This is a genomic window from Pseudomonas sp. SK2, from assembly GCF_016772395.1.
GTDB classification, from domain to species: Bacteria; Pseudomonadota; Gammaproteobacteria; order Pseudomonadales; family Pseudomonadaceae; genus Aquipseudomonas; species Aquipseudomonas taiwanensis.
The window spans coordinates 3886166-4803816 of record NZ_CP061944.1 but is presented as its reverse complement, the minus strand read 5'-3'; the positions used below and the strand labels follow the sequence as shown (position 1 = coordinate 4803816).

Here is a 917651-nt window from a genome sequence, read left to right as displayed (position 1 = left end):
GGCCGACGCCGAAGGTGTCGTATTCGCTCTCGCTGCGGCGCGGGAAGGCGGCGATGCCATCTTTCTGGCGCAGCGTCAGCATGCGGTTGCGACGGCCGGTGAGAATCTTGTGCGGGTAGGCCTGGTGGCCGACGTCCCACACCAGGCGGTCATCCGGGGTATCGAAGACGTAGTGCAGGGCAATCGTCAGTTCGATGACGCCCAGACCGGCGCCAAAATGCCCACCGGTCTGACCAACGGTGTACAGAAGCTCCTGGCGCAACTCGTCGGCCAGGGTCTCCAGGTCGGCTTCGGCCAACCGGCGCAGGCCAGCAGGCGTGTCAGCGCGGTCGAGCAACGGCGTGACCGGGCGTTCGCGGGGGATCTCTTGAAACGTCGTGGGCATCAGGCGAGTCGTTATAGGTGTGAAGACGCGGCAGTTTACCCCATTGTGGGAAAAGCTGCCCATTGGGTCGGGGTCGCTTCGGGCTGCTTTACAGCCCATCGCCGGCAAGCCGGCGCCTACGAATGCTGCGGTGAAACGTGCCGGTGATGGACCGCGAAGCGGCCCCGATCAATGGCGGCGCTCGACGATATAGCGTGCCAGCGCCCGGAGTGGCTCGGCGTTCTCGCCAAAACCATCGAGCGCGGCCAGCGCCTGGTCACGCAGCTCCAGCGCGTAGGCCTTGGCCGCGTCCAGGCCGAGCAAGGCCGGATAGGTCGGTTTGTCACGGGCTATGTCGGCGCCCTGGCGTTTGCCGAGGGTGGCGGTATCGCTTTCCACGTCGAGGATGTCGTCCTGCACCTGGAATGCCAGGCCGATGGCTCGTGCATAGGTTTTCAAGGCATCGAGCTGTGCTTGCTCGGCGCGGGCGCTGGCCAGGGCGCCTAGGTGTACGCTGGCTTCGATCAACGCGCCGGTCTTGTGCCGGTGCATGAATTCGAGCGCCTGTTGGTCAAGCTTCAGGCCCACCGACCCCAGGTCGATGGCCTGGCCGCCGACCATGCCAGCCGGCCCGGCTGCCTTGGCCAGGGTTTGCACCATCGCCAGGCGGATGCTGTCTGGCTGGGGGCTCAGACGCGGGTCGAGCAGAGCGCTGAAGGCCAGGCTCTGCAGGCCGTCGCCCGCAAGGATGGCGCAGGCTTCGTCGAAGGCCTTGTGGGTAGTTGGCTGGCCACGGCGCAGGTCATCGTCGTCCATCGCCGGCAGGTCATCGTGCACCAGCGAATAGGCATGGATCAGTTCCACCGCACAGGCCGCGCCATTGGCTTGTTCGGCCGGGGCACCCAGGGCTTCGCAGGCAGCATAGGCGAGCAGTGGGCGTACCCGCTTGCCGCCGTTCATGACGCTATAGCGCATGGCTGCGTAGAGGCGTTCGAGCTCTTTGGACGGGGCCTCGAACAGGGGTTCGAGCGCGGCGTCGACACGGGCCTGGCTGCTGGCCTGGTAAGCGCTGATCATGCTTCTGGCTCCGCATCGAAGGGCTGGGCGGCCAGCTCGCCGTCCCGCTCCAGGAGGATCTGTACTTTCTGCTCGGCCTGGGCCAGCGCCCCCTGGCAATCACGGGTCAGGGCAATGCCTTGTTCAAAGGCGGCCAGCGACTCTTCCAGCGACAATTCGCCGTTCTCCAGGCGCTCGACCAGCGCTTGCAGGTCTGCGAGGGATTGTTCGAAATCGATGGAGGCTTTTTTGCGGGCCATGGCGACTGTCTCGGTGGTGTTCAGAACGGCGCGACACTAGCAGAGCAGGGCGGGGGGAGCAAACTTGTGTGGCGGGCCAGGTTCTTTGGGGTAGGCATGATTTCTGTGGTGTCTGTGAAATCGAGCGCCGCGTGCGCGGCGCATCGCGAGCAAGGCTCGCCCCTACGGTTGATTCAGCCCAGGGAGGGGGTAACCCAACCGGTAGGAGCGAGCCTAGCTCGCGATCCGCTGCGCCACTGCGCTCAAGGCGAGCGCCTGCAGGCAATCACACCATTTCCGCTTCCCGCACCAGCATCGCCTCGCGGTACCGCGCCAGCTCTTCAATAGTCAGCACGGGTAGATTGTATTGCCGCGCATACACCGCCACCTGTTCGCCCCTGGCCATGCTGCCATCAGGGTTCATCAGCTCGCACAGCACTGCTGCCGGGCGCAACCCGGCCAGACGCGCAAGGTCCACCGAGCCTTCGGTGTGCCCACGGCGGGTCAGCACCCCGCCATTGCGTGCGCGCAGCGGGAACACATGGCCGGGGCTGACGATGTGGCGCTGTTCGGCGCTCGAGCGCAAGCACGCTTCGATGGTGGTGATGCGGTCCTGGGCCGAAACCCCGGTGCTCACGCCTTCGGCGGCTTCGATGCTGACGGTGAAACCGGTACCGTGGCGTGCCTGGTTGTTCTGCACCATCGGTGCCAGCTGCAGGGCGTCGACGGTAGTTTCGTCCAGGCACAGGCAGACGATGCCGCTGCAGTCGCGAATCATCATGGCCATGGTCTGTAACGACAGGTTCTCGGCAGCGGCGACGATGTCGGCTTCGTCCTCGCGGTCGTCATCGTCAAGCAGCAAAACGGGGCGACCGGCCTGGAAGGCAGCGATGGCGGCGGATACGTTGGGGAATTGCTGTTGCAGCATAGGGGACATGAAACGCTCCTCGTGAATGATCGATGAACGTCTCGGGGCGAACAAAACGCATGCACGGGGGCGCCCGAACGGCCCCTGCCTGACGCCTTCTTTCATCCGGACTATGACCGTCGGCTCTGGAGTCGCACCAGATCTGCTGACCCCCGGCATGGCCGGGGCGCTCGCGGGCTCATCTTTCGATTTACCGCCGGTGGGGACTTTCACCCCGCCCTGAAGACCGCCCAAGCATACAGCACCGTGCCACCCCGCTGGCAACCCGGCAGGCTACGACCTTCGGCGGTATCATGCGGCCAGGGTCTTTTGGAAAACGACATCATGGACATTCTCCAAGTCGCTGGCGGCAAGCCGATCAAGGTGTGGACCGACGGCGTGCCGGTCGAAGACGAAGCCCGCCAGCAATTGCTGAACACGGCGAAGATGCCGTTCATTTTCAAGCATCTGGCGGTGATGCCCGATGTGCACCTGGGCAAAGGCTCGACCATTGGCAGTGTGATTCCAACCGTCGGTGCGATCATCCCGGCTGCGGTAGGTGTGGATATCGGCTGCGGCATGATCGCTGCCCGTACCTCGCTGCACGCCCGGGACCTGCCGGACAACCTGCACGGTCTGCGCAGCGCCATCGAGAAAGCGGTGCCCCACGGCAAGACCTTCGGTCGTCGCGACCAAGGCGCCTGGGATGATGTTCCCACTTCTGCGGACCAGCAGTGGCGTGGGTTGGCAGGTCGCTTCAAGGCGATCACCGACAAGTACCCTCGCCTGGAGAAGACCAACAACCGCCATCACCTGGGGACGCTGGGCGGCGGCAATCATTTCATCGAGGTGTGCCTGGACGAGGCCGACCAGGTCTGGTTCATGCTGCACAGCGGTTCACGCGGCGTCGGTAATGCCATCGGCAACCTGTTCATCGAACTGGCCCAGGCCGACATGCGTCAGCACCTGGCCAATCTGCCGGACAAGGACCTGGCCTACTTCGAGGAGGGGAGCCGGCATTTTGCCGATTACGTCGAGGCGGTCGAGTGGGCCCAGGACTACGCCCGGCGCAATCGCGAATTGATGATGCACGCAGTGGTCGCCGCCGCACGGCAGGTATTGGGGCGGCCCTTCGAGGCCCGCCTGGAAGCCGTCAACTGTCACCACAACTATGTGCAGCGCGAACACCATTTCGGCCGCGAGGTGCTGGTGACGCGCAAGGGGGCGGTTTCGGCGCAGAAGGGGCAGTTGGGCATCATCCCCGGCTCGATGGGCGCCAAGAGTTTCATCGTACGTGGCCTGGGCAATGAGGAGTCGTTCTGTTCCTGTAGCCACGGTGCTGGGCGGGTCATGAGCCGCACCCAGGCCAAGCGTCGTTTCAGCGTCGAAGACCAGCGGCGAGCGACCGCGCATGTGGAGTGCCGCAAGGACAAGGAGGTGATCGATGAGATCCCCATGGCCTACAAGGACATCGACGCGGTGATGCTGGCCCAGCGGGAGCTGGTGGAGGTGGTGCACACTTTGCGTCAGGTGGTGTGCGTGAAAGGGTGACGACACCGGCCCCAAACGCAGCTTCAGGCCACGCTGCGGACCGACGCGGCGTCTAGGGGCGATGCCCGGGCGTCGCTTCTTCCTCAGCCTTGCTCGCGCATGATCTGGGCGATGATTGGCACCGGGGTCATCAAGTGCGCATGCATCATCGTGCTGGCACGGGCGGCATCACGGGCGAGAATCGCCTCGACCAGTGCCGCGTGCTCCTGGCGCTTGGTTTCCAGAGCCTCCTCGGAAAACACCGTATGGGTCAGCCACAGATGACGGTAACGTTCGGCCTGGTCGAACAGGTAGGTGCGCGCCTGCAGCAGGTGCTTCGAGCCACAGCCTGACGCGATGGCGGTATGGAACGCCTTGTGGCGCTGGTCCCAGACGTCCAGACGCTGTTCACGGGTCTTCACTTCCATGACCTTGGCCAGGGTATGCGACTGCGCCAGCACCGAAGCCTCCCAGGCGTCATCGCCACGCTCGATGGCCAGCCCAACGATCATGGCTTCGAGGTTGGCGCGGGCATCGTAGATATCTTCCATCTCGTCCAGCGACATCGGCGCCACCCGGTAGCCCTTCTGGCTGATGGCAACCACCAGCTTTTCCGCCACCAATTGCGACAGGGCCTCGCGCAGTGGGCCGACGCCCAGGTCGTAGCGCTCCTTGAGCGTGCTCATCAGCAGCTTTTCGCCCGGTTTGAACAGGCCGCGGATGATGTCTTGCTTGAGCCACTCATACCCACTGAAGGCCGAGTTCTGCCGTGGGGCGTGTGCTTCCAAGGTGCTGTCCTCAAAACGTTTTGCAAATCATACCGAAACGTCTTTTCAGATAGAAACAATGGACAAACGAGCGTTTTGTTATCGTTTTATAAAAATGTAGACATTTTGCTTTTGTGGCGATATTTTTGCCGTGCCCACCTGATCCGGGCACTGCCTTCGAACCTCTCTGCCAGGAAACCGCCATGAACGCCTTCACCAAGATCGAGGAACCCGTGCTGCCGATGCCTCTGGAAACCCGGGGCTTCTCCGTCAAACCGTCCGAACAGTCGCCACGCCTGCTGGAAGTGGTGTTTGCCCGCGAAACGGTGGAAGCGTTCGTCAAGGCCGTGGCCGAATGGCCCGTGCAGGCGCTGGAGTACAAGTCCTTCCTGCGTTTTCGCGTTGGCCAGATTCTCGATGAGCTGTGCGAAGGCACCCTGCGCCCGGTCTTGCTGAACGGCCTGCTCGACCGTGCCACCGGTGGCATGCTGATCACACCGCAGGGGCTGGACGATGTGAGCCAGGCCGAGGACATGGTCAAGTTCACCACCGCCTGCGCGCACCTGGTGGGTCGTTCCAACTACGACGCCATGAGCGGTCAGTTCTATGCCCGCTTCGTGGTGGTCAACACGGACAACTCCGACAGCTACCTGCGCCAGCCGCACCGGGTGATGGAATTGCACAACGACGGCACCTTCGTGAACCAGATCACCGATTACGTGCTGATGCTCAAGATCGATGAAAAGAACATGGAAGGCGGCAACTCGCTGCTGCTGCACCTGGATGATTGGGAGCAGTGCGAGTCGTTCTTCCGTCACCCGATGGCTCGCCGCGAAATGCGCTGGACCGCGCCGCCCAGCAAGAAGGTCAGCGAGGACGTGTTCCACGCCGTGTTCGACACCGACGCCGTGGGCCGCCCGACCATGCGCTACATCGACCAGTTCGTGCAGCCCGAAAACTTCGAGGAAGGCATCTGGCTGAATGCGCTTTCCGAGTCGCTGGAAGGCAGCGAGCGCAAGCTGTCGGTGCCAGTGCCGGTCGGCAGCTTCCTGCTGATCAACAACCTGTTCTGGCTGCACGGCCGCGACCGCTTCACGCCGCATGACGGCCTGCGCCGTGAGCTGATGCGCCAGCGAGGCTACATCAGCTACGAAAAGCCGCTGTACCAGCGCGGCCAGTAACCCTTCCAACGCTGCAGGGCTGCCCAGGGGGCGGCCCTTCGTCGTGCCCGAAACAAAACCACCGGCTGGCGCCGCGCGCCACCGGTAAAGAGGTAATGGCTGTGTACGATTTCATCATCATCGGCGGCGGTATCGTGGGCATGTCCACAGCCATGCAGCTGATTCAGCTCTACCCGGACGCCAAGATGCTCCTGCTGGAGAAAGAGTCCGGGCCTGCCCGTCACCAGACTGGCCATAACAGTGGCGTGATCCATGCCGGTGTGTACTACACCCCCGGCAGCCTCAAGGCACGTTTCTGCCTGGAGGGCAACAAAGCCACCAAGGCCTTCTGCGACAAGCACGCCATCCGCTACGACGAGTGCGGCAAGTTGCTGGTGGCCACCAATGCCCTGGAAATGGAGCGCATGAAGGCATTGTGGGAGCGTACCGCTGCCAATGGCCTGGAACGCTCGTGGCTGTCGGCGGCCGAACTGCGTGAACGTGAACCGAATATCGTCGGCATCGGCGGTATCTTCGTGCCCTCCAGCGGCATCGTCAGCTATGCCGAAGTCACTGCCGCGATGGCCCGCGAGTTCCAGGCGGCAGGCGGCGAGATCCGCTACAGCGCGCAGGTACAGGGCCTCCAGGAACATGCCGACCAGGTCGTGGTACGTGCGGGGGCCGACGAGTTCCGTGGGCGCTTCCTCATTACCTGTTCCGGGCTGATGGCCGACCGTGTGGTGCGCATGCTGGGCATCGAACCCAGCTTCATCATCTGCCCGTTCCGTGGCGAGTACTACCTGCTGCCCAAGCAGCACAACCAGATCGTCAACCACCTGATCTACCCGATCCCGGACCCGTCGATGCCATTTCTCGGCGTCCATCTGACCCGGATGATCGACGGCACCGTCACCGTCGGCCCCAACGCGGTGCTGGCCACCAAGCGCGAGGGCTATCGCAAGTCCGATATCTCGCTGCCCGACCTGTTCGAGACGCTCACCACGCCAGGCATTCTCAAGGTGCTGGCGAAGAACCTGCGTCCGGGGCTGATCGAGCTGAAGAACTCGCTGTTCAAGGGCGGCTACCTCAAGCAGGTGCAGAAGTACTGCCCAAGCATCACCAAGGCCGACCTGACCGACTATCCGGCGGGTGTCCGCGCCCAGGCGGTATCCCGCGACGGCAAGCTCATCGATGACTTCCTGTTCGTCAACACCCGACGCAGCGTGAACGTGTGCAACGCCCCGTCGCCAGCGGCCACGTCGGCGATCCCGATTGGCGCGCACATCGTCGACAAGGTACGCGAACAGCTCGCTGCCACCGGCACCCGGCTGACGGCCCGTATCCCCGATAACCCGCAGCGGGCCGCCGGCTGAAGTGCCGCCACCGCCATCCCAGCAGAGGAAGACTAGCGTGCAATTGCAAGACTCCAGCCTGTTCCGCCAGCAGGCCTACATCGATGGCGCCTGGGTCGATGCCGACAGCGGCCAGACCCTCAGGGTGAACAACCCGGCCACCGGCGAACTGATCGGCCATGTGCCGAAGATGGGCGCTGTCGAGACCCGCCGCGCCATCGAAGCCGCCGAACGGGCCTTGCCGGCCTGGCGCGCCCTGACTGCCAAGGACCGCGCCAATCGCCTGCGCCGCTGGTTCGAACTGATGATGCAGAACCAGGAAGACCTGGCGCGCCTGATGACCCTCGAGCAGGGCAAGCCACTGGTCGAGTCCCGAGGCGAAATCGCCTATGCCGCTTCGTTCCTGGAGTGGTTCGGCGAAGAAGCCAAGCGTGTCTATGGCGACATGATCCCCGGCCACCAGCCAGACAAGCGCCTGATGGTGATCAAGCAGCCGATTGGCGTCACCGCGGCGATCACCCCGTGGAACTTCCCCTCGGCGATGATCACCCGCAAGGCCGGGCCGGCGTTGGCCGCCGGCTGCACCATGGTGCTCAAGCCTGCTTCGCAGACGCCGTACTCGGCCCTGGCCCTGGCTGAGTTGGCCGAGCGTGCCGGCATTCCCAAGGGGGTACTCAGCGTGGTCACCGGCAGTGCCGGTGAAGTGGGCGGCGAACTCACTCACAACCCGATCGTACGCAAGCTGACCTTCACCGGCTCTACCGAAATCGGTCGCCAACTGATGGCCGAATGCGCCAAGGACATCAAGAAAGTGTCCCTGGAACTGGGCGGCAATGCCCCGTTCATCGTGTTCGACGATGCCGATCTGGATGCAGCCGTCGAAGGTGCCCTGGTTTCCAAGTACCGCAACAACGGCCAGACCTGCGTTTGCGCCAACCGCCTGTATGTGCAGGACGGCGTCTACGACGCCTTCGTCGACAAGCTCAAGGCGGCAGTCGCGCGCCTGAACATCGGCAACGGCCTGGAAGCCGGCATCACCACCGGCCCGCTGATCGACGCCAAGGCCGTGGCCAAGGTCCAGGAGCACATCGAGGATGCCGTTGCCAAGGGCGCCCGTGTGGTGGCGGGTGGCAAACCGCATTCGCTGGGCGGCACCTTCTTCGAGCCGACCATTCTGGTCGACGTGCCCCAGCATGCTGCCGTGGCCAAGGAAGAGACCTTCGGCCCGCTGGCGCCGCTGTTCCGCTTCAAGGACGAAGACGAAGTCATCGCCATGTCCAACGACACCGAATACGGCCTGGCGGCCTATTTCTATGCCCGCGACCTGAGCCGGGTGTTCCGTGTGGGCGAGGCGCTGGAGTACGGCATCGTCGGTATCAACACCGGGATCATCTCCAACGAAGTCGCGCCATTCGGCGGTGTTAAAGCCTCTGGCCTGGGCCGCGAAGGGTCCAAGTACGGCATCGATGACTACCTGGAAATCAAATACCTGTGCATCGGCGTGTAACCACGACCGTCGTTGATCGAGTCTTGAACGGAGCGAACATGAACACCAACCAGAGCCTGCAACAACGCCGCCTGGCCGCCATTCCACGTGGCGTCGGGCAAATCCACCAGATCTACGCCGAGCGTGCCGAGAACGCCACCGTGTGGGACGTCGAGGGCCGAGAGTACCTGGACTTCGCCGGCGGTATCGCGGTGCTCAATACCGGCCACCTGCACCCGAAAGTCATGGCAGCCGTCCAGGCGCAGCTGGCCAAGCTGACCCACACCTGCTTCCACGTCTTTGGCTACGAGCCCTACGTGGCCCTGGCCGAGAAGATCAACCAGCGCGTGCCGGGCGACTTCGAGAAAAAGACCTTGCTGGTGACCACCGGCGCCGAAGCGGTGGAGAACGCCATCAAGATCGCCCGTGCCGCCACTGGCCGCCAGGGTGTGATCGCCTTCACCGGCGCCTACCATGGGCGTACGCACTACACCCTGAGCCTGACCGGCAAGGTCGTGCCGTACTCTGCGGGCATGGGCCTGATGCCAGGTGGCATCTACCGTGCCCAGTACCCGAACGCGGTGCATGGCGTGAGCAGCGATGACGCCATCGCCAGCGTCGAACGCATCTTCAAGAACGACGCCGCGCCGACTGACATCGCCGCGATCATTCTCGAACCGGTCCAGGGCGAAGGTGGTTTCAACGTCGCGCCGAAAGACTTCCTGGCCCGTCTGCGCGCCCTGTGCGACGAGCACGGCATCGTGCTGATCGCCGACGAAGTGCAGACCGGTGCTGGTCGTACCGGTACCTTCTTCGCCATGGAGCAACTGGGCGTCGCCGCCGACCTGACCACCTTCGCCAAGTCCATCGCCGGTGGTTTCCCGCTGGCTGGTGTGTGCGGCCGTGCCGAGATCATGGATGCGGTGGCTCCCGGTGGCCTGGGCGGGACCTACGCCGGTAGCCCAGTCTCCTGCGCCGCTGCCCTGGCCGTGCTGGAAGCCTTCGACGACGAGAAACTGCTGGAGCGGGCCCAGGCGGTCGGTGAAATCCTCACCAGCGGCCTGCGCGCCATCGGCGAGCGTCACAACAGCCTGGTGGATGTGCGCAACCTGGGTGCCATGGTCGCCGTAGAGTTGTTCGAGGGCGGTGACCTGAGCAAGCCTGCGGCCGATCTGACTGCCAAGGTGGTGGCCAAGGCCCGTGACAAAGGGCTGATCCTGCTGTCGTGCGGCACCTATTACAACGTCTTGCGCATTTTGGTTCCGCTGACCGTCAGCGACGCGGACTTGCAGCGCGGTCTGGCCTTGATCGGCGAGTGCTTCGACGAGCTCGCCTGACACTCATGCCTGACGGTCGCTCGACGGCCGTCGGCGCTTTCTTGAGTCAGCGTCACCCTGGTCTGTGCTCACCCGCATCTGTCCGACTCACCCTCTCGGACAGGGCGGGCTTTTTCGTCCGATGCTGGTGAGCGCGGACACCGAAAATGCCCTCAGAGGCAGTACAAGAACAAAGGTAATGCCATGCAGAACGATAAGAACAATCTCAGTCACGGGCTCAAGTCCCGTCATGTGACCATGCTTTCCATTGCCGGTGTCATTGGCGCCGGCTTGTTCGTAGGTTCAGGACGGGCCATTGCAGAGGCCGGCCCGGCCACCATCCTTGCTTACATCTTCGCCGGCGTGCTGGTCGTGCTGGTGATGCGCATGCTGGCGGAAATGGCCGTCGCGTCGCCAGACACCGGTTCGTTCTCCACCTATGCCGACCAGGCCATCGGCAAGTGGGCGGGCTATACCATTGGCTGGCTCTACTGGTGGTTCTGGGTGCTGATCATTCCCATCGAAGCCAATATCGCCGCAACCATCATCAACACGTATGTGCCGCAGATGGAAATCTGGGTGCTGTCGTTGGTCATCACCTTGCTGCTGACCGCCACCAACCTGTTCAGCGTCAAGCACTACGGCGAGTTCGAGTTCTGGTTGGCGTTGGTGAAGGTGGCCGCTATCGTCGGCTTCATCATCCTCGGTGCCTGCGCCATCCTTGGCCTGTTCCCCAGCACCGGCGTGAGCGGGGTTTCACGCTTGTGGGATAACGGCGGCTTCATGCCCAACGGCTTTGGTGCAGTGCTCAGCGCGATGCTGATCACTATGTTCTCGTTCCTCGGTGCCGAGGTGGTGACCATTGCCGCGGCGGAGTCCGATGCCGCTGGCAAGCAGATCTCCAAGGCCACCAACTCGGTGATCTGGCGGATCACGTTGTTCTACATCCTGTCGATCTTCATCGTCGTGGCGCTGGTGCCGTGGAACGATCCAAGGCTGGCGAGCGAAGGGTCCTATGTGGCGGTGCTGAATATTCTCAACGTGCCCCATGCCAAGGCCATCATCGACTTCGTGGTGCTGACCTCGGTGACCAGTTGCCTGAACTCCTCGCTGTACACCGCTTCGCGCATGCTCTATTCGCTGAGCCGCCGGGGCGATGCGCCCGCTTGTGCCCAGGTGACCGCCCGCAGCGGTACGCCGATCTATGCCGTAATGCTGTCTACCGGTGCCGCGTTCCTGACGGTGATCGCCAACTACCTGGTGCCCTCGAAGGTGTTCGGTTTCCTCATGGCCAGCTCGGGTGCGATTGCTCTGCTGGTCTATCTGGTGATTGCCATTTCCCAGCTGCGCCTGCGTAAACGCCTGATCGCCGAAGGTAAGACCCTGAGCTACAGGATGTGGCTGTTCCCTTGGCTGACATGGGGTGTGATCTTGTTCATCAGCGCCGTGCTGGTGCTGATGTTGCTGCGCCCCGACCACCGGCTCGAAGTGGTATCGACCATGGCGCTGGCGATACTGGTGGTGTGCTCGGGCCTGCTGGTGACACGACGTCGCCGGCGTGTGGAGCAGGGCGGCGCCAACCCGCTGACGAGCTCCGGAAGCGGGGTCGCTGGTTGATGGAGCTCCCCCTCGAGGTGCGCGCGTCGAGGGGGATATTCACGGTAAACTTTCTCAGCCCCTGGGCATGCCATGGCGATGCCGATGACTTTCAGTGCTCATGGGTGTGCTCCTTTCCATCGCGGTGAAAATGCGACTTCGGAGCCGGCTTCGAGTGTTGGGCGCTGTCGGCCTCGCCATGCCCGTGATGGCCAGGCGCGGTGGGTGCGCTTGGCGAAGCCGGATGATGCGCCTTGGATTGCCCCTTGTCATGGTGGCCACTTCCCGAGGCTGCCTCTTCGTAGCGACCTGGCACGTTGTCGCCGTGTTGGCCTTCATGATTGTGCATTTCGCTTTCGCCACCCCCATGCTGGTGACCGCCGCTGATCGCGACCATCGCGTTGTACTGCTGGGCGTTCATTCGGGGTAGCTGATCGAGGAAGGCGACAATTCCCCAGATGTACGGGTCACCCATGCTCTTGCCCCAAGCTGGCATGCCTGTGGCCTTGATGCCGTGTTTGATGGTCCAGAACGCGACAGCGGGATCACCGCTGACCCCAAGTTTGGTCAGGTCGGGAGGAGAGGGGTACAGCGCCTGGCTGAGCTCTGTCTTCTCAACGCCGGGGGCAAGATGGCAACCGATGCACATGGCGTTGTAGTTACCAGCGCCCATGCGAATCAGGTTTTCGTCCTTGAGGTCTGGTACCTCGATATCCCTGGCGCGCACCTCGATGGAACGATCCCGAACCATGGCCAGAAAGGCATGTACTGCCGGGAAGTGAGGATCATCGGCCGCGACGTTCACCACGCCAAAGTACGCGGCTGCCAGAACGCTCGCGCTGGTGACGGCGCCTGCTGCAACCAGCGTTGTTATCGTTCTTTTCATGTCTGGCTCTCAAAACCACATGCGGATGCCGGCGACGAAACGTGCTTCATCCACATCCCCACCTTCATCACGGATGAAGTCGGCGGTTTTGCCATAGGAGCGGTTCCAGGTGACGCCTATGTAAGGTGCGAACTGGCGAACGATTTCATACCGCAGCCGCACGCCGACTTCGGTATTGGCAAGACCGGAACCCACACCACGCTCAGGATCGTTCTTGCCGTAGAAATTGACTTCAGCGGTTGGCTGCAGGATCAGGCGATTGGTCAGGAGTATGTCGTAGTCGCCTTCCAGGCGGGCGGCGGTCTGGCCGTTTTCGCCGAGGAATGCAGTGGCTTCGGCTTCGAAACCGTACAGTGCCATGCCCTGGATGCCGAACGCAGCCCAGGTCTGAGGAGATTGCGGCTTGAAGTCCTGGCGAACCCCGGCAACCACATCCCACCAAGGGCTGACCGAGCGGCCGTAGAGCAGCTGTAGTTCGGCATCTTCGGTGACACCGTTGGTCCGTTCACCCTCGGAGCGTATCCAGAGCCGGTTGATATCACCGCCTATCCATCCAGTAGCATCCCAGGCCAGCGCGCTGCCTTCGTCAGCATCCTGGTACTCGAGTTGGTCCAGCAAGAAGAAGCTGTTGATTGCGCTGTCGTGCATCCGATGTCCGCCCAACGGCGGGAACGCCGCCTGGCGGTCTGCATCCGTGAGTACGGGAATCGGGGTACGGCTGGTAGTGGCAGGCGCCGCGGAACCGTGGTTCATCGTTGAGTGATCCATGGCGCCATGGTCCATCCCCTGCATGCTCGTATGATCCATCTTGCTGTGATCGGCGGGCGCGGTTTTTTTCCGAGGCTCGCTTGCGCCCATCTGGCTGTGGTCCATGCCTGGCATCGAGTCGTGCCCCATGGACGAATGATCCATCGCCGAGTGGTCCACCTCTTCAGCGGCGAAGCTGGGCGCAACGCCCAGCACGCCAAGCGAAACGGTCAGGGCCAGCAGCGAGGGTCGCGCCAGGCTACTGGTCATCTTTCCCTGCCTTAGCGTCGTCGCTGCCATGCGATTGCATCATTTTGCTGTGATCCATGCCCTGCATCGAGCCATGATCCATGCCTTTCATCGCATCGTGATCCATGCCCTGCATGGAGCCATGATCCATACCTTTCATGGCGCCGTGATCCATGCCTTGAGCGCCCTTGGCCTTCGCGGAATCGGCAGACGTCTGGGTATGTTGTTCATGGGTGTCGCTCGACCACGACGATGGGGCATAAACGGTGAACAGGCCCGCCATCGCAGCGCAAAGGACAAAGGTGTTTCGTTTCAGGGGTTTGCTCATTTCGGATCTCCAGTTCATTCGTCCACGCGGACTTCTCGGAACATGCCCATTTCCATGTGGAACAGCAGGTGACAGTGATAGGCCCAGCGTCCCAGGGCATCTGCGGTCACGCGATAACTCCGTTTCGAGCCGGGGGGCATGTCAATCGTGTGTTTTCGAACCATAAAGTTGCCGTGCTCATCCTCCAGGTCGCTCCACATGCCATGGAGGTGGATGGGGTGGGTCATCATGGTGTCGTTGACCAGGGTGATGCGAAGGCGCTCGCCGTACTTCAGGCGCAGGGGGGCGGCATCGGAGAACTTGATGCCGTCGAAGGACCAGGCGAACTTCTCCATGTGGCCGGTCAGATGCAGTTCGATGGTTCGGCCAGGTTCCCGACCGTCCGGATCGATGAAGGTGCTTCGCAGATCCGAGTAGGTCAGAACCCGACGGCCGTTGTCGCGCAGCCCAACCCCCGGGTCGCTCAGCTTTGCGGTTGGAGTCATCGTCTGCATGTCGACCAACGGGTTGTTGGTCTCTGAGGCGGGATGGCTTTGCATGGCCCCACCGGTATCTGCCATGTTGCCGTGATCCATACCGGCCATGTCGCCGTGGTCCATGCCGGCCATGCTGCCGTGATTCATCCCCGCCATGCTGCCGTGGTCCATGCCCATGTCACCCATGGAGATGACGGGGCGAGGGTCGACGGCTGGAACCGGTGCTTGCAAGCCTTCGCGGATAGCCAAGGTGCCCCTGGAGTACCCCGAGCGATCCATGGATTGAGCGAAAATGGTGTATGCCTGTTCATCCTGTGGCTCAACGATGACATCGTAGGTTTCAGCAACGGCGATACGGAACTCGTCGACCGAAACGGGATTGACATGTTGCCCATCCGCCGCGACCACGGTCATCTTCAGGCCAGGAATGCGCACATCGAAGTACGTCATGGCCGAGCCGTTGATGAAGCGCAGCCGGATTTTCTCACCGGGCTTGAAAACGCCGGTCCAGTTTCCGTCTGGCGCCTGGCCATTCATGAGGTAGGTGTAGGTGTACCCGCTGACGTCGGCAAGATCGGTGGGGCTCATCTTCATCTCGGCCCACATCTTGCGGTCAGCGACCGCGGCGGACCAGCCCATCTCGCCGACGTCGTTGACGAAATCACCCACCGTTCGCTTGTGGAAGTTGTAGTAGTCAGACTGCTTCTTGAGCTTGGAGAGCACCCGGGCAGGGTCTTCGTCCGTCCAGTCGCTGAGCATCACCACATAGTCCCGGTCATAACTGAACGGCTCGGGCTCTTTCGCATCGATGACCAGTGCGCCATACACCCCGACCTGCTCCTGGAAGCCAGAATGGCTGTGGTACCAGTAGGTGCCGTTCTGATGGACCTTGAACCTGTACTCGTACATGCCATCAGGGGCGATGCCATGGAAACTCAGGCCTGGGACACCGTCCATGTTCGCCGGCAGGATGATGCCGTGCCAGTGGATGGACGTGTCCTGCTTCAAACGGTTGCGCACCCGAAGCGTGACGGTATCGCCTTCGCGCCAACGGAGCGTGGGGCCTGGCAGAGAACCGTTGATTGCCATGGCGGTGCGCGGGGCGCCGGTGATATTGACCGGCAGCTCACCGATGTAAAGGTCAAATTCTGTGCCTGTCAGCACATTGGGCTGGCCAGGGCTGGTCACCGCCCACACCGGCGCGCGCCACATGCCCAACCCGCCCAGTAGTCCGGTAGCAGCCAGGCCTTTGACGAAGGATCGTCGTGTGGTTTTGCTTTGCATGCCGTTGCGTCCAGTCAGAGAAATAGCTGATATCCAGGCCGCCGAATGTCGCAGCCCTCGGTTTCAGTTCGGTCCTCGCAAGCTTCGCAGGTTTTCGACGAAGCACCCGATTTGCCGGAGGAGGTCACTTGAAACTGCCATAGTTCGGGTTCGAGGGTGATTACATTTCTGTAAGCTTGCTTCAGCAGTGCTTGTGCCCTGTGTGCTGGTCTTGCTGAGCGGCGACGGGTGTCTGGTCATTGTTCTCCTGGGTAAGCTGATAAGCCTGCTGGGAGGATTGCCGAGCGGCTTCCATCCTCATGAAGGTGCGGTCCCCACCGCCTTCTGCATGGGCCAGGTTTGCCATGCCGAAGGTTGCTGCCATCACAACTGCCTTGACGCTGTTCATGGGTGTTCCCTCTGGTTTTTCGTTGGCGCCGATCGGCGCTCTGTCCAGAGGCAATTTAGGGACCTGAGCCTGTCAGGAAACTGAGTGGCGCATGACGTTTGCGTCAGCTTTTGCAGGGTGGCTTGGCTGCCAGTTTGAAGCGCACGCAGCGGTGGTTCGGAAAGGCCATCATCCGGCACTTCCTGACAGTACCCCACCAAGCAGTAGCTGGGTCGCCTACCTCGTGTTTGCCTACAGCCAGTCCATGGCAACCCGAGCTTAAGTTTGTGGCCGGCGTGCTGCACGTTGCGATGTTTTTTACAGCTTCGGCGCACTCTCCTGACTTTTTAGTCAACTGCGCAAGAAGTTGCGCACTCAAATGTGGATAAGCCTGTGCATACATTCCTGTAGGCCCTGAGAAATATGGCGTACAGGCAACTGCGCAACTTTTTGCACACCACTGCGCAAGAAGTTGCGCACTTTTCCCGTGGTTTTCTCCGAAAAAGCTTCGCGATTTTCAGTGTGGGTCGCTGCAGGCCTTGATCTATAAGGCTTTTCCTCAAGTTGGCACGACTTTTGTCATATCAAGATCCGATTGACCGGCAATTTGCTGCCGAAAAAGGCACTTATCCACAGCAAGGAGAGCAGCACCATGGCAACACCCGCGTACATGTCCGTCACCGGCGAAAAACAAGGCCTGATCACCGCTGGCGCGTTCACCGCCGATTCGGTGGGCAACACCTACCAGGAAGGCCACGAAGACCAGGTGATGGTCCAGGGCTTCGACCACCAGGTGATCATCCCCCGTGATCCGCAGTCCGGCCAACCGACCGGCCAGCGCGTGCACAAACCGGTGAAGATCACCAAGGTCTTCGACAAGGCCTCGCCACTGCTGCTGGCGGCCCTGACCTCCGGTGAGCGCATGACCAAGGTCGAGATCAAGTGGTACCGCACCTCGGCCGCCGGCACCCAGGAGCACTACTACACCACCGTCCTGGAAGACGCGATCATCGTCGACATGAAGGACTACATGCACAACTGCCAGGACCCGGCCAACGCCCACTTCACCCACCTGGAAGACGTGTACTTCACCTACCGCAAGATCACCTGGACCCACGAGGTCTCCGGGACTTCCGGTTCCGACGACTGGCGCGTTCCGGTCGCAGGCTAAACCTGGATCACACCGCTGCCTGCCGCGTTCGCGCGGCGGGCTGCGGTCGTTTTCACTACGTTTTCCTAAAGGAGGACAGGGATGTTTGCCGCCGCGAACCAGACCCATTTCAGCTTGCACATCGACGGCCTGGAGCACGATTTCCAGGTCCTCGCCTTCAACGGCACGGAAGCCATCAGCCACGCCTATGCCATTGACCTCGAGCTGGTCAGCGAACGCCCTTCGCTGGACCTGGAACGCCTGCTGCACAAACCCGCCTTCCTCCAGCTCGACGATGCCGGCCGTGGCCTGCACGGCCTGATCTATCGCGCCGCCCAGGGCGAGTCGGGCAAGCGCCTGACCCGCTACCAGGTCACCCTGCGCCCGCAGCTGGCGTACCTGGACCACCGCATCAACCAGCGCATGTTCCAGCACAAGACCGTGCCGCAGATCATCGCCCTGGTCCTGGAGGAGCATGGCATCCTCGCCAATGCCTACCAGTTCCAGTTGGGCGCGCAGTACCCGCAACGCGAATACTGCGTGCAGTACGACGAGTCCAACCTGCACTTCATCCAGCGCTTGTGCGAAGAAGAAGGCATCCACTATCACTTTCGTCACCGCGCCGACGGCCACCTGCTGGTGTTCGGCGACGACCAGACGGTGTTTCCCAAACTGGCCCCGGTCAGCTTCCAGCACGACGCCGGGCTGGTCGCCGACACGCCGATGATCAAGGGCTTCGCCCTGCGCCTGGAAACCCGCACCAGCAGCGTCACGCGCCGCGACTACGACTTCAAGAAGCCGCTGATCCAGCTCGAAGGCGAGGCCGTCAGCCACGCCGAGCCGGACCTTGAAGACTACGACTACCCCGGCCGCTTCCTCGACCGCGCCCGTGGCAAGCACCTGGCCACCCGCGCCCTGGAGCGCCACCGCAGCGACTTCCGCCAGGCCGAGGGCCGCAGTGACCAACCGCTGCTGGCCAGCGGGCACTTCCTGGCCCTGGCCAGCCACCCCAACGCGGCCTGGAACGACCTCTGGCTGCTGCTCGCCGTGCACCACCAAGGCCGCCAGCCGCAGGTGCTGGAAGAAGTCATCACCAGCGACATCGACGCGAAGCACGACGGTTTCCAGCAGGGTTACCGCAACACCTTCACCGCCACGCCGTGGGACGCCCCGTACCGCCCGCCGCTGCGCCACCCCAAGCCCCGGGTGCTGGGCGACCAGCGCGCCGTGGTCAGCGGCCCGGCCGGCGAAGAGATCTACTGCGACGAATACGGCCGCATCAAGGTGCAGTTCTTCTGGGACCGCGAAGGCCAGGCCGACGACAAGTCCAGCGTGTGGCTGCGCGTCGCCTCCGGCTGGGCCGGCCAGGGCATCGCCGGCCTGCAGTTGCCCCGCGTGGGCATGGAAGTGCTGGTCAGCTTCCTTGAAGGCGACCCCGACCAGCCGCTGGTGACCGGCTGCCTGTACCACGGCGTGAACATGCCGCACTACAAGCTGCCCGACCTCAAGACCCTGGCCACGATCAAGAGCAAGGAATACAAGGGCAGCCGCGGCAACGAACTGCGCATCGACGACACCACCGGTGAAATCAGCATCGCCCTGCGCAGCGACCACGGCGCCAGTGCGCTGAACCTCGGCTACCTGACCCACCCCCGGCCGAGCGGCGGCGCCCCGCGCGGTGAAGGCTTCGAGTTGCGCACCGACCGCCACGGCGCCGTGCGCGCCGCTGGTGGCCTGCTGATCACCACCGAGCCCCGGCCGAACGAAGCCAGGCACCACAAGGACCTGCCCGAGACGGCCGAGCGCCTGGCCACCGCCAGCGAGCAGCAGGACAGCCTGGCTGAACTGGCCAAGCAGATGCAGGCACAGGAGCCAGGCGATCAGGACGAGGTGGCCAAGCGACTGCACGAGCAGCATCAGGGCATTCTCGGCAGCGGCCCGGCCAACCAGAGCGCCAATGAGTTTCCCGAACTCACCCAGCCGCACCTGGTGCTCGCCAGCCCTGCCGGCATCGCCCTGACCACGCCAGGGCCGACGCACGTGTCGACCGGTGAGCACCTGGCCCTGAGCAGTACCGGGCACACCAGCCTGTCGATCGGCAAACGCCTGCTGGCCAGTGCCAGCCAGGGCATGCGCCTGTTCGTGCAGAGCCTGGGCTGGAGACTGGTGGCGGCTGCGGGCGACATCGATATCCGCGCGCTGAAAGACAACATCAACCTGCTGGCCAAGCTCGACATCACCGCCAATGCCGACCGCATCGTGCTAACCGCCAAGACCGAATTGGTCGTGCAAGGCGGCGGCAGCGCCACCACGTACAACGCGGCGGGTATCACCCATGTCACCAGTGGCAACTACACCGCCCACGCGGCGCAGTTCGCCCACATCGGCGCCGCGAGCAAGGCGGGTACGTTCCCCGAACCGCCGAAGCCGGGCAAGGGCAACCTCGAACTGCTCTACCAGTACGTCAACAGCGCGGGTGTGAAGACCGGCGACTACGGGGTGATCGACGCGTTGGGCGCCTCGATCAAGGGCAGCCTCGACGGCAAGGGCTTCAATCAGGCATCCGGCGCTGCCGCTGGCCCGCTGTGGGTCGACTTCGGCCTAGACCCGGCCGACACCTGGTCCGATGCCAGCTTCTTCGGCGCGAACGCCTGGCCGGTGAAAGGCCAGTTCGACGACATCGCCCCCGGCCAGCAGGCCGTGGTCGGCGAAGTCGCGAGTGGCACCAAGGGCGCGGACGGGCTGCTGGGCCAGGGCTTGGCGCTGGCCCAGCAAGGCATGGACAAAGGCAAGGCATTGGTACAGGACGCGATGGCACAAGGAAAAACCGTGGCCCAGGGCATGCTGGGTTCGAGCGGCGGCGGCCTGCTGGAGCAGGGCAAGTCCCTGGCCAGCGCCGGCATGAAACTGGCCCAGAGTGGCCAGGCCGCGTTGCAACAGGTGCAACAGGTCAAGGCCGCCGTCGGCGGCGACACCAGCGCCATGACCCAGCTCGCCAGCACGGTGGTGCCCGGCGCCGCCTCGGCCCTCAAGGCCGCCGACACTCTCAAGCAACTGCCCACGCTGCCGACGCTGAGCCCTCCCGCCAACCCGGCCAAGCGCCCGCTGGGCAGTGAGGTGCTGGCATGAGTGGCGAATCCAAGCAACGCGAAGCGCAAGTCGCGGTCGCCCCGCTCAACACCATCGACGCCAAGGACGTGGGCCGCGGCGCCGCCGCCTTCGACGCCTGGTTGCAGTCGGTCAGCAGCGGCTACGTCACCCTCGAACGGATCAAGACCGTGGCCGGTGCCTTGCCGGTGGTGGGCAACATCATGGCCCTGGTCGACGCCCTGGGCGATGTGGTCACCCTGGTCAAGAGCAAGCACCGCCAGGTGCTCGACTGGGTCAGCCTGGGCATCAACCTGATCGGCGTATTGCCGGCGCCGCCGACCATGGCAGCCGCCCGCATGAGCTTGCGCCCGACCTTGTTCCTGGTCCGCCAGGAGCTGCGCAACAGCGCCAAGATGCTGCTGGGCGACTCGCTGATCACGGTGCTGATGGGCCACCTCAACGCCACCATCGCCGGGACCCTCGACGACTTTGTGACCCAGGCACAGCCAAAGATCGCCGGCATTCTCAAGGACGCGGGCGATCTGGGTACCAAGGTGACTGGCGAAATTGCCACGGGCCTGGAGAAAGTCGTGCTCGGCCAACTCGACGCCCAGGGCGACAAGGCGGCGGCGAGCAAGCAGATGGCAGCCGCCAGCGACCAGTTGCTCAACGACCCCAAGGCGGCGATCAGCAACTTCTTCGGGGCGGTGCACAGCGCCTGCAAGGCGGCTGGTAAAGGCATGGCCAACAGCGCTACCAGCAAGCTGATGCCCGATGACATCAAGAACAGCGTGCTGGCCAATACCGGGCAGCTGCGAGCGCTGGGCGGGGAAATGGCCACGCAGCTGAACAAGCTGTCCGATCCTGCGACGCAGATGAGCATCGGCTGGATGCTGACGGTGCTGGGTGGGGCGGTGGCAGGCTTCCGCAGCCGCCACAAGAACGGCCAGCCAGGGGTGGCCAAGCCGGATACCGTGACCAAGGTGGAGCGGGAGCAGAGCAAGGGTGAGCTTGCTGTCGTGGGTAAACAGGCCCCGGCCGAGCAGACCCCAAGCCCCAAGCGTCCACCGTGCCCCGCTGAACCGAAGGCCCGTACCGGCCACAGCATCAGCTTCTCGCTGGGCTCGGAATTCATTCAGCACACCGATTTCAGCTTGCCTGGCCCATTTCCCATCGAGTGGGAGCGGATCTACCACTCGCGCCTGGCCGAGTACGACCAGGGCAGCCTGGGCGCTCGTTGGGTAACCGAGTTCACCACCCGCATCGACATCGTCGGCAAAGGCGTGCTGTTCCACGACTTCGACGGCCGCAGCCACGCATTCGAGCTGCCCAAGGTCGGCAAGGCGCTGTTCAACGCCATCGAAGACTTGCTGCTGGTGCGCAGCACCGACAGCGAACTGGTGATCTGCCGTGGGTTCGTGCGCAAGGAATACTACCTGCGCGTGGGCGATCGTTATTACCTGCGCAAGATCCTGCTGGAGAACGACGCCGGCTGCATGCTGCATTACGAGCATCGCCACGACGGCCGCCCGGTGCTGTCCGACATCATCACCTTCCAGGGTGATGCGAAGAACGTCCTACGTCACCTCGGCACCCTGATCGATGATCACGGCCATATCAAAGGCCTGTGGGAAATGCGCGACGGTCAGCCGCTTCGTCAGCTGTGCGCCTACCACTACGACGACCAAGGCGACCTGATCGCGGCCCAGGACGAGAACGGCGCCGCCTGGCATTACCAGTATCAGCACCATCTGGTTACCCGCTACACCGACCGCACCGGGCGCGGCATGAACCTGGAATGGGAGGGCAGCAGCGCCCAGGCCAAGGCCATCCATGAATGGGCCGACGACGGCAGCTACGACACGCGTCTGGCGTGGGACGAGAACATCCGCCTGACCTACGTCACCGACGCTCACGGCCAGGAGACCTGGTACTACTACGATATCCAGGGCCACCTGTATCGCATCCGCTACCCGGACGAACGCTCCGAGTGGCTGTTCCGCGATGAGCGCAAGAAGCTCCTGCGCCACGTGCACGCCGATGGCAGCGAAGACCGCTACGACTACGACGATCAAGGCAGCGTCATTCGCCATATCCGTGCCGACCACAGCAAGACGCACTTTGCCTACGACGACCGTCGTCACCCGATCAAGATCCGCGACGCAGAAGGCGGCCTGTGGCTGCGTGATTACGACCGGAAAGGCAACCTGGTCGAAACCACCGACCCGCTGGGCAACAAGACCGAATTCGCCTACACGCCTTCGGGCCTGGTGAAGGCGATCAAGGATGCCAACGGCAACGAGAAGAAGCTGGCGTACAACGCGGCGGACCAGCTGATCGAGTACACCGACTGCTCGGGCAAGACCAGTCAATGGGAGTACGACGACGTCGGTCGTCTGGTGCTGTTCACCGATGCGGCGGGCAACAAGACCACCTACGCGTACAAGGCCGGTCAGCTGGCGAAAGTCACCCACCCCGACAACACCGAAGAGCGTTTCGAACGCGATGCCGAAGGCCGCCTGTTGGCCCACGTCGACGCGCTGGACCGCTGCACCACCTGGTCCTACGACGCGGCCGGCAAACTGGTCGAACGGGTCGACGCCAACGAGCACACCTTGCGCTACCGCTGGGACAAGCTGGGCCGCCTGATCGGGCTGGAGAACGAGAACGACAGCAAGGCCACGTTCCTGTACGACCCGGTCGGCCGCCTGCTGGAAGAAAAGGGCTTCGATGGTTTGGTCACCCGCTACCAGTACGACCCGGACAGCGGTCGACTGGCCAGCACCCAGGTCGGTCAACGCCGGATCGACATCACCTTCGATGCCGTCGGGCGTCTGGCCTCGCGCACGGCCCGCCAGGGCGACCAGCGCCAGGAAGAAACCTTTGCCTACGACGGCAACGGCAAGCTGATCCAGGCCATCAATGCCGACAGCAAGTTGCAATGGTTCCATGACGAAGCGGGCAACCTCACTCGCGAGCATCAGTACTACCTCAAGACCGCTGTGCCGATGGTCGCGGTGTGGAAGCACGAGTACGACGCGCTGAACCTGCGCACGGCGACGATTCGCCCCGATGGCCATAAGGTCAGCACGCTCACCTACGGCAGCGGTCACGTGCTGGGCATGACCCTTGACCAGCATGAGCTGCTGGCCTACGAGCGCGATGCTCTGCACCGTGAGGTGGTCCGGCATCAGGGCAACCAGCTGATGCAGACCCAGGCGTGGGACCCGGCGGGTCGCCTGCAGGCGCAATGGCTGGGTAGCCACGACGGCAAGTCCACGTTGCTCAAGCGCCAGTATCAATACGATGCCGTCGGCCAGCTGACCGACATCCACGACACCCGCCGTGGTCACCTGGCCTATCAGTACGACCCGGTGGGCCGCCTGCTGCAAGCCACCAGTCGCCTGGGTGTCGAGACCTTCGCCTTCGACCCGGCCGGCAACCTGCTGGACCAGAAGACCCAGGAACTCAACCGCCCGCTGGAAAGCGACCCGCGTCGCAACAAGCTGATGGACAACCTGCTGCGCGAGTACGCCGGCACGCATTACCAGTACGACGAACGCGGCAACCTCATCCACCGCCTGCACAACGGCGACAAGGCCCGCCTGACCTGGGACCTGTTCGACCGTCTGGTCCGCTTCGACGATGGCAAGCTCAGCGTGGCGTACAGCTACGACGCGCTGGGCCGTCGCCTGCACAAACACTCGACCGCGCATCACTACGACGATCCCCGTGCGGGCAGCGGCTGGAACCAGATGCAACGCGCCAAGCGCCAGCGCGAACTGGGTTGCGGTTACACCCTGTACGGCTGGGATGGCGACAACCTCGCCTGGGAAAGCTCGCCGCCGCAGGACGAAGGGGAGACCGGGCGGACGGTGCATTACCTGTACGAACCGGACAGCTTCGTGCCCGTTGCGCAGGCGCTGCGCAAGGCACCGATTCGCCTGTTACGGCAGCCGGACTGGCGTGGACGCGAATACGACATCGACCAGGACCCGCTGTGGCAGCACGAAGTGAAACCGCAGCCGATCGATGCGATTGCCTGGTACCAGTGCGATCACCTCGGTACGCCGATGGAGCTGACCGACCACCACGGAGAGGTGGCGTGGGCGGGGCAGTACAAGGCGTGGGGTGACGTGCGCGAGGTGCGTTCGGACTGGGCCAGGCAGATTGGGATGAGCAACCCGATTCGCTTCCAGGGGCAGTACCACGATCACGAGACCGGGCTGCATTACAACCGGTATCGGTACTATGATCCGAGGGTTGGGCGGTTTGTGAACCAGGATCCGATCAGTTACGGCGGCGGTTTAAACCTGTTTGCCTATGCGCCGAACCCTGTGGAGTGGATTGACCCGTTGGGGTTGTGGAAAGGACAGCCGCGTCAGTCGAATGGGCGGTTTGGGGCGGGAAAAGATCCTTCGAAGCCATGTCCGTGTAAGATCGCGACTTCTGAAAAAGTTCATGGCAATAACTTAAACAGTACTGCTCCGGCTATTGGCTATACTCTTAGGGATAGTGATTCGACCGAAGTGATGAAATATGGTGAGACCACCAGGGGAAAGCATCGATATACAAAGCAGTATTTGGAAGATAATAATTTGATTATGCGTGAAGAGGCGGTGGGCACAAAAAGGGAGATGCATGCGTGGCAGCATCAGAAAATTCTAGAGTACAAAGCCCAAAATGGCGGTGCTAGACCGCCGCTAAATAAAAGCGACTTTTAGGAGTATTCATGAAATTTTGGATGTCGAGCGAGCAGCATGCGTTGGTAGGTGACGCAGAGCACAAGGCACGTAAAACATTGGAGCCAGTTTTGGCTGGCATTTTGTCTGATGTTGTTCTTGATTGCGGCTTGGAAAAATGGAGTTTTATATCTATAGTTATGCCTGATGAGCGACAGGCGGATTATCCCGAGGTCAAGCGATATCATAAACTCAAAAGGGATGTGGAGTTGCGAGTCAAACTTCCGTTTTCAGAGTTCAAAGATGCTGACGCAAATAAGCAGGTCGGCTTGATGCTTGATGCTTTGTCTCGCTCTGTTGATATGATGGGTGAGATAAAAAGTTTAAGATTAAAGAGCGAGGATGCTTCCGTTCTAAGGGGGGCAGTTGAAAAAGCAAGGCTTCGGCTAAATGTGTCAAAGGGCGATGAAAGAAGTTTTATTTAAGTGGTGCTGTATATGGATAGGTTTATAGGGCTAAGGAGACGCTGAACAATTAGCCAATTCTCACCGTCCCCATGTTCAAGCCGGTTTTTTCAACCTGCCGGCCTTATTCTGCGTTTCTTGGGCCGATTTCTACCCTGATTTTGCTGATTAGCGGGCCAGCCCCGCCTTTCGGACGGACTTATCCCGCCGTCCGTTGCAAATACCGCTTGGCCAGTACCAGATTGGCCAACCCAAACAGACTGAACAACTGCGCCGTATTCTTTTCCAGTCCACGGTAGCGAACCTTACGATGATTGAAGCGCACCTTGATCACCTGGAAGGGATGCTCGACCTTGGCACGCAGCTGCGCCGTGGCGTATTCGATTTTGCGCTTGACTCGGTACAGCACGCTGTCTTTGCCGTGATGTTTGTAACTGCTTGCGGGTAGTGGCTGGAACCAGATGCAACGCGCCAAGCGCCAGCGCGAAGTGGGTTGCGGTTACACCCTGTACGGCTGGGATGGCGACAACCTCGCCTGGGAAAGCTCGCCGCCGCAGGACGAAGGCGAGACCGGGCGGACCGTGCATTACCTGTACGAACCGGGCAGCTTCGTGCCCGTCGCGCAGGCGCTGCGCAAGGCACCGATTCGCCTGTTACGGCAGCCGGACTGGCGTGGACGCGAATACGACATCGACCAGGACCCGCTGTGGCAACACGAAGTGAAGCCGCAGCCGATCGATTCGATTGCCTGGTATCAGTGCGATCACCTCGGTACGCCGATGGAACTGACCGACCACCACGCAGAGGTGGCGTGGGCGGGGCAGTACAAGGCGTGGGGTGACGTGTGCGAGGTGCGCTCGGAGTGGGCCAAGCAGGTTGGGATGAGCAACCCGATTCGCTTCCAGGGCCAGTACCACGATCATGAGACCGGGCTGCATTACAACCGGTATCGGTACTATGATCCGAGGGTTGGGCGGTTCCTAAGTCAAGATCCAATAAGCTATATGGGAGGGATAAATCTATATAGCTATGCGGATAATCCGACGGAGTGGCTTGATCCGTTGGGTCTTGCTCGAATAAGTGGACCAGGTAGTAGGCCTGGTAAAGATTTTACAAAGGCTGGGAAGAGAGAGGTTAAACAAGAAAATATTGACCGTTATGGTCACTTGACTTGCGAGAGCTGCAGCGTGCAGGCGTTCAGTGCAGTCAGGCATGAGCGGGGTGTGAGACCTCCTGACAATGAGGCACATGTTGATCACGTGATTCCTAAGGCAAAGGGCGGTTCGGGAACTCCAGAGAATGGACAGGTTCTGTGTAGGGTCTGTAATCTAGAGAAAAGTGATTCTTGTGAAATATAGGTGGTGCTAATGGAAAAGGTTTTTATTAGCTTGAATGTTGTTGATGGCTACCCCCCGGTTGGGGTTGAAAGTGTATGGGCTGAAAAAAAAGACGGAAATCTTTATAGAATAAAGAATATACCGTTCTACTCAAAGGAGGTGTGTTTTGAGGACGAGGTGAGTACCTCAAAGGGAAGTGATGGTGAGGCCGTTTTCGTTGCTGTGGTGGCTGATGAGGGTAATAGTACAATTAGGATTATATTTTTTGATGGCGATGAAAGTGTGCCAGGTTTGATCATGGCCGAGATTTCCAATATGGGCTGTTCTTGGGAAGGAATGAGTAAAAAATTTTTCTCAGTAAACGTTCCTCGGGAGGTTGATTTTGATGAGGTTGTCAAGTATTTGGAGGTAAAGAGCGAAGAAGGCTGGTTGGATTATGAGTACGGCAAGGTACGTCAATAGTATGCGCGATTTTTATATGTTTGGCGGGCTGTGCCTACTTGTTTAGGTGCGGTTTGTTTTAAGTTTAATTAAAGTTTTGATTTTTGGTTTTTGTAAAGCTTTGGTGTGAAGTCTGATGGGTGATGGATAGGTTTTAGTTCTTACGCTCCTTTCGGTCACCCATTGTAAAAATAGGTCTGTAATGGCGTGTACACTTTGTACGAGGACGGAACCGAACCTGCGCACGTCGTGGCTACAAAGTCAGCACGCTCACCTACGGCAGCGGTCACGTGCTGGGCATGACCCTTGACCAGCATGAGCTGCTGGCCTACGAGCGCGATGCTCTGCACCGTGAGGTGGTCCGGCATCAGGGCAACCAGCTGATGCAGACCCAGGCGTGGGACCCGGCGGGTCGCCTGCAGGCGCAATGGCTGGGTAGCCACGACGGCAAGTCCACGTTGCTCAAGCGCCAGTATCAATACGATGCCGTCGGCCAGCTGACCGACATCCACGACACCCGCCGTGGTCACCTGGCCTATCAGTACGACCCGGTGGGCCGCCTGCTGCAAGCCACCAGTCGCCTGGGTGTCGAGACCTTCGCCTTCGACCCGGCCGGCAACCTGCTGGACCAGAAGACCCAGGAACTCAACCGCCCGCTGGAAAGCGACCCGCGTCGCAACAAGCTGATGGACAACCTGCTGCGCGAGTACGCCGGCACGCATTACCAGTACGACGAACGCGGCAACCTCATCCACCGCCTGCACAACGGCGACAAGGCCCGCCTGACCTGGGACCTGTTCGACCGTCTGGTCCGCTTCGACGATGGCAAGCTCAGCGTGGCGTACAGCTACGACGCGCTGGGCCGTCGCCTGCACAAACACTCGACCGCGCATCACTACGACGATCCCCGTGCGGGCAGCGGCTGGAACCAGATGCAACGCGCCAAGCGCCAGCGCGAACTGGGTTGCGGTTACACCCTGTACGGCTGGGATGGCGACAACCTCGCCTGGGAAAGCTCGCCGCCGCAGGACGAAGGGGAGACCGGGCGGACGGTGCATTACCTGTACGAACCGGACAGCTTCGTGCCCGTTGCGCAGGCGCTGCGCAAGGCACCGATTCGCCTGTTACGGCAGCCGGACTGGCGTGGACGCGAATACGACATCGACCAGGACCCGCTGTGGCAGCACGAAGTGAAACCGCAGCCGATCGATGCGATTGCCTGGTACCAGTGCGATCACCTCGGTACGCCGATGGAGCTGACCGACCACCACGGAGAGGTGGCGTGGGCGGGGCAGTACAAGGCGTGGGGTGACGTGCGCGAGGTGCGTTCGGACTGGGCCAGGCAGATTGGGATGAGCAACCCGATTCGCTTCCAGGGGCAGTACCACGATCACGAGACCGGGCTGCATTACAACCGGTATCGGTACTATGATCCGAAGGCGGGCCGTTTCATTAGCCAAGACCCGATCAGTTATGAGGGGGGGCTGAATTTATATGCTTACGCCCCGAATCCAATTGAGTGGTTTGACGTATTTGGTTTAGCTCCCAAGAAGCAGTGTCCGATCTGTCAAGATGGATCGCATGGTCGATCAAACAAGCAGGAGCGGATTCGGGCATTGGCGGGTGACGATAAGCAGCCAGCGTGGATTCGAGGATGGGTGAAGAATGACATGCGCCATATCAAGAGTGGAAACAGAACGGCGCTAAGACTACCAGGGAATTCACGCAACTCAAAAGGTAAGGGGAAGGAGTTGGCGCATGGATATAATACAGAGGCGAAAGATGGCTTCTGCTATCGTCACTCTAAACTGCAAGATGCAGACCTTCATAAAACTCAGCACAGGATAGGAGGATATTGAGAATGCACGATAGTAAAGTTTTAAATGTATCCTCTCTAAGCTCAGAGGGTAGGTTTGAGTTTTTCATCAGAAAAGTTGCAGATTTTGAGGTTGTTTGGGGTTTGTATGATGAGGGATGGGCCACTGCTACCCTAGAAGGAAACGTAGTGGTGCCGTTCTGGCCTGAGGAGGAATTTGCTAAGCGCTGTGCGACGGATGAATGGGGTGATTTTTGGCCGCGTAAAATTGCTATTGAGGACTTTTTAGATAAGTGGCTTCCGGGTATGCATTCAGATTCTCGACTGTGTCAAGTGTTTCCTGTGCCAGGGGATGTGGGGGTGGTGATTTCTCCGACTGCTCTTGAAGTTGCTTTGCGAGAAGAGCTTGAACAATACGAGTAGATGTTCGCTTTGAGGCGCGAGTACCTGCTCAATGATCGATATCTAGGTGGCGATTAAGGGGGGTTGTATTTTTTATAGAGGCGCCGAGCAATTTTATGATTTGCTCGGCGTTGCATGATGCGGATTTACAGAGTAGTTAGGGGCAGATTCAGAGGCTATTGAATTAAAGATGGGTTTCTCATGGTGCTTGGCTATCATTGCCGTCATCATTTCGATACGGAGACGCTGAACAATTAGCCGTTTCTTACCGTCCCCATTTTCAAGCCGGTTTTTCCAACCTACTGGCCTTACTCTGTGTTTCTTGGGCCGATTTCTATCCTGATTTTGCTGAGTTAGCGGGCCAGCCCCGCCTTTCAGACGGACTTATCCCGGCGTCCGTTGCAAATACCGCTTGGCCAGTACCAGATTGGCCAACCCAAACAGACTGAACAACTGCGCCGTATTCTTTTCCAGTCCACGGTAGCGAACCTTACGATGATTGAAGCGCACCTTGATCACCTGGAAGGGATGCTCGACCTTGGCACGCAGCTGCGCCGTGGCGTATTCGATTTTGCGCTTGACTCGGTACAGCACGCTGTCTTTGCCGTGATGTTTGTAACTGCTTGCGGGTAGTGGCTGGAACCAGATGCAACGCGCCAAGCGCCAGCGCGAAGTGGGTTGCGGTTACACCCTGTACGGCTGGGATGGCGACAACCTCGCCTGGGAAAGCTCGCCGCCGCAGGACGAAGGCGAGACCGGGCGGACCGTGCATTACCTGTACGAACCGGGCAGCTTCGTGCCCGTCGCGCAGGCGCTGCGCAAGGCACCGATTCGCCTGTTACGGCAGCCGGACTGGCGTGGACGCGAATACGACATCGACCAGGACCCGCTGTGGCAACACGAAGTGAAGCCGCAGCCGATCGATTCGATTGCCTGGTACCAGTGCGATCACCTCGGCACGCCGATGGAGCTGACCGACCACCACGGAGAGGTGGCGTGGGCGGGGCAGTACAAGGCGTGGGGTGACGTGCGCGAGGTGCGTTCGGACTGGGCCAAGCAGGTTGGGATGAGCAACCCGATTCGCTTCCAGGGGCAGTACCACGATCATGAGACCGGGCTGCATTACAACCGGTATCGGTACTATGATCCGAGGGTTGGGCGGTTTGTGAGCCAGGATCCGGTTAGCTACGGCGGCGGTTTCAACCTCTATGAGTATGTTCCGAACCCTATTGATTGGATCGATCCGTGGGGACTGAAGCGGATCAAGAATGCGATTGATGGGGATCGCCGCCATCAGGAGTTCAATGCGGAAATTAAAGCTAAACACCCAACTGCTTCAATTCAGAGCGAATGTTATTTGAGGGATGTGACTGGTCGTTCCGTCAGAGATCCAGTGACTGGCGAACGTCGACGAGTCGATACAGTTGTCATTGAAAACGGTACTGCAACAACTTATGAAGTCACCAGTATGGCCGCTAACAAAATGGAGCGGCAGGCTAAAGAAAGACGAATCTTGGCCGCGGGCGGTAGCTATATTAGGGATAGAAGTACTCAAGAGCTTGTGCCAGTCTCGGGGCTGTCTAAATTGCATAGGAGGGAGTGATGTCTGAAAACTTTGTAATGTGGGATGTCGATGGTATTTTAGAGTCTTACAAGGATATCCCGGAATGGGAGGCTAGTGTAAATAATACGTTAGAGGAACTGTTCAGATTCCTTGAGATGAATGGCCTGCTTTGTTGTAGGGTGACAAATGAGAGGGGGCAGATAATAAAGAGGAAGGTAAAATTTAGTGAGCTTACAGATGAGGGTAGAAGTATAGCATTTGGTCCTAAAAACCCTGTTCATAGATGGCTGGCTTCGAAGGGGGCTCAGAAAACTCCTCCAGATATGAAAATGTTGGAAAGGGCGCTCTTGGAAATAAGGCGTTGATTGTGGCGTGATTTGTTTGCTGTTAGATGCATTGTGACTTTAGCTCCTGTTAAGGTTATTACGGAGTATGGCTCAGGTCTGGCTGTAAAGATTAATGCATTTTTGCGGCCAATATATGGTGGTCGACGCACTGTCAATTGCCTCCGTCAGAATTAGACTCGCTCACACTGCATTGAGTCGCGATTCGGACAAGTAGGGCCGCTGGATCGGCTGGCGAGCGCATGCAAGACCAGCTTCCGCTACAGTCCAGGCAGCTACCTACCGGAGGCGATGGACGTCGACGGCCTGGTCGCTCGTATGAGTAAGGCATGTACAACAGAATCTCGGCCAGGGAGCACGTTGATCATGATAAAGCTAAAGCCTTCGGCAGGACACAAAGAGTGTGAAGCGGCATTCAGCTCCAGTGGTTCGATGAGGTGCTAAAAACGGTAAGCTCATAAAGCTTTACAAGAAGAAAACCGGTGGGTCGCCTGGGTGTGCAGACCTTCGCCTTCGACCCGTCCGGAAACCTGCTGCGCGAGTACGCCGGCACGCATTACCAGTACGACGAACGCGGCAACCTCATCCACCGCCTGCACAACGGCGACAAGGCCCGCCTGACCTGGGACCTGTTCGACCGTCTGGTCCGCTTCGACGATGGCAAGCTCAGCGTGGCGTACAGCTACGACGCGCTGGGCCGTCGCCTGCACAAACACTCGACCGCGCATCACTACGACGATCCCCGTGCGGGCAGCGGCTGGAACCAGATGCAACGCGCCAAGCGCCAGCGCGAACTGGGTTGCGGTTACACGCTGTACGGCTGGGATGGCGACAACCTCGCCTGGGAAAGCTCGCCACCGCAGGACGAAGGCGAGACCGGGCGGACCGTGCACTACCTGTACGAACCGGGCAGCTTCGTGCCCGTCGCGCAGGCCCTGCGCAAGGCACCGATTCGCTTGTTACGGCAGCCGGACTGGCGTGGACGCGAATACGACATCGACCAGGACCCGCTGTGGCAGCACGAAGTGAAACCGCAGCCGATCGATGCGATTGCCTGGTACCAGTGCGATCACCTCGGTACGCCGATGGAGCTGACCGACCACCACGGAGAGGTGGCGTGGGCGGGGCAGTACAAGGCGTGGGGTGACGTGCGCGAGGTGCGTTCGGACTGGGCCAAGCAGGTTGGGATGAGCAACCCGATTCGCTTCCAGGGGCAGTACCACGATCATGAGACCGGGCTGCATTACAACCGGTATCGGTACTATGATCCGAGGGTCGGGCGGTTTGTGAGCCAGGATCCGATTAGCTACGTTGGTGGTTTCAACCTCTATGAGTATGTTCCGAACCCTATTGATTGGATCGATCCGTGGGGACTGAAGCGGATCAAGAATGCGATTGATGGGGATCGCCGCCATCAGGAATTCAATGCGGAAATTAAAACGCAGCATCCAAATGCGACTATTCAGAGTGAGTGTTATCTGCGGGATGCAAGCGGGAAGTCAGTCAAAGACCCTCATACTGGTGAACGCCGGCGGGTAGACACAGTTGTGATCGAGAGCGGAGAGGCCAAAACCTACGAGGTTACGAGTATGACGGCTGATAAAACGGACCAGATTCTTAAAGAGCGTCGAATATTAGCGACGGGTGGTAAATATGTTTAAAGATCGCTCCACTGGGAAACTAGTACCTGTGGCGGGCATTTCAGAGGTCGTTAGGAGAGATTGAATGAGCGACTATCCAGTATGGGATATAGATGGTGTGCTTGAAGCATATGCTAATATACCAGAGTGGCATGCAAGCATTGGTAGAGCTCTTGGAAACCTATTTTTGTTCATGGAAAGTAATGGTCTTTTGAATTGTCGGGTAAGTGATGAGAGCGGGAAATTAGTAAAGCGTGTGATTATGAGTAGCGAAATTACCGCGGAGGGCGATTTGCTATCAAGTGGTCGTAATAATGCAGTCGATAAGTGGTTGCGCTCAAAGGCAAGATTCAAAGACCCAGATGACTTAAGATCTCTTGAGAAGGCTTTGATGGATATTCGTGCGAAGAAACTCTAGCTGCGCTGCTTTCTAGACTGGCTAACCAGTAGGTGCTTGAGCCTAGGCTCTGTCTGAAAAAAGCCGTCGCATACACCGCATGACACAAGCCAGCGAGACCATTGCGGCATAACTTTTTGCGAGCTTGTCGAAGCGCGTGACGATTCGGCGGTTCTCTTTTAGCCAGCCGAACATGCGTTCGATGATGTTGCGCTGTCGATATTTTGGGCGGTCAAACAGTCTTGGCAAGCCGGGTTTGGGCTTGCGTTTCATTGAGCGCAGCGGAATGACCGGCTGCATCCGATATCGATCGCAGTAACGGCGCAAGGCCTCGGCGTCGTAGCCTTTGTCAGACAGCAACCATTTGCATCGTTTGCGTGGACGACCACGCTGGTTTGTCGGGATGCTGACATCATCAAGTAACGGCTGGGCATAGCTGATGTCGCTGGCTTGGCCGCCAGAGAGAAGGAAGCGCAACGGTATCCCGTTGGCATCGCAGAGCATATGAATTTGGGTTGTCAGTCCGCCGCGACTGCGGCCTAGAGCGTGATCGGTAGGCTCGTCAGGCCCCCTTTTTTCCGCGCTCCAGATGAAGCACGGGTTGCTCGAACAGCGGTCGAATCGATCATCCAGGTGTGGGGATCGATCCAGCCTTTGTCATTGAGTCTGAGGTGCAATCGTCTGAGCATCTGATCGAATGTTCCGCGGTTTCGCCAGACCCGGAAGCGGTGATAGACCGTCGCCCAAGACCCGAAGCGCTCGGGCATATCTCGCCAGGCTGCTCCTGAGCACAGCACCCAGAGCACACCATCGAGCATCAAGCGATCACTGCTGCGGGGCCTGCCCCTGACGTGGGCTGCCGTAAAGAGATCGGCGACCACTGCCCACGCCTCATCCGAGAGTTAATAACGCTTTGCCATCACAGAATTCCTTTCCGCAGATGGCCGGCGACTGTACAGAACCCCGGCTGTTCCGGGGCCACATTTCAGTTTCTTGGGATCTCAGACAGAGCCTAGTAGGCGTCAGATGGATGTTTGGCAGTGAGCGTTGCGAACATCAGGCCTGCCGGCCTCTCGAGCCCGGCAGTTAAGGCAGGAAGCGGAGCAGTTCTTGTCGAACTGTCCTTGTACGATTTGATTTAGAGGTGTGGGATGTTTAATGAATTAACTTTTGAAGAGGGCGAATTTGATCTGCGTAAACCTTATCTAGGCGGTGACTAGGATGGGAGGAGATTATTTTGGGCAATTAAAAAGCCGGCTTGTGGCCGGCTTCTCGGGGACGGTCTTGGCTAATTTTTGGTAAGCCGCAATCGCCTTAATCGTGTTGGCACTCGGCCAGAATAGAGATGGCAGACGGCTGTGTGAGACGTCGCCAAGCCCTCTGGATCGCGGTTTGCACCGGTCGGGGCTGATGTGGCGCGTAGCATACTAGGGCTGGCGCTGGATGCCCAGCGAAAAATGGCACAGGTTGTTTCATTCGGCGCGCTTCTGGCGAAAATGTGACCAGTGGAATACCCAGCCTAGAATTTTCAGGTCCTGGCTTCTTAGCTGCGCGGGGGTGTAGCGTTCGACCGCGTGATTTCGACGGTCGTGGCTGTGCAGGCACAGGGTCCCCGATTGGCCCAGGCTCAGGCAGTTCACCCTGAGCGTGCCGTTATGCAGCAAGGCATAGGTTTCGCCTTCGATCACGTCGGTCAGGCTAAGGTCGATGGCCAACAGGGCGTTTCCTGGGATCAGCGGCGCCATGTTAGTGGCCGGCATGATCATGCAGACGGTCTGGCTGGCGGCGACGCCGAGTTTCTGCAGCGCTTGCGCAGGGAGGCGCAGGTATTTGCCTTTGATGGGTACCAGCTTGCCTTCGTGCAGTTCGTGCAAGGGTACTGGCAGCAGCCGCCCATCCATCGTCGACACGGCAACCAACCCTTCGCCAGCCTCTGGTTGTCTGGGCTGACGCAAGATGGACGTCGGGTGCTTGGGGCCATCGCCTGTGTGTAGCCAGCGTCGGTTTACGCAGAACAGCTCGGCCAGTTCGTCTAGTCGGGCCAGTGGGACGCCGCGCTTGAACCAGTTGTTGACGTGCTGGGCCGACACATGACGCAAGGCGGCAAGGTCGGAAGGGGTCAGACCGCATTCCCTGAGCAGGGCCCTTAAGCGTTCACCGGATGTATTCATGACAGCGAGTGTAACGACCGAGTGCCAGCGGGGAAATGAACCTGATGTTGATGCGAACTACGGCAAGCTGCCTGAGTTGTGGGAAATGGATTAGGACTAAGTAGGATTACTTACAGCCAACCTTCGAGGTTTGAATTTCGCTTACAAAAAACCCCGCCGAAGCGGGGTTTTTTTTCCAATCGGTATCAGCCCTTGTAGGCTGCAACCGATTTGGTGATCTCGGCGCGGGCGGCGTCGGCGCCTGCCCAGCCCTTGACCTTGACCCACTTGCCTTTCTCGAGGTCTTTGTAGTTCTCGAAGAAGTGCTTGATTTGCTCCAGTAGCAGGGCTGGCAGGTCGGTGTATTCCTTCACGTCGACGTACAGCTGGCTCAGCTTGTCGTGTGGTACGGCCAGGACTTTGGCATCGCCACCGCTTTCGTCGTCCATGTGCAGGACGCCAACCGGACGGGCGCGGATGACCGAGCCTGGGGCAACCGGGTAGGGGGTAACGACCAGCACGTCCAGCGGATCACCGTCGTCAGCCAGGGTGTTGGGGATGTAGCCGTAGTTGGCTGGGTAGAACATCGGGGTGGCCATGAAGCGGTCAACGAACAGGGTGTCGCTGTCCTTGTCGATCTCGTATTTGATCGGCGCGTGGTTGGCCGGGATCTCGATGGCGACGTAGATGTCGTTCGGCAGGTCTTTGCCAGCCGGGATCTTGCTGTAGCTCATTGGGCTATGCCCCCGTGTTTGATCAAAAAAGTGGCGGCGATTATAGGCACATTCTGCCCGGGCATGCCACGCCTGGCCTGATGTGCGGCCGCATCAGGCGTGGCTTTCGCGGTAGTCCGGATGCTCCGCCAACAGCCGGGTCAGGCGGGCCAGCGGGTCCTGCCGGTAGAACAGCGACAGTTGATGGTACACCTGTGGATAACTGCCCTGCAGCAGGTCGGGAGCGCTGAAGAAGTATTCGCTGCTGACGGCAAAGAACTCCGCCGGGTTCTCGGCGGCATAAGGGTCGATGGCGGTCTCTGCGTCGGGGTCGGCATCCAGTTGCCGGTTGAGGTCGTCGTAGGCCGCTTGCATGGCGCTGGCCCAATGCTCTATGTGCATGCCGCTGTGCAGCGGAGGCAGGCCGTTGGCATCGCCGTTGAGCATGTCGAGCTTGTGTGCCAGCTCGTGGATGACCAGGTTGTAGGCCTCCCAGCCACCGCTGGCCAGCACGCCGGGCCACGCCATGATCACCGGGCCCTGCTGCCAGGCCTCACCGCTGTGCTCGGCATCCCAGACGTGCTCGACACCGCTGCTGTCACGGTGGCGCTGGGGGCTTTTGAAATCGTCGGGGTAGAGGATGATTTCGTGAAAACCCTGGTACCAGTTCAGGTCACCCAGGTGCATCAGCGGCAGTTGTGCCTGGGCGGCGAGGAACAGGCGCTGTTCGTCACTGAGTTCGACGCCGGGCAGGGTGGTGAGGTGTTTGTCGTGCAGGAAGAGGATGCAGGCCTCGCGCAGCCAGCGGTCCTCTTCATCACTGATGCCATCGAGCATCGGCAGATGGTCGCGGACCACCTGCCACTGCTGTGCGGTGACCGGGAAGCGCGCCAGGGTGCGCTTGCGCCGCCAGGCGCTCAACGACCACATGGGCTGTGGTCAGTGGGCCTTGGCCGCGCGGCCCAGGCGGCTGCGCAGCAAGCCGAGGATCATCGGCACTAGCGACAGGAAGATGATGGCCACCACCATCAGCGACAGGTGCTGCTTGATGAACGGCACGTTGCCGAAGAAGAAGCCCAAGGTCACCAGGCCTCCGACCCAAAGTACCGAGCCCGCGACGCTGAAGGCCAAAAAGCGCGGGTAGTGCATGTGGGCTATGCCGGCCACGAAGGGCGCGAAGGTGCGCAGGATCGGCAGGAAGCGCGCCAGGGTCACGGTCTTGCCGCCATGGCGTTCGTAGAACTCGTGGGTGCGCTGCAGGTAGTCACGACGGAATATCTTCGACTCGGGGTTGTTGAACAGCCGTTCGCCCGCGGTTCGCCCGATGATGTAGTTGGTGCTGTCGCCCATGATTGCCGCCGCCATCAGCAGGCCTGCCAGGAGCACCGGGTCCATGCCACCGCCCGCGGCAACGGCCCCTGCGATGAACAGCAGCGAGTCGCCCGGCAGGAACGGCATCACCACCAGGCCGGTCTCGCAGAAAATCACGGTGAACAGGATGGCGTAGATCCAGGGACCGTAATTGGTGACCAGCAGATCGAGGTACGCATCGAGATGCAGGATGAGGTCCAGCGGGTTGAAATCCATGTACAGCACCTGTGTTCTTGACCCGCTACGACGGGCACGCGATGACGGACAATGCCAAGGGCGTGGGCTTGTTTACCGCGCAATGGGTAAAAATTCACACATGACAGAGGGAGGCATTATACGGCGAAGTAGGAATCGTGCCCGGAGAGATTGTAGCGGGGGGTTACCAACGGGCGACGGCGGACCAGCCGATTCAGCTGAGCCTGTGGGAGCGGTTATATCCGCCGTGCAGGCAATCTAGGCCAATCGCCGTACCGCCCCTCCCACAGGCGTCGTGCCAGCTTTTCAGAGGTTGGCGACTGGCTTCAATCCAACTGGATCGGCAGCACGTAGCTCTCGAACTCGGTGTCCTTGCGAAAGCCGATCGACTCGTACGTCTTGCGTGCCACTTCGTTGTTGGCGCTGGTGGATACCCGCATGCGCACGGCATTGGTGTCCTTGGCCATTTTCTTGGCTTCACGTATCAGGTGGTCGGCCACCAGCATGCGTCGTGAGTCCTCGGCCACGTAGATGTCGTTGAGAATCCAGACGCGCTTGAGCGACAGCGACGAAAAACTTGGGTAGAGCTGGCAGAAGCCCAGCAGCCTGTGGTCGTCGTCATCCGGTAGCGCCAGGTAGATCACTGACTCGTCGCGTTTCAGGCGTTTTTCCAGGAAGCTGCGTGAACTGTCCGGGTAGGGCAGTTGCCCATAGAACTCACGGTATTTGACGAACAGCGGGGTCAGCAGGTCGAGGTGTTCCAGCGTTGCCTTGATGATGCGCATGTGCAGCCCTCAGAGTCCATTTGGGGAAACAGCGGATTGCCAGTGGCTCTGATGGCATCCTGCCCAATGCGGGCTTCGAGCGCAATCCGCCTTCCGTGACATGTTTTTTACCCTTTTCCCAGCAGGAAGTTACCTTTTGGGCTGGGGGCATGTTCACTGTCGAGGCTATGGACCTCGGCTTCGTCCTTCAGATTCACTCCGGACAATTGCCGGCGACAGGCTTCGCGCATCAGGTATAGCAGACGGTGAGCGGCCATGCCGTAGCTCAGCCCTTCCAGGCGCACGTTGGAGATGCAGTTGCGGTAGGCGTCGGTCAGACCGACTTTTGGCGCGTAGGTGAAGTACAGCCCAAGGCTGTCAGGGGAACTGAGCCCTGGTCGTTCGCCGATCAGCATGACGGTCATGCGGGCACCCAGCAGCTCGCCCACTTCGTCGGCCACCGCAACCCGCCCTTGCTGGACCAGCACTACCGGGGCGCTGGTCCAGCCGTCGGCGGCCGCCTGCTCTTCGAATCGGGTCAAGAAGGGCAGGGTATGGCGGTGCACGGCCAGGGCCGAGAGCCCATCGGCCACCACGATGGCAAGGTCGACGCCACCCGGGTTGGCTTGAGCATGCTGGCGCAGCAAGGCTGCCGAGTCTTCGTTCAGGCGCCGACCGAGGTCGGGCCGTTGCAGGTACTGGTGACGGTCGCTGGCCGCGCTGTGCAGCACCAGGCTCTCGCGACCACGGTCGCTGAGCTGAGTGCTCAGGCCTTCATGGTCGAAGGGCAGGTGTACCGCGTCGCGGGCCTGGGCATGGGCAAACTGGAAATCCAACTGGGCGCCGGTCGGCAGACTGGTGCCGGCGCGGCCTAGGGCGATGCGTGCCGGGGTCAGGTTGCGCAGGGCCAGCCAGGGGTTGTCAGGGGTAGGCGTGCGATGGTCCATGGTCATCCCTATGCAAGCTGTGCCAAAGCCTGGCGGAAAGCCGGCGGCAGGTTGTCACCGAAACGCACCCGGCCGTCGGCCTGGGTGAAGATGCCGGTACGCTCGAGCCAGGCCTCGAATTCGGGGCCGGGTCTGAGGCCCAGGGTCTGGCGCGCATACAGCGCGTCGTGGAACGAGGTGGTCTGGTAATTGAGCATGATGTCGTCGGAGCCGGGGATACCCATGATGAAGTTGATCCCGGCTACACCCAGCAGGGTCAGCAGGGTGTCCATGTCGTCCTGGTCGGCTTCGGCGTGGTTGGTGTAGCAGATGTCGCAGCCCATGGGCACGCCGAGCAGCTTGCCGCAGAAATGGTCCTCGAGGCCGGCGCGGATGATCTGCTTGCCGTTGTACAGGTACTCCGGGCCGATGAAACCGACCACCGTGTTCACCAGAAATGGCTTGAAGTGCCTGGCCACGGCGTAGGCGCGGGTTTCGCAGGTTTGCTGGTCGACACCGTGGTGGGCATTGGCCGACAGCGCGCTGCCCTGGCCGGTTTCGAAGTACATGAGGTTTTGCCCGAGGGTGCCGCGCTTGAGCGAAAGACCCGCTTCGTAGCCTTCCTGCAGGACGTTTAGGTTGATGCCAAAGCCTGCGTTGGCTGCCTCGGTGCCGGCAATCGACTGGAACACCAGGTCCAGCGGCACGCCACGGTTGATCGCTTCGATCGAGGTGGTGACGTGGGTCAGCACGCAGGCCTGGGTGGGGATGTCGTAGCGCTGGATGATGGCGTCGAGCATTTCCAGCAGGGCGCAGATCGACGCGATGCTGTCGGTGGCCGGGTTGATGCCGATCATGGCGTCGCCATTGCCGTACAGCAAACCGTCGAGGATGCTGGCGGCGATCCCCGCGGGTTCGTCGGTGGGGTGGTTGGGCTGCAGGCGGGTGGACAGGCGACCGCGCAGGCCCATGGTGCCGCGAAAACGAGTGACCACGCGAATTTTCTGAGCCACCAGCACCAGGTCCTGCACCCGCATGATCTTCGACACCGCCGCGGCCATTTCCGGCGTCAGGCCCGGGGCCAGGGCACGCAGGCTGTCTTCGTTGGCCTGGTCGCTGAGCAGCCAGTCGCGCAGGCCGCCCACGGTCAGGTGGCTGACCGCTGCGAACGCCTCGGCGTCATGGGTATCGACGATCAGGCGGGTGACTTCGTCTTCTTCGTAGGGAATCAGCGCTTCGTTGAGAAAGTGAGTGAGCGGGATATTGGCCAGGGTCATTTGCGCGGCGACCCGTTCACCGTCGTTGCTGGCGGCGACACCGGCCAGGTAATCACCCGAACGCGCCGGGCTGGCCTTGGCCATGACCTCTTTGAGGCTGTCGAAGCGGTAGACCAGATGGCCCACGGTGTGTACGAAACTTGCCATACAGATTCTCCAGAGCGCCGCGGGCGTGGCCCGCGACGGGTGTCGGCGATCAGTGCAGGGCCTCTTCAGCCTTCTGAATCGCGGCGAATTCCTCTTCCGGTGTGCCCGCTACCAGATGGTGGCGGCTGTAGAAAGCAAAGTAGGCAATTAATACTCCATAGATCACCGCGGCGCCAATCACCACCCGCGGGTCGACCAGGAAACCGGCGACCACTGCGATGCAGGCCAGTACCAGGGCCACGCTGGAGGTGAAGATGCCGCCGGGGGTGCGGTAGGGGCGCTCCATCTTCGGCCGGCGGATGCGCAAGGTGATATGCGCGGCCATCATCAGTACGTAGGACAGGGTGGCGCCAAACACTGCCACCAGGATCAGCAGGTCGCCTTGGCCGGTCAGCGACAGTGCGAAACCGATGATACCGGGGATGACCAGCGCCAAGACCGGTGCCTTGCTCTTGTTGGTTTCCGAGAGTTTGCGCGGCAGATAGCCGGCGCGGGACAGGGCGAAGATCTGCCGGGAGTACGCGTAGATGATTGAGAAGAAACTGGCGATCAGGCCAGCCAGGCCCACGAGGTTGACGAAGCTGCCCATCCAGGTGGACCCGCCATAGGCTTTGGCCAAGGCCTCGACCAGCGGGTTGCCGGATGCCTTGAGGGCCTCGGAGCCCGCGCCACCTGGGCCAACCACGAGAATCAGCAGGGCGAATGCCAGCAGTACCAGCATGGCACCGATCAGGCCGCGCGGCAGGTCGCGACGCGGGTTCTTGGTTTCTTCAGCGGCCAGCGGCACGCCCTCGACAGCCAGGAAGAACCAGATGGCGTAGGGAATGGCCGCCCACACACCGACATAGCCGAATGGAAGGAAGCTGCTGGCGCCCACCGCGTCGGTTTTGGCGATGTCGAACAGGTTGGCTGCATCAAAATGGGGCAACATGCCCACCAAGAAGACAGCCAGGGCGATGGCGGCGATCGCGGTGATGATGAACATCAGCTTCAGTGCCTCGCCGACCCCGAAGATGTGGATCCCGATGAACACGATGTAGAACGCCAGGTAGATCATCCAGCCGCCGATGCCGAACAGCGACTGGCAGTAGGCGCCGATGAACACGGCGATGGCGGCCGGGGCGATGGCGTATTCGATCAGGATGGCCGTCCCGGTCAGGAAACCGCCCCAAGGCCCGAAGGCGCTGCGGGCAAAGCCATAGCCGCCGCCTGCGGTGGGGATCATCGAGGACAGCTCTGCCAGGGAAAAGCACATGCACAGGTACATGGTGGCCATCAGCAGGGTGGCCAGGAACATGCCGCCCCAGCCACCTTGGGCCAGGCCGAAGTTCCAGCCGGCGTAGTCGCCGGAAATTACATAGGCAACGCCTAGGCCTACCAGCAGGACCCAGCCGGCGGCGCCTTTTTTCAGTTCACGTTGCTGGAAATAATCCGAGCCGACTTTTTCGAAGTCGACGGAAGAGCCTGCCGGCGTGCCGGCGGAATGATCGCTTGGCATGGTTTCACCTGTTTTTTTTCTTGGTGGCCAGAAGGATTCCGGCCCTTGGTGATAGAGGTTGCAGGAAGCGAGCCAGAGCGGATGGTGCACGGATGCCGCCCTGGCTTTGACGCCGCAGGTCTGGCCCCCTCGCGGGTGAGCCCGCTTCCACGGTGACCGCACTGGAAGTGAAACCTGTGCGGTCCCTGTGGGAGCGGGTCTACCCGCGAAGAAGGCAACGCGGTCTAGAAGAAGCCCAGCGGGTTGATGTCGTAGCTCACCAGCAGGTTCTTGGTCTGCTGGTAGTGGTCGAGCATCATCTTGTGGGTTTCACGACCGACGCCGGACTTCTTGTAGCCACCGAACGCGGCATGCGCCGGGTACAGGTGGTAGCAGTTGGTCCACACGCGGCCTGCCTTGATGCCACGGCCCATGCGGTAGGCGCGGTTGATGTCGCGGGTCCACACGCCAGCACCGAGGCCGAACTCGGTGTCGTTGGCGATGGCCAGGGCCTCGGCTTCGTCCTTGAAGGTGGTGACGCTGACGACCGGGCCGAAGATTTCCTCCTGGAACACGCGCATCTTGTTGGTGCCCTTAAGCAGGGTCGGCTGGATGTAGTACCCGGTGGCCAGGGTCCCTTCGAGTTTCTCCACCTTGCCGCCGGTGAGCAGCTCGGCGCCTTCTTCCTGGGCGATGTCCAGGTACGAGAGAATTTTCTCGAATTGCTGCTGCGAGGCCTGGGCGCCGACCATGGTGTCGGTGTCCAGCGGGTCGCCGCGCTTGATCTGCAGCACCTTCTTCATCACCACTTCCATGAACTGCGAGTAGATCGACTCTTGCACCAGCGCCCGCGACGGGCAGGTGCAGACCTCGCCCTGGTTGAAGAACGCCAGCACCATGCCTTCGGCGGCCTTGTCGATGAAGCTCGGCTCGGCCTGCATGATGTCTTCGAAGTACACGTTCGGCGACTTGCCGCCCAGCTCGACGGTGGACGGGATGATGTTCTCGGCAGCGCACTTGAGGATGTGCGAGCCCACCGGGGTGGAGCCGGTGAAGGCGATCTTGGCGATGCGTTTGCTGGTGGCCAGGGCCTCACCGGCCTCGCGACCATAGCCTTGCACCACGTTTAGCACGCCTTTGGGCAGCAGGTCGCCAATCAGCTCGAGCAGCACGGTGATGCCCAGCGGGGTCTGCTCGGCGGGCTTGAGCACCACGCAGTTGCCAGCGGCCAAGGCCGGCGCGAGTTTCCAGGCCGCCATCAACAGCGGGAAGTTCCACGGGATGATCTGCCCGACCACGCCCAGCGGCTCGTGGATGTGATAGGCCACGGTGTTTTCGTTGATCTCGGCGGCGCCGCCTTCCTGGGCGCGGATGCAACCGGCGAAGTAGCGGAAGTGATCGACGGCCAGCGGAATGTCGGCGTTGAGGGTTTCACGGATCGGCTTGCCGTTGTCCCAGGTTTCAGTGATGGCCAGCACTTCGAGGTTTTGCTCGATGCGGTCGGCGATCTTCAGCAGGACGTTCGAGCGGTCCTGCACCGAGGTGCGGCCCCAGGCATCGGCAGCGGCGTGGGCTGCGTCCAGGGCTTTCTCGATGTCTTCGGCAGTGGAGCGAGGGAATTCGGCGATCGGCTGACCGTTCACCGGAGAGGTGTTGGTGAAGTACTCACCCTTGACCGGAGGAACGAACTCACCACCGATGTAGTTTCCGTAGCGGCTCTTGAAGGAAATCTTCGCGCCTTCGGTACCGGGATGTGCGTAACGCATGGTGTGTCTCCTGGCTATTGTGTTTGTTAGGGAGCTGGTAAAGCGTAGAGCAAAGGTTGGGCCAGTGCTTTGCACCCCTTGTAAATCAATGAGTTGGGACAGTTTTACAGGCGCGCCAGGCGTGTGCTGTGCCAGCGTTGGCACGGGGTGGGTGACACTTTGTACCGTTTGCGACACGCTGTGTGACTGGGCAGTCCCGGTGCCATTGCAATGGAAGGTCAGGTGGAGGATGCTGACGGGAATCTCTATCTGCGGAGAACAACAACAAATGCAGAGCAACCCGTTCAGCAGCCATGCCCAGCAAGTGCATACCGTCGCCCGCGGCGAGGCGGGCGGCGCCGGCAGCGATCCCTCCATCGCCCGTTCCTGGCTGCGTTGCCTGGAGGACTATCACCTCGATCCGGCGCTGATCGAAGCCCCTGTGGTGCTTGAGCATGGGCGTCTGCTGGAGAGCCGTGAGCGCCTGCGCCAGGTGCTCAAGATCGCCGATAGCGAAATGAACAGCCTGCATCAGCAACTCTCCGGTGCCGGCCACGCGGTGCTGTTGACCGACGCTCGCGGGGTCATCCTCAATTGTGTCACTGCTCCTACCGAGCGCCGCAGTTTCGAGCGCGCCGGCCTGTGGCTGGGCGCCGACTGGAGCGAAGCCCGTGAGGGCACCAATGGCATCGGCACGTGTCTGGTCGAGCGCCAGGCGTTGACCATCCACCAGAACGAGCACTTCCGTGGCCGCCACACCGGGCTGACATGCTCGGCGAGCCCGGTCTTCGACCCCCATGGCGAGTTGCTGGCGGTGCTCGATGTGTCGTCGGCGCGGCCTGACGTCTCGCGCCAGAGCCAGTTCCACACCATGGCGCTGGTCAACCTGTCGGCCAAGATGATCGAAAGCTGTTACTTCCTGCGCCATTTCGAGCAGCAGTGGCTGCTGCGCTTTCACTTGCAGGCCGAGTCGGTGGGGCTGTTCAGCGAAGGGTTGCTGGCCTTCGATGGCGAAGGGCGCATCTGCGCGGCCAACCAGAGCGCACTGAACCTGTTGGGCACCGTTCGTGGCGGGTTGCTGGGCAAGCCGATGGAGCAGTTCTTCGCCTGCAGTCATGACGACTTGTTCAGCCGGGCCCAGCCCCAGGGCAGCACCGCCTGGCCGCTGCATACCCGTGATGGCCGCCTGGTGTTTGCCAGCCTGCGCGGTCGGGCGCGGGCGCCGGCGTGGTCGGTGCCGGTGAGCTTGCCTCAGGCTCCCACTGTGGCAGAGCCGGGCATTTGCTTGCTCGACCCGGCGCTGCAGCATGAGTTTCGCAGGTCGGTGCGGGTGTTCGAGCGTGATGTACCCTTGCTGCTGCGCGGTGAGACCGGCTGTGGCAAAGAGGCCTTCGCCCAGGCCGTGCACCAGGCGAGCCAACGCCGTGGCAAGCCGTTCGTGGCGGTCAACTGCGCCTCGATCCCAGAGAGCCTGATCGAGAGCGAGTTGTTCGGCTATCGCGGTGGGAGTTTCACTGGGGCGCGCAAGGAAGGCATGCGCGGCAAGCTGCTTCAGGCCGATGGCGGCACCTTGTTGCTGGACGAAATCGGAGACATGCCGTTCGCCCTGCAAACCCGCTTGCTGCGCGTGTTGGAAGAGCGCCAGGTGGTGCCCATCGGCGGTGAGCCCCAGGCAGTGGATGTACGCATCATCAGCGCCACCCACCGAGACCTGCTCGAGCGGGTTGAGCAGGGCTGTTTCCGCGAAGACCTTTACTACCGCCTCAACGGCCTTGAAGTAGCGCTGCCGGCGGTGCGCGCGCGAAGCGACAAAGAGCAGTTGCTGGAGTTCCTGTTACGCCAGGAGTCGCAGGGGCAGGTCGTGCAATTGGCCCCCGAGGCGCGTCAGGCATTATTGGGCTTCGCCTGGCCGGGGAACGTGCGGCAGCTGCGCAATGTGCTGCGCACTCTGGTGGCGCTGTGTGACGACGGCCGCATCGAATACCTCGATCTCCCTGCCATCGTACGCGAAGGCGCCACCCTCGATCGCGACGTTGACGACACCGCCGCTGAGGGCGGAGGCGTGCTGGCGATGGGCGCGCCGCTGCAAAGTGCCGAACGCGACACGCTGCTGGCCACATTAGAGGCAAAACACTGGCACATGACCCATGTCGCCGAGCATCTGGGGATCAGCCGCAATACCTTGTATCGAAAACTGCGTAAACACGGCATCGCCAGGGTCGTCTGAGCGAAACAGCGGGTGCGATTTCCTGCGCCCTGGGCTACCCTGCCTCGAAGTTTTGCGAGGTCGACCATGCATATTCACATTCTCGGTATTTGCGGCACATTCATGGGCTCGCTGGCGGTGCTGGCCAAAGAGCTCGGCCACCGCGTCACCGGCTCGGACGCCAACGTCTATCCGCCGATGAGCACCCAGCTCCAGGCCCAGGGCATCGAACTGACCCAGGGCTACGACCCGGCTCAGCTCGACCCGGCGCCGGATCTGGTAGTCATCGGTAACGCCATGTCGCGCGGCAACCCGGCCGTGGAGTACGTGCTGAACAAAGGCCTGCCATATGTGTCCGGCCCGCAGTGGCTGGCCGACCATGTCTTGCAGGGGCGTTGGGTCCTGGCCGTGGCGGGTACCCACGGCAAGACCACCACCAGCAGCATGCTGGCCTGGGTGCTGGAGCATGCGGGCATGAGCCCGGGCTTTTTGATCGGCGGGGTGCCGCAGAACTTCTCGGTGTCCGCACGCCTGGGCGACACCCCGTTCTTCGTGGTCGAGGCTGACGAGTACGACAGCGCCTTCTTCGACAAGCGCTCCAAGTTCGTCCACTACCACCCACGCACTGCGATTCTGAACAACCTTGAGTTCGATCACGCGGATATCTTCCCTGATCTGGCGTCCATCGAGCGGCAATTCCACCATCTTGTGCGCACTATCCCCAGCGAGGGCCTGGTCATTCATCCCACCACCGAGCCGGCACTCGAGCGGGTGATCGGCATGGGGTGCTGGACCCCGGTGCAAACCACCGGCGAAGGTGGCCAATGGCAAGCCAAGCTGCTCAGCGCCGATGGTTCGCGCTTCGAAGTGCTGTTCGAAGGTCAGGCGCAGGGCGTGGTGGACTGGGCGCTGACCGGCCAGCACAACGTCGCCAACGCGCTGGCGACCCTGGCCGCCGCTCGCCATGTGGGCGTGGTACCGGCCATGGGGATCGAGGGCCTGAGTGCCTTCAAGAGCGTCAAGCGGCGCATGGAAAAGGTCGCCGAAGTGCAGGGCGTGACCCTCTACGACGACTTCGCCCACCACCCGACGGCCATTGCCACCACCCTTGATGGCCTGCGCAAGCGGGTAGGCGAGGCGCCGATCATCGCCGTGATCGAGCCTCGCTCCAATTCCATGAAACTCGGCGCCCACCGCGAGGGTTTGCCCGGCAGTGTGACGGATGCCGACCAAGTGATCTGGTATGCGCCGCCTAACCTGGGCTGGGACCTGGCGGCCACTGCTGCGCAGTGCAAGGTGCCGGCGATCGTGGCGGACAGCCTCGAGGCGATCATCGAGCGGGTCAAGGGCCAGGCGCGTCCGGGCACCCATGTGGTGATCATGAGCAACGGCGGCTTTGGCGGCCTGCACGGCAAACTGGCCGAGGCCTTGAAGTGAGCGGGCCGGAACGCATCACACTGGCCATGACCGGTGCCTCGGGGGCGCAGTATGGCCTGCGCCTGCTCGACTGCCTGGTGCGCGAGGACCGTGAGGTGCACTTCCTGATTTCCAAGGCAGCGCAACTGGTCATGTCCACCGAAACCGACGTGGTGTTGCCGGCCAAGCCCCAGGCCATGCAGGCGTTTCTGACCGAGTACACTGGCGCAGCCGATGGGCAGATCCGTGTGTATGGCAAGGAGGACTGGATGTCGCCAGTCGCCTCCGGTTCGGGAGCCCCGGCGGCAATGGTGGTGGTGCCGTGTTCCACCGGCACGTTGTCGGCGATCGCTACAGGTGCTTGCAACAACCTGATCGAGCGGGCTGCGGATGTCACCCTCAAGGAGCGTCGCCAGTTGATTCTTGTGCCGAGGGAGGCGCCGCTCTCGACCATCCACCTGGAAAACATGCTCAAGCTGTCGCAGATGGGGGCGGTGATCTTGCCGGCGGCGCCGGGGTTCTATCATCAGCCGCAGACCCTCGACGACCTGGTCGACTTCGTGGTGGCGCGCATCCTCAACCTGCTCAATATTCCGCAGGACATGCTACCGCGCTGGGGCGAGCACCACTTCGGGGTCGATGATTGAAGCCGGCGCTGGTCGGGCTGCTCGCCACGCTGTTGCTCGGCGGTTGTGCGACGGTGCGTACGCTGGATGCCAACAAACCGGGCGCACCGCTGGTATATGCCGGCACGCGTCTGGACGTGTACGTGATCAACGGCGGGTGCTGCCCGAAGGACCGCTTCGGCGCCGAGGCGCCGGCGTATCCTGGGCTGGACCTGCCGGGTAGCCTGTTGCTCGATACCCTGTTGCTGCCGTTGTCCCTGCTGACGGCGGCGGGGGTTGGGTTTCAGGCCACCGGCGGCCTTTGATGGCCCAAAGCAGGTCTGCTGCCTAAAGTGCCGAGAAGGCGTGTGCGAGCGGTTTCACCCGCGCAGAAGCCCTCGGCGGCGCCTACTTCTTGCCCAGCCTTCGCAACTCGTCGGACTCGATAATCCGCACGCCGTCCTCTTCCTCCAACGCCAGCCGCCAGAGCGCCCGCGCCAGGGTGCAGGCTTCGATGCCCCGGTACTTGCCTGGGATCAGACGGGCAAATGGCGACGCCAATCGTTCGCCAAGCCGCGGCTCGACACGTTCGCCCAGCAGCAGCGACGGCCGTACGATGGTCAGTTGCGGCCAATCCTGGGCTTTGAGGGCTTCTTCCATTTCACCCTTGACCCGGTTGTAGAAAATCGACGACTTGGGATCGGCACCCAGGGCGCTGACCACCAGCAGGTGCCGAGCGCCCATTTCCCGGGCACGCTTGCTGAATGCCACGACCATGTCCAGGTCGACCGCGCGGAAGGCGGATTCGGAGCCCGCTTGCTTGAGGGTGGTCCCCAGGCAACAGAAGGCGATGTCGACCCGGCCGGCCAGCTGGGGGAGAAACACTGCAGGGTCGCCGACCGGGTTTTCCAGGTGTGGGTGCTCGGCCAGGGGGCGGCGGGTAGGCGCCAGCACGCGGCTGATGGTGGGTTCGTTGAGCAGGCGGTCGAGCAGGTGTTCACCCGTCAGGCCCGTGGCTCCGGCAAGCAGGACATGCTGAGGCGTCAAGTACATGATGTCTCTCCCTTGTTACACACAAGCTTAGTGGTTGCCGGGCTTTTTTGCCTGCTCCCCCACAGGGGCTTGTGCCGCGTTACGTAAGGCTTCCTCGGCCTGCTGTCGGCGCAACTGCTGCCAGTGTGCCAGTACTGCGGGTGGTGCCCATATCTGAGGCTCCGAGGCTTCGAAACCTTCCCTTCGTTCACGTTCGGCAACGCTGGTCCGGGCCAGTTCAAACGCCAGTTTCAAATCGTCGGTCTGGTTCAGCGCCTCGGCGAACAGGGCGTCGCCAAAGTAGGTGAAATCCGCTTCCTCGGAGCAGCCGAAGGACACCCGATCGGCACGTGCCGCGGTCATGATGACCGTCCGATCATCCTTGAGCGGGGTGATGTAGCCACCGGAATAGCAGGCGGAGATGACGATCACCTTGTCGCGTTCCTTGAGCGGAGCCAGTGCGCTGGCCAGTTCATCGGCGGACAGGTCGGCCAGTTGCAGGCGCGGCTGGTCGAGTACCAGTTGGTGGTCCTGGCTGCCATGGCTGGTCAGGTAGATGAACACCAGGTCCTCCGGGCCACTGCGCTCGGCGAGGATGCGGGCGGCACGGGTGATGTTCTCGCGGGTGGCCATGGGGCGCGTGGTCATGTGGTCGCGATGGTTGACCAGGGTGACTTGGCCCCGGGCGCCGAAGCGCACCTTGAGCATGTTGCTGACATAGTCTGCTTCGCGCAGGAAGACGCTTTGCTGGCCATCGCCGCCAACCACCAGGCTGTACAGCTGAACGGGCGGGGCGGAGCGAGGTACCTTGGCCAGGGCGTCTTCCAGCAGGCGGCCCTGATTGAGCAGGGCCAGGTCCAGCGGGTCGGGCAGCAAAGTGCCTTTCTGGTCGCGCACGCGCACACCGTTGACCCAGTACCCGGCCTCGACCTTGCCATTGGCCTGTATCAGCTTGCCGCGGCCGTGATAGGCGTCATTCTGGAAACTGCCGATATAACGGCTGCCATCGGCCAACTGCAGGTTGCCCTGGCCAGACAGGCGCCAATCGACGAAGTTGCCCTTGTAGTGGCTGCCATCGCTGCCCAACAACTCACCTTCGCCGCTGAGCGATCCATCCTTGAACTCGCCGATCCAGACATCGCCGTCGGCGTTTTCATAGCGCCCTCGGCCTTCCAGGCGGTTGTCCTTGAATTCGCCGATGTACTGTTCGCCATCGACGCTGTCGTAGGTGCCGCTGCCTTGCAGCAGGCCGTCGACGAAACGGCCGCTGAACTGGTTGCCACTGGCATCGCTGCGCACGCCCGCCCCGTTGGGCTTGCCCCTGGCGAACAGGCCCTGGTAGCGGCTGCCATCGGCCAGTTCCAGTTCGCCGGCGCCTTCGTACAGGTCGTCCTTGAACTGGCCGCGGTAGGTCTGGTCGGCTTGCTTGAGCGTGCCCTCGCCGTCCCGGCGGCCATGGCTGAAGGTGCCGGCATAATGGCTGCCAGGCGTCGTCAGGTCGCCCAGCCCCTGGAACAGGCCTTCGGCGAATTGCCCTCGATAGACCTCGCCGTTGCGTCCATGCCACTCACCTTGGCCGTGCCATTGGCCATCCTTGAACGTGCCGGCGTACCAGCTGCCGTTGGGGTAGTCGATACGCCCTTCGCCCTGCAGCAAGCCATTGACCACTTCACCGCGGTAGCGCCCTCCGTCAGGCAGACGTGCATCCGGCGGAAGAAGCGATTCGCCATCACCGCAGGCAGCGAGTAACAGGGTCAGGGCTAGGGGGAGCAGTGGACGCATGGCGGGATCCGGGCAATAGATCTGCCGAGTATGCCGCAGAATGGGCCGCTTTGCGGCCCTGATGAGAGGTCAAACGAAACAGAGCGACAGCGGCTCGGCGATGTAGGCCGGTTTTTCTTCGCCCTCGATTTCCAGTGTGACGGTGGCCTTTAGCAGCCACTGGCCTGGTTTCTTCTCGAGGGCATCGACCAACTCGACTTTCAGGCGCACCCGGCTGTCGACTTTCACTGGCTGGATGAAGCGCACGCTGTCCAGGCCATAGTTGACGACCATCTTCAGGCCCTCTGGCATGACCAGAATGTCTTCCATGAGCTTGGGGATCAGCGAAAGGGTCAGGAAACCATGGGCGATGGTCGTGCCGAATGGGGTTTTCGCGGCTTTTTCCGGGTCGACATGGATGAATTGAAAGTCGCCGGTGGCCTCGGCGAACAGGTTGATGCGCTGCTGGTCGATCTTCAACCACGCGGAGCGCCCCAGTTCCTTACCAACGTACTGCGAAAGCTCTGTAACCGGTACATAAGGCATCGCGACTCTCCAAGTTGTCTTTTGGTACGAATGTGCAAGATCAGCACGATGAACCGTTCCAGTCAAGTTGCCAGCTTTTCGGCGAATATCGGCTTATCAGTCGGGCGTGCTTATAATGGCCACCATGCCCGAAGGAGATGCTTATGCTTTTGCGTGGTTTGACCTGGCTAGTGCTGTTTCAGCTGCTGGGTACGGCGATCAACCATTTGTTCGTGCCGATCCTGCCGGGGCCGATCATCGGTCTGCTGCTGTTGTTGTGCTTCCTGATGGCCCGCGGTGAAGTGGGCCAGCCGTTGAACGAAGCGGCCAGCAGCCTGCTGCGCTACTTGCCGCTGTTGCTGGTGCCACCAGCGGTGGGGGTGATGGTGTATGCCAAGGATATCGCCGCCGATTTCTGGGCCATCGTGGGTGCTCTGTTCATTTCTTGCCTGGTGACCCTGGTGTTCGTCGGCGTGCTCATGCAGAAGCTCATGCAGCGCCAAGGCCAGCGCGGCGAGGAGCGGCCATGAACCTCGATTGGCAAGGCGCGCTCGATGCTGTTATCCATCACCCGCTGTTCGGCATAGGCATCACGCTGGGGGCCTACCAGATCGTGCTGGCCGCCTATGAGAAGACTCGCTGGATCTTCCTGCAGCCAGTGCTGGTGTCGATGGTGCTGGTGATCGGCGTGTTGCTGACCTGCGGCATCGATTACGCCGAATACCGCAAGAGCACCGAAATCATGAACATCCTCCTGGGCCCGGCCACGGTAGCCTTGGCGGTACCGCTGTATCTGAACCTTCGACGGATCCGGCAGTTGTTCTGGCCGACATTTACTACGCTGGTAGTCGGAGGCTTGTTCGCGACTGTGGCCTGCCTACTGCTGGGCAGGTGGTTTGGCGCCGAACACATGATTCTGATGACCATGGCGCCGAAGTCGGTGACCTCGCCAATCGCCATGCTGGTGGCCGAGCAGATCGGCGGCGTGGCGGCGTTGGCGGCGGTGTTCGTGTTGATTACCGGGGTGATCGGGGCGATCTTCGGCCCGGCCTTGCTGACCCGTTTCGGGGTCCACAACCCCGAGGCGCGCGGCATGTCCCTGGGCGTCACGGCGCACGCCGTGGGGACCTCGGTGGCCTTGCAGGAAAGTGACGAATGCGGCGCCTTCGCAGCGCTGGCGATGAGCCTGATGGGCGTGGCCACGGCAGTATTCCTGCCCTTGGCCGTCAGCCTGGTGGCCTGAGGAGTTGTGATGACGCTACCGCTGTTTCCCCTCAATACCGTGCTGTTTCCCGGCTGCCTGCTCGACTTGCAGATCTTCGAAGCGCGCTACCTGGACATGATCGGGCGCTGCATGAAGAAGGGCGAAGGTTTTGGAGTGGTCTGCATCCTGGAAGGCGAGCAGGTCGGCAAGGCGCCGCCAGTGGTCGCGTCGATTGGCTGCGAAGCGATGATTCGCGATTTCGTGCAGCAGGAGAACGGCCTGCTGGGTATTCGTGTGGAAGGTGTTCGACGCTTCGAGCTGAGCCAGACCGAGGTGCAGAAGGACCAGTTGTTGGTCGGGGAAGTCAATTGGTTGCCGGAGCAGGCCGACAGCCCTTTGACCGAGCACGATGATGACCTGCTGGCGTTGCTGGTGGCCTTGGGTGAGCACCCGATGGTCGAAGCTCTGGACATGCCTCGGGAGGTCGATGGGCGGCAGGCCTTGTCTAATCAGCTGGCGTATCTGTTGCCGTTCATGGAGGAGGACAAGCTGGACTTGCTGGCGATCGACTCGCCTCAGGAGCGGTTGGCTGAAATCCAGAAACTGCTGGAGCGCATCCAGGGCGAGCTGTTTGCCTGAAGGTCATCGATTCGAGCAAGGCCCCTCACTAGCGTAGGAGCGAGCCTTGCTCGCGATGCGCCGCACCGGCGGTACGCGCTCTCACAGGCGCCAACAACCCCCGCCAGGCTCAATACTGATACCGCAACAACGCCTGAGGCAGCGCATGCAGGGCAAAGAACGCCAGTAGCGCGATACAGGCCGGCAACACCAGCCACCACACTCGCAGCGGCAAGGCACCCAGCGGCTGGCGGTGCTGGGCCAGCGTCAGGCTGACCGCGCAGACGCAGCAAGCCAGCAATGCGCCGGCCAGAATATCAGTCGGCCAGTGCGCCCCCAGATACACTCGCGACAGCGCAATGGCCAGGGCAGGAATGCAGCCCAGCAGCACCCAGGTCAGGCGCATCCTCGGTGGCTGCCCGCGTCCGGCCAGCAACGCCAGCACCACGAAGAATGCGAACGAGGCCGAACTGTGCCCGCTGGGCATGCTGTAGCTGGTCAATGGGTCGGTCAGCACCTCAGGTCGAGCCCGGGCGAACAACCATTTCAGTGTGCCGTTGGCAATGGCCGTTCCCATCAGTGCGCCGCCGGCAAACAGCGCATGGCGCCATTGGCGGGCAAGCAGCAGCAAGCCAGTGAGCAACCCTCCGAGGAACAGCTGGGTACGGAAATCGCCCAGGCGGGTCACCAGCACCACGGCGCCATCGATGACCTGGCTGCGGTGCTCCTGGACCAGGCTCATCACGCCTTGATCGAACTCATGCAGATAAGGCCAGCCAAGGAACAGTCCCAGCAGCGCCAGGAAGCTCAGGCCGGCGATCAGCCGTGTGCCATGACGTTGATCGCGAATGCTGCTGCTCAGACTCAGACCGATCAGCACCGCAAGGCTGCCGCCGATGATTCCTGCATCCAGCCAGAAGCCTTCCGGCAGAGGCAGGCGCATGGCCGCACCGGTGGCCCAGCCTGGCAGCAGGTACGCCACTGACCACCCGGCGCCCGCCACCAGGCTGACGGCAATAAAGCGCGGCAGGGGCATGTCGAACATGCCCGCGACCATGGGCAGCATCGGGCGCAGCGGGCCGATGAAGCGGCCTACCAGCAGGCTGGCGATGCCATAGCGTTGGAAGTAGTTTTCGGCGCTGCCAATCCATTCCGGGTGGTGGCGCAACACGGGGAGGCGGCGGATGTTCTGGTGGAAGTGCTTGCCGATCGTGTACGAAATCGCATCGCCGAGCAGGCCGCCCAGGAAACCGAGCAGCAGCGTTTCGCCAAGGCCGAACGTGCCGCTACCCGCGAGCACGGCGACGGCGAACAGCAGCACGGTCCCTGGCACGATGATGCCGGCGATGGCCAGGCACTCCACGCAGGCCACCAGGAAAATTGCCAGGCCAAGCCACTGAGGGTTGGCGCTGAGCCAGCCAGTCAGGCTATCGAGCCATTGGCCCATCTATCAGCTTCCTTGTTCGAGAGTGAAGAAATCATGCCCTTCGACTTGTCCCCGGCGCAGCGGGTTCCGGGTACAGAAGCGGGCGTACTCGGCGTCGACGAAGCGGTACGGCAGATGCTCGTCGCGGCCTGTGGGAATGCCCAGTCGGGCGCATTGAACAATCCGAGGGACCTGTATGTCGCAGTCTTCGACATAGAGGTTTTCGGGGTCGAAGCGTTGGGCGTCCCAGCGCGGTACCTTCAGGCCCAGCGCCCGGCACAGCAACGTCTGGCCCGCACACAGGCGCTCGGCCGGGCGCAGGTTGCCGCTGGCATCGGGGTTGTTCAGTTGCATCCGTGCCAGGCTGTTGGCATCCGAAAGGGCGTCCACCCACGGATAGCCCGACTTGATCAGCACCGCATTGCCTGGACCCTGGGCGCTGAAATTCAGCGAATCGCCGCCGCGGGCGTAGTACATGTAGATGTGCCCGCCATCGAGAAACAGTGCCTTGCGCTTGTCTGTGTAGCCGAGCGAGGCGTGGCTGCCTTTGTCGGTCAGGTAGTAGGCCTCGGTTTCGATGATGCGCGCCGCCAGCCACAGGTCGCCGTGGCGATGGCGGATGACTTTACCCAGCAGGTCCTTGGCGAGCGTCTGGGCGTCGCGGTCGAAGAAGCTGTCGGGCAGGGCGCGGGCAGGGCAGGGTGCGGTAGCTGGCATGCTGGCGGTTCGTCGTTTCAGAGGCGGCGATGATAACAATGATTGGCTTAACCGAGGCTGAAGCTGAGGAAATGCCGTCGCATCGCGGCAAGTCAGTCCAAGGCCCGGTAGAGCCGGCTTGCCGGCGATCAGGCCGAGGTGGCTTGAAGCAATTTCGATAAGAGCGGTTACATCTTTCCCAGGCATTCCCCGCTACCATTTTCTACCATCCGCCACCCGCCGCTGGGCGTATACCTGCGCGACAGTTATAATCAGCCGATTTCCCCTTCGCCAAGACACCGAACCCATGACTGAGTCCGTTCTTGACTATATGACCCGTTTGGGTCGCGCTGCTCGCCAGGCCTCCCGGGTGATCGCCCGTGTCAGCACCGCGCAGAAAAACCGCGCCCTGCAAGCTGCCGCCGATGCGCTGGATGCTGCCCGTGACGAGCTCGCCGCAGCCAACGAACTGGACCTGGCCGCCGGACGTGCCAATGGCCTGGAGCCAGCCCTGCTGGACCGCCTGGCGCTGACCCCGGCGCGTATCGACGGCATGATCACCGGCCTGCGCCAGGTGGCCAGCCTGCCGGACCCGGTCGGTGCGATCCGTGACATGAGCTACCGCCCGTCGGGCATCCAGGTGGGCAAGATGCGCGTGCCGCTTGGTGTGATCGGGATCATCTACGAGTCGCGTCCCAACGTGACCATCGATGCTGCCAGCCTGTGCCTGAAGTCGGGTAACGCCACCATCCTGCGCGGTGGTTCCGAGGCCATCCACTCCAACCGCGCCATCGCCACCTGCATTCAACGTGGCTTGGCTGAGGCCGGCCTGCCGGCGGCGGTGGTGCAGGTGGTCGAGACCACCGACCGCGAAGCCGTGGGCGCCTTGATCAGCATGCCGGAGTTCGTCGATGTGATCGTGCCGCGTGGTGGCCGAGGGCTGATCGAGCGCATCAGCCGTGACGCCCGGGTCCCGGTGATCAAGCACCTCGACGGCATCTGCCACGTCTATGTGGCCGAGCATGCCGACCTCGACAAGGCCTGGCGTGTGGCCTTCAACGCCAAGACCTACCGTTATGGCATCTGCGGGGCGATGGAAACCCTGTTGGTCGACCAGCGCGTGGCCGAAGGCTTCCTGCCGGAAATGGCCCGCCGCTTCGCCGAGAAAGGGGTCGAGCTGCGCGGTTGCGAACGCACCCGGGCGCTGATCGATGCCAAGCCGGCCACCGAGGACGACTGGCACACCGAGTACCTCGACGCGATCCTGTCGATTCGAGTGGTCGACGGCCTGGACCAGGCCATCGAGCACATCAACCACTATGGCTCGCACCATACCGATTCGATCATCACCGAACACCAGGGGCAGGCCCGCCAGTTCATGGCCGAGGTCGATTCCGCATCGGTGATGCTCAATACCCCGACCTGCTTCGCCGATGGTTTCGAATATGGCCTGGGTGCTGAGATTGGCATTTCCACCGACAAGCTGCATGCTCGCGGCCCGGTCGGCCTGGAAGGGCTGACCTGCGAGAAGTACGTGGTGATCGGTGATGGCCAGCTACGCGGCCAGGAGTCCTGCTGAGTTGAGCAAGGCCCAGGCAGTCCGGCGCATTGGCGTTCTAGGCGGCACATTCGACCCCGTGCACATCGGCCACCTGCGCAGCGCGCTGGAGGTTGCCGAGTTCATGGCGCTGGATGAGTTGCGCCTGCTGCCCAACGCCCGGCCACCGCACCGCGACACCCCGCAGGTGGCGGCGCAGGACCGGCTGGCGATGGTTCGCGAGGCGGTTCAAGGCGTCGCATGCCTGAGCGTGGATGCCCGGGAGCTGGAGCGCGACAAGCCGTCGTACACCATCGATACCCTGGAGTCGATCCGTGCCGAGCTGGGCGCTGCCGACCAATTGTTTCTGGTGATGGGTTGGGATGCCTTCTGTGGCCTACCTAGCTGGCATCGCTGGGAAGAGCTGTTGCAACACTGTCACATCCTGGTGCTGCAACGCCCGGATGCCGACGTAGAACCCCCTGACGAGCTGCGCAACCTTCTGGCGGCGCGCTCGGAGAGCGATCCCACCGCCATGTCCGGCCCGGCGGGGAATATTTCGTTCGTCTGGCAGACGCCGCTTGCGGTGTCGGCTACACAGATCCGACAGCTGCTGGCCAGCGGCAAGTCGGTGAGGTACCTGGTGCCGGACGCCGTACTGGCCTATATCGAGGCGCACGACCTGTACCGTGCCCCTAACTGACGGTGCCGCAGGCACCTCACCTAACGAGTTGAAAGAGTTTTTTATGAGCAAGCAGAAAATCAATGGCGAAGAGCTGGTCGAGCTGACCAAGGCAGCGCTGGAAGACGTCAAGGCCCAGGACATCCAGGTCATCGACGTGCGCGACAAGCACAGCCTGACCGACTACATGATCATTGCCACCGGTACCTCCAATCGTCAGATCAACGCGATGCTGGAAAAGGTCCGTGAAGCGGTCAAGGCCAAGGGCGCTCAGCCTCTGGGTGAAGAAGGCAAGGGCGACAGCGACTGGGTGCTGCTGGACCTGAACGACGTCATCGTGCACATGATGACCGCCGCTGCCCGTCAGTTCTATGACCTGGAGCGTCTGTGGCTGGGCGCCGAGCAGAGCCGTTCGGCCGATGGCAAGCACCACAGCCCGGAGAACAGCCACGACTACTCCGACAAGCTCAAGGATCGGGAATAAGGAAGCGTCGTGCGTCTGCGCCTGATCGCGGTCGGCTCGCGCATGCCCAAGTGGGTCGAGGACGGTTGGCATGAATATGCCAAGCGCCTGCCCCCTGAGCTGTCGCTGGAGCTGGTGGAAATCCCGCTGAACACTCGTGGCAAGAATGCCGACGTCGCCCGCCTGATCCGTCAGGAGGGCGAAGCCATGCTGAGCAAGGTTCAGCCTGGGGAACGCATCGTCACGCTCGAGGTCCATGGCAAGCCCTGGAGCACCGAGCAGTTGGCGACCGAGTTGGACCGCTGGCGCCTGGACGCGCGCACGGTGAATTTGATGGTGGGTGGCCCGGAAGGGCTGGCGCCTGAAGTCTGTGCACGCGCCGAGCAACGCTGGTCGCTGTCGCCGTTGACCCTGCCGCACCCATTGGTAAGGATACTCATCGGCGAGCAGATCTATCGCGCCTGGACCGTGCTGTCCGGGCATCCTTATCACAAATGAGCCTGTAAGCCCGCCCGATGTCGCAGCCGATCCGTCTCAAGGACCACGAGAAAGACGCCCGCCTGGTGCGCAACCGCGTCGTGGTCGGCGCGGTTGCGATCATGTTGCTCATCTGCGTGCTGATCGCGCGGCTGTACTACCTGCAGATCATCCAGTACGACTATCACTCGACGTTGTCCGAGAACAACCGGGTGCATGTCCAGCCCATCCCGCCAACGCGGGGGCTGATCTTCGACCGCAATGGCGTGATCGTCGCCGACAACCGGCCCAGCTTTAGCCTGTCCATGACCCGGGAACGTGCGGGTAACTGGCAGGAAGTGCTGGATACCATCGTCGAAGTGCTGGAATTGACGCCCGACGATCGCGCGCTGTTCGAGAAGCGCATGCGCCAGGGTCGCAGGCCGTTCGAGCCGGTGCCGATCCTGTTCGAGCTGAACGAAGAGCAGATCGCTCGCGTGGCGGTCAACCAGTTCCGCCTGCCTGGCGTGGAAGTGGTTGCGCAGCTGGTGCGCCACTACCCGCAAGGTGCGCACTTCGCCCACTCGGTCGGCTATGTCGGGCGCATCAACGAGAAAGAGCTCAAGTCCCTCGACCCGGTGAACTACAGCGGTACCCACCACATCGGCAAGACCGGCATCGAGCGCTTCTACGAAGCCGAGCTGCATGGCCAGGTAGGTTACGAGGAAGTCGAGACCAACGCCCGTGGCCGTGTGCTGCGGGTGCTCAAGCGCACCGACCCGAAACCGGGCAAGGACATTGTCCTGAGCCTGGATATCAAGCTGCAGGAGGCTGCCGAGGCAGCGCTGGGTGGCCGGCGTGGCGCGGTGGTCGCGCTTGACCCGCGCACCGGCGAGGTGCTGGCGATGGTCAGCCAGCCAAGCTTCGATCCGAATCTGTTCGTCACCGGCATCAGTTTCAAGGCCTATGCCGAGCTGCGTGACTCGATCGACCGACCACTGTTCAACCGCGTGCTGCGCGGTTTGTATCCGCCTGGCTCGACCATCAAGCCTGCCGTGGCCATCGCCGGCCTCGACAGTGGCGTGGTCAACGCCAGCAGCCGGGTGTTCGACCCGGGTTACTACCAGTTGCCCAACTACGACCACAAGTACCGCAACTGGAACCGCACCGGCGATGGCTGGGTCGACCTGGATACCGCCATCATGCGTTCCAACGACACCTACTTCTACGATCTTGCCCACAAGATGGGCATCGACCGGCTGTCGAGCTACATGAATAAGTTCGGTATCGGGCAGAAGGTCTCCCTCGACATGTTCGAGGAATCGGCCGGCCTGATGCCGTCCCGCGAGTGGAAACGCGCCACCCGTCGCCAGGCCTGGTTCCCCGGTGAGACGCTGATCCTGGGTATTGGCCAGGGCTACATGCAGGCCACGCCGCTGCAGCTGGCGCAGGCCACCGCGCTGATCGCCAACAAGGGCGTGTGGAACCGTCCGCACCTGGCCAAGACCATCGAAGGTCAACCCCCGGTGGACGACAACCCCATGGAGAACATCGTCCTGCGTGACAAGTCCGATTGGGCCAAGGTCACCCATGGCATGGAACAAGTGATGCACAACGCCCGAGGTACAGCACGCAAGGCTGCCCTGGGTGCCCAGTATCGGATTGCCGGCAAGAGCGGTACCGCGCAGGTGGTAGCGATCAAGCAAGGCGAGAAGTACGACCGCAACAAACTGCAGGAGCGCCATCGCGACCACGCGCTGTTCGTTGCCTTCGCCCCGGCTGACGATCCGAAGATCGTGGTCTCGGTGATGGTCGAGAACGGTGAATCCGGCTCTGGTGTCGCCGCCCCGGTGGTGCGTCAGGTCATGGACGCCTGGCTGCTCGACGAAAACGGCCGGCTCAAGCCTGAGTTCGCGCCTGCCACCGTTGCCCAGGAAACGGCTCAGTGAAGAACAATTTCGATCGCATGCTCTCCAGCGAGGACGTGATGCGTCGACGCGCCAGCTTCCTGCAGCGCATCCACGTCGACGGCCCCTTGCTGGTCATCCTGCTGACCCTCGCGGCCGGCAGCCTGTTCGTCCTCTATTCGGCCAGTGGCAAGAACTGGGACCTGCTGCTCAAGCAGGCCAGCTCGTTCGGCATCGGTCTGGTGTCGATGTTCATCATCGCCCAGCTCGAGCCACGCTTCATGGCGCGTTGGGTTCCGCTGGCCTACCTGGCCGGGGTGTTCCTGTTGATCGTGGTGGACGTCATGGGCCATAACGCCATGGGCGCTACGCGCTGGATCAACATCCCCGGGGTGATCCGCTTCCAGCCGTCAGAGTTCATGAAGATCATCATGCCGGCGACCATCGCCTGGTACCTGTCCAAGCGCACCTTGCCGCCACACCTCAAGCATGTGGCCATCAGCCTGGTGCTGATCGGTGTGCCGTTCATACTCATCGTGCGCCAGCCTGACCTCGGCACAGCACTGCTGATCCTGGCCTCGGGGGCCTTCGTGCTATTCATGGGCGGCTTGCGCTGGCGCTGGATCATCAGCGTGCTGGCGGCGGCGGTGCCCGTGGCGGTGGCCATGTGGTTCTTCGTCATGCATGACTACCAGAAGCAGCGCGTGCTGACCTTCCTCGACCCGGAAAGCGACCCGCTGGGCACCGGCTGGAACATCATCCAGTCCAAAGCCGCAATCGGCTCCGGTGGCGTGTTCGGCAAGGGCTGGCTGCTGGGTACCCAGTCGCACCTGGACTTCCTTCCCGAAAGCCATACCGACTTCATCATCGCGGTGCTCGGCGAGGAGTTCGGCCTGGTGGGCATCTGCCTGCTGCTGCTGATCTACCTGTTGCTCATTGGTCGTGGCCTGATGATCACGGCCCAGGCCCAGACCCTGTTCGGCAAGCTGCTGGCAGGTAGCCTGACCATGACCTTCTTTGTATACGTATTCGTCAATATCGGTATGGTCAGCGGCCTGTTGCCCGTGGTGGGCGTGCCGCTGCCCTTCATTAGCTATGGCGGAACTTCGTTGGTGACGCTGCTGTCAGCGTTTGGCGTTCTGATGTCGATCCACACGCACCGCAAATGGATCGCGCAAGTTTGAATAAGGTGAAAATTTTCATGCAAGCAGTGCGTGGCTGGGCTGCCCGTTTTGCGCCCTGGATTGGCGCGTTGGGCCTGTTTGGCGCTGTCCAGCAAGCCAATGCCGGCGATTACGAGGGCTCGCCCCAGGTGGCCGAGTTTGTCAGCGAAATGACCCGTGACTACGGTTTTGCCGGCGAGCAGCTCATGGCCGTGTTCGGCGAGGTCCAGCGCAAGCAGTCGATTCTCGACGCGATTTCCCGCCCTGCCGAGCGGGTCAAGCCGTGGAAGGACTACCGGCCGATGTTCATCACCGACGCACGCATCGCCCGCGGCGTGGACTTCTGGCGCCAGCACGAAGCGACCCTGGCCCGTGCCGAGCAGGAATACGGCGTGCCTGCCCAGGTGATCGTGTCCATCATTGGTGTTGAAACCTTCTTTGGTCGCAACACGGGCAATTACCGGGTCATCGACGCCCTGTCGACCCTGGGCTTCGATTATCCGCCGCGTGCCGAGTTCTTCCGCAAAGAGCTGCGCGAGTTCCTGTTGCTGTCCCGCGAGGAGCAGCTCGACCCGCTCACCCTCAAGGGCTCCTACGCCGGTGCCATGGGGCTGCCGCAGTTCATGCCCAGCAGTTTCCGTAACTATGCGGTCGACTTCGACGGCGATGGCCACATCAACATCTGGAACAATCCCGATGATGCCATCGGCAGCGTCGCCAGCTATTTCAAGCGCCATGGCTGGGTAGCTGGCGAGCCTGTGGTCAGTCGGGCCCAGGTGGCCGGTACACAGGCCGACCAGGGGCTGACGACCGGCATCGAGCCGGTGAAGACGGTTGGGGAGTTGCGAGCGCTAGGCTGGTCGAGTCATGATGCGCTGCGCGATGATCTGCCAGTGACCGCCTTCCGCCTGGAAGGTGAAAACGGCCCCGAATATTGGATGGGCCTGAAGAATTTCTACGCGATCACTCGCTACAACCGCAGCGTGATGTATGCCATGGCGGTGCATCAGCTTTCGGAACAGCTGGTTCAAGCACGGGGCGTCAAGTAATGCGCGCAATCATCTCTGCCAACTCCTTCAAGTTGCTGACCTGTGTCGCGGTCGGCCTGGCGCTGGCCAGTTGTTCGTCCAGCCGCCCAACCTCCCAGCAGAGCGGTAACGTGGTCCGTTCCCAGCCTGGACTGGATATCAACCGTGCCCACAAGGACGGTGCGCCCTGGTGGGACGTGGACGTGAACAAGATTCCCGATGCCACGCCCACCGTGCACACCGGTCCCTACAAGGCCAACCCGTACACGGTGTTGGGCAAGACCTACTACCCGATGCAAGACGCGCGCAATTACCGCGCCGAAGGCACGGCGTCGTGGTACGGCACCAAGTTCCACGGTCAGAACACCGCCAATGGCGAGCTCTATGACCTCTATGGCATGAGCGCGGCGCACAAGACGCTGCCGCTGCCTGCCTATGTGCGAGTGACCAACCTGGCCAACGGCCGCAGTGTGATCCTGCGGGTCAATGACCGTGGACCGTTCTATTCGGACCGGATCATCGACTTGTCCTACGCGGCGGCGAAGAAGCTCGGTTACGCCGAGATCGGTACCGCCCACGTGCGGGTCGAGGGTATCGACCCGCAGCAATGGTGGGCCCAGCGTGGCCAGCAGCCGCCCCTGATGCTCAAGGAGCCTCAGGTGGCCCAGGCTCAGCCGATTCCGGCCAGCACCGGGCGCGTCGAGCAGTGGACGCCGCCGCCGCAGCAGCACGCCGCACCTGTGGTGCCGGTGCAGGTTGGCGGCAACAATGTGCCAAGCGGCAACGGCGGCAGCTTCCTGCAAGTGGGGGCGTTCGCCAACCCGGACGCCGCCGAGCTGCTGCGTTCGAAACTGAGCACCATGGTCAGCGCCCCGGTGTTCATCAGTTCCATCGTGCGTAACCAGCAGACCCTGCACCGTGTTCGCCTGGGACCGATCGGCAGCCAGGGCGAGATCCAGCAGGCTCAGGACAGCATTCGCCTGGCGAACTTGGGGCAGGCAAAGCTGGTCACAGCTGACTGACCCTGTCGCCGGCAACAGGGCCGGTACTGAACCATGCCAAACTGTCGGTTTTGTCATGAATTGGCGGGCGCAGGCATGTACAATGGCCGCTTTTGCTGCCGGCCAGGGAACCCTTGCCCTCCGGGCATCAGACCATTAGCGATTTTCGAGAGACGGATGAACATCACCAAGCTTGCCAAACGACTTTGCCTGCCCGTACTGCTGATGATCACGCCTGCCGCTTTCGCGGCGGAGCAGATGATGCCATCGCCACCGCAGCTGGCGGCCAAGTCCTACGTACTCATGGACGCGTCCAGCGGCAACGTGCTGGTCGAGAATAACGGTGACGAGCGTCTGCCGCCAGCCAGCCTGACCAAGCTGATGACCGCTTACATCGCCACCCTGGACATCCGCCGTGGCCAGATCGGCGAGAACGACCCGGTCACCGTCAGCGAAAACGCCTGGCGCACCGGTGGTTCGCGCATGTTCATCAAAGTGGGCAGCCAGGTCACCGTCAGCGACCTGCTGCACGGCATCATCATCCAGTCGGGTAACGACGCCTCCGTCGCCCTGGCCGAGCACATCGCCGGCAGCGAAGACGCGTTCGCCGACATGATGAACAAGACCGCCGCCGACCTCGGCATGAGCAACAGCCACTTCATGAACCCGACCGGCCTGCCGAACCCGGAGCACTACTCTTCGGCCCACGACATGGCCCTGCTGGCGCGTGCGATCATCGACGAGGATCCGGCCCACTACGCCATCTACTCGCAGAAAGAGTTCTTCTGGAACAACATCAAGCAGCCTAACCGCAACCTGCTGCTGTGGCGCGACAAGACCGTCGACGGCCTGAAGACCGGCCACACCGACGAAGCGGGCTACTGCATGGTGGCTTCGGCCGTTCGTGACGGCCAGCGCCTGATCGCCGTGGTGTTCGGCACCAACAGCGAGCAAGCCCGTGCCGCCGAGACCCAGAAGCTGCTGACTTACGGTTTCCGCTTCTTCGAAACCCAGACCTTCTACCAGAAGGGTACCGAACTGGCCCAGGCGCCGGTTTGGAAGGGTGCCACCAGCCAGGTGAAAGCGGGTCTGGCCAACGACCTGACCCTGACTATGCCTAAAGGCCAATTGAAGCGTCTGCAGGCTTCGATGACCATGAACCCGCAGCTCACCGCACCGATCGCAAAAGGTGACGTGATCGGCAAAGTGGAAGTCAAACTGGACGAAAACGTGGTTCACAGCGCCGACCTGATCGCCCTCGACGGCGTCGAGGAAGGTGGTTTCATCCGCCGTATGTGGGATAGCATTCGTCTATTCTTCTACGGGTTGTTCAACTGATACGTGACCTGCCACGCTCCCGCGCATCGTTGCGGGAGCGTTGTTGTTGCCACGGCTTACGAGGCCGTTTCCGCCATGAGCGAAGCTGACGTCAAGTCGCACAAAATCGAATTCCCCTGCGAGGATTACCCGATCAAGGTGATCGGCGATACCGTTGTCGGTTTCCGAGACACGGTGATCGAGATCCTCAGCAAGCACGCCAAAGTCGACCTCCAGACACTGGCCGAGCGCCAGAGCAAGGAAGGCAAGTACACCACCGTGCAATTGCACATCGTTGCCGAAAGCGAGAACCAGCTGCACGATATCAATAGCGCCCTGCGCGCGACCGGCATCGTGAAAATGGTGCTCTGATGCCGCGGTGTCTCGGTTTTCGCGATCTTGGCCTGCAGCCCTATGAACCGGTGCTGGAGGCCATGCGTCGTTTTACCGAGCAGCGTGGCCCGGACAGCCAGGACGAAGTCTGGCTGGTCGAGCACCCCGCGGTCTTCACCCAGGGCCAGGCCGGCAAGGCCGAGCACCTGCTGGTACCGGGCGATATCCCGGTGGTGCAGACCGACCGCGGTGGCCAGGTGACCTATCACGGCCCCGGGCAGTTGGTGGCCTACCTGCTGCTGGATGTACGTCGCCTTGGCTTCGGTGTGCGTGACCTGGTGAGCCGTATCGAGCGCACCCTGATCGACCTGCTGGCCAGCTACGATGTCCAGGCTGCGGCAAAACCCGATGCTCCCGGTGTCTATGTCGATGGAGCGAAAATCGCCTCCCTCGGCCTGCGAATCCGCAATGGCCGTTCGTTTCATGGCCTTGCTCTGAATGTGGACATGGACCTTGCGCCATTCCGCCGAATCAACCCCTGCGGGTACGCGGGGCTGGCCATGACCCAGCTGCGCGACCTGGCAGGTCCGATCGAACTCGACGAGGTCAGGACAAGGCTGCGCGGACAGCTGGTCAAGCACCTCGACTATGCTGAGCAGACGACCCTCACGGGCGGAATCGACTGAATATGACAACTGTGCAAGAAGCCGTGCCGAACCTGACTCCTACCCAGGATTCCACCCCGCGCCCCGCGCCGAAGAAGGTGGAAGCTGGCGTTAAACTGCGTGGCGCCGAAAAGGTCGCCCGTATTCCGGTGAAGATCATCCCCACCGAAGAACTGCCGAAAAAGCCGGACTGGATCCGCGTGCGTATCCCGGTTTCCCCGGAGGTCGACCGCATCAAGCAACTGCTGCGCAAGCACAAGTTGCACAGCGTGTGCGAAGAGGCATCCTGCCCGAACCTGGGCGAGTGCTTCTCGGGGGGGACTGCGACCTTCATGATCATGGGTGACATCTGCACCCGTCGTTGCCCGTTCTGCGACGTTGGCCATGGCCGACCGAAGCCACTGGATGTCGACGAGCCGAAAAACCTGGCCATCGCCATCGCCGACCTGCGCCTGAAGTACGTGGTCATCACTTCGGTGGACCGCGACGACCTGCGCGACGGCGGCGCCCAGCACTTCGCCGACTGCATTCGCGAAATCCGTGCGCTGTCGCCGGGCGTTCAGCTCGAGACCTTGGTCCCGGACTACCGTGGCCGCATGGACATCGCTCTGGAGATCACTGCGCAAGAGCCGCCAGATGTCTTCAACCACAACCTGGAAACCGTCCCGCGCCTTTACAAGGCCGCGCGTCCGGGCTCGGACTATGATTGGTCGCTGGACCTGCTGCAGAAGTTCAAGCAGATGGTGCCCCATGTGCCGACCAAGTCGGGCCTGATGCTCGGCCTGGGCGAGACCGACGAAGAAGTCATCGAAGTCATGCACCGCATGCGCGAGCACGACATCGACATGCTGACCCTTGGCCAGTACCTGCAGCCATCGCGCAGTCACCTGCCGGTTCAGCGCTTCGTCCACCCGGATACCTTCGCCTGGTTCGCCGAGGAAGGTTACAAGATGGGCTTCAAGAACGTCGCGTCCGGCCCGCTGGTGCGTTCGTCCTATCACGCTGACCAGCAGGCTCATGAGGCCAAGATCAAGCTCTGATCCTGTGTTGAGTCAGACATGCCGATGCGCGCCGAAAGGCGGCATCGGCATTTTTGTATGAGCATTGTCGGTGAAACACGGTAAGGAGTTACCCAGTGAACAGCGTTGAAACCTTCGAGTCCCGCTTGCTTGCCGCGTTGCCCGTAGGTGCTTGCTTCGCCGTGGTCGCCCCCGCCGGGCCGGCCCGGCTGGATGCGCAAAAAGCCGGCCTGTGGTTTGCCAGCCGGGGCTATCAGTCCCGTATCTATCCGAGCGTCAATCAGGCCCAGGGTTATCTGGCCGGCTCCGACCAGCGTCGCCTGCAGGACCTGCACGATGCATTCGCCGACCCTTCCATCCACGCCATTTTGTGCATGCGTGGCGGTTACGGCAGCATGCGCCTGCTCGACAAGCTCGACTTCGAGCTGATTCGGCGCAATCCCAAGCCGTTGATTGGCTACAGCGACATCACCGCGCTGCATACCGCCATCGGCCGTCACAGTGGGCTGGTGACCTTCCATGGGGCGATGCTCAACGCCGACCTGCTGGGCGCCAAGCTCGAGCCCACCGAATCTTCGCTACTGGCGCAGTTGAACGGGCGTCTGGCGGCGGGCGATGCCATCGTCCATCCGGCAGCCTACCCGTTGAGCAGTGTAGTGCCTGGCGAAGCCAGTGGGCGCTTGGTGGGCGGCAACCTGTCGTTGCTGGGGGCTACGATGGGTACCTTGGCCGAGGTCGATACCCAGGACAGTATCCTGTTCATCGAAGATGTGAACGAGCCACTGTACCGGGTAGATCGTCTGCTGACCCAACTGCGCCTGGCCGGCAAGCTCGAGGGCGTCAAAGGCGTATTGGTGGGGGACTTCGCCGGCGTTACGGTCGCCGCCATGACGCCGCTGCTGGAGGACATCTTCGCGCCGCTGGGTGTGCCTGTACTGGCCGGGTGGCGCAGCGGGCACTGTGACCCGAATGTGTGTCTGCCCCTGGGGGCGTGGGTGCAACTGGACAGCAGCAAGCAGACCTTGGTGCTGCAGCAGGACCTGTTCCGGTCCTGACCGCCATCGTCAGCAGATCATCCCTGCGGCCTTCAGCAGCGGCCTCGACGGGCAAAAGGGGCGCAACGCGCCCCAAGATCCTGATCGCCCAGTGCACCTAGGCTTTGTACGAAAAGCCTTGAAACTCGGTGATGCTGCGTCGAAAACAGCCTCGGAATGCTCATTTACAACCCGTAAACTCCGCTTCCTCGGCTGTTTTCGCCTTGCCTGACCTTCGTCCCAAGACTTTTCAGACAGACCCTAATGCCCGCCCGGTGAAACAATGATCTTCACGTTCTGCTCCTTGTTGTTCACCAATTCTTCGAAGCCGAGCTCGACAATTTGCTCCAGCCCGATTCGCCCAGTCACCAGCGGTCGAATATCCAGACGCCCATCGGCAATGAATGCGATCACATCAGCGAACTCGCCATTGTAGGCCAATGCCCCGATCACCTGTTTCTCGGTGGACACCAGTTCGAAGAAGTTGAACTCGCTGGGCTCCTCGAAAATACCCACCAACACGCACTTACCGGCCTTGCGAATGGCATCGATGGCCAGCTTGGCCGTGTGCTTGTTGCCGATGCACTCGAAGCTCACATCGGCCCCAAGCCCGCCAGTGAGCGCGCGAATCTCGGCCAGGGCATCGCACTGGCTGGGGTCGAGCACCACGCTGGCTCCCACTTCCTTGGCCTTGGCTTTGCGTGCCGAGGACATTTCCAGCGCGATCACCTGAGCCGCACCGGCAGCCTTGGCGCACATGATGGTGCAAAGGCCGATGGTGCCTGCGCCTACCACCACCACGTTCTGTCCCAGCAGGCTGCCGGCCTTCTTCACCGCGTGCATGCCCACCGCCAACGGCTCGATCAGTGCCCCGGCCTCCCGTGGGAAGCCCTGTGGCAACCGATACAGCAAGTTGGCGGGCACATTGACCCGTTCGGCGAAGGCACCGTTGTTCATAAGCCCGGTGAAGGCCAGGCGCTCGCAGATGTTGTACAGGCCATGGGTGCAGTAGTAGCAGCTCCCGCAATGCTGGCAGGCATCCGCCGCCACCGGGTCGCCCACGGCATAGCCTTCGACTCCCTCGCCGAGCTTGGCGATTTCACCGCAGAACTCGTGGCCGAGGATGCACTGGCCCTGGATGCCGGTCAGAGGATGCGGCGCCTCGACCGGGATGAACACTGGGCCCGCCACGTATTCGTGTAGATCGGAACCACAGATGCCGCACCAGTCCACCTTGATTTGCACCCAGCCAGGAGGCGGGTCGGCAGGCAGGGGGACCTGTTCGACACGGATGTCATGGCGGCCATGCCAGACGGCGGCGCGCATATGGGTGTGGCTCAGGTCATTCATGATGATTGTCTCCAGACTCACGCAACGGGATCAGTGCTTGCGCAGGAACGCCAACAGTCGTTCGTTGACCTGTTCGGCTGCCTCCATCTGCACCATGTGACCAACGCCAGGCACGACCAGGACCTCGGCCTCCAATCCTTCGGCATGGGCGGCTGGGATGATCGCGTCCTCGGCGCCCCAGACCACCATAGCCGGGTGCTGGCCAAGCACGCTACGCAGGTCGTACCGTTGCCGGTCACCTTCGGCGATGGCCGAGCGCAGCTGTCTCAGTGCCTGGTCCACGCCTTCCAGGCGCTTGAACTTGAGCATGTCCTCGAGCATCTGCCGGGTGACCAGCGCGGGGTCGGCGAACAGCTGGGTCAGCTGTGGCTTGAGGGCGTTGCGGTTGGCCGCCTCGACGAAGCCGTGAAGGTATTGCCCGTTGATCGCATCGCCCAGCCCGGCGCTGGCGACCAGGCTCAGGCTCGCCACCCGTTGCGGCGCCAGGCGCGCCACGTTCAGGCTGACCGCGCCGCCCATTGAATGCCCGGCCAGATGGGCGCGTGGGATGTCCAAATGGTCGAGCAGGGCGAGCACTGTCTCGCTCAGCTCATCCAGGTCGCCCCGCTGCAGTGCCTTGGCCGACTCGCCATGGCCAGGCAGGTCCAGCGCAATTACCCGGCGTTCGGCGGCCAGGGCCGGATGGTTGAACAGCCAGTTGTTGAGGTCGCCGCCGAAACCGTGAACCAGCAGCAGCGGGGTGCCACCTTCACCCAGTTCGAACCAGCGCAGCAGGCGGCCACCCACTTCGGCCTTCTGAGGTGCGGGCCCTTGAGCCTGGTCGGCGGCCCCTTCGGCGACGAACTCGGCCTGGAACTGCTGCACCACCGCGTCGATTTCAGCCTCGCTGGCCTGACCTTCCACCACCACGGCAAGCAACGCACCCACCGGCAGGGTTTCGTCGGGTTGGGCGATCAGGCGGCGTAACACGCCACTGAAAGGCGCCTCGACGCTGCTGCTGATCTTGTCGGTTTCAACGTCCAGCACTTCATCGCCCTTGTTGATCTCGTCGCCTTCCTGCTTGAGCCAGGCATCGACCCGGCCCTCGGTCATCGACAAGCCCCACTTGGGCATGGTCAGGGTATGGATCTGGCTCATGCGGCGCTCCTTGCAGCTTCGATTACCTTGCGCACAGCGGCCTCGATCTTCGCGGCATCCGGGATGTACAAGTCTTCGAGGGCGTCGGAAAACGGCACGGGTGTATGGGGCGCGGTGACCATCTCGATCGGGCCTTTGAGCGAGCCGAACGCTTTCTGCGCAACCAGTGCGCTAATGTCGGTGGCCATGGAGCAGCGCGGGTTGGCTTCGTCGATAACCACCAGGCGGCCGGTCTTCTCCACGCTTTCGAGAATGCTGTCTTCGTCCAGTGGGCTGGTGGTGCGCAGGTCCAGCACTTCGCAGTCGATGCCCTGACGAGCCAAGTTGTTGGCTGCCTCAAGCGCCACATGGACCATGCGCCCGTAGGTCACCAGCGTCACGTCGTCGCCGTCGCGCAGGAAGTTGGCCTCGCCGAAGGGCACCGTGTAGACCTCTTCCGGCACCTCGCCCTGCATGCTGTAGAGCAACTTGTGCTCGCAGAAGATCACCGGGTCGTTGTCACGGATGGCCTGGATCAACAGCCCCTTGGCGTCATAGGGCGAGGCGGGGCAGACCACCTTGAGTCCTGGGATGTGGGTCCACAGCGAGGTGAGCATCTGCGAGTGCTGTGCCGCCGCACGCAGTCCGGCGCCGTACATGGTGCGCATCACCAGCGGAGTGACGGCCTTGCCGCCGAACATATAGCGGAACTTGGCCGCCTGGTTGAGGATTTGGTCCAGGCAGCAACCAGCGAAGTCGACGAACATCAGTTCGCAGACCGGGCGCAGGCCTTGGGTGGCGGCCCCGACGGCGGCCCCGACATAGCCGATTTCCGACAGCGGTGCGTCGAGTACCCGGCCAGGGAATTGGTGGTAAAGACCTTTGGTCACGCCCAGCACGCCGCCCCAGGCATCGTCTTCGCCGGGCGCGCCGGCACCGCCGGCAACGTCTTCGCCGATGATGAACACGCTGCTGTCGCGACGCATTTCCTGGGCCAGGGCTTCGTTGATGGCCTGCTGGTAGCTGATCTTTCTTGCCATGGTGGTTCTCCTGTTGTTCTTGTTGTCCGGGCTCAGGGGTAGGTGACGTAGACGTCGGTGAGCAGGTCTGCAGGCTGTGGCTTGGGATCGGACTTGGCACGGCGCACGGCGTCTTCGATCAGGTCTTCGACGCGGGCGTCGATGGCGTCGAGCTGCTCGTTGGTAAGCAAGCCAGCGCGGGTGGTCTTGTTGCGGAACTGCAACAGGCAGTCGCGCTGTTCGCGCAGGTGCTTCACCTCGTCCGGGGCGCGGTAGGTCTGCGCATCGCCCTCGAAGTGGCCGTAGTAGCGGCTGAGCTTGACCTCGATCAGCGACGGGCCTTGCCCGGAACGGGCGCGTTCGATGGCGGCAGCGGCAGCCTCGTGCACGGCGAAGAAGTCGAAGCCATCGATGGTGACCCCGGGCATGCCGAAACCGGCGGCGCGGTCGGCGATGTGGTCGCAGGCCACCGACCAGGTCGAGGCGGTGGCTTCGGCGTAGCCATTGTTCTCGGCGACGAAGATGCACGGCAGGTTCATGATCGAAGCCAGGTTCATCGCTTCGAACACCGCGCCTTCGTTGGAGGCGCCGTCGCCGAAGAAGGCCACCGAAACGTCGTCGCGTCCCTTGAGCTTGGCGGCCAGAGCGGCGCCGGCCACCAGCGGGGCACCGGCACCGACGATGCCGTTGGCGCCGAGCATGCCTTTTTCCAGGTCGGCAATGTGCATCGAGCCGCCCTTGCCGCCGCACACGCCGGTCTTCTTGCCGTAGATCTCGGCCATCATGCCGTACACATCCACGCCCTTGGCAATGCAGTGACCGTGGCCGCGATGGGTGGAGGCGATGCAGTCGCTGTCGCGCAGGTGGGCCATGACCCCGGCGGCGGAGGCTTCTTCGCCAGCGTAAAGGTGGACGAAACCGGGGATCTCGCCGGTGGCGAACTCCACGTGCAGGCGTTCTTCGAAGGCGCGGATGGTACGCATCACTTCGTAGGCATGTAGCAACTGTTCGCAGCTCAGGTGAGTGGACATCTTGTTGTTCTCCAGGGTTGTCTCAACACGGGTTTGCAGGGTGCAGCCGATGACCGCGCGGGACGGCCAGCAGGTGGTGCCGTGCGGCATGGGCCAGCACGGCCTCGACATCCACGGTCAGGGGGCCTTGGTGATCGAGGGTAATGGTGGGGTTGTCGCCTTCGGCAAACTCGATTTCGCGCTCGCCGTCCAGGGCCAGGGTGCCGCTGGCGAGGCTCAGGCCATGGGGCACGCCGGGGGCCAGAAAGCCCGAAGCGGTGATGCCGCAACCTTGCAGCAGTCCTGGCGCCAGGGGGGCCAGCAAGGCATGTTCGGCGCCGGGGTTCAGGCGTACCCAGGCACCCTGCGCCGCGTGGCGCGACACTGGGCACCACAGGCCGCACAGGGACGAGAGGCCAATGGCATGGGGTTCGGCGAAGCAGGCAAAGACTTCGCTCAGGTCTTCGCTGCGGCTCAAGGCGCGGGCACCGACGAAGCGCTGAGGCGACACCGCGACTTCCACCAGGGCCCATTCACAGAGGTTCTGCCGCGCTACGTTCACCAGCAGGCGCTTGTTGCGGCGCAGGCTGATCGTGTTCGGCACTTGGCCGCTGGCGAACAGGCCTCCGGCCAGGCCGGCACTGGTGGCTTCGCGCAGCTCGGGGAAAGCGTTATTGGTGCCGGTGGACAGTGTCAGCAGCGGTACGTCCCCGGCATGGGCAGCAACCGCCTTGTGGGTGCCGTCGCCACCGAGCACGGCGATCATGGCCACGCCACGCTCGACCATCAGACGGGTGGCCAGGCGGGTATCGGCGACCGTCTGGGTCAGGGGCAGGTCGAGCAGTTCCAGTGCCGGCCAATGCTGGTCGCGAGCTATCGGGCCATGGCTGGCCTTGAGTACAGCGGCAGCGATACCCGTCATGTCCGTGGGCATCAGCACTTGGCTCACACCGGTGGCACCGAAGGCTGCGAGCAGTCGCTGGATGGCCGAGGCCTTGTCGGTGCTCGAGTAGAGCCCGGCGTTGGCGGTCAGGCGACGCAGGTCTCGGCCAGAGGCAGGGTTGGCAATGATCCCGACAGTCGGGGCAGGTTGCGGCATGGCGCACCTCGTATTCTTGTTTGCCAAGGCAAGAGCAAGGTGGGTGCCAGCTTTTTCGGGGTTGGCTGAGAAGCTTGCTCCAGAGCGGTTCCGGCGTCTTCCGGCGGGTGCCCTCGGTGGCACTGGCGAGACGCCCGGTGCCAGGGCTCGGCCGGTTTCGACGAGACGCTGAGACGCTGCGTCTCAAGCCTGCCGGTAATCACTCAGTGCTTGTCGGGGGATGTCCGGAAGCGCTTAATGGCCGGACAACGATAAAAACAGCAACGAGAACCGGAGGGCCTGAATGCTTGCCGCGAACTCCCGAGCCCATGTCGACTGCGTCAGCCGGGTGCTGAAGAATGCCGACCGCCTGCCGCAGGCACCGGTGCCGCCGCTGATTCTCGACTCATGGCGCCGTTCCATGGAGCTGTACCGCCTCGACCCAGGCTCCCAGCAGGGGCCGCGCATCCTTTCCCAAAGCGTGCTCAACGAATGCCGCGAACGTGCCGAACTGTTTCTGCGTATCGCCAGCGATGCCGTGGCGCGCCTGCATGAGCGTGTGCGCGGTGCCGACTACTGTGTGCTGCTCACCGACGCCCTCGGGCGCACCATCGACTATCGGGTTGAATCCGCTATTCGCAACGACTGCCGCAAGGCCGGGCTGTACCTGGGTACCTGCTGGTCGGAAGGCGAGGAGGGGACTTGCGGCGTGGCGGCCGTCCTGACCAGCAAGGCGCCGGTCACGGTGCACAAGCGTGACCACTTTCGCGCGGCCTTCATCGGCCTGACCTGCACGGCGGCCCCTGTGTTCGACCCCCAAGGGGAGTTGCTGGGGGTAGTGGATGTTTCCGCCCTGCAATCGCCGGACGACCGTCGTAGCCAGCACTTGATCCGCCAGTTGGTGGAGCAGACTGCGCGGGAGATCGAAAACGCCTTTTTCATGCACAGCGCCCAAGGCCATTGGGTGATGCGCGCTCATGGCACGCCGGGGTATGTCGAGAGCCAGCCGGACTACCTGCTGGCCTGGGATGCCGACGGGCGCCTGCGGGCGATCAACAGCCTGGCCCGCGAGCGCCTGCTGGCCCGCCATGGACGCTTGCCCGAGCACATCGGCGAGTTGTTCGACCTGGATCAGCTGCGCCGCGCCAACGAGGCCTCTGCCCAGCGGCTGCCGGGGTGGGGCGGTTTGTATGGCCGGGTGAGTGCGCCCCGGCGACGCGAGCCAGTGCGCGCCGTGCAGCAGGCCCAGGACCCTCGAATCGAGCAGCATTTGCGCCTGGCCACGCGGGTCAAGGACTGCAACCTTGCAGTGCTGGTGCAGGGTGAGACTGGCGCGGGCAAGGAAGTTTTCGCCCGCCAGTTGCATCAGCAGAGCCAGCGCTGTACCGGACCCTTCGTTACGCTCAACTGCGCGGCGATCCCTGAGAGCCTGATCGAGAGCGAGCTGTTCGGCTATGTGGCCGGCGCCTTTACCGGTGCATCGAGCAAAGGTATGCAAGGACTGTTGCAGCAGGCCGATGGCGGCACCTTGTTCCTCGATGAAATCGGTGACATGCCACTCAATCTGCAGACCCGATTGCTGCGGGTGCTGGCTGAAGGCGAGGTTGCACCTTTGGGCGCTGCACGGCGCGAGCGCGTGGATATCCAGGTGATCTGTGCCACCCACCGGGACTTGGCTGTGATGGTGAGTGAAGGGCGTTTTCGTGAGGACCTGTATTTTCGCCTGGCCAACGCCCGCTTCGAGTTGCCGCCGCTGCGTGAGCGCGATGATCGCTTGGGCTTGATTCACCAGTTGCTGGCCGAAGAGGCCAAGGCGTGTGGTGTCGAGGTGACGTTGGCCGACGATGCGTTGCAGGCGCTGCTGGTGTATCGCTGGCCGGGTAATCTGCGCCAGCTGCGGCAGGTGTTGCGCTATGCCTGTGCGGTCAGTGAAGGGGGGCAGGTGTGTCTGGAGAGCCTGCCACAGGAGGTGCGTGGCGATGCAGCGCCTTCGGCGGATGTCGGGACGTCGAGCCCGGCCCGGCAACTGTTGCTCGATGCCTTGATTCGCCATCGCTGGAAGCCGGCAGAGGCGGCGCGGGCGTTGGGGATTTCGCGAGCCACCCTGTATCGGCGGGTACATGAGCACCGGATCGAGATGCCGCGGATGAAGGGGTGATTTTGGGGCTGCCTTGCGGCCCCATCGTCGGCAAGCCAGCTGTTTGGGATCGAACGTCGCCTGCGCGGCGCATCGCCAGCAAGGCTCGCTCCTACGTTTGTTTTCAGTCAGTGGGTGGCGCAGACAGTCGTAGGAGCTAGCCTTGCTCGCGATGCGCCGCTCAGTCACCAACCCTCTAAAGACAACCCAAAAAAAACCCCGGCACATGTCCGGGGTTTCGGTACATCACGCTACGCGATCACTCCTGGCTAGCCAGTTTGTGCTCAAGGTAGTGGATGTTGACGCCGCCTTTGCAGAAACCTTCATCCCGCACCAGGTCGCGGTGCAGTGGGATGTTGGTCTTGATGCCGTCGACGACGATCTCGTCCAGGGCATTGCGCATGCGCGCCATGGCTTCGTCACGGTCCTTGCCGTAGGTGATCAGCTTGCCGATCAGCGAGTCGTAGTTCGGCGGAACCGAATAACCGCTGTACAGGTGCGAATCGACGCGAACGCCGTTGCCGCCTGGCGCGTGGAAGTGCTTCACCTTGCCTGGGCTCGGGATGAACTTCTTCGGGTCTTCGGCGTTGATACGACATTCCAGCGCATGACCACGGATGACCACGTCTTCCTGGCGGATCGACAGCTTGTTGCCAGCGGCGATGCTGAGCATCTCCTTGACGATGTCGATACCGGTGACCATCTCCGACACCGGGTGCTCAACCTGCACACGGGTGTTCATCTCGATGAAGTAGAAACGGCCGTTTTCGTACAGGAACTCGAAGGTACCGGCACCGCGGTAGCCGATCTCGATGCACGCATCGACGCAACGCTTGAAGACTTCCTGACGGGCTTTCTCGTCGATGCCCGGGGCAGGTGCTTCTTCCAGGACTTTCTGGTGACGGCGTTGCAGCGAGCAGTCACGGTCGCCCAGGTGAATGGCGTTGCCCTGGCCGTCGGACAGCACCTGAACTTCCACGTGACGTGGGTTGGTCAGGAACTTCTCCAGGTAGACCATCGGGTTGCCGAAGGCCGCACCGGCTTCGGTACGGGTCAGCTTGGCCGAGGCAATCAGGTCTTCTTCCTTGTGCACCACGCGCATGCCGCGACCACCACCGCCACCGGCGGCCTTGATGATCACCGGGTAGCCGACGTCACGGGCGATTGCCAGGGCAACCTCTTCGTCTTCCGGCAGCGGACCGTCGGAACCCGGAACGGTCGGAACGCCCGACTTGATCATCGCGTCCTTGGCCGAGACCTTGTCGCCCATCAGGCGAATGGTGTCGGCTTTCGGGCCGATGAAAGCAAAACCGGACTTCTCGACCTGCTCGGCGAAATCGGCGTTTTCCGCCAGGAAGCCGTAGCCAGGGTGGATGGCGGTAGCGCCTGTCACTTCAGCGGCAGCGATGATCGCCGGGATGTGCAGGTACGAATCTTTGGACGAAGCAGGACCAATGCAGACCGACTCGTCTGCCAGGCCCAGGTGCATCAGTTCACGGTCGGCCGTGGAGTGTACGGCGACGGTCTTGATGCCCAGCTCTTTGCAGGCACGCAGGATCCGCAGGGCAATTTCCCCACGGTTGGCGATCAGGACTTTTTCCAGCTTCCCAGACATCGTTGGCTCTCCGCGAATCAAACGATGGTGAACAGCGGCTGGTCGAACTCAACCGGCTGACCGTCTTCCACCAGGATGGCGTCGATAACGCCGCCGACATCGGCTTCGATGTGGTTCATCATCTTCATGGCTTCGACGATGCACAGGGTGTCGCCTTTCTTCACGGTCTGGCCAACTTCAGCGAAGTTCGGCGAGGTCGGCGAAGGCTTGCGGTAGAAGGTACCCACCATCGGCGAGCGAATCACGGTGCCTTTGAGGGCTGGAGCGGCGGCAGCGGCTTCGGCAACCGGGGCAGCGGCGGCAGCGACCGGCGCGGCAACAGGCGCGGCGGCAACCGGTGCCGGAGCGAAGTACTGCTGGCCGGCTGGGGCCTTGCTGTGACGGCTGATACGGACCGACTCTTCGCCTTCCTTGATCTCCAGTTCGTCGATGCCAGACTCTTCCAGCAGTTCGATCAGTTTCTTGACTTTACGGATATCCATTAATCATCAACTCCCAAGGTTCGGTCAGGGGGCGTAATTGAAAACGTGTTTGAAAACGTTTCTCTCGAACCCCGGCCCACTTAGGCCGAGGTCTCTATCATCAGGGCTGTGCGTTGGCAGCCAGTTGTTCCAGCGCGGACTCCAGGGCCAGGCGATAACCGCTGGCGCCCAGACCGCAGATCACCCCTACGGCTACATCGGAGAAGTAGGAGTGGTGACGGAACGGTTCGCGTTTGTGCACGTTGGACAGGTGCACTTCGATGAATGGGATGCTCACCGCAAGCAATGCGTCACGTAATGCGACGCTTGTGTGCGTAAAAGCAGCCGGATTGATCAGGATGAAGTCCACACCCTCGTTGCGTGCGGCGTGAATACGGTCGATCAGTTCGTACTCGGCATTGCTCTGCAGGTACTGCAGATGGTGGCCAGCGGCGCGAGCGCGCTGCTCCAGGTCCTGGTTGATCTGGGCCAGGGTCACGGCGCCGTAGTGGCCCGGTTCGCGGGTCCCGAGCAGGTTCAGGTTGGGGCCGTGGAGCACCAGTAGGGTTGCCATCTGCGGATTCCTTGAATTTGTAGGGCAATTCGACACAGCGCGGCGAGTGTGCCGCAAAGCGGGAGCAAGTGTCCAGTTCCCGGCAATAGCCAGCACGATGTCCGAGGTTCGCGCGAAGTATGTGACCAAATAATTCAATCTGGTCACTCTACTGAGGTTTTTTTACAGCCCGCGGGAAGTTATAGACCGAGTTTGCTGCGTACGCGCGCCAGAACCTGCGCAAAATCGCCGGCATTTATCTCGCCAATCACCCGATCAGCGGTAATTTCGCTGCCGTTCGCGGCAAAGAACATCAGCGCAGGCGGCCCGAACAGCTGGTAGCGGTCGAGCAGGCTGCGCTGTTCGGCATTGCTGTCGGTGATGTCGAAGCGCAGCAGGCGGAAGGCGCTCAGCTGTGGTTGCACGTGGGGCGCATTGAGCACTTCATGTTCGATCACCTTGCAGCTGATGCACCAGTCGGCATACCAGTCCAACAGCACCGGCTGGCCGGCGGCCTTGGCCTCGGCCAGCGCTGCATCGAGCGCGGCAGGGGTGGTCAGGGTTTGCCAGGCATCCGATTGAGTGGCGGGGCTGGTCGGGCCTGCACCGACGACCGCAGGCGGTGGCAGTGGGCGTAGCGGGTCGCCGCGTCCGCTCAGGGCGCCGTACCAGCAGGCCAGGGCGTACACCAGCAGCGCCAGGCCCAGCAGTTGTACCAGACGCTGGCGTGGTGTCTTGACCACGAACTCCAGGGCGCCGAGGAATAGCGCCACGCCGGCGGCCAGGAAACCGACCAGTAGCAAGGTGACCGGCCCCGGGAGAATGCGGCTGAGCAAGCCAATGGCCAGGCCCAGCAGCAATACACCGATGGCATTCTTCACCGTGTTCAGCCAAGGGCCACTCTTCGGTAGCCAGGCTGCACCGCCAGTGGCGACCAGCAACAGCGGCGCCCCCATGCCCAGGCCCAGGGTGAACAGTTTGAGTGCGCCGCCCAGGGCATCGCCGCTGGCGCTGATGTACAGCAACGCGCCGGCCAGCGGCGCCGATACGCACGGTGACACCAGCAGGCTGGACAGGACGCCCAGCACCGCCGCGCCCAGTAGCGAGCCGCCCCTGACACCATTGGCGAAGTTGTTCAGGCGGCTGCTCAGCGCCTGCGGCAGTTTCAGCTCGAACAGACCGAACATGGCCAGGGCGAACAGCACGAAGAACAGCGCGAACGGCACCAGTACCCATGCCGATTGCAGGCGCGCCTGCAAGTTGAGGCTGGCACCGAACACGCCCATCAAGGCACCCAGCGCGGCGAAGGAGGCGGCCATTGGCAACACATAGGCCAACGACAGGCTGAGCCCACGCCAGCCACCTACCTGGCCGCGCAGCACGACGCCCGAGAGGATCGGCAGCATCGGCAGCACGCAAGGAGTGAAGGTCAGGCCGATGCCGGCGAGGAAGAACAGTAGCAGCGATTTCCAGTTCCAAGCCTGGTCAGGGACTGGCGCGGTGGCGCTGCCGGTACCGTCGATGGTCAGGCGTTCGGTTTCCGGTGGATAGCACAGGCCTTTGTCGGCGCAGCCCTGGTAGCTCACCAGCAAGGTGAAGGCGCGCTGGTCGCTGGTCGAGCGCGGTATCTCGATGTCGAGCACGCCGTGGTAGACCTCGACATCGCCGAAAAACTCGTCGTGCTTGGGCTCGCCCTTGGGGATTCGTGGTGCGCCCAAGGCAATGTCGGCCGGCTCGCTGCGGAACTGGAAGCGGTGGCGGTAGAGGTAGTAGCCGTCGGTGGCGACGAAGCGCAACTTGATGGTCTGGGCGTCGCCCTGGATCAGGCTGAGCTTGAAGGCTTCATGGACAGGCAGGAAATCGGCGCTGTTGGACAGCGAGGCGGCACCGAGGGTGGCGCTGGGGCGGTTGTCGAGCAGGCCTGAGGCGAAGGCGGGGCTGGCCAGCAGCAGGAACAGCAGGAAAAACAGGCGGCGCATGGCGGACTCGCGAGGTGGAACGTGCTGGGCATGATAGCGGAGTTGATGGGCGTTGGGGGCGGGGGTTTGTCGGGATATCTTCAGCGTTGGGGGAGCGAGCGCCGCCGGCGCGGCGCATCGCGAGCAAGGCTCGCTCCTCCGGTTGTTTCGGGCCAGTTCGCGTGCGATCTCAGACCCTGAATGCCCCCACCGCCCGGTTCAACTCGCCACCCAGCGCCAGCAACTGCTCCCCTTGTTCGCGCCCTTCGCCGATGCGCTGCAGGTTGTCTTCGCCCAGGGCGTGGATTCGCTCACTGTGGTCGCGGATCTCGCCCACGGCGCCGCTTTGCTGGGCGGTGGCGTCGGCAATCCGGATGGCCGTGGCAGAAATCGTGCGGATCGCACTGACGATCTCGTCCAGCGCGCCGTCGGCGGCCTGGGCCTGGTCGGCGGTAGCCTCGGCATGTTCGAGCTGGGCCCGCATGCCCGCCACCGACTCACGCGCCGCCTGTTGCAGGCGGTCGATCAAAGCCTGGATTTCGCCCGTGGCGCCAGTGGTACGTTGGGCCAGTGAGCGCACTTCATCGGCGACCACAGCAAAGCCTCGACCCATCTCGCCGGCTCGGGCCGCTTCGATGGCGGCGTTGAGGGCCAGCAGATTGGTCTGCTCGGCAATCGAGCGAATAACCGTCAGTACACCACCAATGGTGGCTGACTCTTCGGCCAACTGCTCGATCATGCGGGCATTGCCGTGCACCTCGTCCACCAGTTCGCGCAAGCCCGTCAGGCTCTGGCCAATCACGGCCTGGCCCTGTTCGACGGCACGGCCGGCATCGCGGCTGGCATCGGCAGCCGAGCTGGCATCGCTGGCAACCTGCACGATGGTCGCTTCAAGCTCACCGAGCGCATCGCGAATCTGCCCGGTATCGCCCGCCTGGCGCTCGGCACCGTCGTGCAGGGCCGCACTCATCCCGGCTAGGGCATGGCTGCTGCCCGCCACCTGCTCGGCGTTGTGGCGGATGGTGCCGACCAGCTCCACCAGATACTGGCGCAGGCGGTTGAGCGATTCCTGTATGTCCTGCAGCTCCCGGTTGCTCTTGCCCAGGACGATGGCCTTGGCGAAGTCACCCTCGGCCCAGCGTGACAAGGCCGGCGCCAGGCTGGTGAGGGTGCGGGCCAGGCGGCGCTGCAGGGTATCGATGAGCAGGGCGATGAGCAGGATCACAGCGATCATCAGGCCTTGGATGATGCGCACTTCGTTGGCGATCGTGCCATGCTGGCTGCGCACTGCCGGCTCCACGGCGGCGATGGCCTGTTGGACGGCATCGAGGCGTTCGTTGGTATTGGCGGCCAGGACCGTGCGGCGTTCGATCAGCTCTCGGGTGCGCTGCAGTTCCGCGGGGTACCGGTTTAGCAGACTCAGCAACTCGCGTTTCAGGCCGACGGCAATGTCTTCCTGTTGCTCGCTGGCTTGGGTCTGCAGGCCCATCATGGCAGCGAAGTCATCGGCGCCGGATGCGGCGGCGCGAGTCACGCCCAGCAGTGGCAGGCTGTCGATGACCTGGGCCTGGGCGCGAATGAGCTGCAGCTCGCGATCGACTTCGTCGGCCAGTTCGGCGCGTCCACTGCTGACCAGTTTGTCCCGGGCCAACGACAGGCGGCCCAGGTGCAGCGTGGCGTCGAGGATCGGCGTCAGGTAATGCTCGGCTTCGGCGCTCGCGCTGTCGCGGGCATAGCCTGCCAATTGTTCGAGGTTCGCCCCCAGTTCGCGTTCGGCTTGCAGCAGCAAGGCCTGTGGGTCGCCGGCCAGCTTGCCGGCGGCAAGCAGTTCGTTGCGGGTGAAGGCCTGAAGGCTGCCAAGGCTTGGGCGCAGTCGGCCAGCCAGGTCTTCCGGCCACTCGGCGAGGGCGGCCTGCAACTGGGTATTGGCTTGCACGGCCGCCGCGTGGCGCAATGCGTCACCGCTGCCGAGGTAGGCCTGGATATTGCCCACGGCGTCGTTCTGGAACTGCCGCGACAGGCCAAGGTAGCGCTCCATCAACTGGTAGGGACGTTCCAGGGCGCGTTGCGACCACCACAGGGTCGCGCCCAGGGCGATACACACGGTCACCAGCAACAAGGTGTTGAAATTGGTCAGCCACTTCAGGCGCATAGCCGCGAACTTCCTGCGGGGGAGTGGAGAGGTAGGTGCCTGAAGTTATTGCGGTTTTGTGACGTGGTGATGACGACGGGGCGGCGTGGCACAAAAAAAAGTGGCACAGTGCCGGCATTGGTTTTGGCCGTGCCGACGCCTTCACGGGTGAAGCCGCTCCCACAGGGACTGCTGCGAATTCAAGGTCGGTGCGAAGGGCACAGCACAGGCAAAGCCCTGCCTCAGGGCTCCACGCGCACCACACAATTGCGTCCGGCATGCTTGGCGCGATATAGCGCCTCATCGGCGGCGCTGGCCATGGTCAGCGCATCCAGGTCGTCGTCGAGTTGAACCACACCTGCACTGAACGTGCATTGCAGGTCGTGGGGCTGCGCGGGGTAGAGAATCTCGGCAAAGCGCCTGCGGATTTCATCGAGCACCTTGTGCGCCGCCTCCAGGCCAGTGTTAGGCATCACGATGGCGAATTCCTCGCCGCCGTAGCGGCCGATGAAATCGGTCTTGCGCAGACGTTGCTTGAGAAACAGCGCCAGGCTCTTGATTACCCGGTCGCCCATGGGATGGCCGTGGCGGTCGTTGATCTTCTTGAAGTGGTCGATGTCGAGCATGGCGAAGCTCAACGGCTGCTCTTCGCGGCGCGCGCGGAAGCTGCAGTCTTCGAGCAATTGCAGGATGTGCGTGTGGTTGTACAGCCCGGTCAGGCTGTCGCGGACCATGCGCGCTTTCAGGTGACGGGCACGGGCGGCGCGGTTGCGCACGGTGGTGATCAGGTGGCGCGAGCGGATCGGCTTGGTCAGGAAGTCGTCGCCGCCTTCGCTCATGGCATCGAGCTGCTTATCCAGGTCGTCCTCGGCCGACAGGTAGATGATCGGCACGCTCACATAGCGGTCGTTATGTCGGATCACCTTGGCCAGCTCGGTGCCGGTGCAGGCCGGCATGTACATGTCGAGGATCACCAGGTCGGGCTGGAAGTCGGCCAGCTCGGCCATGGTCCGGATCGGATCGTTCAGGCTGCGGGTGATCATGCCGGCGCTGTTGAGCAGGCGTTCGGTGTGCAGGGCCTGGGCGCGTGAGTCGTCGATGATCAGCACGCGAAACGGGTCGTACTGGGTGGCGCTGGTCAGCAGCTCGACTTTCTCCAGCAGGCTGGAGGCCTCAAGGGTGCCGGTGAGAAACTCCTGGCCTCCGGCGCGCACAGCGGCCAGCCGGGTCGGCGTGTCGGTTTCCTGATGGCTGAAGAACAGCAGCGGGATGTGTTGCTCCAGGCCCTGCTGGGCCTGAGCAGCCAGTTGCAGGCCCAGACCTGGGCCGGTGAAGTCGACATCCATGACAATGGCTGACGGTAGGCGCTCTTTCATCGAGGCCTGGAAAGCGTCTGCACTGAACAGGGCTTCGACGCCCAGGCCGAAGAACTCCAACTGCTGGGCCAGGCGCTCGGCCCGGTCATGGTCCTGCAGCAGGATGTACACCGGCTTGCGCAAGGGCGGCAGGGGCACTTGGTCGAGTTGGTCGCCCTTGCGCAGCCCGGTGCGCGACAGACGTTGCATCAGGCGGTTGAGCTCGCCGATCAGTTGTGAGTTGAGCCGTGCGCTGTTGGCTTCGATGGCCTGCAGGGTCTGGCCAATGGCGGTCGACAGGTCGCTGTGCTCAGGCTGCTCGAAGCGTTCGGCGTAGCGTTGCAGGCGTAGGTTGGCCTCGCACAGTTCGCCCAGGTCGCCGTCCGACCATTCGCCACGCTGCAGACGCTGCCAGATCTCGAGGATCTGCCTGGCCTGGAGGATCACACGCTGGGCGAAGTGCTGCTTGAGACGCTCGTGGCTCGGCTCGGCTGTTTGGCTCATGTCCTGACTACTTATTAGTTGGGGATGTGCAGGTGCAATGATGGCTCTATGCTAGCAGTTCTTTTCCGACGAGTGAGTGCCCTGAATCAACAAAGGGTTCCGAACGAATATTCAGTTACTGACTCATTGGTCGCTTATGCGTACGGCGGTGTCTGCTTTATAGTGCAGCCACGCGGGCTTGCCGTGGCACCCTGGCGCAGGCCTGTGGTCCAAGCCCCTGAACCGTCGTGACTGATTAAGGACAAAGCCATGCTGGATTGGAAAAACCGCGAGGCCAAAGCCGAGCCCCGCGAGCGTGTCGATGGTCGCGGTGCTGCGGCCCGCAGCTACCTTGGTGGCCTCTGGAGCCGTGCGCTGGGCACGTTGATTGGCCTTTACCTGCTGGTCTGCATTGGCCTTGGTTGGTACTGGAGCCAGGAGCCCGAACTGTTCCCGGTGCAGCAGAACGCCCAGGCGGCGGCCGAGAAGAATGGCCAGCAGATGGTCGTTGGCTACACCACCATCGAAACCCTCAAGACGGTCGCGCAGACCTTGCTGGACAAGCCGGGCGGCTACATTTCCAACGACCGCTTCCCACCGGGGCTGTGGATGGACAACATGCCGAGTTGGGAATACGGCGTGCTGGTCCAGGTGCGCGACCTGTCGCGCGCACTGCGCAAGGACTTCGCCCGTTCGCAGTCGCAATCCACCGAAGACGCCGACTTGGCCAAGGCCGAGCCGCGCTTCAACTTCGACAACAAGAGCTGGATCCTGCCATCGAGCGAGTCGGAGTTCGAGGAAGGCATCAAGTCGCTGAGCCGCTACCAGGCTCGCCTGGCCAAGGGTGATCAGGGCGCGATCTTCTATACCCGTGCCGACAACCTCAACAACTGGCTGGGTGACGTGGCGACCCGTCTGGGTTCGCTGTCCCAGCGCCTGTCGGCCAGTGTCGGCCGGGTCAAGCTCAACAGCACCCTGAAGACCGAGTCGGTGCAGCCCGGCCAGGCGCCGCAGGTTGACGAGGAACTGGTGGAAACGCCTTGGCTGCAGATCGACAACGTGTTCTACGAAGCCCGTGGCCAGGCCTGGGCGCTGTCGCATCTGCTGCGTGCCATCGAGGTGGACTTCGCCGATGTACTGGCGAAGAAGAACGCTACCGTCAGCGTCCGCCAGATCATCCGTGAACTGGAGGCGTCCCAGGAGGCGCTGTGGAGCCCGATGGTGCTCAACGGCAGTGGCTTCGGCATGTGGGCCAACCACTCGCTGGTGATGGCCAACTATATCTCCCGAGCCAACGCAGCGGTGATCGACCTGCGTCAGCTGCTGTCCCAGGGCTGATCATGGCCATCGATCCCAAGGAGGCTGCCCACCGGGCAGCTTCCGACCGTGAGCTGGTCGCCTGGGTGGACGAAGCCGATCAGGTCCTCGGCGCCTTGCCCAGGGCTCAGTTGCGTGAGCGCGGCCTGATCGGTCGCTGCACCTTCATCCTGCTGTTCAACAGTGCCGGTGAACTGTGCGTGCACCGCCGTACCCTGAGCAAGGCGCTCTACCCAGGCTACTGGGATGTGGCGGCAGGCGGCATGGTGACGGCTGGAGAGGCGTATGCCGAGTCCGCCGCGCGAGAGCTGGCCGAAGAGTTGGGGATCGAAGGCGTCGACTTGCGCTTCCATGAGCGGTTCTACTTCGACCAGCCGGACAACCGCTTGTGGTGCGCGGTGTATTCGGCGGTGTCGGATGCGCCGTTGCGCTTGCAGCCGGAAGAAGTGATAGAGGCGAAGTTCGTTCGCATCGAGCAAGCGGAGGCCGAGAGCCTGAGCAAGCCCTATTGCCCGGACTCGCTGGCGGCGTTGCAGCGCTACAAGGCCAGTCTCTGAGGTAGGCTTCCCGGTGCTGGCCTTTTCGCGGGTTAACCCGCTCCAGCAGGTGATTCACTGCCAGTGAGTCCAGTGAAATAGCCGTTGCAGCGGGCTTGCCTGCGAGGGGTCGCAAAACATTCGAAAAATGGCGCATTCCAGTACTTAGCAAACGCCGGTTTTATCGTTACACTGCGCGCCCTTTTCGGGCTGCCGCAGGTCTTGTGGCAGTAGCGCCGCCCCTGCCAGAGTGGGGCTTCGCGGTCGGCTCCCGTCGACCAGTTTTTGTCCTCAGCAAGAGGAACAAAAGTGGCCAAGAAAGCTTCTTCCTTCTCCGCCCTTGGCGGTCTCGTGTACTCCACCGATTCCGGTCGGCATTGCCCCGACTGTGGCCAGCCGGTGGACGCCTGCACCTGTAAGCAATCCGTCATCCCCGAGGGGGACGGTATCGCCCGCGTTCGTCGTGAAAGCAAAGGCCGTGGCGGCAAGACCGTGACCACCGTCACCGGCGTCCCGCTGCCGCTCGACCAGCTCAAGGAGCTGGCCTCCACCCTCAAGCGCCGATGTGGTACCGGTGGCGCCTTGAAAGAGGGCGTGATCGAGATCCAGGGCGATCACGTCGAGTTACTCATCGGCGAGCTGACCAAGCAAGGCTTCAAGGCGAAGAAATCCGGCGGTTGATACGGCCGCGCGATTTTTTCCCCAGCGCTTTCTAAACTCGTTTCCGTAGCAGGGGTCTATCCCTGAATACGGAATAATCGTCATTTTCAGCTTTTACACTGCGCCCGCCGCCTCGTGGGGCAGTGTCTTCGACTTATCTATAGGGGACGTGAATGTCCGTACGACGCACACGCAAAGACGATGGTAGCCAATGGACCGTGGCCGACAGCCGCAGTGTTTATGGCATCCGCCATTGGGGCGCTGGTTATTTCGCCATCAATGAAGCCGGGCGCGTCGAAGTGCGCCCCAACGGGCCGAGCAGTGCCCCGATCGACCTGTTCGAGCAAGTCCAGGAGCTGCGCCAGAGCGGCCTGTCGCTGCCACTGCTGGTGCGCTTCCCAGACATTCTGCAGGACCGCGTGCGCCAGCTGACCGGCGCCTTCGACGCCAACATCGCGCGCCTTGAGTACCAGAGCAAGTACACCGCGCTGTACCCGATCAAGGTCAACCAGCAGGAAGCGGTGGTGGAAAACATCATCGCCACCCAGAACGTGTCCATCGGCCTTGAGGCCGGCTCCAAGCCCGAGCTGCTGGCGGTGCTGGCGCTGGCGCCCAAGGGCGGGACCATCGTCTGCAACGGCTACAAGGACCGTGAGTTCATTCGCCTGGCGCTGATGGGGCAGAAACTCGGCCACAACGTGTTCATCGTCATCGAGAAAGAGTCCGAAGTGGCTCTGGTGATCGAGGAGGCCGCCGAGCTCAAGGTCAAGCCTCAGGTAGGCCTGCGCGTGCGTCTGTCGTCGCTGGCATCGAGCAAGTGGGCAGACACGGGTGGCGAAAAGTCCAAGTTCGGTTTGTCCGCGGCCCAGCTGATCTCGGTGGTTCAGCGTTTCCGCGACGCGGGCCTGGACCAGGGCATCCGCCTGCTGCACTTTCACATGGGGTCGCAGATCGCCAACCTGGCCGACTACCAGCACGGTTTCAAGGAAGCCATCCGTTACTATGGCGAACTACGGGCCCTGGGCCTGCCGGTCGACCATATCGACGTCGGCGGCGGCCTGGGTGTCGACTACGACGGCACTCACTCGCGCAATGCCAGCTCCATCAACTACGACATGGATGACTATGCCGGCGTGGTGGTGGGCATGCTCAAGGAGTTCTGCGACGCGCAGGGCCTGCCACACCCGCACATCTTCTCCGAGAGCGGCCGTTCGCTGACCGCGCACCACGCCATGCTGGTGATCCAGGTGACCGACGTCGAGAAACACAACGACGACGTGCCGACTATCGAGAACAAGGAGTCGTTGCCGGAGACCGTGCAGTGGCTGGCCGACCTGCTTGGCCCGACCGACATCGAGATGGTGACCGAGACTTACTGGCGCGCCACCCACTACATGGGTGACGTGGCAGCGCAGTATGCCGATGGCAAGATCAGCCTGGCCGAGAAAGCCCTGGCCGAGCAGTGCTACTTCGCCGTGTGCCGTCGCCTGCACAACTCGCTCAAAGCCCGCCAGCGCTCGCACCGCCAAGTGCTGGACGAGCTCAACGACAAGCTGGCCGACAAGTACATCTGCAACTTCTCGGTGTTCCAGAGCCTGCCGGATACCTGGGCCATCGGCCAGGTGCTGCCGATCATTCCGCTGCATCGCCTGGATGAAGAGCCGATGCGTCGCGCGGTGCTGCAGGACCTGACCTGCGATTCCGACGGCAAGATCAACCAGTACGTCGACGAGCAGAGCATCGAGACCAGCATGCCGGTGCATGCGGTCAAGGAAGGCGAAGACTACCTGCTGGGTGTGTTCCTGGTCGGCGCCTACCAGGAGATCCTGGGCGACATGCACAACCTGTTCGGTGACACCGACTCGGTGAACATCTATCAGAATGCCGATGGCAGCGTGTACCACGCCGGTATCGAGACCCACGACACTATCGAGGACATGCTGCGCTACGTGCACCTGTCGCCGGAGGAGTTGATGACCCACTACCGCGACAAGGTGGCCAGCGCCAGGATCAGCGCCCGCGAGCGGACCCAGTTCCTCGATGCGCTGCGTCTTGGCCTGACCCGGTCGTCATACCTGTCGTCCTGATCGCCAGGGGCCGCTCCTGCCCTGTGTGGGGCGGGAGCGGCCTTGCGTCGCGAAAGGGCTGCGTAGCAGCCCCAACTGCCTATACACAACAACCCTGCTCAGTACGGGCTTTGAGTCTGTGCTGAGCATCCATATGCCTTGTCCGACGGCAAGTAGAAGCAAGACTGCTATCAGGCACTGAGTAGCCCCTTGACTTCGCATACTCAATACCTGCTTTGATCCATGCCTGATCTTCGGGGGCGTCTCCATAAGGGGCATCATTGCACCACGATCCAAATGCCGAATTGCAGGTGCCAGCCCGACGCTGTGCCCATCCAGCACCTCTCAACAAGAATTCTTGCGATAGACCTGCGGCGGTTCCCGTAGCTCCGTAATTGAAGTTGCCAAAGGCTTCGTACTGCCTTCCTTGCTGTTTATAGTCCCACTCACCTCGATTTCTGACCATCGAGTAAAACCACGGCACTAGAAAAGCACTGCCGCCGTTTTTAAAGTAGTTACGCGCCTTGCTGGCAGCATTCATGTCGCTATCAACAGATGCGGTTGGAGGGTACATAAAGGCTCCTTGCTCTTAAGTAATTAAGAAGAGTCCCCTCCGTGGGCGCTGCATTTACCAAATTGATTCTCGCAGTCAATCGAATCTATTTTTCATATTGTTTTCCACTCCGACCCACTTGCCTCTCTGCTGCAATTTCCATCCCACCCACCCCAACGTCACTGCCCGCAACGCCATGAACCCCAGAAACGCCAGCCATAACCCATGGTTGCCGGAGCCACTCAACACCAGCGCCAGAGGCAGCGCGACCAGTACCGAAACCAGCATTGCATTGCGCATCTCTCGCGCCCTTGTCGCACCGATGAACAGCCCGTCGAGCAGATAACTCCACACCGCGATCAGCGGCAGCACCGCCAGGTACGGCAGATACGGATAAGCCGCTGCCCGCACACTGTCGATGTCGGTTTGCAGGTCGATGAACAGGTGCCCGCCGATCAGGAACAACACGGCAAACCCCAGGCTGGTGATCAGCGACCAGCCACAGGCCACCACCAACGAGCGGCGCAGCGTGTCGCGGTCGCGGGCGCCGATGGCGTGGCCGCACAGGGCCTCCACGGCGTGAGCCAGGCCGTCCAGGGCATAGGCGGTCAACAGCAGGCCATTGAGCAGGAGGGCGTTAGCGGCCACCGTGGCCTCACCCAGGCGCGCGCCCTGCACGGTAATCAGCAGGAACACCAGCTGCAGCGCAAGGCTGCGCAGGAAGATGTCGCGGTTCACCGCCAACAGTGGCCGCCAGGCTTGCCAGCGCTTGAGCGCCGCCCAGGCGATCTGCCCCGGATAGGCGCGCAGGGCAGGGCGGGTGAGGGCCAAGCCCAATAGCGCGGCGCTCCATTCGGCAATCACCGACGCCCGCGCCGAGCCCAGCACCCCCCAGTCGAGGCCAAGGACGAACCACAGGTTGAGCACGATGTTGAGCAGGTTGGTGGTCAGCAGAATGGCCAGCGGTGCCCTGGCGTTCTGGGTGCCGAGGAACCAGCCCACCAAGGCATAGCTGGCAAGCGCGGCCGGCAGGCCAAGCAGCCGCGTGTGGAAGAAGTCTTCGGTGGCTTGCTGCAAGGCTTCGCTCGGCTGCATGGCCTGCAGCGCCAACTGGCTGAAGGGTACGGCGAGCAGGCCGATGAGCAGGGCGAAGCCGACCGCCAGCAACAGCCCCTGTACCAGCACCTGGCGCAGCGCAGCACCGTCGGCGCGCCCGGCAGCCTGGGCGGCGAAACCGGTGGAGCCCATGCGCAGAAAGCCCATCAGGCCGACCATGAAGGTGAACAGGGTGGCGCCCACGGCGACCGCACCCAGCTGGTGGGCATGGGGCAGGTGACCAATCACCGTGCTGTCGACCAGCGCCACCAGTGGCACCGAAACGTTGGAGAGAATCATCGGTGCGGCCAGGCCCCAGACCTTGCGGTGGGTGGGGCGGTCGCGCCAGTCGGTCGTCAGTGAAGTCATCGGGTTCCTGTTGAATCTGCGGCTGCGTTGCGGCCGTTTCGCGTCACCGGGCCGCTCCCAACGATTGCGGGTCCGGGAACGGCCGTGCGCCGCGCTTTTCTGAGGGCAACAGTGTAACGGCCAGCCAGCCAATACGCTCGACCTCAGGTGTCCCTGCTGCCATTGCGCTATAGTTGCTGCCCTTACGTACACGCTGCCAAAGAGTTCCCACTCCATGTTCAACAAAGGATTGTTGCTGGCCTGCGCGCTGGCGTTGCTCAGTGCTTGTGACGGCGCCTCGCCGGAAAAAACCAAGCCGACCGAGTCTCCTGCCGCGAGCGCGGCGGTCGAGGCGGCGGCACCCAAACGCGAAGACCCGGCTGTGCTCGCCAAACGTTACGAGGGCCGCGAGCTGAGCGTGCTGGACGTCTCCGAAGTCCAGCTCGACGGAGCCGCTACCTTGTCGGTGAGCTTCTCGGTGCCACTGGATGCCAAGCAGGACTTCGCCAACACGTTGCACCTGGTGGATACGGTCAAAGGCAAGGTCGATGGCGCCTGGGAGCTCTCCGACAACCAGATGGAACTGCGCCTGCGCCATCTTGAGCCACAGCGCAAGCTGGTGCTGACCATCGACAAAAGCCTGCTGGCGGTGAACGGCAAGACGCTGGACAGCGAGTCGGTGAGCCGCCTGGAAACCCGCGACATGCAGCCCACCGTGGGCTTCGCCAGCCGCGGCTCGCTGCTGCCGACGCGCCTGGCCGAAGGCCTGCCGGTCATCGCCCTGAACGTCAACAAGGTCGATGTCGAATTCTTCCGCATCAAGCCGGACATGCTCTCCAGCTTCCTGGTCAACTGGGGTCGCAACAGCAGCCTGTACTACTACCAGTCCAAGGAAACCCTGGAGATGGCTGAGCTGGTCTACAGCGGCCGTTTCGACCTCAACCCTGCGCGCAACACCCGCGAGACCATGCTGCTGCCGATTGCCGGTATCAAGCCGCTGCAGGAGCCGGGCGTGTACCTGGCCGTGATGCGTGCCTCGGGCACCTACGACTATTCGCAACCGGCAACGTTGTTCACCCTCAGCGACATCGGCGTATCCGCCCATCGCTACCACGACCGCCTGGATGTATTCGCCCAGGCGCTGGAAGGCGGCAAGGCGTTGAAAGACGTCAACCTCGAACTGCACGATGACAAGGGCAAGCTGCTGGCCCAGGCCAAGACAGATAGCCAGGGTCATGCCCAACTGCCCATCACCGCCAAGGCCGACACCCTGATTGCCACCCAGGGCGTGCACACCACGCTGCTGCGCCTGAACACGGCGGCGCTGGACCTGGCCGAGTTCGACATCACCGGGCCCCAGGCCAACCCGCTGCAGTTCTTCATCTTCGGCCCGCGAGACCTGTATCGCCCTGGCGAAACGGTGCTGCTCAATGGCCTGTTGCGCGATCAGGATGGCAAGCCGGTCAAGGCCCAGCCGGTCAGCGTGGAGGTCCGTCGCCCCGATGAGCAGGTGAGCCGCAAGTTCGTCTGGGAGGCTGACGCCAACGGTCTTTACCAGTACCAATTGCAACTGGCCACCGAAGCTCCGACGGGCCGTTGGCAGTTGCTGCTCGACCTCGGCGGCGGGCGCAAGCAGGTGTATGAGTTCCTGGTCGAAGACTTCCTGCCCGAGCGCCTGGCACTGGAGCTCAAGGGCAGCAGTCAGCCGCTCGCACCAGAGCAGGATGCGCGTATCCAGGTCAATGGCCGCTACCTTTATGGCGCCCCGGCTGCCGGCAATCGCCTGAGTGGTCAGGCCTATGTCCGCCCGCTGCGAGAAGCCGTACCCGCCTTGCCGGGCTACCAGTTCGGCTCGGTGACCGAGACCGAGCTGAACCAGGACCTGGAGCTCGATGAAGTGACCCTCGACCAGGCCGGTAAAGCGGTGGTCGACATCGAAAGCCGCTGGGCCGAGGCCCGTTCGCCGCTGCAACTGACCGTGCAGGCCAGCCTGCAGGAGTCCGGCGGCCGACCGATCACCCGGCGTCTGGAACAGCCGATCTGGCCTGCCGAGCGTTTGCCGGGCCTGCGTGGCCTGTTCGACGGTGACGAGACCGACAGCGATGGCCCGGTGGAATTCGAGTTCCTGGTGGCGGACCGGGACGGCAACAAGCTGGCGGCGAACGACCTCAAGGTCAGGCTGATTCGCGAGCGCCGCGACTACTACTGGAACTATTCGCAGAGTGATGGCTGGAGTTACAACTACAACGAGAAATTCCTCACGCAAAGCGAGGAAACGCTCAGCGTCAAGGCAGGCTCCACGGCCAAGCTGACCTTCCAGGTCGAGTGGGGGCCGTATCGCGTGGAAGTGGAAGACCCGGAAACCGGACTGGTTTCCAGCGAACGCTTCTGGGCCGGTTATCGCGCCCAGGACAACGCCGAAGGCGGCGCTGTGCGTCCGGACCAGGTCAAGTTGGCGCTGGACAAGCCTTCGTACGCCGATGGTGCCACGGCCAATGTCACCGTCACGCCACCGGCGCCAGGCAGTGGTTATTTGATGGTCGAGTCCAGCGAGGGCCCGCTGTGGTGGCAGGAGATCGACGTTCCCGCCGAGGGCAAGACCTTCGAGGTGAAACTCGACAAGCAGTGGGCACGCCATGACCTGTATGTCAGCGCCTTGGTGATCCGCCCCGGCGAACGCAAGGCCAATGCCACGCCCAAGCGCGCGGTGGGCGTGCTGCACCTGCCGCTGGACCGCGCCGAGCGCAAGCTTGCCGTCACCTTGCAGGCCCCTGAGAAGATGCGGCCGAAACAGCCACTGACCGTGAAACTCAAGGCCGCCAACGCTGATGGCAGCCACCCGAAACAAGTGCATGTGCTGCTGTCCGCGGTAGACGTGGGCATCCTCAACATCACCGACTTCAAAACCCCGGACCCGTTCGCCAGCCTGTTCGGTCGCAAGGCCTACGGTGCCGACCAACTGGACATCTACGGGCAGTTGATCGAAGCCGGCCAGGGCCGTCTGGCGAGCCTGGCATTCGGTGGCGATGCGGCCATGGCCAAGGGCGGCAAGCGCCCCAATACCACGGTGACCATCGTCGCTCAGCAGAGCGTGCCGGTGACCCTTGACGAGAAGGGCGAGGGTCAGGCAACGGTCGAGATCCCCGACTTCAACGGTGAGCTGCGCCTGATGGCTCAAGCCTGGAGCGATGAGCACTTCGGCATGGCCGAGGGCAAGACCGTGGTCGCCGCGCCATTGATTGCCGAACTGGCGGCGCCGCGCTTCCTGGCCGGTGGTGATCGCACCAGCCTGGCGCTGGACTTGGCCAACCTGTCGGGGCGCGCGCAGCAGTTGAGTGTCGAGCTGCTTACCGAGGGCCAATTAAGCCTGCAAGCGGATGCCCTGCAAAGCGTCGCGCTGGCGGAAGGTCAGCGCACCACGCTGATGATTCCGGTCCAGGCCCAGGGAGGCCTCGGTCAGGGCAAGGTGACCGTGCGCGTCAACGGCCTGCAACTGCCGGGTGAGCCGACCAACACTTTCGAGCGGGAATGGACCTTGGGTGTTCGCCCCGCCTACCCGGCCATGCTCAAGCACTACCGTGTGGCCCTGAAGGAGCAACCCTGGACGCTGCCGGAGGGCGACCTGGCCGCCTTCGAGCCCGCCGGCCTGGAGGCCAGCCTGGCCTTGTCGAGTCGCCCGCCGTTGAACCTGGCCGAGCAGATTCGTGCGCTGGAAGCCTACCCTTATGGCTGCCTGGAACAGACCACCAGCGGGCTCTACCCCTCGCTGTATGCCGATGCGGAGAGTCTCAAGCGCCTGGGCATCAAGGGCGAAGCCGCCGAGGTCCGCAAGCGCAAGATCGAGATGGGCATCGAGCACTTGCTGGGCATGCAACGCCACAACGGCAGCTTCGGCCTGTGGAGTTCGGACAGTGAGGAGGAGTACTGGCTGACCGCCTATGTCACCGACTTCCTGATGCGTGCCCGCGACCAAGGCTACGGCGTCCCGGCCGAGTCCCTGAAAAAGGCCAGTGAGCGGTTGTTGCGTTACGTGCAGGAGCGCAACCTGATCGAGGTTGATTACAGCGACAATGCCGAGCACACCCGTTTTGCCGTGCAGGCCTATGCCGCCCTGGTGCTGTCGCGCAGCCAGCAGGCACCCTTGGGCGCATTGCGCAGTCTGTTCGAACGACGGGCCGATGCGCGTTCCGGGCTGCCGCTGGTGCAACTGGCGGTAGCGCTGGACAAAATGGGCGACAAACCACGCGCCGATCAGGCCTTGCAGGCCGGCCTAGGCATCAGCCGTGGCAAGGGCTGGATGGCTGACTACGGCAGCGCATTGCGCGACCAGGCACTGATTCTGGCGCTGTTGCAGGAGAACAAACTGGCCAGTAATCAGGTCGACCAGCGCCTGTTCGCCTTGTCGGACGAACTGGCCGCCAACCGTTGGCTTTCGACCCAGGAGCGCAATGCGCTGTATCTGGCAGGCCGTGGCTTGCTCGACAAGCCGGAAGGGCAGTGGAAGGCGCGCCTGGACAGCGCGGGCGAGATTCGCGTGTTCAGCAACACCGAATCGGGCATGAAGCTCGAAGGGCCGTTGCTGGCCGCGCCGCTGAGCGTGCAGAACGAAGGCAGCGAAACGCTCTACCAGCAACTGACGCTGTCGGGGTATCCGCGTCAGGCACCGGCCGCCGGCGGCAACGGCCTGCAGATCCGCCGCGAGTACCTGGGCATGAACGGCCAGGCACTTGACCTGCACAACCTGCGCAGTGGTGACCTGGTGCTGGTGCACCTGGCACTCAAGGCCGAGACCGCCGTGCCGGATGCGCTGGTGGTGGACTTGTTGCCTGCGGGCCTGGAGCTGGAAAACCAGAACCTGGCGCAGAGCGCGGCGAGCCTGGACAACGCCAGCAGTGCGGTCAAGCAGTGGCGTGAGTCGATGCAGAACGCCAGCGTGGTGCACCAGGAGTATCGTGACGATCGCTACGTGGCGGCGCTCAAGCTCGACAGCTATGGGACCACGCACTTGCTGTACCTGGCGCGGGCCGTGACGCCGGGCACCTATCGCGTGCCGCCGCCGCAGGTCGAGTCGATGTACCGGCCAAACCTTCAAGCAGTGGGGGATGGGCAGGGTGAGATGGTTGTGAAGGCGCGTTGAGATGCGGGCTGGCTCCCACAGGTAGCGGTTATCCGTGGGAGCTAGCGATGGGCCGCGAAGCGGCCCCACGTCAGTGGATGATCCAGCTCAACACCCACAACCCCAGCAGCAACCAGATGATCCCAGCGATGATCGAGGCGCGCATGAAGGCGCGGATTGCCGAGTACAGCAGCATCAGGCCAACGATCAGGGCCAGGATGCTGATCAGCGAGGTGTCCATGCCCAATGTGCGCGCCAGGCCATCTATGAAATTACCCCCGGCATTGGCCAGCAGGTTGAACAGGCCGCTCAACGCGTCGACGATGAAGCGGATCAACGACCCCAGCGCCTGCCCCAGCCACTCGAAAAAACCTTCTACATGCATAGTTGCTTCCTGATGATCGAATCGGCGAGGTTACCGATTCCAAGCCTTTGGCCATCACCTGGCCAGGTCGGTTCCCAATGCCAAGCTTAACCCGCCTGCATACCCGTGCGGGGCGCTTGCTGTGCGGTTGTGCCTTGGCGTTGGCGATGACGGCGGGCCTGTTGTGGCTGGCCGACCGCCTCTGGCCGTTGCCCATGCCAGCGGATGATCTGGCACGGGTGGTGCTGGCCGAAGACGGCACGCCGATGTGGCGTTTCGCCGATGCCGATGGCGTGTGGCGTTACCCGGTCAGCCCCGAGGAAGTTTCGCCGCTATACCTGCAGGCGCTGCTGACCTATGAAGACCGTTGGTTCTACAGCCACCCGGGTATCAACCCCTTGGCCCTGGCCCGTGCGGCCTGGCTCAACCTGCGCGGTGGGCGCGTGGTCTCGGGTGGCAGCACCCTGTCGATGCAAGTGGCCCGGCTGCTCGACCCGCATGATCGAACGCTGGCCGGCAAGCTGCGGCAACTGTGGCGCACCGGGCAACTTGAATGGCACCTGTCCAAGCGCGAGATCCTGCAGCTTTACCTGAACCGTGCTCCATTTGGCGGCACCTTGCAGGGCGTAGCGGCGGCCAGTTGGGCTTACCTGGGCAAGTCGCCGATGCATTTGACCCCTGCCGAGGCTGCGCTGCTGGCGGTGTTGCCGCAGGCGCCCAGCCGTTTGCGCCCGGACCGTCATCCGGCGCGTGCCCAGCGGGCGCGGGACAAAGTGCTGCAGCGCCTGGGCGAATATCACGTGTGGCCTGCCTTGCAGATCAAGGAGGCTACCGAGGAGCCCCTGTTGCTGGCCCCGCGCCAGGAGCCTGCGCTGGCGCCGTTGCTGGCGCGCCGGCTGAACACGGCCAACAGTCCGCCGCTCATTCGTACCACCCTGGACGCGAACCTGCAGCGGCGTTTGGAAGACCTGCTGCTAGGCTGGCGTGCACGCCTGCCGGAGCGCACCTCGGCCGCGGTGCTGGTGGTGGAATCGCAGACCATGGCCGTCAGGGCCTACCTGGGCTCAATCGACCTGGCCGACGAGCGCCGATTCGGCCATGTCGACATGGTGCGATCCCTGCGCTCGCCCGGCTCGACCCTCAAGCCATTTCTCTACGGCATGGCGCTGGACGACGGCCTGATTCATTCCGAGTCGCTGCTGCAGGACGTGCCGCGCCGCTATGGTGACTACCGTCCCGGCAATTTCTCGATGGGGTTCAGCGGGCCGGTGGCAGCCAGTTCGGCGCTGGCCCTGTCCTTGAACTTGCCAGCCGTGCAACTGCTTGAAGCCTACGGCCCCAAACGCTTTGCAGCGGAGCTGCGAAATGCGGGCATACCGCTGGTGCTGCCGCCCCTGGCAGAGCCCAACCTGTCGCTGATTCTCGGGGGCGCCGGCAGTCGCCTGGAAGACCTGGTCGCAGGCTACGCGGCGTTGGCCAGGGCGGGCAACAGTGCCCAGGTACGCCTGCGGCCGCAGGACCCGCTGGTGGAACGACGCCTGCTGTCGCCGGGGGCGGCCTGGATCATCCGCCGCATTCTCAGCGGCCAGGCCCGCCCTGACCGTGACCCACATGCCGAACTGGTCCAACGGCCGCTGCTGGCCTGGAAGACCGGGACCAGTTATGGCTTTCGCGATGCCTGGTCGATCGGGGTAGGGCCGCGTTACCTGATCGGTGTGTGGATCGGTCGCCCCGACGGTACGCCGGTGCCTGGGCAGTTTGGCCTGGCCTCGGCAGCGCCGCTGATGCTGCAGGTTCATGACCTGTTGAGCAATCGCGACAGCCAACGTGGCATTGCCGCGCCGGTGGAGCAGGTGCCGCAAAGCGTTGGCGTGGCGGCGATCTGTTGGCCTTTGGGCCAGCCAATGAAGCGGCAAGACCCCAACTGCCGTCGCCAGCGCTTCGCCTGGACCCTGGAAGGCACCACGCCACCCACCCTACAGGCGGCCGACCAGCCGATCGGGCTTGGGCTGCGGGAAACGGTCTGGGTCAACGACCAGGGCCTGCGCGTCGACAGCACCTGCGCCGGTGCCAAGGCGCGAGAGATCGCCCTGTGGCCCGCCCCGCTCGAGCCTTGGTTGGGGCGTCAGGAACGTCGCGCTGCCCGGTTGCCAGCCGTGGACCCTGGTTGCCCGCCGCAGCTTGCGGCGCGGGTGCCGCCGTTGTCGATCGTAGGGGTGCGCCCTGGGGACAACCTGCGCAGGCCTTCGACCAGCAGCGAGCCACTGCAACTGCATGTCTGGGCATTGGGCGGAGGCGGGCGCCGCTGGTGGTTCCTCAACGGCCAGCCCTTGGGCGAGACCGAGGGGCAGAACAGCTTGCTGGTGCGTTTCGACAAGGCCGGACAGATCGAGCTGAGCGCCCTGGACGAAAGCGGCGAGACCGCGCGGGTGGCATTTGAGGTCAACGAGTGACGGTCGACGTTTGCAGGTCCAGCACCTACGCTTGCAAGTGACTGGGGTGACCGGCTGGCGCCCTGGTACCCAAGGGATCATGGAGTGTCCTATGCGTCCTCTGGTCGTGCCCCTGTTGCTGCTGTCTTGGGCCAACCTGGCTCATGCCGAGCCGTTGCCTGGCTTTCTCGACGGCCACGAAAATGAGCGCCGCCTGCCCGCCGCCAACCTGCCGCTGGATGTTTATCGCCCCTTGGCACCTGGGCTGCGGGTGTTGGCTCCGCTCGCCAAGCAACGCGCATCGCTGCCGACGAATACTCCGCTGATGCTGCACAAGGTGCGTTTCGAAGGGGGGACCGTCTACCCGCTCAGTGAACTGCGCGAGCATTTCCAGCCGCTGATGGGGCGGCAAACCACCTTCGGCGAACTGCAACAGTTCACCGATCGCCTGACTGAGCGTTATCGGGGTGACGGCTACCTGCTGTCCTACGCATACCTACCGCCCCAGGACGTCAGCGAAGGCCGGGTGCAGGTGGTGCTGGTCGAGGGCTATATCCGCGACTACCGGCTGGTAGGCGATATCGGACCTGCCGCCGCCTACCTCGAGCAGTTGCTGACGCGGCTCAAGGCCGAGCGCCCCTTGACCGGCAAGACCCTCGACCGTTACCTCGGCCTGGCCGAGCGGATGCCCGGTGTGTCCATCGAGGCCGAACTGCCTGCCACCGATCAAGCGGACGGTGCGACCCAATTGACCGTTCGTGCCCGGCGCAGGCCCTTCGACGCGGCGTTGACCCTTAGCGATGGCAACCGTGACGAGCCGCAAGCATTGCTCAGGGTTTCCAGCCGTTCGCAGACCCGCTTTGCCGAACGCGTCGCGGCCAGCGTCATCCAGCCCAAAGGCGACGAGCAGACCCGATACCAGCATCTGGAGTACAGCCAGTACCTCGATGCCGAAGGCAGCCAACTGCTGGTGTCTGCCACGCGCTACCGTAGCGAGCCGAATACACGCGTTCGCCTGGACCATGGCCGGACCATGACGCAACGCCGGGAGAGCGATCGCTACGCAGTAGGGCTGCGTCAGCCGGTGATCGTCGCGGCGGATGAGTGGATGACGGTGGCTGGGCATTTCTATGCCGTCAGCGAGCACATCGAAGACCGGCCAGGGCAGGGCGTGCCTTCTCGAAACAACGCGACCTCGCTACGGGCCTTGTCGTTCGGCGGCGACTGGCGCCATGCCGACCCGCGTCGATTGCGGATCGTCACTGCGGGGGTCTACCAAGGCCTGGATTATCTGGGGGGCCATAGCGATGGCGACTACGACCTCAACTTCTTGCGTATGCGCGTCGCGGGGCTGCAAAGCGATCGGCTGATGGACAACTGGCAGGGTGTGCTTTCTGGGGCGTTGTACTGGAGCGATGACCGGCTGCCCGACAGTGAAAGGGCGGTGTTCGGCGGACAGAATTTCGGCAGGGGTTACCCTCGGGACCAGGCGGCGGGCGACAGGGGCTGGGGCATGGCCTACGAGCTGAACTACAGCTTTCAGCTCGATGGTGCGCTGCTCCGCCAGGTGCAACCCTATGGTGTGCTCGATAGCGCGCGTGCCTGGTACAACAGCGGGCACCTCGAGGATTCAAAGCTGAGCGCTGTGGCACTGGGTGTGCGCCTGGGTGACGGTCGCCGTGGCAGTGTCGCGCTGGAAGTGGCCAAGCCGTTGGCGGATGTGGCGCTGGACAGTCTCGATCGCGGGCCGCGCTGGACCCTGACCTTCAGCTTCCAGCCCTGAGCCTGGCCGGTTTCGATGCCCTCAGTGCGTGGTGAATCGCTGGTGCACAGGAGACGAACTAGGCGTCAGGGCCAACGCCAGCTGGGTGCGGTTGTGCATATGGGTCAGGCGCAGTACCTGGGATACATAGAGCTTCACGGTGTTCTCGGTGATACCGAGCTCGCAGGCGATCTGGTAGTTGGTCTTACCCTTGCTCACCAGGCGGGCCACTTCCAGCTGGCGTGGCGAAAGCTTCTCGAAGGCAGCTGGCAGCTCGGCTTCGTTTTCCTCGGCATCGCTGGCTCGACGGTGCACGCCCTGGCCGCGGGCTTTTTCCAGGTCTTGGTAAAGTTCGTCGATCGATTCGGCCAGCTCCTGCAGGCGTCGGTTCAGGCTGCCCAGGTCGCGGAAGCTGTTCTGGCGTTCGAGTAACGATTGCTCCTGGCGGCGTACACCTTCGAGCAACTCATCGAGGTCCACGGGTTTTTGGTAGTAGTCGGCAAAACCTTCGCGCAGCGCGCGGACCACATCCTGTTTCTCGGCTCGCCCGGTCAGCATGATCGCCTCGAACAGACGCTCACGTCCGGCGACTTCCTTGAGTGCGTGAACCAACTCGATGCCATCGCGTTTGGGCATGTGCAGGTCGCACAGCACAAGGCCAATGGCTTGGTCCGCCACGTAGCATTCGATGGCCTGGTCGGTTGAAAAAGCCGGCACGCAGCGATGGCCATGGCTTTCGAGGAATTCACACAACTGTTCGACGATCAACTGCTGGTCATCGACAACCAGCACCTTTACCTCACTCGTTGGCTTGCTCACGATCAACTCCCTGTTCGTAATCGGCCCTGCTCCCGGGCCAGACGCTCTGGCAGTTAGAAAAGTAGTCCTACTTCCCAACTTTGTACAAGTTTTGTACAACACTTCGGACCATGGAAATGACTATTGGATCCATACGGCAGTGAGCATGAAGCCGGCCAGCACGTAAGGCACGAACGCTTGCTTGTCGCCCATTTGCTCGGTCAGCGCTTGCAGTCGTTTCTTGACCTTCGGATTCATCAGGGTCCACAAGCGTCGCCGGGCGAGCAACCACAGCAGGACGCTGATCCCGGCACCAATGAAGGTGCCGAGTACATACTGGTAGCTGGTGGCCAGCGCCAGGGCGCCCATCAACTTGACGTCATCAGCGCCGAAGCGGCCGAGCATGTAGCCGGGCAGGGTAAGCAGCATGACGATGGCCAGCGCCCAGCCGGCATCGCTGGCGTCGGCGCCGATCCAGCTGTGTCCGGTTGCGAACAGCCACACCAGGGCACAAGCGGCCACACCCAGGGTAAGCATGTTGGAGATCTGCCGTTCGCGGACATCTTGTTCGGCGCACAAGGCAAGCCACATCAGGAGAACAATGCTTTGCATGGGCAGGTCGCCATCCCTATTCGTTGAACTGATCTATCCAGGCAGTCAGGTTTCAATAGTCAGGGTAGACGGAATCCGACGAACGGGCGTGGCGTGAGGGAAAAAAGGTTTCATCCATGACCGTCCACGCACAGTGAGGCGGTCACGGATGTCGAGGCCGGCGCAGTCTTATTGCTTGCTACCCGGTGGGTACTTGCTCAGCACCTGGGAAATGGTCTTCTGGATCGCGGAGTTGCGTTCCTCGGGGCTTGGTGGGTAGTTGTTCATGATTTGTTCGGCACTGCCGCGCCACACCAGCTTGCCATCGTGGCCATCGAACATGTCGACTTGGAGGGTGGCCACCTTGTAGTCGACGCTGCGGGTCTCGTTGTACATCGGGCCACCCCAATAGCCTCCCCAGTAACCACCCCAGCCGCCGCCATAGTTGGTGGTGATCTGTTGCTGGCGTTGCTCGACGATCAGGTAGGCCTGGACCTTCAGATCAGGCCGGGCGCTGCCCTGCGCAGGACGCAGACCACGTTGATCCAGCTCGCTGGCAACTGCCTGACGGATGCGCTGCTCGGTCAGGTCGCTCTTGATGCGAGGGTCATCGGGTCGGTACTGCAAGCCTGGCTCCTGCCATGCCCAGCTGCGATAGGCAGCAAAATCGCGGCTCGCGTCGAAATCCTGTTGGACGTTGTTGCTTGCACAAGCGGCGAGCAACAGCGCGAATGACAGCACAACGAGACGGCGCAACATGATGGTTCTCCGTTGAACGTTAACTAGGAGGATAGCCGCTGAGCGCCTTGTGCACCGATTCGCGCAGGGCTTGCTCGCGATCACGTGGTGAGTCCTGGTCGCTGCCGCTTTCGGCGCTGGCGCTCCAGACGGGCTGGCCGTTGCGGGCGTCGAACAGGTCGATGCGTACCACCATCACCTCGACCTCGTAGGTGCGCACGATGGGCACGCTGCCATAGGCCCCATAGCCATTGCGGTAACCGCCGAAGCCGACGCCGCCATAGGGGTAGGGGCCGTAGTAGGGGTCATAGTCGTAATCGCGAACCTGGCGCAGGCGCCGTTCCAGCCGGATGTCGGCGCTCACCAGCAAGTCGCCGGTACCACCTCTGGCCGGGCGTAGCCCGTGCTGGTCGAGGGCACCGCTGACAGCGTCGGCCAGTTGGCTGGGGTCGGCGTTGGCACTGCTGCTGGGCAATTGGCCGTTGCGCCAGCTCCAGCTGCGGTAATGCCCGTAGTCCCGTGTCGGTGCCGGGTAGGCACTGGCATCGTAGGTCGTTGCGGCCTGGGGTGGTGCGGGGGGCAGCGGGCGGCTGCTGGCGACATACGGGTTGGCACCCTGGCAGGCGGCCAGGGCTAACGGCAGCAAGGCCAGGCACAGCAAGCGATACGGCATGTAGTCCTCCCGGCGGGCGGGGTCAGCGGGGGCGGCAGATCCAGTGCAGGTAACGGCCCAAGCCGGCAAAGGCTGGGTGACGACGGTGGGCCAGTTCCATTTCCAGAAGGTCCAGCAGCTCGGCCTTGTCCTGGAATTCCTTGGGCATGTAGTCGTGGAACACCCTGACACCACTTTCACTTTCTACCTGCCACACAGGATCAAGGTGAACCTTGAGCTCACGGGGATCAAGTGGTTTCTGCGGCGTCAGGCTCTGCTTTTCACCTTGCAATCTGTTGCTGCGCAACTTGCGGAAATGGCCTTTGAGCAGGTTGCGGTAGACCAGCGCATCACGGTTGTAGAACGCCAGCGACAACCAGCCGCCTGGGGCGGTCAACTGGTGCAGTACCGGCAGGATGCTTTCGGGTTCGGCCAGCCATTCGAGCACCGCGTGGCACAGCACCAGGTCGTAAGGCTCGGTCAATTGGCCCAGCAGGTCTTGCCAGGGGGCCTGGATGAAGGTGGCTTGTTGCCCGGCTTCGGCAAAACGCGCCTGGGCGCCTTCGAGCATCGGGGCGGCGGGTTCGGCCAGGGTAAGGTGGTGGCCGCGTTGGGCCAGCCACAGTGCCATGTGGCCAAGGCCTGCGCCGATGTCGAGCACCCGCAGCGGGCGGTCGGGCAGGGCGTCGGCCAGGTCGGCCTGGAGCACGGCCAGGCGAATCGCACCTTTGGCGCCGCCGTAGATCTTTTCGGCAAAACGCGTGGCGAGCTCATCGAAGTGACGGTCGTTCATTTGGCGAAGCGCCTCTCGCTGTCGGCCAGCTTGGCGCGCACCACCTGTTCCATGTCCAGGCCCAGTTCGCTGCACAGCAGCAACAGATAGAGAACCACGTCGCCCACTTCCTGGCCGGCGTGGGCGAGTTTGTCCGCGGGCAGTTGGCGTGATTGGTCTTCGCTCAGCCACTGGAAGATTTCCACCAGTTCGGCCATTTCCACGCTGGCGGCCATGGCCAGGTTCTTCGGGCTGTGGAAGCCGCGCCAGTCGTTGTTGTCGCGAATCCGGTGCAGGCGTTCGGTGAGTTCTTGCAGGTTCATCGGGGTCTCCTAATGCTGCATAGCTTCGGTGGAGGCCCGGTGCAAAGCAAGTGGATTCGGGAGGCTTCCAGCCTCGACCTGGCATTGATGCAGTGACGCCGGGCGCGGGAGCCGCTGTGCGGCCCTCTCGCAACCTTGCCATGGGGTTTGCTCCTACCGTGGCGCCCAGCACCCGACCATGTGCAGCAGATCGCCATGCCCGTCTAGCCGCAGTTCACCGCTTGCCCCCGCTTCACTGGCACTGAGCACCACCTCGGACGGCAACCGTACCGGTTTCAGGAAATCCACCTCGAAGCGGTAGCCGCTGCTGGGCAGGTGCGTACGCAGTGCCGCCAGGGCCATGGCCTTGCTCCACATGCCATGGGCGATGGCCTTGGGGAAGCCGAACAGGCGCGCACTGGCAGCGCTGAGGTGGATCGGATTGTAATCGCCGCAGACCCTGGCATATCGCCGGCCGATGTCGCTGTCGGCGTACCAGCGGGTGGCTTCTGGCAATGGGGCGGTGTCGGGGGCAGGTGCTTCTTCGGGCTGCCCATCGAGGCGCAAGCCGCGTACCAGCATGCGGCTGGTTTCGCGCCATAGCAGGCCGAGACTGTCTTCGGCCTCGGTGATCAGGTCGAAGGTGCCGCCTTTGGCGTGCGGCTGAAGGTTCTCGGCGTGAACGGCAAACCGCAGACCGTCGATGCCGCCAAGCGGCCGCAACACGTCGATGCGGTTGTGCACATGCACCAGCCCCAGCAGCGGGAAGGGAAAGTCATGGGCGGTCAGCAACTGCAGTTGCAGGGTGAACGCCATGATGTGCGGGTAGGTACCCGGCAAGCGGCCGTCATCGGGGAAGTGGCAGAGCCGGCGGTAGGCCGCCAGGTTGTCGTGCTGTACATGAAGGAAACAACGCAAGCCCTTGGCCGGAAGCGTGTCGCCGCTGATCTTGCGCTTGCTCGCCGCGCGCAGATAGAGGCTGGCGCGCGCGTCTGGACTGTGCAGGTCGTGCCACTGTCGATCCATGTTCACGCTCCCATCAGCGCCTGGCCGCAAACCCGAAGCACCTGGCCATTGATCGCTCCGGAGCCAGGCTGGCTGAGCCAGGCGATCGCCTCGGCGACATCTTGTGGACGCCCGCCCTGGCCCAGGGAGCTCAGGCGTCGGCCGGCTTCGCGAAGCCCCATGGGCATGGCGGCGGTCATATGGGTTTCGATGAAACCGGGGGCCACGGCATTGATGCTGGCGCCTCGCTCGGCGAGCTTCGGCGCCCAGGCCTGGGCAAGCCCGATCAGCCCGGCCTTGCTTGCTGCATAGTTGGACTGGCCACGGTTGCCGGCGATACCGCTGACCGACGCCAGCAGCGTGATGCGAGCCTCTTCGCCCAGGGCGCCGGCGTCATACAGCGCCTGAGTCAGTACCTGCGGGGCCTTGAGGTTGACCGCCAGTACTGCGTCCCAGTATTCCGGCGTCATGTTGGCCAGGGTCTTGTCGCGGGTGATACCGGCGTTGTGCACGACGATATCGATTCCGCCGGGCAAGGCTTCAAGCAATCGCGCAGCGGCATCGCTGGCGCAGATGTCCAGGCCCAGCGCCTTGCCGCCGAGCCGTGCGGCCAGGGCGTCGAGGTCCTTCTGGGCCTGGGGTACATCCAGCAGCACGACTTCTGCGCCGTCGCGCGCGAGGGTTTCGGCGATGGCTGCGCCAATCCCGCGTGCGGCCCCGGTGACCAGGGCCCGGCGCCCACCTAGAGGCCGCGTCCAGTCCTGGACCTGGCTGGCGCAGGGCTCAAGACGCAGTACCTGACCGGAGATGAATGCACTCTTGGGCGAAAGGAAGAAGCGCAGGGCCCCTTCAAGTTGATCTGGTGCTCCGGGGGCCACGTACAGCAATTGTGCAGTGGCGCCGTTGCGCAGCTCTTTGGCCAACGAGCGGCTGAAGCCCTCCAAGGCGCGTTGTGCGACGCTGGCCATCGGGTCGTCGAGGCTTTCCGGCGCACGCCCGAGGATCACTACATGGGCACAGGAGGCCAGGCTGCGCAGCAGCGGCTGGAAGAACTCACGCAACTGCTTCAGCCCGTCGCTGTCGGACAGATGACTGGCATCGAACACCACAGCCTTCAACTTTGGCCCAAGGCCGGCGACCCAGGCGGGTGCCTGCAGGTCTTCGCCATTGAAGCTATAGAAATCGTCGGTCAGGCGCGGGGCGATAGACTCGACCTGGTTCGCCAGCGGACCACCGCCGAGCACCAATGCGCCTTCGACCGGGCGCAGGCGGCCGGGTTGCCAGCGCTCCAGGGGCGCGGGGTGGGGCAGGCCCAAGGCATCCACGAGGCGTCGACCGAGGTTGGAGTTGGCGAAGCCTAGATAGCGATCACTCATGTGCGGGTCTCCCTGAATGCAAGCTTGCAAGTGTGGACCAAGTTTGTGGCAAGGTCGTTCGAATGCGGTAAAAACACCTAGGCTGTACGGATCAAATTGTTTCAGGAGGAACATGCGCATGCGTTCAACTCGCCGGGTCGCGATCCTGGGCGGCAACCGAATTCCCTTCGCCCGCTCCAACGGTGCCTATGCCAATGCCAGCAACCAGGCGATGCTCACCATCACTCTGGAAGGCCTGATCGAACGCTACCGGCTGCATGGATTGAAGCTGGGGGAGGTCGTTGCCGGGGCGGTACTGAAGCACTCCCGCGAGATGGCCCTTACCCGCGAGTGTGTGCTGGGCTCACGGCTGTCGCCGCAGACGCCTGCCTATGACATCCAGCAAGCCTGTGCCACCGGCCTTGAGGCGGCGTTGCTGGTGGCCAACAAGATTGCCTTGGGGCAGATCGACAGCGCGATCGCCGGCGGGGTGGACACCACGTCCGATGCGCCCATCGCCGTCGGCGAAGGCTTGCGCCGGATTCTGCTGCAGGCTCACCGGGGCAGGACGCTGGGGGAGCGGCTCAAACCGTTCCTCAAGCTGCGCCCCGGCCACCTGAAGCCAGAACTGCCGCGTAACGAAGAGCCACGCACCGGCCTGTCGATGGGCGAGCATTGCGAACGCATGGCTCAGACCTGGCAGATTGGCCGCGCCGAACAGGACGAACTGGCGCTGCTCAGTCACCAGCGCCTGGCTGCGTCCTATACCGAAGGTTGGCAGGATGATCTGCTGACGCCGTTCATGGGGCTGGCCCGCGACAACAACCTGCGTGGGGACCTGACGCTCGAACAACTCGGTGCGCTGAAACCGGTGTTCGACCGAAGCGGCCAAGGCACGCTGACGCCGGGTAATGCCACCCCGCTGACCGATGGCGCCTCGCTGGTGTTGCTGGGCAGCGAGGAGTGGGCACAGGCGCAAGGCCTCCCGGTGTTGGCGTATCTCGTCGATGGCGAGGCGGCCGCGGTGGACTTCGTCACTGGCAAGGAGGGGCTGCTGATGGCGCCAGCGTACGCCGTGCCGCGTCTGCTGGCGCGCAATGGCCTGACCCTGCAGGACTTCGACTACTACGAAATTCACGAGGCATTCGCCGCCCAGGTGCTGTGCACGCTCAAGGCCTGGGAGGACACCGACTACTGCCGTGAACGACTGGGTCTCGATGGCCCGCTGGGGGCGATCGACCGCAGCAAGCTCAACGTCAAGGGCAGTTCGTTGGCCGCCGGCCACCCCTTCGCCGCGACGGGCGGGCGGATTCTGGCCAACATGGCCAAGTTGCTGGCGACGGCAGGCAAGGGCCGGGGCTTGATCTCGATCTGCGCGGCGGGTGGGCAGGGGGTCACGGCCATCGTCGAACGTTGAGCATTTGCACGACAAGCCCACGGTTCAGGCATCCCATCGCCGGCTGGCCGGCGATGAGCCCGATAGTCCCGTGTTAGGCTTGTCTGGTCAGAACTACAAGAAGCCCACATGCCGACCATCGGACACCCACGCCCCATCCCAGTGCTGGATCACCTGCCCAGGCCGCTCTACGCCCGTGCCGAAAGCCTTGGCGCCGGCTCCTGGACCACGCGGCACCGCCATGACTGGGTGCAGTTCTCCTATGCCATCAGCGGAGTGCTCGGCGTCTACACCGCGGATGGCAGCTATTTCGCGCCGCCGCAATGGGGCGTGTGGATTCCCGCTGATGCCGAACACGAAGTCGTTACCTCGATGCAGGCTGAAATGCGCAGCCTTTATGTGCGCCGCGATGCCTGCCCGTGGGCGCCGACGCAGTGCCGGGTCCTGGAAGTGACGCCGCTGGCGCGTGAACTCATCAAGCAGTTCTGCCTGTTCCCCGTGGATTACCCCGAAGGCGACAGTCCCGAAGCACGGCTGGTGTCTGTGCTACTCGATCAGTTGCGTACATTGCCTGAGGTTGGGTTCTCACTGCCGTTGCCGCGTCATCCCGGGCTGCTGGCCTTGTGCAACGGCCTGATCGCCACACCCGAGCAGCCGCAGACCCTGCAGGAATGGGCCAGACAGCTGGCGTGTTCGGAGAAAACCCTGATGCGCCTGTTCCAGCGGGAGACGGGCCTGAGCTTTCGCAACTGGCGCCAGCGCATGCGCCTGTTGTCGTCCCTGGCCCTGCTGGAAGCGGGAGAGAGTGTGACCGAGGCGGCGCTGGGCTGTGGTTATGACTCCACCTCAGCCTACATCGCCGCCTTCAAGCAGCTGTTCGGGTCGACCCCCGGCGAGTTGCGGCTCTAGCGGTCAGGTGCGGAAGCGGCGTACCAGCGCATCCAGCTCGTTGGAAAGGCCGGCCAGGCTCTCGGAGTCCTGACGGGCGGCTTGGGCCAGCTCGGCCACCAGTTGCGCATCGCCATGGATCTGGCTGATGTGGCGGTTGATGTCCTCTGCCACTTGGTGCTGCTCTTCCGCTGCCGTCGCGATCTGGGTATTCATGTCGCGGATGATGTCCACCGACTCGCGAATCTGGCCAAAGCTGTCGCGGGCCAGCCCGATCCGGCTGACCGACTGCTGCGACACCTCCAGGCTGGCGTGCATCTGCTCGGCCACCTCGGCGGTACGGCTGGCCAGGTTGCCCAGCAGGCCGTCGATCTCAGCGGTGGAATCGGCGGTGCGCTTGGCCAGGGCCCGTACTTCGTCGGCGACCACGGCGAAACCACGGCCCTGCTCGCCGGCACGCGCGGCCTCGATGGCGGCGTTAAGGGCCAGCAGGTTGGTCTGCTCGGCAATCGAGCGGATGGTGCCGAGGATCGACTGAATGGCGTTGCTGTCACGCTCCAGTTGCTGGATCGACTGCGCCGACTGCTCGATCTCCTGGCTCAGGCGATCGACGCTGTGCACCGCCGCATCGATCTGCTGCTGGCCTTCACGCGCTTGCTGCTGGCCGCTGTCGGCCGATTGCGCGGCCTGGCTGCACGAGCGGGCCACTTCGTTGGCGGTCGCGACCATTTCGTGGAAGGCGGTGGACACCATGTCCACGGCTTCACGCTGGCGCCCGGCGGCTTCGGCCATGTCGCTGGAAACCCGGGTGGAACTGCTGGAGGTGCTGAGAATCTTGGCGGCGGCGGCACCGATGTGCTGAATCAGGCTGCGGATCGCGCCGAGGAACTGGTTGAACCAGCTGGCCAGTTGTGCGGTTTCGTCGCGGCCGCGGATTTCCAGGTTCCGGGTCAGGTCGCCTTCGCCCTGGGCGATGTCTTCCAGACCGCTGGTCACGCTGTTGATCGGGCGCACGATGAGCTTGGCGAACGCGGCGCCGACGACCGCGAACAGCGCCGCCAGCACCAGGGCGATGGTGCCGATCAGCCAAGTCAGGCGGGTAGTGGTCAGCATCACTTCGCTTTGTTCGATCAGGCCGATGAAAGTCCAGCCCAGCTTTTCGTCCGGGTAGACGTTGGCCATGTAGCGGGTGCCGTTGAGCTCGATCTCCACCAGGCCTTTGCCGGCCTTGGCCAGTTCGGCGTAGCCGTCACCAAAGCTGGCCAGTTGTTTGAAGTTGTGGCTGGCATCGCGCGGGTCGACCATCACGTTACCGTTGCTTTCCACCAGCATCAGGTAACCGCTTTCGCCCACTTTGATCTGCTTGACGATCTCGGTCAGGCCTTTGAGCGAGACGTCGATGTTGACCACACCGCCTGGGTTGCCCAGTTTGTTGGCGACAGCGCGTACGGTGCTGACCAGCACGGCATCGTCGGGAGCCCAGTAATAGGCCCCGGTGCGTACGGTCTTGCCGGGGTTGGCCATGGCCTGCTGGTACCACGGGCGTGGGCGTGGGTCGTAGTTGACGAACTTCTGGCCGGCAGGCCAACCGACATAGCCGCCGTCGCTGACGCCGTAGGAGATGTAGGCGTAGCCAGGGTGAGCGTCAGCCAGACGGGTGAAAAAGTCGAGCAGCTGCTGCGCCTGTGCACCCAGTTCATAGGACGGATTGGCACTCATGAACTTGTTCAGCTCGTTACCGGTCGCGGCTACCATGGGCTGCGCGGCCAGAAACTCCACGTTTTGGTCGATGCCCTGGAAGAAGATATTCATCGCATTGCTGACCTGGCGGATTTCCCGGCTACTGCCGTCGAGGAAACCTTCGCGGGCTTCGCCTCGCAGGTTCAGGACCACTAACGTGGCTACCAGCACAATGGGCAAGGCGGCGATGACCGCGAATGCCCAGGTCAGTTTCTGTTTGATGTTCATCGACGCTCCCGGAATTTTTTTCTTTATCGACACACGAGGCAGTAAGCGTTGTATCGGCAGGAGCGTCGGCTTTTTGAGGGGAAACCCCCGTATTTATTGGATAAAGTCGTATTTGGCGACTATTCGGTCGGGTTTAGGCTAATATGGCATACCAAAATGCCAGCAGCGGTGTGCTTTCAGGGGCAGCAAGCGCCACCGTTGGCCAGATCCTTGAGTATTGGGCAGTCTGGCCGGTCGTCGCCCTGGCAGTGCGCGACCAGCTCATCGAGGGTATCGCGCAGGCTGACCAACTCTTCGATCCGGCGGTTCAGTTCGTCGATGTGTTGCATGGCCAGGGCCTTCACATCGGCACTGGCGCGTTGGCGGTCCTGCCACAGGGTCAGCAGCTTGGCGACTTCGTCTAGCGAGAAGCCCAAGTCGCGTGAGCGTTTGATGAAGGCCAGGCGGTGCAGGTCGTCCTGGTGGTACAGGCGATAGCCACTGTCGCTGCGGGTAGCGGGCTTGAGCAGGCCGATGGACTCGTAGTAGCGAATCATCTTGGTGCTGAGCCCGCTGCGGCGGGCGGCCTGGCCGATGTTCATGGGGCCTCCTGCGAGGTGGTGGTGGGTTTCCAGGTTTTCAGCCAAAGGGCATTGCTGACCACGCTGACGCTCGACAGCGCCATGGCGGCGCCGGCCAGTACCGGATTGAGGTAGCCCAGCGCTGCCAGCGGAATGCCGATGAGGTTGTAGATAAAGGCCCAGAACAGGTTCTGGCGAATCTTGGCGTAGGTCTTGCGGCTGATTTCCAGGGCAGCGGGCACCAGGCGCGGGTCGCCACGCATCAAGGTGATGCCGGCCGCCTGCATGGCGACATCGGTGCCACCGCCCATGGCGATGCCGATATCGGCGGCGGCCAGGGCCGGCGCGTCGTTGATGCCATCGCCTACCATCGCCACCACGCCATCCTGCTTGAGTGCGGCGACAGTGGCGGCTTTGTCGGCTGGCAGCACTTCGGCGTGAACGTCATCGATGCCAAGGGCAGCGGCGACCACTTTGGCGCTGCCACGGTTATCACCGGTCAGCAAATGGCTGCTGATGTGGCGTGCCCGTAGGGCCGCGACGACCTGTTCGGCGCCGGGCTTGAGGCTGTCACCGAAGGCGAACAGGCCAATGACACGGGGCTGTTCGCCGCGCTCGATGAGCCACGACAAGGTACGGCCTTCGGTTTCCCAAGCCTGGGCCTGGGTGGCCAGTGCGCCGGGCTGCAGGCCGCTTTCATCGAGCAGGCGTCGGTTACCCAGGGCCAGTTCGCGGCCTTGTACCTGCCCGGCGATACCGCGCCCGGTCAGGGACTGGCTGTTGGTCACTGTCGGAACATCCAGATTCTGCTCGGCGCAGGCCTGCAGCACAGCCTTGGCCAAGGGGTGTTCGCTGCCGCGTTGCAGGGCGCCGGCCAGGCGGTGCAGTTCTGCGCTGTCCCCGACCAGCGCCTGGCTGTGGACGACACGGGGGCTGCCGGATGTCAGGGTGCCGGTCTTGTCGAACACCACGCGGTTGACCGCATGGGCACGCTCCAGGGCTTCGGCGTCTTTGATCAGGATGCCATTTCGGGCAGCGACACCGGTGCCGGCCATGATCGCCGCTGGCGTGGCCAGGCCCAAGGCGCAAGGGCAGGCGATGACCAGCACCGCGACGGCATTGATCAGCGCGGTTTCCAGCGGCGCACCGGCCAACCACCAGCCCACCAGCGTGATCAGTGCCAGCACCAGCACCGCTGGGACGAACACCTGGCTGACGCGGTCCACCAGCTTCTGGATAGGGGCCTTGGCCGCCTGGGCGTCTTCGACCAGACGGATGATCCGGGCCAGTACGGTTTCCGTGCCCAGTGCCTGGGTGCGTACCAGCAAGCGGCCTTCACCGTTGATGGCACCTCCGGTGACTGTATCGCCTGGCTGTTTGGGCACCGGCAGGCTTTCGCCACTGATCAGGGCCTCGTCGGCATGGCTGCTGCCGTCCTCCACCAGGCCATCGACCGGGAAGCGTTCGCCAGGTTTGACCACGACCAGGTCGTCGATGCGCAACTGGTCGATAGCCACGTCTTGCTCCAGGCCATCGACCCATCGTACGGCGCGGTCGGGGCGCAAGGCTTCGAGGGCGCGGATGGCGCTGGCGGTCTGGCGTTTGGCGCGGCTTTCCAGGTACTTGCCCAACAGCACTAGGGCAATCACCACCGCCGAGGCCTCGAAGTACAGATGCGGCGCCATTTCCCCCGAGGCATTCGCCCACTGGTACAGGCTCAGCCCATAACCGGCGCTGGTGCCCAGCGCCACCAGCAGGTCCATGTTGCCAGTGCCGGCGCGAACGGCTTTCCAGGCGGCTACGTAGAAACGTGCGCCGAGGACGAACTGCACCGGTGTGGCGAGCAGGAACTGCACCCAGGCAGGCAGCATCCAGTGAATGCCGAATGGCTGCACCAGCATCGGTACTACCAGGGGCAGGGCGAGCAACAGTGCCAGGCCGACCGCCAAACGCTCCTTGCGCAGAGGGTGGAGCGCATCGCTCTGCTCATCCGCGCCGGCCTGGGGCAGGCGGGCACTGTAGCCGGCTTTCTCCACCGCCTCGATCAGTTGGCGATCATCCAGCGCCTGCAGCACACGCAGATGGGCTCGCTCACTGGCCAGGTTGACGCTGACCTCCTCGACGCCTGGCAGTTTGCCCAAGGCGCGCTCGACACGGCCTACGCAACTGGCGCAGGTCATGCCACTGATTTCCAGCTCTACGGTACGGGTAGGGACGGCATAGCCTGCTTCGCGCACGGCGTCGACCAGGGCGTGCAGGCTGTCGGCCGGCGCGAGGACGCGGGCCTGTTCGGTGGCGAGGTTGACACTGACCTGTTCAGCGCCAGCGACTTTGCGCAGGGCGCGCTCGACACGGCCAGCACAGCTGGCACAGGTCATGCCGGAGATCGGCAGGTCGAACGTGGTGGATGCGGGCATGGCTCACTCCTTGGACTGGCCTCCAGCATCAACCTTGCCACGTGGGGAAGGTCAATAGCCCAGGCCGGCTCGCTTCAACTCAAGCCCATTGTGCCCCATGGCGATGCGGTATTTGTTGATCTGCCCAGCCTGCAGGTTCAAGCGGGTGCTGCGTTGGTCCTCGATACCCGGGGCGCAGCCAGGCGCTTGCCCTGGCAACAGACGCAAGCGCACGTCCACCGGGCCGGGTGGCAGGTTGAAGGAGGTCGATTGTTCCTGGAATACACGTCCAGAGAGCTGATCGTTGAGGTAGATGCCGATTTCGCAGCTGGTGGCCACCTCCAGGCGCTCGCGGGAAATGATCAACACGCTGTAGTCCGAGTTGCCCTCGGCGTAAGCGGGGGGCGTGGCGGCCAATGCGCCTAGCAACCCGACAACGCCCACTGCTGCCCTGAACATGAGAAATCTCCTACTTGCCAAATCATCAAAGGCGCAGCTTGGCCGAGGTCAAGGCAGATTTCCAGCCCGGCCGTTTACCGCAGAACTTGACCTTGACCCGATGGCAAGGTTGAAACTGAGGCAAATCCTGAAAGGAGGTAACCTCGATGCAAGTGTTCAACGTACAAGGCATGACCTGCGGCCACTGCGTGAAAGCGGTGACCCGAGCGGTGCAGGAACAGGACCCACAGGCGCGTGTTGAAGTCGACCTGGCTGGCAAGCAGGTGCGTGTGCAGAGCGAGTTGGGGAGCGAACGGATTCTGCAAGCGATCCGCGAAGAGGGTTATCAGGCCGAGATGGCGTGAGGATGGGGGCGCACCGCGCCCCACCCTGGAGGCGGCCTGCCAGCGACAACACAGAGTAATCGACGCCAAATCGCCGGGTTTTTGTTGCAAATGTTTTCATACTCAGGCCATCCGCAGCAGGTAGACTTACGCGCTTGCTTAGCCTGCTATGGATTCCTGATGAACCTGAGAATGGTGCTGATCCTGGGCGCATTGAGTGCGTTCGGGCCCTTGGCGATCGACTTTTACCTGCCCGCCTTCCCGGCCATGGCGCAGGCTTTCGCCACCGATGAACAACATGTCCAGACTACCCTGGCGGCCTATTTCCTCGGGCTGTCCATTGGCCAGTTGGCCTACGGCCCGATCGCCGACCGCTTTGGCCGGCGCAAACCGCTGCTGTTCGGTGTGGCGTTGTTCACCGTTGCGTCCTTGGCCTGCGCGTTCGCGCCCAACCTCGACACGCTGATCCTGGCGCGTTTCGTCCAAGCGTTGGGGGGCTGTGCCGGTATGGTCCTGTCGCGCGCCATCGTCAGCGACAAGTGCGATGCGGTGGCGTCGGCCAAGGTGTTCTCGCAGTTGATGTTGGTCATGGGCCTGGCACCGATCCTTGCGCCGATGCTCGGTGGCGTGCTGGTGAACCTTGCCGGCTGGCAGTCAATCTTCCTGACCTTGAGCCTGTTCAGCGCGGCCTGCCTGCTGGCAGTTGGCATGGGCCTGCCGGAAAGCCTGCCTGCGCACATACCCCGGCAGCCGCTGTCTGGCGCCTTGCGTCAGTATTTCCGGTTGCTCAGCGACCGGGTGTTCCTGGGGCATGCCCTGACGGGAGGCATCGCCATCGCTGGGATGTTCGCCTACATTGCAGGTTCTCCGTTCGTATTCATCAAGCTCTACGGCGTGCCTGCCGAGCATTACGGCTGGTTCTTCGGTGCCAACGCCGCGGGCTTCATCCTGGTTGCACAGGTCAATGCCCGCTTGCTGGCCAAGCGTGGTCCTGCCTTCCTGCTGGTGCGCGCCGTCTGGATGTATCTGGCGGCAGGTTTGGTGTTGCTGGGCGTGGCGGCCACGCGGCCGACGCCGTTGTGGCCGCTGCTGGTGCCTTTGTTCGTGTGCATTGCCAGCCTGGGGTGCATCATTCCCAATGCGTCGGCTTGCGCCATGAACGGTCAGGGCGCGCGGGCAGGCAGCGCCTCGGCCCTGATGGGGTGCTTGCAGTTCAGTGTCGCCGCAGGCGCGGCGGCACTGGTCGGGCTGTTGCATGATGGCAGCGCGGTACCGATGGCCATGGTGATCAGCTTGTGTGGCGCACTGGTGGTCAGTGTCGCGCTGCTGACCCGGTACTTGCAGGCCAGGCGTCCGGCATGAGCGTGTGAGGTGCCTTCAGGCGGGTTTCCAACGTGGCGACGAAGGCACGCGCCTCGGCTTCACTGCGGAAACTCACCTTGTGCTGATCGAGTTGAACCTGCCAAGGGCAGTTGGGGTTTCGGCTTGATGCAGTGACGACAATCTTCATCGCGGCATACCTCTGAGGGGGCCGGATCAGTGTAGCGCTGTGCCGAGCGCATGCCATGACCGGCTATGGTGTCCTGACTGACGGTCCTGAGGTGCCACCTCCGTGCCCCTTGCAATGCCAGGTGCAATGCCTGGAACCATGTCGAACCTTCGCTTTTGTTTGCGCTACTTTGGGAAGCCTGTTGTCGGCAGTATCTGCGAAGGCAGCGGGCGATCTTTCCTCCAGCTTCGTCTGTAATCCTTCTAGCTTGCGGTTTTGTCACGCCCCATCAGGCGCTGGCCGGGTCTGCTGTGGATAACCCAGGGCTTTCCAGGGTCGGTGCACCCACGGCACGGCCCCCGTACCTGGCAATCCTGAATGGGTGTTTGCCGGGCATATACTGGCGGCGGGGCCAGCGGCAGTGAGTCATGTTTCCCTGCCAGGGGGGCAGACGAAGTGCTGGTGATGCGTGTTGCCACGGTTGGCCATTGGAAACCAAAGTGAGCTTGCAGGGAGTTACCAGGACATGAAAGCAGCCAGCAGCATAAGCCAGATCGCCGGCCTGATGGCAGACCCTAAGCGCAGCGCCATGCTATGGGCGTTGATAGACGGCATACCGCGGCCAGCCGATGAGCTGGCAGTGATGACTGGGCTGACCTCATCCTCGGCGTGCGCGCACCTTTCCCTGTTGTCCTCGGCAGGGTTGCTCAGGTTGGAAGCCAGGGGGCGCAAGCGCTATTTCCGGCTGGCGACGCCTCAGGTGGGGGCGGCGGTCGAGGCCTTGGCCAGCGTGCAACTGGAAAGCGCCAGGGGCGCCGGGGCGAAGGCGGCGCCATTGCAGGTACCGTTGTCAATGCGCAGGGCACGCCGTTGTGGCGATCACCTTGGCGGAGAACTGGCAAGCGAGCTGTACCATCGGCTGGTGGTCGCGGGCTGGCTGGAGGGGGCAGGGCAGCAGTTGCTCGTCAGCGAGCAGGGCCGGGCGGAACTGGCCGCCATTGGCGTCTATATCGAGGCCTTGGCGCCGTGCCAGCAGCGCGCAAGCGCACTCTGTCACTGCAACGAATGGAGCGACCAGGGGCCGCATATCGGCGGAAGCCTGGGTCAGGCGATGTTCAAGCTGTTCCTGCAGTCGGGGTGGATTCGCGAGCCGAAAGGCACACGAGCGTTGCACATATCCGCCATGGGCATTCAGCACATCAATCAGATCGCCCGGGTGAAGACGTTGCAGGTGGGGTAATCAACCACCTGCAATGCCAGGTGTGGTCGATCAGCGAACGAGGCGGGCGTCGAGGCTGTTCTGCGCCAGGCGACGGGCCTGGTCTTCGGTCATGCCCAAGTGTGTGTGCAGGGCATGGAAGTTTTCGGTGACATAACCGCCGAAGTAGGCCGGGTCATCCGAATTGACCGTGACCTTCACGCCGCGCTCCAGCATGTCGAGGATGTTGTGTTGGCCCATGTGTTCGAACACGCAAAGCTTGATGTTCGACAGTGGGCAGACGGTGAGCGGAATCTGTTCGTCGATGATGCGTTGCATCAGGCGTTCGTCCTCGATGGCGCGTACGCCATGGTCGATACGCTGGATCTTCAACAGGTCGATGGCTTCCCAGATGTACTCGGGTGGGCCTTCCTCGCCTGCGTGTGCCACGGTCAAGAAGCCCTCGGCGCGGGCGCGGTCGAAGACGCGCTGGAACTTGCTGGGTGGGTGGCCTTTCTCCGAGCTGTCCAGGCCAACAGCGATGAACGCATCGCGGAATGGCAGGGCCTGGTCGAGGGTCTTTTGCGCTTCTTCCTCGCTGAGGTGGCGCAGGAAGCTGAGGATCAGCCCGCTGGAAATCCCCAGTTGCTCACGGCCATCCTTGAGCGCCTGGTTGATGCCATTGAGCACCACTTCGAAGGGGATACCTCGGTCGGTGTGGGTCTGTGGGTCGAAGAAAGGCTCGGTGTGGATTACGTTCTGGGCTTTGCAGCGTTGCAGGTAAGCCCAGGTCAGGTCGTAGAAGTCCTGCTCGGTGCGTAGCACGTCCGCGCCTTGGTAATAGAGGTCGAGGAATTCTTGCAGGTTGTTGAAGGCATAGGCACTGCGCAGCGCCTCCACATCCCCCCAGGGCAGGGCGATCTTGTTGCGCTCGGCCAGGGCGAACAGCAGTTCGGGCTCCAGCGATCCTTCAAGGTGCAGGTGCAGTTCGGCCTTGGGCAGGGCGTTCAACCATTCATACATAGGGGGTTATCTCAATCAGGTACGGTTGCCGCCATTCTACAGGGCCTGGCCGGGCAATGCGCCCAGCCAGGCCTGTGTTGCCTCAACCAGCGATCAGTTGGGCGGCTGCCTGGCGGTGGTCGGCGATGAGGCCCTGGATGTCCAGGCCCTCGATCTGGCCGTCGATGACGCGCCACTGGCCGCCGACCATGACCCGGTCGGCACGGTCGGCGCCGCAGAGCAGCAGCGCCGAGAGCGGGTCGTGGCTGCCTGAGAAGCGCAGCTCATCGAGTTTGAACAGGGCCAGGTCGGCCTGTCTGCCGGGGGCCAGCTCACCGATATCCTGGCGGCCCAGCAGGCGTGCGGAGCCTTGGGTGGCCCAGCCGAGGGCGCGTTCGGGGGTGATCTGTTCGGCACCGTAGCGCAGGCGCTGCAGGTAAAGCGCCTGGCGAGCTTCCAGGATCATGTTCGAGGCATCGTTGGACGCCGATCCGTCCACGCCCAGGCCCACCGGAGCACCGGAGGTCTCGAGCTCCACGGTCGGACAGATGCCCGATGCCAGGCGCATGTTCGAGCTGGGGCAGTGGCAGATACCGGTGCCTGCAGCGCCCAGGCGGGCCATTTCATCGCCGTTGAAATGAATACCATGGGCCAGCCAGGTGCGCGGACCGAGCCAGCCGACGCTGTCCAGGTAGTCGACGGTACGCAGGCCAAAGCGCTGCAGGCAGAAGTCTTCTTCGTCGAGGGTCTCGGCCAGGTGCGTGTGCAGGCGCACGTCCAGCTCTTCGGCAAGGGTTGCGCTGGCACGCATGATTTCCGGGGTGACCGAGAACGGCGAGCAAGGCGCCAGGGCGATCTGGATCTGCGCGCCGTCACCGCGCTCGTGGTAGCTGTGGATAAGCCGTTGGCTATCGGCCAGGATCACTTCACCTTGTTGCACCGTCTGCTGAGGCGGCAGGCCCCCGTCGGCTTCGCCCAGGCTCATTGAGCCTCGGGTCAGCATGGCGCGCATGCCCAGCTTACGCACGGCCTCGACCTGCACGTCGATGGCGTTGTCCAGGCCTTGGGGGAACAGGTAGTGATGGTCGGCCGCGGTGGTGCAACCGGACAGCAGCAACTCTGCCAATGCTACCTGGCTTGCCAGTTCCAGCTTGGCCGGTGTCAAGCGTGCCCAGACCGGGTAAAGGGTCTTCAGCCAGGGGAACAATGGTTGGTTCACCACTGGCGCCCAGGCCCGGGTGAGGGTTTGGTAGAAGTGGTGGTGGGTATTGATCAGGCCGGGCAGTACGACGTGCTCGCGGGCGTCGAAAACCTGCTCGCAAGGTTGGCTGGGGCTTTCACCAAGGGCCAGGAGTTCGCGGATACGGCCGTCTTCGATCACCAGTCCGCCGCGGGCGTCGAGGGTGTTGGCGGTGAAGATGGCAAGGGGGGATTTCAACCAGATACGGGTCGCAGGCATGGTGCCGGCTCCTCTGAAAGTGGGTTCAGGTTAGCCAGCTCAGTGTTGCCCTGTCTGCTGATCCAGGTCCGCCGCGTGGGCGAGGCTCCGAGTCTACTGCCTCGCCTCGCGGCTTTCAATTCACCAGGTCAGGCTCTCGCCTTTGTAGTTGATGAAGCGCAGACCGGCATTGCCACGTTGAGCTTCGATTTGCTCGACCATGCCACGGGTGCTGGTCAGCACGTCGATTTCGGCGTTTTCGCCACCCATGTCGGTTTTTACCCAGCCCGGATGCATGGCCAGCACGCAAAGATCGGGACGCTGCGCCTCGACCACCAGGAAGCTGTTGATCATCGAATTCAGCGCAGCCTTGCTGGCCTTGTACAAGCACAGTTCGCTGCCATCGGGAATGGTCACGCTGCCCAGGATCGAACTCATGAAGGCCAGTACACCGCTCCCTTCGCGCACTTGGCCAACCAAACGGCGGGCGACACGGATGGGCGCAACGGCATTGGTCATGAACAGGTCGCCAACATCGGCTGCCTGCACGCCGTCCACATCCTGGGGCAGAGGCCCCATGACGCCCGCATTGACGAATACAAGATCGAACACCTCACCCTGAAGGCTTTGCTTGAGCGCATCGAGCTGGGTGGTGTCGTTCATCTCCAGTTGTTCGATGCGTACGCCGGGCACCTGGCGCAGTGTGTCGGCCTTCTGCGGATCACGCACCGTTGCGATGACCTTCCAGCCCTTTTCGTGCAGACGCTGTACCAGGCCTAGGCCCAGTCCACGCGAAGCGCCAATGACAAGGGCGGTTTTTTGAAGGGACATTGGGGACTCCTTGAGCGTTGGAGGAGAGGGATATTGAGCATAATTCAGCCGGGCAGAAGCTGCCCGATCTGAATTTGGTTAAAAAATGACCACCTTTGCCAGGCCGTGTGCCGCCGGGCACTGCACTCATTGGCTAACGGGTTATCCACAGGCTGCTCCACAGTTAATGTGTGCAACCGATCGGGGTATGATTCGAGACCGGTGGCAAAGTGCTGGGGATAAGTCTTGACCCTTCAGACGTTTGCAGCTGTCATCAAACGGTGATCAAAATATGATCAAAGCGCTGGAGCCCTTTGATAACGGGCGCTGCCGGGGAGTGCTCATAGCTTATCCACAGGCAGGCCCACAGTTGTTGTGAGCAAGCTTCAGCCGATTTCCAGAATGATCCGGCCGCGGCTCAGGTCTGCCAGTTGCTGCTGCAAGGTGGGTATGTGTGCCTGGCCTGCGGCGATGCGCAGGTCGACTCCATTGGCGGTGAACTGTTCGTCCAGCACCAGCCCATCCACTTCGGCCAGGCGCAGTTTCACCAAGGCCAGCTCGCTGAAGGTGCAACTGCAGGTGTATTCACTGCGTTGGACCAACAACCTTTTCGGCGCTTGTTGCAAGCATTTGTTGGCACCTCCGCCGTAGGCCCGGGCTAGGCCGCCTGTGCCGAGCTGGATACCGCCGTACCACCGAATGACCAGCACCACCACTTGGTCGCAGTCCTGCGCCTCGATGGCCGCCAGGATCGGCCGCCCGGCCGTGCCGCCAGGTTCGCCGTCGTCGCTGCTGCGGTATTGCGCGCCCAGTTTCCAGGCCCAGCAGTTGTGGGTGGCGGCCAGGTCGCTGTGGCGTTCGATGAAACTCATCGCCTCGGCGGGGCTAGAGATGGGGCCGGCGAGGGTGATGAAGCGGCTCTTGCGGATTTCCTCGCGAAACTCGCAGAGGTCAAGCAGGGTAGAAGGCATAAGTGGCTATGAGGCGCTCGGCGTGATGCCGCAGCCCTTGAGAATGATGTGGATAAGGTTGTTGCTGGCGTCTTCCATGTCTTGCTTGGTCAGGCGGCTGCGGCCGGTGACCTGGCAGATCTGTGTGGCGAAGTCGGCATAGTGCTGGGTGCTGCCCCACAGCAGGAAGATCAGGTGTACCGGATCGACCGGGTCCATCTTGCCGGCGTCGATCCAGGCCTGGAACACCGCGGCCCGGCCTCGGAACCACTCACGGTAGTCGGCGCTGAAATACTCGGTGAGGCAAGTACCGCCGCTGATCACTTCCATGGCGAAGATTCTCGACGCTTGTGGGTTGCGCCGGGAGAACTCCATCTTGGTGCGGATGTACTGGCTCAGCGCCACAGCCGGGTCGTCATCGACGCTGAGGGCGTTGAAGGTGCTGTCCCACAACTCGATGATGTTGCTGAGCACCGCGATATAAAGGCCAAGCTTGTTAGTGAAGTAATAATGCAGGTTAGCCTTGGGCAGCCCGGCTTTCAGCGCGATGGTATTCATGCTGGTGCCTTTGAAACCATGGCGCGCGAATTCGTCTTCGGCTGCCTGGATGATGGCCTGTTCGTTTTTCTGGCGGATGCGGCCAGCGGGCTTGCCTGAGGCAGAGAGGCGATGCGCAGGGACTTCAAGGGTCATGGACGATTCCGTACGGGTCAGTGGCTGCGGCTGTCGGACAAGATTACCTTCCTGCGCCGAACTGACAAGCGTTAGCGTCAGAGACAGGCATCAGCGCGTCGCTGCCAGGCTTTCGAGGAAGCTTTCCAGTACCAGATTCGGCCGGCGTCCCTTGCGGGTCACCCAGCTCAGGCTCAGGTCATAGAAGCGTTGGCCGGGTTTCAGCGCGCGCAGTCGGCCCTGCTGGACCCAGAAGCTGGCGTAGTGGTCGGGCAGGTAGCCGATGTAGCGTCCGGTCAGGATCAGAAAGGCCATGCCTTCGCGATCCGATGCACTAGCGGTGCAGTGCAGGGCCTGATAGTGAGCCTGGATGTCGCTTGGCAGGCGGAACGTAGGGGCGATAGCTTCCTGGCTGTTGAGGCGTGCGTCGTCGATTTGCTGGTCATCGGCGTAGAACAGTGGGTGCCCCACCGCGCAATAAAGCAGCGAACGCTCGCTGTACAGGGGTTCATATTCCAATCCTGAAAGAGGGCTGGTCTGCGGTACCACGCCGACATGCAGGCTGCCGTCGAGCACACCCTGCTCGACCTGGCTGGGGGCGATCATACGGATGTTGATGCGCACGTCGGGGCCCCGGTCCTTCAGTTCTGCCAGGGCGTGGGTGATGCGCATGTGCGGCAGGGTCACCAGGTTGTCGGTCAGGCCGATGTTCAGCTCGCCACGCAGGTGCTGGTGCAACCCGTTGACCTCGGTACGAAAGGTCTCCAGGGCGCTGAGCAACTGCAGCGCCGAGTGATACACCTCGCGTCCCTCCTCGGTAAGCGAGAAGCCGGCGCGTCCGCGCTGGCACAGGCGCAAGCCCAGGCGTTGCTCCAGATCGTTCATCTGCTGGCTGATGGCCGAGCGCCCGATGCCCAAGACGTTCTCGGCGGCAGAGAAACCACCGCACTCGACTACGCTGCGGTAGATCTTCAGCAGACGAATGTCGAAATCGCTGACTTGTGCGAGAGGGTCGGGACGTCGGCTCATAAGTTTAGTCTTGTTCAATCTGAAGATTAGAAATGTTGGCTTTTTCAGACTTTATCGCCGTGCCAACTTAGCTGCAACAACATCCATCGTTGCCTAATCGTCTCTCGAGGAACCGCCGATGAACATGCCGGAAACCGCCCCTGCAGGAATGGCCAGCCAGCTCAAGCTGGATGCGCACTGGATGCCTTACACCGCCAACCGCAACTTCCAGCGCGACCCGCGTCTGATCGTGGCTGCATCGGGCAACTACCTGACCGATGACAAGGGCCGCAAGATTTTCGACGCCCTGTCGGGCCTGTGGACCTGCGGCGCCGGTCACACGCGTCAGGAAATCACCGAGGCGGTCGCACGTCAGCTCGGCACCCTGGATTACTCCCCCGCGTTTCAGTTCGGGCACCCGCTGTCGTTCCAGTTGGCTGAGAAAATCGCCGAGCTGACCCCGGGCGACCTGAACCATGTCTTCTATACCAACTCCGGTTCCGAGTGCTGCGACACCGCGCTGAAGATGGTACGTGCCTACTGGCGCCTGAAGGGCCAGGCCACCAAGACCAAGATCATCGGCCGCGCCCGTGGCTACCATGGTGTGAACATCGCTGGCACCAGCCTCGGTGGCGTCAACGGCAACCGCAAGATGTTCGGCCAGCTGCTGGACGTCGACCACCTGCCTCACACCGTGCTGCCGGCCAACGCCTTCTCCAAGGGCTTGCCGGAGGAGGGCGGAATCGCCCTGGCCGACGAGATGCTCAAGCTGATCGAACTGCACGATGCCTCGAACATCGCCGCAGTCATCGTCGAGCCCCTGGCCGGTTCGGCTGGCGTGTTGCCGCCACCGAAGGGGTATCTCAAGCGTCTGCGCGAAATCTGCACCCAGCACAACATCCTGCTGATCTTCGACGAAGTGATCACCGGCTTCGGCCGCATGGGCGCCATGACCGGCTCCGAGGCCTTCGGCGTGACCCCTGACCTGATGTGCATCGCCAAGCAGGTCACCAATGGTGCCATCCCGATGGGCGCGGTGATCGCCAGCAGCGAGATCTACCAGACCTTCATGAACCAGCCGACCCCGGAATACGCCGTGGAATTCCCACACGGCTACACCTACTCGGCTCATCCAGTGGCCTGTGCCGCCGGTATCGCCGCGCTCGACTTGCTGCAGAAGGAAAACCTGGTGCAATCGGCTGCCGAGCTGGCGCCGCACTTCGAGAAGCTGCTGCATGGCGTCAAGGGCACCAAGAATATCGTCGATATCCGCAACTACGGCCTGGCTGGCGCGATCCAGATCGCTGCCCGTGATGGCGATGCCATCGTCCGTCCGTACGAGGCGGCGATGAAACTGTGGAAAGCCGGCTTCTATGTGCGCTTCGGGGGCGACACCCTGCAGTTCGGGCCAACCTTCAACACCAAGCCGCAGGAGCTGGACAGCCTGTTCGATGCGGTAGGCGAAGCCCTGAACCAGATCGACTGACCTTTCCGACTTTGACGTAGGGTGCGTGCTCAGCACGCGCCTGGCTCAACCCTCTTTATCTGGAGTTATGCATGAGCATTGTTCAGCACCTGATCCACGGCGAGCTGGTTACTAAAGGCGAGCGCACTGCCGATGTGTTCAACCCGTCCACTGGCCAGGCAGTTCGAAAGGTCGAGCTGGCCAGTCGTGCAACCGTTCAGCAAGCCATCGATTCGGCCAAGGCTGCCTTCCCGGCCTGGCGCAACACCCCGCCTGCCAAGCGTGCTCAGGTCATGTTCCGCTTCAAGCAGTTGCTGGAGCAGAACGAAGCCAAGATATCGCAGATGATCAGCGAAGAGCACGGCAAGACCCTGGAAGACGCCGCTGGTGAACTGAAGCGCGGTATCGAGAACGTGGAGTTCGCTTGTGCTGCCCCTGAAGTGTTGAAAGGCGAGTACAGCCGCAACGTTGGCCCGAATATCGATGCCTGGTCCGACTTCCAGCCGCTGGGTGTGGTTGCCGGTATCACCCCATTCAACTTCCCGGCCATGGTTCCGCTGTGGATGTATCCATTGGCCATCGCTTGCGGTAACGCATTCATCCTCAAGCCCTCCGAGCGCGACCCGAGTTCCACGCTGTTCATTGCCCAGTTGCTGCTTGAGGCCGGTTTGCCAAAAGGCATCCTCAACGTGGTCCACGGTGACAAGGAAGCCGTGGATGCGCTGATCGAGGCGCCTGAGGTCAAGGCGCTGAGCTTCGTGGGTTCGACCCCGATCGCCGAGTACATCTACGCTGAAGGCACCAAGCGCGGCAAGCGTGTGCAGGCGCTGGGCGGAGCCAAGAACCATGCGGTACTGATGCCGGATGCCGACCTGGACAACGCGGTCAGTGCACTTATGGGCGCGGCGTATGGTTCGTGCGGCGAGCGTTGCATGGCGATTTCGGTCGCGGTCTGCGTGGGTGACCAGGTGGCCGATGCGCTGATTGCCAAACTGGAGCCGCAGATCAAGGCACTGAAGATTGGTGCCGGCACTGCTTGCGGTCTGGACATGGGCCCGCTGGTAACCGCTGCGGCTCGCGACAAGGTGGTCGGTTATATCGACGACGGCGTTGCCGCTGGTGCCAAACTGGTGGTCGATGGCCGTGGCTACCGCGTGTCGGGCAATGAGGATGGTTACTTCGTAGGTGGCACGCTGTTCGACAACGTGACGCCAGAGATGCGCATCTATAAAGAAGAGATCTTCGGCCCGGTGTTGTGCGTCGTGCGCGTGAACAGCCTGGAGCAGGCCATGCAGCTGATCAATGATCACGAGTATGGCAACGGCACCTGCATCTTCACCCGTGACGGCGAAGCTGCACGCCTGTTCTGCGACGAGATCGAAGTGGGCATGGTCGGCGTCAACGTCCCGCTGCCGGTGCCGGTGGCTTACCACAGCTTCGGCGGCTGGAAGCGTTCGCTGTTCGGCGACCTGCACGCCTATGGTCCGGATGGCGTGCGCTTCTATACCCGTCGCAAGGCGATCACCCAGCGTTGGCCGCAGCGTGCGAGCCACGAGGCCTCGCAGTTCGCGTTCCCAAGCCTGTAAGGGTTGCGATAGCAGCGGGGGAGGCCGAAAGGCCTCCCCCGCTTTGTTTCCAGTGGCGTCCTTGCAGACCAACCGGGTAGGCGAGAGCCTTGCTCGCGATGCGCCGCGCGGGCGGCGCTCGATCTACAAACCGCTGAATGCATCGCGGCGGGCACCTGGCGGCCTCGATACGGTCCGTGTTTGCCATTATTTCAATTTAAATGAACATTAACGGTTGACGGCCTCTCGAATCCCCTTATAATGCGCCCCACTTCCGACGCAGTCGAAACGAAAAACTCCTTGTTAATCAACAGGTTGAGCGTTTAGAAAGCAATCGGAAGCGCTGAAAGAGGTGGTTGACAGCGTTTTAAAACGCTGTATTATTCGCCTCCCGCTACGAGAGATCGCAGCGAGTCAAGTGTTTGAAGCTAAACGAGTTTCTCGCAAAAAACTTCAAAATAAACGCTTGACAGCAAATGAGGAAAGCGTAGAATGCGCGCCTCGGTTGAGACGAAACGCTCTTAGCCAAACGCTCTTTAACAAATCGAATCAAGCAATTCGTGTGGGTGCTTGTGAGTACGGACTGATAGTCACAAAGATTATCAGCATCACAAGTGGCCATGCGAGAAATCACATAGTCATTTGAGATTGCTGAGCCAAGTTTAGGGTTTCTTAAAAACCCAAGCAGTATTGAACTGAAGAGTTTGATCATGGCTCAGATTGAACGCTGGCGGCAGGCCTAACACATGCAAGTCGAGCGGATGACGGGAGCTTGCTCCTTGATTCAGCGGCGGACGGGTGAGTAATGCCTAGGAATCTGCCTGGTAGTGGGGGACAACGTTTCGAAAGGAACGCTAATACCGCATACGTCCTACGGGAGAAAGCAGGGGACCTTCGGGCCTTGCGCTATCAGATGAGCCTAGGTCGGATTAGCTAGTTGGTGAGGTAATGGCTCACCAAGGCGACGATCCGTAACTGGTCTGAGAGGATGATCAGTCACACTGGAACTGAGACACGGTCCAGACTCCTACGGGAGGCAGCAGTGGGGAATATTGGACAATGGGCGAAAGCCTGATCCAGCCATGCCGCGTGTGTGAAGAAGGTCTTCGGATTGTAAAGCACTTTAAGTTGGGAGGAAGGGCAGTAAGCTAATACCTTGCTGTTTTGACGTTACCGACAGAATAAGCACCGGCTAACTCTGTGCCAGCAGCCGCGGTAATACAGAGGGTGCAAGCGTTAATCGGAATTACTGGGCGTAAAGCGCGCGTAGGTGGTTCGTTAAGTTGGATGTGAAAGCCCCGGGCTCAACCTGGGAACTGCATCCAAAACTGGCGAGCTAGAGTACGGTAGAGGGTGGTGGAATTTCCTGTGTAGCGGTGAAATGCGTAGATATAGGAAGGAACACCAGTGGCGAAGGCGACCACCTGGACTGATACTGACACTGAGGTGCGAAAGCGTGGGGAGCAAACAGGATTAGATACCCTGGTAGTCCACGCCGTAAACGATGTCAACTAGCCGTTGGAATCCTTGAGATTTTAGTGGCGCAGCTAACGCATTAAGTTGACCGCCTGGGGAGTACGGCCGCAAGGTTAAAACTCAAATGAATTGACGGGGGCCCGCACAAGCGGTGGAGCATGTGGTTTAATTCGAAGCAACGCGAAGAACCTTACCAGGCCTTGACATGCAGAGAACTTTCCAGAGATGGATTGGTGCCTTCGGGAACTCTGACACAGGTGCTGCATGGCTGTCGTCAGCTCGTGTCGTGAGATGTTGGGTTAAGTCCCGTAACGAGCGCAACCCTTGTCCTTAGTTACCAGCACGTTATGGTGGGCACTCTAAGGAGACTGCCGGTGACAAACCGGAGGAAGGTGGGGATGACGTCAAGTCATCATGGCCCTTACGGCCTGGGCTACACACGTGCTACAATGGTCGGTACAGAGGGTTGCCAAGCCGCGAGGTGGAGCTAATCTCACAAAACCGATCGTAGTCCGGATCGCAGTCTGCAACTCGACTGCGTGAAGTCGGAATCGCTAGTAATCGCGAATCAGAATGTCGCGGTGAATACGTTCCCGGGCCTTGTACACACCGCCCGTCACACCATGGGAGTGGGTTGCACCAGAAGTAGCTAGTCTAACCTTCGGGAGGACGGTTACCACGGTGTGATTCATGACTGGGGTGAAGTCGTAACAAGGTAGCCGTAGGGGAACCTGCGGCTGGATCACCTCCTTAATCGACGACATCAGCCTGCTGATGAGCTCCCACACGAATTGCTTGATTCATTGTCGAAGACGATCAAGACCCTATATAGGTCTGTAGCTCAGTTGGTTAGAGCGCACCCCTGATAAGGGTGAGGTCGGCAGTTCAAATCTGCCCAGACCTACCAATATGCGGGGCCATAGCTCAGCTGGGAGAGCGCCTGCCTTGCACGCAGGAGGTCAGCGGTTCGATCCCGCTTGGCTCCACCACTCGCTTACTTGATCAGAACTTAGAAATGAGCATTCAGATCGAATGTTGATTTCTGACTTTTGTCAGATCGTTCTTTAAAAATTCGGATATGTGATAGATAGACTGGCACGCACTTTCACTGGTGTGATGTCAGGCTAAGGTAAAATTTGTGAGTTCTGCTCTTAATTGAGCAACATGCGAATTTTCGGCGAATGTCGTCTTCACAGTATAACCAGATTGCTTGGGGTTATATGGTCAAGTGAAGAAGCGCATACGGTGGATGCCTTGGCAGTCAGAGGCGATGAAAGACGTGGTAGCCTGCGATAAGCTTTGGGGAGTCGGCAAACAGACTGTGATCCAGAGATCTCTGAATGGGGGAACCCAGCCAGCACAAGCTGGTTATCTTGTACTGAATACATAGGTGCAAGAGGCGAACCAGGGGAACTGAAACATCTAAGTACCCTGAGGAAAAGAAATCAACCGAGATTCCCTTAGTAGTGGCGAGCGAACGGGGACCAGCCCTTAAGTTGATTTGAGATTAGTGGAACGCTCTGGAAAGTGCGGCCATAGTGGGTGATAGCCCCGTACACGAAAATCTCTTGTCAATGAAATCGAGTAGGACGGAGCACGAGAAACTTTGTCTGAACATGGGGGGACCATCCTCCAAGGCTAAATACTACTGACTGACCGATAGTGAACCAGTACCGTGAGGGAAAGGCGAAAAGAACCCCGGAGAGGGGAGTGAAATAGAACCTGAAACCGTATGCGTACAAGCAGTGGGAGCCTACTTTGTTAGGTGACTGCGTACCTTTTGTATAATGGGTCAGCGACTTATATTCAGTGGCGAGCTTAACCGAATAGGGGAGGCGTAGCGAAAGCGAGTCTTAATAGGGCGTTTAGTCGCTGGGTATAGACCCGAAACCGGGCGATCTATCCATGGGCAGGTTGAAGGTTAGGTAACACTGACTGGAGGACCGAACCGACTACCGTTGAAAAGTTAGCGGATGACCTGTGGATCGGAGTGAAAGGCTAATCAAGCTCGGAGATAGCTGGTTCTCCTCGAAAGCTATTTAGGTAGCGCCTCATGTATCACTCCAGGGGGTAGAGCACTGTTTCGGCTAGGGGGTCATCCCGACTTACCAAACCGATGCAAACTCCGAATACCTGGAAGTGCCGAGCATGGGAGACACACGGCGGGTGCTAACGTCCGTCGTGAAAAGGGAAACAACCCAGACCGTCAGCTAAGGTCCCAAAGTCATGGTTAAGTGGGAAACGATGTGGGAAGGCTTAGACAGCTAGGAGGTTGGCTTAGAAGCAGCCATCCTTTAAAGAAAGCGTAATAGCTCACTAGTCGAGTCGGCCTGCGCGGAAGATGTAACGGGGCTCAAACCATGCACCGAAGCTACGGGTGTCATCTTTGATGACGCGGTAGAGGAGCGTTCTGTAAGCCTGTGAAGGTGAGTTGAGAAGCTTGCTGGAGGTATCAGAAGTGCGAATGCTGACATGAGTAACGACAATGGGAGTGAAAAACTCCCACGCCGAAAGACCAAGGTTTCCTGCGCAACGTTAATCGACGCAGGGTTAGTCGGTCCCTAAGGCGAGGCTGAAAAGCGTAGTCGATGGAAAACAGGTTAATATTCCTGTACTTCCAGTTATTGCGATGGAGGGACGGAGAAGGCTAGGCCAGCTTGGCGTTGGTTGTCCAAGTTTAAGGTGGTAGGCTGAGATCTTAGGCAAATCCGGGATCTTAAGGCCGAGAGCTGATGACGAGTTGCCTTTAGGCGACGAAGTGGTTGATGCCATGCTTCCAAGAAAAGCTCCTAAGCTTCAGATAACTGGGAACCGTACCCCAAACCGACACAGGTGGTCGGGTAGAGAATACCAAGGCGCTTGAGAGAACTCGGGTGAAGGAACTAGGCAAAATGGCACCGTAACTTCGGGAGAAGGTGCGCCGACGAGGGTGAAGGACTTGCTCCGTAAGCCCATGTCGGTCGAAGATACCAGGCCGCTGCGACTGTTTATTAAAAACACAGCACTCTGCAAACACGAAAGTGGACGTATAGGGTGTGACGCCTGCCCGGTGCCGGAAGGTTAATTGATGGGGTTAGCGCAAGCGAAGCTCTTGATCGAAGCCCCGGTAAACGGCGGCCGTAACTATAACGGTCCTAAGGTAGCGAAATTCCTTGTCGGGTAAGTTCCGACCTGCACGAATGGCGTAACGATGGCGGCGCTGTCTCCACCCGAGACTCAGTGAAATTGAAATCGCTGTGAAGATGCAGTGTATCCGCGGCTAGACGGAAAGACCCCGTGAACCTTTACTATAGCTTTGCACTGGACTTTGAATTTGCTTGTGTAGGATAGGTGGGAGGCTTTGAAGTGGGGACGCCAGTTCTCATGGAGCCATTCTTGAAATACCACCCTGGCAACTTTGAGGTTCTAACTCAGGTCCGTTATCCGGATCGAGGACAGTGTATGGTGGGTAGTTTGACTGGGGCGGTCTCCTCCCAAAGAGTAACGGAGGAGTACGAAGGTGCGCTCAGACCGGTCGGAAATCGGTCGCAGAGTATAAAGGCAAAAGCGCGCTTGACTGCGAGACAAACACGTCGAGCAGGTACGAAAGTAGGTCTTAGTGATCCGGTGGTTCTGTATGGAAGGGCCATCGCTCAACGGATAAAAGGTACTCCGGGGATAACAGGCTGATACCGCCCAAGAGTTCATATCGACGGCGGTGTTTGGCACCTCGATGTCGGCTCATCACATCCTGGGGCTGAAGCCGGTCCCAAGGGTATGGCTGTTCGCCATTTAAAGTGGTACGCGAGCTGGGTTTAGAACGTCGTGAGACAGTTCGGTCCCTATCTGCCGTGGACGTTTGAGATTTGAGAGGGGCTGCTCCTAGTACGAGAGGACCGGAGTGGACGAACCTCTGGTGTTCCGGTTGTCACGCCAGTGGCATTGCCGGGTAGCTATGTTCGGAAGAGATAACCGCTGAAAGCATCTAAGCGGGAAACTTGCCTCAAGATGAGATCTCACTGGAACCTTGAGTTCCCTAAAGGGCCGTCGAAGACTACGACGTTGATAGGTTGGGTGTGTAAGCGCTGTGAGGCGTTGAGCTAACCAATACTAATTGCCCGTGAGGCTTGACCATATAACACCCAAGCAATTTGCTGACGCAGATTGCGGTGGTGAAGACGAAACGACCGAAAGTTCGCAAGACCACAAATTCACATATCCGAATTGGCCAAGAGTGTTTACACGACATTCTGGCAACAGAATTTCTTGACGACCATAGAGCATTGGAACCACCTGATCCCATCCCGAACTCAGTAGTGAAACGATGCATCGCCGATGGTAGTGTGGGGTTTCCCCATGTGAGAGTAGGTCATCGTCAAGATTCATTTCGCAAAACCCCTATCTGCGCGAGCAGGTAGGGGTTTTGTCTTTCTGGCGCAGTCGCGCACGCGTGTCCCCCGCATTAGTCGCCTCCCACATTTGCAGCCAGATCACTAGAATAGAGCCGACGTACCCATTCAGAGCTCTGTATGCCCAACCCTTTAGAACCTGAAGCGCTAGATCGACTCCCCCTTAAAGAGCTCGTCGCCTGTCATGAATGCGACCTGTTGATGCGCAAGCCGGTACTGCAGCGAGACGAAAAGGCTCAGTGCCCGCGCTGTGGATATGAGCTGTACGCTCACCGTCATAACGTGGTCAACCGCAGCCTGGCCCTGGTGCTGACAGCTTTGTTGCTCTACGTGCCCGCCAACTTCCTGCCGATCATGCAGTTGCACCTGCTTGGGCAGACCTCCGATGACACCGTCTGGACAGGTGTGGTGGGTCTGTACAATTCGCAAATGCGGGGTGTGGCAGTGGTGGTCTTCCTCTGCAGCATGGCCATCCCTGCGGTGAAATTACTGTGTCAGTTGCTGGTGCTGTTGAGCATTCGCCTCGACGTAGGGCGCAGCTACGGTTTGCTGTTCTATCGCATTTATCATCATTTGCGAGATTGGGGCATGCTCGAGGTCTATTTCATGGGCGTGCTGGTGGCGATCGTCAAGCTCGTCGACCTGGCCGAGCTTACCGTAGGGCTTGGCCTGTTCTGCTTTATCAGTCTTTTGCTGATACAGGTCTGGCTCGAAGTGGTGATGTCTCCACACCAGATCTGGAGCGCACTTTCCGGGGAGGATCTCCATGCGGGCGATTGATGCAGGCATCCTGGTCTGTAATGAATGCCATGAGTTGAACCGCCAGGAGGCCGACAGTACTTCGCAGACCTGCACGCGGTGTGGTGCGGTCGTGCATGCGCGTCGGCCAAACAGTATCGTGCGCACTTGGGCGCTGCTGATCACTGCGTCGATCCTCTACATTCCGGCGAACATGCTGCCGATCATGACCGTCAGCACGCTTGGGCAGGGTAGCCCCGACACCATCATGTCCGGTGTTATTACCCTGCTGCAGCACGGCATGCTGCCAATTGCCGCCGTGGTGTTCATTGCCAGCATTTTGGTACCCACCTTCAAGTTGGTGGGTATCGGCCTGCTGCTGTACTCGGTGCAGCGTCACCAGCCCTTGTCAGCGCGACAAAGGATCCTGATGTACCGCTTCATCGAATTCATTGGGCGCTGGTCCATGCTCGATATCTTCGTCATTGCCATATTAGTGGCCGTGGTGAATTTCGGGCGTATCGCCAGTGTCGAAGCCAACTTGGGCGCCGTTGCATTTGCCAGTGTGGTGATCCTGACGATGCTCGCAGCTTTAACTTTTGATCCCCGACTGATCTGGGATAACACGGAGTCGGATGACGACCATGAGTGACGTGCCTACGGCTAGAACCCGACCAGCTTCGAACTGGTCGGCTATCTGGATTTTGCCGCTGATCGCCTTGCTGATCGGTGGCTGGTTGGCTTGGCAGGCCTATCGCGATGCGGGTGTTGAAATCGAAGTTCGATTCGAGAGCGGGGAAGGAATCGTCGCCAACAAGACCGAAGTCATCTACAAGGGCATGCCCGTCGGCAAGGTGAAGAGCCTGGTGCTCGATGCCAAGGGCGAGAACCAAGGTGTCATCGCCACCATTGAGATGAACAAGGCCGCCCAGCCTCATCTGAATAAAGGCACGCGCTTCTGGCTGGTCAAGCCCAGTGTCAGCCTGGCAGGTATTTCCGGCCTTGAGACACTGGTGTCCGGTAACTACATCGCGGTGAGCCCAGGCGAGGGTGAGCGCACCAAGCGCTTCACTGCGCTGAAAGTGGCGCCGCCGCTGTCGGACTCCGAGCCAGGCCTGCACCTTACCCTCAAAGCCGAACGGCTGGGTTCGCTCAACCGTGACAGCCCCGTGTTCTATAAGCAGATCCAGGTGGGTCGGGTAAAGAGCTACCGCTTGTCCGAGGATCAGGAAACCGTCGAGATCAAAGTGTTCATCGAACCGGCTTATGCCAGCCTGGTGCGAAAGCACACGCGGTTCTGGAATGCCAGTGGCATCAGCATCGACGCTGACCTGTCTGGCGTGAAGGTGCGCAGCGAGTCGCTGTCCAGTATCGTGGCCGGGGGGATTGCCTTCGCCACACCGGAATACCGCAAGGACAGCCCGCCCACCGATCCGAGCCTGCCATTCCGTCTGTACGAGGACTTCGATGCAGCCCAGGCGGGAATACGGATCAAGGTCAAGCTCACCGACTATGAAGGCTTGCAGGCCGGGCGCACGCCCGTGATGTACAAGGGGATCCAGGTCGGTTCGCTCAAGGCCCTGAAGATGGAAGACAACCTGGGCAGTGCCACGGCCGAGCTGACACTCGACCCGCTGGCCGAGGACTACCTGGTAGAAGGCACGCAGTTCTGGGTGGTCAAGCCGTCGATCTCCCTGGCCGGCATCACCGGCCTGGAAGCATTGGTCAAAGGTAACTACATCGCGATTCGTCCGGGCGAGAAGGGGGCCAAGCCTCTGCGCGAGTTCGAGGCCAGGCCCAAGGCGCCACCGCTCGACCTGAAATCCCCAGGCCTGCACATGGTGCTGTTCGCCGATACCTTGGGATCGCTCGAAATCGGCAGCCCGGTGATGTACCGCCAGGTCAAGGTCGGTAGCGTGCAGAGCTACCAGTTTGCCCGTAACAGCAATCGCATCCTGATTGGCGTGCATATCGAGCAGGAGTACCAGAACCTGGTAAACGGCTCGTCCCGATTCTGGAACGTCAGCGGTATCACGCTGACCGGAGGGCTGTCGGGCATCAAGATCAAGAGCGAGTCACTGCAGACGCTGATGGCCGGCGGTATCGCATTCGACACACCGGTTGCGAACGTGGCGCTCAAACGCCGGATTCCACGTTTCCGCCTGCATGAGAGCCAGGAGGCAGTGAATCGTGCCGGCACCTTGGTGACCATCCGTGTCACCCGGGCCGATGGCTTGAAGCCTGGTACCGCGATTCGCTTCCGTGGCCTGGATGTGGGCAGTGTCGAGAGTGTCGACCTGACTGCTGACCTGCAAGCAGTGCTGCTGCGTGCGCGCATTACCGAAGCAGCCGACCGCATTGCCCGTGTCGGTACTCAGTTCTGGGTGGTCAAGCCTTCACTTGGTCTCGTACGCACCGAGAACCTGGATACCCTGGTAGGTGGGCAATACCTGGAAGTGCTGCCGGCAGCCAAGGACAAGGGGCCGCAGCGTGATTTCATTGCACTGGCCGATGCCCCGGCGTTCACGGAGCCGGAAGTCGGCTTGCCCCTAACCCTGAGCGCGCCCCGCCGTGGGTCTATCAAGCCGGGCGTACCTGTCACCTACCGTGAAGTGGCGGTAGGCAAGGTCACCGGCTTCGAGCTTGGGCAGAATGCCGACCGGGTGCTGATCCATATCCTGATCGAGCCTCGCTACGCCGCCTTGGTACGCAGTGGCAGCCGATTCTGGAACAGCAGCGGCTTTGGCTTCGATTGGGGTCTGTTCAAAGGCGCCACGGTGCGGACCGAGTCGGTGGAGACGCTGATCGATGGCGGTATCGCCTTCGCGACACCGGATGGCGAACAGATGGGCACCCCAGCCCGGCCTCAGCAGACCTTTGCCTTGTTCGACAAGGCCGAGGATGAATGGCTGCAATGGGCGCCCAAGATCCAGATTGCCAAGTAAGGGGCATTTCTCAGGCGGGGCCGCGTGCGGCCCCCACTGATTGCCAGTGAACCGGCGATTGCAGAAGCAAATCGCAGGCAATAAAAAACCGACCCTAGGGTCGGTTTTTCGACAAGCGCGTCGCTTAGGCAGCTGCAGCTTCTTTCAGCGCCTTGATGTGGCCATTCAGACGGCCTTTGTGGCGAGCAGCCTTGTTCTTGTGGATGATGCCCTTGTCGGCCATACGGTCGATTACAGGCACAGCCAGGATGTAGGCGGCTTGCGCTTTTTCGGCGTCTTTTGCGTCGATGGCTTTGACTACATTCTTGATGTAGGTGCGGACCATGGAACGCAGGCTGGCGTTGTGGCTGCGACGCTTCTCAGCCTGTTTTGCACGTTTCTTGGCGGAAGGTGTGTTGGCCACCGTCGAGCTCCTCGAAAGACTTTAGGTAAATAGCAAACAAAATAGGCCGCGAATCATGCCGATCAGTCGAGCGGATGTCAAGGCCACCTGCAGGGTTCCGCCGAGCGGTGCGCCAACAAGAGGGAAATATTCCTTTCTGCTGCGCGACCTGTAAACTCGGGAATTTTTGGCTCCCATGCGAAGGCGCGGGAGTATCGCACATTCGGACGCTGTCTGGCAGCGTCCTCTGCCCTTGGCGTGAAACTTTTCGATGAACCTGCTCAAATCCCTCGCCGCTGTCAGCTCCATCACCATGATTTCCAGGGTACTGGGCTTCGTTCGTGACACCATCCTGGCGCGTGTGTTTGGCGCTGGTATCGCCACCGACGCCTTCTTCATCGCCTTCAAGCTGCCCAACCTGCTGCGACGCATTTTCGCCGAGGGCGCATTCTCGCAAGCCTTCGTGCCGATCCTGGCCGAGTACAAGACTCAACAGGGCGAGGAGGCGACCCGCACCTTCATCGCCTATGTCAGTGGCCTGCTGACCCTGGCCTTGGCGCTGGTCACCGCCGTCGGCATCCTCGCCGCGCCCTGGGTGGTGTGGGCAACCGCGCCCGGGTTCGTCGACAGCCCCGAGAAGTACCAGCTGACCACCGACCTGCTGCGCGTGACCTTTCCTTATATACTGTTGATCTCGTTGTCGTCCCTGGCCGGCGCGATCCTCAATACCTGGAACCGTTTCTCCGTCCCGGCGTTCACCCCGACCTTGCTGAACGTGGCGATGATCGCCTTCGCGTTGCTGCTGACGCCGTATTTCGACCCGCCCATCATGGCGCTGGCCTGGGGGGTACTGGCCGGCGGCCTGGCGCAACTCGTCTACCAGCTGCCGGCGCTGAAGAAGATCGGCATGCTCGTGCTGCCGCGCCTCAACTTGCGCGACACGGGCGTCTGGCGCGTGCTCAAGCAGATGCTGCCGGCCATCCTGGGGGTGTCGGTCAGCCAGATCTCGCTGATCATCAACACCATCTTCGCGTCCTTCCTGGTGGCCGGCTCGGTGTCGTGGATGTACTACGCCGACCGCCTCATGGAACTGCCGTCAGGCGTGCTGGGTGTCGCGTTGGGCACCATCCTGCTGCCGACCCTGGCCAAGACCTACGCCAACAAGGACCGCGAAGAGTATTCGCGCATTCTCGACTGGGGCCTGCGACTGTGCTTCCTGCTGGTGCTGCCCTGCACCCTGGCCCTGGCGATCCTGGCCGAGCCGCTGACCGTGGCACTGTTCCAGTACGGCAAGTTCAGCGCCTTCGATGCGGCCATGACCCAGCGTGCGCTCATCGCCTATTCCGTGGGCTTGCTGGCGATCATTCTGGTCAAGGTGCTGGCACCTGGCTTCTATGCGCAGCAGAATATCCGGACACCGGTGAAGATCGCCATTTTCACCCTGGTCTGCACCCAGCTGTTCAACCTGGCGCTGATCGGCCCCCTCAAGCATGCCGGCCTGGCCCTGGCCATCAGCCTTGGCGCCTGCCTCAATGCCGGACTGCTGTTCTGGAAGCTGCGCAGCCAGCAATTGTTCCAGCCGCAGCCAGGCTGGGCCATGTTCCTATTCAAGCTGGTGTTGGCGGTGACGCTGATGTCGGCGGTGTTGCTGGTGGGCATGCATTACCTGCCAGCCTGGGAGCTGGGCGGCATGCTCGAACGTTTCGTACGCCTGGGGGCATTGATCCTGGCGGGGGTGGTGACCTATTTCGGTTGCCTGTACCTGTGTGGTTTCCGGCCCCGGCATTTCGCCCGCAAGGCCCTGCATTGAAGCTGAAGGCGGGTCAGGCGTCGGTTTTTCGCATTCCACGCCACCCCTTGGCGCTGTTGCCTGTCACCAGCGCCCGGGTGTGGTTATAATCGGCCACTTTATGAGCAAGAAGCGCGTTATGCAGCTGGTTCGAGGTCTTCACAACCTGCGCCCCGAGCACCGGGGCTGTGTCGCCACCATTGGCAACTTCGACGGGGTTCACCGTGGCCACCAGGCAATCCTGGCGCGCCTGCGCGAGCGCGGCCAGGCCATGGGCCTGCCCACTTGCGTGGTGGTCTTCGAGCCTCAGCCTCGCGAATACTTCGCCCCGGACACCGCGCCCGCGCGCCTGGCACGCCTGCGCGACAAGGTCGAGCTGCTGGCTGGCGAAGGTATCGACCGCGTTCTATGCCTGTCTTTCAACCAACGTCTGAGCCAGCTCAGCGCCGAGGCCTTCGTCAAGGCGATCCTGGTCGATGGTCTTGGCGTGAAGCATCTGGAAGTGGGCGATGACTTCCGCTTCGGCTGCGACCGCGCCGGCGATTTCGCCTTCCTGGTTGAGGCAGGTCACCGCTACGGCTTCACCGTCGAGGCGGCCAACACCGTGATTCAGGACGGCCTGCGCGTCAGCAGCACCGAGGTGCGCAAGGCGTTGTCCGAGGCCAACTTCGAACTGGCCGAACACCTGCTGGGCCGCCCGTACAGCATCACCGGGCGGGTATTGCATGGCCAGAAGCTGGCGCGCCAGCTTGGCACCCCAACCGCCAACATCCAGCTCAAGCGCCGCCGCGTGCCGCTGTCCGGGGTCTACCTGGCCAGTATCGAGATCGACGGCAAGGCCTGGCCGGGCGTTGGCAACATTGGCGTGCGCCCCACCGTATCCGGTGACGGGCGCCCGCACCTCGAGATTCATCTGCTGGATTATGCCGGCGATCTGTATGGCCGGCGCCTGACGGTGGAATTCCACCACAAGCTGCGTGAAGAGCAGCGTTTCGCCTCCCTGGAGGCGCTGAAGTCGGCGATCGACGCGGACATCGCCGCCGCACGTGCACATTGGCACGCTCAACCGCTAACGAAGAGCCTGAAATGACCGACTACAAAGCCACGCTAAACCTTCCGGACACCGCCTTCCCGATGAAGGCCGGCCTGCCTCAGCGCGAACCGCAGATTCTGCAGCGCTGGGACAGCATTGGCCTGTACCAGAAGCTGCGCGAAATTGGCAAGGACCGTCCGAAGTTCGTCCTGCACGACGGCCCGCCCTATGCCAACGGCAAGATTCACATCGGTCATGCGCTGAACAAGATCCTCAAGGACATGATCGTCCGTTCCAAGACCCTGGCAGGCTTCGATGCGCCATACGTGCCGGGTTGGGACTGCCACGGTCTGCCGATCGAGCACAAGGTCGAGGTCACCCACGGCAAGCACCTGTCGGCCGACCGCACCCGCGAGCTGTGCCGAGAGTACGCCGCCGAGCAGATCGAAGGGCAGAAGACCGAGTTCATCCGCCTTGGCGTGCTGGGTGACTGGGACAACCCCTACAAGACCATGAACTTCGCCAACGAGGCCGGTGAAATCCGCGCCCTGGCCGAAATGGTCAAGCAAGGTTTCGTGTTCAAGGGCCTCAAGCCGGTGAACTGGTGTTTCGATTGCGGTTCTGCACTTGCAGAAGCCGAGGTCGAGTACGCCGACAAGAAGTCCCAGACCATCGATGTGGCCTTCCCGGTTGCCGACGCCGACAAGCTGGCCGCCGCCTTCGGCCTGTCGGCGCTGGCCAAGCCCGCTGCCATCGTGATCTGGACCACCACCCCGTGGACCATCCCTGCCAACCAGGCGCTGAACATCCACCCGGAGTTCAAGTACGCCCTGGTCGATACCGGCGAGCGCCTGCTGGTGCTGGCCGAAGAATTGGTCGAGTCGTGCCTCAAGCGCTACAACCTGGAAGGCACGGTGCTGGCTACCGCCCAGGGTTCGGCCCTGGAACTGATCAACTTCCGTCACCCGTTCTACGACCGCCTGTCGCCGATCTACCTGGCCGACTACGTCGAACTGGGCGCCGGTACCGGTGTGGTTCACTCCTCGCCAGCCTACGGTGAAGACGACTTCGTCACCTGCAAGCGCTACGGCATGGTCAACGACGACATCCTCACACCGGTGCAAAGCAACGGTGTGTATGTCGACTCGCTGGAATTCTTCGGCGGTCAGTTCATCTGGAAGGCCAACCCGGCCATCGTCGAGAAGCTGAGCGAAGTCGGTGCGCTGATGCACACCGAAACCATCAGCCACAGCTACATGCACTGCTGGCGCCACAAGACTCCGCTGATCTACCGCGCCACCGCGCAATGGTTCGTCGGCATGGACAAGCAGCCAACCACAGGCCAGCCGCTGCGCGAGCGCGCGCTCAAGGCCATCGAGGACACCAAGTTCGTCCCGGCCTGGGGCCAGGCGCGCCTGCACGCGATGATCGCCAACCGCCCGGACTGGTGCATCTCGCGTCAGCGCAACTGGGGCGTGCCGATTCCGTTCTTCCTGCACAAGCAGACCGGCGAGCTGCACCCACGTACCGTCGAGCTGATGGAAGAAGTGGCCAAGCGCGTCGAGAAAGAAGGCATCGAGGCGTGGTTCAAGCTGGACGCCGCCGAGCTGCTGGGTGAAGAAGCCGGCCAGTACGACAAGATCGCCGATACCCTGGACGTGTGGTTCGACTCGGGCACCACCCACTGGCACGTGCTGCGTGGCTCCCACGACATCGGTCATTCCACTGGCCCGCGCGCCGACCTGTACCTGGAAGGTTCCGACCAGCACCGCGGCTGGTTCCACTCGTCCTTGCTGACCGGTTGCGCCATCGACAACCACGCGCCGTACCGCGAGCTGCTGACACACGGCTTCACCGTGGACGAGAACGGCCGCAAGATGTCCAAGTCGCTGGGCAACACCATCGAGCCGGAAAAGGTCAACAACACCCTGGGCGCCGACATCCTGCGCCTGTGGGTAGCCGCCACCGACTACTCCGGTGAAATGGCTGTTTCCGAGCAGATCCTGCAGCGCAGCGCTGATGCCTACCGCCGCATCCGCAACACCGCGCGCTTCCTGCTTTCCAACCTGTCCGGTTTCGACCCGGCCCGCGACCTGCTGGCCCCGGAAGACATGATCGCACTGGACCGTTGGGCGGTTGACCGCACCCTGCTGCTGCAGCGCGAGCTGGAAGAGAACTACAGCGAGTACCGCTTCTGGAACGTCTACTCCAAGGTTCACAACTTCTGCGTCCAGGAGCTGGGTGGTTTCTACCTCGACATCATCAAGGATCGCCAGTACACCACCGGCGCCAACAGTGTCGCCCGTCGTTCCTGCCAGACCGCGCTCTACCATATCAGCGAGGCGCTGGTGCGCTGGATCGCCCCGATCCTGGCCTTCACTGCCGACGAGATCTGGCAGTACCTGCCAGGCGAGCGTAACGAGTCGGTGATGCTCAATGGCTGGTACGAAGGCCTGAGCGAGCTGCCGGAAGGCACCGAGCTGGACCGCGCTTATTGGGATCGCGTCATGGCGGTCAAGGCAGCGGTCAACAAGGAGCTGGAGAACCAGCGTTCGGCCAAGGTCATCGGCGGCAACCTGCAGGCGGAAGTTACCCTGTACGCCGAGGACGCCCTCAGCGCCGACCTGGCCAAGCTGGGCGACGAGCTGCGCTTCGTGCTGATCACCTCGGCGGCCAGCGTCGTGCCGTTCGTCCAGGCACCGGCGGATGCCGTTGCAACCGAAGTCGAAGGCCTCAAGCTGAAAGTGGTCAAGTCCGGTCACGCCAAGTGCGGCCGTTGCTGGCATTTCCGCGCTGACGTCGGCAGCCACCCGGAGCATCCGGAAATCTGCGGCCGTTGCGTCGACAACCTGAGCGGTTCGGGTGAGGTGCGCCACTATGCCTAACCCTGCAGCGGGGCGCTTCGGGCGCCTTGCCTGGCTCTGGCTCAGCCTGGTGGTCCTGGTCCTTGACCAGGTCACCAAGGTGTACTTCGAAGGCAAGTTGAGCCTGTACCAACAGATCGTCGTCATTCCCGACTACTTCAGCTGGACCCTGGCCTACAACACCGGCGCAGCATTCAGCTTCCTGGCGGAAAGTTCGGGCTGGCAGCGCTGGCTGTTCGCCCTCATCGCCGTGGTGGTCAGTGCCGTGCTGGTAGTCTGGCTCAAGCGCCTGGGGCGCAGCGAGACCTGGCTGGCGGTGGCCCTGTCGCTGGTGCTTGGCGGTGCGCTGGGCAACCTGTACGACCGGATCGTGCTCGGCCATGTGGTCGACTTCATCCTGGTGCACTGGCAGAACCGTTACTATTTCCCGGCCTTCAACCTGGCCGACAGCGCCATTACCGTCGGTGCGGTGATGCTGGCGCTGGATATGTTCAAGAGCAAGAAGTCCGAGGAAGCTGTCCATGACTGAAACCCGTATCGGCCAGAACACCGAAGTGACCCTGCACTTCGCGCTGCACCTGGAAAACGGCGACACCGTCGACAGCACCTTCGACAAGGCCCCGGCGACCTTCAAGGTCGGTGATGGCAACCTGCTGCCTGGTTTTGAAAATGCGCTGTTCGGCTTCAAGGCCGGCGACAAGCGCACGGTCGTCGTGGCCCCGGAGAATGCCTTCGGCCAGCCCAACCCGCAGAACGTGCAGGTCATGCCGCGGTCTCAGTTCGAGGGCATGGAGTTGTCCGAAGGGCTGTTGGTCATCTTCAACGACGCCGCCAACACCGAGCTGCCGGGTGTGGTCAAAGCGTTCGATGACGACCAGGTGACCATCGACTTCAATCACCCACTGGCTGGCAAGACCCTTAACTTCGAGGTGGAAATCCTCGAGGTCAAGGCGCTTTGAGCCTGGAGCCGAGCATGCAAATCAAACTCGCCAACCCGCGCGGCTTCTGCGCGGGGGTCGACCGGGCGATCGAGATCGTCAACCGCGCCCTGGAAGTCTTCGGCCCACCGATCTACGTGCGTCACGAAGTGGTGCACAACAAGTTCGTCGTCGAAGACCTGCGCAACCGTGGCGCCGTCTTCGTCGAAGAGCTGGACCAGGTGCCGGATGACGTGATCGTCATTTTCAGCGCCCATGGCGTCTCCCAGGCGGTGCGCCAGGAAGCTGCCGGCCGTGGCCTGAAGGTGTTCGATGCCACCTGCCCGCTGGTGACCAAGGTCCACATCGAGGTGGCCAAGTACAGCCGCGATGGCCGTGAGTGCATCCTCATCGGCCACGCCGGTCACCCGGAAGTCGAAGGCACCATGGGGCAGTACGATCCCAGCAATGGCGGCTCCATCTACCTTGTCGAAGACGAGAACGATGTGGCCAGGCTGCAAGTGCGCAACCCCGATCACCTGGCCTTCGTGACCCAGACGACCCTGTCGATGGACGATACCAGCCGTGTGATCGACGCCCTGCGCGCGCGCTTCCCGAACATTGGCGGCCCGCGCAAGGATGACATCTGCTACGCGACCCAGAACCGCCAGGACGCGGTCAAGCAATTGGCCGACGAGTGTGATGTGGTGCTGGTGGTGGGGAGCCCCAACAGCTCCAACTCCAACCGCCTGCGCGAGTTGGCAGAGCGCATGGGCACACCGGCCTACCTGATCGATGGTGCCGAAGACCTGCAACGTGCCTGGTTCGACGGCATGGCCCGCATCGGCATTACCGCGGGTGCTTCGGCGCCGGAGGTGCTGGTGCGTGGCGTGATCGAGCAGCTCAGGTCCTGGGGCGCGACCGGTGCTGAAGAGCTCGATGGACGCGAAGAGAACATCACCTTCTCGATGCCCAAGGAGCTGCGGGTTCGCTCGCTGATCTGATCAGCTGGCCTGGCAAGCGGGTCGGTCGGGTTCGTCTGTCGTCAGCCTGACCCGACCGCTCGGTGCCACGATGACCCGATAGGGTGTGCTTTCGGCAACCCGTCTGCACACCTCCAGCGTTATCCCTTGCAGACTGGCATTGCGCCCCTGCGCGATGCCGATCTCGCTGAATACCACCTCTCTGCTCGTACTCGCCACGACCCGCAGCGGTCGCGCCAGGCGATGTTCCCGCAGCACTTGTTCGTTGTCAGCGAGCACGATTCGCCAACCTGTCCCCCAGTCACTGTCCAACGGTTGAATCGCCACCGCACGGCTTTGCAGAAGCGCATGGCTGCGAGCGCTACGCAAGCCTTGCAAGAGGTCCCGTGCGGCTGCCGAGCGATGCAGGTCATCGGTCATGTTGATGTAGGCAGGCATGCCCAGTTGCGTAAGCACCGCCGCGAGCGCCAACGCGAACATCATTTGTATCAGTGTTGCCCCTTGTTGCCGCACCGTGCATTCCTCCCCGGAAGTGCTTCGCTTTAGCTTCAAGGTCGATGGCGGCAAGGTCCAGTCGGCCAAGTTCGCGCTCTTCAGGGGGAAAAGTCGCAGGAGGTGCACGGATGCGCACGAGGGATCAGGGGATGACGCTGTTGGAAGTGCTGTTGGCCGTGGTGGTAGTGTCGTTGAGCATGTTCGCTGCGGCCGCATCGCAGTTGCGAGCGATGCAAGCCACCGAAAGCGCCCGCCACGAGGGGCAGGCCGCGTTTAGCGCGCACAGCGAGCACGAGCGGGGCAGGGCCCAGGGCAGGCAGCCATGAGCCGCGAGCAAGGAGGCTTCGGCCTGCTCGAAGTGATGCTGGCGCTTGCCATCGGGCTGATGTGCCTGGCGGCGGTCAGCCAGGTGTTCGTCGCCGCGCATCAGGCCTGGCGCCTGCAAGGCGCGGCGGTCCATATGCAGGACGATGCCCGGTTTGCACTGCTGCACATGGCGCAAAGCATACGCATGGCCGGCATGTTCGGGTGTCTGCGAGCGCAACCTGGCGACTTCAAGGCACCAGAGGCGATCCAGGCCTTCGCCCAGCCGTTGCAAGTCGGTACATCCAGCCTCGACCTGGTCGTGGCCGAGTTGCCTGGATACACCGGAATACCGAACTGGACCCTTCGCACCGATTGCATCGAACAGGTACAGGTGCATCGCGCGCGCGAGGGCAACGACCAGCTTCCTTTGGCGTTTCCGATCAGCCGCCACAGCTACCGGCTTGAAGGCACGACGTTGGTCTTCAAGCGCGCCAACAGCCGAAACTTCCAGCCTCTGGTCAACCACGTGCGCGAACTGCGCTTGGTCCATGTGCCAGCGCTTGGCGGAGGGCGGGTGGATATCCAGCTGGCGCTGTACGAGCCAACCTTGGGTATCGAGCAGCGTTACGCACTGACCGTTGCGGTACGCAACCCGGTGGACGAATCATGAAACGCCAACGCGGCATGGTGCTGTTGCTGGCGTTGGTGCTGAGCCTGCTACTTGCCCTGATTGCAGCGTCGGCCTTGCGCGATGCGCTGTTGGAGACGCGCATGACCGGTTACCTGCGCGATGGCCTGCAGGCGCTGGAACAGGTGGAGACCACCCTGCAGTTCGCCGAAGCCGAGCTGGAGCGCGCGCCACCTGCATTGTGCAAGGACTGCCAGCCCCCTTCGCGCCCGCACGAGCTGCAGGGGGCATGGCAAGGCACCGAGAGCGGCTACTTTCAGCTTCAGAATCTGGGCGCGAGTACCCGTGCCGCCCACCGCGCAGAGGGCGAGGAAGTCACGTTGTACAGGGTGACCGCCGTCAGTCGCCAGAGCGAGTCAAGGCAAGTGGTGGAGGCGGTCTACGCTGTGCCAGCCGCTCACGGGCAGGTAGCGCAGCGCATCCTTTGGCGGCAGAGACTGAGGCGGGACTGACATGCAGCAAGGTTTGAGCCTGATCGAGTTGTTGATTGTCCTGGCCGTGACCGGCATTCTGGCAGCCATTGCCTACCCCAGTTACAGCGACCAGCTCAGGCGAGCCGCACGCAGCGAAGTGGTTGGCCTGCTGCACGAAGCCGCCCTGCGCCTGGAGCGTCATCGTGCGCTCACTGGCCAGTATGCCGAGGGCGACCCCCGGTTACCTGACGGGAATCGTCACTACAGGCTGCACGCCCAACGTGGCAGCGACACCTTCACGCTGTTGGCACGCCGGCTGCCGAGCGGCCTGATGGCCGTTGATCGCTGTGGCGATTTCCAGCTCGACCAGGCCGGTGTGCGCGCCAACCCCGGCGCGTCCGGCGACGCTGAACGCTGTTGGGGAAGCTGAAGGTTGAATGATGCCGGGTGCATCGCGGATTTACTTCAGGTGTTTGGATCGACAGATGAGCAAACGAGTAGTGGTTGTTGGCGGCGGAGTGATCGGCCTGCTGACGGCGTTCAACCTGGCGGAGAAAGTCGGCCAGGTAGTGGTCTGTGACCAGGGCGAGGTTGGCCGCGAGTCGTCCTGGGCCGGTGGCGGTATCGTCTCGCCGCTGTACCCGTGGCGCTACAGCCCGGCGGTCACCGCCTTGGCGCACTGGTCGCAGGACTTTTATCCACAGCTTGGCGAGCGTCTGTTCGCCAGCACCGGGTTGGACCCGGAAGTTCACACCACCGGCCTGTACTGGCTCGACCTGGACGACGAAGCTGAAGCTTTGGCTTGGGCTCAGCGCGCGGGCCGCCCGCTCAGTGCCGTCGACATCTCGGCTGCCTACGACGCGGTCCCGGTCATGGGGCCTGGTTTCAAGCGGGCCATCTACATGGCCGGTGTAGCCAACGTGCGTAATCCTCGCCTGGTGAAGTCGCTCAAGGCGGCATTGCTGGCGCTGCCCAACGTGACAATGCGCGAGCATTGCCAGATCACAGGGTTCCGTCAAGAAAGCGGGTGCGTGACAGGCGTACGGACCGCTGACGGGGTGATCGAGGCCGATGACGTGGTACTCAGCGCTGGCGCCTGGAGTGGCGACCTGCTCGGCACCCTGGGCCTGACCTTGCCGGTGGAACCGGTGAAGGGGCAGATGATCCTCTTCAAGTGCGCCGCCGATTTCCTGCCCAGCATGGTACTGGCCAAGGGGCGTTATGCAATTCCACGACGTGATGGGCACATTCTGGTGGGCAGTACGCTGGAGCATGCCGGTTACGACAAGACGCCAACGCCAGAGGCACTGGAAAGCCTGAAGGCTTCGGCGGTGGAGTTGCTACCGGCGCTGGCAGATGCCGAGGTCGTGGGGCACTGGGCCGGTTTGCGGCCAGGCTCACCGGAAGGCATCCCATACATCGGGCGGGTGCCGGGGCATGATGGGCTGTGGCTCAATTGCGGGCATTATCGCAACGGGCTGGTGCTGGCGCCGGCATCGTGCCAACTGTTCACCGATCTGCTGACAGGGGCCGAGCCGATTATCGACCCGGCGCCCTATGCGCCGGCGGGGCGCCTTGGCTGATCGTGCGCTGGGCCGCAGTGCGGCCCGTGATCTTCTCGGGCTCCGCGCGCTCCTTGTGGGCGTTGGCTGGCCGGCGATGCGCCGGCCAAGCCATCAGCCATTGCAGCCTGTCAGCGGCACCTGAAGGTGCCGGCTTGGATAATGCTGCTCATACACCTTGCACACCCGCAGCACGTGCTCATCGGCAAACCGCCCGGCAACCACTTGCAGCCCGACGGGCAACCCCTCGCGGGTAAACCCGCACGGTATGGAGGCCGCGGGCTGCTGAGTCAGGTTGAAGGGGTAGCTGAACGGCGTCCATTCCATCCATTGCGCCATCCCTGACCCAGGCGGCACATTGTGCCCCGCCTCGAATGCCACCAGCGGCAACATGGGCGTTACCAGCACGTCATAGCGCTGATGGAAGGCATTCATCTTCGCGATCAGATCCGCCCGGGCCTCCAGTGCCTGGGTGTATTCGCTCAGGTTGATTCGCGCACCCTGTTCGGCGATCCACCGCAGCCCAGGGTCAAGCAGGGCTCGCTGCTCATCGCTGAACGCGCTGGCCAACCGTGCAGCTCCGGCAAACCACAGCGTATTGAAGGTTTCCAGCGGGTCGCCGAATCCTGGGTCGACTGCTTCGACCTGCGCCCCCAACCGAGCCAGGCGCTTCACCGCCTGTGCCACCAACGCCTGGATCTGCGGGTCGACGTTCACATACCCGAAATCGGCGCTGTAGGCGATGCGCAGGTGGCCAAGGTCCTGATCCTGACCCAGCCACGGCGTCTGGCGTGGTGCGCCTGCCAGCCCGTCGCGCGCATCGGGTCGGGCGACGCAGTCGAGCATCAGCACCGAGTCGTCGACCGTGCGCGTCATCGGCCCCAAGTGCGAGAGGACGGTCATGGCGCTGGCCGGCCATTGCGGTACATAGCCGAACGTTGGCTTGATGCCGAATGTACCGGTAAAGGCACAGGGGATACGGATCGAGCCACCGGCATCGCTTCCTTGGTGCAGCACGCCCAGGTTCAGCGCGGCAGCCGCCGCGGCGCCGCCGGATGATCCGCCAGCGGTCAGCCGGGTATCCCAGGGGTTACGAGTGATGCCATACAGCGGATTGTCGGTGACCCCCTTCCAGCCGAACTCCGGCGTAGTGGTCTTGCCCACCAGCACCGCGCCGGCTTCGCGCATGAAGGCGGTGAAGGGCGCATCAACTTCCCATGGGCCTGCAGCCGACGTGGTGCGCGAACCCTTGCGCGTGGGCATGCCAGAGGTCAGGGTCAGGTCCTTGATCGAGGCAGGCACGCCATCCAGCCGGCCACAGGGCTCACCCCGCAGCCACCGTCGTTCGCTGGCGCGGGCCGCGGCGCGGGCCCCCTCGCCGTCGACATGGCAGTAGGCATTGACTACCGGGTTGTGCAGGTCGATGCGCGTCAGCACATCGTCGACCACCTCGACCGGTGACAACTGCCGGCGTTGGTACAGCTCCAGCAGTTCGACGGCGGTGAACTCGCCAATCGCGGTTTTCTCAGTCATCTCAGCGGGCTCCTGGATTGGCAGCCTGGAACATGGCGCGCAGCAGGACATCGCAGCCATCGGCCAGGTCCTGTGGTGCGGCATTTTCGATCTCGTTGTGGCTGATGCCACCTTCGCACGGTACGAAAATCATACCGGCCGGCCCCAGTTCGGCCAGGAAGATCGCGTCGTGGCCGGCGCCGCTGACGATGTCCATGTGGCTTAGCCCCAGAGCGCGGGCTCCCTGGCGCACGGCATCGACGCATTGCTCGGCGAAGTACAGCGGTGGGAAGTCCGCGGTCGGTGTCAGTTCATAGCTCAGGCCGTGTTTCGCTGCACTGGCTTCGATGGCGGCACGTACTTCGCCCACCATGCTGGCGAGGTGGTCGGGGTCGAGATGACGCAGGTCGATGGTCATCTGTACCTGGCCGGGAATGACATTGCGCGAGCCGGGGTGCAGGGTCAGGCAACCGACCGTGCCGCAAGCGTGAGGCTGGTGTGCATGGGCCGAGCGGTTGACCGCCGCCACCACTTCGGCGGCGCCGACCAGTGCGTCCTTGCGCAGGTGCATCGGGGTGGGGCCGGCATGGGCTTCGACGCCGGTCAGCACCAGATCGAACCATTTCTGCCCCAGACAGCCCTGGACCACACCGATGGTGGTGCGTTGGTCTTCCAGGATCGGGCCCTGCTCGATATGCGCTTCGAAATAGGCGCCAACGGCATGCCCGGTGGGCGCGCGCGGGCCGGCATAGCCGATGCGCTGAAGCTCGGCGCCAACCGACAGGCCCTGGTCGTCGATCTTTTCCAGGGTTTCCTGCAGGCCGAACTTACCGGCAAACACGCCAGAGCCCATCATGCACGGTGGGAAGCGTGAGCCTTCTTCGTTGGTCCATACCACCACTTCCAAGGGGGCTTCGGTGCTCAGGTCGAGGTCGTTCAGGGTACGGATCACTTCAAGGCCAGCCATGACCCCGTAGCACCCATCGAACTTGCCCCCGGTGGGCTGTGTATCGATATGGCTACCGGTCATCACCGGTGGCAGCGCCGGGTTGCGCCCGGGGCGGCGGGCGAAGATGTTGCCGATGGCGTCGATGCTGACGGTACAGCCGGCTTCCTCGCACCAGCGCACGAACAGGTCGCGGGCTTGACGGTCAAGGTCGGTCAAGGCCAGGCGGCAGACACCGCCCTTGGCGGTGGCACCCAGTCGTGCCAGGTCCATCAGCGATTGCCAGAGGCGGTCGCGGCTGACCAGCGAACCCTGGCCGAGCAGGTGCTGCGAGGGATCGATGCGGGTGTTCATGGTTCATCTCTCCTGAAGCAAAACATGGTCAATTCAATGGCGGTGTGCTGTGTGGCCTGCGCCGGGTCCCGTCGAAAGAGCCGGTACACACAACCCACAGTCAGGCGCTCAAGGCCAGGTAACGGTTCTTGATGCTCGGGTCTTCGCGAAACTGCGCAGCGCTACCCTGATAGGCCACGCGGCCCTGTTCGAGCACGTAGTGACGGTCGGCGAGGGCGTCGCAGACCATCAGGTTCTGTTCCACCAGCAGGATCGACAGGCCTTCGTCCTTGATCCGTCGCAGGATTTTCACCAGTTCGTCGACGATCACCGGGGCCAGACCTTCGGTGGGTTCGTCGAGGATCAGAAGCTTGGGGTCGTTGAGCAGCGCACGGGCGATGGCCAGCATCTGCTGCTCACCACCGGAAAGGGCAAAACCGCCGTTGCGGCGCCGTTCCTTGAGGCGCGGGAACATGCTGTACACATCCTCAAGCTGCCAACGGCTGTCCTTGCGCAGGGCGATCTTGAGGTTTTCCTCCACGCTGAGCTGGCGGAAGATGCCACGGTGCTCGGGCACCAAGGCGATGCCGAGCCGGGCGATATCGAAGATCTCGCGGCCAACCAGTTGCTGGCCGTTGAAGGTGATCTGCCCCTGACGCGGGCGGACGATGCCGAGGATGCTGCGCAGGGTAGTGGTCTTGCCGGCACCGTTGCGCCCAAGCAAGGTCACGAGCTCGCCGGCCTCGACCTTGAGCGAGACGCCTTCGAGCACATGGCTCTTGTCGTAATAGGAGTGGATCGAGTCGACGTTGAGCATCAGGCGGCCTCTCCAAGGTAAGCGGTGCGTACGCGTTCGTCGTTGCGCACCTGTTCAGGGGTACCTTCGACCAGTATCTGGCCGTGGCTCATCACGGTGATGCGCTGGCTGATCGACATGACGATGCTCATGTTGTGTTCGATCAGCAGCACGGTGTGGTCGCGCCCAAGGTCGCTGATCAATGCTGTCATGACCGGGATATCGTCGATGCCCATGCCCGACGTGGGCTCGTCGAGCATCAGCAGGGTGGGCCTGGCGCAGATCGACATGCCGACTTCCAGTACCCGCTGCTGGCCGTGCGACAGCTCGCCGGCCAGCGTCTCGGCGCGGGCCGTGAGTTTCAGGCGCTCGAGCACCTGGTCGGCGGTGTCCCAATGGCTACGCTTGTGCTCGACGCTGCGCCAGAAGTTCAGCGCACCCAGGCCGTCGCGGCCTTGGGCGGCCAGGCGCAGGTTCTCGCGAACCGACAGGTTCTGGAACAGGCTGGTGAGCTGGAACGAGCGCGCCATGCCCAGCGCAACGCGGCCGTGGGAGGGTTTGCGGACGATGTCCTGGCCGTTGAACAGGATCTGGCCGCCGGTGGCCTGACGCTCACCGGTCAGGCAGTGGAACAGGCTGGTCTTGCCAGCGCCGTTGGGGCCGATGACGGTATGAATGGTGCCGGCGCTCACTTTGAGGTCAACGCCTGCGACCGCCTTGAACGGCCCATAGGCCAGCTCCAGCTGGCGGGTTTGCAGAAGGTAGTCGCTCATCACAGGGTCTCCTTGGTGTTGGCCTGGGGTTTGTCGCTGGCACTGCGTGGCGCCAGCAGGCGCTTGCCCAACTCGGCCAGACCGCCCCACAGGCCGCCGCGCATGAAGACCACCACCAGGATCAGGATCACCCCCAGCAACATCAGCCAGCGTGGCCACAGCTCCGACAGCACATCGCCCAGCAACACGATGGCGCCAGCGCCGAGCAGTGAGCCGAACAGCGAGCCGGTGCCGCCGACGATGGTCATGATCAGGATGTTCTCGCTCATCATCAGGTCGATGTTCGACAGCGGCGCAAAATGCAGCAGCATGGCGTACAGCGCACCGGCGATGCCGGTTATGGCACCCGACAGCATGAAAACGAGGATCTTGAAGTGTCGGATGTCGTAGCCAATGGCCGCGGCGCGGGTTTCGTTCTCACGGATGGCCAGCAGGGTGCTGCCGAATGGCGAGCGGATTACCCGCAGGGCACCGGCGAAGATCAGCAGGAACAGCACCGCGACGAACACGTAGAAGTGCCGAGGGTCGCCCAGGTCCACCAGCACGTGGCCGGCCATTTCGATGTTCGGGCGTGGCACGTCGAGCAGGCCATTGTCACCGCCGGTCCAACCGCTGAGGGTGTAGGCCAGGAAGTAGGCCATCTGGCTGAAGGCCAGGGTCAGCATGACGAAGTAGATGCCTTTGCGGCGAATCGCCAGGGCCCCCACCAGCAGCGCCAGGAAGGCGCCGAACAAGGCTGCGCCGAGCAGGGCGGCGAACAGCCCCCACTGCAGGTGAATCATCAATAGCGCCGCACCGTAGGCACCGGCGCCGAAGAAGATGCCCTGGCCGAAAGAGAGCAGGCCGGTGTAACCGAGCAGCAGGTTGCAGGCCAGCGCTGCCAGGGCAAAGATCAGGATCTCGGTTGCCAGGGTGGCCGACGGCAGCAGCAGCGGCAGCGCAACCAGGCTGGCGACGACCAGCGACAGCAGAGCTGGCGCGCGGCCCTTGGCAACGGGTAATGGGTTTTTCTCGCTCATCTCACGCTCTCCCGAACAGGCCATAAGGACGGACCAGGATGACCGCGGCCATGGCGCCATAGATCATCAGGCTGGCGCCTTGCGGCCAGAGGCTGGTCATCATGCTTTGCACCACACCCACCAGCAGGCCGCCGACCAGCGCACCGCCGAACGAGCCCATGCCGCCGATCACCACCACCACGAAGGCGATGCCGAGGATTTCCGGGCCGACGAAAGGCTGGGCACCCCGCAGCGGAGCGAAAAGGACGCCCGCCACGCCGGCCAGGCCCACGCCCAGGGCGAAGGTCAAAGAGAACAGGCGGAAGATGTTGGTGCCCAGCAGCGATACGGTTTCGGTGCTCTCGCTGCCGGCCCGAACCAAGGCGCCGAAGCGGGTGCGCTCCAGCAGAAGCCACAAGCCAAGGCCGATCAGGGCAGCGAAACCGATCAGGAACAGGCGGTAGTAGGGGTAGATGAAGTCACCGAGGATCAGCACCCCGCGCAGCTCCGGCGGCACGGCGATGTTCTTGCCCACTGGGCCCCAGATCAGCACCGAGGCTTCCTGGATGATCAGCGCAATGCCGAGGGTGACGAGGATCTGGAAGGTGTGCGGCAAGTGGTAGATGCGCTTGATCAGCAGGCGCTCCACCGCCCAGGCCAGCGCGGCCACCACCAGCGGCGCGATCAGCAGCGCCAGCCAGAAGTTGCCGGTAACAGCCACGGCGGTGTAGCACAGGTAGGCCCCCAGCAGAAAGAACGCGCCATGGGCGAAGTTGACGAAGTTCAGCAAGCCGAAAATGATCGTCAGGCCGACGGCGATGAGGAAGTAGATCATCCCCAGGCCCAGGCCGTTGAGCAGTTGGAACAGGTACAAATCGAGCATGAGCGTGCCCTCGACAGCGCGCGGTGCGGCTGCCTGTACGAGTGTGTTTGACTAACGCCTTGGCTTCAGGCCAGGGCGCAACCGGTGTGGTCGACCTCGATGAACGAGCGCCCCGAGCTGATGACTTCGGCCAGGTCGTCCTCGTCGCGCATCTGCCCTTGGGGCTTGCCGCGCAGCAGGTAGTAATCCTTGAGCACCTGGTGGTCACCCGGGCGGATCAGTTCATCGCCTGTCGGGCCTTGGAAGCGCATGCCCTGGAGTGCGGCGGACACCGCGGCGCCTTCGAGGCTGCCGGCCTTGATGATCGCTTCGAGCATGACCTTGGTACCGATGTAGTCGGCCGCCAACGGGTAATTGGGGTTGATGCCGTAGGCTTTACGGGTGGCTGCGACCAGTTGCTTGTTCAGCGGCGTGTCGACCTGATGCCAGTACTGAGCGCCCAGATAGACGCCTTCGAGCACGTCGCTGCCCAACTCCTGGAACTGGTCCAGGCCCGCTGACCACACCATCAGCACGCTCATGCGGTCCTTGATGCCGAAGTTCACCGCTTGGCGCAGTGCATTGGATGCCTGGCTACCGAAGTTGAGCAGCACCAGCACATCGGGTTTGGCGGCGATGGCGTTGGTCAGGTACCCGGAGAACTCCTGCTCCTGCAGCGAGTGGTAGCTATTACCGATGTGTTCGACGCCGAACTCGGAGAATACCTTGCGGGCGTTGTCCAGCAGGGCATCGCCGAACACGTATTGCGGGGTGATGGTGTACCAGCGCTTGGCCTGCGGCAGCTGGCGGATCATCGGCACCAATGTTTCGCGGATAGCGCCGTAGGTGGGCACTGACCATCGGAAGGTCGAGGCATTGCAGTCCTTGCCGGTGATTTCGTCGGCGCCTACTGGCGTCATGAACACGCCGCCGGCCTTGTGGATTTCCTTCGACACCGCCAATGCCGAGGACGACAGCGTACAGCCCTGGAAGAAGCGCGCGCCGTCCTGGCCGATGGCTTCCTGCACCTTGCGCACCGCTTTACCGGCGTTGCCTTCGGTGTCTATGACCTTGTACTTGAGCGGGTGGCCGAGCAACTGTGGGTACTCGGCGATGGCCAGACGCGAGCCCATGTCGGCGTACTTGCCGTAGCTGGCGAAGGCCCCAGACATGGACTTGAGCCCATAGAAGGTCAGCGGTTGGTCGGCGAATGCCCGGTGCGCCCCCAAGGGGAGGCCTCCTAGGGCACCCAGGGCAAGGCCTGCCTTGAGCAGGGTACGTCTTTGCATGGGTAACTCCTTGGTTCTGGTTATTAGGCAGGAGTGGCAATGACAAAGCGGGTACGGCCGGGCCTGTGTGCAGGCCTCTTTCCAGGCGCATCAGTGGTGGTGTTCGAACTCCAGCAGGAAGTTGCGGGCAACCTCGCCTTCGAGCGCGGTCATGTGGTGCTCGGCGTCGCACATGTGTTCGTGCATCAACCGGCGTACAGCGGGTTCGTCGCTGGCGCGCAAGGCTGTCAGCAGCTGCTTGTGGTACGCGATGTTGGCGGCAGCGAACTGCTGGCGCTTGGGCAGGTAGGCCTTTTTCAGCACCACCAGGTCGCGTAGCAGGTCGTTGAGGAACACTGCCATGAAACGCAGCAGCGGGTTGGGGCAACGGTCGGCCAGCAGCGTGTGGAACTCCAGCTCCGCCAGCCGTTGTTCGCGCTGCCCTTCTTCGCTGTCTTCCGGCGCGCTGCAGAAGTCTATGTTGGCTTGCAGGGCCGCATAGTCAGCGTCACTCAGCTTGCCCATGACCGACACCGCCAGCTCGACCTCGATGACTTTGCGCAATTGGTACACCTGCTCGCCGTCCAGGTGCTGGAAGTGCAAGTAGTTGCGCAGTGCGCGGCTGGCCGGCTCGGTGCCGACCTCATTGAGGTAGGCGCCACCGCTCGGGCCGGTGCGGGTGCTGACCAGGCCTTCCACTTCAAGGGCCTTGAGCGCTTCGCGGGCGGTGCCTTTGGAGCATTCGAAATGCTCCATCAGCTCACGCTCGGTGGGCAGCCGATCGCCAGGGTGCAGCGCTTCGGTGACGATAGAGCGCTTGACCGATTCGACGATCACATCCGACAGCTTCTGGCGCTTGCGTTTGGGTTTGAGCATTTCGCTATTTTTCATATTTATGCGGATAAATAGGATTTAGCGAGTTTTGCCCATAGGGGTCAATGCCGAAGGCTGGGGAGGGGTCGTAAACGGTGCGAAAGCGTCGGGGAGGGATAAGAGCGCAAGAAAATTACCGCGCAACCTGTAAGAGCGGGTGACCCGCTCCTACAGGGCTGTGTGTTCAGTTTTGGCGGCCAGGGCCTTGCTGCAAGTGCGCCTGGCTGCAATACCACTCGTTACCCTGGCGCAGTGCCCGGTCGTTGGGCAGGTGCACCCCGCAATGGGCGCAGCGCACCATCTTCAGCGGGTCGTCGAGCTTGGGCTCGGGATGCGACTGTTGGCTGATCTTGAACTTGCGCCACAGCCAGAACGCGGCGGCGATCAGGGCGATCCAGAAGAGTAGGCGAACCATGGTGTCCAGCTTGTTCAGAGAGGAAGCCACCAGTCTAGGGCGGCCCCCACGAAAAAGGGAGGCCCTGAGCCTCCCTTTCTTGTAGTGCCGTGTATCAGTCGAACAGACCGAAGGTCATGTAGCTGAACCACGAACGGTCTTTCTCGGCTTCCTTCGGACCTTCCGGCAGGATCGGATTGCCGTCTTCGTCCTTGGGCAGCAGCTCTTCCGGCATTTCCGAGCGAGCGTCCTGGAACTGCTTGACCACGTCCTGGTTGGCGCGGGTTTCACCCGGTGGCAGCGGCGTTTCGGTCTCGATCAGGCCCAGGGTGGCCTTGGACAGCCACGAACGGCCATCAGCCTCGTCCTGCTTGGGCTGGAACTGACCATCGACCAGGCTTGGATGGTCGGGGTAGTTGAGCTTGAGGGTTTCCAGGCTGGTGGCGGCCAGGTCGTCCAGGTGCATCTTCTGGTAGGACTCGACCATGATCGCCAGGCCGTCACCGACCGACGGGGTTTCCTGGAAGTTTTCCACCACGTAACGGCCACGGTTGGCCGCGGCGACATAAGCCTGGCGGCTCAGGTAGTAGTCGGCCACGTGGATTTCATAGGAGGCCAGCAGGTTGCGCAGGTAGATCATGCGCTGCTTGGCGTCCGGCGAGTAACGGCTGTTCGGGAAGCGGCTGGTCAGCTGGGCGAACTCGTTGTACGAGTCGCGCGCGGCACCCGGGTCGCGCTTGGTCATGTCCAGCGGCAGGAATCGCGCCAGCAGGCCACGGTCCTGGTCGAACGAAGTCAGGCCCTTGAGGTAGTAGGCATAGTCGACGTTCGGGTGCTGCGGGTGCAGACGGATGAAGCGCTCGGCAGCCGATTTGGCAGCTTCAGGCTCGGAGTTCTTGTAGTTGGCGTAGATCAGTTCGAGCTGCGCCTGGTCGGCGTAGCGGCCGAACGGGTACCGCGACTCCAGGGCCTTGAGCTTGCTCACGGCGCTGTTGTAGCTGTGGTTGTCCAGGTCAGTCTGGGCCTGCTGGTACAGCTCGGCCTCGCTGAGGTTCTCGTCGATCACTTCTTTGTTAGAGGAACAGGCCGCGGTGAGCCCGAGGATGGCGATCAGCAGCAGGTGTTTCACTTGCATGGCGGCTTGCGTCCCTTTGACGGCCGCTGTCTTGGGCGGTGCCGTCCTGTTATGATGAGCGCCCCGGCCAACCCCGGGACAAAAGAAGCCGTATTTAACCACAAGCTCGCAGCCGAAACCAAAGGCTGTGCGCCCGCCGAATCGAGCATGTCCGAGATCATTCAACTTAGCGCAGAGGTACCGTCCGAACTGGGCGGCCAACGCCTCGACCAGGTCGCAGCCCAATTGTTCGCCGAGTACTCGCGCTCGCGGCTGACTTCGTGGATCAAAGAGGGCCGCCTGACGGTCGACGGCGCGGTCCTGCGCCCCCGCGACACCGTGCATGGCGGCTCGCTGCTGGCCCTGGATGCCGAGCAAGAGGCCCAGGGCGAGTGGGTGGCTCAGGACATCGAGCTGGACATCGTCTATGAAGACGACCAGATCCTGGTGATCAACAAGCCTGCCGGGCTGGTGGTCCACCCTGCGGCAGGCCATGCCGATGGCACCCTGCTCAATGCCCTGCTGCACCACGTGCCGGACATCATCAATGTGCCGCGCGCAGGCATCGTCCACCGCCTGGACAAGGACACCACCGGTCTGATGGTGGTGGCCAAGACCCTGCAGGCGCAGACCAACCTGGTCGACCAACTGCAAAAACGCAGCGTCAGCCGTATCTACGAGTGCATCGTGGTGGGCGTGGTGACCGCGGGCGGCAAGATCGACGCCCCGATCGGCCGCCACGGCGGCATGCGTCAGCGCATGGCCGTCACCGACGGCGGCAAGCCGGCGGTCAGCCACTACCGCGTGCTCAAGCGCTTCCGCTCGCACACCCACGTACGGGTGAAGCTGGAGACCGGCCGTACCCACCAGATCCGCGTGCACATGGCCCACGTTGGCTTCCCGCTGGTCGGCGACCAGACCTACGGCGGTCGCTTCCGCATTCCGCCTGCGGCGAGCCCGACCATGGTCGACGCGGTCAAGAACTTCCCGCGCCAGGCCCTGCATGCGCGTTTCCTGGCACTGGATCACCCCACCACCGGTGAACGCATGGAATGGGCATCGCCGCTGCCGGATGATTTCGTCTGGCTGCTATCGCTGCTCAACCAGGACCGCGAGAGTTTCATCGGATGAGTGAATTGATGCAGTCGCTGTTGATTCCCGACTGGCCAGCCCCAGCCTCGGTTCGCGCCTGCGTCACCACCCGCCAGGGCGGCGTGAGTCTGCCGCCCTACGAATCCTTCAACCTTGGCGACCATGTGGGCGACGACCCTGCAGCGGTCGCCGAGAACCGCCGCCGCCTGAGCGATGAATTCGCCATCGAGCCTGCCTGGTTGAAACAGGTGCACGGGCTGGTGGTAGCCGATGCAGACCCCTCTATCGTTGCCGAAGCCGACGCCAGCTGGACCGACCAGCCCGGCATCGCCTGCACCGTGATGACTGCCGATTGCCTGCCGGTGCTGTTCTGCGACCGCGCCGGTACCCGTGTGGCGGCAGCCCATGCCGGCTGGCGCGGGCTGGCCGGGGGCGTGCTGGAGGCTACCCTGGACCGCCTGGCACTGCCCGCTGAAGAGGTATTGGTGTGGTTGGGGCCGGCCATCGGACCAACGGCATTCGAAGTGGGCCCGGAAGTGCGCGATGCATTCACCGCTGTGCACCCGCAAGCGGCCACGGCCTTCGTCGACGGTCAGCGCCCCGGCAAGCTGATGGCGGACATTTATGCGCTGGCGCGTATTCGCCTGGCGGCACGTGGGGTCACTGCCGTTTATGGCGGTGGCCTCTGCACGGTGAGTGACCCGCGGTTCTTCTCCTATCGCCGGACCCCGCAGGGTGGGCGGTTCGCTTCGTTGGTCTGGTTGCAGGTTTGAGATGGGCGGGGCCGCTTCGCGGCCCATCGCAGGCTAACGCCAGCTCCTACCTATGATTTGCGCGGTCACTCGTGGGAGCTGGCGACAGCCTGCGATGGGGCGCGAAGCGACTCCCTCTTGCAATCTCAAAGCTGATCCACGTCAAGCCCGCTACGCTTGAATCTTCCAGAATCAACCTTATCTATAAGGTCATCTCAGGCAGGTTTCTTCATCAACAGGCGCTGTCCATCGCTCCGACCTGCCCTTTAAAGGAAGGTACCCCATGCGAATAGACCGTTTGACCAGCAAGCTGCAGCTGGCTTTATCCGATTCCCAATCCCTGGCCGTTGGCATGGACCATCCGGCTATCGAGCCCGTGCACCTGATGCAAGCGCTGCTCGAGCAGCAAGGTGGTTCGATCAAGCCGCTGCTGATGCAAGTCGGCTTCGACGTCAACAGCCTGCGCCAGGCCTTGGTCAAAGAGCTCGACCAGCTGCCGAAGATCCAGAACCCTACGGGCGACGTGAACATGTCCCAGGACCTGGCGCGCCTGCTCAACCAGGCCGACCGCCTGGCCCAGCAGAAAGGTGACCAGTTCATCTCCAGCGAGTTGGTACTGCTGGCCGCCATGGACGAGAACAGCAAGCTCGGCAAGTTGCTGCTCGGCCAGGGCGTGACCAAGAAAGCCCTGGAAAATGCCATCAACAACCTGCGCGGCGGCGCGGCGGTCAATGACGCCAATGCCGAAGAATCGCGCCAGGCGTTGGACAAGTACACCGTCGACCTCACCAAGCGCGCCGAGGAAGGCAAGCTGGACCCTGTGATCGGCCGTGACGACGAAATCCGCCGCACCGTGCAGGTGCTGCAGCGTCGTACCAAGAACAACCCTGTGCTGATCGGTGAGCCTGGCGTGGGTAAAACCGCCATCGCCGAGGGCCTGGCCCAGCGCATCATCAACGGCGAAGTGCCCGATGGCCTCAAAGGCAAGCGCCTGCTGGCCCTGGACATGGGTGCCCTGATTGCCGGCGCCAAATACCGGGGCGAGTTCGAAGAGCGCCTCAAGGCGCTGCTCAACGAGCTGTCCAAGCAGGAAGGCCAGATCATCCTGTTCATCGACGAACTGCACACCATGGTCGGCGCCGGTAAAGGCGAGGGCGCCATGGACGCAGGCAACATGCTCAAGCCGGCCCTGGCCCGTGGCGAGCTGCACTGCGTTGGCGCTACCACGCTCAATGAATACCGCCAGTTCATCGAGAAGGACGCAGCCCTTGAGCGGCGCTTCCAGAAAGTGCTGGTCGAAGAGCCGAGCGAAGAGGACACCATCGCGATCCTGCGTGGCCTGAAAGAGCGCTATGAAGTGCACCACAAGGTGGCGATCACCGACGGCGCCATCATCGCCGCGGCCAAGCTCAGCCACCGCTACATCACCGACCGTCAGTTGCCCGACAAGGCCATCGACCTGATCGACGAAGCGGCCAGCCGCATCCGTATGGAGATCGACTCCAAGCCCGAAGTGCTCGACCGCCTCGACCGCCGCCTGATCCAGCTCAAAGTCGAATCCCAGGCGCTGAAGAAAGAAGAAGACGAGGCCGCGAAGAAGCGCCTTGAGAAGCTGACCGAAGAAATCGAGCGTCTGGAGCGTGAGTACTCCGACCTTGAAGAAATCTGGGCTTCCGAAAAGGCTGAAGTACAGGGCTCGGCGCAGATCCAGCAAAAGATCGAGCAAGCCCGCCAGGAGCTGGAGTCCGCCCGTCGCAAAGGTGACCTGAGCCGCATGGCCGAGCTGCAGTACGGAGTGATTCCAGACCTGGAGCGCAGCCTGCAGATGGTCGACCAGCACGGCAAGTCGGATAACCAGCTGCTGCGTAACAAAGTCACCGAGGAAGAAATTGCCGAAGTGGTGTCCAAGTGGACCGGCATCCCCGTTTCCAAGATGCTCGAAGGTGAACGCGAGAAGCTCTTGAAGATGGAAGCGCTGCTGCACCAGCGTGTGATTGGCCAGCACGAAGCGGTCACCGCCGTTGCCAACGCTGTGCGCCGTTCCCGTGCAGGGCTGTCCGACCCCAACCGGCCAAGTGGTTCGTTCCTGTTCCTCGGCCCGACCGGTGTGGGTAAGACCGAGCTGTGCAAGGCGCTGGCCGAGTTCCTGTTCGACACCGAAGAGGCCATGGTGCGCATCGACATGTCCGAATTCATGGAGAAACACTCCGTGGCTCGCCTGATCGGTGCCCCGCCAGGCTACGTCGGTTATGAAGAGGGCGGTTACCTGACCGAAGCCGTACGCCGCAAGCCCTATTCGGTGGTGTTGCTCGACGAAGTGGAGAAGGCACACCCGGATGTGTTCAACGTGCTGCTGCAAGTGCTGGAGGACGGCCGCCTGACCGACAGCCATGGCCGTACCGTGGACTTCCGCAACACGGTGATCGTGATGACCTCCAACCTGGGCTCGGCGCAGATCCAGGAACTGGTGGGCGATCGCGAAGCCCAGCGTGCGGCGGTTATGGATGCGGTGGGGTCGCACTTCCGTCCGGAGTTCATCAACCGGATCGACGAAGTGGTGGTGTTCGAGCCCCTGGGCCGCGACCAGATCGCTGGCATCACCGAGATCCAGCTGGGCCGCCTGCGCAGCCGCCTGCTCGAACGCGAGCTGACGCTGAGCCTGAGCCCGGAGGCGTTGGACAAGCTGATCGCCGTGGGTTACGACCCGGTGTATGGCGCACGGCCGCTGAAGCGGGCGATCCAGCGCTGGATCGAAAACCCGCTGGCGCAGCTGATCCTGGCAGGCACGTTCATGCCAGGCACGGCGATTACCGCCACGGTCGAGGGCGACGAGATCGTCTTCGCCTGATTCACCGCTGTGCCACGAGCCCCGCATTCGCGGGGCTTTTTTTTAGCCGGCCCCCCAAAACCCAGGCTTTTCGGCACTCCCAGATAACTTGCTGAAAATTTTGAAATTTTTGCTTGCATCTAAAATCGAGTGCCCCTAATATACGCCGCGTTGTCAGGCACTAAGCGAATCACCAGCAACACCGGGGATCGCAAAACAACTTACAAATCAGTAAGTTGAATGAAAAAAAGTGGTTGACAAGCAAAACGAAGAATGTAGAATAGCCGGCCTCAGCAGCGACAACGCGAAAGCGAAGAAGCTAAAGGGTTCGAAGCTAACACAGCCTTCGAAGTTGTACCGAAGTTCAGTTCCGCGATAGCTCAGTCGGTAGAGCAAATGACTGTTAATCATTGGGTCCCTGGTTCGAGTCCAGGTCGCGGAGCCAATCTCGGGGTGTAGCGCAGTCCGGTAGCGCGCCTGCTTTGGGAGCAGGATGTCAGGAGTTCGAATCCCCTCACCCCGACCATTTTCCGGGTCGTTAGCTCAGTTGGTAGAGCAGTTGGCTTTTAACCAATTGGTCGTAGGTTCGAATCCTACACGACCCACCATGTAAAAAGGGCATCTCGAATGAGATGCCCTTTTTCTTTTGTCTCGAATTTAGGTTTTGGGGTTTTGCTGGCTTTATCGCCGGCAAGCCGGCTCCTGCGGGGCGGGTGATTGGCGGGCAAAAAAAGTGGGAGAGGGCAAGCCCGCTCCCACAGGGTGTTTCAGCGCGCTGTCAGTGCAGCTTCAGGCGAGGCTCGGTACCGCGACCAATCTTGCTGCCCAGCATCAGCATCGCCGTGCGGAAGACCCCATACAACGCCATCTGGTGCATCCGGTACAGCGACACATAGAACATCCGCGCCAGCCAGCCTTCCAGCTTCACGCTGCCCATCAGGTTACCCATCAGGTTGCCCACCGCCGAGAAGCGCGACAGCGATACCAGCGAGCCGTAATCCTTGTAGGCATAGGTGTGCAGCGGCTTGTTCTCCAGGCGCGCCTTCAGGCTCTTGGCCAGTGTCGAGGCTTGTTGGTGTGCCGCCTGGGCCCGTGGCGGCACGTTGCGGTCGCTGCCAGGTTGCGGGCAGGCGGCGCAGTCACCGAAGGCGAAGATGTCGTCGTCACGGGTGGTCTGCAGGGTAGGGCGCACCACCAGCTGGTTGATACGGTTGGTTTCCAGGCCGTCGATGTCCTTGAGGAAGCCCGGCGCACGAATGCCCGCCGCCCACACCTTCAGGCTGGCCTGGATCATTTCGCCATCCTTGGTCTTCAGGCCCTCGGCCGTCACTTCGCTGACCGCCGCGTTGGTCATCACCTTCACCCCGAGTTTTTCCAGGGTCTTGTGCACCGGCACGCTGATGCGCTCCGGCAGTGCCGGCAGCACCCGTGGGCCCGCTTCGATCAGGGTGATGTGCATGTCCTTGGGCTGGATGCGGTCCAGGCCATAGGCCGCCAGTTCATGGGCGGCATGGTGCAGCTCGGCGGCCAGTTCCACACCGGTGGCACCGGCGCCGACGATGGCCACGCTGATTTTCTCGCTTGCCACATCGCCGGCGTGGGCACGCAGGTAGTGGTTGAGCAACTGCTGGTGGAAGCGCTCGGCCTGCTTGCGGGTGTCCAGGAACAGGCAGTGCTGCGCCGCGCCCAGGGTGCCGAAGTCGTTGGTGTTACTGCCGACGGCAATCACCAGCGTGTCGTAGCCCAGCGTGCGCGCCGGCAGCAACTCGCGGCCCTCTTCATCGAGGGTGGCAGCGAGCTGGATCTGCTTGCCCTCACGGTCCAGGCCGCTCATGCGTCCCAGCTGGAAGTTGAAGTGGTTCCACTTGGCCTGGGCCACGTAGTTCAGTTCGTCTTCCGAAGAGTTCAGCGAGCCTGCGGCCACTTCGTGCAGCAGCGGTTTCCAGATGTGCGTGAGGTTAGCGTCGACCAGGGTGATCTCGGCCCGCTTGCGCTTGCCAAGGCTTTTACCCAGGCGGGTCGCCAGTTCCAGGCCGCCGGCGCCGCCGCCGACAATCACGATGCGATGAGTCATGGGGATATCTCATAAGGTTTACGGAATTCCTGGCCCTGGGGGCCGGCCGCAAACTGCGCGAGAGGAGGGCGAGCGCGAGGCAGCTCATAGCACCAGTCCACTCAACAGGCGGCTAATGAGGCCCAGGGCGATGGTCACGGCCACCACCAGGACAAGGAGCAGCCACGGCCTGAAAGGCTTGCGCTCGACTTGGTGCTGGGGGGCTCGCAGGTACTCATCGACACGACGCTGATCTTCCGGATTCAGTCGGCTGGTCATGGTGGGCCTCGTCAGATAGACGTTTGTGACTGCGCGAACGCCACAGCGTTCACGCAAGCGCTTGAAACAAATGATAATGCTTTCTATCCCTGGCGCCGAGTTTACGCCATTGCAAAGACTCTCGGCACTGGATCAAAGACTGATTCCGACATCGAACACGATACTGCGCCCCAGGTTGCCGCGCAGGAAGTCCGGCGCATCGGGGTGAGCGAACAACACCCGGGCGAAGGTCGGCCCGACCAGTGACAGCGAGCGCCAGCCCTGGCGCAGGTATTCGGTGGGCGGCGGGAAGTGCGTGTTGAGGTCGAGCACCTCACGCTTGAGGCTGGAGAAGGCGATGATGTCCAGCTCGCTCAGGTCCAGCCCGCGTTCGCGGTAGTTATGCGCCTTCTTGCGCAAGGTCGGGGCCAGGCGCCCAAGCAGTTCGGCGGCACTGATCCGCCTTGGCCGCGCTTCACGCCGCACCAACTGCGCCAGCGAAAAGGCGCTGCGCCGGCGTTGCAGCTCTTCGCGCCATTCGTCATTCAGCCGGCGCCCCTCATCGAGCACGAAAAACACCTCGAACGCCGCATCGCGGAACAGCACGTCGGGCGGTTCCTGGCCGGCGGGGGAAAAGTCCTCGCTGCGGTAGGGAATGTTCAGGCCTTGCAGCAGACGCTGGCAGACCCAACGCTCGCGCTCCCATTTGCGGGCATTGGACAGGAATGCATTGGCTTGTTCGGCCTGGATGGTAAGCAGGCGCAGGTAGTCTGAGTCATCCATGTGAACTAGCTTAGTCGGCAATTGTGAACGGTAAGAGCTTGTTTGCCCGTGGGAAACGTCATCAAGGTGTAGACTCGGGGTATCTGAAACGGGAGCGAGCTTGAGTTGATCAGCGCACAGGTCCTGTCTTCCACCAGCATGACCGTGGGTTGGCTGGCATACGTACCGCTGTTGATCTGGGCGGCGACGCGCACGCGCTGGGTGGAATTGTTCACCGACAGCCGCCGTCAGCACCTGCTGTTCGGCACGGTCTTTTGCCTCTTCGCGCTGTGGTTGGTCAGGCGCGACTTCGACACCGGCGTGTCTTACCACTTCATCGGCATGACTGCCGTGACCTTGCTGCTGGACTGGCCGTTGGCGATGCTTGGCGGCTTTCTCGCCCAGCTCGGGTTGCTGGCGCTTGGCCGCCAAGACATGGCGGCCTTGGGGGTCAACGGGCTGCTGCTGATTGGCTTGCCGGTGCTGATTACCGAAGTGTGCGCGATCCTGGTCGAGCGGGCGCAGCCGCGTAACCTGTTCGTCTACATCTTCTGTTCCGGGTTCTTCCCGGCAGCGCTGACAGTGTTGGCCTGTTTGGTGGCGGGGTTGGGGTTGCTGTGGCTGGATGGGCGATTCGCCATGCCGGAATGGCTCAGCGACTTCGTGGGCTACCTGTGGTTGATGATGTTCCCGGAGGCGTTCATCAACGGCACGGTGATCAGTGCGCTGGTGGTGTTCTGCCCGGAGTGGCTGGAGACGTTCAACCGCACGCGGTATTTGCAGGCGCCATGGAAGGAGGATGAGCGGTGATTGTGTGTTGGCTGTTCCGGCCTCTTCGCGGGTAAACCCGCTCCCACAGGTACTGCACCGATCTTGAAAACCGTGAGATCTCTGTAGGAGCGGGTTTACCCGCGAAAGGGCCCTTACGAGCACCGTGCTATCGGATCAATGCCGAGACTCCAGATCCCCCGAATACAGCTCATCCTCCGACTCATCCGCCCCAGGAATCTTGTGCTCTTCCGCCGCCCAGGCGCCCAGGTCGATCAATTTGCAGCGGTCCGAACAAAACGGCCGGAACGGGCTGTGCTCGTTCCATTCCACAGGTGCGCCACAGGTCGGGCAATCGACGGTCAATGGCTGGCTCATGGCTGGCCTCCTCGTAAAGTCAGGTAAAAGTGGTGCAGGCGGTCGATCTGCGCATGCAGCGCGCTCAGGTCGCGATCATTGACCACCACATCGTCGGCATGGCGCAGGCGCTCCTCACGGGCCAACTGGGCCTTGAGAATCGCCTGCACCTGCTCGCTGCTGGTGTTGTCCCGCTTCAACGTGCGCTCCATCTGCAGCGCTTGCGGAGCATCGATCACCAGCACGCGTTGGGTTTTCTGGTGCTGACCAGACTCGATCAACAGCGGCGAAACATACACCGCATAAGGCGACTCGGCCTTCGCCAGGTAGCTGAAGATCTCCTGCCCGATCAGCGGGTGCAGCAGTTGCTCCAGCCATTTGCGCTGCGTCGGGTCGGCGAAGATCAGCTGGCGCAGGGCGGCGCGATCGAGCTGGCCATCTTCCTGCAGCACGCCTGGGCCGAAACGCTCGACGATGCTGGCCAGGGCAGGGCGCCCGGGTTCGACCACCCAGCGCGCAGCCTGGTCGGCGTCGACCAGGTGCACGCCCAGTTCGACGAAACGTTCGGCAGCCGCGCTTTTGCCGCTGCCAATACCGCCAGTCAGGCCCAGAATCCAGGGGGTGAAGGCCGCAGTGGTCATCAGAGTCCCAGTAGTTGCATGTAAGAGGCGTATATTTCATCACCCCAGAGCAACGCAATCCACCCTGCGATGGCCAGATAAGGCCCAAACGGCAACGTCGTACTCAGCGATTGCCGACGCACACGCAGCAGGCACAGGCCAACCAGCACCCCCAGCACCGATGACAACAGCAAGGTCAGCGGCAGCACCTGCCACCCGCCCCAGGCGCCGATCAACGCCAGCAGCTTGAAGTCCCCATAGCCCATGCCCTCCTTGCCGGTCAGCAGCTTGAACACCCAGTACACGCTCCACAGGCAGAGGTAACCCGCAATCGCGCCCCACAGCGCATGGCTCAGGGGTACGAAGGTGTGGAAGGCATTGGCGATCAAGCCTAGCCACAGCATTGGCAGCACCAGCACGTCGGGCAGCAACTGGTGTTCGATATCGATCAGGCTCAAGGCCAGCAGGCACCAGGTGAGCAACAGTAGCAACAGCAGCTGCGCGGCACTGCCGCCATGCCACGCGACTACCAGCGACACGGCCGCGCACGCCAGCTCCACCAGTGGATAACGCGGGCTGATGCGGCACTTGCACGCCGAGCAGCGCCCACGCAGGGCCAGGTAACTCAGCACCGGGATGTTTTCCCAGGCACGAATCGGGTGCCCGCAGCCCGGGCAGCGGGAGGCCGGCAGGCACAGGTCGAAGCGTTCATGCACCGAGGTCGGCAGCCCCAGCACCTGCTGTGCTTCGCGCTGCCATTGGCGTTCGAGCATGATCGGCAGGCGGTGCACCAACACGTTCAGAAAGCTGCCGACCAGCAACCCCAGGAGGGCGGCCAAGGTCATCAGGTAAGCCGGCTGCGCAGCCAGGAAAGTCCATAAAGTCATGTTCAGATCAAACTACCCAACTGGAAAATCGGCAGGTACATGGCTACCACCAGGCCGCCAACCAGCACGCCCAGGACCAGCACGATGGCCGGCTCCAGCAGGCTGGTCAACTGGTCCAGTGTCTGGCTGACCTGTTCTTCGTAATGGCTGGCGGCCTTCTCTAGCATCACGTCCAGCGTGCCACTGGATTCGCCGATGGCCACAAGCTGCACCAGCAACGGCGCAAACAGCGGCTCACTGGCCATCGCCTGATTCAGCCCCTGCCCATTGGCCATGCCCTGACGCAAGCGCAGGATGGCCTGCTCGTGCACAGGGTCGCCGCTCACCCTCGCCACCGTTACCAGCGCATCCAGCAGCGCAACGCCCGCCGCGTAGGCGGTGCCCAGGCTGCGGGCGAAACGCGCCAAGGCCGCTTGCCCCAGCAATGTGCCGAACACCGGCAAGCGCAGCGCGTAGCGCGTTATCCACAACCGCGCCGACGCATGCTGCCGATAGAGCCGGAGCACGCCGGCCATCAGAACCAGCGCGCCAATCAGCAACCCCGGCGCATAACGCCCCAGCGCTGTGGATAAGTCGATGACCCACTGAGTGAAAGCTGGCAACTCGCTGTTGAACCCCGCAAACAAGTTCTGAAAGCGCGGAATCACCTCCAGCAACAGCAGTGCCGAAACGCCCAGCCCCGTCAGCAACAACAGCACCGGGTACAGCATGGCCTTGCGCACCCGCTTGCGCAGCGCCTGGCGCTGTTCCAGCATGCCCGCCAACTGTTCCAGTTGCCGGTCGAGCGTGCCGGACTGCTCACCCACCCTTACCAGGTTGCAGTACAACGCATCGAACCAGCCCGGGTGGCGCTGTAGCGCATCGGCCAGCCCCAAGCCCGCCGCCACATCCTGTTTCAATCGCCCCAGCAATGCCGCTTGCCCCGCACCACAGCCGCTGCGCCCCATCACCTCGAACGCCTGCAGCAGCGGCACGCCCGCCTTGAGTAACGTCGCCAATTGCCGGCTGAAGCCCGGCGCATCGGTTTTTTCCCGAGCCTTCGGCCATTGCCAACCCCGCGAACCCGCCCGCTGCACCCGCACGTCCCGAACACCCTGGCGCAGCAGCCCCGCCCGCACATAGGCAGGGCTGCGCCCGCGGGTTTCGCCACTGACCGGCGTGCCATCGGGATCGGTGCCATGCCAGCTGTAGAGGTGTGTCGATGAGCTCATGAACAGTCCTTGGGTACCTGTGCGACAAGCTTGGAAACAGCTTGCCGAGTCCATTGTCGGGCGCGCTTGCCTGATGCTCACTAGAGTAGTTCAGCGAACATGACGCCCAGACGGGCAGGGGTGACAAAAGGTGTCTGATCAGGCCTACTGCGCCGCTGTCAGCCGGGGTCGAGAGTGACCTCAACGAGTACGCGTATCGAAAAGGAAGATGTTCATGAAAGGGCAACGAGGTATCACCCTGATCGAACTGATGATCGTCGTGGCGATCATTGGCATCCTGGCGACCATCGCCATCCCGATGTACACCAACCACCAGTCCCGCACCAAGGCGGCGGCAGGCTTGCTGGAGATTTCAGCGCTCAAGACCGCGATGGACCTGCGCTTGAACGAAGGCAAGGACGTATCCGACGTCGCCGCCCTCGGCGGCCAGCCCGCCACCTCCCATTGCGCCATCACCGCCACCGGCAAGGCCGCCGACGGCAGCGCCACGCTCGAATGCACCCTGGCGGATGCACCGTCCAACGTGCTGGGCAAGACCGTCACCCTGACCCGCTCGGCCACAGGTTGGAGCTGTGCGACCAACATCGAAGAAGACCTCGCGCCGAAGGGGTGCAAGGCGCCTTGAGGGCAGGGCAATAAGTCAGGGGAAACAGGAGTTTGCGTAACGGGTGCGAGCAGTGGTACGTTGCGCTACACGCCGGTGTAGCTCAGTCGGTAGAGCAGCGCACTCGTAACGCGAAGGTCGCAGGTTCGATTCCTGTCTCCGGCACCAGTTCAGGTTCCAGCGAAGGCTACCAAAATCTCTGGAACCCCTGTAAAACCCGCCTTTTGGCGGGTTTTTTCGTTATGGCGTTCCGTCGGATTCCGACAGCTGCCAGCCGATTTAGGGGTAACGTTTGGGATAAAGTCGATTCGATAAAGGGGTTTACCCTTATGGCTCGTACTACTGCTCCCCTGACCGACACCGCATGCCGCTCGGCCAAGCCTACTGACCGCCCCTACAAGCTTTTCGACGGTGACGGTCTTTACCTCCTCGTTTACCCCAATGGCCGCAAAGGCTGGCGCTTCCGGTATGTGAAACCGGATGGGCGAGAGGGGCTGACCTCGTTTGGCAACTATCCCGTCATTGGTCTCGCAGATGCTCGGCAGAAGCGTCTGGAGACTAAGCGGATGCTAGCTGAGGGCATCGATCCGATTGCGTCCAAGCAGCAGGCCAAGGCCGAGGCGGTTGTGAGAGGCCACACATTCGAGCGCGTTGCTTTGGACTGGCATAAGGAAATGTCCGTGAAGTGGGCGCCTGGCCATTCGAGGACGGTGCTGAGTCGCTTGAAGACGCACGTATTCCCGCTGCTAGGCGCACGCGCCATCGTTGATCTGGATACCTTCGACCTCATGCAGCCGCTTGAGGCGATCAAGAAGCGCGGCACGATTGATGTGGCGTTGAGGGTGCAAAACTACCTACAAAGCATCATGCGTGAGGCGAAGCGGCTGCGACTGATCACGGTGAACCCGGCATATGACCTTGAGGGCTTCATCAGCGCACCACGGGTTACGCACCGGCCTGCACTCCCGCTGTCACGTTTGCCTGAGTTGATGGACCGCATCGAGAACTACAAGGGACGCATGCTCACTCGGCTGACCGTCATGCTGTCCCTGCATGTGTTTGTCCGGTCCAGCGAATTGCGCTTCGCACGTTGGAGTGAGTTCGACCTGAAGCGCGGTATCTGGGAGATACCTGATACGCGACCGGCGTTGGACGGCGTTCCGTATTCGACCAGAGGGACGAAGATGGCGGGCGATATCCACCTAGTCCCTCTGTCACCGCAAGCGGTGGCGTTGCTCGAACAGATTTATGCGATCACGGGGTACTTCGACCTGGTGTTCACCAGTGACGCTCGCTCGTGGAAGCCTATGTCCGAGAACACGGTCAACAGCGCTTTGCGGAACATGGGCTACGACACCAAGACCGAAATCTGCGGGCATGGATTTCGGTCAATGGCGTGCAGTGCCTTGGTCGAATCCGGGCTTTGGTCCGAGACGGCTATCGAACGGCAGATGAGTCACAGGGAGCGCAACAACGTTCGGGCGGCATATATCCACAAGGCCGAGTTCCTGGAGGAACGGCGAATGATCATGATTTGGTGGAGCCGTTACCTCGAAGCGAACCGGCAGGAGCATATCTCGCCGCATGAGTTCGCGAATCAGACCGGGACAAACGTCTCTAGCCTTAGAGCAAGGCGTGGCGCAGTCGAGTGAGCGCACGGCTTTGAAGTTTCGATGATCCGCTTTCCATGCGGGTCCATCCAAACAGGGCTGCAAAGCCGCCCTGTTTGGATGGACCTCATCTGAAAAATCAAAAACACCAAATCGGCCATTGGAAACCACGAGATTCCGTACACGCCCAACGTCATGTTCAACTGCAAAATCCAGCGGGCGAGTCGCTTGACCCTCTCGGATTGCGGGCGTAGAAAAGACAGTGCAAAGGCTGTCGTTGACAGCACCCCAGGTGACCCGAGCCTTCAAGGTCACGCCGCTCTCGCGGTGGTTCTCCCCAAGGGCGATTCGCATCCGGCAGTTCGCCCGGTCACTACCCATGTGATGGATGCTCTTACACATATAGCGCTCGAGCGCCAGACACACCGTACCTCGCTGCCCTGCAGCAACCTATCCGCTTGGCCGACTATTGCGCCAACCTGTGCCCGTCTCTTTCTTCTGGAAAGAGACGGGCACTTCTACCGCTGCTGCAGCCCTGATCGCACAAGGCTTTGCGGCATTCCCCCTCGTGACAATCGGCGTGACAAACGCCGATGTCACCAGCAACAGCGCTGTAGATGATGGTGCCGCAGACCAAGGAATGGACTGCACCTGACTGACAGTCAGGCACGCCCCGGTCATCGCAGTGCTGCGTTCACCCGGCTCAGGATCTTCAGGCACTGGTCTCGTCAGCCAGTGCTGCCTCCACCCGCCCACCGGTAACGGTGCTCAGGAGGCCAGATCATGAGATGCCCTTGCTCCCGGACGTAAGGAGCCGCCAGTCCCGCGCTAGAGGACATCCCCACAGGTCGCAGGGGCCTTGATCCCTGATAACACTCAGCATTCTTGGCGGGATGACGTGGGGCGAGGATCGGATAGCGGAAGAGGAGGTGACTGACATGGCATTGGTAGGTAGGCGCGATGGCCGCAATTTCGGCTACGGCAGGCAGTTGAGCTACGCAGGACCTCAGGCGCTGAAAGACATGTTTGGCGGCGGCCACTACGGCACGGTCAAAGCACACTGTGATCGGTGGCAGGCATTCGTGAGGTGGTGCCGCTCCGAACAGGGGCCCGGCATCAATGATGCGCGGCAGATTGATTGTGGGGTATTGGCCGACTATGCGGCGCATCTGCGCGACGTGGTTGGGCGCGGTGACCTAGCCGTCAGCACCGCACAAAATCGGCTATCCAGCGTTAACAGGACCATGGCGGCGCTTCGCGGTGATCAGTACGTGAAGTTGCCCAGTCCGAGCAAGGCATTGGGTATGCAGCGCGCTGGGGTTCGCCACTCGGTGCCGCAGGGCCAAGACCGCGAACAGTTTAAGCAGATCGTCGATGCGCTTTGCAACCAACATCAACTACGGGCCGCCGCGATTGTTTTGTTGGCGCGAGCCACCGGCATGCGCTTGCGAGAGGCCATCTTGGCTGACCTGCCACGGCTAAGCCGTGAGGCTAACGATCTAGGTAGGATTAACATTCAGGATGGCACCAAAGGCGGCCGCGCCGGCGCCTCGGCGCCACGTTGGATTGCGGTGGACGACCATGTTCGAGGTGCACTTGAGTTTGCGCGGCAGGTGTTGCCTGCGGGCAGCCGCAACCTGATTGCGCCGCACGAAAGCTACCTGAATCTTCTGCAGCAAATCATCCGCCCTGCGCGGGACATCCTGCATGCACACAACCTCAAAGGCTTCCATGAGCTACGTGCGGCGTACGCAAGTGAACGCTATGAGCAGATCACCCAACACCCTGCGCCTATCAACGGCGGCCTATGTTGCCAGACAGATAGGAACCTAGATCGTGAGGCCCGGAGGCAAATTAGCTATGAGCTGGGGCACGGTCGAATCGATGTGGTCGCTGCCTACATTGGAGGACGGTCATGAGTCTGCCATTCGATATGGAACTGTTCTTGGCTGGCGTGCTGACCGGATCGAGCGCGACGCGGCAGCGCCATTTACGGCAAGCAAAGTTCATTTACGCTGAGATATCTGAACGCTGGCAGCTGGAAACACCTTGGGCTTGGCAGAGAAAACATTTGACTTGGTTTCTTGAACACCGACTAGCTGGGCGATGCTCAGCGACTCGGTACTACTACCTGCTGACGGTGCGGCTGCTAGCTCGTCGTTTAGAACATCCATGGGCCTTCAAATGCCAAGCTAAGATCTGATTAGTCGCCACGACCGCTTTAGCCCCATAGCTGACGGTGGGGAGAGGCGGAAATCGGCTAATATCGGTCATTCTTGGGGGCGGAAATTAAACTGACGTAACTAAATGATTTGAATAAATGTTGTGAAGTTGAAGTTATAGATCAGCCAATTAATTGTCGCGGTCCGCACAGTATAAAGACATAAGCATATATCGAAAAAGAAGGCGGTTTTTCGTATACCGCCTAAAGAAAAAACATGATCCGATCTCTTGGGATTATGCTATTGATTGCTAGCTTGTTTGTAGGGCCTTTATTTATGGCGTGGCCTTTGAGATCTGGTTTTCTTAAAATCAATAGGCCGTTCGTGGCTTTGCTGTGACATGCTGATTAAGTGAGTGACATATGGGTGATAATTGCTGATATCAGCCTGCGGCATATCAATGATATAGGTGGGGCGTCGGCCAATTCCCCCCCTTGAAGTCCCGATAACCTTCCCATGCCACCGCTCTTTGCCATCGCGTTTAAGCCACACCCGATCATGAAGATCTTCAACTACGTGAAAAGTCACTTTGAGTTTTTTTGATGCAAGTTGGTCTGCTATGCGGTTTGCTACGCCCTGAGATACTTTTGTGGGGCCTCCCTCGTTTTTGCTCGGGTTACCCTTATAGATAAACTTGATGGTTTTATTGGTGCCAAAGATGCCAAGTAGTGCATCCGCATAATCAATATCATACTTAGAAGTGTCTTCTGCTGTCTCGTTGTGGCCGGCAGTTTTTTCGCGTTTGAATAGGAACGGGTCAATTGCAATTACTTCAACAGCGTCTTGAAGCCAGTCGCTTAGCGCTTCGTCCGCTTGATTCTTACCCCGTTCTTTCGCTGTGATAGACGGCCCGCCATTGACAATTAACTCAACAGGGGCGTTCGAAGATTGCGATCCGATTAGAGGGCATGACTGCCCAACTGAGCGGATTGCCCGGGAGATCTCATCTCCCAGCGCAGAAGGCATTTCTTTTATAATTGAGTCTAAGGCACTTTGTTTTTTATTGATGTTGTCAAGCTGATTTAAGATCTCATATTGATAATAGTGACACCGTTCTAATTCGTGGTCGAGGCCTAAAACCTCAATGTAGATTTCGCTTGCTATTCGAATGATGTTTTCTGACTGCTCGGCCTGGCGTAGCTCATCAGAATAGGAGCTTAGAATTTTCTCAATTCTTCGGATGATAACATGTCTCATTTTCAGTTCCATGGGTATGATCGCGAGATTCTCGCAGTATTCATTGTGTTAGAGGCTTTCTCAATGAGGCTTGCTAGTCAAAGTATTCATAACCCATCCCGGTGTCAATTTCCCGCTTTAGAATTCTCAGTACCATAAGCAGGCTGTCACCAGCATCAATTAAGGTGGCTTCGTTATTTTTCGCAATCAAAACTTTGTCGATGAAAAAGTATAATGTTTTATTATCTTTGCTAATGTGGTCGTTAATAGGGTCGAGCGTTAGTATATTGCCTAGACCCCACGTTTTTTCCAGGTCGCATAGATAGCCGGAGCTGTTTCTGTTACGGTGCCTAGAGTCCAAGTTGATTTTTAGCTCTTCGAAATCAGTGCCGACGATATCTCTAAGTATTCCGTCCTTTAGTAGGAGGTGATGCTCATTTTTTATCTCGAAATAAGAGTATATTCGTTTCTCGCCTTCAAAGCTTTCAATGTGTGGCGTGATGTAGGGCACTGCGTTGTGTTTTAAAAAATTATTCACGTCGATATAGATGCTGTGCTTTACACCGGCGTTACTGTATATGTTGCAGAAAAAAGGGTGCATGTATGAGAAATATTTTTTTATATCAAGGCTAAGGTCAAGCCGCTCTTCCTGCACATCGGTAGCCTAATACGAACTCTTTTGCTGAAGCGCCATACTCATGTAGGGAGCTTGAAATTGCACTCCCTAAAAAACCAATCCAATAATCTCGGGCATTTATGTTTGTTAAAGCGTGAATTTTGGAGAGTTCAGAATCGTATACACCTTTAAGATCTTGTATGTTTAGAATTTTCTTGTTGGTGCTGGTTGATTTGAATTTGTCAAGTATGAATTTATTGCTTATAGAGCGGTACTGAACTTTTCTTATTTTGGAATGAGGTATGCCAATTTTTAGCATGCATAGGATGCAGTAATAATCAATAAGTGAAGATAATGAGTTTAGTAGCGCATCAGAGTATGCCTGGTTTAACGTCGCATTGTGTTTGTCTATGTTCTGGATAGGGGCAAGGGTTTCATTTAGGTAAGTTATATTGGTTTCTTCTCGTGCCCTGTAAAGGATTTCAATTTTTTCAAATTGGTATGAAATGTTCCTCTCAAATTCTTTTATCAGTCCTGGTGTGTTCATGTTTTCAGTCCTTCAATGTTGATGTGTCACCTAAATTTTCCGCTGTGCTTTGAAATTTGATTCCTGGACGCGGCAGTATTAAAATACCGTTTGTCAGCATTCCGTAATGCTATGACCCCGTTAGTGAGCCATCTGCAATACACTAGAATTTAAGATTTTGGCTCAGCGTTTTATTTGGAATTATGTCCGCTCCGGCTACCACTGTTCGGATTTTGCAAGTGCGCGCCATCGCATGATGGCCAGATGCCGCTAGCTGCGGTGGGACGTTGAATCAAGAATAGGCAAGAGTCAATACGTAGTGTGAATTGGTTCCAGCATCGTAGACATACTGGATGGGCCTTGGGTCGGTCTCTGCTGGGCGCCGCCGTCAGCTATGGGTCGGTTAGCAGCCTTCGCGACTGACCGCTAATGACCCATAGCTGCTCTTGGTAGAGGACTGTTCACGGCCAAATGTAGGCCTCCGTTAGGTAGCAAAACCTTTCGGGTGCTGAGGCAAGGAATATTTCGGAGCCTACCCACCCCTAAGGAGAGGGGCAGTGCGTCCTTGCTGAAATTGATCGGTTGAGAGCGTCATCGAGTGCCTATGAGACAAGTGACAATTCATTGCTCTAGGGAATTCGGGCCCTTATTACCGCCAGCGCCCTTCCATTAGGCCTCGCTATTAGTAATTTCTAGCTAACACTCGTTACTAATCAATGTATTGTTCATAGTGACTGCAAGTACCTGAGCGCATCATCATTTAGACTCAAGCCATGCCAGAAGGCGCAACGCCATCCGTTAGCCGACTTTCCGCATTCAAATTCATAGTTTTCGAGCCGCTGAATTTCCGTTTTTATGCTTACCAAGCTAGATCGATCTGGAAGAAACGTCCTTATGCCATTGATCAAGACCCCCCATTGTGTTGTCAGATATTCATCGATTCCCGCTCGCCTTAGGACATTGTCGATTTGCCACTGAACAACAGCAAGCTGACTTCCGGCCACATTGTAAGGTATTGGCGTCAGTAGTGGCGCATTCCAATCAGGTTCGAATCGTACAGACAAGATCTTGTTATTTGCAAAGTAGTCAAAATATGGATGCAGAGGGCGCTCTCCTGCGTTCGCGCCTTTGAACGCGTTGCTTCTCTTGTTGTTGCATCTATCGCAAGCCGGCACCAAATTCTTTGAGTAAAAAGAGAATTCTGCATAATTTGCTTTGGGTAGGTAATGATCCAACGTCCCCAGTGCATCTCGTCCACACACGGGGCACACGCCGTCAAGTTGAGATCGCAGCGTCGCAATAAAATTTAGAACGGAGGGTGGCGCTTTATAAATTCCGTTAAGGTCTTCTTTTAGTGGGGCATATGATGCATCCTCAGCGATACCCCAGGGATCGCCATTGCAAATATCATAGGCTTGATAGCGCTCAGCAATGTCAGCTATGCGATGCACAATTGCTTTCGCATTTTCCTTTCTAGAATGCTGCAGAAAGCTGAGAAGCAAATTATCTTGAATGGTGGGCGGATCGACTTTCCTCATTTTACTGCTCCATCATCCTGCGCAGGCGCATGAGAGCTTCGGCACTCAATTCGGAAGAGTATCTATCAAGTGCCTCCGAAAATGTATTGCTCTCTTGCTCTGCTAGTTCTAATAGCTCTTCATAAAGATGGTGGGGTAGATCGTCGCCAAATACCTCATTCGAGATTGATGCGACATTGGCTCCTAGCGTTTGCATGCGCGGCTTTCTTACAGTGAGTACTCCATCTTCATCGCGCATCACATGCACCTGAGCACTCTGAACTTCCCTGACGACAAACGGGGAGTGTGTGGCGACGAATGCTATCGAACGTGTACCGTTCAGAATTTTGTTTAGGCTACGCATAAATCTTGATATAAGGTTTGGATGCAGAAAATTCTCCGGTTCATCAATAATCAGCGCGGATGCCGGCCCAGAGTTAGCTAGTGCAACCAATATGAATTTTAGGAAGGCCTGCTGGCCCAAGCTAAGTTTGCGTTCCTTTCCGTTTTTATCGACAAATTTCAATGACTGCCAAGAGGCGACATTTGCCGCATTCTTTAAGATACTTTGTTCGCCACCACGTTTCCACTCTGAAAATGGCATATAGACTACATCGTGAAATGCCATTCTTTCTGACTCTCCTGGTCTGTCTTTTTTCATTGGGACCAGAACTTCAAACTCGCTGAATTCGGTGCGCAAAATGTCTGAGAGATGATGAAGTAAAGCACCTTGAGCATCATGTCCGCGAGCCACATCAACAAGCAATGTTGTTGCAGAGTCCTCGCCTTGCTTGCGGGGGCTTGCCGGATTGAATGTAAAAATTCTAGCTCTCGCGAGCCCCTCCTTTGAAGAGGGGGAGAATTGTCGAACAGATGCAGTGTGAATGAAAGCTATAACTTGATTCAGTTCGGGGCGATTGGTAATTTCAGCTGATCGACTTTCTTTGTCGGCCAAAACTTTTGAGAGCTTTGCAAGCGCCGAAGTTTTGCCGCAGCCATTCTGGCCGATAATGACTGCGATCCGCCCTCTGAGAAAATTTTGGCTGTCAAACTGGAAATCGAACTGGGCGTGGGGGCCGGCTCCCTTTAACTCAACACTGAAAGGTTGACGTGCATCAGCATCAAGTTCTTGCAGGCCTTGCAATATACGCTCACCCTTGCGATAAGCAAAGTAGGCTTCGCTTGATCTAATCATCGCATGGGTGAACACTTCTTCTTTATAGAAGTCGTACCAGTTATTGCTGAAGGTCCGGCTTTTAGTCGTTGCTACATCTTGTAAGCTAGCTAGGATTTTCCTTGCCTGTGACTCGCCTAGCGTCCGCCGCAAAAAACTGTATGACCTTGCATCTACCAGCAGTGTGCGGAAGGGTTTTTTTATTTCGCGGTGGTAAATTTCAGGTTTGTCAGGCGAAAGCAGACTGCCAACAGCTTCAGAAAGATCTTTTTCTCCTTGAATGGCACACCTCCCTTCAAGCCAATAAATTTGCCCTTGTTTATCGCGATAGCCTATGGAGCATGCTGTAAGGTAGCCGAAGTCGTTAAATTTGCGGGCCAGCGGAACAATGAAAGCTTCCGCCTTGGAGCTTTCCGCGAAGCTCTCATCCAAAAGGAAGGATGTCAGTGGCTGGTTGGGATTAGCGTTAGAGCTTTTTTTTGCTGGCATTCCAAGATCCATCTTAAGTCAGGCGAGCCGCGACATTATCAGCGTGAGCGGCCTACTGATACTGTCTGGTAAAAAAACGATGCAATTTCGGAAGAGCTGACAGATTTGTTGGGATGACTATCCGCCTCTGGCCAATAGCCTCCCTTAGCCAACGGCAGCTTTGGGTCGATAGCTGCTATCCCCCAGAAGAGCCTGAACCTGGCTTTGGCGAATGGATTGCAGAACGCTTCAGCGATTTCCATCATCCTGTCATGGCTTTTTCGCAATGGTCGGGAGCTCCGAAATACGGTGAGGATAATTTTAGGGATAAAGAGTTGTACCCTGAAGAATAATACCCCTTGAATTCAGAGTCTTCCGTGTCGATACGATTCCTGTCTTTGCCACAGTTAGTCCATTACAGATGTGCTTGCCTTCGGCCCCACCGCCAAACGACAAAATCACCATTTTCCGCACAATCCAGCACTATCGACGCCTTTCCTCTAAAAATCAGAGACGTTTCCTACAGCTTTAAACCTTGTCCCATCCAAGCCGCAAGGATAAATTTCCTAAGTCGCGGCAAATTCCGTGACCGGGCGTAGGAACCCGTTGGTAAACTTGGCGCATGCACTAGGCGCCCCCTGCACCACAGCTGGCGCTTTTTTTGTGCCTGCCGTGCTGTGTAATGGCGGCTGTGTGTGGGCGGGCTTCGGCCTGGCCGGGTTTCCCAAGTTCCCCGGTATTCCTACCCCATACACAGCTGCCACCCAATCCCGTAGGAAGGATCGTGGTAGCTCCAACCAAAACTTGGAGTCTCATGCATGCCCATCAAAAATCCGATAAGGATCCTCGCATCCGCTCTCCGCCGCCGCCCCAAACCGGCCCACACCCCTCCAACCTTCTACCCCATCCACACCCAAACCACCCCCGCACCCAAGCAGGTGCCCCATGACTGACCAAGAACGCCTCTCCAACCTGCAAAGCTACGCCTGGACCCTCGAACTCCTCGGCGAAGCGCTGGTCCAGCACGACGAAATGCTGGAGTGCGAACACAACCCACGCCTGAGCTTCCGCAACACCGCTGGCATCCACCAGGCCATCCGGATCATCAGCCGCCTGGCCAGTGAGCAATGCGGAAAAGTCCTCCAGCAGAGCGACACCGGCACACACCCTCCAACCGAGTAAAAACCACCACCATGCTGGCTCGGCCAAACCCAGGCGACACCGACCGAAGCCAGCATGTGCCCAAGCCCCATTGCGCGCCGCCTCACCCCACCAGCGCCCCCGCCCGATAATTGTGTTCGATCACCGCACAAAGCCCACCAACCCGAGGTAAACACTGCGCGCTTCCTGCCGATCGTACGAGCAGTCCACCAGCCTCCGGTAACCTGCCATGTCCGTACGCAGTCTCAACATCGCCACTCGCTCCTACCTGAGTTTCAGCCTGATCGCCGTGTTGGTGGTCTTCCTGGGCCTGTTCTCCATCAACAAAATCTCTTCCATGCGCGAAGCGGTGGTGTACACCGAGCAGGTCACCAACGCCGGCACGCGCTACCTGGGCGAGATCCGCAGCCACATGCTGGGCCTGCGGGTCATCACCATGCGCATGACCCTGGCCCGTGCCCCGGCGCAGTTGGCGCCGACGCTGGCGCGGCTGGAGGAGTTGAAGGGGCTGCTGGACGCCGGGATGAAGGACTTCGGCGCCGTGGCGCCGCCCTCGGCGCAACCTGCTTTCGTGGAAATGCAGCAACTGATCGGCAAGTACCGTGTGCTCATCGACCAGTACAAACTGCTGTCCGACCAGAACCAGGTACCGCAGATGCAGGCCATGCTCAGCGGTGAGATGCAGGACATTTCCAACCGTATCGGCGAGCTCTACGACACGCTGGTGAAATCCAGCCGCGATGTCGCTGCGCGCTACACCGCCGATGCCAGCGCCGAATACCAGCGCGCGCTGTACCTCACCTACTCGATTCTGGGGTTGGTGGTGGTGCTGACGGTTGGCCTGGCCTGGCTGCTGACCCGCAGCATCGTCAGCCCGCTGCGCGAGGCCATCGACGTGGCCCAGGGCATCGCCGGTGGCAACCTGGCCCGGGTGGTGCGCACCGATGGCCGTGACGAAGCGACGCAATTGATGAGGGCGCTGGCGGCGATGCAGGACAGCCTCAAGGATGCCCTGCGTCTGATCGCCGACTCGTCCCAGCAACTGGCGGCGGCCAGTGAGCAGATGTCGGCCATCACCCGGCAGACGTCCAGCGACCTCAATCGCCAGAGCGACGAGATCCAGCTGGCGGCCACGGCGGTGACCGAGATGAGCGCCGCGGCGGAGGAGGTCGCGCACAACACCGTCAGCACCTCCGAGGTGTCGCGCCAGTCCGAAGACGCCGCGCGCCTGGGCCGCGAGCGGGTAGGGCAGGTCATCAGTTCGATCGACAAGATGAACGAAAATGTCGGCGAGGCCTGCCGCCAGATCGGCGAGCTGTCCGAACAGTCCCAGGAGGTGGGCAAGGTGCTGGACGTGATCGGGGCCATTGCCGGGCAAACCAACCTGCTGGCGCTCAACGCTGCCATCGAGGCGGCGCGGGCGGGCGAGGCCGGGCGTGGTTTCGCGGTGGTGGCTGACGAAGTGCGGGCGCTGGCGGCGCGTACCCAAAGCTCGACGCTGGAAATCGAAGAAATGGTCAACGCCATCCGCAATGGCACCGCCCGTGTGGTGACCTCGATGCAGAGCAACAGCCAGCAGGTGCGCGAAACCCTGGAAGTGGCCGAGCTGGCCGGGCAGGCCCTGGATGAGATCACCTCGGGCGCAAGCACCATCCACGAGCGCAACCTGGTGGTGGCCAGCGCCACCGAAGAGCAGGTGCAGGTCGCGCGCGAGATCGATCGCAATCTGTTGAACATCCGTGACCTGTCGCTGCAAACCTCCGACGGCGCCAGTCAGATCAGCAGCGCCAGCCAGGAGCTGGCCAGCCTGTCGATTGGCTTGAACGACATGATGAAGCGCTTCCGCTTCTGATAGCCCTTGGGGGTTGTGCTTTGCATATGGAAATCCGTATATTCGATTATCCATATGTAAAAGGCAGCCCCCATGATCGCGCCCACCGAGGTTTTCAAAAGCCTGGCCGATGAGACCCGCGCCCGCGCCACCTTGCTGATCGCCAGCCTCGGCGAGCTGTGCGTCTGCGAGCTGATGTGCGCCTTGCGCGACAGCCAACCCAAGATCAGCCGCCACCTGGCGCAACTGCGCAGCAGTGGTCTGTTGCTGGATCGCCGCCAGGGCCAGTGGGTGTATTACCGCCTCAACCCGCAACTGCCCGCCTGGGTGCACGAGATGCTGCAGGTTACGCTCAAGGCCAACGCCGCGTGGCTGCAGGACAACACCTCGCGCCTGCAGAACATGAATGACCGCCCCGTGCGCGCCAGCGCTTGCTGCTGAACTTCGAGGTCGCTCCCATGCTGGTTGCTGCTGCTGTCTTCATCTTCACCCTCATTTTGGTCATCTGGCAGCCCAGAGGCCTCGGCGTAGGCTGGAGCGCGGCCCTGGGGGCGATCATCGCCCTGGCGGTCGGCGCGGTATCGCTGCACGACATTCCTGCGGTCTGGGCCATTGTGTGGAACGCCACGGCGACGTTCATCGCGATCATCGTCATCAGCCTGCTGCTGGATGAGGCCGGTTTCTTCGAGTGGGCGGCGCTGCATGTGGCGCGCTGGGCCGGTGGCGATGGGCGCCGGTTGTTCGCCTTCATCGTGCTGCTGGGGGCGGCGGTGTCGGCGTTGTTCGCCAACGATGGTGCGGCGCTGATTCTTACGCCCATCGTCATGTCGATGCTGCTGGCCCTGCGTTTTTCGCCGGCTGCGACCCTGGCCTTCGTCATGGCCGCGGGCTTCATCGCCGACACGGCGAGCTTGCCGCTGGTGGTGTCCAACCTGGTCAACATCGTTTCGGCGGACTACTTCGGGCTGGGCTTTGCCGAGTATGCGTCGGTGATGGTGCCGGTGAACCTGGCCAGCGTGGCCGCCACGCTGCTGGTGCTGTTCCTGTTCTTCCGCCGCGACCTGCCGGTGCAGTATTCGCTGGCGGCGCTCAAAGCGCCGAAGGCCGCTATCCATGACCGTGCCACCTTCATCGTCGGTGGCTGGATGCTGCTGGTGCTGTTGGCGGGCCTGTTCGTGCTCGAACCCTTGGGCGTGCCGGTCAGTGCGGTGGCGGCGGTGTGTGCGGCGATTCTGTTCGCGGTGGCTGCCCGTGGTCACCGAATTTCCACCCGCCGTGTGCTGCGCGAGGCGCCCTGGCAGGTGGTGATTTTCTCCCTGGGCATGTACCTGGTGGTGTATGGGCTCAAGAACGCCGGCCTCACCGACTTTCTCAGCATGCTGCTCGAACGGCTGGCCGGGCAGGGGCTGTGGAGTGCGGCCATCGGTACGGGTTTGCTCTCGGCCTTGCTGTCGTCGGTGATGAACAACATGCCCAGCGTGCTGGTCGGCGCGCTGTCGATCCATGCCAGCGGGGTGGAGGGGCTGGTGCGCGAGGCGATGATCTACGCCAACGTCATCGGCTGTGACCTGGGCCCGAAAATCACCCCCATCGGCAGCCTGGCCACGCTGCTGTGGCTGCATGTACTGGAGCGCAAGGGTATGCGCATCACCTGGGGTTACTACTTCAAGGTCGGCATCCTGCTGACGGTGCCGGTGCTGTTGATCACCCTGTCGGCCCTGGCCCTGCGCCTGAGCCTCTGAAGCCTGTTACCACGTAGAGGAGCGACCGATGCCGCCGCTGCCCACGCACGCTGGACCGCGTTGGCCTGCTCCAGGAGGACCTATGTCTGAGCAACTCCCCAATCTGGACCTTTCCCTGTTCGAGGCGCCGCCTGCCGAAACCCGCGTCAGCGACCACAAGCCGCGTATCTTGATGCTTTATGGGTCGACCCGCGAACGTTCCTTCAGCCGCCTGCTGGTCGAAGAAGCGGCGCGCCTGCTGGAGCATTTCGGTGCCGAGGTGCGAGTCTTCAACCCTTCTGGCCTGCCCCTGCCAGACGATGCGCCGGTCGAGCATCCCAAGGTGCAGGAGCTGCGTGAGCTGGTGCTGTGGTCGGAGGGGCAGGTGTGGTGCTCGCCAGAGCGTCATGGCGCGATGTCGGCCGTGTTCAAGGCGCAGATCGACTGGATTCCCCTCGCCCTTGGGGCCGTGCGTCCCACCCAGGGCAAGACCTTGGCCGTGATGCAGGTGTGCGGCGGCTCGCAGTCGTTCAATGTGGTCAACCAGCTGCGGGTGCTGGGCCGCTGGATGCGCATGTTCACCATCCCCAACCAGTCATCGGTGCCCAAGGCGTATCTAGAGTTCGACGATGCGGGCCGCATGAAGCCTTCGCCTTATTACGACCGTGTCGTGGACGTGATGGAGGAGTTGGTGAAGTTCACCGTGCTGCTGCGCGACCGTGCGGCGTTTCTGGTCGATCGTTATTCCGAGCGTAAGGAAAGCGCCGAACAGCTTTCTGCGCGCGTGAACCAGCGTTCGATCTGATCGCGCGTTCGGCGCCCCTGGGGGGGTGGAGTGTCCGGTGGCTAGCGCTGATAAGCCCTGCCATAGTGGCGCTCCAGCCGCGCCTGTACCAGTTCGAGCAGGATCGACAGCAGCCAGTAGATCACCGCCGCCGTGGTCAGCATCTCTAGATACCGATAGCTCGACCGCCCATACGACTGCGCCAGGAACATCACCTCCCACACCCCCATCACCGATATCAGCGATGAATCCTTGAGCATTGAGATGAACTGGTTGGCGCTGGGCGGAATGATCACCCGCATGGCCTGGGGCAGGACGATGTGCCAGAAGATCTGCCGTGGGCGCATGCCCAGCGCCAGCGCCGCTTCACGTTGCCCTCGGGCGACGCCGAGGATGCCGGCGCGGAAGATTTCGCTCAGGTAGGCGCCGTAGTTCAGCGACAAGGCGATGATGCCGGCACTGATGGCGCCCGGCACCAAGCCCAGCTGTGGCAGCCCCAGGTAGATCAGCAGAATCTGGATCAACAGCGGTGTGCCGCGGAAGAACGAGGTATAGAAGCTGGCGACACCCACCAGCACTGCGCTGTTCGACAAGCGGGCCAGGGCGGCGGCAAAGCCGAACAGCACCGACACCACCATCGAGCACAGGCACAGGAACAAGGTCAGTGCCGCGCCTTGCAGAAAGCCGTTGGGCCCCAGCCTGAAACCGGCGAGGTTCGGAAACTTCTCCAGGATGATCGAGAATTTCAGGTCGAAGCTGAGGAAAAACGCGACGAACAGGCCGAACAGCGCCAGCCAGGTCAGCAGTAACCGTGTGCGAAAGCCGAACAGGCCGGCGCCCGTGGCCTTCACCACGGGCTTGGGGGAGGGAGGGAAGGTGCTCATTTGCTGATGTCGGCGCCAATCCATTTTTGCGACAGCTTGGCCAGGGTGCCATCAGCCTTCAGTTCGGCAAACACCTGGCGCACCTTGGCATCCCACTCGGGGTCGCCTTTCTCGATGGCCACCGAGTTCGGCTCTTCGTACAGCGGGGCGCCGGCCAGCTTGAAGCGTTTGTCCTGATCCAGGCGCGGCTGCGCTGTCACCAGGTTGGTGAGGATGGCATCCAGACGCACGCCAGCGCCCAGGCCCAAATCCTGGAAGGCAACGTTGTCGGTGTCGTACGGCGCGATCTGCACGAAGTCGAAGGGGTATTCGATCTTCTTGTCTTCGTTGCCTTCGATCACCAGGTTCTTGTTCAGGTAGCTCTCGTAGCTCGATGCACTGGTCAGGCCTACCTTGCGGCCGTCCAGGTCCTTCGCGCCATGGATCCGGTCATCCTTGGCGTTGACCACGATCACCGCCGGCGATGCGTAGTACTCCACCGGGAAGTCGAACACCTCGGCGCGGGCCTTGCTCGGCGTCATCGAGCAGATGCAGATGTCGTAGCGGCCGCTCCAGCGGCCCGCGGCGATCACGTCCCACGAAGGGGTTTCCAGGCGCAGCTTGACGCCCAGTTTGTCTGCCACGGCCTTGGCGACATCCACGTCGAAACCGTCCAGTTGGTTCTGGTCGTTGAGGAAAGAAAACGGCGGGTAGCTTTCCATCAGCACGTTGACCAGTTCCTTGCGCGATTCGACCCGCTCCAGCGTGGCGCCGGCCAAGGCCTGGGAAGCAGTCGCGAGCAGCACGAGGCCCGCACCGAGCAGAGTAGAAAATCGCATGTACATACCTGAAATGTTGGACAAAGGAGATAAAGGGTATTTAATAGTTATAAATGTTCCTCTCATAATGAATTTTATTCATAAGAACCTTCAGAGTAGTTATATGAAACAGCGAGCGATGGTGATTCTGGACGGTGGCATGGGCCGTGAACTGCAGCGCAGTGGCGCGCCGTTTCGCCAGCCGGAGTGGTCGGCGCTGGCGCTGAGCGAGGCGCCCGAAGCGGTGGTGGGCGTGCACGCAGCGTTCATTGCCGCAGGGGCCCAGGTCATCACCAGCAACAGTTATGCGGTGGTGCCGTTCCACATCGGCGAGGAGCGTTTTGCCAAGGAAGGCCGCCAGCTGGCCACGATCGCCGGCCAGCTGGCACGTCACGCCGCCGATACAGGGGCGCATCCGGTCAAGGTGGCCGGTTCGCTGCCGCCGCTGTTCGGCTCGTATCGCCCAGACCTGTTCCAGCCCGAGCGAGTAGAGGAAGTGCTGTCCCCGCTGCTGCAGGGCCTGGCCCCGCATGTCGACCTGTGGCTGGCGGAAACCCAAAGCTCGGTTGCCGAAGTGCGGGCCATCCATGCCCACCTGCCGGAAGACGGCAAGCCGTTCTGGGTCTCGTTCACCTTGCAGGACGAAGAAGTCGACGACGTCCCGCGCCTGCGTTCCGGCGAGCCGGTGGCCGATGCCATCGAAGCCGTGGTTGGCCTGGGGGCCGACGCGGTGCTGTTCAACTGCAGCCAGCCTGAGGTGATTGGCGCGGCGGTGGATGTCGCGCGCTCGGTGATCGAGCGACACACTGCCGATATCGTCATTGGCGCCTATGCCAATGCCTTCCCGCCGCAGCCGAAGGAAGCCACCGCCAACGACGGCCTCGATGAACTGCGCGAGGACCTTGACCCGCCCGGCTACCTGGCCTGGGCCAATGACTGGCGCAAGCGCGGTGCGAGCATGATCGGTGGCTGCTGTGGCATCGGCCCGGAGCACATCGCCGAGCTGAAACGCCATCTGGCCTGAAGCTGAAAAGGGCGGGCGGCTGCTGTACAGGCAACGTACGCCCGCACTCGGCCATCGGGGCGCGGATCGCTGAGGCCCGGGTGTCCAGGCATCGGTTTGCCTGGAGGCTTTCGTGGATTGCCTGCTGCCTGGCGGGAGGGCGGTGCCACACCGGCAGTGGCCTGAGTTGGCGTCGAGCTGGGCTCACCGCACCAGCCGTGGCACGGCCCTGACGTAGATCAGCTCGCTCACCAGTTCCACCAGGGTCTGCATGATCACGGCAGCCGCTGCCAATGCGCGTATTTCCTCGGGCAGCGCCAATGCCAAAGGCAGCACCACCAGCGAGTTGCGGGTCGATGCGCTGAAGGTCACCGAGCGCGCCTCGGCCACTGGCAAGCGGAACAGTCGCGCAGACACCAAGCCGAGGGCCGGCGCCAGCAGCATGAAGCCGATATACACCGGAATCACCGGCAACAGGCTGTCGAAGTCGCGCATCACCACCGTGATCTGCGAAGCGATCACCACCAGCAGTACCAACGCCATCGCCGGCACCGGCATCCACGCCCAGGCGTCGTTCCATGTCGCCACGGCACGGGAGCGACGGGCGCCGATGCTGGTGAGCACGGCGAGTACCATCGGCAGCACGATCAGCAGTACGAAGGCTTCGATGAACGGGGCGATGGCGATCGTCACCCGTGCGCCAGCACCGAGCATCAACGCCAGGTAAACCGGCAGCAGCACCAGTTGTAACAGCAGCAGGAGGGGGGTGGCGGTCAGGGTCAGGCGCGAATCGCCCTGGCCAATGTGGGTGAACACCACGACGTAGTCGATGCAGGGGGTGAGCAGCACCAGCAGGGCGCCGACAAGAATTGCCGGATGCTCGACCAACCCCCGGGTAGTCGCCCAGACCAGCAGTGGGACGAAAACGAAGTTGGCGAGCAGCAGCGCGGCCATGAAGCGGCGGTTGCCCAGGCCCTGGCGCAGGTCGAGGAAGGGGATTTGCAGGAACATCGCATACATCAATACCGCAATGGCCGGGGTAACCAGCGCTTGCAGAGGGTGAGCGGTGTCGGGGGCCAGCAGGCCGAAGGTGAGGGCGACGGCGACGGTGGCGAAGTAGATCGGAATCTGCTGGGTTTCGAGTTGCTCTCTGGTCAAGGCGAGGTCCTGTGATCGCGGGTACGCAAGGCGTGGCTATTGTGCGGGTCTGGCCGCTGGCAAGCCAGCGCCCGCAGGTGACATACCGCCTGTTGGCGCCGGCTTGCCGGCGATGAGCACACGCTCAACCAAGGTTCGCCCAATCCACACCACGCGCCTTGATCACCAGGCTCACGGTGCTGTGCTCCGCAGCCTGATGGCACGCCAGGAACCCACCCACTGGATACAGGTTGTGGATCTCCAGGCCATGCCCTTTGGCATTGACCAACTGGATTTCCCGACGCCCTTCTTCCAGCTGCGTGACATCGAACGGCTCGCCCAGCTGCACATCGGTCAAAGTCCACAGCGCCGGGTCCTGGCTGCCAATGGGTTCGACATTGACCAAACCGTCGGAGGTGGTGAACACCCCTTCACCGAAGTGGGGGCCGCTGCGAACGTACAGCCGATAACCGGCGTCGCTATGGCGGAAATACAGCACCAGCGCGACCGGCTGCTCGCCTTTGTCGAAATTGACCAGCCCCAGCTCTTGGCCGTGCTGCCAATCGGCGTCCGAGCCATTGAGCAGTCCAAGGGTGCGGTTCCCTTGCACGGCATACCCTGGCGTTTGCTGTGGGCTGTCGAGGGCTACCTGCCCTGTGGTCATGCTGCCGAGCGTGTTGATGGGCGACTCGGCCACTTCCAGGGTGGCGGTGAACGAGTGTGCGACGTGATCGGTCATGGGAGGCTCCACTAGGTTGGGGAGGCCTCAGGCTAGGGGGCTTTGCCGGGCGAGCCCACGCGGAACGGGTTCCGTACAGGGCGCAGAAACGAAGAAGCCCGGCACGAGGCCGGGCTTCTTCACATCAGGCAATCGCCAATCAGTTGCCGTAAACCGGCAGCTTCTTGCAGATGGCCTTGACCTTCTCACGCACGGCATCGATGACCGCTTCGTTGTTCAGGTCAGCCAGGATGTCGCAGATCCAGCCGGCCAGCTCGCGGCACTCGGCTTCCTTGAAACCACGGGTGGTGACGGCTGGGGTGCCGAAACGCAGGCCCGAGGTGACGAACGGCGAACGTGGGTCGTTCGGTACCGAGTTCTTGTTGACGGTGATGAAGGCTTTGCCCAGCGCGGCGTCAGCGTCCTTACCGGAGATTTCCTGCTTGATCAGCGACAGCAGGAACAGGTGGTTCTGGGTGCCGCCGGAAACGACGTCGAAACCACGCTCGATGAACACGCTGGCCATGGCCTGGGCGTTTTTCACCACTTGCTGCTGGTAGGCCTTGAACTCAGGCTGCAGGGCTTCCTTGAAGCAGATGGCCTTGGCCGCGATGACGTGCTCCAGCGGGCCGCCTTGGGCGCCTGGGAAGACGGCGGAGTTCAGCTTCTTCTCGATCTCTTCGTTCTTGCGAGCGAGGATCAGGCCGCCACGCGGACCACGCAGGGTCTTGTGGGTGGTGGTGGTGACCACGTCGGCGAACGGAACCGGGTTCGGGTACACGCCAGCGGCAACCAGGCCGGCAACGTGGGCCATGTCGACGAACAGGTAGGCACCGACCTTGTCGGCGATGGCGCGGAAGCGGGCGAAGTCCAGAACCTGCGAGTAGGCCGAGAAGCCGGCAACGATCATCTTCGGCTTGTGCTCGACGGCCAGGCGCTCGACTTCGTCGTAGTCGATCAGGCCGTTGGCGTCGATGCCGTACTGGATGGCGTTGTACAGCTTGCCCGAAGAGCTCACGGAAGCACCGTGGGTCAGGTGGCCACCGTGCGCCAGGCTCATGCCCAGGATGGTGTCACCGGCCGACAGCAGGGCCAGGTAGACGGCAGCGTTGGCCTGGGAACCGGCGTGCGGCTGGACGTTGGCATAGTCGGCGCCGAACAGCTGCTTGGCACGGTCGATGGCCAGTTGCTCGACCACGTCGACGTATTCGCAGCCACCGTAGTAGCGCTTGCCTGGGTAGCCTTCGGCGTACTTGTTGGTCAGGACCGAGCCCTGGGCTTCCATGACTGCCGGGCTGGTGTAGTTTTCCGAAGCGATCAGCTCGATATGCTCTTCCTGGCGCAGAGCTTCTTGCTGCATGGCTTCGAAGAGCTCGGCGTCGTACTTGGCAATGGTCAAATCACGGCTGAACATGGCGGTCCTCAAGGATCGGGGTGAATTGGGGGGGCATTCTAACCGATTGATTCGCGCCTGGCATATGAAGTGGCATCAAGTCGCGGACCAATGGCCTTCATGTTGGATCCCGCGCCGTGTCTGGGCTGGCTGGGGGCGTGAGTTGACTCGAAAGTCCGTTTCCGCCGCCTCTGTGCTGGCATCGGATCACTGGAACATGAACAGCGTTTCGTTGCTGAATTGCGCCTCGAACTGGTTGGCCGGCATCGGCCGTCCGAACAGGTAGCCCTGCACTTCGTCGCAGCCGTGCTCACGCAGGAACTCCAACTGCTCATGGGTTTCCACGCCTTCGGCGATCACCGCCAGGTTGAGGCTATGGGCCATGGCGATGATCGCCCGGGCGATCTGGGCATCCTGTTCGCCTTCGGGCAGGCCATCGACGAAGGTGCGGTCGATCTTCAGCACGTCGATGGGGAACTGCTTGAGGTAGTTGAGCGACGAGTAGCCAGTGCCGAAGTCGTCGACGGCAATGCTCAGGCCAAGGTTCTTGAGGCTGTCGAGAATCTGCATCGCCTCGTTGACCTCGCGCATCAGGATACTTTCGGTCAGCTCCAACTCCAGGCACGCCGGCGGCAGGCCGGTCTCTTCCAGAATGGTGGCGATGCGCGTGCCCAGCTGGCCGTCGGAGAACTGCCGTGCGGAAATGTTCACCGACACCTTCGGCACACGGACTTTCTCCTTGTGCCAGGCCTTCAGTTGGCGGCTGGCCTCGCGCAGCACCCAGTCACCCACATCCACCACCAGGCCCAGCTCCTCGATCACCGGAATGAAATCGCCCGGCGGCACCAGGCCACGGGTGGGGTGGCGCCAGCGCAGCAGCGCTTCGGCACCGGTCAGGCGCTTGCCGTCGCCGCTGAACTGCGGCTGGTAGTACAGAATGAATTCGTTCTGCTCCAAGGCATGGCGCAGGTCGCTTTCCAGTTCCAGGCGCTCCAGGGCACTGGCGTTCATCTCGGCCTGGTAGAACTGGAAGTTGTTCTTGCCGCGCTCCTTGGCGTGGTACATGGCCGTGTCGGCGTTCTTCATCAGTTGGCTCAGTTCGCTGCCGTCCTGCGGGCTGAGGGCGATACCGATACTGGCGGTGACGAAGAACTCACGGTTTTCCAGCACGAACGGCCGCACCAGGCTCGCGAGGATGTTTTCGGCCACGTGGATGGCGCGGTTGAGCGCCATTTCACGGGTGGCGCGCGGTTGCAGCAACAGGGTGAATTCGTCGCCGCCCATGCGCGCCACGGTGTCGTCGTCATCGACGCACGCCAGCAGGCGCAGGGCCATGTCCTTGAGCATGCGATCGCCCGCGGCGTGGCCGAGGGAGTCGTTGATCGGCTTGAAGCGGTCCAGGTCGAGGAACATCAGCACCACCCAGGCCTTCTGCCGATCGGCCTGCTGCAGCGCGTTGTACAGGCGGTCCTGGAACAATGTGCGGTTGGGCAGGTGCGTCAGGGCATCGTAGTAGGCCAGGCGATGAATGCGTTGCTCGCTGGCCTTGCGCTCGCTGATGTCGGTGAAGAAGCACACGTAGCTGGCCAGGTCGCCTTCGTCGTCGAGCACGGCGGTGATGCCGACCCATGCCGGGTACGGCTCGCCATTGCGACGCTTGAGCCACACTTCGCCTTCCCAACTGCCGCGCTGGTGCAATTGCTTGAGCACGTAGGCAAGGTGGCCTTCCTGCTGCTCATCGACGGTCAGCATGCCGGGCAGTTGGTCGAGTACTTCCTCCACCGCATAGCCGCTGACGCGGCTGAACGCTTCGTTGGCCTGGACGATGTAGCCGGCCGGGTCGGTGATCAGAATGGCCGAAGTCGAGTGCTCGAATACCGTGGCGGCCATGCGCAGGTCTTTTTCCGCGCGGCGCTGCTGGCTGATGTCGCGGCCAACCCCCAGTACCCCCTCGAAGCGCTCGTGCTCGTCCCACACCAGTACCAGGCGCAGTTCGATGGGAATCTTGCGGCCATCGGCACGCAGGCAGTCGAACAGGAACAGCTGGGAGGGCAGTTGGCTGCGCAGCTGCGCCAGCTGTTCGCGGTCGCCCATGGCTTTGCTGACCCGTTCCATCAGGCTATAGATGCCGGTGAGCTGGGCCGGGTTGGCGACGATCGACTGCCAGCTGTTCTCGAAGATCCACTCGGCCCGGTAGCCCAGCACGGCATGCACCGACGGGCTGACGTAGTTGAGCTGCAGCTGGCTGTCGGTGGAGAAGATCACATCGCTGATGCTCTCGGCGAGCATGCGGTAGCGTTGTTCGCTGTCGCGCAGAGACTGGCTGGCCTCGATCTGCACGGTCACGTCCTTGCCCACCCCGATGATACGGGTGACGACGCCATCGGCGTCGCGGGTCAGCACCTGTTCGCGAATCTCATAGCAGCGCCAGTTGCCGTCGCGGTGGCGGAAGCGCAGTTGGCAATGCAGCGACTCGCTGTGGCCGGTCTCGCGTTGATGCTGAAGCAGTGCCTTGTAGTGTTCGGCGTCTTCGGGGTGTAGCAGCAGCTCCCAGAAGCGGTCGCCCATCTGCGCCAGCTCGCTGCGGTCGTAGCCCAGGGTCTGGCCGAGGTGGCGGTTGCTGAAGATCATCCGCTTGTTGAAGACGTCCTGCACATACAGTTGGTCGGGTACGGTGCGCACCACGTCCGACCAGAAACTTTCGCGTTCGAGCAGCGACAGCTCCACCTGCTTGCGGCTGGTGATGTCGCTGATGCTGAGGATGACCGCCTGGTAGTTGCGTCGCTGCTGCGGCAGGCGGGCCATAAGCCACAGGTGCAGTTCTCCACCGAGCGGGGCGGGCAGGCGGACTTCGAGTTCCAGCACAGGGCGCTGTTCGATCAGCGCGTCGATCAGTTGCATGCCGACGCTGTCGCGGCCATCGCCGCTGCCGTCGATCAGGCGCTGCCAGGCGCCTTCGTTGCAGTCGACATTGAGCAACTGGCGCGCCACTTGGTTGATTTCGGTGATTTTCAGTTCCAGCAGCAGGGCGCGGCGCAGGTTCGGGTCCAGCGCCAGGCTTTGCTTGAGCGCGGCCAGGTTGCGCAGGTGGTAGCGGTCGAGCTGGCCGGGCAGGCTGGAGAGGTCGAGCACGCACAAGGCCACGCCCGTGCCCTCGAAGATGTCCTGGTAGCGGCGGCGGTCCTCCTGCAGGGCCTGCTGGCGTCGGCGCATGTTGATCAATGCCAGCACCGGCAGCAGCGCGCAGAACAGCACCAGCATGCATTTGCCGATCAGCGCCGGCAGCAGCTTCTGCCGGGCCAGGCCGGCATCGAACAGCCCGCGCAACTGCCATGCGCTGTTGTCGATGAAAGCCAGCATGACGCTTTGCAACGGCTCATTGCTGGTTTGCACCGGGGCATGGCGCTCCAGCACATCGCCGCTGCGGCTGTTTTCCAGCAGCCACAAGGGGTGGCTTACGCCATCGAGGTGAATCGTCAGGGTCCTGTAGTAGGAGGGCGCAAGGCGCAGCAGCCAGTAACCGCGATCCTGCTCGGTCGACTGGCGCAACAGCAGGTAGACGGTACGGTTATCGTCCGAGTTGGAGAAAAAGTAGGCGCGGCCCTTGGCCAGTTCGACCAGCTCGTCAATCCACTGGCGGTCTGGGCTGCCCGCCAGGCTGTCGCCGCGCACGTTACCGGCAGCATCGAGCCAGGCCAGTTCCCGCAGCTCGGGCAGGCGTTCGCGCAGGGTTTGCAGCAGGCTGGGCAGTGCTGCGGGCGTCGGCGTTTTGACGTAGGGCTGGACCACATTCACAGCCTCCTGGGCTTTGAGCGCCATGTTCAGGCCCAGGTGGTCCGCCAGGTCGGCACTGGTCGCCAGGCTTTGTTGACGCAGCTCCGCCTGCGTGTGATGGAACTGGGCGAACAGCTGCCACAGCAGCAAACCCAGCAGAACCAGGGCCAGCAGGGCCAGCGCACCTTTGACCGAGCCGCGCACGGACGCAGCCGGAGCGGAGGAGGCAGGTCGCAGCGAGGGCGAGTGTGTGAGATCGGTCAAGCGGTGGTCCTGCAATTGGGCTGGCGATGGCAGGGTTTGATCATGCACGGTGTGTGCCGCAAGGCCGTGGCCGTGCTGGCGTGGCGCACTATACGGCGGGACACCGGAAAGGGGCTAGCATGCCAATCATTATGGCAAAGTGCCAGCGCTGCTGTCCTGTGCCGACGGTCGTCGCCCGCTGGGGGGGTTCGGCAAGCCCCTGCAACCTGTGCGAGAATGCCGGCCGCTTCAATGACAACGCATCGGAGATGTTCGGTTTTGGTTACCCACTATTCCACCAATGGCCTCGATTCCGCCTGCGGGCGCAGCAGTCAGACCCTTGTCAGCACTGCCGTGACCGAGGACGTATCCTGCAAGTCTTGCCAGCGTTCGCTGGACAAATCTGGCGCGGCTAGCGCGCCGAAGAGCAAGAGCCCGTCGCTGGCCGAGCTGCGCAAAACTGCCAAGGCGGTTGCAGAGCCGGCCGTCGAGTCCGTCGCTGCCAAGCCAGCCGCCAAGGTCGTGAGCGCGCCGGTCGGCAAGCCGGCCAAGGCCGCCGAGCAGCCTGCCCGTCGCGGTGGCTTCAGCGTCAAGGCCGCCTGGGCCGCGCGTCTTGCCGAGCAGGGCGACCGTTGCCGCTTGCCGCGGGGCAAGGCCAAGCAGCGTCACGTCTGACACCCTTATCGAGCCGGTAAGGGCCAATGCGCGGGTAAACCTGCTCCCACAGCAATGGGCTGCCCCCAAGCGGGTGCGGTCCGGCAAACGATCGAACCTGTGGGGGCGGGCTCTACCCGCGAAAGGGCCGTCACGGACGCTGGAAGCGGCGCTCGATCCCTGCGACTTCATCCCACCATCCGACTACCCTGCGCAATGCCGCGTCTTGGCGTAGAATGGTCGACTTTGTTCAATGACACCCCCGTAAACACATCCCCCTGGTCACAAGGCCGGGGCGTACGTCGATGTCTTTACCTATCTGATAGAGGGCTTGGTTTTGGCTCAATACGTCTACACCATGCATCGGCTGAGCAAGGTCGTGCCGCCGAAGCGGGAAATTCTCAAGAATATTTCCCTGTCGTTCTTCCCAGGCGCCAAGATCGGCGTACTCGGCCTGAACGGTGCGGGTAAATCGACCCTGCTGCGGATCATGGCGGGCGTCGACAAGGAATTCGACGGCGAAGCCCGTCCGATGCCTGACATCAACGTCGGCTACCTGCCGCAGGAGCCGCAACTGGATCCGACCAAGTCGGTCCGTGAAGTGGTCGAGGAAGCGGTCAGCGTGATCAAGGACGCCCAGGCGCGCCTGGACGAAGTGTACGCGGCCTACGCCGAACCCGACGCCGACTTCGACAAGCTGGCCGCCGAACAGGCCAAGCTGGAGGCTATCCTGCAGGCCGCCGACGGCCACAACCTGGAGCGTCAGCTGGACGTCGCCGCCGATGCCCTGCGTCTGCCAGCCTGGGACGCCCGCATCGAGCACCTGTCCGGTGGTGAGAAGCGCCGCGTGGCGCTGTGCCGCCTGCTGCTGTCGGCCCCCGACATGCTGCTGCTCGACGAACCGACCAACCACCTGGACGCCGACTCGGTGGCCTGGCTGGAGCGCTTCCTGCACGACTTCCCCGGCACCGTGGTGGCGATCACCCACGACCGTTACTTCCTCGACAACGTCGCCGGCTGGATCCTCGAACTGGACCGCGGTGCCGGTATCCCGTACGAAGGCAACTACTCGGGCTGGCTGGAGGCCAAGTCCGAGCGTCTGGCGCAAGAGTCCAAGCAGCAGAGCGCCCACGAGAAGGCCATGAAGGAGGAACTGGAGTGGGTGCGCAAAGGCGCCAAGGCCCGCCAGTCCAAGTCCAAGGCCCGTCTGGCACGCTTCGAAGAAATGCAGTCGCAGGAATTCCAGAAGCGCAGCGAGACCAACGAGATCTACATCCCGGCCGGTCCGCGCCTGGGCGACAAGGTCATCGAGTTCAAGAACGTCACCAAAGGCTATGGCGACCGCGTGCTGATCGACAACCTGTCGTTCTCCATGCCTAAGGGCGCCATCGTTGGCGTGATCGGCGGTAACGGTGCCGGTAAGTCGACCCTGTTCCGCATGTTGATGGGCAAGGAACAGCCAGATTCGGGCAGCATCGAGATCGGCGAAACCGTGCAACTGGCCTGCGTCGACCAGAGCCGTGAAGACCTGGACGGCAACAAGACCGTGTTCCAGCAGGTTTCCGACGGTTCCGACATGATCCGCATCGGCAACTACGAGATCCCGTCGCGCACCTACGTTGGCCGCTTCAACTTCAAGGGTGGCGACCAGCAGAAGTTCGTCAAGGACCTCTCCGGTGGTGAGCGTGGCCGTCTGCACCTGGCGCTGACCCTGAAAGAGGGTGGCAACGTCCTGCTGCTCGACGAACCGTCCAACGACCTCGACGTCGAAACCCTGCGTTCGCTGGAAGAAGCCCTGCTGGACTTCCCAGGCGCCGCCATCGTGATTTCCCACGACCGTTGGTTCCTGGACCGTGTGGCGACCCACATCCTGGCGTACGAAGACGACTCGAACGTGGTGTTCTTCGAAGGTAACTACACCGAGTACGAAGCCGATCGCAAGAAGCGCCTGGGTGACGCAGCTGCCCAGCCGCACCGTGTACGCCACAAGAAACTGGCCCAGTAAGCTGGTCTTTTGATGCACAAGAATGGGGCCCTAGCGGCCCCATTTTTGTGCCTGATTGGGAAGCGATGTTGGCTTCATGCGCGGGCATTCTTACTACTGGAGATGCGGCGCTAACCTCAGGACTTGCAGGCTCCTTGTGGGGGTGGGGTAGCCGCGGAGCGGCCGCCGCCGAAGGGCTATTTTGTATACAGTTATATAATACGCACCAAAAAATTTCATAAAAACGACATTTCGCCCTGTTCCAGTGCGATTGCTTCTTGGTACATTCCAGAAAAAACCAATAAGCCCAATCCCTCTTGGTGAGATGTCTACCATGATCGAATCCGTCGACAATTTCCTCGCGCGCCTGAAACAGCGCGATCCGGCCCAACCCGAATTCCACCAGGCGGTGGAAGAGGTGCTGCGCAGCCTGTGGCCGTTCCTCGAAGCCAACCCTCGCTACCTGCAGGCCGGGATTCTCGAGCGCATGGTCGAGCCGGAGCGCGCGGTGCTGTTCCGAGTGTCGTGGGTCGATGACCAGGGCAAGGTCCAGGTCAACCGCGGTTACCGGATCCAGATGAGCAGTGCCATTGGCCCTTACAAGGGCGGCCTGCGCTTCCACCCGTCGGTGAACCTCGGCGTGCTGAAGTTCCTGGCCTTCGAACAGGTATTCAAGAACTCCCTCACCTCGCTGCCCATGGGCGGCGGCAAGGGCGGCTCGGACTTCGACCCCAAGGGCAAGAGCGATGCCGAAGTCATGCGCTTCTGCCAGGCCTTCATGAGCGAGCTCTACCGCCACATCGGCGCCGACCTCGACGTGCCGGCCGGTGATATCGGCGTAGGCGCCCGCGAAATCGGCTACATGTTCGGCCAGTACAAGCGCCTGGCCAACCAGTTCACCTCGGTACTCACCGGCAAGGGCATGACCTACGGCGGCAGCCTGATTCGTCCGGAAGCCACCGGCTATGGCTGCGTGTACTTTGCCGAGGAAATGCTCAAGCGCCAGAACCTGCGCATCGACGGCCGTCGCGTGGCGATCTCCGGTTCCGGCAACGTTGCCCAGTATGCGGCGCGCAAGGTCATGGACCTGGGCGGCAAGGTGATCTCGTTGTCCGACTCCGAAGGCACGCTGTACGCCGAAGCGGGCCTGACCGATGCCCAGTGGGAGGCGCTGATGGCGCTCAAGAACGTCAAGCGCGGCCGCATCAGCGAGCTGGCCAGCCAGTTCGGCCTGGAGTTCCGCAAGGGCCAGACACCGTGGAGCCTGCCGTGTGATATCGCCCTGCCATGCGCCACGCAGAACGAACTGGACAGCGAAGACGCTCGCACCTTGCTGCGAAACGGCTGCATCTGCGTAGCCGAAGGCGCCAACATGCCGACCACCCTCGAAGCTGTGGATATCTTCCTGGACGCCGGTATCCTGTACGCGCCGGGCAAGGCGTCCAACGCCGGTGGCGTGGCCGTGTCGGGTCTTGAGATGTCGCAGAATGCGATGCGTCTGCTGTGGACCGCCGGCGAGGTGGACAGCAAGCTGCACAACATCATGCAGTCGATTCACCATGCGTGCGTGCACTACGGTGAAGAGGCCGATGGCAAGGTCAACTATGTCAAAGGCGCGAACATCGCAGGCTTCGTGAAAGTGGCTGACGCGATGCTGGCGCAAGGCGTGGTCTGATCGCAGGCCCGGGGGCCGCAGCGCGGCCCCTACCGTTCGCCTTCGATGTCGACGACCTCGATCAGTTGATCCCCCGCTGGCCGTCGCCACAACACTTCATCCCCAGGCGCTGAACCCAACAATGCCCGTCCCAGCGGCGAGCCCCAGTTGATCAACCCTTGGCTGGCATCCGCCTCGTCCTCCCCGACCAGTTGCACCGAATGCTCCTGGCCCTGCTCATCGGCGAACGTCACTCGGCTCCCGATCTGCACCTTGCTGCGCGAGGTCGCGGCAGGCACCACCTGCGCGCTCTGTACGCGCGCGCTGAAATAACGCAGGTCCCGTTCGGTATCGGCCAGGCGTTGCTGGTCGGCACGCTCGCCTTGAGCCTGTAGTTCGCTGCGCAAGGTATTGAGCGCGGCCACCCGCTGGTGCAGCTGGTTCAGGCCGTTGGCAGTGACGTAGTTGGGCTGCTCGCTCACCAGGCGCTCTACCGGCGGGTCTGCCTGGGCGGCGGCCTGGTCTTCGTTGACGAATGCTCGGCTCATGCTGGGGCCTCCTTATGCAGGGGACCATGGTGACAGGTCAGTGGTTTCGGGGGATGTCCGTTTGCGACCTAGTTGCGCCGATAGGCACGTCCCGCGTCGCGGTCTTTTTCCTGCTGCCATTCACGGTCACGCTCATCCCAATAGCGCTCGCGGTACTGGCGCAGGTCTTCGCTGTCCTGCATGGCGTGGCACTGGCGAAAGCCATCGTCCCAGCCACTTTCATATTGCCGGTTGTGCAGGTAGCGGGGCACGTCCTTGCGAAAATCGCCGACCATCAGCCCGGCAGCCTGGCGACCGCTGCTGCAGCCATCCTGGAAACCGTCGGCGTAGGCGGGGGGATAACCTTGCTTGACCATTTGCTCATGGGTGGTTTCGCAACCTGTCAGCAGCAAGGCGATGCACAACCCAAACCAGTACCGCGACATATCCACAACACCTCCCAACGATCGTGGAAAGTCTAGGTGGCGTTTTGTCGGGGAGTCGTCAAAACAGTGTCAAAGAGTCGGTTGGGTCACGTTGGTCGCGGGTAAAGTCGCGCCTGCAGGGCCAGCCGATGCCTGCAGGCGCGCTGAGAGGACTCAATAGTGATACCACTTCAACTCCAGCATCACCTCATTCTGCGCCGTGGCCAGGTGGCTGAATGCCCGCGAGGCGCTCAGGCGCAACCCGAGGTTCTGGCTGATCTCCCATTGCTGGTTCAAGCTCACGCTGCGCCGCACTTCGCCATGGGTGAAGTAATCGCCCTTGGCCTCCAGCGTCATGTTGCCCAGCCCATTGCGCCACAACAGCCCGCCATTGAAGCCCGCTGCCGGGGCGATGAACGGGGCGAAGTCGTTATGGTGCTCGACCCGCACCGTGCCCAGGGCAAAGCCCAGCAAGCCGTCGGACAACTGCCAGGTGCCACCGGCGCCGCCGTTCACGTGGCTGACCAGCACTTCGTCGTCATGCTTGCCCGGCACCCGTTCCAGACCACCGGCAACCTGCCATGACCACGGCTTGAGCAGCGCGTTGCGAGGCGTCAGCGAGCGAATGGTGGCCAGGTCCAGGCGCTGCACCTGCCAGTCGTTGCCTTCGTACTGGCGCAGCTTGAGCTGGAGGATTTCGATCTGTGCGCCCAGCGGGAAGCCGTAGGCGTTGTCGTTGAGGTCGTGGTAGGCCATGCGCAGGCCGTACTCGGCAAAGGCCCGGTCCTCGCGGGTGCCGACGCCCAGTTGCCAGGTACGCGAGTCGTGGCCATCCTCCGGCAGGCCGGGTCGCTCTATTGCAAGCGCCGGCGGCGGGTTGCGGTTGATCGCCCGCAGCAGCTCGAAACTGCGCTTGGCCTGCGCGGGGTCGCGTTGCTGGCCGTTGGCGCGGTAACGCTCCAGGCGGTACGCGGCATCCTGCACCAGGGCTTGGCGCTCGCGGGGCAGGGCGGTGAACCCTGGGCTTTGCAGCTGTGCCGTGTCGGCGCTGACGGCCAGCACCTGGCGCTTTTCGTCGTGATCCAGGGGCTCGGCCCGGGCCAGCAGTTCTCGCTCGCGCGAGGGGCGGTAGTTGATGCTGCTGACCAAACCAGACTGCTTGACGGCCTTGACCGTGTCGGTGGGGATGGCGGTCAGGGGGAACTGCGAGGTCAGGTCCAGGCCTGGGCGGGCCACTTGCAGCAGTTCGAGCAGGCGGTAGGAGCAGTTTTCATCGAAGAAGAAGTAATCGAACTGGATCTGCTTGAGTTCCCACACGTGCTCGACCATGCGCCCGGTTTCTTCGGGCGTGAGGTCCAGCTGGTATTCCCACAGGTCGCGGTTTTCCAGGCTGCGGTATTCGGACAGTTTCTCCTGGTAAGGCATCAGCGCGAACAGGCCTGGGTAACCGCCCATCAGGCCTTTCCAGGCATACAGGATGCTGTTGTCGCTGCCTTCGATGTAGGCGCCGAAATTGATCGCATAGCTCAGCAGCGTGGTGTCGTCGCTGCGGGTGTGGGACTGGTCGATGCGCAGCAGGGTATGGCCGAACATCGACGATGGGCTGTTCAGGTAGGCCGCCGGGAAGATCAACGCTGCGCTGTGCGGGTCGATCGACTGGTACCAGGTCTTGAACGCCTGGCAGTCCGGTTGCGGCAGGTCTTGCAGGTCGAGTTGCTCGCGCAGCCAGCGGGTGCGGGCGGGGAATACGCACTGGGCGTGCTTGTCGCCTTGGCTGGCCGGGGCATACAGCGCTTCGACGGTGGCCTTGAGCTCCTGGTCGGGGTGGTGCGCGCCGTCCTCGGCGAGGAAGAACGCGTCATCGTCGACATAGCTGCGCCAGCCGCCGAGCTTGGCGGTTTCGTAATGGCCCAGGGCAATCCAGTAAGGGGTATTGGCCAGTTGCTGGATACGGCCTTGTTCCAGCGCAGGCATGGCATGAACAGGGGCGCAGGCAACCAGCGCCAGGTAAGCGAGGCGTTTGAGCATGTCGGGCAACTACTTCTCAACGATGCCGAAAGAAAAGGCGAAACCCGCCCCGAGAAGGGGCGGGAGCAGCTGCGCTTAGGCCTCGGTGGCGTACTTGGCCAGGCGTGGGTCGTTCTTCAGAACGGCCAGGGTGTTGTTGTGGACAGTCTCGGCAGTGACGTCGGCGCTGCTGAAGATCTGGTCGAAGTGCTGGTGGGTGACCGATGCAAAGTAGCCGCGGTCTTCCGGAGCCACGCCGAGTACCACGGCATAGGTGGTCAGGGCTTCGCCCTGGCCCTTGGCCATGTCTTCGGACAGCTCGTTCATCATGCCATTCATGGCGAACCACGACTTGCCGCCATAGGTCAGTGCCGCCTTGGTCGAGCAGCCGTTGGTACCGGAAGTCATACCGAAGGTGGCGTTGCCGGAGGTGCCGTTGGTGGTAGAGGCCAGGAAGTGCGCCGGAGTGCCGCGTTGGCCTTCGAACAGCAGGTTACCCCAGCCGCAGTTCGGGCCACCTGGCGCTTCGGCCATGGCGTTGATGGAGACCACGGTGAACAGAGTACCCAGAAGAATCCGTTTCATAGCATTTGTTCTCTTTGTCTAAACCAAGGGTCAGGGTTATCTGGCAACTCGGTTGCCAGGTCGGGAAAGCTTTTCACCCACCCGCGCAGCTTGGAGTTTAGGCACGATCTAAAGGTTGCGTCGCTGATTGCGAAAAATTTGCTTGCCTTCGGTGGGCGATGCGGCTGCGACATAAAGTCCCGCCGAGCCTTGCAAGGCGCGCGCGGGCAGCGCCAGAATGCTGCTATCCGCCCGCCGAAGTAAGGAAACACAATGCCCGATCCTGTCGCTGCGCGCCTGCGTCTCGCGCCCGAAGCCCTGACCCGGCGTTTTTCCCCCGAGCAGTTTGCATTCACCAACACCGACGATCTGGAGCCGTTTCGCGGAGTACTGGGCCAGGAGCGCGCTGTAGAGGCCCTGCAATTTGGCGTGGCGATGCCGCGCCCTGGTTACAACGTGTATGTGATGGGCGAGCCGGGCACTGGCCGCTTCTCGTTCGTCAAACGCTACCTCAAGGCCGAGGGCAAGCGTCAGCAGACCCCGTCCGACTGGGTCTACGTCAACCACTTCGACGACACCCGCGAGCCGCGTGCGCTGGAGCTGCCGTCGGGCAGCGCCGCCGAGTTCATCGCCGACATGGGGGGGCTGATCGACAACCTGCTGTCCACCTTCCCGGCGGTGTTCGAGCACCCGTCCTACCAGCAGAAGAAAGGCGCCATCGACCGCGCCTTCAACCAGCGCTATGACCGCGCCCTCGACGTGATCGAACGTGCCTCGCTCGAGAAGGACGTGGCCCTGTACCGCGACGCCAGCAACGTCGCCTTCACCCCCATGGCCGACGGCAAGGCACTGGATGAAGCCGAATTCGCCCAGTTGCCAGAAGAGGTTCGCGAGCAGTTCCACGAAGACATCGCCCTGCTGGAAGAGCGCTTGAACGAAGAACTCGCCAGCTTGCCGCAATGGAAGCGTGAGTCGAACAACCAGCTGCGCCAGCTCAACGAAGAAACCATCACCCTGGCCTTGCAGCCGCTGCTGGCGCCGTTGTCGCAGAAGTACGCCGAGAATGCGGCCGTGTGCGCCTACCTGCAGTCCATGCAGCTGAACCTGTTGCGAACGGTGGTCGAGCAACTGGTCGACGACAGCAAGACCGATGCCGCCGCGCGTAAGCTGCTGGAAGAGCAATACGCCCCCAGCCTGGTGGTCGGCCACCATGCCGATGGCGGCGCGCCGGTAGTGTTCGAGCCGCACCCGACCTACGACAATTTGTTCGGCCGTATCGAATACAGCACCGACCAGGGGGCCCTGTACACCTCGTACCGCCAACTGCGCCCCGGTGCGCTGCACCGCGCCAACGGCGGCTTCCTGATTCTGGAAGCCGAGAAAATGCTGGGTGAGCCGTTCGTGTGGGACGCGCTCAAGCGCGCCCTGCAATCGCGCAAGCTGAAGATGGAGTCGCCCCTGGGCGAACTGGGCCGCGTGGCCACCGTCAGCCTTACGCCGCAGGTGATCCCGCTGAACGTCAAGCTGGTGATCATCGGTTCGCGTCAGCTGTACTACGCGTTGCAGGACCACGACCCGGACTTCCAGGAGATGTTCCGGGTGCTGGTGGACTTCGACGAAGACATGCCCATGGTCGACGAGAACCTGGAGCAGTTCGCCCAGTTGCTGCGTACCCGTACCAACGAAGAGGGCATGGCGCCGCTGACCAGCGATGCGGTGGCACGCCTGGCCACCTACAGCGCCCGCCTGGCGGAAAACCAGTCGCGGCTGTCGGCGCGTATCGGCGATCTCTTCCAGTTGGTCAGCGAGGCCGATTTCATTCGCCAGCTGGCCAGCGACACCATGACCGACGCGGGGCACATCGAACGTGCGCTCAAGGCCAAGGCCACCCGTACCGGTCGGGTTTCGCAGCGGGTGCTGGACGACATGCTCGCCGGCATCATCTTGATCGACACCGAGGGCGCGGCCATCGGCAAGTGCAACGGGCTGACGGTGCTGGAGGTCGGTGACTCGGCGTTCGGTATGCCGGCGCGGATCTCGGCCACGGTGTACCCCGGTGGCAGCGGCATCGTCGATATCGAGCGCGAGGTCAACCTGGGCCAGCCGATTCACTCCAAGGGGGTGATGATCCTCACCGGTTACCTCGGCAGCCGCTACGCCCAGGAGTTCCCGCTGGCGATCTCGGCAAGCATCGCCCTGGAGCAGTCCTACGGCTATGTCGACGGCGACAGTGCTTCGCTGGGCGAGGTGTGCACGCTGATCTCGGCCTTGTCGCGCACGCCGCTCAAGCAGTGCTTCGCCATCACCGGGTCGATCAACCAGTTCGGTGAAGTGCAGGCTGTGGGTGGGGTCAACGAGAAGATCGAAGGCTTCTTCCGCCTGTGCGATGCCCGAGGCCTGACGGGCGACCAAGGCGTGATCATCCCGCGGGCCAACGTCGCCACGCTGATGCTCGACGAGCGGGTGTTGCAGGCGGTCGAGGCCGGGCAGTTCCACGTCTACGCGGTGAGCCAGGCCGACGAGGCGTTGAGCTTGCTGGTGGGTGAGGAGGCCGGCGTACTGGACGACAAGGGCCAGTTCACCGAAGGCAGCGTCAATGCCCGGGTGGTGGAGCGCCTGCGGGAAATCGCCGAGATGATCAGCGAAGAAGACATCAAAGAGGCAGAAAAAGAACGTCTGGAGGACATGATTGCCCAAGCCAAGCCGGCTTGAGTCAAGAAAACGGCGCTGAAGGCGATGTGCTACCGTTCAGCGCCGGTTTTCCATCTTTTTCCGTCGCTATTCTATGCTGGAACGTAGGACGGTATCAGGGTTCAGGATGGAAACAGCCTGTGATTCCAGGCTGAACAGGGCTCATTGGAGGGGACGCGGCCATGCGCAACCTCAGCCTTACTCGCCAGTGCCTGGGCCTGGTGACCCGCATTGAATGCAGCATTCGCCCACTGGCCGGTGACAACGGCATGTGGACCCTGCTGTTCGCTGCCGGCATGGCCGGTGAACAACCGTCGGCCATCAAGGCGCAGGGACCGTTCCATGGGCCCGCGGTGGCCGAGTCGGTGCTCCATGCCATCGTCGACAGCCTGACCTTGCACGGGTATCAGGTGGCGCACGATCCACAGATCTGGGCGCTGCACCTGCAGGCGCAGTTGCGACGGATCAACGGCGAGCGTTGTCGCAACCTTGGGGATTACCAGTTCCATCCTGAAACCTGAGCAGCCGCCGCTGCTCGTTTCGGAAGGCGCTGGCGATTGGCTCGCGCAACTGCCCAAGGCTTTTGCTGTCACAGGTGGCTGGCTATACTCGCCCTCGCTTTTTTAGTCACCTGACGAGTCCCAATCCCTCCATGGAACGTATTCTCGAAAACGCGATGTATGCCTCTCGCTGGCTGCTCGCTCCTATCTATTTCGGCCTGTCCCTGGGCTTGCTCGCCCTGGCGTTGAAGTTCTTCCAGGAAATCATTCACGTCCTGCCCAACGTGTTCTCGTTGGCCGAGGCGGACCTGATCCTGGTCATCCTGTCGCTGATCGACATGTCGCTGGTTGGCGGCCTGCTGGTGATGGTGATGATCTCGGGCTACGAGAACTTCGTCTCGCAGCTGGACATCGACGAAAGCAAGGAGAAGCTCAACTGGCTGGGCAAGATGGACTCTTCGTCGCTGAAGATGAAAGTGGCGGCGTCCATCGTGGCGATCTCCTCCATCCACCTGCTGCGGGTGTTCATGGATGCGCAGAACATCTCCACCGACTACCTGATGTGGTACGTGATCATCCACATGACTTTCGTCATCTCGGCGTTCGTCATGGGTTACCTGGACAAAGTCACCAAGCATTGACGGCTGGCGCTGTGGGAGCCGCCCTTGCTCCCACGGCAAATGCACACTAACGGACGAGCGGCGGCGGTAATGCCTTGTGTATTGCCCTTTTCCGTACAAAAAATGAGCAGTCATGCGTGGTTCCCATTGCGAGGTGCTCTCATGAACCTGCATCAGCTCAATTCCGAGGCCAGGGCCGGCCATGTCGATGAAGTCAACCTGATCGCCATCGAAGGTGGCGATTACCTGCTCGAGGCTCGGGTCAAGGGGCATGCCCATCCTTTGTCCGACACGCGGGGAGAACGCTTGCGGGTGCATTCGGTGGAGGATGCGCGCAAGTTGCTGCAAACCATTCCGATGGTCTCCATGAACCTGGTGCACTGGTCCGTCCAGGATGAAATGGTCGGCATGGGCACCCATCCTGAAGAAGACCTCAAGGTTCCGATTTCCCAGCGTTCGGCCTGGTAGCTGCTCGCAGCGTCCCAGTGTGCTAGGCTGCTCGCCCTTTTCATCAAGGGCGCGGCCTCACTGCGCCCTGCAGTGGAGCACGACAATGTCCGAACTCAACCTGACCACCGACGAATCTCGCGTCAGCTACGGCATCGGCCGTCAGCTGGGCGGCCAGCTGCGTGACAACCCGCCACCCGGCGTCAGCCTGGAAGCGATCCTGGCCGGCCTGACCGACGCCTTCAACGGTGCTGAAAGCCGCGTCAGCGAAGCCGACCTGTCGGCCAGCTTCAAAGTCATCCGCGAAGTGATGCAAGCCGAAGCGGCCGCCAAGGCTGAAGCCGCCGCTGCCGAAGGCAAGGCATTCCTGGCCGAGAACGCCAAGCGTGAAGGCATCACCACCCTGGCTTCGGGCCTGCAGTTCGAAGTGTTGACCGCAGGTGAAGGCGCCAAGCCGACCCGCGAAGACAACGTGCGTACCCACTACCACGGCACCTTGATCGACGGCACCGTGTTCGACAGCTCGTACGAGCGTGGTCAGCCGGCTGAATTCCCGGTGGGCGGTGTGATCGCGGGTTGGACCGAAGCCCTGCAGCTGATGAACGCTGGCAGCAAATGGCGTCTGTACGTGCCGAGCGAACTGGCTTACGGCGCTCAAGGCGTGGGCAGCATCCCGCCGCACAGCGTACTGGTGTTCGACGTCGAGCTGCTCGACGTTCTGTAAGACCTGCTGATGCCATTCGCGGGTAAACCCGCTCCTACAGGGCCTGTGGGAGCGGGTTTACCCGCGAATGCTCAAAGACCTGCGAGCTTCACATCCAGTCTGTCCCACCGGGGCGCAACGCCCGCGCATAGCAGAACAGAAACACATTTCGCACCAGCTCCTTGAGCACCATCGGCTCGCTCGAATTCAACCCGCTCATGTCCAGGTCGCCCTGGTCACGCAGTTCATCGAGCGCTTCTGCTTCAAGCAACGCGCACACTTCGCCGGTTTCGCGATGAAGTATGCGCAGGTAGGGGTGAGGGCGGTCCAGCCAGGCGTCGATCAGATAAGTCATGGCTATTCTCCTTGGATAGCGGTTCCAATGAGAATAATTCTTATTATCTAAATAGCAAGCGCCAATTGCCGGACAGGCGCGTCATCAGACCTTACGCACGAACTCGGACTTCAGCTTCATCGCGCCGATGCCGTCGATCTTGCAGTCGATATCGTGGTCGCCGTCGCACAGGCGGATGTTCTTGACCTTGGTGCCAACCTTGACGACCAGGGAGGAGCCTTTGACCTTGAGGTCCTTGATCACGGTAACGGTGTCGCCGTCCTGCAGGACATTACCGACAGAATCCTTTTTCACCACGTCATCGCTGGCGGCCTCGGCTTCGCCGCTGGCCGACCACTCGTGGGCGCACTCAGGGCAGATCAGCTGGGTGCCATCCTCGTAGGTGTATTCGGAGTTGCATTTGGGGCAGGGTGGCAGAGTGCTCACTTCGGTTCCTTAAACAGACGGACGGTTAAAGGCCCATATTGTATAAGGTTTTGTGCGGCAAGTGTTTCTGTCCGTACAAATGCCTTCGCGGGTAACCCCGCTCCCGATACAGCATCGGAGCCGGGTTACCCGCGAAGGAGGGCGAAGCGGTGTTCAGTGCGTGCGTGCGACGGCGAATTCGCTCAGCTCGACCAGGGCATCCCGGTATTGGCTGGCAGGCAGCACTTCCAGGCAGGCAATGGCACGCTTGACGTAGTCACGGGCCAGCTCGGCAGTGTACTTGAGGGCGCCCGATGCACTGACCGCTTCACGGATCTGCTCCAGATCATCGAGGCCACCCTTCTGGATCGCCTTGCGCACCAGGGCCGCCTGCTCGGGCGTACCTTCGCGCATGGTGTAGATCAGCGGCAGGGTCGGCTTGCCTTCGGCCAGGTCGTCGCCGACGTTCTTGCCCAGGGCTTGCGCATCGCCTTCGTAGTCGAGCAGGTCGTCGACCAGTTGGAAAGCTACGCCCAGGTGGTCGCCGAAGGTGCGCAGTGCTTCGCGCTGCTCCTCGGTGGCGCCCGCCAGCGCCGCTGCGCTGTGGGTCGAGGCTTCGAACAGCATCGCGGTCTTGCCGCGGATGACGTCCATGTAGATTTCCTCGGTGGTGCTGGCATCACGGACGCGCGACAGCTGCAGCACCTCACCCTCGGCGATGACGCGGGTGGCCTGGGACAGGATCTTCATGACCGGCATCGAGCCCAGCTCGACCATCATTTCGAACGAGCGCGAATAAAGGAAGTCGCCCACCAGCACGCTCGGTGCGTTGCCCCACAGGGCGTTGGCGGTGGAGCGGCCACGGCGCATGCCGGACATGTCGACCACATCGTCATGCAGCAAGGTGGCGGTGTGCAGGAACTCGATGGTGGCGGCCAGCAGGCGCAGGTCGTTGCCTTCACGGCCCAGCGCCTTGCCGCACAGCAGCACCAGCAGGGGGCGCAGGCGCTTGCCGCCAGCGGACGTGATATAGTCGCCGATCTTCGATACCAGCGGCACGCGCGAGGTCAGCTGCTTCTTGATGATCTCGTCGACGGCGCTGAAATCGTCAGCCACCGCGCGGTAGAAGGATTGGGGTTGCATCGGCTGCTCCATTGAGGTTGCGCGGCATGCTAGGTCGCGGGTCCCGGTGTGTCAAGGCGCGGTACCTGCGGGCCTGGGGCGGCACTTGCAAGCAAAACCTGGGTTGCGTACAATCGCGCACCCTAACTTCCTGGGCAGCACCTGCCTTACGCAATTGCACAGGGCCGTTCCAGCCCCATGCAGCCATGCCAGCCAATACTCATCATATAAAGCGCTGGGTGAGCAGGATTATCGGAGAAATACCCATGTCTTACGCAGTAATCGTTACCGGCGGCAAGCAGTACAAAGTCGCTGAAGGTGAATTCCTCAAGATCGAAAAACTGGAAGTCGCTACTGGCGAATCCGTGACCTTCGATCGCGTTCTGCTGGTTGCCAATGGCGACGACGTCACCATCGGCGCTCCAGTCGTCGCTGGTGCTAAAGTTGTAGCCGAAGTCGTTTCGCAAGGCCGTCACGACAAGGTCCGCATCATCAAGTTCCGTCGTCGTAAGCACCACATGAAGCGTATGGGCCACCGCCAGTGGTTCACCGAAATCAAAATCACCGGTATCCAGGCTTAATCCCCTCGATCCCCTGAATTTATTGGAGAATTGAACCATGGCACACAAAAAGGCTGGTGGTAGTACTCGTAACGGTCGCGACTCAGAATCGAAACGCCTTGGCGTGAAGATGTATGGCGGCCAGGTCATCAAGGCCGGCAACATCATCGTCCGCCAGCGCGGCACCCAGTTCCACGCCGGCTACGGCGTTGGCATGGGCAAGGATCACACTCTGTTCGCCAAGATCGAAGGCGTGATCAAGTTCGAGAAGAAAGGCGAGTTCAACCGCCGTTACGTGAGCATCGTCGCAGCCTAATCGCGACGTCGCTCCAGAAGCCCCGTCATGCGACGGGGCTTTTTCGTTTGTGGTGAGCCTCTTGCAAAGCTGTTTGTATGGGCTGCCGGCGTTGGTTTCTACGGTCGTACGGGGCCGCCGCGCTCATTTTTGCAAGAGCCTCAGGTTTTTTAGTATTCAGCTCGTCGTCCGACGAGAGGCGGTTTTGAATGAAGTTTGTTGACGAAGTATCCATTCGGGTCAAGGCCGGTGACGGCGGTAACGGTTGCATGAGCTTCCGCCGCGAGAAATTCATCGAGAACGGCGGCCCCAACGGCGGCGACGGTGGCGATGGCGGTTCGGTCTACATGGTGGCTGACGAAAACCTCAACACCCTGGTCGACTACCGTTATACCCGTCACCACGAAGCCCAGCGCGGCTCCAACGGTGGCAGCACCGACTGCACCGGCAAGAAGGGCGATGACCTGATCCTGCGGGTGCCGGTCGGCACCACCGTGATCGACGCCTCGACCCAGGAAGTGATCGGTGACCTGATCGCTCCGGGCCAGAAGTTGATGGTCGCCCAGGGCGGCTGGCATGGCCTGGGCAATACCCGTTTCAAGTCCAGCACCAACCGTGCGCCACGCCAGACCACGCCGGGCAAGCCGGGCGAGCAACGTGACCTGAAGATGGAGCTCAAAGTGCTGGCCGACGTTGGCCTGCTCGGTTTGCCAAACGCTGGCAAGAGCACCTTCATTCGCTCGGTTTCGGCCGCCAAGCCGAAAGTCGCCGACTACCCGTTCACCACCCTGGTGCCGAACCTGGGCGTGGTCAGCGTCGACCGTTGGAAGAGCTTCGTCATCGCCGACATCCCCGGTCTGATCAAAGGTGCCTCCGACGGTGCTGGCCTGGGTATCCGCTTCCTCAAGCACCTGGCCCGTACCCGCGTGCTGCTGCACCTGGTCGACCTGGCACCGCTGGACAACAGCGACCCTGCCGATGCTGCCGAAGTCATCATCAACGAGCTGGCGCAATTCAGCCCGTCGCTGATCGAGCGCGAGCGTTGGCTGGTGCTGAACAAGTGCGACATGCTGATGGACGACGAGCGCGACGAGCGGGCCAAGGCCGTGATCGAGCGCCTGCAATGGGAGGGGCCGGTCTACATGATCTCGGCCATCGCCAAGCAGGGTACCGAGCAGCTCAGCCACGACCTGATGCGCTACCTCGAAGAGCGCGCCGATCGCCTGGCGAACGACCCGGCCTACGCCGAAGAGTTGGCCGACCTCGATCAGCGTATCGAAGACGAAGCCCGTGCTCAGCTGCAGGCCCTGGACGACGCCCGTACCCTGCGTCGCACCGGCGTCAAGAGCGTGCACGACATCGGCGACGATGACGATTGGGATGATGATTTCGAGGACGACGAAGACGGTCCGGAAATCATTTACGTGCGCGACTGACCGGTTGCAGTACACTAAACGCCGCTTTTTCAAGCGGCGTTTTGGTATCTACGGTATCTACAGATTCGACATAGGTTGGAAGAGAAGATGCGAAGCAAGGTGACAGGCGCCAAGCGCTGGGTCGTGAAGATCGGCAGTGCGCTGCTGACGGCCGATGGCAAGGGCCTCGACCGCGGCGCCATGGCTGTCTGGGTCGAGCAGATGGTGGCGCTGCGCGAAGCGGGCGTGGAGTTGGTATTGGTCTCCTCCGGGGCCGTGGCTGCCGGCATGAGCCAGCTTGGCTGGACCTTGCGACCGAGCGCGATGAACGAGCTGCAGGCCGCGGCCTCCATCGGCCAGATGCGCCTGGTACAAGCCTGGGAGTCGAGCTTCGGCGAGCACGGCAAGCACACCGCGCAGATTCTCCTGACCCATGACGACCTGTCCGACCGCAAGCGTTACCTGAACGCCCGTAGCACCTTGCGCACCCTGGTCGACCTGGGCGTGGTACCGGTGATCAACGAAAACGACACGGTGGTCACCGACGAGATCCGTTTTGGCGACAACGACACCCTGGCGGCGTTGGTGGCCAACCTGGTGGAGGCCGACTTGCTGGTGATCCTCACCGACCGCGACGGCATGTTCGACGCCGACCCCCGCAACAACCCCGAGGCGCAACTGATTTACGAGGCCCGCGCCGATGACCCGTCGCTCGATGCCGTGGCCGGGGGTACCGGTGGTGCCCTGGGCCGTGGGGGCATGCAGACCAAGCTGCGCGCCGCGCGCCTGGCGGCCCGTTCTGGCGCGCACACCATCATCATCGGTGGGCGCATCGAGCGCGTGCTCGACCGTCTGAAGGCCGGTGAACGCCTGGGCACGCTGCTGTCACCTGAGCGCGGCATGCTCGCCGCGCGCAAGCAGTGGCTGGCCGGCCACCTGCAGACGCGCGGCACGCTGGTACTCGACGCAGGCGCCGTGCAGGCGCTGCGCGAGGCCAACAAGAGCCTGCTGCCGGTGGGCGTGAAAACCGTGCAGGGCAGCTTCCGCCGTGGCGAGATGGTGGTCTGTGTCGGCCCGGATGGTGTTGAAGTCGCCCGTGGCTTGGCCAACTACAGTGCACTGGAGGCCCAGAAGATCATTGGCCAGCCGTCCGACGCCATCGAAGCCGTGCTTGGCTATATTGCCGAGCCCGAACTGGTGCACCGCGACAACCTGGTGCTGGTATGAGATTGCTCAAGCGGTTTGTGGCCGTGGCGGCGCTGGCGCTGCCCGTGCTCGCCGGCGCCGAGGAAATCGGCCAGGTGTCCACTGTGTTCAAGTTCCTTGGGCCGAACGATCGTATCGTGGTCGAGGCGTTCGACGATCCTAAGGTCGAGGGGGTGACCTGTTACCTCTCGCGTGCCAAGACAGGCGGTGTGAAAGGTGGTTTGGGGCTGGCCGAGGATCGGGCGGAAGCTTCGATTGCCTGCCGCCAGGTTGGGCCGATCAACTTCAAAGGGGAGTTGAAGGATGGCGAGGAGGTGTTCAAGGAGCGCACTTCGCTCGTGTTCAAGACCATGCAGGTGGTGCGCTTCCTGGACAAGAAGCGCAATACGCTGGCGTATCTGGTGTACAGCGACCGCATGATCGAAGGCAGCCCGCAGAATGCGGTGACGGCGATCCCGATCCTGCCTTGGGCGCATTGATGTAGTTGGGAGGCCTTTGGCCTCCATCGCGGGTAAACCCGCTCCTGCACGCACTCCACTGCCGTTGGGGCGTGTGCAAAACACGCGTAGGGGCCGCAAAGCGGCCCCGTCACACCGAATCAGGCCAACTCTTCGGCCTGATCCTCACGCACGATCGCCTTTTCCACATCCAGACGGCTGATGAACTTCCAGTCCGCCTCGTCGATGTAGATGCCATTCGGGCCGCTGCCACCTTCCAGGTCGATCGCAACTCGCGCCGATACCTGCGGCTTCACGCTCGCCAGAATCGGCACGAAGCCCAGCTGCAGGCTGGTCTCCAGCAGCGCGGCCTGGTTGCGTTCGTCGATGTCCGCTGCCTCGTCGAGGTAGTAGGGCAGGCGAATGCGGCCGGCCAGGTCACGGTCCATCAGGTGCAGCAACAGGTACATGTTGGTCAGCGCCTTGATGGTCATGGTGGTGCCGTTGGAGGCGGCGCCGTCGATGTCGGCATGGATCACTGGCTGGCTGTTGACCTTGGTGATCTCGAAGGCCAGCTCGAACAGGTCTTTCAGGCCCAGCTGGTTGTGGTTGGCCGCCACCAACCGTGCCAGGTACTCCTTGGCCTCTTCGTTCTTGTGATCCTGCTCGGCGCTTTGGGTCAGGTCGAACACCGACAGAGTCTCGCCCTCCTCGTACTGGCCGGCGCTGTGGATGATCTGGTCGATGTGCTTGAGCGCTTCCTTGTTCGGCGCCAGCACCACGCGGAAGCTCTCCAGGTTGGAGACCTGGCGGCGGTTGATCTCGCGGTTGAACAAAGCCAGCTGGTGCTCGAGGCTGTCATAGTCGCTGCGAATGTTGCGCAGGGTCCGGGCAATGTCGGTGACTGCGGCGCGGCGTGCCTTGGCCAGGGTCAGGGCTTCGTCGGTGCGGTGCGCGTAAGCGTTCACCAGCAGTTGCAGGCGGCGCTCCATGTCGTCTTCGCTGTCGAACTTGGCCACGCCCTTGAGGCGAACCTGGGCGTACAGCGCCTCGATCTGGTTGTCGACGCGCTGCAGGCTCTGCCAACTGTCCTGGTAGTCGTTGAGCAACGGCAGCAGGTTGTCCATGGAGTCGTCGACCGCTTCCATGAACGGCGTGCCGTAGGGCAGGTCGGCGGGCAGCAGTTGGCGGCGGCGCAGGGCGTCTTCCAGGGTGCGCTGCTTGGCTTCGAGGTCGGCGATCTGGCGGCCGACCAGTTGCAGCTTGGCCGACAGCTGCTGGACGCGTTCGGTGAAGGCGTCGCTGGAGCGCTTGAGTTCGTCCTGGGCGGCTTCCAGTTGCGCCAACTGCTCCATCTTCTCGGGCTCTTCGGCGCTCAGCGTCTCGGTGCGGCGGAAGTCTTCCAGGGCTTTCTGGGCATCCAGCACCTGCTGGTACAGGGCTTCGGTCTGGGCTTTCGAAGCCGAGCGGTCGGCGGCGACGGCCTGCTGGGTCTTGAGCTGCTTGAGTTCACGCTCCAGTCGGTCCTTCTGGTCGCGCAGGGCGGCGCGGTCGGCCAGGGCCTGTAGGGCTGGCGGGTCGATGTGGGAGAGGTCGATGGACAGGCCAGGGGCCTCGAAACGCTCGCCCTTGAAGCCATCGAGCACGGCTTCGAGGGACTTCACCCACAGGTCGCTGTCGTCCAGCTCGATGCCGCGCTCGCCCAGCGGCAGGCTGAACAGCGCGCCGTTGAACAGACGCATCAGGCGGTCGACATCCTGCTGCGAGAACTCCTCGCGCAGGCGGGCGTAGCTGTTGTTGTCGGCGTGCTCGAGCTGCTGCTTGACCTGCTTCAGGCGTTTTTCCAGGTCACGCACCCGCTCGTCGAGGTCTTCGGCGGAGAACTGGCGCGACTGGGCCAGGGCACCGGCCAGCTCGTCGTGGGCGTCCTTGGCCGCCAGCAGCTGCTGTTCCAGGACCTTGACGTCATCGACCAGGGCAAAGCGGTGCTTGAGCACCGACAGCTCACCGAGCCAACGCTGGATACCGGTGATCTCGCGCTCCAGGCGCATCAATTCCTGGGTGCCGCTGCGCTGGTCGTTCTGCAGGCTGTCCTGCTCGCTGCGGTAGTGCTCGGCCTGGATGACCAGCTCTTCCTTGCGCGCCATGGCGTAGTCCTGCCAGGTGCCCAGCAGGTTGTCGAGCAGGGGCGAGAGGCGGTGCAGCTTGCCGCGCAGGATGTCGCGCTGGGCCACGCCGCCGGCCAGGGCTTCGACCAGTGGGCCGGCCGCGACCAGCGCGTTGTAGTCCTGCTCCATACGGCGCACATCGCGGAACGCCTCTTCGCAAGCGGCGATGTAGTCGACGCTGCCTGAGCGCAGGCTGTGCTCGAAGGCATCGAGGAACAGCTGCTTGAGCTTGGCGGCAGTGATTTCACGCATGTGCAGCAGGTTGATGAACAGTGCGCGGAAGGTTTTCAGGCTCTGCTCGCTGGTCGAGCGCAGCGGAATCAGGGTCAGGTCCAGCGGTACCGAGGTGTGGCCACCGACCAGCAGCCGGCGCAGTTCGTCCGGCTTGAGCTCGTAGGCCTTCAGGCCCAGACGCTCGAGGTTGGTGAACAGCTCTTTCTGGCGCAGGCAGGTGTCGTTCTTCTGGTAATGGGCCAGGTCCAGCTCGCCCTTGTAGGCGAAGAACTGGTGGCCGAAGCCGCCGCCCGGGCCCCGGCCGACCACGCCGATCACGTGGGGGCCATGGGGCAGGTTCAGTTCGCAGAGGATGTACGAGGTGTCGCTGGCGAAGTAGAAGCGACGCGACTGTTCGAGGCTGTACTTGCCGAAGCTCATGTCCGACATGCGCGCCAGGATCGGGAACTGCAGCGCGTTGATCGACGCTGATTTACCCAGGTTGTTGGCACCGTAGACCGACAGCGGGTGTTCCAGCGGGAACAGGCCGAGGCTGTAGCCGGCGGTGTTGAGCAGTGCGAAGCGGCGGATGCCGTAGCGTTCCTGGCTCATGCTTCATTCTCCTGTTGCTCTTCGCGGATGGCCCGGGCAAGGGCCTGTTCCTCGCTTTCCTCGTCGTCGAACGGCGCCAGATCCAGCGGGTCGTCGGTGCGGTTGAGTGCTTCGGTGCTCTCTTCCTCGACCAGCACCGGCGTCGGCAGTGGCAAGTCGCTGTGCAGACTGGCCGCCAGGTCGCGGTCCTGCTGGACCGACAGGCACACGTCGAGGAAACGGTGCATGGGCGGCAGGAAGCGGTAGATACCGCCTTCCTCGTGGGCGAAGCCAAGCTGGGTCATGCGGCGCATGATCTTTTCTTCCAGCTCGTCGACGGTCTGCACTTCGGCCTGCAGGAACAGGTCGCGGTACTTGTCCAGCAGCGAGGGCAGTTCGTCACGACCGATGCTGCCACCGTCAAGCACGGCCATCGGGTCGCGGCCCTGGTCAGCCAGGTGCTCGACCAGGATGAAGGTGAACAGCGACAAGCGCTGGGCAGTCTTGTTGACCTGCGCGGCGGCCTGCTCGGGGACGAAGTAGTAGAAACCACGGGTGTCGCACACCAGCTCGAAGCCCAGGGCCTTGAACAGGGTGCGGTACTGGTCCTGGAAGTTCGACAGCTGGCCGTACATTTCAGGGTCGCGGCGGCTGACGTGGAAGCCCTTGAACAGCTCGCGGAAGATCGGCGCGAGCTGGGACAGTTCGGAAAGATCAAGATGCATTGGCTGGGCTCGCGTTGGTTTCAGGCGATGGTTCGCGGCTGGATGTCAGGGCGAACGAGCGCAGGCTGACCAGGTGTTCTTGGGTGGTGTACTCGCGCCGTTCCAGGCGCTCACGCTTGAAGCGTTTTTCCCGCGACAGGCGCGAGAACCAGTACAGCAATTCGTCGGTGGCGCCTTCGGGCTCCTGCTCCAACAACCAGACCATCAGGTCGGGCAGCGGCAGGGCGTCTTCGCAGCGTTCGAGCATTTCCTTGACCGTGCGTGGCGCGCGCGGCAGCGGGCCTTTCTGGGTCTTGTGCGCCTTGGGGAAGCGCGCCGGCTTGGGCTCGAAACGGGCCAGGGCGTAGACATACGCTTCGACCTGGCTGGCGCTGCCCAGGAAAGTGCTCTGCGGCCGGGTGAACAGTGGCATGGCGGCGTGGGGCACGGCGTCGATGCCCTTGCGGCGGATCACCGACAGCGCCAGGGCCGCGCCACGGGTCACGGCGTTGTGCCGACGTGCTTCTTCGCGCAGCGGCAGCAGCAATTCGCGGGCATGACGCAGCGTCAGCTGGGCGCTGGTCTGCATTTCCAGAATGCGCGCATGGGTGCGCAGCAGCATGTCGTCGTCGACCAGGTGACCGAGGCGGGCTTGCTCGCCGAGCAGTTTCAGCAGCACGGTCTCGACCTTGCGCACGCCCTGTTCGAAGGCACCGTCGGCGTTGACCAACTGGATCATTGGCTCGACGTACTCGTCCCAGGTCGCCAGGACCTCGGCATAGCGCTGGCGCAGCGGGATCTGGCGGTTGCTGGTCTTGGCCCGCTCGGCCACGGCCACCAGGGCCTGTTCGTCGTTGTCGAGCTTCTTGAGGACGTCACGCACGCGCATGTCGAGCAGGCGCAACTGGCGCGCCAGGTCATCGCTGTCGCGGTTGTCGAAAGCGTCCTGGATATGTCCGGCCAGGCGTTCGAGGTGGCGCAGGTAAGCCTCGATCTCCAGGCACAGGCCCAGGCGGTGCTCGCGGCGCAGGTAGGCGAGGAAGTCGTGGATCTGGGCGTTGAGCTCGAAGCGGTTCGGGCTCTTGGCCACCGGGACCAGGATATCCAGGCGGATCCACACGTCGAGCAGCTGGGTGATGTCCTGCGGGGTGCTCTCGACCTGCTGGCGGGCCAGCTGTTGGCGCAGTTCGACCAGGCTCAGGGTGCCCTGGTCGAAACGCTCGCACAGCGGCTCGATCAAGGCCCAGTGTTCGGCTAGGGCGCGCAGGACGCGCTTGGGTTCGATCATTGGCGTCGACTCGTTGCCAAATAAAAGGGGGCGATTGTACTGCATCCTTGGGGGAGGATTTCACCCCTTGGTCTGTAATGAGGGATAACCCTGGCTTTTCTGGGGGTTTCACTGGCCAGTTCGCCGGCACGCCGGCGCCTGCAGGTGTTGCGGCCTAGTCGAAATGCAGGGGAAACCTGTGGCCGCGGGTTTACCTGCGATGGCCCTGGTCAGGCGACAAAAATCCGCTGACCAGTTGCAGCGCATGCCTGCCAACAACGTTAGAATGGCCCACTGTTTCGACCCGGATACCCGTGCCTTGCTGACCGAACCCCGCCGCCGCGCCTACCTCTCCGCCATGCAAGTGGTGCACTGGCTGCCGCGTGCCGAACTGCCGTTCGCCGCACCGTCGCGCCCAGAGCTGTTATTGCCGCAGGTGCCGGTGGAGGCGCTCGAGTTCGAAGCCAGGCCATCCGCGCCTGTCGCCAGCGAGACGCCGGTTGCGCCCCAGGCCCGTTCCGTCGAGCGGCCGAAGATCGAAATTCCGCGGCCGGGCAGTGCGCCCAAACCTGTCGCCAAGGCGGTGGAGGCCGAAGAGGCCGCCCCGGCGCCACGTCCGGCTCCGGTGCCGCCGCCACGGTTCTCGCTGCAGTTGCTGCGCGCTGGCGGTTGCCTGCTGTTGATCGAGTTGGCCACCGGCCAACCGTTCCAGAGCCGCGATCCGTCCTACCTGCTGCTCAAGGACATGCTGCGTGCCGCCGGTCTGCCCGATGCGCCGCAGATCATCGGCGAGCCGGTACGCTGGCCGCTGCTGGTGCGCGGCAACATGGATCAGGGCCCGGATGCCGCTCGGGACTTCGTCCAGGGCTTCCTCCAGGCGCGCCTCGAAGAAGTGCCGGGCGCCTGCCTCTGGCTGGTCGGCATGCCGGCGCTGCGTTTTGCCGCCAATGCCGACGCCGATGCGTATTACCAAGTACTGAAGGTCGAAGGCCTGGGCGATGCCTGGGCGTTGCCGGGCCTTGAACTGTTGATGGACGAGCCGCAACGCAAGGCGGACGTCTGGAAAGCGATGCGCCAGCTGATGGCGCGCTGGAAGAGCGTTGAATGAGTGACTCGATCAGCTTCCGCCTGATGACCGAGGCGGATCTGGATGCCGTGCTTAAAATCGAATATGCAGCGTTCAGTCATCCCTGGACCCGTGGGATCTTTCAGGATGCGCTCAAGTCGTACGAAGTCTGGCTGATGTTCGATGGCCAGCAGCAGGTCGGCCATGGCGTGATCAATGTGATCATCGACGAAGCGCACCTGCTCAACATTACCGTCAAGCCGGAGAACCAGGGCCGTGGCCTGGGGCTGCGCCTGCTGGAGCACCTGATGGCACGTGCCTACCAGCTCAATGGCCGGGAGTGTTTCCTGGAGGTGCGGGCCAGCAACCAGTCGGCCTATCGCTTGTACGAGCGCTATGGCTTCAACGAGATTGGCCGCCGACGTGACTACTACCCGATCGCCGGTGGGCGCGAAGATGCCCTGGTGATGGCCTGTACCCTGCTCGAAGAGTGAGCCTGGGTCAGGCCTGAGCCGGCCTCGATCGTGGCGTGAAGCCTGGGGGCGCGGGCTCGCGCCGCGAAGAGGCCGGTATGTCGATCACAGCGCTGGAGGCAGCGCCTCGACGGGCTTGCGCAGGTCCCGAAGCGATCGGGTCACCGCCGCGCTGTTGCATTTCGCCGCTGCTTGTTCCGGCGTGTACTTGCGTACGGTGCGGAAGAACAGCTCGCACGTCTGTTTCTTCTGCGTGACTTGCCACTTGGTGGCACAGGCCTCGAGTGTCAGTTTCGGCTCTGCCGCCGGGTTGCGCCCCATCCCGGCCTGCCAGCAGGCCGCCGTCAGGTCCTGCCCCATCATTTTCAGCCCGGCCGTATCGGCTGCATCCTGATCGCCACCATGGCTGGCCTTGTCCGCCGCATACCAGATCGCACTGGGGTGGTTGGCCCCCAGCACCGGCACCGTCGTGCCCTTTTGCGGGCTGATGCCGACCAGGCCCAGTACGCCGACCTGCGGTCCGTACTGCTGCTGGATCCAGCTGCGCACCGGGGCGCCGAAGGCGACCATCGGCAGGGGTTTGGCGGGGTTTTGCAGGGTCATCTCGCGGACCATGCGGACCTGGTAGTCCTTGAAGTAGCTATAGGTGTCCTTCAATGACTCGCCAGCGCTGGCGGGGGCGGCGATGGGTGCGATGTCGATGATGGTCTGGTAGGCCGGGGTCTGGCTGGTAGCGACGCCGTTGAACGTCAGCAGTTCGGCCCAGCGGTCGGTGGTGTTCGAACGCAGGTAGTCCTGGGCCTGGGTCAGCGAATAGTCCGGCGGGAAGTGCAGCAGCTCGATGCTGCGACGGTTCTGCAGGGCCATGCCCAGCGGCAGGAACAGGTACCAGTCGTAGGACCATTTGCCGTCCTTGTTCAATTGTGTGGCGCCATCGTAGGCCAGCTCACCACTGTCGAGCAGCTGGCGCAGTGGCGCGACGTAGTTGGCGGGCACCTTGCTGATAGTGGCGTACAGCCTGTCGTTGTCGCGACTGACGTGCACCCCTGCATCGGCATAGCCGTCGCGGCGCACGCTCTGGGTCAGGTAGTGCTCGACGGTCTGTTCCAGCGACCAGTTGCGGTAGCACACCACGTTGCAGTTGTTGGGGTAGGCGAACAATCGGGTGACGCGCTGGCTATCGCCCAGGTCGATATGCGCGTCAGCCAGGGCCAGGCTGCTGAAGGCGACGACGGCGAGGCTCGATAAGGCAATCTTGTGCATGCTTAACTCCTTGTCATTGCCGCCCGATCCGGCGGCCGGTGCTAATACTGGGGCAGGGAGCGTGGCGATGAGAAGGGCAGGTTGGGTGTTGATGGCGGCGATGGCGGGCGGCGTGGCACAGGCCGATGAGCGGGACGTGTGGATGTTCGCGCAATGGGCGGGGGATCATCAGACCCGACCGTTTCGCGAGATGCTGGTCGATGCCCGATTGTACGGTGTGGTGCCGATCGCGCAGTTGCTGCGCTCGGCCTCGGACTGGCGGGTATGCCGGGCGTCGCCTTTCGCCGTGCCGCCAATCAGTCACTGGCCGGCGGTGCGCTCCACCTTGTCGCTGCTCAAGACCCTCGACCAGCAAGGCATCCTGCGTCAGTACGAGGTGGTCTCGGCCTACCGCGAGCCAGGCCTCAATGCCTGTGCGGGTGGCGCTGTGGGCAGTGCGCATACCCGTGCGTTCGCGGTCGACATCCTCTTGCCACGCTGGGCTGATCCCCAGCCGCTATGCCGCTTCTGGCAACAGCATGGCCAGACTTGGAACATGGGCCTGGGGCGCTATCCGACGGGGCGTATCCACATCGACACCGCAGGCTATCGCACCTGGGGTGGGGATGGTGGTGCCGGTTCGTCGTTCTGCATCAAGCCCAGTTGAGTCAGGCCGCGCTGGCACTCATCGGCCACCCATTGGGCGAAGCGCTGGCGTTTACCGCCAGCGTTGAGCGGATGGGGGCTGAGCAGGTGATAGGCAGAGCCGTCGCGCAGAAAGCCGAAGGGGGCTTTCAGCTGCCCGCTTTCCAGTTCGTCTTGCACCATCAGGGCTGAGGCGATGGCTAGACCCAGGCCTGCGCTGGCGGCCTGGATCGACAGGTAGAAATGTTCGTAGTCACTGCGCTCGGTGTGCCCGAGCCGCTGGCCGCTCAGGCGCAGCCAGGTCGGCCAGGCGCTGGGGCGAGTGCCGCTGTGCAGCAGGCGCTGGTTGTCAGCAGTGGTGGGGTGGCCTACCGGGCCGATCCATTCCTCGCAGATTTTCAGGCTGTGCAGCGTGTGGTCCCAGTGGAAGTCGTCGCGGCGCAAGGCCAGGTCGATGCCCCCGCGAGTGAAGTCCGGCAGGCCGCCCGCTGCCACCAGGTGCAGTTGCAGGTCGGGGTGGGCGGCGTGGAAGCGGGGCAGGCGTGGGATCAGCCAGCGCATGGCAATGGTGGGCTCGCAGGACAGCACCAGTACGTTGTTGCTTTCCTGCTGCCGCAGGCGCTGCACCGCGCCTTCGAGCTGCTCGAAGATGGCTTGGGTGGTGCCGTGCAGCGCGCGGCCTGCAGGTGTGAGGAAGATGGCCCGGTTGCGCCGTTCGAACAGCTCGATGCCCAGGCTTTCCTCCAGCAGGCGTACTTGGCGGCTGACGGCGCCATGGGTGACATGCAGGCGTTCGGCGGCGCGCACGAAGTTTTCGGTTTCGGCGGCGATGTCGAAGTAACGCAATGCATTGAGTGGGGGCAGTTTCATCGAAGGGTCGTTATCCATTCCTGCGCCTTGGCGTATGCATCACCCTTCATAAGGTTGGCGCTGACCCCGTAGAAGGACGGTTGCTCATGAAGAGGCCATAAAAATCTGACAGGAAAACTATCAGATTTCCTTCACTATAAATCGATTTTTCGCCAGGGCATCAGGCCTCGATAATCGCGCATCCGTGCATTTTCATCGCTTATCGAGGAGTTGTTCCGTGAATGAATTGGTCGCTATCGCCGTGTTCACCGTGTTGGCAGTCATCAGCCCTGGCGCTGATTTCGCCATGGTCACGCGCACTAGTTATGCACAGGGCCGCAAGGCGGGCTTGGCCGCCGCCTTGGGTATCGCCCTGGGCGTACAGGTGCATGTGCTGTACACGGTGCTGGGAATCGCGGTGATCATCAGCCGCAGCCCAACGCTGTTCATGGGGATGAAGGTGCTGGGGGCGGGGTACCTGATCTACCTGGGTTACCAGTCGTTGACCAACACCCGCCGGATCCGTCTTGAAGGTGGCAGCAGTCGTGCGGGTATGCTGCAGGCCATGCGCACTGGTTTTCTGACCAACGCCTTCAACCCCAAGACCCTGCTGTTTGTGATCAGCGCCTATACCCAGGTGGTGAAACCGGGCAGTGCATTGCAGTTGGATTTTGCCTACGGCGCGTTCATGTCGTTCGCCCACTGGGCTTGGTTCAGTCTGGTGGCGGTGTTCTTTTCCAGTGAAGGTTTGCGCAGGGCGATGATCGAGCGTCAGCGTATGGTCGACCGAATGATAGGCGTAGCGCTGATCGGGCTGGGGCTGGCGGTTGCAATCAGCGGTGTGCGCTGAGCGGGGAGATGTGTCGCGGGCAAAGAAAAAGGGCTTACCTTGCGGTAAGCCCTTTCACTTGTTTGGTGGCTACACAGGGACTTGAACCCCGGACCCCAGCATTATGAATGCTATGCTCTAACCAACTGAGCTATGTAGCCGATGGCGCGCATTATTCCCTTGTGATGACCCTGTGTCAACACTCATTTCAAAAAAAATTTGCACGCTTTCAAAAACTTAGCCGCAAAGCCCGGTTTCAGCGGACGATCAGCCAGTGGCCAAGCAGGCCGTTGAGCGTCAATCGCTGCGCGGCGGCGAGTTTGTCCAGGCTGTCTTGCGCACGGTCGAGGCTGAAGTCGCCGCTGATGCGCCGATAGGCGGCCTGCTGGTCCATCAACCACACGCGCCTACCCTGGTAGCCGGCCAGACGTTCCAGTACCTGGCCCAGCGGCATGTCGGTGACGCGCAAAGCCCCACTGCGCCAGGCTGTAGCGCGGTCGATGTCGACCTTCTGCACCGTGTCGATGCGTGCCTGGTTGAAGGTCACGCGCTCGCCCGAAGAGACCATTCGTTGGTCCCCTCCCTGAATGACCATGGCCTTGCCGTTGATCACCACCACTTCGTCGTGGTCCGCGTGGCGCGCCACCATCAGGCGGCTGCCGAACACTTGGATGCGCGCGTCATCGACCTGCAGGTCCATGGCCCGGCCATCGAGCATCACTTCCAGGTAGACCTGGCCCTGCACCAGCTGCAGTTGGCGGGTACGGCTGCGCAGGTCGACGTTCATCGCACTGGCGCTGTCCAGGTGCAGGGTCGAACCGTCGGCCAGGCGCACACTGCGCCGTTCGCCGGCCTCGGTATGCAGTTCGCTGCCCCAGCGTTGCATCAACGGCCAGTACAGGTAGACCAGGGCGCCGGCCAGTAACAGGCACAACAGCGCCATCGCTTTGCCCAGGTGACTGCGACGGGGCTTCGCCGGCAGGGGGCGCGGGCGAACCTGTGGTGGTTGCAGGTGCTGCCAGAGGGCCTCGAGTTCGGCATAGGCATGGGCGTTGAGCGGGTCTTGGCACCAGGCAGCGAATTCGCGGCGCTCGATGTCGTCGCAGCCAGGCTGGCGCATGCGCGAGAACCACTCCAGCGCTTGTTGCTGGGCCTCGCGCTGGGTCTGCTGGGCTGGCATCGGGCTCATGGTGTCGATCAGTTCACGAAGAGGGCGGGTTCGCCCAACGAATACAGGGATAGAGCGTGAGGATGCTAAATATATTGAGAACCATTTACAAGCGTGCGCCGATAGGGTGATAAAAAGGTAGCTATGTATCTATTCGTTTCCTGATAATCGGATCCCAACCTGCCGACGGAGACACCAGTTCATGGCCACCAGCAGCGCCTCAACCGCCTCTGCCAGCGGCTCGGCTTCCCACGCCAATCCGCTGGTGATGCGCATCATCGCCTTCTGTGCCCTGGCGCACCTGATCAACGACCTGATCCAGTCGGTACTGCCGGCGATCTACCCGATGCTCAAGGCCAATTACGACCTCAGCTTCGCGCAGATTGGCCTGATCACCCTGACGTTCCAGATCACCGCGTCGTTGCTGCAACCTTGGGTAGGCTTCTTCACCGACCGCAGGCCGACGCCGAATCTGCTGCCGATGGGCACACTGTGTACCCTGGTGGGCATCGTCATGCTGGCGTTCGTGGGTAGCTTCCCGATGATTCTGCTGGCTTCGGCGCTGGTAGGTATCGGCTCCTCGACCTTCCACCCTGAAACCTCGCGGATCGCCCGCCTGGCCTCGGGGGGACGCTTCGGCCTGGCGCAGTCGACCTTCCAGGTCGGTGGTAATGCAGGCTCTGCATTCGGTCCGTTGCTGGCAGCGGCCATCGTCATTCCCTTCGGCCAGAGTCACGTCGCCTGGTTCGGCCTGGCGGGGCTGTTCTTCTTCGGCGTGACCTTGATGCTGCGCCGTTGGTACAAGGACCACCTCAGTCAGGCCAAGGCGCGCAAGGCGGTGCAGGCCGCCCATGGCATCTCGCGCCAGCGGGTGATCGCGGCACTGATCGTGCTTGGCCTGCTGGTGTTCTCCAAGTATTTCTACATGGCCAGCTTCACCAGCTACTTCACCTTCTACTTGATCGAGAAATTCGACCTGTCGGTGGCCAGCTCGCAGCTGCATCTGTTCCTGTTCCTTGGCGCGGTGGCCGCTGGCACCTTCTTTGGCGGGCCGATCGGCGACCGCATTGGGCGCAAGGCGGTGATCTGGTTCTCGATCCTGGGCGTGGCGCCGTTCACGCTGGCGTTGCCCTATGCCGACCTGTTCTGGACCACCGTGCTGAGTGTGGTGATCGGTTTCATCCTGGCGTCTGCGTTCTCGGCCATCGTGGTGTATGCCCAAGAACTGGTGCCGGGGAGCGTGGGCATGATTGCCGGGGTGTTCTTCGGGCTGATGTTTGGCTTCGGTGGAATTGGCGCTGCGCTGCTGGGGTATGTGGCTGACCTGCGCGGTATCGAGTATGTGTATGGCGTGTGCTCGTACCTGCCGTTGTTCGGGTTGTTGGCGGTGTTCTTGCCCAATACCGGTAAGCGTTGAGAACGCTGGGGCTGCGTTGCAGCCCTTTCGCGACACAAGGCCTCTCCCACCTGGGTATTTGACGAACCAACTCGCCTTGGCCTAGAGTGCCGCCTCTTTTTTCGACACACCTGCGTAGTAGTCTCAGCAATGCGCCGTACCCAAAGCCTCCCTCATGCACGCCCGCCTGCCTTTCAGGCCATGCGTCGCGCGTGGCCGAGCGACACGGTGCTCAAGCGTCGGCGCAGTGTGCTGTTCGCCTTCACCTTCTCGCCACACCTTGCACTGAACTGATCCGCGCCCCTGCGTCGTCCACCGTCCCGGTGTGCGCCTGGGCGCCTGCGTTTGCGCGTCTTTTCGGTTTGCAAGGAGTGGTACATGAACATGCGTTTGCTGGCGGGCCTTCTGTTCGCCGTTTCGGTGGTGGGCTTCAGCCTGGGGGCCAGCCTGCCGCTGGTGTCGTTGCGCCTGCATGAAGCAGGTGCCGGAACCCTGGAGATCGGCATCATCTCGGCCATTCCCGCTGCGGGGATGATGCTCTCGGCGTTCCTGGTCGATGCCTGCTGCCGGCACCTGACCCGTCGCGTCATCTACCTGCTCAGCTTCAGCCTGTGCACGCTGAGCATCGCCTTGCTGGAGTGGGCCTTCGACTCGATGCTGTGGCTGGCGCTGCTGCGCCTGGGGCTGGGTGTCGGCATGGGCATCGCCATCATCCTGGGCGAGTCGTGGGTCAACGAACTGTGCCCGGACCACAACCGCGGCAAGATCATGGCCCTGTACGCCACCAGCTTCACCGGATTCCAGGTGCTGGGCCCGGCGATGCTGGCGATCATCGGTGCCAACAGCCCGTGGATCACCGGGGTGGTCACCGCCTGTTATGGCCTGGCCTTGCTGTGCATTCTGCTCACCGTACCCAACGATCACGTCGAGCATGGCGACGAAGGCGAGAAGAGCTTCGGCCTGGCCGGCTTCTTTCGCGTCGCCCCGGCGCTGTGCGTGGCGGTGCTGTTCTTCTCGTTCTTCGATGCCGTGGTGCTGTCGTTGCTGCCGGTGTATGCCACCAGCCATGGTTTTGCCGTGGGCGTGGCAGCCTTGATGGTGACGGTGGTGTTCGCTGGCGACATGGTCTTCCAGCTGCCATTGGGCTGGCTTGCCGACCGGGTCGAGCGTACCGGGCTGCATCTGGTCTGTGGGCTGGTGGCGATGTCCATCGGTATCGCGCTGCCGTGGTTGCTGCAGATGACTTGGTTGCTGTGGCCGCTGTTGGTGTTGCTGGGCGCGGTGGCGGGGGGCATCTACACCCTGGCGCTGGTGCTGATCGGGCAGCGCTTCAAGGGGCAGGACCTGGTGACGGCCAATGCCAGTGTGGGCTTGCTGTGGGGTGTCGGTAGCCTGGTCGGGCCGCTGGTCAGTGGCGCGGCGATGGACGTTGCACCGCATGGTTTGCCCATGGCGCTGGCGCTGATGGCCGGTATGTTCGTGTGCTTCGCCCGGCAGTCGTACCGACGGGCAGGGAAGCTGCGGGCGCTCGCTGATTGATGGACCTGTCGCCGGCAAGGCGGCGCCTGCAGGTTCTGCAGGCGTCAGCGATCAGGTCTTGCAGGCCAGGTCAGAAGCTTCCGCGCAAGGTCACCGACACGTTGCGCGGGTCGCCCCAGTAGTAGCCGGTCGCGGTAGTGCCGATCTGGCGGTAGTAATGCTTGTCGAACAGGTTGTTGGCGTTCAACTGCACCGAGTAATTGTCGTTGATACGGTACTTGAGCAGGCCGTTGTACACCGCATAACCCGCCTGGGTGGCCTTCGCGCTGCCGCTTTGCGAATAAATGTCGCTTTGTGCCTGCACACCGGCGCCGATGGTCCAGGCATCGAGCGTGCCTGGCAGGCGGTAGCTGGTGAACACGCGCAGCATATGCTCGGGGTCGGTGGTGCGGATCGCGTCGCCATTGGTCTGGGCGGTGTTCTTCACGTATTCGGTGGTGTTGTAGGTGTAGCCCCCGGTAACTTGCCAGCCTGGCAGCACTTCGCCGGAGATTTCCAGGTCGATGCCCTCGCTGCGGCTCTTGCCAGAGGCGATCTTGCAGTAGCCGGTGCTGCCGTTGCAGCCGATCGGGACCGACGTGTCGTCGATGGGCGTACCCACCTGGTTGATCCGGAAGAACGCCAGCGAGGTGTTCAGGCGGCCATCGTAAAACTCGCCCTTGATGCCTGTTTCATAAGCTTCGCCGACGATCGGGTCGAGCACCTTGTTGTTCTTGTCCACCACCGTCTGAGGGTTGAAGATTTCGGTGTAGCTGGCATAGACGCTGAAGTTGTCGTTCAGGTCGTAGATCAGCGCGGCATAAGGCACGATCTTTTCGTCGACGCTGAACTTGCCGCTGGCGCCTGCATTGTTCTCCTGCTCGTAGTCGTACCAGTTGGCCCGCGCGCCGATGATGGCGGTCAGCGGGTCGGCCAGCGAAATGCGCCAGGTGGCGTGCACGGCTTGCTGGGTCGTGCGGGTGCGCACCGGGTGGGGGATATCGGTGATGGTCGGCTCGTCGAGGCTGGTCCTGGGGTCCCAGTCACGAATATCGACCACGTCGGAGTACACCACGCGATTGGTCCCGGAGGCATAGGAGTCGTTGCGAATGCGTTCGACCCCGAGCATCAGCTCATGGGTGCGGCCAAACAGGTCGAACGGGCCGTTGAGCGTGGCGCTGAGGTTGTTTTGCAGGCTTTCGCCGCCATCGCCCTCGGTCACCTGGTACTGCATCAGGTAAGGGTTGTTGGTGGGGTTCAAGCGAGCGGGCGCGCGCGTCATGTAGGTTTGCTTGAAGCCATTGTCATCCAGCTCGAAATGACTGCGCAGCGCCATCAGCTTGAGCGTCCAGTCGTTGTCGAAATGGTGTTCGAGTTCGGCGTAGGTGTTGAGGTTGCTGCGGTCCCAGCGGTTCCAGTCGGCACCCAGGTAGGTGCTGCGGCCCAGTGGCAGGGGCGAGCCGTCATAGTCGGCGGGCAGGTTGCCCCAGGCGCCGGTGGCATCGAGCTTGGTCCATTCGAAACCGGTGGTCAGCGTGGTGCTGTCATCGAGGTCGAAGGCCAGGGAGCCGCCGAAGGCCTCCTTGCGCTCCATGCGCGAGTCCTGGAACAGGTCGCGGTCGTCGTGCACGGCGATCACTCGGCCACGCACGTTGCCAGTGTCGGTCAGCGGGCCGGAGATGTCGGCGACGTAACGTTGGGCATTCCATGAGCCGAGGGTGGCGGTGCCGGAAGCCTGGAACTCATGGGTCGGGTGCTTGCGCACCAGGTTCACGGTCCCCGATGGGTTACCCGCGCCACGCAGCATTCCGGTGGCGCCGCGCAATACTTCGGCACGGTCGATGAAGGCCGAATCGCTCTGGATGAACGAGCCGCCGCCACTGCTCTGCACCACGGTGGCGCCATCGTACTGGATGGCATCGATCAGGAAGCCACGGGAGAAATACTGGACCCGCTCGCTGTCGGTGTAGTTGACCACCACGCCGGGAGTCTGCTCCAGCAGGTTGGTCAGGTTGGTGATGTTCTGGTCGTCGATCCGCTGGCGAGTGACCACGCTCACCGATTGCGGCGTATGGCGCAACGACTGCGGGATCTTGCCGATGGTGACCGCGCCTGTGGTGTACGAGCCTGTGTTCTCGGTGGTCTCGCCCAGGCGATTGCTGGAAATGCTGGTGGCACCGAGCTCCAGCGCGTCGCCCACGTCCATGGCCGGGATCAGCAGGAAACTGTTGTCGCCTTCCTGCTGCACTTGCACATCGCTGCCCTGCAACAGGATCGACAGGGCTTGGGCGGCGTCATGACGGCCTTGCACCCCTTGGGTGGTCTTTCCCTGCAGGCTGTTCGCATCGAACGACAGGTTCAGGCCGCCTTGGCGCGCCAGTTGGTCCAGTGCCGGTGCCAATGGCCCCGCCGCGATGCGCCAGTCCAGTTGTTGGCGCTGGCTGGCCGGTGCAGCCAATGCCGTCACCGAAGCGGCCAGGCCAGCGCCCAGGCCAAGGCCGAACACCGCGGCGCGCACGGCATGGCGCAACCTGTCGTTACGAGGGGAACACGGGTGAATCATGGACGGCTCCTGAAGGTTTCACAGACCACTGTTGGGGCTTTTGTTCCTTCAGGCCGGACGAGAATGAGATTCCACCTCATTATTTTTTGAGTTTTTTCACACGGCGCCGATGCTGACCCAGTAACGCGTGCGGTAAACGACGCGCACAGGCAGGCTGCGCGCCAGTAGCAGCAGGATTCGCTCGGTGTCCGCCAACTGATAGGTGCCGGACACTTTCAGGCCCGCCACCTCAGGCGCACAGCGCAGCAAGCCAGGGCGATAGCGCGACAGTTCGGCGACGAACTCGCCAAGCGGCATCTGCTGCACGCTCAGCACGCCATCGGTCCAGCCCCACGGATCGGCATACAGGGTGGCCGGCGCGTAGCTAGCCGCCGAAGCAACCTGAAGCACTTCGCCGGGCTGCACCCGGCGTGGTGCGCTCGAATCGGGGAACATCGTCACTTCGCCGCTGCGCACGGCGAGCAATACACCTTGGTCGTTCTCCCGCAGCAGCAAGTGCCCGTCGCGGGTGGACAAGGCGCCGATCCGCGTGCCGAGGAGGAACGGACGGTTGTCGTTGGCGTTGCAGGCCAGGCTGACTTCACCATGCACCAGCTTCAGTTCGCGCTGCGTGTCGCTGTAGCGCAGGTCGATGGCGCTGGCGGTGTTGAGCTGGATACGGCTGCCATCGCTACCCAGCAGTTGACGGCGTTCGCCCGTGCTGGTGTGGGTGTCGGCCAACAGCGCCGGCAAGCCCAGGGGCTCGCGCGCGGCCCAGCCCAGGCTGCTACCGACCGCCAGAACGGCCAGCAGCTTGAGGTGGTCGCGCCGGCTGATGCGCTGGCGCTGGCTGCCCTCCAGGGTACGGCGGCTCAGTTCGCTGGGGAGCCCGGCCAGTTCATCGCTGAGGTGGCTGACGCGTTCCCAGGCATGGGCGTTGTGCGGATGGCTGGCCAACCACTGCTGGAACCGTTGCCGGGTGCGCGGGGAGGGGGTGTCGAAGCGCAGACGCACCAGCCAGTCGATGGCCTGGTCGACCTGGGCTTGATTCGGGGTGCTGTCAGAGGTCGGCATAGCGTAACCGGTAGCAAACGCCCAGGGCCTTGGCCAGGTCGCGTTCGACGGTGGCACGCGATACGTCCAGGCGCAGGGCGATCTGGGCAATGCTCAGGCCATCGAGCTGGGCCAACAGGAAGGCCTGGCGCGCCCTGGGCTTGAGCTGCTGCAGAGCGCGGTCGAGGCGTTCGAGGGTGTCGAGGATGACCAGCCGGTGCTCTTCGCTGGGTATTTCCGCCTCTGGCAGGGTGGCCAGGCTTTCCAGGTAGGCCCGTTCCAATGCCCGGCGTCGGAACTGGTCGATCATCAGGCCCCGGGCGATACTGCTGAGGTAGGCGCGGGGTTCTTTGAGCGGTGAAACCTGGCGCGCACGCAGCAGGCGCACGAAGGTGTCCTGAGCCAGGTCGGCGGCGTGTTCGTGGCAACCGACCCGGCTGCGCAACCAACCGCGAAGCCAGGCATGGTGCGACTGATAGAGCAGCGCGACCTCGGTAGGCTTGAGCGTGTCGTTCATCTGCATCGTGACGAAGGCCCGGTCTCGTGAAAGAGGTGCGACTGTTAATGGTTCTCAATTCTATGCGGGGATCTGGGCGCAGGGCAATGGCAGTCCCGGAATTAGCCGCGCAAGATCCGGCGTTTTCCTGATCGACGGTTGAACTAAGCTGGACCCGCAGCGGACCTCTGGAGCCCCCAATGATTCTGGCCGACCTTTCACCCGAAGCCTTTAGTGAGGCCACCGACTACCTGGCATCGCTCGACCCTGACTGGGCACGCCACATTGCCGCCACCGGCCCGTGCTTGCACCAGGCCACACCGGAACGCGAGCCATATGAAGCCTTGGTGCGGGCCATCGCCTACCAGCAACTGCATGCCCGCGCCGCTGAGGCGATTCTGGCGCGGTTGCTGGCGTTGTTTCCCGATGTGGCGTTTCCGGAACCGAGCCAACTGTTGGCGACCACGCCGGAGGCGATGCGTGCATGCGGTTTTTCTGCCAGCAAACTGGCGACCATCCATGGCATCGCACAGGCCAGGATGGACGGCGTGATTCCTGACCGGCAGGAAGCATTGAGCCTGACCGACGATGCGTTGATCGAGCGTCTGGTCGCCTTGCGTGGGGTAGGGCGCTGGACCGTTGAAATGTTGCTGATCTACTGCCTGGAGCGCTCGGATATCCTGCCGGTGGACGACTTCGGCGTGCGCGAGGGTTACCGCCGGCTCAAAGGCTGGGACAAGGCACCGACGCCCGCACAGCTGCGCTCGCTCGGCGGCGCCTGGAGCCCCTATCGGACGGTAGCTGCGTGGTACCTGTGGCGGGCTTGAAAGCCAGCGGCAGGCAAGAACAGACAGAGGAAATCATGAGTCTTTACATCACCGATGCCCAACGCTGGCAAGCCGTTCAAAGCCGCGACAGCGCAGCCGCCGACGATTTCGTCTATGCCGTGCGCACCACCCAGGTGTACTGCCGCCCTGGTTGCAAATCGCGCATGGCCAAGCGTGAGAATGTCGTGTTCTTCGACGATGCCGCAGCGGCTCAAGCGGCCGGCTACCGACCTTGTCGCCGCTGCGGCGTCGACCATGACGCTGCAGCGGCTCGGCGCACCCAGCTGATCGCCCGGGCCTGTCGCCTGATCGAAGCTGGCGACAGTGCCGCCAACCTCGATCAGCTTGCCGCGCAACTGGCCGTCAGCCCTTTTCACCTGCATCGCCTGTTCAAGGCCGAGACCGGCCTTACTCCCAAGGCCTATGCCGCCGCATTTCGTGCCCGCGCCTTGCGCGAGCAACTGGGCGATGAGCAACGCTCGGTGACCGAGGCCATCTACGAGGCCGGCTACAACTCCAACAGCCGCTTTTACGAAACCGCCGGGCAGCGCCTGGGCATGCTGCCCAAGGCCTACAAGGCTGGCGGCGCTGGCGCGACGATTCGCTTCGCGCTGGGTGAATGTTCACTGGGGGCGATTCTGGTGGCGCAAAGCGAGAAGGGTATTTGCGCGATTTTGCTGGGTGACGACCCCGAAGCGCTGTTGCATGAGCTCCAGGACCAGTTCCCCAAGGCCAGCCTGATCGGCGGCGACAGCGAATTCGAACGACTGGTCGCTGAAGTGGTGGGGTTTGTCGAAGCCCCTTCCATCGGCCTGGCATTGCCCCTGGACGTCCAGGGCACGGCCTTCCAGGAGCGGGTCTGGCAGGCCCTGCGCGAAGTTCCGGCGGGCAGCCGGGTCAGCTACACCGACATCGCCGAGCGCATTGGCGCGCCCAAGGCAATGCGCGCCGTGGCGCAGGCCTGCGCCGCCAACCGCATTGCGGTGGCCATTCCGTGCCATCGGGTAGTGCGCCGCGACGGTGATGTCAGCGGCTACCGCTGGGGAGTGGAGCGCAAGGTCCAGTTGTTGACGCGAGAAACGGCACTCTCCTGATTGCCTGGAGCAGCGTAGAATCCCCCGCCAAATCGCGTTGTGAAGAGGAATTTTCGATGAGGCGTGTAAGCCTTGCCCGTTATTGCCTGGGCGTAATCGCCCTGATGCTGGCGCTGGCCACCCCAGCCTGGTCGGCACCGGCTACGCCGGTTTCGAACCTGGCGGGCGGTGAATTGCCGGTGTTGGCTGAAGACGCCAGCCTTGACCAATTGAACGAACGGCTCGACTTCATTCGCCAGGGCGTGACCAGCAACGCCAACGATGACTTGCTGTCGCAGCTGCGCCAAGCGGCCATTCAGGTCCAGCGTCAAGCCGATGTCCTGAGCTCTCAGCGGGCCACCGATGTGCAGAAACTCGACGACCAGCTCAAGGTCATCGGCCCCGCGCAACCCGATGAACCCCAGAGCCTTGCCCAGCAGCGCAAGCAGCTCGAAGCCGAGCACAAGGCAGTGCTCGCCGAGCAGGAGCAAGCCACCAAGCTGACCCAGTCGGCCCGTGACCTGTCCACGCAGATCGTCAACCTGCGCCGCAGCCAGTTCAACTCGCAGGTCACCAGTCGCGCTGCCAGCCCACTGAGCCCGGCTTTCTGGCAAACGCTGATCCGCCCCACCGAAGAGGACGTACTGCGCCTTCGCGACCTGCGCAGCGAAGCGGCCGATGCGGTGGCCAGTGCCTTCAGCGCCGAGCATCGCTGGCTGTTCATCACCAGTCTGGTGGCTGCGATTCTGGTCTGGACGCTGGTCCGTCGCGTACTCGAACGTCTGCTTGCCGATGCCATGGTCCGCTGGTTGCCGGAAGGGCGTCTGCGGCGTAGTGCGTTGGCCTTGAGTGTGAGCCTGGCCACCCTCGGCACCATCGCAGGCTCCGTCTCGCTGCTGCGTTGGGGCCTTGAGAGCAGCGCCGAGCTGGGCGCGGACCTGGCCAGCCTGACCAATCATATTCTCACCCTGGTCGTGTTCAGCGCCTTCATTTCGGGACTGGGCCGCGCCATGTTGATGCTGCAGCGCCCGTCCTGGCGCTTGCCGCCGATTCACGACGAAGTCGCCAGTGCCCTGGGTTGGTTCCCCAAGCTGCTGGCCCTGGCGCTGATGGTGATGCTGACCCAGGAGCGCATCAACAGCGTGATCGGCTCCAGTCTGGCGCTGACCGTCGCCACCAACGGCCTGACCGCGCTGGTGGTGGCGCTGATCTTCTCGGCAGCGCTGCTGCGCTACCGTCGTACCCTGCGCAAGCATGAGCTGGAGCGCCCGACCGGCTTGGCCGGGTTGATACCCTTCGTGATCGTGGTGTGGGTGGGGCTGATTCTGTTGGCGCTGCTCGCCGGCTACCTGACCTTGGCCTATTTCCTCACGGCCAAGTTGCTGTGGATCAGCGTGGTCGCCACCTGCGCCTACCTGCTGACCACATTCCTGGGAGACCTCTGCGAAACCTTGCTGTCGCCACGCCAGCCTGGCGGCCTGGCCCTGGCCTCGGCGCTGGGCCTTGCGCCGCGTCACCAGGCCCAGGCCAGCACTATCCTGGCCGGTATCGGTCGCACCGCGCTGTTGTTCCTGGCGTTGTTGCTGGCGCTGATGCCATCGGGCACCAGCCCGGGCGAGCTGCTGTTGAGCTTGGGCGACTGGGATGGCACGGGCGGCAAGGTGCTGGGCAACCTGAACATCGTGCCGCAAGACATCCTGCTGGCCTTGGTGATGTTCTTCGGCGGCCTGTTTGGTATCCGCGTGGTCAAGCGTTGGCTGAGCGAGCGCCTGCTGCCGGAGACCGACATGGATGCCGGCATGCGCGCGTCCCTGGTGACCCTGGTCGGTTACCTGGGCTTCCTGTTCCTGGCCATGCTGGTGATGTCGACCTTGCGCATCAACCTGACCAGCCTGACCTGGGTAGTCAGTGCCCTGTCGGTTGGTATCGGTTTCGGCTTGCAGCAGATCGTGCAGAACTTCATATCTGGCCTGATTCTACTCACCGAGCGTCCGGTCAAGGTGGGTGATTGGGTCAGCTTGGCTGGGGTCGAGGGTGATATTCGCCGTATCAACGTGCGCGCCACCGAAATCCAGATGTCTGACCGTTCGACGGTGATCGTGCCCAACTCGCAGTTCATTTCGCAGAACGTGCGTAACGTCACCATGGGCAATGCCCTGGGTGTGGTCGGCATCAGCCTGACCCTGCCGTTGGAGACCGATGCCAATCGGGTGCGTGAGTTGTTGCTGGCGGCGTATCGCGAGCACGAGTCGATTCTGGATGCGCCGGCCAGTTCGGTGACCTTCAAGGATCTCACGGCCAGCGGCATGGTGATCGCGGTCAGTGGTTATGTAGCGGGGCCGCGCCAGGTGTCGGGGACGCGCAGTGATCTGCTGTTCACCATCCTGGGCCGCTTGCGTGACGAAGGGATTTCCCTGTCTTCGCCGCAGAGTATGGTGCTGGTGCAGGAGGGGGCGCGTCCGGCTGACGAACAGGCATGAGGTGTGGGGCTGCTCTTGGGGCTGGCTTGGGATTTGTGGGGGGGCGCAAATCGAGCGCCGCCCGCGCGGCGCATCGCGAGCAAGGCTCGCTCCTACGTTTGTTTCGGGCCAGTAACGGCAGTGACGGGCGCGCGCGACTCGTAGCGCATCGCGAGCAAGGCTCGCGCCTACGTTTGTTTCGGGCCAGTAACGGCAGTGAAAGACGCGCGCGACTCGTAGGAGCGAGCCTTGCTCGCGATGCGCCGCGCAGGCGGCGCTCGGTCTCCCAGGCACCCAAGCTGGTCTGGCTAGCCCCCGTATTGCCCTTAACCCAAGCAGCGCGTCACATGCTTGACCGACAGATACCCCGACAACCCCCAAGGCCCGAGCTCGCGCCCGATGCCGCTGCCCTTGGTCCCGCCCCACGACGTTTCGACGAACACCGCCTGCACCGAGTTGATCCACACGTGCCCGACCTCCAGCGCATCGGCCACACGCTCGGCGCGCTCAAGGTCGGCGGAGCAGACGGTAGCGACCAGGCCAAAGCGGCTGTCATTGGCTTCGGCAATCGCCTGCGCTTCGGTCGAGAAGCGACGAGCACAGAGCACCGGCCCGAAGATTTCTTCCGTCCACAGGCGGCTGTCCTTCGGTACCTCGGCATACAGCGTGGGGCTGACGAACCAACCGTCACGGTCCAGCGCCTTGCCACCGGCCAGGCACTGCAAGCCCTCTTCACGCGCCGTGGCGAAGTAACTGGCCACTTTCAGCCATTGCGCCTGGCTAGTCAGCGGCCCCATGTCCACTTCCTCAATCAGCGGATTGCCAACCCGCAGCTTGTCCAAGGCTTGCTGCAGGCGCGGCAGCAATGCATCGGCGATGCCGTCCTGCACCAGCAGTCGTGAGGTGGCAGAGCACATCTGCCCGGCATTCCAGGTGATACCCGCGACGATCCAATCGACCGCCTGGTCGACATCGCAATCATCGAACACCACGATGGCCGATTTACCACCCAGCTCCAGCGTCACCGGCCGGCACTGGGCCGAAGCGCTGCGCATCACCTGGCTGCCAACACTGTTGCTGCCGGTGAACGACAGTTTGTCCAGGCCGTTGTGGCTGCTCAGGGCAGCGCCGGTTTCAGCCTTGCCGTTGACGATGTTCAGCACCCCTGCAGGCAGGCCCAGGGTGTCGGCGATCTGGCCGTAGGCCTGTTCGATAAGCGGGGTCACTTCCGATGGCTTGAGCACCACGGTGCAGCCGGCCGCTAGGGCTGGGGCGAGCTTCCAGGCGCTGGTCACCAATGGGAAGTTCCACGGTACGATCAGGCCCACCACGCCCACCGGCTCCAGCCGCGTGCGGGCGGTGAAGCCGGGCGCGGCCAGTGGCACGTCGCGGTTCTTTGCCGGCAGCTGTTCGGCGAGGTCGGCGTAGTAGGCAAAGGTGGCCACGGCGTCGTCCAGGTCAATTTCGGCCTCGTGGCGTGGCTTGCCGTTATTGCGCATCTGCAAGCCGATCAGCTCTTCACGGCGTTGCCCAAGCTGCTCGGCAAAGCCGCGCAGGAACGCCGCGCGTGCGGCGGCGCTGACGGCTTTCCAGGTGGTCAGTGCCTGGCGGGCGGCGGCGACCGCCTGGTCGACCTGGGCCACGCTGGCGGCCCTCAGCTCGGCGAACGGCTGGCCGAGCGACGGGTCGTTGACGGTGATGCAATCGCTGCCCTGGCCTTCGACCCAGCGGCCAGCGATGTAGTGGGAATGGGTCATGGTCGGACTCCGGTCAGGCCATTTCGGCAGTGGTTACGGGCAGGTGCGGGGTGCGTTTGCTGGGCACCCAGCGAGGGCCATTGGGGCCATACACGCCTGCAGGTTCAGGGAACACGTTGAGCAGAATGAGGTACAGCACTCCGGCCAGCCCGAGGGTCACCGGCAAGCTCAGGTCGATGCCGCCAGCCAGGTCGCCCAGCGGGCCGACGAATTGCCCAGGCAGGTTCACGAAGCACAGGCCCACCGCCGCACTCGGGATCCATGCGCCCATGCCTCGCCAGTTCCAGCCGTGCAGGAACCAGTAGTGACCGCCGCGCTGGCCGCGGGTGAACACTTGCAGGTCGTCGGCGTGGTAGAAGCCACGGCGGGTGATCAGGCCAAGGATCATGATCACCATCCAAGGGCTGGTACAGGTGATGATCAGCACGGCGAAGGTCGACACGCTCTGCACCAGGTTGAAGGTGAAGCGACCGATGAAGATGAAGGCGATCGCGGCTACGCCGATCAGCAGGGTCGCCCCGGCGCGGCTGAGCAGGCGTGGGAACACGCTGGACATGTCCAGGCCGGTGCCGTACAGCGCGGTGGTGCCGGTCGACATGCCGCCGATCACCGCGATCAGGCATACCGGCAGGAAGAACCAGCTTGGCGAAATCGCCAGCAGGCCGCCGACGTAGTTGTTGGCGGCGATGTAGTCGGGCGCCTGGCTGGCCACCAGGGTGGCGGTGCACAGGCCGAACAGGAACGGGATCAGCGTTGCGACCTGGGCGGCGATGACCGCCAGCATGATGCGTGCCTTTGGCGTTTCCCGCGGGATGTAGCGCGACCAGTCGCCAAGGAAGGCGCCGAACGACACCGGGTTGCTCATGGCCAGGATCGCTGCACCGACGAACGCTGCCCAGAAGCCAGGCTGGCCGAGGTTCACGCTACCGGCAAAGTCCGCGTCGAAAGGCCCGGCAAAGGCGAAGATGCCCAGCAGGAACAGCAGGCTCGACGCCCACACGGCAATCTTGTTGACCCACAGCATGAAGCGGAAGCCGAAGATGCACACTACCAGCACCAGCACGGCGAACAGACCGTAGGCCAGGCCCAGGGTGAGGTCGGTTTCCGGCAGCCCGGCCAGGCGCTTGGCACCACCTACCAGGGCGTCGCCCGAACTCCAGACCGACAGCGAGAAGAACGCCACTGCCGTGAGCAGTGAGAGGAACGACCCGACGATTCGTCCATGCACGCCGAAGTGCGCGCCCGAGGACACTGCGTTGTTGGTGCCGTTGAGTGCACCGAACAGGCCCATTGGCGCAAGGATCAGCGAACCGACACCGACGCCCAGCACAATGGCCCAGACCCCGGCCTGAAACGACAGCCCGAACAGCACCGGGAAGCTGCCCAGTACCGCCGTGGCGAATGTGTTGGCGCCGCCGAAGATCAGGCGGAACAGGTCCAGTGGGGAAGCGTCGCGTTGATCGTCGGGGATCTGTTCGACGCCATTGGTCTCGATACCGGTCGAGTGGCTCATGATGATGCTCCAGCGCGGTTGTTGTAGGTCGGCGCGGTGCGCGGACCCTCTTGTGGGTGCGATGGCAGAGCGGCAAGGCCGCGTAAAAGGTGTAGGTCAGGCGGCGGTGACGACCGACAAGTGCTCGTGGCACGCCAGCCAGCGTTCGCCCTGGCGACGGAACACGATGGTTTCGCGCTCGGCCAGTTGGTGCTCTTGATCGGCCATGCGGATATGCGTGGCGACATCGTGCATGAACACCGCCACATCGCCTTGCAGGCTCACATGCACATTGCTCGACCGGCACGCCAGCACGGCGAACCCTTCGGCTTGCCATTGCGCCCAGAGGTCTTCGTAGGCGCGACGAGAAAGCAGCGGCTGCGGCAAGGTATGGAACAGGAAGGTGGCGTCTTCGCTGAAGCAGGCGAAGTAGCGGGCGGTATCGTTGCTGGCGAAGGCTTCGACGAGGTCGGCAGCGGCCTGCCGTACCTGGAGTGTCTGGTCCACGGGAGTGGCCTCACGGTTTTTGTGATTGTGGTGAAGCGATTCTGGTGGGGGGCGCTGACGGGAAAAATCGCTGGCAGGAAATAATTAGTTCAGGAATTTGTGAAGTGACCAGGGGAGGATGCCCATCCGTGGCGTATTGCCGAAACCAGCGCGCTGCGCAGCCCTTGCCGACTGGCGGTCATCCTGTCTGCGCATCCTTGCCTACGCTGAAGTACCCACGCACAGAAGCAAGGAGTTGCGCCATGACGTTCCAATACAAGCGCCTGGACAAGAACGATGCCGCGGTACTGCTGGTCGACCACCAGGCCGGCCTGCTCTCGCTGGTACGGGATATCGACCCCGACCGTTTCAAGAACAACGTGCTGGCCCTGTCGGACCTGGCCAAGTACTTCAAGCTGCCCACCATCCTCACCACCAGTTTCGAAACCGGCCCCAATGGCCCGCTGGTGCCCGAGCTCAAGGCGCAGTTCCCCGACGCCCCGTACATCGCCCGTCCCGGCAACATCAACGCCTGGGACAACGAAGACTTCGTCAAGGCGGTGAAAGCGACCGGCAAGAAACAACTGATCATCGCCGGCGTGGTCACCGAGGTGTGCGTGGCCTTCCCGGCGCTGTCGGCACTGGAAGAAGGCTTCGAGGTGTTCGTCGTCACCGACGCCTCCGGCACTTTCAACGAACTCACCCGCGACTCGGCCTGGCGCCGCATGGAAGCGGCCGGGGCACAGCTGATGACCTGGTTCGGCGTGGCCTGCGAGTTGCACCGCGACTGGCGCAACGACATCGAAGGGCTGGGAACGCTGTTCTCCAACCACATCCCCGACTACCGCAACCTGATGACCAGTTACAACAAGCTGGCCAAGTAAAGCAGCGGTGCGACGCTTGCGGGGCAGCAGCGAGCCCCGCGAGCCATCCAGCAAACCCCCATTAATCGACCATACTCAGTCATCATTCGCCTCCGGGAGCAGGCCATGTCCAAGTCGGCCAAAAAGAAAGCCACCCAGTCATCCGACGAAAAGCTCAGCGGCAAGGACTATGAGAAAGCGCTCAAGTCCCTGCACGTCGAACTGGTCAAGCTTCAGGAATGGGTCGTGGCCAAGGGCCTTAAGGTATGCATCGTTTTCGAAGGCCGTGATGGCGCGGGCAAGGGCGGGACCATCAAGGCCATCACCGAGCGGGTCAGTCCACGAGTCTTTCGGGTGGTTGCGTTACCGGCACCCACCGAGCGGGAAAAGACCCAGATGTACGTGCAACGCTACCTGGGCCACCTGCCTGCCGCTGGCGAGGTGGTGATCTTCGACCGCAGCTGGTACAACCGCGCCGGGGTCGAGCGGGTGATGGGGTTCTGCACCGAGGAGCAAGCCAACAAGTTCCTCACCGTGGTGCCGCTGTTCGAGAAGATGATGGTCGAGTCTGGGATCATTCTGATCAAGTACTGGCTTGAAGTCAGTGCAGAGGAGCAGACCCGACGGCTGCAGGACCGCATCAACGATGGGCGCAAACTGTGGAAGCTGTCGCCGATGGACCTGAAGTCCTATTCACGTTGGGACGACTACACCCATGCCCGTGACGAAATGTTCGCCGCCTCGGACTCATCCTGGGCGCCCTGGTTCATGGCGCACTCCAATGACAAGCGGCGCGCGCGGCTCAATATCATCAGCCACCTGCTGTCGCGCATCGAGTACAAGGACGTGACCCGCGAAGAGATCGTCAAGCTGCCCAAGCGCGGCAAGATCGGCAAGTACAAGTCCGTGGACTACCCCTTCAAGGTGGTGCCGGAACGGTTTTGACACGTGTGAAACAGCCCGTCAGTTGGCAGTCGGCGTTGGCAAGAGGGTCCGTATCGACAGTCGGGGTTCGCTTCCGACAAAGCCAGGGGATAAGCGGCCATGCCACACGACGGCAGTCTGCTACAGGCGACAGTGGTCTTCTTGCTGGCCGTGGTGCTGTTGGTGCCACTGGCGCAGCGTCTGAAACTGGGGGCGGTACCGGGCTATCTGCTGGCCGGTATCCTCATCGGCCCATCCATGTTGGGCTTGATCAACCATCCCGAGAACGTTTCCCGCCTCTCCGAAATGGGCGTGGTGATGCTGTTGTTCGTGATTGGCCTGGAGCTTTCGCCGCGCCGCCTGTGGACCATGCGCCGGTCGCTGTTCGGCGTTGGCTCGCTGCAGGTGGCGCTGACCGCCGTGGTGCTGGGGTTGCTGGCGTACCTGGTGTTCGGCCAGCCGAGGGCGGCGGCGATTGTGCTGGGCCTGGGCCTGGCGCTGTCGTCCACCGCCTTCGGTTTGCAGGTGCTGGCAGAGCGCCGGGAACTGGGTAAGCCGCAAGGGCGACTGGCTGTGAGTATCCTGTTGTTCCAGGACATCGCGGCCATTCCGCTGATCGCCGTGGTACCCCTGCTTGGTACCGGTATCAGTCCGCCGGAGGAGGGTAGTTGGCCATTGTTGGCGGTGGCATTGGGCGTTGGTTTGGTGATCGTGACGGGTCGCTACCTGCTGCAACCGGTATTCCGCTGGACCGTCGGCTCGGGGCTGCATGAACTGTCGACCGCTACGGCATTGCTGGTGGTGCTGGGCACCGCCTGGGTAATGGAGCATGTCGGGGTTTCCATGGCCTTGGGCGCTTTCCTCGCGGGTGTGGTGATGGCCGATTCGCCGTTTCGCCATGAGTTGGAGTCCCAGGTCGAGCCACTCAAGGGGCTGCTGTTGGGGCTGTTCTTCGTCGGCGTGGGGATGACCGCCGACTTGCGCCTGCTGCTGAGCATGCCGGTGCAAGTGTTGGGGCTCACCGTGTTGCTGGTGGGGGTCAAGTTACCGCTGCTGTTCATGCTTGGACGCACCGCGGGCGGCCTGGAGCGGGCCCAGGCACTGTGCCTGGCGGTGGTGCTGGCCTCGGGCGGTGAGTTCGCCTTCGTGGTGTTCAAGCTGGCGTTGGAGCATCGAGTGCTGGAGCAGCAGGTACACGACCTGCTGGTGCTCGCCATCACCCTGTCGATGGCCGTGGTGCCGCTGGTGATGATGGCCCTGGCCCGCCAGTTGCGCGATGACGCGACGGTGGCCGCAGCCGCTGCGGCCCTGCCGGAAGTCGACGAAACACCCCAGGTAGTGGTGGCCGGCCTCGGGCGCATGGGCGGTGCCATCGTGCGCATGCTGCATGGCGAGGGCGTGCGCCTGGTGGCGCTGGACACTTCGATCGAGTCAGTAAGCCGCAGCAGCGAGCCGGATGGCCCACTGGTGTTCTTTGGCGACCCGTCTCGCTCGGAGATCCTGCGGGCGGCCAGGGTCGACCAGGCCAAGCTGGTGATCGTCGCTACCGACGACCCGCAGGCCAACCTCAAGGCTGCCGATGTGCTGGCGCATCTTTATCCACAGACCCCAGTGATCGCCGCTGCGCGTGACAGCCAGGAGGCGCTGCGGCTGCTTGCCATGGGCGTCGATCCAGTGCGCGAGACCTTCCATTCCAGCCTGGAGATGGCGCGCCGGGCCCTTATCACGTTGGGGTACAGCGAAGAGCAGGCGTCGGCCTGGGTTCAGCGATACCAACGGCAAGAGGCACGCAGGCTGCTGGATCAGCAGCACGGCAAGGGTGATTTTCCAGGTGCTCGCTGAGCGCCCTGAAGCTTCGCGGCACAGACACGCGCCATGGGGCGCACTGATCGTTCATCCGCTGAATGCGGCCAGGAGGTGAACCATGCAGTCGGGTTTCAAGCTGGACAGCGCCCTGTCGCGAGGGCTGCTCGACGTGCTGATCAAGGCCGGGCTGGTGGCGGCCCTGGTGATCTTTGCCTTTCAGGTGTTCGAGCCGTTTCTGGAGCTAATGCTCTGGGCGGTGATCCTGGCGGTCACCTTGTATCCGCTTTATAGCCGGATCAAGCGCCGTATCGGTCTGAAAAACGGGTATGTCGCAACGCTCGTGGTCTTGCTCGTGCTGGTGGTGTTGTTGGTCCCGATCTATCTGGTGGTGGTTTCCATTGGCGAGTCCGTTCATAGCCTGGTGGCGCTGCTCAAGGAGGGCGGTTGGAGTGTGCCTGCGCCACCGGAATCAGTGGCAGGCTGGCCCCTCATCGGCCCTCGGCTGTATGCCTTCTGGCAGTCGGCTTCCGAAAGCCTGGCCCCGGTGATGAACAACCTGATGCCACATCTCAAAGGCGTAGGGCTGAGCATGCTGGGCGCCGCGGCGAGTGCGGGCGGGGCGTTCCTGTTGTTCATCGGTGCCGTGATCATCTCGGGTGTGATCATGGCCTTCGGCGAGCGTGGCGAGATTGCAGCACAGCGCATCGCCATGCGGGTATCCGGCGAAGAGCGCGGCAAGCCGTTGGCCAAACTGTGCACCGCGACGATACGGGCGGTCGCCCAGGGCGTGATTGGCATCGCCTTTATCCAGATGCTGCTGATTGGCGTCGGTTTCGTGGTCAAGGGCGTGCCGGGGGCGGGCATGTTGGCGATCGTTGTGTTGATGCTGGGGATCGCCCAGGCGCCAGCGACCCTGGTGACCGTTCCGGTGATCATCTACGTATTCAATGTCGAGGGTTTCACCGCTGCGACCATTGTCTTTGCCGTCTACACCTTCGTCGCGGGGCTTGCCGACAACGTGCTCAAACCGCTGCTGCTGGGGCGCGGGGTGGACGTGCCGATGCCGGTGGTGTTGATCGGAGCCTTGGGCGGCATGGTGGTCAAGGGCATCATCGGTTTGTTCATAGGCCCGGTCATCCTCGGCGTTGCCTATGTGCTTTTCTGGCAGTGGGTGGCGTTGCAGGTGCCGGAGCAACCTGTGCCGCCAGCAGCATGAGCCAGGCCTGTCATGCCCAAGCGCTGCCATGGCCTGATCCTGTTGCTGGTGCTCACCGGCTGTAGCCAGGTCGGCCCGGATTTCGCGGCGCCCCAGGACCGGTGGTTGCAAGGCTGGAGCACACCCCTGCTGGAACAGGCGGGGCGTACCGCACCGACACCTGATCTGAGCCGGTGGTGGGCGGTGTTCGCCGACCCGACGCTGGATGCGCTGATTGCCGAGGCTGACGCCCAGAATACCAACCTGCGGGTGGCAGGCCTGCGCATCGTCGAGGCACGTGCGCAACTGGCCATTGTGCAGACCGGACGCTATCCCCAGTTGCAGCAGTTACGTGCGCAAAGCCTGTACCTCAAGCAGGACCAGTCCGGCACCCCGACCGCTCGTGACTCGGTGTTCTGGCAGTCCAGCCTGGGTTTCGACATTGCCTGGGAGGTGGATTTCTGGGGACGATTCAGCCGCGCCATCGAGTCGGCCGATGCCGCCTACTTCGCCTCCCAGGCCAACTATGCCGACGCCATGGTGCTGCTGCGCGCGCAGGTGGCCGACACCTATTTCGGCTTGCGCACCGCCGAGGCGCGCCTGGCCATCGCCCAAGAAAACGCCAGGCGCCAGGCCCGCAGCCTGGAAATCACCGAGCGATTGTTCCGCCATGGCGAAAACGACGAGCTGGACTGGCAGCAGGCGCGCACGCAGTACCTGGCCACCCAGGCGACCATTCCCGAGTTCCAGAACCAGGTGAATGCCTTGCGAAATGTGCTGTGTTCGCTGATCGGCCGGCCGCCTGGTCCGTTGCCGGAGCTCGAAGCGCGCCATGGCCAGTTGCCTCTGCCGGATCGGGCGGTTCTGCAGGACGTGCCCGCCAACCTGCTGCAACGCCGCCCGGATATCCGCGCCGCCGAGCAGGCGGTGGCGGCGCAGTCGGCCCTGGTGGGCGTGGCCGAGGCTGATCTTTATCCGTCGTTGAGCTTGCTGGGCAGCATTGGCTGGAGCTTCGTCACGGCCAATCACGTGCCCGATACGTTCGACCTCGCAGCCGGACCGAGCCTGATCTGGAACCCGTTCGACTATGGCCGGCGCAAGAACGCCGTGCGGGTGGAGGATGCGCGTTTGCAGCAGTTGATCGAGCGGTATCACCAGAATGTGCGCGACGCTGCACGCGAGGCGGACGATGCCGCCAGCGGCCTGGTGCGCTCGCTGGAAAGCGCCGGTATTCGCCAGCAGGCGTCGCAGGCCGCGCAACGTTCGTTGAGCTTGGCCAGCTCGCAGTACCGTGAGGGCTTCGCCGATTTTCAGCGGGTGCTCGATGCCCAGCAGCTGCTGTTGCAGCAGCAGGACGGCTACCTGGTCAGCCGAGGCAACGCCGTCAGCAGCCTGGTGAGCCTGTACAAGGCGCTAGGTGGAGGCTGGGAGCAGGTTGGTGAGCCGATCCCGCCAGCGACCCGCCAGCAGATGCAACAACGCACCGACTGGGGAACGCTGCTCGATGGGCCAGCCCCTGAACATCAGGAAACAGGTACGCGAAGATGAGCGACGCCCAGGGTACACCGCCGACACCAGCAGCACCGGACCGGGGCATGCGCTGGGTGCTGCTGCTGATTGTCGTCAGCCTGGTCTGGTACCTGCTGGCCGACCGCTTCACGCCTTACACCCAGCAGGCCCGCTTGCAGGCCTACGTGGTACCGGTCAGTGCCGAAGTGGCAGGCCAGATCAGGCGGGTGGCGGTGGGCAACAACCAGGAAGTGCGCAGGGGCGATGTGCTGTTCGAACTGGACCCCGAGCAGTACCGCATCGCGTTGGCACGGGCCGAAGCGGACCTGGACACCATGCGCCGGCAGATCGGCGCCCATACTGCTGGCATCGACTCGGCCCAGGCCGCGCTGGTGGCCGCCCAGGCCAACGAGCGCAAGGCGCGGCAAGATGCCGAACGGTTGAAGCGGCTGATCGACGAGGACCCCGGCACGGTGTCGGTGCGGCGTCTGGAAGGGGCCCAGGCGACCCGCGACCAGGCCATCAGCCAGGTCGCCGCAGCCCGCGCGGAAGTCGAGCGGGCCCGTGAACAGCAGGGCGGGGCTGAAGCGGACAACGCCCAGTTGCGCAGTGCCGCGGCCAATGTGCAAAAGGCCCGTCTGGACCTGGCGCGCACCGTGGTACGGGCCGAGGCCAATGGCCTGATCACCGACCTGCGTACCGATGTGGGCCACTACGTCGCGGCAGGCAGCCCGATGATGACCCTGATCGCCATCCATGATCTGTGGATAAGTGCCGACATGACCGAGAACAACCTTGGCTACCTGCAGTCCGGTACGCCGGTACTGGTGGTGCTCGATGCACTACCGGGCAAGGTGCTGCGCGGGCGTGTGCGCAGTATTGGCCGTGGCGTGAGCGTTGGTCAGAGTACCCCGCCGGGCAGCTTACCGACGGTGCAGAACAGCCGTGAGTGGTTGCGTTCGGCGCAACGCTTTCCGGTAATCGTCGAGCTGGAACGCGATCAGCTGCAAAGCGCTGCCGGCCTGCGGGTAGGCGGTCAGGCCGAAGTCATGGCGCTGCCTCGCGAAGGCAACCCGCTGAACCTGTTGGCCAGGGTGTTCATGTGGCTGATGAGCTGGATGTCCTATGCCTATTGAGCTGCGTCGCTTGCGCGCCCTGCGCTTGGCGTGGGGCACGGCGTTGTGCCTGGCGGTCAGTTTCGGCCTTGGCCTGCCGGTGCCGATTCTGGCGCCTGTGTTCGCCGTGCTGCTGCTGGCGATGCGCAGCCAACCTCTGCCGTTGCGCGCCGCGCCGTTGCTGGCACTGCTGGTGCTGCTCAGTTGCGGCAGTGGCCTGTTGCTGATTCCGTTGCTGCGCCATGCCCCGGTCAGCGGGGTGCTGGTGGTTGGCACCGGCGTATACCTGGTACTGCGCTATGCCCTGCTGGGGGGCAACGGCTTGCTGGCGAACCTGCTGGTCATCGGCCTGACCATGATCGCCGCGGCAGGCACAAGTGACTTCACCCTGGCGCTGTCGGTGGTCGAGGCCATGGCCAAGGGCATGCTCCTGGCAACCCTGGGCTGTGCCCTGGCGCATCTGTTGTTCCCCGAACCTGCCGATGCTCCCGTCCCATCCCCCCCGGCACGGCTGAATGACAATGAGGTTGGGTGGGTGGCCTTGCGTGCCACCCTGATCGTGATGCCAGCGTTTCTGTTGGCATTGATCGCACCGGACACGTTCATGCCGCTGATCATGAAATCGGTGAGCTTGGGGCAACAGGCCGGCGAGACCCACGCGCGGCATGCCAGCCGCGAATTGATCGGTTCGACCCTGCTGGCCGGGGCGCTGGCGATCCTGCTGTGGGGTGCGCTTGGCCTGTTCGTGCACCTGTGGATGTTCTTCTTGTGGGGGCTGCTGTTCTGTCTTTGGCAGGCGCGCAGGCTCTACCAGGCAGTGATGACGCAGCAGACGCCGGCTTTTTGGATCAGTTGCCTGACGACGTTCCTGATCCTTCTGGGGCAATCGGTGCAGGACAGTGCAGCCGGGCAGGATGTGTACCGTGCGTTTGCCGTGCGCATGGCACTGTTCGTCGCGGTGTCGTTGTATGCCAGCGCGATGCTGATCTGGATCGACAGGCGTCGTGCCAGGCAGGTCGTCACGCCGTGATGTCATCCGCCAGGCTTTGTATGAAAAGCTTTGATACTCGGTGATGCTGCGTTGAAAACAGCCTCGGGGCCTGACGTTCGTCTCAAGACGTTTCATGTAGACCCTAGGGCTGCCAGTCGACGCCGGTATCCTTCAGGTAGGCATCCACGGCGGCGCCTACCGTGGGATGAAAGGCCTGCGCACCAATGCAATGGAACAGCTCGAAGCGCTTCATCTTGTCCTTGACCGGGTCTTTCATCTCGGCAAATTGCAGCTCAACGCCACGGGATTCAAGGATGCGGTCCAGTTCGGCGAGCATGTCAGCGGAGGTGATGTCGATGCTGGTCACAGGCTCGGCGGCCACCACCAGGCGTTGTACCGGGGTCGGCGACTCGTCGATCGCTGCCATTACGGTGTTATGGAACTGCTCGGCATTGGCGAAGAACAGCGGAGCATCCCAACGCAGCAGCACCAGCCCCGGAATCCGTCGTGCGTGCGGGTGGCGCTCGATGTCGTGGTAACCGCGGGTGCCATCCACACGGCCCAGCACGGCGAAATGCGGACGCCAGCCGTCCCAGAGAAATTCGATCACCGAGATCACCACCGCGATGCCGATGCCAGGAATGGCGCCGAACACCGCCACGCCGACGAAGCAGGTGAACGACAACCAGAACTCCCATTGCTGCATACGGAAGATGCGCTTGAGGTCGGCGAACTCGAACAGCCCCAGCGCGGCGGCGATCACCACTGCCGCCAGGGCGCTGTTGGGCAGATAGCGCATCAGGTTGGGCGCCACCAGCAACAGGAGCGTGACTGCCAGCGCGCCGATGATGCCGGTCAGTTGGGTCTTGGAGCCAGCAGCTTCGGCGACTGGGGTGCGTGACGAGCTGCTGCTGATGGGGATGCCCTGGAACAACCCGGACGCCAGATTGGCCACGCCCAGGCCGAACATTTCCTGGTTCGGGTTCACCGGAGCCTTCAAGCGAGCGGCGTAGGTGCGCGACAGCACGCTGGTGTCAGCGAAGGACACCAGTGCCACGGCGATGCCGCCCAGTAGCACCTCCACCAGGTCAATGTCGCTCAGCCATGGAAAGGTGAAACTGGGCAGGCCCTGGGGCAGCTCGCCGAGCACCTTCACGCCCTGCTGGTCCAGGTTCAGCACGCTCACGGCCACGGTGGCCAGCACCACCGCGATGAGGATGCCGGGGAGACGTTTGTAGGGTTTGAGCAACACGATCAACGCCAGGCTGGCGCCACCCACCGCGAAGCTTGGCCAATGGCCTTGGCCGGCGAACAAGGCCTGGGCCAGTTGCCAGAGATCGCGCAAAGGGCCCTGGCTGTCGAACGAAAGGCCGAACAGCTTGGGTAGCTGGCTGATCAACACCGTCAGGGCAATGCCGTTCATATAGCCATAGCGGATTGGTTTGGACAGCAGTTCGGTGATGAAGCCCAGCCGCAGCAGGCCGGCGACCATGCAGAACGCACCGGCCACCAGGGCCATCATGCTGGCGATGGCGATAGCCCGTTGTGGGTCGCTGGCGGCGTATTGCACCACCACGGCGAGGATGGGGGCCGCCAGTGCCGAGTCCGGGCCGAGCACCAGAATGCGGCTGGGGCCGAACAGGGCGTACGCCAACAGCGGGACGATGGTGGCATACAGGCCGTAGATGCCCGGTACCCCGGAGGCTTCGGCGTAGGCGATCCCCACGGGGACCAGCATGGTGGTCAGGACCAGGCCCGCGGCGAGGTCCCTGGGGAGCCAGGTGGGTTGGTAGTGGAGCAGGGTGGCCAGACCGGGGAGCCAGCGTTGCCAGTCGAAGCGGGAGGCGCGAGGCGATTTTTCCATGGTGCAGGCTCCGGGAAGTGGGGGGCTCTACAGCACTAGCGCGCCCCCATCAACCTCAAGGATGCAAGACATTTGCGAACTTGCAACCCGCTGCTTGAGGTCACATCAGCTTGGGAATTGGCTTACCGGGGCCAGGAAGGGCTCACGGCTGCCCAGCGGGCAAAAGAAAACCCCTTGGGCATTGCTGCCCAAGGGGTTTTCGTATCGCGACTGGCCTGGTCTCAGACGTTGAAGCGGAAGTGCATCACGTCACCGTCCTTGACGATGTAGTCCTTGCCTTCCAGACGCCATTTACCGGCTTCCTTGGCGCCGCTTTCACCCTTGAATTGGATGAAGTCGTCGTAGGCGACAACTTCAGCGCGGATGAAGCCTTTTTCGAAGTCGGTGTGGATCACGCCAGCGGCCTGAGGCGCGGTAGCGCCGACGCGTACGGTCCAGGCACGTACTTCCTGCACGCCGGCGGTGAAGTAGGTCTGCAGGTTCAGCAACTGGTAACCGGCACGGATCACGCGGTTCAGGCCAGGCTCTTCCAGGCCCAGGGCCTCGAGGAACATGTCCTTCTCTTCGCCTTCATCCAGCTCGGCGATTTCCGCCTCGATCTTGTTGCACACCGGCACCACGACCGCGCCTTCTTCCTCGGCGATGGCCTTGACCACGTCCAGGTGCGGGTTGTTTTCGAAGCCGTCTTCGGCAACGTTGGCGATGTACATGACTGGCTTGCTGGTCAGCAGGTGGAAGCCACGGATCACGGCCTTGTCTTCGGCGCTCATGTTCTTCATCAGGCTGCGCGCAGGCTTGCCTTCGGTGAAGTGCGGAATGAGCTGCTCAAGGATGGCCTTCTGTGCCAGGGCTTCCTTGTCGCCACCTTTGGCGTTACGGGCAACCTTCTGCAGTTGCTTTTCGCAGCTGTCGAGGTCGGCGAAGATCAGTTCGAGGTCAATGATCTCGATGTCGCGCTTGGGGTCGACGCTGTTGGAGACGTGAATCACGTTCTCGTCTTCGAAGCAGCGCACCACGTGGGCGATTGCGTCGGTTTCGCGGATGTTGGCCAGGAACTTGTTGCCCAGGCCTTCACCTTTGGATGCGCCCGCCACCAGGCCGGCGATGTCGACGAATTCCATGGTGGTCGGCAGGATGCGGTTCGGCTTGACGATTTCCGCCAGCGCGTTCAGGCGCGCATCAGGCATCGGCACGATGCCGCTGTTCGGCTCGATGGTGCAGAAAGGGAAGTTCTCCGCCGCGATGCCGGACTTGGTCAGGGCGTTGAACAGGGTGGACTTGCCGACGTTGGGCAGGCCGACGATGCCGCAATTGAAACCCATGGGTGTTCCCCTCTCTAGGAAATCAGGCCTTCTGGCTGTGCAGTTCGCGCATCGCCTTGGCGAAGTCGCCAGCGAGCACGTCCGGCATTACGCCGAGGGCAAAATCGATGCTGGCGTCGAGCTTCTCCTGCTCGGCGCGCGGCGCGCGGCCCAGGACGAAGTTGGAGACCAGTTTGGCGTCGCCCGGGTGGCCGATGCCAAGCCGCAGGCGGTGGAAGTCGTTCTGGTTGCCGAGCTGCGCGATGATGTCGCGCAGGCCGTTGTGCCCTCCATGGCCGCCGCCGCGCTTGAGCTTGGCAACGCCCGGAGGCAGGTCGAGTTCGTCATGCGCCACCAGAATGGCCTCCGGCTTGATGCGGAAGAAATTGGCCAATGCCGCCACGGACTGGCCGCTGCGGTTCATGTAGGTGGTGGGGATCAGCAGACGAACGTCGTGACCCTGATGGCTGAACTTAGCCGTCAGGCCGAAATATTTTTTGTCAGCGGTCAGCGACACGCGCTGGGCGCTGGCAAGGCGTTCAACGAAAAGAGCCCCTGCGTTATGCCGGGTCTGTTCGTATTCGGGGCCGGGGTTACCCAGGCCAACGATCAACTGGATGGCGGTCACGTCAGGGGCTCTTCCTTGGAGTTGGTGGGTTACAGGGCGCGGGGCACTGTAACCCGGTCAACACCGGCGCGCGAGTGGATTACTCGGCAGCGCCTTCAGCTTCTGGAGCAACGCGCGGAGCGTGAACGTTGGCAACAGCTTTGTCATCACCGTGGGCCAGAGCGACGAACTCTACGCCTTTCGGAGCTTTCAGGTCCGACAGGTGGATGATGGTGCCGATTTCAGCCTTGGCCAGGTCGACTTCGATGAACTCAGGCAGGTCCTTGGCTTCGCAGGAAACTTCAACCTCGGCCACTACGTGGGAGATTTCGCCGCCTTTCTTGACCGGGGCTTCTTCGTTGATGAAGTGAACCGGCACTTTGGCGGTCAGCTTCTGGCCTGCAACGACGCGAACGAAGTCGGCGTGCATGATGAAGCCTTTGGCCGGGTGGCGCTGCATGGCCTTGACCACGACGTTCTGCTTGGCGCCGTCGACGTTCAGTTCGATAACGTGGCTGAAGGCAGCTTCGTTTTCGAACAGCTTGGTGATTTCCTTGGCCAGGATGGTCAGGGATTGGGCTTCTTTATCGCCACCGTAGACAACGGCAGGGATGTTGGCGGAGTGACGCAGGCGGCGGCTCGCACCTTTCCCCAGGTCAGTACGCGCTTGGGCGTTCAGGATGAAGTCAGTCATTTTGTATCTCCAAAATAGCCTCCCGAGGGCGTTTGCGACCAGCGCCAACGGGGATGGCAAAAAAGCCCCGCCCCAACAACAGGTGTTGGGGCGGGGCGCTTTTCGTCAGCAGGTGTTCCGCTTAGCGGAACATCGCACTGATCGATTCTTCGTTGCTGATGCGGCGTACCGCTTCAGCGACAACCGGTGCGATATCCAACTGGCGGATACGGTCACAGGCTTGAGCAGCGGCGGACAGCGGAACGGTGTTGGTCACCACCAGCTCGTCCAGTACCGACTTCTCGATGTTCTCGATCGCGCGGCCCGACAGGACAGGGTGCGTGCAGTAGGCGTAAACCTTGGCAGCGCCGTGTTCTTTCAGGGCCTTGGCCGCGTGGCACAGAGTGCCGGCGGTGTCGACCATATCGTCTACCAGGATGCAGGTGCGCCCTTCGACGTCGCCGATGATGTGCATGACCTCGGAGTGGTTAGCCTTCTCGCGGCGCTTGTCGATGATACCCAGATCGACACCCAGGGACTTGGCGACGGCACGTGCGCGCACGACACCACCGATGTCCGGGGAAACGATCATCAGGTTCTCGAAACGCTGGTCTTCGATGTCGTCGACCAGTACGGGCGAGCCGTAGATGTTGTCGACGGGGATATCGAAGAAACCCTGGATCTGGTCAGCGTGCAGGTCGACGGTGAGAACACGGTCGATACCCACGACAGTGAGCATGTCAGCGACGACTTTGGCGCTGATGGCTACACGTGCCGAACGCGGACGGCGGTCCTGGCGGGCGTATCCGAAGTAAGGAATCACGGCGGTGATTCGCGACGCTGAGGAGCGGCGGAAGGCATCAGCCATCACGACCAGTTCCATCAGGTTGTCGTTGGTTGGGGCACAGGTTGGCTGGATGATGAAGACGTCCTTACCGCGAACGTTTTCATTGATCTCAGCACTGATTTCGCCGTCGGAGAATTTGCCGACAGAAACATCACCCAGTGGAATGTGCAGCTGACGTACGACACGCCGAGCCAGATCGGGGTTGGCATTCCCCGTAAAGACCATCATCTTGGACACGCGCAGTACCTGAAGGCTGAGGGTAACCTGGATGAGTATAAGGAAAATGGCAGGGGCGGCTGGATTCGAACCAACGCATGGCAGGATCAAAACCTGCTGCCTTACCGCTTGGCGACGCCCCTGTATCTGTTGCTGCGAGCGCTAGGCACTCGACTTCTTGATCAGACTTTGCAGCTTGCGATGCAACATCGAAACATTGCTTCCTTTCGCCACAAACCCTGTTTGGGTCTCTGAAAGAAGGGCCAGAACTTTATCAGCTTCGGCTTTGCTTGGGAAGGCCCCAAACACACAACTTCCAGTGCCGGTCAGTCGAGCTTCAGTGAATTTACCCAATGAATTCAACGCATTGCGAACTTCTGGGTAACTCTGCTCTACCACCGGTTGGCAGTCATTTCGACTGTTTCCCTCGGGAACGGGGCGCATCTTAAGGGGGAGGGAATCACGTGTCAACTGTGGATGCGAAAAAATTTCTACAGTACTGACAGAGACTTGCGGCACCAGTACGACGTACCAGGGCTCTTCGGGGTCGACCGGGGTCAGCTGCTCGCCGACACCTTGGGCGAAAGCTGCATGACCGCGAACGAATACGGGGACATCGGCGCCCAGGGACAGGCCCAGGCTCGCCAGTCGGTCTTCATCCCAGCCCAGCTGCCACAAGTGGTCCAGGGCCAGCAGGGTGGTCGCGGCATCGGAACTGCCGCCACCGATTCCACCGCCCATGGGTAAAACCTTGGTCAACCAGATGTCGGCGCCCAGGTGGGTGCCAGACTGCTCCTGCAGTTTACGGGCGGCGCGCACGATCAGGTTGCTGTCATGTGGCACCGAGTCGATCTCGGTGTGCAGGCGGACCTGGCCGTCGTCACGCAGGGCGAAGCTCAGCTCGTCAGCGTGTTCGAGGAACTGGAACACGGTTTCCAGTTCGTGGTAGCCGTCCGGGCGACGACCGATGATATGCAGCCACAGGTTGAGCTTGGCCGGCGCGGGCAGGGTGAGCTTTTGCATGGTTTCAGTGCCCCAGCTGGCGTGGCTGCCAGTCCTTGACCACCAGGGTCACGTCCAGGTTTTCGCCATGCAGTTTCATGCGCTCGGGCAGCCAGTAGCCGTTCTGCTGGGTGTAGCTCAGGTACTGCACCTGCCAGCCATCCTGGTTCAGGCTGGCCAGGCGGCTGTCGTCATCCAGGGTGAGCTGGCTCTTGCTGTCCGGGGCCGGCAGTCCGCGCACCCACCACACCAGGTGCGAAACGGGCAATTGCCAGCCCAGTTGTTCTTCGAGCAGGGCTTCGGGGCTGTTGGCCTCGAAGCGGCCCTGGTTGGCGACTTCCAGCACCACGCCGCCAGGGCGGCCGGTCAGGCGTGCGGCGCCACGGCCAAGCGGCCCGGCCAGACGGATGTCGTAGTAATCCTGGCGCTGCAGCCAGAACAAGGTGCCGCTGCCGGAGTCGCGGGGGGCGCGAATACCGACCTTGCCGTTGATCTGCCAGCCGTCCAGGGTGCTCAGCTGTTCTTTGTGGGCTCGCCACTGTTGTGGGTTGCCTTGGCCATGCAGGGCTTCGCGGGATCCGAAGCCGGCACAGCCGGCAAGCAGGGCGATCAGGGAAAAGGTAATGCAATGGCGCAGGAACATGGCGTTAAAGAGTCTCGGATCCGGTCAGGCGCAAGACGGTCTTGCGCAGGATAGGGCTGTCGGGTTGGGCCTCGAAGGCCTTGGCCCAGACCTGGCGGGCCTCACGACGCTTGCCGTTGGCCCACAGCACTTCGCCCAGGTGGGCGGCGACTTCATGGTCGGGGAAGCGCTCGAAGGCCTGGCGCAGGTAGCGCTCGGCTTCGTCGAGGTTGCCCAGGCGGTAGGCGACCCAGCCCAGGCTGTCGAGCACCGCCGGGTCGTCCGGGGTGAGCTGGTGGGCCTTGTCGATCAGCGCCTTGGCTTCGGTGTAGCGGGTGGTTCGATCGGCCAGGGTATAGCCGAGCGCGTTCAGTGCCATGGCGTTTTCCGGCTGGCGGGCGATGATGGCGCGCAGGTCTTGTTCCATTTGCGTCAGGTCGTCGCGCTTTTCGGCCAGCATGGCGCGGGTGTAAAGGAGATTAAGGTCGTCCGGGAAGCGCTTGATGGCTTGCTGCAGCACCTGGTTGGCCTGGGCGTCCTTGTTGTTGTTGCTGTAGCTCTCCGACTCGACCAGGAACAGCTGGACCGCGAGGTCCGGCTGGGCTTCGCGGGCCTCGGCCAGCAGGCGCGAGGCCTCGGTGCCGCGACCGTTGGCGATCAGGATGTCGGCCTGGCGAAGTTGCGCTGGCAGGTAATCGGGGCCAGTGCCGACCAGGGCGTATTCGCGCAAGGCACCCTCGGGGTCGTTGCGTTCCTCGCGGATGCGGCCCAGGTTGAGGTGGGCGGCATCGACGTTGCTGTCGCGCTCGATCAGCTCCTGCAGGTAGCTTTCGGCTTCATCCCAGTCCTTGTTCTCCATGCAAACCAGTGCCAGGGAGTAACGCAGCTCGTCATCTTCCGGGTACTGCTGGACCAGGCCGAGGAATTCACCCTTGGCGTCGGCGATGCGGTCCTGCTCGACCAAGGTTCGGGCGTACGTCAGGCGCAGGCGCTTGTCGTCCGGGTTGTCGCGGATGGCGCCGCGCAGCAGCGGCAGCGCCTCGGGGCCGCGGTCAAGGGCCTGGAGCAGGCGGGCGCGCAGCAGGATCGGCGCCACTTCGCCGTTTTGTGGCGGGTGTTCCTCCAGCAGGTCGAGGGCTTGCTGGGGCTTGCCGTCCTGGTTCAGCAGCAGGGCCTTGCCGAAGACCAACTGGCTGTTGTCCGGGTATTTGACCAGCAGCCGTTCGAAACTCTGCAACAGGCCGTCGCGGGTACCTTGATCGGTTTCGGCGGCCGACAGGGCGAGGAAGTCGAAGTGGGTGTCACCCTGGCCCTGAAGCACCTTTTCCATGTAGGCCATGGATTCGTCATAGCGGCCGGCGCCTGCCAACTGGACGGCAGCGGCGCGCTGGGCGTCGAGGTTCTGCGGGTCGTTGCGGGCCCAGATGAGCGCGTTGTCCAGGGCCGGCTCGTCGGCACCGAGGTATTCGGCGATGCGGTAGGCACGCTCGGACACGCCTGGGTCCTGGGTCTTCTGCGCCTGGTCGGTGTAGTTGGCCAGGGCGATGTCGAAGCGATTGCGCTGGCCGGCCAGCTCCGCGACCAACAGGCTGTAGAGCGTGTCCTGTTTGAATGACCCATACACCACGGGCTTGTCGGCCGCGGCTTTGCCCGCCTCGGCGACGGGCGGTTCGGCTTGTTGCGGGGCCAGGTTCTGGCAGCCCTGGAGCAGGGCGAAGGCAAGCAGCAATGCGTAGGGTCTGTTCATAAATGAGGCTTAGAAGGACTAACCGGCGGTCGGAGCATGATGACACAAGCGCGGGGGCAAACCCACCGGCGAAGGTCGTGGTTTACAGGGATAGCCTGGGATTGTTGGGACAATAGCGAACGGTGGTTGTTCTAAAACCTGTGAAAGAGGACAATTATCGGCTTCTCGTCACAACCAGCGACCTTGCATGGCCTTTCTTGCACTTGGTATCAACCATAAGACTGCCTCGGTAGACGTACGCGAGCGCGTGGCGTTTACCCCAGAGCAGCTGGTAGACGCCCTGCAGCAGCTCTGTCGACTGACCGCCAGCCGCGAAGCGGCGATTCTGTCGACCTGCAACCGTAGCGAGCTCTATATAGAGCAGGACCACCTGTCCGCCGATGCCGTCCTGAAGTGGCTGGCCGACTATCACCGGCTGAGCCTGGATGAGCTGCGCGCCAGCGCCTACATCCATGAAGAGCACGATGCCGTGAAGCATATGATGCGGGTGGCCTCCGGACTGGACTCGCTGGTGCTCGGCGAGCCGCAGATCCTCGGCCAGATGAAGTCGGCCTACGCCGTGGCCCGCGAGGCCGGCACCATCGGACCGCTGCTCGGGCGCTTGTTCCAGGCGACCTTCAGCGCCGCCAAGCAGGTACGGACCGATACCGCGATCGGCGAGAACCCGGTGTCGGTTGCCTTCGCCGCCGTCAGCCTGGCGCGGCAGATCTTCAGCGACCTGGGCCGCAGCCAGGCCCTGCTGATCGGTGCGGGCGAGACCATTACCCTGGTCGCCCGTCACCTCCACGAGCAAGGCGTGCGCCGGATCGTGGTTGCCAACCGGACCCTGGAGCGGGCCAGTATCCTGGCCGAACAGTTCGGTGCCCATGCCGTGCTGCTGGCGGACATTCCGCAGGAACTGGCCAACAGCGACATCGTCATCAGCTCCACTGCCAGTCAGTTGCCGATCCTCGGCAAAGGCGCGGTGGAAAGCGCGCTGAAACAACGTCGGCACAAGCCGATCTTCATGGTCGATATCGCCGTGCCGCGAGACATCGAGCCTGAAGTCGGTGAGCTCGATGACGTGTACTTGTACACGGTCGATGACCTGCACGAAGTGGTCGCCGAAAACCTCAAGAGCCGCCAGGGTGCGGCGCAGGCTGCCGAAGAGCTGGTCTCGGTGGGCGCCGAGGACTTCATGGCGCGCCTGCGCGAGCTGGCGGCGGTTGATGTGCTGCGTGCCTATCGCCAGCAAAGCGAGCGCCTGCGCGACGAAGAACTGCAAAAGGCCCAGCGACTGCTGGCCAACGGCGGCAACCCCGAAGATGTACTGGCCCAACTGGCCCGGGGGCTGACCAACAAACTCCTGCATGCGCCCAGCGTGCAACTGAAAAAGCTCTCGGCCGAGGGCCGCCTCGATGCGCTGGCCATGGCCCAGGAACTCTTTGCCCTCAACGAGGGCTCGACGGACAAAACCCCGCAATGAAAGCGTCGCTGCTGAACAAACTGGACACGCTCCAGGACCGCTTCGAGGAACTCACCGCCCTGCTCGGTGACGCCGAAGTCATTTCCGACCAGACCCGATTCCGCGCCTATTCCCGTGAATACGCCGAAGTCGAGCCGGTGATCGCTGCCTATAAAGAGTGGCGCAAGGTTCAGGACGACCTCGAAGGCGCCCAGGCTCTGCTCAAGGATGCCGACCCCGACCTGCGCGAAATGGCGGTGGAGGAGGTGCGGGAGGCCAAGGAGCAACTGGTGGGCCTGGAGTCGCAACTGCAGCGCATGCTGCTGCCCAAGGACCCCAACGACGGTCGCAACGTGTTCCTGGAGATTCGCGCAGGTACCGGCGGTGATGAGGCGGCGATCTTTTCCGGTGACCTGTTCCGCATGTATTCACGCTATGCCGAGCGGCGCGGCTGGCGCCTTGAGATCCTCTCGGAGAACGAGGGCGAGCATGGCGGCTATAAAGAGATCATCGCGCGTGTCGAAGGCGACAATGTCTACGGCAAGCTGAAGTTCGAGTCTGGCGCGCACCGCGTGCAGCGAGTGCCGGAAACCGAGTCCCAGGGCCGCATCCATACCTCCGCATGCACGGTGGCGGTGTTGCCTGAGCCCGACGAGCAAGTGGCCATCGAGATCAACCCCGCTGACTTGCGGGTCGACACCTACCGTGCTTCGGGTGCTGGCGGCCAGCACGTCAACAAGACCGACTCGGCAATCCGCATCACCCACTTGCCGACCGGTATCGTGGTCGAGTGCCAGGAGGAGCGTTCGCAGCACAAGAACCGTGCGCGGGCCATGTCCTGGTTGTCAGCCAAGCTCAATGACATGCAGACCAGTGCCGCCCAAAACGCCATCGCCAGCGAGCGCAAGCTGTTGGTCGGCTCGGGTGACCGCTCCGAGCGTATCCGTACCTACAATTATCCACAGGGCCGGGTGACCGATCACCGTATCAACCTGACTCTCTATTCCCTCGACGACATCCTCGCCGGTGGCGTGGAGGCCGTGATCGAGCCGTTGCTGGCCGAGTACCAGGCCGATCAATTGGCTGCCCTGGGGGAATAATGACCATCATCGCCAGCTTGCTGCGCAACGCGCAGCTGCCGGATTCGCCCACTGAGCGACTGGATGCCGAACTGTTGCTGGCCGCGGCCATCGGTAAGTCGCGCAGCTACCTGCACACCTGGCCCGAGCGGATCGTCAGCAGCGAGGCGGCGGACGTCTTCGCCAGTTACCTCGAGCGCCGTCGCGCCGGAGAACCGGTGGCCTATATCCTCGGGCAGCAGGGCTTCTGGAAGATCGACCTGGAGGTCGCGCCACACACCCTGATTCCGCGTCCCGATACCGAGCTGCTGGTAGAAACAGCCCTCCAGCTGCAGCCAGCCTCGCCAGCCAGGGTGCTCGACCTGGGTACCGGTACCGGTGCCATCGCCCTGGCGCTGGCCAGCGACTGCCCGGCCTGGCAGGTGACGGCGGTGGACCGTGTCGACGAGGCAGTGGCCCTTGCCGAGCGCAATCGCCAGCGCCTGGGCCTCGATAACGTGAAGGTGATGGCCAGCCATTGGTTCGACAGCCTGGCGGGGCAACGCTTCGACCTCATCCTGAGCAACCCGCCCTACATCGCCGCCGAGGACCCGCACCTGGCGGAGGGCGACGTGCGCTTCGAACCGAGCAGCGCCCTGGTGGCGGGGCCCGATGGCCTGGATGATCTGCGGATAATCGTCGACCAGGCGCCGGAGCACTTGCTGCCGGGTGGTTGGCTGTTGCTCGAGCACGGTTATGATCAAGCGACTTCGGTGCAGGCGTTGCTGACTGCCCGGGGCTTTACCGAGGTCGCCAGCCGCAAGGACCTGGGCGGCCACGAACGCATCACAATGGGACGTCTGCCATGTTGAGTGACCAGGAACTGTTGCGTTATAGCCGGCAGGTGCTGCTGGCCCAAGTCGATATCGATGGCCAACTGCGGCTCAAGCGCAGCAAGGCGCTGATCGTCGGCCTCGGCGGCCTCGGCTCGCCGGTCGCACTGTACCTGGCGGCGGCAGGCGTGGGCGAACTGCACCTGGCGGACTTCGACACCGTAGACCTGACCAACCTGCAACGGCAGGTGATCCACGACAGCACCAGCGTCGGCATGAGCAAGGTGGACTCGGCGATCCAGCGTCTGCAGGCGATCAACCCCGAAGTGAACCTGGTTGCCCATCGCCATGCACTAGACGAGGACTCCCTGGCTGCGGCGGTGGCGGCGGTTGACCTGGTGCTGGACTGCTCGGACAACTTCGCCACCCGCGAAGCCGTCAACGCGGCCTGTGTGGCCGCCTGCAAGCCGTTGGTCAGCGGTGCGGCCATTCGCCTGGAAGGGCAGCTTTCGGTGTTCGACCCGCGCCGCGACAACAGCCCTTGCTACCACTGCCTGTATGGCCATGGCAGCGAGGCCGAGCTGACCTGCAGCGAGGCCGGCGTCATCGGGCCGCTGGTCGGGCTGGTGGGCAGCTTGCAGGCCCTTGAGGCGATGAAACTGCTGGCTGGTTTCGGCGAGCCGCTGGTGGGGCGCTTGCTGTTGATCGACGCACTGGGCACGCGCATGCGCGAGCTGCGGGTCAAGCGTGACCCGGCTTGTGCCGTGTGTGGTAACCGGCATGGCTGAACGCTCGGCGCCGGTCGGCGTGATGGATTCGGGGGTCGGCGGATTGTCGGTGCTCGCCGAAATCCAGCGCCTGCTGCCTGGCGAGTCGCTGTTGTACGTGGCCGATTGCGGCCATGTGCCCTACGGTGAGAAATCGGCGGAGTACATCCGTGAACGCTGCAGGCACATTGCCGAGTTCTTCCACGCACAAGGGGCCAAGGCCATGGTCCTGGCGTGCAATACCGCCACGGTGGCGGCGGTGGCCGACCTGCGTGAGCGCTACCCGGATTGGCCGCTGGTGGGCATGGAGCCTGCGGTAAAACCGGCTGCGGCGGCGACTCGCTCCGGGGTGGTCGGTGTTCTGGCCACCACCGGCACGCTGCAAAGTGCCAAGTTCGCCGCCTTGCTGGACCGCTTTGCCAATGACGTGCAGGTTGTCACCCAGCCGTGCCCGGGACTGGTCGAGCGGATCGAAACCGGCGACCTTGGCAGTGCGCAGCTGCGCCAGTTGCTGCTGGGCTACGTACAGCCGCTGTTGGACGCGGGCTGCGATACGCTGATTCTGGGGTGCACCCATTATCCCTTCCTACGCCCGCTGCTGGCTGAAATGGTGCCGGCGGACGTTGCGATCATCGACACCGGCGCCGCGGTTGCGCGGCAGTTGCACCGTTTGCTGGCCGCTCGCGATCTGCTGGCCGACGGGCCGGCGCAGGCGGCACGCTTCTGGAGCAGTGCCGACCCGCAAGCCCTGAGCGATATCCTGCCTTTGCTATGGCATGAGTCCGATCGTGTGCAACGCTTCCCGTTGTAACCACAGCGCGGAATAAAGCTGAACTATCGTGCTATCGCCGATTTCTACTATTTGCCTGGCACAAGGCGAACAGTCATAACACATCAGGAAGAAGGAAGTTTCCCATGAAGAAACGGCTTGGCGTGGCGGCGGCTGCCGCCTGGATTCTGGGGCATGTGGTAACGGCGCAGGCCGCCGATGTTTCGTTTTCGGTGGGCCAGACCGGTGACTCCACACAGGTCTATCGCCTGGGGCTGCAATCGAACTGGGACGCCAGTTGGTGGCAAACCCGCGTGGGCAGGCTGACGGGCTACTGGGATGGGGCCTACAGCTATTGGGACGGTGACGAAACCGCCAGCAACCACAGCCTGTCGTTTGCGCCTGTCTTCGTGTACGAGTTCGCCGGGGAGTCGGTCAAGCCTTACATCGAGGCCGGTATTGGCGTTGCGTTGTTCTCTAGCACCGAGCTGGAAAGCAACGAACTTGGCTCGTCCTTCCAGTTCGAAGATCGCATCGGCGTGGGCCTGCGCTTTGCCGGTGGCCATGAGTTGGGTATCCGGGCCATTCACTATTCCAACGCGGGCATCAGGCAGCCCAACGATGGTGTAGAAAGCTACAGCTTGCATTACCGCATGCCGCTGTGAGCACGGCCCCGCCGCGGGGCCATGCTGGCGTGTGTCCTCAGCGTGGCAAGGGCCACAGGTTGCTCAGCGTCAGGGCTTCGAGCACCAGTTCAGGCTCACGCTGAGGCAGCCGACGTATCAGTTCATCGGCCGTACGCTCCGGCGTCCACTGCTCAGGTATGGCCTGGGCCGATGAAGCCGGGCTTTGCATGGCCTGCGGCGCCACCAGCGTCAGCCCGACTCCAAGGATCTGCAGCTCTTGACGCTGTTCGCGCAGCCACTGCGCGGTGCTGTTGGCGCCGCTGGGCATGCGTGTCGGCGAGTACAACTGAAGGGCGGAATAACGGCTGAGCAACGCCATTACTTGTGGCGCATCGCGCTTGACCAGCAAGGGCAGGGCGCTGGTGAGGCAGTGCTCGCTGGCGTGCAGGTTGGTGCTGACGATGGCTTCGAACAGCTCGGCCTCAGGGAGGTCATCGGCCAGGTAGTCGCACGTTCCGGCATTGAGGATCAGGCAGTCCAGTCCCCCCCAGTTGCGCAGGATCGACGCCGCGGCTGCCTGAGCCTGCTCGAGCAGCGGCAATTGCCCTGGTACGCGCAGCAACTGTTGGGGGTACCGCTTTGCCAATCCATCCAGCGCTTCGCTGTCCCTGCCACTGGCGGCGACGCGGTGCCCGCCTTCCAGCAACTGCTCCACCAAGGCCAGCCCTAGTCCATTACTGGCGCCTGTTACCCAGAAATCCAGTGTGTTGTTCAATGTGCTGCCCTCTGATCCTGCCGGCGCGGAAGGCCTTTGAAAGCTTCCAGGGCGCGCTGGCGACTGCTTGTGAGATCGACGATTGGATGGTGATAGGATTTATTAGCAAAAAGATCGGCCGCCTTCATCGGCTCATGAACCCTTTCGTCGCCCAGGTCCGACAATTCCGGTAGCCAGTGGCGGATGAAGCGCCCTTGGGGGTCGAAGCGCTGCGACTGGGAGACCGGGTTGAAGATACGGAAGTACGGCACCGAGTCGGTGCCGGTGGAGGCGCTCCATTGCCAGCCCCCATTGTTGGCGGCGAGGTCGCCATCGATCAGGTGGCGCATGAAGTGCCGCTCGCCCAGGCGCCAGTCGATCAGTAGGTTCTTGCTCAGGAACATGGCGACGATCATGCGCAGACGGTTGTGCATCCAACCGGTTTCCAGCAGTTGGCGCATGGCGGCATCGATGATCGGGAAACCGGTACGGCCTTCCTTCCAGGCGTTGAAGTCGGCAGGGGCGTCGCGCCATGGGAGGGCTTCGGTCTGGTCGCGGAAGGCACGGTGTCGGGAGACCTGTGGATAACCATTGAGGATGTGTTTATAGAACTCCCGCCACAGCAACTCGTTGATCCAGGTCTGTATACCTGCGCTGCCACTGTCCAATTCGCCTCGGTTGTGGGCCAGTGCAGCGTGCAGGCACTGGCGGGGCGAGATCACGCCAGCGGCCAAATAGGCAGACAGTTGACTGGTGCCCGGCTCAGCTGGCAGGTCGCGCAGGTGCTGGTAGTTCTCGATGGTTTCATCGAGAAAACGCTGGAGCCGCTTCTGTGCTTCATCCTCGCCCGCAGGCCAGAGCGTTCGCAGGGTATCGGTTGGCGTATCGAAACCTTCGATCCGCTCCGGGACCGGGTCGCTCGGAATGTTCAGCGGGGCCTGGCATTGCACCCGGCCAGCCAGTGCCGGCAGGCCCAGATGCAGCCGCTCGAAGCAGGCCTTCTTGAATTGGCCGAACACCTGGAAGTACTGGCCGCTGCGCGTCAGGACGGTGCCGGGGCGCAACAGCAACTGGTCGAGGTAGCTGTGCGCCTGTATGCCGGATTGCTCCAGCAGGCGACGCGTTGCTTCGTCGCGACGGTGTTCGTGGATGCCGTACTCCTCGTTCCAGTGCACGGCTTCTACCTGCAGTTGCTTGCAGACCGCGAGCAGGGTCTCGGGGGCCTGGTCCCAGCGTTCGACCGTGCGGATCAGCAGCGGGATGTTCAGGGCCTTCAGCGACTGACGCAGCGTGCGCAGGTTGCGCAGCCAGAAGTCGACCTTGCAGGGGGCATCGTCGTGGTCCTGCCATTGGCCGGGACTGGCCAGCCAGATGGCCACGGTGGGGCCGCGCTCACAGGCGGCGCTCAAGGCAGTGTTGTCGGTAACGCGCAGGTCGGTGCGCAGCCAGATCAATTGCATGGCAGGGTCAACTCTTCAGGCAGACGGCCCTGGCGTTGGAGCAAACGCAGGGCCGCCTGTGGGGTATCGAACAGAAACAGCTGGTCAAGATCCAGCGCCTGCAACGGTGGGGTATGCAGGGCAACGGTCAAGCCGCCCAGCAACTTCATCCCGTCCACTTCGGCCAGGGTCCGGTGCAGGGCTTTCAGGTCGACGCGTGGGCCCAGGTGCAGCAACAGTGCGCGGGGCCGCAGGGCTGCGACGGCGCGTTGCAACTCTGGCCCGCTGACGGGGTATTCGAGCACCTCCACGGCGATGCCGTTGCTGCTGAGGAGCCAGGCATACAGCCACAAGCTGATGTCGAAAGGCCGTTCGCTGTCTTCGGCGAGCAGCACTGGCGGGCCGGACAGCAACTGGTTGTCGTGATAGACCCGAGCGCCCAGTTTGCTGCGCAGCCAGGTGTGGAAGAACACCTGCTCAAGGCGGGCGTTGAAGTAGCTGCGCCAGCGCTGTGCGAGGCTGTCGAGCAAGGGCAGCAGCAATTGCTCGCACAGGGTGATGGCAGGGTAGAGGGCCATCACCTGGTTCAGTTGCTGGTCGAGTGCGCGTTGCGAGAGGCTGGCGACGGCCTCGATCAAGTGTTCCTGACGGGCCTGCCAGTCGCCCTGGGGCGCGCTGTTGGCAGGCTGGTCGAGCAGCTCGCGTACTTGGCCGACCGATGCACCGCGTTCCAACCAGGCAAGAATGGCCTCGACGCGCGCCAGCTGGTCCAGCGGATACAGCCGGTGGCCTTTGCTGGTGCGCTGCGGCTTGAGCAGACCATAGCGCCGTTCCCACGCCCGGAGGGTGACTGGGTTTACGCCGGTGCGGCGAGCCAGCTCGCCGATGGGTAGCAGTTCAGACGGCATTGCGCAGCCCCAGGTCCTCGGGGTGAGGTTGCAGGTAGGCCTGCTGTAGCAAGTAAGGATCCGGGTGCTTGCGCAAATGGTGCTTGAGCAGGGTCAGGGGTACCACCAGCGGTATCACGCCCTGCTGGTACTGGCCGATGATGGTTTGCAACTCGGCCTTGTCCTGCGAACTGAGTGAGTCCTTGAGGTAGCCGGTGAGGTGCTGCAGGACGTTGCCATGGGTGCCGCGGCTGGCACAGCGACGCAGGGCCTGCATGAGCAGGCTGAAGTAACGCGGCCCTATCACCAACGGGTCGTCGTCCTTGCGCATGTTGCCAAGCAGGCGGCCGAGCTCGCGATAGGCCTGGGGATTGTTGGCCATCAGCAGGTACTTGTAGCGCGAGTGAAAGCGGATCAGTGCACCACGGCTCAGGCCCTCGGCCAGCAGGTGTTGCCAATCGGCGTAGGCGTAGACGCGGCTGATGAAGTTTTCCCGCAGCACCGGGTCGTGCAGGCGGCCTTCCTCCTCCACCGGCAGGTCTGGGCGCCGTTCGCAGAAAGCCGCCGCGAACGCGCCACGCCCGCCTTTGCGCGCTGGGTGCCCGGCCTCCTGATAGACCTTGACCCGTTCCAGCCCGCACGAGGGGGACTTCTGCATGAAGATGTAGCCGCAGATATCGTGCAGTTGAGTGGCCATCTGCTCGCCGTAGGCACGCAGCGGCCCTGACAGGTCGGTACCGGGGTTGCGTGTGCCGACCACTTCAGGCTTTTCGGGGTCGCCCACCAGACGGATGGCGTCTCGGGGAATGCCAAGGCCGATGGCCACTTCAGGGCACACCGGCATCCATTCGAAGTGCTGTTCGAGCTGGCCGAGGCACAATTCGGACGCCTTGTGCCCGCCGTTGTAACGCACGTTGTGCCCGGTAAGGCAGGCGCTGATGCCGATTCGAGGCTTACGGTGGGCAGAAGGCTCGAGCATGGTTGTCTCCGGAGACCTGTACAGAAATAAATGTGTGTACAAGGCTATTCCAGCACAACCAGAAATTTATGCAACCTGGTTTTTTTGTATAGGTTTAGCGCTCGCTTACTCAAGGTGTTCCAGAAGGCGGCGTGCGGCCTCCTGGCCACTGAGCCAGGCACCTTCGACCCGTCCGGACAGGCACCAATCGCCACAGGCATACAGGCCTTGGTCGGCATCGGCCAGGGCGCCCCATTCGTGATTGCCCGCTGGGCGCGCGTACAGCCAGCGGTGGGCGAGGGAGAACGTCGGAGGTGGCACCACGCAACCGATCAATTCGGCGAACTCTCCCAACAGTTGTTCGATCACTTCGTCCTTGTGCAGGTCGATGTGGTGTCTGCTCCAGGTGGAGGTGGCGTGCAGGACCCAAGTATCGAGATGCCCGTCCCGTCCTGGCTTGCTGCGATTACGGGCCAGCCAGTCGAGCGGGTTGTCCTGGACGAAGCAGCCTTGCATCGGGGTGTCCAAGGGTGTCTGGAAGCCCAGGGCAATGGCCCAGGTCGGCTCCATCGTCACCCCTGCCGCGACGGCGGCGAGCTTGGGCGTAGCGGCAAGCAGCGGAGTGGCCTGAGGCGCCGGCACTGCGATGACCACGCGGCTGTAGGGACCATGGCTGCAGCCTTCGGTGTCCTGCAGGTGCCAGAACTGTTTGCCACGGAAGACCTCGGCGATGCGGCAGCCGAAGTTGACTGTCACATCCTTGAGTAGCCCACGGGTGATCGCGCTCATGCGAGGCACGCCGACCCAGCGGGTCTGCTCGTCGGGGGAGGGGGTCAGTTCGCCGTCGCGGTAGTTGTACAACTGCGGCTTCCATTGCGCGGCCCAGCCGTTGGCGACCCACTGTTGCACCTGCTCGACGAAGCGTCGATCGCGGGCAGTGAAGTACTGGGCGCCCAGATCGAGCGCACCGGCCTCACTGCGTTTGCTGGCCATGCGACCGCCACTGCCATGGCCCTTGTCGAACAAATGGACGGCCTGCCCGGCCTTCTGCAAGGCCTGGGCGGCGGACAGGCCGGCTATGCCGGCACCGATGATAGCGATTGGTACTGTCATGATGGCCTCTTCGAACCGTGCTGTTACGCAGACTACGCTGTCAGGCAAACCTGTACAATGCATAATTTTTGTATAAGGTTATGCTGCTTCATGGAACAGGGTGGCCTATGTTTAACGAGAGCGTTGGGTCAAACATCTGGTCAGGAAAGTGCCTTGATCTTAAAAATAGACCACAGCGGCACTCCACGAGGACACAGCCATGCATATATTGCTGACAGGCGGTACCGGCTTGATTGGCCAGCACCTGTGCCAACTCTGGTCAAGCCAGGGTCATCGTCTCACGGTCTGGAGCCGCCGCCCCGAACAAGTGCCCAGGTTGTGTGGCAGTGGGGTGCGTGGGATAGCCCGGCTGGAAGACCTGGCCGCCGACGAAGTGCTTGATGCGGTGGTCAATCTGGCCGGCGCGCCCATTGCGGACCGACCTTGGACGGCGGGCCGGCGCAGCGTGCTCTGGGCCAGCCGGGTCACCCTGACCGAACAATTGCTGGCCTGGCTCGAGGCCAGGGCACAACGTCCCGAGGTGCTGGTTTCAGGGTCCGCCGTGGGGTGGTACGGAGATGGCGGTGAGCGTGAGCTGACCGAGTCCTCGCCGCCTGTGCGTGAGGATTTCGCCAGCCAGCTGTGCATCGCCTGGGAAGAAACCGCATCGCGCGCCCAAGCCTTGGGCATACGTGTGGTGCTGGTGCGAACCGGCTTGGTACTGGCTGCCGATGGCGGCTTTTTGTCGCGCCTGCGCCTACCGTTCAAACTCGGCCTGGGCGGGCCTTTGGGCGATGGCCGGCAGTGGATGCCCTGGGTCCACATAGACGATGAAATCGCCTTGATTGATTTTCTGTTGAAGCATAAGGACGCTAGCGGTCCTTATAATGCCTGCGCCCCTGAACCTGTGCGCAACCGCGAGTTCGCCAGGCGTCTGGGCCGGACCCTGCACCGGCCAGCAGTGCTGCCGGTACCCAGGCTGCTGCTGAAGGCAGGCCTGGGCGAGTTGTCGATCCTGCTGCTCGGCGGCCAACGGGCCCGCCCAGCGCGCTTGCTGGCGGCGGGCTTCACGTTCCGTTTCAACGATCTGCAATCGGCGCTGGACAGCCTGTCCAGCCGCCTCTGACATAGGACGCTGCATGACCGATCACGCCCTGCTACTGGTCAACCTGGGTTCACCCGCCAGCACCTCGGTGGCCGATGTACGCCGTTACCTCAACCAGTTCCTGATGGACCCTTATGTGATCGACCTGCCGTGGCCGGTGCGGCGTCTGCTGGTATCGCTGATCCTGATCAAGCGCCCGGAGCAGTCGGCCCATGCCTATGCCTCGATCTGGTGGGACGAGGGTTCGCCTCTGGTGGTGCTGACCCGACGCTTGCAGGCGGCGATGGTCGAGCACTGGCCCCACGGCCCCGTTGAAATTGCCATGCGCTACGGCGAGCCGGCATTGCCCGATGTGCTGGCGCGATTGGCCGCACAGGGGGTGCGCAAGGTTACCCTGGCGCCACTGTATCCCCAGTTTGCCGACAGCACGGTCACCACCGTGGTGACGCTGGCGAACCAGACGATTGCCGATAAGCAATTGCCCTTGCAGATGCGTGTGCTGCAACCGTTCTACGATCACCCCGAATACATCGACGCCCTGGTGGCCAGTGCCAAGCCTTATCTGCAGCAGGACTACGATCACCTGTTGCTGAGTTTCCATGGCCTGCCAGAGCGCCATTTGAAAAAGCTCGATCCGACCGGCCAGCACGATTTCCAGGCCGCCGATTGCTGCAAGGACGCCAGCGCCGAAATGCGCGCGGTGTGCTATCGCGGGCAGTGCCTGGCCACGGCCAAGGCGTTTGCAGCCAGGATGGGCCTCCCGGATGGCAAATGGTCAGTGTCGTTCCAGTCTCGCCTGGGGCGGGCCAAATGGATCGAGCCCTACACCGAAACGCGTCTGGACGAACTGGGCAAGGCCGGTGTGAAGAAGCTGTTGGTGATGTGCCCGGCATTCGTGGCCGACTGCATTGAAACGCTGGAGGAAATTGGCCAGCGGGGGAGTGAGCAGTTTGTCGAGGCGGGGGGCGGGGAGTTGGTGCTGGTGCCTTGCCTGAATGACCACCCGGAGTGGGTGAGGGTGCTGGCGGGAATGTGCGAGAAGGTATAAGGCGTTTGCGCCCCCCTCTCTCAGCCGTGAACCGGCTCCCGTAGGAGCCGGCTTGCCGGCGATGGGGGCTCAGTCACTCAGGGCAACTGGTCGTCCAGTTTCTTGTGCTTCCAGCTGTCGTTGCCCGGCAGAATCAGGTTCAGCGCAATGGCCACGATGGCGCACAGGGCAATGCCCTTGAGGCCCCAGTCGTCCGGGCCGTCGCCGCTGCCGATCAACACGCCGCCGATACCGAACACCAGTGTTACCGACACGATCACCAGGTTGCGCGCCTCGGCCAGGTCGATCTTGTGGCGGATCATGGTGTTCATGCCTACCGCCGCGATCGAGCCGAACAACAGGCAGAGAATGCCGCCCATCACCGGAACCGGAATGCTCTGCAGCAATGCGCCGAACTTGCCGATGAAGGCCAGGCTGATGGCGAAGATCGCCGCCCAGGTCATGATCTTCGGGTTGTAGTTCTTGGTCAGCATCACCGCGCCAGTCACTTCGGCGTAGGTGGTATTGGGCGGGCCACCGAACAGGCCGGCCGCGGTGGTCGCCAGGCCATCGCCCAGCAAGGTGCGGTGCAGACCTGGCTTCTTCAGGTAGTCGCGACCGGTCACGCTACCGACGGCGATCACGCCGCCGATGTGTTCGATGGCCGGGGCCAGCGCCACGGGCACGATGAACAGGATGGCCTGCCAGTTGAACGCGGGCGCGGTGAAGTTGGGCAGCTCCAGCCATGGCGCGGCGGCGATCTTGGCGGTATCGACCACGCCGAAGGCGAACGACAGGGCGAAGCCCACCAGTACACCGGCGATGATCGGCACCAGGCGGAAGATACCCTTGCCGAACACGGCGACGATCAGGGTGGTCAGCAGTGCCGGCATGGAGATCAGCATGGCGGTCTTGTACGGCAGCAGCACACTGCCGTCACCGGCCTTGCCCATGGCCATGTTCGCGGCGATCGGGGCCATGGCCAGGCCAATGGAGATGATCACCGGGCCGATCACCACAGGCGGCAGCATGCGGTCGATGAAACCGGTGCCCTTGATCTTCACCATCAGGCCCATGAAGGTGTACACGAAGCCTGCGGCCATCACGCCGCCCATGGTCTCGGCCAGGCCGAACTGGCCCTTGGCGAGAATGATCGGGGTGATGAAGGCAAAGCTCGACGCCAGGAATACCGGCACTTGCCGACCGGTGACCAACTGGAACAGCAAGGTGCCGATGCCTGCGGTGAACAGCGCGACGTTCGGATCGAGGCCGGTGATCAGTGGCATCAGCACCAGCGCGCCGAATGCCACGAAGAGCATCTGCGCGCCCGAAACGACCTGGCGCCAGAGCGGGTCGTTGAAGCCGTCCTGCATGGTCAGGCGTCCTTCTGCTTGGTGCCGAAGATCTTGTCGCCAGCGTCGCCCAGGCCTGGAACGATGTAACCGTGCTCGTTCAGGTGCTGGTCGATCGACGCGGTGTAGATCTGGACGTCCGGGTGGGCTTTTTCCACCACCTCGATGCCCTCTGGCGCGGCGACCAGGACCATGGCGCGGATTTCCTTGCAGCCGGCCTTCTTCAGCAGGTCGATGGTGGCGACCATCGAGCCGCCGGTGGCCAGCATCGGGTCGATGATCAGGGCCAGGCGCTGGTTGATGTCCGGGGCGAGCTTTTCCAGGTAAGTGTGCGCTTCGAGGGTTTCTTCGTTGCGCGCAACGCCCACGGCGCTGACCTTGGCGCCCGGAATCAGGCTGAGCACGCCGTCGAGCATGCCGATACCGGCCCGCAGGATTGGCACCACGGTGATCTTCTTGCCGGCGATTTTTTCCACTTGGACCTTGCCACACCAACCGTCGATTTCGTAGGTTTCGAGCGGCAGGTCCTGGGTGGCTTCGTAGGTCAGAAGCGCGCCGACTTCCTGGGCGAGTTCGCGAAAATTCTTGGTGCTGATATCGGCACGGCGCATCAGGCCGAGCTTATGGCGGATCAGCGGATGGCGGATCTCAAGAGTGGGCATAGGGGGGCTCCGAAAGGCGGGCAAAAAAACCGCGCTAGATTAATCTATTCAGCCTGTGCTGTCGTGCAGTCATTCTGGACGTTAGTCCATAAATGCTTGATTCGGGACGAGCGGATGCGTACCTTTGCCCGCTTTTCCAAAATGCACCCCCTGGAGAGCGCCATGTCCGCTGATCTCGAGCACATCCGTCAAGTCATGCGCGAAGCAGACTGCCTGTACAACGAAGCTGAGGTCGAAGCGGCCATCGCCAAAGTCGGCGAGCAGATCTGCAAGGACCTGCACGACAAGAACCCGGTGGTTTTCTGCGTGATGAACGGTGGCCTGATCTTCGCCGGCAAGCTGCTGACCCACCTGCAGTTCCCACTCGAAGCCTCTTACCTGCACGCTACCCGCTACCGCAATCAAACCAGCGGTGGCGAGCTGTTCTGGAAGGCCAAGCCGGAAGTGTCGTTCATCGACCGCGACGTGTTGATCGTCGATGACATTCTCGACGAAGGCCACACCCTCAGCGCCATCATCGACTTCTGCAAGCATGCCGGCGCCCGTTCGGTACACACTGCCGTGCTGATCGACAAGGACCACGACCGCAAGGCCAGCCCGGACCTCAAGGCCAACTATGTCGGCCTGCCATGCGTCGATCGCTACATCTTCGGCTATGGTATGGACTATAAGGGCTACTGGCGCAACGCCAACGGCATCTTCGCGGTCAAGGGGTTGTAAGCATGCGCCGGCCTGAGTTCATCGACCAAACGCTGTTCGCCAGGCTGGCCAGCACAGCCGCCGAGGTGCCGCGCCAGCGGCATCATCACACCTTTCATGAAATGGATGAGCCGTGCCACCGGGTGGCGGTCGGCTTGCAGCCCTCCACCTACATCGCGCCGCACCGGCACCTGAGCGCCGACAAGGCTGAAACCCTGCTGGTGCTCAAGGGGCGCCTGGGCCTGCTGATTTTCAATGAAGACGGCCAGGTATGCGACAAGCGCGTGCTGCAGGCCGGTGGCGACTGCCTGGGCGTGGATCTTGTGCCTGGGCTTTATCACGGGCTGGTCGTACTGGAGCCTGACAGCATTCTGTTCGAGTGCAAGGCTGGGCCGTACCGGGCCTTGGCTGAAGGCGAGCATGCCCACTGGGCGCCGCGTGAAGGCGACGAGGGCGTGGCCCAATACCTGGCCTGGATGATCGCGCAATTCGATTGAGGCGTGCTGCCCAGCCAGGACGCCGGCGTGTGCTGGTGCCGATCCGCGGCAATAGGGCCGTACAGCCAAAACCCGGCGTGCTAGAGTGCTCCTTCATGCCAAGGAGCCTCACATGCGTGCGATTCTTTCCCTGTTGCTGGTCGTAAGCCTGCCGCTTTGCGCCGCACCGTTGCACAGCCAGTTTCTCCCACCCGATGACTTGTCATTGCGCCAGGAAGCGCCGACCGGTCAGCAGTTGCTGCAAGTGACCGACTACTCGGTGGTGGTGGGAGCCCAACGTCAGTCCGACCAGCAACCGATCCCGATCACCGCCTCGCTGCAGATGCGCCTCAAGGGCAAGCCGCTGAGCAAGGGCGCGACCATCGGCCAGGTGCTGCTGACCTTCGACGGTGAGGCCGGCAAGAGTTTGAAGAAGCCGGTGTACGACGAAAAGACCCGCACGCTGAGCCTGAATTACCCGGTCAGCGATTATCGCGTGGTCATGGACCTGCTGCGTAACGAAACTGTCTACGTGCAATTTCTGACCTACGCCAACGGCCATGTCTGGGCCGACCTGCACACCGGCACTGTACGTACGCGTTGAGGCCTGTCGCCTGAGGGGGGTAAACTGCCGGCCTTCGAAATCCCGTGATGGTCCAGTTGGAGCCGGCAATGCGCAAAGACAAGAAGCAGGTGATTGGTGACGAGATCAGCGATGACTACGTCAAGACGTTCCTTCAGTTCGAGCCGGCCGATGGCGTGACCTCGCCGTCGCTGCACAAGCTGGTCAAGGCCTATCGTGGTCTGCGTGTCGACGATTTCGAGCGCTTTGTCGGTTTCTTCGTCGAGGCCGGCCATGACTTGGACGGCAAGGACGAGCACGGCAAGACCTTCGTCGAGTTGATCGCCGACCAGCGCAATGCGCCGGAGTACATCGAGATCATCGATAAAGCCCGCGGCTGATCGGCCGCCTGAACCGGCCCTATCACCGGCGAGCCGGCTCCTACAGGGGCAGGGCGGTATAGGCGGCACAGCGAGCAGACACAAAAAAACGCCCCGAGGGGCGTTTTTTCGTTTCAGCCAGATCAGGCGTAGTGCTTGGCCGGGCTGCTTTCGACCAGATCCAGGGCCGCATCGTTGTCGGCACTGATCTTGTGGTACAGCGCGGCATCGTTGGCCAGGGTCTTCTCGCGAGCCGGGAAGATCTCCTTGAGCTTGGCAGCCCAGGCGCCCTTGGCCTGCTCGGGGAAGCAGCGCTCGATCAGTTCGAGCATGATCGACACGGTCACCGAAGCACCTGGCGATGCACCCAGCAAGGCTGCGAGGCTGCCGTCCTGGGCCGAGACCAGCTCGGTACCGAACTGCAGGATGCCGCCTTTCTTCGGGTCCTTCTTGATGATCTGCACGCGCTGACCGGCCACTTCCAGGCGCCAGTCCTCGGCTTTGGCCTGCGGGTAGAAGCGACGCAGGGATTCCAGGCGTTGCTCCATCGACTGCATCACTTCGCTGACCAGGTACTTGGTCAGGTCCATGTTGTCGCGCGCGACCGCCAGCATCGGGCCGATGTTGCCCATGCGTACAGACAGCGGCAGGTCCATGAGCGAGCCGTGCTTGAGGAACTTGGTGGTGAAGCCGGCGTACGGCCCGAACAGCAGCGATTTCTTGCCATCTACCACACGGGTATCCAGGTGCGGTACCGACATGGGCGGCGCGCCAACCGCGGCCTGGCTGTAGACCTTGGCCTGGTGTTGCTTGACGATTTCCGGGTTGTCGCAGCGCAACCACTGGCCGCTCACCGGGAAACCGCCGAAACCTTTGCTTTCCGGAATGCCGGACATTTGCAGCAGCGGCAGGGCCGCGCCACCGGCGCCGAGGAAGACGAAACGGGCGTCCACTTCACGGCTGCCGCCGCTGTTGACGTCCTTGATGCTGACGGTCCAGCCGCTGCCGTTACGGCGCAGGCCGACGACTTTCTTGCTGTACTTGACCTGGGCGTCCTGGCTGGTGCTCAGCAGCTTGAGCAGCTTGTTGGTCAGGGCGCCGAAGTTGACGTCGGTGCCCTTGAGCACGCGAGTGGCGGCGATGCGCTGGTCGGCCGGACGGCCCGGCATCATCAGCGGCATCCACTCTTTCATCACTTCCTTGTCTTCGGTGTACTCCATCTCGGCGAAGGCATGGTGCTGCTTGAGCAGCTCGAAGCGCTTCTTGAGGAAGGAGATACCCTTGTCACCTTCGACGTAGCTCAGGTGCGGCACCGGGTTGATGAAGGCGCGCGGCGAGCCGAAGCTGCCTTTTTTGCTCAGGTAGGCCCAGAACTGGCGCGAAACCTCGAACTGGGTGTTGATGTGCACGGCCTTCTTGATGTCGATGCTGCCATCGGCGGCCTGGGGCGTGTAGTTCAGCTCGCACAGCCCGGCATGGCCGGTACCTGCGTTGTTCCAGGGGTTGGAGCTTTCCGCGGCTCCGGAGTCCATCGCCTCGACGACCTCAAGCTTCAGGGTCGGGTCAAGCTCCTTGAGCAGTACGGCCAAGGTGGCACTCATGATGCCCGCGCCTACCAGTACCACATCAACCGATTCGTTCTGCGCCATTTAACGCGTCTCCACAATCTACAGCTACCTAATTGACAGCATAGGACCCCAGGGTCGCCAGGATCGCCATGTCCGACTTTTCGCAGTTCTTGCAACTTCCGCGGACACCGCCAATCAGTCTTCGGGTTCGGCTATTGAACGCCGCTTGCCACAGGTGCGGCAATTCGACTAATGGTCAAGGTGTCGTGCGTGCGTTATGGAACGACCTCAGACATCCATCCGGGATGAACGCGTTAGCCGCCTGTTCAGGGCTGTTCGGGACACATCTGCCGCTTTTACACATGCCAGACTGTTCATTTGCTCGCCACACTCTCGTGAAGTTGTGAAAAACCGTTTTTTCACGCTCTTTTGGAGACGTGAACCTCAAAAGGGGACTGCGCGATGGCAACCCACAGGTTCATGCAGTGCGAAGGGCCGGAAAAGCAGGCACGACAGCCGATGCAAGACCTGAGTGGAAGGCTCTCTGTGGGCGAAGCGTTGAAGGTGCCGGGGTCAATCGGCGAATGCGGGGCCCGATCAGGAGACGTCCTTATAATCGGGGGGAGATTATAACGATGTCGCGGGCAGAAAGGTCGTAATTCGTAGTTTTTATTGCAGCGTTTGTCTGGGAAATGCGGTGCGTGGGTGCCATCGGGGGCTTGCGCGGGTGCAAATCCCGGCTTTGGTCGGGTGCCAGAGTGGCTTTACGACGGGGCAGGCCGATGACTGGTCAGGGCCTGGCTGAGTATACTGGGGGCCTTTGCCGCATTTTCTGGAGAAACGCGCATGTTGCAACGTCTGTTGTTCGGTTTGATTGCCGTGGCCAGCCTCAGCCTGGTCGGTTGTGCCCACAGCCCGCAACAACTCAGCCCGCAACCCAAACTCACTGCCCAGCTCGCGCCGGTCGGTCATGGCCAGCCCGTGGTGGTCAAGGTCGTCGATGGGCGGGCTTCGCAATCGCTGGGTACTCGCGGTGGCATGTACCCTGAAACCAGCACCATCAGCGTCAGTGGCAACGACATCGTGCCCAAGCTGCAAGCCCAGGCAGAAGCAGCCGTGCGCCTGCTTGGCTTCACCCCGACCCCCAACGCCTACAACGCACCGCAACTGACCGTGACCCTGGCCGAGCTGAAATACCAGTCGCCCAAGGACAACCTGTATGTGACCGAGGCTACCATCGGTGCCACCTTCCGTGCCGACGTGTCCAATGCCAACCGTCGCTACAGCGGCCGCTACGGTGCATCGCTGGACCAGCGTTTCGGCATGGCGCCGAATCAGGAAACCAACACCAAGCTGGTCGGTGACGTGCTGAGCGATGCCCTCACGCGCCTGTTCAAGGACCCGACCATCGGCCAGGTCCTGGGCGAGTAACCTTCGGCTCGATCGGCCCCATCGCCGGCTCGCCGGGGATGGGGTCGACACGTTTCAAACGGCCTCGACATGAAATCGCATGACACTTTGTCGCCTGGGCCGGGCGGTGCAAGCGGAGTTGGGTAGAATGCCGGCCTTCGCTGTCGTTCTAACCGAGGTTGCGTGATGTCGTTGCAAGTGCTCTGGGGCTTCCTGGTTGCCCACCCGACCAAGCTGATCAATCTGCTGGCACTGTTGATGACGTGCCCGGGCGGATTGTTGCTGCACAGCGCCCGGCGGCGCGAAGCCGTAACCCGCGAAAGCCTGGCGATGGACGAAGGCGTGGTGGAGGCTTTCGACCTGCGCGTGCCGCGCTACTACTACATCCTGGGCTTTTCCTGCCTGGCCATGGCACTGCTGCTGTCCTGGTTCAGCACCTGGATCTGAGCCATCGCCGGCACGCCGGCGATGGGGTTCGGCCGATCAGGCCACGGGCGCCTGCTGCTTGACCTGATACTGGTTACGTACTGGCGTCGCATACTGCAATATCAGGTACGGTCGCTGCTCTTCAGGGCATGCCTCCAGCCGGCGCTGCCATTCTTCCTTGGCTCGGGCCAGTTCGTCTGCCGGGAACAGGGTCTCGGCGCTCGGCACGTGCAGCGCTTCATCCTTCTCTGCCCACATCGCGTAGGCCAGGTAGTGCACCGGGAACAACCGGTAGCCGCCGAGGATCTGCCGGTCGATTTCCTGCGCCAACTGCTTGGTGTCTTCGTAATACTCGGTCACTGGCGGGGCGAAGTTGATGTGCACCCGGCCTTTGTAGCCAGTGATGCCCTTGGCGATGCTGTTGTCATCTTCGCCAGGCGCCTTCTTGTAGGTGCCGGTGGTGGCGCGGATGTACAGCTCGCGCGCCTTGGCCTGGTCGCACGGGTCGTACTCGTAGCTGATCGAGACCGGAATCAGGTTCAGGCCCTGGATCACTGCGCCGAACGGCTCGTCCTTGCGGCTCATGTGGAACATCTTGAGGATCGCCGAATCGGTGCGATCGTCACCGTCCTTGGCGCGGCCTTCGGCCTGGGCGATCCAGATCGATACGCAGTCATTACGAATCGAGTGGTTGATATAGGCCGAGAGCAGTTGGTAGGCGGCCAGCTTTTCGCGGCGACCGGTCAGCGAACGGTGCACGATGAAGCTCTTGTTCAGGCGCATCATGTCGCTGACGAAGGGCTTTTGCAGCAGGTTGTCGCCAATGGCGATGCGCGGGGTCGGCAGGCCGGCATGGTACACCGCGTAGTTGACGAAGGCCGGGTCCATGACGATGTCGCGGTGGTTGGCCAGGAACAGGTAGGCCGTACCGGACTTGAGTTGCTCTACGCCGGAATAGGTCACGCCGTCGGTGGCGCGTTCGATGGTGTGGTCGACGTAGTACTCGACCTTGTCCTGCAAGGTCGCGACGCACGTGACGCCCGCGAACTCCTTGCGCAGGCGGCGGGCGATCAGCGGCTTGAGCAGCCAGCCGAGCGGGCCCGCTGCACGCGGGAAGCGGAAGTGGGTGAGGATATCGAGGAATGCCGGGTCGCTGAGCAGGCGTGCCAGAACGGCAGGGACCTCAGCGTCGTCGTACGGTCGGATGGCATCGAATTCGCCCATCATGCTCTCTTGTTGGAAACGGCTAGGGTAATAAAGTAGGGATGGGGTCCGAAAAACGGCTCGGACACTCACAGGCCCTGTAAACAGACCGGCAATTATACGCATAAGTCACTGCGGAGGCCGCGATGCTGGAAACCGACTTCTACGATTGTCCTTATTGTGGTGAACGGGTGGAAACCACAGTCGACCTGTCCGGTGGCGATCAGGTCTACACCGAGGATTGCCAGGTGTGTTGCCAGCCTGTCGTGTTCATTCTGCAGGTGCACGGTGACGAATGGATGCTCGACGTCAGACGCGAGGACGATGCCTGATGCAGAGAATCTACGATCCGGAAAACCTGCTGGAGGCGCAGATGCTGTTGGGCATGCTGACCAGCGAAGGCATCGAGGTGCACCTGATTGGGCGCGACCTCGTGGGTGGTGTAGGCGAGTTGCCGGTATACGGACTGCTCGGCATTGCCGTGCCGGATGAGCAGGCCGGTTACGCACGGCATCTGATCGAAGCGTACAATGATGCCCAGCCGCTTGCCGGCGACGAACCGGAGAGTTTTCCCGGTACCTTGATCTGCTAGGTTCAGAATTCGCCCATGTGTGGACGTTATGCCCTGTTTCGCTGGCCCCAGGCGCTTGCCAGCCTGCCGGGCTTCCCTGCCGGCCAGCCGGCGCAATGGAATATCTCCCCCGGCCACTCGGTGCTGATCCAGCGACAGCTCGACGGTCGGCAGCAACTGGACAAGGCACGCTGGGGGCTGACCCCAGCCTGGCTTACCGACCTTTCCCGCACGCCTGCCCATGCCCGCGCCGAAACCCTCGCCGAACAGCCGATGTTCCGTGAGGCCTTTCGTCAGCGCCGGTGCCTGATGCCTGCCAATGGTTTCTACGAGTGGCGCGGTTCGGTGCGCAAGCGCCCGTATTGGCTGACGCCGGCAGAAGGTTCGTCGCTGTACTTCGCCGCGATCTGGGAGGCGTATCCAGTGCAGGACCAGGTGTGGCTCAGTTGCGCGGTGGTGACCCAGGCAGCGATGAACCAGCGCCGGCCGCTGATTCTCGACGAGGCAGCGCAGGCGGCGTGGCTGGATCCGGACACGCCGGTGCTGCGGTTGCACGAGTTGCTGGCTTTGCCGACCGTTACCCTGCGCGAGCGGGCGTTGGCCAATTTCGTCAACGACCCGAAGCTGGATGCGCCCGAGTGTCTGACTCCGGCATAAATCTTACCTGCGGCTATGGCAAGGGGCAGGGGACTCGTCCTAGGATACGCCGCATGTAAAAAGGGAGTGTTTTCATGCGTAAGTCATTCGTTGTCAGCCTGTTGAGTGCTGGCATCCTGCTGGCTGGCTGCCAGGCGGTGAACACCACCAGCGGCGGTGCCGTAGGTGTCGAGCGCCAGCAGTACATGTTCAGTATGCTTTCGACCGATGAGGTCAATCAGATGTACGCGCAGTCTTACCAGCAAACGTTGGGTGAGGCTTCGAGCAAGGGTGTGCTGGACAAGTCCAGCAGCGATGCCAAGCGGGTTCGCGCCATCGCAGACCGTCTGATTGCCCAGGCGCCGATCTTCCGCCCGGATGCCGCGCAGTGGAAATGGGAAGTCAATGTCATCAAGAGCGATGAGCTCAACGCCAACTGCGGCCCAGGCGGTAAGATCATCGTCTACACCGGCCTGATCGATAAGCTCAAGCTCACCGACGCCGAGATTGCCGCGGTCGTCGGCCACGAAATCGCCCACGCCCTGCGCGAGCACAGCCGCGAAGCGATGTCCAAGGCCTATGGGGTCGAGATGGCCCGCCAGGGTGCTGGCGCGCTGTTCGGCCTCGGCCAGAGCGGCATGGCCTTGGCCGACACCGTGGTGAACTACGCCATGACGTTGCCCAACAGCCGTGCCAACGAGAACGAGGCCGACCTGATTGGCCTGGAGCTTTCGGCACGTGCCGGCTACGACCCGAATGCCGCGATCACCCTGTGGAACAAGATGAGCAAGGCGTCCGAAGGCGCACCGCCCGAGTTCATGAGCACCCACCCGGCGTCCAGCAGTCGGATCGCTTCGTTGCAGGCGGCCATTCCGAAGGTGATGCCGCTGTACGAAGCTGCCAAGAAGTAAGGTTGCCTGGGGCCGCAACGCGGCCCCAGGGCACTGCCTTACCCCACCCAGCCACTGGCCTTCATCGCCGAGTAGACGGCGACGATCGCCAGCACGAAGAACGCAGCAGCTGCCAGGCGACGAATCAGCGCCAACGGCAGTTTCTCCGCCGCGAAGTTACCCGCCAGTACCACCGGCACGTTGGCAATCAGCATGCCCAGGGTGGTGCCGATGATGACCATGATCAGGTGCGGATATTGAGCGGCCAGCATTACGGTGGCTACCTGTGTCTTGTCACCGATTTCGGCGAGGAAGAAGGCGATCAGCGTGGTCAGGAACGGCCCGAAACGGCGGGCCGGATTCTCGTCGTCATCCATCTTGTCCGGTACCAGGGTCCACAGCGCCGTGGCGGCAAAGCTCGCGGCCAGAATCCAGTGCAGCGTCGTCTCGCTGAAGAACCCGCTGACCCAGGCGCCTACCGCGCCGGCAGCGGCATGGTTGGCCAGCGTGGCTGCAATGATGCCGGCGATGATTGGCCAGGGCTTGCGAAAGCGTGCAGCGAGGATGAGTGCGAGCAGTTGCGTCTTGTCGCCGATTTCGGCCAGGGCAACGATTGCGGTGGGTACGAGCAAAGATTCCAGCATCAGGTTTCCTACGGGGGCGGGTCGACACGGCTATGACACGTACGACCTCCCCGCCCCGGGTAAGGTGTGCGTGTCATAGGTCTTGTCAAACCCTGGACCTGTCTGCGCAGATCATGGGTCGCACGCGCCATGGCCTGTGGGCCAAGTGTGTTGACGCGTACCGGGCGAGCAGGGCGCTCGCGGGAGACTACTCCCCTAGGACGGTGCGGATTCTGCCTAGTCGAAACGGTTTCGGCAAGCCCTGTTTTTATCAGCGGGTCGCTTTGTAGATCCGGAACCCATCCGCCTCGGCGAGCGTGTGACACTGGCCCAAGGCCGCTTCGATCAGCGGCTGATAGCGCAGGAAACTGTTGGCCACAAGGCGGATTTCGCCGCCTTTTCGCAGGTGTTCGCCTGATTTTTTCAACAGGTTTTCCGATGCCTGGTAATTGGTATGGACGCCGGTGTGGAACGGTGGGTTGCTCAGGATCAAGCTCAGGTCGCGGGGCGCTGCGTCGATCCCGTCACCGCTGATCACTTCACCTTCCAGGCCGTTGGCGGCCAGGGTCAGGCGACTGGCGGCCACTGCGAAGGCATCGACGTCAAGCAAGGTCACGCTGCTTTGCGGGTAGCGTCGCTTGACCGTGGCCCCCAGCACACCGGCGCCACAGCCGAAGTCCAGCACATGGCCCACAGGCAGGTCGTCCAAGTGCTTGAGTAACAGGGCGGTGCCACGGTCGAGTCGGCCATGGCTGAACACACCCGGCAGGCTGACCACGTGCAGGGGGCCATCCTCCAGGTCCAGTTCGAAGCGCTCGGCAAGGGTTTCCAGCGGTTTGGCCTCGGGGGCGTTTTCCACCGTCACTTGCCACAGCTGGCAATGACGGGCGCTGTCGAGCTTGCGGGGCTTGCCGAAGGCCTGTAACTGTTTGGCCGCGCCTTCGATGCCGCCTCGCTTCTCGCCCACCAGGTACAGCTCGCGTCCTTTCAGGCGCGAAGCCAGGGCGTTGAGCAAGTAGGCGGCCAGCTCGCGGGACTTGGGCAGGAACAGCACCGCCGCCTCGAATGCCACCTCAGGCGCTTCCACCGCGTAATGGCTGCGCCCCGGGAAGCGGCTGTCGAGCACGGACTGGTCGCCCGCATGCCAGGTCCAGCCATGGGCACTGGGCAACTGGCCGAGCAAGTCGTCGGCGGGCGCACCGGCGATCAGCAGCGGCCCCTGGAACAGGTCCGCCTGGCGGAGCAATACTTCACTGCGCGGGTCCATGGACGACGCCTCCTGAAAAAAGTGGCGCAGTGTAGCAGAGGCCGGCGTGCGGCTCAGCTGACCACGCGCCGTGGCTGGCCGGCGAAAAAGGCCTGGGCGTTTTCGCTGAGCTGGCCAACGATGCGCTGGCGTGACTCCACCGCGCCCCAGGCGCTGTGCGGAGTGATGACCAGGCGGGGAATGTCGGTGGCCAGCAACGGGTTGCCGTTGACCGGTGGCTCGACGCTCAGCACGTCGGTAGCAGCGCCGCCCAGGTGACCGCTGCGCAGGGCGTCGGCCAGGGCCTGTTCATCGATCAGGCCGCCGCGTGCGGTATTGACCACCAACGCGCCGGGTTTGAGCAGGGCCAGCTGATCGGCGCCGATCATGTGCCGGGTGTGCTCGTTCAGCGGGCAATGCAAGGTCAGGGCATCGACTTGCGGGAGCAGCTCGTCCAGCGGCAGGCGGTCGTCCCGCGCCGGGCGACCGGGGATCTGCCCGCTCAGCACGCGCATGCCGAAAGCTTCGGCCAGGCGCGCCACCGCACCGCCCAGTTCACCGTGACCGAGCAGGCCGAGGGTCTTGCCTTCAAGCTCAACGATCGGGAAGTCCAGCAGGCAGAACTGGCTGGCCTTGGCCCAGCGGCCATCGGCTACTGCCTGGTTGTAGTCACACAGGCGCGTGGCCAGGGCCAGCAGCAGGGCAAGGGTGTGCTGGGCCACCGAAGGGGTGCCGTAGCCTTGGCAGTTGCACACGGTAATGCCCTGGGCCCTGGCCGCCGCCAGGTCGACGTTGTTGGTGCCGGTCGCGGCCACCAGGATCAGCCTGAGCTGCGGGTTGGCGGCCATGGCCGCGGCGTCGAGCACGACCTTGTTGCTGATGACTGCGATGGCACCGTGCAAGCGTTCGGCTACCTGGTCAGGGCGGGTCGAATCGAACAGCTGGAATTCGTCGAACTGGCTTTGCAACGGCGACAGGTCGAGGTCACCGAGGTCCAGGGACAGGTGGTCGAGAAACACGGCGCGACGCGGGCTTGGCATCAGGAAGCTCCGGTGGAGGGTTGAGAAGGGCCAACACCCGAACAATGCCACTCATACCTTGGTTGAGCCAAATCATTCCTTTGGCTGATTTAGCCGTCACATTGGCCAACTAGAGTTGGTATCAGAGTTGTCCGACACGCTTTCAAGAAAAGGGATACCCATGCTGCAGACTCGCATCATCAAGCCCGCCGAGGGCGCCTATGCCTTCCCGCTCCTGATCAAACGCCTGCTGATGTCGGGCAGCCGCTACGAAAAGACGCGTGAAATCGTCTATCGCGACCAGGTGCGGCTGACGTATCCACAACTCAACGAGCGGATCGCCCGGCTGGCGAACGTGTTGAGCGAAGCCGGGGTCAAGGCCGGCGACACTGTCGCGGTGATGGACTGGGACAGCCACCGCTACCTGGAATGCATGTTCGCCATCCCGATGATCGGGGCAGTGGTGCACACCATCAACGTACGCCTGTCGCCCGAACAGATCCTCTACACCATGAACCATGCCGAAGACCGCTTCGTGCTGGTCAACAGTGACTTCGTCGGCCTCTACCAAGCTATCGCGGGGCAACTGACCACAGTCGACAAGACGCTGCTGCTGACCGACGGCCCGGACAAAACCGCCGACTTGCCCAACCTGGTGGGCGAATACGAACAGTTGCTGGCCGCCGCCAGCCCGCATTACGACTTCCCTGACTTCGACGAGCACTCGGTAGCCACCACGTTCTACACCACCGGCACCACGGGTAACCCCAAAGGGGTTTACTTCACCCATCGGCAACTGGTGCTGCACACCCTGGCCGAAGCCTCGGTCACCGGTAGCATCGACAGCGTGCGGCTGCTGGGCAGCAATGACGTGTACATGCCCATCACACCGATGTTCCATGTGCATGCCTGGGGTATTCCCTACGCCGCTACCATGCTTGGCATGAAGCAGGTGTACCCAGGGCGTTACGAACCGGACATGCTGGTCAAGTTGTGGCGCGAGGAAAAAGTCACCTTCTCCCACTGCGTACCGACCATTTTGCAGATGCTGCTCAACTGTCCGTCGTCGCAAGGCGAGGACTTCGGCGGTTGGAAAATCATCATTGGCGGCAGCGCGCTCAACCGTTCCCTGTACGACGCTGCCCTGGCCCGTGGCATCCAGCTCACGGCCGCCTACGGCATGTCCGAAACCTGCCCGCTGATCTCCGCCGCGCACCTGAACGACGAATTGCAGGCTGGCAGCGAGGACGAACGGGTCACCTACCGGATCAAGGCCGGTGTGCCGGTGCCGTTGGTGGAGGCCGCTATCGTCGATGGCAACGGCAATTTCCTCCCCGCCGACGGTGAGACCCAGGGCGAGCTGGTGCTGCGCGCGCCGTGGCTGACCATGGGCTACTTCAAAGAACCGGAAAAAAGCCAGGAGCTGTGGGCGGGCGGTTGGCTGCATACCGGTGATGTGGCGACCCTCGATGGCATGGGCTACATCGACATCCGCGACCGCATCAAGGACGTGATCAAGACTGGCGGCGAGTGGATTTCGTCGCTGGACCTCGAGGACCTGATCAGCCGTCATCCGGCGGTACGCGAGGTGGCGGTAGTGGGGGTTGCCGACCCGCAGTGGGGCGAGCGTCCATTTGCCTTGCTGGTGGTACGCGACGGGCAGGCAATCGATGCCAAGGGGCTCAAGGATCATCTCAAGCCGTTCGTCGAAGAAGGGCATATCAACAAGTGGGCCATTCCAAGCCAGATCGCCGTTGTTACTGAAATTCCCAAGACCAGTGTCGGCAAGCTCGACAAGAAGCGTATCCGCCAGGACATCGTTCAGTGGCAAGCCAGTAACAGTGCGTTCCTGTCGACCCTGTAACACTGTCGCGGGTCGCCTCCAAACGGTCGCGACCCGCATGCTAGAGAGGCAGCGCCTTGCCAAACGGCGAAAATGCGCCATGCTTCGCTCTGCTGGCGCGCCGTGATCACTGTCACGGGTCGCGTTGCAGGCACGGAACGCAAATCACACTTTAGAGGGATCAAGCACCTGTGCCTGCTGGCTATAGTCGAGGCCAGGGGATTTTTCAGGAATGGGGGAGGGCGACATGCGCAACACGTGTCGCCGCAGGTAAACGCCTGCATACCGGTCGCACGGGCCGTTTCTGAAAGGACTCACTGCCATAACAAAAAAGTACATGGAGTAGCGTCGATGAAATCTGCAAACCTGTTCTGGCGCCGGGCCAAGCTGCCCCTGGCCGTCAGCCTCGCTTCTACGCTCGCAAGTCCAGCTTTCGCGGTCAGTTTCAACATCGGAGAAATCGAAGGCCAGTTCGACTCGTCGCTCTCCATTGGCGCCAGCTGGTCGACCGCCAACCCTAACAAGAACCTCATCGGGGTCAACAATGGCGGCCGGGGGCTGTCGCAGACCTCCGACGATGGCCACCTGAACTTCAAGAAGGGCGAGACCTTCTCGAAGATCTTCAAGGGTATTCACGATCTCGAACTCAAGTACGGCGACACGGGCGTATTCGTGCGTGGCAAGTACTGGTACGACTTCGAACTGAAGGACGAGCACCGCGAGTTCAAGGACATCAGTGACTCCAACCGCAAGGAAGGTGCAAAGTCCGCAGGCGGGGAAATCCTCGACGCATTCATCTATCACAACTACAGCCTGGGTGACTTGCCGGGTACCGTTCGTTTCGGCAAGCAGGTCGTGAGCTGGGGCGAAAGTACCTTCATCGGCGGCGGCATCAACGCCATCAACCCAATCGATGTCTCGGCGTTCCGCCGGCCTGGCGCGGAAATCAAGGAAGGCCTGATCCCGGTCAACATGTTCTACCTGTCGCAAAGCGTCACCGACAACTTGACCATGGAAGGCTTCTACCAACTGGAGTGGGACCAGACCGTCGTCGACAACTGCGGCACCTTCTTCTCCCAGCCCGACGTGATTGCCGATGGTTGCAACAACAACCTGGCGGTGCTGGCCACCCAGGATGCCGTGGCGAGCCGCCTTGGCGCTCAGATCGGCCCATTCGCCGGCCCGGCCATGAATGCGCTGGCCGGGCAAGGCGTGACCTGGGGCTCGCCTGACGAGGGTGTGATCGTGAAGCGTGACGCCGACCGTGACGCCCGTGACAGCGGCCAGTTCGGTGTGGCCCTGCGCTATATGTACGAGCCGCTGAACACCGAGTTCGGTGGTTACTTCATGAACTACCACAGCCGTGCGCCGATCTTCAGCGGCCGTGGCGCGGCTGCCGGCTTCTACCAGCCGGGCAACCTGGCCGGGGCACTGATCGCTGCGGGTGTTCCGGCCGCTGCCGCGACCAACCCGGCGCTGCTCCAGGCGCTGATGCCGCTGTATGTGGCGGGCAACTCCAGCTACTACGTGGAGTATCCGGAGGACATCCGCCTGTACGGCCTGAGCTTCTCCACCACCTTGCCCACCGGCACGGCGTGGAGCGGCGAGATCAGCTACCGGCCGAACGCACCGGTGCAGTTGAACACCACCGATATCCTCTACTCGGGCCTGACCCCGCTCAACCCCAATGCCTCGGTCCTGGAAGGGAAGGCCGATACCGACCAGCCAGGCTATCGCCGCAAGGAAATCACCCAGCTGCAAACCACCTTCACCCACTTCTTCGACCAGGTCATGGGCGCGGAGCGCCTGACCATGGTGGGCGAGGTTGGCTGGACCCACGTTGGTGGCCTGGAAAGCACCTCCAAGGCGCGCTACGGGCGTGACCCGGTGTACGGTCCGGGTCCGCTGCCCAATGGTACCTGCCAGGCGCTCAACGGCAGCACGCTGGCCGGTGGTCCGCAGAACAACCTGTCGCGTTACTGTGAAAACGATGGCTTCACCACCTCCGACTCCTGGGGTTATCGCGTGCGGGCCATCTGGGACTACAACAACGTCTTCGCTGGCGTGAACCTGCGCCCCAGCGTGGCGTGGTCCCACGACGTCGACGGTTACTCGCCAGGCCCAGGCGGCAACTTCGAGGAAGGCCGCAAGGCAGTCAGCCTCGGCCTGGACGCCGAGTACCAGAACACCTACACCGCCAGCCTGTCGTACACCAACTTCTTCGACGGCAAGTACACCACCGTGGATGATCGCGACTTCGTCGCCCTCAGCTTCGGCATGAACTTCTAATCAGGACGAGACAGACAATGAAAACAACCAAAAGTCTGCTGAAAGCCGGGGTACTGGGCCTGTCCCTGCTGGCGACCAGCGTCATGGCTGCGGTTTCCGCCGACGAAGCGGCCAAGCTGGGCAGTACCCTGACCCCAATGGGCGCCGAGAAGGCCGGAAACGCCGACGGCTCGATCACGGCCTGGCAGCCGCTGTCCAAGACTGCCGGCAGTGTCGACAGCAAAGGCTTCCTGTCGGACCCGTACGGCAGCGAAAAGCCCAAGTTCACCATCACCGCGCAGAACGTCGACCAGTACAAGGACAAGCTGTCTCCCGGCCAGGTAGCGATGTTCAAGCGCTACCCCGACACCTATAAGATCCCGGTCTACCCGACCCACCGCGGGGCCACCGTGCCTGATGAGGTGTTCGCCGCCATCAAGGAAAACGCTACCAAGACCACCCTGGTCGAAGGTGGCAATGGTCTGAACAACTTCAAGACCGCTGTGCCATTCCCAATTCCGAAAAGTGGCCTGGAAGTGGTCTGGAACCACATCACTCGCTATCGCGGCGGCAGCGTGAGCCGTCTGGTAACCCAGGCCACACCGCAGCAGAACGGCTCTTACAGCCTGGTGTACTTCGCGGACCAGTTCGTCTTCCGTGACAAGATGAAGGACTACGACCCGAACAACCCCGGCAACATCCTGTTCTACTTCAAGCAGGAAGTGACCGCGCCGGCGCGCCTGGCGGGGACCGTACTGCTGGTGCACGAAACCCTGGACCAGGTGAAGGAGCCACGCAAGGCCTGGATCTACAACGCCGGCCAGCGTCGTGTTCGCCAGGCACCGCAAGTGTCCTACGACGGCCCGGGTACCGCGGCCGACGGTCTGCGCACCTCGGACAACCTGGACATGTACAACGGCGCACCCGACCGCTACGACTGGAAGCTCGAAGGCAAGAAGGAGATGTTCATCGCCTCCAACGCCTACAAGCTCGATGACCCGAAGCTCAAGTACGCCGACATCCTCAAGGCCGGTCACATCAACCAGGACCTGGCGCGTTACGAGCTGCGCCGAGTGTGGCATGTGGTTGCGACCCTCAAGCCTGGCCAGCGCCACATCTACGCCAAGCGTGATTTCTACATCGACGAAGACACCTGGCAGGCGGCGGTGATCGACCAGTACGACGGCCGTGGCCAGCTGTGGCGCGTCTCCGAAGCCCACTCCCAGGACTACTACAACGTGCAGGTGCCGTGGTACACCCTGGAAGCCATCTACGACCTGCAGTCGGGCCGTTACCTGGCGTTGGGCATGAAGAACGAGGAAAAACGTGCCTACGACTTCGGCTTCAGTGCCAGCAAGGCCGACTTCCAGCCTGCTGCGCTGCGCCAGACAGGGGTACGCTGAACCCCAACCTGAAAACACCTTGCTATCTCCCAGAACGCCCCGGCTTGCCGGGGCGTTTCTGTTTTTGCCACAGGCCCCGCCGCCCGCAAGGTCGTCGCGCTGCACATGGGCATCGGCTGGCCAGCGATAAGCACCCCATCATTGTGCTGAATACCCTGGCAAACCCCCGCTCCAGCCTTTGTCCATCGGTGCTGTTGCTTTTTGTCGTAGTCTTTTTTGTGCCTGTAGCGTCCATCATCTTCAAATACGCCGAGTTACCCGCTAGTCTCGCAGCAATCCGTACTGCCGAAGTCTTCCAACTAGAACGAGCCGGCCATGACAGATCTGTCCCGTATGAATGGATTCGCCAGCCAGGCTTTGGGCCTGCTGGACGGGCGTTTCTTCCGGCCACCGCTGCCGGAGGGCCATGTACCGCGCCCACGCTTGTGCCAGCGCCTGCATGCAGGGTTGGCGGGGCGCTTGTTGTTGGTCAATGCCCCGGCCGGGTTCGGCAAGAGCTCCCTGGCCGTCGAGTTCAGCCAGGCACTGCCCGATCACTGGCGTAGCCTCTGGCTCGGGTTGAGCCGCCGCGATGCCGATCCTGGGCGTTTCCTCGAACGGTTGCTCGAAGGCCTCCAGCAGTTCTGTCCGGCGCTGGGTGGCCAGGCCATGGGGCTGCTGAAAATGCGCCAGCGCCATCAGCCGTTCGCGTTCGAGGAGTGGATCGACGGCCTGCTCGACGAATTGGCGCTATACCTGCAACCCGACACCCCGTTGTTGCTGGTGCTGGATGACTATCACCTGGCGCAGGGGCCGGTACTCGACCGGTGCTTGCAGTTTTTCCTCAATCACTTGCCCAATGGGCTGGTGTTGCTGATCACCAGCCGTCAACGACCAGACTGGCACCTGGCGCGCCTGCGCCTGTCGCGGCAACTGGTGGAACTGAACGAGCAGGACTTACGACTTACGCCTGATGAATCGCTGGCGGTCATTGGCCGGCAACCCATTGGGCTGCGTGGCCAGGCCCTGGACAACCTGATCCAGCGCAGCGATGGCTGGGTGGCCGGGCTGCGCTTCTGGCAGTTGGCGGCCAGCGAGTCCGGCGATGAACATGCCTTACCCCAGGCCCTGCATGGCGGCGAGGGGCTGATCCGCGACTACCTCTTGGAAGAAGTGATCGACATCCTGCCGGCCGATGTGCAGACGTTCCTGTACGACACCGCCTGCCAGGAGCGATTCTGCGCTTCGCTGTGCGATGCCCTGCGCGAGCGTCAAGACAGCGCCACGATCCTGCGTTACCTGCAGGCTCACCAGGTGTTCCTGGTGCCTTTGGACGAGCACGGCCACTGGTTCCGCTACCACCACCTGTTCTCTGACCTGCTGCGCAGTCGCCAGGCCAGTGAACCGCTGGCGCAACTGCACTTGCGTGCCTGTCGTTGGTTCGAGGCCCAAGGCCTGCTGGATGAAGCGGTGGAGCAAGCCCTGCGCGCCGGCCACCTGGATGTGGCTGCCGATCTGGTGCAGAGCCTGTCGGAAGAACAACTGCTGGCCGAACAGAATGTCGGCATGTTGCTGCGTTGGAAGATGGACTTGCCGGACAGCCTGCTGATCAGCACGCCGCGGCTGATCGTGCTGTACAGTTGGGCGTTGGGGCTGGCCTGTCAGCTGGATGCCGCGGAGGAACTGGCGGGGTATCTGAGCCGCTTCCTGCCTGCGCCATCGGCCACTGCGCAAAAGTCCATGCTGGCTCAGTGGCTGGCGCTGAGCGGTGTGATCGCCCGGGGGCGTGGTGACCGTGAGCGCACGTTGACTTACTGCGGCGAGGCGTTGCAGAGTCTGCCGAACAAACGCTATGGCCAGCGCCTGGTATGCCTTTCGACGCTCTCCAACCTGGCCATCGCCGATTCCGACTTCTGGCGTGCCAGGGGCTGGAACCGCGAGGCGCTGGAGCTGGCCCAGCGGGTCGGTAACCCGTTGTTCGAGGCGCTTGCTCATTACGACCGTGCCCGTGTCCTGCATGCCCGTGGCGAAGTGTTGCGGGCTCTGGATGAAGTTCGCCAGGGGTTGCAGCGTCTGCAAGGGCTGTCGGGCCAGCGGCTCTATGCCGTGCGCGCGCGGTTGACGCTGTATGAAGGATACCTGCTCGCTTCGAACCTGCAGCCGGCGCAGGGCCGGGCGCGTTTGCGGGCGGGGCTCGGCGAAGCGCGCGCCTGTCGTGATATCAGCGTACTGATCGGGCACTGCGTGATCGCCTCGCTCGATGGCCGCGAAGGCCAGTTTGCCGAAGCGTTCGCCGAGCTGGCCGAGGCAGAGCGGTTGATGCACATCTGGGACGTGCCGCCGATCTACTACCTGGCCATGATCACCTTGGTGAAATGTGAATTGTGGCTGGCCCAGGGGCGCACCGACCTTGCCGAGTCCTGGTTGCTGCGGCTGGGCCAGACCTACGGTGGCGAGCATGCGGCGGCGCCCCCGGAATTCCACCCCTTGCTGCCACTGCACATCGAGCTGCAGCAGGCGCTGCTCGAGCGTATCCAATCGCGCAGCGAAGAGGCGGTGCGGCGCCTTTCGAGCCTGGTCGAGCGAGGCCAGGCCAGCGGCGGGATGATGCTGACGGTGTTTGCGCTGTGCCAGTGGATGGCCCTGCTGCTGGAGCAGGGGCTGGAGGCGCAGGCCTCTGCCCTGTTGCCCAAGGCGCTGACGGCGGCTCAAGGTGGCATTCTGCAGCCCTTCCAGCGCTTGATCGAGGCGCATCCGCTTTGGCTGCGCGAACAGTTGCTGGCGAATGCAGGCGGTTATGCCCAGGCCCAATTGCTTGCGCGTCTGCCCGAACTGCCGCTGGCCAGCGCTGGCAATGCTGAAGCCCTCAGCAGCCGGGAGCTCGCCGTACTGGAGCTGATCGCCCAAGGTTGTTCCAACCAGCAGATCAGCGAGCGGTTGTTCATTTCCTTGCACACCGTCAAGACCCACGCCAGTCATATCAACAGCAAGCTGGGGGTAGAGCGGCGCACCCAGGCCGTGGCCAAGGCCAAGTCCCTTGGCCTGCTGGCCTGAAGCTGGTTCTGCAGGCTGTCGCCTTGTAAAATGATGGCTCAGTGCCATTAATTGGGCGTCGCGTTCTCCGGGCTCATCTTTCCTGAAGTGCTGCCGATAAAAAAATCGGCGGTATGCATCGCCACGCGCCATTTTCCAATTATCCCAAGACAGGTCGTGTTGATGCTGCAGTACGGGCAAAAAAGCTTTCTGATCGTCGACGACTTCACCGACTTTCGCACGTCGACCCGTTCCATGCTGCGCGAACTGGGCGTGCGTGATGTGGACACCGCCGACAGTGGCGAGCAGGCCATCCGCATGTGCGGGCAGAAGCGCTACGACTTTATCCTCCAGGACTTCCACCTGGGCGACGGCAAGAAGAACGGCCAGCAGGTGCTGGAGGACCTGATCCTCGACAAGCTGATCAGCCACGAGTGCGTCTTCATCATGGTGACGGCCGAAAGCAGCCAAGCCATCGTGCTCAGCGCGATCGAACATGAGCCCGATGCCTACCTGACCAAGCCGTTCAACCGCGTTGGCCTGGCTCAGCGCCTGGAAAAGCTGGTGCAGCGCAAGACCCTGCTCAAGCCGATACTCCAGGCCCTGGACCGCGGTCGTCCGGCCGAAGTGCTGGCCGCGTGCGCCGAGCTGTGCAAGCAGGACCCGCGCTTCGCCCCGCTGTGCCTGCGCTATCGGGCCGATGCCTTGCGCGATCTCGGCCGCTTCGACGAGCTGGACAAGTTCCTCAAGGCCATTCTCGCCAGCCGACCGCAGCCGTGGGCGTACTCGGCGCTGGGCAGCCTGCTGCACAAGCGTGGTCAGCATGCCCAGGCCCAGGGCGTGTATGAACAGGCGCTCAAAGCCTTCCCGATCATGCCGGCGCTGTACGACGGCATGGCCGAGGTGCTGGTCGCCCAAGGCGAAACCAAGCGTGCCCAGCACATGCTGGAAGAAGCCGTGCGCCTGTCGCCCCTCGCGGTAAGGCGTCAGGCGGCCCTGGGCAAGCTGGCGTTGAGCAACGAAGATTTCGAAAGTGCCTCCAAGGCTTATCGGCATGCGGTGAACCAGGGGCAGAGCTCGCGCTACAAGGATGCCGAAAGCAACCTTGGCCTGGTTCAGGCATTGATGAACAAGAACGCGGGTTTTGGCCTCGATGCGCGTACTCGCGTCGAGATCAATACCGTGCTCAGCGAGGTGGCCAAGGAGAACGTCGAGGACCAGGGTCTGCAGGTTCGCGCCCGCTTGATGAAGGCCGCCAGCCTGCAGCAGGCAGGTGATGCCGAAACCGCCGCCAAGTTGACTGAGCAAGCCATGCAGCGTCTGGACAAGATGGAGCAGTTCTTCTCGGTCGAGGCTGCCCTTACCGTGGCCAAGCAGTTGCAAGCGCTTGGCCAGGAGGCAGCGGGCGGCGCCATTCTCAAAGGTTGCGTGGAAACCTATGGCGACGACCCCAAGGTCATGCAAAGCGTCGCCAAGCTGACTGACGACCCGGCGGTGCTTGGCGCTGTCACCGAGGCTGTCGACCTCAACCGTCAGGGGGTGCGCAGTTACCAGGGCGGGCAGTTGAACGAGGCGCTGGAGATGTTCCGCAAGGCGTTGGGGCTGCAACCGAAGAACATCAGTATCGCGCTGAACACGGCCCAGGCGTTGTTGCGCATCGGGGGTGAAACGCCATCGCCCGACATCATGCAAGAGTGCCGCAGTTGCCTGAACAGTGTGGCCGGCATCCCCGCCAGCGATAGCCGCTACGACCGCTATCGCAAATTGCACGTTCGGATATTCGGCGCATGAACCAGGACAACCAGGGGCTGGATTTCTCCACGGTGATCGCCTCCACCGTGCATGACGTGAAGAACTCGCTGTCAGCGTTGATCCAGGCACACGACCAGTGGCTGGCGCGCTTGCCCGAGGAGTTGCGCGGCGGGTCCGAGCAAGGGGTCATGGAACATGAGTTTCGTCATCTCAACGGCATGCTGGTGCAGCTGCTGGGCCTTTACAAACTGGGCGTCAACCAGTTGCCGGTATGCCCGGACTACCACGAGCTGGACGACTTCATCGAGGCCCAGCTCGCCGCTCACGAGGAGGTGCTCAAGCACCGCGATATCCTCGCTACCTGGCGTATCGACAGCGACAACCCGCTGGGTTTTTTCGACCGCGAACTGGTCGCCACGGTGGTGGCCAATGTGCTCACCAACGCCATCCGTTATGCCGGCCATGCGCTGCTGATCAGCATCGAGGAAGACGGTGAGCAGTTGGTGATAAGCGTCAACGACGATGGCGCGGGTTACCCGCCACGCATGCTCGAACGGCAGTTGGACTATGTGCAAGGGATCGACCCGCAGAGTGGCAGCACCGGGCTTGGTCTTTACTTCGCGGCCAGGATTGCGGCACTGCATGAACGCAATGGCGTACGCGGACGGATCGAGATTGCCAATGGCGGGGCGCTTGGCGGTGGGTTGTTCCGGTTGTATTTGCCTTGAGGCTGGTGGTGAATTGCGTTGAGGGTATTGGCGTACGCATGTATTTTTAGCGCCTATGAATGCGAACGCCGCCCGCGGGGCGAATCGCGAGCAAGGCTCGCTCCTACGTTTTTTTGGCCAGTAACACCAGTGGCAGACACGCGCGACCGCCTTGTTCGTAAGACTCGGTTTCGCGCCGTGCACCAAAGCGGTCGCGCGCAAATCCCGTAGCCATGACTGGCCCGAAACAAACGTAGGAGCGAGCCTTGCTCGCGATTCGCTGCGCGGGCGGCGCTCGATCTGCGCCTCACTACAGAACTGATGGTAGGCTCTCGTCTGAATCGCCCAAAACATACTCGGACATGCCCGGTAGCCAGATGCCCCCGCAAACCACCCTCATCCGCGAAACGTTCCCCGTCGGCCCCCTGCAGTGCAACTGCACGCTGATCGGCGACCCTGTCAGCAAAAAAGCCATCGTGGTCGATCCTGGGGGTGACCCGGACAAGATTCTCGCCCGCCTGCAGGCCCATGGCCTGACCTTGGTGAGCATCATTCACACCCACGCGCACTTCGACCATTTCCTTGCCTCAGGCAAGCTCAAGGAGTTGACTGGCGCCACCCTGCATCTGCACAAGGATGACCAGCCGCTGTGGGACAACCTGGAAATGCAGTGCCAGATGTTCGGGGTGCCCTACACGCCGGTGCCTTCGCCAGACCGCTGGCTTGGGGACGACGAGGAACTGGCCTGCGGTTGTGGCGTGGCGTTGCACACCCCGGGACACACGCCGGGTTCGATGAGCTTCTGGTTCGCCGAGGCCAAGCTGCTGGTAGCCGGTGACACCCTGTTCCGCCGTGGAATTGGCCGCACCGATTTGTGGGGTGGCGATCAGCGGGCCATCGTGCGCTCTATCAAGGAACGGTTGTATCGCCTGGACGAAGAGGCCATCGTGGTGACTGGCCACGGCCCTGACACACGCCTGGGCGACGAAATGCGCGAGAACCCTTTCGTGCGGGCGTGAGCCATCATGAAAAGCCTTTCATGGAATTTTTCCGTAAATTACCCATCCAAGGCTGGCGAAGATCCATTCGCGCTCTGCCGTACACATGAATTTCAGTAGGAGCTTGTCCATGTTCACCATGCGTCGTCTGATTATCGTCGCAACCGCCGCGGCCCTGATGGCCGGCTGTGCCAACCAGAACCCCTATGACAGCCAGGGTCAGGCGCAGGGCTCCACCGGGATGAGCAAAACCGCCAAGTACGGTGGCTTGGGCGCGCTGGCCGGTGCTATCGCCGGTGCCGCCATCGACCACAACAACCGTGGCAAGGGTGCGTTGATCGGTGCAGCCGCCGTCGGTGCCGCTGCCGCAGGCTATGGCTACTACGCCGACAAGCAGGAAGCCGCGCTGCGCGCGCAAATGGCAAACACCGGCGTCGAGGTTCAGCGTCAGGGTGACCAGATCAAGCTGATCATGCCAGGCAACATTACCTTCGCTACCGATTCGGCGAACATTGCCCCTAGCTTCTACACACCGCTGAACAACCTGGCCAGTTCGTTCAAGCAGTTCAACCAGAACACCATCGAAGTGGTTGGCTTCACCGACAGCACCGGCAGCCGCCAGCACAACATGGACCTGTCCCAGCGCCGTGCCCAGGCAGTCAGCAGCTACCTGACCTCCCAAGGTGTCGATGCCTCGCGCGTCACGGTGCGCGGTATGGGCCCGGACCAACCGATTGCCAGCAATGCCGATGCCAATGGCCGGGCGCAGAACCGCCGTGTCGAGGTCAACCTGAAGCCGATTCCTGGCCAGCAGTATGACCAGCAGGGTCAGGTTCAGCAGTACCCTTGATTGAGATAGGGGCTGCTGCGCAGTGTCTTCAACCACTGTCGCAGCGGCCTTGATCCGGGGCTGCCATGCAGCCCCTTCTCTCTAGCGCACCACGCTGGCCTGAATCGCCGTCAAGGCAATGGTGTGCACGATATCGTCCACCTGTGCTCCACGCGGCAAGTCGTTCACCGGCTTGCGCAACCCCTGCAGCATAGGTCCCAGGCTGACCCCGTCGGTGCTGCGCTGCACCGCTTTGTGGGTGGTGTTGCCGGTATTCAGGTCGGGGAATACGAATACCGTGGCACGCCCGGCCACTGGGCTTTGCGGTGCCAGCTGACGGGCGATCTCGGGGTTGGCTGCCGCGTCGTACTGCAGCGGGCCGTCAATCAGCAGGTTACGTTCGACGCTCTGTGCCAGGCGTGTCGCTTCTCGCACTTTTTCCACTTCATCATCGCTCGCCGAATCGCTCGAATAGCTGATCATCGCAACCCGTGGCGCGATGCCGAACGCCTGCGCGGATTCGGCGCTCTGCCGGGCAATTTCGGCCAGTTCGCTGGCGCTGGGGTGCGGGTTCATCACGCAATCGCCGTACACCAGCACCTGGTCGGGGAACAGCATGAAGTACACCGAGGACACCAGGCTGGCGCCCGGGGCGGTCTTGATCAGTTGCAGGGCAGGGCGGATCGTGTTGGCGGTGGAGTGCACCAAGCCAGAAACCAGGCCGTCGACCTCATCCAGTGCCAGCATCATGGTGCCGATCACGACCGGGTCCTCCAGTTGCTGCTCGGCCATGGGCGCATTGAGGTTCTTGCTCTTGCGCAGGTCGACCATCGGTTCGACATAGCGCCCGCGGATCTGTTCCGGGTCGAGAATTTCCAGGTCCGCCGGTAGGCTGATGCCCTGCGCGCGGGCTACCGCCTCGACGTCCTCGGGTTTGGCCAGCAGCACGCAGCGGGCGATGCCGCGCGCCTGGCAGATGGCAGCCGCCTGCACCAGCAACGGCTCGGCACCTTCGGGCAGCACGATGCGCTTGTTGGCTTGTTGGGCGCGTTGGATCAACTGGTAGCGGAACACCGCGGGTGACAGGCGCAGCTCGCGCGGGGTACCGCAACGCTGGTGCAGCCAAGCGGCGTCGAGGTGGCTGGCCACGAAGTCGGTGATGAATTCGGCGCGCTCGCGGTCATCCACCGGTATCTCGCGGTTCAACGAGTTGAGCTGGTTGGCGGTGTCGTACGAGCCGGTGCTGACCGACAGGATCGGCAGGCCAGCCTGCAGGGCGCCATGGCACAGGCCAAGGATGCGGGTGTCTGGCTTGCTGTCGCTGGTCAGCAACAGCCCGGCCAGGGGGACGCCGTTGATCGCCGCCAGGCTCACTGCGAGGATGATGTCGTCACGGTCGCCTGGCGTGACCACCAGGGTGCCCGGCGTCAGCAAGGGGACGGTATTGGCCACTGTGCGGGCGCAGATGATGATCTTGTTCATGCGCCGCTGCTCGTAGTCGCCGGCGTTGAGCACTTGCGCACCCAGCAGCTCGGCCACGTCGCGGGTGCGCGGGGCATTGAGCTCGGGCTGGTAGGGAATGCAGCCGAGCAGTCGGAAGTCATCGCCGCGCAGCAGGGGCGAATGCTCGCGAAGGCGCATGGCGAACTCGGCCATGCTCTCATCGGTTCGCACTTTGTTGAGGATCACCCCGAGCACTTTCGGGTCGCGTGGGCCACCGAACAGCTGGGCTTGCAACTCGACGCGGCCGGAGAGCTCGCTGAGCACTTCGTTTTCCGGCGCCGAAACCAGGATCACTTCGGCGTCCAGGCTCTTGGCCAGGTGCAGGTTGACCCGCGCCGCATAGCTGGCATGCCGGGTTGGCACCATGCCTTCGACCACCACCACGTCATTGCCGACGCAAGCTTGTTGGTAAAGCCGGATGATCTCTTCCAGCAGTTCGTCCAGCTGGCCGTCGCCGAGCATGCGTTCCACATGGGCCAGGCTCAGTGGAACAGGCGGCTTGATGCCGTGGGTGCGGGCCACCAGCTCGCTGGAGCGCTCGGGGCCGGTATCGCCCGGATGAGGCTGGGCAATGGGCTTGAAGAAACCCACCTTCAGCCCGGCGCGCTCCAGGGTGCGCACCAGGCCCAGGCTGATGGAGGTCAGGCCGACACCAAAGTCGGTCGGCGCAATGAAAAATGTCTGCATGCGTGCTTCTCGAAATAAGCGGTGCAAGGAATCAACGGCCAAGGGTAGCGCTATCGGCCCCCTGTGCGCACCAGCCGCAGGCGAAAGCCTGTCCGATGTGCTGTCGCCGTTGTCCGGCGTCGAGCACCCACGGGCGAGCCTGCCAAGGGGGTTGGTGGCGCAGATGTTGGGTATGGCCGCAGGAAAGCTCGACCACCCAGTGGCCTTCTTCGTCCTGGTGAAAGCCGGTGATCCGACTGATGGGCCGCTCCTGGTCCGCGGTGCGTTCGCATTCGGACGGTGCCTTGGTTACACTGGTGTCCTCTACATACTTTTGCAAAAGGTCGTGCCCCCATGCTGATCGCCGCCAACAAGGCTGTCTCCATCGAATATACCCTGACCAACGACGCCGGTGAGGTCATCGACAGCTCCGTCGGCGGCGCGCCGCTGGTGTACCTGCACGGTGCCGCCAACATCATCCCGGGCCTGGAAAAAGCCCTGGAAGGCAAAGAGTCCGGTGACGAGCTGGCCGTTGCCATCGAGCCGGAAGAAGCCTACGGCGAATACCTGGCCGAGCTGGTCAGCACCCTGAACCGCAGCATGTTCGAAGGCGTCGACGAGCTGGAAGTCGGCATGCAGTTCCACGCTTCGGCGCCGGACGGCCAGATGCAGATCGTCACCATCCGCGACATCGACGGCGATGACGTCACTGTCGACGGCAACCACCCTCTGGCTGGCCAGCGCCTGAACTTCAAGGTCAAGGTCGTCGACGTGCGTGACGCCAGCGAGGAAGAGATCGCTCACCGTCACATCCATGGTGAAGGTGGCCATCACCACTGATTTTCTGCGCTAAGCTCAGAAAGTCGCCAGGCGCTCGGGCAAGCCGACCAGCCTTCCCAACGGAAGGTGGACGGCTTGAACGAGCGCCTTTTTAGTGGGCGGGTTTCGCCCCAGCGGCAACCAGGAACCTCAGAGGGGATTTATCATGAGTGCATTTCACGACCTGACGTTGAAGGCGTTGAACGGCGAGGACCTGCCCCTGGCCCCGTTCAAGGGCCAGGTGGTGCTGGTGGTCAATGTCGCCTCCAAGTGTGGTCTGACGCCGCAGTACAAAGCCCTGGAGAATCTTTACCAGGACTACAAGGACAAAGGTTTCAACGTGCTTGGCCTGCCATGCAACCAGTTTGCCGGCCAGGAACCGGGCAGCGAAAAGGAGATTCAGGCGTTCTGCAGCCTGAATTACGGCGTGAGCTTCCCTCTGGGAAGCAAACTCGAAGTAAACGGGCCGCAACGTCACTCGTTGTATCGCCTGCTGGCGGGCGAGGGCGCCGAGTTCCCGGGGGATATCACCTGGAACTTCGAAAAGTTTCTGGTGGGCAAGGACGGGCGTGTGCTGGCCCGGTTCGCACCGCGTACCGCGCCGGATGATCCGTCCGTGGTGCAGGCCATCGAGAAAGCGCTGGGTTGAAGTCTTCATCGACGGCAGGCCGGCTCCGACAGAGGACCGCGCAGGTCCTGTGGGAGCCGGTTCGCCGGCGATGAGGCCGGTACCGGCGATACCCCAGAATCACCCAGATCAATAATACTGGGCCAGGCCTTCCTCTCCCCCTAACCTCAGGCGCAATTCCTCCCCAGACGGACGCGCGCCCATGTCAACCAACCCGCTGTTCCAACCCTTTACCTTCGGCGCCCTGCAGTTGCCGACCCGCGTCGTCATGGCCCCCATGACCCGGACCTTCTGCCCTGGTGGCGTTCCTCACGATGGCGTCGTCGATTACTACCGCCGCCGCGCGGCCGCAGGTGTGGGGTTGATCATCACCGAGGGCACCACAGTGGGTCACCGGGCGGCCAATGGCTACCCCAACGTTCCACGTTTCTACGGCGCGGATGCCCTGGCGGGTTGGAAACAGGTGGTCGATGCGGTTCACGCCGAAGGCGGGCGCATCGTGCCGCAGCTCTGGCACGTGGGCGCGGTACGCCGCCTGGGTACCGAGCCAGATGCCAGTGTGCCGGGCTACGGGCCGAGCGAGAAGGTAAAAGACGGCCAGGTGCTGGTGCATGGAATGACCCATGACGATATCCGTGAGGTAATCAGCGCTTTCGCCCAGGCCGCCAGCGATGCCCAGGCCATTGGCATGGATGGGGTGGAGATTCACGGTGCCCATGGCTACCTCATCGACCAATTCTTCTGGGCCTCCAGCAACCAGCGCGAGGATGAATACGGCGGCGACCTGGCCGCCCGTTCGCGGTTCGCCATCGAGCTGATCCAGGCAGTACGCGCCGCGGTCGGCCCGGACTTTCCGATCATCTTGCGTTTCTCGCAGTGGAAGCAGCAGGACTACAGTGCACGACTGGTAGACACCCCGGAGGCCTTGGGCGCTTTCCTCAAGCCGTTGTCCGAAGCCGGTGTGGATATCTTCCACTGTTCAACTCGACGTTTCTGGGAGCCTGAGTTCGAAGGCTCTGAACTGAACCTGGCGGGTTGGACCCGCAAGCTCACCGGCAAGCCCACCATCACCGTGGGCAGCGTCGGGTTGGAGGGGGAGTTTTTGCAGTTCATGGTCGACACCGACAAAGTGGCCAAGCCGGCCAGCCTCGAAGGGCTGTTGCGTCGCCTCGGCGATGAAGAGTTCGACCTGGTGGCAGTGGGTAGGGCGCTGCTGGTGGATGCCGAGTGGGCACTCAAGGTCCGCGAGGGGCGTGAGACGGAGGTACTGCCCTTTAGCCGCGAGGCATTGTCGACCCTGGCTTGATCGTCAGCGCAGGGGCTGTCGCTAGCGCCTGGTTGCAGGCGCTTTGCAGGTGCGCCTCGAACTGCTCGACAATCGCCGGCCAGCCCTGACGGCTGGCATGCTGGCGAGCGTTCAGGCGCACACGGCGCAGGGTTTCGTGCTCTTCCAGCAACCAGCAGGCAGCGTCGATGAAGGCGGCCTGGTCTCCTGGCATGGCCAGGGCGCCGCTGTGACCATGGCGAATGTGCTGGGCGGCGGCGGCCTCGTCATAAGCAACCACCGCCAGGCCGGAAGCCAGCGCTTCGAGCACGACATTGCCAAAGGTCTCGGTCAGGCTCGGAAACAGGAACAGGTCGCCACTGGCATAGTGTTCGGCCAGGGATTCGCCTCGTTGCGCGCCGCAGAAGACGGCCTCCGGCAGTTGCTGCTCGAGGGTTGCTCGCTGTGGGCCGTCACCCACCACCACCAGGCGCAGGCGCAGCTGTGGATAAGTGTTCTGCAAGGTTTGCAGGCAGGGCCGCAGCAGGCCGAGATTCTTTTCCGCGGCCAGTCGCCCGACATGCAGGACGGCAATGTCATGGGGCCCCAGCCCCCAACTGTCGCGCAGCGCCTGGCTGCGTCGCGCCGGGTTGAACAGGCAGGCATCGACGCCCCGGGCCATCAATGCCAGGCGTTCGAACCCCCGGCGCTCGAGTTCAAGCTGCTGGCTGGCACTGGGTACCAGTGTGGCGGCGGTGCGCCGGTGGAACCAGCGCAGGTAATGGGTCAGCAGCCGTGCCAACAAGCCCAGCCCGTACTGGCCGGAGTACTGCGGGAAGTTGGTATGAAAGCCGCTGACGACCGCGATGCCCAGGCGCCGCGCTGCGCGCAAGGCGCTGAGCCCCAGCGGCCCTTCGGTGGCGATGTACAGCACGTCCGGGCGCAGTTTGCGCCAGCGGCGCCACAGGGTATGCATCGATACTTCGCCCCATTGCAGCCCAGGGTAGCCGGGCAGGGCCCAGCCTCGACACAGCAGCAGGTCCTGGTCACTTTCGTCACGACCATCACCGGCCTGGCGTGGCCGTACTATTTCCACCTGATGGCCGCGTTGCCGAAGCCCTTCGCTCAAGTGGCCAAGGGTATTGGCCACACCGTTGATCTCGGGTGGGAAGGTTTCACTGACAAGGGCGATGCGAAGGGCTGGCATATTCATGACAAAAAGTTTCCGCCTGCTTCATTGCGCTCATGTGACGATGAAGTGACGCACGGATGACGCCTGATTTCCGGCGACGCCGGCGCTGTGAATATTTCGTTGCAAAGTGCTCAAGAACCGTGGACCTGTAGCCGATGCAGATGCATTCCATCATGGGTCGCGCTCCGGGAGAGCGGTGATGTTCAACAGAAAGCTCAAGAAAGAAATCCAGCAGTTGCGCGAGGACCTGTTGTCCATCGAGCAGGTCAAGTGCAGCCTCGACAGCGAGATGCTCGTGCTCCAGCTCGACCCCCAGGGACGCATCGACGCGGTCAACAGCAACTTCGAAAGCGAGATGCTGTACCGCAGCGAGCAGTTGATAGGACGCAATATCGAAGAGATCGTCCCCGCGCACGTGAAGAAGCTTGATTTCTATGAGCGGATGAAGAACGCCATCACCCGTGGCGAACACCTCAACGGCGCTTTCCGGCTGCTGCGTGGCAACGGCCAGGAGGCCTGGCTGCGTTCGATCCTGCAGCCGGTCAAGGGCAGCGATGGGCGGATCAAGCATTTCACCATGCACTCCAGCGACCTGACCCGCACCATCGAAACGTCGCGCGAGCACGAGAGCCTGATCAACGCGCTGATGCGTTCCACTGCCGTGATCGAGTTCAACCTCGATGGCTATGTGTTAACGGCCAACGACCGCTTCCTGCAGTCGGTGGGCTATAGCCTTGAGCAAGTGCGTGGCAAGCACCACCGTATTTTCTGCGAGCCGGAAGAAGCGAACTCTACGGCGTACCAGGCATTCTGGGAAAAACTGCGTCGTGGCGAATACGTGGCCGACCGGTTCAAGCGTGTCGATGCCCACGGTCGGGTGGTCTGGCTGGAAGCTTCCTACAACCCGATCTTCGACGCCCAGGATGTGTTGTACAAAGTCGTGAAGTTCGCCACGGTGATCACCGACCAGGTCAATCAGGAACTGGCGGTGGCCCAGGCGGCCGATATTGCCTACAACACGTCGCTGGAGACGGACTCCAGCGCGCGCAAGGCCACTGACGTGGTGACCCAGTCGGTAAGCGTGATGCGGGGCCTGGAAACGTCCATGCAGGAGGCTGCCGAAGGGATCAAGGCGCTGGACACCCAGTCGCGGGTGATCGGTTCGATCATCAAGACCATCAGCGACATCGCTGGCCAGACCAACCTGCTGGCCCTCAACGCCGCCATCGAGGCAGCCCGCGCAGGCGAGCAGGGCCGAGGCTTTGCCGTGGTAGCCGACGAAGTGCGTCAGTTGGCCTCGCGCACCAGTACCGCCACCGAGGAGATCGCCAGGGTCGTGCAGCAGAACGAGCAGCTTGCCCAGGCCGCGGTAGAGATCATTGACACCAGCAAGCGCCAGGCAGAGCAGGGGCTGGCGCTGGCGGCCGATACCGGTGGGGTGATCGTCGAGATTCAGGAAGGGGCGAAGAAAGTGGTGGATGCGGTGGGGCAGTTCTCCAGCCAGCTCAGCCACTGAGTCAGGCGCTCGGCTCCCGTGCGGTTTGCAGGAGCCTGCTTGCCGGCGATGCGCCGCTTTGCGGCGCCTTGAGCTCAATGACGCTCGCGCACCCAGAACAACGTAGCCCCCGCCACCGCCGCCGGCATCATCAGCACGTTCACCAGCGGCACCATCAGCGCCAGGTAAGTGATGCCGCCAAAGCCCAGCGACTGCCAGCGCTTGCTACGTAGCCAGGCGAGCATGTCCTGCCAACTCATCTTGTTGTTGTCCGCCGGGTAGTCGATGTACTGGATGGCCATCATCCACACACCGAAGATCAGCCACAGTGGCGCCGCTATCACGTTGACCACCGGGATCAGCGACAGGATGAACAGACCGATGGCCCGTGGCAGGAAGTAGCCCAGCTTGCGCATTTCGCGGCCAAGGGTTCGCGGCACCATCGCCACCAGCTCGCCCCAACTGAACGGCGGGAAGGTGTCTTGGCCGCGGACCACCACTTCGACTTTCTCGGCGAGAAAACCGTTGAACGGCGCGGCGATCACGTTGGCCAGCACGGTGAAGGTGAAGAACACCATCAACACCACGAGGGCGACGAACAGTGGCCATAGAATGTATGTCAGAAAACTCAGCCACTCAGGCAGGGTCGGCATCAGGGCGTCGACCCAGAGGCTGAACTGATGGCCTGCGAAGTAGATCAGCCCGCCGAACAGCAGCAGGTTGACCGCCAGGGGCAGCAGCACGAATAACCGAAGGTTCGGGCTCAGCACCAGTTTCAACCCTTCGCGAAGGTACTGGGGACCGGAAAGGACAGGGGCTTGCATCGGGACACTCCGCACAGAGGGAAAACGCGCTGACCTTACCGAGTTTGCGGCGCTGACGAAAGGCGGACGGTGGTTGGGAAACCGGCTGTAACAAAAGCGCCAGGTGTTTTCCTTCGTCGAAATTGGGGTATAGAGGATGCCTATGAGGTGGATTGTCGAAGGATATTTCCTTAATCTCTGCGACCTCGCTACAGTGCGCTCAACTTTTCAGGTTTCGGGCCTGCGCGATGTAGCACTTCCCCAAGTGTTGCGTAGGTCCTTTTAATTTCAGCTGCGCAGCTGGTACACCGATACCGGCCCTGTGCGGCCGGCTCGACAGGAGTTCGACATGTCCGAAGTACGTCATTCGCGCGTCATCATTCTCGGTTCCGGCCCTGCCGGTTACAGCGCCGCGGTCTATGCCGCCCGCGCCAACCTCAAGCCCCTGCTGATCACTGGCATGCAGGCCGGTGGCCAGCTGACCACCACCACCGAAGTCGACAACTGGCCGGGCGACCCCCACGGCCTGACCGGCCCAGCCCTGATGCAGCGCATGCAGGAGCACGCCGAGCGTTTCGAGACCGAAATCGTCTTCGACCACATCAATGCCGTCGACCTGGCCAACAAGCCCTACACCCTGCAAGGTGACAGCGGCAAGTACACCTGCGACGCACTGATCATCGCCACCGGCGCCAGCGCTCGTTACCTGGGCCTCCCGTCGGAAGAAGCCTTCATGGGCAAAGGCGTTTCTGCCTGCGCTACCTGCGACGGGTTCTTCTACCGCAACAAGCCGGTAGCGGTGGTGGGCGGTGGCAACACTGCCGTGGAAGAGGCGCTGTACCTGGCCAACATCGCCAGCAAGGTCACCCTGGTGCATCGCCGCGATACCTTCCGCGCCGAGAAGATCCTGGTCGACAAGCTCAACGCCCGTGTCGCCGAAGGCAAGATCGAGCTCAAGCTCAACGCCACGCTGGATGAAGTGCTGGGCGACAACATGGGCGTCACCGGTGCGCGCCTGAAGAACAACGATGGCAGCAGCGACGAAATCAAGGTCGACGGCGTGTTCATCGCTATTGGCCACACCCCGAACACTTCGCTGTTCGAAGGCCAGCTGACCCTCAAGGACGGCTACCTGGTGGTCAACGGCGGCCGTGACGGCAACGCCACCGCCACCAATGTCGAGGGCGTGTTCGCGGCCGGCGATGTGGCAGACCACGTTTACCGTCAGGCCATCACCTCGGCCGGCGCAGGCTGCATGGCAGCACTGGACGTCGAGCGCTACCTGGATGGCCTGGCAAACGCCTCGCACTGATCGCAGGGCGTTTCACGACCGAACCGGAAGGGGGCTGCTAGGCAGCCCCTTTTCGTATCTGGACTTTTTACAGGCTCAACCGCCTCTTACAGGCTCAACCGCATCGACAGGTCGACCGCCTTCACATCCTTGGTCATCGCACCAATCGAGATGTAGTCCACGCCCGTCTCGGCAATCACCCGCAGCGTGCTCTCGTTCACCCCGCCGCTGGCTTCGAGCTTCGCCTTGCTCGCCGTGATCCGCACCGCTTCACGCATCTCGTCCAGGGTCAGTTCGTCGAGCATGATGATATCGGCCCCGGCATCAAGTGCCTGACGCAGCTCGTCCAGGCTCTCCACTTCGATCTCCACCGGCTTGCCCGGAGCGATGCGATGCGCCGCCGCCACGGCTTCGGCGACGCCACCACTGGCGGCGATGTGGTTTTCCTTGATCAGGAAGGCGTCGTACAGACCGATGCGGTGGTTGTAGCAGCCACCACAGGTGACCGCATATTTCTGCGCCAGGCGCAGGCCGGGCAAAGTCTTGCGGGTGTCGAGCAGGCGTACCTGGGTATCGCTCACCCTGTCGGCCAGCGCCTGCGCGCGGGTAGCGACACCCGACAGCATCTGCAGGAAGTTCAGCGCCGAGCGCTCGCCACTTAGCAGCGAGCGTGCCGGGCCTTCGAGGTGGAACAAGGCCTGGTTGGCCTTGGCCCGCTCGCCATCGGCAACCTGCCAGTGCACGGCCACCCGCGGATCGAGCTGGCGGAACACCGCATCGACCCAGGCAGTGCCGGCGATCACGCAGTCTTCGCGGGTAATGATGGTGGCCTTGGCCAGGCGCTCGGCCGGGATCAGCTGTGCGGTGATGTCGCCACTGCCGATGTCCTCCAGCAGCGCACGGCGCACATTGGCTTCGATTTCGGCAGTCAGGTCGGCGAGGCGTAGGTTCGGCATGTTCGGCTCCACAAGCTAGGTGCCGGCGATTATAGGGCAGGGGGACGGTGTGTACAGCCGCCTTGCAGGTGACCTTTGGTCAGGTGCGCCGAGCATTCGCTTCAACCCATGGTCTTTACCCTGCGATGCAATGGATGCTGGCAGAGGCCCGCTTTTTTATCGATAATATCGACCAATATTTGGCGTCATAGCTTTGACGATTTTCGCGCTAAGACTTGAAAACACCCAGCAAGGAGTCAGGGATGCAAAAAGAAGGCAAGGTGGTGCCCTTGGCGGCGGCCATCGATCGTGGCGTGCGTACGCCTTTGCCTTGCCTCCCCATGTTGCTGCTGCAGGTACGCGACAAAGCTGCCTTGCAGTTGCGCCAGGCCCTGCAGGACTTGTTCGACAATGCCGACGACACCCTTTTCGAAATGGCGGACAAGGCCGCTGAGCGTTTCGACCAGAACCTGTACTTCGAAGCGATGCGCGACTTGCGGCTCAAGCGCAAGAGCATCGAGCGCGGTTTTCTCGATATCTACCACGATGCCTTCGCGCGCCTGGGCCGGGTCGACCCCTTGGCTGGCCTCAGTCAGCCTGACAGCCCGCGCGGGCAGGCGCAGCTGGAGCGGGCCGCCGCGGTCGATGGCATGATCGCGCGGGTGCTGTCGCGCGATGGCCTTGCGCTGGGGCAACTGAACCTTCGGTTCCAGACTTTGCTTGGCCATGCGCTGGACGACTGGCACAACCCGCTGGAGCCTGGCGCGCTGTGCGGCTACTTCCTCGACGCCGGGCGCAGCCTGGGGGTCGGGCTGCGGGTCAAGCTGGTGCTGTTGAAGTTGTTCGAACGCTACGTTCTGCGTGACATCGACGTGCTATATGGCGAGGCGAACCAGTTGCTCGCCGCGGCAGGCGTGCTGCCCGACCTGCAGCCTGCGCCGCGCCGCCGGGCAGAAGATCGGCAACGGGCATCCCGGCGTGCGTTGGCAGCCGAGGTCCGCGAGGATGTTACCGGCCAGAATGCGGCCGGTCAGGCGTTCTTCGATTCGTTGCAAGGCCTGCTGGCACCCGAACGCGGGCGGTTCGCGCCGCGCTTGCAAGCGGTGGCGACTGCCCATCCGATCAGCACCGCCGACCTGTTGCGCCTGCTGTCGCACCTTCAACAGTACGTACCGGCCACCTACGAGCCTGAGGACTTCGTCCTTGGCCAGCAGCTCGAGCAGCTGTTGTTGCGTGTCAGTGTTCGCAGCGGTACCCGCAGGCGTATCGCCACGGCCGACGAAGACATGATCAACCTCGTCGGCCTGCTGTTCGACTTCATCCTGGCTGACGACAACTTGCCGCCATCCCTGCGCGCATTGCTGGGCCGTTTGCATATACCGGTGCTGAAGGTCGCGCTGCTCGACAAGGGCGTGTTCAGCCGGCCCAGCCATCCCGTGCGGCGCTTGCTCAACGAATTGGCCGCTGCCTCGTTCGGCTGGGATGCCCATGCGCAGGGCCTGCGCGACAGCCTGCATCTGCGTGTGGAGCGCATCGTCCAGCGGCTGCTGAACGATTTCACCGACGACGTGGGTCTGTTTGCCGAACTGCTGGAAGACTTCGTGACGTTCAACCAGGACGAACGGCGACGCAACGAACTGCTTGAGCAGCGCACCCGCGATGCCGAGGAAGGCCGTGCGCGTGCCTTGCAGGCCCGACAGCAGGTGCAGCAGGCGCTCAATCAGCGCTTGCGCGGGCATGTATGGCCGCAGGTGGTGGTGCAGATGCTGGTGCAGTCATGGAGCCAGGTGATGATGCTGGCATGGCTCAAGCAAGGCGAGGCGTCCCTGGCCTGGGTCAACGCTTTGGCAACCTTGGACGCATTGCTGGCCAGTATTGCCCCCCACCACGGGCCGCGGGCTTGTGAGCGCCTGTTGCAGCAGGTGCCGGGGCTGCTCAAGGCCCTGCGCGACGGCCTGGCGGGCGTGGCGCAGGATTCGGCCGCCACTCGCGAATTCTTCCTTGCCCTGGAGCGGTTGCACCTGCGTGCTTGCGCCGGGGGAGAGCCGTCTACAGTCGACGACGATCCGGCCTTGGCAGAGGTGCTGGTCGGCGACGACATCGTCTTGGCGATTGCCGAAGAACCGGCCTGTGCGCCCTTGCGTCAGTCCGATGGCCTGGCCATGCACATGCAGCAGGTCCAGCGCCTGCGTATCGGCAGCTGGGTCGAGGTGTTCGATGACGAGGAGCCGCTGCGCTGCAAGCTGGTGGCGCGCATCGACGGCACTGACCGCCTGGTGTTCGCCAACCGCACCGGAATGAAAGCGCGCGAGTGGAGCACGGCGGGCCTGGCACAAGCCCTGCGCCATGGAGAAGCCCGCCTGCTGGACGACGGCCAGCTGTTCGAGCGGGCGCTCGAGACTGTCCTGGACCGCTTGCGGCAGCAACACGCCCACTGAAACGGCCCGCTGGCCAATCGTCACAATGATTTACATGCACCCGGTGTCGGTGGCAGGGCATACTGCGCGGGTAACCCCTGCTATTCAGGAACTCCCCATGCAACTGAACCGTGCGACAGGCTGGTTCGACGGCGTCACCCATTGCCCCTCGCCGAACTTCAACGCGCGCCCTGCAGGTGAGTCGATTTCCCTGCTGGTTATCCACAACATCAGCTTGCCGCCTGCCTGCTTTGGCACGGGCAATGTCCAGGCATTCTTCCAGAACCAGCTCGATCCCAAGGCGCACCCTTATTTCGAAGGCATCTGCCACCTGACGGTATCGGCGCACCTGTTCATCGAGCGCGATGGCGCCGTTACCCAGTTCGTGTCACTGCTCGATCGCGCCTGGCATGCGGGTGTGTCGTCGTTCGATGGGCGTGAAGGCTGCAACGACTTCTCCATCGGCATCGAGCTCGAAGGCACTGACGACCTACCGTACACCGATGCCCAGTACGCTGCATTGGAGCAACTGACGCGACAGATACGCCGCGCCTGGCCGGCCATCGACCTGGCACGGATCCAGGGTCACAGCGACATCGCGCCAGTACGCAAGACCGATCCAGGGCCGGCATTCGACTGGCCCCGCTACCGAAAAGCTGTCAAGGAAAACGAGGACAACGCATGAGTTTTCTGGTGTTGGTGCTGGTGCTCTGGGTCGAGAAGTTTTCGGCCTTGCGTCATCGACTGCAGCGCGATGGCTTTTTCCTGGGAGAGCTGGTGCGCCTGGAGCGCAGCGGCAAGGTCCATCCCTGGTGGACGCTGGCCATTCTGGTGCTGGCACCGGTCATCCTGCTGACCCTGCTATTGCATGTGCTGGAGCCTGTGGCCTATGGCCTGCTGGCCATGCCGGTGCACCTGTTGGTGCTGATCTACAGTCTGGGCCGGGGAGATGCCAAGGCTGCGCTGGGGCCGTTTCGTGACGCCTGGCGCCGGGGCGACGAGCAGGCCGCGTTGCATGTGGCCGAGCGGGACCTGGGCCTGGTTGCCGAGGAGCCTCGGGCCTTGCTGGTGCAGGTTCAGGGGTATTTGCTGTGGCAGGCCTATCAAAGCTTCTTCGCAGTGATCTTCTGGTATTTCGTGCTCGGCCCCGCTGCCGCGCTGGCCTACCGCTTGTTGTCGCTGAGCATCGCGTACAGCGGTCAGCCCGCATTGAAGGCCAGCGCCGAGCGACTGCGACATGTCATGGATTGGCTGCCGGTGCGGATCATCGCCGTGAGCTTCGCCTTGGTGGGCAATTTCGTTGCCGTGATGCGTGTGATGCTGCACGAACTGTTGAACTGGCACATCAGTGCCGCGCACCTGGTGACCCGGGTGGGTCGAGTTGCCGACGACATTCCCGATGAGGAAGACAGTCAGCGTGGGCTTGGCCGTCTGGACAGCCTCTGGGAGCTGCTGTTGCGCACCGCCGTGTTGTGGTACGCGTGCTTCGCGCTGTGGACCGTGCTGGTTTGAGCCTGGAGGGGCCGGCTTGCACTGCGGCCCTGCCGCCATCGGTTAACCTTACTTTACAAACCTCCGATTCGATCTGCGTTATACCAGTGGCCTGGTGCTATCTCGCAGAACAATAAGAATCCATGGAGGTGACCTGTGAAGCGTTTGCTCTATCCGGCCATCGCATTGATGAATCGGCTGAGCTTCGGCCAGAAATTCAGCCTCATCAGTGTCCTGTTCTTCCTGCCCATGCTGGTGACCAGCTTTTATCTGGTCCGTGATGCCTACCAGCAATTCCAGTCCACTCGCGTCGAACTCGAGGGTATTTCACCCCTGGCTGGCAGCCTGGCGCTGCGAGGCGATCTGGAATCACTGGGCAACCTGTTGCAGATCAACGCGGTACTTGGCCAGTCGGGTCAGGCTGGAGACATCGAGTCACGCATCGCTGCGCTGCAGGACAGGGTCCAGGCGCAATTGCTTGCCTTGCAAGGCCATGACCCACTGCTGGAGGCCAAGCGCGAGGAGCTGTCGGCAGCCTTTGCCCAGGCCCGGGTGGAGTCCTCGCTGCAGAACAAGGTCGCGTTGTTCGACAAGCTGCTGGGCCTTGCCCAAGTGTTTGGCAAATTGCAGGTCAACCAGTCCGGCTTGGGCCAGGACGACCAGGCGTCGGTCCGTCAGCTGAGCGAGCTGGTAGGCACTGCTACGGCCCAGGTCACCCAGACCCTGGGCGAAGGCAGGGCCATGGGTGCCGTGGCGTTGGGCCGGGGCTTCATCGACTCTGCCGGCAGCGCTCGGTTCGAAGACCTGCTGCAACGTCTGGAGCGCCTGGCCGCCGACTATGCCATTCGCCTGGACGATGCACTGGCCGGGGACCAGGCCGTGAAGGCAGGCTTGGCAGGGGCCGCGCAGGCTAGCCAGGCCACGGTCAAGCAGGCGGCGGCATTGTTCGAGGAGCAGGTGGTGGTGGCCGAGACCCTGGATGCGCCTTGGGCGACGTTCTATCAACAAGTCAGCGACCTGATCGGCCAGACCTACCAGCTCAACGATGCCATTCTTGCCCAGTTGCAAGGGCAACTGCAGGCGCGCCTGAGCGAGCAGCGCCTACGTATGGTGGGCCTGGTCGGCGTGCTGGCGGGCGTCTTTGCGCTGATTCTCTATCTCTATGGTGGTTTCTTCGTCTCGACCAAGGCCACCTTGCGCAAGTTGGGCAGTGCCATGGACAAGGTCGCGGACGGTGACATGACGGTCAGCTTCCAGGCCCATAGCCGCGATGAACTGGGCGAGCTGGGCCAGGGCTTCAACGAAACCGTCAAGCGCATCCGGGGGTTGATCGACCAGGTGGGGCGCACCGTGGCTACGGTCGAGGAGCAGGCCGAGCAGGTGCTGGCTGTGTCGGCTCGCAGCAACCTGGCGGTCAGTGGTCAGCGTGAGCAGATCGAACAGGTGGCCACGGCGATGAACCAGATGAGCGCGACCGCCCTGGAAGTGGCGCGCAGTGCGGCGCTGGCAGCCGAGGGGGCGCAGCAGGTCAACCGTGAGAGTGCCAATGGCCGAGGCCTGGTGGAGCACCAGCAAGGCAGCATCGACCGTCTGGCGGCGGAAATCGACGAGACGGTATCGGCGATCAACCAACTGGCCGGCGACAGCCAGGCGATTGGCCGAGTGCTGGAGGTGATCCGCAGCATTGCCGAGCAGACCAACTTGCTGGCACTCAACGCCGCCATCGAGGCGGCCCGCGCCGGCGAGCAGGGCCGGGGCTTTGCCGTGGTCGCCGACGAAGTGCGCACGCTGGCCCGACGCACCCAGGACTCCACCGAAGAAATCGCGCTGATGATCCAGCGCCTGCAAGCCGGCGTGGCCGCTGCAGTCCAGGCGATGGGCAGCAGTCACCAAATGGCGTCGGGCACGGTGGATGAGGCACGCCAGGTACAGCAGGCGTTGGGCAATATCCTCGGCGCGGTTGGCGGGATCGTCGAGCAGAACCAGCAAATCGCAGCTGCCGTCGAGCAACAGACAGCGGTGGCCCATGACATCGACCAGAATATCGTGGCGATCAACCGGGCGGCGCAGGACACCACCCAGGGAGCCTGCCAGACCGAAGATGCCAGCCGGGCGCTGTCGGCACAGGTAATCGAGTTGAAGCGTTTGATCGGAGCTTTTCGGGTCTAGGTCGGTCCTGCGGGACCGCCCTCGCTTGGGTCGAGGGCAATGCCTGTGGGCGCCGGCTTGCCGGCGATAGGGCATTGCCGGCCACTACCAGCCAAACAATTCACTCGCATTGTGCGTGCTGACCTCGGCCAACCGCTGTACATCGATGCCAATCAACTCCGCCAAGGCCGCGGCGATCTCCGGCAAGTGCTCCGGGCTGTTACGCAGCCCTGGGAACATCACCGGCGCCATGTCGGGTGAGTCGGTTTCCAGCACCACACACTCCAGCGGCAGCCTCGGCAAGGTCTTGCGCAGCCTCAACGCCTGCGGCCAGGTGCCGGCGCCGCCCAACCCCAGCTTGAAGCCCAGCTTGATGTATTCGCGGGCCTCCTCGTAGCTGCCCGCGAACGCATGGATGATGCCTGCCCGCGCCGGCTTGTAGCGCTTGAGCGTGGCGATCACCTGCGCGTGGCTGCGGCGCACGTGCAGCAGGGCCGGCAGTTCGAAGTCGCAGGCCATCTGCAACTGCGCCTCGAACAGCGCCTGTTGCTGCGCCTTGTCCAGCGCCGGCAGGTAGTAGTCCAGGCCGAACTCGCCGACTGCGCACAACCGTGGATCGCCACGCAGGCGTTCCAGCCAGTCGCGCAATTGCGTCAGGTGCTCGGGACGGTGCTGGTCGAGGTAGACCGGGTGCAGGCCCAGGGCTGCGAACAAGCGTCGGTCACCACAGACCAGGTCCCATACCCGCTGGAAGTTGGCCTGATACACGCCCAGCACCACCATCCGCTCGACCCCGCGCGCTGCCGCATCGTCCAGCAGGCGCCGGCGGTCAGGGTCGAAATCGGGGAAGTCCAGGTGGGTGTGGGTGTCGATCAGGCGCATGGTCAGGCAGCCGCGATGCGTTGCTTGAAGGTGCGGCCTATGGCATGTACGCCAGGCTCGTAGCGCTTGTCCTCGATGGCGGCCAGGGCCAGCTCCAGGGCTGTGGCGGCGATCAGTGCGTGCTGCTGGGCCATGGCATTGACCGGCAGCGGCAGGAAGTCGAGCAACTGGTTGTCGCCGAAGGTGCCCAACTGCAGTTGGCGCGAATTGGCAGGGCGCGCTTGCAGCGCGTCGAACACGCCTTGCAGCAGCACGTAGGAGGTGGTTACCAGCGCATCGGGCAGGCCGCCCAGTTCGTCGGTCAGTTGCTGCATCAGGCGCTGCCCGCATTCCCGGCTGAAGGCTTCGCCCTGGTAACGGCGTACATCACCGCCGAAGCCTTGCAGGGCTTCATCGAAACCGCCGGCACGGGCCTGGCTGACCGACAGTTCGGGGCGTGCACCGATCAGGGCGATGCTGCGTGGGTGCGTGGCCAACAGGCTTTGGGCCAACTGTCGGCTGGCATCGCGATCGTCACTGATCACCGAGCAGAAATAGGCTGGATCCAGGCGCCGGTCGATGGCGATTACCGGCAGGCCTTTGTCCAGCAGCTCTCGGTAGCTTTCGTCGTGCGGCTCCAGGCAACTGGCGACGAACAGGGCGTCGCAGCGGCGGGCGCGGAACAGCTGCTGCAACTGACGTTCGCTGTCAGGCTGGTCGTCGCTGCTGGCGATCAACAGCTGGTAGCCACGGGCGCGGGCGCCTTGCTCCAGCTGCTTGGCAATGCGGGCATAGCTGGGGTTTTCCAGATCCGGGAGAATGAAGCCAAGCGTGCGGGTATGGCGGCTGCGCAAGCCGGCAGCCTGGGGGTTGGGGGTGAAGCCGTGAGCCTCGACCACCGCACGTACCCGCTCGACCGTGGCGTTACTGATGCGCTGCTGTTCGGCCTTGCCGTTGATGACGTAACTGGCAGTGGTCACGGACACACCGGCCAGACGGGCGATATCGCTGAGTTTCACCGAGTTTTCCTTGTTATTACCGGGGCTGACCGCGAAGCCAGACCGGGTAGTTTGACCCAGGACAGGCACCGCGCGCAGACGACCATTGTCGCAATTGTCCGACAGGATGGGGCTTTTTCCTCGGCAGATTATCGAGTAACGTGGCCGCCTGGTCAGATTAATCGTTTCAGCAGGCAAATTTTCTGCCGGGGTCGTTGCCTGCGTCCGACTGTAGCACTGGTCGTTTTCGTGAATTTCACAACAATACCTCAGTACCCACCTGGGAACTGCAAAAGGAGAAGGTCATGCTCGAGCTCGCCAAAGAGCAGATAGCCATGGGCCAGAAGGCCGCCGACAAGGCCCAGGCCTTGCGCCTGTTGGCGGATCGGTTGGTCGCTGACGGCCTGGTCGCCGAAGGGTATCTGGAGGGGCTTCAGGCCCGCGAGGCGCAGGGGTCGACCTTCCTTGGCCAGGGCATTGCCATTCCCCACGGCACACCGCAGACCCGCGACCTGGTGTTCGCCACCGGCGTGCGCCTGCTGCAGTTTCCCGAAGGCGTGGACTGGGGCGATGGGCAGAGGGTTTACCTCGCCATCGGCATCGCGGCCCGCTCCGACGAGCACCTGCGCCTGCTGCAACTGCTGACCCGCGCGTTGGGCGAAACCGACCTGGCCGAGGCCCTGCGTCGGGCCAGTTCTGCCGAAGCGCTGCTCAAGTTGCTGCAGGGTGCTCCCCAGGCGTTGGCGCTGGACGCCCAACTGGTCAGCCTGAACCTTGCTGCCGAAGACTTCGACGAACTGGCCTGGCGTGGCTCGCGCCTGCTGCAACGCGCCGGGTGTGTCGACAATGGCTTTGCCGCCGCGCTGCAACAGGCTGAGCCCTTGCCCTTGGGCGAAGGGTTGTGGTGGCTGCACAGCGAGCGTCAGGTGTTGCAGCCCGGCCTGGCCTTCATCACGCCCCAGCAGCCACTGCGCTACCGTGAGCAACCGCTCAATGGTCTGTTCTGCCTGGCCAGCCTTGGCGCCGCCCATCAGGCCTTGCTCGAACGCCTGTGCGAAGTGTTGATCGAGGGCCGTGGACAGATGCTCTACCAGGCCACCAGCAGCCGTGCCGTGCTCGAGGTGCTGGGCGGCGAGGTGCCGGCCGACTGGCCGAGCGTACGGGTGGTGCTGGCCAACCCCCATGGTCTGCACGCCCGCCCGGCCAAAGCGCTGGCGCAGCTTGCAAAGGGCTTCGAGGGGGAAATCAGGGTGCGTCTGCTGGACAGCGCGCAGCCAGCAGTATCGGTCAAGAGCCTGAGCAAGCTGCTGAGCCTAGGGGCGCGGCGAGGCCAGGCGCTCGAACTGATCGCCGAGCCTGGCATCGCCGCCGATGCGCTGCCGGTGTTGCTGGCCGCCATCGAGCAAGGCCTTGGCGAAGAGGTGGAGCCTCTGCCCAAATGTGTGGTGCCGGAGCCTATGGTAGAGGCCGACGCGCTTCAGCCTCCGCTGGCCGGTAGCCATATCCAGGGCGTCGGTGCTGCCCCAGGCATTGCCGCTGGCCCTGCGTACCTGTGTGTCGAGCGTGACATCGATTACCCCCTGCGCGGCGAATCGCCCGCCCAGGAGCGGGTGAAGCTGCGCCAAGCGTTGGAGGCGGTGAATGCTGAACTCCAGGCCTTGGTACAACGTAGCGAAAAGGCCATTGGCGAGATCTTCGTCACCCACCAGGAAATGCTCGCCGACCCCGCGCTGACCGACGATGTCGAACTGCGTCTGGCTCAGGGCGAAAGCGCCGCGGCTGCATGGATGGCGGTCATCGAAGCGGCTGCGCGCCAGCAGGAAGCGCTGCACGATGCCCTGCTCGCTGAGCGCGCGGCCGACCTGCGCGATATCGGTCGGCGGGTATTGGCCCAGCTGTGCGGCCGGCAGACCCAGGAGGCCCCGGAGCAACCCTACGTGCTGGTGATGGCCGAAGTTGGCCCATCCGATGTCGCCCGGCTGGACCCGGCCCGGGTCGCCGGTATCGTCACTGCGCACGGCGGGGCCACCGCTCATAGCGCGATTGTCGCCCGTGCCTTGGGCATTCCGGCGGTGGTGGGCGTGGGCGAGTCGATTCTGCTGCTGGCGCCTGGCACCGCGCTGCTGCTGGACGGCCAGCGTGGTTTGGTCAGCGTCGCGCCTGGCGCTGACGAGCTGCAACGTGCCCTGGCCGAACGCGACCTGCGCGAGCAGCGTTTGCAGGCGGCCTGGGCCAGTCGTCATGAGCCGGCGGTGACCCGCGACGGCCATGCCGTCGAAGTGTTCGCCAATATCGGTGAAAGCACGGCTATCGACAAGGTGGTGGATCAAGGCGCCGAAGGTGTCGGCCTGCTGCGTACCGAACTGATTTTCATGGCCCACCCCCAAGCACCCGACGTCGCCACCCAGGAGGCCGAGTACCGCCGCGTGCTCGACGGCCTGCAGGGTCGGCCACTGGTGGTGCGGACTCTCGATGTGGGAGGCGACAAACCGCTGCCTTACTGGCCCATCGCCGCGGAGGAGAACCCCTTCCTCGGTGTGCGCGGCGTGCGTCTGACCCTGCAACGGCCGCAGGTCATGGAAGAGCAGCTGCGCGCCCTGCTGCGTGCGGCCGATCAACGGCCGCTGCGGATCATGTTCCCGATGGTCGGCCAGATTCACGAATGGCGCGAAGCCCGGGCCATGGTCGAACGTCTGCGTGAGGAAATCCCGGTGGCAGACCTGCAGGTCGGAATCATGGTCGAGGTGCCTTCGGCGGCCTTGTTGGCCGCACAGCTGGCCCGTGAGGTGGATTTCTTCAGCATCGGCACCAACGACCTGACCCAGTACACCCTGGCCATCGACCGTGGCCATCCGAGCCTATCGGCCCAGGCAGATGGCCTGCACCCGGCGGTGTTGAGCCTGATCGACATGACCGTGCGCGCCGCCCATGCCGAGGGCAAGTGGGTGGGCGTGTGCGGCGAGCTGGCCGCGGACCCGCAGGCAGTCGCCGTGCTGCTCGGCCTGGACGTCGACGAGCTCAGCGTCGCGGCCCGCAGCATTGCAGAAGTCAAAGCCCTGGTTCGCCAGGCCGATCACCAGACGGCCCGCGCCCTGGCGCGCGAGGCCCTGCAACAAGACAGCGCCGCGGCGGTTCGCGCGCTGGTGGAGCGTTACTGAATGGCCAAGATCCTCACCCTGACCCTGAACCCGGCGCTGGACATCACAGTCAGCCTCGATGCCCTGCGTCCCGGCCACGTGAACCGCAGCCAGGCCCAGCAGAGTCATGCCGCCGGTAAAGGCCTGAACGTTGCCCAGGTGCTGGCTGACCTGGGGCACAGCGTCACGGTCGGCGGCTTCCTTGGCCGCGACAACCTCCAGGCCTTCGAAGCCCTGATCGAGTGGCGCGGTTTTACCGACTGCTTCGTACGCGTTCCAGGCGAAACCCGTAGCAACATCAAGCTGGTCGAGGCCGACGGCCGCGTGACCGATATCAACGGGCAGGGGCCTGAAGTCGACGAAGCGGCTCAGGAGGCCCTGCTGCGTGTGTTGGAGCAGGTGGCCCCCGGACAGGATGCCGTGGTGGTCGCAGGCAGCCTGCCGCGTGGAGTGAGCCCTGAGTGGTTCAACCAATTGCTCGTGCGCCTCAAGGGCCTGGGCCTGAAAGTCGCGCTCGACAGCAGCGGCGAAGCCCTGCGCGCCGGGCTGCGCAGCGCGCCGTGGCTGGTCAAGCCCAACACCGAGGAGTTGGGCGAAGTGCTTGGCCTGACCGTGGACAGTGCAGCGCAGCAGCGCGCGGCGGCCCTGCGCCTGCTGGCCGATGGCGTCGAGCATGTGGTGGTTTCCGATGGGGCGGAAGGGGTCCGTTGGTTCGCCGATAACCTCACGGTGCAGGCTCGACCGCCGAAAGTGCGGGTCGCCAGCACGGTGGGGGCGGGCGATTCCCTGGTAGCCGGCATGGTGCATGGCTTGCTGCAGAGCGAAGCGCCGACCGATACCTTGCGCCGGGCCACCGCGATTGCTGCCCAGGCCGTCACCCAAGTCGGCTTCGGCATTCGTGATCGCGAGCAGTTGGCTCGCCTGGAAGCGGGTGTGCAACTGACAGAACAACAAGAGGGTTGCCGATGAACATTGCCATTGTCACCGCTTGCCCCAACGGGCAGGTGTCGAGCGTGCTCAGTGCTCGCCTGCTGGCCGCGGCGGCTCAGCGCCGGGGCTGGAGCACCAGTGTCGAAGTACAGGACAGCGAACATCCCGAGCGACAACTGACGCCTGCACAGATCGCCGACGCCGACTGTGTGCTGGTGATCAGCACGGGCCCGGTCGATCTGGCTCGTTTCGTCGGCAAGCGCCTGTACCAGAGCACCCCATCCCAGGCGTTGGCCGACCGTGAGGGGTTCCTCGATGAAGCCGCGGCCAATGCGCAAGTGCTGAGGGCGTCTGCCACCAGCCCCACATCGGCAACTGCCGTTGCGCCGCGCATCGTGGCGATCACGGCCTGCCCGACTGGGGTAGCGCATACCTTCATGGCGGCCGAAGCCTTACAACAGGCTGCCCAGCAGTTGGGTTACCAGCTGACCGTCGAGACCCAAGGTTCGGTGGGCGCGCGCAACCCGCTGTCCGCCGAAGCCATCGCCGAAGCCGATGTGGTGTTGCTGGCGGCCGACATCGAGGTGCCGACGGCACGCTTCGCCGGCAAGCGCATCTATCGTTGTGGCACCGGCACCGCCCTCAAGCAGGCCCGTGCCACGCTGGACAAGGCCCTGGCCGAAGGCAAGCTGGAGGGCGCCGCCGATGTCGCAGGTGCGCCGACTGCCGGCAAAGCCGAGAAAACGGGTATCTACAAGCACCTGCTGACCGGGGTGTCGTTCATGCTGCCGATGGTGGTGGCTGGCGGCTTGTTGATCGCGTTGTCGTTCGTCTTCGGTATCGAAGCCTATAAGGAACCAGGCACTTTGCCGGCTGCGTTGATGCAGATCGGGGGTGAGGCCGCGTTCAAGCTGATGGTGCCTTTGCTGGCCGGCTATATCGCCTGGTCGATTGCCGACCGCCCGGGGCTGGCCCCCGGCATGATCGGTGGCCTGCTGGCCAGCACCCTGGGGGCTGGGTTCATTGGCGGCATCGTCGCCGGTTTTCTCGCCGGCTACAGCGCCAAGGCCATTGCCCGCTGGGCGCGTCTGCCCAGCAGTCTCGATGCCCTCAAGCCGATTCTGATCATTCCGTTGCTGGCCAGCCTGTTCACTGGGCTGGTGATGATCTATGTGGTTGGCCAGCCGGTGGCGGCCATGCTCGAAGGCCTGACCCGCTTCCTCGACAGTATGGGCACCACCAATGCGATTCTTCTCGGGCTGTTGCTGGGCGGCATGATGTGCGTGGACCTTGGCGGCCCGATCAACAAGGCGGCCTACGCCTTCTCGGTGGGGCTGCTGGCTTCGTCCAGCTATGCACCGATGGCCGCGACCATGGCCGCCGGCATGGTGCCGCCGATTGGACTGGGCATCGCCAGCTTCCTCGCCCGGCGCAAGTTCGCCCAGAGCGAGCGTGAGGCCGGCAAGGCTGCGCTGGTACTAGGGCTTTGCTTCATTTCCGAAGGGGCCATCCCATTCGCTGCCAAAGACCCCTTGCGGGTGATTCCGGCGAGTATCGCAGGCGGTGCGTTGACCGGTGCCTTGTCGATGTATTTCGGGTGCAAGCTGATGGCACCGCATGGTGGGTTGTTCGTGCTGCTGATCCCTAATGCGATCAACCACGCGCTGCTCTACCTGCTGGCGATCGTGGCGGGCAGCCTGCTGACAGCGGTGGTGTATGCCGTGATCAAGAAGAGCGAGCGCGTGGAACTGGCGGTAGCGCCTGCCAAAGGCTAGGTATGCCCTGCAGGAGCCGGCTTGCCGGCGATGAGGCCGCGCAAGACAATCCAGAATCCCGCAGCATCGACGCTGCGGGGGCCTTATCGCCGGTGCTTCTGACGCAACGGCACCAGCAGGTCCATCAACCCGTTGTGGTCGATCTCGTGCATCAATGCCAGCAACCCGCCCAGCTCTCCAGTGGGAAACCCCTTGCGAGCGAACCAGGCCAAATAATCCCCAGGCAGGTCGGCGATGATCCGGCCCTGGTATTTGCCGAAGGGCATGGTACGGGTGACCAGTAGTTCGAGGGTTTCCGGTTTCATGGGCGCATCTGGCTGAGTAAAAGCGCAGACCATACTGCAATCTGCACGGGTGCCCAAGCGGCAATCATGCAGAACGCCGCTTCCAGTTCGTTTGCCTCATTAGATAACTTATTGATTTACAACGTTTTAACGATTCGTTGGCGCTTGGCATGAACGCTGCTCTGTTCCTAGGGACTTCCACCTGCCAAGGAGTTCATGCCATGAGCAACCCGAACAAAGACGTTATCAACGTGCTCAACGACCTGATCGAGTACAGCAAGGATGGCGAGAAAGGATTCAAGACGTCGGCCGAAGACGTGAAGAACCCTGAGCTCAAAGCCTTCTTCGTGCAGCGCGCAGGCGAATGCGCCTCGGCCGCCGCAGAGTTGCAGAGTGATGTGCGCCGCCTGGGTGGCGATCCGGAAACTTCCACCAGCATCAGCGGCGACCTGCACCGTGGCTGGGTCAACCTCAAGTCGATGGTCACCGGCAAGGATGAAGAAGCGGTGCTCAACGAAGTCGAGCGCGGTGAAGACCACGCCTTGAAGGCCTATAAGGAAGCCCGCGAAAAACTGGTCAAACTGGGCCGGGGCGCCAACGACCAGACCTACATGATCGTCGAGAAGCAACTCGAGGGTGTGCAGCGCAACCACGACCAGGTGAAGGCACTGCGCGACGCTGTTCGCGCACGTTCCTAAACCGGAGGCGCCTCGACCCGGTTACGGCCATTGGCCTTGGCCCGGTAGAGCGCCTCATCTGCCGCACCCAGCACGCTTGCCAGATCGTGCTGGGTGCCCGGCAGGTACAGGCCGATGCCAATGCTCACCGTCACCGAATGGGCATCGTCGGCAAAAGGTGCCAGTGCTTGCACGCTCGAACGGATGCGTTCGGCAAGAAGCTTGGCGCCGGCCAGGTCGGTCTCCGGCAGCACCACCTGGAACTCCTCCCCGCCATAGCGTGCCGCAAGGTCTGCCGGGCGCCGGATGCACTGTTCGATGGTCTTGGCCACTTCCCGTAGCGCATGGTCCCCGCCGGCATGGCCGTGACGTTGGTTGAAGGCCTTGAAGTGATCCACATCCACCATCAGCACCGCCAATGGCTGTCGATTTCGCTGGGCACGAGCCCATTCCTGACGCAGCACCTGGTCCAGGCGGCGGCGGTTGGCCAGTCCGGTCAGGCTGTCGGTGGCGGCCAGTGTCGCCAGGCCTTGTTCGGCTTCCTGGCGGCGGCGCAGCTCTCGGCCCAGCAACAGGCTCAGCCAGAGGATACCGATGCACAGCACACCGGTGGCACCGCTGACCAGAATCGCGGTGCGTCGCCAGGACTGGAACACCTCGTCGGCCGAGTGCACTACCAGCACGATCAATGGCAGGTCGGCAACACGTGCGAAGGTGTAGATACGGGGTGCGCCAGTGAAGCTGGAGCGGGCGGTGAAGCTGCCCCGGTGCTCACTGAGGATGCGCTTGAAGTTGGGGCTGTCGTTGACGTTGGCCCCGATCATCGGGTCCTGGGGGCGCGTCGGTTGTCGTGCCAGCAGTTGTCCGTCGGTGTTGATCAGGTTGATGCTACTGTCGTCGCCGATATCCAGTCGCCGGAACAGCTCGCTGAAGTACGACAGGCGCAGTGCGCCGGCAGCTACCCCAACGAACGCGGCGTCAGGCCCTGAAATACGTCGGCTGAAGCTGATGCACCAATCCAGGTCGCTGAGTTTGGACTTAAAGGGCGGGCCGACCAGCAACCCCAGATTGGGGTTATGCAGGTGGGCCTGAAAAATGCTGGTGTTGGCCAAGTTGGCCGTGCGTGGGACGGTGCTGGTGGAATCGCCCACTACGTTGCCTTGCTTGTCGAGCCAGAGCAGATCGCCGCGCTTGTGGTCGACGAAGGCGCCATTGAACAGCAGACGCTGGCGCAAGCTGGTGGGTATGTCCGGCAATTCCTTTCGGCTTACGGCCCAGATCAGGCCTTGCAAGGACTGATCGTAGAGCTCGACGTTGCGCAGGATATCGCTTTCGATGAGCTGGACGATGTTGTTGGACGAGCGAATGGCCGACAGCTCGACGCTGTCCCTTTCGCGTGCCAGCAGGTAGCTGACGATGGCCACGATAGCGAGCACGGCAAGGCAACTGGCCAGGTTCAGGATCAGTTCGGGGTGCGACCTGTAGAGTGCGATACGCGGAGATCGGGTGGGCATGCTCGCTACTGCTGAGGCAGGGGCCGTTATGCGGCGGCAGTATTCTAGGGAAGCGAGGATTGTCGGACAAGATTTGTCCGACGGAATTACCTGTGGGGGCTGTTTTTCAGCCCAAGTCGCCGGCCAACCGGCTCCTACTGAGCGTTTGCAACCCGGTAGTCGTCGGCTGGCTGGCGATCAATGCGTCAGAAGATGTTCACCGGGTAATCGACGATCACCCGCAGTTCATCGTTGTCACTGTTGCTGTCGATGGACGCATAGCCCTGGCTGCCACGGTGGGTGGCATAGCGCAGCAGTACCGACAGATCCTTCAGGTTGCCCTCCTGGAACACATACTTCACGTCCAGGTCACGTTCCCAGTGCATGGCGTTCTTGCCGTCCGCGCGGTAGTAGTCGTAGTGGGTCAGGTCCTTGTCAGCCTTGGTCAGGTCCGCTTCACCGCGCGAGTACGACAGTGACGACGTCAGGCCCGGTACACCCAGGCCTGCGAAGTCGTAGTTGTACTGCAGCTTCCAGGACTTCTCGTTGGGGGCGTTGAAGTCCGAGTACATACGCGAGTTGTCCAGGTAGATGCTGTCACCCAGGTTGATGTAGTCGAACGGCGTGTTGCCGTTGACCCGCTGGTAGGCGGCGGTGACGCTGTGGAACCCGGCGTTGACGGTGAAGTGCACGCTGTAGGTGTTGTTGTCGATCTTGCCCAGCAGCGCCTGGCCGGTGTCCTGGGTGTGGTAGAAGTGCACGCCTGGGTTCAGGCTGACCAGGTCGTTGACTACGTAGGTGTAGTCGAAGTCGGCGTAGTACTGGTTCCAGATGTCCTTCAGCTCTGCGGCATACAGGTTGGCGGTGATGTTCTCGGTGCCCGTCCAGGACGCGCCTGCCCAGTTCAGGTGCTTGCTCTCGTTGTCACCCAGCTTGCCGTAGTAGGTGTCGATGCGGCGGTGTCCGCTCTGGTTGTACGGCTTGGTGAAACTGGCCTGACCGGCTTCGAGCATCAGGCCTTCGATGCTGTTGTTGGTCAGATGCACGCCGCGGAACGTCTGCGGCAGCATGCGGGTTTCACCGCCAGCGATCACCGGATTGGTAAGGAACAGGTCACCGGCCTTGAGCTCGGTGTCGAAAGCCTTGAGCTTGACGGCTGCACCTGCGGTCGAGAACGAGTGCGGCGCGGCACCCAGTTCGTCTTCGTTCTTGAAGTGCGTAGGCAGGATGCTGGTGCCGGCATGGCCGCCACCGCCATCGAGTTTCAGGCCCAGCATGGCATGGGCGTCGAGGCCGAAGCCGACGACACCCGGCGTGTAGCCGGACTCGAACCGGGCAACCGCGCCCTGGCCCCACTCACGGGTGTCACGCACGCCGGGGAGGTGGTTATCGCGGTTGAAGTAGGCGTTGCGGAAATGCAGGTTCAGCGAAGAACCCTCGATGAAGCCTTCAGCTTTGTCTTCATCGGCCTGGGCGGCGAAGGGAATCGTTGCGGCCAATGCAACGAATAACGGGGTAAGACGATACGCGGTAAGCACCGGTATGAGCTCCTTTGGTCTATCGGTGGGGCAGTTTTTATTTTTGAATGTGCAACTTTCTTATTAGTGACGCTTCGGCCGCGCTGATGGTTAAAGCACATAAAAAAAGCCGCTGAGCGATCAGCGGCTTTAAAAGGCTAACATACCGGCACGGGAGGTGCCCATGGCGTAGCCAAGGGAAATCGGAAACGGTGACAGCGACAACTCAGCTGTCGGCATTGGCGTCGACAGAAGCTTTGGAAGCTGTCTGCTTGGCGTCTTTCAGAGTGTCTGCCTTGTGTGCCACGGCTTCGCGAGCTTCTTGCTGAGCTGCGGCCAGTTGTGCGTTACGGGCGACGAAAGCCTGGGATTCTTCGGCCATGGCCAGGGGCGACAACAACAGGGAAGACAGGATGAAGACGCTGGCAATACCCATACTGTTGGACATTTTGAAACTACCTTCTTGCTTGGCAAGTGCTGATTGAGACAGGACTAAAGTTAGTCCTTTCAATGCCCGGGAAACAGTATCGGGTACGATAAGCACTGTTGCACAAAAAGTAATTATCGCCGCTGAACTGGCTTAGATTTTTGCCTCAAACCCGCGTAGTTGAGCGCTTGGAAGGCGAATGCCAAAGGTGTTGGCGCCGGCTTCGCTGCGCACGAAAACATCGCCGCCATGCATCAGGGCAATGGCCTTGACGATGGCCAGCCCCAGGCCGTGGTTGCCGCCGCCACTGTTGCTGCGCGCCGCGTCCACCCGGTAGAAGCGCTCGAACAGCAGCGGCAGGTGGGTACCCTCGATGGCGGGGCCGGGGTTGCTCACGGCGATGCTGACCTGTTCGGCGTCGGCAGCGATGTGCACCTGGATCACCTGCTTGGGCGCGGTATGCTGCACGGCATTGTTGATCAGGTTGATCAGTGCCCGGCGCAATTGGGCTTTCTCGATGGGCGCCTGGGCGTCGCCGCTGACGGTGACGCGGACCTGCGCGTCTTCAAGGATGTAGTCCAGGTAGTCCAAGGTGGTCGCCACCTCTTCGGCCAGCGAGGCCTGGGTCAGGGCCGTGGCCTTGCTGCCCTGGTCGGCGCTGGCCAGGAACAGCATGTCGTTGATGATGCTGCGCAGTCGCTCCAGCTCTTCGAGGTTCGATTGCAGCACTTCGAAGTAGTGCTCGGCGCTGCGACCACGGGTCAGGGCGACCTGGGTCTGGCCGATCAGGTTGGTCAGTGGCGAGCGCAATTCATGGGCGACGTCGGCGTTGAAGGCCTCGAGCCGCGAATACGCCTGGCTGACCCGGTCGAGCGCGGCATTGAAGGCGCCTGCGAATTGCGCCAGCTCAGGCGCCAGGTCGTGGGTTTGCAGGCGTCCGTCCAGACGTGGCGGCGCCAGCGCCTGGGCTTCGTTGGAGAGGGCCAGAAGCGGACGCAGGCCAATGCGCGCCACCCAGTAGCCCAGCAGCGAGGCCAACAGCACACCGAGCACGGCAAGACCAACGATGGCCACCAACAAGCTGTGCTGGGCCTGCCAGAAGGTTTCGGTATCGATGCCGATCAGAAAGCGCAACGCGGGGCGGCCCGCCAAAGGTGGGAGTTCGCTGACCAGCACTTTGTAGGGGTAGGGCCGATCGGGCAGGCGCAGCTCGCGCATACCCTGCGGCCCTTCGGCGAATGTGCGGATAAGCGCGTCCGGCTGGCCATACTCGAATGCCGGGGTTTGGCTGACCACCCAGAAGCGGATGCGCCGGTCTTCTTCGCTGAGCAGGTTGAGCTTGTTGGTGATCTTGGCCCAGTGCTCAGGGGTGCCATAGCGGTTGAGGGTCGACTCAAGCACGCTGAAACGCGCATCGAGCTCGGCAGCGGGCAGCAGGTCGAGGCTGCGATCGACCTGGCGGTACAACGCCGAGCCAATCAACAGGAACACGCCCATCGCCACCAGGATGAACAGCGCCGACAATCGCAGGGCGATGGAGTTAGCCGGCACGGTTTTCCAGGACATAGCCCATGCCTCGTATGGTGTGCAGCAGCTTGTTGTCGAACGGGCCGTCGAGTTTGGCGCGCAGGCGTTTTATCGCCACCTCGACCACATTGGCGTCGCTGTCGAAATTGATGTCCCAGACCAGTTCGGCAATGGCGGTCTTGGACAGGATCTCGCCCTGCCGCCGGGCCAGTACGCTGAGCAGCGAGAACTCCTTGGCGGTGAGGTCCAGGCGCTGGCCGGCACGGCTGGCCTTGCGCGCCATCAGGTCGATCCACAGGTCGCCGACCTGGACCTGCAAAGGTTCATGGCTGCTGCTGCGGCGGGTGAGGGCTTGCAGGCGAGCGACCAGTTCCAGAAACGAGAACGGTTTGCCCAGATAATCGTCGGCACCTTCGCGCAAGCCATGGATACGGTCCTCGACCCGTTCGCGAGCGGTCAGCATGATCACCGGCGTCTGCTTGCGCGCCCGCAGTGCACGCAGCACGCCATAGCCATCCAGGCCAGGCAGCATCACGTCGAGCACGATCACCGCGTAGTCGCCTTCCAGGGCCAGGTGCAGGCCGTCGATGCCGTCGCGTGCGAGGTCCACGGTGAAGCCCTGTTCGCTCAGGCCGCGATACAGGTAGTCGGCGGTTTTTTCTTCGTCTTCGATGATCAGCACACGCATGGTCTTGTCTCAAGTGGCACTGGGCGCAGCCGCCTGGATGGCCCGGCGGCGATGGAACAAGCGTTCCAGGGCCAAGTATATGACCGGGGTGGTGAACAGCGTCAGGGCCTGGCTCACCAACAGCCCGCCGACCACGGCGATGCCCAAGGGCTGGCGCAGCTCGGCGCCGGTACCGAAGCCGAACATCAGCGGTACGGCACCGAGCAGGGCGGCGAGGGTGGTCATGAGGATCGGCCGAAAGCGCGTCAGGCAGGCCTGGTGGATCGCCTGCTCGGGCGTGATGCCCTGCGTGCGCTGGGCGTCCAGCGCGAAGTCGATCAGCAGGATGCCGTTCTTCTTGACGATGCCGATCAGCAGCACCACGCCGATCAGTCCCATGATGCTGAAGTCCTGCCCCATGGCCCATAACAGGATCAGCGCGCCCAGGCCCGCCGATGGCAGGGTGGAAATGATGGTCAGGGGGTGGACCAGGCTCTCGTAGAGCACGCCCAGGATGATGTACACCGCCACCAGTGCTGCCAGAATCAGCCACGGCTGGCTCGACAGCGAGCTCTGGAAGGCTTGGGCCGCACCCTGGAAGTTGCCGCTGATCGAGTCGGGCATGCCGAGTTCGCGCTGGGTGCGCTCAAGGATCTGCACGGCATCGCCCAGGGCCACGCCTGGCGCCAGGTTGAACGACAGGTTGGCGGCCGGGAACAGGCCATCGTGGCTGATCGACAGCGGCCCGGTGCTGGGCGGGGCGACATGGGCCAGCGCCGACAGGGGGACCATTTCGTGGGTCAGCGGCGAGCGCAGGTAGAAGTAGTTCAGGCTTTCGGCCTTGCCTCGTTGGCGGGCGTCGAGTTCGAGAATCACCTTGTACTGGTTGGTCTCGGTCTGGAATTCACTGATCTGCCGCTGGCCGAAGGCATCGTACAGCGCCTGGTCGACGTCGGTGGTGGTCAGGCCAAAGCGCGCCGCGGCCTGGCGGTCGATGTCGATGCGGGTGACGCTGGCGCCCAATTGCAGATCGTTGGACAGGTCGCGCAGTGCCGGGTTTTCCCGCAGGCGGTCGGTCAGGCGCTGGGTCCATAGGTTCAAGGCCATGCCATCATTGCTCTTGAGCACGTACTGGTACTGGGTGCGGGAAGGGCCGGAGCTGAGGTTGATGTCTTGCCCGGCGCGCATGTACAGGACGATGCCAGGCACCTGGGCCAGCTTTGGCCGCAGCCTGTCGATCAGCTCGCTGGCGGAAACGTCACGTTCGCCACGGGGTTTCAGGGCGATCCAGAATCGGCCGTTGGCGATGGTCTGGTTGCTGCCGGTCACGCCGACGGAATGGGAGAACGCGCGCACGGCTGGGTCGGCTTCGATGATCCTGGCCAGTGCCTGGTGCTTCTCGATCATGGCCGGGTACGACACATCCGCCGCCGCCTCGGTGGTGCCGAGGATGAAACCGGTGTCCTGCAGTGGGAAGAAACCTTTGGGGATTGCCACGTATCCGGCCACTGCCAACGCCAGGGTGATGCCGAACACACCCAGGGTCAGGCGCTGGTGGGCCAGGGCATGGTCCAGGGCACGCGCGTACCGGCGCACCAGGCGCTCGCCAAGGCCGCCGTGTTGCTCGCGAGGCGGGCGGCGCATGAACAGCGCGCACAACGTGGGCGCCAGCGTCAGCGACACCACCACCGAGATCAGGATGGTGGCCGTCGCGGTAAGGGCGAACTCCTTGAACAACCGGCCGACCACACCGCCCATGAACAGCAGCGGAATGAACGCAGCGATCAGCGAGAAACTGATCGAGATCACGGTGAAGCCGATTTCCCCGGCACCTTTGAGCGCGGCGGTGCGACTGTCGTCGCCCGCTTCAAGGTGGCGGTGGATGTTCTCCACCACGACGATGGCATCGTCCACCACGAAGCCGACGGCAATGACGATGGCCACCAGGGTCAGGTTGTTCAGGCTGAAACCGAACACATACATCAATGCGCAACTGGCGATCAGCGACACCCCTAGCACACTGGACACCACAAGCGTCGCCGACCATTGCCGCAGGAACAACGCCATCACCCCGATCACCAACACCACGGCGATCAACAGGGTCAGCTCCACCTCGTGCAGCGAGGCGCGGATGGTCTGTGTCCGGTCCTGCAGCACCGAGACCTCGACCGACGCAGGCAGCATCTCCTGCAGCCTTGGCAGCGCTTCCAGCACCCGGTCGACGGTGTCGACGATATTGGCACCGGGCTGGCGGAACACCACCAGGTTCAGCCCTGGTTGCGCGCCGGACCAGGCTTTGACGTAGGCGTTTTCGGCGCCATGGATCACTTTCGCCACATCCTGCAGATACACCGGCGCGCCGTCGCGGTAGGAGACGATCAGCTTGGCGTAGTCCTGCGGGTGGAACAGCTGGTCGTTGGCGGCGAGGGTCGACACGCTGTGCTCGCCGTACAACGCGCCCTTGGCCAGGTTCAGGCTGGTTTGCTGGATGGCCTGGCGCAGGTCGGCGAGGGTCAGGCCGATGGCTGCGAGTTTCTCCGGCTGCGCCTGGACCCGTATTGCCGGGCGCAACTGCCCGGTGATGTTGATCAGACCGACGCCTTCGATCTGGCTCAACTGGCGGGCCAGCAGGGTTTCGGCATAGTCACTCAGGTCATTGCCTGGCATCTGCGAGGAGCTTACGGTCAGCACCAGAACGGGGCTGTCGGCTGGGTTGACCTTGCGCCAGGTCGGCGGGTTGGGCAGGTCCTGGGGCAGGCGTGCGGTGGCGGTGTTGATCGCCGCCTGCACTTCCTGGGCAGCGGTATCGATGTTTTTGTCGAGGGTGAACTGCAAGATCAGGTTGGTCGAACCCAGGGCGCTGCTGCTGGTCATCTGGGTCATGCCCGGAATGGCGCTGAACTGCACCTCCAGCGGCGTCGCCACCGACGATGCCATGGTTTCCGGGCTGGCGCCGGGTAACTGGGCGGTGACCTGGATGGTCGGGAAGTCCGCTTCCGGCAACGGTGCCACCGGCAAGCGCGGGAAGGCGATGGCGCCCAGCAGCACCAGGGCGAATGTCAGCAGCAGGGTGGCGATCGGGTGGTCGATGCACCAGGCCGAAACGCCATTGCGCGTATTCATGGCTGACTCCTGCGGTCGGCCATTGCCGACGCGGCAGGGGCGTCAGGGGTGACCTCGACCCGCGACCCCGGCTTAAGCCGTGACTGGCCATCGAGTACCAGGCGCTCACCGGGCTTGACCCCGGCAATGACGTTCAGCTCGCTGTCCTGGTATATCAGCTTGACCGGCACGCTGGTGACCTTGTCGCCGTCCAGGCGGTAGACAAAGTGCCCATCGACGCCACGTTGCACCACCGGAGGCGGCACCACCAGGACGTTTTCGTCCACGGCGGTACGCAGGCGAATGGTGACCAGTTGTCCGGGCCACAGGCGGCCATCCTTATTGTCGAACTCGGCCTTGACCCGCACCGTGCCGGTGGTGGCGGAAATCTGGTTGTCGATCAGGGCCAGGTGGCCTTCGCCCAGCAGGTTGCGTTCGCCGTCGGCGTCCATGTAGGCCTGGACCAGAGCAGGGGCGGGGGCCTTGAGCAGGCGTTGCAGGGTCGGCAGCATGTGCTGCGGTAGGGAGAATTCGACGGCGATCGGGTCGATCTGGGTGACGCTGAACAGGCCTTGGGTGTCGCTGGTACGCACCAGGTTGCCAGGGTCGATGTTGCGAATACCGACTCGACCGGTCACCGGTGAGCGGATCTGGGTGTACGACAGCTGCACCTGGGCGTTGGCGATGGCCGCCTGGTTGCCCTTGACCGTAGCCTGTAACTGGTTGACCAGCGCCTGTTGCTGATCGAGCGTCTGTTTCGAAACGCCGTCATCGGCGCTCAACAGGCGGTAGCGCTTGAGATCGACGCCGGCCACTTGGATCTGCGCCTGGCTCTGGCCGAGCAGGGCGCGGGCCTGGTCCAGGCTGGCGCGAATCGCCCGGTCATCGAGGGTGGCCAGCAAGTCGCCTTGCTTCACCCATTGCCCCTCCTTGACCAGCACCTGGGTCAATACCCCCTCCACCTGGGGCCGCACTTCCACGCTGTGCAGCGACAGCACCGAGCCGATGGCACTGGCATAACGCGGCACGTCCTGCTGAACGACGCTGACCACCCGTACCGGAATCGCCGCCTGCGCACGTGGCCCGGGCGCTTGCTCGCGCTGGCCGAACCACAGGCCCAGCGCAGCCAGCGCCAGGAGCGCCACCGCGGCGAGAAAAAGAGAGCGGGACGGGCGTCGCATGGGGCAAGCACCTTGGCCAAGAGGGGTGGGAAACACGTGTCCGTAGTGAAGCTTATAGCCCCCTGACCGGGTCGGCAGCGTGACGCCTGGCTGACAGCGCCGACAGTTTCGGCTCGTTGGTGGCCAATTGCCAATATCCTGCGCTGGATCAATTCAACGCCTGTTTTTACCCCTAGAGTCAAATGCCCTGCCGATCTTCCCAACTACAACAACGAGTGCCTCCGATGAAGTGCAATTTGCCTGTTACCGGTCGCGAAGTGGATTACCCCGGCGATGCCAACATTCTTTCCACCACTGACCTGGACAGCCGTATCACCTATGCGAACCAGGATTTCGTGAAGGTCAGCGGGTTCTCCCATGATGAGTTGCTGGGCAATGCCCACCACATCGTCCGCCACCCGGACATGCCGCCCCAGGCTTTCGAGCAGATGTGGCAGACGCTCAAGGGCGGGCGTTCGTGGATGGGGCTGGTGAAGAACCGTTGCAAGAATGGCGATCATTACTGGGTCAGTGCATTCGTGTCGCCGATCAGCAGTGGCGGCCAGACCATCGAGTACCAATCGGTACGGACCAAGCCCAGCCCCGAGCTGGTCGCGGCGGCTGAGCGTTGCTATGCGCAGTTGCGCCAGGGCCGTGGCGGTTGGCGCCAGCGCATACCGGTGCTGGGGTTACGCAGCCGGCTGATGCTCAGCGTCGGCACGGTATTGGCGTCGGTGGCCGCGCTGGGCCATTGGGGCCTGGGTATAGGCGGCTTGCCCGCACTGCTGGAGTTGGGGCTGGCTGCAGGCTTGAGCGGCCTGGTGATCGTCGTCTTGCTACGCCCGTTCGAACGCCTGCGCGCACAGGCCCTGGCCATAGCCGACAACCCCTTGAGCCAGCAGTTGTACACCGGCCGACGTGATGACATCGGCCAGGTAGCTTTCGCCATGCGCATGCTCAAGGCCCAACTGGGCGCGGTGGTGGGGCGTATCGGCGACACCTCGACACGCCTGGCGGCCCATTCCGGCGCCTTGGTCGACGCCTTGCACACCAGTCATAGCCATAGCCTCGAGCAGCAAGGCGAAGCCGACCAGGTAGCCACGGCGATCCACCAGATGAGCGCCAGTGTTGCCCAGGTGGCGAGCAGCGCGCAGTTGGCAGCGGTGGCGGCGGATGAGGCCGAGGGCGAGACCCAGGCCGGGCATCGGTTGGTGGACCGTAACCGCAACGCCATCCAGGGTCTGGCCGGCGCGTTGGCCGAGGCCAGTCAGGTGATTCACCGGCTGGAAACCCACAGCAGCGAGATATCGGGTGTGCTCGATGTCATCCGCGGTATTGCCGAACAGACCAATTTGCTGGCATTGAACGCGGCGATAGAGGCGGCCCGAGCCGGCGAGCAAGGTCGGGGATTTGCCGTTGTGGCCGATGAAGTACGCAACCTTGCCAAGCGCACCGCGCAGTCGACCCATGAAATCCAGCGCATGATCGGTGCCCTCCAGGACGGCACCCGCGCCGCGGTAGAAGTGATGCAGCAAAGCAGCGAGCACGCCGGACACAGCGTCGAGCAGGCGCAACTGGCCAGTAGCGCCCTGGATGGCATCAGCGCCCGGGTCAACCAGATCAACGAGATGAGCTTGCAGATTGCCGCGGCGGTGGAGCAACAAAGCCAGGTCAGCGAGAGCATAAACCGCAATATCGTCAGTATTCGTCTGGCCAGTGAAGCGACGGTGGAGGTGGGGCAGCATAGCCACTCACGTGCCAGTGATGTGGCGTATTTGGCGCAGGACTTGCGGCGGTTGGCGGATGAGTTTTGGCGGCGTTGTCAGTAGGGGGATTGGGCGCCCCCATTTACATGCACCTCAGTTCTATCCAAAACGACTAGCTCCATATTTTTTGAGTCAACGCCTACACGTCGTGCAGATGTAGCTTTTACCTGGGTCGAGTTATCCAACGCCACTTGACCATCCGTTGGCGCGAGGGGCGCGGCGGCCAGGGTCCAGGCGTCGACTTCAAACATGGAGTCGTACAGCGCCACCTGGGCCAGTTGCTGGCGGGCCCGGGCATGATTGACCTCGGCGTCGAGGTTGCCGCTAGCGGCGTCCTTGAGCAGCCCGGCCAGCCCACCGAACAGTTGGCTGGCGGTCTGGCCGGCGGCTTCGAGCATGGCAGGCAATTGCTCGAGGGCGCCGTCGACGTAGTGCTCCAGCTCGCCGCCAAGGTTGGCCTGCAGGTGGCCTTCGAGGATTTCCAGGAACACCGCGCCCAAGTTGGCCCGGGGGTTGCGCCGCAGCTTCTGCCGGGTGACGCGGATGTCACCGGCACCCGCCACCAACCGCCAATCCAGGCCCTGCACGAGAGAGCGCATGCCCAAGGTGGTCAGGGCGATGTCGGCGTGGCTACGAGTAAAGAGCGCGGCTGGGTGAACTCGAGGTCAAGTAATTCTTAGTTGCAATCTTGCCTTTTCAACAATCCCCTTCAGCGTCTGAGCGTCATTTTGAGGCGACACCATGGTTGCCTTTTTTTGCCCGAGTTCATAGATCAATTTGTAAACACCCGCTGGAATTTCCAGATCATGTTCATCGCCAATATTTCCAATAGTAATCACCCCACTTTCAAGGGACTCGTTCACTATCCATAAAAGTAGTCAATAAAACGTTCAAAATTCTGGATCTTGAGCAATGAATCGCGCAGAACTCGGATCATAGTAGCGATACCGGTTGTAATGCAGCCCTGTTTCATGATCGTGGTACTGCCCCTGGAAGCGGATCGGGTTACCCAGACTATGCTGCTTGGCCCACTCCGAACGCGCCTCCCGCACCTCACCCCACGCCTTGTACTGCCCCGCCCACGCAACGTTGCCGTGCGGATCGGTCAACTCCATCGGCGTGCCGAGGTGGTCACAGTGGTACCAGGCAATCGCATCGAACGCCTGCGGTGGCATCGTCGTTTGCCACGACGGATCCTGATCGAAGTCGTACTCCCGCTGACGCCAATCCGGCTGCCTGTGCAGCACGATCGGGCGCTTGCGCAGGGCCTGGGCCACCGGCACGAAGCTGCCCGGTTCATACAGGTAGTGCACCGTGCGCCCGGTATCGCCATCGTCCCTTGGCGGTTAGCTTTCCCAGGCCAGGGTGTCGCCGTCCCAGCCGAACAGGGTGAAGCCACAGCTGAGATCACGTTGGCGCTTGGCCCGCTGCATCTTCCCGTTCACCCAGGCGCAAGTTATAAACTTGCGCCTGCTCAAAAAACATATTTTATCTAGACCTCAAGCGATATAGCTATAATGGCAAAATCCCCTTTGAGTCACTTTCTTTTAAAGAGATAAATTCAACGCCTAACACGCCGAGCGCTTCAGCCTTCTCCTTGAAATCCTCTGTGCAGTAAAGAGTATCTATGTACGGTGAAAGCCTATCAATTCGAAACACTGCACTGTCCTTTTTCTTAAGCATTAACGACTCAAAAGACTGCATTCGACCATACTCGTCACCAATAATTTTTGACGACAAATCAATCACATCATCAGGGCTATAAGATTTGAAAACAGCAGCATAGTAACCAATAGGATTATCCGTCCGCCCACCATTGACTTTGCAATCCACCTTAACCACATCAATGAAATGCACCCCGGTTTCTACACATGCAGCATAGAATTTTTCATTAATTGCATACAGTCCCTCCGCCAAACTACGAGCACCGAAATAATATTTTTTTGACTCCCCTACAAGCACCATCCCCGCAGGCATTTTTTCATGCCCACCATTAACTGGCGCATTTTTATACCAAGGGAAATACCCATATTCAATCTCACCCCAATTTTCGTATATTTTATCATAGAGTGCGGCATCTAGCAGACCCAGATGCGAGCCTACGTCTTTTTTCTGGCTAATCGCATAAAAGTTCATATTTAATCCAACCTTTTTGGTTTCAAACCTAGAGTTCCAGGCGCCTGCAGCATTTTACGATTTCGATTTTGGAGTACAACAATCCTTTCTCTCGCCACAGAGTCGCTGATCACACCCTCTCTGTAATCATTTTTTATCCTAAGCACTTCCATTCTTACATAGGCACTGTAAATTGGATGACTTCCGCAATGATACAACATTCGACCTACCCGCTTTGCTTTAGCCTCGCTATCGGGCATCAGAACACCATTCTCTTTTTTATCCATGCCATCACCAAGACCTATCGAGTCAAAGAATGGCTTATGTATTTTCCAGACTTGCTCAGGAATAATATGGTGAGCCTGAAGATTATCACCGATAGCACCCCCTAGAACATTATCGAGCTTTCGGCTGCAAAGCCATAAAGGGTCGGTCAGCTCTATTGGGTTTGAAACATAAATATATAGGTTTAGCCCACCAGCATAGCTTATTGGGTCTCTGCTGATGTAGCGTCCTTGTTTGGGCGCATAGTAGCGATTGCGATTATAGTGTAACCTTGTCTCATGATCGTGGTACTGCCCCTGGAAGCGAATCGGGTTACTCATCCCGACCTGCTTGGCCCACTCCGAACGCTCCTCCCGCACCTCACCCCACGCCTTGTACTGCCCCGCCCACGCAACGTTGCCGTGCGGATCGGTCAACTCCATTGGCGTGCCGAGGTGGTCACAGTGGTACCAGGCAATCGCATCGAACGCCTGCGGTGGCATCGTCGTCTGCCACAACGGATCCTGATCGAAGTCGTATTCCCGCTGACGCCAATCCGGCTGCCTGTGCAGCACGATCGGGCGCTTGCGCAGGGCCTGGGCCACCGGCACGAAACTGCCCGGTTCATACAGGTAGTGCACCGTGCGCCCGGTATCGCCATCGTCCCTTTGTGGTGAGCTTTCCCAGGCCAGGGTGTCGCCGTCCCAGCCGGTACCTGTGCGCATTATGAATTTTTACATGAAAAGCTACTTGCATACGTAGCTGACAAAGTAATCCGTAAGAATTTTATCCGCTAGTTTATAGTTCTCGTCGTCGCATTGAAGGAACTCCATAAACCAACTGAGCTTTTCCGACATCATTTCTTGATCGTCAGATTCATCAATGCTTAGTAACAGCATTGCCAATCGAGTGCTTAATGCATCTCTGCTATGGAAATCACGAACACCTTCAAGACCCGGTATCTGTATTCGCCACTGCGCTGCTAATTTCCGGCACTCCAACTGGTCGATTTCTCGTGAAATGTATTTTTCAACAAAATTTATTGGGCTTGGCAAGTCTTCTGGAAACGTATAATTAATTGCTGCAAGGGCTATGAGCATAAACTTTCTCAGTACAATATTTGCCTCTCGACCATCATTGGGCCACACAATTTCACCGTAAGCAAAGCTCATTCCCATTCCACTCCTAGGTGTGTCAATGCATCTCTGCAACTTTTACAAGTAGGTTTGTTAGGGAGGCGCTGAACAATTAGCCAATTCTCACCGTCCCCATTTTCAAGCCGGTTTTTCAACCTACCGGCCTTATTCTGCGTTTCTTGGGCCGATTTCTACCCTGATTTTGCTGATTAGCGGGCCAGCCCCGCCTTTCGGACGGACTTATCCCGCCGTCCGTTGCAAATACCGCTTGGCCAGTACCAGATTGGCCAACCCAAACAGACTGAACAACTGCGCCGTATTCTTTTCCAGTCCACGGTAGCGAACCTTGCGATGATTGAAGCGCACCTTGATCACCTGGAAGGGATGCTCGATCTTGGCACGCAGCTGCGCCTTGGCGTATTCGATTTTGCGCTTGACTCGGTACAGCACGCTGTCTTTGCCGTGATGTTTGTAACTGCTTGGCCGTGCTGCAATCGACCAGATAACGTCCCGTTCAGCATGCTCCGGTCGCTTGGCCGCACCAGTGTATCCAGCGTCACCCGAAACATAGGTTTCGGCGCCGTGCAGCAACTGATCGACCTGGGTGACATCCGCCACGTTGGCGGCAGTCCCTGCCACGCTGTGCACGAGTCCCGATGTGGCGTCGACAGCAACGTGGGCCTTCATCCCGAGGTGCCATTGATTGCCTTTCTTGGCCTGATGCATCTCAGGATCACGCTTGCCTTCTCGGTTCTTGACCGAAGGCGGCGCGGCGATCAGGGTAGCGTCGACGATAGTGCCTTCCTTGAGCAGCAGACCCTGGCTGGCCAGATGCTGGTTAATCGTTTCAAACAACACCCGCGTTAGCTGATGGGTTTCCAGCAAGCGGCGAAACCGCAACAAGGTGGTGGCATCCGGTGCCGACTCACGGCCCAGGTCGATGCCGATGAAACCACGAATGGCCTGGCTGTCGTAGACGGCATCTTCGGTACCTTCATCGGAGATGACCGAAACACTGCTGCACGACATACATGCGCAGCATGCGCGACAACCCAATCGCAGGGCGTCCACGCTTGCCTGTGGTGTCGCTATAGAACGGCGCCACTTGCGCCTCCACTTGTGCCCAGGGCACCAGCTGTTCAAGGTCCGCCAGGAAGCGATCTCGGCGAGTCTGCTTTTTCTTGCCGGTGTATTCGAGTTCGGAGAAGGTCTTTTGCATGCGCGTAACAAAGCTCACGGAGGAGGCTGGTTGAGGGGGCTCAGTGTGCCAAGGGTGGGGGCGGCTGGCTATTTATGCAGTGTCTCCCTAAGAGCCAACAGAAATTCGTTGCGCAGATGCTTGATGCCCTGATCGCTCAGGCCACGACTAAAGCCAGCAACGAAGGACAGGAGATTTTGCAGTAAGCAGATAAAACAACACCGGCGCATGGCCGGTGCAGGATGAGAATATCTATCTAATATGAGCAGAAATTCGTTTATATAAAAACTCATAAAAATCTGAAGCGTAATTAACGTTTTCACCAGACGGAAGTCGAAGACTCACGGGGCACTCACCATCTTTAAACTTCGAATAGTCAAAGAAAAAGACTTCCCCCATATCAGTTTCGCTAATCACAAGCTTTTTGCCATCTATCAGATTATTTTTTATGCCCACAATATGCTGATAGACAATATCCCCTCCATTGACACCCTCAAAGTCCACGCCATAGATACTGTAAATTTCTTCAGTACCAATCTCGCCACCCGCATACGTCTTTAAAAACCACTTGTACGACCCTGGCAGTTCAAGCCCTAGCCGCTGCTCGGCCTTCTCAATCCAGTCATCACTCACGCAATCGGCCTGGCTACCAAAGCACACGATATCAGGATGCAGTGATACTAATTCCTCAATTTGATGTGTCGTAACTTGGCTCATTCTCAATTCCTAAAGTCTGCAGGTCGTTGCTTCCAGTACTGCACCTTCCACTTATCAAAAGCTGCCCTATCACTACCAGAAGGAATTATATTAGGGCTAATGTGAATAGTTGCGCTATTGGTTTGGTGAAAACTTTGCGTCATTTCTGCAATAGGCCCTGACTGTGTTTGTGTCATATGGTGCAGGTTCACCGACTTGCCATCTACACCTATGGGCGCTCGACCAGAGGCCATACGCTCAGCATTACTACCGGTTATGACCTTGCCACCTTCACGCCAACTAGTTTGCAAATTAGGATCAAATAAATCATTCCGCTGATAGACCTTATTCCCACTAAACTGAATAGGATCTTTTGACCAAAAATTACGTTGCTGAGTAAAAACAGAGCCCGCCTCTGTAGCGTTCCCTAATCCTTTTGCACCACAGCAACATTCTTTTGCTAGTCCTAGTGGATCAATCCAACTTATAGGGTTTGGAGCATATACATATTGATTTAGCCCCCCGGCATAGCTAATGGGGTCTTTACGAATGAATCGAGCACCCCGAGTATCATAATACCGATGTCGATTGTAATGCAGCCCAGTCTCGTGATCGTGATACTGCCCCTGGAAGCGAATCGGGTTACTCAGGCCATGCTGCTTGGCCCACTCCGAACGCTCCTCCCGCACCTCACCCCACGCCTTGTACTGCCCCGCCCAGGCAACGTTGCCGTGCTGATCGGTCAGCTCCATCGGCGTGCCGAGGTGATCGCAGTGGTACCAGGCAATCGCATCGAACGCCTGCGGCGGCATCGTCGTTTGCCACGACGGATCCTGATCGAAGTCGTACTCCCGCTGACGCCAATCCGGCTGCCTGTGCAGCACGATCGGGCGCTTGCGCAGGGCCTGGGCCACCGGCACGAAGCTGCCCGGTTCATACAGGTAGTGCACCGTGCGCCCGGTATCGCCATCGTCCCTTGGCGGTTAGCTTTCCCAGGCCAGGGTGTCGCCGTCCCAACCGAACAGGGTGAAGCCACAGCCGAGATCACGTTGGCGCTTGGCCCGCTGCATCTGGTTCCAGCCGGTACCCGCTTCCGGCCTATCCCAGTAATGTGCGACCGAGTTCTTGTACAGACGTCGACCCAAGGCGTCGTAGGCGAAGTCGACCTTGAGCTTGTCGTCGCTGTAGCTGGCCAACCGGTCGAACAGGTCCCAGGTGAAGTGGGCGTGCGCGCCGTTTTGTAAGCGGTGCACCAAGTTGCCGCGTTCGTCGTACTTGTAGTGGGTGCCGGCGTATTCGCGCAGCAGGTTGTCCATCAACTTGTTGCGACGTGGGTCGGCTTCCAGCGGGCGGTTCAGCTCCTGGGGCTTCTGGTCCAACAGGTTGCCGGCGGGGTCGAAGGCGAAGGTTTCGACCCTCAGGCAACTGGTGGCTGGCAGCAGGCGACCCGCCGGACCACTTCACGGTGCAGGTCGTCGCGCTCGTAGGCCAGCAGCTCATGCTGGTCAAGGGTCACGCCAAGCACGTGACCGCTCCCGTAGGTGAGCGTTCTGAACTTATGGCCATCGGGGCGAAGGTTCAGCGCGTCGTACTCTTGCTTCCACAATGCGACCATCGGCACAGCGGTCTTGAGGTAGTACTGATGCTCGTGAGAGAGGTTTCCCGCTTCGTCATGGAACCATTGCAGCTTGCTGTCGGCATTGATGGCCTGGATCAGCTCGCGTTTTGGGCCGGCACGATATTTCCACTGCAAACAACGCCGACGACAGCGCGACGGCCAGCACCGGAATTCGGCAATTGTCGGCGGCGCTGGCCGACACGAACGACGAGCATCGTGCAATTGCCGATACCTGGCTGCACCGTGCGATCGCCGGAATTCAGCAAATGCACCTCAACGACGACGCGCGCCAGGTGGTTGCGGAACGACTTTTCTAGTCACCAACAGAATGACGGCTGCCGCTGCGCTTCTCCCCGATCAGGGAGAAACAAGTGACCGCGCGGAGGTCGATTTCTGGGCAACAACAAGGGCCCCTTACGCAGCCCTGTTGTTTCACCGCTCTTTTCGGATGCGGTCCATCAATCAATCTGGCGCAAAGTGGCTATGCAAATCCGAACCCATATCGTTGATTGGAACTCTGTTCCCGTCATGGTCTTCGGTACAGATAACGAATCGTTCAACGGTTTGATCTACCACGCGCGCACCATCGACAACTGCAAATAGGCCAAAAAGTGCGCCTTTTACGGATTCCGCGATTACCCGATCCAACAGCTCACGATCGTGGTCGTTGAGGTTCGAACGCCACGCGGCTACATCTACCAAGAACTTTTCCGGTTTCCTGCCGGGAGGAGACGTGAAGAGTGCGATTAAGTCATTGATCGTCGCGTCCCTCACGTGCTCGTCTATCAATGAAAGTAGTTCGGCTGTGTTCATGTGCTTAGCTCACACGTTGGTAATTTCCTCGCGAACGCACCGGGATACGTCTGCTTGTTCAGGTCAATCAAGCGCTGCAAGCATTCGTTTGATGCTCCGGTGCGGCTCCTGAGATCGCGAATATCTTTCGCGAGCAGATCCCGGGCGGTGCCAGTATAAGAGCCTTTGATCGTCGGAATTCGCAAATGCTCTGGCCTCGGAACAGCAATTGCCGGTGCGGTCTGATGATCGTAATTCGGCACGACCTGACCAGCCGGCTTGCTTTGCATCGCGTGGTGAATATCTAGACCGTCGCCAGAAGCGGAACGCTTCTTGAGATCGTCGTAGGTACCAACATCGTACTTCGAGCACGGATCGCAAGGGTATCGAGCCAGCCCCAGCGGGTCAATCCACTGCGTCGGGTTGGGCGCGTACTGATAGACGTTAATGCCGCCGACGAGCCCGATGGGATCCTTGCTAACAAACCGCCTTACATTGGGATCATAGTATCTATGTCGATTGTAATGCAGCCCTGTCTCATGATCGTGGTACTGCCCCTGGAAGCGGATCGGGTTACCCAGACTATGCTGCTTGGCCCACTCCGAACGCTCCTCCCGCACCTCACCCCATGCCTTGTACTGCCCCGCCCACGCAACGTTGCCGTGCGGATCGGTCAGCTCCATCGGCGTGCCGAGGTGATCGCAGTGGTACCAGGCAATCGTATCGAACGCCTGCGGCGGCATCGTCGTTTGCCACAACGGATCCTGATCGAAGTCGTACTCCCGCTGACGCCAATCCGGCTGCCTGTGCAGCACGATCGGGCGCTTGCGCAGGGCCTGGGCCACCGGCACGAAGCTGCCCGGTTCATACAGGTAGTGCACCGTGCGCCCGGTATCGCCATCGTCCCTTGGCGGTGAGCTTTCCCAGGCCAGGGTGTCGCCGTCCCAGCCGAACAGGGTGAAACCACAGTTCAGTTCGCGCTGGCGTTTAACGCGCTGCATCTCGTTCCAGCCAGTACCCGCTTCCGGCCGATCCCAGTAGTGCGCCACCGAATGTTTGTGCAAGCGCCGACCCAGGGCGTCGTAGCTGTAATCGACCTTGAGCTTGTCGTCGCTGTAGCTGGCCAACCGGTCGAACAGGTCCCAGGTGAAGTGGGCGTGCGCGCCGTTCTGTAAGCGGTGCACCAGGTTGCCGCGTTCGTCGTACTTGTAATGGATGCCGGTGGCGTCGAAGGCGAAGGTCTCGGTCTGGTTCTGCTCGGCCAGGTGGGCGGTGAGCGCGGCCACGCGGCCCATGCGGTCAAAACGCAGCTCGATTCGGCGCTGGCCTTGGAACGGGGACCACTGCCATCCCATTCCAAGATGAAGCCGCCCTCAACGCGATCATTGGACCGCGTGATCCGATGATTGCGGTACCGACTGTGCAGGCGGCGCCATCTTCGTCACGGGCGCCGATCAGGTCGCCCTGGCCGTCGTAATGGTAAGTGCACAACTGACGAAGCGGCTTGCCATCGACTCAGATCCCGAAGGTTGCTATTTGAATCGAAGGCGAAAATTTCCAAGTAGGGGCGGCTGATGACTTTGAGCAGACGCCCCACCGAGCTGTACCCACCGAGCGCCCTACAATCCTGACCTAAAAACAAGGCAAACTTAATTACAAAGGATATATCTTCTCCGACCCCCACTCTTCAATGGGGTAAAAATCGACACCCAAGACTTTTACCTCTTCGGCTTTATTTTTAAATTCTTCACTGCAAAATAAAGTATTTATATAAGGAGAAAGACCAGATATCTTAAATACAGCATTCCCAACATCATTCAACTCCAACTTGCCAAATGACTCCACCATATTGTACTCGTCGCGCACCAAACCTAAAGAACCTTTTATAACCTCTTCAATTGCGTATGACTTAAAAACAGCCACATGATAAGCACCGGGGTTTTCCCTTCTACCTCCTCCTACCTTAAAGCTAACGCGAACAACATCCTGAAAAACCGCCCCGGACTTTTCACACGCATTATAAAAACTATCACTAATTGCGTATAGATCGTTAATTAGTCGGCGCGCACCAAAACAGTACTTTTTCCCGGCTCCCACTAGGACCATGCCTTCAGGCATTTTTTCATGAGGGTGGTGCCTCGCTGAATTAGCGTACCAAGGGAAGGCGCCATATTCCACCTCCCCCCAATTTTCATAAATCGTGTCGTACAAGGTGGCATCAAGAAGCCCCAAAGGACAACCAGAGTCTTTTTTCTGGCTCATCATGTAGAATTTCATTTTTACCCCTTATTCTAAGCGTTTAGGTGCAATACCAGGAACACCGGGAGCTTGTAGCAACATCCTGTTCCTATTTTGTAGCGCCGCAATTTTATCCCGCGCAGTAGAATTATTAATCATTCCCGCAGAATGAGCGGCCGAGATTCTAGACACCTCGAAATCAACCCCCGCACTGTACTTAGCATGGCTTCCGCAATGATAGAGCATGCGCCCCATTTGTTTTGCTTTGCCCTCCCTATCCGGCATTAGAACTCCATTCTGTTTCTTGTCCACATCCCCGCCGAGGCCTATAGAGACAAAGAATGATGTGTGGTTTTTCCAAATCTGTTCAGGAACGATATGGTGAGCTTGAAGGTGGTCGCCCGCAATCCCTCCTAATGCATTGTTGAGCTTCGAACTGCAAAGCCCCAGCGGGTCAATCATTCCGGTAGGGTTAGCCACGTAAAGGAAAATATTTACTCCTCCGCCGTAGCTTAGCGGATCCTTGCTGACAAACCGCCCTACATCGGGATCATAGTATCTATGTCGATTGTAATGCAGCCCAGTTTGATGATCGTGATACTGCCCCTGAAAGCGAATCGGGTTACTCATCCCGACCTGCTTGGCCCACTCCGAACGCTCCTCCCGCACCTCGCCCCACGCCTTGTACTGCCCCGCCCAGGCAACGTTGCCGTGCTGATCGGTCAGCTCCATCGGCGTGCCGAGGTGGTCACAGTGGTACCAGGCAATCGCATCGAACGCCTGCGGCGGCATCGTCGTTTGCCACAACGGATCCTGATCGAAGTCGTACTCCCGCTGACGCCAATCCGGCTGCCTGTGCAGCACGATCGGGCGCTTGCGCAGGGCCTGGGCCACCGGCACGAAGCTGCCCGGTTCATACAGGTAATGCACCGTACGCCCGGTATCGCCATCGTCCCTTGGCGGTGAGCTTTCCCAGGCCAGGGTGTCGCCGTCCCAGCCGAACAGGGTGAATCCGCAACCCAGTTCACGTTGGCGCTTGGCCCGTTGCATCTGGTTCCAGCCGGTACCCGCTTCCGGCCTATCCCAGTAATGCGCGACCGCGTTCTTGTACAGACGTCGACCCAGGGCGTCGTAGGCGAAGTCGACCTTGAGCTTGTCGTCGCTGTAGCTGGCCAACCGGTCGAACAGGTCCCAGGTGAAGTGGGCGTGCGCGCCGTTTTGTAAGCGGTGCACCAGGTTGCCGCATTCCTGGTCCAACAGGTTGCCGGCGGGGTCGTGTTTGTCCAAGCAATTGAGCAGTCGTTTAGCTGGCTTGTTCCATGCGGTGCTTGCGAAATCTCTTCTCGTGCAGAGCCTAGTTGACGCTCACTTTTCAGCCAGAGCGTAAAATCCGGGCGATAATTTCCTTCACCTGCTGGTTTCGCCCCTCTTGCCGTGCAATAACGTCCAGTCCGAGAGCTATACCTTCCTTGCCATTTTTAGTGGCGCAAACGAACGTTTGAGAAAAAAAATGCAGTGCACATTTCCTATTGAAATTTCGAGCAATCAAATCACCAGTCGCCCAACAATAGTCTAAGTTACTACATTTATGGTAGGCGTTAAGTAATGCATTGTATATCTTGCTCTTTTGCTCATCGGTCATGCAGAAAAATTCGGTTCCTGCCTTCAATACGAAGATATCCATTCCTGGTTTGTTAAACAAACGCTCATCGGAAAAGATTGATAGCATAAAATCAACAGATTCGTCGCTGGTTCCGTCGATTTCGAATAACAATTTTTCGTACCTGTCCGCAAGCTGGGCAACTTCTTTTCTAATTTTTTTGCCGTCAGCTTTTTGTAAGGCTGATAACAGTTCGGAAAACATGTTCATAGTCTTGTTTGCCATTTTATGGGTACTTGCAAATTTTTTTTGTATCGTATTTTACCGAGCAGCTTAACTCATGCTCCAGCTCTAATCTACGAAGGTTTTTGTCCTCTTTGTTTATCAGCTTCCTGTGGCCTCGCTTAGTCTGATATAAGCGTTCGCCAGGCCCAATATACTCAGGAAGTTGCATTTTGTCAGTTTCAAGTTCGTGCCATCTTTTTTCCACGGCGGTTTCAGAGGCTGAGTGCAACACCCGACTATTGAGTCAAGGATGGCTCTCATGGTGCTTGGCTATCATTGCCGTCATCATTTCGATAGGGCATTTGTAATCAAAGCGCTGGCGTGGTCGGATGTTCAGCTCGTACGCAATAGCATCCAGTTGCTCTTGGCTATAGCCCGAAAGGTCAGTGCCTTTAGACAGATACTGGCGACTCAGGCCGTTGATGTTCTCATTGCTACCGCGCTGCCACGGGCTACGAGGGTCGCAAAAATAGATCGCCACTCCAGTTCGCTGAGTGATGTATGCAACATACTCATTCGCTCGAGATCCAGGTGATACGAGGGCCGAACAATCGCCGCACCGGGAAATGGCATTCAGAGCAAGGCGATTTGTTCACGGCGGCGCCGGTTGCGAGCGGCTTTGTGGTCATGCCCAAGCGCTGGGTGGTGGAACGGACTCATGCCTGGAATGAGCAAGCCAGGCGGCTGATCATGCACCACGATCGGTTACTGGATGTAAGTGAGGCTTGGGTGTGGCTGGCTGAGCTCGCATGCTCGCTCGTCGACTTACTACTTGATTTTATCTACACCCTCCTAACTATCGCCCCCTCCGTATACTCAATCACATACCAGTTTACCGCAATAAGATAACTGCCAATTTCGTCTGATACAAAGTACTCCATTCCATAGCTGCTTTCCATCAGTCTCGATAAATCTCGCACATCATCAACCACCACAACAATATTTTTATTCCACTTGCTTTGCTCAAAAAACACCCAGCCCGAACCCGGTTTAACAGACAAAAAAATAGAAACTCATTTTCATCAGTAGGTAATTTACTGACGTTCTCGCCAATACTCAAGTGCCCACTTGTCTTCCATGGTCTGTACTTATTCAGCACAAAAGATATATATTTCTCAGTCACATCCTTTTCAGTAGAGCGCGCTTTAACCCCAATTTCAGCAGCGGCGCGCAATAATTCATTAGCATGACATAACATATATTTCCTCGCTGTTAATTCCTTGTTGCTGGAACTTTGTCGACAAAAATATGCCCTCTCGTTCTTGGCTTTTTTGGAGTTTGGTAGCCAATATGTGGAGCATATGGACCTTCACCCAGTGATCCATTAGATTTCACATTGTTCCATGCCGGGATATCCATATTGACATTCGCTCCACCACGAGCTTCCCATTCTACTGGTATAAACTTCCCGTTCAGATCCTTACCCCATTTAGTCACAACAAATTGACTTCGAGGAACGCCTGTTTTTTTGAAGGCCTCGTCCAGCCCATCACGATAAGTTCTAGTCGCGCCTCTTAGATCACTATCTTTTCCTGGGTCAAGCCTCCAGGTATTACCTGTCAAGTCAGAGGAAGAGCCACACATTAAATTACATATTGTATCGCTGGACAAGCCATATGGATCAACCCATGCGATCGGGCTAATAGCATATTCAAATAGATTCAATCCACCGGAATAGCCTATAGGATCTTGGCATATATAGCGACCAGCCCTCGGATCGTAACATCGGTAGCGATTGTAATGCAGCCCTGTCTCATGATCGTGGTACTGCCCTTGGAAGCGAATCGGGTTACCCAGTCCATGCTGCCTGGCCCACTCCGAACGCTCCTCCCGCACCTCGCCCCACGCCTTGTACTGCCACGCCCACGCAATGTTGCCGTGCGGATCGGTCAGCTCCATCGGCGTGCCGAGGTGGTCACAGTGGTACCAGGCAATCGCATCGAACGCCTGCGGCGGCATCGTCGTTTGCCACAACGGATCCTGATCGAAGTCGTATTCCCGCTGACGCCAATCCGGCTGCCTGTGCAGCACGATCGGGCGCTTGCGCAGGGCCTGGGCCACCGGCACGAAACTGCCCGGTTCATACAGGTAGTGCACCGTGCGCCCGGTATCGCCATCGTCCCTTTGTGGTGAGCTTTCCCAGGCCAGGGTGTCGCCGTCCCAACCGTACAGGGTGAAACTACAGTTCAGTTTACGCTGGCGCTTGGCCCGTTGCATTTCGTTCCGGCCGGTGCCGGCTTCTGTATAGTGCGCCACCGAATGCTTTTGCAAGCCTCGGTCCGGGGGGCGTAGCTATACGAATACTGCTCGAAGACGAGTCAATGCTAATCACAGTCTTTTCTTGGCTGCCCGAGCTACTGAGTCGCTTCTATCAAAAGCCAATATTTCCAAAATATCTCGGGGAACCCTAGCATTGCAAGCGATACAGTGCCTCACTGAGGCAACAGGATCTTCTGCAAGCGCCTCAAATGTTTTTCTAGTAATACGCCGTTTCATGGCGACATCAAATCTCACATCTGGATCGGCGCTCGCCGCCAAAGATTCCAACACTACACTGGAAATAGTATGGTTGTTCAATACTTCAACCTCTAGGCTCTGTACGAAAAGCCTTGAAATTCGGTGATGCTGCGTTGAAAACAGCCTCGGAGTGCTCATTTACAACCCGTAAACTCCGCTTCCTCGGCTGTTTTCGCCTTGGCTGACCTTCGTCTCAAGACTTTTCATACAGACCCTAGATCTGGATATTTCTCTACCACCTCTAGCCAAACAGCATCGTCTGCCTCCTTTTTTACACGTTCGCGCTCTTCGCCTTGGGCGGAATCGAATATGCATTTAAACTCGTCCGCGGCCCTAATCAATGGATTACCCCTTACATTTCATGTTCTTCATGAGCATCACGCTTCCAGTTTTCCCCTTATGCTTGTCCATGAAATCACCGGACTGTTTATTTGCAAACATGGATTCGTGCCAGTAATAATCACTATCTTTTATCCAGGCATGGCGATTCCCATTGGCGATCGCCGCAAGCGGCGTCAAGTTAACGCCGTACCTGAAAAGTATTGAAATAAGTTCTCGCGCATTCTCTTTTGAGAGTTTTCGCCTGTCTATTTTTATACTCAGCCCTTTCCCGGTTCCGCGGATATCGACTATGGCTGGATTAGAGGTGATACCTTCAAAAAAGCGAACTTCGTCCAAGTTGGAGAAAAAACTTGGGAGCTTTATTAATATGTTCATTTATCTTCGTCTCCCATCTGGATAGACATTCTCGTATTCGCCTTTAGGTTTTTGTACATCCCAGTGTGGCCCACCATGAGCCTTTGATCCAGGACCCTCAGGACCTGTAGGAACCCAAACGTTATCATATTTGTCGAGCCATCCTGATCCACGCCCATCATCAAGTTTTGCCCAAGTCTCTCCAAACTTGCATTCACAAAAGCCTTCTGCCTTTCCAGGCTTTCCCGGGGATTTCGAACCATGGGGATCATGGGCATCCTCAGGTGGGCGGCGAACTTTATACTTATTGTTTGCTAACCCTAATGGGTCAACCCAGAGGACCGGATTGGCCGTATACGCAAATAAGTTAATTCCGCCTCTGTAGCTTATTGGGTCTTTGCTAATAAATCGCCCTGCTTTAGGAGCATAGTATCTATGTCGATTGTAATGCAGCCCCGTCTCATGATCGTGATACTGCCCTTGGAAGCGAATCGGGTTACTCATCCCGACCTGCTTGGCCCACTCCGAACGCTCCTCCCGCACCTCACCCCACGCCTTGTACTGCCCCGCCCACGCAACGTTGCCGTGCGGATCGGTCAGCTCCATCGGCGTGCCGAGGTGATCGCAGTGGTACCAGGCAATCGCATCGAACGCCTGCGGCGGCATCGTCGTTTGCCACAACGGATCCTGTTCGAAGTCGTACTCCCGCTGACGCCAATCCGGCTGCCTGTGGAGCACGATCGGGCGCTTGCGCAGGGCCTGGGCCACCGGCACGAAGCTGCCCGGTTCATACAGATAATGCACGGTACGCCCGGTATCGCCATCGTCCCTTGGCGGTGAGCTTTCCCAGGCCAGGGTGTCGCCGTCCCAGCCGAACAGGGTGAATCCGCAACCCAGTTCACGTTGGCGCTTGGCCCGCTGCATCTGGTTCCAGCCGGTACCCGCTTCCGGCCTATCCCAGTAATGTGCGACCGAGTTCTTGTACAGACGTCGACCCAAGGCGTCGTAGGCGAAGTCGACCTTGAGCTTGTCGTCGCTGTAGCTGGCCAACCGGTCGAACAGGTCCCAGGTGAAGTGGGCGTGCGCGCCGTTTTGTAAGCGGTGCACCAAGTTGCCGCGTTCGTCGTACTTGTAGTGGGTGCCGGCGTACTCGCGCAGCAGGTTGTCCATCAGCTTGTTGCGACGTGGGTCGGCTTCCAGTGGGCGGTTCAGCTCCTGGGTCTTCTGGTCCAACAGGTTGCCGGCGGGGTCGAAGGCGAAGGTTTCGATGCCCAGGCGGCTGGTGGCTTTGAGCAGGCGCCCGACGGGGTCGTACTGGTACTCCAGCGGCCCACGACGGGTGTCGTGGATGTTGGTGAGCTGGCCGGCGGCGTCGTAGCGGTACTGGCGCTTGAGCAGCGTGGATTGGCTGTCGTGGCTGCCGAGCCACTGCTCCTGCAAACGCCCGACCGGGTCCCAGGCTTGGGTCTGCATCAGCTGGTTGCCCTGGTGCCGAACCACTTCGCGGTGCAGGTCGTCGCGCTCGTAGGCGAGCATTTCGTGGTGGTCGAGGGTCATGCCCAGCAGGTGGCCGCTGCCGTAGGTGAGCCAGCTGACTTTGTGGCCGTCCGGGCGGAGGGTCGAGATGCGCTGGTTGAGGGCGTCGTAGGTGTGCTGCCAGACCGCAACCATCGGCGCACCCGTCATCAGGTAGTGCTGGTGCTCGCGGGTCAGGTTGCCGGCTGCGTCATGGAACCACTGCAGTTTGCTGACGGCGTTGATGGCCTGGATCAGCTTGCCGTTGCCGTCGTAGGCGAAGGTTTCGGTCTGGCTCTGATCGCCCAGGCGTGCGGTGCGTTCGACCAGCCGGTTCATGCGGTCGAAGCGCAGGTCGAGGCGGCGTTGGCCGACCTGGGTGGAGGCCAGGTGACCGGAATACGGGTCGTATTGGTAGCGGGTCACCAGACCATCGAATCCAGTTTCCTGGAGCAAACGACCTACTGGATCGTAGAAGAACGTCGCCTTGCTTTCGTTTTCGTTCTCCAGGCCGATCAGGCGTCCGAGCTTGTCCCAGCGGTAGCGCAGGGTGTGCTCGTTGGCGTCGATGCGCTCAGCCAGCAGGCCGGCGGCGGTGTAGGACCAGGTGGTGCAACGATCAAGGCCATCGGAGTGAGCCAGCAAGCGACCTTCGGCGTCGTAGTCGAAACGCTCTTCGGTCTTGTCAGGGTGGGAGACCTTGGCCAACTGACCGGTCTTGTACTCATAGGCGGTTTTGTTGCCTAGTGCATCGGCGAACTCGATCAACTGGCCGAAGGCGTTGTAGGCCCAAACACTGGTCTTGCCTGAGCAGTCGGTGTACGCCAGCAATTGCCCGGCGTCGTTGTAGGCGAGTGTCTTTTCGTTGCCGTTGGCGTCCTTGATCGCCTTGACCAAGCCCGCCGGGGTATAGGCAAACTCGGTCTTGTTGCCCAGCGGATCGGTGGTCTCGACCAGATTGCCGCGCGCGTCGTAATCGCGCAGCCACAGCCCGCCCTCGGCATCGCGAATCTTGATCAGTTGGTCGTGGTCGTCGTAGGCATAGTGCTCGACGCTGTGATCGGGGCGGATGTGCTGCAGCAGATTGCTGCGCTCATCGTAGGCGTAACGGTCCTGGCTGCCGTCGGCATGGACGTGGCGGATGACGTTCTTGCGTGCGTCGCGGAACAGCCATTCGGAGTTGCCGTCCGGGTGCTTGATCCGGTAGGTGTAGCCTTGGGCATCGTAGTAATGCCAGGTTTCCTGACCCTGGGCGTCGGTGACGTAGGTCAGGCGGATGCGCGTGTCCCATGCCAGGCGGGTTTCGAAGCTGCCATCGTCGGCCCACTCGCGAATGGCCTTGGCATGGGGGCCGCTGCCGTCCCACTCCAGGTTGAAGCCGCGCGCGGTGCGATCGGTGTAACGGGTGATCAGGTGATGGCGGTAGCGGTAGTGCCAGGCGGCGCCGTTTTCATCCTGGGCGCCGATCAGGTCGCCCTGGCCATCGTAGTGATACCCGCACAGCTGACGCAGCGGCTTGCCGTCGACCACCTGCCACAAGCCTTGAATGTGGCCGTGATCGTCGAGCAGGGTGCCCAGTTGCAGGTGGACCTTGTTTGGGTCGTTGTCGAAATAGGTGTTGATGTCCGACAGCACCGGCTGGTCGTGGTGACGATGCTCGTAATGCAGCATCGCCCCCGCGCCACTGCGCAGCTGGATATGGGTCAGGTAGAAGCGGTCACCGTGACGGGCATAGGTTTCCCGGCGGCCCAGGCCGCGCAGCAGCACCAGTTGCTGTTCACCGGTGCGCACCCAGGTGAAGTACTCGACTGCGTCATACTGCGGCTTGCCCTTTTTCGGCAGCGCGAAGGCATGGCTGCGCCCGTCCATGTCGTGGAACAGCAGGCCTTTGTCGACCACGTCGATGCAGGTGGTGAACTCGGTGATCCAGCGGGCGCCGAGGATGCCGTGGTCCAGCTTGTCGAGGCGCGAGTTGTAGGTGCGAGTCCACGTGACCGGGAACGGGCCGGACAGGCTGAAGTCGGTGTGGTGCAACGACTCGCTGCCCACGGCGAAGTTGATGCGGTTGCAGGTGCTGGTGCAGACGACGTTCTTCTTGTCGTTGGCGGCACCCTTGGCCGGGCCCTGGTTGGCCGTGGCTTCGAGCAGGCCATCACCTTTCTGATGCCTGGCTTGTGAGGTGCTGCCTTCCTTGACGTTGCCGGCCACTGCCTTGGGGTTGCGCGCGTGCCAGATCGTGCTGCTCTTGTGCAGGATCAGGCGCATGCTGGCGATGGAGTTGGGGTTGGCCAGACTGGTGAGGTTGAGCATCTGCTTGCTCATCTGCGCGCCCAGGCTGCGGAACTGCGCGGTGTAGCCGAGCACTGCCTGCTGCACACGGGTGGGCACGACATTACCCATGACCATGTTGGCCGCGCCCTTGCTCATTGCCGAGTAGGCATTGCTCAGGGCTCCGAAGGCGTTTTCGAGGGAGACCTGCGGGTCTGACGTCATGGTCTCGCTGACTTTCTGCAACTGCGTGGCAGCCGTTTTCAAGTCGCCCTGGCTGTCGAGCTTGCCAAGGATGATCGCGTCAATGGCATCAGCGGTGTTGTTGACCAGCTTCTCACCGGTCTTGGCCGCTTCGGTCATCACCTCGGTGAGGTGGGCTTCGGCATCGCCCAGGAACGTGTCCAGCTCGCCAATGATCGTGGCGTTGAGGTGGCCGACCAGAATCTCGATCAGCGAGTCGCCGAGCACCTGCTTGGCTTCCTGGCGGGCAAGCACCAGCATCGGCCGCAGGCTTTTGCGGGCATAGGCCATGGTGGGTGGCGCTGGCACCACGCCGATCAGGTTGATGCCCAGGCTGAGCCAGTCCCATGGGTCCGGTTGGTCGGCAGTCGCCAGGTTGACGATGTCGCCCACGGCATCGACCAGGGCCATGATGTTGCCAATGACCGGCAACATCTCGGCGGCGTCCTTGAGCCGTTCGAGGTTGACGTAGCCATGGCTGATGTCGCGTAGCCAGGCGTCGAACACGGCGGCACCACGGCTGACGTCCTCGACGCCGATCTGGTCCAGGGGAACGACCGCTGCCTGGGCCGGGCGTTGTTTTTCGGGGATATCGGTCATGAAATCAGTTCACCAGGCAGAAGGTCGGTAACGGCGCTCGGGCTCAGGGCCTTGAACTCGGGCAGTGCTGGAAGAGAGGGCCGGTTGGCGAGCGCGCCTTGCACCTGTTGCGTGCTTTGCAGAGCGTCCTGGCCGCTCTTGAGCAGGCTCATGCCGCTGCTGGTCAGTTGCTTGGCCTTGGCAAACAGCCCGCCCTCGCCATCCGCGGCCAAGGGCACGCTGTCTGCTAGGTATTCCACGAGGGTTGGCATGCTGGGCGCGTCCGGCAGCTGCAGCGGCCAGTTGATCACGCCGACATAGCTGGAGGGGGTCCAGGGTGCGTTGGTGTCGTCGCCGAACTTGACCCAGGCCGGCCCCGGCGCGGCGCCGGACACGGCGTTGAAACCCTGCCCGTCGAGGCTGCCCTTGAACACCTTGCCCAGGGCATCGGTGACTTCGTAATCCCCGGCCTTGATGCCTTTGGCATTGGCGTACAGGTTGAACAGCTCCAGTGCGCCCTTGCCTGGCTTCGGTGGTTCGGGGAAGGTGCCGGCCATGCTCGCCGCGCCAATGTGGGCGAACTGCGCCGCGTGGGCGGTGTAGTTGCCGCTGGTGACGTGGGTGATGCCACTGGCGTTGTAGGTCGTTGCGCTGCCGCCGCCTTGCACCACCAGCTCGGTCTTGGCCTTGAGGATGATGCGGTCGGCATTGGCGGTGATATCCAGCTTGGCCAGCAGGTTGATGCTGTCCTTAAGGGCTCGCATGTCGATATCGCCGGAGGCGCTGACCACCTTCCAGCCCAGGCTCTGCACGAACAGGCGCATGCCCTGGCTGGCACTGGCCAGCAGGCGTTTGCCGATCGACAGGCTGGTATGCCCGGTGCTGCTCAGGGCCAGGTGGCTGCCGCTGGTGATGTGGTTCGGGCCGGGGGTGGTCAGGGCGATGCCAGCAGGGCTGGCGAGCACCAGGTGCGGCTGGGTGAATTCGGCGAACTCGTTCTTGCTGAGGTCGCCGGGGCCGCTGCCGAGAATGCCCTGATGCTGCTCGTGCAGTCGCTTGGCCACCTCGTCCTGATCGCCTGGCTCCTGTGCCTGCATCTGCTTGGCCAGTTCAGCCAGGCTGTCCTGCTGCTCGCTGGCGGTGGCCAGGCGCTCGGCCGTCTCGGGCAGGTCCTTGTGGTGCCTGGCTTCGTTCGGCCGGGGCTCGGTGGTGATCAGCAGGCCACCAGCGGCGCGCACGGCGCCGTGGCGGTCGGTGCGCAACTCGAAGCCTTCACCGCGCGGGGCGCCGCCGCTCGGCCGGGGGTGGGTCAGGTAGCCGAGGTTCAGCGCACTGGCGCCGTGGTCGCTGCGCAGGGCGATGCTGATTTCACCGGTGGTGTCGTCGATGCGCAGTTCGTTGCCGCGGCTGCCCTTGTATTCCTTGCTCTTGATCGTGGCCAGGGTCTTGAGGTCGGGCAGCTTGTAGTGCGGCATGTTCACGCCGTGGTACAGGCAGCCGGTCACCAGCGGCTGGTCGGGGTCGCCTTCAAGGAAGCTGACCAGCACTTCCATGCCCACGCGGGGCAACTGCAGGCCGGCGATGCCCTGGCCGGCCCAGCCGGAGGCGACGCGCAGCCACACGCTGGACTTGTCGTCGGCCTGGCCTTCGCGGTCCCAGAAGAACTGCACCTTGATGCGGCCGTATTCGTCGCAGTAGATCTCTTCGCCGGCCGGGCCGCTGACCACGGCGCGCTGGTCGCCCAGCACCCGGGGCTTGGGGTGGCGCAGCGGCGGGCGGTACGGGGCGTCCCACGGCGTGGCGGTGAAGGTGTTGCGGTAACCCTGCTGGAAACCGTCGTGCTTCGCGTCGATGTCGCTGGTGATGACTTCTTCCAGCACCTGCGGCTGGCGGCCTTGGTGGTGCACGGCGAGCAGCAGCCAGAGGTCGTTCCAGGCCGCGTTGGGGTGGCTGGCCAGGGCCAGGAAGTGCCCGCTGGCCAGCAGCGGTTGGTCACTGCGGCCCTCGGCCTGGCGGAAGTCGCTGCGGTGGCGCTCCAGGGCGCGGGTGGCCAGGTGCTTGCCACGGGCGCGGTCGAGGAAGCGGCCGGGGTAGTCGTAGTCTTCAAGGTCCGGCTCGGCGTGGCTGACGGCCTCGCCTTCGAGCTGGATCAGCGGCTTCTTGAAGTCGTAGTCGCGGCGCGTGACGCTGCTGGTGCGGGTTTCCAGGCGCAGGGCGAAGCCCTTGATCATCGGCGTGTCGGCGACCAGCCCGGCGTCGTGCTGGAAGCTGACCGGGGCCAGTTTGGGAAACACCGTCTGGTCGTCGCCGAACACCAGCAGGTGGCCGTCGGCGCGGTGACGAAAGTGATAGTGGATGCCTTCTTCTTCGCACAAGCGCTGGATGAAGTGCAGGTTGGACTCGTCGTACTGCACGCAGTATTCGCGTTGCGGGTACTGCGCGCCCAACTGGAACTGGTAGGCATTGGCGAGGATGCCATGCTCCTCCAGGACCAGGGCGATGATCTGCGGCACGGTCTTGTGCTGGAACATGCGCTGGTTGATGCGGTGGTCCAGGTACGCCAGCTGCGGGCGCAGGGTGACCTGGTAGCGGGTCAGGCGCTTGCCCGACTCGCCCTGGGCGGCGCGATAGATCAGGCCGTGCAGGCCACGGCCGGCATCGTCGAGCTGGAGGAAGGCGGGTTTGTGCAGCAGGCGTTCCAGGTCCAGCGAAGGGCGTTCGCTGACCAGCTCGAGGTCAATGGCATAGGCGTGGCTGATGGCTTCCGTGCCGTTGAAGGCGAGGACCTGGAAATCGTGCTCCAGGCCGTCGATGTGCAAGCTGAAATGGGTCTGGTTCGCGGCGGCAAACATCCCTGTCCTCCTTTAGGAAAACGTAGTGAAAACGACCGCAGCCCGCCGCGCGAACGCGGCAGGCAGCGGTGTGATCCAGGTTTAGCCTGCGACCGGAACGCGCCAGTCGTCGGAACCGGAAGTCCCGGAGACCTCGTGGGTCCAGGTGATCTTGCGGTAGGTGAAGTACACGTCTTCCAGGTGGGTGAAGTGGGCGTTGGCCGGGTCCTGGCAGTTGTGCATGTAGTCCTTCATGTCGACGATGATCGCGTCTTCCAGGACGGTGGTGTAGTAGTGCTCCTGGGTGCCGGCGGCCGAGGTGCGGTACCACTTGATCTCGACCTTGGTCATGCGCTCACCGGAGGTCAGGGCCGCCAGCAGCAGTGGCGAGGCCTTGTCGAAGACCTTGGTGATCTTCACCGGTTTGTGCACGCGCTGGCCGGTCGGTTGGCCGGACTGCGGATCACGGGGGATGATCACCTGGTGGTCGAAGCCCTGGACCATCACCTGGTCTTCGTGGCCTTCCTGGTAGGTGTTGCCCACCGAATCGGCGGTGAACGCGCCAGCGGTGATCAGGCCTTGTTTTTCGCCGGTGACGGACATGTACGCGGGTGTTGCCATGGTGCTGCTCTCCTTGCTGTGGATAAGTCGATATCGACTGGGAAATTTCCGCTTTCCCATGTCTGGTTAATACAGAAAACGTGCCAATTCCAGGCGAGTCCTTATATATCGCGGGCTCTAAAGGTTAAGTCGTTTCAATGAGGGGCTTTTGTGCAACGAAATACCAGAAAAGTGCGCAACTTCTTGCGCAGTGGTGTGCAAAAAGTTGCGCAGTTGCCTGTACGCCATATTTCTTAAGGCCTACAGGAATGTATGCACAGGCTTATTCACATTTGAGTGCGCAACTTCTTGCGCAGTTGACTGCTAAGTCGAGTTGGCCGTGTCGGGCGCAATATCTGAAGCCGTTGTGATGGATTAGAACGTTACGGGAAAACGCTTCCTGGGTATGTAGGACGCAGGGCGACACGAGGTGTAGGAAGGGGATGACATCGGGCGGGGTGGGTAAACGGATTGTTTACCCATGCAGGGCAAGCGCTGAATCAGAATCCGATGTAGGCGTAATAGTCCGATGTTTCAGCGGTGGTTTGCAGACCCAGGTCGCCTAGGCTGACCGCCAGTTCGGCATCAGGTACATGGAGGGTCCAGGCGGTCTGCACAGCAGGAAATTCCTGTCGAAGGGCTGTGGCGAAGGCGTCCATGTTCGGCAAGTAAGCCGTGAAACCACGGCCCTTGAGTGCACTGGTGGTGATGCCCAGCGCCTGGCACAGGGCAACCTTGGCGGCGATGTCGTCGCGGTCGGCCTGGCGTGAAGCCTCCACCAGTGCCACCAGTTGCGGGTCGACCGGTAGCGTGCCATGAATCAGCGTGGGCCCCTGTTCCCATGCTTCGGGCGGACAGTCCTTGCTTTCGGGGCGCAGGGGGATGTGCGGGTTGATCTCCACCGGGTAAATGCGGCACACCAGCGGGCGTGACTCATAAATGGTACACAGGTCGTTATCGTCCAGATTCCGGCAACGGCCTGGGTTGAACGCCGCGAAGGTCACCGATACCCGTGCCTCGCCGCTGCCGCAGGGCACCGCCAGGGAGCGGCGCATTACGTGCTCGCGCTGCTCGATGGGCATGCCAGGGCCGTCGGCCACGAAGCCTTCGATCAAGATGATGACCTGGCCGCCGGACGCTGCCCACTGGCGGGTTTCATCCAGTGTCAGGGGGACATGGTGGCCGGTGCAGCACTTGCCACAGCCAGTACAGGCAAAACGTAGACGGTCGTTCACTGAGCTCCCGGGCTCCATTCGCTGACGAAGGCTCGTTGATGCTGGCGGTCGTACAGGCACAACTCGGTGCCTGTGCGTTGCTGCATGTGTTTCTGCGGATAGACACCTTCGATCAGCAGGGCGCTGAAACCGACCTGATCATCGAACTCCGCAGGCTTGCCGCGGGCGTGGGCATCCTTGAACTGGCTGGCGGCCAGACAAGCCTTGAGCATCTGCTGGCGCTGTTCGTTCCAGGCCTGGCTGCTGGAGGCCTGGGCTGCACCGCTGAACAGGGTGCAGGAGATAAGGAGCGAGCTGAAAAACTTCATACGCAATACCGGCAAGAAACATCCGAGGGGCGTGATTATGCCTTACACGTCCCCGGCGGCAAGCCGGGGAGATTGTCGCTGAATATATCAGTGCTCGGTGTGCGCCACCGCCCGCGCCGCCACCACCAGACAATCGGTAAGCTCTGGCGAGGAGAACTTGGTGAGGATGGCATTGGCTCCGGCCAGCCTGGCCTTTTCACTGCTCATGGCACTGTCCAGCGAGGTGTGCAGGAGGATGTACAGGTGCTGGAAGTCCGGGGTTTCGCGCAGGGTCCGGGTAAAGGCGTAGCCGTCCATCTCGGACATCTCGATGTCGGAGACGATGATGTTGATTTCCTGGGCGGTGCCTTGCAGTTCCAGCAGGACATTGATGGCGTCCTTGGCGCTGCGGGCCGTGTGGCACTCGATGCCGAGGTTGCGCAGGGTATGCACCGATTGCTGCAGCGCTACCTGGCTGTCGTCCACCACTAGGATATTGGCCGCGGCCAGCAGACTGGCATCTTGCTCGCTCACCTCGCCCGGGTGTGCCTCAGGTTCGGGCGGGGCGATGCCGTGGATGACTTTCTCGATGTCCAACACCTGTACCAACGTGTTGTCGACCCGGGTCACGCCGGTGATGAACGAGCGATTGCCCGAGCCATAGGGCGGCGGCTTGATATCGGTGCTCAGGCAATGAACGATGCGGCTGACCGCCTGTACATGAAGGCCCTGGCGCGAGCGGCTGATCTCGGTGACGATCAGGCAGCCGCCGTCCGGGTCGGCCAACGGCCGCTCGCCGATGGCACGGGACAGGTCGATCACCGACAGCGAGTTGCCGCGCAGGGTGGCCACACCTTTGACGTGGGGGTGCGATTCAGGCAACCGAGTCAGGGGCGGGCAGGGGATGATTTCGCTGACCTTGAGCAGGTTGATTGCCATCAGCTTGCCGCTGCGCAGGGTGAACAGCAGCAGGGACAACGCGTCCGCGCGGGCGTTTTGCGTGGCCATGGTGACCTTCGTTCAGAGAGGGGATGCCGGGTTATCGGCGTGTTATCGCCTGGCTTTAGGTTGGGGGAGGGTGGGGGGGTACAATTCTGGATTTTCTGCGGTGAATCGAGCGCGGACCGCGCGGCGCTCGATCTCACACCTTCCAAAAAAACATCGACAGACCTTAACGCTCCCGCAACGCCTCACGCGCCCTGTTCAGTGGCTTGATCAGGTAATCGAGGATGGTCTTCTCGCCCGTACGGATATCCACCGTGGCGATCATCCCCGGCACGATCGCGAAGCGCTTGCCGGCCTTGTTCTGCAGGCTGTCCTGTTCGGTGCGGATGAACACTCGGTAGTAGTAGATCTCCGGTTTCACTTCATCCTGCAAGGTGTCGGGCGAAATCCCCACCACCTTGCCGTCCAGGCCGCCGTACACCGAGTAATCGTAGGCACTGATCTTGACCTTGGCGGCCTGCTCGGGGTGGATGAATGCGATGTCCCTGGGGGCGATGCGGGTTTCGATCAGCAGCCGCTCGTCCATCGGCACGATCTTCATCACTTGGCCGCCCGGCTGTACCACGCCCCCCAAGGTGTTGACCTCGATGTCCTTGACGATGCCCCGCACTGGGGAACGCAAGGTCAGGCGCGTCAGCGAGTCGCTGCGCCCACGGATCACCTCGGCCAGGCTGTCGGCCTCGGCGCTGGCCTTGGCCAGCTCCTCACGGGCGCGTACCAGGTAGTCGGAGCGTGCTTCGTTGGCCTTGAGTTCCAGTTCCGAGCGTTGACGGTTCAGGCGGATCACTTCGACCCGGCTCGAAGCGCCCATCTTCGCCAGGTTCTCGGTGATCTGCAGTTCGCTGCGTACCAGCCGCAAAGAGTCCTCGATGCCGGCCAGGGTCTGCTCCAGGCCCTGGCGGCGGGTTTGGTACAGCGCGGTCTCGGCGTCGATCAGGTCGGGGGACGCTCGCAGGCTGTCGGGAAAGGCTAGCGGCTTGCCGGTCACCTCGGCTCGCAAGCGGGCGACGCTGGCGGTGGCCGCGCGGTACTTGGCCTCGCTTTCGCCCACGCTGGAGGCGGTCTTGGTCGGGTCCAACTGGGCAAGCACCTGGCCGCGCTCGACCAGGTCGCCCTCGGCCACATTCATGGTGGTGACGATGCCCCCTTCGAAGGACTGGATCACCTGCTCCCGTGAGCTGGGAATCACCTTGCCAGTGCCGGTGGACACTTCCACCACCTCGAACCACGCCGCCCACCCCAGAAAGCCCGCCAGCATCAGCGCGCACAGGGTGATCAGGCGACCGGCGCGCAGCACGGCGCGGTCGTCCTCGCCATCCAGGTAGGACGAGGGAAGTTCATGGCTGCTCATGCCTGGCCTCCTTTGAGCTTGGCCAGGGCGGCGTCGCGGTTGTCGTCGATGACGATGCGACCGCCGTCGAGCACGATGATCCGATCGACCCGCTGCAGCACGTTCAGGCGGTGGGTGGCGATCACCAGGGTACGGCCCTGGCAGAAGCGGTCGAGGCTATCGAGCAGGTGGCGTTCGCTGATGTCGTCCAGTGAGGCGGTGGGTTCGTCGAGCAGCAGCACCTGTGGCTGGCGTACCAGCAGACGAGACAGCACCAGGGCCTGGCGCTGGCCACCGGACAGCCCTTGGCCGCCCTCAAGGATCAAATGGTCCATGCCCTTGGGCAGTCGGCGGACGAAGTCCAGCGCGCCGGTGGCGGACAGCGCGGCCACCAGTTCCTGGTCACTGGCTTGTCCCGCGCCCAGGGTGAGGTTTTCCCGCAGGGTGCCATGAAATAGCCGCGAGTACTGGGGCAGCAAGCCTACGTCGCGGCGCAGGTCGGCTGGGTCCAGGTGGGCCAGAGCAATACCGTCGAGGTTGAGCTCGCCTTGCATCAGGTCCATGGCGCCGCCCAAGGCCTGGAGCAAGGTGGATTTCCCTGAACCGTTGCGCCCCAGCAGGGCGATGCGTTCGCCGGGCTGGATGTCCAGCTGGCCGATGGTCAGCGCCGGTGCCGCCTCGGGGCTGTAGCGGAAGATCGCCTGGCGCACCCGGTATTCCCCACGCAGGGCCGGCAGGTGGACGCGTGCCTCGCCTTCGGCATGGTCCACCGGCGACTGCATGAGATTGTCCAGGCCCTTGAGGGCCACCTTGGCCTGCTGCCAGCGGGTCAATACATGGGTCAACTGGGCCAGTGGCGCCATCATGCGCGATGACAGCATCGAAGCCGCCACCAGGCTACCAGTAGTAAGGTCGCCCGCGATCACCATGGGGGCGCCGATGACGATGACCACGGCGAACACTGCACCCTGGACATTCTGGGTCCAGGTCACCAGGCCGTTGGTCAAGGTGCGCAGGCGCAGGTTGCTGTGGGCACAAGCGGTGTTGTACTGGTTCCACTGGCGTTCGAAGCGCGCCTCTGCCTGCAGGGCCTTGATCTCGTCCAGGCCCTGGATGCTTTCCACCAGCATGGCGTTGCGCAGCGCCGACTCGCGCATCGAGGCATTGGCCAATGCGGCCAGGCGCCGCTGCGCCAGCAGGCCAGGCAGCAGCATGGCCAGCAGCGCGACGAGGGGAATCAGCACCAGGACCCCGCCGATCAGCCAGAACACCAACAGGAACAGCAGGAAGAAGGGCAGGTCGGCCAGCACCGAGGCGGTGCTGGAGGTGATCAGGTCGCGAATCTGCTCGAGCTCGCGCAACTGCGAGATGAACGAGCCGGTGGACTTGGGCCGCGCCGAGTTGCGCAGGCGCAGGGCATGGCCATAAACCAGGTCGCTGACCCGCAGGTCGGCGCGCTTGCCCAGCAGGTCGGTCACCTTGAGCCTGAGCAAGCGCATGCTCAGGTCGAACACCAGCGCCAGCACCACCCCCGCGAACAGCACGTACAGCGTCGGCAATGACTCGGCAGGGATCACCCGGTCGTACACCTGCATGGAAAACAATACGCCAGCCAAGGCCAGCACGTTGGCTACCAATGAGGCGACCATGACCTGGCCATAGGGGCGCAGGTCGCGCAGCACGATGCGGGCGAACCAGTGGCGGTCGTAAGGCGCGGTGTAGTCGTCGGTGCGAACGTCGCGCAGGGGGCGAGCGGGGCGGAGCAATGCGACACGGGATATCCGCCCGTCCAGCGTGCCCTGCGATACCCGCGAGGCCAGGCCCTGGTCGCCGGCGAAGACCACCGCCAGTTCGTCGTCCTGGGTCACCGACTCGACCACGGCCAGCTGGCCGTCGTCCAGCTCCAGCACCAAGGGCGTGCGCCATTGCCGTAGGCCTTTGCCATCGAAATGGGTGAAGCGCAGGGTAAGCCCCGCCTGGCGGGCCATGTGACGTAGGATTTCGTCCAGCGGCCGGGCATCTTCCACAGCGGCCAGGTGTATGCGCTGGGGTGAGACATCAAGACGGTAGTGGTGCGCCACCTGCAGCATGGCTTCGAGCCACGGCCCCAGGTCCGGATGCCCGGTCTGGACGGTGGCCTGCGCGGGCTGGGCAAGGTTGATGGTTTCATTCATGGCTCGATCTGCACCCCTTGCAGGTTGCGCCCTTCCAGCCCGAAGGCTGTGCGCAGGGCGCCACTGTTGTACAGGCAATCAACATCCAGGCGCAGCAGGTCGGCGCGTGTGCCAGCGAGGTCGAAGCGTGACTGGTAGATCTCCTGCTCGGCATTGAGCAGGTCGAGCAAGGGCCGTGTACCCAGGTCCAGGTACTGGCGACCGTACAGCTCGCGGGCTTCCTGAATGCTGGTCTGGCGTGCTTCGAGCGAGCTGAGTCGCCGCCCCAATCCAGAGGTCTGCGCCTTGGCTTCGGCCAGCCCGCGACGGGCCTGCAGGCGGGCAGCATCTTCCGCCGAATCGGCCGCAGTCAGGGCATGGCCGGCAGCTCGGGTGCGGGCGCTGATGGCCCCGCCCTGGTAGATCGGCACCTCAAGGTTCAGGTAGATCCCGGCCTGCGTGCGGTCGAGGCGGGAGTTGTCGCGGTCGTACTCATTGTCCAGGTAATGGTTGACCTGCGGTTGCAGCGACAGGGTCGGATAGGCCTCGGCCTTGGCTTGCGCCAGCTCGGCCTGGGACTGCGCGCGCAGGGCTAGCGCCATGAGCACGGCGGGCAGGCGGTCGTCGCCCTGCTCTGGCCGTTTGCAGGCCTGGTTCAGTTCGGCCGGAGGCGCTTCGGCAAGCGCCGGCGGGGACATGCGCCCGAGCAGCGCGGCAAGTGTCGAGCGCCAGCGTTGGTATTGCGACTGGTACTCCTCCAAGGTCGCGCGTGCTCCTTCTTCCCGGGACTCGGCCTGAACCACGTCGGACCGGGTGCTCGCGCCCATGTCGCTGCGTTGGCGTGCCAGGCCGACAATGGCGCCGATGCCACGGATCTGATCGCGGGCAATGGCCATCAACTGCTCGTAGCGACGGGTTTCGATCCAGGCGTAGGCGGTGTCGCGGGCCAGTTCGTCCACCACCAGCAAGATATTGGCTTGTGCCCGTGCTGCCGCGGCTTTTGCCGCGTTCACTGCACTGTCGACCTTGCCGAAGTCGTAGAGCATCTGTTTCAGCGACAGGTTCAGCGCCTGGCTGCCCCGGTCGTTGCCATACCCGGTGTCATACCCTGCGCGTATACCCCCGGTGACCTGCGGGTAGTAACCGGCGCGGGCCACGTTGATGCCTTCGCCTTGCTTGTACAGGTTACCGACGGCCTCGGCGATGCTCGGGTGCCACTGCGCCGCGAGCACCACGGCTTCGGCCATGCCCAGGCGGTCGCCGTCGGCTTCGGCCTGCCCGGAAGGCGGGCGAGCAGGTATGGCTTCGGGGGCGTCGCGCAGACGCGACGGCCCGATGCTGCGCAGCTGCGGGTCGATATCGTCGGCCGACCAGGCTGCTGGAGTGATACACAGGGCCAGGAGCCCAAAGGCGCCTGTTAACAGCGGTGACAGCGTACTGCTTCGCTTCACATCATTCCCTTACTGCTGGTCATCCTTGGCGCCGGGCGGTAACCCGGCGGTTTGCTGCAGGCTCAGACGACGTGGATGCCGCTTTGCACCCACAGGTGGTGGCTGGGATCCTCCTGGGCCGTATATTGGTTATAGTCGATGCCATCGGCGGTCTGGGTACCAGCAAGCGTCCAGGTGTCCGTCAGGTGCACCGTGTCCTTGTCATCACCCTTGATCACCAAGGTGTCTTTGCCGGTCTCCGTGACGGCCACGACGTCCGCCAGGTTGAGGGTGAGGGTGACGGCGCTGGTGTCATTGAGGTCGATGACCTCGATGTCGTGTACGCGCTCGGCCAGGTTGCCCAGGTCGATGCTGGCATCGCCCCCGGCCCACAGCAGGGTGTCGGTGCCGGCCCCACCCTCTACGCTGGTGAAGTCCTGGTCGACGATCACCAGGGTGTCGTCGCCGGCTCCCCCCTGCAGGCTGATGGCCCCGCCCTGACTGCCATCGAGGTGGTCGTTGCCGTCGGTACCGGCGATCACGTCGCTGGATGCGGCTGCAACGCTGGCCAGCGCAACGCCATCGTCGCTGGTGTCGGCCAGCAGCGCGCTCGTGGCACTGAAACTGGCGGCGCTGTCCAGGTTGATGGTCAAGGTGGCGGTATCGGTGGTGCCGTTGGGGTGGGTCAATTCATAGGTGAAGGTGTCGTGCTGGCCAATGATGGCCGAGGTCAAGCCCGCCTTGAGGGTGTAGGTGTAACTGCCGTCGGCCTGCACCAGCAAGGTGCCATAGGTGCCTGTCACGCTGACGCCGTTGTAGCCCGGGATCGCATAGGTGTTGGCGGCCACCAGGACGCTGAGCACGGTCAGGGACGAGCCGAGGTTATCGGCTCCACCCCCTGCGGTGTCGGTAAGCAGGTTACCGGTGACCGGGGTATAGCCGCTGACCACGAATTCGGTGAGATGGGTCGTCGTGGTGTTGAGCGTGGTGGTGAGGGAGCTGGCCAGGCCGATGCCGCTGGCGGTCACGCGTATCTGGTAAGAGCCTGCGGTCTGGTCCTGGAAGGTGTAGGCGGAGCCGCCCCCCAGCAGGCTGACCAGCGAACTGCCGTTCACCGACTGAACCACTGCGTAAAGGCCCGTTGCTGGGTTGAGCTTGAGTAGGTCGATGGTCGTGCCGTTGAGCAGCCCCAGCAGGTTGGTCGAGTTGAGCACGACCTGAAGGTCGGCCGTGGTATCGGTGGCTACGGTGGTGCTGTAGGTTGCCTGCCGTGTGCCGATCACCGGCAGGCTCAGCGGTGTGAAGGTGGTGGAACTGGTGGATTCGCGATTGACCAGACTGATGCCAGTGCTGTCGATGTCATTGACCGCATCCACAACCGTGGCGGGAGCGCCGTAGTTGGTGTTGCTCCAGATCTCGGTGGCCTGCGGGCTGTCGATGCGCACGTAGAGCGTGGCGCCATCCACCAGGCCATTGGCGTGAACCAGCTGGTAGCTAAAGATATCGACCTTGCCGACGCTGGATGGGCTGCCGTTCGGGGTGTAGGTGTAGCTGCCATCGGCACGGATCACCAGGGTGCCGTACAGGCCCTGCACCTCGGTGGCGCTGCCAGCCGCGACATAGCTGCCGTTCTTCAGCACTTGCAGGACTGCACCGCTGTCCGGCCCGAGCAGGTCGGTGGCGCCATCGGTGCCCGGGTCACTGATGACGTTGCCGGAGGTAGGCGTTCCGGTTCCGGTGAACTGGGTCTGGCTGGTGGTTTCGATGTCCAGTTGTGTGGTAACCGTGGTCAGCAGGCCGATGCCGCCACTGCTCACCGTCAGCCGGTATTCACCGGCCAGCAAGTCGCCGATGTCGACCCGAACACCCTGACCCAGCGGCAGCAGGATCAGGTCGAGCAACCCTTGGGTGTTGCCGGTGGCTAGCGTCACCCAGGCGCCACTGGCGTTTTTCACTTGCAAGGTGAAGGTGGCGTTGTCCAGCAAGGCGAGGGCGCTACTGGTGTTGAGGGTCAGGGTAGGATCCACCGTGGTGCCGGAAGCGACCGTCCAAGTATAGGTCTTGGAGAAGCCCGCCAGCAGGGTCGAGAAACTGTCCTGATAGGTTTGCGTGGACACCACCGGTGCCAGGTTGACGGTGGCGGTCGCCAGGTTGTCGCTGGCCACCACCGGGGCGCTGGCGTCCACGTCCGGTGCCGTGATGTTGGTATTGCCCGAGACGTTGTTGCGCGGGTCGGTTAGCGTCACCGACAGCACCTGGCCGTTGTCCTGTGCAGGGCTCAGGGTGACGGTGAAGCTGCCATTGGGCTGCACGGTGGCGGTCTGCAGCACGGTGCCGCTGGCGTTGCGCACCGTGACCGTGGCGCCGGGTTCGCCATTACCGGTCAGCACGCTGCCGTCGGCGCTGATGACCAGGTTGCTGGCCGCCGCTGGCGGTGTGAGGTCCGGTGCGGTCAGCGCGGCACCCTGGGAGGTGTTGCCCGCCGCGTCAGTGAGCGTGACGGTCAACGCCTGGTTGTCCACCTGTGCTGCGGCCAGGCTGACCACGAACAGGCCGTTGGTGCCGACGGTCGCGGTGCCGAGAATCGTCCCGGCGCTGTTGCGCACGGTAACTGTGGTACCGGCCTGTCCAGTGCCTGAAACCACCGTACCGTTGCTGTTGATGCTGGCGACCGGGGCAGTGGGCGGCGTGGTGTCGGGCGCGTTGATGCTGGCGCTGCTGGAGGTGTTGCCTGCCGCGTCGGCCTGGCGCACGGTCAGTTGCTGTCCGTCGTTCTGCGCCGTGGTGAGGGTGATACTGAACTGGCCGTTGCTGCCGACCGTGGCATTGCCCAGTGCGACACCGCCGGGGCCTTGCACGGTGACAGTCGCCCCGGGTTCGCCGGTACCGGTAAGCACGGTGCCGCCGGCATTGATCGCCAGGTTGCTCACAGGCGCTGGTGCCTGTGAATCAGGTGCTGTGAAGCTGGTGCTGCCGGATGGATTCAGCGCCGCGTCGGTTTGAGTCACCCCCAGCACCTGGCCGTTGAGCTGTGGGCTCGACAAGGTGATGGAGAAGGCCCCTCCGGCATTCACCTGGCCGGTACCGATGATGGCCCCTCCTGCATCGCGGACCGTCACGGTTGCGCCTGCTTCACCCGTACCGCTGAGCACCAGGCCATTGGTTGAAAGTGCGGTGACGATGGGGTTGGCCGGGGCCGTGCTGTCCTCCGCTTGCACGATGGCGGGTATCGAGCTTCCCCCCAATGCGGACACAGCGGTGACCGACAGCGTTTCGCCATTGAGCTGGGCGCTGTCCAACGTCAGGGTGAAGGTGCCACCAGCGCCTGTCAGGCCAGTGCCTATGAGTGTCCCTGACGCGTCACGCACCTCGATGGTGGTGCCGATCTCGGCGTTGCCGCTCAAGATCAGGCCATCTGCGGCCAGATCCACGTTGGTGGGGGCGGCAGGTACCGGCACCAGCGGCGTATCGTAGCTGGCTTCGCCCGATGTGTTCTGGGCTGCGTCACGCTGGGTGATTCGCAGTTCCTCGTCCGGGCCTGGCGCCGGTTGCAAGGTGACTTGGAAAGTACCGTTGGCGGCCACCACTGCGCTGCCGAGAGGGTTGCCGTTCAGCGTGACGGTCACGGTTGCGCCGGGCTCACCGCGTCCGCTTAGCACATCGTAACCGGGGCTGATGCTCAAGTTGGTGACAAGGTCTGGCGCCGTGGTGTCGGCAGCTTGGTAGGAGGCAGTCGGCGAGGTGTTGCCGGCGTCATCGGTGGCCACCACCGACAGCAGTTGGCCGTTGGTCTGAGCGGGTGAAAGCGTGACGGTGAACACGCCATTGACGGGAACTTCGATTTCACCCAGCACCGTGTTGTCCGGCCCGCGCACAGTGATGGTGCTGCCCGGTTCGGCGCTGCCGCTGAGCTGCAAGCCATTGGCGGTCAGGCTCAGGCCGGTCGGTTGTGCGGGCGGTGTCAGGTCCGGTGCGGTGACCTGGAATGGCGACGACGGGTTGCCGGTGGCGTCCTGGGCGATGATGGTCAGCACCTGGCCGTCGATCTGAGGGGTGCTCAGATCCAGCACGAAGGTGCCGTCGGCATCGATCACTCCTTGGCCGACGACATCGCCCAGGTCGTTGACCACGGTGATGTTGGCGCCGGCTTCTCCTGTGCCGGTCAGCTGGGTGCCGCTGCCGTTGAGTGTCGCCAGGACACTGGCGGGCGGGGTGACATCGGCCACGGTGAGGGTGCCGATCGGCGAAACGTTGCCGCTGGTATCTTCCAGGGTGACCTGCAATTGCTGGCCATTGAGCTGTGCGGGCGTCAGGTCGACCACGAAGGTGCCGTCGGCGTCCACCGTGGCCTCGCCGATCAGGGTGTTGCCTTGATACACCCGCACTGTGGTGCCAGCTTCGCCATTGCCGCTGAGCTGGTCACCCGCAGCGTTCAGGCGTAGTGCGTCAGGCGTCGCGGGTGGTGTCAGGTCGGGGGCGGTGACGACCACTGGGACGCTGATGTTGCCGGGCGGGTCGGCCTGCTGCACCGACAGCGCCTGTTGGTTGATCTGCGCCGGTGTCAGTGCGACCTGGAAGCTGCCATCGGCAAGTACGACGGTGGTGCCGAGCACCTCCCCGGCGGCATTGGTCACGGTGACAGTTGCACCCGCTTCGCCACGGCCGCTGACCAGGCTGCCATCGGCATTGATGACCACCTGGGTAAGGGCGTCAGGTGGAGTGAAGTCCGGCGTTTGCAGCGAGGTTGCAGGCGAGGCGTTACCGGCGGCGTCGCTCTGGCTGACGCTGAGCAGCTCGGCATTGCCCAGCGGCGGGTTGAGGGTGATGGTGAAGGCGCCGCTGGCATCGACCACGGCGCTGCCGATCTCGTTGCCGTTGGCATCTTTCACCGACACCCGTGCACCCGCTTCACCACGGCCGGTGAGGGTGGCGCCGTCGCTGGCGATGGCGAGTTCGCTTGGCGCCGCGGGGGGCGTTGTGTCCGCCGCGGTAAGGGACGTGGCATCGGATTGGTTGCCGGCGGCATCGGTGAGTATCACCTGCACGGTCTGGCCATTGGCCTGGGCGGGTGTCAGGTTGACCTGGAAGGTGCCGTCGCCACGAACCACCGCAGTGCCCAGCACACTGCCGTCGGCAGCCAGCACCTTGACGCTGGTGCCGGCCTCGCCAGTACCGTTGAGCAGGGTGCCGCCGCCGGCGAAGGCCAGTTGTTGCGGCGCGGCGGGGGCGACCAGGTCGGGGGCGGTGAGGCTGACGCTGTTGGACTCGTTGCCCGCCGCATCGGTCTGGCTGGCACTGAGGTGCTGGCCGTTGAGCTGCGCAGGGCTGAGGTTAATGCTGAACTGGCCCGAGGCATCGACCACACCCTGGCCGAGCTCGACCCCACCGTCGCCCAGTACTTTGACGGTGGCGCCAGGCTCGCCACGCCCGCTCAGCACCAGCCCGTTGCTGGAAATGGCCAGGTTGGTCAGCGGTTGCGGCGCGGTGGTGTCGGGTGCCACCAGGGTGGCAGGCAAGGATGTGTTGCCATCGCTACCCACGGCAACCACTTGCAGCACTTCGCCGTTGGCCTGAGCACTGCTGAGGCCGACGGTGAAAGTGCCGTCGACAGCCACCAGGCCGGAACCCAGCAGCACGCCATGGGGACCATAGACGTTCACGGCGCTACCGGGCGTGCCGGTGCCGGTTACCGTCAGGCCATTGGCCGATAGCACCAGGTCATCGGGAATGTCCGGGGCAAGATTGCCCGGAGCGGTGACGGTCTGTGCGGGCGAGGCGTTCTGTGCGGCATCGGTCTGCACCACGCCAAGGTCCTGGCCAGCGACAGCGGCGGGCGACAGCGTCACGCTGAACCGACCATCGACACCCACAGTGGTCGTACCCAGAATCGACCCATCTGGTGCGCGAACGGTCACCGAGGCATTGGCCTCGCCGATCCCCGTCAGGGTGCTGCCATCGGCAGACACCGCCAGTTGCGACACTGGCGCTGGCGGGGTGGTGTCCGCGGCGGTATAGGGAGTGGTGGGCGACACATTGCCTGCGGCATCGGTTGCACTCACCTGCAATGTCTGGCCATTGGTCTGTGGGCTGTCGAGGGTGACCTGGAAGGTTCCGTTGCTGTTGGCGATGGCCGTGCCTAGGACATTGCCTGAGGCATCGCGTACCGTGACCGTACTGCCTGCCTCGGCAATGCCGCTCAACTGCAGCCCGCTGGCGGCCAGCGACAGACCGCTGGGGGCGGCGGGTGAGGTGTGGTCGGGCGCGATCACCGCAACGACGGCGGAGGTGTTGTTGCCTGCGTCGGTCTGGGTCACGCTCAGATGCTGGGCATTGAGCTGCGCGCTATCGAGCGTCAGGGTAAAGCTGCCATTTGCGGCCACCAGGCCGGTACCGATGACGGTGCCATCCGGACCGCGAACGGTGACCGTGGCGCCCGCTTCCCCAAGACCGGTCAGGGTCAGTCCGTTGTTGTTCAAGATTACATTGGTCAGTGCGGCAGGCGGCGTGAGGTCCGGGGTGTTGACGCTCACTGCCGGGGAGGTATTGCCGGCGCTGTCTGCCTGGGTCACGCCAAGGGTGCTGCCATCGGCCTGAGGTGTGCTGAAGGCCACCGTGAAGCGTCCATCGGCGCCTACGGTAGCGGTGCCTAGCATGGTACCCGCGGCATTGCGCACCTGGACAATGGCTCCGATCTCGCCACTGCCCGTCAGGTGCCGACCGTCGGCACTGAGTACGACGTCGGCGACGGCATTCGGTGGCGTGCGGTCCGGCGTTGCCAGGCTGGCGGGGGCGGACACGTTGCCGGCGGCATCGGTAAGGGTGACCTGCAGGGCACTGCCGGTGGTCTGCGCACTGGGCAGGGTGACCTGGAACACGCCGCTCTGGTTGACCGTGCCGGTGGCGAGGACAGTGCCATTGGCGTCGCGCACGGTGACAGTCGCGCCGGCTTCGCCCTGGCCGCTGACCACGGTGGCGGCGCTGTTGAGGCTGAGTTGGTTGGCGGCCAGTGGTGCTTGCAGGTCGGGCGCCTGGAGCGTCGCGGGCAGTGAAGTGTTGCCGCCGGTATCCGTCTGGGTGATGGTCAGCTGTTGGGCATTGGTCTGCGCAGGCACCAAGGTGACGCTGAACAGACCGTTGCTCGCAACGACTGCGCTGCCTACTTGCGTGCCTTGAGCATCGAGCACTTTGACGGTGGCACCGACCTCGCCACGACCCGTGAGAACGGTCCCGGCCGGGTTCAGGTCGACCTGGGTCGGCGCATCCGGTGCGGTGCTGTCGGCCGCCACGATCACGGCGGGTACCGACGCCGTGCCGCCCACCGTCGCCTGGGCGTAGGCCTGCAGGGTTTGTCCGTTGAGTTGGGCGGCGTTGAGGAACACATGGAAGGTGCCATCGCTGCCGACGGTGGCGGTGCCCAGTACATTGCCGTTGGAGGTCACCGTGATCAGGGTGCCGACGGTGCCTTGGCCGGTGAGGACGAAGCCATCGGCGCTGAGCGCCAGGTTGGTGGGGCTGGCGACTTCACTGCCGTCGGGTCCGTTCAAGAGGCTGCTCGCTTCCTGTCCGGCGCCGTCGCGCACCACCAGGTCGACCACTTCACCGTTGGTGAGCGGGCGATCGAGCACGACCTGGAAGGTACCGTCAGGGCCCACGGTCGCGCTGCCCAAGGGCGTACTGCCGTCCCGGACAATGACAACGGTGCCTGGCTCGGCATTGCCGGCAACGAGGGTGCCATCCGGGCTCAGGGAGACGTTGGTCGCTGCGCTGGGGGGCGTGGTGTCCGGGGCGGTCACCGCTGCCGGGGCGGCGCTGTTGCCTGCGGCATCGGCCACGATGACGGTGAGGGTTTCGCCGTTCTGCTGTGCAGTCGACAGGGGCACGCTGAAGCTGCCGTCGGACTGGACTGTCCCGCTGGCAAGGAGGTTGCCGTTGGGGCCCAGTACCGTGATCGAGGTCGCACCTGGGGCGTTACCCGTGAGCGCCGTGCCGTTCAGGACAACTGCGAGGTCGCTGGGGGCGGCCGGTGGCGTGAGGTCGGGGGCGGTGACCGGTGTGGCCATGGAGGTGTTGCCACTGCCGTCGGTCAAGGTCACGTTGAGTGACTGCCCGTCGAGCTGTGCCGGTGAAAGCGCAACCGTGAAGGCGCCGCCTGGCGGAACCACCACGCTGCCCAGCAACACGTTTTGAGCGTTGCGCACCTCCACCGTCGCACCTACCTCGCCAGTGCCCTGCAGGTAGGTGCCGCCCGGGCCGACCAGCAGCCCTGTCGGTGACGTTGGCGCACTGCTGTCGTCGGCGGTGTAGCTGGCTGACGGAGAGCTGTGGTTCGCGGTGTCGATCAGCACCACCGACACCGTTTCACCATTGGTTTGTGGCGGGCTGAGGGTGACGGTGAAGCTGCCGTTGGCATTGACCTGGTCGCTACCCAGTATTTGGCCGTTGGCATTGCGCACCACCACCGTGGTGCCAGGCTCGCCTTGCCCGGTGAGCAAGGTACCACTGGCATCCAGTGCCAGGTTTTGGGCAGGCGTGGGCGCTTCAAGGTCGTTGGCTACGAACGGGGTGTCTGTCGAGCCGTTGCCGGCGGCATCGGCCTGACTCACTGACAACGTCTGGCCATTGAGCTGCGGCGGGTCGAGGATGACTTGGAAGCTGCCGTCGGCCTGTACCACTGCCGTGCCCAAGACCCCGCCAGACCCATCTTTGACCGTGACCTGCGCGCCAGGCTCGCCCGTGCCAGACAGGGTGCTGCCATCGCCGGACAAAGACAGGTCTGCCGGTGGGGTGGGGTCCTGGTTGTCAGGGGCGGTGAGGTCGGTCGAGGTCGACACATTGCCGGTAGGGTCACGCTGCTCGACGGAGAGCGCCTGGCCGTTGGTCTGCGGTGTGTTGAGGGTGACCGTGAAGCTGCCATTGCTGGCGACCTGGCCGGTGCCGAGCACGCTGCCATCGGGGGCGCGAACGGTCACGGTGGCCCCAGGTTCCCCGCTGCCTGTGACGGTTGTACCGGTGCTGTCGATGCTGGGGGTGGTGATCGGCAATGGAGGTGAGGTGTCCGGTGCGGTGAAGTTGACGGCACCGGCACTGTTGCCGAGGCTGTCGGTGGCGTCCACGGTCAGGCTTTCACCGTTGCGCTGCGGTGTCGAGAGGGTGACCTCGAAGCGCCCGTCGGTGCCGACCGTGGTAGTGCCTAGCACGGTGCCATTGGCCGCGCGCACGGTGATGATCGAGCCGGGTTGCCCTTGCCCGGTGAGGTGGGTGCCGGCGACATCGAGTGCCAGCCCGGAGGGTTGTGCCGGGCCGTCCAGGTCCGGAGCGGTGAGCGGGGTGGTCGTCGTGTTGCCTGTGGCATCGCGCAGCGTCACGTCCAGTATCTGGCCGTCGGTCTGCGCAGGGGTCAAAGTCACCGTGAACTGGCCATTAGGCCCAACCACGGCAGAACCGAGCAGCACGCCCTGGGCATTGCGAACCTGTACCGTGGTGCCGATTTCGCCGCGCCCGGTGAGGGTAACCCCATCGGCGCTCAGTGCCAGGTTGGTGGCAGGACTGGGTGGGGTGGTGTCCGGTGCGGTGATCGGGCTGGGCGACGATGTGTTGCCGGCGTTGTCGATGAGCACGACGTTCAGTGCTTCACCGTTGGCCTGGGCTGGAGAGAGAGGAATGGTGAAATTGCCGTCATTGCCCACCACACCACTGCCGATCAAGGTGCCGTCGGCATTGCGCACCTCGACCCTGGTTCCCGCTTCACCGCGACCGCTCAGTTGTTGGCCACCCGCTGCGATCACCAGGTTGACCGGGGCGTCGGGCGGGGTGGTGTCCGGGGGCGTGCCGACGTCGTCCGGCGCGGTGATGCTTGCCGCGGGCGAGGTATTGCCAGCAGCGTCCTGGGCGGTGACAGTCAGGGCCTGGCCGTCGGTTTGAGGGGGTTGCAGGGTGATGCTGAACTGACCGTCGGCACCTGCCACGACGCTGCCCAGCAGCGTGCCGCCAGGGCCGCGTACCTGAACCGTGGCGCCCGGCTCGGCACGGCCGCTGAGGGTGGTGCCTTGTTCGTCGATCGCCAGGTTGGTCGGCGCCAGCGGAGCGGTCGCGTCCGGCGCGACGACGGTGCCTGCCGGGGAGGCGTTGCCTGCGGCGTCGGTCAGGATGACTTGAAGGTTTTCGCTGTTGATCTGCGGCGGGTCGAGGCTGATTTCGAAGCGTCCATCGGCCCCCACTGTGCCGCTGCCGATCAGATTACCGGCCGCATCGCGGACGTTGACCGTTGTGCCGGCTTCGCCCCGGCCGGTCAGGCGCAGGCCATCCGGGGAAACCAGCAGGTCGATGGGGGTAGCCGGAGGCGTTGTGTCGGACGGTGCCGATCCGCCGCCACCGCCGCCACTGCTCCCGTTGTCGACTGCCGCGGCTGCGCCTCCGACGCCCAGCAGACTCAGGCCCGCGATCGCCCAGGTTGGCGTCGCACTGCCGGCGACGCCGATACCCGCCACCACCTGGTCGAGCGAACTCACCTCTTCGAACGTGAAGCCTGTGAACGCTTCGGCATCGTAGTTGGCGTACCACAGGGTGCCATCTTCGCCGACGAAGACCATGTCGCTGGCAACGCCCGCCTGGTCGACGGCGAAGAAATTACCGATCGTTATTTTTTCGCCGGACTTGAGCGTAACGATCAGGTCCTGCCCGCGCTGGGTGACGGTGGCCACCTGGTTGGGCGAAATCGGCATTTGCACGACCGCGGGGCTTTTCAGGCTGATATTGCCCCAGGCATTCTGGGTAGCGACTGAAGTTTGCTTATCGGCAACGACAATACTGTCCATGAGTGCTCCCTGCAGTTGTACGGCGACATGGTCGACGTCCATTGGCCCAGGGCCGAGCGGGCGCGGCATGCCTTCAACAGTACTGGCCACTCAAAGGCCGAGGTACCGATTCCTTATGCAGTTAAGCAGCCAACTGGCAATCGGCTAGATAGCTTTACCGACTAATGCTTTGGTGCACGGGCCTCAGCGAAGCCCTAGCCGGCGCGCCAGTCGGTTGAGGTTGGCGCGGTCCAGGCCCAGTTCACGGGAAGCGGCAGCCCAGTTGTGGTCATGACGTTGGAGGCAGGCTTCAATCACCTGGCGTTGATAGGCGTCCACCGCGTCACGCAGGCCGCCTTCAGGTAAGGGCGCTTCCTGCTGTGGCAGGGCGGATTGAGCCTCATTGGAAGACGCGACCGCGCGCAGGTCCAGGTCGCGGGCTTCCAGGGTCAGAATCCGTGGTCTGTCGGCGTGTTGGCCCAGTGCCTTGAGCGCCGAGCGGCCGATCAGGTGTTCCAGTTCGCGGACATTGCCAGGCCAGTCGTAACCCAGCAGTGCGGCCTGCGCGTCGCTGGACAGGCGCAAACTATTGAGGCCAAGGCGTGAGCGGTTCTGTTCGAGGAAGTAGCCGGCCAGCAACAGCACGTCGCGGCCTCGCTGGCGCAGCGGTGGCACCTGCAGGGGGTAGACGCTCAAGCGGTGATAGAAGTCGGCGCGGAAGTTGCCGTTGCGCACTTCCGCGGCCAGGTCGCGGTTGGTCGCGGCGATCAGGCGCACATCGACCTGATGTTCACGGTCCGACCCCAAGCGTTGCAACTGACCGCTTTGCAGCACCCGAAGTAGCTTGGCCTGCACGGTCAATGGCAGCTCGCCGACTTCATCGAGGAACAGCGTGCCGCCGTTGGCCAGTTCGAACTTGCCGCGTCGTTCGCCATGGGCGCCAGTAAAGGCACCGCGCACATGGCCAAACAGCTCGCTTTCCACCAGGGTGTCTGGCAGGGCTGCGCAGTTGAGGCTGATCATTGGCTGGTCGGCGCGTTTGCTGGCCTGGTGCAGGGCCTGGGCCACCAACTCCTTGCCCACCCCGGTCTCACCGGTGATCAGCACGGTCAGGTCGCTGCCGCCGACCAGGCGGATCTCCTCCACCAAGCGTTTGTGTGCCTTGCTCTGGCCTATCAGTTCCTGATGCTGGCCGCTGGCCTGACGGTAGATTTCGGCACGGTGGTGTTCATCCTCGGCGCGCAGGGCCAGGTGTTCGATGCGCTCGGCCACGGTCACGGTAGCCGCTGCCAGGCTGGCGAAGGCCTGCAGGGCTTCCAGTTCAAGACTTTGGAACTGGCCGGGGGTCAGCGCGTCGAGGGTGACCAGGCCCCAGGGACGTTCATCGACCATCAGCGGGCAGCCCATGCAGTCATGGACTTCAAGGTTGGCGTCCGGGGCATGCACCAGGCCGTCATAAGGGTCGGGCAACGCGGAGTCGCTGGCGAAGCGCGTAGGCTCGGGGCGGCTCAACAGGATCTGGAAGCGTGGATGCTCACTGACCTTGAAACGCCGGCCGAGGGTATCTGGCGACAGTCCGTCCACTGCCAGTGGCACCAGCCATTCTCCATCCAGGCGGAGCAGGGCGGCGGCGTCACACGGCAGCAGGCCGCGCATGGCCTGTAACAGGCGGCGGTAACGCTCCTGGTCGGGCAGGTCGCGGGACAGGTCGCTGACCAGCGGGAGGAGGGCGGTGAGCAGAGGCTTTGCAGTCATATTGACTCCTATTGGTCGTAATGACTATACGCTGGGGTGGGTCGTTTTGACATGATCGGTGTCAAGGCATTGATTTCATGGGCCTTTCGAGTTGGCACGAATGCTGAAATAGCCAGTGCAACCATTCGAAGCCACAGGCTTAGGAGTCGTCGCAATGCTCAATGCCGAACAACGTGCAATCATCAAGGCCACTGTCCCGCTGCTCGAAAGCGGTGGTGAAGCGCTGACCACTCATTTCTACAAGATGATGCTCAGCGAATACCCCGAAGTGCGTCCCCTGTTCAACCAGGCTCACCAGGCCAGCGGTGACCAGCCTCGCGCGCTGGCCAACGGTGTGCTGATGTATGCCCGCCATATCGACCAGCTTGAACAGCTGGGCGGCCTGGTTGGCCAGATCATCAACAAGCACGTCGCCCTGCAGATTCTCCCGGAGCATTACCCGATCGTCGGCAGCTGCCTGCTGCGGGCCATCGAGGAAGTGTTGGGCAAGGAAATCGCCACCCCCGAAGTGATCGCGGCCTGGGGCGCTGCCTACGGCCAGCTGGCCGATATCCTGATCGGCGCGGAAGAGCACTTGTACAAACAGAAGGAAGAGGCCGCCGGTGGCTGGCGTGGCGCCCGTGAGTTCCGCCTGGTCCGCCGCGCGCAAGAGAGCAGCGAAATCGTTTCGTTCTACTTTGCTCCGCTGGATGGCAAGCCGGTGCTCAAGGCCGAGCCGGGCCAATACATTGGCCTGCAGCTGTTCATCGACGGGGTCGAGCAGCGCCGCAACTATTCGCTGTCGGCGCTGTGCGACGGCAAGGAGTACCGGATCAGCGTCAAGCGCGAGGCCGGTGGCAAGGTATCCAACTACCTTCACGACCAGCTTGTCGTCGGCGATACCCTGCAGCTGTTCCCACCATCGGGCGACTTCACGCTGACCGCCAGCGACAAGCCCTTGGTATTGATCAGTGGAGGTGTGGGTATCACCCCGACCCTGGCGATGCTGGAGGCGGCGCTTGAGACCAAGCGTCCAGTGCATTTCATTCACTGTGCGCGCAATGGCGCGGTGCATGCCTTCCGCGACTGGATCAGCGCGTTGGCCGAACGTCACCCTCAGTTGCAGCACTTCTATTGCTATGCCGAAGCGGATGGCAGCAACGACGCCCATGCGGTTGGCCTGCTGAGCGAGGATCTGCTGGCCGAATGGATGCCGGTCGAGCGTGACGTGGATGCCTACTTCCTCGGGCCCAAGGGCTTCATGGCGGCGGTCAAAGGCTACCTGAAGGGGCTGGGCGTTCCGGAGCAGCAGAGCCGCTACGAGTTCTTCGGGCCGGCGGCCGCGCTGCAGTGATGTGCTGACCCTGCAGGCCTGATCACAGAGGTACCACGGTGACCCGGTGGGAGCGGCCTCGCGACGCAGAGTCGCTCCCTCAGGTGGTTGCCTATATAGAAGGAATGATGAATCAGCATTGACCATCTTTCACCTTTAATCCTCCTTTAATCACTGTATCCTTCACTCCCGGGTGTCGAGGGGCTTGTCCCTGCGCGGCACCTGGGTAGCTTTTTTGCTGGCCGACGTTGAACCGACGCCGCAGCAACAGGTCTCAGCCATCTTTGGATAGTGCAGCGCTGCCATGCCTCGTCCTCGACATGCTCAAAGGTCAAACCGGCGTGTAGACTTGCGCAAGGCAGGCGAATCACACGCTGCCACTCTCCATCGAAGGAATCGGCAATGAACGAACAAACATCGCGCCTTAATCGGGAACGGCGCTTTCTGGTGCTGCTGGGGGTGATCTGCCTCTCCCTGATTGGCGGCGCGCTCTACATGCAAGTGGTGCTCGGTGAGGCGCCTTGCCCGTTGTGCATCCTGCAGCGCTACGCATTGCTGTTGATTGCCGTGTTCGCGTTCATCGCCGCAGCCATGCCGGGACGTCGCAGCCTGACCTTCTTCGAGGCATTGGTGGTGCTCAGCGCGATTGGCGGAATCGTTGCGGCGGGCAACCATGTGTATATACTCGCCAACCCGATGGTCAGTTGCGGCATCGATACCCTGCAGCCGATCGTCGATGACCTGCCGTTGGCCAAGCTGTGGCCGCTGGCGTTTCAGGTCGACGGCTTCTGTAGCACGCCGTACCCGCCGATCCTCGGTTTGTCGCTGGCGCAATGGGCGCTGGTTGCATTCGTCCTTACCACCGTTCTGGTACCGCTGGGGATCTACCGCAACCGGCGTGGGGCTTAGACAAAAGTCCCGATTTCCGCGTGGTCTTTTACGCCGCGTGAGAAGAGCGAAAAGTCACCTCCCGCTTGATCCAGGTCAATCTCAAAGCCTTGCAGAATGCGGGTTCCAGAGCTATCAAGCGGGGTGCGACAAACTGTCGCGAAGTTGATTTTTTCAGGGTCATTGTTGCGGATTCTGTAAAAGACTGTTGCTCAATAAGTCATAGTCAAGGGTAAGCGACCTATCTACAATCGCCCCCAATTTCCGTTCGGCACTGCTTGCGAGTCGCAGGATTGAAGGAAGCCGCAGCGCTCCTTTTTGCTGACTTCGTCAAGTTTCGCCCAACGGCGATACCGGGCGGACCCCCCTCCGCGTTTTCCCGCACCAAACGGACTTGGTCTGAAGTACAGGCCTGTTGCCTACGAAACCATAAGCACCGCTAACCCGCTTGACGCCAAGGTTCCTGCAGTCGGACCCCGGGCAGGAGCGAGTACGGGCGCGAAATGCCGCACTTGGCAGGACGAAGTGTTGGCTACCAAAACACAAATTGCATTGAAGCAAGCTGATCTAGAGGTCGTGAGATGAGTAAAAAGCGTTACCCCAGACTGTTTGGCATATTGCCCTTTTTAGGCATGCTTTTACTCAGTGGGTGCAACTGGACCCTGCTCGACCCGAAAGGTCAGGTCGGCATTGAGCAAAAGAACCTCATCCTTATCGCTACCGGCCTGATGCTGCTGGTGGTGATTCCGGTCATCATCATGACCGTGGTTTTCGCCTGGAAGTACCGCGCTTCCAACAAGGCCGCCACCTACACCCCTGACTGGTCGCACTCGACCAAGATCGAGGCCGCGGTGTGGATCATCCCGATCCTGATCATCATCGCCCTGGGCTGGTTCACCTACCACTCCACCCACAAGCTGGACCCGTACCGTCCACTGGATTCCGATGTGAAGCCGGTGCAGATCGACGTGGTCGCGCTGGACTGGAAATGGCTGTTCATCTACCCGGAGCAAGGTATCGCCACGGTCAACAAGATCGTCTTCCCGGCTAACACCCCGGTCAACTTCCGCGTCACCTCCGACGCCGTGATGAACTCGTTCTTCATCCCGGGCCTGGGCGGCCAGATCTACGCCATGGCCGGCATGACCACCAAGCTGCACCTGATCGCCAACGAAAACGGCGAGTTCGACGGTATCAGCGCCAACTACAGCGGCGCTGGCTTCACCGGCATGAAATTCAAGGCCACTGCAACCTCCCAGGAAGACTTCGACAAGTGGGTCGCCGAGGTCAAGCAGTCGCCGAAGAAGCTGGACAAGGCCGAATACGAAGCCTTGGCCAAACCAAGCGAAAACAACCCAGTCGCGCTGTACAGCGAGGCCTCGCCTGACCAGTTCCAGATCATCGTCGACAAGTACGAAGGCATGAACCGCGGTCGTCCGAGCCACGAAGAAGCAGGCAGCAAAGATCTGGCCACTACCAAGGGTGTGGAATCGAGTATGCAACCAGCTGCCGGTGCAGAGGAGTAAGAGATGTTCGGTAAATTAAGCCTGGAGGCGATACCCTATCACGAGCCGATAGTCATGGTGACACTCGCCATTATCGCGCTCGGTGGTATCGCTTTGGTCGGTGCTATCACCTACTTCCGCAAGTGGACCTACTTGTGGACTGAGTGGCTGACCACGGTCGACCACAAGAAAATCGGGGTGATGTACATCATCGTCGCGATGGTCATGCTGCTGCGCGGCTTCGCCGACGCCATCATGATGCGTACCCAGCTGGCCGCCGCCACCGGTGGCTCCGAAGGCTACCTGCCGCCTGAACACTATGACCAGATCTTCACCGCTCACGGTGTGATCATGATCATCTTCATGGCGATGCCGTTCTTCACCGGCCTGATGAACCTTGCCGTTCCTCTGCAAATCGGTGCACGTGACGTTGCCTTCCCGTTCCTGAACTCCCTGAGCTTCTACCTGCTGCTGGCAGGCGTGCTGTTGGTCAACATTTCGCTGGGCGTTGGTGAATTCGCCAAGACCGGCTGGGTTGCCTATCCGCCGCTCGCGGGCATTCAGTACAGCCCTGGGGTGGGTGTCGACTACTACATCTGGGCGCTACAGCTCTCAGGCTTGGGTACGACACTGACAGGCGTGAACTTCCTCGTCACCGTGATGAAGATGCGCGCCCCTGGCATGAAGCTGATGGACATGCCGATCTTCACCTGGACCTGCACCTGGGCCAACGTGCTGATCGTGGCTTCGTTCCCGATCCTGACCGCTGCACTCGCGCTGCTGACTGTTGACCGTTATCTGGACTTCCACATCTTCACCAACGAGCTTGGTGGGAACCCGATGATGTACGTCAACCTGTTCTGGGCGTGGGGTCACCCTGAGGTTTACATCCTGATCCTGCCGGCCTTCGGTGTGTTCTCGGAAGTGACCTCGACCTTCGCTGGCAAGCGTCTGTTCGGCCACCACTCGATGATCTACGCATCGGGCGCAATCGCCGTTCTGGGCTTCGCTGTATGGCTGCACCACTTCTTCACCATGGGTGCAGGCGCCAGCGTCAACACCTTCTTCGGTCTGGCGACGATGCTGATCTCCATTCCGACCGGTGTGAAACTGTTCAACTGGCTGTTCACCATCTACCAGGGCCGTCTGCGCTTCACCGCGCCGATCATGTGGACCCTGGGCTTCATGATCACCTTCTCCATCGGTGGCATGACTGGCGTTCTGCTGGCTGTTCCGGGTGCTGACTTCGTGCTGCACAACAGCCTGTTCGTAATCGCTCACTTCCACAACGTGATCATCGGTGGTGCGGTATTCGGCTATATCGCCGGCTTCGCCTACTGGTTCCCGAAAGCCTTCGGTTTCACCCTGAACGAGAAGTGGGGCAAAGCTGCCTTCTGGTTCTGGATCTCGGGCTTCTACGTAGCGTTCATGCCTCTGTATGCCTTGGGCTTCATGGGTATGACCCGTCGTCTGAACCACTCCGACAACCCACTGTGGGAACCCTACCTGTACGTTGCCGTCGTCGGCGCCGTGCTGATCCTGTTCGGTATCGCTTGCCAGCTGATCCAACTCTACGTTTCGGTCCGCGACCGCAACCAGAACCTGGACGTGACCGGCGACCCGTGGGGCGGTCGTACCCTGGAATGGTCGACTTCGTCGCCACCTCCGTTCTACAACTTCGCCCACATGCCTGAGAAGGTTGGCCTGGATGCCTGGCACGAAGCCAAGGAAGCCGGTGTCGCCTACAAGGCTCCGGCCAAGTACGAAGCGATCCACATGCCGAGCAACACCTCTACCGGTTTGTTCATGGGCCTGTTCCTGACCGTCTTCGGCTTCGCCTTCATCTGGCACATCTGGTGGCTGGTTGGCGCGAGCCTGGTTGCAACCATCGCTGTCTTCGTTCGCCACGCTGCGCGTGACGACCAGGGCTACATGGTTCCGGCCGAAGAAGTGGCGCGCATCGAAGGCGAGCGCATGAAAGCGCTGGCCAAAGCAGGTGCTCTGCCTGCCGGCGCACGTGTCGAATCGTTTGAGCGGGTGTAATCAATGTCCAGTCAAGTAATGCACGGTGCTGCTCATGGTCACGACCATGGGCATGACGACCACCACCACGACTCGGGCCAGATGACCGTCCTCGGTTTCTGGCTGTACCTGATGACCGACTGCATCCTGTTTGCGTCGCTCTTCGCCACCTACGCGGTGCTGTCCGGCAGTTTTGCCGGCGGCCCGTCGGGTCATGACATCTTCCAGCTCGATTTCGTAGCTGTTGAAACCGCCTTCCTGCTGCTGTCGTCGATCACCTTCGGCTTCGCCATGCTGCAGATGTTCAAAGGCAACAAGGGCGGCGTGCTGGGCTGGTTGGCCATCACCTTCCTGTTCGGTGCTGGCTTCATCGCGATGGAAATCTATGAGTTCCATCACCTGATCAACGAAGGCTACGGCCCGAACCGCAGCGGTTTCCTGTCGGCGTTCTTCGCGCTGGTAGGTACCCACGGTCTGCACGTAACCGCCGGCCTGATCTGGATGGCTGTTCTGATGTATCAGATCAGCACCAAGGGCATCACGCCGACCGCCAAGACCCGCATGAGCTGCCTGAGCCTGTTCTGGCACTTCCTGGACGTGGTCTGGATCTGCGTATTCACCGTCGTCTACCTGCTGGGGGTTCTGTAATGGCTAACGCACACGACACTCATCACGAAGGTAACCACGGTAGCGTCAAGTCCTACATGATCGGCTTCGTGCTGTCGATCATCCTGACTGCGATTCCGTTCGGCCTGGTGATGTTCCCAAGCCTGCCGAAGAACCTGACCGTTCTGGTTGTTGTGGCCATGGCCGTCATCCAGGTAGTAGTGCACCTCGTGTACTTCCTGCACATGGACCGCTCGAAAGAGCAGCGTTCCAACGTGTCGACGTTCCTGTTCACCACTCTGGTTATTGCACTGCTGGTCGGCCTGTCGCTGTGGATCATGTTCAACATCCACATCGAAATGATGGCCAAGTGAGGTAAGACTGCATGTCCGTGAAGCACTTTATCCAAATCACCAAACCGGGGATCATTTTCGGTAACGTGCTTTCCGTGGCAGGCGGTTTCTTCCTTGCCGCGAAGGGCCATGTGGATTTCGCCCTGTTCCTGGCGGTGGTGGTAGGGACTTCTCTGGTGGTGGCGTCCGGTTGCGTGTTCAACAACTGCATCGACCGCGACATCGACCAGAAGATGGAACGCACCAAGAACCGTGTCATGGTTCAGGGCGGCATGCCGCTGCCCCTCGCGCTGGCCTATGCCACCCTGCTTGGGGTGGCTGGCTTCAGCTTGCTGTATGTACAGGCCAACCCGCTGTCGGCGTTCTGTGCGCTGATCGGTTTCATCGTCTACGTCGGTTTCTACAGCCTGTGGCTTAAGCGCAAATCGGTGCACGGCACCTTGGTCGGCAGCCTTTCGGGTGCCATGCCTCCGGTGATCGGCTACTGCGCCGTGAGCAACAACTTCGACCTGGCTGCAGTGACCCTGCTGGTGATGTTCAGCCTGTGGCAGATGCCACACAGCTTCGCGATCGCCATCTTCCGCTTCAAGGACTACAGCGCTGCCAACATTCCGGTCTTGCCGGTGGCTCGCGGTATCCTGGCGGCGAAGAAGCAGATCGTGCTGTACGTGCTGGCCTTCGTGCTCGCAACCCTGATGCTTACCCTCGGCGGTTACGCCGGCCTCGGCTACCTGGCCGTGGCAGCAGCCATGGGCCTGTACTGGCTCTATATGGCATGGGGTGGCTACAAGGCCGAGGACGACAACAAGTGGGCTCGCAAGGTATTCGGTTTCTCCATCCTCACCGTCACTGCGCTTAGCGTGATGATGTCGGTGGACAGCCAGACCGCTGCGGACGTACTGATGACCTACGCACGCTGATTCAGACGCCTGTTTCACGAAGACCCCGGCCATGTGCCGGGGTTTTTCATGGGCGTCTTCCTGTGCAGCCCCGTTCGCCGGTAAGCTCGTTCCGAGGCATGTGGTTGATCCTGTAGGAGCGGGTTGGTCGGCGAAAGGGCTGCTCGTCAAACCATAAACTTGAAATATTCAATAAAATCGTCTGAAAAGGTCTAACAAAACAGGAAATTATCATTTACAGATAACCTGTATCGGCATTATCTTCTGATTCAGGCCGCCGCAGCGGCCAGCGTCGCTCGGACGGTTCCGGGCGCTTACGTTCTCAGAGGAAACCATGGCCAATCCAGGTTCGCCGCGCCGCTTCGCGCGCATCGATCGTCTCCCCCCTTACGTCTTCAACATCACTGCCGAGCTCAAGATGGCGGCCCGTCGCCGTGGCGAGGACATCATCGACCTGAGCATGGGCAACCCCGACGGGGCCACGCCGCCGCACATCGTCGAGAAGCTGGTTCAGGTCGCACAGCGAGAAGACACCCATGGCTATTCCACCTCGCGCGGTATTCCGCGCCTGCGTCGTGCGATCTCCAACTGGTACAAGGATCGCTACGAGGTCGACATCGACCCGGAAAGCGAAGCCATCGTCACCATCGGTTCGAAAGAAGGCCTGGCGCACCTGATGCTTGGCACCCTTGACCATGGCGACACGGTGCTGGTGCCCAACCCGAGCTACCCGATTCACATCTATGGCGCGGTCATCGCCGGCGCGCAGGTGCGTTCTGTGCCGCTGGTGCCGGGTGTGGACTTTTTCAACGAGCTCGAGCGAGCGATTCGCGAGTCGATTCCCAAACCGAAGATGATGATCCTTGGGTTTCCCTCCAACCCTACCGCGCAATGCGTGGAGCTGGACTTCTTCGAACGCGTGGTGGCGTTGGCCAAGCAGTACGACGTGCTGGTAGTGCACGATCTGGCCTACGCCGACATCGTCTACGATGGCTGGAAAGCGCCGTCGATCATGCAGGTTCCGGGGGCCAAGGACATTGCGGTGGAGTTCTTCACCCTGTCCAAGAGCTACAACATGGCCGGCTGGCGTATCGGTTTCATGGTCGGCAACCCGGAGCTGGTCAGCGCCCTGGCGCGGATCAAGAGCTACCACGACTACGGTACCTTCACCCCGCTGCAGGTGGCCGCGATTGCTGCACTTGAGGGCGACCAGCAATGCGTGCGTGATATCGCCGAGCAGTACCGCCAGCGGCGCAACCTGCTGGTCAAGGGGCTGCACGAGCTGGGCTGGATGGTCGAGAACCCCAAGGCGTCGATGTATGTCTGGGCGAAGATCCCGGAGCAGTACGCACACCTGGGTTCGCTGGAGTTTTCCAAGAAGCTGCTGGCCGAGGCCAAGGTTTGTGTGTCGCCGGGGATTGGCTTCGGGGACTATGGCGATGACCATGTGCGCTTTGCCCTGATCGAGAACCAGGACCGGATTCGCCAGGCGATTCGCGGCATTCGCCAGATGTTCCGAGCTGACGGCCTGGCCCGTAAATAGCACACGGGCAGGGGCTGTGAAGCGGCCCCTGCCATTGCCGGATCAACGGCAAACTATTTTTGCATTACCCCTCTTCTCAGCCGACCTGGCTTCGATTACAAATGGCGCGCGGGCCAACCCCGATAACAACAACCTTCCCTCCGTGCCATCATGTCCGAATACAACCCTTGCCTTGACTGCGGCGCCTGCTGCGGGTATTTCCGTGTGTCCTTTTTCTGGGGCGAATGCCAGTCTGCCGGCGGCCTTGTGCCGGATGACCTGGTGGTGCAAATCAACCCGACGCGTGTTGCCATGATCGGCACCGACGCCAAGCCTTGCCGCTGCGTCAGCCTGCAGGGCGAGATTGGCAAGGAAGTCGCGTGCACCATCTACGCCAACCGTTCCAGCCCATGCCGCGAGTTCGAGGCGTCTTGGGAGGGTGGGGTGCATAATCCAAGTTGCGACGATGCGCGGGCGTTCTATGGCCTGCCTCCGTTGACGCCACCAGAGGCCAACGAGCCGCATTGGCCGGATGATGGGGCCGAGGTGGCCTGAAGCGTCAGCTGTAAGAAGGTTCTGAATCTGAAACCGAATGCTTCAGTAGGGCAGGGGGCGGTGCGCGTGCAGACTTCGGTCTGGCCGTGTCGCGACCTGTACGTCATCCAGCCCGGCATCCGGCTCGACCACGCCTTCGATGAGCTGCCGGTGGTGCTGGGCTTGAGGCGTGTTCGCCGATAGAGCTGCAGCGTTCTTGAGATCGAGCGCCGCCCGCGCGGCGCATCGCGAGCAAGGCTCGCTCCTACGTCTGTTTCGGGCCAGTAACGCCAGTGACAGGCGCGCGCGACCGCCTTGTTTGTACGGCACGGTATCGCGCTATGCAGCCAGGCGTTCGCGTGCAAATCCCGCAGGACTCATTGGCCCGAAACAGACGTAGGAGCGAGCCTTGCTCGCGATGCGCCGCGCGGGCGGCGCTCGGTTTCAGCACCACCGCAAACGCCAGACATGCACCCGCCGCCCACTCCAAACCCAAGCCATACCCCCACCCACCCCACATGACGTTAAACTGTCATCTCCCCAGCCATGGACAGGAGATCCGGCGTGACCCCACCCCGCAGTTTCCCCAGTGACCTCTGCCTCGACAGCCCGCGCCTGCAGTTGCGCCCGATGCGCCACGCCGACGCTGCACAATGGCTGAAGATCATGGCCGACCCCGAGGTCATGCGTTACTGGCACCACGCACCCTGGCAAGACCTTGCCGAAGCCCAGAGCGCACTGGCCGCCGACCGCGAAGCGTACGCCAATGGCGACCAGCTCAAGCTGGGCATGTATCGCCGTGACAACGGCGAACTGATCGGCATGGTGCAGCTGTTCAATATCGATGACGTCTCCCGCCGTGGCGAAATCGGCTATTGCCTGGCCAGCGCCGTGCAGGGCAGGGGCTACATGGATGAAGCGCTGACCTGCTTCATCGATTACCTCGCCCACACCTTGCACATGCGCCGCCTTGAAGCGGAAATCGACCCGCGCAACAGCGGTTCGGCCCGTACCCTGGAACGCCAGGGATTCGTATTGGAAGGCACGCTGCGAGCACGCTGGTGCGTGGCGGGCGAGCTGTCCGACTCGGGGATATACGGTCTGTTACTTGAGCCGCCTGTCGTCTGACCGCCCGGTGCTGTATGGTCGGCAATCTCGACGATTGAGCACGGAGCCGCCGTTTGCCAGCTTTCTACCTCACCTTGAGTCTCGCCTTGTACCTGCTCTGCCTGGCGTTCGATGGCGCCCTGATGGGCGCTGATCGGCACATGCCAGCACTGCAGATGCTGCTTTACGGGCCCTGGGGCGTGCCCTTCGGGTTGTTCCAGTGGTTCGCCAATCCGCTGCTGGCATTGGCATTCCTGAGCCATCGGCGCTTCCGACGGCTGGCCCTGGGGCTGGGTTTGGGGGCGCTGTACCTCGCCGCCAGCAGCTTCGGCATTGAACGCCTGCCCGATAACATCAGCTATGAGTTCCATGAGCGAACCGGCTTTGGTGCGGGCTTCTACCTGTGGCTGGCGGCAATCGTCGTGTTCTGTGCCGGCCAGGCCTGGCAGTGTTGGAAGGCCCGCAGCCGTGACGATGTGCCAGGTTGGAACTGGCTGGATGTGGCATTGATTGCGGCGCTTGGGGTGACCTTTTATGCCGCCACGCAGATGCCATCGTTGCGCTTCGAGCCTGGCAAGGTGCTGATGCCGCCGGAGCAGCCGCGGGCATTCTGATGCTCGCCAGGAGGGACGATGATGATCAGACATTTTTTGATAGGCCTTGCAGTGGCCGGTTTGCTGCCGCAGGCATGGGCCGAGGAAAACTCGCAGGGCTATGGCCAGTGCATGGACAAGGCGGCCAGTACGGCGGCAATGAGTGCATGCATTCAACAGGAGACCGCGCTGCAGGACCAGCGGTTGAACCGGGTCTACAAGCGGCTGATGGCCAAGCTCGATGCCGGTCAGCAGAAGCGTCTGCGGGAGGTGCAGCGCCAGTGGATCGCTTATCGCGACGGCAACTGCCAGTTCCATGTGCAGGCCAGTGGCGGGACCATGGCTCTGCTTGAAGGTGGAATGTGCATGCTGGACATGACTCGGGAGCGGGCGGGGGAGCTGGATCGGGTGCTCAGCCCTGGGCAGTGATGTGGGGGCTCCGTCACGCTCGCCGGCAAGTCGACTCCTGGCGCAGTCCTCGCCGGAGCCGGCTTGCCGGCGATGGTGTCAGTGCGCAAGTCGCGCAGCCATCCTTTATCGCTTGCGCGCCTTCAGGTACTCACGCACCTCGCGTGCATCGCCGGCAAACTCGATGCGTTCGGCCTTGGCCTCGCGCTGGTAGGCGTACATCGGGTCGTAGTACTCGTTGAGCAAGCCCTCGATCCAACCCCGGTGCAGGTCCACCGCGCCGCAGCGCTGCTGTTCGTCCAGCGCCTGGCGCATGATCTCGGACAAGCGCTGGAAACGCTCGCCGCCCAGGCGCTTGTGGATATTGCTCATGCTTTGCAGCATGCGCTCGGCGAACAGTCGTTGACCAAGCTCCTCGCCGTGCAGTGCGATGAATTCGGCGCTCAGGTTGACCACGTAATCGCGCAAGATGCGCTCCACGCGGTTCCCGAAGCTGTCCTCCAACCACACCATCGGATATTGCTGCATGCCCTGGTACAACTCCAGCGGCACCGAGCAACTGCCGACAATACGGCCTTCATCCTCGAGCACGAACTGGTCGATGCCGCGAGCGCGCTTCTTCAGTACGTCGATGGCCAGGCGGTTCTCGAAGTCGATCTGCGAAGGCTGTGCGGTGGCACGCTTGCCGAAACTGGATCCGCGATGGTTGGCATGGCCTTCCAGGTCGAGCACGTTGCTCAGCTGGTGCAAGACATCGGTCTTGCCTGTGCCGGTCAGGCCGCCCACCAGCACGAAATCGCATTGCGCCACCGCCTGCAGGGTGGTTTCCAGCAGGAACGTGCGCATGGCTTTGTAGCCACCCTTGATGCGTGGGTAGTCAATGCCGGCCTCGTCACGCAGCCACTGCTGGACGATCAGCGAGCGGAGGCCGCCGCGGGCGCAGTACAGGTATCCGTCGGGGTGGGCCTTGGCAAAGCTGGCCCAGGCATGCAGGCGCTCGCGCTTGGTAGTGCCGCTGACCAGTTGGTGGCCCAGGGTGATGGCGGCGGCCTGGCCTTGTTGCTTGTAGCAGGTGCCAACCTTCTGCCGTTCCTGATCGGTCATCAGCGGCAGGTTGACGGAGCCCGGGAAGGCCCCCTTGGCAAACTCGATGGGCGCGCGCATGTCCATCATGGGCGCGTCGTCGAGGAACAGCTGGCGAAAATCGGTGCAGTCGGGGCGCATCAGATCACCTCGACCGCGTGGCTCTGTCGCTCGACCAGCGCGCCGATCGGCGCGAGCTTCAGGCCAAGCGCTGCAGCTACGTCGAGAAACTCCGCTTCACCCTCTGGAGTAACGGCTACCAACAGGCCGCCGCTGGTCTGCGGGTCGCACAGCAGGTGCTTCTGCTCGTCGCTCAAGGCGCCGATCTTGTGGCCATAGCTGTCGAAGTTACGCAGGGTGCCTCCTGGGATGCAGCCCTCGGCCAGGTAGTGGTCGACACTGGGTAGACGCGGTACGGCTGTGTAGTTCAGGTGCGCGGTCAGGCCACTGCCTTCGGCCAGTTCCACCAAATGGCCGAGCAGGCCGAAACCGGTCACGTCGGTCATGGCCTTGACGCCGCCAAGCTTGCCAAAGCGGCTGCCGGGGGTGTTGAGGGTGCACATCCAGTCACGGGCCAGGCCGTGGTCCTGTTCGCGCAGCTTGGCTTTCTTCTCGGCGGTGGTGAGGATGCCGATGCCCAAGGGTTTGGTCAGGTACAGACGGCAGCCCACGGTAGCGGTGTCGTTGCGCTTGAGGTGATGCTTGCTGACCACGCCGGTGACGGCCAGGCCGAAGATCGGTTCCGGGGCGTCGATGGAGTGGCCACCTGCCAATGGAATGCCTGCTTCGGCGCACACGGCGCGCCCGCCACGGATCACCTCGCGAGCCACTTCCGGTGGCAGTACGTTGACCGGCCAGCCAAGAATGGCGATGGCCATCAAGGGGTCGCCGCCCATGGCGTAGATGTCGCTGATCGCATTGGTGGCGGCGATGCGGCCGAAATCGTACGGGTCATCGACGATGGGCATGAAGAAGTCGGTGGTCGAGACCACGCCACGTTCATCGTCCAGTGCGTAGACGGCGGCATCGTCGCGGGAGGCATTGCCCACCCAGAGCTTCGGGTCGAGGGCCTGTGCACCGCTTTCGGCGAGGATCACGTCCAGTACCTTGGGAGAGATCTTGCAGCCACAGCCGGCACCGTGGCTGTATTGGGTCAGGCGAATCGGCTCGCTCATATGCACCTCGTGCGCTCAATGATGTTGCGCGATTGTAGCAAAGCTGGTCTTTGCGCCATGGACTCTTATACTTGCCACGGTCGGCGCGGATGCCGGCCCTTTCCCCGCTATTGAACCGGAGAACCCCAATGCTCAAACGCCCTCTGGCCCTTGCAGCCGGACTTGCGCTGTCTTGCTGCGCCGTCATCGCCCAGGCTGCCGATACCCTGCGAGTCAGTGCCATCCCAGACGAAGCGCCAACCGAACTGCTGCGCAAGTTCAAGCCGCTGGGGGAATATCTGTCCAAGCAGCTGGGCATGGACGTGAAGTTCGTGCCGGTGGCCGATTACCCGGCAGTGGTCGAATCGCTGGCGTCCGACCGCTTGGACCTGGCCTGGCTGGGAGGCTTCACCTTCGTCCAGGTGCACCTGAAGGACCCCAAAGCTACGCCATTGGTACAACGTGAACAGGACGCGCAATTCACCTCCAAGTTCATCACTGCCAATCCGGACGTCAAGAGCCTGGCCGACCTGAAGGGCAAGTCCTTCGCCTTCGGTTCGATTTCGTCCACTTCCGGTAGCTTGATGCCGCGTTACTTCATGCTCAAGGAAGACAACATCAAGCCGGAGAGCTACTTCAGCCGCGTGGCCTACTCCGGTGCGCACGACGCGACGGTTGCCTGGGTTCAGGCCGGCAAGGTCGATGGTGGCGTGCTCAATGCCAGCGTATGGCAGAAGCTGGTCGATGCCGGCAAGGTCGACACCAGCAAGGTCAAGGTGTTCGCCACTACCCCGGCCTATTACGACTACAACTGGACCGTGCGCGGCAACATGGATCCGCAGCTGAAGGAAAAGATCAAGAAGGCCTTCCTCGACCTCGACCCGGCCAACCCGGAGCACAAGGCGATCCTCGACCTGCAGGCCGCCAGCCGCTTCATCGAGACCCAGCCTGAGAACTATGCAGGCACCGAGCAAGCGGCACGTGAGGCCGGCCTGCTCAAGTGACTATCCATCTTCACAACGTCGACCTGCGACACGGCCAGGTTCGTGCCTTGAATGCCGTCAACCTGCGGATCGAGCAGGGTGAACGGGTTGCGATCATCGGTCCTTCAGGGGCTGGCAAATCCAGCCTGTTGCACCTGATGGCGACGGCCATCGAGCCCAGTGCCGGCCGCCTGGAGGTGTTTGGCGAACAACCCTGGAGCCTGTCCGCAGGGGCTCGTCAGCGTTTGCGCACGAGGGTGGGGCTGGTGCATCAGGCACCGCCCTTGCCGCCGCGCCAGCGAGTGGTAACGGCGGTGCTGGCCGGCCGACTCGGACGGTGGGGCACCCTGCGTGGCTTGCTCAACCTGCTTTACCCAAGCGACGTGCCGGGGGCGCGTCAGGCGCTGGCCGAGCTGGGGCTGGCCGATAAACTGTTCGTGCAGTGCGGGCAGTTGTCTGGCGGCCAGTTGCAGCGGGTCGGCATCGCCCGGGCGCTTTACCAGCAGCCTGAACTGTTGCTGACCGACGAGCCGGTGTCGGCCATGGACCCCGTGTTGGCCGATCACAGCCTGGCCTTGCTCAACCGCCACGCCATGACCAATGGCGTGACCCTGGTGGCGAGCCTGCATGCCGTGGACCTGGCTCTGGCGCATTTCCCTCGGGTGGTAGGCATCCGTGATGGCCAGGTGGCGTTCGATTGCCCCGCGGCGGCGGTCAGCGAAGCACGCCTGGATGCGCTGTATGCCAACGAGCAACTGGCGTCGCCCCCCACGACCAGCCCGACGTTGACGGTACAGATTCCACGATGCTGAAATCCGATGTCCGCGACCCGGCGCTGCTGCCGCGCTTATTGCTGAGCCTGATTGCCGTGGCCCTGTTGTGGCCCGGTTTGCAGTTGAGCGAGCTCGATCCTGGTGTGTTGCTGCAGGCAGAGAACCGGCAGCAGATCGCCAGTTTCACCCGCGCGTTCTGGCCGCCAGCCCATGACCACGAGTTCCTGGCGCTGTTGTATCAGTCGACGTTGCAGACCCTGGCCGTGGCCACTGCCGGTATGGCCCTGGCGCTGCTGCTGGCGGTGCCGGCCAGCCTGATGGCCAGCCGCGCCCTGTCGTTGCGCGCAGCCTCCAGGGGCGGTAGGGCAGGGCTGTGGTCGCGGTTGCTGCGCATGCCCGTGCGCGGCCTGCTGATCTTCCTGCGCAGTGTGCCGGAGATCGTCTGGGCGCTGCTGTTCGTGCGCGCCGTGGGGCTGGGGCCGACAGCCGGGGTACTGGCCATCGCCATTACCTACAGCGGTATGCTCGGCAAGGTCTACGCAGAGATCTTCGAGTCGGTCGACCAGCGCCCGGCCCATGCGTTGCTGCAGGCCGGCAGTGGCCGACTGACCGCATTCTTCTACGGCATTCTGCCCACGGCTGGAGCCGAGGTCGTGTCCTACACCGTATACCGCTGGGAGTGCGCGGTGCGCGCTTCGGTGGTGATGGGCTTCGTCGGCGCCGGTGGGCTTGGCCAGCAGATAGACCTCTCGATGCGCATGTTCGCCGGTGCTGAAGTGGCAAGCATGCTGCTGGCGTTTCTGGTGCTGGTATTTCTGGCCGACCAACTCAGCCGCTTCCTGCGGGGGAGGTTGGCATGAACCGGGTGATCAACCTGCTGGTGGTCGCTGTCATCATCGCGGCGGTGGTGGCGTCTTTCGCATACCTTGAGCTGGATCTTCATGCGATGGTCGGCAACGGTGGCCTGGGGCAGATGGGTGAGTATGCCGGGCGGTTCCTGCGGCCTGACCTGACTGGCGAGCACCTGCGCGCAGTGGGGCGTGGTGCCCTGGAAACCCTGGCCATGTCCGGGATGGGCACCCTGCTCGCAATGGGCTTGGGGATGCTGCTGGCATTGCCTGCGGCAGGGCGTTTCGGCTGGCTGCTACAGGCTGCCGCGCGCCTGCTGCTGAACGCCCTGCGGGCCATACCTGAACTGGTGTGGGCTGCGTTGACGGTGCTGGCTGCCGGGCTTGGGCCGAATGCCGGTACCCTGGCGCTGGCACTGCATACCGCCGGGGTATTGGGGCGTCTGTTCGCCGAAGCGTTGGAGAATGCGTCACCGGAACCGGCGGCGGCCATTCGTTTGCAAGGTGGTAGCCAGCTGGCTGCGTTCTGTTTCGGGACGTTGCCCAACCTCTGGCCTCAGCTGCTGGCCTACAGTTTGTACCGCTGGGAAAACAACATCCGCATGGCCAGCGTGCTGGGTTTCGTCGGCGCGGGGGGATTGGGGCAGATGCTTTACACCACCTTGAGCCTGTTCCAGGAAGCGCAGGCCAGTACGGTGATCATTGCCATGCTGGTGCTGGTCCTGCTGGTCGATGCGTTGAGTGATCTGTTGCGCCAGCGGTTCGTGCGCGCCTGATAGAGGGACCGGCCGCTTTGCGGCCCCCCGCTGGCAAGCCGGCGCCTACACCCGTTCCCCGCGCTGCGCCTCGCGCTGCATCGATTCCAGGTTCCGCTCGATCGTTTCGCAGATGGTGTCCATCTGGATTTGGTGCTCGCTGAACTTGAACGGGCTCTGCAAGTCGGTGCCGATACGCTCGATGGCCAGCAACATGAACCCCACTACCGTCGACGCCAGGGGCGTGAACCACCCCAGCGATTCCACCAGCCCGATTGGCACGATCAGGCAGAACAAGGTGATGAACAGCCGTGGGAAATACACATAGGGGTAGGGCAGGGGCGTGTTGGCGATTCGTTCCATGCCGCCCTGGGCATTGGAGAGGTCCACCAGGGTGGACTCCAGCCGCGCCAGACGGATGCTGTCCAGGCGGCCAGCCTGGTATTCCCTGGCCAACAGGGTTGCCGAACCGCTGAGAATATCGTTGGCGAAATTGTTGGAACGGTTGCGCCGCTCGAACTCGTCCAAGGGGATGAACGCCATCAGTTCATCCGGGCAGGCCTCGCCCTTCAAGTGTGCCGCCAGGCAGTTGACGTAGGCGATGTGCCTGCGCAGCAGGGTTGCCTTGGCCGGGTTCAGGCCCTCCGTGGGGTCATCGATCAAAGTCAGCGTCTGCCGGGCAAAGCTGCGAGAGCTGTTCACCAACGCGCCCCAGAGTGTCCTGGCCTCCCACCAGCGGTTATAGGCACTGCTGTTGCGAAAACTCACCAGCACCACCAGCGCCGAACCCAGCAGGGTCAGCGGGATCAGTGGCAGGGTGAACTTGCTGTTGAAGAACAGCATGAAGTCGATGGTGACCAGCACATCCCAGATCAGCAGCCAGAACAGCGACCAACCGATGTAACCGAAAGTCTTCACCACCAGGCGGTACTGGCGGGCGATGAGGTTCTTCACACGCGCTACCTCGAAACGTGGGCGATGCAGGTTCGGACGTCGAGGAGAAGGGAAGGTTCGCTGTAACGGGACCAAGGGTTTTAGGCGCTGTATGAAAAGCCTTGCTACTCGGTGATGCTGCGTTGAAAACAGCCTGACCTTCGTCTCAAGACTTTTCACGCAGAGCCTGGCAAAGGTGAAGGGTCAACCTGTCACTTGCTTCATTTGCACCAGCGCCACCCGCTTGCCATCCGGGGTGTGCCGTTCTTCGATTGCGAAGGGCGCGAAACCAAGCGATGGATAAAGCAGCAGGCCCGCGGTGTTGTGGTTGAAGCACGACACCCACACCTCCCGCGCCGCGAATTGTTCGCGGGCCAGATCGACCATGCGTTGCACCAGATAGCGCGCCACCCCTCGGCCACGCGCCGCCGGCGCCACGACGACATTGCCCAATGCGCAAACCCCGCCCCTTTCTGCCTTGTAGAAGTTGGCGAAGCCCAGAACCACGCCCTCGCCCTCGACCACCGTCGAGCCACTGCGCTGGGCGATGGCGTCGCTCAACTGAGCAGGTGTCAGCGGGTAGCTGGCCTTGGGGAACATGTAGAACAGTTCGTCCGGACCTTGGGGGAAACAGCAGATGACGGGTATATCGGCGGTTTGCGCGGGGCGATGTGTCAGGAGCATGGGGCAGCGTTCCTTACTGATGATTGCTCATGGTCCGTCATCTTCCATCGGTGGCGCCGATCGGACAAGCTGCCCCTGAACGCTTTAGCCTCCTGGGTTGGCGGTTGCCACATAGCCCTTGATGGCTGGCGGCGTCGCGCGAGGATTGGCCTTGCGCGCCTGCAGGTACTGGAAACGTCGCCATTCCTTGGCAATTTCGCTGTAGGACATGAACACACTGACGCGCTCACGCCCGGCCAGGTCCGGCCGGCTCTGCGCGTCGATCTGCTTCGTGGGGATGAACGCGACGCTGATACCCACCACCTTGCCGTCTCCAGCAAACACCGGGCCGCCAGACATGCCCTTGACCATCGGCCCGTCGTGTACCGAATAAAACACACTGCCTGGCGTACCTTCCAGGCGTACCAGCGATGGCAGGGCATGACCGGTGCCCTGAACGGGGACCATGAAGCTGTTGAAACCTACCGCCGTGACCGACTCGCCCGGCACATACTGGCGCCAGGTGGGAACCTGCGCCGCCTTGTGCTTGAAGAACACCACGTCGCCGAGGCCTTCGTGGACCACGTTGCGCAGGAAGGGCGTGTGTTTGGCGGTTACCGCATAGTCTTCATTCCACTGAATGGCCGAGGCCATCAGCAGCATCGGCAGCGGAGCACCTGAGGTGACCACGAAAGCCTGGTCGTAGACGGGATCTGAGACGTAGGAGGTTGGCATTCCATTGCACCCACTGAGCAGCATCATTGCAGCCAGGCAGGGCGCGGTTTTTTTCATGGCACACACAGAGGTGGAAAAACGGGAGCGCAACTATGGCCAGATGACATCATTCGATCAATGCTTTCTGCGTATATCCGACGAATAACATCCTAAGTAGAGGCTTGGCTGCTGGCCAATAGAATCCAGGCATGGCTGCAGGCGGCACAGTCGTTGGCGTGGCGCCAATTAATGGCGTGTCATTGGCAGGTTCGGTGCGGTAGCAAGGGTACAGGGCAGGAGCCTGGTTACAGGCACAAAAAAACCGACCATAAGGTCGGTTTTCTTCGGATTTGGTGCCCCGAGGGAGACTCGAACTCCCACTCCTTTCGAAAACGGATTTTGAATCCGCCGCGTCTACCAATTCCGCCATCAGGGCGTGTGGCGCGCAGTATAGAGAGGTGTCTTGGGTCGGTCAATCGTGTTTCATAGTCAATTTTCACACATTGGGCTAAACTTTGCGGCCCTGTCGAACCGAACACCATCATGCGCGTCGCCGATTTTTCTTTCGAACTCCCCGATTCCCTGATCGCTCGTCATCCGCTGGCCGAGCGCCATGGTAGCCGTCTGCTGGTCCTCGATGGACCTAGCGGGGCGCTGGCGCACAAGCAGTTCCCCGATCTGCTCGACTACCTGCGCCCTGGCGACCTCATGGTATTCAACAATACCCGGGTGATCCCGGCGCGGCTGTTTGGCCAGAAGGCTTCCGGCGGCAAGCTGGAGGTGCTGGTAGAACGGGTGCTCGACAGCCACCGGGTTCTGGCCCATGTGCGCTCCAGCAAGGCGCCAAAGGCCGGCTCGCTGATCCTCATCGACGGTGGTGGCGAGGCCGAGATGGTCGCGCGCCACGAAACGCTGTTCGAACTGCGCTTCACCGAAGAGGTGCTGCCGTTGCTTGAGCGGGTAGGGCACATGCCGTTGCCGCCCTACATCGACCGCCCGGACGAAGGCGCCGACCGTGAACGCTACCAGACTGTGTATGCCGAGCGTGCGGGCGCGGTAGCGGCACCCACTGCCGGGCTGCACTTCGACGAAGCGTTGTTGGAAAAAATCGCCGCCAAAGGCGTGGAACGGGCCTTCGTCACCCTGCACGTGGGGGCGGGCACCTTCCAGCCAGTGCGGGTCGACAAGATCGAAGACCACCACATGCACAAAGAGTGGCTTGAGGTGAGCCAGGAGGTGGTCGATGCCATCGATGCCTGCCGTGCGCGCGGTGGCCGAGTGGTGGCGGTCGGTACTACCAGCGTACGTTCGCTGGAAAGCGCGGCCCGCGATGGTGTGCTCAAGGCTTTCAGCGGCGACACCGATATCTTCATCTACCCAGGCCGTCCCTTCCATGTGGTCGACGCCCTGGTCACCAATTTCCACCTGCCGGAGTCCACGCTGCTGATGCTGGTCTCGGCCTTCGCCGGTTACCCCGAAACCATGGCTGCCTACGCGGCGGCGGTCGAGCAGGGGTACCGCTTCTTCAGTTACGGTGATGCCATGTTCATCACCCGCAATCCGGCGCCACGCGGCCCAGAGGATCAAGCATGAGTCGCACCTGTCGAATGTCCTTCGAACTGCTGGCCACCGACGGCAAGGCCCGTCGTGGCCGTCTGACCTTCCCACGTGGCACGGTGGAAACCCCGGCGTTCATGCCGGTGGGTACCTATGGCACGGTCAAGGGCATGCTGCCGCGTGACATCGAGGCCATCGGCGCCGAGATCATCCTCGGCAATACCTTCCACCTGTGGCTGCGTCCAGGTACCGAGGTGATCAAGAAGCACAACGGCTTGCACGATTTCATGCAGTGGAAAGGCCCTATCCTCACCGACTCCGGTGGTTTCCAGGTATTCAGCCTGGGTGCCATGCGCAAGATCAAGGAAGAGGGCGTGACCTTCGCCTCGCCGGTGGACGGCTCCAAGGTGTTCATGGGCCCTGAAGAGTCCATGCAGGTCCAGCGCGACCTGGGTTCGGACATCGTCATGATCTTCGACGAGTGCACGCCGTATCCGGCCGAGCACGACGTGGCGCGCACCTCCATGGAGCTGTCGCTGCGCTGGGCCCAGCGATCGAAGAACGCCCATGGTGACAACACAGCGGCACTGTTCGGCATCGTCCAAGGTGGCATGTACCAGGACCTGCGCATGCGCTCGCTGGAAGCGTTGGTCAACATCGACTTCGACGGCCTTGCCATTGGCGGCCTGTCGGTGGGCGAACCGAAGCACGAAATGATCAAGGTGCTGGATTACCTGCCGGCGCAGATGCCTGCTGACAAACCTCGTTACCTTATGGGGGTAGGCAAACCGGAAGATCTCGTTGAGGGTGTGCGCCGCGGCGTCGACATGTTCGACTGCGTGATGCCGACGCGCAACGCGCGTAACGGCCATCTGTTCGTCGATACAGGGGTGATCAAGATCCGCAATGCGTTCCATCGCCACGATGATTCGCCGCTGGACCCGACCTGTGATTGCTACACCTGCACCAACTTCTCCCGTGCCTATCTCCATCACTTGGACAAGTGCGGCGAAATGTTGAGCAGCATGCTGAATACCATCCACAACTTGCGCCATTACCAGCGCTTGATGGCCGGTTTACGCGAGGCTATTCAACAGGGTAAATTGGCCGCCTTTGTCGACGCCTTTTATGCCAAACGCGGGCTGCCTGTGCCGCCTTTGGACTGACTGTTCGCTCTTATTATTAAAACTTAGCAACTGGAGTGCCCAATGAGCTTCTTGATTCCCGCCGCTTACGCGGATGCTGCTGCACCTGCCGCCGGCCCCGCCGGTACTGGCTTCGAGTGGATTTTCCTGGTTGGCTTCCTGGTCATCTTCTACCTGATGATCTGGCGTCCTCAGGCCAAGCGTGCCAAGGAGCAGAAGAACCTGCTGAGCAACTTGCAGAAAGGTGACGAAGTTGTCACCAACGGCGGTATCGCTGGCAAGATCGTCAAGGTTTCCGATGATTTCGTGGTTCTGGAAGTTTCCGACAACGTCGAGCTGAAGTTCCAGAAGGGCGCCGTGGCTGCGACCCTGCCAAAAGGTACGCTCAAGGCTATCTGAGTTACCGTTTTTTCTTACCAGTCGGGGCGCGCAACGCGCCCCGCGTCTTGAACGGGCGGCGTGATGCTGAACAAATACCCTCTGTGGAAATACGCACTGATCGTGCTGGTACTGGCGATCGGCTTTATTTATTCCGCTCCCAACCTCTACCCGGATGATCCGGCGGTGCAGATCAGCGGCGCCAGTTCCGCGCTGCACGTGAGCCAGGCCGACCTGGACCGCGCTACCAAGGCGCTGGCCGATGCCGGCATCGCCGTCAAGGGCGCGAGCCTGGGCGAAAAGGGCAGTGGTCTGGTGCGTCTGACCAACCAGGAAGACCAGCTTCCAGCCAAGGATGTGGTACGCAAGGTACTGGGCGATGAGTACGTCGTGGCCCTGAACCTGGCGCAAACCACCCCGCAGTGGCTGCGCAACCTGGGTGCAAGCCCCATGAAGCTCGGCCTGGACCTGTCCGGTGGTGTGCACTTCCTGCTGGAAGTGGACATGGACAAGGCCATGACGGCCCGCATGAAGGTCTACGAAGGCGAGGTGAAGACCTTGCTGCGCAAAGAGCGCATCCGCTACCGCAGCCTGCCGCAGCAGGATGGCGGGATCATGCTGGGCTTCGCTGACGATGCTACCCGCGAGCAGGCACGTGTCCTGATCCGCAAGAATTTCAATGATTTCGACCTGACCACCACCGAGCGCAACGATGTCGCGGTGCTGCGTCTGGCGCTGACCCAGGCGAAAGTCGCCGAGATCCGCGAATACTCGATCAAGCAGAACCTCACCACCGTGCGCAACCGCGTCAACGAGCTGGGCGTGGCCGAGCCGCTGGTACAGCGTCAGGGCGCCAACCGTATCGTGGTCGAGCTGCCAGGCGTGCAGGACACTGCCGAGGCCAAGCGTATCCTGGGTAAAACCGCCAACCTCGAGTTCCGCTTCGGTGCCGAACCCGGTGCCTCCAAGGCCACTACCGAGGTCTTCGAGTTCCGCGAAGGCGGTCGTTCCGCTGCAGTCGAACGGGGTCTGATCATCACCGGTGACCAGGTGACCGATGCCCAGGCCAGCTTCGACGAGCATGGCCGTCCACAGGTGAACATTCGCCTTGATGGCCATGGTGGTGAACTGATGAGCCGTGCCACGCGCTCCAATGTCGGGCGCAGCATGGCGGTGATCTTCATCGAGCAGAAGCCGGTCACTCGCTACGAGAAGCAGATGGTCGACGGCGTTGAGAAGGACGTCGCGGTCCAGACCTTCAAGGAAGAGAAGAAGATCATCAGCCTGGCGACCATCCAGTCGCCTCTGGGCAGCCAGTTCCGCATCACCGGCCTCAATGGCCAGGGCGAATCTTCCGAGCTGGCGCTGCTGCTGCGTGCCGGTGGTCTGGCCGCGCCGATGTACTTCGCTGAAGAACGTACCATTGGCCCGAGCCTGGGTGCCGACAACATCACCAAGGGTATCGATGCGTCCCTGTGGGGCATGCTGTTCGTCTCGCTGTTCATCATCGCCATCTATCGCGCTTTCGGTGTGATCGCCACCATCGCCCTGGCGGGCAACATGGTGCTGCTGTTGGCCCTGATGTCGCTGCTGGGCGCGACCCTGACCCTGCCTGGTATCGCCGGTATCGTGTTGACCATGGGTATGGCGGTGGACGCCAACGTGCTGATCTTCTCGCGTATTCGTGAGGAGCTGAATGCCGGCATGTCGGTGCAGCGTGCCATTCACGAAGGTTTCAACCGCGCCTATACCGCGATCATCGACGCCAACCTGACCAGCCTGCTGGTGGGTGGCATCCTGTTCGCCATGGGCACTGGCCCGGTCAAGGGCTTCGCGGTCACCATGTCCCTCGGGATTTTCACCTCGATGTTCACCGCCGTCATGGTGACCCGCGCCATGGTCAACCTGACCTGCGGCGGGCGTGACATCAAGAAGCTGTGGGTTTGAGGGAGCTGCGATGAAAACCATCAACTTCATGGGCGTGCGCAATGTCGCGTTCGCCATCACTGTGCTCCTCACCGTACTGGCACTGTTCAGCTGGTGGCAGAAGGGTCTCAACTTCGGCCTGGACTTCACTGGCGGTACGCTGATCGAGCTGACCTACGAGCGCCCCGCCGACCTCAAGGCCGTCCGGGCAGAGCTGGTCGATTCGGGCTTCCACGAAGCCGTGGTGCAGAGCTTCGGCGCCACCACCGATCTTTTGGTGCGTATGCCGGGCGATGACCCGCAGCTGGGCAACAAGGTGGCTGCCGCCTTGCAGAAGGCTGGCGGCGACAACCCGGCGACCGTCAAGCGCGTCGAGTTCGTCGGCCCGCAGGTGGGTGAAGAGCTGCGCGACCAGGGCGGCCTGGGCATGCTGCTGGCCTTGGGCGGCATCCTGATCTACCTGGCCTTCCGCTTCCAATGGAAGTTCGCGGTCGGTGCCATCGTTTCGCTTATCCACGACGTCGTGGTGACCCTGGGCATCCTGTCGTTCTTCCAGATCACCTTCGACCTGACGGTGCTGGCGGCCGTGCTGGCGATCATTGGTTACTCGCTGAACGACACCATCGTCGTGTTCGACCGGGTGCGTGAGAACTTCCGGGTGATGCGCAAGGCCTCGCTGATCGAGAACATCAACGTCTCGACCACCCAGACCCTGTTGCGCACCATCGCCACGTCGGTATCGACCTTGCTGGCGATCGCAGCCCTGCTGTTCTTCGGTGGCGACAACCTCTTTGGCTTCTCGCTGGCGTTGTTCATCGGTGTCATGGCCGGTACCTATTCGTCGATCTACATCGCCAACGTGGTGCTGATCTGGCTGAATCTGAGCAGTGAAGACCTGATTCCGCCTGCCAAGACCGAGGGTGTGGACGACCGTCCTTAACGATCGATCCTTCGCCATCCGGCACCTCAAAAGGCGCGAGTGTTGAACTCGCGCCTTTTTTTTCGTTCCAAGGCAGGGAGAAGGCGGGTGAGTCCCGCGGGTACGATCAGGAGGTTCACGTGAACAAATCAATGCTGGTGGGTGCGGTTCTGGGTGCTGTCGGTGTTACCGCCGGAGGTGCTGTGGCGACCTACAGCTTGGTGAACAAAGGCCCCGAGTATGCTCAAGTCACCGACGTTCAGCCGATCAAGCAGCAGGTGAAAACGCCGCGAGAGGTCTGCAAGGACGTGGCGGTAACCCGTCAGGCTCCGGTCAAGGACCAGCATCAGATCGCCGGTACCGTAGTCGGTGCCATTGCCGGTGGTCTGCTGGGTAACCAGATCGGGGGTGGTACCGGCAAGAAGATCGCCACCGTGGCCGGTGCGGTCGGTGGTGGCTATGCCGGTAACAAGGTGCAGGAAGGTATGCAGGAGCGCGACACCTACACCACCACCCAGACGCGCTGCAGCACGGTGCATGACGTCAGTGAGAAGGTGGTCGGGTACAACGTGACCTATTCCATCGGTGACAAAGTGGGTCGGGTGAAAATGGATCACGAACCTGGCTCGACCATTCCGGTGGACAAGAATGGCCAGCTGATCCTGAGCGACGCCCAGCAGTAAGAGGGGCTCAGGTCGGCGCGGTTCACCTAGTCAGCGCCGCTGCTACAGGCACAAAAAAAGCACCCCTCGGGGTGCTTTTTCGTGCGTGCAATGCGCGCTTAACGCTTCATGTGCTCTGGCAGGTGCGGCTGGATGGCTGTCAGTACCGCCTTGAAGCACTTGATGTTGCCGGCAACGATGTGGCCTTTGTCGAGGAAGTCGTGGCCACCGTTGAAGTCGCTTACCAGGCCGCCTGCTTCCTGGATCAGCAGTACGCCTGCTGCCATGTCCCACTCGGACAGGCCCGACTCCCAGAAGGCGTCGAAGCGGCCGGCGGCTACATAGGCGAGGTCCAGGCTGGCGGAGCCAGCGCGGCGGATGCCGGCGGTCTGGCCGGTCAGCGCGCGGAACATCCCCAGGTAGTTGTCCATGTCGGCCATCTGGTTGTCACGGAACGGGAAGCCGGTACCCAGCAGGGCGCCTTCCAGGCTGGTGCGCGAGCTGACGCGCAGGCGGCGGCCATTGAGTTGGGCGCCACGGCCACGGCTGGCGGTGAATTCTTCCTGGCGCACAGGGTCGACGATTACGGCATGCTCCAGGCGACCACGGTATTTGCAGGCAATGCTCACGGCGAAGTGAGGGATGCCGCGCAGGAAGTTGGTGGTGCCGTCCAGTGGATCGATGATCCACAGGTAGTCCTTGCCTTCTTCGCCGGTACCCGCGTGCAAGCCGGTCTCTTCACCCTGGATGGAGTGGTTCGGGTAGGCCTTGCGCAGGGCATTGACGATGGTTTGCTCGGCGGCGCGATCGACCTCGGAGACGTAGTCCTTGGCCTCTTTCTCATCGACTTTGATGCTGTCCAGGCGTTCGATGGAGCGGAAAATCAGTTCACTGGCGCTGCGAGCGGCGCGCAGGGCGATATTCAGCATAGGCTGCATGGGAGGGTCACCTGGAGATGTTAAAGAAGAAAGCCGATCATTCTAGCAGAAAACTTTGGCGGCAGAAGTGTCACATTTGCTTTCATGGCGTTACGCTGGTCGGTTCTGTAAGATCGTTACCCCCCAAACCTGCATCTGAGAGCACAACACCTTGCTGCAAAATATTCGTGTTGTTCTGGTCAATACCAGCCACCCCGGCAACATCGGCGGCGCTGCGCGTGCCATGAAAAACATGGGCTTGTCGCGTCTGGTGCTGGTGCAGCCAAAAGAGTTCCCGGCGGTCGATGCCACCGCCCGCGCCTCCGGCGCCGACGATGTGCTGGACAATGCCCAGGTGGTCGACAGCCTCGAGCAGGCGTTGGTCGGCTGCAGCCTGGTCATGGGCACCAGTGCCCGTGAGCGCAGCATCCCGTGGCCGTTGATCGATCCCCGCGAGTGCGGGGCCAAGGCGGTGGAGCATGCCCGCGGTGGCGAAGAGATCGCCCTGGTGTTCGGGCGCGAGCACGCCGGCCTGACCAACGAAGAACTGCAGCGATGTCACTTCCACGTGCACATTCCGTCGAACCCCGACTTCAGCTCGCTGAACCTTGCTGCCGCCGTCCAGGTGCTCTCCTATGAAGTGCGCATGGCCTGGCTGGCGGCAGAGGGTGCGCCCTCGAAAGTCGAGAAGTTCGAAGCCAACTCGCTGCGCAGCAACGAGCTGGCGACCATGGACGAGATGGAGCTGTTCTATGAACACCTGGAGAAAACCCTGGTGGACATCGGCTTCCTTGACCCTGAGAAGCCCAAGCACCTGATGCCACGCTTGCGTCGGCTGTATGGGCGCAGCGCGGTCAATCGTTCGGAAATGAGCATTTTGCGCGGCATCCTCACCGAGACCCAGAAGGTCGCACGGGGCGAGCCGCATAAGCGGAAGGACTGACAGATGTTCGAGCGTCTGCGTGAAGATATCCAAAGCGTTTTCCACCGTGACCCTGCGGCGCGCAATGCCTTCGAGGTGCTCACCTGCTACCCGGGCATGCACGCCATCTGGCTGCATCGGCTCGGGCATGCCCTTTGGAAGCGCGATTTCAAGTGGCTGGCTCGCCTGGTTTCGAATTTCGGCCGCTGGATGACCGGGATCGAGATCCACCCCGGGGCGACCATCGGTCGGCGCTTTTTCATCGACCATGGCATGGGTATCGTGATCGGCGAAACCGCCGAGATCGGGGATGATGTGACGCTGTACCAGGGCGTGACGCTGGGTGGCACCAGCTGGAACAAAGGCAAGCGCCACCCGACGCTGGAGAACGGTGTCGTGGTGGGGGCTGGCGCCAAGGTGTTGGGACCGTTCACTGTCGGGGCAGGGGCCAAGATCGGCTCCAATGCGGTGGTGACCAAGGCGGTTCCGGCCGGTGCGACCGCCGTGGGTATTCCGGGGCGTATCATCGTCAAGTCCGACGACAACGAACTCGAGGCCAAGCGCAAGGCCATGGCCGAAAAGATCGGCTTCGATGCCTATGGCGTCAGTGGCGACATGCCGGACCCGGTGGCCCGCGCCATCGGTCAGATGCTCGACCACCTGCAGGCGGTCGACGACCGCCTGGAAGGCATGTGCGGTGCCTTGACCAAGATGGGCAGCGACTACTGTGCCACGAAGTTGCCGGCCCTGCCCGATGACGACTTCGCCGAGATCGTGCAGCCGGCCCAGCGCGACACTCAGCCGCATTGATCGCGCCAGGCTGAAGGCATACTGATACATGGGGCGTGTGCTCACGCCCCATTGCTGCTACAATCGCGCCCGCCTCCCGCATGCAAACCCGACTAAAGCAGTAGGTCTAATAGTTGACTTAAATGCTCGGGAATCGCATACTCGCTCACATCCTGTAACTCCCGTGGTACCCATTAGCCATGCGACTGACTACCAAAGGCCGATACGCCGTGACCGCCATGCTTGACCTGGCGTTGCACGCGCAGCATGGGCCGGTGTCTTTGGCCGACATTTCCGAGCGCCAGGGCATTTCCCTCTCTTATCTGGAACAGCTGTTCGCCAAGCTGCGCCGCAGCAGTCTGGTTTCCAGCGTGCGCGGCCCAGGCGGCGGCTACCAGCTGTCGCGGGGCATGGAAACCATCCAGGTGGCCCAGGTCATCGACGCGGTCAACGAATCGGTCGATGCCACCCGTTGCCAGGGCCTGGGGGATTGCCATGCCGGCGACACCTGCCTGACCCACCACTTGTGGTGTGACCTCAGCCAGCAGATCCACGAATTCCTCAGTGGCATCAGCCTGGCCGACCTCGTCATGCGCCGAGAGGTGCAGGAAGTCGCCCAGCGCCAGGACCTGCGCCGTGTCGTAGGCCGTTCCGCCCAGCTGGACAAGATTGAGACGTCCGCCGTCGACTGACCTGATTGACCGACAGCGACGAGCGACGCCAACCGCCTGATAGGAGATACCCAATGAAGTTGCCGATCTACCTCGATTACTCCGCGACCACGCCGGTCGACCCACGCGTTGCCCAGAAAATGGCCGAGTGCCTGCTGGTCGACGGGAACTTCGGTAACCCGGCGTCGCGCTCCCACGTCTTTGGCTGGAAAGCCGAGGAAGCGGTTGAGAACGGCCGTCGCCAGGTTGCCGAGCTGATCAACGCCGACCCGCGCGAGATCGTCTGGACCAGTGGTGCCACCGAGTCCGACAACCTGGCGTTGAAGGGCGTTGCGCACTTCTATCAGACCAAGGGCAAGCACATCATCACCTCCAAGATCGAGCACAAGGCGGTCCTGGATACCGCTCGCCAGCTCGAGCGTGAAGGCTTCGAGGTCACCTACCTGGAGCCGGGCGAAGACGGTATCGTCACCCCGGCCATGGTCGAGGCGGCCCTGCGCGACGACACCATTCTGGTCTCGCTGATGCACGTCAACAACGAAGTTGGTTCGATCAACGACATCGCCGCGATCGGCGAACTGACCCGCTCTCGCGGCGTGCTGTTCCACGTCGATGCTGCCCAGTCGGCAGGCAAGGTCGAAATCGACCTGCAGAAGCTGAAGGTCGACCTGATGTCCTTCTCGGCCCACAAGGTCTATGGGCCCAAGGGTATTGGCGCGCTGTACGTCAGCCGCAAGCCGCGCGTGCGCCTGGAAGCCATCATTCACGGCGGTGGTCATGAGCGCGGCATGCGTTCGGGTACCCTGCCGACCCACCAGATCGTCGGCATGGGCGAAGCCTTCGCCATCGCCAAGCAGGAAATGGCCACCGAGAATGCGCGCATCAAGGCCCTGAGCGACCGCTTCTTCAGTCAGGTCTCCGACCTCGAAGAGCTGTACGTCAACGGCAGCCGCACCGCTCGCGTGCCGCACAACCTGAACCTGAGCTTCAACTACGTCGAAGGCGAGTCGCTGCTGATGTCGCTGAAGGACATCGCCGTTTCGTCCGGTTCGGCCTGCACCTCCGCTTCGCTCGAACCGTCCTACGTCCTGCGCGCCCTGGGCCGCAACGACGAGCTGGCGCACAGCTCCATCCGCTTCTCCTTCGGTCGTTTCACCACTGAAGAAGAAGTCGACTATGCCGCGCAGAAAGTCTGCGAAGCGGTAAACAAACTGCGTGAGCTGTCGCCGCTGTGGGACATGTACAAAGACGGCGTTGACATCTCCAAGATCGAGTGGGCCGCCCACTAAGCAGTCGCCGGCAAGAGCGGCTCCCTGATGAGGAAGGAATTGCACCATGGCATACAGTGAAAAGGTCATCGACCACTACGAAAACCCACGCAACGTCGGCAAGATGAACGCCGAGGACCCGGATGTCGGGACTGGCATGGTCGGCGCTCCCGCGTGCGGTGACGTGATGCGTCTGCAGATCAAGGTCAACGAGCAAGGCATCATCGAAGATGCCAAGTTCAAGACTTACGGCTGCGGTTCGGCCATCGCTTCCAGCTCCCTGGCCACCGAGTGGATGAAGGGCAAGACCCTGGACGAAGCCGAAACCATCAAGAACACCCAGCTGGCAGAAGAACTGGCGTTGCCGCCGGTCAAGATCCACTGCTCGGTACTCGCCGAAGACGCCATCAAGGCCGCCGTTCGCGATTACAAGCAGAAGAAAGGCTTGATCTAAGCCGCCTGTTGCACGGTTAGTAAGGAGTTCCGATGGCTATCAGCATGACAGAAGCCGCCGCCAACCACGTGCGGCGTTCCCTCGAAGGGCGCGGCAAGGGCGAGGGCATCCGCCTGGGCGTGCGCACCACCGGCTGCTCGGGTCTGGCCTATGTGCTGGAGTTCGTCGACGAGTTGGCTGACGAAGACCAGGTGTTCGAGAACCACGGCGTCAAGGTGATCATCGATCCCAAGAGCCTGGTCTACCTCGACGGCACCGAGCTGGACTTCGTCAAGGAAGGGTTGAACGAAGGCTTCAAGTTCAACAACCCCAACGTGCGCGGTGAGTGTGGCTGCGGCGAAAGCTTCAACGTCTGAGGCTGGCCGTGGGTACTCCTTGTCATTTCGCGCTGTTTGACCTCCAGCCCTGCTTCCGCCTGGACCTCGACAAGTTGGCCACTCGCTACCGCGAGCTGGCCCGTGAGGTGCATCCGGACCGCTTCGCCGACGCTTCCGAGCGGGAGCAGCGGGTGGCGCTGGAGAAGTCCGCAACCCTCAACGACGCCTACCAGACCCTGCGCAGTGCGCCACGTCGAGCCCGCTACCTGCTGGCCATCAGTGGTCACGAAGTGCCCCAGGAGGTCACGGTCCATGACCCCGACTTCCTGTTGCAGCAGATGCAGTGGCGCGAAGAACTCGAAGAGCTGCAGGACGAAGCCGACCTCGACGGTGTCGCCGTGTTCAAGAAGCGCCTCAAGGCTGCCCAGGACACGCTGAACGAGGATTTCGCCGCCTGCTGGGATGTGCCTGCCGAGCGCGACAAGGCTGAACGCCTGATGCGCCGCATGCAGTTCCTCGACAAGCTCGCCCAAGAAGTGCGCCAACTGGAAGAGCGCCTCGACGATTAACCCGGTGTCTCCCGTGATGACGCCTAAGGTATTCAGATAAGCATGGCCCTACTGCAGATCGCCGAACCCGGTCAAAGCCCGCAACCTCACCAGCGTCGCCTGGCGGTGGGTATCGACCTGGGTACCACCAATTCTCTGGTCGCTGCCGTGCGCAGCGGTCGCAGCGAGCCTCTGCCCGATGCGCAGGGTAATGTCATCCTGCCTTCCGCCGTGCGCTACCTCGATGGCCGTAGCGAAGTCGGCCTGGCAGCGCGCGAGGCGGCCTCCAGCGATCCACTGAACACCGTGCTGTCGGTCAAGCGCCTGATGGGGCGCGGCCTGGCCGACGTCAAGCAACTGGGCGAGCAGCTGCCGTACCGCTTCGTCGGCGGCGAGTCGCACATGCCGTTCATCGACACGGTCCAGGGGCCGAAGAGCCCGGTGGAAGTCTCCGCCGACATCCTCAAGGTGCTGCGCGAGCGAGCGGAAGCCACCCTGGGTGGCGAGCTGGTAGGGGCGGTGATCACCGTGCCGGCCTACTTCGACGATGCCCAGCGCCAAGCCACCAAGGACGCCGCCAAGCTGGCCGGCCTGAACGTGCTGCGCCTGCTCAACGAGCCCACTGCCGCGGCGGTGGCCTACGGCCTGGACCAGAAAGCCGAAGGCCTGGTGGCCATCTATGACTTGGGTGGCGGTACCTTCGATATCTCCATACTTCGCCTGACCGCAGGTGTTTTCGAGGTGCTGGCGACCGGTGGCGATACCGCCCTGGGCGGCGATGACTTCGACCATGCCATTGCAGGCTGGATCATCGAGCAGGCCGGCCTGTCTGCCGACCTCGACCCGGCCACCCAGCGTCAGCTGCTGCAAAGCGCCTGCGCTGCCAAGGAGGCCCTGACCGATGCCGACGTGGTCAGTGTCAGCCACGGCGCCTGGCAAGGCGAGCTGAGCCGCGCTGCATTCGAAGCCATGATCGAGCCACTGGTCGCCCGCAGTCTCAAGGCTTGCCGCCGCGCCGTGCGTGATAGTGGCGTTGAGCTCGACGAGGTCGGTGCCGTGGTCATGGTAGGCGGTTCCACCCGCGTTCCGCGCGTGCGCGACGCCGTCGGTGCACTGTTCGGCCGTACGCCGCTGACCTCTATCGACCCTGACCAGGTGGTGGCCATCGGTGCTGCCATCCAGGCCGATACCCTGGCCGGTAATCGTCGCGAGGGTGGCGAACTGCTGTTGCTGGACGTCATCCCGCTGTCCCTTGGGCTTGAGACCATGGGCGGGCTGATGGAAAAGGTGATTCCGCGCAATACCACCATCCCGGTGGCTCGCGCCCAGGAATTCACCACCTACAAAGATGGCCAGTCGGCGATGATGATCCACGTCCTGCAGGGCGAGCGCGAGTTGATCAGCGACTGTCGCTCCCTGGCGCGCTTCGAGCTGCGTGGAATCCCGGCCATGGTCGCCGGTGCGGCGAAGATCCGCGTCACCTTCCAGGTCGACGCCGATGGCCTGCTGAGCGTCGCCGCGCGCGAACTCGGCTCGGGCGTCGAAGCCAGCATCCAGGTCAAACCGTCCTACGGCCTGACCGATGGCGAGATCGCACGCATGCTCAAGGATTCCTTCGAGCACGCCGGTTCCGACAAGCAGGCCCGACAGTTGCGCGAGCACCAGGTCGACGGCGAGCGCCTGCTTGAAGCGGTGCAGGGCGCCCTCGACGCCGATGGCGATCGTTTGCTCAGCAGTGACGAGCGCGTGGCTATCGAGCATCAGATGCAAGAATTGCGTGATTTGCTTAGCGGCACCGATGGCGCGGCCATCGAGCAGCAGACCAAGCGTCTGTCGCAGGTGACCGATGCTTTTGCCGCCCGTCGCCTTGATTCGACGGTCAAAGCCGCACTGGCCGGGCGCAACCTGAATGAGATCGAGGAGTAACCGATGCCACAGGTGATTTTCCTGCCGCACGAGAAGTTCTGCCCGGAGGGGCTGGTAGTGGAGGTGGAGCCCGGGACCAATATCCTGGAACTGGCCCACGAGCACCACATCGAGATGGAAAGTGCGTGCGGCGGCGTGTGTGCCTGCACCACCTGTCATTGCATCGTGCGTGAAGGCTTCGACTCGCTTGAAGAGGCCGACGAGCTGGAAGAGGATATGCTGGACAAGGCCTGGGGTCTGGAGGCGCAGTCGCGCCTGGCCTGCCAGGTGATCGTCGGTGAGGAAGACCTCACCATCGAGATTCCAAAATACTCGCTCAACCACGCCGCCGAAGCACCGCATTGAGGTTTTGCGCATGAGTCTGAAATGGATTGATGTACTTGAGATCGCCATCCAGCTTGCGGAAAGCAAGCCGGACGTCGATCCTCGTTATGTGAATTTCGTCGATCTGCACCGTTGGGTGCTGGCATTGCCAGAGTTCAGCGACGATCCGTCACGCGGCGGTGAGAAAGTGCTCGAGGCCATCCAGGCGGCCTGGATCGAAGAAGCCGACTGAGCGTGTGCTGCAGGTTAGGCAATCCCCTGGAACCCGCGTATAATTCGCGGGTTTAATTTTTCGCAACACTCATTTTTCTGGAGTTTTCCATGGCTGTTCAACGTACTTTCTCCATCATCAAGCCTGACGCCGTCGCCAAGAACGTCATCGGCGAGATCACCACTCGTTTCGAGAAAGCCGGCCTGCGCGTCGTCGCTTCGAAAATGAAGCAACTGTCCAAAGCCGAAGCCGAAGGCTTCTACGCCGAGCACAAAGAGCGCGGCTTCTTCGCTGATCTGGTTGCCTTCATGACTTCGGGCCCGGTCATCGTTCAGGTTCTGGAAGGCGAAAACGCCGTTCTGGCCAACCGTGAGCTGATGGGCGCTACCAACCCGAAAGAAGCTGCTGCCGGCACCATCCGCGCTGACTTCGCCGTTTCCATCGACGAGAACGCCGTGCACGGTTCCGACTCGGAAGCTTCGGCTGCCCGCGAAATCGCTTACTTCTTCTCCGCTACCGAGCTGTGCGACCGCATTCGCTAAGCGAAGCAGGTCTTGGGTGATTCCATGAGTGACATGACTGGCAAGATCAACCTGTTGGGCCTGACCCTCCAGGAAATGGAAAAATTCTTCGAGTCGATCGGGGAGAAGCGTTTTCGTGCCGGTCAGGTCATGAAATGGATTCACCACTTTGGCGTCGACGATTTCGCCGCCATGACCAATGTCGGCAAGGCCTTGCGCGAAAAGCTCGAGGCCGTTGCCGAGATTCGGGCGCCGGAAGTGGTCAGTGAAGACATTTCCGCCGACGGTACCCGCAAGTGGGTGGTCCGCGTTGCCTCCGGCAGCTGCGTCGAGACCGTCTACATCCCTACCGACGATCGCGGTACGCTCTGCGTGTCGTCGCAAGCCGGCTGTGCCCTGGACTGCAGTTTCTGCTCCACCGGCAAGCAAGGCTTCAACAGCAACCTCACCGCCGCCGAAGTCATCGGCCAAGTGTGGCTTGCCAACAAATCCTTCGGGACCGTTCCTGCCAAGATCGACCGCGCCATCACCAACGTGGTCATGATGGGCATGGGCGAGCCTCTGCTCAATTTCGACAATGTCATCGCCGCCATGAAGATCATGATGGATGATCTGGGCTATGGCATTTCCAAGCGTCGTGTCACCTTGTCCACCTCGGGCGTGGTGCCGATGATCGACGAGCTGGCCAAGCACATCGACGTGTCGCTGGCGCTGTCGCTGCACGCGCCAAATGACGAGCTGCGCAATCAGCTGGTGCCGATCAACAAGAAGTACCCGCTCAAGGTGCTGCTGGAGTCGTGCATGGGCTATATGGCCACCCTGGGTGGCAAGCGCGTGCTGACCGTCGAGTACACCTTGCTCAAGGACGTCAACGACCAACCTGAGCATGCCGCGCAGATGATCGAGCTGCTGCGTGACGTGCCGTGCAAGATCAACCTGATTCCGTTCAACCCGTTCCCGCACTCGGGTTACGAGCGACCCAGCAATAACGCCATCCGTCGCTTCCAGGACCTGTTGCACCACGGCGGCTTCAACGTCACCACCCGCACTACCCGGGGCGACGACATCGACGCGGCTTGCGGTCAGTTGGTCGGGCAGGTCAATGACCGCACCCGTCGTAGCGAGCGCTACATCGCCGTCCGCCAGTTGTCTGCCGACAACGAGTTGCAAGACAGCGCCGTGCGCCACTGATTGCGGGCCCGGCCATGAACCTGCGCGCCGCGCTATCGATGCTGACACTTGTGCTGCTGGCCGGCTGTGTGTCGGGCGGCGCGAGCGACCCCTTGGCCAATCGCCAAGGGCGTGCCGAGGCTGGCAAGGCTTACGTGCAGCTCGGACTCGGATATTTGCAACAAGGCTTTGCCGAACAGGCCAAGGTGCCGTTGAGCAAGGCCTTGGCCCTGAATGCCAACGATGCCGACGCCCACGCCGCGCTGGCACTGGTGTTCCAAGCGCAGGGCGAGCCCGCCCTGGCCGAAGCGCATTTTCGCAAGGCCTTGAATGCGCGTGACGGCGACACGCGAATTCGCAACAATTACGGCAGTTTCCTATATGCTCAGCAGCGGTTCGATGAGGCCGAGCAGATGTTTCGCCTGGCCAGTGCCGATAGCCTGTATCCTGAGCGTTCGCGCGTGTACGAAAACCTCGGCCTCACAGCCCTCAGGCTCGACCGTCGCGACCAGGCCCATGCGTATTTGGGCAAGGCCCTGCAACTCAACCCGCGACAACCCAGGGCGTTGTTGGAAATGGCTGAGTTGTCTTACGAAAACAGGCATTATGTGCCGGCCCGGGACTACTACGATCGTTTCAGCCAGTTGAGTGGCCACGACGCCCGCAGCCTGCTGCTGGGCAGTCGCCTTGCCCGCGCGTTCGACGAACGCAACGCACTGGCTGAGCTGGGCGAGCAATTACAACGACTTTATCCCGGTACGCCGGAATATCAGCAATACCTGTCGGAGCAACGATGAAAGCCGCGCATCCCGAAGTAGCAGCAGCGTCTCGCCAAAACCCCGGTGAACTCTTGCGCCAGGCCCGCGAGAACCGGGAATGGTCGCAAGCCGAGGTCGCCCGCAAGCTCAACCTCACGGTCACGTCGCTGAACCATTTGGAAACCGGTGCCTTCGACAAGCTGCCGGGGCATACCTTCGCCCGTGGCTACATCCGTGCCTACGCCAAGCTGATGGACATGGATCAGGCCCCGCTGGTCGAAGCCTTCGATCAGTTCACTGGTACCCACGCCAAGGGCAGTGAAGTGCACTCGTTGGGGCGCATCGAAGAACCGGTGCGCCTGTCGCATAACATCCTGCGCGGGGTCAGCCTGCTGTTGTTGCTGGCCGTCGTCGGCGGCAGCTTCCTGTGGTGGCAGGACCAGGGCAGCCTGCGTGGCAAGGACCTGGCCAAGATCGCCCTGGAGCACGTCGAGGTCGAGAGCGCCGACGGCACCACACAGATCCACCCGCTGGACGAACCTGAAGACCAGGCGGTTACCGCTGGCGAGCAAGCTGAGAGTGCGCCACTGCCACTGGAGCAGCCCGCCGCCGAGGAGCCTGCGCAGGCCGCCAGCGAGCCAGCCAACCCTGCTGTCGCTGCGACTGCGCCGTCCGCCCAGGCGCCGGTTGTCGCGCCCGCACCCGCAGCAGCCCCGGTCCAGCACGCGCCGGCCACGGCCGTAGTGCCTGCACCGGTCGCTCCAGTCGTACCTGCCACGCCAGCGGCACCTGTCGCCAGTGCGCCGGCAACCCCCGTGGCCACCCCAGCCGAAGTAGCGGCCGGGAGTGCCAAGGTAGCGATCCAATTCACCGCCGATTGCTGGACGCAAGTTACAGATGGCAACGGCAAGGTGCTGTTCAGCGCCATCAAGCGCAAGGGTGACAGCCTGGAACTGACCGGTAAGCCGCCGTTCGCGGTACGCCTGGGCTTTGCCCGTGGCGCTCAGGTCAGCTACAACGGTCAGGCCGTCGATGTTGCCCCGTTCACCAGTGGCGAGACCGCTCGCCTGAAGTTGGGACAGTAAGTCATGCACGGCGAATCTCCGATCAAACGTCGCGAATCCCGCAAAATCTGGGTCGGCAATGTGCCAGTAGGGGGGGATGCCCCCATCGCGGTACAGAGCATGACCAACACCGACACCAATGATGTCGCTGCCACCGTGGCGCAGATCCAGCGTCTGGTCGATGCTGGCGTCGACATCGTGCGCGTCTCGGTCCCTGACATGGACGCCGCCGAGGCGTTCGGTCGCATCAAGCAGCAGGTCAGCGTGCCGCTGGTCGCCGATATCCACTTCGACTACAAGATCGCCCTGCGCGTGGCCGAGCTGGGTGTCGACTGTCTGCGCATCAACCCGGGCAACATCGGTCGTGAAGACCGAGTGCGCGCGGTGGTGGATGCCGCTCGCGACCGTGGCATCCCGATCCGTATCGGCGTCAACGCCGGCTCGCTGGAAAAGGACCTGCAGAAGAAATACGGCGAACCGACCCCAGCTGCACTGGTCGAGTCGGCCCTGCGCCATGTCGAGCATCTCGACCGCTTGGACTTCCAGGACTTCAAGGTCAGCGTCAAGGCCTCCGACGTGTTCATGGCCGTCGAAGCCTACCGCCTGCTGGCCAAGCAGATCATCCAGCCGCTGCACCTGGGTATCACCGAAGCCGGTGGCCTGCGTTCGGGAACGGTGAAATCCGCCGTCGGCATCGGTATGCTGCTGGCCGAAGGTATCGGCGATACCATCCGTATCTCCCTGGCTGCCGATCCGGTCGAGGAAGTGAAGGTCGGTTACGACATCCTCAAGTCGCTGCACCTGCGTTCCCGTGGCATCAACTTCATCGCGTGTCCGAGCTGTTCGCGGCAAAACTTCGATGTGGTCAAGACCATGAACGAGCTGGAAGGGCGCCTGGAAGACCTGCTGGTACCGCTGGACGTCGCGGTGATCGGCTGCGTGGTCAACGGCCCAGGTGAGGCCAAGGAGTCCCATGTGGGGTTGACCGGTGGTACTCCGAACCTGGTCTACATCGACGGCAAGCCCGCGCAGAAGCTGACCAATGACAACCTGGTCGATGAGCTGGAAAAACTCATCCGCCAGAAAGCGGCCGAGAAGGTCGAGGCCGACGCGGCGCTGATCGCCCGCGGCTGATACACAGATTCGTAAGGATTCCCCGTGAGCAAATCGCTGCAAGCCATTCGTGGCATGAACGACATCCTGCCCGAGCAGTCGCCACTGTGGCGTTACTTCGAGGGTACCGTGGCTGGTCTGCTGGACACCTACGGGTACAGCCAGATCCGTACGCCGATCGTCGAGTTCACCGAGCTGTTCAAGCGCTCCATCGGTGAAGTCACCGACATCGTCGAAAAAGAGATGTACACCTTCGAGGACCGCAACGGCGATTCGCTCACCCTGCGCCCCGAAGGCACAGCCGCTTGCGTGCGAGCCGTACTGGAACATGGCATCACCGGCAACGGCCAGGTCCAGAAGCTGTGGTACATCGGCCAGATGTTCCGTCACGAGCGCCCGCAGAAAGGCCGCTACCGCCAGTTCCACCAGATTGGCGTGGAAGTGTTCAACCTGGACGGTCCGGACATCGACGCCGAGCTGATCATGCTCACCTGGCGTCTTTGGGGCCTGCTGGGCATTCAGGATGCCGTCAAGCTGGAGCTCAACAGCCTGGGCACCAGCGAAGCGCGCGCACGTTACCGCGATGCCCTGGTCGAGTTCCTGTCCGCGCGTCTGGACCAGCTGGACGAAGACAGCCAGCGCCGCCTGAAGAGCAACCCGCTGCGCATTCTCGACAGCAAGGACCAGAACACCCAAGCGGTGCTGGTCGATGCGCCAAAACTGGAAGCGTACCTGGACGAGGAGTCCCGTGTGCACTTCGAGGGCCTCAAGGCCCGTCTGGATGCCGCTGGCATTCCGTTCGTAATCAACACCAAGCTGGTGCGTGGCCTGGACTACTACAGCAAGACCGTGTTCGAGTGGGTCACCGACAAGCTCGGCGCCCAGGGCACTGTGTGCGCCGGTGGCCGCTACGACGGCCTGGTCGAACAGATGGGCGGCAAGCCGACCCCGGGCGTTGGTTTCGCCATGGGTATCGAGCGTCTGATCCTGCTGCTGGAGACCCTGGGCAAGGTGCCAGAGTCCATCAGCCGCCAGATCGACGTCTACCTGTGCGCTTTCGGCGACCAGGCCGAACTGGCCGGGCTGAAGCTATCCGAAGGCCTGCGTGACCGTCTCCCGGGCCTGCGCCTGGCGGTCAACGCCGGGGGGGGCAGTTTCAAGAGCCAGTTCAAGAAAGCCGACAAGAGCGGTGCGCTGTTTGCGCTGATTCTTGGCGACGACGAGCTCGCGCAGCGCACCATTGGTTTCAAGCCCCTGCGTGGCCAGGGTGAACAACAGAACATTGCCTGGGATGCTCTGGCCGAGCACCTGGAAGCTGCCATCGCGCAAGCGTGAAGCAGTCAAACAGCCGAATTGCTGAAAAGGAGTATTGGGGTGTCGAGTACCGATGATGAAGGCCTGGCCGCAGCCAAGGACTGGTGGAACCGCAACGGCAAGCCGCTGCTGACCGGTGCCCTGCTGGCCGGTGTGGTGGTGTTGGGCTGGAATACCTGGCACAAGTACCAGAACAATCAGTCGCAAGGTGCCTCGGCGCTGTACCAGGCCCTGCTGGAAACCAGTCTGACGCCGAGTGGCCAGCCTGACGCCACCAAGGTGGCGGAATTGTCTGGCAAGCTCAAGAGCGAGTTCGGTGGTACCGCCTACGCCCAATACGGCAGCCTGTTCGTGGCCAAGGTGGCGGTCGAGAGCGGTAAGCTCGACGACGCCGCCGCCGAGCTCAAGAGCGTGATGGACAAACCTGCCGACGCTACCCTGGGTGAAATCGCTCGCCAGCGTCTGGCGCGTGTGCTCGCTGCCCAGGACAAGGCCGAGGAGGCGCTCAAGCTGCTCGATGGCGACGCCGACAAGGCGTTCCTGGCCAGCCGCGAAGAGTTGAAGGGCGACCTGCTGGTGCAGCTGGGTCGTGCCGACGATGCTCACGGCGCCTACGAAAAAGCCAAGGCCGCGCTGTCCGATGACGCCGCGGTCGGTGGCCTGCAATTGAAGCTGGATGACCTGGCCAAAGGGGACGCCTGACGTGATCGGTTGGAAACAAGCAGCAGTGCTGACCCTGGCCGTATTGGCCGCAGGTTGCAGCAGCAACAGCAAGAAGGAACTGCCTCCGGCCGAGCTGACCAAGTTCACCGAGGAAGTGGTGCTGAAGAAGCAGTGGAGCCGTTCGATCGGTGACGGCCAGGGCGAGACGTACAACACCCTGGTGCCGGCCATCGAGAATGACCGCATCTACGCATCCGATGTCAATGGCGAAGTCTTCGCCCTCGACCGCATCACCGGTGACGTGGTGTGGAAGAAGGATCTGGAGTTGCCGGTTTCCGGCGCTGTAGGCGTAGGCTACGGCCTGGTCATGCTCGGCACGCTCAAGGGCGAAGTCATCGCGCTGGATTCCAGCACCGGTGAGGAGCGCTGGCGCTCGCGCGTTACCAGTGAAGTGCTGGCACCGCCAGCGAACAATGGTGACGTGGTGGTGGTCCAGACCCAGGACGACCGTCTGATCGGCCTCGATGCCGCGACCGGCGACCGTCGCTGGATCTATGAAAGCACTCCGGCGGTGCTGACCCTGCGTGGCACCGGCGCGCCGATCGTGACCAACCGTCTGGCCGTTGCTGGCCTGTCCACTGGCAAAGTCATTGCGGTGGACATCAGCAACGGCGTGCCTGTCTGGGAAAGCCGCGTGGCCATTCCACAGGGCCGTTCGGAGCTGGACCGCGTGGTAGACATCGACGGCGGCTTGCTGCTGTCCGGTGGTACCCTGTACGTCAGCACCTACCAGGGCCGTGTCGCGGGCCTGGACCTGGAAAGCGGTCGCGTGCTGTGGCAGCGCGATGCGTCCAGCTACGTAGGTGTCGCCCAAGGCTTTGGCAACGTCTACGTCAGCGAAGCGTCGGGCACCGTCGAGAGTGTCGACGAGCGTTCTTCCAGCGCGCTGTGGACCAATGACTCCATGGCCCGCCGCCAGTTGTCGGCGCCGGAAGTGTTCTCCAGCTACGTGGCGGTAGGTGATTTCGAGGGTTACCTGCACCTGCTCAGCCAGGTCGACGGCCGTTTCGTCGGTCGCGAGCGAATCGACAGCGATGGCCTGCGCGCCCGACCCCTGGTGGTCGGCGACACCATCTACGTCTTTGGCAACAGCGGCAAGCTCGAGGCACTGACCATCCGCTGAAGCTATGCTCAAGACCGCTACAGGTCTTGAGTTGCGGCGTAGGAAACGCCGCCCGAACTCCGGCCGCTGCCTTGCAGCGGCCTTTGCATTTTCAAGAATTCAAGAGTGGAGAGCCGCATGGTTCCCGTAATCGCCCTGGTGGGACGGCCGAACGTCGGCAAGTCCACCATGTTCAACCGCCTGACCAAAACCCGCGATGCCATCGTCGGTGACCTGTCGGGCCTGACCCGTGACCGCCAGTATGGCGATGCCACCTGGCAGGGTCGTTCGTACATCCTGATCGACACCGGCGGTATCACCGGCGACGAAGTCGGCATGGACGAGAAGATGGCCGAGCAGTCGCTGATGGCCATCGAGGAAGCCGACTACGTGCTGTTCCTGGTCGATGCCCGCGCCGGCATGACCGCCGCCGACCAGATGATCGCCGAGCACCTGCGCAAGCGGAACAAGGAAGCGATCCTGGTCGCCAACAAGATCGACAACATCGACGCCGATGTCGCTCGCGCCGAGTTCTCGCCGTTGGGCATGGGCAACGCCATTCCAGTGGCCGGCTCGCAGGGCCGTGGTATCAATGCGCTGATGGAGGCCGTCCTCGGCCATCTCCCACGCGACCAGGTCGAGGAAGCGCTGGATGCCGACGTCGCCGAAGGCGAGGAAGCTGTGCGTATTCCGGGGCCGAGCGAGAAAGATGGCATCAAGATCGCCATCATCGGTCGCCCCAACGTCGGTAAATCGACGCTGGTCAACCGCATGCTCGGTGAAGAGCGCGTGGTGGTGTACGACCAGCCGGGCACCACCCGCGACAGTATCTACATCCCGTTCGAGCGTGATGACGAGAAGTACACCTTCATCGACACCGCCGGGGTGCGCAAGCGCGGCAAGATCCACGAGGAAGTCGAGAAGTTCTCGGTGGTCAAGACGCTGCAGGCGATCAAGGACGCCAACGTGGTGATCTTCGTCATGGACGCCCGCGAAGGCGTGGTGGACCACGACCTGAACCTGCTGGGCTTCGCCCTGGAAGCCGGCCGCGCCATCGTCATCGCCCTGAACAAGTGGGATGGCATGGAGCCGGGTGAACGCGATTATGTGAAGACCGAGCTGGAGCGCCGGCTGTTCTTCGTCGACTTCGCCGACATCCACTTCATTTCGGCGCTGCACGGCACCGGTGTGGGCCACTTGTACAAGTCGGTTCAGGCTGCGTTCAAGTCGGCGGTTACCCGCTGGCCGACCAGCCGCCTGACCCAGATCCTCGAGGATGCGGTCAGCGAGCACCAGCCGCCGCTGGTCAATGGCCGCCGCATCAAGCTGCGCTATGCCCACCTCGGTGGTGCCAACCCGCCGTTGATCGTGATCCACGGCAACCAGACCGACAAGATTCCGAAGTCGTACTCGCGTTACCTGGAAAACACTTACCGCCGTGTGCTCAAGCTGGTCGGTACGCCGATTCGCATCGAGTACAAAGGGAGTGAGAACCCGTTCGAGGGCAAGAAGAACACCCTCACCGACCGCCAGGTCAACAAGAAGCGCCGCCTGATGTCGCACCACAAGAAGGCCGAGAAGAAGCGCCGCGACAAGAAGCGCTGATTTCCCGCGGGCGTGGTCGCCCGCAAGCAGGCTCCTACCGCCAAGGTCAGGAGCCGGCTTGCCGGCGATTTGGCCCTTTGACCCAGCGCAATACCCTCATTGTTTCATCCTTTTTCCTGACCGCTCGATCCGCTATGCTCGGACTCCAACCCCGTGCCGGATACCCCCAGGAAAGAGGGCTTCATGATCCGCAGCAAACTGCCGAATGTTGGCACGACCATCTTTACCACCATGTCCCAGCTGGCCGTACAGACCGGCGCGTTGAACCTTTCGCAGGGTTTCCCCGACTTCAACGGCCCCCAGGCGCTGCTGGACGCGGTTGGCCGCCATGTGGCTTTAGGGCACAACCAGTATGCGCCGATGACCGGTCTGCCAGCCCTGCGCCAGGAGGTCGCCGCCAAGATCGAGCGCCTGTACGGTGCAAAAGTCGATGTCGACCATGAAGTGACCATCACCCCAGGTGCCACCGAGGCGATCTTCTGTGCCATCCAGGCCGTTATCCAAGCGGGCGACGAGGTCATCGTCTTCGATCCGTGCTACGACAGCTACGCGCCTTCTGTGGCCCTGGCCGGTGGCCGGTGCGTGCATGTTCAGTTGAGCGATGGCGATTTTCGCATCGACTGGCAGAGGTTCAGCGACGCCCTGAGCCCGCGTACGCGCATGGTCATTCTCAATGCTCCGCACAACCCCAGCGGCGCGCTGATTACCCGTGAAGATCTCGACCAGCTGGCCAGTCTGATCGCCGGGCGCGATATCTACCTGGTCAGCGATGAGGTCTACGAACACTTGGTGTATGACGGTGTGCGCCACGCCAGCGTGCTGGCCCATGCCGAACTCTACAGCCGCGCGTTCGTGGTCAGCTCGTTCGGCAAGACTTACCACGTCACTGGCTGGAAGACCGGTTATGTCGTTGCCCCGCCAGCCCTGAGCGCAGAGCTGCGCAAGGTGCATCAGTACGTCAACTTCTGTGGTGTGACGCCGTTGCAATGTGCCCTGGCCGATTTCATGGCCGAAGACCCCGGGCATGTCGACGCGTTGCCTGGCTTCTACCAGGCCAAGCGCGACCTGTTCTGCGACTTGCTGCAAGACTCGCGTTTCACCTTTGTCCGCACGGCGGGCACTTATTTCCAACTGGTGGACTACTCGCAGATCCGCCCGGACCTGAACGACGTCGACATGGCCTTGTGGCTGACCCGCGAACATGGCGTGGCGACCATTCCGGTGTCGGTGTTCTACCAGCAACCCATCCCCGAGCAACGCCTGGTTCGCCTGTGCTTTGCCAAACGAGAGGAGACGCTGCGTCAGGCAGCGGAAAAACTATGCGCGATCTGAGTGCACTGCCTAACCTGAAAGTCGCCCTGGTGCAGACCACCCTGGCCTGGCACGACCGCGAAGCCAACTACGCGCACTTCGATGAGCTGCTGGCGCAGGTGGGCGATGTGGATCTGGTGATCCTGCCCGAGATGTTCACCACCGGGTTTTCCATGGCCTCGGAAACCCTGGCCGAGCCTGAGAACGGCCCCACCTACAAATGGCTCAAGGCCCAGGCGAAGAAACACGACGCAGTCATCACCGGCAGCCTGATCATCCAGGCCGCGGACGGCAGCCACCGCAATCGCCTGCTGTGGGCGCGCCCGGATGGTGAAATCCTGCATTACGACAAGCGCCACCTGTTCCGCATGGCCGGCGAGCACAAGCACTTCACCCCGGGTGAGCGCCAGGTGCAGTTCGAGCTCAAGGGCTGGCGGGTGCGACCCCTGATTTGCTACGACCTGCGTTTCCCGGTGTGGAGCCGTGACGCCCAGGACACCGACCTGTTGCTGTATACCGCTAACTGGCCGGCGGCCCGTCGCCTGCATTGGAACCGCCTGTTGCCGGCGCGTGGTATCGAGAACCTGTGCTATGTGGCCGCAGTGAACCGGGTAGGTACCGACGGCAAGGGCTTCGCCTATTCGGGTGACAGCCAGGTGCTGGACTTCCAGGGCGAGAGTCTGCTGAGCGCCGGGGAGGCGGATGGGGTGTTTACTGCGGTGTTGAGTGCAGCGGAGCTGGCGGCCTACCGGGCCAAGTTCCCGGCGAACCTGGATGCCGATACCTTCGAGTTGCATTGACAGTGGGGCCGGCCTTCTCGCGGCTAAACCCGCGAAGAGGCCGGTGCCGGTTACATCGATTTCCGCTCAGTACACATCCCGCCGATACCGCCCATCCTCGATCAATTGCTGCACAGTCGCTTCGCCGAGGATGGCGTTGAGCGCGGTATCGACCCCGGTGGCCATTCCTCGCAGGCTGCCGCAGACATATACACAGGCGCCGTCGTCGATCCAGCGTCTGAACTCATCGGCCTGTTGCAGCAGGACATCCTGTACATAGACCTTCTCGGCCTGATCCCGCGAGAAGGCCACGTCCAGTCGTTTCAGATCGCCCACGTCGAGCCACTGCTGTAGCTCGACACCACAAAGCAGGTCGTGGGCACGGTTGCGCTCGCCGAACAGCAGCCAGTTGCGCTGCTCGCCCGCGCTGATGCGTGCCTTGAGCAAGCTGCGCAGGCCCGCCAGGCCGGTGCCGTTGCCGATCAGAATCATGGGGGCCGGCGCTTCTGGCAGGTGGAACCCACTGTTGCGGCGCAGGCGCAAGCTGACGGTGCCATTGACCGGCAGGTACTCGGTCAGCCAGCCCGAACCCAGGCCGAGGGTGCCGTCGCCATGACGTTCCTGGCGTACGATCAGCTCGAGCTCGCCGTCGCTGGCAATCGAGGCGATGGAGTATTCGCGGCTACCGATCGGTACCAGCGCATCGACCAAGGCTTGGGCATGCAGGCCGAGCAGGTGGCTGCGGTGGGTGGGCAATTGGCGACTGGCCAAGGCTTGGCCCAGGGTCTCGCTCAGACCGTCCAATTGCACGCGGGTATTGGGGTCCAGGCCCAGCCCATCGAGGAATTCACCGATCCGACGTTGGCCATTGAGTGGAAGCACCTCGACCAGGTCGCCGGCTTGCCAATTCGCCGGGTGTTCAGGGCGCAGCCCCAGCAGGAAGACCGGTTGTCCCAGGCTGCCGGGGTTGAGTAGCTCGCGGCGGGTCAGGCTCCAGTTTTCGAAGTCTGGCGCTTGCCAGGCAGCGACTGGCTTGGCGCCGGTCAGCCTGGCAAGCGCGTGCTGCCATTGTTGCAGTGCCGCCTGGTCGGCGTTGTCCACCTCCACCGGGCTGAAGGCGCTGCTGGCACCGCGCTCGCCGAGCCAGGCCTGCAGGCGCCGGGCAAAACCACAGAAGTGTGGGTACTGTCGGTCACCCAAGGCCAGCAGGGCATAGGTGAGGTTGTTCAACGCCCATGGCTGGCCGAGCACTTTGCGTTCGAACGCGCGCGCACTGTCAGGCGCTTCGCCATCGCCGAAGGTACTGACCACGAACAGCGCGCGACGCGCCTGGCGCAGGTCGTTCTCTTGCAGGTCGGCCAGTGGGCGGACCTGAACGGGCAATCCGGCAGCCTGCAACTGCCCAGCACTTTGCCAGGCCAGCTGTTCGGCAAAGCCGCTTTGGCTGGCGAAGCCGATCAACCAGTTATCGGCTTTGTCCGCGGTAGTGGCGACGGTGCCCCGTGCGGCACGAACCTGACGTTTCTTGCGGCGACGATCGAGGTACAGCAGCCAGCCGGTGACGAAGAACAGTGGCATGGTCAGGCTCGCGATCGTGACGATGATTCGCCCGGTCAGGCCGAAATAACTGCCCACGTGCAGCGCGTAGACGCTCTGCAGCAGCTGGGCCTTGAACGACTTGTCATCGTAGCGCTCCACGCGCTTGAACTGGCCGCTGGCCGGGTCCAGGGTGACGGTGTTGAAGGCGCGCTCGTGAGGGGCGTTGTCCAGCAGGTAGAAGAGTGTGGCTGGCCGGTCGCCAGCCGGCGGCAAGCGCAGGTTGTAGCTGGCAAGGCCTGGGCCTGCGGATGCCTTGAGGTTGCTCCAGATCGCGTCGTAGTCGACCACCAGCGGCGGTGTATCCTTGTCGGCTTTCTGCAGGCCATGGCGTGCACCACGTTTGTGCTGCTCACCACCGGCCGGCGTGTCGGCCAGCCACTTGTTCAGCCCCTCGCGGTACCAGTCGTAGGACCAGAACAAGCCGGTGAGGGCGAAAAGAAGGTAGAACAGCAAGCACCAGGTCCCAGCCACCGCGTGCAGGTCCCAGTTGAACGCGCGGCCCTTCTTGGCCCAGTCGAACGTAAGCCAGACCCGCCAGTTCAGCGCCTTGCGCGGCCAGCGCAAGTACAGCCCGGACAAACAGAAGAACACCAGCATGAGGGTGCAGGCGCCGGTGATTTGCCTGCCGGTCTCGCCCATGGCCAGGAAACGGTGCAACTGCAGCATCAGGTTGAAGAAGCCTTGCCCGGCGACTTCACCCTTGAGCTCTCCCGTGTAGGGGTCGGCATAGCGCAGTTCGCCACGGCGCTCGCCGGGGGCAGGGGTGAAGAAGAGGCGTGCGGCATTGCCTTCGCGGGTATCGACCCACAGCATCGAGACCTTGTCGCCTTGTGCAGCCTCGGCCCGTCGGACCAGCTCTGCTGGCGGCAGCACGCCTTCCTGGCGCACCTCGACCCGCAGGACATCGGCATTGAACAGCCGCAGCAGTTCTTCCTGGAACGAATACACCGCGCCGGTGATGCCCATCAGGGCCAGCACCAGGCCAGCGGTGATGCCAAAGAACCAGTGCAATTGGAACAGCGACTTCTTCAACACATCGATCACCATTTGGGGCCGCGCGGGGCCGGGCGGCGTGGATTATGCCTTGATACGCAAAAACCCCGCTCACTGAAATGAACGGGGCCGGGTCGGGGATTGTTTAGTGCCAGTGTGGGCCCTATCGCCGGCAAGCCGGCTCCTGCAGGGGCCGGCTTTACCCCAATCCCGTCATCAGAAATGAACGCTGGTGGTCAGCAATGCGGTGCGGCCTGCGGCCTGGTTGGCGAAATGGGTGGAGAACGCCTTGTCGTAGTACACCTCGTTGGTCAGGTTTTGCACGTTCAACTGCAGGTCCACGTTCTTGGTCAGCTTGTAGGCGGCCATGGCGTCGTAGCGGACATAGCTGTCGACCATGGTGGTGTTCGCCACGCTGCCGTAGACGTCGTCGACGTAGAAGGCACCGCCACCGACCGTCAGCTTCGGCGTGATCGCGTAGGTGGTCCACAGGCTGGCACTGTTGTTAGGTGTGTTAGGGAGCTGGTTGCCATCATTGGCCTTGCCCAGGGGGCCGCCGTCGATCTGCCGGGCCTGCATGTAGGTGTAGCCGGCGAACACCTGCCATTTCTCGGTGATCTTGCCGCTGGCCGACAGCTCGATGCCCTGTACGCGAGTTTCGCCAACGTTCTCGTACGAGGTGGTGTCCACCTGAACGCGAGCATTTTCCTTCTCGGTGCGGAACAGGGCGGCGGTGAGCGACAGGCGCTCGTTCAGCAGGTCCCACTTGGTGCCGATTTCGTAGTTGGTGGTCTCTTCCGGCTCCATGTCGCTGCTCAGCAGGTTGCCGGAGCGGTCGGTGGTATTGCCCAGCGGGTTGCCTTCCATACCTTCGCCAAGCAAGGCACCTGGCGGCGTCGCGGAAGTGGCGTAGGAGACATAGATGCTGCCGTTGTCGGCTGGCTTCCAGACCAGGCCCAGTTGGCCTGTGAAGAACTCACTGGTGTCACTGCCCTTGGATGCGATGTCATTCTTGTTCACCACGGTCGCACCCGAGGCGTCGTAGCCACGGTACTGGGTGTCGAAGTGGTCGTAGCGCAGGCCCATGTTCAGCAGCCACTGAGGTGTCAGCTCAAGTGTGTCGAACACGTAGATGGCGCGGGTGTCGCTCTTGGTGTCGGTACCCGCGTAGTTGCGTGAGATCGCTCCATTCCACGGATCGTCCGGCGTCGGGTTGCCCAGCGAGGTGCAGTTGTACGGGGCACCGATGCCATTGCACACGTTCTTGTTGTTGACCTTGGTGGTGCCATCCAGTGTGGCGACATTGTAGGAAGACCGTTTCGATTCTTCGCGGCTGAGTTCGATACCCGTCGAGAAGTTGTTCTTGAAGCCCGCCACATAGAACTCGCCGAACAGGTCCGTCTGGTTGGTGGTGGTCGTGGTATTGCCGACGCGGGTATTGGCCCGACGCCAGACTTCGCCGTTATTGACGTTGCCCTGGCTATCGTCGGGCTGAGTCAGGATGTAGTCCTGCATGCTGTTGCCATGACGCAGGGTGTTCTTGATGGTCAGCGCGTCTGTCAGGTCGTGCTCGATGGCGAAGGTGGCAATGTCGACACGGCTTTTGCGGAAATCGCGATTGGTCAAGCCGTAGAAGTTGTCGCTGTCGCCACCGTCATTCGGCTTGCTTGGGTGGGCCGAGGTGCGGTCGCCGCTACCGCCGGTCGGGATCGTGTACGGGATACCCGAGTCTGGCAGGTCGTCGCTTTCCAGGTGGTAGTAGTCAAGGTTGACGCGGGTCGGCGTGCCCAGGCCAAAGGCCAAGGACGGTGCGATACCCCAGCGGTCGTAGTTGACCTTGTCGCGCCCGGCTACGTTGCTTTCGTGAGTCATCAGGTTCAGGCGGCCGGCAACGGTATCGCTGAACTGGTAGTTGCCATCGAGGGTGTAGCGCTGGGTCTGGTCGCTGCCCCAGGTCCACGCGGCGTCGAGCGAGTTGCCCAAGTGCGCCCGCTTGCTTACCAGGTTGATGGTGCCGCCGGCAGCTCCGCGGCCACCGATCGCCGAGTTCGGGCCTTTGGCAACTTCCACCGACTCCACGGCGAAGATCTCGCGGGTTTGTGCGCCGGTGTCTCGTACGCCGTCGAGGTAGGTGTCGCCTTGGGCATCGAAACCGCGAATGAACGGGCGATCGCCCTGGGGATTGCCGCCCTCGCCGGCACCGAAGGTAATGCCCGGCACGGTCCGCAGAGCATCCTGCAGGTTCAGGGCATTGGTGTCCTTGATCACTTGCTGTGGAATCACGGTGACTGAACGGGGCGTGTCCACCAGGGGAGCGGTGTACTTCTGCGAGGAGGCCTTTTCGACTTTGTAATCGGTGCTGGCCTGTTCAACCTTGCCCTCGATGCTGGTGGCATCGAGGGTGATGGCGTTACTGGCGGAGGGCTCGGCGGCATAGGCAGAGGACGCGCTGAGGGCGACGCCGATGGCCGAAACGATAAGGCGCGGTGAACTTACGGTAGATGGCACGTAGTGACGCATTGCAAAGAACCTTCCCCAAGGTGTTAAGGCTGCGGATCTTAATGTAAGCAATTGTGACTCACAATTGAGAGTCGTTACCATTCGCTATAAATTTACATTCTTTACAATTTGTCTTTACGGTTTGCACGCGCTGAAACGTCTTAAGCGGCGGACGGGGCTTGTACAGCGTAAAAGGTAATCAATATCATTGAGCCTTTACACTTCCTGATGGTGCGTTGCCATGCTGCTTCACATTCCCGGCCTGTTCGACGCCGACGAGCTCACTCGCATCCGCGAGGCCCTTGAGCAGGCCGACTGGGCTGATGGCAAGATCACGGCGGGGTATCAGTCGGCCAAGGCCAAGCACAACCTGCAGTTGCCCGAAGGGCACCCACTGGCCAAGGAATTGGGTTGCGCATTGATCGACCGCTTGTGGAAGAACCCGCGTTTCATGTCGGCGGCGTTGCCGCACAAGATCTTCCCGCCCCTGATCAACTGTTACCGCGAAGGGGGCAACTTCGGTTTCCATATCGACAATGCACTGCGCCAGCCCAAGGGCAGCCCCGAGCGAGTGCGTACCGATCTGTCATCGACCCTGTTCCTCAGCGACCCCGACAGCTACGACGGCGGTGAGTTGGTCATCCAGGACACCTACGGCGTGCAGCAGGTCAAGCTGGCGGCCGGTGACCTGGTGCTGTACCCCGGCACCAGCTTGCACAAGGTCAACCCGGTGACCCGTGGCGCACGCTATGCAGCATTTTTCTGGACCCAGAGTCTGGTGCGCGACGACGGGCAACGTACATTGTTGTACGAGATGGACAATGCCATCCAGCAATTGACCACCGATGTGCCGGAGCATCCTGCCTTGCTGCAACTGACCGGCACCTACCACAACTTGTTGCGCCGCTGGGCCGAGGTCTGAACCGTGTCCTACCAATTGCGTCGTGAGGACGTGGTGGATGTCGCGGGCTTGCAGGCCATGCTCGAAGACAGCCCTGGCAAGGCCGCCCAGGCGATTCTCGCGGCAGCGGGGCAGGGCGTGGTCCAGGCCCAGTTGTTACTGGGGCAGATACTGCTCGACGGGCGAGGCATCGAACAGGATGCCCTGTTGGCTCGACGTTGGTTCGGCATCGCTGCGCAGGCGGGCAATGCCATGGCGCACAACATGCTTGGACGCTGCCTGGAACATGGCTGGGGCGGCGAGGTGAACCTTGTCAAGGCTGCCATCCATTATGCGCACGCTGCCGATGCCGGGCTCGACTGGGGGCTTTACAACCTGGGTAACCTGCTGGCCACCGGGCGCGGAGTAGCGGTCAACCAGGCCCAGGCTCTGGCCTGTTACGAGAAGGCCGCGCACCTTGGCCATGCCAAGTCGATGAACCTGCTTGGCCGTTATCTGGAACACGGTATTGCCACTGCGCCCAGCCCTGTTCGGGCGGTGCGCTGGTATCGGCGTTCAGCCGAGGCGGGGGATTTCCGGGGCATGTTCAGCTTGGCATTGGTGCTGTTCGAACGAGGTGAAAACCAGGAAGCACTGAGATGGATCGAACTTGCCCGCGCCCAAGGTAACGTGCCGTTCTTGCGTAGCAGCCTGAACACCTTGCGCTCGGCAGGCCCTTCAATGGCGGCTGTAGCAGACGGCTATGCCCAGGAAATACAGCTGCGCGAGGAAGTCTGACCGACTTCGTTGATTGAGCGAGCAGGCTGAAAGTCGCGGCTCTCGACTCAATCGCGAGGTTAAGCATGAAGTACGTTCAGGACCGTTCGTTTATTGCCACCTTCACCTCAGTCACCCCAGGCTACGAAGGGTGGCTGGACTCGATGGAGGGGACGCCTCGGGAGCGGCGCTGCCAGTGGTTGACCGTCAGTTCCAGTAGCGAGGTCAAAAGCCCGCAACGCTTTTGGTTCGGGTATTTCGAAGGAGATCGACACGGCTATCAGGTACGCGCCGTCGAATCGGGCGAAGGCTATGCGCATTACGACATCTGGGACCTGAGTGGGCAAAGCTACATTGGTTACTACGCCAAAAGCGATGAGCCGGTGAGTTGGCGGGTGCGGGTCGACGGCACGAAGATCGAACAGCCGCAGATCCAGGTCTATCAAGGCGTGACGTTGGCTGCGCCAGGCTTGGCAATGGTCAGCGTGGCCAATCGAAAGCCTTGGGATGACCACTACGTGGGGGTTGGCAAACCTAACGTGCTGACGTTCGAGATGGCTGTACAGGACGTCAATGTCCCCAATTTCAGCAATGTTTCACTGTATAGGCGTCGATGAACCACCACGTGGTGCGCCTGCGAAAACGGGGCCTTGCGGCCCCGTTCTGGTTTACAGGTAGTAAGCCTTCAGCGGTGGGAAGCCGTTGAATTCCACTGCGCTGTAGCTGGTGGTGTAGGCCCCGGTCGACAGCCAGTACAGACGGTCGCCGATCGCCAGGTTCAGCGGCAGGCCGTACTTGTAGTGCTCGTACATGATGTCGGCGCTGTCGCAGGTCGGGCCTGCGATCACGACTTCTTCGGTTTCGCCCTTCTTCTCGGTCCAGATTGGGAACTTGATGGACTCGTCCATGGTTTCGATCAGGCCGGAGAACTTGCCCACATCGGTGTAGATCCAGCGCTCGACGGCGGTGCGCGACTTGCGCGCAACCAGGACCACTTCACTGACCAGGATACCGGCGTTGGCGATCAGCGAACGGCCCGGCTCGAGGATGATTTCCGGCAGGTCATCACCGAAGTCTTCCTTCAGGAAGCGAATGATTTCTTCGGCGTAGGTTTCGAGACTGTTGGTACGGGTGATGTAATTGGCCGGGAAGCCGCCACCCATGTTGATCAGTTTCAGTTCGATGCCGTCTTCTTCCTTCAGGCGCTCGAAGATCACTTTGACCTTGGCGATAGCAGCGTCCCAGACGCTGATGTCGCGCTGCTGCGAACCAACGTGGAAGGAGATACCGTAGGGCACCAGGCCCAGGTCGCGGGCGAGGATCAGCAGGTCCATGGCCATGTCGGTCTGGCAGCCGAACTTACGGGACAGCGGCCAGTCGGCAGTGGTGGAGCCTTCGGTGAGGATCCGCACGTAGACCTTCGAACCCGGTGCGGCCTTTGCGATGTTGCGCAGGTCGGCTTCCGAGTCGGTGGCGTACAGGCGCACACCCTTCTCGTAGAAGTAGCGGATGTCCTTGGACTTCTTGATGGTATTGCCGTAGCTGATGCGGTCGGCGCTGACACCGCGGCCCATCACTTTGTCCAGTTCGTAGATCGAGGCGATGTCGAAGCTCGAACCTTTCTCTTTCAAAAGATCGATGATCTCGACCGCCGGGTTGGCCTTGACCGCGTAGTAGACCTTGGCGAATTCGAAACCGGCGCGCAGGTCGTCGTAGGCCTGGCTGATCATCTGGGTGTCGATGAGTACGAACGGGGTTTCCTGCTTGTCGGCGAACGCCTTCATCTTCTGGAAGGTTTCACGCGCGAAATAGTCTTCGACCTGGATCGACATGCTCAGGGACTCCATGGGCAAACTGAAAGATTAAGTGGCTGCAAACTGAACGTCCTCCGTATCCCCACTTTGGTTCGCCTACTCAGTACTTGAGCCGGATGGATCGTTTCCAGCATGGACGTTCGGCGCGCACTTTAGGGCGTGAAGAATGCAGAATCAACAGGCAATCCGGGTGCGATCGTCGTGGATCGACGCCCTACCCGTTGAATAACCGACTCGCATGACCGCCTGATGTTCCCGGCACTGTTTCAAGCGTAAAAAATTGTGGAATGGAGCGTGTAGGCCCCTTCGCGGGTAAGCCCGCTCCTACAGGGTTTTCACAATTTAGGTCGGCGCGGGTTTACCCGCGAAGGGGCCAGAGGTGTTCATATTTATGGCCACATTCTCAAGCACTCCCGTACATGACATCACCCATAAATTTTTTGTTACCGACTGGCGGATTTGCTGAGTTTGATGAGAAACATTACTATTCGCACCCTTATCCGCCTCCCTGACGACCCAGACCGTGTCCGGACACAAAGGCTTCCTCGACCACTACCACGAGCTGATCGGCACCTGGACGCGCAAGTTGCGCAGTCGTCAGCAGGCCGAGGATCTCACCCACGATGCCTTTGTGCGGGTTCTTGAGAACACGCGTGAGCAGGTCGATCAGCCTCGCGCTTATCTTCATCAAACTGCCCGCAACATTGCCGTGGACGGTTTTCGCCGCGAAGACCGGCGTCAGCAACTGGAGCAGGAAACCTTCGAGGAAGGTGCCACCGCCAGCGACGACCCTGAAGCCTATGTACATGCCCTGGAACTGGCCGACAGCGTCGAGCGCGCCCTGGCCGAATTGCCCCTGAACTGTCGGCGGGTATTCATCTGGCAGAAGCTCGAAGGCCTGACCCAGGCGGAAATCGCCGAGCGCATGGGTTTGACCAAGAACATGGTCGAAAAGTATATGATCCGCACGCTCCGGCATCTGCGTGAGCACCTGGATGTGTCCACCCGATGAGTCAGGAGACCTTTGCGATGAAACAGCACGGTGCCGGTACCGTCCGCGAGCAGGCAGCCGAATGGTTCGCTCGCGTCCACGATGCGCCGCGCGACAGTGCGTTGCAGGCTCGGTTGCACGATTGGCTCGAAGCACATCCCAGCCACCGTGCAGAATATGACGCGTTGGCGCTGCTTTGGTGCGCAGCCGAGCGCATCCCCCCACAGCGACTGCAGGCATTATGTGAACCGGAGCCGGTGCGCCATTTGCCGCGGCGGGGCGTGCTGCGCCAGGCGCTGGCTGCCGGTGTTGCCGTCGCCGCGCTGGGCCTGGGCTGGAGCGGTTGGCAGTACCAGCGGCTGAACCATCAGGACACCTTGCAGACAGCCTTCGGTGAGCGCCGTCAGGTCGAACTGCCAGATGGTTCGCTACTTGCGCTCAACAGCGCGACGCGGCTGCAAGTGGCATACAGCACGGGTCGCAGGCACATCGTGCTCGAAGCCGGCGAGGCAATGTTCACGGTTGCCCACGACAGCAGCCGGCCATTCGTCGTCGACACCGCCCAGGGCAGCGTTACCGTGACCGGTACCCGTTTTGATGTACGCCTGGACCCGTCGCTGACCCGTGTGGCGGTCGAGCAGGGCTCGGTGCGTGTGCAGGGCCGCGATGCATCGCTGGCGCAGTTGAGCGCCGGGCAGGGCGCTTCCATCGATGCGCAGGGCAAGGTGGCCGAGCCCTACGCGATCAATGCGGCTGCGTTGACCGCCTGGCGCCAGGGCAAACTGGTGTTCGAGAACGCCACCCTGGAGGAAGTGGTGGCGGAAGTGAAGCGTTACCGGGCTCAACCGCTGCGAGTCGCACCTGGCAAGGTCGCCGGGCTGCGCTTGTCCAGCACTTTCAGCACCGACGATACCGACGCACTGTTGCGCGCTTTGCCAAGTATCCTGCCGGTGGCCATCAGGACCCACCAAGACGGTTCACGCGAAATAGTCGCAAAATAAATTCAGGTTTTTTCCCCGTCGTTCGTCTTCCCCGCCAGCTGCAACTGCCAAGCATTTACATTTGCATGCGGTTGGCGTTTATCCCGACTTTCAGGATGCTTCGAAGACGTGAACAACAACAAGCCATTCCCTCGTTTCCGCGCGCTGGCGCTGGCCCTTGCGGTCAGTGCCGTGGCCTTCGACAGCCTTGCCGAGCAGGCCGCTGCCGCAATTCAGATCCAGGCCCAACCGTTAGCGTCTGCCTTGAGCCAACTGGGCCAGCAAACCAACCTGCAGCTGTTCTTCAGCCCTGAGCTGGTAGCCGGCAAGCAGGCCCCGGCGGTATCGGGCCAACTGGCGCCGGAACAGGCGCTGCAGCAACTGCTGCAAGGCAGCGGCCTGACCTATGAGATGTCCCAGGGCACTGTGGTGGTGAAACCGGCCCAGGCCGCTGGCAGCTTGACCTCCGGCAGCCTGGAGCTGGCACCGACCGATGTGAAGGTGGTGGGTGACTGGTTGGGCGATGCCGAGCAGGCTGTGGTGCAGAACCACCCCGGCGCACGGACGGTGGTGCGCCGCGAGGCGATGGTGGAGAAAGGCGCGATGAACGTGCGTGACGTGCTGCGGGGCATTCCGGGGGTTCAGGTGCAGGACTCCAACGGCACCGGCGGCAGCGACCTTTCGCTCAACGTTGGCGTGCGTGGCCTGACCTCGCGCCTGTCGCCGCGTTCGACCGTGCTCATCGACGGCATTCCAGCGGCCTTCGCGCCCTACGGCCAGCCACAGCTGTCCATGGCGCCTATCTCCTCGGGCAACCTCGACAGCATCGACGTGGTCCGTGGCGCAGGCTCTGTGCGTTATGGTCCGCAGAACGTCGGTGGGGTGATCAACTTCGTGACCCGGGCGATCCCCGAGAAGGCTTCGGCGCAGTTGTCCACCACGCTTGAGACCTCGCAGCATGGCGGCTGGAAACACACCGAGTCGGCGTTCGTTGGCGGCACTGCGGACAACGGCATGGGCGTCGCGCTGCTGTACACCGGTGTCAACGGCAACGGCTATCGGGAAAGCAACAACGGCAACGACATCGACGACGTCATTCTCAAGACCCACTGGGCGCCAACCGACAGCGATGAGTTCTGGCTGAACTTTCACTACTACGATGGCCGTGCCGACATGCCCGGAGGCCTGACCCAGGCCCAGTACGATCAGAACCCGTTCCAGTCGGTGCGCGACTACGACTACTTCGCCGGCCGTCGCAAGGACGTTTCGTTCAAATGGCTGCGCCAGCTCGACGATGCCACTCAATTCGAGGTGTTGACGTACTACACCGACAGTTTCCGTGGCAGCTCGATTGCCTCGCGCGACATGAAGACCTTGTCTTCCTACCCGCGCAATTATCACACCTTCGCCATCGAACCGCGTGTGTCCCGGATCTTCTTCGCCGGGCCCACCACCCAGGAAGTCAGCGTGGGCTACCGCTACCTGAAGGAGGCCATGCGCGAGCAGTCCACGCGTCTGGGGCTGGTCGACAATGTGCCTACGCCGATCCCAGGCTCCGATGGCCATGTGTTCCAGGACCGTAGCGGTGGCACCGAGGCCAGCGCCTACTACATCGACGACAAGATCGACGTCGGCAACTGGACCATCACGCCGGGTATCCGTTTCGAACACATCAACACCGACTGGCGTGATCGCCCGGTGCTTGGTGCCAATGGCAAGCCGGTGCCGGAGAAGAACCGCAGCATTACCAGCAATGAGCCACTGCCAGCGCTGAGCGTGATGTACCACCTTTCCGATGCCTGGAAACTGTTCGCCAACTACGAGACGTCGTTCGGCAGCCTGCAGTACTTCCAGCTGGGTCAGGGCGGCACGGGCAATAGCACCGCCAACGGCCTGGAGCCGGAGAAGGCCAAGACCTACGAGATCGGTACGCGCTATGACAATGGTGCTTTCGCCGGGGAGCTGACCGCGTTCTACATCGACTTCGACGATGAGCTGCAGTACATCAGCAACGATGTGGGGTGGACCAACCTCGGCGCCACCAAGCACCAAGGTATCGAAGCGTCGGTTCGCTATGACCTGGCCGGTCTGGACCCGCGCCTGCAAGGGCTGTCGGCCAATGCGGGCTTCACCTACACCCGCGCGACCTACGAGGGGGAGATTCCCGGCTTCAAGGGCCGCGACCTGCCATTCTATTCGCGCCAGGTGGCCACTGCCGGCCTGCGTTACGAGGTCGATCGTTGGACCTGGAATCTGGATGCCTATGCCCAGTCCAAGCAGCGCGCGCCGGGTACCGGGATCAACGCCGATGGTAGCTTCAACGGCGACTACATCACCGAGCCAAGTGCTGACGGGCAGTACGGTGACATTCCCGGTTACGTGACCTGGCATGCCCGTGGTGGATATGACTTCGGGCCGCAAATGGCCAACCTGAAGCTGGCGGCAGGGGTGAAGAACCTCTTCGACAAGCAGTACTACACCCGCTCCAGCGATAACAACGCCGGCATTTATGTGGGTGAGCCGCGTACCTTCTATGTGCAGGCCAGTGTAGGGTTCTGATACCGCGTCGGCTGCTTTGCCGGTGAACCCGCGCCCACAGTGACGGTGCTGTCCCTGTGGGGCGGGTTCGCACAGCAATTCAGATCAGGATGCCACGGCCTCGGCAGGCGATACGATGCTGGTCCTCGCCCCGCGCGACCTGCCCGAACTCAAATAGGCCGCAATCGACTCCTGCGTCACCTCGCCGAGGAACACCTGCTCGGCATCCAGCACCGGTAACCACGCCCGATTGAACTCGTACATCCGTGACAACAGGATGCGCAGGTTCTCATCATGCGACGCCGTGGCGTTGAACGGGCGCAGGAAGTCCGCACAGGTTCCTTGCTGGCGGTGCATGTCGCGCCGACGTACGTACCCCAGCGCCTTGTTCGCTGCATCGGTGACCACCACATAGCGACGGTCATGCTCGTCGAGCAGCTCCAGCGCATCGCTCACCGATGTCTGCGGACTCACCGACGGCGCGTTGTCCGCCGCATCTTCGGCGCGCACCAGCAACAGGCGTTTCAAGGTGCTGTCCTGGCCGACGAAATTGCTGACGAAATCATCCACCGGATGGGCCAGCAAGGTATCCGGGTGATCCAGCTGCAACAGCTTGCCGGCACGGAAGATGGCGATCTTGTCGCCCAGCTTGATGGCTTCGTCGATGTCGTGACTGACCATGATCACGGTCTTGTTCAGTGCTCGCTGCATCTCGAAGAACTCGTTCTGGATCATTTCGCGGTTGATTGGGTCGACCGCGCCGAACGGCTCATCCATCAACAGCACGGGCGCCTCGGCGGCCAGGGCGCGGATCACGCCGATACGCTGCTGCTGGCCACCGGAAAGCTCACGTGGGTAGCGCTGCAGGTACTGCTTGGGTTCGAGCTTGATCATGTGCATCAGCTCGCGGGCGCGCTCGTGGCACTTTTGCTTGTCCCAGCCGAGCAGGCGCGGGACCACGGTGATGTTTTCCTCGATGGTCATGTTGGGGAACAGGCCAATCTGCTGGATCACATAGCCGATACGCCGACGCAAGGTCACTTCGTCCAGCCCGCTGGTGTCTTCGCCATTGATGAACACCTGGCCGGAGGTCGGGGTGATCAGGCGGTTGATCATCTTCAGCGTGGTGCTCTTGCCGCAGCCGGAAGGGCCAAGAAACACGCAGATCTCGCCTTCGTTGACGGTGAGGCTGACCGAGTCGACGGCTTTGACGTCCTTGCCGTTCACGTTGAAGGTCTTGCTGAGGTTCTTGAGTTCGATCATGAGCGCAGTCCTTCTGGAGTCAGGGCACGTTGCAGGGTTTGCAGGAGCAGGTCAGCGATGATCGCCAGCAGGCTGACCAGCACGGCGCCGACCAGCAGCATCGACATGTCGCTACGACTGATGGAGGTGAGGATCAACACCCCAAGGCCGCCGGCACCGATGGTGGCGGCAATGGTCATGACACCGATGTTCATGACCACGGCGGTGCGTACACCGGCGAGGATCACCGGCACTGCAATGGGCAGCTCGACCATGCGCAGGCGCTGGCCGAAGGTCATGCCGATGCCACGCGCGGCCTCGCGGATACCAGGTTCGACGTTGGTCAGTGCCAGGTAGGTGTTGCGCAGGATGGGCAGCAGTGAATAGAGGAACACCGCGGTGATCGCAGGCATCGGCCCAAGCCCTTGGCCGAATTTGGAGTAGAACGGCAGCAACAAGCCGAACAGGGCGATCGAAGGGATTGTCAGCATGACCGTAGCGCTTGCCTGCAGCGGGCCGGCAACAGCCGGGAAGCGGGTCATCAGGACGCCCAGCGGCACGCCGACGATGATCGCAAGGCCCACGGCGACACTGACCAGCATGATGTGCTGCCAGGTCAGTTGCAGGACCAGGGCCCAGTCGAGGTGGGCGAACGTATCGAGCAGGCTCATGGCTGCACCTCCTTAAGTGGATGCGCCTGCAGGAAGGCTGCGGCGACGGCACTCGGGTTCTGGTGCTCGACATCGACCTTGGCGTTGAGCTGGCGCATGGTTTCGTCGTCAAGCTGTTCGGCCAGTGGCTTGAGCAGGCTGGCCAGTTCCGGGTTGGCGTCGAGCACCGCTTTGCGAACCACCGGTGCGGCTGTGTAGTCGGGGAAGTAATGCTTGTCGTCTTCGAGAAGCTTCAGGTCGAATGCGCTCAGGCGGCCATCGGTGGTGTAGACCAAGCCGGCGAATACTTGGTTGTTGCGCAGGGCGGTGTAGACCAGGCCCGCGTCCATTTGCCGGATGTTCGCCCTGCCCACTTGCAGGTCGTACATTTCCTTGAGGCCGACCAGGCCATCCGGGCGGTTGGCGAACTCGGTATCCAGGGCCACCAGAAGGTTGCCATCGGGCTGCGCGCGCAGCACATCGTTGAGTGCCGAGATGCTGGTCACTTGCGGGTACGCTTCGGCAACCTTGCGTGGCAAGGCCAGGGCGTAGGTGTTGCTGAACTTGGAGGGTGTCAGCCAGATCAGGCCCTTCCCGGCATCCAGTTCCTTGACCTTGGCGTAGGTGGCTTCGGCACTGGGCATGCGCTCGTCGATATGGTTGTACGACACCAGCGAGACACCGGTGTATTCCCACATCAGGTCGAGTTGGCCGGTTTCCTGGGCCTGGCGTGCCAGGCTGCTGCCCAGCCCGCCGGTGACACGCACCTGATAGCCATGGGCGCGCAGATACTGGGCGGTGATCTCGGCTAGCACGGTCTGTTCGGTGAATACGCGAGCACCGATACGAATCAGCGGTTTGTCCGCTGCCTGGGCAAATCCTGCGAACAGCAGGGCCGCGCCCAGCAACAAGGCGATTGTCTTTTTCATGGGTTCCCTCTCGTTATCGGGCCAGGCCAGGTTCCAGCCAGCGTCTGCTGGCGAAACTCACCGCCGCGTCCAACGCCAATGCCAGCAGTGCCGTGCAGGCAGCGCCCAATAGCAGTTGTGGCTGGTTGTTCAAGGCGATGCCGGGGAAGATCAGGCTGCCCAGACTGTTGGCACCGATCAGGAACGCCAGCGGTGCCGTTCCAACGTTCAGGGCCAGGGCTACGCGCACACCGCCGACGATGATCGGCACGGCATTGGGCAGTTCCACCTGCCACAGTTGCTGGCGCGGGGTCATGCCAATGCCGGTGGCGGCTTCCTTGAGCGAGGCGGGGACGTTCTTCAGACCCTCGTAGGTATTGCGCACGATGGGCAGGAGAGAGGCGAGGAACAGTGCGAAGATCGCAGGACCTGCGCCGATGCCCAGGACACTGAGCGCGATGGCCAGGACGGCCAAGGGGGGAATGGTGTTGCCAACGTTGAAGAACTGCATGAAGCGCTCGGCTTTGTCGACCCGGTGCGGTCGACTCAAGGCAATGCCGGCAGGGATGCCCACGGCCAGCGCCGCCGCCATCGAAGCCAGCACCAATACCAGGTGCGCTTGCAGGTAGAACCCAAGATCGTCGCGATAACGCGCGATCGTGTCGATGCCGATCCAATGGACCAGCAGGGCCAGGATGACGAGCACGGTGGCCCATCCCAACAGCCCTTTTCCGTAGCGTGCAGCCACAGGCGGACTCCTTGTGTAGTCGGCGAACACACTCCCGTGGCGGCCGGCCATTCCTGGCGGCAGGCAGTGTGGTCGCGAGTAGCAGCGTGCGGTCTCGACGCGGACGCGACACGCCATTTAGCCAAGCCCCGTCAGGCTCGAAATGCCGGTGAAACCAGCCCTGACCCAATGGACGTTGCCGAGGGGGTAACAGGATTGTGGACGTCTCCAGGGGGCCAAAGGTTCCCATCTGAGCCGGCATTTGGCCAGCGCGGATTTTTTCAGGTTGATTGTTTCCTCCTGCCTATCGAAACGCCAAGGCCGCTGAATACGGGGCTCGCAGGAGGTTGGAAGCGCCCTCCTTGCGACCCTGGAAAAAAACACTTGAGGTAGTTTCATATGCTTGAACATGACTACGATCGCTCCTTTATCGCCCATGTCACCTCCACCACTGCGGGCTTGGAGGGCTATCTGGATTGCGCAAAAGTGGTGGAGAAGGGCGTGCAGGTAGCCCGCGTCGCAGACGATTGGCTGATCCTGACCTCGCTGACGGTCGGTGAGCCTCATTACTTCTGGTTCCGCTGCATGGTGGATGAAGCCAGGGGGCGTCGTTACTACGACATTCAATCCTGGAGCCGTCGCACGGGGCGTGATTTCAACGCAAGGACCCGCCACCTGGACCGTAATGGCAACGGCTACGGCTGCCTGTACGACACCCCGGTCAGCGACGACCGCCTTTGGAAACTGATGGCGCAGAACCAAGACGGGGGCTTCAGCAGCTTGGATCAGGCGCCGCGAGCGGGTGAGTCGCTACCCGTGCGGATCTGGACACGAACCACCAACCTCGAGTTGGGTGCCACAGGTCGGGAGGACGTTGGCGGGCATTGGTTCGCTTATGCCCGGGCGGGCGACGGCCACGCGCTTGACCTGCAGCTTCAGATCACGCACATCGGCGAAGAACTGCTCGACGACCATTGAGGTCAGTTTCGGCGGCCACTGTTTGGGTATGGCTATGGATTCGGGTATAATCTCGGCCCTTTTTTGATCTCCAGTCAGGCGATTTCCCATGACCAACCAGGCCGCCGAAGTCGCGAAGCGCCGCACTTTCGCAATCATTTCCCACCCCGACGCCGGTAAGACCACCATCACCGAGAAGCTCTTGCTGATGGGCAAGGCGATTTCCGTTGCGGGCACCGTGAAGTCGCGCAAGTCCGACCGCCACGCCACCTCCGACTGGATGGAAATGGAGAAGCAGCGCGGTATCTCCATCACCACCTCGGTGATGCAGTTCCCATACCGCGAGCACATGATCAACCTGCTCGACACCCCCGGCCACGAAGACTTCTCGGAAGATACCTACCGCACCCTGACCGCGGTGGACTCGGCGCTGATGGTGCTCGACGGCGGTAAGGGCGTCGAGCCACGTACCATCGCCCTGATGGACGTCTGCCGCCTGCGTGACACACCGATCGTCAGCTTCATCAACAAACTCGACCGTGACATCCGCGACCCGATCGAACTGCTCGACGAGATCGAAGCCGTCCTGAAGATCAAGGCTGCGCCAATCACCTGGCCGATCGGTTGCTACCGGGACTTCAAGGGCGTCTACCACCTGACCGGCGACTACATCGTGGTGTACACCCCGGGCCATGGCCACGAGCGTACCGAAGCGAAGATCATCCAGAAGCTGGATTCCGACGAGGCCCGTGCCCACCTGGGCGACCAGTACGAGTCGTTCGTCGAGCAGTTGGAGCTGGTGCAGGGCGCCTGCCACGAGTTCAACCAGGAAGAATTCATCAACGGTCAGCTGACCCCAGTGTTCTTCGGTACCGCGCTGGGCAACTTTGGGGTCGACCATGTGCTCGACGCTGTCGTCGACTGGGCGCCGCGACCCTTGGGTCGTGTGGCCCACGAGCGGACCGTCGAGCCTGTTGAAGAGAAGTTCACCGGTTTCGTGTTCAAGATCCAGGCGAACATGGACCCGAAACACCGCGACCGTATCGCCTTCATGCGCATTTGCTCGGGCAAGTACGAGAAGGGCATGAAGATGCGCCACGTGCGTATCAACAAGGACCTGCGCGTAGGCGATGCGCTGACCTTCTTCTCCTCCGAGCGTGAGCAACTGGAAGAGGCCTATGCCGGCGACATCATCGGCCTGCACAACCACGGCACCATCCAGATCGGTGACACCTTCACCGAAGGCGAGGCATTGGGCTTTACGGGTATTCCGCACTTTGCGCCGGAACTGTTCCGTCGCGTGCGCCTGAAGGACCCGCTCAAGTCCAAGCAATTGCGCCAGGGCCTGCAGCAGTTGGCCGAAGAGGGCGCGACCCAGGTGTTCTTCCCCGAGCGCAGCAACGACATCATTCTCGGCGCCGTGGGTGTGCTGCAGTTCGACGTGGTCGCCAGCCGCCTGAAGGAAGAGTACAAGGTCGAGTGCGCCTACGAGCCCATCACTGTCTGGTCGGCGCGCTGGATCAGCTGCGACGACAAGAAGAAGCTCGAGGAATTCCAGAACAAGGCCATGGAGAACCTGGCCATCGACGGTGGCGGCCACCTGACCTACCTGGCACCGACCCGGGTCAACCTGTCGTTGATGGAAGAGCGCTGGCCGGACATCAAGTTCCGCGCTACCCGCGAACACCACTGATCCTCGGGGTAGGATCAGCACCGTGTGGTGTCTGATCTGGCCCTATCACCGGCAAGCCGGCTCCCACAGGTACAGCGCCAGTCCATAGGGCTGTGCAACAGTCGGTGGGAGCCGGCTTGCCGGCATTGAGGCCAGTGAAAACTGCACAGGGGCTCAGTTACCGGCCTTGATGCTGGTCCAGATCCGCGTCCGAATGCGGTCGATCTTGGCTGGCATCGCCTCTAGCGCATAGAGCTTGCCCATCACGTCCTCGCTCGGGTAAATCATCGTATTACCCTTCATCGCCGGCTCTACCAACCCGTCTGCCTTGAGGTTGCCGTTGGCGTACTGCACATGGTTGCTGATATTGGCCATCACTTCCGGCTGCAACAGGTAGTTCATGTAGGCATACCCGGCTTTCTCATCGGGTGCATCGGCTGGCATGGCGACCATGTCGAACCACATCGGCGCGCCTTCCTTGGGAATCGAGTAGCCCACCTTCACTCCGTTCTTCGCCTCCTCGGCGCGGTTCTTCGCTTGCAGTACATCCCCCGAGAAACCCACCACCACGCAGATATCGCCATTGGCCAGGTCGCCGGTGTACTTCGAGGAGTGGAAGTAACTGATGTACGGGCGCACCTTCATCAACAGCGCCTTGGCCTTGTCGTAGTCCTTTGGGTCCTGACTGTGGTGCGGCAGGCCGAGGTAGTGCAAGGCGATCGGAAGCAGCTCGGGGCCGTTGTCCAGCACCGCGACGCCGCAACGCTTGAGCTTGCTGATGTTTTCGGGCTTGAAGATCAGGTCCCAGGAGTCCACGGGCGCATTGTCGCCAAGCACTGCCTTGACCTTGTCGATGTTGTAGCCAATGCCGGTACTGCCCCACAGGTACGGGAAGCCGTACTGGTTGCCGGGATCGTTCACCTCCAGCGCCTTGAGCAGCACCGGGTTGAGGTTGTGCCAGTTGGGCAACTGCGACTTGTCCAGCTTCTTCAGGGCCTTGCCCTGGATCTGCCGGGCCATGAAGTGGTTGGAGGGAAACACCACGTCGTAGCCGGAGTTACCCGTCATTAGCTTGCCGTCGAGGGTCTCGTTGCTGTCATAGACATCGTAGGTTGGAACGATGCCCGTAGCTTGCTGGAAGTTCTTGAGCGTGTCAGGGGCCACGTAGCTGGACCAGTTGTAGATCTTCACCGTGTCAGCGGCGCTGACCACGCTGGCGGCCAGCATCAGGGGGGCGACGAGGAGTGTGCGCATGTCGGGAGTACCTTGCTTTGTCTGTTGTTATCGAAGGCAGGCGATCAGCGGATCAGAAAATCAGGACGTAGGTTTTTCGCACGGTTTCCTGGATGTCCCAGGTACCTGTGCTGTTGGCCGGTAGCATCAGGGCATCTCCGGCTTCTATGGACAGGGGCTCGCCACCATCGGGGGTGAAGGTGCAGCGGCCTTTGATGAAATGGCAGAACTCCTGTTGCACGATCTGCCGTCGCCAGCGGCCGGGTGTGCACTCCCAAATGCCGGTTTCGACACCATCGCTGCGCTCGACGCAGGTGACCGAGGTCACTGCTACGGGTTCGCCAAGTGGCACCGCAACCGGGCTGGAGGTGTCGAGCACGGCGCTTTCGGTGTGTTTGAACTGGGTGATGCTCATGACCGGTGGATCCTGTGTAGGGTGAAGGTGATCAGTGCATGAAGCCTTCCATGAAGTCCGCAAGCGAGCTGGCCAGGCGCCGCCTCCAGGGCGCGCTGGCGGGGTTGGCGAGGGTCCGGTCCTCGTGGACGAAGCTTTGGATGATCGCGTTGTAGCCCAGCCAGCGGCACGGCTCGGGCGGCCAGCTGGCCAGGCTCGACACGGGCCGGTTGTCCAGCACCCAGGGCTGTGCGGTCAGTTCGTTGTGCTGGTTGAGAATCAGCGCCGCCAGCGTGCGGCCGCCCAGGTTGGTGGCCCCGACGCCTTCACCGCCATAGCCACCGGAAAGGGCGATACCGCGCTGGCGGTCGCAGAGCATGTGCGGGCGGAAGCGCCGGGCCATGCCCAGGTTGCCGCCCCACGAATGGGTGATCCGTACGTGTCCCAGCTGCGGGAACAGCTCGCTGAACAGGTAGCGACGCAGCTCGATCTCTTGATCGTTCAGGTTGAAGTTCTCGCGCAGACGGCCGCCGAAGCGATAGCCGCCGCGGGCGCCGAACACCAGGCGGTTGTCGGCGGTGCGTTGGCCGTAGGTGACCTGGCGGCTGCTCTCGCTGAAGGCTTGGCCCTGGGACAGGCCGATCCGTTCCCAGGTCGATTCCGGCAGAGGCTCGGTAGCCACCAGCAGGCTCTGTACCGGCAGTTGGTGCTTGCCCAGCGGGGGCAGGCTGGCGGCGTAACCCTCCACGGCAGGCACTACCCAGTGGCAGCGAATATGCGCCAGGGGCGAGCGAACTGCACCGGGCTGCCAGTCGATGGCCGGGGTGTTCTCGTAGATCGGCACGCCCAGCGCTTCCACTGCACGGGCCAGGCCGCGCACCAGCTTGGCCGGCTGGATCGTCGCGGTGTGCGGACTGTAGATGGCGCCATAGGCATTGCTGACCCGCAGTTGGGCATCCAACTGCTCGGGGCGCAGCCAGCGATAGTCGTCCTCGGTCATGCCCTGGCGATACAGGTCATCAAGGTAGGCGCGCAGGTTGCGCTCCTGCTCGGGGTAGCGCGCAGCGCAATACAGGACGCCACCTTTACGGTAATCGCAGTCGATGGCCTCGCGTTGCAGCACGCTTTGCACTTCATCGGGAATGCCGTGCAGCAGGTCGATGCTGGCGCGGCGCGTTTGCGGTGACAGCGTGGCGAGCAACCGGTCCTCGCCCAGCAGGTTGCCCATCAGCCAGCCGCCATTGCGCCCCGAGGCACCGAAGCCGGCGATGTTGGCTTCGATTACAGCAATGCTCAGTTGCGGCGCCTGCCGCTTGAGGTAGTAGGCGGTCCACAGGCCGGTATAGCCCGCACCGATGATGCACACATCGACGTCCAGGTCTTCGCGCAGAGCGGGGCGCGCGCACAGTGGCTCGTCGAGCTGGTCCATCCACAGGCTGAGCGTGCGCAGGGGTTGCATCGGGTTCGGCTCCACATCCATCAATGTCTGTGGGCGATCCTAGTAGCGTTCGACGATGGCTGTCTTACGTGCGTGCACGCAGGGAATTTTGCTTCAGGTACGCCTTGGGCGTCAGGCCTGTGTGTTCGCGAAACGCTTTGTAGAACGCCGAAAGTGAGTTGAAGCCGGCATTGAAGGCCAGGTCGTCTATCGGCGTGTCGGCGCTGCCGTGGTCAAGGATCGCCATCAAGTGTTGCAGGCGGGCCTGGTTGACGTAGCGATAGAAGCTCTGCCCGAGCACCTGGTTGAGCAGGTAGGAGATCTGGTTGCGGCTGTAGCCGCTGGCGTCGGCGACCTGTTGCAGATTCAGCTCCGGGTCAAGGTAGGGGCGTTGGCGCTGGAAATAGTGCTCAAGGTCCTGAGCCATGGTCGACAGTTGGCGTGGTGACAGGCCCAAGCGGCTGGTGGCAGGACGCAAACCGCCGCTGGCAGGGCTGTGGCCATTCTGGCGCACCAGGGTGGCATATTCGTTGACTCGCCAGATCAGGTCGTCCTTGACGGTAATTGCCTCGCTGGACTGGAACGCCACCAGGCCGTCGCCGCCCTGGACCGTCACCTGGTACTGGATGAACGCGGTGCAGCCGTCCACGCGGATGCGGTCGCTATGGACGATGTCTTCGCCAGCCTCATGGGGCAGGCAGGCGCGCACGTAGTCGCGCAGCTCGTGGTAGCCGAGCACGCGATTCTGGAAAAAGTCGTGGTACTGGATGTCAGGGTGGTAGAGCGCGATGACGCCATCCAGGTCGCGGTGCTTCCAGCACAGGTGATAGCGCAGCACCGTGTCAGCCGTGCGTGGGGTCTGGTCTGGGCCGTCGGGGAGGGTGAGGGCGGTCATGAATGGATAGTGCATTGCAGAACACCCAGGTGCAAGGGCGTGGGTCCGGCATATTGCACGGTTCTATCAAGCGGCAGGCAGCGTAAGCCGTTGATTCGGATAGCTATGGGTTTTCGCGGGCGCTGGCATGGCGCGTGCACCGGTTTGTTCACCGCCGAACAGGAGAAAAGCCATGCGCTCGATACTGCTGTGGATGATTGGGGTGCCGATTCCAGTGATCATTCTGATCTGGTTCTTCATGCATTGAGACGGCCATTGCCGACAATCCGGCCCCTACAGCGCCTGTAGGAGCCGGCTTGCCGGCGAGGGGCGCTATCTGGGCCTAGAGAAACTGCTCCGCATAATGGCAAGCCACCTGCCGGGAGGCCACCTGCCTGAAGGCCGGTACCTCGTTGGCACACCGCTCGGTCGCGTAGGGGCAGCGCTTGTGGAACGCGCAGCCCTCTGGCGGGTTCAGCGGGTTGGGCAGTTCGCCGGCAATGCGGATCTTCGGCTTCAGCGGGTCCGGGTGGATCGCCGGAGTCGCCGACAGCAACGCCTGGGTGTAGGGATGCAGCGGCTTTTCGTAGATATCCTCCTTCGGCCCCATCTCTGCCGGCCGGCCCAGGTACATCACCAGCACCTGATCCGCTACATGGCGCACTACTGCCAGGTTATGCGAAATGAACACGTAGGCGGTGTTGAACTCCCTTTGCAGGTCCATGAACAGGTTAAGGACCTGGGCCTGGATCGACACGTCCAGCGCTGAGGTTGGCTCGTCCGCCACCAGCACCTTCGGTTGCAGCATCATCGCCCGGGCCAACGCAATCCGCTGGCGCTGGCCGCCGGAGAACATGTGTGGGTAGCGCTGGTAATGCTCGGGACGCAGGCCTACCTGTTCCATCATCTTCTGCACTTTTTCGCGCCGCTCGGCCTTGCTCAGCGAGGTGTTGATCAACAGCGGTTCTGCCAGTTGATCGCCGATTTTCTGCCGCGGGTTGAGCGACGCGTAAGGGCTCTGGAAGACCATCTGCACATCGCGGCGCAGCTGCTTGCGTTCAGCCTTGCTGGCGCCCTTGACCTCGGTGCCGGCGATTTGCAGCGAACCGGAGGAGGGCTCTTCGATGAGTGTCAGGGCGCGGGCCAGGGTCGACTTGCCACAGCCGGATTCGCCGACCACGGCCAGGGTCTTGCCAGCCTCTAGCTCGAACGACACGCCATTGAGGGCGCGTACCAGGGCATGGCCTTTGAACAGACCACGCGATACTTCGTAATGCCGGGTCAGCTCCCGAGCGGAAAGAACGACGGCCATCACGCCACCTCCTGGTTCAGCGGATAGAAGCAACGCACCAGGCTATGCGCCTGGGGATCAAGGGGTGGGCGCTGGCGCCGGCAGTTTTCCTGCACGTACGGGCAGCGCGGCGACAGCAGGCAGCCGGCTGGGCGGTCGTAACGACCGGGTACGATGCCGGGTAGCGTGGACAGGCGTTCGGCACCGAGGCTGTGCTCGGGGATGGCCGCCAACAGGGCTTCGCTGTAAGGGTGGGCGGGTACGTCGAACAGCTCTGGTACCTGGCCCACTTCCACGGCTTGCCCGGCGTACATCACGCACACGCGCTTGGCGGTTTCGGCCACCACGGCCAGGTCGTGGGTGATCAGGATGAGCGCCATGTTGCGCTCTTTCTGCAAGTTGACCAGCAGTTCCATGATCTGCGCCTGGATGGTCACGTCCAGGGCGGTGGTCGGCTCGTCGGCGATCAGCAGCTTGGGCTCGCCGGCGATCGCCATGGCAATCGCCACCCGTTGGCTCATGCCGCCGGACAACTGGTGCGGGTAGGCGTCCAGGCGGCTTTCGGCAGCCGGAATCTCGACCTTCTTGAGCAATTCCAGGGCACGCTGGCGAGCGGCCTTGCCCTTGAGGCCCAGGTGTTGGCGCAGCACCTCCTCGATCTGGTAGCCCACGGTGTAGCTGGGGTTGAGCGCGGTCATCGGGTCCTGGAAGACCATGGCGATGTCCTTGCCCACCACCTTGCGCCGCTGGCGGCCGCTGAGCTTGAGCATGTCGGTGCCGTCGAAGGTGAGGGCGTCGGCAGTGATACGCCCGGGGGCGTCGATCAGGCCCATCAGGGCCATCATGGTCACCGACTTGCCCGAGCCGGACTCGCCGACGATGGCCAGGATCTCGCCGGCATCTACCGCCAGGTCCAGGCCGTCCACCACGGGTACTGCATTGGTGTCGCCGAAGCGCACGTTCAGGTTGTTGATCTGCAACAGTGACATGGCGTTCTCCTCAGGCGGCGTTCTTGAGTTTCGGGTCCAGCGCATCGCGCAGGCCGTCGCCCATCAGGTTGATTGCCAGCACACTGAGCAGAATGGTCAGGCCGGGCAGGCTCACCACCCACCAGGCGCGCTCGATGTAGTCACGTGCCGAAGCCAGCATGGTGCCCCATTCCGGGGTGGGCGGTTGCACGCCCAAGCCGAGGAAGCCCAGGGCCGCGGCGTCGAGAATCGCCGAGGAGAAACTCAGGGTCGCCTGCACGATCAGCGGCGCCATGCAGTTGGGTAGCACGGTGACGAACATCAAGCGTGGCAGGCCGGCACCGGCCAGGCGCGCGGCGGTGACGTAGTCGCGGTTCAACTCGCCCATTACCGCCGCGCGGGTCAGGCGCACGTAGGACGGCAGTGACACGATGGCGATGGCGATCACCGTGTTGATCAGGCCTGGGCCGAGGATGGCGACGATGGCCACGGCCAGCAGCAGCGAGGGCAGGGCCAGCATCACGTCCATCAGGCGCATGATCGAAGGGCCGAGGATCTGCGGGAAGAACCCGGCCAGCAGGCCGAGCAGGATACCGGGGATCAGCGACATCACCACCGACGACAGGCCGATCAGCAGCGACAGCCGAGCGCCCTGGATCAACCGCGAGAGCAAGTCGCGGCCCAGTTCGTCGGTGCCGAGGATGAACTGCCAGGTACCGCCTTCGAGCCACACCGGAGGGGTCAGCAGGAAGTCGCGGTACTGCTCGCTGGGGTCGTGCGGCGCGACCCATGGGGCGAACACAGCGCAAAACACCACCAGGCACATAAAGGCCAGGCCCAGCACTGCACCTTTGTTGCGTGAAAAGGCCTGCCAGAACTCTTTGTACGGTGACGGGTAGAGCAGGCTTTGGTCCACCGGGCTGGCCGGCGTGACGGATTTTGGAATCGGGCTAGTCATGGCGAAGACCTCAGCGCTGATGACGGATGCGTGGGTTGGCCAGGCCGTAGAGGATGTCCACGACGAAGTTGACCAGAATCACCAGGCAGGCAATCAACAGGATGCCATTCTGGACCACGGGGTAGTCACGGGCGCCGATGGCTTCGATCAGCCACTTGCCGATGCCCGGCCAGGAGAAGATGGTTTCGGTGAGCACCGCACCGGCCAGCAAGGTGCCGACCTGCAGGCCGAACACCGTCAGCACAGGGATCAACGCGTTACGCAGACCGTGCACGAAGACCACGCGGGCCGGTGACAGGCCTTTGGCGCGGGCGGTACGGATGTAGTCCTCGCGCAGCACTTCGAGCATCGACGAGCGGGTCATGCGGGCGATCACCGCCAGCGGGATGGTGCCCAGCACGATGGCTGGCAGGATCAGGTGCATCACGGCATCCTTGAAGGCGCCTTCTTCGTCGCTGAGCAATGTGTCGATGAGCATGAAGCCGGTCTTCGGCTCGATGTCATAGAGCAGGTCGATGCGCCCCGACACAGGGGTCCAGCCCAGGCTCACGGAGAAGAACATGATCAGGATCAGGCCCCACCAGAAGATCGGCATGGAATAGCCGGCCAGGGAAATGCCCATCACCCCGTGGTCGAACAGCGAACCGCGCTTGAGCGCGGCGATCACCCCGGCCAGCAGGCCGACGACTCCGGCGAACACCAGGGCGGCGAAGGCCAGTTCGAGGGTGGCCGGGAACAGAGTGAGAAACTCGGTCCAGACACTTTCGCGGGTGCGCAGCGACTCGCCCAAGTCTCCCTGGGCGAGTTTGCCGACGTAGTCCAGGTACTGGACCGGCAGGGGCTTGTTCAGGCCCAGGCGTTCCATGGCCTGGGCGTGCATTTCAGGGTCGACCCTGCGCTCGCCCATCATGACTTCCACCGGGTCGCCGGGGATCAGGCGTATGAGCGCGAAGGTCAGCAAGGTGATACCGAAGAAGGTCGGAATCAGCAGGCCTAGACGCCGGGCAATAAAACTCAACATTGTCGGAGGTACCTCATCAGCCGGTCAGGGCAGTGCCGCCGGTGCCCGTGTGGGGTCCCGGCGGTCGTTGTTGTTCTACTTCACCTTGGTGGTGGCGAAGTTGTTGTTGGTCAGAGGGTTGATCACGTAACCCTCCACGTTGTCACGCATGGCGGTGAACATCTTCGGATGGGCCATGCTGATCCAGGGTTGATCGTCATCGTACACCTTCAAAGCCTCGGCATAGAGCCTTGCGCGTTGGTCGTTGTCGATCACTTCGCGGGCGCGGGTGATCAGCTCCTGGAATCTGGGGTTGCACCAGCGCGCGTAGTTCTCGCCGCTTTTGGCGGCATCGCAGCTGAGCAGTGGACTGAGGAAGTTGTCCGGGTCGCCGTTGTCGCCGGCCCACCCGGTGGACACCAGGTCGGCTTCACCGTTCTTCGCCCTGCGCAGCATCTCGGCCCATTCCATCACGCGGATATCCAGCTTGAGGCCGATCTGCTTGAGGTCGGCCTGCAGCATCTCGGCGGACAGCCGTGGGTTGGGGTTGGTCGGGCCGCCGCCATTGCGGGTGAACAGGGTGATCACGGTGCCTTCGGGTACACCCGCTTGCTTGAGCAATTCGCGGGCCTTGGCCAAGTCGCGAGGCGGGTTCTTGTTGTCGGTGTTGTAGCCGATCATGGTCGGTGGGTAGGGGTTCACGCCGACCAGTGCGTTGCCCTTGCCGAATAGCTGGTCAACGTGGGTCTGGCGGTCGAAGGCCATGTTGATGGCTTTGCGCACGCGCACATCGCTCAGGTACTTGTGCTCGGTATTCATCGAGATGTAACCGGTGACCAGTGCTTCGATCTCGTCGACCTTCAGCTTGGGGTCCGCCTTGATCGACGGCACATCGTCTGGCTTGGGGTACAACGCCACCTGGCATTCGTTGGCGCGCAGTTTCTGCAGGCGCACGTTGCTGTCGGTGGCGATGGCGAAGATCAGCGAGTCGGCCGGTGGCTTGCCGCGGAAATAGTCCGGGTTGGCTTTGTAGCGGACCTGGGCGTCCTTGTTGTAGCGCTGGAAGACGAAGGGACCGGTGCCGATGGGCTTGCTGTTGAGGTCGCCGGTCTTTCCCGCCTTGAGCAACTGGTCGCCGTATTCGGCGGAGTAGATCGAGGTGAAGGCCATGGCCATGTCACGCAGGAACGGTGCCTCCGGTCGGGTGAGTGTGATCACCACGGTGCGATCGTCGGTCTTTTCCACCGACTTGAGCAGTTCCTTGAAGGCCATGCTTTCGAAGTATGGGTAGCCGACGCTGCTCTTGGCGTGCCACGGGTGGTTCGGGTCGAGCTGGCGGTTCAGGCTCCACAGCACGTCGTCGGCGTTGAAATCGCGGGTAGGCGTGAAGTAGTCGGTGGTGTGGAACTTGACGCCTTCGCGCAGGTGGAAGGTATAGGTCAGGCCGTCTGGCGAGACATCCCAACGCTCGGCCAGGGCGGGCTGGATATCAGTGGTGCCGGGCTTGAAGTCGACCAGACGGTTGAATACGGTCTCGGCCGCGGCGTCGGCGGTGACCGCCGTGGTGTACTGGACGATGTCGAAGCCTTCCGGGCTGGCTTCGGTGCATACCACCAGCGGCTTGGCCGCAAGGTGCGTGGCACTGCCCAGGATGACCGCTGCGAGGGCAGCGCGGAGCGGTAACGATTTCATGGAAACTCCCTGCTTGCATTGTTTCCAGCGTAGCCGCCACGGCCCGAGGTGGAGCGGGCCGTGGCGTCAGCGGTTACAGAATGTTGAACGGAATGGTGGTGACGATACGCAGTTCGTCCAGGCTGCCATCACCCTGGGCCTTGCTGGCCCGGTGCGCGGTGTAGGTGGCGCGGATGCTGGTGTCTTTCAGTGGCCCGCTCTGTACCGCGTAGCTGGTGCCGATCCCCCACTCGTAATGGGTCTCGCCATCCAGTCCATTCACGTCGTAGGCGGTGCCGCGGTAGTGAGTACCGTCGATGCCCCAGCCTCGGGCGTTGTACAGGTTGAACTTCAGGCCAGGCACGCCGTAGGGCGCCATGTTCAGTACGTAGGAAATCTGCAGGGATTTCTCGTTCGGGCCGTTGAAGTCCGACAGCAGCGAGTTGGCCAGGTAGATGCCGTTGGTCTCGTGCAGGTAGTCGAAGTACTCGTTGCCGTTCACCTGCTGCCACGAGGCGGCGAGGGTGTGGGCCTGGTGAGTCAGGCCAAGCGACAGGCTGTAGGTGTCGTTGTCGATGTCACCCATCTTCTTGCTGCCTTCGTCCACGGTCTTGTAGTAGTTCAGGCCGGTGGTCAGGCTAAGCACCGCGCTGTCGCCCAGCACGTGGTTGGCACCGAAGTAGTACTGGTTCCAGAAATCATCGACCTTGGTGGCATACAGGCTGGTAGTCAGGCTCTTGAGCGGCTGGTAGTTGACCCCGGCGGTGCTGGCACGGTCGGTTTCGACACCGGTGGCGCTGTACTCGCTGCGGAATTTGCTCAGGCTCTGCTCGGTACGCGGGGAGACCCGGTCGAAGGTGCCGAGATCGAACGAAAGGTTGTCGAACTCGGCGCTGTGCAGGAATGCACCCTGGAAGCTCGATGGCAGGGCACGGTTACCGATGAAGGCGATCATCGGTGTGTCGACGGATTGGCGGCCCACGGTGAGGGTGGTGTTGGACACGCGTGCCTTGACGTTGGCCAGGCCCATCTTGCTCCACTGGCCGATGGGGTCGCCATCGCTGTGGGTCAGGGTACGGTTGTTGGGGCCGGCGACTGCCGCGCGGCCCTGTTCCAGGGCGATGGCGTTGTAGCCGGCCGCTTCCACGGCGAAGCCCACGGTGCCCTGGGTGAAGCCTGAGCTGTAGTTGAGGATGGTGCCTTGCAGCCAGTTGTCCCGGCTGTGGGTGTCGTGGCGGGTGCCATCGCTCTTGTAATACTTCCACAGCGGAGCGCGGGTGGCGCGCTCGCGGGCGTACCAGTTACGGGTGCTGCCGGATAGGCTCTGGCCGTCGATGAAGCCTTTGGCATCGTCCTGCTCGCTGGTGCTTTTCAGGCTGAACGGAACGTAGTCCTGGCTCTGGGTTTCGGCCTGTGCCATGGCGCAGAAGGTGCCGATGGATAAGGCCAGCGCGGTTATCGTGAAACGTTTCAAAGTAAAGCTCCCTTTCTTTTCTTTTAGTTCTCACCAGGCCTCGTGGGCTGGGGTGTTTGCTGCGGTGTTGCCAGGGTTGCCACGGGATCGCCGGGCATGTTCTTCGTCTGTACCGGCCTTCTCGCCGGCAAGCCGGCTCCAGCAGCCACAGCCCGTGCCGGCGCTGGCTTGCCGGCGATAGGACCGGTATCGGTTGCAGGTCAGTCGATGCTCACACCCGAGAAGTCGTTGCGGCCAAACGGGCTGACCCGAAAGTCGGCGACCTTGGCGCTGATCGGCTGGTTGACGGTGGAATGCGCCACCGGCGTGATCGGCACCTGCTGCTTGAGGCGCTGCTGGGCCTGTTGGTAAAGCGCCGTGCGTTCGGCGCGGTCGGTGACTTGCTTGGCTTTCTTCACCAGGCTGTCGTACTGCGGGTCGCACCACAGCGAGTAGTTGTTGCTGCCGATGGCATCACAGTTGTAGAGGGTGCCCAGCCAGTTGTCCGGGTCGCCGTTGTCACCGGTCCAGCCGATCAGGGCGATATCGTGTTCACCGCTCTTCATGCGCTTGAGGTACTCGCCCCACTCGTAGCTGACGATGCGCACCTTGAAGCCGAGCTTGCTCCAGTCGGCCTGCAGCATCTCGGCCATGAGCTTGGCGTTGGGGTTGTAGGGGCGTTGCACCGGCATGGCCCACAGGGTGACTTCGGTGCCTTCCTTGACACCGGCCTGTTGCAGCAGGGCCTTGGCTTTGGCCGGGTCGAACGGGGCATCCTTGATGGTTTGGTCATAGGACCATTGAGTGGGCGGCATGGCGTTGACCGCCTGTTGGCCGGAGTCCTGATACACCGCCTGGAGAATCGCCTGTTTGTTCACCGCCATGTCCATGGCCTGGCGGACTTCCAGCCGGTCGAACGGTGGATGTTGGGTGTTGTAGGCGATGTAGCCGAGGTTGAAGCCAGGTTGCCGGAGCACCTGCAACCGGTCGTCTCCCCTGAGCGCTGGCAGGTCTGCCGGGCGCGGGTGCAGGGTGACCTGGCATTCATTGCGGCGCAGCTTCTGAATGCGCACCGAAGGGTCGACGTTGATCGAGAACACCAGGTTGTCGATCTTGACCTCATTCGCTGCCCAGTAGTCTTTGTTGCCCTTGAAGCGGATCTGCGCGTCTTTCTGGTAGCGCTGGAATACGAAGGGGCCAGTGCCGATCGGTTGCTGGTTGATGTCGCTGGGGCGGCCGCTGGCCAGCAGTTGTTGGGCGTACTCGGCGGACAGTATCGAGGCGAAGCTCATGGCCAGGTTCTGGATGAACGCGGCATCGACGCGGTTGAGGGTGAACACCACGGTGTGCGGGTCGGTTTTCTCGACACGGGCGATGTTCTTGTCCAGGCCCATGCTGACGAAGTAGGGGAACTCAGTGGGGTAGGCCTTACGGAACGGGTGCTGCTTGTCGAGCATGCGGTTGAAAGTGAACAGCACATCCTCGGCATTGAAGTCGCGGCTTGGGGTGAAAACCTTGTTGGCGTGGAACTTGACCCCTTCGCGCAGGTGGAAGGTGTAGCGCAGGCCGTCATCGGATACTTCCCATCGGGTAGCCAGGGCGGGTTGTACCGCTGTGCCGCCGCGCTCGAACTCGACCAGTCGGTTGTAGATCGGCTCGGCGGCGTCATTATCGGTGGCGCTGGTGTATTGGGCTGTGTCGAACCCTGCCGGACTGCCCTCCGAGCAGAACACCAGGCTCTTGGCCTGGAGGGCAGGGGCCTGGGCCAGCAGGCTGAGGGCAAGCAGGGTCGAAAGACGGGTAACGTGGCGCATGGCAATTCCTTTTCCAGCTGTTCTCGCCGCCTCGGGGTACGAATTGCGGCAACAGGGACCCAAACCCGACGCGGGTAGCGTCGGGGTGGGCTGCATGTAGGGGAAGGGGCGAAGGTTGCGGTGCTACTTGTCTACACTGACGCCGTAGAACGAGTTCAACGCGAACGGACTGATCTTGAAGTCCTTCACCTTGGCGCTCATTGGCTGATACACGGTGGAGTGCGCGATAGGTGTGATGGGTACCTGTTCCTTGAGGATGTGTTGCGCCTTCTGGTACAGCTCGGTGCGTTTGCCCTGGTCGGAGGTGGCCTTGGCCTGCTTGATCAGGTCGTCATAGGGCTTGTAGCACCACTTGGAGAAGTTGTTGCCGTCAATGGCATCGCAACCGTAGAGGGTACCGAGCCAGTTGTCCGGGTCACCGTTGTCGCCGCTCCAGCCAATCAGCATCGCACCCTGCTCGCCGCCCTTGGAACGCTTGATGTACTCACCCCATTCGTAGCTGACGATCTTGGCCTTGATACCAATCTTGCCCCAGTCGGACTGCAGCATTTCGGCCATCAACTTGGCGTTGGGGTTGTAGGGACGTTGAACCGGCATCGCCCACAGGGTGATCTCGGTGCCTTCCTTGATACCCGCTTCCTTGAGCAGTTGCTTGGCTTTCTCCGGGTCGTAGGCGGCGTCCTTGATGCTGTCGTCGTAGGACCACTGGGTCGGCGGCATGGCGTTGACGGCAAGCTGGCCGGCGCCCTGGTAGACCGATTCGATGATCTTCTTCTTGTCCACGGCCATATCCAGCGCTTCGCGGACCTTGAGCTGGGACAGCGGGTTGGGTTCGTTGCTGCCCTTGACCTTGTCCATCACGTTGTAGGCGATATAGCCCAGGTTGAAACCGGCCTGCTGTGGCATCTGCAGGTTCTTGTCCTCTTTGAGCGGCTCGATGTCCGCCGGGCGCGGGAACAGGGTGACCTGACACTCGTTCTTCTTCAGTTTCTGCATGCGCACCGAGGCATCGGTGGTGATGGCGAAGATCAGGTTGTCGATCTTCACGTCCTCAGGCTTCCAGTAGTCCTTGTTGCCCTTGAAGCGGATCTGCGCGTCCTTCTGGTACTTGCTGAACACGAACGGGCCCGTGCCGATGGGCTTCTGGTTGATGTCGGCGGCCTTGCCTTGCTTGAGCAACTGGTCGGCGTACTCGGCCGACTGAATGGAGGCGAAGCTCATGGCCAGGTTCTGAATGAACGCGGCATCGACCTCATTGAGGGTGAAACGCACGGTGTGATCGTCGAGTTTCTCCACCTTGGCGATGTTCTTGTCCATGCCCATGTCGGTGAAGTACGGGAATTCGGTGGGGTAGGCTTTACGGAAGGGGTGGTTCTTGTCGAGCATGCGGTTGAAGGTGAACAGCACGTCGTCGGCGTTGAACGCCCGGGTTGGCTTGAAGTAGTCGGTGGTGTGGAACTTGACCCCTTCACGCAGATGGAAGGTATAGGTCTTGCCGTCGTCAGACACTTCCCACTTGGTCGCGAGCCCCGGGATGACCGCGGTACCGCCGCGTTCGAACTGGGTCAGGCGGTTGAACACGGTTTCAGCCGAGGCGTCGAAGTCGGTTCCCGTGGTGTACTGCCCAGGGTCGAAGCCGGCTGGACTGCCCTCGGAGCAGAACACCAGGTTGGATGCGGCTTGGGCGAAGGGGGCGCCGGCTAGCAAGCCTGCGCCGACCAGGAACGGAATGACTGCGTGTTTGAGCATGGTGGCCTCATTGTTGTCATTTTTTTCAGTTGAGGTGGCCTCGTGAGCCGACCTGCGGATACTTATGCAGGGGGTATTCCCAATGCAACAGTCAGGAGGATAGTTGGCGCCAGAAAAGTAGTACGACCGTACATGGATGTCGCATTCATGTAACTTTCACGCAAGTTGAACGTTTGCGCAGGCCGAAAGATGGCATTTTGCTGATTATTTCGAGGCGGGATGATACGTAGGACGCACCGTTTTCGTGCGTAGGAAATGTCTGAAATTACTAAGTTAGAGCGCTGCGTGTGCGGCTTTGTGCCGCGAGAGGGGCGCATGGCGCCCCTCAAGGGATGGGTCAGGGCATTTGCACTTCGATCAGGCCATCGGCGTTCATGCTGACTTCACTGGTGCCGGCCTCGATGTCCGGCGCCGGGGCCGCTTCGTCGGCACCCATGGCTTTCATCGCCATGGGCGCGCTACGCAGGTACGGGCGTGGGTAGCCGCTGCTGTTGAGGTTCAGGCTGACCACCTTGTAGCCCTTGCCACCCAGGGCCTCGGTGGCCAGTTGGGCGCGTGCCTTGAAGGCCTCGACGGCGTCCTTGAGCAGGGCATCCTCGCTGGCCTTGCGGGTGGCTGCGGCGATGGAGAAGTCCATGCCGCCCATTTTCATGTTCTGCAGCAAGTCGGCGGTCAGCTGCGACAAGGCCGGGAAGTCGGCGCTCTCAAGGCGCAGCTCGGCACGTTCGCGCCAGCCGGTGATCTTCTGGCCTTTGCTGTCGTATACCGGGTAGCTGTTGCGGCTGCCCTGGCTGATCTTCACGTCCTTGACCTGACGGGCCTGCTGGATGGACGTGTTCAGAGTTTCGGTGATCTGCTTGGCCAGCTTGCCTGGGTCGGTGTTCTGCGCTTCGCTGTAAAGGGTCACCACCATCAAGTCGCGTGGGACTTCCTTGCTGACCTCGGCGCGCAGCGACACCTGGTTGTAGCGTGGCTCATCGGCGGCCAGTGCAGGCAAGCTGGCGAGCAGGCCGCAAGACATGACCAGGGCGGCGCCGCGACGGGAAATTTGCATGTAGGACTCCTTGGCAATAAAAGGCGTGGGCTTGGGCGTTCCTTTCCACGCATGGCCCATCAGACCGGGAACAGTGTAGTGGGTTCAAAAGTGCCATCATGAACCTGTGACAAAGTGTGGCGCTTTGCCGCATCGCTGCAGCGAAGCGCCTGGCTTCGGTATACTCCAGCCGATTTTCCTGGAGCACTCATCAGGAGAGCTCATGCTCGCCGCCGTACAACCGCTATCCGCTACCCGTCAGAACCTCTGGCGCCTGACCGTCATTCGCGTGCTGGTCCTGGCTGCCCAGGCCGGCTCGGTGGGCGTCGCCTACTGGACCGAACTGCTGCCGCTGCCCTGGTTCTCGCTGGCGGCGACGTTGGCACTCTCATCCATCCTGTGCGCGTTCACCGCGTTGCGCCTGCGCCTGTCGCTGCCAGTCACCGAGCTGGAATACGCCTTGCAACTGGCCTGTGACCTGCTGATTCACAGTGCGTTGCTTTATTACTCGGGCGGCTCGACCAACCCGTTCGTGTCGTATTACCTGGTGCCGTTGGCGATTGCCGCAGTGACCCTGCCATGGCTCTACTCGCTGATTCTCTCTGGCATCGCGCTGACGGCCTACAGCCTGTTGCTGGTGCAGTTCTACCCGCTCGAAGGGTTGCCGATGGCGCGGGACAAGATGCAGGTGTACGGCATGTGGCTGAGCATCGCGCTGGCGGCAGCGGTGATCACCTTCTTCGCCGCCCGCATGGCCGAAGAGCTGCGTCGCCAGGAGCAACTGCGTTCCGAGCGGCGGGAAGAAAGCCTGCGCGACGAGCAGTTGCTGGCCGTGGCCACCCAGGCGGCAGGCGCGGCCCATGAGTTGGGCACGCCGCTGGCGACCATGAGCGTCCTGCTCAATGAAATGCGCCAGGACCATTCGGACCCGATGCTGCAGGAAGATCTGCAGATCCTTCAGGACCAGGTCAAACTGTGCAAGGAAACCCTGCAGCAACTGGTGCGGGCAGCCGAGGCCAACCGACGCATGGCGGTGGTCGAGCAGGACGTTACCGCCTGGCTCGACGAGGCGCTCAACCGCTGGCACCTGATGCGCCCGGAAGCCAGCTACCGGTTCCAGCGCCTGCGAGACGGCCAGGTGCCTCGCCTGACCCCGCCGCCGGATTTGACCCAGGCCCTGCTGAACCTGCTGAACAATGCCGCCGATGCCTGTCCGGATGACTTGGAAGTGCGCTTGGACTGGGACGCCCAGGACATCGTCATCAGCATCCGTGACCATGGCTCGGGCGTGCCGCCGGCCATTGCCGAGGCCATCGGCAAACCCTTTATCACCACCAAGGGCAAAGGCTTCGGCCTGGGCCTGTTCTTGAGCAAGGCCAGCGTGACCCGTGCGGGCGGTTCGGTGAAACTCTATAGTCATGAACAGGGTGGCACCCTGACCGAACTGCGCCTGCCCTATGGCAAGCGAGGAGATGAAAGATGAGCGAAGAAAACCAGGTCGAAGGCGAAGAATTGCCCCACCTGTTGCTGGTGGATGACGATGCCACCTTCACTCGGGTCATGGCCCGTGCCATGAGCCGTCGGGGGTTCCGTGTCAGCACGGCCAGTTCCGCTGAAGAAGGGCTGATTCTGGCCCAGCAGGACTTGCCGGACTACGCCACGTTGGACCTGAAGATGGAAGGCGATTCCGGTCTGGTGCTGCTGCCCAAGCTTCTGGAGCTGGACCCGGAAATGCGTGTGGTGATCCTGACCGGTTACTCGAGCATTGCCACGGCGGTCGAGGCGGTCAAGCGCGGTGCCTGCAACTACCTGTGCAAGCCAGCCGACGCGGACGATGTGCTGGCGGCGCTGCTCTCGGAACATACCGACCTCGATACCTTGGTGCCGGAAAACCCGATGTCGGTCGACCGCTTGCAGTGGGAACACATTCAGCGCGTGCTCAACGAACACGAAGGCAATATCTCCGCCACTGCGCGGGCGCTGGGCATGCACCGCCGGACCTTGCAGCGCAAATTGCAGAAGCGCCCGGTCCGCCGTTGACCTCCTGCTGCCTGCACCGGCCCTTTCGCGGGTAAACCCACGCCCACGGGGTGCACATCCCTGTGAAGCGGGTTTGCCCGCGAGGAGGCCAGCAAAGGCAGAAACGTCCGCGATAGTCCTCCACGATCCCCGCATTTCCTGACGCGTTGGCGTATCATTAGCCACCTAACGGCAACTCCCATCAGGATCGCTTGCGCATGCTCGCCCTTCTTATCCAGACGCTGAACATCACGGCCCCGGTGTTCGCCATGTTGTTCATGGGCGTGTTGCTCAAACGCATTCACCTGATCGACGACAACTTCAATCGCGTCGCCTCGCAGTTGGTGTTCAACGTCTGCATGCCGGCGTTGCTGTTCCTGGGTATCTACCACGCCGACCTGGCTTCGGCAGTCAAACCTGGAGTCATCCTCTATTTCATCGTCGCCACGCTGGTCGGTTTCGCCTTGGCCTGGGGCATGGCGATCTGGCGTAGCCCGCTGGCCGACCGGGGCATCTATACCCAAGGGGCATTTCGTGGCAACAACGGGGTCATTGGCCTGGCCCTGGCGGCCAGTCTCTACGGTGACTACGGCATCTCGCTGGGGGCGGTGCTCGCGGGGCTGGTCATCCTCATGTACAACTCGCTGTCGGCGGTGGTGCTGGCGGTGTACAGCCCCGACCTGAAGTCCGACCCCTGGAGCATTTGCAAGAGCATCTTCAGCAACCCGTTGATCATCAGCGTGCTGGTGGCCACTCCCATGGCGTACGGGCAAGTACCGCTGCCTAACTGGCTTTTGACTTCGGGTGATTACCTGGCGCAGATGACCCTGCCGCTGGCGCTCATCTGTATCGGCGGTACCCTGTCGCTGGCGGCCCTGCGTGACAGCGGCAGGCTGGCGATCGACGCCAGCCTGGTGAAGATGCTCTGGCTGCCGTTGATCGGCACCTTGGGTGCCTGGTTGTGCGGGTTCCGTGGGGCCGAGCTGGGCATCCTGTTCCTGTACATCGGCAGCCCGACCGCTGCGGCCAGTTATGTCATGGCCCGGGCGGCCAACGGCAATCATGAGCTGGCGGCTTCTATCATCGTGATCACCACACTAATGGCGGCGATTACCACCAACATTGGCATTTTCATCTTGCAGTGGGGCGGATGGATCTAGATCCTTGACTGCAAACAACTCCAACAACACGGCCTCCTGACTAAAGGACACTTCATGCAAGACCAGAGCACGCCCGAGCGGTTACAGCGCGGGCTGAAGAATCGCCATATCCAGTTGATCGCGCTGGGCGGGGCCATCGGCACCGGGCTGTTCCTGGGCATTGCCCAAACCATCCAGCTGGCCGGCCCGTCCGTGCTGCTGGGCTACGCCATTGCCGGCCTCATGGCCTTCTTCATCATGCGCCAGCTCGGCGAGATGGTGGTCGAAGAGCCGGTCGCCGGCAGCTTCAGCCATTTCGCCCACCAGTACTGGAGCGAGTTCGCAGGTTTCGTATCGGGCTGGAACTACTGGGTGGTGTACGTGCTGGTAGGCATGGCCGAGCTGACGGCCGTGGGCATCTACGTGCAGTACTGGTGGCCGGATTTTCCCACCTGGGCCACGGCGGCGATCTTCTTCGTGGCGATCAACGCCATCAACCTGACCCAGGTTAAGGTCTATGGTGAGCTGGAGTTCTGGTTCGCGCTGGTCAAGGTGGTAGCCATCGTCAGCATGATCGGCTTTGGTGCCTGGCTGTTGAGCAGTGGCCACGGCGGGCCGGACGCCAGCGTGGCCAACCTGTGGCAGTACGGTGGTTTCTTCCCCAACGGCGTGACTGGCTTGATCATGGCCTTGGCGGTGATCATGTTCTCCTTCGGTGGCCTGGAGCTGGTGGGTATTACCGCCGCCGAAGCAGACAACCCACGCCAGAGCATCCCCAAGGCGACCAACCAGGTGGTGTACCGCATCCTGATTTTCTACATCGGTGCACTGGCAGTGTTGCTGTCGCTGTACCCGTGGCAGAAGGTCGTGCAGGGCGGCAGCCCGTTCGTGATGATCTTCCACGAGCTGGACAGCGATCTGGTCGCGACCATCCTCAATATCGTGGTGCTGACGGCTGCACTGTCGGTCTACAACAGCTGTGTGTACGCCAACAGCCGCATGCTGTTCGGCCTGGCCAGCCAGGGTGATGCGCCGCGGCAGCTGCTCAAGGTCAGCCGTCGTGGCGTGCCGCTGACGGCGCTGGGTGTGTCGGCGTTCGCCACCGGCATGTGCGTGCTGATCAACTACCTGATGCCAGGTGAAGCCTTCGGTCTGTTGATGGCCCTGGCGGTGTCGGCCTTGGTGATCAACTGGGCCAGCATCAGCATTACCCACCTGAAGTTCCGCAAAGCCAAGCTGGCGGCGGGTATCAACCCGTTCTACCGCAGCTGGGGTCACCCGGTGACCAACTACCTGTGCCTGGCGTTCATCGTGCTGATTCTGGTGGTGATGTACCTGACCCCGCCGATTCGTATCTCGGTGTTGTTGATTCCGGCGTGGATCGCTGTGTTGTGGGTGGCCTTCAAGATGAAGAAGGCGCGCCAAGCCAAGTAAGACGGTCTGGCGTTATCGCCGGCACGTCGGCTCCTGCACGTTGGGAGCCGGCGTGACGGCGATATATCGTTCAACCCTGGTGGGTGTCGATTACTTCCTGGGCTGCCCTGAAGGCATCGATCGCCGCGGGTACTCCGGCATACACTGCGCAATGCAGCAACGCCTCGCGGATCTCCTCCACCGTACAGCCATTGTTCAAGGCCCCGCGCACATGCCCCTTGAGCTCTTGCGGGCACTTGAGTGCCGTCAGGGTCGCCAGGGTGATCAGGCTGCGGGTCTTCAACGGCAACCCATCGCGAGCCCAGACACTGCCCCAGGCGTGTTGGTTGACGAAGTCCTGCAGCGGTTGGGTAAAGTCGGTGGCGTTGTTCAGGGCGCGGTCGACGAATGCATCCCCCATCACCTGGCGGCGAATCTGTTCGCCGGAGTTGTGTTCGGCCATGTTGTTTTCCTTAGTGTTGGCGACGCCAGGCGCGCAACGTGGTGTACAGCAGCACCACGCCCAGCACCGGCAAGACATAGAACAGCATCAGCCGTTCCAGGCGACCGGCCAGTGGCATGCCTGTGGTGAATGCCACCACGTGCAGGCCATAGGCCAGGTACAGGCACAGGAACACCAGGCCCTCGGCGCGGGTGATCCGGTAGCCGGAATAGAACACCGGCAGACTCAGGGCTGCGACGCCCAGCATCACGGGCAGGTCGAAGGCCAGGGCGTTGGGCGAGATCGAAAGCGGCTCGGGGGCAATCGTCGCGGTCAGGCCGAGCACCGCGAGCAGGTTGAACAGATTGCTGCCGACGACCGTGCCCACGGCGATTTCCCGTTCGCCGCGCAAGGCGGCGATCATTGCGGTGGCCAGTTCTGGCAGGGAGGTGCACACGGCCACCACGGTGAGCCCGATGATGCGTTCGGACAGTCCCAGGTCGGTGGCGACTTCGACGGCAGCTTCCAGCATCAAGTGGCCGGCCAGGCTCAGTAGGCCCAGGCCCAACAGGATCTGCAGCGTCACGGTAAACCAGAAGCGCCGGGTGCTGATCGTGGCAACGCTGGGCGCGGGGTAGGTGCGGGCATAGTGGCGGGACTGGTGCCAGAGCATGGCCAGGTAGCCCGCCAGGCCGAAGAGCAACAGGCCCCCTTCCAGGCGGCCTAGGTAACCATTGGCTGCAAGCGCGTAGACCAAGGCGCTGGCGGCGATCATCAGCGGAATGTCCAGGCGCACCAGTTGGCGTGATACCCGCAAGGGGATGATCAGTGCCGCCAGGCCAAGAATGACCAGCACGTTGAAAATGTTGCTGCCGATCACGCTGCCCACGGCGACGTCCGGGGCGCCCTGATAGGCAGCTTGCAGGCTCACCGTCAGTTGCGGTGCGGTGCTGCCGAAAGCCACCAGGCTCAAGCCGATGATCAGCGGCCGCACATGCAGGCGTTGGGCCAGGCGCAGGGCGGCGCGCACCATCAGTTCGGCACCGCCGATCAGCAATAGCAGGGCCAGGCCCAGTTGCAGCAGGCTGAAGGTGGGGAGGGTGGCCAGGTCGAAAATGGTCGAGGCTCCAGTCGAGTCAGTCGCTCAGACCTTGTACCCGGACTCGCGCCGTTCCGCTACGGAGCATGCCGATTTTTTCTGCGGCGGCACGTGAAAGGTCGATCAGGCGGCCGCGCGTGTGCGGGCCACGGTCGTTGATTCGCACAACCACACTGCGTTGGTTGGCCAGGTTGGTGACCAGAACGCGGCTGCCGAAGGGCAGGCTACGGTGGGCGGCGGTGAGGCCATGCTGGTTGAAAGGTTCGCCGCTGGCGGTGCGCTTGCCGTGGTGGCGAGCGCCGTAATAGGAGGCGGTGCCGGTCTTATCGTAACCGCTGGGGTCAATGTCGTGGCTGGCGCAGCCGGCCAGGACGGAGAAGAGAGCGAGGGTGCCGAGGGATCGTTTTAGCAAGTCGGATGCTCCGGTGCTGCATTCGCCGGTGGGTCCGCTCCCCAGGGGCGCGCTGCCCTTGAGCGTGGCGCGGTCCTGTGGGAGCGGGTTTACCTGCGAACGAGGGCCAGGCCCTCGCAGGCTACAGGGGGAAAACAATCACCCTTCGAGCTTGGCTTTGAGCAATTGGTTCACTTGCCCAGGGTTGGCCTTGCCCTTGGACGCCTTCATCGCCTGGCCGACGAAGAAGCCGAACATCTTGCCGCGCTTGGCCTCGTCGGCGGCGCGGTACTGTTCGACCTGCTCGGCATTGGCTGCCAGCATCTCGTCGAGCATCTTGTCGATAGCGCCGGTGTCGGTGACCTGCTTGAGGCCTTTGCTCTCGATGATGGCATCGGCATCGCCTTCACCGGCGGCCATCGCTTCGAACACAGTCTTGGCGATCTTGCCGCTGATGGTGTTGTCGCGAATACGCAGCAGCATGCCACCCAGTTGCGCGGCGCTGACCGGGGACTGGTCGATTTCCACGCCAAGCTTGTTCAGCAGGCTGCCCAGCTCGACCATGACCCAGTTGGCGGCCAGCTTGGCATCGCCACCAACGCGTGCCACTTCTTCGAAGTAGTCGGCTTGCTCACGGCTGGAGGCCAGCACGTTGGCATCGTACGCAGACAGGCCGTATTGGCTCTGGAAGCGCTCGACCTTTTGCTGTGGCAGTTCCGGCAGGCCGGCGCGAACGGTTTCCAGGAAACTGTCCTCGATGACCACTGGCAGCAGGTCTGGGTCGGGGAAGTAACGGTAGTCGTTGGCTTCCTCCTTGCTGCGCATGGAGCGGGTCTCGTCCTTGTTCGGGTCGTACAGGCGAGTTTCCTGGACCACCTTGCCGCCGTCCTCGATCAGGTCGATCTGGCGCTGGATCTCGCTGTTGATCGCGCGTTCGATGAAGCGGAACGAGTTGACGTTCTTGATCTCGCAGCGGGTGCCGAACTCGGTCTGACCTTTCGGGCGCACCGACACGTTGCAGTCGCAGCGCAGCGAACCTTCGGCCATGTTGCCGTCGCAGATGCCCAAGTAGCGCACCAGAGCATGGATCGCCTTGACGTAGGCGACGGCTTCCTTGGCGCTGCGCATGTCTGGCTCGGAGACGATTTCCAGCAGCGGTGTGCCGGCGCGGTTCAGGTCGATGCCGGTGGAGCCGCTGAAATCTTCGTGCAGGCTCTTGCCGGCGTCTTCTTCCAGGTGCGCACGGGTAATGCCGATACGCTTGATGGTGCCGTCTTCCAGGGCGATGTCCAGGTGCCCCTTGCCGACGATCGGCAGGTCCATCTGGCTGATCTGATAACCCTTGGGCAGGTCGGGGTAGAAGTAGTTCTTGCGCGCGAACACGTTGCGCTTGCCGATCTCGGCGTCGATCGCCAGGCCGAACATGCAGGCCATGCGCACGGCTTCCTGGTTGAGCACCGGCAGTACGCCGGGCATCCCCAGGTCAACCAGGCTGGCCTGGGTGTTCGGCTCGGAACCGAAGGTGGTGGCGCTGCCGGAGAAAATCTTCGACTGGGTGGCCAGCTGGGTATGAATCTCCAGCCCGATCACAACTTCCCATTGCATGTGTCAGTTCCTCAGAAGCCGTTGGGGGCGCGGGTGTGCCAGTCGGTGACTTGCTGGTAGCGGTGCGCGACGTTGAGCAGGCGGCCTTCCTGGAAATAGGGAGCCAGCAGTTGTACGCCGACCGGCAGGCCATCGACGAAACCGGCCGGCATCGACAGGCCCGGCAGGCCCGCCAGGTTGGCGGTGATGGTGTAGACGTCCTCAAGGTAGGCGGCGACCGGGTCGTTGCTCTTGGCGCCGAGCTTCCAGGCCGGGTTCGGCGTGGTCGGGCCGAGGATCAGGTCGACGTCGTTGAACGCGGCCATGAAGTCATTCTTGATCAGGCGACGGATCTGCTGCGCCTTGACGTAGTAGGCGTCGTAGTAGCCGGCCGACAGGGCGTAGGTGCCGACCATGATGCGGCGCTGGACTTCGGCGCCGAAGCCTTCGCCACGGGAACGCTTGTACAGGTCGGTCAGGTCTTTCGGGTTCTCGCAGCGGTAGCCGAAGCGCACGCCATCGAAACGCGACAGGTTGGAGGAGGCTTCGGCCGGCGCGATCACGTAGTACGCCGGGATGGCGTGCTGCATGTTCGGCAGGCTGATTTCCTTGACCACCGCGCCGAGCTTTTCCAGCTCCTTGACGCTGGCCTGGACCAGGTCGGCGATGCGCGGGTCGAGGCCGGCACCGAAGTATTCCTTCGGCAGGCCGATGCGCAGACCTTGCAGCGAGGCGTTCAGGTTGGCGCTGTAGTCCGGCACCGGCTCTTCGATGCTGGTGGAGTCCTTGGCGTCGAAGCCGGCCATGCCTTGCAGCAGCAGGGCGCAGTCCTCGGCGGTGCGGGCCAGTGGGCCGCCCTGGTCGAGGCTCGAGGCGTAGGCGATCATGCCCCAGCGCGAAACACGGCCATAGGTCGGTTTCAGGCCGGTGAGGTTGGTCAGCGCCGCTGGCTGACGGATCGAGCCGCCGGTGTCGGTGCCGGTAGTGGCCGGCAGCAGGCGTGCGGCCACCGCTGCGGCGGAACCGCCGGACGAGCCGCCGGGAACGTGTTCAAGGTTCCATGGATTTTTCACCGGGCCGTAGTGGCTGGACTCGTTGGCCGAGCCCATGGCGAATTCGTCCATGTTGGTCTTGCCCAGGGTGACCATGCCGGCTTCGGCCAGTTTGGCGACCACGGTGGCGTCGTAGGGCGCCTTGAAGTTGTCGAGCATCTTCGAGCCGCAGCTGGTGCGGATGCCGTTGGTGCAGAACAGGTCCTTGTGGGCGATCGGTGCGCCGAGCAGGGCGCCGTTCTCGCCGGCGGCGCGACGGGCGTCGGCAGCACGGGCCTGGGTCAGGGCCAGGTCCTCGGTGACGCTGATGAAGCTGTTGATCTGCGGGTCGAGCTGCTTGATGCGCGCCAACAGGGCGCCGGTCAGCTCTTCGGAGGAAAACGACTTGTCGGCGAGTCCGCGGGCGATCTCGGCCAGGGTCAATTGATGCATGGCAGGCTCTTTCCCTTACTCGATGACTTTTGGAACCAGGTACAGACCGCTTTCGGTCGCCGGTGCGATGGCCTGATAGGCGTCGCGCTGATTGCGCTCGGTGACTTGGTCAGGGCGCAGGCGTTGGCTGGCTTCCAGTGGGTGGGCCAAGGGTTCGATGCCGCTGGTATCGACCGCTTGCATCTGGTCGACCAGCCCGAGAATACTGTTCAAGGCATCGGTAATGCGTGGCAGTTCGCCTTCATTCAGCCCCAGACGGGCCAGATGGGCGATCTTTTCCACGTCGCAGCGTTGAAGCGCCATGGGGATCTCCAGAAAAACTAAGAACGGAATGAGGTCCGTGGTGAGGAACATGTCGGCATTTTGGCGGTCATACGGCCGCGATCATCTGCTGGCTTGCTCGGAAAAACTGCCAATTTAACATATTGGCTCCTTGCCCAAAATCCCTGCCATTGTTAGAGTTTGCCGCACTTTTTTACCCACGCTTTCCCCAGGGTCACTTTCCCATGTTCAAGAAACTGCGTGGCATGTTTTCCAGCGATCTCTCCATCGACCTGGGTACTGCCAACACCCTTATTTACGTGCGTGAGCGCGGTATCGTCCTGAATGAGCCCTCGGTTGTTGCCATCCGTACCCACGGCAACCAGAAAAGCGTCGTCGCCGTCGGTACCGAAGCCAAACGCATGCTGGGCCGTACGCCTGGCAACATTGCTGCCATTCGTCCGATGAAGGACGGCGTCATCGCCGACTTCAGCGTTTGTGAAAAAATGTTGCAGTACTTCATCAACAAGGTTCACGAGAACAGCTTCCTGCAGCCCAGCCCACGCGTGCTGATCTGCGTGCCGTGCAAGTCGACCCAGGTAGAGCGCCGCGCCATTCGCGAGTCGGCCCTGGGTGCCGGTGCACGTGAGGTGTTCCTGATCGAAGAGCCGATGGCTGCCGCCATCGGTGCCGGCCTGCCGGTCGAGGAAGCCCGTGGTTCGATGGTCGTCGATATCGGTGGCGGTACCACCGAAATCGCGCTGATCTCGCTGAACGGCGTGGTCTATGCCGAGTCCGTGCGTGTGGGCGGCGACCGCTTCGACGAAGCCATCGTCACCTATGTGCGCCGCAACTACGGCAGCCTGATCGGTGAGTCCACCGCCGAGCGCATCAAGCAGGAAATCGGTACCGCCTACCCGGGTGGCGAAGTGCGTGAAGTCGACGTCCGTGGCCGCAACCTGGCCGAAGGCGTACCGCGTGCCTTCACCCTGAACTCCAACGAAGTGCTCGAGGCCCTGCAAGAGTCGCTGGCGACCATCGTCCAGGCCGTCAAGAGCGCCCTGGAGCAGTCGCCGCCCGAGCTGGCTTCCGACATCGCCGAGCGCGGCCTGGTGCTGACTGGTGGTGGCGCACTGCTGCGTGACCTCGACAAGCTGCTGGCACAGGAAACCGGCTTGCCGGTGATCGTCGCCGAGGACCCGCTGACCTGCGTTGCCCGTGGCGGCGGTCGCGCCCTGGAGATGATGGACAAGCACGCGATGGACCTGCTCTCCAGCGAGTGATTCCCACCCGCTGCTTCTGAGCGCCCGGTTTACAGGTAGCACGAGCAGTGCTACCTGTATGCGCTGGGCAGGCGTCCATCCGGGCGTCGTTTCCGTCAACCCGCAACCAGGCTGGTGCGTTGTCCCATGTCCAATGACCTCCTGAGTCGTCCACGAGGAACGGCCCATTAAACCGCTTTTCTCCAAGGGCCCCTCGTTGGGCGTTCGCCTACTGGTACTCGTAGTGCTGTCCGTCGCGCTGATGGTGGTCGACGCACGTTTCGACGTGCTCAAGCCAGTCCGCAGCCAGATGGGCCTGGTGCTGATGGAATCCTACTGGGTCACTGACCTGCCGCAGCGCCTGTGGCAAGGCGTGGCCGGCCAGTTCGGCAGCCGCACCGAACTGATCGCGGAAAACGAAAAGCTCAAGACCGAGGCCCTGCTGTTGCAGGGGCGCCTGCAAAAGCTGGCGGCCCTCACCGAGCAGAACGTGCGCCTGCGTGAGCTGCTGAACTCCTCGGCCCTGGTCAATGAAAAGGTCGAGGTGGCCGAGCTGATCGGTGTCGACCCCAACCCGTTCACCCATCGCATACTGATCAACAAGGGCGAGCGTGATGGTGTGTTTCTTGGCCAGCCGGTACTCGATGCCCGTGGCCTGATGGGCCAGGTGGTCGAACTGATGCCCTACACCTCACGGGTGCTGCTGCTGACCGACACCACCCATAGCATTCCGGTGCAGGTCAACCGCAACGGCCTGCGCGCCATCGCCAGCGGCACGGGTAACCCCGAGCGCCTGGAGTTGCGCCACGTGGCAGACACTGCCGACATCAAGGAAGGCGACTTGCTGGTCAGTTCCGGTATGGGGCAACGCTTCCCGGCCGGCTACCCGGTGGCCACGGTCAACGAAGTGATCCATGACTCGGGCCAGCCGTTCGCCATCGTGCGCGCGATTCCAACCGCCGCCCTTAACCGCAGCCGCTATATGCTGCTGGTGTTCAGCGATCGACGCAGCCCGGAGCAGCGTGCCACCGACGCCGCCATCGCCCAGGAAGAAGCCGACCGCAAGGGCGCCCCGGCCAGTGGCCAGCCAGCTGCACCCGCCGATCACGCTGCCCCGGCCAGCGGCGCCGCCCCTGCCGGCACTGCTCCCGCCGTACCGGCCACGCCAGCGCCGACCCCGACGGCCGCGCCCGCTACCCCAGCCGCCGCGCCTGCCGCGCCGGCTCAACACCGGAGACCATGATGGCAACTTCGCGCCGTAACAACGGGTGGGTGATCTGGCTGACATTCGTCATCGGTCTGCTGCTGAGCGTCTCGCCGATGCCTCAGTTCCTGGAAGTGTTCCGGCCCATGTGGCTGGCACTGCTGGTGTCGTTCTGGACCCTCATGGTGCCGAACAAGGTCGGCATGACCACGGCTTTCCTGCTCGGCCTGGCCGAGGATGTGCTCTATGGTACCTTGCTGGGGCAAAACGCCCTCATCCTGACCCTGATCACCTTCCTGGTATTGTCCCTGCAGCAACGCCTGCGCATGTTCCCCATGTGGCAGCAGAGCCTTGTGATTCTGGTGATCTTCGGTATCGCCCAATTGATCCAGCTATGGCTCAGCGCGCTCACCGGCAACCGCCTGCCGACCCTGGCGTTGGTGTGGTCGGCGGTGATCAGTGCCTTGCTATGGCCTTGGGTCAGCTTCGCCCTGCGCGACTTGCGCCGCCGATTGCACATAAACTGACGGCGATGCCGCGACTGACAGGGAGATGTCCGCATGACTCCGCTTTACCTGGCCTCGGGCTCGCCACGCCGTCGTGAACTGCTGACCCAGATCGGCGTGCCGTTCACCACGGTCAGCGCACCTGTCGATGAAACCCCACTCCCTCACGAAAGCGCCGAGGCCTATGTCGAGCGCCTGGCCCAGGCCAAGGCCAAGGCCGGTTTCGCCAGAGTAGACGGCCCGGCTGTAACCCTTGGCGCAGACACTGCGGTGGTGCTCGATGGTCGTATTCTCGGCAAACCGGAAAACCGCGAACATGCCTTGGCCATGCTGGCCGACCTGTCGGGGCGCGAACACCAGGTCCTGACTGGCATCGCCGTGAGCGATGGCCAGCGCTGCCTCAGTCTGTGCGTTTCGAGCAGCGTGCGTTTTCGCCCGATTACCGGTGATGAGGCCGAACGCTACTGGGCCAGCGGCGAACCCCTGGACAAGGCCGGTGGGTATGCCATACAGGGACTGGGCGCGGTGTTCGTCACCGCCTTGGTCGGCAGTTACTCCTCGGTCGTTGGCCTGCCGCTCGCCGAGACTTCCGATCTGCTTGCGCAATTCGGCATTGCCAGTTGGCAGGTGCCAGGGCTTTTGCCAGAGGTAACACACCCACAGTAGCCAGCCCTGCGTACGACATCCATCATTAGCCAAGACCTTTGACGAGAGCCTGCCATGAGTGAAGAGATCCTGATCAACATCACCCCGATGGAATCACGTGTGGCAGTGGTGGAGAACGGCGTGCTGCAGGAAGTGCACGTTGAGCGCACGCAACGCCGAGGCATCGTTGGCAATATCTACAAAGGCAAGGTAGTGCGCGTGCTGCCAGGCATGCAGGCGGCGTTCGTCGACATCGGCCTGGAACGGGCCGCGTTCATCCATGCTTCTGAAATTTCTCAGCGCGAAGGTTCGGCGGTCGAGAGCATCACCGCCCTGGTGCATGAAGGGCAGGCGTTGGTGGTGCAGGTGACCAAAGACCCCATCGGCACCAAGGGCGCGCGCCTGACGACCCAGTTGTCTATTCCCTCGCGCTACCTGGTGTACATGCCCCGCAGCAGTCACGTCGGTATCTCCCTGAAGATCGAGGACGAAGCCGAGCGTGACCGCCTCAAGCAGGTGGTCAGCGACTGCATGGCAAGCGAGAACATCAAGGACGCCGGGGGCTTCATCCTGCGCACAGCCGCCGAAGGCGCGCGCGCCGAGGAAATACTCCAGGACATCCGTTACCTGCGCCGGCTGTGGGAGCAGATCGGCAGCCAGATACAGACTTGCGGTGCGCCAACGGTCATCTACGAAGACCTGGGCCTGGCCCTGCGTACCTTGCGCGACCTGGTCAACCCGAAGATCGAGAAAATCCGTATCGACTCGCGGGAAACGTTCCAAAAAACCACGCAGTTCGTCGCCGAACTCATGCCAGAGATTGCCGACCGCCTTGAGCACTACCCGGGCGAGCGACCGATCTTCGACCTGTATGGCGTCGAGGATGAGATCCAGCGAGCGCTGGAGCGCAAGGTGCCGCTCAAGTCCGGTGGTTACCTGGTGGTCGACCCGGCCGAGGCGATGACCACCATCGACGTCAACACTGGCGCCTTCGTCGGTCATCGCAACCTCGAAGAGACCATCTTCAAGACCAATCTCGAAGCGGCAACCGCCATTGCCCGGCAACTGCGCCTGCGCAATATCGGCGGGATCATCATCATCGACTTCATCGACATGGAGGATGAAGAGCACCAGCGCCAGGTACTGCGTACCCTGGAAAAACAGCTCGAGCGCGACCATGCCAAGACCAACATCATCGGCATCACCGAGCTGGGACTGGTGCAGATGACCCGCAAGCGCACGCGGGAAAGCCTTGAGCAGGTGCTGTGCGAGCCCTGCATCGCCTGCCAGGGGCGGGGCAAGCTGAAAACCCCAGAGACGATCTGTTACGAAATTTTCCGTGAAATCCTGCGTGAGGCCCGTGCCTACCAGGCCGAAGGTTACCGTGTGCTGGCCAACCAGAAGGTGGTCGACCGTCTGCTCGATGAAGAATCCGGCAACGTGGCCGAGCTGGAAGCGTTCATTGGTCGAACCATTCGCTTCCAGGTCGAGTCGATGTATTCGCAGGAGCAATACGACGTGGTGCTGCTCTGACGCGTTTCGAACCCCACCCCATGCAGGTCGAGCTGGCAAAACCGCTGCCAGGGGCCATCATGGATAAACGACTTGGAGGGCCATGGCCATGGGACGTCTGACCCGCGTTCTTGTCGCCTTGACCCGCTGGGGGCTGGGCTTGTGTGCTCTGCTTGCGGTGCTGGTGGCACTGTACGTGAGCGCGGGGCGGCAACTGGTACCGCTGGTTGCCGAATACCGCGCCGATGTAGAAGCCAAGGCGGAGCAAACCTTGGGCCTGCCGGTGCACATCGGTGCGCTCGAGGGGCGTTGGAGCGGCCTGGCACCTGTATTGCGCGTGCGCGATCTACAAGTGGGCGAAGGCTCGGCGGCATTGCGCCTGGATGAGGTCAAGCTGGTGCCTGACCTCTGGGCCAGCCTGACCAGCCGTGAAGTGCAGCTGGCGCGTATTCAGCTGGGTGGCTTGCAGTTGATCCTGCGTGAGGACGCCCAGGGCAGCTGGGCGCTGGAAGGTCTGCCGAAAAAAGACGACGCCGCAATCGATCCTGCCGAGATTCTCCAGCGCATGCGCCAGCTGGGGCGCATCGATGTGTTCGACAGCCAGGTTACCCTGCACCCCTGGCAACGTGACCCGCTGACCCTGACCTATGTGAGTCTTGGCCTGAAGGCCGGTGCTTCGCGTCAGGCTCTGGACCTGCGCGCGACCCTCCCGGATGGCCAGCCCTTGGCGGTGAACCTGCGCAGCCGGGCTTCGGCCAACCAATGGCGTGACGGGCAGGTCCAGGCTTACCTGAGCCTGCCGCAGAGTGATTGGGCGCGTTGGTTGCCGCCGCGCCTGCTGGGCCAGTGGCAAGCACACACCCTGCGCTCGGGTGGCGAATTGTGGATCGACTGGAGCCAGGGTCAGTTGCAACAGGCAGTTGTACGGCTCAATGCACCCAAGCTCACGGGTGCCTATGCCGGGCGCAAATCTGCCACGTTGGATAACCTGGCGCTGACTGCCTGGTTCCAGCGCCAGGAGCAGGGCTTCGATGTGGTGGTCGATTCGTTGGCTGCCAGCATTGGCAAGACGCGATGGGAGTCGCATCTGCAAGTGCGTCATCGTGATGGCGAAGAGCCCGCACAGGAGAGCTGGCAGGTGCAGGCCGATCGGCTCGACCTGACTCCGCTCACCCCGCTGGTCGATGCCCTGGCGCCACTGCCTGAAAAACTGATGACCGTGGTCGACGCGCTGAAGGTCACCGGCGCACTGCGCAACGTACGCCTCGATATCCGGCCAAAGGTCGAGGGCGACGAGCGGCTGCAGTTCGCCGCCAATCTTGAAAAGGTAGGTTTCGACGCGTACCACGGTGCTCCTGCCGCCGGAAACGTCAGCGGCAGTATCAGCGGTAACTTGGGGCACGGTGAACTGCGACTGGATACCGATGCATTCATGCTGCATCTGTATCCGATCTTCGCCAAACCCTGGCACTACCAGAAGGCCAATGCCCGCCTTACCTGGAGCCTCGACAAGGAGGGCTTCACCCTCATCGCTCCCTACCTCAAGGTGTTGGGCGAGGAGGGCAAGATTGCCGGCGATTTCCTCATTCGACTGCTGTTCGAGGAAGGGCGCGAAGACTACATGGACCTGCGTGTCGGCCTGACCGAAGGCGACGGCCGCTATACCGCGAAGTACCTGCCCGAAGTGCTTAGTCCGGCCCTGGACGAGTGGCTGCGCACCGCCATCGTCAAGGGGACCGTGGACGAAGGTTATTTCCAGTACCAAGGGTCGCTCAACCATGGGGCAGCGCCCGAGGCGCGAAGCATCAGCCTGTTCTTCAAGGTCCGCGATGCGGCGCTGGACTTCCAGCCGGGTTGGCCGCAGGTGCAGCAGGTCGCCGGGGATGTGCTGATAGAGGACAGCGGCATTCGCATCAAGGCCAGTCAGGGTACATTGCTCGATACGAAGGTGAGCGACGTCAGTGTCGATATTCCCCATGTCGACGGCGACCAGCATAGCCATCTGTACCTGGATGGCAATTTCGACGGCAGCCTTGGCGATGGCTTGAAGATCCTCAAGGAAGCGCCGATCGGCACAGGTGAGATATTCGCCGGCTGGGAAGGAGAGGGGCCGCTCAAGGGCAAGGTCAAGCTCGACATCCCCTTGGTCCGCGGTGATCGGCCCAACGTGCAGGTGGACTTCGCTACCGCCGATGCGCAACTCAAGGTGGCACCGCCGAGCCTTGACCTGAGCCAATTGAAGGGCGACTTCAGTTTTGACCTGGACAAGGGCCTGAGCGGCAAGGACATCAGCCTGCAAGCATTCGGCAAACCGGTGTCCGCGCAGATCGTCGCCGAAGGCAAGCCAGGGCAGATGCAGACCCGGATCAATGCCACTGGCCAGGTGGCGCTCAAGTCCCTGACTGACTGGTTGCAGTTCAAGCAGGCGCTGCCTGCTTCGGGTGATGTGCCTTACCGACTGCAGGTCAATCTGGGCAGCCGCGACAACAGCCTGAGTGTCAACTCGTCGCTCAAAGGGCTGGCGATAGACCTGCCGGCACCGTTCGGCAAGGCCGCGTCCGAAACCCGTGACAGCCGTTTCAGCATGGGCCTGCAAGGCGCAGAGCGTCGCTTCGATGCAGGCTACGCGGACCTTGCGCGTTTTGCCTACGCCGCGCCTGCCGACAAGCTGACCCAAGGGCGCGGTGAGTTGTTGCTCGGCACGGGCGACGCGCAGGTACCGGCCAGCCCGGGTTTGCGTGTGCGCGGACGCCTGGAGTCCCTGGACCTGGCGCCCTGGCAGGAACAGATGAACCGACTGGCTGGCGATGACCCGAGCGGCAATGCCCGGCAGAACCTGCAGAGCGTCGACCTGAGCATCGGCCAGCTCAAGGCGTTCGGCATGGACTTGAACCAGGCCGTGGTTCGCCTGGCTCGCGGCGGCCCAGCATGGGATCTGCGTCTGGACAGCAAGGAAGTCATCGGTAACGCAAGGGTTCCGGATGCCAAGGCCGCGCCCATGACCGTCCGCCTGCAGACCTTGCGTCTGCCCGCGGCCGACCCGGCTCAGGTCCAGGCCGAAGATGGACCCGACCCCTTGGCCACCTTCGACCCTCGCAAGGTCCCGGCGCTGGACCTGACCATCGACAAGCTCTACCGGGGTGATGACTTCTACGGCAATGCGGCGGTCAAGCTGCGCCCGACCGCCCGTGGGGTGTCGGCCAGTGATATCGACCTCGATTTCAAAGGGCTGCGCATTGATGGCAGTGGCGGCTGGGAAGGCCTGCCGGGGGCCAGCAGCAGCTGGTACAAAGGTCGCCTCGATGGCAAGAACCTGGCTGATGTCCTCAAGGCCTGGGGCTTCGCGCCTACGGTCACCAGCCGCGATTTCCGCCTGGATGTCGATGGCCGTTGGCCTGGCTCACCGGCCTGGGTTGGCCTCAAGCGTTTCTCGGGGAGCATGGACGCGGCGTTGCGCACCGGCCAGTTCGTCGAGGTGGAAGGCAGTGCCCAGGCCCTGCGCGTGTTCGGCCTGCTCAACTTCAACTCCATCGGCCGTCGCTTGCGCCTGGACTTCTCCGATCTGTTCGACAAAGGCTTGGCCTATGACCGGGTCAAAGGCTTGTTGGTGGCAAGTGATGGTGTCTATGTAACTCGCGAGCCGATCACGGTGACCGGGCCGTCGAGCAACTTCGAGCTCGACGGTACGCTGGACATGGTTCGTGACCGTGTCGATGCCAACTTGCAAGTGACGTTGCCAGTGACCAACAACCTGCCCTTGGCCGCCCTGATTGTCGGTGCGCCAGCGGTTGGCGGGGCGTTGTTCCTGGTCGATCGGTTGATCGGTGACCGCGTGTCGCGTTTTGCCAGCGTGCACTACCGCGTCGAGGGGCCGTGGAAAGAGCCTAGAATCACATTTGTGAAACCCTTCAACAAATAGCGTCGGGAGTGCCCATGAAGGCAGCGGTGATCCAGATGGTCAGCCAGGACGATGTACTGGCCAACCTGCAACGTGCTGGCGCACTGCTTGAGCAGGCAGCCTTCGGTGGCGCCAGGCTCGCTGTCCTGCCGGAAAACTTCGCGGCCATGGGGCGCAAGGATGCGGCGGCCATCGGACGGGCGGAGGCTCTGGGTGACGGGCCGATCCTGCCATGGTTGAAACGTACCGCCCGCGACCTCAAGTTATGGATAGTCGCCGGTACCTTGCCGTTGCCTCCCGCCGGTCAACCCGATGCCAAGGCGCATGCCTGCTCGCTGTTGGTCGATGAGCAGGGTGAGGTGGTGGCGCGTTACGACAAGCTACACCTGTTCGATGTCGACGTGGCCGACAACCGAGGCCGTTACCGCGAGTCTGACGACTATGCGCACGGGGCTCGGGTGGTGGTGGCCGATACCCCGGTCGGCCGTGTGGGGCTGAGCGTATGCTATGACTTGCGCTTTCCCGAGCTGTACAGCGCTTTACGCGCTGCCGGCGCGGAGCTGATCACGGCGCCGGCTGCCTTCACCGCAGTCACCGGGGCAGCCCATTGGGAAGTGCTGATTCGTGCACGGGCCATCGAGACCCAGTGCTACGTGCTGGCCGCCGCACAGGGCGGCATCCATCCAGGGCCACGGGAAACCCATGGCCAGGCGGCGATCGTCGACCCTTGGGGGAGGATCGTCGCCGAACAGGCGCGAGGCGAGGCAGTCCTGCTGGCCGAGCGCGATATTGATGAACAAGCGTCCATCCGGGCGCGCATGCCGGTTGCGTTGCACCGGCGCTTTTTCTCGCAGGACGCCTTGCGGCCTGCGCACACCTCGGAGTGACTATGAGCCAGATGTTATCCACCGTCAGCGAGCAGCTCCTGGCACCGGGCGGCCTGAGCCTGGACAGCCTGCAGTCTGTCCTTGGCGAGTTGGCAGGCCCCGGTATCGACGCCGCCGACCTGTATTTCCAAGGTCAGATTTCGGAAACCTGGGCACTGGAGGACGGCATCGTCAAGGAAGGCAGCTTCAACCTTGACCAAGGGGTGGGCGTGCGCGCCCAGTCCGGTGAGAAAACCGGCTTTGCCTACAGCAATGCGATCAACCTTGAAGCCCTGAACTCGGCGGCCCGTGCCGCCCGTTCGATTTCCCGCGCCGGGCAGAACGGCAAGGTACAGGCCTTCCGCAGCCAGGCTGTGCCGGCACTGTATTCACCGGACAATCCGTTGGATGTGCTGACGCGCGCAGAAAAGGTCGACCTGCTCAAGCGTGTCGACGCCGCCACCCGCGCCCTGGACCCGCGTATCCAGCAGGTCAGCGTGAGCATGGCCGGCGTCTGGGAGCGGATTCTGATCGCCGCAGCGGACGGTAGCCTGGCGGCTGACGTGCGTCCGCTTGTGCGCTTCAACGTCAGTGTCATCGTCGAGCAGAACGGCCGTCGCGAACGCGGCGGGCAGGGCGGTGGTGGGCGTACCGACTATCGCTTCTTCACCGAGGAGCGGGTCATGGGCTATGCCCGCGAGGCATTGCGCCAGGCGCTGGTGAACCTGGAGGCGATTCCCGCCCCGGCGGGCACCTTGCCGGTGGTACTGGGTTCCGGTTGGTCTGGCGTGCTGTTGCATGAAGCGGTCGGCCATGGCCTGGAAGGCGACTTCAACCGCAAGGGCAGTTCGGCCTTCAGCGGTCGTCTCGGCGAGAAAGTCGCGTCGAGCCTGTGCACCATCGTCGACGATGGCACCCTTGAAGGCCGCCGGGGTTCTCTGAGCGTGGATGACGAAGGCACGCCAACCGAATGCACCACGCTGATCGAGAACGGTGTGCTCAAGGGCTATATGCAAGACAAGCTCAACGCGCGCCTGATGGGCATGGCGGTGACCGGCAACGGGCGCCGGGAATCCTATGCGCACCTGCCGATGCCGCGCATGACCAACACTTACATGCGTGCTGGCGAGAGCGACCCGCAGGAGATCATCGCGTCGGTGAAAAAGGGCATCTATTGCGCCAACCTCGGCGGTGGGCAGGTGGACATCACCAGCGGCAAGTTCGTGTTCTCGACCAGCGAGGCTTACCTGATCGAAGACGGCAAGATCACCGCACCGGTCAAAGGCGCAACCCTGATTGGCAACGGCCCTGAGGCGATGAGCCGAGTGTCGATGGTAGGTAACGACCTGGCCCTGGATAGCGGTGTGGGCACCTGTGGCAAGGATGGGCAGTCGGTTCCGGTGGGGGTTGGCCAGCCGACCTTGAAGCTGGATGCGATTACCGTAGGTGGTACGGGCGCGTGAAGGATCGTGGGACCGCATCGCGGTCCTTTCGCGCTGCAAGGCCGCTCCCATGGGCTCGCACAGTAGATGCCCTGGGAGCGGTGCGTCGGACTCAACGCAGGCCGCGCTGGATCTCGTCGAGGTCGCGGATGTACTTGAACACCTTGCGTGCAGCGGCCGGCGGCTTGTTCCGCGCCTTTTCGTGCTGGGCATGACGGATCAGCGAGCGCAGTTGCTGACGGTCGGTATCGGGGTATTCGTTGACGAAGCGCTCGAGGTCTTCGTCGTTACCGTCGATCAAACGATCGCGCCAGCGCTCAAGGTTGTGGAATCGCTCGTTGTACTGGCGGGTCGAGCTGTCGATCTGTTCGAGCAAGGCGTGGATGGCGTCCAGGTCCTGCACGCGCATCAGCTTGCCGACGAACGACATGTGGCGTTTACGTGCGCCGTGCGCCGTGTGCTTGCTGGCTTCGGCCAGGGCCTTGCGCAACTCGTCGGTCAACGGCAGGCGCGCCAGTGTATCGGCCTTGAGCGTGGTTAGGCGCTCGCCGAGTTCGACCAATGCATGCAGCTCGCGCTTGATCTGGGTTTTGCTTTTTTCGCCGTCGAAGGCGTCGTCGTATGAATCAACCATGGTGGCAGTCCGCTAGAAATCGCCGCCATGATAACCAGTCGGGGGCCGCTTGTCCGGCCCGGTCGTAGAATGACCCTTGCCGAACGCAGAATTTGAGTGGAGATAACCATGAGTGCAGTCCAGAGCGTAGGCCCCAAGAACCTGCCGGCATTGCAGGAGCAGGTCGAAGCGATCATCGCCGAGGCCAAGCGGCAGGGTGCCAGTGCCTGCGAGGTGGCCGTATCGCTGGAGCAGGGGTTGTCCACCAGCGTGCGCCAGCGTGAGGTGGAGACGGTCGAGTTCAACCGCGACCAAGGCTTCGGTATCACCCTTTATGTCGGCCAGCGCAAAGGCTCGGCCAGTACCTCGGCAAGCGGCCAGGATGCGATCCGCGAGACAGTGGCAGCCGCCTTGGCAATCGCCAGGCACACCTCCGAGGACGAGTGCGCGGGCCTGGCCGACGCGGCGCTGATGGCGCGTGAGATCCCGGACCTGGACCTCTACCATGACTGGGACATCGAGCCGGAGCAAGCCATTGAGATGGCGTTGACCTGCGAAGCCGCGGCATTCGAGGCCGATCCCCGCATTCTCAATGCCGATGGCACTACCCTCAACACGCACCAAGGCTGCCGCGTGTACGGCAACAGCCATGGTTTCATCGGTGGTTACGCGTCCACTCGGCACAGTCTGAGCTGCGTGATGATTGCCGAGGGTGACGGTCAGATGCAGCGGGACTACTGGTACGACGTGAATCGCCAGGGCAACCTGCTGGCCGACCCACGTAGTATCGGCCAGCGTGCGGCCAAGCGAGCCGCCAGCCGCCTTGGTGCGCGACCGGTACCCACGTGCGAGGTGCCGGTACTGTTTTCTGCGGAGCTGGCCGGTGGCCTGTTCGGCAGCTTCCTTTCGGCCATTTCCGGGGGCAACCTGTACCGCAAGTCATCGTTCCTCGACGGTGCCTTGGGGCAGCGCCTGTTCCCTACCTGGCTGACCCTCGACGAGCGTCCGCACATTCCCCGGGCCTTGGGCAGTGCCGCGTTCGACGGCGATGGCCTGGCCACCTATGCCAAGCCGTTCGTCGAAAAAGGCGAGCTGGTGTCGTACCTGCTGGGCACCTATTCTGGTCGCAAACTGGGCCTGCCGAGCACGGCCAACGCTGGAGGCGTGCATAACCTGTACGTGACCCATGGTGTCGAGGACCAGGCCGCGTTGATCCGCCGCATGGGCCGTGGCCTGCTGGTCACCGAGCTGATGGGCCATGGGCTGAACATGGTAACTGGCGATTATTCCCGCGGCGCAGCCGGTTTCTGGGTCGAGAATGGCGAGATCCAGCACGCGGTGCAGGAAGTAACCATTGCCGGCAACATGAAGGACATGTTCCAGCAGATTGTCGCGATTGGCAGCGATCTCGAAACCCGCAGCAACATTCATACAGGGTCGGTGTTGATCGAGCGGATGACTGTGGCAGGTAGCTGATCTTTCACCTGCATCGGCCTGTTCGCGGGTTGATCCGTGAACAGGCTGTGCAAGCGGCACAGTAACCCGGCCCTATGCCGGGTTTCTTGTTTAGTCATTCCCTGCTTGAAGTGACATTGCTTATCAATTAATAATGAATATCATTATCCAGTAACTCGGCGATGATGTTCATGAAACCCGTCCTGCGCGAACTGCCCTACCTGGAAAACTGGCGTTGGCTCAGCCGACGCATCCGTTGCGCCCTCGAACCCGACGAGCCGCGCCTGATAGAGCACTACCTGGCCGAAGGCCGTTATCTGGTGTGCTGTACCGAAACGTCGGCCTGGACGGTGGCGTTGACCTCCTTCCGTCTCCTGCGGGATACCGCCTGTGATCGCATGCTGCCCTGGCATTGGCGCTGCCTGTGCCTGGACCAGGCCTGGCGCCCGCTGTTGGACCTGCGCAACCTCGATCGCCGCGAACAGAACCAACGCTGGCAGCCCTACGCCCTGCAATTGGCGAACTGCGTGCTGCTGCCTTCGATTTCTCCCGATGAACTGATGCAAGGATTTGAAGATGAGTGATACCCGTATCGAGCGTGACAGCATGGGCGAACTCCAGGTGCCGGCCCAGGCCCTGTACGGTGCCCAGACCCAACGCGCGGTCGACAATTTCCCGATCAGCGGTCAGCGCATGCCCGCCCAGTTCATCCGTGCATTGCTGCTGGCAAAGGCTGCGGCGGCCAAGGCCAATATCGAGCTCGAGCAACTGAGCGTCGCGCAAGGCCAGGCCATCGTCACGGCAGTCGAGCAGTTGTTGGCCGGTGACTTCATCCAGCACTTCCCGGTAGATGTCTACCAGACCGGCTCGGGTACCAGCTCCAATATGAACGCCAACGAGGTGATCGCCACCTTGGCCAGCCTTGTGCTCGGAGCGCCGGTCAATGCCAACGATCACGTCAATTGCGGCCAGAGCAGCAACGACATCATCCCGACCACCCTCCATGTCAGTGCCGCCTTGGCCTTGCATGGCCAACTGCTGCCTGCGCTGGACCATTTGGTGCAGGTGATCGAAGCGAAGTCGCTGCAAGTCCATCAGTTCGTCAAGACCGGTCGTACCCACCTTATGGATGCCATGCCGGTGCGCATGAGCCAGGTGCTCGATGGCTGGGCGGCTCAGATCAGCGGCGCGCGGGGCCATATCGAGGCGACGTTGCCCAGCTTGCAGGCCCTGGCCCAGGGGGGCACGGCCGTCGGTACCGGAATCAACGCCCACCCACGGTTCGCGGCCTGCTTCGCCCACCACTTGAGTGACCTGAGCCAGGTTCCGTTCACGCCTGGGCAGAACCTGTTCGCGCTGATCGGCTCGCAGGACACCGCAGTAGCGCTTTCAGGCCAGCTCAAGACCACCGCCGTTGCGTTGATGAAAATCGCCAATGACCTGCGCTGGATGAACTCCGGACCGTTGGCCGGTCTGGGGGAGATCGAGCTGCAAGCGCTGCAGCCTGGGTCGTCGATCATGCCGGGCAAGGTCAACCCGGTGATTCCAGAAGCCACGGCCATGGTTGCCGCGCAGGTGATCGGCAACGACGCGACCATCGCCGTGGCCGGTCAGTCGGGCAACTTCGAGCTGAACGTCATGTTGCCGGTGATTGCCCGCAACCTGCTGGAGAGCATCGAGCTGATGGCCAATGCCAGCCGCCTGCTGGCCGACAAGGCCATTGCCAGCTTCAAGGTCAATGAAGGCAAGCTCAAGGAGGCCTTGGCGCGCAATCCGATCCTGGTGACCGCACTGAACCCGATCATTGGCTACCTCAAGGCCGCCGAGATCGCCAAGACCGCGTACAAGCAGGGTCGCCCGATCATCGACGTGGCGCTGGAGCACACCGACTTGTCGCGTGATCAGCTCGAAGCGCTGCTGGATCCTGAAAAACTGACTGCCGGTGGTATCTGATCTTGCGCCTGTGCGGCGTATAGCGAGCAAGGCTCGCTCCTACAGACCCTCGCGATCGGGGTAGGAGCGAGCTTTGCTCGCGAGGCGTCGCGCAGGCGCTCGATCTCACAATCGCGGAGACACTGTGTCGAGCCCCGGCGATTACTCGCCTTCGTCGAAATAGTTGTTGATCAGCGCTACCAGCGCTTCCATGGCTTCATCATCCTGCTCGCCCTCGGTGAGCAGATGCACCTGGGTGCCTTTGCCCGCCGCCAGCATCATCACGGCCATGATGCTCTTGCCGTCCACCATCTTGTCCGGAGCTCGGCCGACCCTGACCTGGCAGGGGAATCGACCGGCCACGCCGACGAACTTGGCTGCCGCCCGGGCATGCAGACCCAGCTTGTTGATGATGGTTATTTCGCGGGCGGGCATCGTGGTGCGGATCCTGTGGGCTATAGGTCGCGGTGGCGGACCTGGACGTTTTTCAAAGATTGCTGCAGCAACTGGCCGAGACGTTCGGTCAGGTACACAGAGCGGTGGTGGCCACCGGTGCAACCAATGGCAATGGTGACGTAGGCGCGGTTGCTGGCGGCGAAGCGGGGTAACCACTTGAGCAGGTAGCTGGAGATATCGTTGAACATCTCTTCGACATCCGGCTGGGCAGCCAGGTAGTCGATAACCGGTTGATCGAGGCCGGAATGTTCGCGCAGCTCTGGCTTCCAGTAAGGATTAGGCAGGCAGCGCACATCGAACACCAGGTCGGCGTCGACCGGCATGCCGCGCTTGAAACCGAACGATTCGACCAGGAATGCCGTTCCAGGTTCAGGCTGGTTGAGCAGGCGCAGCTTGATCGAGTCGCGTAGTTGGTACAGGTTGAGGTTGGTGGTGTCGATCTTGAGGTCGGCCAGGTCGGAAATCGGCCCTAGCAGCTCGCTTTCGACACGGATCGCCTCGGCCAGCGAACGGTTGGCATTGGTCAGCGGATGGCGTCGCCGGGTCTCCGAGAAGCGTTTGAGCAGCGTTTCTTCATCAGCGTCCAGAAACAGGACATCGCACTGGATGTGCTTGCCACGAGCTTCTTCGAGCAACTCGGGAAACCGCGTCAGGTGGCTGGGCAGGTTGCGGGCATCGATGGAGACAGCAACCTTGGGCTGCTGCAACTCGGTGTTGATCAGCGCGTTCTCCGCCAACTGCGGCAGCAGCCCGGCGGGGAGGTTGTCGATGCAGTAGTAGCCGTTGTCTTCCAGCACATCAAGGGCGGTACTCTTGCCCGAACCGGAGCGGCCGCTGACGATGATCAGGCGCATGTTCAGTGCTCGTTCTGTACGTCCAGGACTACCTGGAACAGGGCCTCGCTGCTGTCGGCGGCACGCAGGCGATCGCGGACCTCCTTGCGATCGAGCATGCTGGCGATCTGGCGCAGCAGTTCAAGGTGGGCATCGGTGGCCGCTTCGGGGACCAGCAGGACGAACAGCAGGTCTACCGGTGCGCCATCAATGGCGTCGTAGTCGATAGGGGCATCCAGATGCAGCAGTGCGCTGACAGGTGCCGTGCAGCCTTCGAGTCGGCAGTGGGGGATGGCAATACCGTTGCCGAAACCGGTCGAGCCGAGCTTTTCACGACCGACCAGTTTTTCGAAGACGTCTTGCATCTCCAGTTCTGGAACTTGTTCGGCAATCAGTGTGGCGACCTTCTCGAGGGCGCGCTTTTTACTGCCTCCCGGCACGTTCACGAGGGAACGGCCGGGGGTCAGGATGGTTTCAAGTCGGATCATGGATGAGGGGGATCAGCGGGCGGCTGCACCTTGCAGCAGGCTTTGCTGTTTTTCCTTGTGTTTTTTCAGTTGGCGGTCGAGCTTGTCGGCCATGGCGTCGATCGCTGCATACATGTCTTCGTGTTCCGCGTTTGCGACCACTTCGCCACCAGGAATCTGCAGGGTCGCTTCGACCTTCTGTTGCAGCTTCTCGACTTTCAGGATGACCTGCACGTTGGTGATCTTGTCGAAGTGACCCTCCACGCGCTTAAGCTTTTGCTCTACGTATTCGCGCAGAGGGGAGGTGACTTCTACATGGTGTCCACTGATGTTGACTTGCATACAGCTTCTCCTTTGTTGCCCGTGCATAAAGAGGCAGGTATTGCACCTGCCCCGCAAACGCTGTGGCACATTCAGGGGCTACATCAGTCGCTTGCGCTCGCTCGACGGCGCGATGCCGAGGGACTCGCGGTACTTGGCGACGGTGCGACGGGCTACCTGAATGCCTTGTGCCTCCAGTAAACCAGCGATCTTGCTGTCACTCAATGGCTTTTTCTGATTTTCCGCCGCAACCAGTTTCTTGATGATCGCGCGGATCGCCGTAGACGAGCATTCTCCGCCTTCGGAGGTGCTCACATGGCTGGAGAAAAAGTATTTCAGTTCGTAGATGCCGCGCGGCGTGTGCATGTATTTCTGGGTGGTTACCCGGGAAATGGTCGACTCGTGCATGCCCACCGCTTCGGCGATGTCGTGCAGGACCAACGGCTTCATCGCTTCGTCGCCGTGGTCGAGGAAACCGCGCTGGTGTTCGACGATCTGGGTGGCGACCTTCATCAGGGTCTCATTGCGGCTTTGCAGGCTCTTGATGAACCAACGCGCCTCTTGCAGCTGATTGCGCATGAAGGTGTTGTCGGCGCTGGTGTCGGCACGGCGGACGAAACCGGCATACTGCGGATTGACCCGCAGCCGTGGGATCGCCTCCTGGTTCAGCTCGACCAGCCAGCGGTCGTTGTCCTTGCGCACGATCACGTCGGGGACCACATACTCCGGCTCACTGGATTCGATCTGCGAGCCCGGTCGTGGGTTGAGGCTCTGTACCAGTTCGATGACCTGGCGCAGTTCGTCTTCCTTGAGCTTCATGCGGCGCATCAGCTGGCTGTAGTCGCGGCTGCCGAGCAGGTCGATGAAATCGACCACCAGGCGCTTGGCTTCGCTCATCCACGGCGTGCTGGCGGGCAGTTGGCGCAGTTGCAGCAGCAGGCACTCGCCAAGATTGCGAGCGCCCACCCCGGCAGGCTCGAATTGCTGGATGCGGTGCAGGACGGCTTCGACCTCGTCCAGCTCGATGTCCAGCTCGGGGTCGAAGCCCTCGCAGATTTCTTCGAGGGTATCCTCGAGGTAGCCCTGGTCGTTGATGCTGTCGATCAGGGTCACGGCGATCAGGCGGTCGGTGTCGGACATCGGCGCCAGGTTCAGTTGCCACAGCAGGTGGCTCTGCAGGCTCTCGCCCGCGGAGGTGCGGGTGGTGAAGTCCCACTCGTCATCATCGTTGCTGGGCAGGCTGCTGGCACTGGTCTGGTAGATATCTTCCCACGCGGTGTCGACGGGAAGCTCGTTGGGAATGCGCTCGTTCCACTCACCGTCTTCCAGGTTCTCGGCGCTTGGTGCGCTTTCCTGGAAACTGTTGTCCTGAACTTCGGCGACAGGTTTGTTCTCGGCGTTGTCCGCCATCGGGTCGCTGTTGTCGAAGTCGTCGCCGTCTTCCTGACGTTCGAGCATCGGATTGGACTCCAGCGCTTCCTGGATTTCCTGCTGGAGGTCCAGGGTAGAGAGCTGAAGCAGGCGGATGGCCTGTTGCAACTGCGGTGTCATCGTCAGTTGCTGGCCCATTTTTAGGACGAGCGATGGTTTCATGGCTGGGGCTAAATACCTTGTTCGCCGGCGCGCATGCGCCATCCACTACACGAGGGCGCCGGAGCGCCAAATCAAGCAAGTTTTATGCCTTAAATTGTAGCGTTTGCCTAGAGCGCTGTAACAACTTAAGCCTCGATGAGGCGGGATTGCCAGTGCTCCAGGCGCGCCGGGGTCAGAGTCGGAACTCGTGACCCAGGTAAACTTCCTTGACCAGATCGTTGGCCAGGATGGTCTCGGCATCGCCCTCGGCGATCAGTCGACCATCGTTGACGATGTACGCGGTTTCGCAGATGTCCAGGGTCTCGCGGACGTTGTGGTCGGTGATCAGTACACCGATGCCCTTGGCCTTGAGGTGGTGGATGATCTGCTTGATGTCGCCTACGGAAATCGGGTCGACACCGGCGAAAGGTTCGTCCAGCAGGATGAACTTCGGCGCGGTCGCCAGGGCCCGGGCGATTTCCACGCGGCGACGCTCGCCGCCCGACAGGCTCATGCCGAGGTTGTCGCGGATGTGGCTGATGTGGAATTCCTGCAGCAGGCTTTCCAGCTCCTTGCGACGGCCATCGCGGTCCAGGTCCTTGCGGGTCTCGAGAATCGCCATGATGTTGTCGGCCACCGACAGCTTGCGGAAGATCGAGGCCTCCTGGGGCAGGTAACCGATACCGGCGCGGGCGCGACCGTGCATCGGCTGGTGGCTGACATCGAGGTTGTCGATGAGCACGCGGCCCTGGTCGGCCTGGACCAGGCCTACGATCATGTAGAAGCACGTGGTCTTGCCGGCGCCGTTGGGGCCGAGCAGGCCGACGATCTGGCCGCTGTCGATCGACAGGCTGACGTCGCGTACGACTTGCCGCCCCTTGTAGCTCTTGGCCAGGTGCTGGGCTTTGAGGGTTGCCATTTACTCGGCCTTCTTCTTCGGCTGGATCACCATGTCGATACGCTGACGCGGTGCAGTCACGTTGCCACCTCGGCCCGCGGTCGCAACCTGGGTCTTGGTGTTGTAGACGATCTTCTCGCCTTCGGTGGTGTTGCCTTCGTTCTCGACCTTGGCGCGGTCGGTGAGGATCACCATGTCTTTCTGCGCCTGGTACTGAATGGTCACGGCCCAGCCTTTCATCTTGTCGGGCTTGGCGGCGCTCTGCTGCTGCTCGAAGTAGGCCAGGTTGCCAACCGAAGTCACCACGTCGATGTCGCCCGACTGGGCGCGAGTGATGGTCACGGTGTTGCCTTTGATCATCATCGAACCTTGGGTGATGATCACATCGCCGGTGTAGGTCGCCACGCCTTGCTTGTCGTCCAGGTGAGCGTTGTCGGCCTGGATGCGGATCGGCTGGTCACGGTCGTTCGGCAGGGCGAAGGCGCTCGCGCTTCCCAGTGCTGCGCTCAGGCTGAGCAAAAGGGGGAGGGTTTTAACGAGCCTCATACTGTCCTCTTACGTTAGAGAGCAGGTCCATCCTGCCTTCTTTCAAATACGCTTTCATTCCTTTGCCCGTAGTTGTGCCACCGGCGCCGTCGATTCTAACGGCTTGCTCGGTCTGCGCATATTGCTTCTGCGGGAACACGGTCATGCGTGAGCTGGTAATGATGGTTTCGCGCTGCTTCTCGTCGGTACGGGCAACGCGAACCTGGTCGATCAGTTCGACCTCGGTGCCATCCGGGTTGACCTCGGCGCGCGCACTCTGCACGTGCCAGGGGAACTCGGTGCCGCGGTACAGGTGCAGGTCAGGCTTGGTCACCAGGGTGACTTCGCTGGCGGTCAGGTGCTCGACCTTGTCGGCGGTCATTTCGTACTGCAGCTTGCCGTCGGGCAGAAACTGCAGGCTATGGGCATTGATCGCATAGTAGTCGATCGCGCTCTCGTCCACCTGGGCCGCAGGCTTGTCGAGGAAACTCTCCGGGCTGACGTTCCAGTAGCCGATTGCCACCAGCAGGGCGGCAATGACCGCGAGCAGCGCGATGGTGCGGGCTTTCTTGCTGAACATGGGCGGCTCTACAGGTAATTTGCGTTGGCAGCGTCCAGGGTGCCCTGGGCCTGCATGATCAGTTCACAGAACTCGCGGGCGGCGCCTTCGCCGCCGCGTGCCTGGGTCACGCCATGGGCGTGCTGGCGAACGAACGGTGCGGCGCTGGCCACCGCCATGCCCAGGCCCACCCGGCGAATCACGGGGAGGTCGGGCAGGTCGTCGCCCAGGTAGGCGACCTGTTCATAGCTTAGGCCCAGTTCGGCGAGCAGGCCGTCGAGCACCACCAGTTTGTCTTCCCGGCCTTGGTACAGGTGCGGGATGCCCAGGTTCCTGGCCCGACGCTCGACCACTGGCGTCTTGCGTCCGCTGATGATGGCCGTGGTCACGCCCGTGGCCATGAGCATCTTGATGCCCTGGCCATCGAGGGTGTTGAAGGTCTTGAACTCACTGCCGTCTTCGAGGAAGTACAGGCGGCCGTCGGTGAGGACGCCGTCGACGTCGAAGACGGCCAGCTTGATGGCCTTGCCGCGTTGCATGAGGTCTTGGTTCATGTCCATGCTCTCCTTACATGACCCCGGCGCGCAGCAGGTCGTGCATGTTCAGGGCGCCGGTCGGGCGGTCGTTCTGGTCGACTACCACCAATGCACTGATCTTGTGGTCTTCCATGATTTTCAGGGCTTCGGCGGCCAGCATTTCGGCGCGAGCGGTCTTGCCATGCACGGTCATCACCTGGTCGATCAGGGTGGTGTGCACGTCGATGTTGCGATCCAGGCTGCGGCGCAGGTCGCCGTCGGTGAAGATCCCGGCCAGCTTGCCATCCGGCTCGAGGATCACGGTCATGCCCAGGCCTTTGCGCGACATTTCCAGCAGCGCGTCCTTGAGCAGGGTGCCACGCTGGACCTTCGGCAGGTCATCGCCCGAGTGCATCACGTTCTCGACTTTCAGCAGCAGGCGACGGCCCAAGGCGCCACCGGGGTGCGAGAAGGCGAAATCCTCGGCGGTGAAACCGCGGGCTTCGAGCAGCGCGATGGCCAAGGCATCGCCCAGCACCAGTGCGGCGGTGGTCGAGGATGTGGGCGCCAGGTTCAGCGGGCAGGCTTCCTGGGCGACGCTGGCGTCGAGGTTGACCTCGGCGGCCTGCGCCAGGGGCGAGTCCGGGTTACCGGTGAGGCTGATCATCTGGATGCCCAGGCGCTTGATCAACGGCAGCAGGGTAATGATTTCGGCGGTGCTGCCGGAGTTGGACAGGGCGAGAATGACATCGTCGCGGGTGATCATGCCCATGTCGCCATGGCTGGCTTCGGCAGGGTGCACGAAAAATGCCGGCGTGCCGGTGCTGGCCAAGGTGGCGGCGATCTTGTTGCCGATGTGCCCCGACTTGCCCATGCCGACCACGACGACCCGGCCCTTGCTCGCCAGGATCAGTTCGCAAGCCTTGACGAAATTGGCGTCGATGCGGGCCATCAGGCTCTGGACGGCTTCGAGTTCAAGGCGCAGGGTGCGCTGGGCGGATTGGATCAGCTCGCTGGATTGGCTCATGTTCGGAAAGCAATGCCTGATGAAAAGGCGGCGATTATAGCCGCAATGGAAGAAACCCTCATCCTTTCCATCGTCCTATCGAATGTCATGAAAGTCTGTCCCTGGGCTGAACGAGTCAAGGCATGGCCTTGGGGCAGCCCTGTCAGCGGTGATATAGTTTCCCGCTATTCGGCCCGCCAGGGGCGCTTGTGCCTTCAAGAAGGAGGCCGGCGTCCATTAGGACGAGGTTGCACTAGCAAGGAGTCTAGATGAGTGTGGATAGCGCCTACGCGGTCGAGTTGAAGGGCGTCACCTTCAAGCGCGGTTCGCGCAGCATTTTCAGCAATGTCGACATACGCATTCCGCGCGGCAAGGTCACCGGCATCATGGGGCCATCGGGTTGCGGCAAGACCACATTGCTGCGCCTGATGGGCGCGCAGTTGCGTCCTTCCAGTGGAGAAGTCTGGGTGGCCGGGCAGAACCTGCCTACGCTGTCCCGAAGCGACCTGTTCGATGCGCGCAAGCAAATGGGGGTGCTGTTCCAGAGCGGCGCCTTGTTCACCGACCTCGACGTGTTCGAGAATGTCGCATTCCCGCTGCGTGTGCATACCCAGCTGTCCGACGAAATGATTCGTGACATCGTGTTGATGAAGCTTCAGGCCGTCGGCCTGCGCGGCGCCATCGACCTGATGCCGGACGAACTGTCGGGTGGCATGAAGCGCCGCGTGGCGCTGGCCCGCGCGATTGCGCTGGATCCGCAGATCCTGATGTACGACGAGCCCTTCGTCGGCCAGGACCCAATCGCCATGGGCGTATTGGTGCGGCTGATCCGCCTGCTCAACGATGCGCTGGGTATCACCAGCATCGTCGTTTCCCACGATCTGGCCGAAACCGCCAGCATCGCTGACTACATCTATGTGGTCGGTGATGGGCAGGTACTGGGGCAGGGCACTCCGGACGAACTGATGGGCTCCGACAATCCACGCATCCGCCAGTTCATGAAGGGTGACCCGGACGGTCCGGTGCCATTCCACTTTCCCGCGCCTGACTACCGCGCCGATCTGCTGGGGGCGCGTTGATGCGCAGAAAATCCTTACTCGAACGTATCCGTCTGTTCGGTCGCTCGGCGATCGACGTGCTGGCGGTGCTGGGGCGTTCCTGCCTGTTCCTGTTCCACGCACTGGTAGGGCGTGGGGGTATCGGTGGCGGCTTCCAGCTGCTGACCAAGCAGTTGTATTCGGTCGGCGTGCTGTCGCTGGCGATCATCGTCGTTTCCGGTGTGTTCATCGGCATGGTGCTGGCGCTGCAGGGCTACAGCATCCTGACCAAGTACGGTTCCGAGCAGGCGGTGGGGCAGATGGTCGCGCTGACCTTGCTGCGTGAGCTCGGCCCGGTGGTGACTGCGCTGCTGTTCGCCGGTCGCGCAGGCTCGGCGCTGACCGCCGAAATCGGCAACATGAAGTCCACCGAGCAACTGTCGAGCCTGGAAATGATCGGTGTCGACCCGCTCAAGTACATCGTCGCGCCGCGCCTGTGGGCCGGCTTCATCTCGTTGCCGATGCTGGCGTTGATCTTCAGCGTGGTCGGTATCTGGGGTGGGTCCTGGGTCGCCGTCGACTGGCTGGGTGTCTACGAGGGCTCGTTCTGGGCCAACATGCAGAACAGTGTTTCCTTTACCGACGACGTGCTCAACGGGCTGATCAAGAGCCTGGTGTTCGCCTTCGTCGTCACCTGGATCGCCGTATTCCAGGGGTACGACTGTGAGCCCACCTCAGAAGGGATCAGCCGTGCCACCACCAAGACCGTGGTCTATGCCTCGCTGGCTGTCCTGGGTCTGGACTTTATTCTGACCGCCTTGATGTTTGGAGATTTCTGATGCAAAACCGCACCCTGGAAATCGGTGTCGGCCTGTTCCTTCTGGCCGGGATCCTGGCGCTGCTGCTGCTGGCCCTGCGTGTCAGCGGGTTGTCGGCCAGCCCGAGCAGCGATACCTATAAAGTTTATGCCTACTTCGACAATATCGCCGGTTTGACTGTCAGAGCTAAGGTGACCATGGCCGGGGTAACCATCGGCAAGGTCACCGCCATCGACCTGGACCGTGATTCCTACACCGGTCGGGTGACGCTGCAGCTGGACAAGAATGTCGACAACCTGCCTGTCGACTCCACTGCGTCGATCCTGACCGCTGGTCTGCTTGGCGAGAAGTACATCGGCATCAGCGTGGGCGGTGAGGAAGACGTGCTCAAGGATGGCGCCACCATCCATGACACCCAGTCCGCACTGGTGCTCGAAGATCTGATTGGCAAGTTCCTGCTCAACTCCGTTGGCAAGGAACCGAAAGAAGCGCAACCGGCTAATTAAGGAGTTTCCATGATTTCGATTCTGCGACGTGGCCTGCTGGTCCTGCTGGCGGCCTTCCCCCTGCTGACCTTCGCTGCGCAGTCGCCGCGTGACGTGGTTCAAGGCACTACCACCGAGCTATTGAGCGACCTCAAGGCCAACAAAGAACAGTACAAGACCAACCCGAATGCCTTCTACGATGCGCTCAACCGCATCCTGGGCCCGGTGGTGGACGCTGACGGCATCTCCAAAAGCATCATGACCGTCAAGTATTCGCGCAAGGCCACGCCGGAGCAAATGCAGCGCTTCCAGGAGAACTTCAAGCGCAGCCTGATGCAGTTCTATGGCAATGCACTGCTTGAGTACAACAACCAAGGCATCACCGTCGACCCGGCCAAGCCTGATGATGGCAAGCGCGCCAGCGTCGGCATGAAGGTCACCGGCAACAACGGTGCCGTGTACCCCGTGCAGTACACCCTGGAGAACCTTGGCGGCGAGTGGAAAGTACGTAACGTCATCGTCAACGGCATCAACATCGGCAAGCTGTTCCGCGACCAGTTCGCCGACGCCATGCAGCGCAACGGCAACGACCTGGACAAGACCATCAATGGCTGGGCCGGTGAAGTGGCCAAGGCCAAGGAGGCCGCCGACAACTCTCCTGACAAGGAAGTGAAATGAGCGAGACCGGCGTGAGCATGGCCGAGCCTGGCGTTCTGCGCCTGGCTGGGGTGCTGGATTACCGCAGCGGCCCGGCTTTGCGCAAGCAGGGCCAGGCGCTGATCGCGGCATGTCGCGAAACGCACGTGGTGTTGGATTGCACGGCGGTCAGCAAGTCTTCCAGTGTCGGTCTGTCGCTGCTGCTGGGCTTCATGCGCGATGCCCAGGCCGGCGGCAAACGCTGGGAAGTGCGCGGCATGCCCGACGACATGCGCGAAATTGCCGGCGTCTACGATCTGGATGAGGTGCTGGCGAGCTGAACGCTCGTCGGTGAAGGTGGGCCCCTCGGTCAGCACATGCCCTTTATGGGCTTCGCAGGCGAGGGGCTTTTTTGTATGATGGCCGACCCGCGCGCATCGGGCGCCGATTGAGGTTGAGCATGCAGGCCGTAGAAGTTAAAAGCTTCCTTGAAGAGAAATTGCCGGGATCCCGGGTCGAAGTTGAAGGCGAAGGCTGCAACTTCCAGTTGAACGTGATCAGCGATGAGTTGGCTGGCCTGAGCCCGGTCAAGCGTCAGCAGGCGATCTATGCTCACCTGAATCCCTGGATCGCCAATGGCAGCATCCATGCGGTAACCATGAAATTTTTCAGCAGCGCAGCCTGGGCTGAGCGCACCTGAGCCAACTTGGCGGCGAGATTCCAATGGACAAACTGATTATTACTGGCGGCGCTCGTCTCGACGGCGAGATCCGCATTTCGGGCGCGAAGAACGCGGCCCTGCCGATTCTGTCGGCCACCCTGCTGGCCGATGGCCCGGTGACCGTGGGCAACTTGCCACACCTGCACGACATCACCACCATGATCGAGCTGTTCGGTCGCATGGGCATCGAGCCTGTGATCGACGAAAAGCTGTCGGTCGAGATCGATCCACGCACCATCAAGACCCTGGTAGCGCCCTACGAGCTGGTCAAGACCATGCGGGCGTCGATCCTCGTGCTTGGCCCGATGGTCGCCCGCTTCGGTGAGGCCGAAGTCGCCCTGCCGGGCGGTTGCGCCATCGGTTCGCGTCCGGTGGACCTGCACATCCGTGGCCTGGAGGCCATGGGCGCGAAAATCGAAGTCGAAGGCGGCTATATCAAGGCCAAGGCGCCAGAAGGCGGCCTGCGTGGCGCACACTTCTTCTTCGATACCGTCAGCGTGACCGGTACCGAAAACATCATGATGGCCGCTGCCCTGGCCAAGGGCCGCAGCGTGCTGCAGAACGCCGCGCGTGAGCCTGAGGTGGTCGACCTGGCCAACTTCATCAATGCCATGGGCGGCAAGATCCAGGGCGCCGGTACCGATACCATCACCATCGATGGCGTCGAGCGCCTGGGTTCGGCCAACTACCGCGTCATGCCCGACCGTATCGAAACCGGTACCTACCTGGTCGCTGCTGCCGTGACCGGTGGTCGCGTCAAGGTCAAGGACACCGATCCGACCATCCTTGAAGCGGTGCTGGAAAAGCTCAAGGAAGCCGGCGCCGACATCACCACCGGTGAAGACTGGATCGAGCTGGACATGCACGGCAAGCGGCCGAAAGCCGTGAACCTGCGTACCGCGCCATACCCAGCGTTCCCGACCGACATGCAGGCGCAGTTCATCTCGCTCAATGCCATTGCCGAGGGCACCGGCGCCGTGATCGAGACGATCTTCGAGAACCGCTTCATGCACGTGTACGAAATGCACCGCATGGGCGCGCAGATCCAGGTCGAAGGCAACACCGCCATCGTCACCGGCGTACCTGTACTCAAGGGCGCCCCGGTCATGGCCACCGACCTGCGTGCATCGGCCAGCCTGGTGCTGTCGGCGCTGGTCGCCGAAGGCGATACCCTGATCGACCGCATCTACCACATCGACCGTGGTTACGAGTGCATCGAAGAAAAACTGCAGATGCTCGGCGCGAAAATCCGCCGCGTACCGGGCTAGTCGCCCGCTGGCGCAGGGACGCGCCATTCGAATTGAATGCGGTCGGGCGAAACACGCCCGGCCGGCAGTAGCCGCTTAAGGACCGACGTTCCAATGCTGACCATCGCGCTTTCCAAAGGCCGTATTCTCGACGATACCCTGCCGTTGCTGGCCGAGGCCGGTATCGTGCCGACCGAGAATCCGGACAAGAGCCGCAAGCTGATCATTCCCACCACGCAGGACGATGTGCGCCTGCTGATCGTGCGTGCCACCGACGTGCCGACCTATGTCGAGCATGGCGCCGCCGACCTGGGCGTGGCCGGCAAGGACGTGCTGATGGAGTACGGCGGCCAGGGCCTGTACGAGCCGCTGGACCTGCAGATTGCCCGCTGCAAGCTGATGACCGCGGGTGTCGTCGGTGCGCCGGAGCCCAAGGGGCGCCTGCGTGTGGCCACCAAGTTCGTCAACGTAGCCAAGCGTTACTACGCCGAACAGGGCCGTCAGGTCGACATCATCAAGCTGTACGGCTCCATGGAGCTGGCGCCGCTGATCAACCTGGCCGACAAGATCATCGACGTGGTCGACACCGGTAACACCCTGCGCGCCAACGGCCTGGAGCCTCAGGAACTGATCGCCACCATCAGCTCGCGCCTGGTCGTCAACAAAGCCTCCATGAAGATGCAGCACGCCCGCATCCAGAGCTTGATCGACACCCTGCGCCAAGCCGTCGAATCGCGACACCGCGGCTGACTTCTGCGCGCGACCTCCGCTGTCGCGCCCGTCTATCCGCGTCATAGCCATTTTTCTCGGGTGCCCGCGCGGATGGACTGGTAGCCTAGGGCGCCTGAGCATTCGCTAACAATCGAGGCCCTCGCCATGACCGTGTCCACTGCAATTGCCCGTCTCAACGCTGCTGATCCGGATTTCGCCCGACATCTGGATCATCTGCTGAGCTGGGAAAGCGTGTCCGATGATGCGGTCAACCAGCGTGTGCTCGACATCATCAAGGCCGTGCGCGAACGCGGCGATGCGGCGCTGGTGGAGTTCACCCAGCGCTTCGATGGTGTGGATGCCAAGCGCATCGACGACCTGATTCTCGGCCGTGAACGCCTCGAACTGGCGTTGACCCGCATTACTCCCGCCCAGCGCGAAGCCCTGGAGAAGGCCGCCAGCCGCGTGCGCCTTTACCATGAACGGCAGAAACAGGACTCCTGGCAGTACACGGAGGCCGATGGCACGGTGCTTGGCCAGAAAGTGACCCCGCTGGACCGCGCCGGCCTGTATGTACCCGGAGGCAAGGCGTCCTATCCATCCTCGGTGCTGATGAACGCCATCCCGGCCAAGGTCGCAGGCGTGGGCGAGGTGGTGATGGTGGTACCGACCCCGCGTGGCGAGGTCAATGAGCTGGTCCTGGCAGCCGCGTGCATCGCGGGTGTCGACCGGGTCTTCACCGTCGGGGGGGCCCAGGCGGTCGCGGCCCTGGCCTATGGCACCGAAAGCGTGCCGCAGGTGGACAAGATCGTCGGTCCGGGCAACATCTACGTGGCCACCGCCAAGCGTCATGTGTTCGGCCAGGTGGGCATCGACATGATCGCCGGCCCGTCGGAGATTCTCGTGGTGTGCGACGGCCAGACCGACCCGGACTGGATCGCCATGGACCTGTTCTCCCAGGCCGAGCACGACGAAGACGCCCAGGCCATCCTGGTCAGCCCGGATGCCGCCTTCCTCGATCGTGTTGCCGCTAGCATCGACAAGCTGATGCCGACCATGGAGCGCGCCGAGATCATCGAGAAGTCGATCAATGGCCGCGGTGCCTTGGTCCAGGTGCGCGACATGCAGCAGGCCATCGAAGTGGCCAACCGCATCGCCCCAGAGCACCTGGAACTGTCGGTCGCCGACCCCCAGGCATGGCTGCCACAGATCCGCCACGCTGGCGCGATCTTCATGGGTCGTCACACCAGCGAAGCGCTGGGCGATTACTGCGCCGGCCCCAACCACGTGTTGCCCACCTCCGGCACCGCCCGCTTTTCCTCGCCGCTGGGCGTTTATGACTTCCAGAAGCGTTCGTCGATCATCTTCTGCTCCGAGCAGGGCGCATCCGAGCTGGGGCGAACCGCCTCGGTCCTGGCCCGTGGCGAGTCGCTGACCGCCCACGCCCGCAGCGCTGAATACCGTATCCTGACCCAAGACAAGGGGAACTGAGCATGAGTCGATTCTGGAGCCCCTTCGTCAAGGACCTGGTGCCTTACGTCCCGGGCGAGCAGCCTAAGCTGGCCAGACTGGTCAAGCTGAACACCAACGAGAACCCCTACGGTCCGTCGCCCAAGGCACTGGAAGCCATGCGCGGTGAACTCAGCGACAACTTGCGTCTGTACCCGGATCCGAACAGTGACCGGCTCAAGCAGGCGGTCGCCGATTACTACGCCGTGACGCCGCAGCAGGTGTTCGTCGGCAACGGCTCGGACGAGGTGCTGGCGCACATTTTCCACGGCCTGTTCCAGCACGGCGCGCCGTTGCTGTTCCCGGATGTCAGCTACAGCTTCTACCCCGTGTACTGCGGCCTGTACGGCATCGCGTTCGAACAGGTGCCGCTGGATGAGCAGTTCCAGATTCGCGTCGCGGACTATGCCAAGCCCAATGCCGGCATCATCTTCCCCAACCCCAATGCGCCGACCGGCTGCCTGATGCCGCTTGAGCAGGTCGAGCAACTGCTGCAGGCCAACCGTGATTCGGTGGTCGTGGTCGATGAGGCCTACATCGATTTCGGTGGCGAAACCGCGATCAAGCTGGTGGACCGCTACGACAACCTGCTGGTGACCCAGACCCTGTCGAAGTCGCGCTCGTTGGCCGGTTTGCGCGTGGGCCTGGCTGTGGGGCACCCGGACCTGATCGAGGCCTTGGAGCGGATCAAGAACAGTTTCAACTCCTATCCCCTCGACCGCATGGCCATCGTTGGCGCGGCTGCGGCCTTCGAGGACCGGGCTTACTTCGAGGAAACCTGCCGCAAGGTGATCGACAGCCGCCAGGCACTGGTCGAACAACTTACGGCCAAGGGCTTCGAAGTGCTGCCGTCGGCCGCCAACTTCATCTTCGCCCGCCACCCGCAGCAGGATGCGGCGCAGTTGGCGGCGCGGCTGCGTGAGCAGGGCGTGATCGTGCGTCATTTCAAGCAGGCGCGCATTGCCCAGTTCCTGCGCATCACCATCGGCACGCCGGAAATGAACCAGGCGTTGCTCGATGCGCTGAATTGAGCCGGTAGTCCACTCGCCGGCAAGCCAGCTCCCGCAGGCACTGTGCTGATCTCCAAGGTCGGTACGGTTTCTGTGGGAGCCGGCTTGCCGGCGTTTGCTTTCAAGGGGCAATGGTCGGCTTGTTGCGCACAGCCACCGGTATTCCATCCAGCACCAGGACGTAGTCGTTGGCCTGGCGCATGCCTTGCGGGTCGATCCATTGCTGAACGCTCGCCTGTACGTGAGCGGCCAATTGGCCATTGCGGTAGATGACAACCATCTGCTGTGATGAACTGTTCCACAGCAGCTTGGACTCACTTTCCCTTACCCTTGCCTTGCGCACTCCCGTGTCGCCCAGCAACGGCGTGCCATCGAGTTTCCAGTCGGGTAGCACGTCGAGCCCCATGTGCCGCAGCACCGTGGGCACCACCGACGTTTGAGCGGCAAAGCTGTACAGATTGTTCGGCCCGGGGTGGTCTTGCGCAGTGCTGGGCTCGGTCAGTTCTTCGTTCAGCGGTTTGTTGCTGGCGATGAACACGGTCTTTTCCTGCTCGCTCACGCCGCCGTGACCCGTGCCCCAATAGTCCCGGCCATGGTCGGTGCTGACGACCACCAGCCAATCTTCCAGCGGATGCTTGTGGCGTCGCTCGTCCAGTTTGTCCAGCAGGCGGCCCAGACGGCTGTCCGCATTCTGCAGGGCCTGCTGGTAGCGGGCGCCGAAGCCGTGGTCGTGACCGACCTGGTCAGGCTCATCCAGCTGGATGAAAGTGAAATCCGCCGGAGTGCTGTCGAGGATTGCCAGGGTACGCTCGATAACTTGCTCGTCGGTCAACCCGCTTTCGCGCACATCGTTGCCCTGGGCATCTTCCAGCAGGAACGCGGTGTTGATGGGCGACCAGTTCACAATGCTGGAAAGGTAGGCGTGGGGCAGGGCCTGTCTGAGCCGTCGGAACAGGCTTGGGTAGGCCGGGTCGAGCCTCAGTGACGGCTCGTTGGACACCACGCCGTGCTTGCTCGCCCAGACGCCGGTCAGCAGTGTCATCCACCCTGGGCCGCTGAGGGTTGCCTGCTCGCTCGCACGGCCAGTGATGCCTCCGCTATACGCCTTGCCGTAGTGCAGTCGCCGCTTGAGGTTGGTGTCTTCTCCCAGTTGCTCGTAACGCTGCAACTGGACACCGTCCAGGCCAACGATCAGCGTCTTGGGTTGAGCGGCCTTTGGCGACAGGTCGCAGCCGGCCAAAAGCAGGCACAGAAGCAGGGGCCATCGGTGAAACGGCATCGGTACATGTCCTCCAGCGCAACGCGCCAAGCGTTGCAACAACGCGGGCTGACCACAACTGGCAAAAATGCCAGGTGGTTTGCTGTTGCTGGCGCCTTGCTTTAAGCTTTCGAAAATTCATCGGATGATTGGTTGAGTAACATGAGCAGTGAATTGTCCAAGCGCTCGCTGGTCGAGCTGGCGGTCGAGCGCATGCGTGAGCGGATCCTCCAGGGTGACTGGCAGGTCGGCCAGCGCTTGCCGACCGAGCCCGAGCTCGCCCTGGAGCTGGGCATCAGCCGCAACACCGTGCGTGAAGCCATGCGCGTCCTGGCATTCAGTGGCCTGGTGGAAATCCGCCAGGGCGATGGCAGCTACCTGCGCACGGCCCAGGACCCATTGCAGGCCGTGCTGGCCATGTCGCGCTGCACGCCTGAACAAGCCCGCGAAACGCGGCACATCCTGGAGACCGAAGCCATCGGCCTGGCAGCCTTGCGCCGTACCGAAGCGGATGTGCAGGGGCTGCGTGAGGCATTGGAAGACAGCGGTAAGCACTTTCACGGCGACATCGATGCCTATGTGAACTGCGACCTGGTGTTTCACCAGCGGCTGGTGGATGCCGCGCACAACCCGTCGCTGAGCGAGCTGTATCGCTATTTCTCCGGTGTGGTGGCGGCTGCGCTGCAACGCAACATGAGCACGGTGCCGCGCTCCCAGGTGACCTTCGATCTGCACGGAGAGATTCTCCAGGCCGTCGAGCAGCGTGATCCTGAGCGGGCCAAGCGCCTGAGCCGAACCCTCATTGAATCCTGATATCGAGAAGGCCATGGCCGAACCAATGACCCGAAATACTTCCGACGGCGAGCGGGAGTTCGATGAACTGCTGATCGACGCTGAAGCCAACGACGCGCAAGTACAACAGCAACCGGTGGCGCTGGCGCGCCCGTGGCTGCTGTTGCTCGGGCTGGTACTGGTGGCGCTGAACCTGCGTCCCGCGTTGTCGAGCATGGCGCCTGTGCTGGGGCAGGTCTCTGCAGGCCTGGGCTTGACGGGCTCCGAGGCCGGGCTGCTGACCACGTTGCCAGTCCTCTGTCTTGGCCTGTTCGCACCCCTGGCACCGATTCTGGCGCGTCGTTTTGGTGGCGAGCGCGTGATTCTCGGTATCCTGTTCACCCTGGCCCTGGGCATTCTGGTGCGCAGCACCCTGGGGGTTGCGGGTGTCTTCCTGGGCAGCCTGATGGCCGGTGCGAGCATCGGCATCATCGGTGTTCTGCTACCGGGCATCGTCAAGCGAGACTTCCCGCGGCATGCCGGCACGCTGACCGGTGTCTATACCATGGCGCTATGCCTCGGTGCTGCGATGGCGGCGGGTGCCACGGTACCTTTGGCCACGCGCTTCGACGGTAGCTGGGCAATGGGGCTCGGGTTCTGGTTGGTGCCGGCATTGTTGGCGATGCTGGTGTGGTTGCCCCAGGCGCGCCAAGGACATGGCCTGCACAAGGTCGCCTATCGCGTGCGTGGGCTGTGGCGTGATCCGCTGGCCTGGCAGGTCACGCTGTACATGGGGTTGCAGTCGTCGTTGGCGTATATCGTCTTCGGCTGGTTGCCGTCGATTCTGATCGCGCGCGGCTTGAGCCCGACAGAGGCGGGGTTGGTGTTGTCCGGTTCGGTGATCCTGCAGCTGGTCAGTTCGCTCAGTGCACCTTGGCTGGCGACCAGGGGCAAAGACCAGCGCCTGGCGATCGTGATTGTCATGCTGCTCACCCTGGCCGGCTTGTTCGGTTGCCTGTATGCGCCGCTTTCCGGCCTCTGGGGGTGGGCGGTGGTGTTGGGGCTGGGCCAGGGCGGCACCTTCGCCCTGGCACTGACCTTGATCGTACTGCGCTCTGGGGATGCGCACGTAGCTGCCAACCTGTCCAGCATGGCCCAGGGGGTCGGCTACACGCTGGCCTCCATGGGGCCTTTCGCCGTGGGGGTGGTGCATGACTTGACGGGAGGCTGGGCGGCTGTGGGTTGGATCTTCGCCGTTCTGGGTATCGGTGCCCTCGTGTTCGGGCTTGGGGCGGGTCGGGCTGAGCATGTGCAGGTAACCTGCGAAAAAGTGTGAGGTGGGCGGCTGCACTGCGCCTGTGGCCGGCAAGTTGGCGCTGGCAGCGGTGGTTGCTGGCGATGGGTATTCATGGCGCAAATGGGCATGGCGTTGCAGGCGCTGGCGGATTATCGTGCAGCCTTCGCCCCCTCCAAGATGGACCTGAGCCCATGAGCGACGCCAACCGTGACCTGATCAACCGCTTCTACCAGGCCTTCCAGCGCCTGGACGCCGAGGCCATGGTGGCGTGCTACAGCGACGATATCGTCTTCAGCGACCCGGTGTTCGGCACGCTGCGTGGCGACGACGCAGGTGACATGTGGCGCATGCTCACCACCCGCGCCAAAGACTTTTCGCTGATCTTCGACCAGGTCCAGGCCAACCATGGCAGCGGCTGCGCGCACTGGGTGGCTACCTACCTGTTCAGTCAGACCGGGCGCGTCGTGATCAACGATATCCAGGCCCGCTTCGTGATTCGTGATGGGCTGATCTGCCAGCATGACGACAGCTTCGACCTGTGGCGCTGGTCGCGTCAGGCGTTGGGTCTGCCAGGTGTGCTGCTGGGCTGGTCACCCATGCTACAGAACAAGGTACGTCAACAAGCGTTCAAAGGGCTGCGTGCGTTCCAGCAAGCGCGCTGAGCGGGTAAGCTGTCGGCTTTATCCTCAGTGCGAAGCCTCGTGAGCGAAGTCGTCGAAAACACCACCGGCAAACCCTGGTACGTCTACCTGGTACGCGCCGCCAATGGCTCTTTGTACTGCGGCATCAGTGATGACCCGCAGCGGCGGTTCATCGCGCATCAGAAGGGGCAGGGCGCCCGCTATTTCAAGACCAGCCCGGCCCAGGCGCTGGTCTACGTCGAACAGTGGCCGGACAAAGGCGAGGCGCTGCGCCAGGAGCGGCTGGTGAAGAAACTGCGCAAGTCGGCGAAGGAGGCGTTGGTAGCCTCCTATGGCGCCGGTATCGCCTGAGAAGTTGGGGCCCTTGACTGGCCCGGCCCTGTCAGTCCTTGCGTCGCTTGAGCTGATCGACCAGCTGCGTTGGCAGGCCCTTGATGATCAAGGTTCCGGCCGCCTCGTCATACTCCACCTTGTCTCCCAGCAAATGCGCCTCGAAGCTGATCGACAGCCCCTCGGCGCGACCCGTGAAGCGGCGGAACTGATTGAGGGTGCGCTTATCGGCCGGAATCTCCGGCGAGAGCCCGTAGTCCTTGTTGCGAATGTGATCGTAGAACGCCTTGGGGCGGTCCTCGTCGATCAGGCTGGACAGCTCTTCCAGTGTGACAGGTTCGCCGAGCTTGGTTTGCGTGGTGGCGTACTCGACCAGCGTCTGGGTCTTCTCGCGTGCGGATTCCTCAGGCAGGTCTTCGCTCTCGACGAAATCGCTGAATGCCTTGAGCAGGGTGCGGGTTTCCCCTGGGCCGTCGACCCCTTCCTGGCAGCCGATGAAATCACGGAAGTAATCCGAAACCTTCTTCCCATTCTTGCCCTTGATGAACGAGATGTACTGTTTGGAATTCTGGTTGTTCTTCCACTCGGACAGGTTGATGCGGGCGGCAAGGTGCAGTTGGCCCAGGTCCAGGTGGCGTGAAGGGGTAACATCCAGCTCGGCGTTCACCGCCACGCCTTCACTGTGGTGCAGCAGGGCGATGGCCAGGTACTCGGTCATGCCTTGCTGGTAGTGGGCGAAGAGGATGTGCCCTCCAGTGGAGAGGTTGGATTCTTCCATCAGTTTTTGCAGGTGTTCGACTGCCACCCGGCTGAAGGCGGTGAAGTCTTTCTCGCCATCGAGGTACTGCTTCAACCAGCCGCTGAGCGGATAGGCGCCGGACTCGCCGTGGAAGAAGCCCCAGGCTTTGCCTTGCTTGGCGTTGTAGCTGTCGTTGAGGTCGGCCAGCAGGTTTTCGATGGCGTCCGATGCGCCAAGCTCGCTATCACGTGCATGGAGTACGGCGGGGCTGCCATCGGGCTTCTTGTCGATCAGGTGAACGATGCAATGACGGATTGGCATGGAATTCTCGAATGGGGTTGGGCGGTGCATGGCCGCGCTGCAAAGTCGCCAAGTTTACCTGAGTGAACCGGTGATGCAGTGGCCAGATGTTGGCGTAAATGCCTGTTGTTCGTTTTTTGTTCAATTTTGTGCGTTTTCGGGCTAAACCCCCGAAAAACCAGCACAAAATCAAAGTTGGCAGCGGATATTTATCCATTCCTGTGGTAGCTTTGCGCGGTCTTGCGCCCCCTGAAGTGGCGCATTGCTGGCAGTTGCTGGCGTCGTGTCGAACCAAACGCCGATTTTCGAATCTACATACGCGATTGGCGCGGCCCTCCAGTATTCAGGGGCTGGCCCGATAACGACGTAGCACGCTGCATAACCTCTGAATTTTTTAGGGAAGGAACACCATCATGGCATTGACCAAAGACCAACTGATTGCCGACATCGCCGAATCGATCGCCGCGCCAAAAGCCACCGCTAAAAACGCTCTGGAGCAACTGGGCCAGATCGTTGCTGACCAACTGGAAAACGGCGCTGAGATCACCCTGCCAGGCATCGGCAAGCTGAAAGTCTCCGAGCGTCCTGCCCGCACTGGCCGCAACCCTTCGACTGGCGCTGCCATCGAAATCGCTGCCAAGAAAGTCGTCAAGTTCGTTCCGGCCAAAGCCCTGACCGACGCCATCAACAAGTAATTGTCGATGTCTTGATGAAACCGCGCCCGGCTTGTCCGGGCGCGGTTTTTTCATGCCTGCGATTTACGCCGCGCATGCCAGGCCTGGCGCGCTGCGTCATCCTGGAAGCTCCAGGCGACCATGCGGCTCTGCTTCTGTCCCTGGCCCATCTCGACGATACGCACGGCCTTGGTTCCGACCTTCTTCAGGGCGGCCTCGATGCCAGGCAGGTTGCTGGCCTTGGACACCAGGCTGGTGAACCACAGCACTCGCTCGGCGTATTGCGCGCTTTCCTCGACCAGCTGGGTGACGAAGCGGATCTCGCCGCCCTCGCACCATAGCTCGTTGTTCTGTCCGCCGAAGTTCAGCACAGGCAACCTACGCTGGGGAGCCTGCTTGCCCAGGTTCTTCCATTTGCGCTGGCTGCCACGGGTGGCTTCGTCGCGTGAAGCGTGAAAAGGTGGGTTGCACAGGGTCAGGTCGAAGCGTTCGTCCTCTTGCAGCAGGCCGCTGAGGATGCGCTTGCGGTTGGCCTGCTGACGCAGGGCGATTGCCTTGCTCAGGCCATTGGCCTGGACGATGGCCTTGGCCGAGGCCAGGGCCACGGGGTCGATGTCCGAACCCAGGAAGCGCCAGCGATAGTCGCTGTGGCCCAGCAGGGGGTAGATGCAGTTGGCTCCGACGCCGATGTCCAGTGCGCGCACCTGGGCGCCCTTGGGGATGTCGCCGGCATTGTCCTCGGCCAGCAGGTCGGCGGCGACGTGGATGTAGTCGGCGCGGCCTGGAATCGGCGGGCACAGGTAGTCGGCAGGGATATCCCAGTGCTGGATGCCGTACTGTGCCTTGAGCAGGGCGCGGTTAAACACCCGCACGGCTTCGGGGTTGGCGAAGTCGATGCTGGGTTTGCCGTAGGGGTTGGTGATGGTGAAACGGGCCAGGTCAGGGTGGGCCTTGATCAGGCTGGGGAAGTCATAGCGGCCCTGGTGGCGGTTGCGCGGGTGCAGGGTGGGTTTGTTCGGGGTCATGCTCGGGTCCGGTGTTGCTTGCGCTGGCCAGAGGGCCGCTGTGCGGCCCATTCACGGCCAAGGCCGCTCCCACAGGATAGTGGTGCTACTTCAAGGCAGCCTCATTCCTGTGGGAGCGGCCTTGGCCGCGAACGAGGGCGAAGCCCTCGCCGGTCAGATCAGCAATGTCAGGTTACAGCGCTGCAATCCGCGCATGCTGCTCGGTGAAGTTGGCCAGGGCCTGCTCGGACTCGGCCAGCTTGGCGCGCTCCTTCTCGATCACTGCAGGCGGTGCCTTGTCGACGAAGGCGGCATTGGACAGCTTGCCACCCACACGGGCCACTTCGCCTTGTAGACGCTGGATCTCCTTGTTCAGGCGAGCCAGTTCGGCGTCCTTGTCGATCAGGCCGGCCATCGGTACCAGCACCTGCAGGTCACCCACCAGCGCGGTGGCCGACAGCGGGGCTTCGTCCTGCTCACCGAGAACGGTGAACGACTCGACCTTGGCCAGCTTCTTCAGCAGTGCTTCGTTTTCCTGCAGGCGACGTTGATCGTCGGCATTGGCGTTCTTGAGGAACAGCGGCAGCGGCTTGCCAGGACCGATGTTCATCTCGGCGCGGATGTTGCGCAGGCCGACCATCAGCTGTTGCAGCCACTCGATATCGCCTTCGGCGGCGACGTCGATGCGTTCTTCGTTCGCCACCGGCCAGGGTTGCAGCATGATGCTCTTGCCTTGGATGCCTGCCAGCGGCGCGATGCGCTGCCAGATCTCTTCGGTGATGAACGGCATGAACGGGTGGGCCAGGCGCAGGGCCACTTCCAGCACGCGAACCAGAGTACGGCGAGTGCCACGGGCACGTTCGACCGGGGCGTTCTCGTCCCACAGCACGGGCTTGGACAGCTCCAGGTACCAGTCGCAGTACTGGTTCCAGATGAACTCGTACAGGGCTTGGCTGGCCAGGTCGAAACGGAACTGCTCGAGTTGGCGAGTCACTTCGGCTTCGGTGCGCTGCAGCTGCGAGATGATCCAGCGGTCGGCCAGCGACAGCTCGACGGCTTCGCCGTTCTGGCCGCAGTCCTCGCCTTTGTCCAGCACGTAGCGGGCGGCGTTCCAGATTTTGTTGCAGAAGTTGCGGTAGCCCTCGACGCGGCCCATGTCGAACTTGATGTCACGACCGGTGGAAGCCAGCGAGCAGAAGGTGAAACGCAGGGCGTCGGTACCGTAGCTGGCGATGCCTTCCGGGAACTCGGCCTTGGTCTGCTTGGCGATTTTCTCGGCCAGCTTGGGTTGCATCATGCCGCTGGTGCGTTTTTCCAGCAGGGCGTCGAGGGTGATGCCGTCGACGATGTCCAGCGGGTCCAGCACGTTGCCCTTGGACTTGGACATCTTCTGGCCCTGGCCGTCACGCACTAAACCGTGCACGTAGACGGTCTTGAACGGTACCTGCGGGGTGCCGTCTTCGTTCTTGATCAGGTGCATGGTCAGCATGATCATGCGCGCAACCCAGAAGAAGATGATGTCGAAGCCGGTGACCAGCACGTCCGTGGAGTGGAAGGTCTTCAGGAACTCGGTCTGCTCCGGCCAGCCCAGGGTGGAGAAGGTCCACAGGCCCGAGCTGAACCAGGTGTCGAGCACGTCGTCGTCCTGGCGCAGCACCACGTCGGCGCCGAGGTTGTGCTTGGCACGGACTTCTTCTTCGTTGCGGCCGACGTAGACCTGGCCAGTCTCGTCGTACCAGGCTGGGATGCGGTGGCCCCACCACAGCTGGCGGCTGATGCACCAGTCCTGGATATCGCGCATCCACGAGAAGTACATGTTCTCGTACTGCTTGGGCACGAACTGGATACGGCCATCTTCGACCGCGGCGATGGCAGGTTCTGCCAGCGGCTTGGTGGAAACGTACCACTGGTCGGTCAGCCATGGCTCGATGACGGTGCCCGAACGGTCGCCTTTCGGCACTTTCAGGGCATGGTCATCGATGCTCACCAGCAGGCCTTGGGCGTCCAGGTCGGCGACGATCTGCTTACGCGCGACGAAACGGTCCAGGTTGGCGTACTGGGCAGGCAGGCGGGTGTCGATCTGCTCGTTGACGGAGCCGTCGAGGTTGAAGGCCTGGGCGCTTGCCAGCACCATGGCGTTCTTGTCGAAGATGTTGAGCAGCGGCAGGTTGTGGCGCTTGCCGACTTCGTAGTCGTTGAAGTCGTGGGCCGGGGTGATCTTCACGCAGCCGGTGCCGAATTCCGGGTCGCAGTAGTCGTCGGCGATGATCGGAATGCGACGACCGACCAACGGCAGTTCGACGAACTTGCCGATCAGCGCCTGATAGCGCTCGTCGTTCGGGTTGACGGCAACCGCCACGTCGCCCAGCAGGGTTTCCGGACGGGTGGTGGCAACGACCAGGTGGTCCTTGCCTTCAGCGGTTTTGGCGCCGTCGGCCAGCGGGTAGCGCAGGTTCCACAGGTGGCCTTTCTCGTCGTGGTTTTCGACTTCCAGGTCGGAGATGGCGGTGTGCAGCTTGGTGTCCCAGTTGACCAGGCGCTTGCCGCGATAGATCAGGCCGTCTTCGTGCAGGCGTACGAAGGCTTCCTTGACCGCTTCGGACAGGCCGTCATCCATGGTGAAGCGCTCGCGGCTCCAGTCCACGGACGAGCCCAGGCGGCGGATCTGACGGCTGATGTTGCCGCCGGACTGCTCTTTCCATTCCCAGACTTTCTCGAGGAAGGCTTCACGGCCCAGGTCATGACGGTTCTGGCCCTTGGCCTCGAGCTGGCGCTCGACCAGCATTTGGGTGGCGATACCGGCGTGGTCGGTACCTGGCTGCCACAGGGTGTTGCGGCCTTGCATACGGCGGAAACGGATCAGGGCGTCCATGATCGCGTTGTTGAAGCCGTGGCCCATGTGCAGGCTGCCCGTCACGTTCGGCGGCGGGATCATGATGGTGTAGGACTCGCCTGCACCTTGCGGGGCGAAATAGTTCTCGGACTCCCAGGTGTTGTACCAGGAAGTTTCGATGGCGTGCGGCTGGTAGGTCTTATCCATGCGCGGCGGGACCCTATGGCATTTATTCGGGAAAGCCGGGAAGTATAACCAAGGTGGGGGCCGCAAGCGACACGCCTCTGTCATCTGTTGGCGCGGCGATGCCTGCTTCGCAGGTAAACCCGCTCCCATCGGGACCGCGCAGGCGCCTGCCGGTGGGAGAGGGCTTACCCGCGAAGGGGCGCCGCGAGACGTGGACCTTACTCGGAGCGCTTGATCAGGCGTTCCATGCGCGCATCCAGCCGGCGCTTGATTTCGGTCTCGATATGCGGGGTAAAGTCGTTGATCACGTCCTGCATGATCTGTTGCGCGGCTGCGCGCAACTCGCTTTCCAGGTGCAGCAGCGTGTCCTGGCGGCGGGTCTGCGGGTCATCCGCGGTGGCTGCAGGCACAGGCTCGGGTTCGACCGGCGGGTTGCCTGCCGGTACATCGAGCAACAGCGGAATCTGTTCCACCGTCTCGGTCAGCAGAGGCGGTTGCAGGTTGGCATCTCCCAGCAGCTGGCGAATCGACTCCAGGTCGTCGAGCAGATGGGCGGAATCGGGTAGGGCGGAAGGCTTGTCCATCGTCGTCAAAGTCGCTGTAAGCGGTGGTCTTGCAGAGCATAGCCCCGTTCGCGGTAGAAACGGAATCGTTCGCGCGCTGACTGGCGGATGCCAGGCTCCTCGACGACGATCTCGGCAACCCGTTCGAACTGGTCGACGAACCCTGGCACCGAGGCGCCGAGGTTGATCAGCAGGTCGCGGTGGTCGCCTGCATCGTCAGCCAGGCCCAAGGCCACTTGGGCATCGGCATGCGCTTCGGCCCGGTCGTGAGGCACGAAAGCCTCGCCCTTGAAACGCCACAGGCGCAGGTCCAGCTCGTCGCGTTGTTCGGCGTCCTGGCAATGCAGGTAGACGCGATGGCCGAGCCGCCAGGCCTTCTCGCACAGCTTGCAGGCGAAATCCAAGCGTGCCGACAAGGCGTCGGTGGGCAGGATGTAGAAATCGACTTTGCTCATGGTTTGGTCTACCGGCCGGTGGCGCACTGGGCGCCACCGGTTTCACGGTTTCAGGCGCCGGCGCGGTCCAGCAGGTACTGCGTCAGCAATGGAACCGGGCGACCCGTGGCGCCTTTGTCCTTGCCGCCGCTGATCCAGGCGGTGCCGGCGATGTCCAGGTGCGCCCAGTTGTAGGCCTTGGCGAAGCGCGACAGGAAGCACCCTGCGGTGATGGTGCCGGCTTTTGGGCCGCCGATGTTGCCCATGTCGGCGAATGGGCTGTCCAGTTGTTCCTGGTATTCATCGAACAGTGGCAGCTGCCAGGCGCGGTCGTCGGCGCGCTTGCCGGCGTCGAGCAATTGATCGATCAGCTCGTCGTTGTTGCCCATCAGTCCCGAGGTGTGGCTGCCCAGGGCGACGATGCAGGCGCCGGTCAGGGTGGCGATATCGATCACGGCCTGAGGCTTGAAGCGCTCGGCGTAGGTCAGGGTGTCGCACAGCACCAGGCGGCCTTCGGCGTCGGTGTTGAGGATTTCCACGGTCTGGCCGCTCATGGTGGTGACGATGTCGCCCGGGCGAGTCGCGCCGCCGCTAGGCATGTTCTCGGCACAGGCCAGCAGGCACACCAGGTTGATCGGCAGTTGCAGTTCCAGCACTGCGCGCAGGGTGCCGAAGACACTTGCCGAACCGCACATGTCGAACTTCATTTCATCCATGCCGGCGCCAGGCTTGAGGCTGATGCCGCCGGTGTCGAAGGTGATGCCCTTGCCGACCAGCACGAAGGGTTTCTCGCTTTTCTTGCCGCCCTGGTAGTTCATCACGATCAGCCGTGGAGGCTGGTCGCTGCCCTGGCCCACGGCATAGAAGGCGCCCATGCCCAGGTCCTTGATCTTCTTCTCGTCCAGCACTTCGACTTTCAGCGACTTGTGTGCCTTGCCCAGCTCCTTGGCTTGGTCCGCCAGGTAGCTTGGATGGCAGACGTTCGGCGGCAAGTTGCCCAGGTCGCGGGTGAAGGCCATGCCGGTGGCGATGGCGCTGGCGTGCTTTACGGCGCGCTCGGCTTCGGCCTGGCCGGCCTTGTCGGTCAGCAGGGTGACTTTCTTCAGGGCCCGCGGCTCAGCCTTCTGGCTCTTGAAGCGATCGAACACGTACTCGCCGTCGAGCAGGGTTTCGGCCAGCAGGCGGTACTTGCCGTAGTGAGCGTCGCGGTTGCTGACAGCGATGTCGTCCAGGGCCAGTACGGCATCTCCGCCGCCCAGGTTTTTCAACACACCGGCCACGCTGGCTACCAGCTTGCGCCAGGCGCGATCGCCAAGGGCTTCTTCCTTGCCGCTGCCAACCAGCAGCACGCGTTCGGCCTTGAGCCCTGGCAGGCTGTGCAGGAGCAGGGTCTGGCCAGGCTTGCCGGCCAGGTCGCCACGCTTGAGCAGGGCAGCAATGGCGCCGTCGGAGGCTTGGTCGACGGCCTTGGCGACAGCGCCGAGCTTACGACCTTCGCCTACTGGTACGACCAGCGTTGCGGTTTTCACAGATGCAGCAGCTACGCTTTTTACAACCAGTTCCATGTCAGGGTCCCCGAATGATCTTTACCGTAGGCGCTGAATGTTCGCGTGCGCCGGGCAGGCTTGGCCGCGTGGTCGCGTGCCAGTGGAAAAGCTGCCAGTTTGAGCCTGCGACAAGCGTGCTGACAACCCCGACGTGCGGCTTCATGCGCGGCCAAGTGACAGGCGCGGTCAATCACAGGATAATGCGCGCACTTTTATGGAGGTTCGCCTTTGGCGAACCAGCATTGGTCTGGCTGTACTACGTCATAGTCTGGCGCCATTGTTTGGCAGTCCGCCCCTGACAACCCAGGAGTGTCTGGTTTGATCGTCTTTCGTTATCTGTCCCGCGAGGTCCTGGTGACCTTGAGCGCCGTCAGCGCTGTGCTGCTGGTGATCATCATGAGCGGGCGCTTCATCAAGTACCTGGCCCAGGCCGCCCAAGGCGTGCTCGACCCGAGTGTACTGTTCCTGATCATGGGTTTCCGCCTGCCGGGTTTCCTGCAGCTGATTCTCCCACTGGGCCTGTTCCTCGGCATCTTGCTGGCCTATGGCCGGTTATACCTGGAAAGCGAGATGACCGTGCTGTCGGCCACCGGCATGAGCCAGCAGCGCCTGCTGGGCCTGACCATGGCCCCGGCGGCGCTGGTGGCATTGCTGGTCGCGTGGCTGAGCCTGAGCCTTGCGCCGCTGGGCGTTGCCCAGGTGCAGCAAATCATCAGCCAGCAGGACGCGCTGACCGAATTCGACACCCTGGTGCCGGGGCGTTTCCAGACCTTGCGTGATGGCTCGCGGGTGACCTACACCGAGCAGCTTTCGGACGACCGCATCAACTTGGGTGGCGTGTTCATCTCCGAGAAACGCTTCAACCAGGACAAGACCAAGGACCGCGCTCCTTCGGTGCTGGTCGCCGAGAAAGGTCACCAGGAAGTGCAGGCCGACGGCAACCGCTACCTGATCCTGGAAAATGGCTATCGCTATGACGGCAACCCTGGCCAGGCTGACTACCGTGCCATCAAGTACGACACCTACGGCGTATTGCTACCCAAGCCTGAAGTCAGCGAGGAAGTGACCGAGCGCGAAGCGATCCCGACCTCCCAACTGATCGGCCAGAAAGGCCTGCGTGAGCGCGCCGAGCTGCAATGGCGTCTGTCGCTGCCGATCCTGGTGTTCATCGTGACCGTGCTGGCAGTGCCGCTGGCCAAGGTCAACCCACGCCAGGGCCGCTTCCTCAAGCTGCTGCCGGCGATTCTTCTGTACATGGCCTACCTGACGATGCTGATTTCCGTACGTGGCGCCCTTGAGAAGGGCAAGTTGCCGATTGGCCTGGGTATCTGGTGGGTGCATGGACTGTTCCTGCTCATCGGCCTGGGCCTGATGTATTGGGAACCGCTGCGTCTCAAGCGCGCTGCCCGTCGTGCGGAGGTGGCCCATGGCTAAGCTCGATCGCTATATCGGCCAGAGCGTGCTGCTGGCCATTCTGGCGGTGCTGGGGATCATCCTCGGCCTGGCCTCGCTGTTTGCCTTCATCGACGAGATGGGCGACCTGAGCGACACCTACACGGTGATGGAGGCAGGTAACTTCGTCCTGCTGACCGCACCGCGTCGTCTGTACGAAATGCTGCCGATGGCCGCGCTGATCGGCTGCCTGGTCGGCCTGGGCAGCCTGGCCAGCAGTAGTGAGCTGACCATCATGCGCGCCGCTGGCGTTTCCATCGGCCGTATCGTCTGGGCGGTGATGAAGCCGATGCTGGTGCTGATGCTGGTGGGCCTCCTGATTGGCGAGTACGTGGCGCCGGTCACCGAAAACAAGGCCCAGGCCGACCGTTCCCTGGCCCAAGGCGGGGGAGAGGCACAAAGTTCCAAGCGCGGCATGTGGCACCGTCAGGGTGACGAGTTCGTGCACATCAACGCCGTGCAGCCCAACGGCCTGCTGCTGGGCGTGACCCGTTACCGCTTCGACAACGAGCGCAAGATCATCACGTCGAGCTTCGCCCGCCGTGCGCAATACAACCAGGATCACTGGGTGCTCAGCGACGTCAGCACCACGTATTTCCGTGGCGACCACACTGAAGTGGTGAAGGCGCCGCAGGAGCGTTGGGATGTCTCGGTCACGCCGCAACTGCTCAACACCGTGGTGCTGGCGCCTGAATCGCTGTCGATCACCGGGCTGTGGGACTACATCCATTACCTGTCCGACCAGGGCCTGAACAACGCGCGTTACTGGCTGGCGTTTTGGACCAAGGTGCTGCAGCCGGCGGTGACCGCGGCGCTGGTGCTGATGGCGATTTCCTTCATCTTCGGCCCACTGCGCTCTGTGACCCTGGGACAGCGGGTATTTACCGGTGTGCTGGTGGGCTTCGTGTTCCGCATTGGCCAGGACCTGCTTGGCCCTTCGAGCCAGGTGTTCGGCTTCCCGCCGCTGCTGGCGGTGGTGATCCCCGCCGGTATCTGTGCGGTGGCCGGTTTGTGGCTGTTGCGCAGAGCTGGTTGAGGTCAGTGGTGCATGCCGTGAGTGTTGCGGTGTGTGCCGGATCGAGCGCCGCCCGCGCGGCGCATCGCGAGCAAGGCTCGCTCCTACAGACGCCCGCGATACTGTGCCTTGCACCAAAGCGGTCGCGCGCAAATCCCACAGGTGTAGCTGGCCCGAAATAACCGTAGGAGCGAGCCTTGCTCGCGATGCGCCGCGCGGGCGGCGCTCGACCTATCGGACACCCTATCCTTCACGGCCTACACCCGAACGCTACCGATCAATTCTTCTGCTTCGGCACCCGCACCAACTGTGTCTCGGAATAGATGTCATGCCAGCCGCGCTTGCGCTTGTCGATCAGCGCCCAGAAGAACCCCATCCCCAGACACAGCCACGAAGCGATCGACACCACGAAGCGCAACAGCGCCTGCCACAGGCTAATGGCGCTGCCATCGGCGTTCTGTACCCGCACGCCCCACACCTGCATGCCCAGGGTTTGCCCGCCATGGGTCCAGAACTTGGCGAAGAAGCCGAACAGCGCGAACAGCAGAATCGTCGACAGCAGCGGGTCTCCATCCAGTGCGCCGGCATCGGTCAGTTCACGCATGCGGGCTTCACCGATGATGCTCATCTGGATCATCTTGTAGGCGCCTGCGGTGACGATCAGCAGGGCCGTACACAACAGAAAGTCATAGAACATCGCCGCCAGGCGCCGGCCGAGGCCTGCGGGTGGGAAATCTCCCTGGGGTGTGAGCAGAGGCTTGGACATGCGTTGCAGCTCCGAATGGCGAAGCCGGTATTCTACGGGCAAAAAAAAGCCCCTGCACTTGGCAGGGGCTTTTCTTCGAAGTCGGGTTCGGCTTAGCCGGCGACCTGAACCTTGTCAGCCTGCATGCCTTTCTGGCCTTGCACGGCTTCGAAGGTGACCTTTTGGCCTTCTTTCAGGCTCTTGAAGCCGTTGCCTTCGATAGCGCGGAAGTGTACGAACAGATCCGGACCGCTTTCTGGGGTGATGAAGCCGTAACCTTTCTCGTCATTGAACCACTTGACGGTACCGTTCTGACGCTCAGCCATTGTCTTATTTCCTATGAAGCTTAAATTTTTAATGACAGTTTCTTTCACATAATTCGGGGTGAAAGAGTACTGGGCTGGGTTGCAGGAAAGTAAGAGACGTCGAACGGGTTGTAGCAAATTGCGGCTACTGGCCCAGGTCACGAACTGTTGCGACCCATGCAAACACAGTGCTGTGACTCTACGCCAACTCCCGAGAGAAAAACAAGCCCTTCGCACTGTAGGAAATCAGCGATTTGCCGATAACCGACCAAATTGTCGGAAACGGCATGGCGCCTGGCCTGGCGCCATGTTCAAAAGTTATTGGACAGGTTCGAAAACGAATATGTCGAACCTCTCCCAAGGGCTTTCAACCGCGATAGTAACGTTGCGGAACAAAAGGCATTTTGCTGACTTTCAGGGCAACCTGCTTGCCGCGGACAACGGCAAACATAGGCGTATCGATAGCGCTGTGTTCGTTATCGACATAACCCATGGCCACCGGTGCACCGAGTGTCGGACCAAAGCCGCCGCTGCATACCTTGCCGACAGTCTTGCCGTTGGCGTCGACAATCTCCGCCCCTTCACGTACCGGAGTGCGTTCCTGGGGAAGCAAGCCGACCCGCTTGCGTGCCACGCCTTGCTGCTGTTGGGCATAAACCCGTTCGGCACCGGGGAAACCACCTGCGCGTGCACCGTCGGCGCGGCGGACTTTGGAGATGGCCCATAGCAGGCTGGCTTCGACCGGCGTGGTCTCGGTGTCCATGTCGTGGCCGTACAGGCACAGCCCGGCTTCCAGGCGCAGCGAGTCCCGCGCACCCAGGCCGATAGGCTGCACCTGCGGCTCGGTCAGCAGGCGGCGGGCCAAGGCTTCGGCAGCGTTGACTGGCACCGAGATTTCATAACCGTCTTCACCGGTATAGCCCGAGCGGCTGACGTAGCAGTCTTCACCCAGCAGCTTGACCGAGCGCAACTGCATGAAGGTCATGTCGGCCACTTCCGGCGCCAGGCGTTTCAGCACCTCGACGGCGGTCGGGCCTTGCAGGGCCAGCAGGGCACGTTCCTCGAACAGCGGTTGCACCTCGCAGCGGTTACCGATGTGCGCTTGCAGGTGAGCCAGGTCCTGGTCCTTGCAGGCAGCGTTGACCACCAGGAACAGCACATCGTTGCCCAGGTTGGCGACCATCAGGTCATCGAGGATGCCACCTTGGGCGTTGGTGAACATGGCATAGCGCTGCATGCCTACTGGCAGGTCGACGATGTCCACGGGCACCAGGGTTTCCAGGGCTTTGGCCGCATCGCTGCCGCGCAGGATGATCTGGCCCATGTGCGAAACATCGAACAGGCCGGCCTGCTCGCGGGTGTGCAGGTGCTCCTTGAGCACGCCCAGTGGGTACTGCACTGGCATGTCATAGCCGGCGAACGGCACCATGCGCGCGCCCAATTCGAGGTGCAGAGCGTGCAGCGGGGTCTTGAGCAGTGTTTCGGACATCGATGACTCCTTAGTTGTTTGTCGGGTCAACATTCGATGATGTTGACGGCCAGACCGCCTCGGGCGGTCTCCTTGTACTTGCTTTTCATGTCGGCGCCGGTCTGGCGCATGGTGCGGATGACCTTGTCGAGTGACACGTAGTGCTGCCCGTCTCCGCGTAAAGCCATGCGCACCGCGTTGATGGCCTTCACCGAGCCCATGGCGTTGCGTTCGATGCAAGGCACCTGGACCAGACCGCCAATGGGATCGCAGGTCAGACCCAGGTTGTGTTCCATGCCAATCTCGGCGGCGTTCTCCACTTGCTGCGGGGTGCCGCCCATCACCTCGCACAAGGCACCGGCCGCCATCGAGCAGGCGACCCCGACCTCGCCCTGGCAGCCAACCTCGGCGCCCGAGATCGAGGCGTTCTCCTTGTAGAGGATGCCGATGGCAGCGGCGGTGAGCAGGAAGCGCACCACGCCGTCCTCGCTGGCACCGGGGATGAAGCGCATGTAGTAATGCAGCACCGCTGGGACGATGCCTGCTGCGCCGTTGGTCGGCGCAGTGACCACTCGCCCGCCGTAGGCGTTTTCTTCGTTCACCGCCAGGGCATAGAGGTTGACCCAGTCGAGCACCGACAGCGCATCGCGCAGGCTGGCTTCCGGGTTGCTGCTCAGTTGACGGTACAGCGCCGGGGCCCGGCGCTTGACCTTCAGCCCGCCGGGCAGGATGCCCTCATGGCGGCAGCCGGCCGCGACGCAGTCCTGCATCACTTGCCAGATGCGCAGCAGCCCCGCACGGGTCTCGGCTTCCGGGCGCCAGGCGGACTCGTTGGCGAGCATGACCTGGCTCACCGGCATCTGCTGTGCGACGCAATGACCGAGCAGCGCCTTGGCGGTCTTGAAAGGGTAGGTGAGGACCGTGCGGTCCTCGACGATGCGGTCGTGGCCTGCCGCGTCCTCATCGACGACGAAACCGCCGCCCACCGAGTAGTACTCCCTGCTGCGGATTTGCAATCCGGCTGCATCGAAGGCGCGGAAGATCATGCCGTTGGGGTGATATGCCAACGGTTTACGGATCATCGCAAGGTGCTGTTTTTCGATGAACGCGATGTCGTGCTCGCCCAGCAGGCGCAGTTGACCGCTGTCGCGGATCGCTTGCAGGCGGGCGGGGATGGATTCGGTATCGACGGTATCGGGGTGCTCGCCTTCAAGGCCGAGCAATACCGCTTTGTCACTGCCGTGGCCCTTGCCGGTGGCGCCTAGCGAGCCATACAACTCGGCCTTGACGCTGACAGTGTGGCTCAACAGGTCGTCGCGGCGCAGCCCTTCGGCAAAGCGCGCGGCGGCGCGCATCGGGCCGACCGTGTGGGAGCTGGAGGGGCCTATGCCGATCTTGAACAGGTCGAAGACGCTCAATGACATGGTGGTTCCTCCTGAAGATTGTGCGACTGGTGTGCCGCCCGACCGCGACACAAGGCCGCTCCCCGCTCTTTGTCGGAGCGGCCTTGTGTCGCGATGGGGCCGCGACGCGACCCCTGAGTGCCACAGGCCGCCTCAGGCGTCCTGGTAGCTCTCGATCGACGGGCACGCGCAGACCAGGTTACGGTCGCCGAACACGTTGTCGACCCGGCCTACGGGCGGCCAGTACTTGGCCTCCACCAGGCTCGGCAGCGGGTAGACCGCTTGCTCGCGGCTATAGCCGTGAGCCCACTCGCCCACCAGCTCAGCTGCCGTGTGCGGGGCGTTCTTCAGCGGGTTGTCGTCCTTGTCCAGGCTGCCGTTTTCCACCGCGCGGATTTCCTCGCGGATCTGGATCATCGCATCACAGAAGCGATCCAGTTCTTCCTTGGATTCACTTTCGGTCGGTTCGATCATCAGCGTGCCAGCCACCGGGAAGGACATGGTCGGCGCGTGGAAGCCGAAGTCGATCAGGCGCTTGGCCACGTCGTCGACACTGATGCCACTGGTGTCCTTGAGCGGGCGCAAGTCGAGGATGCACTCGTGGGCGACCAGGCCATTGCCGCCGGTGTACAGAACAGGATAGTGCTCTTCCAGGCGGCGGGCGATGTAGTTGGCATTGAGAATGGCCATCTGCGAAGCACGCTTGAGACCGGCACCGCCCATCATGCGGATGTACATCCAGGTGATCGGCAGGATGCTGGCGCTGCCGAACGGCGCGGCGCATACCGCCCCTTCGGTGTTCTCGAGCGCGGCATGGCCTGGCAGGAACGGTGCCAGGTGCGACTTGACGCCGATCGGGCCGACGCCCGGGCCGCCACCGCCGTGGGGAATGCAGAAGGTCTTGTGCAGGTTCAGGTGCGAAACGTCGCCGCCGAACTTACCTGGGGCGCACAGGCCGACCATGGCGTTCATGTTGGCACCGTCGATGTACACCTGGCCGCCGTTGTCGTGGATGATCGCGCAGATTTCGCCAATCGCTTCCTCGAACACGCCGTGGGTCGACGGGTAGGTGATCATGATCGCGGCGAGGCGCTCGCGGTGCTCGATGGCCTTGGCGCGAAGGTCTTCGACATCGACGTTACCGCGGGCATCGCAGGCGGTGACCACCACGCGCATGCCGGCCATGTGGGCGGTCGCAGGGTTGGTACCGTGGGCCGACGAAGGGATCAGGCAGATGTCGCGGTGGCCTTCGCCACGGCTGCGGTGATAGGCGCGGATGGCCAGCAGGCCTGCGTACTCGCCCTGGGAACCGGCGTTAGGTTGCAGCGACACGGCGTCGTAGCCAGTGGCGGCGCACAGCATGGCTTCCAGCTCGGTGGTCATCTGCAGGTAGCCCTGGCTTTGCTCGGCGGGGGCGAACGGGTGCAGGTTGCCGAACTCGGCCCAGGTGACCGGGATCATTTCACTGGCGGCATTGAGCTTCATGGTGCACGAGCCCAGCGGGATCATGCTGCGGTCCAGCGCCAGGTCTTTGTCGGCCAGGCGACGCAGGTAGCGCATCAATTCGGTTTCGCTGTGGTAGCGATTGAACACCGGGTGCTGAAGAATCGCCGATTGACGCTGCAGCGCAGCCGGCAGGCGCGAGCCGGTGCTGGCGGCGAGGGCGGCGAAGTCAGGCTGGACCTTGTCGCCAGCCAGCAGTTGCCAGAGGGCTTCGACGTCAGCCTGGGTGCTGGTTTCGTCAAGGGACAGGCCCAGGTGGCCGGCGTCGATCTGGCGCAGGTTGATGCGCTGGGCGCGGGCTTTTTCATGCAGGTTGGCAGTGGCAGCACCGGTGGCCAGGGTCAGGGTGTCGAAGGCGGTCTCGCCCAGCACCTCGATGCCCAGGCTCTTCAGGCCGGCAGCCAGGATCGCGGTCAGCGCATGGGTGCGCTCGGCGATGCGCTTGAGGCCTTCCGGACCGTGGTAAACGGCGTACATGCTGGCGATGTTGGCCAGCAGTACCTGAGCGGTGCAGATGTTGCTGGTGGCCTTCTCGCGGCGGATGTGCTGCTCGCGGGTTTGCATGGCCAGGCGCAGGGCAGTCTTGCCGAAGCGGTCGATCGATACGCCCACCAGGCGGCCCGGCATGTCACGCTTGAACGCGTCACGGGTGGCGAAGTAGGCCGCGTGCGGGCCACCGAAGCCCAGCGGCACACCGAAGCGCTGGGCGCTGCCGATGGCGACGTCGGCGTCGAACTCGCCAGGCGGGGTCAGCAGGGTCAGGGCCAGCAGGTCGGCAGCAACGGCAACCAGCGCGTTGGCGGCGTGCAAGCGCTGGACCAGTTCCCGGTAGTCGAACACTTCACCGTTGCTGGCCGGGTACTGCAGTAGGGCGCCGAAGAAGGCACTGACATCGGTCAGTTCACGTTCGTCGCCAACCACGATCTCGATGCCCAGTGGCTCGGCACGGGTGCGCAGCACGTCCAGGGTTTGCGGGTGGCAATGGCGGGAGGCGAAGAAGGCATGGCTGGCCTTGTTCTTCGACAGGCGTTTGCAGAAGGTCATGGCCTCGGCAGCGGCGGTGGCTTCGTCGAGCAGGGAGGCGTTGGCGATCGGCAGGCCGGTGAGGTCGCTGATCAGGGTCTGGAAGTTCAGCAGCGCTTCCAGGCGGCCCTGGGAGATTTCTGGCTGGTAAGGGGTGTAGGCGGTGTACCAGGCCGGGTTCTCCAGCAGGTTGCGCAGGATCGGTGCCGGCGTGTGGGTGTTGTAGTAACCCTGGCCGATATAGCTCTTGAACAGCTGGTTCTTGCCGGCGATGGCTTTCAGTGCGGCGAGGGCGTCGGCTTCACTCTGGCCGTCTTCGCTGCCCAGCACGCTGGTGCCCTTGATGCTGTCGGGGATGACGGCGGCGGTCATCGCTTCCAGCGAGTCGAAGCCCAGGCTGGCGAGCATGGCTTGCTCGTCGGCGGCGCGGGGGCCGATGTGACGGGCGATGAATTCGTTGGCGGTGCCGAGGTTGATGGTCATGGTCGGTTCCTCAGGCGTCGTCGTTGGCTTTGATCAGACGGTCGTAGGCGTCCTGGTCGAGCAGGGCAGCCACTTCGCTCATGTCGGCGGGGACGAAGCGGAAGAACCAGCCCTCGCCCAGCGGATCTTCGTTGACCCGCTCGGGGCTGTCGTTGAGGCCTTCGTTGACGGCGACCACTTCACCGCTCAGGGGCATGTACACGCCGCTGGCAGCCTTGACCGATTCGACGGTGGACGCTTCGGCGCCTTTGTCGTACGACTGCAGCTCCGGCAGTTGCACGTAGACCACATCGCCAAGGGCGTTCTGAGCGTAGGCAGTGATGCCCACGGTGACGCTGCCATCGGCTTCGACGCGCAGCCATTCGTGATCTTCGGTGAAACGCAACTCGCTCATGGGAATTCCTCGGGAAGCAGGGCGTTGGGCGCGGTGGCTCCGCGCTCTTGGGGTTGGAATTCCCTTAGCAAATATGCGGCCAGTATTTAAAAACTCATTTAAATCAAAGACTTGCGTGATTACAGAAATGTTTCTGACATTTCGGTGGAATGAAAACGCTACAGAAGGCGCGGGTAGCAAAAGGGTTGGCGGATCAAACCCTTGCGTAGTGGCATTTGCAGGAGGGTGTATTGGTTTTGATACGGTGTATTGATTTCGATACGGAAGAGTCGCAACGCCCAGGCCAGGTTCAGGCTTTGCTGGGTATGCCGTACTTGCGCAAGCGCTGCGCAATTGCGGTATGCGAGGTTTGTAGTCGTCCTGCCAGTTGCCGGGTGGAGGGGTAGCTTGCGTACAAGCGCTGCAACAGTTCGCGCTCGAAATCTCCCACCGCCTGCTCAAGGCTGGCCACGTCGCCATCCTGCCCCCGCGCCACCGAGGTACCGGCGATGTCCAGATCGCCAATGTCTACCAGGTTACCCTCGCAAATGGCGGCGGCGCGAAAGATCACGTTCTGTAGTTGGCGCACGTTGCCTGGCCAAGGGTTGGCCAGCAGCGCCGAATGGGTGGCGGGCGCCAGGCGGCATGGCGGGCGCTGGATCTGGGTGCAGGCCTGCTGCATGAAGAAGTGGGCGAGCATCAGGATGTCCTGGCCACGTTCGCGCAGGGGAGGCACCTGCAGGTTCAGCACGTTCAGCCGGTAGAACAAGTCTTCGCGGAAGCTGCCTTCGGCCACCATGCGTTCCAGGTCGCGGTGAGTAGCGCTGATGATGCGTACATCGACCTTCACCTCGCGGTCACCGCCGACCCGGCGGAAGCTGCCATCGCTGAGAAACCGTAGCAGCTTGGCCTGTAGGTAGGGTGACATCTCGCCAATTTCATCGAGGAACACCGTGCCTTGGTTGGCCAGTTCCATCAGCCCCGGTTTGCCGCCGCGCTGGGCCCCGGTGAAGGCGCCCGGGGCGTAACCGAACAGTTCGCTTTCGGCCAGGCTCTCGGGTAGCGCAGCGCAGTTCAGGGCCAGGAAGGGCGCCGCATGGCGACTGCTGATCGCGTGACAGGCGCGGGCCACCAGTTCCTTGCCGGTACCGGTCTCACCGTGGATCAGCAACGGTGCGTCCAGGGTTGCCACGCGCAAGGCTCGGGCCTTGAGGGTGCGGATCACCGGGGACTCGCCGAGCAGAGCGTCGAAGCCTTCGGCATGGTCGTGGTGCAGGGCCGAAAGCCGCTCACCCATGCGGGTGGGTGGGTACAGGGTCAACAGGCCGCCGGCATTGGTGATCGGCGTGGCGTCCAGCAGCAGGCTCTGGCCGTTGAGCTGCATTTCGCGCATCGGCAAGTGGAAGTTATTGTCCAGCAGGGCCTGAAGCAGCCCCGGATCCCCGAACAGCTCCCCCACTGAGCGGCCAGCCGATTCGCGCCCGCACAGGGCGATCAGGGCGGGGTTGGCCAGCAACACCTTGCCGGCGCTGTCGACAGCCAGCACCGGGTCGCTCATTGCCGCCAGCAGGGCATCGAGTTGCAGGTGGCGGCGTTGGCCGGGGAGGATGTCGACGACCTCCACCGACTGCACGCCACGGACTTCGAACAGCGCGTCGTGCAGCTCTTCCAGTACAGCAGGGCTGAGGGTCGGCGCGTCGATGTAGACGTTCGGCGGGACCATCTCCACGGCGTCCAGGTTGAGGTTGCGGGCACCGAGCAGGGCCAGGACTTCCTGGGTGATGCCGACGCGGTCGATGAAGCTGACGTGGATGCGCATGGGGGGCAGAGCTTGTGGCCGTGGAGGGCGGTAGTATGCCTTGGGAGGGGGATTAAGCCCAATCGCCGCGACGGGCCAGCTGCCACAGGTATTCCGCATTATCTGAAGCGGCGGAGCACCTGTGGGATTGGCTGTCGTGCATTGGCTGTACCGGCGGCGTCGCCGGTAAGCGGGCTCCTGCGCGGCTTGCGGTCATTCCAGGTGTTCTGGCTTGATCGGGTCGCCCGATTTCACGTCCAGCTTGATGCGAATGTCTTCGAACATCGCGTCGTAGATCTTGTGGGGCGAAGAGAGCGTCTCGAATTTCTTCGGTGGGGGAAGGTGTGCCTGCGCTTTACGGCTCAGTACCATGAGAAAGCTGGGCAGCACTTGGTCTTTGGCCAGGAAGAACTTTTCATCGACATCCTTGCCCTCGATGCTGCCATGCATGCGGAACTGGATGCCCCGGCCTTCCCGTGGGTCTTGCGATGCTTCGTACTCGATGTTGAGGTCGTAGCTGTGGTCATTCTTGTTCAGCGCGTCGCGCTCGATATGTACATGACCTGGCTTGAACTGAGCCATGGCGAAATCCTCTGGAAGGTTGATAACGGCGGGCACCGTAGCACCCGCCGACTGCCATCAACGGTAGCTGATTCCCGGCGTGGCGGTGCTCACCCGCGTGCCGGCGGTGCCTTTGACGATGTCTTCGATGTTCTCCAGCGAGCTGATCACTGCCACTTTGCCGGTATGACGGGCGAAATCACAGGCGGCCTGGACTTTCGGTCCCATCGAGCCGGCAGCGAAGCCCAGGCGTTCGAGTTCGTCGGGATGCGCCTGGGCAATGGCTTTCTGCGTCGGCTTGCCCCAGTCAATGTACGCCGCATCCACATCCGTGGCGATTATCAGAAGGTCGGCATCCAACTGTTCGGCCAGCAGCGACGAGCACAGGTCCTTGTCGATGACAGCTTCGATGCCTTTGAGCTTGCGATTTTCATCGTACATGGTGGGGATGCCGCCACCGCCGGCGCAGATCACAATGCTGTTCTTTTCCAGCAGCCACTTGATCGGACGAATCTCGAAAATGCGCTTGGGTTTCGGGCTGGCCACCACACGGCGGTACTTGTCGCCGTCGGCCTTTACCACCCAGCCCTTTTCCTTGGCCAGGCGTTCGGCTTCTTCCTTGCTGTAGACCGGGCCGATGAACTTGGTCGGGTCCTTGAAGGCCGGGTCGTTGGCGTCGACTTCCACCTGGGTGAGCAGGGTGGCGAAAGGCACTTCGAAGGCCAGCAGGTTGCCCAGTTCCTGTTCGATCATGTAGCCGATCATGCCTTCGGTTTCGGCGCCCAGCACATCCAGTGGGTAGGCTTCATCGGGTTTGTAGGCCAGCCCCTGGAGTGACAGCAGGCCGACTTGCGGGCCGTTGCCATGGGCAATGACCAATTCGTTGCCGGGGTGAATCTTGGCGATCTGTTCGGTGGCGGTACGGATATTGGCGCGCTGGTTGTCAGCGGTCATGGGCTCGCCGCGGCGTAGCAGGGCGTTGCCGCCCAATGCAACAACGATACGCATGGGGAATGTCCTTTCATGTAAAGAGGTGAGTGAAGCTCAGGGGCTGGACACCGCCCCCTGTGGGCACCGGTTTACCCGTGAATGCGTGAGCAGCATCCGTGGCGAATCCGGGACTGACGCTTTCGCGGGTGAACCAGCGCCCACAGGGATTGCGGTTAGAGATCAGCCAGGGTCGACACCAGAATCGCCTTGATGGTGTGCATGCGGTTTTCTGCCTGTTCGAAGGCGATGCATGCTGGCGACTCGAACACGTCCTCGGTCACTTCGATACCGTTGGCCAGGTGTGGGTACTGTTCGGCGATCTGCTTGCCAACCTTGGTCTCGGAGTTGTGGAACGCCGGCAGGCAGTGCATGAACTTGGTCCGTGGGTTGCCGGTGGACTTCATCAGTTCCTTGTTCACCTGGTAGGGCAGCAACTGCTTGATACGCTCGCCCCAGGCTTCGACAGGTTCACCCATCGACACCCAGACGTCGGTGTGCACGAAGTCCACGCCCTTGACCGCGGCTTTCGGGTCTTCGGTGAGGGTGATGCGAGCACCGCTTTCTTCGGCGTACTTGTGGCAGCGTTCGACCAAGTCGTCGTGGGGCCACAGGGCCTTGGGCGCAGCGATGCGTACGTCCATGCCGAGCTTGGCACCGATCAACAGCAGCGAGTTGCCCATGTTGTTGCGGGCATCGCCCAGGTAGGCGTAGCTGATGTCGTGCAGCGGTTTGTCGCTGTGCTCGCGCATGGTCAGCACGTCGGCGATCATCTGGGTCGGGTGGTATTCGTCGGTCAGGCCGTTGAAGACCGGAACGCCCGCGAACTTGGCCAGTTCTTCGACGATCTCCTGCTTGAAGCCCCGGTACTCGATGGCGTCATACATGCGCCCAAGCACGCGGGCGGTGTCCTTCATGCTTTCCTTGTGGCCGATCTGCGACGAATTGGGGTCGATGTAGGTGACGTTGGCGCCCTGGTCGTAGGCGGCGACTTCAAAGGCGCAGCGGGTACGGGTCGAGGTCTTTTCGAAGATCAGGGCGATATTGTTGCCCTTCAAGTGCTGCTGCTCGGTGCCGGTGTACTTGGCGCGCTTGAGGTCGCGGGACAGGTCCAGCAGGTACTTCAGCTCGCGGGTGGTGTGGTGTTCCAGGCTGAGCAGGTTGCGGTTGTGGATATTGAACGCCATGACAGTTTCTCCTTGAGTTCGGTGATGTTCCGGCCACCACCTTGTGGGGATGGCCGGGCGTGATGGACGTTAGTAGTCGATGGGGTCGCGTACGATCGGGCAGGTCATGCAGTGGCCACCGCCGCGGCCACGGCCCAGTTCGCCGGCGCTGATGGTGATGACCTCGATCCCGGCCTTGCGCAGCAGGGTGTTGGTGTAGGTGTTGCGGTCGTAGCCGATGACCACGCCGGGCTCGATCGCCACCACGTTGTTGCCGTCATCCCACTGCTCGCGCTCGGCGGCGAAGCTGTTGCCGCCGGTCTCGACCACACGCAGCTTGACGCCCAGGTGCTCGCCGACCACCTCGATGAACGACTTGTTCTCGCGACGCACGTCCATGCCGTATGGCTTGCTTTCGTCCGGGCGGATGATGAACGGCACGATCTCTTTCACCACTTCCGGGAAGACTGTGACCAGGTCGCGGTCGCAGAAGCTGAAGACGGTGTCCAGGTGCATGGCGGCGCGGGATTTCGGCAGGCCGGCGACGATCACTTCCTTGACTGCGCCCTTGGCGAACAGGCTCTGTGCCAGCTGGCCGATGGCCTGGCGCGAAGTGCGCTCGCCCATGCCGATCAGCACGATGCCCTTACCAATCGGCATCACGTCACCGCCTTCGAGGGTAGACTGGCCATGGTCCTTGTCCGGATCGCCGTACCACACCTGGAAGTCGGCACCGGTGAACGCCTTGTGGAATTTGTAGATGGCGGTGGTCAGCAGGGTTTCCTGGCGTCGCGCCGGCCAGTACATCGGGTTCAGCGTCACGCCGCCGTAGATCCAGCAAGTGGTGTCGCGGGTGAACTGGGTGTTGGGCAGTGGCGGCAGGATGAAGCTGGAGTGGCCCAGGTATTCGTTGTACATCTTGACCACTTCGGCACCTTCGGTATCCGGCAGGTCCTGGCCGGCCACGCCGCCGATCAGGTACTCCGCCAGGCGCCGAGGTTCAAGCCCTTCGAGCCAGTGGCGTACTTCGTTGGTCAGCCCCACACCGACAGTGTCTGGAGTGATCTTGCGGTCGAGGATCCACTTGAGGGCCTCTGGCTGCTGCACGATGTCGGTCAGCAGGTTGTGCATTTCCAGTACATCCACACCGCGCTCGCGCATCTTGGTGACGAAGTCGAAATGGTCACGCTTGGCCTGTTCGACCCAGATCACGTCATCGAACAGCAGCTCGTCACAGTTGCTTGGCGTCAGACGCTGGTGCGCCAGGCCGGGCGAGCACACCATCACTTTGCGCAGTTTGCCGGCTTCGGAGTGGACACCGTACTTCTGTTTTTCAGCGGACATGGTTTCATTCCTCCAATTGAACGAAGACGTGGATCAAAGCGTCAGGAAGCCGTCGTACAGGCCATAGGCTGCCACCAGAGCACCGATGACCACGGCGGCGAAGATCAGCTTTTCCACGTTGGTGAAGACAGGTCGGCCAACTTCACGCTTGGCCTTGGCGAACAGGATCACGCCCGGGGCATACAGCAGCGCCGAGAGCAGCAGGTATTTCACACCGCCGGCATACAGCAGCCAGATGGCATACAGCAGCGCGATGGCGCCGATGATCAGGTCTTTCTTGCGTTCGGCCAGGGCCTGTTCATAGGTTTCGCTACGCAGGGCCAGCAGGAAGGCATAGGCCGCCGACCACAGGTAAGGCACCAGGATCATCGAGGTGGCGAGGTAGATCAGCGACAGGTAGGTACTGCTCGAGAACAGCGTGATTACCAGGAAGATCTGCACCATGGCGTTGGTCAGCCACAGGGCATTGGCCGGCACCTGCTTGGCGTTCTCGCGGCGCAGGAACTCCGGCATGGTGTGGTCTTTGGCGGCGGCGAACATGATTTCGGCGCACAGCAGTACCCACGACAGCAGGGCACCGAGCAAGGAGATGACCAGCCCGACGCTGATCAGCACGGCACCCCAGTGGCCGACCACATGCTCGAGCACCGCAGCCATCGATGGGTTTTGCAGCTTGGCCAGCTCTGGTTGGGTCATCACGCCCAGCGACAGCACATTGACCAACACCAGGAACAGCAGCACCGTGATGAAACCGATGACAGTGGCCTTGCCGACGTCCGAGCGTTTTTCCGCACGAGACGAGAAGATGCTTGCGCCTTCGATGCCGATGAACACCCAGACGGTGACCAGCATCATGTTGCGCACCTGATTCATCACGCTGCCAAGCTCTGGCGTGCCCAGGGCCCAGATGTCGGCGGTGAAGATATCGAGCCTGAAGGCGAACAGGCAGATCAGGGCGAACAGCACCAGCGGCACGACCTTGGCCACCGTGGTCACCAGGTTGATGAACGCCGCTTCCTTGATGCCGCGCAGTACCAGGAAGTGTACTGCCCAGAGCAGGACCGACGCGCCGACGATGGCGGCAGGCGTATTGCCTTCGCCAAAGATCGGGAAGAAGTACCCCAAGGTACTGAACAGCAGGACGAAGTAGCCGACGTTGCCCAGCCAGGCACTGATCCAGTAACCCCAGGCCGAGGAGAAGCCCATGTAGTCGCCAAAGCCCGCCTTGGCGTAGGCGTACACCCCGCCATCCAGGTCAGGCTTGCGGTTGGCCAGGGTCTGGAACACGAAGGCCAGGGTCAGCATCCCCACGGCGGTGATGGCCCAGCCGATCAACACGGCACCGACACCGGCGCTGGCCGCCATGTTTTGCGGCAGCGAGAAGATGCCGCCGCCAATCATCGAGCCGACGACAAGTGCAACTAACGCACCAAGTTTTAGTTTTCCGGACGAATCAGACATTTAACAACTCCTACCAGGAGAAAGTTGACGTCAGAGTAAATCTGACGCCTGGATCATTAGCTGACGTGGGTCAGCTGATGACGACGTGAAGTGGGAAAATTCCTTCACGTAGCTCCTGGAGCGTGCCGACAGCTCTGCTGCAGGCCTCGTGCGCTGGCACCTCCATGTCTTTCTAGAGCAAACGCTCTGTTCAGCCTGCGAAGTCTGAAACTAGCCGCTTTTGCCGCTTTCGCAAATTTTTCACGATAATTTCGAGTGCTATCACTTTCTTTTCTGGCGACCTCTCAATGGCGGTTTTTTCCGCAGGCTTGGCATAGACAACGCAGTTCTGAGTGCTATAGCTTTAATGGCTTGCGCTCATATAAACCGGCTTTGTTATATGAGTGTGTAGCTGTTTCAAATGAATGACAGCGCACAAGAAGGAGGCCCATGAGCGAACCGGGACAAAAGCTGCGCCTTGGCGCATTGATCGCGTTGGTGGTCGGTTCGATGATTGGTGGCGGCATCTTCTCGCTGCCGCAGAATATGGCGGCCCGCGCCGATGTCGGTGCCGTGCTCATCGGTTGGGCCATCACTGCCGTGGGCATGCTGGCGTTGGCCTTCGTGTTCCAGACGCTGGCCAACCGCAAGCCGGAGCTTGACTCTGGGGTGTACGCCTACGCCAAGGCGGGCTTTGGCGAGTACATGGGTTTCTCCTCGGCCTGGGGTTACTGGATCAGTGCCTGGCTGGGCAACGTCGGCTACTTCGTCCTGCTGTTCAGTACCCTGGGCTTCTATTTCCCCGTGTTCGGCGAGGGCAACACGCCGGTGGCCATCGGTTGCGCCTCGCTGTTGCTGTGGGCGGTGCACTTCCTGGTACTGCGTGGCATCAAGGAAGCGGCATTCATCAACCAGGTGACCACGGTGGCCAAGGTGGTGCCGTTGCTGATCTTCATCGTGATCGCCGCCTTCGCTTTTCGCGCCGACATCTTTACCCGCGATATCTGGGGCTTGAGCAACCCGCAGTTCGGCAACGTGCTGAACCAGGTGCGCAACATGATGCTGGTGACGGTGTTCGTGTTCATCGGTATCGAAGGCGCCAGCGTGTACTCCGGTCGTGCGCAGCGCCGTTCGGATGTCGGCAAGGCCACGGTGATCGGCTTTCTCGGCGTACTGGCGCTGTTGGTGTTGGTGAACGTGCTGTCTCTGGGGGTAATGACCCAACCAGAACTCGCCGGCCTACAGAACCCGTCGCTGGCATCGGTTCTCGAGCATATCGTCGGGCCGTGGGGGGCATTGCTGATCAGTATCGGCCTGGCGATCTCGCTGCTTGGGGCCTTGTTGTCCTGGGCCTTGTTGTGCGCCGAGATTCTCTACGCCACGGCGCGGGACAAGACCATGCCGCGATTCCTGGCGAAGGAAAACGCCAACCACGTGCCCGCAAACGCGCTTTGGCTGACCAACTGCATGATCCAGGGCTTCCTGCTGATTACCCTGTTCTCGGCCGGTACGTATACCAGCCTGATCTACCTGGCATCGTCCATGATCCTGGTGCCGTACCTGTGGTCGGCGGCTTATGCGGTGTTGCTGGCGCTGCGTGGTGAAACCTATTCCGGCCAGGGCGCACTGCGGCGCAAGGACCTGCTGGTGGCGATGGTGGCGCTGCTCTATGCGATCTGGCTGCTGTATGCCGGTGGGCTCAAGTATTTGCTGCTGTCGGCGCTGCTGTATGCCCCGGGGGTGATTCTGTTCGCCCGCGCCAAGCGAGAGCAGGGGGAGGTCTTGTTCACCACCTGGGAAAAGCTGATTTTCACTGCCGTGCTGGTGGGGGCGGGGTTGGCGGCGTATGCCCTGTATTCAGGGTTGCTGAGCCTGTGATGCTTCAGTGTCGAGCGCTGCTGCTCGCTCGGGGCGTGACCAGATCCACAGGTTGCCGAGCGTCATGCCGGCAATGGCCAGGAACACCGGCCAGCGGTGTTCGAGAAAAATCAGCATCAAGGCCGCACACACCAGCATGCTGAAGGTGGCGCTGATCTTGGCGCGACGCTGGATCACCTTGCCATTGCGCCAGTTGCGCAGAATCGGCCCGAACACCCCATGATTCTCCAGCCAGGCCGAGAGGCGCGGGGAACTGCGGGTGGCGGCCCAGGCGGCCAGGAGAATGAATTCGGTGGTTGGCAGACCGGGAATGACGATCGCGACCAGGCCGATGCCCAGGCTGACATAAGCCAGGGTGGCGTAAAGCAAGCGGGACAGTTTCGAGCGGGCAGGTCGTGTCATGGTCTCACTGCGAAAAACGGTTGGCCACCGCAAGGGTGGCCGGGTAGAGCGTATCAGGCCAGCGCAGCATCGGCGGCGTAGGCGTGCTTAAGCAGTTCGGTGAAGCGTTCGAATGCCGCGACAGCACCGCGTTCGACAGCAGCATCTTCCTCGGCCGACAGCTCCAGGCCATCGAGTATACGCGTGAATTGCTTCCAGCCTTCGGCGCGACCGCCGACCGGCTCACCCAGGTGACGTGCGCCGAAATGGTCGGACAACCCCAGCGCCACGGCGCGCTTGATCAGAAACGCGGCGCCCAGTTTGGAGCCTTCGGAGACGAAGATCCAGCCCATGGCTTCACCCAGGCTGGGGTTTTGCAGTGCACCGGGCGCTGGCGCTGGCACCGGCGTATCGAGGTCAGCGAGGTCCAGCCTGGCCTGCTCGGCGCGGCAACGCGCGGCGAGGTCCGGGACGATGGCGATCAGTTTCGGATCGTTGTACAGCGCCTGCAGTTCGGACTGGAACAGGTACTGGGCAGCGACGAAGCGGGCGAAGCTTTCGCGGGTATCGAACGGTGCGTGGGATTGGACCAGGGCGTCCAGATCGGAGTGGGGGGCCTGGGTTACTTGGTTCAGTCGCTTGGAGCGCAGGGCTGGGCGTTCGGTGGTCATGGGCAATCCTTGGGAAATTTGGGCTTCTAATGACATAACGAAGCAGCGTGCATTGGAGCGTAAACGTTTTTGTCAGTGATGGCCCTATCGCCGGCAAGCGGGTTCTTGCAGGTGCCGTGCGATAGGGTAACCAAAACGGGTGATCAGATGTCCCAGACCACATTGATGGCGAAGTTACGCCCCGGCATGGTGAGGCGATCGAGGTTGGCCGGCTGGGTCACCGCCGCTTCGCCCTGGCCGTCGTAGCTGCGTACCGAATCCCACTGCCAGTACTTCTTGTCGGTGAGGTTATACAAGCCGGCGTTGAGGGTGACGTCGTCGGTCACTTTGTAGAAGCCGGTCAGGTCCAGGACACCGTAGCCTGGTGTGCGGAATTTCGTGCTCGAACCGTCCGGAGCATAGAAGGCGGTGTCGTCCACGCGAGTCTTGCGCTTGACCAGCGTCCAGCTCAGCAGGCCGCCGAAATTCGGCTGCTCGTAACCCAGTCCGAACACACCGGTCAGCGGGTTGACGGTATTCAGCGGTTGGCCGGTGTCGTCGTTGCGACCATAGGCATAGGCGATCGACGTCTGGGTGTACAGGCCCTGCGGCGCGCCGAAGTGGTCCAGGTTCAAGCGGCCCTTGAATTCGGCGCCCTTGATGGTGGCATGCCTGATGTTGTTGGCCTGGAAGGTCTGCTCCAGGTTGGCGCTTTGCACGGCGTCCTCATCGATGAAGTCGCGGTACTTGTTGTAGAACACCGCCACATCGAAGTGACCGGCATCGAAGTTGCCGCGCAGGCCGGTCTCGTAGCTCTTGCTTTTTTCCGGCTCAAGCCCAGGGTTGCCCTTGACGCTGTAGCCCAGGGTCTGGTTTTCGAAGCGGCCATACATGGACTTGGCGGTCGGTGTGCGGAAGCCTTCGGCGTATTGGCCGTACCAGGTGTAGTTGTCATTGAAGGCATAGGTGATGCCGAACTTGGGCGACACGCGGTGCCACTTCTTGTCCGAGTCGTCGCTGTCGGTAGGTGCCGAGGTGCCGGAGCCTTGCAGGCCGCGCAGGTACGCTTCGGTGAACTTGGGCTCCATGCGGGTGTAGTCATAGCGAGCGCCGGGCATGAACGTCCAGTTGTTCCAGCGGATCTCATCCTGGGCGAACAGGCTGTAGGTGTTGACGGTTGGGTCCGGGAAATCGCTGACCAACACCTGGCCGTCACGCGAACTGTCCTGGCCGACGAAGGTGCAGGAGCCTCCGATGTTGAGGCAGGTGCCGGTGCCGCTGCGCGAGCCGGTGACCTTTTCGTGTTTCACGGTGGTGCCGTATGTCAGCACGTGGTCGGTCTGGCCGAGGCTGAAGGCCTTGTCCAGCTGCGCATCGAACACCCACTGGCGGTCCTTGTAAGTGGTCTGGCGTTCGCGCATAACTTCACGGCCCGATGCCGCGTACAGTTCGTCGGTGCGCTGGTCGGTCTTGGCGATTTGGTAGTTCAGGCTCCACTTCACATGGTCGGCGACCAGGCTGTCGAGACCGAACTGGTGATCGATGCCGAAGCGTTCCCGGGTGATGGTGTCGTTACCCTGACGCATGCGATAGGCGTTCATGCCGCCGAAGCCCGGAATGAACGGTCCGCCCACGGCGCTGAGGATATTCTGGTCGCGGTCATCCTTGTAACGCTCGTAGGTGAAACCCAGGCGTGCATCGTCGGCATAGTCCCAGCCCAGTTTGGCCAGCACGTTGGTGGTACGCGCATCCTGCGGGTTGGCTTCGGTGCGGTCCAGGCCGGTGCCGCCGTGGCTGCCGTAGGACTCGGTCTCGTGGCCATTGCGCTGGCTCAGGTGCAGCAGAGCGTCGAAATCGCCCTGGCGACCGGCCACCGTGGCGGAGGTCAGCCAGCTGTCGTCGGCCGAGCTGTAGCCGGTCTTCAGGCGCACACCGGCGTCCTTGCCGGGCTTGATGATGTCGTCCGGGTCGAGGGTGAAGTAGCTTACCGCGCCACCGATGGCGTTGCTGCCGTACAGCACTGAGGCTGGGCCACGCAGAATCTCCACCCGCTTGACGATCTCTGGGTCTACATAATTGCGCTGGGTCTGAGCGTAGGGGCCATAGAAGAAACTGTCGGGAATGGACACGCCATCGACCTGGGTGAGGATGCGTTCACCGTCGATGCCGCGGATGTTGTAGCCGTTCAGGCCACTGCGCTGGCCGGTGCCAGCCACCGAAACACCTGGCTCGTAGCGCACCAGGTCCTGGATGTTGTTGACGTTTTGGCGGTCCAGCTGTTCACGGTTCTGCACGGTCACGGTGCTGGGCACCTGGCTGACTTCCTGGGCGCTGCGGGTGGCGCTGACGGTCAACTGCTGCAGGGCGATGGCCTTACCGGCCGACTGGCGCTCGAGCACCACGTTGCCGTTGCCGATCTTGCGAAAGCCCAGGCCGGTGCCATGCAACAACTGCTTGAGCGCAGCATCTGGCGGCAGAGAGCCTTGCACGCCTGGGGAGGCGATCCCCTCGGCCAGCGGCGCGCTGAACCCGACCTGCCACCCGGTGACCTGGCTGAACGCATTGATCGCCGCCACCAGCGGTTGCTGGGCAATGTCGAAGCGGTAGTCGCCCATGCGCGGGCTACTGGCTTGGGCCGGCTCGGCGGCCAGCGCCGGCAAGCAGCAGGCGCCGCTGGCAAGCAGGGCCAGGGTCAGTAGGGACAATTGCCCGGTACGGCGGGGAAGGGTGGACGGACGAGCTGGGGCTGTGGACATCGAAAGCGCTCCCTGACGCGCGAACTGTTATAGGTGATGTCTGTTCTCGTTTTTAAACAAGAATCAGTTGCATTGGCTATAACGTGACGGGCGGGGTGCTGCGATCGCGTAAAAATAATCTGGCCGTCGGTGATTCGGCTTGGCGACGGATTGCGGCGATGGGGCCAGGGCAGGATTTCTAGTTGAGAATGACCAGGGCCGGGTACTCATGCAACTGGGCCGACGTGATATGAGCCAGGGCACGCAAGGTTTCCAATGGCTGATCGAGGCGGTAGTTGCCAGTGACGGCTACATCGTCCAGCTGGCTGTTGCGGTTGATGATCCAACCGGGGTAGTAGCGCCGGACCTCCGCCAGCACCTGGCTCAGTGGGCAGTTTTCGAACACCAGGCGGCCGTCGACCCAGGCCAGGTCCTTGTCCATGTCTGGACGTTGGCGCTGGCCGAACCCTTTGGGGCCGACACTGATGCTGTCGCCAGCATTGAGGCGGATACGCTCGTCGCTGGCAGCCAGCAAGTCCACATCGCCACGCTGGACGCGCACCTGGGCTTCGCCATCGAGGTAGCGTACGGCGAAATCGGTGTCCCGCACCTGGGCGCGTAGTGGGCCTGCCTGCACTTCCAGCGGCAGTTGGGCGCCGCCGGGTACCTGGAAGTAAGCCTCGCCTTGTAGCAGCCGCGCGATCGACCGGCCGTCGCGCTGGTCGCTGGCCAAGGCTGAATGGGTGTTGAGCAGCACCTTGGCGCCACCGTCCAATGCCAGCCGCTGACGTTCGCCAACCACGGTCAGATGATCGGCTTGCAGGCGTATCGGCAGGTTGCCGAAGGCGAACAGACCCACCATCAGGACGGCAGCGGTGGCCAAGGGTTTCCAGTGACGTCGCAGGCGCCCATGCAAGGAGCGGCGCTGCTCCTGGTTCAGTTGCAGCGCCGCCTTGCGCAAAGCGGCACCATTCCACAGCGCCTCTGCTTCGACATAGGCCTCGGCGTTTTCCGGCGCGGCGCTCAGCCATGCCTCGAAGGCACGGGTATCGTCTTGGTCAGCGCATTGCAGGCGGATGAGCCAGTCCAGCGCCTCGTCCATGGCACGGGCACGGGCGTCGGGCCCGGCAGGTGACGAGTGAGTGACGGGGCTGTCGGTCACGGGTAATCCTTGAAATGATTTTCCACGAATGATCAAGGCTTGGGTCAGGCATGGCAAGGGCCTGGCCGTGCCAATCAGGCGGGCGGTCGGCTTACTTGAGGCGGTCGGCCACACCCATGCAGATGGCCATGATCAGCTTCAGTTCCTTCTGTACCGTGCTGGCCGAGACGTTCAGTTGCTCGGCGATTTCCAGGTAGCTGGCGCCCTGCAGGCGGCTGAGAATGAAGATGCGTTGCTGGCGAGGGGTAAGCTGGCCAAGGCTCACGCTCAGGCGTTTGAGCATCTGTTCGGCGTAGGCGGCGTCTTCGCTGCTGCTGGTCGGTGCGGCGACGTTGTGCAAGACCTCTTCGGGCACGTCATCGACCAGGGTACGCGACTGCATCCGGCGCGTACGCAGGTGGTCCAGTGCCAGGTTGCGCGCGGTCTGGAAAACGAACGGTTCCAGGTGTTCGATGGGACGCTCGCTCAGAGCACGGGAAACCCGCAGGTAGGTTTCCTGCAGCAAGTCCTCGGCGGTGCTGGGGTTGCCCACCATGCGCTGCAGGGTGCGCAGCAAGCTAAGGCGCTGAACGAGGAAGACGGAGTTGAACCGGGACTGACTCACGGTGGGACCTGGCCGATGAAAAGTTAATGATAATGCTTATCATCCGCTCGCAGGGTCAAGCCCGAAAGTGTTAGTAAAAGGTAAAGATTGTCGGCAGTGCAGTTAAATGAGTTGCTGTAGAGGCCTCTCGCGAGACAAGCCTGCCTGCTCCCACTGGGAGCAGGCTTGCCGGCGACACGGCCGAGGGATCAGCGCGCGCTGCACAAAGCCAGGCAGTTATCCAGCATGCGGTTGGAGAACCCCCACTCGTTGTCGTACCAGGCCAGTACCTTGAGCATGCGTCCGTTGGCGCGGGTGTGGTTGGCGTCGAAGATCGACGACAGCGGGTTATGGTTGAAGTCGCACGACACCAGCGGCAGGGCGTTGTAGCCCAGCACCTTGGAATGCCGGCTCGCCTCCAGGAACAGTTGGTTGACCTCGTCGCTGCTGACCTCGCGCTTGAGGTTGACGGTGAGGTCGACCAGCGACACGTTGATCACCGGCACTCGCACGGCCATGCCGGTGAGCTTGCCGGCCAGTTCCGGGAGTACCAGGCCGACCGCTTCGGCCGCGCCGGTCTTGCTCGGAATCATCGACTGGGTGGCCGAGCGTGCCCGGTACGGGTCGCTGTGGTACACATCGGTCAGCACCTGGTCATTGGTGTAGGCGTGGATGGTGGTCATCAGCCCTTGCTCGATGCCGAACTCACGGTGCAGCACCTGGGCGATCGGCGCCAGGCAGTTGGTGGTGCACGAGGCATTGGAGATGATCTGGTGCGAGGCGCGCAGGATGTCGTGGTTGACGCCATAGACCACGGTGGCATCGGCGCCCTTGGCCGGTGCCGAGACAATCACCTTGCCGGCTCCCGCGGCCAGGTGGGCAGCCGCCTTGGCCCGTTCGGTGAACAGGCCGGTGCATTCGAATACCACGTCGATCGCTTCGGCTTTCCAGGGCAGTTCGGCCGGGTTGCGGATGGCACTGACGGCGATGCGGTCGCCGTTGACCGTGATGCTCTCATGGTCTGCCTCGACGATGGCGTCGAAGGTGCCATGCACGCTGTCGTATTTGAGCAGATGGGCGTTCATCGCGCTGTCACCCAGGTCGTTGATGGCGACGACCTGCAAGTCCTGGCGGTAGCCTTGGGTATACAGTGCGCGCAGGACATTGCGCCCGATGCGGCCGAATCCATTGATCGCGATACGAAGGGTCATGGCATTACCTCTGGCAGTCCGAGTGAAGCTTGTGGCAAAAAGGAGCTTCACTGAAACGGTTTTGTTGTTGGAATTACAAGATTATTCACTGGCAGATAGAAAACAAGCCTTTTTGATGGCAGTATTTTGTTTAAATATACAACGAGTGGTTGGGAAAGCCCCTTTGTCGATGCGTCAGGCCCTGTTTCCATGAGCCTAGGTGGCAATCGTTTGAAGGGGAAATGCCCCGGTAAACCGCCCTTACCGTTAGTCTGGAGTCCAGTACATGCATCCGCGCATCCTTGAGGTTACCCAACGGCTGGTCGAGCGCAGCCGTGCCACCCGTGAACGCTACTTGCAGCTGATTCGAGGGGCGGCGACCGACGGACCCATGCGTGCCAGCCTGCAGTGCGCTAACTTCGCCCACGGTGTGGCCGGTTGCGGCGCTCAGGACAAGCAAAGCCTGCGAATGATGAACGCGGCCAACGTCGCCATCGTCTCGGCCTACAACGACATGCTCTCGGCGCATCAGCCCTATCTGCACTTCCCCGACCAGATCAAGCGAGCCCTTCGTGAGGTCGGCTCGGTCGGCCAGTTCGCAGGTGGCGTACCTGCCATGTGCGATGGCGTGACCCAGGGTGAGCCGGGCATGGAGTTGGCCATTGCCAGCCGCGAAGTGATCGCCATGTCCACAGCGGTCGCCCTGTCGCATAACATGTTCGACGCCGCATTGATGCTGGGTATCTGCGACAAGATCGTGCCCGGATTGATGATGGGGGCACTGCGCTTCGGGCATCTGCCGACCATCTTCGTGCCAGGTGGCCCCATGCCCTCGGGTATCTCCAACAAGGAGAAGGCCGATGTGCGCCAGCGTTACGCCGAGGGCAAGGCCACCCGCGAGCAGCTGCTGGAATCGGAAATGAAGTCCTACCACAGCCCCGGGACCTGCACCTTCTACGGCACCGCCAACACCAACCAGCTGGTCATGGAAGTGATGGGCCTGCACCTGCCGGGAGCCTCGTTCGTAAACCCTTACACCCCACTGCGCGAGGCGCTGACTGCCGAGGCCGCCCAGCAGGTCACCCGGATGACCAAGGCCAGCGGCAACTTCATGCCCTTGGGCGAAATCGTCGATGAGAAAGCGCTGGTCAATTCCATCGTCGCCTTGCATGCCACCGGTGGCTCCACCAATCACACCCTGCACATTCCTGCCATTGCCCAGGCGGCGGGCATTCAGCTGACGTGGCAGGACATGGCCGACCTGTCCGAGGTGGTGCCGACCTTGTCTCACGTCTATCCGAACGGCAAGGCTGACATCAACCACTTCCAGGCGGCGGGCGGCATGTCGTTCCTGATCCGCGAGCTGCTCGATGCCGGGCTGCTGCACGAGGACGTCAACACCGTGGCTGGCCACGGCCTGCGCCGTTATACGCAGGAGCCGTTCCTGGAGGATGGCAAGTTGGTATGGCGCGAAGGCCCGACTCAAAGCCTGGACGAAAGCATCCTGCGTCCGGTGGCGCGGCCGTTTTCGGCCGAAGGTGGCCTGCGGGTGATGGAGGGCAACCTCGGCCGTGGTGTGATGAAGGTGTCAGCCGTGGCGGCTGAACATCAGGTCGTCGAGGCTCCGGCCCGGGTGTTCCACGACCAGCAATCCCTGGCCGATGCCTTCAAGGCCGGCGAGCTGGAGCGCGATTTCGTTGCCGTGGTGCGCTTCCAGGGGCCACGTTGCAATGGCATGCCAGAGCTGCACAAGCTGACGCCGTTCCTCGGGGTGCTGCAAGACCGCGGCTACAAGGTGGCACTGGTGACCGACGGGCGCATGTCCGGTGCTTCGGGCAAGATCCCGGCAGCGATCCACGTTTGTCCCGAAGCCTTTGACGGTGGCCCGCTGGCACGGGTGCGCGATGGTGATATCGTGCGCGTCGATGGTGTCGAAGGCACGCTGCGGGTGATGGTTTCCAATGAGGAACTGGCCAGCCGCGATCTGCCGCCAGCGCCCCAGGGCAACGACCTAGGCTGCGGGCGCGAGCTGTTCGGCTTCATGCGTATGGCGTTCAGCCCGGCCGAGAAGGGGGCAAGCGCCTTTACCTCGGCTCTGGAGAACCTCAAATGAAGGCATTGCTGGTCGGCGACATCGGTGGCACCAATGCACGTTTTGCCCTGTGGCGCGACAACCAGCTCAAGGCCGTGAAGGTACTGGCGACAGCGGACTACACCAGCCCCGAACAGGCCATCGAGGCTTACCTGGCCGAGCAGGGTATCGCCCGCGGCGGCCTTGAGGCCGTGTGCCTGGCAGTGGCAGGGCCTGTGAGTGGCGACGAGTTTCGCTTCACCAACAATCACTGGCGCCTGAGCCGTAGCGCCTTCTGCCAGACGTTGCAGGTCGAACGGTTGCTGCTGCTCAATGACTTTTCCGCCATGGCCCTGGGGATGACCCGCCTGCGTGAAGGCGAGTTCCGCGAGGTTTGTCCAGGGACGCCAGACCTCTCGCGACCCGCGCTGGTCATCGGCCCGGGAACGGGTCTGGGAGTCGGTAGCTTGTTGCGCCTGGAGGATCAGCGTTGGCTGGCTTTGCCGGGCGAGGGCGGGCATGTTGACCTGCCGGTGGGCAATGCCCGTGAAGCGGCTATCCATCAGCAGATCCACAGCCAGATTGGCCATGTGAGCGCCGAGACCGTGCTCAGTGGGGGGGGGCTGGTGCGCTTGTATCAAGCCATTTGCGCGCTGGATGGCCAAGCCCCGCGACACAAGACCCCTGCCGAGGTCACCGACGCCGCGCTGGCCGGTGAGCCACGGGCGCTGGAGGTGATCGAGCAGTTCTGCCGGTTCCTCGGACGGGTGGCCGGTAACAATGTTCTTACCTTGGGCGCGCGGGGCGGAGTCTATATTGTCGGCGGTGTGATTCCGCGTTTTGCCGAGTTGTTCCTGAGCAGCGGTTTTGCCACGAGCTTCGCTGACAAGGGCTGCATGAGCGGTTACTTCGCTGGCGTCCCGGTGTGGTTGGTGACGGCTGAGTTTTCCGGCTTGCTGGGCGCCGGGGTGGCGTTAGGGCAGGCGCTGGATCACTGAGTTTCCAGAAAAGGGGCGCTGTTGCGCCCCCGATTGGCAGAGAGGAGCCGGCTTGCCGGCGATTGGGGCGCGAAGCGGCCCATGCAGCAGGCGACCAAGACCTGCGACAACGAGAGGGCGGGATACCTTGAGCACTGCCGGAAAATCGATCCTCATGGTCGACGATGACCAGGAGATCCGTGAACTGTTGCAAACCTACTTGAGCCGTGCCGGTTTCCAGGTGCATGCCGAAGCCGACGGTCAGGGATTTCGCCGGGCACTGGAAAACACCCCCTGCGACTTGGTGATCCTGGATGTCATGCTGCCCGACGAAGACGGTTTCAGCCTGTGCCGCTGGATTCGCCAGCACCCTCGTCAATCGCGGGTGCCGATCATCATGCTCACCGCCAGCTCCGACGAAGCCGACCGGGTGATCGGCCTGGAACTGGGGGCCGACGATTACCTGGGCAAGCCGTTCAGCCCCCGTGAACTTCAGGCGCGCATCAAGGCGCTATTGCGTCGTGCCGAGTTTGGCCAGGCCACGCCCAACGGGGTGGTGCTGGCCTTCGACGACTGGCGTCTGGACACGGTCAGTCACCGCCTGTTCCACCGCGATGGCGAGGAAGTGACCCTGTCCGGCGCCGACTTCGCCTTGCTCAAGCTGTTTCTCGATCACCCCCAGCAGATTCTCGACCGCGACACCATTGGCAACGCCACCCGTGGCCGCGAGCCGATGCCCCTGGATCGCATCGTCGACATGGGCGTGAGCCGCCTGCGTCAACGCTTGCGTGATACCGACAAGCCGCCGCGGTTGATCCGTACTGTGCGCGGCAGTGGTTACCTGCTGGCCGCCAATGTCCACTGCACGTCCTGAGCGGCGCTGGCGCCTGCTGCCTCGCTCGTTGCTGGGGCGCATGCTGCTGCTGACCCTGTTGGTGGTGCTGGTCGCCCAGGGCCTGTCGAGCGTGATCTGGGTGGCTCAGTTGCGGGCCAGCCAGTTGCAGGGGCTGCGTGCCAGCGCCGCCAGCCTTGCCCATTCCATGAGTGCCAGTGTCAGCTATTTCCGCTCGTTGCCGGTGGCTTTCCGGCCGATGGTCCTGGACCAGTTGCGCAGCATGGGTGGCACGCGCTTCTTCGTCTCGCTCAACGACAAGCCACTGGAGATGCCGGTGCTGCCCATCACGCCGCGTAAGCAGGCAGTGATCGAGGTGTTTCAGCAAGTGCTGCACGAACGGCTCGGGCCGCAGATGGAGATCTCCGTCGAGTTCGTCAGCCCCGATGACCTGCGTATCTTCAATAGCGGCCTGAAGCTCGACGAGCTGCCGCGCTCCTGGGCGCACTATTCGCTGACCCTGGAACCGCTCAACCCGCCTGTGCTGGTGACGCAGATCCGTCTGGGCGAGGGCGAGTGGCTGTACATCGCGTCGCTGCTGCCCGAGCCCTATACCAGCCTGGAGGCCGAGCGCCTGCCACGCCAGCAGATCGGTTTCATCGTGCTGACCACTGCATTGCTGTTGCTGTTCATCGGTCTGTTGGTGCACTGGCAGAGCTGGCCGCTCAAGCGTCTGGCCCGGGCGGCGCGGGAGATGTCGCTGGGGGCCGATGTGGCGCCCGTGGTCGAAGGTGGTGGCAGCGAGGTGGCCGAAGTGGGCCGCGCCTTCAACAACATGCGCGAGCGCATCAGCCGCTACCTCACGGAGCGCTCCCAGCTGTTCAGCGCCATTTCCCATGACCTGCGAACGCCCATCACTCGCTTGCGTCTGCGGGTCGAACTGTTGGAGGACGAGCGCCTGCAAGCCAAGTTCAGCCAGGACCTGGATGAGCTGGAGTTGCTGGTGAAGGGTGCGTTGCAATGCGTGAAGGACACCGACATTCACGAGAACATCGAGCCGATCGACCTCAACCAGGTGTTGGAAATCCTTGCCGAGCCATACCTGGGCGATGGCAGGATCACGCTCGAGGGGCGCGCCCTGGCGGCGTATCCGGGCAAGCCGCTGGCCTTGCGCCGGTGTATCGGCAACCTGATCGACAATGCCATCAAGTACGGCGAGCGGGCGCATTTGCGCATCCTCGACAGTGCCGAGGGGTTTGTCCTGCAAGTGGATGACCAGGGCCCCGGGGTGCCGGAGCAGCGCCTGGAGCAGGTGTTCGAGCCCCACTTCCGCTTGGCCGGGCAGCAGCAAGGGTACGGATTGGGCCTGGGGATTGCGCGCAACATCGCCCATAGCCATGGGGGAGAGGTGAGTCTGCTCAACCTGCGCGAGGGTGGGTTGAGGGTGACGTTGTACCTGCCGCGTGGGGCCGATTGACTGGGCGGTCGGTGGCGGCCCTCCACGGGTGCTCCTAGGCGGTTGTGCGCGCAGTGGACAGTGAATGTAACCAAACGATGACATTCGCACATCGCTTCGTTACCTGGCGTGGTCCGTGCGCTGATTAGACTCATGCCATGCAAGCGACAGTCTTGCCCGGCATAACAACAAGAAAAGGTGCTCTCATGTATTCCACGCTCCGCCTCGCTGCCGCGATCTCCCTCGCTTCGCTCCTCCCATTAAGCGCCCTTGCTGCCGATTCCAAAGGCAATGTCGAGGTGGTGCACTGGTGGACGTCGGGTGGAGAAAAAGCCGCAGCCGATGTGCTCAAGGCCCAGGTCGAGAAAGATGGCTTCACCTGGAAGGATGGCGCCGTCGCAGGCGGTGGTGGTGCCACGGCCATGACCGTGCTCAAGAGTCGCGCAGTGGCCGGCAACCCGCCCGCCGTGGCCCAGATCAAGGGCCCCGACATCCAGGATTGGGCCGCCACCGGTCTGCTCGACGCCGATGTGCTCAAGCCTGTCGCCGAGCAGGAAAAATGGGACACCCTGCTCGACAAGAAAGTCGCTGCCACCGTGAAGTACGACGGTGACTACGTGGCGGTGCCGGTGAATATTCACCGCACCAACTGGCTGTGGATCAACCCTGAGGTGTTCAAGAAAGCCGGCATCGACAAGGCACCGGCAACGCTCGAGGAATTCTACGCCGCTGCCGACAAGCTCAAGGCTGCTGGCTTCATTGCGCTCGCCCATGGCGGCCAACCCTGGCAGGACAGCACCGTGTTCGAGAGCGTGGCGCTCTCGGTCATGGGCGTCGACGGCTACAAGAAGGCACTGGTCGAACTCGACAAGGACGCCCTGACCGGGCCTGGAATGGTCAAGACCCTGACCGAGCTGAAGAAACTCGCCACCTACATGGACCCTGACGGCAAGGGCCAGGACTGGAACCTCGAAGCGGCCAAGGTCATCAACGGCAAGGCAGGCATGCAGATCATGGGCGACTGGGCCAAGAGCGAGTGGACCCTGGCGAAGAAAACCGCCGGCAAGGACTACCAGTGCGTGCCATTCCCCGGAACCGAAAAGGCCTTCCTGTACAACATCGACTCGTTGGTGGTGTTCAAGCAGAAGGATGAGGGCACCGCAGCAGGCCAGCAGGATATTGCCCGGATCGTGCTCGGCAAGGACTTCCAGAAACTCTTCAGCACCAACAAGGGGTCGATTCCGGTACGCAACGACATGCTCGCGCAGATGGGGCAGTACGGCTTCGATGCCTGCGCCCAGGCCTCTGCCAAGGACTTCCTTGCCGATGCTGGCAACGGCGGTCTGCAACCGAGCATGGCGCACAACATGGCCACGACCCTGGCCGTGCAGGGCGCGTTCTTCGATGTGGTGACCAACTACATCAACGACCCCAAGGCCGACCCGGCCGATGCGGCGAAGAAGCTGGCAGCGGCGATCCAGGCTGCCCAGTAGCCGATGTCACAGCCGTAGATCCGGCACGGTCCCTGTGGGAGCGGGCTCACCCGCGAAGCGTACACCGCGATTGCAGGTCAAGGGCTTGGCCTTTGTTCGCAGATAGGCCCGCTTCCACAGGTCACTCCTACACCAGGACGTCCCATTCCTGAATCGGGGTTTCAATCATGACTACGACAACCGCCCGACTGCGGGCCTCGCCCCTGGACGCTCTACAGCGCTGGCTACCGAAACTGGTGCTGGCGCCGAGCATGTTCATCGTCCTGGTGGGCTTCTATGGCTATATCCTGTGGACCTTCGTCCTCTCGTTCACCACGTCCACCTTCCTGCCGACGTACAAATGGGCAGGCCTGGCGCAATACGCCCGTCTGTTCGACAACGACCGCTGGTGGGTAGCCAGCAAGAACCTGCTGGTGTTCGGCGGGCTGTTCATCGCCATCACCCTGGCCATTGGCGTCCTGCTGGCGGTGCTGCTCGATCAGCGCATCCGTCGCGAGGGCTTCATCCGCACCATCTACCTGTACCCGATGGCGCTGTCGATGATCGTCACCGGCACCGCCTGGAAGTGGTTGCTCAACCCTGGCATGGGGTTGGACAAGCTGCTGCGTGACTGGGGATGGGAGGGTTTTCGCCTGGATTGGCTGATCGACCCCGATCGGGTGGTGTACTGCCTGGTCATCGCCGCTGTCTGGCAGGCTTCGGGGTTCATCATGGCGATGTTTCTCGCCGGGCTTCGGGGTGTCGACCAGTCGATCATCCGTGCCGCCCAGATCGACGGGGCCAGTCTGCCGCGCATCTACTGGACCGTGGTGCTGCCAAGCCTGCGCCCGGTGTTCTTCAGCGCGTTGATGATCCTCTCGCACATCGCCATCAAGAGCTTTGACCTGGTGGCGGCGATGACTGCGGGCGGGCCGGGTTACTCCTCCGACTTGCCGGCCATGTTCATGTATTCCTTCACCTTCAGTCGCGGTCAGATGGGCATGGGGTCGGCCAGCGCCATCCTGATGCTCGGGGCGATTCTCGCGATCCTGGTGCCGTACCTGTACTCCGAGCTCAGGAGCAAGCGCCATGCATAGCCCTTTGGACAAACCGGCGATGAGCCTTGGTCGTCTCGCCATCCATGCAGTGCTGCTGATGGCCGTGCTGCTGTACCTGGTACCACTGGTGGTGATGGTGCTGACCAGTTTCAAGACCCCGGAAGACATCGGCAGCGGCAACCTGTTGAGCTGGCCGGCGGTGTTCACCGGCATCGGCTGGGTCAAGGCCTGGAGCACGGTAAGCGGTTACTTCTGGAACTCGATCCTGATCACCGTCCCGGCCGTGGTGATCTCCACGGCCATCGGTGCGCTGAACGGTTACGTGCTGTCGATGTGGCGCTTCCGTGGTTCGCAGCTGTTCTTCGGGTTGTTGCTGTTCGGCTGCTTCCTGCCGTTCCAGACCGTCTTGCTGCCAGCTTCGTTCACCCTCGGCAAGCTCGGCCTGGCCAGTACCACCAGTGGCTTGGTGCTGGTGCACGTGGTGTATGGCCTGGCCTTCACCACGTTGTTCTTCCGCAACTTCTACGTAAGCGTCCCGGATGCGCTGGTCAAGGCGGCGCGTCTTGATGGCGCGGGGTTCTTCACCATCTTCCGCCGCATCATCCTGCCGATGTCGACGCCGATCATCATGGTCTGCCTGATCTGGCAGTTCACTCAGATCTGGAACGACTTCCTGTTCGGGGTGGTGTTCTCCAGTGGCGATTCGCAACCGATCACCGTGGCCCTGAACAACCTGGTCAACACCAGCACCGGGGCCAAGGAATACAACGTCGACATGGCGGCGGCGATGATCGCCGGCCTGCCAACCCTGCTGGTCTATGTGGTGGCAGGCAAGTATTTCGTCCGCGGGCTGACCGCCGGCGCCGTCAAGGGGTAAGTCATGGCAACGCTTGAACTTCGCAACGTCAACAAGACCTACGGCAGCGGTTTGCCGGACACCCTCAAGGACATTCAGCTGTCGATCAAGGACGGTGAGTTCCTGATCCTGGTGGGCCCTTCGGGCTGTGGCAAATCGACCTTGATGAACTGCATCGCGGGTCTTGAGCAGATCACCGGGGGCGCGATCCTGATCGACGACCAGGATGTCAGCGGCATGAGTCCGAAGGATCGCGATATCGCCATGGTGTTCCAGTCCTATGCCCTGTATCCGACCATGAGCGTGCGCGAGAACATCGAGTTCGGCCTGAAGATTCGCAAGATGCCGCAGGCCGCCATCGATGAGGAGGTGGCGCGGGTGTCCAAGTTGCTGCAGATCGAGCACTTGCTCGCCCGTAAGCCGGCCCAGCTGTCCGGCGGTCAGCAGCAGCGGGTAGCCATGGGCCGGGCCCTGGCGCGGCGGCCGAAGATCTACCTGTTCGACGAGCCGTTATCGAACCTCGATGCCAAGCTGCGGGTAGAGATGCGCACCGAGATGAAACTCATGCACCAACGCCTGCGCACCACCACGGTGTACGTGACCCACGACCAGATCGAGGCCATGACCCTGGGCGACAAGGTAGCGGTGATGAAGGACGGCATCATTCAACAGTTCGGCACGCCACAGCAGATCTATAACGACCCCGCCAACCAGTTCGTGGCCAGTTTCATTGGTTCGCCGCCAATGAATTTCATCCCTGTGCGTCTGACGAAGCAGGAGGGCCGCCTGCTGGCCTTGCTCGACAGTGGCCAGGCACGGTGCGAGCTGCCGCTGGGGGCGGCCAGCGATACGCTCGATGGGCGCGAGATCATCCTTGGTATCCGCCCGGAGCAGATCTCGCTGGGAGCCGGCGAGGGCAATGGCTTGCCAGGGATTCGCGCCGAGGTCGAAGTTACCGAGCCCACCGGGCCGGACCTGCTGGTGTTCGTCACCCTCAACCAGACCAAGGTCTGCTGCCGACTGGCGCCGGATGTGGCGTGCCGGGTCGGTGACAACCTCAACCTGCAGTTCGACCCGGCCAGGGTGCTGCTGTTCGACGCCGCCACCGGCGAGCGCCTGGACCCTGCCGCCAGCAGCGCTGCAGTAAAGGACAACGTGGCCCGCTTCAAGGGACGTTGAAACGTCTACACCATCAAATAAGAACAAAGAGGACGCAAAAGGATGGAACAGCGCAATCGCATCAAGACATTAGGCTCGCTGGCCTTGCTGGCGCCATTGGCCATGCTCGGCAGCGGCGGGGCGCAAGCTGCCGAGGCATTTTCCAGCGAGTCGAAGTGGATGACCGGCGACTGGGGTGGCACGCGTACCGAACTGCTGGAAAAGGGTTACGACTTCACCCTCGATTACGTCGGTGAGGTGGCTGGCAACCTCAACGGAGGCTACAACGACGACAAGACGGCCCGTTACAGCGACCAGTTCGCCCTCGGTGCGCACCTGGACCTGGAAAAGATCTTTGGCTGGAACGACACCGAGTTCAAGCTGGCGATCACCGAGCGTAGCGGTCGTAACCTGTCCAACGACCGGATCAGCGACCCGCGTGCCGGACAGTTCAGTTCGGTGCAGGAAGTCTGGGGGCGCGGCCAGACCTGGCGGCTGACCCAGATGTGGATCAAGCAGAAGTACTTCGACGGTGCCCTGGATGTGAAATTCGGCCGCTTTGGCGAGGGGGAGGACTTCAACAGCTTCCCGTGCGACTTCCAGAACCTGGCGTTCTGTGGCTCGCAGGTGGGCAACTGGGTGGGCGGCATCTGGTACAACTGGCCAGTCAGCCAGTGGGCGCTGCGGGTCAAGTACAACATCACTCCGGAATTCTTCGTGCAGGTGGGGGCCTTCGAGCAGAACCCTTCCAACCTGGAAACCGGCAATGGCTTCAAACTCAGCGGCAGTGGTACCAAGGGCGCGATCCTGCCGGTAGAGATGGTCTGGTCGCCCCAGGTCAATGGGCTGCCGGGCGAGTACCGCCTGGGTTACTACTACAGCACGGCCAAGGCGGACGACGTGTACGACGACGTCAACGGCAACCCGCAGGCGCTGACCGGCGAGGCCTTCAAGTCGCATTCCAGCAAGCACGGTTGGTGGGTGGTGGCGCAGCAGCAGGTCACCGCCCATGGTGGCGATGTCAACCGTGGTCTGAGCCTGTTCGCCAACTTCACGGTTCACGACAAGGCCACCAACGTGGTCGACAACTACCAGCAGGTCGGGATGGTTTACAAAGGCGCCTTCGATGCCCGGCCCAAGGATGACATCGGCTTCGGCGTCGCCCGTATCCATGTCAACGATGATGTGAAAAAACGCGCCGAGCTGCTCAATGCCCAGAGCGGTATCAGTGATTACGACAACCCCGGCTTCGTGCCGCTGCAGCGCACCGAATACAACGCCGAGCTCTACTACGGTTTCCATGTGACCAATTGGCTGACGGTGCGCCCCAACCTTCAGTACATCAAGAGCCCGGGCGGTGTCGACGAGGTGGACAACGCGCTGGTCGCTGGCTTGAAGATTCAGTCGTCATTCTGAGTGTACTTGTTGTAAATTTACGCCAATCCAATCCCGTTACCCGGCATCCACTGGCTTGCAGTGGATGTTGGGGATACGGAAAGACAGCGCTATCTCAAACAACAAGAGCTTGGAACCATGCCTGAACATCCGCTACATCGCTTCTTTTCCTCGCAACGGCCCAGGCCGACCTTCGAGTGGGAGCGTTACCAGCAGCGCGATGTGCTGATCATCGATCACCCCCGCTGCCAGGCGGTGTTCAGTCGCCAGGGGGCGCAGCTGTTGCATTTCCAGCCGGCTGGCGAGCGGCCATGGCTGTGGTGTGCCGAACAGTGGCCGCAAGTGGGGGCCATCCGCGGTGGTGTGCCGGTGTGTTGGCCTTGGTACGGCCGTCACCCCAGTGAGGACCTGTGGCCTGCCCATGGTTGGGCGCGCCTGCTCGACTGGAAGCTGGTAGACAGCCGAGAGGACGAAGAGGGGGTGACGCTCAAGTGGCGTCTTGACCTGTGCGACTGGCAGGTCGACTTGCATGCCAAGCTGGGCAGTCGCATGGAACTGAGCCTGAGCACCGAGCATCAGGACAGCGAACCCTGCCAGCTGAGTCATGCGCTGCTGGCTTACTGGCGTATTAGCGACGTGTCCGAGATAGCGCTGTCTGGGCTTGAAGACATCGAGGGCTACGACCGCCTGAACCGTCAGGTTTGCCGCGAAGACGGCGCGCTCAAGCTCAAGGGCGGTTGCCAGAAGGTTTTTCCGGGTACCCCTCGTGTGCAGTTACAGGACCCGGCCTGGCAGCGTGAATTGTGCATCGACACTGGCGACAGCGACGACACGGTGGTCTGGCACCCCGGCAACCGGCCGCTAATGGGTGTGAGCGGGCGAGAATGCCAGGGGTTCGTCTGTGTCGAGGCTGCCAGCGGCAGCGGCGAGGGCCTGAGCCTGGCGCCGGGGCAACGCGCCCACCTGCGTCTGCAGGCGCACCGGCTCAGCTGAGTTCGTCGTCCTCGATGGGGTAGCGGCTGGCGTTCAGGCTTTCCTTGATCTTGCGCAGGTGCGGCTGGAAGTCCACGCCACGGCGCAGGGTCATGCCGGTGGCCAGGACGTCGAGCACTGTCAGCTGGATGATCCGCGAGGTCATCGGCATGTAGATGTCGGTGTCCTCGGGCAGCGGGATGTGCAGGCTCAGGCTGCAGGCGTTGGCCAGCGGGGAGCCTGCGGCGGTCAGGCCCAGCACCGAAGCGCCGTTTTCCCGCGCCAGGCGTGCCACCTCGACCAGTTCGCGGGTGCGCCCGGTGTAGGAAATGATCACGAACAGGTCGCCGGTGTGGGCAACCGAGGCCAGCATGCGTTGCATCAGCACGTCGGCATGGGCCGACACGGCGAGGTTGAAGCGGAAGAACTTGTGTTGCGCATCAAGCGCCACCGGGGCTGAGGCGCCGAGGCCGAAGAAGTGGATCTGCCGGGCCTGGATCATCATGTCCACGGCGCGGCTGACCTGCTGCGGGTCGAGCTGCTGGCAGGCGCTGTCCAGGGAGGCGATGGCGCTGCCGAAGATCTTCTGCGTGTAGGCCGCCGGATCGTCGTCGGCCTCCACGGCGCGGCTGACATAGGCTGCGCCACTGGCCAGGCTCTGCGCCAGTTGCAGCTTGAGCTCGGGGTAGCCGCTGACGCCGAACGAGCGGCAGAAGCGGTTGACGGTCGGCTCGCTGACCTTGGCCGCTTGGGCCAGCGCGGCAATGCTGAAGCGGGTGGCTTGTTGCGGGTTGAGCAGGATGACTTCGGCGACTTTGCGTTCGGCCTTGTTCAGCTCGTCGAGGCGTCCCTGGATCTGCTCCAGGAGGTTTCGCACGCGGTCCATGGTATGTCCTTGGGTCGGGAAGACAGCCGGCTGCCTGGGCAGCAGGCTTTTTGCACGGTCGTCTATCGTACTGTCGGTGCGGTTGGCGCACCACTTGTCTGTTACGCTTACCGATAATGTTGTGTTTTTTACTACATTATCCCTTGAAAACCGTATGTGAAAGCGGTATTCCTAGACCAACTTTAGGAAAGAACCAACATCATGGCTGCGATCAGTGTCGAACCTTGCACATTTGCCTTGTTTGGCGCCCTGGGCGACCTGGCATTGCGCAAGCTGTTTCCTGCGCTTTACCAACTAGACCGTGCCAACCTGCTGCACCCGGATACCCGCTTGCTGGCGCTGGCCCGTGAGCCTGGGAGTGCGCAGGAGCATCTGGGTACCATCGAAGCCCATCTGCGTCGGCACGTGACGGAGGCCGACATCGAGCCGGCCGCACTTGGGCGTTTCCTTGGGCGCCTGAGCTATCAGCACCTGGACTTCCTGCAGCCTGAGGGCTACCAGGCCCTGGCCGAGCAACTGCCGGACGAGCTGCCGTTGATCGCCTATTTCGCCACCGCGGCGGCGGTTTACGGGGCGATCTGCGAGAACCTCGACAAGGTTGGGCTCGCCGCACGTACCCGCGTGGTGCTGGAAAAGCCCATCGGCCATGACTTGGAGTCGTCGCGCCGGGTCAATGACGCCGTGGCCAGGTTCTTCCCCGAAAGCCGGGTCTACCGCATCGACCATTACCTGGGCAAAGAGACGGTGCAGAACCTGATTGCCCTGCGTTTTGCCAACAGCCTGTTCGAAACCCAGTGGAACCAGAATTCCATCTCCCACGTGGAAATCACCGTGGCCGAGAAGGTTGGCATCGAAGGCCGTTGGGGTTACTTCGACAAGGCCGGCCAGCTGCGTGACATGATCCAGAACCACCTGCTGCAGCTGCTGTGCCTGATCGCCATGGACCCGCCCAGCGACCTGTCTGCCGACAGCATCCGCGATGAGAAGGTCAAGGTGCTCAAGGCACTGGCACCGATCACCGGCGAGCGTCTGAGCACTGCCGTGGTGCGTGGCCAGTACATTGCCGGCTACAGCGACGGTAAACCGGTGCCAGGGTACCTTGAAGAGGATAACGCCAACGCCCAGAGCGATACCGAGACCTTCGTCGCTCTGCGTGCCGACATCCGCAACTGGCGCTGGTCGGGCGTGCCGTTCTACCTGCGTACCGGCAAGCGCATGCCGCAGAAGCTCTCGCAGATCGTCATCCACTTCAAGGAGACGCCGCATTACATCTTCGCTCCGGAACAGCGTTTGCAGATCGGTAACAAGCTGATCATTCGCCTGCAACCGGATGAAGGCATCTCCCTGCGGGTAATGACCAAGGAGCAGGGCCTGGACAAGGGCATGCAACTGCGCAGTGGCCCTCTGCAGCTGAATTTTTCCGACACCTGGCGCAGTACACGAATCCCGGATGCCTATGAGCGCTTGTTGCTCGAAGTGATGCGCGGCAACCAGAACCTGTTCGTGCGCAAGGACGAGATCGAGTACGCCTGGAAGTGGTGTGACCAGCTGATCGCAGGCTGGCGCAACGCCGGGGACGCGCCCAAACCATACGCGGCGGGGTCCTGGGGGCCGATGAGCTCGATTGCATTGATTACCCGCGATGGGAGGGCATGGTATGGCGATATCTGAACTGAATCTGCCGGCGGCGATCAAGGCCCATCAATTAGCCGACGGCAAGGCCCTGGCGACCACGCTGGCCGAGGATGTCGCCGACCGCTTGCGCGCTGCCATCGCCGCCAAGGGCCACGCCTGCGTGGTGCTGTCGGGGGGGCGCAGCCCGGTACCCTTCCTCGAGCAACTGGCGGTGCAATCGCTGGATTGGTCGAAGGTGACGGTGAGCCTGGCCGATGAGCGTTGGGTGCCGGTGGAACATGCCGACAGCAATGCGGGCCTGTTGGCCCGGCACCTGCTCAAGGGGCCTGCGGCCAAGGCGCGTTTTGTCGGCCTGTACCAGAGTGCGGTCAACCTCGAAGCTGCGTCCGAGCTGGCTGACCAGCTGATGGCCGAACTGCCACCCATCGACGTGCTGGTGCTGGGCATGGGCGATGATGGCCATACCGCTTCGCTGTTCCCAGGTAGCCCGTTGTTGCGCGAAGGCCTGAACCTTTCAAGCCCGCGCCGCATCCTGCCGATGCTGGCGCCGAGCGTGCCGCGCCAACGCCTGACCATGACCCGTTCACTGCTCGCCAGCGCCGCATTCATCGCGCTGTCCGTGCAAGGCGAGGGCAAACTCGCTACCCTGCGCGCCGCCCTGGCGGGCAACGACCTTTCCGAAATGCCGATTCGCGCTTTTCTTCACGACCCCCTGGACATCTACTGGTGCCCATGAGCCAAGGATCCACTGTCATGACCACCCTCGAACGCCCACAGCCCAAGCTCTCGATGGCCGAGAAAGCTGCACGGATCGATGCCATCTGCAAAGCGGCGCGCATCCTGCCGGTGATCACCATCGCCCGTGAGGAAGACATCCTGCCTCTGGCCGACGCTCTGGCCGTTGGCGGCATCCGTACCCTGGAAGTGACCCTGCGCTCGCAGCACGGTCTTAAGGCCATCCAAGTGCTGCGTGAGCAGCGCCCGGAGTTGTGCGTCGGCGCCGGTACCGTGCTCGATCGCAGCATGTTCGCTGCCGTCGAAGCTGCAGGTGCGCAGTTCGTCGTTACCCCTGGCATCACCCAGGACATTCTCGAAGCGGGCGTGGACAGTGAGATCCCGCTGCTGCCAGGTATCAGCACACCGTCTGAAATCATGATGGGCTATGCCCTGGGTTACCGCCGCTTCAAGCTGTTCCCGGCGGAAATCAGCGGTGGCGTGGCGGCAATCAAGGCCTTTGCTGGCCCGTTCGGCGATATTCGTTTCTGCCCGACTGGCGGCGTGAACCCGGCCAACGTGCGTAACTACATGGCCCTGCCCAACGTGATGTGCGTGGGCGGTACGTGGATGCTCGACAGCAGCTGGATCAAGAATGGCGACTGGGCGCGGATCGAGGCATGCAGTGCCGAGGCGATTGCGCTGTTGGATGCCAACTGAATTTGTTGTGTGCTTTACGGCTTATGGGGCGCTTGGTCGGCGCCCCTTTTTTTTGCCTGGCGTGGGTTGGGTGGCGCCTGTGAGATCCAGCGCCGCCCGCGCGGCACATCGCGAGCGCCTTTCACAGGCGTTACTGGCCCGAGACAAACGTAGGAGCGAGCGCAGCTCGCGATGCGCCGCGCGGGCGGCGCTCGATTGCATCGACGCTAAAAATGCTGTGGCGAACGCAAAAAAACCCGCATCCAATGATGCGGGCTTTCTTGTCCATCAGGGTAAGGCTCAGGCGGCCTTGGCTTCCTGCTGGCTCAGCGAGCGGTTCAGCGCGCTGAACAGGGCCTTGAAGCTGGCGGTGGTGATGTTCTCATCGATACCCACGCCGTGCACCGGACGGCCACCGGCCACGCGCAGCTCGATGTAGGCCGCCGCCTTGGCGTTGGTGCCCGCGCCGATGGCGTGCTCGTTGTAGTCCATGATTTCCACTGCAACCGGCAGGCCGGCTACCAGGGCTTCCAGGGCGCCATTGCCCTTGCCGCGCCAGTGCAGGGTGGTCTCGCCTTCACCGGCGACTTCCACTTCCACGGCGCTGTGGCCGTTCTCTTCCTGCAGACGATGGCTGACCAGCGCATAAGGGCTGTTGGCCTGGAGGTATTCCTTGTGCAGCAGGCTGTAGATCTGCTGGGCGGTCATCTCCAGGCCCAGACGGTCGGTTTCTCCTTGAACCACCTGGCTGAATTCGATCTGCATGCGGCGTGGCAGGCTGATGCCGTATTCCTGCTCGAGCAGGTAGGTGATGCCACCTTTGCCCGACTGGCTGTTGACGCGGATCACCGCCTCGTAGCTGCGGCCGATGTCGGCCGGGTCGATCGGCAGGTACGGCACTTCCCACAGCTCGCCTTCCTTCTGCTTGGCGAAGCCCTTGCGGATGGCGTCCTGGTGCGAGCCGGAGAATGCGGTGTGGACCAGGTCGCCAACGTACGGGTGGCGTGGGTGTACCGGCAGCTGGTTGCACTCTTCGACCACCTTGCGCACGCCGTCGATGTCGGAGAAGTCCAGCCCTGGGTCGATGCCCTGGGTGTAGAGGTTCAACGCCAGGGTCACCAGGTCGACGTTGCCGGTACGCTCGCCGTTGCCGAACAGGCAGCCTTCGGCGCGGTCGGCACCGGCCATCAGGCCCAGCTCGGTGGCGGCGATGCCGGTGCCGCGGTCGTTATGGCAGTGCAAGCTGATGATCACGCTGTCACGGCGGTTGATGTTGCGGCAGAACCACTCGATCTGGTCGGCGTAGATGTTCGGCGTGGCAACTTCCACGGTGGCCGGCAGGTTGAGGATGATCTTGTGCTCAGGGGTCGGGTTCCACACGTCGATGACTGCGTCGCAGACTTCCTTGGCGAACTCCAGCTCGGTCGCGCTGAACGTTTCAGGCGAGTATTGGAAGGTCCACTGGGTTTCCGGCTGCTGGGCGGCATATTTGACGAACAGCTTGGCTGCGTTCACCGCGATGTCCTTCACGCCTTGCTTGTCCTGGTTGAAGACAATGCGGCGGAACGACGGGCTGGTGGCGTTGTACAGGTGGACGATGGCCTTTTTCGCGCCGCGCAGCGACTCGAAGGTGCGGGCGATCAGGTCTTCGCGGGCCTGGGTCAACACCTGGATGGTGGTGTCGTCGGGAATGTGGCCTTCTTCGATCAGCATGCGCACGAAGTCGAAATCGGTTTGCGAAGCGGACGGGAACGATGCCTCGATTTCTTTCACGCCAACCTGCACCAGGGTCTTCCAGAAGCGCAGTTTCTTCTCCGAGTCCATCGGCTCGATCAGCGACTGGTTGCCATCACGCAGGTCGGAGCTGCACCAGATCGGCGCCTGGGTGATGGTTTTCGACGGCCAGGTACGGTCGGGCAGGTCGATAGTCGGGAAGGCGCGGTATTTCTTCGAAGGGTCTTTGAGCATGGTCATGGAAGCAATCCTTTTGTGTGCGGCCGAGATCGGGCCTGCCGAGCGATAACGAGATGAAGAGGCGAGGCGACGCGATTCAACCTGGTAGTCGGGCGCTGACCAGGCAGAGGCTGCGATGTTGTCGGAGCAGAATGAGGGTGCTGAAGGTTTTCATGCCTTCAACCCTAACCAGTGGGGTGGGGGATGGCAAGTGTTCAGAAAAAATTGAGAGGAATGCTTAAAAAAAGCGCAGTGACGAGATTTTATCGCTGATATTCGTCTGTGTATTTGGATTTCTTGCGCGGTATTTTTCAATGGCGCAACAAGGTGAAGAGGGGTTCAATTAGGTGGTCCCGTTCGCGGGTAAACCCGCTCCTACAGGTGTGATACCCCCGTGGGAGCGGGTTTACCCGCGAAAAAAGCGCCGTCGATATCAGGGCTGGAACGCACCGATGAAAATCGCCGGATCCACTCGGGCATCGTTCAGGCTGACATTCCAGTGCATATGTGGCCCGGTAGCCCGCCCGGTCGAACCCACTCGCCCGATCACATCACCTCTGCGCAGCGTCTGGCCTGGTTGTACGTCGATCTTCGACAGGTGGCAGAACATGCTGATGAAGCCTTGGCCGTGGTCGACGAAAACGGTGCGGCCGTTGAAGAAGTAGTCGCCCACCAGAATCACCTTGCCGTTGGCGGGCGTCTTGATCGGCGTGCCGGCAGGTACCGCGAAGTCCAGGCCTGCGTGCGGGTTGCGTTCTTCGCCATTGAAGAAACGACGCACGCCGAACTTGCTCGACAGCGGGCCGTTGACCGGCTTGTCGAGGATCAGGTTGCTCGGCAGGGCCGGGCTGAAGCTGCGGTAGGCGTTGATCTGTTCGGCCAGTTCGCGGTCGATGCGTTTCAGGTCGGCGGGGTTGGGGTTGACCTGGCGCTTGTTCTTCAGGGTGATGTGCTGCTCGGGGTACTTCTTGCTGCCGACGGTGAAGCGCAGGTTGCGACCGCCCTGGTTGAGGACGGCGGTGCCCGGCTTCTGGGTCAGCGGAATGCCGACGATGGCCAGCCAGTTGTCCTGTTCCTTGACCACCAGCACCGGTTTGCCATCGAAACGTGCGCTGGGTGCGGTTGCCGAGGGGCCCAGGTCGATGACTGCGACGCCACCGGGCACCGGCTTGTTCAAGGTGCGGGTGATGTAGCTGGCCTGGGCGCCGCCGGCCAGCAGCAGCAGGGAAAGGGCGAGCAGGGGCGCGATCAGGCGAGGCATGAGTCAGTCCAGTAGGGGGAGGGTGACCGGGGTCAGGTGGTTGTCTTCGACCCGCACCTGCAGTTCGCCCTCGTTGAGGCGGGCGGTCAGGCGCTGGCCGTTGTAGGTCTGATCGGCACTGCGGATGGCCTTGCCGCGTTCGTCGAGCAGGATGCTGTAACCGCGGGCCAGGGTCGCCAGTGGGCTGACCACCTGCAACGTCTGCAGTTGCGCCTGGAAGCGCTGACGGCGGTCCTTGAGCACTTCGCGCATGGCCCTTGGCAGGCGTTCGGCAAGGCTGTCCAGGCGCTGGCCCAGCAGTTTCAGGGCGCGGCCCGGATGCTGCGCGGCCAGGCGGGTGTCCAGGCGTGCCAGGCGTTCGCGGCGCTGGTTCAGGTCTAGCATGAACGCTCGGCGCAGGCGCATGTCCAGGTCGTCCAGGCGCTGGGCTTGCTGGCGCAGGCGTTCGCCAGGGTGGCGCAGGCGACGGGTCAGGGACTCCAGGCGCAGACGGTCATGGGTCAGGCGGTTTTGCATGCGCAGCAGCAAGCGCCGCTGCAAACCGTCCAGGCGCTGTTGCAGGCCACTGTTGTCCGGGGCCAGCAGTTCAGCGGCCGCCGAAGGTGTCGGAGCCCGCACGTCGGCGACGAAATCACTGATCGATACATCGGTTTCATGGCCTACCGCACTGACGATTGGCGTGGCACAGGCGGCCACCGCGCGGGCCACGGCTTCTTCGTTGAAGCACCAGAGGTCCTCCAGCGAGCCGCCGCCACGGGCCAGGATCAATGCATCGAAGCCACGGCTATCGGCCAGTCGCAGGGCCCGGACGATCTGGCCGATGGCTTCACGTCCTTGCACCGCAGTGGGGATCAGGTTCAGCTCGACCTGTGGTGCGCGGCGGCGGAACACACTGATGATGTCGCGGATCACCGCGCCGGTGGGCGAGGTGATGATGCCGATGCGTTGCGGATGGGCCGGCAGCGGCTTCTTGCGTTCGGCGCTGAACAGGCCTTCGGCGCCGAGCTTTTCCTTCAAGGCCTCGAATGCCAGGCGCAAGGCGCCGTCGCCAGCGGGCTCGACGGTGTCGAGAATCAGCTGATAGTCGCCACGCCCTTCGAACAGCGAGACCTTGCCGCGTACGCGTACCGCCAGGCCATCGCGCAGGGCCTGGCGCACGCGCGCGGCATTCTGCCGGAACAGCGCGCAGCGCACCTGCGCCCCGCTGTCCTTGAGGGTGAAGTACATGTGGCCGGAGGCCGGGCGGGCGAGGTTGGAAATTTCGCCTTCCACCCAGACACTGCGGAATACATCTTCCAGCAGCACCCGGGCGCGGCCGTTGAGCTGGCTGACGGTGAGGACCTCGCGGTCCAGGCCGAGTCGTTCGAAGGGGTCTTTGATCATGGTGGGCATGATAAGGGGGAGGGTGGGGGGCGCCAAGTGCATGGCGGGAGAATTATGATGCTGTCGCGATCGAGCGCCGCCTACGCTTGTTTTTCCTGCGAGATACCGGGCGGTCGCGCGCGCCTTCGACAGGCATTATTGGCCCGAAACAACGGTAGGAGCGAGCCTTGCTCGCGATGCGCCGCGCGGGCGGCGCTCGATTACCCACGCGCTATAACCCTAAAGGCATGCCCCTGTCCGCCTCGGCGCAATCCGGTGACGGACACACCAAGGACTCCACAGGAATCAAGCAAGATGCTGACCCAGCTGTCACTTAGCCCTCTCGACTGGCTACCCATTCTCCTCGCCATTGGCGTTGCCTACATCGTCTTCGGTATCGCTGGCTTCGGCACGGCATTGGTGGCCGGCCCGGTGCTGATCCACTTCATGCCGCTGTCCCGCATCATCCCGCTGTTGGTGTTGCTCGACTTCGTCGCCGCATTCGGCAACCTGCTGCCGTCACGCCGTGATGTGGTGCGCGGTGAGCTGCTGCGCCTGCTGCCATGCATGGCGGTGGGCTGCACGTTGGGCGTGGTGTTCCTGCTGGGGCTCAAGTCCGACCTGCTGCTGTTACTGATGGGGCTGTTCGTCACCGCCTACGCGATCTATGGCCTGGCTGTGAAGGTGCGACCGGCCAGGCTGGCCGGCTGGTGGGCGGTGCCGATGGGAACGGTCGGCGGCCTGTTCGGGGCGTTGTTCGGCAGTGGTGGTTTCCTGTATGCCATTTACCTGAGCGCACGGCTGGACGCGAAAGAGCAGGTCAGGGCAACCCAGAGCGCGCTGATCAGTTGCAGCACGGTGGTGCGCTTGTCGCTGTTCCTGATCGCCGGTGTCTATGCCGATGCGAGCCTGCTACTGCTGGCAGTCTCCCTGCTGCCGGTGATGTTCATAGGCCTGTGGTCCGGGCGCCGGCTGACCACGAAGCTGTCCCGCGAAGCCTTCGTGCGCCTGGTCACCTGGCTGGTCCTGGCCAGCGGCCTGGCCCTGATCGGTCGCTACCTGAGTGCGTGAGCGTTAGAATTGCCTCATTACCGCAGTCCGTAGGCTCGCTTGCTTGATGAACACCCAAAGCATCATCGTTCCGAAACTTTCCACCGTGCCCGTGCACGAAGCCCGTGCCAGGGCCATCCTGCGCTGGCTGGTGCGCGAGAAGATCGTCGAGGAGCACCTGACCACCTGTGGTCGAACCGGCAACCGCATGGGCCATGCCCTGTCCGAAGGCGCGCGCAAGGTCGCGCTGCATCCCGAGAAACTGCCTTTCGGCGAGCAGGTCAACGGGCTGGAGGTGGTGCTCAAGCGCTGCATCTATACCCCGACCGAAGGTTTTCTCGAAGAGGCCGGCTGTCCGGAGTGCCGCCGCGAAGTGGGCGAGCCGCTGTTCGAAAGCCTGGAGGAGTGGATGCCCGGCGTCAGCGATAACTTCACCTGCCCGCTGTGTGGTTTCGAAGATGACATCAATGGCTTTCTCTTCCTCCAGCCATGTGCCTTTTCCAACCTGGGATTCATCTTCAACAACTGGGGCGAGGCCGGATTCACCCAAGCCTTCCTTGACAGCTTCGCCGACTGGCTCGACCAGCCGGTGGCGGTGGTACAGGTAAAAGTGCCACGCGCCTGACCGAAGGCCCCTTTTTTGCATTGAGCGGCGCGCCGTGGATGAGTATAATGGCGCGCTTCCATTTTTCCCGCCCGGGAGCCCCCGCGATGCTGCGTATCAGCCAAGAAGCCCTGACCTTCGACGATATCCTCCTTGTACCTGGTTATTCCGAGGTACTGCCCAATGAAGTCAGTCTCAAGACCCGTTTGACCCGTGGCATCGAGCTGAACATTCCGCTGGTTTCCGCTGCCATGGATACCGTGACCGAAGCGCGCCTGGCCATCGCCATGGCCCAGGAAGGCGGCATCGGCATCATCCACAAGAACATGACCATCGAACAGCAGGCCGGCGAAGTCCGCAAGGTCAAGAAGTTCGAGGCTGGCGTGGTCAAGGACCCGATCACCATCGACGCCGACGCCACCGTGCGCGACCTGTTCGACCTGACCCGCCTGAACAACATCTCCGGCGTTCCGGTGCTGGCGAACGGTGACCTGGTCGGTATCGTGACCTCCCGTGACGTGCGCTTCGAAAGCCGTCTGGACGCCAAGGTCCGCGACGTGATGACGCCAAAAGAGCGTCTGGTCACCGTTCGCGAAGGCGCCGACAAGAACGAAGTCCGCGAGTTGCTGCACAAGCACCGTCTGGAAAAAGTCCTGATCGTCGACGACAAGTTCAACCTCAAGGGCATGATGACCGTCAAGGACATCGAAAAGGCCAAGGCCTACCCGCTGGCCAGCAAGGACGACCAGGGTCGTCTGCGCGTTGGCGCCGCCGTCGGTACCGGCAAGGACACCGGCGAGCGCGTTGCCGCCCTGGTTGCCGCTGGCGTTGACGTCGTCGTCGTCGACACTGCCCACGGTCACTCCAAGGGTGTCATCGACCGCGTTCGCTGGGTCAAGGAAAACTACCCGCACGTGCAGGTGATCGGCGGCAACATCGCCACCGGCGCTGCTGCCAAGGCCCTGGCTGAAGCCGGCGCCGACGCGGTCAAGGTCGGTATCGGCCCAGGTTCCATCTGCACCACCCGTATCGTCGCCGGTGTCGGCGTGCCGCAGATCAGCGCCATCGCCAACGTTGCCGCTGCACTGGAAGGCACGGGTGTCCCGCTGATCGCCGACGGTGGCATTCGCTTCTCCGGTGACCTGTCCAAGGCCATCGTTGCTGGCGCCTCGTGCGTGATGATGGGTTCGATGTTCGCCGGTACCGAAGAAGCACCGGGTGAAGTCGAGCTGTTCCAGGGCCGTTCCTACAAGGCTTACCGCGGCATGGGCTCGCTGGGTGCGATGGCACAGGCGCAAGGCTCCTCGGACCGTTACTTCCAGGACTCCTCGGCCGGTGCCGAGAAGCTGGTTCCGGAAGGCATCGAAGGCCGCGTCCCTTACAAAGGCGCCCTGGCTGCGATCATCCACCAGCTGATGGGCGGCCTGCGTTCGTCCATGGGCTACACCGGCAGCGCGACCATCGAAGAGATGCGTACCAAGCCGGAGTTCGTGCGCATCACCGGTGCCGGCATGGCCGAGTCCCATGTGCATGACGTGCAGATCACCAAAGAAGCCCCTAACTACCGCGTAGGTTGAGGCTTCCAGCTACAACAGAAAGCGGGGCTGTCATGACAGCCCCGCGTCGTTTCCGATTTCCACTGACGAGATTGAGTCATGGCCCTCGACATTCACGCTCACCGCATCCTGATCCTCGATTTCGGTTCCCAGTACACCCAGCTGATCGCCCGCCGCGTGCGCGAAATCGGCGTGTACTGCGAGCTGCATCCGTTCGACATGGCCGATGAAGCGATCCGCGAATTCAACCCGCGCGGCATCATCCTCGCCGGCGGCCCCGAGTCGGTCCACGAAGCCAACAGCCCCCGCGCTCCACAAGCGGTATTCGACCTGAAGGTCCCGGTGCTGGGTATCTGCTATGGCATGCAAACCATGGCCGAGCAGATGGGCGGCAAGGTCGAAGGTTCCGACCTGCGTGAGTTCGGCTATGCCCGCGTTGATGTAGTAGGCAAGAGCCGCCTGCTCGATGGCATCGAAGACCACGTCGATGACGACGGTGTACTGGGCCTGGACGTGTGGATGAGCCACGGCGACAAGGTTACCCAGATGCCGGGCAACTTCCATGTGCTGGCCAGCACCCCGAGCTGCCCGATCGCCGGCATGTACGACGATGCCCTGGGCTACTACGGCGTGCAGTTCCACCCGGAAGTGACCCACACCAAGCAAGGCGGTCGCATCCTGTCCCGTTTCGTTCAGGACATCTGCGGCTGTGAAGCCCTGTGGACCCCGTCCAACATCGTCGAAGACGCCATTGCCCAGGTTCGCGAGCAAGTCGGTTCGGCCAACGTCCTGCTGGGTCTGTCCGGCGGCGTCGATTCCTCCGTGGTCGCCGCGCTGCTGCACCGCGCCATCGGCGACCAGCTGACCTGCGTGTTCGTCGACAACGGTCTGTTGCGCTTGCACGAAGGCGACCAGGTCATGGCCATGTTCAAGGAAAACATGGGCGTCAAGGTCATCCGCGCCGACGCTGAAAAACAGTTCCTCGACAATCTGGCCGGCGAAGCCGACCCAGAGAAGAAGCGCAAGATCATCGGCCGCACCTTCATCGACGTGTTCGATGCCGAAGCCAGCAAGCTGGAGAACATTCAGTTCCTCGCCCAAGGCACCATCTACCCGGACGTGATCGAGTCGGCTGGCGCCAAGAGCGGCAAGGCTCACGTGATCAAGTCGCACCACAACGTCGGTGGCCTGCCGGAGGAAATGAACCTCAAGCTGGTCGAGCCACTGCGTGAACTGTTCAAGGACGAAGTGCGCAAGATCGGCCTGGAGCTGGGCCTGCCGTACGACATGGTCTACCGCCACCCGTTCCCGGGCCCAGGCCTGGGCGTGCGTATCCTGGGTGAAGTGAAGAAGGAATACGCCGACCTGCTGCGTCGCGCCGACCACATCTTCATCGAAGAACTGCGCAAGGCAGACTGGTACCACAAGACCAGCCAGGCGTTCGTGGTGTTCCAGCCGGTCAAGTCGGTGGGTGTCGTTGGCGACGGTCGTCGCTACGCCTGGGTCGTGGCCCTGCGTGCCGTCGAGACCGTGGACTTCATGACCGCTCGTTGGGCGCACCTGCCATACGAGCTGCTGGAGACCGTCAGCGGCCGTATCATCAACGAAATCGACGGTATCTCGCGCGTTACCTACGACGTGTCGAGCAAGCCGCCAGCCACCATCGAGTGGGAATGAGTTGAGCCACAGGGGCGCCGCAAGGCGCCCTTGTCGTTAATGCGCCAGGCTCGGCGCGTTGCGCATCAGTGCAACCCGCTTGGTAGTGGTGGCCAAGCGGGTGACTTGGAGGTGAAAGTCCTCTGCACACCCGGCGACGGCACGTGTTAGCCAGGGGCAAGGGTGTCGCGACTGCGGATCTGAAGGAAGCCCGAGGCAAGGTGCTGGCCTGGCGAACAGCAAGCCGATAGAGGCGGCACGGCGGGGTAAGGTTGCATTGACCACCAAAGCCCGATACTTGCACGCAATGCTGTACGGTAGTGTGAGAGGACAGCGGGTGCAAACCCGCCTCCAACTCGATTCCACCGCCCGAAGAGGCTCGGAACCAGCGATACAATCCTTCACTTAATATTTCCCATTTGCAGGTGTATCGTATTCGCCCTTCATCGCCAGCGGCTGCTGGCAGACTGATTGCGCCGAACACGAGGTACCCGCACCGATGTCCTTCACCCGTCGACAAATGCTCAAAGGCCTGACAGGCCTGGTTGTGGTAGGCCTGGGCGCCGGAGGGGCGGCGCGGTACTGGCTGGGCAAGGTCGAAGACGAGAACGCCGGGCACGACTACGAGTTGATCGCCGCCCCCTTGGATGTGGAGCTGGTGCCTGGCTTCAAGACCGAGGCCTGGGCTTTCGGTCCGTCGGCCCCAGGCACCGAATTGCGGGTGCGACAGGGCACCTGGCTGCGGGTGCGCTTCATCAACCACTTGCCGGTGGAAACCACCATCCACTGGCATGGTATCCGTCTGCCGCTGGAAATGGACGGTGTGCCATACGTCTCACAGTTGCCGGTAAAACCAGGCGAGTATTTCGACTATAAATTCCGTGTGCCGGACGCCGGCAGCTACTGGTATCACCCCCATGTCAGCAGTTCCGAGGAGCTGGGGCGTGGACTGGTCGGACCATTGATCGTCGAGGAGCGCGAGCCCACCGGATTCCGCCACGAGCGCACGCTGAGCCTGAAGAACTGGCACGTGGACGAGCAGGGCGCCTGGCTGCCCTTCAGCATTCCACGCGAGGCGGCGCGCAACGGCACGGCTGGGCGGCTGATCACCATCAATGGCCAGCCGGACTCGGTCACCGAACTGCCTGCCGGCCAAGTGGTGCGCGTGCGCCTGCTGAACCTGGACAACACCTGGACCTACCGGCTCAACCTCAAGGGCAACTGCGAGGCGAAGATCTATGCCTTGGACGGTAATCCCGTCACGCCGCGCCCGCTGGAAGACGAATACTGGCTTGGCCCTGGCATGCGTATTTGCCTGGCCATCCGCATTCCAGAGGTGGGAGAGGAGATTTCCCTGCGCGATGGCTTCGTGCGCCTGGGCACCCTGCGCTCCGTGGCCAGCACTGATGCGCCCAGCGATTGGCCGCCGGCTTTGCCGGCCAACCCGATCGCCGAACCGGACCTGGAGAATGCCCAGAAGCTGAACTTCAATTTCGAATGGGTTGGTAAAGTGTCGGTCAACACCGAGAACGGCAAGCCGCCTAGCCTGTGGCAGATCAACGGCCAGGCCTGGGACATTACCGACAAGACCTGCGCCGACCGCCCCATCGCTACGCTGCAGAAGGGCAAGAGCTACATCTTCGAGTTGAAGAACATGACCCAGTACCAGCACCCGATTCACCTGCACGGCATGAGTTTCAAGGTAATCGCTTCCAACCGCCGCGACATCGTCGAGCCTTGGTTCACCGACACCTACCTGCTGGGCAAGAACGAGCGGGCACAAGTCGCGCTGGTGGCCGATAACCCAGGCACATGGATGTTCCATTGCCATGTCATCGACCACATGGAAACCGGCCTGATGGCCGCGATTGCGGTGGTCTGATGCGTGCGCAGATCATCGATCGCAGCCGCGATCAGGAATTCATGCGCCTGGCACTGGCCCTGGCTGCCGAGGGCGCGTCGATGGGCGAAGTGCCGGTGGGCGCGGTGCTGGTGCAGCATGGGCAGGTGATCGGCCAGGGCTTCAACCGGCCGATCATCGACAGCGACCCCAGTGCCCACGCCGAAATGGTGGCTATTCGGGCGGCAGCCAAGTCAGCCTGCAATTATCGCCTGCCTGGCAGCACCCTGTACGTGACGCTCGAACCTTGCAGCATGTGCGCGGGGCTGATCGTGCATTCGCGGGTGGCGCGGGTGGTGTACGGCGCGCTGGAGCCCAAGGCGGGTATCGTGCAGAGCCAGGGACAGTTCTTCAGCCAGGGGTTTCTCAACCACCGGGTGATGTTCGAAGGCGGGGTGCTGGCCGAAGAGTGTGGGCAGCTCCTGAGTGAGTTTTTCAAGGCTCGCCGGGCCAAGGCCTAGGCCCTGTACGAAAAGCCTTGATACGCGGTGATGCTGCGTTGAAAACAGCCTCGGTAGGCTCATTCACAACCCGTAAACGCCGCTTCCTCGGCTGTTTTCGCCTTGCCTGAGCTTCATCCCAAGACTTTTCACTCAGCCTAGCGCTGCCCAGGGGCTGTGCACAGCCTGTAGGAGCCGGTTTGCCGGCGGTCAGGCCGTGAAGGTTCACATCGGCGGCGATTGATCCGCTGGTTTGTCCTTGTTGACCCCGGGCACATGCAGGCTGCCCTCGGCCACCTGGCCCTCGAGCTGCGGCTGGGTCACCCAGGTGAGGATGTCGTAGTAACGACGAATGTTGGCCACGAAATGCACCGGTTCGCCACCGCGGGCATAGCCGTACTTGGTCTGCCGGTACCACTGCTTCTGCGACAGGCGCGGCAGCATTTTCTTCACGTCCAACCACTTGTTCGGGTTCAGCTTCTCGCGCTTGGCCAGGGTGCGGGCATCTTCCAGATGGCCAGTGCCGACGTTGTATGCGGCCAGGGCGAACCAAGTGCGGTCCGGCTCCTGAATACTGTCATCGAGCTCTGCCTTGATTTTCATGAAGTACTTGGCACCGCCCTGGATGCTTTGCTTCGGATCCAGCCGGTTGGATACGCCCATGGCCTGGGCGGTGCGCTGGGTCAGCATCATCAGGCCGCGTACGCCGGTCTTGGAGGTGACTTCCGGCTGCCACATCGATTCCTGGTAGCCAATGGCGGCCAGGAGGCGCCAATCGACCTTCTCGACCTTGGCGTAGCTTTTGAAATGTTTCTCGTACTTGGGCAGGCGTTGTTGCAGATGCTGGGCGAAGGTGTATGCACCGACATAGCCCAGTACGTCGACATGGCCGTAGTAGCGATCTTTCAGGCGCTGCAAGGTGCCATTCTTCTGCGCCTTGTCGAGGAACTCGTTGACCTCGTTGAGCAGGCTGTTGTCGTCACCCGGAGCCACCGCCCAGCGCTGGTCGCGGGTATCGCCCAGGTCGAAGGCCACCCGCACGTTGGGGAAATAGACCTGGTTCATGGCCAGCTCATTGGAATCGACCAGGGTCAGGTCGATCTGGCCTTCATCCACCATGCGCAGCAGGTCGACCACCTCGACGGCGTCCGACTCTTCATATTGCAGGGACGGGTACTGTTTTTTTAGCGCGGCCAGCTGGTCGGCGTGGCTGCTGCCCTTGAGCACCATGATTTTCTTGCCGACCAGCCCCTTGGGGTCGGTGGGGCGTGGGCGGCCGTTGCGGTAGATGACCTGTGGGGTCACTTCCAGATAGGGGTGGGAGAACCGGGCCTGGGTCTGGCGCCGTTCACTGCTGACAAGGCCCGCCGCTGCGAGCACCGGACCGGAGGGTTTGTTCAATTGGTCGAACAGTTCGTCGAGGTTGTCGGCGGTCTCGATCTCCAGCTTCACGCCGAGATCATCGGCGAAATGCTTGACCAGCTCGTATTCGAAGCCGGTTTCGCCGTTACGATCCTGGAAGTAGGTGGCCGGGCTGTTGCGGGTAATCACGCGCAGCACACCATCCTCCTTCACGCGCTCCAGGGTGCTGGGTTTTTCAACACAGGCACCGAGCATCAGAAAGAGTCCGGTTGCGATGAGCCATCTGGCGCAGCGCTGGCGCAAAGCAGTGTGGGCGAACATAGGTTGCAGTATACGCAAAGGACCGGCCCCGCCATATCTCGACAACGGTTAGCTTGTCTGGTAGCGGGTTATGTGCTGCGCCTGTGCCTAAGGTGGCCGGCTTTAGGGGGAGTGGGGATGGGAGATCGAGCGCCGCCTGCACGGCGCATCGCGAGCAAGGCTCGCTCCTACAGTTATGCCTGTGGGATTCGCGCGCGTTCGTCACTGGCATTACTGGCTCGAAACAAGCGTAGGAGCGAGCCTTGCTCGCGATGCGCCGCGCAGGCGGCGCTCGATCCCCAGTCCCTGCGCCTCTCAATCCAATCACCCTAAATTTCTGACCCGAAAGTCCGGTTCCACCGCCCGGCAGCCGTGGCGTAGAGCGGGTGCCGAAAGTTATCGAATTAGGCTAGAATGCACGGCCTCTAAGCACACCCCTTCCTGAGGCTGTCCCGACGATGTTGATCCTGCGCGGCGCTCCTGCCCTTTCTGCCTTTCGCCACGGTAAATTACTCGAGCAACTGAGCCAGAAAGTCCCCGCTGTTACTGGTTTGTATGCCGAATTCGCCCATTTCGCCGACGTCGACGGCGAGCTGACCGCCGACCAGCAGCAGGTGCTGGGCCGTCTGCTCAAGTACGGCCCGAGCGTCCCGGTACAGGAGCCAAGCGGCCGCCTGTTCCTGGTCGTCCCGCGTCTGGGCACCATTTCGCCCTGGGCCAGCAAGGCCAGTGACATCGCCCATAACTGCGGCCTGCAGTCGATCCAGCGCCTGGAGCGTGGCATCGCCTACTACGTCGCGGGCAACCTGAGCGACGCCGACGCCGAAGTCATCGCCGCCGAGCTGCACGACCGCATGACCCAGCGCGTCCTGGGTCAGCTGGAGCAGGCAGCCGACCTGTTCAGTCACGCCCAGCCCAAGCCAATGACCTCGGTCGACATCCTGGCTGGCGGCCGCGCGGCCCTGGCCCAGGCCAACGTCGACCTGGGCCTGGCCCTGGCCGAAGACGAAATCGACTACTTGGTCAACGCCTTCCAGGGCCTCAAGCGCAACCCGAACGACATCGAACTGATGATGTTCGCCCAGGCCAACTCCGAGCACTGTCGCCACAAGATCTTCAACGCCAGTTGGGACATCGACGGCCAGGCTCAGGAAAAGAGCCTGTTCGGCATGATCAAGAACACCTACCAGATGCACAGCGAAGGCGTGCTGTCCGCGTACAAGGACAACGCCTCGGTAATCGTCGGTAACGTCGCCGGTCGCTTCTTCCCGAACCCTGAGACCCGCCAGTACGGTGCGGTACAGGAGCCGGTGCACATCCTGATGAAGGTCGAGACCCACAACCACCCGACCGCCATCGCCCCGTTCTCCGGCGCCTCCACCGGCTCCGGTGGCGAAATCCGCGACGAAGGTGCTACCGGTCGCGGCGCCAAACCCAAGGCTGGCCTGACCGGCTTCACCGTTTCCAACCTGCGCATCCCGGGCTTCGAACAGCCATGGGAAAAGCCATACGGCAAGCCAGGCCGCATCGTCGACGCCCTCGACATCATGGTCGAAGGCCCGCTGGGCGGCGCTGCGTTCAACAACGAATTCGGTCGCCCGGCCCTGACTGGCTATTTCCGTACCTTCGAGCAGGCCATCAACACCCCGCGTGGTGAAGAAGTCCGCGGCTACCACAAGCCGATCATGCTCGCAGGCGGCATGGGCAACATCCGTGAAGACCACGTGCAGAAGGGCGAGATCACCGTCGGTGCCAAGCTGATCGTGCTCGGTGGCCCGGCCATGCTGATCGGCCTGGGCGGCGGCGCCGCCTCGTCGGTCGCTACCGGTGCCAGCTCCGCCGACCTGGACTTCGCCTCGGTACAGCGCGAAAACCCGGAAATGGAGCGCCGTTGCCAGGAGGTCATCGACCGCTGCTGGCAGCTGGGCGACAAGAACCCCATCGCCTTCATCCACGACGTGGGTGCAGGTGGTATCTCCAACGCCTTCCCCGAACTGGTCAACGACGGTGGCCGCGGTGGTCGCTTCGAGCTGCGCAACGTGCCCAACGACGAGCCGGGCATGGCCCCGCACGAAATCTGGAGCAACGAGTCGCAGGAACGCTACGTGCTGGCTGTCAGCGCCGAAGACTTCGAGCGCTTCCAAGCCATCTGCGAACGCGAGCGCTGCCCGTTCGCGGTAGTGGGTGAAGCCACCGAAGAGCAGCACCTGACCGTCACCGACAGCCATTTCGGCAACACGCCGGTGGACATGCCGCTGGACGTGCTGCTGGGCAAGCCGCCGCGCATGCACCGTTCGGTCACCCGCGAAGCCGAGCTGGGCGATGATTTCGACCCGAGCGAGCTGGACCTGGACCAGGCCGTCGAACGTGTCCTGCATCACCCGGCGGTTGCCAGCAAGAGCTTCCTGATCACCATTGGCGACCGCACCATCACCGGCCTGGTGGCACGCGACCAGATGGTCGGCCCGTGGCAGGTGCCAGTGGCCGACTGCGCCGTCACCGCCACCAGCTTCGATGTCTACACCGGTGAGGCCATGGCCATGGGCGAGCGTACCCCGCTGGCTCTGCTGGACGCCCCAGCCTCCGGCCGCATGGCGATCGGCGAGACCCTGACCAACCTGGCAGCGGCGCCAATCGCCAAGCTTTCCGACATCAAGCTGTCGGCCAACTGGATGTCCGCCGCCGGTCACCCGGGTGAAGACGCTCGCCTGTACGACACCGTCAAGGCTGTCGGCATGGAGCTCTGCCCGGAGCTGGGCCTGACCATTCCGGTCGGCAAGGACTCCATGTCGATGAAGACCAAGTGGAGCGATGACGGCGTCGAGAAGAGCGTCACCGCGCCGATGTCGCTGATCGTCAGCGGCTTCGCCCCGGTTACCGACGTGCGCAAGACCCTGACCCCGCAACTGCGCATGGACAAGGGCGAGACCGACCTGATCCTGGTCGACCTGGGCCGCGGCAAGAACCGCATGGGCGCCTCGATCCTGGCCCAGACCTACGGCCAGATCGGTGCCCAGGCACCGGACGTCGACGACGCCGAAGACCTCAAGGCCTTCTTCGCGGTGATCCAGGGCCTGAACGCCGATGGTCACCTGCTGGCTTACCACGACCGTTCCGACGGCGGCCTGCTGACCACCGTGCTGGAAATGGCCTTTGCCGGCCACTGCGGTCTCGACCTGCAGCTCGACACGCTGACCGACAACCGCAAGGACGTACCGGCCATCCTCTTCAACGAAGAGTTGGGCGCGGTGATCCAGGTTCGCCAGGATGCCACTCCGGACGTGCTGGCCCAATTCAGCGCCGCCGGCCTGGGCGAAGGCTGTGTGTCGGTGATCGGCAAGCCGGTCAACAACGGTGACGTCTCCATCAGCCTCAATGGCGAAGTGCTGTTCGACGACGAGCGCCGCATGCTGCAGCGCCAGTGGGCCGAGACCAGTTACCAGATCCAGCGCCTGCGCGACAATGCCGACGGTGCCGATCAGGAATTCGACCTGCTGCTCGAAGAAGACAACCCAGGCCTGTCGGCCAAGCTGGGCTATGACGTCAATGACGACATCGCCGCGCCGTACATCAAGAAAGGCGTACGTCCACAAGTGGCGATCCTGCGTGAGCAGGGCGTCAACGGCCAGGTCGAGATGGCTGCCGCGTTCGATCGCGCAGGCTTTGCCGCCATCGACGTGCACATGAGCGACATCCTCGCCGGCCGTGTCGATTTCGCCGATTTCAAAGGCCTGGTGGCCTGTGGTGGCTTCTCCTACGGTGACGTGTTGGGTGCCGGTGAGGGCTGGGCCAAATCGGCGCTGTTCAACGCCCGTGCCCGCGACGCCTTCCAGGCCTTCTTCGAGCGTACCGACAGCTTCGCCCTGGGCGTGTGCAACGGTTGCCAGATGATGTCCAACCTGCACGAGCTGATTCCGGGCACCGAATACTGGCCGCACTTCGTGCGCAACCGCTCGGAGCAGTTCGAGGCGCGCGTGGCCATGGTCGAGGTGCAGAAGTCCAACTCGATCTTCCTGCAGGGCATGGCCGGTTCGCGCATGCCAATCGCCATCGCCCACGGTGAAGGCCATGCCGAGTTCGCCAGCGAAGAGGCACTGCTCGAAGCCGATGTGTCCGGTTGCGTGGCACTGCGCTACGTCGACAACCATGGCAAGGTCACCGAAGCCTATCCGGCCAACCCGAACGGCTCGCCGCGTGGTATCACCGGCCTCACCAGCCGCGATGGCCGTGTGACCATCATGATGCCGCACCCGGAGCGCGTGTTCCGTGCTGTGCAGAACTCCTGGCGCCCGGATGAGTGGCAGGAAGACGCACCCCTGATGCGCATGTTCCGCAATGCGCGCGTTTGGGTGAACTAAGGGTGTACAAGCTCGCCTTCTTCGTCCCCGCCAGCCACCTCGAAGTGGTCAAGGCCGCCGTGTTCGCCGAGGGTGGCGGACGCATTGGCGACTACGACCACTGCGCCTGGCAAACACTTGGCCAGGGCCAGTTCCGCCCATTGGACGGTAGCCAGCCGTTCCTGGGGCAAACCGGCCAGGTCGAAGTGGTGGAGGAGTGGAAGGTGGAGCTGGTCGTGGACGACGACCTGATCGCTCAGGTCGTCGCCGCGCTCAAGCAGAGTCACCCTTACGAGACGCCAGCCTACGAGGTCTGGCGGCTCGAACAGTTTTGAGCGCTTAACCGAACGGGAAAGCGCTGCTGATAATTTCCGAGACGGTGTTGGGTGCGTTGCGGTACTGCTCTCCCAGCACTCTCACCCTGTCCTTTTCCTCTCTCTCGAGTTGCGCCTGCAGTTGCACCAGGTCTTCCAGGCGGCTGCCCGCTTGAATCTTGTTCCGCGATCCATCCGGGTCTTTCGCCTCCCATGCCGCCACGATGTCCTCATGCCAATTGTCGGCATCAGGGTGCAGAATGAAATTCATGGCCACGCTAGCCGGGTCTCGCTCGGTGTTGCCCTGCCAGAATTCATACATCGAGCGGCCCACCTGCTCTACCGCGTAAGTGGCCAGATAGGCTGCCAGTTCATGAAACGGGTGGGTGTCGTGATCCTTGGCCAGTTGTGAATGTGTCGGGTGCAAGCCAGGCTTCTCATTGGGGTTATGCCCGGACAACGTCTGGTATTCGTCGACGCTGTCCGCAACCCAGTTCAGCATGCCCTGCATCGTGGAGTTGATTGCATTTTGCAGCAGCGTCAGCGGCAGTTGGGTGATCCACCGTCCGGCTTCGAATAAGCCGAACAAGGGCGCCGCCGCTGCCTTGTCGCGCAATTCCAGGTAGGTTTTCAGCCAGGAGAGCGGCACATCGGTAGGATGTTCGGCCAGCAGGATCAGCAGGGCCTGCTCTGCGTCACTGCGGTCCCCCGGTTTGGTGCGTTTGAAATCGAGCGCTTTCGTCTCGAAAAAGATCTGGCCCAGCGGCTCGGCGATGCTGGCGATCACGTCCAGACCACCAAACATGCCCGTGACGATCGGCAAGCCATGCTTGCAGTCTGTTTCCGTGGTCCAGGGCAGAACCTCATGGCCCTTTTTGCGCAGGCACAGTTCGACGAAGTTGGAGTGAGAGAAATAGTCTTCGAGCACATGCAGCGCTTCGCCGAAATAGCGTCGGCCCTCGATCGTGTTACCCGCGTTCATGGCGTCGATCAGCTTGTTGTACATGTAGCGGGCGGCATGGTCGACGTAGTTCGAAATGGAGCGCGCAGGATGGACCCGCAGCAGTGGGTCGTCAGCCTTTACCAACGGCTCGAAGTCCGGATCGATGGCCTGAGGGTCGATGCTGTCGCTGGCCGGGTTCAGCGGATTGTCGATATGCTCGGAAGGCCGGTATACCCCAAGTTTTTCCTCATCCACGGTGTAGGCGCGGCGGCCGGCTGGGGTGTCCTGCAGGTCGTGAAATTCCTTGAGTGCCAACAAGTCGACCAGCTTGGTCAGCGCGGCTCGCGACAATGTTGACGGAAAGTTCTTCGGTTCGTCCGGTTTACGCACGATTTTGGGGTCCAGCAACTGTGAGTGATCGCGCAACCAGTTGCCGAAGTAGATGCTCCGACGTTCTTCGTCAGTGAACCCCACGGATGCCAAGCCCCTTTCCAAGGCCTCGTGACCGAAAGAGCCAGCCTTGTCGTGGCCGTTACCTGCGACGAACGCTGCGGTTTGAGGGAGCGGCTCCAGGGTAGGCATCGTCAGGCGCAAGTCTTCACCCGCGTAGTTGGCGTACACGGTGTGGTCGGTTGCGCTGGCACCGTAGAAGAACATCATGGCGGCGTAATCGGTGCCGACGTCGTGCGCTGTCTCGGCCTGGGACTCAGGTGAGCGTTCCTGTGCACGTTCGTCGATGTCTCGGCGTATCACGCTGCGCAGGTATTCGCCGAACGCCCTGGTCATGGCGTTGAACAGATTGACACTCATGAAGGCTTCGTCGCGTGCCTGCGCGATCGCGGAAATCGCTACGACAATCGTACGGCTGGCGCCGTCATAGCGGGCAAGGGTGCTTTCCTGGGCATCGATCCGATAGCTCGGGTTGGCGATGTTGCCCTCATGCAAGGCTGCCCGCAGTTTCAAATAGGTAGCGACTGGCAGGTCGGTACCAAACACTGACATCAGCAGCGTGACGAAGAGCGCTTTGTCGGTGTGCCGGGCCAAGGCATCGAGTCGGCCCAGCTCATAGGTGCTTTCCAGGGTTGGGCTGTTGACGTTGGTTTCAATGGGCATGGGCGTCTTTCCGTACAGAATGGAACGCCCAGTCTGGTGGCCTGGATTACCCGGATGAACCGAGCAGCCTTACCTGAGGGAGAGGTTTTCCTCACCGGTCGCATCGGCCTGCATTCCAGGGGGCGGGTGCGCGCCGACCAGCGTGCTCGCCACCAGCCCCAGTTCGAACAGCACCCACATCGGTACCGCCAACATCGTCTGCGAAAACACGTCAGGCGGCGTCAGAATCATCCCCACCACAAAACAGCCGACGATCACGTAGGGTCGGCTGCGCCGTAACCTGGCCACATCGGCCAGCCCCGTCCAGATCACGATGAACGTCGCCACCGGAATCTCGAACGCCAAACCGAACGCCAGGAACAACGCCATGATGAAGTCCAGGTACTGACTGATGTCGGTCATCATCGCCACGCCTTCAGGTGTCACGCTGGCAAAAAAGCCGAACATCATCGGAAACACCAAGAAGAACGCGAACGCCATGCCGGCATAGAACAGCACGATGCTCGACACCAGCAGCGGCAGGGCAATTCGCCGTTCGCGGCGGTACAGGCCAGGGGCCAAAAAGCCCCAGGCCTGGTGCAGCAGCAGCGGCATGGCGACGAACAGCGCGCACAGGGCCGTCAGCTTGAACGGCGTCAGGAACGGTGAGGTCACGCTGGTGGCGATCATGCTCGCGCCTTCGGGTAGAAAGCGCCGCAGCGGCTCGGAGATCAGCGTGTAGAGAGTTTGGGCGAAGGGAAACAGGCCGGCGAATACCACGGCGATCACCAGCAGGCAGCGCACCAGGCGCTTGCGCAGTTCGCGCAGATGTTCGGTCAGCGGCATCCCCGTTGCCGGGTCCATGGCAACGCTCATGAAGCATTCTCCTTCGGTAGGCTGGCGGTGTCTGCATCGTTGGCCGGCGCCGTGTTGAGGCTGATGCCTCGGCGTATATCCTGCTCAAGACGTTGCAACGGTGCGCTGTCCAGGTTCGGCATGTCGATCTCGCGCTCCATCTGCGTGCGCAGTGCGTTCATGGCCCGGCGTGCCTGGCCGAGGCCACGCCCCAGGGTACGTGCCGCCACCGGCAAACGTTCCGGGCCCAGTACCAGCAAGGCGATGACACCTACCAGCAGCAGTTCGCTGAAACCAACCTCGAACATCAGGCCTGTCGATCCGACTGTGCTTGCTGAGTCGTCAGCGGCGCGGGCTGTGGCGGCTGCGGGTTGGCGTTGGCATCCCCATCGCCGCCCATGGATTTGCGAAAGCCCTGGATCGCCTCGCCGACGTCGCTGCCCAGGCCTTTGAGGCGTTTGGTGCCGAACAACAGAAACACGATCAGCAGAACGATGACCAGTTGCCAGATTCCAATGCCACCCATGTGCGACCACTCCTGTAAGGTCATGAAAAGGAAAGGTAATCCTGCCCGGTGCAGATGACATGAACATGACCGCCCCTTGATTGCCATCTGACTGCAACACCCTGGGTGTTGACTGGCGCTTTCAGTGACCAGCAAGGCGGTGAGGGATGGGTGGCAGGCGACAGCGGGGGGCAGCGCTGCTGATGGTGATGGTGGTGCTGGCGATGCTCGCTGCAGGCATGGCCTGGATGGTGGAGGATGGCCGACGCCAGGTCGACGAGGTTCGCCTGTTGCATCAGCGTGTGCAGGTGCGAGCCATGGAGCAGGCGGGGTTGGCCTATGCCGAACAGGCATTGCGCGACCCAGCCTGGCGTCAAAGCCCGCTGTTCTGGCAGGCATTGCGCGGACAACCACTGACGTATGATTTCGGCGCCGGCAAGGCGCAACTGCGCGTCAGCGACCAGCACACCTGTTTCAACGTCAACGCGCTGCTTGGGGCAGACGGCGAACGGGCCGAGCGCCAGTTGCGCTTCCTGCTGGGGGACGACATGGCGGCCGAACGCCTGGTCGATGCCTTGGCCGACTGGCTCGACAGCGACAGTGACGCCCGCCTGCAGGGCGCCGAGAGTGCCCAGTACCTGCGCCAGCAACCGCCACGCCTGGCAGCGAACCAACCCATGCTCGACACCAGCGAGTTGAACCTGTTGCTGGAGCCCGATGCTTCACGTCAGGGCCAATTGCCGATGCTCTGCGCCTTGCCACAGACCACGGGCTGGCGCCTCAACGCCAATGCCTTGGGGTTGGAGCATCTGCCGTTGCTCGATGCGCTGTACGAGGGACATTACCCGCGCTCGCTGCTAAGTCGCATCGTCAGTGGCCGACCAACGTCCGGCTATGCGGATGCCGCAGCGTTGCGCCAGGCGCTTGGCGCGGTGGATGACCAGACCTTCGAGACACTCAGTGAAGGCTTGCTGCTCAACAGCGGGCATTTCCTGTTGCAGTTGTCGTTCGAGGAGCAGGGGCGGGTGATGCGCAGCGAGTTTCAGCTGGAGGCGCTGGGAGTGGTGCAGTGGCATGCGCGGGTACCGGCGCAGCAGGTGCGAGTGCGGAGTCGCGCGCCGATGGCCTGGTGAGCCATGGGGCCGGCCTCAGTGCCGACCCCGCCGCCGAGTACGTCAGGCGGTGCCGATTTTCCCGCCATCATCGCGCTGGATCACCACCGTCGAGGCGCGTGGCCGCACCGTGCTGCCTGCTGGCGTGGCATCGGTAGCCCTGTCGGTGTACGGCCAGTTCTCGGGGTGCTGAATGTTCACGAACATTGTCTTGTTGTCCGGAGTGAAGGCGATCCCCGTCACTTCGCAACCATTCGGACCGACGAAGAAGCGGCGCAGGTCCACCTGGTTCTGGGCATTGACTGGGACCTGCTTGCCGCTGGCATCGACCAGGTTGGTGGGGATCACCGCCAGCAATTGGTCGTTGGTGTAGTCGGTCACGGTCGACTCACCATTGTCGGTCTCGAACCACAGCACGCCACGGCTATCGAAGCTCATGCCGTCGGGGCTTGCGAACTGGTTGAGTTCGGTCAGGCCCGAGCGGTTGATGTCAGCGGTACCTGCGGCGTTGGCGCCGAACACGAAGATGTCCCAGGTGAAGCTCAAATGATCGTCGCTGTCGTGCCAGCGGATGATATGGCCATGGCGGTTCGGGCCGCGCGGGTTGGCCGCGTCGACCTTGTCGGCGGTGCGCGCGCTGTTGTTGGTCAGGGTCAGGTAGACATCGCCATTGAGCGGGTTGACCGTGGTCCACTCCGGGCGGTCCATCGGCGTGGCGCCCACGGCATCGCCCGCGCCACGGGTGTTGAGGAGGATGCCCGGCAGGTCGCCATACAGCGCCCCCAGGGTGCTGCCGCCCGTGGTGGCGGTGGTGACGTCGAGCAGCAGCCAGACGCCGGTGCCGTCGGCATTGAAGCGCGCCACGTAGAGCTTGCCCTGGTCCATGTACTTGGCACCGGTGGCCAGGCGATTGGCCGGGGTGGCGTCGGCGGCATCCCACACGGCATCGGACACGAACTTGTACACGTATTCGTTGTTGGAGTCGTCACCCATGTACCAGACCAGCGGCTTGCCGGCCACCGGCAGGCCAGGGCAGCACCCTTCATGGCGCAAGCGTCCCAGGGCCGTGCGCTTGGTGGCCTGGGTGGAGCTGTCGTACGGGTCGATCTCGACGATATAGCCGTAGGTGCTGGCTTCGTTGCGGTAGTCGTCGGTGGCGCTGGCGCCTTTGACGGTGACGTCGAAGCGGGCGAACTCATCGTCCACCTCGCTGGCGTCGCCCGCTGCGGTTTCCCATTTGTACTGTCCGTTGGACGTACCCACGCCGATGCGCGCCTGGTCGGCCGGGCGAATGCCCTTGTTGACGAAGATGCCGGGCCAGTTCTCTTCACAGGTGAGGTAGGTGCCCCATGGGGTGTAGCCGTTGCCGCAATTGTTGTTGGTGCCTCGGCACTGGGTGCCGTCCGGCGAGAATTTGGTCTTCACATGGTCGGTGCCGCGCAGGGGGCCAGCGATGTCCATTTGCGAGGCGGTGGTGAAGCGGCGGTTGAGCGGGTCGTTGTCGACCACCTGCCAGCGGCCACTGACTTTCTGCAGGCGCACCACGCCAGCGCCGTGGGCGTTGATCTCCTTGCGCACCTCTTCCACTGGGCGGTTGCCGCTGCCATCGGTGGTCGGGCCGGCGGGGTGCAGGGCGGCGGTGTCGATGTATTCGAAGTTGATCGCCAGCAGGCCATCTTCGGAGCTGCCGTTGATGGGGAAGAAGTGCATGCCGTCATGGTGCATGCCCATGGCGTTGGCCTGGTCGGTCGAGGTGTTGCTGCCGTCGGACTTCCACGGATTGCCATTGCTGTTGAGCGGCGTGCCCCAGGGGGCTAGCACGTAGGCGCTGTAACCGGCGGCGACGACGCAGGCGTCGGTGCGCGAACCTGCAATGGACTGGAAGCCCAGTGCCAGTGCGGGCGGCTGCGGGTCGGTAACCGGAGGCTTGGAGGCTGCATCGTCGTCCGAGCCGCCACCACTGTCGAAGCAGCCCGTCAGGCCGGCCCCGGCGATCATGGCAATGGCCGCGCCGAGGCTGCCGCGCATCACGCTGCGACGGCTCAGGTAAGCATCCATGACGCTGGCCATCGGCAGGTTACCGCTCAGGTTGCGATCCAGGTTATCGCCGCTTTCTCGACTCATCAGGGTGTCCTTAAATTGGCTGAGTTGGAGGAAAGCGCGACTTTAGAGCGCAAGTGTGATGATTGATTGGCAGAAATGTTAAGGGGTTTTTAAAACTACCCGTTCTTACCGAGCGTTCACAAAGATCAATTTGGAATTGCTGTCGGATTTCTGCCATTAAACTGTCACGCGAACGCCGCAACATCCAGGGCCCAACAGGAACGTGGATAGGGACGGCAGGCAGCATGCACAGGCGTGAAGTAATCAGCTGGATGGGGATCGGTGCACTGGCACCGCTACTCGGCGCCTGTTCCGCACTGCCCGGCTCGCGTCGCGAGGACGCCAGCCTCGATTTGTTGTACATAGCCGATACCCTCGATGCACGCCAGCCGGGCCCGGCCGTGGTGCCGGCCACGCGGTTGGGGCCAGTCAGCCATCTGGGCCGCGCACCCTGGATGACTGGCGCCAGTGCCAGCGTCGCTCACCCGCAACTTGCACCACTGCTCGATGCCAGCCAGGCGTCAGCCGCTCAGTTGGGAGGCTACGCGGTGCTGGGCGCCTTGCTTGAGCAGTTGCGCGCGCAAGCCGGTTCGGGGAATAGCCTGACCCTGGAAAACGGCCAGGGCTGGAATGGCAGTGGCCTGGCCTACCTGACCCAGGGCGAGAGCGGCCTGCAAGGCAGTCAACTGCTGGGCAGTGAGGTGCGGGTCAGCAGCGATGAGCGCGTGCTCTGGCCGCAGCGTTGCGCCGGCCTGTATCGTCAGTCTTCCTCCGTTACCCTCGGCGCCGGGCTTGCTGGCGAGCAACGCCAGGCCTTGGGGCTGGAGGCGCTGCACCTGTTCGAACGCGGCGGTGTACGCATCGCCGTGGTAGGCGTCACCGACCCCTACGCCCAGGACCAGAAAGCCTCATTGAAGCAGTGGTACCACTCGCTGAGCCCGGCCTTCGAACAGGCCCGACGCGAGGCCGACCTGGTGGTGGCCCTGGCCGATGTCGGTACCGGGCCGGGTTTGTGGCTGGCCGAGCGTGTCAAGGAAGTTGACGTCGTGTTGTGCGCCCGAGGTCAGGACCTGTGGCCCGCACCCGTGCCGGTGACCCAGGCCAGCGGTCGCCAGGTGCCGGTGCTCTTCGCCGGTTGTCGTGGCAGTGGGGCATTTCGGCTGCGTTGCCAGCAGGTAGCTGGACAATGGCAGTTCGATGCGCATTTTTTCCCTGCGTTCGCGTACCAGCTTTCACCCGCGGCGCAACGGCGCGCAGGCCAGTTGCAAAGCCAGTTGCGCCAGCAGCGCGCAGGTCATGCGGCCTGGCTTGACCAACCGTTGGCCCGCGCGCCGCAAGCGCTATGGCGCCGCGATACCCGCGCTGGCAGTTGGGACCAACTGCTGCACCAGGCCTTGGCGGATGACGGCAGCATGCCAGTGCTGTTGCCCGGTCTGCGCTACGACTACCCCGTGGCAATGGGCGATGCCATCACCCGTGAGCATCTGATCAGCCTCACCGGCAGCTATCCGGCCCCGGTGGTCGAAGCGCCAGCGCGCCAGGTCGAACACGTGCTGGAAAACGCCGCCGAGCAACTGTTCGGCGACCCATTGCTGCTGGACAACAGCCAGGACCTGCCGCGCTGGCAGGGCCAGCCATGGCGCGTCAGCTACAGCCCGCAGGGCAAGCGCATCACCGGCCTGGATCCGGTCCAGGGGGTGTGTCGCACCTTCGGCTTGCAGTTCGACGCCCAGGCCGGCGAACCACTGTGGCAGCGGGTCGAGGCCTGGCTGGCGGACCAGCCGACAGGCTGGCAGCTGGCGCCGCTTCAGTTGCCTGAAGTGCGTTATGTGCAGGGACACCCCGGCTGGCACCCACGGCAGGTGGCCTCGTGAGCCTGGGCGCCAGGCTAGTGACCGGCAGTTGCCTGACGCTGGCCGCCTGGCTCGCCGCCCAATGCCTGCTGCAACTGGGGCGCTCGCCGCAACCGGCCAGCCCGCCTGCCGCCAGCGACACACCGCTGCCTGGGCTGATGGTCGGTCACTGGTCGGCGTCAGGCAACGACGGTGCCATCGCCATCACGCGTCTGCCGCTGCAGTACCTCGGTGGCCTCAAGGCCCAGCCACTGTCCGCCAGTGTGGTGGTGCTGCGCTTCGGCCAGCAGGTGCGCACGCTCGGGCGAGGCCAGCGCCTGGCGCCGGGGATCGTGTTGCAGGACATCGACGCCGATGGCCTGATTTTCGACAACCAGGGGCGGCGTGAACGCCTGCCCTGGCCGCCACGCCCCGCCGTGGCCGGCTTCAAGCGGCAAGGATGAAAGATGCTCGTTAGATACTGCGTTGCCGCGACCATGAGCCTGGCGCTGACGCTTGCGTGGGCCGAGGAACCCGAGGTGTTCGAGGAGGATGGCACACCGCGGTATGAGGTGAATTTCGTCGATACCGAATTGGGCGAGTTCATCGACAGCGTGTCGCGTATCACCGGCACTACCTTCATCGTCGATCCACGGGTCAAGGGCAAGGTCACGGTCCGCACCGTCGACCGTCACGATGCCGATGCCATCTACGATATCTTCCTGGCGCAGTTGCGCGCACAGGGGTACGCCGCCGTCGACCTGCCCAATGGCAGTGTGAAGATCGTACCCGACCAGGCTGCGCGCCTGGAGCCGGTGCCGGTGGAGTCCGCCGGCCAACCAGGTGAAGGCAGCGATGGCGTGGCCACGCGGGTATTCAATGTACGCAACGCCGCCAGCGAGCAGATGCTCGGCATCCTCAAGCCGCTGATCGACCCTCGGGTGGGGGTCATTACGCCTTATCCGGCGGCTAACCTGCTGGTGGTCACGGACTGGCGCAGCAATCTAGAACGCATCGACAGCCTGCTACGTCAGCTCGACCAGGTCAGCGACGAACCGTTGCAGGTCATGCCCCTGCAGCATGCCAGCGCTACCGACACCGCGCCGTTGCTGACTCGTCTGTTGGCCCGGGAGCAGGGCGGCGACAGTACCCAAGTGGTCGCCGACCCTCGCAGCAATGCGCTTCTGGTACGCGGCAGCACAGACCGTGTGCGTGCCCTGCTCAAGCAGCTCGACCGCCCCAGTGACAACCAGCACAGCAGCAATACCCAGGTGATCTACCTGCGCCATGCCAACGCCGGCGAGGTGGTGAAGGTGTTGCGCGGGCTGAGTCAGGACGGCGCGGTGCCCGGCGAAGGCGAAGAGGAGGGCAAGGACAAGCGCTTGGCACCGGCCAACGACCTGGGCATCCGCCTGGAGTACGAAGAAGGTACCAACGCGGTGGTGATGGTGGGGCCCGACAGCGCGTTGGCGGCCTATCGCACGATCGTCGAGCAGTTGGACATCCGTCGCGCCCAGGTGGTCGTCGAGGCGATCATCGCCGAGGTTTCCGACAGCCGCGCCCAGGAACTGGGTGTGCAATGGCTGTTCGCGGATGAAAAGTTCGGCGCCGGTATCGTCAACTTCGGCAGCAACGGGGTGAACATTGCCAACATTGCCGGCGCGGCGGCCAGTGGCGACAACGAGGCACTTGGCGATCTGCTGTCGGCCACCACGGGGGCCACGGCGGGCATCGGCCATATCGGCGGTGGCTTCAATTTCGCCATGCTGATCAACGCCCTCAAAGGCAAGAGCGGCTTCAACCTGCTGTCTACACCGACCCTGCTGACCCTGGACAACGCCGAAGCGTCGATCCTGGTCGGTCAGGAAGTGCCGTTCGTCACCGGCTCCGTCACCCAGAACAACGCCAACCCCTACCAGACCATCGAGCGCAAGGAAGTCGGGGTGAAGCTGCGGATCAAACCGCAGATCAACATCGACAACAGCGTGCGCCTGGATATCGTCCAGGAGGTTTCGTCCATCGCCGACTCCACCACCGCCAGCGATGTGATCACCAACAAGCGTGAGATCAAGACCAAGGTGATGGTCGAGGACAACGGCCTGGTGATCCTGGGCGGCCTGATCAGCGATGAGCTGAGCACCAGTGACCAACGCGTGCCATTTCTGGGGGACATCCCGGGCCTTGGCCGGTTGTTCCGCTCCGATGCCAGCAAGAACACCAAGCAGAACCTGATGGTGTTCATCCGCCCGCGCATCCTGCGCGACGGCCCCAGCCTGGCTGGCTTGAGCGAAGACAAATACCGCACCTTGCAGCAGAGCACGCCGCTGAACCTGCCCGGCCTTGCCGGCGCTCAGAGCGCTACGCCGTTGATGCAGGCGTTCCCCGCCAGCCGGGCACGCCTCGAAGGCGGTGACTGGTGATGCTGCCCTACCGCCTGGCGCGTCACGCGGGGCTCGCCATCGCGCCTGCCGAAAGTGGCTGGCAACTCTGGCTGCGCCACGGGGCCGACAGCTGCCAGTTGCAGGAACTGCTGCGCGTCCACGGCCAGCCCAGTGCACTCCAATACCTGGCGCCAGATGCTTTCGATGCGCGCCTTGGCCAGCTGTACCAGGCGGGCGAAGGGGCCAACGAAGCATTGATAGAAGGCATAGGCGAGCAGGTCGACCTGGACAGCCTGATCAGCGACATGCCGCGCATCGAGGACTTGCTCGAAAGTGACGACGAAGCCCCGGTCATTCGCCTGATCAACGGGCTGTTCGGCCAGGCCTTGCGCCTGCGCGCTTCGGACATCCACATCGAAACCTTCGAGCAGAGCCTGGTGGTGCGCCTGCGGGTCGATGGCCACTTGCGCGAGGTGCTGCGCCCACCTCGGGCGCTGTCAGCGATGCTGGTATCGCGGATCAAGGTCATGGCGCGCCTGGACATCGCCGAGAAGCGCCAGCCGCAGGACGGGCGCATCACCTTGCGCGCTGCCGGGCGTGAAGTGGATGTGCGTGTCTCGACCCTGCCTGGCATCCATGGCGAGCGGGTGGTGATGCGTGTACTCGACAAGCAGGCCAGCCTGCTGGCGCTGGACAACCTGGGTATGCCGGCCGCCGTGCTGCAAGGCCTGCGCGCCTGTCTGGCGCGGCCCAATGGCATCGTGCTGTCCACCGGGCCGACCGGTTCAGGCAAGACCACCACCCTGTATGCCAGCCTCAATGGCCTCAACGATGGCAGCCGCAATATCCTTACCGTCGAGGACCCGGTGGAGTACGCCATTACCGGCATCGGCCAGACCGCTATCAACCCACGAGCCGGGCTGACCTTCGCCAATGGCCTTCGGGCCATCCTGCGTCAGGATCCGGACGTGATCATGCTGGGGGAAATCCGCGACCAGGAAACCGCGCAGATCGCCGTTCAGGCCAGCCTCACCGGCCACTTGGTGCTGTCGACCCTGCACACCAACAGTGCGGTAGGTGCCGTGACGCGCTTGCGCGACATGGGCATCGAGCCGTTCCTGATCGCTTCATGCCTGCGTGGCGTGCTGGCCCAGCGCCTGGTGCGCCGGCTATGCCATTGTGCGGTGGCGCATCCTCTGCAAGTGGCCGAACGCGAGATGTGGCCGGAACTGGCGACGCTGGGCGACAGCTACCACCCGGTAGGCTGTGCGGATTGCCAGGGTAGCGGCTATGTCGGACGCATTGGCCTGTACGAGTTCGTCGAACTGGATGCAGGCCTGATCGGCTTGTTGTATGACGGTGCCAGTGAAGTCGCCATGCACGATTACCTCGCCCCACGACGCCAGAGCCTGCTGGCCATGGCCAGCGATTGCCTGGCAAGCGGCCAGACTAGCCTGGCCGAAGTGCTGCGCGTGGTGCAGGGCTGAGCCATGCCGACCTACCGCTACCACGCCGTCGATCTAACCGGCAAAACCCACACGGCTAGCCTGCAAGCCGACAGTGAGCGCCATGCCCGCCAGCTACTGCGCGAGCAAGGGCTGTTCGCCCGTCGATTGTCCGGTGCCAAGGGCGGGGGGCGCACGTCTCGTCGACAGCGGCTGAGCCGTGCGCAGTTGTGTGAGCTGACCCGTCAACTGGCCACGCTCACAGGCGCTGGTATCCCGTTGGTCGATGCCCTGGCCACGCTTGAGCGCCAACTGCGCGAACCGCAGTTGCACAGCGTGCTGGTGGCCTTGCGAGGCTCGCTGGCCGAGGGCCTGGGGTTGGCTCGCAGCCTTGCCCGTCAAGGGGCGCCATTCTCTGGGCTCTATTGTGCGCTGGTCGAGGCCGGCGAGCGTTCCGGGCGCCTGGCCCAGGTGCTCACACGTCTGGCAGATCATCTGGAGCAAGTCCAAAGGCAACAGCACAAGGCGCGCACCGCGCTGATCTACCCCGTCGTGCTGATGGGCGTGTCGCTGGCGGTGGTGGTCGGGCTCATGACGTTCGTGGTGCCCAAACTCACCGAGCAGTTCGCCCATGCCGGGCAAGGCCTGCCCCTGATCACCTCGCTGTTGATCGGGCTGAGCCAGGGCTTGGTGCAGGCCGGTCCCTGGTTGCTGGCATTGGCACTGCTGCTCACGGGCCTCTCTGGCTGGCTGCTGCGCAAGCCGTACTGGTGCCTGCGCCGCGATGAGCTGCTGCTGCGCCTGCCGCGCATCGGCACCCTGCTGCAGGTGCTGGAAAGCGCGCGGCTGGCGCGCAGCCTGGCGATTCTCAGCGGCAGTGGCGTGGCATTGCTCGAAGCCTTGCAGGTGGCCACCGAAACCGTCGGCAACCGGCGTATCCGCCTGGCCATGGAGCAGGTGCGCCTGCAAGTGCAGGGCGGCACCAGCCTGCATCGCGCCCTGGACGCCAGTCAGCAATTCCCGCCGCTGCTGGTGAACATGGTGGGCAGCGGCGAAGCCAGCGGCACCCTGTCCGACATGCTCGAACGCGTGGCCGACGACCAGGAGCGGGGCTTCGCCCGCCAGGTGGATACGGCCATGGCGCTTTTCGAACCCCTGATGATCCTGGTGATGGGCGCGGTGGTGCTGTTCATCGTGCTGGCGGTCCTGCTGCCGATCATGCAACTGAACCAGGGCCTGCAACTGTGAACACAAGGAGTACCGACATGCAGCAACGACGCACCCGCCAGAGCGGTTTCACCCTGATGGAAATCATGGTGGTGATCTTCATCATCGGCCTGTTGATCGCCGTGGTCGCGCCCAGCGTACTGGGCAACCAGGACAAGGCCATGCGCCAGAAGGTCATGGCCGACCTGGCCACCCTGGAACAGGCCCTGGACATGTATCGCCTGGACAACCTGCGCTTTCCCAGCAACGAGCAGGGCTTGGCCGCTCTGGTGAAAAAGCCTGCGCAGGAGCCGCTGCCACGGGCCTGGCGCAGCGATGGTTACGTGCGTCGCTTACCGCAGGACCCTTGGGGCACGCCTTACCAGTACCGCATGCCGGGCGAGCATGGTCGGGTCGATGTGTATTCGCTGGGGGCCGACGGCATGGCCGGCGGTGAAGGGCAGGATGCCGACCTGGGCAACTGGGAGCTGTAGCCCATGACGGACCAGCGCGGTTTCAGCTTGCTTGAGCTGCTGGTGGTACTGGCCATCGCCGGGTTGATGACCGGGCTTGCCGTCGCCTCACTCGAGAGCGGTGGGGCGAATGTCGACCAGGCGTTGCAGCGCCTGGCCGCCGAGACCCGCGCACAGGCTGCGTTGGCACGCCACACCGGACAACTGCGCGGGTTGCGCTGGACCGGCCAGCATCCACAGTTCGTCCGCAGGGAGGGGGCACGTTGGGTCGTCGAACCGGTCACCTTCGACCCTTGGCCCAAGGGCTTGCGCCCTGACTGGCCGGCCAGCGCGCAACCTCACGTGCTGTTCACGGCCCAAGGCTGGGCGCAGCCGGGCAGTGTGCGCTGGCATTGGGCCGAGGGCAGCCAGCGCTGGGACTGGAGCCACGATGGCCGTTTGCGGGTAGCGGCGGCGCCATGAAGCACAGGCAACAGGGCTTCACCTTGCTGGAAGTCACCGTCGCCCTGGCGATTACCGCCGTGCTGGCGGTCATCACCAGCCAGGTCTTGCGCCAGCGCCTGGCCGTTCAGGATAGCGTGCAACACCACCGCCTGGGACTGCTCTGCGCGCGGGAGCTGCAAGCGCGCTTCACCGTCGAGCAGTTTTGGCCGACCGCTAACCAGGTTGGCGGCGTGCTGAGCCAGGGCGGGCAAGCCTGTCATTGGCAATTGCAGTTGCGTGGCACCGGTGTGCGCGACTTGCGCCGGGGTGAGTTGCAGCTTTACGCCGACCGCGACCAGCGCCTTGCGCTGGGCCAGTTCAGCGTATTTCTGGAGCGCCCCTGATGCCCGCGATCAGCTGTTCTGTAGGCGCTGGCTTGGCGGAGATCAGGCTATGAAAGCGACCATGGGAGTGACCCAATGAAGCGGCGCCAGGCGGGCCTGACCCTGATCGAACTGTTGGTCGCACTGGCCCTGACCGCGCTACTGGGCGTCATGCTTTCGGCGCTGGTCAATGGCTGGCTGAAGGTGCGCGAACGGCTGCAGTCGACGACCCAGGAAACCAGTGTGCTGGACTTTTGCCTGGCCCTGGAGCGGCGTTTCGACAGCCCGGTGCTGCGCCGTGTCCATGAACAACGTCTGCCACTGGCCAGCCGGTGGCTCGATTGGCAGCCCGACCGCCAGCAACTGCTGTGGGTGGCTGCTGCCGCCATACCAGAAGCCGAAGGGGGTTCACGGCTTCAGCGCCAGCGTCTGCGTTTCGATGTCCGCCAACAGCGCGTGTTACTGGAAAGCTCTGCCGACCTGTACGCCGCTGGCGCGCCCCATTGGGTATTGCGTGAGCAACTGGAGCGGGTCAGCGCGATGAACATTCTTTACCACCAGGGTGGCCGTTGGCTGGCCTGGCCTTCCGATCAACCGGCGCACCCAGGTCGCGGCGTGCGCTTGGAACTGCAGCGTGATGGAGCACCCTATGTCTGCACCTTCGTTCTCCCTTGGGGGCGGTCATGATGCTTGAGTGGCGTCGACGGACAGCGAATCGGCCCCGCTTGTTGCTGCGGCCGGGCATCGTCTGGGATTGGATGCTGATCGACACGAGGGGCGCGACAACAGAAGGGGTAGGTAAGCCGCCGGTGCAGGAGGATGTTCAGGTTGTGCTGATCATCCCCGCGCAGCATTGCAGCCAGTTCCAAGTGGCGGCACCGCCGCGGCTCAAGCGCGAGGAGTGGCCGATGCTTCTGGAAGATCGCTTGCTTGAGCACCCGGAGGATGTCGTGTGCGCGCGCCTCTGCGCCCCACCCGGGCAACTGCAGTTGTTGGTGGTGGCGCGCCAGGCCCTGGCGGGCTGGCGCGAGCAGTGTGCCGAGTGGGGGCTGCAGGCCGAGCACTGTTGGGCCGAGTTCCAGTTGATGCCGATGCCTGAACCAGGTGCTGCCTGGCAGTGGCGAAGATCGTCGGGCCTGACGCTGTTCAAGGGCATGACGGCCGAGGCGAACGAGCTGTGGCTGGCCTGGCCCGATGGACTGGGCGAGCTGCCAGAACACCCTTGGTCAAGCCTGCGCAGACAATTCATGGAAGGCCCATGGCCGACGCCCTTGGCGTCGCTGGCGCAATTGCCTCGTGTGTTCGAGCAGCGCGGTGGGGCATGCAAGTTGCCTGGCGTGTCGCGGCAACAGCGCGGTCTGCTGGTGGCCTGCCTGCTGTTAGCGTGTACGTGGGGCGGGGTGTGCCTGACCCAGCAGTGGCACCAAGCCCAGGTCTGGCGTGCCGAGGTGGCGGCGGTTGCCGGCGAGCATGCCAGCCCTCGCCAGGCTGCCCAGGCGCTCAAGCGCCTGCGGGAAGGCCAGGTACAGCAGCAGCTGCGCTTACGCCAGCTCGACGAGCTGCAAGCATGTCTGCAGGGTTGGCTGCGTGAGCACCCCCAGTGGCGGCTGCAAGCGGTGCGCTTCGACGGCCAGCGTTGGCACCTGCGCCTGGAGGGTGATGGCGTTGCGCCGCCCTGGCGTGAAATGGCCGAGACGGCCGGTGCGCGTGTCGAGGTTCAAGGCGGGACGCCGGCGCTGCAGTGGCAAGTGACCTTCGACCTGGGGGATGCGGTATGAACCTGTACGGGTTGCAGCGCAAGCGGGGCGTGCTCGCAGGGTGCCTGATCGGGCTGCTGGTGGCGGTGCTGGTTACCCGTGAAGGGCTGAGCCTTTGGCGTGAGCTGGGGCAATGGCGCGAACTGGCGCAAACGGCTGGCCGTTTGCCTGGAGGGCCGGCGTTGAGCCTTGAGCGTTTGCATCAGTCGGCCCTGGTGGCGCGCATCGACATCAGCCAGGTCGAGCCGCAAGGCGAGCGCTGGCAGGTGCGCGGCCAGGTCGCAGATGCGCAGCATCTTCAGGGCTGGTTGCAGACTCTCCAGGCAGAGGGCGTGCAGCCGCTGCAGTGGGGGCTGGAGCAGGACGCCGGGCGCTTGCGGTTCGACCTGTTGGTGCAGCCATGAGCCGACGCGGATTGTTGTGGATGGCACTGGTGTTCGGGCTGACCGTGCTGGTGGAATTACCCGCCAGTTGGGTGGCGCGCGCCTCGGGGGCCGCGCTTGGCGGCGTCAGCGGAACGCTGTGGCACGGACAGGCGCAACATTGGGGGGCGGTCGGTCCGTTGCGATGGACCTTGCAACCATGGCGTCTGGTAGCAATCGGCGAGCTGGGTTACCAAGGCCAGGCCTGGCAGTTACGTGCCGAAGGTTGGCCATGGCGCTGGCGCTTGCAGGTGCAGGCGACAGGTGCGCAAGCGACTGCGCAGGCGGACTATCGCCTGGCGGGGCAATGGCAAGGCACGCTGACGGCGCAAGGCTCGGGGCTGAACTGCCAGGGTTCGGCTGGGCGCCTGCAGGCAGTGGATGTGGCGGTGAGCGCACCCTGGTCATTGGCGTTGGGGCAAGGCTCGATCGAGCTGGATTGCCGGGCGGGCTGGCATCTGCTGGGACACCTGGCGCTGCAGGGGCAGCACCAGGTGAACCTGGATGCCGACCTGATGCAGCGAACGGCGCAGGTCCGATTCCAGATGCAGCCCGATGCCGCCTTGACGCCCGTGCTGCGTGGCGCGCAATGGATGGAGGCACAGGCGACTTCAGGTCAGCGTCGCTTGAGGTGGTAGGCGGGCAGGGCGACGACGCCCAACCCGCCCGGTCCAGTCAATCACGCTTGCCCTGTACGCTCGATGCCCACGCCTGGTTGCGGTTGTAGCCGCTGGTGCGCAGCAAGCCCAGGTCGAGCGCATTCTCGCCATCGGCCGCCCCCTTGCCTTTGGTCAGCTGGGCCACGGCGGTACCCAGGTCGACTGGCGAGTTGGAGGCGTCGATCGACACGTCACGGCGATAATCGCTGCCGCTCAGGGTTTCACGGGTTACGGCTTGGGCACGCAGTGCGACATCGCCTTTGGCCGACTGCAACCGCGCGCCCATCAACTGCGCTTCGCCTGCGACGTTCAGGTCGATACCTTCGCTGCCTTTGAGCGCTGTCGGGTGAGCGACGCTGTCACGCTGCGCGTGGGTGAGGTCGAGACTGAAGGTTGGCGAGAAGCCGGGTTCCGCCTTGCTCAAGGCCGGGCCGGCTTTCTTCGCGACGTTCCCTCCCAATGGCCCGGCCAGCGAACTGGCGGCATTGACGTAGCCCTGCGGGTTCTTTTCCTGGCTCAATCGCGCATCGGCATTGATTGTCAGGGTATCGACGCGGTCCTTGAGACTGGCCAGCTTCAGGTCACCGCCGACATCGCCGGTGATGCGCTCGGCTTCCAGGCTGGTGCCTTCCAGCTGTGTGTCGCCGAGGCTTGCCAGGCTGATGTGCCCGGCGCGCAGGGTATTGGCGTTCCAGGTCTGGTTGTCGCGCTTGTCCAGGTCGACCTTGACGCGGCCATGCAGGCCGCGGGTATCGGTCGCGCCCGTGGCCATGCTGAAACCGGCACCTGCAGTGATGTCCAGGTTGTTGCGGCGCTCGATATCCTTCGACGCTTCGATCCGCAGGCCGCCGTTGCTTGCGTTCAGCGCAATCTGTTCGGCGGAAACCTGCAGCCCTTGCAAGTGCGCAGCGAGGTTGTCGCGGGCGCGGCTGGTCACGCTCAGTTTTCCGCCGCTGGCGATCTGCGCATCGACCGCCTGGCTGGCGTTCTCGTCCACCCTGCCGTTGCTGAAGTGGCCACCGAGGGCGCCGCTCTGTGTAGCGCCCGTCTTGGCCGCCAGTTCCATGCCGCCGCCCAGGTTGGCGCCACTGGCCTGTTGGGTATCGCTGGCGGCCTTGACCTGCAAACGGCCGCCGCTGTCCAGATAGGTATCGCCTACCTTGGCGGTGCGATCGCCGATGCGGGTGCCTTCGAGCAACAGGTCGCCCGCGCTGCTCAGGCGTACTTCGCCTTTGGCATCGACCTGTGCGACCTGTGCCTTGGTTTGCTCGCTGTTTTTCTGGACGTGGTCGAGGTAGCCGCGGGTCTCGCCTCCGGTGCTGTCCGGGCGGTTGCCGCCCTTGGCCCAGGCGTTGCCATCAAGCTGGCGCGACGACTGTTTGCTGTGGTTGGTCGCCTGGGTCAGGGCCAGGTCGCCGCCACTGCGAACGAGGACATGGCCGTCACCGCCATCGAAGCGTGTGCCTTCGTAGCGGCCGTCGCTACCCAACTGTACCTGGATGCCTTGTTGGCCATAGAGGCTGCCGGGCACCGCTGTGTTGGCGACTTCCAGCTTGTCCAGTGAACCGCCTTTGCCAGAGGCACGCATGTTCAGGTCGCTGCCGGTGGTGCTGTCCACGCGCAGGTCGCCGCCATAGGCCAGCCGCTGCACAGTGGTCTGCTGAGTGTTTTCGGCTGCCCGCAGGTGATGCCGGTCGGCGTCGATCTGCAAGGCGCCGGCGTTGGCTCGCCACGCGGTGCCTTGGTCTTCGATGATGTCAGCCTTGCTGGTCACCGCGCTGCCGGACAACTCGCTGACCTGGGCATAGCCACGGCGCTGGTTTTCCAGGCGCTTGATGTGCTCCAGCGTCAGGTCGGCACCCACGCTGGGCGCTGCCATGGCATCTTCGGGCGAAGCTTGCTGGAAGCGCTGAGCCTCCTCGCCCAGTATCAGGCGCTCGATCGGGCGGGTGAGATCACGGTACTCCACGCTGGCCCCCAGGCTGCCACGCCAGTTGTCGGTGACTTCCTCACGCTGTTCGATGTTTTCCGGGGCGCGGTTGTCGATGTGCGTGGCGACGACCTGCAGGGTTTTACCGGCCTCGACGCGTGCCGCTTCGTTGGCCATTTCGCCCGTGTCGATCTTCACGTCGCCGCTGGCCTGGAGTTCGCTGCGTTGCACTTTGCTGTCGAGCGCGGTGACCGTGTGGGTGTCGTGGTGGCCATCGAACGCACTGCCGAGCCGGTCGATGCCGCCGGTCACGGTCAGGCCGCCACCGCTCTGCTGAGTACGGGTGGTTTCTTGCGTGTCGTTACGTGTGACGCCCAGGGTCAACTGTTTGCCGTGCAGGCCTAGGTCACCCGCGCTGGCCTGAACCTTCGAACCATTGACCTGCAGATGAGCGCCGCTGTCGAGGGTTACCGAGGCGCCCTTGAGTTCGCTGGCAACCTGGCGGGTCTCGACGCGTTCACCGGTCGTCGTGGCGACTTCATAGCCCACGCTGGCCGCGTACTGGCGCGATTCAGGCTTGCCGTCCTGGGCCGCATGGGTTTGCCTGGCATCGGCGCTGAAGCTGCGCTGCTGGGACGAGGTTTGGATGAGGTCCCGGGACTGTGCACTGTCGACCAGCAGGTCGCCCTTTGCTTCGACTTGCAGGTGCTTGCCGGCCTCCACCCTGGCGCCCCGCACACGCAATGCGTCGGCGCTGGCCAGGCGCAGGTTGGTGGTGGACGACACGTCACTGATCAACACCTGGGCTCTTTGCGTTTTGCTCTCGTGCTTGTTGCCGAGCAGACCGAACAACTTGCTGCTGCTATCGCGCTGGGTGGACGTGCTGCTGCCCTGATCGGCTTCGATGGCCAGGTGACCTTTTTCGCTGTAGAGCACGGCATCGCCCTCGGCCATGACACGGCTGCCCTTGAGGCTGACTTGATCGGCGACCACCTGCATGGCGCCGTCGCTGGTGATGCTGCTGCCGACCACGGTCTGGCCTTGGCTGTCCTTGCCTTTGCGGTCGCCGAAGAAGGTGCCGGATACCAGATCGCCCCGGTAATTGCGCTGGGTGCCCTGTTCTTTCAAGGCTGTGGTCCGCACCTCGACGGTCCTTGCCTTGATGGACTGGTCGCCGCCGCTGTGCAGGGTGCTGCCGTTGACCCTGAGGGTATCGGCAACCTTGACCGTCATGCGTCCGGCATCGAGGGCGCTGGCATTGGCCTTCTCGGCGAGCAGGTCCGAGTCACGGTCTCCGCGCCACAGGTCCTTGCGATGGCGCACCTTTTCCTGGATACGCAGGCTGTCGATACCGGCTTCGATGTTCAGATTGCCGCCACTGTTCAGCTCAAGGTCGCTGGGGGTGCTGAGGTTGGCCGCCACCATTTGCATGTCGTCCCCGGACTGCAAGGCCATGCCGTCGCGACCGTGCAGGGTTGTGCCGTGCTGCGCCTTGTTGGTGGTGGTGCGCTCACGGTTGTAGGTTTCCCGGGTGACGAACAGGAACTTCTTGTTCCACTTGTCGCGATTTCGCTCGATGGTTTCCCGGGTTTCGGCATCCAGGGTCAGCTTCTTGTCGGCCTTGAGCTCGACGCGCCTGGCGTGGCCGTCGACGGCGCTCAGGCTCAGGTCGTCGGCAGCGCTGAGCGTCAGCGCGCCTTGTTCGCTGCGCAGCTTGGCATGATTTTCGGCATCGCCCTTCACCTGCAACCCGCCAGCGGAGCGGATGTCGATACCCTCGCGGCCTTCGACCTCCATCGCCCCCATGCGCACTCCAGCGCCCTCGGCGGTACTCACCACACGAATGCGTCCGGCACGCATGGCGCCGAACAGGCTGGCGTCGATGGTCGAGGGCAGCGCAGGCAGGTGCTCGACGATCTGGCCACCGCCGTGGTCGATCCGATGGCGGCCTACGGTGATGTTCAGATCCTGCTTGGCCTGCAGCAGCCCCGTGCTGTTCAGGCGGGGTGCGATCAGGTCGAGCGCGCCTTCGCTGTTGCTCTGCCCACCTTCGAGCACCTGCAAGCTTCCGCTGGCACTGAGCGTGTCGAGGTACTGGAGTTGCTCGGCTTGCATCTCGGGCGTGCCGACCACGAAGCCTGCACGGGTGGTGTTGATGAAACTGCCGCCGTTGAGGGTGATGCCGTTGGGGTTGGCCAGAATGTAATCGGCCGGGCGGCCGAAGATTTCCTGCGGCCCTTCGATCAACGATGCGTTGCGGCTGACGACCTCGTTGAGAATGGTGGAGGCTGCCTGCCCCTGGAACTGCGGATTGGCGGCCAGGGCACCGGCCAGCTGCGACTGGCCGGCTTGCAAGGCGTTGTTGAGCACTAAACCGGGTCTACCCACGTTGTAGTCGAGAAACTGGTTGTGCGACAGGCCATTGGCGTTGGGGGCGACGATGTCGATGACCGGTACGCCGTGGCCGCTGTTGATCACGGGTGTGCCGCCTGGGCCTGGTGCCGCTTGCAGGCCACCTTGGGCCATAGCGGTGCCGGGGCTCAGCACGGCGAGGAAAATGGCCCAGCGCAAGGTATCGGGACGGGGGGATTTCAACGGCGAGAGTGTTTGCATGTTCTCGTTCTCTTTTTGTGGGTGAATCAGATGTTCAGGGACCACTCCAGCACCCAGAAGCCGCGCTCCAGACCGGAACGGGGCAAATCGCTGGCATACAGGGCATGTTGGTAGTCCAGGCGCAGGCGGCTGCTGGGCAGGCTCAGTTCCATGCCCACCGCTGCTCCCGCCAGGCGGTGCCTGGGGGAATCCCCGGCAAGCTGCACCCAGCCAAGGTCCAGGCCGAGGTAGGGGCGCACCTGCACCGGCCCGGTCCAGTCCATTGGCAGCACCTGGCTCAGGGTGTTGCGCCACAGGGCCGCATTGGCGCCGGCGTGGGTGGCCTGGCGGAATCCGCGCACGGCCGAGTCATCGCTGAGCAGGCGTTGTTCGACGGCGGGTAGCACGTCGTCGCTCCATTGCAGGGCCAGCTCGCTGTGCCAGCGCCATGGCCGGTGCGCGGGGCCTTGGCGCAAATGGAACAGGCTGGCGCTGTACTTGCGAAAATCCGGGCGAGGCGCATCGGCGCGCAGAGCCGATCGGTCCGCGCCGAACCAGTCCACGCCTTGGCTCATGCCCAGGTAGGCGTTCCACAAGCCATGGTCGAGCCAGAGCAGGTTGACGCCCGCTTCGAGCGTCGTGAGGGTGGGGCTCTGGAAGGCCAGTACCGCGTTGTTGCTCCGGTTGATCAGCTGCTTGCGGTTCAGTCGGCCGCTGACACTGAGCATGCCGCGCTGGTCGCGCCAGAGCGTGCGCTCGAGGTTCAGCCCTTGATAGCTGCTGCGACCACTGGTGGTGTGCGGACTATGGGGAATGGGCGCGCCATAGCGCAGTTCGCTGGCGTTGAGGGCGAAGGTCCATGGACCGTAGGGAATGCTGTAGTGCAGGTTGATGCCCTGGCTCTGGCCCGGCGCATCGACGACGGTCGAGACCCGTGACAGGCGCAGGTCGTCATTCAGGCCCAGCGGGCTGTCCAGGCCAAGGCTTAGGCTCAGGCGGTGGCGGCCGGTGAGCGCGCTGCCGCGGTTGTCGAAGTGGCTGTCCAGATGCCAGCGTGAAGCCACTTTGTGCGGCACGACGTGTACGCGGGTCCCACCGGGAATCTGACCAGGCAATAGGTCGATACCCAGTTCGTAGGCACGCAAGCGGTTGAGTTGGTCCAGCCCTTGTTCCAGATCGGGAAGGTACAGGGGGCGCCCCAGGACGTCTGGAAATGCGCCGCGCAGCGACAGTGGCAGTTCGGCCCCGGCGAATTCGATGGACTCGACGAAGCCTTCGATGACGACGATGGCGAGCGGTTCGCCATCGTGGGGGGCTTGTTGCAGGTAAGCGCGACTGGTGGGGTAGCCGGCCTGGACATAGAGCTGGGTGATGGCTTTGAGCAACCGGTTGATGCTGGCGATGCCCATGCATGCGGGGACCAGTGGTCGTACCGTGGTTTCCAGCAGTTGCGGCGCCAGTAGCTGGCTGCCGGCCAGCCGTACGCCGGAGGTTTTCCAGCAGTGGCCGTCACTCGGCTGGTCGGGGGAGGTGACTTCGGTGCTGTCAGGCGTCCAGGGGCGTTGCCAGCGTTGCAGACGTTGCTGGTGTTCCAGCTGTCGCAACGCGCGCTGTTGATCGCGCAGTTGCTGGCTGGCGGGGTCGTCGGCCAGGGCCTGGGCCATGGTCAGTGCGCCGGCGATCAGCCAGGCAAAGATGAGGATGAGAAAGTGGCGTGATGGGTACTGCATCGAACAACCCCGCAAGGTCAGTACCGTTCAGGTACCGGTATGCGGGGATTCTAAAAATGCAGCGCAGGGCCTGGATGCGATCCCGTGCCTAGGCGGGCGTAGGCACGGAGTGGAAATACCGTGCGAAGCTTCCTACAGCTCAAATTGAAATGTAGGACCTTAGGGGCGAATCTCGATCAGTGTTCCGTCCTTGACCAGGTCCCAGACTTCGCGCATGTCGTTGTTGCGCATGGCGATGCAGCCATCGGTCCAGTCCAGGGTGTGGAAGTACCACTCCGGGTACTCGTCGTTGATCGGCGTGCCATGGATCATGATCATGCTGCCGGCACTGATGCCCTCGCGGGTGGCGCGGGCGGCGTCGCTGATGTTGGGGTAGGAGATGTGCATGGCCAGGTTGAAGCGGTCGCTTTGCTTGCGCCAGTCGAGCCAGTACAGCCCCTCGGGGGTCTTCTTGTCCCCTTCGCGTTCCTTGGGGCCCTTGGGCTGCTTGCCCAGCGAAATGCGGTAGGTCTTGAGCGGTTCGCCACGGCTGATCAGCTGTAGGCGGCGCTCGGACTTGATCACCAGCACCTTGTCGATCAGCGGTTGCATGGCGGTCTGTGAGGGCGAAGGCGCCTGCGCGGGCGGTTGCGGCTTGCGGATGATGACCTCGGTGTAGGCCGCCTGGGTCACCGACGTAATGCAAAGGCAGAAAAGGGCGAACAACCAGCGCATGAAGCGGTATCCCTGAAAACTTAAGTGGTAGACGTGACGTTCATCGGTGGCAGGTATTCATGGCCAACGGGGAAGGCCTGCCCGATGCGGTCGCGATAATAGCATTCTAGTGTGCGAGTGACGGTGCGGAAAGCCAGCTCGTCCCACGGGATCTCGTCTTCTTCGAACAGTCGCACTTCAAGGCTCTCTATGCCCACATCGAAGTCGAGGTCGAGCAGTTCGGCGCGGAAGAACACATGCACCTGGTTGATGTGCGGCAGGTCGAACAATTGGTAGAGACTCATCGAACCGACCTGGGCACAGGCTTCCTCGACGGTTTCGCGACGGGCGGCCTGGTCGAGGGTCTCGCCGTTCTCCATGAAGCCGCCGGGCAAGGTCCAGAAGCCACGGCGCGGTTCAATGGCGCGCCGGCATAGTAGCACCTGGCTACCCCAGGTAGGCAGTACACCGGCGACGATGTTGGGGTTCTGGTAATGAATGGTCTGGCAATGTTCGCAGACATACCGCTGGCGGCTGTCGCCATCGGGTACCCGCTGAATGACCGGTTGGCCGCACGCGCTGCAGAATTTCATGCTGTTCTTCCCTTGTGATCGACCTATCTTGGCGCGCCAGGCGGGGTGCTCGCAAGCTCACGGGGCTTGGGTGCTTCGCGGCTTTGGTGCATCATGCTCGAAGGCCTTGGAAACGAGAGTGCGCAATGCTGGACGAGCTTCTTCGCCGAATGAGCAACCATGAACCTGCATCATTGGAAACCGACCGACGGTTCCCAGAAGCGGCGGTGCTTTTGCCCATTACCCGTAGCGAAGAACCCGAGCTGGTCCTGACCTTGCGTGCCAAGGGGTTGTCGACCCACGGTGGCGAAGTCGCCTTCCCTGGCGGGCGTCGCGACCCGGATGACCCTGACCTGGTGTTCACCGCGTTGCGTGAGGCCGAAGAAGAAATCGGCCTGCCGCCTGGGCTGGTCGAGGTGATTGGACCGCTCAGTCCGCTGATCTCGTTGCATGGCCTGAAAGTAACGCCATTCGTCGGTTTGATCCCGGATTACGTCGAATACCGCGCCAATGATGCCGAGATCGCGGCAGTATTCACCGTGCCGCTGGCTTTCTTCCGCCAGGACCCTCGCGACCATACCCATCGCATCGATTACCAGGGCCGAAGCTGGTACGTGCCCAGCTACCGCTACGGCGAGTACAAGATCTGGGGATTGTCCGCGATCATGATCGTCGAGCTGGTCAACCTGTTGTTCGATGCCGGTATCAGCTTGCATGAGCCCCCCGAGCGCTACATCGAAAACTGAGCGGGATACACCCGCCATCTGCCTTGAGCCATGAGGAGCCAACATGAAATACCGCCTCGGCGACCTGCGGGTCGAGAGTCATCCCACCAGCTGGGCTGCGCCCAATGCCACGCTGATCGGCAAAGTGCGTCTGCAGGCCCGTGCCAGCGTATGGTTTGGCGCGGTGCTTCGGGGCGATAACGAGTTGATCGACATTGGCGAGGACAGCAATGTCCAGGACGGCACCGTGATGCACACTGACAAGGGCATTCCGTTGAGCCTGGGCAAGGGTGTGACTGTCGGGCACAACGCGATGCTGCACGGCTGCACGGTCGGCGATTACAGCCTGGTCGGTATCAATGCGGTGATTCTCAATGGGGCACGCATCGGCAAGCATTGCATCATCGGCGCCAATGCGCTGATACCCGAAGGCAAGGAAATTCCCGACGGTTCGTTGGTGATGGGCTCGCCGGGCAAGGTGGTACGTGAGCTCACCGAGCAGCAGAAGCGCATGCTCGAAGCCAGCGCTGCCCACTATGTACACAATGCCGAGCGTTATGCGCGGGAGCTGGTGATCGACGATGAGTGAAGTGGTAGCGACCGAGCGCCCGGTTGCCTCGCCGTGCGTGAGCATCTGTGCGTTGGATGAACAGGATATCTGCACCGGCTGCCAGCGCACCGTGGCGGAAATTGGCCGTTGGGGGCGCATGAGCAATGACGAGCGCCGGGCGGTGTTGAAGCTTTGCCATGAGCGGGCGGTGGCTTCTGGCCTGATCATGGGGCAGTGATGGGGTGTTGCCTTTGAAGGGGCGGCGTGCCTGTGGCAGCGGGTTTACCCGCGAAGAAGGCGGCGCTAATCTGTCAGGCTTGCCCTAAGATCTCCCCCACCATGTTCTATCTCATCGCCTACATCAGCAGCGTAGTGCTGATCAACTACGCCTTCTCCAGTGCACCGCACCTGGACGTTATCTGGTCCGCCTGGGGTGGGCTGGTATTCATCCTGCGCGACATGGTGCAGACCCGTTTCGGCCACGGCGCCCTGGTTGCCATGCTGGTGGCGCTGGTGCTGTCGTACGTCACGTCGGAACCGGCCATCGCGTTGGCCAGCGCCACCGCGTTCTTCGTCTCCGAACTGATCGACTGGCTGGTGTTCAGCATCACTCGCAGGCCGCTGCGTGATCGACTGTGGTTGAGCTCGGCGCTGAGCATCCCGGTCGATACCTTCATCTTCTTCGGCATGATCGGGGCAATGACCCCAGTGGTCATCGGTACCGCGATGGCTTCCAAGTTTGCCGGAGTCACCGCGGTGTGGCTGGCCATGGCATTTCGTGCCCGACGGGCCGCCGTGGCTGGTTGATGGTGTAGAATAGCGGTCCTTTTTTCAGCGGGCAGCGCACAGCCTGGCGCGGCCCCGGACGCCTTCGAGGACCTGAAATGACCCGTATCGGAACCCCATTGTCGCCCACCGCGACCCGAGTACTGCTCTGCGGCTGCGGCGAGTTGGGCAAGGAAGTGGTGATCGAGCTGCAGCGCCTGGGCGTCGAAGTGATCGCCGTGGACCGTTATGCCAATGCACCGGCCATGCAGGTGGCGCACCGCAGCCACGTGGTCAACATGCTCGACGGCGTTGCCCTGCGTGCGGTGATCGAGGCCGAGAAGCCGCACTACATCGTTCCGGAGATCGAAGCCATCGCCACCGCGACCCTGGTCGAGCTGGAAAACGAAGGTTTCAATGTGGTGCCCACCGCCCGCGCCACGCAGCTGACCATGAACCGTGAAGGCATCCGCCGCCTGGCCGCCGAAGAGCTCGACCTGCCGACCTCGCCCTACCATTTCGCCGATACCTTCGAAGACTACGCCAAGGCCGTCGCCGACTTGGGCTACCCTTGCGTGGTCAAGCCGGTCATGAGCTCGTCGGGCAAGGGCCAAAGCCTGCTGCGTAGCGATGCCGACCTGCAGAAGGCCTGGGATTACGCCCAGGAAGGCGGACGTGCCGGCAAGGGCCGGGTCATTATTGAAGGCTTCATCGACTTTGATTACGAAATCACCCTGCTGACCGTGCGCCACGTCGGTGGCACCACTTACCTCGAACCGGTGGGGCATCGTCAGGAGAAGGGTGACTACCAGGAATCCTGGCAGCCTCAGGTGATGAGCCCGAAGGCGCTGGCCGAGTCGCAGCGTGTGGCCAAGGCCGTCACCGATGCACTGGGCGGCCGCGGCCTGTTCGGCGTTGAGCTGTTCGTCAAAGGCGACCAGGTGTGGTTCAGCGAAGTGTCGCCACGCCCGCACGACACTGGCCTGGTGACCCTGATTTCCCAGGACCTTTCGCAGTTCGCCCTGCATGCCCGCGCCATCCTGGGCCTGCCGATTCCGGTGGTGCGTCAGTTTGGCCCGTCGGCCTCGGCGGTGATCCTGCCTGAAGGGAAGTCGCAGCAGACCAGCTTCGCCAACCTAGACGCCGCGCTGAGCGAGCCAGACACCGCGATCCGCCTGTTCGGCAAGCCGGAAATCAACGGCCAGCGCCGCATGGGCGTATGCCTGGCGCGTGACGAGTCGATCGAAGCGGCCCGTGCCAAGGCGACCCGCGCTGCGCAGGCGGTTCAGGTCGAGTTCTGATCCTGAAGGGGCCGCTCTGCGGCCCATCGCCAGCTAGCCGGCTCCTACAGGTACAGCCTTGACGTGTAGGCGCTGGCTTGCCGGCGATCAGGCTGTGAAGGCCGTGATGTTCAAAGCGCAGTATCGCGTGTCTCTTTCAGGCACAGCACGGCAATCAAGCTGATCACCGCCGCCACCGACACGTACCCACCCACCCAGCTCAACCCGCCCATGCTCACCAGTTTCTGGGCGAAGAACGGTGCCGCCGAGGCGCCAACGATACCGCCCAGGTTGTACGCCGCCGACGCGCCGGTGTAACGCACGTGAGTCGGGAACAGCTCTGGCAGCAATGCGCCCATCGGGGCGAACGTCACGCCCATCAGGAACAGCTCGATGGCCAGGAACAACGCCACGCCGGTGGTCGAGCCCGAGGTCAGCAGCGGTTCCATGGCAAAGCCCGACGCCACCGCCAGCAGGCCGCCGACGATCAGTACCGGTTTGCGCCCGTAACGGTCGCTGAGCCAGGCCGACAGCGGCGTGGCCAGGCCCATGAAGACCACGGCGAAGCACAGCATGCCAAGGAAGCTCTCGCGGCTGTAGCCCAGGGTCGAAACGCCGTAGCTGAGCGAGAACACCGTGGAGATGTAGAACAGCGCATAGCACACCACCATGGCCGCGGCGCCCAGCAGGGTTGGCAACCAGTACCTGGCGAACAGATCCACCACTGGCATCTTGACCCGCTCATGACGGGCGACGGCCTTGGCGAACACTGGGCTTTCCTCCAGCTTCAGGCGTACATACAGGCCGACCAGCACCAGTGCAGCGCTAAGCAGGAAGGGAATGCGCCAACCCCAGTCACGGAATTGCTCGTCGCTGAGCACCAGCGCCAGTGTCAGGAACAAGCCATTGGCCGCGAGAAAACCGATCGAAGGGCCCAGTTGCGGGAACATGCCGAACCAGGCGCGTTTGCCCTCTGGTGCGTTCTCGGTGGCCAGCAGTGCTGCGCCACCCCATTCCCCGCCCAGGCCAAGGCCCTGGCCAAAGCGCAGCAGGCACAGCAGGATCGGGGCCCAGACGCCGATGCTGTCATAGCCCGGCAGTACGCCAATCAGTGTCGTGGACACGCCCATCAGCAGCAGCGAGGCCACCAGGGTCGACTTGCGTCCGATGCGGTCACCGAAGTGGCCGAACAGTGCCGAACCCAGCGGGCGGGCGAGGAACGCGATACCGAAGGTCAGAAACGCCGCCAGCATCTGTGCGGTGCCGGAGCCGGACGGGAAGAACACCGGGCCGATCACCAGCGCGGCGGCGGTGGCGTAGACATAGAAATCGTAGAACTCGATGGCGGTGCCAATGAAACTGGCGGTGGCGACCCGAGCCGGGGAATTGACCGGGGCGGCTGGCGCTTCGGCGTAAGTGCTGCTGGTTGTCATTAAGTAGGTCCCTAACAGTCTGGTCTTGCTCCATGGGCTTGGCCCACGATCGCGCGCACTCGAAACGACAGGCAGGCACGGTCTCGCGGACGCCGGAAGCGTATTGTTGTGATCGCTCGACTGACGGCAGCCCAAGGGGGATAGGGGCGGGAGCGGGCACTGTTCGGGGTGTTGAAGCAGGACCGCGGGGCGTGTCAGTGAAGCGGACTGGCCGTATGGCGCCGGGTGCGGGTAGCAGGCGTGACGGCGGGGCTGGGTAAGCGTGACCCGAGTATAGCTATCGGGTCACGGTCCACACCAGTACCTTGCTGGCGCAATTGTCCTCTGTTTCGAGGATCTCCAGGCGATAGCGGCCGATCTTCAGGCAAACGGCGCTTTCCGGGATGCTTTCCAGGGCTTCGGTCACCAGCCCGTTGAGGGTCTTAGGGCCGCCGTCGCAGGGTAGGTGCCAGCCCAGGCTGCGGTTGATTTCTCGCAACGAGGCCGCGCCTTCGATGACGAATCGACCATCGGCCTGGGGGTGTACGTGGGGGTTGTCCAGGCTGTGTTCGTCCTCGAATTCGCCGACGATCTCTTCGAGAATGTCTTCGAGGGTGACGATGCCCAGCACTTCACCATACTCGTCCACCACCACGCCCAGGCGTCGTTGCTGCTTGTGGAAGTTCAGCAATTGCAGCTGCAGCGGCGTGCTTTCTGGAACGAAGTACGGCTCGTAGCAGGCGCTGTGCAGTTTCTCCAGGGTCAGTTCGGCCTTGGGTAGCAGGTGGCTGATCAGCTTGGTGTTGAGGATGGCCTCAACCTGGTTGATATCGCTGTGGTAGACCGGCAGGCGGGTGTGACGGCTGACGATCAGTTGTTCGATGATGCGTTCGATCGGGTCGTCGAGGTTGATGCCGTCCACCTCGTTGCGCGGCACCAGAATGTCGTTGACAGTGATCTTGTCCAGCGATTGCAGGCCATCGAGCAAGCCGTGGGATGTTTCCGGCAGTTCGTCCTCATCGAAGTCCTGGCTTTCCTGAGGGTGGAGGGCCACGGCGGTGGGTTGCACACGGAATGGGCGCAGGATGAGTTTGGCGCAACCATCGAGCAGCAAGGCGAGCGGCTGCAGCAAGGTGAGTGGGAGCTTGAGCAGGCTGGTACCGAGGGTGGCAAAGGCTTGTGGGTTGCGTCTGGCGAGCCGCCGGGGCAGGAATTCGGCGAACACCAGCAGTGCCGCGGACGCTGCCAGGCCGGCCAACCAGAAACCGTGCTCGCCGTTGTAGCGTTGGCCCATCAGGCACGCCAAGCCCAGCACCAGCAACTTGCCCAGGCTGGCGCACAGCACCAGGGCTTGGCCCGGCAGGGCGGAATGGCCATCATCGCCCTGGCGCAGCGTGCCGTTGAGCAGCACGCGGGCGGTCTCCACGGCGGTGAACAGCGCCGACCACAGTAGCGCCAGTGCCAAGGTGCCGAGTAGCGGGGCGTACGGCAGGGAGTCCATGGGCAGTCGTCAGATGTGCAGGATGAATTCGCGAACCAGCTTGCTGCCGAAGTAGGCCAGCATCAGCAGGCAGAAACCGGCCAGGGTCCAGCGGATCGCCTTGTGGCCACGCCAGCCCAGGCGGGTACGGCCCCACAGCAGCACGCTGAACACCACCCAGGCGACGCAGGCCAGCAAGGTCTTGTGCACCAGGTGTTGGGCAAACAGGTTCTCGAGGAACAGCCAGCCCGAGATCAGCGACAGCGACAGCAGCCCCCAGCCTGCCCAGAGGAAGCCGAACAGCAGGCTTTCCATGGTTTGCAGTGGCGGGAAGTTGCGGATCAGCCCGGACGGATGCTTGTGCTTGAGCTGGCGGTCCTGCAGCAGGAGCAGCAAGGACTGGAACACCGCGATGGTGAACAGGCCGTAGGCCAGGATCGACAGCAGGATATGCGCCAGGATGCCCGGTTCCTCGTCGATCAACGGCACGGTGCCGGGAGGGGCGAACTGGGCCAGCAATGCGGTGACTGCGCCTAGCGGGAACAGCAACACCAGCAGGTTCTCTACCGGAATGCGCAGGCACGCCAGCAGGGTCAGGGCAATCACGGCCACGGCGATCAGGCTGGCGGCGCTGAAGAAGTCGAGGCTCAAGCCCAACGGTGTGATCAGTTGGAAGTACAGGGCGCCGCCCTGGGCAGCCACGGCGAGAGCACCGAGCAAACCGAGCAGCCGCTTGTCGGCTTTGCGGCCCTGCGCCAGGTGCAAGCTCTGATAAATGGTCGCTGCTATATAAAGGCCGGCGGCGATCAGGTTGGGGATGAGGCTGGGTGAGGAGAACATAAGTCCTGGTTGGCGAGCCTTAAAGAGACGGAGTTTGGCATAGAACGCGTTGCGCAAGGAAGACTGGGCCGACCCGGTCGGCCGTTTCGCTGGCACATCTGTCCTGTGGGTGCAGGTTTGCCCGCGAAAGGATCGGCTGCAGCACCGAATATCCAGAGGGTCAGCGCCAAGGTGTGCGTCGCCGCCGCACTTCGCTATAATCGCCGCCTTGCTGTGTCCGGGGTGTGTGCGTTTCCCCCCAGGACGCCTGACAAACCTCGGCTTTTACTGGGCCTGAAAGGATCACCATGTTCGAAAACCTGACCGACCGCCTGTCACAGACGCTGCGCCATGTTACCGGCAAGGCCAAGCTGACCGAAGACAACATCAAGGACACGTTGCGCGAAGTGCGCATGGCCCTTCTCGAGGCCGACGTTGCCCTGCCGGTGGTCAAGGATTTCGTCAACAGCGTCAAGGAGCGTGCGGTCGGCACCGAGGTGTCGCGCAGCCTGACCCCAGGCCAGGCGTTCGTCAAGATCGTCCAGGCCGAGCTGGAAAGCCTGATGGGCGCGGCCAACGAAGACCTCGCGCTCAATGCCGCGCCACCTGCCGTGGTGCTGATGGCCGGTCTGCAGGGTGCGGGTAAGACCACCACCGCCGGCAAGCTGGCGCGCTTCCTCAAGGAACGCAAGAAAAAGAGCGTGATGGTGGTCTCGGCCGACGTTTACCGCCCGGCGGCGATCAAGCAGCTGGAGACCCTGGCCAACGACATCGGCGTGACCTTCTTCCCGTCCGACATCAGCCAGAAGCCGGTCGCCATCGCCGAAGCGGCGATCCGCGAGGCCAAGCTCAAGTTCATCGACGTAGTCATCGTCGACACCGCCGGCCGTCTGCACATCGACGCCGACATGATGGACGAGATCAAGGCGCTGCACGCTGCGGTCAAGCCGATCGAGACCCTGTTCGTGGTCGATGCCATGACCGGTCAGGACGCGGCCAATACCGCCAAGGCCTTTGGCGAAGCCCTGCCGCTGACCGGCGTGGTGCTGACCAAGGTCGACGGTGATGCCCGTGGCGGTGCCGCACTGTCGGTCCGTGCCATCACCGGCAAGCCGATCAAGTTCATCGGCATGGGCGAGAAGACCGAGGCCCTCGAGCCATTCCACCCAGACCGCGTCGCTTCGCGCATCCTCGGCATGGGCGATGTGCTCAGCCTGATCGAGCAGGCCGAGCAGAACATCGACAAGGCCAAGGCCGACAAGCTGGCCAAGAAGCTCAAGAAGGGCAAAGGCTTCGACCTCGAAGACTTCCGCGACCAGCTGCAGCAGATGAAGAACATGGGCGGCCTGGGCGGCCTCATGGACAAGCTGCCGAGCATCGGTGGTGTCAACATGGCGCAGATGGGCAACGCCCAGGGCGCGGCCGAGAAGCAGTTCAAGCAGATGGAAGCGATCATCAACTCCATGACGCCGGCCGAGCGCCGTGATCCGGAGCTGATCAGCGGCTCGCGCAAGCGCCGTATCGCGCTGGGTTCCGGCACTCAGGTGCAGGATGTCGGCCGGCTGATCAAGCAGCACAAGCAAATGCAGAAGATGATGAAGAAATTCTCCGCCAAGGGCGGCATGGCCAAGATGATGCGCGGCCTTGGTGGAATGCTGCCAGGCGGCGGCATGCCGAAACTGTAAAACCTATTCGGGCGCTCGCCTTTGACAAGGCAGGCGTCCAGAACCCCGCTGCGGCGGGATAATGGCCGTGAAATTCGCGGCTCAACCGGCAGATCTGGACGGTGAGGTGAGACCTTGCCGAAAAAGGCATTTGCAAATGTCCGTGTATTCCCCGAGAATATGCGGCCTTTTGGGCACCCGTGTGCCCATTTGGCATTCAGATTTGCAGCACCGACTATAGGAACGATGTTCACATGGTAACCATCCGTCTTGCCCGTGGCGGCTCCAAGAAGCGCCCTTTCTACCACCTGACCGTGACCAACTCGCGTAACGCCCGTGACGGCCGTTTCGTTGAGCGCGTTGGCTTCTTCAACCCGATCGCTTCGGGCGCTGAAGTCAAGCTGTCGGTCAACCAGGAACGCGTCAACTACTGGCTGAGCCAGGGCGCGCAGCCGTCTGAGCGTGTTGCTCAGCTGCTGAAGGACGCTGCCAAGGCCGCTGCCTAAGTAATATGAACGCGACGCCAGAAAAGGCTGACGACCTCATCGTCGTTGGCAAGATTTTTTCGGTTCACGGCGTTCGCGGCGAGGTGAAGGTGTATTCCTTTACCGATCCGATTGAAAACCTGTTGGATTATCGGCGCTGGACGCTTCGGCACGAAGGCACTGTAAAGCAGGTCGAACTGGTCAACGGTCGTGGCTCCCAAAAGGGCCTGGTCGTGAAACTGAAAGGCCTCGATGATCGCGATGAAGCCCGTCTTCTGAGCGGTTACGAAATCTGCATTCCGCGGAGCCTTTTGCCCAACCTGGCTGCTGACGAGTACTACTGGTACCAGTTGGTGGGTCTGAAGGTCATCAACCAGGACGAACAGCTGTTCGGCAAGGTCGATCACCTGTTGGAGACCGGTGCGAACGATGTAATGGTGGTCAAGCCCTGCGCAGGCAGCCTGGATGATCGCGAGCGTTTGTTGCCCTATACGGCGCAATGCGTGCTCAACGTCGACCTCGAAGCAGGCGTGATGCGGGTCGAGTGGGACGCGGACTTCTAATCGATGGGTAACCTTCGCGTAGACGTCATCACGTTGTTCCCCGAGATGTTTTCGGCCATCACGGAGTACGGCATTACCAGCCGCGCGGTGAAACAGGGGTTGCTTCAGGTGACTTGCTGGAACCCGCGGGACTACACCACAGATCGTCACCACACGGTGGATGATCGGCCGTTTGGCGGTGGTCCGGGCATGGTGATGAAAATCAAGCCTCTGGAAGACGCCTTGGTTAGCGCCAGGCAAGCGACCGGAGCATCGGCAAAGGTGATCTACCTTTCGCCGCAAGGCCGCAAGCTGACTCAGCAAGCGGTCAAAGGCCTGGCCGAACAGGAATCGTTGATCCTGATCGCCGGTCGTTATGAAGGCATCGACGAGCGTTTTATCGAGGCTCATGTCGATGAGGAGTGGTCGATTGGTGACTATGTGCTTTCCGGTGGCGAGCTGCCGGCCATGGTACTGATCGATGCGGTTACACGACTGCTGCCCGGAGCTTTAGGGCATGTGGACTCGGCGGAGGAAGACTCCTTCACCGACGGTCTGCTCGATTGCCCGCACTACACCCGACCTGAGGTGTATGCGGATCAGCGTGTTCCCGACGTGTTGCTAAGTGGCAACCATGCACATATCCGGCGTTGGCGGATGAAGCAGTCCCTTGGTAGGACCTTCGAACGACGCGCCGATCTTCTGGAAAGTCGCTCGCTTTCTGGAGAAGAGAAGAAGCTGCTCGAGGAATATCTCCGCGAGCGGGACGATAGTTAACGTATCGATGGTGGATCGAGTTATCCATCTTAGGAGCACAGCATGACCAACAAGATCATTCAGCAGCTCGAAGCCGAGCAGATGAACAAGGAAATCCCAACCTTCGCACCAGGCGACACCATTGTCGTCCAGGTTAAAGTGAAGGAAGGTGAGCGTTCCCGTCTGCAGGCGTTCGAAGGCGTCGTTATCGCCAAGCGTAACCGCGGTCTGAACAGCGCCTTCACCGTGCGCAAGATCTCCAGCGGCGTTGGCGTAGAGCGTACCTTCCAGACCTACAGCCCACAGATCGACAGCCTGGCCGTGAAACGTCGTGGTGACGTGCGTAAAGCCAAGCTGTACTACCTGCGCGACCTGTCCGGCAAAGCCGCTCGCATCAAAGAAAAACTGTCCTGAGTGCAGTTTTCCGGGTGGCCAAGGCCACCCAGCGAGAACAAAAAAGCAGCCTTCGGGCTGCTTTTTTGCGTTTTGAAACCCTTGCGATGTATCAGCCATGACGACCCGAGACCAGGAAATCCTGCGCCGCACCGAACTGTCGGTGACCCGCGTGACCAAAGCCGTTTTCCCCAATACCACCAACCACCACAACACCCTGTTCGGCGGCACTGCGCTGGCCTGGATGGACGAAGTGTCGTTCATTGCCGCCACGCGTTTCTGTCGCTTGCCGTTGGTGACCGTTTCCACTGATCGGATCGATTTCAAGCACCCGATTCCAGCTGGCTCGATCGTCGAGCTGGTCGGGACGGTGATCAAGGTCGGCAATACCAGCCTGCAGGTGCAGGTCGATGTATTCGTCGAGAACATGTACCTCGATGGCCGTGAGCGCGCAATCCATGGCGTGTTCAGCTTCGTCGCCATCGATGAGGACAAACGTCCGGTGCCAGTGTTGCCAGAGGCCTGAGTTCATTGGGCCGGAGCAGGCTCGATCAACGCCACCAAGGTCCACCCTGGTTGCGGCGCGAGCGAGTTGTCCGGGCTGGCCACATGGACCCAACCATGGTCGTCACGGGCGAACAGCAGGTGCGCACGCTCCCCATGCAGCGCCTGATAGTCTTCCCAGTCGAATCCTTGGGTAAGGTGGGTGCTGTAGAGCTCTGCGCCCTGATGCAGGCGGTTGGCCAGTTGCAGGTAGGTCATTGGGCTCGCACCCAGTAAATGCCCGCGATGCTCCTCGGCGGCCCGATGTTTGTCGCTTCGCTGTTTTTCCAGTCCGCTGGCGAGCACGAACAGGCGGCTATGGCCGAAATCATGGCGAAAGCGCGCACAGGCCAGGGTGTTGATCTCGCCAGCCGGCGACAGGCCAAGGAGATGGCCGAGACCGACCAGGTCCAGGTGCGCGTCGGCATGTTGCGAGGCCGGGTTGCCGAAATAGGTGGGCAGCCCGTCCATGCGTGCAGCACGGATGTTCTCCCAGCTCGAATCGGTCAGCAGTACCCGGCAACCCAACTGTTGCAGGGCTTTGCCGATGGCGCGCGCCGGCTCGTTGGCGCCGACGATGAGGAAGCCGCTCGGTGCCGGCTCGGCAACCTTGAGCAGGCGCGCCAGGGGCCTGGCTGTGGCGCTTTGCAGCACCACCGTGCCGATGATCACGGCGAATGTCAGCGGTACCAGCAGCAAGGCATCCTGGTGCCCGGCTTCGTGCAGGCGGATGGCAAAAATCGCCGAAACCGCTGCGGCGACGATGCCTCGCGGGGCAATCCAGGCCAGGAGTGCGCGTTCGCGCCAGTTCAGTGGTGAGCCCAGGGTGGAGACGAGCACGTTCAACGGGCGTGCCAGCAATTGTATGACCAGCAGCAGGGCCCATACGGCAGGGCCGAGGGCCAGTAGCGCATGCAGGTCCAGGCGCGCAGCCAGCAGAATGAACAGTCCGGAAATCAGCAGTACGCTGAGGTTTTCCTTGAAGTGCAGGATCTGCCGGACATCCACGCCCGGCATGTTGGCCAGCCACATGCCCATCACCGTCACTGCCAGCAGCCCCGACTCGTGAACGATCTGGTTGGCGGCAATGAAGATGCCCAGCACGGCCGCCAGCGATGCCAGGTTGTGCAGGTATTCCGGCAGCCACTGGGCGCGCATGATCTGGCCCAACAGCCAGCCTCCGGCGGCGCCGAGTGCACAACCGCAGAAGATCACCCCGGCGAAGGTCACCAGGCTCTGGCTCAGACCGTTACCCTCTGCGCTGGCAATGATGAAGCTGTACACCACCACTGCCAGCAGTGCACCAATCGGGTCGATGACGATACCTTCCCAGCGCAGGATGTTGGCGATGGTGGTGTTAGGCCGTACGACCCTGAGCATGGGCACGATGACCGTGGGGCCGGTGACCAGGGTCAGGGCCCCGAACAGAATCGCCAGAGGCCAGTCGAAACCCAGCAGCCAATGGGTCGCGACAGCGATCACTGCCCATGTGGTCAGCGCGCCGAGCGTCACCAACCGGTGCACCACGCTGCCGATCTCTCGCCACTGTGACAGGTGCAAGGTCAGGCTGCCCTCGAACAGAATCAGGGCCACCGCCAGCGAGACCAGCGGCATCAGCAACGATCCGAACAATGCCTGCGGGTCGAGCCAGCCCAACACCGGGCCTGCGAGAATGCCGCACAACAGAAGAAAGAGAATGGCCGGCAATTTCAGGCGCCAGGCCAGCCATTGGCAGGCGAGGGCGGCCGCTCCGATGCCACCGAAGCTCAGAAGGATTTGCTGTTCGCTCATGCGGGCTCCCTATGCCTGCGTTGTTATGAAAGACTAAGCGTCATTTCGTTCTTCGCCACCGAGTTTTCATGCCCGCTCTAGACCACCCACTGATCGACCAATTCCTCGACGCTCTGTGGCTTGAAAAAGGCCTGTCCGACAACACCCGCGTTTCCTATCGCAGTGACCTGGCCTTGTTCAACGGCTGGCTGCAGGAGCGTGGCGTAAGTCTGCCCGACGCCGGCCGCGACCTGATCCTCGATCATTTGGCATGGCGGTTCGACCAAGGCTACAAGCCGCGTTCCACCGCGCGATTTTTGTCTGGGCTGCGTGGCTTCTTTCGTTATCTGCTGCGAGAAAGGCGGGTGGGGGTCGACCCGACCCTGCTGGTAGAGATGCCCCAGTTAGGTCGTCCGTTGCCCAAATCGTTGTCCGAGGCCGACGTCGAGGCACTGCTCCTTGCGCCGGACCTTGGCGAAGCCATCGGTGAGCGCGACCGGGCCATGCTCGAAGTGCTGTATGCCTGTGGCTTGCGGGTAACCGAACTGGTCAGCCTGACGCTCGATCAGGTCAATCTGCGCCAGGGTGTTCTGCGGGTAATGGGCAAAGGCAGCAAGGAGCGTCTGGTGCCCATGGGCGAGGAGGCGGTGGTCTGGCTGGAGCGTTACCTGCGTCAAGGCCGCAGCGAACTGCTCAATGGCCGCCCCAGCGACGTGCTGTTTCCCAGCTTGCGCGGCGAGCAGATGACCCGGCAGACGTTCTGGCACCGCATCAAGCACCATGCCCGGGTTGCCGGCATCGACAAACCTCTTTCGCCCCACACTTTGCGCCACGCCTTCGCCACGCATCTGCTGAACCATGGCGCCGACTTACGTGTCGTGCAGATGCTGCTGGGCCACAGTGACCTGTCGACCACGCAGATCTACACCCATGTTGCCAAGGCGCGCCTGCAGCAACTGCACGCCCAGCATCACCCCCGTGGATGAATCATTTTCATGTTCCGCCGACCGGTACCCGTAGACCCATTCAGCACCCGTCTGATGTGGTAGGCTTGAGCGGTTTAGCACCAAGGGCCGCTTGGTTGCCGCGTTTTTGCGCGTACAACGTCCCCCGGCCCCGGTTCGCCTTCAGGAGTTCCCATGCGCTTGACCCAGATGTTCGCCGCCGCCGCCCTGGCGCTGGCCAGTACCTTTGCCGTCGCCGCGGCCACCGATGCCAATAGCGGCGCGGAGCAGGCTATTCGCAAGTCGTTGCAGAACCTCGAGCTGGAAGTTCCAGTGGAAAGCGTGGCCAGCAGCCCGGTCAGTGGCCTGTACGAGGTCAAACTGCAGGGTGGTCGCGTGCTGTATGCCAGTGCCGACGGCCAGTTCGTCATGCAGGGCTACCTGTTCCAGATCCAGGATGGCAAGCCGGTCAACCTGACCGAAAAGGCCGAACGCCTTGGTATCGCCAAGCTCATCAACGGCATTCCAGCCGCCGAGATGGTGGTTTATCCTGCCAAGGGCGAAACCAAGTCGCACATCACCGTGTTCACCGACACCACCTGCCCGTATTGCCACAAGCTTCACGCCGAAGTGCCTGAGCTGAACCGTCGCGGTATCGAAGTGCGCTATGTCGCCTTCCCGCGTCAGGGCCTCGGCTCGCCGGGCGATGAACAGTTGCAGGCGGTGTGGTGCTCCAGTGATCGCCGCGCGGCCCTGGACAAGATGATCGATGGCAAGGAAATCAAGGCCGCCAAGTGCACCAACCCGGTCAGCAAGCAGTTCCAGCTGGGGCAGTCGATCGGTGTCAATGGCACACCGGCGATCGTCCTGGAAAACGGCCAGGTGATTCCGGGCTACCAGCCCGCGCCGCAAGTGGCCAAGCTGGCCCTGGCTGGCCAGCAGCAGGCCGCCAAGTAATTCATTCAGTACGCCGTCGTCATGGGGTGACGGCATGTTTCACGGTCGGCGCAGGTGCCGGCCGTTCAATGGGGAGTTCACAGTGAAACCGGTCAAAGTAGGCATCTGTGGGTTGGGGACCGTCGGTGGCGGAACCTTCAATGTACTTCAGCGCAACGCCGAGGAGATTGCCCGCCGTGCCGGGCGCGGTATTGAAGTGGCACAGATCGCCATGCGCTCGCAGAACCCGAACTGCCAGATTACCGGTACCCCCATTACCGCTGATGTGTTCGACGTTGCGAGCAACCCGGAGATCGACATCGTCATCGAGCTGATCGGTGGCTACACCGTTGCCCGCGACCTGGTGCTCAAGGCCATCGAGAATGGCAAGCACGTGGTCACCGCCAACAAGGCGCTGATTGCCGTGCATGGCAACGAAATCTTCGCCAAGGCCCGCGAGAAAGGCGTCATCGTTGCCTTCGAAGCGGCGGTGGCCGGCGGCATCCCGGTGATCAAGGCCATTCGCGAAGGCCTCTCGGCCAACCGTATCAACTGGCTGGCCGGCATCATCAACGGCACCGGCAACTTCATCCTCACCGAGATGCGCGAGAAGGGCCGTGCCTTCCCCGACGTGCTGGCCGAAGCCCAGGCGCTGGGCTATGCCGAAGCCGACCCGACCTTCGACGTCGAAGGCATCGATGCTGCGCACAAACTGACCATTCTGGCGTCCATTGCCTTCGGTATCCCGCTGCAGTTCGACAAGGCCTATACCGAGGGCATCACCCAGCTGACCACCGCCGATGTGAACTACGCAGAGGCCCTTGGTTATCGCATCAAGCACCTGGGCGTTGCTCGCAGCACGCCAGCGGGCATCGAACTGCGCGTGCACCCGACGCTGATTCCGGCAGACCGGCTGATCGCCAACGTCAACGGTGTGATGAACGCCGTGATGGTCAACGGCGACGCTGCAGGGTCGACCCTGTACTACGGCGCTGGCGCCGGCATGGAACCGACCGCATCGTCGGTGGTGGCCGACCTGGTCGACGTGGTCCGCGCGATGACTTCCGACCCGGAGAACCGCGTGCCGCACCTGGCCTTCCAGCCAGACTCGCTGTCGGCTCACCCGATCCTGCCGATCGAAGCCTGTGAAAGCGCCTACTACCTGCGTATCCAGGCCAAGGACCACCCGGGCGTACTGGCCCAGGTTGCCAGCATTCTTTCCGAACGCGGCATCAACATTGAGTCGATCATGCAGAAGGAAGCCGAGGAGCAGGACGGCCTGGTACCGATGATTCTGCTGACCCACGGTGTGGTCGAGCAGCGCATCAACGACGCCATCGTCGCCCTGGAGGCCTTGCATGACGTGGTCGGCAAGGTCGTGCGCATCCGCGTCGAACAGCTCAACTAACAAATACTGCCGTCGGGCCGCCAGCGCGGCCCGGGCCCCAGCACCGAAGGTTTGTACCCATGCGCTATATCAGCACCCGCGGCCAGGCACCGGCCCTGAACTTCGAAGACGTCCTGCTGGCGGGCCTTGCCAGCGATGGCGGCCTGTACGTACCGGAAAACCTGCCGCGCTTCACCCAGGAAGAAATCGCCTCCTGGGCTGGCCTGCCGTACCACGAATTGGCATTCCGCGTGATGCGTCCGTTCGTCGACGGCAGCATCGCCGATGCCGATTTCAAGAAGATCCTCGAGGAAACCTACGGCGAGTTCGCCCATGCCGCGGTAGCGCCGCTGCGTCAGCTCAACACCAACGAGTGGGTGATGGAGCTGTTCCACGGCCCGACCCTGGCGTTCAAGGATTTCGCCCTGCAATTGCTCGGTCGTCTGCTGGACCACGTACTGGCCAAGCGCGGCGAGCGTGTGGTGATCATCGGCGCCACCAGTGGTGACACCGGCTCCGCCGCTATCGAAGGCTGCCGTCGCTGCGACAACGTCGACATCTTCATCCTGCACCCGCACCAGCGTGTTTCGGAAGTCCAGCGTCGTCAGATGACCACCATCTTCGGCGACAACATCCACAACATCGCCATCGAAGGCAACTTCGACGACTGCCAGGAGATGGTCAAGGCCAGCTTCGCCGACCAGTCGTTCCTCAAAGGCACTCGTCTGGTCGCGGTCAACTCGATCAACTGGGCGCGCATCATGGCCCAGATCGTCTACTACTTCCACGCAGCACTGCAGCTGGGTGGCCCGGCTCGCTCGGTGGCATTCTCGGTACCGACCGGCAACTTCGGCGATATCTTCGCAGGCTACCTGGCCCGCAACATGGGCTTGCCGATCAGCCAGCTGGTGGTGGCCACCAACCGTAACGACATCCTGCACCGCTTCATGAGCGGCAACCAGTACGTCAAGGAAACCCTGCACGCGACCCTGTCGCCGTCGATGGACATCATGGTTTCTTCCAACTTCGAGCGCCTGCTTTTCGACCTGCACGGTCGCAACGGAGCAGCGATCGCCGAGTTGATGGCGAACTTCAAGCAAGGGGGTGGTTTCAGCGTCGAGCAAGACCGCTGGACCGAAGCGCGCAAGCTGTTCGATTCGCTGGCGGTGAACGACGAGCAGACCTGCCAGACCATCGCCGAGGTGTTCGCCACTACGGGTGAGGTGCTCGATCCGCACACCGCCATTGGCGTCAAGGCCGCCCGCGAGTGCCGTCGCAGCCTCGACACCCCGATGGTGGTGCTGGGTACCGCGCACCCGGTCAAGTTCCCGGAAGCGGTGGAAAAGGCGGGCGTTGGCAAGGCGCTGGAACTGCCGGCTCACCTGAGCGACCTGTTCAGCCGTGAGGAACGTTGCACGGTACTGGCCAACGACCTCAAGGCGGTCCAGGCCTTCGTCAGCCAGCACGGCAACCGCGGCAAGCCGCTGTAATCCCGGCAACCTGACAAACAGGCGCCTGCGACGTACTGCAGGCGCCTGCTTGCTGGCGATAGGTTGCGGCGCGCACTTATCGCTGACGAATTTTCCGAAACCCCTTTCAGATATCTCCTATATAAGGCGTTTGGTGCCCCGCCTAGAGTGACCGGTCCTCCCATCAGGAGCGGTTCATGCATCAGCCCCACGTCTTGCTCCACCAGCCACGCCCCTCTCACCAGATCCTCCTGCATCAGGCCTGTAATGCCGTGGGCGTTTTCAATGTGCGCGTCATTCCAACGCTCGATGACCTGTATGCGTGCCTGGCATGCGAGCAGGTCGCCGATGTGCTGGTCCTCGACCATGCCATTGCGCCTGAAAGCGGCATGGCCCTGCTGGAGCAGATCGCAAACAAGCGCTGCTTGCGCGCTTTGCTGTTCGTCGGCCAGGCGAACGAGGGCTGCCTGAACCTCGCCAACGAAGCCCGGCGGCGCGGTCTTTGGGTGTTGGCCGAGCTGCCTTGGCCGCTGCCAATGCCGCGCTGGCAACAGGCCTTGCAGCGTATTCAAACTGTCATCTCACCTACGCATGCTCATTGAAGCGAATGCTTCATGGCGAACTTTGCACCGTATTCGCAGGTCAGTTCCTTCATGTCCCACCACCCAGCGAGTGATCCGGATGGAAAGAATCTGCAAGCTGCTCAATGACGCACTTTCCCCTTATAAAACCCAACTCGGTGAAGCGCAGGCCAGCGGTAATCGCTTGCTGAGCGTGTACGACAGTCTTGGTAGCCTGACGCTCAGGCGCACCGTCAGTGTGCGCCAGTTGCAGGAACAACGCTTGTTGATCGACTTGGTGGATGGCCTGCACCGCGACCTGCAGATCGCAGAGGGTCGCTTGCAGCCCTGTATGATAGCGGCACTGCAGCAACGGCCTGCAAGCCAGGGAACCTTTGCATGAAGGGGGTATCAGACACAGTAGGGCAGCCAGCCAGAACTTCGCTCCGGTGATGGCGGGGCTGTCACGGGAAGCCCATGAGGGCTTTCGATTGACCCCGGGCGTCTTCCCCAGCGCTCCGGGGTTTCTTTTTCATGGGGTGTGGAAAAAGTGGCGGCTCTGTTCCAGATAACTCTCACGTTGCTCGGGATCGAGCCAGTGCGAGTAATAGAGCGGCAGCGTGTCCTGACGAAGCGCCGGTAGCAACTGGTCGATATGCTCGACCACTTGGCGCCCCATCGGTGTGTCCGAGCAGCCTACGTGAAGGAACTGGAAGCGGTTCACACCCAAGATAGGGTAGAAGAGGTAGTCATCCGCCGAGCCCCCTTGTTGCCCTGTCAGGTAGTTGACCTCGTGCCGATACCCCAGCATCAGCTTCAGTCGCCCTTTCTGCTGCATCTGCAGAAGACTGGCGGTAGCCTCGTTGCCGTAATGGCGGCTGAAGGCTTCGTCGGGCAACTGACGCAGTATCGCGTCGATCTGGGCGCTGTAGCTGCGCTCGGCGACAATGCCTAGTTTAAGCCGTGTGTCGGTGAGCAAGCGCTTGAGATCCACCTGCTGGTCATCCAAAAATGGTTCGACCACGTCGCGGTCTTGCTTGCGGACCAGCAGCCCACCGCTCAGCACGCCCAGGGATGGAATGGAGAAATGCACGAACTTTTCCCGCTCTGGCGTCCACAGTAGTGTCGGGTCGCACGTGAGGCTGCGCGGGTCCTGGAGCATCTGAATCCCGCGGGCTCGGTTAACCCGCACGATGTCATGTTCATACTCCGGCATCTGCGAGATCAACAGCGGCAGCAGTTGGTCGATGACACCCTGGCCTTTCTCTGTCCCTTCGAAAATGGTGAACGGCGGCAGGTCTCGCACCAGCCACAGCACGCGTTCCTTGGCCAGCGCCGGCCCAGTGGCCAGGGTAGCCAGCAGGCCAAGCAGGCCGGTCAGCCGACGTAGCAGGCCAGGTGCTGGCATGGGCGGGCGCGGCGGTATCAGACTGCGCCACTCTGGCGCAGGTTGGCGATGGCGGCAGCGTCATATCCCAGGCGCTCAAGCACGGCGTCGGTATGTTCTCCCAGTGCTGGGCCAACCCACTCGGCAGAACCGGGTGTTTCCGACAGCTTTGGCACGATGCCAGGCATCTTGAACGGCTTGCCGTCAGGCAGGCGAGCCTGGAGGAACATTTCGCGCGCGAGGTACTGTGGATCGTTGAACATGTCCTCGGCCGAGTAGATCCGGCTTGCCGGTACCTCGGCGCTGGTGAGTACCTGCATGACTTGCTCCAGCGTCAGGCTGTTGGCCCAGCGGTCGATCACCCCATATAGCTCGTCGCGCCGCAGGTCGCGGCCATCATTGGTGGCCAGGCTTGGGTCGTTGGCCAGGTCGTCGCGGCCGACGGCGTGCATGAAGCGTTTGAAGATCGCATCACCGTTGGCGCCGATCTGCACATGCTTGCCGTCGGCGGTGGTGTGGATGGAGGAGGGGGTGATGCCTGGCATGATGTTGCCGGTGCGTTCGCGGATAAAACCGAACACATCGAACTCCGGGACCATGCTTTCCATCATGGCGAAAATCGCCTCGTACAACGCCACGTCGACGACCTGGCCCTGGCCGCCATTGACTTCACGATGGCGCAGAGCCATCAATGCCCCGATCACGCCCCACAGGGCGGCGATCGAGTCACCGATGGAAATCCCGGTGCGCACCGGCGGGCGGTCTTCGAAACCGGTGATGTAACGCAGCCCGCCCATCGACTCGCCAACCGCACCGAAACCGGGCTGATCTTTCATCGGGCCGGTCTGGCCGAAGCCGGACAGGCGCACCATCACCAGTTTCGGATTCAGAGCCTGCAGCACATCCCAGCCCAGGCCAAGTTTTTCCAGCACCCCTGGACGGAAGTTCTCGATGAGAATGTCGGCTTCGGCCAATAGCCGCTTGAGGACTTCGCGGCCTTCCGGGTGTTTGAGGTTAAGGGTCAGCGACTGCTTGTTGCGGGCCTGGACGAACCACCACAGCGAGGTGCCTTCGTAGAGTTTACGCCACTTGCGCAGTGGGTCGCCGCCGTCGGGGGACTCGACCTTGATCACCTCGGCGCCGAATTCGGCGCAGATGCGCGAGGCGAACGGGCCGGCGATGAGGGTGCCGAGTTCGATGACTTTCAGACCTGCGAGGGGTTTGCTGGGCGTAGGCATGTGGCATCCGTGGCGACTGGGCAGAGCGGTGGTTTTATCATAGGTCGCTGGCGGCAGAAACTGCTGCGCGGCAACGACGTCGCGTATCGGTTAGACTGTGCCACTTTTCTTTGCGCAAGAAGCCCGTCGACCATGGCCCAGCCGTCCACCACCTACAAATTCGAACTGAATCTGACCGATCTTGACCGTGGCGTGTACGAAAACGTCAGGCAGACCATTGCCCGTCACCCTTCGGAAACCGAAGAGCGAATGGCCGTGCGTTTGCTGGCTTATGCCCTCTGGTACAACGAAAACCTGTCGTTCGGTCGTGGACTGTCCGATGTGGATGAAGCGGCGCTGTGGGAAAAAAGCCTGGATGATCGCATCCTGCACTGGATCGAAGTCGGCCAGCCGGACGCCGAGCGCCTGACCTGGTGCTCGCGCCGCACCGAGCGCACCAGCCTGCTGGCCTACGGCAGCCTGCGGGTTTGGGAAGGCAAGGTGGTGGGTGCGGTCAAGGGCCTGAAGAACCTCAGCATTGCCGCTGTGCCGCAAGAGGTGCTGGAAACCCTGGCCACCGACATGCCCCGCACCATCAAGTGGGACGTGATGATCAGCGAAGGGACGGTCTTCGTCACCGACGACCGTGGCCAGCACGAAGTGCAGTTGCAATGGCTGCTCGGTGAGCGTGGCTGACCTTCATAGACCCTGACTGCCGAAGCCATTATGCGTATCGAACCTCGCCCACTGCCGCCGACCCTGCCATTTCTGGGTAACCTACCCCCGTTGTTGACGCGCTTGTACGCCGCCCGTGGCGTGCAATCCGAGGCTGAGCTGGACAAAAGCCTGGGGCGCCTATTGCCGTACCAGCAACTCAAGGGGATCGAGGCGGCGGTCGACCTGTTGGTGGAGGCGATCGACCAGCGCCAGCGAATCCTCATCGTCGGCGACTTCGATGCCGACGGTGCGACGGCCAGTACGGTGGGCGTGCTCGGCCTGCGCTTGCTGGGTGCGGCCCATGTCGACTACCTGGTGCCCAATCGTTTCGAGTACGGCTACGGCCTGACCCCGGAGATTGTCCAGGTCGCATTGCAACGCCAGCCGCAATTGCTGGTCACAGTCGACAACGGGATCTCCAGCGTGGACGGTGTGGCTGCTGCAAAGGCCGCGGGGCTCAAGGTGCTGGTGACCGACCACCACCTGCCGGGCGAGCAATTGCCGGATGCCGACGCCATCGTCAACCCCAACCAGCCGGGCTGCGAGTTCCCAAGCAAGGCGCTGGCCGGCGTCGGGGTCATCTTCTACGTACTGATGGCCTTACGTGCGCGCCTACGCAGCCTGGGGCGCTACCAGACCCAAGCCCAACCGAATATCGGCGAGTTGCTCGACCTGGTGTCCCTTGGCAGTGTGGCGGACGTGGTGCCCCTGGATGCCAACAACCGCATCCTGGTGCACCAGGGCCTCGAGCGCATCCGTGCAGGCCGCGCTCGTCCTGGCCTCAAGGCCATCCTGGAAGTGGCGCGGCGTGATCATCGGCGTATCACCTCGACCGACCTCGGCTTCATTCTCGGCCCACGGCTGAACGCGGCCGGGCGACTGGATGACATGAGCCTGGGTATCGAATGCCTGCTGTGCGAGGACGCCGCCCTGGCGATGGACATGGCCCAGCAGCTGGATGACCTGAACCAGGACCGCAAGTCCATCGAGCAGGGCATGCAACGCGAAGCCCTGGCCCAGCTCAAGGACCTGCCGGTCGAGTCCATGCCCTATGGCCTGTGCCTGTTCGACGCCGACTGGCACCAGGGGGTGATCGGGATTCTTGCTTCGCGCCTGAAAGAGCGCTACCACCGTCCTACCATCGCGTTTGCCGATGCGGGGGAGGGCATGCTCAAGGGCTCGGCGCGCTCTGTGCCGGGCTTTCATATTCGCGATGCGTTGGATGCCGTGGCAGCCCGGCATCCGCAGCTGATCAGCAAGTTTGGTGGACATGCCATGGCCGCCGGGCTTTCCTTGCCGGAGGCCAACTTCCCGGCATTCGCCGAGGCGTTCGACGAGGAAGTCCGTCGCCAGTTGCGCGAGGAGGACCTGACCGGCCGCCTGTTGTCCGATGGCACCCTTGCGGTCGAAGAGTTCCACCTCGACCTGGCCAAGGCCCTGCGCAACGCCGGCCCTTGGGGGCAGCACTTCCCCGAACCGCTGTTCCATGGCGTGTTCCAACTGGTCGAGCAACGGGTGGTCGGCGAGCGGCACCTGAAGGTGGTGCTCAAGAGCGAATGTGGTGCCGTGAAGTTGGATGGCATTGCCTTCGGGATCGACCGCGAGGTCTGGCCAAACCCCACCGTGCGTTGGGTGGAATTGGCCTACAAGCTGGATGTGAACGAGTTTCGCGGTAATGAAAGCGTGCAGTTGATGATCGCCCACATGGAGCCGCGCTGAGCGCTCCTTCAGACGGCAGATCTGCATGACGGCATCCACGCGCCTGTCTGGAGGGTTTGGGGGCGTGAATCGAGCGCCGCTCGCGCGGCGCATCGCGAGCAAGGCTCGCTCCTGCAGACGCGTGCGGTCATTGGGCCGTGCACCAAGGCGATCGCGCGCAAATCGTGCAGGCATGACTGGCCCGAAGCAGCGGTAGGAGCGAGCCTTGCTCGCGATGCGCCGCGCGGGCGGCGCTCGGTTTCATAGCCACCGAAAATCTGTTGCCCTCCAATCTGGTCTAGTCTGATTAATGACCGGCACCGGGCCAGGGATGTGCACTTGAGTGTCCGGACTGGATCACCATTGGAGTCCTTGGGAGGTGCCCTCATGAGCCTGCTGCTCGAGCCTTACACCCTGCGTCAGTTGACGCTGCCCAACCGCATCGCGGTCTCGCCGATGTGCCAGTATTCTGCGATCGATGGCCTGGCCAACGATTGGCATCTCGTTCACCTGGGGAGCCGAGCCGTGGGTGGCGCCGGCTTGGTCATCAGCGAGGCCGTCGCGGTGACCGCCGATGGTCGGATCACTGCCGAAGACCTCGGCCTGTGGAACGACGATCAGATTGCGCCTTTGCAGCGCATTACCCGTTTCATTACCGCCCAGGGCGCCGTGCCGGGCATCCAGCTGGCCCACGCTGGGCGCAAGGCCAGTACGTATCGGCCCTGGTTGGGCAAGCAGGGCAGTGTGAAGATCGAAGACGGTGGCTGGCAGCCGGTGGGCCCCTCGAAGATCGCCTTCGACCCGCAGCACACGCCACCGCGCGAGTTGAGCAAGGACGAGATTCAGGGCGTGATCGATGCCTTCGTCGCCTCGACCGAGCGAGCGCTGAAAGCGGGCTTCAAGGTCGTCGAAGTCCACGCGGCCCATGGGTATCTCCTGCATCAGTTCCTCTCACCATTGAGTAACCAGCGCCGTGACGAGTACGGAAGCTGCTTCGAGAACCGCATCCGCCTGACCCTCCAGGTGGTGGAGGCCGTTCGCAAGGTCTGGCCGGCAGAACTGCCGCTGTTCGTGCGCGTCTCGGCAACCGACTGGGTCGAGGATGGCTGGAACCCGGATGAAACCGTCGAACTGGCGCGCCGCTTGCGGGTGCTGGGTGTCGACCTGATCGATGTTTCCTCCGGGGGCACCTCGGTCAACGCCGAGATTCCTACCGGCCCCGGCTATCAGACGCGCTTCGCTGAGCGCGTGCGCAAGGAGGCGGAGATTGCCACGGGCACCGTCGGCATGATCACCGAACCGGCCCAGGCCGAGCACATTCTGCGCACTGGCCAGGCCGACGTGATCTTCCTGGCCCGGGAACTCCTTCGCGATCCTTACTGGCCGCTGCATGCCGATGATGACCTGGGCGGCAACAAGGCCACCTGGCCGGCGCAGTATCAAAGGGCAACCAGCCGAGCCAACCCGATTCACGAATCGGATTTGCGGGATTAGGGCGTATGGCGACAGCGGTGGGGTGGGGCTGAAATCGAGCGCCGCGCGAGCTGCGCTCGCTCCCACAGGCGCATGCGAACGCCTTGTGGGTACGATGCGATATCGCGTCATGCGCCAAGACGTTCGCGCACAAATCCCACAGATTAATTGGCCCGGAACGATCGTAGGAGCGAGCGCAGCCCGCGGTGCGCTCGATCTTATTATTGGCGCTAGACCTCTAAAGGAATACCCCAGCCGGCAACCTCAATGTTTGATCATCACATGCCGCACACAGGTGTAGTCCTCCAGCCCGTACATCGACAGGTCCTTGCCATACCCTGAATGCTTCTGGCCGCCATGGGGCATTTCGCTGACCAGCATGAAATGGGTGTTGACCCAAGTGCAGCCATACTGCAAACGGGCGGCCAAACGGTGTGCCCGGCCCGTGTCGCGGGTCCATACCGATGAGGCCAGGCCGTACTCCGAGTCGTTGGCCCATGCCAGCGCTTGGGTTTCGTCAGTGAAACGGGTAACCGAAACCACCGGACCGAATACTTCATGGCGCACGATCTCGTCATCCTGAAGGGCATCGGCCAGCACGGTCGGCTCGAAGAAGAAACCATCACCCGGCAAGGCCTTGCCCCCGGTGACCAGGCGGATATGCGGCTGGGCGACGGCGCGTTGCACCAGGCCTGCGACCTTGTCGCGGTGCTGGGCGCTGATCAACGGGCCAAGCTCGGTATCTTCAGCGTCCTGCAGGCCGGGTTTGAGGCTGGCCACCGCCTTGCCCAGTCGTTCGACGAATTGCTCGTAGATGCCATCCTGCACATACAGGCGACAGGCGGCGGTGCAGTCCTGGCCGGCGTTGTAGAAGCCGAAGGTGCGGATGCCATCGATGGCTGCATCCAGGTCGGCATCGTCGAACACCAGCACCGGCGCCTTGCCGCCCAGTTCCATGTGCATGCGCTTCACGCTGTCGGCGGTGGCGCCGATGATGTGCGCACCGGTGGGGATGGAGCCGGTCAGTGACACCATGCGCACCTTGGGGTGGGTGACCAGCGGGTTGCCGACCGTCTGGCCGCGGCCGAAGAGGATGTTGAGTACCCCCGGCGGCAGCAGGCTCTGCGCCAGTTCACCCAGGCGCAGCGCGGTCAGCGGGGTCAGCTCCGAGGGCTTGATCACCACGGTATTGCCCGCCGCCAACGCTGGCGCGATCTTCCAGGCCAGCATCATCAGCGGGTAGTTCCAGGGGGCGATCGAGGCAACCACGCCCAGTGGGTCACGGCGAATCATCGAGGTGTGCCCGGGCAAGTATTCGCCAGCCGCAGAGCCGCCCAGGCAGCGCGCAGCACCGGCGAAGTAGCGGAACACATCGGCGATGGCCGGGATCTCGTCGTTCAGCGCCGCCGTGAAAGGCTTGCCGCAGTTCTGCGACTCTAGCCGGGCCAGTTCCTCGCCGTGATTTTCAAGGGTGTCGGCCAGCGCCAGCAGGGCAAGGGAGCGGTCCTTGGGGCTGGATTGGGACCAGCTGTCGAACGCCTGGTCCGCTGCGCACACGGCCTGGTCGACCTGTGCCTCGGTGGCTTCGTTGATTTGCGCCAGGGCACTGCCCAGGGCCGGGTTGAGCACGGTCCAGGTTGGCCCCTCGCCGGTCACCAGGCGGCCATTGATGAGCATTTGGGTTTGCATGGAAGACACCTCCAGGGTCATTTGCCGCCGCCCGCAACGCTTTCGCCGCCGCGGGTCAGGTAATAGGCGCCGAGGATCGGCAACATGGTCACCAGCATCACCAGTAGAGCGACGACATTGGTGACCGGCACATCGCGGGGACGGCTCAACTGATTGAGCAGCCAGATCGGCAGCGTGCGTTCATGGCCTGCGGTGAAGGTGGTGACGATGATCTCGTCGAACGACAAGGCGAACGCCAGCATGCCACCGGCCAGCAGGGCCGAGCCCAGGTTGGGCAGGATGATGTAGCGGAAGGTCTGCCAGCCGTCGGCACCCAGGTCCATCGAGGCCTCGATCAGGCTCTGGGAGGTGCGCCGCAGGCGGGCGATGACGTTGTTGTAGACGATCACCACGCAAAAGGTCGCGTGGCCGACCACGATGGTGAGCACACCAGGCTCGATGCCCAAGGTCTTGAAGGCTGACAGCAAGGCAATGCCGGTGATGATGCCGGGCAAGGCGATGGGTAGGATCAGCATCAGCGAGATGCTCTCCTTGCCAAAGAAGCTGCGTCGATATAGCGCCGCCGAGGCCAGGGTGCCCAGTACCAGGGCTATCAGCGTGGCGAGGCTGGCGACTTTCACCGACAGCATGATGGCCTCGAGCACGTCCGGGCGCGCGAAGGCTACGGTGAACCAGTTCAGGGTGAATCCCTGGGGTGGGAAGCTAAAGGCTGCGTCCTCTGTGTTGAAGGCGTAGAGGATGATGATCACGATCGGAAAATGCAGGAAAAGCAGCCCGCCCCACGCAGCCAGGCGCAGCCCCAGCGAAGCACTTTCAGAGTGCATCGAAGGCTCCCAGGCGTTTGACGATGGCTAGGTAGACTGCGATCAGCACGATGGGCACCAGAGTAAAGGCGGCCGCCATGGGCATGTTGCCGATCGCCCCTTGCTGGGCGTAGACCATGCTGCCGATGAAGTACCCGGGCGGGCCGATCAGCTGCGGGACGATGAAATCGCCGAGGGTGAGGCTGAAGGTAAAGATCGAGCCTGCGGCGATACCGGGTATGGAAAGCGGCAGAACAACCTGCACGAAGGTTTGCCCCGGCGTAGCCCCAAGGTCGGCCGAGGCCTGCAGGAGCGATGGCGGCAAGCGTTCCAGGGCCGCCTGAATGGGCAGGATCATGAACGGCAGCCAGATGTAAACGAACACCAAAAAGCGCCCCAGGTGCGAGGTGGACAAGGTGCTGCCACCCACCCCCGGCACCGCCAACACCAGTTGCAAGAGGCCTTCGAGGTGCAACTGCTGGACGAACCACTGGGCGACGCCGCCCTTGGCCAGCAGCAGGGTCCAGGCGTAGGTCTTGACGATGTAGCTGGCCCACATCGGCATCATCACCGCGATGTAGAAAAACGCCTTGGTCCTGCCGGTGGTGTAGCGCGCCATGTAGTAGGCGATAGGGAAGGCCAGCACGGCGCTGGCCAGCGATACCACCACGGCCATGCTCAAGGTGCGCAGGATGATGTCGAAGTTCGACGGATTGAACAGGGCGGCGAAGTTGCCCAGGGTCAGGTCCGGGGTTACCGCCATGGTGAAGTCGTCGAAGGTATAGAAACCTTGCCAGAGCAGGTTCAGCAGCGAACCCAGGTAAATCGCGCCGAACCAGGTGAGTGGCGGGATCAGCAGCAGCGCCAGGTACAGGTTTGGCCGTCGGTACAGCAGGTTGGAAAACCTGCGCAGCAGGCCTGGGGACGCCGCGGCCGGGTTCATTTCGGCAGGGCTCGTTCAGGTGAATCGAGGAGGGTTTCGCGCAGGGCCGTCATGGCCTCGCGTGGCCAGCGCGCCTGCACTCGCTGTCCCGGTTGCCAGGGCTGAGCCTGGTCCTGCCAGCGATCGTTGGCATGACTCACCGCCAACAACTGGCCACTGTCGAGCTGGACTTCGTAGCGGGTGGCGCTGCCCTGGTACTGGATGTCGCGCAGCAAGCCACTGACCTGGACCTCGGTTCCCGTAGTGGCCGCGTCACCGAGGCGGATGTGCTCCGGACGAATGGAGAACGGCGTGGCGCTGCCATTGAGCTGCTTCGCCAGTTCGCCCCGCAGGACGTTGGACGTGCCGACGAACTCGGCGACGAAGGTGGTAGCCGGTTTCATGTACAGGTTGCGTGGGGTGTCGACTTGTTCGATGCGACCCCGGTTGAACACCGCCACGCGGTCGGACATCGACAGCGCCTCGGTCTGGTCGTGGGTAACGAAAACGAAGGTGATGCCCAGCTGGCGCTGCAGCTTCTTGAGCTCGCCTTGCATCTGTTCGCGCAACTTCAGGTCCAGGGCGCCGAGGGGTTCGTCCAGCAGCAGGACCCGCGGGCGATTGACCAGTGCGCGGGCCAGGGCCACACGCTGACGCTGGCCACCAGAAAGCTGCGCCGGTTTGCGCTCGCCATAGCCAGAAAGGGCGACCATCGCCAAAGCCTCGTCGGCGCGGGCATGGCGCTCGGCCTTGGCCACGCCTTTTACCTTGAGGCCATAGGCGATGTTGTCGCGCACGTTCATGTGCGGAAACAGTGCGTAGTCCTGGAACACGGTGTTGACGTCGCGCTGGTAGGGCGGCACGCCCGTGGCTTCGACGCCGTGAATACGGATCGAGCCGCTGCTGGGATGTTCGAAGCCCGCTATCAGGCGCAGGCAGGTGGTCTTGCCCGAGCCTGAGGGCCCGAGCATGGAGAAGAACTCGCCGTCTTCGATGTCGATGCTGACCTGGTCGACAGCCTTGACCTCGCCGAAGGTGCGGGAAACCTGGGTGAACTGGACGGCTAGGGGCATGTGTGGGCTCCAGGAAACGTTCTTACTCCTGCTCTGGCCCCTTCGCGGGCTAACCCGCCCCCACAGCTACTGCGCGGTACTCTGTAGGAGCGGCTTGCCCGTGAGGAAGCCAGGTCGGGTTTCAACCGGCTTCAGCGTCCGCCCATGATCGCAATGTAATCCTGGGTCCAGCGGCTGTACGGTACGAACTTGCCTCCTTGGGCCTGTGGGGTTTTCCAGAAGGCAATCTTGTCGAAGTTGTCGAAGCCGTTGGTCTTGCACCCTTCGGCACCCAGCAGCTCGCTGGCGGTACAGGCCGCCGGAACGGCCGGCAACGAGCCGAACCAGGCCGCCACATCGCCTTGCACCTTCGGCTGCAACGACCAGTCCATCCACTTGTAGGCGCAGTTGGGGTGCTTGGCCTCGCTGTGCAGCATGGTGGTATCGGCCCAGCCCGTTGCACCCTCCTTCGGTATGGTCGAGGCCACCGGCTGGTTTTCGGCTTTCAGGCCGTTGACCATGTAGCCCCAGGAACTGGAGGCGACCACGCCTTCGTTCTTCACATCGCTCATCTGCACGGTTGCGTCATGCCAGTAGCGATGGACCAGCGGCTGTTGCTGACGCAGCAGCTCGAGCACGGCCTTGTACTGCGTTTCGGTGAGCTCGTAGGGGTCCTTGATGCCCAGCTCAGGCTTGGCCGACTTCAGGTACAGCGCGGCATCGGCGATGTAGATCGGCCCGTCATAGGCTTGCACCCGGCCTTTGTTGGGCTTGCCATCGGGCAGGTCTTGCGGGGCGAACACCACGCTCCAACTGGTGGGCGGTTGCTTGAATACGTTGGTGTTGTACAGCAGCACGTTCGGCCCCCACTGGTACGGGGTGCCGTAAACCTGCTTGTCGACCACGTACCAGTCACCGTTCTGCAGGCGCGGGTCAATGTGCTTCCAGTTGGGAATCAGCGCGGTATTGATGGGCTGCACCCGCTTGCCAGCGATCAGGCGGAGCGAAGCGTCGCCCGAAGCGGTGACCAGGTCGTAGCCGCCCTTGGTCATCAGGCTGACCATTTCGTCGGAAGTCGCGGCGGTCTTGACGCTGACCTTGCAGCCGGTTTCCTTTTCGAAGCCTGTGACCCAGTCATAGGCCTTGTCGCTTTCCCCACGCTCGATGTAGCCCGGCCAGGCGACGATATCCAGTCGTCCTTCGCCGGCGCCCAGGGCCTTGGGCAAATCGGCGGCCTGCAAGCTGGCGCTGGCCACTAGCGCGCCGCTCACGGCGCCGAGCAATGCGGTCTTGTGCACTGACATGGTGTTCCCTCTTCTTGGAGATCTTGGTCGGGGCAGTCATCAAGAAAGCTGTGAAGCCATTGTTATAAGCGTAGTGCGGTTGTGCAGGTTGTCGGCGAAGTCGAGTCTAGTTGGGTTTTGTGCCGGCAACGCAACATCTGGAAGCAAATCCACAGGTGGTGTTCATGGCGGTAAGCCTTACTCTGGCCGTGACTTTACGCGCCGTGGAGACGTGCACATGAACACCCGAGGCCTGCTCGACCAATTGCTCAAATCTGGCCAGGAACTGCTGAACAAGCAAACCACCGCAGGCGGCGCGGGCAAGCCTGCGGCAGGTGCCGGTGGCCTGGGCGGCCTGCTTTCCGGCGCCGGCGGCGGCGCCTTGGCTGCCGGGGCGATGGGGCTACTGCTGGGCAACAAGAAGGCGCGCAAGTATGGCGGCAAGGTTCTGACCTACGGTGGCCTGGCGGCGCTCGGTGTGCTGGCCTACAAGGCCTACGGCAACTGGCAGGCACGCCAGGGCCTGGGGGCGGGCGCAGAGCCTCAGACCCTCGACCGCCTGCCTGCGTCCCAGGCCGAGCAGCACAGCCAGGCGGTGCTGCAGGCGTTGGTGGCAGCGGCCAAGTCCGACGGCCACATCGATGATCGCGAGCGTGCCTTGATCGAGGGTGAGTTCACCCGCCTGGACAGCGACCAGGAGCTGCAGCACTGGTTGCACGCCGAGCTGAACAAGCCACTGGACCCGGCGGAAGTCGCCCGTGCCGCGCAGACGCCGGAAATGGCCGCTGAGATGTACCTGGCCAGCGTGATGATGGTCGATCAGGAAAACTTCATGGAGCGTGCCTACCTGGATGAACTGGCCCGCCAGTTGCGCCTGGACCCAGCCCTGCGGCAGGAGCTGGAGACCCAGGTCAGGTTGGCGTCGACGCCATGATCAGGCAAAACGCCATATTGTCGGGCAAGGATGCCTGAAACAACGAATTTCAGCCGCAATTGCAGAGGAAGCCTGGGCTATACTTCGGCGATTTTTCCCGCTCGTTGTGAATTCCTGAGGGCTGAATGTGAAGAACTGGACCTTGCGCCAACGGATCCTGGCAAGTTTCGCCGTGATCATCGCCATCATGCTGCTGATGATCGTGGCCGCCTACTCGCGGCTGGTGGCGATCGAAAGTGCCGAGGAGGCGGTGGGGACCGACAGCATCCCCGGGCTTTACTACAGTTCGATGATTCGCAGTGCGTGGGTCGACAGTTACGTCACCAGCCAACAATTGGTAGGCCTGTCCAAGCGGCGTGAAATCACTGCGGCCGACATGGAGTTGTTCAAGAGCTTCGAGGATCGGCTCAAGCAACAGATGGCCAACTACCAAGGCACCATCCAGGGCGCCGACGATCAGGCCCGGTTCGACACCTTCATCCAGATGGAAGAAAACTACCTCAAGACTGTAAACCAGGTGCTTGAGGCGTACCGTCAGCGCAATTACGCCGAAGCCGAGCGACTGATCGTCGAGGTGCTTACCCCCGCCTGGCTGGAAGGCCGCAAGCATCTGAACACCGTCATCGAACACAATCGTGAGTCCGCCGGTACAGCCACCCAGGAAATCGTCAGCGCGGTAAGCACCGCCAAGGGCAGCATGTTGGTCTCACTGCTGCTGGCGATCGTCGCGGCAGGCATCTGTGGTTTGCTGCTGATGCGGGCCATTACCGCACCGATGCAGCGTATCGTCCATGCCCTCGACAAACTGCGCTCGGGTGACCTGAGCATGCGCTTGAGCCTGGACCGCAAGGATGAGTTCGGCGCCATCGAAAGTGGCTTCAACGAGATGGCCGAGGCCCTCGCCAACCTGGTCGCCCAGGCGCAGCGCTCATCGGTGCAGGTCACCACCTCGGTGACCGAGATCGCCGCCACCTCCAAGCAGCAGCAGGCCACCGCCACCGAAACCGCCGCCACCACCACCGAAATTGGCGCTACATCGCGTGAGATCGCCGCCACCTCTCGCGATCTGGTCCGCACCATGACCGAGGTTACCAGCGCTGCCGATCAGGCTTCCAGCCTCGCCGGTTCCGGTCAGCAGGGCCTGGCGCGAATGGAAGAGACCATGCACCAGGTGATGGGCGCTGCCGACCTGGTCAATGCCAAGCTGGCGATCCTCAACGAGAAAGCCAGCAACATCACCCAGGTCGTGGTGACCATCGTCAAGGTGGCCGACCAGACCAACCTGCTGTCGCTCAATGCCGCCATTGAGGCGGAAAAAGCCGGTGAGTACGGCCGAGGCTTCTCTGTGGTTGCCACCGAGGTGCGCCGGTTGGCCGACCAGACCGCCGTGGCTACCTACGACATCGAGCAGATGGTGCGGGAAATCCAGTCAGCGGTGTCGGCTGGCGTCATGGGTATGGACAAGTTCTCCGAGGAAGTGCGCCGCGGCATGTTCGAGGTGCAGCAGGTGGGCGAGCAGCTCAGCCAGATCATCCACCAGGTACAAGCATTGGCGCCGCGCGTGTTGATGGTCAACGAAGGCATGCAGGCCCAGGCCACCGGTGCCGAGCAGATCAACCAGGCGCTGGCCCAGCTCAGTGATGCCAGCACCCAGACGGTGGAATCCTTGCGCCAGGCCAGTTTCGCCATCGACGAACTGAGCCAGGTGGCTGCGGGGCTGCGCGGCGGTGTGTCGCGCTTCAAAGTCTGACGGCGATGACTGACCTTCATCCCCACACGGTAGTGGCGGCCGATGCCAAGGGCGTGCTGTACCTGCAGTTTCGTATAGGCGAGCAGCGCTTCGCCCTGGATGTCCGGGAAGTCATCGAAGTGTTGCCGCGTCGCCCGCTGAAGCCGATCGCCCAGGCGCCGACGTGGGTCGCAGGCGTCCTTGCCCATCGAGGCGTGATGGTGCCGGTGATCGACCTTTCGGTCCTGAGTTTCGGTAGGCCCGCCGTGCAGCGCACCAGCACCCGACTGGTGTTGGTACGCTACCGCCAAGACCAGCAGCTCGGCCTGGTGCTCGAGCAAGCCACCGACACCCTGCGCTGCCACCCCGAAGCCTTCCAACCTTATGGCCTGGATAACCCTGATGCGCGTTACCTGGGGCCTGTGCTTCAGGATGCCGAGGGCATGTTGCAACGCATCGAGGTGGACGACCTGTTGACCGATAGCGTGCGGATGCTGTTGTTCCCGACCCAGCCCCTGCAGGTGCCGACATGAACCTGCATCGATATTTCCGATTTTTGCAGGAACGCATCGGCCTTGATGTGGAGTCGGTGGGCGAGGCCATGATCGAGCGCGCCCTGCGTCAGCGGTGCATGGCCCTGGACGCGGCCGATCTGGACGATTACTGGTTGCGTCTGCAGCAATCGACCGACGAACAGCAAGCGCTCATCGAGGCTGTGATCGTTCCGGAAACCTGGTTTTTCCGCTACCCGGAGTCGTTCACCGCCCTGGTCGGGTTGGCCCAGAGGCGCCTGGCAGAGCTCGCCGGCGAGCGCCCCCTACGCCTGCTCAGCCTGCCCTGTTCGACCGGCGAGGAGCCGTATTCGGCGGCCATGGCATTGCTCGATGCAGGCTTGAGTCCCGCTTCGTTTCACATCGACGGCATCGACATCAGCCCCAATTCGGTGACCAAGGCCCAGCAAGCCATCTACGGACGCAACTCGTTCCGGGGCAGTGAACTGGCGTTTCGTGAGCGGCATTTCCGTGAGATCGAGGATGGCCACCAGCTGGATCAAAGGGTGTGCTCACAAGTGAGCCTGCAGGTAGGCAATGTGCTCGACCCGGCGCTGTCGAGCCGTGATGGCCTTTACGACTTCGTATTCTGCCGCAACTTGCTCATCTACTTCGATGTGGCGACCCAGCAGCGGGTGTTCGAGATGCTCAAACGCCTGATCCATGCCCAGGGGGTTTTGTTCATCGGCCCCGCCGAGGGCAGTCTGCTGGCACGCTTGGGCATGCGCCCATTGGGTATTGCCCAGTCGTTCGCCTATGTTCGCCAGGACAGCCATGCGCCAACGCCTGAGGTTCGGCCCCTGCGTGCGATGCCCCCGCCATTCACGCCACGTTCGCCGCTGCCGCCGCCGGCACCGATGTCGACGGCCAAGCCTCGCCCATTACGTACCCTCCCACCGGCGCAGCCTTCGCCTGAGCCGCGAGAGAGCGAGAGCGAGCTGTTGGCCAGCATCGCGCGCCAGGCCAATGCCGGTGACAGCGCACAGGCCCGGGCCAGCTGCCAGCGCTACCTGCGGCAATTCGCCCCCAAGGCGCAGGTGTATTACTGGTTGGGGTTGCTGAGCGACACCGACGGTGACGCCTCGCAGGCGCTGACCCACTATCGCAAGGCACTCTACCTCGACCCCCAGCATCCAGAGGCCCTGGTGCAACTGGCGGCCTTATTGGCAGCCCAAGGGGATGAGGCGGGCGCGCGACGTCTGCAGGAGCGTGCGGCGCGTGTAGGGCGGGAGTCTGAACGATGAAGGTCGATAGCGCGATGGAATTGATCGCTCACGATGACGATCGCATAGATGACTGCTGGAACCGCATCGGCGTGCACGGTGACAAGCAGTGTCCGCTGCTGGATCGGCACATACACTGCCGCAATTGTGAAATCTACGCAGCGGCCGCCACGCGCTTGCTGGACCGCTACGCGCTGTTGCAGAACGACGTGGTGCAAGCGGCCGTGCCGGTGGAAGCGTGTGTGGGCCGCTCGATGCTGCTGTTCCGGCTGGGCGAGGAGTGGATGGCGCTGGCCACCGCCAGTCTTGCTGAAATCGCCCCGGTTCAGCCCGTGCATTCGCTGCCTCATCAACGTTCGCGAGTGCTGCAGGGCGTGGCCAATGTGCGCGGTGCCTTGGTGCCCTGCCTGTCGCTGGCCGACTTGCTCGAGGTGGAGGCCGTGCAAGGCGACGCCCGCGGCGTTCGGGCCATGCCACGGTTGTTGATCCTGGCTGCCTTAGGTGGGCCGGTGGTGATGGCGGTGGATGAAATCGACGGTATTCACCGGCTCGACCCAGCCTTGCTGGATGGCGAACACGAAGGCGCACCGTTCACCGCAGGCGTGTTGCAGTGGCGTGGACGCAGCGTGCGCGTGCTGGACGATCACCAATTATTGTCTGCCGTGCAGCGGAGCCTGTCATGACCCCAGAACAATTGCGTGACGCCTCGCTGCTCGAACTGTTCAGCCTCGAAGCCGAGGCCCAGACCCAGGTGCTCAGCGTTGGGTTGATGGCCCTGGAGCGCAATCCGAACCAGGCTGACCAGTTGGAAGCCTGCATGCGTGCGGCCCATTCGCTGAAAGGCGCCGCGCGAATCGTTGGCATCGATGCCGGCGTCAGCGTCGCCCACGTCATGGAGGACTGCCTCGTGGCAGCCCAGGAAGGGCGGTTGTTGCTGCGCGCCGAGCATATCGACGCCCTGTTGCGCGGCACCGACTTGCTGATGCACATCGCCACGCCGGGAGACCCGGCCGGTGAGGCGGCTGTCCCAGCTTTCCTGGCGCAGATGGCGAGCCTGCTGGATCCCGCCACAGCCGCCGCGCCCCTCGCAGTCGAGGTTCCAGAACCTGAGAGGCTCGTGCAACCGCCAGTGATCGGGCCTGTCCCGGCAGAGCCAGAGGCTGACCTCGAACCGACGCCGCGCAAGGCGGGCAAGCGAGGCAGCGAGGGCAGTGAGCGGGTATTACGCGTGACCGCCGACCGCCTCAACAGCCTGCTCGATCTTTCCAGCAAGTCACTGGTCGAGACCCAGCGACTCAAGCCGTACCTGGCCACCTTGCAGCGTCTCAAACGCATGCATGGCCAAGGCATGCGCGCGCTCGATGGCCTGAAAACCCAGCTCGAAGGCAGCGGTCAGCGTCTGGAAGTGCTCGAAGCCCTGGCTCAGACCCAGCGCCTGCTGGCGGAAACCCAGGAGATCCTGCAGCAGCAGGCCGCCGACCTCGACGAGTTCGGCTGGCAGGCCAGCCAGCGCGCCCAATTGTTGTACGACACCGCCCTGGCCTGCCGTATGCGGCCGTTCGCCGATGTCCTGACCGGCCAGAGCCGCATGGTGCGCGACCTTGGTCGCTCGCTGGGCAAACAGGTGCGCCTGCAGATCGAGGGCGAGAAGACCCAGGTCGATCGCGACGTGCTGGAAAAGCTCGAGGCGCCACTGACTCACCTGCTGCGCAATGCGGTCGACCATGGCATCGAGCTGCCCGAGCGGCGGGTGCTGGCGGGCAAGCCGGCCGAGGGCGTGATCCGCTTGCGCGCTTCCCACCAGGCGGGTCAGTTGATGCTTGAGCTCAGTGACGACGGTGCCGGTATCGACCTGGAGCGACTGCGCCGCAGCATCGCCGAGCGCGGATTGTCGCCTGCCGAAACGCTGTCGCGAATGAGCGAGGCGGAGTTGCTGACCTTCCTCTTCCTGCCGGGCTTCAGCCTGCGCGACAAGGTGACCGAGGTGTCCGGGCGTGGTGTCGGCCTGGATGCGGTGCAGCACATGGTGCGCGACCTGCGCGGTGCCATCGAACTGACCCAGGTGGCCGGGCAAGGCTGTCGTTTTCAACTGGAAGTGCCGCTGACGCTGTCGGTGGTGCGCAGCCTGGTGGTCGAGGTAGGCGGTGAGGCATATGCCTTCCCGCTGGCTCACATCGAGCGCACCCTGGAGGTGGCTGCCGAGGAGATCGTGCAGGTCGAGGGCCGCCAGCACTTCTGGCACGAAGGCCGCCATGTAGGCCTGGTCGCCGCCACCCAGTTGCTCAACCGTCCAGCGGGGCAGGGCGATGAAAGCAGCCTGCGGGTGGTGGTGATCCGCGAGCGCGAACAGCTTTATGGCGTGGCCGTGGAGCGTTTGATTGGCGAGCGCGTGCTGGTGGTGATGCCGCTCGACCCGCGGCTGGGCAAGATCCAGGACATATCCGCCGGTGCGCTGCTCGATGATGGCTCAGTGGTGCTAATCGTCGACGTCGAAGACCTGCTGCGCTCGGTCGAGAAGCTGCTCAGCACCGGCCGCCTGGAGCGCATCGAACGCAGCGCCCACGGCGCGCGTGGTGCGGATCGCAAACGCATCCTGGTGGTCGACGATTCGCTGACGGTGCGCGAGCTGCAACGCAAGTTGCTGAGCACGCGCGGCTACGAGGTAGCCGTGGCGGTCGATGGCATGGACGGCTGGAACGCGCTGCGTGGCGAGGACTTCGACCTGCTGATCACCGATATCGACATGCCGCGCATGGACGGTATCGAACTCGTCACCCTGGTGCGCCGTGACCAACGCCTGCAAACCTTGCCCGTGATGGTGGTGTCGTACAAGGATCGTGAAGAAGATCGCAGGCGTGGCCTGGATGCTGGCGCCGACTACTATTTGGCTAAAGCCAGCTTCCATGACGATGCGTTGCTGGATGCCGTGGTGGAGCTGATTGGGGGTGCTCAAGGATGAAGATCGCCATCGTTAACGACATGCCACTTGCCGTTGAAGCCCTGCGCCGGGCCCTGGCCTTCGAGCCTGCACACCAGGTGATCTGGGTGGCCGGCGACGGCGCCGAAGCCGTGCGCCGTTGCAGCGAGGAACTGCCGGACCTGATCCTGATGGACCTGATCATGCCGGTGATGGACGGTGTCGAGGCCACACGGCGGATCATGGCCGAGACCCCATGCGCCATCGTGATCGTCACCGTCGACCGCAAGCAGAACGTGCACCGGGTGTTCGAGGCCATGGGCCATGGTGCGCTGGATGTGGTCGATACCCCGGCCCTGGGGGCGGGAGATGCCCGCGAGGCGGCGGCACCGCTGCTGCGCAAGATCCTCAATATCGGCTGGTTGATCGGCCAGCAACGCACCAGTGCGGCGAAGTCGGTATCGGCCCCGCTGCGATCGGCATCACAGCGCCGCGGACTGGTGGCCATCGGCTCTTCGGCCGGAGGGCCAGCAGCGCTCGAAGTGCTGCTCAAGGGCCTGCCGCCAGAGTTTCCCGCCGCCATCGTGCTGGTCCAGCACGTCGACCAGGTGTTTGCGGCCGGCATGGCCGAGTGGCTCAGCACCGCCAGTGGACTCCCTGTGCGCCTGGCCCGTGAAGGCGAGCCGCCGCAACCTGGGCAAGTGCTGCTGGCGGGAACCAACCACCACATACGTCTGCTGCAAAATGGCCAGTTGGCCTACACTGCCGAACCGGTCAACGAAATCTATCGGCCTTCGATCGATGTGTTCTTCGAGAGCGTTGCACGTTTCTGGAGCGGTGACGCGGTAGGCGTGCTGCTCACCGGCATGGGCCGCGACGGTGCCCATGGCCTGAAACTGATGCGCCAGCAAGGCTTTTTGACCATCGCGCAGGATCAGTCCAGCAGCGCGGTGTATGGCATGCCCAAGGCTGCTGCGGCCATTGATGCTGCGGTGGAAATACGCCCGCTGGAGCGAATCGCCGGGCGACTGATGGAAATCTTTGCAAAATGACGATATGTATTGCATCACGCCGCCTGGCCGGCAGTGACTGGATGATTACGGATGAATGATCTACCGATCGACGGTTTCACGACCACCAACGAAAACTCGGCAATGGTCCTGTTGGTCGACGACCAGGCCATGATCGGCGAGGCGGTGCGTCGTGGCCTGGCCCACGAAGAGAACATCGACTTCCACTTCTGTGCCGATCCGCACCAGGCCGTGGCCCAGGCAGTGCTCATCAAGCCTACGGTGATTCTTCAGGACCTGATCATGCCTGGCCTGGACGGGCTGACCCTGGTGCGCGAATACCGTAGCAATGCAGCGACCCAGGACATCCCGATCATCGTGCTGTCGACCAAGGAAGACCCGCTGGTCAAGAGCGCGGCGTTCGCTGCTGGAGCCAACGATTACCTGGTCAAGCTGCCGGATACCATCGAGCTGGTAGCACGTATTCGCTACCACTCGCGTTCATACCTGACCCTGTTGCAACGAGACGAAGCCTACCGCGCCTTGCGCGTGAGCCAGCAGCAACTGCTCGACACCAACCTGATGCTGCAGCGGCTGATGAACTCCGACGGCCTTACCGGCTTGTCCAACCGCCGTCACTTCGATGAGTACCTGGAACTGGAGTGGCGTCGGGCCATGCGTGAACAGCAGCAACTGTCGCTGCTGATGATCGACGTCGACTACTTCAAGGCCTACAACGACAGCTTTGGCCATTTGGCAGGCGATGAGACCCTGCGTCAGGTCGCCGATGCCATCCGGGACTGCTGCTCGCGTCCCTCCGACCTGCCGGCGCGCTATGGTGGCGAAGAGTTTGCCCTGGTGTTGCCCAACACGTCGCCGGGAGGCGCCCGGCTGGTGGCGGAGAAGCTACGCCAGACCATCCTCGGGCTGAATATCCCGCACAGTGCCCCCCACGCCGACTCGGTGCTGACCGTGAGCATTGGCCTGGCAACGCAGACGCCGAGTATCGGCAGTCATTGCCGGCAATTGATCTCGGCGGCGGACAAGGGGTTGTACCTGGCCAAGAACAGCGGTCGCAATCAGGTTGGTATCGCCTGACAGGGCCGCATCGCCGGCAAGCGGGTGCCTGCCGTGGTCGCACCGGGCTTGCTGGCGATAAGACCGTACAAGCGCTTTACGTCCCCTGGGCCGACACCATTTTCTACCGCCCGGCGGGTCTGCCGCCAGGCTCCAGACTGGGTTATACTCGCGGGCTTTTCACCGAATTCGCACGAGAGCTGCCCGCCCATGGAAATCCAACCGATTCTGAACACCATCAAGGACCTCACCGAGCGTTCCCAGTCCATTCGGGGGTATCTTTGACTACGATCACAAGCATGACCGCCTGATCGAAGTCAACCGCGAGCTGGAAGACCCCAACGTCTGGAACAAGCCTGAGTACGCTCAGGCGCTGGGCCGTGAGCGTGCCATGCTGGCGCAGGTCGTCGAGACCCTGGACAAGATGTCCAACGGCTTGACCGACTGCAAGGACCTGCTGGACATGGCCGTCGAAGAAAATGACGAAGGCGCCGTCAGCGACGTCGTGACCGAGCTGCAAGGCCTGGAAGAAATCCTGGCCCAGCTTGAGTTCCGTCGCATGTTCAGCGGCGAGATGGACATGAACAACGCCTACCTGGACATCCAGGCCGGCTCTGGCGGCACCGAGGCGCAGGACTGGGCCAACATCCTGCTGCGCATGTACCTGCGCTGGGCCGACAAGCGTGGCTTCGATGCCACCATCATCGAGCTTTCCGAAGGTGAGGTCGCCGGCATCAAGGGCGCTACGGTGCACATCAAGGGCGAGTACGCCTTTGGCTGGCTGCGTACCGAGATCGGCGTGCACCGCCTGGTGCGCAAGAGCCCGTTCGACTCCGGTGCCCGTCGCCACACCTCGTTCTCGGCGGTATTCGTCTCGCCCGAGATCGACGACAAGGTCGAGATCGAAATCAACCCGGCCGACCTGCGTATCGACACCTACCGCTCCTCCGGTGCCGGTGGTCAGCACGTCAACACCACCGACTCGGCGGTGCGTATCACTCACGTGCCGACCAACACCGTGGTGGCCTGCCAGAACGAACGCTCCCAGCACGCCAACAAGGACACCGCCATGAAAATGCTGCGGGCCAAGCTGTACGAGCTGGAAATGCAGAAGCGCAATGCCGCTTCGCAGGCGCTGGAAGACAGCAAGTCGGACATCGGCTGGGGCCACCAGATCCGCTCCTACGTGCTGGATGACTCGCGCATCAAGGACCTGCGTACCGGCGTCGAGCGTAGCGACTGCCAGAAGGTCCTGGACGGCGACCTCGACCAGTACCTGGAAGCAAGCCTCAAGCAGGGCCTGTAAACCGCATACTACCGCCGCGATACGAGGCCATCGGCCCGTATCGCGTGCCCTGCCCGACAGGGGCAACGAACACCTGATGGAAAGAATGACGACATGAGCGACCTCAACACCCAACCGCAAGACCTGCAACAGGAAGAAAACGCCCTGATCGCGCTGCGCAAGGAAAAACTTGCCGCCGAGCGCGCCAAAGGCAATGCCTTCCCCAACGACTTCCGCCGCGACAGCTACTGCAACGACCTGCAGAAACAGTACGCGGACAAGACCAAGGAAGAGCTGGAAGCTGCAGCGATTCCGGTCAAGGTGGCAGGCCGCATCATGCTCAACCGTGGCTCGTTCATGGTCATCCAGGACATGACTGGCCGCATCCAGGTCTACGTCAACCGCAAGACCCTGCCGGAAGAAACCCTGGCTGCGGTCAAGACCTGGGACCTGGGCGACATCATCAGCGCCGAAGGCACCCTGGCCCGTTCTGGCAAGGGCGACCTGTACGTGGAAATGACCGATGTGCGCCTGCTGACCAAGTCGCTGCGCCCGCTGCCGGACAAGCACCACGGCTTGACCGACACCGAGCAGCGCTACCGCCAGCGCTACGTCGACCTGATGGTCAACGAAGAAACCCGCCACACCTTCCGCGTTCGTTCGCAGGTGATCTCGCATATCCGCAAGTTCCTCATCGAGCGCGACTTCCTCGAAGTCGAAACGCCGATGCTGCAGACCATTCCGGGCGGCGCTGCGGCCAAGCCGTTCGAAACCCACCACAACGCGCTGGACATGGCCATGTTCCTGCGTATCGCGCCCGAGCTGTACCTCAAGCGCCTGGTGGTCGGTGGCTTCGAGAAAGTCTTCGAGATCAACCGCAACTTCCGTAACGAAGGTGTGTCGACTCGTCACAACCCCGAGTTCACCATGCTCGAGTTCTACCAGGCCTACGCCGACTACCGCGACAACATGGACCTCACCGAGGAACTGTTCCGCGAGCTGGCGCAGCTGGTCCTGGGTTCCACCGATGTGCCGTACGGCGACAAGGTATTCCACTTTGGCGAGCCGTTCGCCCGCCTGTCGGTGTTCGACTCGATCCTCAAGTACAACCCGGAACTCACCGCTGCCGACCTGCAGGACGTCGACCGCGCCCGTGAAATCGCCAAGAAGGCCGGTGCCAAGGTGCTGGGCCACGAAGGCCTGGGCAAACTGCAGGTGATGATTTTCGAAGAGCTGGTCGAGCACAAGCTGGAGCAGCCCCACTTCATCACCGAGTACCCGTTCGAGGTCTCGCCGCTGGCCCGTCGCAACGACCAGAACCCGGCGGTTACCGACCGCTTCGAGCTGTTCATCGGTGGCCGCGAAATCGCCAATGCCTACTCCGAGCTCAATGATGCCGAAGACCAGGCCGAACGCTTCCTGGCCCAGGTGGCCGAGAAGGATGCCGGTGACGACGAAGCCATGCACTACGATGCCGACTTCGTCCGCGCCCTCGAATACGGCATGCCGCCGACCGCGGGCGAAGGTATCGGTATCGACCGCCTGGTGATGTTGCTGACCAACTCGCCGTCTATCCGTGACGTGATCCTGTTCCCGCACATGCGTCCGCAGGCCTGAGTCAATTGAACGAGCCGCCTTTCGAGGCGGCTTTTTCTTGCCTGTACATCCGTATTGGTGGTGCCGGCCGCTTCGCATCCGCAGCCGCGAAGCGTCCGGCACTGACGAAACACTGTTCATGAGGTACCCCCCGTGACACCCGCAATGCCTCACCAGGGCGCCGCCGGCATCGCCACCGCCGTCGCCGAAAGCGTGCAATACCAAGGCCGCAAGACTGCCCGCCAAGGCAGCGAGCAACGCCGCCAGCTGATCCTCGACGCCGCCATGCGGATCGTCGTGCGTGATGGTGTCCGTGGTGTGCGCCACCGGGCGGTAGCCGCCGAGGCGGGTGTGCCGCTATCGGCTACCACCTATTACTTCAAGGATATCGAGGACCTGCTCACCGATACCTTCGCCCAGTACGTCGAGCGAAGTGCCGCCTATATGGCCAAGTTGTGGGCCAATACTGAAGTGCTGCTGCGCCAGTTGGTGGCGCAGGGTGATGGCAGCCTGGAGTCGCGGGCACGGCTGGCCGACGAGGTGGCGCGCATGACCGCCGACTATGTGTCGCGCCAGTTGCTCAACCGCCGAGACTTCCTCATGGCCGAGCAGGCCTTCCGTCAGGAGGCATTGCTGTGCCCGCGTCTGGCCGAGCTGGTCTGTGCCCACGAGCAGATCCTGCTGCATGGCACCCGCCAGCTGCTGCAAGTGGTCGGCTCACGGCAACCGGAACAGGACGCCCACATGTTGACGGCGATAATCGAGCAGATGGAATATCAGGGCCTGCTCAAGGACGCTGACACGCAGGCCGATGGGCAGATGCTCGCTATGCTTACCCGATACTTGCACCTGGTGTTGGCATCGGGCTGAGCTGAGACCGAACTTTCAAGGAGAACTTGATGAAAGCCTGGCGTGTGGTGTTGTTGACGTTGTCATTCCTGCTGCTGGGCGGTTGTCTGGTGACCTTCCATGAGCCGCTGCCGAGCAATCAGGCGGCGCCCAAGGCCTTGCTCGGCAAATGGAGCAGCAAGGACGCGTGGGGCGAGCCGCTGAAGCTGGTGATCAGCCGCAGTGGTGCCGATGCCTACAAAGCGGTTGCCACTGCGAAGGGCAAGAAACCCGAAGAATATGTGTTCACTGTGTCGCGCCACGGCAACCGCTGGTACCTGTCGGCCGGGGTTCCCAAGCGCCTGGGCGGCAATTTCCTGATCGGCGGTTTCGACATCGTCGATGGCAAGGAGCTGGTGCTTTACAACCTGGACGTCGAGCAGGTGCAGCAGGCGGTCGAGAAGAAGGAGCTGAGTGGGCGCAGCACCGAGGTGCCTGAGGACAATGGTGAGGGCATATTGATCGACAGCCCGTCGGCGCGGGTATTGGCCTACCTGGACGACCCGGCCAACTCCGACCTTTTCGTCGAGGTGGCGCGGTTCCAGCGGGCCGGCAAATAACCGTGTTGGCTGCTTCGCGGCTAAAGCCGCTCCTACAGGGATTGCAGTACCTGTGGTGGATTTAGCCGCGAAGAGGCCGGTACAGGCAATGCAAAGGCTTGGCACTCAGTTCCAATAAGGAGTCCCCGGTGGACGAATACCAGCAAACCATCCGCGCCCTGTCCGACCGCATCGTCGCGGCACAGACCCCGATCCGGGTCCTGGACGCGGTGAAGTGGGACGACAGCATCCGCCAAGGCTTTCTCAAGGCCAAGGGCAAGGAACCGCCGGCCGTCGACCGTGCCTATTACCAGTCCCGCCCTCTGTCGTTCGATTCCAGCGCGGTCAAGGCCGAGTTCCAGAGCATCGAGCGCGATATCACCCGCCAGTTGGGCCAATTCAACCCGGTTGGGCAGATCATGCGGCGCATGTGCAAGGAGTACCGCATGGTGGTGCGCATGCTCGAAGCGCGTGGCACCGAGGATTTCGGTCTGATCTCGCAGGAGCTCTACGGCGCCGCTTCCGACGCCTTCCACGCGGGTGACCCAACCTTGGCCGATCTGGGCCTGATGCTCTCGGACTACCTGAACAACATCGACGGCCGTGGCGACCTCAAGGACGAACCGAAGAACCTTACCGCCAAGGAGGCCGTGGACATCCTCCAGCACCGCCTGAACAAGGTGTTCGGCGAGGCAGAGGAAACCATTCGCGTATTCGAGTCCGACGGTATCGTCGCCGATGCCGCGGCGGGAGCCGACTACATCAAGGTCCGCGCCGACGCCATGTTCAACAGCCGCGATGTGCGCGCGCTGGAAGTTCACGAGGGACTGGTGCATGTGGGCACCACGCTGAACGGTCTCAACCAGCCGATCTGCACCTTCCTGGCCAAGGGCCCGCCCTCGTCGACGGTGACCCAGGAGGGGTTGGCCATCCTCATGGAGGTGATCGCCTTTGCGTCCTACCCCAGCCGGTTGCGCAAGCTGACCAACCGCACCCGGGCCATCCATATGGTCGAGGAGGGGGCGGACTTCTTGCAGGTCTTCGCGTTCTTCCGCGAGCAAGGTTTCGAAATGGCGCAGTGCTACAGCAATGCCAGCCGGGTATTCCGCGGTTCGGTGCCCAATGGCTTGCCATTCACCAAGGACTTGTCCTACCTCAAGGGCTTCATCATGGTTTACAACTACATTCAGTTGGCCGTGAAGAAGGGCAAGCTGGAGCAGATTCCACTGCTGTTCTGCGGCAAGACCACCCTGGAAGACATGCGCACCCTGCGCCAACTGGTCGAAGAAGGCCTGGTGGAGCCCCCAAAATACCTGCCGGAGCAGTTCCGGGACCTGAGTGCGCTGTCGGCCTGGATGTGCTTCTCCAACTTCCTCAACCACCTGAGCCTGGACCGTATTGAAGCCGACTACGCGAACATTCTCTGAATGCTGGCGCCTGCTGGCCCTGAGCGTGCTGCTGGGGCTGGGTGGCTGCAGCAGCCTGCTGTTCTACCCTGAACCAGGGCAGGCGTTCACACCGGCGCGAGCCAAGCTCGACTACCGCGATGTCAGTCTGATGACCTCGGATGGTGTCCGTCTGCACGGTTGGTGGCTGCCGGCCAAGGCCGGTGTCCAGCTCAAGGGCACGGTGCTGCACCTGCACGGCAATGGTGGCAACCTGCCGGGACACCTGGGTGGCAGCTACTGGCTGCCGGAGCAGGGCTACCAGGTACTGATGATTGACTATCGCGGTTACGGCTTATCCGAAGGCAAGCCGTCGTTGCCGGAGGTCTACCTGGACATCGCTGCCGCGATGGCGTGGCTGGACCAGGCTCCCGAGGTGAAGAACAAGCCATTGGTATTGCTGGGCCAGAGCCTTGGCGGAGCGATGGCGATCCATTACCTGGCGGCCCACCCCGAGCAGCAGCAGCGCTTCAGCGCGCTGGTGTTCGACGGCGTGCCGGCCAGTTATCGCGCCGTCGGCCGCTACGCCTTGAGCACTTCATGGATGACCTGGCCGCTGCAGGTGCCACTGTCCTGGCTAGTGCCGGACGGCGACAGTGCGATTCGCTCGGTCGAGCAACTGAGCAGACCGCCGAAGCTGTTCTTCCACAGTATCGATGACAACCTGGTGCCGATGGACAATGGTATTCGCCTGTACCAGCACGCGCCGCCACCGCGGGTCTTGCAGTTGACCCGTGGTGGCCATGTGCAGACCTTCGCCGACCCGGTCTGGCGCCAGGTGATGCTGCGTTTCCTCGACGACCCCAGCCGTTTCAACGGTCTGCGGCGGCTGGCCGAAATACCCAATTACCCTGACGAGAAGAACAAGCAATGAGTGAAGAACGCAACGCCATCCCGCTGATCCTGACCGGCGTCGGCAGCATCATCGTGACGGTGGGGGCCCTCTGGTACTATGGTTACCTGCATTTCGCCAAGCCCGAGGACGCGTTGTTGTTGCAGGACTACACCATGCTCAAGACCGTTCCAGGGGAGGACTACAAGGTTTCCCTGGACCCGGCACCTCAAGTGGCCCAGTGCGTCGATGGGGTGCTGGTGCTGTTCGATACGCAGCAGAAAGGCCTGACCGGCGTGTTGGTGGACAACCGCAAGCGGGCGGTACGCTGCATGGGCGAGGAGACGCCGCAGCAAGCGCAGTGAAAGGAGCGGTTCAAGGGTCAAGCTGCTGCGCAAGCTGTCGCGAAACAGGGCAGCCGCCGCAAGCGAATGATTGTGCAGGCGATGTGGGAGCCTTGCGTCGCGAAAGGGCCGCAAAGCGGCCCCCGCGATCACGTCATTGAAGCTTACTGCACCTGGCTCACCGCCCGCGGCGCCACCGGCTGGTTGTCGTTGGAGATGGTGACCTCTACCCGACGGTTCTGTGCACGCCCGGAGTTGCTGGCGTTGTCCGCAACCGGGTACTCCTTGCCATACCCTTGGGCAACGATGCGCGCCGGATCGACGCCAGCGCGCACCAGTGCCATGCGCACGGCATTGGCGCGCCGTTCCGACAGGCTCTGGTTGTAGCTGGCCGAACCGACGCTGTCGGTGTAACCCTCGACGATCACCTTGCGCTCCGGATTCTCCTGAAGGAACTGGGCCAGTTTGGTGACGTTCGGGTAGGCACTGCTCTTGAGCTCAGCCTTGTTGAAGTCGAACAGCACGTCGCCGAAGGTCACCAACGTGCCACGGTCGGTTTGCTTGGCGTTGAGGCTTTCCTGGAGCTTGGCGATCTGCGCGTCACGGGCATCGAGCTTGGCCTGGGCACGTTGCGCGGCGGCATTCTTCAGCTCGTTTTCAGCCGAGCGCAAGGCGATGGTCTGTTTGGCCACCTCCACACGCTGGTTGGTCAGGTAGGCCAACTGGTCGACCTTCTTGCTGTCTTCACGCTCCATGAACGCCTTGTCGGCCTTGTTCAGCCAGTCCTGGGCGTCCTTGGTTTCCAGGGCCGCCACTTTGCTCGACTGAGGGTCACTTTGCAAAGAGGAGAAGTTGGTGCGGGCCGACTCCAGGTTCGGGTTCGGGTCGTGGGCGCACGCGGCGAGGCCGACGCTCAGGGCCAGCAGGGTGGGAATCATGATGGCATTGCGCATAGTGTTCTTCCTTTGATCAGTTGCGAAGGCTGGGATTGGCGTAGGCAGGCTCATTGAGCACTGCGCAGGCCTTCCTCACGCACGTCCTGAGCGCCCTGGCGGGCATCCTGTACGGCTTTCTGGGCCTTGGCGGCCTGGGCCTTGCGTTCGGCCACGCGAGCGTCCCACTCGGCCTGCTCGGCCAGGCGCTTGGCCTCGTCGTACTTTTTGTCGTGCATGGCGATTTCCGCCTGCTTGAATTTGTCCTGGGCGGCTTTCATTTCAACTGCGGCGAACTCGGTGCCCCCGGCGCTGACCGCCGAATTCACCGCGGACTGGGTGACGGCGTACTGCTCGGTGGGCGGTTTACCGGCGCATCCGGCCAGGATCAGGCTACCGCCAAGGGCTAGCGCGGCCAGCTTGATTCCACGCACAGGGGTGGATGAGGGGGAGCAGGTGCGGCGCTTCATAGTCAGTTCCATTGGATCACTCCTGTTTACGACGTTGTCCGTAGCAGTCCATCGCTTGTTCCCTGACACGACCGCGTGCTGGCGCCTCACAGTGCACAACCGCAAGTGTGCAGGGTTTTAGCGTGGTGGCTAATGGCTGTGACTTGGGCGTTTTTCGAATAGTTCAGAAAAAATCACCTCGCCCGCTCCTGCAGGCGAGGCAATGCAACTGCAGGAGCCGGCTTGCCGGCGAGAGAGGAGGGCAGGGAGAGGCCAGGGCCCGGAAGGTCAGTTCTTGCCGTCTTTGGCCAAGTCGCTGAGTGCGTGAAGATGATGGCGGGACAGTGCGAGGAAGCGTGGGGTCGGGCCTACGTCTTCGTACAGCGGGTCGCCTTGTTCGTCGGTGGAAATGACCCGCTGGCCCTTCACATAGGGGAGGCTGGCCTCCAGCTCCTCGAGTGCGGCGGCGACCAGCTCGCCGAGCAGTTCCTCGGCCGAGCGTTTGGGGTACATGTCGATCAGCGCAGCCAGACGCGCTTCGGACTCAAGGTCCAAGTGCAGTATGTGGGGCGTTGGGCTCAGGGCGCCTGCTGCATTCTGTTCCCAGTGCTGGACGAGTTCACGGATTTTCATGATCACCTCTTTCTATGCCTTGAAGGACGGCATTGCATCGGACGCTTTGCTCTAACTTTAGTTTGCTTTGCCCGATCGCGGCTTGCCATGGCAGCTCGGCTGTGGGCACTCTTGGTGCCTGTGCTGTTACCTGGGCGAGCGCGCGGGCGAGCCGCGCCAAAGAGAGGGCCAATGACTGATATCGATGTGCGCTTGCGTGAAGATGTCCATCTGTTGGGTGAGCTGCTTGGCGAGACCATTCGTCAGCAGCACGGCGAAGCGTTCTTGCAGAAGATCGAGGACATCCGCCACAGCGCCAAGGCCGATCGCCGCAGCGCTGGGGAGAAGTTGAGCTCGACCCTGGCGGACTTGGCCGACGAAGACCTGCTGCCTGTCGCTCGAGCGTTCAACCAGTTCCTCAACCTGGCCAACATGGCCGAGCAATATCAACTGATTCGACGCCGTGACGCTGACCAGCCAGAGCCGTTCGAGTCGCGCGTATTGCCAGAACTGCTGGCGCGCCTCAAACAGGCAGGGCACAGCAACGATGCGCTGGCCCGGCAACTGGCCAAGCTGGATATCCAACTGGTGCTCACCGCTCACCCGACCGAGGTTGCCAGGCGTACGCTGATTCAGAAGTACGATGCCATCGCCGGGCAATTGGCCGCCCAGGACCATCGGGACCTTATCCCGGCTGAGCGTCAACAGGTACGCGAGCGCTTGCGCAGGTTGATCGCTGAGGCCTGGCACACCGAAGAAATACGCCGCAGCCGGCCCACACCGGTGGATGAAGCCAAATGGGGCTTCGCGGTGATCGAACACTCCCTGTGGCAGGCCATTCCCAACCACTTGCGCAAAGTCGATAAAGCGCTGTTCGAGGCCACGGGCTTGCACTTACCACTGGAGGCGGCGCCGATCCGTTTCGCGTCCTGGATGGGCGGCGACCGGGATGGCAACCCCAACGTCACGGCCAGCGTTACCCGTGAAGTCTTGCTACTGGCTCGCTGGATGGCCGCCGACCTGTTCCTGCGCGACATCGATACCTTGGCCGCCGAACTTTCCATGCAGCAGGCCAGCGCTGCACTGCGTGAACAGGTCGGCGACAGCGCCGAGCCATACCGGGCCTTGCTCAAGCAGTTGCGCGACCGCCTGCGGGCGACCCGAGCCTGGGCCCAGGCCTCGCTGGCCAGCCCGCAGCCGATGCCTGCCGAAGTGCTGGTGGACAACCGCGACCTGATCGCACCGCTGGAACTGTGCTACCAGTCCCTGCATGCGTGCGGCATGGGTGTGATCGCCGACGGTCCGCTGCTCGACAGCCTGCGTCGGGCAGTGACCTTCGGCCTGTTCCTCGGCCGCCTGGACGTGCGCCAGGATGCTGCCCGGCATCGCGATGCGCTGTCGGAAATCACCGACTACCTGGGTCTGGGCAGTTACGCCGAGTGGGATGAAGACCGGCGGATCGAGTTCCTCCAGACCGAACTGAAAAACCGCCGGCCGCTGCTGCCGGCGCATTTCAAGCCCCAGGCCGACACCGCCGAGGTATTGGCCACGTGTCGGGAAGTCGCGGCGGCGCCCGCAGCTTCCTTGGGTTCCTATGTCATCTCCATGGCGGGAGCCGCCTCGGATGTGCTGGCCGTGCAATTGCTGCTCAAGGAAGCTGGCCTGACCCGACCGATGCGTGTGGTGCCGCTGTTCGAGACCCTCGCCGACCTGGATAACGCCGGCCCGGTGATGGAGCGGCTGCTGGGCCTGCCGGGCTATCGCGCCAGCCTGCGCGGCCCGCAGGAAGTGATGATCGGCTATTCCGACTCGGCCAAGGACGCGGGCACTACCGCAGCGGCCTGGGCTCAGTATCGCGCTCAGGAGAACCTGGTGCGTATCTGCCAAGAGCATCAGGTGGAACTGTTGTTGTTCCATGGCCGCGGTGGCACCGTAGGCCGTGGCGGTGGCCCGGCCCACGCGGCGATTCTGTCGCAGCCGCCAGGCTCGGTGGCGGGGCGGTTCCGCACCACTGAACAAGGCGAGATGATCCGTTTCAAGTTCGGTTTGCCAGGCATCGCCGAGCAGAACCTCAACCTTTACCTGGCCGCCGTGCTGGAGGCCACCTTGTTGCCGCCTCCGCCCCCTGAGCCGGCATGGCGCGAGGTGATGGACCAGTTGGCGGCCGATGGCCTCAAGGCTTATCGCGGGGTGGTGCGAGAGAACCCCGATTTCGTCGAATATTTCCGTCAGTCGACGCCAGAGCAGGAGCTGGGGCGCCTGCCGCTGGGCAGTCGCCCGGCCAAGCGCCGCGCCGGCGGTATAGAGAGCTTGCGCGCCATTCCGTGGATCTTCGGTTGGACCCAGACCCGCCTGATGCTGCCTGCCTGGCTGGGGTGGGAGACCGCGCTGACCAATGCCTTGAGCCGTGGCCAGGGCCCGCTGCTGGCGCAGATGCGCGAGCAATGGCCGTTCTTCCGCACCCGTATCGACATGCTGGAGATGGTGTTGGCCAAGGCCGACGCGCAAATTGCCGAGGCCTACGACGAACGTCTAGTGCAACCGCACCTGCTTCCTTTAGGTGCGCACCTGCGCGACCTATTGTCGCAGTCATGCCGGGTCGTACTGGGTTTGACCGGGCAACCGGTGCTACTGGCACACAGCCCCGAGACCCTGGAATTCATCAGCCTGCGCAATACCTACCTGGACCCGCTGCACCGCCTTCAGGCGGAGTTGCTGGCCCGATCGCGCAGCCGTGAAGCCGCTCTGGACAGCCCGTTGGAGCAGGCCTTGCTAGTGACTGTGGCGGGTATCGCCGCGGGCTTGCGCAACACCGGTTGAGGTCTGCAAGCGGCCGTCATGCCCGGGTTACGCCAAGGGGGCATGGCCGGGTGAGGAGGGTGGTTGCGCCGAGCGCAACCGCCTCTTGGGCAGGTCGTACATGGCGCAATCCTGAAACTTTGGGACGCTTGTCTGGCTGCCGGGCGCTGTGTATCTTGAGCAGCCTTTTGACCGATTTCTGGTCAATACCCGATTTTCCGGACTTGGCCCTGGTCGCCGAATCCATTGAATTGCATAGAAAAATATGAGGAGCACAAGATGCGCGTAATTCTGCTGGGAGCTCCCGGGGCCGGTAAAGGTACTCAGGCAAAGTTCATCACCGAGAAGTTCGGTATTCCACAGATCTCCACCGGTGACATGCTGCGTGCCGCCGTCAAGGCCGGTACCCCGCTGGGCCTGGAGCTCAAGAAAGTCATGGATGCCGGCCAGCTGGTCTCCGACGAGCTGATCATCAGCCTGGTCAAGGAGCGCATCGCCCAGCCTGATTGCGCCAAGGGCTGCCTGTTCGACGGTTTCCCGCGCACCATCCCGCAGGCTGAAGCCATGGTTGCCGCCGGTGTCGATATCGACGCCGTGGTTGAAATCGCCGTGGACGACGAAGAAATCGTTGGCCGCATGGCCGGTCGCCGCGTGCACCTGGCTTCGGGCCGCACCTACCACATTCAGTACAACCCGCCGAAAGTGGAAGGCAAGGACGACGTCACTGGCGAAGACCTGATCCAGCGCGACGACGACAAGGAAGAAACCGTGCGTCACCGCCTGTCCGTCTACCACAGCCAGACCAAGCCGCTGGTGGACTTCTACCAGAAGCTGTCGGCCGCCCACAACGGCAAGCCGAAGTACAGCCACATCGAAGGCGTTGGTTCGGTCGAGTCGATCACCGCCAAGGTGCTGGCAGCGCTGAGCTGATCCATCACCGTGCGTCACGACGGCCCGCTTGCGGGCCGTTGTCGTTTATACTGCCGCTCTTTTTCCCCGTTGCCTGGAAACCTGTTCGATGACCACCTTGCTGGCCCTGGATACCGCCACCGAAGCCTGTTCCGTTGCATTGCTGCATGACGGCAAGGTCACCAGCCACTATGAAGTCATCCCCCGCATGCACGCGCAGAAACTGCTGCCGATGATCAAGCAGTTGCTGGCTGAGTCAGGCGTTGCGCTCAATGCTCTGGATGCCATCGCCTTCGGTCGCGGTCCAGGTGCCTTCACCGGTGTGCGCATCGCCATTGGCGTCGTGCAGGGCCTTGCATTTGCCCTGGAGCGCCCGGTATTGCCGGTCTCCAACCTGGCCGCATTGGCCCAGGGCGCTCTGCGCGAGCGCCGTGTGCAGCAAGTGGCAGCCGCCATCGATGCGCGCATGGACGAAGTGTACTGGGGTTGCTACCAGGCCGAGGCCGGCGAAATGCGCCTGGTTGGCCAGGAAGCGGTACTGCCGCCAGAGCGCGTGAGCTTGCCTGAGGGGAGCCGTGACGAATGGTTCGGCGCAGGTACCGGGTGGGGCTACGCCGAGCGCCTGGCCGTACCGGTCAGCGCCAGCGACGCAGGCGCATTGCCCCATGCATTGGATATTCTGAGCCTTGCCGGTTACGCCTGGGCGCGTGGCGAGGCCATCGCCGCCGAGCAGGCGCAACCGGTCTACTTGCGCGATAATGTGGCTACGCCAAAGGCACGTTGACGGTCGTTCGTCGGTTATCGCGGTTGTCGATAAACCTTTTGTGCGAACTGTGGTCCAGTTATCACTCGAGCATTAGCGATGGATCCCTGATGCTGCTAAATTGCCATCATTGGTCCTGAGTGCTCACTCCATGCGTATCGACGGTTTCTCATCGCAGTCCTATCCGATCAAGCGTGCACCGCGCAAGGCTCCGGTACGCGATGAATCTGTCGACGATGCCGAAGTGATCGAGGAGGCCGTTGACGAGCAGGCGGCCGCACCTCGACGCAATGGCGGCTTGCCCGCCCGTCAACAAGACCTGATCTTCCCCCGTGCCCGAGACCGCCGAACCGCCACTGCGCTGGCCAGTTACCTCAGCACCGCCGGTTTTACCGATTGGGACATGGAAGTACTTGGGCTCGACCTGTACATTTGAGGGATGACGCCCTCACCCCTGCCTTATTTTCTCGGTTGTCCGTCCTGGAGCGAAAACGCCTGGCGCGACTACCTGTATCCCGCCGATGCCAGCAGCGCTGAAATGCTTGGCTACTACAGCCAAGTGTTCAACGCCGTCGAAGGCAACACCACGTTCTATGCTCGCCCTGCGCCCAGCACCCTTGCCCGCTGGGCGCAGGTCATGCCTGAGCACTTTCGTTTCACCGCCAAGTTTCCCAGGGATATCAGCCACGAGGGTGACCTGCGTGACCAGCTCGAGCCTGCCTTGGATTTCACCCGCCTGATGGCTCCGCTGGGCCAGCGCGTATCGCCGTACTGGCTGCAGTTACCAGCCCAGTTCAGCCCCGCGCGGTTGGGCGAGCTGTGCTATTTCCTCGACGAGATTGGCGTACCGGTAGCTGTCGAGGTGCGCAACCTGGCGTTCTTCGCCAAGGGCGAGGAGGAACGGCTGCTCAACCGGCTGTTGCACGAACGTAGTGTCGAGCGCATCTGCCTCGATCCCCGTGCGCTGTTCAGCTGCAACTCCCGTGACCCTGCCGTACTGCACGCGCAGTCGAAAAAGCCCAAGGTGCCGCCACGCCCTGCTGCCTTCAGCCAGCACCCGCAGGTGCGTTTCATCGGCCATCCCCAGCTTGAGGCCAACGAAACGTTCCTTACCCCTTGGGTGGACAAGGTCGCGGTGTGGATCGAGCAAGGGCGCATGCCTTATGTGTTCCTGCACACCTCCGACAATCGCTTGGCCGCGGCGCTGGCGCAACGGTTTCACCAACGGCTGATGGCGCGCCTGCCCGGCCTGCCCGCCTTGCCGGAATTGCCGCGCGCCCCCGAGGTCGAACAACTGGGGCTACTCTGATCACTCGCCGACCCCGGAGGTTATGACCATGGATGTACAGACCCTACGAGCCGAGGCCTTCAAGGCACTGCACGAGCGTGACGGCGCCTTCGTCATCCCTAACCCGTGGGATGCTGGATCCGCCAAGCTGCTGGCCAGCCTTGGCTTCGAGGCATTGGCCACTACCAGTGCGGGCCTGGCCTTCAGCCTGGGGCGACCGGATGCCGAAGGCGCCTTGAGCCTGGATGAGACGCTGGACAACGCCGGTGTGATCGTCGATGCGACGCCTTTGCCGGTGGCCGCCGACTTGGAAAACGGCTTCGGCGATCTGCCCGAGCAGTGTGCCCAGACTATCCTGCGTGCCGCCGAAACAGGTTTGGTCGGTGGTTCGATCGAGGATGCCACTGGCCATGCCGATGCGCCGATCTACGACTTCGAGCTGGCTGTGGCGCGGGTGCGCGCCGCGGTGCAGGCTGCCCGCAGCCTGCCATTCCCCTTCACCCTGTGCGCCCGGGCGGAAAACCTGCTGCACGGGCGCCTGGATCTGGATGACACCGTCCGGCGTCTGCAGGCCTTTGCCGAGGCGGGAGCCGATGTGCTCTATGCGCCGGGACTGCGCACTGTCGATGAAGTGCGTGCCGTGGTACAGGCGGTGGCGCCGAAGCCAGTCAATGTGCTGATGGGGCTGGCGGGTGTGCCGCTGAGCGTCAATCAGCTGCAGGACTTGGGCGTGCGTCGCATCAGCGTTGGCTCGTCACTGGCCCGCGCGGCGCTGGGCGCATTGCAGCGCGCAGCGCTGGAGATTCGCGAGCAAGGCACTTTCAGCTACGGCGAGCAGGCCTTGTCGTTCGCCCAGCTCAACGACCTGTTCCGCCGCTGAGGCGCCATGCGCGCATTGGGGCTGCTGTGCGGCTTGCTGCTGTTGGCGGCGGGCCTCGCCTGGCAGTACGGCTGGCGCCTGCCTGATGCCTGGAACCCCTGGGCTGCGCTGGATGTGCGTCAACCGCCGAACCTGCTGACAGCCTATAAGTTGTCACGCCTGCGCAACGACCGCCGCTTATGCCGCCAAGCGCTGGAGATCTCTGGCTTGCGCTATCGGGCGCAAGCCGACAGCCCGGCGTCGGCCAAATGCCCGCTACAGAACGTGTGGCGCATCGAGCAAGGACAAGCCCACCTGAGCAGTAGTTTCCTTGCCAGCTGCCCGTTGGCGGTGGCTTACGCGCTGTTCGAGCGCCATGGGCTGCAACCGGCTGCGCAGCGGGTGTTCGGCCAGTCGGTGGTTCGAGTGGAGCACCTTGGCAGCTTCGCTTGCCGCAATGTCTACAACCGCGAACAGGGCCGCCTGAGCCAGCATGCGACGGCCAATGCCCTGGATATCAGCGGTTTTCGCCTACAGGACGGCCAGCGCATCCTGCTGGCGCGAGACTGGCAGGCGGGCGGGCAGAAGAGGGCGTTCCTGGGTCTGGTGCGACAAGCGGCGTGTGACAGTTTCAACACGGTGCTCGGGCCAGACTACAACGCTGCCCACCACAACCACTTTCATCTCGATATGGGGCGCTGGCAGATCTGCCGTTGATTTCAGGCCTGGGCGCGAACGTTGTTCAGCACCACCGGGCGCGCCCAGTGGATATCGAATTCCAGGTCGTTCTGCTGCTGGGCCATGGTTGCATCGTCGTACGGGGTCGGCGCAGGGTCGAGCAGGTCCATCTCGAACTCGGCGATTGGCAGGTGCAGCGGGCGCGGCGAGGGCGCAGGGCCTGGCGCTGGGAGAGGGTGGCCCTGGCTCATGACGATAGGGCGCAGCCAGTTGTTGCTGACGTCGAGCTGGCGCTGCTGCTGGATCATTTCGGCGACGCTGAAAGGCTCCGGAGCTGGCTCCAGCAAATGGGCCTCGAGCTCTGCCTTGGGCAGGAACAGCGGCTCGGGCGGCGCGACGATGGTGTCCTGCACCGGGCAGGCGCGCTGGGTTTCGATCAGCGCCAGGGCCTTGGCCCCGCCAATCGGCTCACCGCTGTCTTTGTCGTACTGCACCCACGCCTGGCTGACGCTGTCGGGCTCTTCGGCCTGCTGTTCGGCCATCGCGCGGGCGAAGAAGTCCTGCCACAGGTGGCTGACGCCTCCGAGTGCCTGGGTATTCTGTCGACCGTAGTTGCCGACAGGCGACAGGTAGGTCAAGCCGATGGGAAGAGTATCTGACATGGCAGTCGCGCGCGTTGTGCTCTGGCAGAATAGCGGGATATTGCCTGTATCGGCCGAAGGTGCCGATTCATTAAGGGCTTGGTTTGATTTTTTAGGTGTGGACGATGCAAGAGCAAGGTGCGGGGATCAGGGTCGAAGCGATGTCGGTTGAATATGCGGAGCAGGCCGTGGCGTGGGCCGAGCGCCTGGGGCTGCCGCTGTCTGACGATGGCGCAGGCTTTGCCGTGCAGGTGGGCGCCGATGGCTTGCAGATCCAGCAGTTGGGCGCGCAGGCGCCAGGGCCGGTGCGGGTGGATTTCGTGGAAGGCCAGGCCGCGCACCGGCGCCTGTTCGGCGGTGGCAACGGGCAAATGATCGCCAAGGCCGTGGGCATTGCCCAGGGTGTGCGCCCGCAGGTGCTCGACTGCACGGCGGGCCTGGGCAAGGATGCGTTCGTGCTGGCCAGCCTGGGTTGCCAGATGACGCTGATCGAGCGCCAGCCGCTGATTGCCGCATTGCTGGAGGATGGCCTGGCACGGGCTCGCGCGGATGAAGAAGTGGGGCCGATTGTAGGGCGCATGCGCTTGCTGACCGGTAATGCCATCGAGCACATGCGCGCCTGGGAGGGCGAGCCGCCACAAGTAATCTACCTCGACCCGATGTTCCCGCACCGGGACAAGAGCGCGCTGGTGAAGAAGGAAATGCGCGTGTTCCGGCCGTTGGTGGGTGACGATCTGGATGCGCCGGCATTGTTGGAAGCGGCCCTTGCGCTGGCCAGCCACCGGGTGGTGGTGAAGCGACCGCGCAAGGCGCCAATCATCGAGGGGCCGAAGCCGAGCCATAGCCTTGAGGGCAAGTCGAGCCGGTATGATATTTATCCGAAGAAGGCGTTGAGAGTCTGATCACAACTGCGAAATCATCTTGTCAGTCTTGCCTCAAGGCTAATCCGGGGTACTGCGGAGTCTGTCTACTTCCTTGTCGATGAAATTACCTGTGTAAGCAAGGAAAGTTTTCGATGGTGGCCTGATTTTCGGGAGCGAATTGGACGGCACACCTGGCATGCTGGAGGAGGTAGGGGCGGTAGGGGCGGTAGGGGCGGTAGGGGCGACGTCGCTCCTGCCTGCAGCTTTTACTTTTTCAGATCTTTCCAGTAGACCTTCCCAGGATGTTGAGTATGTCGAGCTGATAGAGTCCCTGCGGTTTACCGAGCCGATGTATCGCGTTTTCCCGTCGATATTTACACGCTCAAGGCGCGTTAATAGGGAATCTTGGAGGGTGGCCGCGAGAATTCTTTCTTCACCCCTGTCTCTTAATTCGCGGTAGTGGGCTTTTGTCTCCTTCGTCCCTTTAACTATTTGGGCCGCAATGTGTTTTTTAAGTATTTTGTATTCTCGGGATGTGAGGTTGGGCGTTTCCTGATGCAAGCGAGAATAGATTTTATTTACGCTGTATCCTCCGGTTATGAATTTTACTATCGAATACATACCGCTAGGATCCGATCTGTTAATAGGGTCATTGGTGCAGTAAGCGTAAGCGTTGATCCCCCCCTTTTCAAATGGCGACAAGCTGTCTGGACTGTGAAAGCGCATCAGTCTTGGATCGAACAGGCGGTGACCATTACCCAGCAAGTAACCTGTGGAAGAGGGTAGCCAGCTCTGGCCTGTGAATCGAGATAACAATGGATGGGTAGGTGGGCAACTGTCATTGCCGTAAGGACTGTAGGTAATGGTCGTTTGGCTTTCTGAAACGGTGTTGACTGTTGACTCTTGTGCGTCGGTGGCCAAGAGGCGCGCTTGCGAAGATAGACTTGTCGTTTCGCTTAGGTTCTGGTTATTGGCGCTGAACAATGCATGGTAAGCACTGCTCGTATGCAAAGTCGAAAGTTTATTGCCCTTGTAAAATAACTTCAGTGTTCGCGTTGGCATGGTGGGCGCGCTCATAGTCGTGGATTAGATACGAGCTTGCTGGGAGAGTACTTGGCTGACTACTGGCAAAAATGCTAGGTAGACGTATTGGTTGAACAGGCTCAGGCTTATTGGCGAGCGTGGTCTGTGTCGGAGCGGCCTTGTGTCGCGATAGGGCTGCAAGGCAGCCCCGGGATTTCAGCGGTGTCGCAAGTATTGTCGGGGCCGCTTTGCGGCCCTATCGCGACATAAGGCCACTCCTACAGGGGGCGCATGCCAGATGGCTGATGTTTCAGGGCTTGAACGCCCGCAAGAACACCCCCACCACCTCCCGCACGTGAGCCTCGGCCTCTTCACCTTCCAGCGGCCCCGCACACCCCAGCAGCAGCCGATAATCCGGTGCGCCTTTCACCAGGCAAAAGAAGTGCTCCGCCGCCCGCAGCGGATTGTCGATGCGCAGCAGCCCGCGTTCATGCGCCCCGCGCAGCAGCGCTTCCATCCCCGCCAGCACACGCTTGGGCCCGGCTTCGTAGAAATACTCGCCGAAACTCGGGTCCAGGCTGCCCTGGGCCATGATCAGGCGGCTGAGCTTGACCGCTTCGTCACTGCTGATCAGTGCCTGGAAGCCACGGGCAATGTTCAGTAGCACCTCTTCCACGGGCACACCTTCAGGGTACTCGAACAGCAGGTCGGGCAGTTGGATCTGGCAGGTGGCCATTACCGCAGAGCAGAACAGCGTCTGCTTGTCCTGGAAGTGGCTGTAGACCGTGAGTTTTGAAACACCTGCCGCCGCAGCGACCGCATCCATGCTGGTGTTGGCATAGCCAAGGCTGAGGAACAGCGACTTGGCCGCTTCGAGGATGGCCTCGCGCTTGGCCAGGTCCTTCGGCCGGCCCGGGCCAATGGTTGCGTCGTTGGGCATTGGAGTCCGCATCTGGTGGAAAAGTCGACCATCTTACCGGTTCGGACGGCATCCGGCTGCAAGGTCAGACCAATCGTTAATGTTGATTTTCTTTCCAGCACCCGCTTCCCGGCGCGGGTGGCCTGATTTAATATACTCGTCAGTATAAATATTCGATGTGCACTTCGCGAAAGGATTCATCATGTTGCGTCATGCCTTGTCCCTCGCCTTGCCCGCCGTCGCCGCGTTGTTGTTGGCGGCGTGTGGCCAGGAAGCCGCTTCACCAGCCGCGCCTCGTCCGGCTCTGGTGGTGCAACCGCAACCCGCGCAAGCCGCTGCCGACAGCTTCCCCGGCGAAGTGCGTGCACGCCTGGAGCCCGAGCTGGCGTTTCGTATCGGCGGCAAGGTCAGCAAACGTTTGGTCGAGGAAGGGCAGCGGGTCAAGGCCGACCAGCCGCTGGCCGAACTCGACCCACAGGACGTGCGCCTGCAACTGGAAGCCAACCGTGCCCAGTTGGCGGCAGCCGAGGCCAACCTGTCGCTGGTCCGAGCCGAACGTGATCGTTACCAGAAGCTGCTGGACCGGCAGATGGTCAGCCATTCCCAGTACGACAATGCCGAAAACCTCTATCGGGCTGGTCTGGCGCGGCTCAAGCAGGCCAAGGCCCAGTTCGAGGTGGCGGGTAACCAGGCCGAGTACGCGGTACTGCGCGCGCCACAGGCAGGAGTGATCGCCAAACGCCAAGTTGAGGTTGGCCAGGTGGTAGCAGCCGGCCAGACGGTGTTCACCCTCGCCGCCGACGGTGAGCGTGAAGTGGCCATCGGCCTGCCGGAGCAACAGTTTGCCCGCTTCAGCGTGGGGCAAAGCGTGAGCATCGAGCTGTGGTCGCACCCCAATCAACGGTTCGAAGGACGCATTCGTGAGTTGTCACCCGCCGCCGATCCGCGCTCGCGTACCTTCGCGGCACGTATTGCGTTCGCCTCCTCGCAAACACCGGCCGAGCTGGGTCAGAGTGCCCGGGTGTTCATCGCCCACGACGGTCTGATCCCGTTGTCGGTGCCCCTCTCGGCAGTGACGGCAGAGAACGGCCAGGCCTATGTCTGGCGGGTTACCCAGGACAGCCGACTGGAACGGGCTGCCGTGCGTCTTGGGGCTTACGGCAGTGACACTGTGCCAGTGCTCGAAGGCCTCAACCCTGGCGACTGGGTGGTCGCCGCCGGCGGCCATGTGCTGCGCGAAGGGCAGGAGGTGCGGCCTGTGGATCGCACCAACCGTGTGGTGAACCTGACGGCCAAGGAGTAAGTCCCGATGGGTTTCAACCTTTCCGCATGGGCGCTGCGTAACCGCCAGATCGTGCTGTTCCTGATGATATTGTTGGCCGCCATTGGTGCCATGTCCTACACCAAGCTGGGGCAGAGCGAGGACCCACCGTTCACCTTCAAGGCCATGGTCATCCGCACCCTCTGGCCCGGCGCCACGGCCGAGGAAGTATCGCGGCAGGTCACCGAGCGCATCGAGAAAAAGCTCATGGAAACCGGTGAGTACGAGCGGATCGTCTCGTTCTCCCGCCCTGGCGAGTCCCAGGTGACCTTCATGGCCCGTGACGCGTTGCACTCCAAGGACATCCCCGAGCTGTGGTACCAGATCCGCAAGAAAGTCGCGGACATCCGCCACACCTTGCCGCCCGAAATTCAAGGGCCGTTCTTCAACGATGAATTCGGCACGACCTTCGGCAATATCTACGCGCTCACCGGCAAAGGCTTTGATTACGCCGTGCTCAAGGATTACGCCGACCGTATCCAGATCCAGCTGCAGCGGGTGAAGGATGTGGGCAAGGTCGAGTTGATCGGCCTGCAGGACGAGAAAATCTGGATCGAACTGTCCAACCTCAAGCTGGCGACCCTCGGTGTGCCGCTGGAGGCCGTGCAGCAAGCTCTCCGCGAGCAGAACGCGGTCAGCACGGCTGGCTTCTTCGAAACCCCTAGCGAGCGCTTGCAACTGCGGGTGAGCGGGCGTTTCGACAGTGTCGACCAGATTCGTCAGTTCCCTATTCGAGTGGGGGATCGCACCTTCCGTATCGGTGATGTCGCCGATGTGCACCGTGGCTTCAACGACCCGCCCGCGCCGCGCATGCGCTTCATGGGCGAGGATGCCATTGGCCTGGCGGTATCGATGAAGGACGGGGGCGATATCCTGGTGTTGGGCAAGGCGCTTGAGGGCGAATTCGAGCGCCTGGCTCGAGGCCTGCCGGCCGGCATGGAGCTGCGCAAGGTTTCGGACCAACCGGCGGCGGTAAAGGCTGGGGTCGGCGAGTTCGTGCAGGTGCTGGTGGAAGCCCTGGCCATCGTGCTGCTGGTAAGTTTCTTCTCCCTGGGCCTGCGCACCGGCCTGGTGGTGGCCCTGGCCATTCCACTGGTGTTGGCAATGACCTTCGCCGCGATGCACTACTTCGGCATCGGCCTGCACAAGATCTCGCTCGGCGCACTGGTGCTGGCCCTGGGCCTGCTGGTCGATGACGCCATCATTGCCGTGGAGATGATGGCGATCAAGATGGAGCAGGGCTATGACCGGCTCAAGGCGGCCAGTTACGCCTGGAGCAGCACGGCATTCCCGATGCTCACCGGGACCCTGATCACCGCTGCAGGTTTCCTGCCGATTGCCACGGCGGCCTCCAGCACCGGCGAATATACCCGTTCGATCTTCCAGGTGGTGACCATTGCCCTGCTGACCTCATGGGTGGCGGCCGTGGTGTTCGTGCCCTACCTGGGTGAACGGCTGCTGCCAGACCTGGCCAAACTGCATGCCGCACGGCACGGCAAGGACGGCCACGCGCCAGACCCCTACGCCACACCTTTCTACCAACGGGTACGGCGCGTGGTGGAGTGGTGCGTGCGGCGTCGCAAGACGGTGATCCTGCTGACCATCGCCGCTTTCGTCGGCAGCATCCTGCTGTTCCGCTTCGTTCCCCAGCAGTTCTTCCCAGCCTCGGGTCGTCCCGAGCTCATGGTCGACCTGAAGCTGGCCGAAGGCGCGTCGTTGAGCAATACCGCCGAGCGGGTCAAGCAACTGGAAGCGCTGCTCAGGCAGCAGGACGGCATCGACAACTACGTGGCATACGTGGGCACCGGCTCGCCACGCTTCTACCTGCCACTGGACCAGCAGTTGCCCGCCGCCAGCTTTGCCCAGTTCGTGGTGCTGGCCAAGTCGATGGAGGACCGCGAGCGCCTGCGCAGTTGGCTGATCGCCACCATGGACCAGCAGTTCCCCGACCTGCGCGCCCGTGTCACGCGCCTGGAAAATGGTCCGCCCGTGGGCTATCCGGTGCAGTTCAGGGTCACCGGCGAGCACATCGAGAAGGCCCGCGCCCTGGCCCGCGAGGTGGCCGAAAAAGTGCGTGAGAACCCTCATGTGGTGAACGTGCACCTGGACTGGGAGGAGCCGAGCAAGGCGGTGTTCCTGGAAATCGATCAGGATCGTGCGCGAGCCCTCGGCGTGAGCACCTCGCATCTGTCGAGCTTCCTGCAAAGCTCGCTCACCGGCACTTCGGTGAGCCAGTACCGTGAAGACAACGAGCTGATCGAGATCCTGCTGCGCGGTACCCCGCAGGAACGCAGCCAGTTGGGCAACCTCGGCAGCCTGGCGTTACCCACCGACAACGGCCAGAGCGTTGCGCTCTCGCAGGTCGCGACCCTGGAGTATGGTTTCGAGGAAGGCATCATCTGGCACCGCAACCGCCTGCCGACCGTCACCGTGCGTGCGGACATCTACGACAACGAACAACCGGCAACGCTGGTGCGGCAGATCGAGCCGACCTTGAAAGACATCAGGGCCAAGCTGCCGGACGGCTATTTGCTGGAGGTTGGCGGTACGGTGGAGGACTCCGAGCGCGGTCAGAAGTCGGTGAACGCCGGCATGCCGTTGTTCATCGTGGTGGTGTTGAGCTTGCTGATGATCCAGTTACGCAGCTTCTCGCGCACGTTGATGGTATTCCTCACCGCGCCGTTGGGGCTGATTGGCGTGACCTTGTTCCTGTTGGTGTTCCGCCAGCCGTTTGGCTTCGTCGCCATGCTCGGCACCATTGCCCTGGCAGGGATGATCATGCGCAACTCGGTAATCCTGGTGGACCAGATCGAACAGGACATCGCGGCGGGTATGGAGCGTTGGCAAGCGATCATCGAGGCCACGGTACGACGGTTCCGGCCCATCGTGCTGACTGCGTTGGCGGCGGTACTGGCAATGATTCCGCTGTCGCGCAGCGTGTTCTACGGACCGATGGCGGTGGCGATCATGGGGGGGTTGATCGTTGCGACCGTTTTGACGCTGCTGTTCCTGCCGGCGTTGTATGCGGCTTGGTTCAGGGTGAAGAAGGGCTGAGGAGCGTGAGGAGGGCGTTGCCCTCCTTTCGCCGGCAAGCCGGCACCTACGCACGCGGTTGTAGGGGCCGACTTGCGCGATCAGGCCTCAGAGGGCGCCGAACACCTTCTTGGCCAGGCTGGTAGCGGCCTCGGCCGGGTTCTGGCGAATGCTCTGCTCTTGCTTGCCAATCATTTCGAACAGGCCATCCAGTGCCTTCTCGGTCACGTAGTTCTCGATGCTTGCGCTCTTGGCATCGACCACGCCCAACGCCACGGCTTGGCCGGCGAAGTTGTTGTACTGCTGGGCCAGGCCAACCTTGTCGGTCGCCTGCTTGACGATCGGCAGGAACTTGGCGCGAATCTGTTCGCGGCTGCTCTTGTTCAGGTACTGGGTCGCCGAATCGTCACCCCCGCTGAGGATGCCCTTGGCGTCCGTCACGCTCATGTTCTTCACCGCATCGACCAGAATCGCCTGGGCTTGCGGCACGGCAGCTTCAGCGGCTTTGTTCATGCTGTTTTCCAGGGCTTCGACCTGTTCACCCTTGCCGAACATTTTCATCGCCTTGGCAGCCTTGCCCAGGTTGCCCGGCAGTTCGATGCGCACATCCGGGTTGTTGCTGAACCCGCCTGGGGTGCTCAGTTGCTTGACGGCGAGTTGGGCGCCCTGGGTCAGGGCATCTTTCAGACCGCCAGTGGCGTCTTTCTGGCTCAGGTCGCCGAGCGACAGGGCCAGGGCGCTGGCCGACAGCAGCAGGCCGGCGCACAGGGTAGTGAAGCGCAGGGAGGCGCGAATCATGAGTATTTCCTTATCAACGAAAATGTACAGGCTCAGCGAACCGGATCGACCTTGATGCGTACCGGCTGCTGGTCACTGCCATCGAGTTTAACGCCGTGGTGTTCGGTGTTGATGAACAACAGTTTGCCGTTCAGTTCGATGCGGGCGCTGACCGCGTAACGGTGGCCGGGCTTGACGTGGGCCGGGTCATAGCTGAGACGGAACGGCAGCGGCACGTTGCCTTTGACCGGCCCGGCCTGGCTGGCCAGGGTGACCGCTGGCGCGTCCATCAAAGAAACGTCCTGCAGGCTCACGCTCAAGGTGGCTGTCGGTGGCAGGGCCATGCGCTGCAAGTAGAAGACTTCGCCCTCCAGGCTGGCCTGGTTGGACGGGGTGTGGCTGGAGCAGGCTGCGAGCAGGGATGCGCAACACAGCATAAAGAGTTTTTTCATGGAATCTCCGGTGTCCTTGGAGCTGGCTTGTGGCCAACCCCAGGGACTGTAGCGGATTTTCACTCCCCGCGAAGCCTTCAGGGCTGCGAAGTTTCCACGGGATCGTCACGGTGCAGGGCCACCTGCCGTATCGACAAGCGCAACTCCGCCGACAGCACTCGCTTGGCCACGCCCTCGGCTAGCTCGCCCAGTTTGTCGTGGTAGCCCAGCTTGCCGTTGCCATCGGGGCGCAGCACATTCTGCTCGACCAGCGTCTGAATGAAATGGCGGAACAGGGTCTTGTCGAAGAACTCCGGGGCGTTCAGGCCATGCAGGATCGACAGTCGCTGGGCCATCATCACGCTGAGGTCTTCCAGTTCTTCAGCACTCAGGGTGTTCTGCCCGCTGTTGAGCAGCAGCGAGGTGGCCATGTAGAAGCGCTGCAGGGTCTGGGTGATGGTTCGGGCGAGCAGGGTCAGCAGGACGAATTGACGCGAGCTCGGTGCCGGGCGCATGTACAGGTCGTTCTCCTGGCGCAGCAGGCCCTGTGCGACCAGCGCTGCAAGCCATTGGTCGATCACCTCATCCAGTTGCTCTGGCGTCCAGCGCAGGAACAGTTCGGCCTGCAGGTACGGATACAGCGCATGCACGTACTGACCAAGCAGCTCGCGGCTCATGCGCGAGCTGCTGAGGAAGAAGCTCGCCAGCAGTGCTGGCAGGGCGAAGATGTGCAGGACGTTGTTGCGGTAATAGGTCATCAGTACCGCGTTGGCTTCATCCAGGTAGAGGATTCGGCCCAGGGCATCCTTCTGCTCGGACAGCAGGTCCATGCGCCTGACGTGTTCGATCAGTGCCAAGCCATCGCCCTCGGGCAACGTGGTATGAGGCGAGTAGGGCACCTGACGCAGCAGGGCCAGGTACAGGTCGAGGACACGGCTCAGCGCCCGTTCGTCCAAGGCGAGGCGGCTGGTGGACAGCAGCGCCAGCGCCACCAGGTTGACCGGGTTGACCGCCGCCGCCTCGTTCAGGTGCCGGGCCACGGTCTCACCCAGGCGTGTGGTGGCTTCGTTGAGCCAGGTTGGGCGAAATTGTGGGGCCAGCTGCTGGTCGCGCCAGCCGGGTTGCTGCTGGTCGAGGAAGCCTGCCAGGCGGATCGGCTCGCCGAAGTTGACGTAGACCTGACCAAAGCGCTGCTTCAGCGCCCCCAGGACCTTGAAGATGTCGAAGATCGACTCTTTCTTCTTGCTCGCCCCCCTCAGCTCGCCCAGGTAGGTGCGGCCTTCGAGCACGCGCTCGTAACCGATGTACACCGGCACGAAAACGATTGGCGTACGCGACGAGCGCAGGAAGCTGCGCAGGGTGATGGCCAGCATCCCCGTGCGTGGCTGCAGCATCCGACCGGTGCGCGACCTGCCACCCTCGACGAAGTACTCCACCGGGAAGCCCTTGGTGAACAGGGTGTGCAGGTATTCGTTGAAAACCGCCGTGTACAGCGGGTTGCCCTTGAAGGTGCGGCGCATGAAGAACGCCCCGCCACGGCGCAGCAAGCCGCCGATGACCGGCATGTTGAGGTTGATCCCGGCGGCGATGTGAGGCGGCGTCAGGCCGTTGCGGAACAACAGGTAGGACAGCAGCAGGTAGTCGATATGGCTGCGGTGGCAAGGGACGTAGATCACCTCGTGGCCGGGGGCGATGCCCTGCACCTGCTCGATATGGTTGACCTTGATGCCGTCGTAGATCTTGTTCCAGAACCAGCTGAGCACCACTTCCAGGAAGCGGATGGCGGTGTAGGTGTAGTCCGAGGCGATCTCATTGCCATAGCGCAGCGCCTGGGCCTCGGCCTTGGCATACGGGATATTCTGTCGTTCGGCTTCGTCAGTGATCGCCTGGCGCACCAGGGGGTCGTGAACCAGGCCTTTGACCAGGTTGCGTCGGTGCGACAGATCGGGGCCGATGACCGCGGTCTTGAGGTTGCGAAAGTGCACGCGCATCAAGCGTTGGGCCATGCGCACGGTTCGCTCGTGCCCTTTGTTGTGCTGTACCAGTTCGCGCAGGTGAATGGGGGCGGAGAACTGCACACGGGTCTTGCGGCCCAGAATGAGGATGGTCAGCAGTCGGCGCAGGCGGCCGGTGACAGCCCAGCTGTCGGCGAACAGCAATTTCCAGGGGCTGGATTCGCTGGCAGGCGTCTGCCCCCAGAAGACGCTGACCGGGATGATCTGGGCATCCTCCTCGGCATGTTGGCTCACGGCCGCCACCAGGCGCTCCAGTGTCGGTGGGGCGCCACGCTTGTCGTGGCGCCCCAGCCAGTCCGGGTCGGGCGTGAGGTAGAAGAAGGCGGCAGGTTCGTGCAGGGGGCCCACGGCCACGGGCAGTACCGGGCGTGGCAGCCCTGCTTTGGTGCATTCGCGGTCGACCACGGCCAGGTCGGTGAGCGATGGCGAAGGCAGGGCGTAGAACACCGGGCGACTGCGGTCGAGCTTGAGGGTCAAGGACGACTGGTTGATGGTCTCGGAGCGCACCCACAGGTAAAGCACGCGGCGCAGGGCACCGAAGATCAGGCGGCGCAGGGGAGAACGGGTCATGGGGTGTGAGCCTTGGGTGTGAATTTCAATGAATTTCCAGCCAGTTAGTCTGCCGTATATGCGCAAGTTCAGCAAAATACGGTAATTGGCAGGGCAGTCATGAAATTTTTTTGTTCTGTGTCATATACTCGGCCTGCCACTTGCAGGATATTTCGGCAAGCGGCGTCGGCACAGGTCCGTGACCCTGTGCCTACAAGGCGATCTTCACAATAAAAATCCGGAGTAGTTCAGATGTCGTCTCGTGAGACTGGGAATGTAAAGTGGTTCAACGATGCCAAGGGCTATGGCTTCATTCAGCGCGAAGGTGGTGCGGATGTCTTCGTCCACTATCGGGCGATCCGCGGTGAGGGGCATCGTACCCTGGTCGAAGGTCAGCGGGTGGAATACGCCTGCGTGCAGGGCCAGAAAGGCCTGCAGGCCGAGGACGTAGTCGGGCTCTGAGCCCCGGGTTGTAGGAGTCGGCTAGCCGGCGATCACCCACGAAGCTGGGATCGGGTGCTTCGGCGTCTGCGTCGTCGGCCAGTCGGCTCCTACCAGGTAAACGCTCAGGTACGCCAGGTGATTTCTTCTTCACCGTCGGCGCTGATGCGGACCCAGCGGTCGGCATCTTCTTCACCGTCTTCCTCGACCCAGCCACCTGGCGCACAGCGCACTTCCACGCCCAGCGCGGCGAATGCGGCGCGGGCGCAGGCGACGTCATCCTCCCATGGCGTCTGGTCGCTTTCCAGGTAAAGGCTGTTCCATTTCCCTACAGCCTTGGGTAACCAAGTGACTGGAATGTTACCGGCCTTGCATTTGAAGGTCTGGCCTTTCTGTTGCCACTCACTGCAAGAGCCGATCGCCTCGGCGAGCCATTGGGCAATTCGCTGGTGGTCGACGTCGGCGTCCTTGAGGTAGATCTCGATATCAGGTTGGCGCATGGGGGCTCCGGATGTGCTCAGTCTTGGCGCACGAAATAGTCATATCGCATGGAAACCGTCACCTCGAACGGCTCGGGCTGTTCGATCACCCGCGCTCGTCTTTCGGCGCTGGCACGCCAGCCATGCGGGGTCATGGCCAGCAGGTCGGCGCGGGCCTTGGGTTCGACCAGGCTCAGGCGGAATTCAAGGACCTCGTGATGGGCGTGAACCATGCCTTCCGGTACCAGGGCCAGATGCTTGTCGTCGGCGTAAGGGCGTACTTCATCGTAGAGCACTTCCCGCAGCTCCATCAGGTGACCGCTGGTTGGACCGACCCGCATCAGGCCGCCGCCTGGGCCTAGCAGGCGCTTGGCCTCGGCCCACTCCAGCGGGCTGAACACGCTGGCGATGAACTGGCAGCTGGCGTCCGCCAGCGGCACACGGGCCATGCTGGCGACCATCCAGGTGACCGACGGCTCACGGCGGCAGGCGCGCTTGACGGCCTCGCGGGAGATGTCCAGGGCATAGCCGTCGGCCGATGGCAGTGCCTGGGCGATCTGCGCGGTGTAATAGCCTTCGCCGCAGCCGATGTCCAGCCAGGCACCGGGTTGGCGCTCGGCGGCCAGCTCGGCCAGGCGCCGGGCCACCGGGGCGTAGTGCCCGGCTTCGAGGAAGTCGCGGCGCGCCTCGACCATGGCCTGGTTGTCGCCGGGGTCGCGGCTGTTCTTGTGCTGCACCGGCAGCAGGTTGAGGTAACCCTGGCGCGCGCGATCGAAACGGTGCCCCGCAGGGCACACGACGCCATTGTCGAGCCGCGTCAGGGCCGCCTGGCAGAGAGGGCAGGCAAGCATCAGGCGAGCAACCGGACGAGGGTCTGGTAGTAGATCTCGGTCAGCAGGTCGAGGTCGCTGGCCAGGATCCGCTCGTCCACCTGGTGGATGGTGGCATTCACCGGGCCCAGTTCGACCACCTGTGTACCCATGGTGGCGATGAAGCGACCGTCCGAGGTGCCGCCGCTGGTGGACGGCTGGGTTTCGCGGCCGGTAACGTCTTTGATGCTGGCCGACACGGCATCGAGCAGGTCGCCTGGCTCGGTGAGGAAGGGCAGGCCAGACAACGCCCAGTCGATCGTCCAGTCCAGCTCGTGCTTGTCGAGGATGGCCGAGACCCGCGCTTGCAGGCCTTCGACGGTCGATTCGGTGGAGAAGCGGAAGTTGAACAGGGCGGTCAGCTCGCCCGGCACGACGTTGGTGGCGCCAGTGCCGGAGTTGAGGTTGGAAATCTGGAAGCTGGTAGGTGGGAAGAATGCGTTGCCCTCGTCCCAATGCTCGGCGGCCAGTTCCGCCAGGGCAGGTGCCGCCAGGTGGATCGGGTTGCGTGCCAGGTGTGGGTAGGCCACATGGCCCTGCTTACCGCGCACGGTCAGCTTGGCGCCGAGCGAGCCACGACGGCCATTCTTGACCACGTCGCCGAGCAGGGTGGTGCTCGACGGTTCGCCGACGATGCACCAGTCCAGGCGCTCGTTGCGCGCCTTCAGGCGCTCCACAACGGCCTTGGTGCCGTGATGGGCCGGGCCTTCTTCGTCGCTGGTGATCAGGAAGGCGACCTTGCCACGGTGGTCGGGGTAGTCGCGCACGAAGCGCTCGCTGGCTACCACCATGGAGGCCAGGCTGCCTTTCATGTCGGCGGCGCCGCGTCCGCAGAGCATGCCATCGGCATCGATCAGGGCCTCGAAGGGCTCATGCTGCCATTGCTGTACCGGGCCGGTGGGGACCACATCGGTGTGGCCGGCGAAGCACAGCACCGGACCGTCCTGGGTACCGTGGGTGGCCCAGAAGTTGTCGACGTCCTCGATGCGCATCGGCTCGAGCTGGAAGCCGACGGCGCCCAGACGATTCATCATCTGCGCCTGGCAGTCAGCGTCGACGGGGGTGACCGAGGGGCGACGGATCAGGTCGCAGGCCAGTTGAAGGGTAGGCGAGAGCTCGGCTGGGGCCGTCATGGGGGACTCCGGGGCAAGGCAAGGCGAGAAAACGAGGGGCGTTATCTTATATCAAACAAGGTGTGTCGGCACGGGGCATTGGGGCCGCAGTGCGGCCCCGCAAGCTCAGGCCTCCTGTGGCTCTGCCAGCTTGTCCGCAGGCTTGGGCAGCGACGAAAGGAATGCCATCACCAGCGCCGCCAGATACGGCAGCGACTGCACCAGCAACATCGCCACCCAGAAGCGCATGTCCGAACTCGGCAGCCCTTGCACCAGGTAGATCCCGGCCGCCGCGCCCCACAGCAGCAACATGATGAACAGCTCTTCCCGCGCCTCGGAAATCGCCACCATCAGTCCATGGCTGTCAGCATTCTTCGGTGTGCGGAAGAACGGCATGCTGCTGGTGAAAAAACCGTACAGCACTGCCTTGGCGATGGTATGCGACAGTGCCAGCCCTGCCAGGGCCGCGGCGAATGCGTCCTTGAGGTTGACCCCGACCGCCCGGCGATAGAGGAAGATGATCTTGCCGACCTTGAAGAAGAACAGCGCCAGCGGCGGAATGGCGAAAATCATCAGCGGCGGGTCGACCCGGTGCGGCACGATGATCATCGCCGCCGACCACAGCAGCGCGCCGACCGTGAAGAAGATGTTCATGCCGTCTGCGATCCACGGCAGCCACCCGGCCAGGAAGTGGTAGCGCTGGCCACGGGTCAATTCGCTGCCCTTGCCGCGCAACAAAGCGCCGGCGTGGTGCTTGATGATCTGGATGGCGCCGTAGGCCCAGCGGAAACGCTGCTTCTTGAAGTCGATGAAGGTGTCGGGCATCAGCCCTTTGCCGTAACTGTTGTGGGCGTACGCCGCGGACAGGCCCTTCTCGAACACGCGCAGGCCCAGTTCGGCATCCTCGCAGATGCACCATTCGGCCCAACCCAGCTCCTCCAGCACACTGCGCCGGGTCATGGTCATGGTGCCGTGCTGGATAATCGCGTCACGGTCGTTGCGGGTGACCATGCCAATGTGGAAAAAGCCCTTGTACTCGCTGTAGCACAGTTTCTTGAAGGCACTCTCGTGCTGGTCGCGGTAGTCCTGGGGCGACTGCACCACGGCGATCTTCGGGTCGGCGAAGTGCGGCACCATGTGCTTGAGCCAGTTGCGGTCCACGCAGTAGTCCGAATCGATGACGGCGATCACTTCGGCGTCCTTGGCCGTGTGCGGAATCAGGTAGTTGAGCGCGCCACCCTTGAAGCCGGCCAGCGGGGCGACGTGGAAGAACTTGAAGCGCTCGCCCAGTTTCTCGCAGTGGGCCTTGAGGGGCTCCCACACGGCAGGGTCCTTGGTGTTGTTGTCGATCACCAGCACTTCGTAATCCGGGTAATCGAGCGCCGCGAGGGCATCGAGGGTCTGCTTGACCATGTCCGGTGGCTCGTTGTAGCACGGCACATGCACCGACACCTTCGGCCGATAGGCGGTATCGGCCTGTACTGGCAGAAACTCGCGACGCCGTTTGTGAATCCACACGGCTTCGGCCAGCTCGTGGGCTTCGGTCAACAGGACGATGAATACCCCCAGTGCGCCGAGCGCCAGCAACACGCCCACGGTCAGGCTGAACCAGGTGCTGTACTGCTGGCTGTAGTCGTAGGCGATCCACACCAGCACCGACCCGCACAGGAAGGTGATGAAGGTCAGGAAGGTGCGCCCGCGCTGGCGCAGGGCCGAGCCATCGATCAGCAGTACGGTGAGCGCGATCATCGCCAGCACCACCGAGGCCACCGCCAGAGCCCGCCATTGCGGGATCGCCACCACTGGCCCGTCGAAGTTGAACTTCTGCTGGCGCTCGGCATTGAATACGCCCCAGTAAGCACCCACGGATCCTTCGTCGCTGGCCTTCCAGGGTTGGTCGTAGGCTTCGATGACAAAGTAGTTGTAGCCTCGCCGGTTCAGGGTATTGACCAGTGTGCGCAGGTAGATGGCCTGGTCAGCCTGAGTGGCGTCGGCACCGCCGCGCATGCGACCGTTGCTCGGCCAGCCCACCTCCGACAGCAGCAATGGCTTGCGCGGGAACTGCTGCTTGAGCTCACGGGCGCGGTCGAGCACGAACTCGACCGAGTCCTTCATCGGCACGAATTCCCAGTAGGGCAGGATGTGTGCGGCAATCAGGTCGACATGCTTGGCGAGCTCGGGGTGTTCCTTCCAGATGTGCCATTGTTCACTGGTGGTGACCGGCACCTTCACCCCGGCGCGCACGCGGTCCAGGTACTGGATGAGCGCCTCGGGCGTGACCTCTTCGCGGAACAGCGCCTCGTTGCCGACGACCACCCGCACCACGCTGCGGGATTTGTTGGCCAGTTCGATGGCCGTGGCGATTTCGCGTTCGTTACGCTCAAGGTCCGGGCTGATCCAGATTCCCAAGGTCACGCGCAGGCCAAGTTCTTCGGCCAGGCGGGGAATGTCGGCCTGGGTGCCCTCGACGGTGTAGATGCGGATGCTGTCGGTCAGCTTGCTCATCTGCTCCAGGTCCTGGCGTATCTCATCGTCGCTGGGGTATTGGCCCTTTTGCGGACTCTCGCCAAGACGGAAGGGCGAGTACGACAAACCAGAGATCTGTTCCGGCCAGGCTGGTGCGGTGACCGGCCGGTTGATAAGCGCCCAGAACCCGGTGAACAGCGCGGCAATGGCCAGCACCACCACCAGATTGAGGCCGAATTTGCGTGAAGACATGTTCGTTCAATTCTGTCGAAGGGATAGGACATTAAAGCAGGGTTGGTAGGTACTTTCCTAACGATGGAGGCCACAAGCGCTCTTGGCCTATAATGCGCGCCGGTTTTTTCGGGGTACCAACATGAGCACAGAAGATCCACGCTTTGCCGGCGTAGCCCGGCTGTACGGCGACGAAGGCCTGCAACGACTGAGCCAGGCCCATGTGGCGGTCGTCGGCATCGGCGGGGTTGGCTCGTGGGCGGCCGAGGCCCTGGCCCGCAGTGGCGTGGGCGAAATCACCCTGTTCGACCTCGACGATGTGTGCGTCAGCAACACCAACCGTCAGGCGCATGCGCTGGAGGGGCAGGTGGGGCGGCCCAAGGTCGACGTCATGGCCGAGCGCCTGCGGGCGATCAACCCTGCCTGCACGGTGCATGCGGTGGCCGACTTCGTCACCCGCGATACCATGGCCGAATACATCACCGAGCAGATGGACTGCGTCATCGACTGCATCGACAGTGTGATGGCCAAGGCCGCGCTGATCGCCTGGTGCCGGCGGCGGAAGATTGCCATCGTCACCACCGGGGGCGCCGGTGGGCAGATCGATCCGACCCAGATCCAGGTCGGCGACCTCAACAAGACCTTCAATGACCCACTGGCGTCACGGGTACGCTCGACCCTGCGCCGCGACTACAACTTCTCGCGCAACGTGAGCCGCAACTATGGCGTACCGTGCGTGTTTTCCAGCGAGCAACTGCGCTATCCGAAGGGCGACGGCAGCGTGTGCCTGCAGAAGAGCTTCGTCGGTGAAGGCGTGCGCCTGGATTGCGCCGGGGGCTTCGGCGCGGTGATGATGGTGACCGCGACGTTCGGCATGGTGGCGGCGAGCAAGGCAATAGAGAAGCTGGTGGCAGGCGCGCGGCGGCCTTCGGAGCGGGTCAAGGCCCAGTAGCCGCAAGCCGACCCCGTAAAGGCCAGCTTGCCCGATGGCTTCAGCGCTGATCCAGCGTCAACTGCGCCATCCGCTGCAACACCGCATGCAGCCCGTTGCTGCGCGACGGCGACAATTGGCGCTCAAGGCCCAGTTGGGTGAACCAGCCTTGCAGATCCAGCCTGCTCAGTTCGCTGGTGGCCAAGCCTTGCACCCGAACCAGCAGCAGCGCCAGCAACCCGCGCAATAAGCGCGCATCGCTGGCCGCCTTGAACTGCCATTGGCCGTCGACCTGAGTGGCCACCAGCCACACAAGGCTCTCACAGCCATGCACCCGATTGCTCTCGGTCTTCTGCGTGTCCTCCAGCGGTTCCAGCCGTTCGCCCCACTGCATCAGCAGTCGTGCCCGCTGCTCCCAGCCGCGCGCTTGTTCGAAGCTCTCCCGCGCCTGGCGCGCCTGCTCTGACAAGTTCATCGCAGCAACTCCAGGCCTTGGTCCAGCGCAGCGAAGAACCGTTGCAGGTCGTCGCTGTCGTTGTAGATCCCCAACGACACCCGAATCGCCCCCTCCAGCCCCAAACCCTTGAGCAGCGGCATTGCGCAATGATGGCCGGCGCGCACGGCGATGCCTTGCTCGGTCAGCAGATGGGCGATATCGGCGTTGTGCACGCCTTCGATGACGAAACTGGCCAAGGCCGCCTGGGGTGTGCCGAGTACACGAATACCGTCGCGGTCCGCCAGGCCTCGCAGCAGGTGCTGGTGCAGGCTCGCTTCGTGGTTCTCGACGGCATGGACGTCGAGGCTGGCGAGGTAATCAAGGGTTGCGCCCAGGCCAATCACGCCGGCAATGGGCGGTGTTCCTGCCTCGAACCCCAGCGGCGCTGGCCGGAAACTGGCGCTCTGATAATCGGCCATTTGCACCATCTCGCCACCGAATTGCCAGTGATGCAGCAGGTCAAGGGCCTGGCGCCGGCCGTAGAGCACGCCAACGCCGTCCGGCCCGTATAGCTTGTGACTGGAGAACACGTAGAAGTCGCAGCCCAGTTGCTGCACGTCGTGGCGGCCATGGACCACCCCCTGGGCGCCGTCGACCACCGTGATCGCGCCTTGGGCACGGGCGTGGGCGAGCAAGGCAGGTAGCGGCTGCCAGGTACCCAGTACGTTGGACAACTGGCTGACCGCCAGGACCCGGGTGCGCGGCCCGATCAGTTGCAGGGCCGGGTCAAGGTCGATGCGTCCGTGTGCGTCCAGCGGCAACACCACCAGGCGCACATTGCGCCGTCGCGCCAGTTGTTGCCACGGCAACAGGTTGGCGTGGTGTTCCAGGGCGCTGACAGCGATTTCGTCACCGGCCTCGAAACGGTGCTCAAGCCCATAGGCCAACAGGTTCAGTGCCGAAGTGGCTCCGTGAGTGAACACGATCTGCTGGGCATCGGCGGCGTTGAGCCAGGCGGCGACCTTGTCCCGGCTGGTTTCGAACGCTTGGGTCGCCAGGGCGCCGGGAAGGTGCTGGGCGCGATGCACATTGGCTGCACCATGACCGTAGTAATGGCTCAGGGCATCGAGCAGCGCCTGGGGTTTCTGGGTGGTGGCGGCGCTGTCCAGGTAGGTCTGGTGCTGCCGTTGCAGGGCGGCGATGGCGGGGAAATCGGCACGCCAGGGGGAGGGCTGGAACATGTTCGCAAGGCCTGGAATGAAAATCGGGTCTGGCATTACGCCAGACCCGATCTTATCACTTCAAACCGTGCAGGGTTCTCAGTTATGGGCGTGCAGCGCCTCATTCAGCTCGATGGCCGACTTGTGGGTCTTGCACTCGACGGCGCCGTTCAGCGAGTTGCGGCGGAACAGCAGGTCGGTCTGACCGGCCAGGTCGCGGGCCTTGACCACTTTGACCAGCTCGTTGTTTTCGTCGAGCAGGTTCACCTTGGTGCCGGCAGTGATGTACAGACCGGCTTCCACGGTGTTGCGATCGCCCAGCGGGATACCGATGCCGGCGTTGGCGCCGATCAGGCAGCCTTCGCCGACCTTGATGACGATGTTGCCGCCACCGGACAGGGTACCCATGGTCGAGCAGCCGCCACCCAGGTCCGAGCCCTTGCCGACGAACACACCAGCCGAGACGCGGCCTTCGATCATGCCCGGGCCTTCGGTGCCGGCGTTAAAGTTGACGAAGCCTTCGTGCATGATGGTGGTGCCTTCGCCGATGTAGGCGCCCAGACGTACACGGGCGGTATCGGCGATACGCACGCCAGCCGGAACCACGTAGTCGGTCATCTTCGGGAACTTGTCCACCGAGAACACTTCCAGCAGCTCGCCCTTCAGGCGTGCTTCCAGTTGCAGCTCAGCCAGCTCGGCCAGGTCAACGGCGCCCTGGTTGGTCCAGGCGACGTTCGGCAGCAGCGGGAAGATGCCGGCCAGGCTTACGCCGTGCGGCTTGACCAGACGGTGCGACAGCAGGTGCAGCTTCAGGTAGGCCTCTGGGGTCGAGGTCAGTGCGGCGTCTTCGGCCAGCAGGGTGGCGACCAGTGGCTTGTGGCTTTCGGCCAGGCGGGTCAGCAGGGCGGCCTGGGCGGCATCGACGCCTTTGAGGGCTTCGGCCAGTTGCGCGGCCTGGGCGTTGCTGAAGGCGATGGCCTGGTTGCCACCTTGGTAACCGAGGATCGGCGCAACGGCGGCGACCAGCTCGGCACTCGGGTTGAGCAGGGGTTGTGCGTAGAAGACTTCGAGCCAGGCGCCCTGGCGGTTCTGGGAGCCGACACCGAAGGCCAGGCTGAACAGGTTATTGGACATGTGATTACCTCGTGCGAAATAGGGGGTGGGCTCAGGCCAGCGCAGCGCCGTACAGGTCAGGCTTGAAGCCAACCAGCGTGCGTGCGCCGAGGTCGAGCACCGGGCGCTTGATCATCGACGGCTGGGCCAGCATCAGCTCCACGGCCTTGGCCTGGTCGAGATCGGCCTTGCTGGCGTCGTCGAGCTTGCGGAAGGTGGTGCCGGCACGGTTGAGGATGACTTCCCAGCCGTGTTCATCGCACCAGCGGTTCAGGCTGTCGCGGTCGATGCCTTGAGTCTTGTAGTCGTGGAATTCGTAGCCGATGGCGTGTTCTTCGAGCCATGTGCGGGCTTTTTTCATGGTGTCACAGGCTTTGATGCCGTAGAGCGTGTAAGTCATCGCGTACATTGGGGTTCAAAGGTGCCCCCAATCTCTCCGTTTTCCGAATGTCAGTCGCGGGATTATGCGGGAACGATTCTTTGAGCGCCACGGGTGTGCATGCCTTGTGTCCTGCAGCACCTCGGAGATTGCCAGGTGCCTGCCTTGAAATTTCGGGCGCTCTATCTCTTGGGCGCCAAGATCTTAAGGCGCACACCTGCCAGCCATGACCCCAGTATCATCATGTTACATATACATTTGCCACCTGCGACTATCGTGCAGCGGTCTCGATTTACCTATCCCCGCTAACATATTGTTTCAATGGCGATGTTTCGCCCTGATGTCGTTTTTGGTTCACAAAGGAAGCTTTCACGGATGCAGTCCGCCTACACCGTCCTCATCCTGCTGACGCTGGTAAGCGTGTCGAAACTGGTCGGGCGAGTCATTCCGCTACCGCTGCCATTGGTGCAGATCGCCGCTGGCGCCTTGCTGGCATGGCCGACCCTGGGCCTGCATGTGGCCCTGGACCCAGAACTGTTTCTGTTCCTGTTCCTGCCACCGTTGCTGTTCGCCGATGGCTGGCGCATTCCCAAGCGTGAGCTGTGGCGTATTCGCGGACCAGTGGTGGCCCTGGCGGTGGGCCTGGTGCTGTTCACCGTGGTCGGCGCCGGATATTTCATCCACTGGCTGTTGCCTACTATCCCGCTGCCGGTAGCGTTCGCGTTGGCAGCCGTGCTTTCGCCCACCGACGCCGTGGCTGTGTCGGCCATCACCCAGGACCGCCTGCCAACCCCGCTCATGCACATGCTGCAGGGCGAGGCGCTGTTGAACGATGCCTCGGGCCTGGTGACCTTCAAGTTCGCCCTGGCAGCGGCGATCACAGGGGCATTCTCGCTTGCCGACGCGGGCATGAGTTTCGTCCTCGTTGCCATCGGTGGCTTGGCGGTGGGGGTCGCGCTTAGTTGGCTGATCGGCCGCCTGCGTGCGTGGATGATCGCCCGGGGCTGGGACGACCCGGCCACCCATGTCGTGTTCATGCTGCTGCTGCCGTTCGCGGCCTACGTATTGGCCGAGCGCCTGGGCGTTTCTGGCATTCTTTCCGCCGTGGCTGCCGGCATGATGCAGAGCTGGCTCGACCTGCTGCCCCGCCAGACCAGCACACGGCTGTTGAACCGCAGTGTCTGGTCGTTGCTGGAGTTCGCCTTCAATGGCCTGATCTTCCTGCTGCTGGGCCTGCAGTTGCCGGACATCATCAAGGCGGTGGTCAGCCATGAGACCACTGTCTGGCCGACCCTGGCCTGGCGCTGTCTCGATGTGCTGGCGATCTTCGCTGCGTTGATACTGCTGCGTTTCGTGTGGGTACAGAGCATCTGGCGAGCGATCGGTGTGGTGCGGCGTTGGCGCGGTAAACCGGACCTGGTGCTGATGCCCACCGCGCGCTCTTGCTGGCTGTTGACTCTGGGCGGCGTGCGCGGTGCCGTGACGCTGGCCGGTGTGATGTCGATCCCGCTGCTGATAGGGGCGGGCAAGGCGTTTCCCGAGCGTGATCTGCTGATTTTCATCGCCGCGGGGGTGATCCTGTTGTCGTTGATCAGCGCGTGCGTCGCCTTGCCGTTCCTGCTGCGGGGCGTTACCAGAAGTCCGGATGAGCGTTTGCACCAGGAAGTGCAGGAAGCCTGGCGGCGCACCGCGGAGGCGGCCATTCATGCCTTGGAGGCAGAAGAAGTGATCGATGCCAGCGCACCCCAGGATGCGGCGCAGGCGACCTTGGCCACCGAGCTGAAGGCGCGGTTGATGGCCGAATACCGGGACGAGCTGGACAGCTACAACGACACCGCCGAAGCGCGGGCACTGGCCGAGCAGATGGACTTGCTGGAGCGGCGACTGCGCTTGCGTGCGCTGCGGGCCCAGCGTCTTGAGCTGTACAACCTGCACCGCCAGCACTTGGTGGGCGATGAGGTCGTGCGCCAAGTGCTGGGCGAGCTGGATCTGAGTGAAGCCAACCTAGGGCAGGTCAAGTAGCGGATCTGTCTGTCGGAGGGCCGCGTGGCGGCCCTTCGTCTTCAGCGGCTTTGCAGGAACTGGCGAATCCGCTCCGCCGCTTCGATACACTCGGCCAGCGGCGCAACCAGGGCCATGCGCACTCGACCAGCCCCTGGATTCACGCCGTTAACTTCACGCGAAAGGTATGAGCCTGGTACCACGGTCACATGCTGGGCCTCGAACAGGTCGCGGGTGAAGTCGGCGTCGCTGCCCGGGACCTTGGCCCACAGGTAGAAACTGCCATCCGGGCGCTGCACGTCCAGCACCGGTTGCAGGATGTCCAGCACGGCGTCGTACTTGGCGCGGTACTGGTCGCGGTTGTCGCGCACATGGGCTTCGTCCTGCCAGGCTGCGATGCTGGCCAGCTGGGTCTGAACCGGCATCGCGCAGCCGTGGTAGGTGCGGTACAGCAAAAACGGCTTGATGATCGAGGCGTCACCGGCCACGAAGCCCGAGCGCAGTCCTGGCAGGTTGGAGCGCTTGGACAGGCTGTGGAACACCACGCAGCGCTTGAAGTCGCTACGGCCAAGCTCGGCGCAAGCGGTCAGCAGGCCAGGTGGCGGGGCGTCCTCGTCGAAGTACAGCTCGCTGTAGCACTCGTCGGCGGCAATCACGAAGTCATGCTCGTCGGCCAGGGCGATCAGTTTCTTCAGGGTGTCCATTGGTACCAGGGCACCTGTCGGGTTGCCCGGGGAGCACAGGAAGAGGATTTGGCAGCGCTTCCAGACCTCGACCGGCACTGCGTCGAAGTCGGGGTTGAATCCGTTGGCTTCCAGGCAGGGCAAGTAGTGCGGCGTGGCCCCGGCCAGCAGGGCCGCGCCTTCGTAGATCTGGTAGAACGGGTTGGGGCTGACCACCAGGCCATCGTCGGCGCGGTTGACCACGGCCTGGGTGAAGGCGAACAGTGCCTCACGGGTGCCGTTCACCGGCAGGATGTGGCGGTCGGCGTCCAGCCAGCCGGTTGGCACGCCAAAGCGGCGCTCGCACCACTGGCCGATGGCCTGGCGCAATGCCGGCAGGCCGATGGTGCTCGGGTACACCGCCAGTTTGTCGAGGTTGTCGGCCATGGCCTTGGCGACGAAGGCCGGCGACTCGTGCTTCGGCTCGCCAATGGACAGGGCGATGGCGCGTTTGTCCGCGGCCGGTTTCACGCTGCCCAGCAGGGCACGGAGTTTCTCGAACGGGTAGGGCTGCAGCTGGGTCAAGGCATGATTCATCGGCGCAAGGTCTCGTCAATCGTTAAAAGGTCACGCGGGTGGGGCTGGCATCGCTGGCCTGGCCAGCCTGCAACTGCTGGACGATCGCTTCCTGCAGGCGGCTGCACAGTTGTGGGTCGGACAGCGGCTGGTTGTCGGCGTCGGTGATGAAGAACACGTCCTCGACCCGTTCGCCGAGGGTGGCGATCTTGGCGTTCTGCAGCGACAGGTCGAACTCCAGGAAGATCCGTCCGATCCGCGCCAGCAGGCCGGGGCGGTCGGGAGCGGTGATTTCCAGGATGGTCACCGGGCGCTGCGCATCGTTGTGGATGGTTACCTGCGGCGCGAAGGTGAAGTGCTTGAGCTGGCGCGGCACCCGGCGTTGGATGATGGTCGGGTAGTCCTCGGGGTTGCGCAGCGCTTCGGTCAGGCCATCGCGGATCTGCTTGACCCGCTGCGGGTTGTCGCCGATCGACCCGCCGTCGTTGTCGAGCACGATGTAGGTGTCGAGGGTGAACTGGCTGCTCGAGGTGATGATCCGGGCATCGTGGATGTTCAGGTTGAGCTGGGACATGGCCGCCACGGTCACGGCGAAGAAGTCGTGTTGGTCAGGGGCATAGATGAAGATCTGCGTCCCGCCCTCGAACTCGCGCTGGGTGGTTTCCTTGATCAACACCAGTGGCCCGCCGTCCGCTGGCTGCTGCAGGATCGCATCACTGTGCCAGGCCACGTCGGCGGCGGTATGGCGCAAGAAATAGTCATCGCCCAGCTGCGACCAGAGCTGCTCGACATCGTCCGGGTCGGTGCCTTCGCGCACCAGGATGTCCAGCGCTGCGGTCTGGGTCTGGCGAATCTGTTCTTCGCGATCCAGCGGGTTTTCCAGGCCCCTGCGCAGGGCACGCTTGGTCTCGGTGTAGAGCTGGCGCAGCAGGCTGGCGCGCCAAGAGTTCCACAGGCTGGGGTTGGTGGCGTTGATGTCGGCCACGGTCAGCACGTAGAGGTAGTCCAGGCGGGTTTCATCGCCGACATGCAGGGCGAAGTCATTGATCACCTGCGGGTCGGACAGGTCCTTGCGCTGGGCGGTGGTGGACATCACCAGGTGGTTCAGCACCAGCCAGGCGATCAGGCGGCTATCCCAGGCTGGGAGTTGGTGGCGCTCGCAGAAGGCCTTGGCGTCCACCGCGCCCAGTTCGGAGTGGTCGCCCTGGCGGCCTTTACCGATGTCATGGTAAAGGCCGGCCAGGTAGATGAGTTCGGGCTTGGGCAGTCGTCCCATGAGCTTGCTGGCCAGCGGGAATTTTTCGGACACTGGCGTGTACTGCAGCTTGCGCAGGTGCTTGATGAGGTTGAGCGTGTGGGCATCGACCGTATAGATATGGAACAGGTCATGCTGCATCTGCCCCACGATCAGGCCGAACTCCGGCAGATAGCGGCCAAGAATGCCGTAGCGGTTCATGCGCCGCAGGTTGCGGTGGATGCCGATTTCGCACTTGAACAGTTCGATGAACAGGCTGGTGTTGCGGATGTCGTGGCGGAACGTTTCGTCGATCAGGTGACGGTGCTCGCGCAGCAGGCGCACGGTGTCGGCGCGTACACCCTTGATTTCCGGGTGCTGGGCCATCAGCACGAAGATTTCCAGCATGGCGAAGGGCGTGCGTTTGAACACGTTCGCATTGACCGCTTCGATATAGCCGTCGTGCAGGCGGAAGCGCGCATTCAGAGGTTGCGTGGCGCCGCTGTCGTCATCGGCGAGGATCACTTCCTCGAAATGCTGGATGATCAGGTCGCACAACTGGCTGATGCTCATGACCACGCGGTAGTACTGCTGCATGAACTGCTCGATGGCCCGCTTGGGGTTCTCGTCGCTGTAGCCCAGTAGCGCGGCGATGCTGCGCTGGTGGTCGAACAGCAGGCGGTCCTCGGCGCGACCGGCCAGCATGTGCAGGGCGTAGCGCACCCTCCACAGGAAGTCCTGGGAGGACGCCAGCAGCTCGTTCTCGCTTTCCAGCAGGAAGCCTTCGCCGGCCAGGGCATGCAGGTTCAGCGTGCCGTACTGGCGTCGAGCCACCCACAGCACGGTCTGGATGTCGCGCAGGCCGCCGGGAGAACCTTTGACATTGGGTTCGAGGTTGTACTCGGTGTCGTTGTACTTGTGGTGGCGGGCCTTGAGTTCGGCGCGCTTGGCCAGGAAGAACTCCTTGCTCGGCCACATGTGTGCGGTGCTGGTGACGTCCAGCATGCGCTGACGCAGGCTCTCCGGGCCGGCAATGGTGCGGCTTTCCATCAGGTTGGTGATTACCGTCAGGTCGGCGCGGGCTTGTTCTGCGCATTCGTCGACGGTACGAACGCTCTGGCCAACTTCCAGGCCGATGTCCCACAACAGGGTGAGGAAGCGCTCGATGGCGTCGCGGTACTGTTCGTGTTCGGCGGCACCCAGCAGAATCAGCAGGTCGATGTCCGAATAGGGGTGCAGTTCACCGCGTCCATACCCACCCACTGCAACCAGGGCGATCCCGCTTTGGTCGCCCCAATCGAACTGGTTCCAGGCTTGTTGCAGGATGTTGTCGACGAGCCAGGCGCGATCCTCGATCAGTCGGCGGATTTCGCGGCCGCTGCGAAAACGCCGGTCAAGCACCTCGCCCGCCTGGCGGATGGCTTTCTTGAAGGCGGCGATAGGGCTCGCCTTGAGGGCCAGTTCCGCCTGGAACTGGCCGCGGTCGAACAGCTCGGGATCCACCTGGGGCATCGCGTCGCGTTCCTGTCTGAGTGTTTGCCTAGTGTGGGCTCAAGCCGAGGTGCGCGGGATGGTATCGTCCTTGCGCAGGGTGAAGATCTCGTAGCCGGTGGCGGTGACCACCAGGGTGTGTTCCCACTGGGCCGAGAGCTTGCGGTCCTTGGTGATGGCGGTCCAGCCGTCGCCCAATACCTTGGTGTCGGCCTTGCCCTGGTTGATCATCGGCTCGATGGTGAAGGTCATGCCTTCCTTGAGCTCCATGCCGGTGCCGGCCTTGCCGTAGTGCAGGATCTGCGGCTCTTCGTGGAACACCTTGCCGATGCCGTGGCCGCAGAACTCGCGCACCACCGAAAAGCCGTTCTTCTCGGCGTGCTTCTGGATGACCTCGCCGATGTCACCCAGGCGGCAGCCCGGCTTGACCAGCTCGATGGCCTTGTACATGCACTCTTGCGTCACCTTGGACAGGCGCTCGGCCCAGGGGGCGACGGTGCCGACGTGGAACATGCGGCTGGTATCGCCGTGGTAGCCATCCTTGATGACGGTCACGTCGATGTTGATGGTGTCACCGTCCTTGAGCGGCTTGTCGTTGGGAATGCCATGGCAGACGACGTGGTTGATCGAGGTGCAGATCGACTTGGGGTAGCCCTTGTAGTTGAGCGGGGCCGGGATGGCCTGCTGGACGTTGACGATGTAGTCGTGGCACAGGCGATCCAGCTCCTCGGTGGTGACACCGGGCTTGACGTGCTCTTCGATCATTTCGAGCACTTCGGCGGCCAGGCGGCCGGCGATGCGCATCTTCTCGATGTCTTCTGCGGTCTTGATGGTGACGGTCATTGCAGGCTCTCTACGGCGCCATCGATGGCGCGAACAAACGGGAAAGGCCGGATTCTACCAGAGCAGGGCGGCAATCGGTCGGGATAAAGGCGGTCGTCCTGCTGTCTATAAAGGGCATTCTGGCCTGAAAGCCAGGGTGCTGCAAAAAACGCTGACGGACGAGACCTTATTCGGGTTCCGTTCGCCTGCGGTCTGTGGTATAAAATGCGCCGCTTTCGGGGACGACCCCGAGAGTACTAAACCCCACACACGTGTCGACACGATGGCCTGGGTGCCCCGACTCTTCGGAATCGCGGGTTGGTCATTGGGATACGTGGAGGCCCAACCCGACTTATCAAGGAACTATCATGTCCCAAGTCAATATGCGCGATATGCTGAAGGCCGGTGTGCACTTCGGCCACCAGACCCGTTACTGGAACCCGAAAATGGGCAAGTTCATTTTCGGCGCGCGTAACAAGATTCACATCATCAACCTGGAAAAAACCCTGCCGATGTTCAACGACGCTCTGTCGTTCGTAGAGCGCCTGGCCCAGGGCAAGAACAAGATCCTGTTCGTCGGCACCAAGCGTTCCGCCGGCAAGATCGTCGCCGAGCAAGCTGCTCGTTGCGGTTCGCCATACGTTGACCACCGTTGGTTGGGCGGCATGCTGACCAACTACAAAACCATCCGTGCTTCGATCAAGCGTCTGCGCGACCTGGAAACCCAGGCCGAAGATGGCACCTTCGCCAAGCTGACCAAGAAAGAAGCCCTGATGCGCACCCGTGATCTGGAAAAGCTGGATCGCAGCCTGGGCGGTATCAAGGACATGGGCGGCCTGCCTGATGCCCTGTTCGTGATCGACGTTGAGCACGAGCGCATTGCTATCACCGAAGCCAACAAGCTGGGCATCCCGGTCATCGGCGTTGTCGATACCAACAGCAGCCCGGAAGGTGTTGATTTCGTCATCCCAGGTAACGACGACGCCATTCGCGCCATCGAGCTGTACATGACTTCGATGGCTGACGCCGTCATCCGCGGCCGCAACAACGTTGCTGGCGGCACCGAAGTCTACGCTGAAGAAGCGGCTGCACCTGCTGCTGAGTAATTGACGCTTAGCGTCTGACTTGGCACGCAAAAAGGGGGCTTGGCCCCCTTTTTGCCACCTTGAAATCCTGCTGTCAGCAACGGCCCCGCATCATGGGTCGCTGACGATAAAAGCAGTGGATTTGCAGAATTGAACGCCCGTCACAAGCGGGTGGAATGGTTGAAAAACTTTCCAAGAGGATTTTGAAATGGCAGCAATTACTGCAGCGCTGGTCAAAGAACTGCGCGAGCGTACCGGCGAAGGCATGATGGATTGCAAAAAGGCCCTGGAAAAGGCCGGCGGCGACATCGAGAAAGCCATTGACGACATGCGTGCCTCGGGCGCCATCAAGGCCGCCAAGAAGGCTGGCAACGTTGCCGCCGAAGGCGCCATCGCCGTCAAGACCGACGGCAAGGCCGCTGTCCTGCTGGAAGTGAACTCGCAGACCGACTTCCTGGCCCTGCAAGATGACTTCAAGGCCTTCGTTGCTGAAAGCATCGAAGAAGCTTTCGCTCAGAAGCTGACCGACGCCGCTCCGCTGATCGCTTCGCGCGAATCCGCTCGTGAAGCCCTGGTTGCCAAGTGCGGCGAAAACGTCAACATCCGTCGCCTGGTGCGCGTTGAAGGTGACGTTGTCGGTGCTTACCTGCACGGTAACAAGATCGGCGCAGCCGTTGTTCTGAAAGGCGGTGACGTTGAACTGGCCAAGAACATCGCCATGCACGTCGCAGCTTCGAACCCAGAGTTCCTGCTGCCTTCGGAAGTTTCCCCTGAAGCCATCGAGCGTGAGAAGGGCGTCTTCCTGCAGCTGAACGCTGACAAGATCGCTGGCAAGCCAGAAAACATCGTCGAGAACATGATCAAGGGTCGTATCTCGAAGTTCCTGGCCGAAGCTTCGCTGGTCGAGCAAGCTTTCGTCATGAACCCAGAAGTCAAAGTTGGCGAGCTGGCCAAGAAAGCCGGTGCTGAAATCGTTTCCTTCACCTACTTCAAAGTCGGCGAAGGCATCGAGAAGCCAGTCGACAACTTCGCTGAAGAAGTTGCCGCTCAGGTCGCTGCCGCCAAGCAGTAAGACAGACTCGTCTGTCGCCCCAAAGAGGCTGCCCGCTCACGCGCGCAGCCTCTTTGTCAAAACGGAGACGGGTTTATCGAACCGGTCTCTGCTGGCACCAAAACGGTGCCACGCTACAGTTAGCAGGCTGCAAACAGCCCGCACGGAATTTTCTACAGTACGCCGCAGGAGAGACTCGCAATGGCTCAGCAGGTGAGTGGTCGCCAACCTCGCTATAAACGCATTTTGCTCAAACTTAGCGGCGAGGCCCTGATGGGCTCGGAAGACTTCGGGATCGACCCGAAGGTGCTGGATCGCATGGCCCTGGAAGTCGGCCAATTGGTCGGTATCGGCGTCCAGGTTGGCCTGGTGATCGGCGGTGGTAACCTGTTCCGCGGCGCCGCGCTCAGTGCAGCCGGCATGGATCGCGTCACCGGTGACCACATGGGTATGCTGGCCACCGTGATGAACGCCCTGGCCATGCGCGACGCCTTGGAGCGTTCGAACATCCCGGCCCTGGTCATGTCGGCCATTTCCATGGTCGGTGTCACCGATCATTACGATCGTCGCAAAGCTATTCGCCACCTCAACTCCGGGGATGTGGTAATTTTCTCCGCCGGTACCGGCAATCCGTTCTTCACCACCGACTCCGCAGCCTGCCTGCGCGCCATCGAAATCGATGCCGACGTTGTGCTGAAGGCGACCAAGGTCGATGGTGTGTACACTGCCGATCCATTCAAGGATCCGCATGCCGAGAAGTTCGATCACCTGACCTACGACGAGGTTCTGGATCGCAAGCTCGGCGTTATGGATCTGACCGCAATCTGCCTGTGCCGCGACCACAAGATGCCATTGCGGGTATTCAACATGAACAAGCCTGGCGCCCTGCTGAACATCGTGGTGGGTGGCGCTGAAGGTACTTTGATCGAGGAAGGCGAAGCATGATCAACGACATCAAGAAAGACGCTCAGGAGCGCATGACCAAGTCCATCGAGGCCCTGGGTCGCAACCTGGCGGCGATCCGCACCGGTCGCGCCCACCCAAGCATTCTGGACAGCGTCAAGGTCCCTGCGTGGGGCAGCGAGATGCCGCTGAACCAGGTGGCCGCGATCACCGTCGAAGACGCCCGTACCCTGAAGATCGTCGCCCACGACAAGAACCTCAGCGCCGCCATCGAGAAGGCGATCCTGACCTCCGACCTGGGCCTGAACCCCTCCAGCGCCGGCACCACCATCCGTGTTCCGATGCCTGCCCTGACCGAGGAAACCCGCAAGGGTTACACCAAGCAGGCCAGCGGCGTCGCCGAAGATGCCAAGGTGGCGGTCCGTAACGTTCGTCGTGACGCACTCGCCGACCTGAAGAAGCTGACCAAGGACAAGGAAATCAGCGAAGACGAAGAACGCCGCGCCGCGGACGAGATCCAGAAGCTGACCGACAAGTTCGTCGCCGAAATCGACGCTGCGTTCAAAGCCAAGGAAAAGGACCTTATGGCCGTCTAAGGCCGAGGTTTTTTAATGGAAAAGACCAAGCTGGCGGCACTGTCTTCGGTGCCGCGTCACGTCGCGATCATCATGGATGGCAATAATCGCTGGGCGAAGAAACGTCTGTTGCCCGGCGTTGCCGGGCACAAGGCGGGCGTCGACGCCGTTCGTGCGGTCATCGAAGTGTGCGCGCAGTCCGGGGTCGAGGTGCTGACCCTGTTCGCGTTCTCCAGCGAGAACTGGCAGCGTCCGGCCGATGAGGTAGGGGCGCTGATGGAGTTGTTCTTCTCGGCCCTGCGTCGTGAGGCCAAGCGGCTGAACGAGAACAACATCAGCTTGCGCATCATCGGTGATCGCTCGCGTTTCCATCCTGAGCTGCAGGCGGCCATGCGTGAAGCCGAGGCGCTGACTGCGGGCAACAACCGCTTCATCCTGCAGATCGCCGCCAATTATGGCGGTCAATGGGATATCGCCCAGGCCGCCCAGCGCCTGGCCCGTGAAGTCCAGGCCGGCCACCTGCGTCCGGAGGACATCACGCCTGACTTGTTGCAGACTTGCCTGGCGACGGGGGAGCTGCCTTTGCCCGACCTGTGCATTCGCACCGGCGGCGAGCACCGCATCAGCAACTTCCTGCTTTGGCAGCTGGCTTATGCCGAGCTGTATTTCTCCGACCTCTATTGGCCGGACTTCAAACACGAGGCCATGCGCAACGCGTTGGCCGATTTCGCTTCGCGCCAGCGCCGCTTCGGTAAGACCAGCGAGCAGGTCGAGGCTGGAGCTCGTGCTTAATGCTTAAACAACGCATCATTACTGCGCTGATCCTGCTGCCGGTCGCGCTGGGCGGCTTTTTCCTGCTCAACGGCGGGGATTTCGCCCTGTTCATCGGCTTCGTGGTCACCCTTGGTGCCTGGGAGTGGGCGCGCCTGGCCGGGCTGATGGCCCAGCCGCTGCGTATTGCCTACGCCGCCGTGGTTGCCGGGGCGCTGATGCTGCTCTACCTGATGCCCGACCTTGCGCCCTGGGTGCTGGGTGCGGCGGTGATCTGGTGGGGGCTGGCCACCTGGCTGGTGCTCACCTACCCACGCAGCAGCGAGCTTTGGGCCAGCGCCGCCTGCCGATTGCTGATCGGCTTGCTGGTGCTGCTGCCGGCCTGGCAAGGGCTGGTCTTGCTCAAGCATTGGCCGTTGGGCAACTGGTTGATCCTGTCGGTCATGGTGCTGGTCTGGGCGGCCGATATCGGGGCTTATTTCTCCGGGCGTGCTTTCGGCAAGCGCAAGCTGGCTGCGCAGGTCAGCCCAGGCAAGAGCTGGGAAGGCGTCTATGGCGGTCTGGCCCTGTGCCTGCTCATCACCCTGGTGGTGGGTATCAGCCGGGACTGGAGCTTCGGCCAGATCGTCCTGGGGCTGCTGGGCGCTGCGGTAGTGGTCATGTCCTCGGTAGTGGGTGACCTGACCGAGAGCATGTTCAAGCGCCGCTCGGGCATCAAGGACAGCAGCAACCTGCTGCCAGGTCACGGCGGCGTGCTCGATCGCATCGACAGCCTGACGGCGGCGATCCCGATCTTCGCGGTGCTGCTGTGGGCGGCTGAATGGGGTGTGATGTGAGTACGCTGCAACGCATTACCGTACTCGGCGCTACCGGGTCCATTGGCCTTAGCACGCTGGATGTGATCGCTCGCCATCCCGAGCGCTATCGGGTGTTCGCGCTCAGCGGTTATTCGCGTATCGACGAGTTGCTGGCACTGTGCGTTCGCCATGATCCGGTCTATGCAGTGGTGCCGGATGCAGAAAGTGCTGCGCGTCTGCGCGAGGGCCTGGCTGCCGCGCGCTGTGCCACCGAAGTGCTCGAGGGCGAGGCGGGGCTGTGTCAGGTCGCGGCGGCGCAGGAAGTCGATGCGGTGATGGCCGCTATCGTCGGCGCCGCTGGGTTGCGTCCGACCTTGGCTGCCGTCGAGGCAGGCAAGAAGGTGTTGCTGGCCAACAAGGAAGCCTTGGTAATGTCCGGCGCACTGTTCATGGATGCGGTGCGGCGCAGTGGCGCTGTGCTGTTGCCCATCGACAGTGAACACAATGCCATTTTCCAGTGCCTGCCCGGCGACTACGGTCGTGGGCTGGTTCAGGTCGGGGTGCGGCGCATCCTCCTGACGGCGTCGGGCGGCCCATTCCGCGAGACGCCCCAGGCGGCCCTGGCCAATGTCACGCCGGAGCAGGCCTGTGCCCACCCTAACTGGTCCATGGGGCGCAAGATTTCCGTGGACTCGGCCAGCATGATGAACAAGGGCCTGGAGCTGATCGAAGCATGCTGGTTGTTCGATGCAGCGCCGGCCAAGGTCGAAGTGGTGGTTCACCCGCAGAGCGTGATCCACTCGTTGGTGGATTATGTCGACGGTTCGGTGCTGGCCCAGCTGGGCAATCCAGACATGCGCACGCCCATAGCAAACGCCCTGGCCTGGCCCGAGCGGATCGACTCCGGGGTAGCCCCGCTGGACTTGTTCGGCATCGCTCGTCTGGATTTCCAGGCGCCCGACGAACAACGCTTCCCTTGCTTGCGCCTGGCGCGGCAGGCTGCCGAGGCGGGCAACAGTGCGCCTGCCGTGCTCAATGCGGCCAACGAAGTGGCGGTCGAGGCATTTCTCCAGCGGCGCATCCGCTTTCCAGAAATCGCGAGTATGATCGAACAGGTGCTTGACCAGGAGCCAGTGGTCTCGCTGCCGTCGCTGGATGCGGTGTTCGCTGCCGACCAGCGCGCCCGGGAACTGTCCCGTGAGTGGTTGAGGCGCCACGGCCGCTGATGCAGGCCTTGCTCCAGGTTCCGCTGAACGTCATTCGGAGATGGATATGACTGCGCTCTACATGATTATCGGCACCCTGGTGGCCTTGGGTGTATTGGTCACTTTCCACGAGTTCGGCCACTTCTGGGTGGCCCGACGCTGTGGCGTCAAGGTGCTGCGCTTCTCCGTGGGGTTCGGCACACCGTTGATTCGCTGGCATGACCGCCATGGCACCGAGTTCGTGGTGGCGGCGATCCCGCTGGGCGGCTACGTCAAGATGCTCGACGAACGCGAGGGTGAAGTGCCGCCAGCGCTGATCGAGCAGTCGTTCAATCGCAAATCCGTCCGTCAGCGTATTGCCATCGTGGCGGCGGGGCCGATCGCCAACTTCCTGCTGGCCATTTTCTTCTTCTGGCTGCTGGCCATGCTCGGCACCCAGCAGATCCGTCCGGTCATCGGTGCGGTCGAGTCCGGTAGCCTGGCGGCTTCGGCGGGCTTGGTCGCTGGTCAGGAAATCGTATCCATCGACGGAAAACCGACCAGTGGCTGGTCGGCAGTCAACCTGCAGCTGGTTCGGCGCCTGGGCGAGAGCGGCACCCTGCAAGTCGGCGTGCGCGACGAAGGAGCCACGGTCGAGCGTCAGTACCAGATCACGCTCGCGGGTTGGCTCAAGGGCGCCGACGAGCCGGACCCGATCCAGTCCCTGGGCTTGCGTCCATGGCGTCCGGCCATTTCGCCGGTTCTGGCTGAAATCGATCCAAAGGGGCCGGCCGCAGCGGCCGGGCTCAAAAGTGGTGACAAATTGTTGGCCGTCGATGGCGTGACGGTGAGCGACTGGCAGCACGTGGTCGACACCGTGCGCGCACGCCCCGAAGCCAGGGTGGTGCTGCGTGTGGAGCGTGATGGCGCGCCGCTGGACGTCCCGGTGACGCTGGCCCGGCGCGGCGAAGGCAAAGCCTCCGGCGGCTACCTGGGGGCAGGAGTCAAGGGCGCCGAATGGCCCGCCAGCATGCTGCGCGAAGTCAGCTATGGCCCGCTCGAGGCAGTGGGCGAGGGCTTGTCGCGCACCTGGAACATGAGTGTGCTAACCCTCGAATCGCTAAAGAAAATGCTGTTCGGGGAGCTCTCGGTAAAAAACTTGAGCGGACCGATAACCATTGCTAAAGTGGCGGGCGCTTCGGCCCAGTCCGGCGTGGGGGATTTCCTGAATTTCCTGGCCTACCTGAGCATAAGCCTGGGGGTTCTTAACCTGCTGCCCATCCCGGTACTGGATGGGGGGCATTTGCTGTTTTACCTGGTCGAGTGGGCGCGCGGTCGTCCGCTGTCGGATCGGGTGCAAGGTTGGGGGGTCCAGATCGGTATCAGTTTGGTCATTGGGGTGATGTTGCTCGCCCTGATCAACGATCTGGGTCGACTATAAAAGATTCGCTCAATTGCGAACCTGCCGTTTTCATACGGCGGGTGGTTTATTGCCAGTTGGAATAAAAGGACTTCATGAAACGTCTGCTGCTAACTGCGGTCCTCTCCGCACTGATGATCGCTGAAGTTCACGCCGAGTCCTTCACCATCTCCGATATTCGTGTCAACGGCCTGCAGCGGGTGTCCGCCGGCAGCGTCTTTGGCGCCTTGCCCCTGAACGTGGGCGATCAGGCCGATGACCGACGCCTGGTGGAATCCACCCGCTCGCTGTTCAAGACCGGTTTCTTCCAGGACATCCAGCTGAACCGCGACGGCAATGTCCTGATCATCAACGTGGTCGAGCGCCCCTCGGTGTCGAGCATCGAGATCGAAGGCAACAAGGCGATCAGCACCGAAGACCTGATGAAGGGCCTGAAGCAGTCGGGCCTGGCCGAAGGCGAGATCTTCCAGCGAGCCACCCTCGAAGGCGTGCGTAACGAACTGCAGCGCCAGTACGTGGCCCAGGGCCGCTACTCGGCCGAGGTCGACGCCGAGGTGGTGCCGCAGCCGCGCAACCGTGTGGCGTTGAAGATCAAGATCAACGAAGGCACCGTGGCGGCCATCCAGCACATCAACATCGTCGGCAACACCGTGTTCGACGATGAAGCGCTGGCGCAGCTGTTCGAGCTCAAGACCACCCACTGGCTGTCGTTCTTCAAGAACGACGACAAGTATGCCCGCGAGAAGCTCTCCGGTGACTTGGAACGCCTGCGTTCCTACTACCTGGACCGCGGCTACATCAACATGGACATCGCCTCCACCCAGGTGTCCATCACCCCGGACAAGAAGCACGTCTACATCACGGTCAACGTCAACGAGGGCGAGAAGTACACCGTCCGTGACGTGAAGCTGTCGGGTGACCTGAAGGTGCCGGAAGACCAGGTCAAGTCGCTGCTGCTGGTGCAGCCGGGCCAGGTGTTCTCGCGCAAGGTCATGACCACCACCTCCGACCTGATCACCCGCCGCCTGGGTAACGAGGGCTACACTTTCGCCAACGTCAACGGCGTGCCTCAGCCGCACGACGAAGACCACACCGTGGACATCATGTTCGTGGTCGACCCGGGCAAGCGTGCCTACGTCAACCGCATCAACTACCGCGGCAACACCAAGACCGAAGACGAAGTGCTGCGTCGCGAGATGCGCCAAATGGAAGGTGGCTGGGCGTCGACCTACCTGATCGACCAGTCCAAGACCCGCCTGGAACGTCTGGGCTTCTTCAAGGAAGTCAACGTCGAGACCCCACCGGTGCCGGGCACCGATGACCAGGTCGACGTCAACTACAGCGTCGAGGAACAGGCCTCCGGCTCGATCACCGCCAGCGTTGGTTTCGCCCAGAGCGCCGGCCTGATCCTGGGAGGCTCGATCAGCCAGACCAACTTCCTGGGTACCGGTAACAAGGTGTCCATCGGCCTGACCCGTTCGGAATACCAGACCCGCTACAACTTCGGCTTCGTGGACCCCTACTTCACTGCCGACGGCGTCAGCCTGGGCTACAACGCCTTCTATCGCAGCACCGACTACGATGACCTCGACGTCGACGTGGCCAGCTATGCGGTCGACAGCCTGGGTGCCGGTGTCAGCCTCGGCTACCCGATCAGCGAAACTTCGCGCCTGACCTACGGCCTGACCGTGCAGCAGGACAAGATCAAGACTGGCCGTTACACCGTCGACGAGATCTTCGATTTCCTCGAGCAGGAAGGCGACAACTTCCTGAACTTCAAGGCCTCGGTCGGTTGGTCCGAGTCGACCCTGAACAAGGGCGTGCTGGCGACCCGTGGTCACTCCCAGAGCCTGACCTTCGAGACGACTGTTCCTGGCAGCGACCTGTCGTTCTACAAGCTCGACTACCGCGGCCAGCTGTTCAAGCCGATCACCAACGACTACACCCTGCGCCTGCACACTGAATTGGGCTATGGTGATGGTTTCGGTGGTACTTCCGGCCTGCCATTCTATGAAAACTACTACGCGGGTGGTTTCAACTCCGTACGTGGCTTCAAGGACAGCAGCCTCGGTCCGCGCAGTACCCCGAGCGACGGTACCAACCCGGGCACCGTGAAAGACCCGGACCAGGACCCGCTGCCGTTCGGTGGCAACGTGTTGGTCCAGGGTGGTGTCGAGTTGCTGTTCCCGCTGCCATTCGTGAAGGACCAGCGTTCGCTGCGCACCTCCGTGTTCTGGGACGTGGGTAACGTGTTCGATACCAACTGCGGCAGCAAGCCTGACTGCGAGAAGGTTGGCTTCTCCGGCATGGCCAGCTCGGTCGGCCTGGGTGTCACCTGGATCACTGCCCTGGGCCCGTTGAGCTTCAGCCTGGCAATGCCGGTCAAGAAGCCGGACGACGCCGATACCCAGGTGTTCCAATTCTCTCTGGGCCAGACCTTCTAAGGTCGGCCCTTGCTTAACGACAACGGTTTATCCAGGAGTGCATCGTGCGTAAGTTGACTCAACTGGCCGTAGTGGCCGCGGCGCTGGTCGCCACCCCGGCTTTCGCCGAAATGAAGGTTGCCGTGCTGAACTATCAGATGGCCCTGCTCGAATCCGATGCCGCCAAGAAGTACGCGGTTGATGCCGAGAAGAAGTTCGGCCCGCAACTGACCAAGCTCAAGTCCCTGGAAAGCAGCGCCAAAGGTATCCAGGACCGCCTGATCAAAGGCGGCGACAAGATGCAGCAGCAGGAGCGTGAGCGCCTGGAGCTCGAATTCAAGCAGAAAGCCCGTGACTTCCAGTTCCAGTCCAAAGAACTGAACGAAGCCAAGGCCGTTGCTGACCGCGACATGCTCAAGCAGCTCAAGCCGAAGCTCGATGGTGCCGTCGAGGAAGTGATCAAGAAGGGCGGTTACGACCTGGTTCTGGAGCGCGGTGCGGTCATCGATGTCAAACCTCAGTACGACATCACCCGCCAAGTCATCGAGCGCATGAACCAAGCCCGTTGATATGACCGTGACCATGACGCTCGGCCAGTTGGCCGAAGCGCTCGGGGCGACCCTCAAGGGGCCCGAGGCGCTGCAAATTACCGGACTGGCCACCTTGCAGGAGGCCGGCCCTGGTCAATTGAGCTTCCTTGCCAATCCGCAGTACCGCAAATACCTGGATAACAGCCAGGCAGCGGCGGTATTGCTGAAGGCCGCGGACGCCGAAGGCTTTGCTGGTAACGCCCTGATCGTGGCCGACCCGTACCTTGCCTACGCGCGCATTTCCCACCTGTTCGATCCCAAGCCCAAGGCTGAGGCGGGTATTCATCCCAGCGCCGTGGTGGCAGAGGATGCCCAGGTGGATGCCAGTGCCAGCATCGGGCCATTCGTGGTCATCGAGAGCGGTGCGCGTATTGGTGCCAATGTGAGCATCGGTGCGCACTGTGTGATTGGTGCGCGCAGCGTGGTGGGCGAGGGCGGCTGGTTGGCGCCGCGCGTCACCCTGTACCACGATGTGACCATTGGCAAGCGTGTGGTCATTCAGTCAGGCGCGGTGATCGGAGGTGAAGGCTTCGGCTTTGCCAACGAGAAGGGTGTCTGGCGCAAGATTGCCCAGATTGGCGGCGTCACCATTGGTGATGACGTGGAAATTGGCGTCAATACCGCGGTCGACCGTGGTGCGCTGTCCGATACGCGCATCGCCGATGGCGTCAAGCTCGACAATCAGATCCAGATCGCCCACAACGTGCAGATCGGCGAACACACGGCCATGGCGGCCTGTGTCGGGATTTCCGGCAGCACGCGTATTGGCAAGCACTGCACCATCGCCGGTGGCGTCGGCATGGTTGGCCATATCGATGTCTGCGACAACGTATTCGTGTCTGGAATGACCATGGTCACCCGTTCGATCACTGAACCGGGCGCCTATTCTTCCGGCACGGCCATGCAGCCGTTGGCTGACTGGCGCAAGAGTGCGGCGCGTATTCGCCAGCTGGACGACATGTCCAAGCGTCTCCAGCAGTTGGAAAAACGTGTCGATACCGTGACCTCAGGTGATCAGCCGGCATCAGAAGGCTGATACCATTTCCTGAGCGAGCGTGAACAGTCGCTAGCTGGCTCCTCTTTGGATTTGCAAAAGGAGCGTGTGGTCAGCACCTGCGCTCCCTATTCTTATTACAGGCTTCCCCCCGAAATGATGGACATCAACGAGATTCGCGAATACCTGCCTCACCGTTACCCGTTCCTGCTGGTGGACCGAGTGACGGATTTGGACTTCGAGGCCCAGAGCATTCGTGCCTACAAGAATGTCAGCATCAACGAGCCGTTTTTCAATGGCCATTTCCCGGCGCACCCCATCATGCCGGGCGTTTTGATCATCGAGGCCATGGCCCAGGCGGCCGGCATTCTCGGTTTCAAGATGCTCGACGCCAAGCCGGCCGATGGCACGCTGTACTATTTCGTCGGTTCCGACAAATTGCGTTTCCGTCAGCCGGTATTGCCGGGTGATCAACTGGTGCTGGAGGCCAAGTTCCTCAGCCGCAAGAGCATGATCTGGAAGTTCGAATGCCGTGCGCTGGTCGACGGCAAGCCGGTCTGCTCGGCAGAGATCACCTGCGCGGAACGTTCCCTATGAGTTCGATTGATCCTCGGGCGATCATCGACCCGTCGGCCAAGTTGGCCGACGGTGTCGAAGTCGGCCCTTGGTCGATCGTAGGCCCCGATGTCGAAATCGGGGAGGGTACTGTCATTGGTCCGCACGTGGTGGTCAAAGGACCAACCCGTATCGGCAAGCACAACCGTATCTACCAGTTTTCCTCGATCGGCGAAGACACCCCGGACCTCAAGTACAAGGGCGAGCCGACGCGACTGGTGATCGGTGATCACAACGTGATCCGTGAAGGCGTGACCATCCACCGCGGTACCGTGCAGGACCGTTCGGAAACCACGCTCGGCGACCACAACCTGATCATGGCCTATGCCCACATTGGTCACGACAGCGTCATCGGCAACCATTGCATCCTGGTCAACAACACCGCGTTGGCTGGCCATGTGCATGTGGGCGACTGGGCGATCCTGTCGGGCTACACCTTGGTGCATCAGTACTGCCACATCGGGGCGCACGCGTTTTCCGGCATGGGTACGGCGATTGGCAAGGACGTCCCTGCCTTCGTCACGGTGTTCGGCAGCCCCGCCGAAGCCCGCAGCATGAACTTCGAGGGCATGCGTCGGCGCGGCTTCAGTGACGAGGTCATCCACGCCCTGCGCCGTGCCTACAAGGTCGTTTACCGCCAGGGCCTTACCGTTGAAGAAGCGGTCAAGGAACTGGAAGAACTGGCGGGGCAACACCCTGAGGTCGAGCTGTTCCGCCAGTCGATCCTGAACTCCGCTCGCGGCATCACTCGCTGACATGGCGCAGCTCTGTGTAGCGTTGGTCGCGGGTGAGGCCAGCGGCGACATTCTCGGTTCTGGCCTGATGCGCGCGCTCAAGGCGCGCCATCCTGACGTCCGCTTCATCGGTGTCGGCGGTCCGCTGATGGAGGCCGAAGGCCTGCAGTCTTACTTCCCCATGGAACGCCTGGCGGTCATGGGGTTGGTCGAGGTGCTTGGCCGCCTGCGCGAGCTGCTCAAGCGGCGCAAGGAACTGATCCAGACCCTGATTGCGCAGAAGCCCGACGTATTCATCGGTATCGACGCGCCTGACTTCACGCTCAACATCGAGTTGAAGCTGCGTCAGGCGGGTATCAAGACCGTGCACTACGTCAGCCCTTCGGTCTGGGCCTGGCGGCAGAAGCGTGTGCTGAAGATCCGCGAAGGCTGCGACCTGATGCTGACCCTGCTGCCCTTTGAGGCGCGGTTCTACGAAGAGCAGGGCGTGCCGGTGCGTTTCGTCGGTCATCCGTTGGCAGATACCATCCCGCTCGAGGCCGATCGACAGGCCGCGCGCGCTTCCCTCGGCCTGGCCGATGGTCCGCTGGTCGCCTTGATGCCGGGGAGCCGTGGAGGCGAAGTGGGGCGCTTGGGGGCATTGTTCCTCGATACTGCCCAGCTTCTACGCGACCGCATCCCGGGGGTGCGTTTCGTCCTGCCGTGCGCCAATCCCGCGCGCCGTGCCCAGATCGAACAGATGCTGGAGGGCCGTGACCTGCCGCTGATGCTGCTGGACGGCCAGTCGCATGTGGCGCTGGCGGCCTGCGATGCGGTGCTGATCGCGTCGGGCACAGCCACCCTTGAAGCACTTCTGTACAAGCGGCCCATGGTTGTGGCCTACCGCCTGGCGCCTTTGACCTTCTGGATCCTCAAGCGCCTGGTGAAGAGCCCCTACGTATCGTTGCCCAACCTGCTGGCCCAGCGCGAGCTGGTGCCGGAACTCCTGCAGGATGCCGCGACGTGTGAAGCCCTGGCCCAGGCCTTGGTGCCGTTGGTCGCCGATGGCAGCCGACAGACCGAAGGTTTCGACGAGATTCACCGCACCCTGCGCCGCGACGCTTCCAACCAGGCCGCCGACGCGGTGCTGGCTTTGCTCAAGGACCGCTGACATGCAGATTGGATTGGATTTCAACCTGGTCGAAGACTTGGTGGCGGGTGTCGACGAAGTGGGACGTGGGCCGCTGTGTGGCGCGGTCGTCACCGCTGCGGTGATTCTCGACCCGCAACGCCCGATTCTGGGTCTGAACGATTCCAAGAAGCTTACCGAGGCCAAGCGCGAAGCGCTGTTCGATGAGATCTGCGAAAAAGCCCTGAGTTTCTGTATTGCCCGTGCCGAAGTCGAAGAAATCGACCGGTTGAACATTCTTCAGGCCACCATGCTCGCCATGCAGCGTGCGGTCGAAGGCTTGAGCGTCACGCCCAAGCTCGCGCTGATCGATGGCAACCGTTGCCCCAGGCTGGCCGTGCCCGCCGCGCCGGTAGTGAAGGGCGATAGCCAGGTGCCGGCCATCGCCGCGGCGTCGATCCTGGCCAAGGTCACGCGCGATCGCGAGATGAGCGCTTTCGAGCTGATCTATCCCGGTTACGGAATTGGCGGGCACAAAGGCTATCCGACGCCGGTGCACCTGGAGGCACTTGCGCGCCTTGGGCCTACGCCCATCCACCGGCGTTCCTTCGCGCCGGTTCGCGCGGCCTGGGAAGCCCGTGAAGGCCTCACTGACTCACTGATCTAACACATTGGGGCCGCACAGCGGCCCCAATCGTTTCCCTCTCATTTACGTTACAATCCCGCCCTTGTCGTCAAGCTCTGCTACAGGATCATCCATGTCGGTTCCCTTCGTTCACCTGCGCGTACACTCCGAATTCTCGCTGGTCGACGGCCTGGTGCGGATCAAGCCGCTGGCCAAGGCGCTGGCCGGGATGAACATGCCCGCGGTGGCGATCACTGACCAGAGCAACATGTGCTCGCTGGTCAAGTTCTACAAGACCGCCATGGGCGCCGGGATCAAGCCGATCTGCGGCGCCGACCTGTGGCTGGCCGGAGCCGATCCCGAGGCGCCGCTGTCGCGCATCTGCTTCCTGGCCATGAACCCCAAGGGTTACCGCAACCTGACGGAGTTGATCTCGCGGGGTTGGACCGAAGGCCAACGTAACGGCCTGGTGATTCTCCAGCGCGACTGGATCGCCCCGGCCAGTGAGGGCGTGATCGCCCTGTCCGCTGGCAAGGAGGGCGACATCGGTATGGCCCTGATGGCTGGTCGGAATGAAGAAGCCGAGGCCCTGCTGCGCGACTGGATGGGCATGTTCCCCGAGCGTTTCTACGTCGAAGTGCAGCGCACCAACCGCGCAGGTGACGAGGAGTACGTGCATGCCGCCGTGGCCCTGGCCGACAAGCTCGGGGCGCCGCTGGTGGCGACCAACGACGTGCGTTTCATCAAGCAGTCCGACTTCGACGCCCACGAGACCCGCGTCTGCATCGGCGAGGGCTGGACCCTGGATGACCCACGTCGTCCCCGCAATTACAGCGACCAGCAGTACCTCAAGAGCGCAGAGGAAATGGTCGAGCTGTTCAGCGACCTGCCGGATGCCGTCGCCAACACCGTCGAGATCGCCAAGCGTTGCAATATCCAGGTACAGCTGGGCAAGTACTTCTTGCCGGACTTCCCGACCCCCAACGGCATGGGCATCGACGACTACCTGCGCCACGTCTCCCATGAAGGCCTGGAAGAGCGCCTGGCGGTGCTCTGGCCGAAAGAGACCACGCCCAACTATGAAGAGAAGCGTCAGGTTTACCTGGACCGCCTGAAATTCGAGCTGGATATCATCATCCAGATGGGCTTCCCCGGTTACTTCCTGATCGTTATGGACTTCATCAAGTGGGCCAAGAACAATGGCGTGCCGGTCGGCCCGGGCCGGGGTTCGGGTGCTGGCTCGCTGGTGGCCTATGTACTGAAGATTACCGACCTCGACCCGCTGGCCTACGACCTGCTGTTCGAGCGTTTCCTCAACCCTGAACGTATTTCCATGCCCGACTTCGACGTCGACTTCTGCATGGATGGCCGTGACCGGGTGATCGACTATGTGGCCGAAGCCTATGGGCGCAACGCGGTGAGCCAGATCATCACCTTCGGTACCATGGCGGCCAAGGCGGTGGTGCGCGACGTGGCGCGGGTCCAGGGCAAGTCCTACGGTCTGGCGGATCGCTTGTCGAAGATGATCCCGTTCGAAGTGGGCATGACGCTGGAGAAGGCCTACGAGCAGGAAGAAGTCCTGCGTGACTTCCTCAAGGGCGACGAGGATGCCCGTGAGATCTGGGACATGGCCCTGAAGCTGGAGGGGGTCACCCGCGGCACTGGTAAGCACGCCGGTGGTGTGGTTATCGCGCCCACCAAACTCACTGATTTTTCGCCGATCGCCTGTGATGAAGAAGGCGGCGGCCTGGTTACCCAGTTCGACAAGGACGACGTCGAAGCTGCCGGCCTGGTGAAGTTCGACTTCCTCGGCCTGCGTACCCTGACCATCATCAAATGGGCAATGGAGACCATCAACCGCGAGCAGGCCAAGAAGAACCTGCCGGACGTCAACATCGACTTCATCCCTCTGGATGACCGCAAGACCTACGAGCTGTTGCAGAAGGCCGAAACCACGGCGGTTTTCCAGCTCGAATCCCGTGGCATGAAGGAGCTGATCAAGAAGCTCAAGCCCGACTGCCTGGAAGATTTGATCGCACTGGTGGCCCTGTTCCGACCGGGCCCGCTGCAATCGGGCATGGTGGATGACTTCATCAACCGCAAGCACGGTCGCGCCGAGCTGGCCTACCCGCACCCGGACTACCAGTACGAGGGCCTGCAGCCGGTACTGGCGCCGACATACGGCATCATCCTGTACCAGGAACAGGTGATGCAGATCGCTCAGGTCATGGCGGGCTACACCCTCGGTGGCGCGGACATGCTGCGTCGAGCCATGGGTAAGAAAAAGCCCGAAGAAATGGCCAAGCAGCGCGGCGGCTTCATCGAAGGTTGTGCCAATAACGGTATCGATGCTGATCTTGCGGGTAACATCTTTGACCTTGTAGAGAAGTTCGCAGGTTACGGCTTCAACAAATCCCACTCCGCCGCCTACGGCCTGGTGTCCTACCAGACCGCTTGGCTCAAGACGCATTATCCTGCGCCGTTCATGGCTGCGGTCCTGTCGGCGGATATGCACAACACCGACAAGGTGGTGGTGCTGATCGAGGAAGTGCGCAGCATGAAGCTGCGCCTCGATGCGCCGGACGTGAACAACTCCGACTTCAAGTTCACCGTGAACGATGACGGTCGCATCGTCTACGGCCTGGGGGCGATCAAAGGCGTGGGCGAGGGGCCGGTGGAGGCCATCGTCGAGGCGCGCGCCCAGGGCGGTCCCTTCAGGGACTTGTTCGATTTCTGTGAACGCGTCGACCTCAAGCGTGTCAACAAGCGTACCCTGGATGCGCTGATCCGCAGTGGTGCGCTCGATCGCCTCGGTCCGTACTTCCACGACGAAATCAAGGCCTACCAGGCCAACATCGATCGCAACCGCGCGACCTTGCTGGCCGCGCTGGAGGAAGCCATCAAGTCTGCCGAGCAAACGGCCCGTACCGCCGACAGCGGTCACGTCGACCTGTTCGGCGGGTTGTTCGTCGAGGAAGACTCCGACGTCTACGCCAATCACCGCAAGGTGCGTGAGTTGACGCTCAAGGAACGCCTCAAGGGCGAGAAGGACACCCTCGGCCTGTACCTGACGGGCCATCCGATCGATGAGTACGAAAGCGAAATTCGTCGCTTTGCCCGTCAACGCATCATCGACCTCAAGCCGTCGCGCGAGCCCCAGACCATCGCCGGCATGATCGTTGCTTTGCGGGTGATGAAGAACAAGAAGGGCGACAAGATGGGCTTCGTGACCCTGGATGACCGTTCAGGGCGTATCGAGGCCTCGTTGTTCGCCGACGCCTTCATGGCGGCCCAGTCGTTGCTGCAGGCCGATGCCATGGTGGTGGTGGAAGGAGAAGTCAGCAACGACGACTTCTCCGGTGGCCTGCGTTTGCGGGTCAAGCAAGTGATGACCATGGAGGACGCACGCACCAAACTGGCCGAAAGCCTGCGCCTGAAGGTGGCCCATGACGCGCTCAAGGGCGACCGGCTGAAGTGGCTGGGTGAACTGATCACCCGCCATCGCGGTGGTTGCCCCATTACCCTCGAGTACACCGGCAGCGATGCCAAGGCTATGCTGCAGTTCGCCGACGAGTGGGCGATCGACCCGGCCGATGGCTTGATTCAAGCGCTGCGTGACCAGTTCGGGCGTGAGAACGTCTTCCTGCAATATCGTTGAACCGACCTAATTTAATCTCGACCTGAATGCGCCTGATCCCTTAAGGTAGGGCGCCAAACGGATCAACCGGCCGGCCGCCTGGCCGTAGACCCAAGACGGATGACTATGAACCCGAACTTCCTCGATTTCGAACAGCCGATTGCCGACCTGCAAGCCAAGATCGAAGGGTTGCGCCTGGTGGGTAACGACAATTCGCTGAACATCAGCGATGAAATTGCCCGTCTGCAAGACAAGAGCAACACCCTGACCGAAAGCATTTTCGGCAACCTGACCAGCTGGCAGATCGCCCGTCTGGCCCGTCACCCGCGTCGTCCTTATACCCTGGACTACCTCGAGCACATCTTCACCGAGTTCGAAGAGCTGCACGGTGACCGCCACTTCGCCGATGACGCTGCCATCGTCGGTGGTACTGCACGTCTGGATGGCAAGCCGGTGATGGTCATCGGTCACCAGAAAGGCCGCGAAGTGCGCGAGAAGGTGCGCCGCAATTTTGGTATGCCGCGTCCGGAAGGCTACCGCAAGGCCTGCCGCCTGATGGAGATGGCCGAACGCTTCAAGATGCCGATTCTCACCTTCATCGACACCCCGGGTGCCTACCCAGGTATCGACGCCGAAGAGCGCAACCAGAGCGAAGCCATCGCCTGGAACCTGCGTGTCATGGCGCGCCTGAAAACCCCGATCATCGCCACCGTGATTGGTGAGGGCGGTTCCGGTGGCGCATTGGCCATCGGTGTGTGCGACCAGCTGAACATGCTGCAGTACTCCACCTACTCGGTCATCTCGCCGGAAGGTTGCGCCTCGATTCTGTGGAAGACCGCCGACCGCGCAGCCGACGCGGCCGAGGCCATGGGCGTCACCGCAGAACGCCTGAAGAGCCTGAACATCGTCGACAAGGTCATCGAGGAACCGCTGGGCGGCGCCCACCGTGACCCGGTGAAGATGTCCGAAAGCATCCGTGCCGACCTGATCCAGCAGCTGGACATGCTCGGCAAGCTCGACAACGACGCGCTGCTGGCGCGCCGTTATGAGCGTCTGATGAGCTACGGTCTCTGATAGACCCGGGGCTCTGGAAGCCTTGATCGTCGGTTTGCCGGCGATCAAGGCCTGTAGTGGCCCCGGCGATTTCAAACCGTGTGAGGCCTACATGATCAACCTCACCCCCTGGCTGAACGCCCCCGCCTGGCACGTCGCCTTCTCTGGCGGCCTCGACTCCACAGTCCTTCTGCACCTGTTGGCCGATTACGCCCGCAGTCACTGCGCTCCACCACTGCGCGCCATCCATGTCCACCACGGTTTGCAACCTGTCGCCAATGACTGGCCGGAGCACTGCCAGCGTGTCTGCAACGACTTGGGTGTCGAGCTTACCGTGATCCGCGTTCAGGTCGAGCCGGGTGCCAGCCTTGAGCAGGCTGCACGTAACGCCCGCTACTCGGCATTGGCTCAGGTGCTGGGCCCGGGAGAGCTGCTGTTCACCGGCCAGCACCGCGAGGATCAGGCTGAAACCCTGCTGTTTCGCCTGTTGCGTGGCGCCGGTTTGCGCGGGTTGGCCGCCATGCCCGACAAGCGGCGGTTGGGGCAGGGCGCCTTGGTCCGCCCGTTGCTGGCGATCTCGCGAGCACAGTTGGCCGCGTACGCCCAAGCCTGGCGGCTGAAGTGGGTCGAAGACCCTTCCAACCGTGACACCGACTTCGCCCGCAACTACTTGCGTGGCGAGGTGTTGCCGTTGCTGCGCCAGCGTTGGCCGCAAGCGAGCCAAAACATCGCGCGCTGCGCCGATCATCTTGGCGAAGCGCTGGGGCTGCTCGATGAAGTGGCGCTTGACGATCTGGCCCTAGCCGAGCAAGGCGCTCCGGCTCAGTGGTCTGCCCTGAGTTCGCTCGATCTGACCTGCCTCCGTTCGCTGTCACCTGCTCGCCAGCGCAACGCCTTGCAATACTGGCTCAGCCAGCGCACTCGATTGCCTGACAGCCGTCACTGGGCCGGGTGGGTGGATTTGTGCACTGCCGCGCTCGATGCCCAGCCGATCTGGCGCCTTGCCGACGGCCAGTTGGTGCGCAGCAATGGGCGTATCTGGTGGCTTGGCGATGACTGGTTGCAGTCCGAGCCTGTCGGGCAGCCCTGGCTGGCGCCGGCCGAGGCACTGGCATTGCCGGGCAATGGCGATGTGCGTATCGAGGGCAAGCGGCCCGAGGGGCCGCTACGCATCGCATATCGCCAGGGGGGCGAAGTGCTGGACGTCCCCGGTCGTGGTCGGCGTGATCTCAAGCGCCTGCTGAACGAGGCGCAGGTTCCGCACTTCCTGCGTTCGCGCCTGCCGTTGCTGTTCCGTGGCGAGGACTTGCTGGCGGTGGCCAATCTTCCCGAACGGGGGCAGGCCGATTGCCAGCTTCGCTGGCATTTGCCGACAAGCGCGCAAGGTTTGAGATGAAGGGTACATTCCGGTAGACTACCCTCCCTTCTTGATACAGCTTCTGTGGGTTCCGCGAAAACACAGGAGTTGCCGATTACCAAGCAGTTTTTTGCTGGGCTGATTCTGGAAATGACGAGCGAGCTCCATGCCGGGGATACCCCTGGTCTGTACAGACGCGGCAGTTTTTCGAGATGCACTGTGATTGACGCAGGTGATCGGGGGCTTCGGCCTTCCTTCGCTTTCTCCGGCGGCGCTGGCCGCCTTAACGCAGACTTCTAGGGTTTTTCATGACGCGCTACATATTCGTCACGGGCGGTGTTGTTTCTTCATTGGGGAAAGGCATTGCCTCGGCTTCCCTGGCGGCCATCCTGGAAGCGCGGGGGCTCAAGGTCACCATGCTCAAGCTGGATCCGTACATCAACGTCGATCCTGGCACCATGAGCCCGTTCCAGCACGGTGAAGTATTCGTCACCCACGACGGCGCCGAGACTGACCTCGACCTGGGCCACTACGAGCGGTTCATCCGCACCACCATGACCCAGAACAACAACTTCACCACCGGCCGTATCTACGAGCACGTGCTGCGCAAGGAGCGCCGTGGTGATTATCTGGGCGCGACCATCCAGGTCATCCCGCACATCACCGACGAAATCAAGCGTCGCATCATCAAGGGTGCCGGCGATGCCGACGTGGCCCTGGTGGAAATCGGCGGTACCGTGGGTGACATCGAGTCGCAGCCGTTCCTCGAGGCGATTCGCCAGTTGCGCGTCGAAGTGGGCTCCAAGCGCGCCATGCTGATGCACCTGACCCTGGTGCCGTACATCGCCACCGCCGGCGAGACCAAGACCAAGCCGACCCAGCACTCGGTCAAGGAGCTGCGCTCCATTGGCCTGCAGCCGGACGTGCTGATCTGCCGTTCCGACCATCCGGTCGATGCCTCCTCGCGTCGCAAGATCGCGCTGTTCACCAACGTTGAAGAGCGTGCGGTCATCTCCCTGGAAGACGTCGACACCATCTACAAGATCCCGGGCGTGCTGCACGCACAGGGTCTGGACGACTTCGTCGTCGAGCGCTTCGGCCTGCAGTGCAACAGCGCCGACCTGTCCGAGTGGGACAAGGTGGTCGATGCCAAGCTCAACCCAGAGCAAGAAGTCACCATCGCCATGGTCGGCAAGTACATGGAACTGCTGGACGCGTACAAGTCGCTGATCGAAGCGATGAGCCACGCCGGCATCCAGAACCGTACCAAGGTCAACCTGCGCTACATCGATTCCGAAGATATCGAGAACCAGGGCACCAGCCTGCTGGAGGGCGCAGACGCCATCCTGGTTCCTGGCGGTTTCGGCCTGCGTGGCGTGGAAGGCAAGATCACCGCAGTGCAATATGCCCGCGAGAACAAGGTGCCGTACCTGGGTATCTGCCTGGGCATGCAGGTTGCCGTGATCGAGTTCGCCCGTAACGTGATGGGTTGGAAAGACGCCAACTCCACCGAGTTCGACCGTAACAGCGGTCACCCGGTAGTCGGCCTGATCACCGAGTGGGCCGATGCCACCGGCGCGGTCGAAACCCGTACCGAAGCCTCCGATCTCGGCGGCACCATGCGCCTTGGCGCTCAGGATTGCCAGATCGTTGCCGGCTCCAAGGTTCATGACTGCTACGGCACTGACATCATCACCGAGCGTCACCGCCACCGCTACGAAGTGAACAACAACCTGCTGCCGCAGCTGATCGACGCCGGCCTGGTGGTTTCCGGCCGCTCCGAAGACGGCGCGCTGGTGGAAGTGGTCGAGTCCAAGGATCACCCATGGTTCGTGGCCTGCCAGTTCCACCCGGAGTTCACTTCCACCCCGCGTGACGGTCATCCGCTGTTCAGCGGTTTCGTCAAGGCAGCCCTGGCACAGAAGAACAAGGCCTGATCAATGACCCAGAAGATCATTCGCGTCGGTAACATCGAGATCGCCAACGACAAGCCGTTCGTCCTGTTCGGCGGCATGAACGTGCTGGAGTCTCGTGATCTGGCCCTGAAGGTCTGCGAAGAGTACGTACGGGTGACCGAGAAGCTCGGTATTCCGTACGTGTTCAAGGCCAGCTTCGACAAGGCTAACCGTTCGTCGGTGACATCGTTCCGCGGCCCAGGCATGGAAGAAGGCCTGAAGATCTTCGAAGAGATCAAGAAGACCTTCAACGTGCCGGTGATCACCGACGTGCACGAACCCTACCAGTGCGAGCCGGTCGCCAAGGTGTGCGACATCATCCAGCTGCCGGCTTTCCTGTCGCGCCAGACCGACCTGGTCGTGGCGATGGCCAAGACCGGCGCGGTGATCAACATCAAGAAGGCCCAATTCCTCGCGCCGCAGGAAATGAAGCACATCCTCAACAAGTGCGTTGAGGCCGGCAACGACCAGCTCATTCTGTGCGAGCGTGGTTCGAGCTTTGGCTACAACAACCTGGTCGTGGACATGCTCGGCTTCGGCATCATGAAGCAGTTCGAGTACCCGGTGTTCTTCGACGTGACACACGCCCTGCAGATGCCGGGTGGCCGCGCCGATTCCGCCGGCGGCCGTCGCGCCCAGGTCACCGACCTGGCCAAGGCCGGCATGAGCCAGAGTCTGGCAGGCCTGTTCCTCGAAGCTCACCCTGACCCGGACAACGCCAAGTGCGATGGTCCTTGCGCCCTGCGCCTGGACAAGCTGGAGCCGTTCCTGGCCCAGCTCAAGCAACTGGACGACCTGGTGAAAAGTTTTCCGACGGTAGAAACCGCGTAAAGCTCATTTCTCGGGTAAAGTACCGCCCGTTCTCCCCTTGACCGTTTGGTCAGGGGGCGCTTTCACCCGGCCTGCCCGCTGTGCCCCGCCTGGTGGAGTGCAAGGATTTCCTTAAGCTGCGTTGTTTTCGTCAATTCTGGAGTGCTTACAACAATGGCAAAGATCGTCGACATCAAAGGTCGTGAAGTTCTCGACTCGCGTGGCAACCCCACCGTGGAAGCCGATGTACTGCTCGACAACGGCATCATCGGCAGCGCCTGCGCGCCGTCCGGTGCTTCCACCGGCTCGCGCGAAGCGCTGGAGCTGCGCGATGGCGACAAGAGCCGTTACCTGGGCAAGGGCGTGCTGAAGGCCGTCGCCAACATCAACGGCCCGATCCGTGACCTGCTGCTGGGCAAGGACCCGGCTGACCAGAAGGCCCTGGACCGTGCCATGATCGAACTGGACGGAACCGAGAACAAGGCCAAGCTGGGCGCCAACGCCATTCTGGCCGTGTCCCTGGCTGCCGCCAAGGCCGCCGCACAGGATCTGGACCTGCCGCTGTACGCGCACATCGCCAACCTGAACGGTACCCCAGGCCAGTACTCGATGCCGGTTCCGATGATGAACATCATCAACGGTGGCGAGCACGCCGACAACAACGTCGACATCCAGGAGTTCATGGTTCAGCCGGTTGGCGCCAAGACCTTCTCCGACGGCCTGCGCATGGGTACCGAGATCTTCCACCACCTCAAAGCCGTGCTCAAGGCCCGTGGCCTGAACACTGCGGTGGGTGACGAAGGTGGCTTCGCGCCGAACCTGGCTTCCAACGAAGACGCGCTGGGCGCCATCGCCGAAGCGGTCGAGAAGGCGGGCTACAAGCTGGGTACCGACGTGACTCTGGCTCTGGACTGCGCGGCTTCCGAGTTCTACGAAGACGGCAAGTACAACCTGTCCGGCGAAGGCAAGTCGTTCGACGCCGAAGGTTTTGCCGACTACCTGAAGGGCTTGACCGAACGTTTCCCGATCATCTCGATCGAAGACGGTCTGGACGAGTCCGACTGGGCTGGCTGGAAAATCCTGACCGACAAGATCGGTGCCAAGGTTCAGCTGGTGGGTGACGACCTGTTCGTGACCAACACCAAGATCCTGAAAGAAGGCATCGAGAAGGGTATCGGTAACTCGATCCTGATCAAGTTCAACCAGATCGGCTCGCTGACCGAAACCCTGGAGGCCATCCAGATGGCCAAGGCCGCCGGTTACACCGCAGTCATTTCGCACCGTTCCGGTGAAACCGAAGACTCGACCATCGCCGACCTGGCAGTCGGTACTGCTGCCGGCCAGATCAAGACCGGTTCGCTGTGCCGTTCCGACCGCGTTTCGAAGTACAACCAGCTGCTGCGTATCGAAGAGCAACTGGGCGCCAAAGCGGTTTACCGTGGCCGTGCCGAGTTTCGCGGTTAAGCAAGAGATGGTAAAAAGACAGCAGCCGAGGCTGTCGGACCTTTCCTACTGAAAGATCTGGCGCTTCCAGCGGGTTTCTGTCGACGAAGCCTGGCCTCGGCCAGGCTTCGTGCTATTCGAAGCCCGTGAGCGGCGTCTTTTTAACCCTGGATACCTTGATGCGCAGTCCCTATTGGTTGTTCCTTGTCCTGCTCCTGCTGCTCGGTGGCCTGCAGTACCGCCTCTGGGTGGGTAATGGCAGCCTGGCGCAAGTGGCCGAGCTCAAGCAGCAGATTGCCGAGCAGCATGCGGAGAACGAGCGTTTGCTCGAGCGTAACCGTGTGCTTGACGCGGAGGTCCTGGAGTTGAAGAAAGGTATGGAGACCGTCGAAGAACGGGCTCGTCATGAATTGGGAATGGTCAAAGAGGGCGAAACTCTCTTCCAGTTGCCGCAAAAATGACTGATACGTTGCCGGCCTTCTGGGCTGTGATTCCTGCCGCGGGCGTGGGTACCCGCATGGCTGCCGACCGTCCCAAGCAATACTTGCAATTGGGCGGGCAGACGCTTCTCGAATATAGTCTCGACTGTTTTCTCGATCACCCGGCGCTCAAGGGCGTGGTGGTCAGCATTGCTGAAGACGACCCTTACTGGCCGACCTTGCGTTGTGCCAGTGATTCACGCATTCGGCGTGCGCCTGGCGGGCGTGAGCGTGCTGACTCGGTGCTCAATGCCTTGTTGTTGTTGCATGCCCAAGGGGCGACTGATAACGACTGGGTGTTGGTGCATGATGCTGCGCGTCCGAACCTTGCACGTTCCGATCTGGATCGGTTGCTGACTGACTTGGCTGACGACCCTGTAGGTGGGTTATTGGCGGTGCCGGCACGTGACACGCTCAAGCGGGCGGATGCCCATGGGCGGGTCAGTGCGACGGTGGATCGCAGTACCATTTGGCAGGCTTATACGCCACAGATGTTTCGTCTTGGGGCTTTGCATCGGGCATTGGCTGAATGTCTGGTGTCGGATGTCGTGGTGACTGATGAGGCGTCCGCGATTGAATGGTCTGGTCAGGCGCCGCGGTTGATCGAGGGTCGCAGTGACAACATCAAGGTGACCCGACCGGAAGATCTGGAGTGGTTGCGTCAACGCTGGTCAACCCGAAGCTAAAGGCTGTCGCTGTCGCTGTCGCTGTCGCTGTCGCTGTCGCTGTCGCTGTCGCTGTCGCTGTCGCTGTCGCTGTCGCTCGTTTTTTGCTTTTGCTTCTAGTGCGCAATAGACCAAGCGCCGCGAATTGCGACGTCAGGAGGCCGAACGCAGGTCTTGCGGAGGGAGGTGACGGGCATGGATGCCCGTCAAGCGCTGCGGCCCAGGATGGGCCGTTCAGCGCGGTCCTCCCGGGAGCAAGGCCGGAGTGAGGGTACCCCGAAGCGAAGCGTAGGGGCCGGATGATAGGAGCTGACGGTTTTTGGTTCCTTTTTGCCACGACAAAAAGGGACCCGCTGTAAGAGCGGAAAGGTGATTAGGCGTCACCTTGGCAAATGGATATGTTCACAAATCCAAATACCAAAACCTCGAACCTCGAACCTCGAACCTCGAACCTCGAACTTCAAACTTCAAAGCGAATGCTTGGTGCTGGCACTCAAATAGCGTGAATATCCATTTGCCATGGAGGCACCTATTCACCTTTCCGCCCTTCCGGCGGGTTACTTTGGTCGTGGCCAAAGTAACCAAAACCGTCGGCTCCTATCATCCGGCCCCTACGCTTCGCTCCGGGGTTCCCTCACTTCGGCCTTGCTCCCGGGAGGACCGCGCTGAACGGCCCATCCTGGGCCGCAGCGCTTGACGGGCATCCATGCCCGTCACCTCCCTCCGCAAGACCTGCGTTCGGCCTCCTGACGTCGCAATTGGCGGCGCTTGGTCTATCGCGTAAAAAGAAAGCAAAAGCAAAAGCAAAAGCAAAAACAAACACAAACGCAGCGAGTGGGATGGCATTATCGAATAATCGTGTTCAGCGATATTCCGGTAATTGCGAAAGACCGGCTTTCAAGAAGTCCACAAGCCGCCTGACTTTAGGCGAAAGATGCCGCTGCTGAGGATACAGCGCCCAAACCGCAGTATTAGGCGGCTGATGCGACTCCAACAGCGAAACCAACGCCCCGCTTTTAAGATGCTCCAGCACGTAATAATCCGGTAGCTGACACAATCCCATCCCCAGCAACGCAGCATCCAACACAGCTTGCCCACTGTTGCACCGCCAATTCCCCTGCACACGCTGACTGATCTCCCGACCATCCTGCTGCAGCGCCCAGATATCAGAGCTACCCACCAGGCAATTATGTCGCGCCAGCTCCGACAAACTATGCGGCCGGCCATAACGCTCAAGGTAAGCCGGCGAAGCACACAGGTACATGCGCCGTGGCGCCAGACGAGCCGCGACCAACCGCGAGTCCTGCAGACGCCCCAGGCGAATCGCCAGGTCCATCCCCTCGTGCACCAGGTCCAGCGTCCGGTTGGTCAGTTCCACCTCGACCCGCAACTGCGGATACAACGCCATGAAGCGCGTGACCAGAGGCACGATGAAACGCTCGCCGTAAGCCACCGCGCAGGTCATGCGCAACAATCCCTTCGGTTCACTGGCCAAGTCGCCCATCGCGCGTAACGCCTCTTCGCGACCATCTTGCAGACGCTGGCAGTGTTGAAGGAACGTCTGGCCTGCCTCGCTCAACGTCACGCGGCGGGTACTGCGGTACAACAGGCGTGTCTGCAGGCGCTCCTCTAGGCGAGCGATCTGCCGGCTGATGTGCGACGACGATACCCCTAACCGCTCCGCCGCAGCAGTGAACTGTCCCGACTCGGCCACGGCAACGAACTCGTCGATGCCTTCCCAGCGACTGCTCATCGATTATCCCTGTATGGCAATAATGTTTTGTCTTCGCTCGGATTATTCATCAAAAGTGCCTGAATTACACTGAGTACTGGAATCGACACTCTGTCTGGAGAACCTTGATGATCAAGTCCCGTGCCGCCGTCGCCTTCGAGGCCAAGAAACCCCTGGAAATCGTCGAAGTCGACGTGGCCATGCCCAAGGCGGGCGAAGTGCTGCTGCGCGTGGTCGCCAGCGGCGTCTGCCATACCGATGCCTATACCCTGTCGGGCGCCGACCCGGAAGGTATCTTCCCGTCGATTCTCGGTCATGAAGGCGGTGCAATCGTCGAAGCAATTGGTGAAGGCGTGACTTCCGTAGCTGTCGGCGACCACGTCATTCCGCTGTACACTCCAGAGTGCGGCCAGTGCAAATTCTGCCGTTCGGGCAAGACCAACCTGTGCCAGGCCATCCGCGCCACTCAAGGCAAGGGCTTGATGCCTGATGGCACCACTCGCTTCTCCTACAAAGGCCAGCAACTGTTCCACTACATGGGGACCTCGACGTTCTCCGAGTACACCGTGCTGCCGGAAATTTCCGTGGCCAAGATCCAGAAAGAAGCGCCGCTGGAGAAAGTCTGCCTGCTGGGCTGCGGTGTCACCACCGGTATCGGTGCCGTGCTCAACACCGCCAAGGTCAAGCCAGGTGACACCGTGGCCATCTTCGGCCTGGGTGGCATCGGCCTGTCGGCGATCATTGGCGCGGTCAAGGCCAAGGCCTCGCGCATCATCGCCGTCGACATCAACCCCGCCAAGTTCGAGATCGCTCGCCAGCTGGGTGCTACCGACTGTGTCAACCCCAAAGACTACGACCGCCCAATCCAGGAGGTGATCGTCGATCTCACTGATGGCGGCGTGGACTTCTCGTTCGAGTGCGTAGGTAACGTCCAACTGATGCGTGCGGCCCTGGAGTGCTGCCACAAAGGCTGGGGCGAGTCCGTCATCATTGGCGTGGCCGGCGCTGGCCAGGAAATCTCCACCCGTCCATTCCAGCTGGTGACCGGTCGCGTCTGGCGCGGTTCGGCCTTCGGCGGCGTACGAGGTCGCAGCGAGCTGCCAAGTTACGTTGAAATGTCCGAGAAGGGCGAAATTCCGCTGGATACCTTCATCACCCATACCATGGGCCTGGAAGACATCAACAAAGCCTTCGACCTGATGCATGAAGGCAAGAGCATCCGTAGCGTGATCCACTTCTGAGGTCAGCCATGAGCCTGGATAACATCTCCTGCCAGAAGAGCTTCGGCGGCTGGCACAAGCGTTACCGGCATCACTCCAAGGTGCTGGGCTGTGACATGGTATTCGCCGTGTACCTGCCGCCGCAGGCCGAACAGGGCGAGAAGCTACCGGTGCTCTATTGGCTGAGCGGCCTGACGTGCACCGATGAAAACTTCATGCAAAAGGCCGGCGCCCAGCGCCTGGCCGCCGAGCTGGGGCTGATCATCGTCGCGCCAGACACCAGTCCGCGTGGTGAGCAGGTGCCCGGCGATCCGGACGGTGCCTGGGACTTCGGACTCGGTGCTGGCTTCTACCTCAATGCCACCCAGCAACCCTGGTCGAAGCACTACCGTATGCACGATTACGTGGTCGAGGAGCTACCGGCACTGATCGAGGCGCATTTCCCAGCTTCCGACCAGCGCAGCATCAGCGGCCATTCCATGGGCGGGCACGGTGCTTTGGTCTGCGCATTGCGCAACCCAGGGCGCTACCGTTCGGTGTCGGCGTTTTCGCCAATCAGCAATCCAATGGATTGCCCTTGGGGCGAAAAGGCCTTCAGCCGTTACCTGGGTGAGGACCGGGCGCGCTGGCGCGAGTGGGATGCCAGTGTGCTGCTGGCTGAGACGCCTTCCGGCAAATGCCCGCCGTTGCTGGTCGATCAGGGCGACCGCGATGACTTCCTCGAGAAGCAGCTCAAGCCAGAAGCACTGGAGCAGGCAGCGCGCAAGGGGGGGCATGAGCTGACCCTGCGTCTGCAGCCTGGGTATGACCATAGCTACTACTTCATCGCCAGCTTCATCGATGAGCACCTGCGCCATCACGCGCTAGCGCTGGGGCGGGCGTAGCGGTGGTGCTTGGTGTCGGCAATAGCCAGCCCAAGCGCCCACAAAGCAGGTAGAATCACGCCCTGACTTTATCAGGGCGTTTTTCTATGCGTATTGGCCACGGCTACGATGTGCACCGTTTCTGCGACGGTGATTTCATTACCCTGGGCGGGGTGCGTATCCCCCACAAATACGGCCTGCTGGCCCACTCCGACGGTGACGTGCTGCTGCACGCACTGAGCGATGCTTTGCTCGGCGCCGCCGCGCTGGGAGACATCGGCAAGCATTTCCCCGATACCGACCCGCAGTTCAAGGGCGCGGACAGCCGTGTCCTGCTGCGTCACGTGGTCGGCATCGTTCTGGCCAAGGGCTGGAAAGTCGGCAACGTCGACGCCACCATCGTTGCCCAGGCGCCGAAGATGGCCCCACACATCGAAACCATGCGCCAGCTGATCGCCGAGGACCTGCACGTCGAACTCGACCAGGTCAACGTCAAGGCGACCACCACCGAAAAACTCGGCTTCACCGGCCGCGAGGAGGGTATCGCCGTGCATGCGGTTGCCCTGTTGCTGCCAGCATGACCGAACACGACCTGCTCGGCCCGCGTGCATCGGGCCAATCCTTGGGCACCGCGGTGCTCAAGGCGGTGGCCGACGATTTCCAGGTGGACGAAGTGCTGGACATTCCGCTGTCCGGCCAGGGCGAGCACCTGTGGCTGTGGGTTGAAAAGCGTGACCTCAATACCGAGGAGGCTGCTCGTCGCCTGGCACGTGCAGCTGGTGTGCCGGTCCGCGCCATCAGCTACGCCGGTCTGAAGGACCGCCAGGCCCTGACCCGCCAGTGGTTCAGCCTGCACCTGCCGGGCAAGGCCGACCCGGACCTGTCCCGCGCCGAAGACGACACCCTGCGTGTACTCAAGCAGGTGCGCCACCAGCGCAAACTGCAACGAGGCGCTCATTCCGCCAACGGCTTTACCCTGCGTCTGACTGCGCTGGCGGCAGACCACCAGGCGCTGGATGCTCGGCTGGAACTGCTCAAGCAGCAGGGGGTGCCCAACTACTTCGGCACGCAGCGTTTCGCCCATGGTGGCGGCAACGTGCATGACGCCCGGGACTGGGCACAGCGCAAGGCGCTACCGGAACAACGCAATGTACGTTCGCGGCTGCTGTCAGCGGCGCGCAGCTATGTGTTCAACCAGGTGTTGGCGGCTCGGGTTGCCGATGGAAGCTGGCAGCACGCGCTGGTTGGCGATTTGTTGGCGTTCACTGACAGCCGCAGTTTCTTTCCGGCGGGCGAGTCGGAATGTTCCGATCCACGCCTGGCGATTCTGGACTTGCATCCCACCGGCCCGATGTGGGGAGAGGGTCCGTCACCGGCAGCCGGGGCGCCCTTCGAGCTGGAGTCGGCTGTCGGTGAGCAGCACCAGGCGCTTTGCCAATGGCTGGCCCACGCGGGAATGAGTCACGAACGACGCATCCTGCGGCTCCCTATTGGCAGCTTGTCGTGGCATTATCCCGAGCCTGATATCCTGCAACTGGAATTCGTCCTTCCGGCCGGATGCTTCGCCACCGTGGTGGTGCGCGAACTCGTCGATCTGGTGCCGGCAGGGCAGACGGACAGCCCATGCGTATTCTGATTTCGAACGATGACGGTGTTACCGCCCCCGGGATTGCCGCGCTGCATGCTGCGCTGGCGGACTACGCCGAGTGTGTGGTGATCGCCCCGGAACAAGACAAGAGCGGCGCCAGCAGTTCGCTGACGCTCGACCGGCCTTTGCACCCGCATACCCTGGCCAACGGCTTCATCAGCCTCAATGGCACGCCGACCGACTGCGTGCATCTGGGGTTGAATGGGTTGCTGCCGGAAATGCCCGACATGGTCGTTTCCGGCATCAACCTGGGCGCTAACCTGGGTGACGATGTGCTCTACTCCGGCACCGTTGCCGCCGCCCTCGAGGGCCGCTTCCTCGGCGGAGCGTCGCTGGCGTTCTCGCTATTGTCGCGCCAGACCGACAACCTGCCGGCGGCGGCCTACATCGCACGCCGCCTGGTGGAGGCACAATCGCGACTCGACCTGCCGCCTCGGACCGTGCTCAACATCAATATCCCCAACCTGCCACTGGAGCATATCCGGGGTATCCAGCTCACCCGGCTCGGGCATCGGGCGCGTGCGGCGGCGCCCACCAAAGTGGTCAACCCACGTGGCAAGGAGGGCTACTGGATTGCCGTGGCCGGCGATGCCGAGGATGGCGGGCCGGGTACCGACTTCCATGCGGTGATGCAAGGCTACGTGTCGATTACACCGCTGCAGTTGGACCGGACCTTCAACGACGCGTTCGAGCGCTTCGATGGCTGGCTGGAGGGCGTACTCTGATGCGCGAACACGACGATCTGCTGCGCCGCGGAATCGGCATGACTTCCCAGCGGACCCGGGAACGGCTGATCCAGCGTCTGTGCGAGGAGGGCGTGTCGAACACCAAGGTGCTCGACGCGATCCGTCGCACGCCGCGCCATCTGTTCGTCGACGAGGCCCTGGCCCATCGCGCGTATGAAGACACCGCGCTGCCAATCGGCCATAACCAGACCATCTCCCAGCCGTTCATGGTGGCCCACATGAGTGAGTTGCTGCTCGAAGCCGGCCCGTTGGACAAGGTGCTGGAGATTGGTACGGGATCAGGTTACCAGACGGCGATCCTGGCCCAGTTGGTCGAACGGGTTTTCTCGGTGGAGCGGATCAAGGTCCTGCAGGACCGGGCCAAGGAACGCCTGGTCGAGCTCAACCTGCGCAACGTGGTGTTTCGCTGGGGCGATGGCTGCGATGGCTGGCAGGCCTTGGCACCTTACAATGGCATCATCGTCACCGCGGTGGCACCTGAGGTCCCGCAGGCGCTGCTCGACCAACTGGCACCAGGCGGGCGCATGGTGATTCCCGTGGGGCCGGCGGGCGAGGTGCAGCAACTGATGTTGATCGTCCGTGAGGAACACGGTTTCTCCCGGCGTGTGCTGGGCGCCGTGCGCTTCGTGCCGTTGCTCAACGGCCCGCTGGCCTGAGCCGTACGGAATATTTGCGCAGACGCAGAATTCTTGCGGCAAGGCCCTGTCTATCTGCGGTGCGGTCGAGTTGTTCTCAGGCTGCGCCGAGCTCTCCCAAGGCGGACGGGCTCAGTTATAATTGCAACAATATTGCATTTCTTATCGTCATATCGTTTTGGGCACCATGAGGGGAGCGCGGGTGGGTCACACAGTCGTTCAGCAGCGCAGGGATCGGTCGGGTTTGAAGCTTCTGGTGATCGCACTGGCCATGGGCAGCCTGCTGACCGGCTGCTCCAGCACCGGCTCGAGCGGCGCGCGGGTAGTCGACCGTAATACCACGGCGCCCAAGCGGCCAGCGGTGACCTCGGGTCAGTACATCGTCAAGCCCGGCGATACGCTGTTTTCCATCGCCTTCCGCTACGGCTGGGACTACAAGGAGCTGGCGGCGCGCAACGGCATCTCGGCCCCCTATACCATTCGTCCCGGCCAGGCGATACGTTTCAGCAGCGGTTCCAGCAGCACTACCACCGTGGTCTCCAGCCCATCGTCTTCGAGCAGGACAACGGTCACCCGCCGCCCGGTCACCAGCACGGTCACGACGCCCGCCAGCAATCGCAAACCGGCGACTTCGACGCCGGCGACCCCGGCACCGGTGGTCACTACCGTGCCTGCCGCCGAGCGTGCCGTGGGTGGTTGGACCTGGCCGGCGAACGGCGTCCTGATTGGAAAATTCGCTTCAAACGGTAGTTTGAATAAAGGCATTGATATCGCCGGTGATTTGGGACAGCCTGTTTTTGCTGCAGCTGATGGTTCGGTGGTCTACGCCGGCAGTGGCTTGAGGGGCTACGGCGAGCTGATCATCATCAAGCACAGTGATACCTACGTCAGTGCCTACGGCCATAACCGCAGGCTTTTGGTTCGGGAGGGGCAGCAGGTCAAGGCAGGGCAGTCGATTGCTGAAATGGGGTCCACGGGCACTGATCGGGTGAAGCTGCATTTCGAGATTCGCCGCCAGGGCAAACCCGTCGATCCGCTCCAATTCCTGCCACGCCGTTGATCGTTGTACCCGGCCTGTTCCTATGATGTAGAGGGGACAGGCTCCAGCGCTGCCAGGGAAACAGGTGCCGCTTGAGTCTGAGTTCGAACTCAGCAAAGGACTATAACAATGGCTCTCAATAAAGAAGCGCCGGAGTTTGACATCGACGATGACGTCCTCCTGATGGAGACGGGTATCGTTTTGGAAACGGATGTGGTGTCAGACGAACCTGCTGTACCTTCGGTTCGGACGAGGGCCAAGTCAGGCTCTACGCTCAAGCAACACAAGTATATCGATTACAGCCGGGCGCTCGATGCCACCCAGCTGTATCTCAACGAGATTGGATTCTCGCCTCTGCTGTCGCCGGAAGAGGAAGTGCACTTTGCGCGCTTGTCGCAAAAGGGCGATCCCGCTGGCCGTAAACGCATGATCGAAAGCAACCTGCGCCTGGTTGTGAAAATCGCGCGTCGTTATGTAAATCGCGGATTGTCGTTGCTCGACCTGATCGAGGAGGGCAACCTGGGGCTGATCCGCGCGGTCGAGAAGTTCGACCCGGAACGCGGTTTCCGCTTCTCGACCTATGCGACCTGGTGGATTCGCCAGACCATTGAGCGGGCAATCATGAACCAGACCCGCACCATTCGCCTGCCGATCCACGTGGTCAAGGAGCTGAACGTCTACCTGCGTGCCGCGCGGGAACTGACCCAGAAGCTTGATCATGAACCGTCGCCTGAAGAGATCGCCACCCTGCTCGAGAAGCCCGTCACCGAGGTCAAGCGCATGCTTGGTCTCAACGAACGGGTTTCGTCGGTGGATGTTTCCCTGGGCCCGGATTCGGACAAGACGCTGCTCGATACCCTCACCGACGATCGGCCAACCGATCCGTGCGAGCTGCTGCAAGACGACGACCTGTCGCAGAGTATCGACCAGTGGCTGGGCGAGCTGACTGACAAGCAGCGTGAGGTGGTGGTGCGCCGCTTTGGTCTGCGTGGCCATGAGAGCAGTACGCTGGAGGATGTTGGCCTGGAGATTGGCCTGACCCGCGAGCGGGTGCGTCAGATTCAGGTGGAGGGGCTCAAGCGGCTGCGCGAGATCCTCGAGAAGAACGGCCTGTCCAGCGAGTCGTTGTTCCAGTAACCAAGGCTGCAATGCAAAACGCCCCGATGACCTCGGGGCGTTTTTGTTTGCTTCATCGGCGTGCAGCATACCGCTGGCCAGCTGCGGCCCAGCAGGAGCCGGCTCAGCACCGATTGCCGGGCCGCGAAGCCCCAGCGCCACTATGTAAAGCGCTACCCCTGTAGCATCGTGTGTAAGCCTTTGCTTACTTGTTTTGTAAGCTTTCTACGGAAGTTCCAGTAAAAATTCTTCCGTTGCAGCACAAGACTTTTTCTAACTATTTGAAAAATATAGCTTATTTGGTTGTGAGGAAGTGTGTCCCCTGCAACATCTTGTGAGGTCTCGCAGTTGCCTGCTTGGCGCAAGTCGCTAGTATTCGAACTGTGCACACGGACATGCACAGGCTTTCAGGATGAAAGCCAAGGACATCGCAAGACGCGATTTCATCAGGACGATGTTTGGGACAAGCAGGGACTACGGAAAAAATGTGGGCGGGTCAAACCGCCCCTTTTTTTGCCCGCTGAACATGAAAAAAGGCCCTTTCGGGCCTTTTTCGTTGCTGGTCGCGATCAACGCTCCAAGTCGGCGATCTTGCCGGTTTTGCCATCCCACTCTTCAGCGTCCGGCAGGGCGTCCTTACGCTCGGTGATGTTAGGCCAGATCTCTGCCAGCTCGGCGTTCAGCTCGATGAAGTTCTCCATGCCCGCTGGAACCTCGTCTTCCGAGAAGATTGCTTGTGCCGGGCACTCTGGTTCACACAGGGCGCAGTCGATGCACTCGTCCGGGTGAATGACCAGGAAGTTCGGGCCTTCGTAGAAGCAGTCCACCGGACAGACTTCCACGCAGTCGGTGTATTTGCATTTGATGCAGTTGTCGGTGACGACGAAGGTCATTTCTAGTTCTCTCCTCAGGCGACGGCGGCGGCCCTTCCTCTCGGGGCCGCGCGGTTTGCGGGTGGTTGGCTGCAGGCCAGGCTAATAACCTGCAGCGCCAGCAAACCGCGGCGGATTCTACCAGCTTGTAGTGGGCGCCGTTATAACAGGTTCTTTAGTTGATATAGCGTTTCGATAGCTTGGCGAGGGGTCATCTCGTCCAGATCCAGCTTGCCCAGCTTCTCGATGGCCGGGTGTGGCAGGCTGGCGAATAGATCGCTTTGGTGGGGCACGTGCGGCTCGTCCTTGGCTTTATTCACCACCGGTGGCTCGTGCGGCAGGCTGGCGGTTTCCAGGCGCCCGAGGTGTTCGCGGGCGCGCTGGATGACCGGGCCAGGTACGCCGGCCAGTTGCGCTACGGCCAGACCGTAGCTCTGGCTGGCGGGGCCTGGCAACACGTGGTGCAGGAAGACGATGCGTTCGTTGTGCTCGGTCGCGTTCAGGTGCACGTTGGCCACCAGCGGTTCGCTTTCCGGCAGTACGGTCAATTCGAAGTAGTGCGTGGCGAACAGGGTGTAGGCGCGCAGTTGAGCCAGGCGCTCGGCAGCAGCCCAGGCCAGCGACAGTCCGTCGAAGGTGCTGGTGCCACGGCCGACCTCGTCCATCAGCACCAGGCTGCGGTCGGTGGCGTTGTGCAGGATGTTGGCCGTTTCGCTCATCTCGACCATGAAGGTCGACCGGCCACCCGCCAGGTCATCGCTGGAGCCGATACGGGTGAAAATACGATCGACAAGCGACAACTCGCAACGCGTCGCTGGCACGAAACTGCCGATGTGTGCCATCAGCACGATTAGCGCGGTCTGGCGCATGTAGGTGGATTTACCACCCATGTTCGGGCCGGTGATGATCAGCATGCGAGTGCTGTTGTCCAGGCTCAGGTCATTGGCCACGAACGGCGTGGTCAGTACCTGCTCGACCACTGGGTGACGGCCCTGTTCGATGCGCAGGCAAGGCTCGTCGACGAAGCTTGGGCAGTTGAGATCTAGGTTCAGCGCACGTTCGGCGAGGTTGCTCAGCACATCCAGTTCGGCCAGCGCCGCGGCGCTGTCCTGCAGTGGAGCAAGATGGCCGATCAGCGTTTCCAGCAGGGCGTCGTAGAGCATCTTCTCGCGGGCCAGGGCGCGGCTCTTGGCCGACAGCGCCTTGTCCTCGAAGGCCTTGAGTTCCGGGGTGATGAAGCGCTCGGCACCCTTTAGGGTCTGGCGCCGGATGTAATCGCCCGGCGCTTGTTCGGCCTGCTTGGTCGGCAACTCGATGTAATAGCCATGCACGCGGTTGTAGCCGACCTTCAGGTTGGCAAGGCCGGTGCGTGCTTTCTCGCGGGCTTCCAGGTCGATGAGGAACTGGCCGGCGTTCTCGCTCATCGCCAGCAGCTCGTCCAGCTCGTTGTCATAGCCGGCTTTGAGCACGCCGCCGTCGCGGATCACCGCCGGCGGGTTGTCGATGATCGCACGTTCCAGCAGGCTGGCCAGCTCCGGATAGGTACCGGTAATGGCCGCCAGGCGCGCCAGATGCGGCGCCTCCAGCTCGGCCATGGCGTTCTGCAGTTCCGGCAGGGCGCCGAGGGCATCGCGAAGACGTGCCAGGTCGCGGGGGCGGGCATTACGCAGACCAATACGGGCGAGGATCCGCTCGATATCGCCAATTTCCTTCAACTGCGGCTGGAGTTTTTCGAAACGATAGCCGTCGAGCAGGCAACGGATCGAATCCTGGCGCGCCTGCAGCACCTTGAGGTCGCGCAGCGGCCGGTTCAGCCAGCGGGTCAGCAGGCGGCTGGCCATGGCGGTCTGGCAGCGATCGATTACCGATTGCAGGGTATTGTCACGGCCACCCGCCAGGTTGATGTCCAGCTCCAGGTTACGGCGGCTGGCGCCGTCGAGGATCACCGTGTCGTCCATGCGTTCGTGGCGCAGGCTACGCAGGTGGGGCAGGGTGGTGCGCTGGGTTTCCTTGGCGTAAGTCAACAGGCAGCCGGCGGCACCGATGGCCAGGGTCAGTTTGTCGCAACCGAAACCCTTGAGGTCCTTGGTCGCGAACTGCTGGCACAGGCTCTTGCGTGCCGATTCCCGGTCGAAGTCCCACGGCGCACGACGTCGGGCACCTGGTCGCTTCTCTGCCGGCAGGCCCTGGGGCCAGTCGTCTGGAATCAACAGCTCCACTGGGTTGATGCGTTCGAGCTCGGCAAGCAGGTTCTCCCAGCCTTTGATCTCCTGCACGGTGAAGTTGCCACTGGTGATGTCCAGCACCGCCAGGCCGAACAGGCGCTCGTCACCCAGCAGGGCGGCGATCAGGTTGTCGCGGCGCTCATCGAGCAATGCCTCGTCACTGACCGTGCCGGGGGTGATGATGCGCACCACCTGGCGCTCGACCGGGCCCTTGCTGGTGGCCGGGTCGCCGATCTGCTCGCAGATCACTACCGATTCGCCGAGCTTGACCAGCTTGGCTAGATAGCCCTCTACCGAATGGAAGGGAATTCCGCACATGGGGATCGACTGGCCGGCGGACTGGCCGCGGGCGGTCAGGGTGATATCCAGCAGTTTCGCGGCTTTTTTCGCATCTTCATAGAAGATCTCGTAAAAGTCGCCCATGCGGTAGAACATCAGCTGGTCCGGGTGCTGGTTCTTCAGCTTCCAGTACTGCTGCATCATCGGTGTGTGTGCGGAAAGATCAGACATTCAGGGCCTTACAGCGGGTGATCTGGTTGGCGATTGTGAAACGGGCAATGGTACAGGCTTTTTCATCGAGATGCAGGCGGGCCCTGATGTCAGCCGAAGTGGTGGGGTCCCGTTTGGCGCGCGCGGGTGCTAGGGTTGTGGTCTGTCTTGTCGAGGAACCCTTCATGGATCCCATCACCACGCTTTCCACACGCCTGGGCGAGCACCTGCGACGTATAGGCGCGCAGGTCACGACGGCCGAGTCCTGTACCGGCGGCGGTATTGCCGAAGCCATTACCCGGGTGCCGGGCAGTTCGAGCTGGTTCGAGGCGGGCTATGTGACCTACTCCAATGCCCAGAAGACGCGTCAACTGGGGGTGCCCGCCGCCCTGTTCACCACGGTTGGCGCCGTCAGCCAGGAAGTGGTCGAGGCTATGGTTCGGGGTGCGCAGGCGGCCAGCGGGGCGCGCTTCGCCGTCGCGGTCAGCGGCGTGGCCGGGCCCGATGGGGGTTCGGCGGCCAAACCGGTGGGTACCGTATGGCTGGCGTGGGCCGATGGCGTCCATGTGCACAGTGAGCGCAGGCACTTTGATGGTGACCGCGAAGCGGTGCGCCGACAGACGGTGATCGCCGCGTTAGACGGCTTGTTACAGCTTGGCAGCGTTTAAATCGACGACAGGGGTTTGCTCAAACGAATCCCTGTGGAATAATACTGGCTACTTATACAGTTATTCGGGCCATCAGGGCCGGTCGATCACGTGAGGATTTCAATGGACGACAACAAGAAGCGCGCCTTGGCTGCGGCCCTGGGTCAAATCGAACGCCAATTCGGCAAAGGTGCCGTCATGCGCATGGGCGACCATGAGCGTCAGGCCATCCCCGCTATCTCCACCGGCTCCCTGGGCCTGGACATCGCCCTTGGCATCGGCGGTCTGCCGAAAGGTCGTATCGTCGAAATCTACGGTCCGGAATCGTCGGGTAAGACGACCCTGACTCTGTCGGTTATCGCCGAAGCCCAGAAGAACGGCGCCACCTGCGCCTTCGTCGACGCCGAACACGCCCTCGACCCTGAGTACGCCGGCAAGCTGGGCGTCAACGTCGACGACCTCCTGGTCTCGCAGCCAGACACCGGTGAACAAGCGCTGGAAATCACCGACATGCTGGTGCGCTCCAATGCCGTTGACGTGATCATCGTCGACTCCGTTGCAGCCCTGGTACCCAAGGCTGAAATCGAAGGCGAAATGGGTGACATGCACGTGGGCCTGCAAGCCCGCCTGATGTCCCAGGCCCTGCGTAAGATCACCGGTAACATCAAGAACGCCAACTGCCTGGTTATCTTCATCAACCAGATCCGTATGAAGATCGGTGTGATGTTCGGTAGCCCTGAAACCACCACCGGTGGTAACGCGCTGAAGTTCTATGCTTCTGTGCGTCTGGACATCCGCCGTACCGGCGCTGTCAAGGAAGGCGACGAAGTGGTCGGCAGCGAAACCCGCGTCAAGATCGTCAAGAACAAGGTCTCTCCTCCGTTCCGCCAGGCCGAGTTCCAGATTCTTTACGGCAAGGGTATCTACCGCAACGGTGAAATCATTGACCTGGGTGTTTCCCAAGGCCTGGTGGAAAAATCCGGTGCGTGGTACAGCTACCAGGGCAACAAGATTGGCCAGGGCAAGGCTAACGCCGCCAAGTTCCTGCAAGAGAACCCGGCCGTTGGCGCTGAGATCGAGAAGCAAATTCGCGAGAAACTGCTGAACGCAGGTGCTGTTGCTGCAGCAGGCAAGGCCGCTGCTGCCGAGGCTGACGCCGACGATATGGCCGACGCCGACGCCGGTTACTGATTGGCCCTATGTCCGCCGTACTCGACACCCCCGTCGCCGTTCGGCGGACAGCCATGGACCTGCTTGCACGCCGCGAGCATGGTCGAGTCGAGCTGACGCGCAAGCTGCGTCAGCGCGGCGCGCCGGAGGAGCTGATTCAACCTGAGCTCGACCGGCTTGCAGAAGAGGGGCTGCTCAGCGAAGCCCGCTACCTTGAAAGCTTCATCCGCTACCGTTCCAACTCCGGTTATGGCCCCGCACGTATTCGTGAGGAATTGGGCCAGCGTGGGCTGGACCGCAATGACGTCGACCAGGCACTACGTGACAGCGAGGTGAACTGGGCAGAGCGACTACAGGATGTCTGGCAACGCAAGTTCGCCGGGCAGCGTCCGCATGACCCCCGCAGCCGTGCCCAGCAGACCCGATTCCTTGCCTACCGAGGTTTCTCCATGGAGATGATCGGCCGCCTGCTTAGCGGCCGTGACCTCGATGATTACTGAGTAAAGGCCTGGCAATCGTAGGCGCCGGCTTGCTGGCATGCCCCCTCAAAAAAGCGTTCAGCTCACCTTCAAGGCCTCCCTGGCCCGCTGAGTCGTATGCATCGGCTCAGGTTTGGCCCAGTTTTCCGGCAGATTGATGAAGTCAACCAGTTCGCGCAGGCGCCCTTGGTCACGGCCATTGAAGGCAAAGCTCAGTCGCGTCAAATGGCTGAATTTGCCCAGCTCGTGCTCGGCACCACTGTCGGGTTGCTGGTGATACTTGCCGCTCAGGCGCAGGTCGGCGAAGCCCTCCTGGATGTCATACAGCGCTGCATCGCTCAGCGGATGATGCATACGAATCACGAACTGGTTCTTAAGCCAGCGGCTGGAGTGGTAGTTGCTGTAGAACTGGTTGATTTCCTCCACGGCTTCATCAGCAGAGTGCACGAGGCGAAGCAGTTTCAGGTCACTGGGCAAGATGTAGCGGTTCTCTTCCAACTGGCGGGTGAAGAAGTCCAGGGCATCTTGCCAGAAACTTCCACCGGGTGAGTCGAGCAACACTACTGGAACCAACGGGCTCTTGCCGGTCTGGATCAAGGTCAGCACTTCCAGTGCCTCATCCAGCGTGCCGAAGCCACCAGGGCACAGAACCAGGGCGTCGGCCTCCTTGACGAAAAACAGTTTTCGAATGAAGAAGAAGTGGAACGGCAGTAGCTTGTCGGTGCCGCCCACCGTGGCATTGGCGTGTTGCTCGAACGGCAGGGTGATGTTGAAGCCCAGGCTGTGCTCGCTGCCTGCACCCTCGTGCGCGGCGGCCATGATGCCACCCCCGGCACCGGTGATGACCATCATGTCGGAGCGCGCCACCGTTGCGCCCAGCTCGCGAGCCAAGGCGTACATTGGGTGCTCCAGCGGCGTACGGGCCGAGCCGAACACTGTTACCTTTCTGCGGCCCTTGTAGCGTTGGAGCGTACGGAACGAGTGATCCAGTTCGCGCAGTGCTTGCAGGGTGATCTTGGCGCTCCAGCGATCGGTGTCATCGTGGGCCATACGCAAAACGGTCAACATCATGTCGCGATACAAGGGCAGGTTGGGGCTGTCGGGAGCGACCAGTTGCAGTTGTTCGTCGATCTTGTTCAGGTCGATGCCGCTGTCCCTGAAGTGGTTGAACAAAAGCTCATTCGGTTGGTAAGGCATTCAACGTCTCCTTCTGCAGCAAAACCCCTGACCGGGCCGATGGAGTGGCTCGGCCGCGACACTGCGTGTGTCGCTGGCTGCTGTGGCTCGAGTGTGCATACCGAGCATTGCAGTAGGCCTTCAAGGCCCTGATGCAGTGGCAATCAATCCATCTTCTTTGATTTCAGGATCCTCGCTATCAATCTAGACCCTTGCGCATGATCGTGCCGCAGGGAGCGAAGTCGCCGCTCGTCGGCACATGGCCCATGGCGGTGCGGGTTTGGTTAACTGGGAAAGCGAATCGTGTCGATGCAGGAGGTGGCGGTATGCATCGCTTGGTCATCGAGGTGGACTCCCAGCTCTACCAACAACTGGAAAGTGCGGCGCATGATCACCACGTAAGCCTGGAGACCGAGTGCCGTCGCAGGCTGGCGACATTGGAGTGCCAGTCACGCTACCTGCAGGCGCTGCTGGCCGAGATGCGCGCCGAGGATGAGCCGCAGCGCGCGCGGAACGAGCAGGTGCTCTGATTACTTCTTCTTGTTGCCGGCAGTGCAGCTGGCGGCGTCGAACGCTTGGTCCATCACCGGCTGATTGGTCTTGTAGACCGTGAAGCGATAGACCATCACCGCGCCTTTGGACATCAAATTGCGGTAACCGCTGTTGCGGCACACGCTGTCGCCCAGCTGGCTGCGCACCTGTGCCGGGTTTTCCTGCATGCGTGCAGCGTGGCTGGCACGCACGCTCAAGTGGTTGATCAGGGCTTTGCCTTCGACGGTGTAACCCTGGTCGAGGATGTCTTCGTTGATGGCGCGTGGGGTGCCGACGCTGCTTTCCTTGGCGACCTTCTGCAGCAGCTTGTTCAGCTCGAACTCCTGCTTGGACGCCGCCTGGGCAGCCAGGGGCAGGGTGAGCAACAGGCTCAAGGTCGGGACGATAAGACGCAGCATGAATCTCTCCTGGTTCGATGACTGGCGCTTTGACCTGCGCCGGCAGTTGGCGTTCCCTGCCCATCCGCGTCATGGCGGATAACAGTGGGGCACCCAAAGGCCGATTATAAGGGAGCGACCGGCACGCCTGCACGGCAAATGGCAACCGCTCTGGTAGACTGGCGTTTTGTATTCGCCGAGTCATCGCAGTGACCCTTTCCAACCTCTCCCAAGGCCTGCCCGCATGAACCATGCGGTCGCGCGCCTGCGTGCCGAGCGCCTGGCGCGCAGCAACAAACCCTTCATTGCCCGTGGGTCGCGTGCCGAACGTTGCCCCGACTGCCGGGTGATCGCCACTCATTGCCTGTGCGCCTGGAAGCCCCGAGTCCAGGCGGATTCCGGTGTCTGCCTGCTGATGCACGATACCGAGCCACTGAAGCCGACCAATACCGGTTGGTTGATCGCTGACCTGATCGAGGACACCGCTGCCTTCGGCTGGTTGCGCACCTCGGTGGATGAGCGCTTGTTGGCATTGCTCGAGGATCCGCAATGGCAGCCCTACATCGTGTTTCCTGGCGAATTCGTTGCCCAGGAGCGCGTGGTCAGCCAGGTCGTACGGGAACCGGGCAAGCGCCCACTGTTCATTCTGCTCGATGCGACCTGGACCGAAGCACGCAAGATGTTTCGCAAGAGTCCCTATCTTGATCGTTTCCCGGTGCTGAGCTTGCAAGCCGAGCAGATGTCGCGTTACCGCCTGCGCCGTTCCAAGCGCGATGATCATTTCTGCACTGCGGAAGTCGCGGCCATGTGCCTGGACCTGGCCGGTGACAGCCGGGCCTCGCAGGCGCTGGATGCCTACCTGGATGTGTTCAGCCTGCACTACTTGAGTGGCAAGCGTCGCCTGCCGCTGAATGAGCAGGATGACATTCATCAACGTTTGCATACCTTCCTATAGTCCAAGGGGCAACAACACCCCGATGGTTCATAATGACGGAGCTGGCAGCCAGGGTGGGCGAGGCGGCAGGGTGATCGGCTTGACCGCCCCCAACCGTGCTCGGCATCCTTGGCGCCGATTCCCCGCCGGGCGCTCCCTTCCCCCGCATGCGCCTGGCACAGAACAGGATCCATAGATCGATGGCCACATACGAAATCCTGATTGCCGATGACCACCCGCTGTTTCGCAGCGCATTGCGCCAGGCGGTAACCCTGGGCCTGGGCCCGGACGTACGCCTGGTCGAAGTGGCGAGCATCGCGGAACTGGAAACCCGCCTCGGCGAAAAGGCCGACTGGGACCTGGTCCTGCTCGACCTGAACATGCCAGGTGCTTACGGTTTCTCCGGTCTGGTGCTGCTGCGCGGCCAGTATCCGCAAATTCCAGTGGTGATGGTCTCGGCCCAGGAAGAGGCGGCTGTTGTGGTCAAGTCCCGCGAATTTGGCGCCAGCGGTTTCATTCCCAAGTCCAGCGGGCTGGAAGTGATCCAGGATGCCGTGAGGAAAGTGCTCGACGGCGATGTCTGGTGGCCGCCCCAGGCCTTCGAGAAGGTCGACGTTTCCGCCGAGGCCAAGGCGGCCAGTGAAGGTTTGGCCAGCCTGACGCCGCAGCAGTTCCGGGTGTTGACCATGGTCTGTGAAGGGTTGCTGAACAAGCAGATTGCCTACGAACTGAATGTGTCCGAAGCGACCATCAAGGCCCATGTCACGGCGATCTTCCGTAAACTGGGCGTGCGTACTCGCACCCAGGCTGCCTTGCTGCTGCAACAACTGGAATCAGTTGCGGCCAGTTGACGGTTTGCTGCTTCACGCTTTTTTGACTTGCGCTGGTCTAGTCTGCCGGCCTTTTAACGGTGAAGTCACACCTATGTCGCCATTCAAAGGCCAGACAGGCCTCAAACGTATCGTCAATGCCGCCGGCTACTCCCTCGATGGCCTGCGCACGGCTTTCAAGGGCGAGGCGGCGTTTCGCCAACTGGTGCTGCTCAACGTCCTGCTGATTCCGACCGCCTTCTGGCTTCCCGTCAGTCGCGCGGAGCGGGCGATCATGATCGCGGTCTGCCTGCTGGGCCTGATCGTCGAGTTGTTCAACTCGGCGGTGGAGGCAGCGATCGACCGCATCTCGCTGGAGCGCCATCCTTTGTCGAAGAACGCCAAGGACATGGGCAGTGCTGCGCAGTTGGTAGCGCTGACCATGGTGGCGCTGGTCTGGGGTGTGATTCTGCTTTAAGCGATCGGCGGCAGCACGATTTCGTCGCTGCGAGTGAAGCCTGCGGTGAAGTTGCGGCACAGTTCGAGAAACTCGCGCATGGCCGAGGTCTGGTATTTCTGTTTGTGCCAGATGAAGTAGAACTGGCGCATCAGGTCGAGCTCGGGGGTTTCCACCGGTACCAGGCTGCCGCGCCGGAAAGCATCGCGCAACGCCAGGCGTGAGATACAGCCGATACCCAGCCCCGATTCCACGGCGCGCTTGATCGCTTCGGTGTGCTCCAGCTCAAGGCGAATGTTCAAGTTGGCGCGGTGGTGGCGCATGGCCTGGTCGAACGTCAGGCGAGTGCCTGAGCCTTGTTCGCGCAGGATCCAGGCTTCCTGGGAGAGCGTCTGGACGTCCGCCCGGCCGAGTTTGGCCAGCGGATGCTGCGGGGCACAGAACACCACCAGTTCATCCTCGACCCAAGGTTGAACCTCCAGGTCTGGGTGATTGCAGTCGCCTTCGATTAGACCCAGGTCAATCTCGTAGTGGGCAACCTGTTGCACGATATGCGCAGTGTTCTGCACATGCAGCTTCACCTGGCTCTCGGGGTGCACCTGCATGAAGCTGCCGATCAGCAGGGTCGCCAGGTAGTTGCCGATGGTGAGCGTAGCGCCAACAGCCAGTGAGCCGAAACCGGACTTGCCGTTGAGCAGGTCTTCGATTTCCTTGGCCTGGTCGAGCAGGGCGACGGCCTGGGGCAAGAGCTGGTGCCCCAGGGCATTGAGGCTCAGGCGCTTGCCGGCCCGGTCGAACAGCTGGCAGCTGGATTGACGCTCCAGTTCAGTGATCGAGGTGCTGGCCGCCGATTGCGACAGCGCAAGCACGCTGGCAGCGCGCGACACGCTTTGGTGCTGAGCGACGGCGACGAAGACCTGCAGCTGACGGAGTGTGAATCGCATATCTATATAACCGATAACACATATCTTGATAATTCAGTTAACAGATATTGTCGCTGCCCCTAAACTATCGCGCAACTGCGCGTTTTACGCGCTGCGTCTTTCTTCAGGAGCCCCATAAATGAGCAACATGAACCACGAACGTGTCCTCAGTGTGCACCACTGGAACGACACCCTGTTCAGCTTCAAGTGCACCCGTGACCCGGGCCTGCGCTTCGAGAACGGTCAGTTCGTGATGATCGGCCTGCAACAGGACAATGGCCGTCCGCTCATGCGCGCCTATTCCATCGCTTCGCCGAACTGGGAAGAGCACTTGGAGTTCTTCAGCATCAAGGTGCCGGATGGTCCGTTGACCTCCCAGCTGCAGCACCTGAAGGAAGGCGACGAGATCATCATCAGCAAGAAGCCCACCGGCACCCTGGTACTCGACGACCTGAACCCAGGCAAGCACCTGTACCTGCTGAGCACCGGCACTGGTCTGGCGCCGTTCATGAGCGTCATCCAGGACCCGGAAACCTACGAGCGCTTCGAGAAGGTCATCCTGGTCCATGGCGTGCGTTACGTGAACGAAGTGGCCTACCGCGAGTTCATCACCGAGCACCTGCCGCAGAACGAGTTCTTCGGTGAAGCGGTCCGTGACAAGCTGATCTACTACCCGACCGTTACCCGTGAGCCGTTCGAGAACCAGGGCCGCCTGACCGACCTTATGCGCAGCGGCAAGCTGTTCAGCGACATCGGTCTGCCACCGATCAACCCGCAGGACGACCGCGCCATGATCTGCGGCAGCCCAAGCATGCTCGACGAGACCAGCGAGGTCCTGGACAGCTTCGGCCTGAAGATCTCCCCGCGTATGCGTGAGCCGGGTGACTACCTGATCGAGCGTGCATTCGTCGAGAAGTAAGGCGGACGCTGGAACGCAAAAACGCAGGCCTTGGCCTGCGTTTTTTTATACCTGAGGTTTTTGTGCTGACATTATCGGCCCTATCGTCGGCAAGCCTGCTACAGGTGCACGGCAAGCAGGTCACTGGGCCTGATCAGGTACGACCTCCAGCACCCGAATCCTATCCGGCTGCGGATACTGCCACCTGACCTGCACATCCCAGAACTTCACCCCGTAAATCCGCTCCGGCGGCGGTACCTGATAGGCCGGCCGTGGGTCTTGGCCCAGGCACTGTTCGATCAGCTCGATCAGCGGCTCACCCAAGCGCAAGGCGTGATTCCGGGCCTGCAGCAAGGCGTTGTCGGACCATTGCACGGCAATGGCTTCTGGCGCGTCGCCAGCCATGTGGTTGTGGGCTTCGGCAATGCTGTCGGCATACGGTACATAGGGCTTGATATCCAGCACCGGTGTGCCGTCGAGCAGGTCGATCCCCGACAACAGCAGACGCCCAGGCTCCACGGCTTCCAGGCGAACCACCGACTGGCCGATGCCATTGGGCCGGTGGGTGGCGCGGGTGGCAAATACCCCCACGCTTTTGTTACCGCCCAGACGCGGCGGGCGCACCTTTAGGCGGGGCTTGTCCTCCAGCGCTTGGTGAAACAGAAACAGCAGCCACACATGGCTGACCTGTTCCAGGCCAGCTACCGCCTCGCCCTGGTCGAACGGCGGCAACAACTCCAGCACGCCCCGCGCGGCGGGTGCCAAGCGAGGCTGACGGGGGATGGCGAACTTTTCCTTGAAGCAGGAGTGGACGATGCCGATAGGTGAGACCGTATGCTGCATGGCCAATCAGCCGCGCACGCGCAAGGTCAGGCCCTTGAGGAAGTTGCGCAGCAACTGGTCGCCGCAAGGGCGGTAGTTGTCATGGCCGACCTTGCGGAACAGGGCACTGAGCTCGGGTTTGGAAACAGGGAAGTTGACCGATTTGAGTATCGCGTGCAGGTCATCTTCCTTGAGCTCGAAGGCCACCCGTAGCTTCTTTAGAATGGTGTTGTTGGTCACCGGCAGCTCGACGGGCAGCGGCGGGCGGCTGTCGTCCTTGCCACGGCGGTAGATCACCAGTCCGTCGAGGAAATGCGCCATGACGCGCTCGGGGCAACGTACGAAGCCTGCCTCGTCTTCTTTCTTCAGGTAAGTGGCGAGCACCACCGGGTGCACTTCGAGGCCGGACAGCCCGATGATCTCGGCCATCTTGGCGTCGTTCACCTTGAGCATGTAGCGCAGGCTGCGCAAGACGTCGTTGTGGTTCATTGTCGCTAAATCCTGTTCAAAGCCACGCCAAGGGCGTGGCGCTTTGCTTAGAAACGTTCGGTGCTGGCCAGGTAGCGCCATTGGCCCAGCGCCAGCTTGCCCATGGGTACACCGCCCACGCGAATGCGGCGCATGCCGAGCAACTCCAGGCGCAGGTAGGCGCACAGTTCGGCGATCTGGCCAGGTTGCGGGTTCTTCAGGGCCATGCGCAGGTGGGTCTCGTTCTGCCAGCTGGCCTTGGCCCTGGGCAGTTCCCGGTCATTGCGGGTGGCGCCACGGGCCAGGCGTTCCAGTGCCTGGGGCGTGGTCTGGCCGCGCACTTCGATGATGTACTCTTGCTCCATGCGGCGCAGGTCGGCGTCGATCTTGCGGGTCACCCGCCAGTCCTGGGTGAATACCTGCAAGCCACTGGCGCCGCGCTCGAGCGGCGCGATACAGGACAGCCGGGCAAAGTGCCCGTGCAAAGGGCGCACGCCTTCGCGGTGGGCTTCGCTGAGGTTGCCCATGTTGATGCTCGCACGAGCGGTCTCGCTGTCCAGGGTGGCCGGCTGGTTCATCAGCAGTGTCACCGGCTCCAGCGTCTCGGCCCGCGCGCCTGGCAGCAGTTCGATGCGCTGGCTGTCGACCTTGAACTGAGGCTGCTCGACCACCACGCCATCGACCGTGACCCAGCCACCTTCGATGTACAGCTCGGCTTCGCGGCGTGAGCAGCCGAGTTGCTCGATCAGGCGTTTGGACAGGCGGACGGGTTCAGACATGGCTGTAATTCGCAAAAACGGGGAAAGGCGACCATTGTACCTGCCTGCGCACTCCAGATGATGGGAATCTATGTCAATTCCGCCATTTCGGAAGCGTCGCACGCTCTGGTTGTCTTGTGTCCTAGGATGCGGTGCGAATCAGCTTCATGTGCAGCAGCGGGTAGGGCTGCCCCAGTCCGTCGGTTTCCGAGCGACCGACTACTTCGAACCCCTCATGCAGGTAGAAGCCCAGTGCCTGAGGGTTCTGCTCGTTGACATCCAGGCGTTCGGCATTCAGTTCTTCGATGGCGTAGTGCAGCAGCCGCTTGCCTACGCCGATGCCGCGACTTTCCGGGGCGACGAAGAGCATATCGACCTGGCCATTGGACACGCCGGCAAAGCCCAGGATACGCTGCCGGCGGTCTTTGCAGCAGATCAGCATCACGGCATCGAGGTAGCGACGCAGGACGTGCTCACGCAACAGCAGGATGTAGGATTCGGGCAAAAAATCGTGGGTGGCGCGCACAGATGCTTCCCAGACCCGGACCAGCTCGGGGTAGTCGCTCAAGTGCGGTGTGTGTAGCGTCATTGCCGGTGGCATCGCGGGGATCCTCAAGGTCCATTGAGATCACCATAGATGCAAAAAAATACCCCGCCAGTCGGCGGGGTATTTTTCGGTGCATTGCCTTAGAGGGGCTCTGCCCACATGTCGTATTCGTCGGCGTCTACCACACGGCAACGAACCTTGTCGCCCGGCTTGAAGCCGTGGTCGCCATCGATGAACACGCTGCCGTCGATTTCCGGAGCATCGAAGAAGCTGCGGCCGACCGAGCCTTGTTCTTCGACTTCATCGATCAGCACGTCGATTTCCTTGCCGATGCGCAGTTGCAGACGAGCCGCACTGATCGCCTGCTGGTGAGCCATGAAGCGGTCCCAGCGCTCTTGCTTGACGTCGTCAGGCACTTCTTCGAGGCCCAAATCGTTGGCCGGAGCGCCTTCGACAGGCGAGTACTGGAAGCAGCCAACGCGGTCGAGTTGAGCTTCGGTCAGCCAGTCCAGCAGGTATTGGAAGTCCTCTTCGGTCTCGCCTGGGAAGCCGACGATGAAGGTCGAGCGGATCACCAGTTCGGGGCATTGCTCGCGCCAGCTCTTGATGCGCGCCAGGGTGCGGTCTTCGAAGGCCGGGCGCTTCATCGACTTGAGCACCTTGGGGCTGGCGTGCTGGAACGGGATGTCCAGGTACGGCAGGATCTTGCCAGCGGCCATCAGTGGGATGACATCGTCGACGTTCGGGTAGGGGTACACGTAGTGCAGGCGCACCCAGGCGCCCAGGCTGCTCAGGGCCTCGCACAGCTCGAGCATGCGGGTCTTGACCGGGCGACCGTTCCAGAAATCGGTCTTGTACTTGACGTCGACGCCGTAGGCGCTGGTGTCCTGGGAGATGACCAGGATTTCCTTGACGCCCGCCTTGACCAGGCGCTCGGCCTCGCTCAGCACCTCACCCACCGGGCGGCTGACCAGCTTGCCGCGCATCGATGGAATGATGCAGAAACTGCAGCTGTGGTTGCAGCCTTCGGAAATCTTCAGGTAGGCATAGTGACGTGGGGTCAGCTTGACCCCTTGCGGCGGTACCAGGTCGATCAGCGGGTTGTGGTCCTGGCGTGGTGGTACCACTTCATGCACGGCATTGACCACCTGCTCGTACTGCTGCGGACCGGTGACCGACAGCACGCTCGGGTGCACATCGCGGATGTTGCCTTCTTCGACGCCCATGCAGCCGGTGACGATGACCTTGCCGTTTTCCTTGATCGCTTCGCCGATCACTTCAAGCGACTCGGCCTTGGCGCTGTCGATGAAGCCGCAGGTGTTGACCACCACGACGTCGGCGTCCTCGTAGGTGGGCACGACTTCATAACCTTCCATGCGCAGCTGGGTCAGGATGCGCTCGGAATCGACCAGGGCCTTGGGGCAACCCAGAGAAACAAAGCCGACCTTCGGCGTGGCGGGAGTGGTGGACATGGCTAACCTCGGTATTGAAACAGGCCACCCCGGCCTCTGGCGGGGCGATCCAGGCGGGCGTTTTTGGCGCCTCTGATCAAAAAGTGCGCAATTCTAGCGAGCGCGAGGTCGCTTGACCAGCAGAAATACGACGAACGCTGCGCTATGCTTCGCGCCGTTGCGTCCGGGTCTGTGCAGGGCCCAGGCGTGGGAGTGAATTCTATTGGCCTTCGGGGCCGTCTGCGGGAGTGGTCGATGGTTCAGGCAAGCAGTCACGCCGAGGGCGGGCACGGCGAGAAACAGGGCGCGGCTCGGTCGCTGGGCCTGCTCGTGGCAGCTGTTGGGGTGGTCTATGGCGATATCGGCACCAGCCCTTTGTACACACTCAAGGAAGTCTTCTCCGGGGGGTATGGAGTGCCGGTCAATCACGATGGGGTGCTGGGCATCCTGTCGCTGATTCTGTGGTCGCTGCTATGGGTGGTGTCGTTCAAATATGTGATGTTCATCCTGCGTGCCGATAACCAGGGGGAGGGCGGCACCATGGCCCTGACGGCGCTGGCGCGGCGGGCCACGGCGGCCTATCCGCGGTTGCGCACGCTGATGGTGGTCAGTGGCCTGATCGGGGCTTCGCTGTTCTATGGCGACAGCATGATCACTCCGGCAGTGTCGGTCCTGTCGGCGGTCGAAGGCATGGGCCTGGCGTTCGAAGGCATCGACCACTGGGTAGTGCCGATTTCGCTGGTGGTACTGGTGGCGCTGTTCCTGGTGCAGAAGCATGGCACCGACAAGATCGGCAAGCTGTTCGGTCCGATCATGGTGACCTGGTTCGTGGTGCTGGGAACGCTGGGGATTTATGGCATCTCGCAAAGCCCTGAGGTGCTCAAGGCGGTCAATCCGGGCTGGGCGGTGAACTTCTTCATCGTGCACCCGGGCATGGGGGTCGCCATTCTCGGCGCGGTCGTGCTGGCACTGACCGGGGCCGAGGCACTGTATGCCGACATGGGGCATTTCGGCCGCAAGCCGATCGCCCGCGCCTGGTTCGCATTGGTCTTGCCAGGCTTGGTGCTCAACTACTTTGGCCAGGGCGCCATTTTGCTGCAGAACCCCGAGGCCGCGCGCAACCCGTTCTATCTGTTGGCGCCAGGCTGGGCGCTGCTGCCTTTGGTCGGGCTTGCGACCTTGGCGACTGTGATCGCCTCGCAAGCGGTGATTTCCGGAGCCTTCTCCCTGACGCGCCAGGCGATCCAGCTGGGCTATATCCCGCGCATGCAGATCCAGCATACGTCCAGTCACGAGCAGGGGCAGATCTACATCGGTGCGGTCAACTGGACGCTGATGGCCGGCGTGGTAATGCTGGTGATCGGTTTCGAATCCTCTGGCGCCCTGGCTGCAGCCTACGGTGTGGCGGTGACGGGCACCATGCTGATGACCACGATTTTGGTGTCGGCCGTGATGCTGCTGCTTTGGAAGTGGCCGCCGGTGCTGGCCGTGCCGATTCTGCTGGGCTTCCTATTGGTGGATGGGCTGTTCTTCGCCGCCAACGTGCCGAAGATCGTCCAGGGCGGTGCGTTCCCGGTGCTGGCGGGCGGGGTGTTGTACCTGCTCATGAGCACCTGGAAGCGTGGCAAGCAGATTCTGGTGGACCGTATCGACGAAGGCGGCTTGCCGCTGCCGGTGTTCATCAGCAGCATCCGCGTGCAGCCGCCGCACCGCGTCGAGGGCACCGCGGTGTTCCTGACGGCGCGGCCTGATGCAGTGCCTCATGCCTTGTTGCACAACATGCTGCACAACCAGGTGCTGCACAGCCAGGTGGTGCTGCTGACCGTGGTCAGCGAAGACCGGCCAAGGGTGCCGGAGCAGGAGCGTTTCGAGGTGGAGGCCTACGGCGATGGGTTCTTCCGCGTGTTGCTGCACTTTGGCTTCATGGACGAGCCCGACGTGCCTGAAGCGCTGAAGCTGTGCCATCTGGATGAGCTGGATTTCAGCCCGATGCGCACGACGTACTTCCTCAGCCGTGAAACGGTCATCGCTTCGCGCCTGGAAGGGATGTCGCGCTGGCGGGGCAACCTGTTCGCGTTCTTGCTGAAGAATGCCAACGGCAACCTGCGATTCTTCAACCTGCCGTTGAACCGGGTGATCGAGTTGGGGACTCAAGTCGAGATCTGACGCGCATCGCGGCCTTGCGTAGCAGCCCTTCTGGATGCAGGGAGGCTGTGATCAGGGGCCGCTTTGCGGCCCATTCGCGACACAAAGCCGCTCCCACGGTAATCCTGTGGGAGCGTGGCTACGCCTCAGTTCTGTTCAGCGACGCTGGACTTGCCCTGACGGGTCTCGATCTCGCCGATCAGGCGCTTGGCCAAGGCCGGGTAATTTTCGTCGAAGTGGTGCCCGCCTGGCAGTTTCAGGCGCTCGCCCACGGCAGTCTTGTCGGTGCAACCACTTTCGTCGGTCTCTTCAACACCATAGACGCACACTACCTTCGACGCTGGCAGCTTGGCCATTTCCGGCCCGGTCGGCGCTTCCTGACCTTCCTTGCCCAGCCAGCCTTCGACTTCGATTTCGAAGCTGCCACTGCGGGCGAACGCCAGCAGAACCACGGCATCGACTCGCTGCTGATCCTCGACAGGCAGGCGGTTGTAAATGGCTGGCAGCACATCTGCGCCGAACGAGTAACCGGTCAGCACGAAGCGCTTGGTGCCCCATTTCTGACGGTAATGCTGCATCAGTTCGGACAGGTCGGCGGCACTTTGCTCCGGGGTCTTGTGCTGCCAGTAGTAACGCAGCGTGTCGATACCGACCACAGGGTAGCCGAGCTTGGCCATCTCACCCGCCACGTCGCGGTCGAGGTCACGCCAGCCGCCATCGCCCGAGAGGAACAGGGTCACGGTATCGGTGGTTTGGCCAGCCGGGACTTCCACCACCGGAATGGCAAGCGCGTTACCGTCGCGACCGACCAATGCCTGGGTCAACTGCGTCTTGAGTACCTGCGGCAGATGGATGTCGTAATCGCTGATGCTGGTCTCGGCATTGGCCTGGTCGCGCACGAACGCAGCGCTGGCGTCATCGGGGTTGTCGTTCCAGGCTACGTTCCAGTGACCGTGGGCCGCAGACTTCGGCAGGGCAGTGGCACAGCCCGGCTGTTCGAGGCTGAAGTCGACGGAGATGGCGCGGGCATTGTCATCGCTCTGACTGGCCAGCCAGCGCCAGGCTTGAGCCGCACCCGGGCCAATACCGGCAACCAGGGTCGGCTTGTCGGACAGTTGGCTCAGGGCCTGGTCCATCGCCTGTTGCTGTTTCGCGCAGTCGCTCGGCGGCAGAATCACTTGCACCAGTTGCGCTTCGCCAGCCTGGCTGAGGTCCAGCAGTTGCTTGCCGGTCAGGGCTTGGTCCTGGGGTACGCCGATGGCGACCCTGGCCTTGGCGTGAACCCCCGGAGTTACCCGGGTCATGCTGGTGCCGTCCAGGGTCAGCTGTTCAAGGCGCGCCTCGGGCGCCGGGCGAGCCCATAGCCAGAAGGCCAGGGCGCCGCACAGCGCGGCCAGCAGCAAGGGAACCAGTACGTACAACCAATAGCGTCGGATCATCAACGTTTCACCAATCCAGTCAGGCCGCCGGCAATCAGGGCGGCAGTGTCAGCCAGTGCCACCAGCGGGTCGAGCCCGGCCGGCACGGCCATGTAACGGGGTTCCCAGTCCGGTTGGAACTTGTCCTTGAAGCGCCGCAGACCCTGGAAGTTGTAAAGCTGCTCGCCGCGGCGGAACACCATCGAACCCAACCGCTGTGTCAGCGGGGCGCCACGGCGCGGTTGCAGGCCGGAAAGCGGAACCATTCCCAGGCTGAAGCGTGCGTAGTCTCGGCTTTTGTAATGCAGGATCAGACCGATCATCATGAATTCCATGGTCAGCTTCGGCGCTTCGGGGTGAGCGCGCATCAAGTCCAGGCTGGCCAGTTCGTTACTGTGGGTTTCCAGCAGGTTGGCGAAGGCCACCGGCCGGCCCTGGAAGCGAATCAGGGCGATACGGAAGTGCTGCAGGTACTCGGCGCTGAAGCGCCCGAGCGAGAAGCCTTTCTCGCGCACGTTCTTGCCGCCGAGCCAGGCGTCGGAAATCTCCTTCAGTTCAGCCAGGGGCGCTTGGCCGGGTTCGTGGATTTCCAGGCTCAGGCCATCGCGGCCGCCGCGGTTCCACGTGTAGCGCAGGTCTTTCATTTCCTTGCCTTTGGCTTCGAGGTCAAAGCGGCGCAGGTCGACCCTGGCCTCTTCGCCGAGCTTGAGCGCGGTCAGGCCGATATCCATATAGAAGGGCAGGTTCTCCGCTCGCACTTGGTAGAACACTGGGCGGGCATGATGGAGGTCGCACAGGTCGCGGAACTGCCAGATCATTTCGGCGCGCTCTTGCGCAGGGCCAATGGGGTCGTAAAGGGCCACCAGGCTGCGACCACGGCGCGCATACATCAGGAAGGCCTTGTCGCTTGGGTGGAACAGCAGCGCCTTGTCGCCAGTCAGGGCCAGGCCTCCGTCGGGTTGGTCGGAGGCCAGCAGAATCTGGTGGGCGCGCTGCAGTTCATCATCATCTGGCAGGTGGATCACTGGGCGGGCAGTGCGCAACAGCCAGGTCAGGGCGACGATCACCAGCAGTACCGCACTGCCCATCGCGGCGCGAAGACCACGCGGGGCATCGGCGTCCAGGGTGAACTGCCACCACAACTGGTGGCTGTAGGGCACATCCTGATAGGCGAACAGCAGCAACCAGACCGACGCTCCGACCACGCAGGCACTGGCTACCAGGTAGATTGGCGAGAATGGCAGTTCCAGCAAGCGGCTTGGGCGGTAGAACGAGCGACGGAACAACGCCAGCAAGGCTGCGGTCACGGTCAGCAGGCTCGCTTCTTCCCAGTCGAAGCCCTTGAGCAACGATAACAAGGCACCGACCAGCAGCAACACAGTGGTCAGTAGCCAGGCGGCCGACAGTCGGCGCCGCAAGCCTTGGGCCAGCAGCAGGCACAGGACACCGATCAGGCTGGCGCCAAAGTGCGAGGCATCGATCAGTCGGTGAGGTACGAGGAACCCCATATGTTCGAGGCGGGTGTCGATTTCCGGTGTCGCACCGGAGAACAGCAGGACCACGCCGGAGAGGAACACCAGGATCGCCAGGATCGGCGCCGCCAGCCCGGAGGCTGCCTTGATAGCCTGCTGGGCGAACAGTAAGCGACGGGCTTCGTTGGCCAGCAGCAGCACGCATGCCATCAGCAGCGGCAGCACGACATAGATCAGGCGGTATAGAAGCAGCGCCGCCGCCAGGGGCGCTGCGCCCAATTGGTCAGCGAAGGCTGCCAGCAGAATCGCTTCGAAGACGCCGACGCCACCCGGTACGTGACTGAGCACGCCTGCGGCCAGGGCCAACAGGTACACCAGCACGAACGCGCCAAATGGCGGAGCCTCTGGAAGCAGTAGATAGAGCACGGTGGCTGCCGCAGCGACGTCCAGGGCGGTGATCAGCAACTGCAGCAGCGTCAGGCGAGCCCCGGGCAGGCGCAGTGTACGGCGTCCGACTTGTACCAGCAGGTTGTCGGCCAAGGGTTGTTCGGCCTGGCGTCGGCGGTATAGCCCGATGACCAGCACGACGGATGCGGCCAGCACGGCAATCGCGATACCTGCCAACAGTGTTGGCGCCATATGCAAGGCGGTGGCTGCGGCAGAGAGGTCGCTCAAGGTGGCCAAGGCTGCCAGGGGAGGCAGCGCGCAGCCAAGGGAGAGACTGGCGAACACCGTCATCCGCGCAACTTCCCCGGCACCCAGCCCCTGGCGCGCATACAGGCGGTAGCGCACCGAGCCGCCAGACAGCATCGACAGGCCGATGGCATTGCCAATCGCAAACGCACTGAAACCACCCAGCACCAAAGTGCGTAGCGGCAGTTTCACGGCTGCGTAGCGGCTGGCCGACCATTCGTACCCGAGCAGGATCACGAAGCCCACCACGGCGGCCACGAAGGCGCCGAGCAGCGCACGGGTCGGCACGCTGAGCATGGCATCGTGCAAGGCATAGATGTCGAGTTCGCTCAACAGGTGCCGGCAGGCGATCAGGCCCATGGCGAACAGCAACAAGGTCACCGCCAGCCCGATGGGTTGGCGATAACGGCTTATGCGCTCCAGCCAGGTCAGCTGGTGCGCGGCGCTGGGTAGGGCCGAGGCGATGGTAGCCTGAGGCTCAGGGTTGCGGGAGGTCATGGGGTACCCCGTGCACACAGCGCGAGGTGGGGGAAAGGTGCGGCCAAGAGAAAGTCCCTTTGGAAAACGTATCCAGATATTACTCCGGGCGACGTCGCTTTTAGCCGTCCGAGCGGGTTAAAGATAGTTCATCCAATACACGGGGCCTGGCCGTAGGGGGGGGGTAAGGCGGGGAATTTCCTGGAGGGGAAAAGCAACAAACCCCGCGCTGCTGTTAAACAGGCGGGGTTTGTTCTGACGAATATGGTTGCGGGAGCCGGATTTGAACCGACGACCTTCGGGTTATGAGCCCGACGAGCTACCAGGCTGCTCCATCCCGCGTCAGTGGTGCGCATTCTACAGTTTCGCGGACGGCTGTCAAGCATTAAGCATTGATTTTTCGTCATTTTTCTTCCGCGCCTTTTTCAAGGGCCAAAGAAAAAGGCCACTGTGTGAACAGTGGCCTTTTCTCGAATCTGGTTGCGGGAGCCGGATTTGAACCGACGACCTTCGGGTTATGAGCCCGACGAGCTACCAGGCTGCTCCATCCCGCGCCTGTGAGATCGAATTCTACGGATTTGCTTCCCTATGTCAAGCTGTTTCGTGAAAAAAACCTTTTTTGTTCAATCTCTTAGCGTATGCAATGAGTCCGCAGCTCAGGATTGACGTGGCTTTCAGCCCGATTGGCCGGTCTTGTCGCATGCGGGCTGTTTCCATAAGGGGCGCTTACGCTACTATCTGTATGAATTTACAGTGCCGATGGTAGGCCATGTCCCAGCGCAAGATCATTCACATCGACTGCGATTGTTTCTATGCCGCAATCGAGATGCGTGACGACCCGAGTCTGGCGGGGCGCCCCATGGCGGTAGGGGGGCAGCCCGAACAGCGGGGGGTGATCGCCACCTGCAACTACGAGGCCCGCGCCTATGGCGTGCGTTCGGCCATGTCCTCGCGGCATGCACTCAAGCTGTGCCCTGACCTGCTGATCGTCAAGCCGCGCTTTGATGCCTACCGCGAGGCCTCGCGCGAGATCCACGCCATTTTTCGAGACTATACCGAGCTGATCGAGCCGTTGTCGCTGGACGAGGCCTATCTGGATGTCAGCGACAGCCAGTGGTTTTCCGGCAGCGCTACAAGGATTGCCGAAGATATTCGTCGGCGGGTCGCGCGCACCTTGCACATAACGGTTTCGGCGGGTGTGGCGCCGAACAAGTTCCTGGCCAAGATTGCCAGTGACTGGCGAAAGCCCAATGGACTGTTCGTCATCACTCCAGATGAGGTGGAGGCTTTCGTCGCCGCTTTGTCGGTGGCCAGGCTGCATGGCGTCGGCAAGGTCACAGCAGATAAGCTGGCGCGCCTGGGGATCGACACATGCGATGACCTGCGGGATTGGTCGCGACTTGCGCTGGTGCGCGAGTTCGGCAGTTTCGGCGAGCGGTTATGGGGGCTGGCGCGCGGTATCGACGAGCGGGCAGTGCACAACGACAGTCGCAGGCAGTCGGTCAGTGTGGAGAACACCTACGACACCGACCTGCCTGACCTCGCCAGCTGTCTTGAACGGTTACCTGAACTGTTGGCCAGTCTGAATGAGCGAATCGCCCGAATGGACAGCAGCTATCGACCGGACAAACCTTTCGTGAAGGTCAAGTTCCATGACTTTAGCCAGACCACCCTGGAGCAGGCGGGGGCGGGCAGGGATCTGGAAAGTTATCGGCAGTTGCTGAGCCAGGCTTTTGCCCGTGGCGGAAAGCCGGTGCGTTTGCTGGGGGTAGGGGTGAGGCTGCGGGACTTGCGAGGGGCCCATGAGCAGTTGGAGCTGTTCCCAGGGCCGTGAGCAATGCAGTGTCGGCCAACCTCGTGAAAGCGGCCTTGCGTCACGATAGAGCTCCTGTGTAGCCCTAACGCGACGCAAGGCCGCTTTCACGGAGTCGAGCGTCTGGCTTTTTTAGCGGTATCTGGAGGGGCCGGTTTATCAGCGATGCTTTATTACTGCACGCCCGGATCTGCCACCAACCGGCCGGTAGCCTTGGTCAGCGCTTGCAGGAACTCCTGTTGCAGCTCCGGATCGTTGCGGGTCAGCTCGATCAGGCTCTGCTCCATTTCACTGGCCTCTTCTTCCAGGCCCAGCTCCGACAGGCGCTTGACCCGGTGTACCCACTGGCCGACGTCATCGTCTTCCAGGTCATCGAAAATCAGCTCATGGGCTTCGAGCAACTTGTTGCGCAGCGTGGCGCTGACCAACAAGCTGGCATCGCCACGCACGGCGTTCTCTTCATCAGCCACATGCAGGTGCAGGGTGCCGACGTGGTTGAGGTGCTGCTCGGAGAACGGGCTGTCCAGCAGGTTCAGGCGCAAGACGCCGTTTCTGTCGGTGGTCAGCTCGTGGGTTTGCTTGCCAGCCTTCACCTCGACCAGGCGTTCACTCCAGGGCATGCTGGTGAACTCTTCACGTTTGCCCTTCTGCACTTCGCTGATGCCTGCAAGGTTTTGCTGAGCACGACCATTGGACTGCACGTTCATGAACGGGTTTACCCCGGCCACGCCGTAGTTGAGCCAATCGTGCGTGACGCTGTCCGGCAGGTTGCCCAAGGCGAAGACGTTGACCACATTGGCGCCGATCCCGGCAACCACTGCCACCGCACCCAGCGGAATCTCGTAGATCTCCCGCCAGGGCTGGTAGGGCGTGTAGCGGTCATAGCGACGGGTGACTTCGAACTCGGTGACTTCGAAGCGCTTCTGCTCATTGACCCGAACGCGCCGTTGAGGCAGTTCCATCACCTTCGGCTCGCCGACATCGATCTGCAGACTGTGCTCGAGCAATTTGCGCTCGACGCGTTCCTCGTGCTCGCTGCGCTGGGACATCTGGTTGGCGCAGCCGCTGACCAGCAGGGCGCCGCACAAAGCGGCGCCCCCCAGGGTAAAGGTACTTCGCTTGGACATGATCACTCGTGCATTGGTTATCAGCGGCGAACGCGGGCCTGCAGGAAGGTCAGCACTTCATTGAGCGGCAGTGCCTGAGCCTCTTGCTCGGTGCGGTGCTTGTACTCCAGGTTGCCTTCGGCCAGGCCGCGATCGCTGACGACGATGCGGTGCGGGATGCCGATCAGCTCCATGTCGGCAAACTTGATGCCTGGGCTGGTCTTCTTGTCACGGTCGTCCAGCAACACTTCGAAGCCGGCAGCCGTCAACTCGGCGTACAGCTTGTCGGTTGCCTCGCGAACCACATCGGTTTCGTAGCGCAGCGGTACCAGGGCGATCTGGAACGGGGCCAGGGCGTCGTTCCAGATGATGCCCTTGTCGTCATAGCTCTGCTCGATGGCCGCGGCGACCACGCGGGACACGCCGATGCCGTAGCAGCCCATGGACAGGGTGACCGGCTTGCCGTTCTCGCCCAGTACCTGGCACTTGAGCGCCTCGCTGTACTTGGTGCCGAGCTGGAAGATGTGACCCACTTCGATACCGCGCTTGATCACCAGGGTGCCCTGGCCGTCCGGGCTCGGGTCACCTTCGACCACATTACGCAGGTCAGCGACCTGCGGGACGGGGAGGTCGCGCTCCCAGTTCACGCCGAAGTAGTGTTTGTCGTCGATGTTGGCACCGATGCCGAAATCACTCATCAGGGCGACCGAGCGGTCGATGATGCACTCCATCGGCAGGTTCATTGGGCCGAGCGAGCCAGCACCGGCGCCAATGGCCTCGCGCAGTTCGGCATCGGTGGCCATGACCAGCGGGTCGGCAACCTGTTCCAGCTTGGCGGCCTTGATTTCATTGAGCTCGTGGTCGCCACGGACCACCAGGGCGACCAGTTTGCCTTCCTCGGCACCGCGGACGATCAGGGTCTTGACGGTTTTCTCGATCGGCAGGCCGAAGTTGTCCACCAGATCCTTGATGGTCTTGGCATTCGGGGTGTCGACCAGGCGCAGTTCTTCAGTTGGCGCAGGGCGCACGGTTTCGCGCGGGATGGCCTCGGCCTTCTCGATATTGGCTGCGTAATCGGAAGTGTCGCTGAAGATCACGTCGTCTTCGCCGGACTCGGCCAGTACGTGGAACTCGTGAGAGTAGCTACCACCGATAGAGCCGGTGTCGGCCTGCACTGGGCGGAAGTCCAGGCCCAGGCGAGTGAAGATATTGCTGTACGCCTGGTGCATGCGGTCGTAGGTTTCTTGCAAGGAAGCCTGGTCGGCATGGAACGAGTAGGCGTCCTTCATGATGAACTCGCGGCCGCGCATCAGGCCGAAGCGCGGGCGGATCTCGTCACGGAACTTGGTCTGGATCTGGTACATGTTGAGCGGCAGCTGTTTATAGCTGGACAGCTCGTTACGGGCCAGGTCGGTGATGACCTCTTCGTGGGTCGGGCCGACGCAGAAGTCACGATTGTGGCGGTCTTTCAGGCGCAGCAGTTCAGGGCCGTATTGCTCCCAGCGGCCGGACTCCTGCCACAGCTCGGCAGGTTGGATGCTTGGCATCAACACTTCCAGGGCCCCAGCAGCGTTCATTTCCTCGCGGACCACGGCCTCGACCTTGCGCATTACCCGCAGGCCCATCGGCAGCCAGGTATACAGGCCGGAGGCCAGCTTGCGGATCATGCCAGCGCGCAGCATGAGCTGGTGGCTGATAACCACGGCGTCGGCAGGGGTTTCTTTTTGGGTGGCGAGCAAATATTGACTGGTGCGCATGGTGAGCCGTGTCGATTGCCTGAATGTGAAATGACCCCGCATTGTACGGGGGCGAAACGAAAGCGTACAGAATGCAGCACTGGCTGGCAGTTGTCAGCCAAGAAAAAACCCGGCATGTGCCGGGCTTTTTCAATTGCGAAGCGCTGTCGGCCGAAGCTTACAGGATGCTCAGCGGGTACTCGAGGATCAGGCGCAGGTCGTTGTTGTCCGAAGCGTAGTCGGCGTTGTACGCGTTGTTTGCACGGTAAACGGCGTAGCGTACGCGGAAGGACAGGTCTTTGGCCGGGCCTTCCTGAATGACGTACTTGGACTCGACGTTGAGCTCGTGTTCCTTACCTTCGGTGTTGGAAGTAGTCTCGATGTTGTCACCGTAGACGTAACGGGTCATGAAGCTCAGGCCAGGTACGCCGTAGGAAGCCATGTTCAGGTCGTAGCGAGCCTGCCAGGATTTCTCTTCGGCACCGACGAAGTCGGAGATCTGGATGGAGTTGGACACGAAGACAGTGCCGTTACCATCGACGCCATACAGGTAGCCGGTGTCGCCGCTGGAGCGCTGGTAGGCCAGGGTGAACTTGTGGCCGCCCAGGCTATAGGCAGCTGCAAGGCTCCACAGTTTGTTGTCCAGTTCGCCGTAGAGTTTCTGGCCCTGGTCCTTGGAGCGATAGCCGTTGAAGTCGAAGTTCAGCGCTTGGGTATCATCGATCGGCAGGGTGTAGTTGAGGTTGATGTACTGCTTCTTGAAGTAGTCATCGACATCAGAGGCTGCCAGGGTACCGACGAAGTTGTCGGTGAAGGAGTAGGTGGCACCGGCAATGTTGGCCGACGTCAGGCCAGGCGTGTGCTTGCCGTTGATGCTGTCCTTGCCCATGCCGGTTTGCGAGCTCAGCGCGGTGAAGCGACCGGCGCTCAATTCCAGGCCCTTGATCTCCTTGCTGGTGATCAAGGTACCTTCCGCCACTTCTGGCAGCAGACGGCTGTCATCGGTCGCGAACACAGGGCTTGCGACGAACTGGCGGCCATACTTCAGGGTGGTGTCGGAGAGGCGGAACTTGACGGCTGCGCCGCCTTTGCCTTGCGAATCTTCCGGGTGGCCGTCGCTGTCGGTGCGGAACAGGCCGTTACCGGCAGTGCCTTTGCCGCCATCGAACTTGACGCTACCCATGGCCATGAGGTCAACGCCCACGCCGATGGTGCCCTGGGTGAAGCCGGATTCGAAGGTGCCCAGCAGCGATGCGCCGCTGTCTTCGCGGTGGCCGCTCTTGAAGCCGCTGGAGCGGGTTGGGTCGGCAATGTTGCCTGCACCGTGCTTGAAGTCGCGGTTCATGTACATGGCGCGAGTCTTCAGGTTCAGCGAACTGTCTTCGATGAAACCTTTTGCTTCGTCTTGCGAAGAGGCTACGGCGAACTGCGAGGTCCCTGCCGCAACGGCCAGGGCGATCATGCTCCACTTCATCACGCGCATCGTGATTTGCTCCTTTGGTTTTTAGGAAGAGTACCGCTGTGCCCAAGTTTTTTAGTTATATGGGACAGCTCTTTCTTGTTATGTCGGCGAAAATGTATAGCACGCTGACTGTTGTTGGCGATATGGGAATAAACATCCTTTCGGTAACGTTACGCTCATGTCGCTTCTAGGTAGTTCCATGTCGCAAATCACGCCTCCCCAAGTGAGGCGTACAACGCCAGCGCTGTTTCTGTCACCGTAATCGATCTGTAATAAGAAAGTCCGGTTCGAGAAACTCCCTGGTGCCTCCAATGCCGCTGTTGTTATTTGTCGCGTCCACCCGGTCAATGCAGGTGTCGTGCCGACTTGGCGTGAAGGGAATGCAACAACCGTGCTCAAAATTCGCAACGCTTCATGAAATTTTCACAAAATCCCCGGGCAAGGGGCGCGAAGTCCCGCAAATACGGGGCGGTATCGGGGTGGGTGGTCTGCCGCCGAAGCACGTCGGCAAATGCCCAAAAGCTGCCTTAAAAGTCAATGTGTTACCGCGGACTGTTCAAGTTGAGTCGTTTGCGTGGGGGGATGTGTGGTGGGATCCACATTTTCGGCATCATTTTGGTGCGAAAAGTAGCGCAGTGTTACCGCAAGCGTGCAAAGGTGGCTCGTCCGTGAACCGAAAGTGAGCGCAATTCGAGCCGTTGCATGTCCAAAGGGGCGAAGCAGGGTATCCTCTGCGCAGGTTTTCCCGCATTCGACGGGGCTGTTTTCTTAGGAGGTTTGCCGTGTTCGTCCTGGATTCGCGTTTGCAGCAGGATTCCCTCGTGCTGGGGGATTTCCCATTGTCCCGTGTGTTGCTGAGCAAGGATGCCAATTACCCTTGGTTCATCCTGGTGCCACGGCGCGAAGGTGTGAGCGAGCTGTTCGACCTCAGCACCGATGAGCAGGCCCAGTTGTGGAAGGAAACCACCTACCTGGCTGAAGTCCTCAAGGATGAGTTCGCTGGCGACAAGATGAATGTGGCCACGTTGGGTAACGTGGTCAGCCAGATGCACATGCACGTCATCGTACGCCGCCATGGCGATGCAGCCTGGCCGGCGCCGGTGTGGGGCAAGGTGCCTGCGATCGAGTACGGCCCAGGGCAGGTCGACGCCATACGCCAGCGCCTGCGTGCGCGGCTCGATGATCAATACCAGGAGGCCTGAAATGTCTGCCGAATCGCGCATCATCGAGCTGGAGACCCGTCAGGCGTTCCAGGATGACACCATTCAGGCATTGAATGATGTGGTGGTCGAGCAGGGGCGGGTGATCGAGCGCCTGCAGTTGCAGATGGCCGAGCTGATCAAGCGATACGAAGAAATGGTCGGGCAATATGGTGGTGAAGGCGAAGAGGCGCCTCCGCCACATTATTGAAGGGCGGCCCTGGGGTGGCCAGGGCCATGCACGGTCAGCGGCGGGTAACCGCGACCACGTCTTCGGCTTGCAGGCCCTTGTCGCGATGCATCACCGAAAACTCCACGCGCTGGCCTTCGACCAGAATGCGGTGGCCCTCGCCACGAATGGCGCGAAAGTGGACGAAGATGTCATCGCCCGAATCGCGGGAGATGAAGCCAAAGCCCTTCGAGGTATTGAACCACTTGACGGTGCCGGTATCGCGCTTGCCGCCTTCCAGGGGCGCCTGCTGGGTGCTGCGGGCTTTGCGGCCGCTGCGCGCGAAGCCAGCGGCCAGGTGCAGCGCGACGGCCAATGCCGCACAGACCAGGGCGGCCAGGTTGCCCATTTCCGGGCGTGCCAGCAGCGTCAGGGTCTGCAGCACCACGGCCACCACCAGCAGGGCGCAGGCCAGGTGTTGCAATTGCTGGCGAGCGCCTCGGTAGTACAGCGGTACGACCGGGGCGAGCAGCAGGTTGAGCAGGCCGAGCAGGGCGAGGTAGACCGCGTCGGGTTGTTGCAGGAAAGGTGTTGCATCGGTTTTCAGGCCAGGTATGAGCGACAGCAGCAAAGCCGCTACGCCCGTCACCAGATGGACGATCTTGAACATGGGTTGGCTCACAGTTGATAAGGCCGATCACAGGAAGAGCTGGCGGCACGGTGCGCATGAGGTGTAGAGCGCGAACACGTGGCAGGCCAGCCTATGCACCCGGCAATGACAATCCGCACGGGTGGCACCGTGCCTATTTAACAGCAAAGGCGGGGGCTTCTCAAACCGAGGGCGGTTGCCGTCGATCCATTGCCTTGTGTCACATGCGGGTTGGGGAAAGTGTTGGTACAGTGTTTCGGGCCCGCTTGTTCAACAAGCCATCATGGAAAAGGGGAACTTCATGGCAATCGATATCGGTATCTCTGAAGAAGATCGCAAATCCATCGTCGAAGGGCTTTCTCGCCTGTTGTCGGATACCTATGTGCTGTATCTGAAAACCCACAACTTTCACTGGAACGTCACCGGCCCGTCCTTCCGCACGTTGCACCTGATGTTCGAGGAGCAATACAACGAGTTGGCGCTGGCCGTCGATTCGATCGCCGAGCGCATTCGTGCCTTGGGCTTCCCTGCGCCCGGTTCCTATGCCTTTTACGCGCGACATTCGTCGATCAAGGAAGAAGAGGGCGTGCCAGCAGCGGACGAAATGATCCGGCAGCTGGTGCAGGGTCAGGAGGCGGTGGTGCGTACGGCGCGCAGCATTTTCCCGGTGGTGGACAAGGTCAGTGACGAGCCGACCGCCGACCTGCTGACTCAACGGATGCAGGTGCACGAGAAGACGGCCTGGATGTTGCGGGTGCTGTTGGACGGTAAATAGTCGTCTTATTGCGTCGGAATCCTGATAAAGCCCGGTTGTGCCCAGCGCAATCGGGCTTTGGCGTTTTGGCGGGAAACCCTTGCCGCTGCTTAGCGGTGGGTGTCGCGGGCTTCATTGGGGCTGAGTTCCCGTGGCAGTGGAGTGACCCGATGCAAGACACGACGCAAGCGATGAAGCGAGGGGGTAATCAAGGGCGCTGGCCAGGTCGGCAGTGCGTCGACCCGTTCAAGGCCGATTTCGACATGTTGCAGATCCAGCCGGTGTCCCGTTCGGTAAGGCTCAACGGATTTTCCACCTGCTTGCGCCTGGAGGCGGTCTACTGGCGCATCCTGGAGCGGATTGCCGCAGCCAATGGCTGTTCGGTCAGTGCTGTGCTGTCGTACGTGGACCGCGAGGTGCACCTGCGTCAGGGCGGGGTGAGGAACTTCAGTGGCCTGATTCGGGTGATCTGCGTCGCCTGGCTGCTTGAGCCGCCGAGCGGACGCTGATCGCCGGGCGGGCTGCGCAGCGCCTGTTAACCATATATAATCCCGCTTTTTGCTGCCCCGGCAGCCTGCGTTGTGGTTGACGAGAGACATCCATGCCCCTGTATGACTATCAATGTGAATCCTGCGATCACCGGATGGAGGTGTTGCAGAAGATCAGCGCCGCGCCGCTGACCGATTGCCCGGCGTGTCAGGCGCCTGCGTTGAAGAAGCTGCTGTCGGTGCCCGGTTTCCGCCTGAGCGGTAACGGTTGGTACGAAACCGACTTCAAGACCGGGGCAAAAAAGAATCTGGCAGGCGGCGACAAGGCCGACTGAGTTGAATTGCAGTAGTCGGGTCTTGCAGTATTAGCCCTCTGGGCGGTCAAGACCTCCACCGAATACACGAATCACGAGAAGCGAAACCACCATCATGATGCGCAGCCATTATTGCGGCCAACTGAACGAGAGCCTGGACGGCCAGGAAGTCACCCTTTGCGGCTGGGTCCATCGTCGCCGCGACCACGGCGGGGTGATCTTCCTCGATATCCGTGACCGCGAAGGCATGGCTCAGGTCGTGTTCGACCCGGATCGCGCCGAAACCTTCGCCGCTGCCGACCGCGTGCGCAGCGAGTATGTCGTGCAGATCACTGGCAAGGTACGCAAGCGTCCGGAAGGTGCGGTGAACGCCAACATGGCCTCCGGCGCCATCGAAATCCTCGGCTACCAGCTGAATGTGCTCAACGAAGCGGAAACCCCTCCCTTCCCGTTGAACGAATACTCCGACGTGGGCGAGGAAACCCGTCTGCGCTACCGCTTCATCGACCTGCGTCGTCCGGAAATGGCCGACAAGCTGCGCCTGCGTTCGCGCATCACCAGCAGCATTCGTCGCTTCCTCGACGAGAACGGCTTCCTCGACGTCGAAACCCCGATCCTCACCCGAGCCACGCCGGAAGGTGCGCGCGACTACCTGGTGCCGAGCCGTACCCACGCTGGCAGCTTCTTTGCCCTGCCGCAGTCGCCGCAGCTGTTCAAGCAGCTGCTGATGGTGGCCGGTTTCGACCGTTACTACCAAATTGCCAAGTGCTTCCGTGACGAGGACCTGCGTGCCGACCGTCAGCCGGAATTCACCCAGATCGACATCGAAACCAGCTTCCTGGACGAATCCGAGATCATGGGCCTCACCGAGAGCATGATCCGCAAGCTGTTCAAGGAAGTGCTGGACCTGGAGTTCGGCGAGTTCCCGCACATGACCTTCGAGGAGGCCATGCGTCGTTACGGTTCCGACAAGCCAGACCTGCGTATTCCGCTGGAGCTGGTCGACGTTGCCGATCAGCTCAAGGACGTCGACTTCAAAGTCTTCGCCGGCCCGGCCAACGATCCGAAGTGCCGCGTGACCGCCCTGCGCCTGCCTGGCGGTGCCAGCATGCCGCGCAGCAAGATCGACGAGTACACCAAGTTCGTGGGCATCTATGGTGCCAAGGGCCTGGCGTACATCAAGGTCAACGAGCGTGCCAAGGGCGTCGAAGGCCTGCAGTCGCCAATCGTCAAGAACATCCCTGAGGCCAACCTCAACGTGATCCTCGATCGCGTGGGTGCGGTCGACGGCGACATCGTGTTCTTCGGTGCCGACAAGTTCAAGATCGTCAGCGAAGCCCTGGGCGCGCTGCGTATCCGCCTGGGCCACGACTTCGAGCTGCTGACCTGCGAGTGGGCGCCGATGTGGGTGGTCGACTTCCCGATGTTCGAAGAGAACGAAGACGGCAGCTTCACCGCGTTGCATCACCCGTTCACCGCGCCGAAGTGCACCCCTGAAGAGCTCGAGGCCAACCCGGCCGGCGCGCTGTCCCGTGCCTACGACATGGTGCTCAACGGTACCGAACTGGGTGGCGGTTCGATCCGTATTCACCGCAAGGAAATGCAACAGGCGGTATTCCGCCTGCTGGGTATCGAGGCGGCAGAGCAGGAAGAGAAGTTCGGCTTCCTGCTCGACGCTCTGAAGTTCGGCGCACCGCCACACGGTGGTCTGGCCTTCGGTCTGGACCGTCTGGTCATGCTGATGACCGGCGCCCAGTCGATCCGTGAAGTGATCGCCTTCCCGAAAACCCAGAGCGCCGCGTGCGTCATGACCCAGGCCCCTGGCATGGTCGATGCCAAGGCACTGCGCGAGCTGCACATCCGTCTGCGCGAGCAGACCAAGGTCGAGTAAGCGGACCGCGGGCGCACCCGCAGGGTTGCGCCCATGCGCTTTTGCGCAAGATCACACGCGTTCCGCCCTACGGGGCGGAACTTGTTTCTGTATCAAGGATTTTGGAGTCGATATGGCTGGTCATTCCAAGTGGGCGAACATCAAGCACCGCAAAGAGCGCCAGGATGCCAAGAGAGGCAAGATCTTCACCAAGTGGATCCGCGAGCTGACGGTCGCCGCCAAGCAGGGCGGGCCTGATCCGGCCTCCAACCCGCGCCTGCGTCTGGCGTTGGACAAGGCGCTGGGCGCCAACATGAGCCGCGACATCATCGACCGGGCCGTGGCCCGTGGTGCTGGCACCAACGAAAGCGACAACGTCGAAGAGCTCAGCTACGAAGGTTATGGCCCAGGTGGCGTGGCCATCATGGTCGAAGCCATGACCGACAATCGCAACCGCACCGCAGCGGCCGTTCGCCATGCCTTCACCAAATGTGGCGGCAACCTCGGTACCGATGGTTCGGTCGCGTACCTGTTCGAGCGCAAGGGGCAGATCAGCTTTGCCCCTGGCCTTGACGAGGATGCCCTGATGGAAGCGGCCATGGAGGCCGATGCCGATGACGTTGTGGCCAACGAAGACGGTTCGTTCGATGTGTTTACCTCGTTCAACAGCTTCTATGCCGTGCGTAACGCCTTGGAGGAAGCTGGCTTCAAGGCCGCCGATGCCGAGATCGTGATGCAGCCGACCACCAGCGCCGAACTGGACCAGGACGGGGCCGAGAAGGTGCTCAAGCTGATCGACATGCTCGAAGACCTGGATGACGTACAGAACGTCTACTCCAATGCCGAGATTTCCGAAGAGATCCTGGAAAAACTTGGCTAAGGTGCCCTGGGCATCCGGGCCAGGCAGGTAGCTTTATTGGGGCCGCTGTGCAGCCCATCGCTGGCTTGCAGTGATGGGGCGCGCAGCGGCCCCAATGGTGTTTAAACATGGGCTTTGTACGACAGGCACTATGACTCTGATTCTTGGTATCGACCCCGGCTCGCGGATCACCGGTTACGGCGTGGTACGCCAAACCGCGCGTGGTTGCGAGTACGTGGCGTCGGGCTGCATCCGCACCGGCAGTGGCGAGCTGCATGAGCGATTGCAGATCGTCTTTCGTGGTGTCGGAGAAATCATCGCCCAGCACGGCCCGGTGACCATGGGGATCGAGCGGGTGTTCATGGCTCGCAATGCCGACTCGGCGCTCAAGCTTGGCCAGGCCCGTGGCGCGGCGATCGTTGCCGCCGCCGAGGCGGGTCTGGAAATCGCCGAGTACAGTGCCACCCAGGTCAAGCAGGCCGTTGCCGGTACCGGGGGGGCCAACAAGGAGCAGGTGATGATGATGGTCATGCATTTGCTCAAATTGACCCAGAAACCGCAGATCGACGCATCCGACGCACTGGCCATCGCCTTGTGTCATGCCCATACCCGCTCCAGCCTGGTGCCTCACGGCTTGGCGACGGCTCGGCGGCGTGGTGGACGCTTGCGTCTGTAAGCACTTCATGCGCTGATACACATTTTGCTCGGGTGAAACGTTCACCCGCTGCTTTTGCTGATAGGGTTGTGCGGTCTTTGATCGGCTCCCCGAGAGGAAGGATCGGAACGTGATTGGACGTTTGCGCGGCACCCTGGCGGAAAAACAGCCGCCGCACCTGATTATCGATGTCAATGGCGTGGGCTATGAGCTCGAAGTGCCGATGACCACCCTGTACCGTCTGCCCAAGGTGGGCGAGTCGGTCACCGTGCATACCCACCTGGTGGTGCGCGAGGATGCGCACCTGCTGTATGGGTTTCATGAAAAGCGCGAGCGTGAGCTGTTTCGCGAGCTGATTCGTCTCAATGGCGTAGGACCGAAGCTGGCATTGGCCTTGATGTCTGGCCTTGAGGTCGACGAACTGGTGCGCTGTGTCCAGGCCCAGGACGCTTCGACGCTGGTGCGGGTGCCCGGCGTTGGCAAGAAGACCGCCGAGCGCTTGCTGGTCGAGCTCAAGGACCGGTTCAAGGCCTGGGAAACCTCGCCTGCGATGTTCACGCTCGTCTCCGATGGGCCGGTGCCGGTCAGCAGCGCCAATAACGCCGAGGCCGATGCGGTCAGTGCGCTGGTGTCTCTGGGCTACAAGCCTCAGGAGGCGAGCAAGGCGGTATCCGCCATCAAGGACAAGGCTGGCTTGAGTAGCGAAGAGCTGATTCGCCGTAGCCTGAAGGGGATGATTACCAAGTGATCGAAGCCGACCGCTTGATCGCCGCCACTGGCCGCGACCGTGAAGAAGTCCAGGATCGGGCGATTCGCCCGCTGCGGCTGGATGAATACATCGGCCAGCCCGTCGTGCGCGAGCAGATGTCCCTGTTCATCCAGGCTGCTCGCGGTCGCCACGAGTCGCTGGATCACACCCTGATTTTTGGTCCGCCCGGGCTGGGCAAGACCACCCTGGCCAATATCATCGCCCATGAGATGGGCGTATCGGTCAAAAGTACCTCGGGCCCCATTCTCGAACGGCCGGGTGACCTGGCAGCCATGCTGACCAACCTTGAACCTCATGACGTACTGTTCATCGACGAAATCCACCGGCTGTCGCCAGTGGTCGAAGAAGTGCTGTATCCGGCCATGGAAGACTTCCAGCTCGACATCATGATCGGCGAAGGGCCTGCCGCCCGCTCGATCAAGCTCGACCTGCCGCCGTTCACCCTGGTCGGTGCCACCACCCGTGCCGGCATGCTCACCAACCCGCTGCGCGATCGCTTCGGTATCGTTCAGCGTCTGGAGTTCTACAGCAACCAGGACCTGGCCACCATCGTCAGTCGGTCGGCCAGCATCCTCGGGCTTTCGATCGAGGACCAGGGTGCCTTCGAAATTGCCCGGCGTGCCCGTGGCACGCCGCGTATCGCCAACCGACTGCTGCGCCGGGTGCGCGACTACGCCGAAGTGCGTGGCAAGGGGCAGATCACCAAGGCCGTGGCCGACTTGGCGTTGAACCTGCTGGATGTCGACGAGCGTGGTTTCGACCACTCCGACCGCCGCCTGCTGCTGACCATGATCGAGAAGTTCGACGGCGGTCCTGTGGGCGTGGACAACCTGGCGGCGGCCATCAGCGAAGAGCGCCACACCATCGAGGATGTGCTCGAGCCTTACCTGATCCAGCAAGGCTATATCATGCGCACCCCGCGCGGGCGCGTAGTCACGCGGCATGCCTACCTGCATTTCGGTCTGAACGTGCCCGGAAGGCTGGGGGAGGGGGGCGATTATTGCGAGCCAGGCGATGAATGACAGATCGAATCCCGCTTTTCGTGGTCCTACCGCTGGCATGCCGCAGGGTTGCTGGCAATCAGACATTATTTAAGAAAAAACAGTTGCTACAGCGGATTGGCAAGCTGAGGAGTAAGCACTAGAGTATGCGCGCGCAAAATGGCCTGGAACCGTTCGCACACCGTTGTCGCGTCTATTACGAGGACACCGATGCCGGTGGCGTGGTGTATTACGTCAATTATCTGAAATTCATGGAGCGTGCGCGCACGGAGCGGTTGCGCCACCTGGGCTTTTCCCAGGCGCAGCTGGCCGGAGAAAACCTCCTGTTCGTGGTCCACTCCAGCGAAGCACGCTATCACGCGCCGGCGCGCCTGGACGACGAGCTCCGGGTCACCGCGCAAGTACTTGAACTCAATCGCGCCAGTCTGCGTTTCGTACAGCAGGTCTGGCGGGAAAAGGATGAAACGCTGCTCTGCGAGGGGCAGTTCCTGGTGGCCGCCGTGCGCGCCGACACTTTCAAACCCCGGGCCATTCCCCCAGAGCTGCGTGACGCCTTCCTGGCGGACGGCACGGGTACTCAATCGAATGCAGGAGAATAAGCGTGGAAGCTAACGTCGTCGACCATACCTCCATGTGGAGTCTGGTCAGCAATGCCAGCATCGTGGTGCAGTTGGTCATGCTGGCCTTGGTGGCTGCCTCGGTCACTTCATGGATCATGATCTTCCAGCGCAGCACCATGCTGCGTGCCGGTCGTCGTGCGCTGGATGCTTTCGAGGAGCGTTTCTGGTCGGGTATCGATCTGTCCAAGCTCTATCGCCAGGCTGGCAGCAACCCCGATCCTGACTCCGGTGTTGAACAGGTCTTTCGTGCCGGTTTCAAAGAGTTCTCGCGTCTGCGCCAGCAACCTGGCGTCGACCCGGATGCAGTGATGGAAGGCGTTGGCCGTGCCATGCGCGTTGCCATCTCCCGTGAGGAAGAAAAGCTCGAGCAGAGCCTGCCGTTCCTGGCCACCGTCGGTTCCACCAGCCCGTACATCGGCCTGTTCGGTACCGTATGGGGCATCATGAACTCCTTCCGTGGCCTGGCCAGCGCCCAGCAGGCCACCTTGGCCACTGTCGCTCCTGGTATCGCCGAGGCCCTGATCGCCACCGCAATCGGCCTGTTCGCCGCAATTCCCGCGGTCATCGCCTACAACCGTTTTGCTGCCCGCAGTGAAGTGCTGATCGGCCGTTACTACACCTTCGCCGACGAGTTCCAGGCGATCCTGCACCGTAAAGTGCACACCAGCGAAGAGTAAGCAGGTAGAAGCCCATGGCCCGAGTTCGCCACAAACGCAAGCCGGTCGCCGAGATGAACGTGGTGCCCTACATCGACGTGATGCTGGTGCTGCTGGTTATCTTCATGGTGACGGCCCCCATGCTCAACCAGGGCGTGAAGGTCGACCTGCCCAAGGTTTCCAGTGAAGCCTTGCCGCAGGACAACAACGTCCAGATCCTGACCATCTCCATCAAGGCCGACAAAACCTACTACTGGAACCTCGGCAGCGAAGTCGACACCGACAAGCAGATGGACAAGGCCATGACCCTGCCGGAAATGACCAGTGCGGTGACCAAGATCATCGCCGCCGGTCGCGACCAGGGCAAACAGACCCAGGTCTTCATTCGTGGCGACAAGGCTGTCGACTACGGCGCCGTCATGGGCGCCATGGGCGGGTTGCAGAAGGCCGGTGTCGGTAACGTTGGCCTGATTACCGAGGCGCCCTGATGCAGCAGCGAGAGCCATCCGCCTCGGAAAGCTACTTCTGGCCCAGCATCTGGGCCATCGGCCTGCATGTGCTGGTGTTCGCCATGCTGTTCGTCAGCTTTGCGATGACGCCTGAGCTGCCGCCTTCCAAGCCGATCGTCCAGGCGACCCTGTACCAGCTCAAATCCAAGAGCCAGGCGACCACCCAGACCAATCAGAAGATTGCCGGGGAAGCGAAGAAAACCGCTTCGCGCCAGACCGAGGTCGAGCAGCTGGAGCAGAAGAAGGTCGAGCAGGAGGCCATAAAGGCCGCGGAACAAAAGAAAGCCGACGCCGCTCAAAAGGCCGAAGAGGCCCGCGAAGCCGCCGAGGCCAAGAAGGCCGAAGAGGCTGCCAAGGCTGCCGAGGCCAAGAAAGCCGCCGAAGCCAAGAAGGCTGAAGAAGCGAAGAAAGCCGCTGAGAAACAGCAGGCTGACATCGCCAAGAAAAAGGCAGAGGAAGAGGCCAAGAAGCAGGCCGAGGAAGAAGCCAAGAAACAAGCCGCTGAGGAGGCCAAGAAAAAGGCCGCCGAGGAGGCGAAGAAGAAAGCAGCCGAGGACGCCAAGAAGAAAGCGGCGGCCGAGGAAGCGAAGAAGAAGGCAGCTGAAGAGGCCAAGAAAAAGGCCGCGGCAGATGCCCAGAAGAAGAAGGCACAGGAAGCGGCTCGCAAGGCGGCGGAAGACAAGAAAGCCCAGGCATTGGCCGAGCTGTTGTCCGACACCACCGAGCGGCAGCAGGCCCTGGCCGACGAGCAGGGGGACCAGGTGGCCGGCGATTTCGACGACCTGATTCGTATGCGCGCGGCCGAAGGCTGGGCGCGTCCACCTTCTGCGCGCAAAGGCATGACGGTAGTCCTGCAGATCAGCATGCTGCCGGATGGCACCATTACCGGCGTCAGTGTGGCTCGCTCCAGTGGAGACGGTCCATTCGACAGTTCGGCGGTGGCAGCAGTGAAGAACATCGGTCGCTTGACCGAAATGCAGGGCTTGAAGCCGAACGAGTTCAATCCGTACCGTTCGTTCAAGATGACATTTACACCTGAGGATCTTGCGTTGTGATTAAACTCCTTCGAGGAATGCTGGTCATGCTCTGCTGCGTGGCTGGCATGGCCATGGCAGAGGAAAAGAACATCCTGGTCACCAGCGGCAGCGACAGGGCTACGCCCATCGCGGTTGTGCCGTTCGGTCTGCAGGGTGGTAGCGTGCTGCCGGAAGACATGGCCGATATCATTGGTAACGACCTGCGCAACTCTGGCTACTACGCGCCAATTCCACGGCAGAACATGATCAGCCAGCCGACCCAGGCCAGCGAAGTGATCTTCCGTGACTGGAAAGCCCTTGGTGCCCAGTACGTCATGGTTGGCAGCATCGTGCCGTCGGGCGGGCGCCTGCAGGTTCAATACGCACTGTTCAACGTCGCCACCGAGCAGCAAGTGCTGACCGGCAGCGTCGCGGGCGGTGTCGACCAGTTGCGCGACATGTCCCACTACATCGCCGACCAGTCGTTCGAGAAGCTCACCGGCATCAAGGGTGCATTCTCCACCCGCATGCTGTACGTGACCGCTGAGCGCTTCTCGGCCAACAACACCCGCTACACCCTGCAGCGTTCGGACTACGATGGTGCCCGCGCTGTGACCCTGCTGCAGTCGCGCGAGCCGATCCTGTCGCCGCGCTTCGCACCGGATGGCAAACGCATCGCCTATGTCTCGTTCGAGCAGAAGCGTCCGCGTATCTTCATCCAGCACATCGATACCGGTCGCCGCGAACAGGTCACCAACTTCGAGGGCCTGAACGGTGCACCAGCCTGGTCCCCGGATGGCACCCGCCTGGCCTTCGTACTTTCGAAGGATGGCAATCCGGACATTTATGTGATGAACGTTGCCTCGCGCCAGATCAGCCGCGTCACCGCCGGCCCGGGTATCAATACCGAACCGTTCTGGGGTAAAGATGGCAACACCCTGTACTTCACCTCCGACCGTGGCGGCAAACCGCAGATCTACAAGCAGTCGGTCAGCGGTGGTGGTGCCGAGCGCGTAACTTTCGTGGGTAACTACAACGCCAACCCGAAACTTTCGGCCGATGAAAAGACCTTGGTGATGATTCACCGTCAGCAGGGTTTCACCAACTTCAAAGTGGCTGCCCAGGATCTGCAACGTGGAAGTGTAAAGATTCTCTCCGAGACCAGTCTTGATGAGTCTCCCACTGTTGCGCCAAACGGCACCATGCTAATCTACGCCACCCGCCAGCAGGGCCGGGGAGTCTTGATGCTCGTGTCGCTTAATGGACGCGTGAGGCTCCCACTTCCTACCGCTCAAGGCGAAGTCAGAGAACCGTCCTGGTCCCCTTACCTGAACTGATTGCGGCGTAATACTTTTGCTTAACACACTGGGGTTTCATTAGGAGTTTCACGATGGAAATGCTGAAGTTTGGTAAATTTGCTGCGCTGGCTCTGGCCATGGCCGTAGCTGTAGGTTGCTCCTCGAAAGGCGGCGACAACGCTGGTGAAGGCGCTGTTGACCCGAACGCTGGCTACGGTGCCAACACTGGCGCTGTCGACGGCTCCCTGAGCGAAGAAGCCGCCCTGCGCGCAATCACCACCTTCTACTTCGAATACGACAGCTCGGATCTGAAGCCAGAAGCCATGCGCGCCCTGGACGTTCACGCCAAGGACCTGAAAGCCAACGGCAACCGCGTTGTTCTGGAAGGCAACACCGACGAGCGCGGCACCCGCGAGTACAACATGGCTCTGGGTGAGCGTCGTGCCAAGGCCGTTCAGCGCTACCTGGTTCTGCAGGGCGTTTCCCCTGCTCAACTGGAACTGGTCTCCTACGGCGAAGAGCGTCCGGTTGCCACTGGCAACGACGAGCAGTCCTGGGCTCAGAACCGTCGCGTAGAACTGCGTAAGTAAGTTCTCATGCGTATGTGCCGCCGTGTAGTAACCGTCCTCGCACTCAGCCTGCCGCTTGCGGCTTGGGCTGAGGTTCCTGTAGTAGATGACAACGCAGGTGCTTACCCACCTTCGGGTTATGGCACGAGCGGCGCCTATGCCGGGGCAGGGGCTTCGACCCCTGCCTCTGCACAGGGCCAGCTGTTCATGCAGCTGCAACAGATGCAGGATCAGATTTCCCGCCAGCAGGGCATCATCGAAGAGTTGCAGAACGATGTGGCCCGCATGAAGCAGGAAAACCTGGAGCGTTACCAGGATCTGGACCGTCGCATCAACAGTGGCGCCGCGCCAGCCGCGACCCCTGACAATTCTTCTACCGGCGGTGCACCTGGTGCCGCCGCCGGTGCTGCAGCAGGCGCCGCTGGCGCTGCTGCGCAACAACCGGCCGCCAGTAGCGAACCGGGTGATCCGGCGAAAGAGAAGCTGTATTACGATGCCGCTTTCGACCTGATCAAGCAGAAGGACTTCGACAAGGCTGCACAAGCCTTCGGCGCCTTCCTGCGCAAGTACCCCAACAGTCAGTACGCCGGCAATGCCCAGTATTGGCTGGGTGAGGTGAACTTGGCCAAGGGCGATCTGCAGGCTGCCAGCCAGGCCTTCGCCCAGGTTGGCCAGAAGTACCCCAAGCACAGCAAGGTGCCGGATTCGCTGTACAAACTGGCTGATGTCGAGCGCCGTATGGGGCATACCGACAAGGTCAAGGGCATCCTCCAGCAAGTCATCAGCCAGTACCCAGGCACATCCGCCGCGCAACTGGCCCAGCGTGACCTGCAGAAGCTCTAAGCTGCAATGCTTGAAAGAAACCCGCGCTTGTCGCGGGTTTTTTCGTTAGAATCAATGCCCTTTTTTCGTAAACACGCTGCTGCGGATAACGCCATGTCGAGTCCGCAACAGTGCCTGACGGAGGCGGACAGCCTGTTTAGCTGTCACGCCCGTGGCGATCATGCAAGACACATTACGCATCACCGAAGTCTTTTACTCTTTGCAGGGTGAAACGCGAACGGCTGGGCTGCCCACAGTATTCGTGCGCCTTACCGGTTGTCCCCTGCGTTGCCAGTACTGCGACAGTGCCTACGCCTTCAGTGGCGGCACCGTCCGCACCCTCGACGACATTCTCGAGCAGGTGGCCGGTTACAAGCCGCGTTACGTCTGTGTAACCGGTGGCGAGCCGTTGGCCCAACCCAACGCCTTGCCGCTGCTGCAGCGGCTGTGCGATGCCGGCTACGAAGTCTCCCTCGAGACCAGCGGTGCCCTGGATATCGCCGGCACCGATACCCGCGTCAGCCGTGTAGTCGACCTCAAGACGCCCGGCTCGGAGGAGTCTCACCGAAACCGTTACGAGAACATCGAGCACCTGACCCACAATGACCAGGTCAAGTTCGTCATCTGCTCTCGCGAGGACTATGACTGGGCGGTTTCCAAGCTCATTCAGTACAACCTCGCTGAACGTGCCGGGGAAGTGTTGTTCTCACCAAGTCATCACCAGGTGAGCGCCACCGACCTTGCGGACTGGATCGTAGCCGACAACCTGCCCGTGCGCTTCCAGCTGCAGCTGCACAAGCTGCTGTGGAACGACGAACCCGGACGTTGATTGAAGGAGTAGCAGTACATGAGTGAGAAACGCGCGGTAATTCTGCTGTCCGGCGGCCTGGATTCGGCCACGGTGGTGGCCATGGCCAAGGCCGAGGGCTACAGCTGCTATACCATGAGCTTCGATTACGGCCAGCGCCACCGTGCCGAGCTTAACGCAGCCGCTCGCGTAGCGCGGGACCTGGGTGTCGTCGAACATAAGGTCATCGGCCTGAACCTTGATGGTATTGGCGGTTCGGCCCTGACCGACAGCAGCATCGATGTGCCGGAAACCCCGGGCGAGGGCATTCCGGTGACCTACGTGCCGGCTCGCAATACGGTGTTCCTGTCGCTGGCGCTGGGTTGGGCTGAAGTGCTCGAAGCGCGCGATATCTTTATTGGTGTGAACGCGGTGGACTATTCCGGCTATCCCGATTGCCGCCCTGAGTTCGTCGAAGCGTTCGAGCGCATGGCCAACCTTGCCACCAAGGCTGGTGTAGAGGGGCAGGGCTTCCGTATCCAGGCGCCACTGCAGAACATGAGCAAGGCACAGATCGTCCAGGCGGGTCTTGCTCGCGGCGTGGACTACAGCCTCACCGTGTCCTGCTACCAGGCCGACGATGACGGCCGTGCCTGTGGCAAATGCGACAGTTGCCGCCTGCGTGCCGAGGGCTTCAAGGCCGCCGGTGTACAGGACCCGACGCGATATTTTTAAAAAATTTTGCGATGGGGTGTTGATTTCCCGTTAGAAATCAGTATTATACGCGCCATCCAACGGGTCGTTAGCTCAGTTGGTAGAGCAGTTGGCTTTTAACCAATTGGTCGTAGGTTCGAATCCTACACGACCCACCATATTCACAGCGGTTCGTGAGTGCTAGAGAGGGGCTTGCCACAGCCGTGTCTAGTCTTGGAGCCGTCTGGAGCGAACCTTAGGCTCGCTTCACCGTGATGTCTATATGAAATAGCCCGCAGCCTGCATCGGTTTGCGGGCTTTTTCGTTGGACCAGCCAGTGTTAGCACCTGCCTTCACTCCGGTCCCACCTGCGCCTAGTGCTCAAAGAAAAAATCATGAAAAACAGCTTCGTAGCTGAGGCAGATCATCGTTTTTCGGCCACGGCCAGTCCTACCTACTCCAGCATGCTTTAAAAAATGCTGCAGTTATAGCTGAGGTATCAGCTCCCCCTATACGACCCGACGGCGTTGACCGATGGCGCTATGTCCATCAGCGCGGTAGGGTCGAAAGCGTCTTCTGTCGGGTACGGTCGGCAGTGCGATCGACACCGCTTACCAGACCACCAAGCAAGCGGTCCAGGAAGACGACAGCCGGCTTTCCGCCCTGCAGGGCATCAAGGCTGGCCTGACCGGTGTGCAGGCCTGGCAGGCTGCCCATCAGAATGGCGGTATGACGGCGGATAATGCTGGCCAGTTCGTCGGCATCGCCGTTTCGCTGGGGGGCAGAAGTCGAGTTCTCGCCAGACTCAGGAGCAGATCGTCAGCCAGGTAGCAGCCTGACCAGCGGCAACGACCTGAGCATTGTTGCCACCGGCAACGGGACCGACAGTGACGGGGATATCCGCGTTCAAGGCAGCCAACTGAAGGCTGGCAACGACCTTTTGTTGTCTGCCGAGCGCGACATCCACCTTGAGGCTGCTTCCAATACGCAAAAGCTCGATGGCAAAAACAGCAGCAGTGGCGGGGCCATCGGCGCCAGTATCGGTGTTGGCTCCAGCGGCGCGGGCGTCAGCATCTTCGCCAACGCCAACAAGGGCACTGGCAACGAGAAAGGCAACGGTACCACTTGGACCGAAACCACGCTGGACGCCGGTAATGAGGCGACCCTGCTCAGCGGGCGCGATACTGTACTCAAAGGGGCGCAGGTCAACGCTGCGAAGATCACCGCCGACTTGAGACGTGACCTGACGCTGCAAAGCCTGCAGGACACCGACAATTACAAGTCCAAGCAGACCAATGTCAGCGGTGGCTTAAGCGTCACCATCGGCTCGGGCGGTGCAAGCGGTTGTCTCCAAGGTCTTCAACGCGCCCTGGCAGCGCTGCCGCGTGCATTTCATGCGTAACGCCATAGCCCATGTCGGCAAGGGACAACGCACCATGGTGGCGGCGCTTTTGCGCACGGTTTTCGCCTAAGACAGCCGTGCCGAATGCCACCAGCAGTGGCGCCTGGTTGCTGACCAACTGCGCGAGAAGTACCCCAAGATCGCAACGCTCATGGACGGCCGCGAGGATGAAGTACTGGCGCACATGGCGTTTCCCAAGGCGCACCGACAGCAACTGCACAGCACTAATCCTCTGGAGCGACTCAACGCCGAGATCAAGCGTCGCACCGACGTCGTGGGCATCTTCCCCAACGACCCGGCCATCACACGGCTGGTAGGGGCGATGCTGCTAGAGCAGGACGACGAGTGGTGCCTGCAACGGCGGTATATGCAGCTGGAGGCCTTTGAGGCCGTCAGCGATAATCCACAGGCCAAGCTGTCGGCCGTGATCAATTAAACGGCAAGCTCAATAGCCAAAGCCATGATGAGTTATACCACTTCCTGGGACACGATCATTGCGTAAGTCGACCACATGAGGATTCTGGTCTGTTGCCGCTGCTCGGGCATACGCCAGACTTAGGTGCGATGTGCTATAGACACGCCACAGTTGTTCGATCCGCGTGGTGTACGAGTGGCTCATCATCTGGAGGCTATCCCCCAATCTGGGGGTTCTTAGGGCGGGAGGGGCGGTGTGCATTGTGCCGTGCCCGTACTTACCTTTGGGCTCATTCAGCGCCGACATCAGCCGGTCCGGGCCACTGCCTGTATCGCCGCGAATAGGTTATCGGAGAATTAGCCCGGCTGTCGCGGATCTATCAGTAGCACTTCAGTGGTGCTGTACCAGAGCGAGCGACTGTTTATGACTCCCATGACGCCCCATACATTGGCGTCAATTTAAATTAAGGAAGGTTTTAGACAGGGCCCGAAGAGTTCGAGCTTCGTGCCGCAGCTGTTCGATGATGGATATGATGCTGCTGGCTTCGGCATGGTTAAGTTTGTGTAATATGTCGAGAAGATCAGTTGCGCAACTCTCACTTACTGTGGCGGACTTGATAAGATACAGTTGTATGTTTTGAGTGTCTATCATCGACCGCATGGGTGCAACCTTTTCGGCGGTGTTTAATTTTGAGGTTGGTATTTATTGTATTGTTGATCGCCTGTATTTTCTATAGGAGTAGTCCGATTTTCCGAGTGTCGGGGTTTCTTGGGTCTGAGGTCCGTGCAGGAATTTGTTGCGCGGCAACCAGAACTGCGCAAAGGATCTGTCCGGTACTGTGCTCAGCATAGCATGATCGTCGAGTACACATCTGAATCACCCCTGATTTTCTAGACACTCCCCAAGTTCATAAAGTGGCGCTTCTCATACTCTACTGGCGACCGCTGCATAGCATTGCCGTGTCGGCGCTTAGGGTTATAAAAAATCTCGATGTAATCCGAAATGTCACTTCGGGCTTCGTCACGCGTGGCGTAGATCTTTCGTCAGATTCATTCCCTCTTTAGCCGCTGGAAAAAGCGCTCGGCGATAGCATTATCATGACAGTTACCCCGCCGGCTCATGCTGCTGGTTACATTGTTGGCCTTCAGGAAGGTTTGCCAATCTGAGCTGCTAAATTGAATGCCTTGGTCTGAATGAATCATCATCTGTTGCTGTGGCTTGCGGCGCCACAAGGCCGCCAGCAATGCGTCGAGCGCCAGATCGCTGCACATCATTGGCTGCATTGACCAACCAATCACCTGGCGGGAGAACAGAGCCAGCGCTACCGCCAGGTACAGACGCTGGGCAGCCTCGGCGACAGGTCTGCCTCTCTCGGTCACTTGCTTGACCGCTTCGATCTTGAATTCTTCGGGGTAACGCTGACGACTCATGGCCCCTTCTATTGGGGGCCCACTATGAGGCTTGGAGGTGTCTACGAAACCAGAGGCGATTCAATCCATGCTGGCCCAGAGCTGGATGGGCATCGGTGGGCTCTAGGGGCAAGGCTAGCCGACTTGATCGAATACATTTGCGCGCAAGAAGGGTTAAGAGCGGAAAGGATAATTTTAGTCCCAGTCTTATTTTTTTTTGTGCTATGCCTGATAAGCTCGGCTAGGTACGATAATACGGAAAGCTATTCATGCGATTTAATATAATTGCGCCCAGCTCGTTGGCGGCATTGCGCGTCGTTATATTGGCGGCGAGCAGGGTTTCCGCTCAGCCTATTAGCAACATGCTTAAGGCTGTTCAGGTTAAGCCTTTGGCCAGCTTCGCTACGCTTGATGAGATTGAAGTTTATTTGAGTAAAGGTTCTGTCGATATAATAATCTGCCGAATTTGTCCCGCTTGCGATGCCGGTCTGTTGTTGTTGAGCGTGTTAAATCGTATGCACAAAAGCGGCAATTTGGAGCGGTTACCTAGCCTGTTCTGGATGGGGGAGACGTCGATGATCGCACTGGCTCGTCCCGGTGATAACTGCGCATTTGGGCTGTCTGCAATTGGCGGGGCCGCGTTCATCAAGTGCATGGGGGGGGTGGCTATCACTGCTCTAGAATCCCTTGCGCGTCTGGCCAAGGTGGCAGGCATACATGTGAAAATCCTTCCTCAATGTGAGGTATTAGCTTTGAATGATGCCTTGAGGGCGGCACTAATGACCAATGCCAAGGACGATATAGAGCCTGCGCAAGCGACCTTCGATTCATTGGTGGAAGATGAAATGATCAATGCACTCACCACCGGGGAAGGGCTGCGTTTCGTGTTCCAGCCACAATTCGATTTATTGAGTCGGCGCGTTGTCGGGGCTGAGGCGCTGGTACGATGGAAGCATCCGCGTTTTGGTGACATTCCCCCCTCTGTGATGATCCCTTTGGTCAACCGGCTGGGGTTAGATTTATTATTATTCAGCTTGGTGGAGATGTGGGCAATCAGGCTCCTGGTTAAGCTCAAGCGTGAAAACCATCAAATTCCCGTCGCCGTCAATGCTTCGGCAAAGACGCTCTGTACACCTCAATTCGCCGAGCGGCTGGCAGCACGTATGCATGCGGTCGGTTTACCGACCCCTTTGTTAAAGCTAGAGTTAACGGAGGATGTGCCAGAACCGGACGACCTTTTGCTGTCAGCCGCATTGACTACTATCAGAGCCAAAGGTTTTCAGATATCACTGGATGACTTTGGCGTGGGGGCGGCAACAATGAACCTGCTAGTCAACACTTTATTTGATGAAGTGAAAATAGATGGCTCATTGGTTCGTTCTCTTGGAGAGCACTCCTCCTCGGGTAAAGTTATCAGTGGTCTAGTGAATTGGGCGCGGTTGCTGATGTCGAATGTAGTCGCTGAAGGTATCGAAGATGAGTCGATAATTCCATTTTTGCGTCAGTTAGGTTGTCAAGTTGGCCAAGGGTATGCCCTGGCGCATCCTATGGAGTTTAATGATTTTATGATGTTCATGAAGAAATAGAGGTGATCGGAGAGGGGCGTAACAATTTTGAGGTATAAGGTAACTTCTTAGGAAGTTCAACGCTGTTCGATTTGTCGTCTATGTTAAATTCGTTGTGGGGGTGAGAGATTTAAGGAGGCGCAGTATGTGGCTCGAAGTTGCCGGTCATGGCGTATTTCGCGGTAATTGCAGAGTGTAGGGGCAATCTCTCCGAGGGAATCAGGAGTGCTCCATGCAGTTGGGGGCTGAAATAAAAATTTCTCTGAGCTTTTTAGGATGGGCACGCGCACGATTAGCCCAGGTAAATTAAGTTGTGAGATGCTTAAAGCTTATTGGGCAGGGCTGACTGAACGCTTCTAGCGCTTCAGCTTGCCGAATGTTCGATTGCGGCCTACACTCGATTGAATGCTGTGCGTCGTATTGCTTGTGTTTATAGTTGACGACGATGTACGTGCTGGATTGAGTGAGTTAAATCGCTATGAAACCTATACGTATTGCGTTATTGGATGACCATGCTGTTGTCAGGCACGGTTTAATGGAGGCTCTGGCGGCCGAGCCTGATCTAAAGGTTGTCGGCGTTTATGGAAGAAGTCGCGATCTTATTGGTGGGCTGTCCGAGTCACCTGCGGATCTACTCGTCCTCGATTTTTCCTTGGGGCCAGACGAGTTGGATGGCGCATCGCTCATCCGTGCTGTGCGGGTCAAATACCCTAATTGCCAGGTCTTGGTGCTGTCGGCGCATCACGATCCGGCGACCGTCAGCCTGGCGATGCGTATCGGCGCTCGCGGTTTCGTTGGCAAAGGTGAGGATATGCAGCAGTTACTGAAGGCGATTCGCCAAGTGGCGTCCGGAACGGTTTACCTGAGTCCGATCATGACCTATCGTTTGGCTGAAGTTGTCACTAGTGAGTCGCCAAAGCGAGCGGCGGAGACGTTGGATGCTTTCGCCCAAGCAGAGCTTAGCAGCCGAGAACAGGAGGTCATTCGTTGTTATCTCGCGGGTATGACCGTGAGTGAAATTGCCAGGAAATTCAATCGCAGTCTAAAGACCATCAGCGCCCAAAAAGCGTCGGCCTTTCGTAAGCTTGGGGTGACGTCGAACAACGAATTGTTCAAACTCAATAAAATCATCAGTCCACTATGAGGAGAAGAGTTCGCAGGAGGCTGATGATTTGGCTACTTATGGGGGCGGCTCCTTTTATTCAAGCAAACTCGATAGAGCTAAGCCCGGAAGAGCGCAGCTGGATTGCTCGGCATCCGGTGTTGCGAGTGGGAGTTGACGAGCACCTCATACCTTTTGAGTATATCGTCGAGGGCGAGCTTGAGGGGCGGGCTAAACAGTATCTTGAGTTTGTCGGTCACGCCACCGGCTTGCAATTCCAGTTTGTACCGGGCAAAAGCACGTCAGTCCGTGAGCAGATGCTCTTGGATGGCCAGGTTGATCTACTCTCTTCCTACTTACAGTTCGAATCTCAGCCTGGCAATCCGGCCATCAAAACGCTTGTTTATCACACGACTTCTCCGATTATCGTGACGCGTATCGATCGTCCAGACATCTTCGAGCTTGACCAGTTGCAGGGCAAGAGCGTGATGATCCCGGATGTCGAGCACTACGAGCGTATGTTTGCCGATCGGTCGATTGATGCCAGCCTGATAAAGAGCATGTCGGCGCAGGAAATGTTGAATAGGTTGGCAGATGGCAGAGCCGATGCGGTGGTAGCTACTGAAACGTTCCTCATGCCGTACTTGTACAAGCAGTTTCAAGGAAGACTGGAGGTTTCCGGGGTGGTTGGAAGTCAACTGCTTTTGGTGAGTATGGCGGTCCGGGCGGACCATGCTCAGCTGGTGTCGATTCTGGAGAAAGTGCTGCGGTCTGTTTCGCCGGAGCAACGCAAGACAATGTACGAGCAGTGGTATCACGATCTGAAAGTGGATGCGCCTACGCTACAGAGTATCAGCAGCCATTTTTTGCACGCCCTTATTTTGGCAACGGTGGCATTTGTCTGCTTGGCGGCGTTCGTATTACGTGGCTTCCGCCACTGGCGGAGAGCGGCGCATGGCGAGCGGGAAAAGGCGAGGTTGCTAAGCCATATCAATCGTGAACTACGTTCACCCATGAATGCCGTGCTTGCTGCGATGGAGCTGTTGTTACATACCCGGCTTGATTCTCGGCAGAGGCACTTTTGCAATTTGGCAAATAGCAGCGCGGCCGCATTAAGGCGAGTACTGGATGACGGTTTGAATGGCTTAGAAGCATCAGCACGGAGCTCGACTGGGCAGCTGACGCTTGAGTCTACCGAGATTCGGGCGCTGATGGAGGGGGTCGTCGGACTACATCGTCTTCGGGCGCAACAAAAGGAGTTGGAACTCGAGCTGGATGTCCCAGCCGATTTACCTCTGTTATTGCTTGACAGTTCACGGCTGAGTCAAGTTATCCACAACTTGCTGTCTAATGCAATTAAGTTCACTGAGACTGGCGGTGTCCAGGTGAGGGTCAACCTGGTGCATTTGGATAATTTTCAAAGTCTGCAAATCATCGTCCGAGATACGGGGGATGGTGTATGTGAGTCAGCAGGGCCATCGTTATTTCAGCCTTATGGGCAAGCCCGACATGACAGGAAGGTTGAAGGGACTGGGCTCGGCCTAGTGATATGTAAACAGCTGGTCAGTGCAATGCAAGGCACCATGACATTTGAGAGCAAACAGGGGGTAGGTACCACCGTCACAATTTGTCTGCCTGTAGACGTTACATCTGAAGCGGAGGAAAATCCTAAGGCACTTGGTGTGCTGACACCGCTGTCCCACGGTGGTCTGTGGATCCTTGTGGTGGAGGATATCCGCGCCAATCAGGAAGTATTGATGGCTCAGATCAGTGGTCTGGGCTGCTACCCAGTGATCGCCACCGATGCCGCGCAGGCGAAAGCTCTATTCGAGAGTCATGACTTCAGCATGGTCCTGATGGACTGTGAACTGCCCGATCAGGATGGCTATAGCCTGACCAGCGAACTGCGTGCTGTTGAATTGCGGCTGGGGCGAGCGCACAGCCCGATCATCGCAATTTCTGCATCGACCGGAGGCCCGCATGCAAGACGCTGCAAGGAGGCTGGGATGGATGGGGTCCTGAGTAAACCTATTCGCCTCGGAGATCTTAGCGAGGTCATCGAGCGCTGGTGCGATATCTGCCTGGTGTTGCCATCGCCAATTGCATCGGTACCCACTCCAATTTCGGCCGAAGTGAGAGAGGAAATAGCCGTTGACTTGGGGTGTCTCATTCAGGCCGTGGCACTATGTGATCTTTCCTCTGCACTACGCTTTGCTCACCGATTGAGGGGCGCGGCGTTGATGTTGCAGCTTTCAGCGCTGGGCCACGCTGCGGAGCAGATGGAAGAACTGTTGCGCGAAGGGGGGGCGTGGGAGGATCCGTCGTACGCGCGATCGCTGCAATCTGTCGTTCTACAATGGCAAATCTTGAACGACGGTATGTCATTGGATGCGCTGCACATTTCATCGACCACCTTGAGGAAGGATGCGTGAACATCCTGTATCTGGGAATGTGTGCACTGGTCTTTGCTGCTGGCGCGAGCGCGGAAGTTGACCCGCTGCCAATGACCCTGAGTCTGCAGGAGCGAAACTGGATCGCGGCCCACCCAGTTCTGAAAGTTGGGGTCTTCGACGACCTGCAGCCGTTCGAATACATGAGCGGTGGCCAGCTGCGAGGGCTGTCAGCCAAATACTTGCGACTGATTGAACGACGTACGGGGTTGCAATTCGTACCAGTGAGAACTACCACCCGCAGTGCTCGAAAAGACATGTTGCTCAATAGGGAAGTGGACATATTGTCCACCCGACGCAGGTCGTTTGATCCCCTGTCAGATGGTGGAATGCTCTATACACATCCCTATAACACCAGTTCGACGATCCTCGTCAGTGGTTTTTCTGGTCATCCTTTTGTGGGCTTGGAATATTTGGCCGGCAAGCGGCTGGTCATGCTTGGCCGTGAAGGCTATGCCACTTTTCTTGCCGACCAAATTCCTGGAGTCACAGTGATTAGCGCTAAAAACGCGGTGGATATGCTAGCGATGGTCCACAGTGGTAGCGCCGATGCCGCCATTGCCTCTGAGTGGCTGGTTATTCCCTACTTGTCACGTCAATATAAAGGCATTTTGCAGATTTCTGGCGTGGTTCCTTCGTTGCACAGGGGAGTCAGCATGGCCGTGCGTGACACTGATGTCACGCTGTATTCCATCTTGGAGAAGGTGCTGGCGTCCATCAATCCAGATGAGCGCAAGCAGATATACGAAGATTGGCTGACCGAACTGGATGTTGATGTTCCGACGATTCGAGCCATTGCCGAGCACTACAATTCGGAGCTGTGGCTTCTCCTGTTCATAGTTCTATTGTTGCTGATGTTAGCCTGGCAAAGCCGGGTTCAGCGCTTACGTGCTACACGTGGTGCGCAAGACAAAGCAATGTTCCTGGCGGTGATGAGTCATGAGGTGCGTTCGCCGATGAATGCTGTTCTGGCTGCGATGGAACTGTTGCAGAACACGCCGCTCGATGAGCACCAGCGCAAACTCGCTAGCATCGCCGTCAGCAGCAGTCATACCTTGCTGCGCTTGGTGGATGATGTGCTTGATATCTCCAAGATTGAGGCTGGAAAGCTTCAGCTTGACCCTGAACCTACGGATCTGTGGAAGCTCGCTGAGGAGGTGATTGCGTGGCATCGAGAATCCGCTGAAGAAAAAGGTCTAGACCTGACGCTGACCGGAGATCGTCAGCTGCCGTACCTGATGCTGGACAAACGTCGCGTGGCTCTAGTACTACGACATCTTGTTACCAATGCGATCAAGTACACCGAGTCCGGAAGCGTCCAAGTGCAGTTGCGGAGGTTAGAGGGGGCGGGTGAAACCGAGCATGTGCGTATTCGTGTCATTGATACAGGTGTAGGGCTTTCAAGGCAGGCACGGCGCGTGCTGTTACGACCATCCTGGCGCTCCAAGCAGCCTTCCAGACGCATACGAGCCACGAGACTGGGACTTGTGCTTTGTCGACGCTTGGTAAGCCTGATGCTAGGCCGACTAAGACTGTCCAGCAATCAGGGGCACGGCTCTCAGATTGACGTGATACTGCCGGTGATGGTGGCACCCTATGTCGATACGGTCTGCTGCAAAGAGCAGATGCAGGTCTTGACTGCGGACACTTTACCACCATCACGCGTACAGGTACTGCTGGTCGAGAAGCCAACGTTACAGCGACAGACATTGGTCGAGCTGCTTCAGCGCTCTGAGTGCGAAGTCCTGGTTGCGGATAATGCAGAGCAGGGGCTGGCGCTATTTTATAAGCATGCGTTTAGCTTGGTGTTTCTAGATTGGGACACACTGGACGGTGGCGCCATAAGCATGATTGAGGCGCTGCGCGAAGGTCAGCATCGAAAACAGTCAGCAAACCTCCCTATTATCGCCTTGGAGGAATCTACCGGTGGTGAAAGCCAGGCACATTTTTTTGATGCAGGTGCGGACGGCCTGCTAATTAAGCCCGTCCAGCCAAGCCAGCTGGAGCAGATCCTCGCTCTGTGGTGCAATGTTCCGCAGATGCCCGAGGATTACTCCCATTCCGGCGATTATGAAAGGTCACTGCCCCATCCCGAAGTGCGCGCGCAAATCTACAACCTCATCGAAGCATTGGCGGTACACGACAAGACTAGAGCTTTACAGGTTTTGCATCAATTGCGCATTGCGCCACCTGAAGTCTTAATGCACCTCACCGTCGCCGTGGAGGCAATCGACCGATCGTTGAGCGGCACCGATTGGCCTGCTGAGGCCCTGGTCCCGCCACTGCATCTATTGCTCGTGCAGTGGTCTGAGCTGTGTAGCACCGCGCAGCAGCCGGCGAACATGCCGGCCTCTTAGATACGTCGAGGCACTCTCAGTGCATAACTCAGCATTGAATGAAAACTCCAGTCTTTAAGATCTGGTGCTAAAAAACCGAGCTGCGCTAATGCACAAGATCATTTCGATGGTGGTGTTTACTCCTCATCGGTATTGATTTGTAACAACCGCTGCTGGGTGATTTTTTAATGGCAATAAATCGAATTGATAGGTTTTTTAGGAGTAATCCTATTTAACTGCGAACGATTCTGGCGAATGGTGAGTATGAGGTGCTGTTTGCCACAATTTTCGCTTTGTCATTTTTAGGAGCGCTCCTATTTCTATGTCTTGGCTGCGGGTCTAGTATCGCACCTGCAACATAACAGGAGCGTCTCTGCCAAATAGGCCTCCTCTTAAACTATAAATGTAGTGGTTTTGGAGTGTTTTTATGAAATATACAGCTTGCACTCTTGCGATGCTGGTCGCTGCTACCATCACCTCCGCCGCAATGGCTGCGGAAGGTACTATTAATTTCAACGGTGAGCTCAAGGCAGAGACCTGTCAGGTCTCGGTAAACGGTGGCGGCAATTCTACTGTCACCCTGCCGACACTTGCTACTTCAGAGTTGGATGGGGCTGGTAAGGTGGCCGGTCTGACCGCTTTCAATATCAAGCTCAATAACTGCTCGGCCTCACTTAAGACCGCAGCTGCGTTTTTCCAGGCTGGCGGAACTGTCGACCCTGCCAGTGGTAACCTGAGGAACTCGGGTACTGCTACCAAAGTTCAACTGCAGCTGGTTGACGCCACTAATGGAAAACCTATTAAGGCGGGAAGTGGCGAACAGCTCACTAGCACCAGTCGCATTGCTCTCAATAATCAGAGTCAGTCTGCGGACCTGCCATATGCGGTTCAATACATCGCCGAAGCGGCCACCGGTCCGGGGACTGTCGTAAGTTCAGTAACCTACAATATCGACTATAAGTAAGTTGCATCAAGGGCGTGTACGCTTTGCGATTGAGGTGTACATGCCCTGGCGGCGACGGGATAGTTTCCATGGCTTGTTTAGCTTTATTCGTGCGCTTACTTTTTGTGGGCGTAGCAGCGCTTACAGCTGCTCAAGTATCTGCGGGTGTAGTGATTACCGGTACCCGACTAATTTACCCGGCAGGCCAAAAGGAAATAACGGTCAAGCTCGACAATGCGGGGACGCAGCCTTCATTAATCCAATCATGGCTGGATACTGGCGATGTTGAGTCAACGCCTACGCAATCCCAGGCCCCATTTTTAATCTCGCCTCCTGTGGCACGTATTGACCCTGGTAAGGGGCAAACGCTGCGTGTGATGTTCACTGGTACTGCGATCGAGCAGGACAAGGAGTCGGTGTTCTGGCTCAACGTCCTAGATATTCCGCCCAGGCCGCAAGACGGAGACTTGAACACCCTCCAAATGGCGTTTCGTTCGCGGATCAAGTTGTTCTACCGGCCAGAGAAATTGGTGGGTACTGCCAGCGAGGCGATTGACCAGGTGCAATGGCAGGTGGTGGCTGCCCGAAATGGCCAGGGATGGGAGCTGCAGGCATACAACCCCTCGGCCTTTCATGTGTCGCTGATAGAGCTCGAACTCGTCGATGGCAGTAAGCGAGAACGCAGCGAGGATGGAATGATCGCGCCAGGTGAGAAGCGTGCTTTTCCGCTGTCGGCACTAAAGTTTCGGCCAGGACCTACCGCTCACGTCCAGTTTAATGCCATCAATGACTATGGCGCTTTGGTTCCTGTCCGTAAAGGACTCAGTTCTCAGTAACTCTCAACTATTTTAAGCGCGAGCCACTTATGAGTAAGCTATCCCTTCCCTGGACTCTTCTGGGGAAGCGCTCCTTCTTCGCCTTAAGTCCGCTAAAGACCTCGGTCTTGAAGGGTATGTTTATCAGCGCAGGCGCCTGTTACGGACCTTTTTTGGTGGCCCAAGAGGTGCATTTTAACAATGCATTCCTACCCGAGGGCTCGCGTGATTTGGACATCAGCGCCTACCAAACAGGTAACCCAGTTATGGCTGGGATGTATCGCGCCGATGTCGTGGTTAACGGGCAATTGAGCTTTCGTCACGATGTTCGTATCCAGGCCCAACCCGATGGTCGCAACCCTCAGGTTTGCATGAGCCGAGAGCTGTTGGAGCGTCAAGGCTTGGAAATGACCAAGCTTGCGGCCGAGGCCGTCTTGTCGTTGGACAATGAGAAGTGTCCTGAATTGGCGCGTTTGGTACCAGGCGCCAGCGCCAGTTTTTCTCCCGAGAATCAAACGCTCGAACTTAGCATTCCCCAAGCTTCGCTCAAACGTAACGCACGGGGCTACGTCAGCCCTGAGTTATGGGATCGCGGCGTCACTGCAGGTTTGCTCGGCTACCATTTCAACAGCAATCGAAATCATACACCCAATGGCGACCACGACTCTGCCTACTTGGGACTCAATGGCGGCCTCAATCTAGGTGGCTGGCGCCTGCGTCACAATGGTTCGATGAGCTGGCGTTCTCACCAGGGAAGTGACTACCGGGCGCTGAACAACTATGCCCAGCGCGATGTCACGGCATTGAAAAGCCAGTTGACGGTGGGTGAGTCCATCACCAGCGGCGAACTCTTTGACACACTGTCTTACCGTGGCCTGCAACTGGCCAGCGATGATCGCATGTTACCCGACTCTTTGCGCGGTTATGCGCCGGTCGTTCGCGGTATTGCGCGGACGAATGCGCGTGTAGTAATCCGCCAGGGCGGTAATGTCCTGACGGAAACCACTGTAGCTCCTGGCGCTTTTGTCATTGATGATCTGTATGCCACTGGATACGGCGGCGACCTGAACGTGAGTGTGCTCGAAGCGGACGGTAGCGAGCAGAACTTTATTGTCCCCTACGCTTCTGTCAGCCAGCTATTACGGCCTGGTTCCACCCGCTTCAGCCTGACGGCGGGGCAAACCAGAGATGGCTACATCGACGAACAGGCTCGCCTGCTGCAAGGTACGCTGCAATATGGCCTGAACAACACGTTCACGGGCTTTGCAGGCTTACAGTCAAGTGAAGATTATCTGGCGGTACTATCCGGCCTGGCTTTTGCCACCCCTATTGGTGCAATGGCCCTAGACATGACTCATGCCCAAACTGCTCTGGCGAATGGTACCGCCAAGGGCCAGAGTTTGCGGCTGACTTATAACAAGAACATTCTTAGCACTGGCAGCAATTTCTCGGTGGCAGCTTACCGGTTTTCCACCCATGACTATCTTGACTTCACAAATGCCGTGCAACTCCTGGATGCTGAGAAGGGCGGCGAGGATCTGAGTCAGTTCGGGCGCCCGCGCAGCCGCTTTTCAGTGACTGCTGACCAAAACTTGGGGCCTTGGGGCCAGGTAGCGATAAGTGGCTTTACGCAGAACTACTGGAACCGGCCAGGTAGTGATGTGCAGTATCAACTTAGCTACAGCAAACAATTTGACCGCTTGGCCTTCAGTGTGAACGCAAACCGCAGTCGCAGCGGGCTGGGCGATATGCAAAACAGCTTCTTGCTGACGATTACTCTGCCGCTGGAGTTTGGCCCTTCGGTCTTCAGTCCACAGATGACCGCTCAAATCGGCCGAGATGCGCGAGGCAATTTCGATCAGCAGGTCGGGATCAATGGTTCCTATGGGGGAAATCGCCAATTCAGTTATGGCGCGAATATAAGCCATAACGGCGCAAGCCAAACGAAAAGCGCTTCTATCAATGGCCAGTACGTAGGCGCGCGGTCCACACTAAACGCTTCCGTGGGGCGAGGTACCGACTATACCAGTATGTCGTTGGGAGCCAGTGGCAGTTTGGTTGCCCATTCCGGTGGCCTGACGCTGACACCCTATCGCGGAGAAACCATGGCGATTGTTAGTGCGCCGGGCGCCGAAGGGGCGAAGGTGGTCGGTTATCCGGGTCTTAAACTGGATGACAGAGGAAATGCCGTGGTGCCCTACCTGCGACCTTATCAACTCAATCAGGTAGGCATTGATCCAATTGGCAGCGCGTTCGATGTTGAGCTAAACGAAACCAGCCTGCAAGTGGCCCCTCGTTCCGGCGCGGTAGTGCACCTGAAGTACACCACCACCAAAGGGCGCGCGGTGTTGTTCAATGTACGTCTGGACGATGGCAGTAGTTTGCCATTCGGTGCCAGCGTAGTGGACGCCGAGGGTATCTCGGTAGGCTCGGTGGGACAGGGGGGGCAGTTATATGCGCGGGTCAAGCCTGAAACACGCCAGTTGCGGATCAATTGGGGAAGTAAGGCTCGACAACAATGTACGCTGGTGATTCCTCCTGCACCTGGCAAGGAGCAACAGCTTCAACAATTGCAAGCTGTTTGTACAATCGGCAAGCATGTTGCTGACAGCGCCGAGGCTGTTACTTCAAAGATTTCTTTATGAATGCGCGTTTCTAATTAAATATTTTTTGTCATTTGCTAGGTTGTGGCACCTCCGGCGTATGGGAAATGCTAGTGCAATAACAGGTGTAACCCAGCCCGTTGAAGATAGAGGTGCGGACCTTAAGAGGCAGCACTGGTAAGTTTCAGATATATGCCAGTGCGTGTGTGTCGTTTCACATGCTGTTGGGCGCTCGACTATAGATAGGTTCACGTCCAGAGGATTTTATTATGAGGCGTTGGCTTAGGGTGAAGGGGGCATTTTTGCTTGTTGCTGGAATCACGGTGGCTAATGGAGCAGTGGCTGCTGTTTCATGTAAGACGGGGTCATATGGGCAAAATGACGTAGTGGTGCTGAATGTGGATAGGTTGGATGCTGGCCCAGTGGAACTGGGGGGCGAACTCTATAGACAAGATTACGAGAACTTTTCTACTTCTCCTGATTTGAATTGCATTTTTGACAAGGCGGATGAGACTGTTCAGCTGTATTTTACGCCGCCTTCTGAATCCCCCATGAATGTCTTGCAAACACCTGAGCATAAGAATATTTATGAAACTGGCTTGAGAGGGGTGGGGGTCTCTTATATTAATCGCCAAACTAAAGGGGCCGCATTTGATTCCCAGTTCTTGACGATGTCGAGGCATTTTGTGGATGCAAAAACGGGAGGTGCGTGCAAGGCGAAAGCATTGTGTAAGTTAGATTACCACACAACTATTAGAATAGTTTTATTGAAAACTGGCCCTGTGGCGCCTGGTCGTGTAACTAAAATTCCTGATCTTCAGATGACGACGCTATCGGGGAAAATACCTTTTTTTAGAATAAGATTTAACTTGAACGTTTCAGTTGTGTCTAAAACCTGCCTTGCAAAGCCTGTAATCGTGAATATGGGGGCGCACTCTACTAGAGCTTTTACCGGCATCGGGAGTACTGCACCTTCGAAAGATTTTTTAATCGAACTTACAGATTGTCCTGCCTTTAATAATTCAAGTAATAGAGTATTGAAATACCGCATAGATCCAGTCCTACCTGCATATAACGTTAGCAACGGTATATTGCGTCTGAATGCATCCACTTTGTCCGCTGAGAGCCATGCTGCATCAGGGGTGGGTGTACAAGTCGTCACGAATAAAGACATCCCATTACCCTTAGGAGTGAAATTGGATAGTGGTATTCCTCTAAGAAATTTTGGGACAGGTTATTCCATACCTCTGCGTGCGCGTTATATACAAACCGAGAGCAAAGTGATCCCAGGGCCCGCTAATGCTACAGCGAATTTTACAATAATTTATGAATAATAAAGCGTGTGCCATCTTGGCGAAAAGGATGAAGCGAGAACGTATTGACGAAAAGCCAACATGTTGTATTTTTAAGTTGCATCGTCGACTCTGTGTCTTTTATGGCATCGTGAGGCTGGAGGGTTGAATCGCCCCTGGTTTCATAGACACCTCAAAGCCACATGATGAGGCCCGAATAGTAGGTGCATGAGTTGTCAGCGTTACGCTGGGTTCTACCCCACTTCCACGGAGGGTTTGAAATGGGCTGAAAACCTCAAAATTTGCCGGGCGACTCTACGACGCATTCGAGGGTTGTGGAACCGCTCGATTTTGTCGAATAGATCCGCCCGAGGTTCATCGCGGGCTCCCTACGACTGATGGGCAACACGCTCACGCTTGAGCTGGCCGAGGAAAGCTTCGCAGGCAGCGTTATCGCCACAATGCCCGACGGTGCTCATACTGCAGATCAGTGTGTTACGAGTCAGAAAACGCTGGTAATCCGCCGTGGTGAATTGGCTGCCGCTATCGGAATGTAAAATCATCGACCAGTTTCCCTGAAGCTGGCAGACCGCCATTCCTACTGCCCAAATTACCATCTGTCGATTTTGCCGATGGTGCATGGACCAATCAATCACCAGCTCGCTGCACAGATCGAGTACCACGCACAGGAACAGCTTGCCCTCCAAGGTGGCGATTTCCGCGATGTCCGTAACCCATTTGCGTTCCGGTTCCAAGGCAGATAAGTCGCGCTCCAGGAGATTCTTCACGCCCACTATGCAGCAAGTGGCTGCCCGGCAAATGCCGAGCTTCTTCCGACGCGGCTAGTCTTGAATCCGCTCCGCCGCATCAGGCGGGCAATGCGGTTCAGGAGGACTTCACCGTCTTCGCGTAGATTTTCATGCATGCGCGGTGCGTCAATCACGCGGCGACTGTCCTGATGAATCTCGCGGATGCGCCTAAGGAGGCGCGCATTCTCTTGAGCGCGTGGACTTGGTTCTGGATCCTCTCAGTCGTAATAGACGCTGGCGGAAACTTTCAAGCAACGACAACACATCAGTCGTATTGGGTACTCATTGTGAACAGCGCCGGATTACCGTGTACCGTTCGATGACTCCCTGGCAACATACGCTGCTGCGTCTCTTAAAAAATCGTAAGCGCTCCATAAACCCCACCCAACCAAAGATGGGCAGCGCACCTAGCTGTGTATTTGAGGTGTGCAATTCCATGGGAGTAGCGCTTCGTAGTCTTCCACTGAGCACGCCTGCGGCAGGCGTTCCAGTGCGTGGCGCAGCCACGCATAGGGTTCTCGGCCGTTGGCTTTGGCCGTTTCTACCAAGCTGTAAAGTTGTGCGCTGGCAGTGGCACCTTTGGGGGTGTCATTGAACAACCAGTTCTTTCTCCCGATGACAAACGGGTGGATCGCACGCTCGGCCGCGTTGTTGTCCATCGGCAAGTAGCCGTGCTCGACGTAGCGTTCCAATTTGCTCCAGTTGCTGGCTAAGTAACCGATGGCCTTGCCTAAGGCATTCTGCGTCGTGACCTGAGGTTGCGTTTTCTCTACCCAGTTTTTCAGCTGAGTCAGCAATGGCAGGCATGCGCTCCATGCGGGCAACCTTACGATCTTCGTCGTCACTGTCCTTCAAGTCGCGCTCGACGCCATAGAGCTTATTGATCAGGTTCAATGCGATGTCAGCGCGTCCTGTTTTGCCCTTGGGCTGTACTTTCTGCGCTTCGACGAACTTGCGGCGCGCGTGCGCCCAGCAGCCCAATCGCTCCAGTCCGTCCTGTGCAGCCAGCGCGTTGTAACCGGCGTAGTCGTCGGTCATGACATAGCCGCGATAGCCGTCCAGCAGGCGCACCGGCACCTCCTGCGCTCTGCTGGTGGCGTAGTCGAAAAGGATCACTGGCCGATCAGGTGGGCCGCCGGTTTGTACCCACATCCAGGATTGGCTGCTGGGCTCACGCCCCGGCTCTTTCAACACCTGCACACGTGTTTCATCGCAGTGGATGATCCGACTGTTCAACAGGCTTTCGCGCATCAGATTCAGCAGCGGCTGAAAGTGCTCGCTGCATTGAATCACCCAGCGTGCCAGGGTTTGGCGCGGGATATCGATACCGTGACGCCCCAGCACTTTTTCGAAGCGGTGAAGCGGCAAGCCGTCTACGTATTTGGTGGTCAGCAGCGTGGCCAGCACACTCGGGCTGGCCATGCTTTTCTCGATCATCTGGGCGGGCTTGTCCGCCGTTACGGGCGCTGACTCGCAGTCCCGGCAGCCGTACACCTTGCGAACATGTTTGATGACGCGAATCTGCATCGGGACGATTTCAAGCTGTTCGCTGACTTCTTCACCGATGGCATGTTTACGGCAGCCACAAGCGCAGGTCAGTTCATGCTCGGGAAGTTCGTGGACAACTTCGATACGCGGCAAATCAGCTGGCAGCGGCTTGCGCTTGCCACGGCGTTTGGTTGGCGCAACGACTTCTTCGTCGTCAGCCTCATCCAAGGGCTCGGCCAGGCTTTCCGCTTCGTCGAAGAGTGGCAACTGTGGTGTCGCCGCATCGCCAGTCTGCTCGGTCTTGCGCCCGAACAAGCGCTGGCGCAACAGCGCAACTTCCTCTTCGAGATGAACGATCTTACCCTTGTCGGACGCGCGCTCGTTGATCATCTGCTCAAGCAGTTGCTTGAGCAGAACAGGATCGTCAGGGAGGTCCTCGGGCATGGAAATCATGCCGTGGATTATACCGAATCAGGCGACGTATCGAGGCGTCAAAACCTGATGCGGACGGTTGCGCCAGAGGTCGAAGCCATCGAGTAGCCAGTTCAGTTCCTGAACGGTCAGGACAATGGCGACGTCAGTCGGATCGGGTGAAGTTTTGAAACGTTCGGACTCCAGGCGTTTGAGCCAGAGGCAGAAGCCGTTGCGTTCCCAATACAGGATCTTCACGCGGTTGCGCGGCTTGTTGAGGAAGACGAAAAGCACTGGGTCGAACACCGCCACCTTGATATCGAGTTCGACCAGCGCGGCCAGGCCATCGATGGATTTTCGAAAGTCGACAGGCTTGGGGTAGAGGTACACTTTTTCGACTTTGGCGTCGGGTGGCATCATGGTCGGCGAGCTGCAGAAAGAAATCGGGAGCACAGCATCGGGGATCAGGTAAGCGCTTTGAATGTGGGGTTTATGGAGCGCTTACAAAAAATCACGATCCTTGGTCACGCGGGCTAACACACGCCTGAGGGGGGGGGCAGTTCCTCATCTCGCGGGCTATCTGTTCCGGGTAAAGTTTTTTCTGTCCCTGGCTGTGCCTCACGGACCCAGCGATTTAACCGGTTTGGAGCCACTCCGATTTCCTGGAGCGATTTGGCGGCAACTGGCCTCTGAACGACGGGCCAGTTTGACAGCCCCCCGTTTGAACTCGGGGTTGTATTTCTTACGCTTGGATATGAAAACTACTTTGGCTCGATGCGAGCTTACTCGAAAGTGTCCGTATTAGTGGGGGAGAGCTGCTCATGGAGTTCTCGGAAAACGGGGCTGCGTCTGTTGGCCTGGTTCGTTGCCCGTCGCACACGGGGCGGCTGCAATGAAATAGACATCCGAAAATATTTCATCAAAAGCGTAGTTGACGGCTACCGGGGCAGAAAATTATTTTTTCATAGAGATAAGCGTCTCTTTCCCGGTAGTCCGTCCAGAGCTACAAAAACACTGAGCATTCTATGCCCTTATCGCTCTTTACCTACATGAGCTTCAGAATTGGAAGCTGATACCCAGGTTGAGCACATTTCCACTATCCGGGCCAGAAACTAATTTGGTGTAGTTCACCGAAACAAGAGACTCTTTGGTGAGGTTCATTTCTGCCGACGCCTTAACTACCGCACCGTCTCGGGACGCTGGCACACTGCTCACTTCAAATCCAGCATCACTACCAATAAATTTCATCGTTTTGGTGCGGTCAAGTTCCCCGTACTGATGCTCCCATCCCAGCTCGCCGTGGAGCCTTACCGAACGATTGGAGCCCACTGGTAATTTTATTTGCCCTCGCAGTCCAGTTGTAGAAACTATTGCGTTGTGACTTTGCTTGCCAGCGCGCAATGCTGCTCCTTTTCCTTTTTCTCGGAACGAATCACTTTGGAAGTTGACGTAAGTTATATTTGCAAAAGGTTCCCAACCTGGCCATGCATCATAGCTCACCTCGCCAAATAGCTGGTCCGTGCGTGCCGTGTAGGCGGCTGTCGTATGAGCCGATTGGTTACCATAATTCAAGTGCCGGGAGGTATCTATCTGATGCCAGGCCATTGCACCGCCAAAGCGTAGTGCCGTTCTATCGAAGCGTTTACCACCATAGATCGAGAGATGGTAGTTGTCACTGTCGGCTGACGTTTTAGAGGTTCCTTCCAGACGGGTCTGGGTGTATCCCGCTGCCCCGCCGAGTTGCCATCCATCACCGATATCAGTATCCAGTCCCAGTAGGACGCCTGTTGCTGATGAACTAAAGGTGGAAGCATTGCGATCGGAATCGTATTGCGATCGGCCTCCGAGCAACTTCACCCAACCGGCACTGCTGTGATCATCATGAGTATGTTCTTGTGGCTGCAACACATCAGACTGCTGCAAGCGAGAATAAATCGCATCCCGGATATAGCGACTGTCAGCAATCTGGGCTGTACCGACATCGGCATGAACTTGGCCGTCCAACTGTTTGAATGCCTGCCTAGCTTGTTCGCCAGACGAAGAAGTTAACAGGGTCTCAAGCACTGGATTTCCCAAGGGCAATTTTTCAATCGCAGTCGCGACAGTACTCTCATTGGGGGTTTGGGCGACACTGGCAATGCTAGTTGTGTTGCGCTCAATAGTGACGTCCACGCTCGCCATGGACAAATCAGATGGAACATTTGGCTCAGAGGAGTTTAGTGCAACTGGTGTGAGTTGTAATTGTGTACTTGGTCCGGTGGTGCGTGTTTTTAAAAACAGGTAGTTGGGAGTTACGGATGAAAACTGACCCACTATTCCTTTTTCAGCTGTAATAATATTGAAGGTCTTTCCAACTAGCGTTTTGGCCTCATCCGCCGTCAGAAGATTGTTGTGATTCTCTAGATGGATTTTGATATCGCCGCCATTAAGCGTCACGACACCACTACTGTCAATCCTATCGCTACGTCCGCCGGAGTCGACTTCCAATTCATAAACTGAACCTGCCTCGAAGGTTACATTGCCAGTGCGTAGCGTGCCAATCGAATTCCCCGGTGCGATTGTTCCACCAGACTTGATAACTAAGTCCCCTAGTGTTCCTATACCGCTAATTTTAGCACGTTTGTCAACCGTAACGCTGCTTTGCAAGTGAGCGAGAGGATGGTGATTGTCACCGATGCCCAAATGTCCCTCGTGAATCAGGGTTTCGCCGGTATAGCTACTTTGTCCATTGAGAATGAGCTTCCCACGACCCGTTTTAATCAACCCGCCTTGCCCCATGATAGCGCCATCATAATGGGTATCGACCGCCTGATCCACAGTAAGTGAACCCGCTCCAAGTTGTAAGATGCCTCCATTTCCGTCGAGCGTTGAAGCTGTCAGGTCCATTCCATTTAGGTCCATCACCCCGCCATTGATGGTGTAGGCGGTATTATTCACAAAGCCACCTGCAATGTCAGTGGTGAGAAGTCCATCTTCGACAACTGTTCCTCCCGTATAGCTGTTCGATGATGAGAATCGCAGTGTTCCTGCTCCCAATTTTGTGAGGCTACCTTGCCCCACCAACGCTTGATTCGCTGATACCTCATGGCCGGGTTTCGCTATATCAATCCATCCATTCTGTTCTAGAACGATTGTTCGATCGAGCATGGAAAGCGAAGTGTTGTGCACTTTCAATCCGCCGATATTCAGGATCAGTTTTGCGTTACGCCCCCCTAAAGCTTCATCTTCGTCGATAATTAATGATCCACCATCTTTTACAACAAATTCACTGATAAATGAGTGATCATCGATGCAGAGGTCCTTCACGGATTCAAAACGCATCTCTTCGCCGTTGCAACTGAGTGCGGTTTTTTGGTAGGTTTTCGACTCTTTTTCAAACTCGAATTCGTCATTGCTCTTCATGACTTGTCCAAGATCGACATCGTCGCGATAATTGTTACGCGTTAAATTGAATGTCTTGTTTCTACCTTCAAAGTCGTAAGCATCCTTTCCCCATACCATTCTTGTTTTACTTTCATTTCCATCTTTATATACCTCAAGGGTTGGCCCCACCCAGCGTAGATTTTGCGCTACGGGTTCATGGTCAGAAAGCGATTTGCCTTTGGCATCGCGGGCGAGTTGACTGAGATTGCCTGTCGGTTTTCCATCTTCAGCGATTTCTATCCATTTTGCGAAGGGGTAGGAGACGAATATATGATCGAGGGTCGCCCGGTCCCAACCCTTAGCATTATTCCACTCCATCTCACCATCGCTCGGCCACGTGGCACGCTGATCCCCCGAAGTGCTGGGTTCGTACAGTTCTTTATTTTTATTGAGCCGAAAAATCTTATACTGCTTCTTGAGGGTGCTTATTGTGACAGGTCGATTGCTCTTGATGGGGTATGTTTCATCTTGTAATAGGCTGTTTTCTTTAGAATAAAATGTATCCCACAATACGGCAGTTGCCCAGTCTTGCCACCCCAAGGCATTGATGTTTAAGGTATTGATATTTGTTTTTGGCGCATATTTTTTAATGACTGGCTCGTAGTGCTTTCTATCTCCAAGGTATTCATATGCTAGTCTTGTCTGATAACCTGCCTTAGGGCTTTTAATTAGGAGTATTTGCTGGGCTTTGCTGTGCAGTCCCCTTTCAGAAACTTCTCCAGCATTGAAGTCACCCAGCAGGATTATTGGGACTTTTCCTTCCTTAGCCGCGTTATTAAGCTCCTTTGCCTCAATCAGACGACGCGAAGGATCATCGCCATGATCTAGATGTATGGCGTTTATGATAGACTCAGGAAAACCGTTGCCCGGAGTGATGCGGATGGAATCTCCAGGCTCATCAATAAACGGGACGGAAGAAATAATACTTCCTGTCCCTTTTTCGTTTGTTATATCTTCATCCTGATTTCGTTTTGCGCTGGTGAAACTGTTTTGCTTTAAAGGGCGGCTGTTTAAGGTATCAATAGTATTCCTCTCAAACTCAAATATGTACCTGTCTCCCTTTGGGTTGTTGACTCTGCCGTTGTTGTAGAGTTCGGGCAAAACCACTATGTCAGGGGATACTTCGCGAAAAAGATTTTTTGTGGTCTCTGTGTATTCTCTTGGCTCAAGGTCATTTTTCGATGGGGTCCACATTTTGGAATTTTCGTGATGATTCCAAATGTTGAACGCCATAAGTTTTAAGGAGAAATTGTTGGGTATGCTTTCTTCCGCGAGGGCTAGTGGTGAGAAGATCGTCACGTTCGATATTATAATTGCCAATGTTTTCTTTTTTTGGCAATATTTATTCGGTGTTTTTTTCATATGGTCCCTAGCGATTTGGGCTGTTGTTGTGCAATCATCCAAGACCTTTTTCCTGCACTGCAGACAATCTCTGTTTTTGTGAGGGGAATGCAATAGGATTACTCCTAAAACGCAGGGCGTGCATTAGTAATGCTGATTTTTATATGTTTTCGTAGTTCACTTTATTATTGAGCGTCGCATCCCGAAGGTTAGCGATGTGGACACGGCTAGCGCTGAAGTCTGAATAATGCTCGCTGATCGACTAGAACTGTCTACTTCACCCGCTTTAATGGAGCGAAGTGGATAGGAAACTCCGAACAAGTTGCTCATCAGCCGGAAATAGGCGGCTTAGGGACGCCGACAAGCCCGATTTAAGCCGCTGATTATTAGGTCACCAAGGCAACGCCTTGGCTATCTGCCCTCACGGGCGCACCTCTCCCGCACCAGGCAATAATTGCCGGCGTACATCCAAAGGCTCGACAGGGCAAAAAGTGTGTTCAATTGCGCCGTGTTCTTGGCCAAGCCACGGAAGTGGGTTTTCACATAGCCGAACTGGCGCTCACACGAAATGGATGTTCGACCTTTGCGCCTGGCTTTGTAGAGCACGCTGCGTTTGCTCAAGTGCTCGTAGGTGCTACGACGAGCCGCAATCTGCCAGATCATCGGCCGCCCTTCATGCTCCGGCCGTTTCTCCACGCCGGTTTAACCCGCATCGACACAGATAACATTCTCGTCGTCATGCAACAGGTGGGCGACCTCCGTTACATCAGCCACATTCGCCGTTGTGCCGTGGACGTGGTGCACCAAGCCCGACTCAGCATCGGCACCGATATGCGCCTTCATGCCGAAGAAATATGGATTACTCTTCTTCGTCTGACGCATTTCAGGATCGCGTTTGCCTTCCTTTCCAGCAGGTGCCGGAAATTCATGATTGTCGTGGCTTCGGGGATCGGAGCGCTGAGCGTCAATCGAGCAAACTGGCGCATCGAAGTGATCTCTTACAGCGCCTCTTCCAAGGCCGGGTCACTCAACGAGAACCAGTTCTGCAGTAGATGAACACGCAGCATGGTTTCCAGTGGGTACGGCTTGCGACCACCGCCGGCCTTTGGGTAATGCGGCTCGATCAATGCTACCAAGGCGCTCCATCTCGGCCAGGAAACGTTAGCGACGGGTTTGCTTGCGCTTACCGGCGCACTCGATATCGGGAAAGCTCATCTGGCTCATGGGATGGAGGGTTTGTAGAGGGCAGTTGGATGGAGCCATATCAGCAGCTCAGATGGTCTGTGCTGACTTGTTCGGAGAATCCTTAGATGTGTCGAAAAGCCCACCTTCTATGGTGGGCTTTTTCGTTCTAGCATTCATGAACGATCCGTGACCCTTTTTGGACGACGCATGCTTATCATCCGCCCCGCTGTGCCGGAAGATGCGCCACTTCTGCCCGCCATAGAAACTTCCGCCGCTCAATCCTTTCGCCTGATCGATCAGCTGAGTTGGCTGGCTGAGTCGCCTCCGATGTCCGTAGAGCGTCATCGCCAACTCATTGCACAGTCGACCTGCTGGGTTGCAATCGATGCCGAACATCGACCGCAAGGATTTCTCAGCGCTGAGCGCCACGGCAATGAACTTCACATCCATGAAGTATCGGTGGACCAATCGATGCAAGGTCAGGGTATAGGGCGGCATCTGATCGAAGCGGCGAAGGATCACGCGCGGTCACACAGACTTGGTTTCGTCACGCTTACGACATTCACGAGCGTGCCGTGGAACGCCCCCTTTTACGCCCGCCTGGGCTTTGAGGCCAAGGCCCCCAAAGACCTTGGTCAGCGGCTGGCGGCGATACTGAGCGAGGAGTACAAGCACGGATTCGCGCCGGAAAGTCGCTGTGCCATGGTATGGCCGGTGGCCTGAACACGAACCTTTCAAGGCTCCTTCACTCCATTGCGGACGTTCACTGCGCGGTGCGTTTGGCGACTTTCAATCTTGAGTACGTTGCCTGCGGTAGACCGGCGCTGTTTTCGATAATCTTGAGAAACGCCTCCGTATCGTCAAGAGGAAGGCTTCTCAGGAATTCGAGGTCAAGGTTCCACCATTCGCTTTGGAGAAGTCGCTCAATGGTTTCGGCGCTGTGGCGGTATCTGATGATCTTCGCTGGGTTTCCCCCCACGATTGCGTAGGGTGGCACGTCGCGGGTCACCAAGGCTCTTGTCGCAATGATTGCCCCTGTACCGACATTCACGCCCTCCAACACGGTGGCGCCGTGCCCGATCCAAACGTCGTGTCCTACGGTGGTCCAGGATAGTTGGGGGGAGTAGGACAATGCTCCGGTCTCGTATTGAAACGGGTGTGTGCTCACCCAGTCCATTGGGTGCGTGTGTTTCTCCTGGCCAAGCGTGCAGTCAGACCCAATGGAGCAAAAGCGGCCAATTTCGGCGATCAAGGATAATTTGGTCCCGCTTCTGATGTAGGTATGCGCACCAATCGACAACGAAGGGGGCTCCACTCGGATGTGTCCTAGCTTGACACCCTCCTCGATGGATGCGCTGGCGCGGGAGGCGAAGGAATCTGGCCCCCCGGCTGCCTTGCCTCCCATTTTTCGGAATGCTTTCTTGAATTTTTTTTCTCTGAAGATTTTGAGCATGGCGCTGTTCGCATCGGGAAGGTATTGGGCGATGAGGTATCGCGCCCCATTGTCCGCAGCTTTTGCAGCGTGCTCAATCCCGTCAGTGGAAAGACGGTGTCGAAAAAATCACGTGGGCAGATCGGCTTGCCGGTGGTCGCCCCATAGCGCGCCTTACTCCGCCCACTCCTTGTCCCCGGTAAACACCACCGTCAGCCAGCGATCCGGCCCTTCGCCGCCAATCGCATTGCCCACCTCATCGCGCAGTGCGTCCCATTCGGCAATGGTCTTGGCCCCCATGTCCGGTGGCACGATGAAGAACAGTTCGATCTCTCGCGAGCGTCCGACCTTGGCCACGTAGGCGCGGTACGACTGCAGGCCGTGAAGGGCGACGAAGTGCTTGGCCACTTCATCGACATGCAGTTTCAGGTCGCTGGGGGTGACCAGGAAGATCTCCGACAGCGCCTGGCGGATCACCGACAGTGGCAGCGGAATGATCACCAGGCAGACCAGGCCCAGCACCGCCGGGTCGATGTATGGCGACATCCATTCCCAGGCAGTGCCCTGAACGGCGTAGCCGAAGCAGAAGGCGATCAACAGGGCCGCGGTGATGCTCGCCGACATGATCCAGCCTTTGACGTCCATGCGCACGAAGTCCGAGCCGAGCTTGCGATTGGCGCGGGCTTCGATCATGGCAATGGTGACGCAGGCGATCACGGTAAGCACCGCGTAGATGATCGCGATGTCGAACTCCAGATGGCGTCCGCCTTCCAGCAGGCTGAGCACTGCGTTGATCAAAGCATAGATGGCCACGCTGCACAGCAGGATGCCGTTGAGCGCCAGCACCATCGGTTCCAGGTGCCAGAAGCCCATGGTGAAGCGCTCGCGCAGCTTGCGCGACATATGCAGGGTGGTGGTATGGGAGGTGATCAGCTTGACCACCACCAGTGACAGCCCGCTCATGCTGGCGTCGACCAGCGAATAGACGCCATCGAAGACGATCGAGAACGAGCCGGAGGCTACGCCGAACGCGATACCAATGGTGGCGATGAACAGGGTGACAGCAATAGAGGCCCGCAGCAGGCCCTGTTCGCTGGTCAGGTCGAAGAATGGGGTTTTGTTGGGTGCATCCATGGTCATGGCTCGATCAGAAAGGGCGGGTCTTGCGTTGGCCTTGTCGCCGGCTTGCCGGCGATGGGGCCTTTACAGGCTAGACGCGGAATTGTTCCATCAGTGCCTGTTGCTGGTTAGCCAGCCGGTTCAGCGCCTGGCTGATCCGCGCCGACTCGTCGGCCTGGCCCGACAGCGACTCGGTAACGTCGCGAATGCCCGCCACGTTACGGTTCACCTCCTCGGCCACGGCGCTCTGCTCCTCGGCAGCCGAGGCGATCTGCAGGTTCATGTCGCTGATCACGGCCACCGCCTCGCCGATACGCTGCAGTGCCGGTAATGCCTGTTCCATGTGCGTGGCGCTGGTCTGGGCCTGGCGCTGGCCTTCATGCATGGCGCCCACCACATCCTGGGTGCCTTGCTGCAGGCCTTCGATCACCTGGCGGATCTCTTCCACCGACACCTGGGTGCGTTGCGCCAGGCTGCGCACTTCGTCGGCCACCACCGCAAAGCCACGGCCGGCTTCGCCCGCGCGGGCCGCTTCGATGGCGGCGTTGAGGGCCAGCAGGTTGGTTTGCTCGGCAATGGCGCGGATCACCTCCAGCACCGAGCCGATCTGCTCGCTGCGGCTCTCCAGGTTGCGGGCTTCGATCATGGCCGCGTCCATGTCGGCGGCCAGCTGGTCGATGGTCTGGCGTGTGCTGGCAACGAGTTGCAGCCCTTCGCGGCTGGCCTGGTCTGCGCCCCGGGCGGCTTGGGCAGCCTGGGCCGCGTTATGGGCGACATCCTGCGCGGTGGCACTCATTTCGTTGGCGGCGGTGGCCACCTGTTCGATTTCCCTTTGCTGTTGCTGCATGCCATCGCTGGTCTGGCTGGCAATGGCGGCAGACTGGTCGGCGGTCCCGCGAGCTTCCTGCAGCGACCCTTTGACCTGGGCGATCACCGGCTGAAGCTTGTCGAGGAAACGATTGAACCAGCCAGTGAGCTGGCCCAGTTCATCCTGGCGGGCATAGTCCAGGCGCCGGGTCAGGTCGCCTTCACCGCTGGCGATGTCTTGCAGGCGTGCTGCCACGGCGAGAATCGGTCGGGTAACGCCGCGGGCGGTTAGCCATACCAGCAACAGGCCGATCACCGCGGCGCCCAGGCCGATCAGCAGGCTGGTGAGATTGGCACTTTGATTGTGCCCGTCCAGGCGCTTGTTCAGGGCTACTGCCGGGGCTTGCAGCACCGCCTCGGGCAACTCTAGCAGCACCTGCCAGGGCGCGGCATTGGGAATGGGGGCGAAGCTGCGGGCAATGCGCAGCAAGCCGTCGGCAGGGGTTTGGCTCAGAGGTTTGGACAGCTGGCTGCTGTCGCGACTGTTGCCGGCCTGCAGGCCGGCCGGGCTGACGATGCTGACCTGGCCCTGGCCATCGAACAGCTCCTTGCGGCCCGCGAGGGCCAGTTGCTGGAGGTTGTCCAAGCCGATGTCCAGGCCGATCACGCCCACTACCTTGCCGTTCTCCAGTAGGGGCAGGGCGATGCTGGTCATCAGCACCTGTCGGCCGTTGACTTCGTCGAAGTAAGGGTCCAGCACACAGGGCTTGGCGGTTTCTAGCGGGCAGGTCAGCCAGCGGTTGCTGGGGAAGCCGGCGACGCCCAGGGTGGTGTCCGCCAGCATCGACTCGGGCATGGCTTCCAGTTCCAGCGTGCCGGGGCGCGGCTGCGACCAGTACATCGAGAATCGGCCAGCGTCGTTACTGCCCTCGTTGCTGCGGGCGATGTGCTGGGTGTCCTGATTGTCCAGTGCATTGGGCTGGAACACCAGGTACAGGCCGAACAGATCCGGGTTGGCCGCCAGGGCAGCCTTGGCCTGTTGGGTGAGGGCCGGGCGCAGGTCGGCGTCGCCGCGCGCCTTGAGCGCCTGCACCAGGCGGGCGAAACCATTGCCGTACTGATAGGCGTCCATGAAGTAGCGCTGGATGCGCAATGCCTGGGTCTCGGCGTGGGCTTGCAGGCGCAGGCGCGCGCTGTGGTCGAGCATTTCGGTGTTGGCCTGGTTTACCAGCGCCGCGCTGCGGCGGGCCTGGGTCAGCGAGGTCGATACCAGCAATGCAACGATAACCAGCAGGCACAGGCCGGCGAGCAGGGTGATCTTCCACTGGATAGAGAGGCGGCGCAGCGGCATGGGGCTTTCCTTTTCGATCAATGGCAACGCCCGCGATCAGGCGCGGGCGTTGTCGGGGGCAAGCGTCATTCAGCGATGTAGTTCGGTGGCGCAACCCGGAACGCCTTGGTCAGCCAGGCCAGGTGCAGCAGGCCAAGCAGCGCCCAGATACCGCCGAACATCAGCGAGTGCTCGTTCAGGTCGAGCCACAGCTTGGCGATGATGCAGAAGCCAATGGTCGGCAGGACCAGGTACTTCATCTGGTTGGCCAGCCCCTGACGGTTGCCTTCGCGCAGGTAGCAGTGGCTGATCACCGACAGGTTGACGAAGCTGAACGCGACCAGTGCGCCGAAGTTGATGATCGACGTCGCGGTGACCAGGTCGAAGAAGATCGCCGACAACGAGATCAGGCCAACCACGGCGATGTTGACCACCGGGGTCTTGTAGCGGGAGTGCAGGCGGGCGAACACACCGCTTGGAATCACGTTGTCGCGGCCCATCACGTACAACAGGCGCGAGACGCTGGTCTGCGAGGCCAGGCCCGAGGCGATGGTGTTGATCACGGTGCAAGCGATGAAGATCGACTGGAACAGCTTGCCGCCGACGTACAGGGCGATTTCCGGCAAGGCTGCTTCCGGGTCATGGAAGCGTGCGTTGTTCGGGAAGTAAGCCTGCATGAAGTATGAAACGGTGATGAACACCACGCCGCCAATCAGTGCGGTAAGGAAGATCGCCCGAGGGATGATCTTGCCCGGCTCTTTGGTTTCCTCGGACAGGCAGGTGACCGCGTCGAAGCCCAGGAACGAGAAGCACAGGATGGTCGCACCGGCTGCCAGGGCGCTGAACTGGGTCTGGGCGTCGGTGAACGGTGTCAGGCTCCAGGTGGTGCCCACGCCTTCGCCCTGGCTCAGGCCGCGTACGCAGAGGTAGACGAACACCGACATGATTGCCAGTTGTACCACCACGAACAGCAGGTTGAAGTGTGCCACCAGGTTGATGCTGCGCATGTTGATCAGGCTGATCAGGCTGACGAAGCCAGCCACCCACATCCACTCCGGCACTTCCGGGAACATCGCCGACAGGTACAGCTTGGCCAGCAGCGCGTTGACCATTGGCAGCAGCAAGTAGTCCAGCAGCGACGACCAACCCACCAGGAAGCCAACATGCGGGTTGATCGCGCGTTGGGTGTAGGTGTAGGCCGAGCCCGACTGAGGGAAGCGTCGCACCAGGGTGCCATAGCTCACGGCGGTGAACAGCACGCCCAACAGTGCGAGGATGTAGGCGCTGGGTACATGCCCGGAGGTAATCCCTGAAACGATGCCGAACGTGTCGAAAACGGTCATCGGTGTCAGGTAGGCGAGGCCGATGATCACCACATGCCAGAGACGCAGGGACTTGCGGAACTGGTGGCTGCCGGAGGCGCTGTGGTCAGTCTGCATGCTGGCATGGCTCCTGCGGCTGGGCGTGGACGGCGTGCGCGGCGAGCTGCGCGTGCGGCAAGGGCGAGCGGGTGGGCTCCATGTTGTTCACCTTTATTGTGTGGAGCAGGAAGAGGCGCGGACGGGCGCCGGTGTCGGGTATGGCGGGTCCTGGGGCTAGGACGGTGGTGCGTGAGGATGGGTGCAAAAAGGCATGATCACGACGCGACTTTTCTTCTTTGTGGATCGGGCGCTAGCAAGGTGAGAAAAATAAAAAACGATGGGTGGGGTGGGTGTCAAGTTAAACATGACAAGATGTTACGAAAACGTCATATTTATCAGCGTAAAGCCCTATTTGTTCGCTTTGTGCGCGATTTTTTGCGGTTTTGATCATTGCATATGTTCGAAAAAATTGACGAATAGGACGTTGCCAATTCACGCGTCAGGCGTTTCCTAAAAACGCTATTTCTACCCCTTGGCCATCACCCCGGAAGGGTGTCGGTGATATTCTTCCGCTGCCACGTAGCCCTCGGCTGCGTGCACGCCCATATGGACATCAATCGGTTCTATTCATGAAGAAATCAGTAGGCATTCTTTCCGGCCTGGCCATCGCCATTGCCGTCGCAACCACCGCGGGCGCCTGGTACACCGGCAAGCAACTTCCGGCGGAGCTGGAGCGCTCCGTCAAGCAGGCCAACGTACAGCTTGAAAAAGCCCTGGTCGGCATTGGCGGCAGCATGACCGTCGAAGTGGCCTCCCTCGAGCAGCACTTTTTCAGCAGCACCGCGCACTATCGCGTCAAGGCCAAGGATATTCACCTGTCCGATGGCGAAACCCTGAGCTTCGATCTGGGTGTCACCGACCAGATCGAGCATGGCCCGTTCCCATGGTCTCGGGTGAAAGCGTTCAAGCTTGTGCCAGTGATGGCGGCCAGCAACAGTGCGCTGGACAAGGACGACTCGACCGCAGCCTGGTATGCCGCGGCAGGGGACAAGGCGCCCCTGACGTCGCACACCAGCCTCGGTTATGACGGCAGCGTCGAAGGCACCCTATTCCTGGCCCCCGTGAAGGTGACTGAGGACAATGGCTCGACCCTGGACTTCTCAGGTATGCAGTTGGCGGTCAGTAGTGACCGGGAAGGCAAGGCATCGAAGTTCCATGGCACTGCCGAGCGTTTCGAGATGAAGCTGGTGGGCGACGATCATCCGCCTGCCACGTTCGAACTGAAGGGGTTGGCTGTCGACGGCAACCTCGCCGCCACCGAACACGAAGCACTCTATGTCGGCAACTTCGATCTGTTACTGGCCGAGGCCAAGGCGACCTTGGGGCTTAAGCAGGAAGTGCTGATGCTCAAGGGCTTCGAACAGAAAGCCGTGCAAGCGCTGGATGGCCCGGACACCATTGGTGGTCGCGTGGACTACAAGGTGCAGGACATCACCTGGGATGGCCGCGCAGTGGGCAGCGCGCAGATGGCGATAAGCCTCAAGTCGTTGAATGCCCCGGCCATGGAGGCACTGTCGAAGTGGTACCAGGCGCACCTGCCGGAATTCCAGGAGGCAGCGGAGGCTGGCCAGGCGGTGCCGGTAATCCAGATGGACGAGGCGGAAAAGGCCAAATTCCAAGGTGACCTGCAGCAGTTGCTGGCATCCAAGCCACAGGTGGCCCTGGAGAACCTGTCGTTCAAGACTGCCAATGGCGAGAGCCGTTTCAGCCTGTCGATGGACTTCGCCAAGCCCGACTCGTTCGACCTGCCGCCCGACCAGTTGGGCAAGCAGTTGGTTACCGAGGTGAAGGGCAAGCTGTCGCTGTCCAAGCCCATGATCGGAGACCTGGCTACCCTGCGGGCGCTGCTCGAGGGCCAGACGGATGCCCAGGCGATCGCCCAGCAGTCGAGCCAGGCCGGCGAAATGGTCGGCATGATGGCGCTGCAAAGCGGTATGGCGACCGTGCAAGGCACTGATGTGGTGTCGAGCCTGCACTACGCCAACGGCATGGTCGACTTCAATGGCAAGAAGATGACCGTCGAAGAGTTCGCCATGATTCTCGCGGCGCACTTCGCGTCGATGCAGCCTCAGGGCTAAACCCACTCTTTGGGGCGCTGCTGCTGGCCTTGTTGCAGGCTGCGCCGGCTCATACGGGTAACCACAGCCTTCAGGGGGTGGCACCTGTTGGAGCAGGCGCAGGCCGCAATAGGCCTGCACCGGCAACACAAAAAACCGCTTTTGAATTCCCTTGATTGTCTGTAGCCTTCGGCGTCCGATAATAATCCGCGCCCGCAGAGGGCCGTGGCGGCATGCCTGCCGTCCGGCACCGCTAGCCGATCTGCCAGGGCCGGGTGATACACTCGATATGACGCGCATGCGCGCCCGCAGGTCCAGCGATCATGACCCAGATTTCCGAACGCCTTTTGGTTCAGGCCCATCTTGACGCCAAGCAGCCCAACCCGCTGACAGCCGAGCAGGAGGCCGAATACCGTGCGGCCATCGCCGCCGAGCTCAAGGCCCAGAACGCCGTTCTGGTGGCTCACTATTACTGCGACCCGGTCATCCAGGCGCTGGCCGAAGAGACCGGTGGCTGTGTGTCCGACTCGCTGGAAATGGCGCGTTTCGGCAAGAATCACCCGGCCGAAACCGTGGTTGTCGCCGGCGTGCGCTTCATGGGCGAAACGGCCAAGATCCTCACGCCGCAAAAACGCGTGCTGATGCCGACCCTGGAAGCGACCTGCTCGCTCGACCTGGGTTGCCCGGTCGAAGAGTTCTCCGCTTTCTGCGACCAGCACCCCGAGCGCACCGTGGTGGTTTACGCCAACACCTCCGCCGCAGTGAAGGCGCGTGCCGACTGGGTGGTGACCTCCAGCTGCGCCCTTGAAATCGTCGAAAGCCTGATGGACAACGGCGAAACCATCATCTGGGGCCCGGACCAGCACTTGGGGCGGTACATCCAGAAGCAGACCGGGGCCGACATGCTGCTGTGGGACGGCGCGTGCATCGTCCATGAAGAATTCAAGTCGCGTCAGCTGGCCGATATGAAAGCGCTTTATCCGGACGCTGCCATTCTGGTTCACCCGGAGTCGCCGGAGTCGGTCATCGAGCTGGCCGATGCGGTAGGTTCCACCAGCCAGTTGATCAAGGCTGCCCAGACCCTACCGAACAAGACCTTCATCGTCGCCACCGACCGCGGCATCTTCTACAAGATGCAGCAGCTGTGCCCAGACAAAGAGTTCGTCGAAGCGCCCACCGCGGGTAACGGCGCCGCTTGCCGCAGCTGCGCACATTGCCCATGGATGGCCATGAACACCCTGGAGCGGGTGCTGGATTGCCTGCGCAAGGGCAGCAATGAAATCTTCGTGGACCCAGCGCTGGTGCCGAAGGCGATCAAGCCTTTGAATCGCATGCTGGACTTCACCCAGGCGGCGCGCCTGAAGCTTTCCGGAAATGCTTGAAACCTGATCGTCGGCAAGCCGGCGCCTACAAGTGCTATGCCTGTAGGTGCTGGCTTGGCAGTGATCGGGCGCTCGTCAGCGTCCCATCATGTCCTTGACCATCCGCTGCTGCTCCATCACCTCGCGCTGGCGCTGGTCGATCTGCGCCGCCAACGGGAAGTTGCTGCCCGCACGGCGCTTGGCGTAGTCGAGCTGCTGGATCGCCTGGTCGAAATCGCCCACCAGGGTGAAGTACTCCGCGCGGGCGCGATGCAAGCCAATGGTATTGCCTGACAGTCCGCGAACTTCAGCCACGTCGTACCACACGTCCGGGTCGTCCGGGCGGCTCTTGAGCAGGTCATCCAGAACTTTTTCCGCCTCGGCTGGCTTGCCCTGCTTGACCAGCAGGTCGGCACGCACTTGTTTCAACGGATAATTGCCCGGGTACAAACCGCGCATCCGCTCCACCCGCTGCATGGCATCGGCCAGGCGGTTGTTGGTAATGTCCAGGTCGATCTGCGCCAGGTTGTAGGTGATGTCGTTGGGTGCCTTGGCCAGCAGCGGCTTGAGGTTCTCCCGCGCTTCATTGAGTTGGCCGCCCTTGATCTGCGCCAGGGCCAGGCCATAGCGGGCGGCGTCCATGTTCGGATTTTCGTCGAGCTGGGCGCGGAAGCGCTTGGCTGCAAGGCCTGGGGTGCCTTCGTAGGTCAATGCCACGCGGGCGCGGATCAGTTGGTAGCGCAGGCTGTCTTCCACCCCCCCCTTGGGCGCCTGTTCGGCGCGGTTGCGGGTGTCGGCGATACGCGACTCGGTCACCGGGTGCGTCAGCAGAAATTCGGGTGGCTTGGCATCGTAGCGGTACTGGCGCGCCAGGCGTTCGAACATCGATGGCATGTTGCGCGGGTCGTAGCCAGCTTTCTCGAGGTTCTGGATGCCGATGCGGTCGGCTTCCTGCTCGTTCTGCCGCGAGAAACGCCGTTGCTCCTGAATGGCCGCTGCCTGGGTGCCGGCGATCACGCCGATGCCGGCATCGCCGCCACCACCTGCGGCCAGCACGATACCAGCCAGCAGCGCTGCCATCATCGGCAACTGCATGCGTTGCTGGGCCTCGACGCCGCGGGCGAAGTGGCGCTGGGACAAGTGCGCCAGTTCGTGGGCCAGGACCGAGGCGTATTCGCCTTCGGTCTGGGCATTGAGGAACAGGCCACCGTTGACCCCGACGATGCCGCCAGGCGCTGCAAAGGCGTTGAGTTCGCGGCTGTCGATCAGAATGAACTCAAGGCGTCGGTCTTGCAGTTGGCTGGTTTCGGCCAGCCGGTACACGCTGGTTTCGACGTAGTCTTTGAGTTGTGGGTCGTTCAGCTGGTTGACGTTGCCGCGCAACAGGCTCAGCCAGGCGCGGCCAAGCTGGTGCTCCTGCTGCGGCGAGACGATTGCTGAACTGGCGTCGCCCAGTGACGGCAGGTCGTCGGCGTGGCCGGGAAGGGCCATCAGGCAGGCCAGCGTCAGCAGGGTAGGGCGCAGTAGATTCATGCACGAAGCTCGCGTCGGATCAAAGCCCCTACTGTAGCCCGCTCACACGTTGGCGACCAGTGGCGGTATCCTAGCGAACCTGCCTGACCAAGCCTCTGGAGACGCCTGCAATGAGTGACACCCTGACCTGCGACGCCGAACTCGACGCCAGCGGGCTGAACTGCCCGCTGCCCCTGCTCAAGGCGAAGATGGAGCTTAACCGCCTGGCCAGTGGCGCGGTGCTCAAGGTGGTCGCCACCGATGCCGGCTCGCAGCGCGACTTCCGCACTTTTGCCCAGCTGGCCGGTCATACCCTGCTGCACGAAACGGCCGAGGCCGGCGTCTTCACCTACTGGCTGCGCAAGGCCTGAGTCTCAATCAAGGATCGTCAATGTTCAAAGTGCTTCGCGACTGGATACAGCGCTACTTCTCCGATGAGGAGGCGGTGGTGCTGGCGGTCCTGCTGTTCCTGGCCTTCACGGCGGTGCTGACCCTTGGCGGCATGTTGGCGCCGGTGCTCGCGGGCCTGGTGCTGGCCTTCCTGATGCAGGGGCTGGTCAACGCCCTGGAGCGCCTGCGGGTACCTACGCGGGTGGCGGTAAGCGTGGTGTTCGCGCTGTTCATGGGGGCTTTGGCGGTGGTCCTGCTGGTGCTGGTACCGTTGCTCTGGCACCAGTTGATCACGCTGTTCAACGAGTTGCCGGGGATGTTGGGCAAGTGGCAGTCGCTGTTGCTGCTGTTGCCAGAGCGCTACCCGCACTTGGTCTCGGATGAGCAGGTGTTGCACGCCATCGAGTCGGTGCGCGGTGAAATCGGCAAGTTCGGCCAGTGGGCGCTGACCTTCTCGCTGTCCAGCCTGCCCTTGCTGGTCAACGCCATGATCTACCTGGTGCTGGTGCCGATTCTGGTGTTCTTCTTCCTCAAGGACCGCGAGTTGATCGCCCGCTGGGTCAGCGGTTACCTGCCGCGACAGCGCAGCCTGCTCAACCGGGTTGGCAGCGAAATGAACCGGCAGATTGCCAATTATATTCGCGGCAAGGGCATCGAGATCCTGATCTGCGGTATTGCCACTTACATCGCCTTCATCAGCCTGGGACTCAACTATGCCGCGCTGCTGGCACTTTTGGTGGGGCTGTCGGTGGTGGTTCCCTATGTCGGAGCGGTGGTGGTGACCGTGCCGGTGACGCTGATTGCGCTGTTCCAATGGGGCTGGGGTGATCAGTTCATCTACCTGATGACGGTGTACGCGATCATTCAGGCACTCGATGGCAACGTGCTGGTGCCGTTGTTGTTCTCCGAAGCGGTGAGCCTGCATCCGGTGGCGATCATCTGTGCGGTGTTGCTGTTCGGCGGGTTGTGGGGTTTCTGGGGGATCTTCTTCGCGATCCCGCTGGCGACGTTGATCAAGGCGGTACTGGATGCCTGGCCGCGGCAGGAGCCTAGCGTTTCGCCGATGTTGTAATCTGGGGGGGGGCTGCAGGGCAGCCCCATCAGGCTCAAGCCTTGTTCAATGCCTGGGCCGCCGCCAACACGGCGTCCACATGCCCCGGCACCTTCACCCCACGCCATTCCTGGCGCAGCACACCGTCCTTGTCGATCAGGAAGGTGCTCCGGTCGACGCCCAGGTACTCCTTGCCATACAGCTTCTTCAGCTTGATCACGTCGAACAATTGGCAAAGCGCCTCGTCCTTGTCGCTGATCAGCTCGAACGGGAAGCCCTGCTTGGCCTTGAAATTCTCATGGGACTTGATGCCATCGCGGGAAACACCGAACACCACGGTGTTGGCGGCCTCGAAGGCTGCGTGCTGGTCACGGAAACCCTGGCCTTCGGTGGTGCAGCCCGGCGTGCTGTCCTTCGGGTAGAAGTACAGCACCACTTGGCGGCCCTTGAGCGCAGCGAGGCTCACGGCCTGGCCACTGGTGGCCTGGGCCTGGAAATCGGCGACGGGTTTGTCGAGTTCTACGGCCATGGGAAGCTTCCTTACATGGGGTTCTGTGGGCGCCAAGGCTCGATCAAGGCATCCAGGTTCAGGGCATCGGCGAAGTCGAGGAACTGGTCGCGCAGCCAGCTGATCTGGGTGCCGGCCGGCAGGATCACGGTGAACTGGGCATTGAGCATGCTGCTACCGGTCTGCGGCGCCAGGTAGGTGTCGCAGGTCAAGGCTTCCAGTTCGACGCGGTGGTCAAGGAAGAACTGGCACAGCTCGCTGATGATATCCGGGCGGTAGGCGGCGCTGATGTAGGCGACGTATGGCAGGGCCTGGGGGCGTACCTCCTGGTCGGCGCTGCGCACTACATCGAGGGTCAGGCCGTGTTTCTTGCCCAGGCCCGGCAGCATGGCTTCCAGGCGCGCCAGGGCATCCCAGCTGCCACCGACCTGCAGGACCAGGGCGCTGGTCTCGCCATGGCGGCTCAGGCGCGAGGTGACCACCGCGCAGCGGTTTTCGAAGGCGGCGCGGCTGAGGACATTGGCCAGCTCCATGGGGTTGGGCCCCAGGGCGCTGATGACGAGGAATTGTTCGCGGACGGTGGGGGTGGACATGCAGCATTCCTAAAGCGATGAGCGGTCGGCACAGGACGGGCGAAAGCCTCCGGTCGACAGGGCCCCGGGCTCGCATGCGAGGTCGCGGACGCTGGCGGGGAGCAGGGTCGACGGCCCGGCGGGCCGTGCTGCACCGATCAAAGGATCAAGGGTAGCGAAAACCGACGCGAAGGGGAATGCTCCGCCCGCCTGCTTCGCTTGTGCAAGGCCGATGCCCCCAGTACCATTACCGCTCTCTTTTTCCGGCAGGAGCAGTTACATGATTGCGGGCAGTATGGTGGCATTGGTCACACCCATGGATGCACAAGGGCGTCTTGATTGGGACAGCCTCGACAAACTTGTAGACTTCCACCTGGAAAACGGCACCCATGCGATCGTCGCAGTCGGCACTACCGGTGAGTCGGCCACGCTGGATGTCGAAGAACACATCCTGGTCATCAAGCACGTGGTCGAGCGCGTCAAGCACAGCAAGAAGCCGATTCCGGTCATCGCCGGTACCGGTGCCAACTCCACCGCTGAAGCCGTGCACCTGACCCAGAACGCCAAGAACGCTGGCGCCGACGCCTGCCTGCTGGTGGTCCCGTACTACAACAAGCCGACCCAGGAAGGCCTGTACCAGCACTTCAAGCACATCGCCGAAGCCGTCGACATCCCGCAGATCCTCTATAACGTACCCGGCCGCACCTCCTGCGACATGCAGGCCGAGACCGTGATCCGCCTGTCGAAGGTCAAGAACATCATCGGTATCAAGGAAGCCACTGGCGACCTGCAGCGTGCCAAGGCCATCCTCGATGGCGTCGACAAGGACTTCATCGTCATGTCTGGCGACGACCCGACCGCTGTCGAGCTGATCCTGATGGGCGGCAAGGGCAACATCTCCGTTACCGCCAACGTCGCCCCGCGCGAAATGGCCGACCTGTGCGAGGCCGCCCTTGAGGGCAATGCCGAGAAGGCCCGTGCAATCAACGAAAAACTCATGCCGCTGCACAAAGACCTGTTCTGCGAGTCCAACCCGATCCCGGTGAAATGGGCGCTGGTGGAAATGGGCCTGATGCAGAAGGGCATCCGCCTGCCGCTGACCTGGCTGAGCGAAGGCTGTCACGAAAAAGTCCGTACTGCCTTGCGCCAGTCCGGCGTACTGGTTTAATCGAGGAAGTACACCGCATGAAGCGACTGGCTGGTCTTTCCACGCTCGCCCTGATCATCTCCAGCACCAGTGGTTGTGGCTGGTTGTGGGGCGAGGATGGCTATTTCCGCGACCGCGGCAGCGACTACCTGCAAGCGCACCCGACCGCGCCGATGCAGCTGCCGCCGGACGCCAGCAACGTCAAGCGCCTTGACCCGCTGTTGCCGATCCCCCGCAACGTCGCCGACGACCGCGCCACTGGCGAGTTCGAAGTGCCACGTCCGCAACCACTGACCGCTGCGGCCGAAGCCAGCGACTACAGCCTGCAACGCAGCGGCAACAGCCGTTGGGTGCTGGCCCAGCACTCGCCTGCCGAGGTGTGGCCGGTGGCCCGTCAGTTCTTCGAGGACAATGGTTTCCGCATTGCCGAAGAGCGCCCGCAGACCGGTGAATTCAACACCACCTGGCAGCGCTTCGACGAACTGTCCGCTTCGCTCGGCCAGCGCCTGGCGAGCACCGCCAGCAGCGGCGACAGCGAAGTGCGCGTACGTGTTCGCATGGAACCCGGCGTGCAGCGCAACACCTCCGAGGTGTACGTCGTCAGCGTCGAGCGCCCGGCCGGTAGCACCGCCGAGCCTGACTTCCCGTCCAGCTCCAGCAATACCGGCGCCGATGCCCTGCTGGTCGATGAAATGCTTGCCAGCATGAACCGCAGCGCCGAGAAGGGCGGTTCGGTTTCGCTGCTCGCGGCCCGCGACTTCGATGCTCCGAGCCGCGTCAGTCTGAGCGAAGACGGCAGTGGCAACCCGGTGCTGTACCTGGGCGCCGACCTGGACCGCGCTTGGTCCAGCGTAGGCCGTGCCCTGGAGCAGGGTGGCGAGTGGCGTGTCGAGGACATCAACCGCAGTCTGGGCCTGTACTACATCAACCTGTCGGAAAAGCCTGAAGACAAGCAGAACGAGCCTGGTTTCTTCGGCCGCATGTTCGGCAGCGAGCCAACCAAGGAAGAGCGTGAAGCCCGTGCCGAGCGTTATCAGGTCCGCCTGAGCAAGGTGGGCGAGAGCGTGCAGGTAACGGTCGAGAAGAACATCAACACCGTGGCCCCGGCCGATGTTGCCCGCCGCGTGCTGAGCGCCATTCAGGACCACCTGGGCTAAGTGCGCTTCGCGGTACTCGGAAGCGGCAGCCAGGGAAATGGCACGCTGATCGCCAGTGGTGACACCTTCATCCTGGTCGATTGTGGCTTTTCCCTGCGTGAAACCGAGCGACGCCTGGCGCTGCTCGGTGTGTCGCCGGCCCAGCTGAGCGCGGTGCTGGTGACCCACGAACATGCCGACCACGTGCATGGGGTGGGCTTGCTGTCACGGCGCTACAATGTACCGGTCTACCTCAGCCAGGGCACCTTGCGCGGTTTGCGCAAGCCGGTGGAGGTGGCCGGTTTTCTCGCCTGTGGCGACTGCTTGCGTATCGGCAGCCTGGAAGTCAGCGCGCTGCGGGTCGAGCACGATGCATTCGAACCGTTGCAGTATGTGTTCAGCGATGGGCGCCGACGGTTTGGCATGCTGACCGACCTGGGCTCGTACGACAGGCACCTGGTCGAGCGTTACCAAGGCCTGGATGCATTGCTCATCGAGGCCAACCATTGCCGCGACCTGCTTGCCCGCGGCCATTACCCGCACTTCTTGAAGTTGAGGGTCGGCGGCAGCCAAGGACATTTGAACAACCACCAGGCAGCAAACCTGGTGGCCGAGCTGGGCTGGCAGCACCTGCAACACCTGGTGCTGGCCCACCTCAGCAGCAAGAACAACCTGCCACAACTGGCCCGCCAGTGCTTTGTCGACACCCTTGGGTGCGACCCGGACTGGCTCCAGGTGGCGAATCAGGAACACGGGCTCGACTGGCGTGAAATCGCCTAGCCCAACAACTCAAGCAAGCGGAGCCCTCCATCATGGAAAAACGCGACGAACTCTACCGCGGCAAAGCCAAATCGGTTTACAAGACCGACGACGCCGACCGCTTGATCCTGCTGTTCCGTAACGACACCTCGGCGTTCGATGGCAAGCGTATCGAACAGCTCGACCGCAAAGGCATGGTGAACAACAAGTTCAACGCCTTCATCATGCAGAAACTGGAAGAAGCCGGCGTGCCGACCCAGTTCGACAAGCTGCTGGGCGACAACGAGTGCCTGGTCAAGAAGCTGGACATGATTCCGGTCGAGTGCGTGGTGCGTAACTACGCAGCGGGCAGCCTGGTCAAGCGCCTGGGCGTGGAAGAGGGCATCAAGCTCGAGCCGTCCACCTTCGAGCTGTTCCTGAAGAACGACGAGAAGGGCGACCCGTTCATCAACGAATCCCACGTCGTTGCCTTCGGTTGGGGCACCGCCGAGCAGCTGGCAGAGATGAAAAAGCTGTCGCTGAAGGTCAACGAGGTACTGACCAAGCTGTTTGACGACGCAGGCCTGCTGCTGGTCGACTTCAAGCTGGAGTTCGGCGTGTTCCACGGCCAGATCGTCCTGGGCGACGAGTTCAGCCCCGACGGCTGCCGCCTGTGGGACAAAGAAACCCGTAAGAAGATGGACAAGGACCGCTTCCGCCAGGGTCTGGGCGACGTGATCGAAGCCTACGAAGAAGTTGCCAAGCGCCTGGGCGTGCCGCTGTAAGGCGCATGTTCACGCAAGCGCCTGATACCACGCGATTTTTTTGCAAATAAAGGTTTGCGTTTTCAGAATTCGCTGGTATGATGCGCGGCATTGGAGAGATGCCGGAGTGGTCGAACGGGACGGATTCGAAATCCGTTGTACTGGCAACAGTACCTAGGGTTCAAATCCCTATCTCTCCGCCATACATGTGAAGCGCGAAACCCCTGATTCCTGATAAGGAGTCAGGGGTTTTGTGTTTTTGGGGCGCGTTCAGGGTCCGCGTTTTACCCGGCCACTGCAGGCCCTGCCATTACGTCTTGTACCCCATCCCCTGAAAGACGGCCCCGTCTCGAACGTGGTGGTTGCACCACGTGGGTATTGCGCATTTCCCGAAGTCGGCTAAATTGTACAAAAACCTATACAAAAATTAGGTGTTGTACATGTATTGCGAATGGCCTTTGACGTTGTACTTCGACGGTGCTTGCCCACTGTGCGCCAGGGAAATCGCTTTCCTGCGGCGGCGGTCGACGGGGGGCAGGCTGCTTCTGGTAGACATCGGAGATGCGGATTTCGACCCCGGATCGTTGGGCGTCACTGTCGAGCAACTGAAGGCTTCTTTGCATGGGAGGTTCGCCAATGGGCTATGGGTCACCGGCTTGGACGCGACCCTATGGAGCTGGCGGGCCGCAGGGGTGGGCATGTATGTTGCGCCACTGGCCTGGCGCCCTTTACGCCCACTGCTTGCCGGTTGTTACAGGCTTTTCTGTCGCTTGAGGCCACACTTGGCGTGGCTACCCCATCCCGACGGTGCTCTTCGTTGCACCCGTGAGGCGTCCAAATGTACCCATCGTTAGCTGCGTATTACCGCGACATTCTTATCGGCATTGGAGAAAACCCGCAGCGCGAAGGGCTTTTGGATACGCCTCAGCGTGCGGCAAAAGCAATGCAGCACCTCTGCAACGGTTATACCTTGAAGCTTGACGAGGTCATAAACGGTGCTTTGTTCGAGTCTCAGAACGATGAAATGATCGTGGTCCGTGACATTGAGCTTTATTCACTGTGCGAACACCACTTATTGCCATTTATCGGCAAGGCTCATGTCGCCTACCTGCCGACAGGACGGGTGCTCGGCCTATCGAAGGTTGCTCGTGTGGTCGACATGTTCGCGCGTCGTTTGCAGATACAGGAAAACTTAACGCGGCAAATCGCCTGTGCCATCCAGGATATTACCGATGCTGCCGGGGTGGCAGTGGTTATTGAAGCAAAGCATATGTGCATGATGATGCGCGGTGTCGAGAAGCAGAACTCCGTCATGCTGTCATCTGTGATGTTGGGCGAATTTCGCGACTCACCGACGACCCGACAAGAGTTTCTTCAGCTCATCGGGCAGAAATAACTGACACCGGTATGAAAAGAAGCGTCTGGTTGACTGGTCCATTGAGTGCCGGTCGAAGAGGGTCATTCAAATGAATTCAGTATCTACCCCGTTATCGCCCAGCCGCTTTGCTGTCCTTGGTTACGGCGGTTTGCTGCCGTTTATTGGATTAACGTTGCTTGTCCTTTTTTATGCTCAATACCGGTCGTTGTGGTCGGCTATGCTGGTGAGCTATGGCGCTGTGATATTGAGCTTCATCGGCGCCTTGCACTGGGGATTCGCCATGGCCTTGCAGGGTATGCTCGCTGAGCATCGTCGAGCGCGGCTCGTGTGGAGCGTCATACCTGCCCTTGTTGGTTGGGTCAGTACACTTGTCGCCGTGCCATTGGGCTGTTTGATGTTGACTGCCGGTTTTATCGTTCATCTTTGGCAGGACCAGAAATTGGCGCAAGCGTTGCCTCGATGGTACTTGCCGATGCGAGGGTACTTAACCCTTGTGGTGAGCCTCTGCTTGCTGCTCAGCGCATTTGCCGTGTTGTTTGAGTTCTAGCCGATCTACATGGCGGAGCCCGATCGGCTTGCACGAAGACGCAGTGCACGGCGTGCGGGCGGATGTTTTCAGCGCCAGCCCATCATCCAGATCTCTGAGTCGCGCAGTGTTCGCCAATCCAGCCATTGGCTACGGCCACTGTGCACCGCTTCCAGTTCGACACGCAGCAAGATGCCATCGTCGTCGAGCTCAAGGTCCGTCACCAGGAAGTGCTTTTCTTTATTCTCAGGGTGCCGCGCGGTCCATTTGGAGAGCTTTAATTTCGCGGGTGCAATGCGATTCATCAGGCGGTCCTCCGGTGGGCTGTTGCAGTGTTGATCGAGGCTAAACCTGTACAAGGTCAGAGCACGATATAGTCGCTGTATTGCCGTAAGCCGTCATGGGGCCCTTCGATCAGGTGCACGTAACGGCCGTTCACCCACTCAATCGGCAAACAGTCGTCGACTTCCAGTACCGTATCGATATGCTGCTTGAGCCAGTTTGCCTGCAGGCGTCGTTTGCCCAGACGCTTGGCCTCTGCCTTGTCCCTGGCCACCACCAACAGGTAACGGTGGGCCTCGCCAAACACCCCGTCCTCGTAGCCTCCAAGGTTGATGAAGAACAGTCGAGGGTCATCCGACCCAGGCGCCGCCTGACTGAACTCGACGCGGTAGTGGTCGACACCGCTGACTTCGATCCACGAGTCGATGTGCAGGCCCTGGCGGCTCCCGAACCAGCCTTGGCACAGTTGTGGGTACGTTTGCTCGAGTGAGTCGGCCTGTGCAAACAGCACGTCGTGTACCTCGATACGTGCCCGTGGATGGCGACCACCGAGCATGACTATGTACAGCATGAGCGAATCCTTCTTTCCGGCTTGGCCTCGTGCGGTGCCCAGGCCGTTGCCTGACCGGGGGCACTGCGCATGGAAATCTATGCAAGTAAGTATAATATCTGTACACGGTGCTATATTTGTACAGAATTATGGGGTGCTGCTCGTTGGGCTGCGGTCGGCGGACGGCACTGGACGACTGGATGCACCTCATGGATGACGACACCCTGATCAGCCGCCTCGAACGCAAGCCGACCAGGCGTGGAGAGCGGTCGATCCAACCTATTTTCCGCCACCTGTCCGAGGGTACATCATGAACTTGATCGCGCTTACCCAACTGGTATCGACCGGCGAAGCAAAGGAATTGGAACTGTTGTCGCTGGAGGGTGGCTTCTACGTCCTCCGTGCCTTGACCGACGCCGGTCCCGTGACATTGAGCGATGCCCATGGGCAACCGGTTCGCGTGCGGTCGACGACCGAGCTGCGGCACTTGCTGGCCGACATGCCACCGATTCCCTGCATGTTGGTCCAACAGGTGGTGCACGACGAGATGTGCGGGCAGCGTAACGGCCCCGCTGCGCCGCTGCGTGTCCCGATAACACTGACCAGCCAGTGGTAGCCTGAACGCTGCGCCTGTGCAACGTGATTCACTGTTATCAGGCGGTACACCGCGGACAGGAACACGTCCGCATCCGTGTCAGCGGGTGTCGATTTGCGTCTGCAACTGTCCGCCGACAATGGATAGTTCTTTGAGCTGTTCCCCCTCGCGCAGTACGAATAGCGCGTCCATCCCGCGTTCCTGAGCCAGGCGCGGGCCTTCGGTCTCGCCCAGGACCATCAGCGCCGTGGCCCAGGCATCGGCGAGCATGCACGAGGCCGCCACCACGGTGACGGCGGCGAGCGGACTGCACAGCGGCGCGCCGGTGGCCGGGTTCATGGTGTGAGCATAGGACTGACCGGCCACGTCGACCCAGTGTCGATAGTCGCCGGAAGTCGCGATTGAGGCATCACTGAGTTCCATCACGCCCATGACTTCACGCACGCCTCGTTTGGGCTTTTCCAGGGCCACAGCCCAGCTTTGGCCGTCAGGTTTGAGACCGCGGGCGCGCATCTCGCCATCGATACCGACCAGGTAGCGAGTGATACCCAGAGTCTCCAGGCAACGGGCCAGTTCATCCACGCCAAAACCTTTGGCGATGCCACTCAAGTCAAGGTTCAACGGCTCGCGCTTGAGCACCTGATTGCGTTGTGGATCAACCACCAATGCGGCGCTGGCTAACAGCCGGGCGCCCGGCGTCAGGGTGCCGATCGCCTGCGCGGTGACCGTCTGCTTCCCTGGGCCGAAGCCCCAGGCGTTCACCAGGTCACCGACAGCGATGTCGAAGGCACCGCCGGATTGCTGGCTGACGTGCAATGCAGCAGTCAGGACCGTTGTCAGTTCCTTGGGCACCGGCACCCATTGCTGCGCGGGGGCTGCATTGAGGCGGTTGAGGTCCGAGTCGGGTTTCCAGGTAGACATCTGCTGATCCACCCGGGCCACGGCGCGGGTCAGGCGCAACCTAACTTCGTCGATATCGAGCCCGGCGGCGGCATAAAAAAGGGCGGTATAGCGGGTACCCATGGTTTCGCCGTTCAGGCTGTAGCGCTTCAGTTCAGTAGACATCTTCACGGTAGCGTCCTTGTGCCCTGAGGGTCAGTACACTGAGGTTAAGCGGCGCCAATACTTCATCAAGGGCCTGCTTGACGCCCTTGGCCATTTCGCGGCTGCCACACACCAGTACTTGGGCACCTTTTTCAAACAGCCTGCGCAAGGCCAGGGCATCGCTGATCAGCCTGTCCTGCACGTAGCTGCGGTCCTGGACCTGAGAAAAGGCGGCTCGCAGTGCCGTTAGGCGGCGGTCGGACAAATATTGGTTGAGCTGCGGTTCGTAGAGAAAGTCCGAGGCTGGGTTGCGGCCGCCCCAATACAAGTGCATCGGGTGTCGGGCCTTGTTGTTGCGGATAAAGCCGGCCAGAGGACCGATACCGGTACCGGCGCCGATCAGGATCACCGGGTGCACGCCCGACGCGGGACGAAATTGCGGGTTGGGCTGGATGAAGGCTTCGATCTGCGCGCCGATGTCCAGGCCATGAAGATACTCCGAGCACTGGCCAGCGGTGTGTTTACGCACACAGATCTCCAACGTGCCGTCTTGGGAACCGCTGGCCAGCGAGTAGAGGCGGGGGATTGGGCTGCCCGGGGGGAAAATCCCTACCAGGTCGCCGGCCAGGAAGCCTGGCAGTTCGCCGCAAGCCTTGAAGCGCAGGATATGGGTAGGTGCGTTCACTTCTTCGCCATAGGTGATCCGCTCTGTCAACTGCAATGAATGGGTACGCGGCTGTTGCGGGGTGTGAACCAGTGCCAACTCCTGTCCCAACACGTCGCTCAACGCGTGGCCCCAGCGAGCGAACTCCTGAGAAGACTGGCGGTTGATGGTTTCCAGTCCCAGCAATGGCGAGCCACCGGCCTGCACCATTGCATCCTGCACTTGGTACGCGTACTGACAGAACTGCGCAAACTGGCGATCGCCCAGGCCCAGCACTGCGAAGGGCAGGCCGGGCTTGAGGCCGGTTTTGGCGAGCCGCGCGAGGAACTGCGAAGCCGAAGCCGGCGCATCGCCGTCTCCGTGGGTCGCTGTGAGGATGAACACCCGTTGGGCATTACGGTAATCGGCCGACCATTCATTCATCGCCGTGCTGTGCACTTGATGGCCACTCTGGTGCAAGGCGTCATGCAAGGTCTTGGCAAAACCCCAGGTGCTGTTGTTTTCACTGCCAACCAGAATCACGCTGTCGGCGGAGTGAGCCGGGCTGTTGTGGCGGATGCTCGGGCCGGCTTTGCGGCGGCGCCACCATAACACTATGCCGGTCACGCTCATCAACGGCACGCAGAGGGCGCATAGCCCCAGCGGCAGGCCCAGCCACCAGAGGCCTTCGCCTGTATGCAACTGGTAGACCAGTTCGTAGAGGTTGTGCATCGAATCATGCGTTTGATAGGACAGTAAGGCGCCGCTGGCCTGGTCCACATAGCCGTCGCCCTGGCCCGTGCGCAGGGAAAACACATCGTGGGGGTTGCCGGGACTCGGGTAGACCAACTCGCGCAGGTCGTTCAGGTCGGTGGCCTGCAAGGCTTGCAGCTTCGCCACCGGCAAAGCCGGGCCGGCATTGAGGTGAGTGGGGAAGGCGGGTTCATGTTGATTGCCCTCAGCGATCAAACCAAAGGTGGTGGCGGACATATAGAGCCCGGTCAATGCCGACAGCAGCATCCCGAGCAAGGCCAGTCGCCCGACTTCAGCGTGCCAGCGCTGGCTGAAAGTACCCCGCAGCGGCCGCAGCAGGTTGTGCCAGCCACCCAGGCGCCGGGCCAGCAATAGCGCGCCGGACACTGACAACGTCAGTATGAACAGGGCACCGATAGCCGACACTCCATGTCCCGGTGTGCCGAGCAATAACGAGCGGTGCAGGTTTTTCATCCAGCGGGAGAACGCGGATGGTTCGTAAGGGGCGAGGCCTTGGCCGGTCAGAGGGTCGACCTTTTCCGCTCGGGCCTGGCCATTCTGGTTGTAGTAGACGATCACCGTGCCGGACGCTGAGCGTTGGATCTGCTCCACGCCTGTAAAGTGGTTGGCAACGCGATCTGCCAGTTGGGCGACGGTGCGTTCTCCGGCAGAGGTGGACGTGGTGTGTAGGCGTTCCAGCGCTGGCTCGACAGACAGGATCGCGCCGCTCATGGCCAATACCATGACCAACAGCGCGGCGATCAGGCCAGGAAGAGAATGGAACTGGCGAAGCATGTTCAGCCTCCAGCGGTGGCGGGTGTTACAGATCGTAAGTAAAGGTGTCGACGTAGACACTGCCGGCCGCGGGCTTGCCTGAGCCCTTGGACGTCAGGGGTACGCTCACATCGCCGCGGGCGTCACGTTTGTCCTCCACCGCGCTGTCGATGCGAATCTGATACCCGGCATCGATCAGGGTGTCTGCCAGTTCCACGCTGACGTTGAGCGTGCTTCCACTGCCGACACTGGCGCCGCTGACCCCATCGAACTCACTCGGGTTCATGCCGCTGCCACGGGCCCAGTCGCCCAAGTGTTTGTAATATTTGGCCTTCTTGCCGGCTACCCAGAGGGTTTTCTGATATTGGCCATTGGCATCGGTGACGTAGATCGCCAGGTAGGCATCGTTACCGCTGTAGTCCTTGAGTTGTGTGGTCAAGGTCACTTCGCGGGCCTGGGCCAGCGCCGGCAGCGCAATGGCGCCGACGAGGCAGGTTGCTGCAATGATCTTTTTCATGAAAGCGTCCTGTTGATCGTTGGATCGAGAGTCTGGACCTGCTTGCTGACAGCAACCTGAAACTCATCGACAGGTGAGGCGTCGTTCGGCGCGAGGGCTGCGGCCAGGGCGTAACCGCTGACCAGCAGGCTCAACCGCCTGGCATTGGCGATACAATCTGATTTCATGATCTATCTCCTGCCGGGGTCGGTGTCTGTGGCATACCCTAAGGTGCATTCCTGACAACCAGCTGAATCTTCAGATTCACGTCAGCTAGGACGATTAAGGTGCCGCCCGACAACCATCACAGGAGGTGTCAGATGCGAGTTCTATTGGTCGAGGACGCTCCAGGCTTGGGGGAAGCGGTGCGCGAGCAGATTGCCGATGACGGCCACGCCGTCGATTGGGTGCAGCGCCTGGATCACGCACGCACTAGCGTCCGTACTACGCCTTACGACTTGATTCTGCTGGACCTGATGCTCCCGGATGGGCTTGGCCTAGATTTTCTGCGTCAACAACGCTCGGCAGGGGAGGTGACGCCGGTGATCATCCTGACCGCACAGGACCAGATATCCGATCGTATCGCGGGTCTCAATGCCGGTGCCGATGACTACCTGGTTAAACCGTTCGACCTGTTTGAGCTCTCGGCCCGTGTAGCGGCGGTGGCCCGACGTTATAGCGGCAACCCCAATCCACAGATCAAGCTCGGCGACTTGCAGGTCGACATGAGTGCCCGTACGGTGCAGCGCAGCGGTGCGACGGTGGACCTCACGGCGCGGGAGTGGGCGCTGTTCGAGGCGTTTGTACAACGCCCCGGTGCGCTGCTGTCCAAATCGCAGCTTGAAGAGCGGCTGTATGCCTTCGGCGCCGAAATCGAAAGCAATACCATCGAGGTCTACATCAGCCGCCTACGTAAAAAACTTGGGCGCGACCTGATTGAAACCGTGCGGGGCATGGGCTACCGGTTGATGTCCGCATGAAGCCGTCTTCGAGCCTGCAAATACGTCTCGGCCTGGGGCTAACCCTGGGAATGACTTTACTCTGGCTGCTGGCGACAGTTGGTGCCTGGCTGGTGGTGCGACACGAGTTGAACGAAGCGTTCGACGGCGCGTTGGAAGAGACAGCGCAACGCATCCTGCCTTTGGTCGAGCTCGAAATCAGCAATCGGCAAGCGCCTCGGACTGCGCAGCACGTTGCGACCCTGAAAATGCACAAGGAATACCTGACGTACCTGGTGCGCGATGCCAAGGGCAAGATTCTGATGCAGTCTCACGACGCCAATCCGGAGATCTTCAATCGACAACCCACCGAAGGTTTTTCCACTTCTGAAAAGTACCGACTGTATGGCGCCAGTGCACTGCGCCAGACGTTGTTCATCGAGATTGCCGAACCGCTTGGTCACCGTCGCGAAGCCGCGCGGGAGGCCTTGTTTGCGTTGTTGTTGCCTTTGTTGGTGTTGATTCCTATCAGCCTGCTGGGCACCTGGTTATTTGTGCGTTTCAGCCTTGGCAGCGTGCTGGCTTACCGCCGTGCTATCGAAGCGCGTGGTGTGGGTGATCTGTCGCCGATCAAGGTGGAGCACCTGCCGGCTGAAATCGATCCGCTGGCTGAGGCGGTCAATCACCTGCTGGAGCGCTTGCGCAATGCCCTGGAGGCCGAGCGCAGCTTTACCGCCAACAGTGCCCACGAACTACGCACACCGTTGGCCTCGACCCTGGCGCAGATCCAGCGGTTACACCGTGAAGCGACCGACGGTCCATTGCGAAGGCGTGCGCAGAAGATCGAGAACGCGTTGCGCGAGCTTTCACGGCTTTCAGAAAAACTCATGCAGCTGGCCAAAGCCGAGGGCGGCGGGCTGTTGTCCGAAACGCCACAGGACCTGATTCCATTGCTTGCCCACGGAGTGGACGAGTGGAACCAACGCAGCGGGCAGCGCATTGAGTTGCAACTGCCAAGCCAGACGGGTGTCTACTCGATCATCGACCCGGATGCCTTTGGCATTCTGCTGCGCAACCTGATTGAAAATGCGCTGAAGTATGGAGCAACGGACCAACCGGTCGAAGTCAGCCTGACCGAACAAGCACAGCTACGGGTTATCAATAGCGGCCCAACGGTGCCGAAGTCTACCTTGGAGCACCTGACCGAGCGTTTTGTGCGCGGTCACAGTGAGATCAGTGGTTCTGGACTGGGCTTGGCGATTGCCAAAACCATCGTGCAGGGGGTGAATGCCAGAATGAAATTGCGCTCCCCGGCAACAGGTCGAGAAGACGGGTTTGAAGTCTGCATCTGGTTACCGCTTGTCCCCAACCTAAAAGACTGAGATGTCACCGGCGTTCTATTGGTACCATGAATCAGCCCTTGCCGGGAGCACATCACGCCTTGGAAAACGGTAGGTTTTCTGGGGCTTTTCCGTGCTGCGGTCTGAATGTTTTATCCTCCCCAGCGCAGCTTCCTCCAGCAGCGCCTTGGCCATTGGGTCCAGGTCATGCGAGGCCCGGATGAGCGTTCATCGCTGTCGATCGTGCACGCGAGGGGCATGTCCCTTACGTAGCCCAACAGCCTCTGGTGCGGGGGTGATGGCGTCCGATCGCAAGCTGCGCCAGCTCCCACAGGTTCACCGTGGGAGCCCTTTCCAGGATCTTCAATGAGAATGCCGTGGCACTCCGCCCGTCCTGGCGATCACACGCATGTGCAGCGTCGCCGGCTCCAGGCAGCCGCCGGTGGACAACTGCCCAACGAGTTGGCGATAGAGCTCCTGCCATGGTGTCTGCGAGGCAGGGATGTTCGGCGTCCAGGCTGCACGCCGGCGTGCCACCTCTTCGTCGTCCACCAGAAGGTCGACGCGCCGCTGGTTGAGGTCCACCCGTAGCCAGTCGTTGGTCTGCAGCAGCGCCAGGCCACCGCCGACGGCTGCCTCCGGTGACATGTTGAGGATCGAAGGGCTGGCCGACGTACCGCTCTGGCGTCCGTCCCCCAGACACGGCAGCGAGTCGATGCCTTTCTTGATCAGCGCGGCAGGTGGCGCCATGTTGACCACCTCGGCGCTGCCTGGGTAACCCACGGTGCCGGCGCCACGAATCACCAGAATGCAACGCTCGTCGATGTCCAGTTCAGGGTCGTCGATGCGGGCGTGGTAGTCCTCTGGCCCCTCGAACACGATGGCCCTGGCCTCGAAGCTGTTCTCCTTGCCGGGTTCGGCCAGATAGGTCTTGCGGAAGGCTTCACCGACGACCGACATCTTCATGATCGCACTGTCGAAGAAGTTGCCGCTGAGCACGATGAATCCGGCGTTGTGCTTGAGCGGGGCATCGAACGGGAGAATGACTTCGCGATTGCTGGTGACTGCATCGCGAACCACCTCGCCGATGGTCTTGCCGCTGACTGTCGCGCATGCCTCGTGCAGACGGCCGGCCTTGCGCAGTTCGTGCATCACCGCCGGTACGCCGCCCGCGCGGTGGAAGCCTTCACCCAGGTATTTGCCCGCCGGCATGCAGTTGACCAGCAGCGGCACGTCCTCTCCGATGCGCTGCCAGTCGTCCAGCGACAGCTCGATGCCCATGTGCCGGGCGATAGCGATCAGGTGCGGCGGACAGTTGCTCGAAGCGCCCAGGGCCGAAGCCACGGCAATGGCATTCTCGAACGCCTCGCGGGTCATGATCGACGACGGGCGTACGTCCTGCATCACCAGCTCGCAGATGCGTCGGCCGGTGGCATAGGCCATCTGCCCGCGTTCGCGGTAGGGCGCGGGGATGCTTGCACAGCCTGGCAGCGACATGCCCAGTGCCTCGGCCAGGGCGTTCATCGACAGTGCCGTGCCCATGGTGTTGCAGTGGCCAACCGACGGCGAGGCGGCGGTGGTCATCTCCATGAAGCCTTCGTAGTCGATTTCGCCCGCGGCCATCAGGTTGCGCGCATGCCACAACACCGTGCCCGACCCGATCAGCTGGCCCTTGTGGTGGCCATCGAGCATAGGCCCACCGGAGAGCACGATGGCTGGCATGTCCGTGGTGGCAGCGGCCATCAGGCAGGCCGGTGTGGTCTTGTCGCAGCCGGTGGTCAGCACGACGCCATCCAGCGGGTAGCCGTGGAGGATTTCCACCAGGCCCAGGTAGGCGAGATTACGGTCCAGCGCGGCGGTTGGTCGGCGGCTCTGCTCGGCGATCGGGTGCACCGGAAACTCCATGGGGATCCCTCCAGCATCGCGAATCCCCGCCTTGACCCGTTGGGCCAGTTCCAGGTGGTGGCGGTTGCAAGGCGTCAGGTCGCTGCCGGTCTGGGCGATGCCGATGATCGGCCGCCCGGATTGCAGTTCGTCGCGGGTCAGGCCGTAGTTCATGTAGCGCTCGACGTACAGCGCGGTCATGTCGGCGTGGCTCGGGTCGTCGAACCATTGCTGGCTGCGCAACGGGCGTTTCAGGGTATCGGTCATGTCATTCTCTCTTGTATTTATGGGCACCGGTCGGCGTTGCAACACGCTGGCCTGGGCAAGGCTGGGCACCCCTGAGACGGTGCTGCCAATCGCGTTATCACGGGTTTCGGTCAACAGCCAGGTGCCGATCAGGGCTAGCTCAGACAGCGCCAGTGTATAGAGCGTCAGCACCCAGTAGGCCCCACCGGTCAGGCCGACCAGAAGATACCCAGGATCGGCGCCAGGCCGCCGGAGCGTATGGCGCCGATTTCATGTGCCAGGGGTGCCCGTTGCGTCAGTGTTGCAGCAGCCCTCGGGCGGCCAGGTTGCGCATCATCGCGCCGAGGCCGAAGGTCCAGGGGTGGGCCTTGTCACTCGTGGTCACCTGGTTGTGCAACTGGCCCAGCAAGGGGCTGGCGATGCGCACCTGGTCGCCAGGCTTGTGGGTGAACCCCGCACCAGGCAGGTCGCGGTCCTCGGTCGGGGCGAACAGGGTGCCGAGGAACAGTAGGAAACCGTCGGGGTACTGGTGGTTTTCATTGAGCGTCTGCCGGACCAGATCCTCTGGGTCGCGACTGATCTGATCCATCGAGCTGCTGCCGATCAGGCGGTAACCGTCGGTGCCTACGACTTCCAGGTCGATCACGCAGCGGCGCACCGCGTCCAGGTCGAAGGTCTCGTCAAACAGTCGAATGAACGGGCCGACCGCGCAGGAGGCGTTGTTGTCCTTGGCCTTGCTCAGCAGCAGCGCGCTGCGCCCCTCGAAGTCGCGCAGGTTGACGTCATTGCCCAGGGTCGCGCCGTGGATGCGACCGCGGCTGTCCACTGCAAGCACCACCTCAGGCTCGGGGTTGTTCCAGGCCGAATGCGGATGCACGCCGATGGCGCTGCCACTGCCGACCGCCGCCAACACCGGGGCCTTGGTGAACACCTCGGCATCCGGGCCGATGCCGACCTCCAGATACTGCGACCACATGCCCTGTTCGATCAGCAGTGCCTTGAGCGCCATGGCCTGTTGAGAACCAGGGCGCACTGCGCGCAGGTTGTCGCCGATCACCGAGCGCACCGTGGCGCGCACGGACTCCGCCTTGCTGGCATCGCCACCAGCCTGCTCCTCGATCACCCGCTCGATCATGCTGGCGGCGAAGGTCACGCCCGCCGCTTTGATCACCTGCAGGTCGACCGGCGCGAGCAGATAGGGCAGGTCGGCGTCGAACGCTTCGCCGCTGTTGCCCAGCAAGTCCTCTACGCTGCCCAGGAAGCGGCCTGGGGTGCTGCGCACTGCCTGCACGGGGTCTTGGCTTTCGAGTAGCTGGCTGAGGGTGGCGAAGCGCTCGGAGAGATCGAACACGCCATCGGCTCGCAGGGTGATCAGCGAAGGGCCCCCAGGTTCGCCGGGGGTCCAGGCGCGACCGATCAGGGTGCCGGTCAGGCCATCCTCGGGCAGGGTGTTGGCGGGCGTGAGGGTTATCGGCATGGCATCAAATCTCTTGGAACAGGAAAGCTGCACGCTAGGCAAGCCGCGCGATAAACTCCAATGGCATCTTTTCACTATTCGATAACATATGGTTATTGCAACAAAGGTGGATCACATGTCGGACCTGTCTTTCTCCCACGTCTGCAACTGGCTCAAGTTCCGCCACCTGTTGCTCATCGACACCCTTGGGCGCACCCACAACATGCACTTGGCGGCGCAGCAGATGAACCTTACCCAGCCGGCGATCAGCAAGATGCTCAAGGAAATCGAAAACCTGCTCGGTTTCGCCCTGTTCGACCGCCTGCCGCGCAGCATGCCGCCCACCGCATTGGGCGAGCAGGTATTGCGCTATGCCCAGGTCGCATTGAACGATGCGCGCAACTTCGTCGATCAGATCGACAGCCTGCGCCAGGGTGGGCACGGCCACTTGAAGGTGGGTGGCATTTTCGCGGCCACCGCCGTGGCGTTGCCGGATGCCATCGTCGAGATCAAGCAGCGCAAGCCACTGCTGTCGATCGAGGTGGTGGAGCAAACCAGCGATCACCTGATGGCCATGCTCGAAGACAAGATCCTGCACCTGGCTGTGGCCCGCTTTACCGACGTGTCCCAGCGCCAGCGCTTCGACTTCCAGCCGCTGGCGCCGGAGCCCTTCTGCTTCGTGGTCAACGACCAGCACCCTTTGAGCAATGTTGGGCCGGTGACCTTGCCACAATTGCTGGAGTGGCCGTGGATTCTCTACCCCAAGGGCACGCCCATCCGCGGACGCATGGAGCGGGCCTTCGCCGAGGCGGGCGTTGCCGTGCCGCGCAACACCATCGATACCATTTCCATGCAGACCTTCCTCAAGGTGCTACTGGGCGGGCCCATGATCGGCATGTTGCCCCAGGCGATGGTCGAGCCGCACCTGGCCAGTGGCGTGCTGGTCAATCTGGACACGCCACTGCACCTCACACCCCAGGACTACGGCATTCTCACCCGCAAGGGTGAGCCCTTGAGCGGCGCGGCCTTGGAGTTTGCCGAGATCCTCCTGACGCATGCGCGTCGCGTTTCGGAGGATTGATAACGTTCCGTTATCGGATGATCCCTAAAAGCCATTGGGCAAGAATCGCAGAGCCGCCTAGATTAGCGCCCCATGTCTTTCGTAACGCCGAGGAATCACCCATGACGTCACACGCAGGCCAACAATTCATCGGTGGGGGCCGCCGCGCTACTGGCCAGGCGACCCTTTACAGCATCGATGCGCGCACCGGACAGGCACTGCCCGAAGCCTTTCATCAAGCCACGGAACAGGAGGTGGACGCCGCTGCCCGTGCGGCAGCTGCAGCCTATCCGGTCTACCGGGCACTGTCCGCCGCGCGCCGGGCCGAGTTCCTCGATGCGATCGCCGACGCCCTGGATGGCTTGGGTGATGACTTCATCGAAACCGTATGCCGTGAAACGGCCTTGCCCCCCGCGCGTATCCAGGGCGAGAGGGTGCGGACCAGCGGCCAGCTGAGGCTGTTCGCCACCGTACTGCGACGAGGTGATTTCACCGGCGCTCGCATCGATCGTGCACAGCCCGAGCGTCAGCCAGTGCCTCGCCTGGACATCCGCCAATGCCGCATAGGCCTGGGGCCGGTCGCCGTCTTTGGCGCCAGCAACTTCCCCCTGGCATTCTCGACGGCCGGTGGCGATACAGCCGCAGCGTTGGCCGCCGGCTGCCCCGTGGTGTTCAAGGCACACAGCGGCCACATGGCCACGGCGCAGTGGGTCGCCGAGGCGATCGTCGGCGCTGCTGAACGCTGCGCCATGCCGGCGGGTGTATTCAACATGGTGTTTGGCGGCAGGGTCGGCGAGGCGTTGGTCAAGCACCCTGACATTCAGGCCGTCGGCTTCACCGGTTCGCTCAAGGGGGGGCGTGCCTTGTGCGATATGGCGGCGGCGCGACCTCGACCGATTCCGGTATTCGCCGAAATGAGCAGCATCAACCCGGTGCTGGTGCTGCCCCAGGCGCTGGCCGTTCGCGGCGAGGCCGTGGCACGTGAACTGACCGCTTCGGTGGTATTGGGATGTGGACAGTTCTGCACCAACCCAGGCTTGGTGCTGGGGGTACGCTCAGCGCAATTCAGCGCCTTCGTCGAGCACCTGTGCGCACAGATGGCCGAGCAGGCGCCGCAAACCATGCTCAACGCCGACACCCTGGCCAGCTACGCCCGGGGGGTAGCCACCCTCAAGGCGCGGGCCGGCATCCGCCTTCTTGCAGGGGCCGAGCAGCAGGGTAACCAGGCCTGGCCTCAGCTGTTCCAGGCCGATGCGCACTTGTTGCTGGAGGGGGAGCCGCTGCTGCAAGAAGAGATCTTCGGCCCGGCCACGGTGGTGGTTGAACTGGCTGACCAGGACCAGCTTGTTGCCGCGTTGCACGCGCTTGGCGGCCAACTGACCGCCACGCTGATTGGCGAACCCGGCGACCTGGCGCAGGCCGCGCCTTGGGTGGCGGTGCTCGAACAGAAGGTTGGCCGGGTGCTGGTCAACGGTTACCCGACTGGCGTCGAAGTCAGTGACGCGATGGTTCATGGTGGCCCGTATCCGGCCACCTCGGACAGCCGTGGCACCTCTGTCGGCACGCTGGCGATCGACCGCTTCCTGCGTCCGGTGTGCTACCAGAACTTCCCTGATGCACTGCTTCCCGAGGCACTGCGCGACGCCAACCCCCTGGGGCTGCTGAGATTGGTCGACGGCCAGCCCACCCGTGAACCGATTCGCTGAACACTGCTACCGATAGGCGCAATACCACCGGGTGCGGTCGTACCCGGTGCTCATTCGATAACAACAACAGGCATGCACGACATGCCAAGAGGCTTGGCCATGGCTCAACACAATGTCGCCCCCGCCCCCGATCAGGCGTTCGAAGATCGCACCTACCGCAAGGTCATCTTGCGTATCCTGCCAGTCCTGTTGCTGTGCTACATCGCAGCCTACCTGGACCGGGTCAACATCGGCTTTGCCAAACTGAGCATGCTCGATGACCTGCAGTTCAGCAACACCGTGTACGCCCTGGGCGCGAGCGTGTTCTTCTGGGGCTATTTCCTGTTCGAGGTACCGAGCAACCTGCTGTTGCATCGCTACGGCGCGCGCTTCTGGATCGCGCGGATCATGCTGAGTTGGGCGATCATTTCGATGGCCGTCGCGTTCACCCAGCCGTTGGCAGGGTTTTTCCACGTCGAGTCCAGCACCATGTTCTATGTGCTGCGCTTTCTGCTGGGTATTTGCGAGGCTGGTTTTTTCCCTGGAGTAATCCTGTACCTCAACTACTGGTTCCCGACTCATCGGCAAAGCCGAGTCATGTCGGGCTTTTTGATGGCGATGCCTGTCAGCCTCACCCTCGGCGGCATGCTGTCGGGTTGGCTGATGACCCGAATGGATGGTTGGCATGACCTGGCGGGGTGGCAATGGATGCTGCTGATCGAGGGCTTGCCCTCGGTGATCATGGCCGTGGTGGTGTTCACCTGCCTGTGCGACAACATCGACAAGGCTGGTTGGCTGTCGGATGCGCAAAAGCAATTGCTCAAGGCCAACCTGCAACAGGAGGAACACGGTAAGGTCTCGCGGTTGGGCGATGTATTCTTCAACCCGCGAGTCTGGTTGCTGGTCTTGATCCTCCTGACGTTCAATACCGGTTTCTATGGCTTGGCCTTCTGGATGCCGTCGATCATCAAGAGCGCGGGCGTGACCAGCAGCCTGGAGATCGGCTTGTTGACCGCCATTCCTTACAGCGTGGCGGTCATTGCGATGTTCCTGAATGCGCGCCATTCCAACCGTACGGGCGAGCGCCGCTGGCATGCAGCGATACCTGCGTTCATCGGCGGCTGTGGTTTGATGCTCAGCGCCGCGTTCGCAGATAACGTCATGCTGTCGATTGTTTTCCTCACGGTTGCCGCTTCTGGTGTGCTGAGCCTGATGCCGATCTTCTGGACGCTGCCAGGCACCGTGTTGTCGGGAGTCGCGGCGGCGGCGGGCATTGGCATGATCAACGCGATTGGCAACTTGTCCGGCTTCACCGGCTCGATGATCACGGCAGTGGCGGAGAACCTCACTGGCAATATCAACAACGGCACCTACGTGCTGGGCTTGTGCCTATTCATCAGTGGCATGCTCATCCTGGCGATACCTGCTGCAATGCTGAAGCGGTCCGGCGTCGAGCGACGTACGCAAATGGAGCCGGAGATGGCATGAGCACCTTGCATACCAGGACGCCGAGGCCGGTGCTGTTGATGCTTACGCAATGGGGAAAGCGTTCGGCTAGGCGTCTTGCGTGATCTGCTGCAGCCATTCCCTTGGGCTCGTGCCTACCTTTCGGCGAAAGGTGCGGGCCAGCGCTGACGGACTTTCGTAGCCGACCTCATCGGCAATCAGGGCGATGGGGCGGCCTTCGCGCAGGCGCTTTTGCGTCAGGCTGATTCGCCAGTTCGCCAGGTAATCCGCGGGGGTGACACCCACGGTGTCGCGAAAGTGCGCAGCAAAGCTTGCGCGTGACATGCCTGAGCGATCAGCCAGCTGCGCCACGGACCAATTGCGCTGTGGCTCGTTGTGGATACTCACCAGCGCGCGGGACAACTGAGCATTGGCCAACCCGGCCATCATCCCCGAGGCAATGCTGCGGCTGGCGATCAGATGGCGAAGTAGCTGGATCACCATCAGCTCGAACAGCCGATTGAGGATGACATCCCGTCCACATTCGTCGCCGAAGGCCTCTTCGAACAACCAGTCGAGGGTGCCATCGAGGCCCTGCAATTCGCGCAGTGGCTTGATGATGAAGTCCGGCAGAGCCAGGGTCAGCGGATTATTGGCCCCGCCATCGAACTGCAAGGTAGCGCACACCAATTCTGCTTCATCTGCCTCGCTGGCCAGCAGCTGATGCGCCTGCGGCCGCACCGCCAGAATCAGGCTGGGTTCGGTCAGCTCGGTGAGCTGGCCGCGCGCGCCGCTGAAGGCTAGACGCCCTGAACGCAGCAGATGTGCGTGGCCGAGATTGTGTTGCCCATCAAAGCCGGTCGTTCCACAGAAACCACCCTGGTGGAAGGTGGACGCGTGCAGGTTGAAGTGCTTGAGCAGTGTCGATAATCGGTCCATGGCGCACTCGAATTTAGACGATCTGTTGCAAATATTCGACGATCTGAAGCCGAAAGGATAGTCCACCTCCCTAAGATTGGCTCCAGGCTTGATCGACAAGCTGGCTAATCAACCTACTGGAGAACTACCATGACGCGTATCGCTGCTCTCTCGCTGGACCACGCTCCTGCTGGCTCGCGCACAGCCCTCGAAGGCATTCAAAAAGGTCTCGGCTTCATTCCCAACGCCTTCAAGACCCTGGCTCACTCCCCGGCTGCGCTCACGGGCTACCTGGGCCTCGCCCAAGCCTTGGGCAAGAGCTCACTGAGCGCCGCCGAGCGTGAAGTCGTTGCCCTTGCCACCTCGCAAATCAATGGTTGCGACTACTGCCTGGCTGCACACGCCTTCTTTGGTGCCAAGGCTGGTCTGAGCGATGAGGCCATTGGCCAAGCCCGCAGCGGCACACTCAGCGCAGTTGCAGCGCTGGCTCACCAGATCACCGAGAGCCGAGGCCAATTGAGCGACGAGCAGATCGCTGCGGCACGCGAGGCCGGTCTTGACGATGGCAAGATCGTGGAGGTGGTGGCACAGGTCACGTTGTTGACCCTGACCAACTACCTGAACAACATCGCCACTACCGAGATCGACTTCCCGCCGTCGGCACACTAGGAGGTACGCTGGCAAAGCGCCCAGAAGTCGGGGGGAAACCCACTGCGCCTTACCAGGGGGACCGGATATCCTGGGGGGGAATCAGGCGCAAGCGGTGGATGTCCACTGAGACATCCTGTCGCCTTGACGCTGGGCCCTGCAATTTGTTTGTGCTGGCATTTCAGATACAATCGGCGAAACGATTCAGCCATGTCGGTCAATACGACAAAAGGCTGGGTCGTTTTCTGGTTCTCTGGCTGCTGAACAATGATCAACAACAAGCCTGCGCTGAAGAACAAGCAATACCCGGGTTAGCCACAGACCCCCTTCGTTCTACTGACTGGAATTGATCAATGTTCAAGAAAGCTGGCAAGACCTTGCTGGGTCTGGCTGTCGCTGCAAGCTTCATGCAAGCGCACGCCGAAGAAACCAAGAAAGTCGATGTGCTGCTGGTCGGCGGCGGCATCATGAGCTCCACCCTGGCCGTGTGGCTGCACGAGCTGGAGCCAAGCTGGTCGATGGAAATGGTCGAGCGCCTGGACGGCGTCGCCGAAGAAAGCTCCAACGGCTGGAACAACGCCGGTACCGGCCACTCCGCGCTGGCCGAACTGAACTACACGCCGGAAGACAAAGACGGCAACGTCAACATCTCCAAGGCCATCGAAATCAACGAAGCCTTCCAGATCTCGCGTCAGTTCTGGGCCTGGCAGGTACGCCAGGGCGTGTTGAAGAACCCGCACTCGTTCATCAACACCACCCCGCACATGAGCTTCGTGTGGGGCGACGACAACATCAAGTTCCTGAAGAAGCGCTATGACGCGCTGCAGGCGAGCCCGCTGTTCCGCCCGATGCAGTATTCTGAGGACCACGCGCAGATCGCCAAGTGGGTCCCGCTGATGATGGAAGGCCGCGACCCGAACCAGAAGCTGGCCGTGACCTGGACCCCCATCGGTACCGACGTCAACTTCGGCGAGATCACCCGCCAGTTCGTCGGTCACCTCAAGACCCAGGACAAGTTCGACCTGAAACTGTCCACCGAAGTGCAGGACATCACCCGCAACGAAGACGGCTCGTGGCACGTCGAGTACAAGAACCTGAAGGACGGTACCGAGTCGGCTACCGATGCCAAGTTCCTGTTCATCGGCGCCGGTGGCGGCGCGCTGAAGCTGCTGCAGAAGTCGGGCATTCCTGAAGCCAAGGAGTACGCAGGCTTCCCAGTGGGTGGCTCGTTCCTGGTCACCGAGAACCCGACCGTGGCCATGCAGCACATGGCCAAGGCCTATGGCATCGCCTCGACCGGCGCGCCGCCCATGTCGGTTCCGCACCTGGACACCCGCGTACTGGACGGCAAGCGCGTGATCCTGTTCGGGCCATTCGCTACCTTCTCGACCAAGTTCCTGAAGAACGGCTCGTACCTGGACCTGCTGAGCAGCACCACCACCCACAACGTATGGCCGATGGCCAAGGTGGGTATCGACCAGTACCCGCTGGTGGAATACCTCGCCGGTCAGTTGATGCAGTCTGACGACGACCGCTTCGAAGCCCTGCGCACCTACTTCCCGAACGCCAAGAAAGAAGACTGGAAACTGTGGCAGGCTGGTCAGCGCGTGCAGATCATCAAGCGTGACGAAGCCCAAGGCGGCGTGCTGAAGCTGGGTACCGAAGTGGTTGCCTCGCAAGACCGCACCATCGCTGGCCTGCTGGGTGCCTCGCCAGGCGCCTCGACTGCAGCGCCGATCATGCTGCATGTGCTTGAAACCGTGTTCAAGGAGAAGGTCGCGACCCCTGAGTGGCAGGCCAAGATCAAGCAGATCATCCCGAGCTACGGCACCAAGTTGAACGATTCGGCGGCGGCTACTCAGAAAGAGTGGAACTACACCGCTGAAGTGCTGCAACTGGAGAAACCGCCGGTGATCGACCAGAGCGTCGGTACCAGCACCGGTGTGAGCCAGCCGCTGGAAAGTAAGCCCGAGAACGACATGGCGCTGTAAGCGGCAGCGTCGTGAACGAAAGCCACGGGGGGTGACCTCGTGGCTTTTTTTTTGGCTTGGGTAGGCAGTGATGGAGCCTGCAGACGCGAGTTCACCCGCGAAAGGGCCGGTGCGGGCACCGAGAAGCTCGTTCGTTCTCTACACCTGCCGCAGGATGCACCCCAGCAAGCCAGGGAAGCGCTCATCGAGCATTTCGCTACGCAGTGAATTCATGTGCGTGGTGCCGACGTTGCGCGTATGTACCAGCCCCGCATCCCTCAATACCCGGAAGTGATGGGACATGCTGGATTTTGGCCGACCGCCGTCCAGCTCGCCACAACTGGCCTCGGCCACGCCTGCCAGATGGCGCACGATCTCCATGCGCACAGGGTCGCTCAGGGCGTAGAGCACGCGCTCCAGGATGAGGTCTTCGGGGTTGGGATGTTTGTAGGCTCGCATGGTCGCCATGATAACGGGGGTTTCACAAATTGCCATAGTTCGAATATGATCGAACTATCGTAAATGTCGTTAACCCTTGGAGTCTGTCCATGTCCGCGCTGTTCGAACCCTATACCCTCAAGGATGTCACCCTGCGTAACCGCATCGCGATCCCGCCGATGTGCCAATACATGGCCGAGGACGGCATGATCAATGACTGGCACCATGTGCACTTGGCAGGTCTTGCCCGGGGTGGTGCTGGCCTGCTGGTGGTCGAGGCCACGGCAGTATCGCCAGAAGGGCGCATCACCCCCGGTTGCGCGGGCATCTGGAGCGATGCGCATGCCGAAGCTTTCGTCCCGGTGGTGAAGGCGATCAAGGCCGCAGGCTCGGTGCCGGGCATCCAGATCGCCCACGCCGGCCGCAAGGCCAGTGCCAACCGCCCCTGGGAGGGCGATGACCATATCGCTGCCGACGACGCCCGAGGCTGGGACACCATCGCCCCTTCGGCCATCGCCTTCGGTGCCCACTTGCCGAAAGTACCCCGTGCGATGACCCTGGAGGATATCGCACGGGTCAAGCAGGACTTCGTCGACGCCGCCCGCCGTGCCCGCGATGCCGGGTTTGAGTGGATCGAACTGCACTTCGCCCATGGCTACCTGGGCCAGAGCTTCTTCTCCGAGCATTCCAACCGGCGGACCGATGCCTATGGTGGAAGCTTCGAGAACCGCAGCCGCTTTCTGCTGGAAACCCTCGCCGCCGTGCGCGAAGTGTGGCCAGAGCACCTGCCGCTGACCGCGCGTTTTGGTGTGCTGGAATATGACGGTCGCGACGAGCAGACCCTTGAAGAGTCGATCGAGCTGGCGCGCCGTTTCAAGGCGGGTGGCCTGGACCTGCTGAGTGTCAGCGTCGGTTTCACCATTCCCGACACCCACATTCCGTGGGGGCCCGCCTTCATGGGGCCGATTGCCCAGCGTGTGCGCCGTGAGGCGGGTCTGCCGGTGACTTCGGCGTGGGGCTTCGGTACGCCACAGTTGGCGGAAGGGGCACTGAAGGCCGATCAGCTCGACCTGGTGTCGGTGGGCCGCGCCCATTTGGCGGACCCGCATTGGGCGTATTTCGCGGCCAAGGAACTGGGGGTCGATAAAGCCTCGTGGACCTTGCCAGCGCCATATGCACACTGGCTCGAGCGCTATCGCTGAGCGGCCCTTTCGCGACGCAAGGCCGCTTCCACAGGTGGACGCGGCCTTTGCAATGGGGATCAGAACCGGTCCAGCCGGTAAGCCTCCATCTGCGATCCCCTCTTACCCGCCAGCATTTGCGCAATCCATTGCGCCGTCACCGCCGCTTGGGTCAGCCCCAGATGCTGATGCCCGAACGCCAATATCACCCGTCCTTCGCACACCTGGTCGATCACCGGCAACGAGTCCGGCAATGATGGCCTGAAGCCCATCCATGGCGTGGCCCCCTCGATGCTCAGGTCTCGCCGGAACAACCCTTTGCTCAAACGGTGCAACTGCCAGGCACGCTGCATGCTCGGCGGCGCGTCGAGCCCGGCGAATTCCACCGTGCCGGCCAGGCGCAGGCCTTCGGCCATGGGCGTCATGATGAACTTGCGTTCGAACGAGGTGACGGCGAACGGCAACCGCTGCTGCTCGTCAGGCAACATCAGGTGGTAGCCGCGCTCGGTGTCCAACGGCACCGGTTTGCCGGTCAGCGCGCTGGTGAGTTTCGCCGAATGGGCACCACAGGCGATCAGCACCTGGCGCGCCTTGAGCTGACGTTGGGCGGTGGCCAAGGTCACGCCATGCGCTTCCAGTGTGGCTCCCACGACTTCATGGCGAGCGAACTGCATGCCACAGGATCGTGCAGCGTCGAACAGCTCGGCGACCACGCGGTGAGGGTCCAGGAAATGCCCGGTACGGGGGAAGAACAAGCCGCCCTGGATCTGCGCATTGAGCTGCGGCGCCGCCGTCTGAACAGCAGAACCGGACCAGTATTCCACCGGCACGGCCTGCTCACGCATGCGCGCCTGCAGGGCATCGAGCGCCTGCCGCGTTTCCGGTCGCTCGAACACCAGCAACGAGCCATCTTCCTTGAAAAGGTCGTTGCGCCCGATCGACCCCAGCAACCGCTGCCATGCCCCCAGGCTGGCTTCATTCAGCGCCCGGATGCCGGCCACACTGCGTTGGAACGGTGCCGGCCGCAGGTTGAGCAGCAGGCGGGTGAACCAGGGTAAGGCCTTTGGCAGGTACTTCCAGTCCAGCCGCAACGGGCCCATCGGGTCCAACAGCATGCGGGGCAGGCGCTTGAGTATCGACAGGTCGGCGATAGGGAACACCTGCTCGGTCGCCAGGTGTCCGGCATTGCCGTAGGAGGCGCCAAGGCCTGGTTGCTGACGGTCGATCAGCAGCACGCGGCGGCCTTGTCGGGCCAGTTGCAGGGCACAGGCGACTCCGACGATGCCGGCGCCAACCACGGCGATATCGGTTTCAAGGGTTTCGACCATGGCTAGCTTTCCCGTCTACCGTCGAGCAGGCGGCGCAACTGCAACGGATTGTCGTGCTTGAGTGCCGGCGGCAGCAGTGCATCAGGCATGCCCTGGTAGCACACCGGGCGCAGGAAGCGCAGGATCGCCGCAGTACCGACCGAGGTGCTGCGTGCATCGGATGTGGCCGGGAACGGCCCGCCATGGACCATGGCATCGCACACTTCGACGCCGGTCGGCCAGCCGTTGACCAGAATGCGCCCGGCCTTGCGTTCAAGTGTCGGCAGCAGGGCACGTGCGCGGCCGATATCGGCATCGTCCAGGTGCAGCGTGGCGGTGAGTTGGCCCTCCAGGTGTTCGGCAACCTGGCGCATCTGCTCGTCGTCGTCGCAGGCCACCACCAACGAAGCCGCGCCGAACACTTCTGCCTGCAACGCCGGGTCGGCAAGCAATGCACTGGCCTGGGTGATGAACAGCTGCGCCTGGCACTGGTTCGGGCCAGTGTGCGGCTTGCCGCTGGCCGCATGCTGGGCATTGGCGTTCGCGGCCAGGGCGCCGACGCCGGCTTCATAGGCGGCGAAGATGCCAGGGGCGAGCATGGTCTGTGCGTCCGCCTGCCGGAGCTGCTCGCTGGCTGCCTGGATGAAGCGTTGCAGGGCCTGCCCCTGGCGAGCGATCACTAGGCCGGGGTTAGTGCAGAACTGGCCCGCGCCTTGGATCAACGAGGCGACGAAGCCTTGGGCCAGTGCCTCGCCACGGGCTTGCAGCGCGGCTTCGAACAGGAACACCGGGTTGATCGAGCTCATTTCCGCATAGACGGGGATAGGTTCCGAGCGCGCCTGGGCAGCCTGGCACAAAGCGATGCCACCGCTGCGCGAGCCGGTGAAGCCGACAGCCTTGATACGCGGGTCGCTGACCAGGGCGATGCCGACTTCACGGCCTGCCCCGTACAACAGCGAGAACACGCCCTCGGGCAAGCCGCAGTGTTTCACGGCGCGGGCCACGGCATGGCCGACCAGCTCGCTGGTACCAGGATGGGCGCTGTGGGCCTTGACCACGACTGGGCAACCAGCGGCCAGTGCCGAGGCGGTGTCGCCACCGGCAACCGAGAAGGCCAGCGGGAAGTTGCTGGCGCCGAACACCGCCACCGGGCCCAGGGCGACCTGGCGCTGGCGCAGGTCGGGGCGTGGCAATGGCTGGCGCTCGGGCAGGGCGTTGTCGACACGCACGTCCAGCCATTCACCTGATCGTATGACCCGGGCAAAGGTGCGCAGTTGGGTGCAGGTTCGACTGCGTTCGCCCTGGATGCGCGCCTTGGGCAAGCCCGTCTCGGCGACGGCGCGGTCGATCAGGGCATCGCCCAATGCTTCGATCTGCTCGGCGATGGTTTCGAGAAAGCGGGCGCGTTGTTCCAGCGTGGTTTCGCGATAATCGTCGAACGCTGCCCAGGCCAGTGCACAGGCTTGAGCCACGTGCTCGCCTGTGCCGCCGGCATACGCCGGTTCCAGAGCCTGGTGGGTGGCAGGGTCGATGGCGCGAAGCGCTTCGCGGCTGCCGGTCACGGCGTTTTGACCGATCAGCAGGTTACCTGTCAGGTGCATGGGGCTTCCTTCGAAATCTGAATCAGAGCTTGGGGCGCGATGCGCCGCGAAAGGGCTGCGCAGCAGCCCCCCTAGAGTCACGCAATGTTCTGTTCGGCCGACCAGTTGGCGTACCACTGGCGGAACAGCGCGTATTGTTGTTCGGCATAGTTGCGCTGGGCGTCGGTGAGTACGTCGGTTTCGTTGAAGTGCAGGGTGTATTCGCTGTCGCCGTTGAGCACCATCAGGTGCTTGTAGTACAGCACCAGGTCGCACCCTTCATCGAACGACGACAGTACCGCCAGCGCCGACTCCAGCTCACGGGCCAGGCGACGGGCCTTGGCGTCGCCCTTGGCGGCCTGCTTGCTCAGGCTCACCAAGTGCAGCACTTCGCGGGGCAAGGCATTGCCAATGCCGGTGATGGCGCCCGTGGCGTTGCAGTTGACGAAGCCATGTACCACTTGGGTGTCGACACCGACCATCAGGGTCACGTCGTCGTCCTTGGAGGTGATGTGTTCGGCAGCGTAGCGCAGGTCGGCGCCGCCGCCGAACTCCTTGAAGCCGATCAGGTTCGGGTACTCGCGGCGCAGTTCGAAGAACAGGTCGGCACGGGTGGCGAAGCCGTAGTAGGGGCTGTTGTAGATGACCGCTGGCAGTTTCGGCGCAGCCTGCAAAATGGCGGCGAAATGGTGCTTCTGGGCGATCAGCGAGGCGCCACGGGACAGCACCCGTGGAATCACCATCAGGCCGGCGGCACCGACCTTGGCGGCATGGGCGGCGTGCGACACCGCTTCACGGGTATTCACCGCACCCGTGCCGACGATGGTCGGGATGCCGGCCGCCACCAGGCGCGCAACGCCTTCCTGGCGCTCGGCCTCGGTCAGCAGCGGCCAGTCACCCATCGAGCCGCAGTACACCACAGCGCTCATACCGGCTTCGATCAGCTCGCGGCCCTTGCGCACCAGCGCATCGAAATCCGGTTTGCGCGCGGCGGTGCAGGGGGTCATCAGGGCAGGCATGCAGCCGGTGAAGATGTTGTCGGTCATGGTAGTCACTCCTAGCGGTAATCAGGTGTCGAGGGTTGAAGCCGGGGCGGTTCAGATGCCCCAGGCGAAAGGGTCTTGTTCGTCGATCAGCAGGGTGGCGTCGGCGGTCATGTGGGCGCGACCGGTGATGAACGGACGGATGCGCTCGCCCTCACGCTCGAAGCGGCCCTGGAACTGGCTGCCGGTGATGCTCGCCTGGGTCCAGGTCTGGCCTTCGGCGAGCTTGCCGTCGGCGGCCAGGCAGGCCAGTTTGGCGCTGGTGCCGGTGCCGCAAGGGGAGCGGTCGTAGGCTTTGCCGGGGCACATCACGAAGTTGCGGCTGTCGGCATTGGCGTCGTCGGCGAACAACTCCACATGGTCGATGGGCGCACCGTCTTCACCGGTGATACCGCGCGCTTCCAGGGCCTTGAGCAGGGTCCAGGTGTAGTTGGTCAGGGCCTCGACGTTATCCAGCTCGATGCGTTGGCCGTGCTCGGACACCAGGAAGAACCAGTTGCCGCCCCAGGCGATGTCGCCGTGCACTACGCCGTAACCGGGCACTTCGACTGCGACCTGCCGGCGATAGCGGTAAGCGGGTACGTTGCCGACGGTCACGGCGCCGTCCTCGTGCAACGTGGCGCTGACCTGGCCGACCGGGGTGTCGATCTTGTGCACGCCGGGTTCGATCAGCCCCAGGTGCTGCAGCGAGGCGACCAGGCCGATGGTGCCGTGGCCGCACATGTTCAGGTAGCCGGCGTTGTTGAAGAAGATCACCCCGCAGGTGGCGTCAGCCGATACCGGTTCGCAGTACAGCGCGCCGACCAGCACATCGTTGCCGCGTGGTTCCAGCAGGCAGGCGCGGCGCCAATGGTCATGCAGCTCGCGCAGTTCGTCGCGTTGCTCGGCCATGCTGCGGCCACTCAGCGAGGGGAAGCCATTGATCACCAGGCGAGTCGGTTCGCCGCCGGTATGGGAGTCGATGACATGGATGCGTTTCATGGTCGTGTCCATTGAAGAAGGGCCAGGGTTCAAGAGGCGACCGCGACAGGGCGGTGGCCAGGGTGCGGTTCGGCGCTGGCTTCGCTTTCGTCGTCACCGTCCAGGCGCACCAGGTGGGCCGGCACGCCGGTCGTGGCGCCCCAGTGGTAGATGCCCAGCGCGCAGGCGGCGACGACCAGGGTGTCCATCGGGTGCCCGATGACACCCAGTCCGCCGAAGCTGCCGAGCCAGGACAGCAGGATGGTCACGGCGTAGAAGCCGATCAGCCAGGCGGACGAGCGCACCTGTTGGCCAAGCGAGAGATGCTGGGTGGGCACGAAGCGGCCGCACAGCAGGTACAACACGAACATCACGATCTGCAGGGCCAGCAACCACGACACGGTTTTCCAACCCGACCAGTAGACGATCAGCGCGGCGATGATGAACGACAGAGGGCCGAGCACACCCATGCCCTTGACCCGGAAAGGACGGTGCATGTCCGGGGCGTTGCGGCGCAGGGCGGCGACCGAGACCGGAGCTACGGCATAGCTCAGAACCAGAGCGGCCGAGACGACGTTGATCAGCGCTTCCCAGGATGGGAACGGCAGGGTCCAGAATACCGACAGGCCGAAAGTAAGCCACAGCGCAGGACGTGGGATGCCGGACTGTTCGTCGATGCGGGTGAAGACCTTGAAGAAGGTGCCAGTCTGCGCCCAGCCATAGACCACGCGTGGAGTGGCGTTCATGTAGATGTTGCCGCAGCCGCTGGGCGAGATCACCGCGTCGGCCACCACCAGGTAGGCCAGCCAGCCCACACCCAGCGCCAGGGCGATATCACGGTAGGGCAGGGCCAGTTCCTTGGTCACGCCGGCCCAGCCATTGGCCAGCATCTCGGTCGGAATGCTGCCGAGGAACGCCAGTTGCAGCAGCACGTAGATCGCAGTGGACAGCAGCACCGACAGGATCAATGCGATGGGAATGGTGCGCTGGGGGTTCTTCACTTCGCTCGCGACCGAGATGATCGGCGTCAGGCCCAGGTAGGCGAAGATGATGCCACCGGCGGACACTGCCATTTCCACGCCCGACAGTCCGAACGGGGCGAAGCCCTGGACCTCGAAGTTGGCTGGCTTGAAGAAGGTGAACAGCACGCCGATCACCAGCAACGGCACGATGAACTTGAACACGCTGACCAGATTGTTGGCCTTGGCGAAGGTCTTAACGCTGCGGTAGTTGAGCAGGAAGAACACGCAGAGCAGGCCGAACTGCACCAACCAACCGAGGAGCGTCGGGTCGCTCGAGCCGGTCTTGGTCAGTTCGGGAAACCATGCTGCCGCGTATTGACGCGAGGCGACCACCTCGATGGCGACGAGACTGGAAAATGCGATCAGGGTGATGAACCCCATGAGGTAGCCGAGCAACGGGCCGTGGGAGTAAACCGGGTAGCGCACAACGCCTCCGGCGCGGGGCAGGGCGGCACCCAGTTCGCAGTAGACGATGCCCAGCAGCAAGACGGCGAACCCGCCGAGGAACCAGGAGAAAATACCGGCAGGACCGGCGATGGCCGATACGTGGCTGGCGGCGAACAGCCAGCCTGAACCGAAGATGGCGCCAAGGCCGATGAAGGTGAGGTCGAGCAATGACAGCTGTTTCTTGAATTTGCCTGACATGGGTTCGCCTTTTTGTTGGTTATTGGATAGGCAGGTCTGATGTCACGATGTGCGGCTTTTCTGGCCGCGCTCTTGTAGGTGTGGTGCGGCTTGCGTGGGGCATAGAGTGGACTGGGGGAGGGGATGGGTTCTTGATGGTTTTCTGCAGGGTGGGTGACGAAATCGGCACAATTGCGAAAAGCGCTGGCGATTCGTTCGTGCGCTTGGATAGGCTGTAGGCATCGTGGCGTGTTGGCTGTAGCGCAACCGCATCGCGAGCAAGGCTCGCTCCTACAAGGCAATGTGCGCCTGTCACAGTCACAACAGGCCCGTAACGAGCGTAGGAGCGAGCCTTGCTCGCGATGCACCGCACAGGCGGTACCGATTCCATGCGTGGCACAGGGCAATCTGCTGCGCCTGTCACAGGCCCAACAGGCCCGCAACGAGGGTAGGAGCGAGCCTTGCTCGCGATGCACCGCACAAGCGGTACCGATTCCATGCGTGGCACAAGGCAATCTGCTGCGCCTGTCACAGGCCCAACAGGCCCGCAACGAGGGTAGGAGCGAGCCTTGCTCGCGATGCACCGCACAGGCGGTATCGATTCCATGCGTGGCACAGGGCAATCTGCTGCGCCTGTCACAGGCCCAACAGGCCCGCAACGAGCGTAGGAGCGAGCCTTGCTCGCGATGCACCGCACAGGCGGTACCGATTCCATGCGTGGCACAGGGCAATCTGCTGCGCCTGTCACAGGCCCAACAGGCCCGCAACGAGGGTAGGAGCGAGCCTTGCTCGCGATGCACCGCACAGGCGGTGCCGATTCCATGCGTGGCACAAGGCAATCTGCTGCGCCTGTCACAGGCCCAACAGGCCCGCAACGAGGGTAGGAGCGAGCCTTGCTCGCGATGCAGCGCACAGGCGGTATCGATTCCATGCGTGGCACAGGGCAATCTGCTGCGCCTGTCACAGGCCCAACAGGCCCGCAACGAGGGTAGGAGCGAGCCTTGCTCGCGATGCAGCGCACAGGCGGTATCGATTCCATGCGTGGCACAGGGCAATCTGCTGCGCCTGTCACAGGCCCAACAGGCCCGCAACGAGCGTAGGAGCGAGCCTCACTCGCGATGCACCGCACAAGCGGTATCGATTCCATGCGTGGCACAGGGCAATCTGCTGCGCCTGTCACAGGCCCAACAGGCCCGTAACGAGCGTAGGAGCGAGCCTCGCTCGCGATGCACCGCACAAGCGGTATCGATTCCATGCGTGGCACAGGGCAATCTGCTGCGCCTGTCACAGGCCCAACAGGCCCGTAACGAGCGTAGGAGCGAGCCTCGCTCGCGATGCACCGCACAAGCGGTGCCGATTCTGAGTGCCGCGAAAGCGCCGTCACAATCAACCGAGAATCCCGATGCCCCACCACGCCCTGTACCAAGCCCTGGAAGCACAGAACCCCGCCACCCTCGAGGTGTTGCTGGCAAGCGTCACCCTGTTGCTCCCGATGCTCGACGTCATCCCAAACGCCGCCATCTTCATCAAGGACACCCAGGCCCGCTATGTCCTGGCCAACCGCACCCTGGTCCAGCGCTGTGGCCTCAAGCAATTGCAGCCATTACTGGGCAAGACCAGCGCCGAAGTGTTCCCTGCACAGCTGGGCCCGGGCTACACCGAACAGGACCGTCGCGTGCTGGAGCATGGCCTGGTGCTGGAAGACCAACTGGAACTGCACCTGTACGGTAGCCGCGAGCCTGGATGGTGCCTGACCCACAAGCGCCCGTTGTACGACCCGCAGGGGCGCATCATCGGCCTGGTCGGCATCTCGGTAGACTTGCAGTCAGCCGCCGATACCCACCCTGCCTACCAGCGTCTGGCCGCCGTGGACGAGCACATTCGTCTGCACTTTCACCAGCCCATCAGCATGGGCCAGTTGACCCGAATTGCTGGAATCTCCGTGGCGCAGCTGGAGCGCTACTGCAAGCGGGTGTTCCACCTCACGCCGCGGCAGATGATCCACAAGGCGCGCCTGGAGCACGCCCATCGCCTGCTGCACAGCGACTTGCCGATCACCGAGGTGGCTTTGCAATGCGGTTACACCGACCACAGCGCGTTCAGCCGGCAGTTCAAGCAACTGACCGGCTTCACACCCAGGCAATACCGCCAGGCGACGGCAACTCAGGAAGGTTGAAACAGGGCGCGAGCTTCGTCGAAACATTGCTCGGCAATCGCCGAGCGTGGCTCGCTGCGACGTAGCAGCAGGCCCACCGGGCTGTGGATGCTGGCGTCAACTACCGGGACGATGCGCATGTGTGCGCTCAGCGCTTCCAGCCCGCAGTCCAGCGGCATGACTGCGCAGCACACGCCGGCGGTGATCGCCTGGACCAGCTGGAAGCTGGAGTCGCTTTCCAGCACCGCCAGCGGCTCCAGGCCGCGGCTGCGGAAACTCAGGTCTAGCGACTGGCGGTAGTGCATGCCCTTGCTCAGCAGGCCCAGCGGAATGTCGGCCAGTTCGTCCCAGTGCAGTCGTGGGGCGTCGAACTGGAAAAAGCGCGTGTCATGCAACAGGCCCATGGTGGTGATGCCCAGTTCGATCACGTCGAAGAAGCTGGTGTTGACCTGGTCCAGGTAGCAGATGCCCAGGTCGAGCTGGTTGCGGCTCAGCCCGTCGATGATCTGCTCGGAGCTGAGCGAGCTCAGCTGAAAGTGCAGCTCAGGGTACTTGGCGCGCAGCGGCATCAGCAGGTGCATGGGGTTGAAGCTGGCTAGCGGTACGGTGCCCAGGCGCAGGCTGCCGACCACCTGGCCACGGCAACTGGCGGCCTCGGCCTGCAGACCGTCGTGGGCGGCGAGCAAGGTGCGCGCCCAGGCCAGGATGCGCTCGCCGGCTTCGGTGAATCCCTCGAAGCGCTGGCCACGCTTGACCAGCACCAGGTCCAGTTCGTCCTCCAGGTTGCGCAAGCGCATCGACAACGTGGGCTGGGTGATATGGCACAGCGCCGCGGCTTGGCCGAAATGGCGGGTCTGGTCGAGGGCGATGAGGAATTTCAGTTGCTTGATGTCCATGGTGCGGCCTGGTGTGCTGGGTAAGTGGACCTTAACCAAGTCTTGGCTGGCTGGCCATTGTTTGATGGTGTCCGGCCGTGTTGCTGGCAAGCCGGTGCCTGTAGCATGGGCCGATAGAGCCGATCGATGAACCCGTTCGCCATATCGATTGGACGCCTGGCGGCCAGGCCTCTAGCGTGGCGGCAATGCCATTCGAGGAGCACACCCTGTGAGCGTCAAACCCGATGCAGTGTTCGTACCGCTGAACATCGCTGTACTCACCGTCAGCGATACCCGAACCTACGACAACGACACCTCCGGCGAGCTGTTGGCCAGCCGCGCGGTGCAGATGGGCCATCGCCTGGTGGCGAGGTCGCTGCTCAAGGACGACCTGTATAAGATCCGCGCCCAGGTCGCCACCTGGATAGCCGACGACAACGTGCAGGTGGTGCTGGTCACTGGCGGCACTGGTTTCACCGGGCGCGACAGCACGCCTGAAGCGGTGCAGTGCCTGCTGGACAAGCGCATCGATGGCTTCGGTGAGTTGTTCCGTGCCCTGTCGATCCTCGATATCGGCACCTCGACGGTGCAGAGCCGGGCAATGGCCGGGCTGGCCAATGGTACCTTGGTCTGTTGCCTGCCAGGTTCGACCGGTGCCTGCCGCACGGCCTGGGAGGGGATCCTGGCCGAGCAGCTCGACGCCCGCCACCGGCCGTGCAATTTCGTACCGCACCTCAAGCCGATTGCGGTGTGCGAGAGCCGCGGTTGATGTCGGCCCTCAGTCGCCGGTAAACCGCGGCGATTGGGGCATCAGCTCAACACATGATCGACCGGTTGCAACGCCTCGGGCAATGGCTCGACCCCAAGCCCCGCCAGCACATCCCGTTCGATGGTGCGCACCATGGCATCGGTGGGCAAGTCGTTCTCATCGCGCCCGAACGGGTCTTCCAACTCATTGCCGATCGCATCCAGGCCAAAGAAGGTGTAACCCACGATGGTGGTGAACAGCGGCGCCAGCCAGCCCAGCGGCTCGGCCAGGGCAAACGGTAGCAACAGGCAGAAAATGTAGATGGTGCGGTGCAGCAACAGGGTGTAGGGGAACGGCAACGGCGTGCCCTTGATCCGCTCACAGGTAGCCTGCACCTGCGAAAGTCCCGTCAATCGCTGCTCCAGCAAGGTGTAGCGCCACTCGCTGATGTGGTTCTGTTCGGCCAGCTGTGAGCACTGCGCGCCGACCTGGCGCAGGATGCCGTCGCAAACGTTGTGCGGGCTGATACCGTGCGTGTCGGCCAGCCAGGGACGTGCCGCGGCAAGGTCGTCTTCATTGCGCAGCCTGGCATTGAGTGCATGGGCGAAGCCACATAGGCTGCGCAGAAACTGGCTGCGCAACTGCTCGTCGGTGATCGCCACGCTCTCGCGCACGAACGAACGGGTCTCGATGATCAGCATGCCCCAGGCCTTGCGGCCCTCCCACCAACGGTCGTAGCAGGCGTTGTTGCGAAAGCTCATGAAGATCGACAACGACAGGCCCAGCAGGGTGAACGGGGTCGCGCTGACCGGGTAGAAGAACGCCGGGAAGTGCCGCTCGACCAACACGATCAGTGCCGCCAGCAAGGTAACCGTGAGGCAACGCAAGGCAATGCGTTTGATGATCGACCCTTTGAGGGTGAACAACACGCGCAGCACATCAGGGCGGGAGTGGACGATCATGGAAGTCCAGAGGCGGGCACTCAGCCGCCGGTCATGTTCATGAAACGCAGGATCTGCACATCGCCGCCGACTTCGAAATGATGGCGGTATGGCTTGAGGTGCAGTGAGTCGCGGATGGCTTTTTCCAGGCGTTCGGGATTGCCCGGATGGGCACGAAGCACGTGCTTGAGGTCCACCGAGTGCTCATTGCCCAGGCACAGCAGCAGGCGACCTTCGACGGTCAGGCGCACGCGGTTGCAGGTGGCGCAGAAGTTGTGGCTGTGCGGCGAGATGAAGCCGACCCGACTGTCCGGCGCCTCGGCCAGGCGCCAGTAACGTGCCGGGCCTTGGGACGATTCGGTGGACTCTACCAGGGTGAAATGCTCGGCCAGGCGCTCACGCACCTCGTCGCTGGAGCAGAACGACTCGCCCCGCTCATGTTCGCTGATAACGCCCAAGGGCATTTCTTCAATGAAGGTGATGTCCAGGTCACGGTCGATGGCAAAGCGCACCAGGTCGACCAGTTCATCGTCGTTGCGCCCTTTGAGCACCACGCAATTGAGTTTGGTTCGGTGAAAACCGGCGCGGCGGGCGGCGTCAATACCCGCGATCACCTGGCTGAGGTCGCCTGTGCGGGTCAGCTGCTTGAAACGCTCGGCATTCAGACTGTCGAGGCTGATGTTCAGGCGTGAGACGCCGGCGTCGAACAAGGGTTGGGCCATTCGCCCCAGTTGCGAGCCATTGCTGGTCAGGCATAGTTCACGCAGGCCCGGCAGGGCGGCGATGCGCTGGCACAGCTCGACGATACCCTGGCGTACCAGAGGCTCGCCGCCGGTTAGGCGGATCTTTCGGGTACCCAGGGCGACGAAGCGTTCGGCGACCTGGAACAGCTCTTCGAGGCTAAGGATCTGTTGGCGCGGCAGGAACTGCATGTCCTCGGCCATGCAATAGACACAGCGGAAGTCGCAGCGGTCAGTAACCGACATCCGTAAGTAGTCGATTTTCCGGTTGAAGCCGTCGATCAGGGGCCGGCTGTTCTGTTCCACGTTCGCGCTCGAATGAGGTAGGGGCGGCGGACGCCGCGTGTCAGGTTCAAGCTATAACCTGGCGCCACCCCCGTCAAATTGCTTTCTCCGACTAATTGATAAATACCCTCTATCGTGGCTGCACGTCCCGTGTGGCATGGGCTGTAGGGCATCATCGAGCCTGCTTATCGAGCCGTAAGGTATTTCGATTGGACGGCCTCGGTTCGGGCTCCATACGCTGGAAAAAAGCCGGGCAACTGACCTGGCGGCCTTTTTCGAATGCCCCGCGTGAGGATCCATCCCATGAGCCAAGACGAACACATCAGGGACTACAAAGGCCCCGCCGCCGGCTGGGGCGCGCTCAAGAGCGTGACCAAGAGCTGGCTGGGTAGTGACAACGCCTTCAAGAACCTGCGTGCCATGCTCAAGACCAATCAGAACGGCGGCTTCGACTGCCCAGGTTGCGCGTGGGGCGAGTCGCCGGAAAGCGACATGGTCAAGTTCTGCGAGAACGGCGCCAAGGCGGTGAACTGGGAGGCAACCGGCCGGTCGGTCGACCCGGCATTCTTCGCCAAGTACAGCGTCAGTGCCCTGGCCGAACAGACCGATTACTGGCTGGAGTACCAGGGTCGCCTGACCCACCCGATGCGCTATGACGCGGCCTCCGACCACTACGTGGAAACGACTTGGGACGACGCATTCGCCCTGATCGCCCAGCACCTGCAAGCGCTCGACTCGCCGGATGAGGCCGAGTTCTACACCTCGGGTCGGGCCAGCAACGAGGCGGCATTTCTCTACCAGCTGTTCGTGCGCGCCTACGGCACCAACAACTTCCCCGACTGCTCGAACATGTGCCATGAGGCCAGCGGTACCGGCATGTCCGAAACCCTTGGCGTGGGCAAGGGCACGGTGGTGTTCCACGACCTGGAGCTGGCGGATGCGATCTTCGTCATCGGCCAGAACCCTGGCACCAACCACCCGCGGATGCTCGAACCCCTGCGCGAGGCGGTCAAGCGTGGCGCACAGGTGGTGTGCTTCAATCCGCTCAAGGAGCGTGGACTGGAGCGCTTCCAGCATCCGCAGCATCCCTTCGAGATGCTCAGCAATGGCTCCGAGCCGACCAACACCGCGTATTTCCGCCCGGCCCTCGGCGGCGACATGGCTGCCATGCGCGGCATCGCCAAGTTCCTTCTGCAGTGGGAGCGCGAAGCCCTGGCCAAGGGGGAACCCCCCGTGTTCGACCATGTTTTCATCGCGGAGCACACCAGTGGCGTCGAGGCCTACCTGGCCGCGGTGGATGCCACCTCCTGGGAGCATATCGTCGAGCAGTCGGGTTTGACCCTGGCCGAGATCGAGTTGGCAGCACGTATGTACCGCAAGGCCGAGCGAGTGATCATGTGCTGGGCCATGGGGATCACCCAACACCGTCACTCGGTGGCTACGGTGCAGGAAATCGTCAACTTGCAGTTGCTGCGCGGTAACGTCGGCAAGCCGGGCGCAGGCCTGTCGCCGGTGCGTGGCCACAGCAACGTGCAGGGCGACCGCACCATGGGCATCGACGAGAAACCAAGGGCTGGGCTGCTCGATGCGCTGGAGAAGCGCTTCCAGTTTCGCGCTCCGCGTAACCCTGGGCACAACGCCGTGCTGGCGATCAAGGCGATGGAAGAGGGGCGGGCCAAGGTCTTCGTCGCGTTGGGGGGCAACTTCGCCCAAGCCACGCCAGATACGCCCCGTACCCATGCAGCCTTGCGCAACTGTGCGCTGACGGTACAGATTTCTACCAAGCTCAATCGCTCGCACCTGGTTACCGGGCGCGATGCGCTGATCCTGCCCTGCCTGGGCCGTACCGAGATCGACCTGCAGGCCACCGGTCCGCAAGGTGTTACCGTTGAAGACACCTTCAGCATGGTGCATCTCTCCCACGGTCAACTGCGTCCACGGTCGCCCCATCTGCGTTCAGAACCGGCCATCATCGCCGGCATGGCCAAGGCCACCTTGGGCAACAAGCCCATCGACTGGGAATACTCCATCGCCGACTATGGCCGCATACGCAGTCTGATCGCCGATGTGATTCCGGGTTTTGCCGACTTCAACAAGCGCCTGCAGCATCCGGGGGGCTTCCACCTGGGCAACAGTGCCGCCGAGCGCAGTTGGCGCACCGCCACTGGCAAGGCGCGTTTCAGCGCCAGCCAATTGCCTGAACACCTGGTCAATGCCCAGGTGCTGGCCCGTGGTGACAAGCCGGACCTGATCCTGCAGACGCTGCGTTCGCACGACCAGTACAACACCACGCTATACGGCCTGGATGACCGCTACCGAGGGGTGTTCGGCCTGCGCGAGGTCGTGTTCGTCAATGAGGCTGACATTCGCCGCCTGGGCTTCGAGCCGGGTGAGCAGGTGGACATGGTGTCGCTGTGGGAGGATGGCCGCGAGCGTCGTGTAGCGGGGTTCCGTCTGGTGCCCTATGACGTGCCCGAGGGGCAGGCGGCGGCTTACTACCCCGAGACCAACCCGCTGGTACCGTTGGAAAGTTACGGCGAAGGGACCTACACGCCAACCTCCAAATTCGTGGCCATTCGACTGGAGAAAGCCAAGGCCGTTAACCGGATCGGCACCGTGCTGGCAGCGGACTGAACACAGCCCACCATCGCCGTCACGCTGATGCTGCAGGGGCCGGCGTGCCGGTGATGAGGCTGGCACCTGTCACGAACGATGCACCGGGTACGCCGTGGTGTACTTCATCTGCTCCATGGCAAAACTGGAAGTGATGTTGGAAAGTCCGTCGGTGCTGTTGATCAGTTTCTTGTAGAAACGGTCATATGCCGCGATATCCCCCACCACCACACGCAGCATGTAGTCCCAGTCTCCGGACATTCTGTAGAACTCCATCACCTCCTCGAAGCCGTTCACCGTCGTGGCGAACTGCTCCAGCCATGCGCTGTCGTGGCGTTGGGTCTTGAGCTGGACGAACACGGTCAAGCCCAGCCCTAGCCGCTGCGGGTCGAGCAACGCAACGCGGCCAATGATGTAGCCGTCTTCTTCAAGCCGTTTGACCCGCTTCCAGCACGGGGTGGTGGACAGGTTGACGGCCTCGGCCAGGTCCTTGAGGGAAATCGAAGCGTCGCGCTGGAGCAGGGTCAGGATGTGTTGGTCGAAACTGTCCATGGGCCTTTGGCGATCAAGTGAGAAAAATTATTCTCCGAGGGTAGCGTGAAATAGCAAAAAATACTGCTATAGGAGCCTCTTGCGCGGGTGTGAGATAGTGGCGCTCTTCAACCTGTCTCCCTTCGACCAATGGACCCGACCATGTCCGACAAGCCGCGTAATTTCGCCACCCGTACCATCCACGCCGGTGAACAGTCCAGCGTCGCCGACAATGCGATCTTCCCGCCGATCTACACCGCCAGTTCGTATATCAAGCGCAGTCTGGACGATAACCCCGAGTACGCCTACAGCCGTGTGGGCAACCCGACGCGGCATGCCTACGAAACCTGTGTCGCCGCCTTGGAAGAGGGCGTTGGCGCAGTGGCGTGCGCCTCTGGCGTGAACGCTACCGCCACGGTGCTCGAGCTGCTGCCCAAGGATGCCCATGTGGTGGTTATGAACGGCGTCTATGGCGGTACGTTCCGAATTCTGGAGGACTACCGCGGGCGTACCTCAGGGCTGACCACTACCTACGTCGACCTCAACGACATTCACGCGGTGGAGCAAGCGATTCGCCCCGAGACCCAATTGATCTGGATCGAGTCGCCGACCAACCCCCTGTTGCACCTGGTCGACATCAAGGCGGTGTGCGACCTGGCCCGTTCGCGCGGCATCCTCACCTGCATCGACAACACCTTCTGTTCGCCCTGGAATCAGCGCCCGATCACCCTGGGCGTGGACTTGGTGATGCACTCGGCGAGCAAATACATCGGCGGCCATTCCGACCTCACCGGCGGCGTGGTGGTGGCCGCCAACGAGCAATTGCTGGCCCGCCTGCGCAAGATCAGCATGGCGGTGGGCGCGATCCAGGGACCGTTCGACTGCTATCTGGCCCTGCGGGGGCTAAAGACGCTCGACGTGCGCATGGAGCGTCAATGCGCCAATGCGTTGCAGGTGGCGCGTTTTCTGGAAAGCCACCCGCAGATCGAGAAGGTCTATTACCCGGGGCTGGAAAGCCACCCGCAGCATGAGCTGTGCAAGCGTCAGATGCGCGCTGGCGGAGCGGTGGTGGCGATGAAGGTCCAAGGGGGTGACCGGGCGGCGCTCAATCGTCTGGTGGAGGCGTTGCGGATCTTTGTCCTGGCCGACTCCCTGGGCGGGGTGGAGAGCATGATCAACCATTCCTGGAGCATGTCCCACAATTCGCTGAGCCCGGCGCAGAAAGGCGAAATGGGGATCAGCGAAAACCTGTTGCGCCTGTCGGTGGGGATCGAGGATTACCGCGATTTGATCGAGGATCTGGACGGGGCGCTCAAGGCGTCCGCTGCGGTGTGAAGGCTGGGCCGGCTCCGTTCAGGAGCCGGCCTGCCGGCGATAGGGCGTGGAATCAGGATTTGGGCGGATGAATGATCCGTTCGATCTTGTCCTTGAGCAGTAACCGTTCCTTGCGCAGGCGATTGATCACATCGTCATTGGTGCCGTTGGTTTCGGCAGTCACTACTTCTTTGTCCTTGGCGTTGTATTCCTTGTGCAGCTTGTGAAGTTCCTGGTCCTTGTCGATGAGTGCCTGGAACTGGTCGGCGGATACGTGCAGGTCAGCGAGCAAATCGTGCGGAACTGGCATTTCTTCACCTCTGTCGGGTTGTCGGTAAGGTCCTGACCTTTGAGGATAGCCGCCTTTGCGCAGGTAGGGGACTGGGGTAGGCTGTCGCCTCCCTTCGGCGAACCGGAACCTGCGCCATGCCCCATCTGAACCTGGAATACAGCGACAACCTGCGTGAACTGAATGTCGATACGCTGCTGCTGCGCCTGAACCATGCGCTGGTCGGGAGTGGCCAGTTCGCCGATGAACGGGACATCAAGAGCCGGGCCCAGGCGTTTGCCCACTACCGGGTCGGCACCGCGCCGGGTGAGCGGGCCTTCGCCCATGTGCGGCTGGCCATCCTCGATGGACGTTCGCCCCAGGTGAAGGCACAACTGTCTGCCAGTCTGCTCGAGGTGTTACGCGACGCCATCCCGCAGCACCCCGGCCTGGACCTTCAGCTGTGTGTCGAGGTACTGGACATCGAGCGAGTGCCGTACGCCAAACTCCACCTGCCAGGCTGAATGACAGCTGAATGAACGGCTTCTAATTTGAAAAAGATGCTGGCTCACGAATTTGTTGGCGTCTTTTTCACGAAAAATTGATGGTTCGCTTTCTAGAGTTTCGCCAACTTTACCAAGGTGCCTTTCAGGCCTTGGCTGATAATCACTCTTGATTGCGAACGCTGATGCTCAACTTCAAATACCTGCGGACCGAATGGGTTACGCTGCTGGCCAGCCTTTACCTGTTGATCGGCTTCAATGCCTTCCTCTGGCAGCACCTGGAGCACATCCTGCCGCCGGGCATGACTGGGCTTTGGTTGGGGATGGCGTTCGCCCTGCTGATGGTGTTCGCCTTCAATCTGATCTTGACGCTGTTTACCTTCCGCTACGTATTAAAACCGCTATTGATCCTCTTGTTCATGAGTGGCGCAGGGGTCGCTTACTTCATGAACCAATATGGTGTGCTAATTGATTCGGGGATGTTTCGTAATATCGCCGAGACCAATGTTGCCGAAGTGCGTGACTTGCTCTCCTTGAAGTTTGCGCTTTATATACTTTTGCTCGGTGTATTGCCTTCGGTCCTGTTGTGGAAGGCCCCCATCGCCTACCGCGCCTGGCACCGAGAACTGCTCGGCAAACTGGTGGTCAGCGGTGCCTGTGTCGTGGCCTTGGGCTCGGTGGCGCTGGTCAACTACCAAGGGCTGTCGTCGCTGTTTCGAAACCATCACGAACTGCGCCTGATGCTGACCCCCAGCAACATCGTCGGTGCTTCCATTGGCTATGTCAGCGAGCGGGTCGGTACGGCTGCGCGGCCGTTCGAGAACTACGGCGAAGATGCCCGTCGCGATGCCGCCTGGCAGCACCATGAGCGCAAATCGCTGACCGTCCTGGTCGTGGGCGAAAGCGCACGGGCAGAGAACTTCGGGGTGCTCGGCTACGACCGCGACACCACGCCGAGCCTTGCCAAGGAGCAGGGCCTGGTAGCATTTTCCGATGTGCACTCCTGTGGGACCGAGACTGCCGTGTCGGTGCCTTGCATGTTTTCCGGCATGGGGCGCAAGGATTACGACGCACGGGTGGCCAAGAATCGCGAAGGGCTGCTGGACATCCTCCAGCGCGCGGGTCTTGCCGTGCAGTGGCGCGACAACCAGTCCGGCTGCAAGGGCACCTGTGACCGTGTGCAGTTCGTCGATGTCAGCAACCTCAAGGACCCGACGCTCTGCGCCAACGGCGAATGCCATGACGAAATCCTGCTGCAGGGCCTGGGCGATCTGATCGACAACCTCGACAAGGACACCGTGCTGGTGCTGCACCAGATGGGCAGTCATGGGCCGGAGTACTACAAGCGTTATCCGGCGGACAGTGGTCGCTTTGGCCCGGTGTGCCAGAGCAATGCGCTGGACCAGTGCAGCCAGCAGGAGATCATCAACGGTTATGACAACACCCTTGCCTACACCGACAAGGTGCTGGCCTCGTTGATCGACATCCTGCGCAGCAAGCAGGACAAGGTCGATACCGCGATGATCTACCTGTCCGACCATGGCGAGTCGCTGGGCGAATACAACCTGTACCTGCATGGCACGCCCTACATGATGGCACCGGAGCAGCAAAAGCATGTGCCGCTGCTGACCTGGTTCTCCGACAGCTACCGTGAAGACTTCGGCATCGACAACGACTGCCTGGCCAAGCTCAGCGACGCGCCGTTGTCCCAGGACAACCTGTTCCACTCGATGCTCGGCCTGCTGCAGGTGCACACCGAGGTCTACCAGCAGTCGCTGGACATGTTCGCCAGCTGCCGGCCTTGGCTGGCGGCCAAGCGCTGAGAGAATGTCCAGCCCCCTCATCAAGGCTTCCAGGACACCACTGATCGACCTCAAGGATGGCGCAGGTTTCACCAGCAGTGCCCGCGCCGTATATACTGCGCGCCAATGTTAGTGGGAGAGCCTCGTGGCCATCGAAATACACTGGATTCGTGACGACCAGAGCCTGGCCGAACACTGCCTGCGCTGGCGCGAACTGCCGTTCGTCGCGCTCGATACCGAATTCATGCGCGTCGACACCTTTTACCCCAAGGCCGGTTTGGTCCAGATCGGCGATGGCCAGCGGGCGTTCTTGATCGACCCGCTGCTGATCGGCAATTGGCAACCCTTGGCCGAGCTGCTCGATGACAGCGCCGTGGTCAAGGTGCTGCACGCCTGCAGCGAAGACCTCGAAGTGCTGCTGCGCCTTACCGGCAAGCTGCCGCAGCCGCTGTTCGACACCCAGTTGGCGGCTGGTTACCTGAACCTGGGCTTCTCCATGGGCTATTCGCGCCTGGTTCAGGAAGTGCTGGGCATCGAGCTGCCCAAGGGCGAAACCCGCTCGGATTGGCTGCAGCGGCCGCTGTCGGAAACCCAGGTGAGCTACGCCGCCGAGGATGCCGTGCATTTGGCCGAGCTGTTCGCCGCCCTGCGTCCGCGGTTGTCCGATGACAAGTACGCCTGGGTGCTGGAAGACGGTGCCGAGCTGGTGGCTCAGCTGCGCCGTGAGGTCGAGCCTGAAACCCTCTACCGTGAGGTCAAGCTGGCCTGGAAGCTGTCGCCCCAGCAACTGGCGGTGTTGCGCGAACTCTGTGCCTGGCGCGAGCGAGAGGCGCGCAGCCGCGATGTGCCGCGCAATCGCATCCTCAAGGAGCACTCGCTGTGGCCGATGGCCAGGACCCAACCCGACAGCCTGTCGGGCCTGGCCAAGATCGACGAGATGCACCCGCGCACCATTCGGCAGGACGGCGAGTTCCTGATCCAGCTGATCAAGCGTGCCGCCAGCCTGCCCAAGGAGCAATGGCCGCAGGCGCTGCCCGAACCACTGCCGATCGAAGCCGCAGGCATCCTCAAGCGCCTGCGCGCCGTTGGCCAGGCCGAAGGCGAACGCTTGGGCATCGCCCCGGAACTGATGCTGCGCAAGAAGACCCTGGAAGCCTTGCTCAAGAGCGGCTATCCCAATGGCCCTTATCAACTGCCCGATTCGCTGCGCGGCTGGCGTCGCCAGCGCATGGGCCAGGCCCTGCTGGACAACCTGGCGGGCGCCGGAGAGACCCAATGAAACGTATCTGCTCGATCTACAAGAGCCCCCGCAAGCACGAAATGTACCTCTATGTGCTCAAGGCCGACGGCCTGGAGCGCGTACCCGAAGGCCTGCTGCCGTTCTTCGGCACCCCCGTGCACGCCTTCGACCTGGTGCTGACCCCTGAGCGCAAACTGGCCCGCGAAGACATCGCGAAGGTGCTGGAGAACCTGGAGAACCAGGGCTATCACCTGCAGATGCCGCCACCTGAAGACGACTACATCGAGCACCTGCCCGAAGAGTTGCTGCGCCGTAACGATCCCGCCTGACCCAGGCGCGGTTACCCACTTTTGCCAGGCGGCCCGCAGATCGGGCCGCTGTCGTTATCTGTCAAGGTTGTCACGTCGATGCGCGTTCTGATCGCTGAACAGGATCATGCCACTTATGCCCGCCTGCTGAGTGAGTTGGCCCCGGATCTGGAAATCCTGACCAGCGGCGATTCCGCCGAACTGGCGCGCCAGGCGCCAGAATGCCCGGTATGGCTGGGTCAGCCGGACTTGCTGGCAAGCCTGCTGCGCCAGGGCCACAAACCCGACTGGATGCAATCGACCTGGGCCGGCATCACCCCGTTGCTGGCCCAGGGCCTGCCGCGTGATTACCGTTTGACCCGGGCGGTGGGCATCTTTGGCCAGGTAATGGCCGAGTACATGCTGACCTATATGCTGGTCCATGAGCGCGAAGTGCTGTCACGCCTGGTCAGCCAGGTCGAGCGGCGCTGGGATGATCGTCCTGGGCGTTCGCTGCAAGGGCGCAAGGTGCTGATCGTCGGTACCGGTGATATCGGCCAGTGCGTGGCCGAGTTTCTCCAGCCGTTCGGGGTGACGCTGTACGGCGTTGCCAGCCGTGCCCGCGAGCAGGCGCCGTTCGTCGAGGTGGCTGGCCTGGAGGACTTGCCGCGGCTGGTGGGGCAGGTCGACTACGTGCTCAACCTGCTACCGGATACCCCAGCGACCCATGATGTGTACGACGCAGCGCTGTTCCAGCGGTTCCAGCCCAGTGCGTTGTTCATCAATGCCGGTCGAGGTGTGGCCGTGGTCGATGCCGACCTGGTCGAGGCGTTGAAGCAAGGGCACCTGGCGGGTGCGGTGATCGACGTCTGCCGGCAAGAACCTTTGCCCCAGCGGCATCCGTTCTGGACCGCCTGGGGTTTGCTGCTGACCGGGCATAGCTCGGCACCGACGTCGCCGGTGGCGATGGTGCGCTTGTTCGTCGAGAATGTGCGCGGGTATCAGGCGGGCGAGGGGTTGCGTGGCGAAGTGGCTTTCGCCCGGGGTTACTGAACTATCTGCAGCGTTGCGGCCAACCCCACGCAGGAGCCGGCTTGCCGGCGATCAAGCCGGAAAGCCAGCCAAAGGCTCAGAGGCTGAAATCACCCTCGGCCGCCAACTCGCTCAGCGGTCGGCGTGGGCTCGGCACTTCACGGGCTTGCAGCGCTTCGTCCAGGCTGGCCTTGTCGCCCAGCTTGCCGATCGCCACCATGGCGTGCAACTCGTAGCCCTCGGGAATTTTCAGTGTTTCGCGGGCCAACGCCTGATCGAACCCGGCCATGCCGTGGGTGTGCCAACCGCTGATGCTGGCTTGCAGTGCCAGGTGGCCCCAGGCGGACCCGGTGTCGAAGGTGTGCCACAGGGCCGGCTTCTCTTCGTGGGTGCCGGGTGCGGCGAATGTGGTCTTGGAGATGATCAGCACCAGCGCGGAGGCCTGTTGCGCCCAGCTGCGGTTGAACGGCACCAGCAGGTCCAGGTAGCGCTCCCAATGCGCGGTGTCCCGGCGTGCATAAAGGAAACGCCACGGCTGCGAGTTGTAGGCCGATGGCGCCCAGCGTGCGGCTTCCAGGAAGCTGAGCAAGGTTGCTTCGCTGATCGGCTCGGCGGTGAAGGCGCGGGGCGACCAGCGGTTGATGAACTGCTCGTTGATGGCGTAATCGGCGATGCGAGGGTTGGCGCTCATGGCTGCTCCTGCAATGGGTGGGAAATACCGCACGCTACTGCCTGCGCGCGGGACTGACAAGCGGTCTGGCTTTGCCGAAGGCCAGGCTCTAGACTGGCGCCGCCGCGCGCCGCGGACTCAAGATGACTGCAGGAAACCCGTGTGATGATTGCTGACGACGCGCCGTTCTGGCGGCGCAAGACCCTCGAACAACTCGACCCGCAGGAGTGGGAATCGCTTTGCGACGGCTGTGGTTTGTGCTGCCTGCAAAAGCTCGAGGACGAGGACGACAACAGCGTCTATTACACCCGCATCGCCTGCAAGTTGCTGGACCTGAACACCTGCCAGTGCAGCGACTACCCCAACCGCTTCGCCCATGTGCCCGACTGCATCCAGCTCACGCCGGGCAAGGCCGACCAGTTCAAATGGTTGCCCAGCACCTGCGGCTATCGCCTGGTCAGCGAGGGCAAGGACCTGCCAGCCTGGCACCCTCTGGTGTGCGGTGACCGCAAACAAGTCCACGAACAGCGCATTTCCCAGTCCGGGCGTATGCTCAGCGAGCATGATGTGGATGAAGACGACTGGGAAGACCACCTGATTTTCCGCGCCAGCTGAACGGCGCGCCCAGTCGCCTCTGGGAAACAAGGAGTTTCTGTATGCGTTGTCAGCTGTTGTTGCTGTTGGGCCTCGTGGCCTGTGCCCCAGCCTGGGCCAAGAAGGTCGATCTCGATTACCAGGTGCGCCTGTTGCCCGAACAAGGCCAGGCCGAAGTGCGACTGACCTTGGGCGATGGCAGCGCCGTACGCTCGCTGGATTTCGACTTGGGCAAGGCGGGTGCGTACAGCGGTTTTCAGGCCGATGGGCAATGGCAACAGCAGGGTGAGCATGGCGTGTGGCATCCGGCGGCGGGCAAGACCAGCCTCAGCTACCGGGTGCAACTGGACCAGAAACTGCGTAGTGGCGCGTATTCATCGCGCATGACCCCGCACTGGGCATTGTTCCAGGGCGAGCAACTGGTGCCGTCGGCGCGCCTCGACCAGCAGGACGGTACCGAGCTGGTGGCGCGCCTGGCATTCGACCTGCCTGCCGGCTGGAAAAGCGTCGAGACGGCGTGGCCGCGTATCGGCAAGGACAAATTTCGCATCGACAACGTGTCGCGCTTGTTCGACCGCCCGACCGGTTGGATGCTCGCGGGCAATCTGGGCAGCCGCCGTGCTCGTCTGGGCGAGACCGAGGTCACTGTCGCCGCTCCGGTGGGACAGGGCATGCGCCGAATGGACAACCTGACGCTGCTGACCTTCGTCTGGCCGCAGTTGCAGGCGGTGTTCCCGCGTAACCCGCCAAAGCTGCTGGTGGTGGGGGCCCGCGATGGCATGTGGCGCGGGGCGATGGCGGCGCAGGGATCGTTGTACCTGCACAGCGCCAGACCTATGGTGGGCGAAAACGGCAGCAGTCCGTTGTTGCGCGAGTTGGTGCAGTTGTTCGCACAGATCCACGGCCACGAGGACAGTGACTGGATCGGCGAAAGCCTCACCGACTACTACGCCAGCGAATTGTTACGCCGGGCCGGCGGTGTCAGCGATGACCGTTACCAGGCCTGGCAGGCGCGCCTGCACAAGCAGGCGGCCAAGGTCTCTCACTTGGGCGGCGAGCACGCGACCCCGGCGCAGGTGGCGCGTGGTGTGCTGTTGTTGCAGGCGCTGGACAAGGAGATCCGTCTTCACACCCAGGCCAAGCGCTCGCTGGATGATGTGGCCCGGGCCTTGATGCGCCTGCCGAGCGTCAGCACCGAGGCGTTCGTACAGATCAGCGAAAACGTGCTGGGGCGCCGATCCGAGGCGTTGCAAAGCAAGGTCCTGGCTTCGGGCGACTGATAGGCCGCCGCCAGCGCGGTTCGCTTATTTGAACTTGGGCCCGGAGCGGGTATTCAACCCCTTGGCCAAGCGGTCATACAGCACCACGTTCACCGTCGCCGCCAGGTTCATGCAACCCTCGGTCGGAATGTAGATGGTCTCTTCGCACCACGCCCGAACATCGGCGCTCAGGCTGCCGTCTTCCGGGCCGAAGATGTAGATGGCGCGGTCGGGGTGGGTGTACTCGGGCAGGGGGCGGGCGCCTTCGACCAGCTCCACCGCCACGGGTGTGCACCCCAGCGGAATGATGCGCTGCAGGTCATCGATGCCGATCAATGGGATGTCGTAGTGCACTCGCTTGGTGTCGGTGACGAAGTCACGCGCGCGTTCATACCGCTTGCCCGTGTAGAACACCGAGTTGACGCCGTAGCAACCCGCTGCGCGCATCACCGAACCTACGTTCTCCGCTGATTTGGGATTGAACAGGCCGATGCAGCTGTACCGTTTGTTTGCCACGTGCCGGGGTCCTTCGCAAAAAAAGCGCGATTATACGGGCTACCCGGCGGCAGTGGGGGGCGAAACGACGTTCAGTCTTTCTTGAGCATGCCCGCCAACCCAGCGAATGGGTTGTGGGTGGCCTTGGCGATGCTTGGCGTGCTGGTCGACCCTTCGCTGAAATACTGCTGGTCGGTGTAGCGCGAGTGCTCGTTGTCGTGGCAGTACAGGCACAGCAGCTCCCAGTTCGAACCATCCTGGGGGTTGTTGTCGTGGTTGTGGTCGCGGTGGTGCACGGTCAGTTCGCTCAGGCGCTTGCCGGAGAACTCACGGGCGCAGCGGCCACACACATGCGGGTACATTTTCAGGGCTTTGTCGCGGTAGCCCATTTCTTTGTCGCGCTTGGCGTCGGCCAGGATGCGGTCGAGGCGGGCGGTGGCGGCGGAAGTGGAGGCCGAACTCATGGTGTTTCCTTTGTCTTGATCAGGCAAATGACGGTTCTACTCTTGAGTCTAGCGCGCTTGCGGGGCCCTCGGACAGGCAAAAAGTGCCAGGAAGGCGTAGCCTGTAGATTGGTCCCGACAGGAGGTTGCAGATGGTCCGTGCGATCCTCACCGCGCTGCTGCTCGCCGTGGTGCCAACAGTCGAAGCCGCGGGTACGCCACCGCGGATCAACACACCCGTGCCTGGAGCGCCTGGCACGCCGACGCCAACGCCTTACCCGCAAATCACCCCGAGCACGCCGCCCAAGGCGAATGACAGCCAGCCAGGTGGCCCGCTGTTGCCACCGATGCCGGTGCCTGGACCGCCCAAGGACCAGCCTTTGCCTGGGTTGCGCCCTGAACCGGTGAAACCACCGCCTGACGACGATTAAAGTGCCAGGCGTTGGCCATCCTGCATGCGCAGGCGTTTCGAAAGGGTCACGGCCAGCGCGCGGATGATCCGTGCGGCGATACGGGGTGCCTCATTGAGCATCTTTTCCAGCGAGTCCTTGCCCAGGGTCAACAGCAGGCAGTCGCTGGCGGCGATGCAGCTGGCCGAGCGCCGTTCGCCGTCGAGTACGGCCATTTCACCGAAGGCGCGGCCCTTGCGCAGGGTGGCGATTTCGACCTGGGCACCCGTGCTGTCTGTCTTGCGCACCGAGACCACGCCCTGGTGCAGGATGCACATGAAGGTACCGGCGTCGCCTTCGTTGAAGATGGTATGGCCCTCACGGATTTCGGTCAGGCTGAAATAACCAGCGGCGGCCTGGAAGTCGCTGAGCTGCAGGTTGTCGAACTGGCCGCAGTCCATGAGCATGTCGCGGATTTCGGTGTTCAGAAGGGTTTGGTCGGGCATGTGTCGTTCTTCTTCGCGGCTGTTGTCCGAGAGCGTGGGGCACACCTTCTGGAGCCGGATTGCCGGCGTTAGGACCTTCAGGTGCGCTGCGCTGGGTATGACAACAAAAAACGCGATTTACGCCACGCCCAGCTCATTCAACACGAACGCGTACTCCAAGGCCACGTCCTTGAGCCCTTGGTACCGACCGCTCATGCCGCCGTGCCCGGCGCCCATTTCGGTCTTGAGCAGCAGCAGGTTGTCGTCGGTCTTGCGCGTGCGCAGGCGTGCCACCCACTTGGCGGCCTCCCAGTACTGAACGCGGCTGTCATTGTAGCCGGCGACCACCAGCATGGCCGGATAGGCCTGGGCCTTCACGTTTTCGTAGGGGGCGTAGGCCTTGATCCGCTCATACACCTCTGGCGCTTGCGGGTTACCCCATTCGTCGTACTCGGTGACGGTCAGCGGCAGGTCGGGGTCGAGCATGGTATTGAGAACGTCGACGAACGGCACTTCGGCTATGGCGCAGCGGAACAGCTCCGGGCGCAGGTTGAGCACGGCGCCGATCAGTAACCCACCAGCGCTGCCGCCGCTGATGGCCAGGCGATCGGCACAGGTCACGCCTTCGGCGATCAAGTGCTCGGCGCAGGCGATGAAGTCGTTGAAGGTATTCTGCTTGTGCTCCTGCTTGCCCGCGCGGTACCAAGCCTCACCCAGCTCGCCGCCGCCCCTGACGTGGGCGATGGCGAAGGCTACGCCGCGCTCCAGCAGGCTCAGGCGGGCATGGGAGAACCATGGGTCGAGGCTCTCGCCATAGGCGCCGTAGCCGTACAGGTACAGTGGCACGACCTTGCCGGCATCCGTACGCCGGCGCACCAGGCTGATCGGCACACGGGTGCCGTCCTGGGCGATAGCCCACAAGCGTTCGCTCACGTAGTCGTCGGCGTCGAATGGCCCTAGCACCGGGGTTTGCTTGAGCACTTGCTGGGCACCGCTGGCCAGTTCCAGCTGGCGTACCTGGGCCGGGCGGTTGAGGGCCTCGTAGCGCAGGCGAATGCGGGGGCTGGAAAACTCCAGGCTGTCCTGCACATACAGGCTGTAGGCCGCATCGGGCAATTCGACACGGTACGGCTGCAGGCCCTGTGGACGAACCTCGATGATCGGCAAGCCGCCTTCGCGCAGGCTCAGGCTCAGGGCGCTGGCGTTCAGGCTCAGGCCTTCGAGCATGATTTCATCGCGATGCGGTACCAGCACCTGCCATTGCTGGCGGGTTGGTACCTGGCTGGCCGGTGCGTGGTACAGGGCAAAGTTGATGCCATCCTGGTTGGTGCGGATGAACCAGCGCCACTCACCGTCAAGCTGGCCGTGGTCCGGGAAGTACTCGTGGTCTTCCTGGCGCGGTGCCAGGCAGGTGAATTCGGCTTGCGGGGTGCTAGCGTCGAGCACCCAAGCCTCGCTGGTGGTCTTGCTGTTGAGCAGCAGCACCAGCTGCTGCTCGGAGCTGGAGCGGTAGCAGTGCAGGAAGAAGCGGCCATCGGTCTCTTCGAACACCGTCGCTGCCGAGGCCTCGCCGAGGGTGTGGCGGCGCAGGCGCCACGGGCGGTGGGTGTCGTCCAGCTCGGCGAAGAACAGCGTTTGGCTGTCGTTGGCCCAGGTCATGCTGCCGTCACAGTCGTCGAAGGGCAGGGTGGTGACGCTCTCGTCGGCCAGGTCCTTGACGTACAGCGTGTAGATTTCGTCGCCGCTGGTATCCAGGCTGTAGGCCAGCAAGCGGTGGTCGGGGCTGACGTTGAACGCGCCCAGCGACAGGAAGCCGCCATTGGCCAGGGCGTTGGGGTCCAGCAGCAGCTGCTCGCGGCTTTCATCGACGGTGTTGGCGTCGTCCGCCGGGCGCGGGCAGCGATAGTGCCTGGGGTATTCGTCGCCCGCCGTGGTGCGGGTGTAGTACAGGTACGGGCCCCAGGGCGAGGGCAGCGACAGGTCGGTTTCCTGGATACGGCCCCTGATCTCCTCGAACAGCTGCTCGCGCAAGGGCGCCTGGTCGGCCAGGCAGGCTTGCTGGTAGGTGTTTTCCGCTTGCAGGTAGGCCAGTACTTCAGGGGTGTCGCGTTGTTGCAGCCAGGCGTAGGGGTCGGTTGCCGAGTCTTGGCGGGCGATGGGGGGCTGAGGTTTGCTGGGCATCGGGGATCTCTTGGCTGGGGGCTGTCGGTGCGCGTACCTGCCCCCTCGCGGGGAAACCCGCGAAGAGGCCCTAACAGGCTAGCGCTGTCGCCGGGGGGCGCCTGCGCCCTGAAAAGTGTTTATCATAGGCATCTCTTTGCCTGGCTTGCACGATCACCATGACCGAGAACGACTATACCCTCGCCTGGGGCCTCTACGCCCTTGCCGCCCTGGGCTGCCTGCTGGTGGGCTTCAAACTCACCGGCTGGATGTGGCGCTGGCTGCGTGAACCGCTGCGGGTGATCCTGGCGGTGCTGCTGCTGACCCCAACCATCGTAGACCCGGTCAAGGAAAGCTTCGCCCCGGCCATCGCCATCACCACCCTGGACGTTGCCTTCAAGGTGGGCAACAACGCCTGGCGCGCGGTCTCCGATTTCGCTCTGTACGGCATGATCGCCTTCGCGCTGTATGCACTGTTCGTGCTGGTCCGCTGGCCACTGGAAAAACGCGCCCGCGAGCGCCGTGCGAATGCCGAGGCTACCGCCAAGCGTCAGGCAGCCGAGGATGAGCAGGTCGCGTCCGAGTCCGCCTTCGGCGCCGACCGCCGCGACCGCTACCGCGACGACCCGGCGCCAACGCCGATGACCGGCCGTGGCCGGGTAGAACCGCGCTTGTAAACGGAGCGACGAGCATGTGTGAACTGCTGGGCATGAGTGCCAACGTCCCTACCGACATCGTCTTCAGCTTTACCGGCCTGATGCAGCGGGGCGGGCGTACCGGCCCGCACCGTGATGGCTGGGGCATCGGGTTTTACGAAGGCCGTGGCCTGCGGCTGTTCCAGGACCCGGCGGCGAGTAGCGAATCGGAAGTCGCCAACCTGGTGCAGCGCTACCCGATCAAGAGCGAAGTGGTCATCGGCCACATCCGCCAGGCCAACGTCGGCCGGGTCTGCCTGTCCAACACCCATCCGTTCGTCCGTGAAATGTGGGGGCGCAACTGGTGCTTCGCACACAACGGCCAGCTGGGCGACTTCAAGGGCGAGGCGACGTTCTACCGGCCCGTGGGCGACACCGACAGCGAAGCGGCCTTCTGCGACCTGCTCAACCGCATCCGTGCGGCTTTCCCCGAGCCTGTGGAGGTGGAGCAGTTGCTGCCGGTGCTGGTGGAGGCCTGTGCCGGTTACCGTGGCAAGGGCGTGTTCAATTGCCTGCTCAGCGACGGCGACTGGCTGTTCTGCTTCTGTTCGACCAAGCTGGTACACATTACCCGACGCGCGCCATTCGGTGCCGCGCGTTTGAAGGATGTCGACCTGATCGTCGATTTTCACACCGAAACCACCCCCAACGACGTGGTCACGGTGATCGCCACCGAAGCGCTCACCGAAAACGAAACCTGGAACCGCTACGAGCCGGGCCAGTGGGCGTTGTGGCGGCACGGAGAGTGCGTTTCCCACGGCCAGAGCTAAGGACGCTGCATGTTCAGAAGTTATCTGCGGTTGCTGCTGTTCACGTTCGGCCTGCTGGCCGGTATCCAGGTTCCGGGGCTGGTCAAGGACTACACCCAGCGGGTCGAGGCGCACCTGTTCGAGTCGCGCCAGGCACTCGACGGTTTCAAGCAGACGGCCGAGCGGTTCTTCAACGGTGACCTGCAGGCATTGCTCAAGCACTATCGCGGCAGCGACGACCCGGTGTTCAACAGCGATGCCAACAGCATCGAGAGCCTGTTGATTCGCAACCAGTTGCTCGAGGATGAATGGCAGGCGTTGCAAGGCTCGTGGGTGAGCCGCACCTGGCATGTGCTGGTGCAGCCAGAGCCACAACTGCGCGAGGAGACGCTCAAGGGCTACAGCTACCAGCTTCTGCTGGTGCCTGAAGCGATTGGCTGGGGGATCGGCACTGGATTCGTGCTGGCGTTTGCCGTCGAGAGCCTGCTGGTGCTGCTTGGCTGGGTGATTCTGGGTGGACGGCGCAAGGCAGTCAAAGAGAGCTGGCGCTAGTCGATTGTCGCCAGCGCCTGCAACGCACCCGCTACAGGGGCGTCCTGGGCGACAAGACCGTCAGACCAGCACGATCCGCTGGCCGCCGACATCCCGCGCATAGCCCTCCAGCACTTGCCTGCACACCCTGACCACTTCGTCGACCAAGGCCACCCCGGTCTGCCACGCCACCACCAGTTCCAGGCTCGGCGGCGGTTGCAGGCCTTCGATCAACACCAGCTCGCCGCGACTCAGTTCCGCATCCACCAGCGCAGGCGGCAGCGCACCAATACCAAAGCCGTCACGCAATAGCCGGGTAATCGCCGCCACCGAGTTCACGCAGTTCAACCGGGGCATCTCGCACCCCGCGCCCTGGAGGAGGCTGAGCACTTCCTGATGTGGCCGCGAATTTCTGGAAAACGTGACGATCCGTTCGCGTCCCAGTTCGGCGAGCGAGGCGTATTCGCGGTGGTGGCTGGAGCCTGTGGCCACCACCCAGCCCATCGGGTAACGGGCCAGGTCCAGGCTGCGAATCGACTGCTCGCGCAGCAGGTCGGTCTGCAGAATCACGTCGAGAAAGCCCTTTTGCAGCTGTTCGCGCAGGTTCAGCGCGGTGTCGGCCACCAGTTCGATTTCCACGTGCGGATAGCGCTCGGTCAGCTCGGCCACCAGCGCGCTCATCCAGGTGTGGATCACCGTGTCCATCACCCCGATGCGAATGCGTCCGACCTTGGTCCGGTCGCTGTCCAGCGACTGTTTCATCGCTTTGGCGGTATCGAGCATGTGCTCGGCGTACTCCAGCACCTTGCTGCCTTCCGGTGTGAGGCTGACGCCCCGCGAGTCGCGCAGCAGCAGCTTAACCCCAAGGTCCGCCTCCAGCGCGGCGATACGGCTGGAGACCGAGGCCTGGGTGGTGAACAGCTTGTCCGCGGTGAGGCGGAAGCTCTTGAGCCGCGCGACCCAGACGAAGGTTTCGAGGAAACGGAGGTTCATGATCAGTTTTTCTTGTTCCAGACCGGCGGTTTTTCTCGTTGGACTCAAGCCGCACGGCCTCTGAACAATGGTGACAGGCCGCGACGCCAGACGTCGTCCATAAAACAATACCAACAAGCCGAGGCAAGCATGAACCCATCCGGCGTGCAACAGGTGTCTTCCCCCAGCTCGACCGGGCCATTGGCCTGGTATCGCGACATCGACAAACAGCAACGACGCACCTTCTGGAGCTGCAAGATTGGCTATGGCCTGGATGGCATGGACACGCAGATGCTCAGCTTCGTCATTCCCACGCTGATCCTGATGTGGGGCATCAGCACCACCGAGGCCGGGCTGATTCATACCAGCACCCTGATCGCCTCAGCCATTGGCGGGTGGATCGCCGGTATTCTCTCCGACCGCATCGGTCGCGTGCGCACCTTGCAACTGACGGTGCTGTGGTTTGCCTTCTTCACCTTCCTGTGCGGCTTCGCCCAGAACTACGAGCAGTTGCTGATTGCCCGTACCTTGATGGGCTTCGGTTTCGGTGGCGAGTGGACCGCTGGCGCGGTGCTGATCGGCGAAGTGATCCGCGCCCAGGACCGTGGCAAGGCGGTGGGCATGGTGCAATCCGGCTGGGCCATCGGCTGGGGGCTCACGGCGATTTTGTACGCGCTGCTGTTCTCCTGGCTGCCGGCGGAGCAAGCTTGGCGGGCGTTGTTCCTGCTGGGGCTGGTGCCGGCGGTGTTCGTGATCTTCGTCCGTCGTCTGGTCAAGGACCCGGAGGTCTATCGTGCGGCCAAGGCGGTGGAAAAGGCCGAGGCGCCTGCGCATTTCTACGAGATCTTCGCCCCCGGCATGCTCTGGACCACCGTGCGAGCCTCCCTGCTGACCACTGGCGCCCTGGGCGGCTACTACGCCATTACCTCCTGGCTGCCGACGTTCCTCAAGAACGAGCGCGGCCTGAGCGTGCTGGGCACGGGCGGTTACCTGGCCATGGTGATCGTTGGCTCGTACGTGGGCTATGTGGTCAGTGCATACCTGTCCGATCTGCTGGGGCGCAAGAAGAACTTCATCCTGTTCGCCGTGGGTTCGTTCGTCATCGTGCTGCTGTACACGCAGATGCCGGTCAGCGATGGCGTGATGTTGTGGTTGGGCTTCCCACTGGGCTTCTTCGCCTCGGGCATCTTCAGCGGCATGGGGGCGTTCCTGACCGAACTGTTCCCCACGCGTATCCGGGGATCGGGGCAGGGTTTTTGCTACAACATCGGCAAGGTGATCGCCGCGCTGTTCCCGTTGATGATCGGGCTGCTCGGCCAGAAGGTGCCCTTGGGGCTGGGCATTGGCGTGTTTTCCGCAGTTTCGTACGGCGTGGTGATCCTGGCGGCGCTGAGCCTGCCGGAAACCCGCGGCAAACAGCTTCAGGCACGTTAAGGTAGGCATATGAACATCGACACGGGAGCACGCAAGGTGAAACGCCTGCTACTCAATTGCGACATGGGTGAGAGTTTCGGCAACTGGCGCATGGGCCTGGACGCTGACGTCATGCCTTACATCGACTGCGCCAACATTGCCTGTGGTTACCATGCCGGTGACCCGAGCATCATGCGCCGTACCGTGGCCATGGCGCTGGATCACGGAGTGACCATCGGTGCCCATCCGGCCTATCCAGACCTGGTTGGCTTCGGTCGCCGGTCGATGGCCTGCAGCAACGAGGAAATCCGCGATCTGTTGCATTACCAGATCGGTGCGCTGGACGGCATCTGCAGGGTGCTTGGCGGCCGGGTGGCTTACGTGAAGCCCCATGGTGCGCTGTACAACGACATGATGGCCGACCCAATCAAGCTGCGCACCGTACTCGAAGCCGTGGCGGCCTATGACACCGGTTTGCCAGTGATGCTGATGGCCACCGCCGACGACAGCGCGGCCCAGGCGCTGGGTGATGAAATTGGCGTGCCGCTGTGGTTCGAGGCGTTCGCTGACCGCGCCTACACCGCCAGTGGGCATCTGGTCTCCCGCCGCTTGCCGGGCGCTGTTCACCACGACCCGGCGCTGGTGGTCGAACAGGCCCTGCACCTGGCCCATGGCGAGGCCCTGGTCGCCAGCGATGGCAGCGCGCTGCGCCTGAACGCCAGCACCCTCTGCGTGCACGGCGACAACGACAGCTCCGTGGCCGCCGTGCGCCAGATTCGCCAAGCCCTCGATGCGCTGGAGCGCGCATGAAGGTGCGTATCGAGGTCGTGGCCATCGACAGCCTGATGGTGCGCCTGTTCGACGCCATCGACGAAGCCAACATGCCGTGGATCCTGGCGGCCAGCCAGCGGCTTCGGGCGGCCTTCGGAGAGCGCCTGGTGGATCTGGTGCCGTCCTATACCACGTTGATGGTGCAGTGCGACCTGGCGCCGGCAGAGGCGAGGAGGTTGATCGTACACGCGCTGGAAGGTGTGCAGCCAGATACAGGCAACAGCGGGTATCGGCATGAGATTCCGGTGTGGTACCACGCCAGTGTCGGCCCTGAACTGCCGGTGCTGGCCGCCCGCAGCGGCTTGTCCGAGGACGAGGTGATCCGTTTGCACAGTGAGCGCGAATACCCGGTTTTCGCCTTGGGCTTCGCCCCCGGTTTCGGCTTCATGGGGCTGGTGGACGAGCGCTTGGCCTCGCCACGCCTGAGCACTCCGCGCAAACGCGTGGCGGCGGGCAGCGTCGGTATTGCCGAGCGTCAGACCGCGGCCTACCCGGCAGTATCGCCAGGGGGCTGGAACTTGATCGGGCGCACCCCGGTTCGTTTGTTCGACCGACAACGCAAGGGCTACAGCTTGCTGCAACCGGGTGACCGGGTGCGCTTCGTGGCGGTCACCCATGCCCGGTTCCTGGCGTTGGGTGGCGATGACAGCCCGCTGGAGGCACAGGCATGAAGCAGTTGAGGATCGAAACCAGCACCGCGCTGTGCCAGGTGCAGGACGCAGGGCGCTTTGGCGTCCGGCATCTGGGGGTGACCCAGGGCGGGGCGTTGGATTGGGTGGCGATGTACTGGGCCAACTGGCTGCTGGGTAATCCATTGGGCGCGCCGGTAATCGAAGTGGCGCTGGGCGGTTTTACCGTCCTGGCCGAGCAGGATTGCGTGCTGGCCCTGGCCGGCGCTGACCTGGATGCGCGGCTTGACGATCAACCTTTATCGCCTTGGCGCGCGTTCACGCTGGCCAAAGGGCAGCGGCTGACACTCAGGCAGCCTAAACAGGGCGTTCGAGCCTACCTGGCGGTGCCCGGTGGGGTCGATGCCGAAGCTGTCCTGGGTAGCTGCGCCACGGTCGTGCGTGAAGCATTGGGCGGCGTCGATGGTTGCGGGGCGCCTTTGAGCAAGGGGCAGGTGCTGACGTTCGAAGGCAGCGCATCGGCCTTGAGTGAGGTGCCCGAAACGCTGCGTCCAGGCTATGGCGCAAAGCCTGTTCTGGACCTGGTGATGGGCGCGCAGATCGGGGATTTCAGCGGCACCAGTCTGTTCGAGACGTTCAATTCGGACTGGGCGCTGGACAGCCGCGCCGATCGCATGGGGATTCGCCTGTTGGGACCGCAATTGGTCTACCAGGGCGCGCCGATGATTTCCGAGGGTATCCCCCTGGGAGCCGTGCAGGTGCCACCGGATGGGCAGCCGATCGTGCTGCTCAATGACCGTCAGACCATTGGTGGGTATCCACGACTGGGGGCATTGACGCCGCTGGCACTGGCGCGATTGGCCCAGTGCATGCCGGGGGCGACGGTGCGGTTCAGGGCAGTGCTTCAGGAGGATGCCTGGCGGGAGCAGCAGGCTTACCTGCGCCGTTGGGGGTAACGCCAAAGGCCCTGTCGCCCCGACGAACCGTGGCGACAGGGCCGCTATCGACCGAGCCTACTTCGACAGATACCGCATGCCATCCTCCAACCCCTGCAAGGTCAGCGGGTACATCTTGTCCTCGATCAGATCCCGTACCAGATGCGTCGAAGCCGTGTAGTCCCAGGCTTGCTTAGGATAGGGGTTGATCCAGATGATCTTCTTGAATTTCTCCATGAAGCGCTGCATCCACACATACCCGGCTTCTTCGTTCCAGTGCTCGACGCTGCCACCGGGCTGGGTGATTTCGTAAGGTGCCATCGCCGCATCCCCGACGAACACGACCTTGTAGTCATCGCCGTACTTGTGCAGCAGGTCGAAAGTGGAGAAGCGCTCCGAGGTGCGGCGCAGGTTGTTCTTCCACACCGACTCGTACACGAAGTTGTGGAAGTAGTAATACTCCAGGTGCTTGAACTCGGTCTTGCAGGCCGAGAATAGTTCTTCGCACACCTTGACGTGGGCGTCCATCGAACCGCCGATGTCGAACAGCAACAACAGCTTGACCGTATTGCGCCGCTCGGGGCGCATCTGGATGTTCAGCAGCCCGGCATCGCGGGCGGTGTGGTCGATGGTGCCGTCGATATCAAGCTCTTCGGCGGCGCCTTCGCGAGCGAACTTGCGCAGGCGGCGCAGGGCCAGCTTGATATTGCGGGTGCCGAGTTCGACCTGGTCGTCTAGATTCTTGTACTCGCGCTGGTCCCAGACCTTGACCGCCTTGCCCTGGCGCTTGCCGGCCTCGCCCACGCGAATGCCTTCGGGGTTGAACCCGCCCGAGCCGAACGGGCTTGTGCCGCCGGTGCCGATCCACTTGTTGCCGCCGGCGTGGCGTTCCTTCTGTTCTTCGAGGCGCTTCTTGAATTCCTCGATCAGCTTGTCCAGGCCGCCCAGGGACTGAATCTGCGCCCTTTCCTCATCGCTGAGCGAGCGTTCGAACTCCTTGCGCAGCCAGTCCTCGGGGATCAGCGCCTCAAGGTGTCGGTCGAGGTTTTCCAGGCCCTTGAAGTAGGCCGAGAACGCCCGGTCGAACTTGTCGAAATGACGCTCGTCCTTGACCAGGATGGCCCGTGCCAAGTAGTAGAATTCGTCCATGTCGGCGAACACCACACGCTTTTGCAGGGCATTGAGCAGGTCGAGCAACTCGCGCACCGACACCGGTACCTTGGCCGCGCGCATTTCATTGAACAGGTTGAGCAGCATGGCCGGCTCCTGTCAGCGGTTGCCGCGTCGGCTCATGAAGGCCAGGCGCTCCAGCAGTTGCACGTCCTGTTCATTCTTCACCAATGCCCCGGCCAGCGGCGGGATGGCCTTGGTCGGGTCGCGCTCGCGCAGCACCGCTTCGCCGATGTTGTCGGCCATCAGCAGTTTCAGCCAGTCGACCAGCTCGGAGGTAGACGGCTTCTTCTTCAGGCCCGGTACCTTGCGCACATCGAAGAACACGTCCAGCGCTTCACTGACCAGCGATTGCTTGATGTTCGGGAAGTGCACGTCGACGATCTGCTGCAGCGTGTCGCGATCGGGGAAGGCGATGTAGTGGAAGAAGCAGCGGCGCAGGAAGGCGTCGGGCAGCTCTTTTTCGTTGTTGGAGGTAATGATGATGATCGGGCGCTGCTTGGCCTTGATGGTCTCGTCGATTTCGTAGACGTAGAACTCCATCTTGTCGAGCTCTTGCAGCAGGTCGTTGGGGAACTCGATGTCGGCCTTGTCGATTTCGTCGATCAGCAGGATCACCCGCTCGTCAGCCTCGAACGCCTCCCACAGCTTGCCCTTTTTCAGGTAGTTGCGCACGTCGTGGACCTTGTCCACGCCCAGCTGCGAATCGCGCAGGCGACTGACCGCATCGTACTCGTACAAGCCCTGGTGGGCCTTGGTGGTGGATTTGATGTGCCAGGTGATCAAACGGGCGCCGAAGGAGGCGGCGAGTTGTTCGGCGAGCATGGTCTTGCCGGTACCCGGCTCACCCTTGACCAGCAACGGGCGCTCCAGGGTGATCGCTGCGTTGACTGCCAGTTTCAGATCGTCTGTGGCGACGTATTCACGGGTACCTTCGAACTTCATGAACCGCTCCTCGGTGGGTGTCCGTACTGGCCCTCGCGGCGTACCGGAGGGAGCCGGGTTGTCGGCGACAGGGCCGAAACGGACAACACAGGTTTGTCATTTGCCAGCGACTATAACCCGCGCCCAGGCAGCTGGAAACGCAGACCGGGCATTCAGTCTCTGAATGGTGCGTCGCGCTAATATTCAGTCGGAATCAGGAGAAGGCTGCTCATAACGTGCATTGAATGCTTCGATGAAGCCATTGCGCAGTATCTGCAGGAAGGCCTCGAAGGCGCTGACATCCTGCTTGTGTACGCTGCCACTGAGTTCCACGCGGGTGGCGAACTGGTTCTTGGGCTGGTTTTTCAGCACGGTTTCGCTGGCACCGACCAGCACCTCCCAGATCGAGCGGAACCAGCCTTTGTTCTTGTTCTCGACATCCTGCTGCCAGTCGAACACATCGACATCGCGCAGCAGCGGCTTGATGTAGCCGCTTAGCCTGCCGTCGCTGGCCTGGGCTTCGATCACTAGGTCGCCATGGCCGGCATTGAAGTCGAACTTGCCGTAGGCACTGGCAAAGTCGTTCAGTCGGCGCAGTTCGATGCCGGTGGCACGCAGGCGGAATTCGAAGTTGTCGAAGTCGCTGAACGGGTCGAAGGTCGCGCGGCTTTCTACCCGCGCATCGCCCAGCAAGCGAGCGCTGCCGTCGAAACGGGCGTCACGACGGCCTTTTTCGTTGCGTACGTTGGTCAGGTTGAGCACCTTGGCGTTGAGCTGGGTGGCCTTGAGGTCGACCGGCGGTCTGGAGTTGAAGTTATGAAAGTTCAGGGTGGCGTCTTCGATACGTACCTCATTGAGGGTGATGGGCAGCAGCTTTTCCAGCTGTTGACGCCAGTCGGTACCCTGGCCGGTCTGCGAGGACTGTTTGTTGCCACCATCGACGAAGTTAAGCTCGGGGCGCACGAAGGTGACCTCAGCGACGACTGCCCGGTCATACCACAGCGAACGCCAGCTCACCGAGAGGTCGATCAGGGGGGCGTCGAGCAGGGGCACTGGCACCTTGCCGGTGGTCTTGACGATCTTCAGGCCGTTGATCTGGTAGGCCCCTCGCCACCAGGCAAGGTCCACATCGCTGACCTGGCCGCGGTAGTCGCCCATATCGGCAAGTTTTTCATTGAGGTAGTCGCGCACCAGGTAAGGCAGTGCCAGGTGCAGGGCCGCCAGCAGCACGAGCAGGCTGGCCAGGCCGACCAGCGGCCAACGGTAGCGAGCGGTCATTGGGGCTCTCCTGGGCAGGTTGAAGGGTGGACCACGGGGCTGGCGGGGGAGTTCGAACAGGCTTTACTGGCCACCGGGGCAGGCTTAACCTTGAAGTCTTTCCCTGCATCTCATGTTCAAGGACACTGCCATGAGCCGTATCTACGCAGACAACGCCCATTCCATCGGCAATACGCCGCTGGTGCAGATCAACTGCATCGCCCCGCGTGGGGTGACCATCCTGGCCAAGATCGAAGGGCGCAACCCTGGTTATTCGGTGAAATGCCGGATTGGCGCGAACATGGTCTGGGACGCCGAGAGCAGCGGCAAGCTCAAGCCGGGCATGACCATCGTCGAACCCACCTCGGGTAACACCGGTATCGGCCTGGCTTTCGTTGCAGCGGCCCGAGGCTACAAGCTGATCCTGACCATGCCGGCGTCCATGAGCCTGGAGCGACGCAAGGTGCTCAAGGCCCTTGGTGCCGAACTGGTGCTCACCGAGCCTGCCAAGGGCATGAAGGGGGCGATCGAGAAGGCCAATGAAATCGTCGCTGGCGACCCTGCTCAGTACTTCCTGCCCGGCCAGTTCGACAACCCGGCCAACCCGGCGATCCACGAAAAGACCACCGGCCCGGAAATCTGGAACGACACCGACGGCGCCATCGACGTGCTGGTCGCAGGCGTTGGCACCGGCGGCACCATTACCGGTGTATCGCGCTATATCAAGCACACCCAGGGCAAGTCGATCCTCTCGGTGGCCGTGGAGCCGGTGGCTTCGCCGCTGATCAGCCAGACCCTGGCCGGCGAAGAGCTCAAGCCCAGCCCGCACAAGATCCAGGGCATCGGCGCAGGCTTCGTACCGAAGAACCTCGACCTGTCGATCGTCGACCAGGTGGAGACGGTCACCGACGAAGAGTCCAAGGCCATGGCCATCCGCCTGATGCGCGAAGAGGGCATTCTTTGCGGCATCTCCTGCGGCGCGGCCATGGCGGCGGCGGTGCGCCTGGCCGAAAAGCCGGAGATGCAGGGCAAGACCATCGTGGTGATTTTGCCCGACTCCGGCGAACGCTACCTGTCGAGCATGCTGTTCAGCGACATGTTCAGCGAGCAGGAAAACCAGCAGTAAGCTGACACCGGGCAATACTCGGCGAACCGGTTTATTACAAAATCTTTAATACAGCCATCCCGTTCCGGTTGTTTTTACCGGAGCGGGATCGGTTTATGATGGCCGGATGATTTTCGTCAGCATCAGGCAGCGCTGGCCTGCTGCTCAGCAAGGAGTGTTGCATGACCTTTTCCTTCGTCGCCAAGGCAGGTGTGCTGCTGGTGTTCTTCGGCAGCGTGCTGTTCGTGCACCTGCGTGGCAAGGCGCGGCTCCCGGTGTTGCGCCAGTTCGTCAACCATTCGGCACTGTTCGCCCCCTACAACGCGCTGATGTACCTGTTCTCCGGAGTGCCGTCCAAGCCTTACCTGGACCGCACACGCTTTCCTGAGCTGGATGTGCTCAAGGATAACTGGCAGGAAATCCGCGAAGAGGCCATGCGCCTGTTCGACGAGGGCTACATTCGCGCTGCCGAGAAGGACAACGACGCTGGCTTCGGGTCGTTCTTCAAGAAGGGCTGGAAGCGCTTCTACCTGAAGTGGTACGACAAGCCGCTGCCATCGGCCGAGGCACTGTGCCCCAGGACCGTCGAGCTGGTCAGCAGCATTCCCAACGTCAAGGGCGCGATGTTTGCGCTGTTGCCCGGTGGCAGCCACCTGAACCCGCACCGCGACCCGTTCGCCGGCTCCCTGCGTTATCACCTTGGGCTGTCCACGCCGAACTCCGATGCCTGCCGTATCTACGTCGACGGGCAGGTGTATGCCTGGCGTGACGGTGAGGACGTGATGTTCGACGAGACCTACGTGCACTGGGTCAAGAATGAAACCGACGTCACCCGCGTGATCCTGTTCTGCGACATCGAGCGCCCGCTCAGCAGCTCGCTGATGACCCGCATCAACCGTAAGGTCAGCGCCTTCCTCGGGCGTGCCACCGCGCCGCAGAACACCGATGACGAGCGTGTTGGCGGCATCAACCAGGCGTACGCCTGGAGCAAGCGCTTCAGCAACAAGATCAGCACCCGCATGAAGCAGTTCAAACGCGCCAACCCCAAGGCCTACCGCATCCTGCGGCCAGTGCTGGCAGTGGTGGTGGCGTACTTGCTGTATCGCTGGTTGTTCTGATTGTTGCGAAAGTTCGCCCTGGGGCCGCGTGGCGGCCCTTTCGCGACACAAGGCCGCTGCCACCGCTCATCGAGTGCTTGTCGCAGGAACAATCCACCGCTATAGTCCTTCGCAGTCATTTCCTCGAAGACCCTGTTCATGCCTGCCATCCCTACCACCACATGCTTCGCCATCGCGCCAGTCGCGGGCAGGGGCGTGCGTGGCAGTCAGCAGCCGGTCATGATCAGTCATTACCCACCACCTGTCAGTGGCGTCGTAGGCGGCGTAGCTCCGCCTCGCTGCGTGGTCGTGCTGGGCTGATCGGCTTCTGGCCGTCTCCCTTCGCACCCGCAACCTACTGAACACGGTCGGCGACTTCCCTCACTGAAGCACACGCCCTCCGTTCGGCTTTTTTGCCCGATTACAGGTGGCATACATGTCTGTCTTTTCCAAAGCGTCCGTGGCCTCGGCGGCCACGACCAGTCTGTTCGTCCTGCTGTGGAGCAGCGGTGCGATCGTTTCCAAGCTCGGTCTGGCCCATGCCAGCCCGTTTGCCTTTCTCCTGCTGCGCTCGGCGCTGGCCTTGGCCGGTCTGCTGCTGATCAGCCCGTTGCTCGGACTGCGTTGGCCGCGAGGCCGTGCGGCGGTGCTGCGGGCCTTGGGCACCGGTTGCGTGCTGCTGGGCGCCTACCAGATCTTCTACCTGCTGGCGCTCGACACCCACGTCACCCCTGGGGTGATGGCCACGGTGATGGGCGTGCAACCGATCCTCACCGTGGTGATCATGGAACGCCAGCGTTCCTGGAGCCGGCTGTTCGGTCTGGGCCTGGGGCTTGGCGGGTTGGTGATGGTGGTGTTTCAGGGCATCAACCTGGGCGGGGTATCGCTGGCCGGCATGCTGTTCGCATTGCTGGCGCTGGCCAGCATGACGTTGGGTTCGATCCTGCAAAAGCGCATCACCGACAACCCCATGGGCACCTTGCCGCTGCAGTACCTGGCCGGTTTTGCCCTGTGCGGGCTATTCGCACCGCTGCAACCGCTGCATGTGCAATGGAGCAGTGGCTTCATCGGCGCGCTGCTGTGGATGGGGCTGGTGGTGTCGTTGCTGGCCACCTTACTGCTGTACCGGCTGATTGCGCGGGGTAACCTGGTCAATGTCACCAGCCTGTTCTACCTGGTGCCTGCGGTGACGGCGGTGATGGACTTGCTGATCTTCGGTAACCGCCTGGCGCCGCTCAGCTTGTTGGGCATGGGGCTGATCGTGGTCGGTCTGCTGTTCGTGTTCCGCAAGCCGGCGGCACGGTTGGCCGAGGCGTAAGCGCTTAGCGGAACTCTTCGGGGATGGTGTGGCGCAGCACGCCTTCCTCGAAGTCCAGGGTGCCGGCTTCGCGCTGGGTCAGCAGATAGTAGAGCACGGTGTCGAGTGAACGTGCAGGCGGGACTTCGACGGCCAGCATCCTTACCGCCTTTTCGACTTCGCAGGGGCAGCCAAAATCCTCGAGCGCTGCGCGCACTTGTTCCAGGTCGCCTGCGGCTTTTACCAGGATGCGGAACACCGAAGCACCGCCGCCGTGCAGCAGGGTTTCGAACCAGCATTGTTCGCCGTCTTCACGGATGCTGATGGTGTCGCCGGGTGCGATGCCGTAGGCATAGAAGGGAATGCTGTCGACCTTGTAGCCAGCTACGGTGGGCTTTGCCCAGAGGCCTTCGACCGACGCGGGTGGGTAACCTTGGGCATCCTGCTCCAGGCGCCAGAGCACGATCTTGTAGGCTGGGGTTTGCTCGGGGGGCATGGGGCGTTACGTGTCGGGAGGGCTGCCTATCGTAATGCGGTTTGGCTTGGGTGTCTGTACCGATTGAGATTGGGTAGGGGCCACCTGGGGCATGCCGAGCGTTTTGTTGCGTATTCGAAACCGAGCGCCGCCCGCGCGGCGCATCGCGAGCTACGCTCGCTCCTACGTTTGTATTCGGCCAAAACGCCTGTGACAGGTGCGCGCGACCGCCTTGTGTGTACGTCGCGCGCAATTCGCGCAGGCATAATTGGCCCGAAACAAACGTAGGCGCTCGCGATGCGCCGCGCGGGCGGCGCTCGATCTCAAACGCGGCACAATGCCACCGACAAGCCCATCAAAAATAATACCCAATATTGATATTGGTCCGGTAATACCAGTCATTGCTACCCACCGAGCGGGTGCTGGTCCAACCGGTCCCGTTCTCCGCGCCGCCGAAAGGGTTGGCATTGCGTGCCCAGGTCAAATCGACCCAGGCCATGATCGGCATGGCCAGGAACTGGGCGCCGACCGTGAACATCTGCGAGTCGTCCCAACCGCTTTTGTCTTTCATCATCCGGCTGTAGTCGGTGTAGAACTTGATCTTCTTCAATTGCCCCAGGTTGGGCGTGAACACGTCGTAGCCGACGTTCACCGCACCGATGGTCGCCTTCGAGGCAATCAGGTAGGCCGGCGTCAGGCCGTTGCCTCCCATCAATACGGCGTCGTCACTGACCCCTGCCGGGTTCTTCGGGTCGTACGCATAGCGGATCGCCTGGCCAGTGATTGTCCATGGCCCGTGATTGAACAGGGCATGCACGCCGCCAGCCCAGTAGTCGCCGTCATCGTCAGTGGTGGCGTTGTACAGTTCAGCCGCTGCCAGCGACGCGCCGAGTTCGGATTTCCAACCTTCGCCACTGAACGTGCGGGCCACGCGCGCGTTGACCTGGTGGCGCTTTTCGTTGTCCTGGCGAGACTGGGTGAAGGGAACGGCGTTGTCGTTCAAGTCGGCATAGCGCCCGACTTCTGGCGAGTAACGCAGGCTGGAGGGCAACATGCGCGGGAAGTACCCCAACTGCAGGTCCCATCGATCATCCTTGTAGCTGTATTTGAGGCCCGTACCGGCACTCACGCCGTAGCCCATGAAAAATGGAATGTGATAGCTCCAGCCAAATTGCGGGTAGGGTTCCAGGCCGAAGGGTTTGAACGGCGCGCCCAGTTGCAGGTTGGCTTGCGGGCTGAGGCGGTAGCCGACGAAGCCGCGGTCGATGGAGCGTTTGCCGTCATCCTGGAACCAGTAGCCGACATCGCTGAATAACTGGCGGTGGCTGGCCTGGACATCCAGGCGGAAGGTGTCGAACAGGAAGCGGCCATTGTTCTCGGTGGTGTCCCAGTGCTCGTCGCGGTAGTTGATGCGCAGGGCTCCGCCGATATCCAGGCTGCTTTGCCCATCGTCACTGCGCCAGGCGATGTGTGGGAACGGCTTCTTGACCGCTGGCGGCTGGTCGGGGGCGGCGGGGCCGGGTTCGGAGGCGAGACTTGCGCAACTGCCGAGAATGAAACCGAGGCTTATCACATATTTGTTCATGCCATGCCCTGCAAGATTAAGTAGTTTTCCCCAGGCAATAAGGGAGCGTCGCCCTGGATTGCGGGTTTTTTGTTTCAGGGGTGATACGTTGTTTTGCACAGGGAATGGAGCAGGTTTTGTGCCAGTGTTTTAAAGTTGTAAAATATCCATGTAAAACAGTTATTTATATTTGAAACGCATTATTTCGTGCCGTATCTGGAACAGGCCGGAAGTTGGGTTACCGATCTGCCCAGCGAATGGGCGAATGTGCACCAGCGTGGTTCTGTTGCCCGTTCAGGCCTGTTCACGGGTGAACCCGCTAAATGCACGCCCCCCCTAACCAGGCGCAAAAAAAACCGGCCGCGAGGGCCGGTTCAAACGACGCGTGAGCAAGCACGAGATTTACTTTAAAGATCTAGCACCAAACGCCGGCTCTTGCACCCGGACACACACACCATCATCGAACCGTTGGCGGCGCGCTCGGCCTTGGTCAGCACACCGTCACGATGGTCGATCTCGCCTTCGATGACCCGTGTCTCGCATGAACCACACACGCCTTCGCGGCAGCTGTAGTCGATGTCGCAGCCTGCTTCGAGCAGTGCATCCAGCAGGTTCAACCCAGGCTCGACGGTGACTGTCTTGCCCGACCGGCTCAGCTCGACACTGTAGCTGACCTGGGCATCCTCGGACGGCGCCACTTCCACAGCCGTAAAGCGTTCGATGTGGGCATGGGGGTAGCCCAGGTTTTCGCAGGCCTGCTCGAAGGCATCGAGCATCGGCGTCGGTCCGCAGCAGTAGAAGTGCGTGTCGCTCGGGCGCCCGGCCAGGTAGCCCGCCAGGTCCGGCAGACAGCCCTTTTCGTCATTGAAGTGGTAGACCACCTTCGCCCCAAGCCCGGCGATGTCCTCCAGCAGCGCCGCCTCCTTGCGCGAACGGGCGCAGTAGATCAGCTCGGCCGACCTGCCGAGCGCCAAGAGTTGACGGAACATGCAATAGATCGGCGTGATGCCGATGCCACCGGCCACCAGCACGCTGTGGCTGGCGCGGGTGTCCAGGGCGAAGTTGTTACGCGGCTGCGAGATCTGCAATTGCATGCCCACCCGCAGTTGCTCGTGGATGTAGCGCGAGCCCCCGCGGCTGGCGCGGTCGCGCAGGATACCGACCACGTAACGGCCCTGATCGCTCGGCGCGTTCAGCAGTGAGTAGCTGCGCACCAGGCCGTTGGGCAGGTGCAGGTCGATGTGCGAGCCAGCCTCGAACGGCGCGAACACCGTGTCGCCCCAAGGGCGCAGCTCGACGCTGATGATGCCTTCGGCTTCATGGCGCAGGGTGTGCACCAGGGCACTGATGGTGGAGGAGTTGGACATCGGTCACCTCAGCCCAGTTGCTTGGTTTCGATCAGGGCCAGTTGTTCCTTGGCCTTGCTCTTCAGGTAACGGCGCAGGCGCACCACACCCAGGTCGTGCTGGTAGAGGTTCTCGCGCTGGTTGGCGTCCGGCTCCATGAATTCCAGCAGCACCCGGTCCTGCTCCAGCACCGCCCAGTGGCGGGCCTCCAGGCGGTTCTTGTAGAGGAAGCGCCAGGTGTCGCGCTGCCAGCCGGTCAGTGGACGGGCGCGCCAGTGGAACACGGCGGACAGGGCACGGCTGCTGGGGGTGTAGCTGCCGATGATGGTGAAGTTGCCGCCAGGTCCGCCGGTCTTCGGGTAAGGGATTTCCAGGCGCAGCCAGTGGCAGCCGTTGTCGAGGAATTCGGTCCAGTCGAAATTCACCCCGCGCTGGCCCTCCTTCTCGAAGAAGAAGCCTTGCTCGGTGTCGCGGGTGACGAACTTGGCGGTGGCTTCGCCTTCGCTCATGGAGTGGGACATCTTGTGCAGGTAGGTGCCGTGCATTGGGTCCATGACGTTGTCGAGCACATAGCGATAATCGCCTTTCCACTCGGTGTAGCAGAGGAAGCTGCTCCACTCGGGCGAGGTCAACTGCTCGGGCAGTACCAGCGCCGGAGGCGTTTCCAGATGCGGGTCGGCGGCGTTGAACAGGAAGATCGCGCCCGCCGCCTCGCGGGTGTGGAACATTCGCGTCGGGCGGCTGCCTTCGAGCTTGCAGCCGGGGCTGCCGGGCACTTTGGTCACGGTGCCGTCGCAGCGCACTTCCACACCGTGGTAAGGGCATTGCAGGCGATCGCCCAGCACCGGCCCCTGGGACAGCGGCGCGCCACGGTGCGGGCAGTGGTCTTCGAGGGCATGGACGCTGCCATCGTTGTCGCGCCACAGGGCGATCTTGTAGCCCAGGCGGCGAATCGAGACGGGTTTCTCGCCCAGCAGTTCCGACGGCAAAACCGGGAACCAGAGGTCTTTCAGGCCGTTGGCCAGGTGTTGCTCAACAGGATCGACGGTTACGTGCATGTTCATCTTGTTCTACCTCCAGCGGATCACTCGCCCAGCCGAGCCATCAGGGTTTTGAAAGCGTCTTCGGTCCACTCGCCACTGGTCAGCGGGCAGGGCGGGCCGGCCAGGTTGAGGTGGGCGAGCAGCTCGCCCAGTTCGCTCACACCATTGCCGTAGGCGCGTTCGATGGAGTCGCCGAGCAGGTCCTCGAACGGCGTGTTGGGGCGTTTGCGCGCCTGGTGCGGCTGCAGGTAAACCTCGGTCGTGCTCATGGAATGCACCTCAATTGTTCTTTGGCTTGTCGGTGAGGAATTTGCCTTGTGGCGCTTCGACGTGCTGCTGGCGCCGGGTGTTGCCGTCGATACCGCCGGCAATGGCCCATTCGGCAAAGACCGTTGGGCCCGGTTCGAATTCGCGTGGTTGCCACTCGCCGGTCAGCTGGTCTTCGTCGGCGTAGTACTCGACCAAGGCGCCGGCCGGGTTCTTGAAGTACCAGAAGAAGGCCGACGACACCGGGTGGCGGCCGGGGCCGATTTCGGTGGCCCAGCCGCAGCGGGAGATGTGCATGCCACCACCGAATACCTCGTGCAGGTCGCGCACGGTGAACGCTACATGGTTGAGTCCGGCGCGCGGTGCGGGTAGTTGCAGCATGAACAGGTCGTGATGACCGCCTTCCTCGGCAGTACGCAGAAAGGCACCACGGTTGGGGTAGCGGTCCGAGGCCTGGAAGCCGAAGCGCTCGTGGTAGAAGGCTTCGCAGGCGTTGACGTCCTTGACGAAGAACACCACATGGCCGACCTCGATCGGCGTGGCGCGGTCGTAGATGGGCGATGGCTTGTTGATGCGGCCCTTGGTCTGCCAGGTGTTGTGGCCGCTGCACTCGATGTCCAGCGCACGCTTGCGAGTGACCTGCAAGCGGATGGCCAGGCCGTTGGGGTCGGTGCAGCCGATGCGGCCGTTGCCCTCGACGAAGCCTGGGTCGTTGGCGATACGCTGGCTGTACAGCGCAAGGTCGGCTTGGCTCTCAACACCCCAGACCACCTCACGCACGGTCGAGCCAGGCTCGATGGCCGGTGGCAAGCCCGGCTTGTCGTGGGCGGCGAGTACCACGCGGCAGCCGTTGAGGGTTTCGAAGATCACTTCATCGTCGTGCTCGCTGACCTGGGTCAGGCCCCAATCGGTGAAGAAGCGTGCGCAGGTGGCGAGGTCCTCCACGCCGTAGGTGACTTCGTCGATGCCCAGTACGCTCATTGTCCTGTCTCCAGTCCGGCCCAGGCCAGCGGTTGATCGTTCATGCCCCAGTAAAGGCTCTTCTGTTCCATGTATTGCAGGATGCCGAGGCGGCCTTTTTCGCGGCCCAGGCCGCTGTCGCGCCAGCCGCCGAAGGGGGTCGAAATGGAAAATTGCTTGTAGGTGTTGATCCACACGGTGCCGGCCTGCAGCTTGCGGCCCAGTGCCCAGGCGCGCTTGTAGTCACGGCTCCAGATACCGGCGGCGAGGGCGTACAGGCTGTCGTTGGCCTGAGTGATCAGCGCTTCTTCATTGTCGAAAGGCATGGCCACCAGCACCGGACCGAAGATTTCTTCCTGGCAGACCTGCTGGTGATTGCCCAGGCCCTCGAGGATGGTCGGTGGGTAGAAGTAGCCTTGGTCGAACACGCCACCTGCGGGGCGTTCGCCACCCAGTCGCAGGCGGCCACCTTCGGCCAGGCCCAGGGCGACGTAGCGCTCCACCGATTCGCGGTGGGCGGCGCTGATCAGCGGACCCATCTGCGTACGTTCGTCGGCCGGGTCGCCCACGCGCAATTGTGCGGCAGCGGCAGTCAGGCGTGCCATGAACGGCTCGTACAAGGAGCGGGCGACGAACAGCCGGGAACCGGCGATGCAGGCTTCGCCCGAGGAGCTGAAAATGCCATACAGCACCCCGGCCACCGCGTGGTCGAGGTCGGCGTCGTCGAGGACGATGGTCGGTGATTTGCCGCCCAGCTCCAGGGACACTGGCATCATCTTGTCGGCGGCGATATGGGCGATGTGCTTGCCGGTGCGGGTGCCACCGGTGAACGACACACGCTTGACCAGCGGGTGGCGGGTGAGGGCGTCGCCCAGCACCGAGCCCTTGCCCGGCAACACGCTGAGTAGCCCTTTAGGCAGCCCGGCCTCCTCGCAGATACGCGCCAGTTGCAGGGCCAGCAGCGGGGTGATTTCCGCCGGCTTGATCACCACGGCGTTGCCACCGGCCAGGGCCGGGGCCACCTTCTGCGCTTCGCTGGCGATCGGCGAGTTCCATGGCGTGATCGCCGCGACTACGCCCATCGGCTCGTAGACGCTCATGCTGACGAAGTCGCCGCGTGATGGGGTGATGGTTTCTTCCAGCGTTTCGCAGGCCGCAGCGAAGAACTGGAAGGTGCCAGCGGCGCTGGCGACCAGGGCGCGGGTCTCGCCGATTGGCTTGCCGTTGTCCTGGCGCTGCAACTGTGCCAGCTCCTCGGCGCGTTCGCGGATCAGCCCCGCGATGCGATACAGCACCGTTGCGCGCTCGTGGGGTTTGCGCTGTGCCCAGCCGCTGTGCAGGAAGGCCTGATGCGCGCCCTGCACGGCGGCCTCGACGTCGTCCAGGCTGGCGGCGTTGAGCCAGGCCACCGGCTCGCCCGTGGCTGGGTAGCAGGTGGCGTAGCGCTCGCCGCCGCCCAGACGCCAGGTGCCGGCGATGCAAATGGGTAAGGTCTGTTCCAGTGTCATTGACAGTCCCCTAGATGGATATGGCGTGGGCGTGGTTGCCTAAGGCGCGGACCACGCTGTACACGGTCAGCGCCGAGGTTTTCGGGTTGGCTTCCAGCGGCTTGCCGCGCAGGCTCATCTCGAAACCGCCGAAGGCGCCACGGGCTTCGAAGTGGTGGACGTTGTCCTCGCTCAGCGGGTCGGCGATCAGCGTCACCCGGGTGCGGTCCAGGCCGATGCCAGCCAACGACAGGGTCGCGGCGACATTGGCGTTCTTCGGGTACAGCTGTGCGGCTTCTCGGGCGCTGCCGTGGAAGATCACCGTTGGCTCGCGCAGCTCGTCCAGTGCGCAGACCTGTTCGGCAGGCGTGTTCTTCCACGCCCGGGCCGGCTTGCGGCCGATGTAGTCGACCGTGTCCAGGCCGCCGACCTTGGCGGCCGAGAGCGCATCGATGCCACCGATGGCGCCAGGCAGCAGCTCGATGCGGGTGTTACCTCGTGCCGCTGCCGCTTCCAGGCGCTCGACCAGGCCAGGTTCGGAGAGCGCCCCGACCGAGACCACCAGGCAGGCGATACCACGCTCCAGTGCCGGCAGCACATGCTCTTCGATGGCCTTGTGGCCGGCGCACTCGACGAGCAGGTCGGGACGGGCGTCGGCCGGTAGCGCCGTGAGCACTGTCGGCGGCTGACGGAAGCTGGCCAGGCGTTGACGCACCAGGTCTTCGGAACCGGCCGAGGCGATCACCGCGTCAACGTGCAACTGCGGGTCTTTCTCCAGCAGTTCGAGCACGCTGATGCCAATGGCACCGCAACCGATCATGGTGATGTTGAGCATGACGGGGTCCTCAGGCCGTGGCCTTCTGCGCCTTGGTTTCGCTGTTGGGCGGGCCGGCGAAGCGGGTGGCGAAGCCGCCGACGCTGAGCATGTCCACTTCCAGCAGGAATGGGCCGTTGGTCTGCAGGGCGCCACCGAGGACGCTGCTGAATTCCTTGAGGTCCTTGACCAGGCCGTGGCGCAGGCCAAGGGATTCGGCGAGCTTGCTGTAGTCGGGGGTATGCAGATCGACATAGGCGTGGCGGGCGCCGTAAATGGCGTCCTGGATGTTGCGGATCACGCCGTAGCGCTGGTCGTTCATCAGCAGGATGACCACGTTGGCCTTTTCTTGGACCAAGGTCGCCAGTTCGCCCAGGTTGAGGATGAAACCACCGTCACCGGCCAGGGCGAAGACCTTGCGCCCCGGCGCGGTTTCAGCGGCGGCTACCGCCGCACCAATGCCCATTGCCAGGCCCTGGCCAATGCCACCGCCCAGGGCGTGCACGCCTGACAGCGGGTGGTACAGGTTGAGTAGGCGGTTGCCCCAGATACTGTTGGACAGCGTGACGTCGCGTACCCAGGTGAAGTTGCGGCCGGTCTGGGCCTGCAGTTGTTCGACCATGGCCGAGTACGGGCCGAGGTCGGCCACCAATTGTTGGCGAGCCTGGGCACGCACCGCCTTGAGCTCGTCGATGAAGTTCGGGTCGATGTTCAACCGGCCCTGCAGACGATCGGCCAGGCCTTCCAGGGCCAGGGCGGCATCGCCGCAAACGAACAGGTCGCTGGGGTAGCTGCGGCCTTCGATGGCCGGGTTGACGTCGATGCGCAGCGTGGTGCGTGGCAGCTTCAGGGCGTACTTGAAGGTTTCGTTGCTGCGCAGGCGCGAGCCGGCCACCACCAGTGCATCGCAGGTCTGCATGAAGCCTTCGACCAGCTTGTTCTGCGAGAACGCACCCAGGCAACGCTCGTCGTCTTCGTTGACCACGCCACGGCCCTGGGTCGAGGTGATCACGCCGACGCCCATCGCCAGCAAACGCTTGACCTGCGCCCCGGCATGGCGGGCGCCGCCGCCGAGCCACAACAGCGGACGGCGGGCGCTGGCCAGTCGCTCGGCGACCAGGTCGAGGGCTTCGGCGGCAGGCGCGGCGACTGGAATCGGCAGCGGTGAAAGGTCGGTCGGCATGGGGATGAAAGCCGACTGGATGTCGATCGGGATTTCCACGCTCACCGGGCCGGTCGGGGCGGTGAGGGCGGTCTGCACGGCCAGCTTCAGGGTACTCAGTGCAGTCTCCACGCTGCGCACACGGAACGCGGCCTTGGACACGGCCTTGAGCATGGTCAGCTGGTCGCGGGCTTCGTGGATGTAGGCCAGTTCCTGGTCCAGGTAGGGGGTCTCGATCTGCCCGGTGATATGCAGCAATGGCGTGCCGGCGGTCAGTGCCTCGACCATGGCCCCAGCGGCGTTGCCAGCGGCGGTGCCGGTGGAGGTCAGGCAGACGCCCAGGCCGCCGCTGCTGCGGGCATAGGCATCGGCCATGTTGGTGGCGCCGGCTTCGCCACGGGCCATGACGAAGCGGATGTTGCCGCGTACGGCGAAGGCATCGAGGATCGGCATGTTGTGGATCGAAATCACCCCGAACGCAGCCTTGACGTCGCATTGTTCGAGGAACGCGGTGATGACGGCACCGACGGTGACGGTGTTTTCGTTACGCATGGCGGGACAGGCCTCCGGATACATCGATATGACTGCCAGTGGTGTAGGCCGACAGCGGCGAAGCCAGGAACAGGATGGCCTGCGCCGCTTCCTTCGGCAGGCCAAGGCGGCCCAGGGGTATGTGCTTGCGTTGCGCCAGCTGCGCGGTCCATTGCGACCAGTTCAGGTCGCGTTCTTCGCGGGCCTCGAAGCGGCGGCGCCATTGCCCGGACTCGACCAGGCCGATGAGAATGCCGTTGACCCGGATGCCGTGTTCGGCGAACTCGAAGGCCATCGAACGCACCAGGTTCTTCAGCCCGGCGCGGGCCGCGGAGGTGGCGACCATGTGCGGCTCGGGCTGGCTTGCCAGCAGCGAATTGACGCAGACGATCGAGGCATCCTGCTGGCCCTGCAGCTGCGCCATGAAGGCGCGCACCGGGTTGATGACGGAAAAGAACTTGAGCTGCAGTTCTTCGTTCCAGGCCTCGTCGGTGGTGTCGGCGAAGGTCGACACACGGCCTTGTCCGGCGTTGTTGACCAGTGCCTGGGCCGGGCCCAGCGCGTCCAGGCTGGCGGCGGCGAATGCCTGCACCGAGCCGGCATCCAGCACGTCGCACACCTGAGCCAGCAAGTGGGCCTCGGGGAAGCGTTCGCGCAGGCGTGCTTCGGCACTGCGCAGGCGCTCTTCGTTGCGGCCGCAGAAGGCTACGCGGGCGCCGGCTTCGAGCAGCAGTTCGACACAGGCGTAGCCGATGCCGGACGAGCCGCCGGTGACGATCACCGTGCTGTCGTGAAGTCGATAGGGGTTCATCTCAGTCCCTCATCAACGCGGTGACATGGCCGCTGCCGGGTCGGTAGTTGAGCAGGCGCGACAGTTCGTCGGCGCTGCCACGCACCTGGCCGAGCAGGTTGTCGAAGTTGACGTGGCCGATCTGCACCGTGGGGATGGTCAGGCCGAGGGCTGCGACTACCTGGCCGCTGGCATCGCGCACCGGCGCCGCCACCGTGGAGATGGTCGACTCGAAGAAGCCCTCGCCGCTGACATAGCCACGCAGGCGGTCGGCCTGCACCAGGTCGAACAGCTCCAGCACGGTTTTGGGCGTGCACGGCGAGTACTGCTCCAGATGCTCTTCGGGGTACAGCTCACGCAGTTCGGCCAGGCTCAGGTCGGCCAGCAGGATACGTCCGAGCACGGTGGCATGGGCTGGCAGGCGGGTACCCACGGTGACCGCGCTGGAGAACACCGAAGGCGGCGAGACCTTGGCCACGTAGACAATTGAGCGGCCATCGCGTACCACCAGATTGCTGGGGTAGTTGAGGTGATCGCACAGCCGCGCCAGCAACGGCTGGCCAAGCTCGGTCAGCTCCAGCGAGGCCAGGTACTCGAAGCCCAGGCGCAGCACCGACATGCCGAGGCGGTATTCGTTGCCGCTGCGGGTGACGAACCCCATGGTTTCCAGGGTGGTCAGCAGGCGGAAGATGGTCGAGCGTGGCAGCGACAGACGCCGGGCCAGTTCGGGGGCGGTCAGGGTGCGGTTCTGCCGGCTGAATTCGCACAGCAACAGCAGGCCGCGCTCCAGGCCCGGGACGATGTACTTGTCCTGGTTTTCCTTCAACGGATCCATTTCGTTCATAGCACGCTACCTGTCAGAGAGGCGTCGAGGGCGCGGGCCAGCAGGCCCGTCACCGTGTCAGGTTGTTCGATGGCGCAGGCATGGCCGGCGCCGGCAATCAGGTCGAAGGGCGCGGCCAGTGCAGCGGCGAGTGCCGCGCAGTCCTCGGGCAGGGTGATGCCGTCTGCGCTGCCGCAGTGCACCTGGCACGCAACCGCCAGGGGCGCGTAGCGCAGCAGGTCGTCGCCGCACAGCAATTCGATGGCTTGGCGGTAGCCATGGGGCTTGAGCCGCGCCATGTTCCAGTGCACCCAGGCCTGCGCCTCGGCGCTGGCGTTTGCCGACAGCAACCGTGCGCTGCGCTCGCGGGCCATGCGTTCGATGCCCAGTTGCCCAAGGTTGTGCAGGCGCTCGGCGCGCACCGCCCGGCCTTGATCCGGCACAGCGCCGTATCCGCGCGCCGGGCTGATCAGTACCAGGCGGTTGACGCGCTCAGGGCAGGCCTGGGCGAAGGCGCTGGCGGTCAGTGCCCCGAGGGAGTGGCCGACCAGCACGCAACGCTCGATACCCAAGGTATCCAGTGCCTGCAGCAGGCGTCCGGCATAGTCCCGTGCGCTGGGCGCAGCCATCGGCAAAGGCGAGGACTGGCCATAGCCCGGTGCGTCCCAGGCCAGTACCCGAGCCCGCTCGCTCAAACCCATGGCCACGTGCAGCCAGCTGGCCGCGCCCGAGCCGATGCCGTGCAGCAGCACCACGGCGTCACCGTCGCCGGCTTGGCGCACGGCCAACTGGCCGCCATCCAGGCGCAGCAGACGTTCGGCGAAGCGCTGATCGAGCAGGGAGGGGGTGGGCATGAGCGGTATCATCGGCTTACCCGCGCTTGATCGAGGCCAGCGGGTGCGCTGGCGGGTAGGTCGGGGTCACCGGCTTCTTGGCACCGAGCATCACGCACATCAACGCATCTTCGTCGCCGATGTTGATCTCTTCGCGGTACACCCCAGGCGGTACCGAAATCAGGTCACGGTCGGTCAGCACGGTTTCGAAGCGCTCGCCGTCTTTCTCGATGACCACCTTGAGCTTGCCGCGCAGCACGAAGAACACTTCTTCGACGTCGGTGTGCAAGTGGGGTGGGCCTTCGTGGCCGGCCGGGATGACCATGGTCGAGAAGGTGAAGTGCTCGGACGCGATGGTGTTCATGTCACTGCCCACGCCGGTGCCGCCGGTGCCCACGTAGCGCATCTGCGCGCGGCGGAACTTGGGGTCGTAGTCGGCCTGGAACTTCAGCGCGTCCCAGTCGTAGCGACGGGTCTCGTAGCGGGCGATGCGGGTCTGCATCCAGCTGGCGAGGTCGGCGCCGGCGGGACGGTCCCAGGATTTCGGGGCGTCGTTCTGCATGGAAAGGTCGGTCATGGAGGTCTCCTTGCTCAGGGCATGACGAACCCGCCGTTGACCGGCAGGGTTTGTCCAGTGATGAAGCGCGACAGGTCGGACAGGGCGAACAGCACCGCGCCACTGACGTCGTCGGGCAGTTGCGGGCGCTGGATGGCCCGTTGTTCGGTGTACAGGCGGTGGCGGGCCTCGGGCACGTAGGCAGTGGCCTCGACCAGCACCAAGCCTGGGGCGATGGCATTGACGGTGATGTTGGCGTTACCCAGTTCACGGGCCAGGCTGCGGGTCATGGCGATCACCGCGCCCTTGCTGGCGACATACGCCAGCAGGTTGGGCGCGCCCCACAGTGGTGTGTCGGAGGCAAGGTTGATGATCGCGCCTCGGCCGCTCTCGCGCAGGGCGGGCAGGGCGGCACGGGTCATCAGCCAGGTGCCGCGCACGTTGACCTGCATGACTTGGTCCCAGGTCTCGATGTCCAGCTCCTCGCAGCTCTTGCCGCCGGAGTTGGTGATCGAGGCGTTGTTGACCAGGCCGTCGAGGCCACCCAGGCGCTTGACCGTGCGTTCGATGCAGGCGTCGATCGACTCGGGGCTGGCCAGGTCCAGGCTCACGCCGCTGACGTCCAGGCCCATGCCGCTCAGTTCGCAGGCGGCCTGTTGCACGCGGCCGGCCAGCACATCGGCGATCACCACGCGGGCACCGGCCTGGGCGATGGCTTGGGCGAAGGCATAGCCCAGTCCACGGGCGCCACCGGTGACCAGCACACGACGGCCTTGGAGAAGGTTGGGGAAGGTGCTCATCATTGGCTGCTCAGCATGGCTTTGGGGAGGTAGTGAAGAACGCGCTTCTCGGCCCAGACCACAGCGCCGTAGGCGAGTACGCCGATCAGCGTGAGCATGACGATGGCCACGAACACCCCAGCGGTATTGCCCTGGCCTTCAGCGTCCACCAACAGGAAGCCCAGGCCCTGGTTGCCGCCGACCAGTTCACCGACGGTCACGCCGATCACCGCCAGGGTCGAGGCGATGCGCAGGCCCGAGAACAGCGCGGCCATGGCCGAGGGGAACTCCACCAGGCGGAAGATCTGCCAGCGGCTGGCATTCATGGTGCGCACCAGGTTGATCATGTCCGGGTCGACGGTACGAATGGCCGAGAGCACGTTGATCATCACCGGGAAGAACACGATCAGGATGGCGATCAGGATCTTCGGGTAGATGGTGTAGCCCAGCCACATCACGAACAGCGGCGCGAAAGCCACCTTCGGCGCGATCTGCAGGGCCAGGATGTAGGGCGACAGCATGGCCTCGGCCGATGGCGACAGGCCTAGGGACACACCGATCGCCACGCCAAGCAGGGCGCCGAGGGCGAAGCCGACGATGATCTCGAAGGCGGTGATCAGGGTGTGCTCGAACAGGTTGCCGGACTGCCACATCAGCAGGCTCTCCTGGGCCACGCGGCTCAGTTGCGGCATGACGAATTCGGGCATGCCGACCAACCCAGGGCCCCATTGCCACAGCACCAGGAACAGGACCAGCAGGCCAACGCTGCCGGCTACGGATGGATTGAGGTTTCTCATCGGGCGTTACCTTGTGATTGCTGGGCCGTCACTGGGCCGCGGTCGTGGTTTCGATGAACTGGTTGCTGTACAGGTCGTCGAGCTTGGGTTCGCGGGGGACGATGCCTTCGCTGACATAGAACTTGCGCACTGCCTCCAGGCGGGCCGGGTCCACGCGTCCGGGCACCGGCTGGCCGGCATAGACGTACTCCACGTACAGACGCAGGGTCTTCTCCAGCGAGGCTTCCTTGCCGGCGTAGGCCGGTACCGCACGGGCGAAGCTGGCGGCGGCGGCCTTGGGGTCGTCGATGATGTCCTTGAGGCCACGCAGGGTGGCCTGGACCACGCCACGGACGATCTGCGGGTGATGCGCGATGGCGTCGTCGGAGGCGAGAATCGCCTGGGCCATGCTCTCGAATACCTGTTCGCGAGGGATCAGCGCATATTTCAGGCCCGCGTCCTCGGCGTTGACCACCCAGTCCGGCACGCCGGCCATGGCCTGGGCCTTGTTGGCCGAAAACAGTTGCCACACGCCCGAAGGGCCGGCGGCCTGGATGTCGACATCGTCCTTGCTCAGCCCAGCCTTGCGCAGCGACGCGAGCAGGGCGTAATAGGTGGTGTCGGAGTAGGACATCACGGTCAGGGTCTTGCCCTTGAGCTGGCTGACCGAGCGGATGTTCTCACCCGCATTGGTGGCGATCATGGTCACGCCGCCGCCACCGAGCACCGCCACCGCGCGCACCGGAATGCCGTTGGGGCGCACGATGATCGGGGTATCGCCGATGGCTCCACCGACCAGTGCATTGCCGGCACCAATCTGCTTGGCGACGTCGACCCCGCCCTTGGCGGCGATGAAGGTCAGGTCCAGGTCCTGGGCCTGGTAGTAGCCTTTTTCCTTGGCGATGATCCATGGCGCGAACGCAGGCAGGCTGGGCGGCGCCGGCAGCAGGTAGGTGACCTTGGTCGGTTCGGCCTGGGCCTGTGCGGCCAGGTTCAGGGCGAGCGCGGCCAAAGCTGCGTGCGCCACGCGCTTGAAGGTAGTGGTGAACATGCTAACTCCCAAGAGGTGAGTGAGGCGTCGGTCAGTGCAGGTCGTGGTCTTCGCCGACCTTCAGCAGTTCCATCAGGCGGCCTGCCAGAGGGCCGATCTCCGGAAGCTTGCGCCGCTCCAGCGGGTTGTCGCGGTGCGGCAGGTCGATCTCGATTTCTTCGATGATGGTGCCGGGGCGGGCGCTCATCACCAGCAGGCGATCGGACAGGGCGATGGCCTCGACCAGGTCATGGGTGATGAACAGCGCGGTCTTCTTCTCTTCGAACAGCATTCGCGCCAGGTCCTGCTGGAGAATCATCTTGGTCTGGGCGTCGAGGGCCGAAAACGGCTCGTCCAGGAACAGCACCTGCGGGTCGATGGCCAGCGTGCGGGCCAGCGCGGCACGCTGGCGCATGCCCCCCGAGAGCTGGAACGGGTAGTGATCGGCGAAGCCTTGCAGGTGGCAGCGTTTGAGCAGGTTCTCGGCGATCACCTTGCGCTGTGAAGCCGCCATGCCCTGGATTTCCAGACCCAATTCGACGTTGCGGCGAATACTGCGCCAAGGCATCAGCAGGTCCTTCTGCAACATGAAGGCGACCTTGCTCACCGGCCCGTCGACCCGTTCGCCGCTGACCAGCACTTCACCTTCGGTTGGTCTGTACAGGCCCGAACCCATGTTGAGGATGGTGCTCTTGCCGCAGCCGGAAGGGCCGATGATCGAAACCACTTCACCGCGGCGAATCTGGAAGTTCACGCCGCGAATGGCGAACGGCGCTTCGGTCTGGCCTTTGGTGGGAAACGCCTTGCCGACATTGCGAAATTCGATTTCAGTCGGTGCCGGGTCGGGGCGTGGTGCATTCCACTGCGAGGCGATTGCGTACATCTCTTTCACAGCCATGGGATTAGTCTCTGGTCTGTTTTATAGGTGATACGCCGTTTAGTGCATGAACAATGCCAGGTGTGTCATTTCTCTTAAATAATAAGAAATCCCTTATTTATTATTAAGTTACAGATATGCAGTGTTTTCCAGCATGTTTTATATATGAAACAGAGTTTTCTATATGGCACGAAAATGCCCAGCAACCGCGCACGAAAGGTGTCGAATGCGAGGGAGTTGGGCATTTTGGGTAACGGGCGTGTGCGAGGTTTCGCGGGTGAAACAGCCCCTTTGTCGCAGGTGAGCGCCCGCTTGCGGCGATTGGGCCGCGCCGCAGCGCTCAGGATCGCCGCGCAGGCCTGAGCACCAGCCACAAAGCCACACCGATCAGCAGCCCGCCGTACAGGTGCCCCATGGACAACGACTCGTCCAGCAGCCAGGCGCCCCACAGTACACCGAACACTGGAATCAGGAAGGTCACGGTACTGGCCTTGACCGGTCCGATTTCGGCCAGCAGGCGGAAGTAAAGAATGTAGGCGAATGCCGTGCACACCAGCCCCAACCCCAACAGCGACCACCAGACCTGCCAGCCGCCCCAACTGGCTGGCGGCTGAGTCAGTGCGCTCCAGGCAAACAGCGGCGTCATCATCAGGGTGGCGCCGAGCATGCTGCCCAAGGCCGAGAGGCGGCTGTCCAACCCACTGATCCAGCGCCGAGCGAGAAAGCCGGCAAAGCCATAGCAGGTGGTGGCGGCGAGACACGCCAGGGCGCCCTGCAGCAAGGCCAGATCCAAGGCAACGGGGCCGGCGCCGCTGAGAATGCCTACGCCGAGCAGACCGAGGAAAATGCCGCACAGCTTGGGCAAGGTCATCGGCTCACGGAAGCACAGCGCGCCGATCAGCACGCCCATCAGCGGCGTGGTGGCGTTGAAAATGGCCGAATAGCCGGCGGGCAGCACCTGGGCAGCGACCGAATAGAAGGTGGCCGGGATCCCTGAATTGATCATCCCCAGCACGAGGCAGGCCCCCAGTTTGCCCTGGAAGTTCCAGCGTACTCGGGCCACGGCGAGGATGGCGATCAACCCCAGGCAGGCGATCGAAACCCGGAAGAACGCGGTGGGCACGGTCCCCAACTCCGGCGCGATGATGCGCATGAACAGAAAGCTCGCCCCCCAGACGGCGGCAAGGGTCAGCAGGCGGGCTAGGGCGATGGGGCTCACAACGATCTCCGGATACAAGGCAGGGCGCGAGTGTACGTCACGGGGCGGGGCGTTTCTTGTGCTTTCTTGCGGTGTAAATCCGCTATCGCAGGGGCCGCAGTGGATCGGCGCGATTCAGGGACCGCCGACTCGCCGGCCATGCGCCAAGGCGGGCATCGCAAATTGCAAGGGGCGACTAAGCTGTCTATCTCACCCCGCACCTAGGTGTCCGCGCATGACCCAGCACTGGCCGGCCCACGAGATCGCCCGCATGATCCTCGATGGCTTCGACGACTACCGCGAGCATTTTCGCCGCATCACCCTCGGGGCCCGCGAACGTTTCGAGCAGGCCCGCTGGCAGGATATCCAACTGGCCGCGGCCGCGCGGATCAACCTGTACGAGCAGAAAGTCGGCGAGGTCAACGGTTGGCTGCGCGACGGTTTCGATGAAGAGGTGCTGCTGGAGGTAGGCCAGTGGCCCTTGGTCAAGAGCGCCTACATCAGCCTGATCGACCCGCGCCTTGACGATGAGCTGTCGGAAACCTGGTACAACTCGCTGTTCTGCAGCCTGTTCAGTCATGACCAGATCAGTGATGGCTGCATGTTCATCCACACCACCCGACCCTCGTTGCGCAACCGCGAGCGCGCGGCACAAACCCACACCTACACGGCGCACGGCGGCCTCAAGGGCCTGCTGCGTTCGATCCTGGCCGATTACCCGTTCGATGTGCCCTACGCAGACCTGGAGGGTGACCTGGCACGACTGGAGGAGCAGCTGCGCGAAAGCCTGCCGGACTGGGTATGCAAGGACCCGGCCCTGGCGGTGGAGCTGTTCTGGCCGGTGTTGTACCGTAATAAAGGCGCCTACCTGGTGGGCCGCCTGCATACACTGGACGAACAATGGCCGCTGGTGATTCCCTTGCTGCACCGCGAAGGCCACGGCATCGAAGCGGATGCCGTGATCACCGACGAGGCCGAGGTGTCGATCATCTTTTCCTTCACCCGTTCGTACTTTATGGTCGATGTGCCGGTGCCAGCGGAGTTCGTCAACTTTCTCAAGCGCATTCTTCCCGGCAAGCACATCGCCGAGCTGTACACCTCCATTGGGTTCTACAAGCACGGCAAGTCGGAGTTCTACCGGGCGCTGATCAACCACCTGGCCGGCAGCGAAGACCGCTTCATCATGGCCCCGGGCGTTCGCGGCATGGTCATGAGCGTGTTCACCCTGCCGGGGTTCAATACGGTGTTCAAGATCATCAAGGACCGCTTCTCGCCGTCCAAGACCGTCGACCGCGCCACGGTCATCGACAAGTACCGTCTGGTGAAGAGTGTCGACCGTGTGGGGCGCATGGCCGACACCCAGGAGTTCGCCGATTTTCGCTTTCCCAAGGCCAAGTTCGAACCCGATTGCCTGGCGGAGCTGCTGGAGGTGGCTCCGTCCACGGTCGCCCTGGAGGGCGACACCGTGCTGATTCGTCACTGCTGGACCGAACGCCGCATGACGCCGCTCAACCTGTACCTGGAGCATGCCAGCGACGCCCAGGTGCTCGAGGCGCTGGAGGACTACGGCCTGGCCATCAAGCAGCTGGCGGCGGCGAACATTTTCCCCGGCGACATGCTGCTGAAGAACTTCGGGGTAACTCGCCATGGCCGCGTGGTGTTCTATGACTATGACGAAATCAGCTTTCTCACCGAGGTGAACTTCCGCCACATTCCGCCGCCGCGTTACCCGGAAGACGAGATGTCGGGCGAGCCGTGGTACTCGATCGGGCCGCACGATGTGTTTCCCGAGGAGTTTCCGCCGTTCCTGTTTGCCGATATCGGTCAGCGACGGCTGTTCAGCCGCTTGCATGGGGAATTGTACGACGCCGATTACTGGAAGGGATTGCAGGCGAAGATCCGCGATGGGAAGGTGATCGATGTGTTTCCGTATCGGCGCAAGGTACGGTGAATGATGTGCGCTGTCAGGGGCTGCGCAGGCACTTGAGCTCGCTGAAGTCGGTCCGCACTTCAGCCAGGCGTTGCTGCAGGAACGTGCGCTGGGCAGGCGTGCTCAGGTGCATCAGGTCGACCAGCAGGCTGCGCGCCTGCCGTTCGGTGTTTTGATAGGCGATGCGGTAATTTTCCGTCCACAGGCTCTCCTTGCGTTGCAGCAACTGCGCCAGGCGGGGTTCGAAGCTGGCGTCGTTGCGCTGGTTCATCGCCAGCATCAGTTGCTGCTGCCAGTGGGCGCGGTTGGTGATCCATTCGCGGTTCTGGTCGCCCAACGACTGGGACCAGGCCTGGATACGCTGGCGTTGCGCGGTGTTGAGGTCGCCGAACCAGGGCCTCAGACGCTTTTCCATGCGCTCGGTGCGCCGCGTGATCTGTTGTTCCAGCGGCGTATCCACGTACTTTTTCTGGCGTTCGCTGATGTCCTCGCGCAACGCCTCGCGCATCTCTTCCACCTGGGCATCGCTCATCCCCCGCAACAGTTCGGCCGCCGAAGGGGTAATGGCCTCGGTGACGCGGCCGATGGCCTGGCGGGCTTCCTGGGTGCGTTGCTGCAGCGCTTGGTCGGTCACCTGGTCTTCGGCGACCATCGTGCGCACCCGGTCGAGCCAGTCAAGGTAGCCGGGCAGCTGGGTCTTGCAGTGCCAGGCCAGGTGCTGCTTGAGGCGCTCATCGAGCAAGGCCTTCTGGTCGCTGTTCATGTCCAGGTAGTCGGCCAGTGACCAGGGTACCAGTCGGTCCAGGTTGCGGTAGGCCAGGTCGATACGGTTGCACGCCACCAGCGCCAGGAGCGAGCCGATGGCAATGAGCAAGACTTTGAGCAGGCGAACGTGCATGGGCGAGTCCTTGCAGGGGTTGGCCAGTCGATGAATATGAACAGGCCACGGCGACTGCGACGAATGAATCAGCGGTCGGGCAGCACGGTGGCTTCAGGTGTAGAATAGCCGCCTTGTCTTGAGGAACATCGGAAATGGCTCTGCTTGGGCGTTACAACAGTTTGCAAATCGTGAAACACGTGGACTTCGGCCTGTACCTGGACGGCGGTGCCGACGGCGAAATCCTGCTGCCCAGGCGTTACATTCCCAAGGACACGCCGACCGAGGTCGATGACTGGCTCAATGTGTTCATCTACCTGGACAGTGAAGACCAGCTGATCGCCACCACCGAGCAGCCCAAGGTTCAGGTGGGTGGCTTCGCCAGCCTCAAGGTCAAGGACATCAACAATGCTGGCATCTTCTTCGACTGGGGCCTGTCCAAGGACCTGCTCATGCCTTATTCGGAAGAGTCGCGGCCATTGAAAATAGGCGACTACTGCGTGGTGCATGCTTACCTGGACAAACGCACCCGCCGTATCACCGCTACCGCCCGGCTGGATCGCTACCTGGACCGCACTCCGGCGGACTATTCGGTCGGTCAGCCGGTCGAGCTGCTGGTGGCCGGGCAGACGCCCATGGGCTACAAGGCCATCATCAATAACCGCCACTGGGGCCTGATTCACAAGAACGAGGTATTCAAGTTCCTGCGTTCGGGCATGCATGTGGAAGGCTTCATCAAGGAGGTGCGCCACGACGGCAAGATCGCCTTGAGCCTGCAACCGGTCGGCAAGGCGCTGGGCGATGACTTGCAAGAGCAGATCATGGCGCGTCTGGAGGCAGAGGGCGGGGTACTGGCCGTGTGCGACAAGAGCGCACCGGAGGTGATCAGCCAGCTGTTCAACGTCAGCAAGGGCAACTTCAAAAAGGCCATCGGCGCGTTGTTCAAGCAAGGCCGGATCGTCATCCATGACGATCGCATCGAACGGGCCTGATCAGGCCTGGACGAATGCCTTGAAATCCAGCTGCTCGCCGCCCGGGCGGGTGTCGCGCAGTAGCGAATCGCGGTCGGCGCTCAGGGCCAGGCTGATGGTCGAGCGGCGCTTACCGGGGTTGCGCACTTCCATCTGCTCCTGATGGGCACGCAGGAAGTTGGTCGGCACCTTCAGGTGCTGCAAGTCGTCGTTTTCCGGGGTGTGCAGCAGCAGGTTGACCCAGTCGGGCTGGCCCTTGCGCAGCAAGGCTACCGGTACTTCGAACCACCACAGGTTACGTTTGCGATCGAGGATGGCGAACAGGGTATTGGTGCTGTTGAGCACCGGCTTGTCCAGCGCCTGGTTACGTCGGGCGATGGCGGCGGGTTTGTCGAGTTTCATGCAGGTTCCTGCGGGTTGACGCGTGATAAGGCCTGCATTGTGAGGGGTGGCCGGTAGCGGGGCAAGGTTTGATGGCCCTATCGCTTTCAGCAGTCGGCCTGCTGGCGACAGGGCCAATGGGTTCAGCGACTCAGTGGCCGGCTCAACTCCGACGTCGCACCCTCGGCGGTGGTTACCGTCGCGGTGAAGCTGCGGAGCTCCGCGGCGTTCTCCAGCGTCTGGGCAAATGTCGCCTTGCCGTCCTTGTCACTGCTCACCAGTACCTGGCCAAGATACTGCTGCGCCTCGGTTCCGTTGGCCTCGGCATTCCCGAACACCTCGACCCGCAACAGGCTGGATGCCGGCCCGCTAACTTCGCCTTGCAACTGTTCGCCTTGCAGGGCAGTCAGGCGGGGGGCTGGCTGGTTGTGGTTGGGCAACGGCTGGCATGGCTTGGGTTGGCCATTGCCATCGCAAATGATGGCCTGGTCTTTCTTCGCCAGGTCTGCACCTATCCCTCGTGAACCTACGTACAGCGCATGGGCCTGGGCCGGTACGCCAAAGACGATTGCACCGGTGCGCTGGTCAGGCACGCACGAGCCGCCGGCCTCGCAGCGGCGAATGTCCTGGCTGTTGCCCCAGATCCGATTGGCGGTCAGGCGGGTGGCGGTGACGTTCGGCTCCGGACGCAGCGCCACACCAATGCGGTTGCCGTGAATCAGGTTGCCATCGAGGATGTTGCCGTCGCCCGTGACGCTGACACCGTTGGAGTTGCCTGTGAAGGTGTTGGCACCGAGGTAGTTGCGGTTGCCCCAGTTGATCTGCAGCCCGTCGGAGTAGTTCTCGAAGCGGTTGCGTACCACGCTGTTGTCGTTGCCCAGCAGAATCTCGATGCCCTGGGACGGCTCCGGGTTGGCGGGTGTGGAGCGGAACAGGTTGTCGGCCACCAGGTTGAAGGCCGCGCCCCGGGTGAGCTCCAGACCGTCGCCGTTGTCGACCAACTGGTTGCGCAGCACCTTGTTGTTGACCGTAGTGGTCGCTGTCGGATTGCCGGCACCGTCGTCGCCGGTGAGCATGATCCCGGCCCCGCCTTTGTTGGCCACGATGCGGTTGTCTTCGATGACGTTGCCACTGGCGCGATTGACCAGGATGCCGATGCAGAAGTTACGCACTTCAAGACCGCTCAGGTGCACGCCTTGGGTGTCTCGCAGCACCAGGCCGGGGTGGGTGGTGGTACGCACATTGGTGCCGTATTGGCCGGGTAGGGCGCCGGGGCAGGTATGAACGCCCTGGTCCTTGATATAGCCGGAGCCGTCGATGGCGATGTATTGGCCGTCTTGGGCCCACGACAGTCCAGTGATGCGCACCGGGCCCTTGATTTCCGGCAGCGGGCGAGTCGGACGGATGACATAGGGTGGTTTACCCACCGGGGCAATGTCGATCCGGTAGCGGCCAGGGTTCTGGTTGCTGGTCTCGATCGCCCAGCGCAGGCTGCCGGGCTGGCCATCGTCGTTGTAGCGGTCGACGCGAAGGGTTTCGCTGCTGGCCGGTGCGGCGGCAAGAGCGGGCAGGGGGAGCAGCGGCAGCAAGGCGGCCAGGAGGGGCATCAAACGCATGGGGCGGACCTTCCGAAAACGATTGTTCTTATCGAAGGCAGCCTGCTTGGGGTTGCCATTCGCCGGTGATTCTAAGGGGACAGGGGCGGCGCTGCGCAGAGCCTGGTGGCCAATTCGGTGCGGTATTCGCCCCGAATCACCGCCCGGCACGCCGTGTGTGAATCCGGTGAAACTCTTGCAGAAGACGACCGGTCAACCCACTGTCGACACGATTCACGTGTCTCCACTTGCAGGAGATTTGCCATGAGCGGCACTAAAGACAAAGTCAAAGGTATGGCCAACGAAGCCATGGGCAACGTCAAGCAAGGCGTCGGCAAGGCGACCGACAACGAGAAGCTGCGCGCTGAAGGCAAGGCCCAGGAGCTCAAGGGCGAGGCGCAGCAGGTGAAGGGGGACGTCAAGGACGCGATCAAGAAGCCCTGAATGAGCCCTGAATGATCGTGCCTTGGCTGGCCTCATCGCCGGCAAGCTGCACCTGCAGGGCCCTGCATGGGGCCCTGCAGGCGATTATTTCTGAAAGTCGGCAGGGAGCGGTACATCAGTTGCGTGGTCTATTAGACTTTCCCCTGTACTGATCAAGCGGCGAAAGGAGACGCTATGATTTTCCCCGACCTGCGCGGCCTGCCCCTGCACCGCGTGCTGGTGCGTACCGTCAGCGAATTTCTCGATGACGAGATGTCTACCTATGCCTCGGCGCTGGCCTACCAGATGCTGTTTTCGCTGTTCCCTTTCCTGCTGTTCTTGATCGCCTTGATCGGTTTTCTGCATCTGCCGGACTTTTTCTCCTGGCTCCGCCTGCAATCGGAACTGGTGTTGCCGCCGCAGGCGCTGGAACAGGTCAACCCGGTGATCGACCAACTGCAGCAGTCCAAGGGCGGCTTGCTTTCAGTGGGTATCGTGATCGCGCTGTGGACTGCCTCGGCTGGCGTGCGCCTGATGATGAGTGCAATGAACGCCGCCTACGACGTGCCCGAGGGACGCCCGGTCTGGAAGCGCATTCCGCTGTCGATCATCTACACGGTGGGCATCGCTGGGATGCTGCTGGCAGCGGCGGCGTTGATGGTATTGGGGCCGCAGGTCATGGAGTGGATTGCCGCCCAGATCGGCATGCAAGAGGTGATCGTCACGGTGTGGACCATCCTGCGCTGGCCGGCGATCATCATCCTGATGATGGTGGCGGTGGCGCTGATCTATTACGTGATGCCGGACGTGAAGCAGAAGTTTCGCTTCATCACGCCAGGTTCGGTGCTGGCGGTGGTGGTGTGGATCATCGCTTCCCTGGGCTTTGGTTACTACGTGAAGACCTTCGCCGACTACAACGCGATGTACGGCAGTATCGGTGCAATCATCGTGCTGTTGCTGTATTTCTATATCTCCGCAGCCGTGCTGTTGCTGGGGGCGGAAATGAACGCCGTGATCGAGCACATGTCGACAGAGGGCAAGAACCCTGGCGAAAAGGATTTCGGCGGTGACAAGTCCAGGGAGACCCTGACAGTGCTGGGCCATGAACACCCGATATCGAGCGAGCCTCGACCTTCCGAGCCGACACCCCGATGATCCGCGACATTCTCAAGATGGGCGATGAGCGCCTGCTACGCATCGCCCCACCGGTGCCTGACGAACTGATCGGCAGTGCCGAACTGCAGCAACTGATCGACGACATGTTCGAGACCATGGCCCATGTAGGCGGCGTGGGTCTGGCCGCGCCACAGATAGGCATCGACCTGCAACTGGTCATCTTCGGATTCGAGCGCAGCGAGCGTTATCCGGATGCCGAGCCAGTTCCGCAGACCATCCTGCTCAACCCGGTGATCACGCCCATGTCGACCGAGATCGAGGACGGCTGGGAAGGCTGTCTGTCGGTGCCCGGCCTGCGCGGGGTGGTGCCGCGCTACAAGCATATTCGTTACGAAGGCATCGACCCTCAGGGCAATCCGATCAACCGCTTTGCGGACGGTTTTCATGCCCGCGTGGTGCAGCATGAGTGCGATCACCTGATCGGGCGGTTGTACCCCTCGCGCATTCAGGACTTTGCCAAGTTCGGGTTCACCGAGGTGCTGTTCCCTGGGCTGGATGCCAGCGACGACTGACCGCGCACCATGGCCACCAGGCGTTTACTGCGTTGGTAGCGCGCCAGCCGAGCGGCGAGGGCTTCTGGCAACTGGGCGGCGGTTTCGAAGGCCAGGTGTTGATAGAAGGGCGCCAGGTCGGGGTGGCAGAATAGCCAGATCGGGCCGCGTCCGCCTGCCAGTGCGGCATCGATCAATTGCCCCGCCACGCCCTGTTTGCGCTGCTGCGGGGCGACGAAAAGCCCTGTGAGCCAATGGCCATTCTCGATGGGCGCCAAGCTCAGCCCTGCGATGATTTCGGTACGCCGGGCTACCCACAGTTCCCCATCGCTGGCAGCCCGCATGCGTGAGCCGTGCTGGCGGTAGAAGTGGTCGAGCAGGCGGCGCTCGAGGGCGGTCAGTTGGGTGCAGTGCAGCAGGGGCATGCGCATTCCAAAGTCGAGTCGAAAAACGGCCGGGACGGCTCTACGCCAGCCTCTTGAGGCGATTTTGTCGCAGATTGTTGCAAATCCTGCAAGGGTGAATGTCTGACTTCGGGGTTCAACTATTCAAAGGCGGGAGTAGACTTTCAGACATCCCCCAGCAGTATGACGAAGCGGGATCGGTACTTCGTGTCATCTTCGTTGGAGATGACAACTTCTCCGCGCCATTGACGGCATATTGAAGTCAATCGATCAGCTTGATTGCTTTAAAGGCCAACTCACATGAAACCATTACTGATTCTTGCATTGGTCGGTATGTCCTCGTTCGCCCTTGCCGATGAGGCCAAACCTGTCTCCACTGAGCCTGTCGCCCAGCAGTACGACTATTCCATGAACCTGGACATCAAACGGGTGATCAGTCTGTCGACCCTTCCGAATGTCTGCGAAGTGGTGCCGGCGACCATGACCTATGAAGACCATCAGGGCCAGGTGCATACCATTCAGTACCGCGCCATGGGCGAGGGCTGCCAGCAAGGCTGATTGCCCCGACCCTTCGCGGCCAAGCCTGCTCCCGCGGACCGAACTGGGTCTGCGGGAGCGCAAGCCCTCAGCCTGCCAACACGCGACACACCCGTTCCAACCCCTCCTTCAGTTCAGCACGGCTACCCGCCGCCGACAGGCTGATACGCACCGCCTGCTCCTGGCCCGCGCCCACGGCGAATACGCTCGCCGGCACGATCTCCACGTGCTGTGCGCGACACTGCGCTACCACCCTGTCAGCCCCTCGTGAAGCGGCCACCCAGGCATGGGGGGCAGGTTCGCTGGCGTTGCACAAGGCACTGCCCAGCACCTTGCGCGCCAGGCGCCAGCGCTCGCAGACTTCCGTGCGCTGCCAGGCCAGGCGTCGGGCTGCCGTACCGTCTTCGATCCACTGGCAGGCAACCTGCAGGTTCAGGGGCGAAATCGACCAGTGACTGGCCTTGGCGTGGGGGTCGACCTGCTCCAGCAGGCGAGGGTCGGCCACGATCCAGCCCAGCCTCAGTCCCGCGGCCACCGTCTTGGACAGGCTGCTGATCAGGACGCCGTGCTCGCCCAACAGCGGGTAGAGCGGTGGGCGGTCGCTGAGGGCGCCATAGACATCATCCTCGATCACCAGCAGTCCCAGGCGTTTGACCACCTCGGCAATTGCCTGGCGGCGCGCGTCGTCCATGCAGGCGCCGGTGGGGTTGTGCAGGGTCGGTGTGGTCACCAGTACCCGTGCGCCGCTGGCACGGGCAACCCGGTCCAGTTCATCTGGCCGTAGGCCCTGCGTGTCCAGCGCCACACCGTGCACCGGCAAGCGCAACTGGCGGCACGCCGCCTTGATGCCCGGCGCGGTCAAAGCCTCGAGCATGACCGGCTCGCCGGCCTGGCAGAGCGACTGCAGCAGCAAGGTGAGCCCGTGCTGGGCGCCTGCGCACAGGAGCAACTCGTCAGCCGCCAGTGTCAGGCCGCGATTGGCCAGCCAGCGGGCGCCTTGGAGCCTGCCCAGCAGCAACTGCTGCGGCCCGAGGTAATGGTCGAGCAATTGGCTCTGGCGCTGTGCCAGCAAGGCTTGCAGGCTGAGGTGAAGGTCCTGGTTGGTCGGGTCGGCCACCGGCACATTGGTCGACAGGTCGATCAGCGTGCCGTGCGGGTCATGCTGCTTGAGGCGAAACAACGTCGCTTCCTGGCTACCGGCCAGCACGTAAGTGCCACGGCCGACCTCGCCCGCCACCAGGTGGCGAGCGGCGGCTTCACGGTAGGCCTGCTGCGTGGTGCTGGGATTCAAGCCCAGTTTCCAGGCCAGACGACGCTGGGGAGGCAGGCGATCGCCGACCTTGAGCGTTCCACATTCGATGGCGCTGGCGATGGCGTCGACCAGCGCCAGGTAACGGGGGCGGCCATCCTCGACGAGTTCAGGAACCCACATGAAATTGCTGCCCATGCAATATAAGGATTTACCCATACAATGCCCGGCGCATAGGATCGGATCAACCTCTTGACCCTAAAGGATGACCGTCATGTTCGACCTAGCCGCCCTGCGTGAAGCTGCTGAATTCGTCCACCAGCATATCCCCGCCACCGCGCAGCATGCCTGGCCTTTGCTGGCTGCCCGGCTGGGGTGCGAGGTATGGGTCAAGCATGAGAACCATGCGCCTACCGGGGCATTCAAGGTGCGCGGCGGGCTGGTGTACGTGCGCTCGTTGCTGGCCTGCGGCAACCCACCCCAAGGCCTGGTCACTGCGACCCGTGGCAACCATGGCCAGAGCATGGCGATGGCGGCGCGACGGGCAGGCTTGCCGTTGGTGATCGTGGTACCGGAGGGGAATTCCAGGGAGAAGAACGCTGCCATGCGAGCACTTGGCGCCGAGCTGGTCGAGCACGGCGCGGACTTCGACGTGGCCCGCGAAGAGGCCAGCCGAATAGCCGCGGCGCGTGGCTATACCATGGTGCCCGCGTTCCACCCGGAGCTGGTGCGCGGGGTGGCGACCTACGCCCTGGAGCTGTTCGAAGCGGTGGCTGAGCTGGACTGCGTGTATGTGCCGATCGGCATGGGCTCGGGCATTTGCGGGCTGATCCAGGCGCGCAACCTGCTTGGCTTGAAGACCGAGATCGTAGGTGTGGTTTCCAGTGCGGCCGATGCCTATGCACAAAGCTTCGAGCAAGGACGCATCGTTACCACCGCCACTGCCAATACTTTCGCCGATGGCATGGCCTGCCGGGTTCCCAATGCCGATGCCCTCGCCCTGGTGCGCGAGCATGCGGCACGTATCGTGCGCGTGGACGACAGTGAAATCGCCCAGGCGATGCGCCTGTACCACGAAGCGACCCACAATACCTCCGAAGGTGCTGGAGCCGCGCCGCTGGCAGCGTTGATGCAGGAGCGGGGCAGGCAGGCTGGCAAGCGTGTGGCGGTAGTGCTCAGTGGGGCGAATGTGGACCGCGATCTGTATGCGCGGGCTCTGGCTGGCATCGAGCAACTCTGAGCCCATGGCAGGTCCAGGGTATTCAAGGGCAAGCCAATCTGGCTTGAGCAAGCGCCATGGCTTCCCATACAGTGCGCCAGTGTGCGCGCCGTGAACGCGCCTGTCTTCAACCTGTAGTCGAGTTTCCGATGCCTTTCTCCAACGGTTTTCTTCTGAGCCTGTCCCTGTGCCTGGATATCGGGGTGGCCAACATCGCCATGATCACACTCGCCATGCAGCGTGGTTTTCTCCAGGGCTTCTGGCTGGGCCTTGGCACTTGCGTGGGCGACTTGATCTATGCCGTGGCGGCGTTGGCCGGGATGACCGTTCTGTTGCAGTTCGAAGCCGTGCGCTGGGCCTTGTGGCTAGGGGGCTCGGCCTTGCTGGTGTGGTTCGCGCTGAAGATGTTGCTGGCAGCCTGGCGTGGCGGGCACATGGAGGCGCGAGGGCAAGTGGTGGTGGAATCGGGCTGGCGGGAGTTCCTGCGGGGGATCTTCCTGGCCATGTCGTCGCCCAGCGCCATCCTGTGGTTCGCGGCAGTGGGCGGGGTGCTGATTTCCCGTTCCGGGGGCGGTACTGCGCTGGAGGCGGGGTTGTTCCTTGGTGGCTTCCTCGCTGCAGGCCTGGTCTGGTGCCTGACCCTCTGTGGTATCGCCAGTCATGGCGGACGCCTGCTGGGCGACCGCTTGTTGACCTGGTCCTACCTGCTGTCAGCGGCGATCTTTTGTTATTTCGCGGTGTATGTGGTCGTTTCCGGCTACCGCGAATTCATCCTGGCAAGCCCCCCCTTGTAAACCGTCGAGCCTGGGTGCGAACGGACAGCCGGTGGCAGGGCAGGGGCATGGGTCAAGTGCCAGGTGACGGATCTGCGCTACGCTATCGAACCAGCACGGGCCAGGCATGCTTGCCTGGGCTCGATCAATGAGGTGATGGACATGAGCACACTACCGATTCCCCCCGTACGCTACGAGGATGGCCGGGCGCTGACGCTTGTGGGTTTGTGCGAGCGTTTCAACCTGAGCAATCTTGCTGGGCTGCCCTTGCTGTGGCAGCGTTTCGTCGATCACGGTGGCGATACGCCGTGGCTGCTCGGCAAAGACAGTTACGGTGTGTGCTATCACCCCGACGAACGTGGCGGTTTCGACTACCTGGCGGCGGTCGAGCTGAGTACCGACAGGACCCTTGCGCCAGGATTCACGACGCTGGCACTGGCACCGCAGCATTACGCTGTGTTCGAACATCATGGCAGCCTGCAAGCGCTGAAGGGGACCTTCCAGGGCCTGTTTGCCTGGTTGGCCCAGTCCGGCCTGCAGCAGGCCGATGCGGCGCTGTTCGAGCGCTACCCGGCAGGTTTCGACCCGACGGACCCAAACGCTGCGATGGAAATCTGGGTGCCGTTGCAACGCAAATAAATTCATCGCCCTGTCGATTTCCCCCGCTACCGTTCGACCAAGAGGTGAAGGCGCAGGAGATACCTGCGCCAAAATGCTCATGACCGAGCGCAGGAGTTCGCCGATGAACAGCGCAGCTGAAACCGAAATCCGTCAACTCATCGACACCTGGATGCAGGCCGTTCGCAACCGCGACCTGGATGGCATTGCCGCGCCCTATGCCGAGGATATCGTCGCCTTCGATGCCATCAAGGAACTGCAGTTCAAGGGCAAGGCTGCCTACCGGGCGCACTGGGAAATGTGCATGGGCTTTTGCACCGGGCCGATGATCTTCGAGTGTGCCGAACTCACCGTACACGCAGACGGTGACCTGGGCGTGGCCCACTGGCTCAACCGTTGCGGGCCATCGGACGATGAAAACCAATGTGGCTTCATGCGTGCCACGGTCGCCTATCGTCGGCGCGCCGGGCAATGGCAGGTTATTCACGAGCACTGGTCGGCGCCGTTCGACATGGAAACGCAAAAAGCACTGTTCGATCTCAAGCCCTGAGTCGATATCGCCAAACGCACTGCGCCCATCCCCAGGAGGCGACCATGAAATACCTGTGCCTGGTCTATTGTGACGAAGGGCTGTTGCACAGCCTGCCCGACAGCCCCGAAGACGCCGAATGCATGGCTTACGCACAGTCATTGCAGCACTCCGGGCGCATGCTGGCGGCCGAGGCACTCAAGCCTGTGCAGACCGCCACCACGGTACGCATGCGAGGCGGCCGCATGAGCCTGACCGATGGGCCGTTCGCCGAAACCAAGGAGCAACTGGCGGGTTTTTACCTGGTGGATGCCCGGGACTTGAACGAAGCCTTGAATATCGCCAAGGGTATCCCGGCGGCGCGGGTCGGCAGCGTGGAAGTGCGGCCGGTGCGTGATCTGCAACCCTGACCTGAGCGGAGTACAACAATAATGACGCTGGCACCCCTTGCAGAAGCGAAACACGAACTTTCCATCAGCCGCCTGATCGATGCCCCGCCGGCCAAAGTGTTTCGTGCCTGGACCGAACCTCAATGGTTGATGCAGTGGTGGGGGCCGCACGGCATGACCACCCCGCAGTGCGAGATGCAGCTATGGGTGGGCGGCTTGTTCCGGACCCTGATGCGCGCACCCGATGGCAGCGAGTTCCCGACCCAGGGGGTGTTCCTCGAAATCGCAGCACCCCGACGCCTGGTGTTCACCGATGCCTTCGGACCGGGTTGGGTACCGTCGGACAAGGCATTCATGACAGCGGTGGTGACCTTCGACGAGGAACAGGGCAAGACCCGCTACACCGCACGCGCCTGGCACTGGAGTGCAGCCGATAGCCTGGCCCATGAAGAGATGGGCTTTCATCAGGGCTGGGGAGAAAGCCTGGACCGGCTGGTGGAGGTTGTGACTCAGCGGATGCCGGACTGATGGTCGAGCTTGCGCAGGTCCGTGCCGAAGTCGAAGCGGTGTACCGGCGCGATTCACGGCGCATCCTGGCCACCCTGATCCGCTTGCTCGGTGACTTCGACTTGGCCGAGGAGGCCATGCACGAGGCCTTCTTCATCGCCGTCGACCGTTGGCGGCAGGCGGGCATTCCCGACAACCCGCGGGCATGGCTGGTGTCGACCGGTCGTTTCAAGGCCATCGATGCCCTGCGCCGGCGTGCCCGTTTCGACCGCTCCCAGGCAGACCTCATCATGCTCATCGAAGGCCAGGTTCAGGACCCCAGTGAGGACGCGTTGCTCGCCGACGACCGCTTGCGGCTGATCTTCACCTGTTGCCACCCGGCGTTGGCTGCCGACGCTCAGGTACCCTTGACCCTACGTGAAGTCTGCGACCTGACCACCGAGCAGATTGCCCGGGCCTTTCTGCTAAGCCCAGCGACGATTGCCCAGCGCATCGTGCGCGCCAAGGCGAAGATCCGCGATGCTGGCATCCCTTACCAGGTCCCGGCGTTGAACGAACTGCCCGAGCGTCTGGAAAGCGTGCTGCGAGTGATCTACCTGGTGTTCAACGAAGGCTATTCGGCGTCATCCGGTGCATGGCTGCTGCAACAGGAACTGACCGATGAGGCGATCCGCTTGGGGCGGCTGCTGGTCGATCTGTTACCCGACCCTGAGGTGATCGGCCTGTTGGCCTTGATGCTGTTGCAGGCATCAAGGCAGCAGGCGCGCAGCGATGCCCAAGGCAACCTGGTGTTGCTGGAACAACAGGACCGCCGCTTGTGGAACCACCAGCAGATCGCCGAAGGCTGTGCCCTGGTGCGTCAAGCGCTGCGCAGCCGGGCTTTTGGCGCTTATACCTTGCAGGCTGCGATTGCCGCGGTGCATGCCGAAGCTACCTCGGCAGAGCAGACCGACTGGGCCGAGATTGTCGGGCTTTACGATGAACTGCTGCGGCGATGGCCGTCGGCTGTGGTTGGGCTCAATCGCGCGGTGGCGCTGGCCAAGCGCGATGGGCCGCAGGCCGGACTGCGGGCGCTTGAATCGGTGCTGGCCGACGGGGCGTTGCAGGACTATCACCTGGCGCATGCGGCGCGGGCTGAACTGCATCAGCAGTTGGGGCACGTGGAGCAGGCTCGCGCGGCCTGGAAGCAAGCACTGGCGCTAACGTGGCAGGAGCCAGAGCGGCGGCATATAGAAAGTCGCCTGCGCTCGCTTGGGTGATGGCGTTGCTGGACTTATCGCCGGCAAGCCGGCGCCTACAGGTCGAAACGATGAGGGTGTAGGCGCGGGCTTAACGGCGATGAGGCTATCGCAGACTTACCCGATCAGCAGGCCACGAAGTTCGGCGGCGACACCAGATCGACGGTCTGCTGCTTGCGCGGCGCCAGGATCTCGGCCTCACCCTCGACCACCAGTTCATCGTTCTGGTTGTACACGTTGGTGGCGATGCGCACCTTGAACTTAGGCAGCTTTTCGAGGATTTCCAGGCGCACGGTCAGGGTATCGCCAATTTTCACCGGCTTCTGGAAGCTCATTTTCTGGCCCAGGTAAATGGTGCCAGGGCCAGGCAGGGTGCAGGCCACCGCGGCGCTGATCAGGGCGCCGCTGAACATGCCGTGGGCAATGCGCTCGCGGAACATGCTCTTGGCGGCGAACTCGGCATCCAGGTGGACCGGGTTGTGGTCACCTGACATCGCGGCGAACAGCTGGATGTCGCGTTCTTCCACGGACTTTTCGTAGCTGGCCTTCTGGCCGACTTCAAGGGCTTCGTAAGGCGTGTTGGTGACCTGGGTCATCGGGGCTTCCTTCATGGACGGACGAGGCGGCTTTCATTCACTGCGGGCAGGGCGGTCCAGGACCAGCGCTTGTTCCAGCCAGCCGAGCAGATCGGCGGTAACCTCGTCACGATTGGTTTCATTGAGTACTTCGTGCCGCGCCTGAGCATACACGCGCAGTTGCACATGTCGATTGCCGGTCGCGCGCAGCGCGTCAGCCAGATGGGTAAGACGCTTGCCAGCACTCACCGGATCACATTCGCCGCCCATGACCAGTATCGGCAGGTTCGGGTCGATCTGCGCCAGGTGCTTGGCCTGGCTGATCTGTGCCAGTCCCTGCAGCAGATCGAGCCACAATTGGTTGGTGCAACGGAAGCCGCACAGCGGGTCATTCACATACAGGTCGACTTCCGAAGGGTCGCGGCTGAGCCAGTCGAAGGCGGTGCGATTGGGCTTGAACGCTTTGTTGAACGAGCCGAACGACAGCCAGTCGATCAGCGCGCTCTTGCCCAATGGGCCTTGGCGCCAGGCTTCCAGGCGGGCGACCAGGCGCGCCGCGCGATACAGCGCCGCTGGCTGGAAATTGGAGCCGCTCAGGATCGCCCCCTGAAGGCTGGCGCTGTGGTGCAACAGGTAAGCCTGGGCGATGTAGCTGCCCATGCTGTGTCCCAGCATGAACAGGGGGGTACCGGGGTATTGCTGGCCGATGTGCTGGGTAAGCACGCCCAGGTCGTTGAGTACGGCATTCCAGCCATGTTGCTTGGCGAACAGGCCAAAGTTACCCCCTTCGGCAGTACGGCCGTGGCCCCGCAAATCCGGTGCGAACAAGGCAAAACCTGCGTTGCACAGCGCTTGGCCCAGGCGCTGGTAGCGGCCGGCGTGCTCGGCCATGCCATGCACCAGCAGCACGGCGGCCTTGACCGGCGTGGCCGGCAACCATTGGTGCACATACAGGCTGCAATGCTCGCTGGCGGGGAGCCAGAAGGCGTCGTAAGGCATGGCGGGTCCTTTGCGCGGGGGTCAGAGCACAGTTTATGCACAACCGGCCAGATTGCAGGAAGGGCACAAATAAGATTCACAATGTTAATGGCGACACTTGGCGTGTATGCCACCTTGAACTTACCTGTTAACGTCAGATCAATGCCGTTTCGCCTCCGGGCGGAAGGGACAAGGGACTAAAGGACAACGCGCCACATCGTGGGTCAAGGCAGAGGAACAATAATAAATGCAAGCCGAATTCTGGAATGACAAACGCCCGGCGGGCGTGCCATCCACCATCGACCTCAATGCTTACAAGTCTGTCGTCGAAGTCTTCGAGCGCTCATGCAAGCGCTTTGCCGACCGTCCGGCGTTCAGCAACCTGGGAGTGACCCTGACTTACGCAGAGCTGGAGCGGCACTCGGCAGCCTTCGCCGCCTGGCTCGAGCACCACACCGACCTGAAGCCGGGCGATCGCATCGCCGTGCAGATGCCCAACGTCTTGCAGTATCCCATCGCCGTGTTCGGCGCGCTGCGGGCCGGCCTGATCGTGGTGAACACCAACCCGCTCTACACCGAACGCGAGATGCGCCATCAGTTCAAGGACTCCGGCGCCCGTGCGCTGGTGTACCTGAACATGTTCGGCAAGCGTGTGCAGGAAGTGTTGCCCGATACCGCTATCGAGTACCTGATCGAAGCCAGGATGGGCGACCTGCTGCCTGCAGCCAAGGGCTGGTTGATCAACACTGTGGTCGACAAGGTCAAGAAGATGGTGCCGGCCTATCGGTTACCTCAGGCCGTGCCGTTCCGCCAGGTACTGCGCCAGGGGCGCGACCTGACCCACAAGTCGGTGGAGCAGGGGCTGGACGATATCGCCGTGCTGCAGTACACCGGTGGCACGACCGGGCTGGCCAAGGGCGCGATGCTGACCCACGGTAACCTGGTGGCCAACATGCTTCAGGTGCTGGCCTGCTTCTCCCAGCATGGCCCGGATGGCCAGCGCTTGATCAAGGACGGGCAGGAAGTGATGATCGCGCCGCTGCCGCTGTACCACATCTATGCCTTTACCGCGAATTGCATGTGCATGATGGTCACCGGCAACCATAACGTACTCATCACCAATCCGCGTGATATCCCTGGCTTCATCAAGGAGTTGGGCAAGTGGCGTTTCTCGGCGCTGCTGGGGCTGAACACGCTGTTCGTGGCATTGATGGACCACCCAGGGTTCAAGAACCTCGACTTCTCCGCACTGAAGGTCACCAACTCTGGCGGTACGGCCCTGGTCAAGGCCACCGCCGAGCGCTGGGAGAGTCTCACCGGCTGCCGCATCGTCGAGGGCTATGGCCTGACCGAGACTTCGCCGGTTGCCAGTACCAATCCTTATGGCCAGATGGCGCGCCTTGGCACCGTGGGAATTCCGGTGGCCGGCACGGCATTCAAGGTCATCGACGATGACGGCAACGAGTTGGCGCTGGGCGAGCGGGGCGAGCTATGCATCAAGGGGCCGCAGGTGATGAAGGGTTATTGGCAGCAACCTGAAGCCACCGCCCAGGCCCTGGATGCGGAGGGCTGGTTCAAGACCGGTGACATTGCGGTGATCGACCCGGATGGCTTCACCCGCATCGTTGACCGCAAGAAGGACATGATCATCGTCTCGGGTTTCAATGTTTACCCCAACGAGATCGAAGACGTGATCATGGGGCACCCGCAGGTAGCCAACTGTGCCGCTATCGGCGTGCCGGACGAGCGCTCGGGGGAGGCGGTGAAACTGTTCGTAGTCCCTCGGGAAAAGGGGTTGAGCGTCGACGAACTCAAGGCCTACTGCAAGGCCAACTTCACGGGCTACAAAGTGCCCAAGCACATCGTACTGCGAGATTCACTACCGATGACCCCTGTGGGCAAGATTTTGCGGCGGGAGCTGCGTGACATCGCCTGATTCCAGGGTGGCCTCTTCGCGGCAGAACCCGCTCCCCTGGGTAATGGTGGGGCGGGTTTACCCGCGTATGCCGTGGAGCCGCTCTAGAATGCACCTTCATGCGCATTTTGCGACATTTTGGATAAATACTCTAAAAATGACCTGTATCGTTCATTGAGTCATTTTTGTGACCATTGAGGCCGTTTTGGGCTCTAGGCGACCCTATTCAAAGCTGTTACTCTCGGCGCGCTTCCAGGTGATTCGGTTTGCAATGAACCGTCATCGCATATCAATAATAAACGCATCTACGCGTAAATGAACTTCGCTGTTGCTGAAGGAGTGGGCTTCCATGATCGAAAATTTTTGGAAGGATAAGTACCCAGCCGGGATTACGGCGGAAATCAATCCTGACGAATTCCCCAACATCCAGGCGGTACTGAAGCAATCCTGCCAACGCTTTGCAGATAAACCGGCCTTTAGCAACCTGGGCAAGACCATCACCTATGGCGAGTTGTATGCGCTGTCTGGCGCCTTTGCCGCCTGGCTGCAGCAGCATACCGACTTGAAACCGGGTGATCGCATTGCCGTGCAGTTGCCCAACGTCTTGCAGTATCCGGTCGCGGTATTTGGCGCCATGCGTGCCGGCCTGATCGTGGTCAACACCAACCCGTTGTACACCGCGCGGGAAATGGAACACCAGTTCAACGACTCCGGCGCCAAGGCGCTGGTGTGCCTGGCCAACATGGCCCACCTGGCCGAGAAGGTCGTGCCCAAGACCCAGGTCAAGCACGTCATCGTCACCGAAGTGGCCGACCTGCTGCCGCCGCTCAAGCGCCTGTTGATCAACAGCGTGATCAAGTACGTGAAGAAGATGGTGCCGGCATACAACCTGCCGGGCGCGGTGCGCTTCAACGACACCTTGGCGCTGGGCAAGGGCCAGCCGGTAACCGAAGCCAATCCACAACCTAACGATGTGGCCGTGCTGCAATACACTGGCGGAACCACCGGCGTGGCCAAAGGGGCGATGCTGACTCACCGCAACCTGGTGGCCAATATGCTGCAGTGCCGCGCGCTGATGGGCTCGAATCTGCACGAAGGTTGCGAGATCCTGATCACCCCGCTGCCGCTGTACCACATCTATGCCTTCACCTTCCATTGCATGGCCATGATGCTGATCGGCAACCACAACGTGCTGATCAGCAACCCGCGTGACCTGCCCGCCATGGTCAAGGAACTGGGCAAGTGGAAGTTCAGTGGCTTCGTGGGCCTGAACACGCTGTTCGTGGCCCTGTGCAACAACGAGGCGTTCCGTGCCCTGGACTTCTCGGCGCTGAAGATCACCCTGTCCGGTGGCATGGCCTTGCAATTGAGCGTGGCCGAACGCTGGAAGACCGTTACCGGCTGCGCCATTTGCGAAGGCTACGGCATGACCGAAACCAGCCCGGTGGCGGCGGTCAATCCGGCGGATGCCAACCAGGTCGGCACCATTGGCATCCCGGTGCCGTCGACCCTGTGCAAGGTCATCGACGACAACGGCCAGGAACTGCCGCTGGGCGAAGTGGGCGAGCTGTGCGTCAAGGGCCCGCAAGTGATGAAGGGTTACTGGCAGCGGGAAGATGCCACCGCCGAGATCCTCGACAGCGAGGGCTGGCTGAAGACCGGTGACATCGCGTTGATCCAGCAAGATGGCTACATGCGCATCGTCGACCGCAAGAAGGATATGATCCTGGTCTCGGGCTTCAACGTGTACCCCAACGAACTGGAAGATGTGCTCGCCAGTTTGCCGGGCGTGCTGCAGTGCGCGGCCATCGGCGTGCCGGACGAGAAGTCGGGCGAGGTGATCAAGGTGTTCATCGTGGTCAAGCCAGGCATGACCCTGACCAAGGAGCAGGTGATGGAGCACATGCGTGCCAATGTCACCGGCTATAAGGTGCCGCGCTACATCGAGTTCCGGGATGCGCTGCCGACCACCAACGTGGGCAAGATCCTGCGGCGTGAGCTGCGCGATGAAGAGTTGAAGAAGCAAGGGCTGAAGAAGATCGCCTGAACGACTTCTCTGGCCACTTCGCGGGTAACCCCGCTTCCACAGGTATCGCAAGAGCCCTGTTGAAGCGGGTTTATCCGTGCATGCTTCAGCGCATTTTTTCCAGCATCTGGTAGTACCACATCCCCGCCGCCAGCAGCGGATTCCCCAGCAGATCGCCCATTGGCACCCTGATGTGCTTGCACGCTGCGAAGGTGTCGAACTTTTCGAGCGTTCCTGTCAATGCCTCGGCCATGATCTCGCCCATGATGTGGCTGGTGGCGATGCCATGCCCGGAATAACCCTGGCAGTACCACACGTTGTCCGAAAGCTTGCCCAGCTGTGGAATGCGGTTGACCACGATGCCCATGGCGCAACTCCACTGGAACTCGATCGGGATGCCCTTGAGTGCCGGGAAGGTCCGCTCGATGCAAGGGCGCAGCTCGCCCTCGATATCACGCGAATCCTTGCCCGAATAGTTGGCGCCGCCGCCGAACAGCAGGCGCTTGTCAGCCGTCAGACGGTAGTAGTCGAGCACGAATCGGCAGTCGTACACCGCCAGGTCTTGCGGGTTGATCTGCTCGGCCAGCTCGCCCAACGGCGCGGTGGTGACGATGCCGCCCATGGCTGGGAAGATCTTGCCCTTGAGCTGGCGCTTTTCCAGCTTGTGGTAGACATCGCCGGCCAGCATCACCTGGCGGGCCTCGATCCTCCCTTCGGCGGTGACCACCGCCGGACGCGGGCCATGGACGATCTCCAGTACCTCGGAGTTTTCGAAGACCAGAGCACCCAGGCTGTGGGCGGCACGGGCTTCGCCCAGGCACAGGTTGAGCGGATGCAGGTGCAGGTTGCGTCGGTTCTTCAGCGCACCCAGGTACAGCGGGCTTTGCAGGTGTCGGGAGACGGCCTGGCGGTCGAGCAGTTGCACCTGGTCCCCCATGCCACGACGTTGGGCTTCGGCTTCGAACCCGCGCAGTTCTGCCATGTGCGAGGGCTTCATGGCGGCATGCAGGTGGCCACGCTTGAGGTCGCAATCTATTCGATAGCGCTCGACGCGCTGTTCGATGATCTGGTGCCCTCGCCAGCGCAGGTGCCAGATGAAGTCGTCGACCTCGCTGCCGAGGCGTTTGCGCATCTGCGCGCGCATGGCCTCATCACCGGACAGGCTGCCGGTGACCTGGCCGCCGTTGCGCCCACTGGCACCCCAGCCGATGCGATTGGTTTCGACAATGGCAACTTTCAGGCCACGCTCGGCCAGCTCCACGGCGGTGGCCACGCCGGTGAACCCGCCGCCGATGATGGCCACGTCGACCTCCACCGTGCCCTTGAGGGTCGGGTACTGCGTGTGGTCGTTCAACGTGGCGCTGTAATAGGACGGCGCGCGCTGGGCTGGCCCGTTCTTCACTGCTGCGTTCATTGGGTGTTCCTTGTTCTTCAATAGGGTAGGGCTCAGGCCTGGTGCAGGTACCAGCGCCAGTCCTGTTCGCTGACTTCGGCCATGAACTGGCGATACTCGGCGCGTTTGACCTTCAAATAGACCCCCAGGAAAGCCTCGCCCAGCGCTTCGCGAGCCCAGTCAGAGCGTTCCAGACTGTCCAGTGCGGTCAGCCAGTCGGTGGGCAGGAATTCGGTGGCCTGGGCATAACCGTTACCTTCGATCGGCGCACCGGGGTCCAGCTGCTCGCGAATACCACGGTGGGTGGCAGCCAGAATGGCCGCCGCGGCCAGGTAAGGGTTGGCATCTGCGCCGCATATGCGGTGCTCGACATGCCGGCTGTTGGCCGGGCCGCCTGGCACGCGCAGGCTCACGGTGCGGTTGTCCACCCCCCAGGTGGGGGCCAGCGGCGCATAGCTGTTGGCCTGGAAGCGTCGGAACGAGTTGGCATTGGGGCAGAACAGCAGCAACGACTCGCGCAAGTGGCGCAGCATGCCGGCCACGGCCTGGCGCAAGAGGGGGGTGCCGGCCTTGTCGTCGCTGGCAAACAGGTTGTTGCCAGCGCTATCGGCCAGGCTCAGGTGCATGTGCATGCCCGTGCCGGCCAGTTCGGCGAATGGCTTGGCCATGAAACAGGCCTGCATACCATGGGCGTGGGCCACACCCTTGACCAGGCGTTTGTAGCGCACAGCCTGGTCCATGGCGGTCAGGGCGTCACCGTGTTCCAGGGTGATTTCCACCTGGCCGGGCGCGTACTCGGAAATCGCGGTACGTGCCGGAATGCCCTGGGCTTTGCAGGCGGCGTACAGGTCGGCCAGGAACGGCTCGATCTGCTCCAGTTCACGCAGGCCGTAGACCTGGGTGGTACGCGGTCTGCCGCCATCGGCATCCAGCGCCGGTTGCGGGCGTCCTTGGGCATCGCGCTTTTGGTCAAGCAGGTAGAACTCCAGCTCGCAGGCCATCACCGGGTAATAGCCGTCGGCCTTCAGCGCATCGAGGGTGCGCAGCAGTACATGACGGGGGTCGGCAACGCTGGCAGGCAAGCCCTCGGTAGGGTGCATGCTGACCTGCACCGCGGCGGTCGGTACGCGGCGCCAGGGCAGGCGCACCAGCGAGCCGTCCAAGGGGTAGGCGCGGCAATCGATGTCGCCGACATCCCACACCAGCCCGGAGTTTTCCACGTCGTCGCCGTTGAGGGTCAGGCCAAGGATGGTGCTGGGCAGTGGGCGACCGCTGGCATAGACGGCCATCAGCTCATCGCGGTGCAGCAGCTTGCCGCGGGGCACGCCATTGGCGTCGAGGATGAACAGTTCGAACAGCTCGATATCGGGGTTTTCAGCCAGGAAGCGGCTGGCCTGCTCTGGGTGTGCAAAGTGCATATTGGTTCGCTCATGGGCGCACAGGACCGCCGCGCATGCGGGCGGTCAAGCTGAGTCAATCGGCCGATAGGGGCCGGTTCGGATCAGTCAAGCGTGAGCGAAGTATCCGGTGGGCGTGCGTGACGGCAGTGCCACAGGGCCCAGAAGGCAAGGATGATGTGGACCAGCGGATTTTCACCGGCACAGCTTCGGGCCTTCGGCAGCGAAGGGCGGGAGGACGGTGGGGCGAGGAGCTGGACGCAAGTCATGCCTTCGATACTCACATGCGGCGTAAGGTTGATTAAAGCAGTGAATGGCAACCTTCACATCTGGCTTCGCTAAACATTCGCAGGCGTGCGGACGCCGCGATAGCCATCGGAGCCTGCTTACCGGCGCTGGGACCGGTGCAGACAGCAAACAACCGTCAAATCTGCGACAATCGCGCATCTCTCGCATGCCGATCATGAAAAAGCAGGCTCACCTGCACGATTAAAAAGCCCCATGACAGACCACGCCATCGACCAATTGCTGAAAAACCTCGACCACGCCATGATCGCCGACCGCCATCGACTGCGGCGGCAGATCCATGAGCTGCGCAAGCGCCCTGACGAAGCCAAGCTGGCGCAATGGGTGGAAAAGGTCCAGGCATCCTGCGCCCAGGTCACCGCACGCCAGCAGAGCGTGCCGCACATCCGCTACGACGACAGCTTGCCGATTGCCGCCAAGCGCGACGAAATCAAGAAAGCCCTGTCCGAAAACCAGGTGCTGGTGATCGCAGGTGAGACCGGCTCGGGCAAAACCACCCAGCTGCCGAAGATTTGCCTGGAGCTTGGCCGTGGCAGCCATGGCCTGATCGCCCATACCCAGCCTCGGCGAATCGCTGCGCGCAGCGTTGCCGCGCGGGTGGCAGAAGAGCTGGGCACGCCGTTGGGCGGGTTGGTGGGTTATCAGGTGCGCTTCGAAGACCAGAGCGACAGCAACACCTTGGTCAAGCTGATGACCGACGGTATCCTGCTCGCTGAAACCCAGCACGACCGCTTCCTCGAACGCTACGACACGATCATCGTCGACGAGGCTCACGAGCGCAGCCTGAACATCGACTTTCTCCTGGGCTACCTCAAGACGCTGCTGCACCGTCGTCCCGACCTGAAACTGATCATCACTTCGGCGACCATCGACCTGGAGCGCTTCTCCAAGCACTTCGACGGCGCGCCGATCATCGAGGTGTCCGGCCGTACCTACCCGGTAGAAACCTGGTACCGCCCGTTGACCAGCGAGCAGGACGAGGAAGGCAACCAGGTCGAGGACGATCTCACGGTCGACCAGGCGATTCTCGCTACCCTGGACGAGCTGGCCCAGCATGAGCGCAGCGAAGGCAAGGGGCCGGGCGATGTGCTGGTGTTCCTGCCTGGTGAGCGCGAGATTCGCGATGCCGCCGACATCCTGCGCAAGGCCCAGCTTCGCCACACCGAGATCCTGCCGCTGTATGCCCGGCTTTCCCCGGCCGAGCAGCAGCGCATTTTCCAGCCCCATACCGGGCGCCGGGTGGTGCTGGCGACCAACGTGGCCGAAACCTCGCTGACGGTGCCGGGTATTCGTTACGTGATCGATACCGGTACTGCACGCATCAGCCGCTACAGCTACCGCGCCAAGGTGCAGCGCTTGCCGATCGAGGCCGTGTCCCAGGCCAGTGCCAACCAGCGCAAAGGCCGCTGCGGCCGCGTCGAGCCGGGTATTTGCGTGCGTCTTTACAGCGAAGAGGATTTCAACGGCCGGCCAGCGTTCACCGACCCGGAAATCCTGCGCACCAACTTGGCGGCCGTCATCCTGCAGATGCTGCACCTGCGCCTGGGCGCCATCGATGCCTTCCCGTTCATCGAACCGCCGGATGGCAAGGCCATCAGTGACGGCTTCAACCTGCTGCAGGAGCTGTCGGCGGTCAACCGCGAGAACCAGCTGACGCCGCTGGGCCGCCAGCTGGCGCGCTTGCCGATCGACCCGCGACTGGGCCGTATGCTGCTCGAAGGCGCGCGCCAGGGCAGCCTGCAGGAAATACTGATCGTCGCCAGTGCATTGTCGGTGCAGGACCCCCGCGAACGCCCACCCGAGCGACAGCAAGCCGCCGACCAGGCCCATGCCCAGTGGAAGGATGTCGACTCCGACTTCGCTGCCCTGGTCAATCTGTGGCGCGGTTTCGAGGAGCAGCGCCAGGCGCTGACCGCCAACCCGCTGCGCAACTGGTGCCGGAAAAACTTCCTGAATTACCTGCGTCTGCGTGAATGGCGCGATGCTCATCGCCAGTTGGCGCTGATCTGCCGCGACCTGCAATTGGCGGTGAACAAGGATCCGTCGGACTATCAGCGGATGCACAAGGCCATTCTCAGCGGATTGCTGAGTCAGATCGGCCACAAGACCGAAGATGGCGACTACCAGGGCGCCCGCCAGCGGCGTTTCTGGGTGCATCCGTCCTCGGGGCTGGGCCGCAAGCGCCCGCAGTGGGTGATGGCCGCCGAACTGGTGGAAACCACCAAGCTGTATGCGCGGATGGTGGCCAAGATCGAGCCCGACTGGATCGAACCGCTGGCCACGCACCTGGTCAAGAAGAACCATTTCGAACCGCATTGGGAGAAGAAGCGCGGGCAGGTGGTGGCCTACGAACAGATCACCCTGTACGGGCTGATCCTGGTGGGCCGCCGTCCGGTGCACTTCGGGCCCATCGACCCGGTGGCTTCGCGTGAGTTGTTCATTCGTGAAGCGCTGGTTGGTGGCGAGATCCAGTCGCGGGCCAAGTGCCTGTCGGCCAACAAGCGCCTGCTCGAAGAACTCGACGAGCTGGAAGCCAAGGCCCGCCGCCGTGACATCCTGGCCGACGAAGAGACCCTCTACGCCTTTTATGAAGCGCGGCTACCGGCAGAGATCCACCAGACCGCAACCTTCGACAGCTGGTACCGCATGGGCAGCCAGAAGGACCCCAACCTGTTGATCATGCGCGAGGAAGACGTGCTGGCCCGTGAAGCCAGCGAGGTCACCGCAGCGCAATACCCCGACAGCTTGCAGGTGGGTGACCTGCGCTTGCCGTTGAGTTACCACTTCGAGCCAGGCCACCCGCGCGATGGCGTGACCGTGCGGGTGCCCGCGCCGTTGCTGCCGAGCCTGCCGGGCGAGCGCTTGGAGTGGCTGGTGCCGGGCTTGCTGGAAGCCAAGTGCGTGGCCTTGGTGCGTAACCTGCCCAAGGCCCTGCGCAAGAATTTCGTGCCGGTACCCGACTTCGTCAAGGCATCGCTTGCCCGCATGACTTTCGGCCAAGGCGCATTGCCCCAGGCGTTGGGCCAGGAGTTGCTGCGCATGACGGGCGCTCGGGTGTCCGATGAGGCCTGGGACGAGTCGGTGCGCCTGGTCGAAGGGCACCTGCGGATGAACATCGAAGTGGTCGATGGCCAAGGCAAGTTCCTCGGCGAAGGGCGTGACCTGGCCGAGCTGACGGCACGTTTCGCTGCCGCCAGCCAGGCAGCGCTGGCCGTACCGCGCAACGACAAAACCGAGCAGCCGGTGCAGGCCAAGGCTTTCAGCGAAGTGGCGCAAACCGCCCAGCAGAAGATCGCGGGGTTGTCGATGACGGTCTACCCGGCGCTGGTCGAAGCGAACGGCACCGTGCGCGAGGCGCGCTTCTCGACCTTGGCCGAGGCTGAGTTCCAGCATCGTCGCGCCCTCCAGCGTCTGTTGCTGCAGCAGTTGGCCGAACCCGCCAAGTACCTACGTGGCAAGTTGCCAGGGCTGACCGAGTTGGGCTTGCTGTACCGCGAACTGGGCCGTATCGAGGCGCTGGTCGAGGACATTCTGTTGGCCAGTCTCGACAGTTGCATCCTTGAAGGGGAAGACCCGCTGCCGCGCGATGGCGCCGCATTGGCCGGCCTGGCCGAACGCAAGCGCGGTAGCTGGGCCGAGCATGCCGAGCGTCTGGCCCGCCAGGCCCTGGAGGTGCTTAAGTTGTGGCACGGCCTGCAAAAGCGCTTCAAGGGCAAGATCGACCTCAGCCAGGCGGTGTCGCTCAACGACATCAAGCAGCAACTGAGCAACCTGGTGTATCCAGGCTTCGTGCGCGAAACACCGGGAGTCTGGTTCAAGGAGTTGCCGCGCTATCTCAAGGCCGTCGAGCTGCGTCTCGAGAAGCTGGGCGCCCAGGTGCAGAAGGACAGGGTCTGGAGCGGCGAGCTGGGCAACCTGTGGGCACAGTACAAGGCGCGTGCCGACAAGCATGCCCAGGAGGGCAAGCGTGACGAGCAACTGACGCTGTACCGCTGGTGGCTGGAAGAGTATCGCGTATCGTTGTTCGCCCAGCAGTTGGGCACCAAGGTGCCAATTTCCGACAAGCGATTAAGCAAACAGTGGAGTCAGGTAGAGGGCTAAACTTCCCTGTTTGTGGCACACTTGGGTGAATTTTTGGGCCGTTTAGCGGCCTATCGCGGGCAACCCGCTCCTGAAGGAGCGGGGTTTGGCCGCGACGAGTGTGTAACCCTTTGTCTTTAAGTTGGCACTAAAGTGCCATTATCTGTCATGTTTCCAGCCAGCGCCCCGTGGCGATGGCCTTTGACCAGAGGAACGACCGTGCATAACGTCGTGATCAGCGGCACCGGCCTGTATACCCCGGCCCAGAGCATTTCCAACGAAGAACTGGTGGCGTCGTTCAACACCTGGGCGCAGCAGTTCAACCACGATAACGCAGCGGCCATCGAGCGTGGCGAGGTCGAGGCAGCACCGCTTTCCGATGCAGCTTTCATCGAAAAGGCTTCGGGCATCAAGAGCCGCTTCGTCATGGACAAGGCCGGCATTCTCGACCCTTTGCGCATGAAGCCGCGGCTGCCGGAGCGTAGCAATGACGAGCCGTCGATCCTCTGCGAAATGGCCGTGGCCGCAGCCCGACAGGCCCTGAAGCGCGCCGGTCGTACGGCGGCGGATGTCGACGGGGTGATCGTCGCCTGCTCCAACCTGCAACGCCCGTACCCGGCAATCGCCATCGAGGTGCAGAAGGTATTGGAGATTCAGGGTTTTGCCTTCGACATGAACGTGGCGTGCTCCTCGGCCACCTTCGGCATCCAGACCGCCGCCAACAGTGTGCAACTGGGCCAGGCCCGGGCGGTGCTGATGGTCAACCCGGAAGTCTGCACCGGTCACCTGAACTTCCGTGACCGCGATAGCCATTTCATCTTCGGTGATGCCGCCACTGCGGTGCTGATCGAACGTGCCGACCAGGCTACCTCCAGCCACCAGTTCGAGATTGTCAGCAGCAAGCTGTGGACCGAGTTCTCCAACAACATCCGCAACAACTTCGGCTTCCTCAACCGCGCGGCGGAAGAAGGCGAGGGCGCTGCGGACAAATTGTTCATCCAGGAAGGCCGCAAGGTGTTCCGCGAGGTGTGCCCGAAAGTGGCCGAACTGGTTGGTGCTCACCTTCAAGAAAATGGCCTTCAGCCGAGCGATGTGAATCGCTTCTGGCTGCACCAGGCCAACCTGAGCATGAACCACTTGATCGTCAAGAAGCTGTTGGGACGTGAGGTCGCTGAAGAAGAGGCACCGGTGATTCTGGACCGCTATGCCAACACCAGTTCGGCAGGCTCGGTGATTGCCTTCCACCTGTATCAGGATGATCTGGCCCCAGGTTCGCTGGGCGTGCTGAGCTCGTTCGGCGCGGGGTATTCGATTGGTAGCGTGATTCTGCGCAAGCGTTGAGTCTTGGGCTGACGGAACCGGTCTCTTCGCAGGTCAACCCGCGAAGAGACCGGTGCATTTCTACCCGGCATGAAAAAGGCGAGAAATGCTGGATGGGGTCAGCATTTCTCGCCTGGACGTAGAGCGAACCCTTAGAACTTGGCTTCCAGGTCGACCTGCAGGGTGTCGACGTCAGCATTGCTGTTCGGCAACTGCGACAGGTCGGTCTTGGCCATCAGGTAGGTAGCGCCCAGCGAGAAGTTCTTGTCGATCTCGTAACCGACCTTGAACTTGTGGCCACGCGAGCCGGTGTAGCCGTTGCCGAAGTCGGAATCAGTGAACAGGCTGACCACGGCGTTGCGCTGCACATCGCGGTAGTTGTAGTCCAGGCTCCAGGCTCCGAGCTTGGTCTTCAGACCGGCCAGCCAGGCCTGGTCTTCGCCGTCGGTGCTCTCGGTGTTCTTCACGTACTGGCCGTAAGCCGACAGCGGGATGGCGAAGCCGGTAAAGTCGATCTGGCCGAAGCCTTCGACCAGGTTGAACTCGTTGGTGGTGTTGCCGAACGACTGGAGGATGGCGGCTTCCTTGTCGTTGTCATAGCCGTAGATGCTCGCACCCACGGTGACTTTTAGGGCATCGACCGGCGCGAACTTGGTCCCCAACTGGCCGTGGTAGACCTGGGCGTCGTGCTTGTATTGCACGCCGTCACCATCGACGTTGTCCTTGAGGGTGTACTGACCGGCGCTGGCGAACACTTCGGCGCCGCCCAGATCGGTTTTGTAGGTGGCGGCGAAGCCTTCCGGGTTGATGTCGCTGTCCCAGATGATGTCGCCCATGCTCACCCAAGGCTGCTGCATCTTGCCGCCGATCAGGTGCAGGTTCGGCACGCCGGTAGGGTGCCAGTCCAGGTAAGCCTGGTCGACCCACAGCGACTTCTTGTCGAAGTAGTTGTCGAAGCTCTGATTGGTCGAGCGACGGTCGGCGCTGCTGCCAGTGGCGATACGCACGCCTGCGTCGACTTGCGGGTTGATCTCGCTGTAGAAGCCAACGCGGGCACGGACGCGCTGACGATCCTGGTTGCCGCTGCTGCTGTTCGGATCGTCGACGTTGACGTCTTCGTAGCGCAGGCGTACATCACCTTTGATCTGGGTCTTGGCGGCCCATGCCACTTTCTGTTCGAAAGAACTCAGGCGGTCGGACTGAGCTTTCTGGTCGGCCTTTTCCTTGGTTTCCTTTGCCAGGTCGCCCTGCAGTTCGTTGTACTGCGCCTGATTGATCGAGCCATTGGCGCGGAGCATCTCGAGCAGCTTGGCGTCGACAGCAGCACTGGCCGGAGTACTCAGAGCCAGCATCATGCCGGTGAGGCTCACTCCGGTAAGTGTAGAAACAAGACGCATAAGGTTCTCCCTACTGAAAAAAATGGGGGAGGCTCTGCGCCCGCCCCTATGTTGGCATGTCTTCGGAAAGGGCCTGAATAGACAGGTTCTGAGGTTCCGGAAAACAGGCGCAAGTATTGCGGGGGCGAATGACAGATTAATGTCTAATTAGTGGCACTGTGGTTAAGTAATTGAGAATGAAAGGATAAGCGGGGGCCTGCACCATTTGAGCGACAGTGCGTCTTTCCGAGATACTGGCCCCCTCAAACCGAGAGTCGATACCGTGACCAGCCTCTACAGCCTTGCCCATTTGCGTGACTTGCCAGCGGCCACCTGGGATGCGTTGGTGCCTGCAGGCCAGCCCTTTCTACGCCATGCATTCTTGAGTTCGATGGAAGACAGCGGCAGCGTCGCACCCAGCACCGGCTGGGCTGCCGAGCACCTGGTGCTGGAGCGTGATGGAAAGGTGCGGGCGCTGCTGCCGGCCTACCGCAAATGGCATTCGTTCGGTGAGTACGTGTTCGACCATGGTTGGGCGGATGCCTGTGAGCGAGCCGGGATCGCCTATTACCCCAAACTGCTCGGTGCCGTGCCGTTCAGCCCGGTCAGTGGCCCGCGCCTGCTCGCCAGCGCGCCCGACGATGGCCTGGTGTTGCTTCAGGCGTTGCCGGAGTACCTGGGCAAGGGCGGCTTGTCCGGGGCGCATATCAACTTTACCGAGCCCGCGCTGGATGAGCAGATCGCCGGCTTGCCGGGCTGGATGGAGCGGTTGGGTTGCCAGTTCCACTGGCGCAACCGGGGTTATCGGGACTTTCAGGACTTTCTCGATACCTTGAGTTCACGCAAGCGCAAGCAGATGCGCAAGGAGCGTGAGCAGGTGGCCGGGCAGGGCATTGATTTTCAGTGGTATCGGGGCGATGAACTGGACGAGGCGCGATGGGACTTCGTCTATCGCTGCTACGCCAATACCTACGCAGTGCGTCGGCGTGCGCCCTACCTGACGAGGGAATTCTTCAGCCTGTTGGCGGAACGTATGCCGGCGTCGGTGCAGGTCGTCATGGCTCGTCAGGGCGGGCGTGACGTGGCCATGGCGCTGAGCCTGGTCGGTGGTGACAGCCTGTTCGGTCGCTACTGGGGTTGCCTGGATGAATTCGACCGGCTGCATTTCGAGACCTGTTTCTACCAGGGCATGGACTTTGCCATGGCCCAGGGACTCCAGCGATTCGATGCTGGCGCGCAGGGGGAGCACAAGTTGATCCGAGGCTTTGAGCCTGTGTTGACGCGGTCGTGGCACTACCTGCTGCATCCGGGCCTGCGCCGCGCGGTAGAGGACTTCCTCGGGCAGGAACGGCTAGGGGTGAGGGCCTATGCCGAGGAAGCACGGGGCATGTTGCCGTATCGGCGGGATTGATCGCATCAGCTCTGTGGGCGCGGTCAGTCGACGCCGACGAATCCTCCGGTCTGGTGATGCCACAAGCGCGCGTACAGGCCCTGCTGTTCCAGCAGCTCGCTGTGGCTGCCACTTTCGACGATACGCCCCTTGTCCAGCACGACCAGCCGGTCCATTCGCGCGATGGTCGATAACCGGTGGGCAATGGCGATCACGGTCTTGCCTTGCATCAAGGTTTCCAGGCTTTCCTGGATCGCCGCCTCGACCTCCGAGTCCAGCGCCGAGGTGGCTTCGTCCATGATCAGAATAGGAGCGTTCTTCAGTAGCACGCGGGCGATGGCGATCCGCTGACGCTGACCGCCTGAGAGCTTGACCCCGCGCTCGCCGACATGGGCGTCGAAGCCGGTGCGACCCTGGGCGTCCGAGAGCTGCGGTATGAACTCGTCGGCGCGGGCGCGGCGCACGGCTTCGTGCAACGCCAGCTCGCTGGCATCGGGGCGGCCATACAGCAGGTTGTCGCGGATCGATCGGTGCAACAGCGAGGTGTCCTGGGTAATCATGCCGATCTGCGCCCGCAGGCTGGCCTGGCTCACTTCGGCGATATCCTGGCCATCGATGAGAATGCGCCCGCCCTGCACGTCGTAAAGGCGCAGCAACAGGTTGACCAAGGTGGATTTGCCAGCGCCGGAGGGGCCGATCAGGCCGATCTTTTCTCCTGGGCGAATGTCCAGGTTCAGCCCATCGATCACGTTGCGGCCCTTGCCATAATGGAAGTCGACGTCATCGAAGCGTACGGCGCCGCGGCTGACCTTCAGCGCGGGCGCATTGGGCTTGTCGGTGACGGTCACGGGCTGGGCGATGGTCTGCAGGCCGTCCTGGACCATGCCGATGTTCTCGAAAATGCCGTTGACCACCCACATGATCCAGCCTGACATGTTGACGATGCGAATCACCAGGCCCGTGGCCAGGGCGATGGCGCCGACAGTGATCAGCGACTGGCTCCACAGCCACAGTGCCAGGCCGGTGGTGGTGACCACCAGCAGGCCATTGAGGCTGGTGATGACGACGTCCATGCTGGTGATGACGCGGGAGGCCAGCTGGGTTTTCTCGGTCTGTTCGCGGATGGCGTCGCGGGCGTACTGCTGCTCGAAGTCGGTGTGGGCGAACAGCTTCAGGGTGGCGATGTTGGTGTAGCCATCGACGATTCTGCCCATCAGCTTGGAGCGGGCGTCGGAGGAAATTACCGAGCGTTCCTTGACCCGTGGCACGAAGTAACAGAGCGCGGCGATGTAGCAGGCGATCCAGGCCAGCAGTGGCAGCATGAGGCGCCAGTCGGCCTCGGCGAACAGCACCAGCGAGCTGATGGCGTAGATCAGCACATGCCATAGGGCATCCACCGCCTGCACGGCTGAATCGCGAAGGGAGTTGCCGGTCTGCATGATGCGCTGGGCGATGCGCCCGGCGAAGTCGCTCTGGAAGAAGTTCAGACTCTGCTTGAGCACATAGGTATGGTTTTGCCAACGGATCAGGCTGGTCATGCCGGGGTTGATGGTCTGGTGCACCAGCAGATCGTGCAGGCCGAAGAACAGCGGCCGCAGCACCAGGATCACCACCAGCATCCAGATCAGTTCGCCACTGTGCTCGCTGAAGAAGTTAGCATTGGCAGTGCCCTGGGCCAGGTCGATGATGCGGCTCAGGTAGCTGAACATCGCCACTTCGATGACCGAGGCGACCAGGCCGACCACCAGTAGGGCGAGGAAACTCGGCCATACCTGGCGCAGGTAGTACAGGTAGAACGGCCAGACCTGGCTGGGAGGCGCCTCGCTCGGCGCCTCGCGGAAGATATCGATCAGTTGCTCGAAACGGCGATACAGCATGGGTGACGGCACTCCTGTTCCATCCGACCCTCAGGCGGTTTCACGTCCCTGTGAAGCCTGGGGTCAGTCGATGCGTTTGGCGGACTTGATGTACACCGGGTCGGCCGGGACATCGCGCATGCCCTTCTTGATGGTGGTCGGCGAGTTGACGATCTGGTCGACCACCTCCATGCCCTTGGTGACCTTGCCGAACACGGCGTAGCCGCGGTCACGGCCAGGGTTGAGGAAATCGTTGTCGGCCACGTTGATGAAGAACTGGCTGGTGGCCGAGTTCGGGTCCGAGGTGCGGGCCATGGCCAGGGTGCCACGGGTGTTCTGCAGGCCATTGCCGGCTTCGTTGGTGATCGGCGCGCGGGTGCTCTTTTGCACCATCTGGTCAGTGAAGCCGCCGCCTTGGGCCATGAAGCCTGGGATCACACGGTGGAAGATGGTGTTGTTGTAGAAGCCGCTGTCGACGTATTCGAGGAAGTTCTTGGTACTGATCGGCGCCTTCTCGGCATTGAGCTCGATTTCGACCGGGCCGAAGCTGGTGTCGAGCAACACGTGAGGGGTCTTGTCGGAAGCCATGACGCTTGTGGCGAACGCGACCGAGCAGGCGGTGAGCAGGAGTTTTTTCAGCATGGGCTCAAAGATCCTTGAGAGGTTGAGGCGGCTGCAAGGAAGTGCAGCAGGGTCTGGTTGAAGACCTCGGGTTGATCGAGGGGTGTAGCGTGCCGGGAATCGTCGATGACTACCAGCTTTGCCTGGGGCATCAGGGCGACGTAGCGCTCTTTGAGTTGTATCGGGGTGTAATCCTGGTCGGCGGCGATCACCAG

812 protein-coding genes, 13 tRNA genes, 3 rRNA genes, 31 pseudogenes and 2 riboswitches (2 of these 861 running past the window's edge) are annotated in these 917651 nt (G+C 62.1%); of the genes and pseudogenes, 469 read left to right on the top strand and 390 right to left on the bottom strand.

What is annotated here, in order from left to right; genetic code table 11:
* The 4 genes from dxs to ribB all read right to left on the bottom strand — a co-directional run.
* Nucleotides 1–385: the 5' portion of a 1-deoxy-D-xylulose-5-phosphate synthase gene (gene dxs, locus IF103_RS21635; RefSeq protein WP_023382582.1), read on the bottom strand. The gene continues 1511 nt to the left of window position 1, outside the view; 385 of the gene's 1896 nt are visible here — the first part of the coding sequence; its start codon is at nucleotides 383–385; its stop codon lies beyond the left edge, outside the window.
* A 168-nt stretch (nucleotides 386–553) separates the two neighbouring features.
* On the bottom strand, nucleotides 554–1441 hold the full coding sequence (gene ispA / locus IF103_RS21630; protein WP_023382581.1) for a (2E,6E)-farnesyl diphosphate synthase: 888 nt from the start codon (nucleotides 1439–1441) through the stop codon (nucleotides 554–556).
* Nucleotides 1438–1680, bottom strand: coding sequence for an exodeoxyribonuclease VII small subunit (locus IF103_RS21625; RefSeq protein ID WP_011531978.1), 243 nt, complete (start codon nucleotides 1678–1680; stop codon nucleotides 1438–1440). Before IF103_RS21625 ends, ispA begins: the two co-directional genes overlap by 4 nt.
* Nucleotides 1681–1945: 265 nt before the next feature.
* Nucleotides 1946–2596: a 3,4-dihydroxy-2-butanone-4-phosphate synthase gene (gene ribB / locus IF103_RS21620; protein ID WP_104883243.1), complete on the bottom strand. Its 651-nt coding sequence runs from the start codon at nucleotides 2594–2596 to the stop codon at nucleotides 1946–1948.
* A gap of 80 nt (nucleotides 2597–2676) precedes the next feature.
* A riboswitch (FMN riboswitch) is annotated at nucleotides 2677–2818 on the bottom strand.
* A 93-nt stretch (nucleotides 2819–2911) separates the two neighbouring features.
* Between ribB and IF103_RS21615 the strand changes: the two genes are divergently transcribed.
* Entirely contained in the window at nucleotides 2912–4117 is a 1206-nt protein-coding gene (locus IF103_RS21615; RefSeq protein ID WP_104883244.1) for an RtcB family protein, read from the top strand.
* Nucleotides 4118–4200: 83 nt separating this feature from the next.
* Here IF103_RS21615 and csiR read toward each other — a convergent pair whose 3' ends face one another.
* The gene (gene csiR, locus IF103_RS21610; RefSeq protein ID WP_104881194.1) at nucleotides 4201–4884 is read right to left on the bottom strand and encodes a DNA-binding transcriptional regulator CsiR; all 684 of its coding nucleotides are present in this window, start codon (nucleotides 4882–4884) and stop codon (nucleotides 4201–4203) included.
* Nucleotides 4885–5066: 182 nt separating this feature from the next.
* Between csiR and glaH the strand changes: the two genes are divergently transcribed.
* From glaH to gabP, 5 genes are all read left to right on the top strand, one after another.
* Complete coding sequence (gene glaH, locus IF103_RS21605) at nucleotides 5067–6044, top strand: glutarate dioxygenase GlaH (RefSeq protein WP_027907548.1); 978 nt, start codon at nucleotides 5067–5069, stop codon at nucleotides 6042–6044.
* 101 nt (nucleotides 6045–6145) lie between these two features.
* A complete protein-coding gene (gene lhgD / locus IF103_RS21600) occupies nucleotides 6146–7396 on the top strand; it encodes an L-2-hydroxyglutarate dehydrogenase (RefSeq protein ID WP_041925759.1) in 1251 nt (416 codons plus the stop codon).
* A 37-nt stretch (nucleotides 7397–7433) separates the two neighbouring features.
* Nucleotides 7434–8882, top strand: a complete 1449-nt coding sequence (gene gabD, locus IF103_RS21595; RefSeq protein ID WP_023382575.1) for an NADP-dependent succinate-semialdehyde dehydrogenase — start codon at nucleotides 7434–7436, stop codon at nucleotides 8880–8882.
* A 38-nt stretch (nucleotides 8883–8920) separates the two neighbouring features.
* On the top strand, nucleotides 8921–10198 hold the full coding sequence (gabT, locus tag IF103_RS21590; RefSeq protein WP_023382574.1) for a 4-aminobutyrate--2-oxoglutarate transaminase: 1278 nt from the start codon (nucleotides 8921–8923) through the stop codon (nucleotides 10196–10198).
* 183 nt (nucleotides 10199–10381) lie between these two features.
* A complete protein-coding gene (gabP, locus tag IF103_RS21585; RefSeq protein ID WP_023382573.1) occupies nucleotides 10382–11794 on the top strand; it encodes a GABA permease in 1413 nt (470 codons plus the stop codon).
* Between the two features lie 91 nt (nucleotides 11795–11885).
* On the opposite strand, the gene IF103_RS21580 is transcribed toward gabP, so the two are convergent.
* From IF103_RS21580 to IF103_RS21560, 5 genes are all read right to left on the bottom strand, one after another.
* Entirely contained in the window at nucleotides 11886–12659 is a 774-nt protein-coding gene (locus IF103_RS21580) for a c-type cytochrome (RefSeq protein WP_023382572.1), read from the bottom strand.
* A gap of 9 nt (nucleotides 12660–12668) precedes the next feature.
* Nucleotides 12669–13676, bottom strand: coding sequence for a copper resistance protein B (locus IF103_RS21575; protein WP_023382571.1), 1008 nt, complete (start codon nucleotides 13674–13676; stop codon nucleotides 12669–12671).
* Nucleotides 13666–13983 (bottom strand): hypothetical protein, encoded by a 318-nt coding sequence (locus IF103_RS21570; protein ID WP_023382570.1) that lies wholly within the window; start codon nucleotides 13981–13983, stop codon nucleotides 13666–13668. The genes IF103_RS21575 and IF103_RS21570 overlap by 11 nt, the downstream gene beginning before the upstream one ends.
* A 14-nt stretch (nucleotides 13984–13997) precedes the next feature.
* Nucleotides 13998–15743, bottom strand: a complete 1746-nt coding sequence (locus IF103_RS21565; protein WP_104881197.1) for a copper resistance system multicopper oxidase — start codon at nucleotides 15741–15743, stop codon at nucleotides 13998–14000.
* A gap of 181 nt (nucleotides 15744–15924) precedes the next feature.
* Nucleotides 15925–16131 carry a co-regulatory protein PtrA N-terminal domain-containing protein gene (locus IF103_RS21560; RefSeq protein ID WP_023382568.1) on the bottom strand — a complete coding sequence of 69 codons (207 nt, stop codon included), beginning with the start codon at nucleotides 16129–16131 and terminating at the stop codon, nucleotides 15925–15927.
* A 631-nt stretch (nucleotides 16132–16762) separates the two neighbouring features.
* On the opposite strand from IF103_RS21560, the gene IF103_RS21555 reads away from it, so the two are divergent.
* The 4 genes from IF103_RS21555 (at nucleotide 16763) to IF103_RS21540 (ending at nucleotide 25517) form a co-directional block, all read left to right on the top strand.
* Complete coding sequence (locus IF103_RS21555) at nucleotides 16763–17281, top strand: Hcp family type VI secretion system effector (RefSeq protein ID WP_023381485.1); 519 nt, start codon at nucleotides 16763–16765, stop codon at nucleotides 17279–17281.
* 81 nt (nucleotides 17282–17362) lie between these two features.
* Nucleotides 17363–20389: a type VI secretion system Vgr family protein gene (locus IF103_RS21550; protein ID WP_202675664.1), complete on the top strand. Its 3027-nt coding sequence runs from the start codon at nucleotides 17363–17365 to the stop codon at nucleotides 20387–20389.
* On the top strand, nucleotides 20386–25074 hold the full coding sequence (locus tag IF103_RS21545; protein WP_202675663.1) for an RHS repeat-associated core domain-containing protein: 4689 nt from the start codon (nucleotides 20386–20388) through the stop codon (nucleotides 25072–25074). Before IF103_RS21550 ends, IF103_RS21545 begins: the two co-directional genes overlap by 4 nt.
* Before the next feature lie 8 nt (nucleotides 25075–25082).
* On the top strand, nucleotides 25083–25517 hold the full coding sequence (locus tag IF103_RS21540; RefSeq protein ID WP_023382564.1) for an Imm44 family immunity protein: 435 nt from the start codon (nucleotides 25083–25085) through the stop codon (nucleotides 25515–25517).
* Nucleotides 25518–25695: 178 nt separating this feature from the next.
* On the opposite strand, the pseudogene IF103_RS21535 reads toward IF103_RS21540, so the two are convergent.
* Nucleotides 25696–25938 (bottom strand): annotated as a pseudogene (locus IF103_RS21535) (transposase); the annotation flags it as partial.
* Here IF103_RS21535 and IF103_RS21530 point away from each other — a divergent pair.
* The 6 genes and pseudogenes from IF103_RS21530 to IF103_RS21515 all read left to right on the top strand — a co-directional run.
* A pseudogene (locus tag IF103_RS21530) lies at nucleotides 25937–26573 on the top strand (RHS repeat-associated core domain-containing protein); the annotation flags it as partial. The pseudogenes IF103_RS21535 and IF103_RS21530 sit on opposite strands and share 2 nt — an antisense overlap.
* A 110-nt stretch (nucleotides 26574–26683) precedes the next feature.
* Nucleotides 26684–26854 carry an HNH endonuclease gene (locus tag IF103_RS25155; RefSeq protein WP_274519659.1) on the top strand — a complete coding sequence of 57 codons (171 nt, stop codon included), beginning with the start codon at nucleotides 26684–26686 and terminating at the stop codon, nucleotides 26852–26854.
* Between the two features lie 9 nt (nucleotides 26855–26863).
* Nucleotides 26864–27295 carry a DUF4265 domain-containing protein gene (locus IF103_RS21525; RefSeq protein ID WP_023381478.1) on the top strand — a complete coding sequence of 144 codons (432 nt, stop codon included), beginning with the start codon at nucleotides 26864–26866 and terminating at the stop codon, nucleotides 27293–27295.
* Between the two features lie 230 nt (nucleotides 27296–27525).
* Nucleotides 27526–28827 (top strand): annotated as a pseudogene (locus IF103_RS21520) (RHS repeat-associated core domain-containing protein); the annotation flags it as partial.
* A gap of 117 nt (nucleotides 28828–28944) precedes the next feature.
* The gene (locus tag IF103_RS25025) at nucleotides 28945–29133 is read left to right on the top strand and encodes a polymorphic toxin type 8 domain-containing protein (protein WP_238546566.1); all 189 of its coding nucleotides are present in this window, start codon (nucleotides 28945–28947) and stop codon (nucleotides 29131–29133) included.
* Nucleotides 29134–29135: 2 nt separating this feature from the next.
* A complete protein-coding gene (locus IF103_RS21515) occupies nucleotides 29136–29513 on the top strand; it encodes a DUF2750 domain-containing protein (RefSeq protein WP_041925556.1) in 378 nt (125 codons plus the stop codon).
* Between the two features lie 363 nt (nucleotides 29514–29876).
* On the opposite strand, the pseudogene IF103_RS21510 reads toward IF103_RS21515, so the two are convergent.
* Nucleotides 29877–30119: pseudogene (locus IF103_RS21510) on the bottom strand (transposase); the annotation flags it as partial.
* On the opposite strand from IF103_RS21510, the pseudogene IF103_RS21505 reads away from it, so the two are divergent.
* From IF103_RS21505 to IF103_RS21490, 4 genes and pseudogenes are all read left to right on the top strand, one after another.
* Nucleotides 30118–30750 (top strand): annotated as a pseudogene (locus tag IF103_RS21505) (RHS repeat-associated core domain-containing protein); the annotation flags it as partial. The pseudogenes IF103_RS21510 and IF103_RS21505 overlap by 2 nt on opposite strands.
* Nucleotides 30751–31094: 344 nt before the next feature.
* A complete protein-coding gene (locus tag IF103_RS21500; RefSeq protein WP_202675662.1) occupies nucleotides 31095–31421 on the top strand; it encodes a hypothetical protein in 327 nt (108 codons plus the stop codon).
* Nucleotides 31422–31876: 455 nt separating this feature from the next.
* Nucleotides 31877–32780: pseudogene (locus IF103_RS21495) on the top strand (RHS repeat-associated core domain-containing protein); the annotation flags it as partial.
* Nucleotides 32781–33125: 345 nt separating this feature from the next.
* Nucleotides 33126–33458, top strand: a complete 333-nt coding sequence (locus tag IF103_RS21490) for a hypothetical protein (protein WP_148299937.1) — start codon at nucleotides 33126–33128, stop codon at nucleotides 33456–33458.
* Nucleotides 33459–33500: 42 nt separating this feature from the next.
* On the opposite strand, the gene IF103_RS21485 is transcribed toward IF103_RS21490, so the two are convergent.
* From IF103_RS21485 to exaC, 10 genes are all read right to left on the bottom strand, one after another.
* A protein-coding gene (locus tag IF103_RS21485; RefSeq protein ID WP_502709909.1) for an IS5 family transposase occupies nucleotides 33501–34318 on the bottom strand; the annotation gives its coding sequence in 2 pieces (ribosomal slippage) (nucleotides 33501–34019 and nucleotides 34022–34318; 816 coding nt in all).
* 591 nt (nucleotides 34319–34909) lie between these two features.
* Complete coding sequence (locus tag IF103_RS21480) at nucleotides 34910–35608, bottom strand: LexA family transcriptional regulator (protein ID WP_027907493.1); 699 nt, start codon at nucleotides 35606–35608, stop codon at nucleotides 34910–34912.
* 185 nt (nucleotides 35609–35793) lie between these two features.
* Nucleotides 35794–36321, bottom strand: coding sequence for an inorganic diphosphatase (gene ppa, locus IF103_RS21475; protein ID WP_023382553.1), 528 nt, complete (start codon nucleotides 36319–36321; stop codon nucleotides 35794–35796).
* Nucleotides 36322–36414: 93 nt separating this feature from the next.
* Nucleotides 36415–37230 (bottom strand): M90 family metallopeptidase, encoded by an 816-nt coding sequence (locus tag IF103_RS21470; protein WP_186599082.1) that lies wholly within the window; start codon nucleotides 37228–37230, stop codon nucleotides 36415–36417.
* Nucleotides 37231–37239: 9 nt separating this feature from the next.
* Nucleotides 37240–37887: a DedA family protein gene (locus tag IF103_RS21465; protein ID WP_023382551.1), complete on the bottom strand. Its 648-nt coding sequence runs from the start codon at nucleotides 37885–37887 to the stop codon at nucleotides 37240–37242.
* Between the two features lie 305 nt (nucleotides 37888–38192).
* Nucleotides 38193–38651, bottom strand: a complete 459-nt coding sequence (locus IF103_RS21460) for a GNAT family N-acetyltransferase (protein ID WP_023382550.1) — start codon at nucleotides 38649–38651, stop codon at nucleotides 38193–38195.
* A gap of 107 nt (nucleotides 38652–38758) precedes the next feature.
* Nucleotides 38759–39577 (bottom strand): ethanolamine ammonia-lyase subunit EutC, encoded by an 819-nt coding sequence (gene eutC / locus IF103_RS21455; RefSeq protein WP_023382549.1) that lies wholly within the window; start codon nucleotides 39575–39577, stop codon nucleotides 38759–38761.
* A gap of 8 nt (nucleotides 39578–39585) precedes the next feature.
* Nucleotides 39586–40980, bottom strand: a complete 1395-nt coding sequence (locus IF103_RS21450) for an ethanolamine ammonia-lyase subunit EutB (protein ID WP_104881204.1) — start codon at nucleotides 40978–40980, stop codon at nucleotides 39586–39588.
* 49 nt (nucleotides 40981–41029) lie between these two features.
* Nucleotides 41030–42478: an ethanolamine permease gene (eat, locus tag IF103_RS21445; protein ID WP_023382547.1), complete on the bottom strand. Its 1449-nt coding sequence runs from the start codon at nucleotides 42476–42478 to the stop codon at nucleotides 41030–41032.
* A gap of 224 nt (nucleotides 42479–42702) precedes the next feature.
* Nucleotides 42703–44223, bottom strand: a complete 1521-nt coding sequence (gene exaC, locus IF103_RS21440) for an acetaldehyde dehydrogenase ExaC (RefSeq protein WP_023382546.1) — start codon at nucleotides 44221–44223, stop codon at nucleotides 42703–42705.
* A 268-nt stretch (nucleotides 44224–44491) separates the two neighbouring features.
* On the opposite strand from exaC, the gene IF103_RS21435 reads away from it, so the two are divergent.
* The 4 genes from IF103_RS21435 to IF103_RS21420 all read left to right on the top strand — a co-directional run bounded on the left by IF103_RS21435 (nucleotide 44492) and on the right by IF103_RS21420 (nucleotide 48755).
* Nucleotides 44492–46429, top strand: coding sequence for a sigma-54-dependent Fis family transcriptional regulator (locus tag IF103_RS21435; protein WP_023382545.1), 1938 nt, complete (start codon nucleotides 44492–44494; stop codon nucleotides 46427–46429).
* Between the two features lie 66 nt (nucleotides 46430–46495).
* Nucleotides 46496–47845, top strand: coding sequence for a UDP-N-acetylmuramate:L-alanyl-gamma-D-glutamyl-meso-diaminopimelate ligase (gene mpl, locus IF103_RS21430; protein ID WP_023382544.1), 1350 nt, complete (start codon nucleotides 46496–46498; stop codon nucleotides 47843–47845).
* Entirely contained in the window at nucleotides 47842–48471 is a 630-nt protein-coding gene (gene ubiX, locus IF103_RS21425) for a flavin prenyltransferase UbiX (RefSeq protein ID WP_023382543.1), read from the top strand. Before mpl ends, ubiX begins: the two co-directional genes overlap by 4 nt.
* Nucleotides 48468–48755, top strand: coding sequence for a YceK/YidQ family lipoprotein (locus IF103_RS21420; protein ID WP_023382542.1), 288 nt, complete (start codon nucleotides 48468–48470; stop codon nucleotides 48753–48755). The genes ubiX and IF103_RS21420 overlap by 4 nt, the downstream gene beginning before the upstream one ends.
* An 82-nt stretch (nucleotides 48756–48837) precedes the next feature.
* On the opposite strand, the gene IF103_RS21415 is transcribed toward IF103_RS21420, so the two are convergent.
* The 3 genes from IF103_RS21415 to IF103_RS21405 all read right to left on the bottom strand — a co-directional run bounded on the left by IF103_RS21415 (nucleotide 48838) and on the right by IF103_RS21405 (nucleotide 51768).
* Nucleotides 48838–49482: an oxidoreductase gene (locus tag IF103_RS21415; RefSeq protein WP_023382541.1), complete on the bottom strand. Its 645-nt coding sequence runs from the start codon at nucleotides 49480–49482 to the stop codon at nucleotides 48838–48840.
* A gap of 27 nt (nucleotides 49483–49509) precedes the next feature.
* The gene (locus tag IF103_RS21410; protein WP_023382540.1) at nucleotides 49510–51243 is read right to left on the bottom strand and encodes a C13 family peptidase; all 1734 of its coding nucleotides are present in this window, start codon (nucleotides 51241–51243) and stop codon (nucleotides 49510–49512) included.
* Nucleotides 51244–51312: 69 nt separating this feature from the next.
* Entirely contained in the window at nucleotides 51313–51768 is a 456-nt protein-coding gene (locus tag IF103_RS21405; RefSeq protein WP_027907495.1) for a MaoC family dehydratase, read from the bottom strand.
* Nucleotides 51769–51911: 143 nt separating this feature from the next.
* Between IF103_RS21405 and IF103_RS21400 the strand changes: the two genes are divergently transcribed.
* Genes IF103_RS21400 through IF103_RS21390 form a run of 3 tightly spaced genes read left to right on the top strand, consistent with a single transcriptional unit; the run spans nucleotide 51912 to nucleotide 53590 of the window.
* The gene (locus IF103_RS21400) at nucleotides 51912–52277 is read left to right on the top strand and encodes a CidA/LrgA family protein (protein ID WP_023382538.1); all 366 of its coding nucleotides are present in this window, start codon (nucleotides 51912–51914) and stop codon (nucleotides 52275–52277) included.
* Nucleotides 52274–52990 carry an LrgB family protein gene (locus tag IF103_RS21395; RefSeq protein WP_023382537.1) on the top strand — a complete coding sequence of 239 codons (717 nt, stop codon included), beginning with the start codon at nucleotides 52274–52276 and terminating at the stop codon, nucleotides 52988–52990. Before IF103_RS21400 ends, IF103_RS21395 begins: the two co-directional genes overlap by 4 nt.
* A gap of 9 nt (nucleotides 52991–52999) precedes the next feature.
* The gene (locus tag IF103_RS21390; RefSeq protein WP_023382536.1) at nucleotides 53000–53590 is read left to right on the top strand and encodes an LON peptidase substrate-binding domain-containing protein; all 591 of its coding nucleotides are present in this window, start codon (nucleotides 53000–53002) and stop codon (nucleotides 53588–53590) included.
* A 109-nt stretch (nucleotides 53591–53699) separates the two neighbouring features.
* Here IF103_RS21390 and IF103_RS21385 read toward each other — a convergent pair whose 3' ends face one another.
* Nucleotides 53700–55016 carry a bifunctional DedA family/phosphatase PAP2 family protein gene (locus tag IF103_RS21385; protein ID WP_023382535.1) on the bottom strand — a complete coding sequence of 439 codons (1317 nt, stop codon included), beginning with the start codon at nucleotides 55014–55016 and terminating at the stop codon, nucleotides 53700–53702.
* A 3-nt stretch (nucleotides 55017–55019) separates the two neighbouring features.
* Nucleotides 55020–55712, bottom strand: coding sequence for a DNA-3-methyladenine glycosylase (locus tag IF103_RS21380; RefSeq protein WP_023382534.1), 693 nt, complete (start codon nucleotides 55710–55712; stop codon nucleotides 55020–55022).
* A 286-nt stretch (nucleotides 55713–55998) separates the two neighbouring features.
* Here IF103_RS21380 and IF103_RS21375 point away from each other — a divergent pair, with 286 nt between their 5' ends.
* From IF103_RS21375 to IF103_RS21315, 13 genes are all read left to right on the top strand, one after another.
* Entirely contained in the window at nucleotides 55999–57270 is a 1272-nt protein-coding gene (locus IF103_RS21375; RefSeq protein ID WP_202675661.1) for a glutamate-5-semialdehyde dehydrogenase, read from the top strand.
* Nucleotides 57239–57931 (top strand): nicotinate-nucleotide adenylyltransferase, encoded by a 693-nt coding sequence (gene nadD / locus IF103_RS21370; protein ID WP_049818785.1) that lies wholly within the window; start codon nucleotides 57239–57241, stop codon nucleotides 57929–57931. Before IF103_RS21375 ends, nadD begins: the two co-directional genes overlap by 32 nt.
* A gap of 43 nt (nucleotides 57932–57974) precedes the next feature.
* Nucleotides 57975–58394 carry a ribosome silencing factor gene (gene rsfS, locus IF103_RS21365; protein WP_023382531.1) on the top strand — a complete coding sequence of 140 codons (420 nt, stop codon included), beginning with the start codon at nucleotides 57975–57977 and terminating at the stop codon, nucleotides 58392–58394.
* A 9-nt stretch (nucleotides 58395–58403) separates the two neighbouring features.
* Nucleotides 58404–58871, top strand: a complete 468-nt coding sequence (gene rlmH, locus IF103_RS21360; RefSeq protein WP_023382530.1) for a 23S rRNA (pseudouridine(1915)-N(3))-methyltransferase RlmH — start codon at nucleotides 58404–58406, stop codon at nucleotides 58869–58871.
* 17 nt (nucleotides 58872–58888) lie between these two features.
* Nucleotides 58889–60778, top strand: coding sequence for a penicillin-binding protein 2 (gene mrdA, locus IF103_RS21355; protein ID WP_023382529.1), 1890 nt, complete (start codon nucleotides 58889–58891; stop codon nucleotides 60776–60778).
* Between the two features lie 38 nt (nucleotides 60779–60816).
* A complete protein-coding gene (gene rodA / locus IF103_RS21350; RefSeq protein WP_049818786.1) occupies nucleotides 60817–61920 on the top strand; it encodes a rod shape-determining protein RodA in 1104 nt (367 codons plus the stop codon).
* Nucleotides 61921–61937: 17 nt separating this feature from the next.
* On the top strand, nucleotides 61938–62948 hold the full coding sequence (gene mltB, locus IF103_RS21345) for a lytic murein transglycosylase B (protein ID WP_104883254.1): 1011 nt from the start codon (nucleotides 61938–61940) through the stop codon (nucleotides 62946–62948).
* A complete protein-coding gene (locus tag IF103_RS21340) occupies nucleotides 62948–63949 on the top strand; it encodes a septal ring lytic transglycosylase RlpA family protein (RefSeq protein ID WP_023382526.1) in 1002 nt (333 codons plus the stop codon). The genes mltB and IF103_RS21340 overlap by 1 nt, the downstream gene beginning before the upstream one ends.
* A 156-nt stretch (nucleotides 63950–64105) precedes the next feature.
* On the top strand, nucleotides 64106–65266 hold the full coding sequence (locus IF103_RS21335; protein ID WP_023382525.1) for a D-alanyl-D-alanine carboxypeptidase family protein: 1161 nt from the start codon (nucleotides 64106–64108) through the stop codon (nucleotides 65264–65266).
* Between the two features lie 75 nt (nucleotides 65267–65341).
* The gene (locus IF103_RS21330) at nucleotides 65342–65617 is read left to right on the top strand and encodes a DUF493 domain-containing protein (protein ID WP_023382524.1); all 276 of its coding nucleotides are present in this window, start codon (nucleotides 65342–65344) and stop codon (nucleotides 65615–65617) included.
* Nucleotides 65617–66264 carry a lipoyl(octanoyl) transferase LipB gene (lipB, locus tag IF103_RS21325; protein WP_023382523.1) on the top strand — a complete coding sequence of 216 codons (648 nt, stop codon included), beginning with the start codon at nucleotides 65617–65619 and terminating at the stop codon, nucleotides 66262–66264. Before IF103_RS21330 ends, lipB begins: the two co-directional genes overlap by 1 nt.
* 2 nt (nucleotides 66265–66266) lie before the next feature.
* Nucleotides 66267–67283, top strand: coding sequence for a lipoyl synthase (gene lipA, locus IF103_RS21320; protein ID WP_238346504.1), 1017 nt, complete (start codon nucleotides 66267–66269; stop codon nucleotides 67281–67283).
* 95 nt (nucleotides 67284–67378) lie between these two features.
* The gene (locus IF103_RS21315) at nucleotides 67379–68317 is read left to right on the top strand and encodes a S66 peptidase family protein (RefSeq protein ID WP_027907496.1); all 939 of its coding nucleotides are present in this window, start codon (nucleotides 67379–67381) and stop codon (nucleotides 68315–68317) included.
* Nucleotides 68318–68557: 240 nt separating this feature from the next.
* On the opposite strand, the gene IF103_RS21310 is transcribed toward IF103_RS21315, so the two are convergent.
* From IF103_RS21310 to IF103_RS21290, 5 genes are read right to left on the bottom strand one after another with little or no spacing between them, the layout of a single operon-like run.
* Nucleotides 68558–69622 carry a 2,3-butanediol dehydrogenase gene (locus IF103_RS21310; protein ID WP_252189448.1) on the bottom strand — a complete coding sequence of 355 codons (1065 nt, stop codon included), beginning with the start codon at nucleotides 69620–69622 and terminating at the stop codon, nucleotides 68558–68560.
* 54 nt (nucleotides 69623–69676) lie between these two features.
* Nucleotides 69677–70783 (bottom strand): acetoin dehydrogenase dihydrolipoyllysine-residue acetyltransferase subunit, encoded by a 1107-nt coding sequence (locus tag IF103_RS21305; protein WP_104883256.1) that lies wholly within the window; start codon nucleotides 70781–70783, stop codon nucleotides 69677–69679.
* Nucleotides 70780–71802, bottom strand: a complete 1023-nt coding sequence (locus IF103_RS21300) for an alpha-ketoacid dehydrogenase subunit beta (RefSeq protein WP_023382518.1) — start codon at nucleotides 71800–71802, stop codon at nucleotides 70780–70782. The genes IF103_RS21305 and IF103_RS21300 overlap by 4 nt, the downstream gene beginning before the upstream one ends.
* A 32-nt stretch (nucleotides 71803–71834) precedes the next feature.
* Entirely contained in the window at nucleotides 71835–72812 is a 978-nt protein-coding gene (locus IF103_RS21295) for a thiamine pyrophosphate-dependent dehydrogenase E1 component subunit alpha (protein ID WP_027907498.1), read from the bottom strand.
* Nucleotides 72813–72834: 22 nt separating this feature from the next.
* On the bottom strand, nucleotides 72835–73890 hold the full coding sequence (locus IF103_RS21290; protein ID WP_023382516.1) for an ATP-NAD kinase family protein: 1056 nt from the start codon (nucleotides 73888–73890) through the stop codon (nucleotides 72835–72837).
* Between the two features lie 283 nt (nucleotides 73891–74173).
* Here IF103_RS21290 and IF103_RS21285 point away from each other — a divergent pair, with 283 nt between their 5' ends.
* On the top strand, nucleotides 74174–76027 hold the full coding sequence (locus IF103_RS21285) for a sigma-54-dependent Fis family transcriptional regulator (protein ID WP_186599076.1): 1854 nt from the start codon (nucleotides 74174–74176) through the stop codon (nucleotides 76025–76027).
* Between the two features lie 238 nt (nucleotides 76028–76265).
* On the opposite strand, the gene accC is transcribed toward IF103_RS21285, so the two are convergent.
* The 6 genes from accC to IF103_RS21255 all read right to left on the bottom strand — a co-directional run bounded on the left by accC (nucleotide 76266) and on the right by IF103_RS21255 (nucleotide 84583).
* The gene (gene accC, locus IF103_RS21280; protein WP_023382514.1) at nucleotides 76266–77621 is read right to left on the bottom strand and encodes an acetyl-CoA carboxylase biotin carboxylase subunit; all 1356 of its coding nucleotides are present in this window, start codon (nucleotides 77619–77621) and stop codon (nucleotides 76266–76268) included.
* A gap of 17 nt (nucleotides 77622–77638) precedes the next feature.
* Nucleotides 77639–78103 (bottom strand): acetyl-CoA carboxylase biotin carboxyl carrier protein, encoded by a 465-nt coding sequence (gene accB / locus IF103_RS21275; RefSeq protein WP_104881211.1) that lies wholly within the window; start codon nucleotides 78101–78103, stop codon nucleotides 77639–77641.
* 100 nt (nucleotides 78104–78203) lie between these two features.
* Nucleotides 78204–78656, bottom strand: a complete 453-nt coding sequence (aroQ, locus tag IF103_RS21270; RefSeq protein ID WP_008093086.1) for a type II 3-dehydroquinate dehydratase — start codon at nucleotides 78654–78656, stop codon at nucleotides 78204–78206.
* A gap of 179 nt (nucleotides 78657–78835) precedes the next feature.
* Nucleotides 78836–80614: a protein-disulfide reductase DsbD gene (locus tag IF103_RS21265; protein WP_202675659.1), complete on the bottom strand. Its 1779-nt coding sequence runs from the start codon at nucleotides 80612–80614 to the stop codon at nucleotides 78836–78838.
* A 169-nt stretch (nucleotides 80615–80783) separates the two neighbouring features.
* Complete coding sequence (locus tag IF103_RS25520) at nucleotides 80784–81563, bottom strand: methyl-accepting chemotaxis protein (protein ID WP_390897592.1); 780 nt, start codon at nucleotides 81561–81563, stop codon at nucleotides 80784–80786.
* Nucleotides 81564–82966: 1403 nt separating this feature from the next.
* Nucleotides 82967–84583, bottom strand: a complete 1617-nt coding sequence (locus IF103_RS21255) for a diguanylate cyclase (protein WP_023382510.1) — start codon at nucleotides 84581–84583, stop codon at nucleotides 82967–82969.
* Between the two features lie 249 nt (nucleotides 84584–84832).
* Here IF103_RS21255 and IF103_RS21250 point away from each other — a divergent pair, with 249 nt between their 5' ends.
* The 4 genes from IF103_RS21250 to speA all read left to right on the top strand — a co-directional run bounded on the left by IF103_RS21250 (nucleotide 84833) and on the right by speA (nucleotide 89162).
* Nucleotides 84833–85900, top strand: a complete 1068-nt coding sequence (locus tag IF103_RS21250) for a DUF2333 family protein (protein ID WP_023382509.1) — start codon at nucleotides 84833–84835, stop codon at nucleotides 85898–85900.
* A 2-nt stretch (nucleotides 85901–85902) separates the two neighbouring features.
* Nucleotides 85903–86436 carry an NUDIX hydrolase gene (locus IF103_RS21245; protein WP_023382508.1) on the top strand — a complete coding sequence of 178 codons (534 nt, stop codon included), beginning with the start codon at nucleotides 85903–85905 and terminating at the stop codon, nucleotides 86434–86436.
* A gap of 288 nt (nucleotides 86437–86724) precedes the next feature.
* Entirely contained in the window at nucleotides 86725–87096 is a 372-nt protein-coding gene (locus IF103_RS21240; RefSeq protein ID WP_023382507.1) for a translation initiation factor Sui1, read from the top strand.
* Between the two features lie 152 nt (nucleotides 87097–87248).
* Nucleotides 87249–89162, top strand: a complete 1914-nt coding sequence (speA, locus tag IF103_RS21235) for an arginine decarboxylase (protein ID WP_023382506.1) — start codon at nucleotides 87249–87251, stop codon at nucleotides 89160–89162.
* Between the two features lie 79 nt (nucleotides 89163–89241).
* Here the strand turns inward: speA and IF103_RS21230 are convergent, their stop codons facing one another.
* Together IF103_RS21230 and IF103_RS21225 are read right to left on the bottom strand one after the other, a co-directional pair.
* Nucleotides 89242–89607 (bottom strand): polymorphic toxin type 44 domain-containing protein, encoded by a 366-nt coding sequence (locus IF103_RS21230; protein ID WP_238546565.1) that lies wholly within the window; start codon nucleotides 89605–89607, stop codon nucleotides 89242–89244.
* Nucleotides 89608–89790: 183 nt separating this feature from the next.
* Nucleotides 89791–91158, bottom strand: coding sequence for an MATE family efflux transporter (locus tag IF103_RS21225; protein ID WP_023382505.1), 1368 nt, complete (start codon nucleotides 91156–91158; stop codon nucleotides 89791–89793).
* Between the two features lie 214 nt (nucleotides 91159–91372).
* On the opposite strand from IF103_RS21225, the gene IF103_RS21220 reads away from it, so the two are divergent.
* A complete protein-coding gene (locus IF103_RS21220; RefSeq protein ID WP_202675658.1) occupies nucleotides 91373–96274 on the top strand; it encodes an alpha-2-macroglobulin in 4902 nt (1633 codons plus the stop codon).
* Between the two features lie 70 nt (nucleotides 96275–96344).
* Here IF103_RS21220 and IF103_RS21215 read toward each other — a convergent pair whose 3' ends face one another.
* On the bottom strand, nucleotides 96345–96638 hold the full coding sequence (locus IF103_RS21215) for a hypothetical protein (protein ID WP_023382503.1): 294 nt from the start codon (nucleotides 96636–96638) through the stop codon (nucleotides 96345–96347).
* Nucleotides 96639–96715: 77 nt separating this feature from the next.
* On the opposite strand from IF103_RS21215, the gene pbpC reads away from it, so the two are divergent.
* Both pbpC and IF103_RS21205 read left to right on the top strand, forming a co-directional pair.
* The gene (gene pbpC / locus IF103_RS21210; RefSeq protein WP_202675657.1) at nucleotides 96716–99070 is read left to right on the top strand and encodes a peptidoglycan glycosyltransferase PbpC; all 2355 of its coding nucleotides are present in this window, start codon (nucleotides 96716–96718) and stop codon (nucleotides 99068–99070) included.
* Nucleotides 99071–99161: 91 nt separating this feature from the next.
* The gene (locus tag IF103_RS21205; protein WP_202675656.1) at nucleotides 99162–100832 is read left to right on the top strand and encodes a ShlB/FhaC/HecB family hemolysin secretion/activation protein; all 1671 of its coding nucleotides are present in this window, start codon (nucleotides 99162–99164) and stop codon (nucleotides 100830–100832) included.
* Between the two features lie 21 nt (nucleotides 100833–100853).
* Here IF103_RS21205 and IF103_RS21200 read toward each other — a convergent pair whose 3' ends face one another.
* The 8 genes from IF103_RS21200 to IF103_RS21165 form a co-directional block, all read right to left on the bottom strand.
* Complete coding sequence (locus tag IF103_RS21200) at nucleotides 100854–101636, bottom strand: response regulator transcription factor (RefSeq protein ID WP_371919386.1); 783 nt, start codon at nucleotides 101634–101636, stop codon at nucleotides 100854–100856.
* A gap of 114 nt (nucleotides 101637–101750) precedes the next feature.
* Nucleotides 101751–102221, bottom strand: a complete 471-nt coding sequence (locus IF103_RS21195; RefSeq protein WP_023382499.1) for an A24 family peptidase — start codon at nucleotides 102219–102221, stop codon at nucleotides 101751–101753.
* Between the two features lie 168 nt (nucleotides 102222–102389).
* Complete coding sequence (locus tag IF103_RS21190; RefSeq protein ID WP_023382498.1) at nucleotides 102390–102959, bottom strand: DUF4136 domain-containing protein; 570 nt, start codon at nucleotides 102957–102959, stop codon at nucleotides 102390–102392.
* A gap of 19 nt (nucleotides 102960–102978) precedes the next feature.
* Nucleotides 102979–103611 carry a DUF4136 domain-containing protein gene (locus IF103_RS21185; RefSeq protein WP_104883265.1) on the bottom strand — a complete coding sequence of 211 codons (633 nt, stop codon included), beginning with the start codon at nucleotides 103609–103611 and terminating at the stop codon, nucleotides 102979–102981.
* Between the two features lie 22 nt (nucleotides 103612–103633).
* On the bottom strand, nucleotides 103634–104383 hold the full coding sequence (locus IF103_RS21180) for a methyltransferase (protein ID WP_023382496.1): 750 nt from the start codon (nucleotides 104381–104383) through the stop codon (nucleotides 103634–103636).
* A complete protein-coding gene (locus tag IF103_RS21175; RefSeq protein WP_104881220.1) occupies nucleotides 104380–104685 on the bottom strand; it encodes a MazG-like family protein in 306 nt (101 codons plus the stop codon). Before IF103_RS21175 ends, IF103_RS21180 begins: the two co-directional genes overlap by 4 nt.
* A 153-nt stretch (nucleotides 104686–104838) precedes the next feature.
* Nucleotides 104839–105690, bottom strand: coding sequence for a MaoC family dehydratase (locus IF103_RS21170; RefSeq protein ID WP_202675655.1), 852 nt, complete (start codon nucleotides 105688–105690; stop codon nucleotides 104839–104841).
* A gap of 2 nt (nucleotides 105691–105692) precedes the next feature.
* Nucleotides 105693–107045, bottom strand: coding sequence for a 3-oxoacyl-ACP reductase (locus tag IF103_RS21165; RefSeq protein WP_202675654.1), 1353 nt, complete (start codon nucleotides 107043–107045; stop codon nucleotides 105693–105695).
* A gap of 118 nt (nucleotides 107046–107163) precedes the next feature.
* Between IF103_RS21165 and IF103_RS21160 the strand changes: the two genes are divergently transcribed.
* Both IF103_RS21160 and IF103_RS21155 read left to right on the top strand, forming a co-directional pair.
* A complete protein-coding gene (locus tag IF103_RS21160) occupies nucleotides 107164–108441 on the top strand; it encodes an acetyl-CoA C-acetyltransferase (protein WP_023382492.1) in 1278 nt (425 codons plus the stop codon).
* 108 nt (nucleotides 108442–108549) lie between these two features.
* A complete protein-coding gene (locus IF103_RS21155; protein WP_023382491.1) occupies nucleotides 108550–109329 on the top strand; it encodes an AraC family transcriptional regulator in 780 nt (259 codons plus the stop codon).
* Between the two features lie 3 nt (nucleotides 109330–109332).
* Here the strand turns inward: IF103_RS21155 and IF103_RS25515 are convergent, their stop codons facing one another.
* The 5 genes and pseudogenes from IF103_RS25515 to IF103_RS21135 form a co-directional block, all read right to left on the bottom strand.
* A complete protein-coding gene (locus tag IF103_RS25515) occupies nucleotides 109333–110037 on the bottom strand; it encodes a methyl-accepting chemotaxis protein (RefSeq protein WP_412458217.1) in 705 nt (234 codons plus the stop codon).
* 201 nt (nucleotides 110038–110238) lie between these two features.
* Nucleotides 110239–111120, bottom strand: a pseudogene (locus IF103_RS25510) (cache domain-containing protein); the annotation flags it as partial.
* A 332-nt stretch (nucleotides 111121–111452) separates the two neighbouring features.
* On the bottom strand, nucleotides 111453–111857 hold the full coding sequence (gene cueR, locus IF103_RS21145) for a Cu(I)-responsive transcriptional regulator (protein ID WP_023382489.1): 405 nt from the start codon (nucleotides 111855–111857) through the stop codon (nucleotides 111453–111455).
* A complete protein-coding gene (locus IF103_RS21140; protein ID WP_202675652.1) occupies nucleotides 111854–114253 on the bottom strand; it encodes a heavy metal translocating P-type ATPase in 2400 nt (799 codons plus the stop codon). Before IF103_RS21140 ends, cueR begins: the two co-directional genes overlap by 4 nt.
* A 51-nt stretch (nucleotides 114254–114304) precedes the next feature.
* Nucleotides 114305–114691 (bottom strand): hypothetical protein, encoded by a 387-nt coding sequence (locus tag IF103_RS21135; protein ID WP_023382487.1) that lies wholly within the window; start codon nucleotides 114689–114691, stop codon nucleotides 114305–114307.
* 146 nt (nucleotides 114692–114837) lie between these two features.
* On the opposite strand from IF103_RS21135, the gene IF103_RS21130 reads away from it, so the two are divergent.
* Both IF103_RS21130 and IF103_RS21125 read left to right on the top strand, forming a co-directional pair.
* Nucleotides 114838–115035, top strand: a complete 198-nt coding sequence (locus IF103_RS21130) for a heavy-metal-associated domain-containing protein (protein ID WP_023382486.1) — start codon at nucleotides 114838–114840, stop codon at nucleotides 115033–115035.
* A gap of 159 nt (nucleotides 115036–115194) precedes the next feature.
* Nucleotides 115195–116376: a multidrug effflux MFS transporter gene (locus IF103_RS21125; protein WP_104881223.1), complete on the top strand. Its 1182-nt coding sequence runs from the start codon at nucleotides 115195–115197 to the stop codon at nucleotides 116374–116376.
* On the opposite strand, the gene IF103_RS25020 is transcribed toward IF103_RS21125, so the two are convergent.
* Nucleotides 116327–116524: a hypothetical protein gene (locus tag IF103_RS25020; RefSeq protein ID WP_081669694.1), complete on the bottom strand. Its 198-nt coding sequence runs from the start codon at nucleotides 116522–116524 to the stop codon at nucleotides 116327–116329. The two genes, IF103_RS21125 and IF103_RS25020, sit on opposite strands and share 50 nt — an antisense overlap.
* A gap of 505 nt (nucleotides 116525–117029) precedes the next feature.
* Here IF103_RS25020 and IF103_RS21120 point away from each other — a divergent pair.
* Complete coding sequence (locus tag IF103_RS21120) at nucleotides 117030–117743, top strand: ArsR/SmtB family transcription factor (protein WP_027907509.1); 714 nt, start codon at nucleotides 117030–117032, stop codon at nucleotides 117741–117743.
* A gap of 30 nt (nucleotides 117744–117773) precedes the next feature.
* On the opposite strand, the gene IF103_RS21115 is transcribed toward IF103_RS21120, so the two are convergent.
* The 6 genes from IF103_RS21115 to IF103_RS21090 form a co-directional block, all read right to left on the bottom strand.
* On the bottom strand, nucleotides 117774–118724 hold the full coding sequence (locus IF103_RS21115; RefSeq protein WP_023382482.1) for an adenosine deaminase: 951 nt from the start codon (nucleotides 118722–118724) through the stop codon (nucleotides 117774–117776).
* A gap of 82 nt (nucleotides 118725–118806) precedes the next feature.
* Nucleotides 118807–120162, bottom strand: a complete 1356-nt coding sequence (locus tag IF103_RS21110; protein ID WP_023382481.1) for an 8-oxoguanine deaminase — start codon at nucleotides 120160–120162, stop codon at nucleotides 118807–118809.
* Nucleotides 120163–120282: 120 nt separating this feature from the next.
* Complete coding sequence (locus IF103_RS21105) at nucleotides 120283–120972, bottom strand: SDR family oxidoreductase (RefSeq protein WP_023382480.1); 690 nt, start codon at nucleotides 120970–120972, stop codon at nucleotides 120283–120285.
* A gap of 365 nt (nucleotides 120973–121337) precedes the next feature.
* Complete coding sequence (locus IF103_RS21100) at nucleotides 121338–121922, bottom strand: IMPACT family protein (protein WP_023382479.1); 585 nt, start codon at nucleotides 121920–121922, stop codon at nucleotides 121338–121340.
* Nucleotides 121923–121928: 6 nt separating this feature from the next.
* Nucleotides 121929–122594 (bottom strand): TetR/AcrR family transcriptional regulator, encoded by a 666-nt coding sequence (locus IF103_RS21095; protein WP_023382478.1) that lies wholly within the window; start codon nucleotides 122592–122594, stop codon nucleotides 121929–121931.
* A gap of 90 nt (nucleotides 122595–122684) precedes the next feature.
* On the bottom strand, nucleotides 122685–123602 hold the full coding sequence (locus IF103_RS21090; protein ID WP_023382477.1) for a LysR family transcriptional regulator: 918 nt from the start codon (nucleotides 123600–123602) through the stop codon (nucleotides 122685–122687).
* A 118-nt stretch (nucleotides 123603–123720) separates the two neighbouring features.
* Between IF103_RS21090 and aptA the strand changes: the two genes are divergently transcribed.
* From aptA to IF103_RS21040, 10 genes are all read left to right on the top strand, one after another.
* The gene (aptA, locus tag IF103_RS21085; RefSeq protein WP_023382476.1) at nucleotides 123721–125067 is read left to right on the top strand and encodes an omega-aminotransferase AptA; all 1347 of its coding nucleotides are present in this window, start codon (nucleotides 123721–123723) and stop codon (nucleotides 125065–125067) included.
* A 71-nt stretch (nucleotides 125068–125138) separates the two neighbouring features.
* Nucleotides 125139–126632 (top strand): CoA-acylating methylmalonate-semialdehyde dehydrogenase, encoded by a 1494-nt coding sequence (locus IF103_RS21080; protein ID WP_023382475.1) that lies wholly within the window; start codon nucleotides 125139–125141, stop codon nucleotides 126630–126632.
* 671 nt (nucleotides 126633–127303) lie between these two features.
* Nucleotides 127304–128840 (top strand): 16S ribosomal RNA (locus IF103_RS21075).
* 77 nt (nucleotides 128841–128917) lie between these two features.
* Nucleotides 128918–128994: transfer RNA gene (locus IF103_RS21070), tRNA-Ile, on the top strand.
* Between the two features lie 6 nt (nucleotides 128995–129000).
* Nucleotides 129001–129076, top strand: a tRNA-Ala gene (locus tag IF103_RS21065).
* Between the two features lie 233 nt (nucleotides 129077–129309).
* Nucleotides 129310–132201: ribosomal RNA gene (locus IF103_RS21060) — 23S ribosomal RNA — on the top strand.
* Between the two features lie 130 nt (nucleotides 132202–132331).
* Nucleotides 132332–132447: ribosomal RNA gene (rrf, locus tag IF103_RS21055) — 5S ribosomal RNA — on the top strand.
* Together the 16S, 23S and 5S rRNA genes with 2 tRNA genes alongside form the textbook arrangement of a ribosomal RNA operon.
* Before the next feature lie 148 nt (nucleotides 132448–132595).
* Complete coding sequence (locus IF103_RS21050; RefSeq protein WP_027907754.1) at nucleotides 132596–133255, top strand: paraquat-inducible protein A; 660 nt, start codon at nucleotides 132596–132598, stop codon at nucleotides 133253–133255.
* Nucleotides 133242–133865 carry a paraquat-inducible protein A gene (locus IF103_RS21045; protein ID WP_023382473.1) on the top strand — a complete coding sequence of 208 codons (624 nt, stop codon included), beginning with the start codon at nucleotides 133242–133244 and terminating at the stop codon, nucleotides 133863–133865. The genes IF103_RS21050 and IF103_RS21045 overlap by 14 nt, the downstream gene beginning before the upstream one ends.
* Nucleotides 133858–136158: a PqiB family protein gene (locus IF103_RS21040; RefSeq protein ID WP_023382472.1), complete on the top strand. Its 2301-nt coding sequence runs from the start codon at nucleotides 133858–133860 to the stop codon at nucleotides 136156–136158. The genes IF103_RS21045 and IF103_RS21040 overlap by 8 nt, the downstream gene beginning before the upstream one ends.
* A gap of 124 nt (nucleotides 136159–136282) precedes the next feature.
* Here the strand turns inward: IF103_RS21040 and rpsT are convergent, their stop codons facing one another.
* Entirely contained in the window at nucleotides 136283–136561 is a 279-nt protein-coding gene (gene rpsT, locus IF103_RS21035; RefSeq protein ID WP_023382471.1) for a 30S ribosomal protein S20, read from the bottom strand.
* A 250-nt stretch (nucleotides 136562–136811) separates the two neighbouring features.
* On the opposite strand from rpsT, the gene murJ reads away from it, so the two are divergent.
* The 6 genes from murJ (at nucleotide 136812) to ispH (ending at nucleotide 144147) form a co-directional block, all read left to right on the top strand.
* On the top strand, nucleotides 136812–138350 hold the full coding sequence (gene murJ, locus IF103_RS21030) for a murein biosynthesis integral membrane protein MurJ (RefSeq protein WP_023382470.1): 1539 nt from the start codon (nucleotides 136812–136814) through the stop codon (nucleotides 138348–138350).
* A 118-nt stretch (nucleotides 138351–138468) separates the two neighbouring features.
* On the top strand, nucleotides 138469–139419 hold the full coding sequence (ribF, locus tag IF103_RS21025; protein WP_023382469.1) for a bifunctional riboflavin kinase/FAD synthetase: 951 nt from the start codon (nucleotides 138469–138471) through the stop codon (nucleotides 139417–139419).
* Nucleotides 139416–142247: an isoleucine--tRNA ligase gene (gene ileS / locus IF103_RS21020; protein ID WP_023382468.1), complete on the top strand. Its 2832-nt coding sequence runs from the start codon at nucleotides 139416–139418 to the stop codon at nucleotides 142245–142247. Before ribF ends, ileS begins: the two co-directional genes overlap by 4 nt.
* Nucleotides 142240–142755 carry a signal peptidase II gene (lspA, locus tag IF103_RS21015; protein ID WP_023382467.1) on the top strand — a complete coding sequence of 172 codons (516 nt, stop codon included), beginning with the start codon at nucleotides 142240–142242 and terminating at the stop codon, nucleotides 142753–142755. The genes ileS and lspA overlap by 8 nt, the downstream gene beginning before the upstream one ends.
* Complete coding sequence (fkpB, locus tag IF103_RS21010; protein ID WP_023382466.1) at nucleotides 142748–143185, top strand: FKBP-type peptidyl-prolyl cis-trans isomerase; 438 nt, start codon at nucleotides 142748–142750, stop codon at nucleotides 143183–143185. Before lspA ends, fkpB begins: the two co-directional genes overlap by 8 nt.
* Before the next feature lie 14 nt (nucleotides 143186–143199).
* Nucleotides 143200–144147 carry a 4-hydroxy-3-methylbut-2-enyl diphosphate reductase gene (gene ispH / locus IF103_RS21005; protein WP_023382465.1) on the top strand — a complete coding sequence of 316 codons (948 nt, stop codon included), beginning with the start codon at nucleotides 143200–143202 and terminating at the stop codon, nucleotides 144145–144147.
* Here the strand turns inward: ispH and IF103_RS21000 are convergent, their stop codons facing one another.
* Nucleotides 144148–144639 (bottom strand): GspH/FimT family pseudopilin, encoded by a 492-nt coding sequence (locus IF103_RS21000; protein WP_027907755.1) that lies wholly within the window; start codon nucleotides 144637–144639, stop codon nucleotides 144148–144150. It abuts the gene before it with no gap.
* Nucleotides 144640–144749: 110 nt separating this feature from the next.
* Here IF103_RS21000 and IF103_RS20995 point away from each other — a divergent pair, with 110 nt between their 5' ends.
* From IF103_RS20995 to thiO, 5 genes are read left to right on the top strand one after another with little or no spacing between them, the layout of a single operon-like run.
* Nucleotides 144750–144947 carry a prepilin-type N-terminal cleavage/methylation domain-containing protein gene (locus IF103_RS20995; protein ID WP_202675651.1) on the top strand — a complete coding sequence of 66 codons (198 nt, stop codon included), beginning with the start codon at nucleotides 144750–144752 and terminating at the stop codon, nucleotides 144945–144947.
* Complete coding sequence (locus IF103_RS20990) at nucleotides 144944–145597, top strand: PilW family protein (RefSeq protein WP_023382462.1); 654 nt, start codon at nucleotides 144944–144946, stop codon at nucleotides 145595–145597. The genes IF103_RS20995 and IF103_RS20990 overlap by 4 nt, the downstream gene beginning before the upstream one ends.
* On the top strand, nucleotides 145594–146067 hold the full coding sequence (locus IF103_RS20985) for a hypothetical protein (protein WP_023382461.1): 474 nt from the start codon (nucleotides 145594–145596) through the stop codon (nucleotides 146065–146067). Before IF103_RS20990 ends, IF103_RS20985 begins: the two co-directional genes overlap by 4 nt.
* Nucleotide 146068: 1 nt before the next feature.
* On the top strand, nucleotides 146069–146458 hold the full coding sequence (locus tag IF103_RS20980; RefSeq protein WP_023382460.1) for a type IV pilin protein: 390 nt from the start codon (nucleotides 146069–146071) through the stop codon (nucleotides 146456–146458).
* A 55-nt stretch (nucleotides 146459–146513) separates the two neighbouring features.
* Entirely contained in the window at nucleotides 146514–147611 is a 1098-nt protein-coding gene (gene thiO, locus IF103_RS20975; RefSeq protein WP_023382459.1) for a glycine oxidase ThiO, read from the top strand.
* Nucleotides 147612–147704: 93 nt separating this feature from the next.
* Here thiO and IF103_RS20970 read toward each other — a convergent pair whose 3' ends face one another.
* The 10 genes from IF103_RS20970 to IF103_RS20925 form a co-directional block, all read right to left on the bottom strand.
* Nucleotides 147705–149123 (bottom strand): amidase, encoded by a 1419-nt coding sequence (locus tag IF103_RS20970; protein ID WP_104881226.1) that lies wholly within the window; start codon nucleotides 149121–149123, stop codon nucleotides 147705–147707.
* Between the two features lies 1 nt (nucleotide 149124).
* Nucleotides 149125–150402: a Zn-dependent hydrolase gene (locus tag IF103_RS20965; protein ID WP_023382457.1), complete on the bottom strand. Its 1278-nt coding sequence runs from the start codon at nucleotides 150400–150402 to the stop codon at nucleotides 149125–149127.
* A 100-nt stretch (nucleotides 150403–150502) separates the two neighbouring features.
* On the bottom strand, nucleotides 150503–151198 hold the full coding sequence (locus IF103_RS20960; RefSeq protein WP_023382456.1) for an ABC transporter ATP-binding protein: 696 nt from the start codon (nucleotides 151196–151198) through the stop codon (nucleotides 150503–150505).
* Complete coding sequence (locus tag IF103_RS20955; protein ID WP_023382455.1) at nucleotides 151198–151950, bottom strand: ABC transporter ATP-binding protein; 753 nt, start codon at nucleotides 151948–151950, stop codon at nucleotides 151198–151200. Before IF103_RS20955 ends, IF103_RS20960 begins: the two co-directional genes overlap by 1 nt.
* Nucleotides 151950–152969 carry a branched-chain amino acid ABC transporter permease gene (locus IF103_RS20950; protein ID WP_023382454.1) on the bottom strand — a complete coding sequence of 340 codons (1020 nt, stop codon included), beginning with the start codon at nucleotides 152967–152969 and terminating at the stop codon, nucleotides 151950–151952. Before IF103_RS20950 ends, IF103_RS20955 begins: the two co-directional genes overlap by 1 nt.
* Before the next feature lies 1 nt (nucleotide 152970).
* Nucleotides 152971–153831: a branched-chain amino acid ABC transporter permease gene (locus IF103_RS20945; protein ID WP_023382453.1), complete on the bottom strand. Its 861-nt coding sequence runs from the start codon at nucleotides 153829–153831 to the stop codon at nucleotides 152971–152973.
* Between the two features lie 65 nt (nucleotides 153832–153896).
* Nucleotides 153897–155099: an ABC transporter substrate-binding protein gene (locus IF103_RS20940; RefSeq protein WP_023382452.1), complete on the bottom strand. Its 1203-nt coding sequence runs from the start codon at nucleotides 155097–155099 to the stop codon at nucleotides 153897–153899.
* 90 nt (nucleotides 155100–155189) lie between these two features.
* Nucleotides 155190–155954: a FadR/GntR family transcriptional regulator gene (locus tag IF103_RS20935; protein ID WP_023382451.1), complete on the bottom strand. Its 765-nt coding sequence runs from the start codon at nucleotides 155952–155954 to the stop codon at nucleotides 155190–155192.
* Nucleotides 155955–156135: 181 nt separating this feature from the next.
* A complete protein-coding gene (locus IF103_RS20930; RefSeq protein ID WP_023382450.1) occupies nucleotides 156136–156366 on the bottom strand; it encodes a PP0621 family protein in 231 nt (76 codons plus the stop codon).
* Between the two features lie 94 nt (nucleotides 156367–156460).
* Nucleotides 156461–157480, bottom strand: a complete 1020-nt coding sequence (locus IF103_RS20925) for an outer membrane protein assembly factor BamD (protein WP_023382449.1) — start codon at nucleotides 157478–157480, stop codon at nucleotides 156461–156463.
* 147 nt (nucleotides 157481–157627) lie between these two features.
* On the opposite strand from IF103_RS20925, the gene rluD reads away from it, so the two are divergent.
* The 6 genes from rluD (at nucleotide 157628) to IF103_RS20895 (ending at nucleotide 162738) form a co-directional block, all read left to right on the top strand.
* A complete protein-coding gene (gene rluD, locus IF103_RS20920; RefSeq protein ID WP_023382448.1) occupies nucleotides 157628–158590 on the top strand; it encodes a 23S rRNA pseudouridine(1911/1915/1917) synthase RluD in 963 nt (320 codons plus the stop codon).
* Nucleotides 158587–159324, top strand: a complete 738-nt coding sequence (gene pgeF, locus IF103_RS20915) for a peptidoglycan editing factor PgeF (RefSeq protein ID WP_202675650.1) — start codon at nucleotides 158587–158589, stop codon at nucleotides 159322–159324. Before rluD ends, pgeF begins: the two co-directional genes overlap by 4 nt.
* Nucleotides 159325–159586: 262 nt before the next feature.
* Nucleotides 159587–162151, top strand: a complete 2565-nt coding sequence (gene clpB, locus IF103_RS20910; protein WP_104881231.1) for an ATP-dependent chaperone ClpB — start codon at nucleotides 159587–159589, stop codon at nucleotides 162149–162151.
* Between the two features lie 348 nt (nucleotides 162152–162499).
* Nucleotides 162500–162575: transfer RNA gene (locus tag IF103_RS20905), tRNA-Asn, on the top strand.
* 4 nt (nucleotides 162576–162579) lie between these two features.
* A tRNA-Pro gene (locus IF103_RS20900) sits at nucleotides 162580–162656 on the top strand.
* Nucleotides 162657–162662: 6 nt separating this feature from the next.
* Nucleotides 162663–162738: transfer RNA gene (locus IF103_RS20895), tRNA-Lys, on the top strand.
* Between the two features lie 170 nt (nucleotides 162739–162908).
* On the opposite strand, the gene IF103_RS20890 is transcribed toward IF103_RS20895, so the two are convergent.
* The 3 genes from IF103_RS20890 to IF103_RS20880 form a co-directional block, all read right to left on the bottom strand.
* Nucleotides 162909–164204 carry an NAD(P)/FAD-dependent oxidoreductase gene (locus tag IF103_RS20890; RefSeq protein ID WP_023382445.1) on the bottom strand — a complete coding sequence of 432 codons (1296 nt, stop codon included), beginning with the start codon at nucleotides 164202–164204 and terminating at the stop codon, nucleotides 162909–162911.
* Between the two features lie 84 nt (nucleotides 164205–164288).
* A complete protein-coding gene (locus tag IF103_RS20885) occupies nucleotides 164289–164462 on the bottom strand; it encodes a DUF3094 family protein (protein ID WP_023382444.1) in 174 nt (57 codons plus the stop codon).
* Between the two features lie 132 nt (nucleotides 164463–164594).
* Complete coding sequence (locus tag IF103_RS20880; protein WP_023382443.1) at nucleotides 164595–165224, bottom strand: DUF1780 domain-containing protein; 630 nt, start codon at nucleotides 165222–165224, stop codon at nucleotides 164595–164597.
* 138 nt (nucleotides 165225–165362) lie between these two features.
* Here IF103_RS20880 and IF103_RS20875 point away from each other — a divergent pair, with 138 nt between their 5' ends.
* Nucleotides 165363–166013 (top strand): energy-coupling factor ABC transporter permease, encoded by a 651-nt coding sequence (locus IF103_RS20875; protein WP_049818811.1) that lies wholly within the window; start codon nucleotides 165363–165365, stop codon nucleotides 166011–166013.
* Nucleotides 166014–166148: 135 nt separating this feature from the next.
* Here the strand turns inward: IF103_RS20875 and yacG are convergent, their stop codons facing one another.
* The 4 genes from yacG to IF103_RS20855 are packed head-to-tail and all read right to left on the bottom strand — an operon-like array spanning nucleotide 166149 to nucleotide 169046.
* On the bottom strand, nucleotides 166149–166349 hold the full coding sequence (gene yacG / locus IF103_RS20870; protein WP_023382441.1) for a DNA gyrase inhibitor YacG: 201 nt from the start codon (nucleotides 166347–166349) through the stop codon (nucleotides 166149–166151).
* Nucleotides 166346–166969 carry a dephospho-CoA kinase gene (gene coaE, locus IF103_RS20865; RefSeq protein WP_023382440.1) on the bottom strand — a complete coding sequence of 208 codons (624 nt, stop codon included), beginning with the start codon at nucleotides 166967–166969 and terminating at the stop codon, nucleotides 166346–166348. Before coaE ends, yacG begins: the two co-directional genes overlap by 4 nt.
* Nucleotides 166969–167835 (bottom strand): prepilin peptidase, encoded by an 867-nt coding sequence (locus IF103_RS20860; RefSeq protein WP_023382439.1) that lies wholly within the window; start codon nucleotides 167833–167835, stop codon nucleotides 166969–166971. Before IF103_RS20860 ends, coaE begins: the two co-directional genes overlap by 1 nt.
* Before the next feature lie 2 nt (nucleotides 167836–167837).
* Entirely contained in the window at nucleotides 167838–169046 is a 1209-nt protein-coding gene (locus IF103_RS20855; RefSeq protein ID WP_202675649.1) for a type II secretion system F family protein, read from the bottom strand.
* 214 nt (nucleotides 169047–169260) lie between these two features.
* Here IF103_RS20855 and IF103_RS20850 point away from each other — a divergent pair, with 214 nt between their 5' ends.
* The 5 genes from IF103_RS20850 (at nucleotide 169261) to IF103_RS20830 (ending at nucleotide 173463) form a co-directional block, all read left to right on the top strand.
* Complete coding sequence (locus IF103_RS20850; RefSeq protein ID WP_202675648.1) at nucleotides 169261–169671, top strand: pilin; 411 nt, start codon at nucleotides 169261–169263, stop codon at nucleotides 169669–169671.
* Between the two features lie 71 nt (nucleotides 169672–169742).
* Nucleotides 169743–169818 (top strand) — tRNA-Thr (locus IF103_RS20845).
* Nucleotides 169819–169979: 161 nt separating this feature from the next.
* Nucleotides 169980–171302, top strand: coding sequence for a tyrosine-type recombinase/integrase (locus tag IF103_RS20840; protein ID WP_202675647.1), 1323 nt, complete (start codon nucleotides 169980–169982; stop codon nucleotides 171300–171302).
* A gap of 896 nt (nucleotides 171303–172198) precedes the next feature.
* Nucleotides 172199–173179, top strand: coding sequence for an integrase domain-containing protein (locus IF103_RS20835; RefSeq protein ID WP_202675646.1), 981 nt, complete (start codon nucleotides 172199–172201; stop codon nucleotides 173177–173179).
* Entirely contained in the window at nucleotides 173176–173463 is a 288-nt protein-coding gene (locus IF103_RS20830; RefSeq protein WP_202675645.1) for a hypothetical protein, read from the top strand. The genes IF103_RS20835 and IF103_RS20830 overlap by 4 nt, the downstream gene beginning before the upstream one ends.
* 289 nt (nucleotides 173464–173752) lie before the next feature.
* Here the strand turns inward: IF103_RS20830 and IF103_RS20825 are convergent, their stop codons facing one another.
* The 5 genes from IF103_RS20825 to IF103_RS20805 form a co-directional block, all read right to left on the bottom strand.
* Nucleotides 173753–174691 carry a hypothetical protein gene (locus IF103_RS20825; RefSeq protein ID WP_202675644.1) on the bottom strand — a complete coding sequence of 313 codons (939 nt, stop codon included), beginning with the start codon at nucleotides 174689–174691 and terminating at the stop codon, nucleotides 173753–173755.
* 61 nt (nucleotides 174692–174752) lie between these two features.
* The gene (locus IF103_RS20820; RefSeq protein ID WP_202675643.1) at nucleotides 174753–175313 is read right to left on the bottom strand and encodes a hypothetical protein; all 561 of its coding nucleotides are present in this window, start codon (nucleotides 175311–175313) and stop codon (nucleotides 174753–174755) included.
* Nucleotides 175294–175821, bottom strand: a complete 528-nt coding sequence (locus IF103_RS20815; protein ID WP_202675642.1) for a hypothetical protein — start codon at nucleotides 175819–175821, stop codon at nucleotides 175294–175296. Before IF103_RS20815 ends, IF103_RS20820 begins: the two co-directional genes overlap by 20 nt.
* A 704-nt stretch (nucleotides 175822–176525) precedes the next feature.
* Nucleotides 176526–177338, bottom strand: a complete 813-nt coding sequence (locus tag IF103_RS20810; protein WP_202675641.1) for an HNH endonuclease — start codon at nucleotides 177336–177338, stop codon at nucleotides 176526–176528.
* 1 nt (nucleotide 177339) lies between these two features.
* A complete protein-coding gene (locus IF103_RS20805; RefSeq protein ID WP_202675640.1) occupies nucleotides 177340–178980 on the bottom strand; it encodes an ATP-dependent nuclease in 1641 nt (546 codons plus the stop codon).
* Nucleotides 178981–179093: 113 nt separating this feature from the next.
* Between IF103_RS20805 and IF103_RS20800 the strand changes: the two genes are divergently transcribed.
* From IF103_RS20800 to arsH, 6 genes are all read left to right on the top strand, one after another.
* Complete coding sequence (locus IF103_RS20800) at nucleotides 179094–179312, top strand: hypothetical protein (RefSeq protein WP_202675639.1); 219 nt, start codon at nucleotides 179094–179096, stop codon at nucleotides 179310–179312.
* 592 nt (nucleotides 179313–179904) lie between these two features.
* The gene (locus tag IF103_RS20795; RefSeq protein WP_023382422.1) at nucleotides 179905–180141 is read left to right on the top strand and encodes a hypothetical protein; all 237 of its coding nucleotides are present in this window, start codon (nucleotides 179905–179907) and stop codon (nucleotides 180139–180141) included.
* A gap of 208 nt (nucleotides 180142–180349) precedes the next feature.
* Nucleotides 180350–181972, top strand: coding sequence for a methyl-accepting chemotaxis protein (locus IF103_RS20790; protein WP_186598721.1), 1623 nt, complete (start codon nucleotides 180350–180352; stop codon nucleotides 181970–181972).
* 72 nt (nucleotides 181973–182044) lie between these two features.
* Complete coding sequence (locus IF103_RS20785; RefSeq protein WP_023382420.1) at nucleotides 182045–182392, top strand: metalloregulator ArsR/SmtB family transcription factor; 348 nt, start codon at nucleotides 182045–182047, stop codon at nucleotides 182390–182392.
* Between the two features lie 17 nt (nucleotides 182393–182409).
* Nucleotides 182410–183693, top strand: coding sequence for an arsenic transporter (locus IF103_RS20780; RefSeq protein WP_023382419.1), 1284 nt, complete (start codon nucleotides 182410–182412; stop codon nucleotides 183691–183693).
* Nucleotides 183694–183775: 82 nt separating this feature from the next.
* A complete protein-coding gene (arsH, locus tag IF103_RS20775; RefSeq protein ID WP_023382418.1) occupies nucleotides 183776–184477 on the top strand; it encodes an arsenical resistance protein ArsH in 702 nt (233 codons plus the stop codon).
* Between the two features lie 41 nt (nucleotides 184478–184518).
* Here arsH and IF103_RS20770 read toward each other — a convergent pair whose 3' ends face one another.
* Together IF103_RS20770 and IF103_RS20765 are read right to left on the bottom strand one after the other, a co-directional pair.
* Nucleotides 184519–185340, bottom strand: a complete 822-nt coding sequence (locus IF103_RS20770) for an amino acid ABC transporter permease (protein WP_023382417.1) — start codon at nucleotides 185338–185340, stop codon at nucleotides 184519–184521.
* Nucleotides 185337–186158 (bottom strand): ABC transporter substrate-binding protein, encoded by an 822-nt coding sequence (locus IF103_RS20765; protein ID WP_023382416.1) that lies wholly within the window; start codon nucleotides 186156–186158, stop codon nucleotides 185337–185339. The genes IF103_RS20770 and IF103_RS20765 overlap by 4 nt, the downstream gene beginning before the upstream one ends.
* A gap of 118 nt (nucleotides 186159–186276) precedes the next feature.
* Here IF103_RS20765 and IF103_RS20760 point away from each other — a divergent pair, with 118 nt between their 5' ends.
* Nucleotides 186277–187161 (top strand): homocysteine S-methyltransferase family protein, encoded by an 885-nt coding sequence (locus IF103_RS20760; protein WP_177325269.1) that lies wholly within the window; start codon nucleotides 186277–186279, stop codon nucleotides 187159–187161.
* Nucleotides 187162–187344: 183 nt separating this feature from the next.
* On the opposite strand, the gene IF103_RS20755 is transcribed toward IF103_RS20760, so the two are convergent.
* From IF103_RS20755 to IF103_RS20740, 4 genes are all read right to left on the bottom strand, one after another.
* Nucleotides 187345–188298 carry an arsenic resistance protein gene (locus IF103_RS20755; RefSeq protein WP_104883283.1) on the bottom strand — a complete coding sequence of 318 codons (954 nt, stop codon included), beginning with the start codon at nucleotides 188296–188298 and terminating at the stop codon, nucleotides 187345–187347.
* A gap of 124 nt (nucleotides 188299–188422) precedes the next feature.
* Nucleotides 188423–189016, bottom strand: coding sequence for a hypothetical protein (locus tag IF103_RS20750; RefSeq protein ID WP_023382413.1), 594 nt, complete (start codon nucleotides 189014–189016; stop codon nucleotides 188423–188425).
* Between the two features lie 139 nt (nucleotides 189017–189155).
* Nucleotides 189156–190409: a serine hydroxymethyltransferase gene (gene glyA, locus IF103_RS20745; RefSeq protein WP_023382412.1), complete on the bottom strand. Its 1254-nt coding sequence runs from the start codon at nucleotides 190407–190409 to the stop codon at nucleotides 189156–189158.
* Between the two features lie 186 nt (nucleotides 190410–190595).
* A complete protein-coding gene (locus IF103_RS20740) occupies nucleotides 190596–194426 on the bottom strand; it encodes a sensor domain-containing protein (protein WP_023382411.1) in 3831 nt (1276 codons plus the stop codon).
* Between the two features lie 258 nt (nucleotides 194427–194684).
* Here IF103_RS20740 and IF103_RS20735 point away from each other — a divergent pair, with 258 nt between their 5' ends.
* The 3 genes from IF103_RS20735 (at nucleotide 194685) to gdhA (ending at nucleotide 198718) form a co-directional block, all read left to right on the top strand.
* Nucleotides 194685–195080 carry a hypothetical protein gene (locus tag IF103_RS20735; protein ID WP_023382410.1) on the top strand — a complete coding sequence of 132 codons (396 nt, stop codon included), beginning with the start codon at nucleotides 194685–194687 and terminating at the stop codon, nucleotides 195078–195080.
* Between the two features lie 316 nt (nucleotides 195081–195396).
* Entirely contained in the window at nucleotides 195397–197064 is a 1668-nt protein-coding gene (ettA, locus tag IF103_RS20730) for an energy-dependent translational throttle protein EttA (RefSeq protein ID WP_023382409.1), read from the top strand.
* Between the two features lie 313 nt (nucleotides 197065–197377).
* The gene (gene gdhA / locus IF103_RS20725; RefSeq protein WP_023382408.1) at nucleotides 197378–198718 is read left to right on the top strand and encodes an NADP-specific glutamate dehydrogenase; all 1341 of its coding nucleotides are present in this window, start codon (nucleotides 197378–197380) and stop codon (nucleotides 198716–198718) included.
* A 29-nt stretch (nucleotides 198719–198747) separates the two neighbouring features.
* Here the strand turns inward: gdhA and IF103_RS20720 are convergent, their stop codons facing one another.
* The 4 genes from IF103_RS20720 to IF103_RS20705 all read right to left on the bottom strand — a co-directional run bounded on the left by IF103_RS20720 (nucleotide 198748) and on the right by IF103_RS20705 (nucleotide 202241).
* Nucleotides 198748–199245, bottom strand: a complete 498-nt coding sequence (locus IF103_RS20720; RefSeq protein ID WP_027907645.1) for a GreA/GreB family elongation factor — start codon at nucleotides 199243–199245, stop codon at nucleotides 198748–198750.
* A 68-nt stretch (nucleotides 199246–199313) separates the two neighbouring features.
* Nucleotides 199314–199670, bottom strand: a complete 357-nt coding sequence (locus tag IF103_RS20715; protein ID WP_023382406.1) for a hypothetical protein — start codon at nucleotides 199668–199670, stop codon at nucleotides 199314–199316.
* 153 nt (nucleotides 199671–199823) lie between these two features.
* Nucleotides 199824–201677, bottom strand: a complete 1854-nt coding sequence (locus tag IF103_RS20710; RefSeq protein ID WP_186598717.1) for an Lnb N-terminal periplasmic domain-containing protein — start codon at nucleotides 201675–201677, stop codon at nucleotides 199824–199826.
* Nucleotides 201678–201752: 75 nt separating this feature from the next.
* The gene (locus tag IF103_RS20705) at nucleotides 201753–202241 is read right to left on the bottom strand and encodes a DUF3015 domain-containing protein (RefSeq protein WP_023382404.1); all 489 of its coding nucleotides are present in this window, start codon (nucleotides 202239–202241) and stop codon (nucleotides 201753–201755) included.
* A gap of 252 nt (nucleotides 202242–202493) precedes the next feature.
* Between IF103_RS20705 and IF103_RS20700 the strand changes: the two genes are divergently transcribed.
* The 5 genes from IF103_RS20700 to bamJ all read left to right on the top strand — a co-directional run bounded on the left by IF103_RS20700 (nucleotide 202494) and on the right by bamJ (nucleotide 207202).
* On the top strand, nucleotides 202494–204932 hold the full coding sequence (locus tag IF103_RS20700) for a Lon protease family protein (protein WP_023382403.1): 2439 nt from the start codon (nucleotides 202494–202496) through the stop codon (nucleotides 204930–204932).
* A gap of 161 nt (nucleotides 204933–205093) precedes the next feature.
* Nucleotides 205094–205432, top strand: a complete 339-nt coding sequence (locus IF103_RS20695; protein WP_023382402.1) for a PA4575 family protein — start codon at nucleotides 205094–205096, stop codon at nucleotides 205430–205432.
* Between the two features lie 131 nt (nucleotides 205433–205563).
* Nucleotides 205564–206052 carry a TIGR00645 family protein gene (locus IF103_RS20690; protein WP_023382401.1) on the top strand — a complete coding sequence of 163 codons (489 nt, stop codon included), beginning with the start codon at nucleotides 205564–205566 and terminating at the stop codon, nucleotides 206050–206052.
* A gap of 141 nt (nucleotides 206053–206193) precedes the next feature.
* On the top strand, nucleotides 206194–206499 hold the full coding sequence (locus IF103_RS20685; RefSeq protein ID WP_023382400.1) for a DUF6482 family protein: 306 nt from the start codon (nucleotides 206194–206196) through the stop codon (nucleotides 206497–206499).
* Between the two features lie 85 nt (nucleotides 206500–206584).
* Complete coding sequence (gene bamJ, locus IF103_RS20680) at nucleotides 206585–207202, top strand: BamJ family beta-barrel-assembly machinery protein (protein WP_023382399.1); 618 nt, start codon at nucleotides 206585–206587, stop codon at nucleotides 207200–207202.
* 88 nt (nucleotides 207203–207290) lie between these two features.
* Here the strand turns inward: bamJ and IF103_RS20675 are convergent, their stop codons facing one another.
* From IF103_RS20675 to IF103_RS20665, 3 genes are all read right to left on the bottom strand, one after another.
* On the bottom strand, nucleotides 207291–207536 hold the full coding sequence (locus IF103_RS20675) for a PA4570 family protein (RefSeq protein ID WP_027907643.1): 246 nt from the start codon (nucleotides 207534–207536) through the stop codon (nucleotides 207291–207293).
* An 84-nt stretch (nucleotides 207537–207620) separates the two neighbouring features.
* Nucleotides 207621–207962 carry a zinc ribbon domain-containing protein YjdM gene (locus IF103_RS20670; protein ID WP_023382397.1) on the bottom strand — a complete coding sequence of 114 codons (342 nt, stop codon included), beginning with the start codon at nucleotides 207960–207962 and terminating at the stop codon, nucleotides 207621–207623.
* A 153-nt stretch (nucleotides 207963–208115) separates the two neighbouring features.
* Nucleotides 208116–209084, bottom strand: coding sequence for a polyprenyl synthetase family protein (locus IF103_RS20665; RefSeq protein WP_023382396.1), 969 nt, complete (start codon nucleotides 209082–209084; stop codon nucleotides 208116–208118).
* Between the two features lie 245 nt (nucleotides 209085–209329).
* On the opposite strand from IF103_RS20665, the gene rplU reads away from it, so the two are divergent.
* From rplU to IF103_RS20640, 5 genes are all read left to right on the top strand, one after another.
* Nucleotides 209330–209644, top strand: a complete 315-nt coding sequence (gene rplU / locus IF103_RS20660) for a 50S ribosomal protein L21 (RefSeq protein ID WP_011532169.1) — start codon at nucleotides 209330–209332, stop codon at nucleotides 209642–209644.
* Between the two features lie 37 nt (nucleotides 209645–209681).
* The gene (gene rpmA, locus IF103_RS20655) at nucleotides 209682–209939 is read left to right on the top strand and encodes a 50S ribosomal protein L27 (RefSeq protein ID WP_023382395.1); all 258 of its coding nucleotides are present in this window, start codon (nucleotides 209682–209684) and stop codon (nucleotides 209937–209939) included.
* Nucleotides 209940–210127: 188 nt separating this feature from the next.
* A complete protein-coding gene (cgtA, locus tag IF103_RS20650; protein ID WP_202675638.1) occupies nucleotides 210128–211354 on the top strand; it encodes an Obg family GTPase CgtA in 1227 nt (408 codons plus the stop codon).
* A gap of 87 nt (nucleotides 211355–211441) precedes the next feature.
* Nucleotides 211442–212560, top strand: a complete 1119-nt coding sequence (gene proB / locus IF103_RS20645; protein WP_202675637.1) for a glutamate 5-kinase — start codon at nucleotides 211442–211444, stop codon at nucleotides 212558–212560.
* Nucleotides 212557–213018, top strand: coding sequence for a CreA family protein (locus IF103_RS20640; RefSeq protein WP_202675636.1), 462 nt, complete (start codon nucleotides 212557–212559; stop codon nucleotides 213016–213018). The genes proB and IF103_RS20640 overlap by 4 nt, the downstream gene beginning before the upstream one ends.
* Before the next feature lie 119 nt (nucleotides 213019–213137).
* On the opposite strand, the gene mksF is transcribed toward IF103_RS20640, so the two are convergent.
* The 3 genes from mksF to mksB are packed head-to-tail and all read right to left on the bottom strand — an operon-like array spanning nucleotide 213138 to nucleotide 217940.
* Complete coding sequence (gene mksF / locus IF103_RS20635; protein WP_104881248.1) at nucleotides 213138–215969, bottom strand: Mks condensin complex protein MksF; 2832 nt, start codon at nucleotides 215967–215969, stop codon at nucleotides 213138–213140.
* Complete coding sequence (mksE, locus tag IF103_RS20630; protein WP_202675635.1) at nucleotides 215966–216673, bottom strand: Mks condensin complex protein MksE; 708 nt, start codon at nucleotides 216671–216673, stop codon at nucleotides 215966–215968. Before mksE ends, mksF begins: the two co-directional genes overlap by 4 nt.
* The gene (gene mksB, locus IF103_RS20625) at nucleotides 216663–217940 is read right to left on the bottom strand and encodes an Mks condensin complex protein MksB (RefSeq protein ID WP_023382389.1); all 1278 of its coding nucleotides are present in this window, start codon (nucleotides 217938–217940) and stop codon (nucleotides 216663–216665) included. The genes mksE and mksB overlap by 11 nt, the downstream gene beginning before the upstream one ends.
* Nucleotides 217941–218238: 298 nt before the next feature.
* On the opposite strand from mksB, the gene IF103_RS20620 reads away from it, so the two are divergent.
* A complete protein-coding gene (locus IF103_RS20620) occupies nucleotides 218239–219027 on the top strand; it encodes a hypothetical protein (protein WP_023382388.1) in 789 nt (262 codons plus the stop codon).
* Nucleotides 219024–219479, top strand: a complete 456-nt coding sequence (gene rimI, locus IF103_RS20615) for a ribosomal protein S18-alanine N-acetyltransferase (protein ID WP_023382387.1) — start codon at nucleotides 219024–219026, stop codon at nucleotides 219477–219479. The genes IF103_RS20620 and rimI overlap by 4 nt, the downstream gene beginning before the upstream one ends.
* Before the next feature lie 84 nt (nucleotides 219480–219563).
* Here rimI and IF103_RS20610 read toward each other — a convergent pair whose 3' ends face one another.
* A complete protein-coding gene (locus IF103_RS20610) occupies nucleotides 219564–220721 on the bottom strand; it encodes a hypothetical protein (RefSeq protein WP_023382386.1) in 1158 nt (385 codons plus the stop codon).
* Between the two features lie 67 nt (nucleotides 220722–220788).
* Between IF103_RS20610 and IF103_RS20605 the strand changes: the two genes are divergently transcribed.
* Nucleotides 220789–221367, top strand: a complete 579-nt coding sequence (locus tag IF103_RS20605) for a D-Ala-D-Ala carboxypeptidase family metallohydrolase (protein ID WP_202675634.1) — start codon at nucleotides 220789–220791, stop codon at nucleotides 221365–221367.
* Here the strand turns inward: IF103_RS20605 and IF103_RS20600 are convergent.
* On the bottom strand, nucleotides 221307–222215 hold the full coding sequence (locus tag IF103_RS20600) for a LysR substrate-binding domain-containing protein (RefSeq protein WP_023382384.1): 909 nt from the start codon (nucleotides 222213–222215) through the stop codon (nucleotides 221307–221309). The genes IF103_RS20605 and IF103_RS20600 overlap by 61 nt on opposite strands.
* Before the next feature lie 217 nt (nucleotides 222216–222432).
* Here IF103_RS20600 and IF103_RS20595 point away from each other — a divergent pair, with 217 nt between their 5' ends.
* Nucleotides 222433–223044: a LysE family translocator gene (locus IF103_RS20595; RefSeq protein WP_027907637.1), complete on the top strand. Its 612-nt coding sequence runs from the start codon at nucleotides 222433–222435 to the stop codon at nucleotides 223042–223044.
* Between the two features lie 63 nt (nucleotides 223045–223107).
* On the opposite strand, the gene IF103_RS20590 is transcribed toward IF103_RS20595, so the two are convergent.
* Nucleotides 223108–223184 (bottom strand) — tRNA-Met (locus IF103_RS20590).
* 95 nt (nucleotides 223185–223279) lie between these two features.
* A complete protein-coding gene (locus tag IF103_RS20585) occupies nucleotides 223280–224212 on the bottom strand; it encodes a FecR family protein (protein WP_238346454.1) in 933 nt (310 codons plus the stop codon).
* A gap of 181 nt (nucleotides 224213–224393) precedes the next feature.
* Between IF103_RS20585 and IF103_RS20580 the strand changes: the two genes are divergently transcribed.
* From IF103_RS20580 to IF103_RS20570, 3 genes are all read left to right on the top strand, one after another.
* Nucleotides 224394–225608 carry an MFS transporter gene (locus IF103_RS20580; protein WP_023382381.1) on the top strand — a complete coding sequence of 405 codons (1215 nt, stop codon included), beginning with the start codon at nucleotides 224394–224396 and terminating at the stop codon, nucleotides 225606–225608.
* Between the two features lie 129 nt (nucleotides 225609–225737).
* On the top strand, nucleotides 225738–225881 hold the full coding sequence (locus tag IF103_RS20575) for a hypothetical protein (protein ID WP_023382380.1): 144 nt from the start codon (nucleotides 225738–225740) through the stop codon (nucleotides 225879–225881).
* A gap of 84 nt (nucleotides 225882–225965) precedes the next feature.
* Nucleotides 225966–227126: an MFS transporter gene (locus tag IF103_RS20570; protein ID WP_023382379.1), complete on the top strand. Its 1161-nt coding sequence runs from the start codon at nucleotides 225966–225968 to the stop codon at nucleotides 227124–227126.
* Nucleotides 227127–227196: 70 nt separating this feature from the next.
* Here the strand turns inward: IF103_RS20570 and IF103_RS20565 are convergent, their stop codons facing one another.
* From IF103_RS20565 to IF103_RS20555, 3 genes are all read right to left on the bottom strand, one after another.
* Nucleotides 227197–229668 (bottom strand): TonB-dependent siderophore receptor, encoded by a 2472-nt coding sequence (locus tag IF103_RS20565; protein WP_202675633.1) that lies wholly within the window; start codon nucleotides 229666–229668, stop codon nucleotides 227197–227199.
* Nucleotides 229669–229764: 96 nt separating this feature from the next.
* Nucleotides 229765–230721, bottom strand: a complete 957-nt coding sequence (locus tag IF103_RS20560) for a DUF4880 domain-containing protein (protein ID WP_104881250.1) — start codon at nucleotides 230719–230721, stop codon at nucleotides 229765–229767.
* Entirely contained in the window at nucleotides 230708–231223 is a 516-nt protein-coding gene (locus tag IF103_RS20555; RefSeq protein ID WP_023382376.1) for a sigma-70 family RNA polymerase sigma factor, read from the bottom strand. The genes IF103_RS20560 and IF103_RS20555 overlap by 14 nt, the downstream gene beginning before the upstream one ends.
* A 173-nt stretch (nucleotides 231224–231396) precedes the next feature.
* Here IF103_RS20555 and IF103_RS20550 point away from each other — a divergent pair, with 173 nt between their 5' ends.
* From IF103_RS20550 to IF103_RS20540, 3 genes are read left to right on the top strand one after another with little or no spacing between them, the layout of a single operon-like run.
* Nucleotides 231397–232023, top strand: coding sequence for a DNA-3-methyladenine glycosylase family protein (locus IF103_RS20550; RefSeq protein ID WP_023382375.1), 627 nt, complete (start codon nucleotides 231397–231399; stop codon nucleotides 232021–232023).
* Nucleotides 232024–232058: 35 nt separating this feature from the next.
* Nucleotides 232059–233117, top strand: a complete 1059-nt coding sequence (gene ada, locus IF103_RS20545) for a bifunctional DNA-binding transcriptional regulator/O6-methylguanine-DNA methyltransferase Ada (protein WP_023382374.1) — start codon at nucleotides 232059–232061, stop codon at nucleotides 233115–233117.
* Between the two features lie 56 nt (nucleotides 233118–233173).
* Entirely contained in the window at nucleotides 233174–235576 is a 2403-nt protein-coding gene (locus tag IF103_RS20540) for a DUF3772 domain-containing protein (protein WP_023382373.1), read from the top strand.
* Between the two features lie 305 nt (nucleotides 235577–235881).
* Here the strand turns inward: IF103_RS20540 and IF103_RS20535 are convergent, their stop codons facing one another.
* The 3 genes from IF103_RS20535 to IF103_RS20525 all read right to left on the bottom strand — a co-directional run bounded on the left by IF103_RS20535 (nucleotide 235882) and on the right by IF103_RS20525 (nucleotide 239311).
* A complete protein-coding gene (locus IF103_RS20535) occupies nucleotides 235882–237312 on the bottom strand; it encodes an aldehyde dehydrogenase family protein (protein WP_202675632.1) in 1431 nt (476 codons plus the stop codon).
* Nucleotides 237313–237325: 13 nt separating this feature from the next.
* On the bottom strand, nucleotides 237326–238825 hold the full coding sequence (locus IF103_RS20530; protein WP_023382371.1) for a purine-cytosine permease family protein: 1500 nt from the start codon (nucleotides 238823–238825) through the stop codon (nucleotides 237326–237328).
* Nucleotides 238826–238921: 96 nt separating this feature from the next.
* Nucleotides 238922–239311: a YybH family protein gene (locus IF103_RS20525; protein ID WP_023382370.1), complete on the bottom strand. Its 390-nt coding sequence runs from the start codon at nucleotides 239309–239311 to the stop codon at nucleotides 238922–238924.
* A gap of 242 nt (nucleotides 239312–239553) precedes the next feature.
* On the opposite strand from IF103_RS20525, the gene ycaC reads away from it, so the two are divergent.
* The 7 genes from ycaC to IF103_RS20490 all read left to right on the top strand — a co-directional run bounded on the left by ycaC (nucleotide 239554) and on the right by IF103_RS20490 (nucleotide 247732).
* Nucleotides 239554–240174: an isochorismate family cysteine hydrolase YcaC gene (ycaC, locus tag IF103_RS20520; RefSeq protein WP_023382369.1), complete on the top strand. Its 621-nt coding sequence runs from the start codon at nucleotides 239554–239556 to the stop codon at nucleotides 240172–240174.
* Nucleotides 240175–240279: 105 nt separating this feature from the next.
* On the top strand, nucleotides 240280–241098 hold the full coding sequence (gene ppk2, locus IF103_RS20515; protein ID WP_023382368.1) for a polyphosphate kinase 2: 819 nt from the start codon (nucleotides 240280–240282) through the stop codon (nucleotides 241096–241098).
* 99 nt (nucleotides 241099–241197) lie between these two features.
* Nucleotides 241198–242919: a monovalent cation:proton antiporter-2 (CPA2) family protein gene (locus IF103_RS20510; RefSeq protein ID WP_023382367.1), complete on the top strand. Its 1722-nt coding sequence runs from the start codon at nucleotides 241198–241200 to the stop codon at nucleotides 242917–242919.
* 82 nt (nucleotides 242920–243001) lie between these two features.
* Nucleotides 243002–244099 (top strand): AI-2E family transporter, encoded by a 1098-nt coding sequence (locus IF103_RS20505; RefSeq protein WP_023382366.1) that lies wholly within the window; start codon nucleotides 243002–243004, stop codon nucleotides 244097–244099.
* Nucleotides 244100–244111: 12 nt separating this feature from the next.
* Nucleotides 244112–245626, top strand: a complete 1515-nt coding sequence (locus IF103_RS20500; protein WP_027907464.1) for an efflux transporter outer membrane subunit — start codon at nucleotides 244112–244114, stop codon at nucleotides 245624–245626.
* Nucleotides 245623–246723 carry an HlyD family secretion protein gene (locus IF103_RS20495; protein WP_027907463.1) on the top strand — a complete coding sequence of 367 codons (1101 nt, stop codon included), beginning with the start codon at nucleotides 245623–245625 and terminating at the stop codon, nucleotides 246721–246723. The genes IF103_RS20500 and IF103_RS20495 overlap by 4 nt, the downstream gene beginning before the upstream one ends.
* The gene (locus IF103_RS20490; protein WP_023382363.1) at nucleotides 246713–247732 is read left to right on the top strand and encodes a DUF2955 domain-containing protein; all 1020 of its coding nucleotides are present in this window, start codon (nucleotides 246713–246715) and stop codon (nucleotides 247730–247732) included. The genes IF103_RS20495 and IF103_RS20490 overlap by 11 nt, the downstream gene beginning before the upstream one ends.
* A 103-nt stretch (nucleotides 247733–247835) precedes the next feature.
* Here IF103_RS20490 and IF103_RS20485 read toward each other — a convergent pair whose 3' ends face one another.
* The 9 genes from IF103_RS20485 to IF103_RS20445 all read right to left on the bottom strand — a co-directional run bounded on the left by IF103_RS20485 (nucleotide 247836) and on the right by IF103_RS20445 (nucleotide 256572).
* On the bottom strand, nucleotides 247836–249557 hold the full coding sequence (locus tag IF103_RS20485) for a SulP family inorganic anion transporter (protein WP_027907461.1): 1722 nt from the start codon (nucleotides 249555–249557) through the stop codon (nucleotides 247836–247838).
* 221 nt (nucleotides 249558–249778) lie between these two features.
* Nucleotides 249779–250879, bottom strand: coding sequence for a redox-regulated ATPase YchF (gene ychF, locus IF103_RS20480; protein ID WP_023382361.1), 1101 nt, complete (start codon nucleotides 250877–250879; stop codon nucleotides 249779–249781).
* A gap of 22 nt (nucleotides 250880–250901) precedes the next feature.
* Nucleotides 250902–251486 carry an aminoacyl-tRNA hydrolase gene (gene pth, locus IF103_RS20475; protein ID WP_023382360.1) on the bottom strand — a complete coding sequence of 195 codons (585 nt, stop codon included), beginning with the start codon at nucleotides 251484–251486 and terminating at the stop codon, nucleotides 250902–250904.
* A 79-nt stretch (nucleotides 251487–251565) separates the two neighbouring features.
* Nucleotides 251566–252159: a 50S ribosomal protein L25/general stress protein Ctc gene (locus IF103_RS20470; protein WP_023382359.1), complete on the bottom strand. Its 594-nt coding sequence runs from the start codon at nucleotides 252157–252159 to the stop codon at nucleotides 251566–251568.
* A 121-nt stretch (nucleotides 252160–252280) separates the two neighbouring features.
* Complete coding sequence (locus IF103_RS20465; protein ID WP_016391678.1) at nucleotides 252281–253222, bottom strand: ribose-phosphate pyrophosphokinase; 942 nt, start codon at nucleotides 253220–253222, stop codon at nucleotides 252281–252283.
* Between the two features lie 47 nt (nucleotides 253223–253269).
* Nucleotides 253270–253344, bottom strand: a tRNA-Gln gene (locus tag IF103_RS20460).
* A 19-nt stretch (nucleotides 253345–253363) separates the two neighbouring features.
* Nucleotides 253364–254224, bottom strand: a complete 861-nt coding sequence (gene ispE / locus IF103_RS20455) for a 4-(cytidine 5'-diphospho)-2-C-methyl-D-erythritol kinase (protein ID WP_202675631.1) — start codon at nucleotides 254222–254224, stop codon at nucleotides 253364–253366.
* 4 nt (nucleotides 254225–254228) lie between these two features.
* Nucleotides 254229–254846: a lipoprotein insertase outer membrane protein LolB gene (gene lolB, locus IF103_RS20450; protein ID WP_023382357.1), complete on the bottom strand. Its 618-nt coding sequence runs from the start codon at nucleotides 254844–254846 to the stop codon at nucleotides 254229–254231.
* Between the two features lie 4 nt (nucleotides 254847–254850).
* Nucleotides 254851–256572 (bottom strand): tetratricopeptide repeat protein, encoded by a 1722-nt coding sequence (locus IF103_RS20445; RefSeq protein ID WP_023382356.1) that lies wholly within the window; start codon nucleotides 256570–256572, stop codon nucleotides 254851–254853.
* A gap of 187 nt (nucleotides 256573–256759) precedes the next feature.
* Between IF103_RS20445 and hemA the strand changes: the two genes are divergently transcribed.
* The 6 genes from hemA (at nucleotide 256760) to IF103_RS20415 (ending at nucleotide 262108) form a co-directional block, all read left to right on the top strand.
* The gene (gene hemA, locus IF103_RS20440; protein WP_023382355.1) at nucleotides 256760–258037 is read left to right on the top strand and encodes a glutamyl-tRNA reductase; all 1278 of its coding nucleotides are present in this window, start codon (nucleotides 256760–256762) and stop codon (nucleotides 258035–258037) included.
* Nucleotides 258034–259116 (top strand): peptide chain release factor 1, encoded by a 1083-nt coding sequence (prfA, locus tag IF103_RS20435; protein ID WP_023382354.1) that lies wholly within the window; start codon nucleotides 258034–258036, stop codon nucleotides 259114–259116. The genes hemA and prfA overlap by 4 nt, the downstream gene beginning before the upstream one ends.
* Entirely contained in the window at nucleotides 259116–259946 is an 831-nt protein-coding gene (gene prmC, locus IF103_RS20430) for a peptide chain release factor N(5)-glutamine methyltransferase (RefSeq protein ID WP_027907460.1), read from the top strand. Before prfA ends, prmC begins: the two co-directional genes overlap by 1 nt.
* Nucleotides 259940–260695 carry a molybdopterin-synthase adenylyltransferase MoeB gene (locus tag IF103_RS20425; RefSeq protein ID WP_023382352.1) on the top strand — a complete coding sequence of 252 codons (756 nt, stop codon included), beginning with the start codon at nucleotides 259940–259942 and terminating at the stop codon, nucleotides 260693–260695. The genes prmC and IF103_RS20425 overlap by 7 nt, the downstream gene beginning before the upstream one ends.
* Nucleotides 260688–261485: a glutamate racemase gene (gene murI, locus IF103_RS20420; RefSeq protein ID WP_023382351.1), complete on the top strand. Its 798-nt coding sequence runs from the start codon at nucleotides 260688–260690 to the stop codon at nucleotides 261483–261485. The genes IF103_RS20425 and murI overlap by 8 nt, the downstream gene beginning before the upstream one ends.
* A gap of 104 nt (nucleotides 261486–261589) precedes the next feature.
* On the top strand, nucleotides 261590–262108 hold the full coding sequence (locus IF103_RS20415; RefSeq protein ID WP_023382350.1) for an acyloxyacyl hydrolase: 519 nt from the start codon (nucleotides 261590–261592) through the stop codon (nucleotides 262106–262108).
* 37 nt (nucleotides 262109–262145) lie between these two features.
* On the opposite strand, the gene IF103_RS20410 is transcribed toward IF103_RS20415, so the two are convergent.
* From IF103_RS20410 to IF103_RS20390, 5 genes are all read right to left on the bottom strand, one after another.
* On the bottom strand, nucleotides 262146–262844 hold the full coding sequence (locus tag IF103_RS20410) for an SDR family NAD(P)-dependent oxidoreductase (RefSeq protein WP_104883312.1): 699 nt from the start codon (nucleotides 262842–262844) through the stop codon (nucleotides 262146–262148).
* The gene (gene phrB, locus IF103_RS20405) at nucleotides 262841–264283 is read right to left on the bottom strand and encodes a deoxyribodipyrimidine photo-lyase (RefSeq protein ID WP_023382348.1); all 1443 of its coding nucleotides are present in this window, start codon (nucleotides 264281–264283) and stop codon (nucleotides 262841–262843) included. The genes IF103_RS20410 and phrB overlap by 4 nt, the downstream gene beginning before the upstream one ends.
* Nucleotides 264274–265170: a MerR family transcriptional regulator gene (locus IF103_RS20400; RefSeq protein WP_023382347.1), complete on the bottom strand. Its 897-nt coding sequence runs from the start codon at nucleotides 265168–265170 to the stop codon at nucleotides 264274–264276. The genes phrB and IF103_RS20400 overlap by 10 nt, the downstream gene beginning before the upstream one ends.
* Entirely contained in the window at nucleotides 265160–266128 is a 969-nt protein-coding gene (locus IF103_RS20395; RefSeq protein WP_023382346.1) for a YbgA family protein, read from the bottom strand. The genes IF103_RS20400 and IF103_RS20395 overlap by 11 nt, the downstream gene beginning before the upstream one ends.
* A gap of 105 nt (nucleotides 266129–266233) precedes the next feature.
* Entirely contained in the window at nucleotides 266234–267220 is a 987-nt protein-coding gene (locus IF103_RS20390) for an NAD(P)/FAD-dependent oxidoreductase (protein ID WP_023382345.1), read from the bottom strand.
* A 199-nt stretch (nucleotides 267221–267419) separates the two neighbouring features.
* On the opposite strand from IF103_RS20390, the gene IF103_RS20385 reads away from it, so the two are divergent.
* Both IF103_RS20385 and hemH read left to right on the top strand, forming a co-directional pair.
* Complete coding sequence (locus IF103_RS20385; protein WP_023382343.1) at nucleotides 267420–268325, top strand: TIGR01777 family oxidoreductase; 906 nt, start codon at nucleotides 267420–267422, stop codon at nucleotides 268323–268325.
* Between the two features lie 13 nt (nucleotides 268326–268338).
* Nucleotides 268339–269352 carry a ferrochelatase gene (hemH, locus tag IF103_RS20380; protein WP_023382342.1) on the top strand — a complete coding sequence of 338 codons (1014 nt, stop codon included), beginning with the start codon at nucleotides 268339–268341 and terminating at the stop codon, nucleotides 269350–269352.
* 77 nt (nucleotides 269353–269429) lie between these two features.
* Here hemH and IF103_RS20375 read toward each other — a convergent pair whose 3' ends face one another.
* Both IF103_RS20375 and upp read right to left on the bottom strand, forming a co-directional pair.
* Nucleotides 269430–270704, bottom strand: a complete 1275-nt coding sequence (locus IF103_RS20375) for a uracil-xanthine permease family protein (protein WP_023382341.1) — start codon at nucleotides 270702–270704, stop codon at nucleotides 269430–269432.
* Between the two features lie 2 nt (nucleotides 270705–270706).
* Nucleotides 270707–271345: a uracil phosphoribosyltransferase gene (gene upp / locus IF103_RS20370; protein WP_202675630.1), complete on the bottom strand. Its 639-nt coding sequence runs from the start codon at nucleotides 271343–271345 to the stop codon at nucleotides 270707–270709.
* Between the two features lie 162 nt (nucleotides 271346–271507).
* On the opposite strand from upp, the gene IF103_RS20365 reads away from it, so the two are divergent.
* The 4 genes from IF103_RS20365 to IF103_RS20350 all read left to right on the top strand — a co-directional run bounded on the left by IF103_RS20365 (nucleotide 271508) and on the right by IF103_RS20350 (nucleotide 273483).
* Nucleotides 271508–272065, top strand: a complete 558-nt coding sequence (locus IF103_RS20365; protein WP_023382339.1) for a hypoxanthine-guanine phosphoribosyltransferase — start codon at nucleotides 271508–271510, stop codon at nucleotides 272063–272065.
* Nucleotides 272066–272067: 2 nt separating this feature from the next.
* Nucleotides 272068–272541: a WbuC family cupin fold metalloprotein gene (locus tag IF103_RS20360; protein ID WP_023382338.1), complete on the top strand. Its 474-nt coding sequence runs from the start codon at nucleotides 272068–272070 to the stop codon at nucleotides 272539–272541.
* Nucleotides 272542–272653: 112 nt separating this feature from the next.
* Nucleotides 272654–273124 (top strand): hypothetical protein, encoded by a 471-nt coding sequence (locus IF103_RS20355; protein ID WP_023382337.1) that lies wholly within the window; start codon nucleotides 272654–272656, stop codon nucleotides 273122–273124.
* A 68-nt stretch (nucleotides 273125–273192) separates the two neighbouring features.
* The gene (locus IF103_RS20350; protein WP_023382336.1) at nucleotides 273193–273483 is read left to right on the top strand and encodes a PA4642 family protein; all 291 of its coding nucleotides are present in this window, start codon (nucleotides 273193–273195) and stop codon (nucleotides 273481–273483) included.
* Nucleotides 273484–273605: 122 nt separating this feature from the next.
* Here IF103_RS20350 and mqo (IF103_RS20345) read toward each other — a convergent pair whose 3' ends face one another.
* Nucleotides 273606–275111: a malate dehydrogenase (quinone) gene (mqo, locus tag IF103_RS20345; protein ID WP_023382335.1), complete on the bottom strand. Its 1506-nt coding sequence runs from the start codon at nucleotides 275109–275111 to the stop codon at nucleotides 273606–273608.
* Between the two features lie 765 nt (nucleotides 275112–275876).
* Here mqo (IF103_RS20345) and IF103_RS20340 point away from each other — a divergent pair.
* Entirely contained in the window at nucleotides 275877–276461 is a 585-nt protein-coding gene (locus IF103_RS20340; protein ID WP_023382334.1) for a YajG family lipoprotein, read from the top strand.
* 165 nt (nucleotides 276462–276626) lie between these two features.
* On the top strand, nucleotides 276627–276887 hold the full coding sequence (locus IF103_RS20335) for a hypothetical protein (protein ID WP_023382333.1): 261 nt from the start codon (nucleotides 276627–276629) through the stop codon (nucleotides 276885–276887).
* 36 nt (nucleotides 276888–276923) lie between these two features.
* Here IF103_RS20335 and IF103_RS20330 read toward each other — a convergent pair whose 3' ends face one another.
* Nucleotides 276924–278093: a 1-acyl-sn-glycerol-3-phosphate acyltransferase gene (locus IF103_RS20330; protein ID WP_023382332.1), complete on the bottom strand. Its 1170-nt coding sequence runs from the start codon at nucleotides 278091–278093 to the stop codon at nucleotides 276924–276926.
* A 122-nt stretch (nucleotides 278094–278215) separates the two neighbouring features.
* On the opposite strand from IF103_RS20330, the gene IF103_RS20325 reads away from it, so the two are divergent.
* From IF103_RS20325 to IF103_RS20310, 4 genes are all read left to right on the top strand, one after another.
* Nucleotides 278216–278401: a CPXCG motif-containing cysteine-rich protein gene (locus IF103_RS20325; RefSeq protein ID WP_023382331.1), complete on the top strand. Its 186-nt coding sequence runs from the start codon at nucleotides 278216–278218 to the stop codon at nucleotides 278399–278401.
* The gene (locus tag IF103_RS20320; RefSeq protein WP_023382330.1) at nucleotides 278401–278661 is read left to right on the top strand and encodes a putative signal transducing protein; all 261 of its coding nucleotides are present in this window, start codon (nucleotides 278401–278403) and stop codon (nucleotides 278659–278661) included. Before IF103_RS20325 ends, IF103_RS20320 begins: the two co-directional genes overlap by 1 nt.
* A gap of 15 nt (nucleotides 278662–278676) precedes the next feature.
* Nucleotides 278677–279297: an SOS response-associated peptidase gene (locus IF103_RS20315; RefSeq protein ID WP_023382329.1), complete on the top strand. Its 621-nt coding sequence runs from the start codon at nucleotides 278677–278679 to the stop codon at nucleotides 279295–279297.
* 74 nt (nucleotides 279298–279371) lie between these two features.
* Nucleotides 279372–280187, top strand: a complete 816-nt coding sequence (locus IF103_RS20310; RefSeq protein WP_023382328.1) for a M48 family metallopeptidase — start codon at nucleotides 279372–279374, stop codon at nucleotides 280185–280187.
* 38 nt (nucleotides 280188–280225) lie between these two features.
* Here the strand turns inward: IF103_RS20310 and IF103_RS20305 are convergent, their stop codons facing one another.
* From IF103_RS20305 to IF103_RS20295, 3 genes are all read right to left on the bottom strand, one after another.
* Nucleotides 280226–280807: a TMEM165/GDT1 family protein gene (locus tag IF103_RS20305; RefSeq protein ID WP_177325268.1), complete on the bottom strand. Its 582-nt coding sequence runs from the start codon at nucleotides 280805–280807 to the stop codon at nucleotides 280226–280228.
* Nucleotides 280808–280897: 90 nt separating this feature from the next.
* A riboswitch (yybP-ykoY riboswitch) is annotated at nucleotides 280898–281018 on the bottom strand.
* A gap of 42 nt (nucleotides 281019–281060) precedes the next feature.
* Entirely contained in the window at nucleotides 281061–282056 is a 996-nt protein-coding gene (locus tag IF103_RS20300; protein ID WP_202675629.1) for a methyltransferase, read from the bottom strand.
* Between the two features lie 53 nt (nucleotides 282057–282109).
* Nucleotides 282110–283075, bottom strand: a complete 966-nt coding sequence (locus tag IF103_RS20295) for a 2-hydroxyacid dehydrogenase (RefSeq protein WP_023382325.1) — start codon at nucleotides 283073–283075, stop codon at nucleotides 282110–282112.
* 160 nt (nucleotides 283076–283235) lie between these two features.
* Here IF103_RS20295 and IF103_RS20290 point away from each other — a divergent pair, with 160 nt between their 5' ends.
* From IF103_RS20290 to IF103_RS20255, 8 genes are all read left to right on the top strand, one after another.
* Complete coding sequence (locus IF103_RS20290) at nucleotides 283236–284918, top strand: fatty acid--CoA ligase (RefSeq protein WP_023382324.1); 1683 nt, start codon at nucleotides 283236–283238, stop codon at nucleotides 284916–284918.
* A gap of 330 nt (nucleotides 284919–285248) precedes the next feature.
* On the top strand, nucleotides 285249–287186 hold the full coding sequence (locus IF103_RS20285) for a DUF1302 domain-containing protein (RefSeq protein WP_023382323.1): 1938 nt from the start codon (nucleotides 285249–285251) through the stop codon (nucleotides 287184–287186).
* Between the two features lie 17 nt (nucleotides 287187–287203).
* Nucleotides 287204–288568 carry a DUF1329 domain-containing protein gene (locus IF103_RS20280; protein ID WP_027907455.1) on the top strand — a complete coding sequence of 455 codons (1365 nt, stop codon included), beginning with the start codon at nucleotides 287204–287206 and terminating at the stop codon, nucleotides 288566–288568.
* A 315-nt stretch (nucleotides 288569–288883) separates the two neighbouring features.
* Entirely contained in the window at nucleotides 288884–291601 is a 2718-nt protein-coding gene (locus tag IF103_RS20275; protein ID WP_202675628.1) for a winged helix-turn-helix domain-containing protein, read from the top strand.
* Nucleotides 291602–291763: 162 nt separating this feature from the next.
* Nucleotides 291764–293371, top strand: coding sequence for a tetratricopeptide repeat-containing response regulator (locus IF103_RS20270; protein WP_023382320.1), 1608 nt, complete (start codon nucleotides 291764–291766; stop codon nucleotides 293369–293371).
* Nucleotides 293368–294060: a sensor histidine kinase gene (locus IF103_RS20265; RefSeq protein WP_023382319.1), complete on the top strand. Its 693-nt coding sequence runs from the start codon at nucleotides 293368–293370 to the stop codon at nucleotides 294058–294060. Before IF103_RS20270 ends, IF103_RS20265 begins: the two co-directional genes overlap by 4 nt.
* 356 nt (nucleotides 294061–294416) lie before the next feature.
* Nucleotides 294417–295058, top strand: coding sequence for an MBL fold metallo-hydrolase (locus IF103_RS20260; protein WP_041925550.1), 642 nt, complete (start codon nucleotides 294417–294419; stop codon nucleotides 295056–295058).
* A 109-nt stretch (nucleotides 295059–295167) separates the two neighbouring features.
* Entirely contained in the window at nucleotides 295168–295887 is a 720-nt protein-coding gene (locus IF103_RS20255; RefSeq protein ID WP_023382317.1) for a YiaD family glycine zipper/OmpA-like lipoprotein, read from the top strand.
* Between the two features lie 81 nt (nucleotides 295888–295968).
* On the opposite strand, the gene pta is transcribed toward IF103_RS20255, so the two are convergent.
* Together pta and IF103_RS20245 are read right to left on the bottom strand one after the other, a co-directional pair.
* Nucleotides 295969–298056, bottom strand: a complete 2088-nt coding sequence (gene pta, locus IF103_RS20250) for a phosphate acetyltransferase (RefSeq protein ID WP_202675627.1) — start codon at nucleotides 298054–298056, stop codon at nucleotides 295969–295971.
* A 31-nt stretch (nucleotides 298057–298087) separates the two neighbouring features.
* Nucleotides 298088–298375: a DUF3565 domain-containing protein gene (locus IF103_RS20245; RefSeq protein WP_023382315.1), complete on the bottom strand. Its 288-nt coding sequence runs from the start codon at nucleotides 298373–298375 to the stop codon at nucleotides 298088–298090.
* Nucleotides 298376–298389: 14 nt separating this feature from the next.
* Between IF103_RS20245 and IF103_RS20240 the strand changes: the two genes are divergently transcribed.
* The 3 genes from IF103_RS20240 (at nucleotide 298390) to IF103_RS20230 (ending at nucleotide 300788) form a co-directional block, all read left to right on the top strand.
* The gene (locus IF103_RS20240) at nucleotides 298390–298875 is read left to right on the top strand and encodes an FKBP-type peptidyl-prolyl cis-trans isomerase (RefSeq protein WP_023382314.1); all 486 of its coding nucleotides are present in this window, start codon (nucleotides 298390–298392) and stop codon (nucleotides 298873–298875) included.
* Between the two features lie 145 nt (nucleotides 298876–299020).
* Nucleotides 299021–299503, top strand: coding sequence for a glutathione peroxidase (locus IF103_RS20235; protein ID WP_023382313.1), 483 nt, complete (start codon nucleotides 299021–299023; stop codon nucleotides 299501–299503).
* Between the two features lie 181 nt (nucleotides 299504–299684).
* Entirely contained in the window at nucleotides 299685–300788 is a 1104-nt protein-coding gene (locus IF103_RS20230; RefSeq protein WP_023382312.1) for an NADH:flavin oxidoreductase, read from the top strand.
* Here the strand turns inward: IF103_RS20230 and IF103_RS20225 are convergent.
* Nucleotides 300757–301959, bottom strand: coding sequence for a glycosyltransferase family 4 protein (locus IF103_RS20225; RefSeq protein ID WP_027907453.1), 1203 nt, complete (start codon nucleotides 301957–301959; stop codon nucleotides 300757–300759). The genes IF103_RS20230 and IF103_RS20225 overlap by 32 nt on opposite strands.
* Nucleotides 301960–302137: 178 nt before the next feature.
* Between IF103_RS20225 and IF103_RS25505 the strand changes: the two are divergent.
* Nucleotides 302138–302860: pseudogene (locus IF103_RS25505) on the top strand (PAS domain-containing protein); the annotation flags it as partial.
* Nucleotides 302861–303022: 162 nt separating this feature from the next.
* Complete coding sequence (locus IF103_RS25500; protein ID WP_390897466.1) at nucleotides 303023–303454, top strand: methyl-accepting chemotaxis protein; 432 nt, start codon at nucleotides 303023–303025, stop codon at nucleotides 303452–303454.
* A 74-nt stretch (nucleotides 303455–303528) separates the two neighbouring features.
* Here IF103_RS25500 and cysZ read toward each other — a convergent pair whose 3' ends face one another.
* Nucleotides 303529–304257: a sulfate transporter CysZ gene (gene cysZ / locus IF103_RS20215; protein ID WP_202675626.1), complete on the bottom strand. Its 729-nt coding sequence runs from the start codon at nucleotides 304255–304257 to the stop codon at nucleotides 303529–303531.
* Between the two features lie 328 nt (nucleotides 304258–304585).
* Here cysZ and trxB point away from each other — a divergent pair, with 328 nt between their 5' ends.
* Nucleotides 304586–305548, top strand: coding sequence for a thioredoxin-disulfide reductase (trxB, locus tag IF103_RS20210; RefSeq protein WP_023382308.1), 963 nt, complete (start codon nucleotides 304586–304588; stop codon nucleotides 305546–305548).
* 86 nt (nucleotides 305549–305634) lie between these two features.
* Here trxB and nadC read toward each other — a convergent pair whose 3' ends face one another.
* A complete protein-coding gene (gene nadC / locus IF103_RS20205) occupies nucleotides 305635–306483 on the bottom strand; it encodes a carboxylating nicotinate-nucleotide diphosphorylase (RefSeq protein ID WP_202675625.1) in 849 nt (282 codons plus the stop codon).
* Nucleotides 306484–306725: 242 nt separating this feature from the next.
* On the opposite strand from nadC, the gene IF103_RS20200 reads away from it, so the two are divergent.
* From IF103_RS20200 to IF103_RS25490, 5 genes and pseudogenes are all read left to right on the top strand, one after another.
* Complete coding sequence (locus IF103_RS20200) at nucleotides 306726–308900, top strand: DUF1631 domain-containing protein (protein WP_027907451.1); 2175 nt, start codon at nucleotides 306726–306728, stop codon at nucleotides 308898–308900.
* Between the two features lie 97 nt (nucleotides 308901–308997).
* A complete protein-coding gene (gene ampD / locus IF103_RS20195) occupies nucleotides 308998–309564 on the top strand; it encodes a 1,6-anhydro-N-acetylmuramyl-L-alanine amidase AmpD (protein ID WP_202675624.1) in 567 nt (188 codons plus the stop codon).
* Nucleotides 309561–310391 (top strand): regulatory signaling modulator protein AmpE, encoded by an 831-nt coding sequence (gene ampE / locus IF103_RS20190; protein ID WP_202675623.1) that lies wholly within the window; start codon nucleotides 309561–309563, stop codon nucleotides 310389–310391. The genes ampD and ampE overlap by 4 nt, the downstream gene beginning before the upstream one ends.
* 168 nt (nucleotides 310392–310559) lie before the next feature.
* Nucleotides 310560–311633: pseudogene (locus IF103_RS25495) on the top strand (methyl-accepting chemotaxis protein); the annotation flags it as partial.
* Nucleotides 311610–312539 carry a methyl-accepting chemotaxis protein gene (locus IF103_RS25490; protein ID WP_502709919.1) on the top strand — a complete coding sequence of 310 codons (930 nt, stop codon included), beginning with the start codon at nucleotides 311610–311612 and terminating at the stop codon, nucleotides 312537–312539. The pseudogene IF103_RS25495 and the gene IF103_RS25490, both read left to right, overlap by 24 nt.
* A gap of 84 nt (nucleotides 312540–312623) precedes the next feature.
* Here IF103_RS25490 and IF103_RS20180 read toward each other — a convergent pair whose 3' ends face one another.
* Both IF103_RS20180 and cra read right to left on the bottom strand, forming a co-directional pair.
* The gene (locus tag IF103_RS20180) at nucleotides 312624–313400 is read right to left on the bottom strand and encodes a TatD family hydrolase (RefSeq protein ID WP_023382302.1); all 777 of its coding nucleotides are present in this window, start codon (nucleotides 313398–313400) and stop codon (nucleotides 312624–312626) included.
* Between the two features lie 2 nt (nucleotides 313401–313402).
* Complete coding sequence (gene cra / locus IF103_RS20175; RefSeq protein ID WP_023382301.1) at nucleotides 313403–314398, bottom strand: catabolite repressor/activator; 996 nt, start codon at nucleotides 314396–314398, stop codon at nucleotides 313403–313405.
* Nucleotides 314399–314682: 284 nt separating this feature from the next.
* On the opposite strand from cra, the gene ptsP reads away from it, so the two are divergent.
* From ptsP to IF103_RS20160, 3 genes are read left to right on the top strand one after another with little or no spacing between them, the layout of a single operon-like run.
* Complete coding sequence (gene ptsP / locus IF103_RS20170) at nucleotides 314683–317535, top strand: phosphoenolpyruvate--protein phosphotransferase (RefSeq protein WP_202675622.1); 2853 nt, start codon at nucleotides 314683–314685, stop codon at nucleotides 317533–317535.
* On the top strand, nucleotides 317536–318483 hold the full coding sequence (gene pfkB / locus IF103_RS20165; protein WP_202675621.1) for a 1-phosphofructokinase: 948 nt from the start codon (nucleotides 317536–317538) through the stop codon (nucleotides 318481–318483).
* Nucleotides 318480–320219 carry a PTS fructose-like transporter subunit IIB gene (locus IF103_RS20160; RefSeq protein WP_023382298.1) on the top strand — a complete coding sequence of 580 codons (1740 nt, stop codon included), beginning with the start codon at nucleotides 318480–318482 and terminating at the stop codon, nucleotides 320217–320219. The genes pfkB and IF103_RS20160 overlap by 4 nt, the downstream gene beginning before the upstream one ends.
* A gap of 83 nt (nucleotides 320220–320302) precedes the next feature.
* Here IF103_RS20160 and IF103_RS20155 read toward each other — a convergent pair whose 3' ends face one another.
* Nucleotides 320303–320524 (bottom strand): DUF3820 family protein, encoded by a 222-nt coding sequence (locus IF103_RS20155; RefSeq protein ID WP_023382297.1) that lies wholly within the window; start codon nucleotides 320522–320524, stop codon nucleotides 320303–320305.
* 200 nt (nucleotides 320525–320724) lie between these two features.
* On the opposite strand from IF103_RS20155, the gene IF103_RS20150 reads away from it, so the two are divergent.
* Nucleotides 320725–321201: a ferritin-like domain-containing protein gene (locus IF103_RS20150; protein WP_104881262.1), complete on the top strand. Its 477-nt coding sequence runs from the start codon at nucleotides 320725–320727 to the stop codon at nucleotides 321199–321201.
* On the opposite strand, the gene IF103_RS20145 is transcribed toward IF103_RS20150, so the two are convergent.
* From IF103_RS20145 to IF103_RS20115, 7 genes are all read right to left on the bottom strand, one after another.
* Complete coding sequence (locus tag IF103_RS20145) at nucleotides 321198–322694, bottom strand: sensor domain-containing diguanylate cyclase (RefSeq protein WP_202675620.1); 1497 nt, start codon at nucleotides 322692–322694, stop codon at nucleotides 321198–321200. The two genes, IF103_RS20150 and IF103_RS20145, sit on opposite strands and share 4 nt — an antisense overlap.
* Before the next feature lie 185 nt (nucleotides 322695–322879).
* Entirely contained in the window at nucleotides 322880–324217 is a 1338-nt protein-coding gene (locus IF103_RS20140; protein ID WP_374374930.1) for an OprD family porin, read from the bottom strand.
* 199 nt (nucleotides 324218–324416) lie between these two features.
* On the bottom strand, nucleotides 324417–324638 hold the full coding sequence (locus IF103_RS20135) for a hypothetical protein (protein WP_023382293.1): 222 nt from the start codon (nucleotides 324636–324638) through the stop codon (nucleotides 324417–324419).
* A 132-nt stretch (nucleotides 324639–324770) separates the two neighbouring features.
* On the bottom strand, nucleotides 324771–326183 hold the full coding sequence (locus IF103_RS20130; RefSeq protein ID WP_104881264.1) for a heavy metal sensor histidine kinase: 1413 nt from the start codon (nucleotides 326181–326183) through the stop codon (nucleotides 324771–324773).
* Nucleotides 326158–326832, bottom strand: a complete 675-nt coding sequence (locus tag IF103_RS20125; RefSeq protein WP_023382289.1) for a heavy metal response regulator transcription factor — start codon at nucleotides 326830–326832, stop codon at nucleotides 326158–326160. The genes IF103_RS20130 and IF103_RS20125 overlap by 26 nt, the downstream gene beginning before the upstream one ends.
* Before the next feature lie 9 nt (nucleotides 326833–326841).
* On the bottom strand, nucleotides 326842–329934 hold the full coding sequence (locus IF103_RS20120) for a multidrug efflux RND transporter permease subunit (protein ID WP_027907448.1): 3093 nt from the start codon (nucleotides 329932–329934) through the stop codon (nucleotides 326842–326844).
* Nucleotides 329931–331094 carry an efflux RND transporter periplasmic adaptor subunit gene (locus IF103_RS20115; protein ID WP_202675618.1) on the bottom strand — a complete coding sequence of 388 codons (1164 nt, stop codon included), beginning with the start codon at nucleotides 331092–331094 and terminating at the stop codon, nucleotides 329931–329933. The genes IF103_RS20120 and IF103_RS20115 overlap by 4 nt, the downstream gene beginning before the upstream one ends.
* A gap of 182 nt (nucleotides 331095–331276) precedes the next feature.
* Here IF103_RS20115 and IF103_RS25485 point away from each other — a divergent pair.
* Both IF103_RS25485 and IF103_RS25480 read left to right on the top strand, forming a co-directional pair.
* Nucleotides 331277–331984 (top strand): annotated as a pseudogene (locus IF103_RS25485) (PAS domain-containing protein); the annotation flags it as partial.
* A gap of 36 nt (nucleotides 331985–332020) precedes the next feature.
* Nucleotides 332021–332902, top strand: coding sequence for a methyl-accepting chemotaxis protein (locus tag IF103_RS25480; RefSeq protein ID WP_390897464.1), 882 nt, complete (start codon nucleotides 332021–332023; stop codon nucleotides 332900–332902).
* Here the strand turns inward: IF103_RS25480 and IF103_RS20105 are convergent.
* The 11 genes and pseudogenes from IF103_RS20105 to IF103_RS25150 form a co-directional block, all read right to left on the bottom strand.
* On the bottom strand, nucleotides 332896–333438 hold the full coding sequence (locus IF103_RS20105) for a hypothetical protein (protein ID WP_148299934.1): 543 nt from the start codon (nucleotides 333436–333438) through the stop codon (nucleotides 332896–332898). The genes IF103_RS25480 and IF103_RS20105 overlap by 7 nt on opposite strands.
* Before the next feature lie 66 nt (nucleotides 333439–333504).
* Nucleotides 333505–333702 carry a hypothetical protein gene (locus IF103_RS20100; RefSeq protein ID WP_148299933.1) on the bottom strand — a complete coding sequence of 66 codons (198 nt, stop codon included), beginning with the start codon at nucleotides 333700–333702 and terminating at the stop codon, nucleotides 333505–333507.
* A 36-nt stretch (nucleotides 333703–333738) separates the two neighbouring features.
* Nucleotides 333739–334275 (bottom strand): annotated as a pseudogene (locus tag IF103_RS20095) (RHS domain-containing protein); the annotation flags it as partial.
* 76 nt (nucleotides 334276–334351) lie between these two features.
* The gene (locus tag IF103_RS20090) at nucleotides 334352–334975 is read right to left on the bottom strand and encodes a hypothetical protein (RefSeq protein WP_104883323.1); all 624 of its coding nucleotides are present in this window, start codon (nucleotides 334973–334975) and stop codon (nucleotides 334352–334354) included.
* A gap of 2 nt (nucleotides 334976–334977) precedes the next feature.
* Nucleotides 334978–335268, bottom strand: a pseudogene (locus IF103_RS25015) (hypothetical protein); the annotation flags it as partial.
* A 96-nt stretch (nucleotides 335269–335364) separates the two neighbouring features.
* A pseudogene (locus IF103_RS25010) lies at nucleotides 335365–335928 on the bottom strand (RHS repeat-associated core domain-containing protein); the annotation flags it as partial.
* 36 nt (nucleotides 335929–335964) lie between these two features.
* Nucleotides 335965–336390, bottom strand: coding sequence for a hypothetical protein (locus IF103_RS20080; protein ID WP_023382282.1), 426 nt, complete (start codon nucleotides 336388–336390; stop codon nucleotides 335965–335967).
* A gap of 204 nt (nucleotides 336391–336594) precedes the next feature.
* Nucleotides 336595–337573, bottom strand: a protein-coding gene (locus IF103_RS20075) for an IS5 family transposase (protein WP_202675617.1) whose coding sequence is annotated in 2 segments (ribosomal slippage) — nucleotides 336595–337359 and nucleotides 337361–337573 — 978 coding nt in all. Because the reading frame shifts where the segments join, the coding sequence is not laid out codon by codon here.
* Nucleotides 337574–337804: 231 nt separating this feature from the next.
* The gene (locus tag IF103_RS20070) at nucleotides 337805–338269 is read right to left on the bottom strand and encodes an SMI1/KNR4 family protein (RefSeq protein ID WP_104883325.1); all 465 of its coding nucleotides are present in this window, start codon (nucleotides 338267–338269) and stop codon (nucleotides 337805–337807) included.
* A 2-nt stretch (nucleotides 338270–338271) separates the two neighbouring features.
* Nucleotides 338272–338454 (bottom strand): annotated as a pseudogene (locus IF103_RS20065) (HNH/ENDO VII family nuclease); the annotation flags it as partial.
* A 249-nt stretch (nucleotides 338455–338703) separates the two neighbouring features.
* Nucleotides 338704–339968: pseudogene (locus IF103_RS25150) on the bottom strand (RHS repeat-associated core domain-containing protein); the annotation flags it as partial.
* Nucleotides 339969–339973: 5 nt separating this feature from the next.
* Here IF103_RS25150 and IF103_RS20055 point away from each other — a divergent pair.
* Nucleotides 339974–340183 (top strand): hypothetical protein, encoded by a 210-nt coding sequence (locus tag IF103_RS20055; protein ID WP_041925546.1) that lies wholly within the window; start codon nucleotides 339974–339976, stop codon nucleotides 340181–340183.
* Between the two features lie 145 nt (nucleotides 340184–340328).
* Here IF103_RS20055 and IF103_RS20050 read toward each other — a convergent pair whose 3' ends face one another.
* The 7 genes and pseudogenes from IF103_RS20050 to IF103_RS20025 all read right to left on the bottom strand — a co-directional run.
* Nucleotides 340329–340679: a hypothetical protein gene (locus tag IF103_RS20050; protein WP_023382277.1), complete on the bottom strand. Its 351-nt coding sequence runs from the start codon at nucleotides 340677–340679 to the stop codon at nucleotides 340329–340331.
* Between the two features lie 362 nt (nucleotides 340680–341041).
* Nucleotides 341042–341953, bottom strand: a pseudogene (locus IF103_RS25145) (RHS repeat-associated core domain-containing protein); the annotation flags it as partial.
* A 358-nt stretch (nucleotides 341954–342311) separates the two neighbouring features.
* Nucleotides 342312–342935, bottom strand: a complete 624-nt coding sequence (locus IF103_RS20040) for a hypothetical protein (protein WP_202675616.1) — start codon at nucleotides 342933–342935, stop codon at nucleotides 342312–342314.
* Between the two features lie 9 nt (nucleotides 342936–342944).
* Nucleotides 342945–343241, bottom strand: a pseudogene (locus tag IF103_RS24985) (hypothetical protein); the annotation flags it as partial.
* 90 nt (nucleotides 343242–343331) lie between these two features.
* Nucleotides 343332–344171: pseudogene (locus IF103_RS24980) on the bottom strand (RHS repeat-associated core domain-containing protein); the annotation flags it as partial.
* A gap of 97 nt (nucleotides 344172–344268) precedes the next feature.
* Nucleotides 344269–344760: a hypothetical protein gene (locus tag IF103_RS20030; protein ID WP_158664897.1), complete on the bottom strand. Its 492-nt coding sequence runs from the start codon at nucleotides 344758–344760 to the stop codon at nucleotides 344269–344271.
* 257 nt (nucleotides 344761–345017) lie between these two features.
* Nucleotides 345018–345286, bottom strand: a pseudogene (locus tag IF103_RS20025) (IS30 family transposase); the annotation flags it as partial.
* A gap of 8 nt (nucleotides 345287–345294) precedes the next feature.
* Here IF103_RS20025 and IF103_RS20020 point away from each other — a divergent pair.
* Nucleotides 345295–345557, top strand: a pseudogene (locus tag IF103_RS20020) (IS5/IS1182 family transposase); the annotation flags it as partial.
* Nucleotides 345558–345993: 436 nt separating this feature from the next.
* Here IF103_RS20020 and IF103_RS24975 read toward each other — a convergent pair.
* The 15 genes and pseudogenes from IF103_RS24975 to norR form a co-directional block, all read right to left on the bottom strand.
* Nucleotides 345994–346266 (bottom strand): annotated as a pseudogene (locus IF103_RS24975) (polymorphic toxin type 47 domain-containing protein); the annotation flags it as partial.
* A gap of 111 nt (nucleotides 346267–346377) precedes the next feature.
* Nucleotides 346378–347058: pseudogene (locus IF103_RS24970) on the bottom strand (RHS repeat-associated core domain-containing protein); the annotation flags it as partial.
* A 51-nt stretch (nucleotides 347059–347109) separates the two neighbouring features.
* Nucleotides 347110–347358, bottom strand: coding sequence for a hypothetical protein (locus tag IF103_RS24825; protein ID WP_158664899.1), 249 nt, complete (start codon nucleotides 347356–347358; stop codon nucleotides 347110–347112).
* Between the two features lie 285 nt (nucleotides 347359–347643).
* Complete coding sequence (locus IF103_RS20010) at nucleotides 347644–348015, bottom strand: hypothetical protein (RefSeq protein ID WP_104883331.1); 372 nt, start codon at nucleotides 348013–348015, stop codon at nucleotides 347644–347646.
* Nucleotides 348016–352620: an RHS repeat-associated core domain-containing protein gene (locus tag IF103_RS20005; protein WP_202675614.1), complete on the bottom strand. Its 4605-nt coding sequence runs from the start codon at nucleotides 352618–352620 to the stop codon at nucleotides 348016–348018.
* Nucleotides 352617–355451, bottom strand: coding sequence for a type VI secretion system Vgr family protein (locus IF103_RS20000; RefSeq protein ID WP_202675613.1), 2835 nt, complete (start codon nucleotides 355449–355451; stop codon nucleotides 352617–352619). Before IF103_RS20000 ends, IF103_RS20005 begins: the two co-directional genes overlap by 4 nt.
* 81 nt (nucleotides 355452–355532) lie before the next feature.
* A complete protein-coding gene (locus tag IF103_RS19995; RefSeq protein ID WP_023381485.1) occupies nucleotides 355533–356051 on the bottom strand; it encodes an Hcp family type VI secretion system effector in 519 nt (172 codons plus the stop codon).
* A gap of 479 nt (nucleotides 356052–356530) precedes the next feature.
* Nucleotides 356531–357265 (bottom strand): YkgJ family cysteine cluster protein, encoded by a 735-nt coding sequence (locus IF103_RS19990; RefSeq protein ID WP_104883334.1) that lies wholly within the window; start codon nucleotides 357263–357265, stop codon nucleotides 356531–356533.
* Nucleotides 357262–357573 carry a hypothetical protein gene (locus IF103_RS19985; protein WP_023382268.1) on the bottom strand — a complete coding sequence of 104 codons (312 nt, stop codon included), beginning with the start codon at nucleotides 357571–357573 and terminating at the stop codon, nucleotides 357262–357264. Before IF103_RS19985 ends, IF103_RS19990 begins: the two co-directional genes overlap by 4 nt.
* Before the next feature lie 87 nt (nucleotides 357574–357660).
* Nucleotides 357661–358560 (bottom strand): chemotaxis protein, encoded by a 900-nt coding sequence (locus IF103_RS19980; protein ID WP_023382267.1) that lies wholly within the window; start codon nucleotides 358558–358560, stop codon nucleotides 357661–357663.
* Nucleotides 358561–358723: 163 nt separating this feature from the next.
* Nucleotides 358724–359908, bottom strand: coding sequence for an HlyD family type I secretion periplasmic adaptor subunit (locus tag IF103_RS19975; protein WP_023382266.1), 1185 nt, complete (start codon nucleotides 359906–359908; stop codon nucleotides 358724–358726).
* Complete coding sequence (locus IF103_RS19970; protein WP_202675612.1) at nucleotides 359905–362061, bottom strand: type I secretion system permease/ATPase; 2157 nt, start codon at nucleotides 362059–362061, stop codon at nucleotides 359905–359907. The genes IF103_RS19975 and IF103_RS19970 overlap by 4 nt, the downstream gene beginning before the upstream one ends.
* Nucleotides 362058–363491 (bottom strand): TolC family outer membrane protein, encoded by a 1434-nt coding sequence (locus tag IF103_RS19965; RefSeq protein ID WP_202675611.1) that lies wholly within the window; start codon nucleotides 363489–363491, stop codon nucleotides 362058–362060. The genes IF103_RS19970 and IF103_RS19965 overlap by 4 nt, the downstream gene beginning before the upstream one ends.
* Nucleotides 363492–363553: 62 nt before the next feature.
* Nucleotides 363554–374284: a BapA/Bap/LapF family large adhesin gene (locus tag IF103_RS19960; protein ID WP_202675610.1), complete on the bottom strand. Its 10731-nt coding sequence runs from the start codon at nucleotides 374282–374284 to the stop codon at nucleotides 363554–363556.
* A 183-nt stretch (nucleotides 374285–374467) separates the two neighbouring features.
* On the bottom strand, nucleotides 374468–376018 hold the full coding sequence (gene norR, locus IF103_RS19955) for a nitric oxide reductase transcriptional regulator NorR (RefSeq protein WP_023382263.1): 1551 nt from the start codon (nucleotides 376016–376018) through the stop codon (nucleotides 374468–374470).
* A gap of 154 nt (nucleotides 376019–376172) precedes the next feature.
* Here norR and hmpA point away from each other — a divergent pair, with 154 nt between their 5' ends.
* The 12 genes from hmpA (at nucleotide 376173) to IF103_RS19895 (ending at nucleotide 387788) form a co-directional block, all read left to right on the top strand.
* Nucleotides 376173–377351: an NO-inducible flavohemoprotein gene (hmpA, locus tag IF103_RS19950; RefSeq protein ID WP_023382262.1), complete on the top strand. Its 1179-nt coding sequence runs from the start codon at nucleotides 376173–376175 to the stop codon at nucleotides 377349–377351.
* A gap of 381 nt (nucleotides 377352–377732) precedes the next feature.
* Nucleotides 377733–378239: a disulfide bond formation protein B gene (locus IF103_RS19945; protein WP_023382261.1), complete on the top strand. Its 507-nt coding sequence runs from the start codon at nucleotides 377733–377735 to the stop codon at nucleotides 378237–378239.
* A gap of 560 nt (nucleotides 378240–378799) precedes the next feature.
* Nucleotides 378800–379744 carry a ubiquinol oxidase subunit II gene (cyoA, locus tag IF103_RS19940; RefSeq protein ID WP_023382260.1) on the top strand — a complete coding sequence of 315 codons (945 nt, stop codon included), beginning with the start codon at nucleotides 378800–378802 and terminating at the stop codon, nucleotides 379742–379744.
* A gap of 3 nt (nucleotides 379745–379747) precedes the next feature.
* Complete coding sequence (gene cyoB / locus IF103_RS19935) at nucleotides 379748–381766, top strand: cytochrome o ubiquinol oxidase subunit I (RefSeq protein ID WP_023382259.1); 2019 nt, start codon at nucleotides 379748–379750, stop codon at nucleotides 381764–381766.
* A 3-nt stretch (nucleotides 381767–381769) separates the two neighbouring features.
* A complete protein-coding gene (cyoC, locus tag IF103_RS19930; protein WP_027906615.1) occupies nucleotides 381770–382393 on the top strand; it encodes a cytochrome o ubiquinol oxidase subunit III in 624 nt (207 codons plus the stop codon).
* On the top strand, nucleotides 382393–382725 hold the full coding sequence (gene cyoD, locus IF103_RS19925) for a cytochrome o ubiquinol oxidase subunit IV (protein ID WP_023382257.1): 333 nt from the start codon (nucleotides 382393–382395) through the stop codon (nucleotides 382723–382725). The genes cyoC and cyoD overlap by 1 nt, the downstream gene beginning before the upstream one ends.
* A gap of 11 nt (nucleotides 382726–382736) precedes the next feature.
* Nucleotides 382737–383624 carry a heme o synthase gene (cyoE, locus tag IF103_RS19920; protein WP_023382256.1) on the top strand — a complete coding sequence of 296 codons (888 nt, stop codon included), beginning with the start codon at nucleotides 382737–382739 and terminating at the stop codon, nucleotides 383622–383624.
* A gap of 313 nt (nucleotides 383625–383937) precedes the next feature.
* On the top strand, nucleotides 383938–385146 hold the full coding sequence (gene alaC, locus IF103_RS19915) for an alanine transaminase (protein ID WP_023382255.1): 1209 nt from the start codon (nucleotides 383938–383940) through the stop codon (nucleotides 385144–385146).
* Between the two features lie 150 nt (nucleotides 385147–385296).
* Nucleotides 385297–385680: a YkgJ family cysteine cluster protein gene (locus tag IF103_RS19910; RefSeq protein ID WP_023382254.1), complete on the top strand. Its 384-nt coding sequence runs from the start codon at nucleotides 385297–385299 to the stop codon at nucleotides 385678–385680.
* Between the two features lie 543 nt (nucleotides 385681–386223).
* Nucleotides 386224–386787, top strand: coding sequence for a GNAT family N-acetyltransferase (locus IF103_RS19905; RefSeq protein WP_023382253.1), 564 nt, complete (start codon nucleotides 386224–386226; stop codon nucleotides 386785–386787).
* Between the two features lie 53 nt (nucleotides 386788–386840).
* Nucleotides 386841–387380, top strand: a complete 540-nt coding sequence (locus IF103_RS19900) for a hypothetical protein (RefSeq protein ID WP_023382252.1) — start codon at nucleotides 386841–386843, stop codon at nucleotides 387378–387380.
* 21 nt (nucleotides 387381–387401) lie between these two features.
* Nucleotides 387402–387788: a lysozyme inhibitor LprI family protein gene (locus IF103_RS19895; protein WP_023382251.1), complete on the top strand. Its 387-nt coding sequence runs from the start codon at nucleotides 387402–387404 to the stop codon at nucleotides 387786–387788.
* 105 nt (nucleotides 387789–387893) lie between these two features.
* Here IF103_RS19895 and mnmH read toward each other — a convergent pair whose 3' ends face one another.
* Nucleotides 387894–388991: a tRNA 2-selenouridine(34) synthase MnmH gene (gene mnmH / locus IF103_RS19890; protein ID WP_202675609.1), complete on the bottom strand. Its 1098-nt coding sequence runs from the start codon at nucleotides 388989–388991 to the stop codon at nucleotides 387894–387896.
* On the bottom strand, nucleotides 388991–390025 hold the full coding sequence (gene selD, locus IF103_RS19885; protein WP_104883336.1) for a selenide, water dikinase SelD: 1035 nt from the start codon (nucleotides 390023–390025) through the stop codon (nucleotides 388991–388993). Before selD ends, mnmH begins: the two co-directional genes overlap by 1 nt.
* 128 nt (nucleotides 390026–390153) lie before the next feature.
* Between selD and IF103_RS19880 the strand changes: the two genes are divergently transcribed.
* From IF103_RS19880 to phnE, 4 genes are read left to right on the top strand one after another with little or no spacing between them, the layout of a single operon-like run.
* A complete protein-coding gene (locus tag IF103_RS19880) occupies nucleotides 390154–391008 on the top strand; it encodes a putative selenate ABC transporter substrate-binding protein (protein WP_023382248.1) in 855 nt (284 codons plus the stop codon).
* Complete coding sequence (locus IF103_RS19875; protein WP_023382247.1) at nucleotides 391005–391799, top strand: phosphonate ABC transporter ATP-binding protein; 795 nt, start codon at nucleotides 391005–391007, stop codon at nucleotides 391797–391799. The genes IF103_RS19880 and IF103_RS19875 overlap by 4 nt, the downstream gene beginning before the upstream one ends.
* A complete protein-coding gene (locus IF103_RS19870; protein ID WP_027906611.1) occupies nucleotides 391793–392620 on the top strand; it encodes a PhnE/PtxC family ABC transporter permease in 828 nt (275 codons plus the stop codon). Before IF103_RS19875 ends, IF103_RS19870 begins: the two co-directional genes overlap by 7 nt.
* Nucleotides 392617–393384 carry a phosphonate ABC transporter, permease protein PhnE gene (gene phnE, locus IF103_RS19865; protein WP_202675608.1) on the top strand — a complete coding sequence of 256 codons (768 nt, stop codon included), beginning with the start codon at nucleotides 392617–392619 and terminating at the stop codon, nucleotides 393382–393384. The genes IF103_RS19870 and phnE overlap by 4 nt, the downstream gene beginning before the upstream one ends.
* Nucleotides 393385–393429: 45 nt before the next feature.
* On the opposite strand, the gene IF103_RS19860 is transcribed toward phnE, so the two are convergent.
* From IF103_RS19860 to IF103_RS19845, 4 genes are all read right to left on the bottom strand, one after another.
* The gene (locus tag IF103_RS19860; protein ID WP_023382244.1) at nucleotides 393430–394317 is read right to left on the bottom strand and encodes a bestrophin family protein; all 888 of its coding nucleotides are present in this window, start codon (nucleotides 394315–394317) and stop codon (nucleotides 393430–393432) included.
* 183 nt (nucleotides 394318–394500) lie between these two features.
* Nucleotides 394501–394980 carry a GNAT family N-acetyltransferase gene (locus IF103_RS19855; RefSeq protein ID WP_202675607.1) on the bottom strand — a complete coding sequence of 160 codons (480 nt, stop codon included), beginning with the start codon at nucleotides 394978–394980 and terminating at the stop codon, nucleotides 394501–394503.
* Nucleotides 394981–395064: 84 nt separating this feature from the next.
* Nucleotides 395065–395718, bottom strand: coding sequence for a trypsin-like peptidase domain-containing protein (locus IF103_RS19850; protein ID WP_027906609.1), 654 nt, complete (start codon nucleotides 395716–395718; stop codon nucleotides 395065–395067).
* 306 nt (nucleotides 395719–396024) lie between these two features.
* A tRNA-Leu gene (locus IF103_RS19845) sits at nucleotides 396025–396109 on the bottom strand.
* A 107-nt stretch (nucleotides 396110–396216) separates the two neighbouring features.
* On the opposite strand from IF103_RS19845, the gene queA reads away from it, so the two are divergent.
* From queA to IF103_RS19815, 6 genes are all read left to right on the top strand, one after another.
* Nucleotides 396217–397266 carry a tRNA preQ1(34) S-adenosylmethionine ribosyltransferase-isomerase QueA gene (queA, locus tag IF103_RS19840; RefSeq protein WP_023382224.1) on the top strand — a complete coding sequence of 350 codons (1050 nt, stop codon included), beginning with the start codon at nucleotides 396217–396219 and terminating at the stop codon, nucleotides 397264–397266.
* Nucleotides 397267–397280: 14 nt separating this feature from the next.
* The gene (tgt, locus tag IF103_RS19835) at nucleotides 397281–398396 is read left to right on the top strand and encodes a tRNA guanosine(34) transglycosylase Tgt (RefSeq protein ID WP_162144435.1); all 1116 of its coding nucleotides are present in this window, start codon (nucleotides 397281–397283) and stop codon (nucleotides 398394–398396) included.
* Between the two features lie 42 nt (nucleotides 398397–398438).
* Nucleotides 398439–398774, top strand: a complete 336-nt coding sequence (yajC, locus tag IF103_RS19830; protein WP_023382222.1) for a preprotein translocase subunit YajC — start codon at nucleotides 398439–398441, stop codon at nucleotides 398772–398774.
* A 63-nt stretch (nucleotides 398775–398837) separates the two neighbouring features.
* On the top strand, nucleotides 398838–400700 hold the full coding sequence (secD, locus tag IF103_RS19825) for a protein translocase subunit SecD (protein WP_023382221.1): 1863 nt from the start codon (nucleotides 398838–398840) through the stop codon (nucleotides 400698–400700).
* A gap of 10 nt (nucleotides 400701–400710) precedes the next feature.
* On the top strand, nucleotides 400711–401619 hold the full coding sequence (gene secF / locus IF103_RS19820) for a protein translocase subunit SecF (RefSeq protein ID WP_023382220.1): 909 nt from the start codon (nucleotides 400711–400713) through the stop codon (nucleotides 401617–401619).
* Nucleotides 401620–401738: 119 nt separating this feature from the next.
* Nucleotides 401739–402281 carry a glycine zipper 2TM domain-containing protein gene (locus IF103_RS19815; protein WP_023382219.1) on the top strand — a complete coding sequence of 181 codons (543 nt, stop codon included), beginning with the start codon at nucleotides 401739–401741 and terminating at the stop codon, nucleotides 402279–402281.
* A 98-nt stretch (nucleotides 402282–402379) separates the two neighbouring features.
* Here the strand turns inward: IF103_RS19815 and suhB are convergent, their stop codons facing one another.
* Nucleotides 402380–403198: a type III secretion system regulator SuhB gene (suhB, locus tag IF103_RS19810; protein ID WP_023382218.1), complete on the bottom strand. Its 819-nt coding sequence runs from the start codon at nucleotides 403196–403198 to the stop codon at nucleotides 402380–402382.
* A gap of 151 nt (nucleotides 403199–403349) precedes the next feature.
* Between suhB and trmJ the strand changes: the two genes are divergently transcribed.
* From trmJ to IF103_RS19705, 21 genes are all read left to right on the top strand, one after another.
* Nucleotides 403350–404120: a tRNA (cytosine(32)/uridine(32)-2'-O)-methyltransferase TrmJ gene (trmJ, locus tag IF103_RS19805; protein WP_023382217.1), complete on the top strand. Its 771-nt coding sequence runs from the start codon at nucleotides 403350–403352 to the stop codon at nucleotides 404118–404120.
* 3 nt (nucleotides 404121–404123) lie between these two features.
* A complete protein-coding gene (cysE, locus tag IF103_RS19800; protein WP_202675606.1) occupies nucleotides 404124–404909 on the top strand; it encodes a serine O-acetyltransferase in 786 nt (261 codons plus the stop codon).
* 179 nt (nucleotides 404910–405088) lie between these two features.
* Nucleotides 405089–405580, top strand: a complete 492-nt coding sequence (iscR, locus tag IF103_RS19795; protein ID WP_023382215.1) for a Fe-S cluster assembly transcriptional regulator IscR — start codon at nucleotides 405089–405091, stop codon at nucleotides 405578–405580.
* Nucleotides 405581–405633: 53 nt separating this feature from the next.
* Complete coding sequence (locus IF103_RS19790; protein ID WP_023382214.1) at nucleotides 405634–406848, top strand: IscS subfamily cysteine desulfurase; 1215 nt, start codon at nucleotides 405634–405636, stop codon at nucleotides 406846–406848.
* Nucleotides 406849–406894: 46 nt separating this feature from the next.
* Nucleotides 406895–407281, top strand: coding sequence for a Fe-S cluster assembly scaffold IscU (gene iscU / locus IF103_RS19785; RefSeq protein ID WP_007929523.1), 387 nt, complete (start codon nucleotides 406895–406897; stop codon nucleotides 407279–407281).
* A 32-nt stretch (nucleotides 407282–407313) separates the two neighbouring features.
* Nucleotides 407314–407637, top strand: coding sequence for an iron-sulfur cluster assembly protein IscA (iscA, locus tag IF103_RS19780; protein WP_003257854.1), 324 nt, complete (start codon nucleotides 407314–407316; stop codon nucleotides 407635–407637).
* An 8-nt stretch (nucleotides 407638–407645) separates the two neighbouring features.
* Nucleotides 407646–408167: a co-chaperone HscB gene (hscB, locus tag IF103_RS19775; RefSeq protein WP_023382213.1), complete on the top strand. Its 522-nt coding sequence runs from the start codon at nucleotides 407646–407648 to the stop codon at nucleotides 408165–408167.
* A 42-nt stretch (nucleotides 408168–408209) separates the two neighbouring features.
* Nucleotides 408210–410072 (top strand): Fe-S protein assembly chaperone HscA, encoded by a 1863-nt coding sequence (gene hscA / locus IF103_RS19770; RefSeq protein WP_023382212.1) that lies wholly within the window; start codon nucleotides 408210–408212, stop codon nucleotides 410070–410072.
* Nucleotides 410073–410075: 3 nt separating this feature from the next.
* The gene (fdx, locus tag IF103_RS19765) at nucleotides 410076–410417 is read left to right on the top strand and encodes an ISC system 2Fe-2S type ferredoxin (protein WP_023382210.1); all 342 of its coding nucleotides are present in this window, start codon (nucleotides 410076–410078) and stop codon (nucleotides 410415–410417) included.
* Between the two features lie 10 nt (nucleotides 410418–410427).
* A complete protein-coding gene (iscX, locus tag IF103_RS19760; RefSeq protein WP_023382209.1) occupies nucleotides 410428–410628 on the top strand; it encodes a Fe-S cluster assembly protein IscX in 201 nt (66 codons plus the stop codon).
* Between the two features lie 89 nt (nucleotides 410629–410717).
* The gene (gene ndk, locus IF103_RS19755) at nucleotides 410718–411149 is read left to right on the top strand and encodes a nucleoside-diphosphate kinase (RefSeq protein WP_023382208.1); all 432 of its coding nucleotides are present in this window, start codon (nucleotides 410718–410720) and stop codon (nucleotides 411147–411149) included.
* Between the two features lie 24 nt (nucleotides 411150–411173).
* The gene (gene rlmN, locus IF103_RS19750) at nucleotides 411174–412319 is read left to right on the top strand and encodes a dual-specificity RNA methyltransferase RlmN (RefSeq protein WP_027906606.1); all 1146 of its coding nucleotides are present in this window, start codon (nucleotides 411174–411176) and stop codon (nucleotides 412317–412319) included.
* A 14-nt stretch (nucleotides 412320–412333) separates the two neighbouring features.
* Nucleotides 412334–413095: a type IV pilus biogenesis/stability protein PilW gene (gene pilW, locus IF103_RS19745; RefSeq protein ID WP_023382206.1), complete on the top strand. Its 762-nt coding sequence runs from the start codon at nucleotides 412334–412336 to the stop codon at nucleotides 413093–413095.
* Nucleotides 413092–414141, top strand: coding sequence for a RodZ domain-containing protein (locus IF103_RS19740; RefSeq protein ID WP_027906604.1), 1050 nt, complete (start codon nucleotides 413092–413094; stop codon nucleotides 414139–414141). The genes pilW and IF103_RS19740 overlap by 4 nt, the downstream gene beginning before the upstream one ends.
* A gap of 3 nt (nucleotides 414142–414144) precedes the next feature.
* The gene (gene ispG, locus IF103_RS19735; RefSeq protein WP_023382204.1) at nucleotides 414145–415254 is read left to right on the top strand and encodes a flavodoxin-dependent (E)-4-hydroxy-3-methylbut-2-enyl-diphosphate synthase; all 1110 of its coding nucleotides are present in this window, start codon (nucleotides 414145–414147) and stop codon (nucleotides 415252–415254) included.
* A gap of 24 nt (nucleotides 415255–415278) precedes the next feature.
* Nucleotides 415279–416568 (top strand): histidine--tRNA ligase, encoded by a 1290-nt coding sequence (gene hisS, locus IF103_RS19730; protein ID WP_023382203.1) that lies wholly within the window; start codon nucleotides 415279–415281, stop codon nucleotides 416566–416568.
* 39 nt (nucleotides 416569–416607) lie between these two features.
* Nucleotides 416608–417249, top strand: a complete 642-nt coding sequence (locus tag IF103_RS19725; protein WP_027906603.1) for a tetratricopeptide repeat protein — start codon at nucleotides 416608–416610, stop codon at nucleotides 417247–417249.
* A 1-nt stretch (nucleotide 417250) separates the two neighbouring features.
* Nucleotides 417251–418393: an outer membrane protein assembly factor BamB gene (gene bamB, locus IF103_RS19720; protein WP_023382201.1), complete on the top strand. Its 1143-nt coding sequence runs from the start codon at nucleotides 417251–417253 to the stop codon at nucleotides 418391–418393.
* 117 nt (nucleotides 418394–418510) lie between these two features.
* A complete protein-coding gene (gene der / locus IF103_RS19715; RefSeq protein WP_023382200.1) occupies nucleotides 418511–419977 on the top strand; it encodes a ribosome biogenesis GTPase Der in 1467 nt (488 codons plus the stop codon).
* Between the two features lie 183 nt (nucleotides 419978–420160).
* Entirely contained in the window at nucleotides 420161–421309 is a 1149-nt protein-coding gene (locus IF103_RS19710; RefSeq protein WP_023382199.1) for a pyridoxal phosphate-dependent aminotransferase, read from the top strand.
* Nucleotides 421297–422088 (top strand): amidohydrolase, encoded by a 792-nt coding sequence (locus IF103_RS19705; RefSeq protein WP_023382198.1) that lies wholly within the window; start codon nucleotides 421297–421299, stop codon nucleotides 422086–422088. The genes IF103_RS19710 and IF103_RS19705 overlap by 13 nt, the downstream gene beginning before the upstream one ends.
* A gap of 66 nt (nucleotides 422089–422154) precedes the next feature.
* On the opposite strand, the gene IF103_RS19700 is transcribed toward IF103_RS19705, so the two are convergent.
* A complete protein-coding gene (locus IF103_RS19700) occupies nucleotides 422155–424701 on the bottom strand; it encodes a sulfite reductase flavoprotein subunit alpha (RefSeq protein WP_202675605.1) in 2547 nt (848 codons plus the stop codon).
* 174 nt (nucleotides 424702–424875) lie between these two features.
* A complete protein-coding gene (locus IF103_RS19695) occupies nucleotides 424876–427179 on the bottom strand; it encodes a TonB-dependent receptor (RefSeq protein WP_202675604.1) in 2304 nt (767 codons plus the stop codon).
* A 220-nt stretch (nucleotides 427180–427399) separates the two neighbouring features.
* On the opposite strand from IF103_RS19695, the gene IF103_RS19690 reads away from it, so the two are divergent.
* From IF103_RS19690 to IF103_RS19680, 3 genes are all read left to right on the top strand, one after another.
* Complete coding sequence (locus IF103_RS19690; RefSeq protein ID WP_186598441.1) at nucleotides 427400–428080, top strand: Fe2+-dependent dioxygenase; 681 nt, start codon at nucleotides 427400–427402, stop codon at nucleotides 428078–428080.
* 3 nt (nucleotides 428081–428083) lie between these two features.
* Complete coding sequence (locus tag IF103_RS19685; RefSeq protein WP_023382194.1) at nucleotides 428084–428836, top strand: tetratricopeptide repeat protein; 753 nt, start codon at nucleotides 428084–428086, stop codon at nucleotides 428834–428836.
* Between the two features lie 65 nt (nucleotides 428837–428901).
* Nucleotides 428902–429432, top strand: coding sequence for a hypothetical protein (locus tag IF103_RS19680; protein ID WP_023382193.1), 531 nt, complete (start codon nucleotides 428902–428904; stop codon nucleotides 429430–429432).
* Nucleotides 429433–429483: 51 nt separating this feature from the next.
* Here the strand turns inward: IF103_RS19680 and IF103_RS19675 are convergent, their stop codons facing one another.
* A complete protein-coding gene (locus tag IF103_RS19675) occupies nucleotides 429484–430647 on the bottom strand; it encodes a type III PLP-dependent enzyme (protein WP_023382192.1) in 1164 nt (387 codons plus the stop codon).
* Nucleotides 430648–431152: 505 nt separating this feature from the next.
* Here IF103_RS19675 and IF103_RS19670 point away from each other — a divergent pair.
* The 3 genes from IF103_RS19670 (at nucleotide 431153) to IF103_RS19660 (ending at nucleotide 435159) form a co-directional block, all read left to right on the top strand.
* Entirely contained in the window at nucleotides 431153–431641 is a 489-nt protein-coding gene (locus IF103_RS19670) for an RNA polymerase sigma factor (protein WP_027906599.1), read from the top strand.
* A gap of 17 nt (nucleotides 431642–431658) precedes the next feature.
* Nucleotides 431659–432621, top strand: a complete 963-nt coding sequence (locus IF103_RS19665) for a FecR family protein (RefSeq protein WP_027906598.1) — start codon at nucleotides 431659–431661, stop codon at nucleotides 432619–432621.
* Between the two features lie 108 nt (nucleotides 432622–432729).
* A complete protein-coding gene (locus IF103_RS19660; protein ID WP_202675603.1) occupies nucleotides 432730–435159 on the top strand; it encodes a TonB-dependent siderophore receptor in 2430 nt (809 codons plus the stop codon).
* An 84-nt stretch (nucleotides 435160–435243) separates the two neighbouring features.
* Here the strand turns inward: IF103_RS19660 and IF103_RS19655 are convergent, their stop codons facing one another.
* The 4 genes from IF103_RS19655 to IF103_RS19640 are packed head-to-tail and all read right to left on the bottom strand — an operon-like array spanning nucleotide 435244 to nucleotide 438686.
* The gene (locus tag IF103_RS19655; RefSeq protein WP_202675602.1) at nucleotides 435244–436401 is read right to left on the bottom strand and encodes an osmoprotectant ABC transporter ATP-binding protein OsmV; all 1158 of its coding nucleotides are present in this window, start codon (nucleotides 436399–436401) and stop codon (nucleotides 435244–435246) included.
* The gene (locus IF103_RS19650) at nucleotides 436398–437051 is read right to left on the bottom strand and encodes an ABC transporter permease (protein WP_023382187.1); all 654 of its coding nucleotides are present in this window, start codon (nucleotides 437049–437051) and stop codon (nucleotides 436398–436400) included. Before IF103_RS19650 ends, IF103_RS19655 begins: the two co-directional genes overlap by 4 nt.
* Nucleotides 437048–437959 carry a glycine betaine ABC transporter substrate-binding protein gene (locus IF103_RS19645; protein WP_023382186.1) on the bottom strand — a complete coding sequence of 304 codons (912 nt, stop codon included), beginning with the start codon at nucleotides 437957–437959 and terminating at the stop codon, nucleotides 437048–437050. The genes IF103_RS19650 and IF103_RS19645 overlap by 4 nt, the downstream gene beginning before the upstream one ends.
* A gap of 13 nt (nucleotides 437960–437972) precedes the next feature.
* Entirely contained in the window at nucleotides 437973–438686 is a 714-nt protein-coding gene (locus IF103_RS19640) for an ABC transporter permease (protein WP_023382185.1), read from the bottom strand.
* 378 nt (nucleotides 438687–439064) lie between these two features.
* Here IF103_RS19640 and IF103_RS19635 point away from each other — a divergent pair, with 378 nt between their 5' ends.
* Nucleotides 439065–439643 (top strand): hypothetical protein, encoded by a 579-nt coding sequence (locus IF103_RS19635; RefSeq protein WP_041925543.1) that lies wholly within the window; start codon nucleotides 439065–439067, stop codon nucleotides 439641–439643.
* Between the two features lie 88 nt (nucleotides 439644–439731).
* Nucleotides 439732–441315, top strand: coding sequence for a peptide chain release factor 3 (locus tag IF103_RS19630; RefSeq protein WP_023382184.1), 1584 nt, complete (start codon nucleotides 439732–439734; stop codon nucleotides 441313–441315).
* A gap of 153 nt (nucleotides 441316–441468) precedes the next feature.
* On the opposite strand, the gene IF103_RS19625 is transcribed toward IF103_RS19630, so the two are convergent.
* From IF103_RS19625 to IF103_RS19560, 14 genes are all read right to left on the bottom strand, one after another.
* A complete protein-coding gene (locus IF103_RS19625; RefSeq protein WP_023382183.1) occupies nucleotides 441469–442548 on the bottom strand; it encodes a polyamine ABC transporter substrate-binding protein in 1080 nt (359 codons plus the stop codon).
* A gap of 52 nt (nucleotides 442549–442600) precedes the next feature.
* Complete coding sequence (locus IF103_RS19620; RefSeq protein ID WP_023382182.1) at nucleotides 442601–442942, bottom strand: cupin domain-containing protein; 342 nt, start codon at nucleotides 442940–442942, stop codon at nucleotides 442601–442603.
* A 31-nt stretch (nucleotides 442943–442973) separates the two neighbouring features.
* On the bottom strand, nucleotides 442974–444380 hold the full coding sequence (locus IF103_RS19615) for an NAD(P)/FAD-dependent oxidoreductase (RefSeq protein ID WP_027906594.1): 1407 nt from the start codon (nucleotides 444378–444380) through the stop codon (nucleotides 442974–442976).
* A gap of 64 nt (nucleotides 444381–444444) precedes the next feature.
* Nucleotides 444445–445269, bottom strand: coding sequence for an AraC family transcriptional regulator (locus tag IF103_RS19610; RefSeq protein ID WP_177429835.1), 825 nt, complete (start codon nucleotides 445267–445269; stop codon nucleotides 444445–444447).
* 51 nt (nucleotides 445270–445320) lie between these two features.
* Nucleotides 445321–445494: a hypothetical protein gene (locus tag IF103_RS19605; RefSeq protein ID WP_162144434.1), complete on the bottom strand. Its 174-nt coding sequence runs from the start codon at nucleotides 445492–445494 to the stop codon at nucleotides 445321–445323.
* A gap of 82 nt (nucleotides 445495–445576) precedes the next feature.
* Complete coding sequence (locus IF103_RS19600) at nucleotides 445577–446545, bottom strand: peptide ABC transporter ATP-binding protein (protein ID WP_023382179.1); 969 nt, start codon at nucleotides 446543–446545, stop codon at nucleotides 445577–445579.
* The gene (locus IF103_RS19595) at nucleotides 446545–447513 is read right to left on the bottom strand and encodes an ABC transporter ATP-binding protein (RefSeq protein WP_023382178.1); all 969 of its coding nucleotides are present in this window, start codon (nucleotides 447511–447513) and stop codon (nucleotides 446545–446547) included. The genes IF103_RS19600 and IF103_RS19595 overlap by 1 nt, the downstream gene beginning before the upstream one ends.
* Before the next feature lie 10 nt (nucleotides 447514–447523).
* On the bottom strand, nucleotides 447524–448450 hold the full coding sequence (locus tag IF103_RS19590; protein ID WP_023382177.1) for an ABC transporter permease subunit: 927 nt from the start codon (nucleotides 448448–448450) through the stop codon (nucleotides 447524–447526).
* Between the two features lie 10 nt (nucleotides 448451–448460).
* Nucleotides 448461–449471 (bottom strand): ABC transporter permease subunit, encoded by a 1011-nt coding sequence (locus tag IF103_RS19585; RefSeq protein ID WP_023382176.1) that lies wholly within the window; start codon nucleotides 449469–449471, stop codon nucleotides 448461–448463.
* Nucleotides 449472–449546: 75 nt separating this feature from the next.
* Nucleotides 449547–451142 (bottom strand): ABC transporter substrate-binding protein, encoded by a 1596-nt coding sequence (locus IF103_RS19580; protein ID WP_023382175.1) that lies wholly within the window; start codon nucleotides 451140–451142, stop codon nucleotides 449547–449549.
* A gap of 73 nt (nucleotides 451143–451215) precedes the next feature.
* A complete protein-coding gene (locus IF103_RS19575) occupies nucleotides 451216–452595 on the bottom strand; it encodes an OprD family porin (RefSeq protein WP_023382174.1) in 1380 nt (459 codons plus the stop codon).
* Between the two features lie 200 nt (nucleotides 452596–452795).
* Nucleotides 452796–454388, bottom strand: coding sequence for an ABC transporter substrate-binding protein (locus IF103_RS19570; RefSeq protein WP_202675601.1), 1593 nt, complete (start codon nucleotides 454386–454388; stop codon nucleotides 452796–452798).
* Nucleotides 454389–454511: 123 nt separating this feature from the next.
* A complete protein-coding gene (locus tag IF103_RS19565) occupies nucleotides 454512–456137 on the bottom strand; it encodes an ABC transporter substrate-binding protein (protein ID WP_023382172.1) in 1626 nt (541 codons plus the stop codon).
* A gap of 337 nt (nucleotides 456138–456474) precedes the next feature.
* The gene (locus IF103_RS19560) at nucleotides 456475–457191 is read right to left on the bottom strand and encodes an SIMPL domain-containing protein (RefSeq protein ID WP_023382171.1); all 717 of its coding nucleotides are present in this window, start codon (nucleotides 457189–457191) and stop codon (nucleotides 456475–456477) included.
* A gap of 202 nt (nucleotides 457192–457393) precedes the next feature.
* Between IF103_RS19560 and IF103_RS19555 the strand changes: the two genes are divergently transcribed.
* From IF103_RS19555 to IF103_RS19540, 4 genes are all read left to right on the top strand, one after another.
* Nucleotides 457394–458653, top strand: a complete 1260-nt coding sequence (locus IF103_RS19555; protein WP_202675600.1) for an ATP-binding protein — start codon at nucleotides 457394–457396, stop codon at nucleotides 458651–458653.
* Nucleotides 458650–459210: a response regulator transcription factor gene (locus IF103_RS19550; protein ID WP_016391130.1), complete on the top strand. Its 561-nt coding sequence runs from the start codon at nucleotides 458650–458652 to the stop codon at nucleotides 459208–459210. Before IF103_RS19555 ends, IF103_RS19550 begins: the two co-directional genes overlap by 4 nt.
* 197 nt (nucleotides 459211–459407) lie before the next feature.
* On the top strand, nucleotides 459408–460349 hold the full coding sequence (locus IF103_RS19545) for an AEC family transporter (RefSeq protein WP_023382169.1): 942 nt from the start codon (nucleotides 459408–459410) through the stop codon (nucleotides 460347–460349).
* Between the two features lie 54 nt (nucleotides 460350–460403).
* The gene (locus IF103_RS19540; protein WP_023382168.1) at nucleotides 460404–461762 is read left to right on the top strand and encodes an amino acid permease; all 1359 of its coding nucleotides are present in this window, start codon (nucleotides 460404–460406) and stop codon (nucleotides 461760–461762) included.
* Nucleotides 461763–461832: 70 nt separating this feature from the next.
* Here IF103_RS19540 and IF103_RS19535 read toward each other — a convergent pair whose 3' ends face one another.
* The 6 genes from IF103_RS19535 to gatC form a co-directional block, all read right to left on the bottom strand.
* The gene (locus IF103_RS19535) at nucleotides 461833–462204 is read right to left on the bottom strand and encodes a carboxymuconolactone decarboxylase family protein (protein ID WP_202675599.1); all 372 of its coding nucleotides are present in this window, start codon (nucleotides 462202–462204) and stop codon (nucleotides 461833–461835) included.
* A 10-nt stretch (nucleotides 462205–462214) separates the two neighbouring features.
* Nucleotides 462215–463258 carry a calcium/sodium antiporter gene (locus tag IF103_RS19530; protein ID WP_027906590.1) on the bottom strand — a complete coding sequence of 348 codons (1044 nt, stop codon included), beginning with the start codon at nucleotides 463256–463258 and terminating at the stop codon, nucleotides 462215–462217.
* A 61-nt stretch (nucleotides 463259–463319) separates the two neighbouring features.
* Complete coding sequence (locus IF103_RS19525; protein ID WP_023382165.1) at nucleotides 463320–463694, bottom strand: septal ring lytic transglycosylase RlpA family protein; 375 nt, start codon at nucleotides 463692–463694, stop codon at nucleotides 463320–463322.
* A 138-nt stretch (nucleotides 463695–463832) separates the two neighbouring features.
* Nucleotides 463833–465278, bottom strand: a complete 1446-nt coding sequence (gene gatB / locus IF103_RS19520) for an Asp-tRNA(Asn)/Glu-tRNA(Gln) amidotransferase subunit GatB (RefSeq protein WP_023382164.1) — start codon at nucleotides 465276–465278, stop codon at nucleotides 463833–463835.
* 11 nt (nucleotides 465279–465289) lie between these two features.
* The gene (gene gatA / locus IF103_RS19515) at nucleotides 465290–466741 is read right to left on the bottom strand and encodes an Asp-tRNA(Asn)/Glu-tRNA(Gln) amidotransferase subunit GatA (RefSeq protein WP_023382163.1); all 1452 of its coding nucleotides are present in this window, start codon (nucleotides 466739–466741) and stop codon (nucleotides 465290–465292) included.
* Between the two features lie 15 nt (nucleotides 466742–466756).
* On the bottom strand, nucleotides 466757–467044 hold the full coding sequence (gatC, locus tag IF103_RS19510) for an Asp-tRNA(Asn)/Glu-tRNA(Gln) amidotransferase subunit GatC (protein ID WP_023382162.1): 288 nt from the start codon (nucleotides 467042–467044) through the stop codon (nucleotides 466757–466759).
* Between the two features lie 203 nt (nucleotides 467045–467247).
* On the opposite strand from gatC, the gene mreB reads away from it, so the two are divergent.
* From mreB to tldD, 8 genes are all read left to right on the top strand, one after another.
* The gene (gene mreB, locus IF103_RS19505; protein WP_003255163.1) at nucleotides 467248–468285 is read left to right on the top strand and encodes a rod shape-determining protein MreB; all 1038 of its coding nucleotides are present in this window, start codon (nucleotides 467248–467250) and stop codon (nucleotides 468283–468285) included.
* A gap of 196 nt (nucleotides 468286–468481) precedes the next feature.
* A complete protein-coding gene (mreC, locus tag IF103_RS19500; protein ID WP_252189413.1) occupies nucleotides 468482–469507 on the top strand; it encodes a rod shape-determining protein MreC in 1026 nt (341 codons plus the stop codon).
* On the top strand, nucleotides 469507–469995 hold the full coding sequence (gene mreD / locus IF103_RS19495; protein WP_202675597.1) for a rod shape-determining protein MreD: 489 nt from the start codon (nucleotides 469507–469509) through the stop codon (nucleotides 469993–469995). Before mreC ends, mreD begins: the two co-directional genes overlap by 1 nt.
* A gap of 33 nt (nucleotides 469996–470028) precedes the next feature.
* A complete protein-coding gene (locus tag IF103_RS19490) occupies nucleotides 470029–470640 on the top strand; it encodes a Maf family protein (RefSeq protein ID WP_023382159.1) in 612 nt (203 codons plus the stop codon).
* Between the two features lie 54 nt (nucleotides 470641–470694).
* On the top strand, nucleotides 470695–472152 hold the full coding sequence (gene rng, locus IF103_RS19485) for a ribonuclease G (RefSeq protein ID WP_023382158.1): 1458 nt from the start codon (nucleotides 470695–470697) through the stop codon (nucleotides 472150–472152).
* A gap of 82 nt (nucleotides 472153–472234) precedes the next feature.
* Nucleotides 472235–476050, top strand: coding sequence for a YhdP family protein (locus tag IF103_RS19480; protein WP_202675596.1), 3816 nt, complete (start codon nucleotides 472235–472237; stop codon nucleotides 476048–476050).
* 14 nt (nucleotides 476051–476064) lie between these two features.
* A complete protein-coding gene (locus IF103_RS19475) occupies nucleotides 476065–476916 on the top strand; it encodes a carbon-nitrogen hydrolase family protein (RefSeq protein WP_027906587.1) in 852 nt (283 codons plus the stop codon).
* Nucleotides 476917–476918: 2 nt separating this feature from the next.
* Nucleotides 476919–478358, top strand: a complete 1440-nt coding sequence (gene tldD, locus IF103_RS19470; protein ID WP_027906586.1) for a metalloprotease TldD — start codon at nucleotides 476919–476921, stop codon at nucleotides 478356–478358.
* 91 nt (nucleotides 478359–478449) lie between these two features.
* Here tldD and yjgA read toward each other — a convergent pair whose 3' ends face one another.
* A complete protein-coding gene (gene yjgA, locus IF103_RS19465; RefSeq protein ID WP_023382154.1) occupies nucleotides 478450–478971 on the bottom strand; it encodes a ribosome biogenesis factor YjgA in 522 nt (173 codons plus the stop codon).
* Between the two features lie 108 nt (nucleotides 478972–479079).
* Between yjgA and pmbA the strand changes: the two genes are divergently transcribed.
* The 3 genes from pmbA to IF103_RS19450 all read left to right on the top strand — a co-directional run bounded on the left by pmbA (nucleotide 479080) and on the right by IF103_RS19450 (nucleotide 482358).
* A complete protein-coding gene (pmbA, locus tag IF103_RS19460; RefSeq protein ID WP_023382153.1) occupies nucleotides 479080–480426 on the top strand; it encodes a metalloprotease PmbA in 1347 nt (448 codons plus the stop codon).
* A gap of 161 nt (nucleotides 480427–480587) precedes the next feature.
* Nucleotides 480588–480989, top strand: coding sequence for a hypothetical protein (locus IF103_RS19455; protein WP_027906584.1), 402 nt, complete (start codon nucleotides 480588–480590; stop codon nucleotides 480987–480989).
* On the top strand, nucleotides 480982–482358 hold the full coding sequence (locus tag IF103_RS19450) for a class II fumarate hydratase (protein WP_202675594.1): 1377 nt from the start codon (nucleotides 480982–480984) through the stop codon (nucleotides 482356–482358). Before IF103_RS19455 ends, IF103_RS19450 begins: the two co-directional genes overlap by 8 nt.
* Nucleotides 482359–482499: 141 nt before the next feature.
* On the opposite strand, the gene IF103_RS19445 is transcribed toward IF103_RS19450, so the two are convergent.
* From IF103_RS19445 to IF103_RS19400, 10 genes are all read right to left on the bottom strand, one after another.
* Nucleotides 482500–482772, bottom strand: coding sequence for an HPr family phosphocarrier protein (locus tag IF103_RS19445; RefSeq protein WP_023382150.1), 273 nt, complete (start codon nucleotides 482770–482772; stop codon nucleotides 482500–482502).
* Between the two features lie 20 nt (nucleotides 482773–482792).
* Nucleotides 482793–483647, bottom strand: coding sequence for an RNase adapter RapZ (gene rapZ / locus IF103_RS19440; RefSeq protein WP_202675592.1), 855 nt, complete (start codon nucleotides 483645–483647; stop codon nucleotides 482793–482795).
* Nucleotides 483648–483649: 2 nt separating this feature from the next.
* Nucleotides 483650–484114 (bottom strand): PTS IIA-like nitrogen regulatory protein PtsN, encoded by a 465-nt coding sequence (ptsN, locus tag IF103_RS19435; RefSeq protein WP_023382148.1) that lies wholly within the window; start codon nucleotides 484112–484114, stop codon nucleotides 483650–483652.
* A gap of 12 nt (nucleotides 484115–484126) precedes the next feature.
* Nucleotides 484127–484435, bottom strand: a complete 309-nt coding sequence (gene hpf, locus IF103_RS19430) for a ribosome hibernation-promoting factor, HPF/YfiA family (RefSeq protein ID WP_023382147.1) — start codon at nucleotides 484433–484435, stop codon at nucleotides 484127–484129.
* Nucleotides 484436–484513: 78 nt separating this feature from the next.
* Nucleotides 484514–486007 carry an RNA polymerase factor sigma-54 gene (locus tag IF103_RS19425; protein ID WP_023382146.1) on the bottom strand — a complete coding sequence of 498 codons (1494 nt, stop codon included), beginning with the start codon at nucleotides 486005–486007 and terminating at the stop codon, nucleotides 484514–484516.
* Nucleotides 486008–486179: 172 nt separating this feature from the next.
* Complete coding sequence (gene lptB, locus IF103_RS19420; protein WP_003257916.1) at nucleotides 486180–486905, bottom strand: LPS export ABC transporter ATP-binding protein; 726 nt, start codon at nucleotides 486903–486905, stop codon at nucleotides 486180–486182.
* Entirely contained in the window at nucleotides 486906–487430 is a 525-nt protein-coding gene (gene lptA, locus IF103_RS19415; RefSeq protein ID WP_023382145.1) for a lipopolysaccharide transport periplasmic protein LptA, read from the bottom strand.
* The gene (gene lptC / locus IF103_RS19410; protein WP_023382144.1) at nucleotides 487417–487989 is read right to left on the bottom strand and encodes an LPS export ABC transporter periplasmic protein LptC; all 573 of its coding nucleotides are present in this window, start codon (nucleotides 487987–487989) and stop codon (nucleotides 487417–487419) included. Before lptC ends, lptA begins: the two co-directional genes overlap by 14 nt.
* An 8-nt stretch (nucleotides 487990–487997) precedes the next feature.
* Nucleotides 487998–488522 (bottom strand): KdsC family phosphatase, encoded by a 525-nt coding sequence (locus IF103_RS19405; protein ID WP_023382143.1) that lies wholly within the window; start codon nucleotides 488520–488522, stop codon nucleotides 487998–488000.
* A 13-nt stretch (nucleotides 488523–488535) separates the two neighbouring features.
* Nucleotides 488536–489510 carry a KpsF/GutQ family sugar-phosphate isomerase gene (locus IF103_RS19400; protein ID WP_023382142.1) on the bottom strand — a complete coding sequence of 325 codons (975 nt, stop codon included), beginning with the start codon at nucleotides 489508–489510 and terminating at the stop codon, nucleotides 488536–488538.
* Between the two features lie 248 nt (nucleotides 489511–489758).
* On the opposite strand from IF103_RS19400, the gene IF103_RS19395 reads away from it, so the two are divergent.
* From IF103_RS19395 to hisC, 10 genes are all read left to right on the top strand, one after another.
* Nucleotides 489759–490568 (top strand): ATP-binding cassette domain-containing protein, encoded by an 810-nt coding sequence (locus IF103_RS19395; RefSeq protein WP_012270662.1) that lies wholly within the window; start codon nucleotides 489759–489761, stop codon nucleotides 490566–490568.
* Nucleotides 490568–491365, top strand: a complete 798-nt coding sequence (gene mlaE / locus IF103_RS19390; RefSeq protein ID WP_023382141.1) for a lipid asymmetry maintenance ABC transporter permease subunit MlaE — start codon at nucleotides 490568–490570, stop codon at nucleotides 491363–491365. Before IF103_RS19395 ends, mlaE begins: the two co-directional genes overlap by 1 nt.
* Entirely contained in the window at nucleotides 491365–491850 is a 486-nt protein-coding gene (mlaD, locus tag IF103_RS19385) for an outer membrane lipid asymmetry maintenance protein MlaD (protein WP_023382140.1), read from the top strand. The genes mlaE and mlaD overlap by 1 nt, the downstream gene beginning before the upstream one ends.
* 9 nt (nucleotides 491851–491859) lie before the next feature.
* A complete protein-coding gene (locus IF103_RS19380) occupies nucleotides 491860–492507 on the top strand; it encodes an MlaC/ttg2D family ABC transporter substrate-binding protein (RefSeq protein WP_023382139.1) in 648 nt (215 codons plus the stop codon).
* Nucleotides 492504–492806: an STAS domain-containing protein gene (locus IF103_RS19375; RefSeq protein ID WP_023382138.1), complete on the top strand. Its 303-nt coding sequence runs from the start codon at nucleotides 492504–492506 to the stop codon at nucleotides 492804–492806. Before IF103_RS19380 ends, IF103_RS19375 begins: the two co-directional genes overlap by 4 nt.
* Nucleotides 492807–492925: 119 nt before the next feature.
* Complete coding sequence (locus tag IF103_RS19370) at nucleotides 492926–493165, top strand: BolA family protein (protein WP_003255121.1); 240 nt, start codon at nucleotides 492926–492928, stop codon at nucleotides 493163–493165.
* A gap of 23 nt (nucleotides 493166–493188) precedes the next feature.
* Nucleotides 493189–494454 carry a UDP-N-acetylglucosamine 1-carboxyvinyltransferase gene (gene murA / locus IF103_RS19365; RefSeq protein ID WP_023382135.1) on the top strand — a complete coding sequence of 422 codons (1266 nt, stop codon included), beginning with the start codon at nucleotides 493189–493191 and terminating at the stop codon, nucleotides 494452–494454.
* A 93-nt stretch (nucleotides 494455–494547) separates the two neighbouring features.
* Nucleotides 494548–495183 (top strand): ATP phosphoribosyltransferase, encoded by a 636-nt coding sequence (hisG, locus tag IF103_RS19360; RefSeq protein WP_023382134.1) that lies wholly within the window; start codon nucleotides 494548–494550, stop codon nucleotides 495181–495183.
* 126 nt (nucleotides 495184–495309) lie between these two features.
* On the top strand, nucleotides 495310–496635 hold the full coding sequence (gene hisD, locus IF103_RS19355; protein ID WP_023382133.1) for a histidinol dehydrogenase: 1326 nt from the start codon (nucleotides 495310–495312) through the stop codon (nucleotides 496633–496635).
* 2 nt (nucleotides 496636–496637) lie between these two features.
* Nucleotides 496638–497684: a histidinol-phosphate transaminase gene (gene hisC, locus IF103_RS19350; RefSeq protein ID WP_023382132.1), complete on the top strand. Its 1047-nt coding sequence runs from the start codon at nucleotides 496638–496640 to the stop codon at nucleotides 497682–497684.
* 100 nt (nucleotides 497685–497784) lie between these two features.
* Here the strand turns inward: hisC and IF103_RS19345 are convergent, their stop codons facing one another.
* Nucleotides 497785–498942 carry an alkaline phosphatase family protein gene (locus IF103_RS19345; RefSeq protein ID WP_104881315.1) on the bottom strand — a complete coding sequence of 386 codons (1158 nt, stop codon included), beginning with the start codon at nucleotides 498940–498942 and terminating at the stop codon, nucleotides 497785–497787.
* A gap of 141 nt (nucleotides 498943–499083) precedes the next feature.
* Here IF103_RS19345 and IF103_RS19340 point away from each other — a divergent pair, with 141 nt between their 5' ends.
* The 4 genes from IF103_RS19340 (at nucleotide 499084) to IF103_RS19325 (ending at nucleotide 501981) form a co-directional block, all read left to right on the top strand.
* The gene (locus tag IF103_RS19340) at nucleotides 499084–499734 is read left to right on the top strand and encodes a FadR/GntR family transcriptional regulator (protein ID WP_023382130.1); all 651 of its coding nucleotides are present in this window, start codon (nucleotides 499084–499086) and stop codon (nucleotides 499732–499734) included.
* Nucleotides 499735–499747: 13 nt separating this feature from the next.
* Complete coding sequence (locus tag IF103_RS19335; RefSeq protein WP_202675591.1) at nucleotides 499748–501028, top strand: CynX/NimT family MFS transporter; 1281 nt, start codon at nucleotides 499748–499750, stop codon at nucleotides 501026–501028.
* 152 nt (nucleotides 501029–501180) lie between these two features.
* Nucleotides 501181–501651 carry a nuclear transport factor 2 family protein gene (locus IF103_RS19330; protein WP_202675589.1) on the top strand — a complete coding sequence of 157 codons (471 nt, stop codon included), beginning with the start codon at nucleotides 501181–501183 and terminating at the stop codon, nucleotides 501649–501651.
* Nucleotides 501652–501690: 39 nt separating this feature from the next.
* A complete protein-coding gene (locus IF103_RS19325; protein WP_023382127.1) occupies nucleotides 501691–501981 on the top strand; it encodes a GIY-YIG nuclease family protein in 291 nt (96 codons plus the stop codon).
* A gap of 31 nt (nucleotides 501982–502012) precedes the next feature.
* Here the strand turns inward: IF103_RS19325 and yejK are convergent, their stop codons facing one another.
* The gene (gene yejK / locus IF103_RS19320; protein WP_023382126.1) at nucleotides 502013–503020 is read right to left on the bottom strand and encodes a nucleoid-associated protein YejK; all 1008 of its coding nucleotides are present in this window, start codon (nucleotides 503018–503020) and stop codon (nucleotides 502013–502015) included.
* Between the two features lie 392 nt (nucleotides 503021–503412).
* Here yejK and IF103_RS19315 point away from each other — a divergent pair, with 392 nt between their 5' ends.
* Nucleotides 503413–503694: an HU family DNA-binding protein gene (locus IF103_RS19315; protein WP_023382125.1), complete on the top strand. Its 282-nt coding sequence runs from the start codon at nucleotides 503413–503415 to the stop codon at nucleotides 503692–503694.
* A gap of 50 nt (nucleotides 503695–503744) precedes the next feature.
* Here the strand turns inward: IF103_RS19315 and rlmF are convergent, their stop codons facing one another.
* The 5 genes from rlmF to IF103_RS19290 all read right to left on the bottom strand — a co-directional run bounded on the left by rlmF (nucleotide 503745) and on the right by IF103_RS19290 (nucleotide 510258).
* Entirely contained in the window at nucleotides 503745–504698 is a 954-nt protein-coding gene (rlmF, locus tag IF103_RS19310; protein ID WP_202675587.1) for a 23S rRNA (adenine(1618)-N(6))-methyltransferase RlmF, read from the bottom strand.
* A 172-nt stretch (nucleotides 504699–504870) separates the two neighbouring features.
* Complete coding sequence (locus tag IF103_RS19305; RefSeq protein WP_202675585.1) at nucleotides 504871–507717, bottom strand: valine--tRNA ligase; 2847 nt, start codon at nucleotides 507715–507717, stop codon at nucleotides 504871–504873.
* A 197-nt stretch (nucleotides 507718–507914) separates the two neighbouring features.
* A complete protein-coding gene (locus IF103_RS19300) occupies nucleotides 507915–508280 on the bottom strand; it encodes a hypothetical protein (protein WP_023382122.1) in 366 nt (121 codons plus the stop codon).
* A gap of 5 nt (nucleotides 508281–508285) precedes the next feature.
* Complete coding sequence (locus IF103_RS19295) at nucleotides 508286–508714, bottom strand: DNA polymerase III subunit chi (RefSeq protein ID WP_023382121.1); 429 nt, start codon at nucleotides 508712–508714, stop codon at nucleotides 508286–508288.
* 50 nt (nucleotides 508715–508764) lie between these two features.
* Nucleotides 508765–510258, bottom strand: coding sequence for a leucyl aminopeptidase (locus tag IF103_RS19290; RefSeq protein WP_023382120.1), 1494 nt, complete (start codon nucleotides 510256–510258; stop codon nucleotides 508765–508767).
* 300 nt (nucleotides 510259–510558) lie between these two features.
* Between IF103_RS19290 and lptF (IF103_RS19285) the strand changes: the two genes are divergently transcribed.
* On the top strand, nucleotides 510559–511674 hold the full coding sequence (lptF, locus tag IF103_RS19285) for an LPS export ABC transporter permease LptF (protein WP_023382119.1): 1116 nt from the start codon (nucleotides 510559–510561) through the stop codon (nucleotides 511672–511674).
* On the top strand, nucleotides 511667–512728 hold the full coding sequence (gene lptG / locus IF103_RS19280) for an LPS export ABC transporter permease LptG (protein WP_023382118.1): 1062 nt from the start codon (nucleotides 511667–511669) through the stop codon (nucleotides 512726–512728). The genes lptF (IF103_RS19285) and lptG overlap by 8 nt, the downstream gene beginning before the upstream one ends.
* A 256-nt stretch (nucleotides 512729–512984) precedes the next feature.
* On the opposite strand, the gene IF103_RS19275 is transcribed toward lptG, so the two are convergent.
* From IF103_RS19275 to arcD (IF103_RS19220), 12 genes are all read right to left on the bottom strand, one after another.
* On the bottom strand, nucleotides 512985–513473 hold the full coding sequence (locus IF103_RS19275) for an RDD family protein (protein ID WP_023382117.1): 489 nt from the start codon (nucleotides 513471–513473) through the stop codon (nucleotides 512985–512987).
* Between the two features lie 92 nt (nucleotides 513474–513565).
* Nucleotides 513566–513778, bottom strand: a complete 213-nt coding sequence (locus IF103_RS19270; RefSeq protein ID WP_003257941.1) for a cold-shock protein — start codon at nucleotides 513776–513778, stop codon at nucleotides 513566–513568.
* A 346-nt stretch (nucleotides 513779–514124) separates the two neighbouring features.
* A complete protein-coding gene (gene gcvT, locus IF103_RS19265; RefSeq protein WP_202675583.1) occupies nucleotides 514125–515246 on the bottom strand; it encodes a glycine cleavage system aminomethyltransferase GcvT in 1122 nt (373 codons plus the stop codon).
* Between the two features lie 26 nt (nucleotides 515247–515272).
* Nucleotides 515273–516649: an L-serine ammonia-lyase gene (locus tag IF103_RS19260; RefSeq protein WP_023382115.1), complete on the bottom strand. Its 1377-nt coding sequence runs from the start codon at nucleotides 516647–516649 to the stop codon at nucleotides 515273–515275.
* A 132-nt stretch (nucleotides 516650–516781) separates the two neighbouring features.
* Complete coding sequence (gcvP, locus tag IF103_RS19255) at nucleotides 516782–519637, bottom strand: aminomethyl-transferring glycine dehydrogenase (protein WP_027906578.1); 2856 nt, start codon at nucleotides 519635–519637, stop codon at nucleotides 516782–516784.
* Nucleotides 519638–519647: 10 nt separating this feature from the next.
* The gene (gene gcvH / locus IF103_RS19250; protein WP_023382113.1) at nucleotides 519648–520031 is read right to left on the bottom strand and encodes a glycine cleavage system protein GcvH; all 384 of its coding nucleotides are present in this window, start codon (nucleotides 520029–520031) and stop codon (nucleotides 519648–519650) included.
* A 289-nt stretch (nucleotides 520032–520320) separates the two neighbouring features.
* A complete protein-coding gene (gene gcsR / locus IF103_RS19245) occupies nucleotides 520321–521829 on the bottom strand; it encodes a transcriptional regulator GcsR (RefSeq protein WP_023382112.1) in 1509 nt (502 codons plus the stop codon).
* Between the two features lie 192 nt (nucleotides 521830–522021).
* Nucleotides 522022–522390 carry a DUF5064 family protein gene (locus tag IF103_RS19240; RefSeq protein WP_023382111.1) on the bottom strand — a complete coding sequence of 123 codons (369 nt, stop codon included), beginning with the start codon at nucleotides 522388–522390 and terminating at the stop codon, nucleotides 522022–522024.
* Nucleotides 522391–522447: 57 nt separating this feature from the next.
* Nucleotides 522448–523377: a carbamate kinase gene (gene arcC / locus IF103_RS19235; protein ID WP_023382110.1), complete on the bottom strand. Its 930-nt coding sequence runs from the start codon at nucleotides 523375–523377 to the stop codon at nucleotides 522448–522450.
* Between the two features lie 155 nt (nucleotides 523378–523532).
* Nucleotides 523533–524543 carry an ornithine carbamoyltransferase gene (locus IF103_RS19230; protein WP_023382109.1) on the bottom strand — a complete coding sequence of 337 codons (1011 nt, stop codon included), beginning with the start codon at nucleotides 524541–524543 and terminating at the stop codon, nucleotides 523533–523535.
* 69 nt (nucleotides 524544–524612) lie between these two features.
* Nucleotides 524613–525866, bottom strand: a complete 1254-nt coding sequence (gene arcA, locus IF103_RS19225) for an arginine deiminase (protein ID WP_023382108.1) — start codon at nucleotides 525864–525866, stop codon at nucleotides 524613–524615.
* A gap of 33 nt (nucleotides 525867–525899) precedes the next feature.
* A complete protein-coding gene (gene arcD, locus IF103_RS19220) occupies nucleotides 525900–527327 on the bottom strand; it encodes an arginine-ornithine antiporter (protein WP_023382107.1) in 1428 nt (475 codons plus the stop codon).
* Nucleotides 527328–527756: 429 nt separating this feature from the next.
* On the opposite strand from arcD (IF103_RS19220), the gene arcD (IF103_RS19215) reads away from it, so the two are divergent.
* Nucleotides 527757–529184 (top strand): arginine-ornithine antiporter, encoded by a 1428-nt coding sequence (gene arcD / locus IF103_RS19215; protein ID WP_027906577.1) that lies wholly within the window; start codon nucleotides 527757–527759, stop codon nucleotides 529182–529184.
* Here the strand turns inward: arcD (IF103_RS19215) and IF103_RS19210 are convergent.
* The 6 genes from IF103_RS19210 to gap all read right to left on the bottom strand — a co-directional run bounded on the left by IF103_RS19210 (nucleotide 529164) and on the right by gap (nucleotide 535906).
* Nucleotides 529164–529586 carry a YbaN family protein gene (locus IF103_RS19210; protein ID WP_202675581.1) on the bottom strand — a complete coding sequence of 141 codons (423 nt, stop codon included), beginning with the start codon at nucleotides 529584–529586 and terminating at the stop codon, nucleotides 529164–529166. The two genes, arcD (IF103_RS19215) and IF103_RS19210, sit on opposite strands and share 21 nt — an antisense overlap.
* A gap of 53 nt (nucleotides 529587–529639) precedes the next feature.
* Nucleotides 529640–530236, bottom strand: coding sequence for a biliverdin-producing heme oxygenase (locus IF103_RS19205; RefSeq protein ID WP_104881320.1), 597 nt, complete (start codon nucleotides 530234–530236; stop codon nucleotides 529640–529642).
* A gap of 143 nt (nucleotides 530237–530379) precedes the next feature.
* Entirely contained in the window at nucleotides 530380–532971 is a 2592-nt protein-coding gene (locus IF103_RS19200; protein ID WP_104881321.1) for a TonB-dependent receptor, read from the bottom strand.
* Between the two features lie 178 nt (nucleotides 532972–533149).
* Nucleotides 533150–534112 carry a FecR family protein gene (locus IF103_RS19195; RefSeq protein WP_027906574.1) on the bottom strand — a complete coding sequence of 321 codons (963 nt, stop codon included), beginning with the start codon at nucleotides 534110–534112 and terminating at the stop codon, nucleotides 533150–533152.
* Between the two features lie 91 nt (nucleotides 534113–534203).
* The gene (locus IF103_RS19190) at nucleotides 534204–534716 is read right to left on the bottom strand and encodes an RNA polymerase sigma factor (protein WP_104883350.1); all 513 of its coding nucleotides are present in this window, start codon (nucleotides 534714–534716) and stop codon (nucleotides 534204–534206) included.
* 188 nt (nucleotides 534717–534904) lie between these two features.
* Nucleotides 534905–535906, bottom strand: a complete 1002-nt coding sequence (gap, locus tag IF103_RS19185) for a type I glyceraldehyde-3-phosphate dehydrogenase (protein ID WP_023382100.1) — start codon at nucleotides 535904–535906, stop codon at nucleotides 534905–534907.
* Here gap and IF103_RS19180 point away from each other — a divergent pair.
* From IF103_RS19180 to IF103_RS19130, 11 genes are all read left to right on the top strand, one after another.
* Nucleotides 535905–536099: a hypothetical protein gene (locus IF103_RS19180; protein WP_148299931.1), complete on the top strand. Its 195-nt coding sequence runs from the start codon at nucleotides 535905–535907 to the stop codon at nucleotides 536097–536099. The two genes, gap and IF103_RS19180, sit on opposite strands and share 2 nt — an antisense overlap.
* Nucleotides 536100–536171: 72 nt before the next feature.
* Nucleotides 536172–537998: a phosphogluconate dehydratase gene (edd, locus tag IF103_RS19175; RefSeq protein ID WP_023382099.1), complete on the top strand. Its 1827-nt coding sequence runs from the start codon at nucleotides 536172–536174 to the stop codon at nucleotides 537996–537998.
* Nucleotides 537995–538954 carry a glucokinase gene (locus IF103_RS19170; RefSeq protein WP_023382098.1) on the top strand — a complete coding sequence of 320 codons (960 nt, stop codon included), beginning with the start codon at nucleotides 537995–537997 and terminating at the stop codon, nucleotides 538952–538954. The genes edd and IF103_RS19170 overlap by 4 nt, the downstream gene beginning before the upstream one ends.
* A gap of 127 nt (nucleotides 538955–539081) precedes the next feature.
* Nucleotides 539082–539807: a response regulator gene (locus tag IF103_RS19165; RefSeq protein ID WP_027906573.1), complete on the top strand. Its 726-nt coding sequence runs from the start codon at nucleotides 539082–539084 to the stop codon at nucleotides 539805–539807.
* A complete protein-coding gene (locus IF103_RS19160; protein ID WP_023382096.1) occupies nucleotides 539788–541242 on the top strand; it encodes an ATP-binding protein in 1455 nt (484 codons plus the stop codon). Before IF103_RS19165 ends, IF103_RS19160 begins: the two co-directional genes overlap by 20 nt.
* Before the next feature lie 185 nt (nucleotides 541243–541427).
* Nucleotides 541428–542714, top strand: coding sequence for an ABC transporter substrate-binding protein (locus IF103_RS19155; protein WP_023382095.1), 1287 nt, complete (start codon nucleotides 541428–541430; stop codon nucleotides 542712–542714).
* 167 nt (nucleotides 542715–542881) lie between these two features.
* The gene (locus IF103_RS19150; protein WP_023382094.1) at nucleotides 542882–543790 is read left to right on the top strand and encodes a carbohydrate ABC transporter permease; all 909 of its coding nucleotides are present in this window, start codon (nucleotides 542882–542884) and stop codon (nucleotides 543788–543790) included.
* Complete coding sequence (locus IF103_RS19145; RefSeq protein ID WP_023382093.1) at nucleotides 543783–544628, top strand: carbohydrate ABC transporter permease; 846 nt, start codon at nucleotides 543783–543785, stop codon at nucleotides 544626–544628. Before IF103_RS19150 ends, IF103_RS19145 begins: the two co-directional genes overlap by 8 nt.
* Before the next feature lie 3 nt (nucleotides 544629–544631).
* Complete coding sequence (locus IF103_RS19140; protein WP_023382091.1) at nucleotides 544632–545786, top strand: ABC transporter ATP-binding protein; 1155 nt, start codon at nucleotides 544632–544634, stop codon at nucleotides 545784–545786.
* A 102-nt stretch (nucleotides 545787–545888) separates the two neighbouring features.
* The gene (locus IF103_RS19135) at nucleotides 545889–547181 is read left to right on the top strand and encodes a carbohydrate porin (RefSeq protein ID WP_238346420.1); all 1293 of its coding nucleotides are present in this window, start codon (nucleotides 545889–545891) and stop codon (nucleotides 547179–547181) included.
* 117 nt (nucleotides 547182–547298) lie between these two features.
* Complete coding sequence (locus tag IF103_RS19130) at nucleotides 547299–548153, top strand: D-hexose-6-phosphate mutarotase (protein ID WP_104881323.1); 855 nt, start codon at nucleotides 547299–547301, stop codon at nucleotides 548151–548153.
* Here IF103_RS19130 and hexR read toward each other — a convergent pair.
* Complete coding sequence (gene hexR, locus IF103_RS19125) at nucleotides 548146–549009, bottom strand: DNA-binding transcriptional regulator HexR (protein ID WP_177325267.1); 864 nt, start codon at nucleotides 549007–549009, stop codon at nucleotides 548146–548148. The two genes, IF103_RS19130 and hexR, sit on opposite strands and share 8 nt — an antisense overlap.
* Before the next feature lie 210 nt (nucleotides 549010–549219).
* Between hexR and zwf the strand changes: the two genes are divergently transcribed.
* From zwf to IF103_RS19110, 3 genes are read left to right on the top strand one after another with little or no spacing between them, the layout of a single operon-like run.
* A complete protein-coding gene (gene zwf, locus IF103_RS19120; RefSeq protein ID WP_027906570.1) occupies nucleotides 549220–550689 on the top strand; it encodes a glucose-6-phosphate dehydrogenase in 1470 nt (489 codons plus the stop codon).
* Nucleotides 550676–551389, top strand: coding sequence for a 6-phosphogluconolactonase (pgl, locus tag IF103_RS19115; RefSeq protein WP_027906569.1), 714 nt, complete (start codon nucleotides 550676–550678; stop codon nucleotides 551387–551389). The genes zwf and pgl overlap by 14 nt, the downstream gene beginning before the upstream one ends.
* A 17-nt stretch (nucleotides 551390–551406) precedes the next feature.
* Complete coding sequence (locus IF103_RS19110; protein WP_027906568.1) at nucleotides 551407–552087, top strand: bifunctional 4-hydroxy-2-oxoglutarate aldolase/2-dehydro-3-deoxy-phosphogluconate aldolase; 681 nt, start codon at nucleotides 551407–551409, stop codon at nucleotides 552085–552087.
* 279 nt (nucleotides 552088–552366) lie between these two features.
* Here the strand turns inward: IF103_RS19110 and leuA are convergent, their stop codons facing one another.
* From leuA to xseA, 3 genes are all read right to left on the bottom strand, one after another.
* Entirely contained in the window at nucleotides 552367–554040 is a 1674-nt protein-coding gene (gene leuA / locus IF103_RS19105) for a 2-isopropylmalate synthase (RefSeq protein ID WP_023382084.1), read from the bottom strand.
* Between the two features lie 412 nt (nucleotides 554041–554452).
* Nucleotides 554453–555280: a M23 family metallopeptidase gene (locus tag IF103_RS19100; protein ID WP_027906566.1), complete on the bottom strand. Its 828-nt coding sequence runs from the start codon at nucleotides 555278–555280 to the stop codon at nucleotides 554453–554455.
* 3 nt (nucleotides 555281–555283) lie between these two features.
* Nucleotides 555284–556663 carry an exodeoxyribonuclease VII large subunit gene (gene xseA, locus IF103_RS19095; protein ID WP_104882340.1) on the bottom strand — a complete coding sequence of 460 codons (1380 nt, stop codon included), beginning with the start codon at nucleotides 556661–556663 and terminating at the stop codon, nucleotides 555284–555286.
* Between the two features lie 294 nt (nucleotides 556664–556957).
* On the opposite strand from xseA, the gene IF103_RS19090 reads away from it, so the two are divergent.
* The 6 genes from IF103_RS19090 (at nucleotide 556958) to tadA (ending at nucleotide 563869) form a co-directional block, all read left to right on the top strand.
* Nucleotides 556958–557713, top strand: a complete 756-nt coding sequence (locus IF103_RS19090) for a sulfite exporter TauE/SafE family protein (RefSeq protein ID WP_023382081.1) — start codon at nucleotides 556958–556960, stop codon at nucleotides 557711–557713.
* A 46-nt stretch (nucleotides 557714–557759) separates the two neighbouring features.
* Complete coding sequence (locus tag IF103_RS19085; protein ID WP_023382080.1) at nucleotides 557760–558317, top strand: hypothetical protein; 558 nt, start codon at nucleotides 557760–557762, stop codon at nucleotides 558315–558317.
* Nucleotides 558318–558403: 86 nt separating this feature from the next.
* Nucleotides 558404–559873 carry an IMP dehydrogenase gene (guaB, locus tag IF103_RS19080; RefSeq protein WP_023382079.1) on the top strand — a complete coding sequence of 490 codons (1470 nt, stop codon included), beginning with the start codon at nucleotides 558404–558406 and terminating at the stop codon, nucleotides 559871–559873.
* A gap of 78 nt (nucleotides 559874–559951) precedes the next feature.
* Complete coding sequence (gene guaA, locus IF103_RS19075; RefSeq protein WP_023382078.1) at nucleotides 559952–561529, top strand: glutamine-hydrolyzing GMP synthase; 1578 nt, start codon at nucleotides 559952–559954, stop codon at nucleotides 561527–561529.
* Between the two features lie 478 nt (nucleotides 561530–562007).
* Complete coding sequence (locus tag IF103_RS19070; protein WP_023382077.1) at nucleotides 562008–563390, top strand: multicopper oxidase family protein; 1383 nt, start codon at nucleotides 562008–562010, stop codon at nucleotides 563388–563390.
* On the top strand, nucleotides 563390–563869 hold the full coding sequence (gene tadA, locus IF103_RS19065) for a tRNA adenosine(34) deaminase TadA (protein ID WP_104881326.1): 480 nt from the start codon (nucleotides 563390–563392) through the stop codon (nucleotides 563867–563869). Before IF103_RS19070 ends, tadA begins: the two co-directional genes overlap by 1 nt.
* A 204-nt stretch (nucleotides 563870–564073) precedes the next feature.
* On the opposite strand, the gene mltF is transcribed toward tadA, so the two are convergent.
* Nucleotides 564074–565531 (bottom strand): membrane-bound lytic murein transglycosylase MltF, encoded by a 1458-nt coding sequence (mltF, locus tag IF103_RS19060; protein ID WP_023382075.1) that lies wholly within the window; start codon nucleotides 565529–565531, stop codon nucleotides 564074–564076.
* 437 nt (nucleotides 565532–565968) lie between these two features.
* Between mltF and purL the strand changes: the two genes are divergently transcribed.
* Together purL and IF103_RS19050 are read left to right on the top strand one after the other, a co-directional pair.
* Entirely contained in the window at nucleotides 565969–569868 is a 3900-nt protein-coding gene (gene purL / locus IF103_RS19055) for a phosphoribosylformylglycinamidine synthase (protein ID WP_023382074.1), read from the top strand.
* Nucleotides 569869–569870: 2 nt separating this feature from the next.
* On the top strand, nucleotides 569871–570182 hold the full coding sequence (locus tag IF103_RS19050; RefSeq protein WP_023382073.1) for a YqfO family protein: 312 nt from the start codon (nucleotides 569871–569873) through the stop codon (nucleotides 570180–570182).
* 4 nt (nucleotides 570183–570186) lie between these two features.
* Here the strand turns inward: IF103_RS19050 and IF103_RS19045 are convergent, their stop codons facing one another.
* The 4 genes from IF103_RS19045 to tatA all read right to left on the bottom strand — a co-directional run bounded on the left by IF103_RS19045 (nucleotide 570187) and on the right by tatA (nucleotide 573577).
* Nucleotides 570187–572217 (bottom strand): HET-C-related protein, encoded by a 2031-nt coding sequence (locus tag IF103_RS19045; RefSeq protein ID WP_104881327.1) that lies wholly within the window; start codon nucleotides 572215–572217, stop codon nucleotides 570187–570189.
* A gap of 69 nt (nucleotides 572218–572286) precedes the next feature.
* The gene (tatC, locus tag IF103_RS19040) at nucleotides 572287–573072 is read right to left on the bottom strand and encodes a twin-arginine translocase subunit TatC (protein WP_023382071.1); all 786 of its coding nucleotides are present in this window, start codon (nucleotides 573070–573072) and stop codon (nucleotides 572287–572289) included.
* Nucleotides 573069–573359, bottom strand: a complete 291-nt coding sequence (gene tatB, locus IF103_RS19035) for a Sec-independent protein translocase protein TatB (protein ID WP_104881328.1) — start codon at nucleotides 573357–573359, stop codon at nucleotides 573069–573071. Before tatB ends, tatC begins: the two co-directional genes overlap by 4 nt.
* The gene (gene tatA, locus IF103_RS19030) at nucleotides 573359–573577 is read right to left on the bottom strand and encodes a twin-arginine translocase TatA/TatE family subunit (RefSeq protein ID WP_023382069.1); all 219 of its coding nucleotides are present in this window, start codon (nucleotides 573575–573577) and stop codon (nucleotides 573359–573361) included. The genes tatB and tatA overlap by 1 nt, the downstream gene beginning before the upstream one ends.
* A 146-nt stretch (nucleotides 573578–573723) precedes the next feature.
* Between tatA and gspK the strand changes: the two genes are divergently transcribed.
* Nucleotides 573724–574689: a type II secretion system minor pseudopilin GspK gene (gspK, locus tag IF103_RS19025; protein ID WP_023382068.1), complete on the top strand. Its 966-nt coding sequence runs from the start codon at nucleotides 573724–573726 to the stop codon at nucleotides 574687–574689.
* A 42-nt stretch (nucleotides 574690–574731) separates the two neighbouring features.
* Here the strand turns inward: gspK and IF103_RS19020 are convergent, their stop codons facing one another.
* Complete coding sequence (locus IF103_RS19020; RefSeq protein WP_202675580.1) at nucleotides 574732–576792, bottom strand: PhoX family protein; 2061 nt, start codon at nucleotides 576790–576792, stop codon at nucleotides 574732–574734.
* Nucleotides 576793–577016: 224 nt separating this feature from the next.
* Between IF103_RS19020 and IF103_RS19015 the strand changes: the two genes are divergently transcribed.
* The 12 genes from IF103_RS19015 to gspN all read left to right on the top strand — a co-directional run bounded on the left by IF103_RS19015 (nucleotide 577017) and on the right by gspN (nucleotide 587731).
* A complete protein-coding gene (locus IF103_RS19015; RefSeq protein WP_186598460.1) occupies nucleotides 577017–578645 on the top strand; it encodes a bifunctional UDP-sugar hydrolase/5'-nucleotidase in 1629 nt (542 codons plus the stop codon).
* Entirely contained in the window at nucleotides 578642–579067 is a 426-nt protein-coding gene (locus tag IF103_RS19010; protein WP_104881331.1) for a pilus assembly protein PilZ, read from the top strand. The genes IF103_RS19015 and IF103_RS19010 overlap by 4 nt, the downstream gene beginning before the upstream one ends.
* Before the next feature lie 3 nt (nucleotides 579068–579070).
* A complete protein-coding gene (gspD, locus tag IF103_RS19005; protein ID WP_186598462.1) occupies nucleotides 579071–581023 on the top strand; it encodes a type II secretion system secretin GspD in 1953 nt (650 codons plus the stop codon).
* The gene (locus tag IF103_RS19000; RefSeq protein ID WP_104883355.1) at nucleotides 581023–582471 is read left to right on the top strand and encodes a GspE/PulE family protein; all 1449 of its coding nucleotides are present in this window, start codon (nucleotides 581023–581025) and stop codon (nucleotides 582469–582471) included. Before gspD ends, IF103_RS19000 begins: the two co-directional genes overlap by 1 nt.
* A gap of 3 nt (nucleotides 582472–582474) precedes the next feature.
* Entirely contained in the window at nucleotides 582475–583677 is a 1203-nt protein-coding gene (gspF, locus tag IF103_RS18995) for a type II secretion system inner membrane protein GspF (RefSeq protein WP_104883356.1), read from the top strand.
* A 17-nt stretch (nucleotides 583678–583694) separates the two neighbouring features.
* Entirely contained in the window at nucleotides 583695–584129 is a 435-nt protein-coding gene (gene gspG, locus IF103_RS18990) for a type II secretion system major pseudopilin GspG (RefSeq protein ID WP_023382061.1), read from the top strand.
* Between the two features lie 3 nt (nucleotides 584130–584132).
* The gene (gene gspH, locus IF103_RS18985; RefSeq protein WP_104883357.1) at nucleotides 584133–584570 is read left to right on the top strand and encodes a type II secretion system minor pseudopilin GspH; all 438 of its coding nucleotides are present in this window, start codon (nucleotides 584133–584135) and stop codon (nucleotides 584568–584570) included.
* The gene (locus IF103_RS18980; protein ID WP_104883358.1) at nucleotides 584567–584935 is read left to right on the top strand and encodes a type II secretion system protein; all 369 of its coding nucleotides are present in this window, start codon (nucleotides 584567–584569) and stop codon (nucleotides 584933–584935) included. The genes gspH and IF103_RS18980 overlap by 4 nt, the downstream gene beginning before the upstream one ends.
* Before the next feature lie 75 nt (nucleotides 584936–585010).
* Entirely contained in the window at nucleotides 585011–585601 is a 591-nt protein-coding gene (locus IF103_RS18975; RefSeq protein WP_027906558.1) for a prepilin-type N-terminal cleavage/methylation domain-containing protein, read from the top strand.
* Nucleotides 585598–586692 carry a GspL/Epsl periplasmic domain-containing protein gene (locus IF103_RS18970; RefSeq protein WP_041925741.1) on the top strand — a complete coding sequence of 365 codons (1095 nt, stop codon included), beginning with the start codon at nucleotides 585598–585600 and terminating at the stop codon, nucleotides 586690–586692. The genes IF103_RS18975 and IF103_RS18970 overlap by 4 nt, the downstream gene beginning before the upstream one ends.
* On the top strand, nucleotides 586689–587075 hold the full coding sequence (gspM, locus tag IF103_RS18965; RefSeq protein WP_027906556.1) for a type II secretion system protein GspM: 387 nt from the start codon (nucleotides 586689–586691) through the stop codon (nucleotides 587073–587075). The genes IF103_RS18970 and gspM overlap by 4 nt, the downstream gene beginning before the upstream one ends.
* Nucleotides 587072–587731 carry a type II secretion system protein N gene (gspN, locus tag IF103_RS18960; RefSeq protein WP_027906555.1) on the top strand — a complete coding sequence of 220 codons (660 nt, stop codon included), beginning with the start codon at nucleotides 587072–587074 and terminating at the stop codon, nucleotides 587729–587731. Before gspM ends, gspN begins: the two co-directional genes overlap by 4 nt.
* 37 nt (nucleotides 587732–587768) lie before the next feature.
* Here the strand turns inward: gspN and IF103_RS18955 are convergent, their stop codons facing one another.
* From IF103_RS18955 to IF103_RS18940, 4 genes and pseudogenes are all read right to left on the bottom strand, one after another.
* Nucleotides 587769–592295 carry a hemagglutinin repeat-containing protein gene (locus tag IF103_RS18955; RefSeq protein WP_202675578.1) on the bottom strand — a complete coding sequence of 1509 codons (4527 nt, stop codon included), beginning with the start codon at nucleotides 592293–592295 and terminating at the stop codon, nucleotides 587769–587771.
* Between the two features lie 26 nt (nucleotides 592296–592321).
* Nucleotides 592322–594004, bottom strand: a complete 1683-nt coding sequence (locus IF103_RS18950) for a ShlB/FhaC/HecB family hemolysin secretion/activation protein (protein ID WP_023382053.1) — start codon at nucleotides 594002–594004, stop codon at nucleotides 592322–592324.
* 159 nt (nucleotides 594005–594163) lie between these two features.
* Nucleotides 594164–594583 (bottom strand): annotated as a pseudogene (locus IF103_RS18945) (L,D-transpeptidase family protein); the annotation flags it as partial.
* Nucleotides 594584–594738: 155 nt separating this feature from the next.
* Nucleotides 594739–595290, bottom strand: coding sequence for an NUDIX hydrolase (locus IF103_RS18940; protein ID WP_027906552.1), 552 nt, complete (start codon nucleotides 595288–595290; stop codon nucleotides 594739–594741).
* 125 nt (nucleotides 595291–595415) lie between these two features.
* Between IF103_RS18940 and IF103_RS18935 the strand changes: the two genes are divergently transcribed.
* The 5 genes from IF103_RS18935 (at nucleotide 595416) to purT (ending at nucleotide 598610) form a co-directional block, all read left to right on the top strand.
* Complete coding sequence (locus tag IF103_RS18935; protein WP_023382050.1) at nucleotides 595416–596015, top strand: CoA pyrophosphatase; 600 nt, start codon at nucleotides 595416–595418, stop codon at nucleotides 596013–596015.
* A gap of 43 nt (nucleotides 596016–596058) precedes the next feature.
* The gene (locus IF103_RS18930) at nucleotides 596059–596583 is read left to right on the top strand and encodes a gamma carbonic anhydrase family protein (protein WP_023382049.1); all 525 of its coding nucleotides are present in this window, start codon (nucleotides 596059–596061) and stop codon (nucleotides 596581–596583) included.
* Complete coding sequence (locus IF103_RS18925; RefSeq protein WP_023382048.1) at nucleotides 596576–596782, top strand: DUF1289 domain-containing protein; 207 nt, start codon at nucleotides 596576–596578, stop codon at nucleotides 596780–596782. The genes IF103_RS18930 and IF103_RS18925 overlap by 8 nt, the downstream gene beginning before the upstream one ends.
* A gap of 101 nt (nucleotides 596783–596883) precedes the next feature.
* Entirely contained in the window at nucleotides 596884–597351 is a 468-nt protein-coding gene (locus IF103_RS18920) for a 7-cyano-7-deazaguanine/7-aminomethyl-7-deazaguanine transporter (RefSeq protein WP_023382047.1), read from the top strand.
* 77 nt (nucleotides 597352–597428) lie between these two features.
* Nucleotides 597429–598610, top strand: coding sequence for a formate-dependent phosphoribosylglycinamide formyltransferase (gene purT, locus IF103_RS18915; RefSeq protein ID WP_023382046.1), 1182 nt, complete (start codon nucleotides 597429–597431; stop codon nucleotides 598608–598610).
* A 110-nt stretch (nucleotides 598611–598720) separates the two neighbouring features.
* Here the strand turns inward: purT and IF103_RS18910 are convergent, their stop codons facing one another.
* From IF103_RS18910 to IF103_RS18900, 3 genes are all read right to left on the bottom strand, one after another.
* On the bottom strand, nucleotides 598721–600022 hold the full coding sequence (locus IF103_RS18910) for an MFS transporter (protein WP_202675577.1): 1302 nt from the start codon (nucleotides 600020–600022) through the stop codon (nucleotides 598721–598723).
* A gap of 277 nt (nucleotides 600023–600299) precedes the next feature.
* On the bottom strand, nucleotides 600300–601502 hold the full coding sequence (locus IF103_RS18905) for a transporter associated domain-containing protein (protein WP_023382044.1): 1203 nt from the start codon (nucleotides 601500–601502) through the stop codon (nucleotides 600300–600302).
* 9 nt (nucleotides 601503–601511) lie between these two features.
* Nucleotides 601512–602321 carry a cytochrome C assembly family protein gene (locus IF103_RS18900; protein WP_023382043.1) on the bottom strand — a complete coding sequence of 270 codons (810 nt, stop codon included), beginning with the start codon at nucleotides 602319–602321 and terminating at the stop codon, nucleotides 601512–601514.
* A 287-nt stretch (nucleotides 602322–602608) separates the two neighbouring features.
* Here IF103_RS18900 and ffh point away from each other — a divergent pair, with 287 nt between their 5' ends.
* The 6 genes from ffh to IF103_RS18870 all read left to right on the top strand — a co-directional run bounded on the left by ffh (nucleotide 602609) and on the right by IF103_RS18870 (nucleotide 606666).
* Nucleotides 602609–603985 carry a signal recognition particle protein gene (gene ffh, locus IF103_RS18895; protein ID WP_023382042.1) on the top strand — a complete coding sequence of 459 codons (1377 nt, stop codon included), beginning with the start codon at nucleotides 602609–602611 and terminating at the stop codon, nucleotides 603983–603985.
* Nucleotides 603986–604218: 233 nt separating this feature from the next.
* A complete protein-coding gene (rpsP, locus tag IF103_RS18890) occupies nucleotides 604219–604470 on the top strand; it encodes a 30S ribosomal protein S16 (RefSeq protein ID WP_023382041.1) in 252 nt (83 codons plus the stop codon).
* A gap of 5 nt (nucleotides 604471–604475) precedes the next feature.
* On the top strand, nucleotides 604476–605012 hold the full coding sequence (gene rimM, locus IF103_RS18885; protein ID WP_023382040.1) for a ribosome maturation factor RimM: 537 nt from the start codon (nucleotides 604476–604478) through the stop codon (nucleotides 605010–605012).
* Between the two features lie 3 nt (nucleotides 605013–605015).
* Nucleotides 605016–605768: a tRNA (guanosine(37)-N1)-methyltransferase TrmD gene (gene trmD / locus IF103_RS18880; protein ID WP_008094486.1), complete on the top strand. Its 753-nt coding sequence runs from the start codon at nucleotides 605016–605018 to the stop codon at nucleotides 605766–605768.
* Nucleotides 605769–605810: 42 nt separating this feature from the next.
* Nucleotides 605811–606161, top strand: a complete 351-nt coding sequence (gene rplS, locus IF103_RS18875; RefSeq protein ID WP_023382039.1) for a 50S ribosomal protein L19 — start codon at nucleotides 605811–605813, stop codon at nucleotides 606159–606161.
* Nucleotides 606162–606258: 97 nt separating this feature from the next.
* Nucleotides 606259–606666, top strand: coding sequence for an acyl-CoA thioesterase (locus IF103_RS18870; RefSeq protein WP_023382038.1), 408 nt, complete (start codon nucleotides 606259–606261; stop codon nucleotides 606664–606666).
* A 2-nt stretch (nucleotides 606667–606668) separates the two neighbouring features.
* On the opposite strand, the gene IF103_RS18865 is transcribed toward IF103_RS18870, so the two are convergent.
* The gene (locus tag IF103_RS18865; protein WP_104883362.1) at nucleotides 606669–608474 is read right to left on the bottom strand and encodes a cation:proton antiporter; all 1806 of its coding nucleotides are present in this window, start codon (nucleotides 608472–608474) and stop codon (nucleotides 606669–606671) included.
* A gap of 68 nt (nucleotides 608475–608542) precedes the next feature.
* On the opposite strand from IF103_RS18865, the gene xerD reads away from it, so the two are divergent.
* The 6 genes from xerD to IF103_RS18835 all read left to right on the top strand — a co-directional run bounded on the left by xerD (nucleotide 608543) and on the right by IF103_RS18835 (nucleotide 614152).
* Nucleotides 608543–609439, top strand: a complete 897-nt coding sequence (gene xerD, locus IF103_RS18860; RefSeq protein ID WP_023382036.1) for a site-specific tyrosine recombinase XerD — start codon at nucleotides 608543–608545, stop codon at nucleotides 609437–609439.
* A gap of 153 nt (nucleotides 609440–609592) precedes the next feature.
* Nucleotides 609593–610354: a thioredoxin fold domain-containing protein gene (locus IF103_RS18855; protein ID WP_023382035.1), complete on the top strand. Its 762-nt coding sequence runs from the start codon at nucleotides 609593–609595 to the stop codon at nucleotides 610352–610354.
* Nucleotides 610355–610436: 82 nt separating this feature from the next.
* A complete protein-coding gene (locus IF103_RS18850; protein WP_202675575.1) occupies nucleotides 610437–611741 on the top strand; it encodes a homoserine dehydrogenase in 1305 nt (434 codons plus the stop codon).
* A gap of 59 nt (nucleotides 611742–611800) precedes the next feature.
* Entirely contained in the window at nucleotides 611801–613210 is a 1410-nt protein-coding gene (thrC, locus tag IF103_RS18845; protein ID WP_023382033.1) for a threonine synthase, read from the top strand.
* Nucleotides 613211–613386: 176 nt separating this feature from the next.
* Complete coding sequence (locus IF103_RS18840; protein WP_027906550.1) at nucleotides 613387–613791, top strand: hypothetical protein; 405 nt, start codon at nucleotides 613387–613389, stop codon at nucleotides 613789–613791.
* Between the two features lie 79 nt (nucleotides 613792–613870).
* Nucleotides 613871–614152 carry a DUF3509 domain-containing protein gene (locus IF103_RS18835; RefSeq protein WP_023382031.1) on the top strand — a complete coding sequence of 94 codons (282 nt, stop codon included), beginning with the start codon at nucleotides 613871–613873 and terminating at the stop codon, nucleotides 614150–614152.
* Between the two features lie 129 nt (nucleotides 614153–614281).
* Here the strand turns inward: IF103_RS18835 and IF103_RS18830 are convergent, their stop codons facing one another.
* Together IF103_RS18830 and IF103_RS18825 are read right to left on the bottom strand one after the other, a co-directional pair.
* Nucleotides 614282–615157 (bottom strand): TIGR02285 family protein, encoded by an 876-nt coding sequence (locus tag IF103_RS18830; protein WP_023382030.1) that lies wholly within the window; start codon nucleotides 615155–615157, stop codon nucleotides 614282–614284.
* A 17-nt stretch (nucleotides 615158–615174) separates the two neighbouring features.
* Nucleotides 615175–616374, bottom strand: coding sequence for a CaiB/BaiF CoA transferase family protein (locus tag IF103_RS18825; protein WP_023382029.1), 1200 nt, complete (start codon nucleotides 616372–616374; stop codon nucleotides 615175–615177).
* A gap of 132 nt (nucleotides 616375–616506) precedes the next feature.
* On the opposite strand from IF103_RS18825, the gene IF103_RS18820 reads away from it, so the two are divergent.
* The 3 genes from IF103_RS18820 to IF103_RS18810 all read left to right on the top strand — a co-directional run bounded on the left by IF103_RS18820 (nucleotide 616507) and on the right by IF103_RS18810 (nucleotide 620262).
* Nucleotides 616507–617049: a YaeQ family protein gene (locus IF103_RS18820; RefSeq protein WP_023382028.1), complete on the top strand. Its 543-nt coding sequence runs from the start codon at nucleotides 616507–616509 to the stop codon at nucleotides 617047–617049.
* 30 nt (nucleotides 617050–617079) lie between these two features.
* On the top strand, nucleotides 617080–618789 hold the full coding sequence (recJ, locus tag IF103_RS18815; RefSeq protein WP_023382027.1) for a single-stranded-DNA-specific exonuclease RecJ: 1710 nt from the start codon (nucleotides 617080–617082) through the stop codon (nucleotides 618787–618789).
* Between the two features lie 366 nt (nucleotides 618790–619155).
* The gene (locus IF103_RS18810; RefSeq protein ID WP_104881340.1) at nucleotides 619156–620262 is read left to right on the top strand and encodes an NADH:flavin oxidoreductase/NADH oxidase; all 1107 of its coding nucleotides are present in this window, start codon (nucleotides 619156–619158) and stop codon (nucleotides 620260–620262) included.
* A 243-nt stretch (nucleotides 620263–620505) separates the two neighbouring features.
* On the opposite strand, the gene IF103_RS18805 is transcribed toward IF103_RS18810, so the two are convergent.
* The 5 genes from IF103_RS18805 to ydcS all read right to left on the bottom strand — a co-directional run bounded on the left by IF103_RS18805 (nucleotide 620506) and on the right by ydcS (nucleotide 626011).
* Nucleotides 620506–621930: a gamma-aminobutyraldehyde dehydrogenase gene (locus IF103_RS18805; RefSeq protein WP_023382025.1), complete on the bottom strand. Its 1425-nt coding sequence runs from the start codon at nucleotides 621928–621930 to the stop codon at nucleotides 620506–620508.
* A 17-nt stretch (nucleotides 621931–621947) separates the two neighbouring features.
* On the bottom strand, nucleotides 621948–622754 hold the full coding sequence (locus IF103_RS18800; protein ID WP_023382024.1) for an ABC transporter permease: 807 nt from the start codon (nucleotides 622752–622754) through the stop codon (nucleotides 621948–621950).
* A complete protein-coding gene (locus tag IF103_RS18795; RefSeq protein WP_202675574.1) occupies nucleotides 622744–623676 on the bottom strand; it encodes an ABC transporter permease in 933 nt (310 codons plus the stop codon). The genes IF103_RS18800 and IF103_RS18795 overlap by 11 nt, the downstream gene beginning before the upstream one ends.
* Entirely contained in the window at nucleotides 623673–624728 is a 1056-nt protein-coding gene (locus IF103_RS18790) for an ABC transporter ATP-binding protein (RefSeq protein ID WP_104883368.1), read from the bottom strand. The genes IF103_RS18795 and IF103_RS18790 overlap by 4 nt, the downstream gene beginning before the upstream one ends.
* Before the next feature lie 131 nt (nucleotides 624729–624859).
* Nucleotides 624860–626011, bottom strand: coding sequence for a putative ABC transporter substrate-binding protein YdcS (ydcS, locus tag IF103_RS18785; protein WP_027906546.1), 1152 nt, complete (start codon nucleotides 626009–626011; stop codon nucleotides 624860–624862).
* Between the two features lie 217 nt (nucleotides 626012–626228).
* Here ydcS and IF103_RS18780 point away from each other — a divergent pair, with 217 nt between their 5' ends.
* From IF103_RS18780 to IF103_RS18710, 15 genes are all read left to right on the top strand, one after another.
* Nucleotides 626229–626924 (top strand): tellurite resistance TerB family protein, encoded by a 696-nt coding sequence (locus tag IF103_RS18780; protein WP_104883369.1) that lies wholly within the window; start codon nucleotides 626229–626231, stop codon nucleotides 626922–626924.
* A 127-nt stretch (nucleotides 626925–627051) separates the two neighbouring features.
* Nucleotides 627052–628674, top strand: a complete 1623-nt coding sequence (locus IF103_RS18775) for a methyl-accepting chemotaxis protein (protein ID WP_023382019.1) — start codon at nucleotides 627052–627054, stop codon at nucleotides 628672–628674.
* Nucleotides 628675–628679: 5 nt separating this feature from the next.
* Nucleotides 628680–629186 carry a chemotaxis protein CheW gene (locus tag IF103_RS18770; RefSeq protein WP_202675572.1) on the top strand — a complete coding sequence of 169 codons (507 nt, stop codon included), beginning with the start codon at nucleotides 628680–628682 and terminating at the stop codon, nucleotides 629184–629186.
* Nucleotides 629183–630448 carry a CheR family methyltransferase gene (locus tag IF103_RS18765; RefSeq protein WP_202675571.1) on the top strand — a complete coding sequence of 422 codons (1266 nt, stop codon included), beginning with the start codon at nucleotides 629183–629185 and terminating at the stop codon, nucleotides 630446–630448. The genes IF103_RS18770 and IF103_RS18765 overlap by 4 nt, the downstream gene beginning before the upstream one ends.
* On the top strand, nucleotides 630445–631110 hold the full coding sequence (locus IF103_RS18760) for a chemotaxis protein CheW (protein ID WP_202675570.1): 666 nt from the start codon (nucleotides 630445–630447) through the stop codon (nucleotides 631108–631110). Before IF103_RS18765 ends, IF103_RS18760 begins: the two co-directional genes overlap by 4 nt.
* On the top strand, nucleotides 631107–633386 hold the full coding sequence (locus IF103_RS18755) for a hybrid sensor histidine kinase/response regulator (RefSeq protein ID WP_023382015.1): 2280 nt from the start codon (nucleotides 631107–631109) through the stop codon (nucleotides 633384–633386). The genes IF103_RS18760 and IF103_RS18755 overlap by 4 nt, the downstream gene beginning before the upstream one ends.
* A complete protein-coding gene (locus IF103_RS18750; RefSeq protein WP_023382014.1) occupies nucleotides 633383–634396 on the top strand; it encodes a chemotaxis response regulator protein-glutamate methylesterase in 1014 nt (337 codons plus the stop codon). The genes IF103_RS18755 and IF103_RS18750 overlap by 4 nt, the downstream gene beginning before the upstream one ends.
* Before the next feature lie 51 nt (nucleotides 634397–634447).
* Nucleotides 634448–635452 carry a response regulator gene (locus tag IF103_RS18745; protein ID WP_023382013.1) on the top strand — a complete coding sequence of 335 codons (1005 nt, stop codon included), beginning with the start codon at nucleotides 634448–634450 and terminating at the stop codon, nucleotides 635450–635452.
* A gap of 189 nt (nucleotides 635453–635641) precedes the next feature.
* Nucleotides 635642–636737, top strand: a protein-coding gene (gene prfB, locus IF103_RS18740; RefSeq protein WP_104881346.1) for a peptide chain release factor 2 whose coding sequence is annotated in 2 segments (ribosomal slippage) — nucleotides 635642–635713 and nucleotides 635715–636737 — 1095 coding nt in all. Because the reading frame shifts where the segments join, the coding sequence is not laid out codon by codon here.
* Nucleotides 636738–636830: 93 nt separating this feature from the next.
* On the top strand, nucleotides 636831–638333 hold the full coding sequence (lysS, locus tag IF103_RS18735) for a lysine--tRNA ligase (protein WP_023382011.1): 1503 nt from the start codon (nucleotides 636831–636833) through the stop codon (nucleotides 638331–638333).
* Between the two features lie 144 nt (nucleotides 638334–638477).
* On the top strand, nucleotides 638478–639182 hold the full coding sequence (locus IF103_RS18730; RefSeq protein WP_023382010.1) for a TetR/AcrR family transcriptional regulator: 705 nt from the start codon (nucleotides 638478–638480) through the stop codon (nucleotides 639180–639182).
* 29 nt (nucleotides 639183–639211) lie between these two features.
* Nucleotides 639212–639760, top strand: coding sequence for a hypothetical protein (locus tag IF103_RS18725; RefSeq protein WP_023382009.1), 549 nt, complete (start codon nucleotides 639212–639214; stop codon nucleotides 639758–639760).
* A 128-nt stretch (nucleotides 639761–639888) separates the two neighbouring features.
* Nucleotides 639889–641166: a flavohemoglobin expression-modulating QEGLA motif protein gene (locus IF103_RS18720; protein ID WP_023382008.1), complete on the top strand. Its 1278-nt coding sequence runs from the start codon at nucleotides 639889–639891 to the stop codon at nucleotides 641164–641166.
* Nucleotides 641138–642058, top strand: coding sequence for an alpha/beta hydrolase (locus IF103_RS18715; RefSeq protein WP_027906539.1), 921 nt, complete (start codon nucleotides 641138–641140; stop codon nucleotides 642056–642058). Before IF103_RS18720 ends, IF103_RS18715 begins: the two co-directional genes overlap by 29 nt.
* Nucleotides 642055–642381 carry a PA3694 family proteiin gene (locus tag IF103_RS18710; protein ID WP_023382006.1) on the top strand — a complete coding sequence of 109 codons (327 nt, stop codon included), beginning with the start codon at nucleotides 642055–642057 and terminating at the stop codon, nucleotides 642379–642381. Before IF103_RS18715 ends, IF103_RS18710 begins: the two co-directional genes overlap by 4 nt.
* A gap of 143 nt (nucleotides 642382–642524) precedes the next feature.
* On the opposite strand, the gene lptF (IF103_RS18705) is transcribed toward IF103_RS18710, so the two are convergent.
* From lptF (IF103_RS18705) to IF103_RS18695, 3 genes are all read right to left on the bottom strand, one after another.
* Nucleotides 642525–643313 (bottom strand): lipotoxin F family OmpA-related lipoprotein LptF, encoded by a 789-nt coding sequence (lptF, locus tag IF103_RS18705; RefSeq protein ID WP_023382005.1) that lies wholly within the window; start codon nucleotides 643311–643313, stop codon nucleotides 642525–642527.
* Nucleotides 643314–643363: 50 nt separating this feature from the next.
* Nucleotides 643364–643774 carry a DUF4398 domain-containing protein gene (locus IF103_RS18700; protein WP_023382004.1) on the bottom strand — a complete coding sequence of 137 codons (411 nt, stop codon included), beginning with the start codon at nucleotides 643772–643774 and terminating at the stop codon, nucleotides 643364–643366.
* 255 nt (nucleotides 643775–644029) lie between these two features.
* A complete protein-coding gene (locus IF103_RS18695; protein ID WP_023382003.1) occupies nucleotides 644030–644374 on the bottom strand; it encodes a hypothetical protein in 345 nt (114 codons plus the stop codon).
* Between the two features lie 171 nt (nucleotides 644375–644545).
* Here IF103_RS18695 and ppc point away from each other — a divergent pair, with 171 nt between their 5' ends.
* The 7 genes from ppc to IF103_RS18660 all read left to right on the top strand — a co-directional run bounded on the left by ppc (nucleotide 644546) and on the right by IF103_RS18660 (nucleotide 651688).
* Nucleotides 644546–647173: a phosphoenolpyruvate carboxylase gene (gene ppc, locus IF103_RS18690; protein ID WP_023382002.1), complete on the top strand. Its 2628-nt coding sequence runs from the start codon at nucleotides 644546–644548 to the stop codon at nucleotides 647171–647173.
* Nucleotides 647174–647431: 258 nt separating this feature from the next.
* Complete coding sequence (adk, locus tag IF103_RS18685; RefSeq protein WP_023382001.1) at nucleotides 647432–648082, top strand: adenylate kinase; 651 nt, start codon at nucleotides 647432–647434, stop codon at nucleotides 648080–648082.
* 88 nt (nucleotides 648083–648170) lie between these two features.
* A complete protein-coding gene (gene tsaB, locus IF103_RS18680) occupies nucleotides 648171–648845 on the top strand; it encodes a tRNA (adenosine(37)-N6)-threonylcarbamoyltransferase complex dimerization subunit type 1 TsaB (RefSeq protein ID WP_023382000.1) in 675 nt (224 codons plus the stop codon).
* A gap of 130 nt (nucleotides 648846–648975) precedes the next feature.
* Nucleotides 648976–649260, top strand: coding sequence for a hypothetical protein (locus IF103_RS18675; RefSeq protein WP_023381999.1), 285 nt, complete (start codon nucleotides 648976–648978; stop codon nucleotides 649258–649260).
* Between the two features lie 3 nt (nucleotides 649261–649263).
* The gene (locus IF103_RS18670) at nucleotides 649264–650133 is read left to right on the top strand and encodes a DUF72 domain-containing protein (protein WP_027906537.1); all 870 of its coding nucleotides are present in this window, start codon (nucleotides 649264–649266) and stop codon (nucleotides 650131–650133) included.
* A 28-nt stretch (nucleotides 650134–650161) separates the two neighbouring features.
* Entirely contained in the window at nucleotides 650162–650992 is an 831-nt protein-coding gene (locus IF103_RS18665) for an isocitrate lyase/PEP mutase family protein (protein WP_023381997.1), read from the top strand.
* Nucleotides 650993–650998: 6 nt separating this feature from the next.
* A complete protein-coding gene (locus IF103_RS18660; RefSeq protein WP_202675568.1) occupies nucleotides 650999–651688 on the top strand; it encodes an extensin-like domain-containing protein in 690 nt (229 codons plus the stop codon).
* Nucleotides 651689–651690: 2 nt separating this feature from the next.
* Here IF103_RS18660 and IF103_RS18655 read toward each other — a convergent pair whose 3' ends face one another.
* Entirely contained in the window at nucleotides 651691–652311 is a 621-nt protein-coding gene (locus IF103_RS18655; RefSeq protein ID WP_027906536.1) for a hypothetical protein, read from the bottom strand.
* A 104-nt stretch (nucleotides 652312–652415) separates the two neighbouring features.
* Here IF103_RS18655 and IF103_RS18650 point away from each other — a divergent pair, with 104 nt between their 5' ends.
* The gene (locus tag IF103_RS18650; protein WP_023381995.1) at nucleotides 652416–653192 is read left to right on the top strand and encodes a class I SAM-dependent methyltransferase; all 777 of its coding nucleotides are present in this window, start codon (nucleotides 652416–652418) and stop codon (nucleotides 653190–653192) included.
* A gap of 39 nt (nucleotides 653193–653231) precedes the next feature.
* On the opposite strand, the gene IF103_RS18645 is transcribed toward IF103_RS18650, so the two are convergent.
* Together IF103_RS18645 and IF103_RS18640 are read right to left on the bottom strand one after the other, a co-directional pair.
* A complete protein-coding gene (locus tag IF103_RS18645) occupies nucleotides 653232–654215 on the bottom strand; it encodes an RHS repeat-associated core domain-containing protein (protein WP_202675566.1) in 984 nt (327 codons plus the stop codon).
* 271 nt (nucleotides 654216–654486) lie between these two features.
* A complete protein-coding gene (locus IF103_RS18640) occupies nucleotides 654487–655128 on the bottom strand; it encodes a TetR/AcrR family transcriptional regulator (RefSeq protein ID WP_023381993.1) in 642 nt (213 codons plus the stop codon).
* 169 nt (nucleotides 655129–655297) lie between these two features.
* Here IF103_RS18640 and IF103_RS18635 point away from each other — a divergent pair, with 169 nt between their 5' ends.
* Nucleotides 655298–656398, top strand: a complete 1101-nt coding sequence (locus tag IF103_RS18635) for an efflux RND transporter periplasmic adaptor subunit (RefSeq protein ID WP_023381992.1) — start codon at nucleotides 655298–655300, stop codon at nucleotides 656396–656398.
* A 6-nt stretch (nucleotides 656399–656404) separates the two neighbouring features.
* Nucleotides 656405–659470, top strand: a complete 3066-nt coding sequence (locus IF103_RS18630) for an efflux RND transporter permease subunit (protein ID WP_202675564.1) — start codon at nucleotides 656405–656407, stop codon at nucleotides 659468–659470.
* Between the two features lie 87 nt (nucleotides 659471–659557).
* Here the strand turns inward: IF103_RS18630 and IF103_RS18625 are convergent, their stop codons facing one another.
* The 3 genes from IF103_RS18625 to plsB form a co-directional block, all read right to left on the bottom strand.
* Nucleotides 659558–660247: a DUF4197 domain-containing protein gene (locus IF103_RS18625; RefSeq protein ID WP_023381990.1), complete on the bottom strand. Its 690-nt coding sequence runs from the start codon at nucleotides 660245–660247 to the stop codon at nucleotides 659558–659560.
* A 32-nt stretch (nucleotides 660248–660279) separates the two neighbouring features.
* Nucleotides 660280–660678, bottom strand: coding sequence for a YbaY family lipoprotein (locus IF103_RS18620; RefSeq protein WP_023381989.1), 399 nt, complete (start codon nucleotides 660676–660678; stop codon nucleotides 660280–660282).
* Nucleotides 660679–660755: 77 nt separating this feature from the next.
* A complete protein-coding gene (plsB, locus tag IF103_RS18615) occupies nucleotides 660756–663242 on the bottom strand; it encodes a glycerol-3-phosphate 1-O-acyltransferase PlsB (RefSeq protein ID WP_202675563.1) in 2487 nt (828 codons plus the stop codon).
* 231 nt (nucleotides 663243–663473) lie between these two features.
* Between plsB and IF103_RS18610 the strand changes: the two genes are divergently transcribed.
* The gene (locus IF103_RS18610) at nucleotides 663474–663683 is read left to right on the top strand and encodes a cold-shock protein (RefSeq protein ID WP_003252255.1); all 210 of its coding nucleotides are present in this window, start codon (nucleotides 663474–663476) and stop codon (nucleotides 663681–663683) included.
* Nucleotides 663684–663787: 104 nt separating this feature from the next.
* Here IF103_RS18610 and IF103_RS18605 read toward each other — a convergent pair whose 3' ends face one another.
* From IF103_RS18605 to IF103_RS18590, 4 genes are all read right to left on the bottom strand, one after another.
* Nucleotides 663788–664162, bottom strand: a complete 375-nt coding sequence (locus IF103_RS18605; protein ID WP_027906533.1) for a hypothetical protein — start codon at nucleotides 664160–664162, stop codon at nucleotides 663788–663790.
* A 17-nt stretch (nucleotides 664163–664179) separates the two neighbouring features.
* Nucleotides 664180–664992, bottom strand: coding sequence for a putative RNA methyltransferase (locus IF103_RS18600; RefSeq protein WP_202675561.1), 813 nt, complete (start codon nucleotides 664990–664992; stop codon nucleotides 664180–664182).
* A complete protein-coding gene (gene dapE / locus IF103_RS18595) occupies nucleotides 664992–666143 on the bottom strand; it encodes a succinyl-diaminopimelate desuccinylase (protein ID WP_023381985.1) in 1152 nt (383 codons plus the stop codon). The genes IF103_RS18600 and dapE overlap by 1 nt, the downstream gene beginning before the upstream one ends.
* 105 nt (nucleotides 666144–666248) lie before the next feature.
* The gene (locus IF103_RS18590) at nucleotides 666249–668840 is read right to left on the bottom strand and encodes a glycosyltransferase (RefSeq protein WP_202675560.1); all 2592 of its coding nucleotides are present in this window, start codon (nucleotides 668838–668840) and stop codon (nucleotides 666249–666251) included.
* Between the two features lie 121 nt (nucleotides 668841–668961).
* On the opposite strand from IF103_RS18590, the gene tcdA reads away from it, so the two are divergent.
* Entirely contained in the window at nucleotides 668962–669771 is an 810-nt protein-coding gene (gene tcdA, locus IF103_RS18585) for a tRNA cyclic N6-threonylcarbamoyladenosine(37) synthase TcdA (RefSeq protein ID WP_049818684.1), read from the top strand.
* Nucleotides 669772–669811: 40 nt separating this feature from the next.
* Here the strand turns inward: tcdA and IF103_RS18580 are convergent, their stop codons facing one another.
* From IF103_RS18580 to IF103_RS18565, 4 genes are all read right to left on the bottom strand, one after another.
* On the bottom strand, nucleotides 669812–670225 hold the full coding sequence (locus tag IF103_RS18580; protein WP_027906530.1) for a SufE family protein: 414 nt from the start codon (nucleotides 670223–670225) through the stop codon (nucleotides 669812–669814).
* Entirely contained in the window at nucleotides 670222–671427 is a 1206-nt protein-coding gene (locus tag IF103_RS18575; RefSeq protein WP_202675558.1) for a cysteine desulfurase, read from the bottom strand. The genes IF103_RS18580 and IF103_RS18575 overlap by 4 nt, the downstream gene beginning before the upstream one ends.
* 78 nt (nucleotides 671428–671505) lie before the next feature.
* Entirely contained in the window at nucleotides 671506–672540 is a 1035-nt protein-coding gene (dapD, locus tag IF103_RS18570) for a 2,3,4,5-tetrahydropyridine-2,6-dicarboxylate N-succinyltransferase (RefSeq protein WP_023381980.1), read from the bottom strand.
* 31 nt (nucleotides 672541–672571) lie between these two features.
* Complete coding sequence (locus tag IF103_RS18565; RefSeq protein WP_023381979.1) at nucleotides 672572–672919, bottom strand: ArsC family reductase; 348 nt, start codon at nucleotides 672917–672919, stop codon at nucleotides 672572–672574.
* 354 nt (nucleotides 672920–673273) lie between these two features.
* On the opposite strand from IF103_RS18565, the gene IF103_RS18560 reads away from it, so the two are divergent.
* The gene (locus tag IF103_RS18560) at nucleotides 673274–674920 is read left to right on the top strand and encodes a Na+/H+ antiporter (RefSeq protein ID WP_023381978.1); all 1647 of its coding nucleotides are present in this window, start codon (nucleotides 673274–673276) and stop codon (nucleotides 674918–674920) included.
* A 41-nt stretch (nucleotides 674921–674961) separates the two neighbouring features.
* Here IF103_RS18560 and dapC read toward each other — a convergent pair whose 3' ends face one another.
* Genes dapC through map form a run of 3 tightly spaced genes read right to left on the bottom strand, consistent with a single transcriptional unit; the run spans nucleotide 674962 to nucleotide 679705 of the window.
* The gene (gene dapC, locus IF103_RS18555) at nucleotides 674962–676158 is read right to left on the bottom strand and encodes a succinyldiaminopimelate transaminase (protein ID WP_023381977.1); all 1197 of its coding nucleotides are present in this window, start codon (nucleotides 676156–676158) and stop codon (nucleotides 674962–674964) included.
* Nucleotides 676159–676180: 22 nt separating this feature from the next.
* Nucleotides 676181–678883 (bottom strand): [protein-PII] uridylyltransferase, encoded by a 2703-nt coding sequence (locus IF103_RS18550; RefSeq protein WP_023381976.1) that lies wholly within the window; start codon nucleotides 678881–678883, stop codon nucleotides 676181–676183.
* A gap of 39 nt (nucleotides 678884–678922) precedes the next feature.
* Entirely contained in the window at nucleotides 678923–679705 is a 783-nt protein-coding gene (map, locus tag IF103_RS18545; RefSeq protein ID WP_023381975.1) for a type I methionyl aminopeptidase, read from the bottom strand.
* Nucleotides 679706–680052: 347 nt separating this feature from the next.
* Here map and rpsB point away from each other — a divergent pair, with 347 nt between their 5' ends.
* The 23 genes from rpsB to ispD all read left to right on the top strand — a co-directional run bounded on the left by rpsB (nucleotide 680053) and on the right by ispD (nucleotide 705979).
* Nucleotides 680053–680790, top strand: coding sequence for a 30S ribosomal protein S2 (rpsB, locus tag IF103_RS18540; protein WP_023381974.1), 738 nt, complete (start codon nucleotides 680053–680055; stop codon nucleotides 680788–680790).
* Between the two features lie 187 nt (nucleotides 680791–680977).
* Entirely contained in the window at nucleotides 680978–681841 is an 864-nt protein-coding gene (gene tsf / locus IF103_RS18535; protein ID WP_023381973.1) for a translation elongation factor Ts, read from the top strand.
* Between the two features lie 180 nt (nucleotides 681842–682021).
* Complete coding sequence (gene pyrH / locus IF103_RS18530) at nucleotides 682022–682765, top strand: UMP kinase (RefSeq protein ID WP_023381972.1); 744 nt, start codon at nucleotides 682022–682024, stop codon at nucleotides 682763–682765.
* Entirely contained in the window at nucleotides 682762–683319 is a 558-nt protein-coding gene (frr, locus tag IF103_RS18525) for a ribosome recycling factor (RefSeq protein ID WP_023381971.1), read from the top strand. Before pyrH ends, frr begins: the two co-directional genes overlap by 4 nt.
* 15 nt (nucleotides 683320–683334) lie before the next feature.
* Nucleotides 683335–684090 carry a polyprenyl diphosphate synthase gene (gene uppS / locus IF103_RS18520; RefSeq protein ID WP_023381970.1) on the top strand — a complete coding sequence of 252 codons (756 nt, stop codon included), beginning with the start codon at nucleotides 683335–683337 and terminating at the stop codon, nucleotides 684088–684090.
* Complete coding sequence (locus IF103_RS18515) at nucleotides 684090–684905, top strand: phosphatidate cytidylyltransferase (protein WP_023381969.1); 816 nt, start codon at nucleotides 684090–684092, stop codon at nucleotides 684903–684905. The genes uppS and IF103_RS18515 overlap by 1 nt, the downstream gene beginning before the upstream one ends.
* Nucleotides 684902–686092 (top strand): 1-deoxy-D-xylulose-5-phosphate reductoisomerase, encoded by a 1191-nt coding sequence (gene ispC / locus IF103_RS18510; protein WP_202675556.1) that lies wholly within the window; start codon nucleotides 684902–684904, stop codon nucleotides 686090–686092. The genes IF103_RS18515 and ispC overlap by 4 nt, the downstream gene beginning before the upstream one ends.
* Nucleotides 686093–686138: 46 nt before the next feature.
* Nucleotides 686139–687491 carry an RIP metalloprotease RseP gene (gene rseP, locus IF103_RS18505; protein ID WP_023381967.1) on the top strand — a complete coding sequence of 451 codons (1353 nt, stop codon included), beginning with the start codon at nucleotides 686139–686141 and terminating at the stop codon, nucleotides 687489–687491.
* Nucleotides 687492–687565: 74 nt separating this feature from the next.
* Nucleotides 687566–689914 carry an outer membrane protein assembly factor BamA gene (gene bamA / locus IF103_RS18500; protein WP_202675555.1) on the top strand — a complete coding sequence of 783 codons (2349 nt, stop codon included), beginning with the start codon at nucleotides 687566–687568 and terminating at the stop codon, nucleotides 689912–689914.
* A 44-nt stretch (nucleotides 689915–689958) separates the two neighbouring features.
* Complete coding sequence (locus IF103_RS18495; protein ID WP_015269197.1) at nucleotides 689959–690462, top strand: OmpH/Skp family outer membrane protein; 504 nt, start codon at nucleotides 689959–689961, stop codon at nucleotides 690460–690462.
* Nucleotide 690463: 1 nt separating this feature from the next.
* Nucleotides 690464–691519: a UDP-3-O-(3-hydroxymyristoyl)glucosamine N-acyltransferase gene (lpxD, locus tag IF103_RS18490; protein ID WP_023381965.1), complete on the top strand. Its 1056-nt coding sequence runs from the start codon at nucleotides 690464–690466 to the stop codon at nucleotides 691517–691519.
* Between the two features lie 114 nt (nucleotides 691520–691633).
* Nucleotides 691634–692074, top strand: a complete 441-nt coding sequence (gene fabZ / locus IF103_RS18485) for a 3-hydroxyacyl-ACP dehydratase FabZ (protein ID WP_003252314.1) — start codon at nucleotides 691634–691636, stop codon at nucleotides 692072–692074.
* Nucleotides 692071–692847 (top strand): acyl-ACP--UDP-N-acetylglucosamine O-acyltransferase, encoded by a 777-nt coding sequence (gene lpxA, locus IF103_RS18480; protein ID WP_023381964.1) that lies wholly within the window; start codon nucleotides 692071–692073, stop codon nucleotides 692845–692847. Before fabZ ends, lpxA begins: the two co-directional genes overlap by 4 nt.
* 1 nt (nucleotide 692848) lies before the next feature.
* Nucleotides 692849–693976 carry a lipid-A-disaccharide synthase gene (lpxB, locus tag IF103_RS18475; protein ID WP_023381963.1) on the top strand — a complete coding sequence of 376 codons (1128 nt, stop codon included), beginning with the start codon at nucleotides 692849–692851 and terminating at the stop codon, nucleotides 693974–693976.
* Nucleotide 693977: 1 nt separating this feature from the next.
* Nucleotides 693978–694601 (top strand): ribonuclease HII, encoded by a 624-nt coding sequence (rnhB, locus tag IF103_RS18470; RefSeq protein WP_023381962.1) that lies wholly within the window; start codon nucleotides 693978–693980, stop codon nucleotides 694599–694601.
* 91 nt (nucleotides 694602–694692) lie between these two features.
* On the top strand, nucleotides 694693–698217 hold the full coding sequence (dnaE, locus tag IF103_RS18465) for a DNA polymerase III subunit alpha (RefSeq protein ID WP_202675554.1): 3525 nt from the start codon (nucleotides 694693–694695) through the stop codon (nucleotides 698215–698217).
* Between the two features lie 105 nt (nucleotides 698218–698322).
* Nucleotides 698323–699270: an acetyl-CoA carboxylase carboxyl transferase subunit alpha gene (accA, locus tag IF103_RS18460; RefSeq protein ID WP_023381960.1), complete on the top strand. Its 948-nt coding sequence runs from the start codon at nucleotides 698323–698325 to the stop codon at nucleotides 699268–699270.
* Nucleotides 699271–699361: 91 nt separating this feature from the next.
* Nucleotides 699362–700645: a tRNA lysidine(34) synthetase TilS gene (tilS, locus tag IF103_RS18455; RefSeq protein WP_023381959.1), complete on the top strand. Its 1284-nt coding sequence runs from the start codon at nucleotides 699362–699364 to the stop codon at nucleotides 700643–700645.
* A gap of 269 nt (nucleotides 700646–700914) precedes the next feature.
* Nucleotides 700915–702543, top strand: a complete 1629-nt coding sequence (gene pyrG / locus IF103_RS18450; RefSeq protein WP_023381958.1) for a CTP synthase — start codon at nucleotides 700915–700917, stop codon at nucleotides 702541–702543.
* 3 nt (nucleotides 702544–702546) lie between these two features.
* Entirely contained in the window at nucleotides 702547–703392 is an 846-nt protein-coding gene (gene kdsA, locus IF103_RS18445; protein ID WP_023381957.1) for a 3-deoxy-8-phosphooctulonate synthase, read from the top strand.
* Nucleotides 703393–703545: 153 nt separating this feature from the next.
* Complete coding sequence (gene eno / locus IF103_RS18440; RefSeq protein ID WP_023381956.1) at nucleotides 703546–704835, top strand: phosphopyruvate hydratase; 1290 nt, start codon at nucleotides 703546–703548, stop codon at nucleotides 704833–704835.
* A 158-nt stretch (nucleotides 704836–704993) separates the two neighbouring features.
* Entirely contained in the window at nucleotides 704994–705275 is a 282-nt protein-coding gene (gene ftsB / locus IF103_RS18435) for a cell division protein FtsB (RefSeq protein WP_023381955.1), read from the top strand.
* Nucleotides 705272–705979 (top strand): 2-C-methyl-D-erythritol 4-phosphate cytidylyltransferase, encoded by a 708-nt coding sequence (gene ispD / locus IF103_RS18430; RefSeq protein ID WP_023381954.1) that lies wholly within the window; start codon nucleotides 705272–705274, stop codon nucleotides 705977–705979. Before ftsB ends, ispD begins: the two co-directional genes overlap by 4 nt.
* A gap of 841 nt (nucleotides 705980–706820) precedes the next feature.
* On the opposite strand, the gene IF103_RS18425 is transcribed toward ispD, so the two are convergent.
* On the bottom strand, nucleotides 706821–707711 hold the full coding sequence (locus tag IF103_RS18425; RefSeq protein WP_023381953.1) for a LysR substrate-binding domain-containing protein: 891 nt from the start codon (nucleotides 707709–707711) through the stop codon (nucleotides 706821–706823).
* 107 nt (nucleotides 707712–707818) lie between these two features.
* Here IF103_RS18425 and IF103_RS18420 point away from each other — a divergent pair, with 107 nt between their 5' ends.
* The 8 genes from IF103_RS18420 to rpoS all read left to right on the top strand — a co-directional run bounded on the left by IF103_RS18420 (nucleotide 707819) and on the right by rpoS (nucleotide 714978).
* Nucleotides 707819–708931, top strand: a complete 1113-nt coding sequence (locus tag IF103_RS18420; protein ID WP_023381952.1) for an S-(hydroxymethyl)glutathione dehydrogenase/class III alcohol dehydrogenase — start codon at nucleotides 707819–707821, stop codon at nucleotides 708929–708931.
* 8 nt (nucleotides 708932–708939) lie between these two features.
* Complete coding sequence (fghA, locus tag IF103_RS18415; protein WP_023381951.1) at nucleotides 708940–709794, top strand: S-formylglutathione hydrolase; 855 nt, start codon at nucleotides 708940–708942, stop codon at nucleotides 709792–709794.
* 86 nt (nucleotides 709795–709880) lie between these two features.
* Complete coding sequence (gene ispF / locus IF103_RS18410; protein WP_023381950.1) at nucleotides 709881–710354, top strand: 2-C-methyl-D-erythritol 2,4-cyclodiphosphate synthase; 474 nt, start codon at nucleotides 709881–709883, stop codon at nucleotides 710352–710354.
* The gene (gene truD / locus IF103_RS18405; protein ID WP_202675552.1) at nucleotides 710351–711409 is read left to right on the top strand and encodes a tRNA pseudouridine(13) synthase TruD; all 1059 of its coding nucleotides are present in this window, start codon (nucleotides 710351–710353) and stop codon (nucleotides 711407–711409) included. The genes ispF and truD overlap by 4 nt, the downstream gene beginning before the upstream one ends.
* Nucleotides 711397–712146 carry a 5'/3'-nucleotidase SurE gene (gene surE / locus IF103_RS18400; protein ID WP_202675550.1) on the top strand — a complete coding sequence of 250 codons (750 nt, stop codon included), beginning with the start codon at nucleotides 711397–711399 and terminating at the stop codon, nucleotides 712144–712146. The genes truD and surE overlap by 13 nt, the downstream gene beginning before the upstream one ends.
* 38 nt (nucleotides 712147–712184) lie before the next feature.
* Nucleotides 712185–712823, top strand: a complete 639-nt coding sequence (locus tag IF103_RS18395) for a protein-L-isoaspartate(D-aspartate) O-methyltransferase (RefSeq protein WP_162144446.1) — start codon at nucleotides 712185–712187, stop codon at nucleotides 712821–712823.
* A gap of 181 nt (nucleotides 712824–713004) precedes the next feature.
* Nucleotides 713005–713862: a peptidoglycan DD-metalloendopeptidase family protein gene (locus IF103_RS18390; RefSeq protein WP_104881352.1), complete on the top strand. Its 858-nt coding sequence runs from the start codon at nucleotides 713005–713007 to the stop codon at nucleotides 713860–713862.
* A gap of 108 nt (nucleotides 713863–713970) precedes the next feature.
* Nucleotides 713971–714978: an RNA polymerase sigma factor RpoS gene (rpoS, locus tag IF103_RS18385; RefSeq protein WP_023381945.1), complete on the top strand. Its 1008-nt coding sequence runs from the start codon at nucleotides 713971–713973 to the stop codon at nucleotides 714976–714978.
* Nucleotides 714979–715526: 548 nt separating this feature from the next.
* On the opposite strand, the gene fdxA is transcribed toward rpoS, so the two are convergent.
* A complete protein-coding gene (gene fdxA, locus IF103_RS18380; protein ID WP_004375459.1) occupies nucleotides 715527–715850 on the bottom strand; it encodes a ferredoxin FdxA in 324 nt (107 codons plus the stop codon).
* Between the two features lie 140 nt (nucleotides 715851–715990).
* Nucleotides 715991–718564 carry a DNA mismatch repair protein MutS gene (gene mutS / locus IF103_RS18375; protein WP_027907392.1) on the bottom strand — a complete coding sequence of 858 codons (2574 nt, stop codon included), beginning with the start codon at nucleotides 718562–718564 and terminating at the stop codon, nucleotides 715991–715993.
* Nucleotides 718565–718728: 164 nt separating this feature from the next.
* Between mutS and IF103_RS18370 the strand changes: the two genes are divergently transcribed.
* The 3 genes from IF103_RS18370 (at nucleotide 718729) to recX (ending at nucleotide 720860) form a co-directional block, all read left to right on the top strand.
* Nucleotides 718729–719211, top strand: coding sequence for a CinA family protein (locus tag IF103_RS18370; RefSeq protein ID WP_023381943.1), 483 nt, complete (start codon nucleotides 718729–718731; stop codon nucleotides 719209–719211).
* Between the two features lie 102 nt (nucleotides 719212–719313).
* Nucleotides 719314–720381, top strand: coding sequence for a recombinase RecA (recA, locus tag IF103_RS18365; protein ID WP_023381942.1), 1068 nt, complete (start codon nucleotides 719314–719316; stop codon nucleotides 720379–720381).
* 8 nt (nucleotides 720382–720389) lie between these two features.
* A complete protein-coding gene (recX, locus tag IF103_RS18360; protein ID WP_023381941.1) occupies nucleotides 720390–720860 on the top strand; it encodes a recombination regulator RecX in 471 nt (156 codons plus the stop codon).
* A 57-nt stretch (nucleotides 720861–720917) separates the two neighbouring features.
* On the opposite strand, the gene IF103_RS18355 is transcribed toward recX, so the two are convergent.
* Nucleotides 720918–722036 (bottom strand): LOG family protein, encoded by a 1119-nt coding sequence (locus tag IF103_RS18355; RefSeq protein WP_023381940.1) that lies wholly within the window; start codon nucleotides 722034–722036, stop codon nucleotides 720918–720920.
* Nucleotides 722037–722341: 305 nt separating this feature from the next.
* On the opposite strand from IF103_RS18355, the gene IF103_RS18350 reads away from it, so the two are divergent.
* Nucleotides 722342–722545 carry a hypothetical protein gene (locus IF103_RS18350; RefSeq protein WP_023381939.1) on the top strand — a complete coding sequence of 68 codons (204 nt, stop codon included), beginning with the start codon at nucleotides 722342–722344 and terminating at the stop codon, nucleotides 722543–722545.
* Here the strand turns inward: IF103_RS18350 and IF103_RS18345 are convergent, their stop codons facing one another.
* Nucleotides 722546–722965 (bottom strand): quorum-sensing-regulated virulence factor family protein, encoded by a 420-nt coding sequence (locus IF103_RS18345; RefSeq protein WP_023381938.1) that lies wholly within the window; start codon nucleotides 722963–722965, stop codon nucleotides 722546–722548.
* A 223-nt stretch (nucleotides 722966–723188) separates the two neighbouring features.
* On the opposite strand from IF103_RS18345, the gene IF103_RS18340 reads away from it, so the two are divergent.
* The 3 genes from IF103_RS18340 (at nucleotide 723189) to IF103_RS18330 (ending at nucleotide 725165) form a co-directional block, all read left to right on the top strand.
* Complete coding sequence (locus IF103_RS18340) at nucleotides 723189–723899, top strand: tRNA-uridine aminocarboxypropyltransferase (protein ID WP_202675549.1); 711 nt, start codon at nucleotides 723189–723191, stop codon at nucleotides 723897–723899.
* 179 nt (nucleotides 723900–724078) lie between these two features.
* Nucleotides 724079–724729 (top strand): response regulator transcription factor ErdR, encoded by a 651-nt coding sequence (erdR, locus tag IF103_RS18335; protein ID WP_023381936.1) that lies wholly within the window; start codon nucleotides 724079–724081, stop codon nucleotides 724727–724729.
* A gap of 73 nt (nucleotides 724730–724802) precedes the next feature.
* Nucleotides 724803–725165, top strand: a complete 363-nt coding sequence (locus tag IF103_RS18330; RefSeq protein WP_104881353.1) for a diacylglycerol kinase — start codon at nucleotides 724803–724805, stop codon at nucleotides 725163–725165.
* Here IF103_RS18330 and finR read toward each other — a convergent pair.
* On the bottom strand, nucleotides 725162–726088 hold the full coding sequence (gene finR, locus IF103_RS18325) for a LysR family transcriptional regulator FinR (protein WP_023381934.1): 927 nt from the start codon (nucleotides 726086–726088) through the stop codon (nucleotides 725162–725164). The two genes, IF103_RS18330 and finR, sit on opposite strands and share 4 nt — an antisense overlap.
* A gap of 118 nt (nucleotides 726089–726206) precedes the next feature.
* Between finR and fpr the strand changes: the two genes are divergently transcribed.
* On the top strand, nucleotides 726207–726986 hold the full coding sequence (gene fpr / locus IF103_RS18320) for a ferredoxin-NADP reductase (protein WP_023381933.1): 780 nt from the start codon (nucleotides 726207–726209) through the stop codon (nucleotides 726984–726986).
* A 120-nt stretch (nucleotides 726987–727106) separates the two neighbouring features.
* Here the strand turns inward: fpr and tsaA are convergent, their stop codons facing one another.
* From tsaA to rimO, 5 genes are all read right to left on the bottom strand, one after another.
* Nucleotides 727107–727808: a tRNA (N6-threonylcarbamoyladenosine(37)-N6)-methyltransferase TrmO gene (gene tsaA, locus IF103_RS18315; protein WP_023381932.1), complete on the bottom strand. Its 702-nt coding sequence runs from the start codon at nucleotides 727806–727808 to the stop codon at nucleotides 727107–727109.
* 6 nt (nucleotides 727809–727814) lie between these two features.
* Complete coding sequence (locus tag IF103_RS18310) at nucleotides 727815–728276, bottom strand: YehS family protein (protein WP_027907394.1); 462 nt, start codon at nucleotides 728274–728276, stop codon at nucleotides 727815–727817.
* 47 nt (nucleotides 728277–728323) lie between these two features.
* Complete coding sequence (locus IF103_RS18305; protein WP_202675547.1) at nucleotides 728324–729034, bottom strand: rRNA pseudouridine synthase; 711 nt, start codon at nucleotides 729032–729034, stop codon at nucleotides 728324–728326.
* A 121-nt stretch (nucleotides 729035–729155) separates the two neighbouring features.
* The gene (locus IF103_RS18300; protein WP_023381929.1) at nucleotides 729156–729614 is read right to left on the bottom strand and encodes a GNAT family N-acetyltransferase; all 459 of its coding nucleotides are present in this window, start codon (nucleotides 729612–729614) and stop codon (nucleotides 729156–729158) included.
* Nucleotides 729615–729700: 86 nt separating this feature from the next.
* Nucleotides 729701–731032: a 30S ribosomal protein S12 methylthiotransferase RimO gene (rimO, locus tag IF103_RS18295; protein ID WP_023381928.1), complete on the bottom strand. Its 1332-nt coding sequence runs from the start codon at nucleotides 731030–731032 to the stop codon at nucleotides 729701–729703.
* A 234-nt stretch (nucleotides 731033–731266) separates the two neighbouring features.
* Here rimO and IF103_RS18290 point away from each other — a divergent pair, with 234 nt between their 5' ends.
* The gene (locus tag IF103_RS18290) at nucleotides 731267–733177 is read left to right on the top strand and encodes a potassium transporter Kup (RefSeq protein WP_104881355.1); all 1911 of its coding nucleotides are present in this window, start codon (nucleotides 731267–731269) and stop codon (nucleotides 733175–733177) included.
* A gap of 125 nt (nucleotides 733178–733302) precedes the next feature.
* Here the strand turns inward: IF103_RS18290 and IF103_RS18285 are convergent, their stop codons facing one another.
* The 4 genes from IF103_RS18285 to IF103_RS18270 form a co-directional block, all read right to left on the bottom strand.
* Nucleotides 733303–734595, bottom strand: coding sequence for a virulence factor family protein (locus IF103_RS18285; RefSeq protein WP_202675546.1), 1293 nt, complete (start codon nucleotides 734593–734595; stop codon nucleotides 733303–733305).
* Complete coding sequence (mprF, locus tag IF103_RS18280) at nucleotides 734595–737237, bottom strand: bifunctional lysylphosphatidylglycerol flippase/synthetase MprF (RefSeq protein ID WP_202675544.1); 2643 nt, start codon at nucleotides 737235–737237, stop codon at nucleotides 734595–734597. The genes IF103_RS18285 and mprF overlap by 1 nt, the downstream gene beginning before the upstream one ends.
* Nucleotides 737238–737481: 244 nt before the next feature.
* A tRNA-Met gene (locus tag IF103_RS18275) sits at nucleotides 737482–737558 on the bottom strand.
* 135 nt (nucleotides 737559–737693) lie between these two features.
* Nucleotides 737694–737770 (bottom strand) — tRNA-Met (locus IF103_RS18270).
* Nucleotides 737771–737985: 215 nt separating this feature from the next.
* On the opposite strand from IF103_RS18270, the gene dinB reads away from it, so the two are divergent.
* Nucleotides 737986–739050, top strand: coding sequence for a DNA polymerase IV (dinB, locus tag IF103_RS18265; protein WP_202675542.1), 1065 nt, complete (start codon nucleotides 737986–737988; stop codon nucleotides 739048–739050).
* Between the two features lie 152 nt (nucleotides 739051–739202).
* On the opposite strand, the gene IF103_RS18260 is transcribed toward dinB, so the two are convergent.
* From IF103_RS18260 to IF103_RS18250, 3 genes are all read right to left on the bottom strand, one after another.
* A complete protein-coding gene (locus IF103_RS18260; protein WP_023381923.1) occupies nucleotides 739203–740156 on the bottom strand; it encodes a YceB family lipoprotein in 954 nt (317 codons plus the stop codon).
* A gap of 20 nt (nucleotides 740157–740176) precedes the next feature.
* Entirely contained in the window at nucleotides 740177–741892 is a 1716-nt protein-coding gene (locus IF103_RS18255) for a proline--tRNA ligase (RefSeq protein WP_023381922.1), read from the bottom strand.
* 157 nt (nucleotides 741893–742049) lie between these two features.
* On the bottom strand, nucleotides 742050–743354 hold the full coding sequence (locus IF103_RS18250; RefSeq protein ID WP_023381921.1) for an OprD family porin: 1305 nt from the start codon (nucleotides 743352–743354) through the stop codon (nucleotides 742050–742052).
* A gap of 761 nt (nucleotides 743355–744115) precedes the next feature.
* On the opposite strand from IF103_RS18250, the gene IF103_RS18245 reads away from it, so the two are divergent.
* Both IF103_RS18245 and IF103_RS18240 read left to right on the top strand, forming a co-directional pair.
* On the top strand, nucleotides 744116–744535 hold the full coding sequence (locus IF103_RS18245) for an HIT family protein (RefSeq protein WP_023381920.1): 420 nt from the start codon (nucleotides 744116–744118) through the stop codon (nucleotides 744533–744535).
* Between the two features lies 1 nt (nucleotide 744536).
* Nucleotides 744537–744743, top strand: a complete 207-nt coding sequence (locus tag IF103_RS18240) for a SlyX family protein (protein ID WP_023381919.1) — start codon at nucleotides 744537–744539, stop codon at nucleotides 744741–744743.
* A 34-nt stretch (nucleotides 744744–744777) separates the two neighbouring features.
* On the opposite strand, the gene IF103_RS25140 is transcribed toward IF103_RS18240, so the two are convergent.
* Complete coding sequence (locus IF103_RS25140; protein ID WP_027907399.1) at nucleotides 744778–745371, bottom strand: cold-shock protein; 594 nt, start codon at nucleotides 745369–745371, stop codon at nucleotides 744778–744780.
* Nucleotides 745372–745651: 280 nt separating this feature from the next.
* On the opposite strand from IF103_RS25140, the gene IF103_RS18230 reads away from it, so the two are divergent.
* The 20 genes and pseudogenes from IF103_RS18230 to IF103_RS18135 form a co-directional block, all read left to right on the top strand.
* Nucleotides 745652–746125, top strand: coding sequence for a Dps family protein (locus IF103_RS18230; RefSeq protein ID WP_023381917.1), 474 nt, complete (start codon nucleotides 745652–745654; stop codon nucleotides 746123–746125).
* A gap of 149 nt (nucleotides 746126–746274) precedes the next feature.
* Nucleotides 746275–746613: a ribbon-helix-helix domain-containing protein gene (locus IF103_RS18225; protein WP_023381916.1), complete on the top strand. Its 339-nt coding sequence runs from the start codon at nucleotides 746275–746277 to the stop codon at nucleotides 746611–746613.
* A gap of 92 nt (nucleotides 746614–746705) precedes the next feature.
* Nucleotides 746706–746927, top strand: a complete 222-nt coding sequence (locus IF103_RS18220) for an FmdB family zinc ribbon protein (RefSeq protein WP_023381915.1) — start codon at nucleotides 746706–746708, stop codon at nucleotides 746925–746927.
* A 94-nt stretch (nucleotides 746928–747021) separates the two neighbouring features.
* Nucleotides 747022–748797: an aspartate--tRNA ligase gene (gene aspS / locus IF103_RS18215; protein WP_027907400.1), complete on the top strand. Its 1776-nt coding sequence runs from the start codon at nucleotides 747022–747024 to the stop codon at nucleotides 748795–748797.
* A gap of 112 nt (nucleotides 748798–748909) precedes the next feature.
* Nucleotides 748910–749656, top strand: coding sequence for a YebC/PmpR family DNA-binding transcriptional regulator (locus IF103_RS18210; RefSeq protein WP_023381913.1), 747 nt, complete (start codon nucleotides 748910–748912; stop codon nucleotides 749654–749656).
* Between the two features lie 130 nt (nucleotides 749657–749786).
* On the top strand, nucleotides 749787–750311 hold the full coding sequence (ruvC, locus tag IF103_RS18205; protein ID WP_004375291.1) for a crossover junction endodeoxyribonuclease RuvC: 525 nt from the start codon (nucleotides 749787–749789) through the stop codon (nucleotides 750309–750311).
* A 109-nt stretch (nucleotides 750312–750420) separates the two neighbouring features.
* The gene (gene ruvA / locus IF103_RS18200; RefSeq protein WP_023381912.1) at nucleotides 750421–751038 is read left to right on the top strand and encodes a Holliday junction branch migration protein RuvA; all 618 of its coding nucleotides are present in this window, start codon (nucleotides 750421–750423) and stop codon (nucleotides 751036–751038) included.
* Nucleotides 751035–752081 carry a Holliday junction branch migration DNA helicase RuvB gene (gene ruvB / locus IF103_RS18195; RefSeq protein WP_023381911.1) on the top strand — a complete coding sequence of 349 codons (1047 nt, stop codon included), beginning with the start codon at nucleotides 751035–751037 and terminating at the stop codon, nucleotides 752079–752081. The genes ruvA and ruvB overlap by 4 nt, the downstream gene beginning before the upstream one ends.
* Before the next feature lie 125 nt (nucleotides 752082–752206).
* Nucleotides 752207–752659 carry a tol-pal system-associated acyl-CoA thioesterase gene (gene ybgC, locus IF103_RS18190; RefSeq protein WP_023381910.1) on the top strand — a complete coding sequence of 151 codons (453 nt, stop codon included), beginning with the start codon at nucleotides 752207–752209 and terminating at the stop codon, nucleotides 752657–752659.
* Nucleotides 752660–752661: 2 nt separating this feature from the next.
* Entirely contained in the window at nucleotides 752662–753357 is a 696-nt protein-coding gene (gene tolQ / locus IF103_RS18185) for a protein TolQ (protein WP_023381909.1), read from the top strand.
* 14 nt (nucleotides 753358–753371) lie between these two features.
* Complete coding sequence (tolR, locus tag IF103_RS18180; protein WP_012315816.1) at nucleotides 753372–753824, top strand: protein TolR; 453 nt, start codon at nucleotides 753372–753374, stop codon at nucleotides 753822–753824.
* Nucleotides 753824–754900: a cell envelope integrity protein TolA gene (gene tolA, locus IF103_RS18175; protein WP_023381908.1), complete on the top strand. Its 1077-nt coding sequence runs from the start codon at nucleotides 753824–753826 to the stop codon at nucleotides 754898–754900. The genes tolR and tolA overlap by 1 nt, the downstream gene beginning before the upstream one ends.
* 26 nt (nucleotides 754901–754926) lie before the next feature.
* The gene (tolB, locus tag IF103_RS18170; protein WP_041925740.1) at nucleotides 754927–756198 is read left to right on the top strand and encodes a Tol-Pal system beta propeller repeat protein TolB; all 1272 of its coding nucleotides are present in this window, start codon (nucleotides 754927–754929) and stop codon (nucleotides 756196–756198) included.
* Nucleotides 756199–756251: 53 nt separating this feature from the next.
* Entirely contained in the window at nucleotides 756252–756749 is a 498-nt protein-coding gene (gene pal / locus IF103_RS18165; protein WP_023381906.1) for a peptidoglycan-associated lipoprotein Pal, read from the top strand.
* Nucleotides 756750–756755: 6 nt separating this feature from the next.
* Nucleotides 756756–757571 carry a tol-pal system protein YbgF gene (gene ybgF / locus IF103_RS18160; RefSeq protein ID WP_027907403.1) on the top strand — a complete coding sequence of 272 codons (816 nt, stop codon included), beginning with the start codon at nucleotides 756756–756758 and terminating at the stop codon, nucleotides 757569–757571.
* A gap of 160 nt (nucleotides 757572–757731) precedes the next feature.
* Nucleotides 757732–758379: a 7-carboxy-7-deazaguanine synthase QueE gene (queE, locus tag IF103_RS18155; RefSeq protein ID WP_023381895.1), complete on the top strand. Its 648-nt coding sequence runs from the start codon at nucleotides 757732–757734 to the stop codon at nucleotides 758377–758379.
* Nucleotides 758380–758397: 18 nt separating this feature from the next.
* Nucleotides 758398–759072: a 7-cyano-7-deazaguanine synthase QueC gene (queC, locus tag IF103_RS18150; RefSeq protein WP_023381894.1), complete on the top strand. Its 675-nt coding sequence runs from the start codon at nucleotides 758398–758400 to the stop codon at nucleotides 759070–759072.
* A 61-nt stretch (nucleotides 759073–759133) separates the two neighbouring features.
* A tRNA-Lys gene (locus IF103_RS18145) sits at nucleotides 759134–759209 on the top strand.
* A 397-nt stretch (nucleotides 759210–759606) separates the two neighbouring features.
* Nucleotides 759607–760372, top strand: a pseudogene (locus IF103_RS18140) (hemagglutinin repeat-containing protein); the annotation flags it as partial.
* A pseudogene (locus IF103_RS18135) lies at nucleotides 760347–760868 on the top strand (transposase); the annotation flags it as partial. The pseudogenes IF103_RS18140 and IF103_RS18135, both read left to right, overlap by 26 nt.
* A gap of 869 nt (nucleotides 760869–761737) precedes the next feature.
* Here the strand turns inward: IF103_RS18135 and IF103_RS18130 are convergent.
* Nucleotides 761738–762184, bottom strand: a pseudogene (locus IF103_RS18130) (IS3 family transposase); the annotation flags it as partial.
* Nucleotides 762185–762223: 39 nt separating this feature from the next.
* A pseudogene (locus IF103_RS25475) lies at nucleotides 762224–762277 on the bottom strand (hypothetical protein); the annotation flags it as partial.
* A 248-nt stretch (nucleotides 762278–762525) separates the two neighbouring features.
* Here IF103_RS25475 and IF103_RS18120 point away from each other — a divergent pair.
* The 8 genes from IF103_RS18120 (at nucleotide 762526) to IF103_RS18085 (ending at nucleotide 775404) form a co-directional block, all read left to right on the top strand.
* Nucleotides 762526–763842 carry an EAL domain-containing protein gene (locus IF103_RS18120; protein WP_202675540.1) on the top strand — a complete coding sequence of 439 codons (1317 nt, stop codon included), beginning with the start codon at nucleotides 762526–762528 and terminating at the stop codon, nucleotides 763840–763842.
* 457 nt (nucleotides 763843–764299) lie between these two features.
* Nucleotides 764300–764965 carry a response regulator transcription factor gene (locus tag IF103_RS18115; RefSeq protein WP_202675539.1) on the top strand — a complete coding sequence of 222 codons (666 nt, stop codon included), beginning with the start codon at nucleotides 764300–764302 and terminating at the stop codon, nucleotides 764963–764965.
* A gap of 23 nt (nucleotides 764966–764988) precedes the next feature.
* A complete protein-coding gene (locus IF103_RS18110; protein ID WP_202675537.1) occupies nucleotides 764989–767355 on the top strand; it encodes an ATP-binding protein in 2367 nt (788 codons plus the stop codon).
* Nucleotides 767352–769730, top strand: coding sequence for an ATP-binding protein (locus tag IF103_RS18105; protein ID WP_252189412.1), 2379 nt, complete (start codon nucleotides 767352–767354; stop codon nucleotides 769728–769730). Before IF103_RS18110 ends, IF103_RS18105 begins: the two co-directional genes overlap by 4 nt.
* 406 nt (nucleotides 769731–770136) lie before the next feature.
* The gene (locus IF103_RS18100) at nucleotides 770137–770673 is read left to right on the top strand and encodes a fimbrial protein (protein ID WP_202675535.1); all 537 of its coding nucleotides are present in this window, start codon (nucleotides 770137–770139) and stop codon (nucleotides 770671–770673) included.
* A gap of 68 nt (nucleotides 770674–770741) precedes the next feature.
* The gene (locus IF103_RS18095) at nucleotides 770742–771488 is read left to right on the top strand and encodes a fimbrial biogenesis chaperone (RefSeq protein WP_202675533.1); all 747 of its coding nucleotides are present in this window, start codon (nucleotides 770742–770744) and stop codon (nucleotides 771486–771488) included.
* 29 nt (nucleotides 771489–771517) lie between these two features.
* A complete protein-coding gene (locus IF103_RS18090) occupies nucleotides 771518–774112 on the top strand; it encodes a fimbria/pilus outer membrane usher protein (RefSeq protein ID WP_252189411.1) in 2595 nt (864 codons plus the stop codon).
* 227 nt (nucleotides 774113–774339) lie between these two features.
* Nucleotides 774340–775404, top strand: a complete 1065-nt coding sequence (locus IF103_RS18085) for a fimbrial protein (protein ID WP_202675531.1) — start codon at nucleotides 774340–774342, stop codon at nucleotides 775402–775404.
* A gap of 347 nt (nucleotides 775405–775751) precedes the next feature.
* Here IF103_RS18085 and IF103_RS25470 read toward each other — a convergent pair whose 3' ends face one another.
* From IF103_RS25470 to IF103_RS18055, 6 genes and pseudogenes are all read right to left on the bottom strand, one after another.
* Complete coding sequence (locus IF103_RS25470; RefSeq protein WP_202675529.1) at nucleotides 775752–776150, bottom strand: DDE-type integrase/transposase/recombinase; 399 nt, start codon at nucleotides 776148–776150, stop codon at nucleotides 775752–775754.
* Between the two features lie 5 nt (nucleotides 776151–776155).
* Nucleotides 776156–776305: a hypothetical protein gene (locus IF103_RS25465; RefSeq protein WP_502709908.1), complete on the bottom strand. Its 150-nt coding sequence runs from the start codon at nucleotides 776303–776305 to the stop codon at nucleotides 776156–776158.
* Nucleotides 776306–776578: 273 nt separating this feature from the next.
* Nucleotides 776579–778112 (bottom strand): annotated as a pseudogene (tnpC, locus tag IF103_RS18070) (IS66 family transposase).
* An 18-nt stretch (nucleotides 778113–778130) separates the two neighbouring features.
* Nucleotides 778131–778490, bottom strand: coding sequence for an IS66 family insertion sequence element accessory protein TnpB (tnpB, locus tag IF103_RS18065; RefSeq protein ID WP_252189410.1), 360 nt, complete (start codon nucleotides 778488–778490; stop codon nucleotides 778131–778133).
* A gap of 636 nt (nucleotides 778491–779126) precedes the next feature.
* Complete coding sequence (locus IF103_RS18060) at nucleotides 779127–782897, bottom strand: autotransporter domain-containing protein (protein ID WP_202675527.1); 3771 nt, start codon at nucleotides 782895–782897, stop codon at nucleotides 779127–779129.
* 358 nt (nucleotides 782898–783255) lie between these two features.
* Nucleotides 783256–784058: pseudogene (locus IF103_RS18055) on the bottom strand (IS5 family transposase).
* 168 nt (nucleotides 784059–784226) lie between these two features.
* On the opposite strand from IF103_RS18055, the gene IF103_RS18050 reads away from it, so the two are divergent.
* Nucleotides 784227–784742 (top strand): GNAT family N-acetyltransferase, encoded by a 516-nt coding sequence (locus tag IF103_RS18050; RefSeq protein WP_041925538.1) that lies wholly within the window; start codon nucleotides 784227–784229, stop codon nucleotides 784740–784742.
* Nucleotides 784743–784782: 40 nt separating this feature from the next.
* Here IF103_RS18050 and IF103_RS18045 read toward each other — a convergent pair whose 3' ends face one another.
* From IF103_RS18045 to IF103_RS18030, 5 genes and pseudogenes are all read right to left on the bottom strand, one after another.
* A complete protein-coding gene (locus IF103_RS18045; protein WP_023381885.1) occupies nucleotides 784783–785472 on the bottom strand; it encodes a CatB-related O-acetyltransferase in 690 nt (229 codons plus the stop codon).
* A gap of 153 nt (nucleotides 785473–785625) precedes the next feature.
* Nucleotides 785626–786585 carry a cation diffusion facilitator family transporter gene (locus tag IF103_RS18040; protein WP_023381884.1) on the bottom strand — a complete coding sequence of 320 codons (960 nt, stop codon included), beginning with the start codon at nucleotides 786583–786585 and terminating at the stop codon, nucleotides 785626–785628.
* A 76-nt stretch (nucleotides 786586–786661) separates the two neighbouring features.
* Nucleotides 786662–787225: pseudogene (locus IF103_RS25460) on the bottom strand (methyl-accepting chemotaxis protein); the annotation flags it as partial.
* Between the two features lie 342 nt (nucleotides 787226–787567).
* Nucleotides 787568–788509: pseudogene (locus tag IF103_RS25455) on the bottom strand (PDC sensor domain-containing protein); the annotation flags it as partial.
* A 284-nt stretch (nucleotides 788510–788793) separates the two neighbouring features.
* Nucleotides 788794–790146, bottom strand: coding sequence for an APC family permease (locus tag IF103_RS18030; RefSeq protein ID WP_023381882.1), 1353 nt, complete (start codon nucleotides 790144–790146; stop codon nucleotides 788794–788796).
* Between the two features lie 551 nt (nucleotides 790147–790697).
* Between IF103_RS18030 and IF103_RS18025 the strand changes: the two genes are divergently transcribed.
* Nucleotides 790698–792206: a YdgA family protein gene (locus IF103_RS18025; RefSeq protein WP_027907407.1), complete on the top strand. Its 1509-nt coding sequence runs from the start codon at nucleotides 790698–790700 to the stop codon at nucleotides 792204–792206.
* Nucleotides 792207–792508: 302 nt separating this feature from the next.
* A complete protein-coding gene (nadA, locus tag IF103_RS18020; protein ID WP_023381880.1) occupies nucleotides 792509–793567 on the top strand; it encodes a quinolinate synthase NadA in 1059 nt (352 codons plus the stop codon).
* 75 nt (nucleotides 793568–793642) lie between these two features.
* Here the strand turns inward: nadA and IF103_RS18015 are convergent, their stop codons facing one another.
* The gene (locus tag IF103_RS18015) at nucleotides 793643–795079 is read right to left on the bottom strand and encodes a M48 family metalloprotease (RefSeq protein ID WP_023381879.1); all 1437 of its coding nucleotides are present in this window, start codon (nucleotides 795077–795079) and stop codon (nucleotides 793643–793645) included.
* A gap of 110 nt (nucleotides 795080–795189) precedes the next feature.
* On the opposite strand from IF103_RS18015, the gene IF103_RS18010 reads away from it, so the two are divergent.
* Together IF103_RS18010 and IF103_RS18005 are read left to right on the top strand one after the other, a co-directional pair.
* Nucleotides 795190–795429 carry a sulfurtransferase TusA family protein gene (locus IF103_RS18010; protein WP_023381878.1) on the top strand — a complete coding sequence of 80 codons (240 nt, stop codon included), beginning with the start codon at nucleotides 795190–795192 and terminating at the stop codon, nucleotides 795427–795429.
* 20 nt (nucleotides 795430–795449) lie between these two features.
* Nucleotides 795450–796520 carry an AI-2E family transporter gene (locus IF103_RS18005; protein ID WP_023381877.1) on the top strand — a complete coding sequence of 357 codons (1071 nt, stop codon included), beginning with the start codon at nucleotides 795450–795452 and terminating at the stop codon, nucleotides 796518–796520.
* A 34-nt stretch (nucleotides 796521–796554) separates the two neighbouring features.
* Here IF103_RS18005 and IF103_RS18000 read toward each other — a convergent pair whose 3' ends face one another.
* The gene (locus IF103_RS18000) at nucleotides 796555–797028 is read right to left on the bottom strand and encodes a peroxiredoxin (protein ID WP_023381876.1); all 474 of its coding nucleotides are present in this window, start codon (nucleotides 797026–797028) and stop codon (nucleotides 796555–796557) included.
* An 11-nt stretch (nucleotides 797029–797039) separates the two neighbouring features.
* Nucleotides 797040–797600, bottom strand: a complete 561-nt coding sequence (locus tag IF103_RS17995) for a glycine cleavage system transcriptional repressor (RefSeq protein ID WP_023381875.1) — start codon at nucleotides 797598–797600, stop codon at nucleotides 797040–797042.
* A 259-nt stretch (nucleotides 797601–797859) separates the two neighbouring features.
* Here IF103_RS17995 and dapA point away from each other — a divergent pair, with 259 nt between their 5' ends.
* From dapA to IF103_RS17955, 8 genes are all read left to right on the top strand, one after another.
* Nucleotides 797860–798747, top strand: coding sequence for a 4-hydroxy-tetrahydrodipicolinate synthase (gene dapA, locus IF103_RS17990; RefSeq protein ID WP_023381874.1), 888 nt, complete (start codon nucleotides 797860–797862; stop codon nucleotides 798745–798747).
* 17 nt (nucleotides 798748–798764) lie between these two features.
* Entirely contained in the window at nucleotides 798765–799883 is a 1119-nt protein-coding gene (bamC, locus tag IF103_RS17985) for an NlpB/DapX family lipoprotein (protein ID WP_023381873.1), read from the top strand.
* Nucleotides 799884–800642: an MBL fold metallo-hydrolase gene (locus IF103_RS17980; protein WP_027907408.1), complete on the top strand. Its 759-nt coding sequence runs from the start codon at nucleotides 799884–799886 to the stop codon at nucleotides 800640–800642.
* Between the two features lie 32 nt (nucleotides 800643–800674).
* On the top strand, nucleotides 800675–801385 hold the full coding sequence (gene purC, locus IF103_RS17975; RefSeq protein ID WP_023381871.1) for a phosphoribosylaminoimidazolesuccinocarboxamide synthase: 711 nt from the start codon (nucleotides 800675–800677) through the stop codon (nucleotides 801383–801385).
* Nucleotides 801386–801477: 92 nt separating this feature from the next.
* Nucleotides 801478–801567, top strand: a tRNA-Ser gene (locus tag IF103_RS17970).
* Nucleotides 801568–801804: 237 nt separating this feature from the next.
* Nucleotides 801805–802218, top strand: a complete 414-nt coding sequence (locus IF103_RS17965; RefSeq protein WP_023381808.1) for a thiol-disulfide oxidoreductase DCC family protein — start codon at nucleotides 801805–801807, stop codon at nucleotides 802216–802218.
* Nucleotides 802203–802760, top strand: a complete 558-nt coding sequence (gene folE, locus IF103_RS17960; protein ID WP_023381807.1) for a GTP cyclohydrolase I FolE — start codon at nucleotides 802203–802205, stop codon at nucleotides 802758–802760. The genes IF103_RS17965 and folE overlap by 16 nt, the downstream gene beginning before the upstream one ends.
* Nucleotides 802761–802830: 70 nt before the next feature.
* On the top strand, nucleotides 802831–803289 hold the full coding sequence (locus IF103_RS17955; protein ID WP_104881360.1) for a DUF3429 domain-containing protein: 459 nt from the start codon (nucleotides 802831–802833) through the stop codon (nucleotides 803287–803289).
* Nucleotides 803290–803357: 68 nt separating this feature from the next.
* Here the strand turns inward: IF103_RS17955 and IF103_RS17950 are convergent, their stop codons facing one another.
* A complete protein-coding gene (locus IF103_RS17950) occupies nucleotides 803358–803573 on the bottom strand; it encodes a TIGR02450 family Trp-rich protein (RefSeq protein ID WP_202675525.1) in 216 nt (71 codons plus the stop codon).
* 56 nt (nucleotides 803574–803629) lie between these two features.
* On the bottom strand, nucleotides 803630–804121 hold the full coding sequence (locus tag IF103_RS17945; RefSeq protein WP_023381804.1) for a DUF1543 domain-containing protein: 492 nt from the start codon (nucleotides 804119–804121) through the stop codon (nucleotides 803630–803632).
* A gap of 289 nt (nucleotides 804122–804410) precedes the next feature.
* On the opposite strand from IF103_RS17945, the gene IF103_RS17940 reads away from it, so the two are divergent.
* The gene (locus tag IF103_RS17940; RefSeq protein ID WP_023381803.1) at nucleotides 804411–804716 is read left to right on the top strand and encodes a DUF6482 family protein; all 306 of its coding nucleotides are present in this window, start codon (nucleotides 804411–804413) and stop codon (nucleotides 804714–804716) included.
* Nucleotides 804717–804794: 78 nt separating this feature from the next.
* Here the strand turns inward: IF103_RS17940 and IF103_RS17935 are convergent, their stop codons facing one another.
* Genes IF103_RS17935 through IF103_RS17920 form a run of 4 tightly spaced genes read right to left on the bottom strand, consistent with a single transcriptional unit; the run spans nucleotide 804795 to nucleotide 808593 of the window.
* Complete coding sequence (locus IF103_RS17935) at nucleotides 804795–805760, bottom strand: FAD:protein FMN transferase (RefSeq protein ID WP_202676177.1); 966 nt, start codon at nucleotides 805758–805760, stop codon at nucleotides 804795–804797.
* A complete protein-coding gene (locus tag IF103_RS17930; protein WP_202675524.1) occupies nucleotides 805750–807930 on the bottom strand; it encodes a PepSY domain-containing protein in 2181 nt (726 codons plus the stop codon). Before IF103_RS17930 ends, IF103_RS17935 begins: the two co-directional genes overlap by 11 nt.
* A 25-nt stretch (nucleotides 807931–807955) precedes the next feature.
* Nucleotides 807956–808426 (bottom strand): DUF2271 domain-containing protein, encoded by a 471-nt coding sequence (locus IF103_RS17925; RefSeq protein WP_023381799.1) that lies wholly within the window; start codon nucleotides 808424–808426, stop codon nucleotides 807956–807958.
* Entirely contained in the window at nucleotides 808423–808593 is a 171-nt protein-coding gene (locus IF103_RS17920; RefSeq protein WP_158491101.1) for a hypothetical protein, read from the bottom strand. The genes IF103_RS17925 and IF103_RS17920 overlap by 4 nt, the downstream gene beginning before the upstream one ends.
* 132 nt (nucleotides 808594–808725) lie before the next feature.
* Here IF103_RS17920 and IF103_RS17915 point away from each other — a divergent pair, with 132 nt between their 5' ends.
* Together IF103_RS17915 and IF103_RS17910 are read left to right on the top strand one after the other, a co-directional pair.
* Nucleotides 808726–809385, top strand: coding sequence for a response regulator transcription factor (locus IF103_RS17915; RefSeq protein ID WP_023381798.1), 660 nt, complete (start codon nucleotides 808726–808728; stop codon nucleotides 809383–809385).
* The gene (locus IF103_RS17910) at nucleotides 809382–810725 is read left to right on the top strand and encodes a sensor histidine kinase (RefSeq protein WP_202675523.1); all 1344 of its coding nucleotides are present in this window, start codon (nucleotides 809382–809384) and stop codon (nucleotides 810723–810725) included. The genes IF103_RS17915 and IF103_RS17910 overlap by 4 nt, the downstream gene beginning before the upstream one ends.
* A 321-nt stretch (nucleotides 810726–811046) precedes the next feature.
* Here the strand turns inward: IF103_RS17910 and IF103_RS17905 are convergent, their stop codons facing one another.
* Nucleotides 811047–812834 (bottom strand): IlvD/Edd family dehydratase, encoded by a 1788-nt coding sequence (locus IF103_RS17905; RefSeq protein WP_027907413.1) that lies wholly within the window; start codon nucleotides 812832–812834, stop codon nucleotides 811047–811049.
* A gap of 274 nt (nucleotides 812835–813108) precedes the next feature.
* On the bottom strand, nucleotides 813109–814290 hold the full coding sequence (locus IF103_RS17900) for a fumarylacetoacetate hydrolase family protein (protein WP_027907414.1): 1182 nt from the start codon (nucleotides 814288–814290) through the stop codon (nucleotides 813109–813111).
* 115 nt (nucleotides 814291–814405) lie between these two features.
* On the opposite strand from IF103_RS17900, the gene IF103_RS17895 reads away from it, so the two are divergent.
* The 3 genes from IF103_RS17895 (at nucleotide 814406) to IF103_RS17885 (ending at nucleotide 818502) form a co-directional block, all read left to right on the top strand.
* The gene (locus IF103_RS17895) at nucleotides 814406–815350 is read left to right on the top strand and encodes a LysR family transcriptional regulator (protein ID WP_027907415.1); all 945 of its coding nucleotides are present in this window, start codon (nucleotides 814406–814408) and stop codon (nucleotides 815348–815350) included.
* 101 nt (nucleotides 815351–815451) lie between these two features.
* Entirely contained in the window at nucleotides 815452–817035 is a 1584-nt protein-coding gene (locus IF103_RS17890; RefSeq protein ID WP_202675522.1) for an aldehyde dehydrogenase (NADP(+)), read from the top strand.
* An 81-nt stretch (nucleotides 817036–817116) separates the two neighbouring features.
* The gene (locus IF103_RS17885) at nucleotides 817117–818502 is read left to right on the top strand and encodes an MFS transporter (RefSeq protein WP_049818778.1); all 1386 of its coding nucleotides are present in this window, start codon (nucleotides 817117–817119) and stop codon (nucleotides 818500–818502) included.
* A 66-nt stretch (nucleotides 818503–818568) separates the two neighbouring features.
* Here IF103_RS17885 and IF103_RS17880 read toward each other — a convergent pair whose 3' ends face one another.
* Complete coding sequence (locus tag IF103_RS17880) at nucleotides 818569–819399, bottom strand: AraC family transcriptional regulator (RefSeq protein WP_202675521.1); 831 nt, start codon at nucleotides 819397–819399, stop codon at nucleotides 818569–818571.
* A 129-nt stretch (nucleotides 819400–819528) separates the two neighbouring features.
* Between IF103_RS17880 and IF103_RS17875 the strand changes: the two genes are divergently transcribed.
* Nucleotides 819529–820047, top strand: coding sequence for a carboxymuconolactone decarboxylase family protein (locus IF103_RS17875; protein WP_027907418.1), 519 nt, complete (start codon nucleotides 819529–819531; stop codon nucleotides 820045–820047).
* A gap of 332 nt (nucleotides 820048–820379) precedes the next feature.
* Nucleotides 820380–822017 (top strand): malate dehydrogenase (quinone), encoded by a 1638-nt coding sequence (mqo, locus tag IF103_RS17870; RefSeq protein ID WP_023381787.1) that lies wholly within the window; start codon nucleotides 820380–820382, stop codon nucleotides 822015–822017.
* A 138-nt stretch (nucleotides 822018–822155) separates the two neighbouring features.
* Here the strand turns inward: mqo (IF103_RS17870) and IF103_RS17865 are convergent, their stop codons facing one another.
* Nucleotides 822156–822491, bottom strand: a complete 336-nt coding sequence (locus IF103_RS17865; protein ID WP_023381786.1) for an ArsR/SmtB family transcription factor — start codon at nucleotides 822489–822491, stop codon at nucleotides 822156–822158.
* A gap of 53 nt (nucleotides 822492–822544) precedes the next feature.
* On the opposite strand from IF103_RS17865, the gene xenA reads away from it, so the two are divergent.
* The gene (gene xenA / locus IF103_RS17860; RefSeq protein ID WP_023381785.1) at nucleotides 822545–823636 is read left to right on the top strand and encodes a xenobiotic reductase XenA; all 1092 of its coding nucleotides are present in this window, start codon (nucleotides 822545–822547) and stop codon (nucleotides 823634–823636) included.
* A 59-nt stretch (nucleotides 823637–823695) separates the two neighbouring features.
* Here xenA and IF103_RS17855 read toward each other — a convergent pair whose 3' ends face one another.
* From IF103_RS17855 to IF103_RS17835, 5 genes are all read right to left on the bottom strand, one after another.
* Complete coding sequence (locus IF103_RS17855) at nucleotides 823696–824943, bottom strand: FAD-dependent oxidoreductase (RefSeq protein WP_023381784.1); 1248 nt, start codon at nucleotides 824941–824943, stop codon at nucleotides 823696–823698.
* Nucleotides 824944–824945: 2 nt separating this feature from the next.
* Entirely contained in the window at nucleotides 824946–826523 is a 1578-nt protein-coding gene (locus IF103_RS17850; protein WP_186598944.1) for an aldehyde dehydrogenase (NADP(+)), read from the bottom strand.
* A gap of 77 nt (nucleotides 826524–826600) precedes the next feature.
* Complete coding sequence (locus tag IF103_RS17845) at nucleotides 826601–827548, bottom strand: dihydrodipicolinate synthase family protein (RefSeq protein WP_023381782.1); 948 nt, start codon at nucleotides 827546–827548, stop codon at nucleotides 826601–826603.
* A gap of 51 nt (nucleotides 827549–827599) precedes the next feature.
* Nucleotides 827600–828526, bottom strand: coding sequence for a 4-hydroxyproline epimerase (locus tag IF103_RS17840; protein ID WP_027907419.1), 927 nt, complete (start codon nucleotides 828524–828526; stop codon nucleotides 827600–827602).
* A 29-nt stretch (nucleotides 828527–828555) separates the two neighbouring features.
* Nucleotides 828556–830172 carry an APC family permease gene (locus tag IF103_RS17835; RefSeq protein ID WP_023381780.1) on the bottom strand — a complete coding sequence of 539 codons (1617 nt, stop codon included), beginning with the start codon at nucleotides 830170–830172 and terminating at the stop codon, nucleotides 828556–828558.
* A 1381-nt stretch (nucleotides 830173–831553) separates the two neighbouring features.
* Here IF103_RS17835 and IF103_RS17830 point away from each other — a divergent pair.
* On the top strand, nucleotides 831554–832327 hold the full coding sequence (locus IF103_RS17830; protein WP_023381779.1) for an AraC family transcriptional regulator: 774 nt from the start codon (nucleotides 831554–831556) through the stop codon (nucleotides 832325–832327).
* Here IF103_RS17830 and IF103_RS17825 read toward each other — a convergent pair.
* On the bottom strand, nucleotides 832315–833202 hold the full coding sequence (locus IF103_RS17825; protein WP_023381778.1) for a LysR family transcriptional regulator: 888 nt from the start codon (nucleotides 833200–833202) through the stop codon (nucleotides 832315–832317). The two genes, IF103_RS17830 and IF103_RS17825, sit on opposite strands and share 13 nt — an antisense overlap.
* Nucleotides 833203–833410: 208 nt before the next feature.
* Between IF103_RS17825 and moaB the strand changes: the two genes are divergently transcribed.
* On the top strand, nucleotides 833411–833950 hold the full coding sequence (moaB, locus tag IF103_RS17820) for a molybdenum cofactor biosynthesis protein B (protein ID WP_023381777.1): 540 nt from the start codon (nucleotides 833411–833413) through the stop codon (nucleotides 833948–833950).
* Between the two features lie 41 nt (nucleotides 833951–833991).
* Here moaB and IF103_RS17815 read toward each other — a convergent pair whose 3' ends face one another.
* Together IF103_RS17815 and moaA are read right to left on the bottom strand one after the other, a co-directional pair.
* Nucleotides 833992–834891, bottom strand: coding sequence for a bestrophin family protein (locus tag IF103_RS17815; protein ID WP_027907421.1), 900 nt, complete (start codon nucleotides 834889–834891; stop codon nucleotides 833992–833994).
* Nucleotides 834892–834911: 20 nt separating this feature from the next.
* Nucleotides 834912–835916, bottom strand: a complete 1005-nt coding sequence (gene moaA / locus IF103_RS17810; protein WP_027907422.1) for a GTP 3',8-cyclase MoaA — start codon at nucleotides 835914–835916, stop codon at nucleotides 834912–834914.
* Nucleotides 835917–836198: 282 nt separating this feature from the next.
* On the opposite strand from moaA, the gene IF103_RS17805 reads away from it, so the two are divergent.
* Nucleotides 836199–838529: an FdhF/YdeP family oxidoreductase gene (locus tag IF103_RS17805; RefSeq protein ID WP_202675520.1), complete on the top strand. Its 2331-nt coding sequence runs from the start codon at nucleotides 836199–836201 to the stop codon at nucleotides 838527–838529.
* A gap of 69 nt (nucleotides 838530–838598) precedes the next feature.
* On the opposite strand, the gene IF103_RS17800 is transcribed toward IF103_RS17805, so the two are convergent.
* Entirely contained in the window at nucleotides 838599–839060 is a 462-nt protein-coding gene (locus IF103_RS17800; RefSeq protein WP_023381773.1) for an Lrp/AsnC family transcriptional regulator, read from the bottom strand.
* A gap of 129 nt (nucleotides 839061–839189) precedes the next feature.
* Here IF103_RS17800 and IF103_RS17795 point away from each other — a divergent pair, with 129 nt between their 5' ends.
* Nucleotides 839190–840374 (top strand): trans-sulfuration enzyme family protein, encoded by a 1185-nt coding sequence (locus IF103_RS17795; RefSeq protein WP_202675519.1) that lies wholly within the window; start codon nucleotides 839190–839192, stop codon nucleotides 840372–840374.
* A 52-nt stretch (nucleotides 840375–840426) separates the two neighbouring features.
* Here the strand turns inward: IF103_RS17795 and IF103_RS17790 are convergent, their stop codons facing one another.
* Nucleotides 840427–840663 carry an HP1242/YdcH family protein gene (locus tag IF103_RS17790; protein WP_023381771.1) on the bottom strand — a complete coding sequence of 79 codons (237 nt, stop codon included), beginning with the start codon at nucleotides 840661–840663 and terminating at the stop codon, nucleotides 840427–840429.
* Nucleotides 840664–840779: 116 nt separating this feature from the next.
* On the opposite strand from IF103_RS17790, the gene IF103_RS17785 reads away from it, so the two are divergent.
* From IF103_RS17785 to IF103_RS17765, 5 genes are all read left to right on the top strand, one after another.
* Complete coding sequence (locus IF103_RS17785; RefSeq protein WP_202675518.1) at nucleotides 840780–841145, top strand: 5-carboxymethyl-2-hydroxymuconate Delta-isomerase; 366 nt, start codon at nucleotides 840780–840782, stop codon at nucleotides 841143–841145.
* 164 nt (nucleotides 841146–841309) lie between these two features.
* A complete protein-coding gene (locus IF103_RS17780; RefSeq protein ID WP_202675517.1) occupies nucleotides 841310–842947 on the top strand; it encodes a phosphoethanolamine transferase in 1638 nt (545 codons plus the stop codon).
* Nucleotides 842948–843071: 124 nt separating this feature from the next.
* The gene (gene rnd / locus IF103_RS17775) at nucleotides 843072–844205 is read left to right on the top strand and encodes a ribonuclease D (protein ID WP_023381768.1); all 1134 of its coding nucleotides are present in this window, start codon (nucleotides 843072–843074) and stop codon (nucleotides 844203–844205) included.
* On the top strand, nucleotides 844202–844495 hold the full coding sequence (locus tag IF103_RS17770; protein WP_023381767.1) for a YcgL domain-containing protein: 294 nt from the start codon (nucleotides 844202–844204) through the stop codon (nucleotides 844493–844495). The genes rnd and IF103_RS17770 overlap by 4 nt, the downstream gene beginning before the upstream one ends.
* 78 nt (nucleotides 844496–844573) lie before the next feature.
* Nucleotides 844574–845506, top strand: coding sequence for a D-2-hydroxyacid dehydrogenase (locus IF103_RS17765; protein WP_023381766.1), 933 nt, complete (start codon nucleotides 844574–844576; stop codon nucleotides 845504–845506).
* Nucleotides 845507–845582: 76 nt separating this feature from the next.
* Here the strand turns inward: IF103_RS17765 and IF103_RS17760 are convergent, their stop codons facing one another.
* A complete protein-coding gene (locus IF103_RS17760) occupies nucleotides 845583–846176 on the bottom strand; it encodes a nitroreductase family protein (protein WP_023381765.1) in 594 nt (197 codons plus the stop codon).
* Nucleotides 846177–846320: 144 nt separating this feature from the next.
* Between IF103_RS17760 and IF103_RS17755 the strand changes: the two genes are divergently transcribed.
* Both IF103_RS17755 and IF103_RS17750 read left to right on the top strand, forming a co-directional pair.
* The gene (locus IF103_RS17755) at nucleotides 846321–846770 is read left to right on the top strand and encodes a YcgN family cysteine cluster protein (RefSeq protein ID WP_023381764.1); all 450 of its coding nucleotides are present in this window, start codon (nucleotides 846321–846323) and stop codon (nucleotides 846768–846770) included.
* 41 nt (nucleotides 846771–846811) lie between these two features.
* Nucleotides 846812–848029, top strand: a complete 1218-nt coding sequence (locus tag IF103_RS17750; RefSeq protein ID WP_202675516.1) for a hypothetical protein — start codon at nucleotides 846812–846814, stop codon at nucleotides 848027–848029.
* A gap of 24 nt (nucleotides 848030–848053) precedes the next feature.
* Here the strand turns inward: IF103_RS17750 and IF103_RS17745 are convergent, their stop codons facing one another.
* Entirely contained in the window at nucleotides 848054–848524 is a 471-nt protein-coding gene (locus IF103_RS17745; protein ID WP_008095669.1) for an RNA methyltransferase, read from the bottom strand.
* Nucleotides 848525–848595: 71 nt separating this feature from the next.
* Nucleotides 848596–848967: a YajD family HNH nuclease gene (locus tag IF103_RS17740; RefSeq protein ID WP_023381762.1), complete on the bottom strand. Its 372-nt coding sequence runs from the start codon at nucleotides 848965–848967 to the stop codon at nucleotides 848596–848598.
* Between the two features lie 131 nt (nucleotides 848968–849098).
* Between IF103_RS17740 and IF103_RS17735 the strand changes: the two genes are divergently transcribed.
* Complete coding sequence (locus tag IF103_RS17735; RefSeq protein ID WP_023381761.1) at nucleotides 849099–849377, top strand: hypothetical protein; 279 nt, start codon at nucleotides 849099–849101, stop codon at nucleotides 849375–849377.
* On the opposite strand, the gene IF103_RS17730 is transcribed toward IF103_RS17735, so the two are convergent.
* Both IF103_RS17730 and IF103_RS17725 read right to left on the bottom strand, forming a co-directional pair.
* Nucleotides 849374–849841 (bottom strand): cyclic nucleotide-binding domain-containing protein, encoded by a 468-nt coding sequence (locus tag IF103_RS17730; protein ID WP_023381760.1) that lies wholly within the window; start codon nucleotides 849839–849841, stop codon nucleotides 849374–849376. The genes IF103_RS17735 and IF103_RS17730 overlap by 4 nt on opposite strands.
* A gap of 117 nt (nucleotides 849842–849958) precedes the next feature.
* Nucleotides 849959–852001, bottom strand: coding sequence for a S9 family peptidase (locus IF103_RS17725; RefSeq protein WP_023381759.1), 2043 nt, complete (start codon nucleotides 851999–852001; stop codon nucleotides 849959–849961).
* Between the two features lie 158 nt (nucleotides 852002–852159).
* Here IF103_RS17725 and IF103_RS17720 point away from each other — a divergent pair, with 158 nt between their 5' ends.
* Genes IF103_RS17720 through IF103_RS17710 form a run of 3 tightly spaced genes read left to right on the top strand, consistent with a single transcriptional unit; the run spans nucleotide 852160 to nucleotide 853976 of the window.
* A complete protein-coding gene (locus IF103_RS17720) occupies nucleotides 852160–852657 on the top strand; it encodes a hypothetical protein (protein ID WP_023381758.1) in 498 nt (165 codons plus the stop codon).
* A 14-nt stretch (nucleotides 852658–852671) separates the two neighbouring features.
* Nucleotides 852672–853445 (top strand): class II glutamine amidotransferase, encoded by a 774-nt coding sequence (locus tag IF103_RS17715; protein ID WP_023381757.1) that lies wholly within the window; start codon nucleotides 852672–852674, stop codon nucleotides 853443–853445.
* 9 nt (nucleotides 853446–853454) lie between these two features.
* Nucleotides 853455–853976 carry a DUF2937 family protein gene (locus IF103_RS17710; RefSeq protein ID WP_023381756.1) on the top strand — a complete coding sequence of 174 codons (522 nt, stop codon included), beginning with the start codon at nucleotides 853455–853457 and terminating at the stop codon, nucleotides 853974–853976.
* Nucleotides 853977–854036: 60 nt separating this feature from the next.
* Here the strand turns inward: IF103_RS17710 and IF103_RS17705 are convergent, their stop codons facing one another.
* Nucleotides 854037–854948: a LysR family transcriptional regulator gene (locus tag IF103_RS17705; protein WP_023381755.1), complete on the bottom strand. Its 912-nt coding sequence runs from the start codon at nucleotides 854946–854948 to the stop codon at nucleotides 854037–854039.
* 129 nt (nucleotides 854949–855077) lie between these two features.
* Here IF103_RS17705 and IF103_RS17700 point away from each other — a divergent pair, with 129 nt between their 5' ends.
* Genes IF103_RS17700 through IF103_RS17685 form a run of 4 tightly spaced genes read left to right on the top strand, consistent with a single transcriptional unit; the run spans nucleotide 855078 to nucleotide 858756 of the window.
* On the top strand, nucleotides 855078–856361 hold the full coding sequence (locus IF103_RS17700) for an MFS transporter (RefSeq protein WP_027907424.1): 1284 nt from the start codon (nucleotides 855078–855080) through the stop codon (nucleotides 856359–856361).
* Nucleotides 856362–856370: 9 nt separating this feature from the next.
* Complete coding sequence (locus tag IF103_RS17695) at nucleotides 856371–857150, top strand: 5-oxoprolinase subunit PxpA (RefSeq protein WP_186598952.1); 780 nt, start codon at nucleotides 856371–856373, stop codon at nucleotides 857148–857150.
* Nucleotides 857147–857842 (top strand): 5-oxoprolinase subunit PxpB, encoded by a 696-nt coding sequence (gene pxpB / locus IF103_RS17690; RefSeq protein ID WP_202675515.1) that lies wholly within the window; start codon nucleotides 857147–857149, stop codon nucleotides 857840–857842. Before IF103_RS17695 ends, pxpB begins: the two co-directional genes overlap by 4 nt.
* Nucleotides 857839–858756 (top strand): 5-oxoprolinase subunit C family protein, encoded by a 918-nt coding sequence (locus IF103_RS17685; protein ID WP_202675514.1) that lies wholly within the window; start codon nucleotides 857839–857841, stop codon nucleotides 858754–858756. Before pxpB ends, IF103_RS17685 begins: the two co-directional genes overlap by 4 nt.
* 57 nt (nucleotides 858757–858813) lie before the next feature.
* Here the strand turns inward: IF103_RS17685 and IF103_RS17680 are convergent, their stop codons facing one another.
* From IF103_RS17680 to IF103_RS17670, 3 genes are all read right to left on the bottom strand, one after another.
* Entirely contained in the window at nucleotides 858814–859992 is a 1179-nt protein-coding gene (locus IF103_RS17680) for a vWA domain-containing protein (protein ID WP_023381750.1), read from the bottom strand.
* 12 nt (nucleotides 859993–860004) lie between these two features.
* On the bottom strand, nucleotides 860005–860850 hold the full coding sequence (locus tag IF103_RS17675; RefSeq protein ID WP_023381749.1) for an AAA family ATPase: 846 nt from the start codon (nucleotides 860848–860850) through the stop codon (nucleotides 860005–860007).
* 183 nt (nucleotides 860851–861033) lie between these two features.
* A complete protein-coding gene (locus IF103_RS17670) occupies nucleotides 861034–862107 on the bottom strand; it encodes an AsmA family protein (protein WP_023381748.1) in 1074 nt (357 codons plus the stop codon).
* Between the two features lie 130 nt (nucleotides 862108–862237).
* On the opposite strand from IF103_RS17670, the gene cysK reads away from it, so the two are divergent.
* The 4 genes from cysK (at nucleotide 862238) to IF103_RS17650 (ending at nucleotide 865606) form a co-directional block, all read left to right on the top strand.
* Nucleotides 862238–863212: a cysteine synthase A gene (gene cysK / locus IF103_RS17665; RefSeq protein ID WP_202675513.1), complete on the top strand. Its 975-nt coding sequence runs from the start codon at nucleotides 862238–862240 to the stop codon at nucleotides 863210–863212.
* A gap of 161 nt (nucleotides 863213–863373) precedes the next feature.
* Nucleotides 863374–864309 (top strand): aspartyl/asparaginyl beta-hydroxylase domain-containing protein, encoded by a 936-nt coding sequence (locus IF103_RS17660; RefSeq protein WP_023381746.1) that lies wholly within the window; start codon nucleotides 863374–863376, stop codon nucleotides 864307–864309.
* 138 nt (nucleotides 864310–864447) lie between these two features.
* Entirely contained in the window at nucleotides 864448–864609 is a 162-nt protein-coding gene (locus IF103_RS17655) for a hypothetical protein (protein ID WP_252189409.1), read from the top strand.
* Nucleotides 864610–864724: 115 nt separating this feature from the next.
* Nucleotides 864725–865606 (top strand): DMT family transporter, encoded by an 882-nt coding sequence (locus tag IF103_RS17650; RefSeq protein ID WP_023381745.1) that lies wholly within the window; start codon nucleotides 864725–864727, stop codon nucleotides 865604–865606.
* Nucleotides 865607–865610: 4 nt separating this feature from the next.
* Here IF103_RS17650 and IF103_RS17645 read toward each other — a convergent pair whose 3' ends face one another.
* The 18 genes from IF103_RS17645 to IF103_RS17560 form a co-directional block, all read right to left on the bottom strand.
* A complete protein-coding gene (locus tag IF103_RS17645) occupies nucleotides 865611–866081 on the bottom strand; it encodes a DUF4265 domain-containing protein (RefSeq protein ID WP_027907428.1) in 471 nt (156 codons plus the stop codon).
* A 334-nt stretch (nucleotides 866082–866415) separates the two neighbouring features.
* The gene (locus tag IF103_RS17640; protein WP_104883396.1) at nucleotides 866416–867645 is read right to left on the bottom strand and encodes a putative porin; all 1230 of its coding nucleotides are present in this window, start codon (nucleotides 867643–867645) and stop codon (nucleotides 866416–866418) included.
* Nucleotides 867646–868031: 386 nt separating this feature from the next.
* Nucleotides 868032–868991: a PDR/VanB family oxidoreductase gene (locus IF103_RS17635; protein ID WP_202675512.1), complete on the bottom strand. Its 960-nt coding sequence runs from the start codon at nucleotides 868989–868991 to the stop codon at nucleotides 868032–868034.
* An 8-nt stretch (nucleotides 868992–868999) separates the two neighbouring features.
* Nucleotides 869000–870034, bottom strand: a complete 1035-nt coding sequence (locus IF103_RS17630) for a Rieske 2Fe-2S domain-containing protein (protein WP_023381741.1) — start codon at nucleotides 870032–870034, stop codon at nucleotides 869000–869002.
* Between the two features lie 20 nt (nucleotides 870035–870054).
* Nucleotides 870055–870282, bottom strand: a complete 228-nt coding sequence (locus IF103_RS17625; RefSeq protein WP_023381740.1) for a recombinase-like helix-turn-helix domain-containing protein — start codon at nucleotides 870280–870282, stop codon at nucleotides 870055–870057.
* Between the two features lie 10 nt (nucleotides 870283–870292).
* On the bottom strand, nucleotides 870293–871261 hold the full coding sequence (locus IF103_RS17620; RefSeq protein WP_023381739.1) for a VOC family protein: 969 nt from the start codon (nucleotides 871259–871261) through the stop codon (nucleotides 870293–870295).
* Nucleotides 871258–872748 (bottom strand): aldehyde dehydrogenase, encoded by a 1491-nt coding sequence (locus IF103_RS17615; RefSeq protein WP_027907430.1) that lies wholly within the window; start codon nucleotides 872746–872748, stop codon nucleotides 871258–871260. The genes IF103_RS17620 and IF103_RS17615 overlap by 4 nt, the downstream gene beginning before the upstream one ends.
* Before the next feature lie 10 nt (nucleotides 872749–872758).
* The gene (locus tag IF103_RS17610) at nucleotides 872759–873562 is read right to left on the bottom strand and encodes an aspartate dehydrogenase (RefSeq protein WP_023381737.1); all 804 of its coding nucleotides are present in this window, start codon (nucleotides 873560–873562) and stop codon (nucleotides 872759–872761) included.
* A gap of 10 nt (nucleotides 873563–873572) precedes the next feature.
* Nucleotides 873573–875255 carry a thiamine pyrophosphate-binding protein gene (locus IF103_RS17605; RefSeq protein WP_202675511.1) on the bottom strand — a complete coding sequence of 561 codons (1683 nt, stop codon included), beginning with the start codon at nucleotides 875253–875255 and terminating at the stop codon, nucleotides 873573–873575.
* Complete coding sequence (locus IF103_RS17600; RefSeq protein WP_023381735.1) at nucleotides 875248–876045, bottom strand: SDR family oxidoreductase; 798 nt, start codon at nucleotides 876043–876045, stop codon at nucleotides 875248–875250. Before IF103_RS17600 ends, IF103_RS17605 begins: the two co-directional genes overlap by 8 nt.
* 1 nt (nucleotide 876046) lies before the next feature.
* The gene (locus IF103_RS17595) at nucleotides 876047–876859 is read right to left on the bottom strand and encodes an IclR family transcriptional regulator (RefSeq protein WP_027907431.1); all 813 of its coding nucleotides are present in this window, start codon (nucleotides 876857–876859) and stop codon (nucleotides 876047–876049) included.
* Nucleotides 876860–876864: 5 nt separating this feature from the next.
* Nucleotides 876865–877701 carry an alpha/beta fold hydrolase gene (locus tag IF103_RS17590; protein ID WP_023381733.1) on the bottom strand — a complete coding sequence of 279 codons (837 nt, stop codon included), beginning with the start codon at nucleotides 877699–877701 and terminating at the stop codon, nucleotides 876865–876867.
* A gap of 16 nt (nucleotides 877702–877717) precedes the next feature.
* The gene (locus IF103_RS17585; protein WP_023381732.1) at nucleotides 877718–878257 is read right to left on the bottom strand and encodes a cupin domain-containing protein; all 540 of its coding nucleotides are present in this window, start codon (nucleotides 878255–878257) and stop codon (nucleotides 877718–877720) included.
* Nucleotides 878258–878271: 14 nt separating this feature from the next.
* A complete protein-coding gene (locus IF103_RS17580; RefSeq protein ID WP_023381731.1) occupies nucleotides 878272–879036 on the bottom strand; it encodes an SDR family oxidoreductase in 765 nt (254 codons plus the stop codon).
* Nucleotides 879036–879812, bottom strand: a complete 777-nt coding sequence (locus IF103_RS17575) for an ABC transporter permease (RefSeq protein ID WP_023381730.1) — start codon at nucleotides 879810–879812, stop codon at nucleotides 879036–879038. Before IF103_RS17575 ends, IF103_RS17580 begins: the two co-directional genes overlap by 1 nt.
* A 28-nt stretch (nucleotides 879813–879840) precedes the next feature.
* A complete protein-coding gene (locus IF103_RS17570; RefSeq protein WP_023381729.1) occupies nucleotides 879841–880842 on the bottom strand; it encodes an ABC transporter substrate-binding protein in 1002 nt (333 codons plus the stop codon).
* A 31-nt stretch (nucleotides 880843–880873) separates the two neighbouring features.
* Entirely contained in the window at nucleotides 880874–881704 is an 831-nt protein-coding gene (locus IF103_RS17565; protein ID WP_049818781.1) for an ABC transporter ATP-binding protein, read from the bottom strand.
* 334 nt (nucleotides 881705–882038) lie between these two features.
* Nucleotides 882039–882917, bottom strand: coding sequence for a DMT family transporter (locus IF103_RS17560; protein ID WP_023381727.1), 879 nt, complete (start codon nucleotides 882915–882917; stop codon nucleotides 882039–882041).
* A gap of 214 nt (nucleotides 882918–883131) precedes the next feature.
* Here IF103_RS17560 and aceK point away from each other — a divergent pair, with 214 nt between their 5' ends.
* A complete protein-coding gene (gene aceK, locus IF103_RS17555; RefSeq protein WP_023381726.1) occupies nucleotides 883132–884847 on the top strand; it encodes a bifunctional isocitrate dehydrogenase kinase/phosphatase in 1716 nt (571 codons plus the stop codon).
* A gap of 13 nt (nucleotides 884848–884860) precedes the next feature.
* Here aceK and IF103_RS17550 read toward each other — a convergent pair whose 3' ends face one another.
* Nucleotides 884861–885724 (bottom strand): DUF6279 family lipoprotein, encoded by an 864-nt coding sequence (locus IF103_RS17550; protein ID WP_027907434.1) that lies wholly within the window; start codon nucleotides 885722–885724, stop codon nucleotides 884861–884863.
* Between the two features lie 134 nt (nucleotides 885725–885858).
* On the opposite strand from IF103_RS17550, the gene IF103_RS17545 reads away from it, so the two are divergent.
* Entirely contained in the window at nucleotides 885859–886695 is an 837-nt protein-coding gene (locus IF103_RS17545) for a CvfB family protein (protein ID WP_023381724.1), read from the top strand.
* Here IF103_RS17545 and IF103_RS17540 read toward each other — a convergent pair whose 3' ends face one another.
* Together IF103_RS17540 and IF103_RS17535 are read right to left on the bottom strand one after the other, a co-directional pair.
* A complete protein-coding gene (locus IF103_RS17540; protein ID WP_023381723.1) occupies nucleotides 886696–887076 on the bottom strand; it encodes a hypothetical protein in 381 nt (126 codons plus the stop codon).
* Nucleotides 887077–887198: 122 nt separating this feature from the next.
* Nucleotides 887199–888671 carry a right-handed parallel beta-helix repeat-containing protein gene (locus IF103_RS17535; protein ID WP_023381722.1) on the bottom strand — a complete coding sequence of 491 codons (1473 nt, stop codon included), beginning with the start codon at nucleotides 888669–888671 and terminating at the stop codon, nucleotides 887199–887201.
* 243 nt (nucleotides 888672–888914) lie between these two features.
* Between IF103_RS17535 and IF103_RS17530 the strand changes: the two genes are divergently transcribed.
* From IF103_RS17530 to def, 3 genes are all read left to right on the top strand, one after another.
* Nucleotides 888915–889094 (top strand): CsbD family protein, encoded by a 180-nt coding sequence (locus IF103_RS17530; RefSeq protein ID WP_023381721.1) that lies wholly within the window; start codon nucleotides 888915–888917, stop codon nucleotides 889092–889094.
* 174 nt (nucleotides 889095–889268) lie between these two features.
* Nucleotides 889269–890228 (top strand): YihY/virulence factor BrkB family protein, encoded by a 960-nt coding sequence (locus IF103_RS17525; protein WP_023381720.1) that lies wholly within the window; start codon nucleotides 889269–889271, stop codon nucleotides 890226–890228.
* The gene (gene def, locus IF103_RS17520; RefSeq protein WP_023381719.1) at nucleotides 890225–890761 is read left to right on the top strand and encodes a peptide deformylase; all 537 of its coding nucleotides are present in this window, start codon (nucleotides 890225–890227) and stop codon (nucleotides 890759–890761) included. The genes IF103_RS17525 and def overlap by 4 nt, the downstream gene beginning before the upstream one ends.
* Here def and IF103_RS17515 read toward each other — a convergent pair.
* Entirely contained in the window at nucleotides 890695–891084 is a 390-nt protein-coding gene (locus tag IF103_RS17515; RefSeq protein WP_051376143.1) for a GNAT family N-acetyltransferase, read from the bottom strand. The genes def and IF103_RS17515 overlap by 67 nt on opposite strands.
* A 360-nt stretch (nucleotides 891085–891444) precedes the next feature.
* Between IF103_RS17515 and IF103_RS17510 the strand changes: the two genes are divergently transcribed.
* A complete protein-coding gene (locus IF103_RS17510) occupies nucleotides 891445–891702 on the top strand; it encodes a DUF2790 domain-containing protein (protein WP_023381717.1) in 258 nt (85 codons plus the stop codon).
* 67 nt (nucleotides 891703–891769) lie between these two features.
* Here the strand turns inward: IF103_RS17510 and IF103_RS17505 are convergent, their stop codons facing one another.
* Entirely contained in the window at nucleotides 891770–893113 is a 1344-nt protein-coding gene (locus IF103_RS17505) for an aminotransferase-like domain-containing protein (protein WP_027907437.1), read from the bottom strand.
* A 91-nt stretch (nucleotides 893114–893204) separates the two neighbouring features.
* Between IF103_RS17505 and IF103_RS17500 the strand changes: the two genes are divergently transcribed.
* The 7 genes from IF103_RS17500 (at nucleotide 893205) to IF103_RS17470 (ending at nucleotide 898224) form a co-directional block, all read left to right on the top strand.
* On the top strand, nucleotides 893205–894170 hold the full coding sequence (locus IF103_RS17500; protein WP_023381715.1) for a threonine dehydratase: 966 nt from the start codon (nucleotides 893205–893207) through the stop codon (nucleotides 894168–894170).
* A 128-nt stretch (nucleotides 894171–894298) separates the two neighbouring features.
* Complete coding sequence (locus IF103_RS17495) at nucleotides 894299–894943, top strand: LysE family translocator (RefSeq protein ID WP_027907438.1); 645 nt, start codon at nucleotides 894299–894301, stop codon at nucleotides 894941–894943.
* Nucleotides 894944–895084: 141 nt separating this feature from the next.
* Nucleotides 895085–895561 (top strand): GyrI-like domain-containing protein, encoded by a 477-nt coding sequence (locus IF103_RS17490; RefSeq protein ID WP_023381713.1) that lies wholly within the window; start codon nucleotides 895085–895087, stop codon nucleotides 895559–895561.
* A gap of 103 nt (nucleotides 895562–895664) precedes the next feature.
* Complete coding sequence (locus IF103_RS17485) at nucleotides 895665–896090, top strand: YybH family protein (RefSeq protein WP_202675510.1); 426 nt, start codon at nucleotides 895665–895667, stop codon at nucleotides 896088–896090.
* Nucleotides 896091–896134: 44 nt separating this feature from the next.
* The gene (locus IF103_RS17480; RefSeq protein ID WP_023381711.1) at nucleotides 896135–896479 is read left to right on the top strand and encodes a YciI family protein; all 345 of its coding nucleotides are present in this window, start codon (nucleotides 896135–896137) and stop codon (nucleotides 896477–896479) included.
* Between the two features lie 21 nt (nucleotides 896480–896500).
* Nucleotides 896501–896986 carry an SRPBCC family protein gene (locus IF103_RS17475; protein WP_023381710.1) on the top strand — a complete coding sequence of 162 codons (486 nt, stop codon included), beginning with the start codon at nucleotides 896501–896503 and terminating at the stop codon, nucleotides 896984–896986.
* Nucleotides 896986–898224, top strand: a complete 1239-nt coding sequence (locus tag IF103_RS17470) for an RNA polymerase sigma factor (protein ID WP_202675509.1) — start codon at nucleotides 896986–896988, stop codon at nucleotides 898222–898224. The genes IF103_RS17475 and IF103_RS17470 overlap by 1 nt, the downstream gene beginning before the upstream one ends.
* Nucleotides 898225–898328: 104 nt before the next feature.
* Here the strand turns inward: IF103_RS17470 and IF103_RS17465 are convergent, their stop codons facing one another.
* Both IF103_RS17465 and IF103_RS17460 read right to left on the bottom strand, forming a co-directional pair.
* Nucleotides 898329–898799: a MaoC family dehydratase gene (locus IF103_RS17465; RefSeq protein WP_023381708.1), complete on the bottom strand. Its 471-nt coding sequence runs from the start codon at nucleotides 898797–898799 to the stop codon at nucleotides 898329–898331.
* Nucleotides 898800–898832: 33 nt separating this feature from the next.
* Entirely contained in the window at nucleotides 898833–899777 is a 945-nt protein-coding gene (locus IF103_RS17460) for an alpha/beta hydrolase (RefSeq protein WP_202675508.1), read from the bottom strand.
* 226 nt (nucleotides 899778–900003) lie between these two features.
* Between IF103_RS17460 and fadD2 the strand changes: the two genes are divergently transcribed.
* Nucleotides 900004–901692 (top strand): long-chain-fatty-acid--CoA ligase FadD2, encoded by a 1689-nt coding sequence (fadD2, locus tag IF103_RS17455; protein ID WP_104881378.1) that lies wholly within the window; start codon nucleotides 900004–900006, stop codon nucleotides 901690–901692.
* Nucleotides 901693–902020: 328 nt separating this feature from the next.
* Complete coding sequence (fadD1, locus tag IF103_RS17450; protein WP_023381705.1) at nucleotides 902021–903718, top strand: long-chain-fatty-acid--CoA ligase FadD1; 1698 nt, start codon at nucleotides 902021–902023, stop codon at nucleotides 903716–903718.
* A gap of 85 nt (nucleotides 903719–903803) precedes the next feature.
* Here fadD1 and IF103_RS17445 read toward each other — a convergent pair whose 3' ends face one another.
* Nucleotides 903804–905111, bottom strand: a complete 1308-nt coding sequence (locus IF103_RS17445) for an NAD(P)/FAD-dependent oxidoreductase (RefSeq protein WP_023381704.1) — start codon at nucleotides 905109–905111, stop codon at nucleotides 903804–903806.
* A gap of 32 nt (nucleotides 905112–905143) precedes the next feature.
* Nucleotides 905144–906508, bottom strand: a complete 1365-nt coding sequence (locus IF103_RS17440; protein ID WP_027907441.1) for a glutamine synthetase family protein — start codon at nucleotides 906506–906508, stop codon at nucleotides 905144–905146.
* Nucleotides 906509–906988: 480 nt separating this feature from the next.
* Here IF103_RS17440 and hrpA point away from each other — a divergent pair, with 480 nt between their 5' ends.
* Together hrpA and IF103_RS17430 are read left to right on the top strand one after the other, a co-directional pair.
* Nucleotides 906989–910894 (top strand): ATP-dependent RNA helicase HrpA, encoded by a 3906-nt coding sequence (gene hrpA, locus IF103_RS17435; RefSeq protein ID WP_023381701.1) that lies wholly within the window; start codon nucleotides 906989–906991, stop codon nucleotides 910892–910894.
* Nucleotides 910895–911092: 198 nt separating this feature from the next.
* Complete coding sequence (locus tag IF103_RS17430; RefSeq protein WP_186598959.1) at nucleotides 911093–912214, top strand: beta-ketoacyl-ACP synthase III; 1122 nt, start codon at nucleotides 911093–911095, stop codon at nucleotides 912212–912214.
* A 131-nt stretch (nucleotides 912215–912345) separates the two neighbouring features.
* On the opposite strand, the gene IF103_RS17425 is transcribed toward IF103_RS17430, so the two are convergent.
* Nucleotides 912346–913590 (bottom strand): putative porin, encoded by a 1245-nt coding sequence (locus IF103_RS17425; RefSeq protein WP_023381699.1) that lies wholly within the window; start codon nucleotides 913588–913590, stop codon nucleotides 912346–912348.
* Between the two features lie 262 nt (nucleotides 913591–913852).
* On the opposite strand from IF103_RS17425, the gene IF103_RS17420 reads away from it, so the two are divergent.
* Nucleotides 913853–914980, top strand: coding sequence for a GNAT family N-acetyltransferase (locus IF103_RS17420; RefSeq protein ID WP_023381698.1), 1128 nt, complete (start codon nucleotides 913853–913855; stop codon nucleotides 914978–914980).
* Nucleotides 914981–915003: 23 nt separating this feature from the next.
* Here IF103_RS17420 and IF103_RS17415 read toward each other — a convergent pair whose 3' ends face one another.
* The 3 genes from IF103_RS17415 to IF103_RS17405 form a co-directional block, all read right to left on the bottom strand.
* Entirely contained in the window at nucleotides 915004–916836 is a 1833-nt protein-coding gene (locus tag IF103_RS17415) for an ABC transporter ATP-binding protein (protein WP_023381697.1), read from the bottom strand.
* A 63-nt stretch (nucleotides 916837–916899) separates the two neighbouring features.
* Nucleotides 916900–917457: a peptidylprolyl isomerase gene (locus tag IF103_RS17410; protein WP_023381696.1), complete on the bottom strand. Its 558-nt coding sequence runs from the start codon at nucleotides 917455–917457 to the stop codon at nucleotides 916900–916902.
* On the bottom strand, nucleotides 917451–917651 hold the 3' portion of the coding sequence (locus tag IF103_RS17405) for an alpha/beta fold hydrolase (protein WP_023381695.1). It continues 612 nt past the right edge of the window; the window shows 201 of its 813 coding nt (coding positions 613–813); the start codon falls outside the window, past its right edge; it ends in the stop codon at nucleotides 917451–917453. Before IF103_RS17405 ends, IF103_RS17410 begins: the two co-directional genes overlap by 7 nt.

Coding starts and splice junctions, on each gene's coding strand:
- ispA (WP_023382581.1), bottom strand. CDS start 1,441: ATGATCAGCGCTTACCAGGCCAGCAGCCAGGCCCGTGTCGACGCCGCG.
- IF103_RS21625 (WP_011531978.1), bottom strand. CDS start 1,680: ATGGCCCGCAAAAAAGCCTCCATCGATTTCGAACAATCCCTCGCAGAC.
- ribB (WP_104883243.1), bottom strand. CDS start 2,596: ATGTCCCCTATGCTGCAACAGCAATTCCCCAACGTATCCGCCGCCATC.
- IF103_RS21615 (WP_104883244.1), top strand. CDS start 2,912: ATGGACATTCTCCAAGTCGCTGGCGGCAAGCCGATCAAGGTGTGGACC.
- glaH (WP_027907548.1), top strand. CDS start 5,067: ATGAACGCCTTCACCAAGATCGAGGAACCCGTGCTGCCGATGCCTCTG.
- gabT (WP_023382574.1), top strand. CDS start 8,921: ATGAACACCAACCAGAGCCTGCAACAACGCCGCCTGGCCGCCATTCCA.
- gabP (WP_023382573.1), top strand. CDS start 10,382: ATGCAGAACGATAAGAACAATCTCAGTCACGGGCTCAAGTCCCGTCAT.
- IF103_RS21580 (WP_023382572.1), bottom strand. CDS start 12,659: ATGAAAAGAACGATAACAACGCTGGTTGCAGCAGGCGCCGTCACCAGC.
- IF103_RS21575 (WP_023382571.1), bottom strand. CDS start 13,676: ATGACCAGTAGCCTGGCGCGACCCTCGCTGCTGGCCCTGACCGTTTCG.
- IF103_RS21570 (WP_023382570.1), bottom strand. CDS start 13,983: ATGAGCAAACCCCTGAAACGAAACACCTTTGTCCTTTGCGCTGCGATG.
- IF103_RS21565 (WP_104881197.1), bottom strand. CDS start 15,743: ATGCAAAGCAAAACCACACGACGATCCTTCGTCAAAGGCCTGGCTGCT.
- IF103_RS21560 (WP_023382568.1), bottom strand. CDS start 16,131: ATGAACAGCGTCAAGGCAGTTGTGATGGCAGCAACCTTCGGCATGGCA.
- IF103_RS21555 (WP_023381485.1), top strand. CDS start 16,763: ATGGCAACACCCGCGTACATGTCCGTCACCGGCGAAAAACAAGGCCTG.
- IF103_RS21550 (WP_202675664.1), top strand. CDS start 17,363: ATGTTTGCCGCCGCGAACCAGACCCATTTCAGCTTGCACATCGACGGC.
- IF103_RS21545 (WP_202675663.1), top strand. CDS start 20,386: ATGAGTGGCGAATCCAAGCAACGCGAAGCGCAAGTCGCGGTCGCCCCG.
- IF103_RS21540 (WP_023382564.1), top strand. CDS start 25,083: ATGAAATTTTGGATGTCGAGCGAGCAGCATGCGTTGGTAGGTGACGCA.
- IF103_RS21525 (WP_023381478.1), top strand. CDS start 26,864: ATGGAAAAGGTTTTTATTAGCTTGAATGTTGTTGATGGCTACCCCCCG.
- IF103_RS25025 (WP_238546566.1), top strand. CDS start 28,945: ATGCGCCATATCAAGAGTGGAAACAGAACGGCGCTAAGACTACCAGGG.
- IF103_RS21515 (WP_041925556.1), top strand. CDS start 29,136: ATGCACGATAGTAAAGTTTTAAATGTATCCTCTCTAAGCTCAGAGGGT.
- IF103_RS21500 (WP_202675662.1), top strand. CDS start 31,095: ATGTCTGAAAACTTTGTAATGTGGGATGTCGATGGTATTTTAGAGTCT.
- IF103_RS21490 (WP_148299937.1), top strand. CDS start 33,126: ATGAGCGACTATCCAGTATGGGATATAGATGGTGTGCTTGAAGCATAT.
- IF103_RS21480 (WP_027907493.1), bottom strand. CDS start 35,608: ATGAATACATCCGGTGAACGCTTAAGGGCCCTGCTCAGGGAATGCGGT.
- ppa (WP_023382553.1), bottom strand. CDS start 36,321: ATGAGCTACAGCAAGATCCCGGCTGGCAAAGACCTGCCGAACGACATC.
- IF103_RS21470 (WP_186599082.1), bottom strand. CDS start 37,230: ATGTGGTCGTTGAGCGCCTGGCGGCGCAAGCGCACCCTGGCGCGCTTC.
- IF103_RS21465 (WP_023382551.1), bottom strand. CDS start 37,887: ATGGATTTCAACCCGCTGGACCTCATCCTGCATCTCGATGCGTACCTC.
- IF103_RS21460 (WP_023382550.1), bottom strand. CDS start 38,651: ATGCGCATCATCAAGGCAACGCTGGAACACCTCGACCTGCTGACCCCG.
- eutC (WP_023382549.1), bottom strand. CDS start 39,577: ATGGACCATCGCACGCCTACCCCTGACAACCCCTGGCTGGCCCTGCGC.
- IF103_RS21450 (WP_104881204.1), bottom strand. CDS start 40,980: ATGGCAAGTTTCGTACACACCGTGGGCCATCTGGTCTACCGCTTCGAC.
- eat (WP_023382547.1), bottom strand. CDS start 42,478: ATGCCAAGCGATCATTCCGCCGGCACGCCGGCAGGCTCTTCCGTCGAC.
- exaC (WP_023382546.1), bottom strand. CDS start 44,223: ATGCGTTACGCACATCCCGGTACCGAAGGCGCGAAGATTTCCTTCAAG.
- IF103_RS21435 (WP_023382545.1), top strand. CDS start 44,492: ATGCAGAGCAACCCGTTCAGCAGCCATGCCCAGCAAGTGCATACCGTC.
- mpl (WP_023382544.1), top strand. CDS start 46,496: ATGCATATTCACATTCTCGGTATTTGCGGCACATTCATGGGCTCGCTG.
- IF103_RS21415 (WP_023382541.1), bottom strand. CDS start 49,482: ATGTACTTGACGCCTCAGCATGTCCTGCTTGCCGGAGCCACGGGCCTG.
- IF103_RS21410 (WP_023382540.1), bottom strand. CDS start 51,243: ATGCGTCCACTGCTCCCCCTAGCCCTGACCCTGTTACTCGCTGCCTGC.
- IF103_RS21405 (WP_027907495.1), bottom strand. CDS start 51,768: ATGCCTTATGTACCGGTTACAGAGCTTTCGCAGTACGTTGGTAAGGAA.
- IF103_RS21400 (WP_023382538.1), top strand. CDS start 51,912: ATGCTTTTGCGTGGTTTGACCTGGCTAGTGCTGTTTCAGCTGCTGGGT.
- IF103_RS21395 (WP_023382537.1), top strand. CDS start 52,274: ATGAACCTCGATTGGCAAGGCGCGCTCGATGCTGTTATCCATCACCCG.
- IF103_RS21390 (WP_023382536.1), top strand. CDS start 53,000: ATGACGCTACCGCTGTTTCCCCTCAATACCGTGCTGTTTCCCGGCTGC.
- IF103_RS21385 (WP_023382535.1), bottom strand. CDS start 55,016: ATGGGCCAATGGCTCGATAGCCTGACTGGCTGGCTCAGCGCCAACCCT.
- IF103_RS21380 (WP_023382534.1), bottom strand. CDS start 55,712: ATGCCAGCTACCGCACCCTGCCCTGCCCGCGCCCTGCCCGACAGCTTC.
- IF103_RS21375 (WP_202675661.1), top strand. CDS start 55,999: ATGACTGAGTCCGTTCTTGACTATATGACCCGTTTGGGTCGCGCTGCT.
- nadD (WP_049818785.1), top strand. CDS start 57,239: ATGGCCAGCTACGCGGCCAGGAGTCCTGCTGAGTTGAGCAAGGCCCAG.
- rsfS (WP_023382531.1), top strand. CDS start 57,975: ATGAGCAAGCAGAAAATCAATGGCGAAGAGCTGGTCGAGCTGACCAAG.
- mrdA (WP_023382529.1), top strand. CDS start 58,889: ATGTCGCAGCCGATCCGTCTCAAGGACCACGAGAAAGACGCCCGCCTG.
- rodA (WP_049818786.1), top strand. CDS start 60,817: ATGCGTCGACGCGCCAGCTTCCTGCAGCGCATCCACGTCGACGGCCCC.
- mltB (WP_104883254.1), top strand. CDS start 61,938: ATGCAAGCAGTGCGTGGCTGGGCTGCCCGTTTTGCGCCCTGGATTGGC.
- IF103_RS21340 (WP_023382526.1), top strand. CDS start 62,948: ATGCGCGCAATCATCTCTGCCAACTCCTTCAAGTTGCTGACCTGTGTC.
- IF103_RS21335 (WP_023382525.1), top strand. CDS start 64,106: ATGAACATCACCAAGCTTGCCAAACGACTTTGCCTGCCCGTACTGCTG.
- IF103_RS21330 (WP_023382524.1), top strand. CDS start 65,342: ATGAGCGAAGCTGACGTCAAGTCGCACAAAATCGAATTCCCCTGCGAG.
- lipB (WP_023382523.1), top strand. CDS start 65,617: ATGCCGCGGTGTCTCGGTTTTCGCGATCTTGGCCTGCAGCCCTATGAA.
- lipA (WP_238346504.1), top strand. CDS start 66,267: ATGACAACTGTGCAAGAAGCCGTGCCGAACCTGACTCCTACCCAGGAT.
- IF103_RS21310 (WP_252189448.1), bottom strand. CDS start 69,622: ATGCGCGCCGCCGTCTGGCATGGCCGCCATGACATCCGTGTCGAACAG.
- IF103_RS21305 (WP_104883256.1), bottom strand. CDS start 70,783: ATGAGCCAGATCCATACCCTGACCATGCCCAAGTGGGGCTTGTCGATG.
- IF103_RS21300 (WP_023382518.1), bottom strand. CDS start 71,802: ATGGCAAGAAAGATCAGCTACCAGCAGGCCATCAACGAAGCCCTGGCC.
- IF103_RS21295 (WP_027907498.1), bottom strand. CDS start 72,812: ATGTCCACTCACCTGAGCTGCGAACAGTTGCTACATGCCTACGAAGTG.
- IF103_RS21290 (WP_023382516.1), bottom strand. CDS start 73,890: ATGCCGCAACCTGCCCCGACTGTCGGGATCATTGCCAACCCTGCCTCT.
- IF103_RS21285 (WP_186599076.1), top strand. CDS start 74,174: ATGCTTGCCGCGAACTCCCGAGCCCATGTCGACTGCGTCAGCCGGGTG.
- accC (WP_023382514.1), bottom strand. CDS start 77,621: ATGTCTGGGAAGCTGGAAAAAGTCCTGATCGCCAACCGTGGGGAAATT.
- accB (WP_104881211.1), bottom strand. CDS start 78,103: ATGGATATCCGTAAAGTCAAGAAACTGATCGAACTGCTGGAAGAGTCT.
- aroQ (WP_008093086.1), bottom strand. CDS start 78,656: ATGGCAACCCTACTGGTGCTCCACGGCCCCAACCTGAACCTGCTCGGG.
- IF103_RS21265 (WP_202675659.1), bottom strand. CDS start 80,614: ATGCGCCGCCTGTTTTTCCTGCTGTTCCTGCTGCTGGCCAGCCCCGCC.
- IF103_RS25520 (WP_390897592.1), bottom strand. CDS start 81,563: ATGAGTGCGGCCCTGCACGACGGTGCCGAGCGCCAGGCGGGCGATACC.
- IF103_RS21255 (WP_023382510.1), bottom strand. CDS start 84,583: ATGAGCCAAACAGCCGAGCCGAGCCACGAGCGTCTCAAGCAGCACTTC.
- IF103_RS21250 (WP_023382509.1), top strand. CDS start 84,833: ATGCTGGATTGGAAAAACCGCGAGGCCAAAGCCGAGCCCCGCGAGCGT.
- IF103_RS21245 (WP_023382508.1), top strand. CDS start 85,903: ATGGCCATCGATCCCAAGGAGGCTGCCCACCGGGCAGCTTCCGACCGT.
- speA (WP_023382506.1), top strand. CDS start 87,249: ATGTCCGTACGACGCACACGCAAAGACGATGGTAGCCAATGGACCGTG.
- IF103_RS21230 (WP_238546565.1), bottom strand. CDS start 89,607: ATGGTCAGAAATCGAGGTGAGTGGGACTATAAACAGCAAGGAAGGCAG.
- IF103_RS21225 (WP_023382505.1), bottom strand. CDS start 91,158: ATGACTTCACTGACGACCGACTGGCGCGACCGCCCCACCCACCGCAAG.
- IF103_RS21220 (WP_202675658.1), top strand. CDS start 91,373: ATGTTCAACAAAGGATTGTTGCTGGCCTGCGCGCTGGCGTTGCTCAGT.
- IF103_RS21215 (WP_023382503.1), bottom strand. CDS start 96,638: ATGCATGTAGAAGGTTTTTTCGAGTGGCTGGGGCAGGCGCTGGGGTCG.
- pbpC (WP_202675657.1), top strand. CDS start 96,716: ATGCCAAGCTTAACCCGCCTGCATACCCGTGCGGGGCGCTTGCTGTGC.
- IF103_RS21205 (WP_202675656.1), top strand. CDS start 99,162: ATGCGTCCTCTGGTCGTGCCCCTGTTGCTGCTGTCTTGGGCCAACCTG.
- IF103_RS21195 (WP_023382499.1), bottom strand. CDS start 102,221: ATGCAAAGCATTGTTCTCCTGATGTGGCTTGCCTTGTGCGCCGAACAA.
- IF103_RS21190 (WP_023382498.1), bottom strand. CDS start 102,959: ATGTTGCGCCGTCTCGTTGTGCTGTCATTCGCGCTGTTGCTCGCCGCT.
- IF103_RS21185 (WP_104883265.1), bottom strand. CDS start 103,611: ATGCCGTATCGCTTGCTGTGCCTGGCCTTGCTGCCGTTAGCCCTGGCC.
- IF103_RS21180 (WP_023382496.1), bottom strand. CDS start 104,383: ATGAACGACCGTCACTTCGATGAGCTCGCCACGCGTTTTGCCGAAAAG.
- IF103_RS21175 (WP_104881220.1), bottom strand. CDS start 104,685: ATGAACCTGCAAGAACTCACCGAACGCCTGCACCGGATTCGCGACAAC.
- IF103_RS21170 (WP_202675655.1), bottom strand. CDS start 105,690: ATGGATCGACAGTGGCACGACCTGCACAGTCCAGACGCGCGCGCCAGC.
- IF103_RS21165 (WP_202675654.1), bottom strand. CDS start 107,045: ATGAGTGATCGCTATCTAGGCTTCGCCAACTCCAACCTCGGTCGACGC.
- IF103_RS21160 (WP_023382492.1), top strand. CDS start 107,164: ATGCGTTCAACTCGCCGGGTCGCGATCCTGGGCGGCAACCGAATTCCC.
- IF103_RS21155 (WP_023382491.1), top strand. CDS start 108,550: ATGCCGACCATCGGACACCCACGCCCCATCCCAGTGCTGGATCACCTG.
- IF103_RS25515 (WP_412458217.1), bottom strand. CDS start 110,037: ATGGTCGCGACCGCCAACGAAGTGGCCCGCTCGTGCAGCCAGGCCGCG.
- cueR (WP_023382489.1), bottom strand. CDS start 111,857: ATGAACATCGGCCAGGCCGCCCGCCGCAGCGGGCTCAGCACCAAGATG.
- IF103_RS21140 (WP_202675652.1), bottom strand. CDS start 114,253: ATGCCCGCATCCACCACGTTCGACCTGCCGATCTCCGGCATGACCTGT.
- IF103_RS21135 (WP_023382487.1), bottom strand. CDS start 114,691: ATGTTCAGGGCAGCAGTGGGCGTTGTCGGGTTGCTAGGCGCATTGGCC.
- IF103_RS21130 (WP_023382486.1), top strand. CDS start 114,838: ATGCAAGTGTTCAACGTACAAGGCATGACCTGCGGCCACTGCGTGAAA.
- IF103_RS21125 (WP_104881223.1), top strand. CDS start 115,195: ATGAACCTGAGAATGGTGCTGATCCTGGGCGCATTGAGTGCGTTCGGG.
- IF103_RS25020 (WP_081669694.1), bottom strand. CDS start 116,524: ATGAAGATTGTCGTCACTGCATCAAGCCGAAACCCCAACTGCCCTTGG.
- IF103_RS21120 (WP_027907509.1), top strand. CDS start 117,030: ATGAAAGCAGCCAGCAGCATAAGCCAGATCGCCGGCCTGATGGCAGAC.
- IF103_RS21115 (WP_023382482.1), bottom strand. CDS start 118,724: ATGTATGAATGGTTGAACGCCCTGCCCAAGGCCGAACTGCACCTGCAC.
- IF103_RS21110 (WP_023382481.1), bottom strand. CDS start 120,162: ATGCCTGCGACCCGTATCTGGTTGAAATCCCCCCTTGCCATCTTCACC.
- IF103_RS21105 (WP_023382480.1), bottom strand. CDS start 120,972: ATGTCCCTTCAAAAAACCGCCCTTGTCATTGGCGCTTCGCGTGGACTG.
- IF103_RS21100 (WP_023382479.1), bottom strand. CDS start 121,922: ATGCCTTCTACCCTGCTTGACCTCTGCGAGTTTCGCGAGGAAATCCGC.
- IF103_RS21095 (WP_023382478.1), bottom strand. CDS start 122,594: ATGACCCTTGAAGTCCCTGCGCATCGCCTCTCTGCCTCAGGCAAGCCC.
- IF103_RS21090 (WP_023382477.1), bottom strand. CDS start 123,602: ATGAGCCGACGTCCCGACCCTCTCGCACAAGTCAGCGATTTCGACATT.
- aptA (WP_023382476.1), top strand. CDS start 123,721: ATGAACATGCCGGAAACCGCCCCTGCAGGAATGGCCAGCCAGCTCAAG.
- IF103_RS21080 (WP_023382475.1), top strand. CDS start 125,139: ATGAGCATTGTTCAGCACCTGATCCACGGCGAGCTGGTTACTAAAGGC.
- IF103_RS21050 (WP_027907754.1), top strand. CDS start 132,596: ATGCCCAACCCTTTAGAACCTGAAGCGCTAGATCGACTCCCCCTTAAA.
- IF103_RS21045 (WP_023382473.1), top strand. CDS start 133,242: ATGCGGGCGATTGATGCAGGCATCCTGGTCTGTAATGAATGCCATGAG.
- IF103_RS21040 (WP_023382472.1), top strand. CDS start 133,858: ATGAGTGACGTGCCTACGGCTAGAACCCGACCAGCTTCGAACTGGTCG.
- murJ (WP_023382470.1), top strand. CDS start 136,812: ATGAACCTGCTCAAATCCCTCGCCGCTGTCAGCTCCATCACCATGATT.
- ribF (WP_023382469.1), top strand. CDS start 138,469: ATGCAGCTGGTTCGAGGTCTTCACAACCTGCGCCCCGAGCACCGGGGC.
- ileS (WP_023382468.1), top strand. CDS start 139,416: ATGACCGACTACAAAGCCACGCTAAACCTTCCGGACACCGCCTTCCCG.
- lspA (WP_023382467.1), top strand. CDS start 142,240: ATGCCTAACCCTGCAGCGGGGCGCTTCGGGCGCCTTGCCTGGCTCTGG.
- fkpB (WP_023382466.1), top strand. CDS start 142,748: ATGACTGAAACCCGTATCGGCCAGAACACCGAAGTGACCCTGCACTTC.
- ispH (WP_023382465.1), top strand. CDS start 143,200: ATGCAAATCAAACTCGCCAACCCGCGCGGCTTCTGCGCGGGGGTCGAC.
- IF103_RS20995 (WP_202675651.1), top strand. CDS start 144,750: ATGCGCACGAGGGATCAGGGGATGACGCTGTTGGAAGTGCTGTTGGCC.
- IF103_RS20990 (WP_023382462.1), top strand. CDS start 144,944: ATGAGCCGCGAGCAAGGAGGCTTCGGCCTGCTCGAAGTGATGCTGGCG.
- IF103_RS20985 (WP_023382461.1), top strand. CDS start 145,594: ATGAAACGCCAACGCGGCATGGTGCTGTTGCTGGCGTTGGTGCTGAGC.
- IF103_RS20980 (WP_023382460.1), top strand. CDS start 146,069: ATGCAGCAAGGTTTGAGCCTGATCGAGTTGTTGATTGTCCTGGCCGTG.
- thiO (WP_023382459.1), top strand. CDS start 146,514: ATGAGCAAACGAGTAGTGGTTGTTGGCGGCGGAGTGATCGGCCTGCTG.
- IF103_RS20970 (WP_104881226.1), bottom strand. CDS start 149,123: ATGACTGAGAAAACCGCGATTGGCGAGTTCACCGCCGTCGAACTGCTG.
- IF103_RS20965 (WP_023382457.1), bottom strand. CDS start 150,402: ATGAACACCCGCATCGATCCCTCGCAGCACCTGCTCGGCCAGGGTTCG.
- IF103_RS20960 (WP_023382456.1), bottom strand. CDS start 151,198: ATGCTCAACGTCGACTCGATCCACTCCTATTACGACAAGAGCCATGTG.
- IF103_RS20955 (WP_023382455.1), bottom strand. CDS start 151,950: ATGAGCGACTACCTTCTGCAAACCCGCCAGCTGGAGCTGGCCTATGGG.
- IF103_RS20950 (WP_023382454.1), bottom strand. CDS start 152,969: ATGAGCGAGAAAAACCCATTACCCGTTGCCAAGGGCCGCGCGCCAGCT.
- IF103_RS20945 (WP_023382453.1), bottom strand. CDS start 153,831: ATGCTCGATTTGTACCTGTTCCAACTGCTCAACGGCCTGGGCCTGGGG.
- IF103_RS20940 (WP_023382452.1), bottom strand. CDS start 155,099: ATGCAAAGACGTACCCTGCTCAAGGCAGGCCTTGCCCTGGGTGCCCTA.
- IF103_RS20935 (WP_023382451.1), bottom strand. CDS start 155,954: ATGCTCAAACCCAAACGCAAGCGCCAGAAGCTGTCGGATGTGATCGTC.
- IF103_RS20930 (WP_023382450.1), bottom strand. CDS start 156,366: ATGGTTCGCCTACTCTTCTGGATCGCCCTGATCGCCGCCGCGTTCTGG.
- IF103_RS20925 (WP_023382449.1), bottom strand. CDS start 157,480: ATGCAAGTGAAACACCTGCTGCTGATCGCCATCCTCGGGCTCACCGCG.
- rluD (WP_023382448.1), top strand. CDS start 157,628: ATGTCCGAGATCATTCAACTTAGCGCAGAGGTACCGTCCGAACTGGGC.
- pgeF (WP_202675650.1), top strand. CDS start 158,587: ATGAGTGAATTGATGCAGTCGCTGTTGATTCCCGACTGGCCAGCCCCA.
- clpB (WP_104881231.1), top strand. CDS start 159,587: ATGCGAATAGACCGTTTGACCAGCAAGCTGCAGCTGGCTTTATCCGAT.
- IF103_RS20890 (WP_023382445.1), bottom strand. CDS start 164,204: ATGACTCATCGCATCGTGATTGTCGGCGGCGGCGCCGGCGGCCTGGAA.
- IF103_RS20885 (WP_023382444.1), bottom strand. CDS start 164,462: ATGACCAGCCGACTGAATCCGGAAGATCAGCGTCGTGTCGATGAGTAC.
- IF103_RS20880 (WP_023382443.1), bottom strand. CDS start 165,224: ATGGATGACTCAGACTACCTGCGCCTGCTTACCATCCAGGCCGAACAA.
- IF103_RS20875 (WP_049818811.1), top strand. CDS start 165,363: ATGACCGTGGGTTGGCTGGCATACGTACCGCTGTTGATCTGGGCGGCG.
- yacG (WP_023382441.1), bottom strand. CDS start 166,349: ATGAGCCAGCCATTGACCGTCGATTGCCCGACCTGTGGCGCACCTGTG.
- coaE (WP_023382440.1), bottom strand. CDS start 166,969: ATGACCACTGCGGCCTTCACCCCCTGGATTCTGGGCCTGACTGGCGGT.
- IF103_RS20860 (WP_023382439.1), bottom strand. CDS start 167,835: ATGACTTTATGGACTTTCCTGGCTGCGCAGCCGGCTTACCTGATGACC.
- IF103_RS20855 (WP_202675649.1), bottom strand. CDS start 169,046: ATGAGCTCATCGACACACCTCTACAGCTGGCATGGCACCGATCCCGAT.
- IF103_RS20850 (WP_202675648.1), top strand. CDS start 169,261: ATGAAAGGGCAACGAGGTATCACCCTGATCGAACTGATGATCGTCGTG.
- IF103_RS20840 (WP_202675647.1), top strand. CDS start 169,980: ATGGCTCGTACTACTGCTCCCCTGACCGACACCGCATGCCGCTCGGCC.
- IF103_RS20835 (WP_202675646.1), top strand. CDS start 172,199: ATGGCATTGGTAGGTAGGCGCGATGGCCGCAATTTCGGCTACGGCAGG.
- IF103_RS20830 (WP_202675645.1), top strand. CDS start 173,176: ATGAGTCTGCCATTCGATATGGAACTGTTCTTGGCTGGCGTGCTGACC.
- IF103_RS20825 (WP_202675644.1), bottom strand. CDS start 174,691: ATGGAACTGAAAATGAGACATGTTATCATCCGAAGAATTGAGAAAATT.
- IF103_RS20815 (WP_202675642.1), bottom strand. CDS start 175,821: ATGAACACACCAGGACTGATAAAAGAATTTGAGAGGAACATTTCATAC.
- IF103_RS20810 (WP_202675641.1), bottom strand. CDS start 177,338: ATGAGGAAAGTCGATCCGCCCACCATTCAAGATAATTTGCTTCTCAGC.
- IF103_RS20805 (WP_202675640.1), bottom strand. CDS start 178,980: ATGCCAGCAAAAAAAAGCTCTAACGCTAATCCCAACCAGCCACTGACA.
- IF103_RS20800 (WP_202675639.1), top strand. CDS start 179,094: ATGACTATCCGCCTCTGGCCAATAGCCTCCCTTAGCCAACGGCAGCTT.
- IF103_RS20795 (WP_023382422.1), top strand. CDS start 179,905: ATGACTGACCAAGAACGCCTCTCCAACCTGCAAAGCTACGCCTGGACC.
- IF103_RS20790 (WP_186598721.1), top strand. CDS start 180,350: ATGTCCGTACGCAGTCTCAACATCGCCACTCGCTCCTACCTGAGTTTC.
- IF103_RS20785 (WP_023382420.1), top strand. CDS start 182,045: ATGATCGCGCCCACCGAGGTTTTCAAAAGCCTGGCCGATGAGACCCGC.
- IF103_RS20780 (WP_023382419.1), top strand. CDS start 182,410: ATGCTGGTTGCTGCTGCTGTCTTCATCTTCACCCTCATTTTGGTCATC.
- arsH (WP_023382418.1), top strand. CDS start 183,776: ATGTCTGAGCAACTCCCCAATCTGGACCTTTCCCTGTTCGAGGCGCCG.
- IF103_RS20770 (WP_023382417.1), bottom strand. CDS start 185,340: ATGAGCACCTTCCCTCCCTCCCCCAAGCCCGTGGTGAAGGCCACGGGC.
- IF103_RS20765 (WP_023382416.1), bottom strand. CDS start 186,158: ATGCGATTTTCTACTCTGCTCGGTGCGGGCCTCGTGCTGCTCGCGACT.
- IF103_RS20760 (WP_177325269.1), top strand. CDS start 186,277: ATGGTGATTCTGGACGGTGGCATGGGCCGTGAACTGCAGCGCAGTGGC.
- IF103_RS20750 (WP_023382413.1), bottom strand. CDS start 189,016: ATGACCGATCACGTCGCACACTCGTTCACCGCCACCCTGGAAGTGGCC.
- glyA (WP_023382412.1), bottom strand. CDS start 190,409: ATGTTCAGCCGTGATTTGACCATTGCCAAGTACGACGCCGAGCTCTTC.
- gdhA (WP_023382408.1), top strand. CDS start 197,378: ATGATCGAATCCGTCGACAATTTCCTCGCGCGCCTGAAACAGCGCGAT.
- IF103_RS20720 (WP_027907645.1), bottom strand. CDS start 199,245: ATGAGCCGAGCATTCGTCAACGAAGACCAGGCCGCCGCCCAGGCAGAC.
- IF103_RS20715 (WP_023382406.1), bottom strand. CDS start 199,670: ATGTCGCGGTACTGGTTTGGGTTGTGCATCGCCTTGCTGCTGACAGGT.
- IF103_RS20710 (WP_186598717.1), bottom strand. CDS start 201,677: ATGCTCAAACGCCTCGCTTACCTGGCGCTGGTTGCCTGCGCCCCTGTT.
- IF103_RS20705 (WP_023382404.1), bottom strand. CDS start 202,241: ATGAAACGGATTCTTCTGGGTACTCTGTTCACCGTGGTCTCCATCAAC.
- IF103_RS20700 (WP_023382403.1), top strand. CDS start 202,494: ATGCCCGATCCTGTCGCTGCGCGCCTGCGTCTCGCGCCCGAAGCCCTG.
- IF103_RS20695 (WP_023382402.1), top strand. CDS start 205,094: ATGCGCAACCTCAGCCTTACTCGCCAGTGCCTGGGCCTGGTGACCCGC.
- IF103_RS20690 (WP_023382401.1), top strand. CDS start 205,564: ATGGAACGTATTCTCGAAAACGCGATGTATGCCTCTCGCTGGCTGCTC.
- IF103_RS20685 (WP_023382400.1), top strand. CDS start 206,194: ATGAACCTGCATCAGCTCAATTCCGAGGCCAGGGCCGGCCATGTCGAT.
- bamJ (WP_023382399.1), top strand. CDS start 206,585: ATGTCCGAACTCAACCTGACCACCGACGAATCTCGCGTCAGCTACGGC.
- IF103_RS20675 (WP_027907643.1), bottom strand. CDS start 207,536: ATGACTTATCTGATCGACGCCTGGCTGGACCGCCCTCACCCCTACCTG.
- IF103_RS20665 (WP_023382396.1), bottom strand. CDS start 209,084: ATGCAACCCCAATCCTTCTACCGCGCGGTGGCTGACGATTTCAGCGCC.
- rplU (WP_011532169.1), top strand. CDS start 209,330: ATGTCTTACGCAGTAATCGTTACCGGCGGCAAGCAGTACAAAGTCGCT.
- rpmA (WP_023382395.1), top strand. CDS start 209,682: ATGGCACACAAAAAGGCTGGTGGTAGTACTCGTAACGGTCGCGACTCA.
- cgtA (WP_202675638.1), top strand. CDS start 210,128: ATGAAGTTTGTTGACGAAGTATCCATTCGGGTCAAGGCCGGTGACGGC.
- proB (WP_202675637.1), top strand. CDS start 211,442: ATGCGAAGCAAGGTGACAGGCGCCAAGCGCTGGGTCGTGAAGATCGGC.
- IF103_RS20640 (WP_202675636.1), top strand. CDS start 212,557: ATGAGATTGCTCAAGCGGTTTGTGGCCGTGGCGGCGCTGGCGCTGCCC.
- mksF (WP_104881248.1), bottom strand. CDS start 215,969: ATGAGCCAGGAACGCTACGGCATCCGCCGCTTCGCACTGCTCAACACC.
- mksE (WP_202675635.1), bottom strand. CDS start 216,673: ATGCATCTTGATCTTTCCGAACTGTCCCAGCTCGCGCCGATCTTCCGC.
- mksB (WP_023382389.1), bottom strand. CDS start 217,940: ATGATCGAACCCAAGCGCGTCCTGCGCGCCCTAGCCGAACACTGGGCC.
- rimI (WP_023382387.1), top strand. CDS start 219,024: ATGAGTGACTCGATCAGCTTCCGCCTGATGACCGAGGCGGATCTGGAT.
- IF103_RS20610 (WP_023382386.1), bottom strand. CDS start 220,721: ATGCACAAGATTGCCTTATCGAGCCTCGCCGTCGTCGCCTTCAGCAGC.
- IF103_RS20605 (WP_202675634.1), top strand. CDS start 220,789: ATGAGAAGGGCAGGTTGGGTGTTGATGGCGGCGATGGCGGGCGGCGTG.
- IF103_RS20600 (WP_023382384.1), bottom strand. CDS start 222,215: ATGAAACTGCCCCCACTCAATGCATTGCGTTACTTCGACATCGCCGCC.
- IF103_RS20585 (WP_238346454.1), bottom strand. CDS start 224,212: ATGAGCCCGATGCCAGCCCAGCAGACCCAGCGCGAGGCCCAGCAACAA.
- IF103_RS20580 (WP_023382381.1), top strand. CDS start 224,394: ATGGCCACCAGCAGCGCCTCAACCGCCTCTGCCAGCGGCTCGGCTTCC.
- IF103_RS20575 (WP_023382380.1), top strand. CDS start 225,738: ATGCGCCGTACCCAAAGCCTCCCTCATGCACGCCCGCCTGCCTTTCAG.
- IF103_RS20570 (WP_023382379.1), top strand. CDS start 225,966: ATGAACATGCGTTTGCTGGCGGGCCTTCTGTTCGCCGTTTCGGTGGTG.
- IF103_RS20565 (WP_202675633.1), bottom strand. CDS start 229,668: ATGATTCACCCGTGTTCCCCTCGTAACGACAGGTTGCGCCATGCCGTG.
- IF103_RS20560 (WP_104881250.1), bottom strand. CDS start 230,721: ATGCCGACCTCTGACAGCACCCCGAATCAAGCCCAGGTCGACCAGGCC.
- IF103_RS20555 (WP_023382376.1), bottom strand. CDS start 231,223: ATGCAGATGAACGACACGCTCAAGCCTACCGAGGTCGCGCTGCTCTAT.
- IF103_RS20550 (WP_023382375.1), top strand. CDS start 231,397: ATGATTCTGGCCGACCTTTCACCCGAAGCCTTTAGTGAGGCCACCGAC.
- ada (WP_023382374.1), top strand. CDS start 232,059: ATGAGTCTTTACATCACCGATGCCCAACGCTGGCAAGCCGTTCAAAGC.
- IF103_RS20540 (WP_023382373.1), top strand. CDS start 233,174: ATGAGGCGTGTAAGCCTTGCCCGTTATTGCCTGGGCGTAATCGCCCTG.
- IF103_RS20535 (WP_202675632.1), bottom strand. CDS start 237,312: ATGACCCATTCCCACTACATCGCTGGCCGCTGGGTCGAAGGCCAGGGC.
- IF103_RS20530 (WP_023382371.1), bottom strand. CDS start 238,825: ATGAGCCACTCGACCGGTATCGAGACCAATGGCGTCGAACAGATCCCC.
- ycaC (WP_023382369.1), top strand. CDS start 239,554: ATGACGTTCCAATACAAGCGCCTGGACAAGAACGATGCCGCGGTACTG.
- ppk2 (WP_023382368.1), top strand. CDS start 240,280: ATGTCCAAGTCGGCCAAAAAGAAAGCCACCCAGTCATCCGACGAAAAG.
- IF103_RS20510 (WP_023382367.1), top strand. CDS start 241,198: ATGCCACACGACGGCAGTCTGCTACAGGCGACAGTGGTCTTCTTGCTG.
- IF103_RS20505 (WP_023382366.1), top strand. CDS start 243,002: ATGCAGTCGGGTTTCAAGCTGGACAGCGCCCTGTCGCGAGGGCTGCTC.
- IF103_RS20500 (WP_027907464.1), top strand. CDS start 244,112: ATGCCCAAGCGCTGCCATGGCCTGATCCTGTTGCTGGTGCTCACCGGC.
- IF103_RS20495 (WP_027907463.1), top strand. CDS start 245,623: ATGAGCGACGCCCAGGGTACACCGCCGACACCAGCAGCACCGGACCGG.
- IF103_RS20490 (WP_023382363.1), top strand. CDS start 246,713: ATGCCTATTGAGCTGCGTCGCTTGCGCGCCCTGCGCTTGGCGTGGGGC.
- IF103_RS20485 (WP_027907461.1), bottom strand. CDS start 249,557: ATGGAAAAATCGCCTCGCGCCTCCCGCTTCGACTGGCAACGCTGGCTC.
- ychF (WP_023382361.1), bottom strand. CDS start 250,879: ATGGGTTTCAATTGCGGCATCGTCGGCCTGCCCAACGTCGGCAAGTCC.
- IF103_RS20470 (WP_023382359.1), bottom strand. CDS start 252,159: ATGACTGACTTCATCCTGAACGCCCAAGCGCGTACTGACCTGGGGAAA.
- ispE (WP_202675631.1), bottom strand. CDS start 254,224: ATGCAAAAGCTCACCCTGCCCGCGCCGGCCAAGCTCAACCTGTGGCTG.
- lolB (WP_023382357.1), bottom strand. CDS start 254,846: ATGTTCCTGCGCCATTGCATTACCTTTTCCCTGATCGCCCTGCTTGCC.
- IF103_RS20445 (WP_023382356.1), bottom strand. CDS start 256,572: ATGAACAGACCCTACGCATTGCTGCTTGCCTTCGCCCTGCTCCAGGGC.
- hemA (WP_023382355.1), top strand. CDS start 256,760: ATGGCCTTTCTTGCACTTGGTATCAACCATAAGACTGCCTCGGTAGAC.
- prfA (WP_023382354.1), top strand. CDS start 258,034: ATGAAAGCGTCGCTGCTGAACAAACTGGACACGCTCCAGGACCGCTTC.
- prmC (WP_027907460.1), top strand. CDS start 259,116: ATGACCATCATCGCCAGCTTGCTGCGCAACGCGCAGCTGCCGGATTCG.
- IF103_RS20425 (WP_023382352.1), top strand. CDS start 259,940: ATGTTGAGTGACCAGGAACTGTTGCGTTATAGCCGGCAGGTGCTGCTG.
- murI (WP_023382351.1), top strand. CDS start 260,688: ATGGCTGAACGCTCGGCGCCGGTCGGCGTGATGGATTCGGGGGTCGGC.
- IF103_RS20415 (WP_023382350.1), top strand. CDS start 261,590: ATGAAGAAACGGCTTGGCGTGGCGGCGGCTGCCGCCTGGATTCTGGGG.
- phrB (WP_023382348.1), bottom strand. CDS start 264,283: ATGCAATTGATCTGGCTGCGCACCGACCTGCGCGTTACCGACAACACT.
- IF103_RS20400 (WP_023382347.1), bottom strand. CDS start 265,170: ATGCCGTCTGAACTGCTACCCATCGGCGAGCTGGCTCGCCGCACCGGC.
- IF103_RS20395 (WP_023382346.1), bottom strand. CDS start 266,128: ATGCTCGAGCCTTCTGCCCACCGTAAGCCTCGAATCGGCATCAGCGCC.
- IF103_RS20390 (WP_023382345.1), bottom strand. CDS start 267,220: ATGACAGTACCAATCGCTATCATCGGTGCCGGCATAGCCGGCCTGTCC.
- IF103_RS20385 (WP_023382343.1), top strand. CDS start 267,420: ATGCATATATTGCTGACAGGCGGTACCGGCTTGATTGGCCAGCACCTG.
- hemH (WP_023382342.1), top strand. CDS start 268,339: ATGACCGATCACGCCCTGCTACTGGTCAACCTGGGTTCACCCGCCAGC.
- IF103_RS20375 (WP_023382341.1), bottom strand. CDS start 270,704: ATGCAGGACGGCTTCAACGACCCGCTCTGGCGCCAGGTCGTTTCGGGC.
- upp (WP_202675630.1), bottom strand. CDS start 271,345: ATGCCCACTCTTGAGATCCGCCATCCGCTGATCCGCCATAAGCTCGGC.
- IF103_RS20365 (WP_023382339.1), top strand. CDS start 271,508: ATGTCCGCTGATCTCGAGCACATCCGTCAAGTCATGCGCGAAGCAGAC.
- IF103_RS20360 (WP_023382338.1), top strand. CDS start 272,068: ATGCGCCGGCCTGAGTTCATCGACCAAACGCTGTTCGCCAGGCTGGCC.
- IF103_RS20355 (WP_023382337.1), top strand. CDS start 272,654: ATGCGTGCGATTCTTTCCCTGTTGCTGGTCGTAAGCCTGCCGCTTTGC.
- IF103_RS20350 (WP_023382336.1), top strand. CDS start 273,193: ATGCGCAAAGACAAGAAGCAGGTGATTGGTGACGAGATCAGCGATGAC.
- mqo (WP_023382335.1), bottom strand. CDS start 275,111: ATGGCGCAGAACGAATCGGTTGATGTGGTACTGGTAGGCGCGGGCATC.
- IF103_RS20340 (WP_023382334.1), top strand. CDS start 275,877: ATGTTGCAACGTCTGTTGTTCGGTTTGATTGCCGTGGCCAGCCTCAGC.
- IF103_RS20335 (WP_023382333.1), top strand. CDS start 276,627: ATGTCGTTGCAAGTGCTCTGGGGCTTCCTGGTTGCCCACCCGACCAAG.
- IF103_RS20330 (WP_023382332.1), bottom strand. CDS start 278,093: ATGATGGGCGAATTCGATGCCATCCGACCGTACGACGACGCTGAGGTC.
- IF103_RS20325 (WP_023382331.1), top strand. CDS start 278,216: ATGCTGGAAACCGACTTCTACGATTGTCCTTATTGTGGTGAACGGGTG.
- IF103_RS20320 (WP_023382330.1), top strand. CDS start 278,401: ATGCAGAGAATCTACGATCCGGAAAACCTGCTGGAGGCGCAGATGCTG.
- IF103_RS20315 (WP_023382329.1), top strand. CDS start 278,677: ATGTGTGGACGTTATGCCCTGTTTCGCTGGCCCCAGGCGCTTGCCAGC.
- IF103_RS20310 (WP_023382328.1), top strand. CDS start 279,372: ATGCGTAAGTCATTCGTTGTCAGCCTGTTGAGTGCTGGCATCCTGCTG.
- IF103_RS20300 (WP_202675629.1), bottom strand. CDS start 282,056: ATGGACCCGCGCAGTGAAGTATTGCTCCGCCAGGCGGACCTGTTCCAG.
- IF103_RS20295 (WP_023382325.1), bottom strand. CDS start 283,075: ATGCCAAGCCCGCGTCGCGCCGTGTTTCTCGACCACCTGTCCCTGGAC.
- IF103_RS20290 (WP_023382324.1), top strand. CDS start 283,236: ATGCTGCAGACTCGCATCATCAAGCCCGCCGAGGGCGCCTATGCCTTC.
- IF103_RS20285 (WP_023382323.1), top strand. CDS start 285,249: ATGAAATCTGCAAACCTGTTCTGGCGCCGGGCCAAGCTGCCCCTGGCC.
- IF103_RS20280 (WP_027907455.1), top strand. CDS start 287,204: ATGAAAACAACCAAAAGTCTGCTGAAAGCCGGGGTACTGGGCCTGTCC.
- IF103_RS20275 (WP_202675628.1), top strand. CDS start 288,884: ATGACAGATCTGTCCCGTATGAATGGATTCGCCAGCCAGGCTTTGGGC.
- IF103_RS20270 (WP_023382320.1), top strand. CDS start 291,764: ATGCTGCAGTACGGGCAAAAAAGCTTTCTGATCGTCGACGACTTCACC.
- IF103_RS20265 (WP_023382319.1), top strand. CDS start 293,368: ATGAACCAGGACAACCAGGGGCTGGATTTCTCCACGGTGATCGCCTCC.
- IF103_RS20260 (WP_041925550.1), top strand. CDS start 294,417: ATGCCCCCGCAAACCACCCTCATCCGCGAAACGTTCCCCGTCGGCCCC.
- IF103_RS20255 (WP_023382317.1), top strand. CDS start 295,168: ATGTTCACCATGCGTCGTCTGATTATCGTCGCAACCGCCGCGGCCCTG.
- pta (WP_202675627.1), bottom strand. CDS start 298,056: ATGCAGACATTTTTCATTGCGCCGACCGACTTTGGTGTCGGCCTGACC.
- IF103_RS20240 (WP_023382314.1), top strand. CDS start 298,390: ATGCTGATCGCCGCCAACAAGGCTGTCTCCATCGAATATACCCTGACC.
- IF103_RS20235 (WP_023382313.1), top strand. CDS start 299,021: ATGAGTGCATTTCACGACCTGACGTTGAAGGCGTTGAACGGCGAGGAC.
- IF103_RS20230 (WP_023382312.1), top strand. CDS start 299,685: ATGTCAACCAACCCGCTGTTCCAACCCTTTACCTTCGGCGCCCTGCAG.
- IF103_RS20225 (WP_027907453.1), bottom strand. CDS start 301,959: ATGAATATGCCAGCCCTTCGCATCGCCCTTGTCAGTGAAACCTTCCCA.
- IF103_RS25500 (WP_390897466.1), top strand. CDS start 303,023: ATGCGGGGCCTGGAAACGTCCATGCAGGAGGCTGCCGAAGGGATCAAG.
- cysZ (WP_202675626.1), bottom strand. CDS start 304,257: ATGCAAGCCCCTGTCCTTTCCGGTCCCCAGTACCTTCGCGAAGGGTTG.
- trxB (WP_023382308.1), top strand. CDS start 304,586: ATGTCCGAAGTACGTCATTCGCGCGTCATCATTCTCGGTTCCGGCCCT.
- nadC (WP_202675625.1), bottom strand. CDS start 306,483: ATGCCGAACCTACGCCTCGCCGACCTGACTGCCGAAATCGAAGCCAAT.
- IF103_RS20200 (WP_027907451.1), top strand. CDS start 306,726: ATGCAAAAAGAAGGCAAGGTGGTGCCCTTGGCGGCGGCCATCGATCGT.
- ampD (WP_202675624.1), top strand. CDS start 308,998: ATGCAACTGAACCGTGCGACAGGCTGGTTCGACGGCGTCACCCATTGC.
- ampE (WP_202675623.1), top strand. CDS start 309,561: ATGAGTTTTCTGGTGTTGGTGCTGGTGCTCTGGGTCGAGAAGTTTTCG.
- IF103_RS25490 (WP_502709919.1), top strand. CDS start 311,610: ATGACGGTCAGCTTCCAGGCCCATAGCCGCGATGAACTGGGCGAGCTG.
- IF103_RS20180 (WP_023382302.1), bottom strand. CDS start 313,400: ATGCGCCTGATCGACACCCACACCCACCTGGACTTCCCCGATTTCGAC.
- ptsP (WP_202675622.1), top strand. CDS start 314,683: ATGCTCGAGCTCGCCAAAGAGCAGATAGCCATGGGCCAGAAGGCCGCC.
- pfkB (WP_202675621.1), top strand. CDS start 317,536: ATGGCCAAGATCCTCACCCTGACCCTGAACCCGGCGCTGGACATCACA.
- IF103_RS20160 (WP_023382298.1), top strand. CDS start 318,480: ATGAACATTGCCATTGTCACCGCTTGCCCCAACGGGCAGGTGTCGAGC.
- IF103_RS20155 (WP_023382297.1), bottom strand. CDS start 320,524: ATGAAACCGGAAACCCTCGAACTACTGGTCACCCGTACCATGCCCTTC.
- IF103_RS20150 (WP_104881262.1), top strand. CDS start 320,725: ATGAGCAACCCGAACAAAGACGTTATCAACGTGCTCAACGACCTGATC.
- IF103_RS20145 (WP_202675620.1), bottom strand. CDS start 322,694: ATGCCCACCCGATCTCCGCGTATCGCACTCTACAGGTCGCACCCCGAA.
- IF103_RS20135 (WP_023382293.1), bottom strand. CDS start 324,638: ATGTCCAACAGTATGGGTATTGCCAGCGTCTTCATCCTGTCTTCCCTG.
- IF103_RS20130 (WP_104881264.1), bottom strand. CDS start 326,183: ATGTCCTGGAAAACCGTGCCGGCTAACTCCATCGCCCTGCGATTGTCG.
- IF103_RS20125 (WP_023382289.1), bottom strand. CDS start 326,832: ATGCGTGTGCTGATCATCGAAGACGAAGAAAAAACCGCCGACTACCTG.
- IF103_RS20120 (WP_027907448.1), bottom strand. CDS start 329,934: ATGAATACGCGCAATGGCGTTTCGGCCTGGTGCATCGACCACCCGATC.
- IF103_RS20115 (WP_202675618.1), bottom strand. CDS start 331,094: ATGCGACGCCCGTCCCGCTCTCTTTTTCTCGCCGCGGTGGCGCTCCTG.
- IF103_RS25480 (WP_390897464.1), top strand. CDS start 332,021: ATGCGCATGCTCAAGGCCCAACTGGGCGCGGTGGTGGGGCGTATCGGC.
- IF103_RS20105 (WP_148299934.1), bottom strand. CDS start 333,438: ATGCGCTCTCTCGTGCAGGGCCTGGATTGGCGGTTGGTGGCGGGTGCC.
- IF103_RS20090 (WP_104883323.1), bottom strand. CDS start 334,975: ATGAACTTTTATGCGATTAGCCAGAAAAAAGACGTAGGCTCGCATCTG.
- IF103_RS20080 (WP_023382282.1), bottom strand. CDS start 336,390: ATGAGCTTTGCTTACGGTGAAATTGTGTGGCCCAATGATGGTCGAGAG.
- IF103_RS20070 (WP_104883325.1), bottom strand. CDS start 338,269: ATGAGCCAAGTTACGACACATCAAATTGAGGAATTAGTATCACTGCAT.
- IF103_RS20050 (WP_023382277.1), bottom strand. CDS start 340,679: ATGAACACAGCCGAACTACTTTCATTGATAGACGAGCACGTGAGGGAC.
- IF103_RS20040 (WP_202675616.1), bottom strand. CDS start 342,935: ATGAAATTCTACATGATGAGCCAGAAAAAAGACTCTGGTTGTCCTTTG.
- IF103_RS20030 (WP_158664897.1), bottom strand. CDS start 344,760: ATGTTTTCCGAACTGTTATCAGCCTTACAAAAAGCTGACGGCAAAAAA.
- IF103_RS20010 (WP_104883331.1), bottom strand. CDS start 348,015: ATGAACATATTAATAAAGCTCCCAAGTTTTTTCTCCAACTTGGACGAA.
- IF103_RS20005 (WP_202675614.1), bottom strand. CDS start 352,620: ATGACCGATATCCCCGAAAAACAACGCCCGGCCCAGGCAGCGGTCGTT.
- IF103_RS20000 (WP_202675613.1), bottom strand. CDS start 355,451: ATGTTTGCCGCCGCGAACCAGACCCATTTCAGCTTGCACATCGACGGC.
- IF103_RS19995 (WP_023381485.1), bottom strand. CDS start 356,051: ATGGCAACACCCGCGTACATGTCCGTCACCGGCGAAAAACAAGGCCTG.
- IF103_RS19985 (WP_023382268.1), bottom strand. CDS start 357,573: ATGAAGTTTTTCAGCTCGCTCCTTATCTCCTGCACCCTGTTCAGCGGT.
- IF103_RS19980 (WP_023382267.1), bottom strand. CDS start 358,560: ATGGCCACGCAAAACGCCCGCGCGGACGCGTTGTCCCTGCTGCTGTTC.
- IF103_RS19975 (WP_023382266.1), bottom strand. CDS start 359,908: ATGAGCAGCCATGAACTTCCCTCGTCCTACCTGGATGGCGAGGACGAC.
- IF103_RS19970 (WP_202675612.1), bottom strand. CDS start 362,061: ATGAATGAAACCATCAACCTTGCCCAGCCCGCGCAGGCCACCGTCCAG.
- IF103_RS19960 (WP_202675610.1), bottom strand. CDS start 374,284: ATGGACAGTATTGTCGTTGCCGATAAGCAAACTTCAGTCGCTACCCAG.
- norR (WP_023382263.1), bottom strand. CDS start 376,018: ATGACTGCAAAGCCTCTGCTCACCGCCCTCCTCCCGCTGGTCAGCGAC.
- hmpA (WP_023382262.1), top strand. CDS start 376,173: ATGCTCAATGCCGAACAACGTGCAATCATCAAGGCCACTGTCCCGCTG.
- IF103_RS19945 (WP_023382261.1), top strand. CDS start 377,733: ATGAACGAACAAACATCGCGCCTTAATCGGGAACGGCGCTTTCTGGTG.
- cyoA (WP_023382260.1), top strand. CDS start 378,800: ATGAGTAAAAAGCGTTACCCCAGACTGTTTGGCATATTGCCCTTTTTA.
- cyoB (WP_023382259.1), top strand. CDS start 379,748: ATGTTCGGTAAATTAAGCCTGGAGGCGATACCCTATCACGAGCCGATA.
- cyoC (WP_027906615.1), top strand. CDS start 381,770: ATGTCCAGTCAAGTAATGCACGGTGCTGCTCATGGTCACGACCATGGG.
- cyoD (WP_023382257.1), top strand. CDS start 382,393: ATGGCTAACGCACACGACACTCATCACGAAGGTAACCACGGTAGCGTC.
- cyoE (WP_023382256.1), top strand. CDS start 382,737: ATGTCCGTGAAGCACTTTATCCAAATCACCAAACCGGGGATCATTTTC.
- alaC (WP_023382255.1), top strand. CDS start 383,938: ATGGCCAATCCAGGTTCGCCGCGCCGCTTCGCGCGCATCGATCGTCTC.
- IF103_RS19910 (WP_023382254.1), top strand. CDS start 385,297: ATGTCCGAATACAACCCTTGCCTTGACTGCGGCGCCTGCTGCGGGTAT.
- IF103_RS19895 (WP_023382251.1), top strand. CDS start 387,402: ATGATCAGACATTTTTTGATAGGCCTTGCAGTGGCCGGTTTGCTGCCG.
- mnmH (WP_202675609.1), bottom strand. CDS start 388,991: ATGCGCCCCGACTGCACCGATTTTCGCCAGCTGTTCCTCGACGACGCG.
- selD (WP_104883336.1), bottom strand. CDS start 390,025: ATGAGCGAGCCGATTCGCCTGACCCAATACAGCCACGGTGCCGGCTGT.
- IF103_RS19880 (WP_023382248.1), top strand. CDS start 390,154: ATGCTCAAACGCCCTCTGGCCCTTGCAGCCGGACTTGCGCTGTCTTGC.
- IF103_RS19870 (WP_027906611.1), top strand. CDS start 391,793: ATGCTGAAATCCGATGTCCGCGACCCGGCGCTGCTGCCGCGCTTATTG.
- phnE (WP_202675608.1), top strand. CDS start 392,617: ATGAACCGGGTGATCAACCTGCTGGTGGTCGCTGTCATCATCGCGGCG.
- IF103_RS19855 (WP_202675607.1), bottom strand. CDS start 394,980: ATGCTCCTGACACATCGCCCCGCGCAAACCGCCGATATACCCGTCATC.
- IF103_RS19850 (WP_027906609.1), bottom strand. CDS start 395,718: ATGCTGCTCAGTGGGTGCAATGGAATGCCAACCTCCTACGTCTCAGAT.
- queA (WP_023382224.1), top strand. CDS start 396,217: ATGCGCGTCGCCGATTTTTCTTTCGAACTCCCCGATTCCCTGATCGCT.
- tgt (WP_162144435.1), top strand. CDS start 397,281: ATGTCCTTCGAACTGCTGGCCACCGACGGCAAGGCCCGTCGTGGCCGT.
- yajC (WP_023382222.1), top strand. CDS start 398,439: ATGAGCTTCTTGATTCCCGCCGCTTACGCGGATGCTGCTGCACCTGCC.
- secD (WP_023382221.1), top strand. CDS start 398,838: ATGCTGAACAAATACCCTCTGTGGAAATACGCACTGATCGTGCTGGTA.
- secF (WP_023382220.1), top strand. CDS start 400,711: ATGAAAACCATCAACTTCATGGGCGTGCGCAATGTCGCGTTCGCCATC.
- suhB (WP_023382218.1), bottom strand. CDS start 403,198: ATGCAGCCTATGCTGAATATCGCCCTGCGCGCCGCTCGCAGCGCCAGT.
- cysE (WP_202675606.1), top strand. CDS start 404,124: ATGTTCGAGCGTCTGCGTGAAGATATCCAAAGCGTTTTCCACCGTGAC.
- iscR (WP_023382215.1), top strand. CDS start 405,089: ATGCGACTGACTACCAAAGGCCGATACGCCGTGACCGCCATGCTTGAC.
- IF103_RS19790 (WP_023382214.1), top strand. CDS start 405,634: ATGAAGTTGCCGATCTACCTCGATTACTCCGCGACCACGCCGGTCGAC.
- iscU (WP_007929523.1), top strand. CDS start 406,895: ATGGCATACAGTGAAAAGGTCATCGACCACTACGAAAACCCACGCAAC.
- iscA (WP_003257854.1), top strand. CDS start 407,314: ATGGCTATCAGCATGACAGAAGCCGCCGCCAACCACGTGCGGCGTTCC.
- hscA (WP_023382212.1), top strand. CDS start 408,210: ATGGCCCTACTGCAGATCGCCGAACCCGGTCAAAGCCCGCAACCTCAC.
- fdx (WP_023382210.1), top strand. CDS start 410,076: ATGCCACAGGTGATTTTCCTGCCGCACGAGAAGTTCTGCCCGGAGGGG.
- iscX (WP_023382209.1), top strand. CDS start 410,428: ATGAGTCTGAAATGGATTGATGTACTTGAGATCGCCATCCAGCTTGCG.
- ndk (WP_023382208.1), top strand. CDS start 410,718: ATGGCTGTTCAACGTACTTTCTCCATCATCAAGCCTGACGCCGTCGCC.
- rlmN (WP_027906606.1), top strand. CDS start 411,174: ATGAGTGACATGACTGGCAAGATCAACCTGTTGGGCCTGACCCTCCAG.
- pilW (WP_023382206.1), top strand. CDS start 412,334: ATGAACCTGCGCGCCGCGCTATCGATGCTGACACTTGTGCTGCTGGCC.
- IF103_RS19740 (WP_027906604.1), top strand. CDS start 413,092: ATGAAAGCCGCGCATCCCGAAGTAGCAGCAGCGTCTCGCCAAAACCCC.
- ispG (WP_023382204.1), top strand. CDS start 414,145: ATGCACGGCGAATCTCCGATCAAACGTCGCGAATCCCGCAAAATCTGG.
- der (WP_023382200.1), top strand. CDS start 418,511: ATGGTTCCCGTAATCGCCCTGGTGGGACGGCCGAACGTCGGCAAGTCC.
- IF103_RS19710 (WP_023382199.1), top strand. CDS start 420,161: ATGATCCGCAGCAAACTGCCGAATGTTGGCACGACCATCTTTACCACC.
- IF103_RS19705 (WP_023382198.1), top strand. CDS start 421,297: ATGCGCGATCTGAGTGCACTGCCTAACCTGAAAGTCGCCCTGGTGCAG.
- IF103_RS19695 (WP_202675604.1), bottom strand. CDS start 427,179: ATGCGTCACTACGTGCCATCTACCGTAAGTTCACCGCGCCTTATCGTT.
- IF103_RS19690 (WP_186598441.1), top strand. CDS start 427,400: ATGCTGCTTCACATTCCCGGCCTGTTCGACGCCGACGAGCTCACTCGC.
- IF103_RS19680 (WP_023382193.1), top strand. CDS start 428,902: ATGAAGTACGTTCAGGACCGTTCGTTTATTGCCACCTTCACCTCAGTC.
- IF103_RS19675 (WP_023382192.1), bottom strand. CDS start 430,647: ATGTCGATCCAGGTCGAAGACTATTTCGCGCGTGAAACCTTCCAGAAG.
- IF103_RS19665 (WP_027906598.1), top strand. CDS start 431,659: ATGAAACAGCACGGTGCCGGTACCGTCCGCGAGCAGGCAGCCGAATGG.
- IF103_RS19655 (WP_202675602.1), bottom strand. CDS start 436,401: ATGATCGAACTCAAGAACCTCAGCAAGACCTTCAACGTGAACGGCAAG.
- IF103_RS19650 (WP_023382187.1), bottom strand. CDS start 437,051: ATGAGCCTGCTCGATACGTTCGCCCACCTCGACTGGGCCCTGGTCCTG.
- IF103_RS19645 (WP_023382186.1), bottom strand. CDS start 437,959: ATGAAAAAGACAATCGCCTTGTTGCTGGGCGCGGCCCTGCTGTTCGCA.
- IF103_RS19635 (WP_041925543.1), top strand. CDS start 439,065: ATGCTTGAACATGACTACGATCGCTCCTTTATCGCCCATGTCACCTCC.
- IF103_RS19630 (WP_023382184.1), top strand. CDS start 439,732: ATGACCAACCAGGCCGCCGAAGTCGCGAAGCGCCGCACTTTCGCAATC.
- IF103_RS19625 (WP_023382183.1), bottom strand. CDS start 442,548: ATGCGCACACTCCTCGTCGCCCCCCTGATGCTGGCCGCCAGCGTGGTC.
- IF103_RS19620 (WP_023382182.1), bottom strand. CDS start 442,942: ATGAGCATCACCCAGTTCAAACACACCGAAAGCGCCGTGCTCGACACC.
- IF103_RS19615 (WP_027906594.1), bottom strand. CDS start 444,380: ATGCAACCCCTGCGCACGCTCAGCCTGTGGATGGACCAGCTCGACGAG.
- IF103_RS19610 (WP_177429835.1), bottom strand. CDS start 445,269: ATGCACTATCCATTCATGACCGCCCTCACCCTCCCCGACGGCCCAGAC.
- IF103_RS19605 (WP_162144434.1), bottom strand. CDS start 445,494: ATGAAGAACCAGATCAGAATGATCACTGGAATCGGCACCCCAATCATC.
- IF103_RS19600 (WP_023382179.1), bottom strand. CDS start 446,545: ATGGCCGTCGTTCTTTCCGCTCGGGAGCTGACCCGGCATTACGAAGTA.
- IF103_RS19595 (WP_023382178.1), bottom strand. CDS start 447,513: ATGTCACTGTTGCAGATCAACAACCTGAACGTGCGCTTCGGCGACACC.
- IF103_RS19590 (WP_023382177.1), bottom strand. CDS start 448,450: ATGACTAGCCCGATTCCAAAATCCGTCACGCCGGCCAGCCCGGTGGAC.
- IF103_RS19585 (WP_023382176.1), bottom strand. CDS start 449,471: ATGTTGAGTTTTATTGCCCGGCGTCTAGGCCTGCTGATTCCGACCTTC.
- IF103_RS19580 (WP_023382175.1), bottom strand. CDS start 451,142: ATGAAATCGTTACCGCTCCGCGCTGCCCTCGCAGCGGTCATCCTGGGC.
- IF103_RS19570 (WP_202675601.1), bottom strand. CDS start 454,388: ATGCGCCACGTTACCCGTCTTTCGACCCTGCTTGCCCTCAGCCTGCTG.
- IF103_RS19565 (WP_023382172.1), bottom strand. CDS start 456,137: ATGCTCAAACACGCAGTCATTCCGTTCCTGGTCGGCGCAGGCTTGCTA.
- IF103_RS19560 (WP_023382171.1), bottom strand. CDS start 457,191: ATGCAAATTTCCCGTCGCGGCGCCGCCCTGGTCATGTCTTGCGGCCTG.
- IF103_RS19555 (WP_202675600.1), top strand. CDS start 457,394: ATGCTCGCCGCCGTACAACCGCTATCCGCTACCCGTCAGAACCTCTGG.
- IF103_RS19550 (WP_016391130.1), top strand. CDS start 458,650: ATGAGCGAAGAAAACCAGGTCGAAGGCGAAGAATTGCCCCACCTGTTG.
- IF103_RS19545 (WP_023382169.1), top strand. CDS start 459,408: ATGCTCGCCCTTCTTATCCAGACGCTGAACATCACGGCCCCGGTGTTC.
- IF103_RS19540 (WP_023382168.1), top strand. CDS start 460,404: ATGCAAGACCAGAGCACGCCCGAGCGGTTACAGCGCGGGCTGAAGAAT.
- IF103_RS19535 (WP_202675599.1), bottom strand. CDS start 462,204: ATGGCCGAACACAACTCCGGCGAACAGATTCGCCGCCAGGTGATGGGG.
- gatB (WP_023382164.1), bottom strand. CDS start 465,278: ATGCAATGGGAAGTTGTGATCGGGCTGGAGATTCATACCCAGCTGGCC.
- gatA (WP_023382163.1), bottom strand. CDS start 466,741: ATGCATCAATTGACCCTGGCCGAGATCGCCCGCGGACTCGCCGACAAG.
- gatC (WP_023382162.1), bottom strand. CDS start 467,044: ATGGCGCTTCAACGCTGCGACGTGGAAAAGATCGCCCATCTGGCCCGT.
- mreB (WP_003255163.1), top strand. CDS start 467,248: ATGTTCAAGAAACTGCGTGGCATGTTTTCCAGCGATCTCTCCATCGAC.
- mreD (WP_202675597.1), top strand. CDS start 469,507: ATGGCAACTTCGCGCCGTAACAACGGGTGGGTGATCTGGCTGACATTC.
- IF103_RS19490 (WP_023382159.1), top strand. CDS start 470,029: ATGACTCCGCTTTACCTGGCCTCGGGCTCGCCACGCCGTCGTGAACTG.
- rng (WP_023382158.1), top strand. CDS start 470,695: ATGAGTGAAGAGATCCTGATCAACATCACCCCGATGGAATCACGTGTG.
- IF103_RS19480 (WP_202675596.1), top strand. CDS start 472,235: ATGGCCATGGGACGTCTGACCCGCGTTCTTGTCGCCTTGACCCGCTGG.
- IF103_RS19475 (WP_027906587.1), top strand. CDS start 476,065: ATGAAGGCAGCGGTGATCCAGATGGTCAGCCAGGACGATGTACTGGCC.
- tldD (WP_027906586.1), top strand. CDS start 476,919: ATGAGCCAGATGTTATCCACCGTCAGCGAGCAGCTCCTGGCACCGGGC.
- yjgA (WP_023382154.1), bottom strand. CDS start 478,971: ATGGTTGATTCATACGACGACGCCTTCGACGGCGAAAAAAGCAAAACC.
- pmbA (WP_023382153.1), top strand. CDS start 479,080: ATGAGTGCAGTCCAGAGCGTAGGCCCCAAGAACCTGCCGGCATTGCAG.
- IF103_RS19455 (WP_027906584.1), top strand. CDS start 480,588: ATGATGTTCATGAAACCCGTCCTGCGCGAACTGCCCTACCTGGAAAAC.
- IF103_RS19450 (WP_202675594.1), top strand. CDS start 480,982: ATGAGTGATACCCGTATCGAGCGTGACAGCATGGGCGAACTCCAGGTG.
- IF103_RS19445 (WP_023382150.1), bottom strand. CDS start 482,772: ATGCCCGCCCGCGAAATAACCATCATCAACAAGCTGGGTCTGCATGCC.
- rapZ (WP_202675592.1), bottom strand. CDS start 483,647: ATGCGCCTGATCATCGTCAGCGGCCGCTCCGGTTCGGGCAAGAGTACC.
- ptsN (WP_023382148.1), bottom strand. CDS start 484,114: ATGATCCGACTTGAAACCATCCTGACCCCCGGCCGTTCCCTCGTGAAC.
- hpf (WP_023382147.1), bottom strand. CDS start 484,435: ATGCAAGTCAACATCAGTGGACACCATGTAGAAGTCACCTCCCCTCTG.
- IF103_RS19425 (WP_023382146.1), bottom strand. CDS start 486,007: ATGAAACCATCGCTCGTCCTAAAAATGGGCCAGCAACTGACGATGACA.
- lptB (WP_003257916.1), bottom strand. CDS start 486,905: ATGGCAACCCTCAAAGCCCAGCACCTGGCCAAGAGCTACAAGGGGCGG.
- lptA (WP_023382145.1), bottom strand. CDS start 487,430: ATGAGGCTCGTTAAAACCCTCCCCCTTTTGCTCAGCCTGAGCGCAGCA.
- lptC (WP_023382144.1), bottom strand. CDS start 487,989: ATGTTCAGCAAGAAAGCCCGCACCATCGCGCTGCTCGCGGTCATTGCC.
- IF103_RS19405 (WP_023382143.1), bottom strand. CDS start 488,522: ATGAACCAAGACCTCATGCAACGCGGCAAGGCCATCAAGCTGGCCGTC.
- IF103_RS19400 (WP_023382142.1), bottom strand. CDS start 489,510: ATGAGCCAATCCAGCGAGCTGATCCAATCCGCCCAGCGCACCCTGCGC.
- IF103_RS19395 (WP_012270662.1), top strand. CDS start 489,759: ATGAGTGTGGATAGCGCCTACGCGGTCGAGTTGAAGGGCGTCACCTTC.
- mlaE (WP_023382141.1), top strand. CDS start 490,568: ATGCGCAGAAAATCCTTACTCGAACGTATCCGTCTGTTCGGTCGCTCG.
- mlaD (WP_023382140.1), top strand. CDS start 491,365: ATGCAAAACCGCACCCTGGAAATCGGTGTCGGCCTGTTCCTTCTGGCC.
- IF103_RS19380 (WP_023382139.1), top strand. CDS start 491,860: ATGATTTCGATTCTGCGACGTGGCCTGCTGGTCCTGCTGGCGGCCTTC.
- IF103_RS19375 (WP_023382138.1), top strand. CDS start 492,504: ATGAGCGAGACCGGCGTGAGCATGGCCGAGCCTGGCGTTCTGCGCCTG.
- IF103_RS19370 (WP_003255121.1), top strand. CDS start 492,926: ATGCAGGCCGTAGAAGTTAAAAGCTTCCTTGAAGAGAAATTGCCGGGA.
- murA (WP_023382135.1), top strand. CDS start 493,189: ATGGACAAACTGATTATTACTGGCGGCGCTCGTCTCGACGGCGAGATC.
- hisG (WP_023382134.1), top strand. CDS start 494,548: ATGCTGACCATCGCGCTTTCCAAAGGCCGTATTCTCGACGATACCCTG.
- hisD (WP_023382133.1), top strand. CDS start 495,310: ATGACCGTGTCCACTGCAATTGCCCGTCTCAACGCTGCTGATCCGGAT.
- hisC (WP_023382132.1), top strand. CDS start 496,638: ATGAGTCGATTCTGGAGCCCCTTCGTCAAGGACCTGGTGCCTTACGTC.
- IF103_RS19345 (WP_104881315.1), bottom strand. CDS start 498,942: ATGCCGTTTCACCGATGGCCCCTGCTTCTGTGCCTGCTTTTGGCCGGC.
- IF103_RS19340 (WP_023382130.1), top strand. CDS start 499,084: ATGAGCAGTGAATTGTCCAAGCGCTCGCTGGTCGAGCTGGCGGTCGAG.
- IF103_RS19335 (WP_202675591.1), top strand. CDS start 499,748: ATGGCCGAACCAATGACCCGAAATACTTCCGACGGCGAGCGGGAGTTC.
- IF103_RS19330 (WP_202675589.1), top strand. CDS start 501,181: ATGAGCGACGCCAACCGTGACCTGATCAACCGCTTCTACCAGGCCTTC.
- yejK (WP_023382126.1), bottom strand. CDS start 503,020: ATGCCAATCCGTCATTGCATCGTTCACCTGATCGACAAGAAGCCCGAT.
- IF103_RS19315 (WP_023382125.1), top strand. CDS start 503,413: ATGGCATTGACCAAAGACCAACTGATTGCCGACATCGCCGAATCGATC.
- rlmF (WP_202675587.1), bottom strand. CDS start 504,698: ATGACCCCGAACAAACCCACCCTGCACCCGCGCAACCGCCACCAGGGC.
- IF103_RS19305 (WP_202675585.1), bottom strand. CDS start 507,717: ATGGATAAGACCTACCAGCCGCACGCCATCGAAACTTCCTGGTACAAC.
- IF103_RS19300 (WP_023382122.1), bottom strand. CDS start 508,280: ATGGACAAGCCTTCCGCCCTACCCGATTCCGCCCATCTGCTCGACGAC.
- IF103_RS19295 (WP_023382121.1), bottom strand. CDS start 508,714: ATGAGCAAAGTCGATTTCTACATCCTGCCCACCGACGCCTTGTCGGCA.
- IF103_RS19290 (WP_023382120.1), bottom strand. CDS start 510,258: ATGGAACTGGTTGTAAAAAGCGTAGCTGCTGCATCTGTGAAAACCGCA.
- lptG (WP_023382118.1), top strand. CDS start 511,667: ATGGCTAAGCTCGATCGCTATATCGGCCAGAGCGTGCTGCTGGCCATT.
- IF103_RS19275 (WP_023382117.1), bottom strand. CDS start 513,473: ATGTCCAAGCCTCTGCTCACACCCCAGGGAGATTTCCCACCCGCAGGC.
- IF103_RS19270 (WP_003257941.1), bottom strand. CDS start 513,778: ATGGCTGAGCGTCAGAACGGTACCGTCAAGTGGTTCAATGACGAGAAA.
- gcvT (WP_202675583.1), bottom strand. CDS start 515,246: ATGTCCGAAACACTGCTCAAGACCCCGCTGCACGCTCTGCACCTCGAA.
- IF103_RS19260 (WP_023382115.1), bottom strand. CDS start 516,649: ATGTCATTGAGCGTCTTCGACCTGTTCAAGATCGGCATAGGCCCCTCC.
- gcvP (WP_027906578.1), bottom strand. CDS start 519,637: ATGACCATCAACCTCGGCACCGCCAACGAATTCATCGCCCGTCACATC.
- gcvH (WP_023382113.1), bottom strand. CDS start 520,031: ATGAGCGAGTTGCGTTTCACCGAAGATCACGAATGGCTGCGCGTCGAA.
- gcsR (WP_023382112.1), bottom strand. CDS start 521,829: ATGCGCATCCACGTCAGCTTCATCGACCGCGTCGGCATCACCCAGGAA.
- IF103_RS19240 (WP_023382111.1), bottom strand. CDS start 522,390: ATGGCTCAGTTCAAGCCAGGTCATGTACATATCGAGCGCGACGCGCTG.
- arcC (WP_023382110.1), bottom strand. CDS start 523,377: ATGCGTATCGTTGTTGCATTGGGCGGCAACGCCCTGCTACGCCGCGGC.
- IF103_RS19230 (WP_023382109.1), bottom strand. CDS start 524,543: ATGGCGTTCAATATCCACAACCGCAACCTGCTCAGCCTGGAACACCAC.
- arcA (WP_023382108.1), bottom strand. CDS start 525,866: ATGTCCGCTGAAAAACAGAAGTACGGTGTCCACTCCGAAGCCGGCAAA.
- arcD (WP_023382107.1), bottom strand. CDS start 527,327: ATGTCTGATTCGTCCGGAAAACTAAAACTTGGTGCGTTAGTTGCACTT.
- arcD (WP_027906577.1), top strand. CDS start 527,757: ATGAGCGAACCGGGACAAAAGCTGCGCCTTGGCGCATTGATCGCGTTG.
- IF103_RS19210 (WP_202675581.1), bottom strand. CDS start 529,586: ATGACACGACCTGCCCGCTCGAAACTGTCCCGCTTGCTTTACGCCACC.
- IF103_RS19205 (WP_104881320.1), bottom strand. CDS start 530,236: ATGACCACCGAACGCCCAGCCCTGCGCTCCAAGCGACTGAACCAAGTA.
- IF103_RS19200 (WP_104881321.1), bottom strand. CDS start 532,971: ATGTCCACAGCCCCAGCTCGTCCGTCCACCCTTCCCCGCCGTACCGGG.
- IF103_RS19180 (WP_148299931.1), top strand. CDS start 535,905: ATGGCATTACCTCTGGCAGTCCGAGTGAAGCTTGTGGCAAAAAGGAGC.
- gap (WP_023382100.1), bottom strand. CDS start 535,906: ATGACCCTTCGTATCGCGATCAATGGATTCGGCCGCATCGGGCGCAAT.
- edd (WP_023382099.1), top strand. CDS start 536,172: ATGCATCCGCGCATCCTTGAGGTTACCCAACGGCTGGTCGAGCGCAGC.
- IF103_RS19170 (WP_023382098.1), top strand. CDS start 537,995: ATGAAGGCATTGCTGGTCGGCGACATCGGTGGCACCAATGCACGTTTT.
- IF103_RS19160 (WP_023382096.1), top strand. CDS start 539,788: ATGTCCACTGCACGTCCTGAGCGGCGCTGGCGCCTGCTGCCTCGCTCG.
- IF103_RS19155 (WP_023382095.1), top strand. CDS start 541,428: ATGTATTCCACGCTCCGCCTCGCTGCCGCGATCTCCCTCGCTTCGCTC.
- IF103_RS19150 (WP_023382094.1), top strand. CDS start 542,882: ATGACTACGACAACCGCCCGACTGCGGGCCTCGCCCCTGGACGCTCTA.
- IF103_RS19145 (WP_023382093.1), top strand. CDS start 543,783: ATGCATAGCCCTTTGGACAAACCGGCGATGAGCCTTGGTCGTCTCGCC.
- IF103_RS19140 (WP_023382091.1), top strand. CDS start 544,632: ATGGCAACGCTTGAACTTCGCAACGTCAACAAGACCTACGGCAGCGGT.
- IF103_RS19135 (WP_238346420.1), top strand. CDS start 545,889: ATGCTCGGCAGCGGCGGGGCGCAAGCTGCCGAGGCATTTTCCAGCGAG.
- IF103_RS19130 (WP_104881323.1), top strand. CDS start 547,299: ATGCCTGAACATCCGCTACATCGCTTCTTTTCCTCGCAACGGCCCAGG.
- zwf (WP_027906570.1), top strand. CDS start 549,220: ATGGCTGCGATCAGTGTCGAACCTTGCACATTTGCCTTGTTTGGCGCC.
- pgl (WP_027906569.1), top strand. CDS start 550,676: ATGGCGATATCTGAACTGAATCTGCCGGCGGCGATCAAGGCCCATCAA.
- IF103_RS19110 (WP_027906568.1), top strand. CDS start 551,407: ATGACCACCCTCGAACGCCCACAGCCCAAGCTCTCGATGGCCGAGAAA.
- leuA (WP_023382084.1), bottom strand. CDS start 554,040: ATGACCATGCTCAAAGACCCTTCGAAGAAATACCGCGCCTTCCCGACT.
- IF103_RS19100 (WP_027906566.1), bottom strand. CDS start 555,280: ATGCCTCGCCTGATCGCGCCCCTGCTCGCCCTTTCCCTGCTGCTGCTG.
- xseA (WP_104882340.1), bottom strand. CDS start 556,663: ATGATCAAAGACCCCTTCGAACGACTCGGCCTGGACCGCGAGGTCCTC.
- IF103_RS19090 (WP_023382081.1), top strand. CDS start 556,958: ATGCTGACCCAGCTGTCACTTAGCCCTCTCGACTGGCTACCCATTCTC.
- IF103_RS19085 (WP_023382080.1), top strand. CDS start 557,760: ATGAACACCCAAAGCATCATCGTTCCGAAACTTTCCACCGTGCCCGTG.
- guaB (WP_023382079.1), top strand. CDS start 558,404: ATGCTGCGTATCAGCCAAGAAGCCCTGACCTTCGACGATATCCTCCTT.
- guaA (WP_023382078.1), top strand. CDS start 559,952: ATGGCCCTCGACATTCACGCTCACCGCATCCTGATCCTCGATTTCGGT.
- IF103_RS19070 (WP_023382077.1), top strand. CDS start 562,008: ATGTCCTTCACCCGTCGACAAATGCTCAAAGGCCTGACAGGCCTGGTT.
- tadA (WP_104881326.1), top strand. CDS start 563,390: ATGCGTGCGCAGATCATCGATCGCAGCCGCGATCAGGAATTCATGCGC.
- mltF (WP_023382075.1), bottom strand. CDS start 565,531: ATGTTCGCCCACACTGCTTTGCGCCAGCGCTGCGCCAGATGGCTCATC.
- purL (WP_023382074.1), top strand. CDS start 565,969: ATGTTGATCCTGCGCGGCGCTCCTGCCCTTTCTGCCTTTCGCCACGGT.
- IF103_RS19045 (WP_104881327.1), bottom strand. CDS start 572,217: ATGCCCATTGAAACCAACGTCAACAGCCCAACCCTGGAAAGCACCTAT.
- tatC (WP_023382071.1), bottom strand. CDS start 573,072: ATGAGCGTTGCCATGGACCCGGCAACGGGGATGCCGCTGACCGAACAT.
- tatB (WP_104881328.1), bottom strand. CDS start 573,359: ATGTTCGAGGTTGGTTTCAGCGAACTGCTGCTGGTAGGTGTCATCGCC.
- tatA (WP_023382069.1), bottom strand. CDS start 573,577: ATGGGTGGCATTGGAATCTGGCAACTGGTCATCGTTCTGCTGATCGTG.
- gspK (WP_023382068.1), top strand. CDS start 573,724: ATGGGTGGCAGGCGACAGCGGGGGGCAGCGCTGCTGATGGTGATGGTG.
- IF103_RS19020 (WP_202675580.1), bottom strand. CDS start 576,792: ATGAGTCGAGAAAGCGGCGATAACCTGGATCGCAACCTGAGCGGTAAC.
- IF103_RS19015 (WP_186598460.1), top strand. CDS start 577,017: ATGCACAGGCGTGAAGTAATCAGCTGGATGGGGATCGGTGCACTGGCA.
- gspD (WP_186598462.1), top strand. CDS start 579,071: ATGCTCGTTAGATACTGCGTTGCCGCGACCATGAGCCTGGCGCTGACG.
- IF103_RS19000 (WP_104883355.1), top strand. CDS start 581,023: ATGCTGCCCTACCGCCTGGCGCGTCACGCGGGGCTCGCCATCGCGCCT.
- gspF (WP_104883356.1), top strand. CDS start 582,475: ATGCCGACCTACCGCTACCACGCCGTCGATCTAACCGGCAAAACCCAC.
- gspG (WP_023382061.1), top strand. CDS start 583,695: ATGCAGCAACGACGCACCCGCCAGAGCGGTTTCACCCTGATGGAAATC.
- gspH (WP_104883357.1), top strand. CDS start 584,133: ATGACGGACCAGCGCGGTTTCAGCTTGCTTGAGCTGCTGGTGGTACTG.
- IF103_RS18980 (WP_104883358.1), top strand. CDS start 584,567: ATGAAGCACAGGCAACAGGGCTTCACCTTGCTGGAAGTCACCGTCGCC.
- IF103_RS18975 (WP_027906558.1), top strand. CDS start 585,011: ATGAAGCGGCGCCAGGCGGGCCTGACCCTGATCGAACTGTTGGTCGCA.
- IF103_RS18970 (WP_041925741.1), top strand. CDS start 585,598: ATGATGCTTGAGTGGCGTCGACGGACAGCGAATCGGCCCCGCTTGTTG.
- gspM (WP_027906556.1), top strand. CDS start 586,689: ATGAACCTGTACGGGTTGCAGCGCAAGCGGGGCGTGCTCGCAGGGTGC.
- gspN (WP_027906555.1), top strand. CDS start 587,072: ATGAGCCGACGCGGATTGTTGTGGATGGCACTGGTGTTCGGGCTGACC.
- IF103_RS18955 (WP_202675578.1), bottom strand. CDS start 592,295: ATGCAAACACTCTCGCCGTTGAAATCCCCCCGTCCCGATACCTTGCGC.
- IF103_RS18950 (WP_023382053.1), bottom strand. CDS start 594,004: ATGCAGTACCCATCACGCCACTTTCTCATCCTCATCTTTGCCTGGCTG.
- IF103_RS18940 (WP_027906552.1), bottom strand. CDS start 595,290: ATGAAATTCTGCAGCGCGTGCGGCCAACCGGTCATTCAGCGGGTACCC.
- IF103_RS18935 (WP_023382050.1), top strand. CDS start 595,416: ATGCTGGACGAGCTTCTTCGCCGAATGAGCAACCATGAACCTGCATCA.
- IF103_RS18930 (WP_023382049.1), top strand. CDS start 596,059: ATGAAATACCGCCTCGGCGACCTGCGGGTCGAGAGTCATCCCACCAGC.
- IF103_RS18925 (WP_023382048.1), top strand. CDS start 596,576: ATGAGTGAAGTGGTAGCGACCGAGCGCCCGGTTGCCTCGCCGTGCGTG.
- IF103_RS18920 (WP_023382047.1), top strand. CDS start 596,884: ATGTTCTATCTCATCGCCTACATCAGCAGCGTAGTGCTGATCAACTAC.
- purT (WP_023382046.1), top strand. CDS start 597,429: ATGACCCGTATCGGAACCCCATTGTCGCCCACCGCGACCCGAGTACTG.
- IF103_RS18910 (WP_202675577.1), bottom strand. CDS start 600,022: ATGACAACCAGCAGCACTTACGCCGAAGCGCCAGCCGCCCCGGTCAAT.
- IF103_RS18905 (WP_023382044.1), bottom strand. CDS start 601,502: ATGGACTCCCTGCCGTACGCCCCGCTACTCGGCACCTTGGCACTGGCG.
- IF103_RS18900 (WP_023382043.1), bottom strand. CDS start 602,321: ATGTTCTCCTCACCCAGCCTCATCCCCAACCTGATCGCCGCCGGCCTT.
- ffh (WP_023382042.1), top strand. CDS start 602,609: ATGTTCGAAAACCTGACCGACCGCCTGTCACAGACGCTGCGCCATGTT.
- rpsP (WP_023382041.1), top strand. CDS start 604,219: ATGGTAACCATCCGTCTTGCCCGTGGCGGCTCCAAGAAGCGCCCTTTC.
- rimM (WP_023382040.1), top strand. CDS start 604,476: ATGAACGCGACGCCAGAAAAGGCTGACGACCTCATCGTCGTTGGCAAG.
- trmD (WP_008094486.1), top strand. CDS start 605,016: ATGGGTAACCTTCGCGTAGACGTCATCACGTTGTTCCCCGAGATGTTT.
- rplS (WP_023382039.1), top strand. CDS start 605,811: ATGACCAACAAGATCATTCAGCAGCTCGAAGCCGAGCAGATGAACAAG.
- IF103_RS18870 (WP_023382038.1), top strand. CDS start 606,259: ATGACGACCCGAGACCAGGAAATCCTGCGCCGCACCGAACTGTCGGTG.
- IF103_RS18865 (WP_104883362.1), bottom strand. CDS start 608,474: ATGAGCGAACAGCAAATCCTTCTGAGCTTCGGTGGCATCGGAGCGGCC.
- xerD (WP_023382036.1), top strand. CDS start 608,543: ATGCCCGCTCTAGACCACCCACTGATCGACCAATTCCTCGACGCTCTG.
- IF103_RS18855 (WP_023382035.1), top strand. CDS start 609,593: ATGCGCTTGACCCAGATGTTCGCCGCCGCCGCCCTGGCGCTGGCCAGT.
- thrC (WP_023382033.1), top strand. CDS start 611,801: ATGCGCTATATCAGCACCCGCGGCCAGGCACCGGCCCTGAACTTCGAA.
- IF103_RS18840 (WP_027906550.1), top strand. CDS start 613,387: ATGCATCAGCCCCACGTCTTGCTCCACCAGCCACGCCCCTCTCACCAG.
- IF103_RS18835 (WP_023382031.1), top strand. CDS start 613,871: ATGGAAAGAATCTGCAAGCTGCTCAATGACGCACTTTCCCCTTATAAA.
- IF103_RS18830 (WP_023382030.1), bottom strand. CDS start 615,157: ATGCCAGCACCTGGCCTGCTACGTCGGCTGACCGGCCTGCTTGGCCTG.
- IF103_RS18825 (WP_023382029.1), bottom strand. CDS start 616,374: ATGCCTACGCCCAGCAAACCCCTCGCAGGTCTGAAAGTCATCGAACTC.
- IF103_RS18820 (WP_023382028.1), top strand. CDS start 616,507: ATGGCCCAGCCGTCCACCACCTACAAATTCGAACTGAATCTGACCGAT.
- recJ (WP_023382027.1), top strand. CDS start 617,080: ATGCGTATCGAACCTCGCCCACTGCCGCCGACCCTGCCATTTCTGGGT.
- IF103_RS18810 (WP_104881340.1), top strand. CDS start 619,156: ATGAGCCTGCTGCTCGAGCCTTACACCCTGCGTCAGTTGACGCTGCCC.
- IF103_RS18805 (WP_023382025.1), bottom strand. CDS start 621,930: ATGCAAACCCAAATGCTCATCAATGGCCGCCTGGTGACCGGCGAGGGG.
- IF103_RS18800 (WP_023382024.1), bottom strand. CDS start 622,754: ATGCACTCTGAAAGTGCTTCGCTGGGGCTGCGCCTGGCTGCGTGGGGC.
- IF103_RS18795 (WP_202675574.1), bottom strand. CDS start 623,676: ATGAACCCGGCCGCGGCGTCCCCAGGCCTGCTGCGCAGGTTTTCCAAC.
- IF103_RS18790 (WP_104883368.1), bottom strand. CDS start 624,728: ATGCCCCTAGCCGTCCAGTTCACCCAGGTTTCCCGCACCTTCGGCGAG.
- ydcS (WP_027906546.1), bottom strand. CDS start 626,011: ATGTCAGTGCACAAGACCGCATTGCTCGGCGCCGTGAGCGGCGCGCTA.
- IF103_RS18780 (WP_104883369.1), top strand. CDS start 626,229: ATGAACACCCGAGGCCTGCTCGACCAATTGCTCAAATCTGGCCAGGAA.
- IF103_RS18770 (WP_202675572.1), top strand. CDS start 628,680: ATGACTGACCTTCATCCCCACACGGTAGTGGCGGCCGATGCCAAGGGC.
- IF103_RS18765 (WP_202675571.1), top strand. CDS start 629,183: ATGAACCTGCATCGATATTTCCGATTTTTGCAGGAACGCATCGGCCTT.
- IF103_RS18760 (WP_202675570.1), top strand. CDS start 630,445: ATGAAGGTCGATAGCGCGATGGAATTGATCGCTCACGATGACGATCGC.
- IF103_RS18755 (WP_023382015.1), top strand. CDS start 631,107: ATGACCCCAGAACAATTGCGTGACGCCTCGCTGCTCGAACTGTTCAGC.
- IF103_RS18750 (WP_023382014.1), top strand. CDS start 633,383: ATGAAGATCGCCATCGTTAACGACATGCCACTTGCCGTTGAAGCCCTG.
- IF103_RS18745 (WP_023382013.1), top strand. CDS start 634,448: ATGAATGATCTACCGATCGACGGTTTCACGACCACCAACGAAAACTCG.
- lysS (WP_023382011.1), top strand. CDS start 636,831: ATGAGCGACCTCAACACCCAACCGCAAGACCTGCAACAGGAAGAAAAC.
- IF103_RS18730 (WP_023382010.1), top strand. CDS start 638,478: ATGCCTCACCAGGGCGCCGCCGGCATCGCCACCGCCGTCGCCGAAAGC.
- IF103_RS18725 (WP_023382009.1), top strand. CDS start 639,212: ATGAAAGCCTGGCGTGTGGTGTTGTTGACGTTGTCATTCCTGCTGCTG.
- IF103_RS18710 (WP_023382006.1), top strand. CDS start 642,055: ATGAGTGAAGAACGCAACGCCATCCCGCTGATCCTGACCGGCGTCGGC.
- lptF (WP_023382005.1), bottom strand. CDS start 643,313: ATGCGCAATGCCATCATGATTCCCACCCTGCTGGCCCTGAGCGTCGGC.
- IF103_RS18700 (WP_023382004.1), bottom strand. CDS start 643,774: ATGGAACTGACTATGAAGCGCCGCACCTGCTCCCCCTCATCCACCCCT.
- IF103_RS18695 (WP_023382003.1), bottom strand. CDS start 644,374: ATGAAAATCCGTGAACTCGTCCAGCACTGGGAACAGAATGCAGCAGGC.
- ppc (WP_023382002.1), top strand. CDS start 644,546: ATGACTGATATCGATGTGCGCTTGCGTGAAGATGTCCATCTGTTGGGT.
- adk (WP_023382001.1), top strand. CDS start 647,432: ATGCGCGTAATTCTGCTGGGAGCTCCCGGGGCCGGTAAAGGTACTCAG.
- tsaB (WP_023382000.1), top strand. CDS start 648,171: ATGACCACCTTGCTGGCCCTGGATACCGCCACCGAAGCCTGTTCCGTT.
- IF103_RS18675 (WP_023381999.1), top strand. CDS start 648,976: ATGCGTATCGACGGTTTCTCATCGCAGTCCTATCCGATCAAGCGTGCA.
- IF103_RS18670 (WP_027906537.1), top strand. CDS start 649,264: ATGACGCCCTCACCCCTGCCTTATTTTCTCGGTTGTCCGTCCTGGAGC.
- IF103_RS18665 (WP_023381997.1), top strand. CDS start 650,162: ATGGATGTACAGACCCTACGAGCCGAGGCCTTCAAGGCACTGCACGAG.
- IF103_RS18660 (WP_202675568.1), top strand. CDS start 650,999: ATGCGCGCATTGGGGCTGCTGTGCGGCTTGCTGCTGTTGGCGGCGGGC.
- IF103_RS18655 (WP_027906536.1), bottom strand. CDS start 652,311: ATGTCAGATACTCTTCCCATCGGCTTGACCTACCTGTCGCCTGTCGGC.
- IF103_RS18650 (WP_023381995.1), top strand. CDS start 652,416: ATGCAAGAGCAAGGTGCGGGGATCAGGGTCGAAGCGATGTCGGTTGAA.
- IF103_RS18645 (WP_202675566.1), bottom strand. CDS start 654,215: ATGCCAACGCGAACACTGAAGTTATTTTACAAGGGCAATAAACTTTCG.
- IF103_RS18640 (WP_023381993.1), bottom strand. CDS start 655,128: ATGCGGACTCCAATGCCCAACGACGCAACCATTGGCCCGGGCCGGCCG.
- IF103_RS18635 (WP_023381992.1), top strand. CDS start 655,298: ATGTTGCGTCATGCCTTGTCCCTCGCCTTGCCCGCCGTCGCCGCGTTG.
- IF103_RS18630 (WP_202675564.1), top strand. CDS start 656,405: ATGGGTTTCAACCTTTCCGCATGGGCGCTGCGTAACCGCCAGATCGTG.
- IF103_RS18625 (WP_023381990.1), bottom strand. CDS start 660,247: ATGATTCGCGCCTCCCTGCGCTTCACTACCCTGTGCGCCGGCCTGCTG.
- IF103_RS18620 (WP_023381989.1), bottom strand. CDS start 660,678: ATGAAAAAACTCTTTATGCTGTGTTGCGCATCCCTGCTCGCAGCCTGC.
- plsB (WP_202675563.1), bottom strand. CDS start 663,242: ATGACCCGTTCTCCCCTGCGCCGCCTGATCTTCGGTGCCCTGCGCCGC.
- IF103_RS18610 (WP_003252255.1), top strand. CDS start 663,474: ATGTCGTCTCGTGAGACTGGGAATGTAAAGTGGTTCAACGATGCCAAG.
- IF103_RS18605 (WP_027906533.1), bottom strand. CDS start 664,162: ATGCGCCAACCTGATATCGAGATCTACCTCAAGGACGCCGACGTCGAC.
- IF103_RS18600 (WP_202675561.1), bottom strand. CDS start 664,992: ATGCTTGCCTGCCCTCTCTGCCAGGCGGCCCTGACGCGGCTCGACAAT.
- dapE (WP_023381985.1), bottom strand. CDS start 666,143: ATGACGGCCCCAGCCGAGCTCTCGCCTACCCTTCAACTGGCCTGCGAC.
- IF103_RS18590 (WP_202675560.1), bottom strand. CDS start 668,840: ATGTCTTCACGCAAATTCGGCCTCAATCTGGTGGTGGTGCTGGCCATT.
- tcdA (WP_049818684.1), top strand. CDS start 668,962: ATGAGCACAGAAGATCCACGCTTTGCCGGCGTAGCCCGGCTGTACGGC.
- IF103_RS18580 (WP_027906530.1), bottom strand. CDS start 670,225: ATGAACTTGTCAGAGCAGGCGCGCCAGGCGCGGGAGAGCTTCGAACAA.
- IF103_RS18575 (WP_202675558.1), bottom strand. CDS start 671,427: ATGTTCCAGCCCTCCCCCTGGCGTGCCGATTTCCCCGCCATCGCCGCC.
- dapD (WP_023381980.1), bottom strand. CDS start 672,540: ATGTCCAATAACCTGTTCAGCCTGGCCTTCGGTGTCGGCTCCCAGAAC.
- IF103_RS18565 (WP_023381979.1), bottom strand. CDS start 672,919: ATGACTTACACGCTCTACGGCATCAAAGCCTGTGACACCATGAAAAAA.
- IF103_RS18560 (WP_023381978.1), top strand. CDS start 673,274: ATGCAGTCCGCCTACACCGTCCTCATCCTGCTGACGCTGGTAAGCGTG.
- dapC (WP_023381977.1), bottom strand. CDS start 676,158: ATGAATCATGCCTTGACCCAGCTGCAGCCCTACCCGTTCGAGAAACTC.
- IF103_RS18550 (WP_023381976.1), bottom strand. CDS start 678,883: ATGCCCCAGGTGGATCCCGAGCTGTTCGACCGCGGCCAGTTCCAGGCG.
- map (WP_023381975.1), bottom strand. CDS start 679,705: ATGACCGTCACCATCAAGACCGCAGAAGACATCGAGAAGATGCGCATC.
- rpsB (WP_023381974.1), top strand. CDS start 680,053: ATGTCCCAAGTCAATATGCGCGATATGCTGAAGGCCGGTGTGCACTTC.
- tsf (WP_023381973.1), top strand. CDS start 680,978: ATGGCAGCAATTACTGCAGCGCTGGTCAAAGAACTGCGCGAGCGTACC.
- pyrH (WP_023381972.1), top strand. CDS start 682,022: ATGGCTCAGCAGGTGAGTGGTCGCCAACCTCGCTATAAACGCATTTTG.
- frr (WP_023381971.1), top strand. CDS start 682,762: ATGATCAACGACATCAAGAAAGACGCTCAGGAGCGCATGACCAAGTCC.
- uppS (WP_023381970.1), top strand. CDS start 683,335: ATGGAAAAGACCAAGCTGGCGGCACTGTCTTCGGTGCCGCGTCACGTC.
- IF103_RS18515 (WP_023381969.1), top strand. CDS start 684,090: ATGCTTAAACAACGCATCATTACTGCGCTGATCCTGCTGCCGGTCGCG.
- rseP (WP_023381967.1), top strand. CDS start 686,139: ATGACTGCGCTCTACATGATTATCGGCACCCTGGTGGCCTTGGGTGTA.
- bamA (WP_202675555.1), top strand. CDS start 687,566: ATGAAACGTCTGCTGCTAACTGCGGTCCTCTCCGCACTGATGATCGCT.
- lpxD (WP_023381965.1), top strand. CDS start 690,464: ATGACCGTGACCATGACGCTCGGCCAGTTGGCCGAAGCGCTCGGGGCG.
- fabZ (WP_003252314.1), top strand. CDS start 691,634: ATGATGGACATCAACGAGATTCGCGAATACCTGCCTCACCGTTACCCG.
- lpxA (WP_023381964.1), top strand. CDS start 692,071: ATGAGTTCGATTGATCCTCGGGCGATCATCGACCCGTCGGCCAAGTTG.
- lpxB (WP_023381963.1), top strand. CDS start 692,849: ATGGCGCAGCTCTGTGTAGCGTTGGTCGCGGGTGAGGCCAGCGGCGAC.
- rnhB (WP_023381962.1), top strand. CDS start 693,978: ATGCAGATTGGATTGGATTTCAACCTGGTCGAAGACTTGGTGGCGGGT.
- dnaE (WP_202675554.1), top strand. CDS start 694,693: ATGTCGGTTCCCTTCGTTCACCTGCGCGTACACTCCGAATTCTCGCTG.
- accA (WP_023381960.1), top strand. CDS start 698,323: ATGAACCCGAACTTCCTCGATTTCGAACAGCCGATTGCCGACCTGCAA.
- tilS (WP_023381959.1), top strand. CDS start 699,362: ATGATCAACCTCACCCCCTGGCTGAACGCCCCCGCCTGGCACGTCGCC.
- pyrG (WP_023381958.1), top strand. CDS start 700,915: ATGACGCGCTACATATTCGTCACGGGCGGTGTTGTTTCTTCATTGGGG.
- kdsA (WP_023381957.1), top strand. CDS start 702,547: ATGACCCAGAAGATCATTCGCGTCGGTAACATCGAGATCGCCAACGAC.
- eno (WP_023381956.1), top strand. CDS start 703,546: ATGGCAAAGATCGTCGACATCAAAGGTCGTGAAGTTCTCGACTCGCGT.
- ftsB (WP_023381955.1), top strand. CDS start 704,994: ATGCGCAGTCCCTATTGGTTGTTCCTTGTCCTGCTCCTGCTGCTCGGT.
- ispD (WP_023381954.1), top strand. CDS start 705,272: ATGACTGATACGTTGCCGGCCTTCTGGGCTGTGATTCCTGCCGCGGGC.
- IF103_RS18425 (WP_023381953.1), bottom strand. CDS start 707,711: ATGAGCAGTCGCTGGGAAGGCATCGACGAGTTCGTTGCCGTGGCCGAG.
- IF103_RS18420 (WP_023381952.1), top strand. CDS start 707,819: ATGATCAAGTCCCGTGCCGCCGTCGCCTTCGAGGCCAAGAAACCCCTG.
- fghA (WP_023381951.1), top strand. CDS start 708,940: ATGAGCCTGGATAACATCTCCTGCCAGAAGAGCTTCGGCGGCTGGCAC.
- ispF (WP_023381950.1), top strand. CDS start 709,881: ATGCGTATTGGCCACGGCTACGATGTGCACCGTTTCTGCGACGGTGAT.
- truD (WP_202675552.1), top strand. CDS start 710,351: ATGACCGAACACGACCTGCTCGGCCCGCGTGCATCGGGCCAATCCTTG.
- surE (WP_202675550.1), top strand. CDS start 711,397: ATGCGTATTCTGATTTCGAACGATGACGGTGTTACCGCCCCCGGGATT.
- IF103_RS18395 (WP_162144446.1), top strand. CDS start 712,185: ATGACTTCCCAGCGGACCCGGGAACGGCTGATCCAGCGTCTGTGCGAG.
- rpoS (WP_023381945.1), top strand. CDS start 713,971: ATGGCTCTCAATAAAGAAGCGCCGGAGTTTGACATCGACGATGACGTC.
- fdxA (WP_004375459.1), bottom strand. CDS start 715,850: ATGACCTTCGTCGTCACCGACAACTGCATCAAATGCAAATACACCGAC.
- mutS (WP_027907392.1), bottom strand. CDS start 718,564: ATGTCTGATCTTTCCGCACACACACCGATGATGCAGCAGTACTGGAAG.
- IF103_RS18370 (WP_023381943.1), top strand. CDS start 718,729: ATGGATCCCATCACCACGCTTTCCACACGCCTGGGCGAGCACCTGCGA.
- recA (WP_023381942.1), top strand. CDS start 719,314: ATGGACGACAACAAGAAGCGCGCCTTGGCTGCGGCCCTGGGTCAAATC.
- recX (WP_023381941.1), top strand. CDS start 720,390: ATGTCCGCCGTACTCGACACCCCCGTCGCCGTTCGGCGGACAGCCATG.
- IF103_RS18355 (WP_023381940.1), bottom strand. CDS start 722,036: ATGCCTTACCAACCGAATGAGCTTTTGTTCAACCACTTCAGGGACAGC.
- IF103_RS18350 (WP_023381939.1), top strand. CDS start 722,342: ATGCATCGCTTGGTCATCGAGGTGGACTCCCAGCTCTACCAACAACTG.
- IF103_RS18345 (WP_023381938.1), bottom strand. CDS start 722,965: ATGCTGCGTCTTATCGTCCCGACCTTGAGCCTGTTGCTCACCCTGCCC.
- IF103_RS18340 (WP_202675549.1), top strand. CDS start 723,189: ATGAACCATGCGGTCGCGCGCCTGCGTGCCGAGCGCCTGGCGCGCAGC.
- erdR (WP_023381936.1), top strand. CDS start 724,079: ATGGCCACATACGAAATCCTGATTGCCGATGACCACCCGCTGTTTCGC.
- IF103_RS18330 (WP_104881353.1), top strand. CDS start 724,803: ATGTCGCCATTCAAAGGCCAGACAGGCCTCAAACGTATCGTCAATGCC.
- finR (WP_023381934.1), bottom strand. CDS start 726,088: ATGCGATTCACACTCCGTCAGCTGCAGGTCTTCGTCGCCGTCGCTCAG.
- fpr (WP_023381933.1), top strand. CDS start 726,207: ATGAGCAACATGAACCACGAACGTGTCCTCAGTGTGCACCACTGGAAC.
- tsaA (WP_023381932.1), bottom strand. CDS start 727,808: ATGCAGCATACGGTCTCACCTATCGGCATCGTCCACTCCTGCTTCAAG.
- IF103_RS18310 (WP_027907394.1), bottom strand. CDS start 728,276: ATGAACCACAACGACGTCTTGCGCAGCCTGCGCTACATGCTCAAGGTG.
- IF103_RS18305 (WP_202675547.1), bottom strand. CDS start 729,034: ATGTCTGAACCCGTCCGCCTGTCCAAACGCCTGATCGAGCAACTCGGC.
- IF103_RS18300 (WP_023381929.1), bottom strand. CDS start 729,614: ATGCCACCGGCAATGACGCTACACACACCGCACTTGAGCGACTACCCC.
- rimO (WP_023381928.1), bottom strand. CDS start 731,032: ATGTCCACCACTCCCGCCACGCCGAAGGTCGGCTTTGTTTCTCTGGGT.
- IF103_RS18290 (WP_104881355.1), top strand. CDS start 731,267: ATGGTTCAGGCAAGCAGTCACGCCGAGGGCGGGCACGGCGAGAAACAG.
- IF103_RS18285 (WP_202675546.1), bottom strand. CDS start 734,595: ATGATCCGACGCTATTGGTTGTACGTACTGGTTCCCTTGCTGCTGGCC.
- mprF (WP_202675544.1), bottom strand. CDS start 737,237: ATGACCTCCCGCAACCCTGAGCCTCAGGCTACCATCGCCTCGGCCCTA.
- dinB (WP_202675542.1), top strand. CDS start 737,986: ATGTCCCAGCGCAAGATCATTCACATCGACTGCGATTGTTTCTATGCC.
- IF103_RS18260 (WP_023381923.1), bottom strand. CDS start 740,156: ATGTCCAAGCGAAGTACCTTTACCCTGGGGGGCGCCGCTTTGTGCGGC.
- IF103_RS18255 (WP_023381922.1), bottom strand. CDS start 741,892: ATGCGCACCAGTCAATATTTGCTCGCCACCCAAAAAGAAACCCCTGCC.
- IF103_RS18250 (WP_023381921.1), bottom strand. CDS start 743,354: ATGCGCGTGATGAAGTGGAGCATGATCGCCCTGGCCGTTGCGGCAGGG.
- IF103_RS18240 (WP_023381919.1), top strand. CDS start 744,537: ATGTCTGCCGAATCGCGCATCATCGAGCTGGAGACCCGTCAGGCGTTC.
- IF103_RS25140 (WP_027907399.1), bottom strand. CDS start 745,371: ATGTTCAAGATCGTCCATCTGGTGACGGGCGTAGCGGCTTTGCTGCTG.
- IF103_RS18230 (WP_023381917.1), top strand. CDS start 745,652: ATGGCAATCGATATCGGTATCTCTGAAGAAGATCGCAAATCCATCGTC.
- IF103_RS18225 (WP_023381916.1), top strand. CDS start 746,275: ATGCAAGACACGACGCAAGCGATGAAGCGAGGGGGTAATCAAGGGCGC.
- IF103_RS18220 (WP_023381915.1), top strand. CDS start 746,706: ATGCCCCTGTATGACTATCAATGTGAATCCTGCGATCACCGGATGGAG.
- aspS (WP_027907400.1), top strand. CDS start 747,022: ATGATGCGCAGCCATTATTGCGGCCAACTGAACGAGAGCCTGGACGGC.
- IF103_RS18210 (WP_023381913.1), top strand. CDS start 748,910: ATGGCTGGTCATTCCAAGTGGGCGAACATCAAGCACCGCAAAGAGCGC.
- ruvC (WP_004375291.1), top strand. CDS start 749,787: ATGACTCTGATTCTTGGTATCGACCCCGGCTCGCGGATCACCGGTTAC.
- ybgC (WP_023381910.1), top strand. CDS start 752,207: ATGCGCGCGCAAAATGGCCTGGAACCGTTCGCACACCGTTGTCGCGTC.
- tolR (WP_012315816.1), top strand. CDS start 753,372: ATGGCCCGAGTTCGCCACAAACGCAAGCCGGTCGCCGAGATGAACGTG.
- tolA (WP_023381908.1), top strand. CDS start 753,824: ATGCAGCAGCGAGAGCCATCCGCCTCGGAAAGCTACTTCTGGCCCAGC.
- tolB (WP_041925740.1), top strand. CDS start 754,927: ATGCTCTGCTGCGTGGCTGGCATGGCCATGGCAGAGGAAAAGAACATC.
- pal (WP_023381906.1), top strand. CDS start 756,252: ATGGAAATGCTGAAGTTTGGTAAATTTGCTGCGCTGGCTCTGGCCATG.
- ybgF (WP_027907403.1), top strand. CDS start 756,756: ATGCGTATGTGCCGCCGTGTAGTAACCGTCCTCGCACTCAGCCTGCCG.
- queE (WP_023381895.1), top strand. CDS start 757,732: ATGCAAGACACATTACGCATCACCGAAGTCTTTTACTCTTTGCAGGGT.
- queC (WP_023381894.1), top strand. CDS start 758,398: ATGAGTGAGAAACGCGCGGTAATTCTGCTGTCCGGCGGCCTGGATTCG.
- IF103_RS18120 (WP_202675540.1), top strand. CDS start 762,526: ATGCGATTTAATATAATTGCGCCCAGCTCGTTGGCGGCATTGCGCGTC.
- IF103_RS18115 (WP_202675539.1), top strand. CDS start 764,300: ATGAAACCTATACGTATTGCGTTATTGGATGACCATGCTGTTGTCAGG.
- IF103_RS18110 (WP_202675537.1), top strand. CDS start 764,989: ATGATTTGGCTACTTATGGGGGCGGCTCCTTTTATTCAAGCAAACTCG.
- IF103_RS18100 (WP_202675535.1), top strand. CDS start 770,137: ATGAAATATACAGCTTGCACTCTTGCGATGCTGGTCGCTGCTACCATC.
- IF103_RS18095 (WP_202675533.1), top strand. CDS start 770,742: ATGGCTTGTTTAGCTTTATTCGTGCGCTTACTTTTTGTGGGCGTAGCA.
- IF103_RS18090 (WP_252189411.1), top strand. CDS start 771,518: ATGAGTAAGCTATCCCTTCCCTGGACTCTTCTGGGGAAGCGCTCCTTC.
- IF103_RS18085 (WP_202675531.1), top strand. CDS start 774,340: ATGAGGCGTTGGCTTAGGGTGAAGGGGGCATTTTTGCTTGTTGCTGGA.
- tnpB (WP_252189410.1), bottom strand. CDS start 778,490: ATGATGCCACCCGACGCCAAAGTCGAAAAAGTGTACCTCTACCCCAAG.
- IF103_RS18050 (WP_041925538.1), top strand. CDS start 784,227: ATGCTTATCATCCGCCCCGCTGTGCCGGAAGATGCGCCACTTCTGCCC.
- IF103_RS18045 (WP_023381885.1), bottom strand. CDS start 785,472: ATGCTCAAAATCTTCAGAGAAAAAAAATTCAAGAAAGCATTCCGAAAA.
- IF103_RS18040 (WP_023381884.1), bottom strand. CDS start 786,585: ATGGATGCACCCAACAAAACCCCATTCTTCGACCTGACCAGCGAACAG.
- IF103_RS18030 (WP_023381882.1), bottom strand. CDS start 790,146: ATGCAGACTGACCACAGCGCCTCCGGCAGCCACCAGTTCCGCAAGTCC.
- IF103_RS18025 (WP_027907407.1), top strand. CDS start 790,698: ATGAAGAAATCAGTAGGCATTCTTTCCGGCCTGGCCATCGCCATTGCC.
- nadA (WP_023381880.1), top strand. CDS start 792,509: ATGACCCAGATTTCCGAACGCCTTTTGGTTCAGGCCCATCTTGACGCC.
- IF103_RS18015 (WP_023381879.1), bottom strand. CDS start 795,079: ATGAATCTACTGCGCCCTACCCTGCTGACGCTGGCCTGCCTGATGGCC.
- IF103_RS18010 (WP_023381878.1), top strand. CDS start 795,190: ATGAGTGACACCCTGACCTGCGACGCCGAACTCGACGCCAGCGGGCTG.
- IF103_RS18005 (WP_023381877.1), top strand. CDS start 795,450: ATGTTCAAAGTGCTTCGCGACTGGATACAGCGCTACTTCTCCGATGAG.
- IF103_RS18000 (WP_023381876.1), bottom strand. CDS start 797,028: ATGGCCGTAGAACTCGACAAACCCGTCGCCGATTTCCAGGCCCAGGCC.
- IF103_RS17995 (WP_023381875.1), bottom strand. CDS start 797,600: ATGTCCACCCCCACCGTCCGCGAACAATTCCTCGTCATCAGCGCCCTG.
- dapA (WP_023381874.1), top strand. CDS start 797,860: ATGATTGCGGGCAGTATGGTGGCATTGGTCACACCCATGGATGCACAA.
- bamC (WP_023381873.1), top strand. CDS start 798,765: ATGAAGCGACTGGCTGGTCTTTCCACGCTCGCCCTGATCATCTCCAGC.
- purC (WP_023381871.1), top strand. CDS start 800,675: ATGGAAAAACGCGACGAACTCTACCGCGGCAAAGCCAAATCGGTTTAC.
- IF103_RS17965 (WP_023381808.1), top strand. CDS start 801,805: ATGTATTGCGAATGGCCTTTGACGTTGTACTTCGACGGTGCTTGCCCA.
- folE (WP_023381807.1), top strand. CDS start 802,203: ATGTACCCATCGTTAGCTGCGTATTACCGCGACATTCTTATCGGCATT.
- IF103_RS17955 (WP_104881360.1), top strand. CDS start 802,831: ATGAATTCAGTATCTACCCCGTTATCGCCCAGCCGCTTTGCTGTCCTT.
- IF103_RS17950 (WP_202675525.1), bottom strand. CDS start 803,573: ATGAATCGCATTGCACCCGCGAAATTAAAGCTCTCCAAATGGACCGCG.
- IF103_RS17945 (WP_023381804.1), bottom strand. CDS start 804,121: ATGCTGTACATAGTCATGCTCGGTGGTCGCCATCCACGGGCACGTATC.
- IF103_RS17940 (WP_023381803.1), top strand. CDS start 804,411: ATGAACTTGATCGCGCTTACCCAACTGGTATCGACCGGCGAAGCAAAG.
- IF103_RS17935 (WP_202676177.1), bottom strand. CDS start 805,760: ATGTCTACTGAACTGAAGCGCTACAGCCTGAACGGCGAAACCATGGGT.
- IF103_RS17930 (WP_202675524.1), bottom strand. CDS start 807,930: ATGCTTCGCCAGTTCCATTCTCTTCCTGGCCTGATCGCCGCGCTGTTG.
- IF103_RS17925 (WP_023381799.1), bottom strand. CDS start 808,426: ATGAAAAAGATCATTGCAGCAACCTGCCTCGTCGGCGCCATTGCGCTG.
- IF103_RS17920 (WP_158491101.1), bottom strand. CDS start 808,593: ATGAAATCAGATTGTATCGCCAATGCCAGGCGGTTGAGCCTGCTGGTC.
- IF103_RS17915 (WP_023381798.1), top strand. CDS start 808,726: ATGCGAGTTCTATTGGTCGAGGACGCTCCAGGCTTGGGGGAAGCGGTG.
- IF103_RS17910 (WP_202675523.1), top strand. CDS start 809,382: ATGAAGCCGTCTTCGAGCCTGCAAATACGTCTCGGCCTGGGGCTAACC.
- IF103_RS17905 (WP_027907413.1), bottom strand. CDS start 812,834: ATGACCGATACCCTGAAACGCCCGTTGCGCAGCCAGCAATGGTTCGAC.
- IF103_RS17900 (WP_027907414.1), bottom strand. CDS start 814,290: ATGCCGATAACCCTCACGCCCGCCAACACCCTGCCCGAGGATGGCCTG.
- IF103_RS17895 (WP_027907415.1), top strand. CDS start 814,406: ATGTCGGACCTGTCTTTCTCCCACGTCTGCAACTGGCTCAAGTTCCGC.
- IF103_RS17890 (WP_202675522.1), top strand. CDS start 815,452: ATGACGTCACACGCAGGCCAACAATTCATCGGTGGGGGCCGCCGCGCT.
- IF103_RS17885 (WP_049818778.1), top strand. CDS start 817,117: ATGCCAAGAGGCTTGGCCATGGCTCAACACAATGTCGCCCCCGCCCCC.
- IF103_RS17880 (WP_202675521.1), bottom strand. CDS start 819,399: ATGGACCGATTATCGACACTGCTCAAGCACTTCAACCTGCACGCGTCC.
- IF103_RS17875 (WP_027907418.1), top strand. CDS start 819,529: ATGACGCGTATCGCTGCTCTCTCGCTGGACCACGCTCCTGCTGGCTCG.
- mqo (WP_023381787.1), top strand. CDS start 820,380: ATGTTCAAGAAAGCTGGCAAGACCTTGCTGGGTCTGGCTGTCGCTGCA.
- IF103_RS17865 (WP_023381786.1), bottom strand. CDS start 822,491: ATGGCAATTTGTGAAACCCCCGTTATCATGGCGACCATGCGAGCCTAC.
- xenA (WP_023381785.1), top strand. CDS start 822,545: ATGTCCGCGCTGTTCGAACCCTATACCCTCAAGGATGTCACCCTGCGT.
- IF103_RS17855 (WP_023381784.1), bottom strand. CDS start 824,943: ATGGTCGAAACCCTTGAAACCGATATCGCCGTGGTTGGCGCCGGCATC.
- IF103_RS17850 (WP_186598944.1), bottom strand. CDS start 826,523: ATGCACCTGACAGGTAACCTGCTGATCGGTCAAAACGCCGTGACCGGC.
- IF103_RS17845 (WP_023381782.1), bottom strand. CDS start 827,548: ATGACCGACAACATCTTCACCGGCTGCATGCCTGCCCTGATGACCCCC.
- IF103_RS17840 (WP_027907419.1), bottom strand. CDS start 828,526: ATGAAACGCATCCATGTCATCGACTCCCATACCGGCGGCGAACCGACT.
- IF103_RS17835 (WP_023381780.1), bottom strand. CDS start 830,172: ATGTCAGGCAAATTCAAGAAACAGCTGTCATTGCTCGACCTCACCTTC.
- IF103_RS17830 (WP_023381779.1), top strand. CDS start 831,554: ATGCCCCACCACGCCCTGTACCAAGCCCTGGAAGCACAGAACCCCGCC.
- IF103_RS17825 (WP_023381778.1), bottom strand. CDS start 833,202: ATGGACATCAAGCAACTGAAATTCCTCATCGCCCTCGACCAGACCCGC.
- IF103_RS17815 (WP_027907421.1), bottom strand. CDS start 834,891: ATGATCGTCCACTCCCGCCCTGATGTGCTGCGCGTGTTGTTCACCCTC.
- IF103_RS17805 (WP_202675520.1), top strand. CDS start 836,199: ATGAGCCAAGACGAACACATCAGGGACTACAAAGGCCCCGCCGCCGGC.
- IF103_RS17800 (WP_023381773.1), bottom strand. CDS start 839,060: ATGGACAGTTTCGACCAACACATCCTGACCCTGCTCCAGCGCGACGCT.
- IF103_RS17795 (WP_202675519.1), top strand. CDS start 839,190: ATGGACCCGACCATGTCCGACAAGCCGCGTAATTTCGCCACCCGTACC.
- IF103_RS17790 (WP_023381771.1), bottom strand. CDS start 840,663: ATGCCAGTTCCGCACGATTTGCTCGCTGACCTGCACGTATCCGCCGAC.
- IF103_RS17785 (WP_202675518.1), top strand. CDS start 840,780: ATGCCCCATCTGAACCTGGAATACAGCGACAACCTGCGTGAACTGAAT.
- IF103_RS17780 (WP_202675517.1), top strand. CDS start 841,310: ATGCTCAACTTCAAATACCTGCGGACCGAATGGGTTACGCTGCTGGCC.
- IF103_RS17770 (WP_023381767.1), top strand. CDS start 844,202: ATGAAACGTATCTGCTCGATCTACAAGAGCCCCCGCAAGCACGAAATG.
- IF103_RS17765 (WP_023381766.1), top strand. CDS start 844,574: ATGCGCGTTCTGATCGCTGAACAGGATCATGCCACTTATGCCCGCCTG.
- IF103_RS17760 (WP_023381765.1), bottom strand. CDS start 846,176: ATGAGCGCCAACCCTCGCATCGCCGATTACGCCATCAACGAGCAGTTC.
- IF103_RS17755 (WP_023381764.1), top strand. CDS start 846,321: ATGATTGCTGACGACGCGCCGTTCTGGCGGCGCAAGACCCTCGAACAA.
- IF103_RS17750 (WP_202675516.1), top strand. CDS start 846,812: ATGCGTTGTCAGCTGTTGTTGCTGTTGGGCCTCGTGGCCTGTGCCCCA.
- IF103_RS17740 (WP_023381762.1), bottom strand. CDS start 848,967: ATGAGTTCGGCCTCCACTTCCGCCGCCACCGCCCGCCTCGACCGCATC.
- IF103_RS17735 (WP_023381761.1), top strand. CDS start 849,099: ATGGTCCGTGCGATCCTCACCGCGCTGCTGCTCGCCGTGGTGCCAACA.
- IF103_RS17730 (WP_023381760.1), bottom strand. CDS start 849,841: ATGCCCGACCAAACCCTTCTGAACACCGAAATCCGCGACATGCTCATG.
- IF103_RS17725 (WP_023381759.1), bottom strand. CDS start 852,001: ATGCCCAGCAAACCTCAGCCCCCCATCGCCCGCCAAGACTCGGCAACC.
- IF103_RS17720 (WP_023381758.1), top strand. CDS start 852,160: ATGACCGAGAACGACTATACCCTCGCCTGGGGCCTCTACGCCCTTGCC.
- IF103_RS17715 (WP_023381757.1), top strand. CDS start 852,672: ATGTGTGAACTGCTGGGCATGAGTGCCAACGTCCCTACCGACATCGTC.
- IF103_RS17710 (WP_023381756.1), top strand. CDS start 853,455: ATGTTCAGAAGTTATCTGCGGTTGCTGCTGTTCACGTTCGGCCTGCTG.
- IF103_RS17705 (WP_023381755.1), bottom strand. CDS start 854,948: ATGAACCTCCGTTTCCTCGAAACCTTCGTCTGGGTCGCGCGGCTCAAG.
- IF103_RS17700 (WP_027907424.1), top strand. CDS start 855,078: ATGAACCCATCCGGCGTGCAACAGGTGTCTTCCCCCAGCTCGACCGGG.
- IF103_RS17695 (WP_186598952.1), top strand. CDS start 856,371: ATGAACATCGACACGGGAGCACGCAAGGTGAAACGCCTGCTACTCAAT.
- pxpB (WP_202675515.1), top strand. CDS start 857,147: ATGAAGGTGCGTATCGAGGTCGTGGCCATCGACAGCCTGATGGTGCGC.
- IF103_RS17685 (WP_202675514.1), top strand. CDS start 857,839: ATGAAGCAGTTGAGGATCGAAACCAGCACCGCGCTGTGCCAGGTGCAG.
- IF103_RS17680 (WP_023381750.1), bottom strand. CDS start 859,992: ATGCTGCTCAACCTGTTCAATGAAATGCGCGCGGCCAAGGTACCGGTG.
- IF103_RS17675 (WP_023381749.1), bottom strand. CDS start 860,850: ATGAAGTTCGAAGGTACCCGTGAATACGTCGCCACAGACGATCTGAAA.
- IF103_RS17670 (WP_023381748.1), bottom strand. CDS start 862,107: ATGACCGCTCGCTACCGTTGGCCGCTGGTCGGCCTGGCCAGCCTGCTC.
- cysK (WP_202675513.1), top strand. CDS start 862,238: ATGAGCCGTATCTACGCAGACAACGCCCATTCCATCGGCAATACGCCG.
- IF103_RS17660 (WP_023381746.1), top strand. CDS start 863,374: ATGACCTTTTCCTTCGTCGCCAAGGCAGGTGTGCTGCTGGTGTTCTTC.
- IF103_RS17655 (WP_252189409.1), top strand. CDS start 864,448: ATGCCTGCCATCCCTACCACCACATGCTTCGCCATCGCGCCAGTCGCG.
- IF103_RS17650 (WP_023381745.1), top strand. CDS start 864,725: ATGTCTGTCTTTTCCAAAGCGTCCGTGGCCTCGGCGGCCACGACCAGT.
- IF103_RS17645 (WP_027907428.1), bottom strand. CDS start 866,081: ATGCCCCCCGAGCAAACCCCAGCCTACAAGATCGTGCTCTGGCGCCTG.
- IF103_RS17640 (WP_104883396.1), bottom strand. CDS start 867,645: ATGAACAAATATGTGATAAGCCTCGGTTTCATTCTCGGCAGTTGCGCA.
- IF103_RS17635 (WP_202675512.1), bottom strand. CDS start 868,991: ATGTCCAACTCCTCCACCATCAGTGCCCTGGTGCACACCCTGCGCCAT.
- IF103_RS17630 (WP_023381741.1), bottom strand. CDS start 870,034: ATGAACATGCACGTAACCGTCGATCCTGTTGAGCAACACCTGGCCAAC.
- IF103_RS17625 (WP_023381740.1), bottom strand. CDS start 870,282: ATGAGCACGACCGAGGTTTACCTGCAGCCGCACCAGGCGCGCAAACGC.
- IF103_RS17620 (WP_023381739.1), bottom strand. CDS start 871,261: ATGAGCGTACTGGGCATCGACGAAGTCACCTACGGCGTGGAGGACCTC.
- IF103_RS17615 (WP_027907430.1), bottom strand. CDS start 872,748: ATGACACTGGAACAGACCTTACCCATTTGCATCGCCGGCACCTGGCGT.
- IF103_RS17610 (WP_023381737.1), bottom strand. CDS start 873,562: ATGCTCAACATCACCATGATCGGTTGCGGTGCCATTGGCATCAGCGTG.
- IF103_RS17605 (WP_202675511.1), bottom strand. CDS start 875,255: ATGCGTAACGAAAACACCGTCACCGTCGGTGCCGTCATCACCGCGTTC.
- IF103_RS17600 (WP_023381735.1), bottom strand. CDS start 876,045: ATGAACCCCTATCGACTTCACGACAGCACGGTGATCGTCACCGGCGGC.
- IF103_RS17595 (WP_027907431.1), bottom strand. CDS start 876,859: ATGGATCCGTTGAAGGAAAACCAGGACAAGTACATCGTCCCGGGCCTG.
- IF103_RS17590 (WP_023381733.1), bottom strand. CDS start 877,701: ATGCCCACCCCCTCCCTGCTCGATCAGCGCTTCGCCGAACGTCTGCTG.
- IF103_RS17585 (WP_023381732.1), bottom strand. CDS start 878,257: ATGACCGACCTTTCCATGCAGAACGACGCCCCGAAATCCTGGGACCGT.
- IF103_RS17580 (WP_023381731.1), bottom strand. CDS start 879,036: ATGAGCACCTTCCCCAACCTTCTCCAAGGCCGTCGTGTGCTGGTCACC.
- IF103_RS17575 (WP_023381730.1), bottom strand. CDS start 879,812: ATGAGAAACCTCAATCCATCCGTAGCCGGCAGCGTTGGCCTGCTGGTC.
- IF103_RS17570 (WP_023381729.1), bottom strand. CDS start 880,842: ATGTTCACCACTACCTTCAAGCGCGTGGCGCACGCAGCTTTGGCCGCG.
- IF103_RS17565 (WP_049818781.1), bottom strand. CDS start 881,704: ATGTACGCAATCGCCTCGCAGTGGAATGCACCACGCCCCGACCCGGCA.
- aceK (WP_023381726.1), top strand. CDS start 883,132: ATGACCCAGCACTGGCCGGCCCACGAGATCGCCCGCATGATCCTCGAT.
- IF103_RS17550 (WP_027907434.1), bottom strand. CDS start 885,724: ATGCACGTTCGCCTGCTCAAAGTCTTGCTCATTGCCATCGGCTCGCTC.
- IF103_RS17545 (WP_023381724.1), top strand. CDS start 885,859: ATGGCTCTGCTTGGGCGTTACAACAGTTTGCAAATCGTGAAACACGTG.
- IF103_RS17540 (WP_023381723.1), bottom strand. CDS start 887,076: ATGAAACTCGACAAACCCGCCGCCATCGCCCGACGTAACCAGGCGCTG.
- IF103_RS17535 (WP_023381722.1), bottom strand. CDS start 888,671: ATGCGTTTGATGCCCCTCCTGGCCGCCTTGCTGCCGCTGCTCCCCCTG.
- IF103_RS17530 (WP_023381721.1), top strand. CDS start 888,915: ATGAGCGGCACTAAAGACAAAGTCAAAGGTATGGCCAACGAAGCCATG.
- IF103_RS17525 (WP_023381720.1), top strand. CDS start 889,269: ATGATTTTCCCCGACCTGCGCGGCCTGCCCCTGCACCGCGTGCTGGTG.
- def (WP_023381719.1), top strand. CDS start 890,225: ATGATCCGCGACATTCTCAAGATGGGCGATGAGCGCCTGCTACGCATC.
- IF103_RS17515 (WP_051376143.1), bottom strand. CDS start 891,084: ATGCGGGCTGCCAGCGATGGGGAACTGTGGGTAGCCCGGCGTACCGAA.
- IF103_RS17510 (WP_023381717.1), top strand. CDS start 891,445: ATGAAACCATTACTGATTCTTGCATTGGTCGGTATGTCCTCGTTCGCC.
- IF103_RS17505 (WP_027907437.1), bottom strand. CDS start 893,113: ATGTGGGTTCCTGAACTCGTCGAGGATGGCCGCCCCCGTTACCTGGCG.
- IF103_RS17500 (WP_023381715.1), top strand. CDS start 893,205: ATGTTCGACCTAGCCGCCCTGCGTGAAGCTGCTGAATTCGTCCACCAG.
- IF103_RS17495 (WP_027907438.1), top strand. CDS start 894,299: ATGCCTTTCTCCAACGGTTTTCTTCTGAGCCTGTCCCTGTGCCTGGAT.
- IF103_RS17490 (WP_023381713.1), top strand. CDS start 895,085: ATGAGCACACTACCGATTCCCCCCGTACGCTACGAGGATGGCCGGGCG.
- IF103_RS17485 (WP_202675510.1), top strand. CDS start 895,665: ATGAACAGCGCAGCTGAAACCGAAATCCGTCAACTCATCGACACCTGG.
- IF103_RS17480 (WP_023381711.1), top strand. CDS start 896,135: ATGAAATACCTGTGCCTGGTCTATTGTGACGAAGGGCTGTTGCACAGC.
- IF103_RS17475 (WP_023381710.1), top strand. CDS start 896,501: ATGACGCTGGCACCCCTTGCAGAAGCGAAACACGAACTTTCCATCAGC.
- IF103_RS17470 (WP_202675509.1), top strand. CDS start 896,986: ATGGTCGAGCTTGCGCAGGTCCGTGCCGAAGTCGAAGCGGTGTACCGG.
- IF103_RS17465 (WP_023381708.1), bottom strand. CDS start 898,799: ATGACCCAGGTCACCAACACGCCTTACGAAGCCCTTGAAGTCGGCCAG.
- IF103_RS17460 (WP_202675508.1), bottom strand. CDS start 899,777: ATGCCTTACGACGCCTTCTGGCTCCCCGCCAGCGAGCATTGCAGCCTG.
- fadD2 (WP_104881378.1), top strand. CDS start 900,004: ATGCAAGCCGAATTCTGGAATGACAAACGCCCGGCGGGCGTGCCATCC.
- fadD1 (WP_023381705.1), top strand. CDS start 902,021: ATGATCGAAAATTTTTGGAAGGATAAGTACCCAGCCGGGATTACGGCG.
- IF103_RS17445 (WP_023381704.1), bottom strand. CDS start 905,111: ATGAACGCAGCAGTGAAGAACGGGCCAGCCCAGCGCGCGCCGTCCTAT.
- IF103_RS17440 (WP_027907441.1), bottom strand. CDS start 906,508: ATGCACTTTGCACACCCAGAGCAGGCCAGCCGCTTCCTGGCTGAAAAC.
- hrpA (WP_023381701.1), top strand. CDS start 906,989: ATGACAGACCACGCCATCGACCAATTGCTGAAAAACCTCGACCACGCC.
- IF103_RS17425 (WP_023381699.1), bottom strand. CDS start 913,590: ATGCGTCTTGTTTCTACACTTACCGGAGTGAGCCTCACCGGCATGATG.
- IF103_RS17415 (WP_023381697.1), bottom strand. CDS start 916,836: ATGCTGTATCGCCGTTTCGAGCAACTGATCGATATCTTCCGCGAGGCG.
- IF103_RS17410 (WP_023381696.1), bottom strand. CDS start 917,457: ATGCTGAAAAAACTCCTGCTCACCGCCTGCTCGGTCGCGTTCGCCACA.